This is a genomic window from Mesorhizobium sp. B2-4-7, assembly GCF_006442685.1.
In the GTDB taxonomy this organism is placed as follows: domain Bacteria; phylum Pseudomonadota; class Alphaproteobacteria; order Rhizobiales; family Rhizobiaceae; genus Mesorhizobium.
Genome location: NZ_VFVH01000001.1, coordinates 277968 through 1191923, shown reverse-complemented (window position 1 = coordinate 1191923; position 913956 = coordinate 277968). Strand labels below are relative to the sequence as shown.

Here is a 913956-nt window from a genome sequence, read left to right as displayed (position 1 = left end):
GTCGAAAGCGAGAGTTTCAAAGTGGTCCTCGGTGTGGCGCCGACAGCCTTGCCCTATCGCCCGCCGCGGACCACGCCACGACCGATCATGCGCGGCCCGCAGACGGCGACGGTGGTCGGTCCATCCGGCGAGGAGATATTCACCGACAAATATGCGCGGGTGAAGGTCCAGTTTCATTGGGACCGCGTCGGCAAGAAGGACCAGAACAGTTCCTGTTTCGTACGGGTGTCGCAGAGTTGGGCCGGCAGTGGCTGGGGGTTCATCCAGATACCGCGCATCGGCCAGGAGGTCATCGTCGACTTCATCGAAGGCGACCCGGACCTGCCGATCATCACCGGCCGGGTCTACAATGCCTCGCAGATGCCGCCCTACGGCCTGCCTGGCAACGCCACACAATCGGGCTGGAAGTCGGATTCTTCCAAAGGCGGTGGCGGCTACAACGAACTGATGTTCGAGGATAAGGCCGGCTCCGAACTGGTCAATTTCCAGGCACAGAAGGATCACAACCTTCTGATCAAGCATGACCGCACAAAGCTGGTCCAGCACGATCAGTCCGACCGCATTGACCACGACGCCAAACACTCCGTCGGCCACAACCTCGACGAGGACGTCGGCAACAACAAGACGGTCAAGATCGGCGTCGACCAGACCACCAACATCGGCTCGAACGACACCGAGACAGTGGGCGCCAACCGCTCGCTGACAGTCATGGCCAACGAAACCATCCATGTCGTGTCGAACTCGACGGAAAACATCGACGCCAATCATTCTCAGACAGTGGGGATTGTACAGACGATTACGGTGAAGGCGGCGCGTTTCGACACCGTCGGCGCCGCGGAGACCCGTAGCGTCGGCGGTTTTCAGATCAACAGCATCGGCGCGACCCGTTCTGTCAGCGTGGTGCTGGGGCAGAGCCACGACATCGGGGCTTCCGACAGTTGGACCATCAAATCCGACCAGACGGTGAAAATTAATGGAAATCAGACATTCAATGTAGACGGCGATCATGCTTCGACGATCGGCAAGGGACGGACCGCCAAGATCACCGCGGACGATGGCACCCAAATCGATGGGGCTCACGCGCTCAAAGTCGGCAAGAGCAGCGGCATCGACATTACCGAAGACAGTTCGATCAAGGTCGGCAAAAAGCTTGTGATTGATGCCGGCGACGAGATCACGCTGAAATGCGGCGATGCGACGATCAACATGAAGAAGGATGGCTCGATTTCTATTAAGGGCAAGGAAATCCGCATCCAGGGCAGCGGCGATGTCCAGGTCAAAGCTGACGGCGACGTCAAGATCAAGGGTAGCAATGTCTTCAACAACTGAACTAACTGGATGCAACGAATCGGTTGAAGGTATCGACGGGGTTGTCATCGGGCTGTTGATCGGCTTTGAGGAGGGTGCACCGCTAGTGGTGTTCGTAGGCAATCCCGGCGAGACGGCACTCAAGGCGCGCAGCCTGGCGAGACTTGACTCCTCGGCTGTGGGCGCGGAGGTAGCGCTGCTTTTCGAAGGTGGCGATCCGGGCCGCCCGCTCGTTATCGGACGCATTGTGGACCCAGCTCACACGCGCGAACAAGTGCAGGTGATCCGCGACGGTGAAACCGTAACGCTGACCGCCAAGGAACGCATCGAGCTGCGCTGCGGCCTGGCTTCCATCATTCTGGAGAAGAACGGCCGCATTTCGATCCGCGGCAGCCAGTTGAGCAGCCAGGCAAGCGGCGTCAATCGCGTGCGGGGCGCGGCTGTTCACCTCAACTGAGAAGTCCATGCAGCGGATTGCGACAATCCCGGCGATTATCGAGCAGCATGTCGAGGACGCCGCGTTCCTGTGGCACCGTCGTTCGCGCGAGATCGACGGCCCTATCATGGGCGCCTTCGACATCGGCCGCATCGACCAGCGGCTCGACGCTAATCTCGATGGGCTCTTCGCGGCAGGCCAGACGGCTTGGGACCTGGCGTCGGCGCGCTTCGCCGACTACCAGGAGCCGCCCGAACTGTTTCTGCTTGGGGCCCTAGCGTTTGAATGGCAATCCGCGTCAGCGATCAAGTTCGCGTTGGAGAGCGCGGGCCGGCTCGGGAAGTCCGGACTGTCAGCGCTGTCTGGCTCTGTTGCCCGCAGTTCGCCGGGTAAGTTGAAGCCCTTCGTGGCGCGCTGGCTAGATTCGACGGTCGCAATGGAGCGTGCGTTGGGAGTCGGCGCGCTCCACCACCATGGGGGCAATCCAGGGCCCAGGCTGACGGGATTGCTCTCTGATGGCGACGCTGAGGTACGCCGCAGAGCGCTCAAGCTCGCAGGAGCGCTGCGGCGTAGAGATGTGATCGCCAAGGTTTGGGTATGCCTGGAGGCACCCAGCGCGGAGGAGCGGCTGGAGGCGGCAGTGGCGGCCTGTCTGCTGGGGGAGGCGCCGCGGGTCCATCCCATGCTCGACAAGATGGTGGCTCGTAACCCGGAGCTTGCGGGAGCCGTATTCGAAATTCGGTTGCTCACCACGCCGTCGACTGCGGCGCGGACGTGGTGGGAGCATTTCGTATCCACCGCCGCAACGCGCGAGGCGGCTGTCGCGGCGAGCGGACTGGCGGGTGACATGGCGATTATGCCTTGGTTGATCGAGAGGATGCGGTCGCCGGAACTCGCTTATGCGGCGGGGCTCGCGCTGCGCGACCTGATTGAGATTGACTTTAATGACACCGACGTGTTCGTCACGGACCCAGCCAAACTCGGGCCGAAGTTCGAGATTATAGAGGCGACGCCGCTACCTTGCGCTTCGCGGGTACAGACTTGGTGGGACAATGGGAGGGGGCCAGCGAAGTTCGGCAAATTCCAATCGATGCGACGGCTGAGACTGGACGCTATGAGGGGCGCGCTCGCCAACGCGGAGATCGCCCTGACCAACTGGAGGCGTTCACGCTCAATTCCGGCGTGGATGTGAAGACTCCGTCCACGACGCAAAGACACGCGGTTAAGCTCTGATGACCTCACTCACAAGCGCAGCGGCGCGCATCCCGGCTTCCGATCTGGCTTCGCACATAGCGACGCGGCCCGGCGCATAGCCTTTGGTGAAGCTGTCGGCGGCAATAAGCAGTGTGAGTGCGCCGGCACCGGCACCGATGTCGCCCACCGTCATCGCGGGAAGAGCCATTGGAAGGATCTCGCGGCGCGTCCGGTAAAAGCGGGAGCGGCCGATTAGTCCCTCCCAGGCACTATAACGCTCGCCGTTGTCGTTGCTAACAATGAACTTGATGCCAGACTCAGTGGCGCCTTCACCCTCAATCGCCGCACGGCAGGCAGCGACCAATGCTCTGCCCTGACTGTAGTTTTCCGCTAGCACGGAGTTTTCCTCCAATGCAACGCCGACGCCGTGAATGGTGCATTGCGTCTGCACGTCGGGGCTTGGCGCGCGGCGCAGGCAAACGACGACGGCGCCTTCGCCTGGCACAAGGCCTTGCGCGTTGTCCTCCGCTTTCAGGCGGTTGGCCGCCTTCAGGCGAGCGAGGTCCTTGTCGTTCACCAGGCTGTCGACGCCACCCAGCAGCACTTGTTCGACTCCTGGCGTGACGAGCAGGTTAGCCGCCCGATCCAGCAGCCCTATGCACGCTGCCGCGCCTCCGTCGACAATGCGCGAGGTGGCATGGAAGGTTTCGCCCAGCGCGTCCTGCAGGCCGGTCAGGAACTCCGTGGCCGGGGTCTCCGCGAAGGCGGGGTGCTCGCGAAAAGCCTCGGGCGCTACCAAGAGCAGCGCACTTGCGCTGGCGGCAAGGCCGCCTGTCTCCAGCGCCTCAGCGACCGCTCGTGTGGCCATGCTGGTGAGCCAGACTTTCTCCGTGTGGCGCAGCGAATAGTGCGATGGAATGCGGGAGACGGTCTGTTCCGCGCCGAAGGGATCCGTGAGGGTACGCTGCTCGAAGGCGGAGAGGCTGGCCCGGATTGCCGCCAGTGTCTGGCGTGCATTGAGGCCGGCTGGCGTCACGGCACCGCCACCCACGACGTAGATCGGCGCCCTTAGGCTAGCCATGTCGCCCTCTCTGCAATGACGCCGCTGCCGCCGCGCGGGTTCAGATAGACCTTGCGTTTGCGCCGCGCGAGGAGGAAGGCCGGCGTCACATGGCCGAAAACGATCTCCCTGAGCGCTGGCGTGTTGCGCCTGGTCACTAGGAACAAACGCGATTTCAGCGTGAGGCGGCGCAAATCCGGCTCAATGACGACGGTGTCAATGTGGAACGGATGATCCTCCGCGCGGTCATCGTAAAGAAGGCGGATCGGAGCCACGACACGCGGTATGCGAAAGTTCCAGCGGCCCTCCGGCGTCATGCCGATGACGCTGACTCCCTCGCCTTCGTTCAGCCGCTGCAACTGCTGGTCGGCGGGCGCACAGAGATTGTGACGCGGATCAAAATCCCTTGGCGGAAGAGGCCACTGATTGTCGATCCACGCCTGATCGTAAGTACCTGCAAACTGTAGCCTCGGATGCCAGCCACGGCCGACCACCCCAAACCCAGCCGGGCTTGGCCGATCGGATGGGCTAAGGAACCGCTCACTCGCATAGGTGACGTTGGGTGCATGCGTCTTCACGGCCTTGTCCGCGGAGCGGGCATGATGGTAGCCGACGCCAAGCGGGTTGCGGGTGTCGGTCTTGCCGTTGTCATCGGTCCCCCCATACGCGCGTTCGTAGATTATCGGCATCTTGGCGAAGGGATGTGGTTGACTATAGCCGCCCGCGTCATACAGGCGATCGCCAGTCACGTTGAGCACCTTGCGGATATTGGCGAACCTCAACCCGACCTGCATTTCATGGACGCGCCCATCGCGCGGCGCATGTGCCTGGCCATTCAAGATCACGTCGACCCCCGGCTTCGTCCACGCGATTTCCCCCTCATAGCGGGTTGACGAATAGGCAGGATCCCCGAACGGCACGTCGCCAAAGCTTACCGGCAATTGCTCCGATGCCGGCTGAAACTGCGTCGCGTTTTTTAGCATATCAAAGCTGGCCGAGAAAACGGCGAGGAACACCTCATTGCCATCGGCATTCGTTTGCACAAACGTACCGGCAACGAACGGCGTGCGATTCTCGATCCAGACAGCGAATGTCATGGATCAGCACCAGGCCCCGTTCTCGTCCAGGCCGATCGGCCAATAAGGCATGCAGGCGATCAGCTTTGCTGGATTCGTCTCGCCAGCATCGATCAACCATTGCAGCAAAAAGGTCTCTGCCGCGACCCCTTCGGCTTCTCCGGCCTTGACATTCACCGTCACGCATTTCAGCCAGTAGCGACGCACGACCCAGACGACGTGTGGGTTGGAGGCCGCTCCAGCGACGCGAGCGTTGAAAGCTTCTTCCAGTGCCTTTTCGCGGCTACCGTGACGCTCTTCCTCCGAGACGATGATGCCTGCCCACCATGACGTGGCGATGTCGTAGGCGTCCTTAAGATCCGACAAATACTCGCCGAACAAGGTCTGATGCATGGTGCTTGCTTCGTCCAGCCCGCGGGCCACACGAATATCCCCAACTGGCGCGACATAACGCGGTTGCGTCAGCAAACGGCGCGTGCCGAGATCGTTGTCGTAAAGCGTAATCAGCGGAGCCATCAGACCACCTCGTCTTTCTCGTTGAGCGCGATCGGCAGAAAGCAGATGCCTTCCGTGACGTCGGTGAGATCAGGCGCGAATGACGGGAGATCGAAAAGAAGGACATCGGCGGGACGCACGAACCCAATTTCCTCACCCATGCTATCGATGCCCCATTTCTCAGCCGGCTCCTCTTCCGGCATTGATTGTTCGCGATTCATGTCGTCAATCTGGAGATAATATTTGCGGAAGATCCCCAGCACCCGCGGGTGCCCGGCCAGGCCGGTTGGCCAACGCTTCCAGACCACTTCGCCTTCATCGGCTTCCATCTTGTCCCACCATGCCTGCAGCGCGGGCAGCACCCGGCGAAGTTCTTCGATGTAGCGGTTACGAATATCGACAATGTCGGTCATTGTGGCGTCCCTTACAGAGCTGCTGCACTGCCGTTGAAGTTCTTCGCGTATTTACGGGCTTTCGAGCCTTGGCTGTTCGAACACTTATTGCAGTGAGGCATGACCGAATCAGCGGTGTCGAAGTGCTCCTGAAATTTTTCCAGTCCCATGTGACAACCACCCATGTGCCAAGCCAAGACCTGCGGCGGCTGATGGTCATGGGTCATGTACGGCTTGTCTTTCAACGGCTTGCCCGGCCCTGTCGGCTCTACCTTTCCGGGCTCTGAGGCTTTCCAAGTAGTGTTGCTCGTTCCACTGTCCTGCTTACACTGCCAACATTCCTGTCCGTTCACCTTGTCGCGCTGGGCAGCCGTTCGCTTTTCGGTCCGCTCAAACTTCGGATTTGGTGGGCATGGACCCAAAATGAAATTGTCCAATAGAAACGCGAGGAATTTGTTGAACGCAGCGACGTTGACGCAATTGGGCGGCGGGTCGCTCGCGGTGTTCTGGTCCATCATATCGCCATGACGGTCGACGCCCTTGCCTTCCGCCTTTACCGTGAAGGACCACAACTTGAAGACGCCCTTTCCCTTTATCTTGTGGGTCACGACCCCTGCGCCGAGGCCTTGCGTGGCGGGTTCGTCGCCGGTACTGGTCGAGATCTCCGATGCATTCTCGATAGCCGTCGGCTCGCCATCGATCTTGACACTCTTGGTGCCCTTAGTCAGATCCGACGACGACAGCATATTGACGTATGGTACCGGAACCGGGCCTGCGGGTGGGGATGGCGGCGAGAGACAGACATCGCCTGGTGCGATACCTTGGCCGTTGCTGCCCTTGTGAAAGAAGCCCATTTTCTCTGCGTAGACGCTGAGTGCCATGATCAGAATCCCCTCGGCATGGCACGCGCGGCGCGCATGGCCGGTAGGGCGTTGTTCGCGAGATCATGGATGTCGGCGAAGGCGAATTCTTGCACCTCCCAATCATCAGTCCAAAATGCAATGCGTTTGACCGTGGAGAACGAGGTGGGTGGATCGAGAGCCTGCAACGTTATGGCGACACGTTCCTGCTCCCAATAGTGCTCAACAGTCAACTTAGCGATCCGAGCCACACCCTCAAACCAAGGATCGGATGCATCGGGCGTCGCACCCAACCCCGTCACCACGAACGGATAGCGGCGGCCGATACGGTCCTGGCTCATGCGCCAGGCGCCAGCACAGGGTTGGTCGCCAAAGATCGCGTCCTGAACGACGAAGCGCCAGACTCGGTTGTCGAGGTCCTCACCTTCATCCGGCCGCGCGCGCAATTCCATCGACATCCAGCGGTCCCAGCGGTCGATAAAAGTCCGCGGCAGGTTCCAAGCGACGAAATCCCCCGTCGCCGGGATCTTGCCGTAGAAGCCGGGCGCGTTCATATCTGCGCGGGACATGTGAACTTCTTGAACATTTCGAGGTTGTAGGGGTTTTCGACGCTGGCGGCCTTGAGCTCGAAATCGGCGTACATGCCTTTCGTGCCCAGGCGCAGACTGTAGACATCCGAAAGCGAGGTTCCGGTGAATCGGCCGCTGCGCAACATCCTCAGCCATGCCCAGCTGCCGGTCTCGTTGAGCATGATTTCGGGCGATCCGTCGATCGGCTGGAAGGCGAGCGAAATGACCCCGGTGCCGTCCTTGCCGGGCCAGGTCATCGGTTGCGGCCGCGTTGCGTTGTTGTAGTAGACGAGGCTCTGGCCATCGAGATTGAGCGTGACGCGCGTGAGGTTGGGAGACAGATCCTTCGGTTCGAGCGTGAAGCTCATCACCGGTCCGGCACCCCCGGGGAAAAGATCGTCGCGGATGTGCCTGGCCTGCTCGAACGCCGCCAGCGCCGAAGGGTCGAGGCCGAAATCGGCGCGCCACTTCCAAGGCTCGCCGGTCGTGTCGACATAATTGATCAGGTGGTCGTTGATGAAACCGTCGATCAGCCCGGCCGGCCCGAACAGGCGGGCGAAATCGTGCACGTTGACGTCGACCGCACTGGCTTCGCTGAAGGGATAGCGATTGTTCAGCGCCGCTTGGCAGAAAGGCAGTATGTCGGCCCGCCAGATGGCGTTGAGTTCCGAAGTGACCGCCTTTTGAGTCAAATTGCTGGTGTCGCCGGCTATCCCGCCCAACCAGCTGTTGATGGGATCGGGCAGGATCTGGGCCTGCCTTGCCACCGCGCCCGTCAGTTCGGCAAGGCCCCCCTGTTTCTTGATGGCGTCCTGTGGATTGGGGTTCGCGGTGACCGTTTGCAGGACGTTCGAAAGCGCGGTCAGTGCGACAACGGCAGCATCCAGCGCCGGTGGCTGGCCGTCGACCTCTGCGATGGTGCTCTTCAGCGGTTTGAAATGTTCGGCCACCAGATTGCCGGTCAGGTCCACCTCACTGGCGGATCCGGCGCGGGGAAGTAGTTTCGCACCCGATGTCGCCAGTTTGCCCAGCTTGCCCAGCTTGCCGAGCAGTTTCGAAGCGCCCTTGGCTGCCGCCTTGTCGTCGGCAGGCGCTTCGTCGGAACGGGTCAGTTCTGTCTCCTGAACGACCGCCGTAAGCAGCCGCTTCAGCGCTGAATCCGCACTTGAGAGGTCTTTCAGGTTTTCGCCGGCGACATTGAGATCGGTCAATGGTGCAAGCCTCATGTCGCGCAGGAAGCTATCCCATTGCGCGATGTAGTCGTCGTAGTAGAGCTTCAGAATATCCTCGGACAGCGCCGAGACGGATGTCTCGGCATTTTCCGAGCAACCGCCGGCGAAAACCGCACGATCGAGCGCCGCCTGGGCGGCGACATCGTCGATGCGGTCGAGAATGACGTCGTGAAAGCCGGAATAGGTGAAAGCGCCCGAAATGCCGACGCGTAATGTCTTGCCCGAACGCCGTGCAAACACCTTGCCGCCGTTTGGGCCGGCGAAATTGGCCGGTATCCACTCCTTCAGCCCGGCCACTGCCGGATCGGCCAACAACTGCTTGTAGCCACGCGCCGGCAACGAAATCGTGCAGACCGTTTTCAGAGCTTCGGCAACCAGGGCCTGGTCCGGCGCGACATAGCTTTCGTCGACCGTCATCCGGCGGATCGCGGCAAGCTGATGCTCTTCGGCGTCGGCTGTCGGAAATGGCGCCGCGGCCGCGAATTCGGGCAGACTGTTCACCCACCAGTTCTGGGCGTAGTCTGGATCCATCTGCGACAGGCCCGTCATCATGCGGTAGGTCTTGAGCGCACCGAGCATGAAGTCGGGATCGCGGATCTGGCGCCACATCGTCGCCTCGAGCAGGGCCACCATCCGGGGCTCGAGCACGTTGCGGAGGGCGTGGTCATAAGTGTCGGCCTGTGCCCTGACCAGTTCCGCCGAGGCCGATGGGCCAAGCAGATCGTGGGCAGCGCCCGGCGGTGCTGTCCGGGCATTTGCGACCGCGTCCATCGCCTCGAGCGCGCCGTCCATGGCAGGCCGCTCCACCGATGCCGGGGTTGCGGCAGCGGAGGTCAGCGGCGTTTGCAGCGCTTCGAACTGGCCTGCCTGCGCCGAGATCGCATGGCGGTTGTCAAAATAGGACCAGGTGAACAGGCCGCCTGCCAGCAACGCCGCCGCAGCGCATGCGGCAGCGGCGCCGCGCCAGATCCAGGCTCGGCGGCGTTGCGCCAGTGGGTCAAATGTACCGAGGCCTGCTTCCTTGAAGATGACTTCAGTGAGGAGGTTCTTCAGGAAGAAGCTGCGTTTCTCGACCCGAGATGCGGGCAGGGCGCGCCGCGGCGGAAGACCGAAGGAGGAAGACAGCGCGGCGGTCAGCCGGTCGATAGGCGCCCCTTCCTGCGTCGCCGATGTCAGGTAGAGGCCGCGCAGCCAGGCAGCCTCCTCATACCGGCTTTCGCCGAACATGGCTTCGACCAGCACCTGAATCGGTTCGGACAAGCTTGTCAGTTGGGCGGGAAACCTGAAGATTTCGGCACGGGCGGCGAGTTTGTCCTCGTCCTCCAGGCGCGTCACCAAGCGCCGCTCGAGTTCGGTCGCCAGCGTCGCGATTTCTCGTTCGATGGTCTTGCCATCGACGCGCGCATCCAGCGCGAAGGTCGTCCCCCACACCTGTTCGCGCGAGGCGGTGGACAGACCGCCGAAGAAGGGCTCGAAGCCCTTGATCAGGTCGGCCTTGGTCAGCATCAGATAGACCGGCAGGCGGATTTCAAGGCGGTCGTTGAGCTCGGCCAACCGGCGGCGGATCTTGCGCCCGTGCGCCTTGATGGCCTCGTCGCCCTCCGAAAGGACGTCGATCGAAAGCGCGACGATCACGCCGTTCAGCGCACGGCGGCCGCGATGTTTCTTCAAGAGGTCGAGGAAACCGAGCCATTCGGCCGCGTCGACATCCGGCTGGCTCTCCTGCTGGACATAGCGGCCGGCAGTGTCGATCAGAACCGCGTTTTCGGAAAAGAACCAGTCGCAGTTGCGCGTGCCACCGACCCCCTGCAAGTCGTCGGTGAGATCGATCGGAAAATTCAGTCCGGACTGCCGCAAGGCGGTGGTCTTGCCGGTCGCCGGCGGCCCGACGATGACGTACCATGGCATCTCGCGCAGGAACTTGCGCCCGCCCAGCTTGCGGCGCCTCAGTTCGGTCATCACCTCGGCAAACTTGGCGCCCACGGCGGCGACGTTCTCCTCGCCTGGGCTGAGCGGCTTTTCCACCGCTGGCGCGGCAATCTCGGCCACGAACATCCGGTTGGCGCGGATCGCCCGACGCTGGGCAACGATCAGCCAGACCAGCCAGAAGATGACCAGCAGCGCGATGATGACGATGCGCACATTTTCGGAGGCGAAGGGCTCGTAGGGACCGACCCTGACGATCGGACCGAAGATCCAGATAACCAGGGATAGCAGCGTCAGGCCGATCAGCGTCCACAGCCAGCGCGATGTCAGGACCGCCCAGAGGAAGCGCAGGATGAACATCTCACAGCCTCTTTTCGACGAGCACCTCGACGCGGCGATTCAAGGCTCGCCCCTCGCGCGTGCTGTCGCTGGCCACAGGATCGGTGGCTGCCCGGCCCTCCGAATGGACGCGATCCTGCGGCACTCCGTTTTGAACCAGCATGTCGGCAATCGTCCGGGCGCGAGCCTCGGATAGGCGTTGGTTGGTCGACAGCGGGTTGGTCTTTTGCAAAGGAACGCTGTCAGTATGGCCGACCACCGTGATGTTTCCGATCAGCTCCTGATTGGCGAGGATCACCTTGGCGATCGAACCGATCAAGGGTTCGAAACCATCGGTCAGTTGTGGCCGCGATGACTGGAATAGTTCGGGGTTGGAGGCCTGGATGATCAGCTTGGCCAGTGAAACACTCTCGGTGCCGCTGAGAGCAGATTTGAGCTCGGCCGGCGCCCCCGCCTGGAATTCCGGCAACAGCGCAAAATCCACTTTTTGCGGTGGCGGGGCGTCGACTTTGGGCGACGCGCGGGTGATGTCGCCGCGGGCAGGCGGTGGCAGGGCACGAACAAGTGCGGAAAGCTCGACCGCCTGGCTGCTCAGTCCCATTGACAGCCCGATATGGATCGCCGCGGCTGCAACCGCAGCACCGAGCGCCATGACCCAGATCGGCACGATGAAGCGCTGCGGCTGGTCGGAGGCGATGACACCTTTCCAGTTTGGCGCTAAAGGCGCGCCTTCGGCGTCGGCATTGCGCAGGAAGCGGGCCGCCGCCACGCGAACCGCATTGAGCGAGCGGTCGCCTGAGCGGCCGGGCACGCGATATTTGCCACGGAAGCCGAGCGCCAGGCAATGGTACTGCAGTTCAAGCAATTCTCGGTCCCGGTTAGGATGTCGTTCCAGTTCGTCGAGTCGCGTGAAGAATTGCGTGCCGGCATCGACATCGCCGCGCAGCATGACGACGAGCGGCTGCCGCGGCCAGGCGCTGGCCCCGCCCCAAGGCGTGTTCAGGGCCAGATCGTCGAGCAACGCAGCCACCACCCAGGCTGCCTGGTCGGCTCGCTCCATCGAGGACCCCGTCGACATAGCCGTGTCGCGTGCCCGAACCAGTTCTTCGAGCAAACGGGTGCGCAAGACTTCCGGATTGTCTGGCGGCATTGCGCTTTCGAGCTCGGGGGCGAACTCGAGCAAGGGCGCAAAGGCGTTGACAAGCGCGTTCGGGTGGGTGCGAGAGCGTTTTACCAGTGCGCCCGGCGAAAGTGGCGCCATGGGCCTTGGCATCGGCGCGCCGCTCAATCGTATGCGAGTGCGTTCGCGATCCTCCGACAGTCCGAAAGGATCATCGCGGCTCATGATCTCACCTGTTCACCGAATAGCAGTCCACCTGCGGCTCGCTTGGCAACACGCCCGAAACACCGATGACGAAGCCTGGTGCGTCGAGCAGCGAGGCCCAGTGTTCGCTTTTCTGATCCAATTCGAGGCACAGTCGATCGCCGTCGTAAGGGATTTCGCGTGGCTGGGAATGAAGCGGTTTTAGCGGAATGCCGGGCAAGCGCGATTTCCACAGGCCCTCGAACTCGTCGGCCGAGCCGACGGTCGCCTGATTGACGAAGATCTTGCGCAGGGCATCCTCCGACAGCTCCGAGCCGACCCGGATGACGATGCGGCTGGCCACCAGCAGCTTTGGGTTGTCGATGCGAATTTTCCAGACATTGGTCGAGTGCCGCATGACAGGCAGCGCACGCGATTTCGGCTCGATGTAACGAAGGCTGAGAATGAGCGAGCGCAGCGCGTCCGCCAGCGCCGAATAGGCAGGGCCGGGCGCCATGTGATCGTAAGCGGGCAACTCGCCCAGCCGCCGCGCGCTCGATCCGTAAGTTGCCATCGAACCGGCGAGCCCGGCAAGTTCCAGGTAAAGCTCGGCCGGATGGAAGACATCCTGCGCCAGCATGTGAGCCAGACGCGGACGCGCCGCATTGGCGAGATTGAGCATCAACAGATCTTCGACGCTGCGCCCAGGCCCGCCCATGACCATCTTGCCATGCGCCTCGGCGATCTGGTCGAGGCCGGTGACAACTTCCAGAAGCAATTGCCGATACCAGGCCACCGCGCCGGTAACCAGTGCCGGTGGCAGGAAGGTCTCGTCCAGAGAGACGCCGCCATCGGCTCGAACTCCGTTGAGGTCGGCTATCGGCAAGGCGGTGTAGCCACCAACCGACTTGCCAGGTGCAAGCAGCAGCGCCTGCGGACGGGCGATTTCTATTTCTTCAGGATCCGAACCGCCCTGGACAGCGTCGCGCACCGAAACGATCCGCCCGTGATATCGCGCTCCAGAGGCGGCGGCGTGTGCCGGATCGAAGCCGACACCACCGGGAGGCTCCAGCGGCAAGGCGACCAGCACCGGCCCTGCGCCCGTCTCGGGGGTGACCGGCAGCGGTCGCGGCGCGTCCATCCAATCCGGAATGGAAAAAGGTGTCCCATCCGGGAAGATGCCCCGGGCCGACAGGATCGCGACCTGGCCGGATTCCAGCAATGCCTGGTCCAGCGTCAGCTGTCGAAAGCCGAACGTATGCAGTTGTCCGGCCTGCAACGCGCCGCGCACCGTCGCCTCGAAGAAACGATCCTGCTGCTGGAAATGCTGGGTTCGCAGGAAAAGTCCTTCGGACCATAGCACCCTGTTTGCATCGCTCATGCCGCTACTCTCTGCATTGAGCTCCCTTGCCTTGGCTGCTAGGCGGAGATGCCGCCGCTGCCCAACGTGACATTGATGGTGAACTTTGATCCCGGCGACACCGACTTGGTTGTCCGCCAGTTCCTGCCGCCAGGTTCGCGGATCAGTGCAACGAAGCCCAGAGCCGTCGCGTCCGGCTCGACAGTGATGGTCTTGGATGCGGATTTTCCGGGCCCGACGGCGATCTGGTCGGAACCGATAAGATCTCCTGCGAGTGCGCTGCCGGCATCCCCCTGCAGCGCAAAATAGTCGGCGGAATTGAATTTGCCGGTGCTTTTTAACCGCATCACGAGAACCGTCACCGGCCGGTCGCCGCCACCTGGCCCCGGATTCATGCCGGCCCCGCCGGTCACGTTGACGGTGATCACCGACGGCTTTGGCGGACCGCTCTGGCACGCTGCAACCAGCCCGGTCGCGCCCAGGGCAATCATCAATTCACGTCGGTCGATCATGGCTTACTCCTCCTCATATGCATCTCGAAAATCAGTGCCGATTTCGCCAAGGAAGCTTTTTTCCGCGCTTTCGGCGATTTCGCGATGGCGTTTTTGATAGAGCTCCCACAGCTTGGCGCCGCGCCCGCCCGAAAGCAGGGTGCCGATCGCCGAATTCGATTTCAGCTCGTCCTCGATCGCTGCGGGATCGAAACGATCGATCATCCGTCGCAAAGCGGCCTGTATGCCTCGCCAAGCGCGCACGTGATGTTGCGCGAGATCGCGAACTGCATCGGCGATGGCCGCCTCCCCGGCGAGAAATCCGGGGCTGCGCTCGGCGATCAGCGTCACGATGGCGTCGTCGACCGACGGCAGAAATTTGAGCGGATTGACTTCGGAGGCACCGACCATTGTCTGGGCGACGCGAGCATTTCCTTTCTCCTCGGCCCGCTTGCGCAGAAGCTGCATCAGCCCTTCCATCATCAGCCGGTATTCGCGGCCGAACTTCTCCATTTCCACGATGCTGTCGCGCCCGGGGAAATCGGCTTCCTCGACGCCCATGCCGCGCAAGAAGGCGGCGCGGAGCGCCATCTCGGCGGGCTGCGCGCTTGCCGGCGGGCGGGCAGGTTTGGAAGCAGCACCCATGCGCGCTGGAGGCAGGACATCGGCCGGTTGCGCGGGAATATCCCAGGGATTGGCGGATGGTGGCCGTTGGGCAATGCGCTCGCGCTGGCCGGTCGAGGCCGAGTTATTTGTCGAACTGGGCGAGGAGACCGGTCCGAAACCAAAATCATCGTTGAAGTCGGACAGCTTTCCCGCTGCGGATTCAGCTCCGTGGCTGGGAGGGGGGGGCCGGTCGAGGCTGAATGGATCCGCCCGGCTGCCCACCCCGCCCTGCTCGACATAAACGGCGGCGTTTTTCGACACCGGCGTTGAAACCGGATCGAGGCTGAACGGGTCGTCGAAAGCAGGCGAGTTGCGCTGGCCGGAGGACGCGCGCTCGAACGCCCCTGGGATCGGCTGCTCGAATGGGTTCGGCAGATCAGCAGGTCGAGGCCGTTGCGGCGCTTCTTCGACCTTGGCGGAAAAGAAGTCATCGCGGCCGATGCTTACCGGCGCCCGCGATGCCGCTGGCAGACGTTCTGGTACCGGCTGGATGACTGCGGGCGCTTGAGCGGCCGCGATCTGCAGGTCGACACAGACGACGTAATCGCCCAGCCTGAGCCGCATGCCGCTTTGAAGGCGTGCGGACTTGCCTGGACCAAGCGGGCTATCGGAATCGTTTATGAACAAACCGCTGCTCGATGTGTCGGTGACGAAATATCCATCTCGCCCGCCAGAGATTTTGCAGTGAGCGCGTGAAACGAACATGTCGGGATCATCGATCTGCCAGCCTGCATCGGCGCTGCGGCCGATCACCAGCTCACCTTCGTCCAGGCGAGTTTGCCGCACCGCCTGGGTGCGTGGCCCTTGCTCTAGCGTTAGCAGCAGACTCATGCCGCGCCCCCCGCCATTTCCGGCCGCCATCCGACGATTGTGCGCAGCCGCATATCATCAGCATCTCCCCTTTCAGCGGGTCGCGCAAGCCAGGCGGTTCGGCCGAGCTGCACCGCTCCAATACGGGGCGGCGGCACTGCTTCACGCGCAAGCACGATACGCAGATCGACATCGAGAGATTCTCCGACCATGTCGCGAACCGCGTGCTGGAACAGTTTGAGCCGCTGGCTGCCCGGCAGGAATGTCTTGAAATCATCATACTTCAAAGGGCCGACCCGCAGTTCGATCCTGCTTTGGCGGGTGAAAACGCGTGGGCCGATCGTCGCCCCCCGACCGAGCACAGCAAAGGATTTTGCGAGGCGGGTCTGGAGGCCTGCTGGTATGATTGTCCAGGCAGCGACGAATTCCTTGATCTTTACCGGCACCTTGAAGGCTTCCGCCAGGAACAGTGTCAGTCGTTCCGGGCCCTCGACCTGGCTGGCGAGCGAAGCCGCCTGGCGAAGCTTCACCATGTCGAGATCGATGTTTCGGGTGCCGGGAAGTCCGATACCGGCCATGGCCGCAAGCATGGCGCGAACCCGGCCACCGACCGCGCGTTCAACCTGAACGGCCGGATTCGCATCCGCCCACGCCCGATAGTAAAGGGCGATCATGCGGTGCTGCAGAATGTTGACGAAATCGACGAAAGTAGTGTCGCTGGTCAGCTGTGCGTTGGCCCCGGCGAACCACCGCTGCGACAGCCGGTCGAGCACCCAGCGCGTCAGATGCAGCGGCATTGGACCCTCGGGGCCCAAGAGACCCAGATTTGCAATCGTGACCCGGGCCGGCTTGCCGTTGTCGGCTTCGCGGAAATGGACCAGGTCCCTGGCCGAGAAGGCGAGGCGCACATGCTGGCCAAGCCTTGCCGGCTCACGGTCGGGACGGCCGGAATGGCCGAACACGGCATTTTGCTGTTCGAGACGGCGCAGCAATTCGAAAAAGTCGAACCCTTCGGACAGACCTTCAGCGGGGTTTGGGCTGGGCTTGTCTAGATCAGGGAGCGATTGCCGGGCGTCATCGGCCATGGCACATCCTCCTGCTTCTGCAGCAGCCGCGTGCGGGTCCGCACGAAACCGTTTATTCCGGCATATCGGGCGAACAGCCGCGCCAGCAAAGCCGAAAGCAGCAAAGTGCTTTGGCCAGCCAGGATGGATTCATCGACATGCAACGTCACCTCGGTGCCGCGTCCGAAGCACATCGGCCCCTCGATCTGAAGCCGCTCCACGACGGGCCGCGAGTCGATGCGGGCGATCGAATGTACATTGCGAGCCAGGCTGGGATCGCCTCGGTCGGCATAGATATCGAGAAGCGCATGCAACGGGTCGACGCCGCGGCCCTCCTTGGCAAGGCTGAGGAAGTTGAGCATGAGCTGTGCCACCAGCCGCCAGGCGAGATCGTCGGCGCGCGATTCACCCTCGGCCCCTGTGGGCAGTGCTGCGGGGATCGCCGGCTGCGGTGGACGCAGGGCTCCAAGGAGCCTGACGATTTCGACCGGGTCGCCGGCCTCAAGCGTCAATGTGGGATTGTCATCGAGGATCGGCAGGTCACGATTGGTGCACAGTGCTACGACGTCGAGACGCTTCAGAGGTCGGTACGCCGGGCTTGCGAGCGGTCGCGATACGGCCAGGAAAACGTCGTCGCCGGTGTATGACGTGCGCGTTAGACCGTCGCGCCGTTCGTCTTCGGTCGCGCGCCGAGGGCGCCGCTCGGTTGAGTAGACCCACCCACTGCCGCTGTTCTGCCCCAGGCTGAACAGTTCCGGAATTTCGGCGTCGTTGCCTTCGGTGTCGGCGTCCTCAACACGAATGATCCGATAGATTTCAAAGTCGCGCGCCCTCGTGCGGTCTGCATGCAAAACCTGGCGTGTCTTACGCGCATCGATCTCGACGACGTTGCACTCACGTTCGAAAAGATTGATGATCGGCGTTGCGAAAAGTTCGAAGTCGGCCGATGTCAGATCGGCCAACTCTGGCACCGGACGCCTGAATTGGAAGACGATCTCAAGCCCTCCGTCGCATCGACGCACGACAGGCTGTAGCCCCGAAACCCGCACATAGTGGAAGCGCTCGGGCATTATGAAGTATTCTCGCAGGAGGCGATATCCTTCGAATGTCGGGCGGGTACGCGGCATCAAGGCTTCGTCGTCGCTGATGCCAACCATTTCGGGCGCTGGCAAGGGCGACAACGGGTTGCTCTTGCCCTCAGCGCGTGCGCCAACGCTTGAGCAAGTGCCGAAGATCGCGTCGAATAGCAGCGGCGCCTTGGTTCGCCCGGCAAAATAAATATCGAGCCGGTCGAGCGTCAATTCGTGGAGCTTGCCTTTTCCGGTCGGGGCCAGCGTGATGCGGAGCGCCGCCTCGCCGCGCACACCGCCGACCGTGGCCATCCCGGCCGCCGCCAACGCGCTGCGGTCCTGAAAATAGCTGACCGAAGTGATTGCTATCGGCCACAGGGTCGTCTCTTGCGCGGTCGAGAAAGTGCAGCGCGTCGAAAGGCCGGGCCGCAGGCTGGAAACCAGCCGGGTGTTGCGCCTGACGACGTGGCCGTCGAGCATGGTCTGGACCTGCTGGCCTGGTTTGAGCACCACCATCGCCGTTGCCGGCGCCGGGGTGACCAGATCGGGATAAAGAACGTCGAGCACACTGCGCGAAAATCGCGAACGCTCGGCGTCGACCTTTAGCCGGGTGCGCGCCGCGAGGAAAGCCACGCCATCCAGCAGCCGCTCAACATAGGGGTCCGGACAGGGGACCGTGTCGAGGGAAAGGTTGCGCGCGACCGCTGGATGCATATCGGCAAATTCGGCCGCAAGGCCGCGGATGTGGGTCAACTCCTCCTCGTAATATTCGACGAAGACCCGATCCATCTCAGGCGTCCCTGATTTCGGTCCGCGCCGCGCCGTTATCGAGATTGATCGTAGTGCGCAGGCGCATGCGTTCCGGTGTCGGGGTTATGATCAGCACACCGTCAATCTCGATCTTGAGGCCGGCGGTCTTGTCGCCAAGCGTCACTGTGACCTTTGTTGCGCTTTCCTTGAGGCGGGGCTCGAAGGTGGCGAGCACCGCACGGATCTCACGCGCCAGCACATCGCGATCAAAGTCGCGCGAAGACCTGCCCGAGAAGGAGGGGACGCCGTAATTGACCACGCTCCGGCGCACCTCCGGGAAATCTGCGAGCGACGGTGGGTTGTCCGATACCTGTTCATTTTCCAGATCGGACAGGAGCGGCGTGGCCTCGAAGCGCTCGGTGTTGAAGAGCGCCTCGACGTCACGCCGCACTGCTTCTCTGAGCACGCGGGCTGACACCACAACGCCGCGACTTTCGATCTCGACCCGATGCTGGGTCTGAAAGGCCAATCGATGCAGACGCCGTTTTTGCTCGGCTGTGAGTTCGGCATCAGCGTCGATGGCCCGCGCGCTGGCGCCAACGAGGGCGTCGACACGGTCGGCGCCAAGCTCGTCGAGCAAGACATGGCGCAGCCCGTCTATCTCCGAGGTCAGACCAGGCAGGTCATTGACGAGGCGATCCCAAAGCGACGGCTGGACGGCCTCGCTTTTTGCCCGCAAGCTGCCGGTACTGTGCTGCTTGCCAGCGTCGGGTCGCCGACCCTCACTTGCCGACATAGACATCCATTTCGGCTTCATCATTGCCGTCATAGACGAACTTGATCTTCTTGTAGGCGAAGCTGACCTCTTCCTGGATCAGGTCTTCCTCATCCTCGGCCTGCGACATGTCGTATTCCATGATCGAGGCGTCGGTGAGGGTGACGACCAGATAATCCTTAGTCTCGCCATCGATCGTCCGACGTGCCGAGAACACCACTTCATCGAGGGCCTTGTTCTCGAACAAGGCTTTCTTGAGATAAGGCGAAGATTTGTCGTAGTGTTTGATGAACTTGATCATGCCCATGGACACGCGCCCCCGACGTGAGAGCGAATTCGGGTCATAGGGTGCGACCATCTTGTAGTCGACGCCATGGATTTCGATCTCATCATCGTGGCCGTCGCGGGTGCTGGGGCCCTTGATATCGGGAACCTTCAGAAAACCATCAATCTTTACTGGCATTGTCTCTCTCCACCATTGTCAAAAAAAAGATTGTTGTTGCTGCAATCAAGTCTTAACGGACGGCAGTTCCGACACCAGTCGAAGCGAGGCATTGATGCCCTCCAGCTGGTAATGCGGGCGCAGATAGAAGCGGGCGTTGTAGTAGCCCGGCCGCCCCTCCACGCTGTCCACTTGGACCTCGGCGGCGGCGAGCGGGCGCTTGGCGCGCGCCTTGTCGTCGGCAAAGGCCGGGTTGGCCAGCACGTAGCGGTTGATCCACTCGGTCAACCAGATCTGCATGTCGGAGCGTTCCTTAAACGACCCGACCTTGTCTCGCGCTATGGCTTTGAGATAGTGCGCAAAGCGCGAAACCGGGAACAAGTAGGGCAAGTTGGCGCTCAGCCGCTCATTAGACTGCGCATCGGGGTCCACCAGTCGGCCGGCGCGCGTTTCGTCGTCCTGTAACGAATGGGCACCGATGAAAGCCGCAAGATCCGTGTTCTTCCGGTGCAGGATCGGCATCAGGCCAAGCTTGGCGAGTTCCGCCTCACGCCGGTCATCAATGGCGACTTCCGTGGGGCATTTCATCGCTATCGACCCATCATCGGTCGGGAAGCTGTGCACCGGCAAATTAAGCACCGTTCCGCCGTTCTCGACGCCGCGGATCTGGGTACCCCAGCCAAACAGCTTGTGGCTGCGGTTGATGTTGACGCCCATCGGGAAGGCGGCGTTCATCCAGACATACTTGTTGTGATCGCCCTGCACCTCTTCCTCGAAGGTGAAGCCCTTCACCGGAACGGTGTCCGTGCCATATGGCAGCCGGGCCAGGACGCGGGGCATGGTCAGCCCAATGTAGCGAGCATCCTCGCTTTCGCGCAGCGACTGCCAGGAGGCATAGGCCGGGTTGGAAACGATCTGCTGCAGATCCTGAGGGTTCGGCAATTCCTGCCAGCTATCCATACGAAACAGTCGAGGCGAGGCGGCCGCGATAAAAGGCGTATGCGCAGAAGCGCAGATGCCGGAGATGTTGCGTAGCAGACCGACGTCGCGCGGGTGGTTGGAAAATTCGTAGGCGCCGATCACGCAGCCGATCGGCTCGCCGCCAAGCATCGAATATTCGTCTGTGTAGACTTTCTTGAAGATCGGACTCTGATCCCACATCTGGCCTTCGTAGTCTTCGAGCGTGTCGGCCAGCTGCTCCTTGGAGATGTTCATCACCCGGATTTTAAGCTTCTGGTCGGTCTCGGTGTTGTTGACGAGGTACCACAGGCCGCGCCATGTGCCTTCCATTTCGCGCACTTCCGGCGCGTGCAGGATCTCGTTGACCTGAGCCGTCAGCATCTTGTCGATACCGGCGATCAGCGACTTGATCGACTTGATGGCATTGGACGAGATGGTTGTGGTGTCGGAACGGGACTGCGCTGCGAGCGCGAGATTGCGCACGAGTTGCTGCAGCTTCTCGCTGTCGTCTTTCTTGACCTTGAAATCCTTTTCGAGGAGTCCACTGAATTCTCCAAGGTCTATGGCTTCGGCCTCGGCGGCGAGGGTGGCGGTCTTCTGCTGTTCGGCCATGGTTTATTCTCCCGCCTTGTCGTCGTCAGTCAGCGCCTGGCTGGCGATCTTGCCAAGAAGTGGCTCGTTGTTCAGCAACTGCGCGATACGCTTTTCGGCGTCTACGCGGCCATCCATGAAGCCCAGCAATTCCTCGAGCTGACGACGCATCTTGAGGATCTCGGCCAGTTGCGGAACCTGCTCGGCGATCTTGTCGGGGGCGAAATCGCCCATTTTGGTGAAGGTGAGATCGAGCGCCAGTTCCTCGTCGCGCTCTTGGCCTTCGGCCTGCGGCAGCGTGTTCTTCACCCGCGCTTTGACGCGGGGTCCGAGCGCCTCCATGAACTTGGGGAAGCGGTTCGCGTCGGTCTCGACGAAGGAGCGGTCCAGAACCGACTTTGACGCTTCCTTGGTTTGCGAAGCACCGGAAAGGTCGGCCATCACGCCCATGACAAACGGCAGTTCGATCGTCGTCGGGCTGCCGTAGGTTTCCACGTCATAGGCGATCTGCACCCGTGGCGCGCGATTTCGTTCGATGACCTTGGCTTTGCTTTCGGCTGGCATGTGTCTTACCTTTCATCTTTCTGTGCCGTCTTCTTGACATCGGGAACGCCGGCAAGAAGCCGAAATTCCTTCAGTCCCGACGGGGCGAGATCTTCCATCAGTTCAACGAAATCCATATGCACCATTCGGCGCACGCGCCGCGCCAGGTGCGGGATCGGGCTGGACGGTTCGGTGCTGTCATAGAAGGCGACGACGAGATCGAGGCATTTGACGACATCGTCGCGCGAGGAGATCCGGTCGGGCAGGCCGCTGTCGCCGGATTCTGCGTAGCTTGCCACGCTTGCCATCGTATCGGCTCCATCGCCGTTGCGAACACGTGCTGCCGGTTCTGCTGGCGTCGCGACCGGCTTTGCGAGGCCGTTCGCGGCAGTGGCACCGGTCGCGTTTCGTTCGAGGGTCGTCAGCAGACGCTGCAGAAACCGCTTTAACTCGGGAAGCGTGGCGCCAGCGCCTTCGAGGCGGGAGTTAAAGGCGGCTTCGACGCTCTCGAGAGCGGCGATCGCGGCGCGGGCGTCGGCTATGAGCAACGTCATTTCTGGCCCGGCCTGATCAATCAGCGCCGCGCATGCGCTGCGCACCCGGTTCACCAGTTGGCTGTGCTCGCTTGCCAGCTTCGCCTTCTCGGCCGCATTCAGTCCCGAAGCAGCCTCCTGCAGCATGACCCGCTCGTCAAGCGAACCCTTCTCCAGATCCGCGCCCAGGATCGGCCCAATGGCGCGCGGCGCAAAGAATGTCATTTTCCGCAAATCTTTGAGTAGACCGTCCTGGCCGTTCTGAAGGTCGGTAAGCGCATTGATGCGGCGCAAGGCTGCTTCGCGCGGCGTGGCACCGGACCGCAGGGCCGGATGCATGGTCGTCCAATGCTGATCGACAGTTTGCGCGATGAGGGTCAGGCCGGCAGCCAGGCCGGCCAACCGATGCTCGTTGGCCAGTCCACGCGTAACAATGACGAGAAGGCGCAGGTCACGGCCGTGAGACCGCAGCTCTTCAGCCCTGGTAAGCACGGTAGGCCAGTCTATCGGAACGTCGACTTCAGTGTTTTTGCTGCCTTGGAACTCGACTTTCTTCTGCTGTTCCGTCAGTCGCTCCAGCTCATGAAAGGCCGGGTCGTTGCGCAAATCCTCCCCTGACGGATTTTCACCGTCGAGCGGAGTAAGCCAAAGTGCGACATCAATCACACAGACCCCCAGCGACCGGCCCTCAACGGCACCTGACCCAAGGTTACCACACTGATGTGCCGTACGCCAATTAAAGCCGCTGCTTAAAAGCTAACGAAAGCTGACCACCGCGTGTTCGCTATGGGATGGCTTGGCGAGACTGCCGAACCCAATCGGCAAAATACACCACACGGATGCGCGAATTCTTCTGCCGCCAGTGGTTCGGGCTTCCAAAGGCTGACGGCCCCGCGAACGGCCTTGGCGACGCCGTCCATCGGGCGCTTTGTCAAGCGACGGCTTATGTGGCAGGTTGTCGACTGGCAGATTGCAGGAGCAGGTTCGATGGAACAGCGCCGGTCGTCACAGAGCTTCAAGCGTAAGGAACTGGTCGGCAAGCTCAATCCTGTCGGCGTGCGCGCCTTCAAGGCAGCCGCGGACACCGCCAAGCTGCGCGGCAACCCTTACGTCGAACTCGTCCACTTCATCGAGCAACTGGTGCTTTCCGATCGCTCGGACGTGCAAATGATCATCGCCGATGCGGGAGTGGATGCCAGCCGGCTCACGGCCGATATGACCCGCGCCGTGGACAAGCTGCCATACGGCGCCACATCGATCGAGGAATTTTCCGACCACATCTTTCATGCCATCCAGGAGGCCTGGAACTTGGCGACGCTTGAGTTCAGCGTCGAGGAAGTCCGCAGCGCGCATATTCTGCTCGCTTGCCTGAAGACCCCGGTCCTAGAAGGCCTGCTGTCGAAGATCAGCGGCGCATTCGACGAGATCGACGCCGACTCGGTGATCGCGCGGTTCGCCGATGTCATGGAGGGCTCACTCGAAGCTGGCACCTCGACCACGGTCTCCGCAACGGAGATGCCACGGCGGGCTCCGGGTGGGGATTCGGCGCTGGCGAAATACGCCACCGACCTGACCCAGCGCGCGCGCGACGGCAAGATCGATCCCGTCGTCGGCCGCGACCCCGAGATCAGGCAGATCGTTGATGTGCTGATGCGGCGGCGGCAGAACAACCCGATCCTGACGGGCGAAGCCGGGGTAGGCAAGACCGCGGTCGTCGAGGGCTTCGCCTTGCGTATTGCCCAGGGCGATGTACCGCCGATGCTACAGGGCGTCAGCGTGCGCATGCTCGATGTCGGTTTGATGCAGGCCGGGGCAAGCGTAAAGGGCGAGTTCGAAAAACGGCTTAAGGCTGTAATCGACGAGGTGCAGTCGTCCGAAACACCGGTTATCCTTTTTATCGATGAAGCTCACACCTTGATCGGCGCAGGCGGCCCTGCTGGAACCGGCGACGCGGCCAATCTCCTGAAGCCGGCGCTGGCACGCGGTGAACTGCGTACCGTCGCGGCAACGACCTGGGCTGAATACAAGCAGCACATAGAAAAAGACCCGGCGCTGACCCGTCGGTTTCAGGTGGTAAAGATCGACGAGCCTTCCGAAGCTGTGGCCGTTCTCATGTTGCGCGGGGTGGCCGGAGTTCTCGAGCAGCACCACCGGGTGCAGATACTGGATGAGGCGATCGAGGCGGCAGTGGGCCTGTCACACCGCTATATCCCGGCGCGGCAACTACCCGACAAGGCGGTAAGCCTTCTCGACACCGCTTGCGCCCGGGTCGCAATCTCGCAGCATGCCACGCCGGCCGAGCTCGAGGATATCATACGGCGGCGCCAGGCGCTGGAGGTCGAGCACGGCATCATCGATCGTGAGGCGGCGATCGGGATCGAGGTGACCGAACGGCAGGCACGGGTCGACACCGGACTTGCCGAAACAGGGGTCGCGCTGGCTGCCGCGCAACAACGTTGGGACCGCGAAAGAGTTTTAGTTGCCGAGATACTCGAATTGCGTGCCCGACTGCGCGGCGACGGTATGCCGCTCGATGCGATGGAAACGCCAGCGGATGCCAACGCCTCTGAGTCTGAGTTGCCTGAGATCCAAACGCCCAAGGACAAGGCATCCGATCCCAAAGTGAAAACGGCTGTTGCCGATGGACTTCCACCTGATCCGGTCGCCGATCTTACCCGGTTGCGCGAACGCATGGCTGAACTGGCCGAGGCGCAAGGCGAGGCGCCGCTGATCCTGCCCTCGGTTGATCGAAATGCCGTGGCCGCGGTGGTCCAGGACTGGACCGGCATCCCCACGGGGCGCATGCTGTCGAGCCAGACCGAAAAAGCCCTCCGGCTCGCGGCCACTCTGTGCGAGCGCGTGGTTGGCCAAGAGCATGCCATGGAGATGATCGCCAAGCGTGTGCAGACCAGCCGCGCCGGGCTCGGCGCGCCGGAAAAGCCGGTGGGGGTGTTCCTGCTTTGTGGCCCCTCCGGCGTCGGCAAGACCGAAACCGCGCTGGCCTTGGCGGAGACGCTTTATGGTGGCGAACAGAACCTGATCTCGATCAACATGTCGGAGTTTCAGGAGGCGCATACTGTCTCGACTTTAAAGGGAGCGCCCCCCGGCTATGTCGGCTACGGCAAGGGTGGCATCCTGACAGAGGCGGTTCGGCGCAAACCCTATTCGGTGATCCTGCTCGACGAGGTCGAGAAGGCGCATCCGGACGTCCACGAAATCTTCTTCCAGGTTTTCGACAAGGGCATGATGGACGACAGCGAAGGGCGGCGCATCGATTTCAAGAACACATTGATCCTGCTCACCTCGAACGTCGGCTCTGAAGTCATCATGGACCGGACGAGGAACGGCACGGTTCGGACCGGCCTCGAAGATCTGGATACGGCCTTGCGCCGGCCGTTGCTGAAGGTTTTTCCGGCGGCGTTTCTTGGACGGGTGGTAACCATTCCTTACTACCCGCTGTCGGATTCGATGATCGAGGCGATCACCCGTCATCAGTTCGCCAGGATCGCTCGCCGGCTGCGTGCAACCAGTGGCGCGGAACTGGTGATCGGCGACGGCGTCATCGATCTGGTCAGGGCACGCTGCACGGAAATCGAATCCGGCGGGCGGATGATCGATGCCATCTTAACCAACACGCTTCTGCCGGAATTAAGCCGCGGCGTGCTCAACCGGTCGCTTGACGGTGAAAAGATGACGAAGGTGACCGTCGGAGCCTCCGACGGGGGCTTTACTTATTTCTTCGAGTAATTTGGGCGGATGGTACCGGCGCATCAAACGGCTTTGCATCCGCGCGGTGGATTGAAGGATGTCTTCCACGGCATGGCGCAAAGAGCGCGGCGAGGCTTTTGTCCGCGCTTGCGTGCAAAAGGCAACCAAGCACGCAAAGGAGTTTCCTTTGGGCTGCTAGACCGCTCGCCGTCGCTTGCCGTCATAGTCCCCGGGTGTGCTCATTCTGGCCCCTGGATTATACTGAACGTGAATATGCGGAAACATAGGCCCTTGATCGTTCACCAGGACTAAATACTTGGCCTTGCCAAGTTCAGAGTTAAGCTCCTGCTGCAAAAAGTATCCTAAAAGGATTGACAACATACCGGTCCCGCGATCCGCCAGCTTTTTCGTCCTAATATCAACCGCATTGCCGGAATGATGCAGGGACCAGCGGGAATGATTATACCACTCTTTTCCAGCAGTAAGCTCAAGCTCAAGCCGCCTCGGCGCATGTTGTCTGAAAACGCGTCGAATTATCGGAATGGCCTCCTGCATTTGCGGGCTGAGGCCGCTTTCAATTGTTCTCTCCCTCATCGCAATCTCCATGAAAAGAAAGCGTCATTCCCTTACCACAACTATTACACCTACGCCTCATCCATGAATATCGCAGGGCCGAGATCAAGCTTTTTGTGAGTGCAAACGTGATGCCTCAGATCGTATGCAAGCCGGTGCACCATGCCATGTTGCCGTCGTCGCCCATTTTGGCGAGCGGTTCCCTGTCATGCATCGTGGCAGGATCGTCGAGTTCGGCCCACCACCGGATCATTACTGACCCCCACTCAAACGTCGCCGAAACCCGCGACGTAAGGTGCTGAAAACAAAAGTAAAACATTCCATAGATAATCAGCAACAATCGGCACGCAGATAGCTACTTTGTCGGCAGGTAGTCGTGCGAAACCATCGTCCCAATTCGCCAAGCGCCCGATGGGCTCACGGCAATTGGGGATTGCTGGTGGATTGCGGTAATTCGTTTGGTTGTACTGGAATTTGATACGAGTGTCATTCCAAGTACCTGGCGACCATCGGCCACGCCGCAAGTTGGCGGCTATCTGCAGCCAGCTTTAAAAGCCAATGACCATCCACGGATCGGTGTCGTATCCGAGGCGCGGCTTTTCCGGGGTTGCTCCATCCGGCATTTTGGCCGTGCCAGTCAAACCGCAGTCCAGATCTCTCACCGGCTTCTTGGTCGAATGCTTCGTAGAGCACAGGGCCGCAGCATCACCGACCACCACTTTCTTTTCCTTGGCAATGGTGCCACCAGTCGCAGCGATCATGATAGCCGCGCAAAATATAGCAACTCTCATCGTACTCCCCCACGGTTGCGCATCCTCAAGATGCCGGACATTACGTTATGTCATTTTTATATTAGCACAAGCGAATATTTAATCCTCACGCCCGCCTCCTGCCAATGGCCTCGAGGCGGGCTGCTCTTCCATTTCGCGATGGCCTTCACGCCAAGCTCGTCCGCTGGATCATCGCCACGAGCGATGCCGACAACGTGATGACCGTCGGCGGCGAGCCGCGCCGAGAGCGCGCGGCCGATGCCCTTGCTGGCGCCGGTGACGAGAAATGTTCGCTTTGTCATGATGTTTCTGCCTGTCGTGAAAGAAGGGCGGTCAGGCGCACCCAGATCCAGGATCTGCGCGGGCACAGGGCGACTCCGCCGGAACCTATGGAGGTCGTCTCGACCGGCAGGAGTGCGTGGCGCTGCGCCGGACTCCTGCTCGGCCTATCGTCGTGTCAGGCGGCCCTGCTTGCGGCGCCATTCTTCGAATAGGTGGGGAAGTCCGTGTACCCCACCTCGCCATTGCGGGTGTAATAGACGGACCGGTCCGCTACGGCCAATGGCCAGCCGCTCCGAAGACGCTCGACGAGATCCGGGTTCGCGATATACGGCCTGCCATAGGCAATCAGGTCCACCAGCCCGGTAGCGAGCGCGGCTTGGGCACGCTCGACGTCATTGAAGCCGCCGCACCATATGAACGCGCCGGGGAACGACGCTCGCGCCTTGGCGAGCATGTCATGGTCGAGATGGCGCGCCTCGAACGTGGCCGATTCCATGTTGCCGTCGGGCAGCAGTTCGTAGAGCAGATGGACATAGGCCACGCCGCGGCGCCCGAGCTGCTCGACGATGTACAGGAACGTCTCCTCGACGAGCGGATCAGCGGGCATTGAACCATATTTGCCGAACGGTGAGAGGCGAACCCCCACGCGTCCCGCGCCGAATTCCGCCACGACCGCGTCGACGACTTCCATCAGGAAGCGCGCACGATCTTCCATGCTGCCGCCGCCGTAGCGGTCGGTGCGGGTGTTGAGCACCGAGTTCATGAACTGCTCGATCAGATAGCCGTTGGCGGCATGGATCTCGATGCCGTCAAACCCGACCTCCCGCGCATTGGCGGCGGCTTTGGCGAAGGTTCCCACCATGGCCGTCACTTCCTCGGTGCTGAGCGGCCTCGGCGTCTCTGCCGCCATGAAGCGCAACCGGCCGTCCGGGCCATGGGCGAACACCTCTGAGCCGACGGCCTGTTCCGCGGTCACGCCCACTGGCGCCTGGCCGTTCGGCAGAAGCGAGGAATGCGCCAGTCGGCCGACATGCCACAGCTGCATGAAGATGGTGCCGCCCTGACGATGAACCTCTTCGGTCACCGGGCGCCAGGCCTGCTTCTGGGCTTCGGAGTGAATCCCGGGAATCCGCGCGTAGCCGTGGCTGGACTGATCCACGTCGTTGACTTCGGAGATGATCAGGCCGGCGCTAGCTCGCTGACCGTAATATTTGACGGTCAGTTCGTTCGGGAGGTCGCCATCTGTCGGAAGAGCACCCTCGGAGGTGCGGGTGCGCGTCATCGGCGGCATGACGATGCGGCTCGTGAGGTGGACGGGACCTAGATCGAAGGAATCGAATAGAGAGGGCATGGGGCGGCTCCTGTGGAGAATTAAAGCTCCAGAAGATATAAAGGGATACTCCTCAGCAGATTAGTGCCGGCCTGGTGGACTCACTATTGCGTTTGAAGCTACAATAGGCGGATGAACTCGCGTTTCGATGGCATCGCCGAATTCGTAGCCGTTATTCGGCTCGGTAGTTTCACCGCGGTTGCGGCGGAAATGGGCATGGCCAAGTCCGCGATCGGCCGGGCGGTGTCGCGTCTGGAGGCGCGCTTGGGCTCCAAGCTGCTCCACCGGACGACCCGCCGCCTGACCTTGACGCCTGCCGGAGAGGCCTGGCTGGAGCACTGCGTCGCGGCACTCGACGAACTTGAGCGTGGCGAGAGCGCCCTCGCGCTCGCGCGGGACACGCCTGGCGGCGAAGTCCGCATCGATCTCCCGACGGCGTTCGGTCGACTGCACGTCATGCCCGTACTGTTAGGGGTTGCGAAACGCTATCCGGCGCTGAACCTCAATGTCAGCTTCACCGACCGGCGGATCGACCTGATCGGCGAAAACATCGACCTCGCCGTGCGTATCGGCAATCTTGAGGATTCGACCGACCTCGTCGCGCGACAGATTGGGGTCCAGCAGACGGTGATAGTCGGAGCACCTGGCTATCTCGCACGGCGGGGCGTTCCGCGATCCTGGAGCGATCTTGCCGGACACGATTGCATCGTCGGACGACGGCAAGGCAACCGCATCGCCTGGCTGATGAAGCAACCCGACGGCTCGACAGCGCGGCAGGCCGTCCCCGTCAAGCATGAACTGCAGGATTTCGAGACGGTGCTAATGGCCGCTAAGGCAGGACACGGTCTGACGCAACTTCCGTCATGGATGGTGGAAGGCGATCTTCAAGACGGGGCCCTTCAGATTGTCCTGGAGGGCCTGTCAGGCGGCGAACTGCCGATCAGCGTCCTGTGGCCGCAGACAAAGGCGCTGCCGGCGAAGATTCGCGTTACCATAGACGGCCTCGTTCAGTGGTCGCTTGTTTCAACGAGTGTCGCTGCCTAGCAACGTCTTACTTGGAGCAGTCTCAAATCGGCTGTCCGCCGTCGATCCGCCTAATCGCCTCGAAGAGCCGATCACAGGATTTTGCCAGGTTCTTGCCCGGCGTGGTGGCGACCCCGAGCAAGAGGCCGGATTCGGCAGTGGCGGGCGACGCATACCACGCGGAGAGCGGTGCGGGGGACATCCCGAAGGCCGAAACCTCGCGCGCCACGGCAATGTCCGATATTTCCCTCGGCAGCTTCAGCAGCACGGCCAGGCCCGGCGTTGCAATCTGGTCAGCATTCACATTCGCCCAAAGCTGCTCGAGCAACGTCGCGCGCCTTGCGACATAGGCCCGCTTCGTGCGGCGGAGATGGCGAATATAGTGGCCCTCCCGCATGAATTCGGCGGTCGCGAGCTGCACTGCCGGCCCCGGGGCGGGCGCTAAGCACGCCGCGACTTCAGCGAAAGCGCATACGAGGCTGGCCGGCACGATCACGAAACCCAGCCGAAGGGTCGGGCTGATTGTCTTGCTGAAGGACCCGATGTGAATGACGCGCCCGTCGCGGTCGAGCGACGCGAGCGCCGGCGCGGCCCTGCCGGTCAGCTGAAGCTCGCTCAGATAATCGTCTTCGATCACCCAGGCCTGGGTCGAAGCTGCCCATTCGAGCAGGCGCAGGCGCCGCTCGAGCGACAAGGTCGAGCCGAGCGGCGCATGTTGACCCGGTGTGACCAGGGCAAGCTTCGCGGTCGGATGCTGGCACAGTGCGTCATCGAGATCGATGCCGTTGCAATCGACCGGGACCGGAGCGAGAGACAAACCGGCGAGTTCGAGCCCCTTTCGGGTCCATGGGAAACTGGGCTCCTCGATCCAGGCGGTCTCCCCCGCCAGCTTCAGAACGGATAGCGCCAGGCCGAGCCCCGCACCGAAACCTCCAGTGACAATGACCTGCGACGGCAGACAGATGATGCCCCGTGCTACGGCGAGGTAGCCAGCGATTTCCCGCCTCAACTCGAGTTCGCCGCGAGGATCGGGGTAGAGGGGGGCGGCAGCGGCTTCGGCGCGGATGGCGTGCGCGCGCATCCGCGCGAACAAGGTGGCGGGGAAGATATCGCTTGCGGGGATGCCCATCTGGAAGATGCCGGGACCCTGCGTCATCTCCTGATAAATCCGCATGAAGGAGCCTTCGTCCGGCACCGGCTCGGATATCGCGACGGCGCGGGGGCGCTTTGCGACGCGCGTTCCCTCGGCTGGCGTTGCCTCGATCAACTGGGCGGCCGCGAGCTTCTCATAGGCTGTCCGGACAGTGCCGCGCGCGACGCCCAGCTGTGCTGCCAGGTCCTGCCATGAGGGCAACCGTGCGCCTGGTTCCAGCGCGCCTTCCTCGATTGCGACGGCCACGCCCTTGCGAATTTGCTCCGCAAGGGAAGTCTTGGCGGCGCGATCCAAATCCAGGTCCAGCGGCTTGCTCATGAAGCCTCAGTACACGATTTTTTTGCGTTCTTGGTGCTTTTTCCTGGCCCGATTCGCCGGCATCTATACGGGCAAGGAGATGCCAATGCGAATTCGTGCCATTTTCACCGCCGCCTGCGCCGCGATTGCCATCGTCGGGCCGGCCTGGGCGCAGGACGACCAATCGGAGACGGTCACGCCGAAGTTCGAGCAGGTGATCCCGAACATCCCCGGCAAATCGATGGTCGTCGTCGAGGTCGATTATGCGCCGGGCGCCGCTTCCCAGCCGCACCGGCATGCCAGGTCCGCCTTTATCTTCGCCTATGTCGTCTCGGGCGAGATCGAGTCCAAGGTGAACGATGGCGAGACCCGCATCTACAAAGCGGGCGAGAGTTGGTCGGAGCTGCCCAACGCAACCCATTCGGTCAGCCGCAACGCCAGCAAGACCAGGCCAGCGAAGCTGCTTGCGGTCTTCGTCGTCGATTCCGACGACAAGGCCCTCACTACTCCCCTCAATTGAACGGATCGGAACGATGGCCAAGAGGCTCGACTACAACCAGATCGCCCCGAGCGGCGCCAAGGCGCTCGGCACCGTCTACGGCTATGTTCTCCAGAGCGGCTTGCCTGCCGAACTGGTCGAGCTCGTCTATCTGCGGGTCTCCCAGATCAACAACTGCGCCTATTGCCTTGACATGCACACGCGTGACCTCGTCAAGAAGGGCGTGAAGATCGAGAAGATCGCGCTGGTGCAAGCCTGGCAGGAAGGCGGCAGCCTGTTCAGCGAGAGAGAGCGCGCCGCGCTTCGCTGGGCCGAGAGCGTGACCAATGTTGCACAGACCGGGGTTCCGGACGCCGCCTATGAAGCCGTGCGTGCCGTCTTCGATGAAAAGCAGCTCGTCGACCTGACGATCGCGATCAGCCTGATGAACAGCTACAACCGAATGGCCATCAGCTTTCGGAATACGCCCCAGGCCGTTCTCGAGAATTGATGGAGCAGAATAATGAATGGTAACGTGATTTCCAGGATCAAGATCCCGGACAGCAAATTGGCGCGCGAGGCGACCGAGTTCGTTCGCGACAGGAATCGAGTTCCTTTTCAATCACTCTGTTCGCTTGCGCCTTCTGGTGATCGTAACCTGACAGATGGCGGCCCTAAGGAGAGGCGGCTCAACTCGCAAGCCGGCAGCCCCATTGTCGTCGGTCAGGAGTGTGCACGGCGATTCCGAAACCGGCCGTTCCGTATGCGGCCTGAGAAGCGGTACACTTACGTTTCAGCTTGGACTTTGCAGCTATTCCCGCTTGCATCGCGACCGAACTCGCGACCGAAGCGCTCGGAGAGGACGGCTGGAAGGCTTAAGGCTCAATGACTGCGTTTCAGCGCATGGGCGATCCGGCAGAGCTCGGGGCGGCGGCACCCTTCCTCGCCTCATCGGACAGCAGCTTCATGACAGCGAGGTAGCGGTCGACGGCGGCCTAGCCCAACTCTGACAGCCGTCTTCCAAGTTCATTGAGCAGGCCTTCTCAGGTGCAAACTGGTCAAGGGTTTCAATCATTTGACCGCTGCCATCCTTGACAGGATCCGGCCGTAAAGGGCGGCAGGAGAGTCATATTCCTGGCGAGCGATGATGAAGACGCCGCGGCGCAGATTGGTACGCTCGCGGAAAATCTCGGCTTTGCGCCGATAAAGCTAGGCGGGCTTTCCGAAGGCGACTGCTCGTGCAGGCGCGCAGGAACAGCTGGGGCCGGCTGGTCTTCAAGGACCTGGTCAAGTTTGACTGATGAACATGACGTCCCCACCGGCAGGGACACGATGCACGCATCGGATCGAGCACTATCCGATGCGTGCGGCCGAGGTGATGCTTGGAAGCAAACGATGAAGTGCTCCGCCTCTCGTCAGCAGTATGATGAAATACTTAGTTTTGACGGTCGAGCGCAGCAGAAGCCGATCCGGTCGACGGGTTCGCCAGGATGGCGCCCGTAATGATGCGAAAGAGATGATCGGCCCGCGGCGCGAATGAGGGTTGGTCGACCGCCCAGCCGAGCGCCGTCATCAGGGCGAACAGGTCATCCCCATTCATGTCGGGCCGCGCCGCGCCTTCGGCCTGTGCGCGGAGCAGCAGTCGCGCGCTCGCCGAGTGCACCGCTGCGCATGAAGCGTAAAGAGCGGAATTCGGATTCGTGTGGGCGGCGGCCATCATGGCGACGACGCCCCTATAGCTTTGGGCGAACGCCAACCACTCCTGGAACCAGGAGATGAGCGCTTCGTCAGGCGAATCCGAGGTTTCGAGTTCATCTGCCCTCTGAGTCAGTGCGTCCAGATTCGTACACAGCAGCGCCTCGAACAGGGCTTCTCGCGTCGGGAAATGACGAAGCAGCGTGGCTAACCCGACCTCGGCCCGACGGGCGATATCGCGCATGGACGCATTGATACCGTGCTCGGCGACGACGTCACGCGCGACCGCGAGGATATGGCTGTAATTTTTTTTTGCGTCGGCTCGCATGAGATGCCTTGATAAGCGGATCAGTGATCCGTATATGTGGATCGATGATCCAGTTACTAAGCGGATCGGTGAACCACTAAATAGAGTGCGTCTGCACAAATGGCAACAAAGGCGCTGCCCGCCCCGCAAGGAAAATGAACATGAGCACTATCAGCATCATCGGGTCAGGCGGTATGACCGCAGCGATCGGCGACCTTGTCGCCAAGGCCGGACACACCGTCGAGGTGATGAGCCGCGACAGTGCCAAGTCGCGGGCGCCGGCCGAGCAGGTCGGAGCCGGCGCGACGACCGGAACATTTTGGCGCCGCTCCGGTCGGGGACATTGTCATCCTGGCGGTTCCCTATTCGGCCGTTCTCGACGTGGTGAAGCAGTACGGCGAAAAGCTGGCAGGCAAGCTCATTGTCGACATCACCAACCCCATCAAATCCGACTTCACGGGTTTCTTGACTCCTGAAGACAGTTTCGGCGCGCAGGAGATCGCCAAGGTTGCTCCTGCCAATGCCACTATCGTCAAGGCGTTCAACACCCAGAACGCCCGGGTCTTGGCTGCCGGTCCAATCGGGGGCCATCCATTGGACGTGTTCATCGCCGGGGACGACTCTCAAGCGAAGGCGCGCGTCTCGGCGTTCATCGACAGCCTCGGACTACGTCCGATGGATACCGGGCGGCTGATTATGGCCCGAACGCTGGAGCACGCCTGCATGCTGTGGCTGGGCCTCATGACCCACTCCGTCAAACACACCAACTTCTCAATCCGCGTCAGCCTCCTCGGCTGAGCCCGCGGCACCACGTCTCGCATCACATTACCCAAGGAGCAGCAGCATGCGCGTTTTCGTTACTGGCGGGACCGGCCATATCGGTTCGTATGTCATCCCCGAGCTCATCGCGGCCGGACATGAGGTCATTGGCCTGGCCCGGTCGGACACGTCCGCGACTGCGGTATCGGCACTCGGCGCCAAGGTACGTCGCGGGGATATCACCGACCTCGATGGGCTCAAGGTCGCGGCGGCGGAGTCCGACGGCGTCATCCACGTCGCGCACCGGCAAGACCTGCTGCCCTCCGGCGGGATCGACGCCGTGGCAGCCGCGGAGCTCCAGATCATGCTCGCCTACGGCGAGGCGCTGGCGGGGACCGGAAAGCCGCTCGTCGTCTCAGGGAGCATCGGCTCGCCGGGGTGGGAAGGCCTGGGCCGGCCAGCCACCGAGGAAGATCCGGCTCTTCCCGGCGGCGAAGCATACAAGGGCACCCTGCGGGTTCGCAACGCCGTGGAACTCGCCGTGATCGGCATAGCGGGACGGGGCGTGCGGTCTTCGGTCGTCCGAATTCCTCCCATCGCGCACAGCACGACCGATGCCGGCTTCCTCCAGCTGCTGATCGGTCTCGCGAAGGAGAAGGGCGTAATCGGTTACCCCGGAGACGGCGCGAACCTCTGGCCGGCTGTGCATGCCCGCGACCTGGCCTCCCTGTTCCGCCTGGCGCTGGAGAAGGGGCCGGCTGGCAAATATTGGCACGGGATTGAGGGCGAGGGCATCCGGTTCCGCGAGATCGCTGAGGCCATTGGCAGCCGTATGGGCATGCCTGCTGTGCCCATCCCTGCGGACGTACTGATGTTGCCAGGCTTCTTCGGCTTTCTCGCGAACTTGGTCACGCTGGACCTTCCGGCGTCCAACGCCATCACCCGCCAGACGCTCGGCTGGGAGCCAGCTCAGCCGGGCCTGCTCGAGGACCTCGACAACGGCCACTACTTCCCGGCGGATCGTATCGCGATCCCGTGATCCGTCCACCCAACTCACAAGGAGACAACACATGAGCACTATCAGCATCATCGGCTCAGGAGCCATGGCCGCCGCGATCGCGGGCCGTGCCGCCAAGGCCGGACATACCGTCGAGGTTGTCAGCCGCGACCCCGCCAAGGCGCGGGTGCTCGTCGACCAACTTGGAGTCGGAGCGACCACCGGGACATACGGCGCCGCCCCCGCGGGCGACATCGTCATCCTCGCCGTGCCGTACAGCGGTGCCGCGGCGGCGGTAGCCGACTTTGGGAAAGCGCTCGATGGCAAGGTGATCGTCGACATCGCCAACCCGGTTGCCCCCGACCTCTCGGGCCTCGTCACGCCCCACGGCAGTTCCGGCGCGCAGGAGACCGCAAAGGGCCTCCCCGCCGGCGCGCATGTTGTGAAGGCATTCAACACGATCTTTGGTCACGTGCTTGCGAAGGGTGGACGGCTCGACGCGTTCATCGCAGCCGACGATGCGGAGGCGAAAGCGCGCGTCTCGACGTTCCTCGAAAGTCTCGGGCTGCGTCCGCTCGACGTGGGCGGCTTGCACATGGCCCAGACGGTGGAGGCGCTCGGTTTGATGATGATTGGCCTCGCCAAAAACGGCGCCGGCACCTGGAACTTCGCTATGAACGTCGATATCGGCTGAACCACCGACATCAGCCCTCCGCTGCACTACAGCCAAGGAATCGATCATGATCACTCCCTTCCAGATTCCCTATGATGCGGACCAGGCCGCTGACCTTCGTAGCCGCCTCGCACGGACGCGTTGGGCCGACGCGGTAACTGACGACTGGACCATGGGAACCGAGCGCGGCGTCCTCAACCAGTTCATCGATTTCTGGCGTGACGGCTATGACTGGGCGCAGCGACGAGACCGGCTTAACCAGCTTCCCCATTTCCGGACGACGGTCGACGGCCATGGCATACACTTTCTGCATTTTCGCAGCGGCCAAAGGGGATCGATCCCGCTACTGCTGATGAACGGCTGGCCGTCAAGCTTCGTGGAGTTTCAGCGTATAGCACCGCTGCTTACCCAGGGAACGCCGGCATTCGATGTCGTGATTCCCACCATGCCCGGCTTCGGCTACTCGGACAGGCCAACCCGGCCCTACGAGGCGGAGCCCAGCGACCTCTATCCGAAGTTGATGACGATGCTGGGCTATGGGCGGTTCCTCGTGGCCGGGACTGACATCGGCTCCGGCCTTGCCACCCGGATAGCGCTTCGGTATCCGGCGCGTTTGCTGGCTCTCCATGTCTCGGCGGTCGCGCCGAAGCCGATTCCAGAAGATGCATCGCCCCTGTCGAAGGCCGAGATCGACTATGACGAGCGCCTCCAACTGTGGAGCCGGGAGGAAGGGGGCTATCAGGCGATCCAGAGCTCGAGGCCACAAACTCTCGCCTTTGGGCTTGCCGACAGTCCTGTTGGCCTAGCCTCGTGGATTGTCGAGAAATTCCGGGCCTGGACGGACTGCGATGGCGACGTCTTCTCTGTCTGGCCCCTCGAAGCCTTGATTGACACCCTGATGATCTACTGGATGACCAACACGATCGGGTCGTCTGTCCGCTACTATTACGATGCCGCCCGGCTGCGGCCGCCGCTGCGGGCAGATGACTTCGTGCATGTCCCCACCGCCGTCGCGATGTGGCCACATGATCTGGCGCTCGCGCCGCGCGAGCGGGCCGAGCGGCTCTACAATGTGCAGAGTTACACCGTCTTTCCGCGTGGCGGGCATTTTCCGGCCTGGGAAACGCCGGAACTCTACGCCGACGATTTGCGAAAGATCGCGCTCGCCGCGATCTGAACGAACAAGCGTGTTCCGCTTCACCCACGAGCGGGCACGGCTCGTGGAGATTGCCCGCCAGCGGCGTGCCGAGCAGGCGCGGCTGGCCAAGCTCGAAGAACAGCGGGTGGAATATCTCGATCGCAAGCTCGCGCAGCCAGAGCAGCGTGATCGACTACGGACGTTTCTGATGACGCTTCCCGCTGACTCCATCTCCGAGGAAGCGTTCGGGCGAAGAAGGAAGGTTACCGCTAGAGCCATTCACGGTCCACGATCTTCGGCATACGGGATCAGTGTTTTGGTACATCTGCCCCAGACGATTTTTCCATCCTCGAAGCGAGCTAGCAAGTCACTATCGTCGCCAATTGCCGGCTTGATGCTGCCTTGGCAGCCCGCTTCCAAGTTCGCGTTTCCGGCTCCTTTGGAGCGTTCCGTGCACGAATTGCAGGCCCCTCCGGCCGTTCGCATCGCGATGGACGTGAGGGCATTGTTTCTGATCACCAGATTGGCGCTTCGCGCATTGTCTCGGGCACGACCGGTTCGAACCCTCCGATAGATCTCCGTGCCTGACATATCGCCGCGTCCGGCTGCCATGCAGCCGTATTTTCGGCGATTGCTTGCCTGTGGTCGATCACTCGGCATGGGGTTCATCGATATCTCTATTCCCACAATGAATTTGCGAGCGAAGGAAAGAGAACGAAAATAAACGAAACAAACGGACATGGGGAGGCGCATGGACGCGCAGACTAATCCAGAAAGCAGGCAGTGGATCCAGGCGGTCCGTGCCGACAGTCTTCCTGTCGACGATGCGACGCGCATCGAGCACCAGGGGGTATGTATCGCCATCTTTAATCTTGCCGGCAAGTTCTACGCCACTTCAGGCATTTGCACGCACGCCCACGCCTTCCTTTCGGAAGGCTATATCGACGGCCAGACGGTGGAGTGTCCTTTGCATCAGGGACTGTTCCACATCCCCACCGGCACACCGCTTTCACCGCCCGTTACCGAGCGGCTGAAGACCTACGAAACCAAGGTGTCGGACGGCTACGTCCACATCCTGGTGGAAGGAGGAGTGACTTGAACTTGTCGGGATATATCCCGGGCTGAAAGCAAATATGGAGGAGACCTAAAATGCTGAAATTATCACGTCGCCATCTGCTGAAGACAGCCGCGGCGCTTTCCGTTCTCGCTGCTGCACCGCTGACGACAGTTCCGGCCTTCGCCGAAGACTCCGTCCACGCCGTTCTCAATGGCCTGATCAAGAAATACTCCGACGAAGCCAAGGCGGGCATATCGAATGCCGACGTCAGTGCGCTGTTCGAAAAGGACGGTTCCGGGACTATCTCGACGTCTATCCGGTCGGGGACCTCGCCGGCGGATTCGTCTGGAAGCCGGGCATGGGCGCCAGCTTCGTCGGCCCTTACAGCAAGCTGCAGATCAAGGCGCCTTTCACGGATTATCTGCCGTTGCCTGAAGGTCCGGTGCTCGACGCCAGCAAGAAATATCGCATCGGCCTCCTCTTCCATGGCTTCAACCATCCCTGGCTGATCAGCCTCGCCGACACCGCCGCCTGGGAAGCCAAGCGCCATCCGAATATCGAACTGGAGGTCATCGACGCCGAGTTCGACGACAACAAGATGGGCCAGGTGATCGATACGTGGATCGCCAAGCAATATGATGGCATCGTGCTGTGGCCGAACCGTGAAGCGCCGATAGGCCCGCCCGTGGACCGTGCCATAGCCGGCCTTGGCGCCGGCATTGTTTCCAGGACCGAGTACCTTCCGGACGATCGTTTGACGGCGCTTTCGATCTCGGATCACAAGCCGTTCACGCAATCCTTTGCGGCGTGTCTGAAGGTTCGCCAAACGCTACGTCCGATAGAGGCTTTCATGCAGCTGGTCAGGGATCATTAGACTGACCGCGGTACTTCCGCCCTTTTAGGGCGTTGCCCAGCAACCAAGTGCCTTTTTGCGCCGCCGCATGGCATTGCTGCCGGCGCAATCGGTCAGTCCGCAGCCCAAAGCTCTACGACAAATTGCGGCCGCCGCATGGCGCAGGCTTGACGGCTCCCCGCTCTTCGAACGGCGCCTATACGCCGTTAGGCCCACCCCAGCCTTCGCGACCTTGTGGTCTTCAAATATTCGGTCGCGCGCTGCTCGAAGAAGTTAGCGCGCGACCAGGTCTCGGCGTCGATCACGCGGTCGTAGATCGACTACTGCTCCTTCTTGAACAAATCCTGGAAGATGAGGTGGCCCCAAGTGCGGCCGCGTGCGTGCACAAGCGCGCCACCCTCGTCGAGCTTTCCCAGCTTGACGGGTGCGAACCCGAGTTGTTTGGCCAAGGCCGCCACGGGGGCGGTCGCGTCCTCGTCGTCACCAGACAGAAAGACGACCCGGTGGCCGCCCTCGACGATCGGATCGGCAGCCAGGGTGGCCGCAGCCAAGTGATTGAACCCCTTGACGAGCTTGGCGCCGGTGAACGCCTTCGCGACGAAGGCCGAGGACGGGAGACCGTCCAGCTCGTCGGGGAGAACTCCAAAAGTGTTCATCGCGTCGATGACCGTCTTGCGTTCCCAGTCCGGCAGGGCCTTCGCGACCTCGCGATGCTCCCAGAACGGGACCGCCAAGATAATTGTGTCGGCCTCGAGCGCATCCCGCAGCGACTTGGCGATGACCGTGGGTCCAATCGCCCGAGCCTGCGGCGCCAATGCCTCGGGCGGCCGCCGGCTCGCGACGGCCACCTTGATGTTCTTACGGGCGAAGGCCTGGGCGAGGGCTTGGCCTATTTTACCGAATCCTACAATCGCGTAACTCATAGTACTTCTCCGATCCGTGTTGATGTCGATTCCCGGCCCTCAACGGCGCTGGTTAATTGAGGGAAGTGGCCGGCCGGGCGTGGCGCGTCAGAGTTGCGCAAGGCCCCCGTCGACGGCGACCTCGCTGGCGGTCATGAAGCTGCTGTCCGACGACGCGAGAAAGGCGGCGACGGCGCCGATCTCCGCCGGATCGGCCATTCGCTGGAGCGGCGTCATCGCGGCGAAGACCTTCTGGCCCTCCTCGCCCAGCGCTTCCTTCGCGAGTTCGGTGGCGGTCGCCCCGGGCGATAGCACGTTGACCCGGATGCCGGTGCCCTTCAGGTCCTCCGCCCAGGTCCGCGCGAGGTTGCGCACTGCCGCCTTGCTCGCGCTGTAGGCGCTCATTGCCGCGGCGCCCGTGGTGCCGGCGCTCGATCCGGTCAGGATTACCGAACCGCCCTTGCCCATCAGGGGCAGCGCCTTCTGGACAGTGAAGATCGTACCCTTCACATTGGTGTCGAAGGTTTCGTCAATGTGCTCGGCAGTGATCTCGCCGAGCGCAAGCTGGCTTCCCGCCCCGGCATTGGCGAAGACGATGTCGAGGGTTCCGCGCTCGGCCTTTACCGTCGCGTAGAGTCGGTCGAGGTCGGCCTCATCCGAGACCGAGCCCGTCACCGCGCGGGCATTGGGCCCGAGCTCGGCCAGAGCCGCGTCGAGCGTTTCCTGCCGGCGGCCGAAGATGAAGACGAAGGCGCCCTCCTCGATGAAGCGCTTTGCCGCGGCGCGGCCGATGCCGGTAGCGCCGCCCGTGATGACTGCAACCTTACCGTTTAGCTTTCCCATGACTTTTCCTTCCAGGCTCTGTCTTTGATCGTTCGGGAAGAACACCGAGAGCCTGGAAATAAGTCTGCAGGGGTCAGGCTTTGAGTGCGGAAGGGCGCACATCGGTGGTGCAAAATCGATCCGGTCGGACGACTGCCGCCAGCCGCGACGAATCGGTGTCCGTCGTTCGGAATTGGGCCGCGCTCGTCGACATAAGCTATGATAACCGCCCACACTGCTGTACGACTGCGTTGGATACGGGCTTTGGAAAGCGCACCGCGCGGTGCGGGATCGCGCCATGATCGACTGGGATGATGTTCGCTATTTTCTGGCCGTGTCGCGCGGAGGCTCGGTGCGAGCTGCCGGCGAGCGCCTCGGTGTGAACCACTCGACCGTGCTGCGACGCGTTGCACAGCTCGAGGAACGCCTCGGGACGCAGATGTTCGAAAAGCTGCCTTCGGGCTACCGCCTGACGGCTGCGGGCGAGGAGGTGCTCGAACTCGCGAACCAGATGGAAGCGTCGTCGCACCAGTTGGAGACACGCGTCTTCGGGCGCGACCAGAGCGTGCGCGGGCTTCTGCGGGTGACATTGGCTCCGACCCTCGCGACACACCTGCTCATGCCGGATTTCGCCGAGTTCGCGCGTCGGCATCCGGACATCGAGATGGACGTCTTGTCGTCCGGGGAGCTGGCAAATCTGACCAACCGAGAGGCCGACGTGGCGATCCGCGTCGTCTATGACCGCAAAACCCTGCCGCTCAATCTTCACGGCCTGAAGGGGCCGGAGTTGTTCGGCGGCGTCTATATGTCCCGCGATCGACTGGCGGCCTGGCATGCGAGCGCGCCTGATCCCATCCGGTGGATCGTCATAAGCATTCATGGAATTCCGGGCTGGGCCCGCGAGGGCGAGGTTCGCACCACGGGGGTTCCATTCAGGACCACGGACGCCGAGGCGCAGATCGTTGCTGTACGGCAAGGGCTCGGGATCACGACACTGCCGTGCTTCGTCGGAGATGCCGACCCCCTGCTGGTGAGGGTGCCGGGCACCGACCTGCACATGTACGGAACGCTCTGGCTTCTCACGCAGGGGGAGACACGCAAGACGAAGCGCGTGCGGCTCTTCACCGAGTTCGTGTCCCGCAGGCTCGCGGCGTACGCTCCGCTTCTCGCGGGACTGTCCATATCGCGCGACTGACGCTTGGCGGGTTGACGGCCTGCCTTGCCGACGGCTTTCTGGTCGCCGCTTTCCGGCTATCATTGGCGCCGCCTCAGGTGGAAAATGCTTCGATGGAAACTGTCCGATTTCCCAAGCTCACGACACCAAGGCTCGTGCTTCGGGCGCCGAGAAAACGGGATATCCCGGCATGGTTTGCGCGCGCGACGGATGTCGAATCCGCCTCTCTTGCCGGCGATCCTGTTCCCGACGACATAAGCGCGGGCGAGCGATGGTTCGCCCGTTCGCGTCAGCGGTTCGCTGACGGTACGGCGATCCAGTGGTCCATAGATCAAGTAGGAGTTTCGGAAGCGATCGGGACAATAACCCTGTCCTTCGGCGCAACCGACGCCAAGGCAGCCGCATTGGGATTTGTGCTCGCGCGTGCGCATTGGGGGCACGGACTGGGCAGCGAGGCGGCGCGCGAAGTTCTCCGCTACGCTTTCGAAACTCTGGCGCTTGAACGGGTGACGGGCGAAGCGGCGGCGCGCAATTTTGCCTCGGTGCGGATATTTGCGAAGCTTGGATTCAAACATGTCGAAAGCTTCATCGACGAGTCCGACGGCGAGCGTTGCGAGCGCTTTACGCTCGACCGAGACATCGGGCCGTCACTGTTGGCAAGCAACGCCATGCCGGACTGCTAGGGCTCTGAGCCATGGCAAATAGCGTGCTCCGGCGAGTCGATACTGACATGCGCTTGCGCGCCTCTCTCGACAAGACCAACGGCTGGACGCGATCGAGCGCAGCCAGGTTCAGTTGGTGCTGGTTGTGGCTGTGAACCCGCACTGCTTCTGTTCCATATCGATCTGCTTCGTGATGCGGACGGCGTTCTGTGCGTAGGCTTCCGTCACGGAGCCACTATTCACGGTCTTGTCCTTTAGCGGACTCACGCCTGCGCAGAGGTGGAAAACATGCGGCTCGGTGGACTTCGCGGCTCCGTTTTCGGGCGCGATCCAGTAGACGACGTCCTGACCTGCGGGGTGGCTCGCGTCTCGCGTCGCCGCCGCCACCGCGGCGGTGTCCGTGGCGATCGCCTGCGCCTGAGCGGCGACGTCGGGCGAACAGGCATTGGTGGGCTGCCCCGACTTGATCTGGGCTGCGCATGCGTTCATATCCTGGGTGTATTGTTCGACCGACGGGGGTTTGAAGCTGATCCCCATGACCGTCGCGAGCACGGCCAGCGCAGCGCCGACGCCGCCGGCAACCTTCTTGGTCCGCGGGTCCATGTTTTTGTCGGTGAGGATGAGGAAAACCAGCGGGAGAAAGGCAATCAGCGTGATGATTGCGCCGAGCTGGTTTTGGAAGAAGAACCTGGCCGTGTCGGATGCACGGGCCGGATCATGCCTGTTCGCCGCCTTCCACAGCAAGTTGCCGGCGATTGCGAAAATCGCGATGCCGACCAGAAGGCCGATGATCAGCGGCAGGTGTGCCTGATCGAATTTGTTCTGGCGAAGCAGAATAATCCCGTAGATTTCGCCGCCAATGGCGACGATCCACGAGAGTGCGGCGAAAAGACGAAGACGCGTGGCGGAGGACTTCTGGCCCTGCGTCGCTTGCCAATCCTTGGTAACGTCTGACTTGTTGTCGGTCATTGACCAGATCCCCTGATATCGACACTTAGGCGGGCGGCGTTAGCAGCGTCATTGAACGAGCATTACTTGCCTTAGCGATGCGGGCAAAATGTGAGCGCCACGGCAGGCTTAATCCTCATACATATTGCGCATGAGTGAATCCGTCCATACTCATTGAGGCAGACGCCTATGCAGCGATGGCTCCGTTAATCTCTGGCCCGAACTGACGACACCAGCCGAAAATCGAAATTGCCATTGCCATCTCCGTGGTTCCTTCCTCGGCGGCTTTCGCACACCCTGCGGCGCCCGAACATTCGCTTCTCGCACTGTGGGGTTATGATAGCCTGGGCGACCGAAAGATCGAATACGACGCGAATTCCACAATGACGATGACCACGACACCAACTGCGGTATTGCGTGGCATGGAGCTCAGCATCCCTCGCGAGAATGCACCCGGCAGACTATGTCCGAGCGATCACCAGGGAGGCGTGGCGTCGATGCTCGCCGCGCTCGCCCGATGAACCGTTGGCAACTTGCTCATGGACGGTATCTCGATCTTGGTGCGAGATCGTTACTGATGGGGATCTTGAACGTTACGCCGGACAGTTTTTCCGACGGTGGAGAATTCGATCGGCCGGAGCGGGCACTCGAACAGGCACGGCGTATGATCGGCGAGGGCGCGGCGATCATTGATGTCGGGGGCGAGTCCACCAGGCCCGGCGCCGGCAGCGTTTCGGCGCTTGAGGAACAATCGCGTATCCTCCCGATCATCGAGGCGCTGTCGTCGGACGGCGACTGCATCGTTTCGGTTGACACCTATCGGGCCGAGACGGCGCATCTCGCGGTCGCGGCGGGTGCACATATCGTCAACGACGTACACGGCCTGCAGCGCGAACCCGACATTGCGCACGTCGCAGCGGAAGCCGGCGCTGGCCTCGTCATCATGCACACCGGGCGCGACCGGGAAAAATTGGCCGATGTAATCGCCGACCAGTTCCTGTTTCTGAACAGATCGCTGGAGATCGCTCGCAACGCCGGCATTCCGGACGACTGCATCGTGCTGGACCCAGGCTTCGCTTTCGCCAAGAGCGGAGAGGAGAACCTTGAACTCATGGCTCGCTTCGGCGAACTGCGCGCTCTTGGTTTTCCATGGCTCGTCGGCACCTCGCGCAAGCGCCTTGCCCATCACCTGGTCGCCGAAAGCGACGAAGGGCGGGACGTTGGCACAGCGGCAACCAGCGTCATCCTGCGATTGAAGGGTGCTTCGATTTTTCGTGTGCACAATGTCGGGATCAATCGCGATGCCCTGGCTTTCGCCGACGCAGTGCGCGAGCGCGAGAATACGGCGGAATGAAAGAACCTGTCAGGCGGGCTCGGTCACGACGCCGATACGCCTGTAGGTGAATGGTTCGTCCTCCGAAGGAACTGTCGCGGTGCGCTTGGCTTCGTCGATCAGCATCGCCATGCGCGCGTGGATCGGCGATTTCGCGCAAGCCGGATCCGTTGCGGCGGCATCGCCGGCGATCGCCATCGCCTGGCAGCGGCAACCGCCCCAATCGATCTCGCGTCGTTCACAGCCGCGACAGGGTTCCTGCATCCAGTCCGTGCCGCGGAAGGCATTGAACGCCGGCGAATCGGCCCAGATCGAGGAGAGGGTGTGTGGTTTGAAACGCTCGAAGCTGAGCGCCGGGATCGTCTGCGCGGCATGGCACGGCAGCACGGTGCCGTCAGGCGCCACCATGAACGCGTCACGCGCCCAGCCACCCATGCACGGTTTGGGGTAGATGGCGAAATAGTCTGGTGTCACGAAATCGATGTTGATAATGCCGGCCAGCCGCTCGCGTGCTTCCGCGACGATTTCCGCCTGCCGGTCGACTGCTGCACGCTCGGGCATCAGCTGATCGCGATTGATCAAAGCCCAGCCAGCGTACTGGACGTTGGCGATCTCGAGCCTCTCCGCGTCCAGCGAAAGGGCAAGATCGATGAACTCCGGTACCTCCTCGATGTTATGGCGATGGATCGGCGCGTTGATGGTGAGAGGCAAGCCGGCAGCTCGCGCGCGGCGTGCCGTCTCCAGCTTCTTGTCGTGGCTGCCTTTGTGGTTGCCGATGCGTTCGGTGGTCTCAGGCCGTGCGCCCTGAAAGCTCAATTGCAGATGGTCGAGCCCGGCTTCGGCAAATGCTTCGATGCGGCCTTCGGCGATGCCGACGCCCGCGGTAATCAGATTTGTATAGACGCCGCGCGCTGAAAGTCCGGCGATCAATTGCTCGAGGTCGCGGCGCAGCGTCGGCTCACCGCCTGACAGATGCACCTGCAGAACACCGAGATCGGCGGCCTCCGAGAACAGGCTGAGCCAGGTCTGTGTGTCGAGTTCGCGATTGGCCTTCTGTAATTCGAGCGGGTTGGAGCAATAAGGACATTGCAGCGGGCAGCGATGTGTCAGTTCCGCCAGCATGCCGATAGGAGGGAGGAGGGGCGTGTTCATAGCTTCACCAGCAGCTTGTCCGACCACTCTTGCAGGAAGGCGATGACGTCGGCCGCCACGGCCTCCTCCTCGGCCTCATAATCCGTGGCAAGGCCGGCGATGATTTCGCCGACCGTGGACCGTCCGTCGCAGCGCCGCAATATGTCGAGGCTGATATCGTTCGGCCAGAATATTCTCTCCGGTGAAAGCACGGCGAACGCCTGCCGCACGGAATCGTACTGTATGCGCACGTGCTTCGGCAGGAAGGGTATCGATCGCAGCGACACCCAGGCTCTTTCGCGCAGCATCATGGGGCTGCCTCGGGGCGGAAGGCGCCGGGCGGTATGTTTCCCGGCTCGCCATAGGCGTGTTGAAGCGCATCAAGCATGGCCCAGAGTATATCGCATTTGAACACCAGCGCATCTATTGCCTGCTGCTGGCGTTCCGCCGTATCAGCATGGCTGAGCACGTAGGTGAGGGCGAAGTCGGCGTCGCGCGAGGCTTGTTCGGGCCGTTGCTTGAAATAGGCCAGCGTATCCTCGGTGATATAATCGTATTTGGCCAGCATCGCCGGTACGCGCTCGCCGATGATGAGCGGTGAGAACATCTCGGTCAGCGACGACGCGACCGCCTCCAACAGCGTCCGGTTGGTGCAAAAGGAGAGATAGGCCCCCACGGCGAACCGTGTCGCCGGCAGTGCCAGCCTTTCGCTTTTCACGGCCTCGGCGTTCAAGCCGAGCGAGGTTGCCAGATGCAGCCAGCGCGCGATACCGCCGCTCCAGCCGTCCTCGCCATCATGGTCTTCGATACGTTTGCGCCAGGCGGCGCGAAACGCCGGATCCTCGGCATGTGCGAGGATCATGGCATCCTTGCGCGGGATGACAGCCTGGTAGCAATAACGGTTCAGCGCCCAGGCCTTCATCTCGGCCTTTGACAGCGCGCCGCTGGTCATCCTGTGATGGAAGGGATGATGATTGTGGTAGCGCTCGGCGCCGACCTGCCTCAGCACGGCTTCGAGATCGCTCGTGGACAGGCCGCCTTTGGCCGCATCGCGGAAATCGTTCAAAATTCCATCTCCATGCCGTCGCCTGCGACTTCCCATCCTGCCGCCTTGACCGCCGCGTGTTCGGCCGAATTCTCGTCAAGGATCGGATTGGTGTTGTTGATATGGACGAAGACGCGGCGGCCCAGCCTCACATCGGCCAGGCTGGCGATCGAACCCGCGTCTCCCGAAATCGCCAGATGCCCCATGCGCGCGCCGGTTTTCTGACCGACGCCGGCGACGATCATCTCGTCGTCGGTGTAGACAGTGCCGTCGAACAGAAGACAGGCTGCATCGCAAAGACGCGCGCGCAGCGTCGCATCGATGCGCGCGCAGCCTGGGATGTAGAAGACAGAATCGCGGCTGCCGATACCCGCAATTCGGACTCCAATCGTGTCACCGGCGTCGGAGCTGAAATTGGCATCCGGATGGTCTTTGTCCTCCAGATAGAGTGCTATCTTTCCAGGCACCGGAAAGCTCTCGATCATCACGCCGGTCTCGCTGCCTTCGGCATCGCAGATGACCAATTCTTTCGCTGTCGGCAGGATGCGCCGCGGCACGACCGCCGGATCGAGAACGTTGAAAATCGAATTCGCCTCCAGCGTCGCCAGAACCTGCGCCGTTGCATAGATGGCGAAAGGCTGCCGCTCGCGCAGGCTGAGCAGTCCGGCGATATGATCGACATCGGCATTGGTCAGCACCACCGCGCGGATAGGCGTCGAACGCAGCGGCGCGTGGCGCGCAGGTTGCAACTCTGGCGTTGCCGCGATCTGCTGGCGAATGTCGGGTGAGGCATTGAAAAGAACCCAGCCGACGTCATCCGTCGAAGCGATGACACTTGATTGGGTTCGTGAATGCACGCCAGCCATCCCGGAGCGGGCCGCACGACTGAGACGATAATTACAATTCCATTGCGGAAAGCCGCCGCCTGCCGCCGATCCGATGATCCTCAAATGCATGAAAACGCCCGCCCCGCGGCTTCTCTGACCAGCAGGCAATTTGCAGCCCTGAAAAGTGCCGCGCGCGCCCTACACGCGTCAAAACCTTTCGCCAAAACCCTTGCGGGGATGCGTGCCCCTGTTGCCAGGGACACGCACCTCTGCGGCCTACCTCTTGGGAGTAATTTCGGCAGGCAGATACCGAGAAATTTCCATGCCCGCAGCAACCTGGCACATGGTCGGTTTTTTCCAGTTCTTCTTCATGACATTTCTCCTCTTATACCAGTCCGAAGGGACCGATCCCTGTTGTTAGCCAACCATTGCAGGGCACCGAAGCAATGGCTCGTCCATCACGTCTCAAAATGGACAAACGAAAAAGTAGGTTTTGAAAAATCGAAAAGCAAAACTACCGGGAATAATTGCATAACCTTCCTTCAATTGTTCGTTTCATATGGTCTTTTCACCTCCAGCGGAAGATTTGCACCTTCCCACCCATCAGCGCCGAGTGGATACCAGATTACCGAACTGTAGCCCCACTCGATCGCCCGTTTGGCGGCATTCCAGGACATCCAGCAATTCGTCATGCAATAGAACAGAATCGCTCGCGATTTGTCCGTGCCGGCCTTGGCTTCGAGGCCTTGGCGAAAATAGCTGGTGGTCTCTTGCGAAATAGCGCCGTATCCCACGTTGGCCAGCCATGTACTGCCTGGAATGTCCTTTCTAACCTTGTCTCTCCATATCGTTCCTACCGGCAAATTGGTCGGCTTGGGCGTGTTCGGCATCACGTCGAAGAAGACAGCTTTCTTCGCTCGCCACAGCGCTTCAGCTTCCGCCGTCGTCACCACCCTGGCGCCTCGCAACGTCGGCGGCACCGGCGCCCGATAGTCGTCCATCCGGTACCCGCCGGGTTCGGCGATCTCGCCAGCCCGCGTCGGTTCGGCCAAACCCATAAGGCTCGCAGCGACCAGCAAAAAAACAGTCTCCCTTCCCTTCATTGGGTGATCGGATTGTCATGTTCGTCGATCAGAGGCACGTTGTAACTCAGCAGTAGCCTGTTGATCTCCGCCTGGTTTTCCCTGATCACCCGGTTGAGCGTCCGCTTCCATTCCTGGTCGGACGGACGTACGCCCATGGTGATGCGGTAAGACATGCGCGAGCCGGTTTTTTCTTTTATCAGCGGAACAATCGCCACATCGGCTCCAAGTTGCTTGGCATAGTAGCCTGCCATTGGCCCCCACAGGACCGCCGCGTCGATCTTGTGGGCCAGCATGTCCTTGATCATGACCTCCCCCATGGAGGGGGTGACACGCGTATCCACCGCAAGCGGATAGATCTTGGCGGTCCGCAGAAGCTTGTTGGCGGCCATGTTGGCGGTTGGCGGCGTGCGCTCGACAACCCCGATCGTCTTGCCCGTGAGTTTGGGATCCTCGATCGTTTCGACGCCCTCGATATCGTTGCCTTTCGGGTAAACCAACACATAGGTGGAGCGATAATAGGCGTTGGTGTTCTGCACCAGTTCATCGCCTTGGGCATAGCCCATGATGATGTCGCATCGGTTCGCTCCCAGCGTGTTGCGAACGAAGCCGGTGACAAGTGGAAACCAGGTATAGGCGACGGACTTCCGTCCGGTTTTCGCGGCTACCAGTTCGGCGAGTTTGTTTTCGAAGCCTTCGCCGCTCTTGTCGGTGAAGGGCATATTCGAAGGATCGGCGCAGACGCGCAGAATGTCGGGATCGACCAGTTCTCCCGCCGCGCCGAGGCCGGCGCCTTGCGCCTGCGCGTTCGATGGCAACAAGGCCAGTGCGCCGAGAATCGGCAGAACGACGCGCAGCTTCAATGCACCGCAGCCGTTCATGTCATCCGCCCATGCAGGATGCTTCGGCATCCTTCGCCGCCTGCGGCTTGTCTTCGTGCTTGGGCGGCCTGCCGCGTGGCGCCGCACCATCGGCGCGCGCGCGCAGGTAGACATAGAGATCGTCCAGGTAGCAATAGACGTTCTTGTTGTCGCCAAAGGCAGGCATGACGTTTTCCTTGCCGCCGCCGACATTCTTGCGGCCCTCGGCGACGATCGAGAGGAACGTGGCGTAGTCCATGGTTTTCAAGCTGTTGACCAGGGCCGGCGCGTAGCTCGAACCTGTCGCATCCTGTCCGTGACAGACATGGCAATCGGAGTGATACCGGCGGTAGCCGCTGAACGTGTACCAGTCGACGGTTCCGTTCTCGATCTTGTAGGTCGGATTTCCATCCGCATCCAAATACTTGCCGCCTTCTTGCTTCACCGCCTTGGCTTTTTCCATGCTGTCCTCGGCCCACGCCACGCCTGAGCTTGCCAGAGGCAGCAGAGCCAGGACGAAAGCCGAAATTACAATGCGAACGGACATTCAAACGCTTCCTTCATTTGCCGTGGACACGGTTTTGCTGCCGTGGCCGGCATTGATCGGTGTGTCGGGGGTGCAACCGCATCGAGAGCCCGGCCATGGTTTCGGATGATCCGGGCTCTCGTTTTTCAAACCTCCGGTCCAACAAGACCTGAGGCGTGCTTAAGGTTCCCCGCCCGTCAGTCCGGGAGACCGAAGACGGTGAGCTGACCGCCCAGCGTCGTATAGTCGGCAAGTGCCGCGTAGCCGCCGACGGCACCCAGGCCAGCGGTACCAACGACCGCGGACTGATCGCCTTGCGCACGGCCCTGATCGACGGCGCCATGCCAGGCAGCAGCGTTGTCAGGCGAAAGCAGACCGCCTGCCAGACCGATACCTGCCCACCCACCGACGCCGGACAGAACGGCGATGTACTGCTTGCCGTCATGCTCGTACGTGGTGATGTTGCCGATGATGCCGGACGGGGTCTTGAACTTGTAAAGTTCCTTGCCGTCCTTATCGACCGCCTTGATGTAGCCTTCGAGCGTGCCGTAGAAGACGACGTCGCCATCTGTCGCCAACGCGCCCGACCACACGGAGAACTTCTCAGGCTTCGACCAGACGATCTCGCCCTTGGCCGCATCCCAGGCAATGAAGTTGCCCATGCTGCCGTCGCCGCCAGGTGCCGGGTACATCGACACTGTGGCGCCAACATAAGGCTGACCGGCGGTGTAGCTTACCTTGTACGGCTCATAGTCCATGCAGACATGGTTGGTCGGAACATAGAACAGGCCGGTTTTCGGCGAATAGGCAGCCGGCTGCTGATCCTTCGTTCCAAGCGCCGCCGGGCAAATACCCGTCGAGTTGGTGTCTTCGCCGTTCTGCTGGGTCGAATATTTCGCCACGACCTGCGGGCGACCATACTGTTCGCTCTTTGGGTCCATGACGACTTCCGTCGCCCAGTTCACCGCTGGATCGTATTTCTTGGCGACGAGAAGCTCGCCGGTGGCGCGATCCATGGTGTAGGCGAAACCATTACGATCGAAATGCACCAGCACGTCGTGTTTGGCGCCATTGACCTCCATGCCATCGACGAGGATCATCTCGTTGATGCCGTCATAGTCCCATTCGTCATGCGGGGTCATCTGGTAGAGCCATTTGGCAACACCGGTATCGGCATCGCGGGCCATGATCGTCATTGACCAGCGGTTGTCGCCAGGCCGTTGGACCGGGTTCCATGTCGAGGGATTGCCGGTGCCGTAGTAGACCAGGTTCAGCTTGGGATCATAGGAATACCATCCCCATGTCGTGCCGCCGCCTGTCTTCCATTGCTCGCCTTCCCAGGTGTTGGTGCCGGAATCCTTGCCTACCGGCTTGCCCAGCTGGGTGGTTTTCTCGGGATCGATCAGGGTGTCGGCGTCGGGACCTTCCGAATAGGCTTTCCAGGCAAGTTTGCCGTCTTTCAGATTGTAGGCGGCCAGCCAGCCGCGAACGCCGAATTCGGCGCCGGACACGCCGATGAGTACCTTATCCTTGACCACGACGGGGGCAGCCGTGCCGGATTCGCCTTTGCCGCCGTCGGTCATGTCGCCATTCTTGACCGACCAGACGACCTTGCCGGTCTTTGCATCGAGGGCGACGACCGTGGTGTCGGCCTGATTGAGAATGATCTTGCCGTCACCATAGGCAACACCGCGATTGACCGTATCGCAACACATGATCGGAATGACATTCGGATCCTGCTTGGGCTCGTATTTCCAGAGGATCTTCCCGTCATTCTTGAGGTCGAGCGCAAAGACATTGTTTGGGAAGGGCGTATGGACATACATCACATCGCCGATGATCAGCGGTCCACCCTCATGCCCGCGCAGCACGCCGGTGGAAAAGGTCCATTTGACCTGCAGGTTCTTCACATTATCCGCAGTAATCTGGTTGAGTTTGGAATAGCGGGTGTTGGCGTAGTCACCCGTCTGCATCGCCCAGTTCTTCGCATCCGAAGCGAGCTTTGCAAGATCCTCGTTGGCCGACGCCGTATAGGCCGCGCCGAGCGACAGAAACGCCGCAGTGGTTAGAATATACGTAGCTTTCGTAAGTACACGCATCCGAATTCCTCCCGGGGTTCACAGTGATGAATCGACTGTCAGGCCCACAAGGGCTCGCCCAAGCGATTCACGGGGGGGAAATATTTCCGGCAGCGTGTCACGACCTAAGCCAGATGTGCAGAGGGCACCGTTACTGCCCACCTCACTTTGGCCTACGAAAGACTGTCGCCGCTCCCTAATGACGGTGACGCCCTTGAAGCCGGAAACAGGGAAAGGCTATGTCATCCCAAAAGGCTAGGCAAGCAAAAAAGGCCCAGTGCATTGTTGCACCGCAATATTCTAAATGGTGCACTGCAATATACAGAAATGAACAGAACTACAAGATTAATATGAAGTGTTTTACGCTCCCGCGGTGACCGAGAACCGTACTAAAATAGTCTTACTGTCGGTCTTTTGATTTTAATATACACCGAGGTTATTTGCTAATGTTTATCGCTGCCCATCTTGGATGGCATGTAAAAAGTCTCGTCGTTCTCCGATATTGAGCGAGATACGAAGCGGTCGCGGGAGCCTGGGCGCGGAGCCGGTGATCAAGTCATCATCCATAGCTATCGCTCGTGGACAGCCCTTTCCTCCTTTGGTCGTATACGGAACCCATGGGTGCTTGACTGGCTTTACGGCGCGTTGCCAACTGGCACGCCGATCTCGTCCGGGCGCATCGAACCCGGACCAACCGGAGGTTTCTCATGATCAGATATGTTGGATTTTCGACCTTGCCGCTGCTCTTCACGGCGACACTGGCCATCGCAAACCCGGCGGGTGCTGCGGGAGACTATCCCACAGTAACGGTTGTCGACTACGTGCTCGGCTGCATGCGAACGAACGGCCAGACGCGTCAGGCGCTGGAAAGCTGTTCCTGCTCGATCGACGTCATCGCCTCGATCCTTCCCTACGACCACTATGAGACGGCCGAGACCTTCAAGAGCATGTCTTTGACAACGGGGGAAAACGCGGGGCTGTTTCGGGAAAGCGCACCGGCGAAGGCAGCCCGTACAGAGCTGAAGCGTGCGCAGTCGGAAGCCGACGTGCGTTGCTTCTAAAGATCAAGCGTGCCCATCGCCGTGGCAGCGCGGCATAGCGTATTTCGAGACTTCAGAGCCCCGTTTTCTCCAGCGGCCACTGATTGCGGAATACCTTGCCGTCCGTGTCGATCGCTTCGACCTGGATTTCACCATTGCCGTGCGCCGTGAAATCGAATCGGAAATTAGGGTCTTCCGAAATCGATATTCCACCTTCCATCGAGAGGATCGGCCGGCCGGCTTGCGAGATCGACAGCTTCTGAACAAAATGCGCGGGGATGAAATACTGGGTCAACGGATCCCGCTGCAGGCCCGAATTGTTCGGGTGGCGGATCATCAACTGCAACTCCTCTGCCTTGCTCATCGTCTCTTGGGGTGGGAACTGGCGCAGCTTCATCTGCCCCATCGCCGCCATGGCCTCGTCCTGGTTCTTGACCGCAGGGGCGGAGCAGCCGCCTGACGCCTTGACGAAGGTCTGAGCCATGTGGAGTTGGCCGCCTTGAGTCTCCGCTATGGCACGCAAATAGGAATAATCGTTGACGCGCACGCGTGTCGACAGATGTGTCACGCCGGCGTCCTTGCCGATCTGGAACGTTGCCGCCACCGGCGCAGGATTGGCGTCGATGATCAAGGTCACGGATTTGATGCCGTCCGGCGCCTTGGCTGGGTCGACATAGATGTCGACAGGCACGATGGCGGCATCTTGCGCCCGCTTTGGCGCTTCGATCCTGACGACGCCGGTGTCGACCAGAATAGCCCGGTCGCCGAACACGTCGCCTTTCAAGTCTTCCCAGATCTTCTCCGAAGAAGCCGTTGTTTGCTGTGCGTTGGCGGCTGAGGAGACGCCGAACAGCGTACCGATGGTCAAGATGATTGCGGCCAAGAACGATGCAAGCGACAAGGCGAACTGCCTGCTCGCGTAAGCGTGATTTTGCATTTCGATGCCTCCACCAATGCAACAGAGGTGGTGCCCAGGCTGGCGTTTAGAATATGCCTTTGACGACGCGTTGGCAAATCGCCCCACTTCATGATCTCTGGCGCATGTCGGTGTGGTCTATTCCCATTCGAGTTCAGCAAAAGCAGCTGTTGCGTTGCGCTCATTGTAGTCGTCGAACAGGTGCCATTTGCCCCGTTCGCTTCCGGCGGCGGTTTTGACGGCCTCTCGGAGCGGCGTCCCGTCGACGATCGCGTTGCGGATATCGCGCGCCAGAATCTCGAAATAGCGCCGTTCTCCTGCCAGCGCCTGCGGCCAGTCGGCCGGTACCGGACCATGACCCGGAACGACGCGCGCGGCGCCGATCGCGGCGAGCGCATCCATCTGGCGGAGCCAGCCAAGCAGCGATCCGTCGAGCGTCGGCAAGGAGCCCATGAACACGAGATCGCCGGCAAAGAGCGTGCTGGTCTCGGGGTCGAAGACGGTCAGGTCGTTGTCGGTGTGCGCAGCCTTCCATGCCCGCAGTTCGAGCATGCGCCCGCCGAGGTCGAGTTCCAGGCGATCGTCGACCAGCATCGCCGGCGAAACGATCTCGACTCCCTTCATAAGCGCCTCGCCGACCTGTTCGCGATAATTGTGCAGATAGAACGCGCCACGCGCCTCGAGGGCACGCGGCAGATTGCGATGGCCAACAATGGTCGCGCCGATCTCCCGGAATGCCGCATTGCCGAAAATGTGGTCGGGATGCATGTGGGTGTTGATCAGGAAGCGAACCGGTTTTGCGGTTATCTTTCCGATCGCGGCGAGCAAGGCGTGCGCCTCGATCAGGCTGCCGCCACTGTCGACGACGGCAACTGCATCGGTGCCGACGACGACCCCCAGATTGCAGATCGCACCGTCGTTGGTTGTAGTCATCAATTCATCCACGCCCTGAAAGGCGAAGACGCCGTCGGCGATTTGGCGGACCGAGAACCGCAGGCCGCCGGCCGCGGCCAAGGCGGCTCGTCCGAGGCAGCACGGCAGCAAGGCAGCACTGACGGCGGTGCAGGCAAACCCACTCACAACCCTGCGTCGTAGCCGATCAATCGACATGGGGTCCTCCGATATGCATTCGCCATCAGGGCGTTCAGGTGACGCCCGGGAACCTTTGCCGGAACGACCGCAGAAGGTCGCTCATCACCTGTGAATTGCGATGTTGCCGAGGCAACCGCACGTCGAACACGCCCAGCACATGTGCTGGTCGCGGCGCGAGCACGATGATGCGATCCGACAGCATCAGCGCCTCGCGCAGATCGTGCGTTATCATTAAGGCGGTCGTAGGCCGTGCCGACCACACCGACAGAAGCAGGTGACGAAGCCGCTCGGCGGTCTGGTGGTCGAGCGAGACAAACGGTTCGTCCAGGACAAGCATCGCCGGCTCGGTAGCGAAGGCCCTGGCAAGTGCTGCCCTGCGCGCAAGGCCGAGCGACAGTTCCGCAGGATAGAGCGAGCGCATGCCGGCGAGGCCGAGAGTTTCAAACAGACCGTCGAGGTTCTTCGTTCTCAAGCTTTTCGGCAAGGCCAGCCTGACATTCTGCTCCACCGTTCGCCACGGCAGCAAGATCGGCTCCTGGAACACGGCCGCGATGCGGTTGGAGCCTCCTTGCGGCAACTGGAAGGATCCGGAAAAATCCTTGTCCAACCCAAGCAGGATACGCAGCGTCGTGGTTTTGCCGCAGCCCGACGGTCCCAGCAAGCAGGCGAATTCGCCTTGCCGGACCTCGAAGGAAAGGTCCTGAAGCGCCGTGATCGAGACGCCTTGCGCGGACCTGAAAGTCTTTTCAGCGATATCGACCCTAAGCGGGACGACGGCGCCAACGGGTTGCATGTCGTTCAACGGGTTGCACCAGAAGAAGTTCGATGACGAGCATCACCGCCACGAAAGCCAGTGTGTAGGCAAGAATGGCGGCGACGTCGAAGAGCTGGAAATAGAGATGGATCTGGAAGCCGACGCCGTTCGACCGGCCGAGCAGTTCGACGACCAGGACGATCTTCCAGATGAGGGCGATGCCGGATCGTGACGCGGCGGCAAGATAGGGTTGCAATTGCGGCAGCAGGATGTGGCGGATGCGATCGAGAGGACCGAAGCGATAGACAGTGGCCATTTCGGCGTAGCTCGGATCAAGCGCCCTGGCGCCCTCACGCATCGTCACTACGACATTCGGGATTTTGTTCACCGCCACCGCGCCGATCGCCGCGGCCTCGTTAAGTCCGAACCAGATATAGCCGAGGACGATGACGACCAGCGCCGGGATGTTGAGGAACAGAATTACCCATGGGTTGAAAAAGCGGTCGGCGCGACGATAGCTGCCGAGCAGAACGCCGATGACCGATCCTATGATCATCGCGACGATATAGGCCGCGGCGACCCGGCCGAGGGTCGCGCCGAGATGATAGAAGAGGTCGCCGCTCGCAGCCTCCCTGAGGAGCACCTGCCAGACCTGTCCCGGCCCCGGGAGGGCACGGCTCCGCCAGACACTCGCCGCAAGGCTCCACAGCAGGCAAAGCCCGAGCAAGGAAACCGCCACGGTCAGCGCGGGCATCAGCGTTGTCGCCAAGCTGGATCGCCCGGACATGCTCGTCGAGGTACCTCGCGTGCCGTTGCTGGTTTCCGGTGCGGTCATTTCGCGCGGTCCTGCCAGAATGTGCCGGGCGCCATCTCGGGCGCGCTGCCGACCAGCTTCGCGCCACCGATCGCCGCCAGCACATGATAGAGCCTGCCGGCGTCGGCCGCTTCCTCGGCGACCGCCCGCCTGGGGATGCCCTGGCGGTAGCGGTCGCGGAGTTTTTCCAGTTCTTTGCCTTCCGCGCGAATGATCGGCGCCAGGCGCAGCCACTCCTCGTCGGATCTCGCCAGCAGGTCCTTGGCTTGCGCGGAGGCCCTGACGAAGCCCCTGGCGGCATCCGGGTTCTCGTTCGCCCATTGGTCATGGAAGACGTAACCGAGTGCCGACACAGGTCCCAAGGCGCCGAGCGCACGCGCCGCATCGTTCACGCCCATCAATCGACGAAAGCCGTTGGCCTCGAGACGGGCGCAAAAATGCCAGAAATTCAGCACCGCATCGAGTTCGCCCTGCATGGCCTTTTCCGAAATCAGCGGTGGCGCGCCAAAGATGATGTCGCTGGTTGCCAACAGGTCGACCCCGTAGTCGCGTCTGGTCAGAGCCTGTATCAGGAGCCAGTTCTTGTCGAGCGGGCCACCAGCGACGCCGATCTTCCTGTGCTTGAGGTCGGCGACCGTCCGGATCGGCGACCCCTCCTTCACCATGATCGCCCCCACGGCGGTCGAATAGGGGGCTAATGTGAGGTCGCCGCCTTCCGACCGTTGGCGCGAGACCCACAGCCAGTCGGAGACGATCATGTCGATCGCACCGGCCAGCAAGGCGACGTTGGTCGCGTCCTCCCCGGCGAAATCGATGATCTCCAGATCGATCCCGTTCGCCACATCGAATTTGTGTTGCCTCAACGTGTCGAGTTCCCAACTCACGGTTCCAAACTTCAGGACGCCGACGCGAATCCTGGCTGCTGCAAAGACAGGCCTGGCGGCAAGAGTAGCGACTGTGCCGAGAATCGCCAGACGCAGCGTGTTGCGCCGTGAAATCATCATGGCACCTTCTCCCTGGGCTCCAGGACGTCAATCAGATCGCTCGTTCCTTGCTCGGAAATGCGCATTTCCAGCGCATGACCTTGAGGGCCGGGTGTTCCTGAGACCATTTCGCGATCTCGCTAGGTGCAAGGAACATGCATTGGAGCAGAGAGCCGCGGCTCTCGAAATAGAGGTGTTCGTCTCGGCAATTGCCCGGATTGGTGCTGAGGCACACCGTTAATATGAGATCGACCATATCCATTTAGCACCTCTTGCGCTCCGGGACGCCTGTCTCGACTGGTCCGGCCCAATGAGGAGCCTGGACAAAATCGCCAGTTGCCGGATTCCCGAGGTGCCAGTGGAGAAACCGGATGTCTTGAAGCTACGCATTCGCCCGATAGCCGTCAACAAAGACGAATACCGGTACCCTGGGTACTCAAGCCTCTATACCTTTATACGATTGACTTTCACCGCACGCCAACTAGCTTTTCGATTCGCGCGGCGCCGCTTCACAAAGGGAAAGCGGATACTCCACTCCACCGCGTAAGGTGCATGCCAATGGATGAAAGATCGGCATGCGCAAAATCGTCCAGGGCACCCAGACGATCCATGAGGAAATGCCATGCGCGCAATCGCATTTTTCGCAGTCGTGTTTGCTGTGTCCTTCATCACAAGCCAATCCCAGGCACAGGATGCCGCGGCGGGTGAGAAGGTCTTCGCCAAATGCAAGGTCTGCCATGTCGCCGACCAGGACAAGAACAAGGTCGGCCCGTCGTTGAACGGCGTCATCGGCCGGACGGCTGGCACACACCCGGGGTTCAGTTACTCCCAAGCGATGGTCGCGGCAGGCAAGTCCGGCGTCAAATGGGACGAACCCACGCTGACGACTTACCTTCGCGATCCCAAGGCCATGGTCAAAGGAACGAAGATGGCGTTCGTCGGCCTCAAGCAGGACCAAGACATCGCCAACGTCATCGCCTATTTGAAGCAATTCTCGAAATAGCGGCGCCGCCGGCCGTTCGAACTTGCGTCCGGCCGGCGTTCGCCCCGATCAAGCACCGGCTTGCAGCCCCTGTATCGCCGCAGGCAGGTCGAAAAGGCTGTCGCAAACCTGGTCGGCGCCAAGCTCTTCAACCGGAAAATGGGTGTATCCGCCGCGCAGCAGAATGACGGGCATGCCGGCGGCGCGCGCGGCGCCTGCATCGGCGCCACTGTCTCCGACCAGCAGCGCGTCACAGGGGTCGACTCCAAGCTGGGCGAGCGCCAGCAGCAGAGCATCGGGCGCGGGTTTCAGGCATGTCACCGCGTCTCCGCCAATGATCGCACGGAAATATTCCGTCAGTCCGAAATGCAGCAGGATCTCGCGAGTCGCCAACTGCGGTTTGTTGGTCGCCACGCCCATGGCCATTCCCTTCGCGTAGAAGTGTGTGAGAACCTCCCTGACGCCAGGCATCAGTCTTGTCAGGCCGGTCAGATGTCGGCTGTAGATCGGCGCCATGACGCGGTTGGCCTCATCGAGCGCGTTGCCGACGAGCGGCGCTCCCGACGCCGCGAATGCCCGCTCTATCAATTTCCTGACGCCGCCACCGATCATGGCCTTGACCTGGTCCAGGCGCAACGGCGGCAGATCGCGGCTGGCCAGCAACTCGTTGACGGCGGCCGTTATATCAGGCGCCGAATCGACCAGCGTGCCGTCGAGGTCGAACAGGATCGCCTTCGGCGGTCGAAGCGACCTACCTGCGCCGACATTCATGCAGCATCCTTCCACTTGATCGAGCAGCCGATCGAGGCGATCTGGTCGAACGGACCATCCCCGGTTCGAGCAACCTGCTTCATCGCCTCGAACAGATCGCGTCGCAGCCCGAGCGGTCCGGATTCGCGTCGCGACGCGTCCAGCCGGCCGCGATATTGCAGTCTCAGTTCGCTGTTGAACCCGAAGAAATCGGGAGTGCACACCGCTGCGTAGTCGCGCGCTACGGTCTGCGCCTCGTCGTGCAGGTAAGGGAAGCTGAAGCCGTTCGTCATGGCGAAGCGCTTCATGTGGTCGAAGGAATCGTCCGGGTAGGTGTCGGCATCGTTGGAGTTGATCGCGACGAAGCCGATGCCTTCGGCCTTGAGGCCATTGGCGTCGCGTACGATGCGAGAGATCACGGCCTTCACATAAGGGCAGTGATTGCAGATGAAGGCCACGACCAGGCCATTCGGGCCGGCGTGACCGAAGATGGAATGCGACGTGCCGTCGACGCCGGGCAAAACGGCATCGATGGCGGGCCAGCCGAAATCGCATACAGGTGGGACCGCAGCCATGTTCGTCTCCCCGACAACGGTTTACGCGGCTTTCCGGATCGCGCCATCGGCCGCCTGTCTGATGGCGCCGATATTGGCACGATAGGCTGCCTCGGTGCCTCCCTTGAATACAGCCGAACCGGCGACCAGTACGTTGGCGCCAGCCGCGGTGACCAGCGGGGCGGTTTCGGCCGTGACTCCGCCGTCGATCTCGATGTCAATCGGGCGATGGCCAACCAAGCCCTTGATCCGTCTGACTTTCTCGACGATCGCTGAAATGAAAGCCTGGCCGCCGAAGCCTGGATTGACCGTCATCAGCAGCACCAGATCGAGCCGGTCGAGCACATACTCGATGACACTCTCCGGCGTCGACGGATTGAGCGACACTCCGGCCTTCTTCCCAAGATTCCTGATCGCCTGCAATGAGCGGTCGAGATGCGGTCCAGCCTCGGCATGCACCGTGATGATGTCGCAACCGGCATCGGCGAAGGCGGCCAGATACGAGTCGGCCGGTGCGATCATCAGATGGCAGTCGAAGACCTTGTCCGTTCGGCCACGGATCGCCTTGATGACCGGCGGACCGAAGGTGATGTTGGGCACGAAATGCCCGTCCATCACGTCGAGATGGATCCAGTCGGCGCCCGCCTGAACGACAGCTTCGACCTCGTCGCCGAGCCGCGAGAAATCCGCGGAAAGCACGGAGGGCGCGATGATTGTCCTGGTGACCATGGTCGTCGTCTCCAATTTCTGTCTTTCGTCTCGGGGCGCCCGCCAGCCGGCTTCGTCCTGTCAGCGCGCCTTCGTCTCCGGTTCGCCTTCGAGCTTCCCTTCCGCGAATACGCGGCTGCCGCGGATATCGGATTCCTCGATGGTGATAAGGTCTGCCTTGGTCAGGGCACGGCTTCGCGATGCGAAAAGCCGATTGGCCTGGCGAAGCCGCGCCCGGTCCAGCCCATTGCGCACCGAGCGCGCGTTGGAGAAATGCGGCAGCCTCATGCGGATCGGAAGATACTCTTCGAGGGCCTGGGCGGCCGCTTCGCTGAGGCGGTAATTCTGCTCCGCCAGCATGATCTCGGCGATCGATTTCAGCTCGCTGACGCCGTAGTCGGGAAAATCGAGGTGGTGGGCGATGCGCGAACGCATGCCGGGATTGCTGTCGAAGAAACGATCCATCTTGTCCTTGTAGCCGGCAAGGATCACGACCAGGTCGTCACGATTGTTTTCCATGCATTGCAGCAGGATCTCGATCGATTCCTGGCCGTAGTCGCGTTCGTTCTCGGGCTTGTAGAGATAATAGGCCTCGTCGATGAAAAGCACGCCGCCCATGGCGCGCTTGATCACGTCGCGCGTCTTGGGTGCGGTGTGGCCCACATACTGGCCGACGAGATCGTCGCGTGTCACCGCGACCATGTGCCCCTCCCGGATATAGCCGAGGCGATGCAGGATTTCGGCCATCCTCAGCGCCACGGTGGTCTTGCCCGTGCCGGGATTTCCCGTAAAGTTCATATGTAGCGTTGGTGCGCCCGAGGTCAGACCGAACTTGCGGCGAAGCCGGTCGACCAGGAGAAGAGCCGCGATCTCGCGGATGCGGTTCTTGATTGGCTTCAGGCCAATGAGTTCGCGATCGAGCTTGTCCATCACCTCGTCGATGTTGGACGCTTCGAACTCGGCCTGCAGATCAACCGATTCGTCCTGCGCGCCAGCGCCCTTTGCTATCGTGTCCAGCATGGCTCAGCTAGCTCCGCTCGCCCTCGGGCCTGTCGGTCGCATAAGGCACGATCGAATAACCCTGGCTGCGGCCGTCACGCTCCTGGCGCAGCAGCCGGAACCCGGGTTCGCTGGGCGGCCGGTTGACGATGAACGACATGCGCGGCGCTTCCCATCCCTTGGTCGAATCGAAGGCGGTTACCCGGACATACATGTTCGGACAGGCTTTCCGGCAAGCGTTGACTTCGAGCAGGATGCCCGCCGGGTCTCTCAAATCGAACATCGGGTTGCCGTACATTTCCCAATAGGTGTTTCGCGGATGCGGATCGTCCGTGTACTCGACGCTGACGGCCCAGTGGTTCTTCAGCGCATATTTGATCTGCGCCGAAATCTGCTCATCGGTCAGGTCGGGCAGGAACGAGAACTGTCCCTGCGTGACCTTGTTTCCCGGATTGGTCATCATGGCGACGGTTCCTTTCTTCTAGAAGCTGGGCGTTGCGGTTGGCACGAAATCGGCCGTGTCGGTCGATTCATAGTTGAAGGTGACATCCTTCCAGGTCTCCAGGGCAGCCTTCAGCGGCGTGCACCATTTGGCCGCCTGTTCGAGGATTTTGGTTCCTTCGCGCAAATAATCGCGTCCCTCGTTGCGGGCCAGGATCATCGCTTCCAATGCAACGCGATTGGCCGTCGCGCCCGCCTGGATGCCGTCGGGATGGCCGATCGTGCCGCCACCGAACTGCAGGATGACGTCCTCGCCGAGATAATGGATCAACTGGTGCATCTGGCCGGCATGGATACCGCCCGAGGCGACGGGCATCACCTTGTTGAGCGAGGCCCAGTCCTGATCGAAGAACAGCCCGGTCTCGAGATTCTGCGGCGTGCGCTCCTCGCGCAGCGTGTCATAAAACCCCTTGATCATGAGCGGGTCGCCTTCCAGCTTGCCGACCACAGTGCCGGCGTGGATATGGTCGACGCCGGCCATGCGCATCCATTTGCAGATGACGCGAAAATTCATGCCGTGGTTCTTCTGGCGCGAATAGGTCGAATTGCCGGCGCGGTGCAGGTGCAGGATCATGTCGTTGCGGCGTGCCCACTTGGCCATCGACTGGATCGCCGTGTAGCCGATGACGAGATCGATCATGATGATGCAGGAGCCAAGCTGTTTGGCGAATTCGGCGCGCTCGTACATCTCCTCCATGGTGCCGGCGGTGACGTTGAGATAATGGCCCTTGACCTCGCCAGTGGCAGCTGAAGCCTTGTTCACCGCCTCCATGCAGTAGAGGAAGCGGTCGCGCCAGTGCATGAAGGGCTGCGAGTTGATGTTCTCGTCGTCCTTGACGAAGTCGAGGCCGCCCTTCAGGGCCTCGTAAACGACGCGGCCATAGTTGCGGCCTGACAGGCCGAGCTTCGGCTTCGTCGTCGCGCCGAGCAGCGGACGGCCAAACTTGTCGAGCCGCTCACGCTCCACCACGATGCCGGTTGCGGGTCCCTGGAAGGTTTTGAGATACGCGACCGGGATACGCATGTCTTCCAGTCGCAGCGCCTTGACCGCCTTGAAGCCGAACACGTTGCCGATGATCGATGCGGTCAGGTTGGCGATCGAGCCCGGCTCGAACAGGTCGAGGTCGTAGGCGATGTAGGCGAAGTACTGTTGCTCGGTCTTGGTGCCGGGACCGGTGTTTGGAACCGGCTCGGATCTGAACGCCTTGGCGCGGTAGAGCTCGCAGGCTGTCAGCCTGTCGGTCCACACCACGGTCCAAGTCGCGGTTGAGGATTCACCGGCGATGGCGGCCGCTGCCTCCTCGTGGTCGACGCCGGGTTGCGGCGTGATCCGGAACATCGCGATCAGATCGGTCTCCTTGGGCCTGTAGTCCGGCTCCCAGTAGCCCATCTTCTTGTAAGGGATGACCCCTGACTTGTAGCGTTCCTTGCCTTCCTTGAGCGTACCCGCTGGCAGCATATCGATCTTGTTCATGACAGGTCTCCTGTTTGTTGCTCAGGCGGCTTTCGCGGTTGCGATATGGGGCGCGAGTTTTCCCGCGGCATAGCGTTTGGCCATCTCGTCCATGGCGATGACCTTGATCTTCGAGGCGTTGGACGCCGTGCCGAAACGCTCGAAGCGGTCTCGGCAAAGATCGTGCAAGGCGTCCATGGCGGGCTTCAGGAATTTTCGGGGATCGAACTCGCGCGGATTCTCCGTCGCGACGCGGCGGAACTGCCCGGCCATGGCCATGCGGCAATCGGTGTCGATGTTGACCTTGCGCACGCCGTAGCGGATGCCGCGCTCGATTTCCTCCACCGGGACGCCAAAGGTCTGGGGCATCTCGCCGCCATATTTGTTGATGATGTCCTGCAGTTCCTGTGGCACGGAGGAAGAGCCATGCATGACCAGATGCGTGTTGGGTAGCTTCTCGTGGATCGCCTCGATCACCTGCATGGCCAGTATGTCGCCGTCCGGCTTGCGGGTAAATTTGTAAGCGCCGTGCGAGGTGCCGCAGGCGATCGCCAGCGCGTCCACCTGGGTTGCGGCCACGAAGTCGACCGCCTGATCGGGATCGGTCAAGAGTTGGTCGCGGGAGAGCGCGCCCTCGGCGCCGTGGCCATCCTCGGCCTCGCCCTGGCCGGTTTCCAGCGATCCGAGCACGCCCAGTTCGCCTTCGACGGAAGCCCCGACCCAATGCGCCATGCGTGTGACTCGTTCGGTTACGGCGACGTTGTAGGCATAGCTTGCCGGCGTCTTGGCATCTGCCATCAGGGATCCGTCCATCATCACCGAGGTGAAGCCGTGGCGGATCGCGGAAAGGCAGGTGGCCTCGTCGTTGCCGTGGTCCTGATGGATGCACAGCGGAATGGTCGGATGCATTTCAGTCAATGCCTCCATCATTTTGGCCAGCATGACGTCGTTGGCGTAGGACCGGGCCCCACGTGAGGCCTGGATGATGACAGGCGCGTCGCAGGCTTTGGCCGCTTCCATGATTGCGAGGCCCTGTTCCATGTTGTTGATGTTGAATGCAGGGACGCCGTAGCCGTGCTCGGCGGCATGGTCGAGAAGCTGGCGAAGGGTGATGCGGGCCATTGTGGGTCCTCCTAGATGATGAGCTTCAGCGCCGCCGCGGCAACCGCTTCGGACGTTATGTTGAAATGCCGGTACAGATCGGGGGCAGGGGCGCTGGCGCCGAAACCGGCCATGCCGACGACAGCGCCCGTCTCGCCGACCCAGCGGTCCCAGCCCAGCCGGGCCGCCGCTTCGACCGCGACGCGCGGCGCGGAGCCGAGAACGGCCTTGCGGGCGGCGCTTTCCTGCTCCTCGAAAAGCTCCCAGCATGGCATCGAGACGACCGCGGCGGCGACGCCATGCTCGGTCTCCAGCCTTTCGGCGGCGGCAACCGCGATCTCGACCTCCGAGCCGGTTGCGATCAGGGTGACGGCACGGTGCCTGGCTGGCTCGCGCAGGATGTATGCGCCCTGGCTGGAGCGGTTCGCGTCGCTGTGCGCCTCACGCAGCATCGGCAGGTTCTGGCGCGACAGCACCAGCACGCTCGGCCGATCCCTGCTCTTCAGCGCGAGTTCCCAGCATTCCGCCGTTTCGATGATATCCGCTGGGCGGAAGACATTGAGGTTCGGCGTGGCACGCAGCATCGCCAGGTGCTCGACCGGCTGATGCGTCGGGCCATCCTCGCCGAGGCCGATGGAATCATGCGTCATCACGTAGATGACGCGCTGGCCCATGAGCGAGGAGAGCCGTATCGCACCACGCGCATAGTCCGCGAAGCAGAGGAACGTACCGCCATAGGGCACGAAGCCTCCATGCAATGCGATGCCGTTCATGGCGGCGGCCATGCCGTGTTCACGAATGCCGTAGTGAATATAGCGGCCGGCATAGTCGCTCGGCGCAATGCGGTTCATGCCCTTGGTGATCGTCAGATTCGAGTGCGTCAGATCGGCCGAGCCGCCGACGGTCAATTCCGTGGCGCCGTTGATGACCTCCAGCGCCATTTCGGAAGCTTTTCGCGTTGCCACCTTGGTTGCCTTCTCGACATGCCCTCGGCGAAAGGCATCGAGCGCTTCGAAGACCGCGTCGGGCAGTCTGGCGACGACCGCGTTCTCGAAGGCCTCTCGCTGCGGCGAGGCGGCAAGCCGCTGCTCCCAGGCGCCCCGCATCGCTTCGCCGCGGCCGGCAATTTCGCGCCAGGCGAAAAGCACGTCGTCAGGCACCTCGAACGGCGCGAAGGTCCAGCCAATGTTCTCGCGGGTCGCGGCGATCTCTGCTTCGCCCAGCGGCGCGCCATGCGTCTTCTCCGAACCGCCGAGATTGGGGGAACCCTTGCCGATTACAGTGCGGCAGGCAATCAGCGACGGTCGATCCGACTGCCGCGCCGCCTCGATAGCCGCGGCGACGGCTTCCATGTCGTGGCCGGAGATCGTTTGGACGTCCCAGCCGGCGGCTTTGAAGCGCGCCGGCTGGTCCATCGACGTGGACAGGGAGGTTGGCCCGTCAATGGAGATCGCATTGTCGTCCCAGAAGACGATCAGGCGGGAAAGCTTCAGGTGGCCGGCGAGGTCGATCGCCTCGTGGCTGATGCCTTCCTGCAGGCAGCCGTCACCTGCAATCACATAGGTATGATGGTTGACCAGATCGGCACCGTAGCGGGCAGCAAGCATGCGCTCCGCCAGCGCCATTCCGACCGCCGTGGAAATGCCTTGTCCGAGCGGGCCGGTGGTGGTCTCGACACCAAGCGCGTGGCCATATTCGGGATGTCCGGCCGTGCGGCTGCCCAGTTGCCGAAACCGCTGCAACTCCTCGATCTGCATGTCTTCATAGCCGAGCAGGTAGTGCAGCGCGTATTGCAGCATCGAGCCATGGCCGGCTGAAAGTACGAAACGGTCACGGTCGGGCCAGCCCGGCCTGGAAGGATCGATATTGATGAAGCGGTTGAACAGCACCGTTGCGACATCGGCCATGCCCATCGGCATGCCGGGGTGTCCCGAATTCGCTTTTTGGACGCTGTCCATCGCCAGCACGCGAATGGCGTTCGCCATGTCGAGCTCCGAGACGACGGCGGCGGCGGCGGCAGGCTTTAGTGCTGTTTGGCTGGTCATGGCGTCCTCCTCACGACACACGGCTCTTGCGTTCGATCAATTGCAGGATGAGCGGCGTCAGGATCAGCTGCATGGCAAGGTCGAGCTTGTTGCCTGGCACCACGATGGAATTTGGCCGCGACATGAACGAGTCGTGGATCATCGACAGCAGATAGGGAAAATCGATGCCGCGCGGATTGGCGAAGCGGATAACCAGCATCGATTCGTCAGGCGTCGGAATCCAGCGCGCGATGAAGGGGTTGGACGTATCGACGATCGGCACGCGCTGGAAATTGATGGCGGTCTGCGAGAATTGCGGGACAATGTAGCGGACATAGTCGGGCATCCGGCGCAGGATCACGTCCATCACCGCCTCGGTGGAATAGCCGCGTGTCGAACGGTCGCGATGGATCTTCTGGATCCATTCGAGATTGATGACCGGCACGACGCCGATCTTGAGATCCGCATGCTTCGCCAAATTGATCGTGTCGGTGACGACACAGCCGTGCAGCCCCTCGTAGAAGAGCAGGTCGCTGGGACCGAACTCGCGCCATTCGGTAAAGCTTCCCGGTGGCGTGCCGTACTGCTTTTCCTCTTCCTCGTCATGGATGTAGGTGCGGGTTCTTCCGGATCCCCGGCGGCCGTATTCCGCGAACACCTCTTCGAGAATCCCGAGTTCGTTGGCCGCGGCATGGAAGTGGGTGAAGTTCGGATTGCCGGCCTTCTCCTCTTCGGCCACCTTTGCCTTCATCGCGGCGCGGTCGTAGCGGTGGAATGCGTCGCCTTCGATGAACGCGGCCTCGATGTTCTCGCGCCGGAAGATCAGCTCGAAGATACGCTTGACCGAAGTGGTGCCGGCGCCCGACGAGCCGGTGATGGTGATGATGGGGTGCTTGGCTGACATGGTGCTGCTCAGGCTCTGAAGAGGCCACGGCGGCTGAACAGCGGCGCTCGTTCGCCGATGTTGCTCGGCTCGGTGTGGTAGCGGGTGACGCGCGCGACCTCCCGCGCCGACCCGAAGACCATCGGCACGCGCTGGTGCAGGCTGTCGGGTTCGATGTCCAGGATGCGGTTGATCGTATCGGTGGCCGCACCGGCAGCCTGTTCTATGAGATAGGCAATCGGGTTGGCCTCGTAGACCAGGCGCAGCCGTCCCTGACCGTAGCCCTTGCGCCGGTCGCCGGGGTAGAGAAACACGCCGCCGCGCATCAATATGCGGTAGCAGTCGGCGACCAGGGAGGCGATCCAGCGCATGTTGAAATCCTTCTCTCGCGGTCCTTCGGTGCCCTCCAGGCAGTCGTCGACATAGAGCCGCACGGCCTCGTCCCAGTGCCGGTAGTTGGCGGCGTTGATGGCGAACTCCTGGGTGCGTTGCGGAATGATCCGGCTCTCGTATGCCTGGACGAAGGTGCCGAGCCTGGCCGACAGGACGAAGATATGCGTACCGCTGCCGAGCGACAGGACGAGCGCCAACTGCGGCCCATAGATGAAGAAACCGGCGCCCAGCTGATTCACGCCCGCCTGCAAAAAAGAGGCGGCCGGATCGGCATCCGGCGCGCCAGTTGCGGGCAGGAGCGAGAAGATCGTTCCGATCGACACGTTGGTGTCGATGTTGGAAGAGCCGTCGAGCGGGTCGATGGCAATGGCGAGTGGTGCTTGCCTGTCGAGTAGGACCGGCTGCTCCAGCTCCTCGGAAGCGTAGAGCGCGACCGGAGCGTGGCGCATGGCGTCGAGGAAGATGTCGTCGGAGAAGACGTCGAGATCCTTCTGGACATCGCCGTCGGCGTTGGCGCCACGGGTCCCGGCAAAGGCGGCGCCGAGCACACCTTGATTGATGGTATTGCGGATCTTGCTGGCGGCCTGTGTCAGCTGACGGACAGTCGTTACGACCGCGGAGCGAAGTTCGTCCGGCTGGCCGAGATAGGAGTTCAGAAAAGCGTCGAGCGTTGCCGCTGGCATCGTAACCTCCCGATCCAGCCGCGTCTCCTCGGATCGGCTGGATCGGGGGAATGAAAACAAACGACACTTGATAAGTAAAATTCAATAACTTTACGTTGGTACTAAAAATAATTTAGCATGAGACATGAGAAACCTCACGCTCAAGCATTTCAAGACCATCCAGGCCATCATCAGGCACGGAAAAATTGTGAGTGCGGCCAAGGCGTTAGGTCTGTCTCCTTCAGCACTGACAATTCAGTTGCGGCAAATGGAGGAAGAATTCCAACTGGCTCTGTTCGACCGGACGTCGGACGGCATGCGTCCCACTGCCGCAGGTTTGGCCGTCGTTGAGGCAGCGCAAGCTATCGAGGAGCATCTCGGTCTGCTCGAAGACAAGATCGACGCCATCAAGGGCGTTCGTACGGGTAGCTTGAGGCTCGGCGTCGTTTCCACCGCCAAGTATTTCGCGCCGCGGTTGATGGCTGCGTTCATGAAGGAACATCCCGACATCGACATGCGGCTTGCCATCGGCAATCGTGCCCAGACAATCGACAACCTCAAGAATCACGACATCGACATCGCGCTGATGGGGCGCCCGGCGAAAGAGGTCCCGGTGCGTGCTTCGGTCTTCGGCGATCACCCGCTGGTCATCATCGCGCCGCCCGAACACCCGCTGGCGGCGGCGCGCGATATCTCCAAAGAGCGCATTGCCGAGGAGCATTTCCTTATTCGCGAGCCCGGCTCCGGAACCCGCATCTCGCTGGAAATATTCCTGAGCGACGTGCCTGGCCGCATCGACGAACTCGGTGTCGAGATGGGCTCGAACGAAACGATCAAGCAGGCGGTGATGGCTGGTCTGGGCATCGCCTTCATTTCTGCCCACACCATCGCCGCGGAAACGGAAGCTGGCCGGCTCGTCATCCTCGACGTTGTCGGCATGCCGATCCGCCGACAATGGTTCTCGGTGATACGAACCGATCACGCAATCTCGCCGGCCATGGCTACGTTCAACGATTTCCTGATGCGCAAGGGCGCGATGTATCTGCCCCTGTTCGGTAAGCTTTATCCCGATTCCTGAGCGGGATGACCGACGGATGGCGTTCGGAATCGACCGGAGCGAGACGCCGGACGTGTCGCCTGCCAAGAGACGTGAAATCCGTCGCAAGGTCGACTGAAGGTCTATTTCTTCCGACCGAGCGTTTCCGAGACGGTCCTGGACAATTGATAGAGCCGCTGCTCGATTATCGTCGGCACGTCGCAGACATAGGTCAGCGACTGGACACGTTCGTTGAAAATGCGCGTCGCGAAATTCAACTGGTCGGTTCGCCGTTCGACTTCGTCCGGATCGGCGTCGGCTTTGGCACGTAGGGCGTCGACGTCGGATGCTTCCTTGCGCAATTCAGCCGCCATTTCGAGCTGTTTGTGGGCATAGCGGGAAATGCCGGAAATCACGTGCGAACGCTCGGCGTCCATGTGATCGAACATTCCCTGCACCAGCATCGCCATCTTTGGTGCGACCTGCTCCGCCGGCAGAGAAGCCACGAAGTCCTTGATCTCCTTCTGGGCTTCGGCAATCGGCGTCCGTCGGGCCGCCACCGCCTCGACCAGCGCGGAGACGCCCGAATCCTTCGACCAATCCTTCGCCGCCGGGGGAAGCTCCGGCCCATTCCAGATCTGGCCGAGCGAGAGCTGCGGCACCTTGCGCTGCATGCAAGGCCAGTCGGGATCGGTGTTTGCCGCCCTGGCGTCCATCGGGACAAGCATGGCGATCAGAACCAGGGTGTGGACAAGTCTCATTCGCGCCATCAGCCGTTTCCTCCCGTGTCCTGTTTGCGGGTCATCAGGCCGCGCGAAGGATCGTATGCAATGATGGCGCCGCCCAGAAACAACAGCGTGCAACCGGCGACGACGCCCAGCGACAGCCAGTCGATCTGCCCATAGAAGGCGAAGCGGATCAGTTCGACGGCATAGGTGAACGGATTGGCGAGGCAGATCTTGTAGAGCAGGGGGCTTGCCTCCTGGATACGCCACAAAGGATACAGCGCCGGCGACGCGAAATAGCCTGGAAAGATGACGAAGTTCATGATGCCGGCGAAGTTTTCGAGTTGCTTGATCATGGACGACAAAAGCATGCCGAGCGCGCAAAGCATCATGCCCGACAGAAACAGTGCCGGCAGCACGTAGAGATAGCCGAGCGGCGGCGCCCTGACGCCCCACAACCAGGCGACGATCAGAAATGCGTAGACTTGCACGATCGATACGGCCACGCCGGCCAACATCTTCGACACCAGCAGGAACCAGCGCGGAAATGGGCTGACCAGCAGGATGCGCATGTTGCCCATCTCGCGGTCGTAGACCATCGACAGTGAAGACTGCATGCCGGAAAACAGCAGGATCATGCCGCACAGACCCGGAGTGATGTAGACCTCGTAGAGCACATAGGTCTTGTAAGGAGGGATGATCGACACGCCGAGCACCTGGCGGAAGCCGGCGGCGAAGATGAACAGCCAGACGAGCGGCCGCACCAGTGAGGAAATGAACCGTTCGCGTTGGTGCAGGAAGCGCAGGCACTCGCGCAGGACGATGCCTTTCAGGCAAATGAGATAGTGGCGGAGGCCGAATGGTTCAGACCCTACCGGTTTGATGCCGACAACTTTTCCGGGCATCGCAGGAGCGCTCATGACGATGTCTCCGCCATGCCTGCCGCGTCGATGCGGCTGAGCTTCGAAAAGGCATCGCGAATGGAATTTCCTCCATTTGCCTGGACGACATCCGACACCTTGCCCCTGGCGACCAGGTCACCCCGCCGCAGCACGACGACATGATCGGTATCGTCGACTTCATCGATCAGATGCGTGGCCCAGAGCACGCCGATACCATCGGTTTCGACGAGCTTGCGGATGGTGGCGAGGATGCCAGCACGCGACTCGATGTCGAGGCCGACGGTCGCTTCGTCAAGCAGGAGCAGGGAAGGTCGGTGAAGCAGCGCCCGGGCGATCTCGATGCGCCGCATCTGACCGCCGGAGAGGCTGCGTGCCTTGTCATGCTGGCGGCCCTGCATGTCGACTGTGTCAAGCAGCGCGGCGATGCGCTGCCGGGCTTCGCGTCCGCCAATGCCATGCAGCGAGGCATGGTAGGAAAGATTCTGATAGACGCTGAGATCGAGGTCGAGCGTGCGCGCCTGGAACACGATGCCGACCCGTCTGAGCGCTTCGCCCGAAGCGCTGCGGATGTCGTGGCCGAAGATGCGGATCGACCCGTGACGCGTGTCATAGAGGTGGCTGATCAGGGAGAACAGCGTTGTCTTGCCGGCCCCGTTGAGGCCGAGCAGGACGGTGAACGTCGCCGGCAAGATCGAGAACGAGACCTCGTTGAGTGCCCGCTTCGGTCCATAGGAGTGGCTGACGGCACTGACGTCGAGCGCCGCCGCCTCGTCTCCCGGTCCGCTTGTCCTCACATGCTGCATGCCCGGATCGCTCCTTCAGGACGCGTTGGCAGGACGCACTGCTATCTAGCGCGCCTGATTGCCTTTGGTCTCACTTGATCGTGATCTTGCCCTTCAGGCCCTTGTCGGCGAGGTCGGGAACCGACCAGGTATATTCGCCCGGGCGAACTGTGTGGAATTGCACCTGGATTGTTCCCGCGTCGTCGAATTCCAGCCAGGCCGGTCCGCCGTCCATATGCACCTCCAGATCGTCGATGACGATCTGGTCCATCCACACATTGCGGAACAGGTCGGTCACGAACTTGTATTCGAAACCGCCCTTGGAGGTGATCTTCCACCGATAGCCTTGACCGGCGATCAGTTCGAAATCCTTCTGATTGACGGCATAGGTGGAATCGGCCGAGCCGATAATCAATTCCGGCAGGTTCTTGCTGGCACGCGAGGGTTTTGGCGTTGCGTCATCCGCGCTTGCGCCGATCGGAGCAAGCACAAATCCGGCGAGCGCGGAGAAGATAAACCTATGGCGAAATTTCATGTCGCGATCCTCCCCATGATCAATGTCTGCTATTTGGGCGAAATGGCCACACCCCAAGGCTGCTGGCCCACGGTGAGCGATTGGACCGGCTCGTCGGTCGCCGTATCGATGAACGTGATGTCGTTGGAGTTGCCATTCGTGGTGATCAGCGTTTTCTGGTCGGGTGTGAAGGCCAGGTGCCAGACGCGTTGGCCGACGAGGATGTATTTCTCGACCTCGTAGGTGTCGGTATTGACCACGGCGACATGGTTCGCCGGGCCGAGCGCGACATAGGCTTTCTTGCCGTCGGCGCTGATGGCGATGCCTACCGGCTGGATGGTCTCAGCCCGCAATCCCTGAATCGCGAACTGGATCTTCTTCACCACTTCGCGTTTGGCGTTATCGATGACGCTGACGGTGCCGCCGACCTCGGCGCTGACCCAGACCTGCGAGCCGTCCGGCTTGAATTCGGCAAAGCGCGGGCGCGTGTCGACCAGTACGTTATCGGTTACATCGTGGGTGCCAGTGTCGATGAAATGCGCCATGCTGGTGGTTTCCGAGGTGTTGACCATGATCTTGCCATCAGGGCTGATACCCATGCCTTCCGGTTCCACGCCGACTGGAATCTCGGCCATGACCTGCTTGCTCTCGACGTCGATGGCGGTGACGAGGTTGTCGTCCTCATTGGCGACATAGAGCGTCTTGCCGTCAGGCGAGAGCACGAACAATTCGGGATCGGGGCCAGATGGCAGCGTGCCGACGATTTGCAGCGTCGCGGTGTCGATGATTTCGACCGTGTCGTCGTCACTGGCGCAAAGATAAACGAATTTGCCGTCATGCGAGATGGTGATGCCGCGTGGCCTCTGGCCGACCTCGACGGTCTTCACCACTTGCATGGTGGCCGTGTCGACGACCGTCATCGTGTTGTCCTTCTCGTTGGAAACGTAGGCCGTATAGGCCGATGCCGGGCTGGCCGTGAGGCCGGCCGCGAGAATGGCCAATGCACAAGCTCGTGTCTGCACGCAAATTCCTCCCCTTTGGCCCTACTTGAGAACGCATTTCGTTTCCGGCTGATCGATACCAAGCGTATCGAGTTCGGAGAATTGGTGGAGATAGCCCTCCTGCGGCGATGTCGACACGACCGACTTGGTGTCGCCAAGCAGGATCGGCTGGCGAAGCTGGAGGTTCCATTTGCGGAAGGTGAGCTTCTGTCCCTTGAAGGCGGCAACCGAGAAATCGCCCGACCGGATGTAGTCACTGATCTTTTTGGCATCGTCGCCTTTGGTGCGCGTGGTGGCTTCGCCGACGGCACGCACTGCTGTCCACGCCGACATGTCCTTGGAAAGCATCCGCCGGCCCGTCGTCTTCAGGAAGCGGCTCTGCATCTGGATGCCGCCCCATTGCTCGCTGGCGGGATGCCACGACGATGCAACAAGCCCGGCCGTGCCGGCGACCAGCCGCGGCGTCCAGGTGCGGTAGGGCACGTAGGTGCCAAACACCTGGCTTTCGTCGGCGACAAGCACAATGTCGTGCTCCGGCAGATCCTGCGTGAATACGGAAATCTGCTGCTGTATCTGCGTGGCGCCGGTGTCGGTACGCCTGGCCGTGCCGGTGTCCTTGAATTCCTTCTCGGCGACGATCTGGCCGCCGAAACGGGTTGCCGCGCGGCGCAACGCGTCGGCGTAGAGATGGTCCTGCTCATGCGAGCCGTAGAGCAGCACCCAATTCGGCCACTTCTTCACCATGAGATACTGCGCCAGCGCATCGGCAAGCATGCTGCGCGTCGGCGCGATATGAAAAACATTGATGCGGCAGTCCTCCTCGCGCAGGCTATCGTCGGTGGCACCGATGTTGAAGATCAGCACGCCCTTGTCGCGGGCTATATCGGCGATCGACAGCAATTGTTTGGCCGAGAGGTCTGCGACGACATAGTGGTCACCTTTGGCGATCAGGTCCTCGAATGCCTGGACCGCGTCGGCTTCGGGTTCGATCTCGGTCACGTCGAGGCTGAATTTCTGGTCGGTGAACTTTCCGGTCGTGTTGTTATCGCCGATTGCCACAGTAGCGCCGGCGACACCTTCGTCACGCGGCGGCAGGTCGAGCATGGAAAGCGTCAATTGCGGCGCGTAGGCCCGCAAATACCCTATCTTGATTTCAGTGACCTTTTTTTCCGGCTTCGCCACCGCTTCCTGGGCTATCGCGCCCGGAGCGTTGACGGTCAGGGAAAAAAAGCACAAAAAGGCGGCGAGAGTGCCCGGCACCGCGCTCGTCATCGATAGTAATTACCCATTCTTGCGCTGAGGTCCGACGGTTGTCGGAGCAGCGCCAAGTCCAGGTGCCCATGGTCAACTTAGCCGACCCGCAAAATTTATCAAACCCTATCGGACGACTTTTCGCGTCTGCCCTGGCTCGCTGTCTTTTTGACAAACATGCCATGGCGGCTGAAAAGATTGCCATCTTCGATTTCGAGGTCGTTCGCAGCTATGTCATCCGCGACGTGCGTGAGAATCGAGCGGACGAAATCTTGTCCTCCAAACTGGAGAAACTGTTCAAATGACCAGAATGCTGGCCAGCGTCACCGGCATCGAAGAGGCGGAGATCGTTCTTTCGAGCGGCGCCGACATCGTCGATCTGAAGGATCCGAAGGCGGGAGCGTTGGGCGCGGTACCCACGGAAACCATCCGCCGAACGATTTCGTTCATCGCTGGTCGGGCTCCGGTCAGCGCGGTCTGCGGCGACCTGCCGATGGAACCCGAAACGATCCGCGCCAAGGCTGAAGAGATCGCGGCGACCGGCGTCGATTATGTCAAGATCGGGTTTTTCCCATCGGCTCACATCCCTGCCTGCGCGGAGGCGCTCGAACCGCTGGCCGCGCGAACGAAGTTGATCGCTGTGCTCTTTGCCGATCTGGCGCCGGACTTCGAGCTCCTGCCGGTATTCGGCAGGCACCGCTTCCGCGGCGTGATGGTTGATACCGCGCAGAAGGGAAAGGGCCGGCTGCTCGACCATTTGCCACCGGAGCGGATTCCGGGATTCGTCGATCGAGCCAAGTCGCTCGGTCTGATGGTTGGCCTGAGCGGATCGCTCGAAGCCCCGGATATTCCACGTCTATTGCCTTTCGCTCCCGATTTCCTCGGCTTTCGCGGCGCGCTGTGTGGCCATGCCGACCGCGCGGGTTCAATCAGCGCCGAGGCGGTCTCGCAGATTCGCGAATTGGTCCCGGCAGAGCCTGGGACGGGCGGTAAATCGAGCATCGACTATCGCCTGTTGGCAGCGAGAGGCTATTCGCCGGGCACCGATCCGACACTGGGCACGGACAGGATTTTCGTGCGGGATTTTGTTCTGCCGGTCCAGATCGGTGCCTACAGCTTCGAGCATGGTCATACTCAAAAGGTGCGCTTTGATGTGATCGCCGACGTGCTGCAAGTCACCGACCATCCCGAGGACATGCGCCATGTGTTCTCCTATGACATCATCATGGATGGCATTCGCACCATCGTCGCGCGGGGGCACATTCAGCTCAGCGAGGCTTTGGCCGAGCAAGTGGCGGCGCACGTTCTGGAGAACCAGCGCGTCGTGCGCGTCACGGTAAGGGTGGAAAAACTCGAGCTCGGGCCTGGCGGTGTCGGCGTCGAGATCGAACGCAAGCGCCAATCGGCAGGACGCGGTGTCGCCTCCGGCTCTGCCGGCCGAAAAGACAGAGGCAGTGTTTCCCGGCCGCGCCAGCAAGGCTCCGACGTCCTCGGGCGGGCCGTCGTCAAGCTTGGCGGCAGCACTGCCCATGCGGCGGAAATGACGAGCTGGATCGCGGCGCTGGCGGGTTCCAGGTTACCGATCGTCATCGTGCCCGGCGGCGGCCTGTTTGCCGATCAGGTGCGCGAGACGCAGACCCGCATGGATTTTTCCGACACCGCCGCACATGCCATGGCGATCCTCGCCATGGAGCAGTTCGGCCAAATCATCCTCGATCGGGACGAAAGACTGACGCCGGCACGATCGCTGGAGGAGATTGTGCGAGCATTGGACGAAGGCAAGGTTCCGGTGTGGCTGCCGTCGTCACTTGCGTTGCCGGCACCGGACCTTCCGGCCTCTTGGGACATTACCTCCGATTCCCTGGCTGCCTGGCTTGGCGGGAAGCTTGGCGCGAACGCGCTGTTGCTTATCAAGCAGACCGATGCATTCTTCGACAACGATACCCCTGACAGCCTGAAGGCCAGGGGCATTGTCGACCCAGGCTTTGCCGCCATGCTGCCCGACGGCATCGATTTCCGTCTCGCCGGTCCGAAGGATGCCGCCGAGGCGGGCGCGCTACTCGCATCGGGCAAGCTGCCCGGCATCGGGATTGTGGCTTCGACCCGCTCGGCAAAGAAGGCAGGATAGCCGATGGTGAAGCTGCACGTGCCGCGCTGGGCGTGGGTTTTGACGGGGTCCGGGCATTTTTTCACGGAGAGCTTCGCACTTGTTCGCCAACTCGAACATTGCGATGTCTTCGTGTCGAAAGCCGCCAATGAAGTGCTGCGCATGTACAAGCTCAAACTCGATTTTCCGGAGACGACGCGCGTGCTGCACGACAAGACGGCGAGCGCCATTCCCGTCGGCGAATTTTACCACGGCGTCTACCACACGGTCGTGGTGGCGCCTGCCTCGTCCAACACGGTTGCCAAATGCGTCTGGGGTATATCCGATACGCTTGCCACCAACGTCTTTGCGCAAGCCGGAAAGTGCCGCGTGCCGATCATCGTCTTTGCCTGCGACACCGCACCCGAACTCGAAACCATGGCGCCGCATGGCCTGGTCAAAGTCTATCCGCGCAGGATTGACCTGGAAAACACCGAGCGGCTGAAGGGGTTCGAACGAACCCAGGTCGTCGAGTCGCTCGCGGACCTCAACGCGGCGGTTCAGCAACGCCGGGCCGAGCTGTCCGGCCATGGCTGAGCGGCTGGTCTTTCTCACGGGACATCTGGCCAGGGCACGGTTGGAAAAGCTGCTATCCGGTCTGGGCGAGACGGAGTTTTCGTGGGAGGTGGTCGACATAGGTGTCAAGGTCGCCGCACTGATGACCGAAGACATCATAAAGCGGCGTCTCATCGCGCCCAACGCCGTTGACCGCTTTATCCTGCCAGGGCGCTATCGCGGCGATATCGAGCAATTGTCGAACCATTTCGGCGTGCCCTTTGCGCGCGGTCCTGACGAGATCGCGGACCTGCCGGCCTTTCTCGGCCGTGTCGGCGAGCCGCCGGATCTTACGCGTCACGATATGCGCATCTTCGCCGAGATCGTCGATGCGCCAATGCTGTCGATCGAAGCGCTCACGCTGCGGGCGGGGACGCTAGCTGCGGCCGGCGCCGATGTCATCGATCTTGGCTGCCTGCCTGAAACGCCATTTCCGTTGCTGTCGGAGGCTGTGCGCGAGCTCAAGGCACAAGGATTTCAGGTCAGCGTCGATTCGGCCAGCGCGGACGAACTGTCGATCGGTGCACGCGCCGGTGCGGACTATCTTCTCAGCCTCGACGAGAACACGCTGCCGTTAGTGTTCGGCCATGGGGCTACGGCAGTGTTGATCCCGTCCGCCCCCGGCGATCTGGATTCGCTTGGCCGCGCTATCGATGCGGCGCAAAGGGCTGGCATTTCCTTTATCGCCGATCCCGTGTTGGATCCGATCCACTTCGGCTTCGCCCAATCGCTCGGCCGCTTCATCGAGGCGCGCCGCCGCTGGCCGAAGATCGAATTGCTGATGGGCACCGGCAATCTCACCGAACTTACCGACGCCGACAGTTCTGGCGTTACGGCCGTTCTAACGGGGCTCTGCTCGGAACTCGGGATTCGAAACGTGCTAGCCGTACATGTCAGCCCTCACACGGTGCGGACGATCGAGGAGCACGACATTGCCCGTCGCATCATGTTCGCCGCCCGCAATGACGGTGCACTGCCGCGTAGCTATCACCCAGGCTTGCTGCAGATCCACGATCGCAAGCCCTTCACGGCCTCGACCGATGATATCGCTGGATTGGCGGCCGAGGTGCGCGACGCCAACTACCGTATCGCGGCAGCGGAGGACGGCATTCATATTTTCAACGGCAAAGGGCACGCGGTTGCCACGGATGCGTTCGAATTCTTCGCCGGACTTGGCGTGGAGACCGATGGTGCGCATGCTTTCTATCTGGGCGCGGAACTGACGAAGGCCGAGATCGCGTGGCGCCTCGGCAAGCGCTATGTTCAGGACGAGCCGCTCGCATGGGGCGTTGCCGCACCGGCTCCCGAAACCGACCGTACCCGTCTTGCCGAACCGGGCGAAACGCTTCGCGCGAAGAAGGAGGGCTAGGTGCCTTACATTCGCGAGACAATCATCACCACTGTCGACAAGACAGGAAAGGTCCATATCGCGCCGATCGGCATAATCTCCGAAAAAGACGGCTGGGTCATCGCACCGTTTCGTCCCTCGGTTACGCTCGACAATCTGGCGGCGGTGCCGTTCGCCATCGCCAACTACACCGACGACGTGCGCGTCTTCGCTGGATGCCTGACCGGGCGCAAGGACTGGCCGACCGTTCCCGTTGAAAATTTTCTGGTTCCCCGGTTGGCGACTGCGCTGGCGCATTCGGTTCTCGAAGTCGAGAGCGTTGACGATGATGGCGTGCGCCCTCGCCATTTCTGCCGCGTGGTTCGAGAGGAAATGCATGCGCCTTTCACCGGCCTTAACCGTGCCAAGGCGGCTGTTCTGGAACTGGCCATCCTGGTCAGCCGGCTCGGCATGCTACCCCGCGACAAGATCGAGGCCGAGATCGCGTATCTTTCGATCTCTATCGAAAAGACAGCCGGCGCTGACGAAAGGGAAGCCTGGGGTTGGCTGATGCAGCGTGTCAATGATCACCTAGTCGTCAAAGGGTCCAGCAGCGAGGACGCGTGAGCGTGACGCGAGCGCCGCTACGCTGCTTGTGATCGATATCCAGCCAGCAGCGCCACCGCCGATGCTGGTGCAGCGCGGCTGGCCTCGCCGCGAACAGCGTTATGGGCGGGGACGATGTCGGCGAAATCGACAAAGCGACGTTCCATGCGCTCGGCCAGCCGCCTGATCTGCCAGCGGCCCGTTCCGGCGCCGACGATCGGAACATCTTGAGCAAGACCCCAGGCAACCAGGGATGCTGCGTCGTGGATTTTCCGCAATTGCTGCTCGCTGAACCAGCGTGCGACTTCACCCCATTCCGGCGGCGAAAGTTCAGCGGCGTCGCGCCCGACCATGCGCGCCAGTCGCGCGATTGAGCCGTGGACGGTCTTTTCCTTGCCGTCGGCGGAAGGGTGCATGTCGTCCTCCTCATCGAGCACGCCCAGGATCCGGTGCGCGTCGGCGATCGAGGCGAAATACTCGTTCATCAATGGCGTCAGCCTTCGATGGACCGGAGCAGACGAGGCTACACCGAACAGGAATGTCCTGGTGAAACCGGTATAGACCAATTCACCAGTCAGAAGCCGTCCGGCATCGGTGTAGCCCTCATTGACGACGGCGCCGTCCTTTATGGCGATAATGTCGGTGGTGGTGGAGCCCATATCGACAAACAGGGCATCGCCGGCCAGTTTTGCCACCAAAGAGGCTGTCGCGTGCCAGTTGGCGGAGGCGACATCAGTGCTCAGCCGCGCTGCCTGCTCGACCTCGACAAAGCCGGATGATCCGGCATAGATCAGCTTTTCGCCTGTGGGAAAACGATTGGAAATCTGACCCAGCAGCGTCGTCACGCCGATATCGCGGGACGCAAAGATGTCCGATAGTTCGCCCGTCATGGTGAACGCGTTGAGATCGGCTTCCGCATAGATCGGGGCTGTTTCGTCGAGGGCCGAGGTCAGGCTATGCAACCCTTGCCAAAGCGGCGTGGCGATCGTTACCGCGCCGACGATGCGGCCGCCTTGCGCGCGCGTCACCTTCAGATGCGCGCCGCCAATGTCGAAGCCCGCAATGATGCTCTTTCTTTTTTCCACACTTCAAGCTTTCATGACAGCAGTTGGTTGGCGAGAAAAGCGTTGCGCATCATTCCGGTTCTCGACTTGAAAGGCGGCGAGGTGGTTCGCGCCCAGCAAGGAAAACGCGATCGCTACCGGCCGATCATTACGCCGCTCAGCCGAAGTTCCGATGTCCTCGCCGTCGCCGAAGGGTTGCGCACGCTTCATCCCTTTTCGACCTTCTACATCGCCGATCTGGATGCCATTGGAGGCGGTACTCCAAACAGCGACGCACTTGCCCGGCTGAGGGCGATGACGCAGCCGCCTGAGCTCTGGGTCGATGCCGGCGTAGCAGACAGGAAAACGCTTCTGGCGGCGCTCGCTGAACATTCGGTTTACCCGGTGTTGGGCTCCGAATCGCAGCAGGACGATGTGCTGCTCCGGCATTTTCGCGATCATCCCGATCTCATCCTGTCCCTTGACTTCCTTGGCGATGATTTTTGCGGACCGCGTTCTCTTCTCGCTGAGCCCGAGCTTTGGCCGCAAAAGGTGATCGTCATGACGCTGGCCAAAGTCGGTGCGGCCGCCGGCCCGGACTTCAGGCGGCTGGAGGAGGTCAAGGCCAAGGCGGGAAGTCGCGCGGTCATCGCGGCCGGCGGCGTCCGCGATGACAACGATATCCACGCATTGTCAGCGATGGGCATCGCCGCAGCGCTGGTCGCAACCTCACTGCACAACGCCACGCTCACACCTAGTCACCTGGCGTCGCTCGGCGCCTGATCACAGTTGCTCCTCACCCCCGAAAGGCGGGCGCCCTTCGGGAGTGTCGCTTCAAAAGCCCAGAACCCTTTTCAGCCGGCGCAACAGACCATCCGTTTCGGAAGATGGCTTTTCCTGTGCGGGGCTGTCTCTTGTCTAGGCCGCGAACGGATGCTTGACGTTGTCGCGCTGAGCGGTGGCTTCGGCGGCGGTCGGGGTTCCTGCGATAGCGCGCTGGATGGCCTCCTTTGTCGCCTCGTAGTTGTATTTCTGGATCTTGGCGTCGTCGGCCGCGTCCCAATGGATGAATACGCCAACGCAAATGAACACGTCGTCCGCTTCGTTTGCCGGAATTGTCCCGTCCGCGACGCTGTCCTGCACTGCCTTTGCAACGGCGTGCTGCGCCGGGCCGAACATCTGTACAGCCTGCTTGGCGCCCTTGATCGTGACCTTGTTGAACATCACCGTATTGGGCTTGCATTGAAGATTGGGCGCGATCACCGCCAAAAGCGAGGTAAAACCGTCCTTGTTGTTGGTAAGCGCGTTGCAAAATGCCGTTTCGACTGCGCTCCCTCGCGGCCCGATGAGCAGGTCGACATGCGCGACTTCGTTGCCGTCCCCGACCAGCGATTCACCGACCATTACCTTCGAGATTTTTGCCATGCCAATTTCCTCCAAGACACAATTATGATGTCCACGGACGCTGCAACCGAGCAGGCGCTCGATGGACAGCTATCCTTGTTGGCAGCGCCCGGATTGCCCGGACCGGTTGGCTAGATAGCCGCGGAAGCACAGCTCCCGCTTTTGGAAGTCAAGCACCAACGCCGCGATTATGCAAGCGAGTGCCTAGAGTGTGGACTAAAAGAGTAGCCACGGTCAGATCGGCCGAGGTGCCGGGGTTTACTTTGTCCGCCTTCAGCCGGCGGTCGAACTCCATGAGCAGGCGAATGCGTGAGGGCTCGTCGCCGTTGGCATGGAGCGTCGCCTGAACGGAAAGAGCGTCCTGTCGCGCCTGATTTGCGACTTCAATTCCGTGATTGCGCACCACGTGACTGTCGGGGAAGCCTGCGAGAAACGCCATATAGGCGAACACGGTCGGCCACATGCCGCTTTCTCCGCGAGCTAGCGCCCCTACCAGCGCGGCCAGCCCTACCCCGAACACGTCGCCGAAACAGGTGTCATACTGGCGGGCGATCATATCGCGGTCGGCAGCCTCCCGCATTGCTTCCAAGAGATGAACCTTCGGCTCCTGCCGCACATCATTCGCGGCATCTCCCAGGCCGCCTGGCGCTGCCATGGCGATCGCCTCGAACACTGCCCTGGTATCGTCCATGCTCAACGCGCGCAGCAGCGAGTCGAGATTGTCCTGCAAGCTGCCACTCCTCATTTCGGCGGCGCCTATCAGAGGCCCCGCCAGGAGGACGATGCCGAGATTGGTGTTGGTTGCTACCGCCAGGCGTGTCGCACGCACCGCCTCCAGCATGCGCTGCCCGACCGAGAGGCGAGGATCGGTCAGCGGCTCGGACGAAACCTCGGCACTCATCATGAACTGGGCGGCGGACATGCCGTGTCCGTCGGCGAACAGGTGGACGTTGCCCGGCTTCAGAGCTTCGATCTCCATCCGGCAGGCATCCTTGTAGCTAGCCCGGAGGCGTTCACGCGATAACGCCATCCTGCCGCTCCGTTACGAATTCGCCGGCGCGGTGAAACGGAAGGGCCGCGGCGCGGCGGTCGCTTCGGTGCGGTCGGCCAGGAATTTCAGCAGGGCATCGGCGATCGCTTCGGCGATGTTCACAGCGACCACCGATTGCAGTCCTGACCAGGCGGGCATGCTGTTCACCTCGAGTACGAACAAGCTGCCATCGTCGGCTCGCACGATGTCCACGCCGGCGAAATCCGCGCCGACGGCGGCTGACGCGGCGACAGCCAGCGATGCCAGCTCAGCCTTGCCAGGTCCCGAAACCGGCTCCGGCACGCCACCCCGGTTGACGTTCGTGATCCAGTCGTCGCTGCTGCGGCTCATCATCGCGACTGTTTCGCCGGCGCAGACAAAAACGCGGAAATCCCGGAAGGGCGGGCCGGCGCGCGACACATAGTGCTGGAGATAGTAGACGCTGTTCACCTCGTCTGCGGCGGGAAGGTCGGAGAGCGTACGGATCAGCCTTATCCCGCGGCCTTGCGCCCCGAACAATGGTTTCAGCACCAGCGGTCCCTCCCGAAGCTCCTGCGCCGCGATCTCCTTGGCGGCGGCAAGTCCTTCGACGGCGAATGTCGGTGGCGTTGGCAGGCCAGCATTTTTCAAGAGGAAAGTCGTCATCGACTTGTCGACGCAGCGTTCGACCGCCTGCGCCGAATTCCACACGGGAACCGACAGCCGGCTCAGCGCGTGCAGTACCCCGAGGCGCCGGGTGATCGCTTCGAACGATCCTGCGGCGATCGAACGGACGAGCACGGCATCGGGCAGCGCACCGCCGAAACCGGGGATCGAAAGTCCGCCCGGGCTGCCGGTGTCGAACGCGATCGCCGCCAGCGGCACGGTTGCAACAATAGCGCCCCGTCGACCAAGCCTTGCCGCGAGGCCACTTGAGCCGGTGTCCGAATTGTCGCTGACGATCAGGATGCGAGGGATCATGTGGTGCCTCGGATGTGGCGGATGACGGACGGGTCTCTTTGTGCCGCCATGCTAACCGAGGCTCCGTTCGAGCATCTTTGGATCACGCCGGCCAGCGCGAAACGTATCGCCGGTTTCGATCGCCGTCACGATCACTTCGGCCGGGCTGAACAACAGTGGATCGATGGCATAGAAATCCCCCTTGAACCGCTTGAAGATCTCGGCAAAGGGTTGACCGTAGTCCCGTGAGGCGCGGCTCGGAAGTTTCTCCGCGAGGTTGCTGGCCTCTTTTGCCGACCCTTTTACGAAGAGCTGGACGCTGCCGCCATAGATGATGGCATCGTTCGTTCTGCCCATGGCGGTCAGGAAATCCGGGTGGGGGGCGGGGATTGGCGCCGCTCCGATGCCGTCGACAACGTTCTCCAGCGGAAATTTGAGATCGTTGGCCTTGTGCAGGGCAACCTCGAGCGCGCGCGCAACGATCTGCAGGCTGCCGGCAAGGCTTTGCGTCGGCGCGTAGAGGAAGGTGAGCTTGTCGGTTGCCAGTCCGGTTGCCTTGCTCACTTTCTCGACGATTGCTGGGGGAGGCGGTTTGGCAGTCTCCAGGATAAGCACGGCGGACGATGCGGTGTCTCGATAGGAAAGCGCGTCGAACAGGGGTTCGACGCGGGCGAGTGCCCGCGCCGGTCCCGATCCCATGGCGAAATAGTCCTGGGCAGACAGGTTCCAGCCCGCATATTGACTGCCTAGGCAGGCCAGTACGGGCTGCGACGAGCGCACCTCGACGGTGAACGGCCATTTCCGCTCCGTGCGGTCCATGAACACCGAAACGCTGCCGAGACCGCCCATCGCCGCCTCCGCCATGCGCAGCCCGGCCTCGACGCTGCCGGGCGCCTTGGCGCCGACATCGATAAGGAGCTCGCCCAAGATTCCCTTGGAAGCGGCGATCCGCAGCCGTTCGGCGTCGCTGATCATGCCGTCAGCGATGCGCTGTGCATTGTCGTTCAGGAATGCCGAACCGTCTTTCATGTCCGGTCTCCTTCCCATTGGAGTTGCAACCGGCGGGCTTGCCCCTTGATGAGCCGCCTGGTCAAATCGGCGTTCGGACCGCGCGCGAAGACGGTGCAGACGGGGTCGCCGGCAATCAGAGGGGTGCCGGGCGACTGATGGTCAGCGGTCCATTCGGGCCACGCAATCGACGGAAACCGCGCGATTGGCGTCGCGGCGTAGGTCACCATTGAAGCCATCGAATCGACGAAGCGTGGCAAACGGTAAGTTCCGCCGGTTGCAGCTCGCAGATGTGCTTCGATCAGCGGCGCGTCGGCCTCGTCAAAAATGTCCAGCGTGGCGCCTGGCCGCGGATTGATCTCGATGAGCTTGTAGCCATCCGATCCGCGAATGAGATCGGCGCTGCACAATCCAACCAGGCCGGCACGGCGCGTCAGGGCTGAAAGCCAGCCGCCGATGACCGCCGCCTGCCTGCGGTCGAAGCGTCTCAGCCGCACGGCCCCGCCATAGCGGTAGGGCGCCGTGGAGACGGGGGAAGTCCATTGTTGGCTGAAGCCGACGATGCGCGCGGCCTGGCCGTCGCCGACGAAGAGGGCCGAGACGCTGCGTCCGGCGACGAAACGCTGGAAATAGCGGCCGGTGGTCTGGCTTTCTCCGGCCGCCTGTCTGATATGCCCACCCCCGGCGCCGCCCACGGTCTTGGCCACCCAGCTGTCTGGCTCAGGCGGTCGATCCCACCGGAATTCCGGATGTGGGATGCCGAGTTCGGCACAATCCGCGGCCAGCAATTGCGGGTCCTTGATCCTGCTGATCGCCGCGCCGCGATTGCCGGCAAGCGGAAAATGGCGAGCGACGGCGTCGACAGTCTCCGTCATCCGCTCAAAACCCGAGCCCAGGACGACGGCGACCGGCTGGTCTTCGCCGACCAGGTCCCGAAGCGTCTCGATGATGCGCTCGCCGTCGATGCCGTCCTGTAGGTTACCCGGCAGCTTGGTCGTTCGTTCTGCCAGCGCAACCGTATCGGTATCGCAGAAGAAATCAGCGACCAACGGACGGTAGCCCGCACGCCGCGCAGCCATGGCCAATGCCCGGCCTGAAATCGCCGCGATCAGCAGAGATCTGGCGCTATTTGGCAATCTCGCGTGCAAGGGAAAACGCTTCCTGGAAATCGAGCGCGATCGTTTTTTCGGATTCGATCATTCTTTTGAAAAGGCCAGACTCGACCTTATATTTGACGTTGCCGATGGCAAGCGGGCCAATCCCGACGACCTTTGCCGCTTCTAGCGGGTCGCCATTGGCATTGACGGCCAATCCTTCGATGCCTGCGGGCGGGACCGCGTTGACGTCGGCGGCGATAAGCAAGCCGCTTCCTCTCAACTGGGCCTTTGAAACCACCTGGACGCCGGCTTTCGCACAAGCCAATATGACCTCACTTGCTTCGACCAGATCGGCTTTCCGGGCATCGCTCGATCCGTCAGCCGCATCGACACCGATCTTGAATCGGCTTTTGATCTCGGCAGCGATCTGTTTCACCCTTTCGATGCCGTCATGGCCGACAAGCGTGACGCGGGCGCCCTCCCTTGCCGCGATGACGGCGGTGCAGAAGCCAACCACGCCGGTGGCGCCGAAAACAGCCACCCTCGTGTCCTTCAGCCCGCGCTCGAATTTCTTCTCCAACGCTTTTTCGACCTTGGCCACCATCGCCGCGGCCGTGGTGAACGAGCCGGCCGGGTCGGCAAATACCGAAACCTGGAAAGGCGGCACCATCGCCTTCTTCGCGGCATCGAACATGTCGAGCGCCAACGAAGCATCCTTCCCGGCGATAAAGATGCCGGTATCGACACCCGCATCCGGCGGGCGCGAAAAGATCGCGTCCTGAACCAGGCCTGTCACCTCACCAAGGTCGACATCGACATAGGGGACCACGCTGTCGAAGCCAGCGTCGAGCGCCATGTTCACGTCGAACGGGCTCATGTGCTTCAACGGCGTCAGCATATGCAGGATATGTTTGCGGGCCATTTCTCGCCTTTCTGCTTGGAATCTGAAGCGTCAGCTGCCGACGAGACCGAGTCCGGTCGAACTGATCTTCGCGCCGGAGTTCCTGCCCTTGACGATCTTGATCTGGAGGCCGTCTTCAACGGCTGTCTTCTGAACCGCGCCGACGAATTTGAGCGCGGCGTCATGCGACGGCGCGAAGGCAAACCCTGTGGGTCCCCAGGAACTCTGGCCGATCCCGACGGCGCCCGCTTTATTGAGACGGTGAGCGACCATCTCGACCCGCTTTGAGGTGAACACACCGCCCTGCGCCGGAGCGAAATGGCTGCCAATCAGCATCTGTATCGCGGTGACGGCAGCGCCGAATGCCGCAAGATCGCGCTCGACCAAGGCCGGCATGATACCCATCAGTACCCTCCGGCAGATCTCGCCGCTGCCCGCCGTCGGGAAGGGTGGCAGTGAACGGAACGCCGCGACCTCTGCCTCGCCATGCAGTCCATGCCCGGCATGGTCGAGGATGAGGATGACGCGCCATTCTTCGGGAAACGGCAGCCGCGCCACGACCGGAGGCGGTCCGCCACGCTCGTCCTTGCCCGCGTCGACAATCACGCCGCCGTCTTCGAAACTTGCGATGCCGATTCCAGATCGGCCGCCTCGTTCGAGCAGGGTCGCGTCGCCGGCGACATCGAGAGGCAGGTTGTGGAGCGTTCGCAATGCAGAGGCGACGGCAAGGGCGATCTGCGTGCCGGACCCAAGGCCGGCGTGACTCGGGATCGACTGTTCGATCACCAAATGGTGCTGGCCGCGAATGCCGAGATGCCTGCAGAGCGTCGACAAGTGCTCACCGGCGCGAACGCTCTCGGAACCTTCGACTATGGTCTCGCCGGACCGCGACAGGGTGACAACGGTTTCGGGTTCACTCAACGGAAGCCCAACGCTGCCAAAGCGACGTCCGGCATCGCCATTGAGATCGAGGAAGCCAAGGTGAAGGCGAGCGGGCACTCGTACGGTAACAAAATTCGACATCTGCCCCCCGATGGGTGCATCATGGATGCATCATGGAAGTTTAGGTGCCCGACACGATGATAACTGTTTTCGTCGAGGGAGCAAGCCAAAGAGAGTGCATTCATGTTTCTGCTTGGCCTGTCGTGTTGACGGACCGAGCAATTCGGGGAGGTCGAGATGAGCGAAACGGTCAAGGAGAAGGTCTATTCGGATGCCGAGATTGCCGACCGGCTTGAGAAAGAGCTGCCGAAATGGCGCTACGAAAACGGCTGGATCCGGCGCAAATACAAGACCCACAGCTGGAAGTCGACGCTGATGGTCATCAACGCGGTTGGCCATCTCGCCGAGGCGGCGTGGCACCATCCCGATATCACCGCTTCCTATGCCTGGGTCGAGGTACGCCTGATGAATCACGCGGCGAAGGGTATCACCGAGAAGGACTTCGAGTTGGCGAGAAAGATCGAGGACGTTGTCCAGTGGCAGCCGGCCAAGGAAGGCGGAGCGCTGGAGGGAACTCCGGCGACCGATCAACGCTTCGCTTACATCAAATATGATTAAGCGCGGTCGGAGTTTGTTGATAGCGTATGAAAACATTCGTTAATCTGCTGGCAAGCGGGGTTCACGGCCAATCCAGTTTCGTCTAGGATCGGGCCGGCACCAGAAAGTAGTGTAGCGAATGGCGGTTGCTTGGATAGGCAACCGGGAAGCGCTGGTCGAGCGCGCGGCTGCGCATGCCGCGTCGCTGTTATCGTCAAGCCGGTGCCCGGTTTTCAGCTTTGATACGGACATACACGGCACGAGGGCGGCGATCGCGCTGGCCGAGCGGCTTGGCGCGGCATACGATCACACCGACGGCGCGGCACTTGCCCGAGAGACCCTGCTTTTTACCGACAGGGGCGCGATGACCGTCGCCCCTGGGGAGACGCGCCGGCGTGCCGATATCGTGGTGATCGTGGGCGAACTCGCACAAATCCATCATGATCTTGTTGCCGAACTCGCTGGCACGGTTCCCGATCTCTCGACCAGGCCCGATCTCTCGACCGGGATTGAGCGCGAGTTCTTCCTGGTGGGATCGAACGGGGTGTCCGCGCCGCCGTTGAAAAACGGGCGCAAGGCAACGCTCCTTTCCTGTGGCCAGGCTAGCCTCGGCGCCACGCTGGCGGCGCTGAGGGCGCAGTACAAGGGGCGGCAAACATCGCGACCGGTGTCGAACTTCAACGATTTCGCCAAGGCTCTGGCGGCTGCGCACTTTCCCGTGTTCCTGTTTTCAGGCCACGCCACCGATGGGTTGGCGTTGGAGATGCTGCAGGGGCTGATCGCCGATCTCAATCGCAAATCACGTGCATCTGGTCTTCATCTGCCCGCGAGCGAAAACGGGTGGGGAAGCGTGCTCGCCTCGACCTGGATGACAGGTTTTCCATTGCGCACGGGCTTTGCGCGGGGCTTCCCGGAATTCGATCCCTGGCGTTACGATGTGGCGCGCATGATCGCCGCCGGCGAAGCCGACCTGCACCTGCGGATCTCCGCCACGGTTGCCCAACTCCCGAGAAAAAGAGGACGCATGGCACTGATTGCGCTGGCTAAAACGGAAGAGCCGGTCACAGGCGCCGCGGTCACCATCGCCATTGGCGAAGCTGGAGTCGATCACGATGCGGTTGTCTATTCCAGCCGTACCGGCTCGCTGAAGTCGACTGATACCCGCGCTGCTTCGAAATTGCCCTCCGCCGCGACGATCATTCGCCTGGTCGCCAGTCGGGTTTTCGCCGAGGCATTGCCATGCTGACGAAAATTGCCAACGGCGACATCGTCGACCCCGTCAACAGCCGTCTCGGCAAGGGCGACCTGTGGATCAAGGACGGCAAGATCGTCGCGGCGCCGGCTGAGGGGGTGGCCGACCGGACCATCGAAGCCGCCGGCTGCATCGTGATGGCGGGCGCCATCGACATCCACTCCCACATTGGCGGCGGTAACGTGAATACCGCGCGGCTTCTCTTGCCCGAACAGCATGCCGCCCATCGGGCCCGACCGGCGACCACGCCGCTCTCCAATGCCGGCTGGTCGACCTTCCAGACCGGCTGTCTCTACGCCAAGATGGGCTTCACGACGGTCGTCGAACCGGCGATGTCGCCGGGATCTGCACTCCACACCCATCTCGAGCTGGCCGACATCCCGATCATCGACAAGGCGACGCTCGCCATTCTCGGCAACGACGACTTCCTGCTGTCAATGATCCGTGACGCCGCCACACCTCAAATGATCGAGGACTATGTCGCCTGGACGGTCGCCTCGACGCGAGCGCTCGGGGTCAAGGTGATCAACGCCGGTGCAGCGGCCGCCTTCAAGGAAAACGCACGCACGTTCGCGCTGGACGATGTGGTGCCTTCCTACGGCGTCAGCTCGCGCAACATCGTCAAGACGCTGCAGGCCGCCGTCGACAATCTTGGCCTGCCGCATCCTTTGCATGTCCATTGCAACAATCTGGGCATTCCCGGATCTGCGGACACGGCGGCCGCGACGATTGCGGCGGCGGATGGGCAGCCGCTGCACCTTGCCCACCTCCAGTTCTATGGCTATGGCACGGAAGGAAAGCGAAGATTTTCCTCCGCTGCCGCGCGGCTTGCCGAACTGGTCAACACGACGCCGGAAGTCACCATCGATATCGGTCAGGTGATGTTCGGTCAGACGGTCACGGTCTCCTCCGACGTCATGCGGCAGTTCTCGGCGCGGGGCAGCGCACATCCGAAAAAGACCGTCATTCATGACGGGGATGGCAATGGCGGCGGCATCGTGCCCTACAGCTATGGCAAGGACTTTTATGGCACGATGCAGTGGGCGATCGGGCTCGAGCTTTTTCTCCTGATCGACGATCCCTGGCGTGTGTTCTTCACCACCGATCACCCCAACGGTGCACCCTTTACCGCTTATCCGGCTCTGTTCGAGCTGCTGATGAGGCGGGAAGCACGCACCGAAATGGCCGCTGGACTTTCACGATCCGCCTTAGCGCACTCTACCCTGTCCGCAATCGATCGCGAATACACGTTCGAGGAAATAGCCATCATGACGCGCGCAGCGCCGGCCACGCTGCTTGGGTTGACGGATCGAGGCCATCTCGGCGCCGGCGCGATAGCCGATATTGCTGTCTATCGCAGGAACGAAAGTATCGCGAAAATGCTCGGACAGGCGGCATATGTTTTCAAGGATGGCGATCTCGTCGTGCAGGACGGGGAGATCATCCATTACCGCTGGGGCAAGGCCCTCAGGCTTAATCCACCTGTGGACAAGGCGATGGTGCGGCGTCTGGAGGACTATCACCAGCAGCGCTACGGCCTGTCCTTAGATTGGTTCAATTTCCCGGATTCCGCGATTGCGCGTGAACAGCCATTCGGCGAGGTGCCATGCCGAACGTGAGCGTAAATGGCGTAACGATCGACGATACTTTTGCCGAAGCCTTTGGGATGCGGGCAACCGCCATCATCATCACCGCGCCGAACCGGAAATGGGCACGGCAGGCGGCGATCACGATGACCGGCTTCGCCACCTCGGTAATCGGTTGCGGCTGCGAAGCGGCAATCGATGCCGACCTGCCGCCGTCAGCCACCCCGGATGGCCGGCCCGGCTGCCGCGTGATGATCTTCGCGATGGGAACCGATGAATTGCAGAAGCAACTGCTCAATCGCGTCGGGCAGTGTGTTTTGACTTCGCCGGGCTCCGCCTGCTTTGCCGGGCTGGAGGGCAGCGCTAAGCTCAAGCTCGGTTCGGCACTGCGTTATTTCGGCGACGGCTGGCAAATCTCCAAGAAGATCGGCGACAGGCATTTCTGGCGCATTCCCGTCATGGATGGTGAATTCCTCTGCGAGGCAACAACCGGACTGACGAAGGAAGCCGTCGGCGGCGGCAATTTCTTTGTCATGGCCGAAAGCAGCGCCAACGCATTGGTCGCGGCCGAGGCCGCGGTCGCCGCGATCGGAATGGTGCCCGGTGCCATCGTGCCGTTCCCGGGCGGCATCGCCCGTTCGGGTTCCAAGATAGGTGGCAAATACAAGGGCATGATCGCCTCGGCCAACGAAGCCTACGCGCCGACACTGCGCGGTGTGGTTGCGAGTGAGCTCGGCCCCGACATCAACGCCGTCCTGGAAATCGTCATTGATGGTGAGACCAATGATGCCGTTGCCGCGGCGATGAAGGCCGGCATCAAGGCCGTCATCCAGATCGGACCGAAGAAAGGCGCGGTTCGCATCGGCGCCGGCAATTACGGCGGCAAGCTCGGTAAGTTCATCTATTCGCTGAAGGATATGTTGCCATGAAGGCGCTGACCTTCACTCTTGTTGCCGAACCGCCTGAGCGCCTCGACCTGTCGCCGCTGACGCCGGAGCGGCTTGCTGGGAGCGAAAGACGGGATATCGAAAAAATCCGGATCGGCATGTCGAAGCACGGATCGAAGGTGGGCGACATTTTTCGCCTCGCCGGCAGCGATCCGCTAAGCATCGTGTTCGAAGGAGGAAGCGCGCGCCTCGACCGGGTGGCGCAAGGCATGGGAGGTGGATCGGTTCGCGTGATCGGCAATACTGGCGCGCAGGCCGGGCGCGCCATGCGCAGCGGCAAGCTGACGATCGAAGGCAATGCGGGGCCGCACGCCGGCTCTGGCATGCGCGGCGGCAGGCTGGAGATAATAGGCAATGCCGGCGATCACCTTGGTGCGCCGCTCGTCGGCGAACTGGCCGGCATGAATGGCGGCGTGCTGATCGTCAGGGGCAGGGCGGGCGCCTTCGCCGCGGACCGGATGCGGCGCGGTCTGATCTCGGTGCTGAAAGGCTCGGGCGACTATGCCGGCAGCCGCATGATCGCGGGCACGCTGGTGGTAGCCGGTGGCATCGGTGAAATGCCCGGCTACCTGATGCGTCGCGGTTCGATCCTTCTTGATCGCGCGCCAGGACATCTGTCGCCGAGCTTCGTCGAGTGTGGCGCGCCCGAGAGCGTTTTTGCCACCGTCATCGATCGCCATCTGATCGCCGAAGGCATTTTGAAACGGCCGCTGCTGGGGAGCGCACCACATAAATATGGCGGCGACAACGCGGTGCTTGGAATGGGCGAGGTTCTCTTTCCGCGCCGATGAGGTTTCCGGCAACGAGATCGATCAAGTCCTTGTGCCTGTCGAGCGGCCCTGCTCGCTGAGCTTTAGGAATGTGTCCAAACGTCGATTTGCCGCCAGTTATTGGCTTCGCCAAGGTTAAAGCGGCCTACTGGAGACCTGTAGGGCGCGTTTCGGCGGATGCGCGGGCGGATAATTGCGCTTCCGCTGAGCGAAACATGTCCTCGAATCCAAGCTCGGTTTCAAACACGGTGCTTCCCAGGCTGATCGCCAGAACGTCCTCGGTCCCCTTGGGCGCGAAATAGACCCGCGCGACGCTTGCCCGAATGCGCTCGCCAATTTCTGCGGCCTCCGCTTCGGTCGTACCTGGAAGAAAGACTCCGAACATCGATGTTCCTATGCGACCTACCATATCCTCCTTGCGGACCGAAGACTGAATGGCCGATGCGACGAGCCGCAAGGCCTCATCGCCCCAATCTGGGCCGAAGCGAAGATTTATGGAGCGAAGGTGTTCGGCATGAATCACCAGGAAGGCGCCCGAGCGCGGCCCTGGCGCTGACGGCCTGGCCGCGCGCCGCTCGACCATCGAGGTGAAAACCGGGCCGTTCAGGCAGCCTGTCACCCTGTCATAGGTTTCGGCCCTGTTGAACTCCCGCCGGTAGCCGCGGATCTGGGCCTGCTTCAAGCCGATCAATACGAAAAGCGGCAGACCGATGATCAGAGGCAGCAGCACCGCAGTGACCATGCTGCGCCCGAACGGCGTCAAGACCTCGCTGAACAACAGCAAGTAATTGAGGCCCACGGAGAGGGCAAGGCTGCCAACGGTCCCCAGGAAGGCGAGCCACGCGACACCCTTCCATACCGGCTCGGTGGCGGTCATTTCGGCTTGTGCCATTACCAATCTCCTGTCAGATCGGCGAGCATAGCGCCGGCATGCGCAATTTCAGTTGCGGCAAACCATACAATTTGATCGATGTGCGAATCGTGAATCGATTTCGCCTATCGCGGCGGGCCGAAAACTCCCACCTCCGCGTCCTCGGCGACTGCTTGCGCCTTGCCATAGATGCCGGTGGGCAGCGCGATCGCCCAGCCGTTGGACACAAGCCAGGCGCCGACATCCTGCTTGCCAAGGCTACACGGCGCGGCAATGGCAAAACGTTCGATCTCCGGCGGCATGAAGCACTTCAGCGCGCGCCCACGCAGCCAGGAGTTGAAGGCGGCGCGTGCGCGCTGGCCGCAGGACCAAGCGACATCGTGAAACGAGCAGGTGGCTTCCGGTTCTATGCTGGCCACACCACTGACGGCCACTTTGCGTCCCATGGATTCGAAAGTCGCCGATGACGTTGCCATTGGCCGGAAGAGCAGGGTTTCGCGCCAGTCATCTGGCATGGGCGCTTTAGGGGGCACGGCGAGGCCGAGGTCGCCGAGCGGCGGCCGGGCTTCGATCCGCTCGATCTCGGGCAGGTCAATCGACGGCAGCGCGACAATGCCCTCGGCAACCCTGCGCGCTTCTCGCCATCTTCCGTCGAGAACAGTCGTCTGCGACCGGGCTGGTTGCCCGGCATTCTCGACACGAGTCCCAAGGGCAGGCCTGTCGGTCGCAAGCAAGGCTCCGGCATGCATGATCAGGGCAATCCCGAACAGCAGCTCGAGGCCTCCGACCGTAATGACCAGGCGGGCCAGCACAGCGTTCGTTACCGGACGGTCAGAACCCCGAGGTCGATTTGGCAACCAGTTTGAGCGCACCCTTTTCTATCCGATAGAATGGCATCGATCTTTGGCTGGATCCATCGGCGCGAAAGCGGAACAGGCCGGTCGATCCGCGAAATCCACTCGGATTTTCGAGCACCTGTTTGCTGAAACCGTCAGGTCCGACCGCGCTGGCAATTCCTGCAGTCAGCGCAACCATATCATAAGCGTAGGCTACGTTGACGTCGGCGGGATAATTGTATGTCGTCCTGAAGCGATCGGCGATCGGCCCGGTTTCGCCCGGATCGAGCGTTGCGATATAGGCTCCCTCGAACGATGGTTCCATGGGATGCTCCAGCCAACGGCTGGTTCCGACGACGGAGGTCGCCTTGCCCGCAATGCCCTTTGATTTGAGGGCGGCAAGGATAGGCGAGGGGCTGGCATCGCCGCTGGCAATGATGACAGCGTCGGGAGTGTCCACGAGCGAGGCCATTTCGTCGACCGCCTTGGCGGCGCCCTCGCCGGCCGAATATGGAACGGTGACGGCGAGCGTCGCGCCATAGATGCTGAGACTGTTGGCGACCCGCTTCTCGACCGTGCTGGCGTTCGAGCCACCCGCGACAAACAGTACGAATTTTTTTCCGCCTTTCGCGGCGATGCCCGCGGCGCCCGCCGCCGCACTGTCCGCTTCGCTGAGGCGCACGGCATAAACACCGGCGCCGCCCGCGAAATTGTCGGCAAGCGCCAGCACGGGCGGCCGCTTCGATCCCGACAATGTGGCGATATGCTGGGCTGCCGGCAGTTCGGTCGGCCCGATGACGACTTTCGTGCCGGTCGTCAGGGCTTGCAGCGCCAATTTGCCGGCCTGTGCGTTGTCGCCCTTGGTGTCCTCCACGGTCAGCGTAAGCAATCCATTGCCGATATCGGTCATCGCGAGCTTGGCGCCATCGAGCATCTTGCGGCCATTTTGCCCCGCCGATCCCGGGGCGGATAACGGCAGCAGCATGGTAATTTTCGTCGAACCGGTACCCAGCGACTGGGTTGCCTCGACCCGGCCGGCGGCCGCGGCGCCGTCCTGCCCGGCAGGCGCGGCAATCGCCGCCGGATCGAGCGCTTCGGTAACGCCCCCCTTCGACTGGCAGCCCGACAATACCGCAGCGAGCGCGAAGGCGGTTGCCCAAATCTTCAGCCCACGGACCCGTCGGCCAGCTTCCATGATTGTCCCACCCTGTTCACCGCCGGTTTATTATTCCCGGTCTGGTCTCCGACGCATGTTACGGCGAACTGGTCGTGCCGTCCTGTTTTTCTTCAGCCGCCGAAGAGCCGAGCCCTCAGCGCCCCGATCCGTCGCGCTTGCCCTGAGAAGGTATCGCGGTCCGACGAAAACGCGGAAACGCCGAACGTCGCCATCGGCAACGGCGCGGTCGGCTGATAGCTCGCGAACGCCTTGAATGTCTGTCGCATGCCACACTGCGGTTGCGTCACAATGGATCGGCTGCGCCGAGCCGGACGACGTTGTGCCATGGGAGGCTGCTCCAGCCGGTCGGCGCAAGCCAGCGTGACGACTTGGCCAATGCCGGCCACGGCGATCGCCTTCAGGAGTTGATCCGTCCGCTGCCATGGTGGCCAACAGGCGCAGGTTGCCTATCCGGTCAGTGCATGTACTCGACCATGCGATCGTGGAAACACTCGCATTTGTTGAGCGTGTCCTCGTCCTTGTAGTTCGTCTTGAGATAGCCGTAAGCCATGCCGCAGGCGACCTTGGCTTCCGAGGCCCAGACGAAAACCGGCCGGGACGAATTGATCCACTCCGAGCTGTTGGCGACGGCGACCGACTCGTCCATCAGCTTCACCACCTGATCCCTGAGATCGACGATGTTGTCGTTCAGCACCAGGTTGGAGGTGCCGACGACACCGCAATAATCGCCCGTGGGTCCTTCGATGATGTCGGCGGCATTGAGGCCCGTCGACAAGATCGACAGCAGCCCGGCCCCGAAAGCCACCCGCAAGATTCTGTTCATGTTGCTTACCCCGTTCCTTTCGCCCCTTAGGCTACGTCCTGCTTGGTACCATGGCTGTCGTCATAGAGTATTTTGACCGCTTCGGCGGCACTGTGGAACGTATAGTTCTCCAGCACCGCCACCGTGTGATAGTTGTCGCCGCCGCCATTGGTGTCGACCTTGACCTCGGCGTTCGCCGCATTGGCGGAGGACTGCGCGATCTCCACGAAGCCGCCGGCTTCGAGATCGGTGACGCCGGCCAGGCCCTTCAGCAATGCCGTAAGATCGATCTGGTCGCCCTTGGCCCCGTCATGGAAGTCGGCGATCAGGTCGGTCACCTCGAGAGAGCCGATGGCGAAGGTCTTCGTGCCGTCGGAGGCGACGGTCGGCTGTGCGGGGGCACCGAGCGAGGTGTCGAGTTCGACCTCGACATAGTTGCCGGTGGTGCCGTCGGCCATCTGGAACGTGCCGTTGCCTGTCACGGTCTGCCCGTCGATTTCGCCCACGGCGGGGCTGGCCGCCGTGCTGATCGAGACGATACCGTTATCCGCGAGGTGCGACAATTCCCCGGCATCGCTGGCGCCGTTGGTATTGGCGTCCTTCCAGATCAGCAGGCTGTCGAAGGCGGCGTCATTGTGATCGATGACGCCGTCATGATTGCCATCGAGCGAGGCGAGTGCCGCCGCCCCGCTGGCGAACTTGCCGCCGCCGAAGCTCGGCGTGAACAGCTCGGTGCCGTCGTCGATCTTGCCGTCATGGTTGAGATCCACCGCCAGCATGCCGTCATGAGATGTGTTCCAGGCGACCTGATCCTTCGCCCCATCGCCATTGATGTCGAACTGGACGCCATGGCTGAGGTCGGAGAAGGCAAAGCCGTCGTGGTTGAGGTCGAGGATGATGGGGTCGGTGACGCTGTTGTAGGCGACGAAGTCAGAGGCCTGCAGGCCTGCCATCTGCGTAGCGGTAACACCATTCAACGTCGCTACAAGAACTCGGCTCCCAGTGTTGCTCCAGTCTGTGTCATGCCAAATCTGTCCGACGCCAAGGGTCGAATTGAAAACAGCCACATAGGTGTTTGTAGCAGCGGCAGTTGCGGCAGCGATTTGAGTTGATGTCTGGCCAGTCGAAGAGGTAATCAGCACCAGCTGATTGTCGTCGGTAGTGTTGATAGCACCGATGCTCGATCGGGCGGTAAAATTGCCATCACTGTTGGTAAGGGGTTGTCCGGTCGCTGTTCCTGAGATGCCGAAGTTGACAGCACCGGGTCCTGTGCCTTCGAGGAAGCCAATCTTGTCGATTCCAGCTTGGAAGTCGGTAATGGTATCCATTCCCGTATTCGTCGCCAGTCGGAACTGATCCGCCCCGCCATTGCCCGTGAGGATGTCGTTGCTGCCGCCGGCGTTGATGGTGTCTGCACCTGCACCGCCGACGATAGTATCAACGCCCGAAGAGCCGATGATCTTGAAGCTCTCTGTCTGGTTGGACAGATCGAGGATCGCCGCAGTTGTCAACGTCACATTTTCCACGTTGACGATCTGCGCGTCAGACGCACTGGTGAAGTTTGCACTGACCCGCAGGGTGTCTGTTCCGCCTTCGCCGTCGATCACATAGTCGCTCTGATCGGCCACGATCATGTCGTTGCCGCCACCAGCCAATATTATGTCGACACCGCCAGCTCCGTCGAAAATATCGCCATTGCCGTCGCCGACAAGGATTTCGTTCGCAGCTGTCCCCGCTATGTCGCCGCCGCCGTTGCGGTTAAAGACTTGCACGCTTGCGGTGTCTGTTCCAGTGCCGTTCGTCGCCGTGTAATCAAAAGTTCCACCATCGGCATTGTTTCCGTCATCGATGCTTATCGTGTTCGACGAATTGTTCACCGTAAGGCCGATGACGTTTGAGACTGCCGAGATGTCGGTTGCCCCTGTATCATTGTGCAGGAAAGCCCATTCAGGCACAGTGAACTGAACGCCGTCGAAATTGGTTCGGACGAAATCGTTGCCAGTTGTAATCTCCACAACGTCAGTGACGTTTACCGTGATCTGCTGCGTGTCCGTGCCGCCGTGGCCATCCGAAACCTGAACGTTGACGACGTAGGAATTGTTGCTGTCGTTGTCTGTCGGCGCCTCGAAGTTTGGTGCCGAGAGGAAGGTGAGCACGCCGGTCGATGCATTGATCGAGAACTTGGCGAAATCCGTGCCTGCGGTGCCGAGGAGCGAATAGGTCAGCGCGTCGCCATTGGCGTCGGTCGCGTTGATGTCAGTCACCGCAGTCGTGTTTTCCGGCACGCTGAGGGTGTAATCGTTGCCACCATTGGGCGCGGTGATGACGGGTGCGGCGTTCGGGATATCCAGAACCGTTATCTGCAGATCCGCTCCGGCCGTGTCGCCGTCGCCATCCACCAGGACATAGTGGAATGTCTCGATCTTGTCCGCATTGACGTTCACCGGTGCGGTGTAGTCGTAGTCGCCCGCATGATGGATACCCTCGTCGGCGAAATAGAATGTCAGCTTGCCACCGGCGCTCGTGGTCACCTCGATCGACTTGCCATCGTTTGCAAGCAGATGCGCGCCGGGTAATGCGCCGGAAAGGCTGATGGCGTTCGTTCCATTGAACGTATAGGTCGTACCGTCGATCGCAATCGACTGGATGTGGCCGCCGTCGGCGCCAAACGCGTCGACGCCAAGGCCATGATCGGCAAGAATGCTGCCCGAGGCGGACGATGGCAGCGCACCCGCCAGCGTCGATGAGAGCTCGGTCGGATCCGTCACCGCTTCGGCAATATCGCCTGGGCGCGAGGCGATCTGCGCCAGGAAATTTGTATTGGCGATATCGCTGAAGCCAAGCGCGAAGACCTGGTTCACATGGCTGCTGGCCAGGAAATTACTCCAGCTGCTCTGCTCGTTCGCATCCAGGCTCGCTCCCGATTGCGGGTCGCCGTCGCTCAGGAAGTAGATGTTGGTGGCGTCTGCCGTGGGATGCGGCAAATTCGCGTAGCGATCGGCACTATTGCTTCTGCCGTCGATCAGGTTGGCGGCGGAGTCATATTGCGTGCCAGCCGAGAGACTATTCGAATTGAACCCGTTTACGGTGTTGATGGCACTCTGGATGTAGTTGCTTTCACCGATCGTGTACTGGCCGACGAGCTCGGCTCCTACTCCGAATGAATAGATCGTGATCTGGTTGAAGATCACTGTCGAACTGCTCAGGAAATTCTGGACCGCCGCCTGCATGAGTGCAAGCCGGGTAGTGAAACCGCCCGCGCCATCCGGATCGCTGTTCATGCTGAGCGAAAGATCGAGCACGAGGATCGCATTGAGCGTCGGCTTGCTGCCTTCGTCTACTTGCACGGTGTCCGGCCTCGCCACCGGCATATCGTCGTCGATCTTGATGCCGACCGTGCCGTTGGCGTGGTCGCCATTGGAGTCGGTGATGGTGTACCCAAGCGAAAGATTGATGTCGTTCTCGCCGCCGCCTTGCGGGTGATCGACCTCCTGCAGCAGCGTGAAGTTATAGGTCGCCGCTGTCTGGTTGACCTCAATCTTGAAGGCGGCGTGGTTGGCTGCGGCCGTCGCGCCGGACGTGTCGGTCGTGCCGTACAAGGTGTGTGAGGCCGTGTCGTAGTAATAGTGGAGCGCGACGCCGTCATGCTTCACTGTGAAAGCGCCGTCCATGACGGTGTCGCCATTGGCAACGTCGAAGCTGAGCGAGCCATGCCCGTCCGGCCCATAGCTGCCAAGCGACATGTTCGCAGGGTTCGAAGTCGTATCGTCGCCCGGGCTGTTGGTGTTGTGGACGCCCGCTGCAAGATCGTCCTCGTCGACCACGATGCTCGACGAGGTGGCGGTCGGCTGACCGGTGCTGTCGAGCCCGACGGTCAGCGTCGCGGTCGAGCTGTCGCCGTCGCCGTCCTTCAGCGTGTAGGTGAACACGTCGCTGCCGGCCAGGCCGGAGACACGGGTATAGACGTAGCTGCCGTCCTCCTGCAGAGCCAGCGTGCCGAACTGGCCGCTGACGACGAAGCCGCCGCCAGCCACATCGGTGTCCGATCCGCCAGCGCCCGTAACGCCGCTGATCTTGGCGCCGTCGGCACCCAGGGTGTCGATACCGGTGCCGTGCAGACCTTCGTTGGTGCCGGCGCCGTCTGTCACATTGCCGAGGATCGAGCTGCCTATGATGCCAGTGCCGAAGGAATCGGTGTCATTGTGGGCCGTTGGGCCATCATCGCGTATCGCGATGTCCAGCGAAGAGGTGGTGCTGCTGCCGTCGGTGTCTGTAACGACAACACCGTAGTTCGCAAACACCTGATCCTCGAGGCCACGGTCACCGGGCGTCGCATCCGCCGTTGTATTCGGATGAGTGACATTGTCGAGCAAGGTGAACTTGTAGGTCACCGTGCCGCCGGTCGCGTCTCCGACAAAGCTTGTCACCTGGAGCAATCCGTAGGCCGGGCCGCCCAAGATGGTCACCGGCGCTCCGGGCGAGGCGGCCTGTAACTCCGCCAAGGTCAGCGCTGTGGTCCCGATCGTCAGCGTGACCAGGCCGTCGGGCGATGTGAAACCGAAGGCGCCGGTGTTGCTTTCCGACGGATCGACATTGGTAGCCGGATTGTTGTCGTTTTCGCCAGATCCCGCAGGTTCGCCGCTACGGATATCCAGGCCCTTTTCATCGACGAACGTATCCCCGCCCGAAGCTTGCAGCGTCAGACCGGTAAGCGTCGTCAAGTAGTTGACGTCGACAGTGGTCGAGCCCGCCGTGACCAGATGCTCGTATTCGCTGCCCCCCGACTGCACCGACGCGATCGAATTGGAAATATTCGCCTGGTCGGTGATCTGGGCGTCCGTGTAGGTGTGGGTCACGGATCCTGTTGTAGCGCCGGTGGCGACTGTCACTGTCTCGCCATTGGCCAGCGTGAAGGTCAGTGGTGCGGTCGGTGCGACCGAACCAGGAGTGCCGGTCAGCGTCACCGTATAAAGGATCGAGCCGCCATTTTCCGAGACCGAGATTGTTGAGGACGTGAGCGTCGCCGTCACCGTGTTTGTGGTGTCGGTGACCTGCGCCGTCGCCGTTGCGGCGCCGACCAGGAGATGCTCGAAATTGCCACCGCTGGTGTTGATGATGGTCGCGGTCCGGCTCGACGCGTCGAGATAGACGTCCTCATCATTGCCTGAGGCAATCGTCAGCGTGCCGGTGGTCTGGCCGTTCGCGATCGTGATGTCGCCCTGGTTGGTTGTGATCGTGGTCACGCCCTGGGAGGCGTTCGACAGTGTTGCCGTGAAGACGTAGTTGGCCACCGCTCCTTCCGACACCGTCGAGGCGCTAAGGTTGACCGTCGTGTCGTTGGTGGTGTCGTTTATCGCAAAGCCGAAGTTGGCGGTCGACGTATCGCCGTCGCCATCCTTTACGGTGAAGGTGCCGGTTGCGGTGCCTCCAGTAAGATAGACGTCGTCGCCTTGCGCGGTGAATGTGTAGCTGCCATTCGCCATGACCGCCATCGTGCCGTGCTCGAAGACGATTGGCTGCGAGTAGCCATCGGCGCCGAACACCAGGGTCTTGCCGTTGATCTGCGTCACCGTCGCACCATCGGCGCCGGCGACGAAGTCCAGCACGCCGGTGACCGTTGTGCCCTCGGCGACGTTTTGCGAGGCACTCACACTTGCCGTCGGCGTGTCGTCATCGACATCGATCGACAGCGTGCCGGTGGCCGTGTCGTGGTCGCCGTCGGTGACGGTGTAGTTGACGCCGAACTGCAGATTGTTCTCGTCGTCGCCGGCAGGGTGCTCGATCGCATGAAGCTGCGTGACCGTGTAGGCGCCGGATGTGGTGTCGGCCAGATGCACCTTCAGCACGTCGACGACGACGCTGTTCTGCACCTGGCTGATGATCAGGTCGGTTCCTGAGTTCGAGGTCACCGAGAACCCGCCCGCAACCGGCAGCGTCGCGCCGGTGAGCAGCGTCGTACCGGCGCCGTCGGCGCCATAGCTGTGACCGAGCGTACCGGATGTGTGGGCTGTGTCGGGAGTGACATCGCCGGTGCCATCGGGATTGCCGCCCAGCCCGTCGTCATCGAGCTGGACCTGTGCATTCATCGCTGCGGCCGGCACGTCGTCCGCGACATTGACCGTAAAGCTCTGGGTGACGGAGTCGCCGTCGCCGTCGACGGCCTTGATGGTGAAGCCGAGCGGCAGCGAGGCGTCGCTGCCGCCGGTGTGGTCGTGGTCAAGCGGCTGCCAGAGGGTGAAGACAAAGGTCGGGGTGCCCACGCCGTTCAGGGTCACCATGAAGACGGGATTGGATACGGTGTCGCCTTGCTTGAAGGCGACGAGTTCCTCATCGACGCCATTGGCGGCAAGACGGACTGTGTACTCCAGCGAAACGCCGCCCGAGGTCAGCTCTTCGGGCGCCATGAGAGTGTTGCCGGGACCGCGCGCGAATTCGAGATGGCTCGATCCCTTGTCGTCCGCATTCCAGTCGATGTTGAGATCGCCGGATGTCGGCTGTACCAGGGGCAGCAGGCTCTCCGACACATTGCCCGTACCCGCGGGGCTGGTGACGACCGGAATGTCGTCGGTGACATGCACGGTGAAGGTGGACGACGTGCTGTCGCCATCCGAATCCGTCGCGGTGAAGTCGAAGGACAGGGCCTTGTCGTTGTGGTCGGCTCCAGCCGGATGGTCGATATTGTCTTGCAGGTTGAACGAATAGTTGCCGTTAGTCTGATCGTTGATCGACACGGTGAAGATGGTGCGGATGACCGAGTTGTGCGTGGCGGTCGCCGTCAGCACGGTGTCGTTGCTGGACAGAGTGTAGGTGATGGCATCGCCATTGGACGTCAGGCCAGCCTGGACGCCGGCCAACGCCGGATTGAAGGTAACCGAGCGGTCGTGAATGCCGCTGTTGGGATTGGCGTCGTCGGCTCCCCACGAGATTCCCAGCGAGCCGGTCGCGGAGGCCGCGTTGAATGCGTTTGTGGAACCCGCTGCGGTGCTTTCCGCCACGGTGGCCTCCGCCGCAGCGATCACTGGCCTGTCATTTTCGACCACAATGTTCAACGTGCCGGCCAGGTTGACGCTGTCGCCGTCGAAGTCGGTCGCCTTGAAGAGCGAGCCGATGTCGATCGCCATCGTCCCGCTGTCGCCGGAATTGAGGCTATGGTCGAGGTGATCGAGCAGCGTCAGCGTAAAGGTGCCGTTGTTGTTGTCCGCAATCGTGAATACGGTGCGACCGTCCGCCGCGACACCATCGACGGCATCGACACCCACAACGAAATGAACCGCCGATCCCCCCGACGACACGCCCGCCTGAGTTCCATTCTTTTCGACGTTGAAGGAGAAAGTCGCGTCGTCATCAGCGCCGATCGAAAGCAGTGGGACGAAGGCCGATGCCCCAAACGTAACCGAGGTTGGCTGGCTGCCGCCTTCCGAATTTCCGCTCGACAGGCCGGTCAGCGTGTCTTCGTAGACGGTCGGAAGATTGGCGCTGCCGTTCAGCGCTACCGGAATGTCGTCCTCGATGCCAATGGTGAAGACGCCGCCGCTGGTGGTGGTGGTCGACGTATAGAGGAAATTTTCGGCGCGGATCTTGTCGCCGCTGTCGAGATCGAAGCGGATCACCAGATGGTCGAACGTGCCCGCCGGGTCGATCGTGACGACTGAGCCGTTGGCCGGCACAGTCATCGTTCCTATCTGGAAACCGGAGCTCCCGGAAACCGGCACGCCGGCGCCATTGTAGGCTTCCCAGGAAATTGTGCCCGAACCGTTGCCGTTGATGGTGAAGCTCACCGCGTCGGTGCCGGGCCGCGAGAAGATGAAGCCCTCATTGTCATGGATATGATTGTCGCCGATGCCGACGCCCTGACCCGAAACGTTGAAGGAATCGCTCCCGGCGCCATTGTTGAAATCGTGAGCCAAGGCTCCATTGAACGTTAGTCCGTCGAACGTAACGCCGCCCACGGTATAGGTGCCGTAATGGCCGGAATGCAGGCTCATGCCTGTTGTGGCTGTCGTGGTCGTCGTCTCGCCGGTGATCGCGATCGTGTCGCCGTCGGCGTCGGTGAACTGGAGCGCATGTGTGAAGTCGAGCACCAGCTTCTGGTTGTCATCGTTGGCGGGGGAGTTCGGCAGGTGGTCGATCTGGTCCAGCAAGGTGAAGGTGTAGGTGCCGTTCGGCTGGACATCGAGGGTGAAGACTTTGCGGTCGCCCGCATCGAGGCCGGGTGTTCCGCTCTCGACATAGCCGGTCAGCACCGTGCCGTCGACGTGGTAGACGATCGCCTCGCCCTTCGATGTCGCCGCCGGCAAGCCAGCGGGGTTCTGGATCAGCGAGAAGGAACCGGGTTCGTCCGCCCCGGCGGAGACCAGCGAGCTCAGCGAACCGGTCGCGACCGTGCCGAGGCCATCTCCGTCGGGATTGCCGACGGAATGACCATTCGAGTTCGCCAGCAAAAGCGCGTCCTCGCCGACATTGCCGGAGACGGTGGCGCTGGTCTGCACCGGAATGTCGTCGAGGACCTGGATCAGGAAGGTCCCGGCGCCAAGGGAGATGGAGTCGCCGTCACCGTCGGTCGCGACGATATACGAGGAAAGATCGATCGGGCTCGTCAGCTGGTTTTCGCCATTGTCTCCGGCCTGGCCGTCCAGCGTGGGATGATCGATCTGATCCTTGAGCGTGAAGACGTAGGAGCCGTCGGCACTCACGGTCAGCCGGAAGACCTCGCGGTCGCCGTCCGAGAATCCGGCGCCGTTTCCTGCCTCGGCATAACCATGCAAGGTGCTCCCATCGGATACGATGAGCACATGCGCGCCCTGCGACGTAAGGCCGGAATCCGCCGGCACGGCCGTCGAGGCAAGATGAAACGCCTGGGCGCCCGGGCCGTCGGCGCCGAAGTCGACGAGCGCGGTCAGCGCGCCGGCAGCGCCCGTGACGGTCGCGGAAAGGCCGATCGCTCCCGTCTCACCCGGCCTGCCGGCATCTGGGTTGTGTCCGGCAAGCCCGTCTTCGTCGACATTCGCCGTGATCGAGGCGGTTCCGACGGCCTTCGGCCCGTCATCCTCGAAGACGATGGTCTGGGAGATGTCGGCGCTTTGTGTGATGTGGTCGCCGTCGCCATCGGTCGCGGTGACGGTGACCGAGACCGAGCCGGCGCCGAGCGCGATGCCCTCGTCGTTGCTGCTGGTGTCGGGATGCTGGAGCGAGACGTATTGCGCAACCGCGACCTGGCCGGTGGCGGCATCGACATGCAGGGCGAAGGCGACCTTGTCGGTGGCGGTAACGCCGTTGTTGTTGGCGTCATAGACGCCGATGATGTGGCCGTTGCCGTCGTTGAACAGCGAGATTGCGTGGCCATCGGTGGTCTTCAGGCCGGAATCCACGCCCGTATTGCTGGCAAGGGTGAGCGCATAGACGAGCGAATTGCTCGCTGCCGCGCCGTCGGCGCCGAACAGCGCCGTGGCGTTCACGACGCCGCCGCTGCCTTGCGCATATTGGTGCAGCGGCATGTCGGGATCGGTCCCGGCATTGACGCCGATAAACAGGTCCTTGACGGCCTGATTAGTGGTGTCGTCGGAATCGGCATCGACACCTGCGGTCTCGTCGATAACGATGATGTCGCCCACCTTGATGTTGGCAAGGAAGGTGCCGGTATTGTCGCCCTTTTCGCCGATTTCACGGAACGTCAGTGAGTTGTCGCCGGCCGTCGCCGTGACGTCGATGGCGATGGTCTGCATGACGCCCGACGTGGGATCATAGGTTCCGACCGAGACGCCGTTCCACAGCACTTCGAGCTTGGCGCTGTGTGGGAGGCTGGTGTCGTTGGCGGCGCCGATCTCGAAGGAGATGCGGTATTCGCCGGCGCTGAGCAGCATGGTCTGCGAGATCTGGATGTTGCCGGGGCTGGCCTCGAGGTCGACCATAACGCTGTTGGTCGGGCTGTCTGCACCGCGATAGCCGTCACCGACCTTCTGCAATTCGATGCTGCTGGCGCCCTCGTAAGGCGAGGCCGTGACGGTCCAGGCGCCGGCGGGACCGGTCGTGGTGCCGCTGCCCGCACCCCAGGCGTCGCCATTGGGGACGAAGCCGTCCAGGAACAGGCCGTTCAAGGCACCGTTCGGCTGCGAGATGGTCAGGCTCGGACCATCGTCGTCGAAGCTGATCTGGCCCGAGACATCGGCGCTGGCGCTGGCGGTGTCGCCGTCGCCATCGGTGACGGTCACGCTCACCGCGACCGAATGCGAGCCCAGCACCACCGTGTCGTCCGGATTGGAGGCGTTCGAATGATGAAGCGACAGATATTGCTCGACGGTCACCTTGCCGGTGGCCGGATCGATCGACAGCGCGAACGCCGCATCGCCATTGAACGTTCCGCCCTGCACGACGCCGACCACGACGCCATTGGCCAGCGTCTGCAAGGTGATCAGCGAGCCGTCGGTGACGGCAAGGCCCGAGACCGCATTGGTCACGCTCAGCGCATAGACGGTGCTGCCCGAAACGGCCGGACCGTCGGCGCCGAACAGCGCCGTGATGTTGACGAAGGCACTGTCGCTGGTGCCGTGCGCGATCGCGCCGGTGCCGCCGACATCGGGATCCTCGCCCTTGGTGACCGTACCAGTGTCGATCCCAGCCGGGGTGCTCGCGGTCGCCGTCTCGTCAAGCGCTACCGTAACGCCGGTGGCGGCGACAGCCGTCACCTTCGGCCCGTCATCGTCGAAACTGATCTGGCCCGAGACGTCGGCGCTGGCGCTGGCGGAGTCGCCATCGCTATCCGTGATCGTGACCTTCACGGCCAGCGAGCCGGCGGTGAGTGCAACCGTGTCGTCGGGATTACCGGTGTCGGAATGGTGGAGCGACAGATATTGCTCGACGGTCACCTTGCCGGTGGCCGGATCGATCGACAGCGCGAACGCGGCCTCGCCCTTGAACGCGCCGCCCTGCACGACTCCGACAACCACTCCGTTCGCAAGCGTCTGCAAGGTGATCGTTGAGCCGTCGGTGACGGTCAGGCCGGAAACGGCGTTCGTGACGCTCAGCTGATAGACGGTGGCGGTGCTTGCCGCCGGGCCGTCGCCGCCGAACAGCGCCGTCACATTGACCAGGGCGCCGTTGCTGGTGCCGGAGGTGATCGCCCCGGTACCGCCGATATCGGGATCATCGCCCTTGACGATGGTTCCTGTGTTGATCGCAGCCGCCATGCTCAAGGCCTGCGTTTCGTCGAGTGAGACCACGGCGCCGGCGTCGGCGACGACTGTCACCAAAGGTCCATCGTCGTGGAACTGGATCGCGCCGCCGATCTGGGCACCGCCGAATGCGCTGTCGCCATCGAAGTCGGTGACGGTCACCGAGGCTGTGATCTTGCCCGAGAGGGTCAGCACGTCGTCATGGGCAGCAGCGCTCGATCCATCGACAGTGTGCTCCAGCGGAGCGTATTGGGTGACCGTAAGCGTGCCATTGCCGTTGATGACGATGGTAAAGGCGGTGTGGGTGCCGCCGTTCTGATAAATGCCGGTGACCGTCGTCGCATTGGTCTGCTGCAGCGTGATCGCAAAATCGCCAATGGCCGTCTTCAGGCCCGAATCGAGCGATGCGACATTGCCGGTCAGGCCCAGCGTATAGGCGATGCCGCCGCCGGCGGCGGCCCCGTCGGCACCGAAATTGGATGCAACGGAAATAATCGGGTTGGCGCTCGTCACATCGATCGGAAAGCCGGCCGGCGAACCGGCATTGGTTTCATCGAGCACCGCGGAACTGGCTGCCGTGTTGCCCACCGTCAGGGCAGGGCTGTCGTCCTCGACGATCACGGTCATGTTGGCCGTTGCCGAGCCGCCGAACGGATCCTGCACGGTAACCGGGACGACGATGGAGAGGTCATCCTCGAAACCGGCCAGCGGGTGGTCGAGGGGACCGAGCAGGGCGATCTGGAAGGTTCCCGTGCTCGCATCCGTGATGGTGACGCTGATCACGACGTCCGATCCGACCCTGCCGACGAGATGCGTCGAATCGACCAGTTCCCACACGACGTCGGTGCCGTGCGAGGTAAGCGTCGTGGCAGGCACTCCGAGGCCGTAGGTCAGCGGATCGCCATTGGGATCCGTAGCGCCGAAGCTGCCGTTGATCACCGAAAGATTCGATTCGTCGAAGGGTGAGCCGGGATCGCCGTCCGGGTTTGCGCCGGAAAGCCCTTCTTCCGACACGCGGACGGTGAGATCGCCAAATTCCGGGTTCGCATTGGGAAGGAACAGTTCCCGCCTCTCGGCCTGCCCGAACTGCAGATCGGTCGGCGGCAAGAGCGCCGAAAGATCAAATCCATCGCCGATGCCGCCAGGAGGAATTTCAAAATTTCCACCGGCGCTCGAGGTCGAACCTCCAGGGCCAGCCGACATCGAACCATCGGCGCCGAAGGCGACATCCACATGGCTCGCCTCGAGCGCGGCGATCAAGGCGACGCGCGGTACCTCGACATCGCCAAGGACGAAGGTCGGCACGTTGAGCGCGCCGTCCTTGATCACGATGACCGAGCCGTCGGCCTGTTCGAGCACGAGATTGTGGCCGTCGACCTTGATGTTGTCGATCGAGACGTTCGCCGGAAGCTTCACGACGTTGCCGGCGTCGGCGACGTATTCGTGCGGCGCGGCTGCCGCCTGGGCCTTCGCCTCCGCGGGTGCTTCCGCCGGCGCGCCACTGCCCACATCGACCGGCACTGGTTCGGCCGCTGCCGGCGCGGCCTGTTGCGTCGAAGCCGCCTGTGCGACCTGGAACTCTGCCGGCGAGGTCTGGTCGTGACGTTCACTGGCCATGGAATGCTCGCCCCACGAACCCGAAACGGCGTCCAATTCGTTATTGATGGTCATTGCTTGTACCCCTCCGGCATTTCCCCGAAAGAGACAGCGGCAACCATTACTTTGCAACCGTCCGTCAATCTACTTTATATACCATTATATGCCTACAATGGCATTTTTTACGCGTGGTAAACTGGGAGCATATATTCTGTTATATAAGTCGATATGTGCCGGTGCGGATGAGGCCTCGCCCCCTGTTGTATGGTAAATAGAAGTATAAATTCAAATAAAATTTTACGAAAAATAGCGGAAACAAGTTTCGTCGCCATTATCTACCTTCATTGCCAATAATTTGAGACAAGATCGGTACCGTCCACAGTCAAAAGGTGGGCGTTATGAAAAAAGAAAAAACCGCGCCGGGAACAGCCGGCCTCAAGCTACTCTTGCTGACGATCAGCCTCGCAGGCCTGCCGCAGCCATCGCTCGCGAGCGTCCATTTAGAGGGCACCGCTTCGGTCGGCGGGCTTGTTGAAGACGTGCGGATGCCGCCCAGCCTGGGCGGCGTTTCCCTGGAAAGATTCCAGCCTTGGCGACCGGCGGTAGGATACCAGCCCGACCTGGTTTCCATGAGTTACACGATCGACGATGCCCAAGCGGGCGTTGCGCCGGCGCCTGCGAATGTCGGAATTGATCCCATCAAGACGGCAACGATTATCCCCGGCGTGTTCGGCTCGGTCGCGTTGTCCATGCATAACTTTCCCGTCGCCGCGCGGTGGGCACCGGTCTACCAGGCAATTGTCGGCTGCTCGGCGGGCAGTGCCTGCGAGCAGAAGAGTGCGGCTTTTGCCAGGCTGATCTCGTCGGCACAGGGCAAAGGGTTCAGCGAGAAACTGTCATTCGTCAACAGCGGCATCAATCACCTGATCGCCTACAGGAAGGACAGCGTCATCTATGGCAAGCTCGATTACTGGGCAAAGCCCACCGAGGTGCTCGATAAGCGCGCCGGCGACTGCGAGGATTTCGTCATACTGAAGATGACGGCGCTGCTGAGGGCCGGCATCCCCGCGCAAAGCATGGCGTTGGTTGTTCTCCAGGATCGTAGGCGGGGATTCTTCCATGCGGTCCTGTCGGTAAGCACGGCAAGTGGCGTGTTCATTCTCGACAGCCTCAACAACACCGTGCTGCGCGACAGCGATCTCCCCGATTATGTGCCGCTTTATTCCTTCAGCACGGACCGAGCCTGGATCCATGGTTCGAGATCGGGCAGCGCGCAGGTCGCGGAGATCAAGGGCGGTTTTGCAGGCGTCGCGCCCGGCGAGGGATTGCAGCCCGACACGGCTTCTGGAGCGCTTGCCCGTCGGTGAGCAACCGCGGTTCGCCGGCTTTTATGGAAAACGCCGAACCGCTCTATCTCTTTGTTTTGCGCAATTCCCAAGGGAAAGCGCTACACGCTTTTCCCGGGAAGCGTTTCGCACTTTTCCTGGAACTGCTGCTAGCCGCTGACGAATGCCATCAGCAGGTCCTGCCCGACCAGCGGTGCTCGCACGGCATTCAATTGGCCGCGATATCGGCGTTCGCCGGCGCCGATGACGAACCCGCTGGCGACCGGAATCTCGCCATTGGCATCCAGCCGCGCGAAGATGTCCGCCACGTTGAGATCGAGCGCCAGCCTGAGATCCTGACGCCCGTCATCGCTCGGCGCCGTCGGCAATTGGCGCTTTACCAATTGTTGGAACGGAGCGTTGAAGGTCAGGATCTTTTTCGACGATGAAAGGGCGAAGGCGGGCGAGGGGCAGGCGACCAGTATCGCGGTGATCGTCCTGATCGACGCAAGCCTCTTCAACGTCAGGTTTTCTTCCGTCAAGTCACGAATGCAGGCAACCCTGATCGCCGACGTCAGATTGCCGGCCGGAGGCTGGCTCTCGGCGATCTCATCGACAAGCATGCCGATCGTGCATTTGCGGCTTTCCGCCATCTGCCTGAGCGACGTCCAGAACGTCCGCTCCAGGCGGATGCCGCGGCGGATGCCGCGGCGCGCGACAACCCGGAACTCCATGCCGAGGTCTTCCGTGGCCATCGGCACGAGCAACCGCTCGAGAACAGCGGGAGGCGTGGCGCTATCGTTCACTCATCGCCTCCTCTCGTGCCTTGTTGATGGGTTTCAGCAGGTAGGTCAGGATCGTCTTGCGGCCGGTCTTGATGTCGACGGAGCAGATCATGCCCGGGATGATGGAATAGGTCTTGCCATCCCGAGTCAGCGTCGACCTGTCGGTCGCGACGCGCACCTGATAATAGGGCTCGCCTGTCTTCTGGTCGACGAGACTGTCGGCGGTGATGTTCGAGACCTTGCCTTCGATGCCGCCGAAGATCGAGAAATCATAGGCGGTGACCTTGATCAGCGCCTCCTGGTCCGGCCGGATGAAGGCAACGTCGCGGGGCGAAACCCGCGCTTCGACCAGCAAGGTCTCCGAAGTCGGAACGATGCCGGCGACCACCGCGCCGGGCTGCACGAAGGCGCCAACCGTATTGATGTCAAGCGTGTTGACGATACCGTCGACTGGAGAACGGATGTCGGTGCGGGCCACCTTGTCGGTCGCGCCGCGAATGGTTTCATCGACCACCGAGAGGTCAGCCAGCGCCTGCGTGAGGTCGCTCAGCGCCTCTTGTTGCAGCTGCAGGCCGAGCTCGTCGACCTGAAGCTGGGCCTCGGTGATAGCCGATTTGGCTTTCTTGGTGGTTTCTCCAGCAAGCGTCAGCTGCCCATTGAGCTCGGTCTGCTCGCGTTCGACCCGGAGTTGCTCGGTTCGCGCCATCAGGCCTTTCTTGACCATGGCTTCGACCAGCTTTGCCTCCTGGTCGCTGACGACCAGATTCTTCGTGAGGCGATCGGAATTGGCGGTCGCCTCGTCCAATTCCTTCTCGCGCTGATCGAGGCGCGACTTGAGAACCGACAGCTTGACTTCGAAGTTGTCGCGGCGGGCGACGAGCAGCTTCTGCTCGTTGTCGCAGATTTCCGGGGCGACCTTCTGGATTTCGGCTGGACATGGAAATTCGCCTTGCAGATCGCCGCTCTGCTCGAACTTCAGCCGTGCAATGCGGGTCTGTAATGCCCGTGCCTTGGCCTGTTGCTCGCCAAGGCTGGAGGTGTTGAACGTATTGTCGAGGCGGATGATGAGGTCGTTCTTCTTCACGACCTGCCCGATCTTGACGGCAATTTCCTGGACGACGCCCGGCTCGCTGGCCTGGATGATCTGCGTTTTGGAAGCAGGTATGACCTTGCCGTCGCCGCGTGCGATTTCATCCACCTCGGCAAAGGACGCCCAAGCAACGGAAGACACGAAGAGTGCACCTATGATAAATATGGACGCCGACGCAAAGAGCGGCGGCCGGTCTTCTCTTGCAAGCATTTCCCACGGCCCCAACGCATTGAATACTTTGATAGTTTTCGTTCTTCAGGTGCTTTTTTTCTGCAGCGCCTGTATCACTTGGTCCTTTGGTCCATCGGCAACGATCCTGCCTTGCTCGATGACGATAAGCCGGTCGGCAAGTTCGAGCATGCTGAAGCGGTGCGTCGAGACGATCAGCGTGGTGTTTCGATCGAAAGCCACTTTGAGCTGCTTGATCAGTTGACGCTCGGAAGCCAGATCCATCGAGCCGGACGGCTCGTCCAGGAAGACGACTTTCGGTTTCGTCAGCAACAGCCGGGCGATCGCCATCGTCTGTCTCTGGCCGCCCGAGAGATTGGTGCCGCGCTCGCCGACATTCATGTCATAGCCACGCGGGTGGCGGGAGACGAAATCGTCGACGCCGGCGGCCTTGGCCGCTTCGACGATCTGCTCATCGGTCGCCTCCGGACAGGCCATCAAAAGATTTTCCTTGATGGTGCCTGAAAACAGATCGTTCGCCTGCGCGACGATGCCGACGGCGGCGCGAACCTCGGAGGGGTGGTATTGACGGATGTCGATGCCGTCCAGCAGCAGTTCGCCGGAACTCGGCAAGAAAAGCCTGCCGATCAGCCGCCCCATCGTCGTCTTTCCCGATCCTATGCGGCCGATGATGCCGATCCGCTCCCCCGGCTTCACGGAGAAATTCAGGCCGGTCAGGACTTCGTTCTCGGAGCCGGGATAGGTAAAGCCGACGTTCCGGAACACCATGGCGCCGTTGCGGATGGGCCGGTTGACGAAGCCCACAGTGTCCGGACGATCCTCCGGCTGAGCCATGATCGAATTCACCATCCGCAAAGAGAGCATGGCCTGGCGCAATCTGGACAAGGTGATGGCGATCTGCCCGAGCGGGGCCACAGCCCGGCTGGCCAGCATGACGGTGCCGATGATGGCTCCGGTGGAGACATGTCCTTCGGAGAAGGCGTAGGCGCCGGCCACCACCAGCGCGACGGTGACCAGCTGCTGGATGGCCTGCGTTATATTGCCGGCGGCGGCCGAAAGCTGCTTGATCTTCTCGGAGGTGTTGGAGGCGTTTTTGGAATGCTCTCCCCATTTTCGCAACAGGTAGGCTTCGGCGCGCAGCGACTTGATCGTCTCCAGCGTGGAAATGGATTCGACCAGCAGCGCCTGGCGCTGCGAGGCCTCGTTCATGGAGGCCGCCACACGCTTGCCGATGCGCCGCTGCGTGACCAGTCCGACGATCACCGACGCGACGAAGGCCAGCGCGGGTATCATGACCAGCCAGCCGCCTATCGCATAGATGACGAGGAGAAAAACAAACACGAAAGCCGTGTCGATGAACACGCTGATGGTGTTGGACGTGAAGAATTCGCGCACGAATTCATATTGGGTCACGCGATTTGCGTATTCGCCCGTCGAGCCCGGCCGTGCCGCCAGAGACGAGTTCAGCACCTTCTCGAACAGCATGTATGAAATGCGCAGATCCGCCTTGCGCCCGGCATAGTCGATGAGCGATGCCCGGGAGGTCTTTAGCAGCAGATCGAACAGGATGACCGCGCCGATGCCGATGGCCAGCACCCAGAGCGTCGATATCGCTTTGTTCGGCAGGATCCTGTCGTACACGTTCATGGTGAAGATCGGCGAGGCGATGGCGAGCAGATTGATGAACACCGCCGACAGGACAACCTTCGAATAGGTGCGCCAGAACGGCCCCATCGTTCCCGTCAGCCAATGTCGCCGCTCGATTTTCGGCGCCGAGCCGACGCTCATGGCCTCCGTCGCGTTGGCGTAGGTGATCGAGAAGGACGCACCGCCGCTGATATAGCTGTTGGCCAGTTCCGACCGGCTGATCGTGGTGCGCCCGTCCTCCTGGGGAGCGGTGAAATATTCGCCGGCTTCACCATCGGCCAGCAGCGCGACCGGCAGCTGGCTGACGCGAAAGACGATCGCGGGGAGGTCGATGCGCCCCCGAACAAAGTCGCGATGGCTGAACTCGGTTATTTCAAGGCCGACGCGCTCGGCAAGATGCCGGATCGCGTCGATGTCGATGCGCGTTTCCGCCAGCGGCACGCCGGCAAAGAGCACGGTTTCGGCGCTGGGGCGGCCGAGATATGCGGCGACGGCCGAAAAGCAGGCCTTGAAAGCCTCTTTCGGTGACAGAATGTTGGGTTGCTGGTTCACGATCCGCCCGCGGGGACTCTCGATCGATCCTTAGGCCCGCCTATTTTTTCCTGACCGGTGCCAGAATATCGAACGGCACGTCGTTTTTCTGTTCCGAGGGCGTGCGCGCATAGGTTTCGGTGTCGGCCGTTTCCGGCGCGGCGAACTCGGTTCGCGCGTATGCCGTAGCCTGTTTTGGCGGGTGGACGTCCATCGTTTTCAGCAACTGCCCGGTCGCCGCCAGAAGCCGATATTGCGCGAAAAGGGATGCGTAGGACGCGGTCTCGGCCAGTGTCGCGGTGTTGAATCGCGTGTTCTGCGCATCGAGCACGTCGAGCAACGAGCGCTGACCGACCTTAAACTGTTCGCGATAGGACGCGACCAGCTTTTCGTTGGAGACTGCTTGTAGCTTCAGGGTCTTGGCCAGATCGGCCTGCCGGAAGCGACGATCCCATGACGTGCGAACGGCTTCCTCGATCTCTCGGAGAACCTGGTGCATCGCGAGCCGCTGCTCGCTGGTGCGGCGGATCTGCTCCTGCTCATTGGCCTTGTCGATGCCGCCCCGATAGAGATTCCAGCGCAACACCAGACGTGCCTGCAGATCGGATGCGTCTCCATTGTCGCCGTCAATGTCGTAGCCCGCCCGGGCAGAGCCTTCGGCAATGATCGAAGGGCCGTATTTCGCCCGCGCCGCGTCCACCAGCGAGGCCGCCGCGGCAATATCGCTGTTGGCCATGTGGACGCGCGGGTTGCTCTCGCGCGCAAGGCCCAGCGCATCGTCCAGCGACCTTGGCAGCGTGCCGGACACGTCGGCCGGCCTCGCTGCATTGGTCAGCGGCTTGCCGACGGTCTTGAAAAACCGTATCCGCGCGGCCTCCAGTTCCTCCGACGCTTCCTGCATGCGGGCCTTGGCCGCGAACAGCCGCTCCTCGGCCTGTTGCCGGTCGGCTTCGTTCAACCCGCCGCCGGCAATGCCTTCCTGGATGTCGTGGAGGATTGCTTGATGGAAGCCCAGGTTTTTCTTTGCCTCGGCAACAATCGAAGCCTGGAGCATGTATTCGAGGTAGTCCTGGACAACAGAGAGACCGATGAATTCCGACCGTTCCAGCACCCGAAACGACGCGCCATCGACGCGGGAGGCCTGGCGGTTCAATTCTGCGCGCCTTGCGCCGCTGTCATAGAGCGTCTGCGAAACGGTCAGGTCTGTTTCTGCCGGGTAAAGCGCGTCGTCCTCTATCGAGAGTGCGCGCCGTGATGAATTGTCGAGACGACGAGCGCCAGCCGACGCCTGCAGGTCGACGCTGGGCAAATAGAGGCCCTTTGCCTGACGCAATTCGAACTCGATCGCTTCGCGATTTTCTATGGCCTGGCCGATCTCCGGATTGGATTCGACCGCTACCGCCACCGCCTCCTTGAGCGTGAGGGCGTTCGCCCCCCCGCAAGTCAGCATCGTAGCCGCCATCAAAAGACCAAGGCGCTTGCCTATGGCCGACATGCCAGTTCTGTTCATTTAGCCCACCCGTTTCCCCAACGCCTTCCTCAAGGCGCTTAAGCGGGCCAACCCCAGGCCCACCATTGCCGAATTACCCGATATATTCAGAAAATACGTGAGCGAATATTAATTTAGGCGACTCTAAATGGGTTTTCCCAGTCATGAGCAGCGACATGTAGCAAAAATAACACATAACAACGGGGCCGATGGGGGTGGGAGAATGCCGATCGGCTGCAACGAAAAATGCCTTGGTTGGAGCGGTGAGGGCACTTTTTGAAAAATCGCGCAGTGGTTCCCAACAGTTGGACACGCTTGCCCGGGCCGAGACGGTGGCGCTGTTGCCGAACGGGGATGCCGGACGCGGACTATAAAACGGATGTAGCCTCCGATAAGTGCCGATAACGCGTCAATGGAATGCTGCCCATCCAGTCACAAGAATAAGGGCAAGCGTAACCAGCGCTCCCGAAACGTACAGAACCGTCCTGACACTGCCTCCCTTTGCGGCGTTTCCGCCACGTAGGTAGATTCCCAGATGAATCAGGCGTATCGCCAGGTGCAGCCCCACAAGCGTCGCCAAAGTGGTCGGTCCAACACCAACCATCATCGCCAGCACCGCGGGCACGACAAAGGGCGCCAGCGCCTCAACCGAGTTCATGTGGACGCGGTCGATCCTGTAGAGCCTGTTGTGGTCGTCCGCCGGGACTACCGGTCCTGAAAGTACCCCTGCAAATCCCTTGGACGAACCGGAATAGACCGCCAACACCACCGACAGCAAACAAAGCGTAAGCACGCCGAGGATGCTTAACCAATAGACTTCCATGTTGTCTCTGCTCCTGGAATCTCAGTGGGCGATACGGTGCTTGCGAGTCATACCCCCATGAACTGCAACGCGGTTGTCAGGCTGCCCGATGGTTGAACAGGCCGTGGAACCGTTGCAGGTAGAGCGGCCAGCCCTGATCGCTATCAACTGCACCCCTCACGCCCTCCCAGCCTTGCCCATGGCGCTCGAAATGCCGGTGCTCGATCTCAACCCGGGTTCTGTTCTCGGTCTCGGCCGTGAATCGGACCTCCCATTCGCTCGTCTTGTTCGGGTCGGTCTCGATCTGCCACCGAGGGCTGATGTCCCAGCTCAGAACCAGCCGGCTGGGCGGATCGTAGGCCAACACACGAGCCCAGCGGCACTCGCTGCCATCCACACCTCGGTCGTAAACGTGCCCTCCGACCCGGGGTTCGAAGATCGTTTCTGCGATCGGAACGGCAAGAAGATTGTGCTCTCGAGGTTTGAATCTCCCGAAATCCTCGGTGAAAACCTTGAAGGCATGCACAATGGATGCCTCGACGACGACGAAATGCCTTACGGGCGCGAGTGCAGGGTCCTTACTCATGCTTGGTCCTTTTTTGGATACTCGACGGCTAATTTGTAGCCCGCCAGGGTCTTGCTCCAGAACTGGTCGATTTCCGCGCGCAGGCCTGCCAGCCCATCCTGATCGATACGGTATATGCGTTCTTTGCCCGAGCGCGTGTCGGCCACAAGCCCGGCAGCCTTGAGTATCTTCAAGTGCTGAGAGACGGCCGGCCGGGTTACAGGCAGGGCACGAGCAAGTCCGCTGACCGAACAGGGCTGTTCGACCAGCAGTTCGAAGATCGTGCGCCTTGTCGGATCTCCGAGCGCTGTCCAGTAGTTCGCGTTAGTAGTCACTAACGCGAACTTAAATCGATGGCCGCGACCTGTCAATATCGGGAGGTCAACGATGCGTCGTCCAAGCCCCCGTCCGGCTCCGCGGGATTAAAGGAAACCATTCAGCGACCTGCGCCGTCTCGTGGCGTGAATCATGCGGCCGTCGCAGGGAGTGCCAGTTGCGCTTTGACGGTATCGGCATACCGAATTGCATTTTTTGAATTGGTCTTTGCCGACCTGCCTTGGCATTTATCGAGCAGTCAGTTGATGCTGGGATCGAGGATGGCCAAAGTGGCGCAAGTCTATTGCAATCGGCGTTACATGCCCGAAGACGAGGCGCGCATCGGTCTCTTCGATCGGGGATTCCTCTTTGCAGACGCGGTCTACGAGGTGACCGCCGTGATCGGCGGCAGGCTGATAGACAATGATTTCCATCTCAATCGTCTCCAGCGGTCGCTTGCCGAGATATGTATTCCCATGCCCGTGACGCTGCCTGAGATGGAAGCCATTCAATTGGAACTGATCTCGCTCAACGGATTGGATGAAGGAACGGTCTATCTCCAGATTTCGCGCGGCGAAGCCAAGCGCAATTTCCTGTTTCCCGATGATCTTGAGCCGACCATGGTCGCCTTCACAAGCGCCCGCAAACTCGTAGGAACCAAGGCTCAGGCCGAAGGCGTCGCCGTCGACCTGGCGCCTGATCCGCGCTGGGCGCGGCGCGACATAAAGACCGTCATGCTGCTGGGGCAGGTTCTGGCAAAGCATGCTGCAAGCGAGAAAGGCTTCGATGATGTCTGGTTTGTCGAGGGTGGACAGGTGACCGAGGGCGCATCGGCGACGGCTTTCATCGTTACGCACGACGGCCGTGTCATTACTCGCGCCAATTCTCAAGCCATCCTGCCCGGCTGTACGCGGCGAGCAGTGGCGCGTCTATGTGAAGACCAGGGCATTTTGTTTGAAGAGCGTGCGTTCTCGCCAGAGGAGGCGTTTTCGGCGGCGGAAGCGTTCCTGACCTCCGCCTCGAGCCTGGTCACCCCCGTCATCCGTATTGCCGGCCACAGGATCGGAAACGGCCAACCTGGTCCATTGACACGCCGCCTGCAGGAAATTTACGTCCAGACAGCTTTTGCAGAGATGAACGGGCATGCGGCCGGAAGAGCGGCCCTTGCTTGATGAGTGGGATGTGAAAATGGGCGCGGCACGGCGTTTAGGCCTTGGCATGGGGCGGCTGCCGCCCGGCCCGAACAATGCGATCACGGACGTGCCGGGTGTCCTGGTCGGCCACAAGACGATCATCGCCGACGGGCTGGCGACAGGCGTCACCGCCGTCTTGCCCCATGGCGGCGACCTGTTCAGATCCAAGGTCAGGGCGGCGGTCGATATCATCAACGGTTTCGGCAAGTCCGTCGGGCTCATGCAATTGTCCGAACTGTGCACGATCGAAACGCCGATCCTTCTGACCAACACGTTCTCGGTCGCACCATGTGCGGAGGCGCTGATCAAGGGTGCCATTGCCGCCAACCCGGAGATCGGGCGCAAGACCAGCACGGTCAATCCCGTCGTTTGCGAATGCAACGACGGCGGCATCAATGATATTCAGGCAATGGCGGTCACCCGGCATGACGCCGAAGCGGCGCTGGATGCCGCGAGCGCCGGTCCGGTCGAACAGGGCAGCATCGGCGCCGGCACCGGAATGACGTCGTTTGGCTTCAAGGCGGGTATCGGCAGCGCGTCCAGGTCTGTCGAGATCGGGTCTCGCGCCTTCACGCTTGGCGCTCTGGTGTTGTCCAATTTCGGCAGGGCAGGGGATCTTGTCCTCCCGGATGGCCGCAGAGCCGATCCCAAAGGGCTCGGCGAGCCTGAAAGCGGGTCGATCATCATCATTCTCGGCACGGATATTCCTCTTGACGACCGGCAATTGAACCGTGCCGCCAGCCGGGCCGGCGCCGGCATTGCCCGCCTCGGTTCGTATTGGGGACACGGCAGTGGCGATATCGCCATCGCCTTCACGACCGCCGATCCTCTGCCGCACGTCTCGCCTTCACCGTTCATTTCGATTTCGCGTGTCGATGACAGATACATCGACCTCGTTTTCGAAGCGGTTGTGGAAACCACGGTCGAGGCCGTTCTGAACGCCCTGTGCGCCGCGCAAGGCGTGGTTGGACGAAATAGACGCAGGATTCCGGCGTTGACCGACTGGCTGAAGGAGCCCCTTTGAGCATGAAGATTTTCATTTCGGCCGATATCGAAGGCACCGCGGGCATTCAATCCTGGGACGAGGCGGAAAGAACGCATGCCGACCACAGGGAATTCCGCGAAGTGATGACCGGGGAGGTCCTGGCCGCCTGCGAAGGAGCGCGAGCCGCTGGCGCCACCGAAATCATGATCAAGGATGCGCATGACAGCGGGCGCAACCTTATTCTCGAACGCATGCCGCCTTTCGCGCGCATCGTGAGGGGCTGGTCGGGACATCCGGACGCAATGATGTTCGGGATCGATGAAAGCTTCGATGCCGCGCTCTATACCGGCTACCATTCCAAGGCCGGCGTCGAGGACAACCCGCTTGCACACACATCGACATTGCGAATATCGCGGCTGATCCTGAATGGCGAAACAGCGTCCGAATTCACATTGAATGCGTTGTGCGCCGCGCGCTATGGCGTGCGCTCGGTATTTCTTTCCGGCGACGAAGGCATTTGCGCCGACGCCAGAGCCCTCGTCCCGGGGATAGCCACTGTCGAAACCCTCAAAGGCATCGGCGCGGCCACCATCTCCCTGGCGCCTGCGGCGGCGCGCGGCGCAATATGCGAGGGCGTTGAAAGGGCGTTGCGCGACAGGGCGCGGCAAGCTTTGCCGTCAATGCCGGAAAGGGTCGAGATCATCATCGAATTCAGCAATCCCGTCGATGCCTATCGCGCTTCCTGGTATCCCGGAGTGCGCCGGCACGGGCCACGTGCCGTCGCCTTTGCATCGAACGACTATTTCGAGGTGCTGCGCGCCTTCCGCTTCATGAAGAGCTGAAGGTCGCCGTGCCCGCGGCTGGCGCGGCGGGCTTCAACGTTTGCGCCAGCGCCTTGGATGATTGCCAAAGAGCCTCTACCATGGTGCTTCGCGTCTTCTCCGAGCTGCGATACAATCGTATCTCGAGATCGAGCGTCCATGTGCTGTCATTCGAACAGATGACAAGGGCTCCATTGGAGATGTCGTTCTCGACGAGGCTTTCTGGCAGCCAGCAGATGCCCGCGCCGGTCAGCGCAAGTTCCTTGAGTCCGGCGCTTATTGTGCTTTCATGCACTGTCTGACGCCGGAACGGCGAGTGCTTCGAGAAGAGTTTTCCGAGGGCGACGCCAAAGAAAGAGCTGTAACCATAGCCCAGATAGGGCAAAGCTCGCTTTGCCGTTTCCGGACTGTCCAGAATGCCCGCCGCGGGCACGGTCGACTTGTCGAAGCGCAGTTCCGGCGCCGCGACCGGGATGAGCCGATCCGATCCGATAGCCAGATGAGAAAACTTGTCGCGATCCAGGTGAAACGGCACTTCACGGTGCGCATAGGTCAGGAAGAAGTCGGTTTCGCCATCGGTCAGTGCAGCCAGGTTCGCCTCGATGCCACCCCTGTCAGCCATGAAGGATGTGCCGAAGGTGCGAGTGTTCCGCTGCACCTCCCGCAGCCAAACCGGAAAGAACGTGATGGTCAATGTGTGAAGGGCCGCAAAGCGTACAAGCCCCTGTTCCGCAGGCGGGCGCAGAGACTCGCGCACCGAATAGAACATCCTGATGGCGTCTTGCGCCATGGGAAGAAAATTGCGTCCGGCCGATGTCAGTTCGGCCGGCATGGTGGCACGACTGATGAGCGGTGCTCCGAGCCACGTCTCAAGCTGCTTGATGCGCCGACTGAAGGCCGACTGGGTGACATTGCGGATTTCGGCTGCCCGCGAAAAGCTCGATGTTTCTGCAAGTGTCACGAAATCTTCGAGCCATTTGATTTCCACGCGGCCTCTCCTCCACTGCGTTCGAGCATTGATCGAACCGCAATGGGGAACATATTTCATTATAATTGCTATGTTATGCAAATTTTGCATGCTTGATTGCGAAAACCGAATTGGCCTTGTGATCGCCGACGCCCCAACGTCTGCAAAACGAAAAAGCTGACAACTGGAGCCGGTGGCAGGGGAACGTGACGTCGAGCGCGGGAGAAGAATCTGACCGCACACGAAACGGAATGCCACTCAAAGTCAAATCTATGTCGGCGACGTCCGTGAACGCCGGGGAGAAGAAAAGGCAGCATGAATTCGCAGAACCAAGCCGATCTCGTTTTGCATGGCGGCAAGATTTGGACCGGTTACGGAAATCCGATCGCGGAGGCGATTGCGGTCTTGGGCAACCAGGTCGTGGCCAGTGGCTCCAACGCCGATATCAAGCCCCTGATCGGAAAGGGCACGAGGGTCGTGGATCTGGCCGGGCGCTTCGCAATGCCCGGTTTGAACGATGCGCACCTGCATCTGATCTCGACGGGGCTCCTGCGTGGCAAGGTCGATGCGACGCCCGATGCCGCGCCGACCCGCGGCGCGCTGATGGCTGCGCTGCAGGCACGGGCCGCCGAAACGCCCAAAGGCGCATGGGTGACCGCGCGCGGTTTTGACCAGACCCGATATCCGGACGCACTGATGCCGACCGTGAAGGAGCTGGACGCCGCCCTGCCGGATCATCCCGTTTCGGTCACGCGCGCCTGCGGCCATGTCACTGTCGTGAATTCGCTGGCGCTGGCGCTGGCGGGAATCGATATGGACACGCCCGATCCGGATGGTGGCGTCATTGGGCGCGAGGCCGGGCAACTGACCGGAATGCTGGCTGAGAACGCCCAGAACCTCGTCTACGACGTCCAGCCGACACCCTCTTTCGCCGAGATACTCGATGCTATCGAAGCGGGGGGCCGTGACCTCCTACGGTTCGGCATAACGTCCTGCATGGACGCGGCCACTGGCCAGATCGACGGTATGACCGAGATCGAGGCTTATCATGAGGCCGAGCGCAGCGGCCGGCTCCCGGTACGGGTCTGGGCAACACTTCTGGGCGACCCCGGTTCGTCCATCGTCGAGCCTTGCCATGCCGCGGGTCTCGTTACCGGGGTCGGCAGCGACATGTTCCGCATAGGCGGCGTGAAGATATTCACGGACGGCTCGGCCGGCGGACGCACGGCCTGGATGCGCCAGCCATATATTGGCCAGCCTGACAATTTCGGTGTCCGGATGCTGCCAGACGCTCAATTGTTCGAACTGGTCGACCGCTACACCGCAATGGGCTACACCATGGTCTGCCATGGCATTGGCGATGCCGCCATCGACCAGCTCGTGCGGGCTTATGAACGTGTGCGCGCCGCCAGGCCGGATCACAAGCACCGGCACCGGATCGAGCATTGCGGTTATGTCGATGGTGCCATCAATCAGCGGATGTTGAAGGCAGGCATCCTGCCTGCGCCGCAGCAGGCCTTCATCTATGATTTCGGCGACGCCTACGTCTCTGTTCTCGGGCCGGAGCGCGGGTTGCGCTCCTATCCGATCGGAACCTGGGATCGCCTCGGCATGAAGCCGTCCACCGGCAGCGACTCGCCGGTCTGTTCGCCCAATCCCTTCCCGGACCTCTACGCCATGCTGACGCGCAAGACGCACAAGGGCACGGTAATGGACGCTTCCGAGATACTGACGCCCGAGCAGGCGTTGCGCGCCTATACCGAACATGGTGCCTACTCCCAGGGCGCGGAAATGGTGAAGGGCCGGCTGGAGCCTGGAATGCTCGCGGACATCGCCGTGTTCTCCAACGACCTCCTGACGGCCACACCGGAGACAATCCTGCGTGAAACGCGCTGTGAGATGACAATTCTGGATGGGCGCATCGTCCATGAAGGAAGTTGAGGCGGAATGCCGGCTGGGCCCGTCTCTGACAGGAAATCACCAACGAACCACAGGGAGGAATTGAGGGATGTTGAACAGACTTGGCTTGATCGCGGCGCTTGCGCTTGGAACGGCGACCGCCGCGCTGGCGCAGGACGCCACACCGAAGGATGGGGGGAAATTGGTGTTCACCGCGCCCTATGGCAACTCCATCACATCGCTGGACATCACGGCGACACCGCATACGCAAGACGAGATCGTGGCCAAAGCGATCAACCGCTCCCTCTACAAATGGAACCCGGAAAGCGGCAAGCCTGAGCTCGACCTCGCCGAAACGGTAGAGAAGTCGGCGGATGGCAAGACCTATACCTACAAGCTCCGGGAAGCGACCTTTCACAATGGCGACAAGCTCGACGCCGATGACGTGATCTGGTCCTACAATCGTCTGGCCGATCCCAAGAAGGCCCTGCCGGGCGCCGAGCAGATGTTGCAGATCGCCGGCGTCGCCGAATTTCAGGCAGGCAAGGCCGATCATATTTCCGGGTTGAAGAAGATCGACGACAGGACCATCGAAATCACCTTCATCAACCTGGCCGATCCGGGCTGGAACCTGATGTCCAACTATGCGCCGATCTACTCCAAGGACTATCCGGAGGATCAGCTCGCCTCCAAGCCGAACGGCCTTGGCCCGTTCAAGCTCGCCAATTACGTCGCGGGCTCGAAGGTCGAACTGGAGAAGTTCGACGGCTATTATGAGAAGGGCAAGCCGCATCTCGACAAGCTCGACATCATGCTGATGGGCGAAGCTTCGGCTCGCGACGTCGCCTTCCGCAACGCGGAGATCGATACCAACGTTCTCGGCCCTGTGCAGTATGAGGCCTACAGCCAGGATCCGGCGCTGAAGGATCACATCCTTGAGGTGGCCGAAGTCTACACCCGCAATATCGGCTTCAATCCGAAGGTCGAGGCATTCAAGGACAAGCGCGTCCGGCAGGCGATCAATTATGCGATCAACAAGGACCTGATTGTCGAGAAGCTCTTGAAGAACAAGGCTTATCCCGCGGTCTCCTGGCTGCCGATTTCATCGCCGGCCTTCGACAAGGACGCCAAGCCCTATGCCTATGATCCGGAAAAGGCCAAGGAACTGCTGAAGGAGGCAGGGTTCGAGACCGGTCTGAAGTTCTCGGTCACCGCGACCTCGAACGAAAGCTGGGGCCTGCCGATCGTCGAGGCGATCATCCCGATGCTGGCCAAGGTGGGCGTCACCGTGACGACCGACCCGGTGGAAAGCTCGGTCCTGTCCGACAAGATCCTGTCCGACAATTTTGATGCCTTTATCTGGTCGAACTCGTCGGGCCCGGATCCGCTGAAATATCTGAACTGCTTCTATTCGAAGACATCGCAAACCGCCTGCAACTACGTCAAGTTCAACAATGCCGACTTCGACAAGCTGATCGAGCAGGCAGGCAACGAAACCGATCCGGCCAAACAGAACGATCTTCTGAGGCAAGCCAACAACCTGCTGCAGGACGAGGCTCCGGTCTGGTTCTTCAATTACAACAAGGCCGTCATGGCCTACCAGCCATGGGTCCACGGGCTGAAGCCGAACGGCGCGGAACTGGCTATCCAGGATTACGAGGACATCTGGATCGACGACAGCGCACCCGCATCACGCAAGTAGCGCGATGGCATGGCTGGCGGGCGGGACCGGTTTGTACGGCCCCGCCCACCGCATGGCGCCCACTCCTCGCCCGCCGCATGGCGCCCAGTTGTTGAAAGGCAGGATTCGCGGATGTCGCGCTTCATCTTTCGTCGCACGCTGCAGATGATCCCGACCCTGCTGGCGGTCGTGCTGATCATTTTCGTGATATTCAGCGTCGTCCCCGGCAGCTTCATATCGAGCCTGATGTCGGAGGGGCGCAACGCCACGAATGCCGATGTGATGGCGCATCTGAACGAGCAGTTCGGGCTGGACAAGCCTCTGCCGGTCCGCCTGTGGGACTATCTGTGGGGGCTGGCGCATTTCGACCTTGGAATTTCCTACCGCACCCGCGAACCGGTGTGGAACGTGATCGAGCCGCGGCTCTGGCCTTCGATCAAACTGGCGCTGGCGGCGATGGGCTTTGCCGCGGCAGTCGGTATTCCTCTGGGATTTCTGGCCGCGCTGAAGCCCGGCAGCGTGTTGGACACCGGCACGATGATGCTGGCGGTTTCCGGCCTGTCGGTTCCCGAATTCTGGCTAGGTTTGCTGCTAATGTACGTCTTTGCGCTGCAGCTCGGTCTGCTGCCGAGCTTCGGCTACCAGCCCGGCGGCATCCGCTACATCATATTGCCTGCCATCGCGCTCGGCGTATCGCCGATGGCGCTCCTGGCGCGAACCACCCGCGCTGGCGTTCTGGACGTGATGAACGCGGATTTCGTGCGAACGGCGCGAGCCAAAGGGTTGACCGAACCGCGTCTGGTGCGCAGTCACGTCACCCGCAACGTGCTGGTGTTGATCTTGACCACGCTTGGCCTTCAGATCGGTTCGCTCATGGGGCAGGCGATCGTGATCGAGAAACTGTTTTCCTGGCCAGGGATCGGGTCGCTTCTGGTCGACAGCGTGTCGGCACGCGACATTCCCGTGGTTCAGGGTACGGTCATCGTGATCGTGTTGTGGTTCCTTGTCATCAACATGCTGGTCGATATCGCCTATGCCATGATCGACCCGCGCATCAAGGTGGCCTGATCCATGCGGTTGCGTTTCAATTTCGCCCTTGGCCTGGCGCTGGCGTTGCTCGTGGTCGCCGCAGCCGTCAGCGCCGGCTGGATTGCCCCGTACAACCCGATATTCGACGCCGACCTGATGAATTCTGAAATGCCGCCGAGCTGGGACCATCTTTTGGGCACGGACGGGCAGGGTCGCGACGTCTTTTCCCGTATCCTCTACGGCGCCAGGGTGTCGCTGACCGTCGGCCTCGTTTCGCAGTTGATCAACTCGTGCATCGGTATGGCGCTTGGGGTTTCGGCCGGTTATTTCGGAGGCTGGTGGGACGACCTGGTGAACGGGCTGACCAACGTCATGCTGGCGATCCCATCCCTGGTCTTCGCGCTCGCCATCATGGCGGTGTTGGGACCCGGCTTGCCAAGCCTCCTGATCGCATTGGGCCTGACCAACTGGTCCTGGACCTGCCGCATCGCCCGCAGCTCCACCTTGTCGCTCAAGAATCAGGGCTTCGTGCAGGCCGCCAGGGCGGCCGGCTTCAGCGACGCCAATATCATGCGCACGCAGATACTGCCGAATATCGTCGGTCCGGTGCTGGTCATCGCGACGCTTGGCATCGGCGGCGCGGTTCTGGCGGAAGCTGCACTGTCTTTCCTCGGCGTCGGCATCCGGCCGCCGCAGCCGAGCTGGGGCAACATGCTGACCGATGCGCGCGAACTGATCCGCACCGCCCCCTGGGCCTCGCTGTTCCCCGGCCTCGCAATCTTCGCCACGGTCCTTGGCTTCAATCTGCTCGGTGACGGGCTGCGCGACATGCTGGATCCGCATATGAGGATCAGGCAGGCATGAGCGGCGTTCTTCCCGATCCTGTTCTGTCCATCCGCGACTTGCGCATCGGCGTCGGCAAGCGGAACGAAATCCTTCACGGCGTGTCTTTCGATATCCTGCCTGGGGAAACTTACGGACTTGTCGGCGAATCTGGTTCGGGCAAAAGCATCACCGGCCTTTCGGTGATGGGGTTGCTTAAGCGCCCGCTGGAGGTGACCGGCGGCTCGATCTTCTTCCGGAGCCAGGACGTGTTGAAGCTTGGCAGCCGCGCCAGGCGCCGTCTGCGCGGCGACCGTATGGCGATGGTGTTTCAAGAGCCCATGACGGCGCTCAATCCACTGATGGCGATTGGCCGTCAGATCGCGGAAATGTTCGTCGTTCACAGGGGCTTCGGGTGGTCGGATGCGGGCAGGAAAGCCGTCGAGGCGCTGGAAAGCGTTCGTGTGCCGGCGCCCGAGGAACGCGCCCTGTCCTACCCCCATCAACTGTCGGGAGGGATGCGCCAGCGCGTCATGGTCGCCATTGCACTAGCCTGCCGTCCCGACCTGCTGATTGCGGACGAGCCGACCACCGCACTTGATGTGACGGTCCAGGCAGGCGTCCTGGAATTGCTTGCCGAGCTTTGCACGGCTGAAGGAACGGCCGTGCTGCTGGTCAGTCACGATTTGGGCGTGATCGCCAATATGTGCCGGCGCGTCGGGGTCATGGACCGGGGGCGGCTCGTCGAGGAGCAGGACACCAAGGCTCTGTTCGAAAATCCGCTGCATCCCTATACCCGAGGCCTGCTCGCGGCACGCCCTCGCCTGGGGTCGCGAACGCTGGTTGGACGCGCACGCCTGACCGAACTGGACCAGGTCGTGGGCAGCGAGGAGCGTGGACGCGACGCACCGACGCTGACCACGCCGCGCGGCCTTGGTCTGGAGGCGACCGCATGAACCAGCCTCTTCTGGAAATCCGCGACCTCAACGTCCATTTCCCGCTGCCGCGTCGCTCACTGTTGGGGCCAAAGCGGACGCTTCGTGCCGTTCAGAGCGTGAACCTGACCCTGAACGAAGGAGAGTGCCTGTCCATCGTCGGTGAATCCGGCTGCGGAAAATCCACCACCGCGCTGACCGTGATGGGCCTGCAGGAGCCGACTTCGGGAAAGATACTGTTCCAGGGCAAGCCGTTGGCAGGCCCTGGCGCTCCCGCCCGCAAGGAGCGCGCGCGCATCGCTCAGATGGTGTTTCAGGACCCGTATGCGTCGCTGAATCCGCGCCAGACCATCGGTCGCATGCTGTTCTCGCAGCTTTCCCTGCATGGAATCGCCAGGGGAAGCGAGGCCAGCCACCGCGTCGCCGAGATGCTGACCCGCGTCGGCCTGACGCCCGATCACGCCGACCGTTATCCGCATGAATTCTCCGGCGGGCAGCGCCAGCGGATCGGCATCGCGCGGGCGTTGATGCTCGATCCGAAGATCCTGGTGCTGGACGAGCCGGTGTCGGCGTTGGACGTGTCCATCCAGGCGCAGATCATCAACCTGCTGATGGACCTGCAGGAAACGCTGGGCTTGAGCTACATCATGATCTCCCACGATCTGAGCGTGGTCGAGCATGTCAGCGACCGGGTTGCCGTGATGTATTTCGGCCGCGTGGTGGAAGAGGGTGACTGGCATTCGATTTTCAGCCGCCCGACGCATCCCTACACGCGTCGCCTGATCGGTTCGGTTCCCGATCCCGACGCGATCCTGACCGGGGCACGCGCCCTGCCGGATGCTGCCTTCGTCCCAGGCGCCGCCCGCTTTTCGCCCGACATTTCGCGCCGTCCGGACCCCGACGAAGAACCCGAGCCAAGCGAGCTTGTCGAGATCGGCCGCGGTCATCGCGTGCGTCTCGCGCAATAGGAATTGCCCATGACCTTCAATGTCCTTACCTGCGAATTCATGCACGAGAGCAATACGTTCTCGCGCTTCCGTACCGACTTGCCGCAGTTTCAGGTGGACACGCTTCTCCTTGGCGACGACGCGATCCGCGCCCGGCGCAACGCCAACACCGAACTTGCCGGATTCATGGATGTGGCGGAACCGGCGGGCTGGAACGTGATCCACGCGATTTCGGCACATGCCGTGCCCGGGGGGCGGGTGACGAAAGCCGCCTATGACCACATCGCCGGTATTATCCTGGAGGCAGCGCGTTCGAACAAGGGCCGCCTCGACGGAGTGCTGCTTGGACTTCATGGCTCGATGGTGCCTGAGTTTTGCCCGGACGGGGAAGGGTATCTGCTAGGCCTTCTGCGGGCCGAACTTGGAACGGATATTCCTGTTGCGGTAACGCTCGATCTTCATGCGATGGTGTCCGAAGATATGGTTCGGGACGCGCAGATCCTTGTCTCCTACAAGACCTATCCGCATGTGGACATGCGCGAAATCGGCGCGCATGCCGCCCGTATCCTGGATCGCGCAATGAGGGGTGAAATCGCGCCCCGGACCGTTAGGGCGCATGTGCCGATGCTGGACGAAGCGAATTCAGGCCGCACCGACATTCCCGAGACGCTGGCCCTTTATGACCGCGCCCGCGAGGCCGAGGCCGAGGGCTTGCTCGCGGTTTCCGTCAATGCAGCCTTCACGGGCGCCGACGTGTCCTGCGTCGGCCCCACCGTGCTCGCAACCTATGACAGCCGTGATCCCGGCGCCAAGCCAGCCGCCATGCATGTGACAGAGGAACTTGCGGACAGGATCTGGGAGGGCCGGACCAAGAAGCGCAATGTTTTCATCGAGGTCGACGAGGCTGCTGCCGAGGCGCATGCCTGGCGCGGCGACAAGCCACTTGTTATCGCCGATTACGCCGACAATCCCGGCGCCGGCTCCTACGGCGACTCGACCGCGCTGCTGAAGGGCCTGCTCGATGCGGGAGTAAAGGGTGCGGTACTCGCGCCGATGATCGATCCTCAAGCGGCAAATGAATTGCACGGTCACCGGCAAGGCGAAACCGTGACGGTGACGATTGGCGGCAAGGGCGACGCCAACTTCGGCGGCGGCCCGCTGACGGTGACGGGTGTGCTGACTAGGCTTTCGGACGGCGCCTATGTCGGCGACGGACCGATTCAGGGCGGGCTCACCCATAGTTTCGGCCCCACCGCCGTAATCGACGTCGACGGGATCGAAGTCCTGGTCGTTTCAGAAGCGCAGCAGATGGTCGACCTTCAGCAATTGCGGGCTTTCGGGATAGAACCGACGGCTCGCCGCGTGTTGGTCCTGAAGTCGATGCAGCATTTCCGGGCGGCATTCGAGCCGATAGCGGGCAAGATCATCGTCTGCGATGCGGGCGCGCTGGCAACGCCGCGGGCAGAGCGGCGCCCCTATATCCACGCGCCGCGCCCGCTCTGGCCGCTCGACAAGGATTTCGAGCGCTTCGTTCGTCCCTTGGTCGACACACTCTAAATTACCAAAGCGGGCCAGTGCAGACGGCCCCTTCCTGGATGCGAATGCCGACAGCGAGCGCACTCTTCGCAGGCCCTGCATGTCGACCGGATTTGACCTCGCCATCCTCCTCCTCAGCGCGCCCTCGATACCGTCCAGTACGATGCCGCGCACACGCGTGGCGACGCGGTGCTATCGATCACCGACCGTCAAGACATCGCCACGTTTGCGATACGCTTCAGCTCATCTATTCGCTCCGACCTGCGGGCCTGCCCGGGCCGTTCTTCGAGGCTCGGAAAACGGCGGCGTCCGCGCTGCATCGTGACGCGCGTCGTCCCGGTGCCAGAAGTCGAGAACGGCTGCGGTGATAGCCTCTGGCGCGTCCTCCTGCACAAGATGCTTCGCATCCGGTACGACAACGAGTGGAGCGTTTGGGATGCGCCGTGCGAGTTCTTCACCATCTTTCAGCGGGATGAATTCATCCTCGGCGCCCCAAAGAATGGTCACGGGGCAGCGGATTTCGTCGTAACGACCCTCGATCTCCTCGCTGTATTTGTCGTCCATCTGCGCCACCTGGCGCCAGAACGCCCCCTTACCCTCCTCGGTAAGCCAGGGCTGGAGATAAAGCCGCATCTCTTCTTCGCGCAATCCGTACTTCACAGCGGCACCGATATACGCGCGCAAGACAGCTTCATGGATGTAAGCCGGTAGACCGGCAAAAACGTCTTGGTGCGTCTTGGCCGCCTGCACCAGCGCGGATCCCTGGGGGCTGATTGCGACAGGATCGATCAGCATGAGGCTGCTGTAGTCGATGCCGTCCATGAGATGGGCGCGCAGCGCGGCAGACCCGCCAAAGTCATGCGCGACGACGTCCGGGCGCTCTATACCCCAGTGCTTTACCAGCGCCGCGAAAAGTCCATTCTGAAGACCATGCAGGACGTCGGCGTCCGGCTTGTCGGACTGCCCGAAACCCAGCAAATCATAAAAGAAAACCCGACGGTGCCGCGCGAGCCACGGTGCAATTCGCCGCCACACCAGCGAGGAAAATGGCGAGCCGTGCAGGAGGATCGCAGCCTGTCCCTCGCCGAGCGTGCCCCAGGCGATCGCATGACCGCGGTAGATGAAGCGTTCAGGCAGAGTCCAGTTCGCAATCATCTCGTCCTCCGTATCCAGAGACTTGTCGAGGAATCCGACAGGAAGCGGGTCGGACCGAAACTCTCAGCCATGGTGCGATGGTGCGAATTCCGGTCCTGGACAATCTCTCGGCGACAGAAACCCAGGTGGTAGCGTCGTCAGGCCAGCCGTGCAGCAGCAAAGCCGCTGTGTCATGCTTCGCGCCTTCCTCCAGAAAGGCGATGTCGAGCATTTGTGGCCGCGGTTGACGGCATGATGAAGCGCGCGTGGGTCTGCATCCCTGCCCAACGAGGACGGCGCGATCGGGTTCCTTGGCATGCGACCATCAGGCCGCTCTTGTCGACCTCCGTCCGAGGCAGCCCGTTCACGGAAAGCCTTCCCCTATCCGAGCCGGACTTGCTTCATGATCCTGTTCCTCAGATGACCCCGCCATTCGCTCGGACGATCTGGCCGTTGATCCAGCCGCTGTCCGGTCCAACCAGCAGGGAGACGACGCGCGCGATGTCGTCGACCTCGCCCAGACGGCCGAGCGGGTTCATATGTTTGATGCGATCGAGCGTCGCCTGATCCTTGCCTTCGAGAAAAAGCTCGGTGGCCACCGGCCCCGGCGCAACCGCGTTGACCGTGATGGCGCGGGATCCCAACTCCTTCGCCAGGATGTGGGTGAGCGCTTCGACGGCGGCCTTGGTGGCCGCATAAACGCCATAGGTCGGCTGGTAGAGTCCGACGACGCTGGTCGAGAAGTTCACGATACGGCCGCCGTCGCGCAGGCGCCTCGCCGCCTCGCGAAGGCCGTTGAACGTGCCCTTGAGATTGATCGCGATGGTCTGATCGAAGGTCGCATCATCAAATTGAGCGACCGGCGCGAGCTTCATGATGCCGGCATTGTTCACCAGCACGTCGACGCCGCCATGGGCCGCTTCGGCGGAATCGAACATCCGTCTCACGGCTTGGGGGTCGCTGACATCGGCCTGGAAGGAGGTGGCCCGACCGCCGGCCTTTTCGATCTCGTCCACCAGCTTGGCGGCCGCTTTGGCGCTGCCTGCATAGTTGACGACGACCGTGAGGCCGTCGCTCGCCAGCCGGCGGGCGATGGCCGCTCCAATGCCACGAGACGCTCCCGTGACGATCGCAACTTTGTTCGTTGAGGTGGTCATTGTCGTTGTTCCTTTGCCGTGTTGTTGCCGATATCAATCCTTCGCTCGATATTCCTGCGGGATCACGAAGACCTCGTCGGCGCGGGCGTAACCGCCGTCCTTGACCTCCTCGATCAGGACCATGGTATGCGGCCGAGCGGCCTCGGAGAAATATTCCACGAGCATCGCCGTGGCCCGATGGACGATCTCTTCTTTCTGGGCCCGGTTCAGCGCCGCCTCGGGGACCTTGAAATTGACGAAGGGCATGATCTTCACTCCTGTCGATCTGATGACTTGAATGGTGTGAAGGTAGCCGTTTTTAAAACCGGCACTAGAAGGCCGATTTCAACATCACCATTTCAAAAACCATAACAATCAACTACGAGATGGTCATGGATCGCATCGAAGTCATGCGGCTCTTCGTCAGGATCGTCGAGCGTGGGAGCTTTGCTCAGGCCGCGCGGGACCTGCAGGTTCCGCGGCCCACCGCCACCCATGCGATCCAGCGCCTGGAAGCGGATCTCGGCGTTCGGCTCCTCGAACGGACAACCCGAAATGTGAGGCCGACGCTCGATGGCGCACTCTACCATGAACGCTGCATCCGGCTCCTTGCGGACCTGGATGAGGTGGAGAGCGTCTTCAGGAATGCTGAACCCAAGGGTCCGCTTCGTGTGGATATGCAGGGGACCATCGCGCGGTTTTTCGTCATGCCCGCCTTGCCCGAGTTCATCACGCGCTATCCCGGCATCTCGCTCAGCCTCAGCGAAGGCGACCGGATGGTCGACCTCATCACTGAAGGCGTCGATTGCGTCGTGCGAGCCGGCGAGCTGTCCGACTCGTCTCTGATCGGTCGCCGAATAACCGCATTCGAGCAACTCACCCTGGCGAGCCCAGCCTATCTTGAACGTCACGGCGTCCCTTCGACACCGGATGATCTCGGCGGCCATCACATGGTTGCCTATACCGCCTCCGCGACAGGGCAGCCGTACCCGCTGGAATTCGAGATGGACGGCGCGGCAAGGGAGGTTCCACTACCCTACGATATCGTCGTCCGGGGCGCCGAAATCTACACGGCCTCCGGCGTCGCCGGGCTCGGGTTGATACAGGTCCCGCGTTATCGCGTAGAGCATCAGATCGCCACCGGGCAATTGGTTCCGATACTGGAAGCCTTCCCACCACCGCCGATACCCGTATCCGTGCTCTATCCCCAGAGCCGCCATCTGTCTTCGCGGATCAGGGTGTTCATTGATTGGCTGGCGGAGGTTTTTCGGGCCCCTCGCGGCGTTGCCGGGAGTTCCTCTCAGAAGGGCTCGGTCGAGATATCAAGCTGAGGCAGTTCATCGTTGCACGGAAAGGCGGAACAGGTCCGCCACGCTTCGGCACACCGTCTCATGGCCTGCCCCTTGACACGAATGTGAGATGCCTCTGGTGCCTTCTCAGGCGAAGGCGTCTGGCGAGCAGAAGCGCCAGACCAAGCACAAATACGATGCCGCCCCCCACCAGCCCCTGGGCCGCCAGAACCAGCACCGTCTGCTCTGTCGTCGAGCCTGCCCGCATCTGGCGCACATCGGCTGCCGTGACGCTGACTTGCGGGTTTCCGAAGCGCGCTGTCACATAGTTTGCAAGGGCCGCCACCTGGCCGTCGTCCAGCCAGCCGTCAAAGGCCGCCATCGATTTGCGGCCCGCGACGCCGCCTGCCTTGACGCCTTCAAGGATGGTCATGACGACATTCTCAGGCGAGGTTACGCCGAGAGTGCTGTTGTTGGTCAGTGATGGATAGGTGCCATCCGCCGATCCGCCTCCATTCAGGCCATGACATCCCGAGCAGAGCGACCGGTAGAGATCGTCGCCCACCGCGACCCCGCTGCCCTCCACGCTGGTCTTCGTCCCGGCATCGCGGGCGGCTGCGGGCGGATTGGTCCACGCGAAGCGCGGCCGCTTCTCGTCTCCCGATTGGGCGGGCACGGTCCTGAGATAGGCGACGATGGCATGAATGTCGTCGTCCGAAAGATATTGCAGACTGTTCATGACCGTTTCCGCCATCGGACCGCCCGCATATGCCTTTCCAGGCATGGCGCCGGTCTTGAGAAACCGAAACAGCTCCTCATCGCTCCAGCCGCCTATGCCCGCGATCTTGTCGCTGCTGATGTTGAACGCCTGCCAGATACCGGCGCTGCCGCCGGCAAGCTTGCGATCTTCATCCATGCCGAACGTCGTATTCCTTGGAGTGTGGCAGGCGCCGCAGTGGCCAAGCACCTCCACCAGGTAGGCGCCCCTGTTCCATGCGCCGGTTCGGCTTGGATTTGGTCCGAAGCCGCCGGCGTGGAGGTTGGCAAGTTTCCACAACCAGAGCGTCCAGCGCTGGTTAAATGGAAAGGGCAGTATGTTTGGCGGCGGCGGCTGAGAAATCGGCGCGGTCGTGAGCAGGTAGGCTCGGATCGCGAGCACATCCTCGCGGTTCATCCCGACGAAGCTGTCATATGGCATGGCGGGATAGAGATCGGCCCCGTCGCGTCTGACGCCTTTCTGCACGGCTCGCACGAATTCGTCGGCGGAATAGCGCCCGATGCCTGTGTCGAGGTCCGGTGTGATGTTGGTGGAATAGACATCGCCGAACGGCGTCGGCACCCGATAGCCTCCGGCGAAAGGCCGGCTCGGATTGGACGTGTGGCAGCCGACGCAATCGGCGGCTCGGGCAAGATATTCGCCTTTCTGGATCTCGTTCGCCCGCAGCGGCGTGCCAGGCGCCAGCGACGCCATGACGGCCGCGACTACACGTAGGAGAACGGCGAGGAACGGAACGCTCGCAGCAGGCCACCGCAAACGCTGCCCATGGCGGATGACCGCTCGTCGGCTCCGCTGCACAGTCACAGTTCGCATCCGCTGAAGATCAATCCGGCCGCCATTTGCGCCAGCATGACGAGCGTGAACAGGGCCCCGATGCCTACCGAAGTCCTGGCCAGAAACGCGCGCGTGCGCGCCTTCAGGGGCGGGCTCGTGCCGTGCCCTGGATCATGAACGGCGCGCCATGACGACAGGACGCCCAGCGCCGCGACGGCGGCGCCTGTCAGCGAGAACAGAACAGTGGGCCGAAACCCGGCGTCGCATTGCCAATATGCGATTGAATAGTCGAGCTGCAGCGATATCGCCCACGCCGTTGGTCCGGTGGCCATGCCTGCCCAGGAAACGCCCGTGCGGATCGCCTGCATGTTACATCCTCGGAACCCAGTAAATTACGAGATAGAGCACGACCCATGAGACGACCACGAAGTCCCAGTAGAAGGCATTGTCCGACACGTCGCTGAAGTGGCGTCCGGTGTTGCCTTTCTTGGTGAACATGAGAACCGCGAGCACGATCGTGTCCCCGACATCGGTGAGGAGGTGTGTCGTGTGCAGGCCGAGCAGGAGCCAGACGATCGACCCGTAGGCGTTCTGGTCCCAGGAGATCCGGAGCGCGGGAAATTCCCAGATGCGCACGATCAGGGGAAGAATTCCGGCGATCGACATGACGACGATGCCGATGCGCACCTTCACAAGGTCCTGCCGCCGCGCCCAAAGATCGATCAGACGGTTGGGGACGGCGCTGGCAAGCAGAATGATCAATATTGCCGTGCCCGGCAGGAGATCGGGTGCCGGCGCTCCGATCGGCCAATGCCGCGCCTGCACAGCCAGGTAGAAATAGGTACCGATCGCCAGGGCAAAACCGGTTGCTTCAAGGGCGATGAAGGCCACCGTTCCCCACCAGATCGGGCTTGCCGATCCAAAATCATAGGTGGGCAGGTGGCTGACGTCGACGGTTGGCCGGTGTCTCATTCTTCGTCCTCCGGCTCGCCTTTCGGCCAGAACCAGCAGATAAAGCCGATCGAGACCGGTATCGCGCCCCAGACCACCGCCCATGGCGTGTATATTGAGCCCAGAAACGCGCCACCCACGGCGATGGCCGAGAGCAGCGGCCAGATCGAATTGTCGGCCGATGGCACGCGCAGTTGCGGCACCGCATCGGCGACCGTGCCGGCAAGCACTTCGCGCGCATCGACGCGCAGGCCCTCGACCACCGGGAGTATGTCGGGTTCGGCCCAGAGCGGCTCGCGATGGGTCACCACTGGCAGGCGCGAAAAATCGTAGGAAGCCGGCGGTGACGTCGTTGCCCATTCCAGTGTGCTCGCCCCCCAGGGATTGTCTCCCGCGAGGCGACCGTTGCGAAGGCTGAGCAGCATGTTCAGGACGAGAAGCGCGAAGCCGGCGAACACCACCAGCGACGAGATGCTGATGAACAGGTTCGTGCCGCCCCAGCCGCTCGCCGGCGGATAGGTGTAGACGCGCCGCGGCATGCCTTGCAAGCCAAGGATGTGCATCGGGAAGAAGGTGAGATTGAAGCCGATGAAGACAAGCCAGAAATTCCAGCGGCCGAGCCTCTCGGACAGCATGCGGCCGGTGATCTTGGGAAACCAGTAGTAGACGGCGCCGAGCAGGGGGAAGACGGCGCCTCCGACCAGCACATAGTGGAAATGCGCGACGACGAAATAGGTATCGTGCACCTGCAGGTCGAGCGGCACCGAGGCGACCATGACCCCGGTCAGCCCGCCGATCACGAAGGTGAAGATGAAGCCGAGCACGAAAAGCAGCGGCGTGGCAAAAATCGGCCGGCCGCCCCAGATCGTCGCGATCCAGCAGAAGATCTGGATGCCGCTCGGAATGGCGATCATCATCGAGGAGGCGGTGAAGAAGCTTTCGCCGAGCTGCGGCAGGCCCGTGGCGAACATATGGTGCACCCATAGTCCAAAGGATAGGAAGCCGATCGCAACCAGCGACAGCACGATCCCGAGATAGCCAAAGACCGGACGGCGCACGAAGCTCGGCAGGATAGCCGAGACGAAGCCGGTCGCGGGAATGAAGATGATATAGACCTCCGGGTGGCCGAAGAACCAGAACAGGTGCTGCCAGAGCAGTGCGTCGCCCCCCGCCGCCGGGTCGAAGAACCTGGTGCCGACCAGCCGGTCGAGGATCAGCATGGTGCTCGACACCATCACCGCGGGCATGGCGAACAATATGATGAAAGCCATGACGAGGACTGACCAGACATAGAGCGGGATGCGATCGAGCGACATGCCAGGGGCGCGCTGCTTGAACACAGTCGCGATGATCTCGACGGCGACCGCGAGTGCGGACACTTCGGTGTAGGTCACCATCTGCGCCCAGAAATCGGGGCGCTTGCCGATCCCATATTCAGGTCCGGCGAGCGGCACGTAGGAAAACCAGCCGGCATCCGCGCCGGTGTCGAAAGCGAAGGCGATCCAGATCATCAACCCACCGGAGAGATAGACCCAGTAGCTGAAGGCGTTGAGCCGCGGGAAGGCGACGTTTCGGGTGCCGATCATCAGCGGCACCAGGTAGATGGCGAACGCTTCCATGACCGGTACGGCGAACAGGAACATCATCGTCGTGCCATGCATGGTGAAGAGCTGGTTGTAGAGATCGGGGCCGATATGGCGTGCCTCCGGCGTGGCAAGCTGGAACCGCATGGCAAGTGCCGACAGGCCTGCAAGGGCGAGGAACAGGAAGGCCGTCACCATATAGCGCCGGGCGATCAGCTTGTGGTCGACCGTGACCAGCCAACCATAGAGGCCGTTCGGCGTCCGCCAGGCATGCGCCAGATAGTCGTGCAGTCTTGCCTCGTCGAGCCCGGTGTCGCGGATGCCTTTCAGGGCCGCTTCCTGTTTTCGCCTAGCCGTCTTCCCGGCAACGCCACTCATTCAAGACTTCCAAGATAGGCGACGACCGCACGAAGATCGTCGGCGCTGAGAGCAATGCGCGGCATCTTCGCGCCGGGTTTTATGGATTGCGGATCGGCGATCCACGCGGCGAGCGCGCCGGGTGTCATGGCCAGCGTGTCGGCGGCCAATGCACGCCGGTTTGCGAGATGGGTAAGGTCGGGCCCGACCGCTCCCTTGGCCGGCGTCCCCCTTATCGTGTGGCAGAGCGCGCAACCGGTGGAAAGAAAAGCCCGCTGGCCGCGGCGTTCCTCCTCGCTGGCAGGCGCGATGGCGGCGGCGTCTTGTCTGGACCGCCATGCCTCGAACGCTTCGCGGCTTTCCGCGATGACGGTGACGGCCATGTGAGCATGCTGGTAGCCGCAGAACTCGGCGCACTGGCCGCGATAGATACCAGGCCTGTCGGCAATGAGGGTGATCTCGCTCGGCCGGCCCGGAATGAGGTCCCTTTTACCGGCGAGACTTGGCACCCAGAAGCTGTGAATGACATCGGTCGAATCGAGTTCCACCTTTACCCGTTCGCCGACGGGAAGATGGATCTCGTTCGCCGTGACAATCATGCGCGACCGATCATCGTTGTGATAGCGTATTTCCCACCACCATTGATGCCCTGTGATGCGGATGGTGAGCGTCTCCTTTCCGCCCAGCGAGGCAATGGATTTGCCGGCGAAGAAGCTCGTTATCGTCAGCGCGGCGAGAACCAGCACGGTCGCCGCGACGGCGCTTCCGACCGCGCGGCTATACCTGTGCTCCTGATGGCTGTCGATGACCAGCGGCGGGGGGCCTGCTTGTGCCCAGCGCTGATGGAAGAGCGCCATTGCCAGGGCCAGCATGACGAGCAGCCAGGTGATGGTCGCCACCGCGCCAAAAGACCAGATGAGATCGAGAATCGCACGGGCATTCGCACCATGTGCGTGGAGTGCGGATTGCCAGCCGCTGCACCCGCTCAGGACCGGTGCCGAGACCACTGTAGACGCGAGGCCGAGCCATTTCAGGACGCCTGGAAGACGGCTGCCGGACGTGCTTCGAGCTGGACGTGCAAAGGCGGACGCAATGGGCCATTGCCGCCGTTGCCGCAGGCGGATGGACGGGCCCGTGCATCTTGCCATGTGAAATCCCCATGGATGCCAAGGCGATAACGCGAATCGCTGTAAAAGGATGCTTGGCAACGATGGCCGGCTTTTCTCCGCCATGCGATTGGCGCCGGGCCGATGCTTGCGCGCCGGGAGCGCAACCAAATGGCGGATATGTCCGTTTCTCCAGGCAAAGGCGCGGGACGCGCATCGGACGGTTCCACGCCGCGAAAGCTTAAGGAACTAGCCATGAGCAACACAGACAAAACGGCCGGCGGAAATCGAAGCGTCGCAGGCAAGGACGATCGCAGCCAGGACGCGACGCGCAACGACCGCCGAGGCAGGGAAGAGACGCGGCAGGAACAGGCTGCGGACAGCCATCCGGAAGAGGATCCGGCGGAGGGCTCTCGCCAAACGGTCGAGCACGAGTTGGACAGGCTTGATCGGTCGGGGCGCAGCGCCTCGCAATCCGCGCGCGAGGGCCAGGTGGAACGCGCGCGTGAGGAACTGCGGAAGCAGGTCAGCGAAGAGACGCAATTACCGGGACGAGGTTCCGCCTGACAGCGGCTGTGGATCGCCCCGCGGTTGGCTTTTTGTTTCGATTCTTCGGTGTCAGACGGCACGCAGGTCGTGTCGGGCCTGCCGCTTTCCGCTTTCCCGGATCCAGAGGGTCGCCATGAGCAGCGCCGCCCCGCCATAGATCAGGCCGGCTAGGGGAAGGTGCGGGTGAAGAGCCTCACCGCACTCTTTTCGACCGTCGGCCCCAGGCATATCCATGTCGATCTTCAAGGCGATGCGGCTCCAGCCGCATCAACGGCCAAGGCGGGCGCTGCGTTTCATTGGCGGTTGGCTTCCACAGGAACAAAAAGCTTGACCGGAGGTTCGAACCTCAATCTCGGCATCGGCACTTGGTCGGAACAATCGACATGATTTTTTCCCGTGTGGCCTCGTTGGACACGCATCTCCCATGAGTGGAGCAGCTGACGATGCCGGCCGAAGCGAGGGAGAGCGAAAAGACGGCGGCATCACACGCGCTCTCGGGCTCGGACTGATCACTGGGGCGGCTGACGACGATTGCTCGGCCATTGGCACCTATGCGAGTGCCGGAGCCCGGTTCGGGCCCGGCCTTTTGTGGACGGCTCCTGTCACTCTCCCGATGATGTACATCGTCGTCTATCTCTCGTCCAAACTTGGCCAGGTGTCGGGCCGTGGTCTTTTCAAGGTCATTTCCGATTTCTATCCGCGTTGGCTGCTGTGGTCCGTGCTGGTGGGCGTGCTGATCGGCAACACGATCGAGGCAGCCGCCGACCTTGGCGCGATGTCGGCGGCTGTCGTGCTGTTCGTTCCGCTGCCTTCAAACTCGGTCGTCATCGGTGTCGCGATGATTATTCTTGCCTTGCAGATGTTCGGATCCTACAAGCTAATCCGCAACATATTCCGGTGGTTGGCACTGGCCCTGCTCGCCTATGTGGTCTCCGCTGTGCTCGCCAAGCCGGATGTGGTCTCGGTGCTGCGCGGCACCCTGCTGCCGAAAATCGAGTTCAGCCGCGAATATCTGTCCATCATCGTCGCCATCATCGGCACGACGCTGTCCGCCTATCTCTACACCTGGCAGTCCAACCAGGAGGTGGAGGAGGAGATCGCCAAGGGCAGAACGAGCCTCGAAGAGCGCAAGGGAGCCACCGAGGGTGAACTCCGCCGGTCCCGGCGCGATATCCTGATCGGCATGATCTTTTCCAACCTGATCATGTATTTCATCATCCTTTCGACCGGATCGACGCTGTACGAGGCGGGGCATACCCAGATCGAAACGGCAGCGCAGGCGGCCGAAGCGCTGCGGCCGCTTGCGGGCGACGCGGCCGGAATTCTCTTTGCGGCCGGGGTGATCGGCGTCGGCTTCCTGGCGGTGCCGGTCATGACTGCCGGCGCCGCTTTCGATTTCGCGCAGGCCATGGGGTGGAAGAATGGCTTGAACGCCAAGCCCCGGCATGCGCCCAAATTCTACATCGCGACGGGAGTGATCACCCTGGTGGCGGTGGGTCTCAATTTCTTTGGCTTCAACCCGATGAAAGCCTTGGTCTGGTCCGGCATCGTGCAGGGTTTTTCGACGCCACCTCTGCTGCTTCTCATGCTCATCATGACCAACAATCGCAAGATCATGGGCGACAAGGTCAACAGCAGGGCCACCAACATTCTGGGTGGCGTGACGACCATAGCGGTCTTTGCGGCGTCCGCGGGACTGGTGGCGACCTGGTTCATGTAGTTCGCCGGCGCGGAAAGGACGTTCAGGCGCAGTGGAACATCCACGGTCAACTCTCGTTGAAATGCGTGTGAGAGAAAGGGCTGTCCATGTCAAAGCTCCAAGCCGCCACTCAAGAGCATCTAGAGCAACTGAGACTCGAGGCTTCGGCTCGTTTCGCCCCGATGATGCTGCATGAGGCATTGTTGCGTCTTTCCCGGGCCTGCGGGGGTGATAGCCTTGCCCGGTTCGAGAAAGCCATGGTCGATCAGATCGAGGCGACCAAGGACGATCGAGCCGATTTCGAGGCAATCAAGGAATTCGCGATCGAACAGCTTTATGCCTGGATCAGGAACGCGAACGAATCGCCGGATAAGAAGCAACCGCTGGAAAAGATAGAGGACCGCAGAACCCCCGGCCGCTCGGAAGAGCCGCAAACGCTGGAGGATCAGCTGCAGGCCGGTCTGGAAGATTCCTTTCCCGCAAGCGACCCGCCAGCGGTGGTGTCCACCTCCATTCCAGGCGGAGCCAAGAAGCTGGTCGGAACCGACGAAGTGCTGAGAAAACAGCGGGAGGCCAAGGAGCAAGACCGCCCCTAGGTAGCCCGCACCGACTGGAATCCCGCTGGCCGAACCGCCGCTCACGGACGGGAATCCGTGCCGGTCGATAGCGTCACAGCTTGACGGCCGCTTCCCGGGCCCACAGCCGCAGCTTGCGGCAAGCCTGCACGAATGTGTTGGCGGAGGCTGCGGAGTCCAGCCGCATCAATCCCTCATCGGCATCGGCTGCGACGCCTGCCTTGGCCAGGAGAGGCGCGGCTCCCGGTGTGAAGCCGATGAATTTGCAATGCGCAAAGGCATCCGACACGAAGTCCTTCGCGGCTGCCTCCTTGACCAGCAACTCGGCGCCCGGCTCGGACAGGAGCAGGACCACGGCGTCGAACAGGACCGACGGACCGCCGTCGATCATGTGTCTGGCTTCGATGTGGGTGCCGTCTGCGGCCTCGACGCCGCCCACCTTGGGCGCTATCACCTCCATGACCGCGCCTTCCGTTTCGATGGCCGAGCGAAGTTGTTCGAAAAGGGCCGTGTCGGCCCCGTCGCTCAGCAACACGCCGACCTTGCGGCCTTTGAAACTATCGGGACCGTTCTCGATGATACTGAGAGCCGGAGACGGCGGCAGGTCGTCGCGCGGCGGGATGGCGGTCTCGGCGGGGTCGGGCATGTTCCGAATGCCAAGCTTGTCGGCGACTTGAGTCGCCAGCGTTTCGTCTATGTTCAGCAGATGCGCCACCATGCGTTCGCGGATCGCCGGTGCCTGCACCTTGCTCAATTCGAATGTCAGCGCCATGGCGATATGGCGTTGCTCCGGCGCTGTCTGGCTGTTGAAGAATTGCCGCGCCTGGCTGTAGTGGTCGGCGAAGCTCTCCGCCCGCAGACGCACCTTCTGCCCCTCTTCGGCGTCGGCGAAAGAGCGGAAGCCGCGTTGCGGATCCTCGCGGGGACCCGAGCCCCACGAATTCGGCTCATAGTTGGCGCGGCCGACCGGGTTGTGCATGGCCATGTGCCCGTCCTGCTGAAAATGTGCGAAGGGGCATTTCGGAGCGTTGATCGGAATATGGGTGAAGTTCGGGCTGCCCAGCCGCTTCAACTGGGTGTCGAGATAGGAGAAGTTGCGGCCCTGCAGAAGCGGGTCGTTGGAGAAGTCGATCCCGGGCGGCACGTTCTGGGTCATGAATGCAACCTGCTCGGTCTCGGCGAAGAAATTCTCCGGCATGCGGTCGAGCACCAGCCGCCCGACCGGGATTGGCTCGATGATCTCTTCAGGGATGATCTTCGTGGCGTCCAAGATGTCGAAGTCGAAGCTGTCGGCAAAATCCTGGTCGAACAATTGCACCGTCAGCTCCCATTCCGGGAAGTTTCCTGACTGGATCGCTTCCCACAGGTCGCGGCGGTGGAAGTCGGGATCGGCGCATTGATCTTGACCGCTTCGTTCCAGATCACCGACTGCATGCCGAGTTTCGGCTTCCAGATGAATTTGACGAATGTGGATTCGTCGTTGGCATTGACGAGGCGGAACGTGTGGACGCCAAAGCCTTGCATGAAACGGAAGGAGCGCGGTATCGCTCGATCCGACATGATCCACATGACCATGTGCATCGATTCCGGCATCAGGCTGATGAAATCCCAGAAATTGTCATGTGCGGTCTGGGCCTGCGGGAAAGCCCGGTCTGGCTCCTGCTTGGCAGCATGGATGAGGTCCGGAAATTTGATGGCGTCCTGGATGAAGAACACGGGAATATTGTTGCCGACGAGGTCCCAATTGCCTTCTTTGGTATAGAGCTTGACGGCAAAGCCGCGCACGTCTCGGGCGAGGTCGAACGAGCCCTTGTTGCCGGCAACCGTCGAGAACCGCACGAAGGCAGGCGTCTTTTCGCCGGCGCGCTGGAAAATGTCGGCACGCGTGTATTTGGCCAGCGATTCATAAGTCTCGAAATAGCCATGAGCGCCGTAACCACGGGCATGCACCACCCTTTCCGGGATGCGTTCGTGATCGAAGTGGAAGATCTTGTCGCGAAAGTGGGAGTCCTCGATCAGAGACGGTCCGCGCTCGCCAATCCGTAATGTGTTCTGGTCGTCGGAGACAGGCGTTCCCAGGGCAGTCGTGAGAACAGGCGTGTCGGCTTCCGCGATCTGGTGCAATTCGCCGCGATTTCCGCGCGCGGCATTCTGATCGTGCATACGCGCCGATTTGGGAGCTGAACGGTGTGCGGATTTGGCCATGATTTTTTCCTCGATTGACGCCCGTGGGCTGACTTGGCTCAAGGCGCCGAACTGCCGGTGCATGGCTTTGTTCCCGCACAACGGCGCGTCGCGCCTATCCTAAGCCAGCGCGAACACGCTGGTGGACGGCGCGCAAGGGGGGCGCGGCCGCAGCAGGATCGTTCGGCCGCATCAGAATTTTCTGGAGAGTTGTCTTCAACGTCCGGAACGATACAAACGTCCATGCATTTAGCTGGGGTCTGCATTCATACTTCTTTCTGGGAGCTGGACCATTGTCAGGCGAAGGCTATCTTTTGGCCGACCAGGAAACCCATGAAGTTTCCATCGTTGACCTGATACCCGCGCTACGGGCTTTCGCGCGCACCTTCTGCCGTATCCCCGACGATGCCGACGATCTGGTGCAGGAGACGTTGACGAAGGGCCTTGCCAACATCGACAAGTTCGAACCCGGCACGCGCATGAAGTCGTGGCTCTTCACCATCATGCGCAACACCTACTACACCCGGGTCAAGGTCGCGGCCAGGGAAGCGCCTGGCCTGCTCGACTGCGCGTCCTCGAGGCCGATTTCGGAAGCCACACAGGAATGGACCGTTCAGAGCAAGGAAGTTCACGGCGCCATCCAGAGGCTCCCTGAACACCAGCGCGAGGTGTTGATGCTGATCGGCGTCTTAGGTGTCAGCTATGAGGAGACGGCCGAGATATGTGGCTGTGCGGTGGGAACGGTCAAAAGCCGGCTCAACCGTGCCCGCGCCGCCGTTCTTGAGTTCCTGGGGGAGAGTTCGCTGCAGACGCTGATGGAAAGACGAAATCATCTGTCGGACGGGCAGATCGATATTGATGCCGACAGCCGAAGATAGTCAGTTCTTTATGTCGCGCCGGCGTTTCGCAAGGAGCGCGTTTTGCAGTTCGATCGCCAGTCTGGTCAAGCGATCAGGAACCTTTTCCTGCTCGATCGCGATCAGCAGAGAGGCAATCTCCTGATCCATCGCCATTCCTGCGCGCGGGTCCATTCTATCATCGCTCGAACGAGACATCGTATTCCCTGGCTGGATGGATGGCAGTCCGTCATCCTATTGTGATGACAAGCAACCGCCATTACAAGGAGATGCCCGGTGCCGAAACCGTTGCCGGCAGCCCTTGCACAGGTTTTTCTTCCACTCTCGATTGCCGAGGTCACAGATCCACTGCGGCGCTTTCAGTCCTTCGGCAATCGATTTGCGGCATGATCCTGATATTGATCGGACTTGATCTGATTGCCGTCCAGGCCGCGTTCCTCGCTGTGCTGCTTCTTGTCCCTGTTGGATAAAACGGCATTCTCTTCGATCTTGTCCTTGGCCAGTTCGGTCATTGCTCCGGCGCCGGCCCCTTTGCCGTGGCTGCCACGGCCGATATGTTTCTTGCTGCCGGATGCCATGCTGTCCTCCTTCGAATTGGCGCCGCTCTTCAGCGTCGCTGTGTTCGACGCCCGAACTGGCATTGGCTGGTAATGTTCCGTCACGCCGGCAAGCAGGAAGGCGTCGCCGTCCCACAGCCGAAACGGCTTTTCGCCATCGATGACGACCTGCAATCCGTGACGTTGCGCCAGGCGACATATATCGGAGCGGTCCAAAAACAGTGATTCGCGATATGAGTAGTTCAGCAAGGCCAGCCTGCCCGGCCTTTTGAGGACGCGCGCAATTTCGCCGAAATGCCGCTCCGCCACGCCGGCTAGCACCAGATAGGGGAAACTGTCGACCGCCAGAACGCAGTCGAAACTCGCGTCGCCGAACTCCGCCAGATCCAGGCCTGAGGTCCGCCGCAACTCTACATTGCCAAGCGCTGCGCATTGCTCACGGGCGATCGATATCATCCTCGACGATATGTCGATACCGACGACCCGCCCACAGGACGCCGACAGCGCGCGTTCGAAACGCCCGATGCCGCAACCGATGTCCAGAATGCTGCGTCCAGCGCCGGTGAAGTCTTGCGCTGTCAGCCATGCAACGATTTCGTCGGTCGTGGCTGCCAGCCTTTCCTCATCGCCAAGGGAAGCCAACTGGACACTCGCCACCCGGGAAATCGCTGCCGCGGCATCAAAGCCCGAGGCCAGCCGCGTCACGACATCTGCATCCGTCTCGTCGTCGCGTTCGTGACGAACGGCAGAACCCGTTTTCTGCAACGTGGCAAAAACCTCCGATCCGCGGCGAAGCAGCCCGGCTATCTGCTGGAGCCTTTCCCTGTCTCGAGTATCGACCGGATCGATCTCCGCCACGATCTCCGCCAATTCGACTGCCCCGATGCCTGGGTGGAGATGCAGCGCCAGCCTGGCGATGACGGCCTCGGCACTGACAGCGTCCGCCATACAGTCCTCGACCGCCAGCCTGACCGCTATCCGGCGGCGCACGGATGTTGGTTCCATCGAAACCATGGTCTCATTTCCGCGTCCAAGTCCTTCGCATCGTCCACCTGTCGCCAGCGCCCCAGCCATATTTGTACGGCTCCTGGCCGCGCAGGAAGTCGAACTCGCGCGCACCTTCGCGGATCGATTCGGCGATTGCGTGGCCGACCAGGATCGCGCCTGGACTTTCCTCGGCATAGGCAGGATCGAAACCGCCAAGATAGGCATAGGCACGGCCGCGATGGTGAAATCCGTAGTAGACGCCGATTGGCTTGCCGTCGATGGCGAGCACCCAGCGTCGGGTCAGATCTCGAGCGTCGAGCAGGGGAAGCGAGCACCTGTGGAATTGCTCGACGGCGAGGTCGGCCAGCACGCCGCCTCCGTTTCCGGCCCAGCGCGCGCCGTGCAGGCCTATCAGGTGGTCGAGGAACAGTTGAGGATCGCCTCGTACCGGCGACAACTCGACCCGGCCGCGTCTGGATGCGGCGCGGCGCGCCCGGCGCAACTGGCGTCTGCGCCGGGCAGGGACGCAGCCCGCCAGCGTTTCATCGCCGTCGGTGGCAAGCACGGGACAAACGGCGTGGCCGACCAGTCCATCGGCCTTCAATTCGGGATGTTCGATCGCCAGACCGGCACTGCCTTGCGGCAGATCCGGCAGGATCCACTGCGACCACTCGATCGAGAGTATCTTCTCTGCAAGGGCAGTGGCGACCTGGGCCTCGCTGCCGGGCACACACAGCACGTCCAGATAGTCGCTGAGGGAAATGCCGATCGGAAGCAGTTTCGAGCCTTCCGTGCCATGTTCGAGATAGAGCGGCGCCAGGCCCACCAGATCGTTGCCGCGCCAGATGGCGACCGTCGCCAGCTCCCCCGGAGCGAATGTGCGCCACCACGGCAGCAGCCAGGCGGGACATTGAAAGGGCGTCGCCGACGAACTCTGCTCCCACAGGTTCCACCAGTGCGGCGCCAGTGCATGCAATTGCTCTGGATCGCCGATGATCTCGCTGCGCAGCATCTGCTCTTTCACCGCACCGCGGCGAGACGCCTGCGGTCGGCGCCGAGCCGGGCCAGCGCCAGATAGGCGCTCATGTAGGACGAGACCATGCGCTCGAGCGAAAACCGCCGGCGCGCCTCGCTTCGGCACGTCTCGGCATCAAGGCTGGGTGCCGCGACAATTGCTTGCGCCATCTCGTCGACATTGTTGACGATAAAGCCGGTCTTGCCGTGCTCGACCACTTCGGGAAGCGCACCATTTGGAAAGGCGATCACCGGTGTGCCGCAGGCGAGTGCTTCCATCGCGACCAGCGAACTGGTCTCGGCGGCGAGGCTCGGAACGACCAGGCAGCGTGCTGCATTGAGCAAGCGCCGCTTGGCGATGAAGCCGAGCGGACCGAGGAAGCGGCGCCGACGATCGAGGCGAGGTTCGACCTCATCGCGAAAGTACTGGGTATGCGTCTCGTAAGGATAGACCCGCCCGCCGATGACCAGCGGCACATCAGCCTGCCTGGCGGCATCCAATGCCAGGTGTATGCCCTTTTCCGGGCAGATGCGGCTGAGCACGACGGCGAAGTCGCCCCTGGGCCGCGGCTGGTTCAGCGCGTCGATATCGACACCATTCGGGATCGGGGCAACCAAGCTTGCGTCCGGCGGTGCGGTTCTTTGCTGGGCTGACGAGACGGCGTGAAGCCAGAGATCGTCGCGCCCTAGGCGCAGCGCCCCGGCCGGGTACCAGTCGAGCGGCAGGTGAAGCGTCACCAGGGTCGGACCGTCGGCAGGCAGGTAGGCGTCGAAGTCGATGCCATGCAGGTGAACCACGTCGATCGGCCATTGGGCGCGGGCAGCGGCGATCGCGGCGCGATGGGACTCCTGTGCCCGGTTTTTTGCTGACTGGTCGAGCACGCCGGCTTCGGCGGGCGTTTCCACCAGAATGCCGCTTGCACTGGAACCCTGGCAGCCGATGACGATGGATCGGTGACCGGCACGGGTCAGGGCCTGATCGAGCATTGACAGCACCTGCTCGGCGCCGCCAACGGCGTTCGGTCCCACCGGCGCGAGAGGATAGGCAACATTGAGCACTGTGAGCGTCATGGCTGGTCGAGCCGGAGCGCCTCGTGAGCACGGGCGCTTGCATGCAGCCAGGTGCCGGGCTCGAAACCCAGCGGCAGCGATTCATAGTAGAGCCTGCCATCGTTGGGCAGCTTCAGGAAATCATAGGTCGGCGCCAGCCGGAAACGCTCGGTGCGGGTCGAGAACGGCGCCAGCGTCCGCTGCTGCGTCAGGTGGCTGGCCAGCATGCGCTGCTTTTGCTGAAAGGCCGCTTCGGTCAGGCAGACCTCTATGCAATCACTGCCGGTGCCGCTGGCGAAATCCTGAAATACCGGGCCGTCCGGGCCAGCCGAATAAAAGGCCATTTCGATGATGGTGGGCACGGGCCGGCGGTCACGGCGCAGAAGATGGCAGGCCGCGTGAACGGCGAAAGCGGTCGCGTCGTGGTCGGGATGGCCTCCCTCGAAAGGATGTGTGCAGACGAAGCGGATGTCGGGTTCGCAAACAAGGCAGGCGAGTTCCTGCGCGAGCGCCACGAGATTCGCCGCAGCCTCCTTGTCGGGATAGCCAAGAGCGGTCAGGCCCGATGGCGATATGCCGGCCGCGGCCAAGGCTTCCGTCAGTTCCGCACGGCGGGCATCGGCATAGTCCTGCCATGTCTCGAAACCATGCGCTTGCGCGTCGGCAAGATCGCGTGGTGCTCCGTCCGTGACATGGACGAGGCGGCATGACCGCAGTCCGGCAAGATGCCCGCCGATGCCGATCGTCTCGTCGTCCGGATGCGCGACGACGACCATGATCGCGGAGCCATGTGCTGCGTCACTGCCCGTCAACAGGGCCGCGAATTCGCCCAGGGTTGCCGACGGTTGATGCATGGGAGCCTCACGCTGCCGAGGCTCGCCGCTTCGACGTGGAAGCCACGCCGGGCGCGTAGCGGCGAATCATGGTTGCACAGAATTCGGCGAATTCCTCCGGCACCAGCGGCGGACTGGTGTGGTGAGGCATCATCCCGCGATGCTCTGGCGTGAAGCAGAAGGTGACGGTCACGTCGAAATCGGCGAGCGCTTCCATCTGTCGGTCGAACCAGTTCAATGCATTCGGCCTGAAACTGTCGGCCCAGGAAAGTCCGGTCCGCATATTGGTGACCCCGAGCCGCTTCATCCAGGCGACGGCGTCGTCCAGCCGCGGGTCCTCGAAATGAAACCACTGCACCAGCCCCATCTCGGGCGTATGGCGCAGGAATTCCTCCAGTGCCGGTTTTGGCGTGCCGTCCTGGCGCAGCAGCCCCATATGGAAGTGACGATAGTAGGAGGAGCCTTCCGCTTCGCGATGGCGCGTTGTTGCTTCCCATTCGCGCGGGAGATCATAAAGGCTGTACCACTGGATGCGCGGAGCGTTGCCGAGCAGCAATTCAGCGGTGCGCCTGAGGCCCCAGACCTGGATCTCGTCGGCGCCGAAGGTCGATACGCCAACTTCGCTGACCCAGATCGGGAGATCGGTGACGGCCGCGATCTCACCGATCTTCTGTGGCCATTCCTGGATCTGCCACAGGTTCCAGTCGAGCGGAAAGCCATGTACCGCGACGGCATCGACGTGGTCCAGCAATCTGAGTTCCTTCATGCGCGTGACGAAGCCGGGGTCGATCGGAGAGATGCCGCCGAGCACTTTGGTCAGGGCCGGGTTCTCGGACGCTATCGCATCCGCCGACAACATTGCCATGGCGGCGAAGCGGCTCCAATCGGGGTCGAGCTCGGGATCCCAATGCGATTTGTTGTTGGGCTCGTTCCAGATCATCGCGGCTTCAATCATGGATCTGTCCTTTCGACGGGTAGACGGCGCCGCCGCCGGCCGGATCGCCGGCGGAACGGCAAAAATAAACCTCCTGCTCGGGGTGCAAAAAAATCTCGAAGCCGGCGCTGCGCAACATCGCTTCGGTGCAGGCGCGGTTGGGAATCCACCAATTGGTCGGATCGTCGGCATATCGATGTTCGATGAAATGCAGTTTCGGAAATTCCGGCCGCTCGAACAGGTCGTGCGTCCAGAAATGATAATTCTGCTCAAGCGCAGGCAGATCGGCGCTGCCGCGTTGCATGGACTGGAAGATCATCAGGTCGCCGGCGACATGCCCGCGGATCAGGTCGAGCGCGAGCAGGGGATGGCGCAGGTGGTAAAGAACCCCCATGAACAGCACGATGTCGAATGTCTCGCGCAGGGCGCCGACGTCATAAACCGAAAGCTTCTGGAACTCGATGTCGCAGTCCGCGATCTCGGCGGCAAAGCGCGCCTGTGCCAGATAGGCCTCGTCGAAATCGATGCCGAGGACGCGACCGGCGCCGCGCCGTTTCATTTCGATGGAATAAAAACCGGCATTGCAGCCGATATCGAGCACGGACTTGCCGGACAGGTCGGCTGGAATGGCATAGGCGAACTTGCGCCATTTGACCAGCGGGTAGTTACCGAGAAAATGGTCCGGAGCAGTTTCGACGCCGGCTAGTTCCATGTTGTGGAACCATGGGCCGAGGGCATCGATACGGCGTTGGATTTCAGCATGGGAATGCAGCATGGCTAAGCTCCTTCGCCCGGAACGGCATGCGAATGTGCAGTAGGCGCGATCATCGTGGGCCGGTGCTGTTTGGACGCAGCATCGTCGTCGAGCAGCCGAAGGGCCGCGCGATAACCGTTGAAAGTGCCGACATCGACGTAGGCGGCCCCTGCCTTCACCCCATACGCCTGACCGCCCGCCGTCAGGTAGGCGTTGATCAACGTGCCGATATATTCGTCATAGCAATCCCGCTCGCGCCAGAGTGCCGCGAGCTGGTGCAGGACATGGCCCGGCATCTTGAACGCGCCCCATATCCAGTTCGTCGCCGCGTCCTGCCGCTTGACCTGGATTTCCCGCACCCGGCCCTCCTCGTCGAGAACCACGGCATCGAAAAATTCCGGCCGATCCACCGGGAAGAGCAGGAATGACAGCCGGTCGTCCGGCAGACGGCAGAAGCCGTCTTCGGGAAACCAGATCGTATCGGGAAGCCCGATCAACACCGTCTCGTCCGGTGCGACGAGGGGTGCTGCCCGGAAGATGGCGTCGCAAAGGCCAACGGGGTTGGGTTGTACCACGAACAGAGCGGTCGCCGCTCCGTAGCCCGCGGCATAGTATTCGAGAATGTCGGATTTACCCGATCCGATGATGAAACAGACCTTGTCGACGCCGGCGCGCACCATCCGCCGCACCAGGTACTCGCTTACGGCACATGGGCGCTCTGTCTGTCCATCGATCCGGCTCCCGACCGGCAGCAGCTCTTTCGAGAAGCCGAGCGGTTGAATGCGGCTGCCGCGTCCGGCAGCGGGCACGATGCCCAACATCAGACTGCTTCCTTCATCGGTTCGCCGGCCGACCTCTGCAAGGCTTCGTTCAGGATGCGATCCAGTTCCGCCGCGCGCCGCGTGGATGTGTGTTCGTCCAGAACCCGTTCACGCGCACGGCTTCGAATTGCATCGAGCTCGTGCGATGGCAGTTTGAGCGCCGCGATCACGTCGTCTGTGTCGTACGCCAGCAGGATCTCGCTACCGGGTTCGAAGAAACTGCTGAGGCCCGGCCAGGTGTCGGTGACGATCGGTACGCCGCATGCCGCTGCTTCGAACAGCCGGCCCGAAGGGCACCACCCCTTTTGCGCCATCGCCTCGCGCGTCACATTCAGCGTCAGGCGGGACGACGAAAAGAAGGCTGGATGATCTGCCGGCGGAAGATGCCTGACGAAGAAGATGTTGTCGCTCCACGGGAATTCCTGTGGATATTGTGCACCGCCGATGATGAAGCGGTGGTCAGGCAGGAGTGCGGCCGGACGGACCAGCAGTTTCTCGACGCCGGCCTGGCGATCTGCCGCATAGGTCCCGAGATAGGACAGATCGCCCGCAAATTCCGGCCTAGGTACTGCCGGCCGGTGTTGGTCGGGATCGACATGGCCATAGAGCGGCACCACGTGGCGTGCACCGAGGACCGACTTGAGTGCATCGATTGCCGAGCCGCCCGTGTAACTCAGGACGAGATCGAAATCGGCAAGGCCCTCGGGCCCGAAATAGGGTGGGCGTTCACCTTGATCGAGGCGCGCCAGAGTGACCGGAGTGTCCAAGTCGTAAAAGACGCGCAGCCCGCGGCATGCCTGCTGCGCCAGGCGCGAAGCGTCCACGGCGTCGGGGCAGTAGGAGGTAATGATGACGACGTCCGATTGCTTGATCGTCTGCTCCGCGACCCTCCGGATGTCCTCCCAGTCCGGGTAGAGCACGATGTTGCCGCCGTCCAGCTGGTCGAGGTCCCGCGCACCTGCATAGTAGGGGGTGTTGCGCTCGAAAAAGGTGATGGACCAGCCGTACCGGGCCAGCGCCCGGATCAGCCCGCGCCACAGGGTGGCGTGGCCGTTTCCCCATGAGGACGTGACGGTGAGACCGAAAATGACCATCTGCATCCGGCAAGTCCTCGTCAGGCAAGTTCGTTCAGGCGGATGAGCTTTGCTCCCCAGTCTCCAGACACGATCGTCGTGACGGAAGCGGGGTCGATATCGAAGCGAAAGCTGTCGCCGACGGGCAGACCAAGCACATGGCAGATGGCTGCCTTGATCACGTCGGCATGGCTGATCAGCGCGACGCATTGATTCTGATGCCGCTCGCGAGCCTGATCCATCAGCGAGACGATACGCTGTTGGACATCCAGCATGGTTTCGCCGCTTGGGGTGCTTGCTTCCTGCCGCCGGCTGTTCCACGCCTGCCAGCCGGCATCGCCGTTCAGCTCCTCGAACGTCTTTCCCGACCAGATGCCGAAGTCGATCTCGTCGAGTTCGGCGCAGATCGCGATTTCGCCGACATTACAGGCAGTCGCGATCGGCTTGGCGGTTTCCTGCGTGCGCTCGCGTGGGCTGCACCAGATAGCGGCAATCGGCTCGCGGGCCATGCGGCGGCCAAGATGCGCCGCCTGAGCCCTGCCGGATTCGCCAAGGCGAACTCCGCCCATCCGTCCGGCCAGATAGGAGCCGACATTGTCGTGTGCCGCGTGCCGGATCAGGAAGAAGGTCGTCGTCATTCCGCGGCATCGAGCATAGGCTCGTCCCTGCCTGTGATGAATGCGAGCGTGCGCTGCCGAGCTTCGGCATCGGTGAACTGCTCAGGCGGAGACTTCATGAAATAGCTGCACGGACCGGTCAGCGCGCCGGCGATGCCGCGGTCAAGCGCCAGCTTGGCGCAGCGCACGGCGTCGATGACCACGCCGGCCGAATTGGGCGAATCCCAGACTTCCAGCTTGAGTTCGGCGTTGAGCGGCACTCCACCGAAGGTCGTGCCTTCAACCCGGATGTAGGCCCATTTGCGATCGGTGAGCCATGGCACATGGTCACTGGGGCCGACATGAATGTTGCCCGGCTCCAGGGGAACATCGAACTGGCTGGTCACGGACTGCGTCTTCGAGATCTTCTTCGATTCCAGCCGCTCGCGTTCCAGCATGTTGAGGAAATCGGTGTTGCCGCCGAAGTTCAACTGATAAGTGCGGTCGATGCGGACGCCGCGCTCGCGGAAGAGATTGGCCAGCAACCGATGCACGATTGTCGCGCCGACCTGGCTCTTGATATCGTCGCCGACCAGCGGCAGCCCGCGTTCCTCGAAACGCAGGCGCCATTCGGGCCGTGACGCGATGAAAACCGGTATGCAGTTGACGAAGGCGCAGCCGGCCTCGAGGGCGCATTCGGCATAAAAGCGCGTCGCTTCCTCCGACCCCACCGGCAGGTACGAGACCAGCACATCGGCACCGCTGTTCCGCAGGATTTCGCTGACATTGGCAACCGGCTCCGGCGCTTCCTCGATTTCCGTGCGCAGATATTTGCCGATGCCGTCCAACGTGGGGCCACGCTCCACGCGAACCCCGGTTGCAACCGCATCGGCAAAACGGAACGTGTTGTTCGGGGCGCTGTAGATCGCATCGGCCACGTCGCACCCGACCTTGCCCTTGGCGACATCGAACGCACAGACGACCTCGATGTCGTCGACGTGGTAGCCGCCGAGATCGGTATGCATCAGCCCGGGGATCGGCTCATTGCCTTTTGCGTCTCGGTAATAGGAAAGGCCTTGCACCAGGGAGGATGCGCAATTGCCTACACCGACGATACCGACACGAACTTTCTTCGATCCCACGAAACTGCCGTCCTGTGCTGTCCAAGGTAAGTTCCTGGGCCCGAACCGTCAGCTTGCCGGAATGTTCCTTGGCATGTGGAAAAATTGCGCGCGGCAGGATGGATCAAAGCCGCGCATGCCGCGTTGGCGCACGGCGAGCTTGGAATCGGTGGATGATCGTCTACGGCGACCACAAACGAACGGAAGACGCGCGACAGCTTCGCGAGGCTGCAAGCGAAATGGCTGAAAGCCTCGATTGCAGGCCCTGCGGCATTCAACGCCACGCTGCGCTGGTAGGGTTGTTCGTCAAGGTCTCGGAACTGGTCCAGGCACAGGCCGATGTCGAGTTCGAGGCCCGCGGCGGGGACACCCCTTCGCCGAGGCAGCGGCAAGGTGCCAAGCTGCTGGTCGGCCTTGCGGCGGAAGTGGCGAGGTCCTGGCGAAGCGGCTTCACAGTGACCGGCGCCGTCGATCCCATGCTGAGGCATATGCTGGCCGCGCTCGACTGCCGGGGCAAGGTTCTTACCGGCACGGCCGAGGGATACGCGCATTATGCGCTCTATCCTGAAAGCTATCTCGGCGCGGCGCGGGCATCAGGCCTCGACGCGAATACATGCGTCATCGGCATCCGCAGCATTGGCCTCGGGCTTGCCGCCCTGGTCGCCGCGGCGATCGACGCGCCGGTACCCATCAGCGTGCGCCCGATCGGCCATCCTTTCCGCAGGTATGTCAACGCCGACCCGGAATTGATCAGCGCCTGGAGGGACAAGCCCTCGGCTTGCTTCGCTGTCGTCGACGAGGGCCCCGGCCTGTCGGGCAGTTCGATGCATGCCGTCGTCGCATGGCTGCGGCGGCTGGGCATCGATAGGGATCGCATTCACCTGTTCCCCAGCCATTCCGGCGGCCCAGGTGCCGAAGCCTCTAAGGAGGTTCGTGAGACATGGTCGGGTTGCCGCAAACATGTGGCGCGGGCCTTCGAACGCACCTTCCCGGGCGGCGCGCAAATGCCGACGCTACGCGATTGGGTGGCGGAGGCTGCCGGCAGCCCGCAATTGGCCCTGACCGAAATATCCGCTGGAGAGTGGCGAAACCTCCACTACGCCGAGGAGAGGCTCTGGCCGCCGAGTCAACGCGGCATCGAGCGGCGAAAATTCCTGGCGTCCGCGGGACGCGATCGGTGGCTCGTCAAATTTGCCGGCCTCGGTCAAACCGGGCAGCGCAAGATGCAAACCGCGGAGATGCTGCACGAAGCCGGCTTCGGACCGCAGATCGTCGGGCTTTGTCACGGTTTTCTGGTTGAACGGTGGATCGAGGGAAAGACAATGGATCAGACAAACCTGTCCAGAGACAGGCTTGTCGCGGAGCTCGCACACTATCTCGCTTGGCGTGCGGCCAATCTCAGAACTCCGGAACTGGGTGCTGGATTGCCGGAACTCGCTGAGATGGCCGTCCACAATGGCGCCGAAGCCCTGGGTGAGCGGCGCGCGGCGGAGCTGCGGAACTGGTTCTCGAAGCGTGCCCCTGCGCAAGCGTTGCCACGGGTCGAGATCGACGGAAGGCTTCACCCGTGGGAGTTTCTCGTTTGTGCCGACGGGACGTTGATCAAGACGGATGCCGTCGATCACTGCCGGGGACATGATTTGATCGGCTGCCAGCCCATAGAGTGGGATATTGCCGGCGCTCGCGTCGAATATGGATTTTCCGACAGCGAGCTAGCGACGTTGGTCCACCGCATGGAAGCCGGGGAGCGGCTCAATATCGATACCGGCCTCATTGACTGTCTCGAACCTTGCTACCTGGCGTTTCAACTGGGACTCTGGGACGTTGCTGCCCGATCCGAGCATGGCCCGGAGAAGCCAAGGCTGGTAGCTGCGGCAACGCGGTACAAGAAAGGGCTGCTACGCTTCCTGGAGAGGTCCGGGCCGTGACGATCAGTCCAGTCTCCGCAGCATGTCCGCTTCGCGTTCGAGAATGGTGGCCACTTCCTCGCGCTGCAGATGCGTCATCATTAGGCTGACGCAGCACTCGAGATAGGTGATGGAGGCCCGTCGCAGAAAGGCAGCCGTCTCTCTTTCCGCAATCTGCTCGATATCCTTTGCGGATCGTTTGGGTTGCACAGGTCCGTTCTCCATAGCGGGATCTCATCGTCAAACCCCGAGCTTGCCAGGATGTTCCGCGCAATCCGCAAAAGTGCGGCAGGAGGCATGACCGTGCTTGAGCGGTCATGCCGGAACACGTGGCTGCGGCGGCCTGGCCTCAGGCCGGAAGGTTCTGCAACCTGCCCGATCTTGCGTTTGTCGCAATAGCTGTCATCCGGCCGTCGATCCCGCTGGTTTCGAGATTGGAGAAGTATCCGATCGTCTGCATCAGCCCTTGCCTGAGCGGCACTTTCGGCGTCCAGCCGAGCAGCGCCTTCGCACGCGAGATGTCGGGCTGCCTCCGGCGGGGATCGTCTTGCGGCAAGGGCAGGAATTTCAGATCCGACTTGGTTCCGGTCATGTCCCTCACCATGGATGCCAGTCGCATGATGGTGAATTCTCCGGGATTGCCCAGGTTGACGGGTTTTCCGGGATTGGGATCGAGATCCATCAGGCGCATCATACCTTCGATCAGATCGGAGACGTAGCAGAAGGACCTTGTCTGCAACCCATCACCGAATATCGTCATCGAGCGCTTCTCAAGCGCCTGCATGATCAGGTTCGAGACGATGCGGCCGTCGGCGGGGTCCATCCTGGGACCGTAGGTATTGAAGATGCGAGCCACGCGAATATCGGCTTTTGCCGCTCTCAGATAATCGAAGCAAAGCGTTTCGGCGGTGCGCTTGCCTTCGTCGTAGCAGGCGCGCGGGCCGGTGAAGTTCACATGGCCAACATAGTCTTCCCGCTGCGGATGTTGTTCCGGGTCGCCATAAACTTCACTTGTCGACGCCTGCAGGAATCGCGCATTGTTGCGGGCGGCGAGTTCGAGCAGGTTGAGCGTTCCGATGACGCAGGTGCGTGTCGTGTGTATCGGATCGGCCTGGTAGCGCGGCGGCGAAGCAGCGCATGCCAGGTTGAAAACGCGATCGACCGGCTCGCCGAGGTTCAGCGGCCGGCAGATATCCTGCTCGATCAGCCGGAAGCGCGGCTGGTCCATGATCGAGACGATGTTGTCCATGCGGCCGGTAAGGAAATTGTCGACGCAGATCACACGCCAGCCGTTGCGGAACAACGTTTCGCAAAGATGCGAGCCGAGGAAACCCGCGCCACCGGCGACAAGCACTGTCTTCGCCCTTCGCGCTTTTCTTGTTTGCCGCATCGCTGTTTTCTCCTGTCTTTCAGTCATGCTGCGGTTCCGATATCGAGATCGATCATCGCCGCTCTCGGTCGTGTCAGCAGCGACACGAATTCGCGGGCCCTGGCCGCACCGGTATGTGCTGCCAGGACGAGTTCGCGCGCCCGGCCGGCCATGGCGAGCCGGGCGCGCTCGGATTCCCTGAGCAGGATATCGACGATGTCATCCGCCTTGTCGGCCGTGCGGATCGCCGAAGCAGGAAAGAAGCTGTCGAGACCCGGCCAGCGATCGCTGATAATCGGCGTGCCGCAAGCGGCAGCCTCGAAAAGCCGTACGCTGGGCGACCATCCGGCGGCGATCATCGATCTGCGCGTGACGTTCAGCGTGTAGCGCTGGCGGCTATAGAATGCGGCATGGTCGGCCGGCGGCAAATGTTCGATTCGTTCGACATTCTCAGGCCAGACGATGTCGGACGGATATTGCGAGCCGGCGACGACGAAACGGCGCTCCGGCATGCGCCGTGCGGGCTCGAGCAACAGCGCGTTGAGCGTTGCCTGCCGGTCGGTGCTGTAGGTGCCGAGATAACCGAGGTCCCAGCCGACTGGGTCGGCGGTTCGGTGATGCCGTTGCGGATCGACCGAACAGTAGAGCGGTTCGGCACGGCGCGCACCGAAATCCTGCGCCAGTCGGCCAAGCGTCGGCCCGCCGGTGAAGGAGAAATAGACATCGAAATACGGAATCTGGCGCCGACTAAGATAGTCGCATTCATCCGTCGAAAGCTTTGCCAGGGTCACCGGCGTGTCGATGTCATAAAAGCAGAGCGCCCCTTTGCAGAGCGCCGCGGCAATGTCGATGACCGCGCGCCCCTCCGGAACGAAGGACCCGACGACCACGACATCGGCCTGTTGCAGGCATCGTGCCCAGTCCTGTTGCAACTCCTGCGTCGTTTCGTAGTAGCGCAGAGTGCAGAAATCGGGATCGCGCAAGTCGCGGTGATTGGCATACCACGGCACGTTGCGCTCCAGGAAGGTCACGCGGTGACCGAGTTCATGCAGGCCTTTCAGCAGGCCTCGAAATGTCGTGGCGTGGCCGTTTCCCCAGGACGAGGAGAGGGACAGGCCGAGAAAGACGATGTTGAGCCGCTTGGTCATTACGCCGCCTCCACGGTCCCGCGCTCGAAGTGCCGCCTCAAGACCGTATCGGTCACGGCCGCTCTCATGGCGTAGGTATGTTCACCGCGGACGCGGCGCAGCGCGGACGCGCCGATCGCCTTTGCCCGATTGGGGGTCAAGGTGCGCATGATTTCGGCGACATCGCCGCCGTCGCGTGCGACCAGGATCTCCTCGCCGGGTTTCAGGAACAGTTCGACGCCCAGCCACGCATCCGTGATGAGGCAGGCACCAGCGCCCGCCGCCTCGAAAACGCGGGTGGCGGGCGAAAAGCCGTTTGCGGCCATGCTGTCGCGGCTGATGTTCAACACCGCCTTGGGCGTGACATTGAAGGCGTTGTGGTCGCGGGTGCCGACGTGGCCGAGCCAACTGACATTGCCGGGAAGCGGCTTGTCGCCCCAGCCCGATCCGCCAAGCAGGAAACGCTGCTCCTGCAAACGGCTGGCCGGATCGAGAAAAAACGCCTCGACGCGCGCCTCACGGTCCGGCAGCCGGTTTCCGAGGAAGGCGAGGTCGCAAGCAAAACGCGCCTGACTGGCGACTGGATGATGCGTTTCAGGATCGAGCGCATTGTAGATCGGCACGCATTCCTTCGCTCCCATGGCGCGATAGGCCCAGACCACGGGGTCGCCGCCGCCATAGGTCAACACAAGATCGATTTGCCGCAGCGCGGCATGCAGCGGATGGTCCGGTTCATCGCGCAATTGGCCGAGCGTCGCCGGAGCGTCCACGTCCCAGAACACCACGAGCGCGTCACGACGCGCGTGATCGAGCACGGCGCGCAGCAGCGCCTCATCCTCAAAACCGACGCCGCTCGCCTTGACGACGATATCCGCCTCGGCGGCGTGCGCCGCCACCTGCATCAGCGCGTGCCGGGTCGCCTCGTACACGACGACGGCGCACCACTCCGGCGCCTCGATGTCGCGGTTGTTCCGGCGGTCATAGACGTCAGGTTCATAGAAGGTGATTTCGTAGCCGAGTTGGGAAAGCGCCTTGAGCAACCCACGGTAATAGGTAGCGGCGCCGTTCCAGTAGGACGACAACAGGCTCGATCCATAAAAAGCGATCTTCATTCAGCAGCTTCCTTTGCGGCGGTCGGATTGGTGATGTGTTGAGGTCCGCATTCGGCGAGCACGCCGAACAACTCGTCCACGCGGTGCCGGCATGTGTGCCGCAGGCGGATGGTCTCGAGACCAGACGCCGCCAGGGAGGCAGCGAAATCCGCGTCGCCGAGTACGGCCCGGAGGTGTCGCCGCATCTGGGAGCCATTGTCCGCAAACAGGAAATCGACGCCTGGTCTGAACAGTTGCTCGGTGTCGGACCACGGGGCGGAAATCAGCGGAATGCCGCAGGCGAGCGCCTCGAACACGCGGATGGTCGGAATGCCGGGCAGGCCTTCCCGATAGGGGCGGCGCGGAACATGCACCGTGACACGATGCGCTGCGAACGCTTTCGGCACGTCGGCATTGGCGATCCAGCCTTCATGGCGCAGGCCGGCGGCTGCGAGATCGGCGAGCGCCTGCCTGGGGTAGCGCACGCCATGAACGGTGGCATCGAGGCCGAGTTCGTGCACCGGCTCGATCAGAAATTCCGTGAGCTCCGCGGTACGCTCGTCGTCGCCCCAGTTTCCAATCCAGATCAGATCGGAGGTCGGGCGGATCTCAGGATGCGGTCTGAACAGGCGGTCGTCAGCCGCCTCGTGCCAGGTGAAGACGCGTTTGCCCCACCCGGCGCGCAGGTAGCTCTCGCGCAGGGCTTCGCCAAAGGCGAGGACGCCGTCGTAATGCTCCAGCCGGAGCGCCGAGATCGCCTCGGTCGCCGACACGGCGCGGTGGTGGGTGTCGTGAAACAGGAGGATGAAGTTGCCGCCGTTGGCCCTGGCGCGACCAAGGCGCGCGACGAGGTCCGGCTCGGTCCATTCATGGACGACCACCACGTCCGCATCGGCGATCCAGGCCTCGTGGTCAAAGCCGGCATCGTAGGTCACCGGCATCAGCTCGGGGAAATCATTCCTGAAGCGCTCGATGGCGAAGGAGCCCTTCTCGGCCAGCAGATTCGAGCGGCTCCAGCCGTCCGCCGGCTCCAGCGCGATCGCCTGATGCTGGCGTGCGACCAGCTCCCGCATGACGCCGCGCAGGAAATGTGCGTTGCCGTGGTTCCAGTCGGAAACGACCGAATGGGTATAGAACAGAAAGCGCATGATCAGCGCTCCGCCATCGCTAAGGCCGCTTTGTCGTAGACGTCGCGCATGGCCGCTGCCTGCCTCGCCAACGAAAACCTGCGGCTCCGGCGCAGGGCTGCCCGTCCGAGCTCCCGCCTGTGCTGCGCATCCGCGGAGAGACGGTTGATGCAGGTGGCGAGATCATGCGGATCGCGCGCGTCGTAGAATAGCGCGGCCCCGTCCCATAACTCGCGGTAGGTGGCGATGTCGGATAGAACCAGCGGCGTCGCCGACATGGCCGCTTCCAGCGTCGCCAGGCCGAACGGCTCGTAGAGCGATGGCGACACGAAGATTCCGGCGCGTGCCATCAGGGAGCGCATCTCGTCATGCGGTAGCGCTCCGAGAGCGACGGCATGGCTGAAGCCGGCGTGCTGGCCGTCCGGACCTAGCGTGGAACCGGCTGCAAAGACGGGCCATTGCGTTATCGACGCGGCCTGGTCGATCACCGTGGCGTTCTTGGCTTCGTCCCACCAGCGGGCGGCGGCGAAGACGAGCGGTTGACGTTTTTCGGCTTTCGCAACCGGGCGGGCGCCGTTGGCGACGACATTGAGACGCGCGATTTGTCCATAGCAGGTTTCGAGCATGCCGGCGTGGCTGTGGCTCGGCGCGATGACGGCGTCGGCCGTGTCGAAGCCGCGCCTGTTGCGCTGCTTCTGCCAATCCCATGCGCTGTCCACCGCCTGTCCCTTGACGGCATGGAACCATGTGACCACGCAGGAATGCGAGACCACCACGATAGGGCAGGGCGCATCGAGCCCCACTGCCTGCGTCGGGGCATTGAGATGAACAAGGTCGATGGCGTGGTCACGAATGGGCGCATGCAACTCCCCCGGCAACGCATCGAGGTCGCTGGCATTGCGGGTCATCCAATCCGGCGGCGTGTTCAGCCAGGTCAGTGTCGCCAAGGACTGTGCTTCTTCGGCCTGTTGCGTGGATGGTTCCGGACCGAGACCGGCGAGCAAAACGCTGTCCCCGCCGTCCACGAATTCCCGCGCCAGATCAAGCGCGTACCGCCACACGCCGCCCACGGCATCGACCGTCATCAGGATGCGCCGCGAACGCGGGGTCAGTGTCCGCAACATGTCGCCTCCAGTTCCGCCAGCGGACGCGGGCGCTTCTCCTGGATGTCGCTGAATTTTTGGAACGAGGCGAGATAGTGTTCATGCGCGCGCTCCCACGCGATGTCATCGGGCTCGCCCCAAAGCTCGCGATAGCTGGGCGAACTCGGGTAGGGATAGAGCGGTACCGGCTCATTGGCCCATACGCCGTTGTCGATTAGGTGGTTTCGCCAGTAGTCGACCAGGGCAGGGTCATCTTCGACCGCGCCGATCAGATTGGCCTGGACGAACGGAACATGGCGTCTTGCATCGACGAGCAGCGCGGCGAGTTCCTCCGTGCCCAGGCGGCAGCGCTTGGCCAGCATGGCCCGGCCCTCCACTGTCAGGCTTTCGAGGCCCGCTTCGATTGACACGCAACCGGCCGCGCCAAGCAATTCCAGCAGTTCGGGCTTCCACAGGTCGATGCGGGTCTGTACGCCGAATTTCACGTCACGGTCGACCAGTGCCTCTAGCAAGGCTTTCTGCGGCAGGAAAATCTCGTCGATGAAGTAGATATAGCCGACACCTTGGGCGATCAGCCGGTCTATTTCCGTCACGACCGCCTCGTGATTTCGGCGGCGATAGGCATCGCGGAAATCCATCTTGGCGCAGAAGCTGCAATTGTAAGGGCAGCCGCGCGACGCCTCGACTTCCGCGCCGAACCCCACCTGGTGGTCGTCGAACCTGTGATGGTGGTGCGCGTGCGCGGCGATCCAGTCCGATGGCCATTCGAGCGGCGGATGGTCGATGAACGAACTGGCGTGAACGCCGCCGTTCGAGATCAGCCTTGCTTCGCTAAAGTAGGCGGTTGACGACACCGCACTCCAATCATCGCGCCGTGCAAGGTCGGCCACGACCTCCTCGCATTCGCCGCGCACGATGATGTCGACGCCGAGCTTGCGCAGCGTTGGCGCCGGTGTCGCCGAGCCATGCGGCCCGACCGCGACGGTGCGCCCGCCCCGCCCGGCAAGGCGGTTGAGAAAATCGGCCGGCACGCGCAATTCCGGCGGCGCGCAGCGCCAGAACAGATAGGTCGGCGCTGTGGTGACGACCGTCATTGCCGGCGCGAACTCGGCCACCCGTTCGGAAAGGCTGGAATTGTCAAGCTTCTGAAGCTGTCCGTCCAGCATCAGCACCTCATGGCCAGCCCGTTCGAGCAAGGCTTTCGAGTAGCCGAGTTCCAGGGGTAGATGCGGTTGGCGGCAGCCGAAATAGATGCTGTCGTCGTAGGTCCAGAATGGGTTGACCAACGCGATTTTCATGCGACGTACCTCTCGGCTTCGGCGTGGGGTTCGAGCCGGTGACGCTGCAACCATTCGGCGAGGTCGCGGATGCCTTCTCGCCACGAAACATGCGCCGTCCAGCCAAGCGTGGTTTGCATCTTTCTCGTATCGGCGACGAAGAAGGGCTGGTCGCCCGTCCGCTCTGCCTCATAGCGGATCGACAGTGCTCGATCCGTCAGGCTGCCGATCTCGCTCAACAGCATGCGCAGGCTGAGCGCATTTTTCGGTCCGCCGCCGAGATTGAACGCCTGGCCCGTGATCGTCTCGATCCGGTCGAGCACGGCCCTGTAGGCTGCAACTGCATCGGAGATGTGCAGGATGTCGCGCACCTGCCTGCCGTCGCCGTAAATGGTTATCGGCCGCCCCGAAAGCGCGCAAAGGAGGAAGTGCGCAACCCAGCCCTGGTCCTCCGTTCCGAACTGGCGCGGGCCGTAGATGCAGCTCATCCGCAGGACCGCCGTCGGCAAGCCATAGGACTTGGCGTAGTCGAGCACGTACTGGTCGGCCGCGCCTTTGGAGCAGCCATAGGGTGTGCAAAAGTCCAGGCTGCGGCCCTCGCCGATGCCCTCGGTGCGGATCGCAGGGTCGCAGGGCACATAGCGCTCGCCCTCCGGGCGAACCGCAATGTCGGGGAGGCTGCCGTACACCTTGTTGGTGCTGGCGAAGATCACCGGGATTCGTTCGCCGCTCTGTCGCGCCGCCTCCAGGACGTTGAAAGTTCCTCTAAGGTTAATGTCGAAATCCTCGCCCGGCCGAACCAGGCTGGTGGTAACGGCGGTCTGCGCGGCCAGGTGGAATATGGCTTTCGACCCCGTGAGGGCCGAAGCCAAGGCGTTGGCGTCGCGCACATCGACGGTTTCCACGGTGAGGCGGCTTCCATGCTTGTGCGACAACCATTCAAGGTTCTGTTCGACACCAGCGCGACTGAGATTGTCGATCACCAGCACCGGCTCGCCGTCCGACAACAGGCTGTCGGCAAGATTGGACCCGATGAAGCCGCTGCCGCCGACGATGGCGACAGGTGCTTCGCGACGGTTGCGCCTACCCGGCTTCATGACACCAGCCCGCGTTCTTCGAGTTCGCGTTTCATGTCGGCGCCGCGATCGATGGCAATCGTGTTGCGCACCCAGGAAACGAAGTCGCCGAGGGAATTCTCCAACTGCCGCCCTGGTTCGAAACCCAGCAGTTCGCGCGCCTTGGAAATGTCGGCGAAGCAGTTGCGAATGTCACCGGAACGCGCTTTGCCGAGCAGCTCGGGCGAGCGGTCCGGCGTTCCCATGGCCTCGGCCAGCAGCCGCGCGACATCGCGGATCGCATAAGCCCGGCCGCTTCCGATGTTGATGACGTGGCCTTTTGCCTGGCGTTGCTCCAGTGCCAGGCGAAAGGCGCGGGCGACGTCACGTACATGAACGAAATCGCGCTTCTGCTGGCCATCTTCGAAGATCATCGGCCGCTTGCCGTTGGCCAGACGCGAGGCGAAGTTGGCCAGCACGCCGGTATAGGGGTTTGAAAGCGCCTGTCCGGCGCCGAAAACGTTGAACAGGCGCAGCGCCACCGCATCGACGCCATAGGCTTCGCCGAAGATCAGCACGGCGCGTTCCTGGGCATATTTCGTCAATGCATAGATGGAGGCGAGATCGATCGGCTTTTCTTCGTCTGTCGGCAACGGCGAGAGAGGTTCACCGTCCGCCGACAAGGGATCCCACTGTCCGCCTTTGAGGTCGTTGGCCTTGCGCCGGGCGTTGCCGACGCGCCGGCCGTCGGGCGTGGCATACAGACCTTCGCCGTAGACGCTCATCGAAGACGCGACGACGATCCGCTCGACCGGGTGCTTGATCAACACCTCGAGCAGTGTTGCAGTGCCGAGATCGTTGGCGCCGACATAGCGGGCGATCTCGTACATGGATTGGCCGACGCCGACTTCCGCAGCCAGGTGAACCACCCCGTCGACGCCCTTCAGCGCCTTGGTGACGGCTTCGCGATCGCGCACGTCGCCCTTGATCAGTTCGGCTCCAGCGGGAAGGTTGACCGCTTCGCCGGCATGCACCTGATCCAGCAATGCATCTAGGATGCAAACCGAATAACCGTGATCGGCGAATTCTTGTGCGACGTGGCGACCAATGAAACCACAGCCCCCTGTGACCAGTATACGTTTCACGACAACTCCTCGGACTGGTGACCTCGGCGCCCCCAACTTCTCGGCAAAAGCTTTGTTCCCTGCGCATCAACAAAGTTCTCCTGGCGGTTTCATTCGACAGCAGGCGCATCGCACCACGCGACGGGTGCTGGAACATTGCCTGCCGTGTGCTGTTAGGACGCTCAACAGTTGCCGCGGTGCGTGCGCGGCGAGAGAGCTGGCTGAAAGGAGATTTCAATGTCGCAATCGCAGACGACCACCAATCACGAGGAGATTCGCAAATGGGCCGAGGAGCGGAACGGCCGGCCGGCAGTGGTGCGAACCAAGGGCGAGGGCGGCATCCTGCGGATCGATTTCGGCGAGCCCGAGGAGGCATTCGAACCAGTCGAATGGGATGAGTTCTTTCGGATATTCGATGAGAACCGTCTGGCTTTTCTTTACCAGGCCAACACCGGCGGCGGGCAAACCAGCCGTTTCAACAAGTTCGTCGAGCGTGACCAAAAGGGCTGACCGAGGGCCGGCTGGCGATCAATCGGAAACCTGGTTCGGCTCAGTTCAGAAGCCTTGCGCCGCCGGACTTTGCCAAATCGCGCATGATGGCGTTAAGCCAGTCTTCGGTGGACTGGCCGATCCGCCTTTGGTCGATGTCACGGATCGCTCGCTCGAGCGTCCTTTCGACAAGCCGGTCGGAGGCTTCCACATCCCCCAGCAACAGACGTGCCGCAAGCCTGAGCTTGGGCAGGAGCGAAAACACGTCATCCGGCGAACTTGGCACAAAGCCGCTCGCCTCAGCCGGGCCTTGCGGCGGGAAAAGGGCGTTGAATACAGCCCCGCTGCCCGAGGATTTTCGCAGGTTGCTGGCATGCCGGAGATGTTCGGGAATGGCGATATCGCTGTCACCGCTGAAAAACACGAACGGGACGCCGCGGCGCATCAGTTCGTCCGCGATCGGAAAGACACGTCGCCCGTTGAGGTTGACGTCGAGGATGGCAGCCTCGGCCGATTCAGTGTGCAATGATGCTTGTTCGACCGTCGCTGCCGGTCCCAGGATGATCGCACCCATATTGCTGAAATAGCGGGCGAGATCTCCGGCTACCATCCATTCGTCTTCGACGATCAGAAGATGCACCCCTTGCAGATCGCGCACCCGGTCATCCTTTCTCGAGCAGTATCTGGTGGAAACAGTGTCCCTCGCCGAGCCTGCTGGCGTTTCGGCACGAGCCCGGCAATTCCACGCCGCTGACTCCATGTGCGTCGGGAGCTTTGTTTCAGATGGACGTTTGGTCATTGAACACGTGAACTCCAAATTCAACGCCATCCGTCGCGACTTGTTCCGTATCTCCGCCGCGCCTATGCTTACCTGCTGTCCAGCCTGCTTCATAAGTGATTTCGCACACAGGTGCCGAAAGGGGAACTTCCAGTGACAGCCCAGGCGAAAAGATTTCCCATCGTGGGCGTCGGCGCGTCCGCCGGCGGGATTCCGGCGATGGAAGGGCTGTTCAAGGGGATGACCGATCAGCCCGGCATGGCGTTCGTCGTCATTACTCATCTCAGCCCTAAGCGAGAGAGCCTGTTGCACGAGGTCGTCGGCCGCTACACCGAAATGGCGGTCGAAATCGCGGCGGACGGCATGGTCGTTCAACCGAACCACGTCTATGTCATGCCGCAGAACGTGACCATGACCATCGACAAGGGAATGCTGCGCCTGCGCCGGCCCAATGGGTTCAGCCAGGAGCGCAAACCCATAGACATCTTCTTCAGCGCACTGGCCGAAGACCAGGGCGAACATGCCGTCGGCGTCATCCTGTCGGGCGGAGATTCCGATGGAACCTTGGGCGCCAAGGCGATCAAGGAGCATGGCGGGCTCACCGTTGCGCAGATCTCCGACGGCTACGGCCCGCGCAACCCCGATATGCCGCAGAGCGCCATCACCAGCGGACTTATCGATATAGCCGCGCCCGCCGAGGAGATCGGCACGAAACTGGAAGCCTTCACGCGCGGCTTCGACGCGTTGAATGGGTTGGCGGAGGAGGATAGCGTCCGCACGGCGGGTATGGAAAAGGTCCTGTCTCAGATCTACGGCATCCTGCGCAGCCACTCAGGCCATGATTTCTCGGGCTACAAGACCAAGACGTTCCTGCGACGCATCAAGCGGCGCATGCAGATCGCGCAGATGCAATCCATTGGCGCATACGTGGAATGGCTGCAGAAGGACCCTCGCGAGGTGATGAACCTTTTTCGCGACCTGCTGATCAACGTCACCAACTTCTTTCGCGATCCCGAGGCCTTCGAGCTGCTCGAGCGAAAGATCGTACCGCAACTCTTCGAAGGCAAGACCGCCAACGACATCATCAGGGTGTGGATTCCCGGCTGCGCCACAGGCGAAGAGGTGTTCTCCATCGGCATCCTGCTACGCGAACATGTGGAAAAGCTCCCGGTCGTTCCGCGAATCCAGATATTCGCGACCGATATCGACGAACCGGCGCTGGCGGTGGCGCGGGCAGGGCGCTATCCCGAAGCCTTGCTGCAGGGACTTTCCCCCGAACGCCGCCAACGGTTTTTCAATGGCGACGGCGACACCTATGTCATCAGCAACGAGATACGGGAGCTGTGCATCTTCTCGCCGCACAGCGTCGTTCGCGACCCGCCTTTCTCACGCATGGACCTGGTCTCGTGCCGCAACCTGCTGATCTATTTCGGCCCAGCCATTCAGAGCCGGGTCATTCCTATTTTTCATTACGCCCTGAAGCCTGGCGGTTACCTTTTCCTCGGCACCTCGGAGAGCGTCGGACAGAACGACGATCTGTTCGCCACCGTCGACAAGAAACATCGCATCTTCCAGGCGCGGGAGCATGCCTCGCCGCATGTCAGGCTGCCGGCCCTCATCGGCGATGGCCGTTCAGGCGCATTCCCGTCCGAGAGCACTGGCTTGAGGAAGGGAGCCGCCGGTTATCCCCTACGCCAGGCGGTCGAGGCGCAGGTGCTGGAGCGCTTCGCCCCCCCGCATGTGCTGGTCAACGCCGAGGGCGATGTCGTCTACTACTCAGCTCGCACCGGCAAATATCTCGAAGCGCCGCAAGGCATTCCCAGCCGGCAACTGTTGACAATGGCGCGCCGTGGGCTGCGACTCGACCTGCGCGCCGCGCTGCGGGAAGCGACGTCGACGCGCCGGACCGTCATACGGGAAAATCTCACGGTCGAGGAGGATGATGAGCGGATCCAGCCGATCAAGCTCACCATTGAGCCGCTGGCGGAACGCGACAATGGCGAGCCGCTCTATCTCGTCCTGTTCGAACCGTCGGGACCTACGCAGATCCGCACAGACCAAGGCGGCAGCCATGACACCGACAGCACCGCCGATCTGGAGCGAGAACTGCGCGATGCGAGGGAGCGCCTGCAATCGACGATCGAGGAATATGAGACCGCACTGGAAGAGGTGAAATCGTCCAACGAGGAACTCGTCTCTGTCAACGAGGAGGCCCAGTCGACCAATGAGGAACTTGAGGCCTCGAAGGAGGAAATGCAGTCGCTCAATGAGGAACTGAACACTATCAATGCCGAGTTGACGAACAAGATCGAGGAACTCGATCACGCCAACAGCGATCTGCGCAACCTGTTCGAAAGCACGGAGATCGCGACCATTTTCCTCGATCGCAATCTAGTGGTGCGGACCTTCACGCCCGCGGCTTCGTCGTTCTTCAGTCTGCGACCCTCCGACGTCGGCCGGCCGCTGACGGACCTGTCGAGCCAGTTGGAGTATCCCGAGTTGAAGCAGCATATCGCCGAGGTGTTCGAGACAGGCGAGACCCTGAACCACCACCTTGCGCGCGACAGCGCCGGGCGGTTTCACATGGTCCATATCAATCCCTATCGGGACAAGAGCAACCGCGTTCAGGGTGTGGTCGTGACACTGGTCGACGTCACCACTCTGGCTCAGGCGGAAGAACATCAGCAGGTTCTCATCTCTGAGCTCAACCACCGGGTCAAGAACATGTTGGCGGTGATCGTCAGCATTGCGAGCCGCACGCGGGAGAAATCCGTGTCGAAGGATGAATTCGCGGAAGCCTTGATCGGACGCTTGCATGCGATGTCGCGGGCCTATGGATTATTGAGCCGGAAAAGCTGGAAGGAAGCTTCGGTCAGCGAACTGCTTCACCAGGAGCTCGAGCCGTTTGGCATTGAACGGTTCGAACTGAACGGCCAGGAGATAGAACTTGGACCGCAACAGGGCCTTTCCCTTAGCATGGCCGTCCACGAACTGGCCACCAACGCGGCCAAATATGGCGCTCTTTCCAAACCTCGTGGCAAGGTGGTGGTGATGTGGTCGATCGCTGACGACATGTTTACGCTTACCTGGCGCGAGAAGGACGGTCCCCCTGTCAATGAACCCGTCGGCAGCGGCTTTGGCCTCACGCTGCTGCAGGGAGAGATCGGCTACAGGCTTGGCGGCCATGTCGAAACCGTTTTTCGCAAGGAAGGCCTCAACGTTCAGATCGCATTTCCCGTTAACCGGAAGGAGGGGTCGTGAACGGCGGACCGCGCGTCCTGGTTGTCGAGGATGAATGGCTAATCGCGGAAGACACCGCGTTAGTCCTGCGTAGCGCCGGTTACCAGGTGGTCGGTCCCGCGCCTTCGGTAGCCGCGGCGCTTCGTCTCGTCGGCTCGGACAAGATCGACATGGCGTTGCTGGACATTCAGTTGAACGGTGAAACGAGCCTGCCCCTCGCGGAGACATTGCAGGCGCAGGGTGTTCCCTTCGCCCTCATGACGGGATTTGGCGCGCGCGACCTACCGGCATCCTTTCGCGACTGCAAATTCGTGCCCAAGCCGGCGACTGAAGCAGCTATCCTGGCTGCGTTGGCCGACCTGGGGTCGCTGCGCGACGTTTCGCGTTGACGGGCACTCGAAGGGCGCCATAGGATCAGTCCAAGGGCTTGTCCGTCGGTCGCGGAGTCGTGCTGGGCTGACGGGGACGACCGGCATTTCGATTGGCTGTGGGATTGTCCAGGGGAGGGGCTGAAGGGTGAGATCCTCCGGCAGTCTTCGGCGTCGGCGATTTCGCCCCTGCGTCCGTATCACCGGCGTCTCGCCTCGGGTGTGGCAAACCATCGGTGTTCGGAGACCGAATAACGGGTTTCGAGCGAGAATTCTCGTTGGCCATGGCGGCACCCTTCTTCCGAACCGAACTCAGCGGGTCAATCGCCGACACAACAGAAAGTTCCGAACTGCCAATGCCGATCGGGCGGGCGTCCAACGGATGCCGGGAATGAGACAGCTCTTGCCTCTGGAACCGCGACATCTCAGCCATGCGGCCGCATAACCACCTTGATGCAACCATCCTGCTTGTCTCGGAAGGTCTTGTAGAGGTCCGGCCCGGCTTCGAGCTCGGCTCTGTGGGTGATGACGAAAGACGGGTCGATCTCGCCATTCTGGACCTTGGCCAGAAGTGGTTCGAGATAGCGCTGGGTATGGGTTTGGCCCATTCGGAAGGTCAGCCCCTTGTTCATCGCGGCGCCGAACGGGATGTGATCGACCAGGCCGATATAGACGCCGGGAACCGAGATGGTGCCGCCCTTGCGGCAGCAATAGATCGCCTCTCGCAGCACATGCGGCCGATCGGTGCCGAGATAGACGGCGGCCTTCACCTTGTCGAGCATGGCGTCGGCGCTGGCGCCGGGGTCGGATTCAGTGCCGACGCAGTCGATGCAGCGATCCGGGCCGCGGCCGTCGGTCATCGCCATCAGTGCGTCGTAGATATTGGAATTGCTGAAGTCGAGCGTCTCTGCTTTGCCGTGTTCACGCGCCATGGCCAGCCGCTCCGGCACCTTGTCGATGGCGATGACGCGGCCGGCGCCGAGCATCCACGCGCTCTGGATGGCGAATTGGCCAACCGGGCCGCAACCCCATATCGCGACCGTATCGCCCGGCTCGATGCCGGCGTTCTCTGCCGCCATGTAGCCGGTCGGGAAGATGTCGGAGAGAAACAGCACCTGTTCATCTTCCATTCCCTCCGGCACCTTGATCGGACCGACATCGGCGAACGGAACCCGCAGATATTCCGCTTGTCCGCCCCAATAGCCGCCGACAAGATGCGAATATCCGAAAAGGCCGGCCGGCGATTGACCCATCGCTTCGGCGGCCTGTTTTGCGTTGGGATTCGAGCGGTCGCAAAGCGAAAACAGCCCGTTCTGGCAAAACCAGCACTCGCCGCAGGAAATGTTGAACGGCACCACCACCCGGTCACCCTTCTTGAATTTCGAATGGCCCTGACCAACCTCCACCACTTCGCCCATCGTCTCGTGGCCAAGCACGTCGCCCGATTTCATCGTCGGCATGTAACCGTTCATCAGGTGGAGGTCGGAGCCGCATATGGCGCAGCAGGTAACCTTGATGATCACGTCGCGGTCATCCTCGATGACGGGATCGGCCACTTGGTCGCAGCGTATGTCGCCTTTGCCGTGCCATGTAAGGGCTTTCACGATGTTGCTCCTGAGTTTCGAGGGTGCGTTTCATTGGTGAGACGCGCGTTTCTCGTGCGTGGCGCCGGAGATGCCGCCGGTCAGTCCTGGGACGCCGAGCCCGGCGCAGCCATCTCGCGGTGCTGTTCGGCCAGCGTACCCGCTGGCGTGACATGCGCAGCGGCGACCTGCAGCTTGTTCTTCCAGCCGCTGACCACTTGTTCTTCGCCAGTCATCATCGCTTCGTAGCCGGCCTTGGCAACGTCGGCCGGATTGTCCTTCTCGTCGGTGCCGACCTTGGTGTCCATCATCTCGGCGCGTTCGAAGAAGCGTGTCTGCGTGGCGCCGGGCATCAACACGGTCACCGTGACGCCGGTGTCCTGCAATTCGTGACGCAAGGCGATCGCGAAGGAATCGATGAATGCCTTGGTGCCGTTGTAGACGGCTTGGAAAGTCCCGGGCATGAAACCGGCGATCGACCCGGTGAAAAGAATGCGCCCGCGCCCGCGGCGAGCCATCTTGGCGCCGAGTTCATGCGCGAGATACACCGTTCCGGTGATATTGGTGTCGATGATGCGCCGGATCTTCCCCCAGTCCTGGTCGACGAAGCCATTGCCGAGCCCGCGTCCAGCGTTGAGAAACAGCAGGTCGATGTCACGCTCGCCAATTCGGGAGATCAGCCGATCCACGCCTTCGACGGTCGCGAGATCGGCCTCGACGGCTTCGACTGCGATATTATGTGAGCCGAGTGCCTCGGCGGCCTGCTGGATTGCCGGTTCATCAGCCGCAACGACGAGATTGTAGCCATCCTTCGCGCAGAGTTTCGCAAGTTCCTTGCCTATGCCGCTCGAGGCGCCGGTGACCACTGCGAGTTTTGCATCCGTCATGATTTCCTCCGTCGTGCCGGCCGAACCAGCAGAGGAGATGATTGTTCCGTGGATCGGTATCGTCCGGTCGGCGCCTGTCGGGAGTCTGACTTCTGCTCTTGGCCGGGCGATGGATTTTCGGAATTCGGGCGGGAACAACCGGATGGTCCCGCAGTTCGGCGCGTGCAGGAGGAACATGATGCAACATGCTGATAAGATCGCGCTCCGGCGTGTGAAAATGCTGGTCGAGCAATATGTGCTGACCAGGAGCAGGCGATATGATTTCGTGTCGACGGAGTTGGCTTGCAGGGCCATTCGTGAGGTGATGCGCAGCCCGATCGAAGATGCCGAACTGGATCGCATGTTGGCCAGAAGCGCGGCCAGGCAGGGGCTTTCGGTGCGATTCGACCGGATGGAAGCTTGGCAGGCTGCTTCGCCATCTCCCACCGAAGGAGTATCGATATGAGAGCCGTGTTGCTGATGCTGGCACTGGTCTGTCTGGCCGGGTGCAACAATCCCGATCCCGACAAATCCAAAGCGGATACGAACAGTCAGCCGGTCGACAAAAACCCCACAACCGACACGAACCCCACCCCACAAACCACCACCGGCGGAGATCAGCAAGGCACCCAACCGGCCCAGCCGGCATCCCCTAAGCCGGCTGGCGGCTAGCTACGGCCTGGCCCACCAGACTGGGACCGCCATAGAGCAGTTCATCGTCTGCGGAAACGGCTAACCACTCTGTGTTGTTGTTTTTGCGCAATTCCTAAGGGAAAGCGCACCGCGCTTTTCCCTGGAAAGCCGTACACACTTTTCCTGGATTGCTTTAGTGGCGCGCCGAGCTTCTCGTTTTGGGTTCCCTGGCAACAATTCTGACGGGAACCGACTTTACGGCGGGGACGTGAGCCTTCTTGGCCCGGTGCCACAGAGGAACCAGGGGATTGAGTTCCGGATAATAACCGGCGCAGTTGCCTTCGGGCACGGAGTAGGGGGTGATGCGCAAACCTCGAACCCGCCGCTCCACGCCATCGTCGGCATGGGTTTCCAGATCGATTTCCTGCCCGGCGCTCAATCCGAACCGCTGAATGTCGGCCTCGTTCATCAACAGGACCATGCGTGTGCCGTGTATGCCGCGCAGTCTGTCATTGTACCCATAGACGGTGGTATTGAACTGGTCATTGGAGCGCACCGTTATGAGCGTCAGCACATTGTGACCCGAAACATCGATGTCCGGGTCTGTTTCAAGCGTCGTCGGCAGCTTGAAATTGGCTTTCTTGTTCGGCGTCTCCCAGACCCGTTTCGAGGCCTTGATATCGCGGTGAAAGCCTCCCGGCGTCAGGAACCGCTTGTTGAACTCACGAAAATGCTGCGGGTAACAACGCTCGATCTCATCGCGGATAAGGGAATAATCGGCGACCCATTTATCCCACGGGATCGAACTCACCCCCGATACGGTGGCCTTGGCCAGTTCCGCCACGATCTTCGGTTCGGAAAGCAGATGCGGTGAAGCCGGCGGACGCGAACCGAAGGAGCCGTGGATACAGGCGGTGGAGTCCTCCATCGAAACGGTCTGGTCGCCGCTCGCCTGATGGTCCCTTTCCAGCCGCGACAGGCAGGGCAGCAGATAGGTCACCGCCCCCGGCAGGAGATGACTGCGGTTGAGCTTGGTGGCGACTTCGACATGCAGCCCAAGCCGACGCCATGCTTTCTCGATCAGGCCGGTTTCGGGCACGGCGCGAACGAAATTGCCGCCGAGTCCGATGAAGCCTTTCACCGAGCCGGCGATGACGCCCTCGCAGGCCTCGACCGTGTCGAGACCCTTCTCGCGTGGCGGCTCGAAATCATAGAACCGGGCGAACTTGTCGAGCGGAACGAGCTCGGGTTTTTCGGATATGCCGACAGTGCGCTGGCCCTGTACATTGGAATGGCCGCGCAGCGGTGAAATGCCGGCGCCGGGCTTTCCCATGTTGCCGCGCATGAGCAGCAGATTGCATAGCATCTGGACGTTCTCGGTACCGTGCCGGTGCTGTGTCAAACCCATGCCGTAATTGCCGATCACCGCGTTGGAGCGGCTGTAGACCTCGGCAACATGTTCGAGATCCGCCTGCGCAATTCCCGAGCGCCTGACGATGTCCTCCCACCTGGCGGCCCGCAGGTAAGCCTCGAATTCGGCAAAACCATCCGTGTGCTCGGCAATGAAATCGCCGTCGAGGACACGCGGATCCCCGTGTTCCCGTGCCGCGTCGTCGAGCGCCAGCACCGCCTTGGCGATGCCGGTCATGGCGGCGATATCGCCGCCGCTGCGGACCTGGAAGAAGTCGCTGGACATCTTCGTGCCGGGGCCCGGCGACAGCATCTCAAGCGGATCTTGCGGATTCTTGAAGCGCTTCAGCCCCCTTTCCGGCAAGGGATTGAAGGTGAACACCGGCACCCCGCGTTGACGAGCCTCTTGCAGCGGATGCAGCAGCCGCGGCGCCGTCACCCCGGTGTTGTGGCCAAAAAAGAACATCATGTCGCACTGGGAGAAGTCCTCGAGCTGCACGGTTCCAACCGGCGAGCCGATCGATTCGGGCAGCCCGACCGATGTCGATTCGTGGCACATGTTGGAAGAATCGGGCAGGTTCGATGAGCCATAGATACGCGCAAAGAGCTGATACATGAACGAAGCCTCCAGCGAGGCCCGGCCGGATGTGTAGAAGACGACCGATTTCGGATCGAGCCGCCGGAGCTCCATGCCGATCTCGAGGAATGCGTCATCCCAGGAAACCGGTTCATAGCGGTCAGTGACGGCATTGTAGCGCAGGGGATCCGTAAGCCTGCCTTGTTTTTCGAGGTCACGATCCGGCCAGTCGAGCAGTTCGGTGACCGTATGTCGCGCGAAGAAATCGGGGCCGCAACGCAGCTTCGTCTGATCCCACATGGTCGCCTTCGCGCCATTTTCGCAGAACTCGAAGGGCCGCGGATCGGCCGGCTTGGCCCATGAACAGGAAACGCACATGTAGCCATCGGCTTTGTTCTGCTTGAGCAGCGTGCTCCATATGCCCGACATCAGCAGGCCTTCGCCGTATGCCTTGCGGACCAATGACCTCAGGGATCCCCATCCGCCTGTGGGATGGTTGTATTTTTTTGTTTCAATACGGTCGGTTACGGCAGGTTTCATCGAGATCGTCCTTGAAGAACCGATACCGAACCTCGCCCGTCACCGATTGTTCCCGCGGCTCCGTGCAGTATTGGCGTCGAATCTTGCGTGTCGAAGCCGACGCGGCCGAGGAGCGATCGCGGCCGGTCGTGGAACTATTTTCGTGATCGGCTGTTCGGCTTGGGAAGGGAGCCTGGCAATGGTGCGACGCAATGCAGTGCTTTCGCTCGTGATAGCCGCCATCATCATCATCGGCTTCCTCATAGGCTTTCTCTATGCCGACATGGGCTGGCATACCTCGCCACTGAAGCGGGCGCCTGAACAGAACCGGGGCGGTAACGCGCCGACGGATACTTCGCCAGCCGCGGGCGTCCGGAAAAGTCCCCAGGAAAACACCGAAATGCCGGGGCAGCAGTAGCGACCTCGAACGGGATTCCGCGCGAAAGGATGTCATGCTGTCAGATCCTACCGTGCTGATCTTGATGTATTTCCTGCTGCCGGTCTGGTTGGCCGCCGGATTTGCCGACTGGCTCTGCCATCGCGCGTCTCACATCGAATCGACGACAGGCGCCAAGGAGTCGTTGATCCACCTTCTGATGTTCGCCGAGGTCGGAATACCTTTGCTGGCCGCCATGTTTCTTGACGTGAATGCTCTCATCATTCTCATCATGATCGTCACCTTCTTCGTCCACGAGGCGACAGCGATGTGGGACGTCAGCTACGCCACCACCGCCCGCACCGTCACGCCGATCGAGCAGCACGTTCACAGCTTCCTGGAGATGATCCCGCTGATGGGGCTGGTCAGCGTCATTTCCCTCCACTGGGGACAGTTCCTCGCCTTGTTCGGGGCGGGGACGGAAACCGCGCGCTTCGAACTTGTCTGGAAATCGCAGCAGCTGCCGGTGACCTACATTGCCTGCGTGATGGCCGTGATCCTGATTTTCGAACTGCTTCCCTATCTGGAAGAGCTCGTCAGGGGATTGCGGGCCAATGCCGGGAAACTGATCCCGTCGAAGGCCAGGCGAGGGGATCCGGGCCAGACGACATTGCGTTGACGTGATCGCGCAGCGACACTCCTCCGGCCACTGGCATCGGATATCCAGCCGGTCTGCAATGCCTAGGATCGTTATGCGGAACATTTCTGTCGGGCGAGCCATTGAGACAGCGGGCACGGCAGCGATGGGGAGTGCGACGATGGGATTTCTATCCGACCTCGACAAGAAATTGACGGACAATGTCTACGAACATGGCAGCCAGCTCACCGATTCCGCCGCGGATCTCCCGCAGACGGTCGGCGAAATTGTCGAACGGCTGATGCCTTTCGTCCAACCTGAGGCGCGCGAGACGGTCAAGGCTCAGATTCTGGGCCTGATCCACGAGTACAAAGCCGAGCGCACCCGGAGCGCCGCCGAGCAGGATCATCCAGGCTGAACTACCCGTTCTGGTCTATCGCGTGAGGCGCCGGCTGGCTGCCGCCCCCGCTGCCCGATGTATCGCGCCCGAACCATATCCAAGCCGCGACAAGCACAATCACCACGATGGCTATCCAGGCAATCAGACGGGGCATCGAGGGGTCCTTCCCTGCCAGTCGATCGTTCGGGCGGCGCGGCGATCAGGATGGAAGTCGAACCGCCCGCCTCCTCGTTAATCCGATTGCCGATCCTTTGTTCCGCTCGAGCTGGTCCCCGTCGCTGCCGCTTGGCACCTGCCGCGGCCGACAGGCTTGCACTCCGTGCTGGGCTCGATCGTGGCCGTCGGTTGACGGGGAGGGCGGGCGCGCTAGATCAAAACTTACGCCGAACATGGTTTTCGTTGGTGGGGGAGGTCATTCGTGTGGCGGGTCCAACGCCGGATCTAATTCTTAGCGGTCGTCGCCTTGGCCGCAACAGCGCATGCCTGCTGTTGCTCATGGCCATGTCGACCGCGTGCTCGTCCTCGGACCAGATCGAACAGCAATCCCGAACTGCCGCCTCGACGGCGCAGACCGTATCAATGACGCTTGATGCCTGGGCGGCGGGAGCTGCCCCTTCCAAATATGCTTCGGGCACGCTGCACTCGGCCGGCACGACGCTGGCCGACATCGACGCGAAGATCCGATCGGCCACTACGGCTGAACCTGCCGAGCAGGCTGCTTTGGCGGCGGCGGTCAAGGACCTGTCGATCGCGGTGGACCGCGCCCGTGCGGGACTGCAAGCGGACCGCCGCCCGCAAGTGCAGGAGGCTCAAGAAGATATTCGGACGGCCACGCGCTCCCTGGCCGCCGCTCACTTCAGATATTTCGCGCCGAAGCCATGAAGAAGCTCCTGGAAATATCGCTGGGCATCGTCACCAGTGTTGGCGGTTTCCTGGAAGTCGGATCGATGGCGACGGCAGCCCAGGCAGGTGCGACCTTCGGGTTCCAGCTGATCTGGGCGGTGGTTCTCGGCACCATCTGCATCATTTTTCTGGTCGAGATGGCCGGCCGGTTTGCCGCCGTGAGCCATCACACCATCTCCGACGGGATCCGGGAACGATTTGGCTTCAACGTTTCGCTATGGCCATTGCTTGCCGCCCTGCTGGTCAATTTCATGGTGCTGTCCGCCGAGATCGGTGGTGTTGCCATCGCGCTCGAACTTGCCACCGGCATTGGCTTTCAATGGTGGGCTTTACCCGTGGCTTTGATGGCATGGCTGTTGCTGTGGAAAGGCACGTTCGGGCTGATCGAGAAAGGCGTGTCGATACTCGGCCTCGTGACGCTGTGCTTCGTGGTCGCAGCGATGATGCTGAAGCCCGATTGGACAGCTGTCGCGTCCGGCGCGGTGCCTACACTGCCGACCCATGATGCGGCGAGTTACTGGTTCATGGCGGTCAGCATCCTTGGCGCTTCGATATCGCCTTACCTGTTCATGTTCTATTCCTCGGGGGCGATCGAGGACCAGTGGGACAGAAGCTATCTCGGAACCAATCGGGCCATCGCCGGACTGGGCATGGCCTTTGGCGGCACCATTTCGATCGGCGTCTTGATGGTGGCCGCGCTCGTGCTTGCAACGCACGGCATCGATCAGGTCGACGACTATCATCAATTACCGTTGATGCTGATCCCGATATTCGGCTTCTGGGGGTTCGTCCTGTTCGTTGCCTCGCTCGCCATCGCTTGCTTCGGCGCCGCACTCGAGGTTGGGCTGCAACAGGCTTATCTGGTGGCGCAAGGGTTTGGATGGAACTGGGGCGAAAACCTCAAGCCACGCGACGATCCTGGCTTCAGTGCCGTCTACACGGTATCATTGTTTCTGGCCGCCATCCCCATCATGCTTGGGCTCGATCCGCTGAAGCTCACCATTTTTTCCATGGCGCTGACCGCCGCCAGCCTGCCGCTGACGGTAATTCCTTTCCTTTTCCTGCTGAACGACAAGCGCTATGTCGGCGAGCACCGCAACGGCATTGTCTCGAATGCCGCGGTGATCTTCATCATCGGGCTTGGTTTCGTGCTCGCCGTGGTGACCATTCCCCTGCAGATATTCGGAGGCACTTGATGGATTTGCTGCGCGACATCCTCGACAAGCAGATCGTCGACCGCGAACAGGTCAAGATCGGCAAGATCGACGGGCTGGTGGCGGAGTTGCGGCCGGGCAAGCCGCCGAGGATCATCGCGGTCGAGCTCGGCTCCGTCACCTTGGCGCGTCGCCTGGGCGTACGGCCAGGGCGTTGGATGACGCAACTCGCGGCAGCGTGGGGCGGCAAACGCCATCGCAAGCCGCACCGGATCGCCTGGAAGAAGGTCCAGGACATAGGCGTCGACATCCAGTTCGATATCGATGTGCGCGAAACCTCGATCTTCGCCTGGCAGGACTGGCTGCGCGACCATGTCATCGGACGCATTCCGGGAGCTTGATGATGTCCACCGTCAACCTCGAGCATCTGGCCGGACGACGCGTTCTCTCGCGGCAAGGCGAAAGCATCGGCTATATCGAGGAGATACGAGCCGAACCGGCCGGCGACGACTTCGTCGTTACCGAATTCCATGTCGGTATCTACGCCGCTTTCGAGCGTCTCTCGGCCTCGACCATCGGCACGGCGGTGCTGGATTTCTTCCGGCTGCGCCGTCGCGACGGCCTGTACCGTATTCCCTGGGACAAGCTCGACATCTCCGATCCTGCACGGCCGCGGCTGCTGTGTTCGACAACGGAACTTTCCGGCATGAAGGGCGCCCCCGAATTTCATCCACGAGGGAGGCAGGATCGATGACGACCCAGGCGGACGGCCGCGCGAAAGTGCTCGAACTCAGCCAAGGGTTGTCTGATGCTGTCTGCACTCAGGATGATGCGCCTTACCGCAGCAGGCTGGCTGCCAGGAACACCGCGGCCGCTATCAGCACGACGGCCGCAATCATCATTAGCGGCCAGTTGCTGCGGGGCTGCAGTTGGGGCTCGTTCTCCACCGGCCGCATCGCGTTGGCGAAGCTGGCATCGTTTTCGAATTTTGGCCGGAGAGAACGCTGCGGACCTGCTTCAGTGACCGGGTTCTGCGTGTCCGCCGCCTCGGCGTCGGTCTCGAACGGGGCAACTGCAGGATCGAATCCGGGCGTTTTGTCCCGTGTGGCTCCAGCCTGAACTTCTCCCCTGGCTGCGGCAGGTGTGGAATTTGAAATCTTGGCCATGAACTCTCCTCGGAACCCAATTCGGCAAGTTCGCTCGGTCGACAGATTGACGCTCATGGGTCGCATTTAAAATCAAATCTCGCAGCCGCCGATTTGTTCCGCGCCGCGGTCCCGATGTTGAAGGTCTCCTGGCCGGTCGTGGGGCCTGTCCGAAGGCGCTTGCAGCGCATCGCACGGCGCCGGAACAAAGCCCATCCTGGCTTGTTAGGGCGCATCGTAAGTTCGCGCATCGACAAGGACAAAGCCAATGAAAACGCGACACCTTCTTGCCTCGCTCGCCGCTGCTTCCATGCTTATCGCAATGCCTGCTTTGGCTGCTGCCGACAGCGCCCAGGATTTCGTCGACAAGGCCGCCGTCGGCGGCAAGTTCGAGATCGATTCGAGCAAGATTGCCCAGGACAAGGCCCAGGATCAAAGCATCAAGAATTTCGCGCAGACGATGATCCGGGACCACGGCGCGGCCAACGCCAAGCTGGAAACAATTGCCGGCGAACAGAAGTTGAAGATGCCGACGGCGCTCGATGCGCAGCACCAGGCGGATCTGGATAAGCTCCAGAACGCACAGCCGCCAATCGATCCGGCCTATGTGGACATGCAGCGCAAGGCGCACGCCGATGCCGTCAATCTGTTTGAAAGCTACGCCCGCGACGGCGACAACGCGGCCCTCAAGACGTTCGCCCAGCAGACGGTCGATACGTTGAAGATGCATCGGCAGATGATCGAAAAGATCGCCGCCGGCCAGGACTCCATCACGGGAGCGACAACGCCCGCTGTGAAAACCACGAACACGCCCAATGCCGCAGCCCTGGTGCCCGGCGCAAACAGTTTCACCGAGACCCAGGCAAAGAGCCGCATCGAGGATGCCGGCTATTCCAATGTGTCGAAGCTTGCCAAGGACGATCAAGGCATCTGGCGCGGCCAGGCGACCAAGTCAGGCCAAAGTGTCGCCGTCGGGCTCGACTATCAGGGCAACGTCGTCGCCGACAGCAAGTGAGCACGATCAGGAGATATCAAAATGAAAACCGTAACTGCACTGTTCGACAACTATGATGACGCAGCCGACGCGGTCGGCGAACTGGAAGCGTCCGGAGTGCCACATTCCAATATCAGCATCATCGCCAACAACTCGGATGGCTGGTACGAGAGAGATCGTTCCGAAGCCGCTGAAGATGCCGCGAGCGGTGCAGGGATAGGGGCCGTGGTCGGTGGCGCCGGCGGTTTGCTGACAGGGTTGGGCGTCATGGCCGTTCCGGGCGTCGGACCTGTGGTTGCGGCCGGATGGCTTGCCGCTACCGCCACCGGGGCGGTTGCCGGCGCGGTGGCTGGTGGCGCGGCGGGCGGTATCATTGGCGCTCTGATGGATTCGGGTGTTTCCGAAAACGATGCAAATGTCTATGCAGAGGGCGTACGTCGTGGCGGTACGCTGGTGACGGCCAAGGTGGACGATGGGCTTGTTCCGGAAGCCGAGGACATTCTGGGTCAGTCCAGCTCGGTTGACGTGATGGAACGCCGCAGGGCTTACGAGGCGGATGGCTGGACCGGCTTTGACGTCAACGCGGGCGACTATGTCCCTGAGCGCGACGGCGGCAGGGCAATAAACCGGCCCTGAAGAACAAGCCTGCCAGGGCGGCGGGGCACTTTGCAGCCAGGCCGGCGTGGGTGCCTCGCCCGAAATTGATCTTCGGGACATGTGCGAGGGATGTTTGGACCGCTGATTAAGTTTGCTGTGGGCCACGGTAGCTACAATCAATCCTTGTCCTGATGATAGAGCCGATCGGTGGCTCGATCGCTTTCTCTGCGTTCTGCGGGACCGCGGCGACGTCGGGTGACAATGACGTAGGCCAGCAATACGAGCAGCAACAATGGCCCGCCGGCGACGACGATCAACCACATGACGCTTTCAAACATTGGGACGTCTCCTTTCCCTCACAACCGGCAAGGAGAAGAACCGTTCCGCGCGTGGACGACGGCGCCCGGATCAATCTGCCTTCAATTACCGGCCACGTTCGTAGGTTCCGACGAGTTCTGCCTGCTCCAGCAAATGTTTTTGCGCCTCGTGCCAGATACGCTCCACGCCCGTGCTTGCGGGGATAGCAAGGTTCGGCGTGTCGAGCGCCGCCAGCCGGAAGTGGTAGTGATGGACACCGTGGCCCGCAGGCGGTTCAGGGCCGTCGTAATAGGCATTGCCGAAATCGTTCCGCGCTTGCCTGAGGGCCTGTGGACCCGGTCTGCCGCTTTCCGCTTCGGGCAACTCCTGCACCTCCGGCGAAATGTTGAACACCCCCCAATGGCCGAACATTCCGCTCGGCGCGTCGGGATCCTGGACGACAAGGACGAGGCTCTTTGTGCCGTCCGGTACCCCGGCCCACTTCAGAGGCGGAGATACGTTCTTGCCGTCACGAGTATAGGCTTCGGGGATCTCTCCGCCGTCGGCAAAGGCGGGGCTGCTGAGCGTCAGGGGCATGGTTCGCACTCCTTTGGGGGAACATTCGATCGCATCACCGCCGCCTCGCAAAGCGTGCCGGAATTGTTTTGCGGCCATCGAATTGCTTGCGAGCACGTTCCGGCGCGGCTAAGCGCGCTGCGGCTCGAAAGGATTCTAAGATCCCGTCATAAGCGGCTTGAGGACGAATATGGCCAAGAGGCCAATAAAAAACACGGCGGCGATCACGACACCCCAGGTGATGAGCTTTCCGGTACCGCGTTGCTCTTCCTCGCGAGACAGGTCTTCCGGCATTGCGCGGATCCTCCTGTAAGGTTCGGTGATTTTAACAACCTGTTTTGTCGAGGTCCCGGCAGCCAAATCCAGAGCAGGACCCGCAGTTCAACTCGAACGCACCCCGCTCTGGACAGGAAGGCTGCCGGGCGCTTAGCGCCGGGCTGCCCCGCGGCTAAGCGGCTTTCTCAAGAGCCCGCTCATTGACCCCGCCTTCGCCTAAGCCTGTAAGCGCTTCATCGGTTGCCACTTCCTCTTTGAGCGTCTCGTTGAGGAGCTTGACCGCGTCGCTCTTGCCAAGCTGTTCAGCCCACGCGATCAACGTGCCGTAGCGTGCGATTTCATAGTGCTCGACCGCCTGTGCCGCTCCGACCAGTCCTGCATCCAATGCTGGGTCGCCCTTATAGTCGTCGAGAATCTCCGAACCCTCTTCGAGAATGCCGTCGATTGCCGGACAGGTCTTGCCGCGGGCTGGCTTGTCCATCAGGTCGAACACCTGTTCGAGGCGGTCGACCTGGCCTTCGGTTTCCACGCGATGTTTCTCGAACGCCGCCGCGACCTCCTCGGACTCGGCACCCTTGGCCATCTTGGGCAGCGCCTTTAGTATTTTCTTTTCGGCGTAATAAATATCCTTCAGCCCGTCGAGGAACAGGGCTTCCAGCCCTTTCGTCGCCGCCTTCTTCGCAGTCGCCATGTCTTCGTCTCCCTAAGGTTGTCATGAAAGCTCCACCACCGGTGTAGCTTTCCATAACCTTGAACACGGGCCGTTGTTCCCGCCGGATCGAGACAAAGACAAGGACGGCCGTATCTCACACGATCGCACTGTCCAGCCGACATAGTGCGCATCGCTTGACGCTGGCTGCGGTCCAGCTACCTCTCACCAGCCGGCTGGAGAGAGTGCGTAGCGGGTTTTCGACCTTCTAGGTTCGGCCCGCACGCGTGCTGGCGGCCTTCTGCGCTGCTTTCTTTCTTCCGGCAGCACCCTTGGTGCGGACCGCCTTGCGTGCGGCGGCGGACCGGCCTGCAGTGCCCTTCGTCTCCGAGGCTTTCTTGGCTGCGGCCGAGCGCTCCTCGGCCGTCCGGCGCGACGCCGCCTGCTTGGTCTGTCTTGAAAGCGCCTCATGGGATGCCGTGTTCTTCGGCTCGTGCTCGAGAACCTCGGAAACGGCCTTCGAGACCTTGGGGCTGCGTTTTGGCTTGCGTTCGCCCCGGCCAACTTCATAGGCGTATTCGGCGCTCTTGCGGGTGCTCTCCTTGACGCTTCGTTTCTTGGGCGGAGGCAGGTCGACGCCTGCGCGGCGCGCCTCCGAAAGACCGATGGCGATCGCCTGCTTGGTCGAGCGCGCGCCGTGCTTGCCGCGACGGACCTTCTCGATCTCGTCATGCACGAATTCGCCGGCCTGCGTGGTGGGCGATTTACCTTCGCGCTTGTCTTTTTTCGCTTTCTCGATGGTTTTCTTATCCGGCATCGCTTTCTCCTCGTTGGATACAGCGGGACAGATGGCGGTGCGACGTCGCGACCTCCAGAAAACCTAACGCATCGATGGCGCGAATGATCCGGAGGAAAAGAGACTTTCTCCGGCGACAATCTACAGATCGGCCGGACGCCACGAGAGCGCCGACAGCGTCGCGAGACAGAGCGCGGCAAATACAATCGCGGTATTTACCGCATGGGAATATTCCCATTGCTGCCTGAGCGCTTCCCAGTTTGCGGGAATTGTCGTCCAGTTCTGCGTCGCCTGGTTGGCAGGGAGCGTCCAGACAACGAAGATCGCGAGCATGATCGCGAAACACAGCGCCGCAAGCAGGGCGAGCCAAAAGGGCCAAGCCTGTGAGCGCACGGAGATCGCCAACAATGCGTTCACGATCAGCGCGGCAGGCCAGAGCAATCCAAGGATCGCCCATCCGTAATAGATGCCTTGGACGGTGAAATATTCCGGCTGCGGCAGAGATATCTTGTTGGGGAGAGCTGCGAGATGGGCCCCTGCCGGGATGAGCGCGAGGGCCGAAATGACAATGGCGAGAAATTGCAGAACCCTGACTGTCATGGAAGCTTCTCCGCGGAATGATTTTTAACGCGCCGACGACCCAATCGATCTGGCTCTCTGATGAGGCGATGGCGTTGGCGCCGGCGTCACGCGGGCAGTTGGCGCAGGAACCATTGGATCGCGAGGTCCGCCACTTCTTCCATCGCGCCGGGCTCCTCGAACAGGTGCGTCGCAGCCGGAACGATGGCCAGCTCCTTTTCACACCGCAGCGCCGCGAACGCCGAACGGTTGAGCGCAATCACCTGCGTGTCTGCGCCGCCGACCACGAGCAGCGTTGGTGCCCGGACGCGGGGCAGGGCAGGTGCCGCAAGATCCGGACGCCCGCCGCGCGAGACGACGGCGGCCGCTCGATCCGGGCGCTCTGCCGCAGCCATCAGCGCCGCGGCAGCCCCTGTGCTCGCGCCGAAATAACCGACGCGCAGCGCCGACGTTTCCTCGAACATGTGCAGCCAGTCGGTAACCTGAACCAGTCGATCGGCGAGCAAGCGGATGTCGAACCGCAACTCGGCGGTAATCTGGTCGATACGCTCCTCTTCGGTCGTCAACAGGTCGATGAGCAACGTGGCGAGTTCCGCCTCGTTCAACCGTCCGGCCACATAGCGGTTGCGCGGGCTGTGCCGGCTGCTGCCGCTGCCGTGAGCGAAGAGGACGAGCCCACGGGCTTCCTGCGGCAGCGACAGGTTGCCCGCGAGCAATGCGCCGCCGGCGGGAACCTGCACGGCCTTCTCGTTTGTCTTCAGGACTGAGACCATGGCGATCTCCATCTCAACTGGATCGGTCCCTAAACCCCGAACGGATAGGTCTCCGCGGGCTCGCCGGCGTCCCATTGCGAGCTGCGCTCCAGCGGCTCAACCGCCCGCGTCTCGTCGAAATGCAGCAGCATGTCGAATTGCGCGGCAAGGTCGGCATGGAAGTAGTGGCTGGCCCGTTCGGTCTCAGGGCGGTAGATGACGCCGATCGCGCGCTCCAGGAGCCGTCGCGGCAGGGCTTCGCCGTCGCCGCGCAGATCCAGCTGGAAGCGATCAGCCGGGACTGCATGCAGCAGCGCCTCATAGCTGCGCGCTAGGGCAGGCCGGACAACCTTGCGCTCCGCGGGGCCGTCCCAGTTCGATGCCGCCGTCACCGTTCCTTGATACGTCGTGAAGCCGACGAGGAAGGCGTCGCGCTGATGCTTTTCGCGGATAAGCTGTCCGAGGTTGATCTCGCCATGCAGGCTCCTGTCTGTCGCCCTGGCGTCGCCGAGATGGGAGTTATGCGCCCAAACCACGATCTTCGGCGATCGCCGGAGCCGGCCGAGATGAGCGGTGAGAGCGTCGAACGTCTCGGCCATGTGCCGATCACGCAGGTTCCAGGTCGATTCGGGCGCCAGGAACATGGCGCGATAATAGGCCTCCGCATTCTTCACCAGGCGGGCGTTTTGCTGCGCCGCGAAGAGTTCGTCCGCGATGGCGCCTTCGCGTGGCTCGCCCTTCGCCGGGCGCCGCTTCAGCATCTCGACCAGCTGTGCGACCACAGCCTCCTGGCAAGATTTGTCGACCTCATTGCCGGCTATGAAGCCATAAGCCTGCGGGTCAGGGCCGAAATGATCGAAACAGGCATAGCGGCGACGCGCGATCTCCGCCGCGGCCGGGTCGGCCTTTTCGAGATAGCGCAGCACCGCCTCCATCGCGCCATGCAGGGCATAGAGGTCGAGCCCATAGAACCCGACTTTCGGATTGCCCTTGCCGGGCGCTTCATTGTGCCGGCGCAGCCATTCGACAAAATCGACGACGACCCTGTTCCGCCACATCCAGGTGGGGAAGCGTCGGAAATCGGCGAGCGCCTCTTCGGCGTCGATATCCCCGCCTGTTCCCTGAACATAGCGGTTGACCCGGTATGTGTCGGGCCAGTCGGCTTCGACAGCGACGGCGGCAAAACCCTGCTCCTCGATCAGCCGCCGCGTGATCCGCGCGCGCTCCTCATAGAATTCGTGTGTGCCGTGCGAAGCTTCACCGAGCAACACAAAGCGCGCCTCGCCGATCGCCGCCAAGAGCTCGTCGTAGTCTCGCGCGTCTCCGGAGAGCCGAACGACGTGCTTGTGCAATCGGTTTGCCGTATTCTGCGGCGCATCGCGGCCGGACGGTGCGGTTGGTCGCCCCGCCTTGGCGAGAAGGGCGCGGACCTCGTCGTCGCTGGTTTGGGAGAAGTCTTCATACCAGCGCCCGACGCCGATGAGCGGCTGCGGCGTCGTCGCACAGACGACCTCGTCTGCCTCGCTCTCCATCGCCTCGCACGTGTCGGGACTGCCGACCGGAACGGCCGCAACTATACGGGCAGGCCGCTTTTCGCGCAGCGCCCTGACCGCCGCGCGCATGGTCGACCCAGTGGCGAGCCCATCGTCCACGAGAATGACGATTCGATCCTCCACAAGGAGCGGTACCCGCTCGCCGCGATAGAGGTGCTCGCGGCGTAAAAGCTCCCTCTCCTCGCTGGCAGTGACCGCATCGATGACGTGGGCCGGCACAGCGAGGCCTTCCACGATCTCGTCGTTCAGGACGCGTACGCCGGAGGTCGCGATTGCGCCCATGGCCAACTCTTCGTAACCGGGAACGCCGAGCTTGCGTACGACGAAAACGTCGAGCGGTGCCTTCAATGCCTGTGCGACTTCGTAGGCGACAGGCACGCCGCCGCGCGGCAGCGCCAGCACGGTGACATCATCGCGCGCTGCGAAGTGGCCGAGCTTATCAGCGAGAACGCGTCCTGCCTCGCGACGATCCGAAAAGACAATAGTCATGATCTCAAGCCCAATATTTGCGTCGCGCCCACCCTTTGGGGTCCCGCTGCAAGGCTTTGATTGGCCGAGGCCACACGGGGCGGCAAGGCGTGGCGCAGGCACATCATTGGCGTGTTCGTCGCCAAGAGTTCGAGCGGCGGGCATTCCCAAGCCATCCCCCACTGCGCCGATGCTCGGAAACGGCCTAATCCCCCAAGGGTTCCGTGTCGCTCCGGTGCGGCTAGTCCGGATCGCTCCAAAAGCGTTGCCTTTGTTTCCGGAGGGAACAAAGCGGCCTGCCGGAGATTGGGGCACGCAGGAGGAGTTTCCAATGGACAAGGAAGAACTCATAAAGCGACGAGCCTACGAGATCTGGGAGCGCGAAGGCCGCCCGCCGGGCCGAGAGCAGGAGCATTGGGACCAGGCCGTGCAGGAAATAGAGGCGGAAGGATCGGAAGCCGAGCGCGGTCCGGTGGTGCCCGATCCGACCATCGGCAGCGGGTCGGAGCCTCGAAGCTCCTGAAGCGACGTCACTTGCCGCCAAGGAGGAAAAATGCGTCGACCGACTGTTCATTCCGTCGACGCATTCGAGATGGCGTCTCGGTCAACGTCCGAGCAGCGCCCTGAGCCTGGCGAAGATATTGAAACCTTCGCCCATGGCGGCGCGCACGCGAACGGCGACCCACCCGGCTTTCATGGTCGCACCGACGTGGCAATCGCAGACGATGTTGTGCAACTGCCAGTTGGACAGTTCGAAAAAGCGCTTTGCCTCGCCATAGGTGTCGCCTTCCAGACCCTGCGCCCGCAGTATCGGATCTTCGAACGCGACGCTGATGGGGGATTGCACGCAGTAGGCGTTTTCGCGCATGTCGGGGCTCATATATTCGGTGCCCGGAAGCGCTCCGAGGCGCCGTTCAGGATGACGCTCAAGAAGACTTGCCCAGCGCTCCAGGCGTTGGTTCCGCGTCATTGTCGGGCACACCGTATCAACTTCCGCGATTGCGTGTAGTTGTTCGAGTGTATGGGACTTCATGGTCAGCTCCTGTTGATCCAGGTTCCTCCCGCTTCAAGGTGAGTCGCGAGATCACGACAGCGCGCTCGCCGTCGCCGCGCTCCGAACTCTTTGTTGTCGCTGAAGTTCCATCATTTTGAGAATTTGAAGGCTGGTGCGGCGGCAACTCGGCAAACCCCAGGGCCGTTGCGCCACCTCGGTCGGTGCTGGGTCAGCCCCTTCCAACTCCACGCTCCTGGCCCCGGCCGCCTTTCGGCGCAGGAGTGTCGGTGTTCAATGCTGGAGATCGTCGGGCGGGTCCTCCAGGCTCCTGCTGGGGTGAATTTCGTTCGAGAGGGGGATATCCATCGTGCAGATCACCTCGGCATCGGTGAAGCGCAGCGAGCCAGCTCCGCCGATCTCATAGGGCACCACCTTTTCGATCAGCTCGGATCCGAAGCCGCGTCGCGCAGGTATTGCTGCCGGACCATGCAGGTCCTCGATCCAGCGGATCTTCAGCTCCTGTCTGGCGGGCGTGCCACCCACTTTCCAGCTTACGCTGATTGATTTGTCGGCTGCCGACAGCGCGCCATATTTCATCGAGTTGGTGGCGAGTTCGTGGAACGCCAGGCCCAAGGTCTCCGCCGTCTTTCCGGACAAGGAAATATCCGGGCCATCTATGGTGAACTGATCTTCCGTCCGGCCGCCTTGGGACGCAAGCTCGTCAAGGACAAGCATGTCAAGCTGCACGGTGGCCGAGGCCGATCGCATCAGCACATTGTGCGTGCGTGCAAGCGCATTGATGCGGCCCTCGAGGTGAAAGGCATAGTCCTCGACATTGTTGCTGTTTTCAACCGACCGGCGAGCGATCGAACGGACAATGCTCAACGTGTTGCGAACGCGGTGCTGTAATTCGGCGGCAAATGCCTTCGTCGCCTGGAGGCGGTCGCGTGTGACCTGGAGTTCGGCTTCGAGCCGGGCGATATGATCGTCACGTTCGTCCATCTGTTCATCGACATGGCTGAGCCGCATCGACGCGGAAGCATCGCGTTCTTCGGCGGACACACCTTGCGGACGGGAGAATGTACCCGTGACGTCTTTCTTGGGAGGTCTTTTTCCAGCCACCTGTCAGTCTTTCAACCGTTCATCGATCATGCGCGGTGCCAAGCGCATCGTCTCGTCGGCCTTTGGCTCGCGTTCACGCGCCCAGGATTGGCTTTCGTGCCGCCGCGCGGGGTTTTCAGCCGGCGAAAATGATACCGTCGAGCCGGCAGGAGCATTAATGCCGCCGCTGTCGGCGGAAATATGGAGGGCGATCGCAGCGGCCCAGCGGATCGATCGTACCTGCCGATCCGCCGATCAAATCGCGCTTGGCCATCGCTCGCTACCGCCTCCGGTCACGCCGAACCGGCAGAAGCAGGCCAGGTTCCCTATGATGTTTCATTTTTGCGCTCCACTCGATGAGGCCGTGCCTGATCATGCAAAAGGCTCCCTGACGTCCAACAGATGAAGGTAATCAGGATTGAAAAAGGCCGCCGCCTCCAGTTTCGCCAGGTTCTTGATCGTTACAGTGCCGTTGTTGAACGAAATGAGGCCGTCGCGCCTGAGATCCTGAAGCGTACGGTTGATGTGCACGTTCGAAAGACCGAGCGTATCGCCCAGGGTCGCCTGGGTTACCGGTAGGGGATAGCTCTTGCCGGCCGTTTCACCAATTGCGTGAAGCCTGTGGAACAGCTCGCAAAAAAGGTGAGCCATCCGCTCATAAGCAGTCCGCTGGCCGATGTTGACGACCCATTCGCGGGTGATCGCCTCGCCGAGCAGCGTGGTCCACCAGAGCGCACGCGTAAGATTGGGATAGCTGTTGGTGAAGCCGAGGATGGCGCTCTGCGGGATCGCCGCAACCTTGGAGCGGCTGAGAGCACCGATCGAGTGGTCCATGCGCCGCAGCAGGAACACGTGAAGATCGCAAAGGTCGCCCGGCACCAAATAGGCAAGGATCTGTCGCCGACCGTCTTCGAGAATCTTGTAGCGGCAGGCAAATCCTTCGAGCAGCAGGTTGACCCCGCCTGTCCTGTCGCCCCTTTGGATGACGTCATCGCCGGCGGCGAATTCGGCGACCTTTGTTGTCGCGCTCTCGATGGCGTCGCATTCTTCCACGGACAGGACCGTGAAATTGGACAGCTTGCGGATAAGCGGGTGCCGCGCGGTCTTCGCTCTCAGGCCAACCGCCGGCTCGCTTCTCTCGTTCATCGCGTATCGAGTGCCGTCGCGGCAACGAACTCGACAATGCTGCCGAATTCCAGAGGCTTTTCAAATCGCCTGATCCCGCCGAGCTCTGCTGGTATGGCCGTCTGATCATAGCCGGTGGCGAAGGCGATCGGAACGCCTTTCGCCAACGACTCGCGGGCAATCTCGAATGTCTGCTCGCCGCGCAAGTTGATATCGAGAATCGCAAAATCGCATTGACCGCTGTTCAGCAATTCGATTGCGGGCTCGACCGTGGCGACCGGGCCGAGCACTATCGCCCCTTGTGTGACGAGAGCCTTACGCAGGTCATCGGCGAGAAAATATTCGTCTTCCACGATCAAAACGCGAATCCCGCCCAGAAAGGCTGATTTCGCCGCTTCCCCGTCCATGGTGCAAGAGCTCTCCCTTTGCAGCGGCCATCACTTGGGACACTACACCGCAACCCGCTGCACTCCCAGTTATATTTCCACCGATGCAGCGGAGGTGAACTCCAAAGCCACCGCCAGCCCCTATTTTCCTGAATCGACATCTTTTTCGTCTGCCGTTTTAACAATTGTGATGGCAGGTTTCGGTGTCCGTCAACACAGTGAGAAAAACGGGGAAATAAGGAGGAGGAACCGATGCCTGTGATCGATATGACCTCGAAGGAACTGATCCGGGCCATCGATCACTACATCAATTCCCGCAGAAATCTCGAATGGCCAATTTCCACGGCGCAGGCGGTGTCAGCCATCCGTTACGAACTGCCAGAATGCACTCTCTCCGACAAAGAACTGGCGGACATTGTTGCCAGCTCAGCAATTCAAAAGCATCGCAACATCGCATTTGACCTGCAGTCGTAGCCATGCTCATGCATGTCGCCCAAAACGCCTCGGTTTGGAACAAAGACATGCATGAAAACAGAAACCTGACACAGGTCGCCCGCCTCGACGCATGCCGGGGCGGGCGCTTTGGAACATGCGGTCATTGAAGGACCTGGACGATTTTCCGGGTTTCCGGGTCGACCAGAACTGTTCGATTGTCGACCACGACGTAGCGGTATTTCACATCGGGAACTTCATGAAGTTCGACCGTATCAGGCACGGTGGATCCGACATTGAGTTCCACGCCGGGCAGTTGGACCGAGGCCAGCGGCTGCTTCTTCACATACTCCTTGATAACGGTTTCTTGCTCCGGCTGGATGACCACATCTTGCGCCGCGGCCGCTCCGGCCCCCGCAAGAAACAGGATGCCCACTGCCGTTCCCAGTAGATATTTTTCCACTTCTGTCTCCATCAGATGTTGGGCAGGGCGCCAAGCCGACGACGCCACCGGCGTTTCGGCAGGTGCGCCCCATGCGCCGAACTTCGCAAAATGCCGGCAGTTCCATCCGCTCCGGAATATATTAGCCTTCGGTGGAACAATCACGGCGTGGCAAAGTTTTGCCGCGAAGGGACTGCCATCCTAGGAGATTTCCCATGAGAACCACTCTGATCACCAGCATGTTAGCGCTTACCCTCGGATGTGGGGCGGCAATCGCGCAGACCCAGCAGCAGTCGGGCGAAGCGGCCCAATCGGGTGGGGCAGACACTTGCGCAGCCGGCTCGGCCAATTGCCAGAAGGGCGGCAGCACCGAGCAGCAGACGCAAGGCAAGGCCGGCATGAAGACCGACGAGCAGGCGCAAGGCAAAGCCGGAGCGAAGACCGATGAGCAGGCGCAGGGCAAGGCGGGCGTAAAGACCGACGAGCAGGCGCAAGGTAAGGCCGGCATGAAGACCGATGAGCAGGCGCAAGGCAAGGCCGGCATGAAGACCGACGAGCAGGCGCAAGGCAAGGCCGGCATGAAGACCGACGAGCAGGCGCAAGGCAAGGCGGGCGTGAAGACCGATCAGCAGGCGCAAGGCAAGCCCCGCATGAAGACCGACGAGCAGGCGCAGGGCAAGGCCGGTACGACTACCGGTCAGCAAGCGCAGGGCAAGGCCGGTACGACTACCGATCAGCAAGCGCAGGGCAAGGCCGGTACGACTACCGACCAGAGTTCAACCGCTTCAATCAACAATATATCCGTCGAGCAGAAGACCGAAATCACCAACGTCATCCGCGAGACGAAGGTGGAACCGGTCTCGAATCTCGACGTGGACATTTCGGTCGGCGTGAAAGTGCCGAAGCAGAAGGTGCGGCTGCATCGACTTCCGCACCGGATCGTCGAAATCGTTCCTGCCTATGAGAGCTATGAATATTTCCTCCTGGCCGATGGCAGGATTGTTATTGTCGATCCGAACTCATATGAGATTGTCGCTATCCTGAGTTAGGAACCGAGCCGACTAACAAAAGCCCGCTCTCCATCGGAAGCGGGCTTTTGCGGCGCCTTCGGGCTCGAAAAATGTCAGTCGTGCGTCCCCTATTCACTCCGCTGCCATGTCGGGTGCCCGGCTTCGTACCGGGCCTAGCGCGTCGGCGTTCTGCACCAGTGCGCGCATGTAGCCCAATGCGAAGGCCTTGCCGGCGTGCCATGGCGCGTCGCAGGCCATCTCAGGCGTGTGATCGGGTATCATGACGCCTTGATAATTCTCGTCGCGCAGAATGCGCACGATCTCGGCCATGTCGATGTCGCCGTCGTCGACGAAGGTTTCGTGATATTTCGGCACTTTGCCCCGCACATTGCGGAAATGGATATAGCCGATGCGGCCACGCCGCGCGAAACGGCGCACATGACTGTAGATCTCCCCGGTCTGCGGCATCTCCTGCAGCGAGCCGAGGCAGAGCTCCAGCCCGTTGGCGGGCGAGTCGACGATATCCATCAGCCGGTCATATTTCTGCGGCCGGTTGACGAGGCGCGCCGTGCCGCGCAGCGCCTCGGCGGGTGGATCGTCCGGATGCGCAGCCATCACGACGCCGGCCTCTTCGGCCACCGGTACGATTTCGCGCAGGAAGACACCAAGCCGTTCCCACAGTTCTTCTTGCGAGACCCTGACAGGCGCGGCGCCGGCTCGGCCCGGCCGGTAGCGCATATTCCAGACCACTCCGTCGGGCAGCGGCAGGTCGGGATCGATATTGGACAAATCGAGCCCCACGGACATGGCGTCGCCGCGCGCGAATGGCCCGCGCTGCCAGCCCCACACGCCCGCGATCGAGAAGTTGTAGCCTATGCAGGGAATGCCGGCCCGGCCGGCGTCACGCACCAGGCGCTTGAGGCCGTCGAGCTGCCTCGACCGATCGGGGCCGCCGAGCAGCACGTCGGACCAGAAGCGCGGCGACAGGTTTTCGATGCCGGCGATCTCCAGGCCGTTGTCGCGTACGGTTTTCACCAGTCCGGTGAAATCCTCGTAGCTCCACAATCCATCCGTTGAACAATCGCCCCAGCCATCCGTTTCGGTGCCGGCCGACAGCGAGGGATCGCGGCCGCGAAAATAGTTGGTCAGATGCGCAACGACATGCGTTGCGCCGGCCTGCCGGGCAAAGCGGAAATTCTCCGGCGTCAGCGAATCGCGATAGAGGCCAAGTCCGATCTTCATCCGCGTTACCCTACTTGACGCCGATGCCGGCGGTGAGGCCGCCATCGATCTTGTAGTCAGCGCCGGTGCAGAAGCCGGCTTTCGATGAACACAGGAAAGCGATGAGCTCCGCCACTTCCTCCGGCTCGCCGATGCGGCCGAGCGGATGGGCGGCGCCGAAGCGTCTGTAGGCTTCTTCGACATCGGCGTCGCTTCCATTGTCGCCACGCGCTGCCTTCTCGAGGATTGGCGTGCGGATCGAGCCCGGGCTGACCGAATTGACCCGGATGCCGGCCGCGGCATAGTCGAGCGCCAGCGAACGCGTCAGCGTGTGGATGGCGCCCTTGGTCGTGGCATAGGCGGCGACGTTCTGCTGGCAGGCGAACCCCTGCACCGAGGCGACATTGACGATGGCACCGCCGCCTCGGCGGATCATTTCGGGAATGCCGAAATGCGCGGTCAGGTAGATCGACCCGACATTGACCGTCATCGCCCGGTTCCAGGTTTCCCAGTCGGTGGTGGTCGCCGTGCCGTAGGGGTGGACCGCCGCCGAATTGACGATGATGTCGATGCCGCCGAACCTCGCGACGCCCGCTGCGACCGCGTCGCGCACCTGGTCGGAAACGGAGACATCCACCGTTTGCACCAGCGCATTCGCTCCGGCCTTGGCGAGGCTCTCCTGCATGGCGGCATTGGCCGCCCGGTCGATGCCGCAGGCGATGATCGCAGCGCCGCCTTGCGCCAGGCGACTCGCAGTGGCGAGCGCGATGCCGGTCGTGCCGGTGATCAGCGCCACCTTGTTCTCAAAATCAGACATGATGCAAATCCTTGGAAGATGCCGGACCCGGATGCACCGGGTTTGCCGCCGACATACGGGCGTTTTCGAGGTCGTCGGGAACGAAGCGCAAGCCAAAATCGAGATGCCGGCTCATCAGGTAGCAGTAGGCAATGCGGTCGCGCGCGCGCAGCGCCGCGATGATCTCGCCATGCGCGTGGCGTGTTTCGCTCAGCACCGGCCGGATGGATTTGCCGACGGTCATGATGTGCAGGATGACCGGCGACAGGAACTGATAAGTCTGCACCAGCATGCGGTTGCCGGCGAGCTTCATCAGCGCCAGATGGAAATCGAAATCGCGTTGCGCGGCTTCCTGGACATCCTTGCTGGTCTCGATCAGGCCATTGACCTCGTCCAGGGCTTCAAGTTCGGCGGCGCTGGCATTGAGGATGATGTGGTCGCCGACGCTCACTTCGATGATGCGGCGAAATCCTTGTATGTCGTGAAAGGACGTTTTCGATATGTCCATTTGCGCGGCGAAAAAATTCTGGATCGCGACATTCTGGCGATCGGCGAGCACCGCGCCGACGCGCGGCTTGGGATCGATCAGCCCATAGGTTCGGATGGTGCGCAGCGCCTCGCGTATCGTGTTGCGGCTGGCGCCGAACAGTTCGCCAAGCTCCCGTTCGGTGGGCAGCACATCGCCGATGGACATGGCGCGATTGCGGATGAGGTCGAGGATCTGCCGCACGGTCTGGTCGACGGCGGAACTGCTGATCCCGGCTTCGTCTGCCGCCTCCATCGAATCGTGGCTCGCCTGTTCCACCGCAGAACTCCTTGCTATTTGTTGGACCACCCTAGGGCTCGATCCACAGGAAATCAACTGTATGGCGAAGGAAAGGTTCTGTTGACAGGCTTGTGGTCCGACAATATGGTCGCCGCCAACCCTGAGGAGGCTTCATGGAACAGTGCTGGCGCTGGTATGGTCCCGATGATCCGGTGACGCTTGAACATGTCAGGCAGGCCGGCGCCACCGGCGTTGTCTCCGCGTTGCACCAGATCTATGACGGCCGCGCCTGGCCTGAGGCCGATGTGCTCGAGCGCAAGCGGATCATCGAGGCGGCTGGCCTGAAATGGTCGGTCGTCGAGAGTATTCCGGTGCACAATTCCTTCAAGATCGGCGCGCCCGAGCGCGAGCGCTATGCCGGCTACTACCGCGACAGCATCCGGGCGCTCGCCAAGGCCGGCATCGAGACTATCTGCTACAATTTCATGCCGGTGGTGGACTGGACCCGCACCGACCTAATGTATCGCCTGCCGACAACCGGCTATGCGCTGCGCTTCGATGCGATCGATTTCGCGGCCTACGATCTTTTCGTGCTGCAGCGCAAGAACGGTGCGGCAAGCTATACGCCGGCGCGTATCGCCGAGGCCGAGAAGCGGCTGAAGATGCTGACGCCAGAGCAGATCGACCGGATCGAGCGCAACCTCATTGCCGGCCTGCCGGCGACCGAACGCAGCTATAACAGGGACAGTTTTCGCGAAGCCCTGGCTGAGTACGATTCGATCGGGCCGAAGGAGTTGCGCGACAACCTCGCCTGGTTCCTGCGCGAGATCATTCCGGCGGCCGAAGAGGAGGGGGTGCGCATGTGCATCCATCCCGACGACCCGCCATTCTCGCTCTACGGCCTGCCGCGCGTGGTTTCGACGGCACAGGACGCGCGTTTCATCCTCAACGCCGTCGACAGTCCCGCCAATGGACTGACCTTCTGCACCGGCTCCTATGGCACGCGCGCCGACAACGACATCGTCGCCATGGTCAAGGAATTCGCCGACCGCATCCATTTCGTCCACCTGCGCAACATCACCATCGAAGAGGACGGCTCGTTCTATGAAGCCGAGCATCTCGAAGGCGGCACCGACATGGCGCACGTCATCCTGGCTCTGATGCAGGAAGAAAAGCGTCGTCGCGAGCAAGGCCGGGCCGACTGGCAAATCCCGATGCGGCCGGACCATGGGCATCTGCTTGCCGACGACATCGGCAAGAAAAAGATCAACCCCGGCTATTCGCTTATCGGACGGCTCAAGGGGTTGGCTGAACTGCGCGGCATCATGCGCGCCGTGGAGCGTTTCGATCTGGCTTGAACCCTGCATCGGCCAGTCGGGAGGATGTGTGTGCTTTTTGCGCAAATGAAAACAAGTTGCGCATATGAAAAATGGTGCTAGTGTCGATGGCGAGCCGGCTATTGCCGGTGCCGGGAGGATTTGAGTGGCATGACGAAGCTGCGCGGACTGGCGTGGGATCATAGACGATGCTGGGGTCCGCTGGACGCCAGCATCGAGTCCTATTGCGCCGCGCATCCCGGCCTGGAGATCCAATGGGACCGCCGCAGCCTCTATGAATTCGGTGAGGGCGCCCTCGGTCCGGTGCTCGGCACTTACGATCTGGTCGTGTTCGACCATCCCTTCATCGGCGATATCGCCCAGGATGAACTGATGGTCCCGTTCGACGCTTATCTGTCGGCCGAACAGATCCATTTCTTCGAACGTGACTCAGTCGGGGCGTCCTGGCGCTCCTACCAGAAGAACAGCCGTCAGTGGGCGCTGCCGATCGATGCCGCCTGCCAGGTCGCCTCCTATCGGCCGGATTTGCTGGAGCGCTACGGGCCGGTGCCCAGCACGCACCAGGACGTGCTGGAGCTTGGCCGGCGCGCGCGCAGCGACGGCAAGTGGCTCGGCCTGCCCTTCGTGCCGACCGACGCCATGTGTCTGCTTCTGACGCTTGGCCGTCCCCAGGAAGATGGCGAGCAATTCATCGCGAAGGAAATGGTCGAGCAGGCGATTGCGCAATTGCGCGAGCTTGTCGCGCTTTCGCACCCGGACTCGTCGAAATGGAATCCGATCCGCTGCTACGACCACATGATCGCGCATGACGACGTTGTCTACGTGCCGTTCGCCTTCGGCTATGTGAATTACGCCTCGAAACCCGACAGGCCCCATCTGCGCTTCGCCGACGTGCCCACCCCGCAAGCCGCCGGCGCCTTGCTCGGCGGTGCCGGCATCGGCGTCAGCGCCCAATCGAAGCACAAGCAGGCCGCGATCGACTACGCACTGTTCCTGTGCTCGCCCGAATACCAGCGCGGCGACTATGTGAAATCTGGCGGACAACCGGGTTCGCTGGCTGCCTGGAAGGATGCCGGGGTCAATGGTCTTTCCGGCGATTTCTTCGGCTCGACGCTGCGGACGATCGCCTCGTCCTATCTGCGTCCGACCCATCCGGGCTTCATCGCCTTCTTCCGCGAATGCGCGCCGCATGCCGCCGCAGCCATAGCCGGTGACATGTCGGCGACCGAACTCGCAGGCCACGTCAACAGCCTCTACCGCGAAACCAGGCAAGTCCAGCCGGAACGGAGCGTCGCCTGATGGCCGCCAGCGTTGCCGAGACGCTCGACGAGGGCGAAAGCGGCCGCAACGGCTATCGCGTGCCGGCGGTGGAGAAGGCGCTCGACGTTCTGGAATTCATGGCCTCCAGCGCCGAAACGCTGACCCAGACCGAGATCGCGACCGGCCTCGGCCGCTCCATTCACGAGATCTACCGTATCCTGCTTCTGCTGGAGAAACGGGGCTATATCTTTCGCACGCAATCGGACCGTTTCCGGCTGTCGCTGAAGCTGTTCGAACTGGCGCACATGCATCCGCCGGTAAACCGGCTGGTGGAATGCGCTCTGCCGGTGATGCGCGAATTGACCGCCAATGCCGACCAGAGCTGCCATCTCGTGGTGCGCGAGGGCCAGAACGCACTGGTGGTTTTGCAGATCGATTCGCCGCTGCCGATGCGCTACTCGGTAGCACTCGGGTCGCATTTCCCGATCCTCGAAACAAGTTCGGGTGCCGTGCTGCTCGCCCATTCGAACCGGGCCGAGCGCGACCGCATCGTCGAGCGCATCGTGGCCGCCGGTGAGGGCCAGGGCACGCGGGCCGAAATCGAGGCGCGGCTGAACGAGGTCGCCAGGCTCGGCTACGAGATGCGCGCTTCCTTGGCCGTTGCGGCCTGCACCAACATCTCCATGCCTGTGCACGATCACACCGGTGCCGTCATCGCCGCGCTAACCGTGCCGCTGCTGCCGCAGAAGGCGGCGCGGTTCGACAGCGAAATCGTCTTCGAACGCACCCGCGCCGCCGCCGAGAAGATATCGGCGGCACTCGGCTGGGGCGAAGCCACCAACTCCTTACGTGCCGACCCGGAACGGCGGGACTATCCGTTCAGCGACTAACAAAAGCGATAAATCTGGGAGAAGAAAATGCTCTGGTCCAAGTCAATCCTGTTTGCGTCCGCCGCCGTGCTGGCGCTCGGCGCCGCCGCCGCGCATGCCGAGAACATGCCCAAGCGCATCGGCTACGTCACCAACTACGCCACCCATGAGTGGTATCAGAACGTCATCAAGGGCATGAAGGCTCACGGTAAGGAACTCGGCATCGAGGTCGAGGTGCAGGATGCCAATCTCGACATAGCCAAGCAGGTCGCCGCGGCCGAAGACTTCATCGCCAAGGGCGTCGACGTGCTGATCATCACCCCGGTGAACGAAGAAGGCGTGGTGCCGCTGCTGCGCCAGGCCAAGGCCGCCAACGTGCCGGTCGTGCTGGAAGGCAATCCGGTCAAGGGCATGACCACCATGGTCGCCATCTGCGACTACGACACCGGCTATTTCTCCGGCGTCGAGGCCGGCAAATACGCGAAGGAAAAGCTCGGCGGCGTTGCCAAGGTGATGAATGTCGGCCTGCCGCTGCTTTCCGCCACCGTGCTGCGCTCGCACGGCTTCATGGACGGGCTGAAGACCATCATCCCCGATGCGGTCATGGTCCACGATCTCGACGGCGGCGGCAATCCGGACCGCGCTCTCGAAGTGTCCTCCGCGGCACTGGCCAAGAACGCCGATATCAACATCATCTACGGCATCAATGATTCGTCCTCGTTGGGTGGCCTGCAGGCCTGGAAAGCGGCGGGCAAGTCGCAGGATGGCCTGTTGACGGTCGGCACGGGCGGCGAAGGGCTTGCCTTCATCAACGCGATGCAGAACGAGCCTTCCTACCGCATCGAAGCCGCGATGTTCCCCGAGAAGGAAGGCTTTACCGCCATCGATGCCGCGGTGAAGCTTTTCAACAATGAGGAAGTGCCGGAGCACATCGTCAGCCCGACCGCGCCGATGAACGGCGACGATTGGAAGAAGTTCTATGACTATGACGGCACCACCCGCACCATCAAATGGGATGCCGTCAACGCGCTGCAGCCGCCGGCAAAGTGCATGAAGACCTCCGCCGACCTGAAGAAATAAGGCCGGCCGATATCGCCCTTCCCGTGTTGCGGGAAGGGCAGGCGGCCAGGACCTTTCGGTGGCCAAGACAAATGCCTGGTTCGACACGACAGGTTCCAGAGGGACCAGGCAAACGGCCGGGAATGGACTGAAATGAGCGAGCTTACACAGGCCTCCGCGTCGAAGCGTTTCATCGGCGGCAACCTTCTGGGCAGCAGCCAGCTCGTGCTGGGCGCAATCCTGGCCGTGCTGTGCATCGCCATCTCGATCGCGGCGCCGCAATTCTATTCGGAGGCCAACATCATCGCCATCCTGCGCCAATGCGCTCTGGTGCTGATCGTCGCCTCGGGCATGACCATGCTCATCATCACCGCCGAGGTCGACTTGTCGGTCGGCGCGTCGCTCGCCTTCGTCGGCTGCATCGGCATGGCGGTGCTCAATTCCACCCATAGTCTTACGCTCGGCATGCTGGCGGCGCTCGCCTTTGCCGGCGGGGTCGGCCTGTTCAACGGGCTGGTCGTCACCAGGCTCAGGGTGAATTCGCTGATCGCCACCATCGGCACGATGATGATGCTGCAGGGCGGCGTCTATCTCTTCACGCGCGAGGCGGTGCAGAACCACAACCAATTGGCAAACTTCACCGATCTCGGCGCCGGTTATGTCGGCCCCGTGCCGGTTCCCGTCATCCTGGCGGCGCTGATCTTCGTGGTTGCCTATGTGACGCTGCGCTTCACCACGCTCGGCCGCTACCTCTACGCGGTCGGCGCCAATGAAAAGGCGGTGCGCCTGTCAGGCATTCGCTCGGAACGGCTCAAGCTGTTGGCCTTCGTCGTCACCGGCCTGTGCGTCGGTGTTGCCGGCATGATCCTGTCGTCGCTGATGAATGCCGGCCAGCCGACCGCCGGCCGTGGCTTCGAGCTGACGGTGATTGCCGCCGTCATCCTCGGCGGCACCAGCCTGCTTGGTGGCCGCGGTTCGCTGTTCGGTACCTTGCTTGGCGTTCTGGTGCTGAAGGTGATCGACAACGGCATCATCATCCTCGGCTGGAACCAGGATTTGCAGATGGTGGTGCCGGGCATCGTCATCATCCTGGCAACCTATCTCGACATCATCCGGAACAGAGCCAATGTCCGTTGATTTCCTGCATCCTGGCGAAGGCGCGGCCATCGATACCGATGTGCCGGCGCTGGAATTGCGCGGCATCGGCAAGCGCTTTCCCGGCGTCGTGGCGCTCGACAATGTCGACTTCACCCTGGAGCCCGGCAAGATCCATGCGCTGATGGGCGAGAACGGCGCCGGCAAGTCGACGCTGATCAAGATCATGGCCGGCGTCTACGGCAAGGACGCCGGCTCCATTCGCATGCGCGGACGCGAGGTCGACATCAAGTCGCCGCGCGACAGCTTGAAGCAAGGCATCAAGGTCGTGTTCCAGGAGATCGCGCTGATCTCCGAATTCACCGTTGCCGAGAATATCTTCCTGGAAGGCTATCCGACCGGCAGGACGGGCTCCATCGACTGGAAGAAGATCCGCGCCGATTCAGCCGCGCTCTTCGACCGCATCGGCTTCAACGTCGATCCGGCGGCGCGCACCGGCTCGCTGCCGGTCAGTCAGCAGCAGATGGTCGAGATCGCCCGCGCGCTCGCTCATGAAGCCCGAGTGGTGGTGATGGACGAGCCGACATCCTCGCTGACGCCGAACGAGGTTTCGCTGCTGTTCACCGTCATCCGCCGGCTTGCCGGCCTTGGCATCGCGGTGGTCTATGTCAGCCACAAGCTCGACGAAGTGTTCGAGATCGCCGACACGGTGACGGTGCTGCGCGACGGGCGCCACATCTCGACCAAGCCGATCGGCGAGCACACCAACGACACGCTGATCCAGGACATGATCGGCCGGCGCATCGAAAATCTGTTTCCCCGCAAGCGTGGCGCACCGGCTAGCAAGGTAGCCCTGTCAGTGGACAAGCTCAGCACGGCGAAGAAGCTCAACGGCGTGTCCTTCGAGGCGCGCGCCGGCGAGGTGCTCGGCTTCTTCGGGCTGATGGGCGCCGGTCGCACCGAACTCGCCAAGGCGATCGTCGGTTACGATCCGATCACTTCGGGCACGATCACCGTCGACGGCCAGCGCCTCTCGCCGCACGATACGCGCACCGGCGTCAGGTTAGGTATCGGTCTGCTCACCGAGGATCGCAAGAGCGAAGGGCTGATGGGCGAGCTGCCTGTCTACCAGAATGCCAGCCTCGCCTCGCTCGGCGCCTTCGCCCGCATGGGCTTCGTCGATAGGGCCAGGGAACACAAAGCGGTGCAGGATTACGTCGACCGCTTCCGCATCAAGACGCCCAGCCTGTTCCAAGAGGTGAAAAACCTCTCAGGCGGTAACCAGCAGAAGGTGCTGATCTCGCGCTGGCTGATGCGTGGCCTCAAGGTCATCGTCGTCGACGAGCCGACCCGCGGCATCGATGTCGGCGCCAAGTCGGAGATATTCGCCTTGATCGACCGGCTCGCCGGCGAAGGCCTGGCGGTCATCATGATGACGTCGGAAATGCCGGAGCTACTCGGTCTTGCCGACAGGGTCGCGGTGATGTGCGAAGGCCGCCTGACCGCGATCATGCCGCGCGACGAAGCCACGCAGGAGAAGATCCTCAATGCGGCGATCGGATAAGACATGAGCGTTGTGAATACAGTCTCCGCGAAAGCCCGGCCGTCCATGCTGGCGCGGCTCTTTGCCCGGCAGGAACTGGCGCTGCTGGTCTGCCTCGTGCTGGTGCTGGCTTTCTTCTCCGTTACCGTCGAGAATTTCTTCTCCGTGCGCAACATGACCAATGTGCTCGGCCAGGCCTCGCTCGCGCTCACCGCCGGCATTGGCTGCGCCATCGTCTTCATTTCCGGCGAGGTCGATATTTCGATCGGATCGCTGCTGGCGACCATTGCACTGCCGCTGATCATCATCATGAACGACACCAATTCGCTGCTGCTCGGCGTCGGCGGCGCGCTGTTGTTCGGGCTGATCATCGGTGTCGTCAACGGCTATCTCACCGCCTATGCCGGCATCAACTCGCTGATCGTGACGCTGGGCACGATGTTCATCATGCGCGGCGGCGTCTATCTCTACACTGGTCAGCGCGCGATCCCTGACGATGCCAGCCTCGACAGCTTCATCGCGCTGTCGGATGGCCGCCTGTTCAACGTCATCCCCTATTCGGCCGTCATCGCCATCGTCCTGCTCGCCGCCTTCGCCTACATGATGCAGCACCGGCCGTTCGGACGGCAAATCTATGCCGTCGGCGGCAATCAGGAAGTGGCCCGTCTTGCAGGCTACGACGTGCGGCGGGTCAAGTTCATCTGCTTCATCATCAGCGCGCTGCTGGCGACGGTCGCCGGCATCATCCTGGCCGCGCGGGTCGGCTCGGCACAGCATACGGCGGGGCTCAATTTCGAATTCCAGGTGGTTGCCGCCACCGTGCTCGGCGGGGTCAGCCTTGCGGGGGGCATCGGCAGCCTGACCGGCATGGCGCTGGGCGTGCTGATCCTGCAATTCCTGTCCAACGGCCTGCGCGGGCTTGGCCTGCCGACCGAGTGGCAGTTGGTCATCACCGGCATGATCATCATTGCCGCGGTCGCCCTTGATGAAGCGAAACGCCGGCGTGCGAATGGAGGCTGAAGATGGCTCGTCTTGAAGCAAAAATCGCCGTCATCACTGGTGCGGCCGACGGGATCGGCCACGCGATCACGCAAGCGATGGCGCGCGAAGGGGCGCATGTCTTCCTGGGCGACATCGCCGACAGCGCTGGTGAGGATTTCGCGGCCGCACTTCGCGCCGCCGGCCACCGCGCCGACTATCTGCATTGCGACGTTTCGCAGGAGGCCGACATTTCAGGCCTCATCGACAGTGCCGTCAAAAAGACGGGACGCCTCGACATCCTCGTCAACAACGCGGCCATTGCCATTGGCGGCATGCCGGTGCACGAGATGACCGACGAGCAGTGGCACCGGCTGATAGCAGTCAACCTGACCAGCGTGTTTCGCGGCTGTAAATACGCGCTGCCGCACATGATCGCGCAGAAATCGGGCTCGATCATCAACATGGCCTCCGCGCAAGGCCACATCGGGCTTGATGGCTGGACCGCCTATGCCGGTGCCAAGGGCGCGGTCATGGCGATGACACGCCAGATGGCGGTTGAATTCGGGCCGCTGAACATCCGCGTCAATTCGATCTCGCCGGGCACCATCAACACGCCGATGAACGACAAACTCATCAAGGAGATCGGCGGCAATCTTGCCAAGGCCTGGGTCAAGATGCATCCGCTCGGCCGTATCGGCGAGCCTTCGGAAGTGGCCGAGGCCGCCGTCTATCTTGCCTCCGATGCCGCCGGCTTCACCACCGGCACCGACCTGCGCGTCGATGGCGGGCTGACGGCGGCGCCGCGCTACGTTCCCGAACTGCTTTGAAAATTTTGAAACGAGACATGACATGAACAAGGCCCTCGAAGGCGTCCGCATCCTCGATTTCAGCCATCTGCTGCAGGGGCCGTTCGCTACCCAGCTGCTCGGCGACATGGGCGCCGATGTCATCAAGATCGAGCGCGCCGGCGCCGGCGACATGTTCCGTGGCATGACCTTCTTCGCCAAATGGGTCGGCGGCTCGGAGAGCCCGAACTTCCTCGCCTGGAACCGCAACAAGCGTTCGATCGCGCTCAACCTGAAGAGCCGCAAGGTGCATGCCATCATCATGGAAATGGCGAAAAGCGCCGACGTGGTGGTGCAGAACTTCCGCCCAGGCGTGCTGGCCAAGCTCGGCTATGGTTATGAGGATTTCAAGACCGTCAATCCGCGCATCATCTATTGCTCGGGCTCGGGCTATGGCGAGGAAGGGCCTTATGTCGAGCGCCCCGGCCAGGACATGCTGATCCAGGGGCTCGCAGGGCTGATCGCCAACACCGGCCGCGGCGATCAAGCCCCGGTTCCCGCCGGCGCCGGCCTCGCCGACCAGATCGGCGCCATGAACATGGTCTACGGCATCCTGTCGGCGCTCTATTATCGCGAGAAGACCGGCAAGGGCCAGAAGATCGAGGTCAACCTGCTGGCCGGCCTTTTGGCGCACCTCAACCAGGAATATGTAGCGGTGCTCAACCTTGGTGAGGACTTCGTGCGGCCGAATTCCGGGATCGGCCATCCCGGCATGCAGGCGCCGTTTGGCATCTACGAGACCAGCGACGGCGGCTACGTGTCGATCGCCATGAGCCCGTTCAAGACGCTCTACGAGGTGCTGGAGGCGCCGCAGCTTGCCGTCTACGACGATCTCAAGACTTTGTTCGACAAGCGCGATGAAGTCTTCGAGAAGGTGAATGCCGAGACCAGGAAATTCGCCACGCAGGATTTGTTGGCGCGGCTGCTGGCAGCCGACATCTGGTGCGCCGAGGTGAAGGATATCCGCCGCGCCGCTGAGGACCCGCAGGTCAAGCACATGGGCATGATCACCAGCTACGACCATCCGCGCGGCGGCAAGGTGCAGGTGGTCGCCCCGGCGGTCAAGATGAGCGAGACGCCCGCGACCATAGAACGGCCGGCGCCGCTGGTCGGCCAGCACGGCCGCGAGATCCTGGCCGAGTTCGGCCTCTCCGAGGACGAGATCGCCGCATTGGAGGCGTCCGGTGACATGACCGTGGACGCCGCCTGACGATGCGCGCCTACCAGACACTCACGGTCGAAACCGCGGGCCGCGTCGCGATCGTCACCTTCCGCCGCGCCGATCAGCTCAACGCCATGAACCGGCTGATGCAAGGCGAGATCACTGAAACCTTCGAGTCGCTATCCGGCGATGCAAGCATCGGGGCGATCGTGGTGACAGGGGAAGGGCGCGGCTTCATGGCCGGCGCCGACATCAAGGAATACGCCGCCCAGACCGGACCGGAATTCGACATTTTCCAAGCTGCCGGCATGCGCATGTACGCGGCCATCGAGAACAACCGCAAACCGGTGATCGCGGCGGTCAACGGCTTCGCGCTGGGCGGCGGCATGGAGCTGGTGCTGTGCTGCGACCTCGTCATCGCCAACCAATTCGCCAAGCTCGGCCTGCCGGAAATCAAGCTCGGGCTGATCCCCGGCGGCGGCGGCACGCAACGCAGCGTGGCCAAGCTCGGCCGCAACCGCGCCAATTTCCTGCTGATGACCGGCGCCATCGTCCCGGCCTCGGAATTCGTCGCTGCCGGTCTGGTCAACGAGATCGTCGAGGTCGACCGGCTGATGCCGCGCGCGCTGGAACTGGCCGAAATGATCGCCGCCGAGCCTGCTGCCGCAATCGAGGGACTGAAGGCGCTGACGGCGCATGCCGTGTCCGGTGATCTGGACGATGGGCTCACCATGGAGCGCGACATATTGGGTGAGCTCTATCGCAGCGAGATCAGCCAGCAGCGCGTCAAGGAGTTCGCCGAGCGGAGCACGACAAAGGCAAAGAAGGGCGGGCCGTGAACGCGGGCGACGATTATCGCGGATTGGGCTGGGCGCATGGCGCGCTGACTGTCCAGCGGCTTGGCGCGATGCTGGCGCCGGTTACGTTCATTCTGGAGGACGGTCGGCAGGTTTCGCCGATGCACATTGCGCCGTGGTCGAACGAGCCGCAGGCGCAAGCGCTGCCAGGCATCCTGCGCAAGTTGCGCGGCGAATGGCCCTGCGTGCCCTTCGGCTATTCGGTGCCGGCCGATGGATGGCCCGAGGACTGGGCTCGGGTGATGGGCTCGCCGGAGGAGGGCGAGGAAGCCCATGGCCATAGCTCCAACCATGACTGGCAATGGCGCGACAACGACGGCGGATCATTGTCGCTGGAGCTTGCCTATCCTCAGGGGAGCCCGGTCGAGCGCGTTGAACGGACGGTGACGCCCGATCCGTCGGCGCCGGCCGTCGACATTGAACTCAAGATCGTTGTCCGCCGTGCCTGCCGCTTGCCAATCGGCCTGCACCCGGTTTTCCGGTTGCCGTTCGAGACGGGCGCGGCCACGCTGGAACTCGGTCGCTTCGATCGAGGCCTTACCTATCCGCATGATGTCGAACCCGGCGCTGAGCTGTTTGCCCGGAACACCTCGTTCAGCGACTTGGCCAGCGTGCCCGCGCGGGCCGGCGGGGTGGCCGACGCCTCTCGCCTGCCATTGGCGGTGGACACGGAGGAATTGCTGCAGATCGAGGGCGTCGACGGCGCGGTCGCGCTGGCCAACCACGCGGACGGCTACAGGACAAAGCTCACTTGGCAGAAAGAGCATTTCCCAAGCCTTCTGCTCTGGTACTCCAATCGCGGGCGCAAGGCGCACCCCTGGAACGGGCGTCATGTCGCCATCGGCATCGAGCCGATCTGCTCACCCTTCGGCCTCGGACCGGCGACCGCGCTGGCCGACAATCCCATCGCCCAATCCGGCATTGCGACGGCGTTGGAATTCTCACCCGAAAGGCCGTTCGTGACCCGCTATCGCATCGAGGCTTCCCCACTGTGACGAACTGTGCCGCAACGTCCCTGGTAAAGCCGAACAGGCCGCGCTTCACCGATGTCGAGGGACTGGCCGCGATGGTTGGCCATGGTGACTCGCTTGGCGTGGGCGGCCACCATTTCGCACGCCTGCCGATCGCATTGCTGCGCGCGATCGCGCTGTCCGGCATCAGGGACTTGCACTACGTCTGCTGGGCCGGCGGGTTGCCTCTCGAAATGCTGCTCGAAGCGGATGCTGTGGCGCGTATCGACCTCTGCTTTTCCAGCCTCGACATTTTTGGCTTGCCGCCCCGGTTTCGGGCCGCTGCCGAGAGCGGCGCCATACCGGTTCGCGACTGGACGGCACTGGCCATGATCCAGGCGCTGCGGGCGGCGCAGCAGAACCTGCCGTCCATGCCGTTCCAACTCCCGGATGGATCCGACATGCTGGCGCGTGTGCCGGGCGCGAGCGCAAGGCCCGATCCGATTTCCGGAACCGCTGTCGGATTCATCCCCCCGCTGCGGCTTGACGCCTTCATCGTCCATGCGCAGCGCGCCGATGAGAGCGGCAATGTGCAGATCCTGGGGCCGCGCGCATTGGATTTCGCCATGGTGGGTGCCACGCGCAAGGTCCTGGTCACCGTCGAGGAAATCGTGCCCGTCGGAGCGCTGCGGCAGGACGGTCGCCAGAGCACCCTCACCCGCAATCAGGTCTCGGCGATAGCGCTGGCGCCGGGCGGCGCCTATCCGGCTTCGTGCCTCCCCTTCTATGTCACCGACTATCAGGCGTTGTCCGAAGCATTCGCTCTAAGGGAAGCGCCTTTGGCGCACAGTCTGCGCCTGCCGCGCGAGGGCGTGCCGAAGCCGCTGCAAAAGGCTGCGGAGGTTCATGCTGAAACAGTCCTCGCCATGCCCGCGGTCGTGCACGGCGAGGAGAAAGTGTCCGTCGACGAGATCATTGCCGCCCGCATTGCGGCCGAACTCGACAATGAGAGCTTTGCCAGCGCCGGCGCCGTGTCGCCGCTCGCCAATGTCGCCTACCGGTTGGCCAAGGCGACGCACGCGCCCGACATGATCATCGCGACAATGAGTTGCGGCGACCTCGACATCGCGCCCAGCCCGATGGTGCTTTCGCTGATCGAAAGTCTGGATTGCGAGACGGCGGTGGTGCATGCCGGCGGCGACGACACCTACTCGACCTACTACCAGGCCGGTGCAGTGACGCACGAGATCGTCGGCGCGGCGCAAGTCGATCGGCACGGCCGTGTAAACACCATCGCCCTTCGCAAACCGAGCGGCGGCCTGATCCGGTTGCCGGGGCAAGGCGGCATGGCCGATGTCGCCAACATGCACCGCGATTACCTGCTCTACATCCCCCGCCACTCGATCCAGTCGCTGGTGAATGAGGTCGAAATCGTCAGCTCGGCTCGCGGGCTGCTGACGGCGGCCGAACGCGAGCCGATGGGCTATCGCACCGGCAGGGCGCTGGTCTTCACCGATCTCTGCGTCTTCCGGCTCGACGAGACTTCGAGGGAATTGATCGTCATCGAAACCATGCCGGGCGTCACGCAGCAGCAGATCCGTGACGCCACCGGATTTGCGGTGTCGTTCGACGCCTGTTGCCGCGAGGTCTCGCTGCCTTCCGACAGCACGCTCGCCATCTTGCGAAACCGGATCGACCCGCTCGGTCTGCGCCGTCTGGAGTTCGTCAGCGCCAAGGAGCGCGGCGCGCTGATCGCCGAGATTCTTGAAGCCGACCGCGCGATGGTCGAACGCTGCATCGCCGCGCAGACGGCGCTTGTCGAAAGCTGAGATCCCATGGCCAAGCCGTTGCTCGACATGTCAGCCGCGCGCGTTTTCTTCGACGGCATCTTCACCAGCCCGCGCGTCGCGCATCCGGAGGGCGTGGCCGTTCACCGCGATGGCTCGATCTGGTGTGGCACCGAAACCGGCGACCTGCTGCGGCTGGCCGCCGATGGCGGCTCGGTCGGGCGCATGGGCGGCACCGACGGTTTTCTGCTCGGCATCGCTTTCGACAGCGCGGGAAACTGCTTTGCCTGCGACCTCAGGCATGCCGCGATTTTCCGCTGGGATGCCGCGACAGCGCGCATGGAGCGCTTCGCGTCGGCCGGCATTCGCGTGCCGAACTACCCCATCGTCGACGAGGCGAGGGGTTGGCTCTTCGTTTCGGACAGCGTTGGCCAGGACAATCGCTCGGGCATCTTCCGCTACGATCTCAAGACGGGCGAGGGCGGCCTGTGGTGCCGGGAGGCGATGTCGTTCGCCAACGGCATGGCGATGGCGCCGGACGGCAACGGCCTCTATGTCGTGGAAAGCGACGCACCCTGCATCAGCTATGTGCCGATCCTTGCTGACGGATCGGCGGGGGCTCGTGAGATCGTCGTCGAAGGCGTGCACAATGTTCCGGACGGAGTGGCCTTTGCGCCTGACGGCTCATTGTTCATCTCATGTTATGAGCCCAGCCGTATTTATCGCTGGCAAAAGGACAAAGGTCTCGAAGTGCTGATCGAGGATCCCGCCGCAACCACGCTGGCGCACCCCACCAACATCGCCTTCAAGGGCGACAAGCTCTATACCGCCAATCTGGGTCGCTGGCATATTACCGAGATCGACTTGAGCCTTCTCCAGCAAGGGAAGTAGCATTTCGCAGAAGGTCAACTCGTCGGGCGAAAGGGTTTTGCCAGCGAGGCCGGGAAGTGCAGGGCCAGCATCTGGCGGTTTCGTGAGATCAGCACCAGAACGATGATGGTGGCGAGATAAGGCAGGGCCGAGAGCAGTTCGGATGGCACGTCCAGCCCCAGCGCCTGACCTTGCAACTGAAGGATCGTCATCCCGCCGAACAGCCACGCGCCAAGCAGGATGCGCAGCGGCCGCCAGGTGGCGAAGACCACCAGCGCAAGCGCGATCCAACCCTTGCCGGCGGTCATGTTCTCGACCCAGAGCGGCGTGTAGGCGACCGACAAATAGGCGCCTGCCAGGCCTGCCATCAGCCCGCCGAACAGCACGGCCATGTAGCGGATCCTGATCACGGGATAGCCGATCGCATGCGACGTCTGCGGCGACTCGCCGATCGTGCGCAGCACCAGGCCAGCTTTCGTGCGGTAGAGAAACCAACTGATGGCGACGAACATCAGCAGGGCCAGATAGACCATCGGATCGAAGCGGAACAGTAGCGGACCGATCAGCGGCAGATCGGACAGAACGGGGATGTCGAGGCGGCGCAGTGCCTCGATCGGCTCGCTGCCGAAGCCGCGCCCGAGGAAGGCGGAGACGCCCGAACCGAAGATCGCCAGCGCCAGGCCGGCTGCATATTGGTTGGTCAGGAACGTCAGCGCCAGAACGCCGAACAGCAGCGAGGCGGCCGCACCCGCCAACGCGCCGGCCAGGATCGCCACAGGCATCGGATAGCCCGCGGTGACGGCCCAGAATGCCAATGCGGCGCCCATCAGCATCATGCCTTCGATTCCGAGATTGAGGACACCCGACTTCTCCACCACGAGCTCGCCGAGCGCGGCGAATATCAGCGGTGTGGCGGCAATGACGGTGCCGGTGAAGATGGCGATGAACAGATCCATCAGGCTGTCTCCCGCACGATCCGAAATCCGCTCATCGTGCCGTCTCCAGCGCATGCGTGTCCCGGACGGGTCGCACCAGTCGAACGCGATAGAAGATGAAGAAGTCGGCGGCGAGCAGGAAGAACAGCAGGATGCCCTGGAAGATCCGCGTCAGGGCCGAAGGCAGGCCGAGCGTCATCTGCACACCTTCGCCGCCGAGGAAAAGCAGCGACATCAACAGCCCGCCAAGCACGATGCCGAAGGCGTTCAGCCGTCCGACGAAGGCAACGATGATGGCCGCGAAGCCGTAGCCTGGCGAAATCTGAGGCGAGAGCTGCCCGAGCGGCCCGGCGGCTTCCGCCATGCCGGCGATGCCGGCCGCGGCACCTCCCGCCAGCAGTCCGATCCAGACCGCAGCCGATTCGCGAAAGCCGGCATAGCGGGCGGCAAGCGGTGCAGCCCCGCTCACCGACATCTTGTAGCCGAGGAAGCTGCGGTCGGTGAACAGCCACATCAGGAGCACGGCGACGACCGTGATGAAGATCGACGGGTTGAGGCGATAGGCGGGGTCAAAGGATTCGAACAGGGCCGCCGTCGGCAGAAGTGCCGTCTGCGGATAGTTGAAGCCGGCCGGATCGCGCCACGGTCCGTGCACGAGATAGGACAGGAACAGCGTCGCGATATAGGTCATCATCAGCGTGACCAGGATCTCGTTGGTGTTCATGCGGGCGCGCAGAAAGGCGGGGATTGCCGCCCAGGCCATGCCGGCGCCCATGCCGGCGATGAACATCAGCGGCAACAGCAGCACGCTTTCGGGGTTCGGCCAGAAAAGCCCCACGCCGCTGGCCGCGATTGCCCCCATGGTGAACTGGCCCTCGGCGCCGATATTCCAGACATTGGCGCGGAAGCCGACCGCCAGCCCGCAAGCAATGAGGATCAGCGGCGAGGCCTTGAGCAGCCATTCGGACAGGCCGTTCATGGAAGAGAGCGGCTCGATGAAGAAGGCATGGAGGGTCGCCAGCGGATCATGTCCGAGGGAGGCGAAGAAAATCGATCCGACGACGACGGTCAACAGGGTCGCCAGTGCCGGCGCGGCAACGCGCATCAGCGAGGAGGGCTCCGGCCTTTGTTCAATCCTGAAGCGCATTGTTGCCACCCCCATTTGCCAATGCGCCGTCGCTCATGCCGCGGCCCGTCATCAGAAGTCCGATCTCCTCGCGATCGGTCGTCTTGCGCGCCAGCGGTGGGGAAACCTTCCCTTGGCAAATGACCAGCAGCCGGTCGCAGATCTCGAACAACTCGTCGAGTTCCTCGGAGACGACGAGCACCGCCGCGCCGGCGCGGCTGAGATCGACGATGGTCTGCCGGATGAAGGCGCTCGCGCCGACGTCAACCCCCCAGGTCGGCTGAGACACCAGGAGGAGCTTCGGCTGGAGCGCGATCTCACGCCCGACGATGAATTTCTGCAGATTGCCGCCGGACAGGCTTTGCGCGGTCGCCTGCGGCCCGTTGGCCTTGACCTTGAACCTATCGATTATGCCGGCGGCGAACGCCTTGGCCCGGCGCCGGTCGACCAGCCCGTTGCGCACCGTGCCGAAGCGGTGCGCGGTCAGCACCGCATTCTCCCACAGCGTGTGCGAGGGCACGGCGCCGCGCCCGAGCCGCTCTTCGGGAACGAAGGCGACGCCGAGCTTGCGGCGCTCGTGCGGGCGAAGGCGGGCTGCGCCGGTTCCGCAAATCCGGATGGCGTCGCTGCGCTCATGCGTGCGCTCGCCGCTGAGCAAGGCGATCAGCTCGGCCTGGCCATTGCCGGAAACCCCGGCCAGGCCGACAATCTCGCCGCCATGCACCTTGAAAGAAATGTCCTTCAGGTCGACGCCGAAATGATCCCGGGACTTCACCGTAAGTCTGTTGACCTCGAGCACCGGTCTGTCGCTTGGCGTCGGCGGGCCGACATGCATTTCAGGCAGCTTCGAACCCACCATCATGCGGGCAAGCTCCAGCGACGTCGTCTCCTTCGGACGCGCGGTACCGGTGACCTTGCCGTTGCGCAGCACGGTGGCGGTGTCGCAGAGCTCCTGGACCTCGTCGAGCTTGTGGCTGATATAGACGATGCCGCAGCCCTCGGCGGCAAGTTGGCGGAGCGTCTCGAACAGCTTCACCACCGCCTGCGGCGTCAGTACCGAGGTCGGCTCGTCGAGGATCAGCAGTTTCGGCGCCTGCAGCAGGCAGCGCACGATCTCGACGCGCTGGCGCTCGCCGACCGACAGGTCGTGCACCTGGCGATGCGGGTCGATGGGCATGCCGTAGCGGCGCGACAGATCGCGGATCTTGTCGGCGAGCGAAGGCAGGTCGTATGCGCTGCTGGCCGAGAGCGCTATGTTCTCGACCACCGAAACGGATTCGAACAGCGCGAAATGCTGATAGACCATTTCGATGCCGAGTGCGCGCGACATCGCCGGGGTGTGCGTGGCGATCGGATTGCCGTCGCAAAAGATCTCGCCGGAATCGGCTTGCGTCGCCCCGTAGATGATTTTCATCAGGGTGGATTTGCCGGCGCCGTTTTCGCCCAGCACGGCATGGATCTCGCCGGGTTGAATCGACAGCGACACATCGTCATTGGCGACGACGCCGGGATAGCGCTTGCAGATGTTGCGCAGTTCTAGTCGCGGATGCATGGCGGGTCCTGCCGTGGCGTGAAGCGAGGTTGGACGGGAACCAGGCAAGGAGACGCCGAAGGTATGGACTTGGGCGTCTCCCGGCACTTTTACGGTGATCAGCTCAGCCTGCCGATCATCCCCTTCACGAACCAGTTCATGCCGCGAATGTCGTCATCGGCCAGAACCGAACCGGCGGCAACCTTGACGTTGCCGTCCTGATCCTTCAGTTCCCCGGCGTAGGGATGAAGCTTGCCGCTGCCGATGTCGGCCTCGAGCTGCTTGAGCTTGGCGCGCGCATCGGCGGGGATACCCTCATTGTAGGGGGCCATGTTCACCACCCCGGCCGCCAATCCGTCCCAGCGGACTTCCGGCTTCCAGGTACCGGCGGCCACGGCCTTGGCTGCGCCGACATAGTCGCTGGTCCAATCGAGAACGAAAGAGGTCAGCTGCTTGCCCGAGGCGAATTTCGACATGTCGCTGGCATAGCCGATCGACCAGGCGCCACCTTCGCCGGCGACCTGTACGCCGGTCGCGGTGTCCGTCATCGAGCAGACCACGTCGCAGCCTTGAGAGATCAGCGTCTTGGCCGCCTCCTTCTCCTTGCCCGGGTCGAACCAGGAATTCAGGAAGATGGTGTTGCAGGTCGCGTTTGGATTGACGCTCTGCGCGCCAAGCAGCAGCGCATTTGCCGGACCGACGATGTCGGGGATCGGAAAGCCGCCGATGAAACCGATCTTGCCCGATTTGGACATGTAGCCGCCCGCCGCGCCGGCGACGAAGGTGCCTTCGTAATATTTCGCTTCGAAGGTTCCCAGATTGGCTAGGTGGACGATGCCTGAGCAGTGTTCGAACGCCACCTTGGGAAAGCGCGGCGCCACCTTCTGCATCGGCGTTCCATGCGAAAAGCTTGTGCCGAAGATCAGCCTGTTGCCGGCGCTGGCCAGTTCGCGGAAGACACGCTCGGCGTCCTGCGGCATGAAGATGTTGTCGATGACGGTGAGCTCGACCTTGTCGCCGAATTCGGCCTTGATGGCCTCGACGCCGAGGCTGTGCTGCTTGGTCCAGCCGATCTCGGCGACCGGCGAGACGTAGACGGCACCGATCTTCAGCACCTCCTGCGCCTGTGCGATGGTGCTCAGCGCTCCCGCGCCAAGAGCCGCGCCGGCCGCGCCGCTGTGTTTCAGGAATTCACGTCTCGTCAGTTTCTTCATGATGGTAGCCCTCTGTTGGTCTTTTTTGTTGATGCCCGGCTTGTCGGTGCCCGGTCTGTTCTGGGGATATGGAGGTGGAGATGCGTTGCCGCGTCGCCGCCGCCGGATGCATTCGACAATCTTCGCAGCGGTACAGTCGCGCCGTCGGCCTTGCCGTCGAGATAGGGCGCCAGCGCTTCGGCAGGCGTCATCTCTGGAAACACTGCGCGATCCATGATGTAGCCGCGCACCACCGCGCGGTGGTGGGTGTCGATCAGGTCCATGGCCGGTTTCAGCCGGCCCTTCTCCAGCAGGTCGACGACCCGCGAGTGGTCGTCCAGCAGATTGCAATAGTCGAAATCGGCTGAAATGAGGGAGCGCAGCAGCGTCGTGCGGCGCACCAGCTGCGCGTGGATTTCCTGCATGACCTTGTTGCGGCTGAGGCGTACGAACACGGTATGGAACTCTTGGCCCAGCACGTCGGCCAGCGCATCGTTGCCGGCGGCAACAGCTTGGCGCTGGCGCTCGACATGCTGGCGCAGTTCGGCCCAGCCGGCCGGCCCAAGGCGATCGCTGAGCTGTGCTGCGACGCCCTGTTCGACGAGCGTCAACGCGTCGTAGATCTCCATCGCCTCCTGCATGCTCGGCTTGGCGACGAAGGCACCGCGGTTGCGTTCGATCTGGGCCAGCCCGTCATCGGCGAGCCGGATCAGGGCCTGGCGCACCACGATGCGGCTCACGTTGAATATTTCGGAGAGTTCGCGTTCGCCGAGCTTGCAGCCGGGCACGAGGCGATGGTCGATGATGGCGCGGGTCAGCGTATCCGCGATGGTCTGGGAACGGCTGCTCAAGGCATGGTTCTCCGCCATTTCGACGACATGATCAGCGGGCTTTCGTGATGGCGACATGCCTCGTCAGGACATGACATATCCCAGGTTCAGCTTTCTCATATCGGAATTCAATCATCATAATCTGTCAACACAAAAAAGGATTTTGCACGACAAAAAAATGTTGATTGGTATCCAATCTTGTGGTTTCGTCTTCCCGAAACGTCGGGCTAGGTTCATGGTGAAGGGCTAGCCGAGTTGGGAGGGAAGCCGATGGCAACCCGTTGCGTTGACCGCGAGCTTTTGAACGATTGGCACATCGTCGCGGATCAGGAATCGCTAAGCCAGGATACGCGGTTTGCCACATGCCTGCTTGGGGTCGCTCTCTCCGTTCACAAGTGTTCAAACAAGATCGAAGTCGTTCGCAGCGATACGGGCGCCACGCTGAAAAGCGCCGAGCGTTATGGCTTCATCTGGACGTGTCTGGAAAAGCCCTGGCGCGACATCATCTATATCCCCGAGGCCAATGAGGCAGACCGGCATCTTGTCAGCGGCGGTTCGATCGCGGTCAAGGTGTCGGGCCTCCGCGCGGTCGAGAATTTTCTCGATATGGGGCATTTTCCCTTCATTCATACCGGCTGGCTCGGCGAGGAGCCGCATACCGAGGTCGCGCCCTACAAGGTTGAGATCACAGCGCAGGACGAAGTGCTGGCGACCGAGTGCAAATTCTATCAGCCGGTGGCTTCGCCGACCGCCAAGGAAGGCTTTGTCGTCGACTACATCTACAAGGTGATCCGGCCCTACACGGTGGCTCTCTACAAGAGCAACCCGATCCAGAAGGACCGGCTCGACGTCATTACCCTGTTCGTGCAGCCGGTGGACGAGGAAAACTGCATCGCGCATCCTTACCTCTGCTATCTTAAGGAAGGCATGGAGGCGGCAACGGTGCGCAGCTTCATGCAATTGATCTTCGCCCAGGACAAACCGATCCTGGAGAACCAGGTACCTAAGCGCCTGCCGCTCGATCCGCGTGCCGAGACCCCGATCCGTGCCGATGCCGTGTCGGTTTCCTACCGGCGCTGGTTGCGTGATCGGGCCGTCACCTATGGCGCGATACCGGCACAAGCCTGATGACGTTCGAGGGCATCCAGAGGATAAAACGATGACAAAATGCTCGGATCCCGTGATCCTCAATCTCTGGCATCCCGTAGGGGCGATCGCCGAGACCGTTCCCGGCGGTGTCCAGGACACCGTTCTGCTCGAGGAGCGCCTCAGTTTTGCGGTCGATATGGATGGTGAGCCCGTCGTCTGGCGCTCACGTCCCGATGTAGAAGGGGTGGATCGTGTTCCAGGCGCCGACAGGCTGCCGGCAAGAAGCGCCTACGGCTATGTCTGGACTTCGCTCGGCTCGCCACCGGCCGAGCTGTTCCCGATCCCGGAATATGAAGAGCCGGACCGCCGCAAGCTCAACGCGGCCACGTTTGGCGTCAACGTCTCGGCACCGCGCGCCATCGAGAACTTTCTCGACATGGGCCACTTTCCCTATGTGCATACCGACATACTCGGCGTCGAGCCGCATACCGAAGTCAAGGAATACGACGTCGAGATATCCGTCGACCGCGACGAGATCCTGGCCACGCGCTGCCGCTTCTTCCAGCCGATGGCTTCGACCGCTTCCGGTGGCGGCGCCGACGTGGACTATGTCTATCGCGTGCCGCACCCCTATTGCTCCGTGCTCTATAAATCGAGCCCGGTCGACGAGGCACGGCGCGACGTCATCGCCATCTTCCTGCAGCCGGTCGACCAGGAGCATGTGCGCGCCCACATGCTGCTTTGCGTGCTCGACGAAGACAATGAAGACAAGGTGATCAAGCGCTTCCAGCAGACGATCTTCGGCCAGGACAAGCCGATCCTGGAAAACCAAGTGCCCAAACGCCTGCCGCTCGATCCGCGCGCCGAAACGCCCATCCGGGCCGACAAGTCGGCCATCGCCTACCGGCGCTGGCTCAGCCAGAAGGGCGTGACCTACGGTGTCATTCCGGTTGCGGCCTGACGAGATTCTTGGAGACGATTGATGTTGGAAGAAGCCAGAAGCCAGTGGCATCCGATCGCCGCTTCCCATGATTTGCCGTACCGCCACGTTTTCCATGGTCAATTGCTCGGCCGGGAATTCGCCGTCTGGCGGGCCGATGACGGCTACATCAACATCTGGGAAAACCGCTGCCTGCATCGCGGCGTCAGGCTGTCGATAGGCATCAATGACGGGCGCGAGCTGAAGTGCCAATATCACGGCTGGCGTTATTCGAACCGCACCGCCGGCTGCACCTACATTCCCGCGCATCCTGCCGACGCGCCGGCCCGCACCATCACCAACCGCACCTTCCCCGGGGTCGAGCGCTACGGCTTGGTCTGGTCCTCCGAGGAGCCTCGCGGCGAGGTGCCGGATGTTGCCGCGCTGACCGAAGGCAAGCTGCTCGCCTTGCGCGGCATCGCGGTCAACGCGCCGGCCGACAAGGTCGTCGAAGGGCTGAAGGCCTATCGCTTTCAGCCCAACGCAGCGATCGAAGGCGAGGGCGCGGAAACCATCATCGAGGCCGCGCGGGATTTTGCCGTGGCGCTGCACTCGCACGATGGTGGTGCCGAGACGCGCGGCGTGTTCTTCGTGCAGCCGGTTGATTCAAACCGTTCGGTGATCCGTGGCGTGCTCGATCAGGAGGTCGAAGCAGCCGCCCGCATCGCCATCCTGCGCCACCACAATGAGCGGCTTTCCAAGCTGCGCGACGAGGTCGAGCGCGACGTCGCGAACGCACCGGCGCCCGCGCCGATCGAGCCGATCTACGAAAGGGTGTCGGCCGAACTCGCCGAAATGCCCGAGGTGACCGCGCATGGCCGCAAGGCGGCGCTGCGCGTCAGCGTGGCCAGGAAATGGCAGGCGGCCGACGGCGTTGCCGGTTTCGAGCTCCGCCCGATCAAGGGCATCCTGCCGACGTTCCAACCTGGGGCCCATATCGACGTCCATATGCCCAATGGCGAGATCAGGCAGTATTCGATCACCAACGGCCCTGGTGAAACCGACAGCTTCATCATCGGCGTCAAGCTGGAGCGGGATTCGAAGGGCGGCTCCAAATGCATGCATGAGACAGTCCGCGAGGGCGACGTGCTGGCGATCTCCGAGCCGCGCAACAATTTCCCGCTGCGCCGTGACGCGATCAAGACGCTGTTCGTCGCCGGCGGCATCGGCATCACGCCGCTGCTCGCAATGGCGCAGGCGCTGAAGAACCAGGAGCTGGCGCACGAGCTGCACTATTTTGCGCAAGGGGAGGAACACCTCGCTTTCGCCGATCGGCTGAAGCATCTCGGCGATGCGCTGAAGCCGCATCTCGGGCTGTCGCCGGACGCGACCGGCGCCGAGCTTCGGGGGATTCTCGCCGGTTACCGGAACGGCATGCATCTCTACATCTGCGGTCCCGGACCGATGCTGGAAGCCGCGCGCAAGATCGCCGCCGAGCAGGGCTGGCCGGATACCGCCATCCATTTCGAATATTTCAAGAACACCAACAAGATCGACGACAGTTCGAGCTTCGAAGTAGCGCTGGCGCGCTCCTGCGTCACGCTGCAGGTGCCGGCCGGCAAGACGATCATGCAGGTGATGCGCGAAAATGGCATCGATGTTCCGTCGTCGTGCGAGCAGGGCGCATGCGGCACCTGCGTCGCCACCGTGATCGAGGGCGAGCCGGACCATCAGGACGTCTACCTCAACGATGCCGAACGCAAAGCCGGAACCAGGATCATGACCTGCGTCTCGCGCGCCAAATCGGCACGCCTCGTGCTCGACATTTAGGAACTCCCGATGATCACGCTTTACGATTACGAACTGTCGGGCAATTGCTACAAGCTGCGGCTGCTGATGAGTTTTCTCGGCATCGACTACAAGACAGTGCCGGTCGACTTCTACCCCGGCCGCGAACACAAGTCGGAATGGTTCCTGAAGCTCAATCCGCTTGGCCAGCTGCCGGTCATCGAGGATGAAGGGCTGATCTTGCGCGACGCCCAGGCGATCCTGGTCTACCTGGCGTCGAAATACGATCCGTCGAGCACATGGTATCCCCGGAACAGACCGGCCCTGCTCGGCGAGATCAGCCAGTGGCTGGCCTTCGCCGACGGCATCACTTCGACGGCGTCGGCCGCCCGCCTGCACGACGCGCTGTTCTACGATTTCGACATCGATGCCGCACGCGCCGGCGCGCACCGGCTGTTCCGTATCCTCGACGAGCATCTGTGGTTCGGCGAGCAGCAGGGCCGCGGCTGGATCTGCTCGGCCGATCATCCGACCATCGCCGATATTGCCTGCTTTCCCTACATCATGCTGTCGGAGGAGGGCGGCATTACGCGCCAGGACTATCCCGCCATCCGGCGTTGGTGCGATCGTGTCAAACGCATCAAAGGCTTTACCGTGATGTCGGGCGTGTTCCCGGCGGGGCCGGCCAAGGCCGCATGATTTCTATCGCAACGCCGGGCGATCGATCGTCCCGGCAAGCAAGTTTGGGAGAAGGAAATGAAAACCCGCGCCGCTGTTGCCGTTGCTGCCGGAAAGCCGCTTGAGATCATGGAGGTCGACCTCGACGGCCCGCGCGAGGGCGAGGTGCTGGTCGAGATCAAGGCGACCGGCATCTGCCACACCGACGAGTTCACGCTGTCGGGCGCCGATCCCGAGGGCCTGTTCCCGGCCATCCTCGGCCATGAGGGCGCCGGCGTGGTGGTCGATGTCGGCAAGGGCGTCACCTCGGTCAAAAAGGGCGACCATGTGATCCCGCTCTATACGCCCGAATGCCGGCAGTGCCCGTCGTGTTTGTCGCGCAAGACCAATCTGTGCACCGCCATCCGCGCCACGCAGGGCCAGGGCCTGATGCCTGACGGCACCTCGCGCTTCTCGATCGGGGGCGAAAAATTGTTTCACTATATGGGCTGCTCGACCTTCTCCAATTTCACCGTGCTGCCGGAGATCGCCGTTGCCAAAGTCAATCCCGACGCGCCCTTCGACAAGATCTGCTACATCGGCTGCGGGGTGACCACCGGCGTGGGCGCGGTCATCAACACCGCCAAGGTCGAGCAAGGCGCGACCGCGGTGGTCTTCGGCCTCGGCGGCATCGGGCTGAACGTCATCCAGGGCCTAAAACTTGCCGGCGCCGACATGATCATCGGCGTCGATCTCAACAACGACAGACGAGCCTGGGGCGAGCGCTTCGGCATGACGCATTTCGTCAATCCGAAGGAGATCGACGGCGACATCGTTCCCCATCTCGTCAACATGACCAAGCGCGGCGCCGACCAGATCGGCGGCGCCGACTACACGTTCGACTGCACCGGCAACACCAAGGTGATGCGCCAGGCGCTGGAGGCTTCGCATCGCGGCTGGGGCAAGTCGGTGGTCATCGGTGTGGCGGGCGCCGGCCAGGAGATCTCGACGCGGCCGTTCCAGCTGGTCACCGGGCGGACCTGGATGGGCACCGCCTTCGGCGGCGCGCGCGGCCGCACCGACGTGCCCAGGATCGTCGACTGGTACATGGACGGCAAGATCGAGATCGACCCGATGATCACCCACACGCTGAAGCTCGAGGACATCAACAAGGGATTCGACCTCATGCATGAGGGCAAGTCGATCAGGAGTGTCGTGGTTTACTGAGGGCGGCCCACACGCCGCGGGCCCGAGGACATCCCCGCTTGGACCGACAGGAGCCCTGTCGGCTTGAGAAGGCGGGCCACAGAAATGCCCGGACTTTTCGCTACCTCCAGCCTCCCGGCCAGGTCGGCGTGTTCCCAAAGTCCGGCGTCGACCGGCGGCGTGACCAAGGTGCACCTCGGTTACGCCGCCGGTGCTGTTTGCAGGGCTGAAGGTTGCGGGTGCGGCGGCCGGCAGCTATGTCGGACGGAAAGGTCATGACGAAAAGGCAGAGTTGATGAAAGTCGTTTCCACGTCCAAGTCGCATGGCGGCGTCCAGGGTGTTTATTCGCACGCTTCAGAGGTCTGCGCCTGCGACATGACCTTTGCCGTCTTCGTGCCGCCGCAGGTCAACGATGGGCCGGTGCCGGTGCTGTGGTATCTTTCGGGTCTCACCTGCACCCATGCCAATGTCATGGACAAGGGCGAGTACCGGCGCCTGGCGGCCGAGCTTGGCCTCATCGTGGTCTGCCCCGACACCAGCCCGCGCGGTGCCGATGTGCCGGACGAGAAGGATAATTGGCAGTTCGGCTGCGGCGCCGGTTTCTATGTCGATGCGACGCAGCAGCCTTACGCCAGGAACTACCGTATGTATTCCTACGTCCTCGACGAGCTGCCGGGATTAATCGCCGCGAACTTCCCTGCCGACACGGCGCGCCAGGGCATATCGGGTCATTCGATGGGCGGACACGGCGCGTTGACGATCGCGCTGAAGAACCCCGACCGCTTCAGGAGTTGCTCGGCCTTCGCGCCGATCGTTCAGCCGACGACCGCTGGCTGGTCGCGGCCTGCGCTCGAGAAATATCTCGGCGCCGACGACAGGGACTGGCGCGCCTATGACGCCACGCTGCTTATCGAGGACGGCCGCCGTTTTGGCGAGTTCCTGGTTGATCAGGGCACGGCCGATGGGTTCCTTGACGAAGGCCTCCGTCCGTGGCTGCTGGATGAAGCCTGCAAGAAGGCCGGCATCGACCTCACCTTGCGCATGCAGGAAGGCTACGATCATTCCTACAACTTCATCTCGACCTTCATGGACGATCACCTGAAGTGGCACGCCGCGCGGCTAGGCTGAAGAACCGCCGGGCATTATCAGCGGTAGGACCTGTGCATCGGCGAAGGCGACATAGCCATGGCGCAGGCGGCGCACGGGTCCGCGCCCGATATCGCCGGCAAGGGTATCGTCAATCCCTACGATGATCGAATCCACCCGCATGCTGCTGCAATGGCTTGGCCACAACCGCGGCGCCATCGTCGCTGCCATCGAGAAGGAAACTGAAAATGTCCTCGCATAGGATCGCTGTCATCGGTGGTGACGGTATCGGGCCGGAGGTCGTCGAGGCCGGCGTGAAGGTTCTGGAAGCCCTGACCGCTGTCGAGCCGGGTTTGGCCTTCGACTTCAAGCGCTTCGACTGGGGCTCCGATTATTACCGCCGCAACGGCCGCATGATGCCGCCGGACGGTCTCGGGCAACTGGAGGGTTTCGATGCGATCTATTTCGGCTCGGTCGGCGATCCGGACCTTCCCGACGACATCACCCTCTGGGGCCTGCGCCTGGCCATCTGCCAGGGATTCGACCAATACGCCAACGTGCGGCCGACGCGCCTCTTGCCCGGGCTGACCGGCCCGTTGCGGCCCGATCTCGGCAAGCAGATTGACTGGGTGATCGTGCGCGAAAACAGCGAAGGCGAATATGCCGGCGTCGGTGGTCGCGCCCATCGCGGACTGCCTATCGAGGTCGGCATGGATGTCGCCGTCTTTACCCGCGCCGGGATAGAACGCATCGCACGTTTCGCCTGCGAGCTTGCGCTGTCGCGCCCCCGCAAGCTTCTGACGGTTGTCACCAAGTCGAATGCGCAGCGTCATGGCATGGTGCTGTGGGACGAAGTCGTGCGCGGCCTGCTTCGCGACTACCCCGGTCTCACCGTCGACTGGATGCTGGTGGACGCCATGACCCAGCGCATGGTCAACAAGCCCGGCAGCATCGACACGGTTTTGGCGACCAATTTGCATGCCGACATCCTCTCCGACCTGGCCGCCGCGCTGGGCGGATCGCTCGGCATAGGCTCGACGTCGAACATCGATCCCTCGCGCAGCCGGCCGTCCATGTTCGAACCCATCCATGGTTCGGCCTTCGACATCACCGGCAAGGGCGTCGCCAATCCGCTCGGATCGTTCTGGACGGCGAGCCTGATGCTTGAGCATCTCGGCGAGCAGGCCGCCGCGCGGCGCCTCATGGTTGCGATCGAGCTTGTCACGGACCGGGCGGAATATCTCAGCCCCGATCTCGGCGGCACCGCGAGCACCGCCGAGGTTACCGCCGCGGTGATCGCGGCCCTTCTCGCCAATTAGCGCGGCACGAGCAGGCAAGCACGTCACCGAGGGCGGTGGCCTCAGGGAGTTCGCGCGCCTTCGGCGTCCGTCCCCCGATATTTCACATGCTCTATGAACGCGCGCAGCTTGGGCAAGACCTGGCGTCTGTCGGGATAATACAGAAAAACGCCCGGCGTCGTGACGGCGAAGGGCGTGAGCAACGCTTGCAACCGGCCATCGGCAATCGGGGCTTCGGTGAGAGGGCCTGGCACCTGTGCAAGTCCGACACCTTGGATCGCCGCGCCAAGCAGTGTCGGGTAATCATGCGCGACCAGCGGCCCGGAGACGATTGCCTCGACGGTCTTGTTGCCGTCGATGAAGGGCCAGGGCGCGATCGATCCGTTGGAGCGGCGCATGCGCAGGCAGGCATGGCCGCGCAGATCGTCGAGGCGCTCCGGCCGTTTCTGCCGGCGCAGATAGCCAGGGCTGCCGACGACCACGAGCGGGAACGGCGGCGTCAGCCGAACCGCGACCATGTCGGCGGCGATGAACTGGCCGAGCCGGATGCCGGCGTCGAACCCCTCGGCCGCCAGGTCGACCAGCTCACCGCTTGCGGCGATCTCCACCTCTACTTCGTGATAGGCCTGGCAAAAGGATGCCACCAGCGGCTCCAGCAGGATCGGCACCACGGCGCGCGGCACAGAGAGGCGCAACAGCCCGGTCGGCCGCTGCCCAAGTTCACGTGCGACTTCGCTTGCGGCGACCAGTTCCTCGAAAGCGGGCTTTGCGCGCGAAAGGAACCGTTCGCCGGCTTCGGTCAGGCCGACGCTGCGCGTCGTGCGCATGAAGAGCGCCGCACCGACGCGCACCTCGAGCGCGCGCACCGCCTGGCTGATCGCCGATGGCGTGACGCCGAGCTCCGCGGCCGCTTTTCGGAAGCTGCGGTGTTGCGCGACGCCGAGGAACGCCTCCACGCCGTCGAGCGCACCTTTCCGGATTGTGAAGTTCTGCTTCATGCCCCGTCAACATTATCGCGAATAGTCGACCGCTGGAAGCGGGCGTAAATTGCGCCTTACATCTCTTGGGAGGCCATATGTCGCCTGCAACCATTTTCCTGTTACATCTCGCTCTAGGCTACGTGCCTTGGCTGCTCTGCGTCGGCGTGTATGTCTTGCCCCGGCTCAGATCCGTCAACCTGGTCGAGGCGCAACGTGCCATCGCCACGCTGCACAGCTTCCGCTTCTTCGGGCTTGTCTTCATCGTTCCAGGCGTCGTCGGGCGCGATTTGCCGGCTGATTTCGCCACCTTCGCCGCCTATGGCGACTTCGCAACCGGAGTGTTGGCCATGCTGGCGCTTTTGACGACGAGGATACGTCCGCTGTTCCGGTTGTCCGTCGTCGCGTTCAATCTCGTGGGGACGATCGATATCGCCGTCGACTACTATCACGGCAGCCAAGCCGGTCTTCCTGAGCTGGCGGGGCAGTTGGGCGCTGCATACGCGATCCCCGTAATCTATGTCCCACTGCTGATGATCACGCACGTCGTCGCGTTCTACCTGATGGTGCGCCCCCAGATCCAGGCAGCTCGAGTCTTCGCAGGCGACGCGGCCGCATCTCCGTGAGGCAGCAAGTGCCGGTGTACCGGCGCGCCGCGGCGCAGACGCTTCGCGGCGCGCCGGTATTCGACTAATAGGTCGTGCGCCCGCCCGACAGGTCGAAGGTCGAGGCGGTGGTGAAGCTGTTTTCCTTTGAGACGAGCCAGGCGACCATGGCGGCGGCCTCGTCGACCTCCAGCAGACGGCCGCGTGGAATGCGCGAGCGCATGTATTCGATGTGCTCGGGCGTGAGCTGTTCGAGGATTCGAGTCTGCGCGGTGGCCGGCGAGATGCAGTTGACCGCAATGTCATACTGCGCGAGCTCCTTGCCGAGCGACTTGGTCATGCCGATGACCGCCGCCTTCGAAGCGGAATAGGCGGCGGCGTTGGGATTGCCTTCCTTGCCAGCGACGGAAGCGATGTTGACGATCCGCCCGTAATTGCGCGCCTTCATCCCGGGCACCACGGCGCGGTTGACGTAGAAGGTGCCGTTGACGTTGATGTCGATGATCTTCTTCCACGTCTCTATGTCGTAGCTGTCGAGCGGGGCGGCGGGACCGGCAATGCCGGCAGAATTGACCAGGATGGAGATTTTGCCGGCGCTCTCCTCGGTTTTTGCCCGCGCGGCGTCCACCGTCTCCCAATCCGCAATGTCGACGACCAGGGTCGTGGCGGCCTTGCCAAGGTCGCGCTTGGCCGCTTCGAGGCGCGCCTCGTCGACGTCCCATAAGGTGACCGTCGCGCCGGAGGCGACGAAACGTTTAGCCATCGCGAAGCCGAGGCCTTGCGCGCCTCCGGTGACCACGGCGTGTTGGCCGTCAAGATCGATCCTGTTCATGCCGAGCGTTCTTTCTGGTTGAGTGAATTGAGGTTGCCCGTTGCGGGCGGGCGATGTCGCTACATGGTAGCGCCGAGGTTCCAGGGCACGAACTCATTGTCGCCGTAGCCCAGCGATTCCGATTTGGTACGCGCGCCCGATGCCACGCGCAGGATCTCTGCGAAGATCTCCTGGCCTTTGTCGTCCAGCGTGACGCCGTCGAGGATGTCCCCGCAATTGATGTCCATGTCCTCGCGCATCTGCTCGAAAATGAAGGAATTGGAGGCAAGCTTGATCGAGGGCGTCGGCTTGCAGCCGAAGGCCGAACCGCGCCCGGTGGTGAAGCACAATATGTTCGCGCCGCCGGCGACCTGGCCGGTTGCCGAAACCGGATCGTAGCCGGGCGTGTCCATGAAGACGAGGCCGCGTTCGTTGATCGGTTCGGCATATTCCAGCACCGCGCGCAGATTGGTCGTCCCGCCCTTGGCGGACGCGCCGAGCGACTTCTCCAGGATCGTCGTCAACCCGCCGAGCTTGTTGCCGGGAGACGGGTTGTTGTTCATCTCCATGTCGTGCTTGGCTGTGTAGTCCTCCCACCAGCGGATACGCTCGATCAGCTTCTCGCCGACCGCGCGGTTTTCCGCACGCATGGTGAGCAGATGTTCGGCGCCGTAGATCTCCGGCGTCTCGGACAGCACCGCCGTGCCGCCTTGCGCGACAAGCAGGTCCACGGCGGCGCCAAGCGCCGGATTGGCGCTGATGCCGGAATAGCCGTCCGACCCGCCGCATTGCAGCGCGAGCACCAGTTCGGAGGCCGGTTGTGGCGTCCTTTGCGCGGCGTTGACCATGGGCAGCATATCGACGATCGCCTTGACCCCTGCCTCGACCGTCTTGCGTGTGCCGCCAGTCTCCTGGATCGTCATCGTGCGGAAGGTCGTGCTCTCCTCGATATTGTAGGACTGCATCCAGCGCGGAATCTGGAACGCCTCGCAGCCGAGCCCAACCATCAGCACGCCGCCGACATTGGGGTTCGTGGCAAAACCCCACTGCGTGCGCTTCAAGAGGTCGTAAGCGGGGCCTTTGGTGTCAATGCCGCAGCCAGTGCCATGGACGAGCGAGATCACGCCGTCGACATTGGGATAGTCGCGCAGGATGCCGCAGCGGTTGACCTCTTCTACGATGAAGCGGGCGACGCTGGCCGAACAATTTACCGAGGTCAGGACAGCGATGAAGTTGCGCGTCCCGACCTTGCCGCTCGGCCTGCGGTAACCCATGAAGCTCGCGCGCTCGGCTTCAGGGACGACAGGCGTTTGCCTGGCGTTGGTGCCGAACAGATAGTCGCGTTCGAAATTGCGCAGATATACATTGTGCTCGTGAACCCAATCGCCGGCGGCGATCGGTCCGCGGGCGAATCCGATGGTCTGCCCATATTTCACGACCGGCTCGTCCGAAGCGATGTCGCGGATCGCCATCTTGTGGCCGCGCGGTATGCGCGCCTTCGCGGGCATGTCGCCTGCCTTGTCGCCGGTCATCAACGGATCGATCGCCAGAAGGATGTTGTCGGCATGCGAAAGCTGGATGAACCGCGCCATTACAAACTCTGAAAAAGCCCCCGTCGGCACAATGCCGCCGAATGGATCGGAATACTAATATAATAGATTGTCAACGGTCAAGCTGCGAACACGGCTCACCAAGCATCGGCAAGCCGGTCGGATGCCAGGTTCGGGACCTCAAACCTGCGCCGCCCGTCTCAGCGCTCAGTCGAGGTCGTCAGTCGAGAAGCTCGGCGGCGACTTCGAGCGTGTTGCGAAATGACGTCTCGAGGTGATGCTCCATTGCCTGTGCGGCGCCCTCGGCGTCGTGACGCTTCAGCGCGTCCAGAATGGCCTCGTGCTGCTCGATCGTCTGCTCGCCATAGCCGGGCTTCGGAATGGCGAGATAGCGGCCGCGATCCATCTGCGCCTTTGAGATGTCGACGGCGCGCCAAATCATCGGCAAGCCGCATATTTCAGCAATGGTGCGGTGAAAGACGTCGTCGAGCTGAATCGCTGTGGCGTACCTGCCGCGCGCAATGGCGAGCTTATGCGCGGCCATGTTGTCTTCCAGCAATTCACAGGCAGCCGGCGTCAGCTTGGCGGCGGCGCGCCTGGCGCTCTCCATCTCCAATGCACGCCGGATGACATAGGCTTCCTCGAGGTCGGCCCGGCTGATGGGAGCAACGTAGGTGCCGGTCTGCGCCAGGATCTTGACGAGCCCTTCGTCGCTGATGCGTTTGACCGCTTCGCGCACGGGCGTGCGCGAGACGCCCAGCGCTTCGGCAATTGCGATCTCATTGATGACCTCACCCGGTTTCAGCCGTCCGACGACGATCATGTTGCGGATCTTGTTGTAGATCTGGTCGCGCAGCGGGAGGGCTCGATTGAGGGTCGAAGGATCTAGATCCATGGAAAATCCCATCGTTCGTCCACCTGAAATGGCAAAATTATTCGAATGTCAAACGGAATGCACCTGCTTGCGACGCGGGGTTCGTTGCGATCCGACGCCAGTGACGGGAGCGGTCAGATCCAGCTTGCCAGAACTATTATATTAGTGCAATAGTGCCGCCCGTTGCGTGATTTTCAGCCTATGGTGAAGTGCCTGGTGCGGATGCGCTGAAAGGGGCCTTCGGGCCGGCTCGAGGTGGGCCGAACCGTGCCTGGAAATGCATTATACTAACATAACGCTGCCAGCCGCGTGCTACCAGGGAGGACCAAGCCTAGATGAGTGCCGCCGCCGATTGTGCCCTGGACATGAGAGGCATCTCCAAGACTTTTCCCGGCGTGAAGGCCCTGTCGAACGTCAATTTCGCCGTCCGGTTCGGCACCGTCCATGCGGTCGTTGGCGAGAATGGCGCCGGCAAGTCGACGCTGATGAAGGTGCTCAACGGATCCTACGCTCCGACCGCCGGCACGATCCTCGTCGGCGGCGCCGAAGTGCGCATGCGGCGTCCCGCCGACGCCCAGGCGCTCGGCATCCGCATGGTGCACCAGGAGATCAATCTTGTTCCCGACCTGACCGTCGCGGAGAACGTCTATCTCGGCCGCATGCCCGGCAAATGGAGCTGGCTGCACAAGGGCGAAATGGTCAGGAAGGCCGCCGCCGTCCTCGACGAGCTGGGCGCGGCCATCAACCCGCGCGCGCGGCTCGGCGACCTGTCGATCAGCCAGCAGCAACTGGTCGAGATCGCCAAGGCCTATGCGGCGCAGCCCAGGATCATCGTGCTGGACGAGCCGACATCGAGCCTGAGCGAGCACGAAACCGCGGCGCTGTTCCGGATCCTTCGCAAGATGCGCGATGACGGCATCGCCATCGTCTACATCAGCCATAGGCTGAGGGAGGTTCTCGAGATCGCCGACGAGGTGACCGTGCTGCGCGACGGCTCAATGATCGAGACCCGTCCGATCGACGGCATAACCGCGGCCGAGATGATCAGGCTGATGGTTGGCCGCGAGGTCGCCAACGTGTTCCCGAAAAGCCCGGCCGCGATCGGCAAGTCCGTGCTGCGTGTCGAACGCATCGGCGACGGGGCGCATTTCAGTGATGTCAGCTTCGATGTGCGCGCTGGGGAGATACTGGGCTTGACCGGACTGGTCGGGGCGGGTCGCACCGAGGTAGCACGCGCCATCTTCGGCCTGTCGCGGCTGGTGGAGGGAACGGTCAGCGTCTACGGGCGCAAGGTCGCCATCAACTCTCCTTCCGAGGCGGTGCGAGCCGGGATCGCCTACGTCCCCGAGGACCGCAAGGGCGACGGCATCATTCCGGGCATGTCGGTCCGCGAGAACATCAGCCTGTCGATATTGCGGCGTCTGACCAGCTTCGGCCGTATCAGGCGCAGCGCCGACCGTTCGCTGGCGACGACCTATGTGAAGCAGTTTTCCATTTCGCCGCCCGACGGGGAGCGGCGCATCAACCTGTTGTCGGGAGGCAACCAGCAGAAGGCGGTCATCGCCAAATGGCTCGCGGCCAAGCCCTCCGTGCTCATTCTCGACGAGCCGACGCGCGGCGTCGACGTCGGCGCCAAGGCCGAGATCCACAGCATCATCGGCCGGCTTGTCGCCGACGGCATGGCGGTGGTGATGATCTCGTCGGAACTGCCCGAAATCCTCGGCGTCTGCGATCGCGTCGTTGTGATGCGCGACGGCCGCGCATCGGAGGCGCTCGCCCGCGCCGAACTGAGCGAGGAGCGCATCATGGCGCTGGCGACGGGGGAGGCTGCATGACTGATGCGGCCATGGAGACCAGCGGGGCGAACCGCAATGACCGCTTCACGCGCGGCAGCAGGCTTGCCGATGTCCTGTCCAAGGCGGGGCTTGGCTTCGCTATCCTTGCAGTGGTGCTCTACGGCTCATTCGTCAGCCCCGCCTTCTTCACCACAGGCAATCTGCTCAACGTCCTGACCTCGATGTCCATTGTCGGCATCGTCGTCGTCGGCATGACTTTCGTGCTTGTGGCAGGCGGCTTGGCGGACCTGTCGGTGCCGGCCACCATCGCCTGCGGGGCCATCCTCTCGCTCGGGCTGCAGCCAATGATCGGGCCGGTTCCTGCCTTCGTCCTGGCGGTGGCGCTTGCGGGCCTTATCGGCCTGCTCAACGGCGTGCTGGTCGGCTATGTCGGTATCAATCCCATCATCGCCACGCTCGGCATCGGCACCATCGGGCTGGGCATCGTGCAGGCGGCCGTCGGCGGCGTCATCGTCTATGGCAACAATCCCGCTTCGGCCGAATTCGCCAAGGGCCGGCTCTTCGGCGTCCCGGTCGTGGTGCTGATTTTCCTGCTGATCGCCCTCATAGGCCATATCGTCCTCTCGCGCTCCTTCTGGGGCAGGTGGACGCTCGCCACGGGCGGCAATTACAGCGCCGCCGAGGCGAGCGCGGTGCCGGTGGAGGCGGTGAAGGCCGGTGCGTTCGTGATCACGGCGTTGGCTTCGGGCGTCAGCGGCGGCCTGCTGGGCCTGACCTTGCAAAGCGCGCGGCCGCTGATCGGCGCCGGCTACGAGTTCAGCGCCATCACCGCGGTCGTGGTCGGCGGCGTGTCGATCATCGGCGGTTTCGGCTCGGTGCCGAGGGCGATCGCGGGCCTGATCTTCGTGCAGCTTCTGACCAACGTCATGGTGCTCGACGGCGTGCGCACGCCGATCCAGGGTTTTGTCCTCGGCATCCTGATCGTCGGCGCCGTCGGCATGGACGCGGCATTGCGCAAGAGGGGGGTGGCGTGATGAGGTTCCTGGCGCTTGCCTCGCGGCACAGGGTGATGATCATCCTCGGCCTGACGCTGATCATTTCCGCCCTGGCGGTTCCGGGTTATTTCTCCGCATCGACCCTCGGACTCGGCCTCGACCGGGCGGCGACGATCGGCCTGATCGCCATTGGACTTACGGTGCTTCTGGTCGCCGGCCAGATCGACCTCTCCGGCGGCGCGGTGTTCGCGCTGGCGGGAATCATGTCGGTCATCCTGCAGCGCGAGATCGGCATCCTGCCTGCCGCACTTGTCGGTATCCTGGTCGGCATGCTGGCAGGCGCCATCAACGGCGCGCTGGTCGTCGGGCTGAAGGTGAACTCGCTGGTGCTGACGCTGGCGACGATGCTGATCTTCCGCTCGCTCGCGCATTGGATCACCAACAGCCAGCCGGTGACCGGCACCGACATCATGCTTTCACTGGCGTTCGCCAAGATCCATCTCGAAATCTTCACCATCCGCAGTGCGCTGTTCATCGTTCTGATCGTGCTGCTGCATGTCTGGCTGACGCGTACAATACCGGGCCGAAATGTCTTTGCGGTGGGGTCCAATCCGTCGGCAGCCAAGGAGAGCGGCATCGCCTCCGATCGCATCGTTTTTCTGGGCTTCGTCTTCGCCGGCACGCTCGCCGGTCTCGCAGGCGTTCTCCAGAGTCTCGTCACCAGCACCGGTTCGCCCGTCTTCGGCTCGGAACTGACAGTCGCCGTCATTGCCGCGGTCGTGGTCGGCGGAACCCGCCTCGAAGGCGGCAAGGGATCCGCGCTCGGCACGCTTGGCGGCGTGCTGACGATCGGCTCGCTGACCATCGCGATGGAGTTCCAATCCGTTCCCGCATACGTCCAGCAGGTCGTGTCGGGGCTTATCCTGATCCTGCTCGTCGTGCTCGATCGGGCCGTGACTACCAAGGGGAGGGCGCCGGGCACAGGCCCCGCGCTCATTCGCGACAATCCAATCACTCAAGGAGGAAATACATGATCGGGAGGAAACCTATGATTGGCAAGAAAAGCATGCTCCACATTACCGCCATGGCGGTAATACTGGCCTCGACAGGCTGGGCCAGTGCAAAGACGGTCTGCTACGTCACGGCCGCGGATTCGCATGCCTATGCGACGCCGGCCAACAAGGCGCTCCAGGCGCGCGCCGGCGAACTCGGCATCGAGATCCTGAGCCTCAGCCAGGATTTCGACGTCCAGAAGGGCACCGAGCAGCTCAACACCTGCGTCGCGCGCAAGGTTGACGGCATCATCCTGTGGCCGCTCGACCCGCAGGCCTACATACCGGGCCTGGCCCGCGCACAACAGGCGAACATTCCCGCGATCCTTATCAACTCGCCGATGAGCGACGATGCCAAGCCGTTCATCAAGTCGTTCACCGGGCCCGACGTTTACGAGGAAGGCAAGCTTGCGGCCGACTCGCTCAGCAAGGCGCTTGGCGGCAAGGGTTCCGTCGTCATCATCGCCGGCCAGGCCGGCAACGGCACGACGATCGGCCGCGTCGGCGGCTTCACCGATCGTCTCAAGGAAACCAGCGCCGACATCAAGGTGCTCGATACGGTCAATGCCGATTTCGACCAGCAGAAGGCGCTGGTGGTCAGCCGCGACCTGATCACCCGTTTCGGCGACCAGATCAGCGGCGTCTACGCCAATGACGACACCATGGCGCGCGGCTTCATCGACGCCTGGAAGGAGGCCAATCCGGCCAAGGCGGCACCGCCGATCGTCGGCATCAACGGCCAGAAGGATGCGTTCGAATCGATCCGCACCAACGAAATGTACTCCACCATCGTGCAGTCGCCGGTTGAGGACGGCCGCCTGGCGATCAACACCGTGGCGGAGATCATGGACGGCAAGGAGGTCAAGGACCGTTTGCCGATCCCGCTGACGGTCGTCACCAAGGACAATGTCAACGCGGTCGAGCCGGCGTTCTGATCCCTTGGGGCCGGCTCGGCAGAACCGGGCCGGCTCCTTCGTCTTCTGGCGCGGACGGACGATCCGGCTGCGCTGCTCACTATAGGAAGGCCTGCCAGCCAAGGCTGCCCGGCACAGTTGGAACTTCCGTTTGCGCCCCGGATTATCCATCCGGGAGAACGCAATGCCTTCTACGGCCATCCGCAGCACACAGTACGATCCCACCACCAGGGCGCTTTCGGTCTGGTTCGTACCGAGCGGAAACCGCTACGACTACGAAGACGTGGAGCCCGAGACCTACGCTGCCTTCAAAGCCGCCTCTTCCAAGGGGCGCTTCTTCAATGAATTCATACGGGATCGCTACAGGTTTCGTCTGGTCGAACGCGCCCCTGAACGCTGACGAACGCCAGCAACAAGGCGCGGGATCGCGGGACTGTTCGTCGGTCACGAATTCGTGCTGACAGGCATACGCCGAACAAGATCAGCAACTTAATTGCCGGATATTCGTTTCATGATGTCCTCGAGGCCATGAAATGTCTCAAGTTTACGATCTTGCATCCGGTCTGGTGCGGCGGATCTACGAAAAGCGCATCGACGCGCCGGCGATCCTCGATACCGCCAGCGAATTTCCAAACGCCACCAAGTTCACGGCCGCCTGGCAGGCCATCCGCGACGAAGCGCTTGCCGTGGGCAAGGCGCCCCGCTTCCACGACATCATGCCTGAACAGGCCGACATCTCGGCCAATGACGGTCGCGACTGGCGTATGTTCGTGCTCAAGGCCTACGATGTCGCGGTTCCGCAAAACCTCGCGCGAATGCCGGTCCTCGACCGGCTGCTTGCAGAATGCCCTGAGGTGAAGTCGGCGGCGATCTCTTTCCTGGCTCCGGGCAAGCACATTCCCAGCCACCGCGGCCCTTTCAGGGGCATAATGAGGTTCCATCTCGGCTTGGTGATCCCTCGACAGGCAGATGGTCGTCCGGCGACGGTCATGATGATCAATCATCAGGAGAGGCGGATCGCCGACGGCGAGTGTCTGTTGTGGGACGACACCTTCCCTCACGAAGTGACAAACAACGCCGACAAGCCTCGCGTGGCCCTGCTTTTGGATATCTGGCGTCCCCGAATGCCGCCCGACATGGAAATCCTGTCACGCCTGATCGTCCACGGCGTGCAGGCAGGCATGCGCCGCAGAGGCGTGTCCTTTTCTGCGTGAGAGGAAGGCCCGAGCGCCTTGGCGCGTCAGTCGCGTGGGCCCGCCACCATCCGTGCGATCCGTGTCATGTCCGTGCTCATTTCGCGGTCATCGTCAAGCGGGCTGACAAGGGAGCGCACGGCGGCGAAGGTTCGCTGCGGCCCGTCGCCCATGCTGTCGACTACACCGCGCAATTCCACCCCGTAGCCGTAAAGATAAGTTCCATCGCAACGAGATAACGCAGCCGCTCGACGATTTCGGCTGTCTTGGCCATTCCCGTTCCGAAGGTTTCGCCGCGGCGATCTCGCGTCCATGCCGGGCGCATCGCCGCCGGCGTGCAACTCTTCTCGTACACATGGATACCTATATCCGAGAATGAAGCTTTCCCCTAAGCTGACGATACGTGAAATGGGAGCATGGATTGCGCGGATTTGGCGAAGGCTTGATCGAGAGGCCGCAAACGGTTGCCGAGCAGGTCGCCAATGTCTTGCGCGAGGCCATTGCCAGCGGGACCCTGAAGGCCGGCACGACGTTGCGCCAGGATGATCTGGCCGAGCAGTTTGGCTTCAGCCGGATGCCGATCCGGGACGCGCTTCGTCAGCTCGAGGCCGAAGGCATCGTGTCCATCCACCCGACAAAGGGTGCGCACGTCGCCAGAATGGACGGCGACGAGATCCGAGAGATCTATGCCGTGCGCGAACTGCTCGAGTGCGAGGCACTGCGGCTCTCCATTCCCGGCCTGCCCGGCGGCAAGCTGGACGAGGCCGAACAGGTGCTCGATCAGATCGATGCCGAGCGCAATGTCGGCAGGTGGGGCGTGCTGAACCGGGCCTTTCATCTGGCGCTTTATGACGCCTGCGGCAATCGCCGTTTGCTCGGCCTGATCGAGGCGCACCATAATGCGGCCGACCGCTACGTCCGTATCCTGTTGTCGAACCTCGACTACCGCGCCCGCTCGCAGACGGAGCATCGCGACCTCTTGGCCGCTTGCCGGCGACGCGACGCCGGCAAGGCCGTTAGCGTTTTGACGCAGCATCTGCGCCAAGGCAGCGAGACACTGGTCAACGCCATAGAAGGCGACGGTCTGTCGCGAAAATCTTAGAATCTTTGTCCAATTCCGATGGGCGCGCGTGACGGGCTGTACGCCTTCGTCTAGCCGCTGCCGCCAGGGACGCTGCTTTTCAGCTTGCCTGATTTGATCAAATGGAAGAATTGGTTCTGGATTTCTCCCTGAAAATGCGTTTTGAAGAGCACTCCAAAGAAAAAGTGTGATCAAATTGGAAAGGCTGGGCTATTGACGGTGCAAAAGGAAGAGATCGACATCCAGAATGCGCTGGCTCTTGCCGAGCGCTTCACGATGGCTGGCCGGCGCGCCTTGGTGACCGGCGGCAGCGTCAGCATCGGCCGTGAGATCGTGCGGGTTTTTGCCGAGGCGGGCGCCGATGTGGCCGTCCATTTCGCTCGCGACGCCGACGTGGCATTCGGGCAGCCGGATGCGGCCGCCGAAGCTGTCCGTGAAATTCGCGGGAAGGGCAGGCGCGGCGTCGCCATCGATGCTGATTTCGCTCGGGCCGGAGAGGCGGCTCGCTGTGTCCAGGCGGCGATCGAGGCGTTGGGTGGTGTCGACGTGCTTGTCGTCTGCGCCTCGATCCAGTACCGCACGCCTTTCCTCGATCTACCCGCCGAGCAGATCGAGCACCAGATCCAGATCAACTTCAAGGCGACGATCGAATTGCTGCAGGCCGCCTTGCCCGGCATGAAGGACAATGGCTGGGGCCGTGTGCTGACGATCGGCAGCATCAACCAGACGCGGCCCGAATCCGATCTCGCCGTCTATGCCGCGCTGAAGAGCGCGCAGCACAATCTGTCATTCAACCTTGCCAAGGATTATGCGCCACACGGGGTGACGATCAACAACCTGTCGCCCGGGCTTGTCGTTACCGAGCGCAATCGCTGGCGCCGCGAGGACGCGGCCAAATGGGCGGAGATCCAGAAGGGGTCCGCGCCGATGCAGCGGGCCGGCGAGGCGCGCGAGATGGCGGGAGCGGCGTTGCTGCTTTGCTCCGACGCCGGCAGCTTCATCACCGGGGCGGACCTGCAGGCGACGGGTGGCCGCCATCTCGGCTGGCAATAGCCGAGATTAACCGGCAAAAGCCGGCTCCGGCAGTCCCGCCACGCCGACGTCGAGTGCAAGCAGGCAACCCGCCAGGGGCTCGTTGGCCAGTTGATCCTCCGTCAGCTTCTGCGTTGCGGTCGTCACGTACAGTGTCTTCAGGCCTGGACCGCCGAAGGCGCAGGAGGTCGGCTGAGTGACTGGCAGAGGGACCAGCCTGTCGAGCCGGCCATCGGGCGCGAACCGCGCCAGCGAGCCGCCTTGGTAGCGCGCATTCCAGAGGAAGCCGTCCGCATCGACGGTGGCGCCGTCGGGCTTTCCAGGCGCCGCGTGCCGGTCGGCGAACAGAGACCACGGCCCCACAAATCCGCTCGCCGGGTCGAAATCCGCCCGCTCTATGTCGCCTTGCCGCGTATCCGTGAAGTAGACGGTACGGCCATCCGGGGCAAAGGCGATCGCATTGGGCACGGCGATCCCGTCGCGGATCCGGCTCGAACTTCCGGCGGCGTCGATCCGGTAAAGCGCCCCGGACGCATGCAGCCCATAGTCCCACATGCTGCCGCAGATTATGCCGCCGCCGGGATCGCACTTCATGTCGTTCAGCCGATGCTCGGGCGGCCCATCCTCCACGCGCGCCAGCAGGCTCAGTGCGCCGCTGGCGGGATCAAATGCGTGGAGACCTTGCCGCAAGGCCACGACGACACCGCCCGATGCTCGTGGAACCACCGAGCCGATGACCTCAGGCATCGGCCACGATGTCACCGCTCCTGTCTCGGGCCGCAGCCTGTGCAGGCAAGGACGCCGCAGATCGACCCAGAACAGCTCTCCGCCCCGCGCCAGCCATGTCGGCGATTCGCCCAGCGTGTCGCCCGTCGACGCCGCGACCTCGAACCCGGCCGTCATTGCCGGCCGATATCGGGTTTGGGATCGACGGCGATGCGCGCCAGGAGGTCGTGTTTGGCCTTTTCGATATGCGCGCCCATCAAGGTCGCCGCCGAGCCGGCATCCTGGCGCTCTATGGCCCGGATGATATGGCGATGATCGTCGATGACGCCATGGAAGCGCCCCTCGTCATAGCCGTAGCGTTGCCAGATCGCCGCCACCAGCAGCCAGTTGCGATCCACCATCGACAGCGCGCCCGGATTGCCCGCCGCCTCGTTGATGACGCCGTGAAAGATGTTGTTGGCATGTGGGACGGCAAGGAAGTCGTCGCTGGCCACTCTTTGCTCAAGCATGTCCTGCGCGGCCTTCAGATCGCGCAGGTGCTCGGCGGTGCGCCTTTCGCTGGCGCGCCGCGCCAGCATCGTTTCGACGGCGCTGCGGATATCGAACAGGTCGATCACAAACGACATGTGGACCGTCCTGACACTGGCGCCGCGATTGGGTTCCAGCACGACCAGTCCCGTGCCGCTCAAGGCGCGCAAGGCCTCGCGGACCGGCATGTGGCTTACGCCATAACGGCCGGCGAGATCGTCGATCCTCAGCCTTGCCCCGAATGGAATGGCTCCGGAAACGATGTCGTCACGAAGAAGCTTCTGAACGTCGGGAATACGCGCCATGCATCCAAGCCTACCCTGATTTGAGCAAATATTGCTCGCACGGCGATCGAAAGAAGTCAATTTTGCCCTTGCCAAGGCGACATTTGATCAAATATTGAGATTTGAAGAGATTGCCACGCTCGCGACGGTTTGGAAACGCCAATGCCACTGCCTGCCTCCGGTGCCGACAAAATCGACGGCCTGCCGCCATTCAGTGGCTACAGGCGGGTCGATGGCCGCGCCGGAATCCGCAATTATGTGCTGATCCTGTGCATCAATGGTTTGGCGCTGCGTGTCAGCGAGCGAATTGCGGCGGGTCTCGAAGGCGCGCTTCTGGCCGCGACGAGCGCGGGCAGGGGGCACATCGAGCCGGACCTCGGCCTGCACCTTGATCAACTTGTCGGTCTCGGCCGCAATCCGAACGCCGCCGCCGTTCTGGTGGTCGGAGTGGATTCGGCGACGACCGAGATGGTCGCGGCCCGCATTTCGGCTTGCGGCAAGCCGGTCGCCAGCGTTTCCTTCGCCGAGCAGCATGAGGACATGCTGTCGGTCATGGGCGAGGGCATCAGGCGCGGCGCGGCGTTGCTGCGCGAGGCTTCGCGGATCCGGCGCGAGAACTTGCCCGGCGCGCAGCTGGTGGTCGGCATCGAATGCGGCCATTCCGACGCGACGTCGGGTCTGGTCAGCAATCCGGTCGTGGGGGCCGCGGTCGATCTTCTGGTTTCGCATGGCGGCACCGTCATTGTCGGTGAGACCGTCGAGTGGCTGGGGGCAGAACATATACTCGCGGCGCGCGCTCGCGATGCAACGGTGGCACGACAGATCCTGCAGGCCGTGGAGCGCAAGGAAGGCTTCGCCGCCGCTTCCGGCCACAGCCTGACCGGCAACAATCCGGGCGAGGAGAATATACGCGGCGGGTTGAGCACGATCGAGGAGAAGTCGCTCGGCGCCCTGGCCAAGACGGGAACTTGCCGCATCGACGGCGTGCTCGGCATGGCCGAACCGGTCACCGCCGGCGGCCTTTACCTCATGGACGGCCCGTCCTTCTCGCCGGAATCGATGACAGGCTTCGCCGCGGCCGGTGCCCAGATCATGCTGTTCACAACCGGACCAGGCAACAGCACCGCGAGCGCGCTCGCGCCGACGATCAAGATCACGGCGCGGCGCGAGACGGCTCGCCGGCTGCCTGAGCAGATCGATTTCGACGCCAGCCCGGTTTCGGAGGGGACCGAAACCGTCGCCGAAGCGGCGAACCGGCTGCTGGCGACCATCCTCGATGTCGCTGGCGGCACCCTCACCTTCGGCGAGATTTTGGGGGAAGGGCTCGAAGTTCCGACCCGCGTGCGGGGCTCGTTGTGACGGCTATCCCCTCGAACGATGCCGGCCAAAGGACAATGCGCTTTGCGCGCCTGACCAGCCTGTTCGTGTATTTGCGCACGATGGGCCTGTTCGTCCTTGCCTGGTATGTCGGCTCGTTGTTCGTGCCTTCGAAGCTGCTCTTGCCGTCGCCGGTCGCGGTTGCGCTTGCGCTACGCGATACGGCCCTCAACGGCGAACTGCTCGGCAATGCAGGGATCAGTCTGGCCCGTCTGCTGGTAAGCGTCGCGGCTGCCGCGGCGGTGGCGGTGCCGCTCGGGCTGCTGATGGGCCGCAGCCGGCTCTGGAACGATCTGCTCGAACTGCCGGTGGAGATCCTGCGGCCGATAGCCGGCATCGCATGGATACCGCTTGCGCTCTACATGTTCGGCATCGGCCATCGGCTGCCGCTGTTCATCATGTTCTATACCGCCTTCTTCCCGCTGCTGATCGGCACCGCCGCGGGCGCCGCCGCCGTCGACAGGCGGCTCGTCGCGGCGGCCAGCACGATGGGCCTGTCTGGGCGGGCGATCATGCGGCGCGTCATCGTTCCGGCGGCGCTGCCGGCGATCCTGGTCTCGGCACGGCTTGCGGTGGCGGCCTCGTGGACCGCCGTCGTCGCTGCCGAACTGGTAGGAGCGCCGAACGGCCTCGGCTACGCCATCGAATACTACCGCAGCATGCTGTCGACGCCGACGGTGATGGCTTTCATCGTCGCCATCGGCCTGCTCGGCTTCCTGACGGACAAGGGGTTGCGCTGGCTCTCTGATGTCTTGACTCCGTGGGCGCGGACGGAGGTGGCGCGATGAACAGGTTTGTGCTTCGCCTCATCGTTCCCGTGCTGCTGCTGGTCGTCTGGGAAGCTCTCGCGTCCGGCTCCGCCCAGGCGCCACGCCCCAGCACGGTGGCCGAAACGGCCATTTCTATGCTGCGCGACGGCGATCTGGCGGCCGGTCTCGCCACCAGCCTGGGACGGGTCTTCGCCGGCTTCGCGGCGGCCGCCCTGCTGGCGATCCCGCTTGGCATCGTTATGGGCAGCATGCCGGCCGTCGAGCGCAATCTCGATCCGCTGGTCGAGACCTTCCGGCCGATAGCGGCACTTGCCATCCTGCCCCTGGTTATCCTCTGGCTGGGCTCGGGTTCCGGGGCAGCGGTCGCCATCGTTGCCTATGCCGCCTTCTTCCCGATCCTGATCAACACCATCTCGGGCGTGAAGCGCATCGAGCCCAGTCTGATGCGCGCCGCGCTGACCATGGGGCTGGCGCCGCTGACGCGGATGCGGGTGGTGCTGCTGCCTGCCGCCTTGCCATCCATTCTGGTCGGCATGCGCATCGGCCTCGGCATCGCCTGGACGGCGATCATTGCCGCCGAGCTCGCGGTCGGCGCCAAGTCCGGCAGCAGCGGCGGCATCGGCCAGATGATGTTCGTCTTCTACGCCTACTCGATCAATCTCAACGGCATGGTGGTCTGCATGATCGCGGTCGGCATCGTGGCCTTCGCGCTCGACCGCATCCTGCGTGCCGCACTCGCCTTCGCCGTGCCGTGGAGCCAGCCGTGAGCGATGCCAAGATCCGCCTCGACGGCGTCAGCAAATCCTTCGGGGAATCTGCCTCCGTGGTGGCGGTCGACAGCCTGTCGCTGGACATCAAGGCCGGCGAGTTCATGGCTATCGTCGGCCCGTCCGGATGCGGCAAGACGACCGTTCTCAACATGCTCGCCGGCCTCGACAGGCCGACGTCGGGTACGATGAGCCTGAACGGCAGGCCGATCGAAGGACCGGGGGCCGAACGCGGCGTGATGTTCCAGGACTATGCCCTGTTTCCCTGGCGCACCGTGCGCGGCAATGTCGAGTTCGGATTGATCTATGGGCCAGCCGGGCGAGGGCTTTCGCCCGCGCAGCGCGCCGACCGCGTCAACCGCACCGTCGAAATGGTCGGCCTGACCGGCTCCGAGGACAAGTACCCGCACCAGCTATCGGGCGGCATGCGCCAGCGCGTGGCACTGGCGCGCCTGATGGCGAACGAGCCGGAAATCCTGCTGATGGACGAGCCGCTAGCGGCGCTGGACGCGCAGACCCGCGTCATCCTGCAAGACGAATTGCTGCGCATCTGGGGGCAGGACCGCCCCGCTGCCGAGCGGCGGACGGTCGTCTTCATCACGCACGCCATAGACGAGGCGGTGTTCCTGGCCGACCGGGTCGCGGTGCTAAGCAGCCATCCGGGCCGCCTGAAGCAGGTCATCGACATCGACCTGCCCAGGCCGCGCGGCGACGAGACGCGGCGCTCCGGCGATTTCGCCAGGCTCAGCCAATCGATCTGGGAACTGATCCGCGAAGAGGCTTACCGCGCAACGATGAACTGAAACGACAACAGGGAGAGGATTGTCATGAGGAAACTTATGGAAACCGCATTCAACCGACGCGCAGTCCTGAGTGGTGCCGCGGCTGCCGCGCTGGCCATGCCATCGATCGTGCGGGCGCAGGACCGCAAGCCGGCCAAGGTCTCAATCGGCCGCCAGCCCTACGCGGCTGGCAACTCGCCGCTGACGCAACGCATGATCAACGAAAAGCTGCTCGAGAAGGCGGCCGCCGAACTCGGCTACGACCTGACAGTCGACTGGCGCGACTATCCTTCCGCGCTGCCGATGGTGGAGGCTTTCGTCTCCGGCGATCTCGACATCGGCATGTGGGGCAACACGCCGATCGTGCGGCTGCTTTCGCAGGCGCAGCCGATCAACATCCTCACCGTCGGCGAGGGCCACATGCGCATGGTGCTGGCGACCCGCAAGGGCTCCGCTATCAAGAACATCGGCGACCTCAAGGGCAAGACCGTCGGCGCGCTTGTCGGCGGCGACCCCTACAACGCGCTCTCGCAAATGCTGCTGCAGGAACTGGGCGACGCCGACCCGCGCGCCTTCGGCATCAACATCGTCAACACGCCGACCCAGGCCGTTGCCGCGTCCCTCCCGGAGGGCATGGACGCGTCGGTGGTGATCTACCCGGCCTTCCTCAAGGCGAATGCCGAAACCGGCCTCACCGGGATCATGAATTCGTTCGGCTATACCGAGGCCGGCTACAGCGGACCCGCGGGCGAGGGCGAAGGCCACATGCTGCCCGGCGTCAAGAAGTCGAAATTCTACCCCGACGGCTACTATTTGCACCGTTCCTTCTGGATCTGCAGCGACCGCATCGTCGGCGACGATGCCGCGCTCGGCCAGGCCTTCCTGACGGCCGCGCAACGTGCGCTTGCCGATCTCCAGAAGATCGACGCGCGGGAGATCTCGCAGTCGGTTGTCAAATATTGGGGGCTCGATCCTGCGCTGGGCGCCAAGGTCATCGGCGACGAGGTGCTTTTCCAGCGCGGCTGGATCTGGCCGACCGAAGGCGATGCGGCGGCGATCAGCCAGATCTCCCAGTTCATGGTTGCCGGCAAGATGATTCCTGAGGCGCTGAGCTGGGACCAGGTCAAGGCCGCCTTCGGCAAGGCGGCGCCGCTGCTTCAGAAAGCCTATGAGGGCACGGGCAAGGTGCCGGACGAAAGCGGCTTCACCGACAAGAATGCCAAGGATCTGCGTGGCCTGCCGGCATGGCAGCTCGACCAGTGGAAAGTGCCGTCCTGAGGAGTTCGGGCGGCACGCGCATTCAGAGTCATTCAGGGAAGGAAGTTGATCCATGACGTCAGTCGGTTTTGTCGGGCTTGGAACCATGGGCGCACCCATGGCCCGCAACGTGCTCAAGGCGGGACACGCGCTGACGGTCTTCGACCTCAATCCCGTGGCGGTGAAAAAACTCGTCGACGCCGGCGCCCGGGCGGCGGCGTCGCCGCGCGAGGTTGCGCAGCAATCGGAAATCGTCATCACCATGCTGCCGGATGCGCCTGATGTGGAGGCGGCCGTGCTCGGTGCCGACGGCATCGGCCATGGCCTCAGGGCCGGCAGCCTCTATATCGACATGAGCACGATCGACCCGCAGACCACCCAGCGTATCGGCGCATGGCTGGCGCAACGCGGCGTCGACATGATCGACAGCCCTGTTGGCAAGACGGTGGAGCACGCCATCGCCGGAACCTCGACGCTGATGATCGGCGGCGATGCCGCCGTGCTGGAGCGCGCGCGCCCGATACTGTCGAGCATGGGGGCCGACCTCATCCATTGCGGCGGGCTCGGCATGGGGCAGGCAATGAAGCTCACCAACAACCTGCTGGCCAGCGTGCTTATAACGGCCAGCTCCGAGGCGCTGGTCGCCGGCGCCAAGGCGGGCCTGACGCTCGACACCATGATCAGCGTGCTGAAGACGACGATGGCCTGGAACCAGCAATTGGCGGTGGCGATGCACAACCGCGCGCTCAAGGGCGACTTCGAGCCCGGCTTCATGGTCAAGCTCGCCCACAAGGATTGCCGGCTTGCCTTGGCGATGAATGATGCGCTCGGCGTCGAGACGCCGGTCGGGGGCGCCACGCTTGCCGTGCTCAGGGAGGCGATGGACGCCGGCATGGCCGGCAAGGATGTCGGCGCCGTGCTGAAGCTGCGCGAAGACGCGACCGGCGTCCAGGTCCGGCTTGCCGGCGCATGACCAAGCCTGGAGCCATAGTGCTGCACGCTGACGACGACGTGGCTGTCCTCGTGGAACCGGTCGAGGCAGGCGCCGAAGTGACGACGCGAGGCGCCCGCGAGGGGGTTGTCCTCAAGGCCGGCGCCGCGTTGCAAGCCGGTCATAAGCTGGCGTTGCACGACCTGGCCGCCGGCTCCACCATACGCAAATACGGCGAGGCGATCGGCCGCCTGACGGCTGCCGTGGCGGCCGGCGACCACGTCCACGTGCACAATCTGCAAAGCCTGCGCGGACGCTGACGCCGGGTCAGCACCCGAACAGGGCCAGACCTTATCGATCGACTATGGCCACGCCGTCCTCGCGGTTGCCTCCCGGCCGGTTCACTGCCACATATTGCAACATCATTCGTTCGATATGAGGTTCTTCATGTCCCCCGACAGCCGTCTGCCGGCACGTGCCCTTGCTCCTCGCCGCCATGACGAGATCCTGAGGCGCCTGAGCGTCCAGGGCTCCGTCAGCGTCGCCGAACTGGCCGGTTTCTTCGACGTCTCGCGCGAGACCATCCGCCGCGACCTGAAGCTGCTTTCTGACCAGGGACGGCTCGGCATCGTGCACGGCGGCGCCGCTCGCTTCGAGCCGAGCGAGCCGGCAATGGGCCTGCGCAGCCGGGAGAATGCGCCTGGCAAGGCGGCCATCGGCAGGGCGGCGGCCGGCCTCGTTAGCAGCGGTATGGTGGTCTTCCTCGATTCCGGCACCACCACCTTGGCCGTCGCGCAGGCCATGAATGATCTGCGCGATCTCACCATATGCACGGCCAGCCTGAAGATTGCACTGCATCTGTGCCATGTGCCCGGCATGCGTGTGCACATACTGGGCGGTGAAGTCGACCCGGGCGAGGAGGCCGCTTCCGGCATCGATGCGCTGGATGCAATGGCGCGCTTTCGCGTCGACATCGCCTTTCTCGGCGGCGGCGCGCTATCGCCGGATGGCGAAGTGACCGATTTCACCAGGGCCGGCGCCGAGCAGCGCGGCCGCATGATCGCGCTCGCCGGCAAGACCTATTTCGTCCTCGACAGCAGCAAGTTCGGCAAGCTGACGCCGCTGAGGATTCCGAACTTCGACCGCACCGCCGGCGTTATCGTCGACGCCCGGCCGCAACCTGCGCTTGCCGACGCGCTTTTACAAAAAGGGCCGGAACTGATCATCGCATCTTGATGTGATATTTTGTGGCTTTTTGACTTGATATTTGACTTTCCTGTGTTAGCTTGCCGACCATCCCTCAAGATGGCGGAACCCTCATGGCACATGAATTTCCAACGCAGGCACGCGTCGTGATCGTCGGCGGCGGCATCATCGGCTGCTCCGTCGCCTATCACCTGACGAAGCTCGGCTGGGCCGACGTTGTCCTTCTCGAGCAGGGTCAGCTCAGCGGCGGCACCACCTGGCATGCGGCGGGTCTGGTCGGGCAATTGCGCAGCCATTCCAACATGACCAGCCTGATCAGGTACTCCACTCAGCTCTATGGCGAACTGGAGGCCGAGACCGGTCTCGCGACCGGCTGGAAGAATTGCGGCTCGCTGTCGGTGGCGCGCACCGCCGACCGCATGACGGTGCTGAAGCGTACGGCTGCGTCGGCGCGCGCCCAAGGCGTTGAGATCGACGTCATCTCGCCGAGCGAAGCCGGCGATCTGTGGCCGGTCATGGCGACGGACGATCTGGTCGGCGCGGTCTGGCTGCCTGGCGACGGCAAGGCCAATCCGACCGATCTCACGCAATCGCTCGCCAAGGGCGCGCGCAATCGCGGCGCGAGGATATTCGAGCGCGTCAAGGTCACCGGCATCACGGTGAGAAACGGCGTCGCCTGCGGTGTCGAGACCGACCGTGGCGACATCGCCGCCGAGATCGTCGTCAACTGCGCCGGCCAGTGGGCGCGTAAGGTCGGGCTGATGTGCGGTGTTTCGGTGCCGCTGCATTCGGCCGAGCACATGTACATCGTCACGGGCCGGATCGAGGGTGTGCATCCGGACCTGCCCGTCATGCGCGATCCGGACGGCTTCATCTATTTCAAGGAAGAGGTCGGCGGGCTGGTCATGGGCGGCTTCGAACCGCATGCCAAGCCGTGGGGCATGAACGGCATCCCCGAGAATTTCGAGTTCGCGCTGCTGCCGGACGATTGGGATCAGTTCGAGATTCTGATGGAAAACGCGCTGGTGCGCGTGCCGCAACTGGCGCAAGCCGAGGTCAAGAAGTTCTACAACGGTCCCGAAAGCTTTACGCCCGACAACAATTTTCTCCTCGGCGAGGCGCCGGAGCTGAAGAATTTCTATGTTGGCGCCGGCTTTAACTCGATGGGCATCGCCAGCGCCGGCGGTGCCGGCAAGGCGCTGGCCGAGTGGATCGTCAACGGCGCGCCGACCATGGATTTGTGGCCTGTCGATATCAGGCGCTTCGCCGCCTTCAACAACAATCCGCGCTGGCTGCATGATCGCGTCAAGGAGACGCTCGGTTTGCATTACGCCATGCCGTGGCCGAACCGCGAGCTGGACACCGCCCGACCCTTCCGCCGCTCGCCGCTCTACGACCGGCTGGCCGCCAGGGGCGCCTGCTTCGGTTCCAAGATGGGCTGGGAGCGCGCCAACTGGTTCGCGGCCCCGGGAGAGAGGGCCGGGAACGATTATGCCTTCGGCCGCCAGAACTGGCATGAGGCAGTCAAGCGCGAAATGAAGGCGACGCGCGAGGCTGTTGCCGTATTCGACCAGACCTCTTTCGCCAAGCTTCTCGTGCAGGGCCGCGACGCCTGTGCCCTGCTCAACCGCATCTGCGCCGGCAATGTCGATGTACCGGTCGGTACATCCGTTTACACGGGCGTGCTCAACGCGCGCGGCGGGTACGAAAGCGATCTCACCGTAATGCGACTTGGTGCGCAAAAATTCCTCATCGTCACCGGTTCGGCGCAAGCGGTCCACGACGCCGACTGGATCGCCAGGAACATCCCACCGGACGCACATGCCATCGTGACCGACGTCACCTCGTCCTACGCGGTGCTGGCGCTGATGGGGCCGCGCTCGCGCGATCTCTTGGGCAAATTGTCGTCGGCCGATCTTTCCAACGCCGGCTTCCCCTTCGCCACCATCCGCGAGATCGATATCGGCTACGCTACCGCCTACGCCAACCGCATGACCTATGTCGGCGAGCTCGGCTGGGAGCTGATCGTGCCGACGGAATTCGCCGTCGGCGTCTACGAGGCGCTGCACGAGGCTGGCGGCGAATTCGGCCTCCTGGACGCCGGCTACTACGCGCTTGATGGCTTGCGCATCGAAAAGGGTTTTCGCGCCTGGGGCCGTGAGTTGACGCCTGACATTAGCCCCTGGCAGGCGGGGCTTGGCTTCGCCGTCGCCATGGACAAACCGGGTGGCTTCATCGGCCGTGACGCGCTGGTCGAGGCCAAGCCGTCGACGGCGCCAGCAAAACGCATCGTACTGTTCACGCTCGACCATGCCGAGCCGATGCTGTGGGGCGGCGAGCTGATCCTGCGCGACGGCAAGCCCGTCGGCGAGGTCCGCTCGGCCGCCTACGGTCACACGCTTGGCCGCTCGGTGGCGCTCGGGCTGATCGAGAACGAGACGGGCGTCGACGCTGCGTTTCTGGCTAGCGGCCGTTTCGAGATCGATCTTGCCGGCGTTCGCCACGCGGCCACGGCACATTTGCGCACCCCTTACGATCCGAAGTCGGAACGGGTGAAAGCGGATGTGGAGGAGATCAGGGCCGCCGCCTAATCCGCCGACATCGAACGCGCCATGTCGAGGAAGGCGCGCACCAGCTTGCCGCCGCTGCGTTCGCGCAGGCAGATCAGCGCTTCGTCCATCAACGTCTCAGGCGCGTCGAGCGCGATCGCTACCAGCCGCGAATCCTGGCCGAATTCGGCCGCCGAAACAAAGCCGATGCCGGCACCCGAGGCGACGATCTCGCGGACGGCTTCACGGCCTTCGGCCTCGATCACCGGCCTGAGTTCGACCTTCGATGCCGCGGCCAGATCCTCGAGCTTCTGGCGCGTCTTGGAGCCGCGCTCCCGCATGACCAGCGATTCCTGCGCGAGTTGCTTGAGACTCAATGATTTCTTGCCCGACAGCGGATGATCGACCGACGCAAAAGCGATGATCGGCGTCGAATTGAGTTTCAGCACCTCGAAGTCGCGTCCGGTCGGCACCTCGCCCAGCACGCCGATGTCGGCATCATAGCTGTAGAGGCTGCTGATTACCGTCTCGGTGTTGCCGGCGCGCAGCGAAACCTGGACGCCGGGATAGCGCGCGCGAAAACTGCCGAGGATGTGAAGCAGATGATGCGCGGCGTCGGCGACGATGCGCAGCGTGCCGGAGCGCAGGGCGCGCGATTCCGTCAGAAGCTCGAGCGCCTGCTGCTCGGTATCGAACATGCGGTGGGTTATTTCGAGCAGCTTCTGGCCCGAATGGGTCAGCGTGACCTGCTTCTTGTTCCGGTTGAACAGCAGCACGTCATATTCTTCCTCGAGCTTGCGCACCTGGTCCGAAATTGCCGGCTGCGTCAGGAACAGCGCTTCCGCGGCACGTGAAAACCCGCCTGATATCGCCACCTGGTGAAAGGCTCGCAATTGAACGTAGCGCATGTTCTCACCTTTCTAGATCCGAGTTCCGGCCGCCAACCTATCATAAGCCTCGCAGGCAAAAAGGCATGAAGGAACGATTCTTCTTATATCTGGGGAGGATCGCCCACGGTCACGCACGTGTCATGGATACCACGCAGGCTGCGCTCGGCTGGAGGCGCGATTATCCCGCCGGGCAATAATTCGACTGCAAGCCAGATCATCGGGTGAGCTTATACATCAATACAAAATAACGATTTTACAAATACGTCGTTCCAGCCAAGAATGGCCCCACATAAAAAGCAGCGGAGGACACTATGCTCGCCGAGACGAAATTTGCCGCGGAGCCGTTGGCCGGTCCGGCGCTGGGCGAGCCATACCTGCTGACGCCCGGGCCGCTCACCACCTCCTATCCGGTCAAGCAGGCGATGCTGCGCGACTGGGGATCCTGGGACGGCGATTTCCGCGCCATGACGTCAGACATGCGCCGCCGCCTGCTGGCGCTGACCGGCGATGCGAAAGGCGAATTCGACTGTGTGCCGATGCAAGGCAGCGGCTCCTTTTGCGTCGAGGCGATGCTGGGTTCGTTCGTGCCGAAGGACGGCAAGGTTCTGGTCCTGGCCAATGGCGCCTACGGCCTGCGCGCGGCCCAGACCATGCAGTATCTCGGCCGCGCCTATACGCTGATCGACAAGGGCGACTACCTGCCGCCGCGCGGCGACGAGGTGGCCGCCGCCCTCGAGGCCGATCCTGCCATCACGCATGTGATCGCCATCCATTGCGAGACCAGTTCCGGCATCCTCAACCCCGTCGCCGAGATTGCCGAAGCCGTCCATGCCAAGGGCCGCAAGCTGCTGGTCGATTCCATGAGCGCCTTCGGCGCCATCGCGCTCGACGTGAACGAGATCCGCTACGAGGCGATGGTCTCGTCCGCCAACAAGTGCATCGAGGGCGTGCCGGGCTTCGGCTTCATCATCGCCCGCAAGAGCGAATTGGAAGCCGCCAAGGGCCGCAGCCATTCGCTGTCGCTCGACGTCCATGCGCAGTGGGCGCATATGAACAAGACCGGGCAGTGGCGCTACACTCCGCCGACCCATGTCGTCGCCGCCTTCCTTGAAGCGCTTCGCCAGCACGAGGCCGAGGGCGGCGTTGCCGGCCGCGGCGCCCGCTACACCAGGAACCGCGACGTGATGGTGGCCGGCATGCGCGAGCTCGGCTTCGAGACTTTGCTCAGGGATCGCTGGCTGTCGCCGATCATCGTCACCTTCTTCAACCCGGCCCACGCCAACTTCGCCTTCGACCGCTTCTACGAGCTGATGAAGGACAAGGGCTTCATCATCTATCCGGGCAAGCTGACCGTCGTCGATAGCTTCCGTATCGGCTGCATCGGCCAGATGGACGAACATGTCATGCGCCGCGTCGTAGAGGCGGCGGCGCAGTCGCTGAAGGAGATGGACGTCGACACCGCCGCTCCTCCCGCCGCGGCAATCGCCGAGCGCGCCAAACTCGCCGCCTGAAGCGGCAGAATTTTTGAGGATTTCGATGAACCAGATGTCTCCCATCAACGTCGCGGTCAACGGCCGCACCTACGCCTGGCCACGTGTGCCGGCCATCGCCATCTGCCTCGACGGCTGCGAGCCGGCCTATCTCGACGAAGCCATCAAGGCCGGGCTGATGCCGGCGCTGGTCAGGATCAAGCAGAAAGGCACGGTGCGTTTTGCGCATTCTGTCATTCCGAGCTTCACCAACCCCAACAATCTGTCGATAGCCACAGGCCGCCCGCCCTCGGTGCACGGCATTTGCGGCAACTACCTCTACGAGCGCGAAACCGGCAAGGAAGTGATGATGAACGACCCGCGCTTCCTGCGCGCGCCCACCATCTTCCAGGCCTTCTACGATGCCGGCGCCAAGGTCGCGGTGGTCACCGCCAAGGACAAATTGCGTGCGCTGCTCGGCAAGGGCCTCGCCTTCGACGACGGCCGCGCGCTGTGCTTCTCGGCCGAAAAATCCGACACCACCACCAAGGCCGAGCACGGCATCAACAATGCCTCGAAGCATTTTGGACTGCCGGTACCGGAAGTCTATTCGGCCGAACTGTCGGAATTCGTCTTCGCCGCCGGCGTCCAGCTGCTGAAGGAATTCCGCCCCGACATCATGTATCTGACCACCACCGACTATGTGCAGCACAAATACGCGCCCGGCGTGCCCCAGGCCAACGCCTTCTACGAGATGTTCGACAAGTACCTGGCCGAGCTTGATGCGCTGGGCGCGGCAATCGTGGTGACCGCCGACCATGGCATGAAGCCCAAGCACAAGCAGGATGGTTCGCCTGACGTCGTCTATGTCCAGGACCTGCTCGACGAATGGCTGGGCAAGGATGCCGCGCGCGTCATTCTGCCGATCACAGATCCCTATGTCGTGCATCACGGCGCGCTCGGCTCGTTCGCCACCGCCTACCTTCCTGACGGCGCCGATCAGGCCGACATCATGGCGCGGCTGGCGAAGATCGACGGCATCATGCTGGTTGTCGACAGCCCGACCGCCTGCGAGCGTTTCGAACTGCCGGCCGACCGCATCGGCGACATCGTGCTGATCTCGACGCAGAACAAGACGATCGGCACCTCGGAACACCGCCACGACCTGGCAGCCCTCAACGAGCCGCTGCGCTCGCATGGCGGGCTGACCGAGCAGGAGGTGCCGTTCATCGTCAACCGCGTGCTGGCCGATTTGCCTGATGAGCCCGTGCTGAGGAACTTCGACGCGTTCTACTACGCGACGATGGCGGCCGCGCTCGCGTGACGGATGGGTCGGGTGCCGGTGTCGCCTCCAAGATGGCGCTGGTCGACCCCACTCCGCCTCGCTCCGCTCGGCACCTCTCCCCGATCGACGGGGGAGAGGAAAGGCGCCAAGCCTGGGGCGCTGACCTCACCTGATTTCCTCTCCCCCGTCGATCGGGGGAGAGGTGGCCCGAAGGGCCGGAGTGGGGGTCGACCCTCGCCGCGACGTACCCAAGAATCTGCTGGAGCAGAGCACATGACCCAACTCGACCCTGCCATCAAAGTTCGCCACGAGCCGATGCGCATCGCCGGCAAGAAGGTTGATGCCGACGACGTTGTCGAGGTGCGCTATCCCTGGAACGACACCGTTATCGGCACCGTGCCTGCCGGCCGCGCCGAGCATGCCCGCCAGGCCTTCGAGATCGCCGCCGGCTACAGGTCGAAGCTGACGCGCTACGAGCGCCAGCAGATCCTGTTCCGCACGGCGGAAAAACTCGCGTCGCGCCGGGAAGAAATCTCTGATCTCATCACGCTCGAGCTCGGCATCTCCAAGACGGATTCGCTCTATGAGGTCGGCCGCGCCTATGACGTGTTCACATTGTCGGCGCAGATGTGCATCCAGGATGACGGCCAGATCTTCTCCTGCGATCTCACCCCGCACGGCAAAGCGCGCAAGATCTTCACCACGCGCGAGCCGCTGAAGGCGATCTCGGCGATCACCCCGTTCAACCATCCGCTCAACATGGTCTCGCACAAGGTGGCGCCGGCGATCGCCACCAACAATTGCGTGGTGGTCAAACCGACCGAACTGACGCCGATGACGGCGCTGCTTTTGGCCGACATCCTCTACGAAGCCGGCCTGCCGCCGGAAATGCTGTCGGTGGTGACCGGCTGGCCGGCCGACATCGGCAACGAGATGATCACCAACGACAACATCGACCTGATCACCTTCACCGGCGGCGTGCCGGTCGGCAAGATGATCGCCCGCACAGCCGGCTACAAGCGCCAGGTGCTGGAGCTCGGCGGCAACGATCCGCTGATCATCCTCAACGATCTCTCGGACGACGATCTGGCCAGGGCCGCCGATCTCGCCGTCGCTGGCGCCACGAAGAACTCCGGCCAGCGCTGCACGGCGGTCAAGCGCATCCTCGTCCAGGAAAGCATCGCCGACCGCTTCGTGCCGCTGGTGCTGGAGCGGGCCCGAAAGATCCGCTTCGGCGACCCGATGGACCGCACGACCGATCTCGGCACCGTCGTGCACGAGAAGGCGGCGGCACTCTTCGAAGCTCGTGTCCACATGGCCGCCGGGCAGGGCGCCGAAATCCTCTACAATCCGGGCCGGCAAGGCGCGCTGCTGCCGCCGATCGTCGTCGATCGCGTGCCGCACACATCCGAACTGGTGATGGAAGAGACGTTTGGGCCGATCATCCCGATCGTGCGCGCACCGGACGATGACGAGGCGCTGATCAGGCTGTCCAACTCGACCGCCTTCGGCTTGTCCTCGGGCGTCTGCACCAACTCGTTCCCCCGCATACAGAAATACATTGCCGGCCTTCAGGTCGGCACCGTCAACATCTGGGAAGTGCCGGGCTACCGCATCGAGATGTCGCCCTTCGGCGGGATCAAGGACAGTGGCAATGGCTACAAGGAAGGCGTCATCGAGGCGATGAAGAGCTACACCAATGTGAAGACGTTTTCGCTGCCCTGGTCCTGACCGGACCACTCGGCTGACAGAACAACAGAGGGAGCGTTCCACGCTCCCTCATTCGCGTTTCGGAGAGGGTTATGGTCGCGATCAAAGAGCTTGTCCATACCGAGGGTGATTCCAACACCACGGCGGCCCGCAGCCGCTGGGATTCCGGCCAGGATGATCCGCGCATCCGCGGGCTGCTTGACCGCGACGCTTCGGCCTTCATGCACCAGAGCCTGTCCAGCCCCTGTCTTTCGACGATTGCCAAGGCCGAAGGCATCTGGATCGAGGACACCGCCGGCCGCCGTTTCATGGATTTCCACGGCAACAGCGTGCACCATCTCGGCTATGGCCATCCGAAGCTGGTCGCCGCGATCAAGAAACAGCTCGACGATCTCTGTTTTGCGCCGCGCCGCTTCACCTGCGAACCCGCTGTCGAACTGGCCGAGAAATTGGCCGAGCTGGCGCCCGGCGATCTCGGCAAGGTGCTGTTCACGACAGGCGGTTCCGACGCCATCGAGGTGGCGCTGAAGATCGCGCGCGCCGCGACCGGTCGCTTCAAGACGGTTTCGTTCTGGGATGCCTTTCATGGCGCCGGCTTCGGTGCCGCAAGCGTCGGCGGCGAAGCGACCTTCCGTTCCCATATCGCCGGCCCGATGATGACCGGCACCGAACATGTCGCGCCTTGGGACGGCTACCGCTGTCCTTACGGCCACGGCACCCTGGAAGCCTCCGGGCTCGCCTGCGCCAACATGATCGCTTATGTGCTCGGTCGCGAACAGGATGTGGCCGCGGTCGTCGCCGAGCCGATGCGGGCCACGCCCAACCCGCCCCCGCCCGGTTTCTGGAATCGGGTGCGCGAGGCCTGCGACCGGCACGGCACGCTGCTGATCTTCGACGAGATACCGACCGGCCTTGGCAAGACCGGAAAATTCTTCGCCCATGAGCATGACGGCGTGACGCCGGACATCGTCGTTCTCGGCAAGTCGCTCGGCGGCGGCATCCTGCCGATCGCCGCTGTCATCGCCCGCCGCGATCTCGACGTCACCGGCGGTTTTGCCATCGGTCACTACACCCACGAGAAGAACCCGGTGACGACGCGCGCGGCGCTGACGACGATCGATATCATCCTGGAGGAAGGACTGGTCGAGCGTGCGGCCGAGCTTGGCCGGCATATGCTGGGACGCATGCAGGATCTGATGGGGCGCTCGCCCCATGTCGGCGATGTCAGGGGCAGGGGGCTGATGGTCGGCGTCGAACTTGTCGAGGACCGTACCTCGCGCCAGCCCGCGCGCGATCTTGCCGAACGCGTCTTCTATGCCTGCCTCGAACGGGGGCTGAGCTTCAAGGTCAGCCACGGCAACGTGCTGACGCTGTCACCGCCGCTGGTGATTTCGAAAGCCGATCTCGACCGTGCGCTCGACATCGTCGAACGCGCTGTGCTGACAGCCTGACCGTGAAGGCCGTCCGCACCGACCGCGAGCTCGAATGTCCAGGCATCGATGCCGGCTTGCGGGCAAGGGGTGTCGAGCTGGTGACGCTGCCGGACGGCATTTCCGAGGCGGAGCTCAAAGCCGCGGTCGCCGACGCCGATCTGCTCTTGATGTGCTACACGCCAGTCACTGCGGAGGTGATCGACGCGGCGCCTAGGTTGAAGGGCATCATCAAATATGGCGTCGGTATCGACGCCATCGATATCCCCGCTGCCATGAGGCGCGGTATCCCCGTCGTCAACGTGCCCGAATATGCCGAGGAAACCGTCGCCGAAGGTGCTTTCGCCATGATGGTCGCGCTGGCCAAGCGGCTGCCCGCCATCACCGCGGCGGTATCGCGCGATGGCTGGATCTGGCCCGAGCCGCGCTGGCTGGGACGCGACATTTCAGGCGCCACGCTTGGGATCGTTGGTTGTGGCAAAATCGGCCGCAGCATGGCGCGCATGGCCGGCCACGGATTTCATGCGCGGCTTCTTGGCTTCGATCCTGGTGTCGACGCCGAAACGATGCGCGCCGCCGGCATCGAAAAAGCCGACGACCTCCAGGCAATGCTTCGCGCCTGCGACTTCGTCTCAATCCATTGCGTGCTGAACGACAGCACGCGCGGCCTGATCGGCAAGGCTGAACTCGCCTGTCTCAAACCTTCCGCCATCATCGTCAACGTCTCGCGCGGCGCGCTCATCGACGAGGCGGCCCTTGTCGAGGCGATCGTTTCCGGGCGCATCGGCGGCGCCGGGCTCGACGTCTATTCGGTCGAGCCGCTGGCCAAATCGGGCCATCCGATGGGCGCGCTTTTCGGCCGCGAGGACGTCATACTGTTCCCGCACCTCACCTTCTTTACGCATGAGGCGATGCGCCGGCTCGAGGACGACACGCTCGCGCGCTGCTTTGAGATTCTCGACGGCCGGCCGGTGACCGTGCGCTCGTCCGACCCGCGGTTGCGGGCGCAGACTTCTGGCGTTTCATTCGTCTGATCATCACCTGCTCGAACGCTTCGACGGCCTGCCCTGAGCAGGCCGAAATATGTCACGACATGACTGCGACGGTTCCATGACAACTATCAGATGAAGTTTGCCTGTCATAAAATAAATAGATTTTACTTATCGATCTCCAATCCCCAGAGTTGCCCTTAACGACGACGCTGCCGGCACCCATCGAAGCAGAAGCAGCCGGCGCGGTCGCCACAGTGCATCGCAGAATGTGCCATCAATCAAAAAGGGGAACTGGACATGAAATCACGCAACGCAACCATGGTCGCGGCTTTCGCCGCGTTGCTGGCGTCGGCTGCCCTCATCGGACCGGCGATGGCAGATGGCGTCGTCACCATCTACTCCGCCGATGGCCTGCATGACGGCAACGGCAGCTGGTTCGAAACCGAGTTCGCCGCCTTCACCAAGGCCACCGGCATAAAAGTGCAGTATATCGAGGCTGGTTCGGGCGGTGTCGTTGAGCGTGTCGCCAAGGAGAAGTCGAACCCGCAAGCGGACGTGCTGGTGACATTGCCGCCCTTCGTGCAGCGCGCCGCCGCCGGCGGCCTGCTGCAGGATTACAAGCCCGAAGGGGCGGACCAGATCGACGGCGGCACCGACAAATACCGGCCGCTGGTCAACAACTACATGAATTTCATCTACAACAGCGCCGTGCTTTCGGAAGCGCCGAAGAGCTACGACGATCTGCTGGATCCGAAATTCAAGGGCAAGATCCAATACTCGACGCCCGGCCAGGCCGGCGACGGCACCGCTGTCATGCTGCAGATCATCCATGCTTTCGGCGGCGAGGATGCAGGTTTCGAGTTCATGAAGAAATTGCAGGACAACAATGTCGGCCCCTCCGCTTCGACCGGCAAGCTGACGGCGCTGGTCAACAAGGGCGAGCTGCATGTCGCCAACGGCGATTTGCAGATGAACATGTCGCAAATGGCCGACAATCCCAACATCAAGGTGTTCTGGCCGGCGGGGCCTGACGGCGTGCGCTCCACCTTTGCGCTGCCCTATGAGATCGGCCTGGTAACCGGCGCGCCCAATGCCGACAACGGCAAGAAGCTGATCGACTTCCTGCTCTCAAAGGAAGCTCAGTCGAAGGTCAGTTCCGTGGCTCTTGGCCTGCCGGCCCGCAAGGATGTGACGCCGAACGACGCCAATTTCGCGAAGGCGCAAGAGGCGATGAAGGGCCTGACCATCTGGTCGCCGAACTGGGATGACGCTCTGGCCAAGCTGCCCGACTACGTCAAGCGGTGGAACGAAGCGACCGGAAGTTGATCCCTGCCAATCCGGAGGACCATGCCATGTCGGCCGCCGCTTTTACTGGGACCAGTGTCATGGACATCGACGCCGCGAAGGTTCGCGGCGCCGGCTCCAATGTCCATTTCGACAAGGTCGTTGTCGCCTATGGCGCGCATGTCGTTCTGCATCCGCTGACCCTGGATATTGCTCCCGGCGAGATCCTGGCGATGATCGGCCCGTCCGGCTCCGGCAAGACCACCGCCTTGCGGGCGGTGGCCGGCTTCGTGCGGCCGAGAAGCGGACGAATCCGCATTGGCGCGACGGATGTGACCGATCTGCCGCCTTATGAGCGTGGGCTCGGCATGGTGGTCCAGAACTACGCGCTGTTTCCGCATATGCGGGTCGAGGACAACGTCGCCTTCGGCCTCAGGGCTCAGGGCGCCGACAAGGCGCTGATCGCCGAGCGGGTCAAGGATGCGCTCGGCACCGTCGGCATGGCTGCCTATGCAGCACGTTATCCGCGCGAGCTTTCCGGCGGCCAGCAGCAGCGTGTCGCGATTGCGCGCGCTCTTGCCGTGCGGCCCCGCGTGCTGCTGCTTGACGAGCCGCTTTCGGCGCTGGACGCACAGATCCGCCGCAATATGGTCGAGGAGATCGCCAGGCTGCACCGCAGCCTGCCGGGCCTGACGATCCTCTATGTCACTCACGACCAGACAGAGGCGCTCACCCTCGCCGACAAGATCGCCATCATGCGCGACGGCTCGGTCTGTTCGCATGGACCGACGACCGAGCTCTATCGCCGCCCGCCCAACCGCTTCACCGCCGAGTTCCTCGGCCGCGCCAATCTCCTGCCGGTCACCATTGCCGAGGCTGCCGGCTCCAAGGGTTTTGCCGCGGCAAGGCATGGCGACGCGGTGCTGATGGGCACCGGCCGTGACGAGAAGGCCGGCGACAAGAGCCTGCTTTGTATCAGGCCCCAGCACCTCAGCCTGACGGCCGATGGCGACCATACCAATCGCATTGTCGGCACGCTCCTGGAGGTGCACTGGCAAGGCGAACTCACCCATCTCGTGCTCGATGTCGACGGCACGACGGTGCGCGTCTCGGCGACGAGACTGCCGATGGCCCTGCCGGAACCCGGCGCCAAGGTGCCGCTGTTCTTCGCGCCCACCGACACCTCGCTCGTTCCGGAAGACGCCGGTGTCTGAGGCTGTCGCTATCGCCTCGCCAGCGGTCAGGAGAGAGCCTGGCAGATTCTGGATCGTGCCGCCGGCCGCACTCCTGGCCCTGCTGTTCTTCTATCCGCTGGCGCTCATCGCCCGGCAGGCCTTCCTGGACGACAGCGGCGTTGCCAATGTCGCCGAAGTGATCCGCGTCCTGCATTCGCGCTTCTTCCTCAACGCGCTGATCAACACGGTGACGATTTCGGTTATCGCGACTGCCGGGTGCCTGATCGTCGGTCTCGTGCTGGCACTGATCCTGGCCTTCGTTCCGTTCCCCGGCAGCGGCTTCATCGCCAGGCTGATCGACACCTTCATCGCATTGCCGACCTTCCTGGTGACGCTCGCCTTCACCTTCCTCTACGGCTCCGCAGGCATGCTCAACGCAGGGCTGATGGAGACCTTTTCACTGCCGTCGCCGCCCGTCGATTTTCTCTATTCGAGCTGGGGCGTGGTGCTGGCCGAGGTCACTGTCTACACGCCGTTCATCCTACGGCCGCTGCTTGCCGCCTTCTCGCTGGTGGACCGCAGCCAGATCGAAGCGGCAAGCGTGCTCGGCGCGCGGTCGTTCCGCATCGTGCGCCAAATCATCCTGCCGGCCGCCATCCCGGCGCTCATTGCCGGCGGGAGCCTCTGCCTGCTGCTCACCGTCAACGAGTTCGGCATCGTGCTGTTCATCGGCGCCAAAGGGGTCATCACGCTGCCGCTGCTGATCTATGGCAAGGCGATCCAGGAATCGGCCTATCAGGTCGCCTGCATCATCGCCCTGATCAACACCGCGCTGTCGCTCGGCCTGTTCGGGCTTTATCGTTTCGCAGCCGGCCGGCTGGGGGTCTAGCCATGCTGGTCTGGTCCCGCTCCGGTCGCCTCGTTCTGTGGCTTCTCTTCGCGCTGATCTTCGGTGTGCTGTTCCTGGCGCCGCTTGCGGTCATCCTCTTGTCCAGCCTTGCCGGCCAGTGGAACGGGGTGCTGCCGAGCAGCCTGACGACGGAACACTACAGCGACGTCCTGCATGGCGCGGCCGGCGATGCGGTCAAGGCGAGCCTTCTCACCGGTTTTGCAGCCAGCGCGCTGGCGCTGGTCAGCGGCACCTGGGCGGCGCTGTCGCTGCGGGTCCAGGGGCATGCGCTGCGGCGCCTGCTCGGCCTGTTGTTCTTCGTCCCCAGCGCCGTGCCTTCGGTCTCCGTCGGCCTTGGCCTGCTGGTCGCCTTCAGCCATCCGCCGCTGCTGCTCAACGGTACGATCGCGATCGTCATGATCGCGCATTTCGTGCTGATCTCAGCCTTCACCTTCGGCAATGTGTCGGCCGGACTGGCGCGGCTCTCGCCCGATTTCGAGCAGGTGGCATCGAGCCTCGGCGCGCGGCCGGCCTACCGCCTCTGGCACGTCACCTTGCCTCTGCTCGCACCCTATCTGGTCGCGGCGTTCGGGCTCAGCTTCGCACTGTCGATGGGTGAACTCGGCGCCACCGTGATGGTCTATCCGCCGGGTTGGGTGACGCTGCCGGTGTCGATCTTCAGCCTCACCGACCGAGGCGACATCTTTGCGGGAGCAGCGCTCACCATGATCCTGGTGGTGGCGACCCTGGCGCTGCTGCTCGGTCTGGAGCGCATCACCGCGCGCGCCACCGGATCGTAGCGCTGCCTCAGCCGGGTTTGCGTTCGACGATGTAGATGTGATCCGCGGCCAACACCACTTCGTCGCGCTGGTTGATCACCTCGCAGCGTTCGATGACCCGGCCCGCGGCCGGCCGCTTCGGATCGTCCTCCTTGGCCGCGATGGTGGTGCGCGTGCGGATCGTGTCGCCGATGAACACCGGCTTGATAAAACGCAGCCGATCATAGCCATAGGAGAAGGCAACGGGATTGACGACGCTTGCCGTCAGTCCGATGCCGACCGAGAACACCAGCGTGCCGTGCGCGATGCGCTGGCCGAACGGCGTCGTCTTCATGAACTCGGCGTCCATGTGGTGCGGGAAGAAATCGCCGGTGTGGCCGGAATGGACGACGAAATCGGTCTCGGTAATGGTGCGGCCGCTGGTCAGCCGCGAGGAGCCGATCTCGTAGTCTTCGAAATAAATGATCTGTTCCATGTCCTGCCTTACGGCTTTTCGGCCAGCGGCGTCGCCGGCGCCGCGCTCGATTTATAGGCGGCTTCCACCAGCGCCATCGTGTTCCAGGCGTCCTCGACCGAGCTGACCAGCTCGTCGTCTTCTCCGCAAGCAAAACGCTGGACATTGGCCATACGCCCGACAAAGGCATCGGGGAACCATTCGCCTGCGAGTGGCACGGCAATCCAATCCGTCCCGCCTTTCGGGTATATTTCCAGGACGTCCGGTTCGCCGCGGGGATAGTCGAGATTGAGGCCGAGTTTGAGATAGGCCGCGCCCTCGGTGCCGCAAATGCGGAATTCGCAGGCCTGGTGCCGGCGCCCGAACTTGTGGTCATGGTTGATCGACAGCGCGCAGCGCACGGTGTCGCCATAGTCGAGGATGGCGCTGGTGCGCGTCTGAGCCACCGTATGGTTGGGGTGGCCGAGCGTCTTGGCGTGCACCCCTCTTGGGTCGCCCAGCAATTGCCTGACGAGGTCGAGATAGTGGATCGAATGCATGGCGATCTCGACACGCGGCGCCTTGAGCAGGAATTCCCACAGTTCCCAAGGTGTGGCCAGCGCCAGCCAGGCGTCGAAGTCGACGACCTCGCCGAGCCATCCCTTGGCGATGGCATCCTTGAGCGCCAGCATCATCGGCGCGAAACGCAATTGGAAATTCACCGCAGCCTTGAGCTTCCTGGCGCGGCAGATCTCGAGGATTTCGGTTGCCTCGCCGAGATAGTTGCCCATCGGCTTCTGGATCAGTGCGACCGCCCCCTCGGGAAGCGCCTTCAGGATCTCGGCATGCCGACCGGGCGGTGTCGCGAGATCAAAGATCGCATCGTTGATTCCGGCGGCTTCTTCCACGGAGCGGAATGCGGTGACACCCCATTTCTCGGCCAACGTCCGCGCCTTGGCCTGGTCCGGATCATAGAGGCCGGCAACCGGAAACTCGGCCTTCCGGTAGGCGGGAAAATGGGCATCGCCGACAATCGAACCTGCGCCGAAGGTGACGATCGGCCGGGGCTTTGTAGGCTTAGGCCAGGACTGGATGAGTGAGGCAGGGTCGAAACCGCCTTCAGTCATGATGGAAGACCTCGTCCATCGAAGCCCACCATTCGCCCTCCTTGCGGGTCGCCAGCGGCTCCTGGCAAGGCATGCAGAGGGCCCACCATTCCTGTGTTTTCGGGTCTGCCGCCATCTTGGCCATGTCGGCGGCATAGTCGGTGCCGTGGTATTCGAAGTAGGCAAACAGCAGGTTCTCCGGCCGCTTCAGGTAGATCGAATAGTTCTCGATGTTGCAAGCCGAGATCATGGTCAGCACGTCGGGCCAGACGGCGGCATGGAGGCGCACATACTCCTCGACCTTTTCCGGCTTCAGTCCCAGAACCATTCCCATCCGCTGCATGTTCGTTCCCCTATTTCGTGATCGCCGTGGTGAATTCGGCGATGCTCATGGCCTTGACCGCGTCCCAGTCCCAATCGATGCCGATGCCGGGCTCGTCGGGTGCCAGCGCGTGCCCATCCTCGATGCGCATGCGCTTGCCGGTCAACTGGTCAAGCTGCGGAATGTACTCGACATACCGGCCGTTCTGAACAGCGCAGGTGAGGCTGACATGCAATTCCATCAGGAAATGCGGGCAGACCGGGATGTCGAAGGCCTCCGCCGCATGCGCCACCTTTAGCCAGGGCGTGATGCCGCCAATGCGGCCGACATCGACTTGCACGATCGAACAGGCGCCTTTCTGCATGTATTCGCGGAAATGCCTGATGGAATAGAGCGACTCGCCGATGGCAATCGGCGTCTGCGTCGAATTCGACAGTCGCACATGCCCATCGATGTCGTCGGCCGGCAGCGGCTCCTCGATCCAGGCGAGGTCGAGTTCACGCAGCCTCGCTGCGCGGCGGATCGCTTCGTCGACGGAGAATCCCTGATTGGCGTCGGTCATGATCTCGTAGCCGTCGCCCACCGCCTTGCGCACCGCCGCCAGCCGCGCCAGATCTTCCGATCCGTGCGGTTTGCCGATCTTCACCTTCGAGCCGCGAAATCCCTTGGCCTTCGCGGCCAGCGCGTCATCGACCAGCGCCTGCGTCTCGATGTGCAGCCAGCCGCCCTCCGTCGTGTAGAGCGGGCAGCGGTCCTTGGCGCCGCCCGACAGCTTCCACAGAGGCAGCCCCTGCTTCTTCGCCCGCAGGTCCCAAAGCGCGGTGTCGATCGCCGCGATCGCGATGGCCGTGATGGCGCCGATCGTGGTGGCGTGCGTGGCGAATTCGAGATCGTGCCAGATCGCCTCGATCATGTCGGGGTCGCGGCCGATCAGGCGCGGCGCCAGATGGTCGGACAAGAGCCGCATCACAGACGAGCCGCCGGTGCCGATCGTGTAGCTGTAGCCAGTGCCGACGGCGCCGTCGGAATCGGTGATCGTGACGAGAGGCGTTTCCTGGCTGACGAAACTCTGGATCGCGTCCGTGCGCTTGACCTTCGGCACAAGGTCCACCATCCGCAGTTCTATCTTTTCGATCGTGGCCATGTCGTCAGCTCCGCAATGACTTTCCCGTGTCGGCGGCAAACAGGTGCGCCTGCGACAGGTCGAGGCTCATGGCCATCCGCTCGCCCGATCTCAAAGCTCTTGGGTTCAGCATGCGCGAAACCCAGTCTGCGCCATTGAATTCGACGAACACCAGCGTCTCGTTGCCGAGTGGTTCGGTGACCGTGATCGGCAATTCGATCTGGTGGACGTCTGCGGCACCACCGGAACTGATACCATGGCCGGTCGGGTAGATGTCGTCGGGCCGCAACCCGAACACCACCTTGTTACCCCTGGCGACATTGGCTTTGAATTGGCTAGGCAATGGCAGCTTTTCGCCGCTGGCGAAAACCAGCTGGCCGTCATCGATCGTCGCCTCGTGCAGGTTCATCGGCGGCGAGCCGATGAAGCCCGCGACGAACCGCGTCGCCGGCCGTCGGAACACCTCGTCTGGGGTGCCGACCTGTTCGATATGGCCGTCGCGCATGATGACGATGCGGTCGGCAAGCGTCATCGCCTCGACCTGGTCATGGGTGACATAGATCACAGTCGACCGCACCTTGGCGTGCAGCTTCTTGATTTCGGTCCGCATCTGCGTGCGCAGTTTGGCGTCGAGATTTGAAAGCGGCTCGTCGAACAGGAACACGTCGGGATCGCGTACGATGGCGCGGCCCATGGCGACGCGCTGGCGCTGGCCGCCGGAAAGTTGCGACGGGCGACGGTCGAGCAGCGTGTCGAGGCCGAGGATGGCCGAGGCTTCGGCGACGCGGCGCTCCATATCCTCCTTGGCGGCCCCGGCAATCTTCAGGGAGAAGCCGAGGTTCTCGCGCACCGTCATGTGGGGATAAAGCGCGTAGGACTGGAACACCATCGAGATGTTGCGCGAACGCGGCGGCAAATCGTTGACGACGCGGCCGCCGATCTCGATCGAGCCGGCGCTGATCTCTTCCAGCCCTGCGATCATCCTGAGCGTCGTCGACTTGCCGCAGCCGGAGGGGCCGACCAGCGCGATGAATTCGCGGTCCGCGATGTCGAGGTCGATGCCGTGCACGATCCCGACATTGCCGTAGCGCTTGGTCAGCTTTTGGAGGGAAACCGTTGCCATGGGATCAGCCTTTCACCGCGCCGGAGGTCAAGCCGCCGACAAGGTGTTTCTGGACGATGTAGGTGAGGGTGAGCGCCGGGATGATCATCACCACGGCGAGCGCGCACATGCCGCGCCAGTCGATGGTGAATTCGGCCGTGTAGTCGAGCAGGCCGACCGGCAGCGTCTTGGCGCTGACCGAGCGGGTAAGCTGCGAGGCCAGCGCGAACTCGTTCCAGCAGGTCAGGAAAGCAAAGATCGCGGCGGAGGCGATGCCCGGCCCGGCAAGCGGGAACTCGACCTGCCAGAAGGCCTGCCAGCGGGTGCAGCCGTCGATCTGGGCGGCTTCCGCGAGGTCCTTCGGCACCTGGCGGAAGAAGCCGTCGATCAGCCAGATGGTGAACGGCACGTTGAGCGCGACATAGGCCAGGATCAGTCCGAAATGCGTGTCGATGATGCCGAGCCTGACATAAAGGAAGAACAGCGGCAGCGACAGCGCGATGCCCGGCACCGTGCGCGTCAGCATCAGCCCGAGAAAGACGCCCGACTTGCCGCGAAAACGGTAGCGCGCGAAGGCATAGCCGCCGGCCATGCCGATGGCCACTGCGATCACCGTCGAGGTCACCGAGATGATCAGCGAGTTGCGGAAATATTCGATGACCGGGATGCCGCCCTTGCCGATGCCTGAGAACATCGCGACATAGGCGTCGAACGAGATCTGCTGCGGGATCCACACCGGCGGCTTGGCCATGATCTCCACCGTCGGCCGCAGCGACGAAAGCACGATCCACAGGCCGGGCAAGCAGATGGTCAGCATCGCCAGGAACAGGCCGATGCGATAGGCGATGCCCAGCAGCCGGCGCTTGAGGCGGGCGGAAGAATTCTCGTCCATCACCACTCCGCACCGATCTGCGTGCGCGCCGCGGCGAGCTTGTTGAAGAAGTAGACGGTGAAGGCGATCGACAACAGGATCGAGAAATAGGCCATGGCGTTGGCCATGCCCATGCGCCCGTCGCTGTAGGCGGTGCGCGCCACCAGCGTCCACAAAAGCTCGGTGCGGCCCGCCGGCCCGCCATCGGTCATGATCTTGACGATGTCGTAGGCGCGCGCCACGTCGAGTGAACGGATGGTCATGGCGATGTAGGCGAAAGGCATGACGAACGGCCAGGTCACATAGCGGAACGTCTGCCACGGCGTGCAGCCGTCGACCCGCGCCGCCTCGATCGGCTCCTTGGGCATGGCGAGCAGGCCGGCAAGGATCAGGATGGCGAAGATCGCCGTCGACGACCAGATCTCGGCGATCGAGATGGCGATGAAGGCGAGATGGCCTTCGATCAGCCACGGAATGGCATCCCTGGTGATGCCGAGCGATTGCAGGGCGTTGTTCACCAGGCCGATATTGTCGTTGAACATGAACTTGAACTGGAAGCCGACGAGGATCGGCGAGAACATCATCGGAAACATCATCAGCGTGCGAAGGACGCGCTGGCCGCGCGTCGCCTTTTCGACCAGCATGGCGAGGCCGAGGCCCAGCAGCATTTCGAGATTGAGCGCGATGGTCAGCAACAGAACCGTGCGGCCGAACGCCCACCAGAAATCGGCGTTCGCCAGGATCGAGAGATAATTGCGGAAGCCGACAAGGACGAAGAACGTTTCGGGCTTGGTCAGGCGGAAAGGCGTGAAGCTGGAATAGAGCGACAAAAGCAACGGCACCACGACGACCGCCGCCAGCACGATGATCGCCGGAAGCAGCAGCAGGAATGGCGCGGATGGCTTGAAGCCCTTCATTGGGACCCTGTGAGTTGCATTCGATTGCCGCCTGTCGAGTCGGGCGGGGCAGGCATCGTCATCGTGGAACACCCGAGGCAGTGCGCGCCTTAAGACGCGAGCGCCTCCCCCATGACTGATGGGGGAGGCGGCCTTGGGAGCGGTTCTACAGCTTGCCGGCGTCTTCGAGGATTTGCGTCGCCTTGGCGGCGGCTTCGTCCAGCGCCTGCTTGGACGTCTTGTCGCCGAGGATCGCCGCCTGCAATTCGGGATAGACGGCGTTCGAGATCTCGATCCATTCAGGCGTCTGCGGCACGGCGAAGGCGTGCTTGGCTTCTTCCTGGAAGGCGGAGAGGACCTCCTTCTTGTAAGGATCGTTTTCGGCCTGCTTCAGGTCCCAGTCCCAGACCGCGGTGCGGGTCGGCAGCGGGCCCGCGGCGGCCTCCAGCTTCTGGCTGTCCTCATTGGTGAGCCACCACACCAGCGATGCCGCGGCCTCCTTGTTCGGGCAGGTCTCGGTCACCGAGAAGCCATGGAAACCGGACCAGCCGGTGCGCTTGCCGGACGAGCCTTTCGGCGCGACCTTGACGCCGACATTGCCGGCGACCTTCGACGACTTCGGATCGTTGAAGAAGCCGGCCCAGCCCGGCCAGTCCAAGTTGATGGCGACGGTGCCGGAGGCAAAACCCTGGCCGAGATCGTCCCAGAGATAATTGGTGGTTCCGGCCGGCACGGCCTTGGCCTTATAGAGGTTGACGAACCAGTCGAGCGCACGCACGCCGGCTTCGGAGTTGAAGACCGGCTTGCCGTCCTTGTCGAGATACTCGCCGCCCTCGGCCACCGCCATCTCGTAGAAGCGGCCGTTGATCGCCTCTTCCTTGCCGGCGAACTGCGTGCCGTAGAAATTGGGCGGGTTGGCGAAGAACTCGGCCTGGTCGGTGACCTCTTTCCAGGTGTCCGGCGGCACCAGATCATAGCCGTATTTCGCCTTGAACTTGGCCTTGTTGTCGGCGTTCTCGTAGAGGCTCTTCTGGTAATAGAGGGCGGAGACGTCGAACTGCGCGCGCGGCAGCATCTCCAGCTTGCCATCGATGGTCGCCGCCTTGATCGTCGATGGCACGAAGGCATCGATCTCTTCCTTGGGCAGCAATTTGCTGAGGTCGGTATAAAGGCCGGTATACTGCGGCGCGAAGGAGGAATGATTCCAGCCGACGCACCAGTTGGTGCTGCCCGAGGCGATGTCGGACTTCAACTCCTTGTCGATGTCGAAGCCGTTCTTCTTGGTCAGGATGTTGACCTTGGCGCCGGTCGCCTTCTCCCATTCGGGGATGCGCTCGTAGAGCTTTTCGTATTGCTGGCCGCCGATCAGCTTCACGTCGACGGTAACGCCTTCGAACTTGCCGGGCAGGTCGCCGGCAAGGGCTGCGCCTGCGCCTGACGCAAGCAACAATGCGCCGGCGCACACGCCGGAAAGCAGTCTGTTCATTGGTATCCTCCCTGGGTGCGCCTTGGCGGCGACCGCAACTCGTCTGATGACAAGAAGTGCTACATTCATATACAAACAAAACATTCATGGATACGTCAAGGCGAAATTTGTTTCCGCCGGCAGCATTCCTGCGTATATGAAGAATCGATTTCACTGGAGGGAAAGCCCATGGATGATAGCGAAGACGAGCGGTATCGCGCGCCTGCGCTCGACAAGGGGCTCGACATCCTGGAACTGCTGGCCGGCGTCGACGGCGGCCTGACGCAGGCGGAAATCGCCAAGAAGCTCGACCGCAGCCCCAACGAGTTCTACCGCATGCTGGACCGGCTGGTGCGGCGCGGCTATGTCACGCGGCTCGACGGTGACCGCTATTCACTGACGCTCAAGCTGTTCGGCCTGGCGCAACTGCACGCGCCGGTGCGGCGGCTGGTTTCCTATGCGACGCCGTTGATGCGGGAGCTGGCGGAGACGTCGCAGCAGGCCAACCAACTCGTTGTTTTTGATCGCGGTTCCGCCGTGGTCATCGGCCAGCAGGAGGCGCCGAACTACTGGGGCATCTCGATCCGGGTCGGCGCCCACATCAGCCTGTTCGACACCGGTTCGGGACATGTGCTGCTCGCTTTCCGTTCGCAGGAGGAGCGCCAGATGATGATCTCCGAACATGTCCGCAGCACCGACAATACGGCGCAGCCGCCCGAGTTCTTTGCCCGTCTCGACCAGATCAGGGAACGGGGATATGAGATGATGGCCTCGATGCAGACTGCCGGCGTCTACAATCTGTCGGCACCGGTGCGCGGCTCCGACGGCAAGGCGATCGCGGCGCTTTCGATTCCTTACATCACCGTCGTCAACGCACCGTCCGCGCCGGACATGACCCGCACCATCGAACTGCTGCTGGCCACATGTGAAAAGCTGTCGCGTCTGGCCGGGTCGGCCGTCGGTTCATCGGTGTAATTCTTATTTGAATGAAGAATTCCTCCGTGAGATGATGTGAAAGATACGGGAGGAGCCCTGCCATGATCATCGACACCCACCTGCACCTCATCGACCGCTCGGCCTTGCGCTACCCGTGGCTTGCCGGCGTGCCCGCTCTCAACCGCGACTTCTCCTATGAGGAGTACGGCGTGGAAGCTCAACGTGTCGGCGTCGAGCGTGTGCTGCATATGGAGGTCGATGTCGACCCTGCCGATATCGAGGCCGAGACCGAACGTGTCGAAGGCCTGTCGAGACAGGCCGGCAGCATGCTGGCCGGGGCGATCGCCGCCTGCCGTCCGGAAGAGGCCAATTTTGCGGCCTATCTCGAGCGCCAGCGAGCAAAGCCGTTCGTCAAGGGTTTTCGCCGCGTCCTCCACGTCATGCCCGATGAACTCTCGGAAGGCGCGCTATTCCGGGACAGCATCCGGCGGCTCGGCGGCACCGGGCTCACCTTCGATCTCGTCGTGCTACCGCATCAGATTCCCAAGGCGATCGCGCTCGCCGATCTGGCGCCCGACGTCCAGTTCGTGCTCGACCATTGCGGCGTCCCCGACATCAAGGGCAATGGCGAGCATCCGTGGCGCGAACTCATGAGCGAAATCGCGCGGCGTCCCAACGTCGTGGCCAAGATTTCCGGCGTCGTCGCCTATGCGGATCCCGGCAGTTGGACGGTCGAGACGCTGCGGCCCTATGTCGAACACACGATCGGTTCGTTCGGATGGGATCGTGTTGTCTGGGGCAGCGATTGGCCGGTCTGCACGCTGGGTGGCGGTCTCTCGACCTGGGTGGCGGCGACCCATGCGCTGCTTGCCGGTTGCAGTGTTGCGGAACGCGACAGGCTGCTCTCGGTGAACGCCCGCAAGCTCTGGCGGCTTTAACCGGCTCTGCTTGGGGCTCTTCAGATCGTCGCCGAAACGTGCCGTTCGCGGCCGTAGAGCGACACCAACAGCACGATGATGAAGCCGAGTGCTGCCTGCACCGCCGAGGGCTGGAAGCCCAGCCCGATGAGCAGCGTGTTGATCTCGGTCAGCACCAGCACGCCGGCAATGGTCCCGAGATAGCTGCCGCGCCCGCCGACCAGCGCCGCGCCGCCGACGACCACGGCCGCGATGGTCTGGAACAGGTAGGGCTGCCCGACATCGCCATAGGCCGAGCCGGTGAAGCCGAGCAGCAGAACGCCCGCCACCGCGGCGAAGAAGGCGCTTGCCGCATAGGTGATCACCCACATGCGGACGGGACCGATCAGCGCCAGAGGCGCGGCACCCGGATTGCTGCCGAGTGCGTAGAGCCGGCGCCCATAGGGCGTCCGCTCCAGCACCAGGACGACGAGCGCCGCCAGCACGACAAGACAGGGCACCAGCCATGGAACCGGCAGTGGCCCGGCCGATCCGCCGATCGACACGAAGCTCGAAACCGCTTGCGGCGCGGAGCCTGAAGGGAAGCCCGCGGTCCATAAAAGCACCAGCCCTTGCACGACCATGCCGATGCCGAGCGTGACGATAAGCGGCTGGATGTCGAGGCTGCGCGCGATGAGCCCGTTCAGGCCACCGATAAGGATCGCCAGCACGCCGACGAGGCCGCAGACCAGGACAAAATTCCAGCCATCGCCGTAGAGTTGCGCGGCCACGACATTGGCAAAGCCGATGACGAACGGGATCGACAGGTCGATGCCGCCCATGATGACGACCAGCGTCTGCCCGATCGAGGCGACGGCGAGCAGCGAGGCAAGCACCAGCATGGCGCGCACCGCAAACGGGCTGGAGTAGCCCGGAATGAGGATGATGCCGGCAAGATGCAGAAGGGCGGCAACACAGAAGGCGCCGACGACACGGGCATTGGTTGTCGCGAATAGATTTCGGCCAGCCATGTCAGCGCCTCCCGATGGCAAAGCGTTCCTGCAGCGCGGTCAGCATCACCGCCAGCACCAGTATGGCGCCGTAGGCGATCTGCAGCACGAAGGTCGAGACGTTGAACGTCGTCAGCACGCTTTGCAGCAGGAAGATGTCGACAGCGCCGATCGCGGCACCCGCGACGCCACCACGGCCGCCGGCAAGACTGACACCGCCGAGCGCCACGGCGGCGATGGCGATCAGCGTGTAGGTCGGGCCGATGTTGGGATCGGCCGACCCGATCAGCGCAGTCAGCATCAGTCCGGCGCAGCCGCCCAGGATGCCGGTCATGACATAGGCGATGAAGCGCACGAGCGTGACGTCGACGCCGGCCGTATAGGCGGCGCGATCGTCGCTGCCGACCGCCATCAGCTGGTCGTAATAAGGGCTGCGCCGCACCAGCCACCAAAAAAGGAACATCAAGGCCAGCGGCAGAAGCGAGAGTGGGCCCGCCAGGGCTTTCAGCCAGGCCGGCGCCGGGCCGATCGGCGCCGGCAGGATGGTCAGCGTCACCCCCGTCAGGATCAGATAGGTGCCGAGCGTGGCCACGATCGGCTGGATGCGCACGATGGTCGCCAGGAAACCGTTCGCCGCCCCGACCAGCGCACCGATGAGCAGCGCCGCCGGAACAAGCGCCAGCGGCGAGGATATTCCGGCGCGCAGGAAAAGCACCTGGATCACGATGGCGTTGACGAAGCCCATCAGCGGCCCGACCGAAATATCGATGCCGCCGCGCCCGGCGAGGATCACCGGCGTCGAGGCGATGGCCGCACCGATCAGCGGCGCCGCCAGACCAACCAGCGCACCCCAGGAGCCCGGCTGGAACCGTGCCGGGCTCAGCATCAGATTGATCGCCAGCAGGGCGATCAGCAGTACGACGGCGAAGCCGACGCTTCGGCCGAGGGACAGGATGCGTGCGAAGGGTCTCATGCCGCGCGTCCGAACATGGCTGCGATCACGTTCCCGGTGGTCATCGCCTGGCCGGCGATTTCCGCCACGACTTCATTTTCGCGGAACACCAGCACGCGATGGCAGAGAAGAAGGATCTCCTCGATCTCGCTGGACAGGATGACGAGCCCCATGCCGTCGGAAGCCAGCCCGCGAAAGACGTCGTAGAGAACATGCCGGGTCGCTACGTCGACGCCGCGCGTCGGGTCGTTGAGAAGCAACATTGCGGGGTCCAGCGCCAGGGCCCGCGCCAACAGCACCTTCTGCTGGTTGCCGCCGGACAGGGTGGTGATCGGCGCGTCGGGCCGAGGCGCCGATATCGACAGCCTTTCGCGATAGGCCTCGTAGCGCGCCTTGCGCGCCGCCGGGCTGATCAGGCCGAGGCGGGTATCGCGAGACAGCGTCGAGACGGCGAAATTGTCGAGCACCGATTGCGTCGGGAAAATGCCTTTGGCACGCCCGCGCGGAAGATAGGCGATGCCGCTCGATACGGCCTTGCGGAAGCCGGTGATGGCGCGGGATGCGCCGGGCAGATCGAGGGTTATCGAACCGCCAAGCGGCGCGACTAGGCCGGCGAGCATCTCGAGGAAAAGCTCCTGGCCGTGGCCATCCAGGCCGGCGAGCCCAACGATCTCGCCGGCGGCGACCGCCTGCATGATCGGGCTGGCGTCCGGTGCGATGACGAGGTCGCGGATAGTGAGGGCGGCGCGATCAGCCATGCGCCAGCTCCGCGGCGGTGCGTGGCGCCATCGCCTTGAGAAGCTCCGCCGGCGTCGAAGCGCCGCGCTCCTCGGTGCGCACCACGCTGCCGCCGCGCAGGATCGAGATGCGATCCGAAAGCGACGTCACCTCATCCATGCGGTGGGTGATGAACAGGATCAGGCAGCCTTCGCCGGCAAGCGTGCGCATCAGCGAAAAAACGGACTCGCGGTCGGCGAAGTCGAGTGCTGCGGTCACTTCGTCGAGGATCAGGATCTTTGGATCGCGCACGACCGCACGAGCAAGAACGACGAGTTGCTGTGCTGCGAGCGGCAACTGCCCGGCGGGCATGTCGAGCGGAACGTTGGTGACGGCGAAACGTTTGAGGGCGGCGGCTGCCCTGTCGCGCCGCTCGTTGCGGGGAACCGCGCGCCGGACCAGGCCGTCGAGGCCAAGCAGGATATTGTCGGTCACGCTGCGGTCCGGCGCGATCAGCACTTCCTGGAAGACCGTGGCGAAGCCTTGCGCCTGGAAGGCCGAGGGGGTTCCGCCCGAAAACGGCCTGCCTTGCAGCAGGACCGTGCCGCTGTCGGGCTGAACGATGCCGGACAGCAGCTTGACCATGGTGCTCTTGCCCGAACCATTCTCGCCCAGGATGGTGTGGATGGTTCCTGCCCGGAACGCGATCGAGGCGTCCGCAAGCGCGACCGTCTCGCCATAGCGTTTGGATATGTTTCTGATTTCAAGCATGTCGCGTTTCGAAGCTGGCAAGCCGGCCCTCCGAAAGGAGCCGGCTTGTCGAGGTCTTATCTGGCCCAGGCGTCACTTCGCGCAGGCGTCTGGCACCTTCGAATAGTCCCATCCCTTGGTCGGCGCCGGGTTGGAGAAATAGGCGTCGAGCCATTCTTCCGGCATCGGATCCTTGGGCGGCACCGGGAAGATCGATACGGCATCCGTCGTCATGCAGTCCTTGTACCAGGCGCCGAGATCGGCATTGTGGACCGGCGGAATCGGAATGAGCAGCGTGTTCAGCTTCGGCTTCTGGCCGTCGAGCATGCGTTCGCCGACGCGAAACAGCGTTTCGGCGGTCCAGTGCGGCAGCACGGCATGGCCCTCGAAGCGGTACTTGTCGGGATTGGCCTTCCAGTAGCCCAGGGCATCGCCGGTGATCGAACCGGTGATCAGCGGCGCCGGCCGGCTGGCTTCGGCGAACGCCTCCGCGACGACGCGGCTTTCGCTGCCTGTCGTCCACACCGCATCGATCGGCGCCGGGTTGGTGGCGATCGCCTGCAGCACCACCGTCTTGGTGACATTGGCCGTCCAATTGCCGTTGACCGTGCGCGAGATCTTCAGCTTGGGGTTTTCCGCCAGCGCCTTGTCGGCGCCCTGGCGCTCCTGAACCACGATCGGGTGGCCGGCGATGCCCTCGACCAGCAGGATGCTGGCGCCATCAGGCTTGGCCTTGCCGATCGCCGTCATCATGTCGTAGCCCCAGCGCGCATAGTTGGAATCGACATTGATCGCGTTCGGGCTGGTCACCGAACCGGCGGCGGTGATGAACGGGATGCCTGCCTTGGCGGCCGCATCGATGGCGTCATCGAGCGCTGTTGCCGAGCCCGGGATCGAGGTGATGATCGAGCACTTCTTGTCGATGAAGGCGCGGATCTGGTTGATCTGCTGGCTGGCGTCGTTGTTGGAATCCGACACTTCGAAGCTGGAGACGGTGCCGTCGGCGATCAGCCCGTCGACCAGGCGCTTCAGCTCCTTGGTGACGGTGACCCGCCAGGGGTTGCCCTGGTAGGATTCCGAATGGCACCATTTCCATGGCTTGGACGGCGGGTTGAAATTGTCCCAGGCCGATGGCAGCACCGTCTGCGGCGCGCCGTCATATTGCGCCTTGAGTTCATCGGGCAGCCCGCTGATGACGCCTTGTACGTCTTCGGCAAAAGCTGTCGTTGCGAGTGAGGCGAAGGCGGTTGCGGCCACAAGGCCGCGGATCAGGCTTTTCATTTGTCTCCTCCGTTCAATTTTTTCAGGCTCCTCCACCGGCAGTGCCGGTCGCCTGCGCCGGGGCGCTCTGCCGAAACAGGCGATTGAGATCGGCAATGACCTGGCTGGAACGATGCCCTGAGGTCATGCCGGAATTGACGCGGTCGGACGCGGCCTGCTGGAACGCCATGTAACCATCATGGCGAGGCCGCACCCATGCGCCCTCCAGGGTCGCGCGCGTATCGCGATAGAAATTGCCGGTCGCCGCATTGACGGCCTGATCCTCCCAGGCCGCGGCATGGCCGGGCTGTCCGCCGGCCGCGGCATAGGGGCCACGCTGGACCTCGCCGCTGGCGAGCCAGTAGGCGAAATCGGTTGCCGCCTCTTTCGCCTTCGAGAAGGCCGACACCGCTATGCCTGTGCCGCCAAGCGCCGTGCCAATCGGGCCGCTGGATCCGACAACAGGGATGTCGCCAAATGCCAGGCGATGTGGGCGAAACCCGGCCATCGCGTAGGAAACATAGCCGTAGATCAGCGGTGCGCAGACGATCGGGGATCCGGCCTGCGCCATCCGCTCCGAAACGGCGATCGGATCCATCTCGAAGCAGGCCGGGTCGACCAGCGCGGCAATCTCGCGCATTGTCTCGAAGACTTCGCTGCCGGCGTCGTCGTCGATGAGATCGTTGGACGGGTCGGTCGCGCAAGCATGCCCGAGATTGCCTGCGAGCGTGAAGAACACCATCATCGAATGCGGTGGCCGCAACGGCAGCAGCACGCGTGCCTGCCGGGCGAGATCGAGCACTTCGCTCCATCGCGATGGCGGTGCGCCAAGCGCATCGGGCCGCCATGCCTGGACCTGCGTCGCGGCATCGATGGGAAACGCCCACTGCCGTCCCTGCCATGTGTAACTCGGATAGGACTGGCCGACGCTGCCGGAGGAAAGTGCCGCGCGCTCCGCCTCGCGGCCGGCGACATCGAGCGGCTCCAGGCAGCGTTCGGCGGTGATCTGGCCGACATGCGGATGGTCGATGACGATCAGATCATAGGCGCGCGCCAGTTCCTCGACCGGGAAGGACTCGAAGTCCTGCAGCGAACGCTTGTCCCATTCGACGGCAATGCCGGTTTTCTGCTTCCACAGCGACGAGCAGGCGACCATCGGATCATAGCCGCGCGGATGGTTCCAGGTCATGCCCCTGAGCGTGGGCTTTAGGAAGCGCGTGGTCACAGGCCGAACTCCTCGCGGATCGCGGCGCTATGCTCGCCGATGCGCGGTGCTGCCCGGTCGACCTTGGCCCTGATGCCGTCGACCCTGAGCGGCGAACTGGTGGTAAGGATCGAGACATCGTCCTCGCGCGTCACCGTCTGCAGCATGTCGAGCGACTGGAAGCCCCCGCTTGCCAGCATTTCCGGCCAGGTCAGCACCTTGGCGCACCAGATGTCGGCGGGTTCGAGAACATCAAGCCACTCGTCGACCGTCCTGGTCGCGATCCGCTGCGCGACGATCGCCTTGATGTCGTCGCGCGCGGTGAACCAGGATGCCGGCTTGTCGCGGTAGGGCGCCAGTTCCTCCAGCGACAGCAGGTCGGCGAGTTTCGGGATTGGCGTCATGGCGATGGCGAGATAGCCGTCCTTGGCGGGATAGACGCCGTAAGGTGCCGACAGATAGGCATGCGCGCTGCGGAAGCTGGAGCGGCGCGGCAAACGGCGGCCGTCATTGAGATGCGTGGTCAGTACCTCGAACTGGAAGTCGACCAGCGCTTCCAGCAGGCTGGTTTCGATATGGCTGCCCTGGCCGGTGATGCCGCGCCGCACAAGGGCGGCCAGTATGCCTTGCGCGCACGCCGCGCCCGCCAGCATGTCGCCGATGGCAAGCCCAAACGGCACCGGCCCCTGGTCCTCGTCGCCGTTCAGCCACATCACCCCGGAGCGCGCCTGCGCCAGGAGGTCCTGGCCGGGCCGCTTGACCCATGGGCCATCCTCGCCATAGCCGCTGATCGAGGCATAGACCAGGCGCGGGTTGATCTTGCGGACGGCCTCGTAGTCGAGGCCGAGCCGTTCGATGACACCTGGCCTGAAATTCTGGATCAGCACGTCGGCCTTGGCCAGCAGGCCGCGCAACGCTTTGAGATCCGCCTCGTCCTTCAGGTCGATGGCGAGGCTTTCCTTGGCCCGGTTGATGGCATGGAAGATGGTGGAATCACCGCCGATCTCGGTGTCGCTGAGATAGAGCCGGCGCGACAGGTCGCCGCCGTCCGGACGCTCGATCTTGATGACGCGGGCGCCGAGATCCAGCAGCCTGAGCGAGCAGTAGGGCCCGGACAGGAACTGGCTCATGTCGACGACGACGAGACCGGCAAGCGGCAATTCGGCTGCTGCCGGCATTTCTACTTCTCCGTCTTGCCGAGGAAATCGGCAGGGTTGCGGTACTTCACCGTCTGCAGATGCTCGCAATAGAGTACGAGTTCGCCTTCGCCCTTGAACACCTCGTAGCTGGCGCGGATCAGCCCCATGTCCTTGTAGCGCGGCGTCTTGTCGAGGTTGGAGCGGATCGAATAGATCGTGTCGCCGATGAAGACGGGCTTTATGAAGCGGAGCTTGTCGTAGCCATAGGAAAACGCATTGACGCAATTGGTGGCGACGAGCCCCAGGCCAGCCGAGAAGACGAAGGCGCCGGCCACCAGCCGCTTGCCGAAAATGCCCTCCGTCTCGGCAAACATCTGGTCCTGCACGTAAGGATGGATGTCGAGCACCAGCGTGTTGAACAGGTGGCTGTCCCCTTCGGCCAGGGTGCGGCGCAACGAGCGGATCTTCTGGCCGACCGGCCAGTCCTCGTAGAACCAGTTCTCGGCGTTCCAAACCGGCAAGGCGGCATGTTCCGCGGGCATGTTGGCCGGATGCGTCGAGGCGACGCCGACGGTCGGTGCGAAGTCGTTCATCGCTGGCTCCGCTGGCACTGCGCGAGGCACGGCACAAGTTTCGGAACACGCGTCAAGGCGCCAGATTGCACGACGTCTCCTCCCGTCAATCTTCTTTTGTAAATACTATTTTCACATATGGGGTTGCGTTGCAAGCGAGGACGGGCGAAATTTTGGCTGTTCCCGCTGCGCTCGAGCCCGGCGGAACAGGGAGGAAAACATGCGCGATGCCTGTCTGGTCTTTGTCGGCAGCCTGAACCGGGAGGCGCCCTATTTTCAGGGCGCACGCGGCGTCGGCCTCGGCGTCTACAGCTTCGACGAGGAGACGCTGGAAACACGCAAACTGGCCGAGACCAGTGACATCGACAATCCGACCTTCCTTTCGGTGACGCCGGACGGTTCGCGCCTCTACGCCAATTCGGAAGTGTTCGCCTGGCGCGAAGGAACAGTTTCGGCCTACGGCTTCGACCGCGCCTCGGGCACGCTCACTTACCTGAACAAGCAGCCGTCACTCGGCAGCATCACCGCGCATAACACCATCACCCGCGATGGCACGAAGCTGCTGGTCGCCAATTACGGCATGGGCGAGGGCGGTCCGGATCGCGCAGTCGCGGTCTATGGCTTCGACGGCGATGGCGCCTTGTCGGCTCCTCTGGCCAGCGTTTCGCACAAGGGCACTGGCCCGAACGCAATCCGGCAAGAGCGCTCGCATGCCCATAGCGTCACCGAAACCATCGCCGGCGGAACGGCCATCGTCGCCGATCTCGGCATCGACCGGCTGGTGTCCTACCGGATCGAGCACGATGGCAATCTGACCAAACTGGCCGAATCCGCTTTGCCGCCGGGCGCCGGTCCACGCCATCTCGCCTTGCATCCGAACGGCCGTTTTGCCTTCGTCATGAACGAGCTGGATTCGACCATCGTGTCGATGGCGCTGGACAAGGCAAGCGGCAAGCTCTCGACCATCGACGCCAGGGCGGCCGTGCCGGCCGAGGCGCGCCAGGCCAATCACTGCGCCGATATCCAGATCTCGCCCGACGGCCGCTTCCTCTACGGCTGCAACCGAGGCCATGACAGTGTGGTCATCATGGCCGTCGACCAGCAAAGTGGCGCGCTGAGCCTTGTCGGCCATGTCCCTTGCGGCGGCGCCACGCCGCGCAACCTGGCGCTGACGCCGTCGGGCGACCACCTGTTCTCGGCCAACCAGAATGCCGACCGCATATCGATCTTCGCGCGCGACGCCGAGAGCGGCCGGCTGACCGACACCGGCCGTGCCATCGAGATCGGCACGCCGATGTGCGTCAAGATCGTGCGGTGAACCGTGCGCGACATCGGCATCGAAGCTTCGGACTGAAACGGGCCGGAGCTCAGGCCGGGCGATCCGGGTTGACGGGTGGCTTCGCCGGAGCTGTTGACGGAGCATTGAACGAAAAAACCCGCCTGCGCGGCGGGTTCCTGGCGCAACTCAGCACCATAGATAAATATCTACCATAGCTGCCTTCACCCAGTCAAGAAAAAATTCCTATTTTGAGAGCTGCCGGCCATGGAGGCTGCTGACACAGCCGGACCGGCCGTCGTCAGGCCGCCTTTGTCAACGCGAGTTCGCACGCTGGAGCTCAGGCCTGTTGGATTGCCGAGAGCTTCCAGCTCGAGCCATTCTGACGCGTGAAGGTCCACAGCTCCGTCGTCTCCGTCGGATGATCCTTGTCGCCCTCGACGACCTTGCCGCTGGCCCGTTCGCGCATCACGTCGCGCGATTCATAACGCAGGGCCGCCGTGGCATAGTCGCGGTCATCCTCGCGCCAGCTTTCCGCGATGTCGGCCTGCAGGAGGGTGACGTCGGATACCTCGTTCCTGAGGCCCTTCTTCGCATTGTCGGCCAGCTCTTCAGAGAGATAGGACACCATTTCGGGAGTCGTCGTCTTGCGCAACGCGGCATGATCCTCACGCCCGAACGCTTCCTGGACATCGCTCAACAGCTGCTGGAATGCGTCGAGGTCGGTCTGGGCGAGCCGGATTTCATCGGAACCGGTGGCCGCCGCGGAGCCTCCGCCTGAACCGCCGCCAAAGCCGGGAATGGCGAAAGAACGCGCATTGTTGGCATCGCTCTGTCCGGCTGCGCGGTTTTCAAATCGCGAGGCATTGCCGGCGCCGGCGAGCGCAGGGGCGGGGCCACGCGCGGATTGCGACCGGAAGAACCTGATTGCCAGCATGATGGCGCCACCGATCAGCACGGCCTGCAGCAGGAAACCGAACATGCCCGCCAGCCCGCCGAAGCCCTGGCCCAGGAGCAGCCCGATCAGGCCGCCGATCAGCAGGCCGCGCATCATCGTTCCACCGAAGCCGCTCATGAAGCCGGGCCTCTGCGGGCCGGCCTGCGGCTGCCGGGCCGCGGTGTTCACGCCGGTATTGGGCGTCATCGAACGCTCGACCGGAGCGGTCGGCGCCGGGGCCGTCCTGGTTGGCGGCGCTGATTGGAACGTGCGCATGCCGCGGCTGCCGAAACTGCCGCCGCGACGGGCCTCGGCATGGTCTACCGCGACCATGGAGAATGCCAGGAACAGTCCGGCAAACAGGGCGGCAAATCGGCTTGTGCGGGAAATCATCTGGACGGACCTTTTATCGATGTGGTTTCGGAAATTCTCGACAGACGTCGGGCCGGCTACCGGCGTGCGGTCAATCGAACAGCTCTTCGAAGAACGATTTCTTCCGTTTCGGATAGCGGTGGCCCTGCGAGCGCGCATAGTCGTCATCGCGGTCCCGGCCATGCTGGGGCTGGGAGAACGCTGCCGGCTGTGGCGCGGGCGAGGCCTCCTTGGCCGATCTCTCGATGATCTTGTCGAGTTCGCCGCGGTCAAGCCAGACGCCACGGCACTGCGGGCAATAATCGATCTCGATACCCTGGCGTTCGCTCATCACGAGCGCGACGCGGCAGGAGGGGCAAACCAATCCAAGAAGGGAAGACGATGTCATATGGGGCTCCAAACCAAAAGAGATGAGCCCGCTTGACCGAAAGGATGGAAACGGGCCCGTTAAAGCGGTCCGACATCACGGTCGCGAGATGCGACAGTCAGAGGGGCCCGGCCCGCATGCGAGAATTAGGAACGCAGAGCGGCGCCTTCAAGAGCGACATTGTCCGCGAGGATCGAATTTGTTCCTCATCGCTGACGTCATTGCGCTTCGAGCGCTGGGTACCGCGCCTGCGCCTACGACCCCGACGTCCCTGCTTAGACCGTCACCACGATCTTGCCGAACTGCTCGTTCGATTCGAGATAGCGATGCGCCTCGACGATCTGCTCGAACGGGAAGGTCCTGTCGATGATCGGCTTCAGCGCGCCGGCCTCCAGCCCTTCGAGGATGAACGCCTTGGCGGCTTCCAGCTTCGCTGCGTCGCCGGTGATCTCGTGGACGAGATAGCCGCGCAGCGTCAATGTCTTGCCAAGCACGGCGGGCAAGGGAAACGGCGTCGGCTCGGGGCTCAACCCGCCATATTCAATGAGAATGCCGCCCCGGGACATCGCCGCCGCGAGCGGCTCGAAAATCGGGCCGCCGATCGCGTCCAACACGATGCGCACGCCTCGCGGCCCGGCGATCCGGCGTAGCCGCGCCTCCAGATCCTCCTCGGCCAGGACCACGACTTCAGCCGCGCCGGCGTCGAGCAGGGCCTGCTTCTTCGTCGAGGTCCGTGTCACCGCGATCGCCGTCGCGCCGACGCTGTTGGCGATCTGGATCGCGGCAAGCCCGACGCTGCTCGAGGCTGCCGTGATGACGACGAAGTCCTCGTTGCGTAGCCTGGCGATGTCTATCAGCGCGCCATAGGCGGTGAGGTACGGCATCCACATCGCGGCCGCGGTCCGCCAGTCGAGTGATATCGGATTTTTGACGACGAGCCCGGCAGGATAGGTAACAAGCTCTCCGTAAGCCGGCCAGCGGATCATCGATTGCGGCGGGATGACGCCGACGGCATCACCCGGAGCCAGACCCGTCACGGCTTCGCCGACCGCTTCGATGAGGCCTGCGGCCTCCAGGCCAAGCCCGGAGGGCAGGGTGGGCGTCTCGATATAGGTGCCCGCGCGCAGTAGCGCCTCGGCGCGATTGAGGCCGAGCGCCTTGACGCGGATCTGAACCTCGCCCGGGCCGGGTAGGGGAAGATCCACATTTTCGATCCGCAGGACCTCGGGGCCACCATGCCGATGAAAGCGAACGACGCGCGCCATTGGGTCTACTCCAAATTGTTTGAACCGAAAGGAGCTATGTCGCCAAGGCGAAGTTGGATAAATAGCAATGGGAGCAGAACAGTAGAAACCAGGAGTTTCGAATATGGATCGCCTTGAGAGCATGGCCGTGTTCGTCAGGGCGGTCGACCTCGGCTCGTTCGCGGCGGCCGCGGCCGCACTCGATCTGTCCGGACCGATGGTCGGCAAACACGTCCGGTTTCTGGAGGAGCGTCTCGGCATGCGCCTGCTCAACCGCACCACGCGCCGGCAGAACCTCACCGAGTTCGGACGCGCCTACTACGACCGCTGTCGGCTGGTGCTGGCCGAGGCCGAAGCTGCCGATCAACTTGCCGCCGGCCAAATCTCGGAGCCGCGGGGCAAGCTGCGCGTCACCATGCCGGCGCATTTCGGCCGCCACTGCGTAACACCCGTGCTGCTGAAACTGGTGCGGCAATATCCGATGCTGGAACTCGATCTGTCGCTCACCGACCGCTTCGCCGATCTTGCCGAGGACGGCTACGATCTTGCCATCCGAACCGGTGATCTGGAGGACAGGGCAGGCGTGATCGCGCGCCGCGTCGCGAGCCAGGACATGATTGTCTGTGCGGCGCCGTCCTATCTGAAAATTCAGGGCGAGCCACGGCGGATCGAAGATCTCGCCAATCATCATGCCATCGTATATCGCCGGCTCGGCCAAGCCGTTCAGCCTTGGCTGTTCCCGCGCGAAGGACAACCAGCACAGGAGATCATGCCCGGCGGCCGGCTGCGGCTCGACGATCTCGATGCCATCGCCGATGCTTCGGCCGAGGGCATGGGGCTCGCCTGGTTGCCATGGTGGCTGGTTCGCGAGCGCATTCAGGCAGGCGCGCTGGTCGAGCTCTTGCCGGACCAGCCGCGATATCTCTATGACTGCCACGCCCTTTGGCCGCAGACGCCCCATTTGCCGCTGAAAGTTCGGCTGGCCGTCGATGCGCTGGCGGCCGCCTTGCCGAAACGGATGGCGTGATCGCCAGCCTCACGGCCACTCTCGTTTGGGATCGCGCGGACATTCCGTGGAGAGGCGCCTCGGCTCTTTGAGGCATCGCTTTCCAGTGCCATATGAGGCAAAGCTGGCGGCATGCAGGCACATTGCAGGAGAGACGGTTGATGACCAAAGGTTCGGATCTGTTCGTGGCGGCCCTCGAGAACGAAGGGGTCGACCGGATATTCGGCATTCCGGGCGAGGAGAATCTCGACATCGTCGAATCCATCCGCCGCTCCTCGATCCAGCTCATCCTGACCCGTCACGAGCAGGCGGCCGCCTTCATGGCCGCCACGTATGGCCGGCTTACCGGCAAGCCAGGTGTGTGCATCACCACGCTCGGCCCAGGCGCGCTCAATCTGACGACCGGCTCGGCCTATGCGCTGCTCGGCGCCATGCCGATGATCATGATCACCGGCCAGAAGGGAATCCTGTCGTCCAGGCAGGCGCGGTTCCAGATCGTCGACATCGTCGCGGCGATGAAACCGCTGACCAAGCTGTCGCGCCAGATCGTCTCGCCCAAGATGATCCCCTCGCTGGTGCGCGAAGCCTTCCGCGTCGCGCAGGAAGAGCGGCCGGGTCCCGTGCATCTGGAACTGCCAGAAGACATTGCGGCGGCTGAGTGTGAGGATGTCCCGCTGGTGCCGACGCATCCGGTCGAACTGCCGCTGGCCGGTGCGGGCGCGCTCGACCGCGCCGCCCGCATGATCATCGAGGCCAAACGTCCGCTGCTGATGTTCGGCGCCGCGGCGTCGCGGCCGCGCGTCACGCCCGATGTCGCCCAGTTCGTGCTGCGCACCCAAATTCCCTATTTCACCACGCAGATGGGCAAGGGCACCGTGCCCGGCGGCACCGAACTCTACATGGGAACGGCGGCCCTTTCGGAACGCGACTACGTGCACGAGGCCATCGAACAGGCCGACCTGATCATCACCATCGGTCACGACACAGTCGAGAAGCCGCCCTTCATCATGGGCGTCAACGGGCCGAAGGTCATTCATGTCGGCTATCAAACCGCCGATGTCGAGCAGGTCTATTTCCCGCAGACCGAGATCGTCGGCGACCTCGGCCCTTCGCTGGCGCTGCTGGCGGATCGCATCGAGGGCAAGATCCCCAACGCGCAGGCTCTGTTGCCGTTGCGCGAAGGCATTCTGAGCCGCATCGCCGCGCGCGCCACGGAAGACCGCTTCACGCCGCAACGCATCGTGCATGACGTGCGCGCCGTGATGCCGGCCGACGGAATCCTTGCCCTCGACAACGGCATGTACAAGATCTGGTTCGCGCGCAACTACCGCACGCGCATGGCGAATACGCTGCTGCTCGACAATGCGCTGGCCACCATGGGCGCGGGGCTGCCGTCGGCGATGATGGCGGCACTGCTCTATCCGCAGCGCCGCGTCATGGCCATCTGCGGCGATGGCGGCTTCATGATGAACAGCCAGGAACTGGAGACCGCCGTCCGGCTCAAGCTCAATCTTGTCGTCCTGCTGCTCGAGGACCACGCCTATGGCATGATCCGCTGGAAGCAGGCGGTCGACGAGTTTCCGGATTTCGGCATGACCTTCGGCAATCCCGACTTCGTCAAATACGCCGAGGCCTATGGCGCCAAGGGAACCAGGGTCGGCGCGATCGCCGAATTCCGGCCGGCGCTGGAACAGGCTTTTGCCGGCGGCGGCGTGCATCTCGTCGTCGTGCCCATCGACTATTCCGAAAACATCAGGGTGCTCGTCGACGAATTGCGTGAGCGGCTGCCAGCGGTGCAGGCGACCTGACGGCGGCCGGCGCCAAGGCCGTCGATGCCGAGATGCCTGGCTGGTTGTGAAGGCGTTTTCATCTGGCGTCGGGGGACCAGTCCGTCTCGATCAAGGGAATCTGCGGCGCCGCATCACGCGGCAACGTTCCCTTGGTCCTGGGGTCGTCGGCGATTTCGAAGCCGGTCGCAAAGGGCTCAAATCCGCAGGCCCTGTAGAAACCGATGACACTGTGATGGTCGAAGCTGCTGGTATGAAGCCAAATGCGGCTGGGCCGGAGACGCCATGCCTGGTCGAGCGCGCCGGCCATCAGCCGCTTGCCGAAGCCACGGCCGGTCAGGGAAGGGAACAGGCCGAAATAGGTGATCTCGATCTCGTTGTCCTCGGCCATCGAGAACTCGACCATGCCGACATGGGCGCCGCTTTCATCATGGCCGTAATAGAGATGCTGGCGCGGATCGGCGAAATGCGCGGCGATCTCGGCATCCGACATTTCGGCGGCGCGATCCCAGAGCCAGGGAGCGCCGATCTCCAGGAAGATTGCACGGTAGGAAGCACTGTCGGGTTTCGTGATCCTTGTCATGGTCAACGGCCGCGCGAGACCCGGCACCGGCGCGCGCGCTTCCATCCATGTCACCGCATTGACGATCTTGCCGGCCGGGACCCGCCGATAGCCGACCGTTAGATTGGTGATTTCATCAGGCAATCTGCCTTCGGTGACCAACATCTGTCCTCGACCTTCCCCACCGGCGCGCAAGAAGCTGATGCCAACTCTGCGCTCGCTTGCCAAGAGGCTCCCGAGGTGGGTCAAGATTTTTGGCCCACCTGTCCCTTGCGTTTCACAGAGATGGCATATGAGATATGATACACCATCGAACGGAAAGCGGAATATCATGCCTGAGCGAATTGCCGACGAGGCCATTTTGAACGCGGTCGACGAAGGCTTCGCGCGGCAGGTGGAATTCCTCGCGAACCTCGTGCGCTTCCCCTCGCAACGCGGCGAAGAACACGCGGCCCAATCCTTCATGGCAGCCGCGTATGAAGCAGATGGCTATACGGTGGACATGTGGCGTGTCGATGTCGATGCGATTCGCGACCTGCCGGGCTTTTCGCCCGTGGCCGTCTCCTATGACGACGCCTTCAACGTCGTCGCCACCCACATGCCGCGAAACGCGACCGGCCGCTCGCTGATCCTCAACGGCCACATCGACGTCGTGCCGACGGGCCCGCTCGATCGCTGGCTGCGCGATCCCTATGATCCGGTCATCGAGGACGGCTGGATGCATGGTCGCGGCGCCGGCGACATGAAGGCTGGGCTCTCGGCCTGCCTCTACGCGCTGGCCGCACTGCGTTGCCTCGGCTATCAGCCGGCTGCGAAGGTCTTCCTGCAATCGGTGGTCGAGGAAGAGTGCACCGGCAATGGCGCGCTCGCTTGCCTGCAGCGCGGTTACCGCGCCGACGCAGCCTTCATCCCCGAACCGCTGGAGCCGAAGCTGATGCGGGCGCAGGTCGGCCCGATCTGGTTTAGGGTCGAGGTCGACGGCGATCCCCAGCATGCGTCGGGCGCTTTCTCGGCCGGCGCCAACGCCATCGAAAAGGCTTTCCTCATCATCCAGGCGTTGAAGCAGCTCGAAATCGTCTGGAACGCGCGCAAGGTCGACGACAGGCATTTCTGCGATCACCCGCATCCGATCCGTTTCAATCTGGGCAAGATCGAAGGCGGCGAATGGACATCGAGCGTCCCCGCGCGCTGCGTGTTCGAGATGCGTGTCGCCACCTATCCCGGCCAGAAGCTGGAGGATGCCAGAGCCGAGCTCGAGGCCTGCATCGCCGACGCGGCCCGCGCCGATCCGTTCATGGCCAACCGCCCGCCCAGGATCACCTACAATGGCTTCATGGCCGAGGGCTATGTGCTGGAGGGCGCCGACGAGATGGAAACCGTGCTGCGTCGTAGCCATACCGCCGTCTGGGGCGAGCCGCTGCAGGAACACGCCACCTCTGCCACCACCGATGCGCGCTTCTTCGGCCTCTACGCCGACACGCCGGCCATCGTCTACGGTCCGATCTGCCGCATGCCGCATGGCTATGACGAAGCGGTGGACCTTGATTCCGTACGCAAGGTCACCCAGACAATCGCACTGTTCATCGCCGACTGGTGTGGGCTGGAGCCTGTCGACCCCGAGGCAAGGCCATGACCGGCGCCGTGACCGATGCATTCGGCGAGACGCTGGCCGAGGACGCGCCCGATGTCTCGATCGCCGATGCGCTTGCCATCCTGCGCCAGCACTACGGCCTTGCCGGCACCGCTCAGCCCTTGCCCGGGGAGCGCGACCACAATTTTCACATCCGCACCGATGGCGAGGGCGAGTTTGTCCTGAAAATCTCGCATCCGGCGGAAGAGGCCGGCTTCACCGATTTCCAGAACAAGGCGCTGGACCACATCCTTGCGGTCGATCCCGCCTTGCCGGTTCCCTCGGTGCGCAAAAGCCTCGATGGAGATGCGCAGTTCGCCGTCAGCATCGGCGGTTCGCAGCCGCGCATCATCCGGCTGGTCACCTATCTGCCCGGCCAGTTGCTTTCGCGCTCGCCTGTATCGCCTGCGCAAGATCGTAATCTCGGCATCTTCCTCGCTTGGCTCGGCAGGGCACTGCGCGGCTTTTTCCACCCGGCCGCCGGCAGCGACCTTTTGTGGGATATCCGCAAGGTCGCCAAGACGCGGCCCATGCTGGCGCATATTGCCGATGCCGGGCGCCGCGCCATGGTCGAGCGCGTCATCGATGCCTTCGAGGAGCACGCCGCGCCCATCATCCCCAGCCTGCGCGCCCAGATCGTCCACAACGACATGAATTCCTACAATGTGGTGATGGACGCATCGCGGCCCGAGATCGTCAGCGGCATCCTCGATTTCGGCGACATGATCCATTCGCCGCTGATCTGCGATCTCGCCGTCGGCGCCGTCTACCGCTGGCCGGCCGACGGCCACCCGCTGGCGCCCGCCGCACGCTTCGTTGCTGGCTACCAGTCGGTGCAGCCGCTCGAGGCTGAAGAGATCGGCATCCTGTTCGACCTGATCCGTGCCCGCTTGGCGCTCATCGCCAACATTGCCACCTGGCAGGCGGAGCGCTTCCCGGCCAAGCGCGACTATGTGCTGCGCCTCATCACCGAGGTCTGGGCCTCGCTCGAGCGGCTGGACGGACTGTCACACAGCGATGCCCGCCGTTATTTCCTCGATCATTCCAATCCGGAGTAGACGCTCGTGTCCCAATCCTCGCCCGCAAATGCCTCCGCCGATGCCGGTGCATCAGCATCCGCGCTGCTCGAGCGCCGTGCCAGGCTGCTCGGCCCGACCTATCGCGCCTTCTACCGCAACCCGATCCATCTCGTGCGTGGCAGCGGCGTTTGGCTCTACGATGCCCACGGACGCAAGTTTCTCGATGCGTACAACAACGTCGCCTCGGTCGGCCATTGCCATCCACGTGTCGTCGAGGCGCTGTCGGGGCAGGCGGCCACGCTCAACACCCACACGCGTTATCTCAGCGAAATCATCCTCGACTACGCGGAAAGACTTCTCGGCACGCTTCCGCCCCATCTCGGCCATGCCATGTTCACCTGCACCGGCAGCGAGGCCAACGATCTCGCCATCCGCATCGCTCAGCATTCCAGCGGCAATACCGGCGTGATCATCACCGATTTCGCCTATCATGGCGCCACCATCGCCACGGCGCAGCTGTCGCCGGCAGCGGTCGGGGCAAAAGGCGTGCCCGCGCAGCACAGGACCGTGGCAGCGCCGGATACGTTTCGCAACCGGGGCCGGGCCGCGCGCGATTTCGCCAGGAATGTTGCCGCCGCCATCGAGGACATGCGCGCACAGAACGTGCGCCCGGCGGCGCTGCTGCTCGACTCGGCATTTTCCAGCGACGGAATTTTCTTCCCCGATGCATCGGTGATGCGCGAGGCGGCCGATCACGTCAGGAAGGCGGGCGGCATCGTCATTGCCGACGAAGTCCAGTCCGGCTTCGGCAGGCTTGGCCAGGGCATGTGGGGTTTCGCCAATTACGGCCTCGAGCCCGACATCGTCACCATGGGCAAGCCGATCGGCGACGGGCATCCGATGGCCGCGGTCATCGTGCGGCCGCAGCTCGTCGCCTCTTTCGGTTCCAACACCGGCTACTTCAACACATTCGGCGGCAACCCTGTCGCCGCCGCCGTCGGCATCGCGGTGCTCGACGTGATCGAAGGCGAGGGACTGGTCGAGAACGCGCGCACGGTTGGGGCCTACACGGGCGAGCTGCTGCGCGCCTTGCAGGGTCGCCACGCCATGGTCGCCGATGTCAGGCATAACGGTCTTTATTTCGGCGTCGAGTTGACTGCGGAGGGGGACGAGGCGCTGGCCTCCACCAGGACGTCGGCGGTCGTCGAAGCCATGCGCGAGGACGGCGTGCTGATCTCGTCGTGCGGTCCGCGCGGCAACGTGCTGAAGATCAGGCCGCCGCTGCCGTTCGCCAGGGACAATGCCGAGCAACTTGCCGAAACGCTCGATCGCACCCTGTCGCGCTGGTGAGGGGATAGGAAAGGGGGCGGCGATCGACATGCTGAAGCTCGAACATCAGACCCTGAACGACCGCGCCTATGGCGCGCTCAAGCAGGAGCTGATTTCGGGCGGCTTCAGCCCGGGCCAGACATTGGTCATCCGCAAGCTTGCCGAGACGTTCGGCATTTCGACGACGCCGATCCGCGAGGCGCTGCAACGGCTCGTCGCCGAGCGGCTTCTGGAATTGCAGAACAACCGCTCGATCATCGTGCCCTTGCTGTCTGCGCCGGCCTTCGAGGAACTGACCCGCATCCGCGTCGCGGTGGAGGGGCTGGCGGGCGAGATGGCCGCCTCGCGCATCACCGAAGACGGGCTGGTCGACATACAGGCCACGCTGGCGGGCATGCAGCGCGCGATCGAGGCGGGCGACGCCGGGGCCTATCTCGCGCTCAACGAGGCCTTCCACTTCGCCATCTACCGGCATGCCGGCGCGCCGATCCTCCTCAACATGATCCGTGATCTCTGGGGGCGGGTTGGGCCCTATCTCAAGCTCCTGATGCAGGCTGAGCGCTACAAACCCCAGTCGAACGAGGCGCATCGCAAGATCGTCGCGGCATTGGCGCAGCGCAACGGCGCCGACGTCAGGACCTCCATAGAACAGGACATCGCCACGGCGGCAGCGGTGCTGGCGGGGAACCTTCGCGCGGCCGAATGACGACGCGATCCCGTCGCGCCCCGGCGATCGGCCTATCCGGTCTTGTCCAGCCGGTCGCGAAGCATGCTCCACGGCAGCAGCGCGTTCGGCGCGAAGCGCAGCAGGCTGTGGAACGGCATCGGCGACGGTGGCCCGAAGGGCAGCGGCAGATCGCGGGCGTCGGTTCCACCAGCCCAATCCGCAAGCACCTTGCCCAGGGCCGTGGTCATGGCGATGCCGCGGCCGTTGCAGGCGCGACCCGCGATCAGCCCCGGTCCGAGATCGATGAGGTGGGGCAGGAAATCGGGTTCGACCGCAGCCATGCCCGACCAGCCATAGGCGAGCGGCGGCAGGTCCGGGAGCTCGAGATGCCGGGCCAGCCGCCGCCGGATCGTCTGCGGCAGGCGTCGGTCCGCACCGGGGCCGAAGACATGCATGCCGCCGCTGATCAGCCTGTTTTCGGCATCGAAGCGGTAGGTGAAGAGATTGCGTCTCGTGTCGCCGACGCCTTGCCCGCCGGGCAACAGGCGGCTGCGCACCTCGCGCGGCAGCGGCGCCGTCGCGATCTGGAAGATTTTCAGCGGGAAATAGGTTTTCCGAAGCCCCGGATTGAGCTGTCCGCCATAGGCGTTGGTGGCGATCAGCACCTTTCCTGTGCGCACCGAACCCATTTGCGTCTTCAGCGACCAGCCGTCCGCGATACGGTCGATCGCGGCGACGCGCGTGTGCTCGAACAGGCGCGCGCCGGCTTTTTCCGCCACGTCGGCCAGGCCGCGCGCATAGGCGACCGGATTGAGCACGCCTCCTGAACGATCCATCCAACCGCCGGCATAACCGCGGGCGCCGGTCAGCGCCTCGATTTCTTGCCGGTCCAACACGACGGCCGGTCGGCCGCGCTCCGCCCATTGCCCCGCGCGTGATTTGACCTTTTCGAGCGCGACAGGGGAATGTGCCGGCTGGATCCAACCGTTCTGCACCGCGTCGCACTTGATGTCGTGCCGCCTGATCAGGCCGAAGACCAGGTCGGCGCTGCCAGCGGCGAAGTCGATCAGCCTCTCGCCGCGCGCGGGGCCTAGATGGGCCTTTATCGCATCCGGATCCATTTTGGCGAAGTTCGGTACGATGAAGCCGGCATTCCTGCCGGTAGCGCCCCAGGCGATGGTTTCGGCCTCGAGAACGGCGACCGAAAGACCTCTGGCCGCGGCATGCAAGGCCGTCGAAAGGCCGGTGAAGCCGCCGCCGACGATGGCAAGGTCGACATCGAGCTCGCCTTCCAGCGCCGGGCGGAGGCGGGTCTCACGGCTGACCGCGTGCCAAAGCGAAAGCGCTTCCTGCCGGGCCATTGCGGTCACGAGCCGCTCTCGCTGGCGGCCACCTTCGCCCGCTTGCCGAGCCGTGCCCGCCGCGGCCGTTCCCCGAACAGTCCGTTGGGGCGGACCAGGAGGATGATGCACAGCATGACGCCGATTGCCACGATCTGCAGGGATGCGGCGCGGGCCTGTTGCTCCGGCGGGAACAGCGCGCTGGTGAGCGTGCCCGACCCGGCCCATATCCCCCAGACCAGGATGCTGCCGATGACGGCACCGGCATTGCTGCCCGAGCCGCCGACGATCAGCATCACCCAGACCTGGAAGGTCAGGATCGGCAGGTAATTGTCCGGCGCAATGAAGCCGGTGAAATGCGCCTGCAAGGCGCCCGCAAGCGCCATGATGGCGCCGCCGACCGCGAAGGCCTGGACACGGTAGAAGCGCGCGCTCTTGCCGAGCGAGATCGCCGCCCGCTCGTCCTCCCGCAGCGCCTTCAGCACCCGGCCCCACGGGCTGCGAGACAGGTGCTCCAGCGCCAGATAGGCGACCAGCGTGACCGCCGAGACGACGGCAAGGTTCGACAGGTTGAACAGCAGCGGCGTCTCGGCGAGGCTGCCGAAAGGGCGCGGGATGAAGCCGATGCCGAACGGACCGCCGGTCAGTTTCTGCGCATTAAGCGCGACCAGTTGCACGACCACGGCGACGCCGAAGGTGGTGATGGCAAGGTAGTCGGATCTGAGCCGCAACGTGGCGATGCCCGTCAGGGCCGCGGCGATGCCGCCGACGACCATGGCGCCGACCCAGCCGGCCAGGATCGGTAGCCCAAAACCGCCCAGACGCGCGGCATCGTCCGGCGTCGTCAGCAGCGCCGATGTATAGGCGCCGATGGCGACGAAGCCGGCGAGCCCGACATTGAAGAGCCCAGTCAGCCCCCATTGCAGATTGAGCCCCAGCGTGACCAACGAAAAGATCAGCGCCGTGGTCAGGAAGAAAGCGCCATAGCCGAGCAGGTCCATCAGCGTTCCCTCACACCAAAAAGGCCGATCGGCCGCACGAACAGCACCGCCATCAAGATGATGAAGGAGACCGCCGCGCGCCATTCGGCGCCGATCAGTTGCACGGCGCCCGCTTCGGCGAGCCCGATGATCAACCCGCCGAGCACGGCGCCCGGGATGCTGCCGATACCGCCGAGAATGGCGGCGGCGAACATCGGCAGCAGCATGTCGAAGCCCATGAACGGGCGGATCTGCACCAGGATGCCGATCATCACGCCGGCGACGCAGGCAAGCGCTGCGCCGAGGACCCAGGTGACACGCACCACCTTGGCGACATCGATGCCGACGACGCGGGCAAGTGCCGCATTCTGGCTCAGGGCCTGCATGGACCGGCCGGTCTGCGTGCGCGTCATCAACAGGTGTACGCCCAACACCAGAATCGCCGTCAGCAGCAAAAGCGCGATCTGGTCCGGCGTGATGCGGATGCCGAAGCCGACCGGCATGGCGATCTGGATGGCGCGGCTGAAATAGGTCGGGCGTGAGGTGAAGGTGAACTCGAGCAGGCTTCGCAGCGCCATCGAGGCGCCGAAACTTGCCATCACCACGATGATGGCCTGGCCCTGGGAGCGCAGCCGCGCGAACAGCACCTTGTCGAGCAGCAGCGCCAGCAGGGCGGTGAATGCCATGCCAATGACCAATGCGACGATGAGCGGCCAGCCGAAGGAAAGCGGGGCGATCGGCGCCACCTTGCCGACCGTGGCGCCGATGGCGCCGACGACGGCCAGCGTCGCATAGGTGCCCCAGGCCATGAAGTCGCCATGGGCGAAGTTCGAGAAGCGCAGGATCGAATAGGTCAGCGTCACGCCGATGGCGCCGAGGCCGATCATCGAGCCCGTCAGCAATCCGTCGACGATGAATTGCAGGTTCATGCCGCACTTCCCTTGCCTGAAGGCGCGGCCTTGCCGGCGCTGTCCGGGCGCTGGCCAAGATAGAGCTCGGCGATCACCGGATCGCTCCACAGTTCAGAGGCGATGCCCTCGTGCCGGTCCTTGCCTTCGACCAGCACATAGGCGCGGTCGCCGATGGCGAGCGCCGCCTTGGCGTTCTGTTCGACGAGAAGGATGGTGACGCCGGACTTGCGGATACCGGCCAGCATCTCGAACACCATCGAGACGAATTTCGGCGACAGGCCGGCCGACGGCTCGTCCAGCACCAGCACCTTGGGGTGGACGATCAGCGCCCGCGCCACGGCCAGCATCTGGCGTTGCCCGCCCGACAGATTGCCGGCGGCGATGCGGCGCTGGCGCGCCAGGTCGGGGAAGGTCGCGTACATCTCGTCGATGCGGGCGGGAACCCCGCGGCGCTCGATGATGCCGCAGGCAACCCTGAGATTGTCGTCGACCGACATCAGTGGAAACACGTTCTCCGTCTGTGGCACGAAGGCGAGCCCTAGCCGCACCATGGTGTGGGCCGGTGCGGTGGTGATATCCTTGCCGTCGAGGAGAACGGTGCCGCCGGTGACCGGGACGAGACCGGCAATTGCCTTGATCAGGCTCGACTTGCCGGCGCCGTTGGGGCCGAGAACGACGACGATTTCGCCCTTCCTCACCGTGATCGAGGCACCGCGCACGATCGGCACGCCGGGTTCGTAGCCGGCTTCGAGGTTGCGGACGTCAAGCACGGTGCCGGTCACGCCGCGCCCCCGAGATAAGCCTCTATCACGCGCGGATCGCGCGCCACCTCGTCGGCCGTGCCTTCGCACAGAAGCTCGCCGCCCGCCATCACCAGGACGCGATGGCAAAGCCGCGTCACCATGTCGATGTTGTGCTCGATCAGAAGAAAGGTGATGCCGCTTCTGTTGATGTCGCGGATGCGGTCGATGATGACTTCGAGCAGCGTGGCGTTGACGCCGGCCGCGGGCTCGTCGAGCAGGATGATCGCCGGGTCGGCCATCATCACACGGGCAAGTTCGAGCAGTTTGCGCTGGCCGCCCGAAAGCACCCGCGCCGGTTCGTGCGCCAGCCGGGTGAGCGAGACGAGTTCAAGCAGTTCGGCAGCCTTCTCGGCGGCTGCCTTCTCTTCGGCGGCGACCCGCCACGGGATCAGGAAATTGGCGAGCAGCCGCTCCCCTGCCTGACGTTGCGCGGCGAGCATGACGTTTTCGATCAGCGTGAGATTGGGCAAGGGCCGTGGAATCTGAAAGGTGCGCCCAAGACCGCGGCCAATGCGCAGGTGCGCTGCTTCGCCGGAGACGAGCGCCCCGTTGAGACGTATCTCGCCGCTTGTAGGCAGGATGCTGCCGGCGAGCAGGTCGAACATCGTCGTCTTGCCGGCGCCGTTGGGACCGATCAGGCCGAGGATCTCGCCCGGGCGGACCTCGAACGAAACATCGTTGACGGCGACAAGGCCGCCGAAACGCCGCACGACGTTCTTTGCTGCCAGAACCGGCGCCTGGGTCTCCGTCCCATGCCGTTTCGCCGTGTCGTTCATCAAGCCCTCTGGCCGAAGCGATCTTTGCCGCTTTCTGATTTTTGATTTGTGATCACACTTGCTTTGATCACGCTAATCAGCTTTAATTTTCTCCGCAAGCCGAAAACAGGCCAGGCCGTCGAAAAGGCCAAGATCGGGAACGCCATGCAAAGGGCTGCTGTCGAGCGCACCAACGAGGTCATCGCCGCGCAACTCGCGCCGGTCGGCCGCGAGACGGTGCAGGACCGCGTCTATTCCGAATTGCGCCGGGCGCTGATTGGCGGTCTCTTCGAGCCGAGCCAGGTTCTGACCATACGCGGCCTTGCCGATGCGCTGGTCACGTCTACCATGCCGGTGCGCGAGGCGCTTGGGCGGCTGATCACGGAAAAGGCGCTGGAAGCGCTTCCAAACCGCTCGGTGCGGGTGCCGCCGATCACGCTGGAACGCATCGACGACCTCCTGCGCGCCCGTGCCCTGATCGAAGGCGAGGCAATCGCGCTTGCCGCCGCGCGCATGGATCCGCGTCAGATCGCCACCATCGAAACCATTCTCGGTGAATGGGACGAGATGCGGGCGCTGAAGCACAAGAAGGATGTCGACCGCGAGGTGACGCTCAATCAGAGCTTTCATTTCGAAATCTATCGCGCCTGCGGTTCCGCCGTGCTGATCCCGATGATCGAGAGCCTCTGGCTGCAGTCGGGACCATGCATCCGAGTTGCAATCTATGCCTTTTCCGAGGCCGGCGAGGTCGACACCGCCCATTATCATCGCAGCATCGTCGCCGCGCTTGCGGCGCAGGATGCCCAGGCCGCACGCGAGGCGCTGGTGGCCGACATCAGCCGCCCTTTCGCTTTCCTGCGCGACAAGCTGAAGTTGACGGCAAAGGCGGAGTGAAATGCCCGATATGACCAGACGCACCATCAGGATTACCGAGCCGCGTTCCGAGCTGTCGGTGACGGCGCTGTTGCTGCCGGAAAAAGCGCCGGAGAACGCAATGTTCCTGTGGTCTTACCTGGCCGAGCCGCGCGTCGTCGCGGGCATTCATGCCATGTGGACCGGCCCGGAAATTTCCTGTCCGATCCCCGCGGCGCATCTGGACGGCAAGGCCTTCGCCCAGGCCTTGCCGGCGGAGAACGCGACGCTGACGCCGCAGCCCGGCGACATCGTGCTTTCCTATGTGCCGCCGCGCATGTGGGGCGGCAACCCGCATGCGATCTTCGACATCGGCCTGTTCTACGGGCAAGGCGCGCGCCTGCTGTTTCCGATCGGCTGGCTGGCGGGAAGCGTGGTTGCGCAGGTGCTGCCCGAGCAACGCGATCAGTTTGCTTCTGCCTGCGGCATCATTCGGCGCAACGGCGCCTGCGATGTCACCTTCACGCGGCTGGAGAGCTGAAATGGCTGAACGCGACGACAGCTTCGAACTTTTCGATCTCCGCGTCGAGGCTGTCGTGCCCGAAGGCAAGGCGGTTTATTGCGGCGCCAAGCCCGGCGACTATTTCGAGCTGAAGGGCGAGATGCTGTCGATGCCGGCGGGCCAGGGATTTTCGATCTATTCCATAGCGGCCGTGCTGCCGCTGCTGGCGGCGAAGCAGCGCCCCACCCATGCCAATGACTGGATGACCTCGGATGCCGAGATCGCCTGTCCCGATCCCAATTGCGCCAGCAGGCTCAGGATCGTCAGGACCGGCAAACGGCGGTTCAGTCACGCCGAGACCACGGCGGTGCCGCTGCCGAAGGAGAGTGAGCAGAGATGACCGCCAAGACTTTCGAACTCAACCCCGGCTACACCATCTCGCGCGTCATTCGCGGTGGCTGGCAGTTGGCCGGCGGCCACGGCGCGGTCGACCGTCAGCAGGCGGTATCTGACCTGATCGCCACGTTCGACGCCGGCATCTGGACCTATGACTGCGCCGATATCTACACCGGCGTCGAGGAGCTGATCGGAGCGGCGCGGCTGCGTCTGGCCAACGAACGTGGTCTCGATGCCGCCGCCAGGATGAGGGTGCACACCAAGCTGGTGCCGGACCTCGAGCGGCTCGCCGGCATCAGCCGCGACTACATCAGAGGCATCGTCGACCAGTCTCTGCGCCGGCTGAAGACCGAACGGCTCGACCTCGTGCAGTTCCACTGGTGGGACTATTCAGTGCCTCGCTATGTCGACGCGATGGGTTGGCTCGACGAGCTCCGGCTGGAAGGCAAGGTGCGCAATGTCGGCACCACCAATTTCGATACGCAGCGCCTTGGCGAGATCCTGTCGGCCGGCGTGCCAGTCGTCAGCCAGCAACTGCAATACTCGGTCCTCGACCAGCGTCCGGCGGCGAGCCTCGCCGCGCTCGCCGCGCGCAACGGCGTCAGCTTTCTCTGCTACGGTTCGGTGGCCGGCGGCTTTCTCGGCGACAGATGGCTCGGCGTCGCCGAGCCGGACATGCCGCTCGAAAACCGCTCGCTGGTCAAATACAAGCTGATCATAGACGATTTCGGCGGCTGGGAGCTCTTCCAGGCCCTGCTCAGTGTGCTGAAGCGCATCGGCGACCGCCACAGCGTCGACATCGCCACTGTCGCCAGCGCCTGGGTGCTCGAGCAGCCGCAAGTGGCGGCCGTCATCGTCGGCGCCCGCAACCAGGCGCATGCGCTGGCCAATGCGAAGATCATGGATGTCGCGCTCGGGGCCGAGGACCGGGCGGAGATCGGCGCCGTGATCGCCCAGAGCCGTGGTCCCCTCGGCGACGTCTACACGCTGGAGCGTGACCGTCACGGCCGCCACGGCTCGATCATGCACTACAACCTCAACGCGGCCCGGCCATGAGCGCCACCACCGAAAGGCTGTTTTCGCGGGCCAGCACCGAAATCGTCGAGTTGCATCGCTTCTTCGTCGACTGGTTCGTCGCATCGCGCGCCGGCAAGGCCGATTTCAGCCGCTTCGAACGCGTCATGGGCGAAGGCCTGGCCATGGTCACGCCTGACGGCACGGTCCTCGATCGCGATGTGGTGGTCGACCATGTCCGCGCAAGCCGCGCTTCCTGCGACGAAGCCTTCGCCATCTCGATCGAGGACATCCGGCCGGGCTGGCAAACCGGCGACGCGATCGTCGTGCTCTATGTCGAGGCGCAGTTGCGAGGCGGCAAGCATAGCCGCCGTCAGTCGAGTGCGCTCTTCACCACCAATCCATCGGCGCCCAACGGCGTCGAATGGCGACATCTGCATGAAACCTGGCTGCAGATGCCGGAAAGCTGAACAGGCTCCAGACGTGAAATTTGGTTCGTGTAACTCAATTCGTGTAGCTCAAGGGGAACAACAATGAGAAAGACGATACTCCAACTCACCACCGCGCTCGCTCTCGTGACGATCGCCGGCGCGGCCCATGCCGCCGACTGCAAGATCACGGTCGGCCTGGTCATGGAATTGACCGGACCGGCCGGTGAATACGGCCAGGCCGGCGCAAAATCGGTCGAGATGGCCTTCCGCGACATCAACGACGCCGGCGGCGTTCGCGGCTGCGATCTGGTGACCGACACGCGTGATAGTCAGAGCCAGGGCAATATCGCCGTCGATGCGGCGACCCAGTTGGTTCAGGTCAAGAAGGTGCCGGTGATCATCGGCGGCATCATCTCCTCGGTGTCGATCCCGATCCTGACCTCGGTCACCGCCCCGGCCAAGATCGTGCAGGTCTCGCCGGCTTCGTCCTCGCCGACGCTGACCGCACTCGGGCGCGATGGCAAGACCAACGGCATCTTCTTCCGCACCATCACCTCCGATGCGCTGCAAGGCGTGGCCGCCGCGAAATACGCCATCGACAAGGGCTTCAAGAAGCTGTCGATCATCCATGTCAACAATGATTTCGGCGTCAACATGGTGGCCGAATTCTCGCGCGCCTACAAAGCGCTCGGGGGCACCGTCGTCTCCGACACGCCCTACAACGAGAAGCAGTCGAGCTATGCCTCGGAAGTGACGGCGGCCATGGCCGGCGAGCCCGACGGGCTTTATCTCGTCAGCACGCCGGTCGACGGCGCCACCGTCGCCCGCACCTGGATTTCGCAAGGGGGCGTGCAGAAATTCCTGCTCAATGACGGCATGAACAGCCCGGACTTCATCGAGTCCGTCGGCGCCGACTATCTCAAGGAGGCCTATGGCACCTCGTCCGGCACCAGCCCGACCGCCTCCACCGACTACTTCACCAAGAACTACAAGGCGTTTTCGGGCATCGAACCGTCCAATCCCGCGGCCGACCGTTCCTATGATGCCGGCGCCATTGTCGGCCTGGCAATCGCCATCGCCGGCTCAGAGGATCCGGCCAAGATCAAGGACGCCATGTACAAGGCGGTCGATCCGGCTGGCGCGCCGATCTTTGCCGGCAAGGACGAGTTCGCCAAGGCGCTCGGATTGATCAAGGAAGGCAAGCCGATCCGCTACGAAGGTGTCATCGGCCCGGTCGCCTTCGACAAATATGGCGACATCACCGGTCCGTTCCGCCTGTGGAAGATCGTCGACGGCAAGGTAACGACCGACGGTGAAATGACCACGGACGACGTCAACGCCCTGCAGGCGAAGCTCCAATAGGCCGCCACATCAGGCAGTCCGGCACCGATCGCTCGATGCCGGACTGCTCGCAACCTGCCTTGGCCTTGCGCTCTGAAATTCATGTCGTCCACAACAAGGGCTGCGGGCTTCATTCTCCCGACCCGCGTGACAGCCAGCGCCTGCGTCTTTCGCGCTGTTCGGCGAGCTCGGCCTCGTCCCAGTAGCCGATCAGCACGCCGGGCTCGATCAACGGATCGAAGTGCCGCAGCTTGTCGTCGTTTCCCGTCAGCCATTCCTCGGCGGCGGTGATGCGGTTGTTGGGCAGCGCCAGCCAGCGGAACAGCGCCTGCCGTAGTCGTTCGATGTCGGCCGCCGCCGATGCTTCGGTGCCGAGATCGCGCAGTTCGTCCGGATCGCCGTTCAGATCGAAGAACATCGGCGCCAGGCCCTCGCCATGGACCAGTTTGAAGCGGCCGTCGGTGATCATGTAGAGCTTGCAGTCGGCGACCGGCATACCGAGCTTCAGCCGCGCGGCATCGCCGCCATAGTCGTACTCGCTCACCGCGTGGCGCCGCCAGTTCACGTCCTGGCCGGCCAGCAGCGGCGCCAGCGACCGGCCCTCGAGAACGTGCGGCTTCGCCTTGCCGCCGAAGAAGTCGAGGAAGGTGGGCGCGAGGTCGATCATCTCCACCAGCGCCTCCGACGTAGTGCCGCGCGTCGCGTCGGCCTGCCGGCGCGGATCGTAGACGATCATCGGCACCTTGGCCGCGACATCGTGGAACAGGTATTTTTCGCCCAGCCAATGGTCGCCGAGATAATCGCCGTGGTCGGAGGTGAACACGATCATCGTGTTGTCGAACAGGGCGCGCTGCTCCATGAACTCGAACAATCCGCCCAACTGATCGTCGATCTGCCTGATCAGGCCCATATAGCAGGGAACGACCCTTTCGCGGACCTCGTCGCGGGAGAAGTTCCTGGAATAGCGCTCCTGCTGGAAGGCTTCGAAGATCGGGTGAGGCGAGACGCGTTCTGCTTCGCTGCGCACGACCGGCTTTATGTCGGCCTTGCCGTACATGTCGTGATAGGGCGCCGGCACGATGTAGGGCCAGTGCGGCTTGATGTAGGAGAGATGCGCGCACCAGGCTTCGCCCTTTGCCTCGGCCTCCTCGATGAAGCGCATGGCGCGGCGCGTCATGTAGGGCGTTTCCGAATGCTCCTCGGGAATGCGCGCCGGCTTGTCGGCATGGACGAGCAGCCAGCCGTTGAAATTCTCGCCGTTCTCGCCTTCACCGGAATTGGCCCAGTGCTCCCACGGATTGGCGGCATCGAAGCCGTGCTCGCGCAGATATTGGTCGTAGGCCGGGTCGGGATCGTAGGCGGACGACGGATGCAACCCGTCGTCGCGCTCGAACGGTTCGAAGCCGCATTCGGCGACGCGCACGCCTATGATGGACGTCTTGTCGATGCCGAGGCGCTCCATGCCTTCCTCGTCGGCCCTCATATGCGTCTTGCCGATCAGCGCGCAGCGCACGCCGATCTCGCGCAGATGCTCGCCGAGCGTAGGCTCGCCGACCCTGAGCGGCACGCCGTTAAGCGTCGATCCGTGCGAGCGGACATAGCGGCCTGTATAGGCACTCATGCGCGAGGGCCCGCACACGGTCGATTGCACATAGGCGTTGGTGAAGCGCACGCCGCGGCTGGCCAGCCGGTCGATATTCGGCGTGTGCAGGGTCTGGTGTCCGGCGCAGCTCAAATAGTCGAAGCGCAGCTGGTCGCACATGATGAAAAGGACGTTGCGGCGGTCTGTCATTGGTCGTCCGTCATTGTGGTTCGCGCAAGACCGGTGTGCCAGAACGGCCGATGTCCTACAACGATGCCTCAAAATATCATTTTACCCAACCAGATGCCTCATGCACTGTGGGAGCCGGGAGGGTCGAAATCGTGCCGTTCGTCACCATTGGCGGCCTTGCGCTGCACCACCGCTATGTCGAGGCGACCGGCACCGCGCGGCCGGTGATCTTCATCAATTCGCTGGGTACCGATTTGCGCATCTGGGACGATGTCATCTCGCAATTAAGCGGTGACATGCCTCTGCTGGTCTACGACAAGCGCGGCCACGGACTTTCCGATATCGGCAGCGGCATCCGGTCGATCGATGATCATGTCGACGATCTCCTGGGCCTCATCGATCATTTCGATCTCGGCAGGGTCGTGCTGTTCGGCCTGTCGGTCGGTGGCTTGATCGCGCAGCGGCTCTATACCCGTCATCCCAGCTGCGTTGAGGCTCTGATCCTGTCCGACACGGCGCACAAGATCGGCACGGACGAGAGCTGGAATAAGCGTATCGCCACCGTCGAGCGCGACGGGATCGAGGCGATAGCCGACGGTGTGATGGAAGCATGGTTCACGCCCGGCTTCCATGCCGCGCGTGCGGCCGACCTTGCCGGTTGCCGCAATATGCTGACCAGGCAGGTGCTGCCGGGTTACATCGGGACATGCATGGCGGTCCGCGACGCCGACCTCACCGAGGCCGCGCGGCGTATCGCGGTGCCGACACTTTGCATGGTCGGCGACCAGGACGGCTCGACACCGCCCGATCTCGTCCGCTCGCTGGCAGCGCTGATCCCCGGCGCCCGCTTTGAAATCATTCCTAATGCCGGCCATATTCCCTGCATCGAACAGCCGGAGGCGGTGGTCGCGCTGATCCGCGATTTTGTCGCGTCGCCTCCTCCGGGGCAGAAACCTTTGAGCGCGGCTACCCCTTGATCGCCGAGCCGACGATGGAATCGACGAAAAAGCGCTGCAGCAGGACGAAGAGGATGAGCGGCGGCAGCACGGCAAGCGTCGCGCCGGCCATCACCAACCCGGTGTTGACGGCGCCTCTGTTGTAACTCAACAGCCGGCTGAGGCTGATGACGATCGGATAGGCGTCGGCGTTGCCTTGCAGCACGGTCAGCGGCCACAGATAGCTGTTCCAGTGATAGACGAAGGCAAACAGCGCCAATGCCGCGATCGCCGGCGCCACGCTGGGCGCCACGATCTTGAACAGGATCAGCAGTTCGGAGGCGCCGTCCATGCGCGCAGCGTCGATCAGATCGTCAGGCACGCTTGCAATGAACTGGCGCATCAGGAAGATACCGAAGGCATTGGCGAGGTTGGGCACGATGATGCCGGCGAGGCTGGCATTGAGGCCGATCGAGCCGACGAGGCGATAGAGCGGGATCAGCGTCACGATCGGCGGCAGGAACATGGTCGCGATCAGCACCGAGAACAAAAGCGAGCGGCCGGGGAAGTGGTATTTGGCGAAGGCGTAGCCGGCCATCATGCTGGTGATGAGGATACCGGCTGTGGTGATCGAGGCGATGACCAGGGAATTCCACATAGAACGGCCGACATTGACCACGCCCGAAACTTTCCCGTAGGCGTCGAGGCTCGGCGTGTGCGGGATCCACACCGGCGGCACCTGCATGCTCTCGGCCGGAGTCTTGAGACTGGACAGAACCATCCAAACCAGCGGAAAGGCCGACGCCACGGCCACGAGCAGCATGAGCGTGGCCAGCAGCGCCTTGCGGCCGGCGGGGCGTCTGCGCGGCAACCGGCTCGACGATCCCGCGCTCATTCCTGATCCTTCCGGTTGGCAAAGGCGAACAGAGCGCAGACCACGACGATCAGCGACAGCATCAGCATGACGGCCATGGCCGAACCCAGTCCGCCCTGCGCGCGCTCGATGCCGACGCGGCGTATGTGATAGGTCAAGACATTGGTCGAGCCGACCGGCCCGCCCTGCGTGATCAGCGCCACCGGCTCGAACACCTGCACGGCGTTGATGATGGCGATCACCGCGCTGAACAGGAGTGTGCGCCGCAGCAACGGCAAGGTGATGAAGCGGAACTGCTCGAACCGGTTGGCGCCGTCGAGTTTTGCCGCCTCGTAGAGGCTGCCGGAAATCTGGGTCAGCCCCGCAATCGCCAGCACCGTGAAATAGCCGACCTGCTGCCACACGTTGAGCAGGACGATCGAGATCAGCGCCGAGCGCGGGGACGACAAAAAGGGCTGCGGGCCGACGCCGATCAGGCCGAGCATCTGATTCAGCGGCCCTTCACCAGGCGAATAGAGTTTCGACCACACCAGCGCCACCGCGATCATCGGTACCATATAGGTGGAAAACAGCACGGTCCGCAGCGCCGTGCCGCCGCCAACATCGTGCTGGTGGACCATCAGCCCGAAGGCGACCGAGAGCGGCAGGATGAGGATGACGGAAAGCGCGGTGTAGATGGAGGTGTTGATCAACGCGCCCTTGAAGTCGCGTCCGACCGATGAGGCGCCGAAAATCTCGCGAAAATTGTCGAAGCCGATGAAGGCCGCATTGGAAAAAGGCGTCTGCGTCGACCAGTCCTGGAAGGATAGCCAGACGGTGAGCAGCATCGGCAACAGGATGAAGATGCCGATCAACGTCACGGCGGGCGCCAGCATGATGCCCGCCGAGGCACGGTACCTGTTGATCATGGTTCGGTCTACTTGGCGGCGCGCTCCAGGATCGAGGCGGCGTCCGCTTGCGCCGTCGCCTGCGCATCCTTGGCCGAGACCTGGCCATACTGCAACGCCTCCAGCGTCTGCTGTAGGGATTCCGAGAACTCCTGTCCGCCCGGCACGACCGGGAAGGGCTTGGCGTCGGCCAGCACGCTGACATAGCCCGACAGGAATTCCGAGCCGAGCTTGTCCTTGTGGGCCTCGATATCGGAGCTGCGCGAGGGCAGGATGCCCATCGACATCAATATGTCGGACATCGCCGAGGCGCCGTTCTTGCCGGATTTCGGATTGTTGAGCCAGGCCAGGAATTCCCATGCGGCCTTCTGCTCGGCCTCGCCGGCATTGCCGTTGACCACCGTCATCCAGGAATAGGAGATCGAATGCGGCTTGTCGCCGCTCGGGCCGACGGGGATTGGTGCGGTGGCGATATCCGCGAATCTGTCGCCCATGCCTGCCTTCAGCGCGCTTTCCCACCAATTGGCCATGATGATCATGCCGGTGTTGCCGGAGACGAAATTGTCGAGGAAGGGGCCGGTGGTGTTGGCGTCTGCCGTCGCCATGGCCGGCACGCTGGCGCCCGATTTGATGAGCTCCTCATAGAGCTGGAAGGTCTGCGCGGCCTGCGGAGTGTCCAGCGCCGGCTTGCCGTCCTTGACCAGGTCGCCGCCATTGGAGACCAGCAGCGAGGCGAAGGGGTGGACGACGCCCGCCGCCCAGGAATTGATCATGCCGAAACCCTGCTGGCCGGCATCCTTGTTGGTCAGCTTCTTCGCCGCCTCCTTGAACTCGTCCCAGGTTTTCGGCGCGGCGGCAATGCCGGCCTGCTTGAACAGTGCCTTGTTGTAGTTCAGCGCGTAGACGTCGATCTCGTTGGGAATGCCGTAGAGCTTGCCGCCGACCGACGCGGCGCTCACCACGCCAGCGGGCCATGCTCCCTTGACCTCTTCGGCGACGGGGTCGGGGGCGGGCGCGACGAGCTTGTCGCGGGCGAGCTCAGGCAACCAGAGATCGTAGATGCCGCCGATCGTGGGACCGTCCGCGCCGCCGCCCTGGGAGCGCAGCGTGGTCAGGAGATCGCCGAAGGGAACGGCGCGCACGGTGACGCTGACATCTGGATTTGTCTTCGCATAGTCCTTGGCCGCCGCTTCCAGCAATGCGACCGTCTCCGGCGACCAATGGGTGAGATAGGAGATGTTGACCGACTGCGCCCAGCCGCTGGCGGGCAGGATGGCCAGGCTCGCGGCCAGAGCCAGTTTCGAAGTCCAGGCAAGAGACATTCTCATCCTCCCTCAGGCTAGCGATCACGATGACGTTATGACAACATGAAGCATTGGCGCAAGGGCCCGATTGCGAAAAAGCTGCGCATGGCGCTGTCCCTGATTTCTCTGCTGTCCGTTCACATACGAAATTTACGGTGGAAATACAGTTAGCTGTGAAGGAATCATGGTTGATTGGCTTAGCCCAGCCGTTCCCGGAGGGAGTGTCAGACCTCTTGCGGATGCTGCTATGTCGTTATAATGACTTTCCTGAGGAATGACTCTCCGCGGCGTCGATAGGGCCGTGGGACGCCAAGGACAGATAAAAATGGGAGACTGGCAATGAGCATGCTTTCAATTCACCGACGCGCAGCCCTTGGCCTGATCGGCGGCCTTGCCGCCTGCGCTGGCCTGTTCACCAGCCTGCCGGCGCGGGCCGACAGCACGGTGACGCTGTGGAGCTGGCGCACCGAGGACGAAGCCGCGATGCGCCGCATCTTCGATGCCTTCGAGGCCAAGAACCCAGGCATCAAGGTCAACATCCAGTTCACGCCGGATGCCGACTACCAGAACCGCCTGAGCACGGCGTTGCGTGGCGGGCGCGGGCCCGACATCGCCCAGCTCAAGGCCTATGGCGAATTGCAGCCTTTCGTCGAGGCGGGCTATCTCGACGCGCTCGACGAGAGCGTGCCGGAACTGAAGAGCATGCCGGACGCAGCCCTTGGCGGCGCGCGTGGGCGCTCCGACGGCAAGCTCTACGGCGTGCCCTATTCGGTGCCGATGATGGGCGTCTTCTACAACAAGGATATCTTTGCCGCGCAGGGCATCGAGGTCCCCAAGACCTACAAGGATTTCGTCGCCGCCTGCGACAAGCTGAAGGCGGCCGGCATCACGCCGATCGCCACCGGCGGCGCCAACGGCTCGGCGTGGGAGCTGGAGATCGGCGTCGGCGTCATCGGCCCGACCGTCTACGGCCCCGGCTTTTACGACGAGATGATGACCGGCAAGGCGACCTTCGAGGATCCGCGCTATGTCGCGGCGCTGAAGCGCTTCGCCGAGCTGAAGCCTTATTTCCCCGACGGCTTCGCCGGGATCGACTACACCACCGCCACCCAGCAGTTCATTGGTGGCAAGGCCGCGATGTTTCTTGGCGGTTCGTTCGAGAATGGCAGCTTCAAATCGCAGAACCCGAAGCTGAAATTCTCGATCTTCCCGTTCCCCGCCGACGATGCGGGGGCAAAGCTCTACACCTCGGCCTTCTCGGACGGCTCCTACGGCCTCGTCTCCGAAAGCGCGAACAAGGAAGCCGCGATCAAGGTGCTGGACTTCATGGCCTCGGCCGAATTCGCGCAAATGTTCGCCGACGAACTCGGCTGGCCGCCGGCCCGCACCGATGTCACGGTGAAGGACCCGGTATTGGCCGAGATGATGGAGATGTCGAAGAACTCGACGCCCTACCTGACGCTGGTCGGCTTCCGCTGGCAGTCGCCGACCGCCTCTTCCGTCCTGCAAGCGGAGATCATCGACATGGTCGAAGGCAACATCGCACCGGAGAAGCTGGCGGCCGACATGCAGGCCGCCGTCGCCACCTGGTTCAAGCCGAAGCAGTAAGGAGCCGGCCGGCTGCAATGCCGCCGGCCTCTCACCGGGCAAAAACCGCGCATGACCAACCTTCGCCGCAAAAGCAGCCTGAAGCGCACGCAGCAGCGCATGGCCGTGCTTTTCATCCTGCCGGCGCTGGCCGTCTACGCCCTGTTCGTCCTCTATCCCTTGGCGATGTCGCTGTGGGGCAGCTTCTTCATCTGGAAGGGGCTGCGCATCACCGAGTTCGCCGGCCTGTCGAATTTTTCGCGCCTGTTCGTTTTCCCCAGTAGCGCCAGGCTCTACGGCGCGCTCTGGCACAACACCGCCTGGTTCTTCGGCATCATGGTCTTCCAGAACGGCATCGGACTGCTGTTCGCCTGGCTGCTGTTCCTGCGTGATCGGGGTGCTGCCTTCTTCCAGTCGGTTTTTTTCTTCCCCGCGGTGCTGAGCCCGGTCATCGTCGGTGCGCTGTGGCGCCTGCTGTTGGCGCCGGGCGGCGTGGTCGAATGGGCGCTGAACGGGCTTGGCCTGCATCAGGGCAGCCTAACCGTGCTTGGCAACAGCCACACCGCGCTGGCCATGCTGGTCGCCGTCGACGCCTGGAACTGGATGGGCCTGCCGGTGCTGATCTACACGGCGGGCCTGCGGCAGATTTCGGGCCAGATCTTCGAGGCGGCGAAACTCGACGGCGCCGGCAATGCGCGCATGCTGTTCTCCGTCGCGCTGCCCTTGCTGATGCCGGCGCTGGGCACGCTGACGACTTTGTCCTTCATCAACACCTTCAACCAGTTCGACATCGTCTATGTGATGCAAGGCGTGCAGGGCAATCCGAGCTATTCGACCGACACGCTGGTGACCTATTTCTACAGGCTGGCCTTCGGCGCGGAGGGCGCCGTCGGCATCACCGACATCGGCCTAGCGCTGGCGTTGGGCACCATGCTGTTCCTCATCCTCAGCGTCGGCACGCTGTTGATGCTGCGTTTCTTCGACCGCCGCACGGTGCAGCTATGAGCGCGCTGACCATGGCAGGCAATCCCGTGATCTCGCGCCGGCTTTCGCGGCTGCCCGGCTGGACGGTGCTTGCCCTGTGGACGGCGGCCGTGCTGCTGCCGCTCTACATCCTCGTCGTCTCCTGCTTCAAGTCGACGGCCGAAATCTACGACAACCGGCTCGGCCTGCCGGCAAGCTGGGCCTTCGACAATTTCGTCAACGCCTGGACGCGCGCCGACCTCGGCCACAATTTCATCAACAGCCTGATCGTCACCGCCGGGACGGTCATCCTCACCATCGTCGTCTCGGCCATGGCCGCCTATCCGCTCAGCCGCTATCGGCTGGGCTGGAACGCCATCATGCTCGGCCTGTTCCTGTCCGGCATCATGCTGCCGATAAGGCTCGCCTCGGTCGAGCTGTTCACGCTGATGCGCAATCTCGGCCTGCTGGATTCCCTGACCGGACTGATCCTCGTCTATTCGGCGATCCGCATTCCCTTCGCCGTCTTCATCTTCGCCAATTTCATGCGCGTCCTGCCCTCCGAACTCGACGAGGCGGCACGCATGGACGGCGCCGGCGAGGTCCGCATCCTGTTCCAGATCATCCTGCCGATGGTGAAGCCGGCGGTGTCGATCGTCGCCATCTTCACGGCGATCGCCGTGTGGAACGACTTCTTCTTCCCGCTGATCTTCATCTTCGACGACCGCTACAAGACCGTGCCGCTGGCCATCAGCGTCTTCGTCGGCCAGTACCGCACCGATTGGGGCCTGGTGTTCGCCTCGCTGGCGATCTCCATGGCGCCGATCCTGATCATGTATTGTCTGCTCGCCCGCCAGATTCGAGAGGGCGTAGGCGCCGGGGGAGGCATGAAATGATCGAGGACAGGATCTATGCCGCCAAATCCATCCTGGTCGTCGGCGCGCATGCCTTCGATGCCGAGGTGATCGCCGGACCGCTGGCGGCGGCCGCCGTAATGAGGGGCGCCACGGTGACGTTCCTGCACCTGAGCATGGGCGAGCAGGGCCATCCGTGCCTGATCCCCGAGCACTATTGCGCTCAGAAGGAAGAGGAAGCGGGCAGGGCCGCCGCTCGCCTCGGCGTCGCCATGCGCAATCTTGGCCTGCATGACGCCTTCCTGCCTTCCGATGACGAGACGGCGCTGAAACTGTGCGATGTCATTCGCGAGCTGAAGCCGGAAGTGGTCATAACCCATTGGCACGGCAGCTGGCACAAGGACCATCGCGCCGCAGCCAAGCTGACGCAGACCGGCATCTTCTTCGCCGCCCTTCCGACTGTTGCGCGCGACCATGCCGCCTTTACGCCGGGCTTGCTGCTGTTCGGCGAGAACTGGGAGGACGATGACGGTTTCCGCCCCGAGCACCTGGTCGACGTCAGCGACGGCTTCGAGGCGTGGAGCGAGGCGGTGCATGAATACGAGCTGGCGCGGGGCCTGAGCAGCTTCCCCTATGTCGATTACTACAGCGCGCTCTACCGTCTGCGCGGCTGCCTGCGCGGCACGCGCCATGCGCAGGCCTTCGCGGCGGCCTCGCATTCCTGGAACGCCGGCAGCGGTCTGTTCGCGCCACCGGCTGCCGGAGGGCGCCGATGACGCGGGTTCTGGCCATCGATCTCGGCGGCACAAATCTGCGTGCCGCCGTCCAGTCCGGCAATGTCAGCGCGCTGGAGAGGCCGAGCCGCGAACCGGCGCCGGCAAGCCTTGATGCCTTCGTCGCCCGTATCGCGGCGCTTTGCGCCGAGGCTGGCGCGGTCAAGGCGTTGGGCCTGGCGGTGCCAGGTCTCGTCGAGGGGTCGGTCTGCCGCTGGATCCCGAATCTCCCTTGGCTCGACGGTGTCGACATCGCGGCGCTGTTCCCGCAATTGCGCGTCGCCGTTGGCAATGACGCGCAGATCGCCCTGCTGGCGGAAGCCGTTGAAGGCAGCGCGAAGGGCATGTCGGATGCGATCCTGCTGGCAATCGGCACGGGCATAGGCTCGGCGGTGCTCGCCAACCACCGCATCGTCGCCGGCACGCATGGCGGCGCCTGCTCGTTCGGCTGGGCCTGCGCCGACATCAAGGACCATGGCGAGGAGCGCAGCGGCTGGCTGGAGCGCGTTGCATCGGGCCGCGCGCTTGACGCGCTTGCCGGCCAGGTCGGCCTTGCCAGCGGCCGCCAGCTGATCGCGGCTGCCCAGGCGGGCGAACTCGCGGCACAGACCTTGCTCGAGCTGCCGGCGCGCCGGCTGGGCACCGCGCTTGCCGGCGCCGTCGCGCTGCTCGACCCCCAGGTGGTCCTGGTTTCCGGCGGCCTTGCCGATGCGCTTGACGTCATCGGACCGCCGCTGCTTGCCGCGCTGCGGCGCCAATTGCCGCCGCATCTGCGCGGCATTTCTCTCAAGGCTGGCGCGTTCGGCCCCGGCGCCGGCCTGGTCGGTGCGGCAGTGGCCGGACAGGCCGGAAGCGGGTGGAGACAGATCCGATGAGTGAAGCCAGTTTTCAGCAGCCGGATCGCAGAAGGCCCGAGCCGCTCTGGTATCAGGTCGAGGAGGCCATCCGCGCCATCGTCAAAAGCGGCGAATGGGCGACGGGCGACCAGATCCCGGCCGAAGACCGGCTGGGCGCGCTGTTCGGGGTCAGCCGCATCACGCTGCGCCACGCTTTGCGCAATCTGGAGGAAAGCGGATTGCTGCGCCGCGAACACGGACGCGGCACCTTCGTGCGCTCCACCACGCTCGTCGCCGGCACCCGCGAACTGACGAGCTTCACTCAGGAGATGGGCAATATCGGCGTCGTTGCCGGCTCGCGCCTGCTCGATTGCAGCCTCACCACCGCCAATGCGGCAGCGGCCGGCGCGCTGGAGATTGAGGAGGGTGACCCGGTGGTGCGCATCCGGCGGCTGCGGCTCGGCAACAACGAGCCGATCGGCATCCAGACGGCGCAGCTCTCAGCCGCACGTGTGCCGGGCTTCCTCGACGCCGGCCTGCTGCAGGGATCGCTGTACGAGGCGCTGGAGCGCCACTACGGCATCGTGCCGGTGGCGGCGCGCGAGAATTATCGCGTCGGCGCGGTTGGCGCGGCGGATGCCGAGCTGCTCGATCTGCCGGTCGGCAGTCCGGCTTTCGTGGTCGAGCGTATCGCCACCGACGAGCGCGGTCCGTTCGAGTTCACTGTCTCCATCATGCGCGGCGACCGCTACGAGATACGCTCGACGCTGCGCGCCGGGCGCGTCCCGTCAAATCCGCGAAGCTGATCCATCATCACCCAAGCAGACACTTAACAGGAGTACCCACGTGTCCGACCTCTACATTCACCGTCTCGCCGCCCTCATCGACCAGGCAGCGAAAACCAATGAAGCGGCCTTTGGCCAGGCAGCCAGCCGCTTTGCCGACTCGCTTGAAGGCGGCGGTCTGATCCATCTCTACGGTTCAGGCCATTCGGTGCTGCCGGTGCAGGAAGTGTTTCCGCGTTACGGCAGCTATGTCGGTTTCAACCCGCTGACGGACCCGCGCGTGATGTGGCACAATGTGCTCGGCGCCGGCGGCGTGCGTGAGCTGCTGTGGCTGGAGCGCACCGAGAAATACGCCGAAAAATTCCTGGATCATCAGCCGCTCAACAAGGGTGACTCCATCATCATCTTCGGCCACAGCGGCCGCAACTCTTCCGGCATCGATACGGCGCTCTATGCCAGGAAGCGCGGCATCTTCGTCGTTGCGGTCACCAGCAAGAACAATCTCGACAAGCCCGCGACGCACTCCTCCGGCAAGCGACTGGCCGACGCGGCCGATCTCGTCATCGACACCTGCTCGCCGATAGAGGATGCGATCGTGCCGGTCGAGGGCTGGAGCCGTCCGGTCTCCGGCTCTTCGACGGTGCTCGCCATGATCCTGGCGCATGAGCTGATCGCGCGTACCGCCGAGCAGCTCGCCAAGCGCGGCATCGAACTGCCGGTCTTCGCCTCGCCGACGATCGCGGGCGTGACCCTGCACGACACCGATGTCATCTACGGCGTCTACCGCGAACGCATGCTGGAAGCACAGAAAAAGCACCTGCCGGCCTTCCAGGCGACGATGCGGGGCGAATGATGTTCGGGGCGGGAGGCGTCGCGGACGCCTCCCGCCATGGATGCGCCCAATACGAACTTATCATCGTCGATGCAAGACCGGGCCTATCCCATTGGCTTCCTTCCGAAGCTTCAGTGTCGCTTTGAAAGCGTCAATAAATAATTTGACGCGCGTAATGATTCCGCGATCTATTGGGAACCGTTAAAACTTGACTGGACAAGTTCGGTCGAGCATTGCTGCTTCCAGGCAACGGCCGCGTGACTCGTGTCGGCCGGGGCGGCGGGCGAGGGCAAGGGACCCTGAATATCGATGGCGGAAAAGACGCACCGCACGATGGATGACTTCGCCCGGGCGTGCGGCGTGTCACGGCCGACCCTGTCGAAATATTTCGATGATCCGGCGAGCGTCAAGCCGGCGACGCGCACCCGCATCGAGGCCGCGCTTCGCTCCTCGGATTATCAGCCGAACCTCTTCGCCCGTAATCTCAACCGCAAGCGCACCCGCAATGTCGGCATCGTCGTGCCGGCGATTACCGATCCGTTCTATGCCGAGATGGTCAGCCGCATTGAGCTGCGCTGCCGCGACGAAGGTTTTTGGCCGATCGTCATCTCCTCGCACGGTTCGCCCAGGCTTGAGTCGGAATCGGTCAAGACGCTCACCTCGCTGAAGGTGGCCGGCGCCATCGTGGCCCCGCTGGGATCGGTTTCCGAGCCGGGCGTCTTCGAACGGATGGGCAAAGACATCCCGATCGTCTATTTCGACACCTATATCGAGGGTGACACGCCCTTCGTCGGCAACGACAACCACCAGAGCACGTCGATCATGGTCGATTATCTCTGCCGGTCCGGCGAGCCGCCGGTGTATGTCGACATCCCGCACGTCAACCACAATTCGGGCGAGCGACTGCAAAGCTACATCGAGACGATGCGGGCCGCCGGCCTTGAGCCTGTCGTCATCAACGCGGCGCGTGACTACACCTGGGACTTCGAGCGGATCGGCCATGAATGGATGGAAAGGACGCTCGACAAGGGAGGCCTGCCTGGCCGCACCATTCTGTGCGCCAATGACCGTCTCGCCTTCGGCATCATGTCGGCCGCTTTCACGCGCGGGCTGAAGATCGGCCTCAAGCCCGATTGCGATTTCCGTGTCGCCGCCCATGACGACCACCCGTTGAGCCGCTACACCTGTCCGCCGCTCACCACCATGGCGCAGGACTTCGCCGCAATGGCCGGCCGCAGCGTCGAGATCTTGCTGGCTTTGCTCGACGAGGCCCGCCCGCCCGCGCATGACCTCGTGCGAAACGTCAAGCTCGGCGCGACCCTGGTGATGCGTCAGTCGGCCTGAGCGCGCGTCTGCAATTGGAGCCAGGCCGCGGCCTCGCTCATCGCTTGCCGCGCGGCGAGAATGTAGCGGCCCATCGAGACGAAGCCGTGGATCTGGCCCGGCCAGTGCCGCAGGACCAGCGGCACCCCTTCAGCAAGCAGGCGTTCGCCATAGGCGGTCCCTTCGTCGGCCAGGATATCGTGACCGGCGGTCACGACAAACGCCGGCGCCGCGCCTGCAAGGCTCGGTGCCAGCAGCGGCGAAACGCGCCAGTCCTTGATGTCGTCCGGGGTGCGCACATAGTGGTCGCGGAACCAGGCCATGGTGGCGGCGGTCAGTCCAAACCCGTTGCCGAAACGGCGGTAGCTGTCCGCCGTCTGGCGGGCATCGGTGTTGGGATAGATCAGGATCTGGGCGGCAAGCGGCGGTGCTTGCCCGTCGCGGGCGAGCAGTGCCAGCACGGCGGCAAGGTTTCCACCGGCGCTGTCGCCGGCAACGGCGATACGGGCCGGATCGATGCCGAGCTCCCCGGCGTCTTGCGCCATGAAGCGAAGCGCCGCCGCGCAGTCCTCGAGTCCGGCGGGGAACTTGTGCTCTGGTGCCAGTCGATAATCGGGGCAGACGACGACGGCATTGGCCAGATTGGCCAGCCAGCGGCAGATCTCGTCATGCGAATCGAGATTGCCGATGACCCAGCCGCCGCCATGCAGATAGAGCACGGCGCGCGCGCCGGTTCGCGGTGCGCCGATGCCGCGATGGATGCGGATCGGGACCGGGCCGTTCGGTCCGTCGAGCTGCCGCTGCGACGTCGCCGCGACCGGCTCATGTTCGCCCTGCTGCGCCGGGAACGAAGCATTGTAGGCGGCCCGCGCCGCCGCCACGCTGCCGTTCTCGAACGGCTCACCACCGGCCGCGCGGCCGATTTCCAAGGCACGCAGAGCATCAGGATCGAGCGTCATCGCAATCTCCGTCATGATTGCATCTAGGCGAGCAGGCCGCGCGCCTCGTCCTCCGAGAGTAGGGCCGGCTGGACGACATCGCCAGCGATGTCGACCGGGCTTTTCATTTCGCCGGAGCGCAGGATCGCCTCCATGATCTCCAGCACATGCAGCGCCAGATTGCCGGACGCGCGGGGCGTGGCACCTGTCGCGAGCGAACGCACAAGGTCGGCGACGCCGAGCATGCGATAGTTGGCGCGGTCGGGCGCGGCATAGGGCCAGTTGCGGGCGCCGTAGAGTTCGCCCTCGCTGGGGAAATCCTTCCACTCGGCGCCGCGCTCGGACAAGGACACGGTGCCGCCGAACGTGTCGGGGTCGGGCAGGCGTAGCGAGCCCTCCGTGCCGTGCAGTTCGATCGGATGGTTGGAGTGCTTGAAGACGTCCCATGAGGCGCCGAAGGTGACTGTCGCGCCTGACCGGAATTCGAGCAGCGACAGCACGTTGGTCGGCGTGCCGACCTTGAAGGTCGTGTTCTTGAACGGTCCCTCGGCTGATATCAGCCGCTCCTGCTGGCCCCGCGTCGCCATTGCCATGACGCGTTGGACGGGACCGAGCAAATTGACCAGCATGGTCAGATAGTAGGGGCCCATGTCGAACACCGGGCCGCCGCCCGGCTGGTAGTAGAATTGTGGGTTGGGGTGCCAGTGCTCCATGCCGCGGCCCATCATGAAGGCTGTGCCGGTCACGGCGCGGCCGATGGCGCCTTCATCCATCAGGCGGCGCGCCCGCCGGCCGGCGGCGCCGAGGAAAGTATCGGGGGCCGAGCCGAGCAGCAGCCCTCGCTTGGCCGCCTCCGACACCAGGCGGCGCCCGTCGCTGGCCGAGGTCGCCAGCGGCTTTTCGGTGAACACATGCTTGCCCGCCGAAAGCGCCGAAAGCGAAACGTCGAAATGCGCAGCCGGGATGGTCAGGTTGAGGACGAGATCGATCTCGGGATCGGCCAGCATCGCATCGACGCCGAGCGCACGGATGCCATATTCCTTGGCGCGCAAGGTAGCCATGTCGGCCGAGATGTCGGCGCAGGCGCGCAGCTCGATGCCGCCGAAAAGCGCGGCATTGCGCAGGTAGGTCATCGAGATGTTGCCGCATCCGACGACGCCGATCCCAAGCTTCGTCTTCGATTGTCCGTGCATTTTCTTGTCGTTCCTCCGATGCGGCCACGCTCTGCCCGATCAGTTGCCCGCCAATGGATCATCCCTCGCAGCCGCTATACAACATATTGAATATTGACGCGCGTAAAATTTTTATAGACCATGCGAAACCCAGGGGCGCCAAGGAAACCCAGGGCGGCGTCAAGGAATGAACGACATGACGAAGACGAAGCTCAAGGTCGGCTGCCAGACCTTCACCTGGGAGATGCTCGGCAAGGCCTGGACCGGCGGCCCCGACGATCTCCTGAAGGCGATCGCCGACGGCGGCTATGCCGGCATCGAGATCACCGACACCATGATCGGCCGCTATGCAGGCAAACCGACGGAGTTCGCCGCGGCGCTTGGAGCATCCGGCCTGACGCTGGTCTCCTTCGCCTTCGGTTCGAAAAGCGGCTTCACGCTGAAGGACGAGATCGGCGCCGATCTCGAAACCGCGAGGCGCTGGATCGATTTCGCTGCCGCGTTCCCAGGTGCGCTTGTCTCGATGGGCTCGGCGACCGTCGTCTCCAACGGCTCGCGCGACGACAAATTCGCTATCGCCGCGGAGGTCTACAACAGGGCCGGCGAGCTCGGGCGCAAGGCCGGCGTCCAGGTCGCAGTGCATCCGAGTTCGCACCACAACACGCTGCTGTTCGACCGCGCCGACTACGACGCGATCTTTGCCTTGCTCGAACCCGACCTGGTCGGCTGGGTGCCCGATACCGGCCACATATTGCGCGGCCACAAGGACATGGCCGATACGCTTACCACCTACCGCGACCGCATCCGCTACATCCATCTGAAGGACGTCGACGCCAAGGGCGATTGGGCGATGCTGGGTAAAGGCGTCTGCGACACGCCTGAAGTGATCGAGATCGTCGGTGCTGCGCCGCGCTTCAACGGCTGGCTGGTGCTTGAAGAAGAATCCGACACGGCCGCGGCCGATCCTGCCGGCGCGGTCAAGACCAACCGCCAGACGATGCGCGGCTACGGGGCCTGAGACGATGATCAGGAAACAGGACAGACGCCTCAGGGTCGGCGTGCTCGGCTGCGGCCCCATCGCGCAGTTCGCGCATCTGGAATCCTGTGCAAAGGCCGGCAATGCCGACCTCTACGCCATCTGCGACGCCGCGCCCGACCTGCTCGCCCGCATGGGCGCCACCTACGAGCCGCGGAAGATGTATGCCGACTATGACGAGATGCTCGCCGATCCGGAGCTGGAAGCGGTCATCGTCGCCACCTCGGACGCCTATCACGTGCCGATGTCGGTCAAGGCGCTCGACGCCGGCAAGCATGTGCTGTGCGAAAAGCCGATCGGAACTTCGGTCGAGGAAGGCGAGGCGCTGGCGGCGGCGGTGAAACGCTCCGGCAGGATCCTGCAGGTCGGCCACATGAAACGCTTCGATCCGGCGCTGGAGGCGGCGCGCGACTTCGTCCGCGACGAAATGGGCGAGGTGCTGGCGCTGAAGGCCTGGTATTGCGATTCCACCCACCGCTACACCAATACGGATGCGGTGCAGCCGCTGCCTGTCACCAGCAAGCTGGCGAAGAAACCGTCCGGCAATCCGAAGGCGGATCTCCGGCAGTATTTCATGCTGGCGCACGGCTCGCATCTGGTCGATACGGCCCGCTTCCTCTGCGGCGAGATCACGGCCGTACGCGCCCGTCTCAACGAACGCTTCGGCGCCTATTGCTGGTTTGTCGAGACCGAGTTCGCCAGCGGTGCGCTCGGCCATCTCGATCTCACCGTCGCCGTACGCATGGACTGGCACGAGGGTTTCCAGCTCTATGGCGAGAACGGCTCCGTCATCGCCAAGACGTTCAATCCCTGGTACTTCCGCGCCAGCGAGGTCAACATCTTCCATGAGAAGGACGCGACCTCGCGAAAACCGCTCGGCGCCGACGGCCATTTCTTCCGCCGCCAGCTGGAAGGTCTCGCCGACACGGTGCTGAACGGCGCGCCGATGCGCGGTGCCAATGTCGAGGACGGCATTGCCTCGATCCGCGCCATGGTCGCCATTGCCCGCTCCGTCGAGACCGGCGAACGGATCGAGCTCGCTTCGGTCTCGGGTGCGGTCTGATGCGTCTCGGCGTCTTCGCCAAGACCTTTGCGGGCACCGAGCCGGCTGTTGTGCTGGAAGCAGTGCGGCAGGCGGGCTATGAGACGACGCAATTCAATCTCGCTTGCGCCGGCCTGCCGTCGATGCCCGATGCGGTGCCTGACGCAGCCATTCCGGCCATTCGCGCCGCCGCCCGATCAACAAGCGTATCGCTCGCCGCCCTGTCAGGCACCTACAACATGGCGCATCCAGACAAGGCGGTGCGCGACGATGGTCTTTGCCGCCTTGCCGTCGTCATCGATACAGCCGCCGCCCTCGACATTCCGCTGGTCACGCTCTGCACCGGCTCGCGCAATGCAGCCGACCAATGGGCCTATCATCCCGACAACGCCACACCGGCCGCCTGGTCCGACATGGCCACTGAGATGGAAAAGGCGCTGGCGCTGGCCGAAGGGGCAGGCGTCGATCTCGGCATCGAGCCCGAACAGGCCAACATCGTCACCTCGGCGAAGGATGCCACCCGCTTGATCGCCGACATGGGCTCGAAGCATCTGAAGGTCGTGCTCGATCCGGCGAACCTGTTCGAGCATGCGACGCCGGGCGAGGCGCGCGCCATCGTCGCGGCGGCGATCGACGAGGCCGCTGCCCATATAGCCATGGCGCATGCCAAGGACAGGCATGGCGACGGCCGCTTCGCCACAACAGGGGAGGGCATTGTCGATTTTCCGGATTTCGTCGCGCGGCTGAACGCTGTGAAATTCGATGGCCCGCTTGTCACGCACGGATTGTCGGCCGACGAAGCTCCCGCCGTCGCCGCGTTTCTGCGCGGGCTGCTCCGATGAGCGTCGCACCGACAATGATGCTTCGCGACGATGCTGCGCTTCGTATCTTCGACACGGAGCAAGGTAGGCTTTCCGTCGTCTTCCAGCACGGTCTCGGCGGTGACGCCGCCCAGGTGGCGCAGAATTTTCCCGACGGCCCGTCGCGACGCCGGCTCACCGTCGAATGCCGGGCCCAAGGCGGCTCCGGTGCCGGCCACAAGCGCCCCCTTTCGATCGCCATGTTCGCCGACGACGTGCTGGCCGCCGCCGATGCGGCCGGCATCGAACGCTTCGTCGCCGGCGGCATCTCGATGGGTGCGGCGATCGCGCTGCGCCTGGCCGTCCGGCATCCCGAGCGCGTCACCGGCCTGGTGCTGGTCCGTCCGGCCTGGGCCTTCGACGCTGCACCTGAAAACATGCGTCCCTATGCGGAAGTGGCCGAGCTCATCCGAAACCGCCCGCCGAACGAGGCGCGCGCCATCTTTGCCGCTTCGGCCACGGCGGCCCGGTTCCGCGCCGAGGCACCCGACAATCTAGCGTCCTTGCTCGGTTTCTTCGAACGCGACAATGCAGCGGACTTCGCCGAAATGATGCGGGCAATCGCCGGCGATGGGCCCGGCGTTTCGCGGGCCGCAGCCTCTGCGCTCTCAATCCCCACACTCGTCGTCGGAAGCGGCGTCGATCTCGTCCATCCCTTGGCGATTGCGCGCGAACTGGCGAAGACAATCCTCAACGCGATCTTCACCGAGGTGACACCAAAGGCCACCGACAAGGATCGCCACTTCGCCGAAATCCGTGCCGCGATCGGCGGCTTTCTCGATAAAAATTTCAACAACCAGGACCAGTCATGATCTCGAAACTCCTTTCAGGCCCGGCCGCCATCGCCGCATTGCCGCGCGATCGTCTGATCGCCGAATTCTCGCTGTGGTCGGCCGATCTCGCCAATTTCGAGAGCGACCTCAGGCGCATCGAACCCTATGTCGATCTTCACCACATCGATGTCGCTGACGGCCACTTCGCGCCGTCCTTCCTGTTCTTTCCCGATCTGGTCGCTCGCATCGCCAAGCTGACGGCCAAGCCCATCCATGTCCATCTGATGGTCGACGGGACAATCGTCGGGGAACAGACGCGCCAATTCATCGAGGCCGGCGCCGACATGATCAGCGTCCATGCCGAGAATGGCGAAGCAGGATTGCGCGCTGTGCGGCTGGCGCGCGAACTTGGCGCCGAAGCCGGCGTCGTGCTGCGGCTGGAAACGCCGGTCGAAGCGGTGAGGCCCTTCGTGTCCGAAGTCGCGTTCGTCACGCTTCTGGGAACCGCGATCGGCGTCAAGGGGCAAGGCCTTTCGGAGAAAGCCTGCGACAGGTTGGTTGAGGCCCGCGCCATCCTGCGCAAGACCGGACGCGAGGCGGACGTGGTTCTTGCCGCCGACGGCGGCATCCGCCATGAGACCGTGCCGCTGCTGCGTGCCGCGGGTGCCGAGACCGTGGTTCTTGGTTCGCTCGCCTTCGGTGACAAGGATCTGGCCGGCCGCATTGGCTGGCTGCACGGGCTGAAAGTCGCGGCATGAGCAACGAGGCCGCTCTCGCGATCGATCTGGGCGGCACCGAGCTTCGTGCCGCCCTGGTCGACCGTGATGGCAAGATACTGGCGTTCGCGGCGGTGCCGACGCAGGCGCAGGCCGGTCCCGAAGTGGTGATCGGCCAGATCGAGGCTCTCGCCGCGACCATCCATGCCGAGGCGCCGGCGCTCGCCATCCTCGGTGTCGGCGTCGGCGCGCCGGGACCGCTCGATCCGCTGGCCGGCATCGCGGTCGGGCCGCCGACGCTTGCCGGCTGGCTGGACGTGCCGCTGGCCGACATCCTCGAGCGGCGGCTCGGCCTGCCGGTGCGGCTGGAGAACGACGCCAATGCGGCAGCGCTCGGCGAGTGGCGCTTCGGCGCCGGCCACCGCGCCCGTTCGCTCGTCTTCGTCACCGTCTCGACCGGCATCGGCGGCGGCGTCGTCGTCGACGGGCGCATCCTGCATGGCCGCCGGGGTCTTGCCGCCGAGATCGGCCACATGACCATAACCAACGAAGGCGAGCGCTGCATATGCGGCGTCGTCGGCTGTTTCGAGGCCATCGCCTCGGGCACCGCGCTCGGCCGCCGCGCCAATGCCGCGACGTCGGCCTTCGACGGCTCGACGCTGCGCCGCCTCTCGGCTAATGCCGAGGTGACGGGCCGCCATGTCGTCGATGCAGCGCGGCTGCAGGACGATCTCGCCCTGGCCCTGCTCGAGGAGGAAGCGCGCTGGCTGGGCGTCGGCTTCACCAACCTCCTGCATCTCTATTCGCCCGACGTGCTGGTCGTCGGCGGCGGCATCGCCAATGGCCTCGATCTGATGGCTCCGGCAATAGAGGCGACAATCCGCCAGCGCGCCATGCGCGCCTATCGCGACGTGCCGGTGGTTCAGGCCCAGCTCGGCCGCCACGCCGGGCTGATCGGCGCGGCAAGCCTTGTCCTGTTCGCCGATGGCACGGCCCGCCTGCCTGTCGACGGGCCGAGCAGATATCCCGGACACGAGGACGGACACTGATGGTCGAGGTCAAGCTGCGCGGCGTGCGCAAGTCCTGCCGCCTCACGCGGTGAACATACGAAAAATGGCCGGAGGCAGCGATGCCTCCGGCCGTTTGCTATCGCTGTGCGGCCGTTGTGATTACTCGGCTGGAACGATGTCCGCCGGCAGGCTGTCGTCGGCCGTTCCCGCCAGCGCCCTGGCCAGCTTGGCCTCGTCGAGCTCGCCTTCCCAGCGCGCCACCACCAGCGTCGCCACCGCATTGCCGACGAAGTTGGTCAGCGCCCGGCATTCCGACATGAAGCGATCGACGCCGAGGATAAGCGCCATGCCGGCGACAGGCACGGCCGGCACCACCGAAAGCGTGGCGGCAAGGGTGATGAAGCCGGCGCCGGTGATGCCGGCCGCCCCCTTGGAGGAAAGCATCGCCACCAGGAGCAGCAGGATCTGGTCGCCGAAGGAGAGGTGGATGTTCGTCGCCTGCGCGATGAACAGCGCGGCCAGCGTCATGTAGATGTTGGTGCCGTCGAGGTTGAAGGAATAGCCGGTCGGGATGACCAGCCCGACCACCGAGCGCTTCGCGCCGGCCTTCTCCATTTTCTCCATCAGCGAGGGCAGTGCCGCTTCCGAAGACGAGGTGCCCAGCACCAGAAGCAGCTCCTCCTTGATGTAGCGGATCAGCGACAGGATGGAGAAGCCGTTGTAGCGGCAGACGGCGCCCAGCACGATGAACACGAACAGAAAAGCGGTCATGTAGAAGGTGCCGACCAGCATGGCGAGGTTGATGACCGAGCCGATGCCGTATTTGCCGATGGTGAAGGCCATGGCACCGAAGGCGCCGATCGGGGCTGCCTTCATCAGCACGCTGACCAGCTTGAACATCGGCGCCATCAGCGCCTGCAGGAAATTGAGCACCGGCGCGCCCTTGTCGCCGACCAGGGCCAGCGCGATGCCGAACAGCACCGAAAAGAACAGCACCTGCAATATGTCGCCGTCGGCGAAGGCGCCGACGATGGTCGTCGGGATGATGTTCATCAGGAAGCCGGTGACCGACTGGTCGTGCGCCTTGGCGGCGTAGCTGTTGACGGTCGCGGCGTCGAGCGTCGCCGGGTCGATGTTGAAGCCGGCCCCGGGCTGCACGACATTGGCCACGATCAGGCCGATGATGAGCGCCAGTGTCGAGAAGGTGAGGAAGTAGAGCATCGCCTTGCCGGCGACGCGGCCTACCTTCTGCAGGTCGCTCATGCCGGCGATGCCGGTGGCGACCGTCAGGAAGATAACCGGGGCGATGATCATCTTGACCAGCTTGATGAAGGCGTCGCCAAGCGGCTTCATGCTCTCGCCGAGCGACGGATAGAAATGGCCGAGCAGGATACCGACGGTGATCGCCACCAGCACCTGCACGTAGAGTTGGGCGTAAAGCGGCTTGCGCTGCGCGGCGGGCGCGCGTGATTGGTCTGCCATGTGCATCTGCTATCTCCCTGGCCGGAGGGAACGGCACGCGCCGCCCCGCAAGACTTCTCCCATCGCGGCGCTCCGGTCGCTCGCCGCTGTCGAGAGTTTTGCAAGCGCCGTGCCAGATCGAGAAAAGGCCGGAACCCTGGATTTCCGGCGGTTTTGTCCCCGTTTCAATGGAGGCCTGTGCGGATTTCCGCACTCACCCTTGTTTGCCTGGGCGGAGTTTCGCATTACAGTGGCTGCTGAACAGCGAACGGTGGAGAGGGCAGACGCCGCAGGCAGACATCGATAGCGCATCCCCGGAATTCGCCGGCCGCGACCTGCTGCGTGAAGCGATGGCCAGGCTGCGTGACGGCCGCTGGCTCATTCTCCTGATCGGCCTGGCAATGCTGGCGGGAGCGGTCGCGATTGCCGGACGCCTTGCCGCCAACCAGGCTGCCGGCGATCTGCGCGACGGAGCACTGGCAGCCTTGCCGCTGGCGGCGGGCACCTTGACCGGCGAAATCGAAAAGCAGCGTCTCGTTCCCTTGGTGCTGGCACGCGACGATGCCGTGCGCGACGCGTTGCGCCGGGCCGGCAAAACGCAAGAGACGGCGCTCGACGACAAGCTCCGGGCCATTGCCGCCGATGCCTCGGCATCCGCCATCTATGTCATCGACACGGCAGGCATCGCGATATCGGCCAGCAACGCCGGCGAGCCGGGCAGCTTCGTCGGCATCGACTACAATTTCCGCCACTATTTCAGCGACGCCATGACCAAGGGCGCCGCCAGCCAGTATGGCCTCGGCACGATCAGCGGCAGGCCGGGACTTTATCTCGCCAGCCGCGTCGATGACGGCAAGACGCCGCTCGGCGTTGCCGTACTGAAGGTCGAACTCGACGGCGTCGAAGCCAATTGGCGCTCCAGCGGCTTTGTCGTCTTCGTCACCGACGAGCGCGGTGTCGTGCTGGCGACCAGCCGGCCCGAGTGGCGGTTCCACGCGCTTGCGCCGCTCTCGGCCGCGGATGCCGCGACAGCTCACGCGCAGCTTCAACTTGCCGAAACCGGCTTCGAACCGCTGCCGATACGACGCGGTGCCGGTGACGGCCTGGCGACAATCGACAATGCCGGAAAATCGCGCCAGTTCGTCGAAGTGGCGCAGGACCTGCCCGGCGCCGTTCCCGGTTGGCGTCTGTGGCTGCTCACGCCTGCCGATGCCGCTTTGACGTCGGCCGCCAACACGGCACGCCTGACCACGCTGCTGGCGCTGCTGTTCACGGGTTTACTTGCCTACGTGCTTCTCAGGCGCCGCCGTGCGCGCCGCGTGAGGCAGGAAGCGCTGGCGCGCATGAATGCTGAACTGGAGAGCAGGGTAAGCACGCGAACGGCGGAACTGACCCGCTCCAACACCGCCCTTGCCGGCGAGATCGCCGAGCGCGAAAACGCCGAGGCCAAGGTCCGCCGACTGCGCGACGACCTCGCCCAGGCCAACCGGCTTTCCATCCTCGGCCAGATCGCCGCCGGCGTCGCGCATGAGATCAACCAGCCGGTGGCGGCGATACGCACCTACGCCGAGAATGCCGGCCGCTTCCTGCATGGCGACAAAGTCGAATCCGTCTCGGGCAACCTGACATCGATCGTGTCGATGACCGAGCGCATCGGCGCCATCACCAGCACGCTGCGCAGTTTCGCGCGGCGGCCAGGCGTCGCCGCCTCGCCGCTGCCGGTGCGCGAAGCGATCGACGGCGCGCTGTCGCTCCTGTCCGGCCGCATCCGCGATTCCGGCGTGACCGTCGTCAAGCCGCGCGGCACCGCCTCGCCGGCGGTCATGGCCAGCCGCATCCGGCTGGAGCAGATCCTGGTCAATCTCTTGCAGAATGCGCTGGATGCCCTGAAGGACCGGCCCGATCCGCGCATCGAGATCGAGCTTGCCGAGCGCGACGACAGGGTGCTGGTTTCGGTGCGCGACAATGGACCTGGCCTCGGGCCGGAAGCGGCCGGCAATTTGTTCATGCCGTTCCAGACCACCAAGGAGAAGGGGCTTGGCCTCGGGCTGGTGATCTCGCAGGAGATCGCTCAGGAACTGGGTGGCACGCTGCGCCTCGACCCCGACAGCAAAAAAGGCGCGTCCTTCACCATCGACCTGAGGCGAATTGAATGACTGAGGGATCAGGGCTGGTCGCGCTCGTCGAAGACGACGCGGATATGCTTCACGCCACCACGCAATTGCTCGAGCTTGCCGGCTTCGGCGTGATCGCGTTCAAGGCCGCGGAGGCAGCGCTTGCCGCCGTCGACCGGGATTTCCAGGGCGTGGTTGTCAGCGATATCCGCATGCCCGGCATGAACGGCTTGCAGCTGTTCGATCGTATCAGGGCGATCGACATCGACATACCGGTGATCCTGGTCACCGGGCATGGCGATGTCGATCTCGCGGTGGCGGCGCTCAAGGACGGCGTCTACGATTTCATCCCGAAACCCTATGCGGGCGAACGCCTTGTCGAGGCGCTGAATCGGGCCGGCGAAAAGCGGCGGCTGGTGATGGAGAACCGGAGGCTGCACGAGGCCGCCGCGCAGGCCGCCGACGGCCTGCCGCTGATCGGCGAGGCGCCCGCCATCCGCCGCCTGCGCGAGACCTTGCGTCAGATCGCCGACATGGATGTCGACGTGCTGGTGGAAGGCGAGACCGGCACCGGCAAGGAGGTGGTGGCGGATCTCCTGCACCGATGGGGCCGGCGCCGCGCAAAGCCTTTCGTGGCGCTGAATTGCGGCGCTCTGCCGGAGACCGTCATCGAGAGCGAGCTGTTCGGCCACGAGCCGGGCGCGTTCACCGGGGCGCAGCGGCGGCGAATCGGTCGCATCGAGCATTCGAGCGGCGGCACGCTGTTCCTCGACGAAATCGAATCCATGCCGCCGCCGCTACAGGTCAAGCTGCTGCGGGTGCTGGAAACGCGCAGCCTCACCCCGCTCGGCTCCAACGAAACGCGCCGCCTCGATCTGCGGGTCGTCGCGGCAACGAAGGTCGATCTAGGCCGGCCGGACCAGCGCGGCGATTTCCGCGAGGATCTCTATTTCCGCCTCAACGTCGTGACGCTACGCATCCCGCCGCTGCGCGAGCGGCGCGGCGACATCCCGCTGCTGTTCGGGCATTTCCTGGGTAACGCCTCGCAGCGTTTCGGCCGTCCTGTCGCGGCCGTGAATGCCGCGGTGAGCGACCATCTCCAGTCGCATGACTGGCCCGGCAATGTGCGCGAGCTCGCGCATTTTGCCGACCGGGTCGCGCTTGGCCTCGGGCCCGACGAGGAGGCCAGGGCAACGTCCGCGCGCTTGCCGGAGCCCTCGGCGGCGCTGCCCGAACGGGTCGGCCGCTACGAGGCGCAACTCATCCGCGAGGCTTTGCGCGATCATGCCGGCGACGTGCGCGGGGCCATCGACGCACTCGGCGTGCCGCGCAAGACTTTCTACGACAAGCTCAAGCGCTACGGCATTTCCGCCTCCGAATTCCGCGATGGTGGCGACCCGGACCGGCAAGCTGTTCGGGAACGGACATAGGCGTTGCGCAGGCGCTCCGGCCTTCGTAACTCTGTTCGTCTCCCGTTGCGCATTTCGGATGAGCCATGATCACGACACTTGAAACGACGGCAACCCCCTTGCCCGAGGAGCTCGCCTTTCTCGGCGAGCGGTTGATGGCGTTCAACGACGGCGATGTCGCCGCTTCCGAAAGGAAGGCCCTTGCGGTATTCGTGCGTGATGAAGCCGGCGCGATTGTCGCGGGCATTTCGGGCTACACCGCCTGGGGCTGGCTCTACGTGCAATGGCTGTGGGTCGACGAAAGGCTGCGCGGCCGGCACATGGCCGGCACGATGCTGGACGCGGCTGAGAAGGAGGCGATGGCGCGCGGCTGCCAGAACGCCTGGATCGACACCTTCAACCCCAACGCCGCCAGGGTCTATCGGCGCCAGGGCTATCAGCCCTTCGGAACACTCGCCGATTTCCCCGTCGGCCGCAGCCGCGTCTTCCTGCAGAAAAAACTGTCGGCGGGCTGATCAACCGGCCAGCCGTCCGCCGCGCATCGGCTGCGGCGCGCCCGTCGTGCTGGGGAAACTGATCGGCAGGCCGCGCAGCACGCGCACCGCCAAAAAGGCAAAACACTCCGCCTCCACCGCGTCGCCGCTCCAGCCGAGGCTTTCGGCTTGCACCACCTCGACACCGGCGCGGCTGGCGATCATTGCCATCATCGTCGGGTTGTGGCGGCCGCCGCCGCTGACCACCAGTCTTTTCGGGCGGCTCGGCAGAAGATCGAGTGCCTTGCCGACCGCGGCGGCGGTGAAGGCGGTCAAAAGCGCGGCGCCGTCCTCGGCGCTCAGGCCATCCGCCATGGTGGCGCCGAAGTCGAAACGGTCCAGCGATTTCGGATAGGGTTTGGTCAAATAGGGGTGTTGCAGCAGCTTGGCGAGCCGGGCTTCGTCGACCGTTCCCGCCCGGCCAAGCGCGCCGTCGCGGTCCATTTCGCCGAGCCCCTTCGACCTGATGAAATCGTTGAGCGGCGCGTTGGCGGGGCCGGTGTCGAAGGCAACGACATTGTCGCCGCCGTCCCACCAGGTGATGTTGGCGACGCCGCCGAGGTTCAGCACGGCCACCTCGCCGCTGGCGCCGGCGCTGCGCATCAGCGCGGTGTGATAGGCGGCCGCCAACGGTGCGCCCTGTCCTCCGGCGCGCATGTCGGCAGAGCGGAAATCGTAGGCAACCTTGGTGCCGAGGATCGCATGCATCAATTCGCCGTCGCCGAGCTGCCGGGTCTGGCCGAGCCGGCCGATTTGCGGCGCGCGATGCAGTACGGTCTGGCCGTGGAAGCCGACGACGCCGATGTCAGCCATCGTCATCCCATAACCTTCTACGAGCTCCTTGACCGCCGCCGATTGCGCGCGCGTCAGCGCCTCCTCGGCCTCGCGGAAGATCGCCGGCTCCGGTCCGGCAAAATTCCAGCCCCGCGCCTGCTTAAGCGTCTCCTCCAGCAGCGAGCGGATCGACGGGGGGTAGGGCATCAGCCGGTAGGTGCCGAAATCGTCGATGCGCTCGCCATCTGTCTTGATCAGGGCGACATCGATGTTGCCGTCCAGCACGGTGCCGGTCATCAGGCCGACGGCCCAGATGGATTCCATTATCGAACTCCATTGATGAGATCGCCGACCGCTTGGCGAAGCGCGACGATTCCGCTGTCGAAGTGACGTGTCGGATGGATCCGGTTGGTAAGCAAGGTCCAGGCCTTTCCCTTGTCGAAGTCGATCCACAGCCCCGTACCGGTAAAGCCGGTGTGGCCTATCGTTTGCGGGCTGCACAAGGCGCCGCCGGACCAGCCGTCATAAGGACGCTCCCAACCATGGGTGCGGGTGGCGGACAAGGGCGTGCGCATCGGCGCGATCGACCGTTCGGATGCGCCGGTCAGCAGCCCTTGGGCGAAATTGAGCACCGAGGCCGCCGTGCCGAACAGGCCGGCATGGCCGGCGCCTTGCAGCGCCGCGCAATTGTCGTCGTGAACCTCGCCGGACAGAACCCGATGGCGCCAGGTGCAGTCTTCTGTTGCAGCGGCGAGATCTGGCTCGGCGGACCAAGCAAAGCCCGGACCGGGCTCCATGTCGCGGATGGTTTTGCCCGACAGCCGCTCGAGCGCAAAGCCGAGCAGGATGAAATTGATGTCGGAATAGACCGGATCGCGGGCCCGCCATTCCCGTTGCAGGATGAAGGCGCGCAGCAAGTCGGGGTCGCGCCCGTAAGTGTAGATCGGTTCGACGGCCGGGAAGGGCGTCTGGTGCCCGAGGCACTGGCGAAACGTCACCTTCCGCTCCCAGGCACTCGCGTCATATTGGCGAAGGTCCGGCAGCACCGAGACGAGTGGTGCGTCGAGATCGATGGCACCGTCCTGAGCCAGCGCCAGAATGCGCGGCGTGGTGAAGATCACCTTGGTCAGGGATGCCAGGTCGAACCAGCTCTCCTCACGCATCGGTCGCTGCTTAGGCACGAGTTGGGCTGAGCCGATCGCCCTGGTGATGCGGTCGCCATTCCTGTCAACGATGCCGAGCACGCCACCGGGGATGCGCTTGGCGGCAACTGCCGCTGCGAGTGGTTGGAACGCGCGGTCGAAGATCTGGGCGAGGTTGGTCAATGCGGGCCTCCTGAAAGGCCGAGTTCCGTCACACCCCCCTCTGCCCTGCCGGGCATCTCCCCCGCAAGGGGAGAGATTGGCAGAGTTGATGTCCCGCCAGCCTTCCACCATTGGAGATTGGCGAAGGCCGAGGCGACATCCGATCTCCCCCCTTGCGGGGGAGATGCCCGGCAGGGCAGAGGGGGGTGCTGTCCCGCCAACCTGAGATATCCGAGGGCCATCACGCCTCCACCCTCGCCACATGATCCCCGCCAAACCGCTCCCATCTCGCCGGCGCCGGCTCAAACCCTTGCGGGCGCACCAGGGAAGGCACCTGGCGTGTGTCGATCTCGAAACGCTCATGCCGCCGGTCGATGGCCGGAACCGCTGATATGAGCTTCTTCGTGTAGGAATGTTTCGGCGCCGACAGCACCGAGGCCGCGTCTCCGATCTCGACGATCTGGCCGGCATAGATGACGGCGATGCGATGAGCGATCCGCTCGACGACAGCCATATCGTGTGAGATGAACAGATAGGCCAGCCCGAACTCGCGCTGCAGGTCGACCAGCAGCTCCAGCACCTTGGCCTGAACCGAAACATCGAGGGCGGAAACCGCTTCATCCAGAACGACGACCGACGGGTTGAGCATCAGCGCGCGGGCAATGCACAGCCTTTGCCGCTGGCCTCCGGAGAATTCGTGCGGATAGCGCTGCAAACTGTTCTGCGGCAGGCCGACGCGCTCCAGCAGGCTCGCCATCCTGGCTCGCGTTTCGGCATCCGCCCGGCCGCCATTGGCGATCACCGGCTCCGCCAGGATGCTCTCGATGCTCAGCCGCGGGTTGAGCGAAGCGTAGGGATTCTGGAAAACCATCTGCACGGGCTTGGCGCTGTGCTTTGCCGTGGCCGTTGGGGCGCCGACCGAGAAGCTGCCGCGCGTCGAGCGCACCAGCCCAAGGACTGCTTTCGCGGTGGTCGATTTGCCCGAACCGCTCTCGCCGACAATGGCCAGTGTCTCTCCCGGCATCAGGTCGAAGTCGATGCCATCCACGGCGTGCACCGCGCCGCTGGCATGGCTGAAGAAACTGCTCCTGAGCGGAAATCGCACCACCAGGCCGTTGACTTTCAGGGCCGGGTCCGTCCTTGCGTTCTTGTCGCGCTGCCCGTCCATGCGTGTCGCGCGGCCGTGGGCGAAATGCGGCACGGCGTGCAACAGATGCTGCGTATAGGGGTGCTGCGGCCTGTCGAGGATCTGGTTCAATTCGCCCTGTTCGACGGCCTGCCCGTTCTGCATCACCATCACCTTGTCGGCGATGCCGGCGACAAGGCCGATGTCGTGGGTGATGAAGATCATCGACATGCCGCTTTCCTGCTTGAGCTCCGCAAGCAGCGCCATGATCTGCGCCTGTACCGTCACATCGAGCGCCGTGGTCGGTTCGTCGGCGATCAGCAGACGCGGATTGCAGGCGAGCGCAATGGCGATCATCACCCTTTGCAGCATGCCGCCCGACAGCTGGTTGGGCGTGTATTTCAGCCGCCTTGCCGCATCGGGGATGCGCACCCGGTCGAGCGCGTCCTTGGCCGCCGCCGTAGCCTGCCGGCCGGTCAGGTCGCGATGCAGCCGGAACGATTCCTCGATCTGCGTGCCGATCGTCAGCACAGGATTGAGCGAGGTCATCGGCTCCTGGAAGATCATGCCGATCTCTGCGCCGCGAATCCCGGTCAGTTGCCGCTCGGTCGCGGTCGTCAGGTCGAAGAGACTGCCGTCGGCCCGTTTCAGCGTCATGGCGCCGCCGGTGATGCGGCCGCCGCCGAAATCGATGAGACGGTTGATCGACAGTGCGGCGACGGACTTGCCCGAGCCGCTTTCGCCGACAATGGCCAGCGTTTCGCCGTCGGCGAGAGCGAAGCTGACGCCGCGCACCACCTCATTGGCTTTCGGGTGGCGGCCGAAGCCGACGCGCAGGGCGCGGACCGACAGAAGCGGGATCATGCGAGCGCTCTCCGCATTCTGGGATCGAGGATGTCGCGCAAGGCATCGCCCAAGAGGTTGAAGCCCAGAATACTGATCATGATCGCCAGGCCGGGGAAGATCATCAGCCATGGGGCGGTTTCCATCAGATTGCGGCTGTCGCTCAGCATCAGGCCGAGCGAGGCGGCCGGCGGCTGCGTGCCGAGACCGAGGAAGCTGAGGCCAGCCTCGGTCAGCAGTGCCCAGGCGAGCGCCAGCGTCACCTGGACGGTCAGCGGCGCGACCAGATTGAGCAGCAGGTGCCGCGTGACGATGTAGCTGGAGCTGCTGCCGAAGGTGCGCGCGGCGTCGACGAATTCGCGCGCCTTGAGCGACAAAGCAGGGCCGCGCACCACGCGTGTGAAGATCGGCGTATAGACGATGCCGATGGCGACCACGCTGGTCCATGTGCCCGGTCCGGCAACGGTGACGATCAGCAGCGCCAGAAGAATGGCAGGAAAAGCCAGCAGCACATCCATGATCCGCATCAGCACGCCGTCCCAGCGACGCCCGAGCCAAGCGGCGGCGAGCCCAAGCACGGTGCCGGCAAGCGCGGCGAAGGCGACCGAAAGAAAGGCCACTGTGAAGGACTGGCCGACGCCCGCCATCAGCCGGCTCGCCACGTCGCGGCCGAACAGGTCGGTGCCCATCGAGTAGGCGGCACTGGGCGCATGCAGCCGGTCGACCCGGTATTGCGTGATCGGATTGTGCGGGGTCAGTCCCAACAGGCCGAGGATGGCGACCAGGAGATAGACGCCGACGATCACGCCGCCGATACGGCCGCTGCTGTGCCCGAAGATGGCGCGCAGCATGCGCATCACTGCTCGCCCAGCCGGATGCGCGGATCGAGCGCGACATAGGCGAGGTCGACCAGGAGATTGACGATCATGAAGTTGAAGGCGATGAACAGCACGCTGCCCTGCACCAGCGCGTAGTCGCGCTGGAGGATGGCGTCAAGCACCATGCGGCCGAGGCCGGGCAGGGCATAGATTTGCTCGACGATGACCGCGCCGCCCAGGAGATAGCCGAACTCGATGCCGCTCAGCGTCACCACGGGGATCAGCGCGTTGGGGAGCGCATGTCGCCAGATGACGCTGCGCGCCGAGGCGCCCTTGCTGCGGGCGGTGCGCACATAGTCGTCGCTCAACACGTCGAGCATGGCCGAGCGCGAGATGCGGGTGACCGAGGCGGCGAAGGCGAAGCCGAGCGTGATGGCAGGCAGGATCAGCTGGCTGAGATTACGCAAGGGATCCTGCCAGAGCGGCGTGAATTCGCCCATGGCCGGCAGCACGCCGAAGCCGGCCGACAGCGCGTAGATGATCAAAAGGCCGAGCACGAAGCTCGGCGTCGACTGGCCGATCATAGCGACGACGCGCACACCGAGGTCGGACAGTTTCTCACTATGCGTGGCGGCGTAGATGCCCGCCGGCATGCCGGCTGCGAGTGCGATGATCATCGACAGCACGGCCAGTTCCAGCGTCAGCGGGAAGCGCTCGAGGATGACGTCCAATACCGGCCTACCATAGGTGACGGAGATGCCGAAATTGCCGTGCAGGATGCCGCCGATCCAGCGCCAGTACTGGACGAACCAGGGCTGGTCGATGCCGAAATAGGCGGCGAGCGCATCGCGCTGTGCCGGCGTCAGCAGGCCGGCTTCGGTGCCCAGCATCGCGGTGATCGAATCGCCCGGCACCATCCGGATCGCCACGAAGACCAGGATCGACACGCCAAGCAGGACGAGAGGAAACGCCGCAAGTCGTCGCATCAGATAGTTCACGCGAAGAAGACCTCTCGTCTAGAGCATGATGCCGAAAAGTGTGAAACGGTTTTCGGACGACATCATGCTCTATCCCTTTGATCTGGAGGCGGATTCAGATTTCAGGTCGATTCAACCTGAAATCATCCGTCTCCAGGGCCGCCCACGGCTACTGCTGGATGGTAACCTTGCTGAGGCTGAACAGCGTGCCCGTCGGCGTCGGCACGAACCCGGCGACGTTCTTCTGCTGGGCGGTATAGCTGTAGGACGTGTAGAGCCAGATCCAGGGCGAGACTTCGGCGAGGTGCTTCTCGAACTCGGTGAAGATCGCCTTGCGCTTGGCCGGATCGGTCTCGGCGCGGCCTTTCTGCATCAGGCTGTCCAGCGTATCGTCGATGTAGTTGGCCACCTTCTGCAGATTGCCTGATTTGGTCCAGTAGCGGTTATACATGGTGTAGGGGTCGGCGCGGCCGCCATTGAGCGCGATCGCCATGTCGAAATCGCCCTTCAGCCAGGCGTCGACATAGACGTTGAGCTCCATCATCTTGATGTCGAGCTTGACGCCGATCTCGGCGAGCTGCGATTGGATGACCTGGGCTTCTGCCGCCGCCGTCGGCGGCTCGCCGGTGGCGCCGATCACGGTCGCCGAAAAGCCGTCGGCAAAGCCTGCCTCCGCCATCAACTTCTTGGCCTTCTCGACATCACGCTTGTAGCAGAAGAGCTGGCTTGGATCGGTCGCAAGTGCTGGGATGGTCAGCGGTCCGGTGACCTTGCCTTCACCGAGCGCGGCGGTGTCCAGAACCTCCTGCCGGTCGATGGCGCAGGAGATCGCCTGGCGCACCTTGAGTTCGGTCATCGGCTTGCGTGACGGATTGAGCTGCAGCACGTTATAGGCCAGCACCGGCGCGCGGTTCAGTTGCAGGCTAGCCTCCTTCGGCACCAGCGTGGCGACGAGCGGATCGTTGAGCAGCGCGAAATCGACCTGCTTGGTGCGCATGGCGGCGAGGATCGCCGCTTCATCGGGCAGCACGCTGATTTCGATACCGTCGACGCCGGTCGCGCCGCCGGCCCATTCCTTGTTGGCGCTCAAGACTTCCTTGGCGTTGGGGTCCCATCTATCGAGCTTGAACGGGCCGGAGCCGACCGTTTTGGTGCCGATCGAGCCGGCCTTGATCTCGGCCGCCGGCACGATGGCCGCGTTGATGTCGCTCATCGCCGTCAGGATCGGCGCGTCGGGCTGCGATAAATGGAACACGACGGTTCCAACGTCCGGCGTGTCGATGCTGGCGATCGACAGGAAGTTGGCGCGGGCGGCGGCGCCTGTCTTCTCGTCCAGGATGCGCTCGAAAGACGCCTTGACGTCGGCCGAGGTCACGGCAGCGCCGTCCTGGAATTTCGCCTTGGGATCGAGCTTGAAGGTCAGCTCCTTGCCGTCCTTGGAGAATTCCCAGGACGTGGCGATGGCCGGGATGATCTGCAGGCTGGCATCGACCCGCACCAGCGGCTCATAGATCAGCTCCAGGAGCCGCAGCGAGGAAAAGGCCGTCTGCTTGTGCGGATCAAGTCCCGTTGCGTCCTGCGACCAGGCCATGTGCAGCGTCGCCGCCTGCGTCGAGACCGTGGCGATGCCGAGCATGGCTGCGAGCGTGACGCCCGACAGCAGCTTTCTTGTGAGGTGAACCATTCTCGTCTCCCATCTTTGCTTGAACCCGATGCCCTTGCAGTTTCTGCGGACCGCTTCCAAGACACACGCGCTTTGGAGCATCGGCCCAGTCTATGCGGCTTCGCGCCGTCTTGTGTAAAGCAGCTTCACGCCGTCTGGTCTCAAGCGCCTTCATGCGTCTCGTCGCTGATTGCCTTTCGCAGGAAACCCCTTGCCTTGGCGAGGGCTGCGCGCGCCTCCTCGACCTCAAGCCCGGTGATGGTCAGCAGGATCGCCAGCTTCACGTCGTTGCCGGTCCGGCCGAGCGCCTGGCGCGCCTGCGCCGCCGTGCAGCCTGTGGTCTGCATCACGATTCTGGTTGCCCTGGCGACCAGTTTCCTGTTGGACGGATTGAGGTCCACCATCAGGTTCTGGTAGCTCTTGCCGATGCGGATCATCGAGGCCGTGCTCAGCATGTTGAGCACCAGCTTCTGCGCCGTTCCGGATTTCAGCCGCGTCGAGCCGGTCAGCACCTCGGGACCGACGACCGGCGAGATGGCGATGTCGGCAATGCCTGCTATGGTCGATGCCGGATTGCAGGACAGGGCGACCGTCGTTGCCCCCACCTGCTTGGCATAATTCAACCCGCCGATCACATAGGGCGTGCGCCCGCTGACCGCGATGCCGACCACCACGTCGTCCGGGGTGAGCTTGATGTCCTGCAAGGCCCTGGCGCCCATCTTGGGATCATCCTCGGCCCCTTCGGTCGAGCGCACCAGCGCGTCGGGCCCGCCGGCGATCAGGCCAACGACCATGCCTTCCGGCACGCCGAAAGTGGGCGGACATTCCGAGGCGTCGAGCACGCCCAGCCGGCCGCTGGTGCCGGCGCCCATATAGATAAGCCGAGCGCCTTTCTGGAAGGCGAGGACGATGCGCTCGACCGCGGCCGCGATGTCCGGCAGCACCTTTTCGACCGCTGCCGGAACCACCCGGTCCTCGTCGTTGATCTTGCGCAGCACATCGATCGTCGGCAGCAGGTCGATGTCCATGGTCCGCGGATTCCGGCCTTCGGAAACCAGCCGGTCCAGCTCGGACATCAAACCTTGCTCGCTCATCCCAGTGCTTTCAAATCAGTGCTTTCAAAAATCAGGCCGCTCAGCCTGTTCGGAAGTGGTTCCTCTTTGGCTCCGGCACACGCGTATTTCGTTATGCTACCCCGTTTCGTTAACGTATTAGAATTCAATATTCGGTCCGTCAACGGAAAGATGGAATAAATTATTCCTTCCGCGCTAATGCTTGCCGAGTGACCTGCGGGCAAGAATGATCGCCCCGGAAACCGCGTCGCCATCGGCGGCTTTCAGGCGCCGGCGAACGTCGGGTGCGAGCCATGGTTCGAGCGGACTGGCGAGCCCGCCCAGCAGGGCCACGCGCGGCGCGCCTTTTTCGACCAGAACCCGCACCAGCGTGTCGATCTGTTCGGCGGCCTTTTGCACGATGCGCCGCCCTGCCGGATCGCCTTGGTCGGCGTGGCGCATCACCATCGGCGCCAGGGCCGCATAGTCGGTGGCGCTGGCGCGGTCCATCCAGGCCACGGCTTGCATCGGGTCGTTCTCGAAACGCTGCATGACTTCCGCCAGCAGTGCCGTGCGCTCATGCCGGCCGTCATGGGCGCGCAACGCCAGCTGCACGGCCTTCAAGCCGAAATCGGCGCCGCTGCCTTCGTCGGAGATCGGAAAGCCATAGCCTCCGGCGCGCAGGTCGCGCCCTTCGACGAAGCCGAGCCCGATCGAACCGGTGCCGGCGATGACGATGGCGCCGTCCTGGCCCGAATGCGCGCCAAGGCAGGCGGCGACGCCGTCGCTGACGAAATCGATGCTGGCAAAGGGATGCGCGATCGCCCGCAGCGCCTCCAGCGCGCCCTTGCGGCCGATCCCGGCAAGACCGATGCCGGCGTGGATCCGGGTGGTCTCGGCCGCGCCGAACCCTGCCTCCTCGATCGCCGCGCCAAAGGCCTTGGCAACCGACGCCCAGGCCGCGTCGATGCCGAGCCGCGTCGACGCCGGACCCGAGAGGCCTTGTCCCAGCACGATCCCTTCGGCGTCCTCGATACGGGCGCGGCAGCCGGTCCCGCCGCCGTCGACGCCGAGAAAATAATCGGGGCGGCCGTTGTTCATGCGCTCAGCCGCTCGATGTCGGCGCCGCACAGACGCAGCTTGCGGTCCAGTTGCTCATAGCCACGGTCGAGATGATAGACCCGGTTGATGGTCGTCTCGCCCTCGGCGACCAAGGCCGCCAGCACCAGCGACACCGAGGCGCGCAAATCGGTGGCCATGACTTGCGCGCCATGCAGTTTCTCGCCGCCGCGCACCAGCGCGGTGGTGCCTTGCAGCTTGATGTTGGCGCCGAGCCGCATCAGTTCGGGAACATGCATGAAGCGGTTCTCGAAAATGGTTTCGCGCAGCAGCGACGCGCCCTGCGCGCAGCACATCAGCGCCATGAACTGCGCCTGGAGATCGGTCGGAAAGCCCGGATAGGGTTCCGTCGTGACGTCGGCGGCCTTGAGCGGCCGCTCGCGCGACACGATGAGCCCGCGGTCGCCCGGCCAGACGCCGACGCCGGTCGCCTCCAGCAGTTGCACCACCGAGGCCATGTGCTCGAGCCGGGCATGCGTCAGTTCCAGTTGCCCGCCGGTGATCGCCGCGGCGATGGCATAGGTGCCGGCCTCTATCCGGTCCGGAATGATGTCGTGCCTGGCCGCGCGCCAGTCCGTGTCGCCGGCGATCAGGATGCGATGTGTGCCGGCACCTTCGACACGCGCGCCCATCGCGTTGAGGCAAGCCGCGAGGTCGGCCACTTCGGGCTCGCGCGCCGCGTTGAGGATTTCGGTTTCGCCCTTGGCCGTGGTCGCCGCCATCATGGCGGTTTCCGTCGCCCCGACCGACGGCGAGCTCAGGACGATGCGCGTGCCGGTGAGCCCGTTCGGCGCCGAGGCGACGATCAGCCCGTTCTCGATGGCGATGCGGGCGCCCAGCGCCGCGAGTGCGGCGACATGCATGTCGACCGGCCGCGCGCCGATAGCGCAGCCGCCAGGCAGCGAAACCCGCGCATGGCCGAAACGGGCGAGCAGCGGCGCCAGCACCAGCACCGTCGCGCGCATCTTTCTGACGGTGTCGTAGGACGTCTCCCTGGAAACGGCGGCACGGGTGTCGATCGTCGCGGCATGGGCCGATCGCGTCACCTCGGCGCCGTGCAGCCGCACCACGCCGAGCATGTTCTCGACGTCGGTCACATCGGGCAGGTTGGTCAGTTCGAGCGGGTAGGGGCTTAGCAGCGCCGCCGCGATCTGCGGCAGAGCGGCGTTCTTGGCGCCCGATATGGTGACCGCGCCTTGCAGTCTTTGCCCGCCGACGATGCGCAGTCTGTCCATGGCTGAAACCTTGTGCGCCGGGCCGCGTCCGGGCGCGGCGCTCTCGAAAGCTGTTCCCGAGCTCAATCCGGCCCGCTTAAGAATTAATTCCGCGTTCTTGGCTGTCAATCGAAATTGGAATAAATTATTCCTTGGCCGTGCGGCTGGACGCCAAAGCGCAAGGGGGATCATGTCCGTTCTGAACAGGATCAATGCCAAGCTCGACGGCATGGCGCCCGGCGATCGTGAGATCGGCCAGTACATCGTCGAAAATCCCGAGGAGATGCTGCGGCTGTCGACGGCTGCTCTTGCGGCTGAGATCGGGCGCAGCCAGTCGAGCGTCGTCAAATTCAGCCAGAAGCTCGGCTATGCCAGCTACCAGGAGCTCAAGCTCGCCGTCAGCGAAGCCAAGGCGCGGGAATGGCAGGTGCCGGCCGGTATGATCCACGGTTCGATCGAAGTCGGCGACGGCTATCAGGTCATCTTGAAGAAGCTGATCGGCAGCAAGCTTCTGTCGATGGAGCGGACCGTCGCCGCCAACAGCGAGCGGATCATCTCCAGGGCGCTGGAATTGCTGGATGGTGCGCGCCGCATACATCTGGCCGGCGTCGGCGCCTCCTCGCTGGTGGCGCGTGATTTCTCCTACAAGCTGATGAAGCTTGGCCGCAATGTGCTGCATGACAGCGACAGCCATATCCAGATGGCCAATGCCTCGACGCTCGGGCCTGACGATGTGCTGTTCGCGCTCTCCCATTCGGGCGCCAGCATCGAAACTCTGCGCATCGCCGAGCTTGCCCGCAAGCGCGGCACCATGGTGATCGCGGTCACCGGCCTGCACGACAATCCGCTGAGCCGCGTTGCCGATATCTGCCTCTACACCATCGCCGACGAGGAGCGTGCGCGCTCATCGTCCATCACCGCGCGCGATGCGCAGCTGACTCTGACCGACCTTCTGTTCATCCTCCTGGTGCAGAAGCAGCCGGACGCCAATGACTACGTCCACAACAGCGAGGCGGCGGTCTCGGTGCTGAAGGCCGAATGGTCTTCCTGACATGCCCGGACCGCGTCAGCCCTGACGAGGCACGCCCTTGGCAAGCAGGTAGACGAGATACGGCCCGCCGAGCAGTGAGGCGAACAGGCCGACAGGCAGTTCGTACGGGAAGGCCGCCATGCGCGACAGCCAGTCCGACATGGTCATCAGCAAGGCGCCCAGAAGCATCGCCCCGGCAAGATGAATGCGTGCGCGCCAAAAGCCGAGGAGCCGGGCAAGGTGTGGCGCGATCAGGCCGACGAAGCTCAACGGGCCGACGATCAAAGCGGCCAGCGCGGTCAGGAGCGCGCTGACGACGACCAGCATCAGCCGCCCGCCGGCTACGGGCACGCCAAGTCCGCGCGCGCTGTCGGCCCCGAGCGGCAGGATGTCCAGCCAGCGCGCGGCAAGAAAAAGCGGCAGCGTCAGTGGCAACAGGCAGGCCAGTGCAACGGCTGCGTCCAGGGCGGTCGCCTGGCCGGTCGAACCGCTCAGCCAGCGCAACAGCACATAGGACTGTGTATTGCCCATCGCGATCGTCGCGGTGATCAGCGCGCTGCACAGTGCGCTCATGGCAATGCCGGCAAGCAGCAATCGGTCGGCGCCGAACTTTGCCTTGGCGGCGATGGCCAGCATGGCGGCCAGTGCCGCCAGTGAGCCCGCGGCCGAGCCGGCGAGCTGCCAGCCGAGCCCGGTCGTTGCGCTGACCGTCAGCACGGCGGTCAGACCGGCGCCCGCGCCGGTGCCGACGCCAAGCACTTCGGGGCTCGCCAGAGGGTTGCCGGTAACGCGCTGGATGACCACGCCCGCCGCCGCGAGCATCGCGCCGGCGGCCGCGGCCACGCCGACACGCGGCGCGCGCCAGGAGACGAGATCGGCCAGCAGGTCGCAGCCGGCGATCGACCACCCTGCCGGTCCACGCCCGACGACGAGAGCCAAGGCGGCGGCGGCAAATGTGAGCGCAAGCAGGACGAAGATGATGAGCCATGGCCGGCGAGCCTTGCGCGGTGCCGCGCCATTGGAACCGAGATGCGGCCATTCGAACATGCGCAGCCTCGGCAACAGCCACAGCAGCAGTGGGCCGCCCAGAAGCGCGGTTCCCGCGCCGGTCGGAATGCGCTCGCCGCCGGCTCCGGCGGCGAGCTGGACCAGCCCGTCCGTCAGCCACAGCAGTACTGCGCCGATCAGCGGCGCGGCGACCAGCTTCTGCCGCAGGGTGCGCGCGCCCGAAAGCGTGGCGAGCGCCGGCGCGGCAAGGCCGACGAAACCGATGACGCCGATCTGCGCCGCGACAGTCGTTGCCATCCACACCGCAAGCGCGATGATGAGAAAGCGGCTGGTGTGGCGGGCAACGCCAAGGCCGCGCGCCGAGGCGTCGTCGAGGCCAAGGATGGTCAGCGGCCGCAGCAGCATCAGCGCCGCGGCGGCGCCGGCCGCCAGCCTGATCGTCAGGGCGATAGCCGGTCGCCAATCCTGCTGCACCAGCGACCCGCCGCCCCAGATGAACAGCGAGAACAGGTAGTCGCCATTGGCGAGGATCAGCGCGGCGCTGACGGAACTCGCGGTCAGCGCCACCATCATTCCGGCGAGCACGACCGACACCGGCTCCAGCCCGCGCCGCCAGGTCAACGCCAGCACCAGCAGCACAGCGGCGGTGCCGCCGGCAAAGGCCACCAGCCCTTGCGATCGCTCCATCAGCAACGGCGCGTAAAGCGAGGCGAGCGTCATCGCCAGTTGCGCGCCGCCCGAAATGCCGAGCGTCGATGGTTCCGCCAGCGGATTGCGCAGCACATGCTGCAACAGCAGGCCGGACAGGCCGAGCACGGCGCCCGCCAGCACCGCTACGACGGCGCGCGGCAGCGAGCTGTAGAACAGGATGACATGGCGGAGATCGCCCGGCACCGATGCCGGCTGCTGCATGCCGACGCGCCATGCGAACAAGAGTGCGGCCAGCCCCGCGAGCAGGCCCCATAGGATTATGGGCGACAGCGCGCCGCCGATGGTGCGGTGAGGTATCTCGCTTCGGGCCACAGCGCGCTCCGTCACGAAGCATGACCCGCAAGCGCCGCCGTCGCCAGCCGCGCGAAGCGGCGCGCCGACGGCAGGCAGCCGAAATGGTTGATCGCTTCGAGCACCGCGACGCGGCCTTTGCTCACGGCCGGCAGCGCGTTCCACAACGCATTGGTGGGAAGCGAGCGCCCGACATCCGCCGGCAAGGGCGAGACGATCAGGATGGAGGCCTCGGGCACCCGCGCCAGCGCCTCCAGGCCAACGGGTGCTGCCGCGCTGTAACTTGTCTCGTCGGACCAGGCATTGACCAGGCCGAGCCGCGTGAGCACGTCACCGAACATGGAGTCCCGGCCGAAGGCGCGGAAGTGCCTGGAGTCGCCGAGGCTAATGACAAAGACCGGCCGTGCGGACCTGGTTGGCATGGCGGCGCGACGCCGCGCTATGTCGTCGGCGGTTTCGTCGACGTAACGCTTCGCTTCGGCCGGTCGTCCGAGCTTTTCGCCCAGGGCCAGCGTCGCTGCCTCGGCGAGTGCGTAGGGCGGCACTCCGGCCTCGTAGACGGTTTGCGCGAACACCGGCGCGATGCGTTCCAGAATCGGGCGTTGGTACTCGTAGAAATTGGAGATGACGATCAGGTCCGGCGCGACGATGCGCAACAGCTCGTAGTTGGGCGTGCCGCGCAGTCCGAGATCGGTCACGGATTGGGGAATTGCAGGCTCGACCGCAATCCTGCGGAACTGGATCAGTTCGGCCGCCGCCGCCGGCTCGATGCCGAGCGCCAGAAGCGTTTCCAGCATGCCCCAATCGATCGCGGCAACATTTGTCGTCGTAGTCCTGCCGGCAACCGGCGGCAGCAAGGCCGCGGCCGTTAGCGCAAGCACCTGCCGTCTGTTGGGGGGATGGATCATCGCCGGCGGGTTCGGTCCATGATTACCAACTCGTGTGCGCCTTCAGCTTGAAGGAGCGGCCTTCGCCGTAGGAGCAGGTGAGCGTTGTCTGGCAGCTCGACACATACGTCTTGTCGAAAAGGTTGGTGATGTTGAGGTCGACGCCCCAGTTCTCCTTCTCGTAGCCGAGCTTCAGGTCGGCCAGCGTCACCGCCGGAACCTTCGCCGTATTCTCATTGTCTGCCCATGAGGAGCCGATATAGCGCAAACCGCCGCCAATCGAGATGCCGTCATACCAGTCGCCACGGAAGGTGTAATCGACCGATGCGGAAGTCATCACTTCCGGCACGATGAAAGGCGTCTTGCCGATGAGCGCCGGGTTGGCGTCCTTGGTGATGTCGATGTCGTAAGCTGTGAATGCACCTGTAAGCCGGAAATCCTCGGTCACGTTCACCTTGCCTTCGAGCTCGACGCCGCGTGAACGCACCTCGCCGGTCTGCATCTGGGTGAAGGGAGTGACATTCGACGGCACGTTCTGGCGGGTCAGGTCGAACAGCGACAGGGTGAACAGGCCATCGACGAAAGTCGGCACGTACTTCACGCCGACTTCGTACTGCGTGCCCTCTTCCGGCTTGAACAGATTGCCCATCGCATCGGTGCCGATGATCGGATTGAAGAAGGTGGCGATGCTGGCATAGGGGGTTACGCCGTTGGCAAACTCATAGGCCAGGCCGGCGCGGCCGGAGAAATCGCCAACCGTGCTGCTCTGCGTGCTGGAGCCCGCCGAGTAATAGGTCGGGCGGTTGTCGGCTTCGAGCCAGCCACGGTCGTAGCGGCCGTTCAGCGTCACCAGCCAGCCGTCGCCGAAGCGCATTTGATCCTGTGCATAGAAGCCAAGCTGTTTCTGCGTCAGGTCCTGATTGAGATAGCTGACGCGAGGTGTCAGCGGCGAACCGTACACCGGATCGAAAGCGTCGATTGGATTGTCATAATTGGGATCGTAGAGGCCGGACGACTGTACCTGGTCGATGTTGTAATATTTGAAATCGACGCCAGCGAGGATCGTATGTTCGATCGCTCCGGTCGCCACCTTGCCTTCGATCTGGTTGTCGGCGAGGAACGTCTTGGCCGTGGTGTCATGATCGAAATTGATCCGCGCCAGCTCGGTCGGCCCTCCGATCGTTGACCAGCCGTTCGGATAGACGCTGACCTCGTTGATGTCGGCGGCGGTGAAACGGGCGCTGGAGCGAACGGTCCAGTCATTGTCGAACGTGTGCTCGAACTCGTAGCCGAGGGAGCCCTGTTCGCGCTTGTAGAGATCGATGCTCGGCTCCGTGAAGTTCGCATCGGGATCGATGCGGCCATAGTTCACGCCGCCGACAATGTGATCGACCACGGTGCCATCGTAGGGCAGGAAGCTGCCGCCATTATGGTTCTCGTCGATGTGGCTGTAATTGGCCAGTATGGTCAGCGTGGTCGCTTCGTCTGGCTTCCAGCTAATGCTCGGCGAGATGAAGCCGCGCCAGCCGTTCTGCAGGTCGCTGTAGGTATCGCCGCCGGCGACCTTGCCCGTCATCCGGTAGCTGACCGTGCCGTTGCTGGCGACATCGCCGATGTCGAAGCCGAGATAGACATTGCCGGCATCGTTGATGCCGGTTTCGACATAGCGCGTGCGTTCGAAATCCGGGCGCTTGCTGACATAGTTGACCAGGCCGCCCGGATTGCTGCCGCCATAAAGCACCGAGGCCGGCCCCTTCAGCACTTCGATGCGCTCAAGGCCGAAGCTGTCGACATAGAAACCGCCGAAACCATAACTGAACAGCTGGAGGCCATCCATGTAGGTGCCGGTGGCCGTTGCATCGAAGCCGCGAATGTACATCCAGTTGGTGTCGCTGTCGGGACCGAAGGGTTGGGCAAAGACGCCGGCGGTGTAGCGCAGCGCCTCGTCAGCTTTCTGTGCACCCTGATCGTCGATCTCCTGCCGTCCGACCACCGAGACGGATTGCGGGACCTCCTTGATGTCGGTCGCCGTCTTGGAACCGGTTCTGGTCGTCTTGGCGACGACGCCGTCGACCGGCCCGGTCGCGCTGTCTCCGGCCTCGCCCTCGACAACGACCGGTTCAAGCTGGGTGCTGGATTGCGCCGTCTGCGCGAACGCCGGCACTGGCGGGATCATCGCGGCAGCGGCGACGCCGGCCGCCAGAAGCGCCTTGATCCGGTAAATTCTGCTCATCAGGAAAGTCCCCGCCTGTCGTCGTTGAGATACTTGATGGTTTACCTCAACTTATCAACGGGTCATTGGACTGATTTGGGCGGCTTGTCCATTCTTGTCCAAACCACTGATATCGCGGTGCCGTGTTGCGGAAATGTCACCGGCGGCCGGCGCTCTTCATCCACGCACCCGGGGTCAATCCGACCACGGACTTGAACACGCGGGTAAGGTGCGCCTGGTCGAAGAAGCCGGTGGCCTGGGCGATGTCGCCAAGCGAGGCAGCCTCATGCGCCATCATCGCCTTTGCCCTGTCGATCCGCGCCTGCATCTGCCAGCGATGCGGCGGCACGCCCGTTGCTGCCTTGAAGGCATGGCTCATCGCGGTTTCGGACAGGCCGGTCAGCGCGGCAAGATCAGCAAGGCGGATCCTGTCCAGGCAGTGGGCGTCGATGTAATCCGTGACGAGGCGCAGTTTGCGGCGGGGCAGGGGCGACCGGCGCCTGGCGGCACTTGGCCGGTCTATCTGGAAAAGGCATGCGAACAAGGCGTTGAGCAGACCTTCGCCATAAAGATCATGCAGGTTCCACTCGCTGCCGCATTCAGCGGCGATAAGCCCGGCAAGCGTAGCGATCCGATCATCGCGAAACTGGAGGCGCGATATCTGCAAGGCATCGCGATCGAGGCTGCGGCCGAAGCGGCGGGTCAGTGTCGCCGCGTCGAAATGAAGGTCGAGATGCCTGATCCGTTTGAGTCCTTCGACGCGGCCGCGGATCGGCACCCCGGCCGGTATATAGGCCATGGAAAACGCCTGGTTGTGGCGGCGCGGTTCGCCCTGGGCGCCTTCGACGACGAAGGCACCGTCGCCGTCGATATCGAGAGCGACGAACAGCCGGGGGTCGGGAGAGACGTAATAACCCTCGGCATTGTCACCGCATGAGACATCCCAGAGGTCGGCGACCACGCCGTCCCAGACGTGCCATTTCAGGTCGCCAATTACGGCAAATCCCTGAATCCGGCTCTCCATGCGCGCGACGAAGGTCAATTCTGCTTATCCCGGGCATAACATGATAGAAACTATCATGTTATGCCCGGTCAGCGACAGCACCGCAAGCCCTTGCGTTCGAAGGTCGTGCTGAACCGACGCCGCTGCTGTCGGTCAGCGCAGCCTCAGACGCTTTCGAGATAGGTCTCGATCTCGAAGTCGCTGACGTTGAGCGCGAACGTATTCAGTTCCTGGCGTTTGCAGGCGATGAAAGAGTGGCGCAGGATCGCCGGGAAGATCTCCGCCACATGCGTCCCGCTTTCAAAGGCCGCGATCGCGGATGCCCAGTCCGGCGGCAACTTGGCCGGGGCAAGGCCTTGCCCATCATTCCCGGTTGGGTCGCCCGGTGACATCTGCCTTTCGATGCCGACCAGTGCCGCGCCCAGTATGGCGGCAAGCACAAGATAGGGATTGGCGTCCGCTCCCGACACGCGATGCTCGATCCGGCGCGCACCGGTCGGGCCGCCGGGAATGCGGATCGCGACCATGCGGTTCTCGTAACCCCAGGCGACGGCGGTCGGCGCGTAGGATCTCGGCCGGAGCCTGCGGTAGGAGTTGAAATGCGGCGCGAACACCAGCGTGCTCTCGGCCATCGCCGCCAGCAGTCCGCCGACAGCGTGGCGCATAATGCCGGAGCCCTGGTCGGTGCCGTCGTCGAAGACGTTGCGCCCGTTGGCGTCGACAAGGCTGAAATGGACGTGGAAGCCGTTGCCGGCTCGGTCGCCATAAGGCTTGGCCATGAAGCAGGCGGCAAAGCCGTGCTTGCGGGCAATGCCCTTCACCGTGCGCTTGAACAGGACGGCGTCGTCGGCCGCCCGCAGCGCGTCCGCGACATGGTTCAAATTGATCTCGAACTGGCCGACGCCGTTCTCGGCAATGGCGGTATCGACGGGAATGCCTTGTGCTCGGCAGGCTTCGTAGATGTCGTGGATGAAGGCCTCGAAGTCGTCGATCTCGTCGATTGACAGTGCCGCGTCGGAATCCAGACGCCGCCCGGTGACCGGCGAGACAGGCCCGACCGGTCGCTGCGATTGCGGGTCGACAAGATAGAATTCGAGCTCGGTGGCGGCCACAGGCGTCAGGCCCAAAGCCTTGTAGCGGTCGAGGATACGGGCCAGTGCCCGCCGGGGATCCCCGAGATACGGTGCGCCGCCTTCGTCGGCGAGCCAGAGCGGGATGAGGGCGGTCGGATGCGCCGTCCAGTTCACCGGAAGGATGCCGCGGCCGGTCCATTGGCACAATCCGTCTGCGTCGCCGGTCGAGAACACCAGCGCGTTGCCTTCGATATCCTCGCCCCAGATGTCCAGCCCGATCAGCGAATAGGGCATGCGCAGCTTGCCCTCCAGTGCCTTGCGCGCCTGCTCGACGGGGATGCGCTTTCCCCGCATGATGCCGTTGAGGTCGCACACCGCGGCCCTCAGGCTCTGGATGTCGTTTCGGCTCTCAAGCCAGCTCAGAACGTCCGCAATTGCATCGCCCAATTTCCAACCTCTGGTTTCGAAGGTGCCCGAGCCCTGATCGGCCGCGCTGTCCCTGGTAAAAATGGCTTGTGAGTTTTCGGGATCCATATCTGGCCGCAGCCGGATGTTTCCCTATTTATTCAAGTCATTAGCTGGGATGTCGGGAGGCATTTCAAAACCAGTTGCGCGATCTGCGACCGAAACATAGAGGCAAGAGCGTGGAAAGCCAAGGCTCGGCATCGGGCTTGGCGCGCGCAGGGTGAAGCCGGGATGCCGGCATCACTCTCGGGCATGCGCGGCCGTCGTGGGGATATGAAACGTCCCTATCACAAATCTTGACCTTCCCCGCACTTGCACCTCTGGCCGCTCTCTGGCTTTTTGGGACACCCATCCGAGCGGACTGATTCGTCACGCCGCTCTGCGTCGATTGCCGTTTTGCGGTGTGATCGATCTGGCGGGGCGTGAAGCGCGAGCGACTGGCGAAGGAGAAGACGCATGGCCGAGTTCAAGAAGCCCGAGATCTCCGAGATGAGACCCAAGATCACCGTTGTCGGCGTCGGCGGCGGCGGCGGCAACGCCATCAACAACATGATCGCCGAGCAGCTTCAGGGCACCGAATTCATTGCCGCCAACACAGATGCACAGGCGCTCACCATGTCCAAGGCGACGCGGCTGATCCAACTCGGCGCGCATGTAACCGAAGGGCTGGGCGCCGGATCGCTTCCCGAGATCGGCCGCGCCGCGGCCGAGGAATCGCTGGACGAGATCATGGACCATCTGGCCGGCACCCACATGTGCTTCGTCACCGCCGGAATGGGCGGCGGCACCGGAACCGGTGCCGCGCCGGTCATAGCCCAAGCGGCGCGCAAGGCAGGCATCCTGACGGTCGGCGTCGTCACCAAGCCGTTCACTTTCGAGGGCAGGCGCCGCATGCAGATGGCCGAAGAAGGCATCGAGCGGCTGCGCGAAAGCGCCGACACCGTGATCGTCATCCCCAACCAGAACCTGTTCCGGATCGCCGACGCCAAGACCACCTTCGCCGATGCCTTCGTCATCGCCGACCGGGTGCTCTATGCCGGCGTCAGCTGCATCACCGATCTCATCGTCAAGGAAGGCCTGATCAACCTCGACTTCGCCGACGTCAAATCGGTGATGCGCGGCATGGGCCGCGCCATGATGGGAACCGGCGAGGCGTCAGGCGATAGCCGGGCGATGAAGGCGGCGGAAGCCGCCATCGCCAACCCGCTGCTGGACGAAATGTCGATGAAGGGCGCCAAGGGCGTGCTGGTCTCGATTTCCGGCGGCCGCGACATGACCCTGTTCGAGGTGGACGAGGCCGCCACGAGAATCCGTGAAGAGGTCTATGAAGACGCCGACATCATCGTCGGCGCCATCTTCGACAAGAGCATGGAAGGCCGGTTCAGGGTTTCGGTGGTGGCCACCGGCCTCGACCGCGGGCTCGGCGTGGAAGATGCCGATGCCGGCATGGCGCACGACCATTCCATGCCATTCGCGGCGCGGACGTTGCAATAGGCGCTGCTCGCCGGCGGCCTTGGCCGCTGCCGGGCACCTCGACGTCGCCGGCGCACCACCAAGTTCAGCCTGGACCTGATCACCCGAAAGCGGCTTGCCGAATGGTGCGATCCGCTCACCGGCGAATGCTGGGCGCCGCCGCTTCGCCTGGACGGCGACGATGGTGATCGAGTTCCTGTGCGAAACGTAAGTCGACACCGCTTTCTTTCGCTGCCGCTGTGACCCTGACCGGTGCCACGCCCGGTGTTCGCTCGTCCATTCTCGTTGAAAATCAGCGTTTGCAGGCGCTTGGCGCTTGACTCCGATGCGTCCATGTGAAAAATTTTGCAGAAACTGAAAAAAATATCAGAGGGCGGAACGTGGTTGGATTTGGAAACGGCCTCTTGCGCGATGATGAAACCGGCATGGCGGCACGCGCCGCCTGGCTTCATTACGCCGGCGGCCTGACCCAATCCGAGGTTGCCAAGCGCCTCGGGCTGACCAGCCTCAAGGCCCACCGCCTGATCACCAAGGCCAATCAGGAAGGGCTGGTGAAGGTCTATATCGACGGCGAAGTCTCGGAATGCGTCGAGCTCGAGGACGAGCTGTCGCGCCGCTACGGCCTCGATTATTGCGAGGTGGTTCCCGATTTCGATTCCGAGGAATTGCCGCTCAAGGCGCTCGGCATCGCCGGCGCGCAATTCCTCAAGCGTGAGATCGAACGCGGCGAGCAGGCGCTGATCGGCGTCGGCCATGGCCGCACGCTCGCCGCCTGCGTGGAATACCTGCCGCGCAGCTCGACAGACAAGATCCGCTTCGTTTCGCTGCTCGGCGGCTTGACGCGGAAGTTCTCGGCCAACCCGCATGACGTCATTCACCGCCTCGCCGAGCGCACCGGCGCCGAAGCCTATGTTATGCCGGTGCCGATGTTCGCCAACACGGTGGACGACCGCGCGGTATTGCTGGGACAGAAGGGCATCAGCGAGGTTTTCGATCTCGCAAGATCCGCCGACCTTTTGTTTGCCGGCATCGGCACGGCCGAACGCGAAGCCTCGCTCGTCGCCACCGGCATGATCGAGAAGGGCGAGATGGAGGAGATCCGCCGCAATGGCGGCGTCGGCGAATTGCTCGGCCATTTCTTCGACGATGCCGGCAAAGCGGTGGCGACAACCCTTTCCAATCGGGCGCTGGCGCTGGCGCGCGAGGACATCGCCAGCCGCCGGATCGTCGCGGTCGCCGGCGGCAAGGTCAAGGTTCGAGCCGTCAAAGCGGTGCTGGAGGGCCGCTATCTCAAGGGCCTGATAACTGATGAGCGGACAGCGCGATCGCTCGTGGAGGAGACGCCAGTCGGGTAGCCGGCGTCGGTTCAGTTAAAACTACCCTGTGGAGGAGAAGACCAAATGCATGAGAAAGAGAAAGACCTCATTGACGCTTTCCTGCGCGGACAAGTCGACCGTCGTGGGCTGATCAAGGGCCTGGGTGCGATGGGCCTTGCCGCCGGCACGGCCGGTACGCTGCTCAATCTTGGGCAGACCCGGGCGCTGGCCGCCGACTTCGACTGGAAGGCGCACCAGGGCAAGACCATCAAGCTCCTGCTCAACAAGCATCCCTATGCGGATGCGATGATCGCCAACCTCGAAAACTTCAAGCAGTTGACCGGCATGAATGTCGTCTACGACGTGTTCCCGGAAGACGTCTATTTCGACAAGGTCACGGCCGCGTTGTCGGCGAGCTCGCCCGAATACGATGCCTTCATGACCGGCGCCTATATGACCTGGACCTACGGCCCAGCCGGCTGGATCACCGACCTCAATGAATGGATCAAGGATCCGGCCAAGACCAACCCCAACTATGCCTGGGATGACTTCCTGCCCGGCGTCAAGAACTCCTGCGCCTGGAACGGCAAGCCGGGCGGGGCCCTGGGGTCCGAAGACGCCAAGCAATGGTGCATTCCGTGGGGCTTCGAACAAAACAACATCACCTACAACAAGGGGATGTTCGACAAGGCGGGCGTCAAGGTTCCCGGCAATATGGACGAGATGGTGGCCGCGGCCGCCAAGCTCACCAAAGATGTCGGCGGCGGCGTCTACGGCATTGGCGTGCGCGGGTCGCGCTCCTGGGCGACGATCCATCCGGGTTTCCTTTCGGCCTACGCCAATTTCGACCAGAAGGATCTGAACGTGTCGGCCGACGGCAAATTGTCGGCCGCCATGAACACCGCCCAGTCCAAGGCTTTCCACAAGCAATGGGTGCAGATGATCCAGGAAAGCGGTCCGAAGGACTGGTCGACCTACACCTGGTACCAGGTCGGCGCCGATCTCGGCGCCGGCGCCTCGGCGATGATCTTCGACGCCGACATCCTCGGCTACTTCATGAATGGCGGCGACAACAAGATGGCCGGCAAGCTTGCCTTTGCCGCCTTCAAGGCCAACCCGGAGGCCAAGGCGCCAACGCCGAACATCTGGATCTGGTCGCTGTCGATGTCCAACTTCTCCAAGGACAAGGACGCCACGTGGTACTTCATGCAGTGGGCCTCCGGACCCGAGCATGCTCTGTTCGGCGCCACCAAGATGGATTTCGTCAATCCGGTCCGCCAGTCGGTCTGGAAGGATGAGACGTTCCGCGAGAAGCTGAACAAGAGCTATCCCGGTTATGTCGAGATGTTCGACGCCTCGGCGCCGGGCGCCTCGATCAAGTTCACGGCGCAGCCGCTGTTCTTCGATCTCACCACCGAATGGGCGGCGACGCTGCAAAAGATGGTGGCCAAGGAAGTGCCGGTGGACGAGGGTCTCGATAAGCTGGCCGAAAGCATCAACGGCCAGCTCAAGGAAGCCGGCCTCGGCTAGATGTAATGGAGGACCGGCCAGCCTTGGCAGGCCGGTCCTCACCTGACCTTTTCAAGATTGCGACGCGGGGCCGTAAGGTGGCCGCCAATTCGCCCGACCGGCCGCCTTGCTCCCTTGGGCGGCCGGCAGGGCGGAGCGACAGGGACAACGGAGCAGCACGATGACTGCGGTGGTATCGCAAAGGCCCAAGCCCTCGGGCTTCAGGATCAGCAAGAGAGTGCTGCCCTACGTGCTCAGCCTGCCGGCTCTGCTGGTCTGCATCGGCATCCTGATTCCGTTCCTGACCTCGGTCGTCTATTCCTTCCAGCGCTATCGGCTGAGCCAGCCCTGGGCGCGGCAGTTCAACTGGGGCGACAACTACATCTCCTTCTTCACCGATCCGAAGTTCTGGAACACGCTCAAGATCTCGCTGCTCTATGCCGGCACCACGGTGGTGCTGGAACTGCTTCTTGGCCTGGCCATCGCGCTGCTTTTGCAGAAGCGATCGACCCTGAACAACTTCATCTCGATCATGCTGCTGATGCCGCTGATGACGGCGCCGGCACTGGCCGCGCTGATGTGGAAGCTGATGACCAATCCCGGCTTCGGCGTGCTGAGCTATCTTGCCAGCCTCATCGGCTTACAGGATTTCCGCTGGGCCTCGTCGCCGTCGACGGCTTTGTTCACCGTCGTTCTCGTCGATATCTGGGTCTACACGCCCTTCATCATGATCCTGCTGCTTGCCGGCCTGCGCAGCCTGCCGACGCAGCCCTTCGAGGCCGCGGCCCTCGATGGCGTGCCGAGGAGCTTCGTCTTCTTCCGCATCACGCTGCCGATGCTGACGCCGTATATCCTGACGGCGACTTTGTTCCGCCTGCTCGATTCCATCCAGCAGTTCGACATCATCTACGCCATGACGCAAGGAGGACCGGGCGACACGCTGACCGTCTTCCAGGTCGAGGCCTATCTCAACTTCTTCCAGTCGACCAATGTCGGCCGCTCGGCGGCGCTGATGATCATCCTGTGGGCGATCACCTATTTCCTCTCCAACATCTTCATCAAGAACTGGCTCAGGCTGCGCGAGCGCGCCCGTGGCCAGGCATAGGAGGAGGCAGCCATGGAACACACCTCCTTGCTTGAACGCACCCTGCGCGGCGCGGCACTCACGCTGGTCGTGATCTTCTTCATGTTCCCGATCGTCTGGATCCTGATGATGTCGTTCCAGACCAACGAGACCATCCTGCGCATTCCGCCGCAGCTGGTCTTCGAGCCGACGCTCGCCAACTACACCGCGCTGATCACCGGCAAGCTGACGACCGCCGCCGGCACGCTCGACATCGCCTTCATGCGCAACCTGTGGAATTCGGTGTTCCTGTCGGTGACCTCGGTCGCGGTCTCGCTGCTGCTCGGCGTCCCGGCGGCCTACGCCTTCGCGCGGCACAAGTTCCGCGGCTCGGAGGACATCGCCTTCACGCTGCTGTCGTTCAGGTTCGCGCCGGCCCTGCTGGTGCTGTTGCCGCTTACGCTCTATTTCCAGAAGCTCGGGCTGGCCAACACCTATATCGGGCTGATCTGGGTCTATCAGCTGATCTGCCTGCCGCTGATCCTGTGGATCGTGCGCGGCTATTTCGAGGATATTCCGGCCGACATCGAATATGCCTATCGCATCGGCGGCCATTCCTGGTTTGCCACCTTCCGCAAGATCGCGCTGCCGCTCGCCGGCCCCGGCATCGCCGCTGCCGGCCTGCTTGCCTTCATCTTCGCCTGGAACAATTTCGTCTTCGCGCTGGTGCTGGCCTCGGCCGACAAGCAGCCGGTGACGGTCGGCGCGCTCGCCTTCATCACCTCCTCGGGCATCCAGTACGGCCAGATCTCGGCGGCCATCGTCCTGTCGATCACGCCGACGCTGGCGCTCGCCCTCTATGCACAGCGCTATCTGGTCGAAGGCCTGTCGCTCGGCGCGGTGAAGGGGTAGTTCCATGGCCAGCCTCGAACTCAGAAACCTCGTCAAGCGCTACAAGAGCCAGACCGTGCTCGACAATCTTTCGCTGACCGTCGCCGACGGTGAGACGCTGGTCCTGTTCGGACCCTCCGGCGCCGGCAAGACGGTGCTGCTGCGCCTCGTCGCCGGCGTCATCGACCCCGACGAAGGCAAGATCCTCATCGGCGGCGAGGACATGACCGACGTCGACGCCGAATTCCGTGGCGTCGGCATGGCGTTCCAGAATTTCGCGCTGTTTCCGCATATGAGCGCATTCGACAACATCGCGACGCCGCTGGAGGCCAAGCGGTCGTCGCAGGGCGCGATCAAGGCCGGCGTCGAGAGCGTCGCCAAGCTGTTGAAGATCGCCCATGTGCTCTCCCACAAGCCGCGTGCGCTCTCCAATGGCCAGAAGCAGCGCACCGCGCTTGCCCGTGCGCTGGTCGGCTCGCCACCGCTGCTGCTGCTCGACGATCCCTTGCGCAATGTCGATGCCAAGCTGCGTTTCGAGATGCGTCTCGAACTGCCGCGCCTGCTAGCCGACCGCGGCGCCACCGTCGTCTACGTCACCCAGGATTATAAGGAAGCCATGGCGCTCGGCGACCGCATCGCGGTGATGTCGCAAGGCGTCATCAGCCAGCTCGGCACGCCCGAACAGATCTATCGCGAGCCGGCCAACATCGAGATCGCGCGGCTGTTCGGCGACCCGACCATCAACCTGCTCGACGTCAAGCCGGCGCTTGGCGCCAAGGGAATCCATGTCGCCCTGTCGAATGTGCAGGTCCATCTCGGCGGGGCTCCCGAGACCGCGGTCGGCCGCGACTGCATCATCGGGCTCAGGCCGGAAGCACTGCATTTCGTCGGCGAAAATGAACCCGGCGCCATTCCGGTGACGGTCGAGGCCGAAACCCCGCTCAACGAAAAGATCGTCACGCTGGTGCGCACGTTGCGCGGCCGCGAGATCCTGGTTTCGCGGCCGGCCGGAACACCGGGCCGCAGCGAAGGCAAGGCCCACATTGCCGTCGACGGCAAGAGCGCCCTGTTGTTCGATCGCGCCGGCGGCGAGCGCATCGGCTCGAAGAATGTCGTCAGTTTGCGCAACGGAGAAGCCGCATGAGCGCGAGCGCACTCACCATTTCCGGGGTCGACAAATTCTATGGCCCGATCGACCGGGGCGTCCACGCCGTCAAGAAGCTGACGATGGAGATCGGCAAGGGCGAGATCGTGGCGCTGCTCGGTTCGTCCGGCTGCGGCAAGACCTCGACGCTGCGCATGATCGCCGGCTTCGAGGAGGTGTCGCGCGGCGCGATCTCGGTCGCCGGCCGCCAGGTGCACACGCTGCCGCCGGTCAGGCGTAACGTGGCGATGGCCTTCGAGGGCTATTCGCTCTACCCGCCGCTGACGGTGCGCGAGAACATGGCCTTCGCGCTCAAGGCGGCCCGGCTGCCCAGAAGCGAGGTCGAGGCCAGGGTCGCCAGCATCGCCAAGCTGCTCGAGATCGAGGATATATTGGAGCGTTACCCAAGCTCTATCTCCGGCGGCCAGCAGCAGCGCGCCAGCCTCGGCCGGGCGCTGATCCGCGACGCCGATTTGCATCTGCTGGACGAGCCGATGGGGCAGCTCGAACCGCAGCTGCGTGCCGTGCTGCGCGGCCGCATCAAGCATTTCATCAAGGAGCGCGGCTTGACAGCGATCCTGGTCACGCACGACCAGACCGAGGCCAATGCGCTTGCCGACCGCATCGCGGTGATGGAAGGCGGCGTGCTGCAGCAGTTCGATACGCCGGACAGGATCAAGGAGCGTCCGGCGAACCTGTTCACCGGCACCTTCGTCGGCGAGCCGCCGATGAACGTCTTCGAGGCCTATGTCGGCGCCACCGCCGGGCGCATCAATCTCAGGCTTCCCGACGGGCTGTCGCTGGACTACGACAAGGACGCCTTCAGCGCTCCGGTCCGCGACCAGCTGCTCAGCCGCGAGCGGGTGGTCATCGGCATCAGGCCTTACGCGGTGCGGCGCTCGAAGGAGGGTGTTCCCGCCAGGGTCTCGGCCAACCAGTGGCTTGGCGACCAGACCCATATCGCGGCCGATTTCGCCGGCGGCTCGCTGGTCCTGGTCGAGCACGACCGCACCCGGCTGGACCTTGGCGCGCCGATCAATGTCAGCATCGACCCGAAGAACCTGCATGTCTTCGACCAGGCGAGCGGCGAGGCCATTTCGCACGGCATGGAGCTCGCCTGATGCGTGATCTCTTGATCGGTATCGACGCCGGTACTTCCGTCATCAAGTCCATCGCCTTCGACACGAAAGGCCGGCAGATCGCCGCCGCGGCAACGCCGAACCATTACGAGACGCGGCCGGGCGGCGGCGCCGAACAGGATCTTGCGCGCACATGGGCGGATGCGGCGGCGACCTTGCGCCAGCTCGCCGAGAAAGTGCCCGATCTCGCCGGCCGGACCATCGCCATCGCGGTGACCGGGCAGGGCGACGGCACCTGGCTGATCGACGGCAAGGGCGAGCCGGTGGCGAAGGGCTGGCTCTGGCTCGACGCGCGCGCCGCCGGCGTCGTCGAGGAGATCCGCGCGCGGCCCGAGGACCGGCTGCGCTTCGAAAAGACCGGCAGCGGGCTCGCCGCCTGCCAGCAGGGCTCGCAGTTCGTGTTCATGAAGCGCAACATGCCTGAAATGCTCGACAAGGCGGCGACGGCGTTTCACTGCAAGGACTGGCTCTATTTCAAGCTGACCGGCGAGCGCGCCACCGACCCCTCCGAGGGAACCTTCACCTTTGGCGATTTCCGCACCCGCGACTATAGCGAGGATGTGCTCGACGTGCTCGGCGTCGCCGACCTCAGGCATTTGCTACCGCCGGTCACAGACGGCACCAGGCACAGCGCCGGTCTGTCGCAGGCGGCGGCCGCCGCCACCGGCATACTTGCCGGCACGCCGGTCGTGCTCGGCTATGTCGACGTCGTCTGCACCGCGCTTGGCGCCGGCCTGCTCGACCGCGAGCGCAAGCCCGGCTGCACCATCATCGGTTCCACTGGCATGCATATGCGGCTGGCCGAGACGCCGGACGACGTGCAACTGAACGAGGCGGCAACCGGCTACACCATGGCCATGCCGGCGCCCGGCGTGTTCGCGCAGATGCAGTCCAACATGGCGGCGACCCTCAACATCGACTGGGTGCTTGGGCTCGCTTCCGGCATCCTCGCTTCGCAAGGCATCACCCGCAGCAATGGCGAGATGATCGCGCTCGTCGACACCTGGATCGCCGCCTCGCAGCCCGCCTCGCTGCTCTACCAGCCCTATGTGTCCGAGGCCGGCGAGCGGGGGCCGTTCGTCGATGCCAATGCCAGGGCCGGCTTCGTCGGCATATCCTCGCGCCACGGCTATGCCGACCTGGTGCGCGCCGTCTTCGAGGGATTGGCCTTCGCCGCGCGCGATTGCTACGCCGCCATGGGGCCATTGCCGCGCGAGATCCGGCTGACCGGAGGCGCCGCCCGAAGCCCGGCGCTGCGCAAGATCCTCGGAGCCGCCGTCGGCGCAGACATCCGCACCAGCCAGCGCGAGGAGGCCGGGGCGGCCGGCGCGGCGATGATAGCCGCGGTCTGCGTCGGCCTGTACAAGTCGATGGACGAATGCGTCGCGGAATGGGTGACGCCGCTGCTTGGCGAGGCGGAGCCGAGTGATCGGGACCTCGCCGCGATCTACGACAGGATGACCCCGTCCTACATGTTGGCGCACCAGGCGCTGCGGCCGGTCTGGCGCGCGATGGCTTCGGTGCAGGCAAATTGAGAAGTCGAGTATGCCCAGGAAAATAGCGATCATTGGTGACAACTTCATGCTTCCGGAGGTGTTTCGCGCCAAAATCGAGAAGGTCGCGAGCGGTGACCTCGATGTCAGGACATTGCAGACCGCCTGGCCCGACGAGCCGATGGAATTCGGCGATCCGGCGCTCGGCCTCGACAAGGTCAAGGAGTATTTCGGCCGTCCCGACGAGGTCGTCGAGTTCATTGGCGATGCCGAGATCCTCGTCACCCAGCTTGCACCATTGTCGGAGGGCATGATGCGCCGCCTGCCGGCCCTGAAGCTGGTCGCGGTGTCGCGCGGCGGCCCGATCAACATCGACATGGAAGCGGCGCGCGCGCATGGCATCACCGTCGTCAACGTGCCCGGCCGCAACGCGACCGCCGTGGCCGAATTCACCATCGGCGCCATATTGGCCGAAACGCGGCTGATCCGGGTCGGCCACGAAGCGCTGCGCAGGGGCGAATGGCGCGGCGATCTCTACCGCGCCGACCGCACCGGCCGCGAGCTTAGCGAGATGACGGTCGGCGTCGTCGGTTACGGCAATATCGGAACAAAGGTAGTCAGGCTGCTGCGCGCTTTCGGCTGCCACGTTCTGGTCAGCGACCCCTATGTGCAGTTGAGCGCAGAGGACCGCAACGCCGGCGTCGAACTGGTCGCGCTTGACGATCTCCTATCCCGCTCCGACGTGGTCACGCTGCATTCGCGGGTGACGCCGGAGACGCGCGGCCTGATCGGCAAGGACACCATCGCGCGGATGAAACCCGGGGTGATCTTCGTCAACACGGCGCGCGGGCCGCTGGTCGACTATGACGCACTCTATGAGGCGCTTGTTTCAGGCCAGATCGCCAGCGCCATGCTGGAGACGTTCGCGGTCGAGCCTGTGCCGTCGGACTGGCCCTTGCTGCAGCTTCCCAACGTGACGCTGACGCCGCATATCGCCGGCGCCTCGGTGCGCACCGTGACCTATGCGGCCGAGCAGGCCGCCGAGGAAGTGCGCCGCTATATCGCCGGGCTGCCTCCGGTCAATCCGTGCTGAGGCGGCAGCCATGGTGTGTAAATCCGGCAGCGAGATCGTGACGAGATGAGTGGCGGACCCGAAATCGTCGACCTTTTCGTCATCGGCGGCGGCGTCAACGGCGCCGGCATAGCCCGCGATGCAGCAGGCCGCGGCCTCTCCGTCATCCTGTGCGAAAAGGACGATCTGGCGGAAGGCACCAGTTCGCGATCGGGCAAGCTCGTCCATGGCGGCCTGCGCTACCTCGAATACTACGAGTTCCGCCTGGTGCGCGAGGCGCTGATCGAGCGCGAGGTACTCCTGGAATCGGCACCGCACATCATCTGGCCGATGCGCTTCGTGCTGCCGCACAGTCCTGACGACCGGCCGGCCTGGCTGGTGCGGCTCGGCCTGTTCCTCTACGACCATCTCGGCGGCCGCAAGCGGCTGCCGGCCACCCGCACGCTCGACCTGCGCACCGCGCCCGAGGGCGCGCCGATCAAGGACGAGTTCAAGCGCGGTTTCGAATATTCCGATTGCTGGGTCGACGACGCCCGTCTCGTGCTGATCAATGCGCTGGATGCGCGCGAGCGCGGAGCGAAGATCTTCACCCGAACCGCCTGCACCGCCGCCCGCCGGGAAGGCGGCCTCTGGTCGGTGGAGATGCGCGACGGCAAGACCGGCGTGAAAACCACCGTGCGAGCGCGGGCGCTGGTCAATGCCGCTGGCCCTTGGGTCAACGACATCATCAACCGCGTTGCTGGCCAGAACTCGACGCGCAATGTCCGGCTGGTCAAGGGCAGCCATATCGTCGTGCCCAAATTCTGGGAGGGCCGCCAAGCTTACCTCATCCAGAACAGCGACAAGCGGGTGATCTTCATCAATCCTTATCAGGGCGATCTCGCCTTGATCGGCACCACCGACATTCCCTATGACGGCCGACCCGAGGACGTGGCGGCGGATGAGAGCGAGATCGAATACCTGATCAGGGTGGTCAACCGTTATTTCAAGCGTGGCCTCGCGCGCGGCGATGTCGTCTATTCGTTCTCCGGCGTCAGGCCGCTCTATGACGACAATGCCGACAACCCGAGTGCCGTGACCCGCGACTATATTTTCGAACTCGACGCGCCGGATGCTGAGGCGCCGCTGCTGTCCGTCTTCGGCGGCAAGATCACCACCTTCCGCAAGCTCGCCGAGCATGCGCTGGACAGGATCGCTCCGTTCTTCCCCCGGATGGGCAAGCCTTGGACGGCGAAGGCGCATCTGCCTGGCGGCGACATCGCCAATGCCGATTTCGAACAGTTTCTAGGAGATCTCGGGCGGGAGTATCCATGGATGCCTGCATCGCTGCTCAAGCATTACGGTCGGCTCTACGGCACCAGGACACGTCTTCTGGTCGGCGCGGCCCGTTCGCTCGCGGAACTCGGGCGATGTTTCGGCAAGGATTTCTTCGAGCGCGAGGCCAGTTACCTGTTCGAGCAGGAATGGGCTGAGACACCGGCCGACATTCTCGAACGGCGCACCAAGCACGGCCTGCATCTTTCCGCCGAGGAGAGATCGGCTTTCGAACACTGGTGCGCGAGCCGGCTGGCGAGGGCAGGGTGATGGCAATCATTGCCAATGTAGCGCGACAGGGCTGAGAGGATCGCGATCTTGGCATTCACGCTCTCCCTCAACACCAATCCGCTGGTCAATCGCTTTGCCGAGCCTGACGACCTGGTTGATACCATTGCCTACGACATCGGCATCAGGGACATTCAGCTCACGCATGAATTCGTCAATCCGGGCTGGCCGGCGGCGACGATCGTGAAATTCGTCCGCCTGTTTCGTGGCGCACTCTCCCGCACGGGCGTGCGCGTGACCTCGGGCATGACCGGTCCTTACGGCCGGCTCAACCATTTCGGCCATCCAGACGCGGACGTGCGCCGCTACTATGTCTGCTGGTTCAAGACCTTTGCCGACATCTCGGCCGAGCTTGGCGCCGGCGGCATGGGTACCCAATTCGCGATCTTCACCCATCGCGATTATGATGATCCCGCGCGCCGCGCGCGCCTGTTCGACATTGCACTGGAATGCTGGCGCGAGGTCGCCGAACACGCCCGCGCGGCCGGGCTTAACTACCTGTTCTGGGAGCCGATGTCGGTCGGCCGCGAGTTCGGCCACACGATCGAGAATTGCAGGCTGCTGCAGAATGCGATCGACGCGGCCGGCATGGCCATTCCGCTGGAGATGATGGTCGACATCGACCATGGCGACGTCACCTCCAGCAACCCGGCCGATATCGATCCCTATGCCTGGGCCGAGGCTTTCCCCAGGAAGTCGCCGATCATCCACATCAAGCAATCGTCGATGAACAAGGGTGGTCATTGGCCGTTCACAGCGGCTCACAACAGGGACGGCCGCATCACGCCTGAAAAGCTGCTGGAGACGGTGCGGCGCGGCGGCGGCACCGACAACGAGATCTGCCTCGAACTGTCGTTCCGCGAGCGCGAACCGGTCGACCACCAGGTGGTCGCCATGATCCGCGAATCGGTCGACTACTGGGCGCCCTTTATCGACACGGGCAGGCCTGATCTGCTGCCGAAAACCGGGTAGAGGTCGGGGCGGCAGCCGATGCCACTCGCGCCTGTTGGCGGTCCAACCGGTTGGCCCGCCAGCGAAGCAATCAGATATCCCAGATACATTACATAATGCGAGTATTGCGGCAGCCTGCGTCGCTGATTGCTATAAAAGTACAATGCGAAAGATACTTTTGTTTAACTTCGCCATGCATACTGCGAATTGGTCCGATTTGTTTGTCCGGCTTCCCTCGCGAACTAGAGAATCCGCATGTCGGTTACACGTCGTACGCTGCTCACGGCCGGAAGCGTCGGCTTGCTGGTCGCGCAAGCTCGGGCGGCCAATACTCCAGGACAGCAGGCGGAGATCGCTCCCGTCGTCGGCGACAATGCGCTGCGCATTGCAATGCCGGCCTTTGCCTCCGATCCTTTCTTCCCGGCCGATGGATCGGGGAACAGCGGCATAGACATGGAACTGGCCCGCGGCATAGCAGCGGAGCTCGGCGTCGAGCCGGTGTTCGACCGATCCGCCGCAACGTTCGACGGCATGGTGAAACAGCTGACTTCCGGCCAGGCGGACATAGCCATCGGCAAGCTCAGCCGAACCCTTCGCCGTGGCCGCTCAATCCTCTATTCCCGGCCCTATGCCATGCTGCACCAAGGCCTCATCGCCAATCGCCTCAACCTGGCGCGCATCGCGCAAGGCAAACCACCCGAGCAGATCATCCGCGATTTCTCGGGCGATCTCGGCGTGATCGAGGGCTCTTCATTCGCAACCTATGCCGCGACGACCTTCCCGCATGCACAAGTTCATCGTTTTACAGGCTGGGACATGGTTGTCGATGCGATCCGCGATGGGACGATCGACATGGCGTATCGCGACGATTTCGAGATCAAGAAGCTGATGGTCGACGATCCGTCGATGACGGTCGCCGCGCGCTCGATCACGCTGACCGACAAGGTAGACACGATCGCAATCGGTGTGCGACCGGACAATCCGCATCTCGCGGCGTTTATCGACCTTTACCTCGATCTCGCGCGCGGTCAGCAGGTTCTCAACACTGACGAGATCATCGCGCGCTACCGGTTGGGGAGCAAAGCCTGACGATGGCCGTCACGGAAGCAGCCGGACCCTTGGCTTTCGATTGGCGCCTGGCGGCGAGGCACATATTGCGCTCGCCCGCGACGACGATTGCGATGATCGGGGCGGGAATCCTTTGCGGCCTCTATTATCCAGCATTTGCCCATGCGATCAGCCCGGTGGCGCAGCTCTACCTGAATTTCCTCAAGATGGTCGTCCTGCCCTACCTGGTCTCGTCGGTCATCTTCTCGATCATGTCGATGGTTCAGGATCCCAACTCGGTCCGTTACCTTGGCCGGGTGGGTATGGCGGTGCTGGTCGTGTCGTTCCTGAGCGTATTGGTGAGTGGCACCTACTCGCTTGTCCTTCAGCCGGGCCAGATCGAGAATTCTCAATCGCGCATCGAGCTTGGCGAGTTCATCAATTCGCAGGGCAGTGTATCCACCGATCTCGCATTCCCCTACCAACCACCACCCAATGAGGGATCCGACACCGGGCATTCGATACTGCTCGATCTTGTACCGAACAACGTCTTCAGCGCGCTGGCCTCCGGTCAAACCATCCAGGTCCTGCTGTTCTGCCTGCTTTTCGGGCTCGCGATGGGCAAGATTCCCCAGCCTTCGTCCATGAGCCTGTCTCAGGCGCTGAACGCGGTTTACCGGGCCTGCACGGTCCTTACCAACTGGTTCATCTGGGGATTGCCGTTTGCAACCTTCATCCTGATCGCGGATCAGACCGCGTCGACCGGAACCAAGCCGCTCACGCTGATGGGCGGTTATCTGCTGGTGATGGGTCTTTCCTGCCTCACATTCATCGCCGGCGCATTTGGCGTTATCGCCATCCGCTCTCGGCGAAGCTACTGGGCCACGATCAAGACCTGTCAGCCCCTTCTTATGGTAGCCATCACCACGCGCTCTACCGTCGCCTCGCTTCCGTGGGTCATCAACCTGCTGAGCGAGCGTCTGCGGTTCAGCCTCGTGGTCGTCGAACTGCTCGTGCCGCTGCAGGCGGCATTGCTGCGGACAGGCCCGGCGCTGCTTTACACGTCTGGTGTTCTTTTCATCGCTCAGCTCTACGGCCGTCCGCTGGCAATCCCCGACCTCCTGCTCGTCGGCATCACCTCGGCGCTTCTCGCGCTCACGACCGGCGGCATGGGCAGCCTGCTCATCCTGTCCCAGATGTCGATCGTCTGTGGCTACCTGAAGATTCCCTTCGAGGCGGCGTTCGCCCTGTTCGTCGCGGTCGACGCGGCCGTCGACACGTTCATGACGCTGTCTAGCGTCTGCACCGTTGCGGCGAGCACCGCAATGATCGCGCCCAGCCACAGGGAGACAACGCAGTCTGTCGAAGCGGCGTCGGAACAGCTCGAAGCCGAGCCCGCTCGATGATCGACCATGGCATCAGCCTCCAGCTCGGCGTCATTGGCGGCCTCGGGCCGTTGGCATCGGCTGACTTCTACTTCAAGCTGACCCGAATGACCCAGGCGTTCCGGGACAATGAGCATGTGCCCGCCGTCATCCTCAGCGTGCCACAGCTGCCTGACAGGACCGAGGCGATCCTTGCCGGCCATGACGGTCCGCTGGCGTCTTTGAAAGCCGCGGTCTCGACGCTCAATGCGCTCGGCGTTGCCTGTATCGCAATGCCCTGCAACACCGCCCATCATTGGTATGAGCAGCTGGCGGCGAGCTCGCAGGCGCGGATCATCCATATCGCCGACGCGGTCGTAGCTGAAACCCATCGTAGCCTGGGGCCGAGGCAAGGTTACGATCCTCGCCACGCAGGGCACACTGGTCTCCGGCTTCTATCGGGACAGGATGTCGGCGGCGGGATTTGAGCTCTGCTTTCCCGCTGTCACGGAATTCCAGGGTCGCGTCGATAGAGCGATCGGCCTCGTCAAGGCCGGTTCGATCGCGGAGGCGGCGAGCGAAACCGAGCGCGCGCTTGAAATCGCGCGATCGGCCGGCACCGACACGGCCATTCTCGGCTGCACCGAACTATCGGTGGTGGCCGCCAGCCTCAAGCCTACGAACGGATTGGTCGTCATCGACAGCAATGCAGCCCTGGCGCGAGCCTGTTTGACACGGTTGGGCTTCGCCGCGCAGGACGTTCCGCGACCTCGGCCGGTGTTCTCATCCCGCAAAGAGCTGGAGCGGTTCGGCGGTTCTATCCAACACTGAACCGCTCCGGGAATTGGTCGTTTAGCCGAATTTCGGATCGAGGCTGCCCGCTTTGTAACGCTTGGCCATTTCCGAGACCGGCAGCGGCTTGATCTTCGGCGCGTTGCCGGCGGTGCCGAACTGCTCGAAACGCTCCTTGCACAGCTTCCTCATCGCCGCCATCGCCGGCGTCAGATATTTGCGCGGGTCGAATTCCGAGGGATTTTCCGTCAGCACCTTGCGGATCGCGCCGGTCAGCGCCATGCGGTTGTCGGTGTCGATGTTGATCTTGCGCACGCCATGCTTGATTCCGCGCTGGATCTCTTCCACCGGCACGCCCCAGGTCGGCTTCATCTGCCCGCCATATTTGTTGATGATCTCCTGCAGATCCTCCGGCACCGAGGACGAACCATGCATGACCAAGTGCATGTTCGGCAGGCGGCGGTGGATTTCCTCGATGACGTTCATCGCCAGCACCGCACCATCCGGCTTGCGCGAGAATTTATAGGCGCCGTGGCTGGTGCCCATGGCAACCGCCAGCGCGTCGACATGGGTGTCGCGCACGAACTGCTCGGCCTGCACCGGATCGGTGAGCAATTGGTCGTGGCTGATCGCGCCTTCGATGCCGTGGCCGTCCTCCTGTTCGCCGCCGCCGCTCTCCAGCGAGCCCAGCACGCCGATCTCGCCTTCGACCGAAACGCCGCCCCAATGCGCCATGTCGACGACGCGCTTGGTGATGCCCGAATTATAGGCGTAGTCGGCCGGCGACTTGCCGTCCTCCTTGAGTGATCCATCCATCATCACCGAGGTGAAACCATGCTGGATCGCGGTGACGCAGGTAGCCTCGTTGTTGCCGTGGTCGAGGTGCATGCAGACCGGGATGTCGGGATGGATCTCGACCAGCGCATCGATCAGCTTGGCCAGCACCACGTCATTGGCATAGGCACGCGCACCGCGGCTTGCCTGCAGGATGACCGGCGACTTGGTCTCCTCCGCAGCCTCCATGATGGCGAGGCCCTGTTCCATGTTGTTCATGTTGAAGGCCGGCACGCCATAGCCGTATTCGGCGGCGTGATCGAGCAATTGTCTCAGTGTGATGCGAGCCAACGAATAGTCTCCCGTATCTGGTTTCTAACCTTTGCTTGCTGGCTGTCCGCGCATCGTCCAGCCCACCGATGCTTCTGGCCGGATTTCCGCGCAACCGCAACCGTCAGACACCGTCCCGGCAGCAATTCTTGTTACAGGGCCGTGATGAAAGCCACGGGAATATCCCAGGAAAATATCTCATTATAACAAAAATCATGATAGTTTCAGGAAGAAATATGTTATCTTGTCGAGGAGCCAGCGCCGGTTGGCGGATAACGGCAGCAATGAAGAGCGATAGCAGACGTCAAGGCATCATGGACTTTCTGATGGACGTCGGCGCGGCGAGCGTCGACGATCTTGCCTCACGCTTTGGCGTCTCCAGGATGACGGTGCATCGTGATCTCGACGACCTTGAGGAGAGCGGTTTCCTGCGCAAGGTGCGTGGCGGCGCTTCGATCCAGCCGAGCGGTCTCTTCGAAAGCGATTTTCGCTACCGGCAAAAGCAGGCGACAGGGGAAAAGCAGCGCCTTGCGGCGGCCGCCGTGGCGATGATCGAACCCGGCCAGACTGTCATCATCGACGACGGCTCGACGGCTGGCGGCATCGCACGGCATCTCGCCGATTTCAGGCCGCTGACGGTGATCTCCAACAATCTGGCCGTCATCCAGGACCTGGCCGGCGCCGGGGGCATCGACCTGATTGCGCTCGGCGGCCAGTATAGCAAGAAGTTCCACGGCTTCTTCGGACTGCTTGCCGAGGCTTCGCTGAGATCGCTGCGCGCGGACGTCGCCTTCCTGTCGTCATCGGCTATCCACGGCGCCTCCGCTTTCCACCAGGACCAGGAGGTGGTGCAGATCAAGCGGCTGATGATGGAAGCAGCGACCCGCAAATACCTTCTGGTCGATCACGGCAAGTTCGGCCGCACGGCGCTGCATTTCCTGACCGACCTCGAGGCGTTCGATGCCGTCTTCACCGGTCGCGCGCCTGAGCCCGGAATGCGCGCCGCACTGGATGCCGCCGGCGTTTCGCTGACGGTGGTCGCCAACAAGGATTGAGGATCAAGGAGCGCAGGCGTGGTTTATTGGGTCGGTACAAGCTGGAAGATGAACAAGACGCTCGCCGAGGCGCTGGATTTCGCCGGGGCATTGGCCGGCTTCGTGCCAGGCTTCGACGAGCGCATCCAGCCTTTCGTCATCCCGCCGTTCACGGCGGTGCGCGAGGTCAAGCAGGCGCTGTCGTCGACGCGGGTCAACGTCGGTGCCCAGAACATGCACTGGGCCGATGCCGGGGCCTGGACCGGCGAGATCTCGCCGCTGATGCTGAGCGACTGCGGTCTCGACATGGTCGAACTCGGCCACAGCGAACGGCGCGAGCATTTCGGCGAGACCGATCGTACCGTCGGCCTGAAGACGGCGGCCGCCGTCAAGCACGGACTGATACCACTGATCTGCGTCGGCGAGACGCTGGCGGAGCGCGAAAACGGCAAGGTCGATGCGGTGTTGACCAGCCAGGTCGAGGGTGCATTGCAGTTCCTCGAAGGCGAGGCGAAGGCGGCAAAAATCCTGTTTGCCTATGAGCCGGTCTGGGCGATCGGCGACAAGGGTATTCCGGCCAGCTCCGTCTATGCCGAAAAACAGCAGGCGCTGATCAAGAAAGTGGCCGGCGGCCTGCTGCCGTCCATCCCACCGGTGCTCTATGGCGGCAGCGTCAATCCCGGCAATGCGGCCGAGCTGATCAGCCAGCCCAGCATCGATGGCCTCTTTATCGGCCGCTCGGCCTGGCAGGCGGAGGGCTACATCGACATCCTCAGGCGCGCCTCGGCGACGATCTGAACAAACGAAATCTCATTCAAGAAAGGACACGACCATGAAAATAGCCATTGGAGCCGACAGCGCCGGCAAGCCGTTGCTTGATGTCATCGCCGCGCATCTCGCGACAAAATCCGGCCTCACCGTCAGCGACCTCAGCCAGGCCGGCTTTTATGCCGACCTGTCACAAAAGCTCGCCCAGACGATCATCGACGGCGAGAACGACCGCGGCATCCTGTTCTGCGGCACCGGCATCGGCGTCTCGATCTCGGCCAACAAGGTGCCTGGCATCCGGGCGGCACTCACCCACGACACCTATTCCGCCGAGCGCGCCGCCAAATCCAACAACGCGCAGATCATCACCATGGGCGCCCGCGTCATCGGCCCGGAACTCGCCAAGGCGATCGTCGATACCTGGTTGGCCTCGGAGTTCGACGAGAAGGGACCGTCGGCCGGCAATGTCCAGGCGATCAACAAGCTCGATGAAGCGAAGCAGGCCTAAGCCAGGTTGTCGCGCAAAGCCTCGATGACGGTCACGGCCGAGGCGGCGCCGGGGTCGATATGGCCGAGCGAGCGTTCGCCGAGCCGCGAGGAGCGGCCCTTGGCGGCGATCATGTCCTTGGTCGCCTCGGCCCCCAGGCGCGCCGCGTCCACTGCCGCGTCGAGGCTTTCGGCAAGACCTTTTCCCGCCGCATTGCTGGCGCCGGCCGCTTCCGCCGCCGGCAACCAGGCGTCGATCATCGTCTTCTCGCCGATCTCGGCCTTGCCGCGATCGCGGATGCCTTGCGCCATCGCCTGGAACAGCGCGACGACATCCGCATCCGCTAACGTGGTCTTGCCCTTGACGGCAGCGGCGGCGCGCATGAAGGCGGTGGCATAGAGCGGGCCAGACGACGCACCGACCGCGTTGAGGAACGATTTAGCCGCCATGTTGAGAAGCGCGGTCGGCTCGGTCGCCGTCAGGTCGAGTGGCGCCAGCGCGTCGCGCACTGCGTTGAAGCCGAGCGCCATGGCGATGCCGTGATCGGCGTCGCCGATGACGCCGTCGAGCTGGCAGAGCCGGTCCTTGTCGGCTTCGATCGCCACCGCGATCGCATCGAACATTCTCTTCAGGTCAGCGCTATCGATGCTCACGGGTCACTCCTCAGCCGGCGCGGAACATGGCGCAGTCGCACGGATGGTCGAGCATGGTCTGCAACTCGCCATCGAGATGGAACAGCGTCACCGAGGCGCCGGCCATTTCGAGCGACGTGCAGTAATTGCCGACCCAGGTCGCATGGATGGAAACGCCGATGTCGTCGAGACGCTGCTTGACGCGACGGTTCATGATGTAGAGCTCCATCAACGGTGTCGAGCCCAGCGAATTGACCAGCACCGCGACCTTGTCGCCACGCGAAGGCGCCATCTCGGCGAGGATCTTGTCCAGCATCTCGTCGGTGATCTCGTCGGCGGTCCCGAGCTTGCCGCGCGCGATGCCCGGCTCGCCATGGATGCCCATGCCGATCTCCATCTCGTCGGCCCCGATCTCGAAATTCGGCCGCCGGGTCTGCGGCAGCGAGCAGGGCGACAGCGCCACGCCCATCGTGAAGGTGTGATCGTTGGCCTTGCGCGCGATGCGCTCGCATTCGTCGAAGGAGAGCATGCGGTCACAGGCCGCGCCGGCCGCCTTGAAGACGAAGAAATTGCCGGCGACGCCGCGACGCTTCTGCCGCTGGTCGCGCGGTGCCGAGGCGACATCGTCGGTGGTCAGCACCGTGCGCACCTCGATATCGTCCATGGCGGCCATTTCGGCCGCCATGTCGAAATTCATCACGTCCCCGGCATAGTTGCCGTACGTGAACAGGACGCCGGCGCCGCCGTTCGCCGCCTTGGCGCATTCAAGGATGGGATCGGGTGGCGGCGAGGCAAAGACATTGCCGATCGCCGCCGCGTCCGCCAGGCCCTTGCCGACAAAACCGAGAAAGGTCGGCTCATGGCCCGAGCCGCCGCCGACGACGAGCCCGACCTTGCCGGGACGCGGTCCGTTGCGGGCAATGATCGAGCGCGGGTTGCCGTCCACGCTCCTGAGATGGCTGGGATGCGCGGCCAGAATCCCCTCTAGCATCTCGTCGACGGCACGGTTGCCGTCATTGATGATCTTCTTGGTCTGCACCGGCATCCTCCCGAACTCGGCATTTTCCCGAGATACTACAGGCTGTTACCGGGATTTCTACCCCGCTCTCGGCTGTTTCAGGCGGCGATGTGCTTTCGCGCCGCCAGGATCTGGAGGCATGCGCCGGCCGCTTCCTTGCCCTTCACCTGGAAGTGCTCGAGGAAGAAGCGGTGGTGCTCGGCGCTGTCGTGGTAATTGTGCGGCGTCAGTACCGCCGAAAGCACCGGCACGCCGGTCGCCAACTGCACGTTCATCATGCCGTCGATGACGGCGCGGGCGACGAACTCATGCCGGTAGATGCCGCCATTGACGATGAAGGCAGCGCCGAGGATCGCGGCGTAGCGAGCCGTCTCGGCCAATGTCTTGGCGTGCAGCGGAATCTCGTAGGCGCCGGGCACGTCGAAGATTTCGACGGCAAAGCGGCCGTCGCCCAGTGCAGCAAGCTCCGCCTCGAAGGCAGCGACGCACTGGTCGACAATATCCGCGTGCCAGCGTGCCCTGACAACGGCAACGCGGGTCGTTTCATAGTCTTTGTGGGAATGCTGATTCATGGGTCCATCCTTCCGTTTCGAACCAGAATCAGGACGCACGATACGAAAACCGGCCGCCGGGGCGGTCCGTCTTCCGTTTCGTTCTCTTCCATCCGGACTGTAACCGTCGGCTCCGGAATCACACCGGATCTGCTGACCCTTCCGGTTTTGCCGGAAAGCGCTCGCGGGCTTGGGTCCCGCGCATGACCCCGAAAACCGGACCGGTTTTCGGAAAGAAATCATGCGCAATCAGGAGTCCTTACCGCCGGTGGGGACTTTCACCCCGCCCTGAGAACATTAACGGCTTTGTATGGAAGGGCAGGGGCGCCGCTGTCAACCAGGCGAAGACTGGTGGCCCATCACGTCCTGTGTGGCTGGCGCGTGCGCCAGGCAGCGGCCGAAGCCGCGACCAGCATCAGCAACGCCGCCACCATTGCCGACGCGGCAAAACCGAAATCCGAATATAGCGGCCCGAAACCGGTGGTGCCGACAAAGACCGCCAGATATGTCACCGCGCTGTTCAGGCCCATGATCGTGCCGCGCCGTGACGGATCGAGCGCCGACAGACGCATCACCAGCACGTTCAGACCGAAGTGATTGGCGAGACCCCAAGCCGCCACCATGGCGAGCATCATGCCATAGCTGTTGCTTGTCGCGGCGATCGCGACATAGACGATGGCGACGAGCAGGTAAGCGAAGGGCATGACGCGGCGAGCCCCCAGGCGATCGATGATGCCGTCGAAGAGCGCCGCCGTGCCGAACCCGGCGCCATAGGCGAGTGCGGCCAGGCCGTTGGCGCTGACCGGCTGACCCAGCCCGCTGTGCAGATGGTCGCCAAGATAGCCATAGACACCATAGAAGGCGGTCATGAAAGCGCCGCAGGCGATCAGAAGCGGCACGATGCCGGGAATGCCGAGCGCCTCGAGCGGCGCCGGAGCCGGGCCGGCCTTTCTGACATCCGGGAGTGACGATGCGGTAAGGCTGCCAAGCGCCAGCGCCGCCAGCAGCGCCACGGCGGCAAAGACGGCCCGCCAGTGCACGAGATCGGCAAGCACCGCCGACAGCGAAACGCCGGCCACCATGCTGAGCGTCCATCCGGTCAGCACAACGCCGATCGTCCCGCTTTCCCGTCCAGGTGGGGCAATCGCCGCGGAACTGGCATAGATTGCCGGCATGGCGACGCCGGCGGCGATGCCGGCGAGAAGCTGCGCGGCGACCAGCGCCGTCACCGTCGGCGCCGCCGCGCTTGCGACAAGCGCCGACGCCAGCAGCAGCAAGGCCGCCTGAAGCATCCGGCGCGCGCCGACTCGGTCGATGTAGCGCGCCAGGAACAGGGCGCTCGCCGAGGTGCCGAGGCCGAAGGCGGCGGCCGCCATCATGACGACAGGCACGCTGGTCGCGAACGACACGGCCATGGCGGGAGCAATCGGACCCAGCACCAGGGAGTTCGAGCCGATGACGGCGATGCATCCGGTCAAGAGATAGGCCAGCGCCGGAATGGGCGGCCGGGCATTCGCACCCAGTTGCTGCTTGATCGCTGTTCGACATATCTTCATAATGGCCGTATTTTATTCGGCGACAATCGGGAATTTCACTATGGACGAAGAAACAAATGGCATTCCGCAGAACAGGCCAGCACCCCGCGATCTCGACGCGATCGACAGAAAGATATTAGGCGTTCTCGTCGACGACGCCACGGTCAGCTATGCCGAGCTTGGCGATCGTGTCGGCCTCTCGCCGCCCGCCGCGCATGAGCGCGTCAAGCGCCTGCGGCGCAGCGGCGCCATTCGCGGCACGGCTGCCATCATCGACCCCAAGGCGGTCAAGAAGCCGCTGCTGGCATTCGTGCATATCGACACCAAGGGCTGGGGCAAGACGCCGGAGCTGATGGCGGTTTCGCAATATCCGGAGGTCGAGGAGATCCACACGGTTGCCGGCGACACCTGCATGCTGCTGAAGGTCCGCACGGAGGACACGCGGGCGCTCGAAGGCCTGCTGTCGCGCCTCTACGAGACACCCGGCGTCACCTCGACGCGCAGCTACGTGGTGCTGTCGACCTACCTCGAGCGGCCGGTGCAGCCCGGCGTCACGACGCAGTGGCCGGCGCCCAAGCACATGGCCGAGCCTCTGTACTAAGGCCTGATGCCATAAGCGCGAAGCGGTTTTCGGACGACATCATGCTCTATCTCTTTGATTTGGAGCTGGACTCGCCGCCTCCGCCGAAAACGCCGCAAAACAAGGAATGATATGCTAATCTCCCGAGCCTCTAGGCAGAGGGCGGTGGTGGCAATGCTGGAAACGGACAAGGTATTCGCTGGCTCCATACCGGAAAACTACGACCGCTATATGGTGCCGTTGATTTTCGAGCCCTTCGCTGCGGATATTGCAGGACGAGCAGCGTCCCTGTCGCCCGCCGCCGTTTTGGAGACGGCCGCCGGCACCGGGGTCGTTACCCGTGCATTGGCGCCGAAACTGTCTCCCGGCGCAAGCTATACGGTAACCGACCTCAACCAGCCGATGCTCGACTATGCCGCTTCGCGACAACCTCCCGACGGTCGCATCACATGGCGTCAAGCGGACGCCTTGGCGCTGCCGTTTGAAGATGCGACCTTCGACCTCGTCTGCTGTCAGTTCGGTGCGATGTTCTTTCCCGACCGGCCATCGGCCTACCGCGAAGCCAGGCGTGTCCTGAGGCCGGGCGGACATTTCCTGTTCAGCGTATGGGATCGCATCGAGGAGAACGTCTTTGCCGATGATGTGACGAATGCTCTCGCAAGGATCTTCCCCGACGATCCGCCGCGCTTTCTGGCACGCACACCCCATGGCTACCACGACAAGGCAGTGATCCGTCACGAGCTGGAGGATGCTGGGTTCTCCGGTGTAATGATCGAGACGAGAGCCGAACAAAGCCGTGCATCCTCGCCGCGCCTTCCCGCCGTCGCTTATTGCCAGGGAACTGTGCTTCGCACCGAAATCGAGGCCCGGCAGGCTGGGAAGCTGCAAGCCGCGACCGACTACGCCGCATCCGCGATTGCAGACAGACATGGCAGCGGCGCGGTGGCCGCCAAAATTCAGGCCCACGTCATCATGGCAACGGCTTAGAGCAATTCCAGGAAAAGTGTGTACGGTTTTCCGTCCGGAATTGCGCAAAAACAAACGTCTAGCTTCCCAGCCGGATCGTCTCGAAATAGGCGTCGGTGCCGACCTGGCCGCCCTTGAGCGCGATTTCGAGTCCATCGATCGCACCGCCGCCATGGGCGACACAGAGCGGTGATCCCGGCGATTGCGGCAACGGCATGCGCACGGTCAGCGCGTCGATGGCCAATTGTCCGAGCGCGTGACTGGAAGTGTCGCCACCGGCGATCACCGCGCGCTTGAGTTTCTGTTCCACGATTAACCGGCGCAGGATTGTTCCCAGCGCTCGCCCGAGCGTGTTTCGCGCACCTTCGATCCGGTCGATCTCGGCGCCACGGTCGGCCTGTGGGCCAAGCGCGGTGTAGAGGATGACGCTGCGGCCCGCAGCCAGGCTTGCCAATCCGCTCGCGACGGCGCGCTCGATTGCCTCCTTGGCGCCCTCAGTGACCAGTTGCATGGCATCCATCTCGACGCCGTCGAAACCGTGGGCAAGGGCGTGGCGGATCTGCTTTTCGGTGGTCGGCGACACGCTGCCCGAGACCACCGCGAGGCGGTCTACCGGTCCCGGCGGCGCGAACGACGCCTGCCCGGAGGCAATGCCTTTGCCGGCCCATTCGGCAAGCAAGGCATATTCGACGCCCGAGGATCCGACGACGAAGCCATGGCCTTGGTCATGGATGCGCCAGATCTGTTCGCCGACGCGTCTCTGTGTCTGGCGGCTTTCGACATCAAACAGGATGACCGCCCTGTTTTGCACGGCCTGGTCGACCGTTTGCGCGAGATCGTCGGTCTGCAATGCAGCCAGGTCGACAAGGCCGGAGCTGAGACTGGTCTGGCGCGAGAGATGCACGAGCAGGTCTGCTTCGTTCATCGGCGTCACCGGATGCCTGCTCATCACCGGATGCCTGTCGATGCGGAAATACTCGCCGCGGAACGCCGCGAAAAGATTGCCGAAGGCCGTGTAGCGCTTGAGCTGCGGCGCGCCGACGACCATCGGCACGCTACTCTGGCCGAAGATGCGCCGGCCGATCTCGATGGCGCGGCCGATATTGCCGACCGTCGGGCTGGAATCGAAGGTCGAACAGATCTTGTAATGGCAGATCGCCGCTTCGAGGCTCTTCAGCCATTCGAAGGCGGGCGCCAGATTCTGCTCCATCCATTGCGGCGTTTCGCTTCGGCTGGTGCCGGCCAGTCCGACGGCGCGGCAATGGAAAAATCGCGCCAGCAGGCGCTCATCGGGCCGACGCATGAACAGCACCGTCGGCACGCCGCCGAGCTCGAGCGCCTCCATGACATCCGTCGAGCCGGTGAGGTCGTCGCCATAATAGCTCAGGAGCAGGTTCTGCATGGCTTCGCTCAGGCCGCCTTGCCGTCGCTGAATTTCTCGATCGAGCGTGCCAGCTCGGCATGGTCGCGCGCGAATTCGTCGAGGGCAATGCCCTCGACCGCGGCCTGCCACGCTTGCAGCACCGCGCGCACCCCGGCGCCGGGCCCGTCCGGATGGCTGACGATGCCGCCGCCGCAGAGATAGAGGAGATCGACCGTGCGGCCGGTGCGCTCATAGGTCTCGGGCGCCTGGCCGCCCCATTGGCCGGAGCAGGCCACGGGCAGCGCGCAATCGTATGATGAAAACAGCGGCGTGGTCACCGCTTCGAAAGAGCGGATGAAAGAATCGTCCGGCTCCCAGTATTTCGAGCCGATACCGTTGATCTGGAACTGGTCGACGCCGAGCAGCCGCCAGAATTGCTGCCATACCTTGAAATCCATGCCGAGGCCGGGATGGCGGGTGAGAATGTCCCAGCCATTGCGGTGCGCATGCAGCGCCAGCCCGGAGCGCTTCCTGAGGAAAGCCATGCCGCCGAATCCGATGGAGTTGATGTTGACGAGCGCGCAATTGCCGCCGGCTTCCAGCACCAGATCGTGGTTGCGCATCATCTCGTCGGGATCGGCATGCGAGATTCCGAAGGCGTACATTACTTTCTTGCCGGTCTTTTGCTCGTGGTCACGGATCAGCGGCATGATCGCCTTCACCCGCTCAGCGAGCGGCGAATAGGCCGGGCTCATCAGCTTCTCGTCGTCCTTGATGAAATCGACGCCGGCTTCGATCAGTTCGCCCACCATCGCAGCTGTCTCGTGCGGCCTGAGGCCAAGCGCCGGCTTGACGATGGTGCCGATGATGGGACGGCCCTCGACCCCGGTCAGCCTGCGGCTGCCGGCAACGCCGAATTGCGGGCCGGGATGGGCGCCCCGGTATTGTTCCGGCAGCTTCATGTCGATGACCCGGATACCGGACAGGCCCCTGATCGAATAGGTGCCGCTGATGGCGATCGTCATCAGCGCCGACAGGTCGGTGCCGATGGCGTCGAACGGGAAGCCGATATCGACATCGGCGCGCCGGAAGGGGCCATTCCCGGATCCGGGAAGCGACGGCTGCTCGGCATCGGGCAGGGGCCTGATCGCCAGCACACGAGCCGCCACACGCGCCTTTAATTCCTCGGTCTCGCCGGGCAGTGGGACGAAGGTGCCGGTCGACTGGTCGCTCGCGATCTTGGCCGCCAGCGCTTCGATGCTGCCAGAGGTTTCGATGCGATAGGTAAGCGTGATCATGGTCTGTCGGCCGCTCGAAAAGGGTTCGAAAAAAGTTTTGTCGCGCAGGAAATCTGGTATAATGAGTACCTAAGTATTGCAAGCAATATCCCGACTTCGGCAAGAGGGCCGGCTTCGGCAATTCCGGGAAATGAGCGGCGTTTTTCGTTCGGAATGCCTGGAACAAACAGCTGGCGCGGCTTGGCGATTGCATGAAATCGCGGGACCGCTCCAGGCGCAGGCATTCCGGTAATCCTGCCTGGAATGCTAAACAGGAACCGGGCCAGGGAGTGATTCGTCACGATGAACCGTTCGGAGCCGATCGTCCGGCGCAAACTTTCCGACGAAGTCTTTGCAAGGCTGAAGCGGCTGATCACCAGCGGCGAGCTGCAGCCGGGCGACGACATGCCGTCCGAACGCGAGTTGATGGAGCGCTTCGAGGTCGGCCGGCCGGCGATCCGCGAGGCCATGCAGGCGCTGAGCAATATGGGACTGGTCGCCATCTCGCATGGCGAGCGCGCCAAGGTGCTGCAACTAACCGCCAAATCGATCATCAAGCAGGTCGACGGCGCGGCCAAGATCATCCTGTCTTCATCCAGGGACACGCTGGAGCACCTGAAGACGGCGCGCATCTTCTTCGAGCGCGGCATGGTCAGGGAAGCCGCGGAAAAGGCGACCGCCGAGGATGTGCAGCGGCTCAGGGCAACGGTGGCCGAGCAGCGCGCCGCGCGCGGTGATTCCGAAGCCTTCATCTCCGCCGACATGAAGTTCCACACCCAGATATCGGCGATATCGGGCAATCCGATCTATGTCGCCGTCAGCGAAGCCACACTCGGCTGGCTGAAGGAATACCACACCGAGATGCTGATCTGGACCGGCAAGGAACAATACACGCTTACTGAGCATGAGGAGATCATCGACCGCATTGAGCACCGTGATGCCGACGGCGCCGAAAAGGCGATGATCAAGCATCTCGAACGCTCGCGTGCGCTCTATGTGATGAATTCCGATAAGTAGCTCTAGCCAACCCGGACAATGGCGTAGGGCGACATCGTAAGATGGCCCTGACCCAGTGCCGAAACATCAACCGGGACGTCGTTCGCCGTCAGGTTCGCCAGCCAGACGACAATGTCGCCCGAGGCGGCGCGACCGGCCAGCGCCGCAACACGCGTCTCGTCGCTTGTTTTCGCGGCAACATGCGCGAGCCCAGCCAGTTCGCAAAGCCCTTGGACGGCCCGGAAAATCGGCCGCGGGGATCCCTCGGCGACAGGTTCGCCGGATGCGGCCAGCACGCCGAACGGGCCGGTGATGCTGGACAGTGTCAGCATCTCCAGCCCGGCCGGCGCGACGCGCGCGGCATAGCCAATGGTCCAGGCGGCGGCAAACTGCGCGGCATGGCGGGGATCACGGTTCGCCATGGCAATGCGTTGGCCGGCAAAATTGTCCTTGGTCGCGCCGCCATAGGGGTTCTGTCGCATGGCAATGGTCGACGGGCCGATCCGGTAAGGCTTGTCGCCGAAGATCGCCCGGGTCGACCGGGTGATGAAGGGCAGCGCCTCCAGCGATTGCATGACGCTGAGATCGTCGGCGGCGTGAACGATCGGACAGGTGCAGTGCGTGACGAAATCGAGTTGGTCGGCGGGCACGCGCTTACGGTTGAGCTCGGTGAAATAGCTGAACATGCCGCCGCCGAGGCGGATCCCGGGAAAGGCGCGCCGCGCCGCGGCATAGATTTCTTCCAGCGGCGGGCATGCCGGCCAGGCGCTGCCCGGCGGCGTCGACTGGCGGTCGACCGAAGGCGAGACGGCAACCGCATCGAGCCGCAGGCCGACCCGGCGCACCATATCGGCGACATCGGAGAATTCGGCATCGAGGTCGCCCGTGCAGGCCACCACGCATTCGAGCGTGGTCGAGGCGGGATGCGCCGCGGCGAGCCGGGCATGGGCGCGCAGCGCGTCCAGGCCGTGGCCGCGCGTCGGATCGAAGTGGAACAGGAGTTGCTGCGGACCGAGCCTTGCGAGCATCGGCAGTTCGGCCAGCGTTGCCTCTACGTCCTCGGGATAGACGATCACGCCGACATCGGGCAGCCTCGGCCCGGTCTCGCCGAGTTCGATGCGGACCGGTTCGGCACTCGCGGTCGCGGCGGGCATCCCGGCGCCGCCGGTGAGGCGCAGGCTCACCGTCTGGCGCAGCGGTTCGCCGGCCGGCAGCACATAGGGCCACGGCAAGGCCAGCGGCCGCACATAGGTCTTGTAGGAGGCGTCCGACCAGTTGCGCTGGTCCTCCATTTCGAAAGTATCGCCTTCCATCCTGCATTCGGCGCTGACGCCGGGACGCACTGCATGGGTGATGGCACGCAGGTCCTTGAAGGGCTGCCATGGGTCGATCAGATCAGGCAGTTCCGTGTCCACCACCCTGCCATCGGTGTGCTCCACCGTCACCGGGCTGCCGGCGAGGCCGGCGATCGGATGCAGGATGCAGAAGCCGCAGCGGTTGGTCTCGAAATCGCTCTCCGGCAGTGCGGCCACATCGAAGACCAGCCTGCCGTCGGCGGAGCCTTCGATCGTCGCGTGGAAGCGCAGGCTGCTGCCGCCCGGGCCGGTGCAATTCGCCTCATAGCTTACCGAGAAACGGTCGACCTTCTGGTCGATGGTCAGGTCCGTCAGCTCCGGCTCATAAGTGCCCCAGTCGCGGTCGCGTACGATATAGGCGATGGCGCGCAGCACTTCGGTGCCGGCATGCCGCCGGATTGTGCGCAGATTGCCATTGACCAGCTCGGCACTCAGCGCGCCCGCCTGCAGCAGGATCGGTGCCGCTTCGGCCGCCCGTGTGCCGTAAAGATCGAACACGTCGGCCGTCATTGCAGCAAGGCTTCGATCTGCACCGGTTCGCGGCTCGCAGCACCCGCATAGGCGGCCTCGACCAGGGCGAATGTCTTCAGATTGTCGGCGCCCGAGGTCGCCGGCTCCTTGCCGCCGACAAGGCAGTCGACCCAGTGCCGCTGGATGGCCAGCACGCTTTCCTGGATGTTGTGCCATGGCCGCGAGGCCCAGGGCAGGAGCGGCGGCGAGACATCGCTCACTCTGGTTCCGCTCTTGCCGGTGACGGTCAGCCGGTAGCCCTGCGCCAGCCGGATCGTGCCGTCGACGCCGTCGAGCTCGATAAGTGTTTCCGGGAACGGCTCGGTGGCAAGCTTGGTCGCATAGCTGCAATCGACAACCGACGTGGCGCCGCCGGCATGATCCATGAGCATCGTCGCCACATCCTCGCCGGCGATCGCGGGGTTGATGCGTGTGGTCCGCGCGGTCAGGCTCGTGACGTCGCCGAGCAGGAAGCGGGCGATGTCGAGGATGTGGATGCCGAGGTCCTCGATGATGAAGCGTTTTCCGGTCGCCAGATAGGGCTGGCCGGAAAACACGTCATAGCCGGAGCGGAAGGAGATGCGGCCGAAGAACGGCGTGCCGATCTCGCCCTTGTCGAGCAGGGCGCGCACCGCCTGGATCGGCGACTGCCAGCGGAAGTTCTCATGCACCATAAGCGGCACGCCGGCCTTGGCACAGGCCGCGACCATCGCCTTGGCATCGCCAAGCGTCGGCGCGACCGGCTTCTGGCAGATGACGGGAACACCATGCGCGGCCGCCATCTCGACCAGCGGTCGATGGCTGCCGACAGTGGTGGCGATGTCGACGAAGTCGAGCGTCTCGGCGGTGAAAAGTTCCGCCGCATCGGTGTAGCGCCGCGCCACGCCGAACTGGTCGCCGACGATCCGCAACCGCTCCGGATCGCGGTCGCAGATGGCGACGATCGAGGCGCCCTCTATGTCGCGCCAGGCATGCATCTGGTTGACGGCGAAGAAGCCGCAACCGATCAGCGCTCCACGCAACCCCGCCATGCTCAGCCCGCCTTTGCCATCTGCATCAGGGTAACGCGCTGCTGCAGCCGGCGCTGCGCCTGGTCGACGACGACGGCGACGATGATGACGAGGCCCTTGATCACCATCTGCCAGAACGAGCTCACGCCCATCATCACCAGCCCGTCCGAAAGGATGCCGATGACGAAGGCGCCGACGATGGTGCCGCCGATCGTGCCGCGGCCGCCCGACATCGAAGTGCCGCCAAGCACCGCCGCGGCGATGGCGTTGAGCTCAAAGCTCTCGCCCGTCGCCGGATGCGAGGCCATCAGCTCCGACGAGATGATCAGCCCGACGATTGCCGCGCAGAAGCCGGAGAACATGTAGACGAACATCTTGACCATGTTGACGCGCACGCCCGAGATGCGCGCGGCGCGCTCATTGCCGCCGACGGCGAAGATGTGGCGGCCAAGCGGCGTGTAGCGGGCGAGATAGGCCGCCCCCAGCGCCACCACGATCAGGATCCAGATCGAGACCGGCAGGCCGAGCAGCCGGCCGGCACCCAGGAAGCCGAAGCCGGTGGTGCCGAGTTCCGGCTTGCCGACGAGATTGGGGAAAGTGCGGCCGTCGGAGGAAAGCAGCGCGAAGCCGCGCGCCACATAGAGCACGCCGAGCGTGGCGATGAAGGGCGCGACGTTGAGCCTGGTGATCAGCAGCCCGTTGACGGCGCCGATCAGCATGCCGACCGCGAGCGTGATCAAGGCGATCTCGACGACATTGAAATAGATGGTGTAGCCGATCTGCAGGTCGATGCCGTTGAGCACGAGGTAGCCGGCCACCATGCCGCACAGGCCGACGATCGAGCCAACCGAAAGGTCGATGCCGCCGGTGATGATGACGAAGGTCATGCCCATGGCGAGAAAGGCATTGAGCGCCACGTGCTTGGCCATCAGGATCAGATTGGCGGCCGACAGGAAGTTCGGCGCCGCGATCGAGAAGAACACCAGCACGGCGATCAGCGCAATGAAGGTTCTGAGCTTCATCAGCGTCAGCAGCGCCGAGCCGCTGGAGGCGGAGGAAGCGGCAGCCTTGGCCGGAATGTCAGTCATCAGCGTTGCTCCCCATGTGCGGCCGGTCCGTGGCCCAGCGCCGACGCGGCGACGATCGCCGCCTCCGTCGCTTCGGCGCGGTCGAATATGCCGGTCAATCTGCCATTGCTCATCACCGCGATGCGGTCGGACAGCGCCATCACCTCGTCGAGGTCCGAGGTGGCGAACAGGATGCCCAGCCCGTCGCGCGAAAGCTTGCGCATGGTGCGGAAGACATCGGCCTTGGCGCCGACATCGATGCCGCGGCTGGGCTCGTCCATCAGAAGCACTTTCGGTCCGGTGAGCAGCGCCTTGCCGATCACCACCTTCTGCTGGTTGCCGCCCGACAGCGACGAGACCTCCTGCGCCGGGTCGGCGACCTTGATTGCGAGTTCCCGCACCATCTGCATCACGGCCTGCCGCTCGGCACCGCCGCGGATGTGAAACAGGCGCACGAAGCGCGACAGGCTCGCCATCGTCAGGTTGCTGGCGACCGACAGGATCGACACCAGGCCCTCGCGCTGGCGGTCCTCTGGGATCAAGGCCAGCCCTCGCTGGATGCGGCGCGTCGTGTCGCGCTCCTTCACCTGCTTTCCGGCGATGAAGATCCTGCCGCTAGCATGGCCGTGACGGCCCATGATGCAGTCGAACAGCTCGCTGCGCCCCGCACCCATCAGCCCGTATATGCCGAGAATCTCGCCGGCGCGCAGCGACAGCGAGACGTGGTCGACCGCCAGCCCGCCGGTGACGCGTGGCAGGCAGATCTCCTCGGCGCGGAAGATTTCCGCGCCCGGCACATGGCCGTCGGCCTTGGCGAAGTCCTTGGCGTCCGAGCCGATCATCTGCCGCACGATCCACTGCGTATCGACGTCTTTCATCTCCTCCTGGCCGGTGATGCGGCCGTCGCGCAGCACGGTGATGTAGTCGCCGATGCGGATCAGTTCCTCCAGCCGGTGGGAGATGTAGACGATGGCGACGCCGCGCGCCTTGAGGTCGGCGATCACCTTGAACAGGATCTCGACTTCGGCGGCGCTCAGCGCCGAGGTCGGCTCGTCCATGATGAGGATCTTGGCGTCGAGCGAAACCGCCTTGGCGATCTCGACCAGCTGCTGCTGGCCGATGCGCAGATCCTCGACCAGCATGTCGGGCCGGATGCCGGCTTCCAGCCGCTCCAGGAATTCACCGGCCCGGCGCTCCTGTTCCTTGCGGTCGATCTTGCGGAAGCGGTTGGTGATCTCGCGCGTGGCGAAGATGTTCTCGGCGACCGAAAGGTTGCCGAACAGGTTCAGCTCCTGGAACACCATGCCGATGCCGCGGTCGACCGCATCTCCCGACGACGAGAAAGAGACCTCTTCGCCTTCGAGCAGGATGCGCCCTACGGTCGGCTGCTCGACGCCGGCGATGATCTTCATCAGCGTCGACTTGCCGGCGCCGTTTTCCCCGACCAGCACGTTGACCGCGCCCTTGCGCACTTCGAAATTCGCCTGCTTGACCGCGACCGTGCCGGCATAGACTTTCGAGACATCCTCCAGCTTGAGGATGACGTCATGGCCATTGGCCTGGCTCATGGCTTCGGCCCGATCTCGGCCTCCGCCGGCGTCACCAGCGGCAGGTCCTGGCCGCCTTCGATCGTATAGGCGCCGAGCACCTTGGCGGTGCGGCCTTCCAGCGCCTCGCGCGGCAGCTTGGAGAGCACCGTCTTGTCCGCATGGGCGTTGAAAGCTTTGCCGAACTGGGCGAAGTCGATCTGGTTGGTGAAGTCGTTGAACTGGACGAAGTCGAGGCTGTCGCGCAGTGCCGTGCCGCGCATCGCGGGCCCGATCTGAACGCGCGCGTCCGCCTTGCCGTCACCGTCGGCGTCGACGTCGATGGTGGCCGCGCGCGACTGCGTATTGGCGGCGACGATCTTGCCTTCGACGCGGACCGCGAAAGTCCATGGCGAATTCGCCTGCTTCTTCGGATTGCCGTATTTGGCGCCGGCCGCGGCCGGATCGGTCTTCGCCAGCGCATGGACCTCGGCGAACGGTCCCGCCTTCTGCTGCAGGTAGGGGATGACTTTCGCCGCCCAGATGTCCTCGACCATCTTGTCGGGGTTGGAGGCGGAAGCATTGCCGTCGCCTTGCGCCGACGGCGTCGGCAGGATCTTGCAGGCGCTGAGCGCGATGCCGGCGGTCAGGGCAAGGATCGGCCAACTCGGCTTTTTCTGCATGGCGGTCGAGGCATCCTGGTGAAAAGGAGCGAGGGACGAACCTCGGTTCGCCCCTCGCTGTTCGCGTTGCGCCGGCTCAGTTTTTCAGCGCGAAGGTTTCCAGCTTAGCGGCATTGTCGCCATTGATGAGCACGCAGTCCATCAGCTGCTTTTCCTTCTCGGGCGACTTCTTGTTCTTGATGAAGTCGCTGGCCTGCTCGACCGCCATCTGCGCCTGGGCATAGGCAGGCTGCAGCACCGTCGCCTTGATGCCGCCCGAGGTGATGGAATCGCGCACGTCGTTCGATCCGTCGAAGCCGACGACGATGACGTCCTTGCGGCCGGCCGCGGCAAGCGCCGCATAGGCGCCCATCCCCATCGTGTCGTTGCCGGAGATGACGCCCTTGATGTCAGGATTGGCCTGCAGGATCGATTCCATCTTGGAATAGGCCTCGGTCTGGCTCCAATTGGCCGACTGCTGCGCGACCATCTTCAGGTCCGGATAGTCGTCGATGACGTCGTGATAGCCCTTGGAACGGATGCCGGCATTGGTGTCGGATTCCTTGCCGACCAGCTCCACGAAATTACCCTTCTCGCCCATCAGCTTGACGAATTCCTGCGCGCCGAGCTGAGCGCCCTGGTAGTTGTTGGAGACGATCTGAGCCACCGCGACGCCGGTGGCGTTGATCTCGCGGTCGATAAGGAAGGAGGGGACGCCGGCGTCCTTGGCCTTCTGCACGGCGGCGACGGTGGCGTCGGCACCGGCATTGTCGAGGATGATCGCCTTCGCGCCTCGGCCGATCGCGGTGTCGATCAGTTCGGACTGCTTGTTGGCGTCGTCGTCATGGACCAGCACCAGCGCCTCGTAGCCCAATTCCTTGGCCTTGGCTTCGGCGCCGACGGCTTCCGCCTTGAAGAAGGGATTGTCATGCGATGGGGTGATGATGGCGATGAGATCCGCCGCGTAGGCGGGCATCGCCGTGCCGAGTGCCAGCACGCCTGCGAAGGCGGCAAGCGTCATTCTGCGTGTCAGTTTCATGAAGTCCTCCCGTTGAAACCCATGCCTCGATCGTTTCGAGGCCTCTATCTACGATTGAATTCGTCAGGCAGGGCCGGCAGCGCGCCGCCCGGATTTCAGAGCCGATCGCCGGCTGTCATCCGAACTGCTCCTCGCTCCGCTCCCGCCGTCCTCCACTCGCATCAACTTCAAACTTCCAACGAAGCATGACCGATCCGAGTCCAGGAACAGCTAAAGCTAACTGGTATAATGAGTCAACCACTAATTCAGGTGATCTGTATCTAAGCGGCGGCCCGCTCAGGTAATCCGCTGGATGCTGGCTGCGATCTCTTCCGGTTCGAAGACCCGCTTCCAGTCGTCGCGCATCAGCACCGGCTTGCCGAATTCGATGGCCTTGTTGCAGGCGTCGGAGAAGACGCCCTTGGTTTCACCGAAGATCACGGCGCCGAGCACATTCATGTGGCCGAGCAGGAAATCGAGGGCCGCCTGCTGGTCGACGCCCCGCGCCACGACCTCGTCGACAGCTTCCTTCATCACCACCAGCAGCGAGGCGCACACGGTCTCAGAAAGGCCGGGCTCGAGCAGCGCCATCTGCTCAACGGAAACGCGGTGCGAGCGCATCACCGGCGCCCAGATGATCTTGGCGATGGCCTCGCCCTTGGCGTAGTCCGCTTCCGGTCCCTGCATCAGTGCGCTGACCATGTGCTGCTTGGCCTTGACGCCGCCGAAATAATCCTTCTTGGCCGCCATGTCGGTTTCGTCGTTGAAGATCGGCGGATGGCAGGGGTGGGTGACGAAGTAGGTCAGGTCGGGACGATCAGGCAAATGGCCCGCAAACGGCGCCGCGGCATCGAGAACGATCACCATCGTGCCCGGCGCAAGCTTGCTTTCGATGCGTGCCGCAACCTTGCCGATATGGGTGTCCGGAACCGCCAGGATCACCACCTCGGCGCCTTCCAGCGCCTCGTCGGCACTGACCGTATCGAAGCCCAGCCCGGTCTTCAGCCGCTCGCGCCCGGCTTCGCTGACCTCGACATGGCGGATCGTATAGGGCGAGCCGCGGAAATTGGTCGAAAGGCGGTAGCCCATTTTGCCGCCGGCACCGAACAGCGCGATCGTCGTCATCTAGCCTTGCTCCTAAATATTGAACGATGGTCTCGCCAATCGTCACCTTATATACTGGTATGATCACTCTACCATCTTGGCAAGAGAAATCATTGTCACTGCGGCCTGATTGCCACAGCGCCCGCCTTAGGTTTCGCCGTGGCGTCGCCGGCTGCGCTCTCGAGGGCGGCGGGGTCGATGGCGGCGCGCCGCGACAGCACCTGCCGGCCGGCCAGCGCCAGAACGAAAATGACCACGATGCCCTGGACGATGTCCTGCGCGCCGGGCGGCAGGCCGATGATCTGCATGGTGGTGACGATGAGGATCAAAAGGATGCTGGCGAACAATGTGCCGAGCGCCGTCGCGGAGCCGCCGAAGATCAGCGTTCCGCCCAGTACCACCGCGGCGATGGATTGCAGGAGATAGGGCTGGCCCATTTCAAGGAAAGCGCCGCCGATATAGGCGCCCAGCAGCAGCCCGTTGAGCGAAGCCAGCACCGAGGAGATGATGAAGGCCGAGGCGATGACCCGGTTGTTGCGGATCGCTGCCAGCCGCGCCGCCGCGCGGTTCTGGCCGACTGCCGAGAGCAGTTGCCCGTAAACGGTATAGCGTAGCACGAACGACGTTGCGGCGACGCCCAGGATGGCGATGACTGCCATGATCGGCACGCCCGCGACGCGGCCCGTGGCCAGCGTCTTCAACAGCGGACTGACGGCGAAGCCCGATATCGCGCGGTTCGACAGCAGCGTTGCAGTTGCCAGCACATAGCCCGTCGCCAGCGTGGCGATGATGGCCGGTATGTTCAGCCCGACGACGAGCAGCGCGTTGAGAGCGCCGACCGCAAGGCCGAGCAGGATCGCGGCGCCGACGCCGACGGCGAGGTTGGCGTCCTGGCCCTTGATGGTCAGCAGCGCCACGAAGGCGCTGAGCGTGATCACCGAGGCCACGGAAAGGTCGATATTGCCGCGCCCGGTGGTGACGACGAACATCTGGCCGATGCCGACGACCGTTAGGAACGAGGCCGACAGAACGATGCCCGACAGGCTGGAGAGGCTGAAGCGGTTGGTGACGATGGACAGCACCAGCCAGAGCAGCAGCACCCCGATCGCCGACCAGATCCAGCGGTTTTTCTGCGCCCAAGGGCTGAAGGCGGCAAACGCGTTCATTGTTCGCTCCTGCGGTCCGCGGTCAGGCTGCGCAAGGTCAGCAGCGCGATGAGGATCAGTCCCTGCGTCGCTGCGTTGAAGTCGCTGCTCACGCTCAGCGTGCCGAGCAGGGCGCCGATCAACGCCAGCGTGACCGCGCCGGCGACGGCGCCGACCGGCGAGATGACGCCGCCCAGCAGCGAACAGCCGCCCATCACCACGGCGGCGACGCTGAGCAGGGTGAACGAATTGCCGGAATTGATGTCGCTCGCCGTGTTGATCGCCGTCAGCGACAGGCCGGCGGCGGCGGCGAACAGCCCGGCGACGAGATAGCGCACCAGCGCGTAGCGCGTCGGCGACCAGCCGGAACGGATCATCGCGGTCGGATTGTTGCCGAAACCGCGCAGCACCACGCCGAGGGGCAGCCGGTCGATCACGAACATCACGACTGCCACCGCGGCGATGAGGATGATCGAGGTTGGCACAAAGCCGAGTGACCAGTTGAACATTGTCGACAGCCATTCGGGGCTGGTGCCGCCGGGCGTCGGCTGCAGCGCATAGCCTATCCCGACCCAGATGAAGGAGGCGCCCAGCGTGACGACGATGGCCGGGATCTTGCGCGCCTGGATCAGGCCGCCGAGCCCGGCATAGGCGGCGATCGCTGCCGCCAGCGCCAGGGCGCCGAGCCACGGCTGGTCGTAGAGCAGCGTGGCGCTGAGCACGCTGACGAGCCCCGCGAACGCGCCGACGCCGAGGTCGATCTCGCTGCCGCCGACGATGAACATCTGCGCCGCGGTCACCAGCACCAGCGACAGCGCCGGCATCAGCAAGAGGTCGAGCCCGAAAATGGAGGCGACCGCCGGATTGGCCGACATCATCACGGCCAGTACGGCGGCGAGGCCGATGAAGGGGGCAGCGTTCACCAGCCTGCGGGCAAGCCCGGCGCCGACAGCGCCGCTGCGTCTCGCACTGGCAGCTTTATCCGTCTGCTGGGCAAAGGACGCGCCAACGACGGCTGATTCCGTGATCGCTTCGCCGGCCAGTTCCTTGACGATGCAGCCGCCGGAAAATACCAGCACGCGGTCGCAGGCCAGGAGTTCGGCATCTTCGGTCGTGTGCCAGATGAGCGTGCGCCCGCCTCGCGCAATGTCGTTGCAGAGGCGGTAGAAGTCCTGCTTGGTGGCGATGTCGACGCCGCGCGTCGGGTCGTCGAGCAGGACGATCGGCGTGTCGGCGACGAGCGCCCGGGCGACCAACGCCTTCTGCTGGTTGCCGCCGCTGAGCTCCAATATGTTGGATCCGAAGCGGGTCTCGTCGAGCCGCAGCCGGCCGGCGGCGTCCGCCGCTGCCGCGCGGTTGGCGCGGTCCGAGACCAGGCCCAGCGCCGGGCGGCGCGCCAGGGCGCCGATGCTGATGTTTCCCAGCACGCTCCACAAGGGGAACACGCCTTCCTTCTGGCGGTCGCCCGCGATGAAACCGGCTTCACCGTTTCTGACGACGGCCGCATCCGTTCCGGAATCGGGCTTGAAGATTGCGTGCAGCAACTCTTTCTGGCCGCTGCCCTCGAGGCCTGCCAATCCGATGATTTCACCGCGGCCGATCTCGATGTCGTGGCCGAGTTCGGCCGTCAGGAACCCGGACAGTCGCACCAGCGCTTCGCGGCTGCCGGTGGTGGCGGTACCGTGCTGGTGGATCGAGTTGGCGTCGCCTCCCATGAGCTGCACCAGCCTGCCGATCGACGTTTCGGCCACATCGCCGCGCCAGGCGGTGCGCCCATTGCGCAGCACAACCACCTGAGTGGCGATGTCGATGATTTCCTGAAGCTTGTGGCTGATGAAGATGAAGGCGAGGCCGGATTTGGCCCGCTCGCGGATGAAGGCCCGCAACTGTCTCGAGCGATCGAGATCGAGTGAGGAGGTCGGTTCGTCAAGAACGATCAGCTTGACACCGGGTGTCGCGGCGGCGCGCGCAATTTCGACCATTTGCCGTTCGGCGATGGAGAGGTGGCCGACTTCGGCATTCACATCGATGCCGTTTGCGGGGAAGACGGCGTCCAGCGCCGAGCGGGCGCGCGCCCTGTAGAGTGCCCGCCAGCCCGGCCGGTTGGCGGCATCCGCCGGAATTTCCAGGAAGAAGTTTTCGGCCACCGAGAGGTTGGCGCACAGCGACAATTCCTGGTGCACCATGCGGATGCCGCGGCGCTGTGCCTCCGCCGTGTCGTAGCCGGCGAAGCCGATATTCTGGCCGGCAAACGAAATCGAGCCCAGGGTCGGCCACATCGCCCCGCATAAGATGCGCATCAGCGTCGATTTGCCGGCGCCGTTGCCGCCGACCAGACCGATGATCTCGCCGGCGGAGACGGCGAGGTCGATCTCTGCATTCGCCAGCGTCGGTCCGAAGCTCTTGGTGATCCCGGAAAGCGAAACAACGCTCTGCCGGGCCGGATCGGCGAGCACCGCGGCGGCTGCGCCTTCCGGGGCGGCTACTGCGAGATGGGACATTCGTCCTCCGTTTCTTCACGGGCAGGGACCGGGCGCGGCCGTTCCGCGGCGCCCGGTCCCTGGCATTGCCAACCTTACTTGCTCAGCAGGTTCTGCTTGACCCAGTCGAGCGAATAGCTGGGGCTGATGATCTGGCCGCCCGGCAGCTTTGCATATTCCTTGAGGTTGCCGGCATCGACGGTAGCCACCGGCATGATCATCATCTTGGGTGCCTTGGCGCCCTTGAGCAGCGACAGGCCGAGCCAGAACGCGGCGCCGCCAATCCCGGGCGTGGTGTTCATCGAGACCGTCTGGTAGCCGTTCTTGGCGTTCTCCTCGGCCCACCATTTGACGAAGTCGGTGCCGCCGCCGCCTTCGATGATCGGCATCTTGCCGGCATAGTCGCCGCCATACTGGACGAACGCCTGGGCGATGCCGACATCGTCGCTGCCGCCTTGTGCGAGCACGGCGTCGACATGCGGCAGGGAGGGCAGCACGTTGGCGATGGCCGCCTGTGCGACCGACGCGGTCGCCTGGCCATAGACCGTGGCGACAACCTTGATATCGGGATATTTGGCCAGCACCGACTGTTGCGCGTTGAACATGTCGTTGTCGGGCGCCGAACCCTTGACGCCGCGCACCTGGATGACGTTGCCCTTGCCGCCGATCATCTTGAAGACGGCCTCGGCCTGGGCTGCCTTGTAGCCCTTGAAGTCGAAGTTGAGCTGGTAGTTGCAGGGCGCCGAGGCGACCGAATCGAACGAAACGACGATGATGCCGGCCTTGCAGGCTTTTTCGATGATCCCGTTGACCGCGGTTTCCGACGCGGCATCGACGGCGAGCACGTCGACCTTCTTGAGGATCAGCTCGGCGATCTGGCTGTTCTGCTGCGCCACCGAGCCGTCGCCGTTCATGACGATGTAGTCGGCAATCTGGCCGGCCGCCTTGGCTTCCTTGGCCGAGGCTTCGAAAGCCTCCACCATCTGGTGCCGCCAGGTGTTGCCGTAATAGGCGTTGGCGAGCGCGATCACCGGCGCATCCGGTGACGCCATTGCCGGCACAGCCGAGACGCTGACCAGCGCGGCGCCGGCAAGCGCCGCCACGGTTGAAAACTTCATGATATTTTCCTCCCAAAAAACACCGGCCGATACGTCGGCCTTCTGCCATTCCGTTACGACGTCCTCCGAAAGACGCCATACCAGCTACATGTTATACCAGCATACCAAATAGGCAAGCGGGCACCGGAACCTCGATTGCCGAAACCTCCTTCGATTTAAGGACGAGACGAAGCTCGGCCGTCAGCTTCGTTCTTCCTTGGCCAAACGGAGCCGGCCTGCTCCAGCAACTGGTGACCAGTCCAAAGTCGGCCGTAGACGGACGTTAGGTCATCATATATGTAATGTCAATCGATGGCGCGACCCTTGTCTGCCGACGCGACTCGGGATCGATTGTTCCGCGAACACCCCAGGGAGGGACAGATGGAGCCGGTCCAGAAAAAGAAATTGTATGTGGAGGTGCTTGACCGGCTGATGGCGGCAATCTCGACGTCCGAATTCCCGCCCGGCTCTCAATTGCCGTCGGAAAAGGAACTAATGACGATGATCGGCGTCGGCCGGCCCTCGATCAGGGAAGCGATGCTGTCGCTGCAGCAGATGGGACTTATCAGGATCTCGCACGGAGAACGTGCCCGCGTCATCAATCCGACGCCTGATGTCATCGTCGATCAGGTCTCAGCGGCGATGGTCATGATGCTGGCGACGAACTCTCGCGGGCTTGAAGAACTCAAGGAAGTCAGGCTCTTGCTGGAAACCGGCCTGGTTCGGATAGCCACGCGGCGCGCTACGGCCAAGAGTTTGGAACGCCTCGCGGAGACCTTGCGTCATTTGCGCGAGGCAAAGGGCGACCAAGCCCGGTTTGTAGCTGCCGACATGGAGTTCCACGCCGTCATTGCGGAGATGAGCGGCAATTCGATGATAGCGGCGGTGGCGAAGGGAATGCTCGAATGGCTGTCCCGTTTCAAGCGGGATCTGGTGGCGATGAAAGGCGCCGAGCGGCTGACGGTCGAGGAGCATGAGCGGATCTACAAGGCAATCGCCGGCGGCGATCCGGAAGGCGCGAGCGCGGCAATGGCCGACCACATTGGCCGCGCCAACGAGCTCTATTCGAAACTGGCCGGCGGCGGAGCCAGCTGAGCGGCCGTCGAAATTTTTTGCCCGAGAAAACTCATATGATGACATGATTTCTTTTTGGTGCTAACGGTCACTCCGTGAACGTCATTCCAGTCGGGAAGCCTGCATTGTCCGGTCGCCTCCGCGCCACCTATCTGATCGAAACCCGCTACCCGCTGGAGGTTGCCGCGGCTGCGATGGCGGGCGAACAATCAAGCGGGACTTTCCGCGCCATACCCGGAGAAACGCCGGAGCTGCTGCGCAAGTTCGGAGCCCGCGTCGAATTCATCAGCGATGTTGCCGAGGTCGACAGCGAGGCGTTGCCGTTCTCGCGCTCGCCAAAAAATGCCACCGTCAGGCCGCGCCGGGCCAAGGTGGGCCTTTCCTGGAACATCGAGAATACGGGAACAGTGCTGCCTTCGGTCTGGTCGACGGTTCTCGGCAATCTGTTCGAGTTGCATCATTTTTCGGCCATGCGTCTCCTCGACGTTACCTTTCCCGATGCCTTCGCGGATGCCTACCCAGGGCCGGCCTTCGCCGTCGAGGGAACGCGTCGCCTGACGGGCGTCGACGGGCGTCCGCTGATCGGTACCATCGTCAAGCCGAGCGTTGGTCTTACCCCGCAGGAGACGGCGGCCCTGGCCGACACGCTGATTGCCGCGGGTCTTGATTTCATCAAGGACGACGAATTGATGGGGGACCCTCCGCATTCGCCGTTCGAACACCGGTTCGAAGCGGTCATGGCGGTGATAGACAGGCACGCCGACAGGACCGGGCGCAAGGTCATGTATGCGGCCAACATTTCCGGTGACATCGACGCCATGCGTCGCCAGCTGGATCTGATCGAGCGCCGTGGCGGGACCTGCGCCATGCTGGTCCTGAATTCCGTCGGCCTGTCCGCCGTCATCGAGATGCGCCGCCACTCCGCCGTTGCGCTGCACGGCCATCGGGCCGGATGGGGCCTCTTCAGCCGCTCTCCCGATCTCGGCATGAGCTATCTCGCCTATCAGAAATTCTGGCGTCTGGCGGGCATCGACCACATGCACGTCAACGGGCTGTCCAACAAGTTCTGCGAGCCGGACGAATCGGTGATGGCGTCGGCCCATGGCTGTCTCACCCCGATGTTCGAGCGGGCTGGCCGTCCCGATACGGTCATGCCGGTGTTTTCGTCTGGACAGACCGCTGTGCAGGCGGCCGAGACCTATACGAGGCTCGGCTCGGACGATTTCATCTATTGCTGCGGCGGCGGGATCATGGCGCATCCAGGCGGGCCGGCCGCCGGCGTTCGAAGCCTGCATGATGCTTTCGAAGCCGCGGCGGCAGGGGTTCCCGCACGCGACTACGCCGCCACGCATCCGGAGCTCGAAGCCGCGCTGCAAGCGTTCGGCTGAATCTGCGCCATCGGCGCGCCATCATGGCAAATGGGAGAGAAGCAAATGACGACATCCGTGGCGGTGCTTGGAGCCGGAGGGAAGATGGGCTTCCGCGTGACGCGCAAGCTTATCGAAACGGGCTACGATGTCCGCGCCGTGGAGATCGGCGAGGCCGGCCGCAAGCGGCTGGGAGAGGCCGATATCGGCGCCGTCGCCATGGACGAGGGCATTCCCGGCGCCAAGGTCGTGGTAATGGCCCTGCCGGACAATATCATCGGCCAGGTGGCGCGGCAGATCTCGCCGATGCTTGCCGCGGGCACCATGATCCTCATTCTGGATGCGGCAGCGCCCTATGCCGGCGACTTGCCCGCGGATCGGCCGGATCTCACCTATTTCGTCGGCCATCCCTGCCATCCGCCGCTGTTCGGCGAAGAGACGGAATGGGCCGCGCGTCGCGATTACCATGGCGGCATCGCCAGGCAATCGATCGTCTGTGCCCTGATGCAAGGTCCGGAAGAGCACTATGCGCTTGGCGAGGAAGTGTGCAGGGCCATGTGGTCGCCGATCATCGACAGCCATCGCGTCACGGTCGAACAACTGGCGATCCTGGAGCCGGGCCTGTCCGAAATGGTGGCCATGCCCTTCGTCGACACCATGGTCGAGGCCGTCGAGGAGTGTGAGCGCAAATATGGCATTCCCAGACAGGCCGCGCTGGACTTCCTGATAGGCCATCTGAACGTCGAGATTGCCATGTGGTTCGGCTTCTCTCCGAAAGTGCCGTCCGATGCGGCGCTGAGGCTGATGCGATTCGCCAAAGGCGTCGTGGTCCGGGACGACTGGCGCGAAGCGCTCACACCGGCCAAGGTGAAGGAAGCTTCGGAATTGATCGTCTACGGCAAGGGAGCCTGAGCCCTGCCTTCGCCGGCCCGGATCATATCGGTATCGACCGCGCTCTTCGATGGCTATCCCATGGAATTGGCCATCGAGGAGATTGCGGCGGCCGGTGCCCTCCATGTCGAGCCGGCCTTCATTCGCGGCTATGTCGATTTCGATGAAGGCATGTTTGCGGCTGCGCACGCCGCGAAGCTGCGCCAGGCAGCGGAACATGCCGGGCTCGGGATCAATGCCGTGTCGGCTCATCTCGACCTGTCGGGGGCCGATGCCCCCGACGCCTTGTCCCGGCGCATCGGCTTTGCCGCCGGTCTTGGTGCGTCCTTCCTGATTACCAATGCCGGCCCGGCGAGAAACAGCGCGGCGATCCGCAAAACGATTGACGCCCTCCTGCCGAGGCTGGAGGAAGTCGGCATCGTCCTGGCGCTTGAAAACCCCGGACATGGCCAAGGCGATCTGCTCGGCAGCGCCCGGTTGGGGGCAGGCTTCATCCGTGACATCGGATCGCGGCACGTGCGCCTGAACCACGACGCCGGAAATGTCTTTACCTACAGCAACGAGACGGTGCAGCCGGCGCAAGATATCGCTGATGCCATCGATGCCGTTGGGCATGCTCATCTGAAGGATGTCGTCAGCACCGGGGAGGGATGGACATTTTGCGCTATCGGCGACGGCTCGATCGGCTACGAACCGTACTGGGCAACGCTTCCCGCGACGCTGCCGGTCAGCATCGAACTGCCATTGCGGCTGCGGCGCCCGCAGCGCCGTGATCCCCAACGGCGGAGCGCGCCGGTGGATATCGCCACCATTCGGAGCGCGCTGCGGCGTTCACTGGATTTCGTCAATTCGCTGGAGATCGCAAAGAGCAGCACCTTCTGAACAGCGAAAGGTGGTTCCTTGCCTTTGCGAGAGCCGGCTATCCACGCTCCGGGAACATCGCCTTCAGCCCTTCACGCGAGGCCTTGGCGACGCCGCGTTCGGTGATCAGGCCGGTGACCAGCCGCGCCGGCGTCACGTCGAAGGCGGGGTTTGCCGCGGGCGTCGCTTCCGGCGAGACGCGCACCTGGGCGATCTCGCCGCTCGCGGTCTTGCCCCACACCAGCGAAACCTCGTCGCCCGAGCGTTCCTCGATCGGGATTTCGGCAAGCCCGTCGCCCACCGTCCAGTCGATGGTCGGCGAAGGCAGCGCGACATAGAACGGCACGTCGTTGTCTGCGGCGGCGAGTGCCTTCAAATAGGTGCCGATCTTGTTGCAGACGTCGCCGTCGGCCGTCGTGCGGTCGGTGCCGACGATGACCATGTCGATTGCGCCGCGCTGCATCAGATGGCCGCCGGCATTGTCGACGATCAGCGTATGCGGCACGCCGTGGCCGGCCATCTCCCAGGCCGTCAACTGGGCGCCCTGGTTGCGCGGCCGCGTCTCGTCGACATAGACATGGACCGGAATGCCGGCCTCCGTTGCCAGGTAGATCGGCGCGGTGGCCGTGCCGTAGTCGACGGTAGCCAGCCAGCCGGCGTTGCAATGGGTCAGGATGTTGACGGTTTCGCCCGGCTTTTTGCGCGCCGCGATGTCCTTGATGATGGCGAGACCGTTCTCGCCTATGGCGCGATTGAGCCCGACATCCTCGTTGGCGATCTCGCTGGCGCGACGATAGGCGGCTGCGGCGCGTTGTTCCGTCGGCAGCGGCCGCAGGAATCGCCGCATCTCATCCAGCGCCCAGCGCAGATTGATCGCTGTGGGACGCGTCTCGTGGAGCGTCTCCCAGACGGCATCGAGCGCGGCATCCGCCGGATCGTCCGCCATCTGCATGGCAACGCCATAGGCAGCGGTGACACCGATCAGCGGCGCGCCGCGCACCCACATGTCGCGGATGGCGGTGGCGATGCCATTAACGGTGTCGACCTTCACGATACGGAAGTCATGCGGCAGCCAGCGCTGGTCAATGATCTCCACCGAGCGCCCATCGTCGCTCAGCCAGATGGTGCGATAGTGGCGCTCGCCGACGTTCAAATGCGGTTCTCCTGTTCGATCAGCGCGGCCAGGTTGTTGACCTCGTCGATGCTGTGAATATGACGCCTGTTGACGGCGATGTGGCGGCCGAACTTCAGCGCCCTCGCTTCACATGTGGCGCGCAGGTCTTCGTCGGCAATGGTTTCGAAATCGGCATTGTGGGCGAGGCCGAGGATGCGCCGGTGCACCTCGATGCCGGCAAAGCCGAGGAGGTCGTCCCAGATCTGGTGCAGCACATGGTCGAGCGCCTGCTCGGCGCCGAGCCTGTCGCCCTGATCCTCGAACAGGCTCTTTTGATAAAGCATGCCGTTGCGCTCCGTGCGCCATAGATGCGAGAATTCGGTGCGGAACACCGACCACGTCTGCGCCGTGACATCGAGCAGATAAGCGCGCATGGCGTCGCGCTTGCCGCTCTGCTCATGACCCCGCTGCGAGAAGAAGGCCATCCAGAAATTGGCGAGCAACATGCCGACGTCGAAGGCCATCGGCCCGTAGAAGGCGAATTCAGGGTCGATCATCCTGGTCTCTCTATCCGTGACCATGATCGAGCCGGAATGCAGGTCGCCATGCAGCAATGTCTCTGCATTGGCGGCGAAAAGATGCTTCAGGCGCTGCGCTTCCACCTTGAGGTCGCGGTCGGCGCGCAACTCGGCGACCAGGGCGTCGAGTTGCGGCGAAGTGTGCCGGTTCATCTTGGCGTCGAAATAGGGGTCGGAGAACACCAGGTTCTCGGTGATGTCGCACAGCTCGACATTGTCGGCGAACAGCGCCAGATCCGCCTTGCGTTCCTTGGTCACCATCGAGAAGTCGGAGCCGCGGAACAGGGTGCGGGCCATGAACAGCCCGATATCCCTGGCGATGTTCGGCAATTGCCGGCCCTCGATCAGCGCCCGCCGCAAAATGATGTGCGGCGACAGATACTCCATGATGATCAGCGCCTGGGTCTCGTCGAAATGGTAGATGGCCGGCACCGAGCCCGGCGCGCGCGCCTCCTGCCGCGTCAGCGCGTGATATTCGAAGAAGGAACGCTTCAGCGGCAGCGGCCAGCTGTCGCCGACCAGCCGGACATACGGCAGGGCCTGCTTGACGACAGCCGCGCCCTTGCCGCCCTCGACGATGAAGACGAGATTAAGATTGCCGTCGCCGACCTCGCGCACCTTCCAGCGGCTGGTGTCCTCGCCGATGCGCTGGGTGAGCGCCTCGTTGCTGCCGAGCCGCGTGGCGAGCGTCTCCACCGACAGTGCTTCGAACGGCGTCTTCCCGGTCATCCTCACCTCTCCTGCTCGTCCCCTATAGTAGCGGAGCCACGGCGGCGGGGCCAAGCTAGGTAGCGCTCTGGCAATTGTCAATCGTGTTGACAATTGCCGATGTAGCCCATAGCGTCACCGTCAGGGAGGAACGCATGGTCGGCAATGCCGTGTTCCGCGTAGAGGGACTGAGGAAATCCTTTGGCCGCAACGAGGTGCTTGGCGGCGTCTCGCTCGAACTCCATGCCGGTGAAGTGACCGTCCTGATGGGCGCCAACGGCGCCGGCAAATCCACCCTCGTCAAGATCATCAGCGGCGTCTACGAGCGCGACGGCGGCACCATGACCCTGGCCGGCCAGGACTTTGCGCCGGGAAGACCGGCGGAAGCGATCCGCGCTGGCGTCGTCACCGTTCACCAGAACATCAATGACGGTGTCGTCGCCGACCTTGACGTGGCGACCAATCTGACATTGGACAGGCTGAGCGGCAGTGGCGCCCCGGTGCTCTTCAACCCGGTCCGTGTGCGTCGCGAGGCCAAGGCGGTTGCCGACCGCATGGACCTGGCGATCGACTTGAAGGCGCGCGTCAGCGATCTCTCGCTGGCCGATCGCCAGATGGTGGCGATTGCCCGCGCGCTGGCACATCAGCCGAAAGTGCTGATCCTCGACGAACCCACCTCATCGCTATCGAGCGCCGAAGCCGATCGGCTTTTTGCGCTGGTCGACAGGCTGCGCGCGCAAGGCGTGGCGATCCTCTATATCTCGCACCGCATGTCCGACATAAGGCGGCTTGCCGACCGCATCGTCTCGATGCGCGACGGCGCCGTGTCCGGCGTCTTCGACAAGAAGCCGCTCGACTACGAAGGTGCGGTCAATGCCATGCTCGGCCGCAAGATCCACCTCGACCAGATCGTCGCCAGGCACTCGGCCAAGGCGGTGCTGACCGTCGAAGGCCTGCGCATCGCCCAGGGCGCCAGGCCGATCTCGCTGACCCTTGGCGACGGCGAGGTCGTTGCCGTCACCGGGCTGGTCGGCGTCGGCAAGACAGCGCTTGCCGAGACGCTATTCGGCGTGCGCAGGCCGATCGCCGGCACCATGACGATGAACGGCAAACCCTACGCGCCGCGCTCGGCCGGCGATGCGATCGCCGCCGGCGTCTTCCTCATCGCCAAGGATCGCGCCACCAGCGGCATCGTCGGCGGCTTCAACATCGAGCGCAATGTCAGCCTGCCGTTCCTGAGGCGGATGTCGAACCTGGGCGTGCTCAAGCGCCGCCTCGAACGCGCCACGGCGCGCCGGCAGATCCAGGAACTGGGCATCGTCTGCCGCTCCGAGAAGGACGAGATGTCGGCATTGTCCGGCGGCAACCAGCAGAAGGTGATGGTCGCCCGCTGGATGGCGCAGGATGCAAGCCTGTTCATTCTCGACGAGCCGTTTCAAGGCGTCGACATCTCGGCCAGGCGCGACATCGCAGCCAAGCTGAGGGCAAGCGCCAATGGCCGCGCGACGCTTTTGTTCGTCACCGAACTCGACGAGGCGCTGGAGACGGCCGACCGTATCCTGGTGATGTCGGAGCAGACCATTGTCGGCGAACACCGCAACGCGGACATCGATCTCGATCGCCTGCTGGCCGAGGTGGCCGGCGGGCCGCTGCACAGCGCGGCGTGACGGGCTGGAATTGAAGAACTGGCGATGACAATTGGAATGGAGAGCATGGGTTCGAGTTGGGTAAAAACGGCAGCGGCGCGCGGGGGCGCTGAATGACGCGGCGCAACCACGCCATCCGCTACGGTTTCATCGTCCTGTTGTTCGGGCTCGTCGCTTATTTCGCGATCGCCGCCGACGGTTTCGTTTCGCCGCAAAGCGCGGTCTTCATTTTTCAGTCGGTCGCCATCACCGGCGTGCTGGCGCTTGGCGTCACCGCCACGCTGGTCGTTGGCGGCTTCGACCTGTCGATCGGCTCGGTCGCCACGTCAGCCATGATGGCTGCGGCCTATGTGATGGTGGTGCTGGAGCAGAACGCTGTCGTCGCGGTCATCGTCTGCCTGCTGATCGGCGTTATTGTTGGGCTCATCAATGGTTGGCTGATCGTCTATATGCGCGTGCCGGACCTGCTGGCGACGCTCGGCATGATGTTCCTGCTGGTCGGCCTGCAGCGCATCCCGACCGAAGGCCGCTCGATCGCCACCGGCATGACCATGCCCGATGGCTCGGTCGCCAACGGCAAGTTCGGCGAGGCGTTCCTGGCGCTCGGCCGCCACCGCTTCGACTTCTTCATTCCCAATCTCGTTCCGGTCTCGGTCGTCGTCCTCGCGGTGCTCGCGGTGCTGATCTGGTTCTTCCTCGAATACACCCGCTTCGGCCGCATGATGTATGCCGTCGGCTCCAATGAGCGCGCCGCCGAACTCGCCGGCGCGCCTGTCAAGGCATACAAAATCTGGGCCTATATCATTTCAGGAGTTTTTGCCTCGATCGGCGGTATTTTGCTCGCCGCCCGGCTTGGACGCGGCGACATCGCCTCGGGTAATAACCTTCTGCTCGACGCCGTCGCCGCGGCGCTCATCGGCTACGCGGTGCTCGGCGCCGCCAAGCCGAACGCGTTCGGCACGGCCGTCGGCGCCGTGTTCGTCGGTGTCCTGCTGCAGGGCCTGACGATGATGAACGCGCCGTACTACACGCAGGATTTCATCAAGGGCGCCGTTCTGGTCGTCGCCCTTGTCTTCACCTTCGCTCTTTCCGGCAGGGGCAGGACATAGATTTCGACCGGGTTGCATTTCAACAAGTGGAGGAAACGACGTGAACATCACAAGAAGACTTTTGGGCAAGGCAGCACTCGGGCTCGCCGGCGCGGCGTTGCTGGTGCAAGGGACGGCCCTGGCTGCCGATCGCCCGGCGCCGTTCGACAAGCCAGGCGTCAAGATCGCCTTGGTGCGCTATCTCTCGACCGGGGATTTCTTCCAGGCCTATCTGTCCGGCGTCGAGGCGCAGGCCAAGGCCCTTGGCGTCGACCTGCGCGTGCTCGACAGCCGCCAGGACGCCGCCCTCCAGGCCGACATGGTCGACCAGGCCATCGCGCTCGGCGTGCAGGGTATCATCATCCAGCACGGCCTGACGGAATCGATGAAGGACGCCGCCCAGCGCGCGGTCGACGCCGGCATCAAGGTGGTCGCTTTCGACGTCAACGTCGAAAACCCCAAGATCCCGCAGATCGAGCAGTCAGACCGCGACCTTGCGCGCCTCGCGCTCGAGCAGGCGGTCAAGGATAATGGCGAGAGCTGGAAGGCCGGCTATGTCTATGTCGCGGGCATCGCCCCGCTCGACCGCCGCAATGAGACATGGGTCGACGTGAAGAAGAAATACTCGGGCATCAAGGAAGTCGCCATGTTCGGCACGCTGGACAACCCGATCGCCAACTCGGTCGCCAACCAGGCGCGCTCGGTGCTGACCGCCCATCCGGACATCAAGGTGATGTTTGCTCCCTATGACGAGTTCGCCAAGGGCGTGAAGATCGCCGTCGACGAGGCGGGCCTGAACAAGGACATCAAGATCTATTCGGCCGACATCTCGACCTCCGACATTGCGGCGATGCGCGAGCCCGACAGCGCCTGGGCGGCAACCGCGGCCACGAACCCGGCCGTCGTCGGCCAGGTCTCGGTGCGTGCGCTGGCGCAGCTGCTGGCCGGCGAAGACCCAGGCCACAACGTCGTCGTGCCGCCGACGCTGATCACCCAGAAGGACCTTCTCGACAAGGACATCAAGAATATGGAGGACCTGTCGGCCAAGCTGCCGCAGTTCGCCCACGCCGATGTCGCCATGCCCGCCTGGATGCCGAACCCGAACGCGAAGTAGGCCAATCGATATTGCAATTCGCTCACACTTGGAACAGCCGCTTGCAGCAACTGCAGGCGGCTTTTTTGCTGTCTTCATTCGTTGAACAGATCGGAGTAGGAGCCGGTGCGGGCAAGCCGCAGCTCATCGTCGGCAATGCGGTAGATCAAGAGCCAATCCGGTTCTACATGCGCATCCCGATAGTCTTTCCAGTCGCCTTTTAGAGGGGTGATCCTTATAACGCGCCGGCAGTCCGGCGATGAGCAGGCCCAACAACTCGCGCAATTTAGCGAGGTCTTTGCCACGCTTCTCCATGCGCTTAACGTCCCTGCGGAATTGCCCGGAGTGAACGGGCGTCGGCATGTCAGATGCCCAAATCCTTGAACAATTCGTCGGCTGACGCGAAACGCTTGCCTTTGCCTTTTTCCAATTCGGCCATGGTCTTTTGGGTGGTTGCGTTCGGCACCTTCACCGGAAAGGGAAATTCCTTGTCGGCGGCGACGCGGACCAGCAGCAGGCGAATGGCGTCGGAGACCGACAGTCCCATTGCCGCCAGGGCTTCGGTAGCCTGGTCCTTTGTCGCGGCATCAATTCGAGCGCGGACAACCGTATCCGTAGCCATGTTGCGACTCCTTACTGTTGAGCCACAATGTAGCTACAAACGGGTGTTCTTGCAAGCCTGCCGTCTGCGCTGTGCGTGACCGTGCTACCGCAGCGCCGCCGCGATATTGCCGCCGTCGACCGTCGTTACGTCGGCGGTTGTGCGGTCGGCCAGCGCGTGGTGCAGGAAAGCCTGCGCCACGTCCTGCGCCGTCACCTCCTGGCCGAGCAGATTGCCGGACATGTACTCTTTTTCCGACACGCCGCGTGCGCCCGATCGGCTGGCGATCATGGCGTCGGTCAACAGCCCGGAGCGGATGCGGTCGGCATTGACGGCGTTGGAACGGATGCCATGCGCGCCGTAATCCAGTGCATATTGCCTGGACAGGAACAGCGTCGCCGCCTTCGGCACGCCGTAGGCGCCGAATTTCGGACCCGGATTGACCGCCTGCTTGGAGGTGTTGAACAGCAGTGCGCCGCCGGTACCCTGTTCGAGCATGATGCGCACCGCGTTCTGCGCCACCGACTGGTGGGCGAAGAAATTGAGCTCGAAGCTCTTGCGCAGCAGCGCGTCGTCAAGTTCGCCGATCCGGCCTTCCCAAGCGGCACCGGCATTGGACACCACTATGTCGACGCCGCCATACACGGCGACCGCCTTGTCGAAGGCTGCACGCACTTGGTCCGGATCGGTGATATCGGCGGCGACGCCGATCGAATTGTTGCCCGCTTTCTTGGCCGCATCAGCGGCTTTTTCGCCATCGAGATCGACGACCACCGCATGGGCGCCATTGTCGGCGAAAAGCTTGGCTGTCGCGGCGCCGATCGCACCGGCTCCGCCAGTGATCAGCACGACCTGGCCGGTCAGCGGCTTCGGCTTGTTGGAGGCGAGTTTGGCCTGTTCCAGCGACCAGTATTCGAGCGGGAACAGGTCGGCCTTGGAAAGCGGATGAAAACGGCCGACCGCCTCGGCGCCACGCACGGCCTCGATCCACATTTCGCCGACATCGGAAGCGATCCTGGCATCCTTCAGCGTGCGGCCATGGCCGAACATGCCGAGCCCCGGCACCAGCGTCAGCCGCGGCATCGGGTCGAGCATGGTGCGTTTGACGTCGTCGAGCGCGTCATTGGTCTCGAAATAGGCGCGGTATTCCTTGGCGAAGGCGTCGACATGGCTCTTGATGACGGCCTTGTAGTCGCCGGCCTTGTCCGCATCTGGCGCCGGCACCGCCATCGGCCCGGTCTTGATGCGGATCGACAGGTCCGGCGTCGACACGCCGCGCGCGGCGTAGTCGGCGATCTCGGCCGAATTGATGAAATCGACGATCGCATCCGAGGTGCGGAAATCGCTGATCATGCGGTCGAAGCGGCCTTCGCCGCGTGCCACCGCCACGGCGCCGCGCAACATAGGAGCGATGGAAGCCGGCGTCGCGAGCTTCGCCGGAAGCGCGGCCTTTGCCGCCCTCGGCTTGGCGTGGCTGGCAACATACTCCTCGGCGACATTCACATAATGGATCATCCGGTCGTAGGCCTGCTTGGCGTCGTCGCCGAAGGTGAAGATGCCGTGCTTGTCGAGGATCAGTCCTTCCACATCAGGGTCGGCGTCGAAAACATCGGCCGCCGCCTTGGCGAGGTCGAAGCCCGGCATGATGTAGGGCACGTAACCCATCTTGGCCCCGAACACCGTCTTCACCAGCGGCTTGCTGTCCTCCTGGTCGACGATCGCCAGGATGGCGGTCGAGTGCGTGTGGTCGACGAATTTGTGCGGCAGGAAGGCATGCAGCAAAGTCTCGACCGAAGGATTGGGCGAGGACGGATCGATGAGGTTCGCCCGCTGCAGCGCGACCATGTCCTCGTCGGAGAGCTTGTTCAGCGCGCGCGCCTTGATGAGCGCGCCCATCTTCACCGCCGGCAAGCCCTGCGGCTCGATGACGGCCATGTCCCAGCCGCTGCCCTTGACGCACAGCACGTCCCATTCGTCGCCGACGAGGTCGGTCGCCTTGGTCTTGCAGGAAGTGTTGCCGCCGCCATGCAGCACCAGTCGCGGTTCGCCGCCCAGCAGGCGCGTCGTGTAGACGCGCAGCGCGAGATCGCGTCCGACGCCTTTCTTTGCATAGTCGGCAACCATCTTCTCCGCGTCGCCGTCATTCCACAGGTTCTTCATTAGCTTCGTCCAGTTGCTGTCATAGTGGTGAAACAGGAATGCCACGACGCCTTGATGACGGGCGCGGCAGGAATGGTCTCTAGGATACCTTTTTGCCTGGCGCTCCGGCATGATCCAGAAGCCGCTGCGCCGTATCGGCGCCGACCACCAGATGCGTGCAAAGGCCGCCGGCGATCGCAGCGAGCAGGGGTTCGAACTTGCTGTTCTCCTGCACCACCATCAGCCGCTTCTGAATGGCGCGCAGCGAGGAAAGCTCCGCCGAGATCACCCGCCGGTTGTAGCCGCAGTCGAGCACCTTGCCCTCGGCATCGATGATCTGCCCGGCAATGACGCCGGCCGCGCCCGCCTTGCGCAGGTCGGCCATTTCGTCTGATGTCAGCGCGCCGCATTTGACCAGATGGCTGTCGGCATCGACGGCGCCGACCGAATACAGCGCCAGATCGCATTCGTGGATGCTCGACAGCTGTTCGCGGATTACAGGCTCGGCCCGCAGGCCGCGCGCCAGCTCTTCGGTGGTCAGCACGAGCGGCGCGTAGAAATTGATGCCCTTGGCGTTGAGCCGCCGGGCGATCTCCATCGTGCATTGGTCGGGACGATAGGAATAGGGCGCGCCGAGATTGCCGCAGAGCTGCACCACGGTGACATCCTGGAGATCGGCGTAGGACATGATGTCGGCGATCATGTAGACGGTGCGTCCCCAGGCGACGCCGATGCGGTCGCCTTTTTTCACCAGTTCGAGAAAGACGCTCGCCGCCAGCACCGCGATGTCGGTGGCGGGATCGGCGATATGGCCGTTTTCCGGCGCGATCCAGACCGCGTCGAGACCGAGTGCATCCTCGAGCTTGCGCGCCATGACGTCGTCGGTGAAAAGCTGGGTCGAGGTCGAGATGTTGACGATGCCGGTCTCTCGCGCCTTGCGCAGATACATGGCAACCGAGGCGCGGGAAATGTTAAGCTGGCTCGCCACCTGGTCCTGGCGCAGGCCATGCGCATAATAGAGCCAGGCGGCCTTGTGGATAAGTTGTTCTGCCGGTCGGATTGCCATGCCTTCTCCTCGGCTGACATTAGTCACGGCTCTCGACAAAAGTCAAACCGCGCGGAGGTACGCGATGCCTTTACGCGCGCCAAATCTAGACCATCATTGCGCCAGACGCGCTTTGTCGTGGCATCGTTGCTGGTGACGCGGCCCCAGCCTGTGGTTAGAACATGTCGGCAAAGAGACATACGGGGAGGACAGGATGGGCAACCCTTACGAACAGGATCTCGACAGGAACGCTGCCAACCACCAGCCGCTGACGCCGCTCACTTATCTGGAGCGGGCAGCCAAGACCTATCCCGATCATGTCGCCATCATCCATGGCCGGCAGCGCGTGACGTATCGCGATTTCTGGCGGCGTTCGCTGCAGCTCGCCTCGGCGCTCTCCAGGCGCGGCATAGGCAAGGGCGACACGGTGACGGTGATGCTGTCGAACACGCCGCCGATGCTGGAGGCGCATTTCGGCGTGCCAATGACCAAGGCGGTGCTGCATTCGCTCAACACTCGCCTCGACGCCGCCGTGATCGCTTTCCAGCTCGACCATGCCGGGACCAGGGTGCTCATCGTCGATCGCGAATTCTCCGGAGTGGTTCGGCAAGCGCTCGACCTGGCCAAGGTGAAGCCCCTGGTCATCGACTATGACGATCCCGACTACGCCGCGGACGCTCCCTATCCGAAGGGCGGTCGCATCGGCACGCTTGACTACGAGGCCTTCGTCGCCGAGGGCGAGGAGAGTTTCGCCTGGTCGATGCCAGACGACGAGTGGGACGCCATTTCGCTCAACTACACCTCGGGCACGACAGGCAACCCGAAAGGCGTCGTCTACCATCATCGGGGTGCTGCCCTGATGGCCTACGCCAACACCGTCCATGCCGGCATGGCCAAGCACGCGGTCTATCTGTGGACACTGCCGATGTTCCACTGCAATGGCTGGTGCTTTCCGTGGACCTTGGCCGTCCAGGCCGGCACCCATATCTGTCTGCGCTGGGTTCGGCCGAAGCAGATCTACGACGCCATCGCCGACCATGGCGTCACCCATCTGTGCGGCGCGCCGATCGTCATGTCGGTGCTGATCAACGCCAGGGATGAGGACAAGCGCCAGTTCCCGCAAGCCGTCACCTTCAACACGGCCGCCGCGCCGCCGCCGGAAGCGGTGCTCACCGGCATGGCCGATGCCGGCTTCGCTGTCACGCATCTCTATGGTCTGACCGAGACCTACGGCCCGGCGGTGGTGAACGAATGGCACAATGAGTGGGATCATCTGGAGAAGGGGCAGAGGGCCACGAGGAAGGCCAGGCAAGGCGTCCGCTACGCCGCGCTCGAAGGCCTCACGGTGATGGATCCCGAAACGATGACGCAGACGCCCGCCGACGGCCAGACCATCGGCGAGGTCATGTTTCGCGGCAACATCGTCATGAAAGGCTATCTCAGGAACCGCAAGGCCACCGACGAGGCGTTCGCCGGCGGCTGGTTCCACTCCGGCGATCTCGGCGTCATGCATGCGGATGGATATATCCAGCTCAAGGACCGCTCCAAGGACATCATCATTTCGGGCGGCGAGAACATTTCCTCGATCGAGGTCGAGGACGCGCTCTACAAGCACCCGTCCGTTGCGTCTTGCGGCGTGGTGGCGCGGGCGGACGAGAAATGGGGCGAGGTGCCGGTCGCCTATGTCGAGCTGAAGCCCGGCAAGACAGCGACCGAGGCCGAGATCATCGAGCATTGCCGTGCGCTGCTTGCCCGCTTCAAGCTGCCGAAAGCGGTGGTGTTCGCCGAGATTCCCAAGACCTCGACGGGGAAGATCCAGAAATTCCGGCTAAGGGAGATGGCGAAGAGTGGCAGCGCCAACTCGTAGCAGTTTGCACCAGCATCCGCGAGTTGGTCATCCCAGAGCGTTGCAGGAGCGAAGCTCCGTCGCGGAGCCCTAGGCTCCATGCCGCGACCCGGCAGCCGTGGTCCGACGGCCGACAATGGCTTTCCAAGATTGTGGATGCTGGTCGGCCTAACCCTTTGAGCCGATTTATTTTTTTCGACAGAGGTCGCAGCATGGATTCTGAGAGTCTGCGCGTCGCTCCGCTCCTTGCTACGCCCTTGATGATGACGGGATGAGCGCCATTCGCAATCGGCAACGTCGGTCATTGCACACCTGCGACTGTCACCATCTGTCACCATTTTGTACGCGTACGCCGAATCCGCGTTGACATCGCGTTCCTTTCGATTTACGAGTGACGAAAATTAAAATTCATCACTAGTAAATCGAAAGAGGCTATGTCCGAAACCGCCAACCTCGTCGCCGATGCCGCTCGCCAGGAGAATGTAACGCGCATTCTCGATTGCGCCGAGCGCCTGTTCCGGCACTATGGCTACGGCAAGACCAATGTCGCCGACATTGCCCGCGAACTCGGCATGTCGCCAGCCAACATCTATCGCTTCTTTGCGTCCAAGGTCGAAATCCACCAGGCGGTCTGCGGCCGGATGCTCGGGGCCAGCTACAGGATGGCCTACGAGATCATGCATTTGCCGATCAGCGCCGAGGAACGGCTGCGGCGCTACGTGCACGCGCAGTACAAGATGACCATGGAGGTCATGCTCGACGACCAGAAGGTCCATGAGATGGTCATCGTCGCCCTCGAGCGCGATTGGGGCGTCATCGACAAGCATGTCGACAGTATCCACGATCTTTTTGCCGAGGTGATCCGCGAGGGCATCGCGGCCGGCGAATTCAGGGAGCAGGATCCGGTGATTGCGTCGCGCTGCTTCGGCGCCGCTACTGTCATTTTGTGCCACCCGCAGATGGTGGCCCAGTGTCTTGCCAAGACCAACCGGGCGATGCCCGACGACCTCATCGACTATGCGATCAAGGCCTTGAAGAAATAGCCGCCGCCCGCCGGGCGCCGGCAACGACAATCAATCTCCAGTTTGGGAGTGCTAAGGTGTCTTCGTCCAATTCCATTATCCGCTGGCTGCCGGTTGCCGGCCTGATCGTCGCGGCACTCGGCCTGGCCGGTTGTTCCCAGGAGAAGGCGGAGGTCAGGGATATCATCCGCCCCGTCAAGGTCGTCGAGATCGGCGCGGCGCAGACCACCCGCCAGCTCGATTACTCCGGCTCGGTGCGTGCTCGCACCGAGATGAATCTCGGCTTCCTCGTTGCCGGCAAGGTCACCGAGAGGCTCGTCGACATCGGCCAGCATGTCACCTCGGGCGACGTCCTCGCCCGCATCGATCCCTCCGATTACGAGCTTTCGGTCAAAAGCGCCGCGGCGAGCCTTGACGCCGCCGAGCGCCAGGTCGAGACGGTGGATCTCGCCAGGAAGCGCGCCGAGCAGCTTTATGCCAAGAATTTCGCGCCGAAATCGCAGCTCGAGCAGGCGACGCTGGCCTACAACCAGGCGGTCGCGGCGCGCGATGCCGCCCGCTCGACCCTCGCCCAGGCTCAGAACCAGGTCCACTATACCGACCTCAAGGCGAGCGAGAACGGCATCGTCACCGCGGTCAGTGCCGATGTCGGCCAGGTGGTCGGTGCCGGCACGCCCGTGATGACGGTTGCCGTCGATGGCGAGAAGGAAGTGCTGATCGCGGTACCGGAAATGGATATTGCCGGCTTCAGGCCGGGCAAGGAGGTCAAGGCAAGCTTCTGGGCGGACGATGCGCTGACGCTTGCCGGCAAGGTCCGCGAAGTGGCCGGCAGCGCCGACCCGCAGTCGCGTACCTTCGCCGTTCGCGTCTCGCTTCCCAACGATCCGCGCGTGCTGCTCGGCATGACCGCCAACGTGCAGGCGTCGATCGACAGCAAGACCCAGCTGGTCTCGATCCCGCTCAGCGCCCTGGCTGAAAAGGACGGCCAGAAGATCGTCTGGACCGTGGACCGCGGCAGCGACACCGTGCATTCGCGTCCGGTCAAGATCGCGAACTTCACCGCCGATGGCGTCGCGGTTGCCGACGGCCTCAAGCAGGGCGACGTCGTGGTTGCCGCTGGCACCCAGTTCATGACCGACAATCTGAAGGTCAAGCTGTCCGGCGATAGTCTCCAGCAGTCCGCCTCGGCGGCGGACGACGCTGCCACCAGCAGCCTGCGCTGACAGCCAGGCACTACGAAAGCCCCCCTGTCTTGGCGGCGCGAGCCGCAAGACCGGGCAGGCCATGGTTTCCGGGCGGCAGGCGCCCGATCGTCGAGACGCCGGCAAGATGGCTCCCCCGCATCATTGTCGCGTCACACGCGATGCGAGTCTCTCCGCTTTAGGGAGCTTCGCCGCCCGGAAGCCAGACGAAGAACGCATGAACGGCATGATGAACCTGCCCTGCAGATCAATTGGACTGGACTGGCGCCATGACCACCGACAGCAACACTGAAAAGCGGCCTTTCAACCTCTCGCGTTGGGCGATCGGGCATCCGAGCATCGCACGTTTCCTGTTCGGCCTGATCATCCTTGCCGGTGCGCTCGGCCTGATGCGCATGGGCCAGAAGGAAGATCCCGATTTCACCTTCCGCGTCATGGTCGTGCAGGCGATCTGGCCGGGTTCTTCGATCCAGGAGATGGAAGACCAGGTCGTCAACAAGATCGAACGCAAGCTGCAGGAAACGCCGCATCTCGACTTCGTGCGCTCCTACACGCGCGCCGGCAGCGCCATCATCACGGTTCAGATCAAGGGCGACACCAATGCTGCCCAGGTCAACGACGCCTTCTATCAGGTGCGCAAGAAGGTCGGCGACATAGCAGGCGATCTGCCGCAGGGCCTGCTCGGCCCCTATTTCAACGATGAATTCGGCGACACCTTCATCACCTTGCATTCCATCAGCGGCGATGGCTTCAGCTATCCCGAATTGAAGAAGTTCGCCATCCAGGCCCGCGACATGCTGCTGACGACGCCCGGCGTCGAGAAGGCGGTCATCATCGGCGACCAGCCCGAGAAGATCTATATCGACGTCTCGTCCAAGGCGCTGGCCGAGCGCGGCCTGACGCTGACCGACCTGCAGAACGCGATCAAGGGACAGAACAATGTCGACCCGGCAGGCTCTGTCGACACCGGCCTGCGCTCGGTCCGCATTTCGGTTGAGGGCGATGTCACCAGGGCGGCCGACATTCGCGAGCTGCGCTTGCGCGCCGGCAACCAGGTAACGCGCCTTGGCGATATCGCGACCGTGAGCTCGGGGCTGGAGGATCCCTTCGAGCGCAAGTATCGGTTCAATGGCCACGAGAGTGTCCAGCTCGGTGTCGTCATGGCCAAGGGCTTCAACGTCACCGATGTCGGCAAGGACGTCGAGGCGACCTATAGGCGCTTCGAGGAGGCGCTGCCGTATGGCGTCTCCGTCGACCAGATATCGGACCAGCCCGAGGTCGTCAGGGACGCTGTCAGCGAGTTCATGCATGCGCTCGGCGAAGCGCTGCTGATCGTGCTCGTCGTCTCGTTCCTGTCGATCGGCTGGCGCTCCGGACTTGTCATTGCCATCGCCATTCCGCTGGTCCTGGCCGCCACCTTCGCCATCATGTACGAGATCGGCATCGACCTGCAGCGCATTTCTCTCGGCGCCTTGATCATCGCGCTCGGCCTGCTTGTCGACGACGCCATGATCGTCGTCGAGATGATGGAACGCAAGCTGGAGGAGGGGCTGGTCAAGATCGAGGCGGCGGGTTTCGCCTATTCCTCGACCGCTTTCCCGATGCTGACCGGCACGCTGATCACCACCGCCGGCTTCATTCCGGTCGGCTTCGCCGCCTCCACTGCCGGCGAATATGTCCGCACGCTGTTCTACGTCGTCGGCATCGCGCTCGTCGTGTCCTGGTTCGTGGCGGTCTATTTCACGCCATGGCTGGGATATATGATCCTCAAGCAGCGCAAGCATGCCGGTTCCCATCACGACGTCTTCGACACCAGCTTCTATCGCCGGCTTCGCTCGACCGTTACCTGGGCCGTGCGCCATCGCATCATCGTGCTGACGATGACGCTGGTGACCTTCGCCACCAGCCTGTGGGCCTTCCAGTTCATTCCGCAGAACTTCTTCCCGCAATCGTCTCGCCCGGAAATCCTCGTCGATCTCTGGCTGCCGGAAGGCACCAGCATCAAGGAAGTCGAGACGCAGGCCAAGGCGCTGGAAGCCAAGATGATGGACGACAAGGACAAGCGCTTCATCGCCACCTATATCGGTGAAGGCGCGCCGCGCTTCTTCCTGCCGCTGGACCAGCAGCTCAGGAATCCGAACTTCGCCCAGCTTCTTGTGATGGCCAATGACGAGCCGGCGCGCGAGCGGCTGATCGTCAAGCTGCGTACCATCCTGGCGCAGGACTTCCCCTCCATCCGCGGCAAGGTCGACCGCTTGTTCCTCGGGCCGCCGACAGGCTGGCCGGTGCAGATGCGCGTCATGGGCCCGGACCGCCAGGAAGTGCGACGCATTGCCGACCAGGTGAAGGCGAAATTCCAGGCCAACCCGCTGCTCGGCGCCGTCCATGACGACTGGCTGGAACCTGTGCCGGCGATGAAGCTGGTCATCGACCAGGACCGCGCCCGTGCGTTGGGCGTCACCTCGCAGCGCATCCGCCAGATGCTGCAGGCGTCCATGTCCGGCGCGCCGCTGGGCGACTTCCGCGACGGCGAAGAAACGGTGTCCATCGTCGCGCGCGAGCCGGATGCCAGCCGCGCGCTGCTGTCCTCGGTCGATTCCATCTACATCCCGACCGATTTCGGTGGCTTCGTGCCGCTGTCGCAGGTGGCCAAGGTTGTGCCGGTGCTGGAGCAAGGCGTCGAGTGGAGGCGCGACCGCTTGCCGACCATCAGCGTGCGGGCGACCTTGCCCGACGGCGTGCAGTCAAACGACGTCGTCACCAAGATGTACAACGACATGAAGGGCCTGCGCGATGGTCTGGCGCCCGGCTACAAGATCGAGATCCAGGGCGGTGCCGAGGATTCGGCGGAAAGCCAGGCTTCCATTGCCGCCAAGGCGCCGATCATGCTGGCCGTCATCGTCATATTGCTGATGGTCCAGCTGCAGCATTTCGGCAAGGCTATGCTTGTTCTGGCCACCGGTCCACTCGGCATCATCGGTGCGGCCGCGGCCCTTTTGATCAGCGGCGCGCCGTTCGGCTTCGTCGCCATCCTCGGCGTCATCGCGCTGCTCGGCATCATCATGCGAAACTCCATCATCCTCGTCGACCAGATCGACCAGGACATCGCGAAAGGCATGGAACGCTCCGAAGCGATCATCGGCTCGGCTGTGCGCCGTTTCCGGCCGATCGTGTTGACGGCAATGACCGCGGTGCTGGCGCTGATCCCGATCTCGCGCGGCGTGTTCTGGGGGCCGCTCGCCTACGCCATGATGGGCGGCATTCTGGTTGCAACCGTGCTCACCATCCTGGTGCTGCCCGCTGGCTACGCTCTGTTCTTCGGCCGTGAGCGAAAGAAGGTGCCGACCGACGAACAGACGCCCGAACCGGAAACCGTCGAAGGCGTCGAGAGGCCGCAACTCGCTTTGGCGGCTGAATGAACCAAATCGGCCGGTCTCATTTGAGACCGGCCGATTTCTGTTCTTGCGGAGCCGAAGGCCGCTTGCCCGTCAGGCAATCAGATGACGAAAAACCAGTTGGCGATCAGCATTACCGCCACTCCGGCGACCAGCGTCAGATAGGGCAGCATGCCCGCCTTTTTCACCGAGAGGTCCGCTCCCGCCATGCCGAGGTCGGCCAGCATGTGGTCGGGGAACTTGCCGCCGTCCTGGATGTAATGGCGGAAGCAGAACACCGGGATGATCAGCGCCGCGGTGATCAGCCCGGCCCACAGCGCCATCGGGTTCCACACCTTAGCGCCGGCGCCCATGAAGATCGCGTTGACATAGGCGAAGATCGCCCCGATCCCCAAGAGCCACGTCGGGGCCTTCCATGGCCGCGCGATATGGCCGTTGTCGATGCGATGGATCCAGCCGGCATTGAGGTTGAGGAAGTTGAAGATGATGTAGCCGCAATTGGATACGGCGAGAATGAAGAAGAAGCTCGTCGCATCGGCCGAGGCGATCGCCAGCACGATCAGGTTGAAGCACAGGTCGGTCCACATCGCCCGCGTCGGCGCGCCATGCTCGTTGACGTGACTGAGGTAGCGCGGCAGCCAGCCGTCGACGGAGCCCTGGTAGAGCGTGCGCGAGGAGCCGGCCATCGCCGTCATGATGCACAGCACAAGCGCCAGGATCATCAGCATCACCAGCAGGCTGTGGATAAGCCCGCCGCCGCCGACCATGCCGGCGAGAGCATCCGCCACGCCCGAACCGTCGACGATCGGCGTCGCCAGCATGCCGTTGAGGCCGAGCACGCCCTGGAAGGTGAACGGCACCAGGATGAACAGCAGCATGCAGAGCAGGCCGGAATAGAAGATGGCCTTGAAGGTATCGGTGCCCGGGTTCTTGAACTCGGAGGTGTAGCAGACGGCGGTCTCGAAGCCGTAGGTCGACCAGGCGGCGATGAACATGCCGCCGAGCACCAGCGTCCAGCCGGCGATGTTCCAGGCGCCGGGCTCTGGCGCATAGGCGGCGGCCAAGGGAACCAGCGGCGAGAAATTGGCCCAGTTGATCTGGCCGGTGAAGATCGGCACGACGCCGACGATCAGCATCGGGACGATGACAAGCAGGCCGATATATTTCTGCACATTGGCGGTGCCCAGGATACCGCGATGCTGGATCGAGAAGATCATCAGCATCAGCACGGCGCCGATGAAGAAGGTGGCGTTGAAGGTGAAGGACACCGGACCCAGCGTGTGACTGAACGCCGACCACGTGCGGATCGCCGGGGTCGCCGCCGCGGTCACCGCGGTAATGGCGTCGCCGGCGCTCGTTCCGGCATGTGCCGCGATATAGGCGGCGACCTCGGGCGACGTGTCGGTAAAGATCGGCACCGGCGCCAGCGCATTGAGGATATAGGCGGCGGCGATCGAGCAGCCGAGCGAGAGCACCGGCGACCAGGCAAACCAGTTGCACCATACCGACAAGGGCGCGATGAACTTGGAGTAGCGCAGCCAGGCGGTGGCGCCGTAGATCGAGGCGCCGCCCGATTTGTTCGGGAACAGGCCGGCGATCTCGGCATAGGTGAAGGATTGCAGGAAGCCCATGACCATGGACACCGTCCAGATCAGGAAAGCGAGCGTCCCGGTCGTGCCGGCAATGCCGCCGATCGAGAACAGGACGAGGGCTGGAACGCCGCTCGCCACCCAGAAGGCGCCGCGCCAGTCGATATGCCTGAGCAGCTTGCTTTCGGCAGGCTGGTCCAGGACCGTGCTTATGGTGCTCATGTCGGTGAATTCCCCTTTTTGATGTTCCCCGCCGGCGACGCCTCGGCTGTGCGAAGCTTGCTCCCGGCCAATATCGCCGCGACTTCAGTGTTTCCACTCAGTCGTATTTTTTTCTTAGGAGTGAAGATTGATCCGGCGCGCTTTCACGTCAAGCGTTTTGTCGCGCCGTGCACATCACGCTTGCGGGCGGGCGCACAAATGTGCCCCGCGGCGCCGCCGACGGGCAATCCCGTATGCCCGGAAGGCCGCGGTCAGGAACGCGGCCTGGTCTTCTGCGGATCGTAATGGGCGAAGGCCACGACTCGCGCCGGCAGCCGCTTGGCGTGGCCGTCGAGCTTGCCGATTTCAACTCGCGCGCCGATGGCGGCGTGGGTGACATCGAGCCGCGCCAGCGCGATGGTCTTGTTCAGCACCGGCGAGCGCATGCCCGACGTGACGACCCCGATCTGGGCGCGGCCGACATGCACGCAATCGCCATGGCCGACCGCGACGTTGGCATCGATGTCGAGCCCGACCAGTTTGTTCTGCGGGTTCTCCTTGCGCCGGATCAGCGCCTCGCGGCCGATGAAGTCGTCGGTCTTGGACTTCAGCGGCACGGTGAAGCCGATGCCGGCCTCGAACGGGTCGGTCTGGTCGGAGAACTCGTAACCGGCGAAGATCAGCCCGGCCTCGATGCGCACCATGTCCAGCGCCTGCAGGCCCATCGGCTTCAATCCATGCGGCTGGCCGGCGGCCCAGATCGCGTCGAAGACCTTTTCGGCGTCGCGCGGATGACACCAGATCTCGTAGCCGAGTTCACCGGTATAGCCGGTGCGCGAGACGACGACCGGAACGCCATTGCCCCCGCCGATGCGCGCGACGGCGAAGCGGAACCATTCCAGTTCCTCGATCGACGGCTGCAGCGGCGAGGTCCAGATCACCTTCCTCAGGATATCGCGGCTCTTCGGCCCCTGCACGGCGATATTGTGCATCTGGTCGGTGGACGAGCGTACCAGCACGTTGAGACCGAGCTTTGTCGCCGTCTCGCGCAGCCATTCGCCGGACAGATCGTCGCCGCCGACCCAGCGGAAATTGTCCTTGCCGAGCCTGAGCAGCGTGCCGTCGTCGATCATGCCGCCATGCTCGTAGCACATGGCGGAATAGACGACCTGGCCGACGCCGAGCTTCTTGACGTCGCGGGTCAGCGTGTACTGCAGCAGCGCTTCGGAATCCGGGCCGGTGACCTCGAATTTGCGCAGCGGCGACAGGTCCATGATCACGGCGTCCTGCCGGCAGGCCCAGTATTCGGCGATCGCGCCTTCCCTGGCGAAGGAGTTGGCCAGCCAATAGCCCCTGTACTCGACGAAGTCGCGGGTGTGCTTGGCAAAGCTCGAATGAAAGGAGGTCTCGCGGGTCATTTTCGGTTCCGAATCGGGCGTCATGCGTCTGGCGATCGCACGCGAGAATTTGTGCTGGCCGGAATAGGTGCGCACATGGATGTCGGTCAGGTCCCAGCCGTTGGCCGGCGTCGTGTCGTCGGGGCAGGCGGAGGACACGCAGACGATGTCGGTCAGGGCCCGCAGCAGCACATAGTCGCCGGGCCGCGACCATGGCTCGTCGGAGACCATGACGCCATGCGCGTCGATCGCCGTGTTGAAGAAGAAGTTGATAGCCATCCAGCCGGCGCGTGGTGTGACGCCCTTGTCCGACAGCGCGCGGTTGAAGTTCTCCGAGCAGTTGGCATGGCCGGGATAGCCGATGTCATCGTAATATTTGGCGGCGCATGCGAGCGCGAAGGCGTCGTGCCGGCCGCATGTGTCCTGCACCACTTCGACCAGCGGCTCCATGTCCTGGTCGTAATATTTCGAGTGCAGCCCCGGCGTCGGATAGCTCGCGCCCATCAGCGTGCGTGTCGTCGTCACATCGAGCGGATGGTCGAGCCCCTTGTCCAGCTTGCGCGCCGAAAAGCACTGGAAGTCGGTGCATTGGCGCCCGTCGACGTCGATGATCTGCAGATAGTCGCCGGCTTTGACGAAATAGGAGTCCGCCGTCGCCGAATGGACGCGCAGGTCGAGCACCGGATCGGCGAGCGGGTCGGCCAATTGCGACTTCGCCGCCGGACGGATGGTGGCACGCCGCACGATCACGGTAAGCGGCGTCGCCGTATCATGGCCGTCGACCAGCATCGGCCCGCCGGGCGCGGCGATCACCACCGAGCCGACGCGCGCAACGCTGAAAGCCTGTTCGGTGCCGGCCGGCGTGGCGCCGCCGAATACGCGCACCGCCTTGGCTTGGTCGAGCTGCACCTGCCGGCGCGCGAGCCCGCGCCGCAGGGACGCGAGACTGTCATCGCCCTCGGCAAGCAGCGCCTTGATGCCGGCGGCATTGCTGTTGGATTTTTCCCCGAGGATGGAGGGATCGGTCGCACCCGTGCCGTCCCACGCCAGCAGTTCGCAAGCCTGGCCGCCCTCGACATTGCGCACCGTGATCGTGTCGCCGGCCTCGGCCTCGATCAGCACCGCACCATTGCCTTGGACCGTATAGCGCTCCATGCCCGGCGGCAGCGCGATCTGGCCGGGCCGCAGGATCAGGCTCGGCCGGGGTGGTCCGGATGCGACGGCAGGGTAGGGCGACTGGCTCATCTCAGCCTTGCGGTTCGAGAAACAAGTTTGCCTGTGTGTGAAATTATTTTAGCAGCAAGAATAGCAGTGCGGGTGGGTTTGGCAAGGCGGTGGTGGGGCAGGTTCTTCCTTCTCCCCTTGTGGGGTCTGAAGGACGGGGCGAGATCCGTGGCTCGCCCCAGGGCGGTGGATCAGTGCGCAGCGCCGAGACGGTCGAGGGGGTGGGTGACGGAGTGCCGTCATTGCCAAGCTGGAGCACCACTCATCCGACCTCGCTCCGCGAGGCCACCTTCTCCTACAACAAGGGGAGAAGGGAAGGGCGTGCGCAAGGCTACGTCACTTCCTCGGAATGGCTGATATCCACACCATATTCCGCCGCCGCATCGAGCATCGTGTGCCACAGGCTCTCGGCAAAGGTCGCGAAGACCAGAACGTTGAACACCGCCTGTCCGTCCGCCCGATCATTCCCACGCCAGAGCGTGACGCTGGTGTGATCCATCGAGGTTGCGGCGGCAGAGCCGACCGCGAACACACCGGCATGCAGATCGAGCGATGAAAGCTTGGCCAACATCGCCCGCGCCTTGTCACCGGAGATGCTGATCAGCGCCCGCGCATGCGACTGGTCGGACAGCGAAGCCGATCCGGCAAGCAGAGGAGCAAGCGCCTTCATCCCGTGCTTGCCACTCTTCGACAGCACGAAAAACTGATCCGGCCCGGACCAGATCAGCGTGGCATCCGCAATCCGCGCCGCCTTGGGCGCATCCGGACCGGCAATGCCGAAACACGCCGTCGCAGCCCTGGCCAGGTCACCCGCCTTGCCGCGGCGTGCCATCACTTGCACGAGGTCGAAATTGCGGATCTCGGTCAGCGAAACGCCGGCATCGCCCTGCGCGCCATGCGGACCGACGACCAGCGTGCGGTCGAGAGGGCTGCGCGCATCCCAGGTAAATTCAGCCACGCTGGCGCCCTCCATCCGGATCGTAGAAGACGGGATTGCACAGTTCGACATCATACTCCTCTGCGCGCAGCGGATCGTGCGCGCGCACGGTCTCGCCGATACGCTCGCGACCACATTCCACGAGAGCAAGCCCGATCCATTGATCCGATGTCGGCGAGAAGCAGACTGAGGTGACATAGCCCTGGTCGTTATCAGGTCCGGGCGTCTGGCCCTTCGGAACGATGTGCGCGCCGGAGCGCAGCCGCCGCGCCTTGTCGGTCGGCTTGATGCCGACGACGACCTGCCGGTCCGGCGCGACCAGCGCCTCGCGCCCGGCCATGATGCGGCCCACAAAATCCTTCTTGGTCGACATCATCTTGCCCAGGCCGAGGTCGGCGGCCGTGGTCGTGCCGTTCAGTTCCGGTCCGGCGACATGGCCCTTTTCGATGCGCATGACGCCAAGAGCCTCGGTGCCGTATGGCGTCACGCCGAACGGCTTGCCGGCCAGCATCAGATTGCGCACGAGCGCCTCGCCATAGCGCGCCGGCACCGAAATTTCGAACGCCATTTCGCCGGAGAAAGAGATGCGGAACAGCCGTGCCTTGATGCCGCCGCGCAGCGCGACTTCGCGTGCACCCATGAACGGGAAGCCCTCGTTCGACAGATCCTCTGTCGGGTCGACGATCTCCTTCAGCAGATCACGCGTCTTCGGCCCGGCGATCGAGAATTGCGCCCACTGGTCGGAGACCGAGGTCAGTTGCACGTCCAATTCGGGAAACAGCACCTGCCGGCAGAATTCGAGATGCTGCATCACCAGCCCGGCCTTGGCGGTGGTGGTGGTGAGGAAATAATGATCCTCGGCCAGCCGCGAGGTCGTGCCGTCGTCGTAGACGAACCCGTCTTCGCGCAGCATCAGCCCGTAGCGCGCCTTGCCGACGGCGAGGCTGGAGAAGGTGTTGATGTAGACGCGGTCGAGGAAGGCGCCGGCATCGGGGCCGTGCACGTCGATCTTGCCGAGCGTCGAGACATCGCAGAAGCCGACGCCGGAACGCACCGTCTTGACCTCGCGTGTGACGGATTCCAGCCAGTCCTTCTCGTCCGTGCGCGGATACCATTGCGCGCGCTTCCACAGGCCGGTGTCGACGAAGACGGCACCCTGTTCGGCGGCCCAGTGATGCGAGGGCGTCAGCCTTGTGGCGTGGAAAGTCTCGTCGCGGTGATGGCCGGCAAAGGCGCCGATCGCGACCGGCACATAGGGCGGGCGGTAGATCGTCGTGCCGGTTTCGGGAATGGACTTGCCCGACACCGCAGCCATGATGGCGAGGCCGGCGACGTTGGAGGTCTTGCCCTGGTCGGTCGCCATGCCGAGCGTCGTGTAGCGCTTCAGATGCTCGACCGATTCAAAGCCCTCACGCTGTGCGAGTTCGATGTCGGAAGCTGTGACATCGTGCTGCTGGTCGACGAACGCCTTGCCCTTGCCGGCGACATACCAGAGCGGCGTCAACGAGAACGCCTCGTCATCGGCAGTCGGCGCTGTGCCGGCCTTGCCGCAGCGCCCGGCGTCGAGCGCGGCCGCCGCGCCTGCTGCAAACCCTCCCGCCAGGCAGGCGCCGAGACCGAACGAGCCATTGGCTGCACCGGCGGCGACCATGCCGGGAGGCGCTCCGTCGGGCACGAAGGCGGCGATGTCGTCGCGCCATTTCGGCCGGCCGCGATGATAGGAGGTGAGCCCGACCGCCGGGTTCCAGCCGCCGGAGACGGCAAGCCCGTCCGCTGCCACTTCGGCTCGCGCGCCGCCGGTGAGAGAGACGGAGATTTTCCTCACACCGTCCTTGCCGCCGTCCGCACGGCTGACGGCGCCATGCAGCACCGGGAAGCCGCTCTTCGAGGCGAGCGAACGATGGGCGGGCGAGACGTCAGGCCGTGCGTCGATGACCGCCGCAATCTGCAAGCCTGCGCCGAGTACTGTCTCGACCGTGCGCCAGCCATCCTCATTGTTGGTGAACAGCGCGATGCGTTTTGCCGGCGCGGCGGCATAGCGCGCGACATAGGTCCGCATGGCCGAAGCCATCATGACGCCGGGCGTATCGTTGCCGGCAAAGACGACCGGCCGCTCGAGGGCGCCGGCCGCGACGACGCAACGCCTGGCCACGATGCGCCACATGCGCTGGCGCACCTGGTGCTCGGGCGGCGAGGGCAGATGGTCGTTGACCCGCTCGATCGCGCCATAGGTGCCGCCATCGTAGACGCCGAACAGCGTCGTGCGGGTCATGATGCGGACATCGGGCATTGCCTCGAGTTCCGCCAGGGTTCGCGACAGCCACTCGGCTGCCGGCAGCCCGTCGATCGTGCCGCCGTCCGAGAGCAGGCGGCCGCCGGGAATAAAATCCTCTTCGCACAGGATGACGCGGGCGCCGGAGCGGCCGGCGGCAAGGGCTGCCGCAAGGCCGGTCGGGCCGGAGCCGGCGACCAGCACGTCGCAATGCGCCCAGGCCTTGTCATAGTGGTCGGGATCGGCAACGCCGGCGGCGCGGCCGAGGCCTGCGGCGCGGCGGATCGCCGGCTCGTAGATCGCCTCCCAGAATTTGGCCGGCCACATGAAGGTCTTGTAGTAGAAGCCGGCGACGAAGATCGGCGCGAAGAGCTGGTTGACCGACATCACGTCGAAATGTAGCGACGGCCAGCGGTTCTGGCTGGCGGCCTCGAGCCCTTCATAGAGCTCGGCGGTCGTGGCCTTGGTGTTCGGCTCGCGGCGTGCGCCGGTGCGCAGTTCGACCAGCGCGTTGGGCTCTTCCGAGCCAGCGGTCAGAATGCCGCGCGGACGGTGGTATTTGAACGAGCGGCCGACCAGCTTGACGCCGTTGGCGATCAGCGCCGACGCCAGCGTGTCGCCCTCGAAGCCGAAGAACGTCTTGCCATCGAAGCGGAAGCTCAGCGGTGACGAACGATCGACGAGGCCGCCAGTGGAGAGACGATTGGACTGGGAGGAAATCACGATGCAGCCCCATGCACTGGCGTCGCGCTGCCGCTCGTCGCCCTGCCGCTTCTTACCCTCCCCCTGGTGGGGAGGGTCGCTGCGAAGCAGCGGGGTGGAGGGGCGGCGCAGACCCCCACCCGGACCTGCGGTCCTACCTCCCCACAAGGGGGAGGTAGAGGCCTGGCGGAGTTCGCGGCGCTGAGCTGGACAGAAAAATTCATTTCGCAACCTGCCTCGCCCCGGCGCCCGCCGCTGGCTCCACGGCCGAAATTTCGTGCGTCAGCGTGTTGCGGGTGACCTTCAGCCACGCCCGGCAGCCGCCGCCGTGGTACCAATTCTCGTCCATCACGCCGGCGACATTGTCGCGCAGGTAAACGTAGTCGAAGACATCGTCCTCCGAAGCGCCAGCCTCCGGCCGCACCGGCTTGGCGTCGCCGAGATAGGTGAACTCGCCGAGTTCGCGTTCGCCGCAGAAGGAACAGGTGATGCGCATGACGGGGCCTTCAGTGCAGGTTCGGTTGGGCGCCCTGGCCCTTTTCGTCTATCATCGCACCAGACCGGAACCGGTCGAGGCGAAAGCGGGCGGCCTCCTTGTGGGACTGGTCGCGGGCCAGCAGGTGGGCAAAGACGAGGCCTGAGCCCGGCGTCGCCTTGAAGCCGCCATAGCACCAGCCGGCATTGAGGTAGAGCCCGTCGACCGGCGTCTTGTCGATGATCGGCGAGCCGTCCATCGACATGTCCATGATGCCGCCCCACTGGCGCAGCAGGCGCACGCGGCCGATCATCGGCATCAGCGCCATGCCGCCTTCGCAGACGTCTTCCATCACAGGCAAATTGCCGCGCTGGGCGTAGGAATTGTAGCCGTCTATGTCGCCGCCGAAGACCAGGCCGCCCTTGTCCGACTGGCTGACGTAGAAATGGCCGGCGCCGAACGTCATCACATTGGGGATGAGCGGCTTGATCGCCTCGGAGACGAAAGCCTGCAGCACATGGCTTTCGATCGGCAGGCGCAGGCCCGCCATCGCGGCGACGCGCGAGGAGGAGCCCGCGACGGCCATGCCGACTTTCCCGGCGCCGATCTTGCCGCGCGAGGTCTCGACGCCGGTCACCTTGCCGTTGGCGTCGCGCACGAAGCCCGTCACTTCGCAATTCTGGATGATGTCGACGCCGAGCGCGCTCGCCGCATGGGCGTAGCCCCAGACCACGGCGTCGTGCCGCGCCGTGCCGCCGCGCCGCTGCAAGAGCCCGCCTTGCACGGGAAAGCGCGCATTGTCGAAATTCAGGAACGGCATCATCTTCTTGACCGCGGCAAGGTCGAGCAATTCGGCATCGATGCCGTTGATGCGCATCGTGTTGCCGCGCCGCGCATAGGCATCGCGCTGCGCATCGGAATGGTAGAGATTGATGACGCCGCGCTGGCTGACCATCGTGTTGTAGTTGAGGTCCTGCTCCATCCGTTCCCACAGCTTCATGGACAATTCGTAGAAGCCGGTGTTGCCGGGCAGGCCGTAATTGGAGCGGATGATGGTGGTGTTGCGGCCGGCATTGCCGGAGCCGATCCAGCCCTTTTCCAGCACGGCCACATTCCTGATGCCGTACTCGCTGGCGAGGAACCAGGCGGTGGCCAGACCATGCCCGCCGCCGCCGATGATCACCACGTCGTAGCGGTCCTTCGGGCTGGCGTCGCGCCAGGTGCGCTGCCAGTTCTTGTGGCCGGAGAAGGCGGCGCGGGCGAGCGAGAAGATCGAATATTTCATACGTTCATTCCGAGGTCGCTCGCACGCTGCGCCGGTCAGATATCCAGCGTGTGGTCGCGCTCCCATTGCGTGAAGTGCGAAGCATAGGAATTCCATTCCTGGTGCTTCAGCTTTAGATAAGCCGACGAGAATTCCTCACCCAGCGCCGTCTTGAGCGATTTGTCATTGTCGAATTCGCGCAACGCGTCGAGCAGGTTGAGCGGCAATTTCGGCGCGCCCTCCACCGTGTGACCATGCTGGTACATGTCGATGTCGTAGCGCCTGCCGGGATCGGCCTTGGAGCGGATGCCGTCGAGGCCGGCGGCGATGATGACGGCTTGCAGCAGATAAGGGTTGGCCGCGCCATCAGGCAGCCGCAGCTCGAAGCGGCCGGGGCCGGGCACGCGCACCATGTGGGTGCGGTTGTTGCCGGTCCAGGTCACCGTGTTCGGCGCCCAGGTGGCGCCCGAAATGGTGCGAGGCGCGTTGATGCGCTTGTAGGAATTGACGGTCGGGTTGGTGATGGCGGCGAGAGCCGAGGCATGTTTCATGATGCCGCCGAGGAAGTGCTTACCCTTGGCCGACAGGCCGAGCTCCATCGAATTGTCGGCAAAGACATTGGTCTTGCCTGATTTGTCCCACACCGAGATGTGCGCATGGCAGCCATTGCCGGTCAGTCCCTGGAAGGGCTTGGGCATAAAAGTGGCGCGCAGGCCGTGCTTTTCCGCGATCGACTTGACCATGAACTTGAAGAAAGAATGCTTATCGGCGGTCGCCAGCGCATCGTCGAAGGCCCAGTTCATCTCGAACTGGCCGTTGGCATCCTCGTGGTCGTTCTGGTAGGCGCCCCAGCCGAGCGCCAGCATGTGGTCGCAGATCTCGGCGATGACGTCGTAGCGGCGCATCAACGCTTGCTGGTCGTAGCATGGTTTCGCCGCCGTATCATATTCGTCGGAGATCGTTTTGCCGTCGGGCGAGATCAGGAAGAATTCCGCCTCGACGCCGGTCTTGACATGCATGCCGTCGTTAGCGGCTTCCGCGATCAGTCGCTTAAGCGTGTTGCGCGGTGCCTGGTCGACCTCCTTGTCGTCCATGATGCAGTTGGCGGCGACCCAGGCGACGTCAGGCTTCCAGGGCAGCTGGATAACCGAATTCGGATCCGGCACCGCCAGCATGTCGGGATGTGCCGGCGTGAGGTCAAGCGAGGTAGCGAAACCGGCGAAGCCGGCGCCATCCTTCTGCATATCTGATATCGCCTGCGCCGGCACCAGCTTGGCGCGTTGCCCGCTGAACAGGTCGGTGTAGGAGATCATGAAATATTTGACGTTTTTCGCCCTTGCGAACTCTGCAAGATCAACTGTCACGGAAGTTCCCCATTTTTTGTCGATTGTTGGCCCTAGAGCATATGGCCTTCGGCCCTTTGTTGATCAGAAGCCGTTCTTCCCCGGTATCCAGTTGGTGCCGGCCAGCGGCACGCCGGCCATCGCGGCGGCCTCGATCGTGAGCGCGACGAGATCCTCGGGTTCGAGATTGTGCAGGCTGTTCTTGCCGCAAGCGCGGGCGATGGTCTGCGCCTCCAGCGTCATCACCTTGAGATAGTTCGCCAGCCGGCGGCCGGCGGCCACCGGATCGACCCGCTTCATCAGTTCGGGATCCTGCGTGGTGATGCCGGCCGGGTCGCGGCCCTCGTGCCAATCGTCATAGGCGCCTGATGTGGTGCCGAGCTCGTTGTACTCCGCCTCCCAGCGGGGATCGTTGTCGCCGAGCGCGACAAGGGCAGCCGTGCCGATGGAGACCGCGTCGACGCCGAGCGCCAGCGCCTTGGCGACATCGGCGCCGTTGCGGATGCCGCCCGAGACGATCAGCTGCACCTTGCGATGCATGCCGAGATCCTGCAGCGCCTGCACCGCCGGCCTGATGCAAGCGAGCGTCGGCTGGCCGACATTCTCGATGAACACTTCCTGCGTCGCCGCCGTGCCGCCCTGCATGCCGTCGACGACGACGACGTCGGCGCCGGCCTTCACCGCAAGCGCTGTGTCGTAATAGGGGCGGGCGCCGCCGACCTTGACGTAAATCGGCTTTTCCCAGTCGGTGATTTCGCGCAGTTCGAGAATCTTGATCTCGAGATCGTCCGGCCCGGTCCAGTCGGGATGGCGCGAGGCCGAGCGCTGGTCGATGCCCTTGGGCAGCGTGCGCATCTCGGCGACGCGATCGGAGATCTTCTGGCCGAGCAGCATGCCGCCGCCGCCGGGCTTGGCGCCCTGGCCGACGACGACCTCGATGGCATCGGCGCGGCGCAGGTCGCGCAGATTCATGCCATAGCGCGACGGCAGATATTGATAGACGAGCTGCTTGGAATGGCCGCGCTCTTCCTCGGTCATGCCGCCGTCGCCGGTCGTGGTCGAGGTGCCCGACAGCGTCGCCCCGCGCCCGAGCGCTTCCTTGGCCGGGCCCGACAGCGAACCGAAGCTCATGCCGGCGATGGTGATCGGGATTTTCAGCTCGATCGGCTTCTTGGCATGGCGCGAGCCCAACACGACTGATGTGTCGCAGCGCTCGCGATAGCCTTCGAGCGGGTAGCGCGAGATCGAAGCGCCAAGGAACAGAAGGTCATCGAAATGCGGCAGCTTGCGCTTGGCGCCGGCGCCCCGGATGTCATAGATGCCGGTGGCCGCGGCGCGGCGGATCTCGGAAAGTGTGTAGTCGTCGAAAGTCGCGGATTTGCGCGGCGTCGTCGGCGGGTTGCGATAGGTCATGCTGCCTCAATACGCGTCGGCGTTGTCGATATTGAAATTGTATAGCGTGCGCGCCGAGCCGTAGCGCTTGAATTCAGACGGCTTGACACCGGTGACGCCGGCACGATCGAGCAGGCCCTGCAGCAGTTCCAGGTGTTCGGGCCGCATTTCCTTGGCGATGCAGTCGGCGCCCAGGCTGTCGACCTTGCCGCGCACGAACAGCCGTGCCTCGTAGATGGAATCGCCGAGCGCGTCGCCGGCATCGCCCAGCACCACCAGATTGCCGGACTGCGCCATGAAGGCCGACATATGGCCGATATTGCCGTGCACGACGATGTCGATGCCTTTCATCGAAATGCCGCACCGCGAGGACGCATTGCCCTCGATGACGAGCAGCCCGCCCTTGCCGGTGGCGCCTGCATACTGGCTGGCGTCGCCTTTGACTGTTATCGACCCCGACATCATGTTTTCGCCGACGCCGGGTCCCGCCGAACCATGCACGGTGATGGCACTGCCGGAATTCATGCCGCCACAGTAATAGCCGACGCTGCCGCGCACATCGATGCTGACCGGCTGGTCGACGCCGACGGCGACCGAATGGCTGCCCTTCGGGTTCAACACTTCCCAGGCGGTCTCGTTCGAGCCTGGCGTCAGATTGTGCAGTGCCTGGTTGAGCTCGCGCAGCGACATCTGGTCCAGGTCGAACACCCGGGAGGCATGGTCGCTCGCCGCCGCGGTTGAAAGTTTTGTTGCCGGCATGAACTCAATGCTCCCAGAAATAGACGGTTGCGGGTTCCGGTTCCCAGACTCTCGCATTGTCTATGCCGGGCAGTTTGGTCAGCGCGCGATATTCCGAGCCGAAGGCGACATACTGGTCCGTTTCGGCCATCACGGCGGGCTTGCAGGCGATCGGGTCGCGCACCACGCCGAAGCCGTTCTTGGTGCCGACGACGAAGGTGAAGAAACCGTCTAGATCTGAGAGGGTGCCCTCCAGCGCCTCGCCGAGGTTCTTGCCATGCGCCATCTGGGAGGAGAGATAGGCGGCCGCCACTTCGGTGTCGTTCTCGGTCTCGAATTTCATGCCTTCGCGGACCAGTTCGCGGCGAACGTTGTTGTGGTTGGACAGCGAGCCATTGTGCACCAGGCACTGGTCGGCGCCGGTCGAGAACGGATGCGCGCCCATCGTCGTCACCGCCGATTCCGTCGCCATGCGGGTGTGCCCGATGCCGTGCGTTCCGGTCATCCCACGGATGTCGAAGCGGTCGACCACAGCCTCGGGCAAGCCGACTTCCTTGTATATTTCCACGGCTTCGCCGGCACCCATGATGCGGATGTCGGGCCTGAGCGACTGGATGGTCTCACGCGCGGCATCGACCTTTTCGGGCGTGGTCCTGATGACGGCATGCGTCGATTTTACCATGACGCTCACCGGCACGCCGAGCGCCTTGGTGAGTTCGGCGTCCAGTCCACGGAAATCACGCTCCGGCCTCGGCGACTGGATGGTGATCTTGGCCTCGTTGCCGGACGGCGCGCCATAGATCGCGATGCCGGCGCTGTCGGGGCCGCGATCGCTGAGCGATACCAGCATCTGCGACAACATCGCACCGAGCTGCGGCTCCAGCGCTTTGTCCTTCAGGAAAAGTCCAACGATTCCGCACATGCCAGCCTCCAGACCCTTTGTCGCTAAAAATGATGTATCGAATGAGTTCGGGGAATTCAATTGGTATGAAAAAAATATTCCTCTCGTTACGCGTTGAGTTTTGTCCCATCCGGCGGCCCATCGCCTTGTCGGCGCATGGAATGGGCCCATTTGGCGGTCCGGATACGAGCCATCTTGTAGGCGTCGAGGATCGACAGCGCATAGATCAGGAAGCCGCCGGCGTGGCGGCCGACAAAGCTGGCGTCGGGCGGGGCGATCTTCGCCGTCACCCAGGCCAGGATGACCATGAAGAAAAGAAACTGCAGGCCGCGCGTGGGAACGCCCAGCATGACGTGGCCGCTGCCCGGCAGCAGGGTTGCCGCGCCCAGGACGATATATGGGCTGGTAGGTCCGGGCGAGGGGGTTGCGCCGGTCATGCCGCTTTCCGTTCGTTCCTGTTGATCGCGTCGCGCAGTCCCGAAAGGGATACGAGCAGCCGCGAGATCAGCGCCGGGTCGATTTGCGCGTCACCGAAAGCGGCTTGCCGGAAGACACCGTAGCGGGCCCGCTCGGCCTCGGCCAGCAGCCAGACGATACGCACACCCTTTGGCGTGATCAGTAGCTCCTTGGCGCGTCCTTCTGAAAAGGGCTCCAGATGGTCGGCGATGATGTTTTGCGGGAAGCGCACGCCTCTGCGGTCCGTTCGAAGCACCGCCTCGGCGGGAAAGCCGGGCGCCTTCGGCAGCGTGTGGTCGAGATGGTCGAAATTGGAGAACGTCGTCGGCGAGCCCGGCCGCATCATCATGTCGAACGTGCCGGGCACGACTGTTTTCTCCGTTATCGATACGCTGAGCCAGCGCGCCGGCAGCTTTCTCGTCGCCAGCGTGTCGACGATGGTGCGCAGCTGCACGCGCTGGCCATTCCACGAGCCTTCCCAGGTGATGACGCCGGCAGTACCGTCCGAGACATCTTCGGCGTCGGCAATGACGGCGCGGATGCTGGCCTGGTCGGCGGCGCGTGCCACGGCAGCCCTGTTGCGGCTGCGGCGTGCCAGCCAGGCAAAATGCAGGACGAGAGCCAGGACAGCCGCCCCGGCAAGCAGTGCTGACGTCACCTCGGACATTTCGTCATGCCAGGCCCGCCCAATTCGGACGGGCCTACTCCCATCAATAGCCCTGCGGTTTCGGCCACGGCATGGTGAACTGGTCGCCGCGCCGTACGAATTTGTAGCGGTAGAAATGGAACCACAGCGAGATCAGGAAATAGAACGCGACCATGGCGATGAGCTGCGAGCCGAAGCCGAGGAAGATGGCGAAGAAGGTCACCACGCACAGGCAGAACAAGACGATCGCCGGCAGCGGGTGGAAGGGATGCGTGTAGCCGCGGCGGATGGAGCCCAGCGGCCACTTCTTCCGGAACATCATGATGTTGATGCTCATGAACGTATATTGCAGCACGCCGGACAGGATCGAGAAAGTAATCGCCTGGTTGAGGTCGGCGATGAAGGCGAAGGCGAGCGCGATCGGCAGCAGGAACAGGATCGAGCGGTAGGGTGTGCGGTATCTCGGGTGCACCGCCGAGAACCAGCTCGGCAGGTAGCGATCGCGGCCGAGCGAGAACCAGGCGCGCGCCGCGTCGTTGATGCAGCCATTGGCGGACGCCAGTGCGGCAAGCAGCGTGGCGATGAACAGCAGGTTTTCCAGCAGCGGGTTGCCGGTCAGCTTGCCGGCGTCCCACAGCGGATAATAAGTGATGCCGAGATATTCCCAGGGCATCAGCGAGGCGCAGACATACCAGGTCATGGCGGCGGCGATCAGAAGCGTGATCATGCCGGCCATCGTGCCATAAGGCAGCGAGCGCGCGGGCGAGCGCACTTCCTCGGCCGCCTGCGTGGTGCCCTCGATGCCGAGATAGTACCAGATGCCGAACTGGAAAGCGGCGATGACGCCGATCCAGCCATAGGGCAGCGCGTTCTCTGGGGTGACCAACTCGTTGAGCTTGAGCACCGCGCCTTGCGTCCACGGGCTGACCGAGAAGAACAGGATGACGATGGAGATGTAGGCAATCGCGGTGATGACGAAGTTGACGTTGAGCGTCATCAGCACGCCGCGATAGTTGAGCCATGCCAGGACGACGATGGTGGCGGCGATGAAGGAGTTGTGGGTGAGGCCCTCGACGCCCGCCTTGGCGACGATCGTGTCGCCGAGCAGGATGGCGTCCGACACTTCGAGCATGGTGTAGGCAAAGACCAGGAACAGCGCGACGTTGAAGGCCATCAGCGGCCCGACGATGTGCTTGGCCTGCGCATATTGGCCGCCCGCGGCGGCGACCGTCGACGTCACTTCGGAATCGATCATGGCGACCGAGGTATAGAGCAGCCCGACGACCCAGCAGACGATCAGCGCGGCAAGCGCGCCGCCCTTGTCGGCGGAGAAATTCCAGCCGGTGAACTCGCCGACCAGGACGATGCCCACACCCAACGCCCAGACATGGGCCGGGCCAAGCACCCGAAGCAGCGAGACCCTGTCGCCATTTGTTGCCGAACCCGCAGTTTCAACCACGACCGTCATCGATCAATCCCCACTCAGATCCGGTGTTTTTCGGAAGCGGCTTCAAGTTCGCCTTCGCGCGAGGACGTCAGCACATCCTCGGAGTAGGTCGTATCGACCTTGAACCAATCGTAGAGCATCCACAGCGCAAGCACGATCGAGATGCCCCAGCATGCGTAAGAGAGCGCTATCCACATGGTCTTGTCCCCGGATTATTTCTCGTCGAACTTCTCGTTGATGACGTCGCGATATTCGCGGTCCGATGCCCGGAACAGGAACACGAAATAACCGATTAGCACGGCTGCCATGACAACAAGCGTCGGCCAGTCGATGATGTAGTGGAAACGGTTCTGGATTATGTCGTGCGCGGTCTCTGGCGTATAGCCGAGCCTTTCCCAGATCGACGCCATGGTCGGGTTCTGGCCGAGCGCCTCCCAGGTCTTGGCGTCGAGCGCGTCGATGGACTTGGCTGCTCCCGCCAATCCCAGTTTCAGCGGCAGCCACAGCGCCACGAAGATGGCGACCACGACGACGGCGATATCGAAGACCTGCCCGGCCTTGCTCTGTTGCGGCGGCGTGTAGCGGGACATGCTTCTCTCCCCCCTCAGGATTTGCGGTTGCGGTCGTAGTTCTTGATGTCGAGCCCGTAGATGAACTCCTTGTCCTCCTTGTAGTGGTTGACCATGGCCAGGATCGCCGCCGTGTTGAAGATCAGCACCGCGGCGGCGGCAATCGCGACGACGGCCTTGATGCCGTCATGCGGGATATGCGGCCATGTCATGAAGAGGACGAAGAGGATCGTCGCCCACAGGCAGATGATCAGGAGCGCGGATCCGCGCAAGTCGGAACGGTACAGCGCCTCGATGCGCTGCTGCAGGTCTGACATCGGTTTTCCCCTTTTTCGACGTCCGGTTCCGAATCCACCGTCCGCCGTTCTCTTTCAAGAGAGTGAAATTTTTTTCATAAATTCAGACCGAATTCGGAAATTGTCAAGACGAATTTACGCAGAGTTAACCGTCTTGTTCGGATGACGAATTTTGCCTGACAATGAAATTATTTGCTTTCAGGGGATTGCAGGCCCCACGCGTTTGCGATCAATATTCGCTCAAAGCTCCAGCCCGCGCGCACAGGAGCAGGGAACATAATCAAAATATCGAACGGAGGATCGGATGACGGCATCCTGGAGATTTTCAACCCTGGCGGATCGCCATCGCGCGCTGGGTTCGAAACTCGAAGACTGGAGCGGCATGGGCACCGCCTGGACCTACGACAAGGATGCCGACGAGGAATACATCGCTATCCGCACCAAGGCCGGGCTGATGGATGTCTCGGGCCTGAAGAAGGTCCACATCACAGGCCCGCACGCCTCGCACCTCATCGATCTCGCCACCACGCGCGACGTCGAAAAAATCTATCCCGGCAAATCGGCCTATGCCTGCATGCTCAACGAGGCGGGAAAATTCACCGACGACTGCATCCTCTACCGCACCGGGCCGAATAGCTGGATGGTGGTGCATGGCTCGGGAACCGGACATGAGGAGTTGCAGCGGGCGGCGATGGGCAGGGACGTGTCGCTGCGCTTCGACGACAATCTGCACGACCTCTCGCTGCAGGGGCCGGCGGCGGTCGACTATCTTGCCAGGCACGTGCCGGGCATTCGCGACCTCAACTATTTCCATCACATGCAGACGCAGCTCTTCGGTTTTCCGGTGATGATCTCGCGCACCGGCTATACCGGCGAGCGCGGCTATGAAATCTTCTGCCGCGGCCAGGATGCCGGCACGATCTGGGACAGGATCCTCGACGAGGGCAAGAGCGCCGGCATCATCCCGTGCCGCTTCACTACGCTCGACATGCTGCGCGTCGAGAGCTATCTCCTGTTCTATCCCTACGACAATTCGCAGAAATATCCGTTCGAGAATGAAGGCCCCGGCGACACGCTGTGGGAACTCGGCCTCGACTTCACCGTCAGCCCGGGAAAGACCGGCTTTCGCGGCGCCGAGGAGCACTACCGTCTCAAGGGCAAGGAGCGCTTCAAGATCTATGGCGTGTTGCTCGACGGCAAGGAGCCGGCCGACGAGGGCGCCCCGGTCTATCGCGATGGGAAGAAAGTCGGCGTCGTCACCTGCGCCATGTATTCGCCGCTGGTCGAGAAATCGATGGGCATCGCCCGCCTCGACGTCGACTGCGCCGTCAAGGACACAAGGCTCGAGATCCGCAACAGGAGCGGATCGATCAAGGCGACGGCGCAGCCATTGCCGTTCGATGACCCAAGGAAGACCAAGCGCACGGCGAAAGGCTGAGGCATAGTCGAAGGCGAGGGTTCGAGGCACGAAGCAGAGAATGGCAGCCAAGTCGATCATCAGCCGGCCCGTCTACGGAACCTTGTCGCCGCAGCCCGGCAAGCATCATCTTTTCATCGCCGATGCCGAGGGTGCGCTCGCGATAGCGGACATGGCCAAGACGGCTCCGGACAGGTTCTTCGACGGTGCCGAGATCGTCTTCATCCCCGGGCCGGACGACAGGCATGTCGCCGCTCTCGAAGCGCTGAAACCGGCGCGCTTCCACCAGGCGCCGTCCTTCGCCAGCCTGCTGCCGCGGCTGAAACAGACGCTTGATAACGCGCATATGGGCCTGCGCCTCTATCTCGCCGGTACCGAAGGGCTGATCGGCCAGGCCATGCAGGTGGCGCTCGAAGCCGGCATCGACCACACCGCGATCCAGACCGAACATCGCGGCTCGCTGGCGCGCCGCGTGCAGTGCGTGCATTGCAAGGGCATCACCGAGAATGTAACGACGCAACCCGCCACCTGCTCGCATTGCGGCCTGCTACTTCTGGTGCGCGACCACTATTCGCGGCGGCTGGCGGCGTTCCAGGGCGTCTGCATCAATGCCGAGGATCGCAGCGAAATTCCTCCGATCGAGGAGGTCTTCCGATGAGCACCGGCACCACCAAACTCGACGTCGTCGTCAGCGATGTTGTTCCCGTCAACGAACTGGTCACCCGCTTTCATTTCCGCCGCCGCGACGGCGAGCTGTTGCCGACCTTTTCAGGCGGCGCCCATGTCGTGGTCGAGATGCGCGACGGCGATCGCACAAGGCTCAATCCCTATTCGCTGATGGGCTCGCCGCTCGACACGCGCGAATACACGATCTCGATACGTCGCGACGATGTCGGCCGGGGCGGCTCGCTTTTCATGCACCGGAGCGTCAGGCCCGGCCTGGAGATGGTGATCTCCTATCCCGTCAATCTGTTCTCGCTCGATCTCAGGGCGAAGAAACATTTGATGCTGGCCGGCGGCATCGGCATCACGCCCTTCATGGCCCAGACCGCGCAGTTGGCAGGCGAGGGCGGCAATTTCGAACTGCACTACACCTGCCGCACGGCTTCGCTCGGCACCTATGCCGATGTGCTGCAACAGCGCTACGGCCGCCGGGTCCGGCTCTATCACGACGACCGCGGGGAACGCATAGATCTCGACCGGCTGCTGTCGTCGCAGCCGCTCGGCACGCATCTCTATGTCTGCGGTCCGGCCGGCATGATCGGCTGGGTGCGCGAGCGCGCCGCCGCGCTTGGCTGGCCACCGGAGACCGTGCATTTCGAGCATTTCGCGGCACCGCAGCCGGGATTGCCCTTCGACGTGACGCTGGCAATCAGCGGCAAGATCATCCGCGTCGGCGAGCAGCAGAGCCTGCTCGAGGCGATCGAGGCGGCCGGCGTCGATCCGCCCTATCTTTGCCGCGGCGGCGTCTGCGGCCAGTGCGAGACCAACGTCATCGCGTCCGACGGCAAGTTCATCCACAACGACCATTGGCTGAGCGAGGAAGATCATCGCTCCGGCTGCAAGATCATGCCGTGCGTGTCGCGCTTCGAAGGCAAATCGCTGGTCTTGGAAAGATAGGAGGCGAGCTTGGGCATCACCTTTCGCAAGGAAACGTTTCGCGACGACTTCACCTTCAGGAACAGCCCTGAGCACATCAGGCGGTTCCCGTTTCCGTTCCATGAAGACAGCTACATGTATGCGGTCAACATCGAGCCGCATGTCGTCGGTCCGAAGGGCAGCGTGCTGGAAAACCTGATAGATGTCGATGAGCACTATGTCGCCGAGATGCAGGACCGCGCTCTGGTCCTGGCCGAGGATCCGTTGCGCTGCCAGTCGCTGCCGCACATGACGCTGGCCGGCTGGGATCTGCTCGAACTTCTGATGGAGCAGCAGGCGCTGGGCTATCCCGAGCATTTCACGCTGACCCGAGACGGCGATCGCTGGCGCTGGATCAACCGGCCGCTCGGCATCGACGACACCTTCACCTTCGGCGACACCTCGACTTTGCCTTACGGGCCGATGGAGTACATCACCCGCCAGAGCCAGGGCGATTTCTGCATCCTCGACCAGCGCGACGGCAATCTTTGGATGGATGCCGGAATGGTCACCACCCAAGCCGACTGGTCGCTCGACTTCGACATCGGCATGAACTTCTTCGAGTGGCACGCGCCGGTGCCGCTGGCACATGAAAAGGGGATTTTCGTCAGGGCGCTGAAGTTCCTCATCAACATCCAGCAGGGCAAGCCGGCGCGTCGCCTGAACTGGACCATGACCGTCAATCCGCGCCTCGACACCAGCCCCGAGAATTATCACAAATGGGGCCCGGACCGGGCGACGGTGACGCCCGACAATGTCGGCGACAAGGTGCATCTGCGCGTCGAGTTGCAGAGCTTCTGGCGCCTGCCGCGCTCCAACGCCATCGTCTTCCCGATCCGCTGCTACCTGATCAAGATGGACGAACTGGTGACGCAGCCCAAATGGGCGCGCCGCCTGCACCGCGTCATCCGCGACCTGCCCGAGGAGCTTGCCACCTACAAGGGGCTGACGCGCTACCGCCCGACACTGGTCGAGTGGCTGTCGAAATTGGATGATGGCAGTGCGACGAGCCCGGGATTCGGGCCGGATTGATTGCTGTATTGACGCTGCCCTCCAAGCAGCCAATCTCCCCCCAAGAGGGGGAGATGCCCGGCAGGGCAGAGGGGCGCGCCGTGGAGCGCAGGCCTTGCCCAATGTCCAACCTCTAACGCTCCGCGAAACTCACCCGCCGCCCAGCCCGGCCACAATCACGACATGCTGGCAGACACTGTCGATGTCGCGGATAACATCGTCGTTCCAGAAGCGCAGGACGGTCCAGCCCAGGGCTTCGAACTTGGCGGTTCTTGCAGCGTCCAATTCCAACGCTTCGGCTTGGCCATGCTGGGAACCATCAAGCTCGACGATCAGCTTTTTGTCCGGGCATGCAAAATCGACGATATGGCCGGCGATAGGCATCTGGCGCCGAAACCCCGGTCCCATCAACCTATGTGCCCTGATCTCATTCCAGAGCTTGAGTTCGGCGTCGGTCATCACCTTGCGCATCCTGCGCGCATTGCGGCGGTTGTTGGCGGATACGAGATTATGCGTCATCGCGGTTCGCCCCCCTCTGTCCTGCCGGACATCTCCCCCTCAAGGGGGGAGATCGGATGCCACTTCGGCTTTTCGCCAATCGCCAATGCTGTAAAAAAGGAAATCGAGTCCCCTTACCCAGCGCTCTGCGGATAGCAAATAATCGACAGATAGCGCATGGGCAGTTTCGTCAGATGCTCCGGCCCGTGCGGGGCGTCGGCGTCGAAGAACAGGCTGTCGCCGGGCTTCATCGGATAGAGATTGCTGCCGTGTCGGTAAACGACCTCGCCCTCGAGCATATAGAGGAATTCCATGCCCTCGTGCTGGAAGGTCGGGAACACGTCCGAATCCTCGGTCAGCGTGATCAGATAGGGCTCGACGACGACGCCGCTGGTGTTCGAGCCGATGTGACCAAGCAGATTGTACTGGTGGCCGGCCCGCGTGCCGCGGCGCTCGACGTCCAACCCTTCGCCCGCCTTGACGAAAACGGCGCTGCGCTCCTCTTCGAAGCGGCGGAAGAAGGCGGTGACGGGAACACCCAGCGCCCGCGACAGCGCCTGCAAAGTGGTCAGCGACGGCGAGGTGATGCCGTTCTCGATCTTCGACAGCATGCCCAGCGAAATGTCGGTGGCGACCGCCAGATCGGCGACGGTGATGCCGAGCTTCTTGCGGAACGCGCGCACCTCGCGGCCGATCGCCACTTCCAGCACCTTTTCACGCGTGTCGCGGATGGCGTGCGGGTTCTGGGTCAGCGGCGCGCGGATGGTCTTCCCGTCCACCGAGACCTTTGGCAGCGGCTTTGCCTTTGCGCCGCCGGCTCCAGCACCGGACTTTGGATTTGAAGCGTTTTTCGCCATGTCGCCCCCCGGACTTCGCGGATTTATTTCACTCAAGGTGAACATGTTCGGTGGCGATACATGAGCGCAGCCGCGTCGGCAAGCCGTCTTATGTCGCATGCGCCAATCCCGCGATTTTCGGCCAATGCGGGTTCTTCGCCAGGAATCCGCCTTGCGCAAACGCCGCTCCCGCAGATGACTGTTGACAGTGCCGAAGGGCCAATTACTGTCACTGCCAGTGAAATTTGTTTCGCTGGGGAAATCAAAAAATGGAGGCCCGGAAATGAACACTCGCGTTGCCGTCATCGGGGCCGGACCGTCCGGCCTGGCACAGCTCAGGGCTTTCAAGTCGGCGGCCGACAAAGGGGCAGATATTCCCGAGATCGTCTGCTTCGAAAAGCAGTCCGACTGGGGCGGCCTGTGGAACTACACATGGCGCACCGGCCTCGATGAACATGGCGATCCGGTGCACGGCTCGATGTATCGCTATCTCTGGTCGAACGGGCCGAAGGAATGCCTGGAATTCGCCGACTACACGTTCGAGGAACATTTCGGCCGGCCGATCGGCTCCTATCCCCCGCGCGCCGTGCTGTGGGACTACATCAAGGGCCGCGTCGAAAAGTCAGGCGTGCGCAAATGGGTGCGCTTCAACAGTCCTGTGCGCATGGTGACCTTCTCGGACGAGACGAAGAAATTCACCGTCACCGCGCATGACCGCACCAACGACGTCACCTATTCGGAAGAGTTCGACAATGTCGTCGTCGCGTCCGGGCATTTCTCGGTGCCAAACGTTCCCTATTTCGAGGGGTTCTCGACCTTCAACGGCCGCATCTTGCACAGCCACGATTTCCGCGACGCGATGGAATTCAAGGGCAAGGACATCCTGATCATCGGCCGCTCCTATTCGGCCGAGGACATCGGCTCGCAGTGCTACAAATACGGGGCGAAGTCGATCACCTCGAGCTACCGCTCCAAGCCGATGGGCTTCAAATGGCCTGAGAACTGGAAAGAGGTGCCGCTGCTCCAGAAGGTCGTCGGCAAGACCGCGCATTTCAAGGATGGTTCAACCAAGGATATCGACGCAATCATCCTGTGCACCGGCTATCTCCATTCCTTCCCTTTCCTCACCGACGACCTGAAGCTCAAGACCGCCAACCGCATGTGGCCGCTGGATCTCTATGAAGGCGTCGTTTGGGAGAAGAACCCGAAGCTTTTCTACATCGGCATGCAGGACCAGTTCTACACTTTCAACATGTTCGACGCGCAGGCTTGGTTCGCGCGCGACGTGATCATGGGCCGCATCAAGCTGCCGTCCGCGCAGGCAATGGCCGAGCACGGCGCCAGATGGCGGGCGCGCGAGGAGACGCTGGAAGACGCCGAGCAGATGATCTGGTTCCAGGGCGACTACACCAAGGAACTGATGGACCAGACCGACTATCCCGGCTTCGACGTCGAGGCGGTCAACCAGACCTTCATGGAATGGGAGCACCACAAGGTGGAAGACATCATGAGCTTCCGCGACCATTCCTACCGCTCGTTGATGACCGGCACCATGGCGCCGCTGCACCATACGCCGTGGCTGCAGGCGCTGGACGATTCGATGGAGAGCTATCTGGAAGTGAAGGGCGTCGCGGCGGAGTAGCGGCTTTCAGGCCGGCAACACGACCCAGTCGTGGCGGCTTTCGCCATAGACGGCTTGCGTCGGCGCGGGGAAAGACGGATCGGCGAAACAGCCGACCGCGACAGCGACCGCCTCCGGTTTGCGCGACGGATACCAGAACACCGTCGAGCCGCAGTTTCCACAAAAGTGGAACGTGACGGGAAAGCCGCTGTCGGAATTGCGCCGGAATGTCTGGGATGAGCCGTCGATGTCGATCGCGTCGGCATCGAAAAAAGCCGCTATCCCGAACGGACTGCCGGTGCGCCGCTGGCAGTCCAGGCAGTGGCAAAGCGATATTTTGGCCGGCTGTTGCGGACAGCGGATCTGCAATTGGCCACAGGTGCAGCGGGCAATCCTGCTGGTCATGTCTTCCTCCCTTGATAAGTTCGCCGGTTGAGCTTTAACCCAGCCTCGCCCGTGCCTTGGCCGTCCAGGCATTGAACAGCCGGTCGGCGACGATGCCGATGAAGGCGATGGCGAGCCCTGCGACGATGCCGCGGCCCGAATCGGCCTTGGACAGCGCGATGAACACCTCCTGGCCGAGATCACGGGTGCCGACCATGGCGCAGATGATGATCATCGCCAACGCCATCAGGATCGTCTGGTTGACGCCCAGCATGATCTCGGGCAGCGCGAGTGGCAATTGCACGCGAAAGAAAGTCTGGCGCGGCGTGCAGCCCGAAACCTTGGCCGCCTCGATCAGTGCCGGCGGCACCTGCCTGATGCCGTGATTGGTGTAGCGGATCGCCGGCACCACGGCGAAGGCGATCGTTGCGATCATCGCGGTGACGTCGCCGACGCGGAAAAGCATCACCACCGGAATGATGAAGCAGAAGGAGGGCAGCACCTGCAGCGTGTCGATGACGGGCGTGGTCACCTTCTCGAAGCGGTCGCTGCGCGCGGCCATCAGGCCGATCGGAATGCCGATCAGGCAAGCGATGAAAGCCGAGATGCCGCAGAGATAGACGGTCGCCATCGTCTTTTCCCACAGCCCGGTGACGGCGCAGAAGGCGGTCAGCACTGCCACCAGAGCGGCCAGGCGCAGGCCGGAAAGCTGATAGCCGGCAAGGCCGAGCAGAAATACCGCGCCCAGCCACGGAAAGCCCTCGCAGAAGGCGCGCACCGGGTTCAGCACGTTAAGGATCAGCGCCACGCGGAACGCCTCGATGATATCGAAGAAGTTGATCGTCACCCAATTCACCGCCGCTTTCCACAATGGCGCGGTGGTGAAGGTGATCGCCTTCGGCACCGCCGCGAAGGCAGGCACGAAGAGGCCAAGCAGTGTGGTGACGATCAGGATGGCGACGGCCAGCGTCAGATTGCGCCGCCAGAAGGCGGGCTGGACTTGCCGGTGGACGTGACCTTTTGCATGGTTGGCGGCGATGGCCTGGCTCAGCCGGTCGAGCGCGATGGCTAGCGCCACGATGGCCAGCCCCGCTTCCATGGCTTCGCCGACCTTCAGCGCACGCAGCGCCAGCAATACGTCATAGCCTAGCCCGCCGGCGCCGATCATCGAGGCGATGATCACCATGTTCAGCGCCAGCATGATCACCTGGTTGACGCCGACCATCAGCGTCGGCCGCGCCGACGGCAAAAGCACGCGCCACAGTTTCTGCCGCGCCGTGCAGCCGGCCATCTCGCTGAAATCGTCGATCTCGGACGGCACCCGCGACAGGCCGAGCATCGTTGCCCGCACCATTGGCGGGGTGGCGAAGATGGCGGTGGCGATCATCGCCGAAACCGGACTGTTGCCGAACAGAAGCAGCATCGGGATGAGGTACGCGAAGGTCGGGATGGTCTGCATCAGATCGAGGGCAGGGGAGACCACCAGCCGCTCCGCCCAGGGTTTCCGCCAGGCCCAGATGCCGACGAACAATCCCGTGGCGATGCAGAATGGCACGGCGATGGAAATCAGCGCCAGCGTCAGCATGGCGCTGGTCCATTGGCCGAACAGCGCGATGTAGAGAAAACAGCCGCCGACCAACATGCCGAGCTTGCGCCCGCCAGCCGCATGCCCGGCGACAAAGGCCGCCGCGCAGATGCCGATCCAGGACAGGCGCGGCAGCACATAGGCGTCGGCGCCGTGACCGATCTTGAAATTCTTTGCCAGAAGGTCGAGCGCGAAATCGAGCGGCACGCCGAGCACGGCAGTGATCGACCGCGTCAGCCATGACAGGTTTATCTTTATCCAGCGCATCAGGGCGCTGACCCAATCGGCGACCGGCACGATCCCCTCGGCCGGATAGTTGACAGCCCAGGGGAGACTGTCCTGGAGCAGGAACACGACCAGCACCACCGCAAGCGCTGCGGCCCAGACCAGCAGCCGGGTCTGCGCCGGTCGCGGCCTCGTCCCACTGGCGCTTGCCGTTACTGTCATGCACCGGCTCCTGACCTCTCGATGCCGGCGAGCAGGTCGATCACCGCTTGCGGCGTCACCTCGCCGATCGGCTTGCCGCTGCCGTTGATCACCGCGAACGGTCTGCCGCCCGCCACGATGCTGGCCGAGAAGCTGGCAATCTTGGCCTCCGGCGCCACCGTGCCGCCATGCTCGGCGCCGTCGCAGGCGCGCATCAGGCTCTTCGCCGAGATCACCTTGGCGCGGTCGACGTCGCGGGTGAATTCGGCGACATAGTCTGTCGCGGGATTAACCACCAGTTCCTCCGGCGTGCCGATCTGGATGACTTCGCCATCCTTCATGATGGCGATGCGGTCGGCCAGCCTTATCGCCTCGTCGAAATCATGGGTGATGAAGACGATGGTCTTGTGCAGCATGGTTTGCAATCGCATCAACTCGTCCTGCATCTCGCGGCGGATCAACGGGTCGAGCGCCGAGAACGGCTCGTCGAGGAACCAGATCTCCGGCTTGGTCGCCAGGCTGCGGGCGATGCCGACACGCTGCTGCTGGCCGCCTGACAGCTCGCGCGGATAGAAATGCTCTCGGCCGCGCAGGCCGACAAGCTCGATCACGTCGCGGGCGCGTGCTTCGCGCGTCGCACGGTCCTGCCCCTGGATGCTGAGCGGAAAGGCGATGTTGTCCAGCACGTTGAGATGCGGCAGCAGCGCGAAATTCTGGAACACCATGCCCATGCGGTGGCGCCTGAGTTCGATGAGCGCTGCATCCGAGATCTTGAGCAGGTCCTTGCCCTCGAACTCGACCTTGCCGTGCGTCGGCTCGACCAGCCTCGACATGCAGCGCACCAGGGTCGACTTGCCCGACCCCGAGAGCCCCATGATGGTGAAGACCTCACCCTGGCGGATTTCGAGGTCGACGCCGCGTACCGCCCCGACCAGTCCGGCAGCGGCGACATCGGCCATGCTGGCCTTGCCGTCGCGCTCGCGAATGAAGCTGGCCGCGTTCGAACCGAACAGTTTCCAGACATTGCGGCAGGCCAGCTTTATCGGGCGGGCATCCTTTGGCGCGCCCGCGGCGTTCGATCCCTGTTCGGTCTTGTCAGGCATTCAAGCGTCCTTCTGGAATAGCGTCGATTGAGGCCCGGCCGATCGGCGGCCGGATCTCATTCTCCAGTCGGAGCAATCACTGTGCCCAAGCTTTCCAGTCGGCTTCGTGGACGGCGATCCAGGCGGCGGCGACGTCCTCCGGCGTCTTGCCGCCGAGGTCGATCTCACCGCTCATCTTGTTGAGCTCGTCGGTGTCGACCGTGTAGGCCTTGGCCACCTTGTAGGCGACGGGCCATTTGTCCTTCATGCCGTTCCAGGCATATTTCCAGATCTCGCCATGCGGCTTGCCGCAATCATATTTGGCGTCGGGATTCGTGCCCCATTTCGGGTCGCTGTAGCATTCGGGCGTGTATTCGGGGAATTGAACCCATTCGCCCTTGTATTTGGCCGGCGCCCAATGCGGCGAATAGATCCACAGCATGATCGGCGCCTTGCGCTGGTAAGCGGAATCGAGCTCCGCGAACATCGCCGCGTCGGTGCCGGCGTGGATGACGGTGAATGGCAATTTGAGTGCCTCGACGCGCTCGTCGTCAAAACCCTCCCAGGTCACCGGACCGCCGAGATAACGACCCTTGGGCGCCGTCTCGGCCGTCGAAAAGGCCTCGGCGCATTTCGGATCCTTCAGCGCTTCCCAATTGGGCAGGCCCGGGCATTTCTCCTTCATATATTCGGGGAACCACCACTCTTCCTTGGCCTTGGGGCCGAGCTTGCCGAGGCGCTCGGTCTGGCCGGTGGCGTCGGAAGCCTTCATCGCCTCGCCGGCGGTCGTGTCCCAGAATTCCAGGCCGATATCGAGGTCGCCATTGGTGAGACCGGTGGTCAGGCTGGAGAGGTAATCGGCGGTCGGATATTCGACGGTGTAGCCGAGCTTTTCGAGAATACCGCCGAGAATCTTGGCGTTGAGATTGACGCTGGTCCAGTCGAACAGCGCGATCTTGATGGGATCGTTGGATTCAGGGGCTGCGGCGTGGACGGAAAGCGTTGGCAGGCTCAGTGCCGCGAGCGCGGCGGCGCCCATGGACAGTTTAGAAACTCCGCTCCGAAATGACATGCTTGTTCTCCTTCAAGCTGTGACGGTTATCGTTCGTTCCCTTCTTGCGTCTTTCTGCCCTTGCTGGGTTTTTTCTTGATTGTGTTGGAAAGACCTGCCGTTGCGCAAGGCCGTTTCCGCCATCGCGCGGCCAAAACCGGCGCAGGTGGATTGTGCTGAGTGTTTGATTTGCGGAAATGGTGCTGAAAGGTCGGCGTCATAGCTGCCGACGGATCGCTGCGACAACGATCACCTGCGGGTCGATTGCCAGCCTTATGACGCCCTGCAAAATGCGAGCCATCAGGGTCCCCTGACCTCGGCTATCGGCCCGGCAAGCCCCATCGCCAGAACCGTTTCATGAGATGAAATTATATATACCAACACTTATCGCGCGCAATGACTAAGGCTTGCTGGATGCATAATTCGGACCGCAGGCGAGGTCGCACCCAACCCACCTGCCGAGCCACCTTACCAGCAGACGTAGCCGCCATCGACGATCAGGTCGAGGCCGGTGACGAAGCTCGACGCGCGGCTGGCCAGGAACACGGTCGGCCCGACCATTTCCTCGGGCGTCGCCATGCGCCCCATCGGCGTGTCGCGCTTGAAGATCTTGATCTCCTCCGCCACCTCGGGCCTCTTGTTCATCGGCGTCAGCGTGTAGCCCGGGCTGACCACGTTGACGCGCAGGCCGCGGTCGGCCCACTCCATGGCGAGGCTCTTCGACATGTGGATGACGGCGGCCTTCGAGGAATTGTAATGCGCCTGCGTCAGCCCGCGATTGACGATGGTGCCCGACATCGAGGCGATGTTGACGATCGAGCCCTTGCGCCGCGCCAGCATCTTGCGCGCTTCGGCCTGGCAGGAAAGGAACACGCCGGCGACATTGACCTCGTGCACCTTCCGCCACGTCTCCAGGGCCATTGTCTCGGCCGGCTCCGATCCGGCGATGCCGGCATTGTTGACGGCAATCGTCAGGGCGCCGAGTTCGCTCTCGACGCGGTCGGTCGCCGCCGCGAGATCGCTCTCGGACGTCACCGTGCCCGTCAGCACCAGCGCCTTGCGCCCAAGCGCGGTGATACGCTGTGCGGTCTCCTCCAGCCCGCCCTTCGATGCATGGCCGAAACAGGCGACGTCGGCGCCGGCCTGCGCCAATCCGATCGCGATTGCCTGGCCGATGCCGCTGCCGGCACCGGTAACCAGCGCGACATCGCCGTCCAGCTTGAAAAAATCCATCGATAACCCTCCCTGCTTCAGGGAGGGTATGCGCTGTCCCGCGTTCCGATCAAGCCTTCAGCGCGGGCATTGCGACACGGCTAGAAATAGCCGTCGGAGGCGGCCGTGGCTTCTTTCGGGATCTCGACGCCGTCGACCAGGATCTTGTCGACCAGTTCGTGATGGAAGCAGACCAGGCCCTTGATGCGCTCCGCCTCATGCACCGGCTCGGGATAGTACCAGACGAGGTTCTCGTGGCGCTTCTTGCCCGTCGTCACGTGATAGTAGTTGGAGATGCCCTTGTAGGGGCAGCGCGAGATGTAGCGGCTGGGCGCGAACATATCGAGCCGCGTGTCGGAGATCGGCAGATAATGGCGTACCGGATGGCCGGTCTCGAACAGGAACACGCCGCGCCGTGAATCGGCGACCTGCTCGCCGTCCAGGATGACCTGCACCCGCCGTGAGGACGGCAGGCAGTCGACCCGCCGGAACGGGTCGCGGGCGTGGACGAAGATCTCCTCGTCCTCCTCATACCAATGCGTCATCTTGGGCCAGTAGAAGGACATGTAGTCCGCGATCGGTGGGCAGCCCTTGACCGGGTCGAGATAGCGCCAGGCGGCATCCTCGACCAGCGTGATGCCGGTGTTGAGCGAGTAGTGCGTGGCCAGGCCCTTGAACGGATCTTCCGTCGTCGTCCTGCTCGGCAGCAGGAATTCCTCGCGCACGTCGCTCATCGGGAAATAGTAGACCGGCAGGTGATCGGATTCGTAGAACACCAGCGCCCTGGTCGTGTCGGCGACGATCATCGATCCCACTTGCACGCGCAGCCGCTTCTGCATCGGCATGGTGAAGGCGACGTAGCCGGGCTCGAACTCATACTGCACGATCGTGTCGAGCAAGGGAAAATGCGGCCCGCGGCCGCGCAAATGAGGCTTGCGAATGGTAGTCTCCCGTTTCTTTTCTTTTGTCATAGAGTGCTGGCGCAAAGCGAGATGGACCTGGATTGAGTCGTCTCGGAGTGGGTTTCCGGGCGGCGGGCTTCTCCTGAGTCGAGCGGCTCGAACGATGGCCCCCCATCGCCCTTCGCAGCCCCGCTGGCGGATAGCCTCGCCGCCCGAAAGCAGAAATTGTCCATCCAGCCTCTATCCCAGCGACACCCGGTCGAGCAGCAGGCCGGCGGCGATCGGCGGCAGCCCGCTGACATTCTTGCGCACCGGCACCAGGAGGTCGGGGAAATAGCTGAAGATGACAGGCGTCTCGTCGAGCAGCAGCTTCTGGATGTCTGACGCCGCCGCCCGCTGCGCGCCGATGTCGAGCGCCTTGAGATAGGAATTGACCATGCCGTCATAGGCGGCGCTCTTGAAATGCGCCGCATTCCACGGGCCGTCGCTGACCAGCGGGCTTTTCAGGAAGACGTTCGGCACGCTGCGATGGGCGTAGTCGGTGATGCCGAGCGGGCTGTCCAGCCAGTCCGATTGACCGAACACCGCCTTGCCGTAATATTTGTCCTGGTCCTCGATGTTGAGCGAGACGCGCGCGCCGATCTCCTTGGCGAAGTTCTGGAACAGCTGCGCGTAGCCGGGAATGTCGGAGTAGCGCAGCGTCGTCAGCGTGATGTCGAAGCCGCTGCTGAGGCCCACGGCTTCCATAAGCTGCTTGGCCTTGGCGATGTCCTGGGCGCGCTGCGGCACCGTTCTGTCGGTCGCGGGGAAGGCCGCCGCAAACGGGCTGTCATTGCCGGTCGCCGCCATCCCGCGGCACAGCCCATCCACCAGCTTGGAACGGTCGATGCACAGCGCCAGCGCCTGGCGCACGCGCTTGTCGGTGAAAGGCGCCATGTCGCAGCGCATGTGGAGCTGGCGGTGCGCGGTCGAGGCGACGCGCAGCACGGTGATGTCGGGGCTGTTCAGCACCACTTGGCTGACATCGAGCGGAACGGCGTCGAGAATGTCCACTTCGCCGGCCTGCAGCGCCAGGATGCGCGGCTGGACATCGCCGTAGAATTTGAACTCGAGCCGGTCGGGCAACGCCTTCTCGCCCCAATAATCGGGGTTGCGGATGAAGGTAGCGCCGACTTTCGGCGTGTAGCTCTCCAGCCGGAACGGGCCGGTGCCTTCAAAGGTCTTTTCGTAGTCGCCCTTGTAGCTCGCCGGCAGGATGACGGCATTGTAGTTGTCGATCGACACCGAATAGGGAAAGCTGCCGTTCGGCACGTCGAGATGGAAGGCGACGGTGTGGTCGTCGACCTTGCGGGTGCCGCCCTTCGACAGCAGGCCCTTGAACACCGAAAGCGCGTTCGAGGCCCCGTCCGGGTCGGCCAGCCGGTCGAAGGTCGCGACGACGTCGTCGGCCTTGAAGTCCTCGCCATTGTGGAATTTCACGCCCTTGCGCAGCTTGAACGTCCAGACGCTGCCGTCCTCGTTCGGCGACCAGCTTTCCGCCAGCACCGGCTTCAGCGTGAGGTCCGGCTGTGTGACGCAGAGGAATTCGGCGGTCTGGAAAACCAGCTGGTAGCTGCCGCTGTCGTAGTAGGTGACGGGATCGATGGCCCCGCCTGGCGTCGCCACGCCGGCGCGCACCGTGCCGCCCGCTTTGCCTTCGGCGCGGGCTTCTTGCGTGCCGAGACCGGCGGCGGCGACAAGGCTGCCCAAGAACGGCAGCGAAAGGCCGAGAACGCTGCCATGGCGCAGGAAATCGCGCCGGTCGAGCCGGCCGGCCAGCAATTCGTCGACAGCGGAATTTTCGATTGCAGTGAGATTCCGGCGGGCGATGTCGATCCTCTCGAAATGCTTCGGCATGGCTGCAATCCTCGCTTGTCTTGGGGCAGGCCATCTAGTTCATCGTTGACCGCCAGCGGAAAGCGATATTTTTTGATAGGGGGCATCGGAATTTTCGATGCGGAGAGCCAAGACATGGACACGAAAACCTGCGCAGTTTCCTGGAGATTGCCGAGCATGGCAGCTTCACCGTCGCGGCCAATCGGCTGAACCTTGCCCAGTCCACCGTCAGTGCGCGGATAAGAGTGCTGGAGGAGCAGTTGGGGCGACGGCTTTTCGTCCGCGAACGCGATGGCATCACGCTGACGCCGGCCGGCCGCCAGTTCCTGCCGCATGCATCCGCAATCACCCGTACCTGGGAGCAATCAAGGCAGGACATCGCCGTTCCCGATGGCTACGAGACACTGCTGCGGCTGACCGCGCCCGCCTATCTGTGGGAGCGCATCACTTCGCCATGGGTCGAATGGATGCGCTCCGAGCGGCCGAACGTGGCGTTGCGGCTCGAGGGCAGTTTTCCCGATCTGGCGATCGACCAACTGGCCGAAGGCCTGCTCGACATCTGCATCCTCTATCTGCCGCGGCCGCATCCCGGAATCGTTTACGAAACGCTGGCCGTCGATCAGGTCGTGCTTGTCCAGCATGCCGCGCAGACGAAGCCGTGGACCGAGAACTACATACTGATGGACTGGGGGCTCGAATTCCGCATCGAGCATGATCGGGCGTTTGCCGGCATGGTCAAGCCGGCCATTTCGGCCGGCCTGGTCTTCATCGGGTTGCAGCACGTGCTGTCGCAGCAAGCCGCCGCCTATCTGCCGCTCAGCGCCGTCAGCGGCCATATCGAGCGCGGCGAAATGAAACGCGTCGCGAACACGCCCGTGTTCCAGCGGCCGATCTATCTTGCCTATCCCAGCAATCCGGCGTCGTCGGATGTGCTCGACGTGGCCTTGGCGGGATTGCGGGCGCTGACGAGGGATTGGGCCGGCGAGCAGGGCTTTGCCGAAGGCGACCGGTCCTTCAGCATGGCCGGCCAGCCGTGAAGGGCAGGGGCCGTATGTTCGGCTACGCCGGCTCGGTATCGACCGCTGCCGGCCTCTGCAGCCTGGCGAGTTCCGCGTAGGGAATATGGCAGCGGATCGAGTGCCCGGGGCGCGCCTCGGCCAGCGGCGGTTCCTGCTGTTCGCAGATCGGGCCGATCTTGCGTGGGCAGCGCGTGTGGAAGACACAGCCCGGCGGCGGATTGGCGGCGCTGGGGATTTCGCCGTCGAGACGGATGCGCGCCGTCTCGGTCTGGTCGAGCCTGGGCACGGCCGACAGCAGCGCTTCGGTGTAGGGATGATGCGGGCCGGAGAAGACGTCTTCCGACGGGCCGAGTTCCATGATGCGGCCGAGATAGAGCACGGCGATCTTGTCTGAGAGGTAGCGCACCACGCCAAGGTCATGCGAGATGAAGATGTAGCTGACGTCTTCCTTCGCTTGCAGATCGGCGAGCAGGTTGAGAATCGCGGCTTGCACCGACACGTCGAGCGCGGAGGTCGGCTCGTCGCACACGACGATGCGTGGATCGCCGGCGAAGGCGCGCGCTATGGCAACGCGTTGTTTCAGCCCGCCCGACAGCTGGCGCGGCTTCACGGCCAGATGCCGGTCGGTCAGCCGCACCGAGCGGACGAGGTCGTCGAGGCGCGCCTCGAGCGCCTTGCCGCTCAAGCCGGCCAGCCGCTTCAGCGCGCGGCCGATCAGATGCCTTATCGAATGCGAGCGGTTGAGTGCGGAGTCCGGGTTCTGGAAGACGATCTGCATCGCCTTGACCTGGTCGTCGCTGCGGTCCCCCAGCCGCGGCGCCAGCGCCTTGCCCTCGAGCTCGATGCTGCCTCCGTCGTCGGGCGGCACGAGGCCGAGCAGCAGCCTGGCGAAAGTGGTCTTGCCGCTGCCGGACTCGCCGACCAGCCCGAGCGTTTCGCCCGGCCTGAGATCGAGCGACACGTCCTTCACCGCGCGCAGCGAATGGCCATGGCTGGCAAAGGTCTTGTTCAGCCCGGCGACCCGCAATACCGGCGCGGCTGCGGCTTTCGGCGCGGCGGGCGCGTCGCCGGGCGTCGCGCGCGGCAGGGATTGCGCCTTCTCGTGATAGTGGCAGCGCGACAGCCGGCCGCCCAGTTCGTAGAGCGGCGGCAACTCGTTGCGGCAGCGGTCAGTAGCGAGAGCGCAGCGGTCGGTGAAGGGGCAGCCCTTGATGTCGGCCCCGATGCCGGGCAAAAAGCCCGGGATGGTGTCGAGGCGGCCCTGGTCCTTGCGCTGGCCGCCGCGCGGCAGGCAGCGCAGCAGCGCTACCGTATAGGGATGGCGCGGATCGTTGAAGACGGCCTCCGTCGGCCCTTCCTCGACCAGCATGCCGGCATAGAGCACGCCGACGCGATCGCACATGTTGGAGACGACGGCGAGATTGTGGCTGATGAACAGGATCGAGGCCGACAATTCTTGCCGCAGCTGCGCGATCAGGTCGAGCACCTCGGCTTCGACGGTCGCGTCGAGGCCGGTCGTCGGCTCATCCAGGATCAGCATCGAAGGATCGTTGGCCAGCGCCATGGCGATCGCCACGCGCTGCTGCATGCCGCCGGAAAGCTGGTGCGGATAGCGTTGCATGACGCTGGCCGGATCGGAGATCCGCACCCGGTTGAGCATGGCGATTGCGCGATCCTCGGCTGCCTGCCCCGTTTTGCCCCCAAGCTCGAAGATCTCGGCCAGCTGGCGACCGATGCGGATCGACGGGTTGAGCGCCTTGCCGGGGTCCTGATAGACCATGGAGACGCTTTCGGCGCGCATTTGCCTGAGCGCCTCGGCATCGAGCTTCATGACGTCCTGGCCGTCGAGCGAGATCGCGCCGCCTGATATCGAACCGTTTCGCGGCAGGTAGCGCACGACGGAAAGGGCGACTGTGGATTTGCCGCAGCCGGATTCGCCGACCAGCCCATAGGCCTCGCCTTGGCCGATGGTGAGACTGAGATTGCGCAGCACCGCCCGGTTTCGGCCGGAAACACGATAAGCGACCGACAGGTCGTTGAGGTCGAGTGCATTCTGGGCCTGCGCCTTCCGGGTCTTGGAGGGTTCAGTCATTGAAGGCTCCATGCACGCCGTCGGCCGCCAAATTGACGCCGATCACCAGCGAGGCGATGGCGAGCGCGTCGAACAGCACGGTCCACCAGAAGCCGCCGCCGATCATGCCGTAATTGCTGGAAATCGAGAGCCCCCAGTCCGGCGACGGCGGCTGGATGCCGAAGCCCATGAAGGAAAGCGTGGCAACCGCGAAAATGGCATAACCAAGCCGCACGGTGGTTTCAACCAGGATCGGCGGAATGACGTTGGGCAGGATCTCGACGAACATCGTATGCAGCGCACTCTCATGCCTGAGCTGGGCCGCGGCGACATAGTCGAGCTCGCGCTCAGCCAGCACAGCCGAGCGCACGGTGCGCGCGATGATCGGCGCGAAGCTCAGGCCGATGACCACGATGACGGTGGTCTTGGACGTGCCGAGCGCCACGATGGCGAGCAGCGCCACGATCACCACCGGGATTGCCATGAAGGCTTCCAGGATGCGGCTGACGACATCGTCGACGATGCCGCGGAAGTAACCGGTGAGCAGCCCGAGCGCCGTGCCGGCCACCGTCGCCAGCAATGTCGCCAGCGGCGCCACGGTCAGGATGTCGCGCGAGCCGACGATGACGCGCGAGAAGACGTCGCGGCCGATCTGGTCGGTGCCGAACCAGTGTTCGGCCGAAGGCGGCGCCAGCGCGTTGATGATGTCGTCGGCGAGCGGATCGTAGGGCGCGAAATGTTCGCCGAACAGCGCACAGGCGACCCAGAACAGCACAATGGTGATGCCGACGAGGAAGGTGCCGGAGCGAAGCAGCGAGGACAAAACCTCCGCCAGGGGGCTGCGCTGGCGGGTGTCGTCCTGTCTGGCGGGACTGGTCTGGACGGCGCTCATTGTTCTGACCCCAGCCGGATGCGTGGATTGAGCACGGAATAGAGGAAGTCGGCCACAAGGGTGGCCACGGCATAGACGATTCCGATGGTCAGGATGCCCGATTCCAGCATCGGGAAATCCTTGCCGCGCGCAGCGGTGAAGATCAGCGAGCCGATACCCTGGTAGCGGAACAGCGTCTCGATCACCACCAGCCCGCCGATGAGATAGCCGGTCTGGGTGGCAATGACGGTGATGGTCGGCAGCAGCGCATTGCGCAGCACATGGCGCCAGATCACCGTGCGCCAGGGCAGGCCCTTGAGCACCGCGGTTCGCGTATAGTCGGAATCGAGCGCCTCGATCATGCCCGAGCGCGCCATGCGCGCGATATAGCCGAACAGCACCAGGAACAGCGGCAGCGCCGGCAGGATCAGGTAGTAAAGCTGCGTGAAGAAACCGGCATCATGCGGCCATGCCGCCGAGATCGGCAGCCAGCGCAGCCAGACACCGAAGATCAGGATCAGGATGATGCCAGTGACGAACTCCGGCAGCACCGTCACCGACAGGCCGCCAAGGCTGATGATGCGGTCGAGCGGCCGGTTGAGGTTGAGGGCCGCGACGACGCCGCCAAGGATGCCGATCGGCACCACCAGCACGAAGGCGACCGCCGCCAGCTTCATCGAATTCCCCAGCGCATCGATGACGAAGGGGGCGACTGGCGAGCGGAAGATGTAGGACGTGCCCATGTCGCCCTGGACGAAGTTTGAAATCCAGCTCCAGTACTGGGCAAGCAGTGGCCGGTCGACGCCGAGCGAATGGTTGAGCGCATCGACGGCGCGCTGGTCGGCGAACGGCCCCAATATGGCGCGCCCGACATTGCCTGGAAGCACCTGTCCGCCCAGAAAGACCATGATGCTGAGCAGGAACAGCGTGACGAGCGAAAGCGAGACGCGCCGGACAAGGAAGGAGAGAATGGCTAACACTCCCTGAGTAGCCAGCTCCCGTCAGGAAGCTGGCTGTTATAGGATTGGCTTTCCCTTCCGCTCAGGCCTTCGACGCCTTTTCCAGGAACAGCTGCGACATCGCGGTCGGCTGCACGCCGGCCACGCCCTTCGCCGTCGCCGTCAGATAGTCGTAGAAATAGCCGAAGATGACCGGCGTCTCCTCGAGCAGAAGTTTCTGGATCTTGCCTGCCGTCGCCTTCTGCGCTTCGAGATCGAGGGCCGCGATATAGCTGGTCGCCAGCGCGTCGTAGTCCTTGTTCTTGAAGTGCGCCGCGTTCCACGTGCCTTCGCTCTTCAGCGGGGCGGCAAGATAGACGTTCGGCACGCCGCGGTGGCCGTAGTCGGTGATGCCCATTTCCGAGTCCAGCCAGTTCGATTTGCCGAACACGGCGTCGCCGTAATAGGCGCTCTGGTCGAGGATGTTGAGCTCGAGCTCGATGCCGATTTCCTTGACCCAGTTCTGGATGAGCTGGGCGTATTCGGGGATTTCGAGATAGCGCTCGGTGGTCAGCGTCATCTTGAAGCCCTTGCCCGCGCCCGCCGCCTCCATGAGCTGCTTGGCCTGCGCGATGTCCTGCTTGCGCCGCGGCACGCTCGCATCGGTCGAGGGATAAACCGGGGCGAACGGGCTGTCGTTGCCAGCCACGGCGCGCCCCTTCATCAGGCCCGCGACCAGCTTGTCGCGGTCCAGGCTGAGCGCGATGGCGCGGCGCACGCGCGCATCCTTCATCGGCCCGTCGTCGCAGCGCAGGTGCAGTTGCTGGTGCGCCGACGATTTCAGGCTGATGATGTCGATGTTGGGATCGTTGAGCAGCGCCACGCCAGACAGCACAGGCATCTGGTTGATGATGTCGACCTGCCCGCCCTGCAGCGCCAGGATCATTGGCTGCATGTCGGCAAAGAAGGTGAATTCGGTGCGTTCCGGCAGCGCCTTCTCGCCCCAGTAGCCTTCGTTGCGGACGAAGGACGCGCCGACCTTTGGCGTGTATTTGTCGATCTTGAAGGGCCCGGTGCCGTCGAAGCTCTTTTCGTAGTCGCCCTTGTAACTCGCCGGCACGATGACGGCGTTGTAATTGTCGGACGACACCATGTAGGGAAAGTTGCCGTTCGGGGCGTCGAGGTGGAATTCCACCGTGTAGTCGTCGACCTTCTTGCTGGCGCCCTTCGACAGGATGCCGGTGAACACCGACAGTGCGTTGGACGAGTTGGCCGGGTCGGCGATCCGGTCGATGCTGGCCACCACGTCGTCGGCCTTCATCTCGCCGCCGCTATGGAACTTCACGCCCTTGCGCAGCTTGAAAGTCCACACCGAGCCGTTGTCGTTCGGCTTCCAGCTTTCAGCCAGCGCCGGCTTGAGCACGAGATCGGGGCCGTCGACGCAGAGGAACTCCGCGACTTGCTGCATGATCAGCAGGCCGCCGGCATCGGCGATGGTGACAGGATCGATCGTCGCCGCCGGCACGCTGCTTGCGACGCGGATTGTGGCGCCTGGCGCGCCTTGCGCCCGGACGAGCGACGGCATGGCGCCGAGGCCCGCGGCAGTGGTGATGCCGCCCAGCAGCGGCAGCGACAGGCCGAGCAGGCTGCCATGGCGGATGAAGTCGCGGCGGCTGACACGGCCGTCGACGAGACCGTCGATGAGGTGATTTTCGAGCGGCGAGCGGTTGCGCCGGATGAGGTCGAGAATGCGATAATTCTTGCTCATGGGTTTGACCCTTTCCCCTGTTTCTTATGGTTGACGAAAATTCGCGACTACACCGTTTCCGGTCGCCAGAGGCCTGTAGACCGGGACTGTAGCACGCGGTTTTGTCCGGTCCATCCAGTCCTTGGCGTGGACGTGCCGGTTTCTGGGCTGCACTGCTTCCTCTGGTCCGTGGCCACCCTTTCCGATCGGGATCGCGGTGGCTGGCTTCTTCTGTTTTGGCCGGCCGCCCTCATCTAGTTCAGCGGCAAACGACGGTAAGTTCCGGGCTTTGCCCGATCATGATATTTGTTGCAGGGCCCGTTCTCGACGAAATCGCGATGGCAGGCAGCGAGCCGTTCTCGCGACAATGTGATGCCGAGACCGGGCTCCTCCGGCACAGGCACGACATTGTTCCTCGGGCAAAACGGTCCTTCCTCGGTGATGTCGGTCGGTTGCATGCGAAACAGCGACTGGTTCGGTTCCCGTATCCAGCCGAGTGCCGCGCACAGATGCAGGTAAGCGGCGCTGCCGATGCCGCTGTCGCCGCTGTAGCACCAGAAATCGATGCCGGCGTGCTCGCAGGCGCCGACGAAGCGCAGCATGCGGCCGATGCCGCCATGCGCCGTCGGATTGCCGACGAAGGCGTCGGGCACCTTGAGGTCCATGGCGCGGGCGATGTCGATGTTGTGGGTCGAGAACGGGATCGAGCAATGGCGCCTGAGTTCGCGCATCTCCTCGATCGTCGCCACTGGATCCTCCCAATTGCGCACGCTAAGCTCTTCCAGCGGCCGTGCCAGTCGCCGGGCGGTGCTGAGCGAATAGGCCTGGTTGGAATCGATGCGGATCATCGCATCGTCGCCGAGCTTCCTGCGGATCAATTCGATCATCTTCAGCGAGATTTTTGGATCCTGCGTCGAGAACTTCCCTTCGAAGAAGGTCGTTCCGTGGGTCTCATGAAGCTCGACGCAGTAGTCGGCGACTTCCTCCGGCGTCGTCTCGCCTTTCACCCTTGGCCCGTCGCCGCGCAGCGAAAAGTAATCGGTGAACGGGATCTCCTTGCGCACGGCGCCGCCGAGCAGTTGGTAGAGCGGCTGGTTCCACACCTTGCCGCGCAGGTCCCAGAGCGCCATCTCGATCGCGCCGAAGGCCATGATGCGGGTGCGGTCGTTGATCGACTGCACGCCGGTCCAGTAGGGGAGGCAGACATGCTCGGCGCCCGCGATGTCGAAGGCGTCGCGGCCCACGAGCCGCGGTGCCAGGATGTCGTTGATGATCGCGGCTGCTGCCGGCGTCGGTGCTTCGCCGAGGCCGATCAGGCCATCTTCGGTCTCCACTTCGACAATGGTCGGCGAGAAGCCGTCGAGTTCACCGAACACCCAGGCATAAGGCGCCTCGAGCCTGAGGTTGATCGGCGTCGCCTTGATGCCGCGGATTTTCACCGGCCGACCTCGAAGAAGGGCTTGCCGAGAAAATCCGGGACGACGTCGATGCCGAGGCCCGGACCATCCGGAACGCCCATGCGGCTGCCGGTGACCGGCGGCTTGTTCGACGCCGTGCGCACCGTCACCCATTCGTGGAACGCGATGGCGTGCAGGCGGCGCTCCTGCGGCGTCGACAGCGACAGATGCGCCATGGCTGCCGTGTCGATCTCGGCGCCGCCGGTATCCTCGACGGTGATCATGAAGCCGAGGTCGACGGCGACATCGCGGATCAGCCGGGTCCTGCCGACGCCGCCGAGCCGCGAGATCTTCAGCGTCAGCCCGTCGGCCGCGCCTCGGCGATGGATTTCCAGCATGTCCTCGAGCGAGGTGACGGATTCGTCGAGCACCATCGGCTTGTCGAGCATGCGGCGCACCGACATGTTTTCCTCGATCGTCGTGCAGGGTTGCTCGAATGTGTAATCGATCGAGCGCGTCGCATCGGCGAACTGGCGCGCCTGGTAGGGCGTCCAGCCGGCATTGGCGTCGCAGAAGATGACAGTGTCTTTCGGCACTGAGGCGGCGACCGCCGTGACGCGTTCGATGTCGTCGCGGACGTTGCCGCCGACCTTGACCTGCAGCCGGTGGAAGCCGTCCTGGACGATGCGCTGCGCAAGGGCGGCCATGGCATCGACGCTGCCATGGGTGACGACCTTGTAAAGCTCGGCCGTATCGCTCTCCTTGCCGCCCAGCATCGTCACCAGCGGCACGTCGGCGGCGCGCGCGGCGAGATCCCAGCAGGCCATGTCGAGCGCCGACTTGATGTAGGGATGCCCTTTGAACACGATGTCCATCAGCCGGCCGATGCCGGCGAGGCCGCGCGGGTCGTGGCCGATGAGGTGCGTGGCGATCTCCATAACGCCGGCACGGGCGCCCGCCGGGAAGGCGGCCGAATAGAAATTGCCGAGCGGCGCCATCTCGCCCCAACCGGTGATGCCATCGTTCGAGGTGATGGCGACGATCACCGCGTCGAAGGCGTCGGCGACGCGCCCCTTGGACATGCGGTAGGGGCCGTCCACGAAGGGCTGCACGACATGGTAGGCTTTGATGGTTGCGATCTGCACGTTGATGTCCGTTGTCCGCTGGGGAAGTATCAGGCGCCCTTCGACGGGCGACGTTCGAGCGCGCGCGCGTAGGCTAGAAGCTCTTCGAAGTCGTGGTCTATATGCTCGCGGGCGTGGCGCTGGGCAGCGCGCATGTCGTCGCCCTTGAGCAGCCGCACGTAAGTCTCGTGAACGTTCTCGGCAGGCACCGCTTCGTTGCGTGCCTGCTGGTGCAGGGCAAAATACATCTGCAACCGGCTGGTCAGCCGTTGCCATGTTTCCAAAAGAACGGAATTGTCGGCCCATTCGTGAATCAGGCCATGCAGTTGCAGCGCGGTTTCGATCTGCCTTGTGGTGTCGCGGTCGCGCGTCGCCTGCTTCACCGCCTCATGGCGCCGGTCGAGCTCATCGAAAAAGCGCTGGTCGCGCAGCTCCCATGTCCGCTCGATGGCGAATTCGTCGAGCACCTTGTTGAGCGAGTAGACATCGTCGATGTCCTTGGCGGTGACATTGATGACGAAGGTGCCGGCATAGGGGATGCTGGTCAGGATACCTTCCTGCACCAGCTCGCGCATCGCTTCGCGCAAAGGCGCGCGGCTGACGCGCATCTGTTCGGAAATCCTGAGCTCGTTGAGCTTTTGGCCCGGCTCCAACTGGCCGGTTAGGATTGCCCGTCGCAGCAGCGCCACGATCTCCGCGCGTCGGGTCGTATCCGCGATTGGACTGAAATCCGCCTTTGCCATCCCGGCCACTCCCGACGAAACAAAGGCAAGACAAGCAGATTGTCGACAATCTAACAAGGACTTTTGCGGCTTTTTTCACATCGCCGGTACTGGCCGGGCGGAGCTGCTCGCAAAAGCGGCGCCCGCGACCTGTGGGAAGGCCGGGGCGCCGCGCTGAAACCGGGCCTGCGGGGGAGTCAGGTGGCCGGTTTCTGTGGCAGTGGCGAAATCGGCATTCCAGGGCCGATCTTCTGCAGATTGCCTGTTATCACCTGGTCGCCTTCCGTGACTCCGCTCAGGATGGCGACCAGGTCGCCGCTGGTCGGCCCGGTCGAAACCAGCCGCTGGTCGACCGTGTTGCCCTTGCCGACGACGTAGAGATATTTGCCGAGTTGGCTCGAACCCAGTGCGACCTGCGGCACCATAAGCGCATCGGGCTGCTGTTTGACGTGCAGCCGGACGCGGACATATTGGCCAGGCAGCAGCGCGAACTTGGCGTTGCCGATGGTGGCGCGCGCGGTGATGGTGCCGGTCGAATGGTCGATCGTGTTGTCGATGAAGGTGAGTTCACCCTTCTGATGGGCTTCGGTCTCGCCCGGGAGCAGCACCTCGACCTCGATCGGGCCGGCGGCACGAGCTTCCTCGATCTGCGCCAGATCGCTCTCGCTCGGATTGAAGGTTACATAGATCGGGTCGAGCTGCACCAGCGTGTTGAGCACCGTGCCGGCGACGCTGACCAGCGTGCCGATCGAGGCCTGGTTACGGCCGATGCGGCCTGCGAAGGGAGCGCGAATCTCCGAATAGCTCAAATTGAGCTCGGCCGAGCGGACCGCCGCCTGGTTGAGCGCCAGCGACGCCTGCGCCTCGCGCAAGGTGCTGGTGCGCTGGTCGAAGCTGTCCTTGGCCAGATAGCCGCTCTTGGCGAGCTCGGTGCCGCGGCCGAGATTGGAGCGGGCATAGTCGAGCGTCGCTGTATCACGCTGCACCTGCGCCTTCGCCTGGTCGAGCGCCGCCTGGAAGTCCTGCGGCGCGATCCTGTAGAGGAGGTCGCCCTTCTTGACGTCGGCGCCGTCTTCGGCGGCCTGCTCTTCCAGGTAGCCCGGCACTCTGGCCTGCAGCGTGACGCTGCGGATCGGTTCGGTGCGGGCGGCATAGTCGAGATAGATCGGGATCGTTTTCTTCACCACGCTGGTCACCGGCACCGGCATGACGAATGCCGCGGGAGCGGGCGTTGCCGCTCCGGCCGTGCCGGCATTGAGGCTGAGGCTGCCCATATCGAGCAGGTGAACGCTCGCCACCGAGATTGCGCCCAGCGCGACAGCGGCGCCCAAAGCGATTTTCCATTTACGCATGTTCAGTCTCCAATCTTATTCGGCCGCTTGCGCCATGGGCGGCAAGGCGGGTTCGGCAGTTGGTTCGGAATGCAGGGAAGCGGGCTCGTCGCCGCCGCGCCGTTCGCGCAGCTGTTCGATGACCGCATAGAAGACCGGCACGAACACCAGCGACAGGATGGTCGCCGCCACCATGCCGCCGAAGACGGTGGTGCCGATCGATTGACGGCTGGCAGCACCGGCGCCGGTCGCGAACATCAGCGGCAGCACGCCCAGGATGAAGGCGAAGGCCGTCATCAGGATCGGCCGCAGCCTCAGCCGTGCCGCTTCCATCGCCGCTTCGACGATGCTGAGGCCTTCTTCGCGCCGTCGCCGGGCGAACTCGACGATCAGGATGGCGTTCTTCGCCGCCAGGCCGATCAGCATGACGAAGCCGATCTGCGAGTAGACGTCGATCTGCATGCCGCGCACCCACAGCACCACGAACGCGCCGAACAAGGCGAGCGGCACTGCCAGCAGCACCATGAACGGCATCGCCCAGCTCTCATATTGAGCCGCCAGGATCAGGAAGACGAAGACGATGGCGAGGCCGAAGACGACCGACGCGATCGATCCCGCCTTGAGCTCCTGGAAGGTGATGCCGGTCCATTCGAAGCCGAAATCCCTTGGCAGAGCCGTGGCGGCGGCCCGTTCCATGGCGGCGACCGCCTGGCCGGACGAATAGCCGGGCGCGGCGCCGCCATTGATCGAGGCCGAGGCGTTGTTGTTGTAGTGCGGCACCGTTTCCGGGCCGACGAACGGTACCAGCTTGCCCAGCGTGCTGAGTGGCACCATGCCGCCGGAGGCATTGCGCACATAGAGCCGCGAAATGTCGGCCGCACCCGCGCGTGCATCCTTGTCGGCCTGGATGGTCACCCGGAAGGTGCGGCCGAACAGGTTGAAGTCGTTGACGTAGAGCGAGCCGAGATAGATCTGCAGCGTGTTGAAGACGTCAGGCAGGTTGAGCCCGAGCAGCTTCGCCTTGGCGCGGTCGAGGTCGTAGTTGAACTGCGGCGTCGAGGTCGAGAATGGCGAGAAAAGCTGCTGGGGGTTGATTTCCGGCTGCTTGCGCGCCTCGGCGATCACGGCTTGCGTCGCGTCGTTGAGCGCGGTGCTGCCGCGGCCGGTAAGGTCCTCGACGACGAATTCGAAGCCGCCCGTGGTGCCGATACCCGGGATCGAGGGCGGATCGAAGGAGAGCGCGAACGCCTCCGGGATCTGCATCAGCTTGCCGCGCACGTCGGCGACGAGCTTGGAGGCGCTCTGGTCGGGACCGCGCTCCTCCCACGGCTTGAGGATGGCGAATTCGACCGCGGAATTCGACTGCGCCGCGCTGGTCAGGAAGTTCAGGCCGCTGATCGAGCCGACGATGTCGACGCCGGGCGTCGCCTGCAGGATGTCGCGCGCCTTCTGCGCCACAGCGTCGGTCCGTTCCAGCGAAGCGCCGTCGGGCAATTGGATGACGACGAAGAAATAGCCCTGGTCCTCGACCGGAAGGAAGGTCGAGGGAAGCTTTGCCCAGACGAAATAGGTGGCGACCAGCCCGGCTGCGAACAGGCCGAGCATGATCCAGCGCAAACGGATGAGGATGCGCACGCCATTGGCATAGGCATGCGACAGCCTGTCAAAGCCCGTATTGAACCAGCGGAACAGCACGAACTGCGTGCCTTGGCGATGGCGCAGGAAGGCGGCGCTCAGCGCCGGGCTCAGCGTCAGCGAATTGAAGGCGGAAATGCCGACCGAGATCGCCACCGTCAGCGCGAACTGGTTGTAGAGCCGTCCCGAAACGCCGGGGATGAAGGCGACCGGCACGAAGACGGCCATCAGCACGGCTGTGGTGGCGATGATCGGACCGGTGACCTCGGCCATGGCGGCCTTGGTAGCCGCCAACGGTTTCAGCCCGGCCTCGAGCTGTCGTTCGACATTCTCGACCACCACGATGGCGTCGTCGACGACAAGGCCGATCGCCAGCACCATGCCGAGCAGGGAGAGCATGTTGAGCGAGAAGCCCATCATCTCCATGACGACGAGCGTCGCTACCAGCGACACCGGGATGGCGATCGTCGGAATGATTGTGGTGCGCCAGCTTTGCAGGAAGATGAAAACCACGGCGACGACGAGGACCAGAGCCTCGCCGAGCGTGATCAGCACGTCATGCATGGAGGCCGAGACGAAGCGCGTCGTGTCGTAGTGCATGGCATAGCTGACGCCCTTGGGGAAGCGGGCGGACAGCTCCTGCATCTTGTCCTTGACGCGCTGCTGCAGATCGAGCGCGTTGGAGCCGGGCATCTGGTAGACGGCGAGCACCACGGTCGGGTCCTTGCCGAAAAAGGCCGACGACGAATATTGCAGGGCGCCGAGTTCGATGCGGGCGACGTCGCGCAGCCGCACCAGCGAACCGGTGGTGGTGTTGGCGCGCACGACGATGTCGCCGAACTCCTTGGGATCGCTCAACCGGCCGACGGCATTGACCTGCATCTCGAAAGCGGTGCCGGCAGGCGCCGGAGACTGGCCGATCTTGCCGGCGGCCACCTGGACGTTCTGCTCGGCAATGGCGTTCTGGACGTCGACAGCGGTGATGCCGAGATTGGCGAGCTTGTCCGGATCGAGCCAGACGCGCATCGAATAGCGCCGCTCGCCGAATATCTGCACGTCACCGACACCGGGCAGCCGCTTCAGCGGGTCGACCACTTGCAGATAGGCAAGGTTCGACAGCGCCACCGGATCGACGGAGCCGTCGGGCGAGGTGAGATTGACGATGAGGACAAAGTTCGGATTCTGCTTCTTGATCGTCACGCCGCCCTGATTGACGATCGCCGGCAGCGACGAGGCAGCCTGCGAGACGCGGTTCTGGACGTCGACGGCGGCGGTGCTCAGGGAATAGCCGACATCGAAGGTGATGGTGATCGTCGAGGAACCGTCATTGGAGCTGGTCGACGACATGTAGGTCATGCCTTGCACGCCGTTGATCTGCTGCTCCAGCGGCGTCGTCACAGTGTCGGCGACCACCTGCGCGCTGGCTCCCGGATAGTGGGCGCTGACCACGACCTGCGGCGGTGTGATGTCGGGAAACTGCGAGACGGGCAGCAGGAAATAACAAATCGTCCCGGCGAGCACCATGATGATGGCGATCGCCGAGGCGAAGATCGGGCGGTGAATGAAGAAGTTTACCACGACACGCACGCCTCTCCGGCTGCTCTTGCCCTGCCGAACGCAGTGGCAACCCTGGACAGCCTCTGGCCGCGTCCGAACTCTTCCGACGAACGGAGCAACGGCACCTCGCCGCGCTGCGAACCGGCAAGCGTGCGCAGCATTGTTTCGAAAGCGCGCGGATCGACCCCGTCGGCTTTCATGACCAGCCGGATCATCGGATCCCGGACGGCTTCATCTATGGTAAGATCGCGGCGCTGTGGCATTGGCCGGCTCCTTGTCTGTCGATTCGCAGCCCATGCTCGCGAACCGTTTTTCATCTCTTCACCGGCCGGAGCCGCATGAAATGCAATTTTTCGCCCGCCCCGATCTGGCCGGACCAGATCACGGTCTTGTTATTGACGGCGGACGCCATAGGTGTTACCAGTAAGTAACATTCTGGAAGTTACAGACCGGTAACACCCTAGTCAAGAGGTGGCCGAGGGATTTTTGGAAACGAAAGGAGATCAATGATGACAGACGGCGTCGTGGAGCGTCCTCGTCCCCGGGATCGGATCCTGGAGACGGCGCGCGACATGTTCCACAAGCACGGCATCAAGGGCGTCGGCGTCGACGCCATCACCGAGGCTGCCGGCACGAACAAGATGACGCTCTACCGTCATTTCGAATCCAAGGACGATCTGATCATCGAATGCCTGCGCGCCACCGCATCAAAGGCCGGCGCGATGTGGGACGCATTCGAAGCCGAGCACCCGGGCGACAAGCTCGCGCAACTGCATGCCTGGGTTCGCAAGGCGGCCGAGATGCTTACGGCCGATTGCCGGGGCTGCGACATGGCCAACGCCGCGGTTGAGCTGACTGAACCCGACCATCCGGCCAGGCGCGTGATCAAGGAACTCAAGGAAGCCCAGCGCGAGCGCTTGGTGGCGCTCTGCCGGGGCGCCGGCATCGGCCAGGCCGAACTTCTGGCCGATACGCTTTCGCTGCTGTGCGAAGGCGCGCGCGTGAGCGTGCAGACCGTTGGCACCGAAGGTCCCAGCGCGCAATTGGTGCGCATGGCGGAAGGGTTGATCCAGTCCTTCAGGGGCGGAGCCGCCGCGGGCTGATCCATCGGCAAGGCTCATTGGCGCCGGACAGCGCGTGCGCTTCCGGTTTGCCGTGGCTTTGATGTTGCGTGGATTCCCTGCCGTTCCCGGAAATGTCCGGCATGCAATAAAAAAGCCCGCTGCCGGGAGGAGGTGGCAGCGGGCTCGATTTCGAATGTGGTGCGGGAGGAGGTGCACCCCACTCAGCGCCGGCATCGCATCTGGGAGGAGTAGATGGCCGACAACCAAAAGCTATGAGTTGCCCAATGATTCGGCAATCGTGAATCGTGCATAGCAGCTGTGCAGATTCGCCGTATCGCTCGCGACGTGACCGGAAGGCCTCGCGGCCCGCGTCACTGCACCGGGACGTTTTCCCGGAAGATCAGCCGCGGCTCGATGAATTTCCGCGTCAGGTAGGGCGCCGATGATGCGATCGAGCCAAGCAGGCGGATGACCGATTGCTCGGCGATCAGCCTGGCATTCTGGTCGATGACGACGTCGGCGAGATCGTCGACGAGATAGCCGCGCGTTTCCCTCGTCAGGTCGTGACAGATGAATACCGGCTTGCGGTTGGGCCTGGCCTCCCGGATGGCCTTGGCAACGCCGGAGCGTCCGGCTCCAATGCAATAGATGCCGAGCAGTTCCGGCTCGTTGCGCAGCGCCTTCATGGTTTCGGCATAGCTGGCACCGGTCTCGTCGTTGATCTCGACGGCGCTGCTGACGCTCAGGTTGGGGAACTCCTCGCCGAGCACGGAGCGGAAACCCATCTCACGTTCCTCATGGCCGCGATAGGAGCGCGAGCCGACCACCATCGCCAACTGGCCCTCGCGGTCGGCGAGGAAGCGCCCCATCAGGAGTGCGGCGGTCCGTCCCGCCACCCGGTTGTCTATGCCGACATAGGCCGAGCGTGGTGCGGCCGGAATATCGGACACCAGCGTCACCAGGCGAATGCCGGCCTCGACGATGTCGCGCAGGATGTTGCGCGTCCTGGGATGATCGACGGCGATGACGCCGACGCCGTTGGCTTTCAGCGACAGGTTTTCGACGGCGGTCTGCAAAGCGTTCGGCGAGATTCCGGCGAGGTTGTGGATCCGGCACGAGGCAACGAGCGGCAGGCGCGAGGTATAATCCTCGATATGCATGGCCAGATCCTGCATGAAGGCGTTGCTGCCGATCGGCAGGAAGAATTCCAGATTGGCCGGCCGCGAGGGGAGCGTTACCTGATCGGCGACCGGCAGATAGCCGAGCTGCTTGGCGGCCTCCATGACGCGCTGCCGGTTGGCCGCGCTGACCCCCTTCCGGTTGTTGAGCACCCTGTCGACCGTCGCCGTCGACAGTTCGCAGTTCCTGGCGATGTCAGAGACGGTGGCTTTCATGCCGCAACCCTATTGCCGATGCGATGGCACGCCAGACGGCCGATTTGAGCGGCGCCGATCGCGCCCATCGCCCGGACGCCCATTCTGCTGTTTCGCAGGGATGTTGCCCTCGTCCTCAATGCGATCCCTTGCCATCGGCGATGGCGTCGCGGATCTCCTTGTCCGACATGCCGGTGATGACGCGTTCAACCTCCGCCACGCTGGTCGTCTTGGGGTCGATGTCCCCGGCCACCACCTTGCCGCGCCGCATGACGACGATGCGGTCCACCACCTGGAAGACATGGTGGATGTTGTGCGCGATGAAGATGCAGGAATGGCCGGAATCGCGCGCGCTGCGCACGAAGCTCAGCACGCCCTGGGTTTCGGCGACGCCAAGATTGTTGGTCGGTTCGTCGAGGATGATGAGATCGCTGTCGAAATGCATGGCGCGCGCGATCGCCACCGCCTGGCGCTCGCCGCCGGAGAGCGAGCCGATCGGCGTGGTCGGCGGAATGTTCTTGGAAATGCCGACCTGCTTGAGCAGGTCGCGGGCGACCGTGTTCATCGCCTCCTGGTCCATGCGGTTGAGGAAGCGCGGCGGCTTGATCGGCTCGCGCCCGAGGAACAAATTGCGGGCGATCGACAGTTGGGTGACCAGCGCCGAATCCTGGTAGATGGTCTCTATGCCGTTGGCGATGGCGTCGCTGGTGTTGCGCAGGTTCACCTTCTTGCCGCGGATGAAGATGTCGCCGCTGGTCAGCGGCACCGCGCCCGACAGCACTTTGATCAGCGTCGACTTGCCGGCGCCATTGTCGCCGAGCAGGCCGACGATCTCGCGCTCGTTGACATGGAAATTGGCGTCCACCAGCGCCTGCACGCGCCCGTAGGACTTGCGGATGTTCTGCATGCGGATCAGTGGCTCGGCCATGGTTCACGTCCCTGCCTGATGCCGGCGTTCCAGCCATGAATGAAGCGCCATCATGCCAAGGATGATCGCGCCGATGAAGATGTTGTAGGCAAGGCCGGGCACGCCGATCAGCACGATGCCGTTGCGCATGACGCGCAGGATCAGGATGCCGAGCACGGTGCCGATGATGGTGCCGCGCCCGCCCGTCAGCGCCGTGCCGCCGATCACCACCATGGCGATGACCTCGAGTTCGTAGCCGGTGCCGCTGTTGGGGTTGGCCGCCGAGGTGCGCAGCGAGGAGATGACGCCTGCAAGCGAGGCCATGACCGAGGACAGCACGAACAGGCCGATCTTGACGCGGCTGACATTGACGCCGCGCGCCCTCGCAGCGTTCGGGTTGCCGCCGGCGGCCTGGATCCAGTTGCCGGTGCGGCTTTGCGTCAGCACATAGCCCAGCGCGATGGCCGCGGCGATGAACCAGAACAGCGACATGTAGATGCGGAACGGGCCGATGAAGAAATCGCCGACCAGCGCCTCCGCCAGCCAACTGCCCTCGGCGCTCCAGGTGCGCTGCGGAAAGCCGTCGGTGACGAACAGCGCGGTGCCGCGCACCACCAGGAGCATGCCGAGCGTGACCAGAAAGGACGGGATCTTGAGCTGCGTGACGAACCAGCCATTGACCAGGCCGATGAAGGCGGCGACCAGCAGCGCGAGGACGAAGCCCATCTCCAGCGAGGTGAGGCCGCTGTTGAACAGCGTCCACATCAGCACCGGCGAGAAGCCGAACAGCGAGCCGACGGAAAGGTCGAATTCGCCCGACGTCATCAGCAACGTCATCGCCAGCGCGATCAGCCCGAGCTCGACCGTGAAGGCCAACGTGTTGGAGATGTTCTGGGGTGACAGGAAGTCGTGGTTGAAACCCCAGAAGACGGCGATCTCGACGACGAGCAGCACGAAGGGGCCGAATTCCGGCCGCGCGATCAGGCCTTGGACAAGCGAACGATTTTCCACGTGTAACCCGCGACTGGTTGGAATGGGCCGGACCATCGGGCCGCATCAAACGGCTCGATACCAGGCGAAAGGGCGGGACGCCGCACGCCCGGTGGACGCGCGGCGCTGGAGATCAGGGGCTATTTGCCGGACAGGATCTTGTCGTAGATCTCGGCGGTGTCTTTCTCATAGAGCGCGCCGGTGATGACGTTGAAGCCCGGGGGAATGCCGCTTGCGGCCATGTTGGCGAGCGACAGCGCGACATAGCTGGTCGCCTGCGGGTCCTGCCACTGGCCGGCATTGACGTAGCCGTTCAGCACTTCCTGGGTGGTGTCGAGCGAGTTGCCCCAGCCGACGACGGGGATTTCGCCGGGCTTGACGCCGACCTGGTCGAACACGCGTTTGATCGAGCCGGTGACGAGGTCGCCAAGGCCGATGATCGCCTTCACCTTGGCCTTGTTAGCGGTGAGATAGTCGACCATGCGGTTGATCACCTCGGCCTGGTCGAGCGTCGCCTCGGTCACCTCATAGGTGATGCCGAGCGGCTCGAACACGCTCTTGATGCCTTCCTCTTCCTGCACGCCATAGGTGGCGCCGGGAATCTCGACAGGCATCCAGACGAAGTCGCCCTTCTTCACCAGGCCCTTGTCGACCAGATACTGCGCCCAGTGCTTGCCGAAGGTGACATTGTCGCCGCCGACATAGGCGTTGAAATTGGCCTTGGGATCGGGCGTGTTGAAATTGATGATCGGAATGTTGGCCGCGCGGGCTTCCTTGACGATCTCGACAAGGCTGCCCGGATCGGGGCTGGTGGTGGTGATGCCGTCGGCCTTGGCCGAGATCGCGGCCCGCACCGCCTCCTGCTGCGAGGCGACGTCGCCATTGTGGAACGAGGTGTTGACGGTATTGCCGGTGTCCTTGGCCCATTGCTTGGCGCCGGCAAGGAAGTAGGTCCAGACCGGATCGGCCGGGCCGCCATGTGAAATCCAGTAGAACGTCTTGGCCTGCGCCGCCGCCGGAATGACCGTCAGCGCGACCAGCAGGCCGTATAGAACCACTCTTAGCCGTGTCAGCATTTGATTTCCTCCCGTTTGAAACTGATCAGTTCGAAACCGCCCTCTTGATCGGGCAAGACCGCGTCCTCCCCGCCAACGCCGTGTTGGATGATCAGAGCATCCTCTTTTTCGACAAATGGCAAGCCTCCGCCTGTCAGTCGTAGTCGGCGCCTGACGGGGCGCCATCAGCGGTCCCATCAGATTGCATCAGTTCGGATGATTTTCGCGGCAGGCGATACCGGCCTCGAGGGTCGCCGGAGCGATGATTGACCGCCCTCGGGTGAACCCAGAGCTAGAGGAGGCCGGCCCTGGCAAGATCGCGCATCAGATGGCTGGCGCCGTAGGTCCAGTGCGGGCAGTCCGGCGACAGTCGCACCCGGTTGACCAGCGCGCCGAATTTCTCCGACGAGATGGTGACGATGTCGCCGACCTTATGGGTGAAACCCTTGCCCTTCTCGCCGCGGTCCTTCGAAGGCACGAACATGGTGCCGAGATAGAGCGCCAGGCCGTCCGGGTACTGGTGATGCGGGCCCATGGCAGCCGCTACGAGCTCTTCGGGAGAGCGGCTGATCTCGGCCATCGAGCTCGCGCCCTCCAGCGAGAACCCGTCCTCACCTTCCACTTTCAGCCGGACCACGGCCCGCTTTACGTCGTCGATGGAGAACGTGCCGTCGAACAGGCGGATGAAGGGGCCGAGCGAGGCGGAGGCGTTGTTGTCCTTGGCCTTGCCGAGCAGCAGCGCGGAGCGCCCTTCGACATCGCGCAGATTTACGTCGTTGCCGATGGTGGCGCCGACGATCCTGCCGCTTGAGGCGGCGATCATGGCGATCTCCGGCTCCGGATTGTTCCAGGTCGAGACGGGATGCAGGCCGACATCGGCGCCGAAGCCGACCGAGGCCATCGGCTGGCATTTGGTGAAGATCTCGGCGTCGGGGCCGATGCCCACTTCCAGATATTGCGACCAGGCGCCGCGTGCGATGAGCTTGGCCTTGATCTCCATCGCTTCCGGCGAACCGGGCTTGAGCTTGGACAGATCGTGGCCGATCAGCCCGGCAATGTCGGCGCGGATGGCGTCGGCCTTTTCCGCCGAACCGCGCGCCTGTTCCTCGATGACGCGTTCCAAAAGGCTGACGACGAAGGTGACGCCCGAGGCCTTGATCGCCTGCAGGTCGACGGGGGAGATGAGATAGGGCCTTGCCGGATCACGCGTGGCTTCGAAACTGTTGGCCGCGATGCCGTCGAGCGAGCCGATCGGCTTGCCCTTGGCCGAGCGCACATAACCGGCCGGATCGGCCATCTCGCAGATATCGCGCACGGTTGGCGCCGTACTCGACGTGATGTCGAACACGGTGCCGTCGCGCACCGTGACCACCATGGGATGCGAGGCATCGCTGCTCCTGGCGCGCCCGACAAAAAGGCCTTCGGCGGGCAGTTGCATCGGGTTCGTCATGTGTGCGGTCCTCTGATCATCAAAAATGCGGCTTGCTGGTTCGGCGCGGCACTTTCACCGGATTCCTGTCAAAGGTCTATCCCGTTTGTGGTGAGCCAGGCGCCATGTCTGCCGGCGTCGTCGGCGATTGGCGTACCGCAAGGAAGCACTCCTTCAGGGTTGGATGCATGCGGCGGAACGGGAGCCCCAACGCCTGCGTCATTTTTCGGCTTGCATATGTTCTCGTTTTGTTCTAAAATGCCCAACCTGAGTCAATTGGCGGACGAGATCAGTGAGTGGGCAACCCGCATTCGGAACCGCGAAGAACGGCCAGGCCTTTTTCCGATGGGAACAGGCCGGGAAGCATTTCCACCGGCTGTTCTTTGCCATCCTCGTCGGCAGCGCGATTGCTGGTCGTCTCGCGCGAAAGGCCATTGCCTTGAACCGTGAGTTCGGATTGCAAGGCTGGCTGGTTCCGGAAAATCACATCCACATCTCGCTTGTCGGCCTCGGCGACCATGAGGAGTATCCGCAAGAGCTGGCAGAGGCCGCCTGTCATATCGGATCGATGATCGTTGCGAAGCCCTTCGAGGTATCGTTCGATCGCCTGTCGGCTTTTGGCGGTGGTGCACTGGTCCTGCGCGGCAGCGATGGCAATCCGCCGCTGCAGAAATTCTGGCGTGATCTGACGGCGGTGATCTCGGACAGCCCGCTAAACCCCTTTCTCACCAGGTCCATCGAACCGCATGTTACATTGCTTCGTGATGAAGTGGGCGTTCCCAGCATTCGCGAGCGGTCGATCGATCCGATCGGCTGGACTGTCCGGGATTTTGTGCTGATCCACAGTCTCATTGGGAAGGGCGCCTACAAGCAGCCCGGACGCTGGCGGCTGACCGGTCAGGACGATGCACTGCCCGCCATGTGAGAGCCTGGAATCGTCCTCGCATAGTCCGCGCGGTCCATCATCCTGACATGGCATGTCAGCTACCAGACGGCACGACGATGGCAGGCCGCCAACCTTTCCCTATTTGCAATGCGTCTGAACAGGAGGAACACATGACCAACACGGAAATTGCCAAGGATTTCACGGAGCTTCTCAAGCGCGGTGACTACGAAAGTGCTGCCGAGAAATACAACGCCGACGACATCGTCAGCTATGAGGCCATGGAGGGGCCGATGGCCGTCTGCCGCGGCAAGGACGCCGTCAAGCAGAAAGGCCAGTGGTGGCAGGAAAACAACGAAGTCCATGGCGGCTCGGTCGAGGGCCCTTATGTCAACGGCGACCAGTTCGCCGTGCGCTTTACATTTGACATAACGCCCAAGGCCACGGGCCAGCGTGTCACCATGGACGAGGTTGGCCTGTACACGGTCAAGAACGGCAAGATTGCCGAAGAGCGCTTCTATTATTGAGACGGGTTTCCGGCTGTCGGCACATTTCGCCGCATCCTAAGCGGCCAGGATCATGTCCTGGCCGCTATCCGACCTGATGCACATCGTCGTCACGGATCGGCGACCGCGCGCCCGCCATTGAAGAAACTTACTCTTCGATGGTTCTGCCGGGCCGCTGGCAAAGCGCGCCGGGGCTGCTTAATCTGCGGCCAGATTCGAAGTCCGGAAGGCACCTGTTTTGACGATCACCATGTACGGCATCACCACCTGCGACACGATCAGGAAGGCCCGCGTCTGGCTGGAGGGCCACGACGTGCCGTACCGGTTCCACGACTATCGGGCCGAAGGCATCGAGGCGGGCAGGCTGGATGGCTGGGTCCGCAAGGTCGGCTGGGAAAAGCTGCTCAATAAGGGCAGCACCACGTTCCGCGAGTTGCCGGACAAGGATAAGCAGGGCCTGGATGAAAAGAAGGCCAAGGCACTGATGCTGGCCAAGCCGACGATGATCAAACGGCCTGTGCTCGAGGTTGGCGACCGCATCCTGGTCGGGTTCAAGCCGGATGTTTATGAGGCGGCGGTGGTCGGGAAGTAGGGCGCGGTACACTCTCAGTTCGTCATCCTAGGGCGGAGCAAGGAGCGAAGCGACGCGGCGCAGACCCTAGGATCCATGCCGTGACTTTTGGGCGTCGCAGCCGTGCAGATTCTGCTCCGTTGCATTTCCGGACGGACGTCACGGCATGGATCCTCGGGTCAAGCCCGAGGATGACGAAGGGACAGGTCACTGTCCTCTCAGATACCCCGCCAGTGCCACGGCATTGTTGTGCGCCGCGTCATGGGCGCCGTAGAGCAGCGTCACCTTGCCGTCGCGGAGCAGGGCGCGCAGTTGCGCCACGGCCTCGCCATTGCCTTCCAGTTCGGCACGATAGCGCTTCTGGAACTCGGCCCATCGTTCGGGCTCGTGCCCGAACCACTTGCGCAAGTCGGTGCTCGGCGCGATGTCCTTGAGCCATAGCGCCAGCGCGGCATGCTCCTTGCTGACGCCACGTGGCCAGACACGATCGACCAGGACCCGCTGCCCGTCATCGGGCGAGGGTGGTTCGTACACCCGCTTGACCGCGATCTCGAAGGCCATCAGCTCTCCTTCGTGCGCTCCCGTCAGGCCCACTCGCCCTTGCGCATGACCGGCACGCGGCTGCCATCCTTGCCGACGCCGTCTATATCGATCTTGTCCGAGCCGATCATCCAGTCGATGTGGATGAAGCTCTTGTTGCCGCCGCGCTCCGCGATCTCGGCCTGGCTGAGCGAGGCGCCGTCGACGAAGCACTTCGAATAGCACTGGCCGAGCGCGATGTGGCAGGCGGCGTTTTCGTCGAACAGCGTGTTGAAGAACAACAGGCCGCTCGCCGAGATCGGCGAGGAATGCGGCACCAGCGCCACTTCGCCAAGCCGGCGTGCGCCCTCGTCGGTGTCCAGCACTTTCTTCAGCACGTCCTCGCCCTTCGAAGCCTTCGCCTCGACGATCCTGCCGCCCTCGAAACGCACCGAGATCTCGTCGATCAGCGTGCCCTGGTAGGAGAGCGGCTTGGTCGATGAAACATGGCCTTCCACCCGCCGTGCATGCGGCGTGGTGAAGACCTCCTCGGTCGGGATGTTGGGATTGCAGGTGACGCCGTTCTTGGCGGTGGAGGCGCCGCCCATCCATTCATGGCCGTCGGCCAGCCCGACCGTCAGGTCGGTGCCCGGCCCGGTGAAATGAAGCGCATGGAAAGCATGGCCGTTGAGCCATTCGGTGCGGCTGCGAAGGGCGGCATTGTGCGCCTTCCAGTTGCCGATCGGATCTTCCACGTCCACCCGCGAGGCGGCAAAGATGGCGTCGGCGAGCTTGGCCACCGCAACGTCGTCGGCATCATCGGGGAAGACCTGCTTGGCCCAGGCGAGATCGGGATAGGCGACGATGTTCCAGTTGATGTCGAAGCCGGTGATCTTTTCCAGCGCCGGCTGGTAGGCCATCGAATTGGCCTTGTTGGCGCGCGCCACGTTCGCCGGGTCCTGCGCCGACAGGAGCGAGGGATCTTCGCCGCGCACGGCAAGTCGCGCCGCATTGTTGGAGAAGGCTTTGGCCATGCCTTCATAGAGCCAGCCGGCGGCGCGGTCGAAGCCGGCGTCGGCGCCATAGCGAAAGCGCGCCAGCGTGATCTCGTCATCGTTGAAGATCGGCGTCACCAGCCCCGCGCCGGCCTTGTAGGCATGCTCGACGATGCGCCGGGTCAGCGGCAGCGCGGCGATGGAGGAGGTCAGCACCAGGTCCTGCCCGGGCTGCAATTGCAGCCCCACCTTGATGGCGACTTCCGCCAGCCTGTCGAGCTTCACCGGGTCGATCGTTGCGGAAACGCCGCGCGAATGTGTGGTCATGATCCTGCCTGCCGTAGTTTGATGTCGGACTCTACATAGACCGGCGCCACGGTGCTTTCCACCGTGATCGCATCGCTCGTGCCCGCCTTCGCTGAGCCGAACCGCGCCATCGTCGCCTCGATCTCTTCCCTGATCCAGAGCTTGAAATCCCGGACCTTGCGGCTTTCGGCCTTGGCGGCGGAGGTCACCAGCCAATAGCCAAGCCCGCTCTGGGCGCGGATCCCGAACGGCGCGACGAGCCGCCCGTCGGCCAGCGCGTCGGCGGCGAGCAACTGCCAGCCCAGCATCACGCCATGGCCGGCAATCGCCGATTCCAGGCAAAGCATCGGATCGGTGAAGCGCGCGCCCTTCAGGAAGGTGACGGGTTCGACACCGGCGGCGTCGAACCAGCTTTCCCAGTTGATCATCGCCCGTTCGTCGGTGATCGCGCAGGTCTGGGCAAGGTCTTCGATCGATTTCAGTTTCTTCGCTATCGAGGGCGCGCAGACCGGGAACACCTCTTGTGCCAAAAGCAACTCCGCCTTGCCGCCCGGCCATGTGCCGTCGCCAAGCCGGATGGCGATATCGATATCGGAATGGTCGAGGTCGGCCAGCCGCACCGAGGCGTCGATGCGCAACAGCACGTTGGGATGCCGGGTGAAGTGATGCGACAGCCGCGGCAGCAGCCATTTCGAGGCGAATGCCGGCGCCACGGAAACCACCAGCGTGCATTGTCGCGCCTCGTCGGCCAGCGCCACGGCCTGGGTGAGCTCGCGGAAACCCGCGCCGAGGCGCATCGCGAACATGGCGCCGAATTCGGTCAGGACCAGCCCCTTGGTCGTTCGCTCGAACACGGCCTGGCCGAGCTGCTGCTCCACGCGCTTTATCTGCTGGCTAACGGCGCTGGCCGAAACGTTGAGTTCGCCGGCGGCCGCGGCGAGCGAGCCGAGACGGGCGACGGTCTCCACGGCGCGAAGGCCGTTGAGGTGGACGCGGTTGAGCATGGCCATTGAGTTTTTCTAAACCAGCGGGGCTGAAATCTCAATTGAAAGTGATGCCGAAAACGCAGACTTTATTCACGGGACAGGCCTGCGGAGGCTGACATGTTGAGGCTGTTATCGTCGCTCAAGATAGTATTCCCTGTGCACGAGCCGCCATACGGTGGCGAAGCGGTCGCCTGGCTGGCCGATCCGCTTGCGCATCCCGTGCTCGACGCCATGTCGGAGCGTGAGCTCGGCGACATACCGTTCCGGCTGACGGCGCGACGCACCGCCCACGAGACGGCGCAAGCGGGCTGCCGCTGATTGGTGCTGACGGTCCGGCGCCTGGCCCAACGCAAGCACGTTGTGTCGCCGGTCTTCGCACTTATTGTGCACCGCGATGACATCCGCCACCTCAACAGCGCTGCGGTTCGCTTTCGCCGGCATGATCGCCATGGCTGTCGCCATGGGCATTGGTCGTTTCGTCTATACGCCGATCCTGCCCGGCATGATGGAAGAACTCCATCTGTCGGCGGCCGATGCGGGCTGGATCGCGTCGGCCAATTATCTCGGCTACCTCGCCGGCGCCTTTGCCGCGGCGGGCGGCTGGGCGCATGGGCGCGAGCGCCTGCTGATGCTGGCCGGCCTCGGCGCCAGCGCCTTGCTTGCCGCGCTGATGGGGCTGTCGGATACGATCGCCGCGTTTCTCGTCATCCGCTTTCTTGCAGGCCTGGCCAGCGCCTTTGTCATGGTGTTCCTGGCCAGCATTGTTTTCAGCCATCTTGCCGCGGCCGGCCGCAGCGATCTGCAGGCGTGGCATTTCGGCGGCGTCGGCCTCGGCATCGCCCTGTCCTCGGTGCTGATGGCGGCCCTGGTCAGCGAACATGCCGGCTGGGCGGCGGGCTGGCTGTGGTCGGCGGCGATCTCGGCTTGTGGCTTCGTCGTCGTGGCGCTGTTGGTGGACAGCGGTCCGCTGGCCAGCGGCGATACCGGCCGCGAGCCGGCGCTGCCAAAAGACCGCTCGCTGACCAAGGTGATCGTCGCTTACGGCTTGTTCGGCTTCGGCTACGTGGTAACGGCTACCTTCCTTGTCGCCATTGTCCGGCAAGGCGGCGGCGGACGCGTGTTCGAGGCGGTGGTCTGGATGGTCACCGGTCTTGCCGGCTTTCCCTCGGTCTGGCTCTGGCAGAAGATATCGGCGCGGATCGGCCTATACGCGACCTATGCGCTGGGATGTTTCGTCGAGGTCGTCGGCATTGTCGCAAGCGTCGCGGTGGGCGGGCGCACCGGGCCGCTGCTCGGCGGCCTGCTCGTTGGCGGCACGTTCATCGCCATCACCGCGCTTGGCCTGCAGACCGCGCGGCAACTGGCGCCACAGGCCCCCCGGCGGACCTTCGCCTTGATGACGGCTTCGTTCGGTCTTGGCCAGATCATCGGCCCGATTGCCGCCGGGCTCCTGGCGCAGGCGTCGGGCGATTTCTTCCTTGCCTCGATCGCCGCCGCGGCCGTTCTGGTCGCCTCCGGCGTCATCATATGGTCGGCCGCGCCAAAATCGCCATGATTGTGGGTTTGCTCGGTGCCGGGCATCGGGCATGGGCATTTTCTTTCCCCCTAATGTGTGACTTTATGCCTGCTGAACCCAGCTGATTTGCGCAAAAATCGAGGAATTCGCCACAGTGTTCGTATCCTTCTTCCCGCAGCCGAAGCTGTTTTTCTCTTCGGCCGCCGTCTGGAGCCTTGCGGCGATCCTGTTCTGGTTTTTCGGGGGTGAGCAACTGGGCGCCGTCTTCGGCCTGCCGCCGGCAGCAGCCGGTGCACCGCCCATTATCGGCATCGCCGTCCTCGTCTCGAAGCCGTTTCTCTGGTTCTACATCTACTTCGCGTTCTGCGTGGTCGCTTTCTATGCGTTCTGGAGCTGGTATTCGCCGCATCCGTGGCAACGCTGGTCGATCCTGATGACGGCGGTCATCCTGTTCTTCATCTATTTCAATGTGCAGGTCAGCGTCGCCGTCAACGCCTGGTACGGGCCCTTCTTCGACTATGTGCAGGGGCTGATGTCGGGCACCGGAAAATCGACCAACGCCGAATTCTACATTGGGCTGGCCGATTTCTCGTGGCTTGCGCTGGTCGGCATGAACGTGCAGGTGGTCAACGCCTTCATCGTCAGCCATTGGATCTTCCGCTGGCGCACGGCGATGAACAACTATTTCGTCGAGAACTGGGGCAGGCTGCGCCACATCGAGGGCGCCTCGCAACGTATCCAGGAGGACACGATGCGGTTTTCCCAGATCATGGAAGATCTGGGTTCCAGCTTCGTCCAGTCGATCATGACGCTGATCGCCTTCCTGCCGGTCATGATCCAGTTGCAGGCCCATATAACCGAGTTGCCGATCATCGGCGCGATCCCCCAGCCATTGGTGGTCGCGGCACTGGCCTGGTGTCTGTTCGGAACGATTTCGGTCATGATTGCCGGCATGAAGCTTCCAGGGCTGCAGTTCCGCAACCAGCGCGTGGAGGCGGCCTACCGCAAGGAGCTCGTTTACGGCGAGGATCATGCCGACCGGGCCCAGCCCGCCACCACCGCCGCGCTGTTCGCCAATGTTCGCCACAATTATTTCCGGCTGTATTTCCACTACATCTATTTCAATGTCGTCCGGTACACCTACCTGCAGGCCGACAATATTTTCTCGCTGCTGATCCTCGGGCCGTCGCTGGTCGCCCACAAGATAACGTTCGGCGCGCTGAACCAGATTTCGAATGCATTCGGCAAGGTGACAGGTTCCTTGCAGTTCCTGCTCACCTCCTGGTCGACCATCGTCGAACTGCAATCGGTGCATAAGCGCCTGCGCGCCTTCGAGGCGACGCTGCAGGGCGAGCCGCTGCCGGAAATCGACCAGCGCTATCTGGCGCGGCAAGGCGCCGAGGATCCCGCTTAAGTCAGGAAAGACCTGGGTGCGAAACGGGTCGGCGGCTCAGCCGCCGACGGAAGCCTGCTTCTGGCCAGAACCCTGCCGCGAGATGTAATCGCGAAAACTGATGCATTCGACGTCTGATTTGACGCAGACCTCGCCGGCAAAACGCTCCAGCGCGTTCCAGTAGGCGCCGTCATTCATCAGCGCGAAATGGAAGCCGAGTTGCAGCGGAACGCGCTTGCCCCGGTATTGATCCTCGAAGGCGGCGCGGAAAGCCTGGTAGGTGCGGTCCGCGAACTCGCCTGCCTTGCTCGGCCGCTCGAAGCCGCCGGAATGCCTGACATAGAGATTGTAGTCCATGGCGATCACCGGCCGCGATTTCGGTCCTTCCGGGATCTGCGGCAGTGAAAAGCGCGCGAGGCCGGCGGTGGTCGGCGGCTGGACCGGGCCGCGCGAGACGCCGCTGGCGTCGAACCGGTAACCGGCGGCGGGCAGCGCCTCGTAGAGCGCCTTGCTCGTCGACAGATAGGGCGCGCGGAAGCCAACCACCGCATGCCGCGCGAAATCGCGCCAGCCGGTCGGCTCGGGCTCGATGCCGTTGATCGCATAGGCGTTTTCGAGGATGTGCTCGAACGAGGCGAACTCCTTCAGCCAGTCGGCCTTGCTCCAGTCCTTGCCGTCGAAATGGCCGCAGCCATGACTGGCGATGTCATGGCCTTCCGATGCCGCAAGCCCGATCTGCTCCAGCCGCTGGCTCACTTCCTGCGTCGAGGCGGCGAAGCCGATGTTGGATTTGCCCGATGTCTTGCCCGGCGCGGTGTATTGGCTGCGCGTTTCGGGTGACAGCAGGAAGACACAGGAGAGGAAATAGGTGAAATGCGCTCCGGTGCGCTTCGCCAGCGCCCGGCTGCGCTTCCATTGCGAGATGTCGCGGGCGCTGTCGAAGGAGATGATGACGACCTGCTTCGGCCTTGCCGGCAAAGGCGCCCGCGAGCCGGGTGGATCGGCGAAAGCCGCACCGGCCGTGGCAAGCGAAGCGAGACAGAACGCGGCAACGCGAGACGAAAAGGATATTGGCAACAGCTACTGACCCCGGGGCGGTTTTGGCCCCGCTATAGCGCAAATGTGGCGTGGGTGCGGTGGCCTTTTCGTCCGTTTGCCCCGCGAATAGGTGATTTTCCGGTCGAACCCCTTCCATGCCGACAAAATTTCGCTAAAACGCGGGCTCGCGAACGCTCCGGCCCGGGGCAGGAATGGTTTTATTGATGTCCGACGACAGTTTTATCCGTGAAGTCAACGACGAGATCCGTCGCGAACAGGCGCAGAAGCTGTGGGACCGTTTCGGCCCGGCCCTGCTTGTGGTCGCGGTGCTGGTCGTGCTCGGCACCGCCGCCTTCGTCGGCTACCGCTACTGGGACGAGACCCGCGCCAACCGTTCGGGCGATGCCTTCTCGCAAGCGTTGAAGCTGGCCAATGACGGCAAGAACGACGAGGCGCTGGCCGCGCTCGATCAATTGGAGAAGGATGGCTACGGCGCCTATCCGCTGCTCGCCCGCATGCGCGCTGCCACCGTCAAGGCCGACAAGGGCGACGTCGATGCCGCCGTCAAGGATTTCGACGAGGTGGCGGCCGACGCCGCCATTCCCCAGGGCATTCGCGACATGGCGCGGTTGAGGGCGGCGCTGCTGCTGGTCGATCACGGCTCCTTCGCCGATGTGTCGAGCCGCGTCGAGGCCCTGACCTCGGACACCAACACGCTGCGCCACACCGCGCGCGAGGCGCTCGGGCTGGCCGCCTGGAAGGAAGGCAAGACCCAGGATGCGCTGAAGCTGTTCGACCAGATCGCCGCCGATGACGGTGCCCCGCGCAACACCCGTGAACGGGCGACCCTGATGTCCGAGCTGATCCGCGGCTCGGGCAGCGCGTCGTGACATATGAGCTTCAAAGTCGCCATCATCGGCCGGCCTAACGTCGGCAAATCGACTCTTTTCAATCGGCTGGTGGGAAGGAAGCTGGCGCTTGTCGATGACACGCCGGGCGTCACCCGCGACCGCCGCGTCCATGCGGCAAAGCTTTACGACCTGCATTTCGACGTCATCGACACTGCGGGTTTCGAGGACGCCGCCGCCTCGACGCTGCCCGGCCGCATGCGTGCGCAGACCGAGATCGCTATCCGTGAGGCCGACCTGATCTTCTTCACCGTCGACGCCAAATCCGGCCTGTTGCCGGACGACCGGACCTTTGCCGAGATCGTGCGCAAATCCGGCAAGCCGGTCGTGCTGGTCGCCAACAAGGCCGAGGCGAAGGGCGCGCAGGGCGGCATGCTGGAGGCCTGGGAGCTCGGGCTTGGCGAGCCGGTTCCGGTCTCGGCCGAACACGGCCAAGGCATGCCCGACCTGCGCGACGCGGTGATCGCCGCACTTGGCGAGGCGAGAGCCTTTGGCGAAGATGAGGACGACGACGAGGAGATCGCCTCCAGCGAGGTGCTGATCGGCGAGGATATCGCCGATCCCGACGCCGACGAGGTGCCGGCCTATGACGACACCAAGCCGATGCGCATTGCCGTCGTCGGCCGCCCCAATGCCGGCAAGTCGACGCTGATCAACGCACTGATCGGCGAGGAGCGGCTTTTGACCGGACCGGAAGCCGGCATCACCCGCGATTCCATCTCGGTCGATTGGGACTGGCGCGGCCGCCGCATAAAATTGTTCGACACCGCCGGCATGCGCCGCAAGGCCAGGATCCATGAAAAGCTCGAGGTCATGTCGGTGCAGGATGGCCTGCGCGCCATCCGCTTCGCCGAGATCGTCATCATCGTGCTCGACGCCACCATCCCTTTCGAGAAGCAGGATCTCCAGATTGCCGACCTGATCATCCGCGAGGGCCGCGCGCCGGTGATCGCCTTCAACAAATGGGACCTGATCGACAATCCGCAGGAACTGTTGGCAGAACTGCGCGAGAAAACCGAACGGCTTTTGCCGCAGGCGCGCGGCATGCAGGCGGTGACGGTTTCGGCCGAGACCGGACGGGGCCTCGACAAGCTCATGGAAGCCGTCATCCGCACGCACAAGGTCTGGAACAGCCGCGTCTCGACCGGCAGGCTCAATCGCTGGCTGGAAGGCATTCTTGCGCATCATCCGCCGCCCGCGGTTGCCGGTCGCCGGCTGAAGGTCAAATATGTCACGCAGGCCAAGACGCGCCCGCCGGGCTTCGTCGTCTCGTGCTCGCGCCCGGATGCGATGCCGCAATCCTATGTCCGCTATCTCACCAACAGCCTGCGCGAAGCCTTCGACATGCCGGGCGTGCCGATCCGCATGGCGTTGAGGACTTCGGACAATCCCTTTGCCGGCAGGGCCAAGAAGCGCTGACGTCCGGGGGAAGGGTGCCAACCCTTCGACGCGGTGTAGACCCTGGAATGACGAAGAGGGGTTGCGACCAGGGCCTAGGCGACCTTCAGCAGGTTCTCATCCGTCCGCGCGCCCTCCGGTAGCGCCTGCCGCGCCGCTTCCAGCAGGATATCGGCGAGGCGGGCGGCCACCGGTTCGGGTTCGGCGTCCCTGCGGTGCAGGAACAGCGCCATCCTGGGCAGCGCCGGCAGACCGGCAATCTCCGGCGTCATCGCGCTGACGCTGGCCGGCAGGCCGATGTCGGTGCGGATCGTCAGCCCGAGCCCGGCTGCAACAGCCGCCCAGATGCCACCAAGGCTCGGGCTGGAGAAGGCCATGCGCCAGGGCAGGCCGGCGCGGTCGAGCGTTTCGGTTGCGACCGTGCGCAACAGGCAAGGTGCTTCCAGCGCCACCAGCGGCAGCGGCTCGCCATGGCGCAGGCTGGTCTCGATGCGCTTTGCCGGGCCGATCCAGCGCATCTGCACGTCGGCGACATGCTGGCTGTATGGCAGCGTCGCGCCGCTGTGCCAGGCAAGTGCGATGTCCAGGCTGCCCGAGATGATCCGCTCCGCGAGCTCATGGCTGCGCGCGATGCGGGCCTCGATCTTGACTTTGGGATGGGCACGGGCGAAGCGGCCGAGCACGTCAGGTAGCACCGCCTCGCCAAAATCTTCCTGCAGGCCGAGCCGCACCCAGCCTTCCAGCTCGACATCATGGATGGCGGCGGCCGCCTCGTCATTGAGCTCGACCAGCCGCCGCGCATAGCCGAGCATGGTCTCGCCGGCTTCCGTCAGTGCCAGCCCGCGTCCCGACTTGCGGAAGATAGGCGTCGCCGCCTGCTCCTCCAGTTTCTTCAACTGCGCGCTGACCGCCGAGGTCGAGCGGCCAAGCCGGTCGGCCGCCTTGGCGAAGCTGCCAAGCTCCATTCCGGTGACGAAGCTTCTGAGGACGTCGAGGTCGAATGTCACGCGTCGCATGATAATCCCGTTTTTTAGGATTGTGTGTCAAAAACTTCCTGATTTTATGGACAAAGCTATGGCGATAGACATGCGCCGTCAAGGCCGGTCACCGGGCCGCAAACGGGAATGAAACCATGTCCGCCATCGTCACCCGCACCGATTGTCAGTCGACGCCACGGGCCGAAGGCTCCGGCTCCAGGACCTTCGCGCCCAACCACCGCTGGAAGGTGCTGGGCATCGGCGTCGCCGCCAATGCCGGTTTTTCCGCTACTTTCTCCGGCATACCGGCAACCGCGGTGCTGATGCGGCAGGGCTATCATCTCGGCAATGCTCAGCTCGGCCTGGCGCTTGGCCTTCTCGGTCTGGGCGTTGCGCTCAGCGAACTGCCCTGGGGCCTGCTCACCGATCGCTGGGGCGATCGCCGTGTGCTTTTGACCGGGCTCGGCGCCACGGCGGCGTGGCTGTTCCTGATGGCGTTGCTCATCGTTCCATCCTCGTCCGGCGAGCCGGGCGTTCATGTCCTGGCCGCTGCCTTGCTCGTCACCGGCCTGCTCGGCGGCAGCGTCAACGGTTCGAGCGGCCGCGCCATCATGGGCTGGTTCCGCGAAGGCGAGCGCGGATTCGCCATGAGCATCCGGCAGACGGCGGTGCCGCTTGGCGGCGGGCTGGGCGCTCTTGTCCTGCCCTCGCTTGCCGCCAGGCATGGCTTCGCGGCGGTCTATGGCCTGCTCGCCGCCTTCTCCGTGATTTCCGCCTTCTTCGCCTGGCGGTGGCTGCACGAACCGCCGACGCAGGGTTCGGCCGCGCCGACCGTTCTGGCCGGGCCCCGGCCGCTGCGCAATGTCGAGGTCTGGCGCATCGCAGCGGCCATCGGCCTGCTGTGCTTTCCGCAAGTGGCCGTACTCACCTTCGCATCGGTCTTCCTGCACGACTTCGCCGGCATGGGGACCCTGGCCACCAGCGCAAGCCTCGCCGCCGTGCAGACCGGCGCCATGGCGATGCGCGTCTGGAGCGGCCGCTTCACCGACCGCCACGGCAACCGCCGGCCGTTCCTGCGCCTGTGCAGTGCGCTCAGCGCGCTTGCCTTCACGCTGCTCTGGCTGCTGGTCCTGGCCGGCCCGACCATATCAGGCGGCCAACCCGTCGCGATGGCCACGCTTCCCGTGATGCTGATTGTCGCAGGCATCCTGGTCTCCGCCTGGCATGGCGTCGCCTACACCGAGCTTGCCACGCTTGCCGGCGCTGGCCATGTCGGCACCGCGCTCAGCCTGGCCAACAGCTTCGTTTTCATAGGTTTCTTCCTGGTTCCGGTGGCCATTCCGGGGCTCTTGCATCTCTGGTCCTGGCCCGGCGTTTGGTTGTCGGCGGCGGCGTGCGCGTTGATCGCGTGGCCCATCTTCCTGCGGCCGGCCTCCATGTCCGTCCCGCCGCAAAACCGCCCCACTTCGCAACCACGAGCCTGAGCCGACCGGGAAAACCCGATCGAAGCTGTTAACGTCCCATCAAGGTTAATGCATCATTTTGCTCTCCAGTGGGGTCAGTAGCGTTCCTGGAGAGAGTTCCGTGCATCGACGTGTCTTGACGCGGCTTGTTGCCGTCGCCGGTGAGAAGAAACGCAGCCTCGTGGCACCTTTCATCCTCGGCCTCGGCATCTGGATCGGATTTCCGACGGTTTCCGCCTACCAGGATATGACGAGCCTCGTTTCCGGCCTCGAGGCGCCGACCCGCTGGAATTCCTATGTCGAGAAATCCGTCGCCGGATCGGTCCATGCCGCCGAGATGCCGTTTGTCGACGACGCTGTGACGGGTTCGCTCTCCGGATCGGGGGTGCGCCTGCCCGGCGTAGGCGCCGTCTCCTTTCGCGGCAAGGGCGGCAAGGTCAGCACCACGCCTGATGAGGACCGCATCGTGCGCGCCGACAAGAAGGGCCGCATCGTCCAGATCTCTCCCGTCGCCCCGCCGAAGAACTTCAACGCCGGCTCGATCTTCGAGCGCACCTCATCCCTGCTGCGGCCCAGCATGGACAGCGGCCTGAAGATGGCTTTCGCCAAACCCGAGATCAAAGGCAAGGAAATCCAGATCGCCGCGGCATTCCATGCGCGTGAGGACAAGAAGCCGGATCCCGGCGTGTCGCCCATGCTCGCCGCCCTGGTCAACAACGATCATCCGGATGTGCTGGCGACGGCCTATGCGCAGGCCGCGCCCGATTATGCCAAGGCGTCGCCCTTCGAGGCCCTGCTCCAGGACGAGGAGCCCAACAACGGCCGTTTCATCCCGCCGATGGCCAAGGGCGACCATTCGTGGATCCAGAATCCACTTCCGGCGAGCGTCTTCTCCAAGCCCGAGCAGAAATGCCTGGCCAACGGCATCTATTTCGAGGCGCGGGGCGAATCCGTGCGCGGCCAGGCCGCCGTCGCCCAGGTCATCCTCAACCGTGTCCGCAATCCGGCCTATCCCAATTCGATCTGCGGCGTCGTCTACCAGAACGACAGCTGGTTCAACCGTTGCCAGTTCTCCTTCGCCTGCGACGGCAGGAAGAAGCGCATCGACAACCCGGTCGCCTACAAGACTGCGCAGGACGTCGGCATGGCGGTGACCGCCGGCAAGGTCTTCATTCCCGAAGTCGGATCGTCGACCCATTACTATGCCAATTACGTCCATCCCAACTGGGCGCGTACGATGCAGAAGATGACCAAGATCGGCCTGCATATCTTCTACCGCACCTATGGCGGCGGCTGGAGCTGAACGCCCGATAGGCGTCCATATTTTTGCGCGGCTGCGCGGTCTCTCGAAGAGCCGTCGCGCGGAGGATTCGCTCAAGGCGTCCGCGCCGCCATGGCGGGCACGATGTCGCACCTCTCTATTATATTGATTTCATTGTATAAAATACATGGTAACGAACTTCCGCCCGTGGCTTGACGGGCGCAAACCCTCTAACTATGTTGCCGGCGACTTTAGAAGCGGACGGACGGTGACGGTCTGCCCGGGCAGGGGGGTTGCGATGGCCGATGAAACTGGGCCAGGCGGAACCGGAGAAACCGGCCGCGGCAAGCAGCACGAAGCCGCCATCCGCGACGACGAACTTGAGCGCCGCCGGCGTGAACTTGAAGCATCGCTTGCGACAAGGCGGCCGGACCGGCTCGAGGGGAAAGACGCGAAACCAGTGACCGGGTACGGTCAGGCACTCAAGCTGTCCAGCGAGTTCATCGCCGGGGTGGTGGTCGGTGCCGCCATCGGCTGGATCATCGACCGTCTGGCGGGGACATCGCCATGGGGTCTGATCGTGTTTCTGCTGCTTGGTTTTGGCGCGGGCGTGCTCAATGTCATGCGTTCGGCAGGCGTTGTGGCGGAATTCGGACAGGGCGACAAATCGCGCTCTGGCCGCGACGACAGCAAGTGACCGCCCTTCAGGCGGCATTTGGAAATAGCCGCCTTTCGACGGGCGGCATGGTAACAAGGCCGCATGCGGCACTGACGGGGTTTGAACGTGGCAGCTGACAAGGTCGATCCGATCCACCAGTTCCATATCAACAAGCTGATACCGATCGATATCGGCGGCTACGACTTGTCCTTTACCAATTCGGCGCTGTTCATGGTCGCGACCGTGGTCGTCGCCGCGGCGTTCCTGTTTCTGACGACGTCGAGCCGCAGCCTCGTTCCCGGCCGGCTGCAATCGATCTCCGAAATGGCCTATGAGTTCGTCGGCAACATGTTGCGCGACGCCGCCGGCACGCAGGGCATGAAGTTCTTTCCCTTCGTGTTTTCCCTGTTCATGTTCGTGCTGGTCGCCAACCTGCTTGGCCTGTTCCCGTATTTCTTCACCGTCACCAGCCACATCATCGTCACCTTCGGCCTCGCCGTCTTGGTTATCGGCACCGTGATTGTCTACGGTTTCGGCAAGCACGGCCTTGGTTTCCTCAAGCTGTTCGTGCCGCAAGGCGTGCCGGTGTTCCTGCTGCCGCTGGTGGTGCTGATCGAAGTGATCTCCTTCGTCTCGCGCCCTGTCAGCCTCTCGGTTCGTCTGTTCGCCAACATGCTCGCCGGGCACATCACGCTGAAGGTCTTCTCCGGCTTCGTCGTCAGCCTCTCGGCGCTGGGCGCGGTCGGCGTCGCTGGCTCGGTGCTGCCGCTGGCGATGGCCGTGGCGTTGACCGCGCTCGAACTGCTGGTCGCCTTCCTTCAGGCCTATGTCTTCGCGGTGCTGACCTGCATGTATCTCAACGACGCCCTGCACCCGGGGCACTGATAAAAAATTTCCGGCGCAAGAGTTTTCAACATTGCCGCCGGAATGGAATCGCAACGGAATTTCAGATCCAAAGGAGTTGAACAAATGGACGTAGAAGCAGCAAAGTACATCGGCGCCGGCATCGCTTGCCTCGGCATGGGCGGCGCGGGCATTGGCCTCGGCAACATCTTCGGCAGCTATCTCTCGGGCGCGCTGCGCAACCCGTCGGCCGCCGATGGCCAGTTCGGCCGTCTGATCTTCGGCTTCGCCGTGACCGAAGCTCTGGGCATCTTCTCGCTTCTCATCGCGCTGCTGGCCCTGTTCGGCTGAGCCCCTGTTTGGCTGAGCCGCTATTTGGCTAAGCTATGGGAAGATTGGACAGGCCGGCCGCGAGAGCGGCGGGTCTGATATCAGGGGATAGTCCATGTTCGTGACATCTGCCTTTGCGCAAGAGTCCGCGCCTGCCACCGAGGCTGGCCACGCTGCGACGGAAGGCGACACGCATTCCGGCACCAGCGTGCCTGCCGAAGCTCATGGCATGTTTCCGCCATTCGATCCGGCGACGTTTCCGTCGCAGCTTCTTTGGCTGGCGATCACGTTCGGGCTCTTCTACCTCTTCCTGAAAAGGGTGGTGGTGCCGCGCGTCGGCGGCATCATCGATGTCCGCAACGACCGTATCAGCCAGGATCTCGATCAGGCCGCGAAGTTGAAGGGCGAGGCCGACGCCGCCGTTGCTGCTTACGAGCAGGAGCTGGCGGAAGCCAAGAAAAACGCCAACGCCATCGGCCAGCAGGCCAATGACGCGGCCAAGGCGGAAGCCGAGACCGCGCGCAAGAAGATCGAGGCCGCGCTCGACGAGAAGCTCGGCGAGGCCGAGGCGCGCATTTCTTCCATCAAGGCCAACGCCATGAAGGAAGTCGGCAGCATCGCCGAGGACACTGCCTCGGCGATCGTCGAGGCGCTGGTCGGCGGCAAGGCCAGCAAGGCCGAGATTGCGGCCGCGGTCAAGTCCGTGGCCGGGTGAGGAGCGCATCATGGACGCCACATCTCTTGCAACGCTCTGGGCCACGATCGCCCTGGTCATCTTTTTGGGTATCGCCATCTACATCAAGGTGCCCCGCCTGATCGCCAAGGCGCTCGATGCCCGCGCCGCCAGGATCAGCAGCGAGCTTGACGAGGCGCGCAGGCTGCGCGAGGAGGCCCAGCAGTTGCTTGGCCAATACCAGCGCAAGCGCAAGGAAGCCGAGCAGGAGGCCGCGGACATCGTCGCCGCGGCCAAGCGCGAAGCCGAACTGCTCGCCGCCGAGGCGCACAAGAAGACCGAGGACTACGTCGCGCGGCGCACCGCTCTTGCCGAACAGAAGATCGGCCAGGCCGAGCGCGAGGCGATCGGCGAAGTGCGCGCCAGCGCCGTCGACATCGCCGTCGAAGCCGCTCGCACGCTGCTCGCCGGCAAGATCGACGCCAAGGCGGGAGCCGACCTGTTCAAGACCTCGCTCGCCGATGTGAAGGCGAAGCTGAACTGAGTTGAAAACAACAGAAATGAAAAAAGCCGCCTGGGAAACCCGGCGGCTTTTTTGTTGTGGCGCGGAGGTCAACGCTGCCGATCTCCCCTCTCGTGGGGGAGATGCCCGGCAGGGCAGAGGGGGGCGCGAAGGAACGCCAGCGCTCGATTCAAAATCAGCTGAATTGGGTGCCGATAGTGCAGGGAACCTGGGCAAGACTAACTGATAGGCTGGAGGGACAGCGCCCCCCTCTGTCCTGCCGGACGTCTCCCCCACGAGGGGGGAGATTGGCTGTCACCGCCGCTTTCGCCAATCCTACCAACGCAAGATAGATCGAGCCGCCCTAATCCAGCCCGGCGAAGCTCTCTTCTTCCACCACCTCGGCACCTTCAAGCCTGAATGGCGCGAACGACACGCGGTGCAGCCGCGCCACCGGCCCGTGCGTCTCGATCGCGGTGCGATGGCGGACCGTGGCATAGCCCATATGCACTTCGAAGCCATAGTGCTGGTGATGGCTGCCGCAGCCGCACATCATGCGGTCGCGCATCACCTTGGCGACGATCGAGGCGGCGGCGATGGATTGCGAGCGCTGGTCGCCCTTGATCAGCGCGCGCCCCGTGCAAGGCAGGCCCGGCGGCACGTCGCGCCCATCGGCAAGCGCGAGCTTCGGCTGCACCGGCAGGCCGGCGACCGCACGGCGCATCGCCTCCAGGCTCGCCTTGAGGATGTTGCTGCCGTCAATGCCCTCGGCGCTGACCGAGGCCATCGACACGCCGAGCGCGGAGCCGATGATGCGCACGAACAGCGCCTCGCGCTGCAAATGGCTGAGCCGTTTGGAATCGTCGAGGCCGTCGGGGATGTTGGCAGGGTCGAGCACGACCGCAGCCGCCACCACCGGTCCGGCCAGCGGGCCGCGTCCGGCCTCGTCCATCCCCGCGACCGGCCACAGGCCTTCGGCCATCGCCTTCGTCTCGAAGGAGAAATCGGGTTTCTCGACGATTTCGAAGAGAGGCGGAGAATCAGAACGCGCGCGAGCCATGTTGCGGCGAGGTTCGCATCGGCTCTGATTCTCCGCAAGTCCCTCCGGGTCGGGTGGGGCGCCGGACCGGGAGGGCACCGTCTGCAGGCCGGGGCAGGCCGGACGGGATTTTTTCGCCACGGCGGCAAACAGCCGCGGTCGTTCAAAGCAGCATCAACTGCTCCTGGTCCTTGCCGGCGGCGACGAACTGGTCGGTCCGCAGCGTGCGCCGCTCGGCATTGAGACCGAGCCGCTTGGCGGTGATTTCGAAGCGCCGGCCGATCTGCCAGGCGTAAGGACCCGCGCCCTTCATGCGCTTGCCCCATTCCGAATCGTAATCCTTGCCCTCGCGCATCGAGCGGATCAGCGACATCACATGGCGATAGCGGTCGGGATAGTGGCGCAGCAGCCAGTCCTTGAAGATCGGGCTGACCTCGAGCGGCAGGCGCAGCACGACATAGCCCGCCTCGCGTGCGCCGGCATGGTGCGCCGAATCGAGGATGCGTTCCATCTCCTGATCGGTCAGCCCGGGGATGATCGGCGCCACCATGACCGAAGCAGGGATGCCGGCATCCGCAAGCTGCCTGATCGCCTCCAGCCGCTTGGCCGGCGTCGAGGCGCGTGGCTCCATGGTGCGCGCCAGCATGCGGTCGAGCGTGGTCACCGACAACGCCACCTTGGCGAGGCCCCGTTCAGCCATGCGTGACAAGATGTCGATATCGCGCGTCACCAGGGCGGATTTGGTGACGATGCCGACCGGGTGGCCGCGCGCCTCCAGCACTTCGAGGATCTCGCGCATGATCCGATACTGCTTCTCGATCGGCTGGTAGGGATCGGTATTGGTGCCGATGGCGATGGTTCGCGGCTGGTAACCGTCCTTCGACAGTTCCTTGTCGAGCAGGCGCGCCGCGTCGGGCTTGGCGAACAGTTTGGATTCGAAATCCAGCCCCGGCGACAGGCCCATGAAACTGTGCGTCGGCCGCGCAAAGCAATAGACGCAGCCATGCTCGCAGCCGCGATAGGGATTGATCGAGCGGTCGAAGGAGATGTCGGGCGATTCATTGCGGGTGATTATGGTACGCGGCTTCTCGACCTGCACCTCGGTCTTGAAGGGAGGCAGTTCCTCCAGCGAGTTCCAGCCATCGTCGAAGACATGCCGGCTGACCGGCTCGAACCGGCCGGACGGGTTGATGCCTGCCGACCGGCCGCGGTTGCGGTCCGGACGCACGCGCATGCCGCTCTGCTCGATCATCGCGTTGGCCATTTCGGCTCGTCCTGCTCCGAAGGCGGCAATGTCGGCGCGCATGATCGGTTCCATCTTCGCCCGCTCCCAAGGACTGTCCATGTTGTTTCGAATCGCTCTGTTCATGAATTTAATCCTATTTGCCGAACGAGAACAAAGCAAGAACTTTCTATGGTGCGCCGCAAAAACTGGCGCTGCGTTCCGCTTTCCGCTATTCGGCAAATGATGCTCACCGTTCTCATAGAGACCCACAATGACGAGGAGGGCCTCGCTCGCACCTTGGCGACGCTGATCGGCGGCGCCGTGGAGGGCGTGGTTCGCGAGGTCATCGTCTGCGACGCCGGTTCCACCGACCAGACCCATCGCGTCGCCGAGCATGCCGGGTGCCAGTATGCGACCGACGGCGTCGCGGCGGCCATCCGGCACGCGAAGGGCGATTGGCTGTTGCTGCTGGAACCGGGCGCGCGGCTGGTCGACGGATGGATCGACGAGGTCGTTGCGCATACAGCGAGGCAAACCATGGCGGCGCGGTTTTCACGCACACGCGCCGGCCGCGCGCCATTCCTGGCCCGTATCTTCTCGGGAAACCGTGCCTTGGCCGACGGGCTGCTGATCAGCAAGCGCCAGGCCACATCCTTGTCGAAAAGAGCCGGCAGCGCCGAGGCTCTCGCTCGCGGCCTGGCGACCAAGCGGCTGGATGCCGAAATCTGGGCCGCTCCGGCAAAACAAGAGCACCGCCCGTCCAAATGATTTTGCAGCTGCTCTGTCTACGTGCGTTGCACATGTGACGCGCAGCTAGCTTCCGATCACGCGGGTGCCGGCGCGCAGGCCGCGGCTGATGATGGAAGTGGTTTCGGTGTCTCGCGGTCCTCGCGCCGGTGCTTCCACGGCGAGCCGGTCATTCGCTAAAACGCATCTCCACAGGCATCCAGCGAAGACGACGTCTGGCTTGACGCTGTGTCTTGCTTTCCGCGTCGTAGTCGACCGGGATCGGTTCCTGACTGAACGACCTTTGATCGTCCAGGGCGTTGATGATGACGATTGCCCTGGCATCGTCCTCTCCGGCGATTGCGGCGGTATAGACACCGCATTCACCGCAGATCAGGTAGTCGGCCGTCCCTAATCCAAAACGGTATTTCTTCAATCGCTGGATGTCCTTGACTGAGATGACCAATCTGCCGTCCGGATCGGCGACGGCGCGCGAGCCATGCTTGGTACAGAACGAGCACTGGCAGGCGCGAACCTCGATTTTCGATGGATCGAGCTCGGTTGAAAATCGAAGGCGTATGTTGCCGCAATGGCACCCGCCATTATGCACTGTCATCGCGTCCGCCCGTCTTCAACGGCGATGGCCGCCGCCGCGAGACGATACGTCCTGCCGCATCCGGTTTGGAATGGTCTTTCGAAGGCGAAGGCGGTGTTCTGCCTGGCAAACGCGGCGTGAAACCAGCGCCTTGCCTCGGCTTTCACGGAGCCGACATGCCGCGCCGCAGGTGCTCGTCCAGGCGCGGCATGATCTCGACGAAGTTGCAGGGCATGTGCCGGTAGTCGAGCTGCGCCTTCAAGATGCCGTCCCAGGCATCCTTGCAGGCGCCGGGCGAGCCCGGCAGCACGAAGACGAAGGTGGCGTTGACGACGCCGCCGGTCGCCCGGCTCTGGATCGTGGAGGTGCCGATCTTGTCGTAGGAAATGCGGTGGAACACCTCGGAAAAACCATCCATGCGCTTTTCGAAGATCGGCTCCAGCGCGTCCGGCGTCACGTCGCGCCCGGTGAAGCCGGTGCCGCCGGTGGTGATGACCACATCGATCCCATCATCCTTCGACCAGCCGAGCACCTTGTTGCGGATCTTGTCTCCATCGTCGGTGACGATATCGCGGGCGGCAAGGATGTGGCCGGCTTCCGCGATGCGGTCGGCCAGCGTCTGGCCGGACCTGTCGTCGGCAAGGCTGCGCGTGTCGGAAACGGTCAGCACCGCGATGCGGACCGGAATGAAGGAACGGCTCTCGTCAGTCCTGGCCATGGGCATCTGCCTCCGCCGTCATGCTGCGGGTCGCGGCGACGAACCAGTCGGGTTGCCGGGCACGGATGTCGGCGGCCGCGCGCTTGGCGACGTTGCCGGTCTCGAACAGGCCGAAGCACGTGGCGCCGGAACCCGACATGCGGGCAAAACCGGCCCCGGCCTTGTTCAGCACCGAAAGTGCCTTGCCGATAGCGGGCTCGATGGCGCGGGCCGCCGGCTCGAGATCGTTGCGCGTTATCTCCAGCCAGTTGCGCAGGCCGTGGAAGTCGACCACGCGCGGCAGCGGCGGCAGCGGATCATTGTCGCGCCGCGACAGCGCGTTGAATACGTCGGCCGTCGAGACCGCCTTGCCGGGATTGACCAGCACCAGTCCGAGCGCCGAGAAATCAGGCACGATCGACAGCACCTCGCCGATGCCGCGTGCAATCAGCGGCCTGGCCGCCAGGCACATGGGAATGTCGGCGCCGAGCGAAAGCCCGATCCGCGCCAGCGCGGCATCGTCGATGTCGAGTTGCCAGCCCGCCGCAAGCCCGCGCAGAACGGCTGCCGCATCGCTCGACCCGCCGCCGACGCCGGAAGCTACCGGCAGGTTCTTTTCAAGCTTGATGGCGACCGGCGGCGTGCCGCGAGGACCGGCTGCCTGCCGCAGCGCGTCACGCGCCCTGAGCACCAGATTGCTGCCGTCGACGGGAACATCCGGAGCGTAGCGGCCGGACACGCTGAAATCGTCTCGCTCGGCAAGCGCGATCTCGATCCTGTCGCCAAAGCGCGTGAACACCGCCAGGCTTTCGATCAGATGATACCCGTCATCGCGCCTGCCGGTGACATGCAGAGCGAGGTTTATCTTGGCGGGCGCCGGCCACATCCGGACGCGCTGGCCGGATTCCAGGCTCTCGATTGCGAGTGAAATGAGGATCAGTCCTTGGCCAGCCGGTACTCGCCGGTCTTCGGATCCTTCACCAGCGTTCCCATCGCGCCGTTTGCCGTCTGCTTTTCGGTGCGCCGCACCTTGGCGGTTACGCGCTCGGCCTCGCGGATGAAGGTGCGGTAGCCAAAATAAGCGGCGATCCCGACGACGGCGAAGAAAATGATCTGCGGCATATCAAAACTCCTCCCACGCTGGGCCGGCGAAGGGCGGCCGGTCGGGTCGGTTGGCGCATGTCGTCCAAAGGCGGTTTCTGGAGAAAAACGACATGCATGGAACTTCGAGGTTCATGCTAGACGGTTTTGCCAGGTTTTCAAAGCCCGAAGCGCGCCCACAGAGCGCGCTCTTGCGCCGCATCGATCACGCCGCCGGTGGCAGCGGCGGCAATATCGGGCGCCGAAAATCCCTTGCTCGAGCCGAACAGCCCGAAGCGGCCGAACAAACCGCGCGGCGCCGAGATCAGCTTGAGTTGGGTTTTCGCCCCGAACCGCGTCTTGAGCACGGATCGCATGTCGCCGAGCGCATCGACAAGCCCAAGCTCCAGGCCGCGCTTTCCGGTCCAGAACAGGCCGGTGAACAGGTCGGGATCGTCCTTGAGCTTGGTGCCGCGCCGCTCCTTGACCAGATCGATGAAGGTTTCATGCACTTCGAGCTGCAGCGCCTTCAGCCGTTCGATGTCTTCCTTCTTCTCGGGCTTGAATGGATCAAGCACCGACTTGTTCTGGCCAGCGGTGTGGACGCGGCGCTCGACGCCGATCTTCTTCATCAGCTCCGGGAAGCCGAACGAAGCCGAGACCACGCCGATCGAGCCGACGATGGATGATGGATCGGCGAAAATCTCGTCGCCGGCGACCGCGATCATGTAGCCGCCCGAGGCAGCGACGTCCTCGACGAAGACCAGCACCTTTCTGTTCTTCTCGATCGCCAGGTCGCGGATACGCTTGAAGATCAGCCGCGACTGCACCGGCGAGCCGCCGGGCGAATTGATGGAGATGGCGATGGCAGGCGCGTCGAAGGAAAACGCCTTTTCGATCAGCCCGGCGGTGGAGGCAAGCGACAGGCTGGGACGGAACGGGCCGCCGCCCGCCAGGATGGTGCCGTGCAACCGGATAACCGGAATGGTGACGACCGTGGAACGCCAGGATTTCGGCAGCAGGCGGTTGAAAAGGCGTTTCACTGAGGTCGATCTCCGCTCGATGGGTTGCCAGCATGTAGGAATTTCAAGGCCAACGGCAATGCCGCGGCCATCGCGGCCCGGTTGTGTTCAATCTCCGAACAAGGAGGCGAGGCCGTTGTTGATCATCTCCGTCCGTTCCGACGGGCCGTCACCCGTCTGCGCGTGAAGCATCAAAGGCGGCCGGATAGCGAGTTTGCCGCGCGCCCCGAGCGTTGCCCTGACGATGATGCGGATCGCCGCGGCATCGGGGCGGGGATGCACGGCCAGCATCTCGGCGTCGCCGAAACGGCCCGCGATCGCATCGAGAAGCGAACCGAGTTGCTCGGGCCGCGCGATGATGGCAAGCCCGCCGCGCGGCCTGACCACCGCTGCGGCACTGCGGATCCAGCCCTCTAACAGCCCGTCCTCCATGACATGCGCTTCCTTTCTCAAGCGCTCGGGCGTGGCGCGGTCCTGCGCGGCGTTGAAGGGCGGATTCATGATGACGAAATCGAAATCATTGTCGCCGAGGCCGGCCGCCGTCCTGGCGCGGCCCGAAAGCGCGACATTGGCGACGAGCACCGAAGCGCGGTCGACGAGGTGAGCGTTGCCGGGATGCGCGAGCGTGGCCGCGGCGAAAGCCGCCATTTCCGGCGCGCGTTCGACCAGCACGGCCCGGGCCGTCGGGCAGCGCGCCAGAACGGCAAGTGCCGCGGCACCGGCGCCGGCGCCGAAATCGGCGAGACGCCCGCCGAAGGAGGACGGCACGGCAGCCGCCAGCATCATGGCGTCCATGCCGGCGCGATGGCCGCCATGCTTGGGCTGCACCAGCCAGAACCGGCCGCGATGGAAGGCATCGACCGTGTGGGCTGGCGTGTCCGGGGCGAGGGCGGCTGGCGCAGCGGACATTATTTTTGGCGGATCTCGTTGGCGATGCCGGCATCCGTCAGGATGCGCCGCGCCGCGTCAGCCTTGTCGGCGTCGACCATGACGCGCCGCGGCAGGATGCCGAGCGAGCCGTCGAGCACGCTCATATTCTGGTCGGCCACGAAGCAGCCGATGCCGGCATCGCGCATCAGCGATTCGACGAAGGAGATGATGACCGCGTCGTTGGTGCGAATGAGCTCTATCATCGGACGAAACTCTCAGTTTGCCGCGTTCATGTAAACGCATGCGAGGCCCGAAACCAGAGAAGCCGCGCCAATTCGCCACTTGCCGTGGCCGCGTTCGCCGCCCTAGAGTCCGTAACGGAACTAAGGGTGCCGTCGCACGCGTTACATCAGACGGGAGAGTTTGTCGTGGGTGTCGTTCTCAACATCGAAAACGGAAAGCGGGAACCCGCCTCCATCAAGGATCTGATCGACCTGACGGCGGCCGACATGGGGCGCGTCAACGAATTGATCCTGTCGAAGGCCGGATCCGATGTCGAGATGATCCCGGAGGTCGCCAACCACTTGATCTCGTCGGGCGGCAAGCGGCTCAGGCCAATGCTGACGCTCGCCGCCGCACAGATGTTCGGCTATGCCGGCGAGGGCCACGTCAAGCTCGCCACATCGGTCGAGTTCATGCACACGGCGACGCTGCTCCACGACGACGTCGTCGACGAGAGCGGCATGCGACGCGGCAAGAAGACGGCCCGCATGATCTGGGGCAACCAGGCGAGCGTGCTGGTCGGCGACTTCCTGCTTGGCCAGGCATTCCGCATGATGGTCGATGTCGGTTCGCTGGAGGCGCTCGACATCCTGTCGAGCGCGGCCTCGATCATCGCCGAGGGCGAGGTCATGCAGCTTGCCGCCGCCAAGAACCTGGAGACCACCGAGGACGAGCATTTCGCCGTCATCAAGGCCAAGACCGCGGCCCTTTTCTCGGCTGCCGCCGAGGTCGGCCCCGTCATCGCCCAGGCGACGCGCAACGACCGCGCCGCCTTGCGCTCCTACGGCATGAATCTCGGGCTCGCCTTCCAGCTGATCGACGATGCGCTGGACTATGGCGGCACCAGCAAGGATCTGGGCAAGAATGTCGGCGACGATTTTCGCGAGGGCAAGGTGACGCTGCCGGTCATTCTCGCCTACCGGCGCGGCAGCAAGGCCGAGCGCACCTTCTGGAAGCGGGCCATCGAGGACAATGTCACCGATGACGCCGGCCTCGGAAAGGCGATCGGGCTGATGACCCACCACGGCGCGATCGCCGACACGATCGGGCGCGCCCGTCATTTCGGCGAGATCGCCCGCGACGCGCTGGCGCCGCTGGAGGCGACGCCGCAGAAATCGGCGCTGATCGACGTCATCGACTTCTGCATCAGCCGGGTGAACTGAGCCGCTGCCTTTCACGCAGCTCTCCTCTGGCTCGTGCTGGGGAGAAATCCGTGAATCCTTCTCCGCCGCCTCGACAAGCTGCCCGGCTGCAAATTATCTATAAAACATGGCAAAGGGCACGGACGACACCATCGCGGTGCGCATCGGCAAGGTTCTGGCGGATCGCATCATCTCGGGCGCGATCGAGCCGGGCGCCCGGTTGCGGCAGGACCATGTCGCCGAGGAGTTTAACACCAGCCATGTGCCCGTGCGCGAGGCCTTTCGCCGCCTCGAGGCGCAAGGCCTCGCCGTCAGCGAACCGCGCCGCGGCGTGCGCGTGGCGGCTTTCGACCTCGGCGAGGTCAAGGAGGTCGCCGAAATGCGGGCGGCGCTCGAAGTGCTGGCGCTGCGCCACGCGGCGCCGCATCTGACCTCCGCTATTCTCGATCGGGCCGAGGAGGCCAGCAAGGCCGGCGACAAATCCCTGGACGTCAGGTCGTGGGAAGAAGCCAACCGCGCCTTTCACCGGTTGATCCTGACGCCATGCGGCATGTCGCGTCTTCTCGCCACCATCGATGACCTGCACGCCGCAAGCGCCCGTTTCCTGTTCGCCGCATGGCGTTCGGAATGGGAGACCCGTACCGACCAGGACCACCGGGCGATATTGGCCGCCTTGCGGCAGGGCAACACCGAATCGGCCGCGGCGACATTGGGGCGGCACGTGCAATGGATTGGCCGCAAGCCGGTCAGGACAGCCTCCGGCACCACGCGAGAGGCCTTCGCGATCGTGGGCTAACCGCCTTGCGCAAGGCATGCCTTGCCATCGTCCGAAAATTGTGGCTTCGATAATAGATCGAAGGCAAAAATTATCTATAATTTTGGATCGACCAAGGGAGCCCCTATGACCGACATCGCGTTCTCGTCCGCAAAACCGTCCTTCAGCCCGCTCCGGCTTCAGGAGCGATCGCTCGGCTGGCAGGCGGGCGCCGTCGTGCTCGGCACCCTGTTCCTGGCGCTGTCCTCCTACATCCAGGTGCCGATGGTGCCGGTTCCGGTGACGATGCAGACCTTTGCCGTGACGCTGGTCGGCGCGCTCTACGGCTGGCGGCTGGGCGCGATCACCATCGCCGCCTGGCTGGCCGAGGGTGCGGTCTGGCCGGCGGGGCTGCCGGCGTACAACATTTCATTGGCCCGACGGGCGGCTATCTCTTCGCCTTCCCGGTTGTCGGCGCACTGGTCGGCTGGCTGGCGGAGCGCGGCTGGAACGGCGGCAGGGTCGTGCTTGCCTTTGCCGCCATGCTGCTCGGCAACCTGCTGTGCCTAGCCCTTGGCACGGCGTGGCTCGCCGTCATCATCGGCGCCGAGAAGGCTGTTGCCTTCGGCTTCCTGCCGTTTGTCCTCGGTGGCCTGCTCAAGTCGGCGCTTGGCGCCGCCACGCTGATGGCGCTCCCGCGCGGCAAGGCGAAATAGCGCCAGCCGTGACGATAAGGCTGCGCGCTCATCACCTCCTTTGCCTGCTCACCTATGTGGGCAAGGGATACAGCCCCGCATTCACGGCCAACTACGACGGTATCGCGCAGCGCCTTGGCCGGGGCGAGGACATACTGGTCGTGTCCGGCCCGGACGACATCTGCGCACCGTTGCTGGATGAACAGGAGTCACATTGCCTGCGGGACAGCGCCGCCGAGCGGGACCGGCTTGCCGCCCACGATGCCGGCGCCTTGCTCGGGCGACCAATCCGGGCCGGTGCGCGCCTCGATCCCGGTGCGGACATGCTGGCGCGGATGCGGCAGGCCTTCTCGGCCGGCCTCACGCGCGAGGCCTGCCGAGGCTGTGAATGGAGCGGCCTGTGCAGCGCGGTGGCGTCAGGCGGATATCAGGGCGCGCGCCTGCGGCCCTCCGGTCTTCCGGGCACTCCTGACGCCGATGCGCCGGTTTCGGGCTGAAAGCCGTTCTTTGCCGGCATGGTTTGTTAATCGGGTGACCCGATTGTGAATTCGAGGCGGATTGAAGCGTGACCCCAAAAAGGCCATGCTTTTCTCCGAAAGATCGAATCTACGTCGATCCCGCTGACGCGGAGATGGCGCCTGGCTGAAAGGGATACGATGCAGCAGGGACGTGCGCGCTGGCTGACAAGGCTGGCACTTGTGACGGGCATGGCGATTTCGGCGCTGCCGGCCTATGCCAAGCAGACCACCGAACCGGTGAAGATCACATCTTTCTCGGGAGCCTATCTGGCTGCCCGGATCGCCGAGGGTGACAACGACCTGGATAGTGCCATTGCCTACTACAAGCAGGCCCTGGCCTTCGATCCAAGCGATACGGGCCTGCAGCAGAGTCTGATGCTGTCGCTGATCGCGCAAGGCCGCTTCGACGAATCCCTTGTCTATGCCGACAAGCTCAAGGAAGTTCCCGACGTCGAACGGTTCTCGCGCCTGGCGCTGGCGGTCGATTCCTTCCACAAGAAGGATTTTTCCAAGGCGCAGTATTGGTTGAAGCTGTCGCTGGAATCCGATCTCGACCGGCTGATCTCCGGCGTCATGTCCGGCTGGGCCCAAGAGGGCGCCGGCGACCCCAGCGAGGCGATGGCATCCATCGACAAGCTGCAGGGGCCGGACTGGTTCGGCCTGTTCAAATCCTTCCACCGCGCACTGATCGCCGACGCGTCCAACATGCCTGAGAAGGCCGACGCGATCTACGCCGCGACCATGCAGGACACCGCCGCCGGCAGCGCGGCTCCCGAAACATGGATGCGCAATGCGCAGGCCTATGCCTCGTTCCTGGCCCGCAAGGGCGACACGGCCAAGGCGGTATCGGTGCTCGACCAGGCCGAGGCGTTTTCGCCGGGCAAGCTGGAAATTGTCGCCTTGCGCGACAGGATCAGCAAGGGCGACAAGATCCCGCCCTTCATAGCCGGCCCATCCGACGGCGCCTCCGAGATATTGCTCGATCTGGCAACCGCGCTCAATCGCGGCGGCGGTGAGCCTTTCGTCAGGCTCTATCTGCAATATGCGCTGGCGCTGAAACCCGACAGCGATGCCGCCCTGGTGCAGCTTGCCGCCGTTTCCGAACAGCTGAAGGACGGCGAGGGGGCCATCGCGCTCTACCGACGGATACCGGATACCTCGCCGCTGAAGGAGCTTTCGGACTTACAGCTTGGCCTCAACCTGGCCGATCTCGATCGCCATGACGAGGCGATCACGCATCTGAAGGCCTTCGTCGATAAGCATCCCAACGACATGCGCGCCTATCTGGCGCTTGGTGGGGTCTATTCGTCGAAGGAGGATTTCCGTTCCGCCGCCAATCTCTACGACAAGGCCGTCGAGGCGCTGAAGACGCCGACCGCCGCCAACTGGAATATCTTCTACCAGCGGGGCATCGCCTATGAGCGGCTGAAGGAATGGCCGAAGGCCGAGCCGAATTTCCGCAAGGCGCTGGAATTGCAGCCCGACCAGCCGCAGGTGCTGAACTATCTCGGCTATTCCTGGGTCGACATGAATATGAACCTGAAGGAAGGCCTGGCGATGATACAGAAGGCCGTCGATCTCAGGCCGAGCGACGGTTACATCGTCGACTCGCTGGGCTGGGCCTATTTCCGCCTCGGCAGGTACGATGACGCGGTGCGCGAAATGGAACGCGCGGTGTCGCTGAAGCCGGAAGATCCGGTGCTGAACGACCATCTCGGCGACGCCTATTGGCGCGTCGGCCGCAAGCTGGAAGCCACCTTCCAGTGGAACCAGGCGCGCGACCTGAAGCCGGATCCCGACGTGCTTGCCGCCTTGCAGCAGAAGCTGATGAAGGGACTGCCGCCGATCGAGTCCAACACGGCGCAGGAAACCCCCAAGGTCAAGCCGGCACCGGCTGCGCCGAAGGGCTAAGATGAAATGATGTTGCTCGCGAACGGGGCCCTTGTCGGGCTCCGTTTTCGTTGGCAGCCGTGTCAGAACAGCTTGCGGTAGACGACGAAGCCCGAGCGTTCGCCGATCCTGTCGTAGAGCTTCATGGCGGTGTGATTGGTCTCGTGCGTCAGCCAGTAGACCCGGCCCGAACCGGCCGCCTGCGCCCGCTCGTAGACGCCCTCGATGAGAGCCCGGCCGATGCCCTTGCCGCGCAAGGTCTCGTCGGTGAAAAGATCCTGCAGATAGCAGTTCGGCGCGACCGCCGTGGTGCTGCGGTGGAAGAGGTAGTGCACGAGGCCGACGAGCCGTCCTTCACTTTCGGCAACCAGCGCATGCACCGGCTCATAGGCGTCGAAGAAGCGCGACCATGTCATGGCGGTGATCTCGCTTGCCAGCGCCGTCTCGCCCGAGCGCCCGTAAAACGCGTTGTAGCCGTCCCACAGCGGCAGCCATTGCGCGAAATCCTGGCGCGTGACCGGGCGGACGGTGATGGAGTTGGGCATGGCTGACCTGTTGTCTGGCGAGACGGAGTTGTGAGCGTTCACCAGAAGGCACGTGCTCATCGCCGGCAATGGGCCAGCCGCTCGCAAAGCTTTCGACATGCCTCGCGACGCCCGCGCCTTGCTTGACGCTTCGCCGCCGTGTCTCTAGGACGGGGCCGCAAGTCAGCCCTTGCAGCCGAGGCCACCGTGACGATTGAAATCCCCGCCCATATGCATCCCAGCCGCTCCTTTCAGGGGCTGATCCTGACTCTGCACAATTACTGGGCGGACTATGGCTGCGTGATCCTCCAGCCCTACGACATGGAGGTCGGTGCCGGCACCTTCCATCCGGCCACGACGCTGCGGGCGCTTGGACCGAGGCGCTGGAACGCCGCCTACGTCCAGCCTTCGCGCCGCCCCAAGGACGGCCGCTACGGAGAGAATCCGAACCGGCTGCAGCACTACTACCAGTATCAGGTGATCCTGAAGCCCAATCCGCCCAATCTGCAGGAGCTCTATCTCGGCTCTTTGGCGGCGATCGGCATCGACCCGCTGCTGCATGACATCCGCTTTGTCGAAGACGATTGGGAAAGCCCGACGCTGGGCGCCTGGGGCCTTGGCTGGGAATGCTGGTGCGACGGCATGGAGGTGTCGCAGTTCACCTACTTCCAGCAGGTCTGCGGCATCGAATGCGCGCCGGTTGCGGGCGAGCTCACTTATGGTCTGGAACGGCTGGCCATGTATGTGCAGGGCGTCGACAATGTCTACGACCTCAATTTCAACGGCCGCGACGGCGCCGACAAGGTCACCTACGGCGATGTCTTCCTGCAGGCCGAGCAGGAATATTCGCGTCACAATTTCGAATACGCCGACACGACGATGCTGCTGCGCCACTTCGACGATGCCGAGGCCGAATGCAAGGCACTGCTCGATGCCGGTGCGCCCGCATCGAACGACAATCTGCCTGTGCACCGCATGGTGTTTCCCGCCTACGACCAGTGCATCAAGGCCAGTCACGTCTTCAACCTGCTCGACGCGCGCGGCGTGATCTCCGTCACCGAGCGGCAGAGCTACATCCTGCGCGTGCGCAATCTGGCGAAAGCCTGTGGCGAGGCGTTCTTGAAGACGCAGGCCGGCGGATTGGCGGCCTGATCTCAGGCACCCTCCCTCATCAAATCGAGGGAAGCGTTGATCGGCGATAGAATCTGGCCGCTCGGGCCGGCTATTATGCGCAATGCTTGGCGCACGCCCGGCATCGAGAAGGCGCCATGGGCCTGAGCGGTGAAGCAGGCGCTGAGCGCCAGGATTTGCAAAAGTCTGGATACCGTTTTCATGGTCGTTCAGCCAATAGCTCTCTGCCTGAGCGTGGGTCGCTTCAGCGCTGCGTTCGGTTCATGGAAATCTTTGATCCAAGGACGGGTGGGATCATCCCGTCCCGACAGGACGCCCAAAATTTCTGGAAAGGGTGACAGCGGCCAGCCGAGTTGCTATGGCCTCTTTACCTCCCCCTGGATGGGGGAGGTCGCCGCGAAGCGGCGGGTGGGGGTGACAGCGCGACTTCTCATGCCGAAACTCGATCGGTTCAAACTGCGGTCGGTGCAACGGCTTCGTGCGGCGATGACCGACGAAGAACGCATCTTGTGGCGGCACCTATGGCGCATCCCGGTGGAAAGGCACTCATTTCGCAAGCAGGCGTCGGTCGGTATTTACTTCCCTGATTTCATCTCGCACCGCCTGAAGCTGATCGTCGAGGTGGACGGCGCTCACCACAGTTTCGATCGTCAGCAACGACACGACGAAATTCGGACAAAATGGTTCGAAAGTCAGGGCTATCGTGTCATCCGTTTCTGGAACCACGAAATCAAAAACGAACTGGATTCCGTGCTCGATACGATCTATGCGGCGGTGGAAGAACGAAAATCAGACCTTCGCCCGTCAGACGCCGAAGGCGCTTGAGATTGAGACGCCGCCACCCCACCCCGGCGCTGACGCGCCGACCCTCCCCATCGAGGGGAGGGTGAGGAGCTATCCATGCCTGACCTGCTTCTAGAACTTCGCTCCGAGGAAATCCCGGCCCAGCCGCGCGCCCGCAGCGCCGGAGGCGCGAGGACGCGCGAACAGGAAAATGGCATGCGGGCGGAGACACTCTGATGCCGGACCTTTTGCTCGAACTTCGCTCCGAGGAAATCCCGGCCCAGCCGCGCGCCCGCAACGCCGGAGGCACGAGGACGCGCGAACAGGAAAATGGCATGCGGGCGGAGACACTCTGATGCCGGATCTTTTGCTCGAACTTCGCTCCGAGGAAATCCCGGCCCGCATGCAGCGCAAGGCGGCGGGCGATCTGAGGAAGATGCTGACCGACGGCCTGGTCGAGGCAGGGCTGACCTACGAGGCGGCGCGCGAGTACTGGACACCGCGGCGACTGGCGCTCGACATCAGGGGCCTGACCGCGCGCTCGAAGGATATCCGCGAGGAGATCAAGGGGCCGTCGACGACGGCGCCGGAACAGGCGGTCCAGGGCTTCCTGCGCAAGGCCGGGCTTTCCTCGGTCGCCGAGGCACACGTCCATTCCGACCCGAAGAAAGGCGATTTCTACGTCGCCCATGTCTCGAAGCCGGGCAGGGCGGCGGAAGAGATCATCGCCGGACTGGTGCCTGACATCATCCGCAATTTCCCGTGGCCGAAATCGATGCGTTGGGGGCCGGCCTCGGCCAAGCCCGGCTCGCTGCGCTGGGTACGGCCGCTGCAATCGATCCTGTGCACCTTCGGTCCGGAAACCGAGGAGCCGGTCGTGGTCGATTTCGAGATCGACGGCATCCGTTCGGGCAATGTCACTTACGGCCACCGCTTTCACGCGCCCGGCGAAATCACCGTGCGCCGCTTCGACGATTATGTAAGCAAGCTGGAAGCGGCCAAGGTCGTGCTCGACGCCGACCGGCGCAAGGAGATCATCCTTGCCGATGCCCGCAACCTCGCTTTCGCCAACGGGCTGGATCTGGTCGAGGACGAGGGGCTTTTGGAAGAGGTGTCCGGGCTGGTGGAATGGCCCGTGGTGCTGATGGGCGCGTTCGAAGACGCTTTCCTGGCCATTCCGGCCGAGGTGATCCGCCTGACCATCCGCGCCAACCAGAAGTGCTTTGTGACGCGGCCGCAGGGGCAAGGCGATACGCTTTCCAACCGCTTCATCCTCACCGCCAATATCGAGGCTAGTGACGGCGGCAAGGAGATCGCCCACGGCAACGGCAAGGTGGTGCGCGCGCGCCTCTCCGACGCGCTCTATTTCTGGACGACCGACCAGGGCGATCTGCCTGATCTCGCTGAGATCGAGGGGTCGGCGAAAAAGTTCGGGCTTGACCTGAAGAAGCCTCTCGACCAGCGCATCGCGCGCCTCGACCACCTCAATGTGACCTTCCATGCCAAGCTTGGCACGCAGGGCGCGCGCGTGGAGCGGATCAGGCGATTGGCGGAGGAACTGGCGCCGCTCGTCGGCGCCGATCCCGCGCTCGCCGCTCGCGCCGCGGTTCTCGCCAAGGCCGATCTGACCACCGAAGTCGTCGGCGAGTTCCCGGAATTGCAGGGCGCCATGGGCCGCAAATACGCGTTGCTCCAGGGCGAGCATTCGTCCGTGGCCGCAGCCATCGAAGAGCACTACAAACCGCAGGGGCCGTCCGATTACGTGCCGAGCGATCCGGTGTCGATCGCCGTCGCGCTCGCCGACAAGCTGGATACGCTTGTCGGCTTCTGGGCCATCGATGAAAAGCCGACCGGTTCAAAGGATCCCTATGCACTGCGTCGGGCGGCGCTTGGCGTCATTAGGGTATTGATCGAGAACAGAATTCAGTTGAGCATTGTCGGCATCGCAGAGTCTCACATTCCTTCGGTCCATCAGTCGATAAAGAGCGCCCAAAGTGGAGTGATGGGACGAGGAATGCGAGAGTTCAAAGGTGGGCGGGTTGGCGCTGAAGTGCTCGACCTTCTCGCCTTCTTCCACGACCGCCTGAAAGTCTACCTCCGCGATCAGGGCGCCCGCCACGACCTCATCGACGCGGTCATCACGCCGCAGTCCGACGACCTCTTGCAGATCGTGCGCCGTGTCGAGGCGCTGGGCTCCTTCCTCGACACCGAGGACGGCAAGAACCTGCTTGCCGGCACCAAGCGTGCGGCCAATATTTTGGCTGCCGAGGAAAAGAAGAAAACCGCGATCGCCGAAACCGTCGAGCCGGCGCTGTTCCGCGACGATGCCGAGAAGTCGTTGTTCGCGGCGGTGAATCAGGCCGAGAGGCAAGCCGGCGAAGCGATTCAAAACGAAGACTTTTCCGCCGCCATGCTGGCGCTTAGCGTTTTGCGCGAACCGGTTGATTCATTCTTTGAACGCGTTCTCGTGAATGATGAGGATCAGGCCGTGCGCGCCAATCGATTGGCGCTGCTCGCCCGCATCCGCGCGGCCACCGACCAGGTCGCGGATTTCTCCAAGATCGCGGGCTAAAGAGACTTCAGGCGGCGACACTCGTCCACGGCGCAAAAGCGGCCGTCCGGCAATGGTGCCGGGCGCCGGATCGACGTCAAGACAGCCGCTACTTGAGCTTGCCGACCCCAGGGACGGGCTGCTGCGCTGCCGCCGCCGGCGCGGCTGCCGGTGATGTCGCCGGGATCTTCTGCCCATTCGCCGCCGGTGCCGCCGAAGCGGTGGCGGTTGCAGGGGCAGTGGCCGGCGCCTTGGCCTGCGTGGGCGTCGAGAAGGCGCTGCCGACGATACCGCCGCGAATGATCGTCGGGTTTTGCAGGAAGCCGTGCCGCGCCTCAGGCGCGTTCGGGATCGCCGCCACCTTTTCATAGGTGACGTCAGGGTCGCCGAGCTCGGTGACCGACCGCGTATCGCCTGCCTGGGCAGCGTCGGCTGCCTTCAGCGCGACAATGGACGGCGTTGCGGACGGCGCTCCAGGAAAGACCAGTGACGAGGCCTGGGCCCCGCCGGCCATCGCCGCCAGAGTTACACCCAGCGTTCCCCAAATACGCACAGACACGATGAAAGCTCCCCATTACCCGGAAGCCGCACGATAGCGGGTCGGAATTGATGCCGGCTTTCGCGGAACCGTAGCATTTTAGGGATTGTTAAATCGCCAAGGGCCGGGCTTGCCCCTTGAACGCCATCGTACTACGCAGCCGGCATTCGTGAGGTGACCAGAGTGGCTGAAATTCTTGCCGTCGGCGAGGCGATGGAACGGGCATTGGCGCTGCTTGAAAGCGGCGAGGTGGTCGCCATCCCGACCGAGACCGTCTATGGGCTCGCCGGCGACGCCACCAACGGCATTGGCGTGGCGCGTATCTTCGAGGCCAAGGGTCGGCCGCGCTTCAACCCTCTGATCGCCCATGTCACCGATATGGCGATGGCCGAGCGCATTGCTTTGTTCGATCCGCTGTCGAGGAAATTGGCGCTTGCGTTCTGGCCGGGTCCTTTGACGCTGGTGCTGCCGCATCGGCCCGGCAACGGCATTCATCCGCTGGTCAGCGCCGGGCTCGACACGATCGCCTTGCGCATGCCGAGGGGCTTTGGCGGCGACCTGATTGCAAGGCTCGGCCGGCCGCTTGCGGCTCCCAGCGCCAATTCCTCCGGCAGGATCAGCGCGACGACGGCGCAAGCCGTGGCGGCTGATCTCGGCGCACGCATAAAGCTGGTCGTCGATGGCGGGGCGACGCCGGTCGGGCTGGAATCGACCATCGTCAAGGCCGAAGAGGGAAAATTGCGTCTGCTGAGGCCCGGCGGCATTGCCGCCGAGGAAATCGAGGCGGTCGTCGGCATGGAGCTGTTGCGCGGCGCCGACGCCGGTGTCGAGGCGCCGGGCATGCTTGCCTCGCACTATGCGCCTGACGCCGCGGTGCGGCTCAACGCCGGGACGGTCGGCGAAGACGAGGCGCTGCTGGCCTTCGGCAAACGTCGCGCCGAAGGCTGGCAAAAGGCGGCCGCCTGGCTCAATCTGTCCGAGGCTGGCGACCTGCGCGAAGCGGCGAGCAATCTTTTCGCCTACATGCAGCAACTCGATCGCAGCGGCGCTCGGACCATCGCCGTCGAACCGGTTCCCTTCGACGGGCTCGGCGAAGCGATCAACGATCGGCTTTCACGTGCCGCCGCGCCGCGTGACAATAGCTTGCCGCCAACATAGTTTCGCGCACATGACCGACATCGCCGAGATTCCCGACACCGCTCTCATCGACCGCTTCGCGGCGATCGTTGGCGAGAAATACGCATTGCGCGACCAGCGCGATATAGCACCCTACATCACCGAACGGCGCGGGCTGTGGCATGGCGCGACATCGCTTGTGCTGCGGCCAGGCAGCGTCGAGGAGGTCAGCCGGATCATGCGGCTGGCGACCGAGACGGGGACGCCAATCGTGCCGCAGAGCGGCAATACCGGGCTGGTCGGCGCCCAGGTGCCGGACAGGTCCGGCCGTGAGATCGTGCTGTCCCTGTCGCGGCTGAACCGCATCCGCGAGATCGATGCCTTGTCCAACACCGTGACGGCGGAGGCCGGCGTCATCTTGCAGACGTTGCAGGAAGCGGCCGATGCCGCCGACCGGCTGTTTCCGCTGTCGCTGGCCGCGCAGGGCTCCTGCCAGATCGGCGGTAATCTTTCCTCCAATGCCGGCGGCACCGGCGTGCTGGCCTATGGCAATGCGCGCGAGCTTTGCCTGGGCATCGAGGTGGTGCTGCCGACGGGCGAGGTGTTCGACGATCTGCGCAAGCTGAAGAAGGACAATACCGGCTACGACCTCAAGAACCTGTTCGTCGGCGCCGAAGGCACACTCGGCATCATCACGGCCGCGGTGCTGAAGCTGTTCCCGAAGCCGAAAGGTCGCGAGGTTGCGTTCGTCGGCCTGCCGTCGGCCGAGGCGGCGCTGTCGCTGTTCAGCCTGGCGACGGACCGCGCCGGCGCCGCGCTCACCGCCTTCGAACTGATCGGCAGCCGGCCCTACGATTTCACGCTGGCGCATGCCCAGGGCGTGGTGCGGCCGCTGGCGCAGGATTGGCCGTGGTATGTGCTGATGCAGATCTCGTCCGGCCGTTCACCGGAAGATGCCAGGGCTTTGATCGAGGACGTGCTCGGGGCCGGGCTGGAACAGGAAGTCGTCGGCGATGCGGTGATCGCGGCCAGCCTTGCGCAAGGCGATGCCTTCTGGAATTTTCGCGAGGTGCTGCCCGACGCGCAGAAGCCCGAGGGCGCCTCGATCAAGCATGACATTTCGGTCCCGGTGGCATCGATCCCACGTTTCATCGAAGAGGCCGCCGGCGCGGTGGCTTCGGTCAGCCCCGGAGCACGCGTGGTCTGCTTCGGCCATATGGGCGACGGCAATCTCCACTATAACATCTCGCGGCCCATCGACGGCGACGACCAGGCGTTCCTCGATCTCTACCACCCCATGAACAAGGCCGTGCACGACGTCGTGCGCTCCTTCCACGGCTCGATCTCGGCCGAGCACGGCATCGGCCAGTTGAAGCGGGACGAACTGATCGCCACCGCCCCGCCGATGGCGATCGACCTGATGCGCAGGGTCAAGCAGGCCTTCGACCCCGCCGGCATCATGAATCCTGGTAAGGTTATCTGATCCTTTCGGATTCAAGCGCTCGGTCGCATTCCGATAACCATCCCTGTGATCAGCAAAATTTAACCGACTTTCTTAAGCGCGGCGGTAAGGAGGCCGCGCTACTGTTTCCCCATAACGAGGCCGGGAAAACTGGCCCGGAGAGAACCGGACACCGGCTCTCAGGAGAAACAGGAAGGCATTCAATGAACACTGGACTGAAGCCAGTCTGGGCGGGACGCAACATGCGCCTCGACCCATTCCGCCTGCCGCAGGTGGTAAGCTACGCCACGCGCGACGACTATGGCGACGTGACCTTCACCATCGACCACCGTGGCGCCGTGATCCGCCGCCTGCTCGAGATGAGCGGCGTACCGGCGATCATAGCTCTGCCCGCCAATGCGTTCCGGGGTGTTGCCGCCCGCGCGATGGAGGACCCGGAAGGTAACGTCACGGTGACTTTGGAACTCCTGCACAATGATCCGATGCTTTCGGTGCCGCTGCTGGTGGCAGACGATCTCGACGATGTCGCCGCCGACTGGCGCGCCTGGGCCGACGCCTATCGCCTGCCGATGCTGTTGATCGAATCGGACGGCATCGCCCGCACGCTGGAGGAATCGCTCGGCGCCGCCATCAAGACGCTGCCGCCGCAGGACCGCCGCAAGGGCCGCGTTTCGACCATGCGCCGCCCGCGCTTCCTCGCCCGCCGCAGGGCGGGTGACCTCGGTCTCAGGCTGGTGATCGGCGGCGAGGAGATCATTGCGCGCGAATAGGCTGAAATTCTGTCTGGAAGGCTGGCGCCGGCTGGCGCCACCTTCTCTCCGTAAACGGGGAGAAGGAAAAGAAAACTACACCAGTGGCTTCAGCGCCACCCACAGCGCGCCGCCGATGAGGCCGAGGAAGATCAGCCAGCCGACCTGGCTGTTCGACCTGAACAGCCGCAGGCATTGATCCGGATTGTCGATATCCAGCACCAGGATCTGCCGCGCCATGTGGGCGCCGGCGGCGATAAGTCCGGCCAGAGCCACGACAGGGGCCTGCGCTGACGCGAAGGCGATGGCGAAGCAGACAAGCGCGCCGCCGTAAAGCCCGGCCAGCCACGACTTGGTATTGTCGCCGAACAGGCGCGCGGTCGAGCGTACGCCGACGATGGCGTCGTCTTCCTTGTCCTGGTGCGCATAGATCGTGTCGTAGCCGATCACCCACAGGATCGAGCCGAGATAGAGCATGACGGCCGGCCCGTCGAGGTCGCCGAACTCAACCGCCCATCCCATCAGCGCGCCCCAGGAAAAGGCAAGGCCGAGAACCAGTTGCGGCCAGTTGGTGATCCGCTTCATGAATGGATAGATGGCGACAATGGCCAGCGAGCAGACGCCGAGCAGGACGGCGAAGCTGTTGAACTGCAAGAGCACGGCAAGTCCGACCAGTGCCTGCAGGATGACAAACAGCCACGCCCCACGCCGCGTGACCTTGCCCGACGGAAGCGGCCGCGAGCGCGTGCGCTCGACCTGATTGTCGATGTCTTCGTCAGCCAAGTCGTTGTAGGTGCAGCCGGCGCCGCGCATGGCGATGGCGCCGGCCAGGAACAGCACGAGATACAAGGGCGCCGGCAGCAGTGAAAGCAGCGGATCGCCCGGGCGCGGGTAGGCGCTGGCCGCGAGAGCCGCGGACCACCAGCACGGCCACAAAAGCAACTGCCAGCCGATCGGCCGGTCCCATCGGGCAAGCTGTGCGTAGGGCCATATCGGCCGCGGCAGCACGCGGTAGACCCAATGGCCGTTCGGCGCGTCGGCGACGCGGCCCTGGGCTGCTTTCGACTGAACCGTTTCCATGACGATGGAGTGGCAGCAGCCGCGCAAACCGTCAAGCGGCGAGCAGGGCAGTGGCATTCGTCAGCGCTTCAGGAGGCGAAGATGTCGCGGGTGGAGAACCAGCCCTTTGCCACGTCGATGAAGGCCAGCACGGCATTGGGCAGGCGCTGATGCGTGTCATGGGTGAGGATGATGCGCTGCATGGGCAGCGGATCGGAAAGCGGTTTGCAGACGAGAGGCAAGCCGTCATAGCTGCGGTCGCCATGCGGCCTCGTGTAGCTGACGGCGACGCCGAAGCCGTTGGCCACCATGCTGCGCTGGAGTTCGAACGAGCTTGTCTGCCTGTCGGCGACCGGCGACAGGCCACGGCTGCGGAACAGGTCCAGCATGTGCTGCCAGCTATGCGGCTGGTCCGTCGTGATCAGCGGATAGGCGGCCAGATCGGCCAGGCTGACATCGGGACGATCCGCCAGCGCGTGTCCAGCCGGCAAAAGCGCGTGCGGCCTGAGCTCATGCAGCAGGATGCGGGCGAAATGCGAAGGCAGCCCAAGATCATAGGTGAGCCCGAGGTCGACGGCGGCATCGCCGAGGCGCCGCCCGAGCGTCTCGAAGGTCTCGTCGCGCACGATCACTGCAACCTCAGGATGGCGTTCCGAGAAGGCGCGGATCAGGGCCGGCGCGAAATAAGGCGCCAGATCTTCGAAGCATCCGAGCACCAGTTCGCCCCCGAGCGCCGACTTGCGCGAGCCGAGACCGATGAGCTCGTCCGTCTCGGCAAGGACCTGTTTCGCCTTGGCCACCACGGCGCGGCCGAAGGATGTCAGCGAAACGCCGCTTCCGCGCTGGCGCACGAAGAGTTTCTGGCCGAAATCCTGTTCGACCGCGTCGATCGCCACCGAAATGGACGGCTGTGAGACGTTCAGCGCCCTGGCCGCGCCGGTAACGCTGCCGTGGCGAGCGACGGCAACCAGATAGCGCAGCTGCGTTAGGGTCAGACTCATAGAGTGGCACTATGTGACAGATGAGAAGTTATTATTTTACTGAATGAAAGAGGCTTGCGATAGTGGCATCGATCCCTGAAAGGAGAATGCCATGGCTTCCCAGACCGCACCTCGCGCGATCGACACAGGCTTGATCGATGCGAAGTCGATTGAGGATTACCAGCGCGACGGCGCCGTCTGCATCCGCGGCGCTTTCAAGGACTGGGTAGATACGATTGCCGCCGGCATCGAGCGGAACATGCAAAACCGCAGCGCCACCGCGTCGGATATCGCCAATGGGCGAGGCAGCTTCTTCGACGACTACTGCAACTGGGAACGCATTCCCGAATTCGTCAAGCTGGTCCGCGAATCGCCGGCGGCCGAACTGGCGGCCGCGGTGATGCGGTCGCGCACGGCGCAGTTCTTCCACGATCATGTCCTTGTCAAGGAACCGGGCACCCAGAAGCCGACGCCCTGGCATCAGGATATCCCTTACTACTTCGTCGACGGCCGGCAGACGGTGAGCTTCTGGATCCCTATCGACCCTGTAAAGGAGGCAACGCTGCGGCTGATTGCCGGCTCGCACAAATGGGACAAGATGATCCTGCCGGTGCGTTGGCTCGACGACAGCAATTTCTATGCCGACGAGGGCGACTACCTGCCGGTGCCGGATCCAGACACGGACCCCTCGCTGGAGGTGCTTGAATGGGAAATGGAGCCGGGCGATGCTATCCTGTTCGATTTCAGGACAGCGCATGGCGCACGCGGCAACCTCACTGCGGCGCGGCGGCGGGCGCTATCGCTGCGCTGGGTCGGCGACGATGCCCATTATGTCGAACGGCCGGGGCGCACCTCGCCGCCCTATCATGGCCATGGCATGCAGCCGGGGCAGAAGCTGCGCGAGGACTGGTTCCCGATCGTCTTCCAGAGCTGAGGCGCTTGCCCGAAATCGGCGGCGGAGGACGCCGCCGATTTTCTGGCAGGGGTAACGTTCCCGTGCGCAATTTCGACCAAATCGCCCGGATGCCTTGACCCGTCGTCCAGAGAGCAATAGCGGGTTCTTTGGAAGATTACAGGCATCAAGAGGTGGCCATGAACGTTCTTCTTCTCGGCTCCGGCGGCCGCGAACATGCGCTCGCCTGGAAGATCGCCGCGTCGCCGTTGCTGACCAAGCTCTATGCTGCGCCCGGCAATCCTGGCATCGGCCGCGAGGCGGAGCTGGTCAAGCTCGACATCGCCGATCATTCCGCTGTCGCCGCCTTCTGCAAGGACAAGCAGATCGACCTCGTCGTGGTTGGGCCGGAAGGGCCGCTGGTCGCCGGCATATCAGACGATCTGCGTGGCTGGGGCATCCGCGTCTTTGGCCCGTCGCGTGCGGCGGCGCGGCTCGAAGGATCGAAGGGCTTCACCAAGGATCTCTGCGCCAGATATGACATCCCCACCGCCACCTATGGCCGTTTCTCAGACCTGGCATCGGCCAAGGCCTATGTCGAGAAGATGGGCACGCCGATTGTCATCAAGGCCGATGGCCTTGCCGCGGGCAAGGGCGTCACGGTCGCAATGACGATGGATGAGGCGCTGGCCGCGCTCGACGCCTGTTTCGACGGCTCTTTCGGCACGGCCGGCGCGGAAGTGGTGATCGAGGAGTTTCTGACCGGCGAGGAGGCCAGCTTCTTCTGCCTGTGCGACGGCACTACAGCACTGCCCTTCGGCACCGCGCAGGATCACAAACGCGTCGGCGACGGTGATGTCGGCCCCAACACCGGCGGCATGGGCGCCTATTCGCCGGCCCCGGTAATGACGCCGCAGATGGTAGAGCGCACCATGCGCGAGATCATCGAACCGACCATGCGTGGCATGGCTTTAACGGGTGCATCCTTCGCCGGCATTCTCTTCGCCGGGCTGATGATAACGGACGAAGGGCCGAAGCTGATCGAATACAACACCCGCTTCGGCGACCCCGAATGCCAGGTGCTGATGATGCGGCTGAAGGACGACCTGCTGGTGCTGCTCAATGCCGCCGTCGATGGCCAGCTCGCGCACATATCGGCGCGCTGGAGCGACGAGGCGGCACTGACCGTCGTCATGGCCGCGAGGGGCTATCCCGGGACGCCCGAAAAAGGCTCGGTCATTCGCGGGCTCGATGAGGCTGCCAGCCAGGGCGCCCAGATTTTCCATGCCGGCACCGCCATCAATGGCGGTGCGCTGGTCGCCAATGGCGGTCGCGTCTTGAACGTCACCGCGGTCGGCGCGACTGTCGGCGAGGCGCAGGAGAAGGCCTATGCCGCGCTCGACCGTATCGACTGGCCGCAGGGCTTCTGCCGCCGCGACATTGGCTGGCAGGCCGTGGCGCGCGAAGCGGCAGGAGCAAGCTGACCGCAAGCATCCGGTCGCGCGCTTTCAGCGTTTGCCCCGGTCGAGTTCGGTAGAAGCGGTGCTCACCGGGTCCGCCGCCGCAGCGAAGGCGGCTTCGAGTTGCGCTGGAGTGCGCTGCCCGGTGCGCTTCCAGGCGACATATTGGACGATGCCGAAGATCGGCCGCCGCGGCACCGTCTTCACGACAGGCATGCGGAACCCGTCGCGGAATTTCGACCAGCGCGAACCAAGCACCGCGACCATTTCCCCGAAACTCGGCGGCGTCGCCACATCGGCGTAGATGAGGGTGGTCTTGCCGGCCAAAGCGGCTTCGCGCGAGAGCGGCACCGGTACGCTGGCGAGATAATCCGCCGGCACGTCGATCAGCCCGCCGAACGGCCATTGCTGGCGCAGCGTGGCGGCATTTGTCGGCGCGACGTTGACGTCGATGTCGTCCGGCGTCCCGGCTACCCTGTAGGGGCAACGGAAGCGGCCGCAATTGGCCTGGGCCGAAAACTGCCAGAGCGCATAGCCTTGCCAGTTGCCGATGGGAAAATGCACGTCGATGTCAGGCTTGTAGCGCGCGTACCAGAGCGGCAGCCGCGACAGCAGCCGGTATTTGTAGCTGTTGTCGGCGATATACTGGGCGGTCTTGCCATTGGTGTAGAGTACCGGGAAGCGGCCGATGCGCCGATGCACCTGGCGCACGAACGCCTCGGCGTCGTCGAGCGACATCCATTGCGCGGGATCGATGCCTTCGATGTCGAGGGCCATGAGGTCGTCCGGCGCGGGATCAGCGAAATCAAGGAAATTATTGGCCTGCTCGACTGGATTGCCGGGGCGGGCGAGGTGATAGGCGCCCCATTTCAGGCCGAGCGCCTTGGCGACCACCTTGCGCGTCTGGAACAGTTCGCGCGTCACCGCATGGCGTTTCCACAGTGCCTTGCAGAGTTTGACCTCGGTATCGTCTCCGGAGCAGGAATAGGGCGGCGACATGCCGTCGGAGGCTTTGTTGATGAAGCCGACGACGCGCTTGTCCGTGGCAAGCTGCGCCCAGTCGATGGAATTGTATTCGTAGGCATCGACGACAAGCGCCCGGTCGGCACTTTTCCACGGCTCGGAGAAATCCGAGGCCCTTGCCGCCGGTGTCAGCGCCATCATCGCCGCGAGAGCGATCGCTGGGCGGCGAAGAAGATGCGCCGTTCTCTTCAAACAGGAATCCCCGTTGATCAAAGGCAAATCCTGGACCGCTATGGTTAAGGATTCGCTTTCAAGGCAATGCGGTCCGTCAGCCGAACAGCTTCAATGCCGTCGCTACCGATAGGAACAGCGACAACCGCCGGTCTTGAAATGGCCTGAAACCATATTTGCAATAGAAGGCGGCGGCCTTGTCGTCCTTTGCGTCGACGATCAGTGCGAAGGAAGCAGGAGCAGCTTGGGCGCAGCGCCGAAGTGCATCCACGATCAGTATCGATCCTACTCTTTGTCCCTGATATCGGGTATCGACTGCCAACCTTCCGATCAATATGGCGGGCAGGACCGGGTAACGCGGTAGGCGTCTTGTCAGGTCTTCCGGCAGAGAAGTGATGGGCACACTTGACGCTGCAAGAGTGTAGTATCCGGCAATGAGATCGACATCACGGTCCGCGGCGACAAAGCAGTTTCTAACTCGGCGTTTGACGTCCTGGCTTGCCAGCTCGTGTAGATATTGGTCGAGTGCCAGCACGCCACAGCTGAATGCCTTACGATCATACGATCCGCCCAGCGGCTCGATGATCAAGCCTAGACTCACCGGGATTCGACGACAACTCGCTTGTAGGCGTCGGCGGCTTTGCGCAGCGCTTCATTAGGTTCGGGCGGATTGAGAATGGCCTCTACCAGAGCGAGCTGATCCTCGATGGACAGGCGGATGATAGCGATCTCCTCAATGGTGCGTTGTGCAGCTTCCTGCGCTGCGGAGACCACGAAGTCGCTGACGCTGCGGCCCTGGATTTCGGCGGCACGTTTCACCACACTCAGCATATCCGGGGATATCCGAGCTTCGAGACGGGAGGTACGGGTCAGTTGGTTTGTCATTTCGATCACCTCTAGCACGGTATGTACGGGAATACATATCAAGTGCGACGGTCAGCGCGGCCGAATGGCTGAATTTCAAACGGATCCGGCCCGGGCTGTTGCGGCAACGTGCCTTCGGCCGCGCGTTTGCGATGATGGGCGAGCGAGCATTTCGGCGAGCACAATATACCGCGATCCGACCAATAGGCGGCGCCGTTTTCCAATTCACCGTGATAGTATGAGAACCCCGCCGCCCGGTAGGGCAGGCCGCACTCGATACAACGGTAGGCGTCAGGTCTGGCAAGCATGAGTTGGTTTCCAGTCGGCTGGTTCTGGTCTGTTGCCGGTCGATTTTGACCGGGCGTCCATCGCATTTAATACGAGCCGGCGCGATTGCAAAATCAGCGTGACAAAATTTGACGTTTACGTAAAAAGAAGATGGGCGATCGCCCAAAGGCGAATACGGTGTGTGGCAAGCAGGTCCCACTCAGATCCTAGGATCAGCCTGGCCGATGCATCAGGAGGAGCGAGCGGCATGTATCTGGCACCGGTCGAGGACATCGCGTTCACCCTCAAGCATGTGGCCGGCCTGAAGCCTGCCCTCGATGACGGCACGTTCGGCGATCTCGGCGAGGATCTCGTCGACGCCGTTCTTAGCGAGGCCGGCCGCTTCGCCACCGAAGAGGTCGCTCCGCTCTACAAGATCGGCGACGAGCACGGCGCGGTGCTGAAGGACGCGGCAGTGACCATGCCGCCGGGCTGGAAGGAACTTTATCGCCGCTGGATCGACGGCGGCTGGAACGCGCTCTCCGGCCCGGAAGGATATGGCGGGCAGGCGCTTCCGACCATGCTCGGCGTCGCCGCGCTCGAAATGTGGAATTCCGCCGCCATGGCCTTCGGCATTGGCCCGACGCTGACCATGGGTGCGGTCGAGGCGCTCGACAAGCACGCTTCGGAAGAGCTCAAGGCCAAGTATCTCGCAAAGCTCGTCTCCGGCGAGTGGATGGGCACGATGAATCTGACTGAGCCGCAGGCCGGCTCGGACCTCGCTGCCTTGCGCACGCGCGCCGAACCGGCCCGCGACGGCACCTACCGCATCTTCGGCCAGAAGATATTCATCACCTATGGCGAGCATGATCTCACCGACAATATCGTCCATCTGGTACTGGCGCGGCTGCCTGACGCGCCTGCGGGCACGCGCGGCATCTCGCTCTTCCTGGTGCCGAAATTCCTGGTCGGCGCGGACGGCTCGCCTGGCGCACGCAACGACGTCTTCTGTTCGGGCCTCGAGCACAAGCTCGGCATCCATGCCTCGCCGACCTGCACCATGATCTATGGCGACGGTTTTCAGGGCGCCAAGCCCGGCGCCATCGGATGGCTGATCGGCGAGGAGAACAAGGGGCTGGCCTGCATGTTCACCATGATGAACAATGCCCGCCTCGCCGTCGGGATGCAGGGCGTGGCGGTCGCGGAAGCCGCGACCCAGAAGGCGATCGCCTATGCCAATGAGCGCCGCCAGGGCAAGGCGGCGGATTACGCCGGCGCCGGCATGGCGCCGATCGTCCATCACCCCGACGTGCAGCGCAATCTCCTGACCATGAAGGCGCTGACGCAGATCGCGCGGGCGATCAGCTATTCCTGTGCCCATGCCATCGACCTGGCGCGCGTATCGTCTGGTGACCAGGCGGCGCATTGGCGCGACCGGGCCAACCTGTTGACGCCGCTTGCCAAGGCTTTTTCGACCGATATCGGCGTCGAGGTCGCCTCGCTTGGCGTCCAGGTCCATGGCGGCATGGGTTTCATCGAGGAGACGGGGGCTGCGGCACTCTATCGCGACGCCCGCATCGCGCCGATCTACGAGGGCACCAACGGCATCCAGGCGATCGATCTGGTGACCCGAAAACTGCCGCTCGGCGGCGGCGAGCATGTGCACGGCTTCATCGCCGAGCTTGCCGCTGTCGCCAGCGCCGTGCGGACATCGAATCTCGAAGGGTTTGGCCATACGGCCGATGCTCTCGACCGCGGGCTCGACGATCTGACGCAAGCGACATGTTTCCTGCAAAGACTGTCGGCCGATGGCCGGACTGGCGAGGCGCTTGCCGGCGCGACACCCTATCTCCGGCTGGTCTCGCTTGCAGCCGGCGGCGCCTACTTGGCGCGGGGCGCCCTTGCCGATCACGGCCGCGTCGCCCTTTGCCGCTTTTTCGCCGAAAACCTGCTCGGCGAGACAAGTGCCTTGAAGGAGCGCGTTGTCGACGGCGCCGCAAGCCTCGCCGCTGCCGGCAGGACATTGATTTCCGCCTGACGTTCACAAGGAAAGAACCGTGACAGACCATATCCTCGTCGAGCGCCAGGGCGCCATGCAGATCATCCGCATAAACCGCCCGGACAAGAAGAACGCGCTGACGCGCGCCATGTACGCCAAGATGTCGCAAACCTTGGCCGAAGGGGATGCGGATCCGGCAATTCGCGTCCATGTCTTTCTCGGCGTGCCCGGTGCCTTCTCCTCCGGCAACGACCTCGCCGATTTCATGGTCGTCGCCACTGGCGGCGAAGGCGGCACGGAAGTCTGGGATTTCCTGATGGCGCTGGCCAGGGTCGAAAAACCCATCGTCTCCGGTGTCGACGGCATCGCGGTCGGCATCGGCACCACGCTCAATTTGCACTGCGACCTGACCTTCGCCACGCCGCGCACCGTGTTCAGGACACCCTTCGTCGACCTCGGCCTTGTGCCCGAAGCGGGATCGAGCCTGCTGGCGCCGCGCATCCTGGGCCAGCAGGGCGCGTTCGCGCTGCTCGGCCTTGGCGAAGGCTTCTCGGCCGAACGCGCCAAGGCCGCTGGTCTGATCTACGAAGTTGTCGAGGAAGGAGCGCTGGAGGCGTCGGTTCTGGCGGCCGCCGGCCAGATCGCCGCCAAGCCGCCGCAGGCGCTCAGGATCGCGCGCGACCTGATGCGCGGCTCTCGCGAGGACCTCGTCGCCCGCATCAACGTGGAAAGCGAGCATTTTCGCGAGCGGCTGAAATCGGACGAAGCCCGCGCTGCACTGACGGCATTCATGACCAGAAAAAAATAGTTCGGCCCCCGCCTCCCTTAGATGGGGAGGTCGGCCCGCAGGGTCGGGTGGGGTGGAGCGCCGACCTATCCCGCGTGCCTCGGTCGCCACTGGCCAGCCCGGGCTAGGCGCAGTGAGGATGTCGGCGCTAGTTTACAAACTCAGGGATAAAGCCGCGTCTTCTCCCAACCGCCCCCGGCATTGCGCGAAAACACCACGCGGTCATGCAGCCGAAACGGTCTGTCGTGCCAGAACTCGATCGTCTTCGGCACGATGCGGAAACCCGACCAGTGTTTTGGGCGCGGAATCTCGCCGATGGCGTAGCGGGCCGTGTATTCGGCCACCGCCTTTTCCAGCGCGAACCGGCTTTCCAGCGGCCGCGACTGTTTCGAGGCCCAGGCGCCGATGCGGCTGCCGCGCGGCCGTGTCGCGTAATAGGCGTCGGCTTCGGCATCGCTGACGATCTCCACCGGCCCGCGCACGCGCACCTGGCGGCGCAGCGATTTCCAGTGGAAGCACATCGCCGCCTTCATGCTGCTTAGGATCTCCCGGCCCTTGGCGCTTTCGAAATTCGTGTAGAACACAAAGCCGCTCTCATCGAACCCCTTGAGCAGCACCATCCGCACATCCGGCATGCCCTCGGCATCGACGGTTGCCAACGCCACGCCGTTGGGGTCGTTCATTTCGCTTTTGGTGGCGTCGTCCAGCCATGCGGCAAAAAGGCGAAACGGCTCGGCGGCCTCGGTAAAGTCACCGCTTGTTAACTCAGTCTCACTCATAGTTTTTCTCAAATTTTCATCAAACAGGGGAGGTTGCCGATTGTCGCGTATCGCGCAAGCTTTTGACAGCAGGCAAGGCAGCCTATTTGCTTCAGCCAGCGCCAAAGCCGCGATCGTGATGATTGCCTTGCCGCTTGCCGCATGTGGCGCGGGCGGCTTCAGCCTGCAAAAAGCCGAGGTCGATCGCTCGATCCTGACCGGCAGCATTTCGGCTCCAGCCGCGTCGGCCGATTCGGACCGCGATTCCGACCAGACGACGATCGGCAACGCGGTGTCCTCCGCCGACATCGAGCAGCTCGGCGGTCAAGACGTGCCGTGGGCCAATGCCGGTACGGGTTCGCGCGGCTCCATCACCGAACTGGCGGAATTGAAGGACGGGGGTCAGACCTGCCGCCGCTTCAAGGCTTCGCGCGAAAGCTTTGACGGCGTTGCCATGTTCGCGGGCGAACTTTGCCTGGCCAGCGCCGGCGGCTGGCGCATGCAGGACTTCAGGGCGCTTTGATCTTCCACCTCTGAAATAACGTGCAGCACTGGAATTTCTTCCTATGCGAGCGCATATAAGAGGCGACTATGGACTCACTCTTTCTCCAGGGCAGGAAGCATGCGCGACCCCTATGAGGTGCTGGGCGTTGCAAAGAACGCATCGGCCAAGGACATAAAATCGGCGTACCGCAAACTCGCCAAGAAGCATCATCCGGACCAGAATCCGAATGATCCCAAGGCGAAGGACCGTTTTGCCGCGGCCAATCAGGCCTATGAGATCGTCGGCGACGAGAAGACCCGTGCCGCTTTCGATCGCGGCGAGATCGACGCCGACGGCAAGCCGCGTTTCCAGGGCTTCGAGGGCGCCCCCGGTGGCGGTGACCCCTTCGGCGGTTTTCGCCGCCAGCAGCAGGGAGCTGGCGGTTCGCGATTCGAGTTCCGCTCCGGACGCCCTGGCGGCGATCCGTTCGATGGCAACAGCGATATCTTCAGCCAGATTTTTGGCGACGTCTTCTCCGGCTCGCGCGGCCCCGGCCAAAGCGGGGCAGGAATGGGTGACCGCCGCCAGCCGGCAACCGCCGCCGACCTCAATGTCACGCTCGACGTTACCATCGAGGAAGCGGCGAACGCTGAAAAGGTCACGGCGATGTTCCCTGACGGCCGCAAGGTGGCGGTCAAGCTGCCGGCCTATGTCGAGGACGGGCAGACCATCCGGCTGAAGGGGCAGGGCGAGCAAGGGCCGGGCCAGCCCGGCGACGCGTTGGTCAAGATCCGCTTCCGCCGGCATCCGCGCTACCGCCTGGAGGGCCGCGACCTGCATGCCGATTTGCCGGTGGGGCTGGCCGATGCCGTGCTTGGCGCCAAGGTGGCCGTAGAAACGCCGACCGGCAAGCTCGCGGTCAACGTTCCCGCCTGGTCGAGCTCGGACAAGGTCCTGCGCCTGAAGGGCAGGGGCCTGCCGGAAAAGGCCGGCGGCCACGGTGATCTCTACGCCCATGTGCGCATCATGCTGCCAGAAGGCGGCGACAGCGCGCTCGAAGGGCTGTTGCGCAGCCAAAAAGGCTGATTGGCGGCTCTTGTCCCCGAACTGTCCCGTTTGAGCGCTTGAAGGGGCTCTGTGCCTGTGCGATAGGGCTCTCCACAAGTAAGAAATCTTGCGGAGAGCACGCATATGGCGGGTGGACAGGGCCTGATGGCCGGCAAACGCGGCCTGATCCTCGGCGTCGCCAACAACAGGTCGATCGCCTACGGCATCGCCAAGGCATGCGTCGACCACGGCGCCGAGATCGCGCTGACCTATCAGGGTGAAGCGTTCAAGAAGCGGGTCGAGCCACTGGCTGCGGAACTCGGCGCCTTTGTCGCCGGCCATTGCGATGTAACTGATCCGGCGAGCCTCGACGAGGTTTTCGCAAATGTCGCCAATCATTGGGGCAAGCTCGACTTCCTCGTCCATGCCATCGCTTTTTCCGACAAGGACGAACTGACCGGCCGCTATGTCGAGACGACGCGCGATAATTTCCTGCGCACGATGGACATTTCGGTCTATTCCTTCACCACCATCGCCAAGCGCGCCGAGGCGCTGATGACCGATGGCGGTTCGCTTTTGACGCTGACCTATTACGGCGCCGAAAAGGTGATGCCGCATTACAACGTCATGGGCGTCGCCAAGGCCGCACTCGAGGCCAGCGTGCGTTACCTCGCCGTCGATCTCGGCGCCAAGAAGATCCGCGTCAACGCGATCTCGGCGGGCCCGATCAAGACGCTGGCCGCTTCCGGAATCGGTGACTTCCGCTACATCCTGAAGTGGAACGAGTACAATTCGCCGCTGAAGCAGACGGTCACGCAGGAAGAGGTCGGCGATTCCGGCGTCTATTTCCTGTCCGACCTGTCGCGCGGCGTCACCGGCGAAGTGCATCATGTCGATTCCGGCTATCACGTCGTCGGCATGAAGGCGGTCGACGCACCTGACATTTCGACAGTCAAGGATTAACTCCTCCGCCTATCCTCCGCCCAGGCCCTGGCCCGACCTCCGGAAGACCTGATGTACCCGCTGGTTTATATCGTGCGCCACGGCCAGACCGCGTGGAATGCCGAATTCCGGCTTCAGGGGCAGGCCGATACCGACATCAATGCGCTCGGCCGCGAGCAGGCGAGCGCAAATGGGCATCGGCTGGCTGACCTGATCTCCAATCCCGCAGAGTTCGATTTCGTCGCCAGCCCGATGCGGCGCACGCGCGAGACCATGGAGCGCATTCGCGCCGCCATGAAACTCGACCCCGCTGCCTATGGGACCGATCCCCGCCTTGTTGAAGTGAATTTCGGCGACTGGCAGGGTTTCACCTTTGCCGAGCTGGAGACGCAATTTCCGGGTGCGAGCAGGACGCGTGCGCTGGACAAATGGAACTTTCAGCCGCCGGGCAAAGATGCCGAGAGCTACCAGATGCTGCTCGAACGGGTAAAGCCGTGGTTCGACGCGCTCGAGCGCCAGACAGTCTGCGTGACGCATGGCGGCGTCATGCGCACCTTGTTTCGCTTCGTGCTTGACATGGCCGAGGACGATGCGGCGAAGCTGGCGATACCGCAGGACCGCGTGCTCAAGCTGGAAGGCGACACCTTGGGATGGCTTTAGGCACCCGGCACGATCCAGGAAGGCTCATGCAGGCCGCCGGCGCAGGTGCATAAAACGGCTGTAACGGCTCAACAAACGCCGAACAGCCGATTTGCATTGGAAGCCTAGTCGGAGTCGCTGTCAGGCAACTGCATATCGGTGACCACGTTTTCGCCATTGGTCACGTCATAGGCGATGACGATGTCCATGCCGGGCTTCAGCGCGTCGAGATCGGTTTCCGCGTTCAGCTTGTAGGATTTGCCGTCGTCCAGCGTCAGGGTCAGCGCGTCCTTGTCGATCTTCTTGATCAGGCCTTCGGTCTGCCCGGCGAAAGCGGCGGTGCAAAGCAGGAATGTGGCGGCAACAGCGCCAATCAGGGTACGCATCATCGTCCTCTTTGGTATTGCGCCGGCATGGGTAGCGGCGGATCCTCAACGGCGAATGGAGCAGAGCAGAAACCAATCGAATGTGTCAAAACTAAATCCGAAGATCACGGTTTGACCCCTGTGGAAAACGCCAATAGAAGGCAGGCTTCAGTCGGCTCCGATGCCGGGCAAGGCACTTTGCGATGTCTCACAACACGTTCGGCCATCTTTTCCGCGTCACCACCTGGGGCGAAAGCCATGGGGCCGCATTGGGCTGCGTGGTCGACGGCTGCCCACCCGGCATCCGCTTCACGCGTGACGAAATCCAGGCCGAACTCGACAAGCGCCGGCCCGGCCAGTCGCGCTTCGTCACGCAGCGCCGTGAGCCTGACGAAGTGAAGGTGCTGTCGGGCTTCATCCTTGACGATGACGGCGAGACGATGATCACGACAGGTACGCCGATCTCCATGCTGATCGAGAATGTCGACCAGCGCTCGAAGGACTATGGAGAGATCGCCCGCCAGTACAGGCCGGGCCATGCGGACTACACCTATGACGTCAAATACGGCGTGCGCGACTATCGCGGCGGCGGCCGATCCTCGGCGCGCGAGACCGCGGCTCGGGTCGCCGCCGGAGCCCTCGCCCGCAAGGTCGTGCCGGGCATGGTGGTGCGCGGTGCACTGGTATCGATGGGTGAGAAGTCGATCGACCGCGCCAACTGGAACTGGAATTTCATTGGCGACGCGGACAATCCGTTCTTCACGCCGGATCCGGCGTCCGTTCCCGTTTTCACGAGCTATCTCGACGGCATCCGCAAGGCGGGTTCCTCCGTCGGCGCCGTGATCGAGATCGTCGCCGACGGCGTTCCGGCCGGCCTCGGCGCGCCGATCTACGCAAAGCTCGACCAGGATATCGCATCAGGCCTGATGTCGATCAACGCCGTCAAGGGCGTCGAGATCGGCAACGGCTTCGAGGCCGCCCGCATCACCGGCGAACAGAATGCCGACGAGATGCGCATCGGCAATGACGGCCAGCCGGTGTTCCTGTCCAACAATGCCGGCGGCATCCTTGGCGGCATCTCGACCGGCCAGGCGATCATCGCCCGCTTCGCCGTCAAGCCGACGTCTTCAATCCTGACGCCCCGGAAGTCGATCGACAAGGACGGCAACGACGTCGAAGTGATGACCAAGGGTCGCCATGATCCGTGTGTGGGCATTCGCGCCGTACCGATCGGCGAGGCGATGGTTGCCTGCGCAATCGCCGACCATTATCTGCGGCACCGAGGACAGACAGGCAAGGAAGGCAGTAGGGCAGTAGGGCAGTAGGGCAGTATGTTAAGCTGCCCGCGAGACGAGCAATTTTTCCTTTCCCCTACCGCCTTACCGCCCTATTCCCCTACTCCCTTGCGAGCGAAGCGAGCATTCCATGTCTTACGACCAGAAGAAGATCGTCGAAGCAATCCGGGCCTTCGAGCGCGGCGAGATCGTCGTCGTCATGGATGATGACGGGCGCGAGAACGAGGGCGACCTGATCGTCGCCGCCGTCCATTGCACGCCGGAAAAGATGGCCTTCATCGTGCGCAACACTTCGGGCATCGTCTGCACGCCGATGCCGCGCGAGGAGGCCAAGCGCCTCAACCTTGCGCCGATGGTCGCCGACAATGATTCGGCGCACACCACCGCCTTCACGGTTAGCGTCGATTTCAAGCACGGCACCACGACTGGCATTTCAGCTGACGACCGCACGCTGACCGTGCGCAATCTCGCCAACGGCAATGTCGGCGCCTCCGATTTCGTCCGCCCCGGCCACATCTTCCCGCTCATCGCGCGCGAAGGCGGCGTGCTTATGCGTTCGGGCCATACCGAGGCGGCCGTCGATCTGTGCAAGCTCGCCGGCCTGCCGCCGATCGGCGTGATCTCGGAACTGGTCAATGATGACGGCACCGTCAAGCGCGGCCCGCAGGTCGCGGCTTTTGCCGAGGAGCACGGCCTCAAGCAGGTCTCGGTCGCCGACCTCATCGCCTATCGGCAACGCAAGGAAACACTGGTCGAACGCGTGGCATGCTCCGAGATCGACACGCTCGGCGGCAAGGCGCAAGTCTTCACCTACACGCTGCCCTGGGATTCCATGCATCATGTCGCCGTCGTCTTCGGCGACATCCGCGATGGGGAAGAGGTGCCTGTGCGTCTGCACTCCGAGGACGTGGTGACCGACGTCTTCGGCACCAGCCACCGGCTGGACGCCATCATGAAGGCGATGGGCGAGCGCAAGCGCGGCGTCATCGTCTATCTGCGCGAGGGCTCGGTCGGTGTCGCCCACCAGGAGCGCAACCGGCCGGCGAGCGGCGACGGGGAGGACCACGAAGAGGCGCGCCGCCGCGAGAATGAATGGCGCGAGATCGGGCTCGGTGCTCAGATCCTGAAGGATCTCGGCATTTCCTCGATCAATTTGATCGCCTCGCGCGAGCGCCACTATGTCGGCCTCGAAGGTTTTGGCATCCACATCGCCAAGACCGAGATTCTCTAGGTTCGACGGCGGCAATAGCGTCCGATCCGCTGAACCGGACGCGTCATGGTTCATTCCGCGGCAGCGACGGCCGCTTCACACCCATCCAACTCGCATTTGTGAGTGGCAAGACTGCGCTGGCCGAGCAGCACCGTGACCAGCGCGATGCCGCCCGCGACCACCGAGACCCAGAACCCGTTCTGGGCGCCGAACGCATCCACCACCGCGCCGGCGGCGAAAGAGCCCAGCGCCATGCCGATGCCGATTCCCGTTGTCACCCAGGTAATGCCCTCGGTCAGCATCGCTTCCGGCACATGCCGTTCGATCAGGCCGAATGCCGTGATGAAAGTCGGCGAGATCGCCACGCCGCTGATGAAGACGGTCAGCGCCAAAATCGGCACGCTGTCGGCGGTGAGCGGCAAAATCGTGCTGACTGCGATGATGGCGACCGCGACGGTCAGCTGGCGCTGTAGCGGCGTCTTGAGGTTGAGCGCGCCGACCACGATGCCCAACACGAACGATCCCAGCGCATAGACGCCGATCACCAGGCTTGCGGCACCGGCTTGGCCGAACTCGTTGGTGATCGCCACGGTGCTCACTTCCGTCGTCGCGAAGGTCGCGCCGATGAAGATTAGGGCGAAGGTGATGATCTGTACCGGCCGCAGGCGGATTGCCGAGCCAGTCGAACCATGGTCCACCGGCCGCACTTTCGGCTCGGTCGATCGCTGCAGGATGAATGCTATCGAGCCCAAAGCGAGAAACAACGTGCTCGCCAGCATGCCTGCTTCCGGAAACAGCGCCGCACTGAGGCCCACCGACAGCGACGCGCCGGCGATATAGACCAGTTCGTCGGCCGCCGATTCGAAGGCGAAGGCGGTGTTCATCTCCGGCCGGCCGCGAAAAAGCTCGGTCCAGCGCGCGCGCACCATTGCCGGCATGCTGGGCATGGCCGCTGCCAGCAGCGCCGACACGAACATTGTCCATACCGGCCAATCCTGATTGGCCGACGCAATCAGCAGCAGGAATGCCAGCACGGAGATGATGGTGGTGGGCACGACGATCCATGTCTGGCCGAGGCGGTCGACCAGCCTGGAGATCTGCGGCGCCAGGAAAGCGTTGGCCAGCGCGAATGTCGCCGAGACGGCACCCGCCAGCCAGTATTCGCCACGCGTCTGCGACAGCATCGCCACGATGCCGATCGGCGCCATGGCGACCGGCAGGCGCGCCATGAAGCCTGCAGCGGCAAAGCCCTTGGCGCCAGGGGCTCGAAAGATCTCGGAATAGGGGTTCTGCATGGTCCGTTCCTCGACAAAAGGCGATTCGGAAATTACATACGATGCGTATGAATACTAAATAGATCATACGTCGCGTATGTCAATTGGCATACGTGACGTATGTGGATAAGGCCAGAAGAGATGCACAAGCCCCGCAGGGAAATGATCGCCGAAACGCGCGCCAAATTGATTGCCGCGGCCCGGCATGCGTTCGGAACGATCGGTTATGCCGAGGCATCGATGGATGATTTCACCGCATCGGCCGGGCTGACGCGCGGTGCGCTCTATCATCATTTCGGGGACAAGAAGGGGCTTTTGCAGGCGGTTATCGCCGAGATAGACGCCGAGATGGCGGCACGGGTGAATGAGGTTGCAGCGAAAGCACCGACCCGCTGGCAAAGCTTCGTCGACGAATGCACGAGCTACATCGAAATGGCGCTGGAGCCGGAAATCCAGCGCATCATGTTTCGGGACGGTCCGGCCGTGCTGGGGGATCCCGCGCAATGGCCGAACGCCAATGCCTGCGTCGCGTCGATGACCGATCACCTGACGACGCTGCAGGGCGACGGGGTGGTTGTCCCGGGCGTAGACCCCGAGACCGCGGCACGGCTGATCAACGGGGCGAGCAGCCAGGCGGCGCAGCGGATCGCCAATTCGAACGACCCGGAAGCGACGTCGAAGACCGTGGTGGCGGCATTCAAGCAACTGCTCGAAGGATTGTTGAGGAAGGATGCCGGAGCCGCCTGACGACGGCAGGCCGCCGGCAGCGCGCTGCGCATGCCGTATCGGCAATCAAATCAAGGGTTTGTCAGACTTTTCGCATGTTGCCGCCTTGAGGCGTGCGATCGTTGATTTGAGCGGAACTTCGCCCTGTCCGCAAAACGTCTCGCTCATGATCAGCTCGGGCAGCGGCAGCCGCCGCCCCCAGCCATGTGTTTCGAGGTCCGGTTTCGGCGCGAACTCCGAGACACGGCCGACACAGAGATAGGCCACCGGCGTCACATGCCCGGGAATCGACAGAAGGTCTTTCAACGCCTGCGCCTCGATAATGCTGACCCAGCCGACGCCGACGCCTTCGGCGCGCGCCGCCAGCCAGAAATTCTGCACCGCGCAGACCGTGCTGTAGAGATCCATCTCGGGATTGTGCCAGCGTCCCAGCGGCGAACCCTGTGAGCGTCGGCGGTCGCAGGTGATACAGATATTGAGCGCGCTTTCGCAGATGCCTTCCAGCTTGAGCTTGCGGTAGAGCGCCCGCCGCTCTTCCTCGATCGCCGGCAATTCCTGCTCGCGCGCCGCGAGGAACAGGTCGCGCACCTGTTCCCGTCGTTCGGTGCCACGAATGACGATGAAATTCCATGGCTGCATGAAGCCGACCGATGGCGCGTGATGGGCGGCAAGCAGCAGCCGCGCCAAGACCTCGTCGTCGACGGCCTCTGATGTAAAATGGCTGCGAACATCGCGCCGCGTGAACATGGCGCGGTAGACCGCATCGCGCGCCATCTGGTCGAATCCGTCACCCACGGGGATGGTCATATTGTCCGGCATCGCTTGTCCCCTTGCGATTGCAATCAACTGCCGTCCGCCTGACCATGCGGATGACGATGCCTGCCAGGCCGGTCTTCTGGCTCGGGATCAACCCGCATCCGGCGCCTTCCCGTCATCGACAGTGGCATTTACCGGCGCGGTCCCCCTTACAGCGTTGGGCACGCCACGGTATCAAACCGTGTTCCCGATTCTCCCGCTCGCGGCGGGCACCAGGCAGTGGCCGGGACTTTACGACGAAGCCCCTGCGCCGCCAATCCCCGCGGCGACGCGAACGGACGCAAGCGCGATTTTCCCCAACCATCAGGCCGCAACGCATGGCCATCGCCGCGCCAGGGCACTAGATAGGGAGCATGGCCACTCGTCTCTACACCCATCCGATCTTCCTCGAGCACATCACGCCACCCGGCCATCCGGAGCGGCCGGACCGCTTGCGCGCAATCGAGCGCGTGCTCGACGACGAGGCTTTTGCCGCGCTCGATCGCCTCGAGGCGCCACAAGGCGACGAGGCCACCATTCTCTACGCGCATCCCGAGGATTTCGTCGAGCGGGTACGCGCCGCCATTCCCGATACGGGCATCGCCCGCATAGATGCCGACACAACGGCCAGCCCGAAGAGCTGGCAAGCGGCGATCACCGCGATCGGCGCCGCCAACGCCGCCGTCGACGACGTCTTTGCCGGCAGGGCAGACAACGTTTTCGTCGCCGCCCGGCCGCCCGGCCATCATGCGGAGAAAGCGACGGCGATGGGCTTCTGCCTGTTCAACACGGCGGCCATCGCCGCACGTTATGCACAGCGCAAACACGATATCGAACGCGTCGCCATCGTCGACTGGGACGTGCATCACGGCAACGGCACGCAGGATGTTTTCTGGGACGATCCGTCCGTGCTTTATTGCTCGACGCACCAGATGCCGCTCTACCCCGGCACCGGAGCAAAGAACGAAACCGGCGCCGGCAACATCGTCAACGCGCCGCTTGCGCCGCAGACCGGCAGCGAGGCGTTCCGCGATGCCTTCCTGTCGCGCGTGCTGCCCTCGCTCGACAATTTTGCACCCGACCTGATCATCATTTCGGCCGGCTTCGACGCGCATCATCGCGATCCGCTGGCCGAGATCAACCTGACCGAGGATGATTTCGACTGGGCGACCGGCCAACTCATGCAGCGCGCGGCGCGCCACAGCGCCAACCGGCTCGTCAGCCTGCTCGAGGGCGGCTACGATCTGCAAGGATTGGCATTTTCGGTCGCCGCCCATGTCGGGCGACTGATGAAAGGATGAATGATGGCTGGTGAAATCAACGAAGACGTCAAGGCGATGAGCTTCGAACAGGCTCTCGACGCGCTGGAGAAGATCGTCGATGATCTGGAGCGTGGCGATGTGCCGCTCGACCAGTCGATCAAGATCTACGAGCGCGGCGAGGCGCTGAAGGTGCATTGCGACCGGCTGCTCAAGGCGGCCGAGGACAAGGTGGAGAAGATCAGGCTGTCCCGCGACGGCAAGCCGGTCGGGACGGAGCCGCTGGACGCGGATTGAGGCACGCAGCCGTCTCTCTGGTTTTTGACACGATCATGATTGAGGATAGAACGCGTCCCGATTGAAACGGCTCCAGGACAAGAGGAGATACGGAAGCGATGTGCAGAAACATCAAGACCCTGTTCAATTTTGATCCGCCGGCGACCAACGACGAGGTGCGCGATGCAGCCCTTCAATTCGTTCGCAAGCTGAGCGGAACGACGCGGCCTTCGAAGCAGAACCAGCACGCATTCGACCATGCCGTCGAGGCCATCGCGGCGTCGGCGCGCGAGCTTCTCGATTCGCTTGAAACCAACCAGCATCCGCGCAATCGCGAGGAGGTTGCGGCCAAGCTGCGGGCGAAGGCGGCGATCCGCTTTGCCTGATCTGGCCAGAGCAGCCATCGGCCGCTGACAAGGAGAGTTCATGAGCTTCTTTCCCGGGAAGGATCCTGAAGCCGGCGATGCCTTTGCCGGCGACCAGATCGAATTGATGGTCATTCCGAACGCCAAGGACATTGGCGGTTTTCAGGTTCGCCGCGCCTTGCCGACCGCCAAAAGGCGGCTGGTCGGTCCCTTCATCTTCTTCGACCGCATGGGCCCGGCCATCCTGCGTGCCGGTCAGGCGCTCGACGTCCGGCCGCATCCTCATATCGGCCTGTCGACGGTCACCTACCTGTTCGACGGCAGGATCAGGCATCGCGATTCGCTCGGCACCGAGATGGTGATCGAGCCGGGTGACGTGAACCTGATGACCGCCGGCCGCGGCATCGTCCATTCGGAGCGCACGCCGGAAGAACTGCGCGGCGCGCCGATGTCGATCTCGGGGCTGCAGACATGGTTGGCGCTGCCGGACGGCAAGGAGGAAGTGGCGCCGGTTTTCGAAAACACCGCTGTCGCGCGGCTTCCCGACATCGACGCGGAAGGCGTCAGCGGCCGCATCGTTATAGGCGATTTCCAGGGGCTGCGTTCCCCGGTGCGAGCCGATTCCGAGACGCTCTACGCCGACCTCAGGCTGGCGCCCGGCGCCAGCGTGAAAATCCCTGCCGACGCGGAAGAACGCGCCATCTATACGCTGGAAGGCGAGGTCTCGATTTCCGGCGACGTGTTTCCGGCGGAACGGCTGCTGGTGTTCCGGCCCGGCGACGAGATCGTCGTATCCTCACAGGCTGGTGCCCATTTCATGCTGTTCGGCGGTGCTTCGCTGGGCTCGAAGCGCTACATCTGGTGGAATTTTGTCTCGTCCTCCAAGGAGCGCATCGAACAGGCCAAGCAAGAATGGAAGACCGGCCGCTTCGACATCGTTCCCGGCGATGAGGAAGAGTTCATTCCACTGCCGGAAGGCTGAGGAAATCGACGACGGGGCGTGCCTTTCGCGTCATTTGGCAGGCATTTACTTTCGCCTGCCGGCGGCCTATCCCGCGCATGAACAGAAGCTTGGGCCTACCCGTGAACGCAACGCCGCATACGCCGCTTCTCGACAAGGTCCGTATCCCGGCCGAGCTGCGCACGCTTTCCGAAAGCGAATTGCCGCAACTGGCATCAGAGCTTCGCCTCGAACTGATCGACGCGGTGTCGCGCACCGGCGGTCATCTCGGCGCCGGGCTTGGCGTGGTCGAACTGACCGTGGCGCTGCATTATGTCTTCAACACCCCCGATGACCGGCTGATCTGGGATGTCGGCCACCAGGCCTATCCGCACAAGATCCTGACCGGGCGCCGCGATCGCATCCGTACCCTGCGCCAGGAGGGCGGCCTCTCCGGCTTCACCCGCCGCACCGAGAGCGAATACGATCCGTTCGGCGCCGCCCACTCCTCGACGTCGATATCGGCCGGCCTTGGCATGGCGGCGGCGCGCGATCTTGCCGGCGGTCGCAACAATGTCATCGCCGTCATCGGCGACGGCGCCATGTCGGCCGGTATGGCCTACGAGGCGATGAACAACGCCGGCGCGCTCGATGCCCGCCTGATCGTCATCCTCAACGACAACGACATGTCGATCGCCCCACCGACCGGCGCCATGAGCGCCTATCTGGCGCGCCTGGCCTCTGGCAAGGCCTATGTCGGCCTGCGCGACTTCGGCAAGAAACTGACCTCGTATCTTGGCAAGCGTGCCGACCGTGCCATCACCAGGGCGGTCGAGCATGCGCGCGGCTACGTCACCGGCGGCACGCTGTTCGAGGAGCTCGGCTTCTACCATATCGGTCCGATCGACGGCCACAATCTGGACCATCTGATCCCGGTGCTGAAAAATGTCCGTGACAATGGCAAGGGCCCCGTGCTGATCCATGTCGTCACCCAGAAGGGCAAGGGCTACGCGCCGGCCGAGGCCGCGGCCGACAAATATCACGGCGTCAACAAGTTCGACGTCATCACCGGCGCTCAGGCCAAGGCCCCGGCCAACGCGCCGGCCTATACCAAGGTGTTCGCCGAAAGCCTGATCCGGGAGGCCCAGGAGGACGAGCGCATCGTCGCCGTCACCGCCGCCATGCCGGGCGGCACCGGGCTTGACCTGTTCGGCGAAGTGTTTCCGGCCAGGACCTTCGACGTCGGCATCGCCGAACAGCATGCGGTGACGTTCGCGGCCGGCCTCGCGACCGAAGGCTACAAGCCGTTCGCGGCGATCTATTCGACCTTCTTGCAACGTGCCTACGATCAGGTCGTGCACGACGTGGCGATCCAGAAATTGCCGGTGCGCTTCCCCATCGATCGCGCCGGCTTCGTCGGAGCCGACGGCGCCACCCATTGCGGCGCCTTCGACACCACCTTCCTGGCCTCCCTGCCGGGCTTCGTCGTCATGGCGGCGGCCGACGAGGCGGAACTGCGCCACATGGTGCGCACCGCGGCAACCTACGATGACGGCCCGATCGCCTTCCGCTATCCGCGCGGCAATGGCGTCGGCGTCGACATGCCCGATCGCGGCTCGGTGCTCGAAATCGGCAAGGGCCGCATCATCAGGGAAGGCGGCAAGGTGGCACTCCTCTCCTTCGGCACGCGCTTGCAGGATTGCCTGATCGCGGCCGAGGAGCTGGGCGCGGCCGGGCTTTCGACCACCGTCGCCGATGCGCGCTTCGCGAAGCCGCTCGACGAGGACCTGATCCGACGGCTGGCCCGCTCGCACGAGGTTCTGGTCACGGTGGAGGAGGGCGCCGTCGGCGGCTTCGCCAGTCACGTTTTGCAGTTCCTCGCCCATGAGGGCCTGCTGGAAAGCGGCCTGAAAGTGCGCCCGCTTGTGCTACCGGACGTGTTTGCGGACCACGCCAAGCCGGAAAAGATGTATGCCGATGCCGGTCTCGATGCCGCCGGCATCGTCCATACGGTTTTCACCGCCCTCGGGCAGGCGGTCCGCGCCCAGCGCGCCTGACTCGACACATCAAGCGCTTGAATCGGTTTGCCGGCTCGATGTCGTAACGCATTGTTGACATTGCGGTTTGGCGTTTTGCTTACCGTGTCTCTTGCCCGTTTTTCAACGGCACGCTGCTAGGTTCTGGCCAGGCAGGGAGACAACAACAGTGAAGACGCTTCTGTGCGGCATGGCGATCCTGACCGCCATCGCAGCGCCGGCCATCGCCGGAACGCGCTACGACCGCAATCTCGAGAAGGCGGCCGCGGATATAGTCGCCAGTAAGATGGGGCATATCAGGGGCGGCTTCTCCTACAAGCAGCTGCCGCAGCTTGTTGTCCCGCCGGACGCCGCATCGGCATCCGCCGCGCCAGTCGAGCGCCCGCGCAGGGAAGTTGCCCGCGATCGGGATGGCGGCCTGTCTCCCGCCGTCGAACGGCAGGCTCCCCGCACCATCTTCTGAGCTCGCCCAAATCAAACCACCCAAATCAAAACCACATGTCGCGCACGCAGCGGCCATCGCGCGGCAGATCGTCGTAGGTCTCGAGACCGTCGAAATGGTCGATCGGCAGGTCGGCCACGGCTTCCGGCGGCGCAAGCCTTACATTGACGGCGATCCGCGTGCAGCCGGACTCGGCTGGGCGCAAACCGCGCCAGGCAAGCACGCACGCACATGTCGGGCAGAACAGGATCTCGAGCGTGGGTTCGGCCTTGCCGGCACGTTTATAGCTTTTTATCGGCCCCACGACGCGGATACGTTCATCGACAAAGTCGTAGGCCCAGAGCGTGCCGTAACGTCGGCACAGCGTGCAGTTGCAAGCGGTGATCGGCCCGGGATCGCCCTTCAAGGTCCAGTGGGCCGCACCGCAATGGCAGGTTCCCGTAAGCATCCGTCCTCCTTCGCCTTCGGCAGCAAAACGGCGTTTCTTCCTTATCATCGTGGCCGACCTGATGCGATATGCGACTGGCCGCGAGCGGCTCTCTGCGGTCGCTGCCCTGCGGCGATGTTGCTTCTCCTGCTCCAATCTCCTTGCCTTCGCCGCCGGCTTTCGCCAAGGAAGACCGATGAATTTTCCCCGGCCAGCCAGCACGCGCCAGCGGCTCGACGATCTGCTCGTAGCGCGTGGGCTGTTTTCCAGCCGCTCGCGTGCACGTGACGCGATCGAACGTGGTACGGTAACGGTTGATGGCGTCATTGGCCGCAAGCCGGGTCAGGCCGTGCAACCGGAATGCGTCATCGCCGTTGATGACCCGGCCCAAGGCTATGTCTCACGCGCGGCGCTGAAGCTGATCGCCGGGCTCGACCATTTCGGCCTCGATCCGGCCGGCTGTGAGGCGCTCGACATCGGCGCCTCGACCGGCGGATTCACCCAGGTCCTGCTCGAACGCGGCGCGACCCATGTCACGGCGATCGATGTCGGTCACGGACAGATGCATGCTGATATCGGCAAGGACGCGCGCGTGACGGTCATCGAGGGGCTGAACGCCCGCGATCTCTCAACCGCCGATCTTGGCGGCCGCAGTCCGGACTTCATAGTCTCCGACGTCAGTTTCATTTCACTGAAACTGGCCCTGCCGCCTGCGCTTGCCATCGCCAAGCCCGGTGCCGCAGCGATGTTTCTGGTCAAGCCGCAGTTCGAGGCGGGTCGCGAGGCGATCGGCAAGGGCGGCCTGCTGAAAGACCCCTATCATGCCGCCCGTGTCGCTGGCTTGTTGCAGGATTGGCTGGATGCCGTGCCCGGCTGGCGCTCGCTCGGCTTGCATCTGTCGCCGATCGAGGGCGGTGACGGCAATCGCGAATTCCTGCTTGGTGGGGTCAAGGACCGATGAGCGCACGCTTCACCATCAAAAAGCTTGGCGCCCAGGGAGATGGCATCGCCGACACCGAAAGCGGCGATCTGTTCATTCCTTTCACGCTGCCAGGCGAGGTCGTCACCGCGGCGCGTGAAAGGGATCGCGCCACGCTGATGGCGCTGATCGAGGCCTCGCCCCTGCGCATCGAACCCGCCTGCCGCCATTTCGGCGAGTGCGGCGGCTGCGCCCTCCAGCATTTGGAGGCGCAAGCCTATCAGCAGTGGAAGCGCGAGAAGGTCGTGCATGCGCTGAGAGGCATCGATTGCGAAATAGGCGGTCTGGTCGCCTGCGCGCCGCACACGCGCCGCCGCGTCGTGCTCGCCGCCAGGCGCACCGAAACAGGCATGCTGCTCGGCTTCAATCGCCATCTGTCGCCGGAAATCATTTCCATCTCCGAATGCCCGATCTCGCTGCCTGGGATCGTCAACGCGCTCGACAGCTTGAGGGCACTCGCCGAATTGATCTGCGCCACCCCGAAATCGTTTCGCATGGCAGTCACAGTGACGGGTTCCGGCCTCGACGTGGCGGTGCATGAATCGGGCAAGCTCGGCGAAAACCAGCGCCGCATCGCCGCCAATTTTGTCATTGCGCAGGGCTTTGCCAGACTGTCCATCGATGACGAGATCATCATCGAGCCGAAGAAGCCTGTCGTCATGTTCGGCAGCGTTGCCGTCGCGGTGCCGCCGGGCGCCTTCCTGCAGGCGACGGAGGCAGCCGAACGGACCATGGCCGATATCGTCGGCGGACATCTGAAACGTGCCAAAAAAATTGCCGATCTCTTCGCCGGCTGCGGCAGCTTCGCCCTGCGGTTGGCCGCGAGATCGGAAGTGCATGCGGTGGAGGGCGATGCGGCCGCACTTTCGGCGCTCGATCGGGGTTCACGCTTCGCCACCGGCCTGAAACGCGTGACCGGCGAGCGCCGAGACCTGTTCCGCCGTCCGCTGACGTTCAAGGAGTTAAACGCCTTTGATGGCGTTGTCTTCGATCCGCCCCGCGCGGGCGCGGAGGATCAGTCGAAGCAGATCGCCCGCTCGGATGTTCCATTCGTTGCCGCGGTCTCCTGCAACCCGGTGACGCTCGCGCGGGATTTGCGCATCCTCATCGACGGCGGCTACGCGGTGAAAAGCGTGACGCCGATCGATCAGTTTCTGTGGTCGCCCCATGTCGAGGCTGTTGCCTTGCTGGAGAAGCCGCGGAAAAGACGTTAGGCGCTTAGCCCTGCTCAGCGAGACTGGTCGCGTCATGCAGTCTGCCCCGAAATCCCAGCCAGATTTATCGCTAAAGTTGTGGATCATCGCCACTGCAGTTGAATCTGCCCTCGAAAAAGGCATAATCCAAGTTGGGATAAGGGGGAGAAGATGATTTCACCAGGTTTTGTTGCCGAGATTTTTGGTTCGGCTGTCATCATGGCGCTCACCGGTGCGGTGCTCGCTTGGATCTTGAGAAAATTCACGCGTGTGGGGCTGGTGCCATCCTATGCGCTTGGCGTCGCGGTCATGACGTTTGTCGGCGCTGCGCTCTATGTCTCGGGCCATGATGGGACCGTCGACTACCTGAGTGCATGGACCCAGTACGCGATCGGCGGCGTTATCGGCTTCCTGATCCTGTATGCCACGTCGCGCCGGTCTGTGAGCAAGACCTAGCAGACTGGCCACGAGGCGGCTTCAAACCCTTGTGCCGCCGACCGTCATCTGGTCCATTCTGAGGTGCGGCTGGCCGACGCCGACCGGCACGCCCTGTCCAGCCTTGCCGCACATGCCGATGCCGTTGTCGAGCTTCATGTCATTGCCGATCATCGAAACGCGGTGCATGGCGTCGGGCCCGTTACCGATCAGCATTGCGCCCTTGATCGGTTGCGTCACCTTGCCGTTCTCGATCATGTAGGCTTCGGTGCAGCCGAACACGAACTTTCCGGAGGTGATGTCGACCTGGCCGCCGCCGAAGGAGACGGCATAGATGCCGTTCCTGACCGAGGCGATGATCTCGTCCGGCTCCATGTCGCCCGATGTCATGTAGGTGTTGGTCATGCGCGGCATCGGCTGGTGCGCGTAGCCCTCGCGCCTTCCGTTGCCGGTGGCCCGCATGCCCATCAGCCGGGCGTTCTGGCGGTCCTGCATGTAACCGACCAGCTTGCCGTCCTCGATCAGCACGTTGCGCGCCGAAGGCGTGCCTTCATCGTCGACGGTGAGCGACCCGCGTCGTTCCGCGATCGTGCCGTCATCGACGACGGTGACGCCCTTTGCCGCCACCTGCTGGCCCATCAGGCCGGCGAAAGCGGATGTCTTCTTGCGGTTGAAGTCGCCTTCCAGCCCGTGGCCGACGGCCTCGTGCAGCATGACGCCGGGCCAGCCGCTGGAGAGCACGATGTCGAAAGTGCCGGCCGGCGCCGGTACGGCTTCGAGATTGACCAGCGCCTGACGCAGCGCCTCCTTGGCGGCGTGCTTCCAGCTGTCCTCGACGAGGAAGTCGCCGAACGCCTTGCGTCCGCCCATGCCGTAGGAGCCGCTTTCCTGGCGGTCGCCGTCGCCGACCACCACCGACACGTTCACCCTGACCAGCGGCCGGATGTCGCGCACCACCTGGCCGTCGGCGCGCACGATCTCGACATGCTGCCAGGACGAGGTCAGCGATGCCGAGACCTGGCGCACGCGCGGATCCTCGGCGCGCAGCCATGCGTCGACTTCCTGCAACAGCTTCGCCTTGGCCTCGAAGGAAGGGGAGGGGATCGGGTTCTCATCGCCATAGAGATGGCGGTTGGTGCGGGCGGGCGCGGCGGCAAGCGTTCCGGAATAACCGCCCTTGACGGTCGAGACGGCGTCAGCCGCGCGTCGCAGCGAAGCCTCGGACAGGTCGCTGGAGTGGGCATAGCCGCTGGCTTCGCCGGCAACCGCGCGTAGGCCGAAACCCTGGTCGGTGTTGAAATTGGCCGTCTTCAGCCGACCGTTGTCGAACATCAGCGCTTCGCTCTCGCTGTATTCGACGAACAACTCGCCATCGTCGGCGCCGTTGATGGTCTCTGCGACGATCTCCTTGACGCGATCGTCGGAAATATCGAATTGGCCGATAAGGCTGTTCATGGCGTATGTCCGTGGATGAATGGTTATATCCGGGATGTAGGCGCGAAGCCGCGCCCAGACAATCGCCAATCGTCATTCAAATGCAGGGCGGCGGCGTCCCGGATCTATCCCAGGTCCGGAAAACCTATCGTTGATCGGCAGCTCCCGGGTCGAGGCGCGGGAGTCTACGGCAGGGCCGCAAATCCGTCAGCAAAACCCTTGAGGTCCACCGGGATGCCGATGCCTTCTTCTGGCGTCTGGAAGACGATGAACGTGGCCGACGTGCCGGTCTTCAGCGTATCGAGCAGCGGCTTCTCGAGAATGACCTCAGCGTAGCAGCCGTCCTGGAAGCAGCGCACGAAATAAGCGCGGCCGATATCCTTGCCGTCGACATTGAGGCCGAGCCCGTTGGGCAAGAGCACGCCGAGCGGCGCCAGCACGCGCAGGATCTCCGCCTTGTTGTCGGCGGTGCGCAGCACCACGACCGACAGCCCCATCTCTGGGCGGTCCTCGGCGACGACGTTCTGCATCATCACGCATTGTTCGGACGTGGCGCCGGCCGGCGTGTCGCAGATGATCGACCACGCGCCATGGGTCGAGCGCACCGTGCCGCTCGGCTGGGCCGCGTTGGCCTGGCCGGCGGCCGACAAGCCGGCGACGGACAAGGCGGCGAGAAAGATGACCTTCGCCAAGGGGCTCGAAAGCCCAAATCCCGACAGCCAAGAGTTCATGACGGCTCCATTGCGAATCACGGCACTTTAAGCCGCGCCAAAGCCAAGTAAAGGACGAGACAGCGGCCGAGCCGCCACGAAAATGCCAATGCGGCGCTTTTCCTAGCCAATTTCGCCCGAATTACGACGCCAGGCGCGCCGGCCGGCAGGAAGCAGCCGATCCGTTGAACATAGCCGATTCGCCATGGCGGCCGCCGCCTTCAAAGATGCATTCCGGCTTGCGCGCAAAAATGCCGCACGGTTTCCTCCGCTCCTTTCTTGCGGAGGGAAAAAGAGTATGGTTTGAACCAGCTTGAGACAGTCGGGATTCCCGTCCCGGCATTGTTCGTTATTCTCGTGGACACAGCCGCGAGGAACTGGGAGACGAAGAGGGCGATGAGAAATTTCCTGGCAAACGCCAAGCTTCCAGCAAGTGCCAAGTTTCTAAGCGCTTGTGCCGTTACCACGTTTTTCGCCGGCACGGCCGCCCATGCCGATCAGCCCGTCGAGTGGGAGACGACCTTCCAGGCGCCGGCAACCGACATGATGCGCCAGATCGAGTGGTTCGGAAACTACACGATGTGGTTCATCATCCCGATCACCGCCCTGGTATTGGTCCTTCTGATCTACTGCATCGTGAAATTCCGCGCGAGCGCCAACCCGGTTCCGTCCAAGACCAGCCACAACACGCTGATCGAGGTGATCTGGACTGTCGGCCCCGTCGTCGTCCTGCTCTGCCTCGCCATCCCCTCGTTCCAGCTCTTGACCGCGCAGTACACGCCGCCGGAAGAAGCCAAGCTCACCGTCAAGGCGACGGGCAACCAGTGGAACTGGGATTACGAATACCAGACCGACAACACGCTCTCGTTCAACTCGGCGATCCTCCAGGATGGCGACCGTGCCGCCGCCGGCAAGGAAGATCGCAAGGTCTATCCGCGCCTGCTTGCCGTCGACAACGAGATGGTGGTGCCCGTCCACACGATGACCCGGGTGCTCGTCACCGCGACCGACGTGATCCATTCCTTCGCCATGCCGTCCTTCGGCATCAAGATCGATGCCATTCCCGGCCGCACCAACGAGACCTGGTTCAAGGCGGAGAAGGAAGGCCTCTACTACGGCCAGTGCTCGCAGCTCTGCGGCAAGGACCATGCCTTCATGCCGATCGCCATCCGCGTCGTCTCCGACGCGCAGTTCAAGACCTGGCTGGCTGCGGCCAAGACCGATCTGCCCGGCGCCAACAAGACGCTGATGGCCGAGGTCGATGGCCAGAACAAGGTAGCGGCCGCCGGCAACTGATGCCGCGGGTTAGCAAGATTTAGGGAACGGAGCGGAACATGGCAGACGCTGCAGCTCACGACGGGCACGACCACAAGCCTTATCATGGTTGGGTGCGCTGGGTTTATTCGACCAACCACAAGGACATCGGTACGCTCTACCTGATCTTCGCGATCATGGCCGGCATCATCGGCGGCGCGCTGTCGGTCGCCATCCGCATGGAGTTGCAGGAGCCTGGCATCCAGATCTTCAGCGGCCTGGCGCAGATGGTCTACGGCATGAACGGTGACGCCGCGATCGATGGCGGCAAGAGCATGTACAACGCCTTCGCCACGGCGCACGCGCTGATCATGATCTTCTTCATGGTCATGCCGGCCCTGATCGGCGGTTTTGCCAACTGGATGGTGCCGATCATGATCGGCGCCCCGGATATGGCGTTCCCGCGCATGAACAACATCTCGTTCTGGCTGCTGCCGCCGGCTTTCATCCTGCTGCTTATCTCGATGTTCGTGCCGAGCGCGCCTGGCGCCTACGGCGTCGGCGGCGGCTGGACGCTCTATCCGCCGCTTTCGACCTCCGGTCAGCCCGGTCCGGCCATGGATCTGGCGATCCTGTCGATCCACATCGCCGGCGCGTCCTCGATCCTGGGTGCCATCAACTTCATCACCACCATCTTCAACATGCGCGCGCCAGGCATGACGCTGCACAAGATGCCGCTGTTTGCCTGGTCGGTGCTGGTCACCGCATTCCTGCTGCTGTTGTCGCTTCCGGTCCTTGCCGGCGGCATCACCATGCTGCTTACCGACCGCAATTTCGGCACGACCTTTTTCGCTCCCGATGGCGGCGGCGATCCGCTGCTGTTCCAGCACCTGTTCTGGTTCTTCGGCCATCCGGAAGTGTATATCCTGATCCTGCCGGGCTTCGGCATCATCAGCCATATCGTCTCCACCTTCTCGCGCAAGCCGGTGTTCGGCTACCTCGGCATGGCCTACGCCATGGTCGCGATCGGCGCGGTCGGCTTCATCGTCTGGGCGCACCATATGTACACGACCGGCCTGTCGCTCGACACGCAGCGCTACTTCGTCTTCGCCACCATGGTCATCGCGGTGCCGACGGGCGTGAAGATCTTCTCCTGGATCGCGACGATGTGGGGCGGATCGATATCGTTCAAGCCGCCGATGCTGTGGGCGCTGGGCTTCATCTTCCTGTTCACGATCGGTGGTGTTACCGGGGTTCAGCTGGCCAATGCCGGTCTCGACCGGTCGCTGCACGACACCTATTTCGTGATCGCGCACTTCCATTACGTGCTGTCGCTGGGGGCGGTGTTCGCCATCTTCGCCGGCTGGTACTACTGGTTCCCGAAGATGACCGGCTACATGTATTCGCCCGTCATCGCCAACACCCATTTCTGGGTCATGTTCGTCGGCGTCAACCTTGTCTTCTTCCCGCAGCACTTCCTCGGCCTTGCTGGCATGCCGCGCCGCACCATCGACTATCCGGACGCGTTTGCGGGCTGGAACATGGTGTCGTCCTACGGTTCGTACATTTCGGCCGTCGGCGTGGTGATCTTCCTCTATGGCGTGTTCGAAGCCTTCCAGAAGAAGCGGATCGCTGGCGCCAATCCATGGGGCGAGGGCGCAACGACGCTGGAATGGCAGCTGCCTTCACCGCCGCCGTTCCACCAGTGGGAGCAGCTGCCGAAGATCAAATAAGGCGGCAGCCCGGAATCGAAACCGCCGGTTCGCCGGCGGTTTCGGCCAAACGGAATATGGATTTGAGTACGCATGGCCCTTGTCGACGAAACCAGCATTGACGAAGCGGGCTTCCGCATGTCGGAAGCGACGGCGGGTGATTTCTTCGCCCTCCTGAAGCCACGCGTCATGTCGCTGGTGGTGTTCACCGCCTTTGTCGGACTGGTCGCGGCGCCGGTGACCATCAACCCGCTGCTGGCGGTGATCGCGATCCTGGCTATTGCCATCGGGGCTGGTGCCTCCGGCGCTCTCAACATGTGGTACGATGCCGATATCGACGCGGTGATGACACGCACTGCGACCCGCCCGGTGCCGGCCGGCCGCATCCAACCCCACGAGGCGTTGAGCTTTGGGTTGGTGCTTTCGGTTTTGTCGGTGATGACGCTCGGCGTGCTGGTCAACTGGCTGTCGGCGGCGCTGCTGGCCTTCACCATCTTCTTCTATGCCGTCGTCTACACGATGTGGCTGAAGCGCTGGACGCCGCAGAACATCGTCATTGGCGGTGCTGCCGGCGCCATCCCGCCCGTGATCGGCTGGGCCGCGGTGACCGGCACGGTCAGCCTGGAGAGCGTCGTCCTGTTCCTCATCATCTTCCTGTGGACGCCGCCGCATTTCTGGGCGCTGGCGCTGTTCAAGTCGCAGGATTATGAACGCGCCGGCATCCCGATGATGCCCAATGTCGCCGGCCCGGCGTCGACCCGCCGTCAGATCTTCGCCTATGCTCTGGTGCTGGCCCCGGTCGGTGTGCTGCCGTGGCTGCTTGGCTACACCACGCCGTTCTATGGCGTGGCTGCCCTGCTGCTCGGGCTCGGCTTTGTCTGGTATGCGTGGAAAGTGCTTGGCATGTCCGACGACGATCGCGCGATGAAGCCAGCCAAGGCGTTGTTCGGCTATTCGCTGCTCTATCTCTTCGCCATCTTCGCCGTCTATCTCGCCGACAGCGTCGTCGAACGTGCACTTGCGGTGGGTGGAGCATGAGCATGATCGAAGACAAGCTCGAAACGGTCACCTTGACCGAACGCCAGCGGAAGGCCCGGCGCAACCGCTCGGTCGCCATCGGCGTAGCCTTGGCCGTGCTGGTCGTTATCTTCTATATCGCGACGATCGTGAAGTTCGGTCATAACCTCTCTGGCACGATGTGAGGCGGGAGATGGGTGTCGACACGAGTGCCAAACCGGCCGGGCACAACAGCAACCGCCTTGTTGCGGCCATCTGCCTTGCCTTCTTCACCGGCATGATCGGCATGGCCTATGCCGCGGTGCCGCTGTACAAGATGTTCTGCCAGGCGACAGGCTATGGCGGCACGACGCAACGCGTCGAGAAGCAGTATGCCGGCCGCGTGCTCGATCGCGAGATCACCGTCCGCTTTGACGCCAATATCGCCGGCGTGCCGTGGGATTTCCAGCCGGTCCAGCGCTCGATGACCATGAAGATCGGCGAGACGGTGCAGGCGCACTATCAGGCGACCAACAAGTTCGATCGCCCCATCACCGGCCGCGCCACCTTCAATGTCCAGCCTGAACTGGCGGGTCCCTATTTCAACAAGGTCGAATGCTTCTGCTTCACCGACACCACGCTGAAGCCCGGCGAAACGCTTGACATGCCGGTCCTATTCTACGTGGACCCCGATATCGTCAACGTGCCGGAACTGAAGGACGTGAAGACGATCACCCTGTCCTACACGATGTTTCCGGTCGAGAAGAACAAGCCGGTCGCATCGTCAGAGCCGGTCCAGGGCAACAGCAAGACAATTTCAAATACCGAAGGAAATCTCGGGGGTTGATATGGCAGACGCGCACGCAAAACATCACGACTATCATCTCGTCGACCCGAGCCCGTGGCCTTTCCTGGGATCGATAGGGGCGCTCGTCACCGCCTTTGGCGGCGTTTGCCTCATGGAATACCTGAAGGGCGGCTCGTTCCCGATCTTCGGCTTCAACATCGCCAATCCGTGGCTGTTCTTCATCGGCCTCGCGATCGTCCTCTACACCATGTTCGCCTGGTGGTCGGACACGATCAAGGAAGCGCATGAGGGCCATCACACGCGGGTCGTGTCGTTGCATCTGCGCTATGGCATGATCATGTTCATCGCCTCCGAGGTGATGTTCTTCGTCGCTTGGTTCTGGGCCTATTTCGATGCCAGCCTGTTTCCGAGCGAAGCCCACCAATATGCCCGCACCGCGTTCACCGGCGGTGTCTGGCCGCCGAAGGGCATGGAGGTTCTCGATCCTTTCCACCTGCCGCTCTATAACACCGTGATCCTGCTGTTGTCGGGCACCACGGTCACCTGGGCGCACCACTCCCTTATCCACGGCGATCGCAAGGGGCTGATCAACGGGCTGGTGCTGACCGTCGGCCTCGGCATGCTGTTCACCATGGTGCAGGCCTACGAGTACATGCATGCTCCGTTCGCCTTCAAGGATTCCATCTACGGCGCCACCTTCTTCATGGCGACCGGCTTCCACGGCTTCCATGTCATCATCGGCACCATCTTCTTGGCCGTCTGCCTGATCCGGGCCATGAAGGGCGATTTCACGCCCAAGCAGCATTTCGGTTTCGAGGCTGCCGCATGGTACTGGCATTTCGTCGACGTGGTCTGGTTGTTCCTGTTCGCCTCGATCTATGTCTGGGGATCGGTCGGCGCGGTAATCGAAGCCCACTGATACCGGTCTGATGACTTTGAAGGGGCGGCTGCGGCAACGTGGCCGCCCTTCTTCTTTTCGGTCCGATGCGATCCGGGCGGTTGCGAGGGCGCACAGTGTCGATGCCGGCGGTATGATCATGATCCACGGCCAGCCGAACGGATTCGGCGGCTGCTTCAATTGGTCGGCTGGACCGACGGCGGCATTGCCGTTACGGACTCCGGCATGGACGAAGTCTGGGCGGTGGTGATCGATGGAACACCCATCAGGATTGAGCGGTAAGCAATGAGCGACGACAAGGCGATCTGGCCTCCGATCGACCCTATTTCCGCGGGCTTGCATGGACGCTGCCCGCGCTGCGGCGAGGGGCGGCTGTTTTCCGGCTTTCTCACCGTAGGCAAACGCTGCACCAATTGCGGTCTTGATTATTCCTATGCCGATGCCGGCGACGGGCCCGCGGTTTTCGTCATCCTGATCATCGGCTTCATCATCGTCGGCCTGGCGCTCTGGGTCGAAGTGACGCTGAGCCCGCCGCTCTGGCTGCATCTGCTGGTCTGGATCCCGCTGGCGCTGGTGCTGTGCCTGACGGCGCTCCGGCTGATCAAGGGGGTGCTGCTTACGCTGCAGTACCGCAACAAGGCGGCCGAGGGCCGGCTGGATCGCGGCGAATGACCGACATGTCCGCCAAGGGCGGTCGTTCGCGGCCAGGATCGGTATTGCTGCTTGGCATTGGCCTCGTCCTGCTCCTGATCCTGCTGGCGCTCGGCACCTGGCAGGTCCAGCGCCTGCACTGGAAGGAAGGTCTTATCCAGACCATCGACCAGCGCACCCACTCGCCGCCGCTCCCGCTGGCCGAGGTGGAGAAACAATTCGCCTCGACTGGGGACGTCGACTACGCGCCGGTGACGGTGACCGGCACGTTCCTGCATTCCGGCGAGCGGCATTTCTACGCAACATGGGAAGGCGAAGCCGGCTTCAACGTCTACACGCCGCTGGCCCTCGACGATGGCCGCTTCGTCCTGATCAATCGCGGTTTCGTGCCATACGATCTGAAGGATGCCGCCAAGCGCGCCAAGGGACAGGTCGCGGGCAAGGTCACGGTCACCGGCCTCGCTCGCAATCCGCTGCCGGCAAAGCCGTCGATGATGCTTCCCGACAACGACGTGGCGAAGAACATCTTTTACTGGAAGGACCGTGACGTGATGGCGGCGAGCGCTGGCTTGCCGGCGAGCGCCAAGCTGGTGCCAATCTTCATCGACGCCGACAAGACGCCGAATCCGGGCGGTTTGCCCATCGGCGGTGTCACCATCATCGACCTGCCGAACAGCCATCTGCAATATGCCGTGACCTGGTATGGGCTTGCCGCGGCACTTGCCGCCGTTCTCATCCTGCGGCTTCGCAGGCCAGCGAAAGAGGAATGAGCGCGACCGACCCGCTTGAAGGGCCATCGCCCTTGACAGGACGGGGGTAGGCACCTCATTTCGGCTCTGATCAAACGGCCCGGATTCATGCTTCAGACCACGACAAAGCCTTCTCTGACGATCCGCCTCTGCCAGCCGCGCGGTTTTTGCGCCGGCGTCGACCGTGCTATCCAGATCGTCGTGCTGGCGCTGAAGAAATATGGCGCGCCGGTCTATGTCCGCCATGAGATCGTGCACAACCGCTATGTCGTCGAGGGTCTGCAAAGCCTTGGCGCCGTCTTTATCGAGGAACTTTCCGAGATCCCGGCCGAACATCGGCAGTCGCCGGTCGTCTTTTCCGCGCATGGCGTGCCGAAGTCGGTACCGGCGGATGCCCAGGCGCGCAATTTGTTCTATCTCGACGCCACCTGTCCGCTGGTCTCCAAGGTCCACAAGCAAGCGATGCGCCACCAGCGGCTCGGCCGCCACGTGCTCCTGATCGGCCATGCCGGACATCCCGAGGTGATCGGCACGATGGGACAATTGCCGGAGGGTGCGGTAACGCTGATCGAGACCGAAGCCGATGCCGCGAGGCTTGCGCCGGCGGACCCGAAGGCGCTCGGCTTCGTCACCCAGACCACGCTATCGGTCGAGGACACGGCCGGCATCATCCGCGCGCTGCAGGACCGCTTTCCCGACCTGAAGGCGCCGGCGGCGGAATCGATCTGCTATGCCACCACGAACCGTCAGGAAGCGGTCAAGGATACAGCCGCGGGCGCCGATCTCTACCTGATCGTCGGCGCGCCCAATTCCTCCAATTCGCGGCGTCTTGTCGAAGTGGCTGAGCGTGCGGGGGCTGCGATGTCGCTTCTCGTGCAGCGCGCCGCCGAGATTCCGTGGGATGACATCGGCGACATCTCGACGCTCGGTCTGTCGGCGGGGGCATCCGCCCCGGAGATCATCGTCGACGAGATCATCGATGCGTTCCGCCAGCGCTTCGATGTCACGATCGACCTGGCCATCACGGCCACCGAAACGGAGGATTTTCCCGTCATGCGGGTACTGCGCGATGTCGAACTGACGGCGGCCGACATGGCTTTCGTCAACGGGGCGCCGTAAGGCACATGGCGGTCTACACCGACGTTGCGGAAGGCGAACTCGGCGCATTCCTGAAGCACTACCCAGTCGGCGATCTCCTGTCCTACAAGGGCATCGCGGAGGGCACCGAGAACTCGAATTTTTTGCTGCACACCTCCAGCGGCTCCTACATCCTGACGCTCTATGAAAGACGGGTCGAAAAGGCGGATCTGCCGTTTTTCCTCGGGTTGATGGGTCATCTCGCCAAAAAGGGCGTGTCCTGCCCGCTGCCGGTAACCGCGCACGACGGCAGCGTCATCGGCACGCTGGCGGGCCGGCCGGCCGTCATCATCACTTTCCTCGAGGGTCTCTCGCTCCGGCGACCGACATCCATCCATTGCGCCGAGGTCGGCAAGGCGCTGGCCTCCCTGCACCTGGCCGGTGCCGACTTTCCGATGATCCGCCCCAATGCGCTCGCAATCGACGGCTGGCGCAAGCTCTGGTCGGCAGCTCGCGACCGTGCCGATGAGGTCGAGCCGGGCCTTGCGGCCGAAGTCGACGCCGACTTCGCCGACTTCGAGCGGAATTGGCCGAAGGGTCTCCCGGAAGGCATCATCCACGCCGATCTTTTCCCGGACAATGTGTTCTTTCTCGGCGAGAAGCTCTCCGGCTTGATTGATTTTTATTTCGCTTGCAACGACCTCTACGCCTATGACGTCGCCACATGCCTGAACGCCTGGTGTTTCGAGAAGGATTTTTCCTTCAATCTCACCAAGGGCAAGGCGCTGCTTGCCGGCTACCAAGGTGTGCGGCCTCTGAGCAATCAGGAAAAGGCGGCACTTCCGATGCTGGCACGGGGCTCGGCGCTGCGTTTCATGCTGACCCGGCTGTATGACTGGCTGACCGTTCCCGATGGCGGGCTGGTAATGAAACGCGATCCGACCGAATACATCAGAAGAATGCGGTTTCATCGGACGATCAAATCTGCTTCGGAATATGGGCTGGCATGAGCAAACACGTTGAGATCTTCACCGATGGCGCCTGTTCGGGCAATCCCGGCCCGGGCGGCTGGGGCGCGATCCTGCGCTTCAACGGCGCCACCAAGGAACTATCGGGTGGCGAGGCCGAGACGACCAACAACCGCATGGAATTGCTTGCCGCCATCTCGGCGCTGAATGCGCTCAAGGAGCCTTGCACCGTCGATCTTCACACCGACAGCAAATATGTCATGGACGGCATTTCAAAGTGGATCCATGGCTGGAAGAAGAACGGCTGGAAGACCGCCGACAAGAAGCCCGTCAAGAACGGCGAACTCTGGCAGGCGCTGGATGAAGCCAATCGGCGTCACAAGGTCACCTGGATCTGGGTCAAGGGCCATGCCGGCCATACCGAGAACGAACGCGCCGACGAACTCGCTCGTGAGGGCATGGCGCCGTTCAAGAAGGGCCCGGTCAGGCTTGTTTCTACCCCACCCAAGCCGGTCTCGCAGTCCAAGCAGCCGGCGGTGGCAAAGGCGCGGCGTTCGACCCAAAGCTATTGAATTCCGGGGCGGCACCATCCCCAGGCTGGGATCTCTGTCATGCCGGGCCTGCACTATGTGACGCATCCCCAGGTTCAGGTGGACGCCAAGATTCCGGTGCCGGAATGGGACGACGCGCGCCGAATTGTCCACGGGTGGCGGCCGATCGGCAGGCCGGCACAGCCGCAGATCCTCAGCGGATCAGCAGCGCCGTACCGTAGAGTCCGAAAGCGAACACTGTGTGTGACACCAGATTCAGCGCCCGTACCTTCATCGGGTTGGGCCGCTTCGACGCTGCCCAGCCCGCGCCCATGCCGGGCGCCAGCAGGAACCAGCCGGCGCCGACCGTGACCATGCCGAGGATGAAAGCCGGCAGGAAAGTCGGCGCGACAAGCCAGCCCGCTCCGGCCACCACGACAAGGATGATGCCGTAGACGATGCCGACAAAATAGTGAAAGGCCCAGCCCAAAGCCGATTCGTGTACATAGGGCGTCGCATCGCCAATATCGTCGTGAAAGACTTTTTCCCGTAAATGCCAGACCCAGCGGCCAACGGGGGCCCAGTTCGGCCGTGCTTGACCGAACATCTTGTAGAGAAGAAAGGCCCAGATATCCATCAGCAGCGTGGCGCCGACGCCGATCGCCACGCTACGCCAGACGATGTCGAACGTCATGGTCAGAGCAGTTCGAGGATCTTGGCGGCGCCGGATTCATCGACGCCGGGCTTGGTCTCGACATTGAGGGCGGTGACCTTGCCGTCATCGACGATCATTGAAAACCGCCTCGACCGAAGACCCATGCCTCCGCCGGAGAAGTCGGCGTCGAGGCCGATCGCCTTGGCGAAGTCGCCATTGCCGTCGGCGAGGAACAGGATCTTGCCTTCACCGCCGGTGAAGCGTGCCCAGGCGCCCATGACATGGACGTCGTTGACCGAAACCACGGCGACCGTATCGACACCGCGCGCCAGGATGGCGTCGCGGTTCTCCAGGTAGCCCGGCAAATGATTGTTGCTGCAGGTCGGCGTGAAGGCGCCAGGCACAGCAAACAGCACGACCTTCTTTCCCGCAAAAATCTCGGCCGTCGTGATCGGCTTGGGACCGTCGGCAGTCATCGTCTTGAACGTCGTATCGGGCAGTCTGTCGCCAGCGGAAATGGTCATGAGTTCCTCGCTTGGGAGAATGGGGAAGGACGTAGCCTTGGGTAGCGAACTATGCGGTTTCCCGCAACCATCGCGGAGGGGCTGGATCAAGGGAAAGGCAAGAGCCCTTCGACCGCGCCTGCCGAACTCGTCAGCGTATAGTGAAGTCCGCCATCCGTGGGTGTCGTCGATGGCCGGTCGAGGATCGGCACAGTGAAGACCAGCTTGCCGTCCTTCTGGCTACGGGCCGGCGAACCGAACATGTAGTCGCGGTCTCCTGCGACGAAGAAGTCCGCCGCTTCCGGATCGCCGGGAAAGCTCGCCTCCACAACCAGCGTTTCATGGTCGCCCGGCAGCACGTTGATGCCGAAGTCGGATCTTGCCGGCGCGGGCAAGGCGGCGAAGCTCGCCTTGACCAGCTCCGCGTCCTCGGCATTGTCCGGGTCGGAGCCGGGGTCGACGGTCAGCCGCGTCTGCACAGGGATGCATATCGTCTCGCAAATGCCAAGGAAAATGTCGGCGTCGATGACGGACGGATCCTTCGCGGCCGACAGCGTGAACGTCACCGGCAGCGAGACCGGATAGTCGTAGCCCGCCCATTTGCCGTAGCCGTCGTCATGACGCTTCGGCGCCGGGAAGGAAAGGCTGGCATCGGAAATGTTGGTGCTGGCCGAGATATCGAGTTGCGGCGGCACGCCCGCGTCGCCCGGGTCGCGCCAATAAGTCTTCCAGCCAGGCTTGAGCGCTATGTCGAGAACGCCCCGGATGCGGCCGGCATCGTCGGGCTTGCCGCTCGTCACCAGCCGTACCTTGCCGCCTTCGCTGTTGTACCAGGCGGACGAAGAGGCGGCGGCTGGGAGTGTGATTGCCGATCCGATAACGGCGCCGAGCAACAGGATTTTCAAGCTTTGCATGGTGATGATTTGATCGTCCGTTCATGGCCGTGCAATGATTTCATGGTCTTGCCGGTATCATATTTGCGTGACCTTTGCCGCAGGTAATGATCGGCCGGCGGCACGGGCTTGGTCGAAAACCGGCGCGGTACATCTTTTCGGCGCCCGGGAAACGCGTTACCCTCTGATCATGGACTTGTTGCGCCACAAGAAGACGGCCGCCGGCAGCGGCTTTCTCGACGATCAGTTCCTCATTGCCATGCCCGGCATGAAGGACGACCGTTTCACGCGCTCGGTCATCTACATCTGCGCCCACAGCGATGAGGGCGCGATGGGCCTGATCATCAACCAGACGCAGCAGATGCTGTTTCCGGACCTTTTGGTGCAACTTGGCATCATGAACGAGCACGAGGCGATCCGGTTGCCCGCCCGTACCCGTGATTTCGTCGTTCGCAATGGTGGGCCCGTCGACCGCAGCCGCGGCTTCGTGCTGCATACGGGCGATTACCGGGTGGAGTCTTCGCTGACCGTTTCCGACGATGTCTGCCTGACCGCGACCGTCGACATATTGCGCGCCATATCGTCGGGCCGGGGACCCCGTCACGCGCTGATGGCGCTGGGCTATTCGGGTTGGGGCGCCGGCCAGTTGGAAACCGAGATAGCCGAAAACGGCTGGCTGACCTGTCCGGCCACTCCGGAGCTTCTGTTCGATACCGACATCGAGCGCAAATACGACCGGATTCTCGCCTCGATCGGCATCGACCTCGCGCATTTGAGTGTAGCGGCCGGCCACGCCTGAGCTCCAGCGGCGTGAAAGCCAACTACGCCTGCGTCAGCGGATACTGTTCCTTCAGCGTCTTCAGCACCTGATCCCCGGGCATCGGGGCGCCGAACATGAAGCTCTGCACATATTCGCAGCCCATCTGGCGCAGCTCCAGCGCGTCGCGCTCGTCCGAAATGCCTTCGGCGACCACCGACAGGCCGAGCTCATGCGCCATGCTGACCATGGATTTGAGCAGCACGGCGCGTTTGGGCGTGCTGTCGTCCACGAAACTCTTGTCGATCTTGATCGTGTCGAAGGGAAAGCGCGTCAGATAGGCGAGCGAAGAATAGCCGGTACCGAAATCGTCCAGCGACAGGCCGATGCCGAGCTGCTTCAGCTTGGTCAGCACATGGGCAGTCTGCTCGGGATTGTCCATAACCAGCGATTCCGTGAGCTCGAGCCGGAAGCAGCGCGGCTTCAGATTGGCCCGCGCAATCACGGAGCGGACGTCGCTGACCAGGTCGCGGCGGATGAGCTGGCGGCTGGAAAGGTTGACCGAAACCGACAGCGGCGCGTCGCCGATCTGCTTTTGCCATGCCGCCAGATCCTCGGCGGCCTGCTGCATGGCGAACAACCCAAGCTGTACGATCAGCCCGCAGCTTTCGGCGACCGGAATGAAATCCGCCGGCGGGATCATGCCGCGGCGCGGATGGTCCCAGCGCAGCAATGCCTCGAAGCCGGCGACGCTGCCATCTTCCAGCCGAACGATCGGCTGGTAGGCAAGCGTGAATTCGCGCCGTTCGATGGCACGGCGCAGGTCGGATTCGAACTGCAGCCGATCGGTGCCGACGGTGCGGAAGGCCGGGCGGAACGGTTCGATCCTGTCGCCGCCGAAGCGCTTGGCCTGATGCATGGCAAGCTCGGCGTCCTTGACCATGTCCTCGGCCGAGGTCTGCGCCGAGGTCCAGGTGATCAGCCCGATCGAGGCGGTCAGCACGATCTCGCGCTTGGCAAAGGTGATCGGGGCGTTGATGGCATGCTTGATGGCGTCCGCCACCGCCGCGATGCGGGCCGGGTCCTGCTCGGAAAGCAGCATCAAGGCGAACTGGTCGCCGGCGAAGCGTGACAGCGAGTCCTTCGGCTTCAAGAGCCGGTGCAGGCGTCGCGCGATGGTGAGCAGGATGGTGTCGCCGGCCGAGATGCCGAGCCCGTCATTGACCTGCTTGAAGCGGTCGATGTCGATGACGAAGACGGTCGGGCGCACCTTCTCTTCGGTCCGTGCGATCGAGATGATCGCCTCGAGCCGGTTCATGAACAATTCGCGATTGGGCAGGCCGGTGAGGTTGTCGTGCACCGCGTCGTGCAGCAGCCTCTCCTCGGATTTTTTCTGCTCGGTGACGTCAACCATGGTGCCGACACAGCGGATGACCTCACCGTCCGATCCGATAACCGGGCGCGCGCGCAGCGCAAACCAGTGATAGTGGCCGTCGGCGCCGCGCAACCGGAAGTTCTGCGCCACCTTGCCGCGACGGTGCTCGAGCACCACGTCGAGCGTGGTGCGGAACGTGTCGCGGTCATCGACATGCAGCACCGGCAGCCAGTTGCGGGCTGCACCCCCCAGGCTGTTGGGGGCGAGGCCGAGCTGGATGCTGACGTCGGGCTTGGTGACGACGCGGTCGCGCAGCACGTCCCAGTCCCACACCGTGTCGCCCGAGCCGGCCACCGCCAGCGCCTGCCGCTCGAGGTCGGAGAACAGACCCTGGTGCAGCGCGCCGCCGGCAAAGGCATGCTGCATGACGGTGAAGCCGATCAGCAGGATGATGAGGATCAGACCGCCGCCAAGCGCCGGCTGGGCGATGTCGTTGTCGAGCATGCCGGTTATCGCCATCCACGATCCGCATAGCCACAACAGCACCATCACCCAACTGGGCACCAGCATGATGGCACGGTCATAGCCGCGTATGCCGAGGAAGATGATCAGGCCGAGCCCGGTCAGCGCGGTGGCGGCGAAGGACAGCCTGGCGATGCCCGCGGCGACCGCCGGGTCGACGATGGCGACGCCGGCGATCAAGAGCAGCCCGAGGATCCAGACCAGCGCCCCATAGCTGAAATGGCCGTGCCATCGGTTGAGGTTGAGATAGGCGAACAGGAACACCACGAAGGTCGCCGCCAGGGCCACCTCCGTTCCCGCCCGCCACATCTGCTCGTTGCCGGGCGATATCTCGATGATCTTGTTGAGGAAGCCGAAATCGACGCAGATATAGGCAAGCACGGCCCAGGCGAGTGCCGCGGTCGCGGGGAACATGGAGGTTCCCTTGACCACGAACAGGATGGTCAGGAACAGCGCGAGAAGCCCGGCGATGCCGATGACGATGCCGCGGAACAGCGTGTAGGAATTGACTGAGTCCTTGTAGGATTCCGGGTCCCAGAGATAGACCTGCGGCAGCTTGGGCGAGGCGAGTTCGGCGATGAAGGTGATCACCGTTCCCGGGTTCAGCGTCACCCGGAAGACGTCGGCGTCCGGGCTGCTCTGGCGGTCGAGCGCAAAGCCTTCGCTGGGCGTGATCGCGGCGATACGGGTCGAGCCGAGATCCGGCCAGAAGATGCCGGAATTGACCAGTCGGAAATGCGGCGCCACGATCAGCCGGTCGAGCTGCTGGTCGGTGGTGTTGGCAAGCGCGAACACGGCCCAGTCGCCGGTGGAACGGGCGTCATTGGCCTCGACCTCGATGCGTCGCACGATGCCGTCGGGTCCGGGCGCGGTCGAAACCTGGAAGTTTTCGCCCTGGTTGCGGTAGATTTCCACGGCGCCGGACAGATCGAGCGCGACATCGTCGCGAGCGATCTTGATCGGTTCGACGGCAAAGGCCGAGGACGCCGCCCACAGCGTCAGGATCGTCGCGAGGACAAAGGCGAACAGCGGCCCGTTGCGCAGGAATTTCGTCAAAAATCAGTCCTTCGTTCCAGCGCCTGGCGGATCGTCCGCGATCCGGGCGTAGAGGTAGTGGTCCTGCCAGATGCCATTGATCCTGAGGTAGGATCGCAGAAGTCCTTCGCGCCGGAATCCGGCTTTTTCAAGCACACGGATCGACCTGATATTGTCGGGAATACAGGCCGCTTCGATCCGGTGCAACCTCAGCGTATCGAAGGCGAAGCGGGTCACGACCTTGACGGCGTCGGTCATCAGGCCACGACCGCCGAAGCGCTCGCCGATCCAGTAGCCGACATGCCCGCTCTGCGAGACCCCGTGGCGTATGTTGCCGAGCGTAATTCCGCCAGCCAACCTGCCGCTCGACTTCTCGAATATGAAGAAGGCGATCGCGGTTCCCTGCGCATAGTCCTCGCGGTAGCGGCTGATGCGCAGTCGCCATGCCGCCCGGTCAAGCTCGTCCGGCGCCCAGCGCGGCTCCCATGGTTCGAGGAATGCCCGGCTCTCGCCGCGCACAGTCGACCACTCCCGGTAGTCATTGGTGAACGGCACGCGCAGCGACACGCGGTCGCCCTTCAGTGCCGGCAGGTCGCGGCGAAAGAAAGGGAGCGCGAACACGGCGCTTGTGCGGGCTTAGACGGCGAGCTTGCGGGCCGTGGTGGGCGTGCCCGGAAGCGAATCGAGGATCGCTTCGTATGGCGCCAGCGTACCCACGGGCCCTACAGCGGTAAGCGTCGGTTTGGTCGAGAACAGCCGTGACGACAGGTCGGTCAAACGATCGACCGTCAGCGCCGAGAGCCGCTCCATCAGTTCCTCCTTGGCGATCGGCCGGCCGAACAAGAGCAGCTGTCGCGCGATCTGCGAGGCGCGGCTGGCCGGACTTTCCGCCGACATGATCAGACCTGCGCGGTATTGTGCGCGCGCCCGGTCCAGCTCTTCCTGCAGGATGTTCTCGCCGGCCTTCTGCAATTCCTCGATGATGACGGGCACCAGTTCGGCGATGTCGCTCTGCCCGGTCGCGGCATGGACGCCGAATATGCCGGTATCGGAAAAGCCCCAGTGGAAGGCATAGACCGAATAGCACAGGCCACGCTTTTCGCGGACTTCCTGGAACAGCCTGGACGACATGCCGCCGCCGAGGATCATCGACAGCACCTGCGAGGCGTAGAAATCGCGCACATGGTAGGCGCGGCCTTCGAAGCCCAGCACGATCTGCGCGTCCATCAGGTCGCGGTCCTCGCGGAAATCGCCGCCAACATATTGCGCATATTGCGGGATGGTGTTGTCGGCCTTGGTGCGGAAGCCGCCGAGCTGCTTTTCCACTTCGCGCACGAAATTGTCGTGCTTGATGTCGCCGGCAGCCACGATCACCATGCGCTCGGCGCCGTATTGGCGCTCGATGAAATCGTGCAATTGCTTCGATGTAAAGGATTTGACGGTTTCCGGCGTGCCCAGAATCGAGCGGCCGATGGTCTGGTGGCGAAAGGCGGTCTCGGTGAACCGGTCGAACACGATGTCATCGGGCGTGTCGTGCGCGGCGCCGATTTCCTGCAGGATCACGTGCTGCTCGCGTTCGAGCTCCTGCGGATCGAATTCCGATTCCTGCAGGATGTCGGCAAGAATGTCGACGGCCAGCGGCACGTCGTCGGAGAGCACCCTGGCATAGTAGGATGTGGTCTCGACGCTGGTGGCGGCGTTGATCTCGCCGCCGACGTCCTCGATTTCCGAGGCGATCTCGAAGGCTGTTCGCCGCTTTGTGCCCTTGAACGCCATGTGCTCGAGCAGATGGGCCATGCCATGCTCTTCGTCACGTTCATTGCGGGCACCCGACTTGACCCAGGCACCCAGGGCAACCGATTCGATGCTTGGAAGGGTTTCGGTGGCGACTGTCAGGCCGTTCGACAGACGGCTTACCTCAACACCCATATGGTTCGTACTCCTTAACGCGCCGCTCGCGCACGGCGGCTGACGTAATCTTCCACCATTTTCAGGTCGGATGGAAGTACCGTGTATTTTTCCTCCGATGTCATCAACCCACCTAGCCATGCGGGCAGCGCGGGTGACACGCCGCTGGCGGCCTCGACGGCGGCCGGGAATTTTGCTGGGTGCGCAGTGCCCAGCACCACCATCGGCACGGCATTCGAAGCCTTGCCGGCCGCGACATGCACGGCTGCCGCGGTATGCGGATCAAGCAGGTAGTTGCTGGCCGCGAGCGTCGAGCGGATCGTCGCGGCGACCTCGTCCATATCTGCGCGGCCGGCATCGAATTCGGCTCGCATCCCTGCGATTTCCGTGGCTTCTATGGTGAAGGCGCCGGATTGTTTGAGCCCGGCCATGTAGCGCCGCACAGTCGCCGGGTCGCGGCCCGACGCCTCGAACAGCAGGCGCTCGAAATTCGACGACACCTGAATGTCCATGGAAGGCGAGGTGGTCGCGAACACGCCCTTGGTGCGGTATTCGCCGGTCGCGAAAGTGCGTGCCAGTATGTCGTTGTCGTTGGTGGCGATGACCAGCCGATCGATCGGCAGGCCCATTTTTTTGGCGGCGTAACCGGCAAAGATATCGCCGAAATTCCCTGTGGGCACGGTGAAGGAGACGGGGCGATCGGGCGCGCCGAGCGACAGGGCCGAGGAGAAATAATAGACGATCTGGGCCATGATGCGGGCCCAGTTGATTGAATTCACCCCCGACAGCGAGACACGGTCGCGAAAGCCGTGATCGTTGAACATGTCCTTGAGCATGCCCTGGCAATCGTCGAAATTGCCTTCGATCGCCAGGGCATGCACGTTCTCAGCCTTCGATGTCGTCATCTGCCGTTGCTGCACCGGCGACACGCGGCCATGCGGGAAGAGAATGAAGATGTCGGTGCGGCTGCGCCCGGCGAAGGCGTCTATCGCTGCTCCGCCGGTGTCGCCCGATGTGGCTCCGACGATGGTGGCATGCTGGTTGCGTTCGGCGAGCACATGGTCCATCAGCCGGGCGAGCAACTGCATCGCGACGTCCTTGAAGGCGAGCGTAGGTCCATGGAAGAGTTCGAGGATAAAAGCGTTGGGGCCGGTCTGGACCAGCGGGCAGACAGCCTCGTGGCGGAAGGTGGCATAGGCCTCCCGCACCAGACGCTCGAACACGGGAGCCGGGATTTCGTCGCCAAGAAACGGCGACAGCACGCGGATGGCCAGCTCGGAATAGGCCAGGCCGCGCATGGCGCGGATCTCGGCCATCGAGAATTGCGGCCACTGGCGCGGCACATAGAGCCCGCCGTCGCGTGCCAGGCCTGTCAGGACGGCATCGCAAAACCCAAGCGCGGGCGCCTCGCCGCGGGTACTCACATATTGCATCGTCACAATTCCGTTACTGCCTTGGGTTTTCGACCCACGCAAGGTGGTTAATTTCTACGCTGGCTCAGTCGCATTTTTGCCGCGCGGTTGATATACGTCACCAGCTTTGCGAGAGGGAAGTGCAGTTTCATGGCGTTTCATACATTCAGCGGTCGCTTTTTCGCGGGTCTTGCGCTCACCGGCTTTATGCTTGCCGCCGCCGGCTGCCAATCAGGCGACAACGGTATGCTGAACCTGGGTTTTGGCAAGAAGGACCCGACCGCGCCACCGCCGCCGCAGGACCCCAAGATTCTGGCCAGCCAGTTGAATGCCTATTGCCCGAGGGTGATGCTTCGCGACGGCACGGCATTCTTCAACACCTACGCCAACGAAGCCCGGAAGCCCAGGCCCAAGCTCAAGAAGACCGGCGACGCCGCGCAGGATGCCGCGGCCCAGGCTGCGGCCGATGCTGCCGCTGCTACTCCGCCGGACGATTCGGCGAGGGTCATTTATCAGGCCTCGATCAGCGACGTGACCCGCGATTGCAGCCGCGCCGACGGACAGCTGACGATGAAGATCGCCGTCGCGGGCAAAATCGTGCCAGGGCCGAAATTCACGCCCGGCACCATCACCATGCCGATCCGCACCGCGGTGATGCATGGCACCGAGGTGCTTTATTCGCAGATCCACCAATATCAGGTCCAGGTTACCGACCCCTCGGTCGCCACGCAGTTCGTCTTCACCGATTCCAACATCGTCGTGCCGGCGCCGACGGCGCAGGACTATCAGGCCTATGCCGGCTATGATGAAAACGCGCCGAAGGCCGCGACCGACAAATCGAAGAAAAACAGGAAGAAAGCCGCCGCGACCAACTAAATCCGCAGGGGTGCTCGTCGGGGCCTAGCGGACGCTCACACGTCCGCCGACCATTCTGATAGGGCGGCCAGCGTGCCGCTCAGATCCGCCCAGCGGCGGATCACCGTCTCGGCGCCCGCCTCCGTCAGCGCATCGGCATGGCCGGGATAGCTATGGGCGGCGCCCGTGAACCCGATGACACGCATTCCTGCCGACCTTGCGCCGGTCACGCCGTGCACGGAATCCTCGATGACGAAAGTGTTTGCCGGATGGGCGCCGAGCTTTTCGGCGGCGAACAGGAACACGTCCGGAGCCGGTTTGGTTTTTCCGGTCGGCGTCTCCATCGCGGAGAAGATGCGCCCGGCAAAGAATGGCAGCAGATGCACCTTCTCCAGCATGAATTCTATCCGCTCCGAGCGTGAGTTGGAGCAGATGCAACGTTGCGCCGTCACCGAGGCGACCGCTTCGCGCACGCCCTCGATGGCACGAACGTCGCTGCGCAGTTTCCGGTCGACCAGCTCTTCGGCGCGATCGATCAGCGAAACCTGGAACGGGATGTTGGACTTCTCCTCAACCCGCATCAGAATGTCCTTGAACGTCAGCCCCGCATAAGTCTCGGCAATCTCCTCGGCCGAGATTTCGTATCCGGACAAGGTCAGGAGCTCGGCCTCGACGCGCGCGGCGATGATTTCGGAATCGACGAGCACGCCGTCGCAATCGAAGATGACAAGGTCTGGCTGGGGCATGGTGATCCGGGCAATGAGAACGGGCAGGCTTCAGGCGGCGCGGCATACACCAACGGGCACGTCGGCGCAAACCGGCGGCGTCCGATCGCTGCCCTTCACCGAATATTTACGCTGATCGGTAACCATAACCGGGAGTAAACAGTAACGCGTGCCTTGGGTGTAAAAATGTCAGCCGTGCGTCTTGTCGACGAGCTTTCCCATGCTCCCCAGCAATCCGAATGGCTGGACACGATCCTGAAGGGCGACTGCGTCGCGGCGCTCGACCGGCTGCCCGAAAAATGCGTCGACGTCATCTTCGCCGATCCACCCTACAATCTGCAGCTCGACGGCGACCTGCACCGGCCCGACCAATCCAAGGTCGATGCGGTGGACGACGACTGGGACCGGTTCGAGAGCTTCGAGGCCTACGATGCCTTCACGCGCGCCTGGCTGCTGGCCGCGCGCCGGGTGTTGAAGCCCAACGGCACCATCTGGGTCATCGGCTCCTATCACAACATCTTCCGGGTCGGCGCCAAGATGCAGGATCTCGGCTTCTGGATCCTCAACGACGTCGTCTGGCGCAAGACCAATCCGATGCCGAATTTTCGCGGTCGCCGCTTCCAGAACGCGCATGAGACGATGATCTGGGCCTCCCGCGACCAGAAGGGCAAGGGCTATACCTTCAACTACGAAGCGTTGAAGGCGTCGAACGACGACATACAGATGCGTTCCGACTGGCTGTTCCCGATCTGCACCGGTGGCGAGCGGCTGAAGAACGACAATGGCGATAAACTGCACCCGACGCAGAAGCCGGAGGCGCTGCTCGCCCGCATCATGATGGCCTCGACCAAGCCGGGCGACGTCGTGCTCGATCCCTTCTTCGGCTCCGGCACGACAGGCGCGGTGGCCAAGCGCCTTGGCAGGCATTTTGTCGGCATGGAGCGCGAGCAGGCCTATATCGACGCCGCCAATGAACGCATCGACGCGGTGCGGCCGCTCGACGGCGCGGACCTGACCGTGCTCCCTGGCAAGCGCGCCGAGCCTCGCGTCGCCTTCGTCAGCCTGATCGACACCGGGCTGGTGACGCCCGGTGCTACGCTCTACGACGCCAAGAAGCGCTGGGCGGCCAAGGTTCGCGCCGATGGCACGGTGGCGATCGGCGACAGTGCCGGATCGATCCACAAAATCGGCGCCGAAGTTCAGGGCCTGGATGCCTGCAACGGCTGGACCTTCTGGCACTATGAACGCAGCGGCGGCCTGACCCCGATCGACGAACTGCGTCGCATCGCGCGTCTCGGCATGGAAAGGGCAGGGGGCTGACCCTGCCGATTGCCGCGGCTTTGGCGTTGGTTCAAAGTCTCAACGAAGTACTGGAAGCGATTCAAATCACGCCTTGATTCCGAGCCGCTCAAGGTCTGCTTGAAGTGTCTTGGCATCGGTGAACAGCACTGCTTGCCAGCCGGCCGCTTTGGCGCCGTCGACATTCTTCTGGCTGTCGTCGATGAACAGCGTCGCGGACGGTTCGAGCTCGAACGCGGCGACGTGATGGTCGTAGATGTCGCGATCCGGCTTGATCTTGCCGATCTCACCCGAAATGGTGACACCGCGCGGACGATTGAGAAAATCGAAGCGTTTGCGCGCTTCGGCCAGCGTATCGGCGGCGAAGTTGGTCAGCATGGTGACATCGTGGCCGCTGTCGATCAGGCCGACCATGATGGCGACGCTGTCGTCATAGGCATGCGGCACCATGTCGTGCCAGTGGCGGCGAAAATTGCGGATGTTATCCGCGTGATCCGGGTGGTCCGCGATCAGCAGCGTTTCCGCCTCTTCCCATGTCCGGCCGCGGTCCTGCTCGATGTTCCAGTCATGCGTGCAGACATTGTCGAAGAACCACTTTCTCTCCTCGGCATCGGGAATAAGCCGGCTGAACGGGATGTTCGGGTCGTAGTGGATCAGCACTTTGCCGATGTCGAACACGATGTGGCGGATTTCAGTCATGGGGCCTCTCTGCACTGTTCGGTGACGGCTTTTTCGTCGCGCCGGGTATCGCAGCCTCGATTGCCTTTTTCATGACAGTGGGCAGCGCTTCACCCGAAATGTCCGATGGCAGCGACCAGAAATGCCCGGCGGGCGTCTCGCCGGTGCTTCGGGCGAGGAAGATTTCGAGCTCGAGCGCAAAATGGGTGAAGACATGCGCGATCCGGCCGGCTTGTCGCCAGTCGCCGGGAAAGGGTGCGGCCGCCGCTGTGGTCGCGCCGTCCAGCCGCGCCGTCCAGCCGGTCGTCGGCACCTCGGTCATGCCGCCGAGCAGCCCTTTGTCGGCGCGTTTGCGCAGAAGAATGGCACCGTCGCTTCGCACGGCGACGAAGGCTGCGCCGCGCCGCAGCGGTTTGTCGGCCTTGGGCAGGCGCACGGGATATTGTTCAGGATCGCCTGAAACGACCGCGCTGCAGCCCTCGCGCAGCGGGCAAAGCATGCAGCGCGGTCGGCGCGGGGTACAGATCGTGGCGCCGAGGTCCATCATCGCCTGGGCGAAATCGCCGGGCCTCGTCGTGGGAACCATGCGCTCGACACGGGCGCGAATGTCGGCCTTGGCTTCGCTGAGCGGCGTGGCAATGGAGAACAGGCGGGTCACGACACGTTCGACATTGCCATCGACGACGGCAGCCGGCCGGTCGAAAGCGATCGCCGCGATCGCCGCCGAAGTATAGGCGCCGATGCCCGGCAATTCCTTCAAGCCGGCTTCCGTATCCGGAAACCGGCCGTCGCGCCCGGCCACCAGATCGGCGCAGGCCTTGAGGTTGCGGGCACGGGAATAGTAGCCGAGCCCTGCCCAGGCTTTCATCACGTCCTCGACGGGCGCCGCCGCCAGCGCCGCGACATCAGGCCATTTCTCGACAAAGGCGCGAAAATAGGCCTTCACGGCTTCAACCGTGGTCTGCTGCAGCATGACCTCCGACAGCCAGATCCGGTAAGGATCGGGCCGCACGCCACGGGCATTGTCGCGCGGGGTCACGCGCCACGGCAACTCGCGATGATGCACGTCGTACCATGCGAGCAGGCGGGATGCGGTATCGCCAGCTTTGCTGCTGTCCCCGGACGCAGCTCTGCTGCTGTCACTAGACGCAGCTTTGCTGCTGTCACTAGACGCAGCTTTGCTGCTGCTGTCCTCTGATATGGCCTTGCGGGTCTGCTCGTGCGGTGCCATTGATCTCGTATCGGCCTCGGCCGGGAAGAGTGGAGGTGGTGGCTGGAGAACGCACATGGCAGGGAAAAGGCCCTTCGGCAATCCCGTTCCGGTGAGCGATCTCGCCACCGCGATCCTCGACCCGGTGCTGCGCAAGCGGGCGGGCATTTCGGTCAGCCTGGTCCAGTCGTGGGAAGAGATTGCCGGTTCGCGCCTGGCCGGCCATTCGCGCCCTGAAAAGATCCAGTGGCCTCGGCGGCTGCACGAAGACGACCCGTTCGAGCCGGCCGTGCTGGTGATCGCCTGCGAGGGCATGGCGGCGCTCCATCTGCAGCATGAGGCCGGCGAGATCATCAATCGCGTCAATGCATTTCTCGGCTTCACGGCCATCGGCCGCATCAGGATAGTGCAGAAGCCGGTTCTAAGTGAAAAGGCGCGGCCGAAACCACCCGTCAGGCCTCTCAATGAGGCGGAAAAATCAAGACTGTCGCACATCGTCGGCAAGATAGAAGACGATGGCCTGCGTGCCTCTCTGGAGCGGCTCGGCGCCACTATTCTGGGACAAAGAAAGTCATAGCACCGTCGCCAATCTCGCGATTTCGTGATTATAAGCTTCAAGTTTCACGATTGGATTGGGGACGGCGATGCCTTAATTCGCGCCAACTCTCGCCTTTTCGTGCCTTTGCGTTGCAAAATCCAACCCCTGTCAGGTGATTCGTATGAACCGTCCTCCGTTCGGCAAAAGCTTGTCCCGCAGAAACCTGCTGTCTTCGCTGGCCGCCATTCCGGTGGTGGCCGTGCTTGCGGCATGCAGCGACTCTGGTGAGGAAGCCAAGGCGGCCGATGTGAAGCCTGCCGCTCCCGCCGCACCCGCGACATCGGCCACGCCGGCCGCCGTCAAGGCGCCGGAGGCTCAAGGCACCGTCGACATGGCCGAACTGCTTAAGCCCGGCGCATTGCCCGACAAGCAACTCGGCAAGGACGACGCCAAGGTCACGATCGTCGAATACGCCTCGATGACCTGCCCGCATTGCGCGCATTTTGCCGAAACCACCTTTCCGGAATTGAAGAAGAAATACATCGATACCGGCAAGGCGCGCTATATTCTGCGCGAATTCCCGTTCGATCCGAGCGCCGAGGCCGGTTTCATGCTGGCGCGCTGCGCCAAGGACAACTACTTCCCGATGGTGGATGTCCTGTTCAAGCAGCAGGCGAACTGGGTGGGCGTGTCCAACACCAAGGATGCGCTGCTGCAAATCTCCAAGCTCGCCGGTTTTACACAGGAGTCCTTCGAAGCCTGCTTGACGGACCAGAAACTTCTGGACGATGTGAGGGCGGTCCAGAAACGCGGCGCCGACGAATTCAAGGTCGACTCGACGCCGACCTTCTTCATCAACGGAAAGACCTACAAAGGGGCGATGTCGATTGAGGAAATGTCGGCCATCATCGACCCTCAGCTCTGACGTCTTGGCGATGCCGAAGCGGCAGCGCTTCGGCATGCGTGGCCTTTGGCCGTGCTGCGCGCCGCCGCAAACCCGCGGCGCGTTTTCGCAAAAGTCGCTTTCAGGGCGGCGTGAATGAAGTTTTCGCGCCTTCGCCTCCTCGGTTTCAAATCCTTCGTCGAACCAGGCGAGTTCGTGATCGAACGCGGCCTGACGGGCATTGTCGGGCCGAATGGCTGCGGCAAGTCTAACCTTGTCGAGGCGCTGCGCTGGGTGATGGGCGAAAGCTCCTACAAGAACATGCGCGCGTCCGGCATGGACGACGTGATCTTTTCCGGCTCGGGCACGCGCCCGGCACGCAATACCGCCGAGGTCACGTTGTTCCTCGACAACAGCGATCGCTCGGCGCCGGCAGCCTTCAACGACGCCGACGAATTGCAGGTCTCGCGCCGCATCGAGCGTGAGGCGGGCTCGCTCTACCGTATCAACGGCAAGGAAGCGCGCGCCAAGGACGTGCAGCTTCTGTTCGCCGACCAGTCGACCGGCGCGCGTTCGCCCTCGATGGTTGGCCAGGGTCGCATCGGCGAGCTGATCCAGGCCAAGCCCCAGGCGCGCCGCGCCCTGCTGGAAGAAGCGGCCGGCATTTCCGGCCTGCATACGCGCCGCCACGAGGCCGAACTCAGGCTCAAGGCCGCCGAGCAGAACCTCGAGCGCCTGGATGACGTCGTTGGCGAGCTGGAAAGCCAGATCGAAAGCCTGAAGCGCCAGGCACGCCAGGCCTCCCGCTTCAAGAACCTGTCGGCCGACATCCGCAAGGCCGAGGCGACGCTGCTCCATCTGCGCTGGACGCTGGCCAAGGCCCAGGAAGGCGAGGCACGTTCGGCGCTGGCCGTCGCCACCGCCCTGGTTGGCGACCGCGCCGCCGCCCAGATGGCGGCCGCCAGGGAGCAAGGTATCGGCGCGCATCGGCTGCCCGATTTGCGTGACGCCGAAGCTGCGGCGGCCGCGGCCTTCCAGCGCCTGTCGATCGCCAGATCGCAGATCGAGGAAGAAGCCGGCCGCATCCGCGCCCGTCAGGCGGAACTCGAGCGCCGGCTCCAGCAGCTCGACGGTGACATCGCCCGCGAGGAGCGCATGGTGCGCGACAATGCGGATATCCTCGAACGCCTGCGCGCCGAGGAAGCAGCGCTCAACTCCGAAAATGCCGGCGCGGCCGAGCGTGAAGCAACCACCCGCGCCGCCTTCGAACAGGCAGCCGCGACGCTCTCGCAGAGCGAAGCCAGGCTTGCAGCACTTACCGCCGAGCGGGCCGAGGCCGCCGCTTCGCGCAATCAGGTCGAGCGGACGCTGCGCGAGACCGCCGAGCGTCGGGACCGTTTCGCCCGCCAACTCGCCGATGTCGACCGCGAATTGTCGGAAATACTCTCCAAAGTCGCGGGCCTGCCCGACCCGGCCGAGAAGCGACTTCTGGTCGAGGACGCGCTGGCGCGGCTCGAAGAGAGCGAGGCCGGCGCGATTGCCGCCGAACAGGCGGTCGCCGAGGCGCGCGCCGCCGAAAATGCCGCCCGCCCGCCATTACAGGACGCCAGGGCCGAACTGGCGCGCATCGAAACCGAAGCCCGCACGCTGGCCAAGATCCTGAACGCAGCCAGCGGCGATCTCTTCCCGTCCGTGCTGGAACAGATCAGCGTCGAGCGCGGCTATGAGACGGCCTTGGGCGCCGCCCTCGGCGAGGACCTTGACGTGCCGCTCGACCGCAGCGCCCCGGTGCATTGGGGCGAGAGCGCGATCCAGGCCGATGACGCCGCGCTTCCCGAAGGCATCAAGAGCCTGGCCAGCGTGGTACGTGCCCCGGCGCAGCTTGCCCGCCGGCTGGCGCAGATCGGCATTGTCGAAGCCGCCGACGGCCGCCGCCTGCAAGGGCTGCTCGCGCCCGGCCAGAGGCTGGTCAGCCCTGAGGGCGCGCTGTGGCGGTGGGACGGGCTGACCGCCAGCGCCGACGCGCCGACCGCGGCCGCGCAACGCCTGGCGCAAAAGAACCGGCTGGCCGAGCTCGATGCCGAAGCGGTGCAGGCGACGCTTGTGCTGCGCGAGGCCGAGGCGGTGCTCGCACAGGCCGAACAGTCGCTTCGCGAGGCCAGCGAGGCCGAGCGCGCCGCGCGTCAGGCCGGACGCGACGCCCAGCACGGGCTGGACGCCGCCCGCAACGCGCTGGCCGAAGCCGAAAAGGCCGGCGGCGAGTTGGCGAGCCGGCGCGCCGCCCTGGACGAGGCCCGCGCCCGTATTGTCGACAGTCATGAAGAAACTTCGGCCGCCTTTGCTGAGGCGGAAATGCTGCTGCAGGACGCGCCCGATCTCGGCGACCTGCAGATACAGCTCGAGCAATCCTCGGCCAATGTCGCCCGCGACCGCGCCACGCTCGCCGATGCGCGTGCCGTCCATGAAGGGTTGCGGCGGGAGGCCGAGGCGCGGTCGCGCCGGCTCGATGCGATCGGCGCCGAGCGCAGCAACTGGCTGGAGCGCGCCGAGAACGCTTCGACGCAGATCGCCTCGCTGGGCGAACGCAAGGCAGAGGCCGAGGCCGAACGCGAGAGATTGGCCGACGCACCCGACGAGATCGATGCCAAGCGGCGCGCCTTGCTGTCACAGCTCACCGAGGCCGAGACCTTGCGCAAGGCGGCGGCCGACCGTCTGCAGGAAGCGGAGAACAGGCAGGCCGAACTGGACAAGGCGGCCACCAGCGCCATCCAGTCGCTGGCCGAGGCGCGCGAGACCCGTGTCCGCGCCGAGGAGCGCTTGACCGCGGCCGACGAGCGCCGGCTGGAGGTCGAGGCGCGCATCCAGGAGACGCTGAACACGCCGCCACATCTGGTCATCCGCCATACCGGGCTGGAGGCCGACGATCCGATGCCCGAAATGGCCGAGATCGAGCGCCAGCTCGACAGGCTGAAGATCGAGCGCGAGCGGCTCGGCGCCGTCAATTTGCGCGCCGAGGAGGAGCAGAAGGAGCTTTCGGACCGGCTGGAGACCATCGTCTCGGAGCGCGAGGACATCATCGAGGCGATCCGCAAGCTCAGGCAAGCGATCCAGAGCCTCAACCGCGAAGGCCGCGAGCGGCTTCTCGCCGCTTTCGACGTGGTCAACGGTCATTTCCAGCGGCTATTCTCGCATCTCTTCGGCGGCGGCACGGCGGAATTGCAGCTGATCGAATCCGAGGATCCGCTCGAGGCAGGACTTGAAATCCTTGCCCGTCCGCCCGGCAAGAAGCCGCAGACCATGACGCTGCTGTCCGGTGGCGAGCAGGCGCTGACGGCGATGTCGCTGATCTTCGCCGTGTTCCTCACCAACCCGGCGCCGATCTGCGTGCTCGACGAAGTCGATGCGCCGCTCGACGATCACAATGTCGAACGCTTCTGCAATCTGATGGACGAGATGGCCAAGACCACCGAGACGCGCTTCGTCATCATCACCCATAATCCCATCACCATGGCGCGCATGGACCGGCTGTTCGGGGTGACCATGGCCGAGCAGGGCGTCAGCCAGCTCGTTTCGGTCGATCTGCAGGCAGCCGAAGCCATGCGCGAGGCAAGCTGACTTCACCTTCAACGTGCCGTGCTGAAGCCTGATTTTGAGCGTTGTCTTTCGCGGTAAGGCAGTCGGTTCGGCTTCTTCTCACCTTGCGCGTTGCACGATCCAGGTCGCCCAGATCGCGGCCAGCAGACCGCATGCAATGCCAATGCAATCGGCAACCCAGTCGAGCACGTCGAAATCGCGGCCTATCGCCGTGGTGCCCTGGAGAACTTCTATGGCAGCGCCGACAAAGGCGAGGAAGACGATCAGCGCCGGCTTGTGCCGCGGCCAGCCGAGGCTGCCCAGGAAAGCCAGCACGGCGAATGCGCTGGCGTGATTGAGCTTGTCATAATGGAAGCCGATATCGATTCCGAATTGCTTGAGGCGATGTGCCGGCAGCAGCGCGAGAACGAGGACGGCCAGGAGCGTGACGACAAAGGCAATCCGCTCGGCGACGGAATAGATTCTCATTCTGCTCCAACAACATGTCTCCGGTATAAACCGTAACCTATGTGTCCGGAACGGACCTTGCGCGCTTGGCTGGGGCGCCAGGATTCGAACCTGGGAATGTCGGTACCAAAAACCGATGCCTTACCACTTGGCGACGCCCCAGCAGCTGACATGCGTCGACTGCGCGCGGCCTTATAGGCTGTGCCGGTGGAAAGCTCAATGCCTGGAGATTGCGACTTTCCTGCTGATCCACCACTCTATTGGCGACGGTCGCCTCATGCGCCGGTCGCGCCGCCTATTCTCCCCACACCGCCATCTCGTTTCCAGCCGGGTCGGCAAAGTGGAACCGCCTGCCGCCCGGAAACGAAAAGATCGGTTTGATGATCGTGCCGCCGGCATTCTCGACGGCTGCCAGCGTCTCTTCCAGATCCTGGGAGTAGAGCACCGGCAACGGCTTGGCGGTGGCGTCGCCGCTGTCGGCCTGGAAACCGCCGTCCAGTCCCTCGCTAAAGGCCGAATAAGTCGGTCCATAGTCGGTGAACGACCAGGCGAAGGCGGCGCTGTAGAAGGCTTTCACACTGTCCAGCGTCGCGCCGGTTGCCGGCAGTTCCAGATAGTCGAGTTTTCCGGTGAGCTTCATGATGCACCTCTTCGTTCCCTGTATGTTCTAGTCTTGGACCGTTGCACTGGCAAGTCCTTTTGCCGCAGCTTTTGCTTAATCGATTGTAGCGGCCAAACGGCTTTGCCGACGCCTTGCCTTTCGCATTGCAGCATCATATCCGTCCAAAGTCGGGATATGGCGGGGCTTTCTGTTTCGTCAATCTTTCCAATCTCCTGCAACCGGAGAGCAAAGCATGACCAAGTGGGTTTTCACCTTTGGCGATGGTGCGGCCGAAGGCCGGGCTGGCGACAAGAATCTGTTGGGCGGCAAGGGTGCCAATCTGGCCGAGATGTGTAGCCTTGGCCTGCCGGTGCCGCCGGGCTTCACCATCACGTCGGAGGTCTGCAACGCCTACTATGCCAACGGCCGCGCCTATCCGGCAGGGCTTGAAGCGGACGTCGCCGTGGCGCTGGACCATATCGGCCGGCTCACCGGCCGCCGTTTCGGCGATCCGTCGAAACTGCTGCTTGTGTCGGTGCGCTCCGGCGCCCGCGCCTCGATGCCTGGCATGATGGACACCGTGCTCAATCTCGGCCTCAACGACGAAACCGTCGAGGCGCTGGCCGCCGATTCCGGCGATGCGCGCTTTGCCTATGACAGCTACCGGCGCTTCATCCAGATGTATTCCGATGTCGTCATGGGGCTCGACCACGAGGTGTTCGAGGAGATCCTCGAGGATCAGAAGGCCAGCCTCGGCCATGAACTCGACACGGAACTGACAGCTATCGAGTGGCAAGGCGTCATCGCGCTCTACAAGGCCAAGGTCGAAGAGGAGCTCGGCAGGCCGTTCCCGCAGGATCCGCACGAACAGCTCTGGGGGGCGATCGGTGCCGTGTTCTCGAGTTGGATGAACAACCGCGCCATCACTTACAGGCGCCTGCACGATATTCCCGAAAGCTGGGGCACGGCGGTCAATGTCCAGGCCATGGTGTTCGGCAACATGGGTGAAACTTCGGCCACCGGGGTCGCCTTCACTCGCAATCCGTCGACCGGCGAAAAGCAGCTCTATGGCGAGTTCCTGGTGAATGCGCAGGGTGAGGACGTCGTCGCCGGCATCCGCACGCCGCAGAACATCACCGAGGCGGCCCGCATCGCCGCCGGCTCCGACAAGCCGTCATTGCAGAAACTGATGCCGGACGCCTTCCAGTCCTTCGTCACCATCTCGGACAGGCTGGAAAAGCACTACCGCGACATGCAGGACCTCGAATTCACCATCGAGCGCGGCAAATTGTGGATGTTGCAGACGAGGTCCGGCAAGCGCACCGCCAAGGCGGCGCTCAGGATCGCCGTCGAGATGGCCAGGGACGGCTTGATCTCGAAAGAGGAAGCGGTCGCCCGCATCGATCCCGCCTCGCTCGACCAGCTCCTGCACCCCACCATCGATCCGAAGGCCGCACGCGACGTCATCGGTGTCGGCCTGCCGGCGTCTCCAGGCGCCGCTACCGGCGAGATCGTCTTTTCCTCCGCGGACGCCGAGGATCTCAAGGCGCAAGGGCGCAAGGCTATTCTGGTGCGTGTGGAGACCAGCCCCGAGGACATCCACGGCATGCATGCGGCGGAAGGCATCCTGACCACGCGCGGCGGCATGACCAGCCATGCTGCCGTCGTGGCGCGCGGCATGGGCAAGCCGTGCGTTTCGGGCGCCGGTTCGCTGCGCGTCGACTATAAGGCAGCTACGCTGATGTCGATGGGGCAGACCTTCCGCAAGGGCGACATCATCACCATCGACGGCGGCAACGGGCAGGTGCTCAAGGGCGCCGTAGCGATGCTCCAGCCCGAGCTTTCCGGCGATTTCGCCGCCATCATGGAATGGGCGGATGCGGTGCGGCGCATGAAAGTGCGCACCAACGCCGAAACCCCGCTCGATGCGCGCATGGCGCGCTCCTTCGGTGCCGAAGGCATCGGCTTGTGCCGCACCGAACACATGTTCTTCGATGGCGCCCGCATTATCGCCATGCGCGAGATGATCCTGGCCGACACCGAAAAGGACCGGCGCGCCGCGCTTGCCAAGCTGCTGCCGATGCAGCGAGCGGATTTCCTGGAGCTGTTCGAGATCATGGCCGGTCTGCCGGTGACCATCCGCCTGCTCGATCCGCCGTTGCACGAATTCCTGCCCAAGACCGAGGCCGAGATAGCCGAAGTCGCGGCGGCGATGAATGTTGCGCCGGACAAGCTCAGGCAGCGCACCGAGGCGCTGCACGAATTCAACCCGATGCTCGGCCATCGCGGCTGCCGGCTTGCTGTGTCCTATCCCGAGATCGCCGAGATGCAGGCGCGCGCCATTTTCGAAGCCGCCGTCGAGGCTGGCCGCAAGGCCGGCGCGCTGGTGGTACCCGAGATCATGGTGCCGCTGGTCGGGCTTGTGAAGGAACTCGACTACGTCAAGGCGCGCATCGATGCGGTGGCCAAGAGCGTCATGGACGAGAGCGGCGTCAAGATCGACTACCTGACTGGAACCATGATCGAGCTCCCCCGCGCGGCGATCCGCGCCCATGTCATCGCTGAATCGGCCGAGTTCTTCTCTTTCGGCACCAACGACCTGACCCAGACGACATTCGGCATCTCGCGCGACGACGCGGCCTCGTTCCTGGAGACCTATCGCCAGAAAGGCATCATCGAACAGGATCCGTTCGTATCGCTGGACATCCATGGCGTCGGCGAACTGGTGCGCATGGCCGCCGAGAAGGGCAGGGCGACACGGCCAGGGATCAAGCTCGGCATTTGTGGTGAGCATGGCGGCGATCCGGCCTCGATCCGCTTCTGCGAGGAGGTCGGACTGGACTATGTGTCCTGTTCGCCCTATCGCGTGCCGATCGCCAGGTTGGCGGCCGCGCAGGCGGCCGTTCAGGTGGCAAAGGCGGGCCGCGGCTGAGCGCCTGCCGCCGATCGGAACGAGGAACTGCCGCAAGACGGTGAGATTGTCGCGTCTGGTGCTTTTCTGCTATCCAGCTCCCGATTTTCGCCTTCATGCGGGTCTTGGGATGCCTGCGTTAAACGCCCGATTGGAATTGGATTTGATGCGCCTGCTGCAAAAAAATCTCTGCATTGTCGTCATGTCTTTGGCCGTGGTGTCCAGCGGCCATGCCGCATCCCTGATCGAACCGATCCTGCACATCAAGCGCGATACAGGCGGAGCCGGGCGCGTTGCCTTGACCCTCGATGCCTGCGGCGGACGGACCGACAACCGCATCCTCTCGGCGCTGGTGGAAAACAGGATACCTGCGACCATCTTCGTCACCGGCATCTGGCTGAAGCGGAACGCCGCCGCCGTCGAGATCATGCGGGCGCATCCCGACCTGTTCGAACTGGAAAACCACGGCGGCCATCACATCCCGGCCGTCGACACGCCGCAGAAGATCTATGGCATACGCAGCGCCGGCAGTCCGGAAGCGGTTCTGGCCGAGGTCGAGTCGGGCGCCGTCGCCTTGGCCGGGACTGGCGAGCCGGCGCCGAAATGGTTTCGTGGCGCGACCGCGGAGTATAGTCCGTCGGCGATCGCCATGATCCGCAAGCTGGGCTTCAAGATCGCCGGCTTCTCGATCAATGGCGACGGCGGTTCGCTGCTCGGCGCCAGGGAAACCACAAGGCGCATAGAAGCGGCCAAGGATGGCGACGTCATCATCGCCCATATCAACCAGCCGACCCATGCCGCCGGGGAGGGCGTCGTGCAGGGCCTGCTGGCGCTCAAGCAGAAGGGTCTGACCTTCGTGCGGCTCGACGATGCCGAAGGCTTCGGCAATAACGGCACCACCGACTGACCGGCAGGACGGCAGGTCCGGCCTCCTCGTTCGTCCGTTCAGCCTGGCTTGGCTTCGATGCTGACCTTGCTTGCGTAGAACGCGCCGTGGTTGCGGATTTCAGCCATTTCGTCGAAAGGCTGCTCATAGGCCCACATCGCATCCTTGCCTGCCTCGCCGGCAGGCAGCACGCTCCAGTAGCTTGCGTCGCCCTTGTAGGGACAATGGGTGGAGGATTGCGTGCCGCTCAGCTTGTTGAAATCGATGTCTGCGAACGGGATGTAAAAGGCGGCCGGATAGGGCGCTTCCGTCAGCACCTTGGCGTTCGTCGAGGAGGCGATAACAGTGTCGCCTGCACGCACGGTGACGGTGCCCTTATACGGTTCGACGGTGATGACCTTATCGGGATTGCGCTGGAAGCCGGGTGCCGGGTTGGCGATCTTGTCCATGCTGTTTCTCCTCGTCTCAACTTTAAGTGTGTCGACGAGGTGGTTTGCGCAAGGGCGACTGTCGCCGGCAATCCGCAATCGGTCTCCAGCCGTAGGCGCTACCGACGGCATTTTTAGCGAAGACCTTGTCCGGCGAGGCTCAGGCGGCGGTTCTGAACGCGTCCATCAACCCGGCATAGGCGGCCGCGATACCGGCCACGGGATTGCTGCTCCTGGATGCGGTCTCGACTTTCAAGTGGCCGCCGCCGGTCGGCAGAGTGAGCAGCAGGAATTGACGATTGCCGCCATCGCCCACGGACGCCGCGGCGACGTGCTCGCCTTCCCCTTCGCTCTGAACGCACATCTTGAACAGCAGCGTGCCGCCGACCGCTTCGAGCGCACCGCCGACAACTTCAACAAATTCATCTTCGGAAACAGTCTTTGTGTCCGGCACCAGATCGCCCAGGCTTTCGGCAAGCGTACTTTCCAGTGCCTTATCGTCGAGCTGCGTGTCCATGCGAACCTCTTTCAGTCGCCAATCGCACCCCTTTGCCCATTAACGAAACTTAATGCCGACGATGGCCGGATTGTGGCGGATTCTCCTCTCGGTCGAGTAATTTAGACTTCTCTGATATAATGGATTTCAAGGCCGCCGGTCCTATGACATGAGCGCCAGGCATTCGGACCTCCAAGAAAAGACACGACTCGATCGCTTGCCTGCGCGACCGGCATTCGGATTTCGTTCGCCACCGGCGGTGGCTGGACAATCCACCGGTTCGCTTCACAATGGCAACAAAAGCGAGGAGCGTAAGGGAGGAACGAATGCTGGGGCTGATGCAGGAATGGCCGCTTCTTTGCCATAAGCTTATCGACAACGCAGAGCGGCAGCATGGCGCGCGAGAGATCGTATCGCGCTCGATCGAAGGTCCGATCGTGCGCACAACCTACGCCAGCATCCATCGTCGCGCCCTGAAGGTCTCCCAGCGCCTGGAGCGTGACGGCTATCGGCTGGGCGACCGCATTGCGACGCTGGCCTGGAACACGGCGCGCCACATCGAGGCCTGGTATGGCATCATGGGCATCGGCGCGATCTATCACACGCTCAACCCGCGGCTGTTTCCCGAGCAGATCGTCTGGATCATGAACCATGCCGAAGACAAGGCGGTCTTTGTCGACCTGACTTTCCTCCCTTTGCTCGAGAAGATCGCCGGCGCGGTCAAGTCCCTGAAACAGGTGATCGTGCTGGCCGACAGGGCGCATCTGCCGCAGACCATGCTGCCCAACGTCGTCGCCTACGAGGAATGGCTCGACGAGGCCGATGGCGATTTCGCCTGGAAGAGCTTCGACGAAGGCACCGCCGCCGGCATGTGCTATACGTCTGGAACCACTGGCGATCCAAAGGGCGTCGTCTACAGTCACCGCTCGAATGTCCTGCACGCCATGATCGCCGCCATGCCCGACGCGATGGGCCTGTCTTCGCGCGACACGATCCTGCCGGTGGTTCCGATGTTCCACGCCAATGCCTGGGGCCTTGGCCAGAGCGCACCGATGATCGGCGCCAAGCTTGTCATGCCGGGCTGCAAGATGGACGGCGCCTCCATCTATGAATTGCTCGACACCGAGAAAGTAACCTTCAGTGCCGCCGTGCCGACCGTGTGGATGATGCTGCTGCAATATCTGGAGGAGACCGGCAGGAAGCTGCCCTACCTCAACAAGGTTGTCATCGGCGGCTCGTCATGCCCACGCATCATCACCAAGAAATTCCAGGACAATTACGATGTCCAGGTCGTCCACGCCTGGGGCATGACCGAAATGTCGCCGCTCGGCACACTGTGCACGCTGAAGCCGGACTATGCAGGACTTAAGGGTGACGCCCGGCTCGATGTCCAGGGCAAGCAGGGTTACCCGCCCTTCGGCGTCGAGATGAAGGTGACGGACGACGACGGCAACGCGCTGCCTTGGGACGGCAAGACATTCGGGCGGCTGAAGGTGCGCGGCCCCGCGGTGGCCAGCGCCTACTACGGCGGCGCCGGCTCGGAGCAGTTCGACGAGGACGGCTGGTTCGATACCGGGGATGTCGCCCACATCGACGCTGGCGGCTATATGCAGATCACCGATCGCGCCAAGGACGTCATCAAGTCCGGCGGCGAATGGATTTCGACCATCGACCTGGAGAATCTGGCCGTCGGCCATCCCGATGTCGCCGAGGCAGCCGCCATTGGCGTCCCTCATTCGAAATGGGGCGAGCGGCCTTTGCTGGTGGTTGTCCGCAAGCCGGGCAAGGAACCGACCAAAACCGATATCCTTGGTTTTCTCGACGGTAAGGTGGCCAAATGGTGGATGCCCGACGACGTCGCTTTCGTCGGCGAAATTCCGCACACCGCCACCGGCAAGATCCAGAAGATCACCTTGCGCCAGCAATTCAGGGACTACCGCTTGCCGACGGATTGACGCGATATTGCGTGTCTCGGCCTGATGCGGTCGTAAAAGGACAGTGCAGCGCCGTGCACCTTTCCGGCAGGGCACGATAGCATTTCCAACTGGCGCACGATCCTCCTCGAAAATCGATTCCGATTTTGGTGGCCATGCGCTAAGTCTTCTTCGGCTTGGGATGACGCAGAGAAACATGGTCAGCATTTCCGAACGGCAAACGTCGAAGGCTGCCGGATGGTCGCGGCGCACCGCTGCTTTTTCGGCGGTGCTTTTGCTGACCGTGTTCGTCGGCCATTATTTCAACCTCGTTGAAACGCCGGTGTTCCTGTGGGTGTTGGCTATCGTCGCGCTGTTGGGGGCGCTGGCGCTGCTGTTCGCCGGATTTGCCTTCTCGAGGGTGTGGAATTTTGGCGACTATGGCGGCCGCGACATCACGGTCGGCGTCTTGCTGGCAGTGCTGGTGCTGACCCCCTATGGCATCGCCGCCTATTGGGCGACAATCTTTCCGCCGCTCAGGGATATTTCGACCGATTTCGACGAACCGCCGGCACTCGACGTCACCGGTCGCACGAAGGACATGAACGTGCTCTCGCCGCCGACGCCCGGCGAGCAGCGGTTGCAGACCGACAGCTATCCGCTTGTCACCGCGCGCAGCTACGACCTGCCGTTCGAGACCGTCGTCACTGCCGTTGAAACCGTGCTCGACCGCCGCAATTGGGATCTTACCGGACCCTATCCCGAACTCGCCGGGCAAAGCGACGTGACGATTACCGCTGTCGCCAGGAGCTTCGTGTTGGGCCTCCCCGCAGATGTGGCAATTCGCATCACGGACGACGGGGATACGGTTCTCGTCGACATGCGGTCGGCTTCCCGCTACGGCCGCTACGACCTCGGCGACAACGCTGCGCGCATCACCGACTTTCTGGCGGAGTTGGACCAGGAAGTCGCCGGCCAGGTCGGCGCGGCTCCGGCCGAATAGATGCTCGGGCCTAAGGGGCTGGCCTAAAAATGCCGTCTATGGCCGGCGCGGCGTCTGTCGCGACCAGGCCGCGCGCCACCAGATCCTCCAGATGGGCAAGCACCGACAACCCGGCGGCGCCATGCAGCCGCGGGTCGGTATCCCTGTAGATCGCCTTGACCATGTCTGCGATCGTGCGGTCGCCCGCGCGGATCCGCTCCAATATGGCCCGTTCGCGCATTTTGCGATGGGTCTTCAATCCGCGCATGAAGCCTCGCGGTGCCGTCACCGGCCCGCCGTGGCCGGGCAGCAGCAGGCGGTCGCCGCGTTCGATCAGCCGGTCCAGCGAGGCCATGTAGTCCGCCATCGCCCCGTCCGGCGGCGCGACGATGGAGGTCGCCCACGCCATGACGTGGTCGGCCGAAAACAGGATGCCGGTGCCCTCCAGCGCGAATGCCGCGTGGTTGGCGGTATGGCCGGGGGTCAGGACCGTGCGGATTGCCCAGCCGTCGCCGGCGACCAGCGCGCCGTCCGGCAGCGCGAGATCGGGAACGAAAGCGGTATCGGCGCTGGCATCGAGCGCGTTGATCTCGCCAATATGCAATGGCCTTGCCGGCCGGTGCGGCCCTTCCGCCATCACCTGGGCTCCGGTCTCCTGCTTCAGCCGTGCCGCCAGCGGGGAATGGTCGCGATGCGTGTGGCTGACGAAGATGTGGCTGACCGGCCTGCCGGCGATGACGTCGAGCAAGGTGCGAAGGTGAGCTTCGTCATCCGGCCCCGGATCGATCACTGCCAGCGTATCGCGTCCGACGATGTAGCTGTTGGTGCCGTGAAAGGTGAAGGGACTTGGATTTCGGGCCGTGACGCGCTGCACGTCGGGCGCGACGCTGACGCCCCCGCCGTAGCAGGGATCGAAGCTGGTATCGAATTCGAGGGCCATGACGGTGTCGATGCCTGTTGCGGGAATGGCAAAACCGATTGCCGCATAGCACGCAAGCCAATATAGGAAAACGCAAGACCGCGATCATCGGATGGCGGCACTCGGATGGGGAAGACCATGGCAACTGCAACGACGATGCGCCCGCTTGTTTCTCTGGCTCTGCCGCAAGATGGCGCGGCGCGGCTGGCAACGCAGTTTTTCCTGGCGATAGCCGGGACATTGCTCCTGACCCTGTCGGCCAAGACCAAGGTGGTTCTGGGGCCAGTCGATATTTCGATGCAGACGCTCGCCGTCCTGCTGATCGGGGCCGCTTTCGGCCTGCGGCTCGGCGTCGCCACCCTGCTGCTCTATATGGCCGAGGGCGCGATGGGCTTCCCGGTCTTCCAGAGCACGCCGGAAAAGGGAATCGGCATTGCCTACATGCTCGGCTCGACCGGCGGCTATCTCGCCGGCTTCGTGGTCATGGCGGCGATCGCCGGCTGGGCCGCCGATCGCGGCTGGGATCGCCATCCGATCAAGCTTTTCAACGCGATGCTGGTTGCCGAGTTCGTCATGATGGCCATGGGCTTTGCCTGGCTGGCGATGCTCATCGGTCCGGAAAAATCCTGGCAGTTCGGCGTCGTGCCGTTCATCGTCGGTGATCTGATCAAGGTTGCTCTGGCCGCAAGCCTGGTGCCCGCCGTCTGGTCGCTGCTGAAGCGCAACTGAGAGGCAACTCGGCCTGAGCGGAGGTCAGAGGTCTATTCTGGGGACGGGCGGTTCTGATGAAGGTCCTGGTCACCGGCGCTGCCGGCTTCATAGGTTACCACGTCGCCAGGCGGCTGCTCGAACGCGGCGACGAGGTCGTCGGTATAGACAGCATCAACGACTACTATGATCCGCAGATCAAGCAGGCGCGGCTGCGGCTTTTGGCCGAAGCCAGCCGCAACACCAATGCGGGCTACCATTTCATCCACGGTAATCTCGCAGAGCGAAACGTGGTGGACGGCTGCTTTGCCGATCACGCCTTCGACAGGGTGATCCATCTCGCCGCCCAGGCCGGCGTCCGCTACAGCCTTGAAAACCCGCACGCCTATGTCGAGAGCAACATTATCGCCTACGCCAACATGCTGGAGGCCTGCCGCAACAGCCGTGTCGGCCACCTGACCTATGCCAGCACGTCGAGCGTCTACGGCGCCAATACCGACATGCCGTTTTCCGAGCATCGCCCGGCCGACCATCCGCTGCAGTTCTACGCCGCAACCAAGCGCGCCAACGAGTTGATGGCGCACAGCTACAGCCACCTGTTCGGGCTGCCGACGACCGGCTTGCGTTTCTTCACCGTGTACGGCCCTTGGGGTCGTCCCGACATGGCGCTGTTCCTGTTCACCAGGAACATCCTGGCCGGCGAGCCGATCAAGCTGTTCAACAACGGCAATCACACACGCGACTTCACCTATGTCGAAGATATCGCCGAAGGCGTGATCCGCGCCAGCGACAGCCCCGCCGCGGCTAACCCCGCCTGGGATTCCGATAATCCGGATCCTGCGACGAGCAGCGCGCCTTGGCGCATTTTCAACATCGGCAACAACAACCCGGTGAAGCTGACCGCCTATGTCGAGGCGCTTGAAAACGCGCTTGGCCGCAAGGCCATCGTGGAACTCTTGCCGCTGCAGGCCGGCGACGTGCCTAACACTTTTGCCGATACTACGGCGCTGCAAGCGGCGGTCGGCTATCGCCCCGGCACGTCCGTGACGGAGGGCGTCGGCCGGTTCGTTGAATGGTACCTGGCGTATTTTGGGCGGGGATAGGGCATCACGCCTTTGCGCGCCCCCTGGGTGCAATTTTTGACTAGGCGGCGGAGCGCTCTCGCGGCAAATTGTGGAGATGTGTAATCTCTACAACATCACCACGTCGCAAGAGGCCATTCGCCAATGGACTCGGACTTTACGAGACATCTTGGGCAACCTTGAGCCGTCTATTGACATCTATCCCAACCGGCCGGGCCCTGTCGTCCGCAATGCGGCGGACGGCGAGCGCGAGCTTGCTAATCTTTTATGGGGCATGCCGACACCCGTTGAGCGAATGAAGGGCAAGGCCGACTACGGCACCACCAATATACGCAATCCACAGTACGGCCATTGGCAGCAGTACGTTGGCGTCGAGAACCGTTGTGTGGTCCCCGTGACGAGCTTTGCGGAGCCTAGCCCGACATCCGGCGACAAGGACCCCGAGACGGGAATCCAGCGAAACTATTGGTTCGCGCTCAATGAGGACCGCCCTCTGTTCTTCTTTGCCGGGCTCTGGACGCGTTGGCATGGGGTGCGCAAGGTCAAGGATGGGCCCGCCGATTTTGAGCTTTACGGTTTCATGACGACTGCGCCCAACGCCATCATCAAACCAATACACGCAAAGGCCATGCCGGTCATTTTGACCACACAAGAGGAAACAGAGACTTGGCTTACCGCGCCTTGGTCGCAAGCCAAACGGCTACAGCGCACCGCGCCGGACGATGCATTGGTGATTGTGGAAAAGCCAGCTACGCAGGTCAAGTTCCCTCAGCAGGCACCGCCAGCTCAGGGCTCGTTATTCTAGGTCGGACTTAGTTATCTTTCCAGATCACGCGCCGTACCATGCGGACCTCAATTAGCCGCCTAACACGTATCTTCATGCCCTCCGACGCGCTAGGCAGCAAGATATCGACGTCAAGATCGCGACGTTTGCACCGCTCGCAACGCATATGCCGGTCAATTTCCCAAAATGGGATGTCTCCGACGAGCTTGGCGAGATCTCCCGGCAGATAATGGCGGGTGATGTTGCAATTAATGCAACGGATACGGATTAGTTGTCCCACCTCATGCGCTCGGCACAGGGTCTGCACAAGGCGGCGTGGTCGTCTGCTCTGTTCTGGCATGCAAAAAAATAAGAAGATATTCCTCACGGAGTCAATTCGGGCTTGACAATTTTGTTCCCTTTTTGTTCACTAGGACGCAACACCCTTTGGAGCAGTCCCATGGACCATATGGTATCGCTGGATAGTCGCCAAGAAGCCGCCCTCCAGGCAATCGCCGACAAATTCATTGCCCAACACAAAGGCGACCCGGTAAAGGCGCTTAAAGAAATGATCGTTCTAAATGGTCATCTGCAGGATCGGCTTGACACGCTCACGACACCACACCGCGCAAGACGCTAGGGGACGTGCGACGGCACAACGTCTGAACATTGCCGAGCCACTTTTACGTCGCCTGGATCACCGCGGAACGAGAACAATGTCAACGGGCCTAATTGCAGCCGAAAGCACCACAAGAACCGCTGAAGGCGTTCCCATCGGAGTCGGTGCCAGAATAGAAGGTCGAGTTGCCAATCCGCTGTTGCTGCATATGCCAGGCGCCCCCGTCAGCGGCCGTTCCATTTGTGATAGTGGTGTTGCCGAACGTGTTGCTGTTTTGAGACCAAGTCGACCCCGTGTTTGCGTTGTAGCCGGTCATGTTGGTGGTATTGCCGTAGTGCTGAATGTTATAAGAATTGCCGTTTTCATCGGTGCATGTCTTGAAAGCATGGCTTCCGAAACAAGCGGCCTGCAATGAAGTAGGCGCAATGGCCAACACCATTGCCATGAGCAATCTTTTCATTCCACCCTCCCAATTGTACGATGACATTGCCACATCGAAGAATGGATGTCGAAAAGTTTCGACAGCGGAGCATGTTGCGCCTGACTCCCTGATTTCAGTAAATCTTGGCGCGATTAGCCGGAGTAGATTGCCACGTCCCGGCGCATCTCAGCAGCTTCTCTGACGCTGATCCAGCGCTTGTTATCTGCGATTAACCGATGGATGAACCGGTGACAGCAGGCGCACAGCAGAGACATGTCCGAAAGGCGGGTTTTCTGCTCTCCCTCGGCCGCGGCGAGGGGGACAGTGTGATGCCCCTCAAAGAAGCTGTCTGTCGATCTGGGAGAACCTATACCAAAGCTGAAACTACACACTTCGCACTTAAGTCCCGATGATTTCCGTGCCTCAATTAACTTCTTGCGTAACCGCTTGTCTCGCTGTCGATGCCGTGCGGTCAATACCTTGCCCTCTGGAAACTCTAAGTCGTCATCGCCATCGACTTCCGCTGTCGGTTCCTCCCAAAGAGCTACCCGAATAGCCGTTGCCAGTTTGGCCAGTTCGTTCTTTCGGCCGTTCGGGAACTCGGCCACGATTGCGGTGTCAGTCTTTGAAAAGCTCAGCCCTCGATTTGGATCAATTGCAGAGAGCAAATTTTGCATCTTCAATGCGACGCCATCCACATTGCGAAAATTCTCTTTCCGCCCCGCTGCGGGATAGATATGCGCTCTACGCAGAAGGGTAGACAATTCCAATGTGTCAACATGCTGCCGGTCGAGCGGCTTGCCGTGACGATAGAGCAAATCCAAGGCTAGTAGGGACTCGTCGCGCGTCCATTTCGGATTCCCAGAACCTTTCGTTACCGGCATGACAATCGGACTCTCTAGTTGGTTGGCTTACAATTATGATGGTGCACCTGAAGACTCAAAGCATAAGATCGTCACTATTCTGTTTGCGACGCTTTCATCCAAACGCTCTCGCCACTTTTAATTGAGCTGGAGCCTGTGTGTTTGGCGGCGAAGCGAGCCCGTATGTTAGGAATATCGTAACCTTTCCCCAATGCTAATTTAATATCTATAGGAGACTGTAATTCGCGTAGGTAGGGGCGCGGCGATGAACAAATTATTCTTTGGGGACAATCTTCACGTTCTTCGCGAGAGAATTAAGCCGGAATCTGTTGATCTCGTCTATCTCGACCCGCCGTTCAATTCGAATGCGAACTATAATGTGCTTTTTCGGGAGGATAGTGGTGCTCCGACCGAAGCGCAAGCTGAAGCGTTCAGGGATACTTGGGAGTGGGGCGAGCAAGCAGCTGAAGCATACGAAGACGTTATGCGTGCGTCTGGTGATGTGGCTCTGGCTCTAAGAGGAATGCGAGCCTGGATAGGCCAAAATGCAATGATGGCCTACTTGGCTATGATGGCAGTGCGGCTCCTAGAGTTACGCGATGTCCTGAAGCCCACTGGATCACTCTATTTGCATTGTGATCCTAACGCCAGCCACTACTTGAAAATCATCCTAGATGCGTTGTTTGGTCCTTCGAGTTTCCGGACCGAGATAAGTTGGAGGCGCCAGTCGGCACACAACGATGCCAAACAAGGGCGCAAACAATACGGAAACGTACGAGACACAATACTATTCTATACAAAATCTGACAAGTGGAAATGGAATACCCAGTATACTCCCTATGATCCGGAGTACGTCCGTGATTTCTATAAGTACAGAGAGCCAGGAACAGGCCGAGCATATCGGTTGAGCGATCTTACTGGGCCTGGCGGGGCCGCCAAAGGCAATCCATTCTATGAAGTGCTGGGGATTAAGAGGCACTGGAGGTTCAGCCGAGAGAAGATGGACCTACTAATTTCTCAAGGGCGGGTCGTTCAGACCAAACCTGGCACCGTCCCAGCACAGAAGCGCTATCTTGACGAAATGCCCGGAGTAGCCCTTCAGAACGATTGGTCAGATATAAGGGCGGCCTCTGGCAAGGAGGCGTTGGGATACCCAACACAAAAACCCTTGAGCCTCCTCGAGCGCATCATTCAGGCATCCTCAGATCCTGGCGACGTTGTGCTTGATCCCTTCTGTGGTTGCGGAACCACGGTAGAAGCGGCGGAACGGATCGGGCGCCAGTGGATCGGCATTGATGTAACGCACTATGCAATAACTCTCATCGAAGCTCGATTGAAGGCAAATCATCCCAAAGTATCATTCTCAGTGCATGGTCGGCCGGTTGATCTCGCGAGCGCACGTGACCTCGCTCGGCGGGACAAGCATCAGTTCCAATGGTGGGCGGCGTGGCGTGTCGGTGCGCAAACCTATCGGGAAGAAAAGCGAGGGGCGGATCGCGGTATTGATGGAAACATACTTTACAAAAATGGCCCGTACGGTGACGGTCGCATCATCGTATCAGTTAAAGGCGGCGAGCACGTTGGCGCGCAAATGGTGCGCGATCTACGCGGCGTGATTGAGCGAGAAGAAGCAGAGATGGGCATTCTCGTCTCTCTTGCTGAAGCAACTCAACCAATGATCCGCGAAGCGGCAGACGCTGGTTTTGTGATGCGCTCTGCTCATGGTCGACTGCCTAGAATCCAGATCGCGACAATCGCTGACATGCTTTCTGGACGTATGCCAAAACTCCCACCGCTGCCCATCCCTGAAAGGAAACTGACGGCTTCCGTTCGGCGGAAGGACAAGGATCAGCTAGAGTTGCTGCTACCATTCGATGGCGAAAAGGTCATCCCGACCAAAGGGGTATTTGTCGATCCGCGGTTTGTGACATTGACTGGGTAGTTGTGAGTCTTCCAAAACAATGAGCGTCGAGGAGAGCGGCAGAGCGCTGCTCCGCCTTGTAGTTGCTTTCTCCTTACGATTGGCTAACCCTCGAAGTCGTTCATGACCTCGAATTGGCACTTGAGGGCGGCATACCGGTCGTTTTGTTAATGATTGTGTATGCCATATTGCTTTTCGCCTCGTCGGTCCGGATTCGCCGGGAGCCGTTACAGAAGGCTGCATTTCTGTCGGTGTCGTTTTTGCTCGTTCACTCTCTTGTCGACTATCCCTTGCGAACCGCAGCACTCGCGATGACGTTTGCCTATTTGAATGCGATCGTCTTTCACAAGGGTTTTGCCGAGCGGCTGAACCAAAGGCGCGAGATGGGCGAGATAGGCCATCACGATGAAGACGATCTGCTTGTCCCGGCCAGGACCTCGGGCCCGGCAAGGCAAGGGCGGTTGGCGGGGGCCGGGGACACTCGCTCGGCCCCTTCGTCGGGCACCAGATTGACAAGCCACGGCATGAAACCTAAGCACGGGCGGCTTGTGTCAGGGGAGGGGACTTAGGCATGTCAAGGAGAGTTTCTTGAAAGGAATTATCCTTGCTGGGGGCAGTGGAACGCGCCTTTATCCGCTAACGTTGGCGGTCTCCAAGCAAATCCTCCCGGTATACGACAAACCGATGATCTATTACCCGCTGAGCGTTTTGATGCTTGCGGGGATTCGAGAGATTCTGGTCATATCCACGCCGCGGGACCTGCCGGTTTTCCGCGAGCTGTTGGGCGATGGATCGGAATTCGGGCTTGAGTTGTCCTACGCCGAGCAGCCGCAGCCCAACGGGCTTGCGGAAGCGTTCATTATCGGCCGCGATTTCATCGGCGCGGACAGCGTTTCGATGATACTGGGCGACAACATCTATTTTGGCGACGGATTGTCCAAGCTTTGCCGCACCGCGGCATCGCGCGAAAGCGGCGCTTCGGTGTTCGCCTACCATGTCGAGGATCCGGAGCGCTATGGCGTGGTGTCCTTCGACAAGACCACTGGAACCGCGCTCACGATTGAGGAAAAACCACAGAAGCCGAAATCCAACTGGGCCGTCACCGGCCTTTATTTCTACGACAACCAGGTTGTCGATATCGCCTCAAGGATTCGGCCCTCGGCTCGAGGCGAGCTCGAAATCACGGCGGTCAACAATGCCTACCTCGAGCGTGGCCAGTTGCAGGTGCATAGGTTGGGGCGCGGTTATGCCTGGCTCGATACCGGCACTCATGACAGCCTGGACGATGCTTCTTCGTTCGTGCGTACAATCGAACGTCGCCAAGGCATCAAGGTCGCCTGTCCGGAGGAAATCGCCTTCGAACAGGGCTGGCTGCGGGCTGACGAAGTGTTGCAGCGCGCAACCCGATTGGGAAAAAATGAATATGCCGCCTATCTGCGCCGCCGGGTGGTCGAGTTGTCGGAGGACTAGATGCTGGAGGTGAGACCCCTTGGCATCGAAGGTCTGCTCGAAATCATTCCGAAGCGGCACGGCGATGCCCGTGGCTACTTCACCGAAACCTGGAACGCCGCACGCTTCGCCGAGGCCGGCCTCGAACTCGCCTTCGTCCAGGACAATCACTCCTATTCCGCCGCGGCCGGTGTCGTCAGGGGGCTGCACTATCAGTTGCCGCCACGCGCCCAGGACAAGCTGCTGCGCGTTGTCAGAGGCAGTGTCCTTGATGTCGCGGTCGATATCCGCCGCTCCTTGCCGACATTCGGAAAATGGGTTGCCCTCGAGGTCTCGGCCGAGAAGGGCAACCAGATCCTGGTGCCCAAGGGCTTCGCCCACGGCTTCATGACGCTCGTGCCCGATACCGAGGTGCTGTACAAGGTGACCGACACCTATTCGCCCGAACACGACCGCTCGATCCGTTTCGATGATCCGGCCATCGGCATCGAATGGCCGCCGCCGGCCGGCGGGTTTCAGCTTTCTGACAAGGACCTCAAGGCGCCGCTGCTCGCCGCCGCCGAGGTGTTTGCCTGATGAACATTGCCAGATGCGCGGGGATAGCGGCATGAATTTTCTGGTGACGGGCGGGGCCGGCTTCATCGGTTCGGCGGTGTGCCGGCATCTGTGCGCCAACCCGGCCTACCGGGTGACCAATCTCGACAAGCTGACCTATGCCGGCAATCTGGCCTCGCTGCGGCCGATCGAAAATGCACGAAATTACAGCTTCGCCCAGGCCGACATCTGCGACGAGCGGGCGGTGCTCGACATATTGCGCCGCGGCGATATCGACATCGTCATGAACCTCGCCGCCGAGAGCCATGTCGACCGCTCGATCGATGGGCCGGGCGCCTTCATCGAGACCAACATCGTCGGCACCTACCGGATCCTCAATGCAGCGCTGGAATACTGGCGCGGCCTTTCCGACGACAGGAAGGGCCGTTTCCGCTTCCATCACGTCTCGACCGACGAGGTGTTCGGTGACCTGCCCTTCGATGGCGGCATGTTCGTGGAAGAGACGCCTTACGCGCCGTCCTCGCCCTATTCCGCCTCCAAGGCGGCCTCCGACCATCTGGTGCGCGCCTGGCACGAGACCTATGGCCTGCCGGTGGTGCTGTCCAATTGTTCGAACAATTACGGGCCCTACCATTTTCCCGAAAAGCTGATCCCGCTGGTCATCCTCAACGCGCTCGACGAGAAGCCGCTGCCGGTCTACGGCGCCGGCGCCAATGTGCGTGACTGGCTGTTCGTCGAGGACCATGCGCGCGCGCTGGAACTGATCGCCACCAAGGGGCAGCCGGGCGAGAGCTACAATGTCGGCGGCAATTCGGAACGCACCAATCTGGGTGTCGTCGAGACGATCTGCGATCTGCTCGACGCCAGGCGCCCCCGGGCCGCCGGCAAAAGCTATCGCGACCTGATCTCTTTCGTCACCGACCGTCCCGGCCATGATCGCCGCTACGCCATCGACGCGTCCAAGATCGGCCGCGAGCTCGGCTGGACGCCGAGGGAGAATTTCGACAGCGGCCTGGCAAGGACGGTCGACTGGTACCTGGACAACAAATGGTGGTGGGGACCGATCCGCGAACAGCGCTATGCCGGCGAAAGACTGGGCGAAGCGCGCAAGGAGGCGGTGTGAGGCTCGTTGTCACCGGACGCGAGGGCCAGGTTGCGGCAAGCCTTCTGGAGGCTGGGCGCGAAGACGTCAAGGTCATCGCCATCGGCCGGCCGCAACTCGACCTCGCGCGGCGCGGGACTGTGATCGAGGCCATCACCGCCGCTAAGCCCGATATCGTCGTGTCGGCCGCCGCCTACACGGCGGTGGACCAGGCCGAGGACGAACCCGAGCTCGCCTTTGCGGTGAACGCCGCCGGCGCCGGCGAGGTGGCGCAGGCGGCGGCTCGGCTCGGCGTGCCCGTCATCCATCTGTCGACCGACTATGTCTTCGACGGCACCAAGGACGGTCCCTATCTGGAAACCGACGCGACCGCGCCGATTGGCGTCTACGGCGCCTCCAAGCTTGCCGGCGAACAGGCGGTGGCATCAGCCAATTTGCGCCACCTGATCTTGCGCACGGCGTGGGTCTACAGCCCGTTCGGCAAGAATTTCGCCAAAACCATGCTGAGGCTGGCCAGCGACCGCGACGAGATACCGGTTGTGGCCGACCAATGGGGAAATCCCACTTCCGCGCTTGATATCGCTGACGCGATCCTGCATGCGGCAGCACGGCTGCACCGCAACGAGGATTTCGCCGCGTGGGGCATCTATCATCTGGCCGGCACGGGCGAGACCAACTGGAGCGGCTTCGCCCGCCATATCCTGGACATAAGCGGTGGGCTCGGTGGCCCCTCCGCGCGGGTGCGCGATATTGCTGCGACGGACTATCCGACCAAGGCGCGCCGCCCCGTCAATTCCCGGCTGTCGAGCGCGAAGTTTGCCTCCGTGTTTGGATGGAGTGCGCCGGTACTGCAGAAATCGGCGCGAGAGGTGGTCCGTCGTCTCCTGAGCAGGTGACCTGACGGGGATTTGACTGCATCAACAACCAACAAATCGCGGGGATTCACCGGCTGCCACAGTGCGAAACCGTATTCAGCGTCGGCGGTTATCGAGTTGGTGATAGAGATCGGCGTATGTTTTTCCCATCCTGTCAGCTGTAAAGAGGCGAACGTAGCGATCGCGAGCAGCTCGCCCCCAGTTCGCTGCCTCGACCGGCGAATCGACGACCTGGTTGATGGCTTCGGCAAGGCGTGCTGGATCGGAAGGCGGTACGACCAACCCGGTCTCGCCGGCTTTGTTCACATAACTTGTTCCCGTTCCGATCTCGCAGGAGATCATCGGTTTACCGCACATCGCAGCCTCGACGAGAGAAAGCCCGTAGGCTTCCGACCTCTGGTTTGACGGAAAAACGAACCCCAGGCAGTTGTGGAGGAGCGCCATCTTGTGCCGCTCGGCCACCTCGCCGAGGAATATCACATTGTTGCGACGCAACGTCTTGGCCTGAAGCTTCAGGCGCTCTTCGATAGGCCCTGATCCGGCAATAACGATCTTGCACCTGACTTTGTCGGCCGCCTGAATCAGCACGTCCAGCCCCTTGTAGTAGCGCAAGACGCCGACGAAGAGCACGAAAGGCTCCGTCACCGCCGCTTGGCACCATCTGTTGTCGGCTTCGGTCGGCGTGGGATAATCGGTTTCATTGATGCCGATTGGGATGATCGCCGATTTGCCCTCCAAGGCTCTGAGAACGGGGCTCGATTTCAAATAGTCCGGAGATGTCGCGACGATAGCGTCCACATCCCTGAGGAAGCGCAGCATCAGCGGCCGATAAAGAGGCAGCAAAAGCCGCTGTTTGACGATGTCGGAATGGTAGGTGACGACGGTCGGTTTGCCATGACGGGATTGAAAATGCACCATGTCCATGAATGGCCATGGGAAATGGTAGTGTATGAGGTCGGCTTTCCCGGCGAGCGCCCCGAACTTCCGAAAGACCTCGAGCGAAAACCCGGTCGACGCCAGTTCGAAATCCAGCCTGGCTTTTCGGGCCATGTGCCCGTCGAGATGCTGCGTGTTCTCGTTCGGAGCACGGCTCAACGAGAGCACTTCGGTTTCAATGCCGCGGCTGGCGGTGCTTTGAGCGATGGCATGTATCGTCCGCTCCACCCCGCCAAAGGTATCGGGCCAGTACGTCTTGAAGAAATGCAGCACTTTCAAATGTTGGTCTTCCGTCTTCGCTCGATGGCCAGTTCAAAAATCTGAAGCATACCTTCCACGTCAGCGCCTTCTTGCGGTTATGGCCAATTCGAACACTGCGGCCAGGTCCAAGGCGCTTTTTCTCCAGTCGAATCGGAGCGCGTTCAGGGGCGCTTTCTCAGCCAGTCGCGAGCGCAATGCATTGTCGAGCGCCATCCGGCCCATCGCGGCGGAGATATCCTGGACGTTGGTCGGGTCAACAAGAAGGGCAGCTTCGCCAGCCACCTCGGGCATGGAAGACATGTTTGAAGTTACGACAGGCACCCCAACCGCATTTGCTTCGATAATTGGAAATCCAAAACCTTCGTATAATGACGGCATGACAAGAAACTTCGCTCGGCGATAGAGGACAGCGAGATCGCTGTCCGTGACATATCCCGTAAGTCGCACATCCGATTCGATTTCGAGGCGCACCATGCGCTCGCGCAGGTCGCCGAGACGCCACCCCTGACCCCCCGCTATGACGAGCAGCAGATTTTTCCTGACAGACTCCGGAAGCAGCGCATATGCTTCCAGGAGATTTGGCAAGTTCTTGCGTGGTTCAAGTGTGCCGACAAAAAGGGCGTAATCGCGGTCGATGCCTTTGTCCGCAAGCACGCTGTTGGTCCCGCCATCCTCCAGGCGCGTTAGTCCAGGGTACACCACGTGCAGTTTCTTGGAGACCTGTGGATACAGCATTCGAATGGCATCGGCCGTAGAGCGCGAGACTGCGACGATCTCATCCGATGAAAATATTGCAGGTCGCATGAGGAAGCGATCGCCGAGCCAGCCCTGCAAACGCATTGTCGATGCCGCATGGTGCCATACGAGATCGTGAATGGTCACAACGCGGGGAATATCCGGATCCAAGCTAAAGGGCAATCTGTGGGCAGGGCCCCAAAAGATGTCGATTTTGTCGCGGGCTGCCTGTTTGGGTAACAGGGTTTGACCCCAAACCATGCGCCTGAAATTACCTGCATGACCAGATATCCGAAACGTTCCGCCCGATAGACGAGACAGATCCGACACCGGTCGCTCCGGGAGATACAGAAAGATTTCGTGACCGGCTTCCGCCAACCCACGGCACATCTCCAGCACATAGCGGCCGATGCCTGTGAGATTGTGGACAAGGTTGCGGGCATCAATGCCGATTTTCATGAATCGGGCCGTTTTTCTGTTCGAGCCTGAAAGGAAAGCGGCTGGCGCTGTCTAGCCGTGGGCTCGACGGGCCGGCGTGCCTGTATACACGCCGGGCACTTCAATGTCTCGGACGACCGTTGCGCCAGCGCCGATGATGACATTGTCGCATATGCTGAGCCGATCAATCACGGTCGCACCTGCGCCAACCAGAACCTGTGTGCCTATTCGGCAACGGCCTGCAACGGTCGCATTGACGGATATGTGCGAAAAATCGCCGATCACGCATTCGTGGTCAACGACTGCGCCGCTATTGATGATGACGCCCCGGCCAACCTCTGTAAGCGGTCCGATATGGGCCTGATGAGCGACCAGTGAGCCTTGCCCGATCTCACATTGCCTCCCGACAGAGGCAGTCGGTGCGACGAGCATCGCAAGAGGAACAAGCGCGCTCCCGCATTGCGCGCGTCGCCGCGCATTGTCACCCGAGCCCGGAAACATGAGCCAACCGGCGCCGGCGGCATTGCTGGGAAGAACAGCGACAGCAGGAAAGCCCGCAAATTCCTCACCGGCCTTCGCCTGGTCATCGATGAAAATCAAATCATCGAACCCTGACGACAGCGCTATATCCCCTACGCTACGCGCATGGCCGCCAAAGCCCAGAATGAAAAGGCCTTTGCTCATAGTGACGGCGTCATGCCTTTCTGCTCTGCTATGACATCAAGGATGCGGATATGTTCCTTAACAACGTCCTTCCACGTACGTTTCGCGAGAACATCAAAAAATTGGCGCTGCTGAGCGTAGAGGGCATCCCGGTTTTGAAGTGCCCATTCGATCTTGTCGGCCATTGCCTTCCAATCATATGGGTCGAACAAGGTGGATTCCCGCAGCGCCGGATCGACAACAATCTCCCTGGTCACTTCAATGTCGCCCATGACAACGGGAGTTCCTACTGACAACGCCTCTGTAATCGTGAATGGCATTCCACCTTCGGAAAGCGATGGATTTACCGCAAGGTCAGCGCACTTGTAGAGGGCGGCAAGCTCAGCTTCAGTCAATCCGGACAGGCACAGAACATCATTGTTTAGATTGTTCTCCGCTATGAACCTTCTTACAGATGGGTAATCGCCGAAACCGGTGAGAATAAGTTTGTGTTTTACATATCTCTTCCGGAGCAGATATTCATAGGCCCGCAACAATGTAATCACATTCTTGGACGGTCGAAACTGACTTGCATAAAACAGAAATTTGAATTCGAAAGATTTCAGCGGAGGCATATAAGATGGGCCGGTTGCCTTTCCCAAAGCGCCCAAAGCAATCGCGCGGTTTAAGCTCAATGAAGCGGCGGCATTATCTGAAAACCCTGCAATTTCCGTGTATCGGGAAAGCGTGCTTGGCGCGTGTCGCACCACCCAAATTTTTGAGGGGTCTACATCGATCATTTTAACTAGGGTTCCCCACTTGATATGATCGCTGTAGGTGACCAAATTGGCCCCACCCTCTATCGCTGTCAGAATTTCATTGCGGGCTCTGGCAATCGGCTCCCCAAAGTTGGCAAATGGGATGGGAAACTCGTACAGGACCATGTCAGGAACGCACATTAGGCGGGGCGCTTTGATGTCATTGAAGCTGGGCCAAAAAGCCGTTGGTGAGTACCACGCGATATCTGAATGCTTCCGGTTGATGAGTGCTACCATCTTTCTCATTTCGGCGGTGTGCATGCCGGAAAAAAGCAAACTCCTGATCGATTTTTGAGGCAATCGAGATTTCGCCAATTCAATCGCCCTATTAAGCCGGTCGATACTTCTTTTGTGGCGAAAAAAGAACCGGCCGCCTGCTCTTCGAAAGAGGAGCCGTGCCAGAGATATGGATTTAAAGGCGTAAAAGACTGCAAGAAAAGAGATGGCTAAAATCGACAAGACGGCCAAATAAGCGCTGAACATTAAAAAACTTATGGGATTGCTGGTACTTGAAAATCCAAACAAAGCCCAGCGTAGGTGTACCAAGATGATTGGGCTCAAGGTCTTAAACCATCGTCTTGAGCGAGACAAACGCGGGCGCTTAGATCTCCTCGACCGAAGATAGAGTCTCAACAGTAATGGAGACTGAGTCGGCCCAATAAACGAATATGATTTTTCAGCGACCCCAGCGTCATTGAACAACTGCGTGAGTTGTGATCTCAGCCAGCTTGGTGATGCGATAACCATTTTCTTATCAGGATCATCCGTTGCGGCCTTGACAAATGACGCTAAATATCTCCCGAGCCCCTCCGATTTCAGGTTTACAGTTGGAGGGTAAGCAAGGAAAATACCGTACCGCCTTATAGCCATTCCGAAACTGCCTTCCAATAGCCGAATGCAAGTTCGTCGATGGACTGCAACGCGAGTGTCGTTGATGTCGGCAGTCGCGCTGCCATTGCTTCCGTATTCTCTTCCATTAGTTTTAATTTCTTTGCCATGTCGAAGGCATCATTGGGATCCATAAACGTGAGGCCGAGCGAGAATTGCGTATCCATCTCGCGCATTGCTGGATAATCACTCGAGAGGGATGGAACCCCCACGCTTGCAGCCTCAACAACGCTGAATGTCCCGTTATCGACTAACCCAGGGTGCCAAAGAAATTGGCTTCGAGACAGAAGCTTCTGGTAGTTACTGTCAGGCATGTCGCCAAGCGAGGAAATGTTCTTTCTAAGTTTTGGTGATCTACGAAGAATATCTTGAGCATCCTTCAAATGACTGACTGCGCCACTTAGAAGCTTCTCAGTTCTGACCCCTGTAATATTGCATTTAAGCCTCCCGTCTAGCTCCTCGTAATAGATGGCAAGCGCCTCCAGCGCCATTCTATGGTTCTTGTGAGGATTGGCGTTGGTGGTCCATATGAACGACTGGTCCCTCTCGTCAAGTTCGACTCTTTTCGTTTTAGAAAAATTGGGCGAAAGCATAGGAAGTTTTATGACCTTGTGCGCGGGGACTCCAGCAAAATTGATCGCATCCTGCCGCGTGAATTCCGTGGTTACCACAACTTTATTTGCTCGATGGGCGGCATTTAGGAACGCTATCTCAAGTTCCCGAGTCGCGAAGGTAGAATAACGTTGAATATAGTCATAAATGACGTGAACAACGGGAATAAGCGGTAAAATTGGATGGAGTATTCGGTCCGATATGACCACGATCAGATCAGAATCCAGGAACAACTTGATCTCGTCGTCAAACGCAATGTATGTTCCAGAAGTGGCGGACCAATCCTGGAAGCCACGCAATTTCATCGCTCGCTCGGCTGTATATCGATCGATGTGAGAAATATCGAATGGCCTGACTTGAACCTTATCCGGGAGGTCCTTGAAGTCGTCCTTGGTGTAGATATCAGATCTTACATGGCCAAAAATGACCTCGGCCTCGTCCTCGGCATGTTGACTTCCGAGGCATAAAGCTGTTGCCAGAAGCTTTGCAGCGCGAAGGCTACCTCCACGGTACTCTACCGGAACAATTACGGCTATTCTCTTTTTTCGGGGATTGGAAGCTGGTGGAAGGTTTCGGCGCTGCGTCAGTTTTTCTCGAATGACAGAAAAGGATTCTCGCCAGTACGGCTCGCAGCGTTCTGCTGTCATCGCAGCCAGCATTTTCTTTTGCGATGTCCTTATATTTTCGGCGAACTTGGTATCGCCTCTCAGGATACGCTCAATTTTGGCGCGAGCTTCTGACGCGGTCTGTGCTCGGCCCGGCTGCCCTATCCCACCTAGCTCATCGAGAAGGCCACCAGCCATGAATACTAGGGGCATTCCGGTTCGGATCGCCTCAAATGGATGATAATGGACATGGCGCGGTTCTTGCGAATGGTAGAACATTACACGCAGGGTTTTCATATTCTCTGCATGCTGTTCGTTGGTGACAAAGCCCAGAACGCTCGGATCGTCGACGGTTATCGGCTGCGCCCCACCGATCACATAAGGCAGGCCTTCAAAGTCTTTCTTGAATTTCTCATAAATGGCTTTGTAGTAGGGGTTAAAGCCAATTTCTGGACAAACGAAAAGGATCCGTGGGTCGCTCCCGGTCCACGTATCATTGACAACAGCGTTGTTTAAACCAAGCGGAAGATAAATGGCCTTACTGGCTAAGAAATTGGATTCGTTCTTTTCTATTCCTCGGTATGCATGGCCCAGAAAAAAGGGTCCCTCCGGCCGCTGTAGCGCCAGGAAAGCTTCCTCTGATGAGGCCAGCAACTGCGAATAGCTCAGGCTTTTGTCAAGCCCATATGCGCGCCATATCAATGCGCCGGAAAAGTTTCGTGCGGCATTTGCCACAGCGTCTAGATCGTGCGCGATAAAGAACAAGACATCGAAATGTCGATTTGCAATCGCCCAATATTCCTTTGCAACCGGTTTGTACCAGTTAACACCATTGAGCTTTTCAAGATCATCGGAAGGTATCGAAAGATTCGCATCTTCAGAATAGTCAATGCTGGCCGAGCGAAAATTATGGTCCTGCGGAAATAGCTTCGGAAGAAAGATTTCTTGGAACCCTATACGCTTTAACATGGGCACTTCGAAGGCTCGTGCGGAAGTGTGATTTAGAATCCACATGACTCGAGGCGTGCTATCCAATCTCATGCTACCGGACCCCGAAGATGAACGCCGATCAAGGCAGATTGAATGGGCATCGACATCACTGCGCCAATCCATTCACTTTTTTGTATGCCTTGATCGCGGGCCCTATTGCGCCGTCAAACGCGACGACTCCATGATGAAAAACAACACCTCGCTCACAAATTGAGCTCAGCGTGCCAAAGTCATGTGAAGCGAGCAACAGAATCTCCGCCTGCTCGACAAGATCCAGGATGCGTTTGCGCGCTTTTCCCATAAAATTCGCATCACCGGCACCGATCACCTCGTCGAGGAGGAGAATGTCACCGCCGACCGCTGTCGAAATCGCGAAGGCGAGGCGCACCTGCATGCCAGCGGAATAGGTTTTGATCGGATAGTCGATGAACTCCCCAATATCGGCAAAGGCGACAACTTCGTCTTCTATCGAGCGCATGAATTTGGGCGAGAGACCGAGGAGAAGTCCGCGATACAGGATGTTCTCTCGGCCGGTGGCATCAGGCTCGAAACCCAAACTCAGGTCAAACAAAGACCGGACGGTTCCCTCGACCACGCGCTTTCCGGAAGATATCGGGTATAATCCTGCCACCATCTTGAGGAACGTGCTTTTGCCGGCCCCATTGTGTCCTAGAAGGCCAACACGTTCGCCGGGACCAATGTTCAGGCTAACATCCTTCAATGCGTGGATGTCGACGATCTTCTTGCCTCCTCCGTTCAACGTCGCCAGCGACGCCAGCATGGATTTCAACGACCGTTCGCTGAAGCCCACGGATGCATAATGGAGGTTTACCGATTCGAGGTGAATCCGATTTGTCATAGGTAGAAGATCACCCTCTTTTCGGCGGACCTGCCCACGAGTGCTGCGATCATGGCGAGCACCGCTATAGTTCCGACGCACCATAGATAGTTGGCAGCGACGGGCCATTCACCATGCAGGAGTGGAGCGCGTACGATCTGGAGGAGGTGATAGATCGGATTGTAGTCCAGCAGGACATGCAAATTGCCTTTGCGGAACACCGACGTCTCGAAATAGATTGGTGAGACAAACCATACGGCTTGCAATATCAGGCCAAGCGCATGCGGCAGATCGCGAAAACGGGCAGAAAAATATGCCATTATCGTCGCCCACGGCCAGACAATCAGACCGATGATCGGGAAAATCGTGAGGGCGGCAAGCCAAGACCAGCCGAAATTCTGCGGCATCACGACAAGCACCCAACCGATGAGGCTGATGCTGGCCAGGGCAAGCACTATAAGCCCGGAAATAACGTTTCGAAGCGTATATATCGCTAACGGGTGACGTGTCTGCTTGATGTACGCGTCGGCTTGGACGAAAGCCAATGCGCCTCCACTTACATTGAAGACGATGTACTCCCAGATGATGACCCCGGAGAGAATGTAGGGCGCATATTCCGAGATCGCGGCGTCGAAGATACGACTGAACACGATGGAGATAAGGATCGTTAGGCCCAGAGGCTGGATAATCGACCACAGGACACCGAAGAAGGACCTTCTCCAGCGACCGCGCAGATCGGACATCGCGAGATGCATCCAAAAATATCGCGCGGCCCAAATGCCCCTAAGATACTCGTTCACAGGCCATTTCCTTAACGCAAAGTCACCGCGGTCGATCCTCGAAATAACCGATGATCGAAGAACATATGCGGTTCAGCTGTTCCTCGGTCAGTCCGGGGTAGCTCGGCAGATTGATGCCACGCTTGCTTACGCTATCGCCATTCGGAAAGGCCCGGTCAGAATAACAGTGCGGCATGTGGCTGGCTAAGGGGAAAAACGGGCGTGTCTCGATTTCGTCGTCGGCAAGACGCGCACGCAACCGATCTCGATCCTCAACTTGGTCAACGACGATCGAACACATCCAGTGCGAATGATTAACGTCGCCCACGGGATCATGGGTCCTCAAGGGAAGTCCGGACAGTCGGGTCCGGTATATCTCTGCGACCTGCTGTTTGCGTTTGATGATCTCTTCAGCCATCTCGAGCTGGGCAAGCCCGATCGCCGCCTGGATATTGGTCATCCGATAATTGTAGGCAAGCATGTCGTGCCAGTATTCGCGGGTCGGCGAAACACCTTGGCTTTTCAGGCGCCGACACTTATCCATCACCTCAGCCGATCGCGCCAGAACCATTCCGCCTTCGCCAGTTGTGATTGTCTTGTTCCCGAAGAAACTGAAGGTGGCAACATCACCAAACGTGCCGACATGCCGGCCTTTCCACCGGGTCCCGAAGCCCTCCGCGCAGTCCTCGATGAGCAAAAGATCGTGATCGCGGCAAAGGCCCGAGATCGCATCCATATCACACGGATGGCCATACAAATGCACCGCCATGACCGCGCGGGTTCTCGGGGTTATAGCGTCACGTATTGCCTGCGGATCCACCTGCAGCGTGTCTTCCAACGAATCGACGTAGACCGGCGTCGCGCCGGTCTGCAAAATGGTGTTGACCGACGCTATGTATGTGAAGCTTGGAACGATGACCTCGTCGCCGGCACCGATGCCCAATGCATCCAACACAAGGTGGATGGCTACGGTACCGTTTGCCACGCTTGTCGCCTCTTTCGCGCCTACATACTCCGCAAAAGCCTTTTCAAATCGGGATATGAAGGCTCCACGTGAGGAAATCCAACCCGTAGTCAAGCACTCGTTGACATACGCCGATACGTTTCCGCTGAGGTATGGCTCATATACTGGAATTCGTGCCATGGTTATTCTGCGCGAGTGAAGCGTTGATAGCCATGCGTTGTAAGCAGCTTTTCCTGCTCGGCACCCTTAAAGTCCTCGCGAATCATTTCTTGGACCAGCTCGGTGAATTTAATTCTAGGTTCCCAGCCAAGGTTCTTTCGAGCTTTACTGGCGTCGCCAAGAAGCGTTTCGACTTCTGTCGGCCGAAAGTAAGCCGCATCGACAGCCACTATACATTGACCGCTTTTGTTATCGTACCCTTTCTCGTCGACGCCTTTTCCCTCCCATCTTACGTCAATATCCAGTTCCGCAGCCGCCAGGGTCACAAATTCGCGCACGGAATGCTGCTCGCCAGTTGCGATAACGTAATCCTCAGGCGCCTCCTGTTGCAACATAAGCCATTGCATCTCAACATAGTCTTTGGCATGCCCCCAGTCGCGCAGTGAATCTAGATTACCCAGGTAAAGCTTCTCTTGCATGCCTAGCTTGATCCGTGCCAGCGCTCGCGTAATCTTACGCGTCACAAACGTCTCACCTCGCATTGGGGACTCGTGATTGAACAGAATGCCGTTACACGCATAGATGCCGTATGCTTCGCGATAATTGATCGTAATCCAGTATGCATACAATTTGGCCACGGCATAAGGAGACCGTGGGTAGAATGGCGTGGTTTCCTTTTGCGGCGTCTCTTGCACGAGCCCGTACAGCTCAGACGTAGACGCCTGATAGAAACGGACCTTCTTCTCCAAGCCGAGAATTCGGATGGCTTCCAAAATTCTCAACGCCCCTAGAGCGTCGGAGTTGGCGGTGTATTCAGGTTCCTCAAATGAAACGGCTACGTGACTCTGTGCCGCCAGATTGTAAATCTCATCCGGCTGAACGAGCTGAATGATCCGCATCAGACTTGATGAGTCAGTCAGATCGCCATGATGCAACGTCAGATCTACACCCTTTTCATGTGGATCATGATACAAATGATCGATGCGATCCGTATTAAAAAGGGATGTGCGGCGCCTTACGCCGTGAACGGAATAACCCTTTTCCAGCAGGAATGCCGCCAGATAGGCGCCGTCCTGCCCGGTGATGCCGGTTATCAGTGCTTTTTTTTTCATCAATGTTCTCGATGTATCCGATTTGTGTCCGCCCAGCCCCTAAGGCTTTGCCGCCCCCAGCACCGTGAGCCAATGGATTGTCAGGCGCGGCCGTATACGTCGTCAAAACGCACGATATCGTCCTCGCCGAGATAATCGCCGCTTTGCACTTCAATGATCACCAGGTCAATCCGGCCAGGGTTTTCCAGCCTGTGTTTATGACCGCAGGGGATGTAGGTTGACTCGTTGGTCGCCAGGAACAGCTCCTGGTCGCCATTGACTATTTTCGCGGAGCCGCTGACCACGACCCAGTGCTCGGAACGATGGTAGTGCATCTGCAGGCTCAAACGTCTGCCGGGTTTCACCTCGATGCGTTTGATTTTGAAGCGCTCGCCTTCCTCCAGAACCGTATAGGTGCCCCACGGCCTATGTACGGTGCTGTGGACCAAATGTGCCTCATGCCCGGAAGCCTTGAGGCCCTCGAACAACTTCTTGACGTCCTGAACGCGATCGCGGGAGGCGACAAGCAATGCGTCGGGAGAATCGACGATCACCAGATCGCTGACCCCGACCGTGCCGATGACGCGTTTGTCGGAACTTATATAGCTGCCGGTGGTGTCCACCATATGAACATCGCCGCGTAGCCTGTTGCCGCTTTCGTCAGGAGTGATCAAATCGGCCATTGCGTTCCAAGATCCGATGTCGTTCCAATCCATGTCGCAAGGAACCACGGCAAGATTGTTTGCCTTCTCCATAACCGCATGATCGAGAGAGATACGCGGAGCGGAGCCAAAATGCTCGGGCGCGAGTTCGATTTTGGCAAAGCCTTCGCCTTGACTGAATCGGCCGTTCTCATAACTGTCGGAAACCGCCTGGATCACTTCGGGGCAATGCAAAGCCATCTCGTCGAGCATGCGTTGCGCGCTGAAGCAGAATATCCCCGCGTTCCAGAAGAAGCGTTTGGATTCGACATAGGCTTTGGCTGTGTCGAGATCCGGTTTTTCAACGAAACGGACGACTTTCTCACCATCGGCTTCGATATAGCCGAACGCCGTGTCCGGCCTGGTCGGGCTGATGCCCAGTGTGGCAATCCGCCCCAGTTTTGCGTATTCGATGGCGCGGCCCATGACGTCTAGAAATGCGGGCAGGTTGCCAATCATGTGATCGGCTGGGAAGACGCATAGAATCGCATCAGGGCCCTGCGTTGCCTTGGCATGGACAGTGGCTGCCGCCACGGCAGCGGCCGTATCCCGGCCTTCCGGCTCGAGCAGAAACGTACGTGGCAACACAACCGAATCCAGTTCGTCGAAGTCGTCCTTCGTGAGGAAAAGGTGGTCCCCGGACGTTACAGCCACGAGTTCCACCACTCCCTCAATCGACGCGGCGCGCAGCACTGTGTGCTGAATAAGCGAATGCCCGTCCGCCACTTTAAGAAAAGGCTTGGGGTGCGATTGCCTTGAGGCAGGCCATAGTCGCGATCCGGCTCCACCGCTGATTATGACGGGAACCACTTTCATGAAATGACCTCTGCTTCGTTTGTGGATGCGATCGCCAGCGCCCTGTCGAGCGTCAGCGCCACAATCGCTCTCGCTCTGCCTGGGTCTGCTGCCTCCGAATAACAGCGAAGTTCAGGCGCGTTGCCGGACGGCCGCAGATGGATGATCTCGCCAGTCAGCATTTGTGTCCTTAGGCCGTCGGTCTCGTCAACTTCAGCAACAGTCCCGAACGGGGCCAGAAACCGCTGCAGTGCAGGCCGATCCGCGAGCCGACGCATCAAGCTGCGCGAACTCTCCACTGGAAAATTCTCAAGGCGTTCGCTTGCACAGGCCGGAAGATTCCACAACGCGCGCAGACCTGACAGCGATTTTCTTGTCGATGCGACCATCCCGAGGACAGCCAGGATGGGGAGCAGTGAATCCCGTGTCGGCAATGCCGTCAATGTCTTGCCGTGTAGCGAACAGTCCGACCCCAAGAGAACGCCACCATTGGCTTCAAAGCCCACAACGATTTTCCCGGGGTGGTGTGAGGCTTCCATGGCTTCGACGACGAAAGGAGATCCGACCTTCGTTCTCAGAACCGTAAAACCGAAGGCTTTCGAAATACCTGAATTGGAAGTCACGGGCGTCACCACGATGTCAGCCCGCAGGAACAGAGCCGTGGCGAGGCCGATCAGGTCGCCGCGAAACAGGTCACCATTCTCGTCGGCAATCAGTGGCCGATCAGCATCGGCATCGGTCGACACGATGGCGTCGAGGTGGAATTCTCGCGCCCAACCCTTGAACTTTGCAATTGTGGTTTCGTCAACGGCTTCGGTATCGACGGGTACGAAGGTCTCCGATTTCCCGACAGGTGTCACATCTGCGCCAAAGGATCGGAGAACCTCCACCAGAAGATCCGCCGCGACCGAACTGTGCTGATAGACGCCGAGCCTCAGGCCCGAAAGGGACCCTGGCTCCAAGATGTCATCAGCGCGCGCGCGATAGGCGGCGATCGCATTGTCGTGATGCCCCGGCAAAGCCGTACCTATTGGCGGCGGGGGGCAATAGGCGTCTAGCCGTTCGGCAGCATAGTGTGCCATAGCGGCTTCATCGGCCTTGGTGATCTCGCCCCGCGGGCTATAGAACTTGATGCCATTGCGGTCCGCAGGGATGTGCGAACCCGTAACCATGAGCGCCGCTGCGTCATGCTGCCCGGCATACAACGCCAAGGCTGGCGTTGGAATGGCACCGCAATCGATCGGTTGAAACCCACTTGCCGCCAAGGCAGCCATGCAGTTGGCGGCGATCGTCGGACTGCTATCGCGCAAGTCGCGACCAACGAACACCTTGGCCTTCGATCGGACCCCATCGGCAACGAGACGCCAAGCGAAAGCCTCCGTATAAAGGCCGCTGGGTTTCCCGACTAATTCTGAAGCCAACCCTCGCAGGCCACTTGATCCAAACTTCATCACTTCGCTTTGGCTGGTAAAGGGAAGACCGTCATATTGCAGCAGACTTGGCTGTCAACCGCAAAATCGCTTCGGGCGGTTCACCTTTCCTTCCAGCTATCCACACTGCATTCCCAGCCGCGTCGACAGGGTGAGAGCCGTCTGGCGTCAAGGACCGAGCGATGGCCTCACGATCGCGCTGCCGGCATTCTCGAACCGCTTGATATCTGCGGAACCATAGGCCATAGGTCGAGAGCAGACCGCACCAGGGCAAAGAGTAGTCAAGGATTGACCTCTACGGCCGACCCCCCTCTCTATCCTGAGTTGCTGTCGGACTCTAGGGCTCTTTGCAGTTGATGTGCAAGATCTTGATCAAACGGACTTTCTCTTCACCCGCCAACCTATGAAAAAATCTCTGGCGATGATTTCAAGTCCACGCTATGCGATACACGCGGCGGGGGCCGAAGATTTGGTACTAAAAAGAAGCCGCCGGTGACGGATGGTATTCGCTCTAGAGCCACTTTAGTATTGAAGTCTTCGCGCCTGGAGTTCAGTACCGTCCGATGAAATCCTATGTAGAAGCTGTACCCGGACTCCGGCCCACAATGCGTCGCGCCATCATCATGATTCAAGACATCGCCATGGTTTTGGTGGCGGTGGCGCTTAGCCTGACTTTATCGCAGTCGAGGCTGTCGTTCGAAGCGTTCTCTCCAGCGGGTTTCGCTTGCTGGGCGAGCATCATTATTCTTAGTCATCTGTTATTCAGATATTGCGGCCTCTACAATACTGTGTGGCGCTTCGCCTCGACGCCGGATTTCTTCAACATCCTGAAGGGCTGCGCAATACTGACCATCGTCCTTTACTGTGTTTCGCTTTTTGTTCGTTCCTTTCAGCCGGTGGCGGGCCTCAATGAGCGCCAGTTCATCGTCTTCTTCCTGGTTTCTTTCACGATCATCTCGGCGCCCCGGATTTTCTACCGGTTCTTTCGCGACGGCGCGAGCTGGCGCATTCTGAGTCGCGGCAAGGCTTCGACCAAGAGAGCGGTGTTTGTCGGCAAGCTGAGCGAGGCCGACGTAATCATCCGTTTCACGCGCACGACGCAGCCTGTAGAGTATTCAATTGCAGGGATTATGGCGATTGAGCACGGTGTTCCGCAGGGCACTCGGATCCAGGGCGTTCCCGTCGTGGCCACCCGCCCCCGCCTGATCGAGGTGCTGGAAGAATACGCCAAGGGTACGACAAGCCTGGACCTGCTGATTTTCGGCAGCGGCGCCGAACATGAGATCGAGGAGTATTCGGAGCTCGTCCGTGTTGCCCGGCAAGGCGACATAGCGGTGGTGCAGTTCTCGGGGCTTTCGCAGCTCGGCCAGGAGGGAAAGCTCGTTCTCGACGAGGTCGAGATGGAAACGATCCTGCGCCGCCCCACGGTTCCGTCCGACATCGAACGCATCGGGGCCTTCGTCGGCGGCAAGCGCGTCCTGGTCACCGGCGGCGCCGGTTCCATCGGCCGCACCCTGGTCAAGAGGTCACTGGAACTGGGCGCGGAGGCGGTGCTGGTTGCCGACAATTCCGAGTTCGGCATTTTCCAGTTGAGCCAATACGTCGAAGAGAAGGACCATGACCGCCTCAAGGTCCGCATTGTCGATGTCGCCGACCGGCGCCAGATGACGCGTGTCGTCACCGAGTTCAAGCCGGACATCGTTTTCCACGCCGCGGCACTGAAGCATGTGCCTTTGCTCGAGGAAAACTGGGATTCGGCCATCCAGACCAATGTCTTCGGAACGCTTGTCTGTGCCGAGGTTGCCGCCAAATGCGGCGTCAAGCAATTCGTGCTTGTTTCGAGCGACAAGGCCGTGGACCCGACATCCGTGCTGGGCCTGACGAAGCGGGCGGCCGAACAGATCGTCAGCGCCTTGCATGAAACGCCCGCCGGCGAGCCCGGCGCCCGGCGCCCCGCCACCAAGTTCATAGCCGTTCGGTTCGGCAATGTCTTTGGCAGCAATGGCTCGGTCGCAACCATATTCCAGGCGCAGATCGAGGCCGGAGGTCCGGTCACCATAACCGACCGGCGCATGACGCGCTATTTCATGACCGTGGCCGAAGCCGTCGACCTCGTCATCATGTCGGCGGCCGATGCCGCCTCGCGGAAAGCCGGCGACGACTACGCCGTCTACATGCTCGACATGGGCAAACCGGTGCCGATCCTCGAAGTTGCCGAGACGATGATCCGCATGTCCGGAAAAAGCCCATACACGGACATCCCCATTCGCTTCACCGGAATCCGGCCCGGTGAAAAACTCCATGAAACGTTGCATGGTGAGGATGAGGAGCTGGTCGAACTCGGCATTTCCAAGATTTTTGGCCTGAGCACCGATGTCGCGGAATGGTCCGATGTCCAGGCGGCGCTTGCGGCCCTGCAGCAATCCGTGAAGAGCCAGGACAAGGCATCCTCGCTCGCGGTGCTTGCGGGTCTTGACCATACCAAGAAGGTAAGAGGGGACGTGCCTGAGGCCGTGATCCCGAAAGCGGCCGGGCAGGCGAACTGATGCTTCAAAAGACCCTGGCCTTCTTCGGCGCTTGAGCAATCTGCGCAAGAGCGGCATTTATCGGCGGACCTTCGGGACCCTGGGGCGCTGGCTGGCATTCCTCTGCTGGCGCATCCGAGCAGGCGAGGGGTCGAGCTTGGTCGAGCGATAGCCTCATGCTACGTCGAGCGGATTCGTATTTCGTCTTTGGTTTTGGCAACGAGCACTATCGGCGGTTCATGAAGACAGCCAAGCAAATCTTCGATCTTGCCGGCGCGGCGCTGCTGCTCCTGGTCACTTCACCCGTCCTGGCGCTCGCTGTCCTGGCTGTTCGTATATCGTCGCCCGGTCCGGCCATCTTTTCTCAAACGCGGGTTGGCCGCGATGGCGTGCTCTTTCGCTGTCACAAATTGCGCACGATGTATGTCGGCACGCCATCCTTGCCTTCGCACGAGGCGCCGGCGAATGCCGTGACGCCGGCCGGAAAGACCCTGCGGAAGTTCAAGCTCGATGAGCTGCCGCAGTTCTGGAATGTTCTGAAGGGCGAGATGAGCTTGGTCGGACCGCGTCCCTGTCTGCCGACGCAAACCGAGCTGATCGAGTGCCGCCGACGGCTGGGCGTTTCATCGGCGCTTCCCGGCATCACCGGCCTGGCTCAGGTCAAGGGCATCGATATGTCGGACCCGGCCCTATTGGCCGAAACCGATGCCGACTATCTCAAGGTCGCCTCGATCGGCCTTGATCTTCGCATCCTGCTCGCGACGATTTATCCAGGTTGAGCTTGCCTGCTGCGCGCCGCGATTTCGCTTAGACGATCAAGCGTCGCTGTTTCCGGCAGCCAGCCCTGCGAGACGAGCAGGGAAGGGTCGCATATCTGTGTCGCCGTCATGCTTTCCCAAAACGCCCGCTTGCCTAGCGCGACCGCGGCCATCCGCATCAGGCTGGCCGGTACGGCAGCCAGGCGCACCGGCCGCCCAAGTCCCTTACGGAAGGCGCTTACGACGGCTGCCACCGACACCGGAGGCACATCGCTGGCTATATAGGCAGGGCTAAGCGGCCCCGGATGAGCCAACAAATGCCGCACGGCTTGCGCCGCTGCGTCGGCCGACACCAGCGAGCGGGTTCCTGTCAGAATACCTGTCGGCAGCGGCAGGCCCGTATCGGCCAGGCGCATCAGCATTGCCAGATTGCCCTTCATGCCGCTTGCGTAGGCCGCCGGCAGGCGCAGCACGGCGGCGTCGGCGCGGCCGTGCGATGCATAGGCGTCCAGGACCCTGATCTCGCCCTCGCGTTTCGAGCGCCCGTAGGCGCATTGCGGATCGGGGACCGTATGCTCGTCGATCGTTGCGCTGACGCGGGCGCCGATCACGGCCCGGACCGATGACAGTTGGATGAAGCGTCCGCTTGCCTGCATGGCGGCCGCATGCGCCAGCCGCGCGCTCAGTTCCGCGTTGGCGGCTCGGTAGTCGGCTTCGGTGGCACCGCCGTGATCATTGTTCAGGCCGGCGCAATGAACGACGTCCGTGACATCGCGGGTGACGGCAAGGAAGGCCTTGGCCGGCGCATCGAAACGCGGCAAGGCGACGATGTCGCTGCCCGAAGCGAGGCTTTCGGGATAGCGCGAGGCGAGGCGAACCTCCACGCCTGCCTCGCGAAGCCTTTGCACGACGAGACGTCCGATGAAGCCCGATGCGCCTGTGACCAAGACCTTCATTGCCTTGCCCGGAGCCGCTATTGCGTGACTGGCGGAAGCGGCATCTCTTCCGGCAACGGGGCCTGACGTCCCGACGCAAGATAGGTCCCGGATACCAGGAAGACCATGAACACCGAATCCAGGATGTCTTGGCCGATCAGGATGCCTGTCATCCCAGCCGTCAGGTAGATGATCACCATGACGACGACCATGGTGGCGCCAAAGCGCTCGATCGGGTCGGCGCTGTTGCGCAGGACCAGGGCGGCGTTTCTGCCGGCGACGACAAAGATCGCCGCCAAAGTCACGGCGCCCAGGATGCCCGCCTGTACCAATGCCGTCAGGAAGCCATTGTGGAAATGATTGAAACCTGCCGTTTTCGCGAACAGGTCTTGGAAGCCCTGCCTGATCAAGAGCTGGTTGGCGCCCACTCCGTGTCCGAACAAGGGCATGTCGCGGAATGCCTTCAGGCCGATGTCCCAGAGGGCAACACGTATTCCAAGCGAGGTGTCGGAATTGCCGTGCGCCCCAAGCGCGTCCCAATCAGAGCGCAGAAAATCAAATCTGTCGGATATTGTATGGAAGCCGATAGCGGCGACCGCGACGCCGATCGCCGCCAGCAGAAGCAGCAGACGGACGGCATTCTTCCCTTTCAGCCAATGCTGGTTGATCAACAGCACGGCAATGCCGGAAATCAGCAGCGCCAGCCAGATGATGCGCGTGCCGGAATAGATGATGGCGATCGTTCCGCCGAGCGCTGCGCAGATCAGCGCACTCTTGTGCCTTTCGATGCCCGACAGGGCACCGGCCACGCAGGCCATCACTGCAAGGCAGACGACCGTGGCGAACACTATCGCATTTCCCGCTCCGCCCTCCGCCCTCATCCCGATCCAATATTGCTGGATGATCGCCAACAGCAGCGCGACGAAACAGGCGGCCATGCTGCTGAGGATTATGATCCGGACAAGGGTTGTTTTCTGCGTAATGCTCCAGGTTGAATAGGAGAGGGGGAAAAACAGGAAGGTGACGAGCGGGATCAGATGCGGCGCATCCCTGACAATTGCGTTATTGGCGAGCGAAGCCAGGAGATTTGCCGCGCAATAGGCATAGATCGCGATCGTGAGCGCCATCATCGCCCGGTCGATGTTGAAGCGCCTCTTTTTCGAGGCGATCAAAAGAACCGACCACAGGCCGCCGCCGTTGAACACGAAGCTCACCACAGACCCCAGGACCGGTGGAAAAAAGAAGCAAGCGATGGAAAAATAGATATTGATCCGCGCGGGCGAGAACTGCCGTCTTATCGATGAAAGCTGGCTCAAGGGCGGCTCACCATTCTCGGACGCTTCACACGGCGGATTGTCTGACGGCGGCAAACATAGCCCTGCCGAAATTGCCCGTGTCGCATCGTGCATCTGCCCGCTTTCAGGGGCCGGTATAGCGGCTTGGGTCTTTTTCTGAAAGTGCATCAAGGCCGATTGCCACCGAAAATCGGTAGTCGCTGGCAGACGATCGGATTTGGGCGCGGCGAAGACTGCGTGCTTTTCATCAAGCAATTTTTTCCCCCGCATTTTCTCAGCCGCCGGCGTGACAAGCAGGAATTTCCGCATTTTGACGCATGGATGGAAAATTCATTCCCGAACCACTCCTTGCCAGGCGCGTCTTGCATTGTTCTGGGCAGCGGCGATCTGCTAGAACGCCCGCAAGAATAACATTGTCCAGAAGCAAGCTTGAACCGGGCGGGAAGCCCGATGATTTGATGCCAGGTCTTCTGTCGGAAGGCACGAGAGAACGCTAGACAGGCCATGACAACAGCGCTTACGCACCTGCAGCGGCTTGAGGCCGAGTCAATCCACATATTCCGTGAAGTCGCGGCCGCCTTCGCCAAGCCGGTCATGCTCTATTCCGTAGGCAAGGATTCGTCCGTGCTGATGCACCTGGCGATGAAGGCGTTCTATCCCGCCAAGCCGCCCTTTCCGTTCCTTCATGTCGACACAACCTGGAAATTTCGCGAGATGATCGCCTTTCGCGATCAGATGGCGCAAAAACTCGGTTTCGATCTCCTGGTTCACGTCAACCAGGATGGCGTGCGCGACAACATCAATCCCTTCGATCATGGCTCGAACACGCACACCCATGTGATGAAGACCGTGGCGCTGCGCCAGGCGCTCGACAAATACGGTTTCGATGCCGCCTTTGGCGGCGCCCGCCGCGACGAGGAAAAATCGCGCGCCAAGGAGCGCATCTTTTCCTTCCGCAACGCCCAGCACGTCTGGGATCCGAAGAATCAGCGCCCCGAAATGTGGAAGATCTTCAACACCCGCATCGCCACGGGTGAATCGATCCGCGTCTTTCCGCTGTCCAACTGGACCGAGCTCGACATCTGGCAGTACATCCTGCAGGAGAACATCCCGATCGTGCCGCTCTATTTCGCCAAGCAGCGGCCGGTCGTGGAACGCGATGGCATGCTCATCCTCAAGGACGACGATCGCATGAAATTGCGCCCCGGTGAGGCGATCGAGAATCGGCTGGTGCGCTTCCGCACGCTCGGCTGCTACCCGCTGACCGGCGCCATCGAATCGGAAGCAGACACGCTGGAAGCTATCGTCGGCGAGATGCTGACCGCGCGCACCTCCGAACGGCAGGGCCGCCTGATCGACCGGGACGAAGCCGGCTCGATGGAAAAGAAGAAGCGCGAGGGGTATTTCTGACCATGCGCCACATCATGGCAAAGAGCCTCGCACCTACCGACGGCGTCCGCGATTATCTGGCGGCGCAGGAGAAGAAGTCGCTGCTGCGCTTCCTCACCTGCGGCTCCGTCGACGATGGCAAGTCGACGCTGATCGGCCGTCTGCTCTCCGACACCAAGCAGATTTTCGAGGACCAGCTTGCCGCGCTCGAACGCGATTCGCGCAAGCACGGCACGACCGGCGACGACATCGATTTCGCACTGCTGGTCGACGGTCTCGAAGCCGAGCGCGAGCAAGGCATCACCATCGACGTCGCCTATCGCTTCTTCGCCACGCCAAAGCGCAAATTCATTGTCGCCGACACGCCCGGCCACGAGCAGTACACGCGTAACATGGCGACCGGCGCGTCCACCGCCGACCTGGCAATCGTGCTGATCGATGCGCGGCAAGGCGTGCTGCGCCAGACCAGGCGCCACTCGATCATCGCCTCGCTGCTCGGCATCCGCCATATCGTGCTGGCCGTCAACAAGATCGATCTCGTCGATTTCGATCGGGCGGTCTTCGACCGGATCACGCAGGACTATCAGCAGTTTTCGCGCGATCTCGGCTTTGAGACCATCGTGCCGATCCCGATGTCGGCGCGCTACGGCGACAACGTCACCGGCCGCTCCGACAGGATGGAATGGTATTCCGGCCCGACGCTGATCGAACATCTCGAAACCGTTTCGGTCGACGAGGCCGCGGCCGAGCTGCCGTTCCGTTTTCCGGTGCAGTACGTCAACCGCCCCAATCTCGATTTTCGCGGCTTCGCCGGAACGATCGCCTCGGGCGCGATCTCGCAAGGCGACGAGGTCGTCGTCGCCAAATCGGGCAAATCCTCCCGCGTCAGGCGCATCGTCGCGCAGGGTGGCGACCTCGCCCAGGCGGTTGCCGGCCAGGCCATCACGCTTGTCCTCGATGACGAGGTCGAGATTTCCCGGGGCAACATGCTGGTGGCGCCTGCGGCACGCCCGCAGGTCGCCGACCAGTTCGCCGCCAACATCGTCTGGTTCGATGAACATGCGCTGCTGCCGGGCCGCTCCTATATCCTGCGCACCGAGACCGACCAGACCAGCGCTACCGTCACCGATTTGAAATATCGGGTCAATGTCAATGACTTTGCCCGTGAAGCTGCCAAGTCGCTCGAGATGAACGAAGTGGGCATCTGCAACATCTCGACGCGCACGCCGATCGCTTTCGACACCTTCGCCGAGAACCGTACAACCGGCGCGTTCATCCTGATCGACCGCATCAGCAACGCCACGGTCGGCGCCGGCATGATCCTGCATTCGCTGCGCCGTGCCGAGAACATCCATTGGCAATCGCTCGATGTCGGCAAGCGGGTACGTGCCGACATCAAGAACCAGCGGCCCGCCGTGTTCTGGTTCACCGGGCTGTCGGGCTCGGGCAAATCGACCATCGCCAACCTGTTCGAGAAGAAGCTGTTTGCCTCCGGGCGCCATACCTACATTCTCGACGGCGACAATGTCCGCCACGGCCTCAACCGGGATCTCGGCTTTACCGACGCCGACCGCGTCGAAAACATCCGCCGCGTCGCCGAAGTGGCCCGCCTCATGGCCGATGCAGGGCTGATCGTCATCGTTTCCTTCATTTCGCCTTTCAGCGCCGAGCGGCGCATGGCCCGCGAATTGATGGCCGAAGGCGAGTTCGTCGAAGTGTTCGTCGACACGCCGTTCGAGGAATGCGCCAGGCGTGACCCGAAAGGCCTCTACGCCCGCGCGCTCAATGGCGAGATCAAGAATTTCACCGGTGTCGACTCGCCTTACGAAGCGCCGGAAAAACCGGAAATCCATCTGAAGACGCTCGGCAAATCGGCCGAGGAGATGGTAGATGCCCTGGAACACTGGCTGAACGAGCGTGACATTGCCGAAGACCAATACGACAATGGCGGCGGCATCTGACGACAGGTCGATGCTCGAAATTTTCGAGGGGCTCGCTTTGGCGGCCGGCCGCGAGGTCATGCGTGTGTTCCACGCCGGCTGCGCGGTCGACCAGAAATCAGATTCCTCGCCGGTGACCGAGGCGGACCGCGAGAGCGAGAAGATCATTCTGGCCGGATTGCGTACGGCCTTTCCCGACATTCCCTGCGTGGCCGAGGAGGAAGCATCCGCCGGCATCGTGCCGCCGGACCTGGACGGGGCTTTCTTCCTGATCGATCCGCTGGACGGCACCAAGGAATTCGTCAATCGCCGCACCGATTTCACCGTCAACATCGCGCTTGTCCGCCACGGCGTGCCGGAAGTCGGCGTCGTTTTCGCGCCCTGCACGGGCCGGTTCTTTTCCGGGCTGCCGGGCAAGGCGGAATTCCTCGAAATAGATGGCGACTTCCGCATCGTCTCTCGCCGGCCGATTTCGGTGAGGGCGGCTGCGACGCCGCTGGCGGTGGTTGCGAGCCGCTCCCACAACACGCCCGAAACCGAAGCCTATATTCGTGACCTAGGCATCGCCGAGATCGTCTCTGTCGGCTCGTCGCTGAAATTCTGTCTGGTCGCCAATGGCGAGGCGGACATTTATCCGCGCTTCGGTCGTACCATGGAGTGGGATACCGCAGCCGGCGATGCCGTGCTGCGCGCCGCGGGCGGCATCACGCGCACGTTGGATGGACAGCCCTTGATGTATGGCAAGCGAGACCAGGGCGGCGATGCGGATTTTGCCAATCCGCATTTCATCGCCAGCGGCAGGGCAGGGGCAAGCTCCGCCTGAAGCCGGCTGGTTACTCGGCCGCGGCCTGCGCCGAGTTCGATCCGATATAGTTGCGGATCGTCTCGATGATCCGGTCCTGATCGGCTTCGCTGAGATAGGGATGCATCGGCAGGCACAGGATGCGCTTGGGCAATTGCTCGGATACGGCAAGGCCGGTCGGCGTTCTCGGATAGTCGCGATAGGCGGTCTGCTCGTGCAGCGGCTTCACATAGTAGATGACCGACGGAATGCCTTTTTCGCCGAGATGCGCCTTCAGCCCGTCGCGCTTGGGCGTCTCGATGGCGTATTGCGCCCAGGCCGAGCGGCTGCCGTCCAGGTTGCGGGCTGCCGTGACGACATCAGCAAGCCCTTCGGCATAACGGTTCGCCACCATTTGCCGGGCAACCATCTCGTCCTCGAGAATGGCGAGCTTTTCGATCAGGATCGCGGCCTGCAGCGTGTCGAGCCGTGAATTGATGCCGACCCGGATGTTGTCATATTGCGTCTCGCCCTTGCCGTGGAAGGCGAAGGAGCGCAGCTTGTCGGCCAAGGCGTCGTCGTTGGTGAACATCGCTCCGCCGTCGCCGTAGCAGCCGAGCGGCTTCGCCGGATAGAAACTGGTCGAGCCGACCGTGCCTAACGACCCGCACATCTTGCCGTCCGCCGAACCGCCCATCGATTGGGCGGCATCCTCGATCACCATCAGGCCTTCTCGGTGGGCGATCGCCATGATGGCATCGTAGTCGGCGGCAAGGCCGAAGAGGTCGACCGGAATGATCGCCCTGGGCTTCAGCCGGCCTTCTTTCTTGATCATCGTGATCGCCGCCTCGAGGCTGGCGATGTCGATGTTGTAGGTCTTGGGATCGACGTCGACGAAAACCGGCTCGGCCTTGGCCAGCGCCACCACTTCCGCCGTGGCGGCAAAGGTGAAGCTCGGAACGAACACGGCATCGCCCGGGCCGATCCCGGCGGCGAACAGCGGCAAAAGCAGTGCGTCGGTGCCGTTGGCGCAGGCCACGACGTGCTTGACGCCGACATAGGCGGCGAGCTTTTTCTCGAATTCGGCTACCTGGGGACCGAGGATATAGCGGCCGTCCTCGACGACATGGTCGATCGCGGCCTTCAGCCGGTCGCGGATTCGTTCGCGCTGTGCGCCAAGATCGATGAACTGCATGTCGTCCTCAAACGATTTTAACCGGGCGGTCTGGCCTCGACCCGCTGGTATCAGAATTGCGCCTGCCGAGAAAGCCGGGCGCGCGGAGCGACAAATTGCCCGGTCGTGGCAGTCTGTTACCGCATTTTTCGGTGTCGGTCAGCCGGACGCCGGAAATCCGGGATTCGTGCGGCGCAATTACGGCCTTATAACCCCAGAGTCGACCCTGCTAAACATAAAGTGATCGGCCGGCTCAATCCATGTTGGGCCTTACCACGGCCCGAACTTGGGTCAGCCAAGGCCTGAGAACGGCCAGTCCGCAGTGCGGCAACTATCCGAAGATAGGAATTTTTTCTTGACGGGGTGAAGGCAACTATGCTACATATCTACCTATGGTGCTGAGTTGCGCCAAGGACCCGCCGCACAGGCGGGTTTTCTTTACTGCCTCATCAACAGCGCGCCGGCGAAGGTTCCAAGGAACCTGTTAATTTGGATTCGTTTCCTCTGGCGCGCCACTCAGGCGATCTCATGGCGCCAGGGCGGATTGGCGCCGGCCCGCGATACCGTCACCGCCGCCGCTTTGGCGCCGAGTGTCAGGGCCGCACGGATGGCGTCCTCGGAAAGGCCTGAAATCGCCGCTTTCGTTAGCCGGCCCTGCTCATGCAGCGAGGCGAGGATGCCGGCATTGAACGTATCACCGGCGCCGACCGTATCGACCACCTCGACTTTTCGCGGCGTTACGCTGACCGTGTGGTCCCTGGTGTAGCCGACGGCGCCTTCGCTGCCATGGGTGACGACGATCAGCTTGGGTCCGCGGTCGAGCCAGTTGCGCACGACGTCCTCGTGCGAGCCGGCTTCGTCGAACCAGTGAAGATCTTCATCCGAGAGTTTCACGATATCGGCCATCGCCATCATCTCGCGGATACGCTTCAGATGCTTTGCCTTGTCCGGGATGAAGTTCGGCCGGATGTTGGGGTCGAGCATCATGACGCGACGACCATGCTCGCGCTTCATCAATTCCTCGTAGGCGGCCCCCGCCGGGTCCGAAATAAGGCTGATGGCGCCGAACAGCATGGCCTCGATCTCCGGACCAAGTTGCGGCAGATCCTCGCCGGTCAGCATGCGCCCGGCGGTGTTCTCGTCGTAGAAAGTGTAGGTTGCCTGGCCATCGTTCAGCCGCACGAAGGCGAGCGTCGTCGGCCGGGGCGAAGTGTGCGCATAGGTGGAACTGACCTTGCTCGCCCCGAGCGCTTCGCGGAGCTGGCCGCCGAACAGGTCCGACGACAGGCCCGAGAAGAAGCTGGCAGGAGCGCCCAGCCGGCCGAGCGCAATGGCGGTGTTGAACACCGCGCCGCCGACATAGGGTGCGAAGGCCCGTTCTCCCTCCGTCGTCGTGCGCGGCAGCATATCGATCAGGGCCTCGCCGCAGCAAAGGATCATTGTCTTGTCGTCTCCGGCGGATGGATCACGCCCTTGCGGATGATGATGTTGGCGTAGAGCCTGGGTTCGCTGGTCGCGACGATGGCGTGCGCGGCCCTGACGCGTGCATAGAAGTCGGCACCGGCCAGCGCAACCACCTTGCGCCCGGGCGCGCGTTTTGCACACAGCACTTCGATTTCATGATGCACGGGATCGGCGAGCGAGGGGTCGCCCTTGGCCGAGGCGCGAAACAGCGCCTCCGGCACGACGTCATCGACGGGCAGCACGCTCAATATGGCGTCCAGCACCGGAATGAGATGGTGGCCGTCGGCCCGCACCAGCCGCTTTGCCTGCTCTTCGGCCGGGTAGTTTCCATCGACCAGGGCGATTTCGTCGCCATGCCCCATCGCACGCAGGATCGCCAGAAGCTCCGGACCGAGCAGCGCCGGAATTCCGATCAGCATTCAGATGCTCCTGGAAATCGTGGTCGAACCGATCAGGAAGCGCTCGGATAGTGGCAGGCTGGCGCCCCCGAGAGCGCGCGCGTGAATACCGACGGTGCCTTCGCGGACGTTTGGCAGTTTCAATCCCTCGGCATCGACCGTGTCGATGGTTGCGATGACGGCGTCGACCAGCCTGCGGCGCACCTGCGTCGGCATCCAGCCGTCGATCACCGCCGCCTCGAAGTCGATGACGGACGATGCCGCGACGATGGCATAGGCGAGCGCCCGCGAGGCGTTTGTAATCCAGTCGTCGAGCTCGGCGCCGATCTCGCCCCAGTCCTCGGGCGACGTCCACAGATGCGAAGCCTCGACGCCACGTGCATTGAGCGCTTTTTCGAGCATGGCGATCGAAGCCACGTCGATCAATTGGGTCGGCTTTCCCTCCGGTCCGGGCACCGGCATGGAGCCCAGCGCGCCGGCGTTGCCGGTCGGGCCGCCAAAGAGCCGTCCGTTGAGGACGATGCCGCCGCCGGCAAAGGCGCCGATATAGAAATAGACGAAATCACGCGGGGCGCCTGCCTGGCCGAAGACCAGCTCCGCGCCGCAGGCCGAAGTGGCGTCGTTCTGCAGATAGACCGGAAAATCGCATTGCGCCTGGATCTCCGCGCGGATATCGCGATGGCGCCATTCGTCCATGACGTCACGCGGCGCGCCGGCGGTATCGGCCCAGTTCCAGAGCTCGAACGGCATGGCGATGCCGAGCCCCGCTATGCGCTTGTCCTGCGCGGGCGAAAGTTCGCCACGCATCTTCTTCATGCCTGATGTGACGAATTCCACCGTCTCGCGCGGGGCAGGGTAGCGGTAGGAATGCTGCAGCATCGAACGTACATTGCCGAGGAAATCGATCAGCACGAGTTCGGCGCTGCGGCGGCCGATCTTCAGGCCGATGAAGAACGCGCCCTCGGGATTGAGCGCCATGGGGATGGAGGGCTGTCCGATCTTGCCGCGCAGCGGCGCCTGCCGCAGCAGCAGGCTTTCCTCCTCGAGCTCGCGCATGATGACGGAGACGGTTTGCGCCGACAGTCCGGTCATGCGGGCGATGTCGGACTTCGCCAGGCTGCCATGCTGGCGCACCAGCGACAGCACCAGCCGCTCATTGTGGTCCCGCATGCCGCTCTGGTTGGTGCCGCGGTGAATAAGGCTCTCATTCGCCTCGGGCGAACCATGCCTGGCAATGGCCGTCTCCACCCTGTTCCTCCCGTTATTACCCCTCGATGCTTTTGGGGCAGAATGTGCGAACGGCGCAAGGCTGTCAATAATAAATAAGAGTGATTTAATTATTGACAGAGAGATTGGTCTGGTGTCATTTGAGGCAGGCATCCGTACCGGGAGAGGTTGCTTGGATGCCGGAGGGGTGCCGGTTGGCCGGCATCTGAAATGTTCCACTGGGAGGAAATCGTGACCAATACAAAACTGTTGAAATCCACCGTTTTTGCGGCGGCTGCTCTGGGCCTGATGGCATTCGCCTCGTCCGCATCCGCGGCCGGTGTCGGCGCCTGCTTGATCACCAAGACCGACACCAATCCCTTCTTCGTCAAGATGAAGGAGGGTGCGACCGCCAAGGCCAAGGAGCTTGGTGTCGACCTCAAGACTTATGCCGGCAAGATCGACGGCGACAGCGAAAGCCAGGTCGCGGCGATCGAGAGCTGCATTGCCGACGGCGCCAAGGGCATCCTCATCACCGCGTCCGACACCAAGGGCATCGTGCCGACGGTGAAGAAGGCGCGTGATGCCGGCCTGCTGGTGATCGCGCTCGACACGCCGCTCGATCCGATCGACGCCGCCGACGCGACCTTTGCTACCGACAATTTGGAGGCCGGCAAACTGATCGGCGCCTGGGCCGCCGCGACGCTCGGCGACAAGGCCAAGGACGCCAAGATCGGCTTCCTCGACCTGACCCCCTCGCAGCCGACCGTGGACGTGCTGCGCGACCAGGGCTTCATGATGGGCTACGGCATCGACGTGAAGGATCCCAACAAGATCGGCGACGAGGATGACGCGCGCATCGTCGGCCATGACGTCACCAACGGCAATGAGGAGGGCGGCCGCAAGGCGATGGAGAACCTTCTGCAGAAGGACAACACCATCAACGTCATCCACACCATCAACGAGCCGGCCGCGGTCGGCGCCTATCAGGCGCTCAAGGCCGTCGGCCTGGAAAGCCAGGTGCTGATCGTCTCCGTCGATGGCGGCTGCCCCGGCGTGAAGTCGGTGGCCGAAGGCGTCATCGGCGCGACATCGCAGCAATATCCGCTGCAGATGGCGGCGCTCGGCATCGAGGCCATCGCCAATTTTGCCAAGGACGGCACCAAGCCGAAGCCGACCGAAGGCAAGAACTTCTTCGACACCGGCGTCAATCTGGTGACCGACAAGCCGGCCAATGGCGTGAAGTCCATCGACACCAAGGAAGGCCTCGCCAAGTGCTGGGGCTGATGCCGGTCTGACTGGCAACTAAAAACGGAGCGGCCGGACTTGATCCCCGGCCGCTTCGGGTGGACGATGGTCGCGTGACCGCGAACAATCCCGGCAGGAGACCGGAAAAGCGTGGACGGGTGTCGCCGCGTGGCGGATACCCTACGGGGAGGAAACATGTCTCAAGCTCAGGAATTCGAGAAGGTTCTCTCAGGCAGCGACACGAGCGTTGCCGCGTTTGACGAGCATAAATCGGCGGTCAGACGCATCCAGCATTTTCTGCATTCGACGCCAGCCGCGGTGCCGCTGATCGTTCTGGTCCTGGCGATCATCGTGTTCGGCCTCACCATTGGCGGGCGTTTCTTCTCGTCCTACACGCTGACGCTGATCCTGCAGCAGATCGCCATCGTCGGCATTCTGGGTGCCGCCCAGACCCTGGTCATCCTCACCGCCGGCATCGACCTTTCGATTGGCGTCATCATGGTGATTTCGGCCGTGATCATGGGCAATTGCGCCGTCAGCTACGGCCTGCCGAGCGTCCTTGCCGTAGCGATCGGACTTGCCGCGGGTGCTGCCTGCGGGCTGCTCAACGGGGTGCTTGTCGCCTACATGAAACTGCCGCCATTCATCGTGACACTCGGCACCTGGAACATCGTCATGGCGACGAACTTTATTTATTCGGCCAATGAGACGATCCGCGACACCGACGTCGACGTTCAGGCGCCGCTGCTGCATCTGTTCGCGCTCAGCTTCAAGGTCGGCACCGCTGTGCTGACGGCCGGCGTGATTGCGATGGTCGCGCTCGTGCTGCTCCTTTGGTACGTGCTCAATCACACGGCATGGGGCCGCCATGTCTACGCCGTCGGCGACGACCAGGAGGCGGCGAAACTGTCGGGTATCCAGACCAAGAAGGTGCTCATGACGGTCTATACCCTGGCCGGGCTGATCGCCGCTTTCGCCGCCTGGGTCTCCATCGGTCGCAATGGGTCGATCTCGCCGTCGGCCGCCGTGACTGACTACAATCTGCAGGCGATTACCGCCACGGTGATCGGCGGTATTTCTCTTTTCGGCGGCCGCGGCTCGATCCTCGGCACGCTGTTCGGCGCGATGATCGTCGGTGTCGTCTCCATGGGCCTCAACATGCTGGGCGCCGATCCGCAATGGAAGGTGCTGCTCACCGGCGTGCTGATCATCGGCGCCGTGGCGGTCGATCAATGGATCAGAAAGGTTTCGGCATGACCCAGGACCCTATCCTCACCGCTCGCGGACTGGTCAAGCGCTACGGCCGCGTCACCGCCTTGGACAATGCCGATTTCGACCTCTACCCCGGCGAAATCCTCGCTGTTATCGGCGACAACGGCGCCGGCAAGTCGTCGCTCATCAAGGCGATTTCAGGCGCTGTCGTGCCCGATGAAGGCGAAATCCGGCTTGAGGGCAAACCGGTCGCCTTCAAATCGCCCATGGAGGCCCGCGAAGCCGGCATCGAGACCGTCTACCAGAACCTGGCGCTGTCGCCGGCGCTGTCGATCGCCGACAACATGTTTCTCGGCCGCGAGATCCGCAAGCCCGGCTTTGTCGGCCAATGGCTTCGCATGCTCGACCGTCCGGCGATGGAAAAGCGCGCCCGCGACAAGCTGACTGAACTCGGCCTGATGACCATCCAGAACATCAGCCAGGCGGTGGAGACGCTATCCGGCGGCCAGCGCCAGGGCGTGGCAGTGGCGCGCGCCGCCGCTTTCGGCTCCAAGATGGTTATCATGGACGAGCCGACGGCAGCACTTGGCGTCAAGGAAAGCCGCCGCGTGCTGGAACTCATCCTCGACGTGAAGAAGCGGGGCCTGCCGATCGTGCTGATCTCGCACAACATGCCGCATGTCTTCGAAGTGGCAGACCGCATCCACATCCATCGGCTGGGTCGTCGGCTGTGCGTCATCGATCCCAAACAAAATACAATGTCCGATGCCGTCGCATTCATGACCGGGGCAAAGACGCCGCCGGAGGCGGCGCTGGCGGCCTGAACTGCCAAATTGCCGCTGGGTAAGTCGCCTCCGGCTTACTTAAATCGATTGAACGTTGCTGCAATGCGGTAGCATGGGCTGGGATGAATGATGAAAGCCGGTATGATCGTGGCAAACGCACGAGAGGCAGCATGACGCGCACGATGACATCCGCCCCCCTCCCGCCACTGCTTGAAAATCCCGACCCCAAGACGCTCGCAAGGGAAGTCTTGATGGCCCTCAAATACAGGGTCGGCAAGGACACCACCGTCGCCACCCAGTACGATTGGCTGACCGCCTCGATCAAGGTCGTGCGCGACCGCATCGTCGATCGCTGGATGCAGGCGACGAAAGAGGCCTACGCCCAGCAGGAAAAGCGCGTCTATTACCTCTCGCTGGAGTTCCTCATCGGCCGCCTGATGCGTGACGCCTTCTCCAATCTCGGCCTGATGGAGAACATGCGCGAGGCGTTGTCGTCGCTAGGTGTGGAACTCGACCTCATCGCCACGCTTGAGCCGGATGCAGCACTTGGCAATGGCGGCCTCGGCCGGCTCGCCGCCTGCTTCATGGAAAGCATGGCCACCGTCGATATTCCCGCGCATGGCTACGGTATCCGCTACGCCAACGGCATGTTCCGCCAGGAGATCCATGACGGCTGGCAGGTGGAATTGCCCGAGACCTGGCTCGATCACGGCAATCCCTGGGAGTTCGAACGCCGCGAACGGTCGTTAGAGGTCGGGTTCGGCGGCTCGGTGGAATCGGTCACCACCAGGGATGGCCGGCTGGAACGCCATGTCTGGAAGCCGACCGAGCATGTGCTGGCCGTCGCCTACGACACACCCGTCGTCGGCTGGCGGGGGAACCGCGTCAACACCTTGCGGCTTTGGTCGGGCATGCCGGTCGATCCGATCCTGCTCGACAAGTTCAATGCTGGCGACCACATCGGCGCACTCGCCGAAAGCAACAAGGCCGACGCGTTGTCGCGCGTGCTCTATCCCGCCGATTCCCACATGGCAGGGCAGGAACTCAGGCTGCGGCAGGAATATTTTTTCTCCACCGCCTCTTTGCAGGACATCGTGCAGCGGCATCTCAGTCAATATGGCGACCTGAAGTCGCTGCCCGACAAGGCGGCAATCCACCTCAATGACACCCATCCGGCGATCGCCGTGCCGGAGCTGATGCGCCTCCTGATGGACGTCCACGGCATGGATTTCGACCAGGCCTGGGACACCACCAAACGCACCTTCGGCTATACCAACCACACGCTGCTGCCGGAGGCGTTGGAAAGCTGGCCGGTGCCGCTGTTCGAGCGGCTTTTGCCGCGCCATATGCAGATCGTCTACGCCATCAATGCGCAGGTGCTGCTCGAGGCGCGCGCCACCAATCAGTTCTCCGGCGAGCAGATCAGCCGCATCTCGCTGATCCAGGAGAATGGCGACCGTCGCGTGCGCATGGGCAATCTCGCCTTCGTCGGCTCGCATTCGATCAACGGCGTCTCGGCGCTGCATACCGAGCTGATGAAGGAAACGGTGTTCGCCGACCTGCACACGCTTTATCCCGACCGCATCAACAACAAGACCAACGGCATCACGCCGCGGCGCTGGCTGATCCAGTGCAACCCAGGTCTGGCCGCACTCGCCCGCGAGGCGATCGGCGACCGCTTCCTGGATGACATCGAGGCCATCAAGGGGCTCGATGCCTTTGCCGACGATACCGCTTTCCGCGAAAAATTCGCCGGCGTGAAGCGGCAGAACAAGGTGAAGTTGGCCAATCTCGTCGCCGACCGGCTCGGTATCAGGCTTGATCCCTCGGCGCTGTTCGACATCCAGGTCAAGCGCATCCACGAATACAAGCGCCAACTCCTGAACATCCTCGAGGCGGTCGCGCTCTACGACCAGATCCGCTCGCACCCGGAGCGCGACTGGATGCCGCGCGTGAAATTCTTCGGCGGCAAGGCGGCGCCCAGCTACCACAATGCCAAGCTGATCATCAAACTGGCCAACGACGTTGCCAGGGTCATCAACCGCGATCCGGCCGTTCGCGGCTTGCTCAAGGTGGTGTTCGTGCCGAACTACAATGTCAGCCTCGCCGAGATCATGATGCCGGCCGCCGACCTCTCTGAGCAGATATCGACCGCCGGCATGGAGGCTTCGGGCACCGGCAACATGAAGTTCGCGCTGAACGGCGCGCTGACCATTGGCACGCTCGACGGCGCCAATGTCGAAATCAAGGAGTGCGTCGGCGACGACAACATCTTCATCTTCGGCCTGACCACGGCGGAGGTCGCCGAGCGCCGCAACAATGGCTACGATCCGCGTGGCGTCATCGAGGCATCGCCCGAACTGTCGCAGGCGCTCGCGGCCGTTTCATCGGGCGTCTTTTCGCCCGATGATCCCAACCGCTACCGCGATCTCATCAATGGTCTATACGACAGCGACTGGTTCATGGTCGCGGCGGATTTCGACGCCTATGCCACTTGCCAGCGAGACGTCGACGCCGTCTGGCGCAACAGTCCGGACTGGTACGCCAGGGCAATCCGCAACGTCGCGCGCGTCGGCTGGTTCTCTTCCGATCGCACGATCCGCCAATACGCGAAAGACATCTGGAACGTACCTGCCTGATGTGATTGCATGAGGCCACGAACGATGTAGTCCGGGGTGTGAGTTCAAACGCCGAATTTATACCTTAAAACAAACATTTGGTGCCCGGGGAGGGACACTGCCCGATGAGGAAACCGCGCGCGACCGCTGCGACAAGCGGGCCGGACGGATCGGCCCCGGCCAGCGATGTCGCGGCGATTGTCGCCGGCACGCACGGCAATCCGTTTGCGGTCCTCGGCGTCCATGAGGTGGGCAAGAACCTGTTTGCCCGCTGTTTCGTTCCGCATGCGGAGTTCGTCACCGCCTATACGCTGACCGGCATGATTGCTGGTGAACTGTCCAGGCGTGACGATGGCGGCTTTTTCGAAGGCAAGCTGTCGATCAAGAAGCGCCAGCCATTGCGCTATCACGCCAGGAATGCCGGGGGCGACTGGTGGTTGACGGATCCCTATTCTTTTGGCCCGGTGCTCGGTCCGATGGACGATTACTACATTGCCGAGGGCTCGCATCTGAGGCTGTTCGACAAGCTCGGCGCGCATGTCATCGAGCACGAAGGCGCCACCGGAGTGCATTTCGCCGTTTGGGCCCCCAATGCAAGGCGCGTCTCGGTGGTCGGCGATTTCAACGACTGGGACGGCCGCCGCCATTCGATGCGCGACCGCCGCGACACCGGCATCTGGGAGGTATTCATCCCCGATATCGGCGCCGGCAGGCCCTACAAGTACGAGATCATCGGCCCCGATGGCGTGAGATTGCCGCTGAAGGCCGATCCGTTTGCCTTCAAGTCCGAACTGCGCCCGGCGACCGCGTCGGTGACCGCTGCGTCGCCCGCCCATCAATGGGGCGACGAGGCGCATCGCAGTTTCTGGCGCAATGCCGATCCCCGGCGCGAGGCCATCTCCATCTACGAGGTCCATGCCGGCTCCTGGCAGCTTCGCGACGATGGAACGTTTCTGTCATGGGATGAACTGGCCGACCGGCTGATCCCCTATGTCGTCGAGACCGGCTTCACCCACATCGAGTTCATGCCGATCTCCGAACATCCCTATGATCCCTCCTGGGGCTACCAGACGACAGGCCTCTATGCGCCATCGGCGCGCTTTGGCGACCCGGCCGGCTTTGCCCGCTTTGTCGACGGCGCCCACCGTGCCGGCGTCGGCGTCATCCTCGACTGGGTGCCGGCGCATTTTCCGGTCGACGAGCACGGCCTTGTCCATTTCGACGGCACCGCGCTCTACGAGCATGCCGATCCGCGCCAGGGTTTTCATCCCGACTGGAACACGGCGATCTATAATTTCGGTCGCCGCGAAGTGGTGTCTTTCCTGGTCAACAACGCACTGTTCTGGGCCGAAAAATATCATGTCGACGGCCTGCGCGTCGACGCGGTCGCCTCGATGCTCTACCTCGATTATTCGCGCAAGGCAGGCGAATGGATTCCTAACGAGAAGGGCGGCCGCGAGAACCTCGAGGCGGTCAGCTTCCTGCAGAAGATGAACAAGGAGCTCTACGGCCACCATCCGGGCGTCATGACCATCGCCGAGGAATCGACCTCGTGGCCGAAGGTCTCGGCGCCGGTCCATGAAGGCGGGCTGGGCTTCGGCTTCAAGTGGAACATGGGCTTCATGCACGACACGCTGGAGTATTTTTCCAGGGAGCCGATCTTCCGCAAACACCACCACAACGACCTTACCTTCGGCCTGGTCTATGCCTTCTCGGAGAATTTCGTGCTGCCGCTCTCGCATGACGAGGTCGTGCACGGCAAAGGCACGCTGCTTGGCAAGATGGCCGGCGACGACTGGCAGAAATTCGCGACATTGCGCGCCTACTACGCTTTCATGTGGGGCTACCCCGGCAAGAAGCTGCTGTTCATGGGCCAGGAGTTCGCGCAGCGCCGCGAATGGAGCGAGGCGCGCGCGCTCGACTGGAATCTTCTCGATTTCCGCTCGCATCGCGGTGTCTGGCAGGTGGTGCGCGACCTCAACTATCTCTACCGCTCGCGACCGGCCCTGCACGGCCGCGACTGCGAGCCGGAGGGCTTTTCCTGGCTGATCGTCGACGACAGCCAGAATTCCGTCTTCGCCTGGCTGCGCAGCGCGCCGGGAGGCAATCCGGTCGCGATCATCTCCAATTTCACGCCGGTGCCGCGCGACAACTACCGCGTGCCGCTGCCGAAAGCCGGCACATGGCGCGAGATCATCAACACGGACGCTTCCGAATATGGCGGATCCGGCAAGGGCAATGGCGGCGCCGTCGAAGCGCGGGCGGAGGAAGGGGGCATCTCCGCAACGATGCTCTTGCCGCCGCTGTCGACGATCATGCTTGAACTGGTCGCGGAACAAGCCATGTCGAGACCGGGTAACTTGGGAGGGTAGAAAATGGCAAACTCGAAACGAACCCAGCCGCTGGCCCGCGACGCCATGGCCTATGTGCTGGCCGGCGGGCGCGGCAGCCGCCTCAAGGAACTGACCGACCGGCGCGCCAAGCCGGCAGTCTATTTCGGCGGCAAGACGCGCATCATCGATTTCGCGCTCTCCAACGCCCTCAACTCCGGCATCCGCCGCCTTGGGGTTGCAACCCAATACAAGGCGCATTCGCTGATCCGCCATTTGCAGCGAGGCTGGAACTTCCTGCGGCCCGAACGAAACGAAAGCTTCGATATCCTGCCGGCCAGCCAGCGCGTGTCGGAAACCCAGTGGTATGAAGGCACGGCCGACGCGGTTTACCAGAACATCGACATCATCGAGGCCTATGGCCCCGAATACATGGTCATCCTCGCCGGCGATCACATCTACAAGATGGACTACGAGCTGATGCTGCGCCAGCATGTCGACGCCGGCGCCGATGTCACCGTCGGCTGCCTCGAAGTGCCGCGCATGGAGGCCACGGGCTTCGGCGTCATGCATGTCGATGCCAAGGACAACATCATCGCCTTCGTCGAAAAGCCGGCCGACCCTCCCGGCATTCCAGACAAACCGGAGTTTGCCCTGGCCTCGATGGGCATCTACGTGTTCAAGACCAAGTTCCTGATGGAGCAGCTGCGCCGCGATGCGGCCGAGCCCGGTTCGAGCCGCGACTTCGGCAAGGACATCATCCCCTATATCGTCGAGCACGGTAAGGCGATCGCCCACCGCTTCGCCAAGTCCTGCGTGCGCTCGACCGCGGAAAATGAGGCCTACTGGCGCGATGTCGGCACCGTCGATGCCTATTGGGAAGCCAATATCGACCTGACCGACGTGACGCCCGAACTCGACCTCTACGATCGCGACTGGCCGATCTGGACCTATGCCGAGTTGAAGCCGCCGGCGAAGTTCGTGCATGACGAGGATGGACGGCGCGGTTCGGCCGTGTCCTCGCTTGTGTCGGGCGACTGCATCGTCTCGGGCGCGACGCTCAGGAAAAGCCTGATCTTCACCGGCGCGCGCATCAATTCCTACTCGACGCTGGAAGAGGTCGTCATGCTGCCCGACGTTCATGTCGGCCGGAACGCAACGTTGAAGCGCGTCGTCATCGACCACGGTGTAAGGATACCGGAAGGGCTGGTGGTCGGTGAGGATCCCGTGCTCGACGCCAAGCGCTTCCGCGTTTCGGAAAAGGGCATCTGCCTGATCACGCAGGACATGATCAACAAGTTGTCAACCTGATCAGTTTGATCAACAAGTTGTCAATCCGATCGGGTTGATCAACAAGCTGTCACTTTAGGGTGGTTTGTGCATGCCCTTGCCCCAGAACCGCTGCACGGTTTGGGCTACATGCACCAGGAGCGGTTCGGTAAGCGCATGCAGGTTCTGTCGGTCACGCCCGAGATCTTTCCGCTGATCAAGACCGGCGGGCTTGCCGATGTGACCGGCGCGCTGCCCGTCGCGCTGGCCGCCAAAGGCGTGACCATGCGCACGCTTATTCCCGGTTTTCCCATGGTGATGGACGCCTTCAAGAAAAAAAAGTCTGTCTACAAGTATCCGCTGCTGCAGGGCGGCAAGGCTTCGGTCCATTCTGTCCAGCTTGCCGGGCTCGATCTTTTCGTGCTCGATGCGCCGCATCTGTTCGATCGTCCCGGCGGTCCTTATGGCAATGCCGCGGGTGCCGATTGGCCGGACAATTGGCGCCGTTTCGCAGCGCTCAGCCAGGCCGGCGCCGACATCGCCGGCGGTGCCATCTCCGGTTACATGCCCGATATCGTGCATGCCCATGACTGGCAGTCGGCGATGACGCTGGCCTATATGCGCTATGGCAAAGCGGTCGGCACGCCGTCGATGATGACTGTCCACAACCTCGCCTTCCAGGGGCAGTTCGGCGCCGGCATCTTCGGCGAACTCGGACTGCCGACGGCGGCGATGGCGCTTGACGGCGTGGAATATTATGGCGGCGTCGGCTTCCTCAAGGCCGGCCTGCAGGCTGCCTGGGCAATCACCACCGTCAGCCCGACCTATGCGCAAGAAATCCGCTCGCCGGAATTCGGCATGGGTCTCGACGGCCTGATCAACATGCGCTCCAGCGATCTCTATGGCATCGTCAACGGCATCGACACCGCCATCTGGAACCCGGAGACCGACAAGCATCTGGTGTCGAACTATACAGCCGCCTCGCTCAAGGCGCGCGCGCCCAACAGGGCCGCTGTCGAGGGCCGTTTCGGCCTCGATCGCGACGGTAGCCCGATCGTCTGCGTCGTCAGCCGCCTGACCTGGCAGAAGGGCATGGACATACTGGCGACGGCGGTCGACGGCATCGTTGCAACGGGCGCGCGGTTGGCTATTCTGGGTTCGGGCGATGCCGGCCTCGAAGGCGCGCTGCTCGCCGCCGCCGCACGCCACCGCGGCCGTATAGGCGTCGTCGTGGGGTATGACGAAGGCCTGTCTCACGTCATGCAGGGCGGCTGCGACGCCATCGTTATCCCGTCGCGCTTCGAGCCTTGTGGACTGACGCAGCTTTATGGCCTGCGCTATGGCTGCGTGCCGGTGGTCGCCCGCACCGGGGGGCTCGCCGACACCATCATCGACGCCAACGAGGCGGCGATTGCCGCCGGCGTGGCGACCGGGTTCCAGTTCGCGCCCAGCGACGGCGGCGCGCTGCTTCATGCCATCCGCCGCCTGGCCGAGGCCCATGCCAGCCCCGCGATCTTCGAGGCCATCCAGCGCCAGGGCATGAAGACCGACCTGTCCTGGGACCGAAGCGCTGACAAATACGTTGAACTCTATCGCCTGCTGCTTTCGAAAAGGGTTGCTTGAAGCATGATACGCACCGTTCCCACCAAACCCTATTCCGACCAGAAGCCCGGCACTTCGGGGCTGCGCAAGAAGGTGCCTGTGTTCCAGCAGGAGCACTATGCCGAGAACTTCATCCAGTCGATCTTCGACGCGCTGGACGGGTTCAAGGGCAAGACTCTGGTGATCGGCGGCGACGGCCGCTTCTACAATCGCGAGGTCATCCAGAAGGCCATCGCCATGGCCGCCGCCAACGGATTCGGCAAGGTGATGGTCGGGCAGGGCGGCATCTTGTCGACGCCGGCCGCTTCGCATGTCATCCGCAAGTACAAGACGTTCGGCGGCATCATCCTGTCAGCCAGCCACAATCCGGGCGGCCCGCACGAGGATTTCGGCATCAAGTACAATGCCGGCAATGGCGGCCCGGCGCCGGAAAAGCTGACCGATGCGATCTTCGCCAGGACCAAGGCGATCTCCAGCTTCAAGACCGTCGACATCGATCCGATCGACATCGACGCGATCGGTACCGTCAAGGCCGCCGGCATGACGGTCGAGATCATCGATCCGGTCGTCGACTATGCCGAGCTGATGGAAAGCCTGTTCGATTTCGACGCGCTGCGCAAACTGTTCAAGTCGGGCTTTCGCATGCGCTTCGACGCCATGCACGCGGTGACCGGCCCCTACGCCAAGGAGATCCTCGAACACCGGCTTGGCGCGCCCGACGGCACCTGCCGCAACTTCAAGCCGCTGCCGGATTTCGGCGGCCACCATCCGGATCCGAACCTGGTCCATGCCAAACATCTCTATGACGAGATGATGGGACCGGACGCCCCGGATTTCGGTGCCGCTTCCGACGGTGACGGCGACCGCAATTTGATCATCGGCAAGGGCATTTTCGTCACCCCGTCGGATTCTGTCGCCATGCTCGCCGCCAACGCCCGCCTGGCGCCGGGCTACAAGGAAGGCCTGAAGGGCATTGCGCGCTCGATGCCGACCAGTGGGGCCGCCGACCGCGTCGCCGAAAAACTCGGCATTGGCATGTATGAGACGCCGACCGGCTGGAAATTCTTCGGCAATTTGCTCGACGCCGGCATGGCGACGATCTGCGGCGAGGAAAGTGCGGGCACCGGCTCCAACCATGTGCGCGAGAAGGACGGCCTGTGGGCCGTGCTTTTGTGGCTCAACATCCTCGCCGCGCGCGGCGAGAGCTGTAAGCAGATCGTCACCGAGCACTGGGCGACCTACGGCCGAAACTATTATTCGCGCCATGATTACGAGGAAGTCGAGAGCGGGCGCGCCAATGCGCTGGTCGATGAACTGCGCGCAAAGCTTGGCTCGCTGCCGGGCACCAGCGTGCGCGGCCTGAAGATCGCCAATGCCGACGACTTCACCTATCACGATCCGGTCGACGGTTCGGTGAGCGAGCATCAAGGCATCAGGGTGCTGTTCGAAGGCGGCTCGCGCGTCGTCTTCCGGCTTTCCGGCACGGGCACCTCGGGCGCCACCTTGCGCGTCTACATCGAGCGCTACGAGCCGGACAAGGCCAGGCACGATCTCGATACGCAGAAGGCGCTCGCCGATCTGATCGCAGCAGCGGATGACATCGCGGGAATCAGGAGCCATACCGGCCGTGACAAGCCGAGCGTGATTACTTGAGCGTGGCGGTGGCTTCACCCTCCCACTTGTGGGGAGGGTCGATCCGCGTAGCGGGTCGGGGTGGGGGTGCTCGTAGAGGGCTTTGCCGGCGTCACCCCCCACCCCGCTCACTTCGTTCGCGACCCTTCCCACAAGGGGGAGGGTGGAGGACGCGCCGATGACCTCACTAGGCGCCACCATCACCCAGGACGGCATCCGCTTTGCCGCCTGGTCGTCGTCGGCCCGTCGCCTTTGGGTCTCGATCTTCGACGAACAGGGAAACCGCGAACTCGACCGGCTGGAGCTGAAACCGGAAGGAGAGGGGGTGCATGCACTCTTCGTCTCCGGCCTTGCCGAGGGCACCCGCTACGGTTTCCGCGCCGATGGCGACTACGCGCCCGAACGCGGATTTTGGTTCGATCCGGACAAGCTGCTGACCGATCCCTACGCCGCCGAAATCGACCGGCCCTATGCCTGTCACTGGCGCCTCGCCGCGCGCCGCAACGAGGGTTCCGATACCGCGCCGCTGATGCCGAAGGCCGTGGTGAAAGCCTTGTCCACGGCTGTGCCTGTGCTGCCGCCGCTGTTCCGTCCCGGCGGCCTGATCTACGAAGTGCCGGTGCGCGCCTTCACCAAGCTGCATCCGGATGTGCCGGAAAAACAGCGCGGCACGACCGCCGCGCTTGCTCATCCGGCTATCGTCGAGCACCTGCGAAGGCTCGGCGTCTCCGCCGTCGAGCTGATGCCGGTGACCGCATCGATCGACGAGCGGCATCTGCCGCCGCTCGGGTTGAGCAACGCCTGGGGTTATAACCCTGTCACCTTCATGGCACTAGACCCGCGCCTGGCCCCTGGCGGCCTAGCCGAATTGCGCGTTACCGTTGCCGCGCTGCGTGCGGCCGGCATCGGCACCATTCTCGACCTCGTCTTCAACCACACGGGCGAAAGTGACAGGCTCGGTCCGACATTGTCGCTGCGCGGCCTAGACAATCAGGCTTATTACCGGCATCAGCCGGATGGCAGGCTGGTCAATGACACCGGTACCGGCAACACGATTGCCTGCGATCACCCGGCGGTGCAGGAAATGGTGCTCGACACGCTTCGCCATTTTGTCCGCCATGCCGGCGTCGACGGTTTTCGTTTCGACCTGGCACCGGTGCTGGGGCGCGTCAACGGCACATTCGAAGCGCAAGCGCCGTTGCTGGAGGCGATGCGCGAGGATGCGCTGTTGGCCGGCCGTGTGTTGATCGCCGAGCCCTGGGACATCGGTCTCGATGGCTATCAGCTCGGCAACTTCCCCTCCCGCTTCCTGGAATGGAACGATCGTTATCGCGACGATGCCAGGCGCTTCTGGCGCGGCGATGCCGGCATGGTTGGTACGCTGGCGACACGACTTGCCGGTTCGTCCGATATTTTCGGCAGGGGCGGCCAGCCCGCCAGCCGCACGGTGAATTTCATCGCGGCCCATGACGGCATGACGCTGGCCGACATCGTTGCTTATGAGGAGAAGCATAACGAGGCCAATGGTGAGCAAAATCGCGATGGCCACAACGAGAACCTGTCCTGGAACAACGGCGTCGAGGGCGCGACGGACGACGCGGCAATCGCGAAGGCGCGCTTCAGCGACCAGTGTGCGCTGCTCGCCACGCTGTTCGCCTCGCGCGGCACGATCATGCTGACGGCCGGCGACGAATTCAGCCGCAGCCAGCAAGGCAATAACAACGCTTATGCGCAGGACAACAACATCACCTGGCTCGACTGGAAGGGGCGTGACCAGGCGCTGGAAGGCTACGCGCGTGCACTGGCCGCCTTGCGCCGCGCGGTGCCGGCGCTCTCTAATACAGATTTCCTCACCGGCCAGCCGCTGGCCGGGTCGGACACTGCCGACGTCGCCTGGCTCACCGAGACGGGGGCGCTGCTCGGCGAGGCGGAGTGGAACGATCCCGCCCGGCATCGCCTCGTCATGCTGCTCGGCGGCGTGGATGGCCGGCTTGCCGTCATGGTCAATGGCGATCGCCGCCAATGCATCTTCACATTGCCCGCGCGAGACGGATTCCGATGGCATCCCGCCATCGAAGCGCAAGCAGTTGATCTTTCTCGCGCGCTGCCGGGCCGCAGCGTGAATTTCATGATCGAGCGCAGGACGGAAGGGCCCAGACAGGGAAAGGGTCGTGATGACTGACGACAATGCCGAGCGAGCGGCCGACTGGTGGCGCGGTTGCGTCATTTACCAGGTCTACCCGCGTTCCTTCCAGGACACGACCGGCGACGGCAGCGGCGATCTCGCCGGCATCACATCAAGGCTCGCCCACATTGCCTCGCTCGGCGCCGATGCCGTCTGGCTGTCGCCTTTCTTCAAGTCGCCGATGGCCGATATGGGCTACGACGTGTCGGATTATTGCGACGTCGATCCGATGTTCGGCACGTTGGAGGATTTCGATACACTGGTTGCCGAAGCGCACCGGCTTGGCCTGAAAATCATCATCGACCAGGTGCTGTCGCACTCCTCCGACAGGCACGAATGGTTCGTCGAAAGCCGCGCCAGCCGCGACAATCCAAAGGCCGATTGGTACGTGTGGGCCGACGCCAGACCGGATGGTGGTGTGCCCAACAACTGGCTGTCGGTCTTCGGCGGCCCCTCGTGGGAATGGGATGCGACCCGCCGGCAGTACTATCTGCACAATTTCCTCGCTTCGCAGCCGGATCTCAACTTTCACAACCCGGAGGTCCAGGACGCGCTTCTGGATACAGTGCGGTTCTGGTTGGAGCGCGGCGTCGACGGCTTCCGGCTGGACACCGTCAACTACTACGTCCACGACCGCTGGCTGCGCAGCAACCCGCCCTTGGCGTCGAGCGTTGCAGGCACCAACACCGAGACCAACACCTACCTCTACCAGGAGCACCTGTTCGACAAGACGCAGCCGGAAAATCTAGCGTTCCTGCGGCGCTTTCGGGCGCTGCTCGACGAGTACGGGGATCGCGCCGCCGTCGGCGAAATCGGTGATGAGGGGCGCTCCCTACAGACGCTGGCCGCCTACACCTCCGGCGGCGACAAGCTGCAGATGTGCTACACCTTCGATCTGCTTGGCCCGCAATTTTCGGCGGCGCATGTGCGCGGCTGTGTCGAGGCTTTCGAAAACGCTGTCGTAGATGGCTGGGTCTGCTGGGCGTTTTCCAACCATGACGTCATGCGTCATGTCAGCCGCTGGACGCGGCCGGGCGGCGATCCTGACGTGGTGGCCAAATTCTCGATCATGCTGCTCTCTTGCCTGCGTGGCTCGATCTGCCTCTACCAGGGCGAGGAACTCGGTTTGCCGGAGGCGGAACTTGCCTATGAGGACCTGCGCGATCCGGTAGGCATCCGCTTCTGGCCCGGTGTGAAGGGAAGGGATGGCTGCCGCACGCCCATGGTCTGGGAGTCCGGCGCCGATAATGCGGGCTTCTCCACCGGTAAACCCTGGCTGCCGGTGCCGGAAAGCCATCGCGCTCGCGCGGTCGATGTACAGAGCGGCGATGAGCAATCGGTACTTTCCGCCTACCGTTCGGCACTCGCTTTGCGCAAGCGGCATCCGGCGCTGGTCGGCGGTTCGATCCGCTTTCTCGACGCCGAAGGCGACGTGCTGGCCTTTGTCCGCGAGCATGGCGATGAGAGGCTGCTTTGTGCCTTCAATTTCGCCGGGGAACCGGCCAATTGGCCGCTGCCGCAAGACTTAGGAGCGGTTGCGAAACTTGGCGGCGATGCCTCGCTCGCCGGAGAAGCCGTGCTTTTGCTGCCGACACTCGGATGCTTTCTTGGACACCTTGCCTAGATCAGCGCGTGCCGGCCATCTTACTGGACAAGCACGGCACGTCCGCACGTTGCGCCGGTGACCCGGACGTCGGCTTCACCGAGACGCACGCCAAGAGCTCCGAGCAGATTGGTAAGCAACGTGTCGACCGGAGCTGTTACGCTGTTCAGAAGTGCCACCACTGGCGGGCTTACGGTTGCGATCAGCGTGTTCAGATTCAGCAGCGGCAGACCGAGTAAATTCGCCGTCAGCGACAAATCGCTGACCAGCGACGTAGTCAACGACTGGGTAAAATTTTGGGTGTAAGCGGTCCTTATCGTCTTGGCATCGATATCGGCCTTGTTGAAAGTCAACGTCGTTAGCGTGTTGTTGGCCATGTCGAACGCCGCTGAGCCCACCACCGACAGCACCGGGATGATCAGAAGTTTCACGCTCGCGATTTCCGTGTTGGAAAACGTCTCCTTGTTGGTGAAATCGGCAAAGCCGGCGCTGCTGCTGTCGCCGAGATGCCCTTCGACGATACCGGGACGGGTGGCGATGGTCACCTTGATGCTGCTGGGGCCTGTCGGACAACTTATGTCGGTGAGCTTGGCCTCGGCATAGGCGACTTCGACATGCAGAGGCAGACTGAACGACACCAGGGTGATACCGCCTCCGACATTGCTGTTGCCGGCTCCGATCTTCACCACCAGCTTGATACGGGTCTGGGCCGTCCGCACAATGGTGCCGACTTCGCCAACCTTCAGCCATGGCGAGGATTGCGGCGGTTCGCCGAAGGCGATGGCGAGCGTGCTCGACAGCACCCCCGGTATGCCGGTGCTGAGACCGAGGTCGATCTGCTTCGAACCGTTTGCCAGTTCGGCGGCGGCCATCAGCATTCCCATCGCGCTGGCGTCAACGCCAAGGCCGGCTGGCCTCTGCCCGAGGCCAAGTCTGCCGAGGGGGCCGAGGTCGATGAGATGGCTGAGCGGAATCTTGACCGTGTTAGTCGATTTGCTTGCCATGGTTTGCAAGGCGACCTTGGCCGTGTTGCCGAGCCCGGGAACATTGGCCATGGCGGTGGCGATCTGGCCGACTGCAGCCTTTGAGGCCAGAACGTCCGAATAGGTCACGCCCGTCAGGTTCAATTGCACCGCCAGGGCATCGACGAAGGAAAGCACGCTGACATCGGCGGAGATCAATCCGTTGTAGTCCATGACGCTGAGCGAGATGTTGCCGCCTAGAAGGCCGCCGAGAAGCGCGTTGAGGATGGGGCTGTTGCTGGTATTGACGCTGAGCAACCTCGATCCGACCGAGAAAGTGGCCTGTGGCGTCATGCTGGCGGTGGCTTCGGTGCCAATGATGGGCGTTTGGATCAGCGAGCTTGCGAAATAGCGGTTGGGGATCTTGCGCAGGGTCACATGAACCGCGTTGTAAGGGGTTACGCCTGCTTGGAAGCGTTGATCCACATTGACCGAGGATGCCCCTGCATATCGGCCCCGCGTGACCGTCACGACGGTTTTGCCCACCGCCGCGGGAATGGTTTGACCCGAGCCCTGAACGACGACACCTGGCATCCCGTTGTCGGTGAGCGTGGTCAAGACCGCGGTCTGGACGTTGTTGATGTTCGAAGCCGCGGTGATCGCTGCCAGGTCGACCATCGCCTGTGCTTCTCGGCGCTCGGTGTAAATGGAGGCCTCGTCGATCGCCACCGCCGCCAGCGCCAGCGCGACCGGCGCGCTCAACGCCGTCATCACCGTGAAATTCGCTCGCCGGTCACCAAGCATCAGGCGTGCAAGCCTGCCGACCTTCAAGTGCGCGCAGAGCAGCATTCAGATGCCCCCGACCCTGATCGTTGATTGGCGTTTGATCGTTGTACCCGGCATGGCTATGCCCGGAAAGAGATTCCAGATCGGCAGGTTTCGGGCATCGTACTGGATCGACACCACGAACTGATTGCCGTCCGCCGTGCTGTCATTGGCCTGATAAGTCAGCTTGCTGGCGTCGACGAAGGGATATCCACCGGCATTATTGGCGAGAAACGAGGCCACGAGCGTCTGCCGCTCGGTCTGGTTCAGCCCCGAGATGGCCGTCCGGGCGGCGTCCGCCGCGATCTGCTGTATTGAATTGGCCGCGCCGAAATAGACACCGTATGCAACCATTCCGAGCAGGAGAAGGATGAATATCGGTGAAAGCAGAGCGAACTCAACCGCCGAAGTTGCCGAAGTGTCTGTCTGGAATCGGCGCCCCTGGACCCGGCGAATGACGTTCTGAACCATGCCGCCGAGCATGCCAAAGTTCGCATGCAAAAAGCGAAAACTCTAGGCGCAACCTGGAAGTGTGTATGATTGAAAAGCTACGCTAATTTAGCCGCGGCTTCTTTGATTCCTGGCTATTGACTTAGGGTCAATCAGTACTCGGTTGAAAAGAGCTTGCCGCCTGTCTAGTCTCCTGCCACCAGCCGACGGAGGGAACCGGCGGCGCGCTCAAAGGGGCCAGACATCGGTCCCGGGGCGTCAACACGCAAAGGCGCGCCGTTGGCAGCGCCGACAGGGAGAAACTTCATGCTGAAAAACATGCTGAAGGCGACGGCATTCGCCACAACCATGGCGCTGGCCGCCGGAACATTCTACACGCCGGCCTTTGCCGAGGTCGTCTACAACAGAGGCACTGCTGCCGAATCCGAGTCGGTTGATCCGCATAAGACCTCGACGGTCTATGAAGCCAACGTCTTGCGCGACCTGTTCCAAGGGCTGGTGATGCAGGACGAGAAGGCCAACGTCATCCCCGGCGCCGCCGAGAGCTGGACGGTGTCGGATGACGGCACCGTTTACACCTTCAAGCTCAGGAAGGACGGCCAGTGGTCCGACGGCAGCCCGGTGACGGCCGAAGACTTCGTCTTCGCTTTCCGCCGCCTCGAAGACCCGGCCACGGCCGCCGAATATGCCTCGATGCTCTATCCCGTCAAGAACGCCGAGGAAGTCAACACCAAGAAGGGCAAGTTCGAGGACATGGGCGTCAAGGCGATCGACGCGACCACCCTTGAAGTGACGCTGAAGGCACCGACGCCATATTTCCTCGAAATGCTGACCCACCAGGCGACCTATCCGGTCAACAAGACGTCCATGGACAAGCTCGGCGCCGACTGGATCAAGCCGGGCAATCTCGTTTCCAACGGCCCCTATACGCTGGCCGAGTGGGTTCCCAACGATCATATGAAACTGGTCAAGAATCCGAAATTCTGGGATGCCGGAAGCGTCAAGATCGACGTCGTCAACTACATCCCGACAGAGGATCGCTCCTCGGCGATGAAGCGCTTCGAGGCCGGCGAACTCGACAGCTACGACGATCTACCGACCGAGCAGCTCGCCGACCTCAAGGCCAAGTTCGGTGATCAGATCAAGGTGGGGCCGTATCTCGGCACCTATTACTACGCGATCAAGACCGACAAGAAGCCCTGGGACAATGTCGAGCTGCGCAATGCCATCTCGATGGCCATCGACCGCGATTTCATTGCCGAGAAGGTCTGGCAGAACTCAATGCTGCCAGGCTATTCGATGGTCCCTCCGGGCATCGAGGGCTACACGCCGGCGATGGCCAAATATGCCGACATGTCGCAGATCGACCGCGAGGACGCAGCCAAGAAGATACTCGAGAAACTCGGTTACACGCCGGAGCATCCGCTGAAGATGGAGATCCGATACAACACCTCGGAGAACCACAAGAATACTGCGGTCGCCATCCAGGAACAGCTGAAGCCGCTCGGCGTCGACGTCACGCTGCTCAACACCGACACCAAGACCCACTACTCCTTCCTCGAGCAGAGGGGCGACTATGACGTTGCGCGCGCCGCCTGGATTGCCGACTACAAGGATCCCGAAACCTTCCTGGGCATCTCGCGCAAGGCCAGCGGCAACAACTATTCGGTCTATGACAGCCCGCAATATGAGGCGGCCATGGACAAGGCGGCCGCCGCCGGCGGCAAGCCGGAAGAGCGCATGAAGGAACTCGCCGCCGCCGAGCGTATCCTCGTCGACGACGTCGGCCAGATCCCGCTTCTCTACTATAGCTACCACGATATCGTTTCCCCGAAGCTCCATGGCTTCGTCGACAACGTCATGGACGTGCATCCGTCCCGCTTCATCTCCAAGGATTGAAAACCTTGATCGACCCGCCGCCCGTTCAGGACGGCGGTTCGAGCTGTCGTCGCATGGGGCCCGAAAGTCGAAATCGATTTTCGCAGGCCATGGTGCGAAGATGAGAGGTGCCAGAGCGCTGCGGGCGTCCGGTTGGATGCCCATCACCCTGGCCGAAGCAGGGCACCGCCGATGCTACGCTACATTTTCAGGCGGCTTCTGACCGCCATTCCAACGCTATTCGTCATCGTGACCTTGGCGTTCTTCCTGATGCGCGTCGCACCGGGCGGCCCGTTCAATCAGGAGCGGGGCCTGAGCCCCGAGATCAGGGCCAATCTTGAAGCCCAGTTCGGGCTCGCCGACCCGCTCTGGCTGCAATATGTCCACTATCTCGGCAATCTCCTGCGCGGCAATTTCGGCCCGAGCTACAATATGCCGGACTTTACCGTCACCGAGCTTTTCGCGAAGGGCTTGCCTATTTCCATTCAGCTCGGCGCCTCCGCGCTGATCTTGGCGCTGCTGCTCGGCAGCGTGCTCGGTACCATTGCGGCGCTCAACCAGAACAAACTTGGCGACTACACGGTGATTGCGCTGGCAACCGCGGGCAGCACCATCCCGACCTTCGTCATCGCGCCGATTATCCAGCTCGTGTTCGGATTGACCTGGAAGCTATTGCCGATCGGCGGCTGGGGCGATGGCGCGCTTATCAACAAGATCGGTCCCGTGCTGACGCTTGCCCTGCCGCAGATCGCCATCGTCGCCCGCCTGATGCGCGGCTCGATGATCGAATCGCTGCGCTCGCATCACATCCGCACGGCGCGCGCGCTCGGCCTGTCCGACTGGTCGGTGGTGGTCAAGCACGCGCTGCGCGGCGCCGTCCTGCCGATCGTCTCCTTCACCGGTCCGGCTGCCGCCGCCCTGCTCACCGGCTCGATCATCGTCGAGACGATCTTCTCCATTCCCGGCGTCGGGCGCTACTTCGTCGATGCCGCGCTCAACCGCGACTACACGCTGGTGATGGGGACGGTGGTGGTCATCGCCATCTTCACCATCGTCTTCAACCTGATCGTCGACGTCATGTATGCCGTCGTCGATCCGAGGGTGCGCTATGACTGATATCGCGATCGCCGCACCGGTCGTCGGCCGTTCGCTGTGGGGCGATGCCTGGGCGCGTCTCAAGGCCAACCGCGCCGCCATGTTCAGCCTCTACTACCTGATCCTGATCGCTGTGATCAGCGTGTTCGGGCCCTGGTTCGTGCCGCACCAATACACCACCATCTATGGTGATTATGTGCGTACGCCGCCGAGCCTGTCGGCCTATCCGAAGCCGGACATGATCGAGACCGCGCTTAATGAGGCGATCAAGCGCATGCGTGTCGACATCAAGGACTGGCGCCAGGACGGCAATCGCGTCTTCGTCACCGTCACCTCCAGCAAGGCGATCGACGACCGCAACATCCGCTATCTCGACCGGTCCGACGCCTTCGACGACACCAGGATCGAAAGCAAGTCGCCTGACGGCCTCGAAGCGACGATGAGCGCCTCGGTCAAGCAGCAATATTTTCTTTTCGGCACCGACAACACCGGCCGCGATCTGTTGTCGCGGACGCTGATGGCCGGGCGCGTTTCGCTGGCCATCGGTCTGCTCGCCGGCGTCGTGGCCGTGGCCATCGGCGTGCTCTATGGCGCCACTGCCGGTTTTGCCGGAGGCAGGGTCGACGAGGTGATGATGCGCATCGTCGACGTGCTTTATTCGCTGCCCTTCATCTTCTTCGTCATCATGCTGGTGGTGTTCTTCGGCCGCAACTTCGTGCTGATGTTCCTGGCGGTCGGCGCCGTGCTGTGGCTCGACATGGCCCGCATCGTGCGCGGCCAGGCGCTGTCCATCCGCCGCCAGGAATATGTCCAGGCGGCCGAGGCCATGGGCGTCGGCCAGCGCGGCATCCTTTTGCGCCACGTCATTCCCAACCTGCTCGGGCCGGTGGTGATCTACATGACGCTGCTGGTGCCGCAGGTCATTATCCTGGAGAGCTTTCTGTCATTCCTCGGGCTCGGCATCCAGGAGCCGATGACCAGCTGGGGCGTGCTGATCTCGGTCGGCGCCAAGAATATCGGCACTGCAAACTGGCTGCTTCTGTTCCCTGCCTTCTTCCTGGTCTCCACCTTGTTCGCCCTGAACTTCGTCGGCGACGGCCTGCGCGATGCGCTCGACCCCAAGGACCGCTAAGATGGACGCAGCAGAGACCATTCTCAGCGTAAAGGATCTTCGCGTGCGCTTCCGCACCCTCGACGGCGCGGTCGAGGCGGTGAAAGGCATCAACATCCACGTCAAGGCGGGCGAAACCGTCGCCGTGGTCGGCGAATCCGGCTCCGGCAAGAGCCAAACGATGATGGCGGCGATGAGCCTGCTGGCCTCCAATGGAGAAGCCACCGGCAGTGTCGATTATCGCGGCCGCAATCTTCTGACGCTAAGCAAATCCGAGTTGAACAAGGTCCGCGGCCGCAAGATCAGCATGATCTTCCAGGAGCCGATGACCTCGCTCGATCCGCTCTATTCGATCGGCAACCAGCTGATCGAACCGATTCGCCGGCATCGGGGCTTGAATGCGGCGCAAGCGCGCGAGGAGGCGCTCAACCTGCTCAGGCTGGTGCATATTCCCGATCCCGAACGGCGCATGAAATCCTATCCGCACGAAATGTCGGGTGGCCAGCGCCAGCGCGTCATGATCGCCATGGCTTTGGCAAACGATCCCGATATCCTGATTGCCGACGAACCAACGACGGCGCTCGACGTCACCATCCAGGCGCAGATCCTCATGCTACTTGCCGAGCTGCAGCGCAAGCTCGGCATGGCGATCGTCTTCATCACCCACGATCTCGGCATCGTGCGGCGCTTTGCCGACCGGGTCTATGTCATGCGCTCCGGCGAGGTGGTGGAGGAGGGGGACGCGCAAGCCATCTTCGCCAGTCCTCAGCATGCCTACACCAAGATGCTGCTGGCGGCCGAGCCGACCGGGACCAAGGCGCCGCCGCCGGCCAATGCGCCCGTCCTGCTCGAAGGCAGAAACGTCGAGGTCACCTTCCGCATCGGCGGCGGCTTTCTGGCCGGCGAACCGCTGATGCTGCGCGCCGTCGACCATATCTCGATCAGGCTGAGGCGCAATCAGACGATCGGCATCGTCGGCGAATCAGGCTCTGGAAAATCGACGCTTGGCCGCGCTTTGCTGCGGCTGTTGCCGAGCGATGGCGTGATCCGCTTCGGCGACCGCGATATCTCGACCGCCGACCGCCAGACGATGCGGCCGCTGCGGCGCCAATTGCAGCTGGTCTTCCAGGATCCGTTCGGTTCGCTGTCGCCGCGCATGACCATCGGCCAGGTCATTACCGAAGGGTTGCTGGTGCATGAACCGAACCTCTCGGGCAAGCAGCGCGACCAGCGCGCCGTCGAGGCGCTGCGTGAAGTCGGCCTCGATCCCAATTCGCGCAATCGCTATCCGCACGAATTCTCAGGCGGCCAGCGCCAGCGCATCGCAATCGCCCGGGCCATGATTCTCAAGCCCAAGCTGGTGGTGCTGGACGAGCCGACCTCCGCCCTCGACCGCTCGGTGCAGAAGCAGATCGTGGAGTTGCTGCGCAAGCTGCAGGCCGACCATGAGCTGTCTTACCTCTTCATCAGCCACGATCTGGCCGTGGTGCGCGCCATGGCCGACTACATCATCGTCATGAAGCAGGGCAAGATCGTCGAGGAAGGGCCGACGGAAGACATTTTCAGCAATCCGCAGGCCGGCTACACGCAGACGCTGATGAGCGCCGCAATCGATGTCACGCGGTTTCGCTTGAGTGCGTGAGGCGAGCCGGGGCGGCGGCGCCTCAGCTCAACTCGCCAGCCCTGGGCATTTGCGCGCCCTGGCGGCGGCCATGGCCGCTTGCTGCTGCTTCAGCCGATCGATCCTGGTCGTTTCGCGATTGGCGACGGCGGCCTTGACGCTTGAGCCGCCCAGCAGCCATCTCGGAACACTGGTGCTGGCGACCTTGCCCCGCGTGATGGCTGTCTGCGAGATGCCTTTGGCGGCTTCGCCTATGGCGCTGTTCAGTTCGGCGCATGTCATCTTGTCGTAATTCGCCGGATCGATCGATCCGCTGGTCGACGCGCAGCCTCCGACAAGGGCGAGGAGGAGCACGGGGATGAACGGCCTGCTGGGGGTCGAATGCAATTTCATGTCCACGACCTTACTCCAGCGTAAGCGACCATGGCCACCCTCCGATATGTCCGCATGCGTGCGTACGCCGAAACGAACCGGGGTCATTCACATTCACGACGGACACGAGTTCGACCTCGGCGGAACCCTTGAAAGAGAGCCTGCGAGCCCCATCTGCGTTGACAAATATTCCTGGTTGGTTGATGGCTGAGGCGATATCCTATATCAGCGGACAGAACGAGCTTGTCATTGCGCGGCTATTGCCTACATCGATCGTTTGTCGAAAATTTTGGATTCTTTTTGGCTGAAATGGAATAGTCATTCCATGAAAAGTTGGATCAAGAATTCAAAAGAGCCGGCAAAGGCGCTGCCGAAGGCTGGCAACGTACAATCAATACTCATAAATCAGACGAAGTTTATCGGGGATGTTGTTCTAACTTCGGTTCTGGTCAGGCATCTGCGGGCAGAGTTTCCGAACGCGACGATCACCATGCTATGCCAGGCGGCGCTGGCGAAATTCGTTCTGGAGCAAGGCATCGCCGACAGCGTGGTTTCGCTCGATCGCGGCAAAATGCGCGGCTCCCCTTTCGAGCGCATGTCCGGAATGACCAGGCTCCTGCACGATCTGAGGAAGTCGGATTATGATCTTATCATCGATCTGTCCGACTCCAAGACATCACGGCTTGTGATGCGCTTCGTCAAGGCGCCTTTTCGCGTAGGCTATGTTCCATCGGAGCAGCCCCTGAAATTCTGGGAGCGCCAAAGCGCCAACATCTTTGCCGCCACATACGGCCATGGCGGCGAGCATTATCTGCATCGGTACCTGTCGCCGCTGTTTGCCCTTGGCATTCCTGTGACCGATCCTATTCCGTCCCTCAAGCCAACCGAATCCGGTTCGCGTCAGGCAAAGCAGCTGCTTGCCCGACACGAATTGGAAACGAAGTCGTTTGTCGCCGTCCATGCCGGCGCCAGTTTCCCAGGCCGTTGCTGGCAGCCTGACCGTTTCGCATCGGTCCTGGGAGAGATTTACCGTCGAAAGGGTCTCCGGGCGGTCATCGTTGGCGGCCCGGACGAGGCAGGTATCGCAGGCAAGGTGTTGGATGCGGCAACATCGCCGATCGTGAATCTCGTTGGCCAGGCACCCCTGACCACCCTTTTGCCCCTGCTGGGCGAGGCCCTGATCTTCCTGGGCAACGAAAGCGGACCCATGCACCTGGCCGCGGCCATGAAAACGCCCGTCGTTGGCCTGTTCGGTCTGACCCAACCTGACATCTGGGGGCCTCTTGGCGTTCCTAACCGTACGCTGCAGCCTCCGATGCCATGCAAGTGCATAGCGCCGGGCCTCTGCAAGGTGGGCAATGCAGGGGGCGTTTATTGCGTTCAACGGCTTGACGCCGCCGACGTCACCAAAGCGGCAATCGAACTCATAGAACGCGTCAGCTAAACCAATTCCAGGAAAACTGCGCAGCGGTTTTTCCGTCCGGAATTGCGTAAAGCGATGAATTGGAGCCGGAATTGCGTAAAGCGATGAATTGGAGCAGGCGACGATCAAACATCGAGCCGCTGCAGCGGGAACAACAAACACGCGTATCGCTTTGTTTTTCTGGTCGGAGTGGCAGGATTTGAACCTGCGACCCCCTCGTCCCGAACGGGCGGGATGGCCAGCAAAGGCGTGGATTTCCGCGCTTTTTCAGGCGCCGCTGTGGCGCTTGTTCACGTTTGTTTCCGGGGTTTCTGTGGGGAAACTGTGGGGAGCGGCGGCTTTGTTCCCGCTTGGTTTCGCGGCGATCGGCACCACGTTGTGCGGCAGCCGGCGCGACCGCGCCTTGGACGTGATCGCCTCGGCGGCGTCGGCCTGGAAATCGGGATGGTGATGACCATAGGTCTGGATCAGCATCTCGACGGTCATGCCAAGGAATCCTGCGGCCGCCCACGGGTCGGCGCCCCGCTGCATCAGCCATGTCGCCGCGGTGTGGCGGAAGACGTGCGGGGTAATGTCGGTCTTGAATGCACGCCGAGTGCTGCCATCGTCGGCGGGCACGTCTTCATACCAGCCGAGGCCGGCCGCTTCGACCACCGATCGGAAGGCCTTCTTGATCGACTGGACGGGCTTGCCGTTCCACTCGACGACGTAATCTTGCGCGATCATGCGGCCGATGTTGGCGCTCTTGCCGCGTCCCTTGGTCTTGATATCGAGGGGAGTGACTGTCCATCGCCTGATATGCGCAAGCAGTCTGTCCGGCAATCTGACCGGAGGCTGTCGCTTTTTGGTCTCACGCTGGCCGCGCGCGCGGCGATAGAAGATGCCGCGATCGAGGTCGATGTGGCCCGCACCTTCCATCGGCCTGACCGCTGCGCCGCAGATCGCGCCCGAGCGCGTTCCGGTGTAGAGCGCGACCAGGATAAAGCGAGCGACATGACGCGCTACCTGCCGGTCGCTGGGCTTGCCCTTCCATGTCTGGCGCATACGCCATGCGGCGTGTAGCAATGCCGCGGCTTCGTCACGCGTCAGCCAGCGTTGGCGAGGATTGGACTTGTCCGGCAGCACGATCGCGGGCGCGGACGTGACATACCCTTCGCGATGATAGTGATTGACAGCCGAGCGCAGATCTTCCAGCTGGCGGCGGGCAGCGGCGCCATTCCCATGAGCCTTGGCGTAGTCGCGGCATAGCTTGCCGTTGACGTCACCGAATGTCCGTTCGCCAAACCATTTCAGGACTGTCACAAGGCGGTCGGCAGTTTCACCCGGGTCGGCATGCGCCGGCGCGACATCCGTCAGGTAGACGTTGACCGCATCGGCTATCGGGACGGAATCTGGATCACGGCCGCGCTCTCGCGTCGGCTGGTATTTTGCGGTGATGTAGGCGGCAAGCGCTTTTTCAGCGCGTTCGCGGTCGCCAGTGCCGCCGCAACCGCTGGTGAATTTCTGTCCGTCGCGGATGAACCATCCTGCCCGGTTGCGCAAGGATCCGTCGGCCTTGCGGCTTTCGTCGCGCCAGACGAGACGCGCGCCTTTCGAAGTCCGCGACATTTTTCCCTCATCAGTTCGATGTCGGCGAGGGTCACATACTCCTTGCCGGCGATCATTTCGGTCACCAGGCGGCCGGCGTCGCGCTCCTTGCGCAGCCCCGGCGCGCCCATGGTGCCATCAGGAAAGGCGATCCTGGCGGCGATGTCCAGTCGCAGCGGCGTGGTAGCTGTGTATTGTTCCGGCACATTCACGGCCGCACCTTCCGGATGGCATTGCCGCTGGTGACCATCGCCTGGCCGTCGGCGAATTCGACCCGGATGGAGTTGAAGCGGGCGGGAGCCGGACTGCCGAAGCCAAGCAGAGCGAAGAAAGCCGGCGCAGGCTTGCTGCGCGCGGTGACAGCGCAGGGCTGACCTTTGCGCCCATGGCGATCCCAGCGATAGAGGTAGGGCAGGGCCGCGATCACCACAGATCCTCCGAATAGAGGCTCGGAGGCCATTGGGGCTTGATGATCTGGCCAGCCGCCCTGGCTATATCGACGGCTTCAATCCGTCCGACGAAGCGACCCGTGCTGGTCAGAAAGCCCTGATCGTCGGGCTGAACCAAGACGCCGCTCGCGATGTGTAGCGGTTTGAGGATATCGCCGTGGCGTGCGGGCGCCGGCAGCGAGACGGTCAGGCCGTATTGCCGTACCGCTGCCGCGACGATGTGTTCACGCAGCGACATCAAGCCGGCCTCCAGTTCCAGAAGCCCTGCAAGCCCTTGGCTGGCTGGATCGGCTGCAGCGGCTCGATGTCGGTCAGCGGCCATGCCCAGTTGGCGTGCTCGTCGCGGTCGCTATCGTTCAACCGGGTGGCGCCGAACTCGGCCACGATGTCGAAGGCGCGCTTCGGTTCGCCGAGCACGGCCGTGCCGAGGATGGAGGCCATCGGCAGGGCGGCGGGGTTGGAATGCCAGCGCTCGAGCATGGCCAGCGCCTCCGGCTTCAGCGCTGTCGACCATGCGTCAGAAGACCGGAGGCGGATGATCAGATCCTTCAGCTCGGCCTTTCTGACCGGCCGGGCGCCGGCGTGGATGGCGATTCGGGTGCCACGCAGCGCCCTTGGCGCGGGCCAGACGCGAAACTCATAGGGCTTGACGCCTGCCATGATTAGCGTCGCCCAGGGCTGCCAAATGGTCAGCGCTTTCATGGTGCCATCTCGCTATAGCCGATGGGGAAGGTCTCCATCCGGTAGCCGTGCTCACGGGCATTTTCCCAGAATTGCTCGCAGAAATACCCGCTAGTCTTGCTCGTGAGGCCTTCGAACAGGAATGCCCGCAGGAAGGCACGCTTGAGACCTTCCTTGACGCGAATAGTCTGCGCCTCTTCGAGGCTGAAGCCGCCGTAGCCCTGCCGCTCGAAATCCGCATGTGTAGCGACGACGTGTCCATCTGGTGCCGTCACCACGCCGCAAACGCCTTGGTTCTTGCTCATTCCGGCACCTGTGGAAATTCGTTGTGCTCGACGCCGTCGAGCCGCCGGCCGGCGCGGTTTTTGCCGAGCGGCAGGATCGTTCGTCCATCGCTTTGGTGGTCGAACCGGTTGCCGGTCAGATCGGCGAGGAAAGCCGCGTCGGCAAAATTGAGTGGGCGCGCCGGTTGCCAGCGCTCGCCGGCCTTGGCGATGAACGCTGAACCGGCTTCGATCCTATCCAGCAGCTGGTCGGCGTCTAGCCACTCGCCCCATTGCTTGAAGAAGAACGGCACGTCGGCCGCCGCGCATTGATCGCGGATCGACCTTGCCCAGGCCGGATGCATCGGCCGGGCGTCCCGGCCGCTCTCGCCGCCGACTATGATCCAGTCGAGCGGATGCAGGGTTTCCAAGCCGGGAGAGAAGCGGCCGCGCGCTAGGAAACCAGCCCCGATGTCGAGACGATTCGGCGATAGCGCCCATGCAATATCAAGCGACCCGAGCAGCGGCTCGGCCGACACGAAGCGAATCTTCGCGGGCGTGGCGATCAGGTCTGGCACGCGCTCGTCGGCGCGCTTCTGATCCTCGGCCGAGACGCCGCACCACACGTTGTGAAGCGGCCAGGAATAGACCTCCGCCGGTTTGCCGCTGAACGTAGACCAGTTGGCGTAGATGTCCTCGAGGAGATCACGTCGCGACAGGAACTCGCGCATGCGATCGGCGCGCTTGGTCAGCACCTGGTAGGTGTGATGGTCGGCGGCGGCCATGACGGTGAAGACGTCGAGGATCCATTCGTCCGGCACGTTCTCGGCGAACAGGTCGCCGTGGGCGCAGACGAAGATGCGCCGCGGCTTCTTCCAGTCGAGCGGCTGGTAAAGCCACTGGCGGTTGAGCCGCACCTCGCCGGTCCAGACCGGGCCGACCTTAGTGTCGCGGGTCAGGCCTTTGCGGCTGTCGATGTGCTTCAGCCGCGTGCCGGCAAGCTTCATGGCGTAGCAATTGGTGCAGCCGGGCGAGACGACGGAACAGCCGGTGATCGGGTTCCAGGTGGCGTCGGTCCACTCGATCGAGGAATGCTCAGCCATCGATCGGCTCCAGCGACTTGCCATCGGCCGAGACGCGGAATTTCACGCCGTCGCACCAATAGCCCATGTCGACGGTTATGCGCGATCCTTCGGCGTCGGGTGGGTCCATGTAGGCGAAGGCCTGGGCGAACCCGTCCATGGTGTCGGCCATGGTCTCGTAGTCTTCCTCCCAGGCGAACCAGTTCGCGGCCGCGATGCGGGCCGATGGAGGAAGCTCGGTGGGCTCGGCGGGGGTTTCGGGTTCCGGACGAAACATGTCGATCGTCCTGTCGTCGCGGGGATCGGCAAGCGACCAGGTGCCGTCGAGCATCAGCAGGATCTCAACCGAGCCGCGCCTTTCGTGCCAGACGAATTCGGCGATCTCGCCGGGCAGCATCGTCGCCAGAATGCCGGCTTCCGGATCATCCTCGTCGCGGATGATGGTGATGCCGGAGAGGTCCGGCTTCAGCCAGTCCTGCGGCTGGGCGCGGCCGGGCGGCATCTGTTCATCGAACAGGGCGGAAGGCCACCAGCGGCGGGTCGAGCGGAAGGAGGAGAGATCAAGCATTTGCCGCCTCCATCGGTGAAACGGGAGCCGACGGGAAGGTGGGGTGCGGCGTCCAATGGGTATGATATCCCGGCCAGTCGTCGCAAAGGGGCGCGCCTATGTAGGATGGTTCGCCCAACCAGTCGCCGTCGCGCCACGTCCACCAAACGGCATAGCCCTCATCCTCGTGCCATTCGGCAATAGGCTTCGCGGCGTTTGCAAGCTCCGGCAACGGCCCATGCTTCGGTTTCGCCGCTTGCTTGGCGCGGATCTTGTCGATCTTGCCCCAGCAGCGGGTCAGCTCCGTCTCGGCAGCGACCGCGCCGTTGATGCCGTGTGCGTTGCAGAGTGCGGCGAACGTCACGGCGACGCCGCCGGCCTCCTGGTTGGGCTCACCGACCGGGCGGCCGAAGACATAGTCGACGAGCTGGTGGGCCTCGCTGGCGGTGCAGCCGAGCGACTGGACCAGCTCGAGCGCTTCCTCGAGGAATCTGTGGTTGCGCTCGACCCCGTCTGCGGCGATCTCTTCGCCGAAGCAGGCGACGATGAACGACCGGACACGATCCTGAAAACCGCCCTTCAGCGCGGCGCGAGCATCCCGCGCGTCCTGCTGGTAGCGGTTGTTGGCTTCGAGCAGTTCGCGCTCGCGCTTGGGAGAGAGGCCGATGTCCTTCAGCGCAAAATCGCGAATGGCCTGCTTGTCATGGTCATAGGCGGACAGGAGCCATTGCGATTCCGGGTGCCACTCGGTCGAGCCGTAGTAGACCTTCTCGGGGGTGATCGCCCGGACCGAGGTCTCGCCGCGCCAATTCGTGTATGGCACTTTGAGGTGAAGGTTCTTTCTTGTGTAAAGTTCTTCAGACATCACGTCACCCTCATCGGCATCAAAACAAACAGCGGCTTCGATGACGGGTCGCCGTCCTCGGGGCGGATCAGGGTCGGCGAGCCGGCAGTGTCCAGGCTGAAGGTCAGCCGCTTGCCTTCCGTGGCGCCGAACAGGTCGAGGCAGTAGCGGCCGTTGAAGCCGATCTCGACCGCTTCGCCTTCGGCGACATCGATCGCAATCTCGTCATCGGCGCTGCCCGCCTCGGGATTGTTCGTGGTGAGCGTCAACGTCTCGCCGGCGAAGGTGAACTTGACGGCGCTGCCCTTGCCGCTCGCAACGGTCATGACGCGATCGACCGCATGAACCAGCGCGTCCTTGGCGACGGTGAAATGATTGGCATTCCCCGCCGGGATGACACGCCGGTAATCCGGGAAGGTGCCGTCGATCAGCTTCGAGACCAGCGACACGCTGCCGCTCGTCAGCCGAATGCGGGTGTCCGACACCTCGACTTTGACCGGTCTCTTGTCCTCGAGGATCTTGCCGATCAGGTCGACCGTGTGGCGCGGGATGATGATATCAGGCATGCCGGCCGCGCCCTCCGGCGCCTGCGCCGTGAACTTGGCCAGGCGGTGGCCGTCCGTCGCGACGGCGTGCAGATGCTCGTCGACATGCCAGTGGATGCCGTTGAGATAATAGCGCGTCTCCTCGCTGGAGATGGCGAACGACACCGTGGCGAGCATGGCGCGCAGCGCGCCGGCATCGAGCTCGAATGTGTTGGCATAGCCGGCCTCGCTCATGGCCGGGAAATCGGCCGCCGGCAGAACCTGTATCTTGAAGCGGGCGCGCCCGGCGCTGACCGTGGCGAAATCCTTTTCCGCCGCTATCGCGATCTCGGCGCCGTCGGCCATCTTGCGCACGGCGTCGTGGAGCAATGTCGCCGGCAGGGTGAAGCTGTCATCCCGGCCGGCCTGGCAGGGGAGGCTGGTGCGCAGCTCGCAATCGAGATCGGTGCCGGTCAGGGTCAGCGTGCCGGCCGAGGCGTCCACGGCCATCAGGATGTTCTGCAGCACGGGAATGGTGCTGCGCCGTTCGACGGCCTTGATGACGAGCGCGAGCGCGGGAAGCAATGCCTCCCGCGCCAGGATGATGGTGTTGGTTGGAGTAGCCATTCGGCACGTTTCCTTGCTTCTGTGTAAGCCCGCGACGGCGGGCCGGCGACCGTTCGCCGCGCCCGCGCAGGGCCAGCCGCCGGCAGGCGGCGGTGCGGCCCGTGAGCGAAAACTAACCGCCCGACATCTCCGGCGTGCCTTCGAAGGTCGGCAGGTTGGTCTTGTCGCGGGCTTCGGCCAGCGTGTCGCGGACGTGCTCGTTGATCGCCTGGTCGGGGCGGTAGATCTGATACGACCACATGATCATCGCGCCGACCGGCCGGTAGCGCAGGCGCACCGGGATGCGCACCTTGTCGCCCATGAAGAAGGGCGCGATGTTGAGCATGAACATGCCGGGCACCTTCAGCGGCTTGCCGTCGGCGTCGTTGTGCACCTCTTCCCAGGCGATCTGGCCTTCGCCGGTCTGCAGCGTCGTGGCTGTCTTGACCTTGGTGTCGATGTTGACCTTGAGGCCGCGCGACAGTTCGACCACCTGCGACGGCATTGCGATCTTGGTCTGGAATTGTTGCTCGTAGGCTGTCCGCTCCTGATCGGTCGGCGAGGAAAGCTCGGCCACGCGGTCCTCGAGGAAGTAGGCGAACTCGGCCTGCTTCATCGCCTCGCCGTCCATCTCGATCCACTTCTTCCATTCCTCCGACAGCGGAAAGGCGTAGTGGACGCGGTGCTTGCCGAAGGCGGCCTCGCCCGCCGGCGCGTTCTGGTGATAGTCGATGACCGCCGTCAGCGAGGGGTTGCGCCAGTCGGCGTCGGCGAAGATGACGCTGTCGTCGGTCTTGTGGCGGTTGGTCAGGTCGCAGAACGAAGCGAAGGTCTGCGCCACCGCCTGACCCACCTTGCGGGCGGGGAACTGGCGGTAGGGCTCGAACAGCCGGCTGATATCTTCGATCCCCGGATTGGTGCCGCGCTTGAGCAGCACCGGCACGGATTCCGGCAAGCCGGGCAAATTTGTGCCATTGACCAGCGGGGCGATCTCGACGCCCTCCGCCTTGACGCCAAGCGCGGCCATGATGTCGAGGTCGGCGCGCAGGGCGTCGCCAAAAGCGTCGGTTTTCTTGTCTGTCATGGAAAAGGTCCTCTCGAGGTTCGGGTGAAGGTCGGACTGCTACTGGCGTTCGGCGGCCGATCGCGGGCCGCTGAACATGTCGGTTTGCTGGGGATGCTCCGTCGACAGCGAGCCGTCGTCGGTGATCCAGTAGAAGGAAGATCCGCGCGGCGCCTTCGGCACCTTGGTGTCGATGCCGGCTTGTACGTTCACCGAGCCGGCCTCGACCTCGAAGTCGAGCGTCAGGGTGACCTTGCCCTTGACCTTGGCCTTGCGGCCCATGGTGTCGGACAGGTCCTTGAGCTTGGTCAGCGTCTCGGTGATGTCGCCGGACAAGGCCTGGGCGAGTTCGCCGCCCTCCAGCATGCCGATGATGGTTTGTGCGTCTCTGATCTTTTTCATGTCCTCGCGGCCGTTCCGCGCCCGCCTTGAGCTTGTCCGATCCGGAAGCGCCCGGGCGCTGGCCTCCGGACGGGGCGGCGAACGATCGCCGGCCCGCAGTCGCGGGCTAGAAGGGATAGTTTGGCGCACGTGCGCTCGGCGCTGGGTTGGCGGCCATGGCTCTCTCCTAAAACGGGATTTCGTCATCCAGTTCGCGTGAACTGGATTGCTGCTGGTCGGCGGGGCCGTGCTCTGGGCGAGACGAGCCGCTGCGCTGGGTGCCGTAGTCGCCGGGGTCGCGGGCCGGATGGTCGGCCTGACCCAGCTTGTCGAGCATCTGGATTTCGCCGCGGAATTTTTGCAGCACCACTTCGGTGCTGTAGCGGGCCTGGCCTGATTGATCTTCCCATTTGCGGGTCGAGAGCTGGCCCTCGACATAGACCTTCATGCCCTTCTTGAGATACTGCTCGGCCAGCTTGGCGAGGTTCTCATTGAAGACGACGATCGTATGCCACTCGGTCTTTTCCTTGCGCTCGCCGCTGTTTTTGTCGCGCCAGCTTTCGGACGTGGCGATGCGGAAATTGACCACCATGTCGCCGCTGTTGAGGCGGCGGATTTCCGGGTCGGCGCCGAGATGGCCGATAAGGATGACCTTGTTGACGCTGCCGGCCATTAGTTCTGTCCTTCGCTTGTCCGCCCCAGTTCGCCGCTCGCTGCGGACGGCCGGGCTTCGTCGGTGTGGTCAGGGGTGAGGCTGGCGATCTGCGCCTCGATGTCGGCAATCAGATCATTGCGCAGGCTGGCGCTGAACGCCGCCGCCAGGATGATCTCGCTGGAGCTGTAGAGCCGCTCGCCGATCAGGACGCGCAGCGGTTCGCCGCTGCGCAGGCGCTCGGCGGTATCGTGGTACTGCCGGATGACGGCTTCGCTCACGACGGCCTCGCGACGATGCCGAGATAGCGCTTCAGGCGATCGAGGAAGGCGATCTCGGCCTTCATCGCGCCCCAGGGCTCGATCGCACCCGTCAGGCGCGGCGGCGGGAGGTCGAGCTTGGGCAGGCACCGCCTGTCGGCCGTCGGCCCGAACAGCGCCAGCGCCTCGGCGACCAGCATGCGTTCGTCCATTTCGCGGACCTGCCGCACGTAGAGCGGCATGCGCTGGATGTCGGGCAGTTGCGCCGCCTCGTAGATGGCCAGGTCGAGACACCGCTTGACCTCCCCGACCGCACGATGGACGAGCTTGTCGATGAAATCGGGTCGGTCGAGATTGGCCGACGCCGCGAGCTTCGCCACCCAGTACTGGATGATGTCGACGGCCGGGCGGGTGATGTCGCCGAACGGATATTCGTGGCCGTCGTGGATCAGGAAATAGCCGGCGAGCACGCTGTCGCCGGTCTCGCGGAACAGCGCGTCGGCGCCCATCACCGAGTGCTGCGCCACCACATAGGCCTGGCAGCGATAGATGCCGTTGAAGCGGGCGATCTTCGACAGCGCATTGGCCATGTCGGCGAAATTGATGTCGGCGGCCGTCGGGTTCATCAGGTCGAAGGCCGACCCATCCGGGCGGAAGGCCGGCAGGATGGCTGCCGGCGTCGGTTCGTGGCGCTTGGGGATGCGGATGGCCTGGTTCACTGGGCCACCCGCGGCAAGGTTTCTTCCACGGCCGCCAGCACCGCCTTGCGGATCGTCGGAAAGATCGGCAGGCGGTCGAGATAGGCCGACAGCACGACGATGCAGCGTTCGCGCTGGCCGGGCCAGGGGTCGACCAGCAGCGCACCGCGGGCCGCGCAATACTTGCCCCAGGCCACGGTCAGCGCCTGCGTCTGCGTGGTGTCGCGCGGCAGCGGCAGGCGATTGGGCACGGCTTGCCGCGCCTTCTCGACAATGTCGGCCATCAGGTCGGGGCGGATCGAGACCTGCCTTGTGCTGCTTTCGGTGGCGAGCCTGGAAGCCTCGTCCTTGAACTCGAGGATCTCAGCCCAGGTGAAGCCGGCGCCGACCAGGTCCTTGGGGCGGACCCCGCCTCCGGCCGCGAACAGGTCGCGCAGGGTCTCGGCCATCTCCAGGCAGCGCGGGTGCGTCTCGCCTTCCGGCAGGTCCGGACGAACCGCACGCGTCTGTGCGGACGGGCGATGATGGTCAAGCATGGGCGGCCTCCACTTGGCTTCCGGGGGTGGCTTTGTCGATCTCGGTGAGAAGTTGCTTCTGCCGGTCGAGCGCAGCAAAGACGCGCTGTTCGTTCGCCGGCGTGTCGGCTGCGTCATAGGCATCGGAGGCGTCGACCATTTCCTGCATGGCCTCGACCAGCTCGCCGACGTCGGGAAATTCGACATCGTCGGCGGCTTCGTACGGCGTGTGTCGGGCTGCTGCGGAGAGGACTTCAGCCGTAATGCTTTGGAGCGCTTCCTTTTCGCCGATGATCTGGTCGATGTTGTCGATGGTCGACCGAAGCTGGTTGTCGGACAGATCCTCCCGCCAGCCCTTCTGGATGCACCAAGTATCGTAGCCGAGCGCTTCTAGCGTCTCGATCAAGTCGCGGCGCTCGGCCGACATGCCTGCGGGGAACTCGCCGACATTCATCAGACAGCCCTCAGCATGATGGCGGCGCAGAACAGGATTGACGCCACCGCCAAGAACGAAGCGAGATTCTTGGCGAGGCTACAGTGCTCGTGATAGCCTCGCGCCCGGCTCAGGCGCTCACCTTCGATGACGCCGAGATTGCGGGGGGCTTGGACATGCGAAGACTGATGTTCGCGGCGGCGGTCATAGCGACTTGCGCCGGGCAGGCGCGTGCAAGTGACGTGGCCGAGGCGATCATCGATCCGATCGCCGAGGCGATGGCGCTCGATGGTCTGTGCGACGCCCTCAAACCCTCCGAAGCCGGTCTGGTCGCCTATTTGGCCAAGAACGGGTTCGTCGAAGGGAACGCCGGTCCGGAATTCAAAAAGGGCACGCCTCTTCGTGACTTCCTCGACATGCGGGCCGCCGAGTACGGGCTCCAGTTCCGGGGTCTGTCTGAGGAAGGGCGTTGCGCCAAAGGACGATACTTCTTTGGACCGGCTGGCACAAAGGTGCCTGGCTTGCTGATTAGCAATTGAAGGGGGCACGAGACGCTCCATCGATGTGCGATGGGCGTAGGAGGTACATTATGTTCCTTCTGGCGTCAAGTCAAAAAGGAATGATTTGTTCCCTCTAGGAAGTAAGGGGGCGAATCATGCCCTGTGACATCCCGTCGGCAAGGAGCGGTTTGCGGACTAATTCGGCTGGCCTATTTGGATCGGATGCCCTTGGCCAGGATGGCGACGGCGCCGGCAATGTGCTCAAGCAGAGTGTCGCGATCGGCTTCCTCCAGCTTGTCGAACAGGGGGCGAAGATTTTGGGCAAGCTGCAAGGTGGGGTCAGGTTCGAAAACCAACTTGAGTTGGGCGAGGATTTCAGCGTTCATGCTGCGTCCGCTCTGACGTCTGGCCTTCGTAAGCTCGACCTTCAGTTCGGGCGTCAACCTCAGATTAAATCTCGGACGTTCGGCTTGCGGCATGCCCGACTTATGGCCGAATCCGTTGCGCTTCGAAATGGTGTCAGAATCGTCGATTCTATCGGCAAAAATGTGCCACATATCCCCGCTATTCACAGGCCATATCTAAACGTTGATCGATGCTGTTAATCGCATACCAAGGGTTGTATGCGTACCAAAATGGGACATTGGGAGGTCAGGAAAGAGATTGACCGCCGACGAGGAAAATGTTCCTATTATGTTCTCAAAGGCAACAAACAACGAGGCAACAGGGGTTAGGTATCGGGAGTGGCAACGGCAGAGGATGCCTGCGCGGCGACGGCCGTAAGCAGGCGGGCAGTGGTATCGGGATTGTTTGCGGCGGCCGCGATCGGGCCACCGCCTGGAGAACAGAAACAGGATCCGTTTGAGCTAATCAAACAGAGCGCGGCGGATCTGGCCTCTTCAATGCGGGCAGTGCATGGCGGCACCTGGTCGGTGCACGTCGATCACGCCGCAGGGCTGGTGGCGGTTTCCAGGGATTTTTCGTAACGATCGAGCTGGAACTCGGCAAAGCTGATGATCTGTTCCTGAATAGGCTCCGGCGCTTCAGCGGCCCGGGCGAATATCTCTCGCAGCCGATCTGCATTGCTGAGTGGCTCGCTGTCATCGGGCGAGCCGATGTTGAAATTCAGCCACGTCAGCGAGACGTTGAAAAGTCGGGCATAGCGGCGCGCGTCGGCGACGCCGAAGCCATTGCGGCCGCGCTCGTGCGCCTTGTAGGTGCCCTCGTTGATGCCGAGCGCCGCGGCCACGCCGCGTGGTCCTTTGTAGCCAGCGCGCTGACGTGCCCATTTCAGACGTTCGGCACGCTCCTCAATCTCGCGACGTTCCTGATAATTCGTATTCATGGAACGTAACGTACCCCAATTAGGGGGAACAATGTGTTACCCCTCCTATTGACAATTGGGGGAATGATATGTACCCCGAAAGGATGAACCACGCCGACATCATCAACAGATGGCCTAGCTTGGGTGATTTCGCCGACGATCTTGGCGTGAGCTATGACGCCGCCAAGGCGATGCGCCGGCGTAATTCCATTCCTGGCGAATATTGGGAAGACGTGGTTGCCAAGGCAGCGGGTCGCAGCCTCGACAATGTGTCCTACGAAGTCCTTGCCGCCGCCGCAGCGCTTGCGCGCAGGGTGAAGCGGCCTGCCGGCCTTGATGCCTCCCAAGCCGGGGCCGGCCATCATTCCTGCGCGGTGGCCGAATGACCGCCGTCCGCTGTTCCCTCTCGTTGACCTTGCTCCAGCCGCCGGCCGAGCCTTCGCGCAAATTGCCGGCGCAGACGATGCTTCTGCTGAAGCTGTTGTCGGCATATGCCGGCCGGCACCCGGTCGACCTCTTGTCCCGGCTGCTGCGCAACGAGGCAAAGCGCGTGCTGCGCTGGTCCCCGATGGAGGCCGGCGATGCGTGACGGTCTTTTCCGGCAGGGTAGGGAAGCGGCATCCCGCCTGGTTCATACCCAGGAGATCGCAGGTTCGAGTCCTGCCCCTGCAACCAATACCCCCCGAGAGCGAAGAGGACCCGAGAGAGCTGGCCATTGGCAGCTCTCTCGGGGGCCGCCCTGACAGGGTGATGTGATTGCGGGTTTCCATGCCCGCGAGTTGAACACCAACCGACCGACCGCCGCACGGAAACAGATTTCCCAACTGTTTCCTTGACGGCTTCGCCTTGCCCCTGCGGAGCTGATGATGAAACTGCCGCGACCGACATCCGAAGCCGACCGCCTCGATCTGAAGGCGGCGACGCGGCAGGCGCTTGATATGGCGCGGCCGGCGAAGTTCGCGCTGATCACCCGCGTCGACACGCCGGCCCTGTCCAACTACGGCAGCCCGTCCGAGCCGGACAAGTTCATGCCCATCGACATCGTTGTCGACCTGTGCCGCGACATCGGCGCGCCGGTGCTGATCGAGGAGATGGCGCGCCAGCTCGGCTTCAAGCTGGTGCCTCTGGAGCCATGCGAGGGGGGCGATCCCGGCATCGCCGACATCGCCGCGGTCAGCAAGGAAGCCGCCGATGTCGTCGGCGCGCTGGCCGCGGGCCTTTCGGGTGACGGCAAGCTCGATGGCGCGCAGCGCCGGGTGGTTCGCACCGAGATCAGCGAGAACGTCACCGTGTTGCGCCGCCTCGAGCGGAAGATGGGCGGTGCGGCATGAGCGGCTGGACGCTGGCCGAAACCGAACTGCTGCGCAGGCTTGCGGGCGAAGGGCTTTCGGCCGGGAAGATATCCGCGCAGATGCCGGGCCGCAGCCGCAACTCCATCATCTCGAAGCTCGATCGCGGCAAGGGCCGGTTCGGCAAGCTGGCCGGCCAGCCAACGAATGATTTGCGAAGCCCTCGACGCGACGCGCCGCCGAAGCTGCGGCGGGCGCCAAGGCCGCCGGTGAAGCCGAAGATCATCCACGCCAGCCCGGCGCGCCAGATCCTGGCCGAGGCGCCGCCGGTCGTCCCGGTCGCGAACCTGCCGGCGGCGCTGCCGATCACGTTCCTCGAGGCGATGAACCGCAAGCGCTGCCTGCACTATGTCGGCGACCCGTTCGCGGCCGACGGCCCCGACATGGCGGTGTGCGGCGCCGAGCGCTCGTTGCTTTCAGGTCTGAAACCGTATTGCCGAAAACACCTGGCGAGTTCGTTCCGGGCGGTGCCGGCATGAGCGCGATCGGCTTCGAGACCATCTATGGCGTCGAGGGCGAGCACGAGACGCCGTTCCTGACGCGGCTGCGCATCGGCCGGCTGCACCTGCACATCTTCCACCGCGGCGATGCCGACCCTGATCCGCACGATCATCCCTGGGATTTCTGGACCTTTCCGCTGACGCCTTATGTCGAAGAGGTGGCGACACATGGGCTGGAGCCTGTCGGCGAATACGATCCATGGGCGTCGCGCGCCATTGTCGTGACCATGGCCCGGAAGATCGTGCCGGCGTTCCGCTGGTCCTATCGCCCTGCCGAATACACGCATCGCGTTCTCGGCCGCTATGACGAAGCGGCCACGATGGAAGCGGCCATGGGGGCTTTCGTCTTCGGCGCCAGGCGCGCGGCGCCGCTGTTCAAGGCGGGCAAGATCGTCACCATCGTTTGGCAGGGTCGGTCGACCCGCAAATGGGGTTTCCTCCGCAACCGTGACGGCAACTGGTGCTGGACACCCTGGCGCGAATACGTCTTCGGCGGCGGCAAGCACGCGCCCTGCGAACCGGAGGGCGATGCGTGATGTCTGCCTCATCCCAATACATCGCGAAGGGCGCGGACATCTCCGGTTGCGGCACGTATCGTTATCGCCTGTGGCGCGAATGGCGGCTGCATCCCGCACCGGCTCAGTGGGACATGTGGACCAACGAGCGCGGCAAGCCGGTGGTCGACGGTGCCGGCGAACAGCTTGGAGAGCCGAAGGCCTGCGTCTTCGTCATGCTCAATCCGTCGACAGCGGATGGTGACGAGGACGATCCAACGATCAGGCGGTGCGTCGGCTTCGCCCGGGCATGGGGCTACGACCGACTCGACGTGTTGAACCTATTCGCCTATCGGGCGACCGATCCGCAGGCACTGCTGGCACTCAATCACAATGATGATCCCGTCGGCGAGCATAACCGGCGAGCTTTCAATGAGGTGCTGTTAACGGGTTACCCGGTTGGCACCATCATATGCGCTTGGGGCGTGCATGGCGCGTATCTCGGCCAGGACGAAACAGCACTGGGCTGGGTGGGTAGCCGGCAGCGGTTCTCGCTTGGTCTGACCAAGGACGGTCATCCCAAGCACCCGCTCTACCTCCCGAAGGATGCGCTGCCGGCGAGGTTCCGGCCATGACGGCGCATCCCGACTATGCCGAATTCCTCAAGGCCAAGGTGCGGCTGGCTCCGTCGCTCGGCTTCGCGGTCGATCCGGCGACAGTCAATCCAGACCTGAAGCCGATGACGCAGGCGATCGTGCCATGGGCCTGCCGCGGCGGCCGGCGCGCGCTGTTCATGCGCTTCGGGCTGCACAAGACGTCGACGCAGCTCGAGATCCTGCGGCAGTCGATGATGCATGCCGGCGGTCACGCCCTGCAGGTGACGCCGCTCGGTGTCCGCCACGAGTTCTTCCTCGAGCAGGCCAAGCGCCACCCGGACATCGAGCTGAAGTTCATCAACCGCCCCGAGCAGATGGAAGAGCCGAACAGGACAGGCGCCGGCACCAAGCTCATCCACCTGACCAACTACGAGACGATCCGGGACGGCAAGCTCGACCCCTGCCGGTTCACCGCCGCTTCGCTCGACGAGGCTGCCTGCCTGCGCGGCTTCGGCGGCACCAAGACCTTCCGCGAATTCATGGCGACCTTCGCCGGCGACGATCGCAAGAACGGCCTCAAGCATGCTGGCGTGCGCTATCGCTTCGTCGCCACCGCCATCCCCGATCCGAACGACTATATCGAGCTGCTCGCCTACGCGGCCTTCCTCGGCGTGATGGATGTCGGCGAGGCCAAGACCCGGTTCTTCAAGCGTGACAGCACCAAGGCCGACAAGCTGACCTTGCATCCGCACAAGGAGGACGAGTTCTGGCTGTGGGTCGCGAGCTGGGCCTTGTTCGTGCAGATGCCGTCCGACCTCGGCTTTTGCGACGAGGGCTACGACCTGCCGGAGATCGATGTGCGCTGGCACGAGATCGCGTCCGACCATGGTGCCGCCGGCACCGAGAAGAACGGCCAGGCGCGCATGTTCGCCGATGCCGCGCATGGCGTCGTCGACGCTGCCAGAGAGAAGAAGCGCTCGCTCGACGCCCGCGTCGACAAGATGATGGAAATCCGCGCCGAGGATCCCGCCGCGCATCGCATCATCTGGCACGACCTCGAGGCGGAGCGCCAGGCGATCGAGGCGGCGATCCCGACCGTCAAGTCGGTGTGGGGCACGCTCGATCCCGAGCCCAAGGAAAAGCGCATCATCGGTTTCGCCCGCGGTGAATTCCAGGAGCTGGCGACCAAGCCGGTGATCAGCGGTTCCGGCTGCAATTTCCAGGAACATTGCTGGTGGAACATCTATCTCGGCATCGGCTTCAAGTTCCACGACTTCTTCCAGTCGCTGTTCCGCACCCAGCGCTATGGCCAGCAGCACCGGGTCCGCGCCGACCTGATCTACACGGAGGCCGAGCGCGGCACCCGGCGCGAGCTTGAGCGCAAATGGCGCGAGTTCGAAGCGCAGGCAGCCAAGATGTCGGCCATCATCCGCAAGCACGGACTGGCCGAACAGGCGCTTGACGGCGCGATGAAGCGCTCCATGGGGGTAGAGCGGCGCGAGGTTCGCGGGGAAAACTTCCTGGTCGTGCACAACGATACGGTGGAAGAGACCATGTCGATGGCGTCCGACAGCGTCGACCTGATCGTCACCTCGATCCCGTTCTCGACGCAGTACGAATACACGCCGTCCTTCAACGATTTCGGCCACACCGACGACGACACGCACTTCTGGGCGCAGATGGATTTCCTGACGCCCGAGCTGCTGCGTGTGCTGAAGCCCGGGCGGCGCGCGGTCATCCACGTCAAGGACAGGATCGTACCGGGCGGCATCAACGGCCTTGGTTTTCAGACGGTCAGCCCGTTCTCCGACGATTGCTGCGCGCATTTCCGCCGGCACGGCTTCGCCTTCCTGTCGCGGGTGACGATCGGCACCGACGTGGTGCGCGAGAACAACCAGACCTACCGGCTGGGCTGGACCGAGCAATGCAAGGACGGCACGCGCATGGGCCACGGCATGCCGGAATACCTGCTCGAATTCCGAAAAGTCCAGACCGACCGCTCGCGCGGCTATGCCGACGAGCCGGTCGTGAAGGCGAAACCGGACTTCGTCTCCATCATCGACCATCGCCCGGTCGAGCCCGGCGACGACGACTATGACGGCAAGCGCGTGCGCGCCATCCCCGGCACCGGCTACTCCAGGGGCCGCTGGCAACTCGACGCGCACGGCCTGTGGCGTTCCAGCGGCAACCGGCCGCTGCTGCCCGACGAGCTGGCCAGCCTGCTGTCATTATCCGGCAAGGCCATCTACCGGGGCTGGAAGGCGTTCTGCCGCGACAACGTCTACGACCACGCGCTGCATGTCGAATTCTGCGAGCAGCTCGACGCGGCCGGGCGCCTGCCGCCGACCTTCATGATCGCGCCGCCGCATATGGACCATCCCGGCATCCGCACCGACGTGGCGCGCATGCGCACGCTCAACATGCTGCAAAAGCAGAAGGGCCGGGAGATGCATCTGTGCCCGCTGCAGTTCGACATCGTCGACCGCGCGATCGAGGATTATTCGATGCCGGGCGAGACGGTGTTCGACCCGTTCGGCGGCATCATGACCGTGCCCTATTGCGCGCTGCGCATGGGCCGCAAGGCGATCGGCGTCGAGCTCAATCCCGACTATTTCGCCGATGGCGTCACCTATGCCCAGATCGCCGCAGCCGGCGACATCGGGCCGGCCATGTTCGACCTGATCGAGGCCGAGGCCGAGGAAACGGCAGCAGCGGCTGAAACGGACGACCTGTCCTCCGAAGCACAGCTTGCGAAAGAGGAGGTGGCGGAATGAGCCAAGCGCCGGTCGTTGTCGATATCTGGGGCGGAGAAGGCAGTTGCGATCACCTGGCTCGCTTCATCAGGTCGACTGACGAAGCCTTGCACATCGCGCGTCACGAGTTGGCCAAGGGGTATCTGATCAACCTGCGGGCTGATGCCGAATGGGGGCCTGATCACGACTTCGACTTGAGGCCGGTGCCGCAATGAGTGTTTCACGGGAAGAGCACTGAAACAGCGGGGGCAGCCGATGCTTGAACCTCGCCCCAATCGACAGGGCTACGTCTACTGGGTCCAGCTGGTGAACGGGTTCGGCCCGCAATCCAAGGCCTTCGCCGTCGTCTTCGAATGTCCTTTCGCGTCCACCGCCGATCTCGACCGTGAGCTGCGCCAGCACGGCGTCGTCAACGGCTCGCGGCTGGACACGGTCGATGACGGCAAGGGCGGCCGCCTGATCCGCAAACGCGCCGATTTCATGTTCGGCGTCGCCGGGCTGATCACCGTCCAGTCCTATCACAAACCATGCTGGGAGCCGGCAGAATGACCCCCTTGATCAAGGCGCCACGCCAAGGACCCGGCTTCGGCACGCCCGCCAGCGTCGACCCGGTGAAGCTCTTCAAGCTGCCGCTGCCGATGCAGGCGGAAGGTGTGCGGCTGCTCTTCGAGATGGGCCAGACGATGGACCAGGTGCGGGCGCGCATCGGCCTGTCGCGCAAAGCGGTCGAGCAGCTGTTGCAGGTCGACCTGCCCCCGTTTCGGCGCGGCGGCGATGTTAATGTCGTGGCGGAGGGCGTGTGATGCTGCACAGTCAGGCCGAGTTCACTCTCACCACGCAGCCCACAGCGAAGGAGAAATGGCGTTGCCTGCCTGTGCCCGGCTTCATGCCGGCTAAAAGGGTGCCACCTCCGGTCATTCCGCCCGCCAAGGGTGAAAGGAAGATCATGGCTGCCGACGGCTTCGCTGGCGGTGGCGGGGCGTCAAACGGCATTGAGAAGGCATTTCAGCACCTGGAAATGTTTAACCTGCTGCCCATGGGCCATCCGATCGGGCCGACCTTCGCCATCAACCATGATGAAGCCGCCATCATCATGCACAAGGCCAATCATCCGAACACGATTCACCTGCCACATAACGTGTGGCAAGTTTCGATGCGGGAACTGCTTGGCGACAATTTGTTCGCCTTCCTGTGGCTGTCGCCGGATTGCCGCGACCATTCGACAGCGAAGGGCGGCCCGATCACCTCGCGGGCGGTGCGCGATCTCGCATGGGTGTTGATAAAGTGGCTCAAGGAATTGCCGGATTGGCAAGCGTTCCTGGAGGCGGCGGAATGATGACTGTTCTTCAGGCGGCCGCTGCCGTCACGCTTTGGCGATCCGGCCGGTTCGACACGCTGCAGATTGCGCAAGCGCTGGGGGGGGGCATGCCGCAGTCTGAGTTCTTCCCGCCCTCCGAGGCTGACGTCTGCCGGCTGCTCCACGCTTCGCGCGGCCGCGAGCATGGCCCCGATCTGCACCTGGTGCGTGCGGAACTGAGTTTACCCAAGTGAAAGTGAAACCTTAACCCGAAGGAGAAAGTTTGACATGACGACCGCAGCCCACAAGTTCATAACAATAGACCGCGCCGACCTTTCCGCCCCGATCTTCGCCGTCACCGGCGCGGATGCCATCGCGGTCAAGGCCGGCACCATCCTGACGATCGATGGCGTCAAGACGACATTCGAACAGGATGGCCCAATCGAGATCGCCAGCCTAGTGCCCGGACAGGATTACGCCGTGCGCCTCGGCGCCGAAGGAACGCCGGTCGCGGCGCCGGCCGGGCCTGATTGCGGGTCGGACACCGCGACCTTCGGCGGCTTCCATTACGCGCCAAGCGGCAATGCGGACGCGCGTGCCGGCGGCGATGCCGCGCCCGCGATCAACCCGCTCTCGTGCTGGGATGTCGGTTTTCGGCCCGCCTGCCCCGATCCGCGTGGCATGGCCTTGGTAGACGGCAAGGTCTGGGTCGACATCTACCTGCTTGGCACCAATCATCTCGACGATGGCACCAGCCATTGCGGCGCGCTGATCGCCGACGGCCGCGATCTGCCGCAACAGGTCGATGGCAAGGGCCGCACGAAGAAGCTCGATTATGCCACGGCCGTCGCGATCTACGCCCATCACGGCAAACAGCTGCTCGGAGCGGAAGAGTTCTTCGCCGCCGCCTATGGTGTCACCGAGCGGCAGTCGCGCGACGCCGAGCCGACCGAGACCGGCGATGTCTCCGGCGACGGCAAAAAATTCGTCAGCCGGGCGGGGATCCTCGATGCGACCGGAACGATGTGGCAGTGGGGAACGGACGGCGATCCGGACAATCCCCGCCCAGCCCTTTTCGGCGGGTCGTGGTTCAGCGGCAGGAGCGCCGGCTCCCACTGCGCGGACCTGGTCTACGACTGGCCGGGGCACTCGGTCGGGGACTTCTCCGCGCGGGGCCGCAGTGACCACCTGAGCCCTGCATAAGCCCGCGCGAAAGCGCGGGCCTTCACCGGAAGGCTGCCGTGACGATCATCCGCGACGAGCGTGCCGGGCCACAAGGCCTAGCGATCATCGACAAATACGAGGAAGTCGTGACCTATCTCTATCCGATCCTGCAACGGTTCCCACGCGCCCACGGCAAGGCCCGTGACGCGATCATGGATGCGTTGTTCGATCAGGTCGGCCTCTTCTACCAGGCGGCGAAATCGCGGCAGCCTTCCAGACTTTACGCGGCGGACGCCAATCTGGCGACGCTGCGTTTCTGGTTGCGCTTTGCGTCCAATCCAAAGCTCAAGCTCATCAGCCCAGGCCAACACCGGACGGCGCTGCGCCTTCTGGCAGAGGTGGGTGGGATGCTTGGCGCCTGGATCAGGGGCACGAAGGGCAACGGATGAACGGGGTAATGATGCAGGCCCTTTTCGGCGGATCGTGGATCAACGGCAGGAACGCCGGCTCCCGCTACGCGAACCTGGACTACGACTGGCCGGAGAACTCGAACGAGAACATCTCCGCGCGGGGCCGCAGTGACGACCCATATCCTGCTCGGCGGCGGTCACGGCCGCGCCGGCCCTCTGCTTATGGTGCGCCTTCCCAGGCGTATCAGGGTGGTCAGCCCGGTCATCCGGCTTCGGCGAACACATTGCACGGTCCGGTACAGCGGGGAGTAGCGGGCAACGCCTGTCGAAACCCGCGACCGGCATTCTCAGCGAGGCAAAGACGTATGGGCAGGAAATACCGGAATCTCATCGATCGGATCACGGCAGACGCAACCATGATGGAAGCGCTGCGGCTGACCAGCCGCGGCAAACACCTGACGCCGGCGCGGTTGGAGTTCAAGGAATTCTCCATCCTCAATCTCGAACGGCTGGCAGCCGACATGCGCGATGGCGTCTATGCCCCGGGCGAGCCACACCAGTTCAACATCTTCGACCCGAAACCGCGTACGATCACGGCGCTGCCGTTCCGCGACCGCATTGCCCAGCATGCGCTCTGCCAGGTCATCGCGCCGATTTTCGATGCCACGCTCTTGCCGCGCACATTCGCCTGCCGCGTCGGCGGAGGCACCCATGCAACCGCCATCCTTGTGCAGGGCGATATTAGGCGCCTGAGCCGCGACGGGGCGCCGCTGTTCGTCCTGAAAACCGATTTTTCGCGCTATTTCGCCTCCATCGACCGCGCCGTGCTGTGGCGGCTGATCGAGGCGAAGATCAGCTGCCGCGCGACGCTCGGCCTGATCGAGGCGATGGTGCCGCGCAACGGAATCGGGCTGCCGATCGGCAGCCTGGTCTCGCAGATATTCGCCAACATCTACGGCGGCATCGTCGACAGGCATCTACAGCAGGAGATCGGTGAGCGGCACTGGTATCGCTACATGGACGATATGGTGGTGCTCGGCCGATCGTCGGATCATCTGCGCGCCGTCAAGGCGTCGATCGAGGCCTTGTCGCGCGAAAGGCTCGGCCTGCGCTTCTCGAAATGGAGCATCCAGCCGGCGGCGAGGGGTGTCAACTTCGTCGGCTACCGCATCTGGTCGACGCACAAGCTGTTGCGCCGCGACAGTGTTACCCGCGCCAAACGCAAGATCAGGGCCTATCGCGCCGCTGGCGACCATGAGCGGCTGAACAAATTCCTCGCCGCCTGGACCGGCCATGCCAGCTGGGCCGATAGCCGCAATCTGATGCGCAGCCTTGGGTTGGCGACATGAGCGACGACGTCATCAAACTCTTCGTCGAAGACGCCCGTGCCGTGTCGATCGAGGACACCGCGAAGATCCTCAATCTGAAATTCAGCGCCAGGGGACACGAGCATCCACAGCCATGCCCGAACTGCGGCGGCACCGACACCTTTGCATTCAACACCAAAAAGGAAAAATGGAACTGCCGCGCCGGCGGCATCGGCGGCAATGACGGGATCGGCATGGCCGCGCATTGCGCCGATCTCGACGTCAGGCGCCGCGACGGCCTGCTCGAGGCCTGTTCGATCGTGCTCGACCGGGACATTCCGGACGAGGGCGAGCGCGAGAGCGACCAGGATCGCGCAGCCCGCCTGCAACGGTTGGAAGAGCGCCGCCAGCAGAACGAGGCGGACGCGGCCGCGCGTGCCGATAGCCAGGCCGATTTCCGCGAGAAAGAGCGCGCCAAGGCGCGCGGCATCATCAAGGCATCGAGCGTGCTGGTCGATGCCGCCCCGCCGCAGGGCCGGTACTACCTTCGGTATCGCTGCAACGGCTTTCCCGATGCGTCCTGGCTGCGTGTCGGCGCCAACGTCCCCTATTGGCACGGCCAGGACGAGCGCGGCGCGCCCCTGGAGTTGTTCTCTGGCCCGGCGATGGTCGCACCGTTCATCGGTCCCGGCCTGGTCGAGATCGGCTGCCACATCACCTGGATCGACCTGAACGAACCGCCAAAATTCCGCCCGAAGCTCTTCGGCCTGACCAAGGACGGCATCGCGGCCGGGCTGGTCGAGTGGGCCTTTGGCGACGCACCGCCCCCGGATGTCGATGTCGCCGACGGGCTTTATGAACCGCTGCCGGCCAAGAAGATGCGCGGCTCCAAGAAAGGCGGGCTGATACCGATCGGCGGCCATCCGGAGGCTCGACGATGGGTCGGCGGCGAGGGGATCGAGAACGGCGTGGCCTTCGGCCTCTGGGAGGGTTGGCGCCAGGACACGTTCTATTTCGCAGCCGGCGATCTCGGCAATCTCAGCGGTCCGGCCGAGCCGTCCTCGCGCTTCGCGCATCCGATGCTGAAGAAGCCGGACGCCAAGGGCATAGCCCGCGCCGTGATGATCGCCGGCCCGAAGCCGAAACGCGACCAGCAGGCCGACGACGCAATGTGGATCGGCGACCAGGTCGACGAGCTGGTGCTGCTTGCTGACGGCGATTCCGAGCCGGTGATGACGGCCGCCGCGATGGCCAGGGCGAGAGCGCGGCATCAGCGTCCTGAAGGCCAGCCGCGCCGCCTCATACCGATCGTCTGGCCGCGCGCCGGATATGATTTTTCACGCATGGCTGTCGAGGCGGGGGAATAGTGGGCAAGAAAAAAACTGGCATGCCTGAAGAGGTGGCCACCATTCTGGAGGAAGCGACGCGGCAGGCGGAGGCGGCGGGTTTACCCCGCACCCCCCTCGATCTCGATGCGGGTGTCGCGGAACTGGATGATGGCGAGCCCGGCACTGGCCCGCGGCGCGGCAGCAAGGTCGATCTCGAAGTGGTCAAGGCCTGTGCCGGTCTCGACCATTCCGACACCGACAATGCCGAGCGGCTGCTGGCCCATTTCGGCGAGGATCTTCTGGTGCGGGCCCAGTCGAAGGCGCGCAAGGCCGCCTATGCGGTCTGGACCGGCACGCACTGGGATATCGACACCGGCGAGCCTCGGGCTTTGGCTGTGGCGCAGAATGTCGGCGGCCGCATTGCGCTCGAGATCGAATACCTCGATTTCACCCCCGCCGAAAAGCAGGCGATCGAGCGCGGGCTCGAGGCGATGAAGAAGCCGGAGGCTGAGCGTTCGCCTGGCGAAAAGAAGATCGCCGCGTTGGCCGAAAAGGCCAATGCCAATCTCGCCGCGCGTCTCAGCCGGCGCATGAACCATGCCGTGTCGTCGAAGAACAAGGGTCGCCTGGAGGCGATGCTGGCTTGCGCCGCGCCGCACATCCAGCGCGGGCCTGACGAATTCAACGCCGACCCGCTGAAGGTCGCGCTCGCCAACCATACGCTGTGCTTCAGGCGCGTGCTGAAGCGTGTCCGCAACCCGGCTTTCGACGATCCCCCGGATTTCGAAGAACAGGACAGCCGCGAGGACGTGCCGGAGTTCATCCAGGTCGCCGACGCCGAGCTGAAGGTGGTGACCGGCCATCGCCGGCAGGACATGATCACGCAGCGCGTGCCGGTCGATTACGACCCGAAGGCCCAATGCCCGAAATGGGACGAGTTCCTGCGCGACAAGCTGCCGATCGACGACGTCAGGCGCATGGTGCAGGTGGCGTCAGGCCTCGGCCTGGTCGGGCTAACGGTGCAGAAGCTGTTCTTCCACTACGGCAAGGGCGCCAACGGCAAGTCGGTCTACATGGAGACGCTCTGCCGGCTGCTGGGCGAGGTGGCGGTCACACTGCCGTCCGAATCGTTCATCGGCGAGGGCAAGGCCGGCGGTGCGGCCAATCCCGATATGGCCCGGCTCTATGGCCGCCGCTTCCTGCGCGTCAAGGAACTGCCCGAGGGCGAGGATCTGCGCGAGAACCTGGTCAAGGACCTGACCGGCGGCGAGCACTTCACGGTGCGCGACCTGTTCGAGGGCTATTTCGATTTCAAGCCGGTGTTCATTGGCCACATGTCCGGTAACGGCTATCCCAAGATCTCGGGCACCGACAACGGCATCTGGCGACGAATGGCCGTGGTGCACTGGTCGAAGATCATCGCCGAGGCCGACCAGCGCGAATTCGAGGAGGTGGTGGCCGAGTTCGTGCCCGAATATCCGGGCATCCTCAACTGGCTGATCGAGGGCGTGAAGATCTTCCTACGCGAGGGGCTGGTGATCCCCGACGCGGTGCGCCTGAAGACGCAGGAATACCGGGATGAGATGGACCGGACATCGGCCTTCTGCGCCCGCTGCGTCGTGCCCGACAGCACGGCCGAGCTGACCGCCAAGGAGTTCTACCAGGCCTATGTCGACTTCACCGTCGACGAGGGCGGCAAGCCGATCTCGCTGACCATGTTCGGTCTGATCATGAAGAAGAAATACGACAAGATCGACGGCCGCATCGTCATCTATCGCGGTGTCCGCCTCGTCGACGTGCCCGCCTCGAAACAGGGCAGTCTCGGCTCCAGCTCCAACGATTTCGAGGGTCATTTGCGATGATCCCCGCACCCCTGCCGACAACGCGTAAACCCGCCTGCAAACTGGTGTGTGCATTGATTTCATTCGGTTTTCCGCCGCGACAGTTGCGACAGTTCGCGACACCATGCGACACTTGCAACGGCGGAAATAAGGCAATGAAATCAATTGCTTGCGATAGTTTGCACCAGTTTTCCGGGGTCTATAGGTGTGAAGAGGGGTCCGGGGGGAACGGCAATCTTGTGTCTATGCATCCTCGAAACTGTCGCTACTCCCGCACATCCTCCGCAACGAATTGAAAACGTTCGATAAGTGGCTCTCTGCAACTATCGCTAAACTCTCGCAAAACTCTCGAAAACTATCGCAAGGGAATTGAGATCGATGAAAACCGTGACCATTGAAGAGCTGCTGACCTGGGCCTTTGTCCATGAATTGCCGAAGGGCGGTGGCGTGGATGGTCTGGACAACGCCAATTCGGCTTGGCGCATGCTGGAGGCCTCGTCATGGGGCAAGATCACCAGCTTTGCCGAATTGGGCGCGCTGATCGACACGGGCGGCGGCGGCAACAACTACTTCATCGAACAGGGCGAGCCGCATGACGATGCGGTTGCGGTCGGGCGCGCCGTGGCAGGGCTGGCGCGGTGCGATGTCGCCATCCCGGCGAACTGGCATGCCTTGGCCGACTGGCCGGACACGGAAGGCATGGCCGATGCCGCGGTAAAGCGCGCGGTCGATCGCTACATGGTCAGGACGCCGCGCCGTCGCGCCGCCGGCATCGTCAGCCTCGTCGTCGGCACAGCCATCCTCGGCCGCGAGCCGGATTATGGTGCGGAGCCGAGCAAGGTCAGGATGGTCGAGCGGGCTGGCGCGCCCGCTTGGTTTGTCATGAAGCGCGTCACCGACGAGAATGGGCAGACCTACGATATCGAGGTCAATGGCTTCAACCTTCGGTCTCGCCGGCCAATGCCTGGAGCATATCGCAAGTACGAGTTCTCGACCGATCCGACGGGCGACATCCTTGGGCGCCTCGATTATCAGATATGGGTCGCGGCGCTTCGCAGGCTCGAAGCGGAAATCGCAACGCAACTGGTTGCCCATCGGTTGGTTGCCGGCGACAGGTCGATGACGCCATGGCTGGACCGGGACAGGCCTGGCGTGGCCATCGTCGAAAAGGGCGGCTGAGCGGCCCGCGAAAAAAACAGCCGCTGCTTGTTGACGTGCGACCGAAACTTGACATACACCTGAACACGGTAAATCAGATCACAGCCCGCCCGGCCAGCCGAGGCGGGTTTTTCATTGGTCCCGCGACATGGCTGGCTTGAGCTTCACCAATGCCCGCGCCGGTGGCGTCGGATATTCGGCTGGCGGACCTGCCGTCTCGATGGTGTTCGACTTCGACCGCCTCTTCCTGCGGGCCGATGACATCGAGCGCAAGCAGTTGCCCTTCGCCACCGCGCGGGCGCTGACCTGGACGGCGCAGGCGGCGCAGAAGGATATGCGGGCGGCCATGGGCAAGGTCTTCGACCGCCCGATCGCCTACACCTTGCGCGGCGTCACGATCGAGCCGGCCCGCAAGGATCGGCTGAGCGCCACCGTGCTGCTGAGCGGTTATTCGCCTGGCAAGCTGCCGGTCGGCGCCTACCTCTATCCGCAGGTGTTCGGCGGCAAGCGCGGTCAGAAGTCGTTCGAGCGGGCCTTGAGCAGGGCAGGGCTGCTGCCGTCCGGATGGGTGACCGTGCCGGCTGCCGGCGCCAAGATCAATGCGGCGGGCAACATCACCGCTGGCCAGATCGTGCAGATGCTGTCTGACCTGAAGCTCCAGTTCGACGCAACGGCCAACCGCAGCAAGCGCTCTGTCGTTCGCAACAAGAGCTACAAGCGTCAGCGCTTCTTCGTCCCCGCACCTGGCTCGCACCTCAAGCCCGGTGTCTGGATCAGGGATGGCAAGGGCTCGATCCGTCCGATGATCCTGTTCGTGCAGGAGCAGACCTACGCTCCTCGCCTCGACTATTACGCCATCGTTCGCGAGAGTGCTGAACGCAACTTCCCCGAACTGTGGACGAAGTCCTTCGGTCAGGCGATGGCGTCGGCCAAGCGGTAGACCACAACAGTCGACCGACGACCCCGCAAGGGGGCCGTAACCCCACAAGACCGGCTTTTGGGTCCTTCCCGCAGGCTCCCGACCGCGGGTATTTGGGACCGCGTGGGGTCGGTAGTCAGCGTCGATTTTTGAAGCCTAAAATTGGCGCTAAAGTCAGGCCTAAAGAGCGGTAAAGTCGGCGGATATTGCAGATGTCGACCGAGACCAAGACCGAGTTTGCCGCGCGCTGCAATGTCAGCCCGGGCCGCGTGTCGCAATGGATCGCGGCGGGCAAGATCAAGCCGACATCGCTGTCGGGCGAGGGGCGCTCCGCCAAGATCGTCATCGCCGATGCGCTGGCGGACCTGAAGCGGAATCTCGACATTTCGCAGTCGATCGGCCTCAACGGGCTCGGCACGAAGCTCAACAGCGGACCGCCGCCGTCCTTGTCGGGCGTGCCGTCGCCCGAAACGCCGCCCGGCCAGCCCGAACCTGCCCGGCCCGACGACACCGCCGAGCAGATCGCGAAGGAACGCCTGGCGCTCGCCAAGATCCAGACGCGAAGGGCGGAGCGCGAAGAGGCTCTTGCCGATGGCCGCTACATGGTTCGCGAGGACGCCGAGGCGCAGATCGCCCGCACGGCCTCAATGGTGCTGACCACGGTCGAGAGCGGCTTCAACGGCATGGCCGATGCGCTCGCGGCGGAGTTCGGCATCCCGCGGCGCGACGTGTTGCACACGCTGAACAAGTCGTTCCGCGCCGTCCGCGAGGCCGCCACGCGTGCTTTCGCCGAGAAGGCGGCAGCGATCGCGAAGGCCGAGGCGGACGTACACGAAGATGAAGAGGAGGACGATCAGGACTAGTCCGGTGGCGAGGTCAGCAGCATGAGCTTTCACGATCGGCACCTCGCCAATGCCGAGGCCTCGCTGTACCAGGTGCTTGGCAGCATCTTCGCGCCGCCGCCGCCCGTCGATTATCTGCGCTGGGCAAAGCGCAACATCGTCTTCTCCGAACGCATCACCGCGCGGCCGGGTCCCTACAGCGAGGAGACGTTCCCGTTCTTCTCGGAGATCCTGACGGCGCTCGGCCCGGACGATCCCTGCCAGATCGTCACCTTGCAGAAATCGGCGCAGGTCGGCGGCACGGTCGCGGCGAACATCTTCACGCTCGGCACCATGGACATGGACCCGTGCGACCTGCTGTACGTCCACCCGACGGACAGCAACGCGATCAAATGGTCGAACCAGAAGCTGGTTCCGCTTCTGAAGGAAACGACCTGCCTCGCGCCGCTGTTTCCGATGACCAGCCGCGAAGGCTCCAACTCGAAGCTCTACAAGGAGCGGAAGGATGGACGCGGCGCGATCTCGGCCGCCGGCGCCAACTCGCCGTCGAACCTGTCGATGGTGTCGCCGAAGCGGCAGGTCCAGGACGATCTGGCGAAGTGGGAGAACAACCAGGCCGGCGACCCGGAAGCGCAGGCCGATTCCCGATCGAAGGCGTTCCTTGCCCGCAAGGTGCTCAAGATCTCGACGCCGCTGGTTTCTCCCGGCTGCCGGATCACAGCGAACTACGAGGCCGGCAGCCAGGAGCGGTACCACGTTCCTTGCCCGCACTGTGGTCACCTGCAATCGCTCGAATGGGAAGCGATGCGGGACCATATCGATCCGGCCCATCCGGAGAAGGCCGCGTTCCTGTGCGTCGCCGAAGGGTGCGGCGGCTTGATCGAGGAGCATCACCGGGCGGAAATCTGCCGGCCGGTGCATCTCGGCGGCAAGGCCCGGTGGATCGCGAAATATCCGGAGCGCAAGCGCCATCACCGGTCGTTCTTCCTGTGGGTGCCGTACTCGCCGCTGGAGAGCTGGGAGGCGCTGGCCCGCGCCTACCTCAATGTCCGCGCCGGTGGATCGGACGAGCAGAAGCGTGACCAGGAGGCCGAGCAGGTCTTCTGGAACGACTGGCTGGGTCTCGCCTACGAAGCGACCGGCGAGACGCTGCCCTGGGAGGATCTGCGCGACCGCGCGGAAGAGATCGGCCACCGCAAGGGTGTTATCCCGAAAGGCGCCCTGACGCTGACGATCGGCGTCGACGTGCAGGGCGACCGTGTCGAATGGCACCTGGTCGGCTGGGGCGCTCGCCGGCAGCGCTGGACCATCGACTATGGCGTGTTCGACGCCCAGACGGTGCCGCTGGGAGGCAAGCCGCATTCGGGTCACATCTCCGAACCGGAAATCCGCACCGCGCTCGACAATCTGCTCAAGCGCGAATGGCCGGATTTTCTCGGCAACCGCCGCGCGGCCGATCTTCTGGCCATCGACGGCAACGCCTGGACGGCGGACGTCTGGGAATGGGCCAAGCGACACCCGCTGTCGCGCGTGATCATGACCCGCGGCGTGCCGAACGAGACCGCCTCGCTGCTGGCGATGGTCAAGAAGGAGCGGGATTCGAAGGGCCGCGTCGTCAAGTACTCGCGCAAGTTCTTCAACCTCGCTGTGTCTATCCTGAAGATGGGCCTCTATCGCGGCCTGAAGAAGCAGGACCCGGACGAGGTCGGCTACGTCCATCTGCCGAAGGGGATGCCGGATGACTTCTTCCGGCAGCTCGTTTCGGAACGACGCCTCCAGGAGAAGAGCCGTTCCGGCATCGTGTCCTGGCGCTGGCTGCTGCCGGACGGGCTGCGCAACGAAGTGCTCGACACGATGAATATCGCAGAGGGCGCGGCGATCCGGCTCGGTGTCCGGCAGCGCACCGACGACGAGTGGGAGACGCTCGCCGCGGCGATCGAGGTGCCGCCGAAAGAGGCGCAGCTCGACCTCGAGGAATTTACGCCGCTGCCGCTCTTCGAGCCGGCGGCCATTCCGGCGCCAGCGAAGCCGACCGGCCTCTCCGTGGCCGATCTGATGAAACAGTTGAACAGGTAAGCGCGATGGCTTTGACCGACGACGAAAGGGCGGTGCTGACGGCACGCCTGGCGTCCGCCGAGGCGGCGCTGCACAGCCTGATGGTCGGCAAGGCGACGGTGTCGCTGTCCTATGACGGCGAGAGCGCGACGTTCAGCCAGACGGACGAGGCGAAGCTGCGCCGCTACATCGCCGACCTGAAATCGCAGCTCGGCCTCGGCTGCAATCCGTATCGACGGGGCATCCACGCATGAGCGCCATTCTCGATCGCTTCGGCGCGCCGATGAAAACGCAGGCCATCATCCAGCGCGGCGAGCCCTTTGGCCGCTCCGCCTACGAGGCCGCGAGCTATTCGCATCAGGACATGGCGGGATGGCTGCCGCGCTCGGTCTCCGGGCAATCGGCGCTGACCACCGAGCGCGATCTGATCAGCGACCGCGTGCAGGATATCGCCCGCAACGATGGTTGGGCGTCAGCGTCGATGTCGCGCTCGCTCGATCTCGTCGTCGGCTCCGGCTGGCGCCTGTCCGTCGACCTGCCGGCGAAGCTGCTCAACCTCGAGCCCGACGAAGCCGACGAGATCGCCGACCAGATCGAGGAGGCGTGGACCTCCTACGCCGAGGATCCCGGCTTCTGGTGCAATGCGTCCCGCCAGGGGCCGATGGCCGCCGTTCTCGGTCTTGCCTACCGCCAGCGTGTCGGCGACGGCGAGGCTTTGGCCGAAATCTGCTGGGATGAAACGCGCGGCGGATCGTTCGCCACCTTCGTCAAGATGGTCGATCCCGATCGCCTGTCGAACCCGAATGCGACCTTCGACACGTCGGACCGGCGTGCCGGCGTGCAGCTGGACGAGCACGGCGCCGCGATCGGCTATCATATCCGCACGCACCATCCCGACGATGATGCGGTGTGGGGCGCCGGTTTGCCGGAATGGACCTTCGTCGAGCGCGAAACGGAGTGGGGCCGGCCGGTGATGGTGCACGCCTTCGAGGCCGACCGCGCCGGGCAGTTCCGCGGCGTGCCGCCAATGGCGCCGATCCTGCGCAAGCTGAAGCAGATGGTCAAATATGACGAGGCCGAGCTTCAGGCCGCCATGGTCAACGCGGTGCTCGCCGCCTTCATCACCTCGCCCGGCAATCACGACGATCTTGCCGAGGCGATGACGGCAAAGGACATCGGCGCGCTCAATCTCGACCGGCTCAAATCCTACCAGGAAGCGCCGCCGCGCATGCCGGGCGGCACCGCGCATTTCCTCTATCCCGGCGACCAGGTGACGCTGACCCAGCCCGGGCACCCGAATTCCGGTTTCGAGGCCTTCTTCCGGGCCGGCCTGCGCAACGTCGCCTCGACGGTCGGGTTGACCTACGAGCAGCTGACCATGGACTGGAGCCAGGTGAACTATTCCAGCGCCCGCGCCGCGCTGCTGGAGATCTGGCGCGGCCTGACGGCCCGCAAGGACATGTTCGCGGCCCAGTTCATGGGCCAGATCTATCGCGCCTGGCTCGAGGAGTATTTTGACCGCCGCCTGATCAAGCTGCCCGCCAAGGCGCCGTCATTCGAGGCGATGTCGGCGGCATGGGCCCGCGCCGACTGGATCGGCCCGGCTCGCGGTTGGGTCGATCCGCAAAAGGAAGCCGAAGCCGCCGGCATGCGCTTGTCGCTCGGCATTTCCGATCTCGATCGCGAATGCGCCGAGCAGGGCCTCGACTGGAAGCAGGTGACGCGCAAGCGCGGGCGCATCCGCCGCATGATGATCGCCGAAGGCCTTGATCCCGATGCAGGCCGCGTCGAGGCGAGAATTCAGACCGAATCGACTGTCGACACGGAATCGAACGACCAGCGCGACAAGCGCGAACGCGAGGAGGCGGCATGATGCGCACCTATCCCCTCCAGGCGTCGCGCATGTTCAACACGCCGCTGCTCGTCCATCCCGGCAAGGCGGAGATCATCTGCCGCGCCGTCGGCCGTCGCGTTCTCGGTGCACAGTTCGAAATCCGCGCGCCGCAGGCCGGCGTGCTCGGCGAGCCGATCCGCGACGACACCAATTATGATTGGTTCACCGGCGAGGAGAACAGTTCCCTTCAGAGCGTGCGCCGCGTCGGCAATGTCGCGGTGCTGGAAATCGAGGGCACGCTCGTCGCCAAGGGCAAATGGACCGGCGCCTATTCCGGCATGACCTCCTATGAGGGCATCAACGCGCAGGTCTCGGATCTGCGTGCCGATGCCGGCGTCAGTGCCGTCGTGCTGGAGGTCGACAGCTTCGGCGGTGAAGTGGCCGGCGTCTTCGATTGCGCCGACCAGATCGCAGCGCTCGCGGCCGAGAAGCCGGTGATTGCCATCCTGACCGATCATGCCTGCTCGGCCGGCTTTCTGCTGGCGTCCGCCGCGCGCTCCATCATCGTGCCGCGCACAGGCATGGTCGGATCGATCGGCGTCATCTCCATGCATGTCGACATGTCGCGCGCGCTCGACGAGGCAGGCCTCACGGTCACCATCCTGGCGGCCGGCAAGAACAAGGCGGACGGCTCGCCCTATGCGCCGCTGCCCGATGCCACGGCGGAAAAGTTCCGCACCGAGATGGAAGCGCTTCGCGACCTCTTCGCGGAAGCGGTCGGTCGCTATCGCGGCGACCGGCTGCCGAAGGCCAAGGCCCTCGCCACCGAGGCCGAAACCTACGTTGGACAGGCGGCGGTCGACGCCGGCCTGGCCGATGCGGTGGCAAACCCGACGGAGGCCTTCCGGGCCTTTGTAACCGAGATGGCCGGCTGAAGCCCGCCAAACTGGAGAACAGCACAATGAGCAGCCTGATGAATGCAATCCGTCGCGCGACGGGCGGCAAGCCGCGCCTCGAGGACGACAAGCCCGCCGAGACCGACGAAGACAAGGCGGAGGCCGTCGACACCACGGACGGCGACGACGAAGACGAGACGGATGACGACGAGCCCGACGCCGAGGATGAGAAGGACGAGCCCGACGCGGAAGACGACAAGGACGACAAGGACATGTCGGCCGCCGATCGCGCCACCTTCGCCAAGGGCCGCAAGGCCGAACGCAAGCGCATCGGCGCGATCCTCGGCTCGAAGGCTGCGCAAGCCAACCCGACGCTCGCCGCGCATCTGGCCTTCGCCACCAACGACCGCGCCGCGAAGGCGATTGCGGCGCTGAAGGCCGCCGGCCCGGCGGCGTCGGCCACCAATCTCGCCTCCCGCATGGGCAGCCGCGCCTCGCAGCTCGGCCGCGGCGGCGAGAAGCCGCGCAGCAAGGATGCCGGCGCAGCCTGGGACGGTCCGCTGGCAGCCGCCGGCGTCAAGGTCAAGGGCAAGTAGCCACCTCTGAGAAAACCTGCCGTCGCGACCAGTCGCGGCGGCCATGACATTCCCCGCTCGACGACGCCGGCTCGCCGACATGCCTTCGGGAAAAAGCGCCCGGCGTCAGAAAAGGAAAGGAAAGTGACATGACGACCTTCGTGGAAGGCCCGCGCACCGCCGAATTCCTGATCTCCGAAGCGGAACATTTCCGCTCTCGCGATGTCGGGACCATCGACGCGACGGGTGGAGCACTCGAGGCGGGCACCGTGCTCGGCAAGGTAGCGCTCGGCGCCGCAACCGCCGCCGCCAAGGGCGGCAATACCGGCAATGCGACCATCTCGGCCGTGACCCGTGGCCCCGGCGCGAAAGTCGGCGTCTATTCGGTCGACTTCACCGCCGCGACCAAGTTCGACGTGACCGATCCCGACGGGTTCCGGATCAAGTCCGGCACGACCGGCGTCGCCTATGCCGACGATCTCGGCTTCACCATCACCGCAGGCGCCACGCCGATGGTGGCCGGCGACGGCTTCAACATCACCGTCGCGGCCGGCTCCAACAAGTTCAAGCGCCACGACCCGGCCGCCGTCGACGGCAGCCAGGTCGAGGCGGCGATCCTGTTCGAAGCGATCGGCGCCGTCGAGGATGAACGCACCGTGATCTCCCGCGCGGCGGCGGTGAAGTCGTCGAAGCTGATCTACGCCGCCGGCGCCGACGACGCGCAGAAAGCCAAGACCAAGGCCGCCCTCGACGCGCGCGGCATCGTCGTCCGCTGATCCCGCGCCCGGCGCTCCGGTAGCGCCTGGCGCCCCGCCATCCACATCCGGCGCGAGCCGGTTCCCAACACAACAACGCGGCATGTCGCCGCCGATGGAGAAACCGCCATGCTGTCCATGGACGCATTCAACGACAAGGCCTTCTCGATGGTCAGCCTCACGGCGGCTATCAACAAGGTTGACTATGTGCCAAACCTGCTCGGCTCCCTGAATATCTTCGAACCAGTGCCGGTCTACACCCGCACCATCGCGGTCGAGAAGAAAGGCCAGACCCTGGCCCTGATCCCGACCTCGCCGCTGGGTGCCGCGCCGCGCGAGACCGATCGCGACGGCCGCGACATCAGGGACTTCCGTACCACCCGCCTGGCCGATTCCTTCACCATGTACGCCTACGAGATCGAAGGCATCCGCGCTTTTGGCACCGAAAGCGAATTCGAATCTCTCCAGGTCGAGTATGCGGGGCGGATGGGCAAGGTGCGCAGCAACATGGAGCTGACGCACGAGTATCATCGCCTTGGCGCCTTGCAGGGCAAGCTGCTTGACGCCGACGGTACCACCGTCATCTACAACTACTTCACCGAGTTCGGCATCGCCGAGCCCGATGCCGTCAATTTTCACCTCAATGTCGATACGACCAATGTCTGGGCCATCTGCCAGCAGGTGAAACGCGCCGTCATCCGCGCCGCCAAGGGCGCCTTCACCATGGCGTCGCGGGTCCATGCCATCGCCGGCGACGACTTCTACGACGCTTTCGTCTCGCATCCGAACGTCGAGAAGTTCTATCTGCAGTGGCAGGCTGCGCAGGCTTTGCGCGAAACCGAGGCTTTCGAGAGCTTCGAGTTCGGCGGCATCGTCTGGCACAACTACCGCGGCACGGATGACAACGCGACCGTCGCCGTTCCGACCGGCCAGGTGAAGTTCTTCCCGGTCAATGCGCCCGGCGTGTTCATCAAGGCGATGGCGCCGGCCGAGTTCGGCCCCTTCGTCAACACGCGCGGCCAGGACACCTATGTGATCAACGTCGTCGACAAGGATCGCCAGGCCTGGACCAAGGGCGAGCTCTACTCCTACCCGCTCTATCTGTGCGCTCGCCCCGACGTCTTGCAGAAGGGCGTCAACCAGTAACAGCGAACCAGTCTCGCAGCCGGGCAACAACGCCCGGCTGCCGACGATTGCAAGGAAGGATTACCGGCAATGACCGCAAAAGCGTCAATCGCGATGACTGTTTCCGGCGGGCAGCAAGGCGCGGATACATTCGGCGGCGGACCGTTCTGGAACGGCGCGATTTCGTTCGCTGCCGCGCTGGGCTCCGGCGTCGCCGCCAAGCAGATCGACATTCTTTACATGGCGGAACGGTCAGTCGCCGCTTCGGCAAACGATGACATCGACCTGGCCGGTGTTTTGACCGATGCGCTCGGAGCTGCCGTCGCTGCCGCCGAGCTGGTCGGGATCATCGTGGTCAACGAACCCAAGGACCGGGCGGCGGCGAGGAATCTCTCCAGCCTGACGCTCGGCGGCGCGACAAATCCGGTTCCGGGCTTTTCGGCGGCAATCGTTCCCATCGAACCGGGCGGCATGTTCGCCGCGTTCTCTCCCGGCGCTGCCGGCCTTGCGACGGTGACAGCCGCGACCGGCGACAAGATCCGCGTCGCCAACGGCGCCGGTGGAACGGCAAAATACCAGATCGCCATTCTGGCGCGATCAGCATAGCCGCGCCCTGATCCCGCAAGCTCCCAGTTCAGCCTTACAAAGGAGGCACCATCATGGACACCGCAGTCGAAACCATCCGCGTAAAGGCCGTCAATTCCAGCAACCGCGGCAAGGTGCTGCGCACCCATGGCGGCACCGTCGAGGTGCCGTCGAACGGCTCGATCGAGGCGGACATCCTGCCGCTGACCGAGGAGCAGATCGCGACCTATCGCGATGTGCACAAGGTCGTCATCACGCCGGTGCGCGCCGTCACGCCGCGCAAGCCCAAGGGCGGCAAGCAGCCCGACCTGCTGACTGACCGGGCGGCTCTGGAAAACGCCGTGGCGGAGGCCAGGGAGGCGCTTGAGGCGGCGCAACAGCGCGGCGACGCCGCCGCTATCGCCGAGGCGCAACAGGCCATGGACGAGGCCGAACGCGCTGAGGCCGAACGCGCGCTTGCTGCCGCCTGATGGCGATCCGTCCTTCTCTGTTCGCCGGCATGGGCGAGGCCTTCGTCTCGGCCTTCGGCGGCGACCATGAAGCGCTGGTCACCATCGCCGCCGGCGACGTCAGGCGCGTGCCGTGCATCTTCCGCGAATTCCGCTCCGGCGGCTTTGCCGAGGAGCAGGGCGCGTCGGTCGAGGGTGTGACGCACACGCTGGCGATCGACGCCGAAGCGGATCCGGGCGTCGAGCAGGAGATGCCGATCCTGGTCGTTCCGGTCGGTCTCTCGGCCGGGGAGGCCTTCATCGCCGCCGGCGTGCATCGCGATGGCCGCGCCATGACGCGCGTCCTGCTCGCCGCCGCTTGAACAAGGGACCGATCCGATGCATGTCCGCGAACAGATCGCGTTGCGCTTCGACACGCTGCTGGCTTCTATCCCTGATTTTGCCGACACGTCGGGCCCGCGCACCCGCGACATTCCGGAAGAACGGCTGCCGGCCGCGACCGTCTTTTCGGCGCGCGCGACCTCAACCGTCGACCAGCAGATCTCCGGCACCGATGTCGCCTACCGCCACCAGGTGGAATTCGTCATCGTCATCCATCTCGCCGCGGGCGCGCTGCGCACCGCCTTCAACGCCCTGTGCGTGCCGGTCGAGACGGCAATCCTTGCCGATCCCCGGCAGGCCGGTCTTGCCCGCAACACGACGCTCGCCGGCACGGAGTTCGCCATCGACCCGCAGACCGCGAAGCCGCTCGGCTTCGGCTTCCTCCGCTTCCTGGCGACCTATGTCGCCAGCTCCGCCAACCCTGAAACCCCGCTCTGAAGGAGACGGCAAATGGAACTCGGCAGAACACTCACCATCGCCCGCCACACCACCAACATGCCAACCGCCGCCACCGATCCGGCCGAATATGATTTCGTCTGCGGCGGTCGCAGCCGCTCGTTCGACATGAGCGCCAACCGGTTCGACCGCACCATCCCTGATCTGCTCAACCCCGGCGCGCCGCTGGTCAAGGCCGAAGGCTCCGGCATCCAGAACCGCACCTTCCAGATCTCCGGCCTCCAGATCAACAACACCGCCGGCAAGGGCATGCTGGAAGACGCCCGCCAGGCGCGCGACTGGTACTACCTGATCTCGGTGCCGGGCTGGGGCGACTTCTCCGGCAAGTATAATGTCTCGATCACGCTGGCCGGCGAGCTCGAGGGCGACATGACCTACGATGCCAACTTCTCGCTGGCCGATGGGTCGACCGAAGCGTTTACGGCTGAAGCGTGATGACCAAGCTGCCCAACCCATTGCGCGGCGAGGCATCGCTGAAGATCGGCATTGTCGATGTCGTCGTCGGCATCGAGTTCGATCGGCTCGCCGCCTTCAGCGGCATGACCGGTATCGACGAGATGTCGGCGGCTCTGCAATCGCTCATTTCGTTCAGCCCGCGCCATGCAAAGGCGGCGCTCGACTGTTTCGTTATCGATGGCGACGCTGCGGCGGCCAAGGACAGTCTCACCGCCGGCGATTCCATTGCCTGGCGCAAAGCCTTCACCGAAGCCATCGCCGCGCATCTGGTGAAGGCCGATGCGCGCGGGAAGGAACAAGACCAGGGAAAAGTGCAAAGCCCCTGACCGTCAGGGGCTTTGTCGAGATGTGGCAGCAGGTCGCGACCGGGCCGCTCGGCTGGACGCCGTCGACGTTCTGGTCCTCGACTTTGGCTGAACTCGTCGTGGCTCTCGAAGGCAAGTTTCCCGCCAGCAAGCCGAAACCAGTGAGCAGGGCCGATAACGCCGGCCTCGAAGCGCAATTCCGCGCCAAGCAGGAAAAGAGACGGAAGAACCATGCCGCGTCCTGACGTAGAAGCGTTCATTTCGGCGAATGCCAGTGGCTTTGAAAAGGCCATGGCGGAAATTCGCCGACTGACCCAACAGACGGCGCGCGGTGCATCCTCTGATTTCAACGCGCTCAGCTCGAAGATCGCTGCCATGTCGCGCGGGGTCGTCGCCTCGCTGGCGACGATCGGCGTCGGACTTTCGCTGGATGGCGTCAGGAACATGCTCAAGGAAGTGGCCAGCATCGGCGACGTTGCCGACAAGGTCGGGGTGACGACAGACGCGCTGCAGGAGCTGCGCTATGCCGCCGAGCAGACTGGCGCGTCGGCCGATACGCTCGACCAGGCCATGGCCGGCTTTTCCAAGCGCCTTGCCGAGGTCGCCTCGGGAACGGAAAATGATCTTTCGCGCGTGCTGAAGGCCAACAATGTGCAGCTGCGCGACCAGGAAGGACGCCTTCGCAGCAATACCGCAGTTCTCGGGGACTACGCCAATCTGGTGAAGAATGCGCGCGACGAACAGGACAAGCTGCGGCTGACAACTCTCGCCTTCGGTGATCGTGGTGGCGACCTGGTGAATATGCTTCGCGGCGGCTCTGATGCCTTGGAAAGCATGTCGCGGCAGGCCGAGAACCTGGGGCAGGTCCTCTCAAGCGAGGCAATCGCCAAGGCTGATGAGCTTGACAAGAAGTTTGACGCGGTTGCCAACACCGTCGAGACCAAGTTCAAAGAAGCGCTGGTAGGAACTGCTGACTGGATTGACGAAAATGTCACGGCGGCGGGTAGGTTGCTCGCGAAATGGGAGCAATTCAGCAAGATCCCGGCGCCAGCCTGGATTGGCGGTATTTTCATGACGCCTGGGGCATCAGCCAATCCGGCTGCCAGAGCAGGCGATCTCGTGGGCAGTCTAGCGGGGAACTCTGACCCGAACGCTGCGGCCAAAGGTGGCCGGCTCTACCAATCGCTATCCGACGATGCGTTTAATTCGAGGTTCTCGGGCAACCAAAAGGCCGCTGAAACTGTCATTCCGCCAGCGCCGAAATCTGGCGGTTCGAAGTCAAACCGCCCGACTGCCGATGATCGTGTCCAGCAAGAAATTCAGGCGGTGAAAGACCGTACCGCCGCACTGTTGCAGGAGCAGCAGGCGCTCGGCCTTTCCTTCAAGGAGCAGCAGCAGCGCAAGATCGCGCTCGACCTCGAGCAGCAGGCGCTGAAGGATGTTCGCGAGGAAGCTCGCCGCAAGGGCGACCAGGACTGGCAGAATGCCCAGCTGTCGGCGAAGCAGGTCGCCGACATCAATGCCGTTTCGGAAGCCTATGCCGAGCAGGCCGACCATCTGCGCACGGCAAGCCAGACGCAGCAGCTTCAGCGCGACCTGTTGCAGGGCGCCTTCGGCGATCTCCGTTCGGCGCTCCAGGATGGCAAGCTGGACTGGCAGGATCTTGGCGACATCGCCATGAATGCCTTGGACAAGATCGTCGACAAGATCGAGAACGATCTGATCGATGCCATCATGCAGGCCAACAGCGCGGCCGGGGGCGGCGGTGGTGGATTGCTCGGCACCATCCTCGGCGGTGTCGGCAAACTGTTCGGGGGCGGTACCGGAGGCGGCGGCATCCCCTGGTCCGAGGACACATTCAGGGCCGGCGGCGGCCCGGTCACGGCCGGGCAGCCCTACATCGTCGGCGAGAAGCGTCCCGAGCTGTTCGTGCCGGACCGAAGCGGCGTCATCATTCCGAAAGTGCCTGACATGGACCGCTTCGCCGGAGCGCCAGCCGGCGCGTCGCAGAGCTTCGGCTTCACATTCGCGCCGCAGCTCAGCATGGACAAAAAGGAAGACGTGCCCGCGGTTCTCGACCAGCTGCGCAAGTTCCTCGACAAGGAATTCATGCCGCGCACCGTGAAGGCCATTCAGCAGGCAAAACCGCTGGGGCTTCTGAAATGACGGCCATCGACCTTCCTACCGTCCATTTCCAGGTCTCCTATCCGCAACTGACGGAAAGTGTATCTGTTTCCCGGTCCGGCTCGCGCGCGATGGCGTTCGTCGAGTATGCGGATGCCTATTGGACGATCCAGATGCGGACGCTGCCGCTGGAAGCTTCGGATCGGCTGCTTGTCGAGGCCTTCAAGGATGCCTGTCGCGCAGGTTTGCAGACGGTGCTCTACAAGCCCAAGCACATGTCGCTGCCGCGGGCCTATTGGGGCAACGCCGGTGCCGCAGCGCTGGCCAACAACGGCAGCCTGGTCTCGATCACCGGCAACCAGCTTGTCGTCAACAGCGTTGACGACGGCCTGACGCTCGGGCCGGGCGACCTGATCTCGGCGACGGTTGGCGACTATAATTCCTTGTTTCGAATTCAGACCGGCGGGGTGGCGGCAGGGGGCACGATCACCCTCACGGTCGAGCCTACCGTGCCTTCCTACATTACCGCGGCGGCTGTGATCCGCTTCAAGGATCCTGTCGCCAATATGCGTGTCATGCCAGGCTCGTTTTCGATTACGGACGAGCTGAAACCCGTCGCCACATTCACCCTGGTGGAGATTCCTAAATGAGTTTCCCGACGCGCTTGCAGGAGGTGCTTTCCGAAGGCCGGGCGGTCATCCGCTCCGGCATCAAGGTCGCATGCACGACAGGCACCTACGGCTTCTGGAACGGCAAGGGCGACATCACGGTAGACGGGCAGATCTACTGGCCGAACTCGCTGATCACTGTGTCCGAGCCGGTCTATGGCCTTGGCACGGCAGCCTCCACCTTCACCGTGGAATTGCCGGCCAAGCGCGATTCCGGCCTGACCCCCGACAAGCTGCTGTTGGTCGAGAGCGAGGGCTACAAGGACGCGCCGCTGACGGTGTTCGACTTCTACTTCGATCCCGACGACAGGTCGTTCCTGCATGCCGAGCCTGGCGCGTACGGCTTCATCGACACGATCGACCATGCCCGCGACGGCGGAGAGAAGAAGCTGGTCGTTAACGTCCGCTCCGGCGCCATCGCCAATTTCCGCGATGGCTATCGCACGGCCAGCCATGAAGACCAGCAGCTCGTTTCACCCGGCGACATGTTCTTTCAGTACGCCTCGAAGGTGAAGCACGAGACCTTCGACATCAAATTCGACTGAAGCTTAACTCCAGGAATTTCAATGCTTACCCTAACCCGGTTGCCAGACTGGGACCGCCGCCTTGCGCGCCTGGTCCCGGAGATCGCCACCACGCCCGGCGTGTGGGGGCAGTCCGACTGCCTGCTGACCGCCGCTGCCGGCGTCGAGGCTGTCACCGGCGTCGACATCATGGAGCCTTGGCGCGGCCGCTACAAAAGCGAGGCCGGCGCCGCACGGCTGATGCGCAGGGAAGGCTGCCGAACCGTCGAGGACGTGTTCCGCGATTATTTCGGCCTGCCCGAGATCGGCCGGCTGATGGCGCAGCGCGGCGATGTCGGCGTGGTGGAGCAGGCCGGCGTGCTGTGCGCCGGCTTCATGTGCGACCTGGGGTTTTTGGTCCGCACCGAAGCCGGCCGGCTGATCCTGCCGCAAACCGCCGTCAAGACCGCGTTCAAGGTCGGCTAGCCTCGTGGGGTTCCTTGTCCCGCTCTTCACGACCGTCGCCAGCGCGCTCGGCCTTGGCGGTGTCGCGTCATGGCTTGGCGGCTCGACCATCCTCGCCGGATTGGCGCGCTTCGGGCTCGGTCTCGCGGCCAGGTACGCGCTGGGCTCCGCCTTCGGCGGCCAGGAGCAGCAGGCACAGGCCGCGCAGCTCGACACGACCTACGGCGAGGACCTGGCGCGCACGGTCGCAATGGGCACAGTCGGCATCGCCGGCCAGTTGGTCTACCGCAATGCCTACAGTTCTGGAAACCGGCGTGTCCAGGATGTCCGTGTCCTGTCGCATTTCCGCATCACCGGCATCAAGCGCGTTCGTTACGAGGGCGAATGGAAGACGCTCGGCGGCCCCGAGGACGCGGAAAGGGGCTTCCGCATTCAGGACATCGATGCCGAGATCTATGTCAAGCTCTACAAGGGCACGATGGATCAGGCGGCCGATCCGAACCTGATTGAAGAAGCCAATCCACCCGGCCGCTGGACGTCGGATCACCGCGGCGCCGGCGTTGCCTATGCCGTCGTCACCTCCATCCTGGATCGTGAAAAGCTGCAACAGCCCTGGGAGGCGTTTTTCGAGATCGAGGGCGCGCCGCTCTACGACTGGCGCAAGGACAGCTCCGTCGGCGGCTCAGGCTCGCATCGCTGGAATGACCAGGACACCTGGGAATTCACCGAAAACAATTTCCTGATGGCCTATGCGCTGGAGCGCGGCATCTTCAACGGCGCCGAGATGATGGTCGGCAAGGGCGCTCCGGCGTCTCGCCTGCCGCTCGACATGTGGACCCTCGCTGCGAACATCAGCGACGAGACGGTCGGCACCGGCAAGCGGTATACGGCTGGCGTGATCGCTGCCGCCGGCGCTGGCGTCACGCACGACCAGAACCTTCAGCCATTGCTTGAGGCTGGCGCTGCCACCTGGGTCGAGGATGCCTCGGGCGAGTTCCCGATCGCCGGCGCCGCACAGTCGGTCGTGATGACCTTCACCGACGACGACATCATGGTCGACGAGAGCTTCCGCTTTTCGCGGAAGCGCACCAAGTCGGGACTGATCAACACCATGGCCGGCACCTATCTTGAGCCGGACAATTTCTACCAGTCGACGCCTATGGCGATCCGCATCAATCCGTCTGCGTTGGCCGAGGATGGCGAGCGTCTGGCCGTTTCCGTGCCTTACGGCGCCGTCAACCGTTCCGAGGTTGCCGACCGTCTGGCCGATATCGCCTTCAAGGCCAGCCGCTACCAGGCCAATGGCGAAATCTGCATCCATCCGAAATTCCTGGCCGACGCCAAGGTCGGCCGCTGGGCGCGGTGGACATCAGCCGAATACGGCACGTTCACCTTTCAGCTCCTGGAGAAGCGCCTTGGCCCGCTCGGCGAGAAGGCGGCCCGCAACATCTATCTATCGTTGCAGGAAGTCGACGCCGATATATTCGATCCGAGCGAATATGTTACCGTGCCGACGGTGCCGGTGGTCCCCGGCGCGCCGGACTATGCGGTATCGGCCACCAATTTCGTGGCCGTCGGCATTCAGATCAAGGTCGAGGGGTCGGCCGACCGCAAGACCGGCATCCGCTTCCAGTGGGATGCGTTCGACGATGTCACAGTGTCGGCCGTCGACGTCGAATACCGGCCTGAAGCGGCTGGCGTCGGGGTGTCCATTGCGGACCCAGCCGTCATCACCTGGCCGAGCCACAGCCTGTCGGCCAATGATCTGTTTTATCTCGCCACGACCGGTGCGCTGCCCACCGGCCTGACGCCCGACAGTCCGCTCTATGTCAAGACGGTGCTGACTTCCGGCACTTTCACCGCGTCGCTGACGCCGGGCGGCGCCGCGATCGTCACCACGGGTTCGCAGTCCGGCATCCACAGCGGCTATGTCGACAGCATCGTCAAGCGCGCCGAGGTGCCGGTGCAGGTGCTGACGGTCTCGGAAGGCGTGCTGCCCAACAAGACCTATGAGTACCGGCGTCGCATCATCACCAACCCGCCGCGCGCCACGTTCTTTACCACGTGGTCGCAGGTCTCGACGCCGGCGGAGGTGATCGACGTCTCGGTCGGACTGGCGCAGCTCCAGGCCGACACGATCGCCTTCCTGACCAGCATGTCGGCGAGCCTGCAAGCGGATCGCGACAAGCTTGCCCAATTGGCGGCGGCCACGTTGGAAGCAGCGGGGCGGGCCGTTCATGACAATGCGGTAGCGCGTCGGTTCCGCGACGCCAGTGCGGCGGCTTTCCTCGAGCTTGACGCCAGCGTCGACGAGATCAACGGAGAACTGTTGGCGCAGGCGACGGCGATCCTTGGCGTCCAAGCATCGGTCGGGGACGTGTCTGCCGGCGGCCTGTTCCGGATCAGGGCGGAGGCCGGCAGCGGCGATGTCGTGTCGCGCATGACCTTCGAAGTCAGGGCATCTGTCGGCGCCGTATGGATCTCTTCCGGAATCTATATCGAGGCGGGGTTCACTGGTGGAAACCCGGCGCTGCCGTTCTCCAGAATCGTGCTCAACACGAATGAGTTCATTGTCACCGATGGCACCACCACCGGAACACCTCTGACGTTCCAGGGCGGTGTCCTGAAATCGCTGATCGCCAATCTCGGGACGGTGACGGCTGGCCTGCTCCAAAGCCCCGACGGATCGGTCAAGCTCGACCTGAACAACGCCTTCTTCTCTATCTCGGTGCCGTGATGCCGAACCTTGTTCAAGGCCGCCGCGGCAGTATCCCCTTCGTCAAGATCATGAAGAGCAATCTCGATGATCCATTGACGGTGCCGAACACCGACACCGGGAAGTTCTGCTTCAACTCGGAGATCCAGAATGTCGGCTACGTCAAGGATATCTTTGCGGTCGAGATCGACGACGCAACATATCCTTCGTCCGGCGGCACGGCATTATCGCCAAATCACTATTACGACCCGCCAGGGTCGGACAAGAACACGTGCCAGATCCGAATTGACAGCTATAGAGGCGGCGCAGGTGGCCCCGTGCAGCAATGGTACTTCTTCTACGAGTATTTCAACGCGCGATACGGATTCACATTTTTCCCGCTGGTTGAGTACCGGCCAACGATCAACTTCAGCACCAATCAATTTCAAGGGCCTTATGTCGACATCTCGGGCAACGACGGCAGCAACGGTCAGATATTTTCGTACATAGGTTCGAAGAGCAGAACCGTTCTTGCTCGCGACTCCGGGCAGTCTGGCCCTTCGGGGCGAAATAGACCGGCAATCTCCGCTTATGTTTCGGACCCTGTCGGCAATCCCGCGGTCAAGCGCTGTCTCATGACCGTCTTCGATCTGCCCATACATTCGGAGTCGATCCCGAACAACGCCACGACGCCAGTGTCTGGTCAGGATGTCGTCAAGATCGCGCCTGGCATTGCCAGGGTAGCTCTTCCAGGCAGGACGGTAGCCGACACAAACCCACTCCACTATGTCCTGCACGAAGATCGGATCCCGGCCAAGATCATGGCTGCCGGGACGGTGACGGTGGCGGCCAATGCCACCGTAAACATCACCACACGCCTGCCGATGACCGCGCTGACGTATATGGATTTTATCTGCAAGAAGACGAGCGAACCGGCCTTCTGGCATCCGCCGTTCATCGGCAGCTTCACGGCCAATGCCAACAGTTTCACCTACACGATGTCGGGCACCACCTTGTCCATCACGAGCACGTGCAATTTCTCGATCGACATCATCTATGTGGTCTACGCGGACTCCGGCGAAGTGCCAACGACAGGCGGAAGCAAGATCCTTCTCAAGAGTAATGATGGCCATGGCGACTATATCCAGGTGAAGCGGCCTGGATCATCGGACGTGGCGTCGAATCTTAACGACATCATGATCGATACTCGACTTGTCTATCTGCCCATCCTCGCGGAAGGCTTCCTCAACTGGACAAGCGACTTTCCAACGGTGCTGTCCGGGTCCGACCTGTTCAAGGGCGTCCGCAAGGCGAATGTCACCGTCACAAACCCTGACGGGCTGCTGCTCTTTCCGAAGGTGGGAGCGGTCTACAACCTTCCCGCGGTTGCAACGGTATTCGACGAGCCATCCGCGGTCTGGGGCGAGCACAGCGTCTTCGTAAACAACCCGAGCTGGGCGGGGCAAGCCTCCGGTTATTCGACATGGGCCAACATGCTCTCAACCACCAGCGTCGACCTCTTCGCCGCAAACAACAATCCGTGGACCATCCAACCTGGCGCTGCCTTCTACAACTCGCAGCTTAAGGGCATCCGCTACTACATTTTCGGCATCCCCCAGAGCCTTTAGGAACCATCCATGACATCGATATACGATACCGGCACGGTCACCGTGACGAATGGCAGCGCTGCGGTTGTCGGCACGGATACAGGTTGGGCCGTTTCGCTCGTCAAGGGCGGGACGCTCTATGTCGAAGCGCCTGGCAATCCGATGCCGATCGACGTCGTGACCGACGACACCCATCTGACCGGCGCCGTGAAGTGGACCGGCGCCGATGGCACATACAACTATGCCATCGTGCGCGAGAGTTCCGATGCCGCCAGTGTCGTCGACCTCTACGACAAGCTCTCACGCGTCCTGGTGACGCTCTCGCTGGCAGGCATCCACCCGAACGCATCCGGCACGATCGCTGAGCGTAATGCAATCACCCTCTCGACCAGCGATGAAGGCTTCCTGTTCCTGCATGCCGAGATCGGCGTGGCCTTTGCCTTCTATCGATGGACCGGCACGGCGTGGGAAGGGCCGTTTGAACTCAAAGGCGATCAGGGACCGCGGGGCGCTCCTGGGCTGGGCGTGGGCGGATACGGCCTGCCACCGGGAGGGGTTACTGGGCAGTTCCTGCGCAAATCAAGTGACGCCGATGGCGAAACAGATTGGGAAACCGTAGATACGGACGCATTTATCGCGGGTCCGGATGCTGCTGCGGATAACGCCCTGGCAAGGTTCGACGGCACCACCGGCAAGCAGACGCAGGCATCTACCTCGCACCTCTCCGATACCGGCGTTCTTCGGCTCGGCTCAACCAGTGCCCCTGGTGCTGAAGTTTTTGGCGTCCACGCCGGCCCCGGAGCGCCGGCCACCACAGGCATCACGTTCCTTGCTGCCCAAGCGGTAACAGCGGACAGAACTGGTGGGTATCATCCGTTCTCTGACGACTCCACGTACAACGTTCCGACTGCTGGGGGGACTGCTGCTGCCTCGTTTGACGCCACGGTAGCAGTGGGTGGCACACAGGATTATAACCACTTCGCCGGGTTGCAATGGCGGACGACTTACGGCTCGACGGGCACGCTAGCCAACATGTATGGCCACGTCGATCTGCCAGCCATCACGGCAGGCACGATCACTAACCGGTTCGGCTCCAGCATCTGGGATATAACCAAACTCGGCGGCACGGTAGTCAACAACTATGGGCACTACGTCAAGCAGCTTTCGAATGGCACCAACAACTGGGCTTTCTACTCCGAAGGCACGACGAAATCGTTCATTGGCGGCATTACCTTCGATGGCGTTGGCGGACTCACTGGCCTGACATCACAGAACACCGGCCCGCTGGCAGGCTTCCGCAATGTGCTGATCAACGGTGCGATGATGGTATCCCAGCGAGGCACGTCGTACACGTCGACAGGCTCGCTGAACAATAGCGGCAACTACACGCTCGATCGCTGGAAGCTGCTTTCGGACGGGAATAATATTGCCAATGTCAGCCAGTCGACGTCTGTCATTCCCACCAATGGTCTGAATTCGCTGCTAGTGCTGACAGCCACCGCCGCCAAGAAATTTGGCTTCCTGCAAATCATTGAGCAGAAAAATCTCATTGGGCTATTGGGGAAAACGGTGACGCTTTCCTTCGAAGCTTCGCAGGGAGCAAACCTCGCCGGCTATAAGGCGGCTGTCCTGGCTTGGACAGGAACGGCGGACGCGCCGACGAATCCGATCTCAGCATGGAACGCGGACGGTACGATCCCGACGTTTGCAGCAAATTGGACCTTGGAAAATAACGTCGCGCCAGTCGCGGTCGCTGCCAATGCTGCGGCTTTCACAAGGTTCTCTGTGGCGGCCACACTCGACACTGCCAGCACCAAGAATTTGGCTGTCTTCATCTGGTGTGACGATCCAGCGGCGGCAACCACAGGTGACCCATGGGCCGTGACCGATGTGCAGTTGGAGATCGGCGCGGTTGGCACACCTTTCGAGCGCAGGCCATGGGAGACCGAACTCAACCTGTGCAAGGCCTTTTTTCAGAAGAGCTTCCCCTATGCTACTGCGCCCGCAGAGGGTGTGCTCGCTCATTGGAAGCCGGGCTTTGGCTGGTCAACCACCGCCATTGGTGTCGGGTTCATGCCTTTCAGCACGACGATGCGTGTTGCTCCGACTTTGACGTTTTACAAGCCCGGGGGCGGCGTCACTGGCACCAATGGCAGGTGGCAGTGGTACGATGGCGTTTCGTCTTACCAGGACAGCAGTGCCACGGCCGTTGCCACGACAGTCTCACAAGAGGGTTTCGACGTGAACCTGACTGTCGTCGGCGCCGCAGCAAAGTCCGCATACATCGTCCAAGGCCACTGGACGGCAAGCGCCGAACTCTAGATCGAAATTTCCGCAATGTGGAGATTGTATTCGTCGTTCGTCAGGTCGCGATAGCTCCAGACGCCGTTGATCTTGCGGCCCCAAACATAGGTCTCAGTGGATTCGGTACCGTCAACAAGCGTGACACGCCCCCAAGGGCGTTCAACTACGTGCCATTCATGCCGATCCAGCAATTTATCCAAAAGCTTCATGGGCATTTGATACCCGAAAACCCCGCCCTCAGCAATTGCTCTAATCTCCAGCACGAAACCAGTTCGTCCGACCGCTGACGAACTCCGTCACCCGTATCCAATCCCCTGTTTCCGGCTCCCGGCCAAGTCCGGATTTGACCGGCCCAAGCGTTTCCGCCGCCGCATCCATGCTGCCGGCCTGAACGTCGGTGCGTGCCACGGCTTTGCCGCCGCGCATCGTCTCGACCGTGTACCTGACCTTGATATCCCCCATCGGCCCCTCCCGGCGCCGACCATAGCCAAAATTCGAAACCGAACAACTGCCCGCGAGGGTGGAAAGGACTTGCCATGTTCGATGCATCGACCATCGCCGCGATCGGCGATCTCGCCGCACATCTGAAATGCTCACCTTTCGCGCTACAGGCCGTCGCCGAAGTCGAGAGCGCCGGCCAGGTCTTTGCCCTGGTGAAGACTCATGGCCCGCTTCATCGACAAGTTTGGGCTGGACGACGAGCTGCAACGGCTCGACTTCACCGGGTTTGCTCGCGGCTACAACGGCAGCGGTTTCCGCAAGATGGGCTACCGCCTGAAAATGGCGGCGGCCTACAAGCGGCTCAGCGGGGCGGCGCCGGTCTCCGCTACCACCGGTATGTTGCGCATGGGCTCGGCAGGCGCCAGGGTAAGGGACCTGCAGACTCTGCTGCTGCGCGCCGGCTACGCGGTCAAGGTCGACGGCGACTACGGTCCCTCGACGCGTGATGCGGTGAAGGATTTCCAACGCGCACAGAAGATCACCGCGGACGGCGTTGCCGGCCCCGAGACATTCCGGCGCCTCGAGGCGTGGAAACAGAGCCCGGCCGAGCAGCCTGGACAGCAGCTTGTCAGCCAGGTGCCGGAGGTCAAGGACGCGACCAAGGCCGGCGGCCTGATGGTCCTTGTCGTGGCGGCGCGCGACCAGATCGCCGAAACTGCTGGCTACCTCACCGGCATCGAAGCAGACACGGCGCAGACGGTCGCCAACATACTGCTGGCAGGATCCGGGGCGATCGGCCTTGGCCTTGCTGCCTATGCAATATTCGGCTGGCTGAAGAGCCGCAAGACCGACGAGGGCGACATCGAGACGGTGGGCGATGCCGCTGCTCCCGATCCGGTGCTTGCGTGATGCGGACGCTGCACCTCGGCGCCGCCGTCGTGGCCATGCATGAGAATGGCCTGACGGTGACGCACCTGATGGACGGCAAGGAAATACCGGCCGTCCCGCAGGCTACCGAAGACTATCGCGCCCGTGCCCGCGAGCTCGGCTATGGCGACGACACGGCGGCCATGAGCCGCGATCATGAAATCGGCCATTCCGTGCTGGCATGCCTCCTCGGCCTGCCGGAAAGCCCGACCTTGCGCGGTGTCGCCGACGAAAGATTCTGGCGGCACTGGCGAGCGGAGGAGGCCGCCGTGCTCGCATTCCAGGCTTATGCCCGGATCGCCGGCGTCGACATGGTTGAGATTGCCGATCGTCTTGAGGGAGCGGCTCGCGCGAGCTTCGTGGGGGAGCGCGCATGACCTGGCTCATCACCCTCGTTGCGCGCCTGCTCGGCGTCTCGCCGGCCGTCGCCAACATCATCGCCATCGTAGCCGCTCTGGCGGCCGTCTCCGGGACGCTCTGGGGCGGCTACGAACTCATCAAGCATTGGGGCGCGCAGGAAGTGCGCGACCAGATCCGACAGGAGAACCAGGATGCGATCAACAAAGGCATTGAGGCCAGCCGGTCTTTTGACGACTGCATTGCTGCTGGCGGGGTGTGGGACTTCCGGCGTCAGCGGTGTTCCCGCGCTACGCTCGGCCGTCGGTAACAGCCTGGCGGGCGCGCAGGGCAAGACGGTCGAGGACCAGAACAAGATCGACCGCACCATGGCGCCCGGCTGCGCCGTGAAGTTCTACACGCCGGCCGAGTGCGACCGACATAGCAGGGCCAGTGCCGCGCGGCGGGCCGAGCTGAAAGCATGATCATCCTGCGAATAGCCGGCGGCATCCGCCAGCACTTCGGCATGCGCGTCACGGAATGGATCATGACCGCGGCGCTGTTCGGCTGGTCGGCGGTGCTCGCCGCCGATCCCTCGACCTTCTCTTCGGCGAGGTCGTTCACGGTGATCGCGAGCTACGGCAGCGAGGCGACATGGGCGAATATATGTCTGTTCGCCGCCCTGTTGCGCCTCGGCGCCCTGACGGTCAATGGCACCTTCCGGCAATTCCGTTTCTCGCCGCATCTGCGGGCCGGCGCCTCGATCGCATCCTGCGTGTTCTGGGGGCAGATCGCCCTTGGTGTTCTCATGGCCTGGCTGACCGTCGACGGCGGCGGCACAGGCGTGATCGCCTATTCCACCTTCATGGCGATCGAAATGTGGAACCTCTTTCGAGCATGGGCTGATGTCGGTGCTGGCCATCGGAGGCATTGATGATCTTCGGCATACCGGCGGAACAGCTCGTGCCCTTCGCCAACTTCATCGGCCTCGGCATGCTTGGCGTGCTCGCCGCCTTCGGCCTGGGCTATGGACGCAAGAACGCGACACCGGCCGAGCGCCAGGTCGAAGTCGCCGGCGCGCTGGTCGACAACTCCGCCGTCAAGGAGCTGGCGGAGGCGATCGAGTCCTACACGAAAGAACTGATCGAAGGGCGCGCAGACGATGAAAAGCAGCGCGCGGCCCTGTACCGGCTGATCGAGGTCGGCAACCGCTTCGTCGACGAGGTCGGTGACCTGCGCCGCGACGTCGGCGATCTCGCCAAGGAGATCGCGCGGGCGAAGTGATCCGCGCCCGGCGGTTCCGGGTAACCCCAACTCATGGAGATGAAGAGATGGGCATTCGTGCAAAAATGAAGCTTGAAAACGTGTTCGCACAAGCGTGGGGTGGCGCCAAGGCCATCTTCAGATGCGAGTATGACCAGAAGGTCGCGGAGGACGTGTCCTTCCAGAAGGCGACACCGTCCGGCCATGCGGAATTCCAGATCGACAACCCGAAAGCGGCAGAGCAGATCGTGATCGGCCAGAGCTACTATGTCGATTTCACGCCGGTTCCCAAGGCAGAGCCGGCCGCCTAACCAGGTTCATTCGTCCAATTAGGCCCGCCTCGGTTCGCCGGGGCGGGCTTTTCGCGTTTCTGGCTACGCCTTGATGTTCGGCGCCAGCGGCTTCACAGTCGTCTGCAATTGCAATCTCTCGACCGTGGCGACAATTGCGGCGGCGATCGCCTCGGCCTCGCCCATCAATGTCGGGCTATAGAGCCCGTTGACCATCTCTTCGCTGGGCAGCACGCCGGGCGGACAGTGCTCCTCGATCGTGCGCCTGATCAATTGCAACGCGGCTCGTTCCTCAGGATCGTTCTTCATGAGGCAACGAACACGTCGCTGCGGTAAAAGTTCCGGAACCATTTTAGCTAAAGCTGATTGAATCGCCGTTCGCGAGTCCTGTGCATGCGTTTGAAGTTCATCGAGCCGCTGATGCCTACCCTGGTTGAGAAGCCTCCCGAGGGCGATGACTGGATTCACGAGGTGAAGTTCGACGGCTACCGCTCCCAGATCATCAAGGATGAAACCGGCGTTCGCATCTTCACCCGCCGGGGGCTGGACTGGACGGCCAAATACCGCGACCTCGCCAGGACCGCCGCCGGGCTCGATGTGGAAAGCGCCATCATCGATGGAGAGATCATCGTGCTGAACGATGACGGGCTTTCAGATTTCGGCGCGCTGCGCAAGGCAATCACCAGCCGCCAGCAGGACCTCTATTTCGTCGCCTTCGATTTGCTACACCTCAACGGCCATGATCTGCGCGACATGCCGCTGGAGGACCGGCGCGAGATCCTTGCCGAGTTGATCCCCGAAGGACAGCACATCCAGTTCAGCCAGGCGCTGCCCGGCGATGCCAAGGCGATCTTCCACCTGGTCGACAAAGCCGGCCTGGAGGGCATGGTTTCGAAGCGGCGTGACAGCAAATACCGCAGCGGCACGTCGACCGCATGGCTGAAGATCAAGGCCTATGCCGTCAGCGAGTTCGACCTGCTCGGCGTTGAGCGTGAGGCCGGCAAGCCCGCCTTTGCGCTGATGGCCGATCGGAAGACCGGTCGGTATGTCGGTTCTGCCTTCATCAATTCCAGCCGGGCGATCCGCGAGCGGCTGTGGAAACGGGTCCAGGAGCATGCCGGGCCGGCGCCCAAGGGGATGAAGCGGCCGGCGACGCAATGGGTCAAGTCCGGGATTATCGGGCGTGTGAAGCACCTGCGCGGCGAGGAGGATCTGCGGCACGCTTCGTTGCAGGATTTTCGCGAGGAATCATAAAAGGCGCGCGCCATCGGCCTTGACGAAACAGGAAATTGTTCCTTTTCTGTTCTCATGCCAGAGACCTATGCGCCAAAGCGGAAAGACTACCCGCTATCGAACCTCAACGATGGCCTGCGCCTGGTGCGCGTGCGCTGCGGTTACTGCAAGCGCCAGCACTGCTACTATCCGGACGATCTGATCCGCATCTTCGGTGATGTCGACGTCGACTCTCTGAGCTGGCGCATGAGGTGCGAGAACGATCCAGCCCACGGCCATCCGCATGTCGAAGCCTTCGCCCCAACTGGCAGGGAAGCCGTGGGCCTGGTGATCCGCCGCTTGAAGGCGCTCAAGATCCAGACCGTTCCAGTGTGGAAGGAGGAGCGGCGGTGATGCCGCGACGCTAATGCATCTCAGCTTCGTCGTCTTCGACCGGCCACTGTCGAGCCTCACCGGCGATAAAAACAATGCCAATCTGTGGGGAAATCTGTGGGGTGTCGGGAGCAGTAAACGCGTAAGTACCTGTTTTTTCTGGTCGGAGTGGCAGGATTTGAACCTGCGACCCCCTCGTCCCGAACGAGGTGCGCTACCAGGCTGCGCTACACTCCGTGACCAGACGCGGGCTTATAGCCGCCGCATCTGGTTCCTGCAAGCGTCAATGGCAGCACTTCTGTCGCATTTCGCCAGCTTTCTTCGCGAGCCTGTTTCAGCGCCTCGAATAAACGCCGCTTAAAGGCTTCCGTGGTAGGGCACTCCTCGGCAAACGTTTGCGCGATTTGTGTTTCCAGCCGCCCGGAGATTTCCAGTCTTGACCCTCAGGATCGTTGGCGAAGCACGGCCCAACAGTTTCGGATTGCCGGAGCTTGTCGTGGTGGTGGAGAGCCCGGTATCGTGGCAGCGGCGCCGGCAGACGTTCGACGCGGTGCTGCGCCGTAGTCCGGAAGTCGGCGCCTACAACCAGATCTTTTGACAAGGGCATCATGAGCCAGCGCATCGTCAGTTTCGTCATGAGCGGCGGCGTCGGCTCGCGGCTCTGGCCGCTGTCGCGCGAGGACAATCCCAAGCAGTTCCACGACCTTTCGGGCGACGGCTCGATGCTGGCAAAGACCTTGCGCCGGCTGGCGTCACGGCCCAGCGGCGATACGCCCATCTTCATGATCGCTTCCGAACGCCATGCCGAGCGCGTCCATGCCGATCTCGCCGGCATAAACCTTGCCGGCGGTGGGCCGCTGTTCGAACCTACCGGCCGCAACACCGCCGCGGCGGTGGCGCTGGCAAGCCTGCGCACGCTCGCCGAATTCGGTGACGAACTGGTGCTGGTGGTGCCGTCCGATCACGAGATTTCGACCGCGCGGCAATTCTGGCAGAGCGTCGAGGCGGGCACCGCCGCTGCCAGCGCCGGGCGGCTGGTGGTGTTCGGCCTCAAGCCGACACAGCCGGAGACCGGCTATGGCTACATCGAAGTCGCCGCCGAAAGAGCAGGCGTGTTCGATGTCTCGCGCTTCGTCGAAAAGCCGGACCTTGCCACCGCCCAGGCCTATCTCGAAGCCGGCAATTTCCACTGGAACACCGGCATCTTCCTGTTTCGCGCCGGCGCCATGCGTGATGCTTTCGCAGCTTTCGAGCCGAAGATCTGGCAGGCGACCGAAGCTGCCTACAAGGCTGCGACATCGGACCTTTCCGGCTTCTACATGCCGCTGGACCTCTACGGCGCCATTCCTTCGGTCTCGATCGACTATGCCATCATGGAGCGGGCAAAGGACATCGCCATGGTGCCGGCCAGCTTTCGCTGGAACGATCTCGGCTCCTGGCAGTCGCTGCTCGATGTCGGGCCTGCCGATAGCCAAGGCAATGTCATCGCCGGCGACGTCGTCGCCATCGATTGCGAGAATTCCTACATTCGCAGCGATGGCCGGCTGCTGTCGGCCATCGGCATGAGAGATGTCGCCATCGTCTCGACATCGGACGCTACCTTCGTCGCCCCGGTCAGCCATAGCCAGCACGTCAAGAAGATCGTCGAGCAGCTCGAAAAATCCGGCCGGTTGGAAACCCGCTTCACGCCTGCCCACGACCGGGTCATCGAAAGCGGCGCTTGGCGTCGCCGCGTCCATCACTGGCTGTTTCAGGAGACGCTTCCGCTGTGGTCGACATCAGGCGTCGACGAACGCTATGGCGGATTCCACGAGGCTCTTGGCTTCGACGCCACGCCGCTGATGAAGCCCAAGCGCATGCGCACGCAGGCCCGCCAGGTCTACGCCTTTGCGGTCGCCAAGCAACGCGGCTGGGACGGCCCGGCCGACCGGCTCATCGCCCACGGCATCGACTTCATGGCCGGAAGCGGCCGAACGGCAAGGGGCGGCTGGGTGCGTACCCTCGACATCGACGGTTCGGTCGCCGACCCGGTCGAGGACGCCTACGATCATTCCTGCGTGCTTCTGGCGCTGGCGCATGCCCACATGTCGGGCCATCCGGATGCGCTGCGGCTCGGCGAAGAGACCTTCGCCTTCCTCGATGCCCATCTCGAGGATAGCCGCATGACCGGCTTTCTCGAAACCTCGGACGGGCAGGGCGAGCGGCGCTCCAATCCGCATATGCATTTTTTGGAAGCCTTCCTCGCCTGGCACGAGGCGACAGGCGAGCGCGCTTATCTGCGCCGCGCGGCACGCATCATCGACCTGTTCCGCAACCACTTCTTCGATCCCGAAAGCTGGACGCTGGGTGAATATTTCGACGCCGGCTGGAGGCCCGTGGCGGGCGAGAAGGGTACCTGGACCGAGCCCGGCCATCATTTCGAATGGGCCGCGCTGCTTGTCGATTTCGCCGCTCTTAGCGGCCAGGCCGAACTGAGTGGCTTCGCCAGGAAACTCTATGCCTCGGCCATCGCCAATGGCCTCAACCGCGCCACAGGCCTTGCGTATGGCGCCGTCTCCCGGCAGGGTCTGCCGCTGGACCTGGTCTCGCGTAGTTGGCCACAGGCCGAAGCGGTCAAGGCGGCGATTGCGTTGGACGGTTCTGGCGGACCCGATCTCAAGCCGGAGATCGAGGAACGCGTAGGCCGGCTGTTCCGCTGGCACATCGACCCGGCGCCGCTGGGTCTGTGGATCGACCGCGTCGACGAGCGCGGCCGCTCGCGGGCATCAGATGTGCCGGCCAGCATTTTTTATCATCTCGTGTGCGCGCTCACGCAGTATCTGGATGGGACTGCCGAGAAGGGCGGCTGAGAAAGAGGCGCTGTCCCGACGACATTTTGCTCAATAAGGGCTGACCACATCCCCGGTCTCGACATAAACCGCCTTCATCTGCGAATAGAGCGCCAGCGCGGCCAGTGAATTTTCTCGCCCAATGCCGGATTGCTTGACACCGCCGAAGGGGATTTCGACCGGGGTCAGGTTGTAGGTGTTGATCCAGCACGTGCCGGCCCGCAGCTCGGCGATGACGCGGTGGGCGCGCGACAGGTCGCGCGTGAACACGCCGGCCGCGAGACCGAACTCAGTGTCGTTGGCGCGCTCGACCACCTCGTCCTCGCCGTCGAATTTCAGCACGCTCATGACAGGCCCAAAGATTTCTTCGCGCGCGATGCGCATGCTGTCGCTCACCCCGGTGAACACCGTCGGCTCGACGAAGAAGCCGCCTTCAAAACCTTGCAGCGAAGGCACGTTGCCGCCGCAGGCGAGCGTGGCGCCTTCTTGCTTGCCCGCCGCGATGTAGGAGACGACCTTCTCCTGCTGTGCCTTGCTGACCAGCGGGCCCATCTGGGTTTCGGCATCGAGTGGGTCGCCGATGCGGATCTTCTTGGTTCGCTCGACGAGCCGGTCGACGAAGCGGTCATGGATGCCCTTCTGGACGAAGACGCGCGTGCCGTTGGAGCAGATCTGCCCCGTCGAATAGAAATTGCCGAGCATGGCGCCGCCGACGGCATTCTCGAGATCGGCGTCGTCGAAGACGATCAGCGGCGACTTGCCGCCGAGTTCCATCGTCGCGTGCTTCATCTTCGAGCCGGCGAGCGACAGCACCTTGCGGCCGGTCGGCACCGAGCCGGTCACCGACACCTTGGCCACGACATCGTGGCTGACTAGGCTGGCGCCGACATCGCCATAGCCTTGCACGACGTTGAACAGCCCGTCGGGCAGGCCTGCCTCGCTGTAGATCTCGGCCAGGGCCAATGCCGACAATGGCGTGTTTTCCGATGGTTTGAACACCATGGCGTTGCCCATGGCGAGCGCGGGCGCGGATTTCCAGCCGGCGATCTGGATTGGATAGTTCCAGGCGCCTATGCCGACGCAAACGCCGAGCGCCTCGCGCCGCGTGTAGGCGAAGGCCCCGCCCAAATCGACAGCCTCGCCATTGTAAGCTGCAACCGCGCCGCCGAAATATTCCAGGCAATCCGCGGCCGATGGCGCATCCGCCACCAGCGTTTCCTGAATCGCCTTACCGGTGTCGAGCGTCTCGAGGCGGGCAAGATCGGCGTTGCGGGCGCGCAAGATGTCGGCGGCGCGGCGCAGGATGCGGCCGCGCTCCACCGGCTTCAGCCGCGCCCAAGCCGGTTGCGCGGCACGCGCAGCCTCGATGGCGAGTTCCAGCACGTTCGGCGTCGCCGAGCGCAGCAGGGCGATGGTCTCGCCGGTTGCCGGATAGATGACCGGCAGTGGCGCGCCTTGCTCGTCGTCTATGTAGCGTCCGTTGACATAGTGCGATGCCGTTGGCTGGGCGCGCATGGGCTTCTCCAAATCGTCTTAGCGGCATGCCGATCGTGCGGTTGCACGATCATGCTCTATCTGTCGGACGCCTGCCAGCGGGGATTGATCCATGGTTCCTGGTTGGAAGGCGCCAGCGGCGTGCGGCCGAGAATGTGGTCGGAAGCCTTCTCGCCAGTCATGATCGACGGCGCGTTGAGGTTGCCGTTGGTGACGCGCGGGAAGATAGAGGAATCGGCTACCCGCAGGCCCTCGACGCCGATCACGCGGCATTCCGGATCGACGACGCTCGTGACCTCGTCGGCGCGGCCCATCCGGCAGGTGCCGCAGGGATGATAGGCGCTTTCGGCGTGATCCCTGATGAAGATGTCGAGGTCGTCGTCCGATTGCACGTGGCTGCCGGGCGAAATTTCCTGGCCGCGGAAGCCGTCGAAGGCCTTCTGGCCGAAAATCTCGCGCGTCAGCCTGATGCAGTGGCGGAACTCGCTCCAGTCGTCGGGATGCGACATGTAGTTGAAGTGGATCACCGGTTTCGAATTGGGATCCGGCGAGCGCAGCGTCACCGAGCCGCGCGACTTCGAGCGCATTGGCCCGACATGCGCCTGAAAACCATGCGACTTCGCCGCCGCCTTGCCGTCATAGCGCACCGCCGCCGGGATGAAGTGGTACTGGATATCAGGATAGTCGACCCCGGCGCGCGAGCGCACGAAGGCCGCCGCCTCGAAATGATTGGTGGCGCCAAGGCCGGTCTTGAAGAACAGCCACTGCGCCCCGATCATCGCCTTGGAAAACGGGTTGAGCACCGAATTCAGCGTGATCGGCTTTGTCGATTCCTGCTGGATATAAAGTTCCAGATGGTCCTGCAGGTTGCGGCCGACGCCGGGTCTATCGGCCACCACCGCGATGCCGTTTTCCCTGAGATGTTCCGCAGGCCCGATGCCCGACAGCATCAGGATTTTCGGCGAGTTGATCGACGATGCCGCGACGATCACCTCACGTCGCGCCTTAACGACTTGAATCTGTTTGCGAGCTTCGATTTCGACCCCGATGGCGCGTTGATTCTCGATGATCACCCGTCGCGCAAAGCCCTTGACCAGGCTTACGTTTTTGCGCCTGAGCGCCGGCCTCAGATAGGCTGATGCCGCCGACCAGCGGCGGCCGCCGAAAATGGTCTGCTCCATCGGGCCGAACCCCTCTTGCCTGGAGCCGTTATAGTCGTCGGTCAGTTCGAAGCCGGCCTGGCGGCCCGCTTCGACGAAGGCGCCATAGAGCGGATTTTTCCGCGTGCCGCGCCGCACGTGCAGCGGCCCACCACGGCCCCGCCAGCCGTCCTCGCCGCCCTCCGCATCTTCCATGCGCTTGAAATAGGGAAGCACGTCGGCGAAACCCCAGCCGGCGGCTCCCTGTTCGGCCCAGTGGTCGAAGTCGCGGGCGTGGCCGCGCACATAGACCATGCCGTTGATCGAGGACGAGCCTCCGATCACCTTGCCGCGCGGCGTCGCCAGCACGCGGCCGCCGAGATGCGGCTCGGGCTCGCTGGCAAAACCCCAGTCGTAGAGGCTCATATTGAGCGGGATCGACAGCGCCGATGGCATCTGGATCAGCGGCCCGATATCGGAGCCGCCGAATTCGATAACGATGACCGAGTGCTTGCCATCCTCCGACAGGCGATAGGCCATGGCCGAGCCGGCGGAGCCGGAGCCGATGATGACGAAATCCGCTTCAAGCATTGTTCATATGCGCCCATCGTTCATATGCGTGATGAAATCGGCGAGCGAGACATTGCCGCCGGTAGCCACCACAAGGACGGTCTTGCCGGCCACATCCACCTTGCCGCCGAGCAGTGCCGCCAGCGAGGCAGCTCCGGACGGCTCAAGCACCAGCTTCATCCGCTCGAAGGCGATTTTCATTGCCCGCCGCACCAAGGCGTCGTCGACAGTGATGCCGCGAACGCCGGCGGTTCTGACCGCCGCGAACGGCGCGTCGCCGGGCCGCCGCGACATCAGCCCGTCACAGATCGAATTCGGGGCGAGCGGCATGGTCTCGATGCTGCCATGCGCCAGCGAGGCGCCCATGCCGTTGAAACCTTCGGGCTCGACGCCGATGATTTCTGTGGCCGGCGACAGGTAGTGGAAAGCGAGCGAAACGCCGCCGATCAGGCCGCCGCCGCCGACCGAGCAGAACAGCACGTCCGCCTTCGCGCCCTTGGCAGAAAGCTGCTCCAGCGCCTCCAGCCCGGCACCTGCCTGGCCGGCGACGATTTCCGGATCGTCGAAGGGATGCAGCAATGTCAGCCCTTCGGTCTCGGCGATCTCGCGCGCCTTGGCGGCGGCGACTTCCTCACGCGCGCGCTCGCCGTGATCGGTAAGCACCACGCGCGCGCCGTAGCCCGCTGTGGCGTCGCGCTTGGCGGCCGGCGCGTCGATCGGCATGACGATGGTAACGGGGATGCCGAGCGCCTGGCCCGCAGCCGCCAGTCCTTGCGCAAAATTGCCGGAAGAATAAGCGACGACGCCCTTCTTGGCTTCGTCGGGCGACAGCCGCTTCAGCCGCCAATAGGCGCCCCGAACCTTGAACGATCCCGCCCATTGCAGCGATTCCGCCTTGACGAAGACGCGAGCGGCGCCGGTTTCCCTGGCGAGCGCCGCCGATTCCAGCAGCGGCGTGATCTGCGTCGCCTTGGCGGTGACCGCATAGGCTTGCTTCAGGTGGTCGAGTGAGGGGACAAGCGTAGTCATCATTCGCCTCGCGGATACCGCTTGCTCTCTTCGAGATTGTCGAGGTTCATGTGGTTGCGCATGTAGCGCTCGGACGCTTTCTGCAGCGGCTGGAAATCCCAAGGGTAGTAGGCGCCGTTGCGCAGCGCCCGATAGACGACCCAGCGGCGCGCCTGGCTTTCGCGCACCGCAGCGTCGAAGGCGGCCATGTTCCAGCGCGCCCGCACCTTGTCCATGAACGCCGCGACCAGCGGTTCGTTGGCCGGATCTGCCGCGAGGTTTTCCCGCTCCAGCGGATCGGATTGGAGATCGAACAGTTGCGGCGCATCGAGCTCGCAATGGACGAACTTGTATCGGCCCTCGCGGATAGCCACCAGAGGCGCGTATGAACCCTCAGCCGCATATTCCATCAGCACAGGCGCGCTGCGCCGCTCACCGTCGATCAGAGGCAGCAGCGATTGGCCATCGGTCCATGGCGCGACGGCATCGATGTCGATGCCGGCGAGGTCGCAAAGCGTCGGCGTCACGTCGAGATTGGAAACCGGCGCTTCGATCAGCCCGGCCGCAACGCCCCTGCCGGCAATCATCAGCGGCACCCGCGCCGAGCCCTCGAAGAAGCTCATCTTGAACCATAGGCCGCGCTCGCCGAGCATGTCGCCATGGTCGGAGCAGAACAGGATGGTGGTGTCGTCAAGCATGCGCGTTCGCTTGAGGACGTCCAGGAGCTCGCCGAGCTTGTCGTCGACATAGGAAATATTGGCGAAATAGCCACGCCGCGAACGGCGCACCTGCTCAGGGGTGATCTGGAACGACGGATAATCGCTGGCGACATACAGCCGCTGCGAATGCGTATCCTGTTCGTCATACGCAATGAAATTGGTTTCCGGGTCGAGCGCCTGGCAATTTTCGTAGAGATCCCAGTACTGCTTGCGCGCGACATAGGGGTCGTGCGGATGTGACAGCGAAACGGCCAGGCACCAGGGCCGGCGCTCCTCATCATCCTGCTCCCGCGAAAGCTGGTAGAGCTTCTGCGTGGCGAGGAACACGACCTCGTCGTCATATTCCATCTGGTTGGTGGTTTCGGCGATACCGGCCCCGGTCACCGAACCCAGATTGTGATACCACCAGTCGATGCGCTCGCCGGGCTTACGATAATCCGGCGTCCAACCGAAATCGGCGGGGTAGATGTCCGTGGTCAGCCGTTCCTCGAAGCCGTGCAACTGGTCCGGCCCGACGAAGTGCATCTTGCCCGACAGGCAAGTATGGTAGCCGGCGGCGCGCAGATGATGAGCGAAGGTCGGGATCGACGAGGCGAACTCGGCGGCGTTGTCATAGACTCCGGTGCGCGACGGCAACTGGCCGCTCATGAACGAGGCACGGCCCGGCGCACAGAGCGGCGAGCCGGTGTAATTGTTGCGGAAGCGCGCCGAGCGGGCGGCCAACGCCTTCAGATGCGGCGCGTGCAGGAAGTCAGCCGGCCCGTCCGGAAAGAAAGTTCCGTTGAGCTGATCGACCATGACGATCAGGAAGTTAGGGTGCTTGCGTGTCACTGCGTCTGCCGTCCGCTGAGTTTCGTTTCGAGATAGTCCTCGACCAATGCGATCGCGGTCGCGGCATCGGGCACGCCGTCCTTGAGCGCGCGCCTGATATAGAGCCCGTCGATCATCGCCGCCGTCGCTTCGGCGACGCGGTCGGCCTCGGCTCGGGACAGGATGCCGGCCAGCCCGCTCATCAGGTTCGAATGCAGCCGCCGCGCATAAATTCTGAGCAGCCGGCGCAGCGCAGCCGATTTCTGCGCCTCGACATAGAAGGCGAGCCAGGCGGCGATCGTTTCGGCACGGAACTGGATCTCGGAGAAGTTGACGGCCACGACCGCCGAGACGCGTTCGCGTGGGGAACCGGTGGATTGAAGCGCGCGCCGCATGTCCGTGGTCAGTTCGGCCAGGATATGCCGCATCGTCGCGAACAGCAGCTCATCCTTGACGCCGAAATAGTGATGGGCCAGCGCCGACGACACGCCGGCGCGCCCGGCGATCTCCGACATCGTCACGTCAAGCGAGCCGCGCTCGCCGATCGCCGAGATCGTCGCGTCGATGAGCGCTTTGCGGCGCAGTGGCTCCATTCCGACTTTCGGCATGCTGTTCCCATTGTTTCGGTGAAGATTATTTTTTATTGACGGGTCAATCAACAAAAATTCAGCCCAAACAACAACCGATTGTCGGCTCTGGCTCATCCCGCGGACTGGAAAACGGTTCATTATTGAACAATATTGAGTGCTCAGGCCGCGATATGACGTGTTAGGATCCGCGGCAAATGGAGGTTGCCATGACCGCATGCATCGTTGGCTGGGCGCATTCGCGCTTCGGCAAGCTTGAAGGCGAAACATTGGAGAGCCTGATCGTCAAAGTGGCAACCGAGGCGCTCGACCATGCCGGCATTGGCCCGGACGACGTCGACGAGATTGTGCTCGGACATTTCAACGCCGGCTTTTCCGCACAGGATTTCACCGCCAGCCTTGTCCTCCAGGCCGACGACCGGCTGCGCTTCAAGCCGGCGACGCGCGTCGAGAACGCCTGCGCCACCGGTTCGGCCGCTGTCCGGCAAGGCGTCCGCGCCATAGATGCCAATGCCGCCCGCATCGTGCTGGTGGTCGGCGCCGAGCAGATGACGACGACGCCCGGCCCCGAGATCGGCAGGAACCTGCTGAAAGCCTCCTATTTGCCCGAGGATGGCGACACACCGGCCGGCTTTGCCGGCGTCTTCGGCAAGATCGCACAAGCCTATTTCCAGCGCTACGGCGACCAGTCGGATGCGCTTGCCATGATCGCCTCCAAGAATCACAAGAACGGCGTCGACAATCCCTATGCGCAGATGCGCAAGGATTTCGGCTACGAATTCTGCCGCCAGGAGAGCGAGAAGAACCCCTTCGTCGCTGGCCCACTGAAGCGCACCGACTGCTCGCTTGTCTCCGACGGTGCCGCTGCTATCGTCCTCACCGACACAGCGACGGCACTGAAGATGCGCCGCGCCGTCACCTTCCGCGCCAATGAGCACGTGCAGGATTTCCTGCCGATGTCGAAGCGCGACATCCTGACCTTCGAAGGCTGCGAGCAGGCCTGGAGCCGGGCGCTCAGGAATGCCGGCGTGACGCTTGATGATCTCTCCTTCGTCGAGACGCATGACTGCTTCACCATCGCCGAATTGATCGAATATGAAGCCATGGGCCTGGCGAAGCCTGGGGAGGGCGCGAGGCTGGCGCTGGACGGCACGACCGCAAAGGACGGGCGGCTGCCGGTCAACCCGTCCGGCGGCCTGAAGGCGAAGGGTCATCCGATCGGCGCCACCGGCGTGTCGATGCATGTGCTGAGCGCCATGCAGCTCGTCGGTGAGGCCGGCGGCATCCAGGTGCCCAACGCCAAGCTTGGCGGCATCTTCAACATGGGCGGCGCGGCGGTCGCCAACTACGTTTCCATTCTCGATCGGATTCGGTAAAAGCGACCCGCATCCGCGGGGGCAACATGACAAATCCGGTTCTGATCGAAGTTCTGCGTGGCGCCATCGTCGAGAGCGCGCACCGAGGCGCGGTCGCGGTTTTCGACGCCGATGGCAGGCCGGTTCTCGAGATCGGCGACACATCGAGGCCGGTGTTTCCGCGCTCCGCGGTCAAGGCGATCCAGGCGCTGCCGCTGGTCGAAAGCGGTGCTGCCGATGCCTACGGCTTCGGTAACCGCGAACTGGCGCTGGCCTGCGCCTCTCATTCGGGCGAACCGGCCCACGTCGAACTGGCGCGGTCGATGCTCGCCAGGGCCGGGCTGGACGGGTCGGCGCTTGAATGCGGCGCGCATTGGCCGTCGAGCCACGACGCGACGATCGCACTCGCCCGCGCAGGCGGTTCCCCGAACGCCTTGCACAACAATTGCTCCGGCAAGCATTCCGGCTTTCTTTGCACCTGCGTCCATTCAGGCATCGAGCCTCAAGGCTATGTCAGGGCGGATCACGCCTTGCAGGAAATGGTGCGCGACGCCATGCAGGCGGTGACAGGAGCTCGCCACGGCGCCGACGAACGCGCAACCGATGGCTGTTCGATCCCGACCTACGCGGTGCCGCTCAGGAGTTTTGCGCTTGGCTTTGCCCGCATGGTGACCGGCAGGGGCTTCGCGCCCGGGCGCGCCAGGGCGGCAAAGCGATTGTTGTCGGCTTGCATGGCCGAGCCGTTCTTCGTCGCCGGCACAGGCCGCGCCGATCTCGCGCTGATGCAGGCGGCGCCTGGCCGAATATTTGCGAAGGGCGGCGCCGAAGGGGTCCATTGCGCGGCGCTTCCCGAGCTTGGCCTCGGCATCGCACTCAAATGCGATGATGGTGCCGGCCGGGCCGCCGAATCCATGGTGGCCGTAATCATCGCCCGACTGCTGCGCGCGGACGAGGTTTTGGCGGCGAAGCTGCTCGAAATGGCGAATGCACCCATCGAAAGCCGGATAGGCGCCACGGTCGGTGCGCTCAGGCCGACGGCGGCACTGGCCTGAGACAGACGTTTCTCAACTGACGTGATTGCGCTCGACGGTCAGATGCGGAAAGCCGGTATCGGCTGACGCGGCGAGATCGCCCGTGGCCGGATCGGCCCAGCGCTGCCCGACAATGGCGCCATTGCGTGCGCCGTCGATGACATTGTCGGAGATGATGGCGGTTCCGGCACCGTCGACCACGCTGACGACGATGCCGGTGCCCGCTTTGCGGATGATGTTGCCGGTGGCCACGACGTTGCGCAGATACGGTCCCCAGCCGATCGACATGCCGTAGAGCGGCACGTTCTCGATGACGTTGTTGGACACGGTGGTGTCGGCCTCGACGCCGATGCCGACGCCGAATCCCGGCGGGTCGGCGGGGTAGGGGCCTGATGTCGACAGGTTGCGCACGATGTTGCCCGAGCAAACACCCATGCGTCCGCCTTCGTTGAAATTGACGATCGAGATGCCGTTGGCGGCACCATCGACGATGTTGTTGCTGATAACGGCGCCCTCGAACGAGAATTCGGAATAGACCGCCGTTTCGCCGGAACGCATGCAAGTGTTGCTCGATACTTGCAGATTGCTGGCGCTGTTGGCGCGGATGGCGGAGAATGCGCAGTCCGAAACGATGTTGCCGGAGACGATCACGTTGGCGGCGCGGAAGGCATTGATGCCATTGCCGTTCTGGCCAGTGCCGCCGCCGCGCGCCGCGATGCGTTCGACCCGGTTGCCGGTGACGATAGTGCCGTCCTCCGCCGCCTGCCAGCGGTGCACGAGGATGCCGCCATTGGCGCAGTCGGAGACGGTGTTGCCTGTGATCGCCAGCCCTGCGGCCTCGACCGAATAGATGCCGGCGTCCGCCGCTCCGGATATTTCCGTGCGCTCGACCCGGCCCGCCGCGTGCTCGAGCGCCAGCCCGTTCTTGCCGCTGCCGGTTATCTGGCAATTATCGACGATGAGATGCGCCACGCGGCGCAGATCGAGCAGTCCTTGCGCGTAGTCGCCCATCGAGCGGTTTGAGCCGTCGAGGACCAGGCCGCTGAGCTCGATGTGATCGGCTTGTTCGGCCATGAACAGGTGGCCGTCGCCACCATAGACGATGCGCGTTGCGCCAGGCACGCCGGTAAGGCGCACCCGGCCGGGCAGCGTCAGGTTGGACACGACATAGGTGCCGGGCTGCAGGAAAACCGGCATGTCGCGATCGCTGGCCTCGCGCAGCAGCTTGGCGAAAGCCTTGCTCTGATCGTCAAAGGTGCCGGGTTGCACGCCAAGCTCGGTGGCGTTGATCGATCCGTGCATCGAGGCTTTCTCGACGCTGGGCAAGCTCGCGGCGGCTGCCTTGCCCAGCGAAAGCCCGAACACGGCAAAACCGGCTGTCCGGACAAGCAGCTTGCGTCTGTTCAACATCGGCACAGGTCCTGGCTTTTGCCCGTCTAGTGGCAGGATTCGTGCCAGTCAGGCACCTGCGTCCCCGGCGAGGGCAATGACTTGTGAAGTCGTGAGGGCGGGCATAAGTTCAAGGAATGAGCAGAGCCTTTACCCGCGAGGAAGACAGCGAAAACGCCATCGCAGGCGTCGGCGAACGGCCGATCAGTCAACACCGCAACCTGGTGACGGAGCGTGGCCTGGCAATGATCGACGAGAATCTGGCCGATCTGCGCGACATATTGGCCAAAGCCGAGCGGCGGGGAGACCGCGAGCGCATCGCACTGGTATCTCGCGACCTGCGCTATTGGACCGCGCGGCGCGAAAGTGCCGAGCTTTCGGTGCCCGAGCCCGGGAGCGACGTCATCCGCTTCGGCATGGGCGCCACGCTCGAAGCCGACGACGGCAAAAAGGTGCACTGGAAGATCGTCGGCGAGGACGAGGCTGACCCATCGAAAGGCAGCATTTCCCATGTATCGCCAATGGCGATTGCTTTGTTTGGCAAGAAGGTCGGCGATGTCGCCACCGTCAATGGCAAGGAATGGGAAATCGTCAAGCTGAGCGCGGGCGGCTGAACCCCAACATCAGTCCTCGGTCTTCACGATGTGGTCGCGAAAAAATGCGGCGGCACCCGCTTCATCGATCTCGCCGGCGGCGACAGCCATCACGAATTCATAAAGCGTGCCGTTGTCCGCCGTCAGGACGTGACCGTTGACGATCAGGAAGGCGCCGGCGGCGACAATAGCCGTGCGTTTGTTGCCGTCGACAAAGGCATGATTTCTGGCAATGCCGAAGACATAGGCTGCTGCAAGATCTGCAATCGACGGAGTGCCGTAATTAGCCTTGTTCTCGGCCCGGGCCAGTGCCGATTCAAGTGCATTTTCATCCCGCAAACCTTGTGCGCCGCCATGCCGGCGCAATTGTTCGGCATGCATCGCCTCCGCCGCGCGGCGCGACAGGAACTCCCAGTTCATTCGGCGAGCTTCTGGAGCGCGACCTTGTACTTGTCCATGACCTTGCGAGCAGCTTCCATCTGCCGCTCGAAACTATCGTCGACCGGTTTGAGGACGATGTCCTTGTCCGTTTCGAGAACCTGAAGCTGATCACCGGCTTTGAGATTCAGGCGGTCGAGTAGCTCCTTGGGCAGGATCACACCTTCGGAATTGCCGATCTTGCGAATGGTGGTGTTCATGCTGGATCAGCCCTGTTGCAACGCCGATTATAACTCGATCGCTGTGTTGTTGCAACAGAAATTATAACTTACGAATGGGAGGAAGGCTCGGACACACTCGTTGCCGATAACTCAGGACGCCAGCAGCCGGTCGATCAGCCGCTCCGCTGCTTGCGGGATCACGGTACCGGGCGGGAAGATTTCCGCCGCACCCGCTTGCAGCACGGCATCATAGTCCTGCGGAGGGATCACGCCGCCGGCAACGATCAGCATGTCGCTGTGGCCGAGCCTCTTCAGCGCATCCCTGAGTTCGGGGATGAGCGTGAGGTGTCCTGCTGCCAACGATGAGGCACCGACGACATGAACGTCGTGCTCCACCGCCAGCTTCGCGATCTCCTCCGGCGTCTGGAACATGGCGCCGACGGTGACGTCGAAGCCGAGGTCGGCAAAGGCTGTGGCGATCACCTTCTGGCCGCGGTCATGTCCGTCCTGTCCCATTTTGGCGACCAGGATGCGCGGCTTGCCGCCGGTCTTCTTTTCGAACGCGCCGATCTTCTCCTGCAGCCGGTCGACGGCCGGATTGTCGCCGAGCGCCTGGCGGTAGACGCCGGAAATCGTCTGCACCGACGCGATGTGGCGGCCAAAGACCTTTTCCAGCGCCAGCGAAATCTCCCCGACCGTCGCATTGGCGCGCGCGGCGTGGATGGCGAATTCGAGCAGGTTCTCGCCGCTCTCGGCCGCGCGGGAGAGCGCTGCGAGCGCATTCTCGAGCACCGCGACGTCGCGCGTGCCCTTCAGCCGCTGCAGCTTCGATAGCTGCCGGGCTCTTACCTCGGCATTGTCGATCTTCAAGACGTCGACTTCGATATCCGCACCGGGCCGGTGCGCGTTGACGCCGACCAGCACCTGCTCGCCTGAATCGATGCGCGCCTGGGTGCGGGCGGCCGCCTCTTCGATACGCAGCTTGGGAATGCCCTTCTCGGTGGCCGCGGCCATGCCGCCGAGCGCCTCGACCTCCTCGATATGGGCAAGCGCACGCGCTGCCAGATCATGCGTCAGCCTCTCGAGATAAGCCGAACCGCCCCACGGATCGATGATGCGCGTGGTGCCGGATTCCTTTTGCAGGATCAGCTGCGTGTTGCGGGCGATACGGGCCGAATGATCCGTCGGCAGCGCCATGGCCTCGTCGAAGGAATTGGTGTGCAGCGATTGTGTATGGCCCTGTGTGGCGGCCATCGCCTCGATCATCGTGCGGATGATGTTGTTGTAGGGATCCTGCGCCGTCAGCGACCAGCCAGAAGTCTGGCAGTGGGTGCGCAAGGACAGCGAACGCTCGTCCTTCGGCGAAAAATTCTTCATCATCAGGCTTGACCACAGCAGCCGCGCCGCCCTGAGCTTGGCGACTTCCATGAAGAAGTTCATGCCAACAGCCCAGAAGAAGGACAGGCGCGGGGCGAAGCGGTCGATGTCGAGCCCGGCCGCGACGCCGGCGCGGGCATATTCGATTCCGTCGGCAATCGTATAGGCGAGCTCCAGGTCCGCCGTCGCGCCGGCCTCCTGCATATGGTAGCCGGAGATCGAGATCGAGTTGAATTTCGGCATGTGCCTGGATGTGTAGGAGAAGATGTCCGACACGATCCGCATCGAGGGCTTCGGCGGATAGATATAGGTGTTGCGGACCATGAACTCCTTCAGAATGTCGTTCTGAATGGTCCCTGCGAGATCCTTCTGCGCAACCCCTTGTTCCTCGGCCGCCACGATGTAGAGCGCCATGATCGGCAGCACCGCGCCGTTCATGGTCATCGACACCGTCATCTCGCCGAGCGGAATGCCGTCGAAGAGCTGGCGCATGTCGAGGATGGAATCGATGGCCACGCCCGCCATTCCGACATCGCCGGCCACCCGCGGATGATCGCTGTCATAGCCGCGGTGCGTGGCGAGATCGAAGGCGACCGACAGACCTTTCTGGCCGGCGGCAAGATTGCGCCTGTAGAAGGCGTTTGACTCTTCCGCCGTCGAGAAACCGGCATATTGCCGGATCGTCCACGGCTGCTGGACATACATGGTCGGATAGGGTCCGCGCACGAAGGGCGGCATGCCCGGATAGGTGTCGAGATGCGGCAGCCCCTTGAGATCGCCCTGATTGTACAGATGTTTGACGGCAAGGCCTTCCGGCGTCATCCGCTGGCCCTTGATCTCGACCGGCGCCCGCCGAGGCGGCGCCCAGCCGACCTGGCTGAAATCCGGAATCAAGAAGCGGCTCCGATCGCTTGATCGATGCGGACCGGAAACAGCGGCTCGCACATGACGATGCCTTCCGTGAAGGCAGATCGCCGCTCCGCGGCCAGCGTCTCGACCGCGCGCTCGGTTTTCTGCGGATAGAGCGTGGCGCCGACGATGGCGCGCTCGCGGGATCGGAAGGCGGCAGCACGCTGGGCGGCGGCGGTGCGAACACGTTCCTGTATGCGTCCGTCCTGAAGGCTGGACAGCACGCCGCCCTCGGCCTCGATCGCCTGCAACTCGGACCAGGCCGCTTCGCAGAGGCCAGCGGTGAGCGCTTCGACGCCACCGGAGCCGCAGGCGGGATCGGCGACCTGATCGATGTGGCTTTCATTGGCCATGATCAACTGCGCGTTACGGGCCACGCGGCGTGCGAAAGGCGCCGGCAGGCCATGCGCGACGGTGTGCGGCAGGATAGCGATCGAATCGGCTCCGCCCGCCGCCGCGGCGAAGCAGGCGATCGTCGTGCGCAGGATGTTGGTCTCCGGGTCCAATGCCGTCATCATCCGAAACGACGTCTCGGCGTGAATATTGGCCGTCGAAGTCGGGATCGAGCAGGCCTCCTGGACGCGAGCCCACAGCCTGCGCAAGGCCCTGACCTTGGCGATCGACAGGAACTGATCCTGGTCGGCGCTCAGCGCAAAACCGATATGGGGCGCTGCGTAGACGAGCGGTTGCCGCGCTTTCTCGAACATCCTGAGATAGGAGACGGCCGAAGCGAGCATGATGCCAAGCTCCTGCGCCTCCGTGGCGCCGGCATTGTGGAACACCCGCCCATCCGCCTCGAGCAGCACGCCGGGCACGCCCATTGAAAAGAAATGTGCCAGCGATTGCGGCATGGATTCCTGCAGCGCCTCGATCGACATGCGCAACCGGCCGGTTCCGGCCAGGATCGCCGCCGGATCGATGCCGAAGGAGAGGTTGAGCTTTGCCGGATCGGAGCGGCGCTTGCCAAGGAACGCCACCAGCCAGTCGGCCATGGGGCGGCTCCATGGGTGGGCGTCGATCCGGATCTGGACGCGGTTTAACGGGATGCCGTCCAGAACCGTCTCCAGCGCCTCCGCCGTTCTCGGCAGGCCGTAGCCGAAGGCGTTCGGGGCACCTTCGAAGACGAGCGACAATCCCGTCGCGCCCTGCGCGACGTCCTCCAGCGCCTGGGCTTTGGCGCGACCAATGTCGGGATCGTCGATGCGCTGGCTGACGATCCACGGCGATCCGGGGTTGGCGCGCACGATCGGCTCGGCCGCCGCCGCGCGCTCATAAAGCGGTTCCACGCGGATGCCGTCATCGGTGTGCGAGACCAGTTTTTCCTCGAAAGATGCGCCGGCGAGCGCCTTTTCAGCCAGGGCCAGCCATCGCTGCCGGTCGGCATTCGGAACTTCGTTATCCCTGGTCAAGGCTCCGGCGCTCATCCACTGTCCTCGTCACTATGCGGCCGCATCAGCCTGGAGCACTTCAGTCTACGGGTCCCGGTGCGATACCGCAATGCAATGCGCTTCCAAGACTCGAATTCGATCCCTCGAGCGTACACCAGCCTTCGAGCACGAAGCATGAACGATTGCCAAACATGGGCAAAATCCGCAAGCTCCAAAAAAGGCCATTTTCGCTGATCGCCATTGTCGCTGTGCAAGGGCCCCACTATACCTTCGGGCAAGGGGCTGGTTTTATACACAGCAGTTTGCGGAGACCGGACATATGGCTGACGACACCATTTTCATAGGCGCCAGCCGCAAGCCCGACGACAGCTATCAGCGTCCCGAAAACCTGCTTTTGCACTATGGCAACCGTCACGGCCTGGTGACCGGTGCCACCGGCACCGGCAAGACGGTCACCTTGCAAATATTGGCCGAGGGATTCTCCAATGCCGGCGTGCCGGTGTTCTGCGCCGACATCAAGGGCGATCTCTCCGGTATAGCCATGATCGGCACGGCGCAGGATTTCCTGGTCAAGCGCGCCGAGCAGGTCAAGCTCGACCCCTATGACTTTCAGGAATTCCCCGTCATCTTCTGGGATCTGTTCGGCGAACAGGGCCACCCCATCCGCGCCACCATCTCCGAGATGGGCCCGCTGCTCTTGTCGCGGTTGATGAATCTGTCCGAAGCCCAGGAAGGCATCATGAACATCGCCTTCCGCATCGCCGATGAGGAAGGCCTGCTGCTGCTCGACCTCAAGGACCTGCAGGCGCTGCTCGCCAATATCGCCGGGCGCGCCGAAGAGATCAGCGCCCGCTACGGCAATGTGACGAAACCCTCGGTCGGGGCCATCCAGCGCACGCTGCTGGTGCTGGAACAGCAGGGGGCGGCGAACTTCTTCGGCGAGCCGGCATTGCGCATCGCCGACATCATGCGCACCACCCGCGACGGCCGCGGCGCCATCAGCGTGCTGGCCGCCGACAAGCTGATGATGAATCCGCGACTCTACGCGACGTTCCTGCTTTGGCTGATGTCGGAACTGTTCGAGGAGCTGCCCGAAGTGGGCGACCCCGACCAGCCGAAGCTGGTCTTCTTCTTCGACGAGGCACATCTGCTTTTCGACGACGCGCCGAAGGTGCTGATCGACCGCGTCGAGCAGGTGGTGCGCCTGATCCGCTCGAAGGGCGTCGGTGTCTATTTCGTCACGCAGAACCCTTTGGATATTCCTGAGAAGGTCCTGGCCCAGCTCGGCAACCGCGTCCAGCATGCGCTGCGCGCCTACACGCCGCGCGAGCAGCAGGCGGTAAGGACCGCGGCTGAGACGTTCCGGCCGAATCCGGATTTCGATTGCGCGACCGTGATCACGCAACTGGGCACCGGCGAAGCGCTGGTTTCAGTGCTGGAAGCCAAGGGCATCCCGTCCATGGTCCAGCGCACGCTGATCCGTCCGCCATCGTCACGACTTGGGCCCATAACCCCAGCCGAGCGGCGGAAGCTGATCCAGGAAAGCCCGGTGATCGGTCAGTACGATGAGGGTGTCGATCGCGAATCGGCTTTCGAGATGCTGCAGAAAAAGGCCAAGGACGCGGCGGATGCCGAGGCACAGCAGGCCGACGCAGGCCGTTCACGCTGGACCATTCCGGGCTTCGGCAATGATGCTCCGCCGCCGCAGTCCGGCGGCAGACGCTCGCCTCAACCGCGCCCATCCAACCGCCAGACGGTGACGGAAGCCGCGATCAAGTCGGTGGTGCGCTCTGTCGGCTCGTCGGTCGGCCGCGCCATCGTGCGCGGGATACTCGGAAGTCTGTCGAGGGGCAGATAGGGAGCGCGATCGCGCAACGGTCACGCAGGGACAGGTTGATGTGGAGGGTGAAGGCGGCGAGTCGCCGCATTCACCCTCGCTCGATCAGAAAATCGCGTCGGTCACCGCTTTCACCGGGCCAAGCAGCACCGATCCGTCCGGCACGCCGGCATCGATCGGGATGGCTTTGTGATTCGCGGTCGCCACCAGGGGCTGGCTGGCGTCGCTGGTCACGATGACCGGGGTCTTCGAAGGCACGCGATCATATAGGTCTATAATGTCCTGGTTCATCAGGCGCACGCAGCCCGACGACACCGACTTGCCGATCGAACGCCATTCCGGCGAGCCGTGCAGCCGGTAGAGCGTGTCGACGTTGCCCTGGAAGAGATAGAGCGCACGTGCACCGAGCGGGTTTTTCAGCCCGCCCGGCATACCGCCATTGTCAGCGCTGTATTGCCTCAGTTCCGGCTGCCGGGCGATCATCTCGTCCGGCGGCGTCCATTTCGGCCACTTCTGTTTCCACTGGACGACGGCATCGCCCGACCATTCGAAGCCGGCGCGGCCGAGGCCGACGCCGTAGCGGATCGCCTGGCCGCCCGGACGAACCAGATAGAGGAAGTGGCCGGTCGTATCGACGACGATGGTTCCCGGCTTCTGGCCGGTCGGGTCGGGCACGATCTGGCGCAGGAATTGCGGATCGATCCTGTCGACGGGAATGGCCGGCACTTCGAAACCGCCATCGCTGACGGCGGCGTACATCGTCACGTAGTCGGCGAGCGGCGGCTCGACATAGGCCGGTGGCGGTGGCTCGACTGGCCCGGACCCGGTGGTGGCGCATGCGGAAACCGCGATCGAGGCGGCGCCCAGGGCTGCGGCATTGAGAAAGCCGCGACGGCTCAGGCGATAGGATTCGATTTCGGCTGGGAACATGGTTGCCTTCTTTAAGTCTGAAATCGCAACAAAGCATGAATATGCCGACCGTTGCGAGGGTGCCTGATCAACACTTGGGCGCGATAGGCGGTTCCGAATCTGGCCTCAAGGTGGACAAACAAAGGCGAAGCTGTGACCGCGTCGCCACTGTGGCGCTACGGTCACAGGAGCGAAAACCAGGATTACTTTTGGGCCGCATGCGTTAGCCACCTGTGACAAGGGCATCGAGCGACGGCAGGATCAGGGCCGGTGGAAAATCCCGATACTCCTCCGGCTGGTTGGAGCGGTTGATCCACACGGTGCGGAAGCCGAACTTGGTCGCGCCGGCAATGTCCCAGCGGTTGGACGACTGGAAGGAGACCGCACCCGGATAGAGGCGCCAGCCTGTCGTGACCATGTCGTAGACCGACGGATCGGTCTTGAAGCGCCGTACCGCATCGACGGAATAGATATCGTCCAGCACCTGATCGAGCGCCGCGGATTTAACGGCTGCCTCCAGCATTTCCGGTGAACCGTTGGACAGGATTGCCAGCTTGGCGCCGGACGCCTTCAGCGCCTTCAGCACGGCGGGCACTTCCGCATAGCAGTCCAGCCGCCAATAGGCATCCAGCAATACCGCCTTGAGGCCGGGATCGGCAGAGGGCACCTTGTGCAACGCGAAATCAAGTGCCTGCTCGGTGAGTTGCCAAAAATCGGCATAGGCGCCCATCAACGTACGCACCCAGGAATATTCGAGTTGCTTGGCGCGCCAGATCTCGGACAGCAACTGGCCGTCCGGTCCGATGGCGTCGGCGTGGCGGCGCACGGCGGCATGAACATCGAACAGTGTGCCGTAGGCGTCGAAAACATAAGCGGCGTATTGCATGGCAACAGTTTTGAGGCGAGGCGGGGCAAGGTGCAAGTCTTGATTGCAGCGCGCCGTCCGTGGCCTCAACAAAACTCCCCGATGCTGGTTGACGACGCCGGCCAAAGCGTCATCCAATGCTGCAACACGAGATTGATCGGAACGGGACAAAGCAATGACACTGGCGGCTGCCGCACTTTCCGCGACATGGACTTTCGTCGACGGCGACTGGTACGAGGGCAATGTCGCCGTTTTGGGCCCGCGCAGCCACGCAATGTGGCTCGGCACCAGCGTGTTCGACGGCGCCCGCTGGTTCGAGGGCGTCGCTCCCGATCTTGAGCTTCATGCCGCGCGCGTGAATGCCTCGGCGATCGCGCTCGGTCTCAAGCCTTCGATGGCGGCCGAGAAGATCGTCGGACTGACCTGGGACGGATTGAAGAAATTCGATGGCAAGACGGCTGTCTATATCAGGCCGATGTATTGGGCCGAGCACGGCGGCTATATGGGCGTGCCGGCCGATCCCGCCTCGACCCGTTTCTGCCTGTGCCTCTACGAATCGCCGATGATCTCGCCGACCGGCTTTTCCGTGACGGTTTCGCCGTTCCGGCGCCCGACTATCGAAACCATGCCGACCAACGCCAAGGCCGGCTGCCTCTATCCCAACAATGGCCGTGCCATCCTCGAAGCCAAGATGCGCGGCTTCGACAACGCCCTGGTGCTCGACATGCTGGGCAACGTCGCCGAGACCGGAACCTCGAACATCTTCCTGGTCAAGGACGGCCACGTCCTGACGCCGGCGCCGAACGGCACCTTCCTGTCCGGCATCACCCGCTCGCGCACGATGACGTTGCTTGGCGAGTACGGGTTCAAGACCACCGAAAAGGCGCTGTCGGTGCGTGAATTCCTCGAGGCGGATGAGATTTTTTCGACCGGCAACCATTCCAAGGTCATTCCGATCACGCGCATCGAGGACCGCAGCCTGCAGCCCGGGCCGGTGGCCAAGAAGGCGCGGGAGCTCTATTGGGATTGGGCGCATTCGACGTCGGCGGGCTGATCCGTCCAGGCTTTTCGTCGCAATGCGCCCGGTTTCCGGAAACTGTGTGACAGTTCTCCGGAACCCGCTTAGAAAGAGCACCCGGCGCTTCACTTTTCGGAGTTGTCCGAACCCAATCCAGACCTATCTTAGTCCGGTATCGACACCGGATTTTCCTTGAGGGAGTACCTTCCATGGCTTTTGAATTGCCCGCTCTGCCTTACGACTATGAGGCCTTGCAGCCCTACATGTCGAAAGAGACGCTGGAATATCACCACGACAAGCACCACAAGGCCTATGTCGACAACGGCAACAAGCTTGCAGCCGAAGCCGGCCTTGGCGATCTGTCGGTAGAAGAGGTGGTCAAGCAGTCGTTCGGCAAGAATGCCGGCCTCTTCAACAATGCCGCCCAGCACTACAATCACATCCATTTCTGGAAGTGGATGAAAAAGGGCGGCGGCGGCAACAAGCTGCCGGGCGCGTTGCAGGAGGCTTTCGACAGCGATCTGGGCGGCTACGACAAATTCAAGGCCGACTTCATCGCCGCCGGCACGACCCAGTTCGGTTCCGGCTGGGCCTGGGTTTCGGTCAAGGATGGCAAGCTGGCGATCTCGAAGACGCCGAACGGCGAGAATCCCCTCGTCCATGGCGCGGCGCCGATTCTCGGCGTCGATGTCTGGGAGCACTCCTATTACATCGACTATCGCAACGCCCGGCCGAAATATCTCGAGGCCTTCGTCGACAGCCTGATCAACTGGGATCATGTTCTCGAACTCTACGAAAAAGCGAAAGCTTGATTGAGATTCAGAAAGCCCCGGCACTCCCGGGGCTTTTCTTTTTCTGTGCCGAGATCCCACAGCAAAGGTCTGCAAAATCGTCGGGGGAAGGGAATATTCCTCCCGCCACGTCCGTTAACGTCCTGTCCCGAAATGCCCTCATCATGGAGCTAATTGAATGAGAAAGCTTGTCGTCGCCATCTCTATGCTCGCGTTCGCCGGTTCGGCGGCCTTTGCCGACCCGATCCTCGACCGCCAGGCCCTGATGAAGGAACGCGGGAAGATCGTCGGCGGCCTGTCGAAAGTGGTCAAGGGTGAGGAGCCCTTTGATGCCGCCGCCGTACTGACTGCGCTGCAGGCGCTCCAGGCGAACGCGGAAAAATTCGACGCCGACGTCCTGTTCCCGGCGGGCAGCGACACGGGCGACACCACGGCGGCGCCGAAGATCTGGCAAGACATGGCCGGTTTCAAGGCGACAGAAGACAAGTATCTTGCCGACGTCAAGGCCGCGGTCGCCGCCGCCCCAGCCGACGTGGATTCCCTGAAGACGCAAATCGGCGTCATCGGCTCCGACTGCGGCACCTGCCACAAGGGCTACAGGGTCAAGAAAGGCTAATCGCCGGCCATGGCATGGCTGAGGAAGTTTGTCGGCGCCGCACTCGTGCTCGGCGGCGTCGGCGCGGTTGCCGCGTGGACGCTTTCGGCGCCGGTGAAGCTCGATGCGGAAACCCTGGCCAAGCTCGCGCCTGGTGACGCGGCCAGGGGCAAGCGCATTTTTTATGCCGGCGGCTGCACCTCCTGCCATGCAAAACCCGGTTCGAAAGGCGATGAGCGGCTCGAACTGGTCGGCGGCCTTGAACTCAAGACTCCGTTTGGCACGTTTGTGCCGCCCAACATTTCGCAAGACCCCAAGGACGGCATCGGCGCGTGGTCGGCCGAGGATCTCGCCAATGCCATGCTGAAGGGTGTCTCGCCGTCGGGCGAGCATTTCTATCCGGCATTTCCCTATACGTCCTACGCGCGCATGAAGCCCGCCGACATTGCCGATCTCTATGCCTTCCTGAAGACGCTGCCGGCGGTTGCCGGCCGAGCGCCGGCCAATTCGTTGAGTTTTCCGTTCAACATCCGTCGCGGCATCGGCTTGTGGAAACGGCTCTATCTCAGCGAGCAGCCTGTTGTGTCCCTGCCCGAAGGCGCGCCTGGTCCTGTGATTGCCGGTCGCTACCTGGTCGAGGGACCGGGTCATTGCGGCGAATGTCACACACCGCGTGACCTTGCGGGGGGGACAAAGAAGAGCGAGTGGCTGGCTGGAGCCACAGCCGCCGAAGGCAGCGGCATCGTCCCCAATATCACCTCCGGGGAGGGCGGCATCGGCGACTGGTCGCAGGCCGATATCGCCAACTATCTCGAAACCGGCTTCACGCCCGATTTCGATTCCGTTGGCGGGGCCATGGTCGACGTGCAGAGGAACATGGCCGAACTGGCGCCCGAGGACCGCGCGGCGATCGCGGCCTATCTCAAGGCGGTTCCGCCGCATCCGAACGGCTATCCGGCGCGCAAAAAACCGGCGAGCTGACTACGGGTGGCGATCGCCCAGGAAGTCGAAGCCCGCCGCGAAGAAATGATTGTAGTTGCAGGTCAGTTCCTCGCCGGCCGCGATGTCGCGCAACGCAAAGCTTTCCTCCGGCGAGGATACGTCGCAATTCGGCTCGTCGGCGTGGTTCATGTAGCGTGCATCGTCGGCCTCGAAGACGATGTAGTTCGGATCTCGCCTGTCCGGATAGGCATAGCGATCGAGATAGCTCTTCACCGGTCCTGTCTGGCTCTCATAGGTCTCGACCTCGATGAGCCGGTCGAATCTCGGATCCAGCTTCCAGATCATCGTGCCGCGGGAAATGGGATTCTTGGCAAAGACACCAATGCCCTGGATGGGGGATTTGTCGAGATAGACGTCGACGAGCAGCATGGCAGGCCCTTGTGCGATTGTGGGCTGTCATGGCCCGGGACAAAACGCGCCTTGGGTAGCGCGCGGGCATCGCAATTGCGAGCGAAAACCAGCAACACGGAATTCAAAAACCAATGATTGCCCGGCTCGCCGAGAAGGCCGCGCCGGTCACCGTTTCGCGTCAGCGCTGCTGAAGCGCCAGCCGCACGCCCAGGCCGCAATAGATGCCGCCGACAATCTTGCCCTGCCATTTTAACACCGTGGGATTTCGACGCAGGAAAGTGCCAAGCCCGCCTGCGCTCACCGCGAAAACCACTGTGCTGAAGAGGCCCAGCAGAACAAAGATGATCCCCAATACCGCCAGCTGGAGCATGACCGATCCGTTTTCGGGCCGGACGAACTGTGGCAGGAACGCGAGGAAGAAAAGCGCCGTCTTGGGGTTGAGCATCTCAGTCAGTATGGCTTGCCGAAACGCCTTGCCCGCTGAGATTGGGAACCTGCCGGCGGCGAGATCGGCCGGCGTCTTTTCCATGATCGCGCGAATGCCGAGATAAACGAGATATGCCGCACCGAGATACTTCACGGCGCTGAACAACACCGCCGATGCGGCGACGATCGCCGAGATGCCGACCATGGCCGTGAAGGTGTGAAACACGTCGCCGGCCGCGATCCCTGCGCCGGTTGCGATGCCGGCTTTGGTTCCCGAACTCGTTGCCCGCGCGACCGTCAGCAGCGTGGCGGGGCCGGGAATAAACACAAAACCGAGCACCACGGCGACATAGGTGGTCAATGTGGCCAGGTCGATCATTGCTCGCATCCTCCTCGGCGTTCGTCGCCGATCAAGTCACGCCAGGGGCCGAAGGGCAATGACCGCTTCAGCCCTGCGGCCCTGTTGCCTTGCCTGTCACTCTCAAGGCGAATGAATATGTGTAGGCGATCTCCTCCAGCCGGGAAAACCGGCCGGACGCGCCGGCATGGCCCGATTCCATGTTGATCTTGAACAGGACCGGATTGTCGCCCGTCTTGCGCTCGCGCAGCCGCGCCACCCATTTGGCCGGTTCCCAATAGGTGACGCGCGGGTCAGTGAGACCGGCTAGCGCCAGGATCGGTGGATAGCCGAGCGCGGCGACATTGTCATAGGGCGAGTAGGCGGCGATCGTCCGGTAATCGTCCGCCGACGCGATCGGATTGCCCCATTCAGGCCACTCCGGCGGGGTCAGCGGCAGGCTGGCGTCGAGCATGGTGGTGAGCACGTCGACGAAAGGCACCTCGGCAACGATGCCGCCGAAACAGTCCGGCGCCATGTTGGCGACCGCGCCCATCAGCATGCCGCCGGCGGATCCACCTTGCGCGACGATGCGGTCATGCACAGTGTAGCGTTCGGCGACCAGATGGCGTGCACAGGCGATGAAATCGGTGAAAGTGTTCATCTTGTGCGCCCGCTTGCCGTCATCGTACCAGCCATAGCCCTTGTCCTTGCCGCCGCGGACGTGGGCGATTGCAAAGACAAAGCCGCGGTCGACCAGCGAGAACCAGTTGGTGTTGAAGGCCGCCGGCACCGTGATGCCATAGGAACCGTAGCCGTAAAGCAGGCAAGGCGCGGAGCCGTCCAGCGGGGTATCGCGGCGGTACAAGAGCGAGACCGGCACCAATTCGCCATCAGCCGCGGGCGCCATCAGCCGACGCGTGACATAGCGCTCCGGGTCGTGGCCGGACGGCACCTCCTGGGTCTTGAGCAACACGCGCTCGCGGGTGCGCATGTTGTAGTCGAAGACCTGCGCCGGCGTCGTCATCGATGAATAGGTGAAGCGCATGATCTCGGTGTCGTATTCCAGGGATCCCGACAGGCCGAGCGAAAACGCCTCCTCGTCGAAGGAGATCAGGTGTTCCTCGCCGGTTGCACGGTCGCGCACGACGATGCGCGGCAGGCCCTCCTTGCGCTCCAGCCTGACCATATGGTTCTTGAAGCCGATCACCGACAGGATCAGCCGGCCGGCCTCGTGCGGAACCAGTTCCTGCCAGTTGGCGCGGATCGGATCGCTCGCCGGCGCCGTCATGATCTTGAAGTCCTTGGCCCCATCGGCGTTGGTCAGGATGAAGAAAATGTCGCCGCCTTCCTCCATCTCGTATTGAAGACCGGTCTCGCGCGCCGCCACCAGCTTCGGCTCGCCAAACGGCTCGCCCGCGCTCAGCAGCCGGTATTCCGATGTCTCGTGGTCGTTGATGGCAACCATGATCCATTCATTGGAGCGCGTGCCGCCGACATTCATGAAGAAGCCGGGATCATTTTCCTCATAGATCAGCCGGTCGCTTGCCGGATCCTGCCCAAGCGCATGGAACAGCACCTTGGAGGGACGGTGGTTGGGGTCGAGCCGGGTGTAGAAAAACCCGTCATTGGCGGCGTTCCACACCCCCGAACCGCCGGTGTCTGGAACCGTGTCCGCGAGTTCCTTGCCGTCGGAGAGGTCGCGCACCCGAAGCGTATAGAATTCGGAGCCCTTGTCGTCGAACGCCCATAAAAGCTTGCCATGGTCGGCCGAATGATCGACGCCGCCAAGCCGGAAATAGGCCTTGCCTTCGGCCTCGGCATCGCCGTCGAGCAGGATATGCTGCGCGCCGCCGTCCCGCGGCATGCGGAAATAGCGCGGCTGCTCGCCGCCGAGTTTGAAGGAGGAGCCATACGCGTAGGGTCCGTCCTTCATCGGCACGGAAGAATCGTCCTCCTTGATGCGACCCTTCATCTCCTTGAACAGCCGCTTCCGCAAATCGGCCGTGTCGGCCATCAGTTTCGACTGGTAGGCGTTCTCGGCTTCGAGATGGGCGCGGATGCCCGCATCGAGCAATGCGGGGTCCCTGAACATCTCCTGCCAATTGTCGGCCCGCAGCCAGGAATAGTCGTCCGTTCGCGTGATACCGTGATGCGTGTCGAAAACCGGCCGCTTCTCGGGCGTTGGCGGGGTGACATCCGGGAATGCAGAAGTTTTGGTCATTGCGTCTCGCTTTGGAAATGTCCTGAATGGCCAATGAACACGCCGATCAGCGCGGGTTCAAGAGCCGGGTCTTATTGCTGCGCCGGGCTCCAGAAAGCGGGCCGGGAGGAGAAATAATGTATATCTATGCTCGCACCGTCGCGGCTCTCGCCGTCGTTTCCGCAACTATGGCCATCGCCGGCCAATCTCATGCGACCGTATTCGCCGCTTGGCAAGTGGCCAACGTGCCGTTCGGCGACACGCTCAACGTGCGCAAATATCCCTCGGGCACGTCCCAGAAACAGGCCGCATATCCGAACGGCACCGTTTTGCAGATGACCGGACGATGCACTGGCGGGACGAACCTGCTCGACATCGCCAATCAGCCGGCATGGAAGCAGCAGCAGGCGGTTCGCTATCGCTGGTGCGAAGTCTGGCATGATCCGGCGAAGAACGGCGGTTTTGTCACCGGGTGGGCCTATGGCAAATACATCGCCCCGTATTGAGTGATCCGAGCTGGTCGGCTGCACGACGCGTGAGGGCCGGCAATGGCCGAGGTGGGGCAACCTATGGTTTTGTGAAAGGGGGTGAGCAACCAAGATTGCCGGCGCGATCGCCAAGCAAAGCGAAGCACTCGGAGATGCTTTGTGAGTTAGCGCGAATGTAACGGTTAGCTAACGCTGCGTCACCGGTCGCTGGTTTCGCCTGGGAAATATCGAAAAATTACATCGTGCACGAAAGATTGAAGCTGATCCGAAAATATTTGATCAACATCGTTCAATATAGTGCAAGGATCGAATTGACTTACTTGCTAGGTAGGTTCATTGATGCCCCCGCGACACGAATCGCAGAAGCTCTGTCTGCACAAAATTCGTGCAATGCCTTGCCTGTAAAAAAGGGCGCACTAAACTAACTCTCGTTGGGGCCTGAAGACCATGGATATTGTCGAAACACCTTCCAGAAACAGCGACGCGCTGATCGAGCTGACCGCCGACGTGGTGGCCGCCTATGTCAGCAACAATCCCGTGCCGGTCGGCGAACTGCCGAACCTCATCTCCGATGTCCATGCTGCTCTCGGGCGTGTGGGCGGAACCGCCGAACAGCCGCCCGCCGACAAGCAGAAGCCGGCAGTGAACCCGAAGCGCTCGGTTCATGACGACTACATCGTTTGCCTTGAAGACGGCAAAAAGTTCAAGTCGCTCAAGCGTCACCTGATGACTCATTATGATCTGACGCCGGATCAGTATCGCGAAAAGTGGAACCTCGACCCGAGCTACCCGATGGTTGCCCCGAACTACGCGGCCGCCCGCTCCCAGCTCGCCAAGAAGATGGGGCTCGGCCGCAAGCGCAAGGCCCGCTAAGCATTTGCTGCCAGGTGAGTACACTTGGTATCGCAGAATGCGGCTCAAACGATAGATAGAGCCGGACGGAAGGTTCAACGATCGACATCGGCGCCTTCGGGCGCCGTTTTACTTTGCCGGCCGGGCCGGACAGCGCTGGTACCAGTGCGCGGTATGATGCGATCGGCTGATCGCGGAGGCGATATCAGGCCGTCTGCTCGAGTGCGGCCTCTGCGTCGCGCCTGATGCGCTTGACCATCGAACGAAGGCCGTTGGCGCGCTGCGGCGACAGGTGCTCGTCCAGGCCGAGCGCCTTCAGCGTCGCTTCCGCATCGATTTTCTGGATCTCGCTGGCGGTCTTGCCGGAGAACAGCGCCAGCATGATCGCCACCAGCCCGCGTACGATATGGGCGTCCGAATCGCCCCTGAAGGTGATGACCGGATCGCCGCCCGGTCCCCGTTCGGTGGTCAGCCAGACCTGGCTGACGCAGCCCGGCACCTTGTTGGCGGCGGTGCGTTCCTCATCCGGGAATGGCGGCAGCGCCTCGCCGAGTTCGATGACATAACGATAGCGGTCCTCCCATTCGTCAAGGAATGAGAAGTCGTCGCGGATCGTCTGGATCGTGGTCGTCATGACAGGGATATAGTCATCCACCGTCGCCGCGTCACGGAAAAACAAAAACACCGCGGGCGTCGAGAGGCAGACTGCCCGCGGTGCGCCGTCGAAACGGCTTAATTCTTTACCGGCAGGTTGACTGTCTCGGGCAAGACGACTTCTTCGGGAACGCTGCCGGTCATTGTGGAGATGTCGGGGCCTGCGGACTTGTCGTCCAGCATGGCGGCCGCGATCTTGGCTGTCTCCTTGGCCCTTGCGGTGATGGTGTGCATTGCCGACTTGCCGGTCTCACAGACATCGGGCTTGCGTTCGCAAATACCGGCGATGTCGCCGACCGCGTCGCGGGCTGCGAACAGGGCCTGGATCGGTCCTACGCTTTCCTGGCCCGGCTCGCCGGGACCGACGCCCAGCGGCAGTGCCAGCAGCACCAGCGAAAACCAGAAAGCCATTCTCATCAGGAAGAACATGCTCGCCTCTTGTCGTGACCGGATCATGCAGCCATGAGCATGACCTCTTTTGTGGGCGGGATATTGGCACACAGGCGCAAAGGACGGCTTGCGGGTTAGCCGAGAATTTTCTTCAAATTTGAGGCAAATTCGAAACGAAGCGTTTTGCTGTCGATTTGTCTCAGATTGGAACCATTTTTCTTATCATCCATCAGCCATATATTCCTTTGTTTCTGTTGCGTTTTCCACAAAATCAGGCGGTCGGTGCGCTGCGGCTGGCCACGCTGCGGGCGGCCCCTGCGGATAACCCTCCGTTTACTATGGTGGCATTTGCCCGCCTTTTCGGGCGCTCCCATCCCGATATTCGCCGTGGGCCGGGCCTTGGGTCGGCCCTGCCTTATCCATTCTTTAAAGGCTGGGTGCGAGTTTCAGAGTCAATCAAAACGATCTGCAAAAGCAGAGCTGTTCACGACGAGTGCGGGTGCGTTGAGTTGATGCCGATCAAGGCCAGATACGTTGAATTGCCTGGGGCAATGGCCGCCGGTTGTGAACGTATGGTCCATCCCTCCATTCTTGGGCTGGACGACCGCGAGCGTCAGCGTCGCTTTATCGGCGCCATGCTGGCCGCTCCGTTCTTTGCCGCCGGTGCCGCCGTCACGCTCGTCACGTCAGGCATGGGCGCAGCCGTCACCGTGGCCGCCATCTTCGCGGCCTTTGGTCTTTGCTGGTTCATCGCCTTGCTGGTGGCCGCGACCGGCAGGATGGATCTGGCCGGCCGGGCCGCGCTGGCGATCGCGGGACTTGCGCTCGCCGGTCTTGTTGCCGCTGCCGGCGGGCTGAGCTCTCCGGTCGCGATGCTTTTCGTGGCGCTGCCGTTCGAAGCCTGGTGGATCGGCGCCTCGCGCCGCGCGGCGCTGTGGGGAGCCGTCTGCGCCGTCGTCGCCATTCTGTTGCAGCCTGTGACGGCAACCGTCCTCCCGCATGCCGCGGTGCCGATCGCCGCGTGGCACTGGCTGCTGCCATTGGCCTGGGCGCTGACGCTGGTGCCGCGTATATCGGCGGTTCGCAACACGGCGGCTGCGGCCGACGTAGGGGACACCGGCGATCGTCTGGAAGACATGATCGACGCGGTGGTCCTGCGCGTCGCCCGCCATGGCGAGGTTATCGATGCCTCGGCAAAGGCGCGTACGCTGTTGAAACTGCCCCCGCAACTGCTTTGCGGAACCGGGCTTTTCGATCGCGTGCATCTCTCGGATCGCGTCTCCTATCTCAGTGCCTTGGCCGACATGCGAGACGGGGCGCTGTCGCGGAGGCTGGAGTTGCGCGTCAGGCTGCCGCAGGACGGCAATGGACAGAATGGCAATGGCCCGGCAGACAACTATCGGCCGTTTTCGCTCGAACTGATGCGCGCTCAGGAGCAGGGCGACGTTTTCACGCTTGTGCTGCGCGAGAACGACGAGGTCGCCCGGTTGCGCGAAGACCTCGGCGCCGCCAATGACGCGGCCGCCGCCGCCGAAGTGGCGAAAGGGCGCTTCCTGGCGGTGGTGAGCCACGAACTGCGCACGCCGCTCAATGCCATCATCGGATTCTCCGACATGCTGCTGCACGAGATGTTCGGCGCCTTCAAGGATCCACGGCAGAAGGAATATGTCGGTCTGGTGCGCGATTCCGGCCAGCATCTGCTTGCCGTCGTAACCTCCATTCTCGACGTATCGCGGATCGAATCGGGCGTCTATGCGACCGAACCGGAGCCATTCCGCTTCATGGAAGCCGTCGACATGTGTCAGCAGATGATGCGGCTCCAGGCGCAGGCCAAGAACATCGATCTCAAGGCGCAGATCGCGCCGGACGCCGGCGAAATCAACGCCGACCGGCGCGCCGTGCAGCAGATCCTCATCAATCTCGTCTCGAATGCGATCAAGTTCACGCCCGATGGCGGCGATGTCGTCGTCGGCGCCAAGCGGATCGGTTCGCGCCTGCATTTCTGGGTGCGGGACACCGGCATCGGCATCGCCGAGGAAGATTTCGCCAATCTCGGCAAGCCGTTCATGCAGATCCAGAACGACTATACCCGTCGTTTCGAGGGGACCGGCCTTGGCCTGTCGCTGGTCAAGGGACTGGTGGCGCTGCACGAAGGCACCATGTCGATCGAAAGCATGCCGGGCGAGGGTACCACGGTCACCATCAGCCTGCCGGTGAAGGGGCCGAAAGGGCGGCCGGCGGACAAGGCCGGGGTGCTGACGATGCCGCTGGCCAGGGCGAAAGGGGACGGAAATGGCGCGCTCCGCAAAACAGCCTAAGGCGGCCAAGCGCCGCAGCAACGCCTTCCAGGACGGAGCCGTCGCCATCGGCGGCATGATTTCGCGCAATCCCGTCCTGGTGGGAGGGTCGACGGCATTCCTGGTGACGCTGTTCTACGTTTCGGCGAATGCGCTGTGGTACCAGCCTTTTCCGCATGCCGGCGCCTTCTTCGCGACCCGCAGCATGCAGGGCGTTCCGCACGCGGCCGCTGATGAGCCGGAGACCACCTTCAACATCGTGCGGCCAGGTACCGCGCCGGCGCCGGTCAAGGGCGATCCGGTGGTGGAGCAGGTGCAGGGCATATTGAAGGATCTCGATTTCTACGCCGGCACGGTCGACGGCATTTCCGGACCCAACACGCGCAAGGCGATCCAGGCCTATCAGCAGAAGGTTGGGCTCAACACGTCCGGCGAGATCGACGCGCTGCTGCTCGATCAGCTGGGCGCGACCCCGAAAACCGCCGCCGTGCCGAAACCGCAACCGCGTCCCGAAGTGTCGCAGGCGGTTCCAGTGTCGCTGCAGACCGATACGGCTTCCCAAGCGCCGGATCCTCGCATTGTCAAGATACAGGCCGGGCTCAAGGCCTTCGGCAATGACGACATGCAGCTCGACGGCGTCGTCGGCGCCCGTACCAAGGCGGCCATCAAGGAATTCCAGTCGCTGTTCGGCCTGCCGCAGACCGGCGAGCCCGACGAACTGGTCTATGTCAAGATGCGCGAGATCGGCCTGACCAACTGACGGCGCAAACAACGGCTCGCCCAGCGGTGTAAATACCGATAGATAGCCCGCATGCTGTCCGGACTTTTCTCATGCGCGTGACCACGGATCTCTGGGTATCGGCCCTGTTGCGTCGGGTTTTCGGCGCGGGCGGGTTTGCCGCCGTGGTCAAGCGCGGCGCGACCGAAGCCGGCGCCGTGTTCGTTCTAACGCGGAGCCGGCTTGGTGAAATCGCTCTCTATGGGCCGGCGCCACAGACGAGCTACGATTCGGCCAAGCCCGACGACCGTTTCTTTAGCCTTCTCGCCACCGCCGCCGATGCTTCGGTGCTGGACGCCAGACTGGAACGCGAGAAGAAATTCGATCCCGACATCTGGGTGGTTGAGATCGAGGCCGGCGCTGTTCCTGTCGAGGAGCTTATTTCCGTGAAGATGTCCTGAGGCCAGGGAAGGCCGCTGCATCGTCACTGTTCGACGCCTCGCGGCTGGCGCTGTTGGTGGGGGCGGCGTCGCGAACCACATCGGACAGGGTCACGGCCTTCCATTCCCGCACCTTGTCCAGCGCCGCGTCGCGGTGCAGGAGCCGGTAGCGATCGAGGAAGGTGCGGATCGCCTGCGGATGCGGAAACTCGCGGGAGTAGACGGCAACCGTGATCAGGAATGCCCGGTCCTCGCTGAGGTCGAGCGAGCGCAGCGCCGTCAGCAGCGGCATGTAATTCTGGTTCGCCGTCAGCAACCTGGCCGTCGAGAAATCGATATCGAGCGCATCGGCGAGCGCGGTCTGGAAGAAGGCGGCGTTTCCGGTCAGCGCCGTCTCGCGCAATTTGGCATAGGTATCGGCTCCGGTGAACGGATCGACCTGCGCCGCCTGCGCCTCCTCGCCGGCCCGCATCATGGAGCGCAGCCTGTGCCGCGCATTTTCGGCACCAACGCCCGGCGTCTGCTGCCTTGTCGCGCTGTCGGCGGCCGGCGCCTTCAAGGGAGCGGTTTGTGCCGGGGAGGCTTCCGCTTCCGGATCGCGTACCCGCACCAGCGTCGGCCTTTCCAGCGCCCTGATCAGATCGGCGATGGTCGGATTAAGGTTCTTGCGGCGCGCGATCGCGCGCGCATGCGGCAGCCCGTGCCGGCCGATCAGCGCAATGAGGTCGATGTCACTGACTGCGCGCGAGCGGATGAGCAAGGGGGCGGCGATGTCTACCGGCTCCTCGCACAGGCGCCGCACCAGCCCGGCCGGAGCATATTCGCATTCAGAGAGGGCCGCCGCCACGTAGCGGCGCGATTCGACGGACACGTTGTCGAACAGCGGCAGCGTCAGATCTTCGAGCTGGCCGATCTCCCGGCGGGACGGCCGCGTAAGCGAGCAGAACGCAGACACCGCTGCGCGGAACAGCCTTTCGGCCTTTCCCGATTCCGTCCCTACCGCGATTTGCCTGAAGTCCGAAGATGACACGAGGGATACGCCCGATACTCTATACACGCCTGACCATGCTCGACCGGAACCATGTCGGTTTCGCGATTGCCAAGAACAAAGATCAATTTAGCTGGGATCCGTTAGCGCTCCGTTAACCCTCTGCCGGCCTTAATGATATTTGGAGGCGTTGCGTTGTGCTCCGGGGCAACCGAGAGGAATACGCGAACCATGGGCATGGTACTGTCTTTCGTGCCGAGAACGGCACCAACCAATCGAGCAAAGCAAACCACCGAAATACCGGCGGCGGTGATCATCTTTCCCGGTATCCGCTATGAGCGGTCCACCGCAGGGGAAGCGCGGCCTGCCGGCCCTGACAAGCCGGGAACGCCACGCACGCCAGTGCCGCACCACTGAACGTTCTTGAGGCCGAGGCGGGAATCATCCCTGCGGCACCGCCCTTGATTGTTCTGATGCGGATTGTCCGGGCCGCGGTCTAAAAGTCCTGCAGCTCGCACGAACTCTGCTCCAGAAAGCGCGACACGATCGACTTCCAGCTGTCGTCCGGCACGAAGCTGCGGATGACGAATATGCCCTCGTCGATCGGCGCTTCGACGAAGATCGCTCCCTGAAGCTCTTCGGGAAGGTCCCTGCGCATGTCGATCATCTGCGCCGGCGTCAGCACCACGGCATCCAGCTTGCCCCCGGTCGCCGTGTGGTCGTTGAATGAATAGATGTTGTGGCCGTTGCGGTCATAGACAGACACCGACCAGAAGGGCACATTGCCCGGCGCCCTGATCCTCACCATTCCCTCATCGAGGTCGAACCGGCAAGCCGTCGCATAAAACAGCGGGTCGACCGATTTCACCACCGGCGCGCCGCCCGCCTCGGCATCGAGCCGGGTCATCCGGTAGAGATCCGACGCCATCGACAGCCGTGACCAGGCATCGCGTTCCGAGAATTCAGGCACCAGAAGCAGCACGACGATATGCACGATGCCGGCGCCGACGAGGCCGAGCAGGACGGCATGTAGAAGTCTGCGCGTCGCGGCATAGACACTACGCATCGCAGCTGACCTTGGTGATCTTGGGCAGCGACACATCCGACAGGCCGGTGCTGCTGGCGATCGGCGTGTCGTAGAATGTCAAAACGAAATACATCCTGCCGGAACCGTCGGTCAGCAGCCAATTGCCGGGCATCGGGTGATGGCCGACGGAAATGAGCACCGAATTGTCGGATTGGCGCAGCACGCCATAGGATTGAAGCGCGGCAACCCGCGATTTGCCGGTCTCGACCACGCTGAGCGATTGGTCGGCGGCATAGAGGGTCCAGAATCGGGCGGTCGGAAATCCGCCTTCGATCGTGTAGGTACATTCGCGCCTGAGTTCTCCGCCAGCTGCGTCGTCCTCGGCGACAAAGGACAGCCCTTCGGCGCGGCCGAGCGCGAGCACGCCCTCGCGCGCCACGCGGGCCTTGGAATAGGGGTCGGCTGCGGGTGTGCCGATATCGGGAAAGGCGGTCCACTGGCCGATCCTGATCGCCCCGACGCCGTCCTGCATTTTCAGCGCATACCAGACGCTGGCGCCGCCGCCGCCGATGGCTATGGCAAGCGAAAGCAGCGTCAGGAAGGCGTTCTTGAGCATGAAAGGCCGGGCGCATGAAGAATTGCCGCTCGGGGATATCGCGGCGCGGGGTCGTGTGGCAAGCCGCAGGACGCGGATTCGCAAGGTGTGGCTTTTCCATCTTCCCGAAGGCAGAAGGGAAGAGGCGCCGCGATCACAGCGCCGACAGCGTTTCGGGCGGAGCCGATGCACCGAGCCTGCGCGCCGTTTCGAACAGGTGGGTCATGTCCCTGAGCGTCTGTGTCGTCCGGCTGGACAGCACCGGCGGCCGTTCGGCGGCGGCATCGGCCGCTGCCTGTTCCTCGCTCTTCTTCTGCGCTTCCGCGGCCTTGGCCGCGATCTCCTCGTCGACGAAGGGCTTGTCGATGCCGGGGATAGGCTTGAGGTCGATGTTCTGATGCGCATAGACCATGAGCCGCTGCCACACCATCGCCGGCAGCGAGCCGCCTGTCATGTTCTTGGTCGGGGTGAAATCGTCATTGCCCAGCCAGACGGCCGCCGTGTAGTTGCCGGTGAAGCCGACGAACCAGGCATCGCGGTAGGATTGCGTCGTGCCGGTCTTGCCGGCGACGACGATGTTGGGGATCTGCGCGCGCCTGGCGGTACCCATCGCCGGTACCGCGACAAGCATGGTGTTCATCGATTTCAGCGCCTGCTCGGACAGCACGCGGTGCGGCGGCGGCGCATCCTTGGCGAAATCGTAGACCACCTCGCCGGTGCGGGTGACGAGCTGCGTGATGCCATGCCTGGAGCCGACGAAGCCGTTCTGCGCGAACACGCTGTAGCCCGTCGCCTGGTCCATCACGGTCATGCCCGAGGTGCCGAGCACCATGGTCTTGTGCGCTTCGAGCGGCGATTCCACGCCGAATGATTCCGCCATCGCCTTGATCGGCCCGATGCCGAGATAGTCCTTGGCAAGCCGCACGGGCACCGTGTTGATCGACTTGGCCATGGCCACGATCAGCGGGACCTTGCCCGCCGACTCGCCACCGTAATTGTGCGGCGACCAGTTGCCCCAGCTGATCGGCCCGCCTGATACGATCGAATTCGGCGTAAAGCCGTGCTCCATCGCCGTTGCATAGACGTAGGGCTTAAAGGAGGAGCCGGTCTGGCGCAGTGCCTTGGTGGCGCGGTTGAACTGGCTGGCGCCATAGTCGCGGCCGCCGACGATCGCGCGCACCGCGCCGTTGGTCTCGATGACCACCACGGCGCCTTCGGTGACGTTGTACTCCTTGCCGAACTGGCGCAGGTGGAACTCCACCGACTCTTCTGCCGCCTTCTGGATGTTGGCGTCGAAGGTGGTGTGCGCCACCAGCGAGTGCTGCCCGGGCTTGGCGATCTTCTTGACCTCGTCGAAGGCCCAGTCGAGGAAATAATCGGGGCTCTTCTGTTCGCCGCGGTCGACGACATCGGCCGGATGCAGCCTTGCCTGCAGCACCTGGCCCTCGGTCATGAAGCCGGAATCGACGAGATTGGACAGCACCACATTGGCGCGCGCGCGCGCCGCCGGCAGGTTGATGTGCGGCGCGTATTTGGTCGGCGCCTTGAACAGGCCTGCAAGCATCGCCGCCTCGGCGAGATTGAGGTCCTTGACGCTCTTGCCGAAATAGAAGTCCGCCGCCGCCTCGATGCCGAACGTGCCGCCGCCCATATAGGCGCGGTCGAGATAGAGCTGCAAGATTTCCTTCTTCGACAGATTGGCTTCGAGCCACAGCGACAGGAAGGCTTCCTTGATCTTGCGCTCGAAGGTGCGCTCATTGGTCAGGAACAGGTTCTTGGCCAGCTGCTGCGTGATGCTGGAGCCGCCCTGGACGACCGAGTTTGCCCGCACATTTTCGAAGATTGCGCGCGACAGGCCGAGAACGTCGATGCCGTAATGGTCGAAGAAGCGCCGGTCCTCGGTGGCAAGCACCGCCTTGATGACGTGGTCCGGCATTTCGTCGACCGGCACGGAATCGCGCTGGATGATGCCGCGCTGGCCGATCTCGTCGCCATAACGGTCGAGGAAGGTAACGGCGAAGTCGCCCTGGGCGCGCCAGTCGCCGGCCGTGTCCTGGAAGGCGGGAATAGCCAGCGCCAGCATGACGACGATGCCGCCGGCGCCAAGCGTGAAACCTTCGCTCAAAAGCTCGACGATGCCACGGCGCCAGCCGTTGACGCGGAAACGCCGGGAGAAAATCGTCGCGCCCTCCCAGAACTGGCGCGCCTTGAACCCGATCTCGTAGAGAGAAGAATCGATCCATGCGTCGAGCGCCAGCAGCCGGGCGGCGATCGCACCTCTTCTCTTGCGTGGTTCAGGACTGACCATTCAAAAACCCGGACGGCTATGGCGCGGCCTGAAAACCAAGCGGGCAGTTTCAGGGCGACGCCGCCCTGACTATTCATCCATTTGCGGACGCCCACAAGGGTGGCGAGGACACACCTGCAGGGTTTGTTGATGGGGGCGGTACAAACCGCCATTCACCCGCCTGACGCTGATCAGGCGGGCGAAGATGGGGTTGCCGTTCCGGGCTCAGGCCGCCTCGCGCTTCAACGCCTGCGCCATGCAGTGGATGCCGCCGCCGGTCTTGGAGATCTCGCTCATGTCGACGGCCGCCACTTCGAAGCCGCGCGCCTTGAGTTGACCGATCAGCGACTGGCTGGATGTCGGCGCGATCACCCTGTCCTTGCCCAGCGACATGAAGTTGCAGCCGAGCGCCATCGTGTCCTGGAACGGCACGTCGATGATCTCGTGCCCTTTGCCCCTCAGCCAGTCGACGATCCCCGGCTCGGTGCAGGCGAGGCAGACGGCGGTGAGCTTTTCCGCGATCGGCACCACCATCAGGTCGATATGGACATAGTACTCGTCGATGAAGGCGATTCGTGTTTCCCAACCCTCTTTTTCGAACCAGGCCTGCACCTGCCGGGCGCCTTCTTCCTGCGTGCGGGCGCCGCCGCAGCCGATCAGCACCACGCCATCCTCGATGACGTTGAAATCGCCGCCCTCGAAGGTGCCTGCGGTGACCATGTCGTAGATCGGGATGCCGAGTTTTTCATAGGTGCGGATGGCGGCGTAATTCTCGCCGCGCCGCCACCAATTGGCCATGGCGGTGATGATGGCGCCGTACGGCGTCATTACGCTGGAATCGCGGGAGTAGACCTGCATCGGCAGCTCCGGCGTCGGCTCGTGCCAGTGGATGTTGACGCCGAAATGCTCATAGGCCGCGACCAGATCCTTGTGTTGTGCCTGCGCGATCTGGATGTTGCAGGGCGCCTCGCGCAGGTGCTTGCGCGACAGGGAGCTGGTCGAGAGATGGCGCAGGAAATTGGGCGAGCCGAGCAGCACGTCGGTCAAGACGTCGGTCTCGTTGGCGAAACCCCATGATGTCAGCGGCTTGGTGCCGCCGGCCGGGTTGCGGCGCTGCAGCGAAAACGGCTCGGCGATGATGCGGTCATGAACGGTCATGCGGTTCTCCTCGTATGGGCGTTTGCGGTCATTGCTTGCTTGGTATCCACCAGTCGCGGCCGCGCGGCGTGGTGACATATTCCGGCCAGCGGAAGTTGATGGGCGGATCGTAGTCGCAGAGCGGGGCGATCCAGGTCGAACCGCCAATGCCGCCGCCGGTTCGGGTGACGAACTCGTCCATCGCCATGTCGCGCGCGGCCTTGTCTTCCAGCAGGCGAAGGGCGGATAGCGCGACGGTCTTCGCCGCGCAGATGACCATCGGGTCGATGGTCGCCGGGATGCCACCCAGCGCGTTCATCGCCCAAGCTGGAAAAACATGACCGTTTGCCGAACGCAGGGCAGGGCGGGCGACATAGAAACGCGCCGTCGGCGCGTGCCAGCTCATATCGGTGTAGTCGTCCGAGGTCGAGTTCACCTGCGACGGCGGCAGGTCGCGGCGCAGGATCGCCTCTGCCTCCTGTGGTGCAATCAGCCGCTCCAGCTCGTCGATGAAGGGGTTTTCGCTCGCCACCCCACCGGCATTGACCTGGATCTCGCGGGCGATCTTCTTCGCCGCCTCGTCCCAGCGGGGCGGGCCGACGCTCGCCAACGCCTCATAGGCGATCCCGGCCATGGCATGATTGGCCAGCCCCGGCCGCGACTTCGAAACCCAGTGCCGTTCGTAGCGGCAGCCGCTGATCGCGGCGGCGGCCGAGGCGTTTCGGTCGAGCACGGCGGTGACCTGCTCGGCCATGGCGATGGTCGGAACACGGATCATGTACTGGATCTCGGCAAGGCCTGCCGGCAGATTGTCGGCGGTGGCCTGGCCCGCCGTCAGGATCGCCTCGCTGATCGACCAGCCGCCCTGGTGCGGCAGCATGGAATCGCGCAGCGCCTTGGAGGCTATGTACATCGTCATCAGCGCGTCGTTGGCGCCGGGCGCGCGAACCGCCGAATGTGCCTGCGGGATCGGGGCGCCGTCGCCGGCGGCGCGTGCCCAATTCTCGGGCTCATCGCAGATGAAGCGATAGATCATCGCGTAGGCAGCGCCGCAATGGGTGTCCCAGCGCGCAGTGTTGCAGAGCGGCAGCATGTAGAAGGGATGGAAGGAGATCATGCCGGCAAGGCCGTCATAATAGCCTTTGGCTGCATGGATCGGTTTCGAGCCGCGCACCTTCTCCGCCGGCTCGCCGGTGAAGCGCAGCGTGCCTGCAATGCCGTGGCGCTGCATGGCGGCCTTTGTGGCGAGCAGACCGCCCAGGCTGGCCATGCCCAGGCCCGAGTGCGGATCGGTATGGCCGCCGGCTTCGGAGCCGAGCCCTGGGCGGGGCCGCTTCACCGTGGCAGCGTTCTGGCAGTTGCCGGGCACGGCGTCATATTCGGCATACATGCCGATGGTCGGACCGTCTCCATTGGTCCAGTGGGCGCAGAAGGCCGTCGGCATGCCCGCGGAGCCTTCCTCGACCGCAAACCCCTCGCGCTTCAGCCGATCGACATACCAATCTGCCGACTGGTACTCGCGCCAGGCGGTCTCGCCGAAGTCGAAGATGGTGCGCGTCCAGGCCGACAGCAGCGGCTGGATGCCGTCGAGGCAGGCAAGAGCGGTTTCTTGCGCCGATGTCGTCACCGGTTTTTCCATGCGCCAAAGAAAGCAGTGAAGCGGCTTGCCAAAAAGTGATATGTTTTCCCGGTTCGTGCAAATTCGGTTCACCTCTTGAGAATTCCATCGACGCAGGCGCTGCGCGCCCTCGACAGTTTCGCCCGTCATGGCAGCGTCTGGCGCGCCGCCGACGAATTGCACCTCACCCGCAGTGCGGTCAGCCATCAATTGCGCTTGCTCGAACGCGACCTCGGCTTCGATCTGCTGGAGCGCATCGGCAAGGGCGTGGCGCTGACGCCGCGCGGCCAGCGCTATGCCGCGGACGTGCGCAAGGCGCTGACCGTGCTCGGCGACGCGGTGGCGCAAAACGCCGGCACCGGGGTCGGCGGCTCCTTCGCAGTCTCATGCACACCAGGCTTCGCCTCGCTGTTCTTGTGCACCCATATCGGCGAGTTCCGGCAGATGTATCCGGACGTGGCGCTGAGCATACTGACGCCCCGGCGGCTCGACGACGTCAGCAATCCGGACGCCGACGCCTTCATTGCCTTTGGCGTCGGCAACTGGCCGAACCGCGTGGTGGAACTGCTGTGCGATATCTCGTTCACGCCGCTCTGCAGCCCGACGCTACTCAACAAAGTGGGCGGCTTTTCCAAGCCCGCCGACGTCCTGCGCGCCAACCTGCTGCATCTTGGCGATACGGAGGACTGGGCGCGCTGGCTCGCGCTGGCCAAGGTCGAGAACCCCGACACCGAGGGCGGCATCTTCTTTTCCGACATGAACCTCGTTTTCTCGGCGGCGATTGCCGGCCAGGGCATCGCCATGGGGGACGAGCTGACCAGCCGCCGGGCGCTGAGTGAGGGCCGGCTGGTCAAGCCGTTCGAGACCTCGATCCCGTCGCCGCGTTCCTATTTCCTGGTTTCCGAGCACGCCAAGGCGGGTCACCCTGTGCTGGAGGCGTTTGGGGGATGGTTGAGGTCGAAGCTATCGGAGAACAGGTTGCGGACATATTGAGATCAACTGATCTCCCCCAGGAGAGGTGAATTTCGCGGCTCCAGCGTCGCCGGCATTCGCCATAGATGAATCAAATTTGCCGATCAGGCGAAAACTATTCGGTTGCGGTGAGCCTTCGCGCTGCCTACGATTTCCCCCAGCCACCAAAGAAGAGGCAGGATGCAGCAACCCGGCCGGGCCGCAGAGATCAAGGCGAACGGGATCGGCAAGAGCTTCGGCTCGTTCCGTGCGCTGGACAATCTGACGCTCAATATCGGCCGCGGCGAGTTTTTGACGCTGCTCGGCCCCTCCGGCTCCGGCAAGACCACCTTCCTGATGATCCTGGCCGGCTTCCTGCAGCCCAGCGAGGGCCGCCTGTTCAGCGACGGCGTCGACATTACCGACCGGCCGGCCGAGCAGCGCGCCGCCGGCATGGTGTTCCAGGGCTATGCGCTCTTCCCGCATATGAGCGTCGAGCAAAACATCGCCTTTCCCCTCAAGGTGCGCAAGAAATCTGCCGCCGAGATCAAGCGTAGCGTCGGCGAGATGATAGAGCGCGTCGGTCTGCTCGGCCACGAGAAGAAGCTGCCGGCGCAGCTTTCCGGCGGCCAGCAACAACGCGTGGCGCTGGCCCGCGCGCTGGTGTTCGAGCCGGGCGTGCTTTTGCTCGACGAGCCGTTCTCGGCGCTCGACAAGAGCCTGCGCGGCCAGATGCAGGCCGAGATGAAGCGCCTGCACCAGGAGACCGGCACCACCTTCGTCTTCGTCACCCACGACCAGAGCGAGGCGCTGGCGCTGTCCTCGCGTGTCGCCATCTTCAACCATGGCAAATTGTTGCAGGTCGGAGCGCCTGACGAGGTCTATGACCGGCCCGCCAACCGCTTCGTCGCCGAGTTCCTGGGCGAGATCAATATGCTGCCGCTGAAGGGCGTGCGCGTCGCCGACCATGGCGCGACCGCGCTCTGCGAAGACCGGGCAATCAAGCTGCGCGGCAACGCCGAAGCAGTGGGTGGCAATGCCATCCTGGCGATCCGGCCAGAACATATGTCGATAGCGCGCGAGGCGGCGGCAGGCGAGAACGGCATTGCTGCCACCGCGATCGGATCGACCTATCTGGGCGCGGCGACCAAACTCGACCTTACGACACGCCAAGGTGCGAAAGTGACCGTTTCGGTGCCGAACGAGGTCGCGGCCGCGGCACTCAGCAAAGGCAATTCCGTCTGGCTGACCTGGCCGGCGGAAAAGGGTTTCCTCCTTCCGGACGGAGGGCAATGAGCACCGGCGCGGCCTGAATTCGCCGCACCGGATTCCGGATTCGATCAACGAAAACAAGGGGAACTAACATGAACGATACCAAGAAACAGGCCATCGAAACGCTCTCCGAAAGGACAAGGCGCGGTGAGATCTCGCGCCGGCAATTCACGCAACTTGCAGGCCTCGTGCTTGCCGGCACGCCGCTGCTGCTGCGCTCGACCAAGTCCTTTGCCGCCGCGAAGGAACTGGTGCTGGTCAACTGGGGCGGCGACGCCATCACGGCTTACGACGCCGCCTATGGCCAGGCTTTCACCAAGGACACCGGCATCACCGTCAAGATGGATGGCTCCGGCCCGACCGAAGGGGCCATCGCGGCACAATTTAAAAGCGGTGCGCCGACCTGGGATCTTGTCGACGTCGACCCGTTCTCGGCCATCACGCTTGGCGCGCAAGGCATGCTCGAGCCGATCGACTACACAATAGTCGACAAGAAGAAGATGCGGCCGGGTTTCGGCTGGGATTACGCCGCCTCGACCTATTTCTTCTCCTATGTGATCGCCTACGATTCGCAGAAATACGGCAGCAATGCCCCGACCGGCATGGCCGATTTCTTCGACGTGAAGAAATTCCCCGGCAAGCGCTCCCTCTACAAATGGGGCGTGTCGAGCTGGGAGGCGGCTCTTCTCGCCGACGGCATCGCGCCGGCGTCGCTCTATCCGCTCGACCTCAAGCGCGCGCATGACAAGATCGCCGCGTTCAAGGAGAACGTCGTCGCCTATTGGGGCGGCGGCGCGGAAAGCCAGAGCGTGTTGCTCAACGGCGAAGCCTCGATGGCGATCGTCTGGTCGACGCGAGCCTCGCTGATCGAGCAGGATTCGGGCGGTCAGATCAAGTTCATCTGGGACCAGGGCCTGATTTCGCCCGGCGCACTGGCCGTGTTGAAGAACAACCCCGGCGGCAAGGACGCGGCGATGAAGTTCATCGCCAGCGCGCAGGACCCTGCAAAGCAGCTTGTCATGTTCGACAAGCTCGGTCAGGGCCCGGCCAACCCGGCTGCCGACGCTCTGGTTCCCGCCGACAAGAAGCGCATCAACCCGGTCGATCCCGAGAACATGAAGAAGCAGATCCCGCTCGACATGGACTGGTACGCCAAGAATTACGGGGCGGCGCTGGACGAATATACCAAGATCATCTCCGCCTGACCGGCGCTGGGCTGACATGAGAGGCGTTCTCTCGGATAGGATGGGCGCGGCGCTGCTGATGGCGCCGCTGCTCCTGTTCCTTGGCCTCGCCTATGCCTGGCCGTTCCTCGGCGTGGTGAAGTGGAGCTTCACGCTGCCGACGCCGGGGCTTGGCCAGTACGGCGCGCTGATAACCGACCCGCTGGTACAGTCGGTGTTCGTCCGCACGCTGCGCATCGCGGCGATCGTCACCGTTGTATCGGTTGCCGCTGCCTACGCCATCACCGTGGTCTGGGTGCGCGGCAGCCCGGCGCAGCGGGTGCTGGCCGAATTCTGCATCCTGGTGCCGTTCTGGATATCGGTGCTGACGCGCGCCTTCGGCTGGGTGGCGCTTCTCTCCAACCGCGGCCTGATCAACACCTGGCTGCAGTCGATCGGCTTCATTGGCGAACCGCTGACGCTGGTGCGCAACGAATTCGGCGTCATCGTCGGCATGACGCACTTCCTCATTCCTTTCGCCGTCTTTCCGCTGGCGTCTTCCATGCGCAGCCTCGACGAGCGTGTGCTGCTCGCCGCGCGCGGGCTGGGTTCCAGCCGCATGCGCACCTTCTGGACGGTGTTCGTGCCGATGACGCGCTCCGGCATCATCGGCTCCGCGCTGATCGTCTTCGTCTTCTCGCTCGGCTTCTTCGTCACGCCGGCGATCCTTGGCGGTGGCCGCAGCGTCATGATCGCCGAACTGATCTATCTGCGCATCTTCCAGAGCCCGGACTGGGGGCTGGGTGCTGCCATCAGCGTGGTGCTGGTGTTGTTCGTCGGCATCCTGATGGCGCTGCTCTTCCGCAACGTCAGACCGAAGCAATTGGTGTAGCCTATGCCGACCTATCGCCCCGGTCCCGTCTCGCTGGCCCTCGCCGTCCTGGTGGCGCTGTTCCTGCTCCTGCCGCTGCTGGCCGTGATCCCGGTCTCGCTGACGCCCAGCCGCATGCTGGCGATGCCGACGGGCGAGTTGTCGCTGCGCCACTACCGCTCGCTGGTCGAGGATCCGCGCTGGCTCCAGTCCATCCTGCTCTCGATCAGGATCGGCATCGTCAGCAGTGTCATCTCGACGGTGCTGGCACTGTGCTTCAGCCTTGGCGTGTGGATGTTCAAGCCGCGCTTCACCGCGGCTCTGGTCGGCTTCGTGCTGTTGCCGATGGTGGTGCCGCCGGTGGTCTCGGCGGTGACGCTCTATTTCCTGCTCACCTCGATCTCCGGCGTCAGTTCCTTTTTCGGCTACGACACCTGGCTGGGTGTGGCCATGGCGCATTCGGTGATGACGGTGCCCTTCGCCACGGTGCTGATCCTGGTCTCCCTCAGCCAGCTTGACCGCCGTATCGACCTCGCAGCGCGTGGCCTTGGCGCCAGCGTCTGGGAGCGCGCCACGCGCATCATCATGCCCAACATCAAATTCGGCATCGTCACCGCGGCACTGCTGTCCTTCGTGCTCTCCTGGGAGGAAATCGGCGTCACGCTGTTCATCACCTCGGTCAACGCCATCACGCTGCCCAGGTTGATGTGGATGGGTCTGCGCGACAATATCGACCCGGCGATCGCGGCACTTTCAGTGATCCTGATCGTCATCACCGTGCTGGTGCTTGCAGTGCGCAGCGTTGTGGTGCGGCTGCGTGGAGGACAATGACCGGGGGCCTGTCTGCCTCAGGGGATTGTCACAGGGGTAAAACTGCTAGCAGAAGCGCACCGAGACCCGGCCGAACCTGCCCAAATCGCCGATGACTTCGTCGCCCGCCTCGACGCTGATCGGCGTCACGCAAGTGCCGGTGATCACGATCTGCCCCGGCTGGAGCGCTATGCCCAGGCCCGACAATTCGTTGACGATCCAGGTCAGCGCAATACGAGGATCGCCCAACACGGCTGCTCCTGATCCGTTATGCTGCGATTTTCCGGGGACAAAAGCGGCCACCGGGTGCTTCGCGAGATCTACGTCGCGCCAATCGTCTTCCACCGCCTCGCCGATGACGAACAGATTGGCACAAGCATTGTCGGCGATGAGCTGCGGCGCGCTGACAGCGCAGAAATCGTCATAGCGGGAGTCCGGTATTTCGATCGCCGGATGCAAACTCGCCACGGCGTCCATTACATCACCGATTTCATAAGGCGCCGGGCGAGGCGGCAACTGACGGCCGAACCGGAACGCGAATTCGATCTCGGCGACACGCATCTTGCTTGTCGCCAGGGAAACGGAGCCTCCAACCTCGACCGCCTTCTCGGCGAGGAGGCGCCCGGCCATCGGGCGGTCGACGTTGATATGCCGCTGGCCGGCCAGGCTGGTTGCCGCGATCTTCCAGCCGAAGAGCGGAGCCACTGAGCGATCCATGACGTGCGACTGGATGGCGTAGCCTTCGGCCCGCGTCTTCGGCCGCAATTCCTCGGGTATGGCGTCGAGGCGGGTGCCCTTGTCCCAATGGCCTACCAGGAGGCGCGACGCGGCCCTGGCCTTTTCTGGATCGAGCATGATCAGCTCCTGAAATTAGGAAATGCGGCGCTGCCGGGCGTTGCTGATGCTTGCGGTTCGCAAAGGGTACCCGCTATTCGCTGACGAGATTGTCGGGAAGTCGTATTTTCGAGATCATCGAGATTCATCATCGTGACAACGAATCGGCAATCGTGTTCGTTCGGTAAATGGCTATATATGGCAAAGCGTCTGGAGTGCGGAAGAGCTTCTGGCGAGCAGGGTCGATAGCGCACCGGGTGAGGGAGAAACGATGACGGCGCCCGGCGATTTGCAACAGGCACTGTTTCTGAGGCTAAAAAGCGATCCGTCCCTGTCGGCTCTGCTGGGCGGCGCCGGACTGCGCGAACAACCAACCGACAACGTCGCCTTTCCCTATGTGACATGCGGCCAGACCTGCGCCTTTGACTGGGACACCGGGGCCGAGAACCGCGACGATCAACTTATTACGCTGCATGTCTGGTCGAAGGCCCATGGCGAAGCCGAAACGCGGGCCATCATGGATGCCATCGAGGCGCGCCTTGCCGACGCGGTGCTGGAGGTCGGCGCTCGCGGCCAGACACGCCTGTCGCTCGAATTCAGCGAGGCGCGGTATGACGAGGAACTGCTTGTCCATCACGGCCTGCTGCGTTTTCGGGCGCTGACCCAGGAAAACGCCTGACGCGCGCTTTCAATATGAACGAAACGGAGTCTAGACTGGAACTTCATGGGTTTCATCGGGTTGGGCGGTGAAATCTCAATTTGTTTGTCTCGCATTGCAGGGGTGGCGAGCATGGTTTCAGCGGCGATCACCGTTCATTTCACGTTCAGCGCCGATGCGTTACAACGCTGGCCATGAGAACGCTTCGCTCCCATTTCCGAACCGCGACCCTGGCGCTCTGCGCGGGGCTGCTTGCGGTGCCGGCAAGCGTTGCGCCGGCAGCCGCGCAGGATGAATCGATTGTCGTGGCGGCGGCCGACTGCTACGCGATCGGCCAGCAGGTGGCCGAGCAGAATGGCGGGACGCTTGCCAAGGCCTCGCAGTCGACGCGAGGCGGGCAGCCGGTCTGCGTCATCGTCGTGCTCGTTCCGGGCAAGAACGGGCAGCGTCCGCGCCGCTCCGAGATCGTCGTCCCGCAGAACTGACCCCCCGTCGTTTCCCAGGCCGGCGGAATCGGCCTATAGCTGAAGCAATCGGTCAACAGGCAGTGGTCTTCGCATGCGCGTACTGGTCGTCGAGGATGACAAGGATCTCAACCGGCAGATATCGGATGCGCTGGTCGACGCCGGCTATGTCGTCGACCGGGCATATGACGGCGAGGAGGGCCATTTTCTCGGTGACACCGAGCCCTACGACGCGGTCGTGCTCGACATCGGCCTGCCGCAGATGGACGGCATCAGCGTGGTCGAGCGCTGGCGGCGCGGCGGCCGCAAGATGCCGGTGCTGATCCTGACCGCCCGCGACCGCTGGAGCGACAAGGTCTCCGGCATCGACGCCGGCGCGGACGACTATGTCACCAAGCCGTTCCACATCGAGGAGGTCCTGGCGCGGGTCAGGGCGCTGATCCGCCGCGCCGCCGGCCACGCCTCATCCGAACTGACCTGCGGGCCGCTACGCCTCGACACCAAGGCCTCGAAGGCCGATGTCGCCGGCGTGCCGTTGAAGCTGACATCGCATGAGTTCCGCCTGCTTGCCTACCTGATGCATCACATGGGCGAGGTCGTCTCGCGGACCGAACTGGTAGAGCATCTCTACGACCAGGATTTCGACCGCGATTCCAACACGATCGAGGTGTTTGTCGGACGGCTCCGCAAGAAAATGGGCATCGACATGATCGAAACCGTGCGCGGCATGGGTTATCGCATGCGTGAGCCGGAGGCGTAAGGCGGAACCGCTCCCTACCAACCCAACCGTGAGCAAGCGGCTCTCGCTGCGCTTGTGGCCGCGCTCGCTGACGTTCCGCGTCATCGCCTTTTCCACGGTCTGGGCGATCCTGACCCTCATCGTCATTTTCACCCTCATTACCACGCTGTACCGCCAGGCCAGCGAGCGCGGTTTCGACAGCCTGCTTTCTGCGCATCTGTTCAACCTGATCGGCTCCATCGGCATTTCCGATACCGGCGCGCTCACCGGCGCTCCGGATCTCGGCGACCTCCGCTTCTCGGAACCGAATTCGGGCTGGTACTGGTCCGTCGAACCCGCTTCGGAAGGCGTGCACGGCAATCTCCACTCATCGTCGATGACCAGGACGATCCCGTCGCCCGATGTGGCGGACGTTCCCTTCAACGCCAATTTCCAGCGCAGCTACGCGGCGCAAGGCATCGATGGCGAGGAGTTGGTCGTGTTCGAGAGCGAATTCGTTCTCGATGCCAAGAACCGCGCCGCCCGCTTTCGCGTCATGGGCAACAAGACCGAACTGGAACAGGAGATCGCCACCTTCCAGCGCCGCCTCCTGACCTACCTTTCCCTGTTCGGCGTCGGCATGATCGCCATCAACGCCATCGCCATCCTGCTCGGCCTGCAACCGCTGCGAAGGGTCAGGGACGCGCTCGCCATGGTGCGCGAAGGCACCGCGCAAAGACTTGACGGCCAGTTTCCAGCCGAGATTGAACCGCTTGCCAACGAAACCAATGCCTTGATCGAGAACAACCGGCGTATCGTCGAGCGCTCGCGGACTCAGGTCGGCAATCTCGCCCATTCCCTGAAGACGCCGCTGGCGGTGCTGCTCAACGAGGGGCGGGCGCTTGGTGGCGCCAAGGGGCAACTGATCGCCGAACAGGCCGCTTCCATGCAGAAGCAGGTCGATCACTATCTCCAGCGCGCCCGCGTCGCGGCGCAGCGCGACAGCGTCGTCTACCGCACGCCGATAGCGCCGTTGGTGCAGCGCATGGTCAGGGTCTTGCAGAAGCTCAATCCGCGGACCAACCTGTCGTTGTCGCTGCCGCCGATCGAGATCGTCTTTGCCGGCGAGCGCGAGGACCTCGAGGAGTTGCTCGGCAATCTGCTCGAAAACGCGATGAAATGGGCGAAGAGCGCGGTTTCGGTTTCCGTCGTTCCCGTGGGCGACAAGGACGACAACATGTTCGAGATCGCCATCGAAGACGACGGACCGGGCATACCCGAGGAAAAAGCGCGCGAAGCGTTGAAACGCGGACGACGCCTGGACGAGACCAAGCCGGGCACGGGTCTCGGCTTGGCCATTGTCGCCGACCTCGTCAACGAGTATGGAGGCATACTGCTGCTCGAACGGTCCGGCATGGGCGGATTGAAGGCGGTAGTGCGATTGCGGAGCCTTCAGTGATGCCTTTCCCCGGCCGATCGACATTGACGGACTGGGCATGTTATGGCGGCGCACCGATTGGCTCCGTAGCCGGCCCAACGGCCAAATTTCCGACAAATATCAACATTATAGGCTCGCCGACTTCTCCGATGACGCGGCCCCCGGCTCATCCATGACAGGCTCCAGCTCAAGAAAACCGGTTGTTGGCATGAAGATTCGCGTCGCGCTTGTTTCCGCATTGATGGCCGTTTCCGGCTGCACCACCTTGGGCGGCAAGGCTCCCACCATCGCTGCGACGCCGGCCTCCACGCCACCCAGCAGCGGCAAAGTCGCCACGACGATCATTTCGGCGATGGGCGGCGGCCTCATCGGCGGGTCGGTCGGCAGCGGCCTTAGCGAAGCCGAGAAGCGCAGCGCGCTGGAGGCTGAATACAAGGCGCTCGAATACACCACGAGCGGCCAGAAGGTGACGTGGAAGGGCACCCAGGCGTCCCGCTATGGCGAAGTGGTTCCGGCTCAGCCCTACCGCGTCGGCTCACAGGACTGCCGCCAGTACACGCAGACCGTCTTTACCGGCGGGGCAGGGGTCACGGCGCGTGGAACGGCTTGCCGCAACGCCGATGGCAGTTGGACGCCGCTCACCTGACAGGCTAGCCGGTCCATTTCGGACCCGGCCGGTTGATGTCGATGAAGGATATGCGGCGCGCCCGCCGTCAAAGCGTCGCAGTATGCTTGTGTTGGCAGGGCAAGGCTCTGCCGTTATTGGAAGAACCATGCTGTTCTGGGTCATAGCCGCAATCCTAACGCTGGGCGCCAGCCTGGCGGTGCTGCTGCCGCTGGCCGGTGGCGCCAGAAGCGCGTCTTCGAGCGGCGAGCACGATCTGGAAGTTTATCGCGACCAACTGTCCGAACTCGACCGCGACGCCGCCCGTGGCCTGATCAAGCCTGCCGAAGCCGATGAGGCGCGCGCCGAGATCGCCCGGCGCATCCTTCGTCTCGACAATGCGGACCAGACCGGCAGCGCATCCGTCGGACGTACATCCGTCGCGACGCGGCTTGTCGCCACCGCGGCCGTGCTGGCGGTGCCGCTGGTCAGTTGGGGCCTCTACATCAACATAGGCTCGCCCGATCTGCCCTCGCAGCCGCTCAGCGAGCGGCTGGCCAAGAATCCGGCCGACAGCTCGGTCGACGAACTTGTGGCTCGCGCCGAAGCCCATCTTGCCGCCAATCCGTCCGACGGCAGGGGATGGGACGTGCTGGCGCCGGTCTATCTGCGCATGCAGCGCTTTTCCGACGCGGTCGCCGCCTATCGCAACGCCATTCGCCTCGACGGCGACAGCGCCGTTCGCCGGGCCGGTCTCGGCGAGGCGATCGCCAGCGCCGCCGGCGGCATCGTTTCGGCGGATGCCCAGGAGGCTTTCGAAGCGGCCCTGAAGCTTGACCCGGCCAATGCCAAAGCCGGCTTCTACCTTGCCATGGCCTTGGCCCAGGAGGGTCGCAGCAAGGAGGCGGCCGCGGCCTGGCAGGCGATGCTGGGCACGCTGCCGAAGGATTCGCCATGGCGCGGCGCGATCGAGCAGGCGCTGGCCAAGTCCGATAGTTCCGGCGCCGGCAATGCAGGCGTCGCTTCGAGCGAGCCGGCAAACGGACCGACCGCGGGCGATATCGATGCCGCTTCATCGATGTCGCCGCAGGACAGGGAAGCCATGATCAACACCATGGTCGCCGGGCTCGACGAGAAGCTGCGGCAGAATCCGCGCGACCCGGAAGGATGGATGCGGCTCGTTCGTTCCTACATCGTGCTGGGCAAGGCCGATCAGGCGCGCGAGGCGCTGAGCCGAGCTATTGCCGTCTTTGGAGCCGACAGTGACGAAGCCAGGAAATTCACCGCTTTTGCCGCTTCGCTCGGCCTGACGGCGACGCAATAGGGCTGGACCGGACAATGACGCGCAAACAGAAACGATTGTCGGTGATCGCGGGCGGCCTGGCCTTCCTCGGCGCCGCCACCGGCCTGACATTCTACGCGCTCGGCCAGAAGGCGTCCTATTTCTACATGCCCGCCGATCTGGCCACGGCGACGGTGCAGCCGGGCCAGCGCATCAGGCTGGGCGGCCTGGTGGAAAAAGGCACGATCCAGCGCGGGCAGGGGGCGACAGTGGCGTTTTCGGTGACCGACACCCATAAATCGGTCAAGGTCACCTATACAGGCATCCTGCCTGACCTATTTCGCGAGGAGCAGGGGGTCATCACCGAGGGCACGTTCGGCCCGGATGGCGTTTTTGTGGCCGACAGCGTTCTGGCCAAGCACGACGAGCGCTACATGCCCAAGGAAGTGGCCGATGGGCTGAAGGCCAAGGGCGTTTGGCAGGAGAGCAAGAGTGAATAGGCAGGCTCGATATAGCCGGGTTGGCGATCATGGTTGAGACCGGACATTTCGCGCTGGTCCTGGCCTTCGCGCTGGCGCTGGTGCAGACGGTGGTGCCGCTGTTTGGCGCCCGCACCAACAATCAGCGCCTGATGGCGGTCGGCGCTCCCGTCGCGATCACCGGCTTTGCCCTGACGGCGCTGTCCTTCGCCGCACTGGTCAGCGCCTATGCGAGCTCCGATTTCTCGGTCGCCAGCGTCTGGGAAAATTCCCATTCGCTGCAGCCGATGATCTATAAGATCACTGGAACCTGGGGCAATCACGAAGGCTCGATGCTGCTCTGGGTGTTGATCCTGACCTTCTTCGGTGCGCTGGTCGCCGCCTTCGGCTCCAACCTGCCGGCGACGCTACGCGCCAACGTGCTTGCCGTGCAGGGTGCGATCGGCGCGACATTCTTCCTGTTTATCCTGGCAACGTCCAATCCCTTCGCCAGGCTTTCGCCGGCGCCCATCGAAGGGCGCGATCTCAATCCCATTTTGCAGGATCTCGGCCTCGCAGTGCACCCGCCACTGCTCTATCTCGGCTATGTCGGCTTCTCGATCTGTTTCTCGTTCTCGGTAGCCGCGCTCATCGACGGACGCATCGATGCGTCCTGGGCGCGATGGGTACGGCCGTGGACCCTGGTGGCCTGGATGTTCCTGACCGGCGGCATCGCCATGGGCTCGTACTGGGCTTATTACGAGCTCGGCTGGGGCGGCTTCTGGTTCTGGGATCCGGTCGAGAACGCCTCCTTCATGCCGTGGCTGGCGGGCACCGCGCTGCTCCATTCGGCCATCGTCATGGAAAAGCGTTCGGCACTGAAGATCTGGACGCTGCTGCTCGCCATCCTGACCTTTTCACTGTCGTTGCTCGGCACCTTCCTGGTGCGTTCGGGCGTCCTGACCTCGGTGCATGCCTTCGCCACCGATCCGACGCGCGGCATCTTCATCCTGTGCATACTGACGTTGTTCATCGGTGGATCATTGACGCTGTTTGCACTGCGTGCCTCGAGGCTGACGGCCGGCGGCCTCTTTCATCCGGTTTCGCGCGAAGGCGCGCTGGTGCTGAATAATTTGTTCCTGACCACGGCCACCGCCACCGTACTCGTCGGTACGCTCTATCCGTTGGCCGTCGAGGCCCTTTCGGCCGACAAGATTTCGGTCGGCGCGCCGTTCTTCGACCTCACCTTCGGACCGCTCATGGTGCCGTTGCTGGCCATGGTTCCGTTCGGGCCGCTGCTGGCCTGGAAGCGCGGCGACGTCTTCGCCGTCGCGCAGCGCCTGATGGCAGCTTTCGCGGCGGCGCTTCTGGCAACGCTGGTCACCGCCCTGTTCATCAACGGCGCTTCGGTATTCGCAGCCCTTGGCGTGGGTCTTGCCGTCTGGCTGATCCTCGGCGCTCTCACCGACCTCGCTGTCAAGGCGGGGTTCGGCAATGTGGCTGCGAGGGTCATGGTCAGGCGCCTGCTCGGCCTGCCGCGCTCGGTCTTCGGCACAGCGCTTGCCCACCTCGGTCTTGGCCTGACCACGCTTGGCATCGTCGGCACGCTTTGCTTCGGCACCGAGAAGATCCTGTCGATGCATGCCGGGCAAACCGTCGAATTGTCCGGCCACACTCTGCGTTTCGTCGGGCTCCATCCGGCGCAGGGACCGAATTACAGCGAGGATCGCGGTCGCTTCCAACTGATCGGCGTCGGCGGCAGTCCGGTTGGCGAAATCAGCTCGGCCAAGCGCTTCTATCCGGTACGCCAGACGACGACGACGGAATCAGGCATCAGGACGATGGGCCTTTCGCAGCTTTACATTTCGCTCGGCGACGAGGGCAATGACGGATCGGTCGTGGTGCGCCTGTGGTGGAAACCGCTGGTGACGCTGATCTGGGGCGGCGGCCTGGTCATGATGGTTGGTGCGGCCATGTCGCTGATGGACAGGCGCCTGCGCGTCGGCGCACCCTCGCGCCGCCGCAAGCAGGCCGGCGCCATGAGCCCCGCGGGCCTGCCATGAAGGCGAAGTTGTCCATCGCGTCGCTCGTGATAGTGCTGGCGCTGTCCTTTGCCGGCACGGCGCTGGCGGTGAAGCCCGACGAGATGCTTGCCGATCCGACGCTGGAAGCGAGAGCGCGAGCGCTGTCGGAAGGGCTGCGCTGCATGGTCTGCCAGAACCAGTCGATCGACGAATCCGATGCCGACCTTGCCCGTGACCTGCGCGTTCTGGTGCGCCAGCGCCTGGTCGCTGGCGATACCGACAAGCAGGTGATGGACTATGTGGTTTCGCGCTACGGCGAGTTCGTGCTGCTGAAGCCGCGCTTCGACCTGCGCAACGCTCTGCTTTGGGGCACGCCGGTGATCCTGCTTTTGGCCGGCGGCCTGTTCGTCGTGCTCAGCGCGAGATCGCGCCGGACACTGGCGACAAAATCCCTCTCCGCCGACGAGCGGGCGGCACTGGAGGCGATCCTGCGCCGCGATTGAGCGCAGGCGGCGATCGTTCGCCAACATTACCAAAGTTTCATGCGTCGGAAATGGCGTCGTAATGTACGCCGCTCTAATTCTCTTCCTCAGGATGCCGACAAGGCGCGTCCCTTCGAAAAAGAGGATACGAGACCCCATGAATATTGCCCCCAATTCATATTCCCGCACCCGCAAGCGTCTCCTGGCTGCCGTCGCTTCCGTCGCCGTTGCCGGCGCGATCGGCGTTGGCGCGTTGACCAGCGGAACCAGCCCCGTTCTGGCCGATGCCGTGCGCGTCGAGGCGCCGCAGGTCCCCAGCTTCGCCGATGTCGTCGAGCGCGTTTCGCCCGCCGTTGTCAGCGTCAAGGTCAAGGCCAAGGTCCAGCCCACCGCCGATGACGGCTCCGACGACCAGGACGGTTTCGACAATTTGCCCAACAATCCGCAGCTGCGCCGCTTTTTCAAGGAATTCCGCGGCTTTGGCGATCAGGGCGGCCAGAACGACGATGGCCACCGCCGGTTCGGGCATCGTGACCGCGGTAATGGCGAGCCGCGCCCGGTGGCTCAAGGGTCGGGCTTCTTCATTTCCGAGGATGGCTATCTCGTCACCAATAACCATGTCGTCGAAGAGGGCACCGCCTTCACCGTGGTAACCAATGACGGCAAGGAACTCGACGCCAAGCTGGTCGGTACCGACCCACGCACCGACCTCGCGGTGCTCAAGGTCGAGGGTGGCGGCAAGTTTACCTATGTCGACTTCGCCGATGACTCCAAGGTTCGGGTCGGCGATTGGGTCGTGGCCGTCGGCAACCCGTTCGGTCTCGGCGGCACCGTCACCGCCGGCATCGTCTCGGCGCGCGGCCGTGACATCGGCGCCGGTCCCTATGACGATTTCATCCAGATCGACGCGTCCGTCAACCGCGGCAATTCTGGCGGCCCGACCTTCAATCTCAGCGGTCAGGTGGTCGGCATCAACACCGCCATCTTCTCGCCTTCCGGCGGCAGCGTCGGCATCGCCTTCGACATTCCTGCCTCGACCGCCAAGCAGGTCGTCGAGGATCTGATGAAGAGCGGTGCCGTGCAGCGCGGCTGGCTCGGCGTCGAGATCCAGCCGGTCACATCAGACATCGCTGAATCGCTCGGCCTGAAGTCCAACAACGGCGCATTGGTATCCAGCGCTCAGGACGACGGCCCCGGCAAGAAGAGCGGCATCACCGCCGGTGACGTGATCACCCAGGTCGACGGCAAGGATGTTGCTTCGCCGAAGGAACTCGCCCGCCTGATTGGCGCCTATTCGCCGGGCAAGTCGGTTGACGTCACGGTCTGGCGCGACGGCAAGAGCCAGAGCGTCAAGGTCGAGCTCGGCAAGCTGCCTTCAAGCGACAAGCAGGCCTCGGCCGACGATAAGCCTGCGGCTCCGGCCAAGGCCGATACGCTCGCCGATCTCGGTCTGACCGTCACCAAATCCGAGAACGGCAAGGGTTTGGTGGTGACCGATGTCGATCCCGACAGCGATGCCGCCGACCGTGGCATCCAGCCGGGCGACATCATCACCGCGGTCAATTCGATGGAAGTCAACGGCACCGACGACGTCACCAAGGCCATGGACGAAGCGGTGAAATCCGGGCGCAAGGCCGTCCTGATGCAGATTACCCGCGACGACAACAACCGCTTCGTGGCGCTGCCCGTCGCCAAGGGCTGACAACCACTTTTCCAGTGCGGTGGTTTCAAACACCCCCGAGCCGCCGCACGGGAAGTATGGAGCCGAGCACGTTAGTCAGTCATCGTGCTCCCCTCCGGCGGCAGCGGGCTTCCCATCGCCCGCTGCCGCACTCACCCGCAGACCATGCGCTCAGGCTGAGCGAACAAGCGGAGCGCTTTGGTGGCAACGGCATGCCGGCAGCATGCTGGGACAGTAACACCAGAGAACCAAGACTTTATCGCGCGCGGCCTGGATCATCTTGATCGCGATGCGCTTTGGCGAAGGCTAAAATGCAGATGCCGGCTACTCAATCTTCCAGCGAAATCGCGTATAACGGTCCTATGAAGATTCTCGTCATAGAAGACGATCGCGAGGCTGCGGATTATCTGCAGAAAGCCTTTACCGAGGCCGGGCACACCGCGCATGTCGCGGGTGACGGCGAGACCGGCTTCGCGCTCGCCGATGCCGGCGACTACGACGTGATGGTCATCGACCGGATGATGCCGCGCCGCGACGGCCTGTCGGTCATCGCCGGCCTGCGCTCCAGGGGCAACGCCACGCCGGTGCTGATCCTGTCGGCGCTGGGCGAGGTCGACGATCGGGTCACCGGCCTACGCGCCGGCGGCGACGATTATCTGACCAAGCCCTATGCCTTTTCCGAGCTGCTCGCCCGCGTCGAGGTGCTGAACCGCCGGGCCAGCGCCAAGGAAGCCGAAACCGTCTACCGCGTCGGCGATCTCGAACTTGACCGGCTTTCGCATTCGGTCAGGCGCGCCGGACGCGAGATCACGCTGCAGCCACGCGAGTTCCGCCTGCTTGAATATCTGATGCGCCATGCCGGTCAGGTGGTGACGCGCACCATGCTGCTCGAAAATGTCTGGGATTATCATTTCGATCCGCAGACCAACGTCATCGACGTCCATGTCTCGCGACTGCGCGGCAAGATCGAAAAAGGCTTCGACAAGCCCATCCTGCATACGATTCGCGGCGCCGGTTACATGCTTAGGGCCGGTTAGGCGGCGGCATGGCCCTTTCCGTGCCTGCCATCATGAAGACGACGGCTGCGCGGCTCTCGGCGCTCTATCTCTTGCTCTTCGCGCTCTGCGCCGTACTGCTTGTCCTCTACATGACCTCGCTTTCGGCGCGCATGCTGACCGCGCAGACGCAGGAGACCATCAACGACGAAGTGCTCGGCCTTGCCCGCGCCTACCAGCGCGGCGGCCTGCCTGTCCTGGTGCGCGTGGTGGAGCAGCGCTCGCGCCAGCCCGGCGCCAATCTCTATTTGATCGCCGACGCCAACGGCCAGATCCTGACCGGCAATGTCCAGAGCCTGGAGCCGGGGGTCATCGAAACCGAAGGCTGGACGACCGAGCCGTTCTCCTACCGTCGTTTCGGCGAAGGCGGACTCGACCGGCAGCGCAGCACACCTTCCGATCAGGCCACGCCGCAGGCCGGCGATACGGCAGTCCGATCCGAAGGCGAGAAGGGCCACAATGCGATCGCCCTGGTGCTGCGCCTGCCGAACCAGATGATCATGCTGGTCGGCCGCGATCTCGGCGAACCTGAGCGGTTCCGCGCCGTCATCCGCCGCTCCCTGATGCTGGCGCTCGGCATGATGGGGCTGGGCGGGCTGTTGATCTGGTTCTTCGTCGGCCGCGCCGCGCTGAAGCGCATCGATGGCGTTTCGGAAGCCAGCCGCCGCATCATGGGCGGCGATCTTTCGGGCCGGCTGCCGGTGACCGGCGCCGGTGACGAATTCGACCGGCTTTCCGAGAACCTCAACGCCATGCTGGCCAGGATCGCCATGCTTAACGAGGGACTGAAGCAGGTTTCCGACAACATCGCGCATGATCTGAAGACGCCGCTGACCCGGCTGCGCAACCGCGCCGAGGCGACGCTTTCGGGCAAGCACAAGACATCGGACTACCGCCAGGCGCTGGAAAGCACCATCGCCGAGTCCGACCAGCTCATAAAGACCTTCAACGCCATCCTGATGATCTCCCGGCTGGAGGCGGGTTATTCCTCCGAAAACACCAGTCGCGTCGATCTGGCCGCAGCCGTGCGCGATGTGGTCGAACTCTACGAGCCGGTGGCGGAAGAGGCTGGCGTTTCGCTCGAAGCCGCGGTCAATGGCGCATTCCTTGTCGACGGCAACCGCGAGCTGATCGGTCAGGCGCTGTCCAACATCGTCGACAATGCGATCAAGTACTCGACCGATTCCACCTCCAAGCCGGCTGTCCGCGTGACGCTCGAACGCACGCATGGCGAAATCAGGCTTGTCGTCGCCGACAATGGCCAGGGCATTCCGGACGATGCCGATCGCGCCCGGGCGACCGAACGGTTCGTGCGGCTCGAGAAGAGCCGTTCCCAGCCAGGTTCCGGGCTTGGCCTCAGCCTCGCAAAGGCGGTCATGACATTCCACTATGGCCGGCTTGATCTGTTGCCTGGTAATCCCGGATTATCCGTGGTCATGAGTTTTCCCGCGCGGGAGGATCATTGATGACGGCGGCTGCAAAGCGGACGGCGAAGGACTGGCTGTTGAAGCCCGCGGCAAGGCTTGCTCCTCTGGACGACAGCCGGGCCCGGCAGGAGCTGGCCGAGATCGCCACCTTGGCACGCGAAGAAGGATTGACACGGCTGGCGAAATTCCTGGCTGGAACGGGTGAGGCGCAGGACTTCCTGGCCGCTGTCTTCGACCTGTCGCCGTTCCTGCGTGACATGGCGCGTCGCCGGCCGCAGATATTGGATGGGCTTTTCGACCAGCCGGTCGAGGCCCGGCTGAAGGCGATCATCGTGGCGATCGACCGGGCATCGTTCTCCGAGACGATCTCCGAATCCAGATTGATGATGGAACTGCGGCAATGGAAGGCCGATGCGCATTTCCTGATCGCGCTGGCCGATCTGGCCGCCGAGGCCGAGACCTCGCTTACGGTGCGGCGGTTGAGCGACCTTGCCGATGCGTGCACGCGCGCCGCCGTCGATTTTCTGCTGCGCGACGCGCATGGCCAGGGCAAGCTGAAGTTGCCGGATCCCGCCAATCCCTCGAACCGGTCGGGCTGGATCCTGCTCGGCATGGGCAAGCTTGGCGCGCATGAGCTCAATTTTTCCTCCGATATCGACCTCGTGGTCTTCTTCGACCCGGAAGCGTCGGCCGTCGTCGATCCGCTCGATGCGACGGAGCTGTTTTCGCGGCTGACGCGCCGTCTGGTGCGCATCCTGCAGGACCGCACCGAACATGGTTATGTCTTCCGCACCGACCTCAGGCTGCGTCCCGATCCCGGTTCGACCCCGCTGGCGATCCCGGTCGAGGCGGCGCTGCGCTACTACGAGGCGCGCGGCCAGAACTGGGAGCGCGCTGCCATGATCAAGGCGCGTCCTGTGGCCGGCGATCTGGACGCCGGCACCGCTTTCCTCAAGGAGCTCCAGCCTTACATCTGGCGCAAATACATGGACTATGCCGCGATCGCCGACGTCCATTCGATCAAACGCCAGATCCACGCCCACAAGGGGCATGGCGAAATCGCGGTCAAGGGCCACAACGTCAAGCTCGGGCGCGGCGGCATCCGCGAGATCGAGTTCTTCGTCCAGACGCAGCAGCTCATCGCCGGCGGCCGCTTCCCGGAACTGCGTGGCCGCGAGACCGTGCCGATGCTCGGCCAGCTGGCCGCGCGCGGCTGGATCACCGCCGAGGCACGCGACGCACTGGCCCGGCAATATTGGTTCCTGCGCAGGGTCGAGCATGCCATCCAGATGGTGGCCGACGAGCAGACGCACACCCTGCCGGAGGATGATGAAGGGCTCGATCGAATCGCGCGCATGCTGGGCTTTGCCGATGCGGCTGCTTTTTCCCTGGGCTTCCGCGCCTCGCTGCAGCAGGTCGAACGTCACTACGCGGCGCTGTTCGAAACCGCACCGGAGCTTTCGGCAGGCATCGGCAATCTGGTCTTCACCGGCGACGTCGACGACCCCGATACACTGCAGACGTTGCACGGTCTCGGCTTCCAGCGAACGAGCGACATCTGCCGCGTGATCCGTGGCTGGCATTTCGGTCGCTACCGCGTCACCCAGTCGGCTGAGGCGCGCGAGCGACTGACGGAACTGACGCCGGCGCTGCTCAAGGCTTTCGGCCAGACGCGTCGGGCCGATGAGGCGTTGATCCGTTTCGACGAGTTCCTCGCCGGCCTGCCTGCAGGCATCCAGCTCTTCTCGCTGCTCCAGTCCAATCCGGCGTTGCTGAAGCTTATGGCGACGATCATGGGCGCCGCGCCACGACTGGCCGCGATCATCACGCGCCGGCCACATGTGTTCGATGGCCTGCTCGATCCCGCTCTTCTCACCGAATTGCCGGATCGTGGCTATCTATCGGCACGGCTTACCGCTTTCCTCGAAGGCGACCGCGCCTATGAGGACGTTCTCGATCGTTTGCGCATCTTTGCCTCCGAGCAGAAATTCCTGATCGGCGTGCGGCTGCTCGCCGGCTCGATCGATCCGGCCCGCGCAGGCCGCGCCTTTTCTGACCTGGCCGACCTCACCATTGAGGCCGCGTTGCGCGCGGTTATGGCCGAATTCGAGGCGCGCCATGGCACAATCGCCGGCGGCGTGGTTTCGCTGCTCGGCATGGGTAAGCTCGGCAGCCGTGAATTGACGGCGGGGTCGGATGTCGACCTCATCCTGCTCTACGATCACGATGCGGACGCCGAGGAATCCGACGGTGAAAAACCGCTGGCGCCCTCGCATTACTACACCAGGATGACGCAGCGCCTCATCTCGGCCGTTTCCGCGCCGACCGCGGAAGGCGTGCTCTATGAACTCGACCTGCGGCTGCGGCCGTCCGGCAACAAGGGGCCGGTGGCCACCCACGTCGACGCCTTCAAGAAATACCAGCGCCAGGAGGCCTGGACCTGGGAGCACATGGCGCTGTCGCGGGCGCGCGCCATTGCCGGAGATGCCAGGCTCTGTGCCGAGGTCGAAGCCGACGTTGCGGCGGTGCTCGGGCAATTGCGCGACGCAGCAAAGGTGAAAGCGGAAGCGTCCGACATGCGCGCCATGATCGAAAAGGAAAAGCCGCCGCGCGACCTCTGGGACATCAAACTCATTGCCGGCGGCCTGATCGATCTCGAATTCATCGCCCAGGTGGCCGTCGTCACGGGCAATGTCGAGTCCGGCCGCAGGGTCACGGCAACCGCGGAGGTATTGTCGCGCCTTGCGCCACAATTCGCAGCCGCCGATGTCAGGGAGGAGCTTGGCGAGGCCTACCGCCTCTATCTGGCGCTGACCCAGATGATCAGGCTTTGCCTCACCGGCCAGTTCGAGCGGGACGATGTGCCGCCGGGGCTTTCGGATCTGCTTCTGGCGGTCACCGACTTGCCGGATTTCGGTGTGCTGGAAGCACATCTCAAGGAGACGTCGCGGAAGGTCAGGAAGGATTTCAACCTTCTGCTTCGTGCCGGGCGGCCGTGATCAACGGCCGTGCGGATCGCATCGGGGGTGACGATGCAACAGGAGAAGACCATGAGAAAGACAACCAAGCTCGCGTTCGCCTTCATCGCGTTGGCAGGAGCCGTCGGCACTGCGGCCTATGCCGAGAACATCGACAGCGCAAACATGCGTGAGCGCACGATGATGCGCCTCAACAAGGCGATGAAGGACAATGACGGCACCATCAGCTTCGACCAGTTCTCAAGCGTCATGGATTCGCGGTTGAAGAAGCTGGTCGCCGACAATGGTGGCAAGCTCACGGTGGAGCAGCTCGCCGCAGCGCTGGAAAAGGACCGCTTCGAGCACATGGCCAGGCGCATCATCGCGCGTTACGACAACAAGGGCGACGGTACGCTGACGACGGACGACATCGCCAGTCGCGACAAGAAGCTCTTTGCCCTGCTCGACAAGAACAACGACGGAAAGATCAAGAAGGGCGAACTGCCAAAGGGCGGCCGCTTTGGCTTACACCGTCAGTGGGATGACGAAGGCGACGACGGCAGCATGCAATAACGCCTTCCGGCACGGGCTTCGGCGACATCGCCGGAGCCCGTTGCTTAAGCCGCGACCTTGACCACGGGCGTCGCCTTCTTCACCGGAATGCGCACCGACACGATCGTGCCGACACCTTCGGTTGAGCGGATTTTCAGGGCACCGCCTTGCAGTTCGGCCAGAGAGCGCGAGATGGCGAGGCCGAGGCCGGACCCGGCATGGCTCTTGGAGAACTGGTTCTGCACCTGTTCGAAGGGCCGTCCGAGCTTGCCGAGCGCCTCCTTCGGGATGCCGCAGCCATTATCCTCGATCGTCAGCACCAGCGCCCCTGAGGTATTGCGGGCCCTGACCGATATGTGGCCGCCTTGGCCGGTGAATTTCACTGCGTTGGACAAAAGGTTGATGACGATCTGCTTGATCGCTCGGCGGTCGGCAAACAGCGTCAGCGCGTCGGCGATGCGGGTCTCCACGGTGATCGCCTTCTGTGCGGCCTGCAGCGAGACGACCCTGACCGTCTCGCTGATCAGCGGGCCGAGATCGATCTCTTCGCGGTCGAGCGAGAATTGGCCGGCCTCGATTTTCGACATGTCGAGAATGTCGTTGATGACGCCCAGGAGATATTTGCCACTGCTGTTGATGTCGGTGGCGTATTCCTCGTAGCGCTCCGATCCCAGCGGGCCGAACAGCCCCTGTTCCATCAGCTCGGAGAAGCCGATGATGGCGTTCAAGGGCGTGCGCAGTTCATGCGACATGTTGGCCAGGAATTCGGACTTGGCCCGGTTCGCCGCTTCGGCGCGCTCGGTTTCCTTCATGTATTTGCGGTTGAGCTCGACCAGTTCGCGCGCGCGCTCCTCTTCGGCCCGGCGGGCGAGGCTGAGATCGTGTATGGTCGCCATCAGCCGGCGCTCGCTGTCGACCAGCTTTTCTTGATGCAGCTTGATCTGGGTGATGTCGGATCCGACCGAGACAATGCCGCCGTCGCGGGTTCTGAGTTCGTTGACCTGCAACCAGCGGCCGTCGGCCAGCTGCCGTTCGAACGTCGCGCCGCCCTGCGGTCCATTGCTGTTGGCAAGCCGCCGATCGGAAGCGAAAGCGAGCATGCGCTCTTCCAACGTGGCGCGCACGGCGCCTGGCATCACGTCACGGTCCGAAAGGCCATTGTCCTTCTGGTATTTGGAATTGCACATGATCAGCCGCTCGGCGGCATCCCACAGCACGAAGGACTCGTTGATGTTCTCGATCGCCGTCCTCAGGCGCAAATCGGCTGCCTCGGAACGAAGCGCCAGGTGACGCTGCTCGGTGACGTCGACGGCGATGCCGATCAACTGGATTTCGGGTGCTTCCGGATCCATGACCTGCGCCCTTGCGCGCATCCATACCCACTGCCCGTCGGCATGCCGCATCCGGAACACCTGATCGATATGATCGATCTCGCGCGCGACGATCTTGTTGGCGAGCTGGAACAAGTCGCCATCATTGGGATGGATGATCTCGTCGACCTCGCCGAAGGACAGCATCGTGTCGCATGGCTCGTAGCCCAGCATGTCGTACATCGAGCGCGACCAATACATCTTGCCGCGCACCATGTCCCAGTCCCACAAGCCGCAGCGGCCGCGTACCAGCGCCATGTCGATGCGTTGATGCGCTTCGAGATAGATGCGGTCGGCCGCCTGCGCGCGCGCCGCCTGGCCGAAATAGGCATAGAGGATGATGATCAGCACGCCGGCCGTCAGTACGAACAGCGTCACATTCAGCGAGACTGTCTTGCGCCAGGCGTCGAAAACCGCGTCCTGCGGCACCAGCGCCGCTGCCGCGCCTTTGCGACCGTTCGTCAGGCTGACCGCTGCATACCAGTCCTGCCCGCCAATATCGACCTCCATCACTCCGGCGCGGTCGCCGAACATGAACAGAGGCTGGCCGCCCTGGGCGAGGCTATCCAGCGAACGGCCTTGCCAGGACATCGAGCGCGGCGTCACCGCGGTGATCTTGAAGGCGCTGTCGGTGATGACAAGAACGTGGCCGCGGCTCATCGCGCCCTGGCGGCTGGTCGTTTCCAACAGGTCCTGGATGGCGCCCGGCGCGGTGTCGGACGTGGTGGCCAGCGAACTCGCCAGTTGACCGGACGCCAGCATCAGGATCGCCTTGGCGTTGCGCTCGATATCGTCGCGTTCGTTCATCAGCGACAGGACGCGCAGCGCCGCGATCGCGATCAGGAAGATGACGATGAGAGCCGGTATCGATCGGCGCAGCAATGGCTCCGCCGCCAGAAGCCGCTTGTAGGCCGGTTCGGCGATGAGCCGCGTATTCCCGGCAAGGCCGTCGCCTCGCGGCGTCTCGCGACGCGCAAAAGCTATCCCTCCGGGCGCGCCCCATGCGTCCGCCTTCGCCATAAATGGCACTCCCCGATTTGCCTATGCTTGATGATCCGGCAAACGCCGCACTTCCGAATCGCCATTAAAGAATCAAAGGTGATTCGCCTTGTCCAGTGGTCCGGCGAAAAAAGATTAAAAATCGACTAAAATAGCGGCTTTTCCGCCAACCGAGCAAAGGCATGCGATGGCGATTACCGTGGAAAGGGAATAATATTAGAAATCACGCATATTCCGTGCGGGATTGCACATTGGGAGGAAAGCATGAATCGCAGATCTGCAATTGCTCTCGGCGTGTCAGCGGCAGCGGTAACGCCTTTGTTCGCCCTGGCGGCGTCGGCAAAAACGAGGACATACGGCCCGAAGGAGGGCAAGGAGATTGCGCCCGGCATCAGAGTGGTGGAGGTAGGCACGGGAAACTCAGACATTCCTGCCTACAAAAGCATCTCAATCGTCGATGTCGTGTTTCAGCCCGGCACACATGCGCCGGCGATGGTGATGGACAACGACATGGTATGCACCATCACTGCGGGCGAATTCACGATCAAGAAGGCCGACAAGGAGTTCAAGCTCAAGGAAGGCGACATATACACTTGCGCCAAGGGCAAGACCGACGAGGCGACGAATACGAGCGCCGAGGTCGGCGTGCATCGCATCGCCATGTTGATACCCGGGTAGGGAGGCGGGAATCCGTTCGAGCAGCAGAAGCACAGCCTGACGGGCCGGTGGCGTTGCCTTGGCATTGCCGCCGACCACCATGGTGGCCGCTTGGGTCTGGCTCACGCCAGCGTACGCTCGACAATATCGCTTAAATCCGCCGACAGGTTTTCGGCATTGGCAATCGAAAGCAGCGCTTCCCTGGCCTTGGCCTGCCTGCCAGGTTCGAGCGAACGCCACGACCGGAGCGCCGTTGCCAATCTTGCCGCCACCTGCGGATTGCGTTTTTCGACCTCGAGCACGGTCTGCGTGAAGAATCGGTAGCCTTCGCCGTCGGCGCGGTGGAATCCGGTCTGGTTGGCACTGGAGAATGTGCCGATCAACGAGCGCACCCGGTTCGGATTGGCCATCGAGAAGGCCGGATGCGTGGTCAGGGCGCGAACCGTCTCCACCGCCTGCGGACCGGGTACGCTGGCCTGAATCTGGAACCATTTGTCCATCACAAGCGGGTCGGACGCATATGTCGCTTCGAAAGCCGCCAGTGCCTTGTTTGCCTCCGGCGAACCATGGTGGCGGTGCGCGAGCACGGTCAGTGCCGCCGCGCGGTCAGTCATATTGGTGGCCGACCGGAAGTGCTCCGCCGCAAGCCCGGCGCCATCTGACAGCAGCGAGAGATAATCGAGCATGACGTTGCGCAGCGCCCGCCGTCCGGCGGAAGCTGCGTCCGGGCTGAACGGGCCGGCGTCGGCAAGCCGCTCGTAGAGGCCGGCGAACGCGTCGCGGTTAGCCCTGGCGATTGCCAGCGCCAGCGCCTCGCGCGCAGCGAAGATGGCGTTGGGTTCGATGTTCTTGCCGATGTCGCGCGCTATGTCGGTCTCGCCCGGAAGCGAAAGCGCCAGCGCCCGGTAGGCCGGCTCCAGCGTCTCGTCGCTCGCGATCCTGCCGGCAAGCTCGGTCAGCCGCGCGGTGAAGCCAGGCTCGGCGCCGTCGAGAATCTGGCGGAAGGCCAAGATCAATGCATCCGTAAGCAGCGTGTTGAAGGTCTGCCAGCGCGAGAAGCTGTCGCTGTCGTGGCCGGCAAGGAAGAACTGGTCGTCGGTCTTCTGCTCGACGGCAAGCGTTATCGGCGCCGAGAAGCCGCGGTTCAGCGAAATCGCCGGACGCTCGGCGACGCCTGAGAAGCGCACCACATGCCGGCGCTTGCGGATGTGGATGATGCCGTCCTCGACGCTGGCGCCGTCGACCGCGTCATAGGCGACCGGCTCGCCGCCGGCGCCAATCAGACCGAAGGCGAGCGGTATGTGCATCAGTCGTTTGCGGCTTTCCGACGGGGTCGGCGGCACCGATTGCTCGATTTCCAGAGTGAATTCCCGCTCCGCCCGGTTATAGGTCGAGCTCACCGCCAGGTTAGGGGTGCCGGCCTGATGGTACCAGAGCGCGAATTGCGACAAGTCGCGGCCGGACACCTCCTCGAACACTGTCAGGAAATCCTCGATCGTGGCCGCCGTGCCGTCGTGCCGCTCGAAATAGAGGTCCATGCCGGCGCGAAAGCTATCAAGCCCGAGGATGGTACGGATCATGCGCACCACCTCCGAGCCTTTTTCGTAGACGGTCGCCGTGTAGAAATTATTGATCTCGCGATAGCGGCGCGGCCTGACCGGATGCGCCAGCGGCCCCTGGTCCTCGGGGAATTGATGCGCGCGCAGCGTGCGTACCTCGGCGATGCGCTTGACCGCACGCGAACGTTGGTCGGCGGAGAATTCGTGGTCGCGATAAACGGTCAGCCCTTCCTTCAGGCAAAGCTGGAACCAGTCGCGGCAAGTGATTCTGTTGCCTGTCCAATTGTGGAAATACTCATGCGCGATGATCGCCTCGATATTGGCGAAATCGGCGTCCGTCGCGGTCTCCCGGTCGGCCAGCACATATTTGTCGTTGAAGACGTTGAGGCCCTTGTTCTCCATCGCCCCCATGTTGAAGTCGGACACGGCGACGATGTTGAAGACATCGAGGTCGTATTCGCGGCCGAATGCCTCCTCGTCCCATTGCATCGATCGCTTCAAGGCATCCATGGCGTAGCCGGCGAGCTTCTCCTTGCCGGGCTCGACATAGATGCCGAGCTCGACCGTGCGGCCGGACATGGTGACGAAACTGTCGGCGACCCGGCCGAGATTGCCGGCGACCAGCGCGAACAGATACGATGGCTTGGGGAAGGGATCGTGCCAAATGGCATAGTGCCAGCCATCGCCGAGATCGCCCTTGTCGACCCGGTTTCCGTTGGACAGAAGCAGCGGCGCCTCGTCGCGGCGGGCTTCGATCCGCACGGTGTAGACGGAAAGGATGTCGGGGCGGTCGAGGAAATAGGTGATGCGGCGGAAGCCCTCTGCTTCGCATTGCGTGCAATAGACGTTGCTTGAGCGGTAGAGGCCCATCAGCGCTTCATTGCCCGACGGCGCCAGCTCGGTCTCGATCGACAGCCGAAAGCGACGCGCCGCCGGGGGCTTGAGGATGGTCAGTCGGTCGGGCGCCACGGCAAAATCCGTCGGCTTGGCTTTCCTGCCGTCGATCTCAACGCGCCTGAGCGTCAGCCCGTCGCCCTCCAGCACAAGCGGCGCAGAGGCCGCGACGCCATCGCGGCGCTCGACGGTCAAAATTGCCGTGACGATCGTCGCCCCTGGCGAAAGACGGAATTCAAGGCTCGTTTCCGGAATGAGATAGTCGCTGGGGCGATAGTCTTCGAGTTTGAAGACCTGGCCAGTGTCGGTGCGCATTCCGTGATTCCTGTCTTTCCGGGCCTGTCCTGCCCGTCCAAAAATTTGAAGTCCGCGCTCTTTACACGAACCGGCGCCTCGACAAAACTGCGACAAGGTCTATTCAGACCCTCCTTTCCAGCATCGCGAGGCAGTCATGGCCGCCGTCTACGACGTCAGGCATATCGAGAAACCGGCAACGCCGGCGCGTACCTGGGCAACCATGCGGGAAGCGGCGGGAGCGTGACAGCAGGCCCCGGCAACAGTGACAATACCGTAGGGCACAACACGCTCACTGGCATTATGCTGAAGATCGTCTCGGTGGCGGTCTTCGTCGGCATGTCGACCTGCATTAAGGCGGCGGGCACTGTGCCGGCGGGACAGATCGTCTTCTTCCGCTCCTTCTTCGCTATCTTTCCGATCATTGCCTTTCTGGCTTTCAAGGGAAATCTCGGCACGGCTTTCAGTACAAGCCGTCCGTTCAACCACATCGCGCGCGGCGTCGTCGGCGTCTGCGCCATGGGGCTCGGCTTCTTCGCGCTGACGCGGTTGCCGCTGCCGGAAGCAATCACGCTGAATTACGCCCAGCCACTGTTGGTGGTGGTGTTCAGCTCGATTTTCCTCGGCGAAGCCATTCGTGTCTATCGCTGGAGCGCGGTCGCCGTCGGCCTCGTCGGCGTGCTGATCATCTCCTGGCCGGAGCTGACGCTCCTGAGTTCCGGCGAGGCGCTCGATGACCAGGAGGTGCTCGGCGTCATCGCCGCATTGATAGCGGCGGCGATTTCGGCCGTCGCCATGCTGCTCGTGCGCAATCTCGTGCAAAGCGAGCGCACCGCCACGATCGTGCTTTGGTTTTCGGTCACCGCGAGCGTCATGGCGCTGCTGTCGCTGCCGTTTGGGTGGCAGGCGCTGACGCCGGGGCAGGCGGTCCTTCTTGTCGCCGCCGGCTTCTGCGGCGGCCTTGGCCAGATCCTGATGACCTCGGCTTACCGCCATGCCGAGGCATCGGTGGTGGCGCCGTTCGAATACACCTCGATGATCCTCGGCGTCTTGGTCGGCTATCTCGTCTTCGGCGATGTCGCCACGCTGAACACGCTGACCGGCGGTCTGATCGTCGTTGCCGCCGGCATCTTCATCATCTGGCGCGAACGTCAACTCGGCCTGGAACGCACCCGCACGCGCAAGGCCGCCCCGCCGCAGGGGTGATCAGCACCGTTAGGCCCGCTCTTTCGCCAATCTTACCAGCGCCGTCCGCGTCTGCTCGTCGGCCGGAAAGAAGGACTCGATCGCCAGCTCCGACAGCGTCACGTCCAGCGGCGTGCCGAACACGGTGATGGTGCTGATGAACGACAGCACCTGATCCCCATGGGCAAGCCGCAGCGGATGCACGATGCCGCTCGGCTCGACCCGCGCCGGCCGCCCACTCTTCAGGCCGGAGGGATAACCGCGCAACTCACGCTCCAGTTCGATCAGCACCGGATCGCCTGACGCGTCGTTCTGGTGCTCCAGGCGTTCCAGCAGGTGCGCCCGCCACTCCGCGAGATTGACGATGCGCGGCGCGACACCTCCAGGGTGCAGGCTGAGCCGCAGCACGTTGACTGGCGGCTTGAGCAGCGAGGGCTCGGAAACGTCGGCCAGGAACGGCCCAATGGCAGTGTTTGCCGAAACGAGGTTCCAGTGCCGGTCCACCGCAAGCGCCGGGAACGGCTCGTGCCCTCGAAGCACCGTCTCGACCGCCGCCATGGCCGGTGCCAGCGAAATGTCGGTCAGCGGCCTTTCGCTGAAGCTCGGCGCAAAGCCCGCCGCCAGCAAGAGCTGGTTGCGCTGGCGAAGCGGGATCGAAAGCTGCTCGGCCAGGTGTAGCACCATGTCGCGCGACGGCGCGGCCCGCCCGCTCTCGACGAAGCTCAGATGCCGCTGCGAGATATCGGCTTCCGTGGCGAGGTCGAGCTGGCTCATCCGGCGTCGCGTGCGCCATTCACGGATGAGGCTGCCGGCGGAGGTTTGAGGAGATATCATGAGGGCATGGTTAGGGCGACGGCAGGCGCATTTCAATTACCCGCGAGGTCATGGGGCGGTGAGCGCTCTTAGCTTCGCCTTCACCTCGAGAAAATCCCGCCAGGCCAGCTTCTTGTGCGCGGGCGTCCTCAATAGATAGGCCGGGTGCAGCGTCGGCATCGCCGGAATAACGATGCCGGACGCTGTCGTGTGGGCGCGCCAGTTGCCGCGCAGCCGCAAGATGCCTTCGCTCGTATTCAGAAGGGTCTTGGCCGAGGGCCCGCCGAGATTGACCAGCACCTTCGGCTTGACCAGTTCGATCTGCCTTTCGATGAACGGCCGGCAGATCTCGGTTTCGTGCGGCGTCGGCGTGCGGTTGCCCGGCGGCCGCCAGGGGATGACATTGGCGATATAGACGGATGTCCGGTCGAGCCCGATCGCGGCCAACATGCGGTCGAGCAGCCGGCCGGAGCGGCCGACGAAGGGCAGGCCTTCTATATCCTCGTCACGGCCGGGCGCCTCGCCGACCAGCATCACCGATGCATCCGGGTTGCCGTCGGCAAAGACCAGGTTCTTGGCGGTGAACTTCAGGTTGCAGCCGTCAAAAGTCGACATGTGCTGGCGAAGCTCGTCCAGCGTCGAGGCAGCCGAGGCCAATTCGCGCGCCAGCGCCGCCTGCGCCTCGTCGGGTACCGCCGAAATGGGCGGGCGCGCCGGCGGAGCGTTAGGCACGGCGCTCGCATCGAGACGCGGTTGGGCGGGCCGCTCCGGTGCTCTGCTATCGCTCGGCGCGGCAGCCGGCATCCGCTCCGCCGGCTTGGGCGCGGCTTCCGCGAAGCGGTTCACCGGCGCGTCCTCCAACGCCTCGTCGACGCCCGCGCTGGCATAGAAGGCGAGCAGCTCGGCGATATCAGGTCGGCTGTTTGGGGAAGCGGCAGTCATGGCGCCACCATCGTTCGACTGGTCGCATATTGCAAGTTGGTGATTGGGGACATTGGCACAACCGGGCAATGACGGCCTGTCTGTGGCAGCGTCATACGCTCACCGCAACCTAACCCGTCGGTATGCGCGGGTCCTGCACCAGATAAAAGGTCCAGCGCGGCGTATAGTCGGTGATCAGGAATTCGAACCTGGCGGTCTTTAGCGGGTCGACCTTGCCGTTCTTGAACAGCAGACGGTCATACGGTTCAAAATCGCGGTCGAAATCGGCAAAATTGCTCGACCAGATATTGTCAGGCGTCTTGTTGCGCTGGTCGAACGAAAGCCCGTCGCCGAAGACGCTCGGCTGATTCAGGACCTCCTGAAGCTCGAACTGGAATTCGATCCAGGCCTGGCCGCTGTTGTTGAGCACGTCCAAGCGCAAATACATGATGCCGTTGGCGAACTCGCCCGCCTTGCCGAACGCCTGGATCGGCTTGGTTGCACGGATGGTCAACGTCACCGGCGTCGCTGAATTCAGCTCTTCGGTGATGACGAGCGGATCGTCCTTGGTGCCGGTGCCGGAAGCGCCGGTGATTTCGAACCCGCCAAGCTCGTCGGAGAAGGAGTAGGCACCGGTGGCCCAGACCTTCACCTCGTCTGCAAAGGCATGGACCGGCGCCAGCAGGGGGAGGGCCGAAAGGAACGCCCGGCAGGCCCTGCCGGGCGTCGATGGGAAGCGCGTTGATGAGAAGCCGGCTGGCCCAGGAATGCGCATGGTGCGAAGTATGGCCGATAAGCAAGCCGTCGAACAATTAAAAACGTACGCGTTGCGGGCAGGCCGGCGCAAAACGGGTGTCCTTCGGCACGATGCGCGACTTTTTGGCCAAATCCGCGTTGTCACAGACGCGCCGGTTTCCTGTCGCGACTTGATGCGCTATGCAGCGCATGAGCCAGCAAGATACGCGCAATAGCGACAAGCCAGTGCGGAGGGGTTGATGAGCGATATCGAACGCGAAAGCATGGAATTCGACGTGGTGATCGTCGGTGCGGGCCCGGCCGGCCTCGCCGCCGCCATCCGCCTGAAGCAAGTCAATCCCGAGCTTTCCGTGGTCGTGCTGGAAAAGGGCGGTGAGGTTGGCGCCCACATCTTGTCAGGAGCCGTCGTCGATCCAATCGGCATCGACCGGTTGCTGCCGGGCTGGCGCGACGAACAAGACCATCCATTCAAAACGCCGGTCACGGCGGACCATTTCCTGGTGCTTGGCCCCGCCGGCTCTTTCCGCCTGCCCAACATGATGATGCCGCCTCTGATGAACAATCACGGCAACTACATCGTCTCGCTTGGCAATGTCTGCCGCTGGCTGGCCGCCAAGGCCGAGGCGCTCGGCGTGGAAATCTATCCGGGGTTCGCCGCGGCCGGCCTGCTCTATAACGAGGAAGGCGCCGTCACCGGTGTTGTCACCGGCGACATGGGCGTCGAAAAGGATGGCACACACGGCCCGGGTTTCGCGCCGGGCATGGCGCTGATGGGCAAATATGTGCTGATCGGAGAGGGCGCGCGCGGCTCGCTCGCCAAGCAGTTGATCGCCAGGTTCAGGCTTTCCGAGGGCCGCGAGCCGGGCAAATACGGCATCGGCCTCAAGGAACTGTGGCAGGTCAAGCCGGAGAAGCACAGGCCGGGTCTCGTCCAGCACTCCTTCGGCTGGCCGCTCGATCTCAAGACCGGCGGCGGCTCTTTCCTCTATCATCTGGACGACAATCAGGTGGCGGTGGGCTTCGTCGTCCACCTCAATTACAAGAACCCCTGGCTGTCGCCGTTCGAGGAGTTCCAGCGCTTCAAGACCCACCCGGCGATCAGCGGTACTTTCGAGGGCGCCAGGCGGTTGGGCTATGGCGCGCGCGCGATTACCGAAGGCGGTTGGCAGTCGGTGCCGAAACTGTGCTTCCCGGGTGGCGCGTTGATGGGCTGCGCCGCCGGGCTCGTAAACGTCCCGCGCATCAAGGGCTCGCACAATGCCGTGTTGTCGGGAATGCTGGCGGCCGAGCATGTCGCCGAGGCAATCGCCGCCGGCCGCGCCAATGACGAGCTCTCCGCTTACGAAGCCGCGTGGCGGGCGACAGACATCGGCAAGGATCTGAAGAAGGTGCGCAACGTCAAGCCGCTGTGGTCGCGCTTCGGCACCATCGCCGGCGTCGCCATCGGCGGCCTGGACATGTGGCTGAACACTTTGTTCGGCTTCTCGCCCTTCGGCACGCTGAAGCATGGCAAGGCCGACTACGCCACGCTAGAGCCCGCCGCGAAGCACAAGAAAATAAACTATCCCAAGGCCGATGGCGTGCTGACCTTCGACCGCTTGTCCTCGGTGTTCCTGTCCAACACCAACCACGAGGAAAACGAGCCGGTGCATCTGCTGGTGGCGGACATGGAGCTGCAGAAGCGTTCCGAGCATGACGTCTTTGCCGGACCTTCGACGCGCTACTGCCCTGCAGGCGTCTACGAATGGGTCGACAAGGACGGCAATGCCGCTGCCGATCCGGCGGCCAAGGACGTGCGCTTCGTCATCAACGCGCAGAACTGCGTCCACTGCAAGACCTGCGACATCAAGGATCCGAACCAGAATATCGACTGGGTGCCGCCGCAAGGTGGCGAAGGCCCGGTCTATCAGAACATGTGAGCCGTGCCGGGCCAAGCCGTCACGAAGAACATGCGAGCAGCGGCGGACTTGTCTGTCGCCGTCGACCGCCTGCCTCGATCAAGCCCGTTGAAGCCTTCCGCCGAGTGTGGTCTGCTCGGCTCCGACAAAGGAGGCGGACATGCGCCTGACCAGCCCCACGATGCTCGCCATGGCCTTCATGCTGCTTTGCGCATCAGCCGCGTCGGCGGGCACAAAGCTCACCGTTCACATCCGCACCTACGATGTCGCTGGAAATACCGGAGCCGCCCTTGTCGAGGCGATGGACCGGCTGGGACCCAAGCACGGCTATATGACGCGCGCCATCGCCGAAACCGGTTACGCCGTGCATTGGGATCTCGATATTGTCCGGGAGGATGGAGCCTGCCATCTGCGGCAGGCCAACGGGACGCTCAACCTGACCTACACTTTCCCGCGGCTCTCGTCGGCAAGCCCTGTCCTGCGCGAACGTTGGGACCGTTTCATGATCGGCGTTCGCAAGCACGAGCAGACGCATGGCGGTATCGCGAGGCGTATGATGCGGGCCACCGAGGCCGCGCTTGCCGGCCTGCGGCGCCCGGACAACTGGTTCTGCACCGGCACGCATCTCGAGGCGCGGCGCCGGATCAAGGCCATCTATGTCGAATACGAAGCCAGGCAGAACGCTTTCGATGCGCGCGAGCATCGCGGCGGCGGGCCTGTCGAGCACCTTGTCGAAGCGTTGACCAAACCCTGAGAATGCCGAAGCATCAACCGCGCGGATTGTTTTCAAGGTCGCTCGCCGCGAGCGCGCTCTCATGCTCGTCATGGGGCAGCCTGTCGTCGGGGCGAAGCGAGAACTCCACGAGTACGGGAAGATGGTCGGAGCCGGTATCTTCCAGTCGCGTTGACGACAGAATGGTCACGCCGCCCTTGCTGAACGCCTGGTCGATCGGGAGGCCTGCATAGCGGCGCAGGAAGTCGGGCAGCTTCCGGTGAATCCAGGTCGACCCAGCCGACGGCATGACCGTCAGTCCGCCGAGAGCGGCGACGCGCCGCACCGCGGCGCTCCATGGCACCGCGTTGCAATCGCCGGCCATGATGGCGGTTTGGCCGAGCGATGAAAGCTGCTCCGAGAGTTCACCGATCTGCCAATACTGCTCCCGGGGCCACGGCCAGCTGAGGTGGATGGCGGCGACGTCGGCGCTCCTGCCGCCGAAATCGATGGTCGCAACGGCCATTGCGCCCCGGCGCTCGCAATGTGGCGCGGTTCCGGCGACAAAGGGTCGCCGCGAGAGCAGCGCGACGCCGAATACGCCGTTGGGATAAGGACAGAGGATCCGGTATGGATAGGCGCTGGCGATGTAGCCAAGCTCCGTCGCCCACATCGCCGACACCTCGTCCAGGGTGATGACGTCGGGATTGGTCCGGCCGATCAGTGACAGCACTTTCTTCGGCGTTGGGTTGTCGTAGCGCAAATTCATCTGCAGCAGGCTGTAGACTACCTGGTCGGTCTGGTCGGTGGATTTGGCGACCGCCTGAACCGGCCACGGCCGAGGCAAGGCGGCCGAAGCGGTCGCAAGAGCGGCCACGGCAAAAACCAGAGCCGCGGCCGCTTGCAGGCGAAACGATGTCGCCAGCAGCGGCAGCGCGCAAACCGCCATCAGCACGGCGAGGTGGATGCGGAAATGCGAAAAGGAATCGAGCGCCGGGTGCAAGGCGCCGAAGAAGCCGGCCACCAGCGCGACCGAGAGCGTCATCATCACGATGAATACCAGTGAGGCCGCCATGTCTCGACTGCGTTTCATCGGATCAGATCTGCATGAGTTGCCAGCGATGGTCCTCGCCCGGTTATCGGCAAAAATGCGGCTCAATCAAGATAGCGAATTGCGGGCAAGATGGCGAATCGCCGGCAAGACGGCGAATAGCTCTGGCGGCGCGCAGATCGGCTACTGGAAGGCCGTTTCCGAAAAACTTCTGAGCTTGCGCGAATGCAGCCGCTCCATCGGCATTTCCGAAAGCTTTTCCATCGCCCGGATGCCGATGGTCAGGTGCTGCGCCACCTGCCGCTTGTAGAACTCGGTCGCCATGCCGGGCAGCTTCAACTCGCCATGCAGCGGCTTGTCGGAGACACACAAGAGCGTGCCGTAAGGCACGCGGAAGCGGAAGCCATTGGCCGCGATCGTTGCCGATTCCATGTCAAGCGCGATCGCCCTCGACTGCGAAAGCCGCTGCACCGGTCCGCGCTGGTCGCGCAGTTCCCAGTTGCGGTTGTCGATGGTGGCGACAGTGCCGGTGCGCATGATGCGCTTGAGATCGTACCCAGACAGGCCGGTGACTTCTGCAACCGCTTCCTGCAATGCCACCTGGATTTCGGCCAATGGCGGGATCGGCACCCAGACCGGCAGGTCGTCGTCCAGCACGTGATCCTCGCGCACGTAGGCATGCGCCAGCACATAATCGCCCAGCGCCTGCGTATTGCGCAGACCCGCGCAGTGGCCGAGCATCACCCAGGCATGAGGCCTCAGCACAGCGATATGATCGGTGATCGTCTTGGCGTTGGAGGGTCCGACACCGATATTGACCATGGTAATGCCGCCATGGTTCGGCTTCTTCAAGTGGTAGGCCGGCATCTGCGGCAGGCGCTGCGGCGCCATCCCTTCGCTCGGGGCGCTCTGCCCGGCTTTGGTGACCACGTTGCCCGGTTCGATGAATTCGGCATATCCGCCGCCGCCACTCTCCATCAGGTCACGGGCGCGCGCCACGAACTCGTCGATATAGAACTGATAGTTGGTGAACAGCACGAAATTCTGGAAATGCTGCGGCGTGGTCGCGGTATAGTGCGACAGGCGGTGGAGCGAATAGTCGATCCGCTGCGCGGTGAAGGGCGCCAGCGGCCTTGGTTCTCCGAACGCCACTTCGAACGTGCCGTTGGCGATCTGGTCATCTGTACCGTCGAGATCTGGCACGTCGAACAGGTCTCGGATCGGCCGCTGGATACGCTCGGCCGCCGTTCCGTCGACATGGGTGCCTTCGAGAAAGGCGAAATGCAGCGGGATCGGCGTTGTCGATTCCGAGACCGTGACCGCGACCCCGTGGTTGCGCATGATCAGACGCAATTGCTCGACCAGATAGCTTTCGAACAGGCTCGGCTGGGTGATGGTGGTGGAAAAATGCCCCGGCGTCGGCATGTGGCCATAGGCTTGGCGTGAATCGATCTGGGTGAACGAGTTGGTCGTGACGCCGATCTCCGGGTAGAAGGCGCGGTAGCGCTTGCTGCTGTCCCCGCCGGCGGCAAGCGCCGCGAAGGAGTCGCGCAGGAACTTGGTATTGCGGTCATAAAGGGCTTGCAGCGCCGCGACCGCCTTTTCGGCGGTGTCGAAGCTTTGCCGGCCAAAAGGCTCGGGCATGACGACAGATTCGATGGCTTGGGGGTAGATTCGCTTTTCCATGGCTCAATATAGAGATTTGGATAGGCGGTTGGGAGGGGTGTCCCGATCGAAGGCGCAATTTATCCGCGCTGCAGGCTGACCAGCAGCACGAAACCGACGCCGGATTTCTTCAGTGCTGGCGCGTCGATCGTGGACCCGGCATCGGTACGCATCATCGGCACGGCCAGGACCGGTGCGGCAAGAAACGCCAGGATGAGCGCCGCCCGCGGCAGAAGCCGAACGGTTTTGAAGAGATTGGCGGCGATGCGGTTCATGGTCTTTGCTTTTCTTTCGAGGTCTTGTGGTTGGTCAGGTCTTTGGTTTCTGTCTCAGGGGCGAAGGGTGGTCGGGCAGGCGAGGCGGCAGGTTCTGGAACTGGCCTCGTCCCAGGAACGGGCCGAACGGCCCGCTTCGGCGACGAGGATGGCGAAGAACATTCCAAACAGGCTCACCAGCAGGCAGACGATGGTGAAGCGGCGGGCGAGCATTGGTCGTGTCTCCTTCAATACGCAGGAGAATGCCCGGGCACGACTGAACCGGCTCTGATGCCGACGTTCATCTGCCGTTCAAATCGGTTGATGGATTTTGAGGCGGCGCTGGCCATAAGGAGCATGGCTGCCGGCACAGCATGCCAGGATCATGAAACGAAAACGGGGCCTGCCGGCCCCGTTTTCATGTCGCAAGGATGGGGTCGATCAGAGCTTGTGCCAGGTCTGGCTCTTGCAGATCAGCCCGCCGAGCACGCAACCGCTCATTTTCAGCGAGGTGCCCGACAGTGTCGCCTTGCCGGAGTAGGTCTTGTCGTTTGCCGGGTCGGTTATGCTGCCGGTGTATTTGTTGTCGCCGGACGCCTTGAGCGAACCGATGGTCTTGCCGGCATATTTGCCAGACTTCAGCGTGATGGAAAATGAACCCGAGCCCCCGATGGCCGCGGTATCGCCGGCCTGCGTCTTCCAGTTTCCCTCGATCGGATCGGCCCAGGCCACACCGGTCAGGATCAAAGTGGCCGCCAGGGCCAGGCTTGCTTTTCGAAACATCTTTCCTCCCTTGGATACCCGGCAGGAGGCTCCGCCTCGCCGGTCTGCCGCTTACGCAAACGTAAGCTAATCCAGCTCCCTGCAAAACAAAAGCGGTGCCGCAGCGGAAGCTTTGGCAATTCAGAAGCGCCGACGGAAGCAATATCGGCAGGGAAATGAATGCATGCATGCGCGGCGTTTGTTTCGCGTGGTTAGCGGAGTGTTGATTCCGCTGGCGAAAATTTTCGTCAAATTTGGCGCTATCCGGCTGAATCGCTGGCTTTGTATCCTTAACGAATTTCCACGTTTACCTATTGTTTTAGCTTTGTTTTCCTCAAATTAAGCACGCCATTTAACGACGGATTCAAGCCTGCGCGGCATTCTCGAAAGCATCGAAAGAGCGGCCCGGACAGACAAACGGAGGCAGCTCTCGGGAGCCAGACAGGGCCGGAAGAGAGGATTGAAAAATGGCACGTTTTGAAATGCTTGAAGCAGGCTTCGGCGCCATGGGGGCAACTGCCCAGGCCGACATTCTTTTCGAACTGGGGATGATGTATGCGACGGGCCGCGATTGCGAGACCGATGTCGTCGCCGCCCACAAATGGTTCAACATCGCCGCGATCAAGGGTTCGGCCCGCGCTGCGGAATTGCGTTCGGAACTGTCGGCTGCGATGTCGAAGGTCGAGATCGCCAAGGCGCTGCGCGAAGCCCGCGAATGGATGACGATGCACTGAATTTAGAGATAAGGCAGGGCGGCCTTCTGGTCCGCCAGGCAAGGACAAGGCCGCGGTAAGACGGCCACGTGACAAAACCAAGAACGCGGCACGCCCGACAGGGCCAGCGGCGCGGCGGCCATGATCCGGTTTCGGAAAGATCAGGGCCAGCAGGAAGACAGGGAAGGCGAGTTGGGTTCGAGTGCGGGGGCGCTTGAGAAACAGCTCGACAGGCAAAGCCGCGACCGGCCGGAACAAGGCCGGCGCGGCTTTTGCCTTTTTGCTCCAGAGATGCTCCGCAGGCCTAATCGAGCGCCGCCAATGCGCCTAGACAGGCCACACGAAGGATGAAATTGTCCGGCCTCTCTGGAAGAAGCGTGGCCGGGGCGGCCGCGCGTGAGTGGAGGAGTCATACCGCAATGAAAAAATTAAGTATTTTGAACGCGGCCATTTTCGGCCTGATGATGAGCGCGCCGGTCGCCTATGCCGACGACATCACCTTTTCGGTGGTCGGTCCGATGACCGGACAGCTCGCCACCATTGGCGATCAGTTCAAGCAGGGCGCGCAGGCTGCCGCCGACGCGATCAATGCTGCCGGCGGTGTCGACGGTCGCCAGATCAAGCTCGATATCGAGGATGACCAGTGCGACCCGAAGCAGGCGGTTTCGGTCGCCAACCGTATCGTCGCCAATGGCGTCAAGTTCATCGACGGCCACGCTTGCTCGGGTTCGAGCATTCCGGCTTCCGCCGTCTATGCCGAAGCCGGTGCCCTGATGATGAGCCCGGCCTCCTCGAACCCGGTGCTGACCGACGCCGCAGCGAAGGCCGGCTGGCCGACGATCATGCGCCTCTATACGCGTGACGATGCGCAGGGTGCCTTCATCGGCCCCTGGATCGCGAAGAAGTATGCCGGCAAGAACGTCGTCATCCTGCATGACAAGAGTGCCTACGGTCAGGGCGTTGCCGATGCGGTCAAGGCCACGATGAATGCCGGCGGCCTGAAGGAAGTGGACTATGAAGGCATCAATGCCGGCGAAAAGGACTATTCGGCGCTCGTCACCAAGCTCAAGGAGCTCAAGGCCGACGTTGTCTATTTCGGCGGTTACCACCCGGAGGCTGGCCTGATCCTGCGCCAGTCGGCGGAACAGGGCATCAAGTTCCAGCTGATCATGCCGGATTCGATAGCCTCGCCGGAATTCTGGCAGGTTGCCGGCCCGGCCGGCGAAGGGACCATGTTCGTCTTCCCGTCGGATCCTCAGGCAAAGCCGGAAGCCAAGGCAGCCGTCGAGAAGATCAAAGCCGGCGGTTTCGTGCCGGAAGGCTTCACGCTATTCTCCTACGCCACGATCCAGGCCTTTGCGGAAGGCATCAAGCGTGCCGGCAGCGATGATCCGGCCAAGGTCGCCGAGGCGCTGAAGAACGGGCAGCCAATCAGCACGGTTGTCGGCAATGTCACCTTCGACGAGAAGGGCGACCTCAAGAACGCCAGCTACGACATCAACCAGTGGCACGACGGCAAGTATGCGCCGATCCAGCCGTAATCGCTGCCTATATCGATGAAATGGCCGGGCTCGTCCCGGCCATTTCATTTCTGCCTGTGTGTCTTGCCATGGACATATAACGGCGGTCGACATTCTACGGCGCCTCTCTCTGTCCGGCAGGACAGGGACGCTTGGCGTCCGGCAGCGAGGCTGTCAGCCTTGCATATCCTCGAACCGCACCAGCACAGTGCCGTCGGTAACCTGCGCGCCCTCGGTGGCGATCTCGGCGATCACGCCATCATGGGGCGCGGCGATGGTGTGCTCCATCTTCATCGCCTCGAGAATAAGCAGCGGTTGCCCCTTCATCACCGTATCGCCCTTTGTCGCCCGCACAAGCTTGACCAGTCCCGGCATCGGCGCGCGCAAACTGCCTGACGCCGCCGCCGCATCATCGCCTCTGGCCAACGGGTCCGGCACCGCGAACGTATAGCCGGCCGCGCCTTCGAATATCGTGATGTGGCCTGGCCAGCGGGCGAGGCGAGGAACGGCGCGAAGGTCATGCGAATTGGCGCTGTCATAGGGTGCATGGAGCGTCACCTGGGAACGCCGGTCTGGTCGTACCGAAACCCTTGCCAGAATATCGTCCTCGCCAAACTTCAGCCGGATCTGTCGTGCCATGCCATGGAAATGCGTGTAGCCGGCAAGTGACGACCATGGATCATCCGATGCCGGCAGCGCGCCCGCCCCGGAGGCCGCTATGGCCGCGGCCGCGACCGTTTCGCCGCTCGGCGGCGCAATCTCGGTCAGCGCCTGCTGGTGGCGGCCTATCAGGCCGGTATCGACGTCGCCCGCCGAAAAGTCCGGATCGGTCACCAGCGCGGCGAGGAAGGCGGTATTGACGATCGAACCGGCGACTTCGGTTCGCGCAAGCGCCGCGCCGAGTGCCTCCAGCGCAGCCGGCCTGTCCCCGCCATGCACCACCAGCTTGGCGATCATCGGATCATAATAGGGAGAAATGGCGTCGCCGGCCCGCACCCCGGTTTCGACACGCATGGCGGCCCCTTGGGGAACCGTGTCGGGAAATTTCAGATGATGCAGCGTGCCGGTCGCAGGCAGAAACTCCCTTGCGGCATCCTCGGCATAGAGGCGCGCCTCGAAGGCGTGGCCGGCTAGCTTTATCTCGCCTTGCGTTTTCGGCAGCTTCTCGCCTGATGCCACGCGCAACTGCCACTCGACCAGATCGGTGCCGGTGACCATCTCGGTGACCGGGTGCTCGACCTGCAGCCTCGTGTTCATCTCCATGAACCAGAAGCGGTCAGGCTTCAGGCCTTGCGAGGCATCGACGATGAATTCGATGGTACCGGCGCCGGAGTAGCTGATCGCCTTGGCGGCCTTCACCGCCGCCTCGGTCATCGCCTTGCGCAACGCCTCCGTCATGCCGGGGGCGGGGGCTTCCTCGATAACCTTCTGGTGGCGTCGCTGCACCGAGCAGTCGCGTTCGAACAGATGGACGGCATTGCCGAAATTGTCGCCGAAAACCTGCACCTCGATGTGGCGCGGTTTGTCGATATATTTTTCCACCAGTACACGGTCGTCGCCAAAAGCGGATTTCGCCTCGCGTCGTGCGCTCGACAGCGCTTCGGAAAACTCGTCGGGGTGCTCGACCCGGCGCATGCCCTTGCCACCGCCGCCGGCCCGCGCCTTGATCAGCACGGGGTAGCCGATTTCGCGTGCCTTGGAGGCCAGGACCACGATCTCCTGTGCCTCGCCATGGTAGCCCGGCACGACGGGCACGCCGGCCTTTTCCATCAGCCGTTTGGCGGCATCCTTCAGCCCCATGGCGCGGATAGAGGCCGCCGACGGGCCGATGAAGGTGAGCCCCGCGGCCGCCACCTGGTCGACGAAATCAGGATTTTCCGACAGGAAGCCATAGCCGGGATGAACGGCTTGCGAGCCTGTCGCCAAGGCGGCCGCGACGATCTTGTCGCCGCGCAGATAGCTGTCGCTGACAGGCGAAGCACCGATATGTACCGCCTCGTCGGCCATCTCGACATGCAGGGATTTCGCATCGGCATCGGAATAGACGGCAACCGTGCGCACCCCCATCCTGCGCGCCGTGCGGATCACCCGGCATGCGATCTCGCCTCGGTTGGCGATCAGGATCTTTGTGAACATGAAACCTCCGTAGACTGCGTTCGCCTCGAGGAAGCAACGGCCTCACGGTATAGTTCGGCCATTTGTTCGTCGAAGCAGCAGAAGATGACGGTCTGCGGCGTCGTATTTCGGCTCAAGAAGCTATTTACGGCGCCGACTGCAATTGCTGCCGCCTCATCCCTCGGATAGCGGTAGATGCCCGTCGAGATCGCCGGAAAGGCGACCGAGCGGCATTCCTTCTCGGCGGCGATTTCGAGCGAACGCCGATAGCAGGAGGCGAGCAACTCCGCCTCGCCCTTGCCGCCGCCCTGCCAGATCGGACCGACCGTATGGATGACGTAGCGGGCCGGCAGCCGATAGCCCCTGGTCAGCTTCGCATCCCCGGTCTTGCAGCCGTTGAGCGTGCGGCATTCGGCGAGGAGGTCCGGCCCCGCCGCCCGGTGAATGGCGCCGTCGACCCCGCCGCCGCCGAGCAGCGAGGAATTGGCCGCGTTGACGATGACGTCGACATCCAGCTTGGTGATGTCGCCGAAGTGAATGCGGATCCTGCCTTGCACCTCGCCCATCTCACATCCTGAACACGCCGAAGCGCGTTTCCTCGCTCTCCGCGTTGAGCGCCGCCGAGAGGCTGAGCGCCAGGACCTCGCGCGTCCTGGCCGGATCGATGATGCCGTCGTCCCATAGCCTTGCGGAGGAATAAAGCGGGTGGCCTTCATGCTCGTATTTCATCAGGATCGGCTTCCTGAACTTCGCTTCTTCCTCGGCGCTCCATTCGCCGCCCTTGCGCTCGATGCCCTCGCGCTTGACCATGGCCAGCACCGTCGCCGCCTGCTCGCCGCCCATCACCGAAATGCGGGCGTTCGGCCACATCCACAGGAAGCGGGGCGAGTAGGCGCGCCCGCACATGCCGTAATTGCCGGCGCCGAACGAGCCGCCGATGATCACGGTGACCTTGGGCACGCGGGCGGTGGCGACTGCCATCACCAGCTTGGCGCCGTCCTTGGCGATGCCGCCTACCTCATATTTGCGCCCCACCATGAAGCCGGTGATGTTCTGCAGGAACACCAGTGGAATCTTGCGTTGGCAGCACAGCTCGATGAAATGCGCGCCCTTCAGCGCGCTTTCGGAAAACAGCACGCCATTGTTGGCGATGATGCCGACCGGCATGCCGTGAAGATGGGCAAAGCCGGTGACGAGCGTGGTGCCGTAATACTGCTTGAACTCGTCGAACTCCGAACCGTCGACGAGGCGCGCGATCACCTCGCGCACGTCATAGGGCTGGCGCAGATCCGTCGGCACGATGCCGTAGATCTCATCTGCCGGATGAAGCGGCGGAATCGGTTTCTGGACGGCAAGGCTTACGGTCTTGTTCCGATTGAGGTTTTTTATGATGCGCCGGCAGATGGCCAGCGCATGCTCGTCGTCGAGCGCGTAGTGGTCGGCGACGCCGGAGAGCCGTGTATGGACGTCGGCGCCGCCGAGATCCTCGGCGCTGACGTCCTCGCCGGTGGCGGCCTTCACCAGCGGGGGACCGCCGAGGAAGATGGTCGCCTGGTTGCGCACCATGATCGTCTCGTCCGACATTGCCGGCACATAGGCGCCGCCCGCCGTGCACGAACCCATGACGCAGGCGATCTGCGGGATGCCTGAGGCGGACATGTTGGCCTGGTTGTAGAATATGCGCCCGAAATGCTCGCGGTCGGGAAACACCTCGTCCTGGTTGGGCAGGTTGGCGCCGCCGCTGTCGACCAGGTAGACGCAAGGCAGATTGTTCTGCAGCGCGATCTCCTGCGCGCGCAGATGCTTCTTCACCGTCAGCGGGTAATAGGTGCCGCCCTTCACCGTGGCGTCATTGACGACGACCATCACTTCCGTGCCTTCGACGCGCCCGATACCGGCGATGATGCCGGCGGAGGGAATGTCCTCGCCATACATCGACCATGCGGCGAACTGGCCGATCTCGAGAAAGGGCGACCCGGTGTCGAGCAATTGCGCCAGCCGCTCGCGCGGCAGCAGCTTGCCGCGCGCGACGTGTCGCTCGCGCGCCTCTTCCGAGCCACCGCGCTCGACGCTCGCGGCCTTTTCGGCGATATCGCCGACCAGCGCCCGCATGCGTTCGGCATTGGTGTGGAAGGTATCGGAGGAAGGGGAGATCTGGGTCCGGAGGACGGCCATGCTATACCCCCTCCGCCATGATCTCGCGGCCGATCAGCCATCGCCGGATTTCGCTGGTGCCGGCACCGATTTCGTAGAGCTTGGCGTCGCGTAGCAGCCGGCCGGTCGGATAGTCGTTGATGTAGCCGTTGCCACCCAGAAGCTGGAGTGCGTCAAGCGTCATCTGCGTTGCTTTTTCGGCGGCAAACAGAATGCAGCCTGCGGCGTCCTTGCGGGTGGTCTGGCCGCGGTCGCAGGCGGCGGCGACCGCGTAGACATAGGCGCGCGCGGCGTTCATCGTCGTGTACATGTCGGCGAGCTTGCCTTGCACCAACTGGAATTCCCCGATCGCCTGGCCGAACTGCTTGCGCTCATGCACATAGGGCACCGCGACGTCGAGACACGCGGCCATCAGGCCGATCGGGCCACCGGCCAGCACCGTGCGCTCATAGTCGAGACCAGACATCAGCACCTCGACGCCACACCCTTCCTCGTGCAGCACGTTGTCGAACGGCACCTCCACATTATCGAAAACCAGTTCGCCGGTGTTGGAGCCGCGCATGCCGAGCTTGTCGAGCTTTTGCGCGACCGAAAATCCGGCAAAGGCCTTTTCGACGATGAAGGCGGTGATACCGCGGGCATGGCGCTCCGGATCGGTCTTGGCATAGACCACCAGCGTCTCGGCGTCCGGGCCGTTGGTGATCCACATCTTGGTGCCGTTGAGCACGTACCGGTCGTTGCGCTTTTCGGCGCGCAGCCTGAGCGAGACGACGTCGGAGCCGGCGCCGGGCTCCGACATGGCCAGCGCGCCGACGCGCTCGCCCGAGCAAAGCGGCGGCAGGAATTTCTCCTTCTGCGCCGGCGTTGCCCAGCGGTTGATCTGGTTGACGCAGAGATTGGAGTGGGCGCCGTAGGACAGGCCGACCGAGGCCGAGGCCCTTGATATCTCCTCAACGGCGATCACGTGCGCGAGATAGCCCATGCCACTGCCGCCGAACTCCGGATCGGCGGTGATGCCGAGGAGGCCGAGATTGCCGAGTTCCGCCCACAGATGCGCCGGGAATTCGTTCGAGCGGTCGATTTCCGCCGCGATCGGCGCGATCCTGTCCTGGGCGAAGCGCCGCACCAGCTCGCGCAATGCCTCGACATCCTCGTCATGCCCGAAGCTGAGCGTGTTCGTGTACATCCGGTTCCTCCTGCCGCATGACCCCCGAAAATCGACTTGGATTTTCGGAAAAGATCATGCGCGAAACTAAAATCCCACGGCGTCGTTTGCGCGTCCAAACGGATGTGCGGCGCTGTAGGTGTCGATCGTCGCGCCGACGAGCCGCATCGTCATCGAAAGATATGTCGCTGTGACTTCTGCGATCGACAGCCGCTCGCCCGGCCGGAACCAGACGATGACACCGGTCATCATCTGGATCAGCGCCATGGCGGTGAGGCCGGTGTCTTCGACGACGAACACGCCTGCCTCGGCGCCGTCACGCAGAATGGCGCGCAGTTCCTTCTCATAGGCCGTGCGCATCCGCAGTATCTGGGTCAGTCTTTCGGGCGACAGGCTGCGCAGCTCCATGTTCGAAACATGCGTCGCATGGCGACGGGCGATGTGGAAGGCGATGTGGTTCTCGACATAGGCCGAAAGCCGGCTTGCCGGATCGGCATCGGCGGGCCGTGCGGCGTTCCAGGCTGCGATCAGCTCTTCCATATGCTCGCGCATCAGCGTGAACAGCAAATCCTCCTTGGTCGGGAAATAGCGATAAAGCGCGGCTGCCTGCACGCCTACTTCGGATGCCAGCTGGCGCATCGACATCGCCTCATAGCCGAGCCGCGCGATCAGGTTGACCGCCGCCTCGCGGGCTGCCGCCTCGGTCTTCCCGCCATCGGATCCTGTCGTGCGCGCCAAAAGAGCCTCCCTTGTTGCGAATTAATAAAACGAACGTTCAATTAATTCAAGAGGTATGCCGAAGCCGCATCAGGCATCGATCCGGAAGCCGGTAACAGGATTGCTGGATACCGCATCCTCGACGTCAACCCCGGAAACGGACGTTCCCGGCGGTCCTTTCCAAAGCCGGCCGATCATGGTCGAGACGGCTTCGCCTGTGCCGGCAATCTCAGCGGTCACCGAGCCATCCGCTTCATTGCGCACCCAGCCCGCAAGCCCAAGGCTGGCGGCCTGGCTTCGGACCCAGATCCTGTAGCCGACGCCTTGCACCTTGCCGTGGGCCCGCACACGCACTGCCTTGCGATCGTCAGCCATTGCGTCTCTCCCGAGGCTCGTCTGCTGGAATCTGGCGCAGGCGACGGGGAATGCAACAGGCCGGTCGAACGAGGATGGAGGGGGCCCGAGTCGAACTCGAATTTAATTGACTCAGTCCACTAAATTTCTAACACTGTGGCTATCATCATCCAAGGGCTGAACGCAGATGCTGGACCAACGCAGTGCTTTGGTGGCCGATATCAGGCACTTCAACCGTTTCTACACCCGCACTGTCGGCCTTCTCGACGAGACCTTGACGCAGAGCCCGTTCACGCTCACCGAGGCGCGCGTCCTGTTCGAGCTTGGTCATCGGGATCGCCCGGCGGCGGCGGAAATCGCCGGCGAGCGAGGCTTCCTTTCGGAGACATTCGACATCGATGTCGGCCCGGCCGCCTCCGACATCGCCAGGCAACTGCGTCTCGACGCGGCCTATCTGACGCGGATCCTGCGAAAATTCGCCGGCGAAGGCCTGACCGAGACCCGGACCGATCCGGTCGACCGGCGAAGGCGTATCCTGTCGCTGACGGCAAGGGGGCGGGACGCCCTTGCCGGTCTGCAGGCCGCGGCGGACCGCGACACTTCCCGGCTTATCGAGAACCTGCCCGACCACCGCTTGGCCGAACTCGGCGACGCCTTGCGCAAGGCAGCGGAGCTGCTGGGCGATCCGGCGGCTGAAGGCGAGGCGGCTGCCCCTGTGGTGACGTTGCGTCGGCATCGCGTCGGCGACATTGGCTGGGTGGTGCAGCGTCAGGCCCAGCTCTACGCCGAGGAATATGGCTGGAACATCGAGTTCGAAGCCTTGGTTGCCGAAATCGGGGCCGACTTCATCCGCAATTTCAAGCCAGGGCGCGATTTCTGCTGGATCGCCGAACGCGCCGGCCTCCCGCTTGGCGCAGTGTTTCTGGTTCACCAGGACGACGAGGTCGCGAAACTGCGGCTGCTGCATGTCGAGGCTGCGGCGCGCGGGTTGGGCATCGGCAAGCGCCTGGTTGCGGAATGCGTGAACCAGGCGCGCGCCTGCGGCTACATCAAGCTCGTTCTGTGGACGAATGACATTCTGGTCGCCGCCCGCGCGATTTATGAGCGCGCCGGGTTCAGACTGGTCTCACAGGAGCGCCATCACAGTTTCGGCAAGGAACTCACCGGCCAGAACTGGGAGCTCGATCTCTAACGGGCCGGCAAGTGTCGCCGCTATGGCAACGCTCGTTCAGTTTCCACGGGCGGCGGCCAGTGCGCCGGGCAGTTCCTCAGCAAAAATGTCGAGCTCGTGGTCCAGTCCGACGCTGACGCGGATGCAACGATCGAGCCCCGGCGCCATCGGCTTGCGGATGAAGACGTCGCGCGACAACAAGCCTTGCAGGATCTTCAGCGCGAAAGCACCGTCGCGGCCGCAATCGATGGTGACGAAATTGGTCGCCGACGGCAGCGGCGTCAGCCCGTTCTGTTCGGCTATCTGCGCGATGCGCCGGCGCCCTGCCGCCACCCGCGCCACCACTGAATCCAGATAATCCTGGTCGGCGAGCGCCTCGACGCCCGCCACCTGCGCCATGCGGCTGACGCCGTAGTGGTTGCGGATCTTCTCGAAATCGCTGATCACCTGGGCCTCGGCGACCGCATAGCCGCAGCGTATGCCGGCAAGCCCGTAAGCTTTCGAAAAGGTGCGCATGCGGATGACGTTCGGCCGCGAGACGTCGATGGGCGGCAGTGCGGAGGCCGGCCCCAATTCTCCATAGGCTTCATCGAGCACGAGCATGGTGGTTTCCGGCAGCGCTTCGATGAAGCGCGTCAGCTCGGCCGCTTCCCACCAGCTCCCCATGGGGTTGTCCGGATTGGACAGATAGACCAGCGGCGCTTTCTCTCTGGCGGCCGCAGCCAGCAGCCCTTCCAAATCCTCGTGGTCGTTCGCATAGGGCACGGTGACAAGCCGTCCGCCGACACCGGCAATGTGGAAGTTGAAGGTGGGATAGGCGCCGAGCGAGGTGACCACCGCATCGCCAGGCGCCACATACATGCGCGCCACCAGACCAAGCAGGCCATCGATGCCTTCGCCGACCACGACGTTCTCGACCTTCAGATTATGATGCGCGGCCGCGGCCACCTTCAGGTCGTGATTGTCCGGATCGCAATACATCCACATGTCGCGCGCGATCTCGGCCATCCGGGCGATGACGCGCGGCGAGGGTCCGAAGCTGCTCTCATTGGCGCCGATGCGGGCGCGGAATGCACGCCCGCGCTCGCGCTCCTGCGCTTCGGGGCCGACAAACGGCACGGTCGACGGAAGCGCTGCAACGAGCGGCATAAGGGGAGGGCGCAGACGCATGGCAAAAGCTCGCGTGAGGGAAGGGGCTTCTTGCTAGCGCGGTCAGTAGGCGGGTGCAAGTTGCGCGCAATGAGCAATCGTTGCCGCCCGCCTGATCCAAACACCTGATGCATCCCAGAGCAATCATCGTCCGCTGCGGAATCGCGCAGTCGAAACCCCCAATGAAAAACCCGGCGGTTGCCCGCCGGGTTTCTATATTCGAAGCGATAGCTGTTAGAACGAGCGCTGGAAGCGGAGCATGCCGCCGACGCTGTTCTTCTTGTCGGCAGGCGTAAACGATGGGTTGACGAAGCCAGCATCGTCAAACCGACCGGCATGGAGGTAGTCGACTTCGGCCGTGACGGTGAAGCCGGGAACGACGTCATAAGCAACGTTCGCCGCAACGCCGACGTTCTTCCAGTCGTCAGCAGACACCTGAAGGTTGAACGAGGTCTTCTCGTTGAACTTGTAGGTGCCGCCGCCCCAGACTGCCCAGTTGCCGCCCCACGCCTTGTAGAAGCCGCGACCATGGGCTTCGACAAAATTGCCGGCATCGTCGTTGAGGTTGTCATCAGTGCCGTAGCCGCCCATGATGAACAGCGACAGTGCGTCGCTGACATTGACGTCCAAGCGAACCTTGCCGGCAACTTCCTCGTAATTGCTGTCATAAGCGACGACGCCGGTGATGGCGCCCCAACCCTGCGTATACTTCACGCCGCCGACGACGTGCGGAACATAGCTGTCGATCGTGTCGGTACCGGTGCCTTCTTCGAGCGAAACCACGGCCGAGAAGCCGTTGCCGGCGTCGAAGTAGTACTGGACGACGTTGGTGTCGAAATCGCCGTAAGGAACCAGCGTATCCTGGATGACGTTGCCGGCGTAGCCGACGAACGTATCGAAGGCCGATTCGTCCTTACCGACGCGCAGGCCACCGAGCTGGATCCAGGCGAAGTTCAGCGAGACGTCCCGGTTGTGGGCGGCGTTGATCGGCTCGTCGAAGGCATTGTCGTCGCCGAAGTTGAAGCGGGTCTCGGTGTAGGTCTTCAACGTGCCGAGCTCGGTTTCCTGGCCGGTCCAGGTCTTAAGCGTGAAGCGCGTGTTCTTGTAGTAGGTGTTGTGGTCGTCACCGTCCTGGTGATCGGCAGCCTTCGCACCGTCGAACGAGCCGGTGTCGCCCACGCCGATGTCGTAACGGACATAGCCGCCGATGCGCAGGCAGGTCTCGGTGCCGGGGATGTAGAAGTAGCCAGCGCCGTAGACGTCGCAAATCTTGACGTATTCAGCGGGCTCCGGCTCGGCGACGACGACGGCGTCGGCGGCGCGCGCACCGGAAACTGCGATCAGGGCCGCAGCGGAGCCGAGAAGAAGGCTCTTGATGTTCATTTTCTGACCTCCAGTCAGAATCGAACGAAACAACCGTTTTGGTGGTGCGTGTTTTTGCAGCAAACAATTGGTATTGCTGCGTTTTTCCGGGAATCCCTGGATTTTTCACAAAGGAAGGGGCATTCACCACAGACGTTTGCTGGCGAAGGCGTGCCCGGAACCGGATTTGAGATAACGCTCAAATGAAGTCGCCTTGGCTTGATTCGAGAACGCCACATAGGTGACGATCTGCCATGGCAGGAACTTGGATGTATGACTGGATTTTCCGTCATTGTGCTCGGCAAGCCGTCGCTTCAGGTCGGACGTGATGCCGACATAACGCTCACCGTCGGCAGTCTTACTTTCCAGCAGGTATGCATACCACACGACCGGCCCTCCTTCGCCGAGGCTTCGGAGGGCATCCTGCTTCGCGCTGAGGTCTGGTCTGGGCTTGTCCTGCGAAGCTCGAAGAGCGAAGCAGGATGGCGGAGAGGATGGGATTCGAACCCACGAGAAGCTTTTGACCTCTACTCCCTTAGCAGGGGAGCGCCTTCGACCACTCGGCCACCTCTCCGTTGCGCCGCTGGATAAAGAAAAGCGCCGGCACAATCAACAAGCCCCAGCCAATATCTCGGAAAAAGAAGCCATTATACGGAAAAATAAGAACGCACCGGCCTGCGGCCTTCCGCGATGCGGCGGTTCTGCGGCGATTCCCTGGCTGGTGGCTCAAGGCCTCGCCATGATTCCGTCAGCCGATCGCCGGATTCGCCCGTAAACAAGGGGCTGGGGCGGGCCGAAGGTTAATGAGAGCTTTCTGAGTGAGGCCAAATCGTGTCATTTGTGCAACAACGATGGGGGATAGCAGCCGCACAGCCCTTTCGCCGGTACGATCGTGGTTGAACCCCGTCTGCTCATGGGTAATGTCGATTTCGAAGGAGCGGCGCGGTGCGCATCTTTTTCGGTAGTGGGGATGGGGCAGGGAACGCTGTCCTTCAGCAAAGAATACCCAGACCCGTTTTTTAACTTTTGACTGGAGGTCAGAAAATGAACATCAAGAGCCTTCTTCTCGGCTCCGCTGCGGCCCTGATCGCAGTTTCCGGTGCGCGCGCCGCCGACGCCGTCGTCGTCGCCGAGCCGGAGCCCGCTGAATACGTCAAGATTTGCGACGTCTACGGCGCTGGCTACTTCTACATCCCCGGCACCGAGACCTGCCTGCGCATCGGCGGCTACATCCGTTATGACATCGGCGGCGGCGACGTCGGCACGTTCAACGGTTCGAAGACTGCGGACCACCAGGACGGCTCGGTAAATGATGCCTGGCACAAAAATGCCCGCTTCACGCTGAAGACCTGGACCGGCCAGGAAACCGAACTCGGCACCTTGAAGACCTACACCGAGACCCGCTTCAACTTCGGCAACGACAACGCAATCGAGCCGTTCAACACCGCCCATAACAAGGACGTCTCGCTGAACTTCGCCTGGATCCAGCTCGGTGGTCTCCGCGTTGGTAAGGACGAATCGGCCTTCGATACGTTCGTCGGCTACGCCGGCAACGTCATCCAGGATACGCTGGTTCCTTACGGCGATTTCGACACCAACGTCGTCCAGTACTACTTCGACGCTGGCAACGGCTTCTCGGCCGTGGTCTCGCTCGAAGAAGGCGCGGGCGTTGTCGGCACGATCGACAGCTACGTTCCGCATGTCGTCGGCGGTGTGAAGTGGACGCAGGGCTGGGGCGCCATCAGCGGTGTCGTCGCTTATGACAGCAACTACGAAGAAGTTGCCGGCAAGGTTCGCTTGGACGTGAACGTCAACGACGCACTGTCGCTGTGGGTCATGGGCGGTTACGGCACCGATGACAACCTCAACGACGACGCCGGCAATTTTGTCGACGCCCATGGTCGCGGTTTCTACAAGCAGTGGGGCGGCAACTGGGCTGTCTGGGGCGGCGGTACCTACAAGTTCAACGAGAAGACCTCGTTCAACGCGCAGGTGTCGTATGACGATTGGAAGAACCTGGGCATCGCGGCGAACATCGCCTACGACGTCGTCCCGGGCTTCACGGTCACGGCCGAAGTCGACTACCTCAATGCAGGCAGGTTCGACGACGCCGACTTCTCCAACTGGACCGGCGCCGACAAGAAGAGCAGCATCGGCGGTATCCTCCGCTTCCAGCGCTCGTTCTAAGGGCTGGTTCCATACAGGTGAAATCCAGCCCGGGCGCATCAACGCCCGGGCTGTTTTTGTTTCGTGACTGGATCAAGGCAAACAGAAGGAACAGGGGGTAACGGTAGCTGAATAGAGTCCGTGGGATGGTTTCGTGGGATCCGCTGATGGCGGATGAAATCACAACTGCGTGATTCAAATCTCTTGAAAGGACGCTCCCAAGCGGATAGGGCTGAATCTATCCCACTCGGGGGTGTGGCAAATGATGACGACCGAAGCGATTCAAGAGGGCGAGCCCTCCGATCATTTTTCGATGTTTTCTTCTCAGAACTCAAAGTTTAACTATACCTACAATAGGATACGAGAAGTAAAATCGCATAGGGTTGGAGATCTTTTTTCAGCATATCGAGATATATTGTGGGATGATGGGCGACATAAATACAATGTCAGCTCGTTCATCGGCGAGATAGACGAGATTCTGCTCGGGGAGCGTTTCAGCGCCTTTGACCAGAGTACCCTGGACAACCTTATCGGCACCTTGCGCCAGCGCGGCAACAGCAACGCAACCATCAATCGGAAGATGGCTGCCCTCAGCAAACTGCTGCGCAAGGCCTACAAGATGGGAGATATCCACAGCCTGCCCGAGTTCCGCCGCCAGAAGGAGCGGTCGGGACGGATTCGTTTCCTTGAAAGGGACGAGGAGGCCAGGCTGTTTGCTGCCATCAGGAGCCGCAGCGAGGATGCCTACCGGCTTTCCGTCTTCCTGGTCGACACTGGCTGCCGCCTTGGCGAGGCGCTCGGGCTGATCTGGAACGACATCCAGGAGCATCGCGTCTCCTTCTGGATCACCAAGTCCGGCCGAAGCCGCACCATTCCGATGACCGAGCGTGTCAAGGAAGTGATCAAGCTGCCTCCCGGCGAAGGCCGTCGGCCGAAAGGCCCGTTCACCACATTCAGCCAGGCTCAATACCGTGCCATCTGGAACGATGCGAAGGCCGAAGTCGGTCTGGCCGCCGACGACCAGGTGGTGCCGCACATTCTGCGCCATACCTGCGCCTCGCGTCTTGTTCAGGGCGGTATCGACATCAGGCGCGTGCAGATGTGGCTCGGCCACCAGACCCTGTCGATGACGATGCGCTATGCGCATCTGGCCACCAATGACCTCGACGGCTGCGTCACCGTGCTGGAAGTACCCCGGTCTGGCGGCGCCGACAGCGTGAAGGCAGCGCCCGAACCGTCCCCGCGCGCCGCGGCGCGCGGTGCGGCAGACGAGCCGGGTGCCGTAAAGACCACGGCTAAGGCGATGAAGAAGGCCGCAAAGTCCCGATAAGTTCACCCTTTGAAGAGGCTGTGGACAATCAATCCCGTGGATCCCCCGATCTGCGGGTTATTCGAGGCATGCCATCCCGGCTTCGGCGCCTACCTTGGTCGCCTGCGGTCCGTTTGCCTCGCCGGCAACGGTTTTTAAAGGCGGGTCGGCAGCCGCTCGGCTCTGTCGAGGAAAGCGGCGATGTCGCCCGGCAAGGTTCCGGTTTCGAGAAAAGGGGCGTGACCCTGGCCTTCGACGGTGATCGTCTGCATTGCCGGATGGCGCTCCCGCATCTGCCGCTGTGTGTCCACCGACAGCAAACTCGAATTGGCGCCGCGTATGGCGAGCATGGGAAGGGCCGACAGCGCGTCGAATTGCGGCCACAGCGCCGGCAGCGGCTGCGTCAGGTCGAGATTTGCAACAGTGTCGACCAGCTTCGGGTCGAAATCCGGCAGCAGGCCCTGATCCGTTTCGCGGTAGAGCGCCAGCACCATGCGCTCCCAGTCCGCATCGGCGAGCGCTGAAAAATCCCGGCCATGAACGCGGCGTTGGGCTGCCACTGCTTCGGCGAAGGTCTTCGGCTTCGGTTTGCGTTCGAGATACGACTGGATATAGGCAAGGCCGGCCGGCTCGATCACCGGTCCGATATCGTTCAGCACGATCGCTTTCAATATGGCCGGCCGCAGCGCACCCAGGACGTGAATGACCAGGCCGCCGCGCGAGGTGCCGACGAAGGCGGCTTCCTCGATTCCCAATGCCGCCAGTCCGGCAAGAATGTCGCCGGCTTCGACGCCGACATTGTAGCGGCTGACATCGGGATCATAATCGGACTGCCCGCGGCCGCGATAGTCAAAGGCGACGACCTTGCGCGGGCTTCCCGCTTTGCCGGCCAAATAGAGCGCGAGTTCGTGGAAGTCGCGTGCATTGCGGGTGAGCCCGGGCAGACAGACGACTGGCCAATGTCGCGAATTTGCGTCGCCATAGATCCGGGCATGGAGCTTCAGCCCATCGGGTCCCGCGTAGAAGAAATCGGAGAAACCTTCGCTCGCCATTGGAATGCTGCCCTTGCTCTCGCCGGATGGTCCGTCTGCTACAGGCGAGGGAAGGGATGGTCAAATGGGGCAGTTACTTCTCCTCTTGCGGGCCGAAGGTGGCTAGGCCCTTCACTCAGCCAAGGCGGGCGGATCCGCGCGAGGCCAACTCCTCTCGTAGGGAGGAATGAAAGCCGTCAACTCCGCCCGTTCACAAGATCTCCCACAATGTCATACTTGCCGGAAATGCGCATCTTGTAGACCTCATAGTTCTCCATCACGCGCTGTACGTAACTTCTTGTTTCCGTGTAAGGAATCCGTTCGATCCAGTCGACGACAGCGTCGATGTCCTTGCCGCGCGGATCGCCGTATTTCGCCACCCATTGGGCAGCGCGGCTGGGGCCGGCATTGTAGCCGGCGAAGGTCAGCACATAGGAGCCGTTGAAGCGGTCGAGCTGCTGGCCGAGGAAGGCCGAGCCCAGCGTTGCATTGTAGCCGGCATCGGTGGTCAGGCGTGCCTGAGAGAATTGCAGCCCGGCCGTCTTCGCCAGTTGCTTGGCGGTTGCCGGCATCAGCTGCAGCAGCCCGCGCGCGCCGGCGCTCGATATGGCGCCGATGTTGAATTCGCTTTCCTGGCGGGCGATGGCATAGGCCAGCGCCTTGCCCGAACCTGAAATATCGGCGCTATCGGGGATGACCCCCAAAGGATGCGACAGCGCGCCGACATCGATGCCACGCGCGCCGGCGATCTTGCCGATCTTGAGCGACATGAAGTGGTTGCCCTGCTTTTCCGCCAGCACGGCCAGGAGCGCCAGTTCGCCCGGGCTGGTCAACTGTCCTGCAAGGTCACGATAGAGCGTTTCGGCATAACGGTCGTAGCCCGCCTCCTGCAGCCGCTTGATGGCAGCGACGGCTTCGCGACCGGCAAAACTCTGGCGGTCGGCGGCACTCGGTGTGGGATAGACGATGTTCAGCGCCGGGCGACCAATGCGCTCGGCGGCGAGCTGGCCGTAGAATGTCGTGCCATAGGCCGCCGCGCGCGCAAAATAGTCCTTTGCGTTACCTGGACCACCAACTTCGGCGGCGCGGCCGAGCCAGTAATAGGCGCGCGACAATGTCATCGGCCCCTGCGCAAGGTCGGCGATGCGCGCGAAATGTGTTGCGGCAAGCCTGGGATCGTTCAGACCGCGCAGCGCGTACCAGCCGGCATGGAATTCGGCTTCGGCGGCGTTCGCTGTGCTTTCGGCCGCATGCATGGCGACGATCCTGTAGGCGGCTTTCATGTCACCCTTGTCGACCAGCTCGCGCGACAGTACCCGGCGCTCCACCCACCAGGCATCCGGGTCGACCAGCGCTTCGCGATCCGTCGGCGCCTTCATCACGATGGCGGCGGCGTCGGCAATATTGTCTTGCTTGCGAAGATATTCGGCTTGCGCGAAGAAATAGCCGGCAGAACGCTGTGAAGCCGGCACCGCCTTGAGCAGCTTGGGGGTGTTCTTGTCGCCCTTGTCGGCCGCCGCCCAGGCGGTGGCCAGTTGCTCCGCTTGCGCCGGGCCGGCGACGCGCTGCGCCGCGCCGACCCGGTCGGCGTAGAACATGCGCTCCATGCGGAATCGGTGATCGGCGGCCGGGATCAGCCCGCCGAACTCCTTGATCAGCGCTGTCTCGTCCTTGGCCTCCAGGATCGCGGTGCGCCAGAACGGCACCAGCACCGAACGCGCCGCCTCTGCCTTGCCCAGGGCCACATAGGCGCGGGCAAGAAGCATCACGCCTTCGAATGTCTGCGGCTGGCTGCCGTCGAACGCCTGCACAACGATGTCGGGGGCGGGGTTCTCGCGATAGAGTGCGCGTTCGCTGTTCTTGCGCAGCGCGGTTGTCCCCGGCCAGTTGGGCAACATCTTCGCTGCGGCCGCAATGTCGCCGCTCGGCATCTTGTCGCCGCCATACAGCGCGATTGCCCAGGCAAGGATGTGCTGGTCGAGCGAACCGGCGGAAAGGGCATCACGCGCGGCGCGGGCACCGGGAATGTCGCCCGCCGCCAGTGCGTCCAGACCGCTCTTCAACTGCACGATGCTGGCAGAGGGGGCCGTATCGCGTGGACCCGCATCTTGCGAGCTTTGCATGCCGGGCATCGGAATGGCCGATGTCAACTGCACGTCGACGCTGCCGCCGATCGCCATCTCGGGCATCAGCGCGACGACCGCGCCCAGGAGCGCGAAAAGATGAGGCCGCCTAGTCGGCATCGTTCAGCCTTTACACATCACCAGCAGGCGCGGAAGCTTCGCGACCTGGACCAGACCGTAAACTTAGGTCATGAAGGGCCAGTTAACAAAAGGTTATCGAGGCCGTTCGAATTGCGTTTGCTGGCAGCATGGCAATGCTTGCCGCGCAACCATGTCGAGACTATGGTGCGCCGCCTCGCTTTCGGTTAGAAGGCGCGACATTAAGACCAGAGACGAAAACACCCATGCCTATCGCCCAAAAGTGGCTACCGGTTTTGGGATAACGATATGCGTGAACAAGAAGTCCCAAGGAGTTGGACGAACATGCTGAGAGGCTCGCTGACCGCGCTCGTGACACCGTTCGAAAAGAGCGGGCGTTTCGACGAGAAAGCCTTTCGCGCCTTTGTCGACTGGCAACTTGCGGAGGGCACGACAGCCCTTGTTCCCGTTGGCACCACCGGCGAGTCGCCGACGCTGTCGCATGACGAGCATCGTCAGGTGGTCAAGGTCTGCATCGAGGCGGCCAGGGGCCGCGCCCCGGTCGTCGCCGGCGCTGGCTCCAACAACACCGCGGAAGCGATCGGCCTGGTCCAATATGCCGAACAGGCAGGCGCCGATGCTGCACTTGTCGTCACTCCCTACTACAACAAGCCGACGCAGCGCGGCCTCTATGAGCACTTCGCCGCCGTCGCCAGGGCAACCAAGCTGCCGATCATCATCTACAACATCCCGCCGCGCTCGGTCATCGACATGATGCCGGAGACGATGGGCCGGCTGGCGCACGACTTCAAGAATATCGTCGGCGTCAAGGACGCGACCGGCAAGGTCGAACGGGTTTCCGAGCAGCGTATGACCTGCGGCAAGGATTTCATCCAGCTTTCCGGCGAAGATGCATCCGCGCTCGGCTTCAACGCGCATGGCGGTGTCGGCTGTATCTCGGTGACGGCCAACGTCGCGCCGCGGCTTTGTGCTGAATTCCAGGAGGCGACGCTGTCCGGCGACAGCGCCAAGGCGCTGGAATTGCAGGATCGCTTGCTGCCGCTGCACAAGGCGATCTTTATCGAACCCGGCGTATCCGGCGCCAAATATGCGCTTTCGAAGCTCGGCAAGGTCGAGAACGTGCTGCGTTCGCCGCTGGTCACGGTCGAACAGTCGACGGCCGAAAAGATCGACGCGGCGATGAAGCACGCCGGCTTGATAAATTAGGGATGAGGCGCCACCTCTCCGCATTATGAATCAAGTCAGAAAAGCCGATCCCAACAACAAGACCGTTGCGGAAAACCGCAAGGCGCGGTTTTCCTATGAGGTGCTCGACACGATCGAGGCCGGCCTGGTGCTGACCGGCACCGAGGTCAAGTCGCTGCGCCAGGGCCAGGCCAACATCCAGGACAGCTATGCCTCGGTCGAGGGCGGCGAGATTTGGCTGATCAACTCCTATCTACCGGAATATCTGCAGGCCAACCGCTTCAACCACGAGCCGCGCCGGCGCCGCAAACTGCTGCTCAACAAGCGCGAGATGGCCAGGCTGTCGCAGAGCGTCGACCGCGAAGGCATGACCCTGGTGCCGCTGAAGATCTATTTCAACGACCAGGGCCGGGCCAAGCTGCTGCTCGCCGTAGGTCGCGGCAAGAAGCTGCATGACAAGCGCGAGACGGAAAAGCAGCGCGACTGGTCGCGTGAGAAGGGCAGGCTCTTGAAAGAGCGCGGGTGACCGCCACCAGGCGGTAGCCAAGCGGATAAGTGTTTGGCTTTCAGGGTTCTAGCCAAGGAGGCAGAATACCGGAGGGGACAGTCTTGAAGAACCGGATCATCCTCTGGGGATCGGTCAGCCTGGTTTTTGCAATGCTCATGGTCGCTGGCGGCTTCTTCTATTTCCATGCGTTTTCTCCGGATCGCGGCAAATATCCTGTCAGGGGCATCGACGTTTCGCATCATCAGGGCCGGATCGACTGGCGACGCGTTGCCGCCGCCGATGTCGCCTTTGCGGTCATCAAGGCGACCGAGGGCGGCGATCATGTCGACGATGCCTTTGCCATCAATCTGCGCGAGGCTCGTGCTGCCGGGCTCGCTGTCGGCGCCTATCACTTTTTCACCTTCTGCCGGCCGGGCGCCGACCAGGCAAAGAATTTCATCGCCGTGGTGCCGCACGACCAGCCTTTGCTGCCCCCGGTCGTCGACATCGAGTTCGGCGGCAATTGCCCGCAGCGCCCTTCGCCCGAACAACTCGATGCCGAACTCCAGGCCTTCCTCGGTCCCGTTGAAGCCGCCTTTGGCAAGAAGGCCATCATCTATCTGACCGACGATGCAGCAACGGCCTATGCAGGACAGATCGCCGCCCGTCCGCTCTGGCTTCGCTCACTGCTGCTCGAGCCGGGTCGCGACGATTGGGTCTACTGGCAGTACCACAACAGGGGCCGCGTCGAGGGCATCGTCGGTGACGTCGACCTGAACGTCCTGCAAGGCGGTCAGGAGACGCTGGCCGCGTTGTTCGCGCCGGCGTTGTAAGGCAATTCCAGACCCTACGAATCCAGGAACGCCGCAATTTCCCTGAAAACGCTGACGAACATCGCTTCGGTCAGCACGCCGGTGTTGGTGTTGTAGCGCGAGCAGTGATAGCTGGAAAACAGCGTAATGCCATCGGCCTCCTGCCGCCCGCCATGCTTGAAGGGATAGGCGGCGACGCGCTGGCCCAGTGCCCGCACGGTCGACTGGTGCGCGATCGAACCAAGTGTCAGCACGGCCCGCAAATTGGGAAACCGTGCGATCGTCGGCACAAGGAAAGTCCGGCAGGTGGCGATCTCGGCGCCCACAGGCTTGTTCTCGGGAGGCACGCAGCGGACGGCGTTGGTGATTGCCGTTCCAACGAGCTCCAACCCATCGTCAGGCCGTGCCTTGAACTCGCCGCGCGCCAAGCCGTGCGCGATCAACGTGCCGTAGAGCAGGTCGCCGGCATAGTCGCCCGTGAAAGGCCGGCCCGTGCGGTTCGCTCCGCGCAGGCCGGGCGCAAGCCCGACGATCAGCAGCCGGACCGAATCGTCGCCTTCGGGCGGCAGGAAGGTCGGAACCGGCGCGTTGAACCACGATGGCTCGCGTTGCCGCCACTCGGCAATGAAACCGTGCAGCCGCGGACAGAGCGGGCAATCGCGATCGGGTTCCGGGGAGGCGGCCAGATGTGCGGCCAACGCAGCCGCCCTCAGTACTCGTCCTCTTCCGTCTCGGCCGGTTCGGGTCGGCGCACCGGCCTTTCGGAGGGATCGCGGCCCACCTCGTTCTTCAACGTCATCAGGTCGATGAAATGGTCGGCCTGGCGACGCAGATCGTCAGAGATCATCGGCGGCTGCGAGGCCATGGTCGAGACGATCGACACCTTGCGCCCGCGCCGCTGCAGCGCCTCGACCAGCGTGCGGAAATCGCCGTCCCCGGAGAAGATGACATAGTGGTCGACGACATCGGCCAGTTCCAGCGCATCGACGGTCAATTCGATGTCCATGTTGCCCTTGATCTTGCGGCGGCCGGTCGAGTCGGTGAATTCCTTGGCCGGCTTGGTGACGACCTTGAAGCCGTTATAGTCGAGCCAGTCGATCAGCGGCCGGATCGAGGAATATTCCTGATCCTCGACCAGGGCGGTGTAATAGTAGGCGCGCAGCAGGTAACCGCGTTTCTGGAAGCTCGACAGGAGCTTGCGATAATCGATGTCGAAACCGAGCGCGCGCGACGTGGCGTAGAGATTGGCGCCGTCGATGAACAGGGCGATCTTTTCACGGGGGTCGAACATGGAAAAATTCCTTTTCGAAATAAGCGGCCATCAAAACGAAATGCGACTATCAGTAGGGTTCGCAATAAACCGGCTGACCTTACGCTTTTCGAAATAACGCCAGTTTTGTGGCAATCCAAGGGTTCGTTGCCGCACTGCAAGCAATTGTGATCGCCGGCTTGGTACCGGGCGCACCGGAGCTCGACCGAAACCGGTTTCGGGGGAAATCCGACAAAGCAATGACAGATCGTCCGTTCTCCGGCCCCGGCATTCCATAATGCTTGTATTTCCGCGGCGTTCGGGTTATTGACCGCGCCTGTTTTCCATTAAATCCAGGCATGAAAGGGGCAATCCATGGCCCGCGTAACCGTTGAAGATTGCATCGACAAGGTCGACAACCGCTTCGAACTGGTGCTTCTGGCCGGCCACCGTGCTCGTCAGATCAGCCAGGGCGCGCAGATCACCGTCCCGCGCGACAATGACAAGAACCCGGTCATCGCACTGCGCGAGATCGCCGATGAGACGTTGTCGCCGGACGACCTCAAGGAAGACCTGATCCATTCGCTGCAGAAGCATGTCGAGGTCGACGAGCCCGAAGCCGATGGCGAGGCGATCGCCGATCAGACCGGCGCCGCCGTCACGGCCGCCGATACCGATGATGCCGAGGACAACATCGCCTTCGATCGCATGACCGAGGAAGACCTGCTGGCCGGCATCGAAGGCCTGGTGCCGCCGGAAAAGAGCGACGACTACTAAGACTGCTTTGCGGAGGCGCCTGGAACAATCTTCCGGCACTTCCGTCCCGGCAGTTTCGTGGCTATCTATGACATGCGCCGTGCAGCAGTGCGGCGCATGATTCATTTCATCGCCGAGAGATTCCGCCCATGATGCGTCAGTATGAGCTTGTCGAGCGCGTCCAGCGCTACAAGCCTGACGTCAACGAGGCGTTGCTCAACAAGGCCTATGTCTATGCCATGCAGAAGCATGGCCACCAGAAGCGCGCTTCCGGCGACCCCTATTTCTCGCATCCGCTCGAAGTCGCCGCCATCCTCACCGAAATGCACATGGACGAGGCGACGATCGCCGTCGCCCTGCTGCATGACACGATCGAGGACACCACGGCGACCAGGGCCGAGATCGACGAACTGTTCGGGCCCGAGATGGGCAAGCTGGTCGAGGGTCTGACCAAGTTGAAGAAGCTCGACCTCGTCTCCAAGAAGGCCGAGCAGGCCGAGAATTTGCGCAAGCTTCTGCTGGCGATCTCCGAAGATGTGCGCGTGCTTCTGGTCAAGCTCGCCGACCGCTTGCACAACATGCGCACCCTCGACCATGTGCCGGAAGCCAAGCGCCTGCGCATCGCCGAGGAGACGATGGATATCTATGCGCCGCTGGCCGGGCGCATGGGCATGCAGGGCATGCGCGAGGAACTGGAGGAGATCGCCTTCCGCTACATCAATCCGGAAGCCTATCGCGCCGTCACCGCCAGGCTCGCCGAGATTTTCGAGCGCAACAAGGGTGTGCTGTCGGAGATCGAGAAAGCGCTGTCGGCTCTGTTCGAGAAACACGCGATCAATGCAGGCGTCAAAAGCCGGCAGAAGAAGCCGTGGTCGGTGTTCCGCAAGATGGAGGCCAAGGCGCTCTCTTTCGAGCAATTGTCCGACATTTTCGGCTTTCGCGTTGTCGTCGACAATGTCGAGGACTGCTATCGCGCGCTTGGCGCCATCCACACCGCCTGGTCGATGGTGCCCGGCCGTTTCAAGGACTACATCTCGACGCCGAAGCAGAACGATTACCGTTCGATCCACACCACCATCGTCGGGCCGTCGCGCCAGCGCGTCGAGCTTCAGATCCGCACCCGCGAGATGAACAAGATCGCTGAATATGGCGTCGCCGCCCATTCCATCTACAAGGATACCGGCGGCAAGGCGAACGGCACGGCCCATTCGATCTCGAAGGAAACCAATGCCTATGCCTGGCTGAGGCGCACGATCGAACAGCTCGCCGAGGGCGACAATCCCGAGGATTTCCTCGAGAACACCAAGCTGGAACTGTTCCAGGACCAGGTGTTCTGCTTCACCCCCAAGGGCATGCTGATCGCGCTGCCGAAAGGTGCCACGCCGATCGACTTCGCCTATGCGGTTCACACCGATGTCGGCGACACCTGCGTCGGCGCCAAGGTCAACGGCCGCATCATGCCGCTGATGACGGAGCTGAAGAATGGCGACGAGGTGGAGATCATCCGCTCCAAGGCGCAGGTGCCGCCGGCCGCATGGGAATCCGTCGTCGTCACTGGCAAGGCGCGCGCCGCCATTCGCCGCGCCACCAAGAACGCCATCCGCAAGCAGTATTCGGGTCTCGGCGCGCGCATTCTCGAACGGGCTTTCGAGCGGGCCGGCAAGAATTTCACCAAGGAAAGCCTGAAGCCCGTCCTGCACCGGCTGGCGCGCAAGGACATCGAGGATGTGCTGGCATCCGTCGGCCGCGGCGAATTGGCGTCCACCGACGTCATGAAAGCCGTCTTCCCCGATTACAAGGACGAGCGCGTCACGCCGGCGGCGCCCAAGCAGCGCGAGGAAGGCTGGTCGAAGATTCGCAACGCCGCCGGCATGCTGTTCCAGATCCCGGGCCGTGCCGCGCGCAAGGACAAGGACCAGCCGCGCGACGGGGCGGTGCCGATCCGTGGCGTGCGCGGCGACCTGCCGGTGCGTTTCGCGCCGGAAGGGGCGGTGCCTGGCGACCGCATCGTCGGAATCGTACAGCCGGGCACCGGCATCACCATCTATCCGATCCAGTCGCCGGCGCTGCAGGCTTTCGACGACCAGCCCGAGCGCTGGATTGACGTGCGCTGGGACATCGACGAGCGCACCAAGGAACGCTTTCCCGCTCGTGTTTCCGTCACCGCCATCAATGCACCGGGATCGCTCGCCGACATCGCTCAGGTCGTTGCCTCGAACGATGCCAATATCCATACGCTGTCAATGGTGCGCACCGCGCCCGATTTCACCGAAATGCTGATCGATCTCGAAGTCTGGGATCTGAAGCATCTCAACCGGCTGCTGTCGCAGCTCAAGGACAATTCGAGCGTCAGCGATGCACGGCGTGTCAATGGCTAACTCGGCTGATCTACACGGGGATAGACGGATGAATACGGACGAAGTGCTGGATATTTTTCGCCAGGCTGGTGCTGTCCTGGAGGGGCATTTCATCCTGACGTCGGGTCTGCGCAGCCCGGTCTTCCTGCAGAAGGCGCGCGTGTTCATGCATGCCGATAAGACCGAGCGGCTGTGCAAGGCGCTGGCCGAAAAGATCCGCGCCGCCGTGCCGGGTAAAATCGACTATGTCGTCGGCCCGGCCATCGGCGGGCTGATCCCGGCCTACGAGACTTCGCGCCATCTTGGCGTGCCGGCGATCTGGGTCGAGCGGGAAGGGGGCGCGTTCCGGCTGCGCCGCTTCGAGATCGCGCTCGGCGCGCGTGTCGTCATTGTCGAGGACATCGTCACCACTGGATTGTCTATCCGCGAGACCATCGACTGCCTGCGCGAACTTGGCGCCGAGGTCACGGCGGCGGCCTGCATCATCGACCGCTCCGCCGGCAAGACCGATGTCGGCGTGCCGCTGATCGCCCTCGCCGAGTACGAGGTGCCGGCCTATCCGGCCGATCGGCTGCCGCCGGAACTCGCCGCCATACCGGCGATCAAGCCGGGCAGCCGCAATATCTGAGAGGGGCGGGATGATCATCAGTATCGATCATTTCGTGCTGACAGTGGCGTCGCTCGAGGCGACCTGCGCCTTTTACCAGCGCGTTCTGGGCTTTAAGCGCATCGATACGCCGGGCCTCCCGACAGCCCTGGCTTTCGGCAACCAAAAGATCAATGTCCACGAGGTCGGCCGCACCTTCGAGCCGAAGGCGAAGTCGCCGACGCCCGGAGCCGGTGATTTCTGCCTGATCACCGATCGGCCGCTCGGCGAACTCCTCGCCAGTCTCGAAGCCGATCGTGTGGCGGTGGAACTTGGACCAGTAGAGCGGATCGGCGCACGCGGCCGCATGATGTCTGTCTATTTCCGCGATCCCGACGACAATCTGATCGAGGTCAGTGAATATCTGGAATAGCCGTCGTTAAATCCGCGCGAGATCGAGCAGCATTGCGCAGCGCCGGCTCACCGGCATGCCGTGCGCGGCTTCCTGTCTCAGCCACCCGGCGAGCCGCGCATCGATCTGCGCATCCTCCAGGACGCGGAATCCGAACTTTCGGTAGAACGGCACGTTCCAAGCAACATCGCGAACTGTCGTCAGCGTGATCATTGCAAGGCCGCGCCGCCTGGACTCCTCGATGACGGTCTCCAGCAGGGCTCGGCCGATGCCCGAGCCTTGCCACTCAAAACGAACGTCGAATTCCAGGATATGCAATGCATCGTCCTCAACGCTGGCGCTCAAGAAGGCGATGGCGCGGTCGCGCTTGTCCGTGGCGACCCAGCATGTGCCCTCCGTGGTCAGCGCGGGGTGCCGCTCGACGCTCATATTGCCGTCTTCGGCGATCCAGGCGAGGTCCGGTATGGAACGAAACGCCAGCCCGGCGGATTGCTCGATATCGGGCAACTCTTTCGCCTCGTCGTCGCGCGCTGGTCGAATGGTGGCCATGCCGGCCGTCCTTCTTTTCCTCAGTTTCGCCTCAATGGCGATCTTGTTACCCCCTGCGGCAGACCATCGCGGCAGCGTTTCGTTGTTCCGAAGGCAGCCTGTCGCTATATCAAAGTCGTTGTTGCCTTTCTGCGCCCCGGAAGCGCAAGATAAGTTGCTGTGACCTGGCTTGGGGTGGCAGGACGGCGGGTATTGGTAGATCAGGAATTGGAATAGAGTGCTTTTTCGACGCCGCGAGCCTGATGGCCTCTTGGAGCGGGTGCGTACCTATCTATGGCCGCGCCGGTCGTTTTCGCGCTCGCTGCAGTACTTCTCCAAGCGCATCCTGCGGCTGAAGGCCACGCCGCATGCGGTGGCGGCCGGCGTCGCCGCTGGCGTCTTTGCTTCGTTCTTTCCGGTGGGTTTCCATTTCGCCATTGCCGCGGTGCTGTGCTGGCTCATAGCCGGCAATCTGGTGGCGGCCGCACTTGGCGCCGTATTCTTCGGCAATCCACTGACGTTCCCGCTGCTGTGGGGCGCCTCCTGGGAGACCGGCAAGCTGATCCTGCACAGCCGCCTGCCGGCGCACGGCCCGCCAGCACATCTGGGCGAGATGCTGCACAACCTTTCCTTCGCGCAATTGTGGGCCCCGGTGCTGAAGCCGATGCTGATCGGTGCGATACCGCTTGGACTGGCCTTTGGGGTTCTGTTCTACGCCATCACGCGCTGGGGCATGAACGCCTTTCGCGAGCAGCGGCGCAAACGGCTGGCAGAGCGCGCGGCCCGCCATGAGCAATCGTCTCACCCAAACGCAAGCATCGGTTCCACCGCGCGATGATCATCGGCATCGGCAGCGATCTGATCGATATCAGACGCATTGAAAAGTCCTTGGAGCGCCATGGCCAGCGCTTTATCCAGAGAATCTACACCGAGGTCGAGCAAGCCCGCTCCGAAAACCGTCGGGCGCGGGCGGCCTCCTACGCCAAGCGCTTCGCAGCCAAGGAGGCCTGCGCCAAGGCACTGGGCACCGGCCTGGCGCAGGGCGTGTTCTGGCGCGACATGGGTGTCGTCAATCTTCCGAGCGGCGCGCCCACCATGGCACTGACCGGTGGCGCCGAGGCGCGGCTGAACGCGATTCTGCCAAAGGGCCATCGGGCGATGATCCATCTCACCATCACGGATGATTTTCCGCTTGCTCAAGCCTTTGTGATCATCGAAGCGTTGCCCGTCGAACAAGCGCCACATTGATTGCATCTGACCACCGGCATGACGTTGCCCAGCGCGCGCCGAGACTCTATACCATCCAACGCACAATCGAGGACGACATGAGCGTGGCTGAAAAACCCCAGAAGAAATCCGGCGGGCTTGGCGAAACCGTCAGCGTCATCGTCCAGGCGCTCTTGCTTGCCTTGGTCATTCGCACGCTCTTGTTCCAACCCTTTTCGATCCCGTCGGGTTCGATGCGGCCGACGCTGCTCGAGGGCGACTATCTCTTCGTCACCAAATGGTCTTACGGCTATTCCCGTTATTCGCTGCCCTTCGGCCCGGACATCTTCTCGGGCCGCATCTGGGGCTCCGAGCCGAAGCGCGGCGACGTGGTGGTGTTCAAGTTCCCGCCGGACCCGTCCGTTGACTACATCAAACGTGTGGTGGGCCTGCCCGGCGACAAGATTCAGGTGAAGGACGGGCAGCTGTTCATCAACGGCGTCGGAGTCCCGCGCGTGAAGACCGGTCAGATCGACAATCCCGACATCACCGAAAAGGACTATCCGATCGACGTCTATCGCGAGACGCTGCCCAACGGCGTCAGCTACGACACGCTGGATCTGTCGCCGAACTCGATCGGCGACAACACGCGCGAGTTCGATGTTCCGCCCGGTCACTATTTCATGATGGGCGACAACAGGGACAACTCCGCCGACAGCCGATTCTCCGTCGGCTACGTTCCGGCCGAAAACCTGGTTGGCCGGGCCAACCTTGTTTTCTTCTCGATCGCCGGCAAGGCGAGCCCGCTCGAAATTTGGAAATGGCCGTCGCTTATGCGTGCTTCGCGCCTCTTCCACTTCGTTAATTAGGGTCATGGCGGCGACAAGACGGCTGACCGCCGACGCGCTCGCCGAAGCGCTGGTGGAACGCACGGGCCATGCCTTTGCCGACCGCCGGCGCCTGCAGCGTGCCTTGACCCATGCCAGCGCCCGCGGCGCCAATGCCGGCACCGACTATGAGCGCTTTGAGTTCCTAGGCGACCGGGTTCTCGGCCTGGTGGTGGCCGATATGCTGCTGGCCGCGTTTCCCGATGCGGCGGAAGGCGAATTGTCGCTGCGTTTCAACGCGCTGGTCAATGCCGAGGCGCTGTCGGAGATCGCCGAACATATTGGTCTGCCGGAGCTGATCCGCGCCGGATCCGACGTTCAAGGGCTCGAGGGACGCAAGCGCGTCAATCTGCGCGCCGACGCACTGGAATCGCTGATCGCCGTGCTCTACCTCGACGGAGGGCTGGAAGCGGCGCGCGCTTTCATCCACAAATATTGGCAGCCGCGCTCGCAGGCGTCGGGCGCCGGCCGACGCGACGCCAAGACCGAGTTGCAGGAATGGGCGCATCAGGCGGCAAGCGCCGTGCCCGTCTACCGCATCGATAGCCGCGAGGGGCCGGATCACGATCCGCTGTTCACCGTCAGTGTCATGGTTGGTGGGTTCCAGCCGGCTGTCGGCAGCGGCCGCTCCAAACGCGAGGCCGAGCAGGCCGCCGCCGCCGCCCTTCTGATTCGTGAAGGTGTCTGGATCGATCAGGGAGACGCGGCATGACAGCCACGGAAGACACGGTTCCGGCCGCGCCTGCGGCCGTTACGCATTCCGGCTTCGTAGCGCTGATCGGTGCGCCCAATGCCGGCAAGTCGACGCTGGTCAACCAGCTTGTCGGCGCCAAGGTGTCAATCGTCACCCACAAGGTGCAGACGACGCGTGCCATCGTCAGAGGCATCGCCACGCACGACAACGCGCAGATCGTCTTCGTCGATACGCCGGGCATCTTCAAGCCAAAGCGGCGTCTCGACACGGCAATGGTGACGACAGCCTGGGGCGGCGCCAAGGATGCCGATATCGTGCTGCTCCTGATCGATGCCGAGCGTGGCATTAGAGGTGATGCCGACGCCATTCTCGAACGCCTGAAGGATGTGCGCCAGCCGATGGCGCTGATCCTCAACAAGGTCGACCGCGTCAAGCCGGAGGCGTTGTTGGCTCTGGCGGCAGCAGCGAACGAAAGAGTGCCGTTCAAGCGCACCTTCATGGTTTCGGCGCTGACCGGCTCCGGCTGCAAGGACCTTCTCGATTACCTTGCCGAGGCGCTCCCGGTGGGGCCCTGGTATTATCCGGAAGACCAGATCTCCGATCTGCCGATGCGCCAGCTCGCCGCCGAGATCACTCGCGAGAAGCTCTATCTCAGGCTGCATCAGGAACTGCCCTATTCCTCGCACATCGAAACCGAGAAATGGGAAGAGAAGAAGGACGGCTCGGTGCGCATCGAGCAGGTCATCTATGTCGAACGCGACAGCCAGAAGAAGATCGTGCTCGGCCACAAGGGCGAGACCATCCGTGCCATCGGCCAGGCGGCGCGTATGGAAATCGCCGGCATCCTCGAGCAAAAGGTGCATCTGTTCCTGTTCGTCAAGGTGCGCGAGAACTGGGGCGACGATCCCGAACGCTACCGTGAGATGGGGCTCGAGTTTCCGCACTAGGATGGATGGATAGCAAGTCGAATATCGACGCAGCTTTGGTCAGCCGGTTGATCGCGGCGCAGTTTCCTCGCTGGAGGGATCTTGCGGTTCGGCCGATTGAACCTGGCGGATGGGACAACAGAAGCTTTCGTCTCGGCGACGAGATGACCGTTCGGTTGCCCAGTGCCGCCGCCTATTCCCTGCAAGTGGAGAAGGAACATCGCTGGCTGCCGAGCCTGGCGCCGCTGTTGCCGCTGCCCATCCCTATACCGCTGGCGATGGGAGCCCCGGCCGAAGGCTATCCGTGGCATTGGTCCGTCTACAGGTGGATCGAAGGTGAGACTGCAAAGCGCGAGCGTATCGCCAACCTGTCGGAATTCGCGGCGGACCTGGCCGGCTTTCTGATTGCGCTGAAGCGGATCGACCCGGCTGGCGGACCGGGGCCGGGCCAACACAATTTCTTTCGCGGCGGGCCGCTGAACGTCTATGACGGGGAGACGAGACAAGCGATCGCGGCGCTCGACACCCGTATCGACGCCGGCGCGGCAAGCGCCGTCTGGGAAACGGCTCTTGCCGCCCCTTGGCAAGGCCCACCCGTCTGGTTCCACGGCGATGTCAGTTGGGGCAATCTTCTGGTTGAACACGGCAGGCTAAGCGCGGTGATCGACTTCGGCACCTCCGGCATCGGCGATCCCTCATGCGATCTGGCGATTGCCTGGACGTTGTTCGAGGGGCAAAGCCGTGAAGTGTTCCGCGCTGGCCTCGGCGTCGACGACGCGACCTGGGCGCGCGGCCGCGGCTGGGCACTATGGAAGGCGCTGATCACCGCCGCCGGCGAGATAGACGTCAACTCGGCCGAGATCGAACAATCCTGGCGCGTCATCGACGCGGTGCTGGCCGACCACAAGCGCCGGTAATAACGACCCAAACCGTTGGCTGGCGGCTATCGACCAGGGACGCCGAGGCTCCGCTTGGGTCGACTTCTCAGTTGGCCAGCGCGGATTCTTGCAGATGAGCCCGTTGACGTCGGGTTGATCTTCCCATCATGGCCCATGGTCCGTCGCGGCGTGCCCGTGACCCGCTGAAAAGACTCCTCGAGGGGATCGGCTTCGGGTTCACGTGGCTGGGGAATGGCTAGGTAGAAACGACCACGGAAGTGGGTTTATTTACGCGAAGTTTCTCAAACAATCGGTACCCGTGGAATATCATCATAAAATTGGAGCATACAGGGAATTATTACGGAAATATGACAATGTTCCACTTGTGCGGTTCCGTAATTTGAAGTGAATTTCCTAGTGTTATTTCTGCAACACGGATTTAATCTATGTCATCAATCCCGAATGTTTGTGGAATTGTCATTGAAGGCGGAAGATTGATGGGTATGTTCGCCGCGAAAAGGGGACGCGGTGCGGGCCTTTTTCGTTGTGGTGAGGCGGGAAAATATATCCGCCAACCAAAATCCGAAGCCATTTTTAACTTTGACTGGAGAGGTCAGAAAATGAACATCAAGAGCCTTCTTCTCGGCTCAGCCGCGGCACTGATCGCGGTCTCCGGCGCTCGCGCCGCCGACGCTGTCGTCGTCGCCGAGCCGGAACCCGCTGAATACGTCAGGATCTGCGACGTCTAACGGCGCCGGCTACTTCTATATCCCCGGCACCGAGACCTGCCTGCGCATCGGCGGCTATCTCCGCTATGACATAGGCGTCGGCGACAGCGGCACGCTGGATGGCGTCAACAACGTTGCCGATCACATGGACGGCGATAGCCACGACACCTACTACAAGAACATGCGCTTCGCGCTGAAGACCTGGACCGGCCAGGAAACCGAGCTCGGTACGTTGAAGACCTACACCGAGACTCGCTTTCAATTTGGCAACAGCAGCGGCGACTATGAGACTGGCGGCACTGGCTGGCAGGCCGGCAACAAGGCGACGACCCTCAACTTCGCCTGGATTCAGCTCGGCGGTCTGCGCGTCGGTAAGGATGAAACGGCATACGATTCGTTTATCGGCTATGCCGGCAACGTCATCCAGGACACGATCATCCCGTACGGTATCAAGGATACCAACGTCGTGCAGTACTATTTCGACGCTGGCAGCGGCTTCTCGGCCGTGGTCTCGCTCGAAGAAGGTACCGGCGTCAACACGATCGACAGCTATGTTCCGCATGTCGTCGGCGGCTTGAAGTACAAGGGCGACTGGGGTGCGGTCACCGGCGTCGTCGCCTATGACAGCAATTACGAGGAAGTGGCCGGCAAGGTTCGCTTGGACGTCAATGTCGGCAAGGAACTGACGCTGTTCGTCATGGGCGGCTACGGCACCAACGACAACATCAACGACTTCGGCACGGGCCGCACCCAATACAAGCCGTGGGGTGGAAACTGGGCGATCTGGGGTGGCGGCACCTACAAGTTCAACGACAAGACCTCGTTCAACGCCCAGATCTCCTATGACGACTGGAAGAACCTCGGCGTCGCTGCCAACGTCGCATACACGATTGTGCCCGGTTACACGATCACGGCTGAAGTCGATTACCTCAATGCAGGAAAATTCGACGACGCCGACTTCAACAACTGGACCAAGGCCGACAAGAAGAGCAGCGTCGGCGGCATCCTCCGCTTCCAGCGCTCGTTCTAACGGATCGACTGACCCCACCAGACCCGCCCGCAGCTATGCTGCGGGCGGCTTTTTATGCACCCTTGCGAGAGCCAGCCCAGGCACCAAGCCCGTACCTTGATTTCGCCACCCGATCGGTGAAATGCTCCAGGCATGGAATGGCGCGACGAGGGAATCATTCTCGGCACCCGCAAGCATGGCGAAACCAGCGCCATCCTCGAGGTGATGACGCGTGCGCATGGCCGCCATCTCGGCCTCGTGCGTGGCGGGCGCTCGCGCAAGCAGCAGCCTGTTCTCCAGCCCGGCAACCGTGTCGACCTGCTTTGGCGGGCGCGCCTGGATGAGCACCTCGGCACGTTCCAGGCCGAAGCGATCGAGATGAATGCGGCCAGGTTGATGGAGAGTGCGGTCGCCGTGTATGGCCTGCAGACCATGGCCGCGCATCTGCGCCTGTTGCCCGAGCGCGACGCCCATGGCGGCCTCTACGAGGCGCTGTCGGTGATGATCGTGCATCTCGATGACGTCGATGCGGCCGGCGAACTGGTGGCCCGTTTCGAGCTCCTGATCCTCGACGAACTGGGTTTCGGTCTCGATCTCAGCCAGTGCGCCGCGACCGGCACGCGGCAGGATCTTGCCTATGTCTCGCCGAAATCGGGCCGAGCGGTGTCGCGGGAAGCCGGCGCGCCCTGGCGCGACAAGATGCTGGCGCTGCCGGCCTTCCTGCGTGGCTCCGGCCTGCGCGCCGATCCGGCGGCGATCCAGGATGCCTTCCGGCTCACCGGCTTCTTCTTCACCCGTCACGTCTACGAGCCGCGCGGCATCGAGCAGCCGGACGCGCGCGCCGGCTTCCTTGCCGCGCTGCGCAAGCACCACACGACAAAAGGCCTGTCCGGAGAAACCGCCGCGAGAGAAATCATCACATGAGCGAAGTGGAACTTTATCCAGGCCGGGTCTCGCCGCTCGGCCTCGGCACCATTCCGCATGCCGACATGCTTGCCTACACCGGCCTGGAACTTTTGCAGCGCATCATCGATGGCAAATATCCGGCGCCGCCGATTTCCTTCCAGCTCAGCTTCGCGCTGACCGAAGTTTCGGAAGGCCATGCCGTGTTCCGAGGCGTGCCGAACGAGCGCCATCTGAACCCGTTGGGGGGCGTGCATGGCGGCTGGGCGGCGACACTGCTCGATTCGGCGCTTGCCTGCGCCGTGCAGACGCTGCTCGCAAAGGGCGAGGCCTATACGACGGCGGAATTCAAGGTGAACCTGACGCGGCCGATCACGCCCAGGACCGGAGAGGTGGTCTGTGAGGGCAAGGTCATTCACAAGGGCCGCACGCTGGCCGTTTCGGAAGCGACGCTGAAGGACGCCGGCGGCAAGCTGCTGGCTTTCGGCACCGAGACATGCTCGATCTTCCCGGCCTCCAATCTGGCGGCACGATAGGAATCGTCCTAAGGCGCACTGGGCGAGCGGTGATAACAGCGGATGTTATCCGGCATTTTGCCGTTCCACGAAATCGTCCAGGATCGCGCGCTGGCCTTTGAGTATCTTGAGACCGGCCTCCAACTCTGAAAACCAACCGGCCCGGTCCACTTCGGGAAATGCCTTCATGGATCCCGACCGTGGCGGCCACTCCATGGTGAACATGTTGCTTTTGACGGCATCGGTGTCGACGTCGGCCTCGACGCTCCACGCACTCACGATCTTGCCGCCAGGCTGCCGATAACTGCCGACAGGCTGGAAGTCGCCGTTGATGGCGACGCCGAGTTCTTCTTCCGCCTCACGTCGGGCGGCTTTCAACTCGTCCTCGCCTTCGTCGACGAGCCCTTTGGGGATCGACCATGCCCCCTCATCTTTTCTTGCCCAGAATGGTCCACCCGGATGGACGAGCAAGAACTGGAGGGCCCCGGCGTTTCGCCGGTAGATCAGCAGTCCTGCGCTTCGTTGCGGCATGCGTATTCTCATGACATCGCTTGGAGAACCCTTTGCGGCCAAGGTATCATAGGCCACCGGCTGCGGGTTTGGCAGGCAATGTTCCGGGAACCGGCCATTCGCAACCGATGCCGAGGGCCAATAGGCGCAAGCCGCTGGCTTTCGACGCCGAAACATGCTCGATCTTTCCAGCCGCCGATCCGACGCCGTTGGTCGTTTGCAGGCCACATTTGATTGTCAGTAGCAACTGGTCTGGTTTGGGGGAGCCGCCATGTTTGAAAGCCTGATCGGCCTTGTCGCCATCATCGCGCTGTTCGTCATCATTTCGCGCCAGCAGAGCCGCATCGGACTGATCGAGCGTGAGCTAGGCGCACTGCGGAGCCTCGTCCTTTCCGGCGCCGTGCCGCCTCTCGCCAAGCAGTCCGAACCGGCGGCGACCGAGGGCCAGCCGGCCGAAGCCGTTGTTGCTGCGGCCGTGGTCGTTTCGCCAACGGCCAGCGAGGCAGCCACCGGGCAGGCGCTGCCGGCTCTGGAAACCGACGCCGCGACGGACGAGGTCAAGCCGGGACCATGGACACCAGGCGAGGCGGCGCCCAAGGTAGCCGAGCCTGTCGCAGCGGTGAAAGCGCCCGGCAAACCCGATATCGAAACGGCGCTCGGCACCCGCTGGGCGGTCTGGGTCGGCGGTTTGGCACTGGCGCTGGGCGGCCTGTTTCTCATCCGCTACACGATCGAAGCCGGAATTTTCGGCCCCGGTGTGCGGCTGACCATGGCCGGGCTGCTCGGCCTTGTGCTGATTGCAGCCGGCGAATTCATTCGCCGCACCGGCTTCAGGGTGCCCGTGCAAGGCGCCGCAGGCGCCTACATCCCGGCGATCCTGACTGCGGCGGGCGCCTTCATCCTGTTCGGCGCCGTCTATGCCGCACATGGCATCTACGGATTTATCGGGCCGGCGCTCGCCTTCACGCTGCTCGGCGCCATCGGCATAGCGACGATTGCCGCCGCCCTTGTCCACGGCCAGGCGCTGGCTGGTATCGGCCTCGTCGGCGCCATGGTGACGCCGATGCTGATTGCCTCTCAGGCGCCCAATCCCTGGGCCCTGTTCGGCTATCTGGCGATCGTGCTTGCCGCCAGTGGCGTCATTGCCCGCATGCGCGATTGGAAGTTGCTGATGACGGCGGCCTTTGTCGGTACCGGCATCTGGACGATCCTCTACATGACCGATGCGCCGGGCGCGAATTTATCCGTGATCCTGTTCGTGAACACCGTCACGCTGGCCGTGCTCGCCTTCGTCTGGCTCGGCCGCCGCAGCGACGAAGGCGGATCAGCCACGGCTTTCGACTGGCCGTCCGTCGCGCCGGGCCTGTTTGTTGCCCTCTCGGCGCTGGGCCTTTCGGTCGATCCGGCCTTCGTCGCTGCCGGCGATGCCTTGCCGGGAGCCGTCGTGCTCGCCGCGATGGTGGCCGTCGCGCTCTACCGCCCCCCGGCGCTGCCACTGCTCTATGCGGCGGGACTGGTGACGGTGCTGATCTATCTCGGGATCATCCCGCCGACTTCGATCGCTTCCGATTTTTCAGGCGACGTCTTGGGCATCGACGCCGTGCCCCTGGCGACATCGAACGCACTGACCTTGCGCATCGGTGTTGCGCTTGGCCTTGTCTTCATCGGCGCCGGTTTCTGGGCCGCCCGCAAATTTGCCGCCGCGACCCACTTCCGCGCTGCGTCATGGGCGGCGTGGGGCGTCATCGTGCCGTTGGTCGTCCTGCAGGCACTCTGGTTCACGTTCGGCAATCTCGACCGCGATCTTGCCTACGCCGCCGTGGCGGCGCTGCTGGTCGTGGTTTTCGCTGCCGGCGGCGAGTGGATCGCGCGCGGCGAGCAACCGCCGTTGCAGGGCAGGGCGGCCGTATCCTTCGCGCTCGGCGGAGCCGCGCTCGCAGGCCTGCTGATGCTGCATATGGCCTTCAGTTCCGGCTGGACAACCATCCTGCTTGGTGCGGCCGCAATCGTGCCGGCGCTGGCCACACGCTGGCGTTCCTATCCGGTGCTCGGCTGGATTTCGGTCGGCGCGGTCGCGGCGGTGCTTGGACGTGTCATCTTCGATCCGACCGTCGTCGGTGCCGGGTTCCTGTCGACGACCCCGGTTTTCAACTGGCTGCTGCCGGGCTATGGCGTGCCGGCGCTCGCCTTCGCTTTCGCCGCCTGGCAACTGGCCCGCACGACCGACGGCCGGCCGCGCCTGGCCATGGAAGCTTCGGCGGCGCTGTTTGCACTGCTGACGCTTGCCATGCTGGTGCGCCACGCCATGCATGGCGGTGTCCTCAACAGCGATGCGCCCACACTTGCCGAACAGGCCATCTACACGCTGATCGCGATCGGCGCCGGCGCCATACTCGTGGCCATCGACAGGCGCTCGCCAAGTTCCGTGCTACGCTACGGGTCCATGGCGGCGGGCGTGATTTCGGTCGCCTTCATCGTCGTGCAGCATTTCCTGGTGCTGAACCCGCTTTTCACCGACGAGTCGACCGGGCAGATCCCGGTCTTCAACCTGTTGTTCCTCGCTTATCTGCTGCCGGCGGTCGCGGCCGGAGGGCTTGCGCTCTATGCCCGCAACAAGCGGCCGAAATGGTATGCCGCCATGCTGGCGCTGGTGGCGGCACTGCTTGCCTTCGCCTATGCCACGTTGTCGGTGCGGCGCCTGTTCAAGGGCGAGTTCATCGGCTTGTGGAGCGGCCTTGGCCAGTTGGAAACCTACACCTATTCGGCACTCTGGCTGATCATCGGCGTGGCGCTGCTGACCGCCGGCGTCTGGCTGAAATCACAGGTGCTGCGCATCGCCTCGGCCGCATTGATCGCGGTCGCCGTACTGAAGGTGTTCCTCTTCGACATGTCGGAGCTGGAGGGTGTGCTTCGCGCACTGTCCTTCATCGGCCTTGGCGCCGTGCTGATCGGCATCGGCCTGTTTTACCAGCGGCTTTTGACCAGGGCGGCGAAAGAGACTTGAGGGTTAGCATTGTTTGAATATTCAAAATGGAATATATGAATATTCCACGGGAGATATTCAAATGCCGCTCTATATCCGCGACGATGAGGTAGATGCTCTGGCGACGAAATTGCAGCGCGAGACGAATGCGCCGAGCAAAACGGAAGCCGTGCGAACCGCGCTTTTGCACGAACTTGAACGAAGCCGCGCCCGCAAACCGCTGCGGGAGAGGATTGCCGTTCTTCAAGCGCAAGCAGCGGCGTTGGGGCCGTCCGACACCACCTTCGACATCAAGGCATTCATGGACGAGATGTGGGAAGACTGATGTTTGTCGACGCATCGGTTGTCGTTGCAATTCTCGCCAAGGAATCGGGTTGGGAGGAATTGCTGAAGCGGATCGCCGACGTCGACGGTCAGCTGTACATTTCAGCGCTTGTTCGGCTCGAAGCTACGCTTGCCCTCGGGCGAGTGAATGCCGGTGCCAAAAAGCCGACTCCCGAAATGCTGTCTGCGGCGCGCGATCTGGTCGATGCGTTCATTGTTGAGATCGACGCTCGCAATGTAGCCATCAACGAGGATATCGGGGGGCGCGCCATTGATGCCAGCATCCGGTACGGCAAAGCGGTCGGTCATCCGGCTGACCTTAATTTTGGTGATTGCTTTTCCTACGCCTGCGCCAAGGCTCTTGGTGTTCCGTTGCTCTTTAAAGGCAATGACTTTCTCAAGACCGATTTGGCGTAGTTGGCCTCCTATTGATTGCGGGAATAAACCCGCCGCTTCCATCGTTACATCATTGCTTGGGTGACCGGGGCGGTGGACCGCTTCGCACTGGCTGCTTGCGTCGCGCCGCGAAGGCGCGTTCAATCTGATGAATAGGGCAATTCCGAAACCAGCGGTCATGGACGAAAAGAAGGCAGCAATCCTCGGCGAAATACCGCGCCTGCGCCGCTACGCACGCTCGTTGTTGCGCGACCGCGACGCCGCCGACGATCTCGTCCAGGACTGTCTCGAACGGGCCCTCATGCGGCTCGACAACTGGCAGACGGGAGAAAGCCCCAGGAGGTGGCTGTTTACGATCATGCATCATTTGTTCATTGACCAGATGCGCAAAGTGAACCGGCGCGGCGAAGCCGCGATGCTGTCGCTGGAAGCGGGCGAGGCGGTTGCACAGCCTGCCGAGCAGGTGGAAAGCATCGCCTCGCGCGAGATCGTCGACGCATTGCAGGCGATCAGCCCCGACCGCCGTGCCGCACTCGTCATGGTCGCGATCGAAGGCTTTTCCTATGCCGAGGCCGCCAACATCCTGGGAGTGCCGGCGGGAACGCTGATGTCGCGCATCGCGCGCGGGCGCGAGGAGTTGCGCGGACTGCTGGACGACACGGCACGCCGCCGTTCGATAAGGATCGTCTAGAAATGATCCGCCGCGATTTCTCCGAACGCGACATCCACATGGCACTCGACGGCGAGTTGCCGGCCGATGAGCGCGCCGCCTATGACGCATGGCTCGACGCCACTCCCGAGATGAAGGCGAAAAGCGCCCGTTTCATCGCCGACAGGACGGCATTGCGAGATGCCTTCGCTGGCGTGATCGACGAGCCGGTGCCGGTGCGGTTGCGCAAGGTGGTGCTTGGCGAGACGCCAGCCAGGACGCCAATGCCACGCTCGCGCTGGTGGCTTGCCGCCGCCGCTGCCGGTCTACTGGCCGCGGGCGGGCTTGGCGGCTACTTTGCCGGCAGCGACGGTATTGGCCGGGAAGATCAGGCCGAGGATCAGTTGGCCGAGCAGGCGATCGCCGCGCATGTCATCTATGCCGCCGAGAAGCGGCATGCGGTGGAAGTGCCGGCAAGCGACAAGGATCATCTGCTGACCTGGCTGTCCAACCGGGTCGGATTGAAGCTGGTTGCGCCGGACTTGACCGGCAGCGGGTTCCAACTGGTCGGTGGCAGGTTGCTGCCGGCTGGCGAGAGCAAGGCGGCAATGCTGCTCTATGAAGACGACAAGGGCGAGCGCATATCGCTCTTTGTAACGGCCGAATCGGTGGAGAACGCCAGGGGGACCTACGCTTCGGCGCAAGCCGGCCCGCAGGCCGTCTACTGGCTGGACAAGGGCTATGGCTGCGCTGTCGTCGGCTCAGTGCCGCGCGAGCAATTGGCCATCGTGGCCAAGAGCGCCTACAGCCAGCTTCTGGCCGGCCTGGCGAGTTGAACAGCATCGTTTTTTGGCGCCGCCGCCTACTCGAAAACGGTGACCTGGTTCAAAGCCTTTGTCCTCCCGGGCTGGCGCCAATCTGTCACAATTCGGCCCTAATCGAGGTGCGATAGCGCTGGATGGGCGCTGCCGTTTTGGGCTGGTGTCTGGACGTTTCGAATAGGGCCTTCATCACAACCCAATCGAGGTTTTCCAAGCCCGCATGCCTGCCGAGATTCGCACGGCCCGCGCGACTGACGTCGATGATCTCGCCGCCATCGAGAAAGCTGTTTTCTCCAGCGACCGCATTTCCCGTCGCTCCTTCCGACAGTTCATCGAGCGCGAGACCGCCGAGACGCTGGTCGCCGAAAGAGATGGCCGCGTCGCCGGTTATGCGATTGTGCTGTTTCGCAAGGGCAGCGGCGTGGCGCGCCTTTATTCGATCGCCACCAGTCCCTTTTTTGGCGCCCTCGGCATCGGCCGCCGGTTGCTAGTGGCGGCGGAGGAGGCGGCCTTCGAACACGATCGCATGATGCTGCGCCTAGAAGTGCGGGAGGATAATGCCCGCGCCATCAGCATCTACGAGCGGGCCGGCTACCGCAAGATCGGCCGCGAAGCCGATTACTACGAGGACGGCGCCACGGCGCTGCGCTACGAGAAGACCTTGCGCGGCGAACTTCCGGCCGCCACCAGCGTGCCGTTCTACCAGCAGACCTGCGAATTCACTTGCGGTCCCTGCTGCCTGATGATGGCCATGGGCAATTTCGATCACGACTTCGTACCGGACCCGGTCAGGGAAATTCGTCTTTGGCGCGAAGCGACGACCGTCTTCATGATGTCGGGCCCGGGTGGCTGCGAGCCGTTCGGCCTCGCGGTCGCCGGCTATGAGAGCGGCCTTGCGGCCGAGATTTACGTGTCGTTCTACGGCGCGTTGTTCCTCCAGTCGGTGCGCAGCGCGGACAAGCGCCGGGTGATGGAACTGGCCCAGGTCGACTTTCGCCGACGCGCGGAACTTTACGGCATCCCGGTGAATTACCGTTCATTCACCATCGACGACATTCGCGCCGCGATCGCGAAAGGAAAATTGGTGCTGGTGCTGATCAGCGGCTTCCTGATGTTCGGCAAGAAGGTGCCGCACTGGGTGTTGGCCATCGGCGACGACGGTGACCATATCCTGATCCACGATCCCTGGGTTGAGGACGAGAGGCAGGAGACCATCCTTGATGCCGCCAACATTCCCGTGCCTTACGGCATCTTTATGAACATGGCGCAGTTCGGCCGCGACGGACTGCGCGCCGCCATCACTCTGGGGAAGCGCTGATAACAATGACCTGGGTTATCTTAACTGGCCGGCAGAGCGATCTCGACCAGGTGGCGACACCGCACAAGATTATCACCAACCGCGACTATCTCGCGCATCCGGCGCTGTTTCGCGGCCAGCGTCCCAAGGTCATCAACCTGTCGAACAATTACGGCTACCAGAGCCGCGGCTATTATGCCTCGCTGCTGGCGGGTTCGCGCGGCCACAAGGTCATCCCGACCGTAGAAACCATGATCGATCTGTCGGAGCGCAAGCTTTACGAACATGCGCTGCCCGAACTGGAGCTGGCGCTCAACAAGTGCCGCAAGGATCTTGGCGGCGCTTTTCCGGCGAAGGTCTGCATCTTCTTCGGCATTGGCCCGTCCAAGGTGTGGGACCGATTCGCCAAGCTCCTGTTCGACTGGTTCCGCGCGCCGGCGCTCGAGGTCCACATCAAGGACAGCGCCGAGTGGGCCTCGATCCGCAAGATCGGCTTTCATCCCCTTGCGCGCATGACCGAGGAGGAGGAGAGCTTCTTCCTGCAATGCCTGGACACCTATACCAATCGCGAATGGCGCGACACCAAGGGCCGCACGCCGGCGCGCTACACTTTCGCCACGCTGGTCGATCCGCATGAGGAATTGCCGCCCTCGGAAATCTCCTCGCTGCGCTACTGGGCCAGGATCGCCGAAAAGATGGGCGTCGAAATCGAGCCGATCACCAAGAGGGACCTCGCCAAGCTCGCCAATTACGACGCGCTGTTCATCCGCGAGACCACCTCGATCTCCAACCATACCTATCGTTTCGCGCGCCGCGCCCAGCAGGAAGGCATGCCGGTCATCGACGACCCGCTGTCGATGATCCGCTGCACCAACAAGGTCTATCTCAACGAGCTGATGGCCTACAACAAGGTGCCGGTTCCGCCGACCGTGATGATAGCCGGCACTTCCGACCTTGAACTGGCGGCGCAGACGCTGGGTTTTCCGCTGGTGCTGAAAATCCCGGATTCCTCCTTCTCGCGCGGCGTCAAGAAATGCGCCAATTTCGAGGAATTGAAGACACTCGCCACCGAATGGCTGGAGGATTCCGATCTTCTGATCGCGCAGAAATTCATCCCGACCGAATATGACTGGCGTGTCGGCGTGCTCGGCGGCCAACCGCTGTTTGCCGTACATTACCTAATGGCCAAGAAGCACTGGCAGATCGTCAACCACAAGGCCAGCGGCAAGCCCGACCAGGGCGGCATCAAGACCTTCACGCTGAAGGAGACGCCGCCCCATGTCGTCGAGACGGCAGTCAAGGCGGCGCGCTGCATCGGCGACGGCCTCTACGGCGTCGACCTCAAGGAGACCAAGGACGGCGTCTTCGTCATCGAGGTCAACGACAATCCCAACCTCGATCATGGCTGGGAGGACTCCGGCGAGAAGGACGAGGTCTGGGTACGGCTGACGCAATGGTTCCTGGAACGTTTGGAGCGGCCGGGCCGATAATTATCCGATTGGGGCAGAGATGCTGTTTTTGGTGACCGAGGATTTTCGCGGCTGCGACCGCAAGGAGATCTACCGCCGCTTCCGCGATTACGGTCGCCTGAAGCCCGAGGAGCTTCTGGTGCACCATAGCTGGATCGCGGCGGACATGAGCCGCTGTTTCCTGCTGGTGGAGACCGACGACGTCACGCTGCTGCAGCGCTGGGTGATCGAGTGGGCGGATCTGGTGGAGTTCGAGATCGTGCCCGTGGCGGCGAACAAGGACATGGTCGAGGCATTGAGCGGGCACCTCTGACCATCGCCGCTTGCTGGCTCAGCGGAGCGCCGGCGAGTTCACCACGCGCTGGCATTCATCGACCAGCCAGTCACGGAACGCCGCCACGACGTCCCTTCTTGCGCTCCGCTGCGGAATTGTCAGGCAATAGGGCTGGCGCAGCGCAATCGCCTTGGCGACAGGCCGGACCAGCCGGCCGTCCTCCACGGCCTCGGCGCAATAGATCCCTTGCGCCAGCGCCACGCCCAGTCCCGAAATGGCGAGGTCGAGCGCCGCGCGCGAGGAGTTTGCCGACAGGCCGCGCTGAATGCCGCGCCCAGGCGCTATGCCGGCCGCCTCGAACCAACTGCACCATGAGGGAAAGGATGCGCCGGTCGGTCCCCAGTCGGTGTGGATCAGGGGCAGCCCGGCGAGCGGACCGCCATCCGCCTCCAGCACGCTGGCGAGCTTTGGCGCGCAGACGGGATAGACCGCGTCCTGGACAATGTCCTCGATCGGGTGCTCACGATAGTGCGGACCGTAGGAGAGCCTGAGGTCGATCAGGTCGCGGTCGAACGACACCGGGTCGTCATCGCCCCTGAGAGATATGTCGACGGCACCGTGGATGGCGATGAAGCCGGCAAGGCGCTCGGAAAGCCAGCCCATGGCCATGGACGGCGGGACCGAGACGACGAGCCGCGGGCGGAACGCATCGCCTGCAAGCTGGCGCGAGACGCTGCCGATTTCCTGGAAGGCCATGGTCAATCGAGGCAGCATCTCGACGCCAGCCTCGCTCAGGACGACACGCCGGTTGGCGCGGTGGAAGAGCTTGCGGCCGACTTGCTCCTCGACCATGCGGATGAGCTGGCTGACTGCGGCGGCCGAGACCGAAAGCTCTTCCGCCGCCGCGGCGAAGCTGCCGGTGCGCGCCGCCGCCTCGAAGGCCTGAAGACCTCGCAACGATGGCATTGCAACCATGGCGGTGACCAAAAAGATAAGTTCAGCTTATCTATATTGCAGAAATCCTCGTTGTTAGAAAGGTTTCTTGCTGGGGTATGCTGACCGAATGAATTCAATCAGCCGGGATGCCCCTATGGATCATCGTGACGTGATCGCCTCGCTGACGAATGAGGAGCGCAGCCGGCTAACCGGCAAGTCGGATGGGCCCGGCCTTGTTCAGCTCGCTTTCCACCTCGGCGCGATCCTGCTCCTCGGATCGTTGATCGCCGCCAAGGTGCCGTTCTGGCCGCTGCTGATGCTGCCGCAAGGCATACTGATCGTGTTCCTGTTCACGCTGCTGCATGAGACGGTGCATCGCACGGCTTTCGAAAGGCAATGGCTGAACGACGCAGTCGCGCGTGTCTGCAGCCTGGCGATCGCGCTGCCGGCCGACTGGTTCCGCTATTTCCATTTCGCCCATCACCGTTTCACACAGGATCCCGAACGCGATCCGGAGCTGGCTTTCCCGAAGCCGGAAACCTGGCGGCAGTACCTGGTCCACGTTGCCGGACTTCCAGTGTGGTTGGGGCATTTGAAGACGCTCTACGCCAATGCCGTGGGACGTTGCCAGGACAGCTACGTGCCCCCCAAGGGGCGTCCGAAGGTACGCGCCGAGGCGCGCGCGATGATTGCCTTCTACGCCGTCGTGCTGATGCTCGCGCTGTGGTTCAAGGCGACGGTGCTGCTCCATGTCTGGATCTTTCCCGCGCTGCTCGGCCAGCCGTTCCTGCGGCTCTATCTGCTGGCCGAGCATGGCCGCTGCCCCTTCGTCGCAAACATGCTGGAGAATACCAGGACGACGCTGACCAACTGGGCTGTGCGCAAGCTTGCCTGGAACATGCCCTTCCATGCCGAGCATCACGCCTATCCGGGCGTGCCCTTCCACCGGTTGCCGGAGTTTCATGCGCTGATCGAGCGGCATCTGAAGGTTGTCGAGCCGGGTTATATCGGCTTCCATGAAAAATACATCGAGACGCTGCGCTGATTTATGGCGTCAGCCGGTCTGGCTGCGCACCGCGCTCGATTTCAACAGGTGCTGAATCTCCGCCGCCTTTGACGGCACGCCGATCAGATAGCCTTGCGCCTCCACGCAGCCGTTTCGGCGCAGCATGTCGAGCTGTGCTTCGGTTTCTACGCCTTCGGCGGTGACGGTGATGCCCAGTTCGGCGCCCAGTCCGATGATGGTGCGCACGATCGCTGCGGTGTCGAGATTGCCGATATCGGAGATGAAGGAACGATCGATCTTGATCTTGTCGACGGGAAAGCGCCTGAGATAGCCGAGTGAGGAATAGCCGGTGCCAAAGTCGTCGAGCGCGATGCGGATGCCGAGTTCACGCAACTGTCGCAGCGTCTTCAGGACGGCTTTGCTCTCGTCCATCAGCACGGTTTCGGTGATCTCCAGTTCCAGTCGTCTGGCCGGCACGCCCGAAAAGGCCAGGGCGGAGATGACGCTGCGAGCAAAGCCGCCGCTTTTGAGCTGCACGGCGGAGACATTGACCGCAATGCGCAGGCCAGGTGGCCAGGCTGCCGCCGTCGCACAGGCCTTTCGCAGCGCCCATTCGCCAAGCGGCACGATCAGCCCGGTTTCCTCGGCGACCGGAATGAATTCGTCCGGCGCCACAGTGCCGCGCGACGGCGAATGCCAGCGCATCAGGGCCTCGGCGCCGACAATCTCGCCCGAAGCTATGGCCATGATCGGTTGGAAATCGAGATCGAATTCCCGGCTCGGCAGCGCCGTATCGAGATCGGCTTCGAGCGCCCGGCGCGCGCGCACCGTGGCATCCATGCCGGGCTCGAAGAAACGGTACAGGTTGCGCCCTTCGCTTTTTGCCCGGTAGAGCGCCATGTCGGCGTTTGTCAGCAATGTATCGGCGTCCCTGCCATCGCCGCGAGAAAGCGCGATGCCAACGCTGACGCCAACATGCATGTCCCGGCTCTTGTCATGAAATGGTTTGGCGATGGCCTCGACAATGCGTTTCGCCAGTTTTTCCGCGCTCGCCAGGCCCTCGACGTTGAATTGGACGATCACGAACTCGTCGCCGCCAAAACGGGCGACGATATCTGCGTCGTTGTCCACGCAGCGCAGCAGTCTTGCGGCCACGCCTTTCAGCAGCCGGTCGCCAGCCGGATGTCCCAGCGTATCGTTGACGACCTTGAAGCGGTCGAGGTCGAGCGAGAAGATTGCCAGCGGTCCCGCGGCCGCATCCTCCAGTGCCCGGTCGAGCCGGTCGCGAAACACCGAGCGATTGGGCAACCCGGTCAGCACGTCGTGATGCGCAAGATGGGTCATGCGCTCCTCGGCAAGCCTGCTCTCGGTCACGTCATCGAAAGTGGCGACCCAGCCGCCGCCGCTCATCGGCCGGCGGGCAACCATCAGCGTTCGTCCGTCGGCGAGCCGGCGGGGGGTCGACCGCGTCTGGCCGGCCAGCACGCGAGCCTCGGTCCTCGAAACCTCGTCCTCGACATCTATGGGCGCATAGACGCCAAGGCGCACCAGCCGTTCAAGGAGTTCGCGGTGAGTCGTGCCGAGCGGCAGATCCGCCTCGGTCACACCATAAAGCTCCAGGATGCGCTGATTGCGCACGATCAGCCTGCCGCCGGCGTCATACATCAGCAGGCCCTGCGACATGTTCGCGAGCGCCGCGTCGAAGCGGCGATGCTGTTCCTTGAGATCCTGTTCGGCGCGCCGTTGTTCGGTGATGTCTTCGTAGATCGAAACCCAGCCGCCCGATGCCAATGGCCGGTGCGAGATGCTGATAATGCGTCCATCAGAGAGCGCCTCCTCATAGGTCGAGGGTTTCGCTCCATCGATATAGGGCTTGCGGATGGCGTAAAGTTCTTCGGCGCTTTGCGAGGCGATGCCGACATCGACGCTGTGCCGCAGGATGTCGATGAAACGGATCCCCGGCTGCGCCACGTTGGCGTCGAGGCAGAAGATGTTGATATAGTTGCCGTTGCAGATGATCATGCGCTCGTCGGCGTCGAACATGCAAAGACCATGCGACATGTTCTCGACGGCAGCTGAAAAGCGTTCGTTCTGCGCACGCAGCTCGTCTTCCATGCGGCGCGAGCGGTCCATGCCTCCGGCCTCCCGTTTCGGGACGGCCGGACCATCCTTGATGTCACCGACGGGCATGGGCGCGCCTGCGGACGTGATCGAACACCGCAGTGTCAGCCGTTCCGGTTAATTTAGCGTTTTCTATCCTACCGCCGTAGCTACCTTGCGCCGCGACTTCTCGATCGCGGAAAAACGCTTCAGGAAGGCGTTCTGTGCCCAGGTTACCGAGCGCGGCGTGAAATCGAAGCGCTCGGCACTGAAGCCGCGTGGACGACCGAAGAACTCGGTCGCCTCCGCGGTCGAAAAGCCGGCGAGCAGCGTGGCCTCGAAATAGGCGGCGATCTGGTCCGCGCGCTTGATCTCCTTGCGCAGGCCGGCGCCTGGTTCCGGCGGTAGCGAGAAGCGCAGATGGATGGCGCGCTGCAAGCGCAGTTCACAGTCCTTATAACTGCCGCCCATCACCGATTTGAACGGCGAGATCATGTCGCCGATGACATATTCGGGCGCATCGTGCAGCAATGCCATAAGCCGGGCGTCCGCCGGCGCATCGGGCATCAGGTCGCAAAACAGCGCTTCCACCAGCAACGAATGCTGGGCGACCGAGAAGGCGTGCTCGCCGCGGGTTTGGCCGTTCCAGCGCGCGACGCGGGCGAGCCCGTGGGCGATGTCCGAAATCTCGATATCGAGGGGTGAGGGGTCGAGCAAGTCGAGCCGGCGGCCGGACAGCATGCGCTGCCAGGCGCGTGGCGGCGCACCGATGCGGTCGGCCGCCATCAGGCCTCCTCCGTGCCGGCGGCTTCCTGGGGAAAGCTGAATTTGGCGAAAGGTGGAATGGCAACCGTAACCGGCACGTCTCCGGCCAGGATCGGTTGGCCGGCGTCGAGCGCTGTCTTGACCCTGTCGATACGGGCGATGCCGAGGCCGATCGTGCCGGCATTCGAGCCGAGAGTGCCCACCGATCGCCCGTCGACGGTCAATTCGGCGCCGGCTTCAGGCAAGGCCCGTTCGGCCCTGACGATCAGCACCCGCCGCCTTGCCGTGCCACGATGCTGCATGCGCGAGACGACCTCCTGGCCGACATAGCAGCCTTTCCTGAAGCCGACGCCACCGGTCTCGTCGAGCAGCACGTCATGCGGGAAGGCGTCGCCGAGCTGGTAGTCGGTGCCGCTCTCGGCAATGCCATGCGCGATGCGCAAGGCCTGCCATGCGGCACCGTCGTCAGTCTCTTGAGCGCTGCCATAGGAGCGGGTGACGCTTTCATCGCGAAAGCGCCGGTCGGCCAGCACGGTTGAATCCTTTTGTGAGGGAGTTGACTCATTTCCCCAGGCAATGGAGACAAGCGTCTGTTCGGATTTGGCAATCTCGACCTTGGCGCGCAACTTGTACAGCATCAGCCGGCGTACGAAATCGTCAGCGATGTCGGCGCGGCATTCGAGGCGGAACGCGTTTTCGCCGGCCCGTGAGATCAGGAAGTCAAACAGGATCTTGCCTTGCGGTGTCAAAAGCGCGCCCGGTTTTGCCTCGCCGGCGCCGAGCGCGTCGAGGTCGGTGGTCAGGATGTTCTGCAGGAAGTGTTCGGCATCCGGACCGGAGACGGAGATCAGCGCGCGGTCTTTCAGCAGGGCAAAGGGCATGGGGCGGATAAAAGCCTGATCTTGCAAAACAGATGGCCATTACGTAAGCCGCTGACACTTCCCCTGCAAGAGATCGATCAGCATGGCCAACACCTACGACCTCATCCTGACAGGCGGCATGGTGGTCAACCATGACGGCGAGGGGCAACGCGATGTCGGCGTGAAGAATGGGCGCATCGCCGCCATCGGCGATCTGCGCCAGGCCTCGGCCGGCGAGACGATCGACTGCCGGGGCCTGCATATCCTTCCGGGCGTCGTCGACAGCCAGGTGCATTTCCGCGAGCCGGGACTGGAGCACAAGGAGGATCTGGAGACTGGATCTCGGGCGGCGGTGCTCGGTGGCGTCACCGCCGTGTTCGAAATGCCCAACACCAATCCATTGACCACCAGCGAAGAAACGCTTGCCGACAAGGTCCGACGCGGCACCGGCCGTATGCACTGCGACTTCGCCTTCTGGGTCGGCGGCACCCGCGACAACGCCAACGATGTCGCCGAGCTCGAGCGCCTGCCGGGCGCGGCCGGGATAAAGGTTTTCATGGGCTCGTCCACCGGCGACCTGCTGGTCGAGGACGATGAAGGCGTCGCCTCGATCCTCAGGAACACCCGCCGCCGCGCCGCTTTCCATTCGGAAGACGAGTTCCGGCTGCGCGAACGCCTTGGCGAGCGCATCGAGGGCGATCCTTCATCGCATCCGGTCTGGCGCGACGAGATCGCCGCCTTGCGCTGCACCGAGCGGCTGGTGCGCGTCGCGCGGGCCGCCCGTGCCCGCATCCACGTCCTGCACATCTCCACGGCCGAGGAGATATTGTTCCTCGAACAGCACAAGGATGTCGCCACCTGCGAGGCGACACCGCACCATTTGACACTGTCGGCGGACGACTACAAACGGCTCGGCACGCTGATCCAGATGAACCCGCCCGTCCGTGCCCCGCGCCATCGCGACGGCGTCTGGCACGGAATCGCGCAAGGCATTGTCGACGTACTCGGTTCCGACCATGCCCCGCACACATTGGCCGAAAAAGCAAAACCATATCCGGCATCGCCCTCGGGCATGACCGGCGTGCAGACGCTGGTGCCTATCATGCTCGACCATGTCAATGCCGGTCGGCTGACTTTGCAGCGCTTCGTCGATCTTTCAAGCCACGGCCCGCAGCGCATCTTCGGCATGGCCAGGAAAGGCCGTATCGCCGCCGGCTATGATGCCGATTTCACAATCGTCGACATGAAGCGGCGCGAGACCATCACCAATGCACAAGCCGGCTCGAAGGCCGGCTGGACGCCTTATGACGGCAAGGAAGTCACCGGCTGGCCGGTCGGCACTGTCATTCGAGGCCAGCGCATCATGTGGGAGGGCGAGATCGTGACGCCGGGCCAGGGCAGGGCAGTGGAGTTCTCCGAGGCGTTGCCCGCATAGCCATTTCACATCGTTGGATTTCTTAGGCACGATCCACTAAGTTGAGTGGGTTATGCGCACAGATATCACGCCAATGATTGTTCCCGCTGAGTTTCCGGAGCTCCAGGCACTCGTCTGGAGCCGCGATGCAACGCGCCCAATTCCTGCCGAGGAAGCTTTCGCCATCTACGAGCGCAACTGGCGGTTTGTCGATCAAGAGCGCCTTACAACATCTGAAAGGCTGCTTATCCAGAACCTGGCGGAAAAATTCGGCCAGGGCATTCTTTTGACCACTGGCTGAAGTTTCGTTTCCTTCCTGATTTCTCCGCAACTGGAATATTAACGGGCCCGATGCAGCCATTCGACGAGGCGATCCGCACGAATAGGCACTCGCGTGTCCGAGTTTCAGTCGCCGGCGACGAAAAACGTCCATTGCCCAGCGGGCGTGATGCCGACGCGGTAGAAGATGTAGGCGCCGAACTGCTTCATGTCGTCGAAGTCACTCGCGGTGACGATCTTGAACAGCTCGACCCGTTGCCTGGCGTCGAGCTTGTCCAGGGGTAGAGCGAAGAAATACGGCCAGACATAGAGCTCTTGTGGCGTGCCGGCATCGACATGGACATAGCCGGCATTGAGCACCTCCTCCAGTATGGCAAGAATCTCCTGGCCATCCTGGTCGCCGGAGAGCCCCTTGAGGAAGGTAATGGCGTCGCCATCTATGTCGGTCAGTGACAATTGGGTCATGCCGTCGCCCTTGCCGATCAAAGGCCTCAGTCTTTCGACGTCGCCGCTCTCGCAGGCTTCGATGATCAGGTCATGCATGCGCCGCACCGGTTCAGGCAGCTTGCCGAGGTCGTAGACGACCTCCGGCGTGGGCGCGTCGGGATCGACGCGCGGCCTGTTGGTGGCACCGTCGCCGTTCGGCGGGGTGACCGGCTCGGCCTTGTCCGGAGTGGTTGGCTGGCTGGTCGAAGATGGCGTTCCGACCGGATCGGGTATCGGCACGGTGCTTCCCGGCGACGACACGTCGTCGTCCACCATCGGTTGGACCGGCGACGGGAATTCTTCGCGCTTGATCTCGCTCAGCGCATAAGCGGGGCTGCTTGTCAGACACGCAACCAAGGGAATTGCGGCACTGCACGCGGCGAAACAGATGCAAAGGACCAAGCCGCGCGGCTTGCCTGACATCGAAAAATCCACTGCCCGTTTCTCCCTGCTTCCGGGCATGATGCCCGAGCGGCATTTGCCGTCAAAGAACCGGACGTCGGTTCAGTGCCGCAGCCGTTCGGGTTCGAAGGCGCCAGCAATGACCTTTTCACGCATGCGGTCGAGCAGGGCAAGGGCCGATGTCTCGCCGTTGGCGCGCAGCATTTCGCCGAACGCGGTTTCAAGCGCCGCTTCGGCGATGATCTCGGGTTCTATGCCTGCCGAAAGACCTTCGGCCCAGGCCTCGCTGTGGCTCTCCACCGCGGTCAGGCGCTTTTCTTCCCTGACCAGCGCGTCGATGTCGTTGACACCATGTTCCATAAGCGATGTCCACCCTTGCAAGCAGCGATCCGTCGATGGATCAGGCTTGATCTGTTCCGTTTACACGCAGCCGCAAATAAGTCTTTGTAAATACGACATTTTTTTGATCGTTCTTTACAGGAGGCCGGTTGCGCTTGCGAAGCTGCATTCAATCCTGGTCAAACTTAGCCGATTAGGCGTGCCTGCGGGGTGAAAACCTTCAGTTTGAGTTAATTCCACATCCGCGCGCTAACGTTTCATTAACGCTGTTGCATAAGCGCAACAAAAGGATTGCACCATGACAGTTCTCGACACAAGCTGGATATGCCCGCAGTCGTCGCCAATGGACCGGATATCTGTTGATGAAGGCCGGATGCGCTCTTGCGAGGGCACTTTGGGCGATATGCGCTAGTTGCCGTAGCGCGAGGCGATGTCGCGCGACAGGGTCTCGCCTTCCTTCATGTAGCGGCCGATGGCTTCGGTCGCCGACGCGGTGCATTGCGTGTAGGTGCCGCCGAATGAGCGGTAGCCGCGATTGAAGCTGGCGATGAAGCGGGCGCGCCGTTGCGGATCCGGGTTCTCCGATTCGAGCAGCTTCTGCATCTCGCCGCGCCACTGGTCGCCCTTTTCGCCGCACAGATTGCGCAGGAAATGCAGCGACCCCAGAACCTCCGCCAGCCGCATCAGCCCCGGTTCGAAGGGTGCCTCGGCGCTGAACGCCGGTCGTGCCGCCACAGGGCTGACGGCAAGGCATGTCGCGAGAAGGAGAGGAAGGCAACGCATAAGTCAATCTGGCCAAACAATTTGCCGCCTGCAAGGCGATTGTGCCGGGCGAATTCCGGATTTCAGGGTCGCTCAGGGGTTTGCGACGGCCGTCCGAGCAGTTCCTCGGCGACCGCGAGCACCGAACCGGCAAGCGGCAGATCAGCCATTTCGGCCAGCGTGTAGAAGGCGGCGGTCTCGGCGTCGTCGCTGGCCACGGCCTCGCCGCCGGCATGGGCCGCACCGAATACCGTCAGCAGGTAATCGACCGGATGCCCGTCGAGCGTGCCGTCGATGAGGATTTCGCGCAGCCGTCGGTAGTTTTCGGCCTGCAATTGCGTCTCCTCCAGCAATTCGCGCCGTGCCGCCTGTTCCAGCGTCTCACCGGCTTCGACCTTGCCGCCCGGGAATGCATAGAACCCTTGCGAGGGTTGTCGCGCCCGCTTGACCAGAAGCACGGCGTCGCCGCGCACAACGGCGACCGAGACCGCGGGAATGACTTTTCGCACTTCGTCCATGGATATCCGATCGCCCTGATTTACGGCAGCCTGTTGTGGACCGGCCGACGCCGGACAGCTTTAACGGTTGCAGTGCAGCTGTTCCATCGCCACTTTCGAAACCGGACATCAGGACCAATAGACATGTGCGGACGTTTTGCCTTGACCGCGACACCGGACCAGACAGCCGCTTTCCTCGGGCTGGCGGAGGTGGAGCAGTTTCCTACGCGCTACAATATAGCGCCGACGCAGCCGGTGCTGATGGCGATCTCAGGCCCGCCGCGGGCGCCGGGTTCCAACCTGCCGGACCGCCGGCCGATGCTGGTGCGCTGGGGCCTGATCCCCGCCTGGGTAAAGGATGTCGGCGAATTTCCGCTGCTGTTCAACGCACGCTCCGAAGGCGTGATCGAAAAGGCCTCGTTCAAAGCCGCCATGCGCCATCGCCGGGCGCTGGTGCCGGCATCAGGTTTTTACGAATGGCGCCAGGCGCGGCCCGGAGAGGCGGGCGGCAGGAAGGGGCAGCCTTACTGGATCAGGCCGCGGCATGGCGAGTTGGTCGCCTTTGCCGGGCTGGTTGAAACCTATGCGGAACCGGGCGGCTCGGAGTTGGACACCGGCGCCATTCTGACGGTCGAGGCCAATGCCGACATCGCGCATATCCATGACCGCATGCCCGTGGTGATCGCACCTGAAGACTTCACCCGCTGGCTCGATTGCCGCGGACTTGAGCCGCGCGACGTCGCCGACCTGTTGCGGCCGGCGCAACGCGACTTCTTCGAAGCGATTCCGGTCTCCGACCTCGTCAACAAGGTCGCCAACACCGGGCCGGAGATTCAGGAGAAGGGGGAGATCGGGCCCGAGCCCGAGAAGGTCAAGCGCCGGAAACCCGGCGCGGACGACAGTCAGATGACGCTGTTTTAGCAGGAACTCTGTTCGAGGTGCGGTTTGGCGCCTCGTTCCGACCCTTGGGCCGATCGCGCACTGCTTCAGGCAGCGCGGGGCGATACGATTTTCTGCACCGGCTTTTTCTTCTTCGCGGTGTGGAGCAGGGCGGCGACGATCGCGGCCGGGCCGATTGCGCGATAATGGTTTGCCAGCGCTGGTTGCTTGGCGCGGTTGGCTTCCTGCTTGCTTCGAGGCATGTGTCTCTTCCCAGATAACGTTTCCGTGTCTGCGTTTGGCGGCCGAATCCGACCAAATCGTGACGCAGGTTGATCTAGCCGGCGTATGTTTCATGACTGTGCCGACATGTTTAATAAAATGTTTCAGTGGCTGATTCCGTGTGATCGGGCGACGCATTTGCCAGTTCTGGCGTCGTTTTTCTCGGGATAAGCGACTTGACGGCAACACTGGCCAAGGCGATAAAGCCGCCTATGAAAACGTCTTTCGCCATTTGTGGCATTTGCATTATTGGCTAGCTTCGGGCTGGTCCGGACGTTTTCGCCTCATCTTCCCCTAGATTGGACAAACGCCCCGGCCAGCAGGCTGGAGTCCGTTTTGCGCCTCGGCGCGGAGCTGGCTTCATCCAGGCAAAAGTTCTGAACCGGAAAGGCATGGAATGTCTGACGCACCGAAGGGCCTGCGCCTCTACAACACGCTGACGCGCGCGAAGCAGGATTTCGTCCCGATCGACGCGCTGAACGTGCGCATGTATGTCTGCGGTCCGACCGTCTACGACTTCGCCCATATCGGCAATGCCAGGCCCGTAATCGTCTTCGACGTGCTGTTCCGGCTGCTGCGCCATCTCTATGGCGAGACGCACGTCACCTATGTGCGCAACATCACGGATGTCGACGACAAGATCAATGCACGCGCACTGCGCGATTTCGGCAGCGAGATATCAGCCGGCAGACTGTCGCTTAACGAGGCGATAAGGCGGGTGACGGAGAAGACCGCGGGCCAATTCCACAAGGACGTCGCGACGCTCGGCTGCCTGGAGCCAACAGTCGAGCCGCGCGCCACCGAGTTCGTCGAGCCCCGTGCCGACGGCAAGGCAGACATGATCACCTTGATTCAAAGCCTGATCAAACGCGGCCATGCCTATGTTGCCGCAGGCGAAGTGCTGTTCGACACCGCTTCGATGCCCGACTACGGCCAGTTGTCGAAGCGAAATCTCGACGAGCAGCAGGCCGGTGCTCGCGTTGCAGTCGACGCGCACAAGAAGAATCCTGGCGACTTCGTGCTGTGGAAGTTGTCGTCCCCGGAGGAGCCGGGCTGGCAGAGCCCATGGGGCAGGGGCCGGCCGGGCTGGCACATCGAATGCTCGGCCATGTCCGCCGCCTATCTGGGCGAGGTCTTCGATATTCATGGCGGCGGTCTCGACCTGATCTTCCCGCACCACGAGAACGAGATCGCCCAGTCACGCTGCGCGCACGGCACCGATGTGATGGCCAACATCTGGATGCACAACGGCTTCCTGCAGGTCGAAGGGCAGAAGATGTCGAAGAGCCTCGGCAATTTTTACTCGATCAACGAGCTGCTGGAGACCGAAACGTTCGGCGGCCGCAAATGGCCCGGCGAGGTGCTCAGGCTGGCTATGCTGATGACCCATTATCGCGAACCGATCGACTTTTCCGTGCGCAAGCTCGAGGAAGCGGAGAACACGCTGCGCAAGTGGAAACGCGCGGCCGATCTGGCGCCGGCGGTCGGGCAATTGCCGGACGAGGTCGTGCAGGCGTTGTCGGATGATCTCGCCACCTACGCCGCCTTCCAGGTTTTGACCCAGTTGGCCGGCGAGGCGGTCGACTTCAGCGGCGATGGCGAAAACGCCGCAGCGGCCTCGCTGAAGGGTGCGCTTGCCTTCCTGGGTTTCGATGTCGGGGCGGCCAAGGTCGACGAAGCCGCGCTCGCCAAGGCGATCGCCAGGCGCCTGGAATTGATCGCCGCCAAGAACTGGGCCGAAGCCGACCGCATCCGCGACGAGTTGTTGGCGCAAGGCGTACAACTGAAGGACGGCAAGGACCCGGTCACCGGCGAACGTGTGACGACGTGGGAGGTGAAGCGGTGAGGGCGACTGTTCTTGTGGCGGGAATGGAGAGGTTGGCGCGAAGCACCCCCCTCTGTCCTGCCGGACATCTCCCCCTCAAGGGGGGAGATTGGATATCACCGAGGCTTTCGCCAATCGCTGACGTTGGAGGTTGGGCACCGTCAGCGAAACTGCCGATCTCCCCCCTTGAGGGGGAGATGTCCGGCAGGACAGAGGGGGGCGCCTCGCCGTGATCCATTATCGTGTGTCTCCTGTCAATCGAGGCAATGCGCGCAAGATGCGCAAGGCTATGACCGACGCCGAACTGAAGCTTTGGAATGAGATACGCGCACACCGACTCATGGGGCTGGCGTTTCGACGTCAAATGCCAATAGCGGGCTACATCGTCGATTTTGCTTGCCCTAACAGGAAGCTGATCGTTGAGCTGGATGGTTCTCAGCACGCCTCTCATGAGGTCTCGGCGTCTGACACCGCGCGAACAGCCAAGCTCACAGCGCTCGGCTGGACCGCCCTGCGCTTCTGGAATGATGACGTGATCCGGGATATCGACAATGTCTGTCAGCACATCGTGATTGCGGCCGGCCTGGCTGGCGCGGAAATGCCGGAACCAGCAACGGAGGAGTTCGTTCCATGATCGACCATCTCGGCATCGACGTTGCTGACTTTGACGCTTCGAAGGCTTTCTATGACAAGGCGATGGCGCCGCTTGGGGCCTCGCTGCTCCATATGGTGCCGTTGGAATACACCGGCGGCGCCAAGGTCGGTGGCTACGGCCGCGATCGGCCGGTGTTCTGGCTCCAGGAAGGCAAGGAGGGCCAAAAGGCCCGCCAGCACGTTGCCTTCACCGCGCGCAGCCGCGCCGAGGTTGATGCTTTCCATGCTGCCGCTCTCGCCGCCGGCGGCAAGGACAATGGCGGGCCGGGCCTGCGCCCGCACTATCATGCGGACTACTATGGCGCCTTCGTCTTCGATCCCGACGGCAACAATGTCGAGGCCGTCTGCCATCATGCGGAGTGACCTGCCATGAGCCTCGACAACCGGCCGATCTACACCGGCGGCTGCCAGTGCGGCGCCGTGCGCTTTCGCGTCGAGGGCGCACTCGGCGATGCCTCGGTTTGCCATTGCCGCATGTGCCAGAAGGCGAGCGGCAATTTCTACCTTCCGCTGGTCTCGGTGCGCGGCGCCAAGGTGGACTGGACGCGCGGCGAGCCCAAGCGCTTCCGCTCGTCGAACGCTGCCTGGCGTGGGTTCTGCGCCGAATGCGGAACGCCGCTGACTTTCGAGGCGCCGGACGGCATGGCGCTGGCGATTGCCGCCTTCGACGCTCCGGCTGATATCGCGCCGACCATCCAATGGGGCACCGAGGCAAAGCTGCCTTACGTCGATTCCATTCCAGAATTGCCGGGCGAGGATACGATGGCGGACATGGGTTCGGCCCCCTATCTGGCAGAGCTTGTCTCCTACCAGCATCCCGACCACGACACCGAGCAATGGCCGCCGGAGAAAACATCATGAGCGAGACCATTCGAACCGGCGGCTGCCAGTGCGGCGCCGTGCGCTTCCGCATCAAGGGCAAGCTTGGACGCCCGTCCATCTGCCACTGTCGCATGTGCCAGAAACAGTTCGGTTCCCTTTTCGGCGCCCTGGTGACGGCGCCGAAGGACGGCGTCGAATGGACCCGTGAGGAGCCGAGCTATTTCCAGTCCTCGGTCAACATCGATCGCGGTTTCTGCGCCCGCTGCGGCACGCCGCTGACCTACCGCCAGCCCGGCGGCCTGGAGATCGCCATCGGCGCCTTCGACGATCGCTCCGACCTGGCGCCGCAGATCCAGGTCAATTACGCCGGGCGGCTGCCTTGGGTGGAGACGATCTTCGAACAGCCCGTCCACCAGGATCCAGACTATTACGCAAGGCAGGAGGAGATCATCTCCTTCCAGCATCCCGACCATGAAACGACGGACTGGCCGTCCAAAGGTTTGCAACTATGAGCTCTGAACTGCGCACGCTTTATCCCGAGATCGAAGCTTTCGAGAGCGGTATGCTCGACGTCGGCGACGGCCACCAGGTCTATTGGGAACGCTCCGGCACCAAAGGCGCCAAGCCGGCGGTATTCCTGCATGGCGGGCCGGGCGGCACCATCTCGCCAAAGCATCGGCGGCTGTTCGATCCCGATCTCTACGACGTCATCCTGTTCGACCAGCGCGGTTGCGGCAAGTCGACGCCGAATGCCTCGCTGGAGGCCAACACCACGTGGCACCTGGTCGCCGATATCGAGCGCTTGCGCGAAATGGCCGGCTTCGACAAATGGCTGGTCTTCGGCGGTTCCTGGGGTTCGACGCTGGCGCTCGCCTACGCCGAGACGCACCCGCAACGCGTCAGTGAGCTCGTCGTGCGGGGCATCTACACGCTGACCCGCCCCGAACTCGAATGGTACTATCAGTTCGGCGTCTCCGAGATGTTTCCCGACAAGTGGGAGCGCTTCCTGGCGCCGATCCCCGAGGCCGAGCGCGGCGACATGATGGCCGCCTATCGCAAGCGGCTGGTAGGGTCCGACAGAAACGCGCAGATCGAGGCGGCCCGCGCCTGGAGCCTGTGGGAAGGCGAGACGATCACGCTTTTGCCCGAGCCGGAGACCAGCGGACCGTTTGGTGAGGACGACTACGCCGTCGCCTTCGCCCGCATAGAGAACCACTACTTCGTCCATGCCGGTTGGCTGGAGGAGGGACAGTTGCTGCGCGATGCCTGGAAGTTGAAGGACATTCCCGGCACCATCGTCCACGGCCGCTACGACATGCCGTGCCCGGCACGCTACGCCTGGGCGCTGCACAAGGCCTGGCCGAAGGCGGATTTTCACCTGATCGAGGGTGCCGGCCATGCCTATTCCGAGCCGGGTATCTTGGACCGGCTGATCCGGGCTACGGATGGGTTTGTGGGGAAAAACTGATGTCGGCGCTCACCCCCCTCTGGCCTGCCGGCCATCTCCCCCTCAAGGGGGGAGATTGGCCATCACCCGGGGTTTCGCAAATTTTCAGCGCCGCAGGTGATGGCGGGACATTCGAACTGCCGATCTCCCCCCTTGAGGGGGAGATGTCCGGTAGGACAGAGGGGGGCGTTCAAGCGCCCACAGGACGATGAAAAAGCAACGCCTCTACCTCTTCGACACAACACTTCGCGATGGCCAGCAGACGCCCGGTATCGACTTCTCGGTCGAGGACAAGATCGCCATCGCCAAGCTGCTCGACGAATTCGGCCTCGACTATGTCGAGGGCGGTTACCCCGGCGCCAACCCGACCGACACGGCCTTCTTTAGGGAGAAGCGCACCGCGCAGGCAAAGTTCGTCGCCTTCGGCATGACCAAGCGGGCGGGGGTGTCGGCTTCCAACGATCCTGGGCTTGCCGCACTCGTCCAGTCGCGGTCGGACGCCATCTGCTTTGTCGCCAAGAGCTGGGACTATCATGTCCGTGTGGCGCTCGGCTGCACCAATGAGGAGAATCTGGAGTCCATCAAGGCCTCGGTGGAAGCCGCCATTGCCGCGGGGAAGGAGGCGATGGTCGATTGCGAGCATTTCTTCGACGGGTTCAAGGCCAATTCGGATTATGCGCTGGCGTGCGCCAAGACCGCTTATGATGCCGGCGCGCGCTGGGTGGTGCTGTGCGACACCAATGGCGGCACGCAGCCCTCGGAACTACGCGCAACAGTCGAAAGGGTCGTCGCCGCGGGCATTCCCGGCGACCATCTCGGCATCCATGCCCATGATGACACCGGCCAGGCGGTGGCGAATTCGCTGGCCGCGGTCGAAGCGGGCGTGCGCCAGATCCAGGGCACGCTGAACGGCATTGGCGAACGCTGCGGCAACGCCAATCTGATCTCCATCGTGCCGACGCTGGCGTTGAAGCCGGCCTTCGCCGACCGTTTCGAGACGGGGATTTCCGCCGAGGCGCTTACCGGCATTTCGCGCTTGTCGCGCGCCTTCGACGAACTCTTGAACCGCGCTCCGGAGGCGCAGGCGCCCTATGTCGGCGCTTCCGCCTTCGCCACCAAGGCCGGCATCCACGCTTCGGCGCTCGCCAAGGAACCTGCGACCTACGAGCATGTGCCGCCGGAAGCGGTTGGCAACCGCCGCCGCGTCATGGTTTCCGACCAGGGCGGCAAGGCCAATTTCCTGGCCGAGCTGAAGCGGCGCGGCATCGATGTGCCGAAGGACGATCACCGGCTCGACGCATTGATATCGGTGGTCAAGGAGCGTGAGGCCTCCGGCTATGCCTATGAGGGCGCCGACGCCTCCTTCGAGCTCCTGGCACGCAAGATGCTGCACGGCTTGCCCGAGTTCTTCCACGTCACCTCGTTCCGTTGCATGATCGAACGCCGCTTCGATGCCAATGGCCAGTTGAAGACGGTGTCGGAAGCGGTGGTCAAGGTGCTGGTCGAGGGCGAGGAGAAGATGTCGGTGGCCGAGGGGCACGGCCCCGTCAATGCGCTCGACATCGCACTGCGCAAGGATCTCGGCAAATACCAGGGCGAAATCGCCGATCTGGAACTCGCCGACTTCAAGGTGCGTATCCTCAATGGCGGCACCGAGGCGATCACTCGCGTTCTGATCGAATCGCATGATGCGACAGGTGCCCGCTGGTGGACGGTCGGCGTTTCCGAAAACATCATCGACGCCTCGTTCCAGGCGCTGATGGATTCCATCATCTACAAGCTGATGAAGAACCGGGACATGGCGGGTCTGGTGGCGGCGGAGTAAGTTTGAACCATCAGCGAAAGTCCATTGATCCATCAGAACTTTGCGATGGTCTTGCCAAGGTTACTGGGCCATAGCGTTGGGCCATGGCCGCTGAAGCAATTACCCAGGACGCAGTTTCAAAAGCCCGCCGCGGCTTCCTGCTGGCGCTGGGTGCCTATTTCTTGTGGGGTTTGCTGCCTTTCTACATGAAAGCGGTTGCGCACCTGCCGCTTGCCGAGGTGATTGCCCACCGCATCGTCTGGTCGGTGCCGATCGCCGCCGCGGTTCTGGTCTGGGCCGGCCGCACGGCGGATTTCAAGGCGGCAATCCGTTCGCCCCGCACGATCGCCATGGCGGCGCTGACGGCGGCGCTGATCTCGGTCAATTGGGGCGTCTACGTCTGGGCGATCGCCGTCGACCGCACCGTCGAGACCGCCCTTGGCTATTACATCAATCCCCTGGTCAGCGTCGTGGTCGGCGCCCTGCTGCTCAGTGAGCGGCTCGATCGGCTGCAGATCGCGGCCGTGGTGCTTGCGGCGATCGCGGTCGCCGTGCTGACGATCGAGGCTGGCAAGTTGCCATGGGTATCGCTGGCGCTGGCCTTTTCCTTCGCCGCCTACGGTTTTTTCCGCAAGACGCTGCCGATCGGCCCCAGCCAGGGTTTTCTGCTCGAAGTGCTTCTGTTGTCGGTGCCCGCCTTGGGTTACATCGCCTGGCTGATCGCCACCGGACAGGACCATTTCGTTTCCGGCAACGGCGTCGATGCGGCGTTGCTGGCCGGTTGCGGGCCGGTGACTGCGGTGCCGCTGCTGCTGTTCGCATTCGGCGCCAGGCTTTTGCGTCTCTCCACCATAGGCATCATGCAATATATTGCGCCGACCATTGTGTTCCTGATCGCCGTGCTGATCTTCAAAGAGCCGTTCGACACCACCCAGGCTGTCGCCTTTGCCCTGATCTGGGCGGCGCTGGCCATGTATTCCTGGTCGATGCTGGCGACGGCGCGCCGGGCTACATCTGCCCGAGCCGCCTGACGAAGAGATAGGTCGCTCCGGCGATCAGGATCGAAACCGCGGTCACCACCCAGAAGCCTATCGGCGTGTTGACCAGCGGCAAGCCGCCGACATTCATGCCGAACAGGCCCGAGATGATCGTCATTGGCAACAGCACCGCGGTCATCACCGACAGCACGTAGAGCAGCCGGTTCGACTGCGTCGTCAGCTTGGCCATCAGCTCGTCCTGCAACAGCCTGGCGCGTGCCTGCAACTGCTCGCCATCATAGTGCAGCGTCTGCGCGCGGTGCGAAAGCCGTGCTGCCATGTCGTTGATCGAATCGGGCAGGTCGTTGCGGTGCGAATGGTCGAGATGGCGAAACAGATTGGTCAGGGTCGCCATCTGCCGGTGGATCACCACCAGGTGCCGGCGCGCATCGACGAGCGCCTGCCGCTCATTGTCCCATGCGTCGCAGACGATGCGGTCCTCGATGCCGTCGAGACTGTCGCCAAGTGCAGCGAGTTCCACCGCCATGCCGTCGAACGACTGGCCCACGACCGCCTCGATCAGCTCGGCCGGCGAGCGAAACTTGCGCGAGCCGTTCTCGATCGCCTTGCGGATATTGTCGACCGACTGCAAGGGCTGCTTGCGGGCGCCGACCAGCATGGTGTCGTTGAGGGCGAAACGGAAATGGCCGAGCCCGCCGGCTTCCGCCGAATAGTCGTGACGCAGGTCCGGCAGGTCGCCGTAGAGCCAGTCATCCTCGAGGTCGATGTGGCAGCCATGGCTGGCGGACAGGAAGGCCTCGCGCACTGGCGCCGGCAGGGCCTGTTCGGCGGCGATCTCGTGGCGTGCGCGCATGTCGGAAAGCTGGTAGCTGCGCCACGTCCAATGCGCGCCGGCGGCATCCTTGGTGCGCAGGCCGTCGGCGGTGAAATGATAGATGAAGAACAGCCCATGCTCGTCTGGCAGGTAGGGCGACAGGTCGGCGCCTTCCGGGGCGAGAGCAGTATCCATGGTGTAGTGCCGGATGCATATTTCGAGCATCGCACCGCTTGGCGGCGCGTGATTGCAACATCTAGCATGGGCGGCGGGGTTTCGTGTGACGGTTCCTTGACAGCCGATCACACTCTCTTGAGCGGCCGCGGCAGTGCGGCGGCGCCTTTCGCCGCCACCGCATTGCGACTGCCACACTTAGCGCTTCGGACCGAAACCGGGATAAGGGTTCAGCGGCACGATTGCGGCAATGTCCATCATGCCGGCCTTGACCAGCGGCAAGCTGCCGAGATGACTGCGCACGTCGGCATCGCTGGCCGCCTCGAACATCATGCCGCTCCCGGGAATGTCGCCACGGTTCCAGACCTGGCGAACCGCGCCCTGGGCATAGAGCGTGCGCCGCTGCTCGGCCTCGCCGGGCAGCAGCGGCGCGAAATCGGCATCGGTAAACTTTTCGGTGTTGCGGGTGAGAAGGGCAAAGAACTGCATGTCGGTCTCCTGTTTGTCAGCGGTTGATGACAGCAGGTATCGCGCTGGGTGGTCAGACTGTCAAAGACCGATTAGGCTAAAGTTGAGACCTTTGGGGACTGGATGCCGCGAAGCAAAAAATGTTCGACTTGCGCCAGATCAGATATTTCGTCGCAGTCGCGGAAACCGGCAATGTCGGTCGCGCCGCCGAACTGCTGCATATTTCGCAGTCGCCGCTGAGCCGGCAGATCATGCAGCTTGAACAGCAGCTTGGCGTGATCCTGTTCGAACGGGTAAAACAGCGCGTCCATCTCAATGCCGAGGGCCGCGCCTTTCTCGCCGAGGCCCGCGCGCTGCTGTCGAACGCGCGCCGGCTGGAGGAACTTGGTCGAAACCTTGCCAGCGGGTCTGTCGGGCGTCTTGCCATCGGTTATGTCGAAGGCGCCGTGCATTCCGGGCTTGTCGCCGCGATGCTGCGCCAATTCCGCCGCGACCGGCCGGATTTTCATCTCCAGTTGAGAAGCCTGCGCTCGGCGGCGCAGATCGAGGAACTGCGGCAGCGGTCGTTGGATCTGGGCCTGGTCTATTCGCCGCCCGCCGCGGACGATCCCGATATCGCCAGCACGCCGCTGCGCCACGAGCCGCTGGTGCTGGCGATGCCCGAAGACGATCCGCTCGCCGAAGTGGCCGATATCCAGCCGCACTATCTCGACGGCCGCGTCTGGATCACCGTCGTGCGCCAGCCCGACGACACCAATCGCGGCCAGTTCCTGGCCGCCTGCGCCAAGGCGGGTTTCCTGCCCGATATCGCCTATGAGACGGCGGACCCGTTGACCTCGCTCGGCCTTGTCAGCGCCGGCCTCGGTCTTGCCACCGTCCAGTCGAGCCTGCGCATCGCCGCGCCTCCCGGGATCCTGTTTCGGGACCTGCCATGGTTCGAGCGCAAGGTCTCGATCCATTTTGCCTGGCGGCGCCAAGATCGGCGGGCGGTAATCGCTGATCTGCGGCAGGCTGGAGTAGGGCAGTAGGGCAGTAGGGCAGTAGGGCAGTAGGGCAGTAGGGCAGTAGGGCAGTAGGGCAGTAGGTTCTGTCTTCCGCTACTGCCTTACTCCGCTACTCCCTTACTCCCTTACTCCCCTACATCTTATCTATCACCGACTGCACGCCCTCCGTCGGCGCATCGACCGAGGAGCCTGCCACCATGATGGCGGCGACGATTGCCTCGGGGTCATTGACGACCAGCGGCTTGACCCGCTGTGCGGTGTGAATGAAGCCTTCGGTTGCCATATGGTCGATAAGCGCCAGCATGGGATCCCAGAATCCGCCGACATTGCCGAAGACGATCGGCTTGCGGTGATGGCCAAGTTGCGCCCAGGTCATGACCTCGACGATCTCCTCGACTGTGCCGATGCCGCCCGGCAGCGCCACAAAGGCGTCGGATTTCTCGAACATCTTATGTTTGCGCTCGTGCATGTTTTCGGTGATCACGAGCTCGTCGAGCCGGTCTAGCGCGGTTTCGGTTGCTTCCCTGTTGATCAGGAAGCGGGGAATGATGCCGGTGACCTTGCCGCCGGCCTTGAGCGCGCCTTCAGCGACGGCGCCCATGATACCTTTGGTGCCGCCGCCATAGATCAGCCTGAGGCCGGAGCGCGCAAGCGATCGCCCGAGCAGGTGACCAGCCTTGGCATAGGTTTCATCACGGCCCGGAGACGAGCCGCAATACACGCAGACGGATCGAATCGTATTCATGCCGATGATTGGTGATTGGGTCTGAAAGCGCGGTCAAGCCCTAAGGGCCGAGAAGTCCGGGCTTTTTCTTGTCGGTGATGGTAAAACAGGCTAGACCGGCGTTAGGTGGCTAAGGGGCAGGGAAGTAGATGGCGATCAATCCGTTGAAGGCGTTTCTGTTCGCGGCGGGTGGGACCGTTGCGGTCGCGGGAACCGCCTATGTGTCGGGCGCGCTCGACCCATATTTCAATCGCACGCCGCCGGCGGACGTCGCGGCGCAGGCTCCGCCTGTGGCGCCGAAGCCGGCCAATCCGGGCACGGAAGCGCGGCTGCCGCAGGCTGCGGCACCGTCCGCTCCCACCTCTGAGGCAACCGCGCCTGCCGTCGCGGGTCCGATCGCCCCGACCTTCGACGTGGTGCGCGTTGAAGGCGATGGTTCGATCGTCGTCGCCGGCAATGCCGCGCCCAATTCAAAGGTCGAGATCCTCAACGGTTCGACCGTGATCGGCTCGACGGTCGCCGGTCCGGATGGCGCCTTCGTCATCGTGCTCGATGATCCGCTGAAGCCTGGTGACTATACGATTGCCTTGCGCTCCACCGCCGGCGATGTCGCGACCGCTTCCGCCCAGACGGCCGTCGTCTCCATTCCCGCCAATGCGAGCGGCCAGGTGCTGGCCATGGTCGAGGAACCGGGCAAGCCGGCCGAACTGCTGACCGTGCCCCAGCCGCAGACAACACCGGAAGCGCCTGCAGCCGCGGCTCCGGCGCCAGGCGCGTCCGCCGCCATCGAAGCAACGCCTGCTCCTGCGGCGCCGACAACGCCGCCCGCGCCATCCGTGGCCGAACCCAAGATCGTTGTCGAAGCGGTCGAGATTGACGGCAGCAAGATCTTTGTCGCCGGCCTCGCCGACCCGGGCCGCAAGGTGCGCGCCTATGCCAACGACATCCTGCTTGGCGAAGCGCAGACATCGCCGAATGGCCATTTCCTGGTTGAGGCGAGGCGCGACGTACCGGTCGGCAGTTACACCATCCGTGTCGATGGCCTCGATGCCGACGGGGTGAAGGTGGTGGCCCGCGCCGCCGTACCGTTCGAGCGCGAACCGGGCGAGGCGGTCGCCGCCGTGGCGCCTGCTGGATCCAAGGCGGCCGATGCAAAGTCTGCCGAACCGTCGGCTGCCGCTGAAGCGCCCGCCAACCCGGCGGAACCGGCTCCGGCCGATGCAGTGGCCACGCCGCCTTCCGATGTGGCCGAGACTGTTTCACCTAAGCTCGAACATGCCAACGGCGCCGTGATCATCCGCCGTCACGACACGCTGTGGCGGATTTCGCGGCGCGTTTACGGTTATGGCATGCGCTACTCGACAATCTATCTCGCCAACCAGGACCAGATCCGCAATCCCGACCGCATCTGGCCGGGACAGGTGTTCAAGGTCCCGCCACGGTCTAAGGAAGGCGAGGCCGCCGACCTCAAGGCGATGGGTGACCAGATGACGACGCATTCGGCGAAGACGGAGTAGGCAAGCGTCAGCGGGGCGGCTGCAAGCCGTTCCGAAGCCGATCCTTCGCAGCCCTCCGCCTGCAATCTCCCCATCCGGCCAGCTTGCCTCGTCACTGTTCATCGTCTATCGCCGATGAACGATGACCGAATCCCTGCCTGAACCGGACCGCGCGACGAGCGCGCCAACCTCTTGCACCACCGACAGCCACTCCATCGCGGCCCGCTTCGCCGCGCTCTCGCACCCTGCGCGCATCGAGATCCTGAAACGCCTGTCCGCCAGCGGTTTCTGCTGCTGTCGGGACGTTGTCGACCATCTCGATCTCGCCCAGTCGACCGTCTCGCAGCATCTGAAGATCCTGGTCGAGGCGGGGCTGGTGCGCTTCGCGCCTGACCGCCAGCGCTCGCGCTACGAGGTGGACCAAGCCGCGCTTGCCGGCGTGTCGGCTTCGTTGAGCGCGCTCGTCGTTTCCTGCTCGACCAGCCGCTGACCCTCTCACCCAAAAGGCAAGAAAAGTGGCCGAAAAAACCGTCTCCGCCGATTCCCCGACCTTCAAGACGCTGCTTAACCTCTGGCCCTATATGTGGCCGGCGGATCGTGCCGATCTGCGGGCGCGCGTCACCTGGGCGACAATTCTGCTGGTGGTTGCCAAGCTGACATTGGTCGCGGGACCCTATTTCTTCAAATGGGCGACCGACGCCTTGGCCGGTGACGGCAGATCGACGCCGCCGCTGCCCGCCTTCCTGCTCGCCCCAGTCATGTTGGTTGTCGCCTACAATGTCGTGCGGCTCGTGCAACTCGGCTTCAACCAGTTGCGCGACGCGCTGTTTGCCCGCGTCGGCCAGTACGCGGTGCGCCAGCTTGCCTTCCGCACCTTCGTCCACATGCACCAGTTGTCCCTGCGCTTCCATCTCGAACGGCGCACCGGCGGCTTGTCGCGCATTATCGAGCGCGGCACCAAGGGCATCGAGACGATCGTGCGCTTCATCATGCTCAACACGGCGCCGACCATCCTCGAATTCGCGCTGACCACGGGCATCTTCGCCTACACCTATGGCTGGAAATACGTAGCCGTGGTGGCGGTCACCGTCTGGCTCTATGTCTGGTTCACGGTTCGCGCCAGCGACTGGCGCATTTCGATCCGCCGCGACATGAACGACAGCGACACCGACGCCAACACCAAGGCGATCGACTCTCTGCTCAATTTCGAGACGGTCAAATATTTCAACAACGAGGCCATGGAGGCCGAGCGCTTCGACCGCTCCATGGCGCGCTACGAGATGTCGGCGACGAGAATCTGGACGTCGCTCGGCTGGCTGAATTTCGGCCAGGGCGTCATCTATGGGCTGGGCACGGTCATCGTGATGTGCATGTCCGCGCTCGAAGTGCAACGTGGCACGCAGACCGTCGGTGATTTCGTCTTCATCAACGCCATGCTGATGCAGCTCTCGGTGCCGCTCAATTTCATCGGCTTCATCTACCGCGAGATTCGCCAGGGCCTCACCGATATCGAGCAGATGTTCGACCTGCTCGACGTGCCGCAGGAGATCGTCGACAAATCTGATGCCAGGCCGCTCGCGATCGAGGCCGGCAAGGTCGAATTCCGTGACGTGCATTTCTCCTACGACCCGAACCGCAAGATCCTGAAAGGCATCAGCTTCGAGGTGCCGGCCGGCAAGACCGTCGCCATCGTCGGTCCTTCGGGCGCGGGCAAGTCGACCATCTCGCGGCTGCTGTTCCGCTTCTACGACATCCAGTCGGGCCAGGTGCTGATCGACGGCCAGGATGTCAGGGAGGTGACGCAGGAGAGCCTGCGCGCGGCGATCGGCATGGTGCCTCAGGACACCGTGCTGTTCAACGACACCATCGCCTACAACATCCGCTACGGCCGCATCGGCGCCAGCGAGGAGGAGGTGCGCAAGGCGGCCGAACTCGCCCAGATCGGCCCCTTCATCGAGCGGCTGCCCGAGGGTTACCGCTCGATGGTCGGCGAGCGCGGGCTGAAGCTTTCCGGCGGCGAGAAGCAGCGCGTGGCGATTGCCCGCACCATCCTCAAGGCGCCGCCAATCCTGATGCTCGATGAGGCGACTTCGGCGCTGGACAGCCATACCGAACAGGAAATCCAGGCCGCGCTCGACCTGGTCAGCCGGGGCCGCACCACCATCGTCATCGCCCACCGGCTGTCGACGGTGATCACGGCCGACGAAATCATCGTGCTCAAGGACGGCCAGATCGCCGAACGCGGTACACATGCCGATCTGATGCGCAAGCACGGGCTTTACGCCTCGATGTGGGACCGCCAGCGCGAGGCGACCGAAGCCGAGGAGCGTCTGCGCATCGCCCGCGAAAGCGACGAACTGGGTGTGGTGGTGCGCAGGCGCACGTCGGAGCTGTCGTAGCGGCGTTGGCTATCTCCGTCGCTTTCGCCAATCAGCGTGTGACCGAAATGTAAGACGGCCATCCCGCGCCAGGCGAGGAAACAGCGACGCCCAGCACCTGACCAGTGCGGGCGTCGCTTGTCATGTGGTCGAAGCCGCGCCACTCGGCTGCGGTGATGAACAGCGTCCTGCCGTCGACACCGCCCAGCATGCAGGCGAAGCAGCCGCGATCGGCGGTCACGGTCTGCATCACTTCACCGCCTTCGCGTACCTGCGCACAGCGCTTGTTGGGAACATCCGCGTACCAGACCGCCCCTTCGGCATCGAGGCAGATGCCATCGGGATAGCCGTCGACATCGGCCCACACCCGCCGATTAGCCAGAGTGCCGTCGGCGGCTATGTCGAAGGCGGTCAGCCGGTTGGAGTGGGACTCGGCAATGATCAGCGTCCTGTTGTCCGGGGTCACAGCCATGCCATTGGCAAACGCGATATTCCCAGCCACTTGCATGGCCGTCCCGTCCGGCGTGATCAGCACGATCGTGCCCGGGCCGAAATGCTGGCCGGGTGCCGGCGCCGGGCCGCCGCCATTGACATAGATATTGCCGCGCCCATCGACGACGATCTCGTTCCAGGGGCTTTTCGAAAGGTCGCGCAGATCGGCATGGGTGACGAGCCTGCCATCCACCTCCTGCCTTAGCAGCAGGCCTTCGCGGCCTGAAATCACGAGCAACCTGCCATCCGGCAGCCAGTCGATGGAGTAGGGCAGGACCGCTGGCACGGTGAGCATCACCCTGCTCTTGCCCTCGTCGCTCACGGCGACGATCTCTCCGGTACCCCAGTTGCAGAGCCACAGGCGTCCCTCATGCCAACGCGGCGATTCCCCGAAAGCGAGGCCCTTGGCGATAATCTTGGCGTTCTCGGCAACGGATGACATTGCTGGCTCCTTGGCTGCGTGACCCACGTCACCGTTCCGAAGGCGTCGCGGGGCACTGTCCTGCCAAGGACGGGCGAGCGTATGGCTTGCCGACATGGCGGCCGACAATTCTAAAAGGCTACTGCGCGCCCCTCCTTCCCCATTGTCGCGTTGCGGGCAGAGGGTGTTTCGGTTATTGAGGCCGAACCTGAAACAGGGACTGCCCCATCCCATGAGCCTTGTCGATACGGTCAAGAACGCGTTCGTACCGATCCATCGCGAGGGCTATCCGTTCATCGCCGCCTTTGGCGCGGGCACGCTTTTCCTCGGCTATTTCTCCTCGATCCTGTTCTGGATCGGGCTCATCCTCACCGCCTGGTGCGCCTATTTCTTCCGCGATCCCGAGCGGGTGACGCCGGTCGACGACCGTCTGGTGGTGAGCCCCGCCGACGGCGTCATCTCGGCGGTCGGCCCGGCCGTGCCGCCGCGCGAGCTTGGCCTCGGCAATACCGAAATGACCCGGATATCGGTGTTCATGAACGTCTTTTCCTGCCACGTGAACCGCGCCCCGGTGCGCGGCAAGATTTCCCGCATCGAGCATCGGCCCGGAAAATTCCTCAATGCCGAACTCGACAAGGCAAGCACCGAGAACGAGCGCAACGGGCTGGTCATCGACAGCCCCAACGGCACCGTCGCGGCGGTGCAGATCGCCGGCCTCGTGGCGCGGCGCATCGTCTGCTGGGCCGAGACCGGCGGCTCGATCGCCATCGGCGAGCGTTTCGGCCTGATCCGCTTCGGTTCGCGCGTCGATGTCTTCCTGCCGGAGGCGGCGACACCACGCGTGGCCGTCGGCCAGACGGCCGTCGCCGGCGAAACGGTGCTGGCGGAATTCGGCGGTATCGCCGCCACGCCTCTCGTGCGGATCTCCTGACCGGTGGGCGCGCCGTTCAAGAAATTCGAGGCGCATGCCAGCGGCGGCCCGCGCATCCGCGAAATCCCGATGCGCATGGTGCTGCCCAATCTGGTTACGGTGCTCGCCATCTGTGCCGGCTTGTCCGGCATCCGCTTCGCTTTCGAGAACCGCTTCGAGCCCGCGGTGGTCATGGTGCTGCTCGCCGCGTTCCTCGACGGCATAGACGGCCGGTTGGCGCGAATGCTGAAGGCAACGTCGAAATTCGGCGCGCAGATGGATTCGCTGGCCGACATCGTCAATTTCGGCGTCGCGCCCGCGCTGGTGCTTTACGCTTTCCTGCTCGACCGCGCGGGATCGCCGGGTTGGATTGCCGCCCTTTTGTTCACCATCGCCTGCGGCATGCGGCTCGCCCGCTTCAATGTTCTTGACGAGGAAAAGGCCGAGCGGCCGGCATGGCAGACCGAATATTTCGTTGGGGTACCGGCGCCGGCGGGCGCCGTGCTGGTGATGCTGCCGCTTTATCTGTATTTCCTGCGGCTTGGAATGGAGCCCGGCCGCCCGGCCGCCTTCATCGCCACCGGCTTCACCATACTGGTCGCCTTCCTGCTGGTCAGCCGTTTGCCGGTCTATTCGGGAAAGAGCGTCAAGGTGCCGGGTGACAAGGTATTGCCGGTCATCCTGGGGGTCGTGCTCTACATCCTGCTCTTGATGACCTATCCCTGGTACACGCTGACGGCCTCCGTCGCCGGTTATCTCCTCTTCCTGCCGTTCAGCGTGCGTGCCTATTCGAAGCGCGCCAGGCTGGAAGGCGAGCAGGTGCCGCCTTCGGATATAGGATAACGCTGTTATCCCTCTTTGAAGGCGACAGAGGGTGCATTGAACGCCAACGCTTTGCGCCCGGGCCTGCGATTTAGGCGAGACGACCCTTCAGGCCGTTTCGCCTACGCCGCCGCACTCAGCCCCAGACGATCGATGGCCAGTCTGCGGGCCGACACGTAGTCGGTCTTGCCCGAGCCCAGCGCCGGGATCTCTTCCACCTTGACGATGTCGTTGGGCACCATCAGTTCGGCCGCCCCGGCCTTCTTGCCGAATTGGCGCAGTTCCTCGGCACTCGCATCGTCGGCGGTGGTCACCAGCACGATGCGCTCGCCGCGCCGTTTGTCGGGCACCGCCACGGCGGCATGGCGCTCTTCCGGCCACAGCGACTCCACCAGCATCTCGACCGCACCCAGCGACACCATCTCGCCGGCGATCTTGGCGAAACGCTTGGCCCGGCCGCGAATGGTGATGAAGCCCTCGCGGTCGACCGAGACGATGTCGCCGGTGTCGTGCCAGCCCTCGAGCCGCTGCAATTCGCCCGGTCGGTCGGCGGTCATGTAGCCCATCATCATATTCGGGCCGTCGAGCCACAGACGGCCGGCGCCATCGATGCCGTCGACGGGTTCGAGCTTCATGCGGATGGCCGGCAGCAGCCGCCCGACGGTGCCGTCGCGGCTATGGATGGCGGTGTTGACGGCAACCACGGGCGCGGCCTCGGTCAGCCCAAAGCCTTCGATGATCTCGGCCTGGAAACGCTCGCGATAGGTGCGGCGGGTTTCCGGCTTCACCGCTTCGGCGCCGGCGACGACGAAGCGCAGGCTGGAAAAATCGCCGTCCTTGGCGGTGCGCGCGTAATTGGCGAGGAAAGTGTCGGTGCCGAACATGACCGTCGGCTTCACCTTACGGGCGATCTCGGGGATGATCTTGTAGTGGAGAGGCGAGGGGTAGAGGAACAACTTTACGCCTGTGACCAGCGGCAGGATGGTGCCGCCCGTCAGCCCGAAGGAGTGGAACACAGGCAATACGTTGAGCAGGATATCGGCCGGCGAGATGGTGATACGGGCTTCCGCCTGCATGGCGTTGGCGTAAAGGTTCTTGTGCGACAGCACCACCGCCTTCGGCGTGCCTTCCGAACCGGAGGTGAACAGGATGACCGCGGGTTTGGCTGCGTCCTGGCGCTGCAGCGGCCAGCGCCACAGCAAGGCGGCGGTAAGCTTTTCCAGCGCCGTCACGCTTGCGCGTGTATCCTCCAGCCAGAGAAATTTCGCGCCGCCCTTTTCGACCGCCGTCACGATATCGCCGAGGTCGGCCTTCTCGATGAAGGCGCGGGAGGAGACGACCGTGCGGATCACCGCCGTGCGGATGGCGGCGGTGACGCTGGCCGGACCCGCGGTGTAGTTGATCATCGCGGCCACCCGACCGGCCGAGAGCAGCCCGACCAGGGACAGCACCACGCCATTGGCGTTGGGCAGGAGCAGGCCGACCGCTTCGCCGGGCGCCGTCACCGCCTCGAAACGCCTGCCCAGCACGCGCGCGCCGATGAACAGTTTTCGATAGCTGAGCGCGCCCGAGACGACGTCCTCGATGATCGGATGGGATGCGCCGACCCTGGTTGCGGCATCACGCATGGCCAGGAACAGGCCGCGATCGAGATCGGCGGCTGCGAAGCGCGCCTCGGCGAAGCGGTCGAACAGCGCGTTGGTGTTCGAGGCCTGGTCGGGAATGCGCGCCACCAGCTCGGCGATGGTCATTGGTTCCAATGCGCTGATCGACAGGCGAGGGAACCAGCGCCTTGGCGCGATGCTGGCCGGCGTCAGCGAGACAGGAAGGTCGCGGGCGCCGCCGACGAAGATCGGCACGATGCGGGCGTCGGCCTGCATGGCGATGCGGGTGACAGCGCGAAACAGCCGGAACGACTTGACGTCGGGCTCGACCGCGTCCGGCAGGTAGACGGCAAGCCGGCCCTTGCCCTTCAGCACGCGCACCAGCCTGCGGCTGACGAAGACGTGTTCGGCGTTGAAGGCGATGGTGCGGCCAAGCTCGCGCCACGGCTCTAGCCATGGTGCCCTGGCCGAGGCTCCGTCGAGGATGTGCAGCGTGTCGTCAGGCAGCAGCGACAGCATCAGCGCCGGTTCGAAGTGCGACTGATGTGAGATGACATAGATGACTGGCGCCGCCGCATCGCGCGCGATTGCCATGCGGCTGTCGCTGATCCGGTACGCGAGCTTGAACGGCACGTAGAGCAGCGCCTGGGCAAAGCGCAGGCCGAGGCGGAACTTTTCCACTACCCCGATCAGCAGCCAGGCCACGACCAGACCCGCAAGCAGCGCCAGTGTCAGGATCATGCCGCGTCTCTCCCAACGTTCCTTGCACCTCGGCTCTGCGGCCGCTTCGGCAAGAACCTAGACGATGTGCGGGCAAGGTCAATGCGCAAGGGCCTCTTGCCGCCTCTCACGAAGGGAAGGGCAAAAGCGGCATCCTTTACGCCGCCTTCAGTCTCCCGCTGATGAAGCGGAATTCCTGCGTTTTGCCGCCATAACCGTAGGCGGCGGCCGGCACTTCGTGGACGAAGGCGTAGCTTTCTTCGTGCACGGACCCGAGCAGGCGCCCGAAGGCGGCGAAGATCGCCTTGAGATAGGCTTCCAGCTCGAGCTTGGTGTTGGTGCCGTCGACCACCTTGATGTCGAGCCAGAACGTATTGGTCCCATGCTCGGCCAGCGACGTGCCGCCGGCGAACCAGTGCTGCGGATCGAGATAGGAGACGGCAACCGCCGTTATGGTCGGATCCTTGCGAAGGTGCGTGGCGGTGAGTTCGGTCGCCTCCTTGGCGATCCTGGCGGACAGCGTGGCGTCGGGCTTCCCGGTGACGCTGACGTTGATGATGGGCATTGTCCTTCTCCTTGGTTCTGGCGGCCTCTGTCAGCCGATGATGCAACCCTGTCACCAACCAGGAAACATGAAAATCGAATTGTTTTCAGAGAATACTTCGATAATATCGAATTATGAAAACGCTCGATCCCGACCTCTTGAGGACATTCCTCGCCTTCGCCGACGGCGGCTCGCTGGCGCAGGCGGCCTCTATCGTCGGCCGTTCACCGTCGGCTGTGACGGCGCAGATGCAGCGGCTGGAAGAGGCTGTCGGCGAACCGCTCCTGGCGCCGCAGGGCAGGGGCCGCAGCCTGACGCCGACCGGTGAGGAGCTTGTCGGCCATGCCCGGCGTATCCTTGCAGCGCATCGTGAAGCCTGGCTCGGCCTGAAGGGCGCAAGGGCCGACGGACGCATCGCGATCGGTACGACGCAGGATTTCGCCGACAGCGGCTTGCCCGATTTGCTGCGTGCCTTCGCCGAAAGCCATCCGCGCGTCAGGATCGAGCTGCGCGTCGGCCGCTCCGCCGAGCTGGCGCAAGCCCTTCAGGGCGGTAGCCTGGATCTGGCGATCGTTATGCGGCAGGCGGCGACGCCGGACGAAATCGGCCTGCTGCGCGAGCCGATGATGTGGCTGTGTTCGCAAAAAGGGCTGGCTGCGCGACAGGACGAATTGCCGCTTGCGCTGCTCGATCCGCATTGCGGCTTCCGCGAAGCGGCGATCTCGGCGCTCGATTCGGCCGGCCGGCGCTATCGCGTTGCGGCCGGCAGCGCGAGCCTGGCCGGCCTGCGCACGGCGGTCAAGGCCGGCATTGCGCTGACGCTGCGCACCGCGCGCTTTGCCCATTCCGGCATCGTCGAAGCACCGCGCACGTTCGACCTGCCGCCCGTGCCCGTTGCCGAATTCGCCATCCGGCTGCGCGCCGATACCGAGAACCCGGCGCGGGATTTGGCCGCACTGCTCGGCGCCGGCCTGGCTGTGCCAGGACTTTTTGGCTGACAGCTGCCTGTCTTCAGGCGTGGGGCCAAAGAAAAAGCCGACCTTGCGGTCGGCTTGGAGTAGGACGGACCGAGGGGTTTGGGGGGACTCGGGGGGTGGTCCGTCGGCTCAACAATGCCTGAACCGGATGATGGTTCCGTGACTGCGCAAATTTTTTTGGGCTCGGCTTTCACAACGGCCCTGGCGCTTGTTGCTGCTTTGCCGACAGCCAGTCGCGGCCGGCATGGGCAAAGACCGCGCAAAGCACGATTGCGCCGCCGATCATGCTGGCCATGGGCGGTATCTCGGCCAGGAAAAGGAAGGCAAACAGGATCGCGAACGGCACTTCGGCAGAGCCGAGCAGGCCGGATTCAGCCGCCGGGATGAGCCTCGCGCCTTCCGTCCACAGGATCGAGGAGAGTGCGAAGCTCGAGCCGAAGGCGACGAGCAGCACGGCATCCCTTGCCGAGACGGCAAGCGGGTCGGTGACGAACCAGCCGAGTATGAACAACAGCAGGGCCGAGACCGCGCCTGCCCAGACCGCCGGCGTGTCGCGGAAGGCGCGCACCATGATCATGTAGAGCGCGCTGCCGATCGTCATCAGCAGCGCCAGCCCGTCTCCGAACAGATTGCCTGTGCCGAAGCTCGACCAGACCATGACCGCAACGCCGCAAAGCGAGACGGCGGCGGCTAACATCGTCTGAAGACGGAAGGGCTCGCGCACCAGCAGGAAGGCGAGCAGCGCGGCAATGAAAGGCGACGTCGCGTAGATGACCGTGACATTGGCGACGAAGGTGAATTTGAAGGCGCAGATGAAGGCAATGCTGGCCAGCGCGCCTTCCACCGCCAGCAGCCAGCCGCGCCAGCCGAGCCGCAGCGTCTCGCGGTTGCCGGAGCGGTGGCGGCGCCACAGCACATAGAGGCTGATCAGGATCGAGCCGACGAAACCGCGCCAGCAGGTGATGGTCAGCGGATCGGCATGGATCGATTTGGTCAGCACGCCGGTCAATCCGAACACCGCCGCCGACGACGACACCAGGATGATGCCAAGTGTCCGTTCTGCGGTGTCGGTGGCGGCTGCTACATCGGTCATGAAAGCCAATTTACGTGGTTCTGTCCTGACATCGTAGTGTCAGCAATCTGGACCGTCACAGCCGTTTGCGAAAATGCTCGCCGCCGACGATCAGCAGCCCTGCGGTGATGATGAGAGCAGCGCCGAAAAACACTTCGCGACGCGGCACGTCGCCCCAGATGGCGAAGCCGAGCGCGAAGGCCCACAACAGCGAAGTGTATTCCAGCGGCGCGATGATCGAGGCCGGCGTCCGTTTCATGCCTTCGAAGAGAAGATACTGCGCCAAGCCGCCGAGCGCGCCGACGCTGGCAAGCAGAAGCAGTTCGCTCCAGCCAGGCGTCTGCCACCAAAGCAGCGCGGGCACCGCCGAGAATATCAGGAAATAGAAATTGTTGAGCATGAGCTGGATCATCGAGCGCTCGGCAAGTGCTGTCTTGCGCAACAGCACGATGGCGATGCCCCACAGGAAAGCGGCGGCCAGCACCAGCAGCACCGGCACGGACAGCCCGAGATGGGCAGGGTCACAGGCGACAAAGACGCCGGCGAAGCCGATTGCCACCGCCAGCCAGCGCAGCATTGGCACTTTTTCGCCAAGCATCACCACCGAAAGCACGGTGACGATGATCGGGGCCGCGTAATAGACGGTGGTCAGTTCGGCGAGCTGCAGGCTGCGCGCGGCATTGTAATAACAAAGCCACGCCGCCAGGGTGAAGACGCTGCGCAACAGCATCGGCCACACGATCGGCGACCGCGCCGTCTCCGCATAGAGATGCCGTCCGCCGATCGCCGCGCAGGCGGTCAGTATGGTGATGCTGCGGAAGAACAGGATCTGCCAGACGCTCATGCCGGCTACCAGCAGCTTGATGGAAGCGTCCTGCGTCGAAAAAAGCAAATAGGCGGCGCCGGTCAGGAGGATACCGGCGAGAACCCTTTCGCGTGTTTCGAGAATGGCGACATCGGCCATGCGACAAGCGGCCTTGTGTGAAAACGGCTCCGGCCCCTGTCGGCTCCGCTCCCGCCAGCTATAGGGGCGAAACCTTGCATGGCGCTGCTCCAGCGCCGTGCTTGCGTTGGGGCAGGGCCGATCCCGGATGCGGCTTCTGGCGCGGCGCGACTGATTGGTTTAGCATCGTCTCACAAAGCCGGCGCGTAAGGTTCGGCGAGCCAAGGGAACGGCGCGGATCAGGAAGCCAGCGCTCGCATAAGAGACGCCATTCGCATCATGGCGGCGGGCTGACAGCCGGCACTTACGGATATCGAAACGCCGACATCAGGGGGAGAACGCAATGCAGAAACTGCAATCGCAAGGCGTCCATCACATCACGCTGGTCGGCGCCGGTCGCCAGACGTCGATCGATTTCTGGGAAGGCGTGCTGGGCATGCCATTCATTTTCGAGCAACCCAACCTCGACAAGGCAGCCGAAAGCCATCTCTATTTCGATCCGGGCGACGGGCGGCTGATCACCATCTTTACCGACGAGACCCGCACGCCGGCAAAGCGCCGCACGCCGACCGACACGGGCTGCGTCCACCACATCGCCTTTGCCGTATCGCGCGTCACCTTCCTGCAGGCGGTCGCCCGGCTTGACGAGCGCGCCATCAAGCACAGTGGCGTCAAGGACCGCGGTTTCATGGATTCGATCTATTTCGAGGATCCGCTTGGGCTGCTGATCGAACTTGCTTCCTACCGTTTCGAGCCGCCGGCCGGCTTTGGCCATGCCGACGTGCTGATGGAAGCGCACAAGCTCCGCGTCGCGCGTGGCGACTACAACATCGCCGAGGCGCATCTGGCCGACGCCATCCAGGCGCTGGTCGAGCGCTCGCGCGCGACATTGTCGGCCGACAGGGCGCCGCGCAATCCATATTGATTTTGAATAAACAAAGGGAGGAACAGATGGCAAAGACAGCGACGAAGGGTGCGAGGAGGCCGGCAGCCAAGGCGACACCAAAGGCTATGGCAAAACCAGCAGCAAAAGCTTCAACCAAGCCGGTGCCAAAAATATCGGCAAAGCCTTCGGCCAAGGCGGCGTCAAAAGCAGCAACCGCCGGCAAAACCGCGTCCAGGACCAAGGGGAAATCGGCGAAGAACCCCGCCCTGATGATCAGCATGCTGAAGCCCAGCGTCAACAACATGACGGTTCGGGTGTTTGCCCGCGCCGCCGGGCTGGACCATGCCGAGGCCGACGCCTGGGGCAGCACGCGTTCGCCCGAATTCATGGCGCGCAACCCGGCCCATCTGACTCCGATGATCGAGGACAAGGGCCTGCCGCGAGGGGTGCTTTGGGAAAGCTGCGCCATCATGCAGTATCTCGCCAACAAGCACGGGCTGGAGAAATTCTACCCCAAGGCGCCTGCCAAGCGGGCGATGATCGACAGCGCCATGTTCTACCTGATCGGCACGCTCTATCCCTATGTGGCGCGCGCCACCTATCCGGCGCTCGGTTTCCCGCAATACGCCGGAGAGGTCGGCCACAGCGACGCTCATCCCGACAGGAAGGCCGAGGCGCAGAAGGCGGCGATCGCCGCCATCTCCGAACCGCTGGAGGTGTTCCACTCCTTCTTCAGGGACGGCAAGCCCTTCATTGGAGGCAAGAACCCGTCTATCGCCGACATCCGCCTGGCGGCGACACTCGAATTTCTCGCCGTCATCGACTATGCCCTGCCCGAATGGGCCAGCGACTACATGGCCGCGATGGAGAAGAAGCTCGGCAAGGCCTATGCAGACCCGGCCAGCGACGTGCGCGGCTACATTGCCCATGTGAAGTCACAGCCACGGGTGTGAGATCGCTTCGGCGCCGCAGGCCGGTTGAAGGCAGCCGGCGGCCAAGATGAACTGCGATGTCCTTCGCGGCTCCTTTGCCTGGAGGACAGAGGAGCGAACTGTCCCGCCAGCGTATCGCGGACTGCCCGTCACTCCGGTGTTTCCAAGCGACGCTTACTGCGTCGCTTGGTAAAGCTCCGCCGCCGCTGCCTTGAGCGCCCGCCTTCCGTCCGGCCTGAAATACATCATGTGTCCTCCGTCCAGCACATCGACGCGGATGGGCTTTGCACCGGCGAGCGTCGGTACCTGGTTCACCAGATAGCGAGATGCCAGATAGGGCGTGACGAGGTCGGTGTAGCCGTTGACGATGACGACGCCGAGCGCGGGATTAAGCGAGCGCGCCCGCTGCAGATCGTTCATCACGCCGGCATAGCCCTGCCGCGATGTGCCGTAGTCCCAATTGCGGCTGATCTCGCCATTGAGCAGCCGGTAGCTGACATCGGTGTGGTAGTTCAATTCGTCGCGGGCATAGCCGACAAAAGCCGAGGTCAATGCTGGAACGCTGCGGTCGAGCACAGGATCGGGTCCGGCGGTGCGAGCGCTTTCAGGAGCGATGTCGGCCGTGCCGATCATGGCGTCATAGGGGCTGAGCACCTTGCTTTTCGAGCGGGCAAACTCCCTCGCGAAAAGGCTGGTCGGTATACGCGCGAAATTCCGCTGCACGAGGTCGAGGGGCAGGCCGGTGATCTCGGCCACCCGCTGGCTCGCCAGCCGCCCGCCTTGCTCCAGCCCGCTGGCCAGCGCCGTGAGGTAGTCGCCAAGCGCATAGCGCTCGACCGCGGCCAACTGCGCCCGCAGCGCCTCGCCGGTAACGCCGTCGGCACTGAGCCGCACCGACGCCAGCGAGGGGAGTTCGAGAGCCCAGTGCAGCGGCTCGAATTCGTCGGGTTGCACCAGCATGAATTCCAGCGCCGGCGAGATCAGCACGATGCCGCTCGGGCTAAGGCCGACATCTTCCTGCAAAGTCCTGGCGAGCAGCGCCGCGCGAAACCCGCCATAGCTTTCCCCGGCCAGGAAAAGCGGCGAGCCGCTGCGGCCGTTCTGGGCCAGATAGAGCCGGATGAAGGCGCCGATCGAGCTGGCGTCCTGGTTGACGCCCCAGAAGTCGTGGGTGTTCTGCCCGGGAGCCTCGCGGCTGTAGCCGGTGCCGACCGGATCGACAAAGACGAGGTCGGTCATGTCGAGCCAGCTGTCCGGATTGTCGATGATCTTTTGCGGCGGCGGCAGGAATTCGCCATCGGCTCCGGTCGTGATGATGCGCGGACCGAGCGCACCGAGATGCAGATAGGCGGAAGCCGCCCCGGGGCCGCCATTGAAGACGAAGGTAATGGGGCGTGGTGCCGTTTTTGCCGCGTCGGCCGGTGGCCGCAGCGTATAGGCGACATAAAAGATCTCCGCCGTGACGTCGGCCTTGCCTGAAAGCAGCGACAGCGTGCCGGTCTTGGCCTGATAGTCCAGCTTGCGTCCGGCAACCGTGATCGAATGGCTGGTGACCTGCGGCGGCGGCAGCAGCGACAGCACACCGCCGGTCGGCGCCGGCCTCTCCGGCGTTTCAGCCAGCACAGGCTGTGCGAAGGCAGCAAGCATCAGCAGGATGAGAGAGATCAGTTTCAACTTGAACGGCATGACGCCTCCGCGAGAACGCTTGTCGCATAGCTATAGCCGATGCGATCGAAGTCAAAGGAAAGGCTTGTCCGGCTGAAGACGGATCGCCCGCCATCAAGCAACGAATCCGGGTCAGCGGGTTCCGTGCAAGCCTTCTCGACGCGCTATTGAGAGAGCATTGAATGAAAAAAACCGCCTGTACGGCGGGTCCGTGGCGCAACTCAGCACCATAACCAGAAATGTACCATAGCTGCCTTCACCCTGTCAAGAAAAAATTCCTATCAGGAGAGACCGTTGGCACACCCGACTGCCCATCGCCAGCCTTGTTGACCCGAGTCGGTCACCAGAAAATGGGACGACGGCACTCGCACGGCTCAGACGGTCTTTGAGACCTCGTCCGTCAATGTCCATTTGGGATAGTGATTGCGCGCCTGTGTCCCAACGCGATGATTATGTTTGCTTTCCGGTGTGATCGGGTCAAATCTCGGTGGGTTGACGCATGCCAGCGCCAGAAACGATCGTCGAAAGGGGCAGCGAAATGGACGCCACCGCACTGAAGGCCATGCAGGCGCCGCTGAAAGAGACCTATCGCGATGATGCTTCGCGCGCGCTCATCACGCTCAGGGCCAGAGGCAGTCTCGATGACCAGTCGATCGCCTGCAAGGTCGAGACGGGCAGGGCTCTCGCGATTGCCGGTCTGCATCCCGCAACCGGCGGCTCGGGGCTCGAGCTTTGCTCGGGCGACATGCTGCTGGAGGCACTTGTGGCCTGCGCCGGCGTGACGCTCAAGGCGGTGGCGACGGCGCTCGAATTCAAGCTCGGCGCCGCCACGGTCGAGGCCGAAGGCGACCTTGATTTTCGCGGCACGCTTGGCGTTGCCAAGGATGCGCCGGTCGGTTTTCGCGCCATCAGGCTGAATTTCAGTCTCGACACCGATGAGCCGCAGGAGCGCATCGATTCCTTGCTGAAGCTGACCGAACGCTACTGCGTGGTGTTCCAGACCATCAACCAGAAGCCGGAACTGACGGTCAGCGCACGGCGCTGACGCCGCATCGCGCCTTACTGCGCTGCCGGTTCCTCCGCGTCGCCCTCATCGGTGAAGGGTGACGCGCTCGGCACGCATTGCAGCGACCAGCCGGTCGGGGCCGGCTGCTTCTGGTATTCGGTGATGGCGGCGGTGCATTGTTCGCGCTTGTCGAACGTGCTGGGCAACACGACCATGCCGCCTTGCGGGCCGGCGATTACCAGGTACCAGACCAACGCTACGCTCGAAGCCATGGGAATTTCCTTGCTCTGCCCAGCCGGGGCTTGTTGTGGGAATCTATGCGATCCTATCAACTCTGCGGAAATGACGAAAGCATGACCGCGACTCAGCTTTCCGCCGCCACATCACAGCCGCGTGATGTGGCGGGGCGGGCGAGGTCTGGTCAATTCGTTGCGAAACAATAGAACAGGCCGTCGCCGCCGGTGCCTTTCAGCGCCTCCTGGCCGCAGCCGCCGCGCGAAGCATGCGAAGAGTTCCAGGATTTGGCGGCAGCTGAATCGTCGAGCCCGGTGCGGTCGTGATGGCCCATCATGGCTGCCCCTTCCGTGCCGCTCATCGTCCAGTCACCGCAGGTCTGGTCGGCGATCCTGGTGCCGTCGGGTTTCGAGCCGGTCAGCATATCGTGGCGGTTCGGCGTGTCGCCGCGGCCGTTGACCATCTCGCCTTTCTCGGTGAGCGCCGTCTGCTTGGTGATGCCGTTGGCATCGCCGTGCAGCGAGGCGACGTCGTCGGCTATCTTGACGCCCTTGGCATTCACCCACGGTCCCTTGCCGATGCGGTCGCGCGCATCCTCGGTGCTGGTCGACAGATATGCGGCCCAGGTCTTGCCGGTGACGCCGGCTGCTTCCGCCAGCGAGGCGCAATGCGCGTCGGCGCCCTTCAGGCCGCCGAGGTCTGCCCCTTTGCCCGAGCCGACGCTGGTGACGAAGAAGCTCATCTTGGCATCTTGTGACAAGGCTGTGCCGGCGGCCAAGGCTGAGGCAATGGCGGTGGCGGCGATGAGAATAAGTCTGCGCATGTCGGTCCTCCGGGTTTGAGCTTCGAATGTACATTCGAGGAACGCCGCCCGGAGCCGAATTCTTCCGATAAAAAAGATGCGGCTATTCCGGCTGTCGGTAGGCGACGAAACGGTTGTGCTTGGCCTGGAAGATCAATCCTGTCTCTTTCAGATCGGGGCTTGCCAGCGGCACGATGCGTTTGGCGATCTCGGAGGGATGCGGCAGCGTTTCCGGGTCCTCGCCGGGCACGGCCTGCGCGCGCATCGCGGTGCGGGTGGCCCCCGGATCGGCGGCATTGACGCGCAAGGGCAGGCTCTGCGTCTCATGTGCCCAGGAGCGCATCATCGTCTCGACCGCCGCCTTGGAAGCCGCGTAGGGCGCCCAGAAGGCGCGCGCCGAGTGAGCAGCGTTGGACGACAGGATGATGGCCCGGCCGGCGTCGGAGAGCCGCAGCAGTGGGTCGACCGAGCGGATCAGCCGCCAGGTCGAGGTGACGTTGATGGTCATCACCTTCTCGAAGGTCTTCGCCTCGACATGGCCGATCGGCGAGATCACGCCGAGCACGCCCGCATTGGCGACGAGAATGTCGAGCTTGCCCCACCGCTCATGGATGGCGCCGCCCAGGCGGTCGATGCCGGCCATGTCGGCAAGGTCGAGCGGCACCAGCGTCGCTTCGCCCTTGCCGGTTTTGGCGCGCTCGGCCTTGATCTGGTCGTCGAGTTCTTCCAGCCCGCCCACGGTGCGCGCCGCGGCAATGACGTGGGCGCCGGCGGCAGCCAGTTCCCTGGCGATGAAGTAACCGATGCCGCGCGAGGCGCCGGTGACGACCGCAACGCGGCCGGAAAGGTCGAAGGTCATGCGATAGATTCCGGAAATATGGCTATGGCAACTGGCAGTGCGGCAATCCTATGCGCCGCTCGTCGCCAGCAGCGACAGCGTGCGCACATTGTCGTGGCCTTCGAAGTCGAGCAGGCGGGTCGGATACTGGCCGGTGAAGCAGGCGTCGCAGAATTGCGGCTGCTCGTTGTCGCGGTTGGCCTCGCCGACGGCGCGATAGAGTCCGTCGATCGACAGGAAGCCGAGCGAATCGACGCGGATGAATTCGGCCATCTCCTCGATCGACATACGTGATGCCAAAAGCTTCGATTTTTCCGGCGTATCGACGCCGTAGAAGCAGGAGGCGCTGGTCGGCGGCGAGGCGATGCGCATATGCACTTCCTTGGCGCCGGCGTCTCGCACCATCTGCACGATCTTCTGGCTGGTGGTGCCGCGCACGATGGAATCGTCGACCAGCACGACGCGCTTGCCCTCGATCATGCGGCGGTTGGCGTTGTGCTTCAGCTTGACGCCCATGTGGCGGATCGAATCGCCGGGCTGGATGAAGGTGCGGCCGACATAGTGGTTGCGGATGATGCCGAGCTCGAAGGGGATGCCCGCGGCTTGCGAAAAGCCGATTGCCGCCGGCGTGCCGGAATCCGGCACCGGCACGACGATGTCGGCCTCGACGGGATTTTCCTGCGCGAGTTCCGCGCCGATGCGCTTGCGCACCTCGTAGACGTTGCGGCCTTCGACCGAAGAGTCCGGGCGTGCGAAATAGACATATTCGAAGATGCAGAAGCGGGTTTTCTGCGGCTCGAACGGGAACAGGCTCTCGATGCCCTTGGAGGTAACGACGACCATCTCGCCTGGCTTCAGGTCGCGCACGAAACGCGCGCCGATGATGTCCAGCGCGCAGGTTTCGGAGGCCAGGATCCAGGCACCGTCGAGGTCACCCAGTACCAGCGGGCGGATGCCGAGCGGGTCACGGCAACCGATCATCTTCTTGGCCGTCATCGCCACCAGCGAAAAGGCGCCCTCGACCTGGCGCACCGCATCGATGAAGCGCGAGTTGAGATCGCGCTCCTTACTGGTGGCGACGAGGTGCAGAAGCGTCTCGGTGTCGGAGGTCGAGGAGAAGATCGCGCCCTGCTTCTGCAGCGCGCGCTGCACGGTCATGGCGTTGGTCAGATTGCCGTTATGGGCCACGGCAAAACCGCCATCGGCCAGTTCGGCGAAGAAGGGCTGGATGTTGCGCATGCCGGCCCCGCCGGTCGTGGCGTAGCGCGTGTGGCCGATGGCGCGATTGCCTTGCAGGCTGTCGATGACGCGCTGCTTGGTGAAGGTGTCGCCGATCAGGCCGACATGGCGTTCGACATGGAACTGGGTGCCGTCGTAGGAGACGATGCCGGCCGCTTCCTGGCCGCGATGCTGCAGCGCGTGCAGGCCGAGCGTGACGATGGCCGCCGCGTCCTGCCGGCCGAAAATGCCGAATACGCCGCATTCGTCGTGGAAGTGATCATCAGCTTCCGCGGAAAGCACGTCGTCTGCGTCTGCCATGGGGCTCAAGCTCCGCTAAAGTCGCCATATAAGGCGACAGCGCCGTGAAAGCAACGCGTCCGGCGATGGTTCACGATCATCGTCAGTCTTGGACGCCTGTTCCGCGGCGCCCGATCACTCATCAATTCGCCGGCGCAGCCGGGGCCGGATTGGCCGGCGCGTTGTCCGCTGGAGGCGTTCCGGCATCGCTGTCGTCAGGAGCCGGCGCATTGGTATCGTCCCCTCCCGCCGGAGCATCCGGGGAAGGTGCATCCGGTGCGGCGGGCGTTTCGGCGGCCGGCTGATTCGGATTGAGCTTCTTGAGGATGGCGTTTTCCGGATCCTCGGGCAGCAGGCTTTCAAGCTTGGCGCCGATCTGTTCCAGCAGCGGCCGCGACTTGGCCTCCGTGACCCAGGCCGGTGCCTTGGCGCCGGCCAGCCAATTGAAGAACAGCAGGGCCACGGCAACCACCAGAATGCCGCGGGCGGCGCCATAGAGGAAGCCGAGCGTGCGGTCGAGCGCGCCGATGCGGGAATCGATGATCCAGTCGGCGAGCTTCATGGTGATGACGCTGACGACGATCAAAGCGATGATGAAGACGACGCCGGCGGAGGCCGCCATGGCGATCTTTTCATTGTCGATGTAGGGTTTCAGGTAGGGCAGCACGGGCTTGTAGAAAAAGAACGCCGCCGCGGCTGCCGCCGCCCAGGACACGATGGACAGGACCTCGCGTGAAAAGCCGCGAACCATGGCGAGCATCGCCGAGACCAGGGTGAAGCCGACGAGAATTCCGTCAAGCAGCGTTATCGGCATCTTTGTCGCCCCACTCCCTGTCGCTCACCACCAGGTGAGCCCGTCATTCTTCGTCGTTGGCGCGGCTGCGCCGTGAGCCGGCTATGCGCGCCACGAGGTCGGCGAGCTCGGTGGGCTGGAAAGCGCCGGCCCCGATTCCTCCGGCAAGTTCCTCGCTGCCCAAGGGCAGAACCGCGCTTGCGAAACCCAGCTTTTCGGCCTCCTTGAGACGCTGCTGCGCATGCGCAACCGGCCTCACGGCGCCAGAAAGGCTGATTTCGCCGAAATAGACGCAATCGGCGGGAAGGGCAAGACCGGTGAGCGAGGAAACCAGTGCGGCCGCCACCGCCACGTCGGCCGCGGGCTCGGAAATGCGGTAGCCGCCGGCTACGTTCAGATAGACGTCCTGTTGGCCGAAGCGCACGCCGCAATGCGCCTCGAGCACCGCCAGGATCATCGACAGCCGGGCGCCGTCCCAGCCAACGACGGCGCGGCGCGGCGTGCCGAGCGAGGAGGGCGCGACCAGCGCCTGGATTTCGACCAGCACCGGCCTTGTGCCTTCCATGCCGGCGAAAACCGCCGCTCCCGGCGATTTCGCGTGGCGCTCGCCGAGGAACAGCTCGGACGGATTGGCAACCTCGCGCAGCCCCTTGTCCGACATTTCGAAGACGCCGATCTCGTCGGTCGGCCCGAAACGGTTCTTGACGGTGCGCAGTATACGGTAGTGATGGCCGCCTTCGCCCTCGAAATAGAGCACGGCGTCGACCATGTGCTCGACGACGCGCGGGCCGGCGATCTGGCCTTCCTTGGTGACATGGCCGACGAGCACGATCGCAGCACCCGTGGATTTCGCATAGCGGATCATCGCCTGGGCGGCCGCACGCACCTGGGTGACGGTGCCGGGCGCCGAATCGGCGAGGTCGGTCCACAGCGTCTGGATCGAATCGAGGATCACCAGGTCCGGCCGCTTGCCGTCGGCGATCGTGGCAAGGATATCCTCGACATTGGTCTCGGCCGCAAGCTCGACCGGTGTGGAAGCGACGCCGAGGCGCTGCGCGCGCAGCCTGATCTGGGCGACCGCCTCCTCACCCGAGACATAGACGATGCGGTGGCCCCTCGAGGCAAGGGCAGCAGCAGCCTGGGTGAGCAGCGTCGACTTGCCGATACCGGGATCGCCGCCGACCAGCAGCGCCGAGCCGCGCACGAAGCCGCCGCCCGTGGCGCGGTCGAGCTCACCGATGCCCGACACGATGCGCGGCGCGTCCTCGATATCGCCGGAAAGCGTGGTCAGCACCACCGCGCGGCCCTTGCGGGCGTTGCGCGTATTGGCCGGCCCGGAACCGATGCCGCCGGACGTACCTTCCTCGACCAGCGTGTTCCATTCGCCGCAGGCGTCGCATTTTCCGGCCCAGCGCTGATGCACCGATCCGCAGTTCTGGCAGATGAACTGGACGCGGGATTTAGCCATTAGCGAGGCCTGCTTCGGGATCGCCGATGCTGGATAGGTGGGCGGGACAGAGGGGGTTTGACGGAGCGTGACGGTGAGTCAAAAAAGCTACTCAAACCTTTCCGCGATATGATGTTCCTCCGCCAGATCCGAGAAGCGGGTAAATTCGCCGTGGAAGGCTAGCGTGACCGTGCCCGTCGGTCCGTGACGCTGCTTGGCCACGATCACCTCGGCCTTGCCGCGCATCTCGTTCATCTCGTTTTCCCACTTGATGTACTCGTCGGTGCCGAGCTTCGGCTCGCGGTTCTTGAGGTAGTATTCCTCGCGGTAGACGAAGATCACGACGTCGGCGTCCTGCTCGATCGAGCCGGATTCGCGCAAGTCCGAGAGCTGCGGGCGCTTGTCGTCGCGGCTTTCAACCTGTCGCGAGAGCTGCGACAGCGCGATGATCGGCACCGCGAGCTCCTTGGCCAGTGCCTTGAGGCCGGTGGTGATCTCGGTGATTTCCTGCACGCGGTTCTGCGAGGCCCTGGCGCTGGAGCCCTGCATCAGCTGGATATAGTCGATGACGATGAGGTCGAGGCCGCGCTGGCGCTTCAGGCGCCGGGCGCGGGCCGAGAGCTGGGCGATCGAGATGCCGCCGGTCTGGTCGATGAACAGCGGAATCTTCTGCATGGTCTGCGAACAGGCGACCAGCTTTTCGAAGTCCATTTCGGTAATCTCGCCGCGGCGGATCTTCGAGGAGGAGATTTCCGTCTGTTCGGAGATGATACGGGTCGCGAGCTGTTCCGACGACATTTCGAGCGAGAAGAAGCCGACGACACCGCCATTCGCCGCCTTGAACGACCCGTCGGCCTGCTGCGCCGGCACATAGGCCTCGGCGACGTTGAAAGCGATGTTGGTGGCGAGCGACGTCTTGCCCATGCCCGGACGGCCGGCAAGGACGATCAGATCGGACGATTGCAGGCCGCCCATGCGGCGGTCGAGGTCGCGCATGCCGGTGGCCAGCCCCGACAGGTGGCCGTCGCGCATGTAGGCGGCGTTGGCCATGTCGACCGCGGTCTTGACCGCGTCGGTGAAGCTCTCGAAGCCGCCGTCATAGCGTCCGGTTTCGGCCAGCTCGAACAGGCGCCGTTCGGCATCCTCGATCTGCTCGGACGGCGACATGTCGACCGGCGCGTCATAGGCGATGTTGACCATGTCCTCGCCGACGGTGATCAGGGCGCGACGCGTCGCAAGGTCATAGATGGCGCGACCGTAATCTGCGGCGTTGACGACCGTGACGGCTTCGACCGCCAGGCGCACGACATATTGTGCTACCGTCATGTCGCCGACCTTCTCGTCGGCCGGCAGGAAGGTCTTCAGCGTGATCGGCGTTGCCACCTTGCCCATGCGAATGAGCTCTGCCGCGATCTCGAAGATCTTGCGATGCAGGGGTTCGTAAAAGTGGCTGGCCTTCAGGAAGTCGGAGACGCGATAGAAGGCATCGTTGTTGACCAGGATCGCGCCGAGCAGCGCCTGTTCCGCCTCGATGTTGTTCGGCGCCTCGCGATAGAGCGGTTGCTCCGCCACGCCGAATTTCCGCGCTGCCTCTGCCATGATGTCCCCGATTTCGATCCCGGTCTCTCGATATCAGAATCGGAAAATTGAGTGCTGACTTATCTGCAACAGTTATCACCCAAGCAGATTTGATGCCCACTGTTCACAGAAACAAAAAACCGTCCACAGGACAGTATTCCCGTGCCCTGATTCCGATTGACTCGACAAGGTGCTGATTCTACGCGACGGTTTGGAACAAAGCAAGAACGATCGTCACCCGAATCCCTACGCTGTATCGAGCACATCGCCCCAGTCCGACCGCCGTGCCGCCTTGAACAGTTCACCGTCACGCTTGCTGAAAAGCGTCTCTCCGGCACTGCCGTCCGGCCGGCAAAGCTTGAGCGCCGCCTTGCCCGAGCCGGTTTTCGGTGGCGCGATCACCCGCGCCGCGCGGACTGGCGCCGGCTGCCTCGAAGCCGCGACATAGATGAACTTCTCGTCCTCCCATGGCACTTCGGCGTCCTTGGCCAGCCGGTGCAGGCGCGAGCGGGCGACGCGCCGCGAAAAGTGGCACCAGTCGGGCGGGATGAGCGGGCAGGGGGCTTCGTGCGGGCAAGGTGCCAGTACATGCGCGCCCGCTTCCATCAGTTGCCGACGAACCGCGAGAACACGCTGCCAGCCCGCCGGCGTGCCCGGCTCCACGATCAGCAGCGTGTCTGTCGTGAGCTGCCACAGCCGATCGACCATTTTGGGCAGTGATGCCGGTGTGATCTCGTCCAGCACATAGGCGCAGGTGACGAGGTCCGCCGGCTGCGAACCGTCAAGGTCGATGGTCACATCGCCGGTCTGCCAGGCGATCCGGGCAGCGATCGCATCGGCGGCAAGCGCCTCGCCGACCTTGCGCACCGCAGCACTGGCCTCCAGCAAAACGGCATGCTGAAGATCGGGCCACAGGTCCGCCGTGGCCCAAAGCACGGTGCCCGGGCCGGCGCCGACATCGAGCAGGGTTTTCGGCGCGAATTCCGGCTGGGCTTCGTTCACCGCGTCAAGGCTTGCGCGGACGGCGGCATAGGTCGCCGGCAGCCGCGTCGCCAGATAAGCCTTGACCGCCATATCCTGCGCCATATGCAGGCGGCCGTCGCGCATCTCGGCGCGGTAACGGTCCGACAGGGTTTTCGCCGCCTGCCTGAGCACCGGCAGCGGCACGTTTTCGAGGGCACGGTCGACGGCCTGTCGAAGCGGGGCGGGCAGTTCCACGGCTCATGCCCCTCGTGGTGCGAGCAGGATGACAGAGGCACCCAGTATGCAGAGCGCCGCCCCCGCAAGGTCCCACCGGTCGGGACGCACGCTTTCCACCAGCCAAAGCCAGGCCAGTGACGCCGCGATGTAGATGCCGCCATAGGCGGCATAGGCGCGGCCGGCCGCGCCGGTGTCCACCAGGGCCAGAAGCCAGGCGAACACAAGCAACGAAACGAACCCTGGCAGCAGCCACAGCGGCGATTTCTCCAGCCGCCACCACGCCCACACCGAAAAACAGCCAGCGATCTCGGCGAGCGCCGCGGCTGCATAGAGGAGGTAGGTCATGAAAAAGGCCTCGCGACGATCACGAGGCCTTTTTCAGGGCACGAGCCGGGAATGGCAAGCGCCAATGCGGCAAAGCGGTCTGTTCCTACTCCGCCACCTTGCGGCGCCTTGCGGGCTTGGCGGGCTCTTCGACCGGAGCCGCTTCGCGATGGCCCATGTCGCGCATTTCGAGCGCCTTTTCACATTTGACCATATAGTCGCGCGCCATCGGCAGGGTGTCGTTCTTCCTGGCAAGCTGGATCTGGAAGATGACCAGATCCTGCCAGCGGAAGGCGGCTTCCGAGGCTGCCAGATAGAATTCCCACATGCGGCAGAAGCGTTCGTCATAGATCGCCTTGGCCTTGTCGCGGTTGACGGCGAAGCGCTGGCCCCAATGCTTCAACGTGTCGGCATAATGGAGCCGCAGGATTTCGATGTCCGTGACGACGAGGCCTGACTTCTCGATCGCCGGCATGACTTCGGAAAGCGCGGGAATGTAGCCGCCCGGGAAGATGTATTTGCGGATGAAGGCGCTGGTCGCCCACGGCACGCCGGAGCGGCCGATCGTGTGCAGGAGCATGACGCCATCAGGCTTCAGCAACGTCGCACTCTTGTCGAAGAAGGTGCGGTAATGGTTGACCCCGACATGTTCGAACATCCCGACCGAAACGATGCGGTCGAAGCGTTCGTTGAGTTCGCGGTAATCCTTCAGCTCGAAATGAACGTGGTTTTCCAGGCCTTGGGCATGCGCCCGGTCGGTGGCGACACCGTGCTGCTCGGTCGACAGTGTCACGCCCTGTACGTCGACGTCGAAGGCCTTGGCGAGGTAGAGGCCTAGCCCGCCCCAGCCGGAGCCGATGTCGAGCACCGTCTGCCCGGCCTTCAGCCTGAGCTTGGCGGCGATGTGGCGCTTCTTGGCTGCCTGCGCCTCGTCCAGCGTCATGTCCGGCTGCTCGAAATAGGCGCAGGAATACTGCATGTCCTCATCGAGGAAGAGCCGGTAAAGGTCGCCCGACAGATCATAGTGGCGCTGCACGTTGCGGCGCGAACGCGACGCGGTGTTGATCTGCTGCAGGCGGCGGAAAGCGTGGCGCAGGCCTTCGATGGCTTTCGACCACGTCGCGTCGATGCCGCCGCTGCCCATGTTCTGGAAAGCGATGCGCATCAGGCCAAGAACGCCGCCCTCGAGGATGTCGAGTTCGCCATCCATGTAGGCTTCCGGCACGGCCAGCATCGGATCGAAGGTAATGGCGCGCTCGGCGTGCCTGGTCTTGATGTGCAGGTGCACCGGCTCGCCGCTGCCGTCACCGAACACGAATGTCGTGCCCTGTGGGCCGGTCACCTTGAGATTGCCTGTGCGCACCAGGCGGTCGAGAACGCGTTTCAACAGAATATTCATGACCCAAATGTCCCCTCTCGGTCAGACAGGCTGTCCTACTCTGCATCAATATATAGGGTTTCGAAAAGTTCCTTTTGGCACAAAAATGCCCAGGTGGTGAACCCGGGCATTGGTCCAGTCTGGCTTGAACTGCCAGTCTGATTGGAGCTGCCAGTCTGATTGAACTGATTGAGGCCGAAGCCGAATGCGGCGCGCCGGCAGGCGCGCCGCGCCGATGTCAGGCGTTCTCTTCGCCGCCCTCGAACTCGGCGTTCGGGTCGAAGAAGTTCTCCGGCCGGGCATTGTCGTTGATGTCCTCGCCATAGATGGCCTCGGCGGTGGTCAGCGTCTCGCCCTTGGCCTGCCGCTCGGCTTCGTCGGCCGTGCGGGCGATGTTGAGCGTGATGGTGACCTCGACTTCCGGATGCAGCGCGATCGCCACATTGGTCACGCCGATGGTCTTGATCGGCTGGTTGAGCTGGATCTGGTTGCGGTTGACCGAAAAGCCCTCTGCCGTCAGCAGGTCGGCGATATCGCGCGTCGACACCGAGCCGTAGAGCTGGCCGGTCTCGCCGGCCGAGCGAACGGCGATGAAGCTCTTGCCGTCGAGCTGTTCGGCGACCTGCGAGGCTTCGGACTTCCGCTCGAGGTTGCGGGCTTCGAGCTGCGCGCGCTGGCCTTCGAACTTCTTCTTGTTGGCTTCGTTGGCGCGCAGCGCCTTACCCTGCGGCAACAGGAAATTGCGGGCAAAGCCGTCCTTGACCTTGACGGTGTCGCCCATTTGGCCGAGGCGGGAAACGCGTTCGAGAAGAATGACTTCCATGGTTTTGTTCCTTTTGGTTAGGGCGCCAATCACGGGATCGGTGCGAAATTCTTTGGAACAGGTCAGGAAGCAAAAGGGCGTTGCCGCCGGTGTCGCTGTCCTGCCTGTCGCGGCAGTTAGAGGCTTTTGGCCTCAACTCGGGATTTGATGCGCAACCCAGCGGCGCCCGTCGCCGTGGAAGAGAAGCGGGCGGCGGAGCCGCCCGCGTCAAGGATTAGCGAACCACGTAGGGCAGCAGGCCGAGGAAGCGGGCGCGCTTGATCGCCTTGGCGAGCTCGCGCTGCTTCTTCTGGCTGACGGCGGTGATGCGCGACGGCACGATCTTGCCGCGCTCGGAAATGTAGCGCTGCAGGAGGCGCACGTCCTTGTAATCGATCTTGGGCGCGTTGGCGCCCGAGAACGGGCAGGTCTTGCGGCGGCGATGGAACGGGCGCCGGGTCGGGATCTGGTTAATGTCGACCATTATTCTGCACCCCCTTCAAAGCCTTCGCGCGGACGGCGCGGACCACGATCGCCACCAGCGTCGCCGCCGAAGCTGCGTGGCGGACGATCGCCGCGATCACGGTCGCCGAACGAGCGCGGACCACGGTCGCCGCGGTCGCGGTCGCCGAAGCCGCCGCGTTCCGAGCGCTCTTCGCGCTTCTGCATCATGGCGGAGGGACCTTCCTCATGCGCATCGACCTTGATGGTCAGAAAACGCAGCACGTCCTCGGACAGGCCCATCTGGCGCTCCATTTCGTTGAGCGCTGCCGGCGGGCAGTCAAGATCCATCAGCGTGTAGTATGCCTTCCGGTTCTTGTTGACCCGGTAGGTGAGGGACTTCAGTCCCCAGTTCTCGACCCGGCCGACGGACCCGCCATTGGCGGAGATGACGCCCTTGTACTGTTCGACAAGCGCATCGACCTGCTGCTGCGAGAGGTCCTGCCGGGCAAGAAACACATGTTCGTAAAGAGCCATTATGTCTTTTCGCCTTTCTTCGTTTCTCTCCCGGTTCCCGGCGGCAAAAGCCTCTGCAACTTCTCTGACCCGCCAGGAGCGGGGAAGAAAGGAGCATGACGAGACGGTCGAGAGCGGAGACACGGGAGGCGGAAGCGCTTCTGGCTTCACGCGAAGGTTTTCGAAAACCTCCGGCCCTCCGTTCAGCCCCCAGCTGGGACCGGCAGATTGGCGGCGTCTATATAGCAATCCACGTGGAAGGCAAGAGCAGGCGGCAATCCCGGATGTCGCAGGGCCGGAAAACCGGCATGTGCGGCGATAGGACTCCGTGGTTCCCGGAAACCAGGCCTTAACCACCATGACAGGTTGTATGGGGTTGCGGCCCCGGCATCAACCGCCGATTCATCATGTCTGGCGCAAAAAGCGGCATCCCGCTGTCAGCAACGGGCTAGGCATTTCCGGGGGTAAGGATGCTTCTCAAGAAATTCTGGCGCTCGAAAAGCGGCAACTTCGCGCTTTTGCTCGGGATCGGCTTGCCGGCCATCCTGTCGGCGGTGGCCTTCGCAGCCGATGTCTCCACCATCATGCGGGCCAAGAGCAACCTGCAGAATGCGCTCGACGCGGCAAATCTCGCCTCCTCGCATCTCGGCGATCTGGACATCACCCGCACCGACGCCTTCAACCGCTATTTCCAGGCCAACGTAGCCGGACATGGCGAACTCACAAATGCGCGGGCCACGTTGACGGTCGACAGGGGCGTCAACTTCGTCAAGACGAAGGCCGTCGCCTCGGCTGACGTCGATTTGAACTTCGCCTTCCTGCTCGGTGAGAGCAGGCACATCGTGGTCGATGCCTCGGCGGTCGAATCGAACAACCAGCTCGAAGTCGTGCTGGTTCTGGACAACACCGGCTCGATGGCCGGCGCCAAAATTGCTGCCCTCAAGACAGCGACGGACAATCTGCTCAAATATCTGGAAGCGGCGCAATCACCGACGCGCAAGGTCCGCGTGGCGCTGGTACCCTTCGTCACGGCTGTCAATGTCAACGGCGACGGGTTCGACCCGTCCTGGATCGACATGGACGGCAAGTCATCCACCAATGGAATCAATTTCCCCGTCATCAACGACAAGCGTCCCAATCATATGGCGCTGTTCAGGCAGTTGATGAAAGATCCGGCCTCTGCCGCCAAATTGACGGGGTGGAAGGACGGCAAGGGGGAGGATACGGGTTGGAAAGGCTGCGTCGAGGCGCGGCCTGGTGTCCTTAATATCGCCGATACGCCGCCTGATCCACGTTACCCTGACACTCTGTTCGTGCCTTATTTCGCGCCGGACAGTCCGGGAAAGGGGACGAGACCTTCCAGCGGCTATTCAAACGATGCCTATCACTACAACAATTCCTTTATCGACGACGCCCCTGATGAGGCCAAACTTGCTCGGAATGGCGGACTGAATATTCTCGGAATAGACCTGAGCGGCTTGCTTGGAAGTGCTGCCGGGCTTTTGCGGGGTGATCTTGAAACAGTCGCCAAATATGTGGCGCCGCAGAACACCGCCATTGCCACCGCGGTCACAAACGATCCAAACGCCTTGCAATTGACGGTGGGGCCAAACCGGTCCTGTCCCTCGCCAATCGTCCCCTTGACCGAAGACTTTACAAAACTTCGCAACGAGGCCGCCAAGATGCTTGCATGGGCGGGGTCCGGCACCAATGTTTCCGAGGGCCTGGCCTGGGGCCAGCGGGTGTTGTCGCCGGGTGCGCCATACGCCGAGGGTACGCCTTGGAAGACGCCTGGGGTGAGCAAGATCGTCATGTTGCTCACCGACGGCGAGAATGTCGTCTACGGCGCCAGCAACGAGACGACCAAGTCAGACTATACGTCCTATGGTTTTCTCGCGGGCTCAACCTATGGCGCTGCCGGTCGGCTTGGATCGGACAATCAGACCACCGCCGCGCGCAATGTCGACGGATGGACCAAAAGCGTCTGCACGCAGTTGAAGAAGCAGGGCGCCGAAATCTACACGATGGTGCTGCAATCCGATACCGCCGCCAACCGCACGCTTTACAGCGCCTGCGCCTCGGATCCCAGCGACTACTACGCCGTCAACGATCCAAACAAATTGCCGAACGTGTTCCAGCAGATCGCCAACAAATTCTCGAAATTGCAACTGACGAATTGAACGCTCGACCCCGCTGGGCGGCATCCTGGAAGGATGCCGCGAATTTCAGCTCATATGGGCGACGACCTTGTCCACCGTTTCGGGGAAGAAGTCGGGCGCCGCGTGGCGTTTGCCGAACATCATGTCGTATTGCAGCAGCCGGAAGTCGCGGATCGCCGGGTCGATCTGCTTTTGCCGCGCCCAATCGGGCGTGGCTTCTCCCGCCGGCGTCAGCAGCAGATTGCGGTCGACCACGCGGTAGCGTTCGCGCATCTCGCCCAGGAAGCCGGTATAGTAGGGGTGGGTGATGCCGGCCGTTTTCAGGATGTGATAGGGCAGGAAGGCGGGGCTGACGGCGCCCATGTCCTTGGCAGGGCCTGTGCGGTTCGACCAGATGACCAGTGGCGTCTGATGATGCTCCAGCGCCGCCTCGGCGGAAGCCTCCTTGCGCGGCGCGACATTGTCCTTCATGAACCCGGTCTCTACATAGACCGGCCCAAGCGGCGGCAGATGGTCGCCGAAGAAGGCGATGACGGTGGGGCGAGAGCGTTTCTTTGCCCATTCGATCAGGCGTTCGAGACCGCGGTCCGCGTCGGCCGAGCCCTCGGTGTAACTCAGCAGCGATTCACGCGCCCATTGGCTGATCGGCGCCTGCACGGTGTGGGTCGGGTTGTAGTAGCGGTTCGGCTCGTAAGGGCCGTGGTTCTGCAGGCTGACGGCAAAGAAGAACACCGGGGCATCGCTGGCATCGGCCTCGCTGATGATCTCGTCCGTCATCGCCGCGTCGGATGCCAGCGGCCCGCGCTTTTGCATCGGCGGCAACGTCTCTTCCGATCTGAAGTCGTCGAAGCCGAAATCGGCATAGACCGCGCCGCGGTTCCAGAACCAGTTGGTGCCCGGATGGATGGCGCGCGCCCTGTAGCCCTCCCTCTTCAGGAAGGTCGCCAGCGACGGCGTCGGCGTGCGCACATATTGCTGGTAGGGGATGCTGCCGGCCGGCAGGAAGGCGTTGGAGAAGCCGGTCAGTGCCTCGAACTCGATATTGGCGGTCATGCCGCCGAATTCGGGTGAGAACATGGAGCCCGAACGCAGCGCCCGCACGTTGGGGATCGGATCGGGCGTGATGGTGACCCCGGGCAGCTTGGTCGGATCCCAGAAGGATTCGCTCATGACGACGATGATGTCGGGCTTTTCCTGGGGCACCGAGGCGGTCACCTGCGGCCTGTCGATGGCCGCGATCGCCTTTTCCGAATAGCCTGGCGGCGCCGAGACATGCGCCATCGGCACGTTCAGCGCGAAGGCGAGCGCAAAGCCGTTGGAGGCGTAATTTTCCTTCTGGTCCCACATAATCGGGATGATCTGCAGCCGGTCCCGGGTCCAGGAGAAGGTGGCATAGTCCATGATCGAGACGAAGAAGGCGAGCAGCGGCACGGCCAGCGTCAGCCGGGCGAGACGGCCCTTGCGGCTGAGTATGGGCACTTTTCGACGCCAGACCCGCCAGCCATAGATGAGCAGCGACAGGCCGGCGACGATGCCGACAATCATGGCAAGGGCAGTCATCGGACGGTCACGCACCAGAAGCGGCAGCAGCGCCACGATCTGGCGGGAGTAGAGGAAATCGGTCGGGTAGAGGGGATCGCCGAGATAATGCGATTTCTGGTGACCGATGAAAGCCAGCGAGAGCGTCAGCGGCGCGACGATCATCAGGCTTTGATAGCTGCGGCCGAAAACGGCATCGAGGCCGACCAGAACCAGTGCGAACACCACGATCGTGGTCCAGCCCGGCTTGAGCGGCTGCAGGAAGAAGGAAACCGTGCCGGCGAAGTCGCCGCGCACGATCAATTCGATGGCGAACACCAGGACGGCCGCGATCAGCAGGCTGGTCAGCCCATAGCGTATGGTCGGCCACTTCCGTCCCGGCAGGTAGCCGGTGGAAGGATCGTCTTCCAGAAACTGTGGCGCGGCTTTGCCTGCGCCTTTCGAAATCCTAGCCACTTTAACTTCCCCACCCAGCGACAGACCCGTCACTCGATTGTCATGGAATTGTCACGCAAAGCTAGCGCCTGTGGCGGAAATAAGAAGAGCCAGCAAACGATTCGTGAGCGGTTTTCATCAGGAGTGATCGCCAAAAAGCCTTTTGGAACAGGCACTCGGCCGGCAAAGCTGCCAAGGGGCCGGGTCGAACCGGGCTTGACTTGGCAGGCCGCGTTGCGTCACAGGCAGGAAAATTCGTGTATCAGGCAAGCAGAACCGAGCTTTGGGAGCCCACACATGGCCGTTGCATTCACCTTTCCGGGACAAGGCAGCCAGGCTGTCGGCATGGGCAAGGACCTCGCCGATGCCTTCCCCGAGGCGCGTAGGGTTTTTAGCGAAGTCGACGACGCGCTCGGCGAAAACCTGTCGAAGCTGATCTGGGAAGGGCCGGAAGAGGCGCTGACGCTCACCGCCAACGCGCAGCCGGCGCTGATGGCCGTATCGCTGGCCGCGATCAGGGCCTTGGAAGCGCGCGGCTTCTCGCTGAAGGACAAGATTACCTACGTCGCTGGCCATTCGCTGGGCGAATATTCGGCGCTTGCCGCCGCCGGCTTCGTCTCGGTTGCCGATGCCGCCAGGCTGCTGCGCATCCGCGGCAATGCCATGCAAGCGGCGGTGCCCGCCGGCGAAGGCGCCATGGCGGCGATCATCGGACTGGAGCAGGCCGATGTCGAAGCCGCCTGCGCCGAGGCTGCCAAAGGATCGGTCTGCCAGATCGCCAACGACAATGGCGGTGGCCAGCTGGTGATTTCCGGCGCCAAGGCAGCGGTCGAACTGGCTGCCAAACTGTGCACGGAAAAAGGCGCCAAGCGAGCGCTGATGCTGCAGGTCTCCGCGCCCTTCCATTCGGCGCTGATGGCGCCCGCCGCCGAGATCATGCGCGAGGCGCTGGCCGGGGTAACCAAGAACGCGCCTGTCGTGCCGCTCGTCTCCAATGTCACGGTCACTCCGACCAGCGATCCCGAAATCATTGCGCGCCGTCTGTTCGAACAGGTGATCGGCCGCGTGCGCTGGCGCGAGACGGTGGAGTGGTTCGGCGCGAACGGCGTCACCACGCTCTATGAAGTCGGCGCGGGAAAAGTGCTTTCAGGGCTGGCCCGGCGCATCAACCGCGAAATCGCCACGGCATCGGTCGGTTCCGCAGCCGAGGTCGAAACCGCACTGGCGGCGCTCGGGTGAGGCGCCGCGTGTGAATTTGATGGCGCGGCTTGTATCGCTGAAGATATTCCGTTGGTGATGGCAATCGGATACCCGCGAGACGTATACAGATAAGGTTGCTCGCTGAGCTTCCGAAACCAAAGAGGAAAACACATGTTCGAACTGACCGGCCGCAAGGCACTTGTCACCGGCGCGTCGGGAGGCATCGGCGAGGCGATCGCCAGGGTGCTGCATGCGCAAGGCGCCATCGTCGGCCTGCACGGCACGCGCGTCGAGAGACTGGAGGCGCTGGCCGCCGACCTGGGCGACCGGGTGAAGCTGTTTCCGGCCGACCTGTCGAACCGCGACGAGGTCAAGGCGCTCGGCCAGAAAGCGGAGGCCGATCTCGAGGGCGTCGACATCCTGGTTAACAATGCCGGCATCACCAAGGACGGGCTGTTCGTGCGCATGTCGGACGCCGACTGGGACAGCGTGCTCGAAGTCAATCTGACGGCCGTGTTCAGGCTGACGCGTGAGCTGACCCATCCGATGATGCGCCGTCGCCACGGCCGCATCATCAACATTACCTCGGTGGTCGGCGTCACCGGCAATCCCGGCCAGACCAACTACTGCGCCTCCAAGGCCGGCATGATCGGCTTTTCCAAATCGCTGGCGCAGGAGATCGCCACCCGCAGCATAACCGTCAACTGTGTCGCCCCGGGCTTCATCGAATCGGCGATGACCGACAAGCTCAACGACAAGCAGAAGGAGGCGATCATGGCCGCTATCCCGACGCGCCGCATGGGCACCAGCGCCGAAGTGGCGTCCGCCGTCGCTTATCTTGCCTCCAACGAGGCCGGCTACGTCACCGGCCAAACCATCCATGTGAACGGCGGCATGGCGATGATCTGATCGGGTCGGCCAAAGCATGCATTTCGGGCCGAGCCCGGGCATTCGCGGTGGCTTTGGGACGGCGACAGGCAACGCCTGGGCGGGCTGTGAAAAGCGACCATTTCGGCTTGGACGCCCACGATTTTTCGTGTAATGCGGCCCGCAACCCGGCGGTTCGGGCAAAAACCGGTCTGCGGCCATTGCGTTTCCGGCGGGACCATCTTTCAGCTTGATTAGCGGCATTCCGCCCGCTAACGAAGACAGACAACCAAAAGACGAGGATGCCCCAAATGAGTGACACCGCAGAGCGCGTCAAGAAGATTGTCATCGAGCACCTGGGCGTCGATGCCGACAAGGTGACGGAGCAGGCGAGCTTCATCGATGATCTGGGCGCCGACAGTCTCGACACGGTCGAACTCGTCATGGCGTTTGAAGAAGAATTCGGCGTCGAGATCCCCGATGACGCGGCTGAAACCATCCTGACGGTGGGCGATGCCGTGAAGTACATCGACAAGGCTTCGGCCTGACGCTTTCCGCAGTCATCACCGGGGAGGACCTGCGATGAGGCGTGTCGTCGTCACGGGCCTTGGGTTGCTGTCGCCGTTCGGCATGGGCTTCGAGCACAGCTGGAAGGAACTTCTGACCGGCCGCAGCGCCGCCAAGCGCGTCACCGAGTTCGAGGTGGAGGATCTTGCCTGCAAGATCGCCCATGTCGTTCCGCGTGGTGACGGCAGCAACGCCACCTTCAATCCCGAGGCGGTGCTCGAGCCGAAGGAACTGCGCAAGATCGGCGACTTCATCCTGTACGGGATCGCAGCCGCCGACGAGGCGCTGAAGGATTCCGGCTGGCAGCCGAAGACCCATGCCGAGCAGTGCGCCACCGGCGTTCTGATCGGTTCGGGCATTGGCGGCATCGAAGGCATCGCCGAGAACGCGATGATCCTGAAGGAGCGCGGCCCGCGCCGCATCAGCCCCTTCTTCATCCCCGGCCAGATCATCAATCTCGTCTCCGGCCAGGTTTCGATCCGGCATGGGCTGAAAGGTCCCAACCATGCCGTCGTCACCGCTTGCTCGACCGGCGCGCATGCAATCGGCGATGCTGCCCGGCTGATCATCTGGGGCGATGCCGACGTCATGGTCGCCGGCGGCGCGGAAGCGCCGGTGACGCGACTGTCGATCGCTGGCTTCGCTGCCTGCCGTGCGCTGTCGACCGAGCGCAACGACGCGCCGCAAACGGCTTCGCGGCCCTATGACCGCGATCGCGACGGCTTCGTCATGGGCGAGGGCGCCGGCGTCGTCGTGCTTGAGGAACTCGAGCATGCCAAGGCGCGCGGCGCGAAGATCTATGCGGAAGTGACCGGCTACGGCCTGACCGGCGACGCCTATCACATCACCGCACCGGCTGAAGATGGCGACGGCGCATTCCGTTGCATGACGGCGGCGTTGAACCGGGCAAAGCTGACGCCCGCCGATGTCGATTACATCAACGCGCACGGCACTTCGACCATGGCCGACACGATCGAGCTCGGCGCTGTCGAGCGGCTGGTCGGCAATGCCGCATCGAAGATTTCGATGTCGTCGACCAAGTCGTCGATCGGCCATCTCCTCGGCGCGGCAGGGGCTGCCGAAGCGATCTTTTCGATCCTCGCCATCCGCGACAACATCGCGCCGGCGACCATCAACCTTGACAATCCGGAGCGTGAGACCGCGATCGACCTGGTGCCGAACAAGCCGCGTGCCCGCCAGATCGACGTGGCGTTGTCCAATTCCTTCGGCTTCGGCGGCACCAACGCTTCACTGGTCTTCCAGCGCTACAATGGCTGACCGTCCGCCTGCCGGACGGCGCTTCGGCGTGTCGTCAATTTTGCCATATTCGCCCCTACTCTGCCGCAGGGGATTCGTTGAGAGATCAAACGGTAGGGCGAAATGAACACAAATCCGGCCGGAAACGGAGAGTTCGGGCAAGGGCAGGCGACATCGGGACCGATCGTACCGAAGACAGCCGCCGAAGCCTTGCGGCCGGAGGCCGGCACGCCGCCGCCGAAGCGCTCGCGTGCTTCGCGCAGTCAGGTCGTCGTGTTCATGAACTTCGTCATCTCCTTGGTGATGCTGATGGTTCTGGCGGCGGGTATCGCGCTTTACTTCGGCAAGCAGGAATTCACCGAGCCCGGCCCATCGGCCAATGGCGACACCTTCCTGGTCAAGCCGAACACCGGCGTCCAGGATATCGCCGACCAGCTCGAGCGGCGCGGCCTGATCAGCGACGCCCGCATATTCCGTCTTGGCGTTAGGGCCTTCGGCAATGATTCGGCGCTGAAGGCCGGCGAATACGAGATCAAGCCCCGGGCGTCCATGCGCGACATCATGGAATTGCTGAAGAGCGGCAAGTCGGTCATGTACTCGCTGACCATTCCCGAAGGTCTGACAGTCGAGCAGGCGCTGGCGCGCATCGCAGGCGAGCCCGCCCTGAGCGGCGACATGCCGGCCACCGTGCCTCCAGAGGGCAGTCTCGCCACCGATACGCTGCGCTTCACGCGCGGCGCCACGCGCCAGCAGATGATCGACAAGCTGCTGGCCGACCAGAAGAAGCTGGTCGAGGAGGTCTGGCAGCGGCGCGCCGCCGACCTGCCGCTCGCCAGCATTGACGAGTTCGTCACGCTGGCCTCGATAGTCGAGAAGGAAACAGGCAAGGGCGATGAGCGCTCGCGCGTCGCCGCGGTCTTCCTGAACCGGCTGGCCAAGGGCATGCGCCTGCAATCCGATCCGACCATCATCTACGGCCTGTTCGGCGGCAAGGGCAAACCCGCCGACCGGCCGATCTATCAGTCGGACATCCAGAAGCCGACGCCCTACAACACCTATGTGATCAATGGCCTGCCGCCGACGCCGATCGCCAATCCCGGCCGCGCGGCGCTGGAGGCGGTAGCCAATCCATCAAAGACCGACGACCTCTATTTCGTTGCCGACGGCACTGGCGGACACGTCTTCGCCGCCACGCTTAACGAGCACAATGAAAACGTCGCGCGCTATCGAGCCCAGCAGAAGAAGCAGGTCGACGACGCGGCCAAGGCTGATGCCAAGGTGGAGGGGCAGACCGACGCGCCCATTGACGGCGACGCGGGGGCGGCCCAGTAGCGGCGCACGGTTTTTCCAGCTCGTCCACGCTAGTTGAAGGCAGGAGCGTTTGGATTTATCGGGGCGCCTCGTAAGCCGATTGGCAGGCGGGCATTCGGCTTTCTGAAGGTGCGCGAGGCCGGATCACGCAGTATCCGTAATACGCGCCAGGGGGTATGCAGGCACGATGAATTTGCAGAGCATGACCGGGTTTGCGCGTGCTGTCGCCGAGCATGACGGCACCTCGATTGCCTGGGAGGTCAAATCCGTCAACGGCAAGAGCGTCGAGGTGCGGCTGCGGCTGCCGCAGGGCTTCGAGCGGCTGGAGCCGGCCATCAGGCAGACGCTTCAGAAACGTTTCGCGCGCGGCAATTTTCAGGCGACGCTGACCATCACGCGCGCCGTCGGAATGCAGTCCCAGTCCGTTGTCAACGAGGCCTTCCTCAAGGACCTGGCCGGGCTCGCCAAGCGGATCGAGGAACAATTTGGTGTTGCTCCTGCGACCGCCGACGGATTGTTGTCGCTGCGCGGCGTGCTCGATATTCCCGAGACCACCGAAACCGAGGATGTGCGCACGGCGCTCGACAACGCCGTCATGGCGGCCCTCGATGTGGCGCTGGAGGGGCTGGAGCGGTCCCGCCAGGGTGAGGGCGCGGCACTTCGCACGCTTCTGCTGGGCCACATCGACGCCATCGAGGCGCTGACGCTGGGCGCTGAAGCGGATCCGTCGCGCGAACCGGCGGCCATCCGCGAGCGCCTCGCCGAACAGGTGCGGCTCTTGATGGATGCTTCGGCCAACCTCGATGTCGGCCGCTTGCACCAGGAAGCCGCCTTCCTCGCCACCAAGGCCGATATTCGCGAGGAGATCGACCGCTTGAAGACGCATGTGACGTCCGGTCGTGCAATGCTTTCCGGCGGCGGCGCCATCGGACGCAAGCTCGATTTTCTGGCACAGGAATTTAACCGCGAATCGAATACGCTGTGCTCAAAGTCGAACGCTGCCGCGGTCACCGCCATTGGACTGGAACTGAAGGCCGTGGTCGATCAGTTCCGTGAACAGGTCCAGAATCTGGAGTAGCCGATGGTCGCCAGGGATTTAGGGTCCCGCATTCGCCGCCGGGGCCTGATGCTCGTGCTGTCGTCGCCGTCGGGCGCGGGCAAGTCGACGATTGCGCGCAACCTTCTGGAAAGCGATTCCAGCCTCGAATTGTCGGTCTCCGTCACCACCAGGCCTCGCCGCGGCTCGGAGATCGAAGGCGTTCACTATCATTTCCGCACCATGCGCGAGTTCGAGCGGCTGCGCGATTCCGACGCCCTGCTCGAATGGGCGGAGGTGCATGGCAATTGCTACGCGACACCGCGCGAGCCGGCGGAACTTGCGCTGGCTCAAGGGCGCGACATGCTGTTCGACATCGATTGGCAAGGTGCCCAGCAGCTCAAGGAAAAGATGCGCGCCGACATTGTCTCGATCTTCATCCTGCCGCCGTCGATGAAGGAGTTGAAGGCAAGGCTGAAGCGCCGCGCCGAGGACCAGGAAGCGGTGATCGAGACGCGGCTGAAGAACGCGCGCAACGAGATCGAGCACTGGAAGGAGTATGATTTCGTCATCGTCAACGATGATCTCGATCGCGCCTTCGCCGAAGTGCGCGGCATCGTTGTCGCCGAGCGGCTGCGGCGCGATCGTCGGCCCGGCTTGTTCGATTTCGTCTCGGGACTTTTGGACGAGAAGACGAGCTAGCACTTTGCTTTGCCCACGAAGATGGGCCGGCGGACAAGCCGAAGGCCGGCAGCACCAAACGATGTGCCCGGGCAGGCCGCGCCTGTCCTGCAAGATGCGCTTTTCGGCGCCATAAATCAGACAATTGACGAAGAGGGCAACGCCCCTAGTTTCTCCCGCACGAACGCGTGCGCGGCGCCGGTAACGGCCGGGGCGGCAGCGTTTCAGCGTACCGCCATGAGGGAGAGCAGATCTTGAAACGCTTCTGGCTGGGCGTTCTTGCAATCGTCATTGTCTGCGGCGCCGGATTTTTCGCCTATGCCTGGAAGCCGGCAATCGATCCTGTCGAGCCGCCTCAACGATCGTCGTTCGACCCGGCGTTGATCGAGAAAGGCGCTGTGCTGGCCTCGGTCGGCAATTGCACCTCCTGCCACACCAGGCCCGGTGAAAAGTCCTATGCCGGCGGGCTCGCCGTGCCGACGCCGTTCGGCACCATCTATTCGACCAACATCACGCCAGATCCACAGACCGGCATAGGCCGCTGGTCGCAGGCAGCCTTCAACCGCGCCATGCGCGAAGGCGTCGACCGCGAGGGCAGGCATCTCTACCCGGCCTTCCCATTCGATCATTTCACGCGTGTCTCCGATGAGGACAACCGCGCGCTCTACGCCTATCTGATGACGCGCCAGCCGGTGAACAACCCGCCGCCTCCGAACGAGTTGCCTTTCCCGCTCGATATGCGCCTGGTGCTGGCCGGCTGGAAGCTGCTGTTCTTCGACAGGGGCGCCTATCAAAACGATGCGTCGCAAAGCACGCAGTGGAACCGCGGCGCCTATCTGGTCGATGGGCTCGGTCATTGCGGCGCCTGCCACACGCCGCGTAATCGGTTCGGCGCGGAAGAGAAGGGGTCGCACATGGCCGGCGGCGAGGCCGAAGGCTGGACGGCCTTTGCGCTCGAGGGCACTTCACCGGCGCCGATACCGTGGACGCATGACAGCCTGTTTGCCTATCTCAGGCAAGGCTGGCATGCCGACCACGGCGTCGCCAATGGCCCGATGGGCGAAGTGACGGGCAATCTCGGCCGGCTTCCCGATGCCGACATCGACGCCATGGCCACTTACGTCATGTCGCTCATGGGCGAACCATCCGCCGAACGGACGGCCGCCGCGCGGGCCATCCGCGGCCGCGCCGCGGCCGACCCGGCGTCGACCGCCGGCGTGGCGCCGACATCCGCCGATACGCCGGCGGCGCGTGGAGCCGTCATCTACCAGGCGGCATGCGCCACCTGCCACGACGGCAGCCGTCCGCCGCCTTTCGGCGGTATCAATTTCCATCTGTCGAGCGCGGTCAACGCGCCAGATCCGCAGAACGTCATCAACACGGTGCTGTTTGGCCTGCCGGCGGCGAGTGGGCGCCCGAGCGCCATCATGCCGGGATTCGCAGCGACGCTGAAGGACGACCAGGTGAATAACCTGCTGGCCTACCTGCGCGATGCCTTTGCCGGCAAGCCGGCCTGGCAGGATGCGGCCGCCAGGGTCGCCGACACCAGGAGCGGAAAATACCAAGTCAGCGTCCGGCCCTCGGACGGCATCGAGCGCGGCCCGGACAATGTAGGAGCGAAGGACAGATGATCAATCTCAACGTCAACGGCATCTCCCACCACGTCGACGTCGATCCCGCGACGCCGCTGCTTTACGTGCTGCGCAACGATTTGAAGCTGAACGGCGCCAAGTTCGGCTGCGGCCTTGGCCAATGCGGCGCCTGCACGGTGATGGTCGACGGCAAGCCCGTCTTCTCCTGCCTGACGCCAGCGATGCTGGTGGAGGGCCGCGAGGTCAAGACCGTCGAGGGCTTGGGCACGATCGAGAACCCGGGTCCGATGCAGAAAGCGTTCATCGAGGAGCAGGCGGCGCAATGCGGCTATTGCATCGCCGGCATGATGATGCGGGCGCAGGCGCTGCTCGAGGCCAAACCCGATGCCGGTGACGCCGATATCAGGCAGGCGCTGGAACCTAACCTCTGCCGCTGTGGCACGCATATGCGCATCCTGCGGGCAGTGAGCCGCGCGCGCGACCTGATGAAATCGAAATCGGCCGGCCTGGCGCCGGCCGCGGCCGCGGGGAGGGCATGATGAACGCGCCAACCTTTCCCGACCTGACACGACGCGGCTTTCTCGCCGGGACCGGCGCGCTGGTCGTGTCCTTCACCATTCCCGTGCAGGCTCAGGAGGCCGCGCCCACGGCGCAGACGCCCGCGACGCCGGCGCCGGCCAAGAAACTGCCGGGCAGCCTTGCCGATACGCCCTCGCTCGACGCCTGGATCAGGTTGGATGCCGACGGTTCGATCACCGTCTTCACTGGCAAGGCCGAACTCGGTCAAGGCACCAGGACGTCGCTACGCCAGATCGCCGCCGAAGAACTGGAGGTCGAGCCGGCTTCCATCAAGCTCATCACCGCCGACACCGCGCTGACGCCGAACGAGGGCTATACCGCCGGCAGCCAGACGATCCAGAACAGCGGCACCGCCATACGCTACGCCTCGGCGCAGGTGCGCCAGATCCTGGTCGCCAAGGCCAGCGAGAAGCTCGGCGTTCTGGCCGACCAGCTCAAGGCGGCAAGCGGCAGGATCACCGGGCCGGATGGGAAGTCCGTGGGCTATGGCGAACTGGTGGTGGCGGATTTGCTGCATGTGGACGCATCGGCCGACACAGCGCTGAAATCGCCGGACAGCTATCACGCGATCGGCAAGCCGTTTGCCCGCGTCGATATTCCGGCAAAGGTAACGGGCGGCGAGGCCTATGTTCAGGACATGCGGCTTCCCGGCATGGTGCATGCCCGCGTCGTTCGCCCACCAAGCTATTCGGCCAAGCTCGTCAGCGTCGACGAGGCCGCCATCAAGACGATGCCGGGCGTGCTGGCGGTGATCCGCGACGGCGACTTCCTGGCGGTGGTGGCCAGGCAGGAATTCCAGGCGGTCCAGGCCATGCGCGCCATGGCCGCCAAGGCGAAGTGGCAGGAGCAGCCGGCCTTGCCGGACCAGGACAATATCCCCGCCTTCCTCGAACGCTCGGTCGCCGAGGTCGGCACCGTGACCTCGGTCGGCGCGGACACGGCAGCCGGCGCAAAGACGCTGCAGGCGCAGTTCACCCGCGCCTACCAGATGCACGGGTCGATCGGCCCCTCGGCTGCCGTTGCCCTGTCGGACAAGGGTCTCATCACGGTGTGGACGCACACTCAAGGCGTTTATCCAGACCGCAAGGCGATCGCCGAGATGCTCGGCGTCGGACCGGAAAAGGTGCGCTGCATCCACACCGAGGGATCAGGCTGCTACGGCCACAATGGCGCCGACGACGCGGCGGCCGACGCCGCGCTGATCGCACAGGCGCTACCCGGCACGCCGGTGCGCGTGCAGTGGATGCGCGATCAGGAGCATTTGTGGGAGCCTTATGGCCCTGGCATGCTGACGCGCGCCAGCGCAACGCTGGACGCCAGCGGCAAGATCGTCAACTGGCACTATGACCTGTGGAGCAACAGTCACGGCACCCGGCCGGGAACCGCAGGTTCGCTGATCGCCGGCCGGCTGATGGCGAAAAATTTCCCGCCCGATCCGGCCAAGCTGCAGATCTCGCCGCTCGGCAATGGCGACCGCAATGCCATCCCGCTCTACGACGTGCCGAACCAGCGGGTGAACTGGCATTTCGTCGCCGACATGCCGGTGCGCGTCTCGTCGCTGCGCGGCCTCGGCGCCTACTGCAACGTCTTCTCGATCGAAAGCTTCATGGACGAGCTGGCCCTCGCGACCGGCGCCGACCCGGTGGAATACCGGTTGAGGCACATGACGGATCCGCGCGCCAGGAAGGTGATCGAGGTTGCGGCGCAAAAATTCGGCTGGAGCAATGATCCTATGCCGGAGGGCCGCGGTCGGGGGTTCGCTTTCGCCAAGTACAAGAATCACGCCGCCTATCTCGCAGTCGCGCTTGAAGCGGAGGTCGATCGCGACAGCGGCGCCATCGCCATCTCGCATGTGGTCTCGGCGGTCGACTGCGGCGAAGCGGTGGCGCCAGATTCGATCATCAACCAGACCGAAGGCGGTATCTTGCAGTCGCTGAGCTGGACGCTTTACGAGGCCGTCCATTTCGACGACACCCGCATCCTGAGCGCGGATTGGTCGGCCTATCCGATCCTGCGCTTCAGCGCCGTTCCGAACAGCGTGGAAGTGCATGTCGTCGACAATCCCGGCACGCCCTATCTCGGCGTCGCGGAAGCAGCGCAGGGCCCGACAGCCGGCGCGATCGCCAACGCCTTCCGCCATGCGGCGGGAAAACGCATCTATGACCTGCCCTACACGCGCGAGCGCGTTAAGGCGGTGTTGGGCGTGTAGTTCGAAGCGTGCGCCCGACAAGGATCGGATTGCGCCGCCCTCCACGGCCGGCGGTGCTACACCGCATTGGTCAGCCGCACGAACTCCTCGACATCGAGCGTCTCGGCGCGCCGGGTCGGGTCGATCCCGGCGCGTTCGAGCAGGGCTTCGCCGCCGAGGCTCTTAACGCTCTGCCGCAGCATCTTTCGGCGCTGGCCGAAGGCGGCTTCCGTGACGCGACCGAGTTTTTTCACGTCGGCGTATAGCGGTTTCGCGCGCGGCTCGAGATGCACGACGGAGGAGGTCACCTTGGGCGGCGGTGTGAACGCCTGGGGTGGCACGTCGAACGCTATCCTGGCCTGCGTGCGCCACCCCGCCAGCACGCCGAGCCTGCCATAGGCCTCGCTGCCAGGCGCGGCGACGATCCGCTCGGCCACCTCGCGCTGGAACATCAGGGTCATCGAGGCATAGAAGGGAGGCCAGTCCGCGACGGTCAGCCAGCGGACCAGCAGTTCCGTGCCGATATTGTAGGGCAGGTTGGCCACGATCCTGACCGGACCGCCATCACCGGCGGTCGCGGCAAGCGTCGGGAAGTCGATCTTCAGAGCGTCGCCGGAAACGACCTCCAGCCGGCCGGGATAATGGGCCGATATCTCGGCGAGGGCCGCCAGGCAGCGTTCGTCGCGCTCGATGGCGACGACCTTGCGCGCGCCGGTGAAAAGCAGGGCCCTTGTCAACCCGCCAGGGCCCGGGCCGACCTCGATCACCGTCGTCTCCGCCAGGCTGCCGGCGGCGCGCGCTATCTTGCCAGTCAGGTTGAGGTCGAACAGAAAATTCTGGCCCAGTGCCTTCTTTGCCTGCAAACCGTGGCGCTCGATGACCTCGCGCAGCGGCGGCAGCCCATCCATGCTCATGAGTTGAGCCTCATTGCGTGACAAATTTGGCGTCGGTGTCGGCCAGCTGCCGTGCAAGCCGCAGCGCCGCCATCAGGCTGTCGGGCCGGGCAATGCCCTTGCCGGCGATATCGAAGGCGGTGCCGTGGTCGGGCGAGGTGCGGATGAAGGGCAGGCCGAGCGTGACGTTGACCGCCTCGTCGAAGGCCAGCGCCTTGGCCGGTATCAGCGCCTGGTCGTGATACATGCACAGCGCCACGTCGTAGCCGGCCCGGGCCCGGGCATGGAACAAGGTATCCGCGGGCAACGGCCCGAACGCGTCGATGCCTTCGGCTCGCAGGATCTCGATCGCCGGTCTGATGATGCGCTGGTCCTCCTGGCCCATGGAGCCATCCTCGCCCGCATGCGGGTTGAGGCCGGCGATGGCGAGCCGTGGGTTGGCGATGCCAAAGCGGTCCCTGAGGTCGGCGGCGGTGACCCGCGTCGTGGCGAGGATCAGGTCGGTGGTCAGCGCCTTCGGCACTTCGGCCAGCGCGATGTGAATGGTGACGGGAACGGTGCGCAGGTCGGGGCCTGCCAGCATCATCACCGGCATCGCTTCCACGCCGCTGTGGCGCGCCGCCAGATACGCCAGATATTCGGTGTGGCCAGGAAAGCGGAAGCCGGCGTCGTAGAGCGGCTTCTTGGCGATCGGGCAGGTGACGACGGCCGCGGCGTCGCCGGCGAGGCTGGCGGCCACCGCCCGATCGATCGCTTCGATGATGCCCGCCGCATTGGCCGGGTCCGGCTGGCCGGGGCTGTCGATGAAGCGGGCAGCCAGCGCAACGACCGGCAGTGCGTGGCCAAAGACCTCGCTTGCCTGCGCTGGCGTCGTTTCCTCGATAGGCAGCGAAACGCCGAGGCGGCGCGCCCGCGAGGCGATCAGCGCGGGATCGGCGAGGAGATAGAAGGGCGGAAGGGCCGCGGCGGTACGCGCCAGAAACGCGGCAATCGCGATTTCCGGCCCGATGCCGGAAGGATCGCCGACGCTCAACGCCAGCGCGCGCATCGCCCTGTCCACCTCAGCGCTTGACGATGCGGGCTTTTGCCTTCAGCTCGTCGACATATTTCTTGCTGAGATCGTCGGCTGCCTTGTCGTTGGAGCCTTCGCTCTGGAACACCATCTGGGCGACCTTGTCGTCCGACACCTCGCGCGACGAACAGATGCCGATGAACTCGACACCGCGCTCCGTTTGGCGGGTAGGCGTGGCGCCGCCAACCTTGGTGGCCTTGATCTGCTCGGCCCAGTCCGGCGGCAGTTGCGGCGCCAGCACCCGGCCGAGATCGCGAACCGTGACGTCGATCAAGCCCTTGGCGAACTGCCGCGTCGTGTTGCAGCCATTGAAGCGGGCACGCATGGCGTCGGCTTCGCGCTTGCGCTTGCCCAGCGTCGCGCTGCGTTCGGCCGCCGGCACGACGAAGATGACCTGCTGGAGCATGTATTCAGTGGCGCTCGGCTTGGAGCCGCCCTTGTCGAGCATGCGCCTGACCGCGTCCTGCTCGGTCACGCTGCCGCCCTCGCCGGAACGGTACCGCGCGCTCAAGGCCTGATTCCAGGCCATCTGGGCGCGGATGAACTCCTTGAAATGGCCCTTGCTGACGCCGGACTTTTCCATGACGCCGTCGAGCTGGCTGAGCTGCATCTTGTTGCTCGAGGCAAAGCGCTGGTACGCGGCCTCGACCTGCGCGTCGCTGATGTGAATCCCAAGCCGTCTGGCTTCGGCCATGCGCAAGGTCTGATCGATCATTTCCTGGCCGGCGTCGCCCTTCTTGCGCTGCAGCTTGAGGAAGGCGGCGCGATGCGCGATGTCGCCGCTGGTGATCGGTATGTCGTTGACGACGTACTTGATCTCGCTGGCGAAAGCCGGCGGCGTGATGACGGTCATCGACACGGATGTCGCCACCACAAGAAGCGCCAACCCTGCTGAAAAGAGGTATTTCCTCATCGCAAACATCCCAATTCTATCCCGGTCCCGCCCAACTTCATCCTTCTTCGGGGTTTGTGAAGTCCCTGCCAGCCCTATGCGGCGAAACGATGTCGCGGGCTACTGGGTGGTATCGAAGGCGCTGCTCGACGATCCGAAATCGCCGAGGGTGCGGAACGACAGGTTGAAGCCGATGCTCTGCGTCACCTCCCTGGTGTTCAGGTCGCGCGACTGCGAGTACGTCATCAGATAGGTGAAGCAGGAATCATTGTAGGCGAAACCGACCCCGTCCTTGACCAGCAGGCTTTCCTCGAGGTCATAGGTTCCCGTCCCGAACACGCGCCAGTTCTCGGCAAGATGCGTGGACGCGCCGAGCGTGACCTCGTGGCGGTCGGTGGTGAAACCATAGAGCGGCTGAGCCTGGATGAAGGCGTATTTGGCGCTCAGCGACACCGGCAGGCCGGAATAGGCGGCCTTTACCTCGGCGCGGCGAACCTCGAAGCTCTGCTCGTCGAAACGGCCGCTGACCGAGGCGGCGAACCCGTTCGGGCTGCTGACGCCAAACAGGCCGACATAGTCCGACTTGGTGTTTTCGAGGCCCGAATAGGCGCCGACATTGACCAGGTCCGGCGCGTCGAAGGAGTTCTCGCCGCCGATCTGGTAGGACTGGCCGAAGATGGCGTTGGTGCCCCAGCCGTTGATGTAGGAACCGGAATAGCGCAGGCCCACATTGGCGCGCGAGCCGCCTTCGATGCGGTCATAGCCGGAGAACTTGTCGCGCTCGAACAAGGTGCTCGCGTCGAAAACCATGCTCTGCGCATCTTCGTTCGGGACGGCAAGGCCGCCGACATATTGTTCGTTCGGGCGCAGGAAGACCTGCGCCATCGGCTCGAACACATGACTGGAGCCGCTGGCCATCGAAAACAGCAGCGGCCAGCTCATCTCGAGTCCGGCGGTTGCCATATAGCGGGCGAAAGACGAGCGCATATCGTCCTGCTCGCCCAAATTCGTCGCCATCTGGTTGACGGCTGCGAGTGAAGCTGATGACGCGTTGACATAGTCCACGTCGCCCTGCAGCGCCAGCAAGGGTGTCAGCACCAACCCGTCATCGGTGACAAATGACCGCTTCCACTCGGCTTGGGCGGTGAGCCGGCCGGATTCGCCCTCGATGCCGCGCACACGTTGGGTGCCTGAAGGGGGGAAGTAGGGGGTGAAATAGGTCTCGTCGAGGTCATCGCGGCGGATGACGCGCGAATTGACGTTGAACGACAGCTGGCCGCCTGCGACCGATGTATCCGGAATGTAGGCATAGTCGAGCGAGGGCAGCACCCAGGGCTGCTGGCCGCTTCGCGCAGCGATGCTGCTGTCGAGCGTGTTTTCCTGGACCTCGAAATGCATGGCGCGCAGGTCGAAATAATTACGGCCGTCGAGCCCCGTCAGGTAAACCGACGACTGGTGAACGTACCCGTTGTATTTGTCGATGGCGTAGGTATTCGAGAAGTTCTTGTCGGTCTGCAGCAGCACGTCCCAGCCGAAATTCCAGCGCGAATTGATGGCGAACTGGCCTTGTGTGCCCATCATGCCGCGGAATTTGTTGGGATCGCCGGCCTTGCCCGAATCGATATTGCGGCCGGCGGCGTCGATGAAGGCGTCGGGGTCTCGTTGCTGAATCCCCGCGATCTTCAGGCTGTATTCGCCATTGTTGAAGCGCTGGCGCCACTCGGCCTCACCGAGAAAGCCCTGCTTGGTAAAGCCGGTGCCGGTGACGGTCAGGTCGTAGGTCGGCGAGAGCGCGAAATAATAGGGGACCTTCACTCCCACGCCCAGATCGCTTTTGAAGATGATGCCGGGGATCAGGAAGCCGCTCTTGCGCTTCACCGTCGGGTCGGCGATCTCGAACGCCGGCAGGTAGGCGAGCGGGAAGCCGAAGAATTCGAAATTCGCGTTCTCGAAGCGGACCGTCTTCTTCTCGCCGTTCCAGATGATCTTCCTGGCCTTCACACGCCAGGTCGGCGCCTTGTCGGGCTTGTCCTCGCACGGTTCGCAGGCAGTGTAGACGCCATTGTGGAAGGTGGTCAGCACGCCGCCCATGCGTTCGGCGCTTTCGGCGGCGAAATAGGCCTTGTCGATGGTTTCGACGCGGAGCGCGTTGACGAAACCGTCGGCGAAGTCGTCGGTGATGTCGATATGATCCGAATTGATCTTGGTGCCGTCGCTATTGATCACCTCGACATTGCCGCTTGCGACCATGCGCTTGGTGTTGCGGTTGTACTCGACCTTCTGCGCGACAAGTCGGTTGCCGCCATAGTCGATCTGCACGCCGCCGACGGCGGTCACGGTCTGATTGTCGTTGTTATAGACCAGCGTATCGGCCGCCAGCAGCATCTGCGAGCCGGACGGCACCTTGGTCGCCATGTCGCCGACATCCTGCGCGATCGCAGGCAGCGGAACCGCGCATGCAAACAGGCATGCCAAGGCGGTCGCCGCATAAAGGCGCGCCAAACCGGCCTGCCTGTTACTGGGCAAAAAGGCCTCCCTCACTAGCCGTCTTCCTTGTATAGCAGGAAAGTCACCCCGAAGAACATAGCTACCACGACCGGCACCCAGGCAGCTACGACAGTCGGCACGAACCCCGCCACGCCGAATGCCTTCACCAGCACCGAAACGACATAAAGCAGAAACCCGGCAACGACGCCACCCAGAATCATCGTTGCCGATTGCCCCATCCTCGCAAATCGCATTGAAACTGTTGCCGCAATCAGCGTCATGGCGACGAGCAGGAACGGCAACGCCACCAGCGAATCGAACTGCATGGCAAAGGCATTTGCCTTGAGACCGAAAGAACGGGCAACCTCGATTTTTCCCGGCAGATCGTAGAATGGAATGGTCTCCGGGCGCGCCAGCCGCTCCTGCACGAATTCGGGCTTCAGATTGGTCGGCACGCGATCGTTTGCCGCAGGCTGGATGGTGCCGTTCCTGAAGGTCTTGACGTCCTGCAATTCCCAGTAGCCGTCCCGCAGGTAGGCGCGCGCGGCATCCTTGCGCTCGACGATATCGCCTTGCGGGTCGAGGATGAAAAAGACAGCGTCAGCCATCTCCAGGCCCTGATTGAGGATGGCGCGCGCTCCGATGATGGTGTCTCCGGAGCTGGTTTTCTGCCGGATCCAGGGCGCGGCGTCGGCCGACACCGTATTCGACTTGCCCGAGCGCAACTGGGTTTCGATCTGTTCGGACCAGGAAAAGGCGTGCGCTGCGAGCGGGTTGATGAGACCGACCGACAGGACGCCGAACAACAGCGCTCCGATGCAGCACGGCAGAAGGAACTGCCAGGCCGAAACGCCGGCTGAGCGCGCTATGACCAGTTCATACCTGCGGTTGAGCGAGACCAGCGTCGCCATCGCCGAGAAGAGACCGACAAACGGCACGGTCTGCAGCATGATCATCGGCATCCTGAGTCCGGAAATGGCCAGCGCCGTTCCATAGGTGAAGCCGGGCAGGCCGGTCGTGCGGCCGGAAAGCTCGGTGAAATCGATCAGGAACACCAGCGCAAGCAGGCCGATGAAGAACCACACGGTGATCGTGACATAGCGGAAGAAGAAGTAGCGTCCCAGCGTCCAGCCCATCAGCTGACCCCCTGGCCCGAGGCGCTGCGCCTGGACAGGCGCAGCTTGACGGCATTCCAGGCTTCAGCCATCCGGCTGGCGAGATTCGTCAGCCAATCTGCCCAGACCACTGGCAGTTCCATCGTCCGGTTGGATGCGATGAACCAGATTGCCACCGCCGACGACACGATGGGCACGCCGTAGACCATATACGCATATTGCGGAACCTCATCGGCCTTGCTGGCGGCGAAAAAGCCCAGCCAGCGCACGAACAGCGATATCGCGATGGCCGTGATCAGCGGATTGACGCGCGCCTCGCGATGCGAGCGTGCGTCTCCGGCGACCGCGAGTGCGATCAGGGCGAAAACCATGGAATAGAGCCATTCCGAGAACCGCTGGTCGACCTCCGCCCGGTATTCGTTCGGGCGCTGCTGGTAGACCTTGTCATTGGCACTCGGGTTGAGCAGGTACTGGGTCGTCTGGTCTTTTGGCATCAGCGTCACCTCCGACGCTGCCGCCATGAAGGCCGACATGTCGAAGGCATAGGAGGTGAAGCGGATGACCGAGAGGTCGCCGGTCAGTGTCTTTCGATGGATGACGCCGTCATTCATCATCAGCACCTTTTCGCCGCCGCGTTCGATGATGCTGCCGGTCTTGGCATAGTAGACGAGGTTGACGCCTTCCTCGCGCGAATCCGCGACGAAGATGCCGCCCAGCCGGTTGTCGGGAAGCCGCTCGCCTATCTGCAGGAACAGCCCGTCATCGATCTTGCGGAATGTGCCCTCCTGGATGATCAGCGACAGAAGATCCGCGCGTGACTCCGCCACCAGCATCCGGTTCTTCTGGCGCGCATAGGGGTCGATGCCGTTGTCGACGGCGAAGGAAAAGACGCTGGCCGCGGCCGCGAGAATCATGATCGGCCGCACAATGGTCCAGCGCGAGGCGCCCGCTGCGTTGACGACGGCAAGCTCCGAATCCGAATTCATGACGCTGAGCGTCTGGGCAACCGCCACCACGAGCGCGAAGGGCACCACGATCGGAATGATCGAGGGAAGAATGAGGGCCGCAACCTCGAAGAAGGTCAGCGCCGACTGGCCGCTGTCGGTGACGAGGTCGATCTTGGCCAGCACCTGCGTCGTCCAGACAATGGCCAGCGTCCAGGCCAGCGCTGCAATAAAGACCACGAAAGCGCGGCGCATGATGTAGCGTTCAACGACCTTCATGAAGGCTTTTCTCAATTTTCTCGAACGGCATCATGCCACCGGATAAGGGTAGCCGTCCGGCGACGCCCGCACAACTGGCTGCGTCGGGCTCTGTCAGGCAGACGATCCGGTTCCCGTCCCACATCGCGCGCCACGTTGGGCCGGAGTGTCGGCGGGATTGGATAAGAAAGGGCGAACATCGATGGTTAACAACAGGTTGCGGCCAAAAAGCGGAGCCGTGCCGCGACGAATCGCCGTCGATTCATGTGCCATATGGGGAGCCCGTTTGGCAAAGTCTTGCCAAATGCCGGAAAACGACCAAATGTCGCGGATCGCTTCCAACCGCTTCGCGCGAGCCGCGCATTCCCCGAAAGCAGGACATGATGAACCAGAGACCCTCGATCGCCTTCGCAAAATTCGCCGCGCCGCAGACCGCCGCGAACAGAAGGGGGACGGTCTTCGTGCTGGCGGCGGATGATGGCGGCCTGAGCGAAACCGCCGCGGCGTATGATCCCGGCAAGACGCTGGAACGGGCCTTCCCTGTGGCCGAATTCACGGCCAAGTTCGCCAGCGTGGTGGAAGTGCTGACGCCACAGGCAAGCTCGCTCGACAGGCTGGTCGCGATCGGCGCCGGCAAGGTGTCGGGGCTCGACGAATACGCCTGGACGAAGCTTGGAGGCACCATCGCGGGGTCGCTACGCAAGGCGACGGACGTGGCGGTGGTGCTCGACGTGGTCGGCGCCTCGTCAAGCGGTGCGCAGGCGGCCAGCCTTGCCGCGGGTATTCTTCTGCGCAGCTATTCCTTCGACAAGTACAAGACCAGGAAAGACAAGGACGATGGCCAAGGCGACAAGGCCGAGCCGAAAAAGCCGGCCAAGATAACCATCCACACCGCCGATCCGGCGGGCGCGAAGAAGGCCTTCGCCGAGACCGAGGCGGTGATCGACGGCGTGCTTTTGGCGCGTGACCTCGTCAACGAGCCGGCGAACGTCCTGGGACCTGTCGAGTTTGCCGCCCGCGCCAAGGAACTGGAGGCCCTCGGCGTCAAGGTCGAGATCCTGGCCGAGAAGGAAATGAAGAAACTCGGCATGGGGTCGCTGCTCGGAGTCGCGCAGGGCTCGCCGCGCGGCGCCCGCATGGCCGTCATGCAGTGGAACGGCGGCAAGGCCAAGGACAGCCCCGTCGCGTTCATCGGCAAGGGCGTCACCTTCGACACCGGCGGCAATTCGATGAAACCGGCATCCGGCATGGAGGACATGAAGGGCGACATGGGCGGCGCCGCGGCGGTGACCGGACTGATGCATGCGCTCGCCGCCCGCAAGGCGAAGGCCAATGTCGTCGGCATCATCGGGCTGGTGGAAAACGCCGTCGACGGCCATGCGCAGCGTCCCGGCGACATCGTTACCTCGATGTCGGGCCAGACCATCGAGGTGCTCAACACCGATGCGGAGGGGCGCCTGGTGCTGGCCGACGCGCTCTGGTACTGCAATGACCGCTTCCAGCCGAAGTTCATGGTCAACCTGGCGACGTTGACCGGCGCGATCATGGTCGCGCTCGGCCAGCACTATGCCGGCCTGTTCTCCAACAATGACGAACTGGCGGAACGCCTGGCGACAGCCGGGCAGTCGACGCAGGAGCGGCTGTGGCGCATGCCGCTCGGTCCCGAATATGACAAGCTGATCGATTCCAAGAATGCAGACATGAAGAACATCGGCGGCCGCTATGGCGGCGCCATCATCGCCGCGCAGTTCTTGCAGCGCTTCGTCAAGGACACGCCCTGGGCGCATCTCGACATCGCAGGCACTGCCATGGGGGCGCTGTCGAACGAAATCAACCAGTCCTGGGGTTCCGGCTTTGGCGTGCGGCTGCTCGACCGGCTCGTGCGCGATCACTACGAGAGCTGATCGGGACCCATGGCCGACGTGCTGTTTTATCACCTGACCGAATCGACGCTGGAGGATGCGCTGCCCGGCCTACTTGAGCGCAGCGTCGATCGCGGCTGGCGCGCCGTGGTGCAGACAGGCACCGAGGAGCGGCGCGACGCGCTCGACCAGCATCTGTGGACGTTCCGTGACGATTCCTTCCTCGCGCACGCCACTGATCGCGAAGCCCATCCCGCTGAACAGCCGATCCTTTTGACCACCGGCGAAGGCAACCCGAACGCGGCGCAGATACGCTTCCTGGTGGACGGCGCTGCGCCGCCGGACCTTGGCGGCTACGAGCGCGCCGTGTTCCTGTTCGACGGCCACGATGCGGCCCAGGTCGAGGCCGCCCGCGGGCACTGGAAGACGATGAAAGACGCCGGCCACGCGGTGACGTATTGGCAGCAGACGCCCGACCGCCGCTGGGAGCGCAAAGCCTAAGGGACGTCACCGGTGGCTGATCGCTACCCTGCTGGTATGTGGGGTCGCGATCATCGAGCCGGAAGAAACCTGTCGCTCGTACATGAGCAGCCTTATTTCTTCCCCTGCGGATGGATCGTCTCGCCGCGTTTGAGCATCTCGACAAAAGTCTCGATCTTCTTCCTGCGCCCGGCTTCGGTCTTCATGTTGTGGATACGGAAGGCGAGCGCGAAGCGGTTCTGCGCGCTGAGTTTTTCGAGCATTTGCCGAGCCTCTGGCTCGGCATCGATCGCGGCCTGCAGGTCATCGGGAATTTTCATGTCCTTGCCGCTGGCATAGGCACGCGCCCAGCGGCCATCGGCCTTGGCGGCTTCGACCTCGGCGAGCCCATGCCGCGTCATCCGGCCGTCGTCGATCAGCCGGGCGACATTGTCGATGTTGATCTGGCTCCAGATGCTTTTCTTCGTCCTCGGCGTGTAACGCTGCAGGAAGCTCTTGTCGTCGAGCCCCTTGCGCACCGCGTCGATCCAGCCCCAGCACAGCACGACCTCGATCGCCTCCTTTGCCGAGATCGACTTCAGTCCCGAGCCGGTCTTGTGGATTTTGATCCAGACCTCGGTTTCCCTGTCATGATGTTCACCGAGCCAGGTATAAAAGCTCTCGGCGTCCTCGAATTCGTGCACCTTGTCGGGGTCGACCTTGACCGGCGCCATTTGCGGCCTCGTCCATGCTTTGCGATTGCACTTTCAATGCGGCATTTCCCGCTGGATGACAATCGAAGGCGAAGATGATGGCTGTCGGATGAGGGCAGTTCTGCGGTGGCCCGCAGGCGCGGACCACCGCGGGTGTCGTTTCACTGCCCGCCCATTTCCTTCTTGAACGTGTCGAAATCGACCTGCATGCCATTGAAGATGGTGCTCCAATGGCGGGTCAGCGCCGCCATCGCCACCGCCTCCTGGATTTCCTCATCGGTAGCGCCGGCGCGCTTGGCGTTTTGCGTGTCCGACCAGATGCAGTAGTTGCACGGGATCTGCGCCGCCACTGCCAGCGAGATCAATGACTTTACCTTTGGCGGCAGCGCCGTCTTGTCGCTGAGTTCGATGGCCTTGACCTCGGCCCAGGCGCCGGGCAGACCGGCTTTGGGAAGTTGCTTCACAAAGCTCGGCACGCCGCCCATGGTCGACTGGATGTCCTTTATGGTTGCATCGTAGTCGTCGGCATAGGCAGGGGCCGCGGCGAGGACGCAGGCCACGGCGGTTAGAGCCAACGCACGATGGAGGGAAGAATGCACGAATTTGGCAATGCGATGGTGTGACATGTTTTCCTCCTCTGGTCTTTGTTAGCCTTACTGTGTAAGGTGAAGTGAAAAATGAACCTTACGCTGTAAGTTGTCAAGCGCGGCCATGGACTCATCGATCAAAAAAAAGCGAGCACGCGGACGGCTGTCCCGCGAGATGATCGAGAATGCCGCTTTCGAGGTGATCGAGAAGGAGGGCCTTTCCGGTTTTTCGATGCGCAAGCTCGCCGCCGTGCTCGGCTGCGAGGCGATGAGCATTTATCATCACTTCCCCTCGCAAGCGCACCTCTATGAGGCGTTGGTCGATCGCCAGGTCAGCGGGATGGTTATCCCCGACGACAGCATGCCGTGGCGCGACAGGATTCGGATGGTCATGCATGAGTTTCGCCGTGTTGCGAGGGAGCACCCGGCCTTTGCGCCATTCCTTGTCGTCTACCGGATGAATTCGCCGCCTTGCCTTGCGATGCTGAACGGCGTCATCGGCCTGTTCGAGGCTGGCGGTTTCGGCCCGGAACTCAGCGCCAGGCTGTTTCGCACCGCCAGCTATTATCTCATGGGCGCGATCCTCGACGAGACCGCGGGCTACGCCAAGGGCCCGTCGGCGGTGACCACCGTCGACGACGAGCAACTGGCCAAGGATTTCCCCAGTGTCATGGCGGCCGGGACCTATTTCGGCACTGGCGGTTTCGACAAGACATTCGAACTCGGCCTCGACATGCTATTGGACGAAATGGAGCGCCTGCGCGACAGCGCCAATGGAGGCTAATTGTCCGGCAACGTCCGATTACAAGGTGATTCCCTGAATGCGCTTTCTGTTCCTGTTGATCCTGCTCGCCGGCATCGGCGTCGGCGCCATCTATCCATGGGCGATGACCAATTTCTCCGGTCACAAGATCGGCAGCTGGCGGGTCTATGAGGGTGGCCGCTTCAGGCAGGTCACAGTGCCGCTTGCCGCGCGCGATGCGCCGGTCAGGGTGCTGGTCGACTTGACCGCGAGGGCCGAGCGCATCGTTTCGCAGCAGCGCACGGTGCTGACGCTGACAGCCGCCTCCGGCGGCCGCACGGTGCTTGCCTCGACGCTTCAGTTCAATCATTCCGACAATCCGCGTCAGGCGAGCCCGCAACTGCCCGACAAGATCTTCCGCGATGAGGCTGGCGTGATCCGGACCGTCGGCCCCGGCCCCTATGTCTTCACCGTCGGTCCCGGCGACGCCGACGACATCCCGATACGCGCGGTCGATCTTGTCTTGCGCTCCGGTGTGGGCGAGACCGACAGCCGTGCGCGACCGGTTGGCTTCGCGCTGATGGCGATCGGCTTGATCGGCTTCCTGCTGTCCTTGCGTTCTGCCGGCGGCCGGCCGCAAAATCCGAATTCACAGCCACCGCCGCCACGTTGGGGCAGGGGTTCCACATGAACTATCGCCACGCCTATCACGCCGGAAATTTTGCCGACGTCCTCAAGCACGTCGTGCTGACGCGGCTGCTTGAATATCTGAAGCAGAAGGACAAGGCGTTCCGCGTCATCGACACTCATGCAGGCATCGGCCGCTACGATCTGTCCTCGCCCGAGGCGCAGAAGACCGGCGAATGGCAAGGCGGCATCGGCCGGCTGGTCGATGCCGCGCCCGAAGCCCAGGCCGCAATGCTGCTCGCGCCCTATCTCGACGCGGTGCGTGCGTGCAACGCAGACGGTCCATTGAAAAAATATCCGGGCTCGCCGCTGGTCGCGCGGCACCTTCTGCGTAAGCAGGACCGGCTATCGGCGATCGAGCTGCACCCGAAGGATGTCGCGAAGCTGAAGACGGAATTCGCCGGCGATTTCCAGGCAAGGGTGATCGAACTCGACGGCTGGCTGGCGCTCGGCGCACACCTGCCGCCGAAGGAAAAGCGCGGACTGGTGCTGATCGATCCGCCATTCGAGGAAGAGGGCGAGTTCGGCCGCCTCGTCGACGGGCTGGCGAAGGCGCACAAGCGCTGGCCGGGCGGCATCTATGCGCTGTGGTATCCGATCAAGGACCGCAAGGCGGTGATTGGCTTCCGCAAGGCGCTGAAGGAAACCGGCGTTCCGAAATTGCTCGACATCGAATTCGAAATCCGGCCCGCGTCGCAAGAGCCCAGCCTCGACGGCAGCGGCCTGGTCGTGGCCAACCCGCCTTTCACGCTGGAAGGTGAATTGCGCATTCTCCTGCCGGCCCTGCACAAATTGCTGGTCTTGGAAAAGCCGGCGCACTGGACGCTGAACTGGCTGGCAGGGGAGTAGCAGCGGGATGCAGGCTGCGAGCGGCGTCCTTACAGATGCGCCAAGACAAACAGTTAAAGCGGGTCTGCGGCCGGCCCGGCTCCGCTCCGCTGGAATTGGTGGCCGGCTTCTGCCTCGCCATCGGCGCCGCGGTGCCCTATGCCGCCGGCGCGCTCATCCTGTTCACGGTGGCGGCGAACCTGCTCGTCCTGCCCTTCTGGCGCCATCACGGGCCGGAAAGGCAGGCGCTGAGGTCCGCCTTCCTGGTCAACATCGCCGTTATCGGCGGGCTGCTGCTGGCGGCGCGCCCCGGCTGATGGCCGACGGCCACGCCCTGGAAACCATTGTCAATGCAATCGCTTGACCGCCGCCCGGCGAATCCCGCACAGTGCGCGCAATCGACCTTGAGAGGCTGCCATGACTCGCTTCGCCCGCTCCGCCCTTGCCGCCCTGATCTCGCTCTGCACGCCATTTGGCACATCGCTTGGCTTCACCCAGGCGGCGCAAGCCGCCGATCTTGCCGTCTATTCTGACGAGGACAGCGGCATTTGCGGCGAAGCCTGGGTGCTGAACAAGATCACCAGCCGCTTCTCCTATCAGGTGCGGCACGTCCCGCACCTGCCGGATGTCGCGATCACCGATTTCCACCGCATCCACCAGCACCGCTACTTGCCGGCCAGCGAGGAATGGCCGATCGGCCGGCGCTATTGCGGCGCCACGGTCGCCCTGTCAGATGGCCGCGGCCGCGCCATCTGGTACCTGATCGAGGAAGGCCAGGGCTTTGCCTCGATCGGCGACAATGTCGAATTCTGCGTCTCGGGCTTCGACCGCTGGATGGTCTACAACGGCCGCTGCCGCATCCTGCGGTAGCGGGCGGTTTCCAGTCTCGATTTCGTTAGAGCCTGCGGCTCAAGCCGCGGGCCTTTTCTGCGACTCGGGGTATCGGCCCTGACGAAAATATGTGCCGCGCGGCACGCGCCGACAATGTTTGCCAATCGCAGTGCTATTTCCTGCCTCGCGTCGCCTCGGCTTCACCGATGATCTTTCGAAGAAAGGCAACGTGACCGCGAAAAGCGCGGCGCCCGATCGTCGTTGCTTTGATCCGTGTCCGCGGCCGCCGCCCGACGAAAAGCTTTTCAACATCGACGTAGCCCGCTTTGGCCAGCGTATCGAGATGCGCGCCGAGATTTCCGTCGGTGGTTTCGATCATGGCTTTCAGTTGCGTGAACTCCAGCGCCTCGCGTCTTTCCAGCGTGTTCAGGGCGGCCATGATCCTGAGCCGTGTACCCTGATGGATGATGTCGTCGGCACTCATCAATGGCTCCAATGCTGCGGACCTTGAGCTGTCACCCTCTGGCATACAGAGTAATCTGTCAATTCAGTGATGAAGCCAGGCTTGACAAGGTGATCTCCAGATCGGCGCATCGCATTGCACTTGTAATCCGAAGGGACCGGTCGCCTGCAAAAGATGATCATTCTCTATAAGCCGCAGCTCATGATATTGGCGGCCGAAGATCAATGCGCGAAGCTGCTTGCTGATCTTTGCAGCTTCATGGCAGGCGCGCCCACGCAGCGCATCGAGAATGTCGATGCCAAATTGCTGGCGATATCGGAAGATAACGCCATATTTTTGCGATGATGAGTGTGATCATGTGTCGATCGCAACGAAAATTTAAGCTGAGAAAATCATATCATTGCTTCGCTGGCTAGCGAGGCGCGAGTCAGATAAGCATGACACGCCGGGCCATTAACGGTCGTCGGCATAACGCAAGGGGCATCGCATGGCTAAGCAGTCATCAAAAGCGCCGGCATCCAAGGCACCGGCAAAGAAAGCACCTGTAAAAGCGGCGGCGGCGAAAGCCGCGACCGCGGTCAAGAAAGCAGCACCCGCTGCCAAGCCGAAGGCGGCAGCGCCGAAGGCAAAGGCGGCACCGGCCAAGAAGCCGGCAGCCAAGGCCGCCGCGAAACCGGCGGCGAAGAAGGCAGCGCCCGCCAAGGCCAGCGCCGCATCCGCAAAGAAGGCTGCACCGGCCAAGAAGGCCGCTCCGGCAAAGAAAGCCGCTCCGGCCAGGAAGCCGGCTGCCAAGGCCGCGGCCAAGCCCGCTGCAAAGAAGGCAGCCCCTGCCAAGGCTCCGGCCAAGGCTGCCGCGGCGAAGTCTTCGGCACCGGTGAAGAAGGCGGCGCCAGCCGCCAAGAAAGCAGCGCCGGCGAAGGCCGCGAAGAAGTAGTCACGTTTCTTCGCGCCGGGGACCGTGTCGGCAGAAATGAGGGCAGGTGCCGTTGAGGCCTCGCCCTCTGCTCTGGCATTGGGGCGCAACGAGAGGGGCGGACGCCAGATATCTTTCGCAGCTCCCAGGACTTCGCCGCAGGGCGAAGTCCGGTGGGCTTTTGTTGCCCGCGCCATCACGCGGCGACGGGACGATCGTTGGTCTTGTCGGCCTGTCGGAGTTTGCCGCCGTCACCATGTGGCGCATCCTGATCAAGGCGTACAAGAGACCAAGGCATGCAGGAGTGGTCGCCGGCTGCTGGCGGCTGGTTTTTTCCGCTTCTGGCTGTTGCGCGGGGAAGGGCGCCCGGTCAACAGTGACGGGCTGCCAACAGGAACCCGATCATGCCGAAGCTGCTTTACGCCTCCACGTCCCCCTATAGTTCCAAGGTACGAATGGCGGCCCTTTATGCCGGCATCGCGGTCGACCTGGCGCCTGTCAAGACCGAAGACAAGCCGGCCGAACTGATCGGCGCCAATCCGCTGGGCAAGATCCCCGTGCTGGTGCTCGACGACGGCCGCTCGATCCACGACAGCCGAGCCATCACCCAGCAGCTCAACCGGATGTCGAAGAGCGCGCTGTTTCCGCGCAATCCCGACAAGCGGCTGGAAGCGGAAGTGCTGGAAGCGTTGGCGGACGGCATCTGCGACTGTGCGCTGTCGATGGTTTATGAGCGCCGCACGCGGCCCGAGGAGATGGTCTACCAGCCCTGGCTCGATCGCCAGTGGGCGAAGATCACCGCCGCGCTCGATCTACTCAACGCCAATCCGCCGAAACTGCCGAAGAAGATCACCGCCGGCCAGATGGCGCTGCGCGCCTGCCTTGGCTACCTGGCGCTGCGTTTCGCCGGGAAATGGGAAAAAGGCCGCAACCGGCTGGTCCGCTGGGCCGCGCGCTTCGATGAGAAATTCCCGGACCTGAAACCCTGCGTTCCCGCGTGAGCGGCCGACAATAAAAAAGCCGGGCGCGAGGCCCGGCTTCTTCGTGTCGTGGCTTGAACGACTTAGAACTTCATACCGACGCCGAAGGTGACGCGGTTGTCGGTGGCCTTGACCTTGCCAATGCCATCGAAGTCCTTGCTGCCGAAGTCGGTGTAGCGGTATTCGACGCGGCCGAACACATTGTCGGTCAGCTTGATGTCGGTACCAAGACCGGCGGTCCAGCCGATCATGGTGGCGCGGTCGCTGGCGCCGAGGACGCTGTCCTCCACCTTCAGGCTCCTGCCGGCGAGACCACCGGTGCCGTAGAGCAGGATTTCCGGGGTCACAGCGTAGCCGAGACGGGCACGCAGCGAGCCTTCGAAGCCGGCCTTGGAATCGATGCCATTATCGTCGCCCTTGACGCCGTTGTAGCCGAGTTCGGCTTCACCGCCGTAGACGAAGTTCTCCTGCTGCCACTGATAGCCGCCGAAGACGCTGCCGATGAAGCCCTTGGTATCGGTTTCAACGTCGAAATCCTTTTCCTTGGTACGGCCGCTGAAGCCATAGCCAAGATTAAGACCGGCATAGGGGCCGGCCCAGGACGCGACGGGCAGTTCGGCGACCGGGGCAGGCGCCGGCGGCTCTTCCTGGACCACATCGGCGGCATAGGCAGTTCCACCGAGGGCGAAGAGCCCGAGCGCTACGGCCAGCGGCCGTGCGAATTTGAGATTGGCTTGCATTGTTGTTTACTCCTTAAGCCACAGGACACAGGCTTGTTCTTACGATCGCCCATCAACCCGTCCGGGGGGTGAAACGGATCTGGCGTTCGTCGGTTCCAAATGTCGTGTCGAAATACGGCTGAAGCGAACCTGAACTTGGGTCATTCCCCGGCGCGAATGAGGCAGAAATTTGGCGTTGCATCTTCGCAACAGCGAAATGTCAGCAGATTGGCCGTGCTGCACCGCAGGTGGCTTGGTGCAAGGAGTCCAGCCCCCTATATTGTGTTGAGGCCGGCTCATTGCCGGCCGGCTCGAAATGCCGAACCGGCCGTTTCGCCACAATGTTGCCGCAGCTGCGAACGCCATTTAACGGGTGGCGGGCCATATTTTGCCGGCGCCCTCCTTCGCGCCGAAACCGAGGATTGACAACAGATGAGCAAAGCCACCGCGGCGCTGGTGACGGGCGGGGCAAAACGGATCGGTAGCGCGATTGTCGAGGATCTCGCCGCCCACGGTTTTGCCGTCGCCATTCACTGCAACCGCTCGCGCGACGACGCGGATGCGCTTGCCCAGCGGATCAACCGCGCCGGCGGCCACGCCGCCGTGGTCGCCGCCGATCTGACCGATATGGCCGAGGTCGGCGACCTGGTCGGCCGCGCCGAAGCCGCGCTCGGGCCGATCTCGCTGCTCGTCAACAACGCTTCGCTGTTCGAGGACGATTCGGTTCTTGATTTCGACTGGCAGGGCTGGGACCGCCACTTCGCCATTCATGTGAAGACCCCGGCGCTGTTGGCGCAGAACTTTGCCCGGGCCCTGCCGGACGGGCGGGAGGGGCTGATCGTCAACATGATCGACCAACGTGTCTGGCGGCCGACGCCGCGCTACTTCTCCTATGCGCTGTCGAAGTCCGCCTTGTGGACGGCAACCCAGATGATGGCGCAGGCGCTCGGCCCGCGCATCCGCGTCAATGCCATCGGTCCCGGCCCGACCTTGAAGAACGCGCACCAGGACGACAGTGACTTTGCCGCGCAACTCGCCGGTCTCATTTTGAAACGCGGCCCGCAATTGCCGGAATTCGGCGCCACAATCCGCTATCTCTGGGAAGCCCGCTCGGTTACCGGGCAGATGATCGCGCTTGATGGCGGCCAGCATCTTGCATGGCGCACACCTGATGTGACAGGCATGACGGAATGAGTCCCGCAGAGCAGAAACACAAGATGCGTGGCGGCGCCGACGATCTGCCTCCCGAAATCGACGTCGAGGACGAGGCGGCGGAGGAGATCGTCGAACCGGCCGGCCCGGACGTCGCCTTCACCGCCATCGACTGGACGCCGCATGCCGGCGATGCTGACGGTATGGTCGGCGCCGAAGTGATCCAGACGCTGGTCAAGCGGCTGCCCAATGCGCCGGGCGTCTACCGCATGATGAATGCCAATGGCGACGTGCTCTATGTCGGCAAGGCTCGCAGCCTGAAGAAGCGCGTCACCAATTACGCGCAAGGCCGCTTCCACACCAACCGCATCGGCCGCATGGTGCGCGAGACCGCGACGATGGAGTTCGTCGTCACTCGCACCGAGATCGAGGCGCTGCTGTTGGAGGCCAACCTCATCAAGCGGCTGCGGCCACGTTTCAACGTGCTGATGCGCGACGACAAGTCGTTTCCCTACATCCTCTTGACCGGCGACCATGTCTCGCCCGGCATCTACAAGCATCGCGGCGCGCGTTCGCGCAAAGGTGATTATTTCGGCCCCTTCGCTTCCGCGGGCGCGGTCGGCCGCACCATCAATTCCTTGCAGCGCGCCTTCCTCCTGAGGAGTTGCACCAACTCCTTCTACGAGAACCGCACGCGGCCTTGCCTGCTCTATCAGATCAAGCGCTGCGCCGGTCCGTGCACCGGCGAGATTTCGCATAGCGACTATGCCGAGCTGGTTGCCGAGGCGAAGGATTTTCTTTCCGGCCGCAGCCAGAAGGTGAAGACCGAGATTTCGGCCGCCATGCAGCAGGCCTCGCAAGACCTCGATTTCGAGCGCGCCGCCATCTATCGAGACCGGCTGGCGGCACTCTCGCACGTGCAGAGCCACCAGGGCATCAATCCGCAGACCGTCGACGAGGCCGATGTCTTCGCAATCCATCAGGAGGGCGGCCAGGTCTGCATCCAGGTGTTCTTCTTCCGCACCGGCCAGAACTGGGGCAACCGCGCCTATTTCCCGAAGGCCGATCCGGCGCTGGAAGGCGCAGAGGTGCTGGGCTCGTTCCTGGCGCAGTTCTATGACGACAAGCCGACGCCGCGGGCCATTCTGCTGTCGCACGCCGTGGAGGATCAGGAACTGTTGGCCGAGGCGCTCTCGACCCGCGCCGGCCGCAAAGTATCGATCTCGGTGCCGCAGCGTGGCGAGAAGAAGGACCTGACCGACAACGCGTTGCAAAATGCCCGCGAGGCGCTCGGCCGTCGGCTGGCCGAAACCTCGACGCAGGCCAGGTTGCTCGCCGGCTTCGCCGAGACCTTCGGGCTCGAAAAGCCGCCGGTGCGCATCGAGGTCTACGACAATTCGCACATCATGGGCACCAACGCCGTCGGCGCCATGGTCGTCGCCGGGCCGGAAGGTTTTGTGAAGAACCAGTACCGGAAATTCAATATCCGCTCGACCGAGATCACGCCCGGCGACGATTTCGGCATGATGCGCGAAGTGATGGAGCGGCGGTTTTCACGATTGCTCAAGGAGCATGGCGATGCGACGCCCAACGATGCCGCGGCAGGCGAGGCGGACAGCGATGAGGGCGACATGTCGGGGGGCTTCCCTGCCTGGCCCGACGTCATCCTGATCGATGGCGGCCAGGGCCAGATGAGCGCCGTGCGCAAGATCCTCGCCGATCTCGGCATCGAGGACCGGGTCGTGGCCATCGGCATCGCCAAGGGCCAGGACCGCGACGCGGGCCGCGAGCGCTTCTTCATCAAGGGCAGGGACTCGTTTTCGCTGCCGGTACGCGACCCGGTGCTCTATTTTGTCCAGCGCCTACGCGACGAGGTTCACCGTTTCGCCATCGGCTCGCACCGGGCGCGCCGCAAGAAGGAGATGGTCAAGAGCCCGCTCGACGAGATCGGCGGCATCGGCCCCAGCCGCAAACGGGCGCTGCTGATGCATTTCGGCACCGCCAAGGCGGTCGGTCGCGCGGCAATCGAGGACCTGGTAAAGGTCGACGGCATTTCCGAGCAGGTGGCCAGACTGGTTTACAACCATTTTCACGAGAACTGATGCATGTCGCCCGAAAGCGACCATCGGCTCCCGGGCGAAGCAAGGAGCGGCGCGGCGTAGCCCGCGAGATGACAAGATTGGCCTATTTTTGCTGGCCAATCGATTTTGGCCTGTTGACCCCCTACATCAGCTTCTGATTTGAGTACGCAGGCAGAAAGAGTTCCCCCGGATATGGCTCAGCGCGCGTTCAACCTCCCGAACATCCTCACCTACGCCCGCATTATCGCGGTGCCGCTGGTGGTGCTGTGCTTCTTCCTCGAGGGGCATCTGAAGTCGAGCGACTTCGCCCGCTGGTCGGCGCTGATCATTTTCCTGCTGGCGTCCATCACCGACTATTTCGACGGCTATTTCGCCCGCGCCTGGAAGCAGACCTCGAACATCGGCAAGATGCTCGACCCCATTGCCGACAAGCTGCTGGTCGCGACATGCCTGCTGCTGCTTGCCGCTGACACCGACCGCCATGCCGGCATTGCCGGCTGGTCGCTGTGGGCGGCGATCATCATCCTGTGCCGCGAAATCCTGGTTTCGGGCCTGCGCGAATATTTGGCGGCGCTCAAGGTCTCCGTGCCGGTGACGCAGCTTGCCAAATGGAAGACCACTATCCAGATGGTCGCCATCGCCTTCCTGCTCGCCGGTCCGGCCGGCGACAAGATTTTTCCGCTGACCACACAGACCGGCCTGGTGCTGTTGTGGATCGCTGCCCTGGTCACGCTTTATACCGGCTATGACTATTTCCGTGCCGGCCTCAAGCACATCATGGACGAATAGGATGACGAAGCTCATCTACTTCGCCTGGGTGCGGGAGCGAATCGGCAAGCCGGACGAAGACGTGGAATTGCCGCATGGCGTCGACACGGTTGCGGACCTGTTGCGCTGGCTGAAGTCGCGCGGCGAGGAATACGACCATGCGCTGCAACATCCCGACGTGATCCGCGTCGCTATCAACCAGGAACATGTCGAGCACGGCGAAAAGATATCTGGCGCGCGCGAGATCGCGCTGTTTCCGCCGATGACCGGGGGCTGAGATGGCCGGCGCGGTCGTACCTGTCGTGCGCGTCGAGGCGCAGGATTTTGACGTCGCCGCCGAAATCGCCAGACTGACGCAAGGCCGCGCCGACATCGGCGCTGTGGTCACCTTCTCGGGCCTGTGCCGTGACGAGCAGGGGACGCTCTCGGCCCTTGAGCTCGAGCATTATCCGGGCATGGCAGAGGCCGAAATCGCCCGCATCGCGGCCGAAGCGGTTCAGCGCTGGCCGCTGCAGGGCATCACCGCCATCCACCGTCATGGCAAGATCCGGCCAGGCGAGAACATCGTGCTGGTGGTGGCGGCCTCCGTGCATCGGCAAGCCGCGTTCGAGGCGGCGAATTTCCTCATGGATTATCTGAAGTCGCAGGCTCCCTTCTGGAAAAAGGAGCATCATGCCGACGGCTCCGAGGGCGGCTGGGTCGAGGCCAAGGAGAAAGACGAGCAGGCGGCAGGGCGCTGGAAAAGGCCACCGTCCGAATAATTTTGCATCAGCCACGCATTGACCGCAATCCTTTGGCCAATTCGTTGTTGGTCAGCCTGGGCTGTGGCCAGCCCGGGGAAGGGAGATGGTCGTGCTGGACAGGATAGCGGAGTTCTTCGTCTTCGGTTTCGTGCCTCTGGTCGTCGGTATACTGGCCGTGCCGGAACTCTCCGTGGCCGCCGAAAAAGCCCTGAAAGGCGAGGTGACCTACCGCGAGCGCATCGCTTTGCCGCCCAATGCCGTGCTCTCGGTCCAGCTTGCCGATGTCTCGTTGGCCGACGCGCCCGCCAAAATCGTCGGCGAACAGAAGCTGACGCCGGCAGGCCAGGTGCCGATCAGCTTTGCGGTCAAATTCGATCCGTCCCGGATCCAGCGGCGGATGACCTATGCGTTGCAGGCCCGCATCACCGTCGGCGACAGGCTCCTGTTCATCTCGGATGAGCGCCATCAAGTCGATCCGCTGACCGATGCGCCGCAAACAATCATGCTCAAGATGGTGACGCCAAGTCCCGAGCCCACTGCTTCCGTTCTCGATCAGCTTTGGCTTCTCGATTATGTCGACGGCGTAGCCATCACCGCATCGCAAGCGACATTCCGGGTGAGTGAAGCAGGCAAGGCCGACGGCAACGGTCCCTGCAACAGCTATTTTGCCACCGCCAACCTCGATGGCCAGAAGATCGCGATCAGCGACATCGGCTCGACCTACAAGGCCTGCGCGCCCGAGGTGATGGCGGAGGAAAAGGCGCTGTTCGAGGCTCTGGCAAAGGCGGCTTCGTATAAAGTCGATGCCGGCAAGTTGACCATCGCCGACGGGAACGGCCGCGAAATCCTGCGTTTCAGCGCCGCGAGCTGATGCCGTGAAAGGGCTGTCGGCGGAGGTCAGCCGCTCATTTTTTCGAACACGGCGCCATAGTGGTAGGGCGGCACGTCGACCAGCTCGATGAATTTGAGGCCGGCCGCCTCGACGGCCGTGATGGTCTGTTCCGGCGATATCCTCAATTCGGTCTTCGGTCCGCGGGGCTCGCCGAGCACCGTGGTTTGTTCACGCGGCTGCTGATGCCAGTTGACGACAACAAAGCGTCCGGCAGGGACGAGCGCTTCGCTAACGGCTCGCGCCAGCCGTGGCCGGTCCGGCACGCCGTGGAAGGCGTTTGCCATGAAGATGAAATCGACGGGGCGGGATATCAGGCTCGCGAGTTCATAGGCATCGCCCGCTACGAGATCGAAATTCCTCGTGCCGTTTTCATTGAGCCGGCGACGGGTGACGTCGAGCAGGTCGGTATCGATATCGATGCCGACGACATGGCGGGCGACCCTGGCGATGGGCAACGTAAACCAGCCGTCGCCACAGCAGAGGTCGGCCACCTCCATGCCCGGCTTCAGTCCCGTTGACGAAAGCACGGCACCGGGGTCGGGCCACAGCACCTCCCACCAGCCGCTCGATGGCATCTCGGTGCCCTGGAAGAAGCCGGGAATGGTGCTGGTCATGCTTCGCCGGCTCCCTGTGCCTGACCGACTTTAGCGCGGGCAAGGGTTCAACGGCAGTGCCGGATCGATCCGTTTCAATGAAAAAGGCCGGCAATCCGCCGGCCTTTTTCGGTCACAATGCCAGGGTCGGCTCAGCCGACGATCTCGGTGTCGGAGAACCAGTACTTGATCTCCTGCGCGGCGGTTTCCGGCGCGTCCGAACCGTGCACCGAATTCTCGCCGATCGACAGCGCATGCACCTTGCGGATGGTGCCTTCGGCGGCGTTGGCCGGGTTGGTGGCGCCCATCACCTCACGGTTCCTGGCAATGGCGTTCTCGCCTTCCAGCACCTGCACGATCGTCGGCGCCGACGACATGAATTCCACCAGCTCGCCGAAGAACGGACGATCCTTGTGGACGGCGTAAAAACCTTCCGCCTCACGGCGGCTCATCCAAACGCGGCGCGAAGCGATGACGCGCAGACCGGCATCTTCCAGCATCTTGGTGATAGCGCCGGTGAGATTGCGCCGCGTTGCGTCCGGCTTGATCATGGAAAAGGTGCGTTCGAGCGCCATTGGGTCGTCCTTGTCTGGTTGGATTGGGAGTGGCGGGCTCTATACAAGCCGGCCGGCCCATTGCCAAGAGGAAGTCGACAGAGGTGTCGACAGGGGAAGTCGACGCCATGCGCGTTTGCGTGCCGGGCCGATATCGGCGATGCCGCCAGCCCGAGATCGGACGGCTGCAATATTAGGCTTTGCTTGCTATAATCACATGTCGGCGCCGCGCTGAGGTCGGCCCGGATGGAGACCATGACCATGACAGACGATCGCCAGGAGCGCATTCGCAGCCGCGCACATCATATCTGGCAGGAAGAAGGGCAACCGGCCGGACAGCATGAGCGCCATTGGCAACAGGCGACGGCCGACATCGACCAGGAGGATGCAGGGTCATCCGCGGTGAAGAAGCCAGCAAGAAAGGCGGCCGTCGCCGGCAAGGCAAAAACCGCGCCCAAAGAGGCCAAGACCGCCGCCAAGCCCGGCAAGCCAAAAAAGGCGGCTAAATAAGACCTGGCCATAGCGGAGCCGATGGCTCGTCGCTGGCCCTGCCGCAAGGTCAGGCGCTAAGGTTTCACGCGGCCGCCGCAACCGTCCGACCCAGCCCGCCATGCAGGTCGAGGCAGCGGGCGAACCACTGCGCCACGACATCGTGGTCGTCGAGCAATGGGTAGGGCGAGGCGATGCGTGCCCATTGCAGCGCGCCGAACACGATATAGTCGGCAAACAGGGGCGAATCTCCGCCTATGAATGGCTGATAGGCGAGCATCGAGCGCAGCGGCTCCAGGGAAGCCCTGAAATTGCCAAGCCCGGCATCCCGCGCGGCCATCACCTCTTCCAGGCTCTTGCCCAGGCGCTGCTCCCGGCTCTGGCGGAAATAGGCGGCGTTCTCCGTATCCTGCATGGCATAAAGGTCCATGATCGCGGCGGTGGTCACATAGGGATGGATGGTCAGTTGCGACCAGCGCTCGATGAAGCGCGCCATGGCCTTGCCGCCTTCGCCGCCAAACAGCGACGGCCGGTCCGGATAGGTTTCGTCGAGATAAAGCGCGATGGCGAAGGAATCCGCGACGACCGTCTCGCCGTCGCGGATCACCGGCACGAGTTTCGATGCGCCGCCCTCGACGCGGGGCACTTCGAGAAAACGCGTCGGCACCGCGCTGATCTCCAGCCCCTTATGCGCCAGCGCCATCGTCGCCTTCCAGCAATGCGGGCTGAACGGGCGGGTGGCGTCGCGTCCGACGAGATCATAAAGCAGAATGGTCATTGGCGGCGGCTTCCTTGCGGTTTAGGTATCCCGCAACGCCTCGACACAGGCCGGCGGGAGAAAAGATGAAACGGCACTTCATGATGTTTGCGGCCTATAATCAATGGGCCAATGGCCGCATCTACGATGCCGCCGCCGATCTCGACGAAGAGGAATTCAATCGCGACGTCGGCGCTTTCTTCGGCTCGATGAAGGGCACGCTCAACCATCTCCTGGCCGCCGATCGCATCTGGATGAAGCGCTTTACCGGCGAGGGCGATGCGCCGACGGCGCTGGACGCCATACTGTACCAGGCGTTGCCGGGCCTGCGCATGGCGCGCGAGGCGGAGGACCGGCGGATCGTCGACTGGGTTGGCGGTTTGAGCGACAAGGCGCTGTCGGGCCGCTTTATATACATGACGGTATCGGACATGCGCACCGTCTCGCAACGGCTGGCTCCGGCGCTCGACCACGTCTTCAACCACCAGACCCACCACCGCGGCCAGGCCCATATGATCCTGACGGTTCTGGGCCGCCCTTCCGTGCAGCTCGATCTGGCGCATTTCCAGCGCACCGAGGAAGGGCGCGCATACGCCTGATTTCGGCCGCCGGCTGCGATAGAGCAGTTTTCACCGTTTCACGGAAACTGCGAACTGAGGGCCGAAAGACGTTGGAGCGCGTTATGACCGACGACGCGTGTTTTACAGATATTGGCCTTCCAACCGGGCCGCCTAAGTCTGCCGACCCGAAAAATTAGCTTTTCTAGTTTGCACGGAGCCGATTTCCCTAAAAAATATTTGACTGCAAGTCTTGATTCGTTTTGAGATTTGCTGGTCCGTTTGGGGGACGCGGTTAAATAAATGCATCGACGAAATTCTTCTCTGGGGTAGATGATTTTGTCGCAAATAGGGTGAAAGATTTGTCAAATATCGAGGATAAGACCGTTATCGAGCTGACCGCTGACATTGTCTCGGCCTATGTCGGCAACAACCCGCTGCCGGTTTCCGGCCTGCCTGACCTGATTGCCAGCGTCAGTGCCTCGGTGCGAAAGCTCGGAGGTGCCGTTGTCGCGGAAAGCCCAAGCCTGGTTCCTGCGGTGAACCCGAAGAAGTCGGTTTTTCCCGACTACATCGTCTGCCTGGAAGACGGCAAGAAGTTCAAGTCGCTCAAGCGGCACCTCAGGACGGACTATGGGCTGAGCCCGGATGAGTATCGCACCAAATGGGGCCTGCCGCCCGACTATCCGATGGTCGCTCCGAACTACTCAGCGACACGGTCAGCGCTGGCGAAGTCGACGGGACTTGGCCGCAAGCCGGCAGCGCCGGCCCCCGTGGCCAAGGCGACAAAGCGCGGCAAAGCCAGCGCCTGAGCGCGGCCGACCGCAGCCGGAAGCCTCTGAGCTGCGATGTTGACGGCGCCATTGCGCGCGCCGTTTTCATGCCTTGCGTGGCCAACCGGCCCGCAAGGTCTTGCGAAGCGCCGGTCTCCCGTGCAAAAGCGCGGCCATGCTTATCATCAACGACCTCTCGCTGCGCATGGCGGGGCGCTTGCTTCTCGACCATGCCTCGCTGACCTTGCCGGCCGGCACCAAGGCCGGACTTGTCGGCCGCAACGGTACCGGCAAGACCACGCTGTTCAAGGCTATAACAGGCGATTTCCCTTCCGAGACGGGCTCGATCAGCCTGCCGAAGAACACGCGGATCGGCCAGGTGGCGCAAGAAGCGCCCGGAACCGAGGAGCCGCTGATCGAGATCGTGCTCAAGGCCGACCTCGAGCGCACGGCGCTGCTCGAGGAGGAAAAGACGGCGACCGATCCGCACCGTATTGCCGACATCCATATGCGGCTGGCCGATATCGACGCGCATTCGGCCGAGTCGCGCGCCGCCACCATCCTGGCCGGTCTCGGCTTCGACGACGCCGCGCAGCGCCGTCCGGCCTCCTCGTTTTCCGGCGGCTGGCGCATGCGCGTGGCACTCGCTGCCGTGCTGTTTTCCGAACCCGATCTTCTGCTGCTCGACGAGCCGACCAATTATCTCGATCTCGAAGGCACGCTGTGGCTTGAGAACTATGTTTCCAAATATCCGCACACGGTGCTGCTGATCTCGCACGATCGCGACCTGCTTAACCGCGCCGTCAATTCGATCGTCCATCTCGACCAGAAGAAGCTGACCTTCTGGCGCGGCGGCTACGATCAGTTCGAACGCCAGTACACCGAGCAGAAAGAACAGCAGGAAAAGGGCCGTATCAAGCAGGAAGCCGCCCGCAAGCATATGGAATCCTTCGTCGAGCGTTTTCGCGCAAAGGCATCCAAGGCAAGACAGGCTCAGTCCCGCATCAAGGCGCTTGAAAAGATGAAGCCGATCACGGCCATCGTGAACGACACGGTGCGGCCATTTTCTTTCCCGGAGCCGGTGAAGACGGTGGCCTCGCCAATCGTCGCGCTGAACAATGTCAATGTCGGCTATACCCCCGGTGAGCCGATTCTGAAGAAAATGACCTTGCGCATCGATGCCGACGACCGAATCGCGCTGCTTGGCGCGAATGGCAACGGCAAATCGACCTTCGCCAAGCTTCTGTCCGGTCGCCTGAAGCAGGAGACCGGCACCATGACCGTGGCGCCCGGGCTGAAGGTGGCGATCTTTGCACAGCACCAGCTCGACGATCTCAGGCCTGAGGAAAACGCCTACGAGCATGTTCGCAGGCTGATGCCCGAAGCGCCGGAATCGAAAGTGCGCGGCCGTGTCGCCCAGTTTGGGCTCACCACCGAAAAGATGAACACGGCGGCGAAAGACCTGTCCGGCGGCGAGAAGGCGCGGCTGTTGATGGGGCTGTCGGCCTTCGAGGGGCCGAACCTGTTCATCCTTGACGAGCCGACCAATCATCTCGACATCGACAGCCGCGAATCCTTGATCCATGCGCTGAACGAGTTCCCCGGCGCCGTCATCCTAATCTCGCACGACCGCCATCTCCTGGAAGCGACGGCGGACCGGCTGTGGCTGGTCAAGGATGGCGCGGTCAATCCCTATGACGGCGACCTCGAAGATTACAAGACGCTGGTCACCGGCGTGTCCGGCGACCGGCGCGAGCGGCGCGAGGCGGAAAAAGCCTCGAAGGCCGACCGCCGCCGCGAGGCGGCCCAGCGCCGCGCCGCCTTTGAGCCGCTGGCCAAGGAAATTCGCGCCACCGAAGCGCTGATGGACCGCATCCGCAAGCGCATCGACGGCATCGAGGACGAACTGGCCAACCCAGCAATCTACGAAAAGGATCCCTCGACGGCGACAAGGCTGGCCAAGGAGCGATCGCAACTCGCCCAGACGCTCGCCGGCCACGAGGAAAAATGGCTGACCATGTCGGCCGAGTATGAGGAAGGCACGGCGGAGTAGTTACCCTCCCCCTTGTGGGGAGGGTCGATCCGCGAAGCGGAGCGGGGTGGGGGTCTGCGCCACAACCCACCCCGGCGCTACGCGCCGACCCTCTCCTTCAAGGGGACGGTCAGATCTGGCCCTACACGCCTTGTTCGAAAACGGCTAAACACGTGCCATGAACCAGCACGCCAGCCTTCGCATCGGCCATTCGGCCTGTCCGCATGATTGCCCGTCGACCTGCGCGCTCGAGGTCGAGTTGCTTGACGGCAACCGCATCGGCCGCGTCCATGGCGCCAAGTCCAACAGCTATACGGCTGGCGTTGTCTGCGCCAAGGTTGCTCGTTACGCAGACCGCGTCCACCATCCCGACCGCTTGCTGAAGCCGCTGGTGCGCAAAGGCGCCAAGGGCGAGGGCGCCTGGCAGGAAACAAGTTGGGAGGCGGCGCTGGATCTCGTCGCCGAAAAATTCATCGCGGCCGAGGAAAAATACGGCTCGGAGACGGTCTGGCCCTATTTCTATGCCGGCACGATGGGGCTGGTGCAGCGCGACGGTATCGAGCGGCTGCGGCATGCGAAGAAATATTCGGGCTTCTTTGGCTCGATCTGCACCAACCTGGCCTGGACCGGCTGGATGATGGGGGCGGGCGCGCTGCGCGGTCCCGACCCGCGCGAAATGGCCAAGTCCGATTGCGTGGTGATCTGGGGCACCAATGCCGTGGTGACCCAGGTCAACGTCATGACCCACGCCATCAAGGCACGCAAGGAGCGCGGTGCCAGGATCGTGGTCATCGACGTCTATGAGAACGCCACGATGAAGCAGGCCGATATGGGCCTTGTCCTGAAGCCTGGCACCGATGGCGCGCTGGCTTGCGCGGTCATGCATGTGCTGTTCAGGGAAGGCTTGGCCGACCGCGCCTATCTCGAGAAATACACCGATGACCCGAAAGGTCTGGAAGCGCATCTGCGCACACGCTCACCCGAATGGGCGGCCGCGATCACCGGATTGACTGTGGCCGAGATAGAGAGTTTTGCCCGTCTCGTCGGCACGACCAGGAAAACCTATTTCCGCCTCGGCTACGGCTTTGCCCGCCAGCGCAACGGCGCGGTCAACATGCATGCCGCCTCCTGCATCGCCGCCGTCACCGGCGCCTGGCAATATGAGGGCGGCGGCGCCTTCCATTCCAATTCCGGCATCTTCAAGCTCAACCAGGAGGTGCTGGAGGGCACGCGCATGCGCGATCCCTCGATCCGCTTTCTCGATCATTCGCGCATCGGCCCGGTGCTGACGGGGGCGCCGGATGCGCTCTATGGCGGGCCGCCGGTGACGGCGCTGCTCATCCAGAACACCAACCCGGCCAATGTCGCGCCCGAGCAGCGGCTGGTGAAGCAGGGTTTCTTGCGTGAGGATCTGTTCACCTGCGTGCACGAGCAGTTCATGACCGACACGGCCAAGCTCGCCGACGTCGTGCTGCCGGCAACGATGTTCGTCGAGCATGACGACATCTACAAGGGCGGCGGCAACCAGCACATCACGCTCGGCCCGAAACTGATCGAGCCGCCGGAAGGGCCGCGCACCAACCATTTCGTCATCGAGCAATTGGCTGAGCGCCTCGGAGTCGCCGACAGGCCGGGCTTCGGCCTCACCGAACAGCAGCATATCGACATCATCCTGGGCAAGCGCGGGTTGGGCAGCTTTGCCAGCCTGAAGGAGCAGAAATGGGTCGACCTGCAGCCGGATTTCGAAACCGCGCATTTCACCAAGGGCTTCGGCCATGCGGACGGCAAATTCCGCTTCCGCGCCGATTGGACCGGACAAGCCGCCCCCAACCGGCCGCCGAAAAGCATGGGCCTGTTCGGCCCGGTGGAGCAGTTGCCGCAATTTCCCGATCATGTCGACCTGATCGAGGTTGCCGACGAGGCGCATCCGTTCCGGCTGGCTACGTCGCCGGCGCGCAACTTCCTCAACTCGACCTTTTCCGAAACGCCGGTGTCGAAGGCCAAGGAGGGCCGGCCGGAATTGCTCTTGCATCCCGACGATGCCGCCGCACACGGTTTGGCAGAGGGCGATCGTGTCGAACTCGGCAATGCGCGCGGCGAGGTGGTGCTGCATGCGAGGCTGTTCGACGGCATCAAGCGCGGCGTGGTGATCGCCGAAGGCATCTGGCCGAACAGCGCGCATGAGCGCGGCGAGGGCATCAACGTGCTGACTGGCGCCGATGCGCCCGCACCCTATGGCGGCGCGGCATTCCACGACAACAAGGTGTGGCTGCGCAAGGCAAGCTGAGCGGCCTCAGCTCATACCGGCAGGGTTTCGGCCGTCCTTTTTCTGTTCTGCCGGAGACGAATGTCGTCGGTGATCGCCCGGGCTTCGATTCCGATTTCGCGCAGCAGGCCGGTGACCGAATTGTGGAAGCCGACGAGATAAAGACCGAGTTCCGAAGCGCGCGCATTGACGCCGCTGGCGCCAGGCTCGACGCCGGGCTGGAGGAATTTGGCATAGGCTGGGCGGTAGCCGGTGGCGAAGATGATCGCGTCGAAGTCGCTGTGACGACCATCGACGAAACGGGCGCCGCCCTCTGATATCTCGGCAATGTCGGGCGCGACCTTGATCGCGCCTTCGCGGATCTTGCCGATGGTGCCGACATCGATCACCGGGATGCGCGACGCCAGGGATATCTGCTCCAGCAATCCCTGCTTGGGCCGTTTGAGCCCATATTTCTCCAGCCTGCCCAACACCAGATCGAGGATGATAGGGAACACGGCGTCATTGACGCGTCGCGGCCCCAGGCGCGTCGCCATGCTGACGACCTGGATGGGCACCCCGAGCAGTTCGCGCGGCACGATATGGACGCCGCCGCGCACGGAGATCGTCGGATGCGCGCCGCCTTCCGCCAGGTCGAGCGCGATCTCGGCGCCGGTGTTGCCCATGCCGATGACCAGCACCGACTGGCCGGCAAACGGCGTGTTGTTGCGGTAATCCGCGCTGTGCAGACTTTTGCCCTTGAAACTGCCGGCGCCGGCGAATGCCGGCATCAGCGGCTCGGCATTGTATCCCGAGGCAATCACCACATGGGAAGCGCGCACGGTGCCTGATGTCGCTTCGACGCCCCAGCTTCTGCCCTGTCGGCCGATCGCCCGCACCGCTTCTCCAAAGCGGGGCCGCAGATCGAAGCGTTGCGCATAGGCATCGAGGTATTCGACGAACAGATCACGTGGCACATAGCGCGGATAATGCCTGGGGAAGGGCACGAAGGGCAGGGATGAATAGCGCTTGGTCGTGTGCAGGTGGACGCGCTGGTAGTGGCGCCGCCAGGCGGGAGCGGGCTGCTGCTCTTTTTCAAGCAAGATGAAGTCGACCCCGGCCTGCCGCAGGCACGCGGCAACGGCCAGGCCCGCCGGCCCGGCACCGATGATCGCAACCGGGGTGGTGTCGTGCAAGCGCGCCTCCCGCCGCCAATTCGCGATGCGGAGAATGGCGAAAGCATGCCAGACATGCAACCTGATAGCTCATCCCGGCAGCGGCACCGTCAGGCCGACCTTGACGCGGTCCATGGCCACGAAGGTGCGGAATTTGCGGACATTGTTGCTGTTGAAGAACAGGCGCCGCGTCAGCGCCTCATAGGCGCTCATGTCGGCCACCGTGATGGCCAGGATGAAGTCGGCCTCGCCTGTCACATAGTAGCACTGCTGGACTTCCGGCGCCGCCAGGAATTGCCGCTTGGCCGCGTCGATCAGTTCGGTGCGTTCGCTTTCGAGTTCGACCTCGACGAAGATGGTGATGGGCTGGCCGACCGCCGCCGGTTCGATGACCGCGACATTGGCCGCGATGACGCCGGTCTGTTGCATGCGCTTGATACGGCGCTGCACCGCCGGCGCCGACAGGTTCACGGCCTCGCCGATCAGTCGCTGCGGCGTCGTGTTGTCCTTCTGCAGCACGGCGAGAATGGCGAGGTCGAAACTGTCGAGCGAGGCTGGCAACGCGGGCAATGGCATGTCCTGAGGAAACAAACTTGCATTTCGGGGCCTTGAATACAGCACTTTTTGCGCCTGCCTTGCAATATAGTCTCGTTGTCAGCCAAGGAGGCCTTGATGTTTCTGCTCAACCGCAATGCCTTGCACGGCAGCCCACTCGATCCGGTCGACGCCGAAACGCTTGGGGTTGCGGGGGCCGACGCGGCCGAGCGTTTCCTGTCCCATCGCGACAATCATCAGGAGACGCCGCTGCATGCGCTGCCGGCGCTGGCCGCCGAACTGGGCATTGGCGCCATCCACCTCAAGGATGAGGGTTTTCGCCTCGGCCTCGGTAGCTTCAAGGCGCTTGGGGGCGCTTATGCCGTCGTTCATCTGGTGCTGGAGGAAGCCGGCCGCCGGCTTGGCAGGCCGCTCGGCATCGCCGATCTCGATCAGCCCGATGTCAGGGCGGTCGCCGCCACCATGACGATGGCTTGCGCGACCGACGGCAATCACGGCCGCTCGGTGGCACAGGGCGCGCGGCTTGTCGGCGCGAGGGCGGCGATCTTCGTCCATGCCGGCGTCAGCGACGAGCGCATCACGGCTATCGCCCGCTACGGCGCCGAGATGATCCGCGTCGACGGCAACTACGATGATTCGGTCAGGCAAGCCGCACGCGTCGCGACGGACAAGGGCTGGACCGTCGTGTCCGATACGTCGTGGCCGGGCTATGAGCGCATTCCAGGCCTCGTCATGCAAGGCTACACCGCGATCATGCGCGAGGCGCTGCGCCAGCTCGGCGAACCGCCCACCCACGTCTTCGTCCAGGCCGGGGTCGGCGGCATTGCCGCTGCCCTGGCTGGCCATCTCGCCATCGTGCTCGGTGATGCCAGGCCGGTCTTCACCGTGGTCGAGCCCGCACGTGCCGCTTGTATCTTGGGCGCCGCCAGGGCTGGCCATCCTGTCAAGATCGCGCATGGCGAAGCGACTGTCATGGCGATGCTCGAATGCTACGAGGCGTCGCCTGTCGCCTGGCGCGTGCTGGCGCGTGCCGCCGACACCTTCATGACCGTCGACGAGGAGGATGCGGTCGCTGTGATGCGGAGGCTTGCGCGGCCGGCCGGCGGCGATCCGGCCATCGTTGCCGGCGAAAGCGGCGGGGTCGGCCTGGCCGGACTGATCCGGGCGCTGGCCGACAACAAGGCCGAACTCGGCCTCGACCGGCTCTCGCGGGTGCTGGTCGTCAACACCGAAGGCGCAACCGATCCCAGGCGTTATGCCGAACTCGTCGGCGTGGCCGCCGCGGACGTGCTTGCGGGCAAGGTACTTTCTGGAGCAACGCCATGATCTCGGTCGACGCGCGGCGGCTGCTTGGCCGTATTCGGGACCTCGGCGCCATCGGCCGCGACGGCGAGGGCCGGCTGGTGCGGCTTGCCGCCTCGGACGCCGACCGGCAGGGCCGCGACCGCTTCGTCGGCTGGTTGCGCGAGGCGGGGCTCGAAGTCGCCATCGACCGCATGGGCAATATCTTCGGCATCTGGCGGACGCCTGGGAATGCCGGGCAGGCGCCGATCCTGATAGGCTCGCATATCGATACGGTCATAGATGCCGGCATTTATGACGGCTGCTACGGCGTGCTGGCCGGGCTGGAGGCAATCGAGACACTGAAGGCGTCAGGCTTTGTCCTGTCGCGCCCGTTGGCCGTCGCCGCCTTCACCAATGAGGAAGGCGTGCGCTATTCCCCCGACATGATGGGCTCGCTGGTTCATGCCGGCGGTGTTGCGATCGACGAGGCGCTGGCGGCCGTGGGGACGGACGGCAGCGTGCTCGGGCAGCAACTGGCGCGCATCGGCTATGCCGGCGACGAGCAGCCGGGCTTCCTCAAGCCGCATACCTATCTCGAACTGCATATCGAGCAGGGCCCGGTGCTGGAGCGCGAAGGCGTGCCGATCGGCGCGGTGGAAAACCTGCAAGGCATCTCCTGGCAGCGCATCACCATCGACGGGGTCGCCAACCATGCCGGCACCACGCCGATGTCGATGCGCAGCGACGCCGGCCATGCGGCCGCCCGTGTCGTCGCCTTCCTGCA

885 protein-coding genes, 4 tRNA genes, 10 pseudogenes and 2 riboswitches (2 of these 901 running past the window's edge) are annotated in these 913956 nt (G+C 63.1%); of the genes and pseudogenes, 460 read left to right on the top strand and 439 right to left on the bottom strand.

Annotation, left to right across the window (positions count from 1 at the left end; all coding sequences use genetic code 11):
- The 3 genes in view from tssI to FJ946_RS05905 are tightly spaced (at most 7 nt apart) and all read left to right on the top strand, a layout consistent with a single transcriptional unit that may run on beyond the window.
- Positions 1–1329, top strand: partial view of a type VI secretion system tip protein TssI/VgrG gene (gene tssI, locus FJ946_RS05915; RefSeq protein WP_140566554.1) — the 3' portion only. It extends 999 nt beyond the left edge of the window; 1329 of the gene's 2328 nt are visible here — the last part of the coding sequence; the start codon falls outside the window, past its left edge; its stop codon occupies positions 1327–1329.
- A complete protein-coding gene (locus tag FJ946_RS05910; protein WP_140524755.1) occupies positions 1313–1765 on the top strand; it encodes a DUF6484 domain-containing protein in 453 nt (150 codons plus the stop codon). The genes tssI and FJ946_RS05910 overlap by 17 nt, the downstream gene beginning before the upstream one ends.
- Before the next feature lie 7 nt (positions 1766–1772).
- The gene (locus FJ946_RS05905) at positions 1773–2936 is read left to right on the top strand and encodes a hypothetical protein (RefSeq protein ID WP_140524754.1); all 1164 of its coding nucleotides are present in this window, start codon (positions 1773–1775) and stop codon (positions 2934–2936) included.
- Between the two features lie 30 nt (positions 2937–2966).
- On the opposite strand, the gene FJ946_RS05900 is transcribed toward FJ946_RS05905, so the two are convergent.
- The 18 genes from FJ946_RS05900 to tssA are packed head-to-tail and all read right to left on the bottom strand — an operon-like array spanning position 2967 to position 22911.
- Positions 2967–3974, bottom strand: coding sequence for a hypothetical protein (locus FJ946_RS05900; protein WP_140524753.1), 1008 nt, complete (start codon positions 3972–3974; stop codon positions 2967–2969).
- 32 nt (positions 3975–4006) lie between these two features.
- Complete coding sequence (locus FJ946_RS05895) at positions 4007–5095, bottom strand: DUF2169 domain-containing protein (protein WP_140524752.1); 1089 nt, start codon at positions 5093–5095, stop codon at positions 4007–4009.
- 3 nt (positions 5096–5098) lie between these two features.
- Entirely contained in the window at positions 5099–5590 is a 492-nt protein-coding gene (locus tag FJ946_RS05890) for a hypothetical protein (RefSeq protein ID WP_140524751.1), read from the bottom strand.
- Complete coding sequence (locus FJ946_RS05885; protein WP_140524750.1) at positions 5590–5982, bottom strand: hypothetical protein; 393 nt, start codon at positions 5980–5982, stop codon at positions 5590–5592. Before FJ946_RS05885 ends, FJ946_RS05890 begins: the two co-directional genes overlap by 1 nt.
- A gap of 11 nt (positions 5983–5993) precedes the next feature.
- Positions 5994–6842, bottom strand: a complete 849-nt coding sequence (locus FJ946_RS05880; protein ID WP_140524749.1) for a DUF4150 domain-containing protein — start codon at positions 6840–6842, stop codon at positions 5994–5996.
- Positions 6843–6844: 2 nt separating this feature from the next.
- Positions 6845–7390, bottom strand: a complete 546-nt coding sequence (tagF, locus tag FJ946_RS05875; protein ID WP_140524748.1) for a type VI secretion system-associated protein TagF — start codon at positions 7388–7390, stop codon at positions 6845–6847.
- Positions 7372–10908, bottom strand: a complete 3537-nt coding sequence (gene tssM, locus FJ946_RS05870; RefSeq protein WP_140524747.1) for a type VI secretion system membrane subunit TssM — start codon at positions 10906–10908, stop codon at positions 7372–7374. Before tssM ends, tagF begins: the two co-directional genes overlap by 19 nt.
- A 1-nt stretch (position 10909) precedes the next feature.
- On the bottom strand, positions 10910–12232 hold the full coding sequence (icmH, locus tag FJ946_RS05865) for a type IVB secretion system protein IcmH/DotU (protein WP_140524746.1): 1323 nt from the start codon (positions 12230–12232) through the stop codon (positions 10910–10912).
- A 4-nt stretch (positions 12233–12236) separates the two neighbouring features.
- Entirely contained in the window at positions 12237–13571 is a 1335-nt protein-coding gene (gene tssK / locus FJ946_RS05860) for a type VI secretion system baseplate subunit TssK (protein ID WP_140560453.1), read from the bottom strand.
- 38 nt (positions 13572–13609) lie between these two features.
- Positions 13610–14062 carry a type VI secretion system lipoprotein TssJ gene (gene tssJ, locus FJ946_RS05855; protein WP_140498291.1) on the bottom strand — a complete coding sequence of 151 codons (453 nt, stop codon included), beginning with the start codon at positions 14060–14062 and terminating at the stop codon, positions 13610–13612.
- A gap of 3 nt (positions 14063–14065) precedes the next feature.
- Positions 14066–15538 (bottom strand): type VI secretion system-associated FHA domain protein TagH, encoded by a 1473-nt coding sequence (tagH, locus tag FJ946_RS05850; RefSeq protein WP_140515106.1) that lies wholly within the window; start codon positions 15536–15538, stop codon positions 14066–14068.
- Positions 15535–16602: a type VI secretion system baseplate subunit TssG gene (gene tssG / locus FJ946_RS05845; protein ID WP_140557374.1), complete on the bottom strand. Its 1068-nt coding sequence runs from the start codon at positions 16600–16602 to the stop codon at positions 15535–15537. The genes tagH and tssG overlap by 4 nt, the downstream gene beginning before the upstream one ends.
- A complete protein-coding gene (gene tssF / locus FJ946_RS05840) occupies positions 16566–18440 on the bottom strand; it encodes a type VI secretion system baseplate subunit TssF (RefSeq protein WP_140498289.1) in 1875 nt (624 codons plus the stop codon). The genes tssG and tssF overlap by 37 nt, the downstream gene beginning before the upstream one ends.
- 1 nt (position 18441) lies before the next feature.
- Positions 18442–19197, bottom strand: a complete 756-nt coding sequence (tssE, locus tag FJ946_RS05835; protein WP_140498535.1) for a type VI secretion system baseplate subunit TssE — start codon at positions 19195–19197, stop codon at positions 18442–18444.
- Entirely contained in the window at positions 19184–19639 is a 456-nt protein-coding gene (locus FJ946_RS05830; protein ID WP_115143971.1) for an Hcp family type VI secretion system effector, read from the bottom strand. The genes tssE and FJ946_RS05830 overlap by 14 nt, the downstream gene beginning before the upstream one ends.
- Positions 19640–19684: 45 nt before the next feature.
- Complete coding sequence (gene tssC, locus FJ946_RS05825) at positions 19685–21190, bottom strand: type VI secretion system contractile sheath large subunit (RefSeq protein ID WP_140498288.1); 1506 nt, start codon at positions 21188–21190, stop codon at positions 19685–19687.
- A gap of 3 nt (positions 21191–21193) precedes the next feature.
- A complete protein-coding gene (tssB, locus tag FJ946_RS05820; RefSeq protein WP_140498287.1) occupies positions 21194–21733 on the bottom strand; it encodes a type VI secretion system contractile sheath small subunit in 540 nt (179 codons plus the stop codon).
- A gap of 5 nt (positions 21734–21738) precedes the next feature.
- The gene (gene tssA / locus FJ946_RS05815; RefSeq protein ID WP_140557377.1) at positions 21739–22911 is read right to left on the bottom strand and encodes a type VI secretion system protein TssA; all 1173 of its coding nucleotides are present in this window, start codon (positions 22909–22911) and stop codon (positions 21739–21741) included.
- Between the two features lie 321 nt (positions 22912–23232).
- Here tssA and tssH point away from each other — a divergent pair, with 321 nt between their 5' ends.
- The gene (gene tssH / locus FJ946_RS05810; RefSeq protein ID WP_140566660.1) at positions 23233–25992 is read left to right on the top strand and encodes a type VI secretion system ATPase TssH; all 2760 of its coding nucleotides are present in this window, start codon (positions 23233–23235) and stop codon (positions 25990–25992) included.
- Positions 25993–26148: 156 nt separating this feature from the next.
- On the opposite strand, the gene FJ946_RS05805 is transcribed toward tssH, so the two are convergent.
- The 4 genes and pseudogenes from FJ946_RS05805 to FJ946_RS05790 form a co-directional block, all read right to left on the bottom strand.
- Complete coding sequence (locus FJ946_RS05805) at positions 26149–26547, bottom strand: hypothetical protein (RefSeq protein WP_140498284.1); 399 nt, start codon at positions 26545–26547, stop codon at positions 26149–26151.
- A 527-nt stretch (positions 26548–27074) separates the two neighbouring features.
- On the bottom strand, positions 27075–27287 hold the full coding sequence (locus FJ946_RS05800) for a hypothetical protein (RefSeq protein WP_181165313.1): 213 nt from the start codon (positions 27285–27287) through the stop codon (positions 27075–27077).
- Between the two features lie 194 nt (positions 27288–27481).
- A pseudogene (locus FJ946_RS05795) lies at positions 27482–27598 on the bottom strand (SDR family NAD(P)-dependent oxidoreductase); the annotation flags it as partial.
- Positions 27599–27753: 155 nt separating this feature from the next.
- Positions 27754–28929, bottom strand: a complete 1176-nt coding sequence (locus FJ946_RS05790; protein WP_140515112.1) for an alkene reductase — start codon at positions 28927–28929, stop codon at positions 27754–27756.
- Positions 28930–29040: 111 nt separating this feature from the next.
- Between FJ946_RS05790 and FJ946_RS05785 the strand changes: the two genes are divergently transcribed.
- A complete protein-coding gene (locus tag FJ946_RS05785; RefSeq protein ID WP_140515113.1) occupies positions 29041–29952 on the top strand; it encodes a LysR family transcriptional regulator in 912 nt (303 codons plus the stop codon).
- Between the two features lie 22 nt (positions 29953–29974).
- Here the strand turns inward: FJ946_RS05785 and FJ946_RS05780 are convergent, their stop codons facing one another.
- Positions 29975–31402 carry a PLP-dependent aminotransferase family protein gene (locus FJ946_RS05780; protein ID WP_140515114.1) on the bottom strand — a complete coding sequence of 476 codons (1428 nt, stop codon included), beginning with the start codon at positions 31400–31402 and terminating at the stop codon, positions 29975–29977.
- An 85-nt stretch (positions 31403–31487) separates the two neighbouring features.
- On the opposite strand from FJ946_RS05780, the gene FJ946_RS05775 reads away from it, so the two are divergent.
- The 4 genes and pseudogenes from FJ946_RS05775 to FJ946_RS31065 form a co-directional block, all read left to right on the top strand.
- Positions 31488–31901, top strand: a complete 414-nt coding sequence (locus FJ946_RS05775; protein ID WP_140515115.1) for a cupin domain-containing protein — start codon at positions 31488–31490, stop codon at positions 31899–31901.
- Between the two features lie 13 nt (positions 31902–31914).
- Positions 31915–32370 (top strand): carboxymuconolactone decarboxylase family protein, encoded by a 456-nt coding sequence (locus FJ946_RS05770; protein ID WP_140498278.1) that lies wholly within the window; start codon positions 31915–31917, stop codon positions 32368–32370.
- A 317-nt stretch (positions 32371–32687) separates the two neighbouring features.
- A pseudogene (locus FJ946_RS05765) lies at positions 32688–32869 on the top strand (SDR family oxidoreductase); the annotation flags it as partial.
- Positions 32870–32872: 3 nt separating this feature from the next.
- Positions 32873–33160, top strand: a pseudogene (locus FJ946_RS31065) (NADP oxidoreductase coenzyme); the annotation flags it as partial.
- Between the two features lie 134 nt (positions 33161–33294).
- On the opposite strand, the gene FJ946_RS05755 reads toward FJ946_RS31065, so the two are convergent.
- The gene (locus FJ946_RS05755; protein WP_140498277.1) at positions 33295–33882 is read right to left on the bottom strand and encodes a TetR/AcrR family transcriptional regulator; all 588 of its coding nucleotides are present in this window, start codon (positions 33880–33882) and stop codon (positions 33295–33297) included.
- 240 nt (positions 33883–34122) lie between these two features.
- On the opposite strand from FJ946_RS05755, the gene FJ946_RS05750 reads away from it, so the two are divergent.
- From FJ946_RS05750 to FJ946_RS05720, 7 genes are all read left to right on the top strand, one after another.
- Complete coding sequence (locus FJ946_RS05750; RefSeq protein ID WP_210239743.1) at positions 34123–34659, top strand: NAD(P)-binding domain-containing protein; 537 nt, start codon at positions 34123–34125, stop codon at positions 34657–34659.
- A 46-nt stretch (positions 34660–34705) separates the two neighbouring features.
- On the top strand, positions 34706–35659 hold the full coding sequence (locus FJ946_RS05745) for an SDR family oxidoreductase (protein ID WP_140515116.1): 954 nt from the start codon (positions 34706–34708) through the stop codon (positions 35657–35659).
- A 31-nt stretch (positions 35660–35690) separates the two neighbouring features.
- On the top strand, positions 35691–36311 hold the full coding sequence (locus tag FJ946_RS05740) for an NAD(P)-binding domain-containing protein (RefSeq protein ID WP_140515117.1): 621 nt from the start codon (positions 35691–35693) through the stop codon (positions 36309–36311).
- 46 nt (positions 36312–36357) lie between these two features.
- A complete protein-coding gene (locus FJ946_RS05735; protein WP_140515118.1) occupies positions 36358–37467 on the top strand; it encodes an epoxide hydrolase family protein in 1110 nt (369 codons plus the stop codon).
- A gap of 10 nt (positions 37468–37477) precedes the next feature.
- Positions 37478–38002 (top strand): hypothetical protein, encoded by a 525-nt coding sequence (locus tag FJ946_RS05730; protein ID WP_140515119.1) that lies wholly within the window; start codon positions 37478–37480, stop codon positions 38000–38002.
- Positions 38003–38179: 177 nt separating this feature from the next.
- Positions 38180–38527, top strand: a complete 348-nt coding sequence (locus FJ946_RS05725; protein WP_181167172.1) for a non-heme iron oxygenase ferredoxin subunit — start codon at positions 38180–38182, stop codon at positions 38525–38527.
- A gap of 316 nt (positions 38528–38843) precedes the next feature.
- Positions 38844–39359 (top strand): hypothetical protein, encoded by a 516-nt coding sequence (locus FJ946_RS05720; RefSeq protein WP_140515120.1) that lies wholly within the window; start codon positions 38844–38846, stop codon positions 39357–39359.
- 299 nt (positions 39360–39658) lie between these two features.
- Here FJ946_RS05720 and FJ946_RS05715 read toward each other — a convergent pair whose 3' ends face one another.
- Together FJ946_RS05715 and FJ946_RS05710 are read right to left on the bottom strand one after the other, a co-directional pair.
- Positions 39659–40261 (bottom strand): NADPH-dependent F420 reductase, encoded by a 603-nt coding sequence (locus FJ946_RS05715; protein WP_140515121.1) that lies wholly within the window; start codon positions 40259–40261, stop codon positions 39659–39661.
- A gap of 87 nt (positions 40262–40348) precedes the next feature.
- Positions 40349–41083 (bottom strand): SDR family oxidoreductase, encoded by a 735-nt coding sequence (locus FJ946_RS05710; protein WP_140515122.1) that lies wholly within the window; start codon positions 41081–41083, stop codon positions 40349–40351.
- Positions 41084–41360: 277 nt separating this feature from the next.
- Here FJ946_RS05710 and FJ946_RS05705 point away from each other — a divergent pair, with 277 nt between their 5' ends.
- Both FJ946_RS05705 and FJ946_RS05700 read left to right on the top strand, forming a co-directional pair.
- Positions 41361–42257 (top strand): LysR family transcriptional regulator, encoded by an 897-nt coding sequence (locus FJ946_RS05705; RefSeq protein ID WP_140566557.1) that lies wholly within the window; start codon positions 41361–41363, stop codon positions 42255–42257.
- 92 nt (positions 42258–42349) lie between these two features.
- Entirely contained in the window at positions 42350–42919 is a 570-nt protein-coding gene (locus tag FJ946_RS05700) for a GNAT family N-acetyltransferase (RefSeq protein ID WP_140560466.1), read from the top strand.
- 108 nt (positions 42920–43027) lie between these two features.
- Here FJ946_RS05700 and FJ946_RS05695 read toward each other — a convergent pair whose 3' ends face one another.
- On the bottom strand, positions 43028–43867 hold the full coding sequence (locus FJ946_RS05695) for a hypothetical protein (RefSeq protein ID WP_140566559.1): 840 nt from the start codon (positions 43865–43867) through the stop codon (positions 43028–43030).
- Positions 43868–44423: 556 nt separating this feature from the next.
- Between FJ946_RS05695 and folP the strand changes: the two genes are divergently transcribed.
- On the top strand, positions 44424–45200 hold the full coding sequence (folP, locus tag FJ946_RS05690) for a dihydropteroate synthase (protein WP_246673096.1): 777 nt from the start codon (positions 44424–44426) through the stop codon (positions 45198–45200).
- 9 nt (positions 45201–45209) lie between these two features.
- On the opposite strand, the gene pqqE is transcribed toward folP, so the two are convergent.
- The 8 genes from pqqE to FJ946_RS05645 form a co-directional block, all read right to left on the bottom strand.
- On the bottom strand, positions 45210–46331 hold the full coding sequence (gene pqqE, locus FJ946_RS05685) for a pyrroloquinoline quinone biosynthesis protein PqqE (protein ID WP_140566564.1): 1122 nt from the start codon (positions 46329–46331) through the stop codon (positions 45210–45212).
- Positions 46328–46621 carry a pyrroloquinoline quinone biosynthesis peptide chaperone PqqD gene (pqqD, locus tag FJ946_RS05680; RefSeq protein ID WP_140566567.1) on the bottom strand — a complete coding sequence of 98 codons (294 nt, stop codon included), beginning with the start codon at positions 46619–46621 and terminating at the stop codon, positions 46328–46330. Before pqqD ends, pqqE begins: the two co-directional genes overlap by 4 nt.
- A complete protein-coding gene (pqqC, locus tag FJ946_RS05675; RefSeq protein ID WP_140566570.1) occupies positions 46618–47376 on the bottom strand; it encodes a pyrroloquinoline-quinone synthase PqqC in 759 nt (252 codons plus the stop codon). Before pqqC ends, pqqD begins: the two co-directional genes overlap by 4 nt.
- A complete protein-coding gene (pqqB, locus tag FJ946_RS05670; protein ID WP_140566572.1) occupies positions 47373–48311 on the bottom strand; it encodes a pyrroloquinoline quinone biosynthesis protein PqqB in 939 nt (312 codons plus the stop codon). The genes pqqC and pqqB overlap by 4 nt, the downstream gene beginning before the upstream one ends.
- A 413-nt stretch (positions 48312–48724) precedes the next feature.
- Positions 48725–49240: a PQQ-dependent catabolism-associated CXXCW motif protein gene (locus tag FJ946_RS05660; protein ID WP_348642805.1), complete on the bottom strand. Its 516-nt coding sequence runs from the start codon at positions 49238–49240 to the stop codon at positions 48725–48727.
- A 41-nt stretch (positions 49241–49281) separates the two neighbouring features.
- Entirely contained in the window at positions 49282–50127 is an 846-nt protein-coding gene (locus FJ946_RS05655) for a substrate-binding domain-containing protein (RefSeq protein ID WP_318012549.1), read from the bottom strand.
- A 19-nt stretch (positions 50128–50146) separates the two neighbouring features.
- The gene (locus FJ946_RS05650; protein ID WP_140515133.1) at positions 50147–50671 is read right to left on the bottom strand and encodes a c-type cytochrome, methanol metabolism-related; all 525 of its coding nucleotides are present in this window, start codon (positions 50669–50671) and stop codon (positions 50147–50149) included.
- Between the two features lie 176 nt (positions 50672–50847).
- Complete coding sequence (locus FJ946_RS05645; RefSeq protein WP_140498243.1) at positions 50848–52749, bottom strand: methanol/ethanol family PQQ-dependent dehydrogenase; 1902 nt, start codon at positions 52747–52749, stop codon at positions 50848–50850.
- A gap of 686 nt (positions 52750–53435) precedes the next feature.
- Between FJ946_RS05645 and FJ946_RS05640 the strand changes: the two genes are divergently transcribed.
- On the top strand, positions 53436–53789 hold the full coding sequence (locus FJ946_RS05640; protein ID WP_140498241.1) for a hypothetical protein: 354 nt from the start codon (positions 53436–53438) through the stop codon (positions 53787–53789).
- Between the two features lie 52 nt (positions 53790–53841).
- On the opposite strand, the gene FJ946_RS05635 is transcribed toward FJ946_RS05640, so the two are convergent.
- The 6 genes from FJ946_RS05635 to FJ946_RS05610 all read right to left on the bottom strand — a co-directional run bounded on the left by FJ946_RS05635 (position 53842) and on the right by FJ946_RS05610 (position 58589).
- Positions 53842–54705 (bottom strand): quinoprotein dehydrogenase-associated SoxYZ-like carrier, encoded by an 864-nt coding sequence (locus FJ946_RS05635; protein WP_140566577.1) that lies wholly within the window; start codon positions 54703–54705, stop codon positions 53842–53844.
- 117 nt (positions 54706–54822) lie between these two features.
- The gene (locus tag FJ946_RS05630; protein ID WP_140566580.1) at positions 54823–55794 is read right to left on the bottom strand and encodes a quinoprotein relay system zinc metallohydrolase 2; all 972 of its coding nucleotides are present in this window, start codon (positions 55792–55794) and stop codon (positions 54823–54825) included.
- Positions 55795–55828: 34 nt separating this feature from the next.
- Positions 55829–56569: an ATP-binding cassette domain-containing protein gene (locus FJ946_RS05625; RefSeq protein WP_140498534.1), complete on the bottom strand. Its 741-nt coding sequence runs from the start codon at positions 56567–56569 to the stop codon at positions 55829–55831.
- Positions 56538–57284: an ABC transporter permease gene (locus tag FJ946_RS05620; protein ID WP_224519073.1), complete on the bottom strand. Its 747-nt coding sequence runs from the start codon at positions 57282–57284 to the stop codon at positions 56538–56540. The genes FJ946_RS05625 and FJ946_RS05620 overlap by 32 nt, the downstream gene beginning before the upstream one ends.
- A gap of 77 nt (positions 57285–57361) precedes the next feature.
- The gene (locus tag FJ946_RS05615; protein ID WP_140566585.1) at positions 57362–58348 is read right to left on the bottom strand and encodes an ABC transporter substrate-binding protein; all 987 of its coding nucleotides are present in this window, start codon (positions 58346–58348) and stop codon (positions 57362–57364) included.
- A 31-nt stretch (positions 58349–58379) separates the two neighbouring features.
- A complete protein-coding gene (locus tag FJ946_RS05610; protein WP_140498232.1) occupies positions 58380–58589 on the bottom strand; it encodes a hypothetical protein in 210 nt (69 codons plus the stop codon).
- A 360-nt stretch (positions 58590–58949) separates the two neighbouring features.
- On the opposite strand from FJ946_RS05610, the gene FJ946_RS05605 reads away from it, so the two are divergent.
- Entirely contained in the window at positions 58950–59330 is a 381-nt protein-coding gene (locus FJ946_RS05605) for a cytochrome c family protein (RefSeq protein ID WP_140498230.1), read from the top strand.
- Between the two features lie 48 nt (positions 59331–59378).
- On the opposite strand, the gene gph is transcribed toward FJ946_RS05605, so the two are convergent.
- From gph to FJ946_RS05555, 10 genes are read right to left on the bottom strand one after another with little or no spacing between them, the layout of a single operon-like run.
- Positions 59379–60080 carry a phosphoglycolate phosphatase gene (gph, locus tag FJ946_RS05600; protein WP_140566588.1) on the bottom strand — a complete coding sequence of 234 codons (702 nt, stop codon included), beginning with the start codon at positions 60078–60080 and terminating at the stop codon, positions 59379–59381.
- Positions 60077–60634, bottom strand: coding sequence for a thioredoxin family protein (locus FJ946_RS05595; RefSeq protein ID WP_140566590.1), 558 nt, complete (start codon positions 60632–60634; stop codon positions 60077–60079). Before FJ946_RS05595 ends, gph begins: the two co-directional genes overlap by 4 nt.
- Before the next feature lie 21 nt (positions 60635–60655).
- Positions 60656–61342 carry a ribulose-phosphate 3-epimerase gene (rpe, locus tag FJ946_RS05590; RefSeq protein WP_140566593.1) on the bottom strand — a complete coding sequence of 229 codons (687 nt, stop codon included), beginning with the start codon at positions 61340–61342 and terminating at the stop codon, positions 60656–60658.
- A 60-nt stretch (positions 61343–61402) separates the two neighbouring features.
- On the bottom strand, positions 61403–62341 hold the full coding sequence (gene cbbX, locus FJ946_RS05585; protein ID WP_140566596.1) for a CbbX protein: 939 nt from the start codon (positions 62339–62341) through the stop codon (positions 61403–61405).
- Between the two features lie 7 nt (positions 62342–62348).
- Entirely contained in the window at positions 62349–62783 is a 435-nt protein-coding gene (locus FJ946_RS05580; protein ID WP_140498220.1) for a ribulose bisphosphate carboxylase small subunit, read from the bottom strand.
- 18 nt (positions 62784–62801) lie between these two features.
- On the bottom strand, positions 62802–64295 hold the full coding sequence (locus tag FJ946_RS05575) for a ribulose-bisphosphate carboxylase large subunit (protein WP_140498217.1): 1494 nt from the start codon (positions 64293–64295) through the stop codon (positions 62802–62804).
- A gap of 21 nt (positions 64296–64316) precedes the next feature.
- Positions 64317–65396: a class II fructose-bisphosphate aldolase gene (gene fba, locus FJ946_RS05570; RefSeq protein WP_140566599.1), complete on the bottom strand. Its 1080-nt coding sequence runs from the start codon at positions 65394–65396 to the stop codon at positions 64317–64319.
- 11 nt (positions 65397–65407) lie between these two features.
- Positions 65408–67420 carry a transketolase gene (gene tkt, locus FJ946_RS05565; protein WP_140566602.1) on the bottom strand — a complete coding sequence of 671 codons (2013 nt, stop codon included), beginning with the start codon at positions 67418–67420 and terminating at the stop codon, positions 65408–65410.
- Between the two features lie 10 nt (positions 67421–67430).
- Positions 67431–68303 carry a phosphoribulokinase gene (locus FJ946_RS05560; protein WP_140498210.1) on the bottom strand — a complete coding sequence of 291 codons (873 nt, stop codon included), beginning with the start codon at positions 68301–68303 and terminating at the stop codon, positions 67431–67433.
- An 8-nt stretch (positions 68304–68311) separates the two neighbouring features.
- Complete coding sequence (locus FJ946_RS05555) at positions 68312–69358, bottom strand: class 1 fructose-bisphosphatase (RefSeq protein WP_140515144.1); 1047 nt, start codon at positions 69356–69358, stop codon at positions 68312–68314.
- A gap of 124 nt (positions 69359–69482) precedes the next feature.
- Here FJ946_RS05555 and FJ946_RS05550 point away from each other — a divergent pair, with 124 nt between their 5' ends.
- Entirely contained in the window at positions 69483–70415 is a 933-nt protein-coding gene (locus FJ946_RS05550) for a LysR family transcriptional regulator (protein WP_140498205.1), read from the top strand.
- A gap of 101 nt (positions 70416–70516) precedes the next feature.
- On the opposite strand, the gene FJ946_RS05545 is transcribed toward FJ946_RS05550, so the two are convergent.
- The 6 genes from FJ946_RS05545 to FJ946_RS05520 all read right to left on the bottom strand — a co-directional run bounded on the left by FJ946_RS05545 (position 70517) and on the right by FJ946_RS05520 (position 75569).
- The gene (locus tag FJ946_RS05545; protein ID WP_140498203.1) at positions 70517–71143 is read right to left on the bottom strand and encodes a hypothetical protein; all 627 of its coding nucleotides are present in this window, start codon (positions 71141–71143) and stop codon (positions 70517–70519) included.
- Positions 71143–72003 carry an ABC transporter permease gene (locus FJ946_RS05540; protein ID WP_181167723.1) on the bottom strand — a complete coding sequence of 287 codons (861 nt, stop codon included), beginning with the start codon at positions 72001–72003 and terminating at the stop codon, positions 71143–71145. Before FJ946_RS05540 ends, FJ946_RS05545 begins: the two co-directional genes overlap by 1 nt.
- Positions 72004–72014: 11 nt before the next feature.
- Positions 72015–72803 carry an ATP-binding cassette domain-containing protein gene (locus tag FJ946_RS05535; protein ID WP_140515148.1) on the bottom strand — a complete coding sequence of 263 codons (789 nt, stop codon included), beginning with the start codon at positions 72801–72803 and terminating at the stop codon, positions 72015–72017.
- 70 nt (positions 72804–72873) lie between these two features.
- Positions 72874–73317 (bottom strand): hypothetical protein, encoded by a 444-nt coding sequence (locus tag FJ946_RS05530; RefSeq protein WP_140515149.1) that lies wholly within the window; start codon positions 73315–73317, stop codon positions 72874–72876.
- Positions 73318–73346: 29 nt separating this feature from the next.
- Entirely contained in the window at positions 73347–74297 is a 951-nt protein-coding gene (locus FJ946_RS05525) for a YVTN family beta-propeller repeat protein (RefSeq protein WP_246673098.1), read from the bottom strand.
- Between the two features lie 42 nt (positions 74298–74339).
- Entirely contained in the window at positions 74340–75569 is a 1230-nt protein-coding gene (locus FJ946_RS05520) for an ABC transporter substrate-binding protein (protein WP_140515151.1), read from the bottom strand.
- Between the two features lie 38 nt (positions 75570–75607).
- Here FJ946_RS05520 and FJ946_RS05515 point away from each other — a divergent pair, with 38 nt between their 5' ends.
- The 5 genes from FJ946_RS05515 to FJ946_RS05495 are packed head-to-tail and all read left to right on the top strand — an operon-like array spanning position 75608 to position 80203.
- Complete coding sequence (locus tag FJ946_RS05515; protein WP_140515152.1) at positions 75608–75853, top strand: hypothetical protein; 246 nt, start codon at positions 75608–75610, stop codon at positions 75851–75853.
- Positions 75850–77676 carry a (5-formylfuran-3-yl)methyl phosphate synthase gene (locus FJ946_RS31060; RefSeq protein WP_140566608.1) on the top strand — a complete coding sequence of 609 codons (1827 nt, stop codon included), beginning with the start codon at positions 75850–75852 and terminating at the stop codon, positions 77674–77676. Before FJ946_RS05515 ends, FJ946_RS31060 begins: the two co-directional genes overlap by 4 nt.
- 3 nt (positions 77677–77679) lie before the next feature.
- Positions 77680–78231, top strand: coding sequence for a flavoprotein (locus FJ946_RS05505; RefSeq protein WP_140515154.1), 552 nt, complete (start codon positions 77680–77682; stop codon positions 78229–78231).
- Positions 78224–79618, top strand: a complete 1395-nt coding sequence (locus FJ946_RS05500) for a DUF6513 domain-containing protein (RefSeq protein WP_140566611.1) — start codon at positions 78224–78226, stop codon at positions 79616–79618. The genes FJ946_RS05505 and FJ946_RS05500 overlap by 8 nt, the downstream gene beginning before the upstream one ends.
- Positions 79619–80203 carry a DUF447 domain-containing protein gene (locus FJ946_RS05495; protein ID WP_140566614.1) on the top strand — a complete coding sequence of 195 codons (585 nt, stop codon included), beginning with the start codon at positions 79619–79621 and terminating at the stop codon, positions 80201–80203.
- Positions 80204–80220: 17 nt separating this feature from the next.
- On the opposite strand, the gene FJ946_RS05490 is transcribed toward FJ946_RS05495, so the two are convergent.
- A complete protein-coding gene (locus tag FJ946_RS05490; RefSeq protein ID WP_140566617.1) occupies positions 80221–81267 on the bottom strand; it encodes a hydantoinase/oxoprolinase family protein in 1047 nt (348 codons plus the stop codon).
- On the opposite strand from FJ946_RS05490, the gene FJ946_RS05485 reads away from it, so the two are divergent.
- Entirely contained in the window at positions 81217–82008 is a 792-nt protein-coding gene (locus FJ946_RS05485; RefSeq protein WP_140566620.1) for a HisA/HisF-related TIM barrel protein, read from the top strand. The genes FJ946_RS05490 and FJ946_RS05485 overlap by 51 nt on opposite strands.
- A 135-nt stretch (positions 82009–82143) precedes the next feature.
- Here FJ946_RS05485 and fae read toward each other — a convergent pair whose 3' ends face one another.
- From fae to FJ946_RS05450, 7 genes are all read right to left on the bottom strand, one after another.
- On the bottom strand, positions 82144–82650 hold the full coding sequence (gene fae, locus FJ946_RS05480) for a formaldehyde-activating enzyme (RefSeq protein WP_140498176.1): 507 nt from the start codon (positions 82648–82650) through the stop codon (positions 82144–82146).
- Between the two features lie 148 nt (positions 82651–82798).
- On the bottom strand, positions 82799–83659 hold the full coding sequence (locus FJ946_RS05475; RefSeq protein ID WP_140524697.1) for a triphosphoribosyl-dephospho-CoA synthase: 861 nt from the start codon (positions 83657–83659) through the stop codon (positions 82799–82801).
- A 12-nt stretch (positions 83660–83671) separates the two neighbouring features.
- Positions 83672–84619, bottom strand: coding sequence for a RimK family alpha-L-glutamate ligase (locus FJ946_RS05470; RefSeq protein WP_140515160.1), 948 nt, complete (start codon positions 84617–84619; stop codon positions 83672–83674).
- A 51-nt stretch (positions 84620–84670) separates the two neighbouring features.
- A complete protein-coding gene (gene mch / locus FJ946_RS05465; protein WP_140566622.1) occupies positions 84671–85627 on the bottom strand; it encodes a methenyltetrahydromethanopterin cyclohydrolase in 957 nt (318 codons plus the stop codon).
- Positions 85624–86685: an ATP-grasp domain-containing protein gene (locus tag FJ946_RS05460; protein ID WP_224519076.1), complete on the bottom strand. Its 1062-nt coding sequence runs from the start codon at positions 86683–86685 to the stop codon at positions 85624–85626. The genes mch and FJ946_RS05460 overlap by 4 nt, the downstream gene beginning before the upstream one ends.
- A gap of 46 nt (positions 86686–86731) precedes the next feature.
- Positions 86732–87625 (bottom strand): NAD(P)-dependent methylenetetrahydromethanopterin dehydrogenase, encoded by an 894-nt coding sequence (locus FJ946_RS05455; RefSeq protein ID WP_140566625.1) that lies wholly within the window; start codon positions 87623–87625, stop codon positions 86732–86734.
- Positions 87626–87655: 30 nt separating this feature from the next.
- Positions 87656–88627, bottom strand: coding sequence for a beta-ribofuranosylaminobenzene 5'-phosphate synthase family protein (locus FJ946_RS05450; protein WP_140524695.1), 972 nt, complete (start codon positions 88625–88627; stop codon positions 87656–87658).
- A gap of 156 nt (positions 88628–88783) precedes the next feature.
- On the opposite strand from FJ946_RS05450, the gene FJ946_RS05445 reads away from it, so the two are divergent.
- The 5 genes from FJ946_RS05445 (at position 88784) to FJ946_RS05425 (ending at position 93719) form a co-directional block, all read left to right on the top strand.
- On the top strand, positions 88784–89164 hold the full coding sequence (locus FJ946_RS05445; protein WP_140566628.1) for a 4a-hydroxytetrahydrobiopterin dehydratase: 381 nt from the start codon (positions 88784–88786) through the stop codon (positions 89162–89164).
- 118 nt (positions 89165–89282) lie between these two features.
- On the top strand, positions 89283–90389 hold the full coding sequence (locus FJ946_RS05440; protein WP_140566631.1) for a tungsten formylmethanofuran dehydrogenase: 1107 nt from the start codon (positions 89283–89285) through the stop codon (positions 90387–90389).
- Entirely contained in the window at positions 90383–92014 is a 1632-nt protein-coding gene (locus FJ946_RS05435) for a formylmethanofuran dehydrogenase subunit A (RefSeq protein WP_140566634.1), read from the top strand. The genes FJ946_RS05440 and FJ946_RS05435 overlap by 7 nt, the downstream gene beginning before the upstream one ends.
- Entirely contained in the window at positions 92002–92910 is a 909-nt protein-coding gene (gene fhcD, locus FJ946_RS05430; RefSeq protein ID WP_140515165.1) for a formylmethanofuran--tetrahydromethanopterin N-formyltransferase, read from the top strand. Before FJ946_RS05435 ends, fhcD begins: the two co-directional genes overlap by 13 nt.
- Positions 92907–93719 (top strand): formylmethanofuran dehydrogenase subunit C, encoded by an 813-nt coding sequence (locus FJ946_RS05425; RefSeq protein ID WP_140566637.1) that lies wholly within the window; start codon positions 92907–92909, stop codon positions 93717–93719. Before fhcD ends, FJ946_RS05425 begins: the two co-directional genes overlap by 4 nt.
- Positions 93720–93843: 124 nt before the next feature.
- On the opposite strand, the gene FJ946_RS05420 is transcribed toward FJ946_RS05425, so the two are convergent.
- From FJ946_RS05420 to FJ946_RS05395, 6 genes are all read right to left on the bottom strand, one after another.
- A complete protein-coding gene (locus FJ946_RS05420; RefSeq protein ID WP_140566639.1) occupies positions 93844–94590 on the bottom strand; it encodes a GGDEF domain-containing protein in 747 nt (248 codons plus the stop codon).
- Between the two features lie 104 nt (positions 94591–94694).
- Positions 94695–95381 carry a thermonuclease family protein gene (locus FJ946_RS05415; RefSeq protein WP_140566642.1) on the bottom strand — a complete coding sequence of 229 codons (687 nt, stop codon included), beginning with the start codon at positions 95379–95381 and terminating at the stop codon, positions 94695–94697.
- Positions 95382–95400: 19 nt separating this feature from the next.
- Positions 95401–96600 carry an ABC transporter substrate-binding protein gene (locus FJ946_RS05410; RefSeq protein ID WP_140566645.1) on the bottom strand — a complete coding sequence of 400 codons (1200 nt, stop codon included), beginning with the start codon at positions 96598–96600 and terminating at the stop codon, positions 95401–95403.
- A 92-nt stretch (positions 96601–96692) separates the two neighbouring features.
- Positions 96693–96968 (bottom strand): hypothetical protein, encoded by a 276-nt coding sequence (locus FJ946_RS05405; protein WP_140498147.1) that lies wholly within the window; start codon positions 96966–96968, stop codon positions 96693–96695.
- Positions 96969–97036: 68 nt separating this feature from the next.
- A complete protein-coding gene (locus tag FJ946_RS05400) occupies positions 97037–97405 on the bottom strand; it encodes a hypothetical protein (protein ID WP_140498145.1) in 369 nt (122 codons plus the stop codon).
- A gap of 26 nt (positions 97406–97431) precedes the next feature.
- Positions 97432–110223, bottom strand: a complete 12792-nt coding sequence (locus tag FJ946_RS05395; protein WP_140732202.1) for a DUF5801 repeats-in-toxin domain-containing protein — start codon at positions 110221–110223, stop codon at positions 97432–97434.
- Between the two features lie 323 nt (positions 110224–110546).
- Here FJ946_RS05395 and FJ946_RS05390 point away from each other — a divergent pair, with 323 nt between their 5' ends.
- Complete coding sequence (locus tag FJ946_RS05390) at positions 110547–111515, top strand: transglutaminase-like cysteine peptidase (RefSeq protein ID WP_140515173.1); 969 nt, start codon at positions 110547–110549, stop codon at positions 111513–111515.
- Between the two features lie 128 nt (positions 111516–111643).
- On the opposite strand, the gene FJ946_RS05385 is transcribed toward FJ946_RS05390, so the two are convergent.
- The 7 genes from FJ946_RS05385 to FJ946_RS05355 form a co-directional block, all read right to left on the bottom strand.
- Positions 111644–112279 (bottom strand): ribbon-helix-helix domain-containing protein, encoded by a 636-nt coding sequence (locus tag FJ946_RS05385; protein WP_140515174.1) that lies wholly within the window; start codon positions 112277–112279, stop codon positions 111644–111646.
- Positions 112269–113558, bottom strand: a complete 1290-nt coding sequence (locus FJ946_RS05380; RefSeq protein ID WP_140497322.1) for an HlyD family type I secretion periplasmic adaptor subunit — start codon at positions 113556–113558, stop codon at positions 112269–112271. The genes FJ946_RS05385 and FJ946_RS05380 overlap by 11 nt, the downstream gene beginning before the upstream one ends.
- Before the next feature lie 45 nt (positions 113559–113603).
- Positions 113604–115736 (bottom strand): type I secretion system permease/ATPase, encoded by a 2133-nt coding sequence (locus FJ946_RS05375; protein WP_140564444.1) that lies wholly within the window; start codon positions 115734–115736, stop codon positions 113604–113606.
- Between the two features lie 40 nt (positions 115737–115776).
- Positions 115777–117225 carry a TolC family protein gene (locus tag FJ946_RS05370; protein ID WP_140564443.1) on the bottom strand — a complete coding sequence of 483 codons (1449 nt, stop codon included), beginning with the start codon at positions 117223–117225 and terminating at the stop codon, positions 115777–115779.
- Positions 117226–117613: 388 nt separating this feature from the next.
- The gene (locus FJ946_RS05365; protein WP_140564442.1) at positions 117614–118027 is read right to left on the bottom strand and encodes an MAPEG family protein; all 414 of its coding nucleotides are present in this window, start codon (positions 118025–118027) and stop codon (positions 117614–117616) included.
- Positions 118028–118103: 76 nt separating this feature from the next.
- On the bottom strand, positions 118104–118592 hold the full coding sequence (locus FJ946_RS05360; RefSeq protein WP_140564441.1) for an SRPBCC family protein: 489 nt from the start codon (positions 118590–118592) through the stop codon (positions 118104–118106).
- Positions 118589–118906, bottom strand: coding sequence for a metalloregulator ArsR/SmtB family transcription factor (locus FJ946_RS05355; protein WP_181167660.1), 318 nt, complete (start codon positions 118904–118906; stop codon positions 118589–118591). The genes FJ946_RS05360 and FJ946_RS05355 overlap by 4 nt, the downstream gene beginning before the upstream one ends.
- 261 nt (positions 118907–119167) lie before the next feature.
- On the opposite strand from FJ946_RS05355, the gene FJ946_RS05350 reads away from it, so the two are divergent.
- The 3 genes from FJ946_RS05350 to FJ946_RS05340 are packed head-to-tail and all read left to right on the top strand — an operon-like array spanning position 119168 to position 121906.
- Complete coding sequence (locus FJ946_RS05350; protein ID WP_140564468.1) at positions 119168–120058, top strand: D-amino-acid transaminase; 891 nt, start codon at positions 119168–119170, stop codon at positions 120056–120058.
- A 16-nt stretch (positions 120059–120074) separates the two neighbouring features.
- The gene (locus tag FJ946_RS05345) at positions 120075–121103 is read left to right on the top strand and encodes a P1 family peptidase (protein ID WP_140564439.1); all 1029 of its coding nucleotides are present in this window, start codon (positions 120075–120077) and stop codon (positions 121101–121103) included.
- 2 nt (positions 121104–121105) lie between these two features.
- Complete coding sequence (locus FJ946_RS05340) at positions 121106–121906, top strand: M55 family metallopeptidase (protein WP_140564438.1); 801 nt, start codon at positions 121106–121108, stop codon at positions 121904–121906.
- On the opposite strand, the gene FJ946_RS05335 is transcribed toward FJ946_RS05340, so the two are convergent.
- Positions 121893–122873, bottom strand: coding sequence for a LysR family transcriptional regulator (locus FJ946_RS05335; RefSeq protein WP_140497338.1), 981 nt, complete (start codon positions 122871–122873; stop codon positions 121893–121895). The genes FJ946_RS05340 and FJ946_RS05335 overlap by 14 nt on opposite strands.
- A gap of 294 nt (positions 122874–123167) precedes the next feature.
- Between FJ946_RS05335 and FJ946_RS05330 the strand changes: the two genes are divergently transcribed.
- The 7 genes from FJ946_RS05330 (at position 123168) to FJ946_RS05300 (ending at position 131722) form a co-directional block, all read left to right on the top strand.
- Positions 123168–124793 (top strand): amidohydrolase, encoded by a 1626-nt coding sequence (locus FJ946_RS05330; RefSeq protein WP_140564437.1) that lies wholly within the window; start codon positions 123168–123170, stop codon positions 124791–124793.
- A 67-nt stretch (positions 124794–124860) separates the two neighbouring features.
- On the top strand, positions 124861–126453 hold the full coding sequence (locus tag FJ946_RS05325; RefSeq protein WP_140515182.1) for an ABC transporter substrate-binding protein: 1593 nt from the start codon (positions 124861–124863) through the stop codon (positions 126451–126453).
- 111 nt (positions 126454–126564) lie between these two features.
- Positions 126565–127500 carry an ABC transporter permease gene (locus tag FJ946_RS05320; RefSeq protein ID WP_140497345.1) on the top strand — a complete coding sequence of 312 codons (936 nt, stop codon included), beginning with the start codon at positions 126565–126567 and terminating at the stop codon, positions 127498–127500.
- A gap of 3 nt (positions 127501–127503) precedes the next feature.
- Complete coding sequence (locus FJ946_RS05315) at positions 127504–128325, top strand: ABC transporter permease (protein WP_140497347.1); 822 nt, start codon at positions 127504–127506, stop codon at positions 128323–128325.
- A complete protein-coding gene (locus FJ946_RS05310) occupies positions 128322–129239 on the top strand; it encodes an ABC transporter ATP-binding protein (protein WP_140564436.1) in 918 nt (305 codons plus the stop codon). Before FJ946_RS05315 ends, FJ946_RS05310 begins: the two co-directional genes overlap by 4 nt.
- Positions 129236–130186, top strand: coding sequence for an ATP-binding cassette domain-containing protein (locus FJ946_RS05305; RefSeq protein ID WP_140564435.1), 951 nt, complete (start codon positions 129236–129238; stop codon positions 130184–130186). The genes FJ946_RS05310 and FJ946_RS05305 overlap by 4 nt, the downstream gene beginning before the upstream one ends.
- A 9-nt stretch (positions 130187–130195) precedes the next feature.
- The gene (locus FJ946_RS05300; RefSeq protein ID WP_140564434.1) at positions 130196–131722 is read left to right on the top strand and encodes a M81 family metallopeptidase; all 1527 of its coding nucleotides are present in this window, start codon (positions 130196–130198) and stop codon (positions 131720–131722) included.
- A 222-nt stretch (positions 131723–131944) separates the two neighbouring features.
- Here FJ946_RS05300 and FJ946_RS05295 read toward each other — a convergent pair whose 3' ends face one another.
- The 3 genes from FJ946_RS05295 to FJ946_RS05285 all read right to left on the bottom strand — a co-directional run bounded on the left by FJ946_RS05295 (position 131945) and on the right by FJ946_RS05285 (position 134238).
- Positions 131945–132856 carry an alpha/beta hydrolase gene (locus FJ946_RS05295; protein WP_140564433.1) on the bottom strand — a complete coding sequence of 304 codons (912 nt, stop codon included), beginning with the start codon at positions 132854–132856 and terminating at the stop codon, positions 131945–131947.
- 395 nt (positions 132857–133251) lie between these two features.
- Positions 133252–133992 carry an SDR family oxidoreductase gene (locus tag FJ946_RS05290; RefSeq protein WP_140564432.1) on the bottom strand — a complete coding sequence of 247 codons (741 nt, stop codon included), beginning with the start codon at positions 133990–133992 and terminating at the stop codon, positions 133252–133254.
- A gap of 33 nt (positions 133993–134025) precedes the next feature.
- On the bottom strand, positions 134026–134238 hold the full coding sequence (locus FJ946_RS05285) for a 4-oxalocrotonate tautomerase family protein (protein ID WP_140497359.1): 213 nt from the start codon (positions 134236–134238) through the stop codon (positions 134026–134028).
- A 125-nt stretch (positions 134239–134363) separates the two neighbouring features.
- Between FJ946_RS05285 and FJ946_RS05280 the strand changes: the two genes are divergently transcribed.
- The gene (locus FJ946_RS05280; RefSeq protein WP_140564431.1) at positions 134364–135302 is read left to right on the top strand and encodes a LysR family transcriptional regulator; all 939 of its coding nucleotides are present in this window, start codon (positions 134364–134366) and stop codon (positions 135300–135302) included.
- Between the two features lie 58 nt (positions 135303–135360).
- On the opposite strand, the gene FJ946_RS05275 is transcribed toward FJ946_RS05280, so the two are convergent.
- From FJ946_RS05275 to coxB (FJ946_RS05255), 5 genes are all read right to left on the bottom strand, one after another.
- Entirely contained in the window at positions 135361–136731 is a 1371-nt protein-coding gene (locus FJ946_RS05275) for a cytochrome c (RefSeq protein ID WP_140555689.1), read from the bottom strand.
- Positions 136732–136838: 107 nt separating this feature from the next.
- A complete protein-coding gene (locus FJ946_RS05270) occupies positions 136839–137180 on the bottom strand; it encodes a hypothetical protein (protein ID WP_140497365.1) in 342 nt (113 codons plus the stop codon).
- Position 137181: 1 nt separating this feature from the next.
- The gene (locus FJ946_RS05265) at positions 137182–137784 is read right to left on the bottom strand and encodes a cytochrome c oxidase subunit 3 (protein ID WP_140497367.1); all 603 of its coding nucleotides are present in this window, start codon (positions 137782–137784) and stop codon (positions 137182–137184) included.
- Entirely contained in the window at positions 137781–139724 is a 1944-nt protein-coding gene (gene ctaD, locus FJ946_RS05260) for a cytochrome c oxidase subunit I (RefSeq protein WP_140564430.1), read from the bottom strand. The genes FJ946_RS05265 and ctaD (FJ946_RS05260) overlap by 4 nt, the downstream gene beginning before the upstream one ends.
- Positions 139721–140710 (bottom strand): cytochrome c oxidase subunit II, encoded by a 990-nt coding sequence (gene coxB, locus FJ946_RS05255; protein ID WP_246673052.1) that lies wholly within the window; start codon positions 140708–140710, stop codon positions 139721–139723. The genes ctaD (FJ946_RS05260) and coxB (FJ946_RS05255) overlap by 4 nt, the downstream gene beginning before the upstream one ends.
- Positions 140711–140980: 270 nt before the next feature.
- Between coxB (FJ946_RS05255) and FJ946_RS05250 the strand changes: the two genes are divergently transcribed.
- The 4 genes from FJ946_RS05250 (at position 140981) to FJ946_RS05235 (ending at position 143653) form a co-directional block, all read left to right on the top strand.
- Positions 140981–141376: a hypothetical protein gene (locus FJ946_RS05250; protein WP_140564429.1), complete on the top strand. Its 396-nt coding sequence runs from the start codon at positions 140981–140983 to the stop codon at positions 141374–141376.
- 165 nt (positions 141377–141541) lie between these two features.
- The gene (locus tag FJ946_RS30690) at positions 141542–141745 is read left to right on the top strand and encodes a hypothetical protein (protein WP_181167659.1); all 204 of its coding nucleotides are present in this window, start codon (positions 141542–141544) and stop codon (positions 141743–141745) included.
- Positions 141746–141782: 37 nt separating this feature from the next.
- Positions 141783–143078 carry an Nramp family divalent metal transporter gene (locus FJ946_RS05240; RefSeq protein ID WP_140564428.1) on the top strand — a complete coding sequence of 432 codons (1296 nt, stop codon included), beginning with the start codon at positions 141783–141785 and terminating at the stop codon, positions 143076–143078.
- 86 nt (positions 143079–143164) lie between these two features.
- Complete coding sequence (locus FJ946_RS05235) at positions 143165–143653, top strand: hypothetical protein (protein WP_140497376.1); 489 nt, start codon at positions 143165–143167, stop codon at positions 143651–143653.
- A gap of 73 nt (positions 143654–143726) precedes the next feature.
- Here FJ946_RS05235 and FJ946_RS31055 read toward each other — a convergent pair whose 3' ends face one another.
- Both FJ946_RS31055 and FJ946_RS05230 read right to left on the bottom strand, forming a co-directional pair.
- Positions 143727–144278 (bottom strand): hypothetical protein, encoded by a 552-nt coding sequence (locus FJ946_RS31055; protein ID WP_246673056.1) that lies wholly within the window; start codon positions 144276–144278, stop codon positions 143727–143729.
- A gap of 72 nt (positions 144279–144350) precedes the next feature.
- Positions 144351–145795: pseudogene (locus tag FJ946_RS05230) on the bottom strand (catalase); the annotation flags it as partial.
- Positions 145796–146130: 335 nt separating this feature from the next.
- Here FJ946_RS05230 and FJ946_RS05225 point away from each other — a divergent pair.
- On the top strand, positions 146131–146694 hold the full coding sequence (locus tag FJ946_RS05225; RefSeq protein WP_140498076.1) for a sigma-70 family RNA polymerase sigma factor: 564 nt from the start codon (positions 146131–146133) through the stop codon (positions 146692–146694).
- Here FJ946_RS05225 and FJ946_RS05220 read toward each other — a convergent pair whose 3' ends face one another.
- The 12 genes and pseudogenes from FJ946_RS05220 to FJ946_RS05170 all read right to left on the bottom strand — a co-directional run bounded on the left by FJ946_RS05220 (position 146695) and on the right by FJ946_RS05170 (position 156434).
- Positions 146695–146847: a hypothetical protein gene (locus FJ946_RS05220; protein ID WP_181165412.1), complete on the bottom strand. Its 153-nt coding sequence runs from the start codon at positions 146845–146847 to the stop codon at positions 146695–146697. It abuts the gene before it with no gap.
- A 185-nt stretch (positions 146848–147032) separates the two neighbouring features.
- Positions 147033–147251, bottom strand: a complete 219-nt coding sequence (locus tag FJ946_RS31050; protein ID WP_224519089.1) for a hypothetical protein — start codon at positions 147249–147251, stop codon at positions 147033–147035.
- Between the two features lie 213 nt (positions 147252–147464).
- Positions 147465–148178, bottom strand: a pseudogene (locus FJ946_RS31045) (class I SAM-dependent methyltransferase); the annotation flags it as partial.
- Between the two features lie 70 nt (positions 148179–148248).
- Complete coding sequence (locus tag FJ946_RS05210; RefSeq protein ID WP_140564426.1) at positions 148249–149229, bottom strand: GNAT family N-acetyltransferase; 981 nt, start codon at positions 149227–149229, stop codon at positions 148249–148251.
- Positions 149230–149237: 8 nt separating this feature from the next.
- Entirely contained in the window at positions 149238–150302 is a 1065-nt protein-coding gene (locus FJ946_RS05205) for a glycosyltransferase family 4 protein (protein ID WP_140564425.1), read from the bottom strand.
- Positions 150299–151135 carry a PIG-L family deacetylase gene (locus FJ946_RS05200; protein ID WP_140564424.1) on the bottom strand — a complete coding sequence of 279 codons (837 nt, stop codon included), beginning with the start codon at positions 151133–151135 and terminating at the stop codon, positions 150299–150301. The genes FJ946_RS05205 and FJ946_RS05200 overlap by 4 nt, the downstream gene beginning before the upstream one ends.
- A 7-nt stretch (positions 151136–151142) precedes the next feature.
- Positions 151143–152069: a beta-xylosidase gene (locus tag FJ946_RS05195; RefSeq protein WP_140497390.1), complete on the bottom strand. Its 927-nt coding sequence runs from the start codon at positions 152067–152069 to the stop codon at positions 151143–151145.
- A complete protein-coding gene (locus FJ946_RS05190) occupies positions 152062–152823 on the bottom strand; it encodes a TIGR04290 family methyltransferase (RefSeq protein WP_140497392.1) in 762 nt (253 codons plus the stop codon). The genes FJ946_RS05195 and FJ946_RS05190 overlap by 8 nt, the downstream gene beginning before the upstream one ends.
- 2 nt (positions 152824–152825) lie before the next feature.
- Positions 152826–153623, bottom strand: a complete 798-nt coding sequence (locus FJ946_RS05185; protein ID WP_140497394.1) for a sugar phosphate nucleotidyltransferase — start codon at positions 153621–153623, stop codon at positions 152826–152828.
- Entirely contained in the window at positions 153623–154723 is a 1101-nt protein-coding gene (locus FJ946_RS05180; RefSeq protein ID WP_140564423.1) for a glycosyltransferase, read from the bottom strand. The genes FJ946_RS05185 and FJ946_RS05180 overlap by 1 nt, the downstream gene beginning before the upstream one ends.
- 14 nt (positions 154724–154737) lie before the next feature.
- Positions 154738–155334, bottom strand: a complete 597-nt coding sequence (locus FJ946_RS05175) for a histidine phosphatase family protein (protein WP_140564422.1) — start codon at positions 155332–155334, stop codon at positions 154738–154740.
- Positions 155331–156434, bottom strand: coding sequence for an inositol-3-phosphate synthase (locus tag FJ946_RS05170; RefSeq protein ID WP_140564421.1), 1104 nt, complete (start codon positions 156432–156434; stop codon positions 155331–155333). Before FJ946_RS05170 ends, FJ946_RS05175 begins: the two co-directional genes overlap by 4 nt.
- 152 nt (positions 156435–156586) lie before the next feature.
- Between FJ946_RS05170 and FJ946_RS05165 the strand changes: the two genes are divergently transcribed.
- A complete protein-coding gene (locus tag FJ946_RS05165) occupies positions 156587–158341 on the top strand; it encodes a hypothetical protein (protein ID WP_140564420.1) in 1755 nt (584 codons plus the stop codon).
- Between the two features lie 3 nt (positions 158342–158344).
- Here the strand turns inward: FJ946_RS05165 and FJ946_RS05160 are convergent, their stop codons facing one another.
- From FJ946_RS05160 to FJ946_RS05120, 9 genes are all read right to left on the bottom strand, one after another.
- A complete protein-coding gene (locus FJ946_RS05160) occupies positions 158345–158530 on the bottom strand; it encodes a hypothetical protein (RefSeq protein WP_140497402.1) in 186 nt (61 codons plus the stop codon).
- A gap of 139 nt (positions 158531–158669) precedes the next feature.
- Positions 158670–159710: a UDP-glucuronic acid decarboxylase family protein gene (locus tag FJ946_RS05155; RefSeq protein WP_140497404.1), complete on the bottom strand. Its 1041-nt coding sequence runs from the start codon at positions 159708–159710 to the stop codon at positions 158670–158672.
- A gap of 23 nt (positions 159711–159733) precedes the next feature.
- A complete protein-coding gene (locus FJ946_RS05150; RefSeq protein WP_140564419.1) occupies positions 159734–160837 on the bottom strand; it encodes a glycosyltransferase in 1104 nt (367 codons plus the stop codon).
- On the bottom strand, positions 160837–161928 hold the full coding sequence (locus tag FJ946_RS05145) for a glycosyltransferase (protein WP_140564418.1): 1092 nt from the start codon (positions 161926–161928) through the stop codon (positions 160837–160839). Before FJ946_RS05145 ends, FJ946_RS05150 begins: the two co-directional genes overlap by 1 nt.
- Positions 161925–163055, bottom strand: coding sequence for a glycosyltransferase (locus tag FJ946_RS05140; RefSeq protein WP_140564417.1), 1131 nt, complete (start codon positions 163053–163055; stop codon positions 161925–161927). The genes FJ946_RS05145 and FJ946_RS05140 overlap by 4 nt, the downstream gene beginning before the upstream one ends.
- A gap of 2 nt (positions 163056–163057) precedes the next feature.
- Positions 163058–164158 (bottom strand): glycosyltransferase family 4 protein, encoded by a 1101-nt coding sequence (locus FJ946_RS05135; protein WP_140564416.1) that lies wholly within the window; start codon positions 164156–164158, stop codon positions 163058–163060.
- Complete coding sequence (locus tag FJ946_RS05130) at positions 164143–165435, bottom strand: TIGR04295 family B12-binding domain-containing radical SAM protein (protein WP_140564415.1); 1293 nt, start codon at positions 165433–165435, stop codon at positions 164143–164145. Before FJ946_RS05130 ends, FJ946_RS05135 begins: the two co-directional genes overlap by 16 nt.
- Positions 165432–166511 carry an NAD-dependent epimerase/dehydratase family protein gene (locus FJ946_RS05125; RefSeq protein ID WP_140564414.1) on the bottom strand — a complete coding sequence of 360 codons (1080 nt, stop codon included), beginning with the start codon at positions 166509–166511 and terminating at the stop codon, positions 165432–165434. The genes FJ946_RS05130 and FJ946_RS05125 overlap by 4 nt, the downstream gene beginning before the upstream one ends.
- Positions 166508–167614 (bottom strand): SDR family NAD(P)-dependent oxidoreductase, encoded by a 1107-nt coding sequence (locus FJ946_RS05120; protein WP_140497418.1) that lies wholly within the window; start codon positions 167612–167614, stop codon positions 166508–166510. Before FJ946_RS05120 ends, FJ946_RS05125 begins: the two co-directional genes overlap by 4 nt.
- A gap of 216 nt (positions 167615–167830) precedes the next feature.
- Here FJ946_RS05120 and FJ946_RS05115 point away from each other — a divergent pair, with 216 nt between their 5' ends.
- Entirely contained in the window at positions 167831–168103 is a 273-nt protein-coding gene (locus FJ946_RS05115) for a hypothetical protein (RefSeq protein ID WP_140497420.1), read from the top strand.
- Between the two features lie 40 nt (positions 168104–168143).
- On the opposite strand, the gene FJ946_RS05110 is transcribed toward FJ946_RS05115, so the two are convergent.
- Entirely contained in the window at positions 168144–168740 is a 597-nt protein-coding gene (locus FJ946_RS05110) for a response regulator (protein ID WP_140497422.1), read from the bottom strand.
- Between the two features lie 273 nt (positions 168741–169013).
- Between FJ946_RS05110 and FJ946_RS05105 the strand changes: the two genes are divergently transcribed.
- Entirely contained in the window at positions 169014–172121 is a 3108-nt protein-coding gene (locus tag FJ946_RS05105) for a CheR family methyltransferase (protein ID WP_140497424.1), read from the top strand.
- Positions 172118–172489 carry a response regulator gene (locus FJ946_RS05100; RefSeq protein ID WP_140497426.1) on the top strand — a complete coding sequence of 124 codons (372 nt, stop codon included), beginning with the start codon at positions 172118–172120 and terminating at the stop codon, positions 172487–172489. The genes FJ946_RS05105 and FJ946_RS05100 overlap by 4 nt, the downstream gene beginning before the upstream one ends.
- Positions 172490–172893: 404 nt before the next feature.
- Here the strand turns inward: FJ946_RS05100 and FJ946_RS05095 are convergent, their stop codons facing one another.
- The 3 genes from FJ946_RS05095 to FJ946_RS05075 form a co-directional block, all read right to left on the bottom strand.
- Positions 172894–174072 (bottom strand): zinc-dependent alcohol dehydrogenase, encoded by a 1179-nt coding sequence (locus FJ946_RS05095; protein WP_140497428.1) that lies wholly within the window; start codon positions 174070–174072, stop codon positions 172894–172896.
- A gap of 80 nt (positions 174073–174152) precedes the next feature.
- Positions 174153–174938, bottom strand: a complete 786-nt coding sequence (locus FJ946_RS05090; protein ID WP_140497430.1) for an SDR family NAD(P)-dependent oxidoreductase — start codon at positions 174936–174938, stop codon at positions 174153–174155.
- A gap of 805 nt (positions 174939–175743) precedes the next feature.
- On the bottom strand, positions 175744–178077 hold the full coding sequence (locus tag FJ946_RS05075; protein ID WP_140555673.1) for an FdhF/YdeP family oxidoreductase: 2334 nt from the start codon (positions 178075–178077) through the stop codon (positions 175744–175746).
- Positions 178078–178219: 142 nt separating this feature from the next.
- Here FJ946_RS05075 and FJ946_RS05070 point away from each other — a divergent pair, with 142 nt between their 5' ends.
- The 7 genes from FJ946_RS05070 (at position 178220) to FJ946_RS05040 (ending at position 182280) form a co-directional block, all read left to right on the top strand.
- Positions 178220–178474, top strand: coding sequence for a hypothetical protein (locus FJ946_RS05070; protein ID WP_224684629.1), 255 nt, complete (start codon positions 178220–178222; stop codon positions 178472–178474).
- Between the two features lie 34 nt (positions 178475–178508).
- Entirely contained in the window at positions 178509–179111 is a 603-nt protein-coding gene (locus FJ946_RS05065) for a diguanylate cyclase (RefSeq protein WP_140564413.1), read from the top strand.
- 139 nt (positions 179112–179250) lie between these two features.
- The gene (locus FJ946_RS05060; RefSeq protein ID WP_140555670.1) at positions 179251–179487 is read left to right on the top strand and encodes a hypothetical protein; all 237 of its coding nucleotides are present in this window, start codon (positions 179251–179253) and stop codon (positions 179485–179487) included.
- A 402-nt stretch (positions 179488–179889) separates the two neighbouring features.
- Entirely contained in the window at positions 179890–180351 is a 462-nt protein-coding gene (locus tag FJ946_RS05055) for a hypothetical protein (RefSeq protein ID WP_140555668.1), read from the top strand.
- Positions 180348–181568, top strand: coding sequence for an Nramp family divalent metal transporter (locus FJ946_RS05050; RefSeq protein WP_140525122.1), 1221 nt, complete (start codon positions 180348–180350; stop codon positions 181566–181568). The genes FJ946_RS05055 and FJ946_RS05050 overlap by 4 nt, the downstream gene beginning before the upstream one ends.
- A complete protein-coding gene (locus tag FJ946_RS05045; protein ID WP_140515218.1) occupies positions 181568–181927 on the top strand; it encodes a hypothetical protein in 360 nt (119 codons plus the stop codon). The genes FJ946_RS05050 and FJ946_RS05045 overlap by 1 nt, the downstream gene beginning before the upstream one ends.
- Positions 181928–181929: 2 nt before the next feature.
- The gene (locus tag FJ946_RS05040; protein WP_140497446.1) at positions 181930–182280 is read left to right on the top strand and encodes a hypothetical protein; all 351 of its coding nucleotides are present in this window, start codon (positions 181930–181932) and stop codon (positions 182278–182280) included.
- Positions 182281–182362: 82 nt separating this feature from the next.
- On the opposite strand, the gene FJ946_RS05035 is transcribed toward FJ946_RS05040, so the two are convergent.
- Positions 182363–182692, bottom strand: a complete 330-nt coding sequence (locus FJ946_RS05035; protein WP_140555667.1) for a hypothetical protein — start codon at positions 182690–182692, stop codon at positions 182363–182365.
- Between the two features lie 247 nt (positions 182693–182939).
- Here FJ946_RS05035 and FJ946_RS05030 point away from each other — a divergent pair, with 247 nt between their 5' ends.
- Both FJ946_RS05030 and FJ946_RS05025 read left to right on the top strand, forming a co-directional pair.
- Positions 182940–183686: a DUF4142 domain-containing protein gene (locus FJ946_RS05030; protein WP_140564412.1), complete on the top strand. Its 747-nt coding sequence runs from the start codon at positions 182940–182942 to the stop codon at positions 183684–183686.
- A gap of 21 nt (positions 183687–183707) precedes the next feature.
- Entirely contained in the window at positions 183708–184301 is a 594-nt protein-coding gene (locus FJ946_RS05025; protein ID WP_140564411.1) for a general stress protein, read from the top strand.
- A 137-nt stretch (positions 184302–184438) separates the two neighbouring features.
- Here FJ946_RS05025 and FJ946_RS05020 read toward each other — a convergent pair whose 3' ends face one another.
- From FJ946_RS05020 to FJ946_RS04990, 8 genes are all read right to left on the bottom strand, one after another.
- Positions 184439–184600 carry a hypothetical protein gene (locus FJ946_RS05020; RefSeq protein WP_140497454.1) on the bottom strand — a complete coding sequence of 54 codons (162 nt, stop codon included), beginning with the start codon at positions 184598–184600 and terminating at the stop codon, positions 184439–184441.
- An 85-nt stretch (positions 184601–184685) separates the two neighbouring features.
- The gene (locus tag FJ946_RS05015) at positions 184686–185156 is read right to left on the bottom strand and encodes a YbhB/YbcL family Raf kinase inhibitor-like protein (protein ID WP_140555662.1); all 471 of its coding nucleotides are present in this window, start codon (positions 185154–185156) and stop codon (positions 184686–184688) included.
- Positions 185157–185291: 135 nt separating this feature from the next.
- Positions 185292–185429, bottom strand: coding sequence for a hypothetical protein (locus FJ946_RS30685; RefSeq protein ID WP_181167175.1), 138 nt, complete (start codon positions 185427–185429; stop codon positions 185292–185294).
- A gap of 154 nt (positions 185430–185583) precedes the next feature.
- Positions 185584–186102, bottom strand: coding sequence for a ferritin-like domain-containing protein (locus tag FJ946_RS05010; protein WP_140497458.1), 519 nt, complete (start codon positions 186100–186102; stop codon positions 185584–185586).
- Between the two features lie 226 nt (positions 186103–186328).
- Entirely contained in the window at positions 186329–186877 is a 549-nt protein-coding gene (locus FJ946_RS05005) for a DUF6496 domain-containing protein (protein ID WP_140555720.1), read from the bottom strand.
- A 120-nt stretch (positions 186878–186997) separates the two neighbouring features.
- Complete coding sequence (locus FJ946_RS05000) at positions 186998–187456, bottom strand: DUF1772 domain-containing protein (RefSeq protein ID WP_140515222.1); 459 nt, start codon at positions 187454–187456, stop codon at positions 186998–187000.
- Between the two features lie 86 nt (positions 187457–187542).
- Positions 187543–188208, bottom strand: coding sequence for a dienelactone hydrolase family protein (locus FJ946_RS04995; RefSeq protein ID WP_140564410.1), 666 nt, complete (start codon positions 188206–188208; stop codon positions 187543–187545).
- Positions 188209–188237: 29 nt separating this feature from the next.
- The gene (locus FJ946_RS04990) at positions 188238–190229 is read right to left on the bottom strand and encodes an erythromycin esterase family protein (protein ID WP_246673049.1); all 1992 of its coding nucleotides are present in this window, start codon (positions 190227–190229) and stop codon (positions 188238–188240) included.
- Between the two features lie 310 nt (positions 190230–190539).
- Here FJ946_RS04990 and FJ946_RS04985 point away from each other — a divergent pair, with 310 nt between their 5' ends.
- Positions 190540–190731 carry a DUF2934 domain-containing protein gene (locus FJ946_RS04985; protein WP_140497466.1) on the top strand — a complete coding sequence of 64 codons (192 nt, stop codon included), beginning with the start codon at positions 190540–190542 and terminating at the stop codon, positions 190729–190731.
- Positions 190732–190812: 81 nt separating this feature from the next.
- Here the strand turns inward: FJ946_RS04985 and FJ946_RS04980 are convergent, their stop codons facing one another.
- Both FJ946_RS04980 and FJ946_RS04975 read right to left on the bottom strand, forming a co-directional pair.
- Complete coding sequence (locus tag FJ946_RS04980; protein ID WP_140515225.1) at positions 190813–191241, bottom strand: hypothetical protein; 429 nt, start codon at positions 191239–191241, stop codon at positions 190813–190815.
- Between the two features lie 252 nt (positions 191242–191493).
- The gene (locus FJ946_RS04975; RefSeq protein ID WP_181165406.1) at positions 191494–192204 is read right to left on the bottom strand and encodes a sensor histidine kinase; all 711 of its coding nucleotides are present in this window, start codon (positions 192202–192204) and stop codon (positions 191494–191496) included.
- Between FJ946_RS04975 and FJ946_RS30950 the strand changes: the two genes are divergently transcribed.
- On the top strand, positions 192184–192456 hold the full coding sequence (locus FJ946_RS30950) for a hypothetical protein (RefSeq protein ID WP_181175369.1): 273 nt from the start codon (positions 192184–192186) through the stop codon (positions 192454–192456). The two genes, FJ946_RS04975 and FJ946_RS30950, sit on opposite strands and share 21 nt — an antisense overlap.
- Before the next feature lie 219 nt (positions 192457–192675).
- Here FJ946_RS30950 and FJ946_RS04970 read toward each other — a convergent pair whose 3' ends face one another.
- Both FJ946_RS04970 and FJ946_RS04965 read right to left on the bottom strand, forming a co-directional pair.
- On the bottom strand, positions 192676–193449 hold the full coding sequence (locus tag FJ946_RS04970; RefSeq protein WP_140564409.1) for a Crp/Fnr family transcriptional regulator: 774 nt from the start codon (positions 193447–193449) through the stop codon (positions 192676–192678).
- Positions 193446–193835 carry a response regulator gene (locus FJ946_RS04965; protein ID WP_140564408.1) on the bottom strand — a complete coding sequence of 130 codons (390 nt, stop codon included), beginning with the start codon at positions 193833–193835 and terminating at the stop codon, positions 193446–193448. Before FJ946_RS04965 ends, FJ946_RS04970 begins: the two co-directional genes overlap by 4 nt.
- 231 nt (positions 193836–194066) lie before the next feature.
- Here FJ946_RS04965 and FJ946_RS04960 point away from each other — a divergent pair, with 231 nt between their 5' ends.
- The gene (locus FJ946_RS04960) at positions 194067–194288 is read left to right on the top strand and encodes a hypothetical protein (protein WP_140497477.1); all 222 of its coding nucleotides are present in this window, start codon (positions 194067–194069) and stop codon (positions 194286–194288) included.
- Positions 194289–194409: 121 nt separating this feature from the next.
- Here FJ946_RS04960 and FJ946_RS04955 read toward each other — a convergent pair whose 3' ends face one another.
- Complete coding sequence (locus tag FJ946_RS04955) at positions 194410–194709, bottom strand: DUF1236 domain-containing protein (RefSeq protein WP_224519082.1); 300 nt, start codon at positions 194707–194709, stop codon at positions 194410–194412.
- Positions 194710–194903: 194 nt separating this feature from the next.
- Between FJ946_RS04955 and FJ946_RS04950 the strand changes: the two genes are divergently transcribed.
- The gene (locus FJ946_RS04950) at positions 194904–195737 is read left to right on the top strand and encodes a DUF1236 domain-containing protein (protein ID WP_140732200.1); all 834 of its coding nucleotides are present in this window, start codon (positions 194904–194906) and stop codon (positions 195735–195737) included.
- A gap of 93 nt (positions 195738–195830) precedes the next feature.
- Here FJ946_RS04950 and FJ946_RS04945 read toward each other — a convergent pair whose 3' ends face one another.
- Genes FJ946_RS04945 through FJ946_RS04935 form a run of 3 tightly spaced genes read right to left on the bottom strand, consistent with a single transcriptional unit; the run spans position 195831 to position 198520 of the window.
- The gene (locus FJ946_RS04945) at positions 195831–196940 is read right to left on the bottom strand and encodes a mannonate dehydratase (protein WP_140564406.1); all 1110 of its coding nucleotides are present in this window, start codon (positions 196938–196940) and stop codon (positions 195831–195833) included.
- A gap of 10 nt (positions 196941–196950) precedes the next feature.
- Positions 196951–197736 (bottom strand): SDR family oxidoreductase, encoded by a 786-nt coding sequence (locus FJ946_RS04940; RefSeq protein WP_140564405.1) that lies wholly within the window; start codon positions 197734–197736, stop codon positions 196951–196953.
- Positions 197729–198520: a FadR/GntR family transcriptional regulator gene (locus FJ946_RS04935; RefSeq protein WP_224671760.1), complete on the bottom strand. Its 792-nt coding sequence runs from the start codon at positions 198518–198520 to the stop codon at positions 197729–197731. The genes FJ946_RS04940 and FJ946_RS04935 overlap by 8 nt, the downstream gene beginning before the upstream one ends.
- A 134-nt stretch (positions 198521–198654) precedes the next feature.
- On the opposite strand from FJ946_RS04935, the gene uxuA reads away from it, so the two are divergent.
- The 13 genes from uxuA to FJ946_RS04870 all read left to right on the top strand — a co-directional run bounded on the left by uxuA (position 198655) and on the right by FJ946_RS04870 (position 213117).
- Positions 198655–199839 carry a mannonate dehydratase gene (gene uxuA / locus FJ946_RS04930; protein ID WP_140525113.1) on the top strand — a complete coding sequence of 395 codons (1185 nt, stop codon included), beginning with the start codon at positions 198655–198657 and terminating at the stop codon, positions 199837–199839.
- Between the two features lie 129 nt (positions 199840–199968).
- Positions 199969–201117, top strand: a complete 1149-nt coding sequence (locus tag FJ946_RS04925; protein WP_140564404.1) for an extracellular solute-binding protein — start codon at positions 199969–199971, stop codon at positions 201115–201117.
- Complete coding sequence (locus FJ946_RS04920) at positions 201117–201968, top strand: IclR family transcriptional regulator (RefSeq protein ID WP_140564403.1); 852 nt, start codon at positions 201117–201119, stop codon at positions 201966–201968. The genes FJ946_RS04925 and FJ946_RS04920 overlap by 1 nt, the downstream gene beginning before the upstream one ends.
- Positions 201969–201995: 27 nt before the next feature.
- Positions 201996–203027 (top strand): sugar ABC transporter substrate-binding protein, encoded by a 1032-nt coding sequence (locus FJ946_RS04915; RefSeq protein WP_027027652.1) that lies wholly within the window; start codon positions 201996–201998, stop codon positions 203025–203027.
- Between the two features lie 132 nt (positions 203028–203159).
- Positions 203160–204143 (top strand): ABC transporter permease, encoded by a 984-nt coding sequence (locus FJ946_RS04910; RefSeq protein ID WP_140515234.1) that lies wholly within the window; start codon positions 203160–203162, stop codon positions 204141–204143.
- Positions 204133–205665: a sugar ABC transporter ATP-binding protein gene (locus tag FJ946_RS04905; protein ID WP_140564402.1), complete on the top strand. Its 1533-nt coding sequence runs from the start codon at positions 204133–204135 to the stop codon at positions 205663–205665. The genes FJ946_RS04910 and FJ946_RS04905 overlap by 11 nt, the downstream gene beginning before the upstream one ends.
- A 3-nt stretch (positions 205666–205668) precedes the next feature.
- Complete coding sequence (locus FJ946_RS04900; RefSeq protein WP_140515236.1) at positions 205669–206664, top strand: ABC transporter permease; 996 nt, start codon at positions 205669–205671, stop codon at positions 206662–206664.
- A 2-nt stretch (positions 206665–206666) separates the two neighbouring features.
- On the top strand, positions 206667–207452 hold the full coding sequence (locus FJ946_RS04895; RefSeq protein ID WP_140497497.1) for an SDR family oxidoreductase: 786 nt from the start codon (positions 206667–206669) through the stop codon (positions 207450–207452).
- A 22-nt stretch (positions 207453–207474) separates the two neighbouring features.
- The gene (locus tag FJ946_RS04890; RefSeq protein WP_140564401.1) at positions 207475–208680 is read left to right on the top strand and encodes a CaiB/BaiF CoA-transferase family protein; all 1206 of its coding nucleotides are present in this window, start codon (positions 207475–207477) and stop codon (positions 208678–208680) included.
- A gap of 2 nt (positions 208681–208682) precedes the next feature.
- Entirely contained in the window at positions 208683–209471 is a 789-nt protein-coding gene (locus tag FJ946_RS04885) for an enoyl-CoA hydratase/isomerase family protein (RefSeq protein ID WP_140564400.1), read from the top strand.
- A complete protein-coding gene (locus tag FJ946_RS04880; protein WP_140564399.1) occupies positions 209468–210484 on the top strand; it encodes a hypothetical protein in 1017 nt (338 codons plus the stop codon). Before FJ946_RS04885 ends, FJ946_RS04880 begins: the two co-directional genes overlap by 4 nt.
- On the top strand, positions 210481–212268 hold the full coding sequence (locus FJ946_RS04875) for a CoA-transferase (protein ID WP_140564398.1): 1788 nt from the start codon (positions 210481–210483) through the stop codon (positions 212266–212268). The genes FJ946_RS04880 and FJ946_RS04875 overlap by 4 nt, the downstream gene beginning before the upstream one ends.
- 6 nt (positions 212269–212274) lie before the next feature.
- A complete protein-coding gene (locus FJ946_RS04870; RefSeq protein ID WP_140497508.1) occupies positions 212275–213117 on the top strand; it encodes an SMP-30/gluconolactonase/LRE family protein in 843 nt (280 codons plus the stop codon).
- A gap of 14 nt (positions 213118–213131) precedes the next feature.
- On the opposite strand, the gene FJ946_RS04865 is transcribed toward FJ946_RS04870, so the two are convergent.
- From FJ946_RS04865 to FJ946_RS04845, 5 genes are all read right to left on the bottom strand, one after another.
- On the bottom strand, positions 213132–214052 hold the full coding sequence (locus FJ946_RS04865) for an ABC transporter permease (RefSeq protein WP_140515241.1): 921 nt from the start codon (positions 214050–214052) through the stop codon (positions 213132–213134).
- Positions 214053–214083: 31 nt separating this feature from the next.
- Positions 214084–215178, bottom strand: a complete 1095-nt coding sequence (locus tag FJ946_RS04860; protein ID WP_140561639.1) for an ABC transporter permease — start codon at positions 215176–215178, stop codon at positions 214084–214086.
- Complete coding sequence (locus FJ946_RS04855; RefSeq protein ID WP_140564397.1) at positions 215162–216709, bottom strand: ABC transporter ATP-binding protein; 1548 nt, start codon at positions 216707–216709, stop codon at positions 215162–215164. The genes FJ946_RS04860 and FJ946_RS04855 overlap by 17 nt, the downstream gene beginning before the upstream one ends.
- A 98-nt stretch (positions 216710–216807) precedes the next feature.
- The gene (locus FJ946_RS04850; protein ID WP_140564396.1) at positions 216808–217902 is read right to left on the bottom strand and encodes a BMP family ABC transporter substrate-binding protein; all 1095 of its coding nucleotides are present in this window, start codon (positions 217900–217902) and stop codon (positions 216808–216810) included.
- A complete protein-coding gene (locus FJ946_RS04845; RefSeq protein WP_140497518.1) occupies positions 217899–218732 on the bottom strand; it encodes a GntR family transcriptional regulator in 834 nt (277 codons plus the stop codon). Before FJ946_RS04845 ends, FJ946_RS04850 begins: the two co-directional genes overlap by 4 nt.
- 249 nt (positions 218733–218981) lie before the next feature.
- On the opposite strand from FJ946_RS04845, the gene FJ946_RS04840 reads away from it, so the two are divergent.
- The 7 genes from FJ946_RS04840 to FJ946_RS04805 all read left to right on the top strand — a co-directional run bounded on the left by FJ946_RS04840 (position 218982) and on the right by FJ946_RS04805 (position 226776).
- Positions 218982–219839 carry an aromatic ring-hydroxylating dioxygenase subunit alpha gene (locus FJ946_RS04840; protein ID WP_140564395.1) on the top strand — a complete coding sequence of 286 codons (858 nt, stop codon included), beginning with the start codon at positions 218982–218984 and terminating at the stop codon, positions 219837–219839.
- Positions 219840–219870: 31 nt separating this feature from the next.
- The gene (locus tag FJ946_RS04835; protein WP_140525103.1) at positions 219871–220761 is read left to right on the top strand and encodes an aromatic ring-hydroxylating dioxygenase subunit alpha; all 891 of its coding nucleotides are present in this window, start codon (positions 219871–219873) and stop codon (positions 220759–220761) included.
- A gap of 21 nt (positions 220762–220782) precedes the next feature.
- Positions 220783–222549 carry a Rieske 2Fe-2S domain-containing protein gene (locus tag FJ946_RS04830; RefSeq protein WP_140564394.1) on the top strand — a complete coding sequence of 589 codons (1767 nt, stop codon included), beginning with the start codon at positions 220783–220785 and terminating at the stop codon, positions 222547–222549.
- Between the two features lie 9 nt (positions 222550–222558).
- Positions 222559–223206, top strand: a complete 648-nt coding sequence (locus FJ946_RS04825; protein WP_140564393.1) for a glutathione S-transferase — start codon at positions 222559–222561, stop codon at positions 223204–223206.
- Positions 223207–223263: 57 nt separating this feature from the next.
- On the top strand, positions 223264–224391 hold the full coding sequence (locus FJ946_RS04820; RefSeq protein WP_140497529.1) for an S-(hydroxymethyl)glutathione dehydrogenase/class III alcohol dehydrogenase: 1128 nt from the start codon (positions 223264–223266) through the stop codon (positions 224389–224391).
- A 274-nt stretch (positions 224392–224665) separates the two neighbouring features.
- The gene (fghA, locus tag FJ946_RS04815; RefSeq protein WP_140562365.1) at positions 224666–225499 is read left to right on the top strand and encodes an S-formylglutathione hydrolase; all 834 of its coding nucleotides are present in this window, start codon (positions 224666–224668) and stop codon (positions 225497–225499) included.
- A gap of 206 nt (positions 225500–225705) precedes the next feature.
- Entirely contained in the window at positions 225706–226776 is a 1071-nt protein-coding gene (locus FJ946_RS04805) for a tartrate dehydrogenase (protein ID WP_140562364.1), read from the top strand.
- A 41-nt stretch (positions 226777–226817) separates the two neighbouring features.
- Here the strand turns inward: FJ946_RS04805 and FJ946_RS04800 are convergent, their stop codons facing one another.
- Positions 226818–227753, bottom strand: coding sequence for a LysR family transcriptional regulator (locus FJ946_RS04800; protein WP_140514460.1), 936 nt, complete (start codon positions 227751–227753; stop codon positions 226818–226820).
- 77 nt (positions 227754–227830) lie between these two features.
- On the opposite strand from FJ946_RS04800, the gene FJ946_RS04795 reads away from it, so the two are divergent.
- Complete coding sequence (locus FJ946_RS04795) at positions 227831–228358, top strand: hypothetical protein (RefSeq protein WP_140555631.1); 528 nt, start codon at positions 227831–227833, stop codon at positions 228356–228358.
- A 64-nt stretch (positions 228359–228422) separates the two neighbouring features.
- On the opposite strand, the gene FJ946_RS04790 is transcribed toward FJ946_RS04795, so the two are convergent.
- The 3 genes from FJ946_RS04790 to FJ946_RS04780 form a co-directional block, all read right to left on the bottom strand.
- Positions 228423–229169, bottom strand: coding sequence for an SDR family NAD(P)-dependent oxidoreductase (locus FJ946_RS04790; protein WP_140497539.1), 747 nt, complete (start codon positions 229167–229169; stop codon positions 228423–228425).
- Positions 229170–229228: 59 nt separating this feature from the next.
- A complete protein-coding gene (locus tag FJ946_RS04785; RefSeq protein ID WP_140564392.1) occupies positions 229229–230740 on the bottom strand; it encodes an altronate dehydratase family protein in 1512 nt (503 codons plus the stop codon).
- Between the two features lie 178 nt (positions 230741–230918).
- Entirely contained in the window at positions 230919–231593 is a 675-nt protein-coding gene (locus tag FJ946_RS04780; RefSeq protein WP_140497544.1) for a GntR family transcriptional regulator, read from the bottom strand.
- A 314-nt stretch (positions 231594–231907) separates the two neighbouring features.
- Here FJ946_RS04780 and FJ946_RS04775 point away from each other — a divergent pair, with 314 nt between their 5' ends.
- The 8 genes from FJ946_RS04775 (at position 231908) to FJ946_RS04735 (ending at position 239656) form a co-directional block, all read left to right on the top strand.
- Positions 231908–233407, top strand: coding sequence for a sugar ABC transporter ATP-binding protein (locus FJ946_RS04775; RefSeq protein ID WP_140555628.1), 1500 nt, complete (start codon positions 231908–231910; stop codon positions 233405–233407).
- Positions 233404–234402, top strand: a complete 999-nt coding sequence (locus tag FJ946_RS04770; RefSeq protein ID WP_224681912.1) for an ABC transporter permease — start codon at positions 233404–233406, stop codon at positions 234400–234402. Before FJ946_RS04775 ends, FJ946_RS04770 begins: the two co-directional genes overlap by 4 nt.
- Positions 234402–235397 carry an ABC transporter permease gene (locus FJ946_RS04765; RefSeq protein WP_140564464.1) on the top strand — a complete coding sequence of 332 codons (996 nt, stop codon included), beginning with the start codon at positions 234402–234404 and terminating at the stop codon, positions 235395–235397. The genes FJ946_RS04770 and FJ946_RS04765 overlap by 1 nt, the downstream gene beginning before the upstream one ends.
- Before the next feature lie 14 nt (positions 235398–235411).
- Complete coding sequence (locus FJ946_RS04760) at positions 235412–236350, top strand: sugar ABC transporter substrate-binding protein (protein ID WP_140564391.1); 939 nt, start codon at positions 235412–235414, stop codon at positions 236348–236350.
- 163 nt (positions 236351–236513) lie between these two features.
- A complete protein-coding gene (locus tag FJ946_RS04755; protein WP_140514471.1) occupies positions 236514–236729 on the top strand; it encodes a KTSC domain-containing protein in 216 nt (71 codons plus the stop codon).
- Positions 236730–236862: 133 nt separating this feature from the next.
- A complete protein-coding gene (locus FJ946_RS04750; protein WP_140514473.1) occupies positions 236863–237543 on the top strand; it encodes an aspartyl/asparaginyl beta-hydroxylase domain-containing protein in 681 nt (226 codons plus the stop codon).
- Positions 237544–237943: 400 nt separating this feature from the next.
- Positions 237944–238624: a GntR family transcriptional regulator gene (locus FJ946_RS04740; protein ID WP_224680229.1), complete on the top strand. Its 681-nt coding sequence runs from the start codon at positions 237944–237946 to the stop codon at positions 238622–238624.
- Between the two features lie 198 nt (positions 238625–238822).
- The gene (locus FJ946_RS04735) at positions 238823–239656 is read left to right on the top strand and encodes an SDR family oxidoreductase (protein WP_224519090.1); all 834 of its coding nucleotides are present in this window, start codon (positions 238823–238825) and stop codon (positions 239654–239656) included.
- 6 nt (positions 239657–239662) lie between these two features.
- Here FJ946_RS04735 and FJ946_RS04730 read toward each other — a convergent pair whose 3' ends face one another.
- Together FJ946_RS04730 and FJ946_RS04725 are read right to left on the bottom strand one after the other, a co-directional pair.
- On the bottom strand, positions 239663–240538 hold the full coding sequence (locus FJ946_RS04730) for an SMP-30/gluconolactonase/LRE family protein (protein ID WP_140514479.1): 876 nt from the start codon (positions 240536–240538) through the stop codon (positions 239663–239665).
- A complete protein-coding gene (locus FJ946_RS04725) occupies positions 240535–241194 on the bottom strand; it encodes a GntR family transcriptional regulator (RefSeq protein ID WP_140497561.1) in 660 nt (219 codons plus the stop codon). The genes FJ946_RS04730 and FJ946_RS04725 overlap by 4 nt, the downstream gene beginning before the upstream one ends.
- 141 nt (positions 241195–241335) lie before the next feature.
- Between FJ946_RS04725 and FJ946_RS04720 the strand changes: the two genes are divergently transcribed.
- The 9 genes from FJ946_RS04720 to FJ946_RS04680 all read left to right on the top strand — a co-directional run bounded on the left by FJ946_RS04720 (position 241336) and on the right by FJ946_RS04680 (position 250854).
- Positions 241336–242532 carry a UxaA family hydrolase gene (locus tag FJ946_RS04720; protein ID WP_140564390.1) on the top strand — a complete coding sequence of 399 codons (1197 nt, stop codon included), beginning with the start codon at positions 241336–241338 and terminating at the stop codon, positions 242530–242532.
- Positions 242533–242567: 35 nt separating this feature from the next.
- On the top strand, positions 242568–243338 hold the full coding sequence (locus tag FJ946_RS04715) for an ABC transporter permease (RefSeq protein WP_140564389.1): 771 nt from the start codon (positions 242568–242570) through the stop codon (positions 243336–243338).
- Positions 243335–244087 (top strand): ABC transporter permease, encoded by a 753-nt coding sequence (locus FJ946_RS04710; RefSeq protein ID WP_140564388.1) that lies wholly within the window; start codon positions 243335–243337, stop codon positions 244085–244087. Before FJ946_RS04715 ends, FJ946_RS04710 begins: the two co-directional genes overlap by 4 nt.
- Positions 244084–244890 (top strand): ABC transporter ATP-binding protein, encoded by an 807-nt coding sequence (locus FJ946_RS04705; RefSeq protein WP_140547458.1) that lies wholly within the window; start codon positions 244084–244086, stop codon positions 244888–244890. Before FJ946_RS04710 ends, FJ946_RS04705 begins: the two co-directional genes overlap by 4 nt.
- 24 nt (positions 244891–244914) lie before the next feature.
- On the top strand, positions 244915–246147 hold the full coding sequence (locus FJ946_RS04700; RefSeq protein WP_140564386.1) for a PhnD/SsuA/transferrin family substrate-binding protein: 1233 nt from the start codon (positions 244915–244917) through the stop codon (positions 246145–246147).
- Between the two features lie 52 nt (positions 246148–246199).
- Positions 246200–247099 carry an NAD(P)-dependent oxidoreductase gene (locus FJ946_RS04695; RefSeq protein ID WP_140514491.1) on the top strand — a complete coding sequence of 300 codons (900 nt, stop codon included), beginning with the start codon at positions 246200–246202 and terminating at the stop codon, positions 247097–247099.
- On the top strand, positions 247096–247377 hold the full coding sequence (locus FJ946_RS04690) for a UxaA family hydrolase (protein ID WP_140497576.1): 282 nt from the start codon (positions 247096–247098) through the stop codon (positions 247375–247377). Before FJ946_RS04695 ends, FJ946_RS04690 begins: the two co-directional genes overlap by 4 nt.
- Positions 247378–247504: 127 nt before the next feature.
- On the top strand, positions 247505–248293 hold the full coding sequence (locus FJ946_RS04685; protein WP_140564385.1) for a DeoR/GlpR family DNA-binding transcription regulator: 789 nt from the start codon (positions 247505–247507) through the stop codon (positions 248291–248293).
- Between the two features lie 83 nt (positions 248294–248376).
- Positions 248377–250854 carry an FAD-dependent oxidoreductase gene (locus FJ946_RS04680; protein ID WP_140564384.1) on the top strand — a complete coding sequence of 826 codons (2478 nt, stop codon included), beginning with the start codon at positions 248377–248379 and terminating at the stop codon, positions 250852–250854.
- Here the strand turns inward: FJ946_RS04680 and FJ946_RS04675 are convergent.
- Complete coding sequence (locus FJ946_RS04675) at positions 250851–251720, bottom strand: LysR substrate-binding domain-containing protein (protein WP_140497582.1); 870 nt, start codon at positions 251718–251720, stop codon at positions 250851–250853. The two genes, FJ946_RS04680 and FJ946_RS04675, sit on opposite strands and share 4 nt — an antisense overlap.
- Before the next feature lie 293 nt (positions 251721–252013).
- Between FJ946_RS04675 and FJ946_RS04670 the strand changes: the two genes are divergently transcribed.
- From FJ946_RS04670 to FJ946_RS04630, 9 genes are all read left to right on the top strand, one after another.
- Complete coding sequence (locus tag FJ946_RS04670) at positions 252014–253213, top strand: 2-aminoethylphosphonate--pyruvate transaminase (RefSeq protein WP_140497584.1); 1200 nt, start codon at positions 252014–252016, stop codon at positions 253211–253213.
- A 25-nt stretch (positions 253214–253238) separates the two neighbouring features.
- Positions 253239–254495 (top strand): phosphonoacetate hydrolase, encoded by a 1257-nt coding sequence (phnA, locus tag FJ946_RS04665; protein ID WP_140562341.1) that lies wholly within the window; start codon positions 253239–253241, stop codon positions 254493–254495.
- 234 nt (positions 254496–254729) lie between these two features.
- Positions 254730–256187 (top strand): phosphonoacetaldehyde dehydrogenase, encoded by a 1458-nt coding sequence (gene phnY / locus FJ946_RS04660; RefSeq protein WP_140564383.1) that lies wholly within the window; start codon positions 254730–254732, stop codon positions 256185–256187.
- A 71-nt stretch (positions 256188–256258) separates the two neighbouring features.
- Positions 256259–257617: an aspartate aminotransferase family protein gene (locus tag FJ946_RS04655; RefSeq protein WP_140564382.1), complete on the top strand. Its 1359-nt coding sequence runs from the start codon at positions 256259–256261 to the stop codon at positions 257615–257617.
- A 2-nt stretch (positions 257618–257619) separates the two neighbouring features.
- On the top strand, positions 257620–258630 hold the full coding sequence (locus tag FJ946_RS04650) for an NAD(P)-dependent oxidoreductase (protein ID WP_140564381.1): 1011 nt from the start codon (positions 257620–257622) through the stop codon (positions 258628–258630).
- 255 nt (positions 258631–258885) lie between these two features.
- Entirely contained in the window at positions 258886–259914 is a 1029-nt protein-coding gene (locus FJ946_RS04645; protein ID WP_140564380.1) for a 2-aminoethylphosphonate ABC transporter substrate-binding protein, read from the top strand.
- A 59-nt stretch (positions 259915–259973) separates the two neighbouring features.
- On the top strand, positions 259974–261086 hold the full coding sequence (locus FJ946_RS04640; protein WP_246670978.1) for an ATP-binding cassette domain-containing protein: 1113 nt from the start codon (positions 259974–259976) through the stop codon (positions 261084–261086).
- Complete coding sequence (locus FJ946_RS04635) at positions 261079–261936, top strand: 2-aminoethylphosphonate ABC transporter permease subunit (protein WP_140564379.1); 858 nt, start codon at positions 261079–261081, stop codon at positions 261934–261936. The genes FJ946_RS04640 and FJ946_RS04635 overlap by 8 nt, the downstream gene beginning before the upstream one ends.
- Positions 261937–261938: 2 nt before the next feature.
- The gene (locus tag FJ946_RS04630) at positions 261939–262736 is read left to right on the top strand and encodes an ABC transporter permease subunit (RefSeq protein WP_140497599.1); all 798 of its coding nucleotides are present in this window, start codon (positions 261939–261941) and stop codon (positions 262734–262736) included.
- A gap of 7 nt (positions 262737–262743) precedes the next feature.
- On the opposite strand, the gene FJ946_RS04625 is transcribed toward FJ946_RS04630, so the two are convergent.
- The 8 genes from FJ946_RS04625 to FJ946_RS04590 all read right to left on the bottom strand — a co-directional run bounded on the left by FJ946_RS04625 (position 262744) and on the right by FJ946_RS04590 (position 270054).
- On the bottom strand, positions 262744–263190 hold the full coding sequence (locus tag FJ946_RS04625) for a MaoC/PaaZ C-terminal domain-containing protein (RefSeq protein ID WP_140564378.1): 447 nt from the start codon (positions 263188–263190) through the stop codon (positions 262744–262746).
- An 8-nt stretch (positions 263191–263198) separates the two neighbouring features.
- The gene (locus FJ946_RS04620; protein WP_140564377.1) at positions 263199–264275 is read right to left on the bottom strand and encodes a Gfo/Idh/MocA family oxidoreductase; all 1077 of its coding nucleotides are present in this window, start codon (positions 264273–264275) and stop codon (positions 263199–263201) included.
- The gene (locus FJ946_RS04615) at positions 264268–264597 is read right to left on the bottom strand and encodes an L-rhamnose mutarotase (RefSeq protein WP_140497605.1); all 330 of its coding nucleotides are present in this window, start codon (positions 264595–264597) and stop codon (positions 264268–264270) included. The genes FJ946_RS04620 and FJ946_RS04615 overlap by 8 nt, the downstream gene beginning before the upstream one ends.
- A 10-nt stretch (positions 264598–264607) precedes the next feature.
- Positions 264608–265720, bottom strand: coding sequence for a mandelate racemase/muconate lactonizing enzyme family protein (locus FJ946_RS04610; RefSeq protein WP_140732198.1), 1113 nt, complete (start codon positions 265718–265720; stop codon positions 264608–264610).
- A gap of 4 nt (positions 265721–265724) precedes the next feature.
- Positions 265725–266822, bottom strand: a complete 1098-nt coding sequence (gene ugpC, locus FJ946_RS04605) for a sn-glycerol-3-phosphate ABC transporter ATP-binding protein UgpC (RefSeq protein ID WP_140562477.1) — start codon at positions 266820–266822, stop codon at positions 265725–265727.
- Between the two features lie 4 nt (positions 266823–266826).
- Positions 266827–267693: a carbohydrate ABC transporter permease gene (locus FJ946_RS04600; protein ID WP_140564375.1), complete on the bottom strand. Its 867-nt coding sequence runs from the start codon at positions 267691–267693 to the stop codon at positions 266827–266829.
- Complete coding sequence (locus tag FJ946_RS04595) at positions 267693–268589, bottom strand: sugar ABC transporter permease (RefSeq protein ID WP_140564374.1); 897 nt, start codon at positions 268587–268589, stop codon at positions 267693–267695. The genes FJ946_RS04600 and FJ946_RS04595 overlap by 1 nt, the downstream gene beginning before the upstream one ends.
- A gap of 145 nt (positions 268590–268734) precedes the next feature.
- Complete coding sequence (locus tag FJ946_RS04590) at positions 268735–270054, bottom strand: sugar ABC transporter substrate-binding protein (RefSeq protein ID WP_140564373.1); 1320 nt, start codon at positions 270052–270054, stop codon at positions 268735–268737.
- A 168-nt stretch (positions 270055–270222) separates the two neighbouring features.
- On the opposite strand from FJ946_RS04590, the gene FJ946_RS04585 reads away from it, so the two are divergent.
- On the top strand, positions 270223–271008 hold the full coding sequence (locus FJ946_RS04585; RefSeq protein WP_140514524.1) for an IclR family transcriptional regulator: 786 nt from the start codon (positions 270223–270225) through the stop codon (positions 271006–271008).
- A gap of 62 nt (positions 271009–271070) precedes the next feature.
- Positions 271071–271907, top strand: coding sequence for an amidohydrolase (locus FJ946_RS04580; RefSeq protein ID WP_140564372.1), 837 nt, complete (start codon positions 271071–271073; stop codon positions 271905–271907).
- A 20-nt stretch (positions 271908–271927) separates the two neighbouring features.
- Here the strand turns inward: FJ946_RS04580 and FJ946_RS04575 are convergent, their stop codons facing one another.
- The 8 genes from FJ946_RS04575 to FJ946_RS04540 form a co-directional block, all read right to left on the bottom strand.
- Positions 271928–272896 (bottom strand): ABC transporter permease, encoded by a 969-nt coding sequence (locus tag FJ946_RS04575; RefSeq protein WP_140514528.1) that lies wholly within the window; start codon positions 272894–272896, stop codon positions 271928–271930.
- A 1-nt stretch (position 272897) separates the two neighbouring features.
- Positions 272898–273848, bottom strand: coding sequence for an ABC transporter permease (locus tag FJ946_RS04570; RefSeq protein ID WP_140497623.1), 951 nt, complete (start codon positions 273846–273848; stop codon positions 272898–272900).
- Positions 273845–274585 (bottom strand): ATP-binding cassette domain-containing protein, encoded by a 741-nt coding sequence (locus FJ946_RS04565; RefSeq protein WP_140497625.1) that lies wholly within the window; start codon positions 274583–274585, stop codon positions 273845–273847. Before FJ946_RS04565 ends, FJ946_RS04570 begins: the two co-directional genes overlap by 4 nt.
- Positions 274578–275315 (bottom strand): ATP-binding cassette domain-containing protein, encoded by a 738-nt coding sequence (locus tag FJ946_RS04560; RefSeq protein WP_140497628.1) that lies wholly within the window; start codon positions 275313–275315, stop codon positions 274578–274580. The genes FJ946_RS04565 and FJ946_RS04560 overlap by 8 nt, the downstream gene beginning before the upstream one ends.
- Positions 275316–275387: 72 nt before the next feature.
- Positions 275388–276575, bottom strand: coding sequence for an ABC transporter substrate-binding protein (locus tag FJ946_RS04555; RefSeq protein WP_140564371.1), 1188 nt, complete (start codon positions 276573–276575; stop codon positions 275388–275390).
- 22 nt (positions 276576–276597) lie between these two features.
- The gene (locus FJ946_RS04550; RefSeq protein WP_140564462.1) at positions 276598–277743 is read right to left on the bottom strand and encodes an extracellular solute-binding protein; all 1146 of its coding nucleotides are present in this window, start codon (positions 277741–277743) and stop codon (positions 276598–276600) included.
- A gap of 32 nt (positions 277744–277775) precedes the next feature.
- A complete protein-coding gene (locus FJ946_RS04545) occupies positions 277776–278936 on the bottom strand; it encodes a CaiB/BaiF CoA-transferase family protein (protein ID WP_140497632.1) in 1161 nt (386 codons plus the stop codon).
- 2 nt (positions 278937–278938) lie between these two features.
- Complete coding sequence (locus tag FJ946_RS04540) at positions 278939–279490, bottom strand: MaoC family dehydratase (protein ID WP_140514532.1); 552 nt, start codon at positions 279488–279490, stop codon at positions 278939–278941.
- Between the two features lie 199 nt (positions 279491–279689).
- Here FJ946_RS04540 and FJ946_RS04535 point away from each other — a divergent pair, with 199 nt between their 5' ends.
- Positions 279690–280787 (top strand): lactonase family protein, encoded by a 1098-nt coding sequence (locus tag FJ946_RS04535; protein WP_140564370.1) that lies wholly within the window; start codon positions 279690–279692, stop codon positions 280785–280787.
- A 298-nt stretch (positions 280788–281085) separates the two neighbouring features.
- On the opposite strand, the gene FJ946_RS04530 is transcribed toward FJ946_RS04535, so the two are convergent.
- The 3 genes from FJ946_RS04530 to FJ946_RS04520 form a co-directional block, all read right to left on the bottom strand.
- Positions 281086–282075, bottom strand: coding sequence for a Tim44 domain-containing protein (locus FJ946_RS04530; protein ID WP_140562018.1), 990 nt, complete (start codon positions 282073–282075; stop codon positions 281086–281088).
- Positions 282076–282145: 70 nt separating this feature from the next.
- Complete coding sequence (locus FJ946_RS04525) at positions 282146–282442, bottom strand: zf-TFIIB domain-containing protein (protein WP_140497640.1); 297 nt, start codon at positions 282440–282442, stop codon at positions 282146–282148.
- Positions 282443–282696: 254 nt separating this feature from the next.
- Positions 282697–283686 carry a zinc-dependent alcohol dehydrogenase family protein gene (locus tag FJ946_RS04520; RefSeq protein WP_140564369.1) on the bottom strand — a complete coding sequence of 330 codons (990 nt, stop codon included), beginning with the start codon at positions 283684–283686 and terminating at the stop codon, positions 282697–282699.
- Between the two features lie 103 nt (positions 283687–283789).
- Here FJ946_RS04520 and FJ946_RS04515 point away from each other — a divergent pair, with 103 nt between their 5' ends.
- Positions 283790–284692 (top strand): LysR family transcriptional regulator, encoded by a 903-nt coding sequence (locus FJ946_RS04515; protein ID WP_140564368.1) that lies wholly within the window; start codon positions 283790–283792, stop codon positions 284690–284692.
- A 140-nt stretch (positions 284693–284832) separates the two neighbouring features.
- Positions 284833–286479 carry an acetolactate synthase large subunit gene (locus FJ946_RS04510; RefSeq protein ID WP_140564367.1) on the top strand — a complete coding sequence of 549 codons (1647 nt, stop codon included), beginning with the start codon at positions 284833–284835 and terminating at the stop codon, positions 286477–286479.
- Positions 286480–286537: 58 nt separating this feature from the next.
- Here FJ946_RS04510 and FJ946_RS04505 read toward each other — a convergent pair whose 3' ends face one another.
- Entirely contained in the window at positions 286538–287185 is a 648-nt protein-coding gene (locus FJ946_RS04505) for a GNAT family N-acetyltransferase (protein WP_181167657.1), read from the bottom strand.
- 166 nt (positions 287186–287351) lie between these two features.
- Between FJ946_RS04505 and FJ946_RS04500 the strand changes: the two genes are divergently transcribed.
- Genes FJ946_RS04500 through FJ946_RS04485 form a run of 4 tightly spaced genes read left to right on the top strand, consistent with a single transcriptional unit; the run spans position 287352 to position 291704 of the window.
- Positions 287352–288653, top strand: a complete 1302-nt coding sequence (locus FJ946_RS04500) for an ArgE/DapE family deacylase (RefSeq protein ID WP_181167656.1) — start codon at positions 287352–287354, stop codon at positions 288651–288653.
- Entirely contained in the window at positions 288650–289708 is a 1059-nt protein-coding gene (locus FJ946_RS04495; RefSeq protein WP_140564366.1) for a phosphotransferase, read from the top strand. The genes FJ946_RS04500 and FJ946_RS04495 overlap by 4 nt, the downstream gene beginning before the upstream one ends.
- A gap of 6 nt (positions 289709–289714) precedes the next feature.
- The gene (locus tag FJ946_RS04490; protein WP_140564365.1) at positions 289715–291019 is read left to right on the top strand and encodes an aspartate aminotransferase family protein; all 1305 of its coding nucleotides are present in this window, start codon (positions 289715–289717) and stop codon (positions 291017–291019) included.
- A gap of 28 nt (positions 291020–291047) precedes the next feature.
- The gene (locus FJ946_RS04485) at positions 291048–291704 is read left to right on the top strand and encodes a GntR family transcriptional regulator (RefSeq protein ID WP_140555566.1); all 657 of its coding nucleotides are present in this window, start codon (positions 291048–291050) and stop codon (positions 291702–291704) included.
- Between the two features lie 32 nt (positions 291705–291736).
- Here the strand turns inward: FJ946_RS04485 and FJ946_RS04480 are convergent, their stop codons facing one another.
- Genes FJ946_RS04480 through FJ946_RS04460 form a run of 5 tightly spaced genes read right to left on the bottom strand, consistent with a single transcriptional unit; the run spans position 291737 to position 296475 of the window.
- A complete protein-coding gene (locus tag FJ946_RS04480; RefSeq protein ID WP_140564364.1) occupies positions 291737–293035 on the bottom strand; it encodes an FAD-dependent oxidoreductase in 1299 nt (432 codons plus the stop codon).
- A complete protein-coding gene (locus tag FJ946_RS04475) occupies positions 293032–294009 on the bottom strand; it encodes a branched-chain amino acid ABC transporter permease (RefSeq protein WP_181167662.1) in 978 nt (325 codons plus the stop codon). The genes FJ946_RS04480 and FJ946_RS04475 overlap by 4 nt, the downstream gene beginning before the upstream one ends.
- Entirely contained in the window at positions 294006–294914 is a 909-nt protein-coding gene (locus FJ946_RS04470) for a branched-chain amino acid ABC transporter permease (protein WP_140564363.1), read from the bottom strand. Before FJ946_RS04470 ends, FJ946_RS04475 begins: the two co-directional genes overlap by 4 nt.
- Positions 294911–295678 (bottom strand): ABC transporter ATP-binding protein, encoded by a 768-nt coding sequence (locus FJ946_RS04465; protein WP_140564362.1) that lies wholly within the window; start codon positions 295676–295678, stop codon positions 294911–294913. The genes FJ946_RS04470 and FJ946_RS04465 overlap by 4 nt, the downstream gene beginning before the upstream one ends.
- Positions 295675–296475, bottom strand: coding sequence for an ABC transporter ATP-binding protein (locus FJ946_RS04460; RefSeq protein WP_140520932.1), 801 nt, complete (start codon positions 296473–296475; stop codon positions 295675–295677). Before FJ946_RS04460 ends, FJ946_RS04465 begins: the two co-directional genes overlap by 4 nt.
- Before the next feature lie 144 nt (positions 296476–296619).
- Here FJ946_RS04460 and FJ946_RS04455 point away from each other — a divergent pair, with 144 nt between their 5' ends.
- From FJ946_RS04455 to FJ946_RS04430, 6 genes are all read left to right on the top strand, one after another.
- Positions 296620–297348, top strand: a complete 729-nt coding sequence (locus FJ946_RS04455) for a GntR family transcriptional regulator (RefSeq protein ID WP_140497664.1) — start codon at positions 296620–296622, stop codon at positions 297346–297348.
- Between the two features lie 10 nt (positions 297349–297358).
- The gene (locus FJ946_RS04450; protein ID WP_140564361.1) at positions 297359–297847 is read left to right on the top strand and encodes a DUF3830 family protein; all 489 of its coding nucleotides are present in this window, start codon (positions 297359–297361) and stop codon (positions 297845–297847) included.
- 1 nt (position 297848) lies between these two features.
- Positions 297849–298208 (top strand): TIGR04076 family protein, encoded by a 360-nt coding sequence (locus tag FJ946_RS04445; RefSeq protein ID WP_140514555.1) that lies wholly within the window; start codon positions 297849–297851, stop codon positions 298206–298208.
- The gene (locus FJ946_RS04440) at positions 298205–299260 is read left to right on the top strand and encodes an aldo/keto reductase (RefSeq protein WP_140564360.1); all 1056 of its coding nucleotides are present in this window, start codon (positions 298205–298207) and stop codon (positions 299258–299260) included. Before FJ946_RS04445 ends, FJ946_RS04440 begins: the two co-directional genes overlap by 4 nt.
- Positions 299257–299688: a DUF4440 domain-containing protein gene (locus FJ946_RS04435; RefSeq protein ID WP_140564359.1), complete on the top strand. Its 432-nt coding sequence runs from the start codon at positions 299257–299259 to the stop codon at positions 299686–299688. Before FJ946_RS04440 ends, FJ946_RS04435 begins: the two co-directional genes overlap by 4 nt.
- A 63-nt stretch (positions 299689–299751) precedes the next feature.
- On the top strand, positions 299752–301011 hold the full coding sequence (locus FJ946_RS04430) for an ABC transporter substrate-binding protein (RefSeq protein WP_140564358.1): 1260 nt from the start codon (positions 299752–299754) through the stop codon (positions 301009–301011).
- A gap of 109 nt (positions 301012–301120) precedes the next feature.
- Here the strand turns inward: FJ946_RS04430 and FJ946_RS04425 are convergent, their stop codons facing one another.
- Positions 301121–302782, bottom strand: coding sequence for an alkaline phosphatase family protein (locus tag FJ946_RS04425; RefSeq protein WP_140564357.1), 1662 nt, complete (start codon positions 302780–302782; stop codon positions 301121–301123).
- Positions 302783–302913: 131 nt separating this feature from the next.
- On the opposite strand from FJ946_RS04425, the gene pcaD reads away from it, so the two are divergent.
- Complete coding sequence (gene pcaD / locus FJ946_RS04420) at positions 302914–303738, top strand: 3-oxoadipate enol-lactonase (RefSeq protein ID WP_140564356.1); 825 nt, start codon at positions 302914–302916, stop codon at positions 303736–303738.
- Here the strand turns inward: pcaD and FJ946_RS04415 are convergent.
- Genes FJ946_RS04415 through FJ946_RS04405 form a run of 3 tightly spaced genes read right to left on the bottom strand, consistent with a single transcriptional unit; the run spans position 303728 to position 306779 of the window.
- Positions 303728–304591 carry a carbohydrate ABC transporter permease gene (locus tag FJ946_RS04415; protein WP_140497680.1) on the bottom strand — a complete coding sequence of 288 codons (864 nt, stop codon included), beginning with the start codon at positions 304589–304591 and terminating at the stop codon, positions 303728–303730. The genes pcaD and FJ946_RS04415 overlap by 11 nt on opposite strands.
- On the bottom strand, positions 304588–305478 hold the full coding sequence (locus FJ946_RS04410) for a sugar ABC transporter permease (protein ID WP_140497682.1): 891 nt from the start codon (positions 305476–305478) through the stop codon (positions 304588–304590). The genes FJ946_RS04415 and FJ946_RS04410 overlap by 4 nt, the downstream gene beginning before the upstream one ends.
- Positions 305479–305486: 8 nt before the next feature.
- Positions 305487–306779, bottom strand: coding sequence for a sugar ABC transporter substrate-binding protein (locus FJ946_RS04405; protein ID WP_140564355.1), 1293 nt, complete (start codon positions 306777–306779; stop codon positions 305487–305489).
- 321 nt (positions 306780–307100) lie between these two features.
- Here FJ946_RS04405 and FJ946_RS04400 point away from each other — a divergent pair, with 321 nt between their 5' ends.
- The 8 genes from FJ946_RS04400 to FJ946_RS04365 all read left to right on the top strand — a co-directional run bounded on the left by FJ946_RS04400 (position 307101) and on the right by FJ946_RS04365 (position 314735).
- Entirely contained in the window at positions 307101–308369 is a 1269-nt protein-coding gene (locus FJ946_RS04400) for an extracellular solute-binding protein (protein WP_140514572.1), read from the top strand.
- A 51-nt stretch (positions 308370–308420) separates the two neighbouring features.
- Complete coding sequence (locus tag FJ946_RS04395) at positions 308421–309353, top strand: sugar ABC transporter permease (RefSeq protein ID WP_140564354.1); 933 nt, start codon at positions 308421–308423, stop codon at positions 309351–309353.
- Positions 309350–310207 carry a carbohydrate ABC transporter permease gene (locus FJ946_RS04390; RefSeq protein ID WP_140555548.1) on the top strand — a complete coding sequence of 286 codons (858 nt, stop codon included), beginning with the start codon at positions 309350–309352 and terminating at the stop codon, positions 310205–310207. The genes FJ946_RS04395 and FJ946_RS04390 overlap by 4 nt, the downstream gene beginning before the upstream one ends.
- Positions 310204–310941, top strand: coding sequence for a PIG-L family deacetylase (locus FJ946_RS04385; protein WP_140514580.1), 738 nt, complete (start codon positions 310204–310206; stop codon positions 310939–310941). Before FJ946_RS04390 ends, FJ946_RS04385 begins: the two co-directional genes overlap by 4 nt.
- Positions 310938–311813, top strand: coding sequence for an ROK family protein (locus FJ946_RS04380; RefSeq protein ID WP_140564353.1), 876 nt, complete (start codon positions 310938–310940; stop codon positions 311811–311813). Before FJ946_RS04385 ends, FJ946_RS04380 begins: the two co-directional genes overlap by 4 nt.
- On the top strand, positions 311810–312580 hold the full coding sequence (locus tag FJ946_RS04375) for a GntR family transcriptional regulator (RefSeq protein ID WP_140562046.1): 771 nt from the start codon (positions 311810–311812) through the stop codon (positions 312578–312580). Before FJ946_RS04380 ends, FJ946_RS04375 begins: the two co-directional genes overlap by 4 nt.
- A 40-nt stretch (positions 312581–312620) precedes the next feature.
- Entirely contained in the window at positions 312621–313412 is a 792-nt protein-coding gene (locus FJ946_RS04370; protein WP_140520921.1) for an SIS domain-containing protein, read from the top strand.
- Between the two features lie 288 nt (positions 313413–313700).
- Positions 313701–314735 carry a LacI family DNA-binding transcriptional regulator gene (locus FJ946_RS04365; protein ID WP_140564352.1) on the top strand — a complete coding sequence of 345 codons (1035 nt, stop codon included), beginning with the start codon at positions 313701–313703 and terminating at the stop codon, positions 314733–314735.
- Here the strand turns inward: FJ946_RS04365 and FJ946_RS04360 are convergent.
- Both FJ946_RS04360 and FJ946_RS04355 read right to left on the bottom strand, forming a co-directional pair.
- Positions 314723–315673 carry an alpha/beta hydrolase gene (locus FJ946_RS04360; protein WP_140564459.1) on the bottom strand — a complete coding sequence of 317 codons (951 nt, stop codon included), beginning with the start codon at positions 315671–315673 and terminating at the stop codon, positions 314723–314725. The genes FJ946_RS04365 and FJ946_RS04360 overlap by 13 nt on opposite strands.
- Positions 315674–315696: 23 nt before the next feature.
- Positions 315697–316845 carry a Gfo/Idh/MocA family oxidoreductase gene (locus FJ946_RS04355; RefSeq protein WP_140564351.1) on the bottom strand — a complete coding sequence of 383 codons (1149 nt, stop codon included), beginning with the start codon at positions 316843–316845 and terminating at the stop codon, positions 315697–315699.
- 175 nt (positions 316846–317020) lie between these two features.
- Between FJ946_RS04355 and FJ946_RS04350 the strand changes: the two genes are divergently transcribed.
- Genes FJ946_RS04350 through FJ946_RS04325 form a run of 6 tightly spaced genes read left to right on the top strand, consistent with a single transcriptional unit; the run spans position 317021 to position 322300 of the window.
- On the top strand, positions 317021–317842 hold the full coding sequence (locus FJ946_RS04350; protein WP_140520919.1) for a sugar phosphate isomerase/epimerase: 822 nt from the start codon (positions 317021–317023) through the stop codon (positions 317840–317842).
- Between the two features lie 4 nt (positions 317843–317846).
- Complete coding sequence (locus FJ946_RS04345; RefSeq protein WP_140564350.1) at positions 317847–318923, top strand: Gfo/Idh/MocA family oxidoreductase; 1077 nt, start codon at positions 317847–317849, stop codon at positions 318921–318923.
- Entirely contained in the window at positions 318923–319744 is an 822-nt protein-coding gene (locus tag FJ946_RS04340) for a sugar phosphate isomerase/epimerase (RefSeq protein ID WP_140564349.1), read from the top strand. The genes FJ946_RS04345 and FJ946_RS04340 overlap by 1 nt, the downstream gene beginning before the upstream one ends.
- On the top strand, positions 319741–320574 hold the full coding sequence (locus tag FJ946_RS04335; protein ID WP_140520916.1) for an alpha/beta hydrolase: 834 nt from the start codon (positions 319741–319743) through the stop codon (positions 320572–320574). Before FJ946_RS04340 ends, FJ946_RS04335 begins: the two co-directional genes overlap by 4 nt.
- On the top strand, positions 320571–321293 hold the full coding sequence (locus tag FJ946_RS04330) for a ribulose-phosphate 3-epimerase (protein WP_140520915.1): 723 nt from the start codon (positions 320571–320573) through the stop codon (positions 321291–321293). Before FJ946_RS04335 ends, FJ946_RS04330 begins: the two co-directional genes overlap by 4 nt.
- Positions 321290–322300: an ROK family protein gene (locus FJ946_RS04325; protein WP_140564348.1), complete on the top strand. Its 1011-nt coding sequence runs from the start codon at positions 321290–321292 to the stop codon at positions 322298–322300. The genes FJ946_RS04330 and FJ946_RS04325 overlap by 4 nt, the downstream gene beginning before the upstream one ends.
- 120 nt (positions 322301–322420) lie before the next feature.
- Here FJ946_RS04325 and FJ946_RS04320 read toward each other — a convergent pair whose 3' ends face one another.
- Positions 322421–323749, bottom strand: coding sequence for a dicarboxylate/amino acid:cation symporter (locus tag FJ946_RS04320; RefSeq protein WP_140497716.1), 1329 nt, complete (start codon positions 323747–323749; stop codon positions 322421–322423).
- Positions 323750–324072: 323 nt separating this feature from the next.
- On the opposite strand from FJ946_RS04320, the gene FJ946_RS04315 reads away from it, so the two are divergent.
- From FJ946_RS04315 to FJ946_RS04305, 3 genes are all read left to right on the top strand, one after another.
- Positions 324073–325878, top strand: coding sequence for a sensor histidine kinase (locus FJ946_RS04315; RefSeq protein WP_140564347.1), 1806 nt, complete (start codon positions 324073–324075; stop codon positions 325876–325878).
- Entirely contained in the window at positions 325875–327266 is a 1392-nt protein-coding gene (locus tag FJ946_RS04310; protein WP_140564346.1) for a sigma-54 dependent transcriptional regulator, read from the top strand. The genes FJ946_RS04315 and FJ946_RS04310 overlap by 4 nt, the downstream gene beginning before the upstream one ends.
- A gap of 65 nt (positions 327267–327331) precedes the next feature.
- Positions 327332–327760, top strand: coding sequence for a GNAT family N-acetyltransferase (locus tag FJ946_RS04305; RefSeq protein ID WP_140562060.1), 429 nt, complete (start codon positions 327332–327334; stop codon positions 327758–327760).
- On the opposite strand, the gene FJ946_RS04300 is transcribed toward FJ946_RS04305, so the two are convergent.
- From FJ946_RS04300 to murA, 9 genes are all read right to left on the bottom strand, one after another.
- On the bottom strand, positions 327761–328876 hold the full coding sequence (locus FJ946_RS04300) for an anhydro-N-acetylmuramic acid kinase (protein ID WP_140564345.1): 1116 nt from the start codon (positions 328874–328876) through the stop codon (positions 327761–327763).
- Positions 328876–329877 carry a serine hydrolase gene (locus FJ946_RS04295; protein WP_140564344.1) on the bottom strand — a complete coding sequence of 334 codons (1002 nt, stop codon included), beginning with the start codon at positions 329875–329877 and terminating at the stop codon, positions 328876–328878. The genes FJ946_RS04300 and FJ946_RS04295 overlap by 1 nt, the downstream gene beginning before the upstream one ends.
- A gap of 220 nt (positions 329878–330097) precedes the next feature.
- Positions 330098–331846 carry an ABC transporter ATP-binding protein gene (locus FJ946_RS04285; protein ID WP_140564342.1) on the bottom strand — a complete coding sequence of 583 codons (1749 nt, stop codon included), beginning with the start codon at positions 331844–331846 and terminating at the stop codon, positions 330098–330100.
- Entirely contained in the window at positions 331843–332682 is an 840-nt protein-coding gene (locus FJ946_RS04280) for an ABC transporter permease (protein WP_140564341.1), read from the bottom strand. Before FJ946_RS04280 ends, FJ946_RS04285 begins: the two co-directional genes overlap by 4 nt.
- The gene (locus tag FJ946_RS04275) at positions 332682–333641 is read right to left on the bottom strand and encodes an ABC transporter permease (protein ID WP_140497735.1); all 960 of its coding nucleotides are present in this window, start codon (positions 333639–333641) and stop codon (positions 332682–332684) included. Before FJ946_RS04275 ends, FJ946_RS04280 begins: the two co-directional genes overlap by 1 nt.
- Before the next feature lie 148 nt (positions 333642–333789).
- Positions 333790–335304, bottom strand: coding sequence for an ABC transporter substrate-binding protein (locus tag FJ946_RS04270; RefSeq protein ID WP_140497737.1), 1515 nt, complete (start codon positions 335302–335304; stop codon positions 333790–333792).
- Between the two features lie 140 nt (positions 335305–335444).
- Positions 335445–336377 (bottom strand): N-acetylmuramic acid 6-phosphate etherase, encoded by a 933-nt coding sequence (gene murQ, locus FJ946_RS04265; protein WP_140497739.1) that lies wholly within the window; start codon positions 336375–336377, stop codon positions 335445–335447.
- A gap of 174 nt (positions 336378–336551) precedes the next feature.
- Positions 336552–337436, bottom strand: coding sequence for an N-acetylglucosamine kinase (locus FJ946_RS04260; RefSeq protein WP_140497741.1), 885 nt, complete (start codon positions 337434–337436; stop codon positions 336552–336554).
- Positions 337433–338689 (bottom strand): UDP-N-acetylglucosamine 1-carboxyvinyltransferase, encoded by a 1257-nt coding sequence (murA, locus tag FJ946_RS04255; RefSeq protein ID WP_140497743.1) that lies wholly within the window; start codon positions 338687–338689, stop codon positions 337433–337435. Before murA ends, FJ946_RS04260 begins: the two co-directional genes overlap by 4 nt.
- Before the next feature lie 169 nt (positions 338690–338858).
- Between murA and FJ946_RS04250 the strand changes: the two genes are divergently transcribed.
- Positions 338859–339719 (top strand): MurR/RpiR family transcriptional regulator, encoded by an 861-nt coding sequence (locus FJ946_RS04250; RefSeq protein WP_140497745.1) that lies wholly within the window; start codon positions 338859–338861, stop codon positions 339717–339719.
- Between the two features lie 15 nt (positions 339720–339734).
- Here the strand turns inward: FJ946_RS04250 and fhuB are convergent, their stop codons facing one another.
- The 5 genes from fhuB to FJ946_RS04225 all read right to left on the bottom strand — a co-directional run bounded on the left by fhuB (position 339735) and on the right by FJ946_RS04225 (position 347330).
- Positions 339735–341729, bottom strand: a complete 1995-nt coding sequence (fhuB, locus tag FJ946_RS04245; protein WP_210240082.1) for a Fe(3+)-hydroxamate ABC transporter permease FhuB — start codon at positions 341727–341729, stop codon at positions 339735–339737.
- 11 nt (positions 341730–341740) lie between these two features.
- Positions 341741–342589, bottom strand: a complete 849-nt coding sequence (locus tag FJ946_RS04240; protein ID WP_246673048.1) for an ABC transporter substrate-binding protein — start codon at positions 342587–342589, stop codon at positions 341741–341743.
- Between the two features lie 49 nt (positions 342590–342638).
- Positions 342639–344828: a TonB-dependent siderophore receptor gene (locus tag FJ946_RS04235; protein ID WP_140564339.1), complete on the bottom strand. Its 2190-nt coding sequence runs from the start codon at positions 344826–344828 to the stop codon at positions 342639–342641.
- Between the two features lie 136 nt (positions 344829–344964).
- Positions 344965–345849: an AraC family transcriptional regulator gene (locus FJ946_RS04230; protein WP_181167655.1), complete on the bottom strand. Its 885-nt coding sequence runs from the start codon at positions 345847–345849 to the stop codon at positions 344965–344967.
- Between the two features lie 125 nt (positions 345850–345974).
- Entirely contained in the window at positions 345975–347330 is a 1356-nt protein-coding gene (locus tag FJ946_RS04225) for a glutamine synthetase family protein (RefSeq protein WP_140514618.1), read from the bottom strand.
- 474 nt (positions 347331–347804) lie between these two features.
- Between FJ946_RS04225 and ftsZ the strand changes: the two genes are divergently transcribed.
- The 15 genes from ftsZ (at position 347805) to FJ946_RS31035 (ending at position 364243) form a co-directional block, all read left to right on the top strand.
- Positions 347805–348842 carry a cell division protein FtsZ gene (gene ftsZ / locus FJ946_RS04220; RefSeq protein ID WP_140497755.1) on the top strand — a complete coding sequence of 346 codons (1038 nt, stop codon included), beginning with the start codon at positions 347805–347807 and terminating at the stop codon, positions 348840–348842.
- Positions 348843–349201: 359 nt separating this feature from the next.
- Positions 349202–350176, top strand: a complete 975-nt coding sequence (locus FJ946_RS04215; protein ID WP_181165158.1) for a sugar-binding transcriptional regulator — start codon at positions 349202–349204, stop codon at positions 350174–350176.
- 45 nt (positions 350177–350221) lie between these two features.
- Positions 350222–351667, top strand: coding sequence for an extracellular solute-binding protein (locus tag FJ946_RS04210; RefSeq protein WP_140497757.1), 1446 nt, complete (start codon positions 350222–350224; stop codon positions 351665–351667).
- 160 nt (positions 351668–351827) lie between these two features.
- Positions 351828–352751: a sugar ABC transporter permease gene (locus tag FJ946_RS04205; RefSeq protein WP_013896837.1), complete on the top strand. Its 924-nt coding sequence runs from the start codon at positions 351828–351830 to the stop codon at positions 352749–352751.
- A gap of 12 nt (positions 352752–352763) precedes the next feature.
- Positions 352764–353621 (top strand): carbohydrate ABC transporter permease, encoded by an 858-nt coding sequence (locus FJ946_RS04200; protein WP_140497759.1) that lies wholly within the window; start codon positions 352764–352766, stop codon positions 353619–353621.
- 4 nt (positions 353622–353625) lie between these two features.
- On the top strand, positions 353626–354744 hold the full coding sequence (locus FJ946_RS04195) for an ABC transporter ATP-binding protein (protein ID WP_140497761.1): 1119 nt from the start codon (positions 353626–353628) through the stop codon (positions 354742–354744).
- The gene (locus tag FJ946_RS04190) at positions 354741–355865 is read left to right on the top strand and encodes an ABC transporter ATP-binding protein (RefSeq protein WP_140497763.1); all 1125 of its coding nucleotides are present in this window, start codon (positions 354741–354743) and stop codon (positions 355863–355865) included. Before FJ946_RS04195 ends, FJ946_RS04190 begins: the two co-directional genes overlap by 4 nt.
- Positions 355865–357418, top strand: a complete 1554-nt coding sequence (locus FJ946_RS04185) for an FGGY-family carbohydrate kinase (protein ID WP_140520899.1) — start codon at positions 355865–355867, stop codon at positions 357416–357418. Before FJ946_RS04190 ends, FJ946_RS04185 begins: the two co-directional genes overlap by 1 nt.
- 10 nt (positions 357419–357428) lie before the next feature.
- Positions 357429–358469 (top strand): 2-hydroxyacid dehydrogenase, encoded by a 1041-nt coding sequence (locus tag FJ946_RS04180; protein WP_140497767.1) that lies wholly within the window; start codon positions 357429–357431, stop codon positions 358467–358469.
- Positions 358470–358514: 45 nt separating this feature from the next.
- On the top strand, positions 358515–360032 hold the full coding sequence (locus FJ946_RS04175; protein ID WP_140497769.1) for a glycerol-3-phosphate dehydrogenase: 1518 nt from the start codon (positions 358515–358517) through the stop codon (positions 360030–360032).
- Between the two features lie 48 nt (positions 360033–360080).
- Positions 360081–361022: a TIM barrel protein gene (locus FJ946_RS04170; protein WP_140497771.1), complete on the top strand. Its 942-nt coding sequence runs from the start codon at positions 360081–360083 to the stop codon at positions 361020–361022.
- Between the two features lie 234 nt (positions 361023–361256).
- A complete protein-coding gene (locus FJ946_RS04165) occupies positions 361257–362090 on the top strand; it encodes a transporter substrate-binding domain-containing protein (protein WP_181167654.1) in 834 nt (277 codons plus the stop codon).
- Between the two features lie 2 nt (positions 362091–362092).
- Positions 362093–363454, top strand: coding sequence for a cation:dicarboxylase symporter family transporter (locus FJ946_RS04160; protein WP_140564338.1), 1362 nt, complete (start codon positions 362093–362095; stop codon positions 363452–363454).
- Positions 363451–363900, top strand: a complete 450-nt coding sequence (locus tag FJ946_RS31040) for an aspartate/glutamate racemase family protein (RefSeq protein WP_246673047.1) — start codon at positions 363451–363453, stop codon at positions 363898–363900. The genes FJ946_RS04160 and FJ946_RS31040 overlap by 4 nt, the downstream gene beginning before the upstream one ends.
- Complete coding sequence (locus tag FJ946_RS31035; RefSeq protein ID WP_246673046.1) at positions 363881–364243, top strand: aspartate/glutamate racemase family protein; 363 nt, start codon at positions 363881–363883, stop codon at positions 364241–364243. Before FJ946_RS31040 ends, FJ946_RS31035 begins: the two co-directional genes overlap by 20 nt.
- Positions 364244–364264: 21 nt before the next feature.
- On the opposite strand, the gene fba (FJ946_RS04150) is transcribed toward FJ946_RS31035, so the two are convergent.
- Complete coding sequence (gene fba, locus FJ946_RS04150) at positions 364265–365329, bottom strand: class II fructose-bisphosphate aldolase (RefSeq protein WP_140559305.1); 1065 nt, start codon at positions 365327–365329, stop codon at positions 364265–364267.
- A gap of 263 nt (positions 365330–365592) precedes the next feature.
- Between fba (FJ946_RS04150) and FJ946_RS04140 the strand changes: the two genes are divergently transcribed.
- From FJ946_RS04140 to FJ946_RS04130, 3 genes are read left to right on the top strand one after another with little or no spacing between them, the layout of a single operon-like run.
- On the top strand, positions 365593–366363 hold the full coding sequence (locus FJ946_RS04140) for a DeoR/GlpR family DNA-binding transcription regulator (protein ID WP_140564337.1): 771 nt from the start codon (positions 365593–365595) through the stop codon (positions 366361–366363).
- 18 nt (positions 366364–366381) lie between these two features.
- Entirely contained in the window at positions 366382–367140 is a 759-nt protein-coding gene (locus FJ946_RS04135; protein WP_140564336.1) for a triose-phosphate isomerase, read from the top strand.
- A gap of 34 nt (positions 367141–367174) precedes the next feature.
- Entirely contained in the window at positions 367175–367618 is a 444-nt protein-coding gene (locus FJ946_RS04130; protein ID WP_140497783.1) for an RpiB/LacA/LacB family sugar-phosphate isomerase, read from the top strand.
- Here FJ946_RS04130 and dhaL read toward each other — a convergent pair.
- The 4 genes and pseudogenes from dhaL to FJ946_RS04110 all read right to left on the bottom strand — a co-directional run bounded on the left by dhaL (position 367615) and on the right by FJ946_RS04110 (position 371346).
- Complete coding sequence (dhaL, locus tag FJ946_RS04125) at positions 367615–368250, bottom strand: dihydroxyacetone kinase subunit DhaL (protein ID WP_181167653.1); 636 nt, start codon at positions 368248–368250, stop codon at positions 367615–367617. The two genes, FJ946_RS04130 and dhaL, sit on opposite strands and share 4 nt — an antisense overlap.
- Positions 368251–368260: 10 nt before the next feature.
- The gene (locus FJ946_RS04120) at positions 368261–369268 is read right to left on the bottom strand and encodes a dihydroxyacetone kinase subunit DhaK (protein WP_140564335.1); all 1008 of its coding nucleotides are present in this window, start codon (positions 369266–369268) and stop codon (positions 368261–368263) included.
- Positions 369269–369345: 77 nt separating this feature from the next.
- On the bottom strand, positions 369346–369819 hold the full coding sequence (locus FJ946_RS04115; protein ID WP_140564334.1) for a 6,7-dimethyl-8-ribityllumazine synthase: 474 nt from the start codon (positions 369817–369819) through the stop codon (positions 369346–369348).
- A 76-nt stretch (positions 369820–369895) separates the two neighbouring features.
- Positions 369896–370098, bottom strand: a riboswitch (FMN riboswitch).
- Positions 370099–370157: 59 nt separating this feature from the next.
- Positions 370158–371346, bottom strand: a pseudogene (locus FJ946_RS04110) (MFS transporter).
- 48 nt (positions 371347–371394) lie between these two features.
- On the opposite strand from FJ946_RS04110, the gene FJ946_RS04105 reads away from it, so the two are divergent.
- Positions 371395–371934 (top strand): Lrp/AsnC family transcriptional regulator, encoded by a 540-nt coding sequence (locus FJ946_RS04105; protein WP_140514639.1) that lies wholly within the window; start codon positions 371395–371397, stop codon positions 371932–371934.
- Between the two features lie 153 nt (positions 371935–372087).
- Complete coding sequence (locus FJ946_RS04100) at positions 372088–372900, top strand: class I SAM-dependent methyltransferase (protein WP_140564332.1); 813 nt, start codon at positions 372088–372090, stop codon at positions 372898–372900.
- Positions 372901–372958: 58 nt separating this feature from the next.
- Here FJ946_RS04100 and FJ946_RS04095 read toward each other — a convergent pair whose 3' ends face one another.
- Positions 372959–374281 (bottom strand): four-carbon acid sugar kinase family protein, encoded by a 1323-nt coding sequence (locus FJ946_RS04095; RefSeq protein ID WP_140555488.1) that lies wholly within the window; start codon positions 374279–374281, stop codon positions 372959–372961.
- 8 nt (positions 374282–374289) lie between these two features.
- Positions 374290–375540 carry a 3-oxo-isoapionate-4-phosphate decarboxylase OiaX gene (gene oiaX / locus FJ946_RS04090; protein WP_140564331.1) on the bottom strand — a complete coding sequence of 417 codons (1251 nt, stop codon included), beginning with the start codon at positions 375538–375540 and terminating at the stop codon, positions 374290–374292.
- 282 nt (positions 375541–375822) lie between these two features.
- Here oiaX and FJ946_RS04085 point away from each other — a divergent pair, with 282 nt between their 5' ends.
- A complete protein-coding gene (locus tag FJ946_RS04085; protein ID WP_140514647.1) occupies positions 375823–376536 on the top strand; it encodes a transcriptional regulator NanR in 714 nt (237 codons plus the stop codon).
- 2 nt (positions 376537–376538) lie between these two features.
- On the opposite strand, the gene FJ946_RS04080 is transcribed toward FJ946_RS04085, so the two are convergent.
- The 10 genes from FJ946_RS04080 to FJ946_RS04035 all read right to left on the bottom strand — a co-directional run bounded on the left by FJ946_RS04080 (position 376539) and on the right by FJ946_RS04035 (position 389510).
- Positions 376539–378380 carry a hypothetical protein gene (locus FJ946_RS04080; protein ID WP_140564330.1) on the bottom strand — a complete coding sequence of 614 codons (1842 nt, stop codon included), beginning with the start codon at positions 378378–378380 and terminating at the stop codon, positions 376539–376541.
- Complete coding sequence (locus FJ946_RS04075) at positions 378377–379411, bottom strand: Gfo/Idh/MocA family oxidoreductase (RefSeq protein WP_140564329.1); 1035 nt, start codon at positions 379409–379411, stop codon at positions 378377–378379. The genes FJ946_RS04080 and FJ946_RS04075 overlap by 4 nt, the downstream gene beginning before the upstream one ends.
- Before the next feature lie 2 nt (positions 379412–379413).
- Positions 379414–380478: an ABC transporter permease gene (locus FJ946_RS04070; RefSeq protein WP_140497803.1), complete on the bottom strand. Its 1065-nt coding sequence runs from the start codon at positions 380476–380478 to the stop codon at positions 379414–379416.
- Positions 380478–382025 carry a sugar ABC transporter ATP-binding protein gene (locus FJ946_RS04065; protein WP_140564328.1) on the bottom strand — a complete coding sequence of 516 codons (1548 nt, stop codon included), beginning with the start codon at positions 382023–382025 and terminating at the stop codon, positions 380478–380480. Before FJ946_RS04065 ends, FJ946_RS04070 begins: the two co-directional genes overlap by 1 nt.
- Positions 382022–382666: a DUF2291 family protein gene (locus FJ946_RS04060; RefSeq protein WP_140564327.1), complete on the bottom strand. Its 645-nt coding sequence runs from the start codon at positions 382664–382666 to the stop codon at positions 382022–382024. Before FJ946_RS04060 ends, FJ946_RS04065 begins: the two co-directional genes overlap by 4 nt.
- Positions 382667–382742: 76 nt before the next feature.
- Positions 382743–383684, bottom strand: a complete 942-nt coding sequence (locus tag FJ946_RS04055; RefSeq protein ID WP_140564326.1) for a D-ribose ABC transporter substrate-binding protein — start codon at positions 383682–383684, stop codon at positions 382743–382745.
- A gap of 276 nt (positions 383685–383960) precedes the next feature.
- Entirely contained in the window at positions 383961–384788 is an 828-nt protein-coding gene (locus tag FJ946_RS04050) for a phosphogluconate dehydrogenase C-terminal domain-containing protein (RefSeq protein WP_140555477.1), read from the bottom strand.
- A gap of 95 nt (positions 384789–384883) precedes the next feature.
- Complete coding sequence (locus tag FJ946_RS04045) at positions 384884–385933, bottom strand: ABC transporter permease (RefSeq protein ID WP_140564325.1); 1050 nt, start codon at positions 385931–385933, stop codon at positions 384884–384886.
- The gene (locus FJ946_RS04040) at positions 385930–388413 is read right to left on the bottom strand and encodes an ATP-binding cassette domain-containing protein (RefSeq protein WP_140564324.1); all 2484 of its coding nucleotides are present in this window, start codon (positions 388411–388413) and stop codon (positions 385930–385932) included. The genes FJ946_RS04045 and FJ946_RS04040 overlap by 4 nt, the downstream gene beginning before the upstream one ends.
- Positions 388414–388487: 74 nt before the next feature.
- A complete protein-coding gene (locus tag FJ946_RS04035; protein WP_140520883.1) occupies positions 388488–389510 on the bottom strand; it encodes an ABC transporter substrate-binding protein in 1023 nt (340 codons plus the stop codon).
- A 360-nt stretch (positions 389511–389870) separates the two neighbouring features.
- Here FJ946_RS04035 and nanR point away from each other — a divergent pair, with 360 nt between their 5' ends.
- From nanR to FJ946_RS04015, 4 genes are all read left to right on the top strand, one after another.
- On the top strand, positions 389871–390584 hold the full coding sequence (gene nanR / locus FJ946_RS04030; protein WP_140520882.1) for a transcriptional regulator NanR: 714 nt from the start codon (positions 389871–389873) through the stop codon (positions 390582–390584).
- Between the two features lie 104 nt (positions 390585–390688).
- A complete protein-coding gene (locus FJ946_RS04025) occupies positions 390689–391951 on the top strand; it encodes a ribulose-bisphosphate carboxylase large subunit family protein (protein WP_181167652.1) in 1263 nt (420 codons plus the stop codon).
- A gap of 45 nt (positions 391952–391996) precedes the next feature.
- Positions 391997–392842, top strand: coding sequence for a phosphogluconate dehydrogenase C-terminal domain-containing protein (locus FJ946_RS04020; protein WP_140564322.1), 846 nt, complete (start codon positions 391997–391999; stop codon positions 392840–392842).
- A 60-nt stretch (positions 392843–392902) separates the two neighbouring features.
- Positions 392903–393703 carry a sugar phosphate isomerase/epimerase gene (locus FJ946_RS04015; RefSeq protein WP_181167651.1) on the top strand — a complete coding sequence of 267 codons (801 nt, stop codon included), beginning with the start codon at positions 392903–392905 and terminating at the stop codon, positions 393701–393703.
- 37 nt (positions 393704–393740) lie between these two features.
- Here the strand turns inward: FJ946_RS04015 and mtnA are convergent, their stop codons facing one another.
- Both mtnA and mtnK read right to left on the bottom strand, forming a co-directional pair.
- On the bottom strand, positions 393741–394835 hold the full coding sequence (gene mtnA / locus FJ946_RS04010; RefSeq protein WP_140559320.1) for an S-methyl-5-thioribose-1-phosphate isomerase: 1095 nt from the start codon (positions 394833–394835) through the stop codon (positions 393741–393743).
- Positions 394832–396103, bottom strand: coding sequence for an S-methyl-5-thioribose kinase (gene mtnK, locus FJ946_RS04005; protein ID WP_140564320.1), 1272 nt, complete (start codon positions 396101–396103; stop codon positions 394832–394834). The genes mtnA and mtnK overlap by 4 nt, the downstream gene beginning before the upstream one ends.
- Before the next feature lie 134 nt (positions 396104–396237).
- Between mtnK and FJ946_RS04000 the strand changes: the two genes are divergently transcribed.
- From FJ946_RS04000 to FJ946_RS03990, 3 genes are all read left to right on the top strand, one after another.
- Positions 396238–397749, top strand: coding sequence for a sugar ABC transporter ATP-binding protein (locus tag FJ946_RS04000; RefSeq protein WP_140564319.1), 1512 nt, complete (start codon positions 396238–396240; stop codon positions 397747–397749).
- A gap of 92 nt (positions 397750–397841) precedes the next feature.
- Positions 397842–398837 carry an ABC transporter permease gene (locus FJ946_RS03995; protein ID WP_140555461.1) on the top strand — a complete coding sequence of 332 codons (996 nt, stop codon included), beginning with the start codon at positions 397842–397844 and terminating at the stop codon, positions 398835–398837.
- Between the two features lie 40 nt (positions 398838–398877).
- A complete protein-coding gene (locus FJ946_RS03990; RefSeq protein WP_140555459.1) occupies positions 398878–399930 on the top strand; it encodes a substrate-binding domain-containing protein in 1053 nt (350 codons plus the stop codon).
- Positions 399931–400004: 74 nt separating this feature from the next.
- On the opposite strand, the pseudogene FJ946_RS03985 reads toward FJ946_RS03990, so the two are convergent.
- From FJ946_RS03985 to FJ946_RS03970, 4 genes and pseudogenes are all read right to left on the bottom strand, one after another.
- A pseudogene (locus FJ946_RS03985) lies at positions 400005–400272 on the bottom strand (type II toxin-antitoxin system YafQ family toxin).
- A 1-nt stretch (position 400273) separates the two neighbouring features.
- On the bottom strand, positions 400274–400531 hold the full coding sequence (locus tag FJ946_RS03980) for a type II toxin-antitoxin system RelB/DinJ family antitoxin (protein WP_140564318.1): 258 nt from the start codon (positions 400529–400531) through the stop codon (positions 400274–400276).
- Positions 400532–400615: 84 nt separating this feature from the next.
- On the bottom strand, positions 400616–402670 hold the full coding sequence (locus FJ946_RS03975; RefSeq protein WP_140564317.1) for a bifunctional aldolase/short-chain dehydrogenase: 2055 nt from the start codon (positions 402668–402670) through the stop codon (positions 400616–400618).
- Between the two features lie 79 nt (positions 402671–402749).
- Positions 402750–403715, bottom strand: a complete 966-nt coding sequence (locus FJ946_RS03970) for a sugar-binding transcriptional regulator (protein ID WP_140564316.1) — start codon at positions 403713–403715, stop codon at positions 402750–402752.
- 193 nt (positions 403716–403908) lie between these two features.
- Here FJ946_RS03970 and FJ946_RS03965 point away from each other — a divergent pair, with 193 nt between their 5' ends.
- The 4 genes from FJ946_RS03965 to FJ946_RS03950 all read left to right on the top strand — a co-directional run bounded on the left by FJ946_RS03965 (position 403909) and on the right by FJ946_RS03950 (position 411183).
- A complete protein-coding gene (locus tag FJ946_RS03965; RefSeq protein ID WP_140564315.1) occupies positions 403909–405561 on the top strand; it encodes an acyl-CoA synthetase in 1653 nt (550 codons plus the stop codon).
- Between the two features lie 413 nt (positions 405562–405974).
- The gene (locus FJ946_RS03960) at positions 405975–406583 is read left to right on the top strand and encodes a TetR family transcriptional regulator (protein ID WP_140497843.1); all 609 of its coding nucleotides are present in this window, start codon (positions 405975–405977) and stop codon (positions 406581–406583) included.
- A gap of 56 nt (positions 406584–406639) precedes the next feature.
- Complete coding sequence (locus FJ946_RS03955; RefSeq protein WP_140564314.1) at positions 406640–407785, top strand: efflux RND transporter periplasmic adaptor subunit; 1146 nt, start codon at positions 406640–406642, stop codon at positions 407783–407785.
- A 248-nt stretch (positions 407786–408033) separates the two neighbouring features.
- On the top strand, positions 408034–411183 hold the full coding sequence (locus FJ946_RS03950) for an efflux RND transporter permease subunit (protein WP_140564313.1): 3150 nt from the start codon (positions 408034–408036) through the stop codon (positions 411181–411183).
- A 77-nt stretch (positions 411184–411260) separates the two neighbouring features.
- On the opposite strand, the gene FJ946_RS03945 is transcribed toward FJ946_RS03950, so the two are convergent.
- From FJ946_RS03945 to FJ946_RS03870, 16 genes are all read right to left on the bottom strand, one after another.
- Positions 411261–412970 carry an APC family permease gene (locus FJ946_RS03945; RefSeq protein ID WP_140564312.1) on the bottom strand — a complete coding sequence of 570 codons (1710 nt, stop codon included), beginning with the start codon at positions 412968–412970 and terminating at the stop codon, positions 411261–411263.
- A 251-nt stretch (positions 412971–413221) separates the two neighbouring features.
- Complete coding sequence (locus FJ946_RS03940) at positions 413222–415591, bottom strand: aminomethyltransferase family protein (protein WP_140564311.1); 2370 nt, start codon at positions 415589–415591, stop codon at positions 413222–413224.
- 310 nt (positions 415592–415901) lie between these two features.
- Positions 415902–416528 (bottom strand): sarcosine oxidase subunit gamma family protein, encoded by a 627-nt coding sequence (locus tag FJ946_RS03935; protein WP_140564310.1) that lies wholly within the window; start codon positions 416526–416528, stop codon positions 415902–415904.
- Positions 416521–419502, bottom strand: coding sequence for a sarcosine oxidase subunit alpha (locus tag FJ946_RS03930; protein WP_140564309.1), 2982 nt, complete (start codon positions 419500–419502; stop codon positions 416521–416523). Before FJ946_RS03930 ends, FJ946_RS03935 begins: the two co-directional genes overlap by 8 nt.
- A gap of 199 nt (positions 419503–419701) precedes the next feature.
- Entirely contained in the window at positions 419702–419977 is a 276-nt protein-coding gene (locus FJ946_RS03925; RefSeq protein WP_140564308.1) for a sarcosine oxidase subunit delta, read from the bottom strand.
- Between the two features lie 10 nt (positions 419978–419987).
- A complete protein-coding gene (locus tag FJ946_RS03920) occupies positions 419988–421241 on the bottom strand; it encodes a sarcosine oxidase subunit beta family protein (protein ID WP_140497859.1) in 1254 nt (417 codons plus the stop codon).
- 35 nt (positions 421242–421276) lie between these two features.
- Entirely contained in the window at positions 421277–422584 is a 1308-nt protein-coding gene (glnT, locus tag FJ946_RS03915) for a type III glutamate--ammonia ligase (protein WP_140514695.1), read from the bottom strand.
- A gap of 63 nt (positions 422585–422647) precedes the next feature.
- Complete coding sequence (locus tag FJ946_RS03910) at positions 422648–423976, bottom strand: FMN-binding glutamate synthase family protein (RefSeq protein ID WP_095771140.1); 1329 nt, start codon at positions 423974–423976, stop codon at positions 422648–422650.
- Between the two features lie 6 nt (positions 423977–423982).
- Complete coding sequence (locus FJ946_RS03905; protein ID WP_140551135.1) at positions 423983–424714, bottom strand: GXGXG domain-containing protein; 732 nt, start codon at positions 424712–424714, stop codon at positions 423983–423985.
- 4 nt (positions 424715–424718) lie between these two features.
- Positions 424719–425615 (bottom strand): glutamine amidotransferase family protein, encoded by an 897-nt coding sequence (locus FJ946_RS03900; protein ID WP_140564307.1) that lies wholly within the window; start codon positions 425613–425615, stop codon positions 424719–424721.
- A gap of 86 nt (positions 425616–425701) precedes the next feature.
- A complete protein-coding gene (locus tag FJ946_RS03895) occupies positions 425702–426031 on the bottom strand; it encodes a hypothetical protein (RefSeq protein WP_140564306.1) in 330 nt (109 codons plus the stop codon).
- Positions 426028–426717 (bottom strand): hypothetical protein, encoded by a 690-nt coding sequence (locus FJ946_RS03890; RefSeq protein ID WP_181167650.1) that lies wholly within the window; start codon positions 426715–426717, stop codon positions 426028–426030. The genes FJ946_RS03895 and FJ946_RS03890 overlap by 4 nt, the downstream gene beginning before the upstream one ends.
- 43 nt (positions 426718–426760) lie before the next feature.
- Positions 426761–428164 carry an amino acid permease gene (locus FJ946_RS03885; RefSeq protein WP_140497869.1) on the bottom strand — a complete coding sequence of 468 codons (1404 nt, stop codon included), beginning with the start codon at positions 428162–428164 and terminating at the stop codon, positions 426761–426763.
- Between the two features lie 14 nt (positions 428165–428178).
- The gene (locus FJ946_RS03880) at positions 428179–428340 is read right to left on the bottom strand and encodes a hypothetical protein (protein WP_140551131.1); all 162 of its coding nucleotides are present in this window, start codon (positions 428338–428340) and stop codon (positions 428179–428181) included.
- A gap of 15 nt (positions 428341–428355) precedes the next feature.
- Positions 428356–428733 carry a hypothetical protein gene (locus tag FJ946_RS03875; protein ID WP_140497873.1) on the bottom strand — a complete coding sequence of 126 codons (378 nt, stop codon included), beginning with the start codon at positions 428731–428733 and terminating at the stop codon, positions 428356–428358.
- 14 nt (positions 428734–428747) lie between these two features.
- Positions 428748–429029 carry a hypothetical protein gene (locus FJ946_RS03870; protein WP_140497875.1) on the bottom strand — a complete coding sequence of 94 codons (282 nt, stop codon included), beginning with the start codon at positions 429027–429029 and terminating at the stop codon, positions 428748–428750.
- A 283-nt stretch (positions 429030–429312) separates the two neighbouring features.
- Between FJ946_RS03870 and FJ946_RS03865 the strand changes: the two genes are divergently transcribed.
- The 4 genes from FJ946_RS03865 to FJ946_RS03850 are packed head-to-tail and all read left to right on the top strand — an operon-like array spanning position 429313 to position 433095.
- Complete coding sequence (locus FJ946_RS03865; protein ID WP_140564305.1) at positions 429313–430446, top strand: aminomethyltransferase family protein; 1134 nt, start codon at positions 429313–429315, stop codon at positions 430444–430446.
- 40 nt (positions 430447–430486) lie between these two features.
- Positions 430487–431083: a dimethylamine monooxygenase subunit DmmA family protein gene (locus tag FJ946_RS03860; protein WP_140559330.1), complete on the top strand. Its 597-nt coding sequence runs from the start codon at positions 430487–430489 to the stop codon at positions 431081–431083.
- A complete protein-coding gene (locus tag FJ946_RS03855; RefSeq protein WP_140564304.1) occupies positions 431080–432045 on the top strand; it encodes a PDR/VanB family oxidoreductase in 966 nt (321 codons plus the stop codon). The genes FJ946_RS03860 and FJ946_RS03855 overlap by 4 nt, the downstream gene beginning before the upstream one ends.
- Before the next feature lie 9 nt (positions 432046–432054).
- Positions 432055–433095 (top strand): DUF3445 domain-containing protein, encoded by a 1041-nt coding sequence (locus FJ946_RS03850; protein WP_140564303.1) that lies wholly within the window; start codon positions 432055–432057, stop codon positions 433093–433095.
- A 129-nt stretch (positions 433096–433224) separates the two neighbouring features.
- Here the strand turns inward: FJ946_RS03850 and FJ946_RS03845 are convergent, their stop codons facing one another.
- Positions 433225–433593 carry an endonuclease domain-containing protein gene (locus FJ946_RS03845; RefSeq protein WP_140564302.1) on the bottom strand — a complete coding sequence of 123 codons (369 nt, stop codon included), beginning with the start codon at positions 433591–433593 and terminating at the stop codon, positions 433225–433227.
- Between the two features lie 113 nt (positions 433594–433706).
- Positions 433707–434429, bottom strand: a complete 723-nt coding sequence (locus FJ946_RS03840) for an XRE family transcriptional regulator (RefSeq protein ID WP_140564301.1) — start codon at positions 434427–434429, stop codon at positions 433707–433709.
- A 262-nt stretch (positions 434430–434691) separates the two neighbouring features.
- On the opposite strand from FJ946_RS03840, the gene FJ946_RS03835 reads away from it, so the two are divergent.
- On the top strand, positions 434692–436050 hold the full coding sequence (locus tag FJ946_RS03835; RefSeq protein WP_140514713.1) for an NAD(P)/FAD-dependent oxidoreductase: 1359 nt from the start codon (positions 434692–434694) through the stop codon (positions 436048–436050).
- A gap of 6 nt (positions 436051–436056) precedes the next feature.
- On the opposite strand, the gene FJ946_RS03830 is transcribed toward FJ946_RS03835, so the two are convergent.
- The 7 genes from FJ946_RS03830 to FJ946_RS03800 form a co-directional block, all read right to left on the bottom strand.
- A complete protein-coding gene (locus FJ946_RS03830; RefSeq protein WP_140514715.1) occupies positions 436057–436434 on the bottom strand; it encodes a GFA family protein in 378 nt (125 codons plus the stop codon).
- A gap of 34 nt (positions 436435–436468) precedes the next feature.
- Positions 436469–438445 (bottom strand): ABC transporter permease subunit, encoded by a 1977-nt coding sequence (locus FJ946_RS03825; RefSeq protein WP_140564300.1) that lies wholly within the window; start codon positions 438443–438445, stop codon positions 436469–436471.
- On the bottom strand, positions 438442–439527 hold the full coding sequence (locus FJ946_RS03820) for a glycine betaine/L-proline ABC transporter ATP-binding protein (protein WP_140564299.1): 1086 nt from the start codon (positions 439525–439527) through the stop codon (positions 438442–438444). Before FJ946_RS03820 ends, FJ946_RS03825 begins: the two co-directional genes overlap by 4 nt.
- A gap of 76 nt (positions 439528–439603) precedes the next feature.
- A complete protein-coding gene (locus tag FJ946_RS03815) occupies positions 439604–440578 on the bottom strand; it encodes an ABC transporter substrate-binding protein (RefSeq protein ID WP_140564298.1) in 975 nt (324 codons plus the stop codon).
- Between the two features lie 447 nt (positions 440579–441025).
- Positions 441026–441790: an SDR family oxidoreductase gene (locus FJ946_RS03810; RefSeq protein WP_140564297.1), complete on the bottom strand. Its 765-nt coding sequence runs from the start codon at positions 441788–441790 to the stop codon at positions 441026–441028.
- Positions 441791–441870: 80 nt separating this feature from the next.
- The gene (locus tag FJ946_RS03805; RefSeq protein WP_140497901.1) at positions 441871–442740 is read right to left on the bottom strand and encodes a DUF427 domain-containing protein; all 870 of its coding nucleotides are present in this window, start codon (positions 442738–442740) and stop codon (positions 441871–441873) included.
- A gap of 171 nt (positions 442741–442911) precedes the next feature.
- Positions 442912–444567: an ABC transporter substrate-binding protein gene (locus FJ946_RS03800; protein ID WP_140564296.1), complete on the bottom strand. Its 1656-nt coding sequence runs from the start codon at positions 444565–444567 to the stop codon at positions 442912–442914.
- 65 nt (positions 444568–444632) lie between these two features.
- Between FJ946_RS03800 and FJ946_RS03795 the strand changes: the two genes are divergently transcribed.
- Positions 444633–445583 carry a LysR family transcriptional regulator gene (locus FJ946_RS03795; RefSeq protein ID WP_140564295.1) on the top strand — a complete coding sequence of 317 codons (951 nt, stop codon included), beginning with the start codon at positions 444633–444635 and terminating at the stop codon, positions 445581–445583.
- A gap of 22 nt (positions 445584–445605) precedes the next feature.
- On the opposite strand, the gene FJ946_RS03790 is transcribed toward FJ946_RS03795, so the two are convergent.
- The 10 genes from FJ946_RS03790 to FJ946_RS03745 form a co-directional block, all read right to left on the bottom strand.
- Positions 445606–447657, bottom strand: a complete 2052-nt coding sequence (locus FJ946_RS03790) for an ABC transporter ATP-binding protein (protein WP_140564294.1) — start codon at positions 447655–447657, stop codon at positions 445606–445608.
- Entirely contained in the window at positions 447650–448528 is an 879-nt protein-coding gene (locus tag FJ946_RS03785; RefSeq protein WP_140497909.1) for an ABC transporter permease, read from the bottom strand. The genes FJ946_RS03790 and FJ946_RS03785 overlap by 8 nt, the downstream gene beginning before the upstream one ends.
- Positions 448525–449478, bottom strand: coding sequence for an ABC transporter permease (locus FJ946_RS03780; protein ID WP_140564454.1), 954 nt, complete (start codon positions 449476–449478; stop codon positions 448525–448527). Before FJ946_RS03780 ends, FJ946_RS03785 begins: the two co-directional genes overlap by 4 nt.
- 70 nt (positions 449479–449548) lie before the next feature.
- A complete protein-coding gene (locus FJ946_RS03775; protein ID WP_140564293.1) occupies positions 449549–451213 on the bottom strand; it encodes an ABC transporter substrate-binding protein in 1665 nt (554 codons plus the stop codon).
- A 233-nt stretch (positions 451214–451446) separates the two neighbouring features.
- Positions 451447–452631: a mandelate racemase/muconate lactonizing enzyme family protein gene (locus FJ946_RS03770; protein WP_140559341.1), complete on the bottom strand. Its 1185-nt coding sequence runs from the start codon at positions 452629–452631 to the stop codon at positions 451447–451449.
- A complete protein-coding gene (locus tag FJ946_RS03765) occupies positions 452628–453734 on the bottom strand; it encodes a mandelate racemase/muconate lactonizing enzyme family protein (RefSeq protein ID WP_140732192.1) in 1107 nt (368 codons plus the stop codon). The genes FJ946_RS03770 and FJ946_RS03765 overlap by 4 nt, the downstream gene beginning before the upstream one ends.
- Before the next feature lie 29 nt (positions 453735–453763).
- Positions 453764–454456 (bottom strand): GntR family transcriptional regulator, encoded by a 693-nt coding sequence (locus FJ946_RS03760; protein WP_140558256.1) that lies wholly within the window; start codon positions 454454–454456, stop codon positions 453764–453766.
- A gap of 176 nt (positions 454457–454632) precedes the next feature.
- Positions 454633–455787 carry an efflux RND transporter periplasmic adaptor subunit gene (locus FJ946_RS03755; RefSeq protein ID WP_140559343.1) on the bottom strand — a complete coding sequence of 385 codons (1155 nt, stop codon included), beginning with the start codon at positions 455785–455787 and terminating at the stop codon, positions 454633–454635.
- A gap of 15 nt (positions 455788–455802) precedes the next feature.
- The gene (locus FJ946_RS03750; protein ID WP_140498120.1) at positions 455803–458979 is read right to left on the bottom strand and encodes a multidrug efflux RND transporter permease subunit; all 3177 of its coding nucleotides are present in this window, start codon (positions 458977–458979) and stop codon (positions 455803–455805) included.
- Positions 458973–459221, bottom strand: coding sequence for a hypothetical protein (locus FJ946_RS03745; RefSeq protein ID WP_140497921.1), 249 nt, complete (start codon positions 459219–459221; stop codon positions 458973–458975). Before FJ946_RS03745 ends, FJ946_RS03750 begins: the two co-directional genes overlap by 7 nt.
- A 246-nt stretch (positions 459222–459467) precedes the next feature.
- On the opposite strand from FJ946_RS03745, the gene FJ946_RS03740 reads away from it, so the two are divergent.
- Positions 459468–460061: a TetR/AcrR family transcriptional regulator gene (locus tag FJ946_RS03740; RefSeq protein WP_140497923.1), complete on the top strand. Its 594-nt coding sequence runs from the start codon at positions 459468–459470 to the stop codon at positions 460059–460061.
- Between the two features lie 332 nt (positions 460062–460393).
- Here the strand turns inward: FJ946_RS03740 and FJ946_RS03730 are convergent, their stop codons facing one another.
- The 5 genes from FJ946_RS03730 to FJ946_RS03710 all read right to left on the bottom strand — a co-directional run bounded on the left by FJ946_RS03730 (position 460394) and on the right by FJ946_RS03710 (position 465797).
- Positions 460394–461416, bottom strand: a complete 1023-nt coding sequence (locus tag FJ946_RS03730; RefSeq protein ID WP_140564291.1) for a LacI family DNA-binding transcriptional regulator — start codon at positions 461414–461416, stop codon at positions 460394–460396.
- A 115-nt stretch (positions 461417–461531) separates the two neighbouring features.
- Positions 461532–462323, bottom strand: coding sequence for an ATP-binding cassette domain-containing protein (locus FJ946_RS03725; protein ID WP_140497927.1), 792 nt, complete (start codon positions 462321–462323; stop codon positions 461532–461534).
- A 3-nt stretch (positions 462324–462326) separates the two neighbouring features.
- Positions 462327–463313, bottom strand: coding sequence for an ABC transporter permease (locus FJ946_RS03720; protein ID WP_140497929.1), 987 nt, complete (start codon positions 463311–463313; stop codon positions 462327–462329).
- Between the two features lie 119 nt (positions 463314–463432).
- The gene (locus tag FJ946_RS03715; RefSeq protein WP_140497931.1) at positions 463433–464368 is read right to left on the bottom strand and encodes a substrate-binding domain-containing protein; all 936 of its coding nucleotides are present in this window, start codon (positions 464366–464368) and stop codon (positions 463433–463435) included.
- 271 nt (positions 464369–464639) lie between these two features.
- Positions 464640–465797, bottom strand: coding sequence for a fumarylacetoacetate hydrolase family protein (locus FJ946_RS03710; protein ID WP_140564290.1), 1158 nt, complete (start codon positions 465795–465797; stop codon positions 464640–464642).
- Between the two features lie 271 nt (positions 465798–466068).
- On the opposite strand from FJ946_RS03710, the gene FJ946_RS03705 reads away from it, so the two are divergent.
- The 3 genes from FJ946_RS03705 to FJ946_RS03695 all read left to right on the top strand — a co-directional run bounded on the left by FJ946_RS03705 (position 466069) and on the right by FJ946_RS03695 (position 467757).
- The gene (locus FJ946_RS03705; protein ID WP_140520841.1) at positions 466069–466701 is read left to right on the top strand and encodes a 2'-5' RNA ligase family protein; all 633 of its coding nucleotides are present in this window, start codon (positions 466069–466071) and stop codon (positions 466699–466701) included.
- Between the two features lie 131 nt (positions 466702–466832).
- Positions 466833–467186: a nuclear transport factor 2 family protein gene (locus FJ946_RS03700; protein WP_140497937.1), complete on the top strand. Its 354-nt coding sequence runs from the start codon at positions 466833–466835 to the stop codon at positions 467184–467186.
- 217 nt (positions 467187–467403) lie between these two features.
- The gene (locus FJ946_RS03695) at positions 467404–467757 is read left to right on the top strand and encodes an ArsC family reductase (RefSeq protein WP_140520840.1); all 354 of its coding nucleotides are present in this window, start codon (positions 467404–467406) and stop codon (positions 467755–467757) included.
- A gap of 186 nt (positions 467758–467943) precedes the next feature.
- Here the strand turns inward: FJ946_RS03695 and FJ946_RS03690 are convergent, their stop codons facing one another.
- From FJ946_RS03690 to FJ946_RS03680, 3 genes are read right to left on the bottom strand one after another with little or no spacing between them, the layout of a single operon-like run.
- On the bottom strand, positions 467944–468297 hold the full coding sequence (locus tag FJ946_RS03690) for a DUF488 domain-containing protein (protein WP_140564289.1): 354 nt from the start codon (positions 468295–468297) through the stop codon (positions 467944–467946).
- A 23-nt stretch (positions 468298–468320) separates the two neighbouring features.
- The gene (locus FJ946_RS03685; protein ID WP_140564288.1) at positions 468321–469577 is read right to left on the bottom strand and encodes an aminopeptidase; all 1257 of its coding nucleotides are present in this window, start codon (positions 469575–469577) and stop codon (positions 468321–468323) included.
- Positions 469574–470566 carry a LysR substrate-binding domain-containing protein gene (locus FJ946_RS03680; RefSeq protein WP_140564287.1) on the bottom strand — a complete coding sequence of 331 codons (993 nt, stop codon included), beginning with the start codon at positions 470564–470566 and terminating at the stop codon, positions 469574–469576. Before FJ946_RS03680 ends, FJ946_RS03685 begins: the two co-directional genes overlap by 4 nt.
- A gap of 93 nt (positions 470567–470659) precedes the next feature.
- On the opposite strand from FJ946_RS03680, the gene FJ946_RS03675 reads away from it, so the two are divergent.
- The 3 genes from FJ946_RS03675 (at position 470660) to sbmA (ending at position 473472) form a co-directional block, all read left to right on the top strand.
- Entirely contained in the window at positions 470660–470860 is a 201-nt protein-coding gene (locus FJ946_RS03675; protein WP_140497946.1) for a hypothetical protein, read from the top strand.
- Between the two features lie 76 nt (positions 470861–470936).
- Positions 470937–472097, top strand: a complete 1161-nt coding sequence (locus FJ946_RS03670) for a YbfB/YjiJ family MFS transporter (RefSeq protein WP_140514745.1) — start codon at positions 470937–470939, stop codon at positions 472095–472097.
- Positions 472098–472212: 115 nt separating this feature from the next.
- Positions 472213–473472, top strand: a complete 1260-nt coding sequence (sbmA, locus tag FJ946_RS03665) for a peptide antibiotic transporter SbmA (protein ID WP_140497950.1) — start codon at positions 472213–472215, stop codon at positions 473470–473472.
- Between the two features lie 36 nt (positions 473473–473508).
- Here sbmA and FJ946_RS03660 read toward each other — a convergent pair whose 3' ends face one another.
- The gene (locus tag FJ946_RS03660; RefSeq protein ID WP_140514949.1) at positions 473509–474522 is read right to left on the bottom strand and encodes a polysaccharide deacetylase; all 1014 of its coding nucleotides are present in this window, start codon (positions 474520–474522) and stop codon (positions 473509–473511) included.
- A 191-nt stretch (positions 474523–474713) separates the two neighbouring features.
- Between FJ946_RS03660 and FJ946_RS03655 the strand changes: the two genes are divergently transcribed.
- Together FJ946_RS03655 and der are read left to right on the top strand one after the other, a co-directional pair.
- The gene (locus FJ946_RS03655; RefSeq protein WP_140514747.1) at positions 474714–475379 is read left to right on the top strand and encodes a tetratricopeptide repeat protein; all 666 of its coding nucleotides are present in this window, start codon (positions 474714–474716) and stop codon (positions 475377–475379) included.
- 3 nt (positions 475380–475382) lie between these two features.
- Positions 475383–476816: a ribosome biogenesis GTPase Der gene (gene der / locus FJ946_RS03650; RefSeq protein WP_140497954.1), complete on the top strand. Its 1434-nt coding sequence runs from the start codon at positions 475383–475385 to the stop codon at positions 476814–476816.
- Between the two features lie 74 nt (positions 476817–476890).
- Here the strand turns inward: der and FJ946_RS03645 are convergent, their stop codons facing one another.
- A complete protein-coding gene (locus FJ946_RS03645) occupies positions 476891–477811 on the bottom strand; it encodes a LysR substrate-binding domain-containing protein (protein WP_140564286.1) in 921 nt (306 codons plus the stop codon).
- Between the two features lie 116 nt (positions 477812–477927).
- Here FJ946_RS03645 and FJ946_RS03640 point away from each other — a divergent pair, with 116 nt between their 5' ends.
- The 7 genes from FJ946_RS03640 to FJ946_RS03610 all read left to right on the top strand — a co-directional run bounded on the left by FJ946_RS03640 (position 477928) and on the right by FJ946_RS03610 (position 483544).
- Positions 477928–479256 carry an MFS transporter gene (locus FJ946_RS03640; protein WP_140564285.1) on the top strand — a complete coding sequence of 443 codons (1329 nt, stop codon included), beginning with the start codon at positions 477928–477930 and terminating at the stop codon, positions 479254–479256.
- Positions 479257–479356: 100 nt separating this feature from the next.
- Positions 479357–480538: a cell wall hydrolase gene (locus FJ946_RS03635; RefSeq protein ID WP_140564284.1), complete on the top strand. Its 1182-nt coding sequence runs from the start codon at positions 479357–479359 to the stop codon at positions 480536–480538.
- 256 nt (positions 480539–480794) lie between these two features.
- Entirely contained in the window at positions 480795–481193 is a 399-nt protein-coding gene (locus tag FJ946_RS03630) for an AtpZ/AtpI family protein (protein ID WP_140498124.1), read from the top strand.
- An 87-nt stretch (positions 481194–481280) separates the two neighbouring features.
- Entirely contained in the window at positions 481281–482039 is a 759-nt protein-coding gene (locus FJ946_RS03625; RefSeq protein WP_140497962.1) for a F0F1 ATP synthase subunit A, read from the top strand.
- An 84-nt stretch (positions 482040–482123) separates the two neighbouring features.
- Complete coding sequence (locus FJ946_RS03620; RefSeq protein ID WP_140497964.1) at positions 482124–482348, top strand: F0F1 ATP synthase subunit C; 225 nt, start codon at positions 482124–482126, stop codon at positions 482346–482348.
- Positions 482349–482442: 94 nt separating this feature from the next.
- The gene (locus FJ946_RS03615) at positions 482443–483042 is read left to right on the top strand and encodes a F0F1 ATP synthase subunit B (protein ID WP_140497966.1); all 600 of its coding nucleotides are present in this window, start codon (positions 482443–482445) and stop codon (positions 483040–483042) included.
- Between the two features lie 10 nt (positions 483043–483052).
- Positions 483053–483544 carry a F0F1 ATP synthase subunit B gene (locus FJ946_RS03610; protein WP_140514758.1) on the top strand — a complete coding sequence of 164 codons (492 nt, stop codon included), beginning with the start codon at positions 483053–483055 and terminating at the stop codon, positions 483542–483544.
- A 322-nt stretch (positions 483545–483866) separates the two neighbouring features.
- On the opposite strand, the gene FJ946_RS03605 is transcribed toward FJ946_RS03610, so the two are convergent.
- Positions 483867–484562, bottom strand: a complete 696-nt coding sequence (locus tag FJ946_RS03605) for a ribonuclease HII (protein WP_140514759.1) — start codon at positions 484560–484562, stop codon at positions 483867–483869.
- A 142-nt stretch (positions 484563–484704) separates the two neighbouring features.
- Positions 484705–485859, bottom strand: coding sequence for a PA0069 family radical SAM protein (locus FJ946_RS03600; RefSeq protein WP_140514951.1), 1155 nt, complete (start codon positions 485857–485859; stop codon positions 484705–484707).
- A 150-nt stretch (positions 485860–486009) separates the two neighbouring features.
- On the opposite strand from FJ946_RS03600, the gene FJ946_RS03595 reads away from it, so the two are divergent.
- A complete protein-coding gene (locus FJ946_RS03595; RefSeq protein WP_140564453.1) occupies positions 486010–486534 on the top strand; it encodes a glycosyltransferase in 525 nt (174 codons plus the stop codon).
- Between the two features lie 148 nt (positions 486535–486682).
- On the opposite strand, the gene FJ946_RS03590 is transcribed toward FJ946_RS03595, so the two are convergent.
- The 7 genes from FJ946_RS03590 to FJ946_RS03560 all read right to left on the bottom strand — a co-directional run bounded on the left by FJ946_RS03590 (position 486683) and on the right by FJ946_RS03560 (position 491019).
- A complete protein-coding gene (locus tag FJ946_RS03590; RefSeq protein WP_140564283.1) occupies positions 486683–487108 on the bottom strand; it encodes a hypothetical protein in 426 nt (141 codons plus the stop codon).
- Positions 487109–487250: 142 nt separating this feature from the next.
- Complete coding sequence (moaB, locus tag FJ946_RS03585) at positions 487251–487805, bottom strand: molybdenum cofactor biosynthesis protein B (protein ID WP_140564282.1); 555 nt, start codon at positions 487803–487805, stop codon at positions 487251–487253.
- Positions 487792–488670: a 4-(cytidine 5'-diphospho)-2-C-methyl-D-erythritol kinase gene (locus FJ946_RS03580; RefSeq protein ID WP_140564281.1), complete on the bottom strand. Its 879-nt coding sequence runs from the start codon at positions 488668–488670 to the stop codon at positions 487792–487794. Before FJ946_RS03580 ends, moaB begins: the two co-directional genes overlap by 14 nt.
- A 50-nt stretch (positions 488671–488720) precedes the next feature.
- A complete protein-coding gene (locus FJ946_RS03575) occupies positions 488721–488906 on the bottom strand; it encodes a hypothetical protein (RefSeq protein ID WP_140497980.1) in 186 nt (61 codons plus the stop codon).
- A 137-nt stretch (positions 488907–489043) separates the two neighbouring features.
- A complete protein-coding gene (locus FJ946_RS03570) occupies positions 489044–489907 on the bottom strand; it encodes a S49 family peptidase (RefSeq protein WP_140497982.1) in 864 nt (287 codons plus the stop codon).
- Positions 489908–489994: 87 nt separating this feature from the next.
- A complete protein-coding gene (locus tag FJ946_RS03565; RefSeq protein ID WP_140564280.1) occupies positions 489995–490795 on the bottom strand; it encodes a methyltransferase in 801 nt (266 codons plus the stop codon).
- Complete coding sequence (locus FJ946_RS03560) at positions 490795–491019, bottom strand: DUF2007 domain-containing protein (RefSeq protein ID WP_135901951.1); 225 nt, start codon at positions 491017–491019, stop codon at positions 490795–490797. Before FJ946_RS03560 ends, FJ946_RS03565 begins: the two co-directional genes overlap by 1 nt.
- Before the next feature lie 165 nt (positions 491020–491184).
- Between FJ946_RS03560 and FJ946_RS03555 the strand changes: the two genes are divergently transcribed.
- From FJ946_RS03555 to FJ946_RS03535, 5 genes and pseudogenes are all read left to right on the top strand, one after another.
- Entirely contained in the window at positions 491185–492201 is a 1017-nt protein-coding gene (locus FJ946_RS03555) for a polyprenyl synthetase family protein (RefSeq protein ID WP_140497986.1), read from the top strand.
- Positions 492202–492307: 106 nt separating this feature from the next.
- Positions 492308–492976, top strand: coding sequence for a GntR family transcriptional regulator (locus FJ946_RS03550; RefSeq protein ID WP_140547324.1), 669 nt, complete (start codon positions 492308–492310; stop codon positions 492974–492976).
- 105 nt (positions 492977–493081) lie between these two features.
- Positions 493082–493650 (top strand): annotated as a pseudogene (locus tag FJ946_RS03545) (biotin transporter BioY).
- A gap of 8 nt (positions 493651–493658) precedes the next feature.
- Positions 493659–494126 (top strand): DUF1284 domain-containing protein, encoded by a 468-nt coding sequence (locus FJ946_RS03540; RefSeq protein WP_140564279.1) that lies wholly within the window; start codon positions 493659–493661, stop codon positions 494124–494126.
- A 159-nt stretch (positions 494127–494285) separates the two neighbouring features.
- Positions 494286–496058 carry a tetratricopeptide repeat protein gene (locus FJ946_RS03535; RefSeq protein WP_140564278.1) on the top strand — a complete coding sequence of 591 codons (1773 nt, stop codon included), beginning with the start codon at positions 494286–494288 and terminating at the stop codon, positions 496056–496058.
- Positions 496059–496120: 62 nt separating this feature from the next.
- Here the strand turns inward: FJ946_RS03535 and FJ946_RS03530 are convergent, their stop codons facing one another.
- Positions 496121–496582, bottom strand: a complete 462-nt coding sequence (locus FJ946_RS03530) for a GNAT family N-acetyltransferase (protein ID WP_140498002.1) — start codon at positions 496580–496582, stop codon at positions 496121–496123.
- A gap of 210 nt (positions 496583–496792) precedes the next feature.
- Between FJ946_RS03530 and FJ946_RS03525 the strand changes: the two genes are divergently transcribed.
- The 3 genes from FJ946_RS03525 (at position 496793) to glyS (ending at position 501047) form a co-directional block, all read left to right on the top strand.
- Positions 496793–497713 (top strand): glycine--tRNA ligase subunit alpha, encoded by a 921-nt coding sequence (locus FJ946_RS03525; RefSeq protein WP_181165179.1) that lies wholly within the window; start codon positions 496793–496795, stop codon positions 497711–497713.
- 129 nt (positions 497714–497842) lie between these two features.
- The gene (locus FJ946_RS31030; protein WP_224617678.1) at positions 497843–498517 is read left to right on the top strand and encodes a DUF559 domain-containing protein; all 675 of its coding nucleotides are present in this window, start codon (positions 497843–497845) and stop codon (positions 498515–498517) included.
- A 313-nt stretch (positions 498518–498830) separates the two neighbouring features.
- Positions 498831–501047: a glycine--tRNA ligase subunit beta gene (glyS, locus tag FJ946_RS03510; RefSeq protein ID WP_140564277.1), complete on the top strand. Its 2217-nt coding sequence runs from the start codon at positions 498831–498833 to the stop codon at positions 501045–501047.
- Positions 501048–501135: 88 nt separating this feature from the next.
- On the opposite strand, the gene FJ946_RS03505 is transcribed toward glyS, so the two are convergent.
- Positions 501136–501585, bottom strand: coding sequence for a hypothetical protein (locus FJ946_RS03505; RefSeq protein ID WP_140564276.1), 450 nt, complete (start codon positions 501583–501585; stop codon positions 501136–501138).
- Between the two features lie 162 nt (positions 501586–501747).
- Between FJ946_RS03505 and FJ946_RS03500 the strand changes: the two genes are divergently transcribed.
- The 3 genes from FJ946_RS03500 to FJ946_RS03490 all read left to right on the top strand — a co-directional run bounded on the left by FJ946_RS03500 (position 501748) and on the right by FJ946_RS03490 (position 504912).
- The gene (locus tag FJ946_RS03500; protein WP_140564275.1) at positions 501748–502722 is read left to right on the top strand and encodes an L-threonylcarbamoyladenylate synthase; all 975 of its coding nucleotides are present in this window, start codon (positions 501748–501750) and stop codon (positions 502720–502722) included.
- A 10-nt stretch (positions 502723–502732) separates the two neighbouring features.
- On the top strand, positions 502733–504163 hold the full coding sequence (locus FJ946_RS03495) for an FAD-binding oxidoreductase (RefSeq protein WP_140564274.1): 1431 nt from the start codon (positions 502733–502735) through the stop codon (positions 504161–504163).
- Positions 504164–504345: 182 nt separating this feature from the next.
- On the top strand, positions 504346–504912 hold the full coding sequence (locus tag FJ946_RS03490) for a DUF6101 family protein (protein WP_140498020.1): 567 nt from the start codon (positions 504346–504348) through the stop codon (positions 504910–504912).
- A gap of 75 nt (positions 504913–504987) precedes the next feature.
- On the opposite strand, the gene ubiA is transcribed toward FJ946_RS03490, so the two are convergent.
- Together ubiA and FJ946_RS03480 are read right to left on the bottom strand one after the other, a co-directional pair.
- Positions 504988–505971 carry a 4-hydroxybenzoate octaprenyltransferase gene (ubiA, locus tag FJ946_RS03485; RefSeq protein ID WP_181167661.1) on the bottom strand — a complete coding sequence of 328 codons (984 nt, stop codon included), beginning with the start codon at positions 505969–505971 and terminating at the stop codon, positions 504988–504990.
- Positions 505972–506039: 68 nt separating this feature from the next.
- Complete coding sequence (locus FJ946_RS03480; RefSeq protein WP_140564273.1) at positions 506040–506951, bottom strand: LysR family transcriptional regulator; 912 nt, start codon at positions 506949–506951, stop codon at positions 506040–506042.
- Between the two features lie 91 nt (positions 506952–507042).
- Between FJ946_RS03480 and FJ946_RS03475 the strand changes: the two genes are divergently transcribed.
- Complete coding sequence (locus FJ946_RS03475; RefSeq protein WP_140564272.1) at positions 507043–507864, top strand: phytanoyl-CoA dioxygenase family protein; 822 nt, start codon at positions 507043–507045, stop codon at positions 507862–507864.
- 158 nt (positions 507865–508022) lie between these two features.
- Positions 508023–509306 carry a phosphoribosylamine--glycine ligase gene (gene purD, locus FJ946_RS03470; protein WP_140564271.1) on the top strand — a complete coding sequence of 428 codons (1284 nt, stop codon included), beginning with the start codon at positions 508023–508025 and terminating at the stop codon, positions 509304–509306.
- A 24-nt stretch (positions 509307–509330) separates the two neighbouring features.
- Here purD and FJ946_RS03465 read toward each other — a convergent pair whose 3' ends face one another.
- From FJ946_RS03465 to FJ946_RS31025, 4 genes are all read right to left on the bottom strand, one after another.
- The gene (locus tag FJ946_RS03465; RefSeq protein ID WP_140564451.1) at positions 509331–510446 is read right to left on the bottom strand and encodes a glycoside hydrolase family 25 protein; all 1116 of its coding nucleotides are present in this window, start codon (positions 510444–510446) and stop codon (positions 509331–509333) included.
- A 127-nt stretch (positions 510447–510573) separates the two neighbouring features.
- Positions 510574–511065, bottom strand: coding sequence for a GNAT family N-acetyltransferase (locus FJ946_RS03460; RefSeq protein WP_226880376.1), 492 nt, complete (start codon positions 511063–511065; stop codon positions 510574–510576).
- Positions 511066–511073: 8 nt separating this feature from the next.
- Positions 511074–511361: a DUF1778 domain-containing protein gene (locus tag FJ946_RS03455; protein WP_140564270.1), complete on the bottom strand. Its 288-nt coding sequence runs from the start codon at positions 511359–511361 to the stop codon at positions 511074–511076.
- A 38-nt stretch (positions 511362–511399) separates the two neighbouring features.
- Positions 511400–511648, bottom strand: coding sequence for a hypothetical protein (locus FJ946_RS31025; RefSeq protein WP_140564269.1), 249 nt, complete (start codon positions 511646–511648; stop codon positions 511400–511402).
- Positions 511649–511875: 227 nt separating this feature from the next.
- Here FJ946_RS31025 and FJ946_RS03445 point away from each other — a divergent pair, with 227 nt between their 5' ends.
- Together FJ946_RS03445 and FJ946_RS03440 are read left to right on the top strand one after the other, a co-directional pair.
- Positions 511876–513645 (top strand): acyl-CoA dehydrogenase, encoded by a 1770-nt coding sequence (locus FJ946_RS03445; protein ID WP_140564268.1) that lies wholly within the window; start codon positions 511876–511878, stop codon positions 513643–513645.
- 19 nt (positions 513646–513664) lie between these two features.
- A complete protein-coding gene (locus FJ946_RS03440) occupies positions 513665–514414 on the top strand; it encodes a crotonase/enoyl-CoA hydratase family protein (protein WP_140498037.1) in 750 nt (249 codons plus the stop codon).
- A gap of 140 nt (positions 514415–514554) precedes the next feature.
- On the opposite strand, the gene pdxH is transcribed toward FJ946_RS03440, so the two are convergent.
- Entirely contained in the window at positions 514555–515172 is a 618-nt protein-coding gene (pdxH, locus tag FJ946_RS03435; protein WP_140564267.1) for a pyridoxamine 5'-phosphate oxidase, read from the bottom strand.
- Between the two features lie 40 nt (positions 515173–515212).
- Between pdxH and FJ946_RS03430 the strand changes: the two genes are divergently transcribed.
- The 4 genes from FJ946_RS03430 (at position 515213) to FJ946_RS03415 (ending at position 518284) form a co-directional block, all read left to right on the top strand.
- A complete protein-coding gene (locus FJ946_RS03430; RefSeq protein ID WP_140732190.1) occupies positions 515213–515674 on the top strand; it encodes an RT0821/Lpp0805 family surface protein in 462 nt (153 codons plus the stop codon).
- 99 nt (positions 515675–515773) lie between these two features.
- Positions 515774–516721 carry a DnaJ C-terminal domain-containing protein gene (locus FJ946_RS03425; protein WP_140564266.1) on the top strand — a complete coding sequence of 316 codons (948 nt, stop codon included), beginning with the start codon at positions 515774–515776 and terminating at the stop codon, positions 516719–516721.
- 105 nt (positions 516722–516826) lie between these two features.
- Positions 516827–517645 carry an enoyl-ACP reductase FabI gene (gene fabI, locus FJ946_RS03420; protein ID WP_140498045.1) on the top strand — a complete coding sequence of 273 codons (819 nt, stop codon included), beginning with the start codon at positions 516827–516829 and terminating at the stop codon, positions 517643–517645.
- Positions 517646–517696: 51 nt separating this feature from the next.
- Positions 517697–518284, top strand: coding sequence for a histidine phosphatase family protein (locus FJ946_RS03415; RefSeq protein ID WP_140520815.1), 588 nt, complete (start codon positions 517697–517699; stop codon positions 518282–518284).
- A 104-nt stretch (positions 518285–518388) separates the two neighbouring features.
- Here FJ946_RS03415 and FJ946_RS03410 read toward each other — a convergent pair whose 3' ends face one another.
- Positions 518389–518649, bottom strand: a complete 261-nt coding sequence (locus FJ946_RS03410) for a DUF1344 domain-containing protein (RefSeq protein WP_140498049.1) — start codon at positions 518647–518649, stop codon at positions 518389–518391.
- A 182-nt stretch (positions 518650–518831) separates the two neighbouring features.
- Here FJ946_RS03410 and aroC point away from each other — a divergent pair, with 182 nt between their 5' ends.
- Together aroC and ribB are read left to right on the top strand one after the other, a co-directional pair.
- Positions 518832–519953: a chorismate synthase gene (gene aroC / locus FJ946_RS03405; RefSeq protein WP_140520814.1), complete on the top strand. Its 1122-nt coding sequence runs from the start codon at positions 518832–518834 to the stop codon at positions 519951–519953.
- Between the two features lie 100 nt (positions 519954–520053).
- Entirely contained in the window at positions 520054–521154 is a 1101-nt protein-coding gene (gene ribB, locus FJ946_RS03400) for a 3,4-dihydroxy-2-butanone-4-phosphate synthase (protein WP_140498053.1), read from the top strand.
- Between the two features lie 50 nt (positions 521155–521204).
- Here the strand turns inward: ribB and FJ946_RS03395 are convergent, their stop codons facing one another.
- Positions 521205–522428 (bottom strand): MFS transporter, encoded by a 1224-nt coding sequence (locus tag FJ946_RS03395; RefSeq protein ID WP_140564265.1) that lies wholly within the window; start codon positions 522426–522428, stop codon positions 521205–521207.
- Positions 522429–522548: 120 nt separating this feature from the next.
- On the opposite strand from FJ946_RS03395, the gene FJ946_RS03390 reads away from it, so the two are divergent.
- Positions 522549–523154, top strand: coding sequence for a TetR/AcrR family transcriptional regulator (locus FJ946_RS03390; protein ID WP_140498058.1), 606 nt, complete (start codon positions 522549–522551; stop codon positions 523152–523154).
- Between the two features lie 45 nt (positions 523155–523199).
- On the opposite strand, the gene bluB is transcribed toward FJ946_RS03390, so the two are convergent.
- Complete coding sequence (gene bluB / locus FJ946_RS03385) at positions 523200–523952, bottom strand: 5,6-dimethylbenzimidazole synthase (protein ID WP_140564264.1); 753 nt, start codon at positions 523950–523952, stop codon at positions 523200–523202.
- 48 nt (positions 523953–524000) lie between these two features.
- Positions 524001–524181: riboswitch (cobalamin riboswitch) on the bottom strand.
- 121 nt (positions 524182–524302) lie between these two features.
- On the opposite strand from bluB, the gene FJ946_RS03380 reads away from it, so the two are divergent.
- The 6 genes from FJ946_RS03380 (at position 524303) to FJ946_RS03355 (ending at position 529267) form a co-directional block, all read left to right on the top strand.
- A complete protein-coding gene (locus tag FJ946_RS03380) occupies positions 524303–525229 on the top strand; it encodes a histone deacetylase family protein (protein ID WP_140558208.1) in 927 nt (308 codons plus the stop codon).
- Between the two features lie 3 nt (positions 525230–525232).
- On the top strand, positions 525233–525484 hold the full coding sequence (locus FJ946_RS03375) for an exodeoxyribonuclease VII small subunit (protein WP_140558206.1): 252 nt from the start codon (positions 525233–525235) through the stop codon (positions 525482–525484).
- Between the two features lie 98 nt (positions 525485–525582).
- Positions 525583–525849 (top strand): DUF2277 domain-containing protein, encoded by a 267-nt coding sequence (locus FJ946_RS03370; RefSeq protein WP_010914875.1) that lies wholly within the window; start codon positions 525583–525585, stop codon positions 525847–525849.
- 40 nt (positions 525850–525889) lie between these two features.
- Entirely contained in the window at positions 525890–526810 is a 921-nt protein-coding gene (locus tag FJ946_RS03365; RefSeq protein ID WP_140564263.1) for a pirin family protein, read from the top strand.
- Positions 526811–526887: 77 nt separating this feature from the next.
- Positions 526888–528825 (top strand): 1-deoxy-D-xylulose-5-phosphate synthase, encoded by a 1938-nt coding sequence (dxs, locus tag FJ946_RS03360; RefSeq protein ID WP_181167649.1) that lies wholly within the window; start codon positions 526888–526890, stop codon positions 528823–528825.
- Between the two features lie 148 nt (positions 528826–528973).
- Positions 528974–529267, top strand: coding sequence for a hypothetical protein (locus FJ946_RS03355; RefSeq protein ID WP_140547432.1), 294 nt, complete (start codon positions 528974–528976; stop codon positions 529265–529267).
- A 25-nt stretch (positions 529268–529292) separates the two neighbouring features.
- Here FJ946_RS03355 and FJ946_RS03350 read toward each other — a convergent pair whose 3' ends face one another.
- Positions 529293–529694 (bottom strand): GFA family protein, encoded by a 402-nt coding sequence (locus FJ946_RS03350; RefSeq protein ID WP_140564262.1) that lies wholly within the window; start codon positions 529692–529694, stop codon positions 529293–529295.
- 175 nt (positions 529695–529869) lie between these two features.
- On the opposite strand from FJ946_RS03350, the gene FJ946_RS03345 reads away from it, so the two are divergent.
- The 3 genes from FJ946_RS03345 to FJ946_RS03335 all read left to right on the top strand — a co-directional run bounded on the left by FJ946_RS03345 (position 529870) and on the right by FJ946_RS03335 (position 532301).
- On the top strand, positions 529870–530634 hold the full coding sequence (locus FJ946_RS03345) for a TlyA family RNA methyltransferase (protein ID WP_140514818.1): 765 nt from the start codon (positions 529870–529872) through the stop codon (positions 530632–530634).
- Positions 530631–531866 carry a class I SAM-dependent RNA methyltransferase gene (locus FJ946_RS03340; RefSeq protein ID WP_140564261.1) on the top strand — a complete coding sequence of 412 codons (1236 nt, stop codon included), beginning with the start codon at positions 530631–530633 and terminating at the stop codon, positions 531864–531866. Before FJ946_RS03345 ends, FJ946_RS03340 begins: the two co-directional genes overlap by 4 nt.
- 150 nt (positions 531867–532016) lie before the next feature.
- Complete coding sequence (locus tag FJ946_RS03335; protein WP_140564260.1) at positions 532017–532301, top strand: hypothetical protein; 285 nt, start codon at positions 532017–532019, stop codon at positions 532299–532301.
- 21 nt (positions 532302–532322) lie between these two features.
- On the opposite strand, the gene tldD is transcribed toward FJ946_RS03335, so the two are convergent.
- Together tldD and FJ946_RS03325 are read right to left on the bottom strand one after the other, a co-directional pair.
- The gene (tldD, locus tag FJ946_RS03330; RefSeq protein ID WP_140514821.1) at positions 532323–533735 is read right to left on the bottom strand and encodes a metalloprotease TldD; all 1413 of its coding nucleotides are present in this window, start codon (positions 533733–533735) and stop codon (positions 532323–532325) included.
- A gap of 164 nt (positions 533736–533899) precedes the next feature.
- Entirely contained in the window at positions 533900–534445 is a 546-nt protein-coding gene (locus tag FJ946_RS03325; RefSeq protein ID WP_140494976.1) for an invasion associated locus B family protein, read from the bottom strand.
- A gap of 258 nt (positions 534446–534703) precedes the next feature.
- Between FJ946_RS03325 and coxB (FJ946_RS03320) the strand changes: the two genes are divergently transcribed.
- The 12 genes and pseudogenes from coxB (FJ946_RS03320) (at position 534704) to rnhA (ending at position 544109) form a co-directional block, all read left to right on the top strand.
- Positions 534704–535720 carry a cytochrome c oxidase subunit II gene (coxB, locus tag FJ946_RS03320; protein WP_181167186.1) on the top strand — a complete coding sequence of 339 codons (1017 nt, stop codon included), beginning with the start codon at positions 534704–534706 and terminating at the stop codon, positions 535718–535720.
- 38 nt (positions 535721–535758) lie between these two features.
- Positions 535759–537411: a cytochrome c oxidase subunit I gene (ctaD, locus tag FJ946_RS03315; protein ID WP_140494972.1), complete on the top strand. Its 1653-nt coding sequence runs from the start codon at positions 535759–535761 to the stop codon at positions 537409–537411.
- 72 nt (positions 537412–537483) lie between these two features.
- A complete protein-coding gene (locus FJ946_RS03310) occupies positions 537484–538428 on the top strand; it encodes a heme o synthase (protein ID WP_140494970.1) in 945 nt (314 codons plus the stop codon).
- 2 nt (positions 538429–538430) lie between these two features.
- A complete protein-coding gene (locus tag FJ946_RS03305) occupies positions 538431–538592 on the top strand; it encodes a hypothetical protein (protein WP_140494968.1) in 162 nt (53 codons plus the stop codon).
- 8 nt (positions 538593–538600) lie between these two features.
- Positions 538601–539233 (top strand): cytochrome c oxidase assembly protein, encoded by a 633-nt coding sequence (locus FJ946_RS03300; protein WP_140564259.1) that lies wholly within the window; start codon positions 538601–538603, stop codon positions 539231–539233.
- Position 539234: 1 nt separating this feature from the next.
- Complete coding sequence (locus FJ946_RS03295; RefSeq protein ID WP_140494964.1) at positions 539235–540113, top strand: cytochrome c oxidase subunit 3; 879 nt, start codon at positions 539235–539237, stop codon at positions 540111–540113.
- Positions 540114–540189: 76 nt separating this feature from the next.
- Positions 540190–540374, top strand: a pseudogene (locus FJ946_RS31020) (L,D-transpeptidase family protein); the annotation flags it as partial.
- 3 nt (positions 540375–540377) lie between these two features.
- Positions 540378–540764: a DUF983 domain-containing protein gene (locus FJ946_RS03285; RefSeq protein ID WP_140494962.1), complete on the top strand. Its 387-nt coding sequence runs from the start codon at positions 540378–540380 to the stop codon at positions 540762–540764.
- Positions 540761–541513, top strand: a complete 753-nt coding sequence (locus FJ946_RS03280; RefSeq protein ID WP_181167648.1) for an SURF1 family protein — start codon at positions 540761–540763, stop codon at positions 541511–541513. Before FJ946_RS03285 ends, FJ946_RS03280 begins: the two co-directional genes overlap by 4 nt.
- An 87-nt stretch (positions 541514–541600) precedes the next feature.
- Positions 541601–542611: a 4-hydroxy-3-methylbut-2-enyl diphosphate reductase gene (gene ispH, locus FJ946_RS03275; protein WP_140494960.1), complete on the top strand. Its 1011-nt coding sequence runs from the start codon at positions 541601–541603 to the stop codon at positions 542609–542611.
- 5 nt (positions 542612–542616) lie between these two features.
- A complete protein-coding gene (locus FJ946_RS03270) occupies positions 542617–543579 on the top strand; it encodes a homoserine kinase (RefSeq protein ID WP_140564258.1) in 963 nt (320 codons plus the stop codon).
- Positions 543576–544109: a ribonuclease HI gene (gene rnhA, locus FJ946_RS03265; RefSeq protein WP_140494956.1), complete on the top strand. Its 534-nt coding sequence runs from the start codon at positions 543576–543578 to the stop codon at positions 544107–544109. The genes FJ946_RS03270 and rnhA overlap by 4 nt, the downstream gene beginning before the upstream one ends.
- 172 nt (positions 544110–544281) lie before the next feature.
- On the opposite strand, the gene FJ946_RS03260 is transcribed toward rnhA, so the two are convergent.
- From FJ946_RS03260 to FJ946_RS03250, 3 genes are all read right to left on the bottom strand, one after another.
- Positions 544282–544761, bottom strand: coding sequence for a DUF2938 domain-containing protein (locus FJ946_RS03260; RefSeq protein ID WP_140520804.1), 480 nt, complete (start codon positions 544759–544761; stop codon positions 544282–544284).
- Positions 544762–544763: 2 nt separating this feature from the next.
- On the bottom strand, positions 544764–545246 hold the full coding sequence (locus FJ946_RS03255; protein WP_140520803.1) for a peroxiredoxin: 483 nt from the start codon (positions 545244–545246) through the stop codon (positions 544764–544766).
- Between the two features lie 86 nt (positions 545247–545332).
- Positions 545333–546139, bottom strand: a complete 807-nt coding sequence (locus tag FJ946_RS03250) for a protein-disulfide reductase DsbD domain-containing protein (RefSeq protein ID WP_140514836.1) — start codon at positions 546137–546139, stop codon at positions 545333–545335.
- Positions 546140–546308: 169 nt separating this feature from the next.
- Here FJ946_RS03250 and FJ946_RS03245 point away from each other — a divergent pair, with 169 nt between their 5' ends.
- On the top strand, positions 546309–546917 hold the full coding sequence (locus tag FJ946_RS03245) for a YqgE/AlgH family protein (protein WP_140494949.1): 609 nt from the start codon (positions 546309–546311) through the stop codon (positions 546915–546917).
- Positions 546918–546939: 22 nt separating this feature from the next.
- Here FJ946_RS03245 and FJ946_RS03240 read toward each other — a convergent pair whose 3' ends face one another.
- The 4 genes from FJ946_RS03240 to thrC are packed head-to-tail and all read right to left on the bottom strand — an operon-like array spanning position 546940 to position 553148.
- Positions 546940–549828: an EAL domain-containing protein gene (locus tag FJ946_RS03240; protein ID WP_140564257.1), complete on the bottom strand. Its 2889-nt coding sequence runs from the start codon at positions 549826–549828 to the stop codon at positions 546940–546942.
- A gap of 3 nt (positions 549829–549831) precedes the next feature.
- The gene (locus FJ946_RS03235; protein WP_140564256.1) at positions 549832–550428 is read right to left on the bottom strand and encodes a GNAT family protein; all 597 of its coding nucleotides are present in this window, start codon (positions 550426–550428) and stop codon (positions 549832–549834) included.
- Between the two features lie 15 nt (positions 550429–550443).
- Complete coding sequence (locus tag FJ946_RS03230) at positions 550444–551736, bottom strand: pitrilysin family protein (RefSeq protein ID WP_140494943.1); 1293 nt, start codon at positions 551734–551736, stop codon at positions 550444–550446.
- 14 nt (positions 551737–551750) lie between these two features.
- Positions 551751–553148 carry a threonine synthase gene (gene thrC, locus FJ946_RS03225; RefSeq protein WP_140564255.1) on the bottom strand — a complete coding sequence of 466 codons (1398 nt, stop codon included), beginning with the start codon at positions 553146–553148 and terminating at the stop codon, positions 551751–551753.
- A 129-nt stretch (positions 553149–553277) separates the two neighbouring features.
- On the opposite strand from thrC, the gene FJ946_RS03220 reads away from it, so the two are divergent.
- Positions 553278–554003 carry a hypothetical protein gene (locus tag FJ946_RS03220; protein WP_140494939.1) on the top strand — a complete coding sequence of 242 codons (726 nt, stop codon included), beginning with the start codon at positions 553278–553280 and terminating at the stop codon, positions 554001–554003.
- 35 nt (positions 554004–554038) lie between these two features.
- Here the strand turns inward: FJ946_RS03220 and FJ946_RS03215 are convergent, their stop codons facing one another.
- Complete coding sequence (locus FJ946_RS03215) at positions 554039–554728, bottom strand: HAD family phosphatase (RefSeq protein WP_140558193.1); 690 nt, start codon at positions 554726–554728, stop codon at positions 554039–554041.
- A gap of 165 nt (positions 554729–554893) precedes the next feature.
- Between FJ946_RS03215 and FJ946_RS03210 the strand changes: the two genes are divergently transcribed.
- Positions 554894–556027, top strand: coding sequence for a site-specific DNA-methyltransferase (locus FJ946_RS03210; protein WP_140564254.1), 1134 nt, complete (start codon positions 554894–554896; stop codon positions 556025–556027).
- A 66-nt stretch (positions 556028–556093) separates the two neighbouring features.
- On the opposite strand, the gene FJ946_RS03205 is transcribed toward FJ946_RS03210, so the two are convergent.
- Complete coding sequence (locus FJ946_RS03205; RefSeq protein WP_140558189.1) at positions 556094–556705, bottom strand: HAD family phosphatase; 612 nt, start codon at positions 556703–556705, stop codon at positions 556094–556096.
- Complete coding sequence (mutY, locus tag FJ946_RS03200; RefSeq protein ID WP_224680328.1) at positions 556698–557972, bottom strand: A/G-specific adenine glycosylase; 1275 nt, start codon at positions 557970–557972, stop codon at positions 556698–556700. Before mutY ends, FJ946_RS03205 begins: the two co-directional genes overlap by 8 nt.
- Between mutY and FJ946_RS03195 the strand changes: the two genes are divergently transcribed.
- From FJ946_RS03195 to smc, 3 genes are all read left to right on the top strand, one after another.
- Positions 557971–558471: a DUF721 domain-containing protein gene (locus tag FJ946_RS03195; RefSeq protein WP_140555929.1), complete on the top strand. Its 501-nt coding sequence runs from the start codon at positions 557971–557973 to the stop codon at positions 558469–558471. The two genes, mutY and FJ946_RS03195, sit on opposite strands and share 2 nt — an antisense overlap.
- A 142-nt stretch (positions 558472–558613) precedes the next feature.
- Complete coding sequence (locus tag FJ946_RS03190) at positions 558614–559357, top strand: DsbA family protein (RefSeq protein WP_140494928.1); 744 nt, start codon at positions 558614–558616, stop codon at positions 559355–559357.
- 114 nt (positions 559358–559471) lie between these two features.
- The gene (gene smc, locus FJ946_RS03185) at positions 559472–562930 is read left to right on the top strand and encodes a chromosome segregation protein SMC (RefSeq protein WP_140555927.1); all 3459 of its coding nucleotides are present in this window, start codon (positions 559472–559474) and stop codon (positions 562928–562930) included.
- Positions 562931–563008: 78 nt separating this feature from the next.
- Here the strand turns inward: smc and FJ946_RS03180 are convergent, their stop codons facing one another.
- The 3 genes from FJ946_RS03180 to FJ946_RS03170 form a co-directional block, all read right to left on the bottom strand.
- Positions 563009–563377 carry a VanZ family protein gene (locus FJ946_RS03180; protein ID WP_140555925.1) on the bottom strand — a complete coding sequence of 123 codons (369 nt, stop codon included), beginning with the start codon at positions 563375–563377 and terminating at the stop codon, positions 563009–563011.
- A 66-nt stretch (positions 563378–563443) separates the two neighbouring features.
- Positions 563444–563518: transfer RNA gene (locus FJ946_RS03175), tRNA-Gln, on the bottom strand.
- A 133-nt stretch (positions 563519–563651) separates the two neighbouring features.
- Entirely contained in the window at positions 563652–563996 is a 345-nt protein-coding gene (locus FJ946_RS03170; RefSeq protein ID WP_140494922.1) for a VOC family protein, read from the bottom strand.
- A 214-nt stretch (positions 563997–564210) separates the two neighbouring features.
- On the opposite strand from FJ946_RS03170, the gene ppdK reads away from it, so the two are divergent.
- A complete protein-coding gene (ppdK, locus tag FJ946_RS03165) occupies positions 564211–566889 on the top strand; it encodes a pyruvate, phosphate dikinase (protein ID WP_140564252.1) in 2679 nt (892 codons plus the stop codon).
- A gap of 145 nt (positions 566890–567034) precedes the next feature.
- Positions 567035–567775: a polysaccharide deacetylase family protein gene (locus FJ946_RS03160; protein ID WP_140564251.1), complete on the top strand. Its 741-nt coding sequence runs from the start codon at positions 567035–567037 to the stop codon at positions 567773–567775.
- Positions 567776–567813: 38 nt separating this feature from the next.
- Here the strand turns inward: FJ946_RS03160 and FJ946_RS03155 are convergent, their stop codons facing one another.
- Entirely contained in the window at positions 567814–568203 is a 390-nt protein-coding gene (locus FJ946_RS03155; RefSeq protein WP_140520795.1) for a DUF427 domain-containing protein, read from the bottom strand.
- A 139-nt stretch (positions 568204–568342) separates the two neighbouring features.
- Entirely contained in the window at positions 568343–568699 is a 357-nt protein-coding gene (locus FJ946_RS03150) for a hypothetical protein (RefSeq protein WP_140551013.1), read from the bottom strand.
- Between the two features lie 305 nt (positions 568700–569004).
- Between FJ946_RS03150 and FJ946_RS03145 the strand changes: the two genes are divergently transcribed.
- Positions 569005–570633: a fatty-acid--CoA ligase gene (locus FJ946_RS03145; protein WP_140564250.1), complete on the top strand. Its 1629-nt coding sequence runs from the start codon at positions 569005–569007 to the stop codon at positions 570631–570633.
- A gap of 175 nt (positions 570634–570808) precedes the next feature.
- On the top strand, positions 570809–571594 hold the full coding sequence (locus FJ946_RS03140; RefSeq protein WP_140564249.1) for a DUF1499 domain-containing protein: 786 nt from the start codon (positions 570809–570811) through the stop codon (positions 571592–571594).
- Positions 571595–571604: 10 nt separating this feature from the next.
- Here FJ946_RS03140 and FJ946_RS03135 read toward each other — a convergent pair whose 3' ends face one another.
- Positions 571605–572513: an MBL fold metallo-hydrolase gene (locus tag FJ946_RS03135; protein ID WP_140564248.1), complete on the bottom strand. Its 909-nt coding sequence runs from the start codon at positions 572511–572513 to the stop codon at positions 571605–571607.
- A gap of 117 nt (positions 572514–572630) precedes the next feature.
- On the opposite strand from FJ946_RS03135, the gene FJ946_RS03130 reads away from it, so the two are divergent.
- The 4 genes from FJ946_RS03130 to FJ946_RS03110 all read left to right on the top strand — a co-directional run bounded on the left by FJ946_RS03130 (position 572631) and on the right by FJ946_RS03110 (position 575685).
- Complete coding sequence (locus FJ946_RS03130; protein ID WP_140494902.1) at positions 572631–573221, top strand: biotin transporter BioY; 591 nt, start codon at positions 572631–572633, stop codon at positions 573219–573221.
- A 56-nt stretch (positions 573222–573277) separates the two neighbouring features.
- On the top strand, positions 573278–574303 hold the full coding sequence (locus tag FJ946_RS03125) for an NAD-dependent epimerase (RefSeq protein ID WP_140564247.1): 1026 nt from the start codon (positions 573278–573280) through the stop codon (positions 574301–574303).
- A gap of 76 nt (positions 574304–574379) precedes the next feature.
- Entirely contained in the window at positions 574380–575087 is a 708-nt protein-coding gene (locus FJ946_RS03120; RefSeq protein WP_140564246.1) for an SOS response-associated peptidase, read from the top strand.
- Between the two features lie 418 nt (positions 575088–575505).
- The gene (locus FJ946_RS03110) at positions 575506–575685 is read left to right on the top strand and encodes a hypothetical protein (protein ID WP_140564245.1); all 180 of its coding nucleotides are present in this window, start codon (positions 575506–575508) and stop codon (positions 575683–575685) included.
- Positions 575686–575773: 88 nt separating this feature from the next.
- On the opposite strand, the gene FJ946_RS03105 is transcribed toward FJ946_RS03110, so the two are convergent.
- Together FJ946_RS03105 and FJ946_RS03100 are read right to left on the bottom strand one after the other, a co-directional pair.
- The gene (locus FJ946_RS03105) at positions 575774–576124 is read right to left on the bottom strand and encodes a hypothetical protein (protein WP_140564244.1); all 351 of its coding nucleotides are present in this window, start codon (positions 576122–576124) and stop codon (positions 575774–575776) included.
- 113 nt (positions 576125–576237) lie between these two features.
- Entirely contained in the window at positions 576238–576909 is a 672-nt protein-coding gene (locus tag FJ946_RS03100; RefSeq protein WP_181173417.1) for an HNH endonuclease, read from the bottom strand.
- Positions 576910–577213: 304 nt separating this feature from the next.
- Here FJ946_RS03100 and FJ946_RS03095 point away from each other — a divergent pair, with 304 nt between their 5' ends.
- The 6 genes from FJ946_RS03095 to rfbD all read left to right on the top strand — a co-directional run bounded on the left by FJ946_RS03095 (position 577214) and on the right by rfbD (position 582871).
- Positions 577214–578890 carry a DNA methyltransferase gene (locus FJ946_RS03095; protein WP_140564242.1) on the top strand — a complete coding sequence of 559 codons (1677 nt, stop codon included), beginning with the start codon at positions 577214–577216 and terminating at the stop codon, positions 578888–578890.
- Between the two features lie 113 nt (positions 578891–579003).
- Positions 579004–579438, top strand: a complete 435-nt coding sequence (locus tag FJ946_RS31015) for a hypothetical protein (protein ID WP_246673044.1) — start codon at positions 579004–579006, stop codon at positions 579436–579438.
- Positions 579439–579457: 19 nt separating this feature from the next.
- Entirely contained in the window at positions 579458–580339 is an 882-nt protein-coding gene (rfbA, locus tag FJ946_RS03085; protein WP_140514965.1) for a glucose-1-phosphate thymidylyltransferase RfbA, read from the top strand.
- Positions 580340–580894, top strand: coding sequence for a dTDP-4-dehydrorhamnose 3,5-epimerase (gene rfbC / locus FJ946_RS03080; protein WP_140564241.1), 555 nt, complete (start codon positions 580340–580342; stop codon positions 580892–580894).
- Positions 580895–580925: 31 nt separating this feature from the next.
- Positions 580926–581996, top strand: a complete 1071-nt coding sequence (gene rfbB, locus FJ946_RS03075) for a dTDP-glucose 4,6-dehydratase (protein WP_140564240.1) — start codon at positions 580926–580928, stop codon at positions 581994–581996.
- The gene (gene rfbD, locus FJ946_RS03070; protein ID WP_140564239.1) at positions 581993–582871 is read left to right on the top strand and encodes a dTDP-4-dehydrorhamnose reductase; all 879 of its coding nucleotides are present in this window, start codon (positions 581993–581995) and stop codon (positions 582869–582871) included. Before rfbB ends, rfbD begins: the two co-directional genes overlap by 4 nt.
- A 75-nt stretch (positions 582872–582946) precedes the next feature.
- Here the strand turns inward: rfbD and FJ946_RS03065 are convergent, their stop codons facing one another.
- From FJ946_RS03065 to FJ946_RS03015, 11 genes are all read right to left on the bottom strand, one after another.
- Positions 582947–584065 (bottom strand): glycosyltransferase, encoded by a 1119-nt coding sequence (locus tag FJ946_RS03065; RefSeq protein ID WP_140494864.1) that lies wholly within the window; start codon positions 584063–584065, stop codon positions 582947–582949.
- A gap of 60 nt (positions 584066–584125) precedes the next feature.
- On the bottom strand, positions 584126–585241 hold the full coding sequence (locus tag FJ946_RS03060; RefSeq protein WP_140564238.1) for a glycosyltransferase family 1 protein: 1116 nt from the start codon (positions 585239–585241) through the stop codon (positions 584126–584128).
- Positions 585242–585292: 51 nt separating this feature from the next.
- Positions 585293–585904, bottom strand: coding sequence for a NeuD/PglB/VioB family sugar acetyltransferase (locus FJ946_RS03055; RefSeq protein WP_140564237.1), 612 nt, complete (start codon positions 585902–585904; stop codon positions 585293–585295).
- The gene (locus FJ946_RS03050; protein ID WP_181167647.1) at positions 585901–587241 is read right to left on the bottom strand and encodes a glycosyltransferase; all 1341 of its coding nucleotides are present in this window, start codon (positions 587239–587241) and stop codon (positions 585901–585903) included. Before FJ946_RS03050 ends, FJ946_RS03055 begins: the two co-directional genes overlap by 4 nt.
- A 299-nt stretch (positions 587242–587540) precedes the next feature.
- Positions 587541–589754, bottom strand: coding sequence for a glycosyltransferase (locus FJ946_RS03045; protein ID WP_246673043.1), 2214 nt, complete (start codon positions 589752–589754; stop codon positions 587541–587543).
- Positions 589755–589881: 127 nt separating this feature from the next.
- Entirely contained in the window at positions 589882–590634 is a 753-nt protein-coding gene (locus tag FJ946_RS03040) for an ABC transporter ATP-binding protein (RefSeq protein WP_140564235.1), read from the bottom strand.
- Complete coding sequence (locus FJ946_RS03035) at positions 590631–591413, bottom strand: ABC transporter permease (RefSeq protein WP_181167646.1); 783 nt, start codon at positions 591411–591413, stop codon at positions 590631–590633. Before FJ946_RS03035 ends, FJ946_RS03040 begins: the two co-directional genes overlap by 4 nt.
- Positions 591414–591435: 22 nt before the next feature.
- Positions 591436–592536: a DegT/DnrJ/EryC1/StrS family aminotransferase gene (locus FJ946_RS03030; RefSeq protein WP_140564234.1), complete on the bottom strand. Its 1101-nt coding sequence runs from the start codon at positions 592534–592536 to the stop codon at positions 591436–591438.
- Positions 592537–592538: 2 nt separating this feature from the next.
- On the bottom strand, positions 592539–593627 hold the full coding sequence (gmd, locus tag FJ946_RS03025; protein ID WP_140494852.1) for a GDP-mannose 4,6-dehydratase: 1089 nt from the start codon (positions 593625–593627) through the stop codon (positions 592539–592541).
- Positions 593628–593707: 80 nt separating this feature from the next.
- Positions 593708–595123 carry a mannose-1-phosphate guanylyltransferase/mannose-6-phosphate isomerase gene (locus FJ946_RS03020; RefSeq protein ID WP_140555889.1) on the bottom strand — a complete coding sequence of 472 codons (1416 nt, stop codon included), beginning with the start codon at positions 595121–595123 and terminating at the stop codon, positions 593708–593710.
- Positions 595120–596553 (bottom strand): phosphomannomutase, encoded by a 1434-nt coding sequence (locus tag FJ946_RS03015; RefSeq protein ID WP_140564233.1) that lies wholly within the window; start codon positions 596551–596553, stop codon positions 595120–595122. Before FJ946_RS03015 ends, FJ946_RS03020 begins: the two co-directional genes overlap by 4 nt.
- Before the next feature lie 542 nt (positions 596554–597095).
- On the opposite strand from FJ946_RS03015, the gene FJ946_RS03010 reads away from it, so the two are divergent.
- Both FJ946_RS03010 and FJ946_RS03005 read left to right on the top strand, forming a co-directional pair.
- Entirely contained in the window at positions 597096–599078 is a 1983-nt protein-coding gene (locus FJ946_RS03010; RefSeq protein ID WP_181165146.1) for a nucleoside-diphosphate sugar epimerase/dehydratase, read from the top strand.
- Between the two features lie 218 nt (positions 599079–599296).
- A complete protein-coding gene (locus tag FJ946_RS03005; protein WP_140494844.1) occupies positions 599297–599836 on the top strand; it encodes a sugar transferase in 540 nt (179 codons plus the stop codon).
- Here FJ946_RS03005 and FJ946_RS03000 read toward each other — a convergent pair.
- Both FJ946_RS03000 and FJ946_RS02995 read right to left on the bottom strand, forming a co-directional pair.
- The gene (locus FJ946_RS03000) at positions 599824–600771 is read right to left on the bottom strand and encodes an NAD-dependent epimerase/dehydratase family protein (protein ID WP_140564232.1); all 948 of its coding nucleotides are present in this window, start codon (positions 600769–600771) and stop codon (positions 599824–599826) included. The two genes, FJ946_RS03005 and FJ946_RS03000, sit on opposite strands and share 13 nt — an antisense overlap.
- 17 nt (positions 600772–600788) lie before the next feature.
- On the bottom strand, positions 600789–602066 hold the full coding sequence (locus FJ946_RS02995) for an O-antigen ligase (protein ID WP_140495055.1): 1278 nt from the start codon (positions 602064–602066) through the stop codon (positions 600789–600791).
- A gap of 483 nt (positions 602067–602549) precedes the next feature.
- On the opposite strand from FJ946_RS02995, the gene cysD reads away from it, so the two are divergent.
- Genes cysD through cysQ form a run of 3 tightly spaced genes read left to right on the top strand, consistent with a single transcriptional unit; the run spans position 602550 to position 606197 of the window.
- Positions 602550–603455, top strand: a complete 906-nt coding sequence (gene cysD, locus FJ946_RS02990) for a sulfate adenylyltransferase subunit CysD (protein WP_140494839.1) — start codon at positions 602550–602552, stop codon at positions 603453–603455.
- Between the two features lie 2 nt (positions 603456–603457).
- Entirely contained in the window at positions 603458–605395 is a 1938-nt protein-coding gene (cysN, locus tag FJ946_RS02985) for a sulfate adenylyltransferase subunit CysN (RefSeq protein WP_181167645.1), read from the top strand.
- 10 nt (positions 605396–605405) lie between these two features.
- A complete protein-coding gene (gene cysQ, locus FJ946_RS02980) occupies positions 605406–606197 on the top strand; it encodes a 3'(2'),5'-bisphosphate nucleotidase CysQ (protein WP_181167644.1) in 792 nt (263 codons plus the stop codon).
- A 10-nt stretch (positions 606198–606207) separates the two neighbouring features.
- On the opposite strand, the gene FJ946_RS02975 is transcribed toward cysQ, so the two are convergent.
- The 4 genes from FJ946_RS02975 to FJ946_RS02960 all read right to left on the bottom strand — a co-directional run bounded on the left by FJ946_RS02975 (position 606208) and on the right by FJ946_RS02960 (position 610439).
- Positions 606208–607350 carry a DegT/DnrJ/EryC1/StrS aminotransferase family protein gene (locus tag FJ946_RS02975; RefSeq protein WP_140555882.1) on the bottom strand — a complete coding sequence of 381 codons (1143 nt, stop codon included), beginning with the start codon at positions 607348–607350 and terminating at the stop codon, positions 606208–606210.
- Between the two features lie 495 nt (positions 607351–607845).
- The gene (locus FJ946_RS02970) at positions 607846–608769 is read right to left on the bottom strand and encodes a carbohydrate kinase (protein WP_140494831.1); all 924 of its coding nucleotides are present in this window, start codon (positions 608767–608769) and stop codon (positions 607846–607848) included.
- On the bottom strand, positions 608766–609212 hold the full coding sequence (locus tag FJ946_RS02965; RefSeq protein ID WP_140514913.1) for an RbsD/FucU domain-containing protein: 447 nt from the start codon (positions 609210–609212) through the stop codon (positions 608766–608768). Before FJ946_RS02965 ends, FJ946_RS02970 begins: the two co-directional genes overlap by 4 nt.
- The gene (locus FJ946_RS02960; RefSeq protein ID WP_140564229.1) at positions 609213–610439 is read right to left on the bottom strand and encodes an ROK family protein; all 1227 of its coding nucleotides are present in this window, start codon (positions 610437–610439) and stop codon (positions 609213–609215) included.
- Between the two features lie 228 nt (positions 610440–610667).
- Here FJ946_RS02960 and FJ946_RS02955 point away from each other — a divergent pair, with 228 nt between their 5' ends.
- The 10 genes from FJ946_RS02955 to FJ946_RS02910 all read left to right on the top strand — a co-directional run bounded on the left by FJ946_RS02955 (position 610668) and on the right by FJ946_RS02910 (position 626902).
- Positions 610668–611684, top strand: a complete 1017-nt coding sequence (locus tag FJ946_RS02955; RefSeq protein ID WP_181165177.1) for a sugar ABC transporter substrate-binding protein — start codon at positions 610668–610670, stop codon at positions 611682–611684.
- 156 nt (positions 611685–611840) lie between these two features.
- Entirely contained in the window at positions 611841–612902 is a 1062-nt protein-coding gene (locus FJ946_RS02950; protein ID WP_140494823.1) for an ABC transporter permease, read from the top strand.
- Entirely contained in the window at positions 612899–613681 is a 783-nt protein-coding gene (locus FJ946_RS02945; RefSeq protein WP_140564445.1) for an ATP-binding cassette domain-containing protein, read from the top strand. The genes FJ946_RS02950 and FJ946_RS02945 overlap by 4 nt, the downstream gene beginning before the upstream one ends.
- Positions 613682–613812: 131 nt before the next feature.
- On the top strand, positions 613813–616281 hold the full coding sequence (locus tag FJ946_RS02940) for a glycogen/starch/alpha-glucan phosphorylase (RefSeq protein ID WP_140564228.1): 2469 nt from the start codon (positions 613813–613815) through the stop codon (positions 616279–616281).
- Positions 616282–616385: 104 nt separating this feature from the next.
- Positions 616386–618632 carry a 1,4-alpha-glucan branching protein GlgB gene (gene glgB / locus FJ946_RS02935; RefSeq protein WP_140564227.1) on the top strand — a complete coding sequence of 749 codons (2247 nt, stop codon included), beginning with the start codon at positions 616386–616388 and terminating at the stop codon, positions 618630–618632.
- A gap of 3 nt (positions 618633–618635) precedes the next feature.
- Positions 618636–619901, top strand: a complete 1266-nt coding sequence (gene glgC, locus FJ946_RS02930) for a glucose-1-phosphate adenylyltransferase (protein WP_140494816.1) — start codon at positions 618636–618638, stop codon at positions 619899–619901.
- Between the two features lie 135 nt (positions 619902–620036).
- Positions 620037–621482 carry a glycogen synthase GlgA gene (gene glgA / locus FJ946_RS02925; RefSeq protein ID WP_140494814.1) on the top strand — a complete coding sequence of 482 codons (1446 nt, stop codon included), beginning with the start codon at positions 620037–620039 and terminating at the stop codon, positions 621480–621482.
- Positions 621483–621485: 3 nt separating this feature from the next.
- The gene (locus FJ946_RS02920; protein WP_140494811.1) at positions 621486–623114 is read left to right on the top strand and encodes an alpha-D-glucose phosphate-specific phosphoglucomutase; all 1629 of its coding nucleotides are present in this window, start codon (positions 621486–621488) and stop codon (positions 623112–623114) included.
- Between the two features lie 157 nt (positions 623115–623271).
- Positions 623272–625275: a glycogen debranching protein GlgX gene (gene glgX, locus FJ946_RS02915; protein WP_140564226.1), complete on the top strand. Its 2004-nt coding sequence runs from the start codon at positions 623272–623274 to the stop codon at positions 625273–625275.
- Positions 625268–626902 (top strand): alpha-glucosidase family protein, encoded by a 1635-nt coding sequence (locus tag FJ946_RS02910; RefSeq protein ID WP_140494807.1) that lies wholly within the window; start codon positions 625268–625270, stop codon positions 626900–626902. Before glgX ends, FJ946_RS02910 begins: the two co-directional genes overlap by 8 nt.
- 20 nt (positions 626903–626922) lie before the next feature.
- On the opposite strand, the gene FJ946_RS02905 is transcribed toward FJ946_RS02910, so the two are convergent.
- Complete coding sequence (locus FJ946_RS02905; protein WP_140564225.1) at positions 626923–628692, bottom strand: TadG family pilus assembly protein; 1770 nt, start codon at positions 628690–628692, stop codon at positions 626923–626925.
- Positions 628693–629139, bottom strand: coding sequence for a TadE/TadG family type IV pilus assembly protein (locus FJ946_RS02900; RefSeq protein ID WP_140555953.1), 447 nt, complete (start codon positions 629137–629139; stop codon positions 628693–628695).
- Positions 629140–629424: 285 nt separating this feature from the next.
- Here FJ946_RS02900 and FJ946_RS02895 point away from each other — a divergent pair, with 285 nt between their 5' ends.
- From FJ946_RS02895 to FJ946_RS02880, 4 genes are all read left to right on the top strand, one after another.
- A complete protein-coding gene (locus FJ946_RS02895; protein WP_140564224.1) occupies positions 629425–631017 on the top strand; it encodes a peptide ABC transporter substrate-binding protein in 1593 nt (530 codons plus the stop codon).
- Positions 631018–631188: 171 nt separating this feature from the next.
- The gene (locus FJ946_RS02890; protein ID WP_140494801.1) at positions 631189–632112 is read left to right on the top strand and encodes an ABC transporter permease subunit; all 924 of its coding nucleotides are present in this window, start codon (positions 631189–631191) and stop codon (positions 632110–632112) included.
- The gene (locus FJ946_RS02885; protein ID WP_140520753.1) at positions 632105–633223 is read left to right on the top strand and encodes an ABC transporter permease subunit; all 1119 of its coding nucleotides are present in this window, start codon (positions 632105–632107) and stop codon (positions 633221–633223) included. Before FJ946_RS02890 ends, FJ946_RS02885 begins: the two co-directional genes overlap by 8 nt.
- Before the next feature lies 1 nt (position 633224).
- Complete coding sequence (locus FJ946_RS02880; protein ID WP_140520752.1) at positions 633225–634844, top strand: ABC transporter ATP-binding protein; 1620 nt, start codon at positions 633225–633227, stop codon at positions 634842–634844.
- A gap of 27 nt (positions 634845–634871) precedes the next feature.
- On the opposite strand, the gene FJ946_RS02875 is transcribed toward FJ946_RS02880, so the two are convergent.
- A complete protein-coding gene (locus tag FJ946_RS02875; RefSeq protein WP_140555952.1) occupies positions 634872–635216 on the bottom strand; it encodes a hypothetical protein in 345 nt (114 codons plus the stop codon).
- Between the two features lie 304 nt (positions 635217–635520).
- On the opposite strand from FJ946_RS02875, the gene FJ946_RS02870 reads away from it, so the two are divergent.
- The gene (locus FJ946_RS02870) at positions 635521–636639 is read left to right on the top strand and encodes a glycosyltransferase family 9 protein (RefSeq protein WP_140520751.1); all 1119 of its coding nucleotides are present in this window, start codon (positions 635521–635523) and stop codon (positions 636637–636639) included.
- A gap of 246 nt (positions 636640–636885) precedes the next feature.
- Here the strand turns inward: FJ946_RS02870 and FJ946_RS02865 are convergent, their stop codons facing one another.
- The 16 genes from FJ946_RS02865 to FJ946_RS02785 form a co-directional block, all read right to left on the bottom strand.
- A complete protein-coding gene (locus FJ946_RS02865; protein WP_140732188.1) occupies positions 636886–638226 on the bottom strand; it encodes a site-specific integrase in 1341 nt (446 codons plus the stop codon).
- A gap of 187 nt (positions 638227–638413) precedes the next feature.
- Positions 638414–638632, bottom strand: a complete 219-nt coding sequence (locus FJ946_RS02860) for a hypothetical protein (RefSeq protein ID WP_140732186.1) — start codon at positions 638630–638632, stop codon at positions 638414–638416.
- The gene (locus tag FJ946_RS02855; RefSeq protein ID WP_140732184.1) at positions 638629–638892 is read right to left on the bottom strand and encodes a hypothetical protein; all 264 of its coding nucleotides are present in this window, start codon (positions 638890–638892) and stop codon (positions 638629–638631) included. The genes FJ946_RS02860 and FJ946_RS02855 overlap by 4 nt, the downstream gene beginning before the upstream one ends.
- Positions 638892–639356: an ASCH domain-containing protein gene (locus FJ946_RS02850; protein ID WP_140732182.1), complete on the bottom strand. Its 465-nt coding sequence runs from the start codon at positions 639354–639356 to the stop codon at positions 638892–638894. Before FJ946_RS02850 ends, FJ946_RS02855 begins: the two co-directional genes overlap by 1 nt.
- A complete protein-coding gene (locus tag FJ946_RS02845; RefSeq protein WP_140732180.1) occupies positions 639353–639640 on the bottom strand; it encodes a hypothetical protein in 288 nt (95 codons plus the stop codon). Before FJ946_RS02845 ends, FJ946_RS02850 begins: the two co-directional genes overlap by 4 nt.
- Complete coding sequence (locus FJ946_RS02840) at positions 639637–640701, bottom strand: phage Gp37/Gp68 family protein (RefSeq protein WP_140732178.1); 1065 nt, start codon at positions 640699–640701, stop codon at positions 639637–639639. Before FJ946_RS02840 ends, FJ946_RS02845 begins: the two co-directional genes overlap by 4 nt.
- Complete coding sequence (locus FJ946_RS02835) at positions 640694–641248, bottom strand: hypothetical protein (protein WP_140732176.1); 555 nt, start codon at positions 641246–641248, stop codon at positions 640694–640696. The genes FJ946_RS02840 and FJ946_RS02835 overlap by 8 nt, the downstream gene beginning before the upstream one ends.
- Positions 641241–642092: a hypothetical protein gene (locus FJ946_RS30945; protein ID WP_210243624.1), complete on the bottom strand. Its 852-nt coding sequence runs from the start codon at positions 642090–642092 to the stop codon at positions 641241–641243. Before FJ946_RS30945 ends, FJ946_RS02835 begins: the two co-directional genes overlap by 8 nt.
- Positions 642092–643222 (bottom strand): DNA polymerase III subunit beta, encoded by a 1131-nt coding sequence (gene dnaN / locus FJ946_RS02820; protein WP_140732174.1) that lies wholly within the window; start codon positions 643220–643222, stop codon positions 642092–642094. The genes FJ946_RS30945 and dnaN overlap by 1 nt, the downstream gene beginning before the upstream one ends.
- Before the next feature lie 112 nt (positions 643223–643334).
- Positions 643335–644285, bottom strand: coding sequence for a DUF2303 family protein (locus FJ946_RS02815; protein ID WP_140732172.1), 951 nt, complete (start codon positions 644283–644285; stop codon positions 643335–643337).
- 39 nt (positions 644286–644324) lie between these two features.
- Positions 644325–644666, bottom strand: coding sequence for a hypothetical protein (locus tag FJ946_RS02810; protein WP_140732170.1), 342 nt, complete (start codon positions 644664–644666; stop codon positions 644325–644327).
- A 166-nt stretch (positions 644667–644832) separates the two neighbouring features.
- A complete protein-coding gene (ssb, locus tag FJ946_RS02805) occupies positions 644833–645318 on the bottom strand; it encodes a single-stranded DNA-binding protein (RefSeq protein WP_140732168.1) in 486 nt (161 codons plus the stop codon).
- Positions 645318–645578 carry a hypothetical protein gene (locus FJ946_RS02800; RefSeq protein ID WP_140732166.1) on the bottom strand — a complete coding sequence of 87 codons (261 nt, stop codon included), beginning with the start codon at positions 645576–645578 and terminating at the stop codon, positions 645318–645320. Before FJ946_RS02800 ends, ssb begins: the two co-directional genes overlap by 1 nt.
- Positions 645575–646276, bottom strand: a complete 702-nt coding sequence (locus FJ946_RS02795) for a hypothetical protein (protein WP_140732163.1) — start codon at positions 646274–646276, stop codon at positions 645575–645577. The genes FJ946_RS02800 and FJ946_RS02795 overlap by 4 nt, the downstream gene beginning before the upstream one ends.
- Positions 646273–646791: a hypothetical protein gene (locus FJ946_RS02790; RefSeq protein WP_140732161.1), complete on the bottom strand. Its 519-nt coding sequence runs from the start codon at positions 646789–646791 to the stop codon at positions 646273–646275. The genes FJ946_RS02795 and FJ946_RS02790 overlap by 4 nt, the downstream gene beginning before the upstream one ends.
- Positions 646784–647224, bottom strand: coding sequence for a hypothetical protein (locus tag FJ946_RS02785; protein ID WP_140732158.1), 441 nt, complete (start codon positions 647222–647224; stop codon positions 646784–646786). The genes FJ946_RS02790 and FJ946_RS02785 overlap by 8 nt, the downstream gene beginning before the upstream one ends.
- An 83-nt stretch (positions 647225–647307) precedes the next feature.
- On the opposite strand from FJ946_RS02785, the gene FJ946_RS02780 reads away from it, so the two are divergent.
- Positions 647308–647742 carry a hypothetical protein gene (locus FJ946_RS02780; protein WP_140732156.1) on the top strand — a complete coding sequence of 145 codons (435 nt, stop codon included), beginning with the start codon at positions 647308–647310 and terminating at the stop codon, positions 647740–647742.
- A gap of 170 nt (positions 647743–647912) precedes the next feature.
- On the opposite strand, the gene FJ946_RS02775 is transcribed toward FJ946_RS02780, so the two are convergent.
- Together FJ946_RS02775 and FJ946_RS02770 are read right to left on the bottom strand one after the other, a co-directional pair.
- The gene (locus FJ946_RS02775) at positions 647913–648260 is read right to left on the bottom strand and encodes an Arc family DNA-binding protein (protein ID WP_140732153.1); all 348 of its coding nucleotides are present in this window, start codon (positions 648258–648260) and stop codon (positions 647913–647915) included.
- Between the two features lie 386 nt (positions 648261–648646).
- Positions 648647–648952 carry a helix-turn-helix transcriptional regulator gene (locus FJ946_RS02770; protein WP_140732151.1) on the bottom strand — a complete coding sequence of 102 codons (306 nt, stop codon included), beginning with the start codon at positions 648950–648952 and terminating at the stop codon, positions 648647–648649.
- 164 nt (positions 648953–649116) lie between these two features.
- Between FJ946_RS02770 and FJ946_RS02765 the strand changes: the two genes are divergently transcribed.
- The 42 genes from FJ946_RS02765 to FJ946_RS02565 all read left to right on the top strand — a co-directional run bounded on the left by FJ946_RS02765 (position 649117) and on the right by FJ946_RS02565 (position 685241).
- Positions 649117–649413 (top strand): hypothetical protein, encoded by a 297-nt coding sequence (locus FJ946_RS02765; RefSeq protein WP_140732149.1) that lies wholly within the window; start codon positions 649117–649119, stop codon positions 649411–649413.
- Positions 649410–649616, top strand: coding sequence for a hypothetical protein (locus FJ946_RS02760; protein ID WP_140732147.1), 207 nt, complete (start codon positions 649410–649412; stop codon positions 649614–649616). Before FJ946_RS02765 ends, FJ946_RS02760 begins: the two co-directional genes overlap by 4 nt.
- Positions 649617–649627: 11 nt before the next feature.
- Positions 649628–649702: transfer RNA gene (locus tag FJ946_RS02755), tRNA-Met, on the top strand.
- Positions 649703–649893: 191 nt separating this feature from the next.
- A complete protein-coding gene (locus FJ946_RS02750; protein ID WP_140732144.1) occupies positions 649894–650358 on the top strand; it encodes a hypothetical protein in 465 nt (154 codons plus the stop codon).
- The gene (locus tag FJ946_RS02745; protein WP_140732141.1) at positions 650355–650855 is read left to right on the top strand and encodes a GcrA family cell cycle regulator; all 501 of its coding nucleotides are present in this window, start codon (positions 650355–650357) and stop codon (positions 650853–650855) included. The genes FJ946_RS02750 and FJ946_RS02745 overlap by 4 nt, the downstream gene beginning before the upstream one ends.
- Complete coding sequence (locus tag FJ946_RS02740) at positions 650852–651412, top strand: hypothetical protein (RefSeq protein WP_140732138.1); 561 nt, start codon at positions 650852–650854, stop codon at positions 651410–651412. Before FJ946_RS02745 ends, FJ946_RS02740 begins: the two co-directional genes overlap by 4 nt.
- Entirely contained in the window at positions 651412–652005 is a 594-nt protein-coding gene (locus tag FJ946_RS02735; RefSeq protein WP_140732207.1) for a DUF1643 domain-containing protein, read from the top strand. The genes FJ946_RS02740 and FJ946_RS02735 overlap by 1 nt, the downstream gene beginning before the upstream one ends.
- Positions 652002–654740: a DNA methyltransferase gene (locus tag FJ946_RS02730; protein WP_140732135.1), complete on the top strand. Its 2739-nt coding sequence runs from the start codon at positions 652002–652004 to the stop codon at positions 654738–654740. Before FJ946_RS02735 ends, FJ946_RS02730 begins: the two co-directional genes overlap by 4 nt.
- The gene (locus FJ946_RS02725; protein WP_140732132.1) at positions 654737–654934 is read left to right on the top strand and encodes a hypothetical protein; all 198 of its coding nucleotides are present in this window, start codon (positions 654737–654739) and stop codon (positions 654932–654934) included. The genes FJ946_RS02730 and FJ946_RS02725 overlap by 4 nt, the downstream gene beginning before the upstream one ends.
- A 40-nt stretch (positions 654935–654974) precedes the next feature.
- The gene (locus tag FJ946_RS02720) at positions 654975–655268 is read left to right on the top strand and encodes a hypothetical protein (protein WP_140732128.1); all 294 of its coding nucleotides are present in this window, start codon (positions 654975–654977) and stop codon (positions 655266–655268) included.
- Positions 655265–655522 carry a hypothetical protein gene (locus FJ946_RS02715; protein WP_140732124.1) on the top strand — a complete coding sequence of 86 codons (258 nt, stop codon included), beginning with the start codon at positions 655265–655267 and terminating at the stop codon, positions 655520–655522. Before FJ946_RS02720 ends, FJ946_RS02715 begins: the two co-directional genes overlap by 4 nt.
- Before the next feature lie 143 nt (positions 655523–655665).
- Positions 655666–656055 (top strand): DNA cytosine methyltransferase, encoded by a 390-nt coding sequence (locus FJ946_RS02710; RefSeq protein ID WP_140732120.1) that lies wholly within the window; start codon positions 655666–655668, stop codon positions 656053–656055.
- Positions 656052–656270, top strand: coding sequence for a hypothetical protein (locus FJ946_RS02705; RefSeq protein WP_140732116.1), 219 nt, complete (start codon positions 656052–656054; stop codon positions 656268–656270). The genes FJ946_RS02710 and FJ946_RS02705 overlap by 4 nt, the downstream gene beginning before the upstream one ends.
- 34 nt (positions 656271–656304) lie before the next feature.
- A complete protein-coding gene (locus FJ946_RS02700) occupies positions 656305–657219 on the top strand; it encodes a hypothetical protein (RefSeq protein WP_140732114.1) in 915 nt (304 codons plus the stop codon).
- 38 nt (positions 657220–657257) lie between these two features.
- Entirely contained in the window at positions 657258–657629 is a 372-nt protein-coding gene (avd, locus tag FJ946_RS02695) for a diversity-generating retroelement protein Avd (protein ID WP_140732111.1), read from the top strand.
- 377 nt (positions 657630–658006) lie between these two features.
- Positions 658007–658939 carry a reverse transcriptase/maturase family protein gene (locus tag FJ946_RS02690; protein WP_210243623.1) on the top strand — a complete coding sequence of 311 codons (933 nt, stop codon included), beginning with the start codon at positions 658007–658009 and terminating at the stop codon, positions 658937–658939.
- Complete coding sequence (locus tag FJ946_RS02685; protein ID WP_140732107.1) at positions 658936–660264, top strand: P4 alpha zinc-binding domain-containing protein; 1329 nt, start codon at positions 658936–658938, stop codon at positions 660262–660264. Before FJ946_RS02690 ends, FJ946_RS02685 begins: the two co-directional genes overlap by 4 nt.
- A 20-nt stretch (positions 660265–660284) precedes the next feature.
- Entirely contained in the window at positions 660285–662087 is a 1803-nt protein-coding gene (locus tag FJ946_RS02680; RefSeq protein ID WP_140732105.1) for a DNA primase family protein, read from the top strand.
- Between the two features lie 357 nt (positions 662088–662444).
- Positions 662445–663245: a hypothetical protein gene (locus tag FJ946_RS02675; RefSeq protein WP_140732103.1), complete on the top strand. Its 801-nt coding sequence runs from the start codon at positions 662445–662447 to the stop codon at positions 663243–663245.
- A gap of 127 nt (positions 663246–663372) precedes the next feature.
- Positions 663373–664164 carry a hypothetical protein gene (locus FJ946_RS02670; RefSeq protein ID WP_140732101.1) on the top strand — a complete coding sequence of 264 codons (792 nt, stop codon included), beginning with the start codon at positions 663373–663375 and terminating at the stop codon, positions 664162–664164.
- Between the two features lie 191 nt (positions 664165–664355).
- The gene (locus FJ946_RS02665) at positions 664356–665006 is read left to right on the top strand and encodes a hypothetical protein (protein ID WP_140732098.1); all 651 of its coding nucleotides are present in this window, start codon (positions 664356–664358) and stop codon (positions 665004–665006) included.
- A gap of 21 nt (positions 665007–665027) precedes the next feature.
- Positions 665028–667061 (top strand): terminase gpA endonuclease subunit, encoded by a 2034-nt coding sequence (locus tag FJ946_RS02660; protein ID WP_140732096.1) that lies wholly within the window; start codon positions 665028–665030, stop codon positions 667059–667061.
- Positions 667062–667066: 5 nt separating this feature from the next.
- Positions 667067–667294, top strand: a complete 228-nt coding sequence (gene gpW / locus FJ946_RS02655; protein ID WP_140732094.1) for a gpW family head-tail joining protein — start codon at positions 667067–667069, stop codon at positions 667292–667294.
- On the top strand, positions 667291–668913 hold the full coding sequence (locus tag FJ946_RS02650; RefSeq protein WP_140732092.1) for a phage portal protein: 1623 nt from the start codon (positions 667291–667293) through the stop codon (positions 668911–668913). The genes gpW and FJ946_RS02650 overlap by 4 nt, the downstream gene beginning before the upstream one ends.
- Complete coding sequence (locus FJ946_RS02645; RefSeq protein ID WP_246686321.1) at positions 668910–669809, top strand: S49 family peptidase; 900 nt, start codon at positions 668910–668912, stop codon at positions 669807–669809. Before FJ946_RS02650 ends, FJ946_RS02645 begins: the two co-directional genes overlap by 4 nt.
- A gap of 26 nt (positions 669810–669835) precedes the next feature.
- Positions 669836–670366, top strand: a complete 531-nt coding sequence (locus FJ946_RS02640; RefSeq protein ID WP_140732090.1) for a hypothetical protein — start codon at positions 669836–669838, stop codon at positions 670364–670366.
- A 128-nt stretch (positions 670367–670494) separates the two neighbouring features.
- A complete protein-coding gene (locus FJ946_RS02635) occupies positions 670495–671121 on the top strand; it encodes a head decoration protein (protein ID WP_140732088.1) in 627 nt (208 codons plus the stop codon).
- A gap of 108 nt (positions 671122–671229) precedes the next feature.
- Positions 671230–672246, top strand: coding sequence for a major capsid protein (locus FJ946_RS02630; RefSeq protein WP_140732085.1), 1017 nt, complete (start codon positions 671230–671232; stop codon positions 672244–672246).
- A 69-nt stretch (positions 672247–672315) separates the two neighbouring features.
- On the top strand, positions 672316–672831 hold the full coding sequence (locus FJ946_RS02625) for a hypothetical protein (protein WP_140732083.1): 516 nt from the start codon (positions 672316–672318) through the stop codon (positions 672829–672831).
- 53 nt (positions 672832–672884) lie between these two features.
- Entirely contained in the window at positions 672885–673280 is a 396-nt protein-coding gene (locus tag FJ946_RS02620) for a hypothetical protein (protein WP_140732081.1), read from the top strand.
- Positions 673280–673621: a hypothetical protein gene (locus FJ946_RS02615; protein WP_140732079.1), complete on the top strand. Its 342-nt coding sequence runs from the start codon at positions 673280–673282 to the stop codon at positions 673619–673621. The genes FJ946_RS02620 and FJ946_RS02615 overlap by 1 nt, the downstream gene beginning before the upstream one ends.
- A 16-nt stretch (positions 673622–673637) precedes the next feature.
- Positions 673638–674078, top strand: a complete 441-nt coding sequence (locus FJ946_RS02610) for a hypothetical protein (protein WP_140732076.1) — start codon at positions 673638–673640, stop codon at positions 674076–674078.
- Between the two features lie 12 nt (positions 674079–674090).
- Complete coding sequence (locus FJ946_RS02605) at positions 674091–674531, top strand: phage tail protein (protein WP_140732074.1); 441 nt, start codon at positions 674091–674093, stop codon at positions 674529–674531.
- A complete protein-coding gene (locus FJ946_RS30675; protein WP_181173415.1) occupies positions 674531–674878 on the top strand; it encodes a hypothetical protein in 348 nt (115 codons plus the stop codon). Before FJ946_RS02605 ends, FJ946_RS30675 begins: the two co-directional genes overlap by 1 nt.
- A gap of 20 nt (positions 674879–674898) precedes the next feature.
- Positions 674899–675102: a phage tail assembly chaperone gene (locus FJ946_RS30670; protein WP_181173414.1), complete on the top strand. Its 204-nt coding sequence runs from the start codon at positions 674899–674901 to the stop codon at positions 675100–675102.
- A 325-nt stretch (positions 675103–675427) separates the two neighbouring features.
- Positions 675428–677023, top strand: coding sequence for a hypothetical protein (locus tag FJ946_RS02595; RefSeq protein WP_140732070.1), 1596 nt, complete (start codon positions 675428–675430; stop codon positions 677021–677023).
- Positions 677020–677631: a hypothetical protein gene (locus FJ946_RS02590; protein WP_140732067.1), complete on the top strand. Its 612-nt coding sequence runs from the start codon at positions 677020–677022 to the stop codon at positions 677629–677631. Before FJ946_RS02595 ends, FJ946_RS02590 begins: the two co-directional genes overlap by 4 nt.
- Positions 677628–678194 (top strand): DUF2163 domain-containing protein, encoded by a 567-nt coding sequence (locus tag FJ946_RS02585; protein WP_140732064.1) that lies wholly within the window; start codon positions 677628–677630, stop codon positions 678192–678194. The genes FJ946_RS02590 and FJ946_RS02585 overlap by 4 nt, the downstream gene beginning before the upstream one ends.
- 21 nt (positions 678195–678215) lie before the next feature.
- The gene (locus tag FJ946_RS02580) at positions 678216–678638 is read left to right on the top strand and encodes a hypothetical protein (protein WP_140732061.1); all 423 of its coding nucleotides are present in this window, start codon (positions 678216–678218) and stop codon (positions 678636–678638) included.
- Between the two features lie 4 nt (positions 678639–678642).
- The gene (locus FJ946_RS02575) at positions 678643–681354 is read left to right on the top strand and encodes a hypothetical protein (protein ID WP_140732059.1); all 2712 of its coding nucleotides are present in this window, start codon (positions 678643–678645) and stop codon (positions 681352–681354) included.
- A complete protein-coding gene (locus FJ946_RS02570; protein ID WP_140732056.1) occupies positions 681354–682940 on the top strand; it encodes a hypothetical protein in 1587 nt (528 codons plus the stop codon). Before FJ946_RS02575 ends, FJ946_RS02570 begins: the two co-directional genes overlap by 1 nt.
- Positions 682941–682949: 9 nt before the next feature.
- Complete coding sequence (locus FJ946_RS02565; protein ID WP_140732053.1) at positions 682950–685241, top strand: hypothetical protein; 2292 nt, start codon at positions 682950–682952, stop codon at positions 685239–685241.
- Here FJ946_RS02565 and FJ946_RS02560 read toward each other — a convergent pair.
- Together FJ946_RS02560 and FJ946_RS02555 are read right to left on the bottom strand one after the other, a co-directional pair.
- On the bottom strand, positions 685238–685486 hold the full coding sequence (locus tag FJ946_RS02560; protein ID WP_140732050.1) for a hypothetical protein: 249 nt from the start codon (positions 685484–685486) through the stop codon (positions 685238–685240). The two genes, FJ946_RS02565 and FJ946_RS02560, sit on opposite strands and share 4 nt — an antisense overlap.
- Positions 685473–685685, bottom strand: a complete 213-nt coding sequence (locus tag FJ946_RS02555; protein WP_140732048.1) for a hypothetical protein — start codon at positions 685683–685685, stop codon at positions 685473–685475. Before FJ946_RS02555 ends, FJ946_RS02560 begins: the two co-directional genes overlap by 14 nt.
- A gap of 201 nt (positions 685686–685886) precedes the next feature.
- Here FJ946_RS02555 and FJ946_RS02550 point away from each other — a divergent pair, with 201 nt between their 5' ends.
- The 6 genes from FJ946_RS02550 (at position 685887) to FJ946_RS02520 (ending at position 688501) form a co-directional block, all read left to right on the top strand.
- On the top strand, positions 685887–686573 hold the full coding sequence (locus FJ946_RS02550) for a peptidoglycan-binding protein (RefSeq protein WP_140732046.1): 687 nt from the start codon (positions 685887–685889) through the stop codon (positions 686571–686573).
- Positions 686573–686968 (top strand): hypothetical protein, encoded by a 396-nt coding sequence (locus tag FJ946_RS02545; RefSeq protein WP_140732043.1) that lies wholly within the window; start codon positions 686573–686575, stop codon positions 686966–686968. Before FJ946_RS02550 ends, FJ946_RS02545 begins: the two co-directional genes overlap by 1 nt.
- Entirely contained in the window at positions 686965–687258 is a 294-nt protein-coding gene (locus FJ946_RS02540) for a hypothetical protein (RefSeq protein ID WP_140732040.1), read from the top strand. The genes FJ946_RS02545 and FJ946_RS02540 overlap by 4 nt, the downstream gene beginning before the upstream one ends.
- Before the next feature lie 150 nt (positions 687259–687408).
- Positions 687409–687861 (top strand): hypothetical protein, encoded by a 453-nt coding sequence (locus FJ946_RS02530; RefSeq protein WP_140732036.1) that lies wholly within the window; start codon positions 687409–687411, stop codon positions 687859–687861.
- Positions 687861–688211: a hypothetical protein gene (locus FJ946_RS02525; protein ID WP_140732033.1), complete on the top strand. Its 351-nt coding sequence runs from the start codon at positions 687861–687863 to the stop codon at positions 688209–688211. Before FJ946_RS02530 ends, FJ946_RS02525 begins: the two co-directional genes overlap by 1 nt.
- A gap of 47 nt (positions 688212–688258) precedes the next feature.
- A complete protein-coding gene (locus FJ946_RS02520) occupies positions 688259–688501 on the top strand; it encodes a hypothetical protein (protein ID WP_140732031.1) in 243 nt (80 codons plus the stop codon).
- Positions 688502–688564: 63 nt separating this feature from the next.
- Here the strand turns inward: FJ946_RS02520 and FJ946_RS02515 are convergent, their stop codons facing one another.
- Positions 688565–688789 (bottom strand): hypothetical protein, encoded by a 225-nt coding sequence (locus FJ946_RS02515; protein WP_140732029.1) that lies wholly within the window; start codon positions 688787–688789, stop codon positions 688565–688567.
- Positions 688790–688873: 84 nt separating this feature from the next.
- Here FJ946_RS02515 and FJ946_RS02510 point away from each other — a divergent pair, with 84 nt between their 5' ends.
- Both FJ946_RS02510 and FJ946_RS02505 read left to right on the top strand, forming a co-directional pair.
- The gene (locus FJ946_RS02510) at positions 688874–689734 is read left to right on the top strand and encodes an ATP-dependent DNA ligase (protein WP_140732027.1); all 861 of its coding nucleotides are present in this window, start codon (positions 688874–688876) and stop codon (positions 689732–689734) included.
- 54 nt (positions 689735–689788) lie between these two features.
- Positions 689789–690106, top strand: coding sequence for a hypothetical protein (locus FJ946_RS02505; RefSeq protein ID WP_140732025.1), 318 nt, complete (start codon positions 689789–689791; stop codon positions 690104–690106).
- Positions 690107–690245: 139 nt separating this feature from the next.
- On the opposite strand, the gene FJ946_RS02500 is transcribed toward FJ946_RS02505, so the two are convergent.
- Positions 690246–690322, bottom strand: a tRNA-Pro gene (locus FJ946_RS02500).
- Positions 690323–690521: 199 nt separating this feature from the next.
- Here FJ946_RS02500 and FJ946_RS30665 point away from each other — a divergent pair.
- Both FJ946_RS30665 and FJ946_RS02495 read left to right on the top strand, forming a co-directional pair.
- Positions 690522–690683 carry a hypothetical protein gene (locus FJ946_RS30665; protein WP_181167741.1) on the top strand — a complete coding sequence of 54 codons (162 nt, stop codon included), beginning with the start codon at positions 690522–690524 and terminating at the stop codon, positions 690681–690683.
- A gap of 10 nt (positions 690684–690693) precedes the next feature.
- Entirely contained in the window at positions 690694–692934 is a 2241-nt protein-coding gene (locus tag FJ946_RS02495) for an AGE family epimerase/isomerase (protein ID WP_140494790.1), read from the top strand.
- Between the two features lie 30 nt (positions 692935–692964).
- Here the strand turns inward: FJ946_RS02495 and betB are convergent, their stop codons facing one another.
- From betB to betI, 5 genes are read right to left on the bottom strand one after another with little or no spacing between them, the layout of a single operon-like run.
- Positions 692965–694428: a betaine-aldehyde dehydrogenase gene (gene betB, locus FJ946_RS02490; RefSeq protein ID WP_140494788.1), complete on the bottom strand. Its 1464-nt coding sequence runs from the start codon at positions 694426–694428 to the stop codon at positions 692965–692967.
- 56 nt (positions 694429–694484) lie between these two features.
- Positions 694485–696137, bottom strand: a complete 1653-nt coding sequence (gene betA / locus FJ946_RS02485; RefSeq protein WP_140567645.1) for a choline dehydrogenase — start codon at positions 696135–696137, stop codon at positions 694485–694487.
- A gap of 3 nt (positions 696138–696140) precedes the next feature.
- Positions 696141–697148, bottom strand: a complete 1008-nt coding sequence (locus FJ946_RS02480) for a threonine/serine dehydratase (RefSeq protein WP_140520747.1) — start codon at positions 697146–697148, stop codon at positions 696141–696143.
- The gene (betC, locus tag FJ946_RS02475; RefSeq protein WP_140555869.1) at positions 697145–698674 is read right to left on the bottom strand and encodes a choline-sulfatase; all 1530 of its coding nucleotides are present in this window, start codon (positions 698672–698674) and stop codon (positions 697145–697147) included. The genes FJ946_RS02480 and betC overlap by 4 nt, the downstream gene beginning before the upstream one ends.
- Entirely contained in the window at positions 698671–699261 is a 591-nt protein-coding gene (gene betI / locus FJ946_RS02470) for a transcriptional regulator BetI (protein WP_140494780.1), read from the bottom strand. The genes betC and betI overlap by 4 nt, the downstream gene beginning before the upstream one ends.
- 188 nt (positions 699262–699449) lie before the next feature.
- Here betI and FJ946_RS02465 point away from each other — a divergent pair, with 188 nt between their 5' ends.
- Both FJ946_RS02465 and FJ946_RS02460 read left to right on the top strand, forming a co-directional pair.
- A complete protein-coding gene (locus FJ946_RS02465) occupies positions 699450–700616 on the top strand; it encodes an acetyl-CoA acetyltransferase (RefSeq protein ID WP_140555868.1) in 1167 nt (388 codons plus the stop codon).
- A gap of 26 nt (positions 700617–700642) precedes the next feature.
- The gene (locus FJ946_RS02460) at positions 700643–701647 is read left to right on the top strand and encodes an asparaginase (RefSeq protein ID WP_140494776.1); all 1005 of its coding nucleotides are present in this window, start codon (positions 700643–700645) and stop codon (positions 701645–701647) included.
- A 12-nt stretch (positions 701648–701659) separates the two neighbouring features.
- On the opposite strand, the gene FJ946_RS02455 is transcribed toward FJ946_RS02460, so the two are convergent.
- Entirely contained in the window at positions 701660–703036 is a 1377-nt protein-coding gene (locus FJ946_RS02455; RefSeq protein ID WP_140567648.1) for a TIGR03808 family TAT-translocated repetitive protein, read from the bottom strand.
- Between the two features lie 116 nt (positions 703037–703152).
- On the opposite strand from FJ946_RS02455, the gene greA reads away from it, so the two are divergent.
- Entirely contained in the window at positions 703153–703629 is a 477-nt protein-coding gene (greA, locus tag FJ946_RS02450; RefSeq protein WP_140494772.1) for a transcription elongation factor GreA, read from the top strand.
- A gap of 9 nt (positions 703630–703638) precedes the next feature.
- On the opposite strand, the gene FJ946_RS02445 is transcribed toward greA, so the two are convergent.
- The 4 genes from FJ946_RS02445 to FJ946_RS02430 all read right to left on the bottom strand — a co-directional run bounded on the left by FJ946_RS02445 (position 703639) and on the right by FJ946_RS02430 (position 707917).
- On the bottom strand, positions 703639–704028 hold the full coding sequence (locus FJ946_RS02445; RefSeq protein ID WP_140567651.1) for a type II toxin-antitoxin system death-on-curing family toxin: 390 nt from the start codon (positions 704026–704028) through the stop codon (positions 703639–703641).
- A complete protein-coding gene (locus FJ946_RS02440) occupies positions 704025–704246 on the bottom strand; it encodes an AbrB/MazE/SpoVT family DNA-binding domain-containing protein (RefSeq protein WP_140494768.1) in 222 nt (73 codons plus the stop codon). Before FJ946_RS02440 ends, FJ946_RS02445 begins: the two co-directional genes overlap by 4 nt.
- A 111-nt stretch (positions 704247–704357) precedes the next feature.
- Positions 704358–706478: a methylmalonyl-CoA mutase gene (gene scpA / locus FJ946_RS02435; RefSeq protein ID WP_140567653.1), complete on the bottom strand. Its 2121-nt coding sequence runs from the start codon at positions 706476–706478 to the stop codon at positions 704358–704360.
- Positions 706475–707917 (bottom strand): methylmalonyl-CoA mutase subunit beta, encoded by a 1443-nt coding sequence (locus FJ946_RS02430; RefSeq protein ID WP_140567656.1) that lies wholly within the window; start codon positions 707915–707917, stop codon positions 706475–706477. The genes scpA and FJ946_RS02430 overlap by 4 nt, the downstream gene beginning before the upstream one ends.
- A gap of 283 nt (positions 707918–708200) precedes the next feature.
- On the opposite strand from FJ946_RS02430, the gene FJ946_RS02425 reads away from it, so the two are divergent.
- On the top strand, positions 708201–709739 hold the full coding sequence (locus tag FJ946_RS02425; protein WP_140567659.1) for a helicase HerA-like C-terminal domain-containing protein: 1539 nt from the start codon (positions 708201–708203) through the stop codon (positions 709737–709739).
- Between the two features lie 84 nt (positions 709740–709823).
- Here the strand turns inward: FJ946_RS02425 and FJ946_RS02420 are convergent, their stop codons facing one another.
- The gene (locus tag FJ946_RS02420) at positions 709824–710648 is read right to left on the bottom strand and encodes a L,D-transpeptidase (RefSeq protein ID WP_140567661.1); all 825 of its coding nucleotides are present in this window, start codon (positions 710646–710648) and stop codon (positions 709824–709826) included.
- A gap of 202 nt (positions 710649–710850) precedes the next feature.
- Positions 710851–711513 carry a haloacid dehalogenase type II gene (locus FJ946_RS02415; RefSeq protein ID WP_140517954.1) on the bottom strand — a complete coding sequence of 221 codons (663 nt, stop codon included), beginning with the start codon at positions 711511–711513 and terminating at the stop codon, positions 710851–710853.
- Between the two features lie 154 nt (positions 711514–711667).
- Here FJ946_RS02415 and FJ946_RS02410 point away from each other — a divergent pair, with 154 nt between their 5' ends.
- The 4 genes from FJ946_RS02410 (at position 711668) to FJ946_RS02395 (ending at position 714877) form a co-directional block, all read left to right on the top strand.
- Positions 711668–712546 (top strand): branched-chain amino acid aminotransferase, encoded by an 879-nt coding sequence (locus FJ946_RS02410; RefSeq protein ID WP_140567664.1) that lies wholly within the window; start codon positions 711668–711670, stop codon positions 712544–712546.
- Positions 712547–712719: 173 nt separating this feature from the next.
- Positions 712720–713322 carry a superoxide dismutase gene (locus tag FJ946_RS02405; protein WP_140567666.1) on the top strand — a complete coding sequence of 201 codons (603 nt, stop codon included), beginning with the start codon at positions 712720–712722 and terminating at the stop codon, positions 713320–713322.
- Between the two features lie 157 nt (positions 713323–713479).
- Complete coding sequence (locus FJ946_RS02400; RefSeq protein WP_140559431.1) at positions 713480–713917, top strand: cytochrome c; 438 nt, start codon at positions 713480–713482, stop codon at positions 713915–713917.
- 9 nt (positions 713918–713926) lie between these two features.
- Positions 713927–714877 carry a cytochrome c gene (locus FJ946_RS02395; RefSeq protein ID WP_140559432.1) on the top strand — a complete coding sequence of 317 codons (951 nt, stop codon included), beginning with the start codon at positions 713927–713929 and terminating at the stop codon, positions 714875–714877.
- Here FJ946_RS02395 and FJ946_RS02390 read toward each other — a convergent pair whose 3' ends face one another.
- The 3 genes from FJ946_RS02390 to FJ946_RS02380 all read right to left on the bottom strand — a co-directional run bounded on the left by FJ946_RS02390 (position 714878) and on the right by FJ946_RS02380 (position 718236).
- Positions 714878–715267: an SET domain-containing protein-lysine N-methyltransferase gene (locus tag FJ946_RS02390; RefSeq protein ID WP_140494748.1), complete on the bottom strand. Its 390-nt coding sequence runs from the start codon at positions 715265–715267 to the stop codon at positions 714878–714880.
- Positions 715268–715427: 160 nt separating this feature from the next.
- Entirely contained in the window at positions 715428–716054 is a 627-nt protein-coding gene (locus FJ946_RS02385) for a LysE family translocator (protein WP_140517957.1), read from the bottom strand.
- Between the two features lie 67 nt (positions 716055–716121).
- Entirely contained in the window at positions 716122–718236 is a 2115-nt protein-coding gene (locus FJ946_RS02380; protein WP_140567669.1) for a S9 family peptidase, read from the bottom strand.
- Between the two features lie 116 nt (positions 718237–718352).
- Here FJ946_RS02380 and FJ946_RS02375 point away from each other — a divergent pair, with 116 nt between their 5' ends.
- Together FJ946_RS02375 and FJ946_RS02370 are read left to right on the top strand one after the other, a co-directional pair.
- Entirely contained in the window at positions 718353–718721 is a 369-nt protein-coding gene (locus FJ946_RS02375; protein ID WP_140520957.1) for an SH3 domain-containing protein, read from the top strand.
- Between the two features lie 429 nt (positions 718722–719150).
- On the top strand, positions 719151–719576 hold the full coding sequence (locus tag FJ946_RS02370; RefSeq protein ID WP_095089970.1) for a MucR family transcriptional regulator: 426 nt from the start codon (positions 719151–719153) through the stop codon (positions 719574–719576).
- A gap of 184 nt (positions 719577–719760) precedes the next feature.
- Here the strand turns inward: FJ946_RS02370 and FJ946_RS02365 are convergent, their stop codons facing one another.
- The 3 genes from FJ946_RS02365 to FJ946_RS02355 form a co-directional block, all read right to left on the bottom strand.
- Positions 719761–720189 (bottom strand): SufE family protein, encoded by a 429-nt coding sequence (locus tag FJ946_RS02365; protein WP_140495047.1) that lies wholly within the window; start codon positions 720187–720189, stop codon positions 719761–719763.
- A 98-nt stretch (positions 720190–720287) separates the two neighbouring features.
- Positions 720288–720638 carry a DUF5330 domain-containing protein gene (locus tag FJ946_RS02360; protein ID WP_140517959.1) on the bottom strand — a complete coding sequence of 117 codons (351 nt, stop codon included), beginning with the start codon at positions 720636–720638 and terminating at the stop codon, positions 720288–720290.
- Positions 720639–720733: 95 nt separating this feature from the next.
- Positions 720734–720973 carry a hypothetical protein gene (locus tag FJ946_RS02355; protein ID WP_140520734.1) on the bottom strand — a complete coding sequence of 80 codons (240 nt, stop codon included), beginning with the start codon at positions 720971–720973 and terminating at the stop codon, positions 720734–720736.
- Between the two features lie 198 nt (positions 720974–721171).
- Here FJ946_RS02355 and FJ946_RS02350 point away from each other — a divergent pair, with 198 nt between their 5' ends.
- From FJ946_RS02350 to FJ946_RS02340, 3 genes are all read left to right on the top strand, one after another.
- Positions 721172–722917 (top strand): PAS domain-containing sensor histidine kinase, encoded by a 1746-nt coding sequence (locus tag FJ946_RS02350; RefSeq protein WP_140567672.1) that lies wholly within the window; start codon positions 721172–721174, stop codon positions 722915–722917.
- On the top strand, positions 722892–723656 hold the full coding sequence (locus tag FJ946_RS02345; protein ID WP_140494739.1) for a peptidoglycan-binding protein: 765 nt from the start codon (positions 722892–722894) through the stop codon (positions 723654–723656). Before FJ946_RS02350 ends, FJ946_RS02345 begins: the two co-directional genes overlap by 26 nt.
- Positions 723657–723727: 71 nt before the next feature.
- Positions 723728–724075, top strand: coding sequence for a DUF1491 family protein (locus FJ946_RS02340; protein ID WP_140494737.1), 348 nt, complete (start codon positions 723728–723730; stop codon positions 724073–724075).
- Here FJ946_RS02340 and FJ946_RS02335 read toward each other — a convergent pair.
- From FJ946_RS02335 to FJ946_RS02305, 6 genes are all read right to left on the bottom strand, one after another.
- Positions 724053–725084 (bottom strand): DUF2336 domain-containing protein, encoded by a 1032-nt coding sequence (locus FJ946_RS02335; RefSeq protein ID WP_140494734.1) that lies wholly within the window; start codon positions 725082–725084, stop codon positions 724053–724055. The two genes, FJ946_RS02340 and FJ946_RS02335, sit on opposite strands and share 23 nt — an antisense overlap.
- Positions 725085–725538: 454 nt before the next feature.
- Positions 725539–726108 carry a DUF1254 domain-containing protein gene (locus tag FJ946_RS02325; protein WP_140494730.1) on the bottom strand — a complete coding sequence of 190 codons (570 nt, stop codon included), beginning with the start codon at positions 726106–726108 and terminating at the stop codon, positions 725539–725541.
- The gene (locus FJ946_RS02320; protein WP_140517961.1) at positions 726101–726685 is read right to left on the bottom strand and encodes a DUF1214 domain-containing protein; all 585 of its coding nucleotides are present in this window, start codon (positions 726683–726685) and stop codon (positions 726101–726103) included. The genes FJ946_RS02325 and FJ946_RS02320 overlap by 8 nt, the downstream gene beginning before the upstream one ends.
- Positions 726686–726818: 133 nt before the next feature.
- The gene (locus tag FJ946_RS02315) at positions 726819–728972 is read right to left on the bottom strand and encodes a penicillin-binding protein 1A (protein ID WP_140494725.1); all 2154 of its coding nucleotides are present in this window, start codon (positions 728970–728972) and stop codon (positions 726819–726821) included.
- A gap of 204 nt (positions 728973–729176) precedes the next feature.
- The gene (locus FJ946_RS02310) at positions 729177–730109 is read right to left on the bottom strand and encodes a dimethylarginine dimethylaminohydrolase family protein (RefSeq protein WP_140494721.1); all 933 of its coding nucleotides are present in this window, start codon (positions 730107–730109) and stop codon (positions 729177–729179) included.
- A 28-nt stretch (positions 730110–730137) separates the two neighbouring features.
- Positions 730138–731727 (bottom strand): amidohydrolase, encoded by a 1590-nt coding sequence (locus tag FJ946_RS02305; RefSeq protein WP_181167740.1) that lies wholly within the window; start codon positions 731725–731727, stop codon positions 730138–730140.
- Between the two features lie 75 nt (positions 731728–731802).
- Here FJ946_RS02305 and FJ946_RS02300 point away from each other — a divergent pair, with 75 nt between their 5' ends.
- The 5 genes from FJ946_RS02300 (at position 731803) to FJ946_RS02280 (ending at position 736794) form a co-directional block, all read left to right on the top strand.
- On the top strand, positions 731803–732699 hold the full coding sequence (locus FJ946_RS02300; protein WP_140494716.1) for a LysR substrate-binding domain-containing protein: 897 nt from the start codon (positions 731803–731805) through the stop codon (positions 732697–732699).
- A 159-nt stretch (positions 732700–732858) separates the two neighbouring features.
- The gene (locus FJ946_RS02295; protein ID WP_140517966.1) at positions 732859–733953 is read left to right on the top strand and encodes an ABC transporter ATP-binding protein; all 1095 of its coding nucleotides are present in this window, start codon (positions 732859–732861) and stop codon (positions 733951–733953) included.
- A 68-nt stretch (positions 733954–734021) separates the two neighbouring features.
- Entirely contained in the window at positions 734022–735134 is a 1113-nt protein-coding gene (locus tag FJ946_RS02290; RefSeq protein WP_140494711.1) for an ABC transporter substrate-binding protein, read from the top strand.
- A 16-nt stretch (positions 735135–735150) separates the two neighbouring features.
- Positions 735151–735984, top strand: coding sequence for an ABC transporter permease (locus FJ946_RS02285; RefSeq protein WP_140567677.1), 834 nt, complete (start codon positions 735151–735153; stop codon positions 735982–735984).
- 3 nt (positions 735985–735987) lie between these two features.
- On the top strand, positions 735988–736794 hold the full coding sequence (locus FJ946_RS02280) for an ABC transporter permease (RefSeq protein WP_140494707.1): 807 nt from the start codon (positions 735988–735990) through the stop codon (positions 736792–736794).
- A 45-nt stretch (positions 736795–736839) separates the two neighbouring features.
- On the opposite strand, the gene FJ946_RS02275 is transcribed toward FJ946_RS02280, so the two are convergent.
- Positions 736840–737628, bottom strand: a complete 789-nt coding sequence (locus tag FJ946_RS02275) for a fumarylacetoacetate hydrolase family protein (protein ID WP_140567680.1) — start codon at positions 737626–737628, stop codon at positions 736840–736842.
- 250 nt (positions 737629–737878) lie between these two features.
- Between FJ946_RS02275 and FJ946_RS02270 the strand changes: the two genes are divergently transcribed.
- The 14 genes from FJ946_RS02270 (at position 737879) to FJ946_RS02205 (ending at position 753428) form a co-directional block, all read left to right on the top strand.
- Positions 737879–738286, top strand: a complete 408-nt coding sequence (locus FJ946_RS02270; protein WP_140494704.1) for a DUF3168 domain-containing protein — start codon at positions 737879–737881, stop codon at positions 738284–738286.
- A 173-nt stretch (positions 738287–738459) separates the two neighbouring features.
- On the top strand, positions 738460–738750 hold the full coding sequence (locus FJ946_RS02265) for a hypothetical protein (RefSeq protein WP_140494702.1): 291 nt from the start codon (positions 738460–738462) through the stop codon (positions 738748–738750).
- A gap of 73 nt (positions 738751–738823) precedes the next feature.
- Positions 738824–739489: a response regulator transcription factor gene (locus FJ946_RS02260; protein WP_140494700.1), complete on the top strand. Its 666-nt coding sequence runs from the start codon at positions 738824–738826 to the stop codon at positions 739487–739489.
- 28 nt (positions 739490–739517) lie between these two features.
- Complete coding sequence (locus tag FJ946_RS02255) at positions 739518–740906, top strand: ATP-binding protein (protein ID WP_281405113.1); 1389 nt, start codon at positions 739518–739520, stop codon at positions 740904–740906.
- A 187-nt stretch (positions 740907–741093) separates the two neighbouring features.
- Positions 741094–741531: a hypothetical protein gene (locus FJ946_RS02250; RefSeq protein WP_140520719.1), complete on the top strand. Its 438-nt coding sequence runs from the start codon at positions 741094–741096 to the stop codon at positions 741529–741531.
- A 127-nt stretch (positions 741532–741658) separates the two neighbouring features.
- A complete protein-coding gene (gene ccmI, locus FJ946_RS02245; protein ID WP_140567682.1) occupies positions 741659–742813 on the top strand; it encodes a c-type cytochrome biogenesis protein CcmI in 1155 nt (384 codons plus the stop codon).
- Between the two features lie 14 nt (positions 742814–742827).
- The gene (ccmE, locus tag FJ946_RS02240; protein ID WP_140494692.1) at positions 742828–743271 is read left to right on the top strand and encodes a cytochrome c maturation protein CcmE; all 444 of its coding nucleotides are present in this window, start codon (positions 742828–742830) and stop codon (positions 743269–743271) included.
- A 29-nt stretch (positions 743272–743300) separates the two neighbouring features.
- Entirely contained in the window at positions 743301–745292 is a 1992-nt protein-coding gene (locus FJ946_RS02235; protein WP_140494690.1) for a heme lyase CcmF/NrfE family subunit, read from the top strand.
- A complete protein-coding gene (locus FJ946_RS02230) occupies positions 745289–745756 on the top strand; it encodes a cytochrome c-type biogenesis protein (protein WP_140567685.1) in 468 nt (155 codons plus the stop codon). The genes FJ946_RS02235 and FJ946_RS02230 overlap by 4 nt, the downstream gene beginning before the upstream one ends.
- A gap of 136 nt (positions 745757–745892) precedes the next feature.
- Positions 745893–747437, top strand: coding sequence for a Do family serine endopeptidase (locus FJ946_RS02225; protein WP_140494686.1), 1545 nt, complete (start codon positions 745893–745895; stop codon positions 747435–747437).
- Positions 747438–747778: 341 nt separating this feature from the next.
- Positions 747779–748453, top strand: a complete 675-nt coding sequence (locus tag FJ946_RS02220) for a response regulator transcription factor (RefSeq protein WP_181165141.1) — start codon at positions 747779–747781, stop codon at positions 748451–748453.
- A gap of 8 nt (positions 748454–748461) precedes the next feature.
- The gene (locus tag FJ946_RS02215) at positions 748462–749937 is read left to right on the top strand and encodes a HAMP domain-containing sensor histidine kinase (protein WP_140567688.1); all 1476 of its coding nucleotides are present in this window, start codon (positions 748462–748464) and stop codon (positions 749935–749937) included.
- Positions 749937–752897, top strand: a complete 2961-nt coding sequence (locus FJ946_RS02210; protein ID WP_140567690.1) for a bifunctional [glutamine synthetase] adenylyltransferase/[glutamine synthetase]-adenylyl-L-tyrosine phosphorylase — start codon at positions 749937–749939, stop codon at positions 752895–752897. Before FJ946_RS02215 ends, FJ946_RS02210 begins: the two co-directional genes overlap by 1 nt.
- Before the next feature lie 51 nt (positions 752898–752948).
- Positions 752949–753428, top strand: coding sequence for a DUF4179 domain-containing protein (locus tag FJ946_RS02205; protein ID WP_140567693.1), 480 nt, complete (start codon positions 752949–752951; stop codon positions 753426–753428).
- Positions 753429–753472: 44 nt separating this feature from the next.
- Here the strand turns inward: FJ946_RS02205 and FJ946_RS02200 are convergent, their stop codons facing one another.
- Positions 753473–755797, bottom strand: a complete 2325-nt coding sequence (locus tag FJ946_RS02200) for a PAS domain-containing sensor histidine kinase (RefSeq protein WP_140567695.1) — start codon at positions 755795–755797, stop codon at positions 753473–753475.
- Between the two features lie 243 nt (positions 755798–756040).
- Between FJ946_RS02200 and FJ946_RS02195 the strand changes: the two genes are divergently transcribed.
- Positions 756041–756454 (top strand): hypothetical protein, encoded by a 414-nt coding sequence (locus tag FJ946_RS02195; protein ID WP_140567698.1) that lies wholly within the window; start codon positions 756041–756043, stop codon positions 756452–756454.
- A 101-nt stretch (positions 756455–756555) separates the two neighbouring features.
- On the opposite strand, the gene pepN is transcribed toward FJ946_RS02195, so the two are convergent.
- Entirely contained in the window at positions 756556–759201 is a 2646-nt protein-coding gene (gene pepN / locus FJ946_RS02190; RefSeq protein WP_140567700.1) for an aminopeptidase N, read from the bottom strand.
- Between the two features lie 222 nt (positions 759202–759423).
- Here pepN and FJ946_RS02185 point away from each other — a divergent pair, with 222 nt between their 5' ends.
- Positions 759424–760386, top strand: coding sequence for a DMT family transporter (locus tag FJ946_RS02185; RefSeq protein ID WP_140494669.1), 963 nt, complete (start codon positions 759424–759426; stop codon positions 760384–760386).
- Between the two features lie 9 nt (positions 760387–760395).
- Here FJ946_RS02185 and FJ946_RS02180 read toward each other — a convergent pair whose 3' ends face one another.
- The 3 genes from FJ946_RS02180 to FJ946_RS02170 form a co-directional block, all read right to left on the bottom strand.
- Positions 760396–761199: a helix-turn-helix transcriptional regulator gene (locus FJ946_RS02180; RefSeq protein WP_140567703.1), complete on the bottom strand. Its 804-nt coding sequence runs from the start codon at positions 761197–761199 to the stop codon at positions 760396–760398.
- A 48-nt stretch (positions 761200–761247) separates the two neighbouring features.
- On the bottom strand, positions 761248–762120 hold the full coding sequence (locus FJ946_RS02175) for a uracil-DNA glycosylase (protein ID WP_140567706.1): 873 nt from the start codon (positions 762118–762120) through the stop codon (positions 761248–761250).
- Positions 762121–762229: 109 nt separating this feature from the next.
- Positions 762230–762874 (bottom strand): hypothetical protein, encoded by a 645-nt coding sequence (locus FJ946_RS02170; RefSeq protein ID WP_140517982.1) that lies wholly within the window; start codon positions 762872–762874, stop codon positions 762230–762232.
- A gap of 220 nt (positions 762875–763094) precedes the next feature.
- Here FJ946_RS02170 and FJ946_RS02165 point away from each other — a divergent pair, with 220 nt between their 5' ends.
- Both FJ946_RS02165 and FJ946_RS02160 read left to right on the top strand, forming a co-directional pair.
- Positions 763095–764774 carry an electron transfer flavoprotein-ubiquinone oxidoreductase gene (locus FJ946_RS02165; protein WP_140517983.1) on the top strand — a complete coding sequence of 560 codons (1680 nt, stop codon included), beginning with the start codon at positions 763095–763097 and terminating at the stop codon, positions 764772–764774.
- Between the two features lie 139 nt (positions 764775–764913).
- Positions 764914–765507: a DUF922 domain-containing protein gene (locus tag FJ946_RS02160; protein WP_140567710.1), complete on the top strand. Its 594-nt coding sequence runs from the start codon at positions 764914–764916 to the stop codon at positions 765505–765507.
- 13 nt (positions 765508–765520) lie between these two features.
- Here FJ946_RS02160 and FJ946_RS02155 read toward each other — a convergent pair whose 3' ends face one another.
- The 5 genes from FJ946_RS02155 to FJ946_RS02140 all read right to left on the bottom strand — a co-directional run bounded on the left by FJ946_RS02155 (position 765521) and on the right by FJ946_RS02140 (position 769218).
- A complete protein-coding gene (locus FJ946_RS02155) occupies positions 765521–766558 on the bottom strand; it encodes an endonuclease/exonuclease/phosphatase family protein (protein ID WP_140567713.1) in 1038 nt (345 codons plus the stop codon).
- 141 nt (positions 766559–766699) lie between these two features.
- On the bottom strand, positions 766700–768160 hold the full coding sequence (locus FJ946_RS02150) for an AMP nucleosidase (protein WP_246671782.1): 1461 nt from the start codon (positions 768158–768160) through the stop codon (positions 766700–766702).
- A 101-nt stretch (positions 768161–768261) separates the two neighbouring features.
- Positions 768262–768456 carry a hypothetical protein gene (locus tag FJ946_RS02145; protein ID WP_140517987.1) on the bottom strand — a complete coding sequence of 65 codons (195 nt, stop codon included), beginning with the start codon at positions 768454–768456 and terminating at the stop codon, positions 768262–768264.
- A 54-nt stretch (positions 768457–768510) separates the two neighbouring features.
- A complete protein-coding gene (locus tag FJ946_RS30660; RefSeq protein WP_181165140.1) occupies positions 768511–768669 on the bottom strand; it encodes a hypothetical protein in 159 nt (52 codons plus the stop codon).
- Positions 768670–768876: 207 nt separating this feature from the next.
- Positions 768877–769218: a DUF2147 domain-containing protein gene (locus FJ946_RS02140; protein ID WP_140517988.1), complete on the bottom strand. Its 342-nt coding sequence runs from the start codon at positions 769216–769218 to the stop codon at positions 768877–768879.
- A 446-nt stretch (positions 769219–769664) separates the two neighbouring features.
- Here FJ946_RS02140 and FJ946_RS02135 point away from each other — a divergent pair, with 446 nt between their 5' ends.
- Positions 769665–769931, top strand: coding sequence for a sel1 repeat family protein (locus FJ946_RS02135; RefSeq protein WP_010915070.1), 267 nt, complete (start codon positions 769665–769667; stop codon positions 769929–769931).
- Positions 769932–770329: 398 nt separating this feature from the next.
- Positions 770330–771451, top strand: coding sequence for a branched-chain amino acid ABC transporter substrate-binding protein (locus FJ946_RS02130; RefSeq protein WP_140567715.1), 1122 nt, complete (start codon positions 770330–770332; stop codon positions 771449–771451).
- 153 nt (positions 771452–771604) lie between these two features.
- On the opposite strand, the gene FJ946_RS02125 is transcribed toward FJ946_RS02130, so the two are convergent.
- The 6 genes from FJ946_RS02125 to FJ946_RS02100 all read right to left on the bottom strand — a co-directional run bounded on the left by FJ946_RS02125 (position 771605) and on the right by FJ946_RS02100 (position 777956).
- Complete coding sequence (locus tag FJ946_RS02125; protein ID WP_140567718.1) at positions 771605–773566, bottom strand: acetyl/propionyl/methylcrotonyl-CoA carboxylase subunit alpha; 1962 nt, start codon at positions 773564–773566, stop codon at positions 771605–771607.
- On the bottom strand, positions 773548–774111 hold the full coding sequence (locus FJ946_RS02120) for an O-acetyl-ADP-ribose deacetylase (RefSeq protein ID WP_140520702.1): 564 nt from the start codon (positions 774109–774111) through the stop codon (positions 773548–773550). The genes FJ946_RS02125 and FJ946_RS02120 overlap by 19 nt, the downstream gene beginning before the upstream one ends.
- A gap of 1 nt (position 774112) precedes the next feature.
- The gene (locus FJ946_RS02115; protein WP_140567720.1) at positions 774113–775720 is read right to left on the bottom strand and encodes a carboxyl transferase domain-containing protein; all 1608 of its coding nucleotides are present in this window, start codon (positions 775718–775720) and stop codon (positions 774113–774115) included.
- A gap of 1 nt (position 775721) precedes the next feature.
- A complete protein-coding gene (locus FJ946_RS02110; protein ID WP_140555818.1) occupies positions 775722–776885 on the bottom strand; it encodes an isovaleryl-CoA dehydrogenase in 1164 nt (387 codons plus the stop codon).
- A gap of 66 nt (positions 776886–776951) precedes the next feature.
- Positions 776952–777602 carry a TetR/AcrR family transcriptional regulator gene (locus FJ946_RS02105; protein ID WP_140567723.1) on the bottom strand — a complete coding sequence of 217 codons (651 nt, stop codon included), beginning with the start codon at positions 777600–777602 and terminating at the stop codon, positions 776952–776954.
- A 69-nt stretch (positions 777603–777671) separates the two neighbouring features.
- Positions 777672–777956: an acylphosphatase gene (locus FJ946_RS02100; protein ID WP_140567726.1), complete on the bottom strand. Its 285-nt coding sequence runs from the start codon at positions 777954–777956 to the stop codon at positions 777672–777674.
- Between the two features lie 166 nt (positions 777957–778122).
- On the opposite strand from FJ946_RS02100, the gene FJ946_RS02095 reads away from it, so the two are divergent.
- Positions 778123–779127, top strand: a complete 1005-nt coding sequence (locus FJ946_RS02095; RefSeq protein WP_140567728.1) for a bifunctional helix-turn-helix transcriptional regulator/GNAT family N-acetyltransferase — start codon at positions 778123–778125, stop codon at positions 779125–779127.
- Positions 779128–779163: 36 nt separating this feature from the next.
- Here the strand turns inward: FJ946_RS02095 and FJ946_RS02090 are convergent, their stop codons facing one another.
- The 4 genes from FJ946_RS02090 to FJ946_RS02075 all read right to left on the bottom strand — a co-directional run bounded on the left by FJ946_RS02090 (position 779164) and on the right by FJ946_RS02075 (position 782191).
- On the bottom strand, positions 779164–780276 hold the full coding sequence (locus tag FJ946_RS02090; protein ID WP_140567731.1) for a pyridoxal phosphate-dependent aminotransferase: 1113 nt from the start codon (positions 780274–780276) through the stop codon (positions 779164–779166).
- A gap of 213 nt (positions 780277–780489) precedes the next feature.
- A complete protein-coding gene (locus FJ946_RS02085; protein WP_140732023.1) occupies positions 780490–781638 on the bottom strand; it encodes a porin in 1149 nt (382 codons plus the stop codon).
- A 123-nt stretch (positions 781639–781761) separates the two neighbouring features.
- Entirely contained in the window at positions 781762–782004 is a 243-nt protein-coding gene (locus FJ946_RS02080) for a GIY-YIG nuclease family protein (RefSeq protein WP_140732021.1), read from the bottom strand.
- Positions 782005–782100: 96 nt separating this feature from the next.
- A tRNA-Ser gene (locus FJ946_RS02075) sits at positions 782101–782191 on the bottom strand.
- 470 nt (positions 782192–782661) lie between these two features.
- Here FJ946_RS02075 and FJ946_RS02070 point away from each other — a divergent pair.
- Together FJ946_RS02070 and FJ946_RS02065 are read left to right on the top strand one after the other, a co-directional pair.
- On the top strand, positions 782662–783804 hold the full coding sequence (locus FJ946_RS02070; RefSeq protein ID WP_140732019.1) for a porin: 1143 nt from the start codon (positions 782662–782664) through the stop codon (positions 783802–783804).
- A gap of 241 nt (positions 783805–784045) precedes the next feature.
- On the top strand, positions 784046–785113 hold the full coding sequence (locus FJ946_RS02065) for a site-specific integrase (RefSeq protein ID WP_140564997.1): 1068 nt from the start codon (positions 784046–784048) through the stop codon (positions 785111–785113).
- 134 nt (positions 785114–785247) lie between these two features.
- On the opposite strand, the gene FJ946_RS02060 is transcribed toward FJ946_RS02065, so the two are convergent.
- Positions 785248–786144: an alpha/beta hydrolase gene (locus FJ946_RS02060; RefSeq protein ID WP_140564998.1), complete on the bottom strand. Its 897-nt coding sequence runs from the start codon at positions 786142–786144 to the stop codon at positions 785248–785250.
- Between the two features lie 176 nt (positions 786145–786320).
- A complete protein-coding gene (locus FJ946_RS02055; RefSeq protein ID WP_140565000.1) occupies positions 786321–788366 on the bottom strand; it encodes a lytic transglycosylase domain-containing protein in 2046 nt (681 codons plus the stop codon).
- Between the two features lie 303 nt (positions 788367–788669).
- On the opposite strand from FJ946_RS02055, the gene dapA reads away from it, so the two are divergent.
- The 3 genes from dapA (at position 788670) to FJ946_RS02040 (ending at position 790850) form a co-directional block, all read left to right on the top strand.
- Positions 788670–789551 carry a 4-hydroxy-tetrahydrodipicolinate synthase gene (gene dapA, locus FJ946_RS02050; protein WP_140517797.1) on the top strand — a complete coding sequence of 294 codons (882 nt, stop codon included), beginning with the start codon at positions 788670–788672 and terminating at the stop codon, positions 789549–789551.
- A 25-nt stretch (positions 789552–789576) separates the two neighbouring features.
- A complete protein-coding gene (smpB, locus tag FJ946_RS02045) occupies positions 789577–790056 on the top strand; it encodes an SsrA-binding protein SmpB (protein WP_140494616.1) in 480 nt (159 codons plus the stop codon).
- Positions 790057–790139: 83 nt separating this feature from the next.
- The gene (locus FJ946_RS02040) at positions 790140–790850 is read left to right on the top strand and encodes a GH25 family lysozyme (protein WP_140547368.1); all 711 of its coding nucleotides are present in this window, start codon (positions 790140–790142) and stop codon (positions 790848–790850) included.
- A 14-nt stretch (positions 790851–790864) separates the two neighbouring features.
- Here the strand turns inward: FJ946_RS02040 and FJ946_RS02035 are convergent, their stop codons facing one another.
- Positions 790865–791527, bottom strand: a complete 663-nt coding sequence (locus FJ946_RS02035) for a uracil-DNA glycosylase (protein WP_224519207.1) — start codon at positions 791525–791527, stop codon at positions 790865–790867.
- Positions 791528–791538: 11 nt separating this feature from the next.
- Entirely contained in the window at positions 791539–792120 is a 582-nt protein-coding gene (locus FJ946_RS02030) for an NYN domain-containing protein (RefSeq protein ID WP_140494612.1), read from the bottom strand.
- A gap of 333 nt (positions 792121–792453) precedes the next feature.
- On the opposite strand from FJ946_RS02030, the gene rpoZ reads away from it, so the two are divergent.
- The 4 genes from rpoZ (at position 792454) to FJ946_RS02010 (ending at position 796210) form a co-directional block, all read left to right on the top strand.
- Entirely contained in the window at positions 792454–792855 is a 402-nt protein-coding gene (gene rpoZ / locus FJ946_RS02025) for a DNA-directed RNA polymerase subunit omega (RefSeq protein WP_140494610.1), read from the top strand.
- A gap of 128 nt (positions 792856–792983) precedes the next feature.
- Positions 792984–795212, top strand: coding sequence for a bifunctional (p)ppGpp synthetase/guanosine-3',5'-bis(diphosphate) 3'-pyrophosphohydrolase (locus FJ946_RS02020; protein ID WP_140565002.1), 2229 nt, complete (start codon positions 792984–792986; stop codon positions 795210–795212).
- A 28-nt stretch (positions 795213–795240) separates the two neighbouring features.
- On the top strand, positions 795241–795819 hold the full coding sequence (gene pyrE / locus FJ946_RS02015) for an orotate phosphoribosyltransferase (protein WP_140565004.1): 579 nt from the start codon (positions 795241–795243) through the stop codon (positions 795817–795819).
- Positions 795820–795829: 10 nt separating this feature from the next.
- Positions 795830–796210, top strand: a complete 381-nt coding sequence (locus FJ946_RS02010) for a VOC family protein (RefSeq protein ID WP_140559458.1) — start codon at positions 795830–795832, stop codon at positions 796208–796210.
- Between the two features lie 6 nt (positions 796211–796216).
- Here FJ946_RS02010 and FJ946_RS02005 read toward each other — a convergent pair whose 3' ends face one another.
- Complete coding sequence (locus tag FJ946_RS02005; RefSeq protein ID WP_140565005.1) at positions 796217–796738, bottom strand: GNAT family N-acetyltransferase; 522 nt, start codon at positions 796736–796738, stop codon at positions 796217–796219.
- A gap of 217 nt (positions 796739–796955) precedes the next feature.
- Here FJ946_RS02005 and FJ946_RS02000 point away from each other — a divergent pair, with 217 nt between their 5' ends.
- The 9 genes and pseudogenes from FJ946_RS02000 to FJ946_RS01960 all read left to right on the top strand — a co-directional run bounded on the left by FJ946_RS02000 (position 796956) and on the right by FJ946_RS01960 (position 804484).
- Positions 796956–797555, top strand: a complete 600-nt coding sequence (locus FJ946_RS02000; RefSeq protein ID WP_140494599.1) for a DUF2062 domain-containing protein — start codon at positions 796956–796958, stop codon at positions 797553–797555.
- Positions 797552–797965, top strand: coding sequence for a holo-ACP synthase (acpS, locus tag FJ946_RS01995; RefSeq protein ID WP_140494597.1), 414 nt, complete (start codon positions 797552–797554; stop codon positions 797963–797965). Before FJ946_RS02000 ends, acpS begins: the two co-directional genes overlap by 4 nt.
- Positions 797966–798042: 77 nt before the next feature.
- Positions 798043–798792 (top strand): signal peptidase I, encoded by a 750-nt coding sequence (gene lepB / locus FJ946_RS01990; RefSeq protein WP_140517805.1) that lies wholly within the window; start codon positions 798043–798045, stop codon positions 798790–798792.
- A 4-nt stretch (positions 798793–798796) separates the two neighbouring features.
- Complete coding sequence (rnc, locus tag FJ946_RS01985; protein WP_140494593.1) at positions 798797–799522, top strand: ribonuclease III; 726 nt, start codon at positions 798797–798799, stop codon at positions 799520–799522.
- A complete protein-coding gene (gene era, locus FJ946_RS01980) occupies positions 799519–800451 on the top strand; it encodes a GTPase Era (protein ID WP_140494591.1) in 933 nt (310 codons plus the stop codon). The genes rnc and era overlap by 4 nt, the downstream gene beginning before the upstream one ends.
- A gap of 5 nt (positions 800452–800456) precedes the next feature.
- Positions 800457–801347 (top strand): aminoglycoside phosphotransferase family protein, encoded by an 891-nt coding sequence (locus FJ946_RS01975; RefSeq protein ID WP_140565007.1) that lies wholly within the window; start codon positions 800457–800459, stop codon positions 801345–801347.
- Positions 801348–801928: 581 nt separating this feature from the next.
- Positions 801929–803066 (top strand): annotated as a pseudogene (locus FJ946_RS01970) (porin).
- 132 nt (positions 803067–803198) lie between these two features.
- Positions 803199–803969, top strand: coding sequence for a DNA repair protein RecO (recO, locus tag FJ946_RS01965; RefSeq protein WP_140565009.1), 771 nt, complete (start codon positions 803199–803201; stop codon positions 803967–803969).
- Positions 803966–804484, top strand: coding sequence for a PaaI family thioesterase (locus FJ946_RS01960; RefSeq protein ID WP_140565010.1), 519 nt, complete (start codon positions 803966–803968; stop codon positions 804482–804484). The genes recO and FJ946_RS01960 overlap by 4 nt, the downstream gene beginning before the upstream one ends.
- Positions 804485–804529: 45 nt before the next feature.
- Here FJ946_RS01960 and FJ946_RS01955 read toward each other — a convergent pair whose 3' ends face one another.
- Complete coding sequence (locus FJ946_RS01955) at positions 804530–804994, bottom strand: NUDIX domain-containing protein (protein WP_140565012.1); 465 nt, start codon at positions 804992–804994, stop codon at positions 804530–804532.
- 250 nt (positions 804995–805244) lie between these two features.
- Between FJ946_RS01955 and FJ946_RS01950 the strand changes: the two genes are divergently transcribed.
- The 8 genes from FJ946_RS01950 to FJ946_RS01915 all read left to right on the top strand — a co-directional run bounded on the left by FJ946_RS01950 (position 805245) and on the right by FJ946_RS01915 (position 813225).
- The gene (locus FJ946_RS01950; RefSeq protein ID WP_140565014.1) at positions 805245–807977 is read left to right on the top strand and encodes a DUF2339 domain-containing protein; all 2733 of its coding nucleotides are present in this window, start codon (positions 805245–805247) and stop codon (positions 807975–807977) included.
- A gap of 61 nt (positions 807978–808038) precedes the next feature.
- A complete protein-coding gene (locus tag FJ946_RS01945) occupies positions 808039–808281 on the top strand; it encodes a type II toxin-antitoxin system VapB family antitoxin (RefSeq protein ID WP_140494579.1) in 243 nt (80 codons plus the stop codon).
- Entirely contained in the window at positions 808281–808697 is a 417-nt protein-coding gene (locus FJ946_RS01940) for a type II toxin-antitoxin system VapC family toxin (protein WP_140565016.1), read from the top strand. The genes FJ946_RS01945 and FJ946_RS01940 overlap by 1 nt, the downstream gene beginning before the upstream one ends.
- 157 nt (positions 808698–808854) lie before the next feature.
- The gene (locus tag FJ946_RS01935) at positions 808855–809367 is read left to right on the top strand and encodes an RNA polymerase sigma factor (protein WP_140494575.1); all 513 of its coding nucleotides are present in this window, start codon (positions 808855–808857) and stop codon (positions 809365–809367) included.
- Between the two features lie 2 nt (positions 809368–809369).
- Entirely contained in the window at positions 809370–810161 is a 792-nt protein-coding gene (locus FJ946_RS01930; RefSeq protein WP_140517812.1) for an anti-sigma factor, read from the top strand.
- Positions 810162–810366: 205 nt separating this feature from the next.
- Positions 810367–811464: a GNAT family N-acetyltransferase/peptidase C39 family protein gene (locus FJ946_RS01925; RefSeq protein WP_140565018.1), complete on the top strand. Its 1098-nt coding sequence runs from the start codon at positions 810367–810369 to the stop codon at positions 811462–811464.
- Positions 811465–811469: 5 nt separating this feature from the next.
- Positions 811470–812933 carry a RimK family protein gene (locus tag FJ946_RS01920; RefSeq protein WP_140494569.1) on the top strand — a complete coding sequence of 488 codons (1464 nt, stop codon included), beginning with the start codon at positions 811470–811472 and terminating at the stop codon, positions 812931–812933.
- Positions 812934–812952: 19 nt separating this feature from the next.
- A complete protein-coding gene (locus FJ946_RS01915; RefSeq protein ID WP_140517813.1) occupies positions 812953–813225 on the top strand; it encodes a DUF3303 family protein in 273 nt (90 codons plus the stop codon).
- Between the two features lie 18 nt (positions 813226–813243).
- Here the strand turns inward: FJ946_RS01915 and FJ946_RS01910 are convergent, their stop codons facing one another.
- Complete coding sequence (locus FJ946_RS01910; RefSeq protein WP_140565020.1) at positions 813244–814161, bottom strand: LysR substrate-binding domain-containing protein; 918 nt, start codon at positions 814159–814161, stop codon at positions 813244–813246.
- Positions 814162–814276: 115 nt separating this feature from the next.
- Here FJ946_RS01910 and FJ946_RS01905 point away from each other — a divergent pair, with 115 nt between their 5' ends.
- On the top strand, positions 814277–815167 hold the full coding sequence (locus tag FJ946_RS01905) for a fatty acid desaturase family protein (protein WP_140517815.1): 891 nt from the start codon (positions 814277–814279) through the stop codon (positions 815165–815167).
- Between the two features lie 9 nt (positions 815168–815176).
- Here the strand turns inward: FJ946_RS01905 and FJ946_RS01900 are convergent, their stop codons facing one another.
- The 3 genes from FJ946_RS01900 to FJ946_RS01890 all read right to left on the bottom strand — a co-directional run bounded on the left by FJ946_RS01900 (position 815177) and on the right by FJ946_RS01890 (position 818874).
- On the bottom strand, positions 815177–817318 hold the full coding sequence (locus tag FJ946_RS01900; protein ID WP_140565021.1) for an EAL domain-containing protein: 2142 nt from the start codon (positions 817316–817318) through the stop codon (positions 815177–815179).
- A gap of 63 nt (positions 817319–817381) precedes the next feature.
- A complete protein-coding gene (locus FJ946_RS01895; RefSeq protein ID WP_140517817.1) occupies positions 817382–818014 on the bottom strand; it encodes an HD family hydrolase in 633 nt (210 codons plus the stop codon).
- Entirely contained in the window at positions 818014–818874 is an 861-nt protein-coding gene (locus tag FJ946_RS01890) for a folate-binding protein YgfZ (protein WP_140565023.1), read from the bottom strand. The genes FJ946_RS01895 and FJ946_RS01890 overlap by 1 nt, the downstream gene beginning before the upstream one ends.
- Before the next feature lie 82 nt (positions 818875–818956).
- Between FJ946_RS01890 and FJ946_RS01885 the strand changes: the two genes are divergently transcribed.
- Together FJ946_RS01885 and FJ946_RS01880 are read left to right on the top strand one after the other, a co-directional pair.
- Positions 818957–820288: a dihydroorotase gene (locus FJ946_RS01885; RefSeq protein WP_140520677.1), complete on the top strand. Its 1332-nt coding sequence runs from the start codon at positions 818957–818959 to the stop codon at positions 820286–820288.
- Positions 820289–820340: 52 nt separating this feature from the next.
- A complete protein-coding gene (locus FJ946_RS01880; protein WP_140494553.1) occupies positions 820341–820568 on the top strand; it encodes a hypothetical protein in 228 nt (75 codons plus the stop codon).
- Positions 820569–820672: 104 nt separating this feature from the next.
- Here the strand turns inward: FJ946_RS01880 and FJ946_RS01875 are convergent, their stop codons facing one another.
- The 4 genes from FJ946_RS01875 to FJ946_RS01860 all read right to left on the bottom strand — a co-directional run bounded on the left by FJ946_RS01875 (position 820673) and on the right by FJ946_RS01860 (position 823053).
- The gene (locus FJ946_RS01875) at positions 820673–821467 is read right to left on the bottom strand and encodes a hypothetical protein (RefSeq protein WP_181165139.1); all 795 of its coding nucleotides are present in this window, start codon (positions 821465–821467) and stop codon (positions 820673–820675) included.
- 69 nt (positions 821468–821536) lie between these two features.
- A complete protein-coding gene (locus FJ946_RS01870; RefSeq protein WP_008874920.1) occupies positions 821537–821794 on the bottom strand; it encodes a hypothetical protein in 258 nt (85 codons plus the stop codon).
- Between the two features lie 387 nt (positions 821795–822181).
- Positions 822182–822556, bottom strand: coding sequence for a TIGR02301 family protein (locus FJ946_RS01865; RefSeq protein ID WP_140494550.1), 375 nt, complete (start codon positions 822554–822556; stop codon positions 822182–822184).
- A gap of 62 nt (positions 822557–822618) precedes the next feature.
- On the bottom strand, positions 822619–823053 hold the full coding sequence (locus FJ946_RS01860) for an NUDIX domain-containing protein (protein ID WP_140494548.1): 435 nt from the start codon (positions 823051–823053) through the stop codon (positions 822619–822621).
- A 123-nt stretch (positions 823054–823176) separates the two neighbouring features.
- Here FJ946_RS01860 and FJ946_RS01855 point away from each other — a divergent pair, with 123 nt between their 5' ends.
- Positions 823177–823953 carry an SOS response-associated peptidase gene (locus tag FJ946_RS01855; protein WP_140565025.1) on the top strand — a complete coding sequence of 259 codons (777 nt, stop codon included), beginning with the start codon at positions 823177–823179 and terminating at the stop codon, positions 823951–823953.
- A 65-nt stretch (positions 823954–824018) separates the two neighbouring features.
- Here the strand turns inward: FJ946_RS01855 and FJ946_RS01850 are convergent, their stop codons facing one another.
- Positions 824019–824174, bottom strand: a complete 156-nt coding sequence (locus FJ946_RS01850; RefSeq protein WP_140494544.1) for a hypothetical protein — start codon at positions 824172–824174, stop codon at positions 824019–824021.
- Positions 824175–824590: 416 nt separating this feature from the next.
- On the opposite strand from FJ946_RS01850, the gene cysS reads away from it, so the two are divergent.
- The 8 genes from cysS to rarD all read left to right on the top strand — a co-directional run bounded on the left by cysS (position 824591) and on the right by rarD (position 831776).
- Positions 824591–826039: a cysteine--tRNA ligase gene (gene cysS / locus FJ946_RS01845; RefSeq protein ID WP_140517821.1), complete on the top strand. Its 1449-nt coding sequence runs from the start codon at positions 824591–824593 to the stop codon at positions 826037–826039.
- Between the two features lie 256 nt (positions 826040–826295).
- Positions 826296–826652, top strand: coding sequence for an endonuclease domain-containing protein (locus FJ946_RS01835; protein WP_140517870.1), 357 nt, complete (start codon positions 826296–826298; stop codon positions 826650–826652).
- Complete coding sequence (locus FJ946_RS01830; protein ID WP_140517822.1) at positions 826649–827035, top strand: VOC family protein; 387 nt, start codon at positions 826649–826651, stop codon at positions 827033–827035. Before FJ946_RS01835 ends, FJ946_RS01830 begins: the two co-directional genes overlap by 4 nt.
- A gap of 6 nt (positions 827036–827041) precedes the next feature.
- Entirely contained in the window at positions 827042–827533 is a 492-nt protein-coding gene (locus tag FJ946_RS01825) for a GFA family protein (RefSeq protein ID WP_140494536.1), read from the top strand.
- Positions 827530–828006, top strand: coding sequence for a GFA family protein (locus FJ946_RS01820; protein ID WP_140565029.1), 477 nt, complete (start codon positions 827530–827532; stop codon positions 828004–828006). The genes FJ946_RS01825 and FJ946_RS01820 overlap by 4 nt, the downstream gene beginning before the upstream one ends.
- The gene (gene pip, locus FJ946_RS01815; RefSeq protein ID WP_140517824.1) at positions 828003–828962 is read left to right on the top strand and encodes a prolyl aminopeptidase; all 960 of its coding nucleotides are present in this window, start codon (positions 828003–828005) and stop codon (positions 828960–828962) included. Before FJ946_RS01820 ends, pip begins: the two co-directional genes overlap by 4 nt.
- A gap of 187 nt (positions 828963–829149) precedes the next feature.
- On the top strand, positions 829150–830766 hold the full coding sequence (gene cimA / locus FJ946_RS01810) for a citramalate synthase (protein WP_140494530.1): 1617 nt from the start codon (positions 829150–829152) through the stop codon (positions 830764–830766).
- Positions 830767–830849: 83 nt separating this feature from the next.
- Positions 830850–831776: an EamA family transporter RarD gene (rarD, locus tag FJ946_RS01805; protein WP_140565031.1), complete on the top strand. Its 927-nt coding sequence runs from the start codon at positions 830850–830852 to the stop codon at positions 831774–831776.
- Here the strand turns inward: rarD and FJ946_RS01800 are convergent.
- Both FJ946_RS01800 and FJ946_RS01795 read right to left on the bottom strand, forming a co-directional pair.
- A complete protein-coding gene (locus FJ946_RS01800) occupies positions 831754–832752 on the bottom strand; it encodes a transporter (RefSeq protein WP_140565033.1) in 999 nt (332 codons plus the stop codon). The two genes, rarD and FJ946_RS01800, sit on opposite strands and share 23 nt — an antisense overlap.
- Positions 832753–832929: 177 nt before the next feature.
- Positions 832930–833220 carry a muconolactone Delta-isomerase family protein gene (locus tag FJ946_RS01795; protein ID WP_140555775.1) on the bottom strand — a complete coding sequence of 97 codons (291 nt, stop codon included), beginning with the start codon at positions 833218–833220 and terminating at the stop codon, positions 832930–832932.
- Between the two features lie 119 nt (positions 833221–833339).
- Between FJ946_RS01795 and FJ946_RS01790 the strand changes: the two genes are divergently transcribed.
- Positions 833340–834227, top strand: coding sequence for a LysR substrate-binding domain-containing protein (locus tag FJ946_RS01790; protein WP_140565035.1), 888 nt, complete (start codon positions 833340–833342; stop codon positions 834225–834227).
- A gap of 109 nt (positions 834228–834336) precedes the next feature.
- Here FJ946_RS01790 and FJ946_RS01785 read toward each other — a convergent pair whose 3' ends face one another.
- Positions 834337–834948: a TIGR00730 family Rossman fold protein gene (locus FJ946_RS01785; protein WP_140494518.1), complete on the bottom strand. Its 612-nt coding sequence runs from the start codon at positions 834946–834948 to the stop codon at positions 834337–834339.
- 128 nt (positions 834949–835076) lie between these two features.
- Here FJ946_RS01785 and FJ946_RS01780 point away from each other — a divergent pair, with 128 nt between their 5' ends.
- The 3 genes from FJ946_RS01780 (at position 835077) to FJ946_RS01770 (ending at position 838822) form a co-directional block, all read left to right on the top strand.
- Positions 835077–836444 carry an Ig-like domain-containing protein gene (locus FJ946_RS01780; RefSeq protein ID WP_140565036.1) on the top strand — a complete coding sequence of 456 codons (1368 nt, stop codon included), beginning with the start codon at positions 835077–835079 and terminating at the stop codon, positions 836442–836444.
- Between the two features lie 121 nt (positions 836445–836565).
- Complete coding sequence (locus FJ946_RS01775; RefSeq protein WP_140494514.1) at positions 836566–836913, top strand: metalloregulator ArsR/SmtB family transcription factor; 348 nt, start codon at positions 836566–836568, stop codon at positions 836911–836913.
- 25 nt (positions 836914–836938) lie between these two features.
- Positions 836939–838822, top strand: a complete 1884-nt coding sequence (locus tag FJ946_RS01770; RefSeq protein WP_140494512.1) for an ABC transporter ATP-binding protein/permease — start codon at positions 836939–836941, stop codon at positions 838820–838822.
- Between the two features lie 31 nt (positions 838823–838853).
- Here the strand turns inward: FJ946_RS01770 and FJ946_RS01765 are convergent, their stop codons facing one another.
- Positions 838854–839735 carry an SMP-30/gluconolactonase/LRE family protein gene (locus tag FJ946_RS01765; RefSeq protein ID WP_140555771.1) on the bottom strand — a complete coding sequence of 294 codons (882 nt, stop codon included), beginning with the start codon at positions 839733–839735 and terminating at the stop codon, positions 838854–838856.
- 211 nt (positions 839736–839946) lie between these two features.
- Between FJ946_RS01765 and FJ946_RS01760 the strand changes: the two genes are divergently transcribed.
- The gene (locus tag FJ946_RS01760) at positions 839947–840645 is read left to right on the top strand and encodes a phosphatidylserine decarboxylase (protein ID WP_140494507.1); all 699 of its coding nucleotides are present in this window, start codon (positions 839947–839949) and stop codon (positions 840643–840645) included.
- Between the two features lie 3 nt (positions 840646–840648).
- Positions 840649–841467, top strand: coding sequence for a phosphatidylcholine/phosphatidylserine synthase (locus tag FJ946_RS01755; protein WP_140565038.1), 819 nt, complete (start codon positions 840649–840651; stop codon positions 841465–841467).
- Between the two features lie 101 nt (positions 841468–841568).
- On the opposite strand, the gene FJ946_RS01750 is transcribed toward FJ946_RS01755, so the two are convergent.
- Together FJ946_RS01750 and FJ946_RS01745 are read right to left on the bottom strand one after the other, a co-directional pair.
- Complete coding sequence (locus FJ946_RS01750) at positions 841569–843791, bottom strand: AMP-binding protein (RefSeq protein WP_140565040.1); 2223 nt, start codon at positions 843789–843791, stop codon at positions 841569–841571.
- Positions 843792–843927: 136 nt separating this feature from the next.
- Positions 843928–844335 carry a 4-oxalocrotonate tautomerase family protein gene (locus FJ946_RS01745; protein ID WP_140494501.1) on the bottom strand — a complete coding sequence of 136 codons (408 nt, stop codon included), beginning with the start codon at positions 844333–844335 and terminating at the stop codon, positions 843928–843930.
- A 113-nt stretch (positions 844336–844448) separates the two neighbouring features.
- Here FJ946_RS01745 and FJ946_RS01740 point away from each other — a divergent pair, with 113 nt between their 5' ends.
- On the top strand, positions 844449–845312 hold the full coding sequence (locus tag FJ946_RS01740; RefSeq protein ID WP_140494499.1) for a LysR substrate-binding domain-containing protein: 864 nt from the start codon (positions 844449–844451) through the stop codon (positions 845310–845312).
- Between the two features lie 169 nt (positions 845313–845481).
- Here FJ946_RS01740 and FJ946_RS01735 read toward each other — a convergent pair whose 3' ends face one another.
- Both FJ946_RS01735 and FJ946_RS01730 read right to left on the bottom strand, forming a co-directional pair.
- Positions 845482–846384, bottom strand: coding sequence for a DMT family transporter (locus FJ946_RS01735; RefSeq protein ID WP_140517836.1), 903 nt, complete (start codon positions 846382–846384; stop codon positions 845482–845484).
- 55 nt (positions 846385–846439) lie between these two features.
- Entirely contained in the window at positions 846440–847327 is an 888-nt protein-coding gene (locus tag FJ946_RS01730) for a DMT family transporter (protein WP_140565042.1), read from the bottom strand.
- A 322-nt stretch (positions 847328–847649) separates the two neighbouring features.
- Between FJ946_RS01730 and FJ946_RS01725 the strand changes: the two genes are divergently transcribed.
- Complete coding sequence (locus FJ946_RS01725) at positions 847650–848231, top strand: VOC family protein (protein WP_140562452.1); 582 nt, start codon at positions 847650–847652, stop codon at positions 848229–848231.
- Positions 848232–848257: 26 nt separating this feature from the next.
- Positions 848258–849145 (top strand): glutathione S-transferase family protein, encoded by an 888-nt coding sequence (locus FJ946_RS01720; RefSeq protein ID WP_140562450.1) that lies wholly within the window; start codon positions 848258–848260, stop codon positions 849143–849145.
- A 153-nt stretch (positions 849146–849298) separates the two neighbouring features.
- On the opposite strand, the gene FJ946_RS01715 is transcribed toward FJ946_RS01720, so the two are convergent.
- Positions 849299–850810 (bottom strand): peptidase S10, encoded by a 1512-nt coding sequence (locus tag FJ946_RS01715; RefSeq protein ID WP_140562448.1) that lies wholly within the window; start codon positions 850808–850810, stop codon positions 849299–849301.
- A 517-nt stretch (positions 850811–851327) separates the two neighbouring features.
- Here FJ946_RS01715 and FJ946_RS01710 point away from each other — a divergent pair.
- Positions 851328–851834 carry an OsmC family protein gene (locus FJ946_RS01710; RefSeq protein ID WP_140494488.1) on the top strand — a complete coding sequence of 169 codons (507 nt, stop codon included), beginning with the start codon at positions 851328–851330 and terminating at the stop codon, positions 851832–851834.
- A 14-nt stretch (positions 851835–851848) separates the two neighbouring features.
- On the opposite strand, the gene FJ946_RS01705 is transcribed toward FJ946_RS01710, so the two are convergent.
- From FJ946_RS01705 to rpsF, 13 genes are all read right to left on the bottom strand, one after another.
- The gene (locus FJ946_RS01705; protein ID WP_140494486.1) at positions 851849–852067 is read right to left on the bottom strand and encodes a hypothetical protein; all 219 of its coding nucleotides are present in this window, start codon (positions 852065–852067) and stop codon (positions 851849–851851) included.
- Between the two features lie 149 nt (positions 852068–852216).
- Positions 852217–852852, bottom strand: coding sequence for a hypothetical protein (locus FJ946_RS01700; RefSeq protein WP_140555762.1), 636 nt, complete (start codon positions 852850–852852; stop codon positions 852217–852219).
- A gap of 82 nt (positions 852853–852934) precedes the next feature.
- Positions 852935–853690 (bottom strand): SDR family NAD(P)-dependent oxidoreductase, encoded by a 756-nt coding sequence (locus FJ946_RS01695; RefSeq protein ID WP_140565044.1) that lies wholly within the window; start codon positions 853688–853690, stop codon positions 852935–852937.
- A 48-nt stretch (positions 853691–853738) separates the two neighbouring features.
- Positions 853739–855208, bottom strand: a complete 1470-nt coding sequence (gene purF, locus FJ946_RS01690; RefSeq protein ID WP_140520658.1) for an amidophosphoribosyltransferase — start codon at positions 855206–855208, stop codon at positions 853739–853741.
- A gap of 121 nt (positions 855209–855329) precedes the next feature.
- The gene (locus tag FJ946_RS01685) at positions 855330–856001 is read right to left on the bottom strand and encodes a CvpA family protein (RefSeq protein WP_140520657.1); all 672 of its coding nucleotides are present in this window, start codon (positions 855999–856001) and stop codon (positions 855330–855332) included.
- Between the two features lie 43 nt (positions 856002–856044).
- Entirely contained in the window at positions 856045–857448 is a 1404-nt protein-coding gene (gene radA / locus FJ946_RS01680; RefSeq protein WP_140494476.1) for a DNA repair protein RadA, read from the bottom strand.
- An 87-nt stretch (positions 857449–857535) separates the two neighbouring features.
- Positions 857536–859026 (bottom strand): replicative DNA helicase, encoded by a 1491-nt coding sequence (locus tag FJ946_RS01675; protein ID WP_140494474.1) that lies wholly within the window; start codon positions 859024–859026, stop codon positions 857536–857538.
- A 225-nt stretch (positions 859027–859251) separates the two neighbouring features.
- On the bottom strand, positions 859252–860223 hold the full coding sequence (locus FJ946_RS01670) for a small ribosomal subunit Rsm22 family protein (protein ID WP_140565046.1): 972 nt from the start codon (positions 860221–860223) through the stop codon (positions 859252–859254).
- 3 nt (positions 860224–860226) lie between these two features.
- Positions 860227–860550 (bottom strand): YnfA family protein, encoded by a 324-nt coding sequence (locus FJ946_RS01665; RefSeq protein ID WP_140517843.1) that lies wholly within the window; start codon positions 860548–860550, stop codon positions 860227–860229.
- 85 nt (positions 860551–860635) lie between these two features.
- The gene (locus tag FJ946_RS01660) at positions 860636–861928 is read right to left on the bottom strand and encodes a cyclopropane-fatty-acyl-phospholipid synthase family protein (protein WP_140565048.1); all 1293 of its coding nucleotides are present in this window, start codon (positions 861926–861928) and stop codon (positions 860636–860638) included.
- A gap of 217 nt (positions 861929–862145) precedes the next feature.
- Complete coding sequence (gene rplI / locus FJ946_RS01655; RefSeq protein WP_140494465.1) at positions 862146–862730, bottom strand: 50S ribosomal protein L9; 585 nt, start codon at positions 862728–862730, stop codon at positions 862146–862148.
- Between the two features lie 214 nt (positions 862731–862944).
- Positions 862945–863193 carry a 30S ribosomal protein S18 gene (gene rpsR / locus FJ946_RS01650; RefSeq protein ID WP_006203718.1) on the bottom strand — a complete coding sequence of 83 codons (249 nt, stop codon included), beginning with the start codon at positions 863191–863193 and terminating at the stop codon, positions 862945–862947.
- A complete protein-coding gene (gene rpsF / locus FJ946_RS01645) occupies positions 863193–863687 on the bottom strand; it encodes a 30S ribosomal protein S6 (RefSeq protein WP_140494463.1) in 495 nt (164 codons plus the stop codon). Before rpsF ends, rpsR begins: the two co-directional genes overlap by 1 nt.
- A gap of 449 nt (positions 863688–864136) precedes the next feature.
- On the opposite strand from rpsF, the gene FJ946_RS01640 reads away from it, so the two are divergent.
- On the top strand, positions 864137–865846 hold the full coding sequence (locus FJ946_RS01640; RefSeq protein WP_140517845.1) for a pilus assembly protein: 1710 nt from the start codon (positions 864137–864139) through the stop codon (positions 865844–865846).
- 45 nt (positions 865847–865891) lie between these two features.
- On the opposite strand, the gene FJ946_RS01635 is transcribed toward FJ946_RS01640, so the two are convergent.
- Complete coding sequence (locus tag FJ946_RS01635) at positions 865892–867820, bottom strand: LTA synthase family protein (protein ID WP_224646406.1); 1929 nt, start codon at positions 867818–867820, stop codon at positions 865892–865894.
- Positions 867821–868096: 276 nt separating this feature from the next.
- Between FJ946_RS01635 and fabD the strand changes: the two genes are divergently transcribed.
- From fabD to FJ946_RS01585, 10 genes are all read left to right on the top strand, one after another.
- Entirely contained in the window at positions 868097–869038 is a 942-nt protein-coding gene (fabD, locus tag FJ946_RS01630; protein WP_140565050.1) for an ACP S-malonyltransferase, read from the top strand.
- Positions 869039–869170: 132 nt separating this feature from the next.
- Positions 869171–869908 carry a 3-oxoacyl-[acyl-carrier-protein] reductase gene (gene fabG / locus FJ946_RS01625; protein ID WP_140494457.1) on the top strand — a complete coding sequence of 246 codons (738 nt, stop codon included), beginning with the start codon at positions 869171–869173 and terminating at the stop codon, positions 869906–869908.
- Between the two features lie 269 nt (positions 869909–870177).
- Positions 870178–870414 (top strand): acyl carrier protein, encoded by a 237-nt coding sequence (locus tag FJ946_RS01620; RefSeq protein ID WP_006203723.1) that lies wholly within the window; start codon positions 870178–870180, stop codon positions 870412–870414.
- A 34-nt stretch (positions 870415–870448) separates the two neighbouring features.
- Positions 870449–871711 carry a beta-ketoacyl-ACP synthase II gene (gene fabF / locus FJ946_RS01615; protein ID WP_140565051.1) on the top strand — a complete coding sequence of 421 codons (1263 nt, stop codon included), beginning with the start codon at positions 870449–870451 and terminating at the stop codon, positions 871709–871711.
- Positions 871712–871813: 102 nt separating this feature from the next.
- The gene (gene mltG / locus FJ946_RS01610; RefSeq protein ID WP_140494453.1) at positions 871814–873022 is read left to right on the top strand and encodes an endolytic transglycosylase MltG; all 1209 of its coding nucleotides are present in this window, start codon (positions 871814–871816) and stop codon (positions 873020–873022) included.
- Positions 873023–873188: 166 nt separating this feature from the next.
- Positions 873189–874079 carry a YicC/YloC family endoribonuclease gene (locus FJ946_RS01605; protein WP_140565053.1) on the top strand — a complete coding sequence of 297 codons (891 nt, stop codon included), beginning with the start codon at positions 873189–873191 and terminating at the stop codon, positions 874077–874079.
- Between the two features lie 3 nt (positions 874080–874082).
- The gene (gene gmk / locus FJ946_RS01600) at positions 874083–874739 is read left to right on the top strand and encodes a guanylate kinase (protein WP_140494448.1); all 657 of its coding nucleotides are present in this window, start codon (positions 874083–874085) and stop codon (positions 874737–874739) included.
- A 233-nt stretch (positions 874740–874972) separates the two neighbouring features.
- On the top strand, positions 874973–876349 hold the full coding sequence (locus tag FJ946_RS01595; protein ID WP_140565054.1) for a c-type cytochrome: 1377 nt from the start codon (positions 874973–874975) through the stop codon (positions 876347–876349).
- Entirely contained in the window at positions 876346–876849 is a 504-nt protein-coding gene (locus tag FJ946_RS01590) for a (2Fe-2S)-binding protein (protein ID WP_140520646.1), read from the top strand. The genes FJ946_RS01595 and FJ946_RS01590 overlap by 4 nt, the downstream gene beginning before the upstream one ends.
- Positions 876849–879098, top strand: a complete 2250-nt coding sequence (locus tag FJ946_RS01585) for a molybdopterin cofactor-binding domain-containing protein (RefSeq protein WP_140565056.1) — start codon at positions 876849–876851, stop codon at positions 879096–879098. The genes FJ946_RS01590 and FJ946_RS01585 overlap by 1 nt, the downstream gene beginning before the upstream one ends.
- Before the next feature lie 56 nt (positions 879099–879154).
- On the opposite strand, the gene rsmA is transcribed toward FJ946_RS01585, so the two are convergent.
- The 6 genes from rsmA to lptF all read right to left on the bottom strand — a co-directional run bounded on the left by rsmA (position 879155) and on the right by lptF (position 886759).
- A complete protein-coding gene (gene rsmA, locus FJ946_RS01580) occupies positions 879155–879991 on the bottom strand; it encodes a 16S rRNA (adenine(1518)-N(6)/adenine(1519)-N(6))-dimethyltransferase RsmA (protein ID WP_140565058.1) in 837 nt (278 codons plus the stop codon).
- Positions 879992–880001: 10 nt separating this feature from the next.
- On the bottom strand, positions 880002–881018 hold the full coding sequence (pdxA, locus tag FJ946_RS01575) for a 4-hydroxythreonine-4-phosphate dehydrogenase PdxA (protein WP_181167558.1): 1017 nt from the start codon (positions 881016–881018) through the stop codon (positions 880002–880004).
- Between the two features lie 13 nt (positions 881019–881031).
- On the bottom strand, positions 881032–881964 hold the full coding sequence (locus FJ946_RS01570) for a peptidylprolyl isomerase (RefSeq protein ID WP_181165136.1): 933 nt from the start codon (positions 881962–881964) through the stop codon (positions 881032–881034).
- A gap of 90 nt (positions 881965–882054) precedes the next feature.
- Positions 882055–884475 carry an LPS-assembly protein LptD gene (locus FJ946_RS01565; protein ID WP_181165135.1) on the bottom strand — a complete coding sequence of 807 codons (2421 nt, stop codon included), beginning with the start codon at positions 884473–884475 and terminating at the stop codon, positions 882055–882057.
- Positions 884475–885560 carry an LPS export ABC transporter permease LptG gene (lptG, locus tag FJ946_RS01560; RefSeq protein WP_181165175.1) on the bottom strand — a complete coding sequence of 362 codons (1086 nt, stop codon included), beginning with the start codon at positions 885558–885560 and terminating at the stop codon, positions 884475–884477. Before lptG ends, FJ946_RS01565 begins: the two co-directional genes overlap by 1 nt.
- A complete protein-coding gene (gene lptF, locus FJ946_RS01555) occupies positions 885557–886759 on the bottom strand; it encodes an LPS export ABC transporter permease LptF (RefSeq protein WP_140520640.1) in 1203 nt (400 codons plus the stop codon). Before lptF ends, lptG begins: the two co-directional genes overlap by 4 nt.
- Before the next feature lie 362 nt (positions 886760–887121).
- On the opposite strand from lptF, the gene FJ946_RS01550 reads away from it, so the two are divergent.
- Both FJ946_RS01550 and FJ946_RS01545 read left to right on the top strand, forming a co-directional pair.
- Positions 887122–888642 carry a leucyl aminopeptidase gene (locus FJ946_RS01550; protein ID WP_140520639.1) on the top strand — a complete coding sequence of 507 codons (1521 nt, stop codon included), beginning with the start codon at positions 887122–887124 and terminating at the stop codon, positions 888640–888642.
- Between the two features lie 9 nt (positions 888643–888651).
- Complete coding sequence (locus tag FJ946_RS01545; RefSeq protein ID WP_140494426.1) at positions 888652–889101, top strand: DNA polymerase III subunit chi; 450 nt, start codon at positions 888652–888654, stop codon at positions 889099–889101.
- Positions 889102–889193: 92 nt separating this feature from the next.
- Here FJ946_RS01545 and FJ946_RS01540 read toward each other — a convergent pair whose 3' ends face one another.
- Both FJ946_RS01540 and FJ946_RS01535 read right to left on the bottom strand, forming a co-directional pair.
- Complete coding sequence (locus FJ946_RS01540) at positions 889194–889793, bottom strand: YdeI/OmpD-associated family protein (RefSeq protein WP_140520638.1); 600 nt, start codon at positions 889791–889793, stop codon at positions 889194–889196.
- 140 nt (positions 889794–889933) lie between these two features.
- Positions 889934–890398, bottom strand: coding sequence for a carboxymuconolactone decarboxylase family protein (locus FJ946_RS01535; RefSeq protein WP_140565061.1), 465 nt, complete (start codon positions 890396–890398; stop codon positions 889934–889936).
- An 85-nt stretch (positions 890399–890483) separates the two neighbouring features.
- On the opposite strand from FJ946_RS01535, the gene FJ946_RS01530 reads away from it, so the two are divergent.
- The 5 genes from FJ946_RS01530 to FJ946_RS01510 all read left to right on the top strand — a co-directional run bounded on the left by FJ946_RS01530 (position 890484) and on the right by FJ946_RS01510 (position 893486).
- Positions 890484–891143, top strand: a complete 660-nt coding sequence (locus FJ946_RS01530) for a TetR/AcrR family transcriptional regulator (RefSeq protein WP_140565063.1) — start codon at positions 890484–890486, stop codon at positions 891141–891143.
- A gap of 37 nt (positions 891144–891180) precedes the next feature.
- The gene (locus FJ946_RS01525) at positions 891181–891792 is read left to right on the top strand and encodes a hypothetical protein (protein WP_140565065.1); all 612 of its coding nucleotides are present in this window, start codon (positions 891181–891183) and stop codon (positions 891790–891792) included.
- Complete coding sequence (locus FJ946_RS01520) at positions 891789–892637, top strand: 23S rRNA (adenine(2030)-N(6))-methyltransferase RlmJ (protein ID WP_140565067.1); 849 nt, start codon at positions 891789–891791, stop codon at positions 892635–892637. The genes FJ946_RS01525 and FJ946_RS01520 overlap by 4 nt, the downstream gene beginning before the upstream one ends.
- A 35-nt stretch (positions 892638–892672) precedes the next feature.
- Positions 892673–892933, top strand: a complete 261-nt coding sequence (locus FJ946_RS01515; protein WP_181165134.1) for a DoxX family protein — start codon at positions 892673–892675, stop codon at positions 892931–892933.
- Between the two features lie 100 nt (positions 892934–893033).
- Positions 893034–893486 (top strand): hypothetical protein, encoded by a 453-nt coding sequence (locus FJ946_RS01510; RefSeq protein ID WP_140732016.1) that lies wholly within the window; start codon positions 893034–893036, stop codon positions 893484–893486.
- Between the two features lie 133 nt (positions 893487–893619).
- Here the strand turns inward: FJ946_RS01510 and FJ946_RS01505 are convergent, their stop codons facing one another.
- On the bottom strand, positions 893620–893931 hold the full coding sequence (locus FJ946_RS01505; protein ID WP_140494412.1) for a transcriptional regulator: 312 nt from the start codon (positions 893929–893931) through the stop codon (positions 893620–893622).
- A 153-nt stretch (positions 893932–894084) separates the two neighbouring features.
- Between FJ946_RS01505 and FJ946_RS30655 the strand changes: the two genes are divergently transcribed.
- The 3 genes from FJ946_RS30655 to FJ946_RS01495 all read left to right on the top strand — a co-directional run bounded on the left by FJ946_RS30655 (position 894085) and on the right by FJ946_RS01495 (position 895824).
- Complete coding sequence (locus tag FJ946_RS30655; protein WP_181167559.1) at positions 894085–894255, top strand: hypothetical protein; 171 nt, start codon at positions 894085–894087, stop codon at positions 894253–894255.
- 142 nt (positions 894256–894397) lie between these two features.
- Entirely contained in the window at positions 894398–894844 is a 447-nt protein-coding gene (locus FJ946_RS01500) for a histone (protein WP_140520634.1), read from the top strand.
- 383 nt (positions 894845–895227) lie between these two features.
- Positions 895228–895824 (top strand): glutathione S-transferase family protein, encoded by a 597-nt coding sequence (locus FJ946_RS01495; RefSeq protein WP_140494408.1) that lies wholly within the window; start codon positions 895228–895230, stop codon positions 895822–895824.
- Between the two features lie 62 nt (positions 895825–895886).
- Here FJ946_RS01495 and FJ946_RS01490 read toward each other — a convergent pair whose 3' ends face one another.
- Positions 895887–896543: an outer membrane protein gene (locus FJ946_RS01490; protein ID WP_140494406.1), complete on the bottom strand. Its 657-nt coding sequence runs from the start codon at positions 896541–896543 to the stop codon at positions 895887–895889.
- 411 nt (positions 896544–896954) lie between these two features.
- On the opposite strand from FJ946_RS01490, the gene FJ946_RS01485 reads away from it, so the two are divergent.
- From FJ946_RS01485 to FJ946_RS01460, 6 genes are all read left to right on the top strand, one after another.
- Positions 896955–897716 (top strand): SDR family oxidoreductase, encoded by a 762-nt coding sequence (locus FJ946_RS01485; RefSeq protein ID WP_140517862.1) that lies wholly within the window; start codon positions 896955–896957, stop codon positions 897714–897716.
- On the top strand, positions 897713–899776 hold the full coding sequence (uvrC, locus tag FJ946_RS01480) for an excinuclease ABC subunit UvrC (RefSeq protein WP_140565069.1): 2064 nt from the start codon (positions 897713–897715) through the stop codon (positions 899774–899776). Before FJ946_RS01485 ends, uvrC begins: the two co-directional genes overlap by 4 nt.
- 171 nt (positions 899777–899947) lie before the next feature.
- Positions 899948–900544, top strand: coding sequence for a CDP-diacylglycerol--glycerol-3-phosphate 3-phosphatidyltransferase (pgsA, locus tag FJ946_RS01475; RefSeq protein ID WP_140494400.1), 597 nt, complete (start codon positions 899948–899950; stop codon positions 900542–900544).
- Between the two features lies 1 nt (position 900545).
- Positions 900546–900800, top strand: coding sequence for a molybdopterin converting factor subunit 1 (gene moaD / locus FJ946_RS01470; RefSeq protein WP_140565071.1), 255 nt, complete (start codon positions 900546–900548; stop codon positions 900798–900800).
- A 1-nt stretch (position 900801) separates the two neighbouring features.
- A complete protein-coding gene (locus FJ946_RS01465) occupies positions 900802–901284 on the top strand; it encodes a molybdenum cofactor biosynthesis protein MoaE (RefSeq protein ID WP_140517865.1) in 483 nt (160 codons plus the stop codon).
- 91 nt (positions 901285–901375) lie between these two features.
- Positions 901376–902137 carry a YbaY family lipoprotein gene (locus tag FJ946_RS01460; protein ID WP_140494392.1) on the top strand — a complete coding sequence of 254 codons (762 nt, stop codon included), beginning with the start codon at positions 901376–901378 and terminating at the stop codon, positions 902135–902137.
- A gap of 26 nt (positions 902138–902163) precedes the next feature.
- On the opposite strand, the gene FJ946_RS01455 is transcribed toward FJ946_RS01460, so the two are convergent.
- Together FJ946_RS01455 and ndk are read right to left on the bottom strand one after the other, a co-directional pair.
- Positions 902164–902772 (bottom strand): class I SAM-dependent methyltransferase, encoded by a 609-nt coding sequence (locus FJ946_RS01455; protein ID WP_140565073.1) that lies wholly within the window; start codon positions 902770–902772, stop codon positions 902164–902166.
- Between the two features lie 131 nt (positions 902773–902903).
- The gene (ndk, locus tag FJ946_RS01450) at positions 902904–903326 is read right to left on the bottom strand and encodes a nucleoside-diphosphate kinase (protein WP_010915217.1); all 423 of its coding nucleotides are present in this window, start codon (positions 903324–903326) and stop codon (positions 902904–902906) included.
- Between the two features lie 240 nt (positions 903327–903566).
- Between ndk and FJ946_RS01445 the strand changes: the two genes are divergently transcribed.
- Complete coding sequence (locus tag FJ946_RS01445) at positions 903567–903815, top strand: DUF2934 domain-containing protein (RefSeq protein WP_226880360.1); 249 nt, start codon at positions 903567–903569, stop codon at positions 903813–903815.
- Positions 903816–903879: 64 nt separating this feature from the next.
- Here FJ946_RS01445 and FJ946_RS01440 read toward each other — a convergent pair whose 3' ends face one another.
- Positions 903880–904572, bottom strand: a complete 693-nt coding sequence (locus tag FJ946_RS01440; RefSeq protein ID WP_140515470.1) for a glutathione S-transferase family protein — start codon at positions 904570–904572, stop codon at positions 903880–903882.
- 65 nt (positions 904573–904637) lie between these two features.
- Here FJ946_RS01440 and FJ946_RS01435 point away from each other — a divergent pair, with 65 nt between their 5' ends.
- From FJ946_RS01435 to FJ946_RS01420, 4 genes are all read left to right on the top strand, one after another.
- Positions 904638–905150, top strand: a complete 513-nt coding sequence (locus tag FJ946_RS01435; protein ID WP_140494383.1) for a DinB family protein — start codon at positions 904638–904640, stop codon at positions 905148–905150.
- 320 nt (positions 905151–905470) lie between these two features.
- Positions 905471–905920, top strand: a complete 450-nt coding sequence (locus tag FJ946_RS01430; protein WP_140494381.1) for a MucR family transcriptional regulator — start codon at positions 905471–905473, stop codon at positions 905918–905920.
- 136 nt (positions 905921–906056) lie between these two features.
- A complete protein-coding gene (locus tag FJ946_RS01425) occupies positions 906057–907934 on the top strand; it encodes an ABC-F family ATP-binding cassette domain-containing protein (RefSeq protein ID WP_140494379.1) in 1878 nt (625 codons plus the stop codon).
- 157 nt (positions 907935–908091) lie between these two features.
- A complete protein-coding gene (locus tag FJ946_RS01420; protein ID WP_140565075.1) occupies positions 908092–910200 on the top strand; it encodes a molybdopterin oxidoreductase family protein in 2109 nt (702 codons plus the stop codon).
- Positions 910201–910211: 11 nt separating this feature from the next.
- Here the strand turns inward: FJ946_RS01420 and FJ946_RS01415 are convergent, their stop codons facing one another.
- Both FJ946_RS01415 and FJ946_RS01410 read right to left on the bottom strand, forming a co-directional pair.
- A complete protein-coding gene (locus tag FJ946_RS01415) occupies positions 910212–911354 on the bottom strand; it encodes an NAD(P)/FAD-dependent oxidoreductase (RefSeq protein ID WP_140565077.1) in 1143 nt (380 codons plus the stop codon).
- Positions 911355–911423: 69 nt separating this feature from the next.
- Entirely contained in the window at positions 911424–911909 is a 486-nt protein-coding gene (locus FJ946_RS01410; protein ID WP_181165174.1) for an Lrp/AsnC family transcriptional regulator, read from the bottom strand.
- Positions 911910–912005: 96 nt separating this feature from the next.
- Between FJ946_RS01410 and FJ946_RS01405 the strand changes: the two genes are divergently transcribed.
- Both FJ946_RS01405 and FJ946_RS01400 read left to right on the top strand, forming a co-directional pair.
- Positions 912006–913214, top strand: a complete 1209-nt coding sequence (locus tag FJ946_RS01405) for a diaminopropionate ammonia-lyase (protein WP_140565079.1) — start codon at positions 912006–912008, stop codon at positions 913212–913214.
- Positions 913211–913956 carry the 5' portion of a Zn-dependent hydrolase gene (locus tag FJ946_RS01400; protein WP_140565081.1) on the top strand. The gene runs 481 nt beyond the window's last position, so 746 of the gene's 1227 nt are visible here — the first part of the coding sequence; the start codon lies at positions 913211–913213; its stop codon lies beyond the right edge, outside the window. Before FJ946_RS01405 ends, FJ946_RS01400 begins: the two co-directional genes overlap by 4 nt.

Coding starts and splice junctions, on each gene's coding strand:
- FJ946_RS05910 (WP_140524755.1), top strand. CDS start 1,313: ATGTCTTCAACAACTGAACTAACTGGATGCAACGAATCGGTTGAAGGT.
- FJ946_RS05905 (WP_140524754.1), top strand. CDS start 1,773: ATGCAGCGGATTGCGACAATCCCGGCGATTATCGAGCAGCATGTCGAG.
- FJ946_RS05895 (WP_140524752.1), bottom strand. CDS start 5,095: ATGACATTCGCTGTCTGGATCGAGAATCGCACGCCGTTCGTTGCCGGT.
- FJ946_RS05890 (WP_140524751.1), bottom strand. CDS start 5,590: ATGGCTCCGCTGATTACGCTTTACGACAACGATCTCGGCACGCGCCGT.
- FJ946_RS05885 (WP_140524750.1), bottom strand. CDS start 5,982: ATGACCGACATTGTCGATATTCGTAACCGCTACATCGAAGAACTTCGC.
- FJ946_RS05880 (WP_140524749.1), bottom strand. CDS start 6,842: ATGGCACTCAGCGTCTACGCAGAGAAAATGGGCTTCTTTCACAAGGGC.
- tagF (WP_140524748.1), bottom strand. CDS start 7,390: ATGTCCCGCGCAGATATGAACGCGCCCGGCTTCTACGGCAAGATCCCG.
- tssM (WP_140524747.1), bottom strand. CDS start 10,908: ATGTTCATCCTGCGCTTCCTCTGGGCGGTCCTGACATCGCGCTGGCTG.
- icmH (WP_140524746.1), bottom strand. CDS start 12,232: ATGAGCCGCGATGATCCTTTCGGACTGTCGGAGGATCGCGAACGCACT.
- tssK (WP_140560453.1), bottom strand. CDS start 13,571: ATGAGCGATGCAAACAGGGTGCTATGGTCCGAAGGACTTTTCCTGCGA.
- tssJ (WP_140498291.1), bottom strand. CDS start 14,062: ATGATCGACCGACGTGAATTGATGATTGCCCTGGGCGCGACCGGGCTG.
- tagH (WP_140515106.1), bottom strand. CDS start 15,538: ATGAGTCTGCTGCTAACGCTAGAGCAAGGGCCACGCACCCAGGCGGTG.
- tssG (WP_140557374.1), bottom strand. CDS start 16,602: ATGGCCGATGACGCCCGGCAATCGCTCCCTGATCTAGACAAGCCCAGC.
- tssF (WP_140498289.1), bottom strand. CDS start 18,440: ATGGATCGGGTCTTCGTCGAATATTACGAGGAGGAGTTGACCCACATC.
- tssE (WP_140498535.1), bottom strand. CDS start 19,197: ATGTCGGCAAGTGAGGGTCGGCGACCCGACGCTGGCAAGCAGCACAGT.
- FJ946_RS05830 (WP_115143971.1), bottom strand. CDS start 19,639: ATGCCAGTAAAGATTGATGGTTTTCTGAAGGTTCCCGATATCAAGGGC.
- tssC (WP_140498288.1), bottom strand. CDS start 21,190: ATGGCCGAACAGCAGAAGACCGCCACCCTCGCCGCCGAGGCCGAAGCC.
- tssB (WP_140498287.1), bottom strand. CDS start 21,733: ATGCCAGCCGAAAGCAAAGCCAAGGTCATCGAACGAAATCGCGCGCCA.
- tssH (WP_140566660.1), top strand. CDS start 23,233: ATGGAACAGCGCCGGTCGTCACAGAGCTTCAAGCGTAAGGAACTGGTC.
- FJ946_RS05805 (WP_140498284.1), bottom strand. CDS start 26,547: ATGAGGGAGAGAACAATTGAAAGCGGCCTCAGCCCGCAAATGCAGGAG.
- FJ946_RS05800 (WP_181165313.1), bottom strand. CDS start 27,287: ATGATCGCTGCGACTGGTGGCACCATTGCCAAGGAAAAGAAAGTGGTG.
- FJ946_RS05790 (WP_140515112.1), bottom strand. CDS start 28,929: ATGCCCTCTCTATTCGATTCCTTCGATCTAGGTCCCGTCCACCTCACG.
- FJ946_RS05785 (WP_140515113.1), top strand. CDS start 29,041: ATGAACTCGCGTTTCGATGGCATCGCCGAATTCGTAGCCGTTATTCGG.
- FJ946_RS05780 (WP_140515114.1), bottom strand. CDS start 31,402: ATGAGCAAGCCGCTGGACCTGGATTTGGATCGCGCCGCCAAGACTTCC.
- FJ946_RS05775 (WP_140515115.1), top strand. CDS start 31,488: ATGCGAATTCGTGCCATTTTCACCGCCGCCTGCGCCGCGATTGCCATC.
- FJ946_RS05770 (WP_140498278.1), top strand. CDS start 31,915: ATGGCCAAGAGGCTCGACTACAACCAGATCGCCCCGAGCGGCGCCAAG.
- FJ946_RS05755 (WP_140498277.1), bottom strand. CDS start 33,882: ATGCGAGCCGACGCAAAAAAAAATTACAGCCATATCCTCGCGGTCGCG.
- FJ946_RS05745 (WP_140515116.1), top strand. CDS start 34,706: ATGCGCGTTTTCGTTACTGGCGGGACCGGCCATATCGGTTCGTATGTC.
- FJ946_RS05740 (WP_140515117.1), top strand. CDS start 35,691: ATGAGCACTATCAGCATCATCGGCTCAGGAGCCATGGCCGCCGCGATC.
- FJ946_RS05735 (WP_140515118.1), top strand. CDS start 36,358: ATGATCACTCCCTTCCAGATTCCCTATGATGCGGACCAGGCCGCTGAC.
- FJ946_RS05725 (WP_181167172.1), top strand. CDS start 38,180: ATGGACGCGCAGACTAATCCAGAAAGCAGGCAGTGGATCCAGGCGGTC.
- FJ946_RS05720 (WP_140515120.1), top strand. CDS start 38,844: ATGGGCGCCAGCTTCGTCGGCCCTTACAGCAAGCTGCAGATCAAGGCG.
- FJ946_RS05715 (WP_140515121.1), bottom strand. CDS start 40,261: ATGAGTTACGCGATTGTAGGATTCGGTAAAATAGGCCAAGCCCTCGCC.
- FJ946_RS05710 (WP_140515122.1), bottom strand. CDS start 41,083: ATGGGAAAGCTAAACGGTAAGGTTGCAGTCATCACGGGCGGCGCTACC.
- FJ946_RS05705 (WP_140566557.1), top strand. CDS start 41,361: ATGATCGACTGGGATGATGTTCGCTATTTTCTGGCCGTGTCGCGCGGA.
- FJ946_RS05700 (WP_140560466.1), top strand. CDS start 42,350: ATGGAAACTGTCCGATTTCCCAAGCTCACGACACCAAGGCTCGTGCTT.
- FJ946_RS05695 (WP_140566559.1), bottom strand. CDS start 43,867: ATGACCGACAACAAGTCAGACGTTACCAAGGATTGGCAAGCGACGCAG.
- folP (WP_246673096.1), top strand. CDS start 44,424: ATGGGGATCTTGAACGTTACGCCGGACAGTTTTTCCGACGGTGGAGAA.
- pqqE (WP_140566564.1), bottom strand. CDS start 46,331: ATGAACACGCCCCTCCTCCCTCCTATCGGCATGCTGGCGGAACTGACA.
- pqqD (WP_140566567.1), bottom strand. CDS start 46,621: ATGATGCTGCGCGAAAGAGCCTGGGTGTCGCTGCGATCGATACCCTTC.
- pqqB (WP_140566572.1), bottom strand. CDS start 48,311: ATGCATTTGAGGATCATCGGATCGGCGGCAGGCGGCGGCTTTCCGCAA.
- FJ946_RS05660 (WP_348642805.1), bottom strand. CDS start 49,240: ATGGGTTTGGCCGAACCGACGCGGGCTGGCGAGATCGCCGAACCCGGC.
- FJ946_RS05650 (WP_140515133.1), bottom strand. CDS start 50,671: ATGTCCGTTCGCATTGTAATTTCGGCTTTCGTCCTGGCTCTGCTGCCT.
- FJ946_RS05645 (WP_140498243.1), bottom strand. CDS start 52,749: ATGCGTGTACTTACGAAAGCTACGTATATTCTAACCACTGCGGCGTTT.
- FJ946_RS05640 (WP_140498241.1), top strand. CDS start 53,436: ATGATCAGATATGTTGGATTTTCGACCTTGCCGCTGCTCTTCACGGCG.
- FJ946_RS05635 (WP_140566577.1), bottom strand. CDS start 54,705: ATGCAAAATCACGCTTACGCGAGCAGGCAGTTCGCCTTGTCGCTTGCA.
- FJ946_RS05630 (WP_140566580.1), bottom strand. CDS start 55,794: ATGTCGATTGATCGGCTACGACGCAGGGTTGTGAGTGGGTTTGCCTGC.
- FJ946_RS05625 (WP_140498534.1), bottom strand. CDS start 56,569: ATGCAACCCGTTGGCGCCGTCGTCCCGCTTAGGGTCGATATCGCTGAA.
- FJ946_RS05620 (WP_224519073.1), bottom strand. CDS start 57,284: ATGCCCGCGCTGACCGTGGCGGTTTCCTTGCTCGGGCTTTGCCTGCTG.
- FJ946_RS05615 (WP_140566585.1), bottom strand. CDS start 58,348: ATGATGATTTCACGGCGCAACACGCTGCGTCTGGCGATTCTCGGCACA.
- FJ946_RS05610 (WP_140498232.1), bottom strand. CDS start 58,589: ATGGATATGGTCGATCTCATATTAACGGTGTGCCTCAGCACCAATCCG.
- FJ946_RS05605 (WP_140498230.1), top strand. CDS start 58,950: ATGCGCGCAATCGCATTTTTCGCAGTCGTGTTTGCTGTGTCCTTCATC.
- gph (WP_140566588.1), bottom strand. CDS start 60,080: ATGAATGTCGGCGCAGGTAGGTCGCTTCGACCGCCGAAGGCGATCCTG.
- FJ946_RS05595 (WP_140566590.1), bottom strand. CDS start 60,634: ATGGCTGCGGTCCCACCTGTATGCGATTTCGGCTGGCCCGCCATCGAT.
- rpe (WP_140566593.1), bottom strand. CDS start 61,342: ATGGTCACCAGGACAATCATCGCGCCCTCCGTGCTTTCCGCGGATTTC.
- cbbX (WP_140566596.1), bottom strand. CDS start 62,341: ATGCTGGACACGATAGCAAAGGGCGCTGGCGCGCAGGACGAATCGGTT.
- FJ946_RS05580 (WP_140498220.1), bottom strand. CDS start 62,783: ATGATGACCAATCCGGGAAACAAGGTCACGCAGGGACAGTTCTCGTTC.
- FJ946_RS05575 (WP_140498217.1), bottom strand. CDS start 64,295: ATGAACAAGATCGATATGCTGCCAGCGGGTACGCTCAAGGAAGGCAAG.
- fba (WP_140566599.1), bottom strand. CDS start 65,396: ATGGCCCGCATCACCCTTCGCCAGCTTCTCGACCATGCCGCCGAGCAC.
- tkt (WP_140566602.1), bottom strand. CDS start 67,420: ATGACCAGCCAAACAGCACTAAAGCCTGCCGCCGCCGCCGCCGTCGTC.
- FJ946_RS05560 (WP_140498210.1), bottom strand. CDS start 68,303: ATGTCAGCCAAGCACCCCATCATCACCATCACCGGCTCGTCGGGCGCC.
- FJ946_RS05555 (WP_140515144.1), bottom strand. CDS start 69,358: ATGCCAGCGGCAACGCTCGACGCTTTTCTGAACTCCTATCTCGGCCAG.
- FJ946_RS05550 (WP_140498205.1), top strand. CDS start 69,483: ATGAGAAACCTCACGCTCAAGCATTTCAAGACCATCCAGGCCATCATC.
- FJ946_RS05545 (WP_140498203.1), bottom strand. CDS start 71,143: ATGGCGCGAATGAGACTTGTCCACACCCTGGTTCTGATCGCCATGCTT.
- FJ946_RS05540 (WP_181167723.1), bottom strand. CDS start 72,003: ATGCCCGGAAAAGTTGTCGGCATCAAACCGGTAGGGTCTGAACCATTC.
- FJ946_RS05535 (WP_140515148.1), bottom strand. CDS start 72,803: ATGCAGCATGTGAGGACAAGCGGACCGGGAGACGAGGCGGCGGCGCTC.
- FJ946_RS05530 (WP_140515149.1), bottom strand. CDS start 73,317: ATGAAATTTCGCCATAGGTTTATCTTCTCCGCGCTCGCCGGATTTGTG.
- FJ946_RS05520 (WP_140515151.1), bottom strand. CDS start 75,569: ATGACGAGCGCGGTGCCGGGCACTCTCGCCGCCTTTTTGTGCTTTTTT.
- FJ946_RS31060 (WP_140566608.1), top strand. CDS start 75,850: ATGACCAGAATGCTGGCCAGCGTCACCGGCATCGAAGAGGCGGAGATC.
- FJ946_RS05505 (WP_140515154.1), top strand. CDS start 77,680: ATGGTGAAGCTGCACGTGCCGCGCTGGGCGTGGGTTTTGACGGGGTCC.
- FJ946_RS05500 (WP_140566611.1), top strand. CDS start 78,224: ATGGCTGAGCGGCTGGTCTTTCTCACGGGACATCTGGCCAGGGCACGG.
- FJ946_RS05485 (WP_140566620.1), top strand. CDS start 81,217: ATGCGCGCCGCCAATGTCGAAGCCCGCAATGATGCTCTTTCTTTTTTC.
- fae (WP_140498176.1), bottom strand. CDS start 82,650: ATGGCAAAAATCTCGAAGGTAATGGTCGGTGAATCGCTGGTCGGGGAC.
- FJ946_RS05475 (WP_140524697.1), bottom strand. CDS start 83,659: ATGGCGTTATCGCGTGAACGCCTCCGGGCTAGCTACAAGGATGCCTGC.
- FJ946_RS05470 (WP_140515160.1), bottom strand. CDS start 84,619: ATGATCCCTCGCATCCTGATCGTCAGCGACAATTCGGACACCGGCTCA.
- mch (WP_140566622.1), bottom strand. CDS start 85,627: ATGAAAGACGGTTCGGCATTCCTGAACGACAATGCACAGCGCATCGCT.
- FJ946_RS05460 (WP_224519076.1), bottom strand. CDS start 86,685: ATGGCTGCGCGGCGTGCGGGCTACCGTCCGTTGGTCGCTGATTTCTTC.
- FJ946_RS05455 (WP_140566625.1), bottom strand. CDS start 87,625: ATGGCCCGCAAACATATCCTGCATATGCTGACGCCGTTGAAGCACATG.
- FJ946_RS05450 (WP_140524695.1), bottom strand. CDS start 88,627: ATGTCGAATTTTGTTACCGTACGAGTGCCCGCTCGCCTTCACCTTGGC.
- FJ946_RS05445 (WP_140566628.1), top strand. CDS start 88,784: ATGAGCGAAACGGTCAAGGAGAAGGTCTATTCGGATGCCGAGATTGCC.
- FJ946_RS05440 (WP_140566631.1), top strand. CDS start 89,283: ATGGCGGTTGCTTGGATAGGCAACCGGGAAGCGCTGGTCGAGCGCGCG.
- FJ946_RS05435 (WP_140566634.1), top strand. CDS start 90,383: ATGCTGACGAAAATTGCCAACGGCGACATCGTCGACCCCGTCAACAGC.
- fhcD (WP_140515165.1), top strand. CDS start 92,002: ATGCCGAACGTGAGCGTAAATGGCGTAACGATCGACGATACTTTTGCC.
- FJ946_RS05425 (WP_140566637.1), top strand. CDS start 92,907: ATGAAGGCGCTGACCTTCACTCTTGTTGCCGAACCGCCTGAGCGCCTC.
- FJ946_RS05420 (WP_140566639.1), bottom strand. CDS start 94,590: ATGGCACAAGCCGAAATGACCGCCACCGAGCCGGTATGGAAGGGTGTC.
- FJ946_RS05410 (WP_140566645.1), bottom strand. CDS start 96,600: ATGGAAGCTGGCCGACGGGTCCGTGGGCTGAAGATTTGGGCAACCGCC.
- FJ946_RS05400 (WP_140498145.1), bottom strand. CDS start 97,405: ATGAACAGAATCTTGCGGGTGGCTTTCGGGGCCGGGCTGCTGTCGATC.
- FJ946_RS05395 (WP_140732202.1), bottom strand. CDS start 110,223: ATGACCATCAATAACGAATTGGACGCCGTTTCGGGTTCGTGGGGCGAG.
- FJ946_RS05390 (WP_140515173.1), top strand. CDS start 110,547: ATGAAAAAAGAAAAAACCGCGCCGGGAACAGCCGGCCTCAAGCTACTC.
- FJ946_RS05380 (WP_140497322.1), bottom strand. CDS start 113,558: ATGCTTGCAAGAGAAGACCGGCCGCCGCTCTTTGCGTCGGCGTCCATA.
- FJ946_RS05370 (WP_140564443.1), bottom strand. CDS start 117,225: ATGAACAGAACTGGCATGTCGGCCATAGGCAAGCGCCTTGGTCTTTTG.
- FJ946_RS05365 (WP_140564442.1), bottom strand. CDS start 118,027: ATGGAAGTCTATTGGTTAAGCATCCTCGGCGTGCTTACGCTTTGTTTG.
- FJ946_RS05360 (WP_140564441.1), bottom strand. CDS start 118,592: ATGAGTAAGGACCCTGCACTCGCGCCCGTAAGGCATTTCGTCGTCGTC.
- FJ946_RS05350 (WP_140564468.1), top strand. CDS start 119,168: ATGGCCAAAGTGGCGCAAGTCTATTGCAATCGGCGTTACATGCCCGAA.
- FJ946_RS05345 (WP_140564439.1), top strand. CDS start 120,075: ATGGGCGCGGCACGGCGTTTAGGCCTTGGCATGGGGCGGCTGCCGCCC.
- FJ946_RS05340 (WP_140564438.1), top strand. CDS start 121,106: ATGAAGATTTTCATTTCGGCCGATATCGAAGGCACCGCGGGCATTCAA.
- FJ946_RS05330 (WP_140564437.1), top strand. CDS start 123,168: ATGAATTCGCAGAACCAAGCCGATCTCGTTTTGCATGGCGGCAAGATT.
- FJ946_RS05325 (WP_140515182.1), top strand. CDS start 124,861: ATGTTGAACAGACTTGGCTTGATCGCGGCGCTTGCGCTTGGAACGGCG.
- FJ946_RS05320 (WP_140497345.1), top strand. CDS start 126,565: ATGTCGCGCTTCATCTTTCGTCGCACGCTGCAGATGATCCCGACCCTG.
- FJ946_RS05315 (WP_140497347.1), top strand. CDS start 127,504: ATGCGGTTGCGTTTCAATTTCGCCCTTGGCCTGGCGCTGGCGTTGCTC.
- FJ946_RS05310 (WP_140564436.1), top strand. CDS start 128,322: ATGAGCGGCGTTCTTCCCGATCCTGTTCTGTCCATCCGCGACTTGCGC.
- FJ946_RS05305 (WP_140564435.1), top strand. CDS start 129,236: ATGAACCAGCCTCTTCTGGAAATCCGCGACCTCAACGTCCATTTCCCG.
- FJ946_RS05300 (WP_140564434.1), top strand. CDS start 130,196: ATGACCTTCAATGTCCTTACCTGCGAATTCATGCACGAGAGCAATACG.
- FJ946_RS05295 (WP_140564433.1), bottom strand. CDS start 132,856: ATGATTGCGAACTGGACTCTGCCTGAACGCTTCATCTACCGCGGTCAT.
- FJ946_RS05290 (WP_140564432.1), bottom strand. CDS start 133,992: ATGACCACCTCAACGAACAAAGTTGCGATCGTCACGGGAGCGTCTCGT.
- FJ946_RS05285 (WP_140497359.1), bottom strand. CDS start 134,238: ATGCCCTTCGTCAATTTCAAGGTCCCCGAGGCGGCGCTGAACCGGGCC.
- FJ946_RS05280 (WP_140564431.1), top strand. CDS start 134,364: ATGGATCGCATCGAAGTCATGCGGCTCTTCGTCAGGATCGTCGAGCGT.
- FJ946_RS05275 (WP_140555689.1), bottom strand. CDS start 136,731: ATGGCGTCGCTGGCGCCTGGCACGCCGCTGCGGGCGAACGAGATCCAG.
- FJ946_RS05270 (WP_140497365.1), bottom strand. CDS start 137,180: ATGCAGGCGATCCGCACGGGCGTTTCCTGGGCAGGCATGGCCACCGGA.
- FJ946_RS05265 (WP_140497367.1), bottom strand. CDS start 137,784: ATGAGACACCGGCCAACCGTCGACGTCAGCCACCTGCCCACCTATGAT.
- ctaD (WP_140564430.1), bottom strand. CDS start 139,724: ATGAGTGGCGTTGCCGGGAAGACGGCTAGGCGAAAACAGGAAGCGGCC.
- FJ946_RS05250 (WP_140564429.1), top strand. CDS start 140,981: ATGGCGGATATGTCCGTTTCTCCAGGCAAAGGCGCGGGACGCGCATCG.
- FJ946_RS05240 (WP_140564428.1), top strand. CDS start 141,783: ATGAGTGGAGCAGCTGACGATGCCGGCCGAAGCGAGGGAGAGCGAAAA.
- FJ946_RS05235 (WP_140497376.1), top strand. CDS start 143,165: ATGTCAAAGCTCCAAGCCGCCACTCAAGAGCATCTAGAGCAACTGAGA.
- FJ946_RS31055 (WP_246673056.1), bottom strand. CDS start 144,278: ATGCCCGACCCCGCCGAGACCGCCATCCCGCCGCGCGACGACCTGCCG.
- FJ946_RS05220 (WP_181165412.1), bottom strand. CDS start 146,847: ATGGACCCGCGCGCAGGAATGGCGATGGATCAGGAGATTGCCTCTCTG.
- FJ946_RS31050 (WP_224519089.1), bottom strand. CDS start 147,251: ATGGCATCCGGCAGCAAGAAACATATCGGCCGTGGCAGCCACGGCAAA.
- FJ946_RS05210 (WP_140564426.1), bottom strand. CDS start 149,229: ATGCTGCGCAGCGAGATCATCGGCGATCCAGAGCAATTGCATGCACTG.
- FJ946_RS05205 (WP_140564425.1), bottom strand. CDS start 150,302: ATGACGCTCACAGTGCTCAATGTTGCCTATCCTCTCGCGCCGGTGGGA.
- FJ946_RS05200 (WP_140564424.1), bottom strand. CDS start 151,135: ATGCATCAACCGTCGGCAACCCTGGGCGAATTCGCGGCCCTGTTGACG.
- FJ946_RS05195 (WP_140497390.1), bottom strand. CDS start 152,069: ATGATTGAAGCCGCGATGATCTGGAACGAGCCCAACAACAAATCGCAT.
- FJ946_RS05190 (WP_140497392.1), bottom strand. CDS start 152,823: ATGCTGCATTCCCATGCTGAAATCCAACGCCGTATCGATGCCCTCGGC.
- FJ946_RS05185 (WP_140497394.1), bottom strand. CDS start 153,623: ATGTTGGGCATCGTGCCCGCTGCCGGACGCGGCAGCCGCATTCAACCG.
- FJ946_RS05180 (WP_140564423.1), bottom strand. CDS start 154,723: ATGCAGATGGTCATTTTCGGTCTCACCGTCACGTCCTCATGGGGAAAC.
- FJ946_RS05175 (WP_140564422.1), bottom strand. CDS start 155,334: ATGACGACGACCTTCTTCCTGATCCGGCACGCGGCACACGACAATGTC.
- FJ946_RS05165 (WP_140564420.1), top strand. CDS start 156,587: ATGATCGTCTACGGCGACCACAAACGAACGGAAGACGCGCGACAGCTT.
- FJ946_RS05155 (WP_140497404.1), bottom strand. CDS start 159,710: ATGCGGCAAACAAGAAAAGCGCGAAGGGCGAAGACAGTGCTTGTCGCC.
- FJ946_RS05150 (WP_140564419.1), bottom strand. CDS start 160,837: ATGACCAAGCGGCTCAACATCGTCTTTCTCGGCCTGTCCCTCTCCTCG.
- FJ946_RS05145 (WP_140564418.1), bottom strand. CDS start 161,928: ATGAAGATCGCTTTTTATGGATCGAGCCTGTTGTCGTCCTACTGGAAC.
- FJ946_RS05140 (WP_140564417.1), bottom strand. CDS start 163,055: ATGCGCTTTCTGTTCTATACCCATTCGGTCGTTTCCGACTGGAACCAC.
- FJ946_RS05135 (WP_140564416.1), bottom strand. CDS start 164,158: ATGTTGCGGACACTGACCCCGCGTTCGCGGCGCATCCTGATGACGGTC.
- FJ946_RS05130 (WP_140564415.1), bottom strand. CDS start 165,435: ATGAAAATCGCGTTGGTCAACCCATTCTGGACCTACGACGACAGCATC.
- FJ946_RS05125 (WP_140564414.1), bottom strand. CDS start 166,511: ATGAAGCCGGGTAGGCGCAACCGTCGCGAAGCACCTGTCGCCATCGTC.
- FJ946_RS05115 (WP_140497420.1), top strand. CDS start 167,831: ATGTCGCAATCGCAGACGACCACCAATCACGAGGAGATTCGCAAATGG.
- FJ946_RS05090 (WP_140497430.1), bottom strand. CDS start 174,938: ATGACGGATGCAAAACTCGCAGTGGTCACCGGCGCCTCGAGCGGCATA.
- FJ946_RS05075 (WP_140555673.1), bottom strand. CDS start 178,077: ATGAAACCTGCCGTAACCGACCGTATTGAAACAAAAAAATACAACCAT.
- FJ946_RS05065 (WP_140564413.1), top strand. CDS start 178,509: ATGCTGTCAGATCCTACCGTGCTGATCTTGATGTATTTCCTGCTGCCG.
- FJ946_RS05060 (WP_140555670.1), top strand. CDS start 179,251: ATGGGATTTCTATCCGACCTCGACAAGAAATTGACGGACAATGTCTAC.
- FJ946_RS05050 (WP_140525122.1), top strand. CDS start 180,348: ATGAAGAAGCTCCTGGAAATATCGCTGGGCATCGTCACCAGTGTTGGC.
- FJ946_RS05045 (WP_140515218.1), top strand. CDS start 181,568: ATGGATTTGCTGCGCGACATCCTCGACAAGCAGATCGTCGACCGCGAA.
- FJ946_RS05040 (WP_140497446.1), top strand. CDS start 181,930: ATGTCCACCGTCAACCTCGAGCATCTGGCCGGACGACGCGTTCTCTCG.
- FJ946_RS05035 (WP_140555667.1), bottom strand. CDS start 182,692: ATGGCCAAGATTTCAAATTCCACACCTGCCGCAGCCAGGGGAGAAGTT.
- FJ946_RS05030 (WP_140564412.1), top strand. CDS start 182,940: ATGAAAACGCGACACCTTCTTGCCTCGCTCGCCGCTGCTTCCATGCTT.
- FJ946_RS05025 (WP_140564411.1), top strand. CDS start 183,708: ATGAAAACCGTAACTGCACTGTTCGACAACTATGATGACGCAGCCGAC.
- FJ946_RS05020 (WP_140497454.1), bottom strand. CDS start 184,600: ATGTTTGAAAGCGTCATGTGGTTGATCGTCGTCGCCGGCGGGCCATTG.
- FJ946_RS05015 (WP_140555662.1), bottom strand. CDS start 185,156: ATGCCCCTGACGCTCAGCAGCCCCGCCTTTGCCGACGGCGGAGAGATC.
- FJ946_RS30685 (WP_181167175.1), bottom strand. CDS start 185,429: ATGCCGGAAGACCTGTCTCGCGAGGAAGAGCAACGCGGTACCGGAAAG.
- FJ946_RS05010 (WP_140497458.1), bottom strand. CDS start 186,102: ATGGCGACTGCGAAGAAGGCGGCGACGAAAGGGCTGGAAGCCCTGTTC.
- FJ946_RS05005 (WP_140555720.1), bottom strand. CDS start 186,877: ATGCCGGATAAGAAAACCATCGAGAAAGCGAAAAAAGACAAGCGCGAA.
- FJ946_RS05000 (WP_140515222.1), bottom strand. CDS start 187,456: ATGACAGTCAGGGTTCTGCAATTTCTCGCCATTGTCATTTCGGCCCTC.
- FJ946_RS04995 (WP_140564410.1), bottom strand. CDS start 188,208: ATGGTCTCAGTCCTGAAGACAAACGAGAAGGCCGTGCAGGTTCCCGCC.
- FJ946_RS04990 (WP_246673049.1), bottom strand. CDS start 190,229: ATGACTATTGTCTTTTCGGATCGTCGCGAGGCAGGACGCGTTCTCGCT.
- FJ946_RS04985 (WP_140497466.1), top strand. CDS start 190,540: ATGGACAAGGAAGAACTCATAAAGCGACGAGCCTACGAGATCTGGGAG.
- FJ946_RS04980 (WP_140515225.1), bottom strand. CDS start 191,241: ATGAAGTCCCATACACTCGAACAACTACACGCAATCGCGGAAGTTGAT.
- FJ946_RS30950 (WP_181175369.1), top strand. CDS start 192,184: ATGATCGTCACGTTCGTCCATCTGTTCATCGACATGGCTGAGCCGCAT.
- FJ946_RS04975 (WP_181165406.1), bottom strand. CDS start 192,204: ATGGACGAACGTGACGATCATATCGCCCGGCTCGAAGCCGAACTCCAG.
- FJ946_RS04970 (WP_140564409.1), bottom strand. CDS start 193,449: ATGAACGAGAGAAGCGAGCCGGCGGTTGGCCTGAGAGCGAAGACCGCG.
- FJ946_RS04965 (WP_140564408.1), bottom strand. CDS start 193,835: ATGGACGGGGAAGCGGCGAAATCAGCCTTTCTGGGCGGGATTCGCGTT.
- FJ946_RS04960 (WP_140497477.1), top strand. CDS start 194,067: ATGCCTGTGATCGATATGACCTCGAAGGAACTGATCCGGGCCATCGAT.
- FJ946_RS04950 (WP_140732200.1), top strand. CDS start 194,904: ATGAGAACCACTCTGATCACCAGCATGTTAGCGCTTACCCTCGGATGT.
- FJ946_RS04945 (WP_140564406.1), bottom strand. CDS start 196,940: ATGAAGATCGGACTTGGCCTCTATCGCGATTCGCTGACGCCGGAGAAT.
- FJ946_RS04940 (WP_140564405.1), bottom strand. CDS start 197,736: ATGTCTGATTTTGAGAACAAGGTGGCGCTGATCACCGGCACGACCGGC.
- uxuA (WP_140525113.1), top strand. CDS start 198,655: ATGGAACAGTGCTGGCGCTGGTATGGTCCCGATGATCCGGTGACGCTT.
- FJ946_RS04925 (WP_140564404.1), top strand. CDS start 199,969: ATGACGAAGCTGCGCGGACTGGCGTGGGATCATAGACGATGCTGGGGT.
- FJ946_RS04920 (WP_140564403.1), top strand. CDS start 201,117: ATGGCCGCCAGCGTTGCCGAGACGCTCGACGAGGGCGAAAGCGGCCGC.
- FJ946_RS04915 (WP_027027652.1), top strand. CDS start 201,996: ATGCTCTGGTCCAAGTCAATCCTGTTTGCGTCCGCCGCCGTGCTGGCG.
- FJ946_RS04910 (WP_140515234.1), top strand. CDS start 203,160: ATGAGCGAGCTTACACAGGCCTCCGCGTCGAAGCGTTTCATCGGCGGC.
- FJ946_RS04905 (WP_140564402.1), top strand. CDS start 204,133: ATGTCCGTTGATTTCCTGCATCCTGGCGAAGGCGCGGCCATCGATACC.
- FJ946_RS04900 (WP_140515236.1), top strand. CDS start 205,669: ATGAGCGTTGTGAATACAGTCTCCGCGAAAGCCCGGCCGTCCATGCTG.
- FJ946_RS04895 (WP_140497497.1), top strand. CDS start 206,667: ATGGCTCGTCTTGAAGCAAAAATCGCCGTCATCACTGGTGCGGCCGAC.
- FJ946_RS04890 (WP_140564401.1), top strand. CDS start 207,475: ATGAACAAGGCCCTCGAAGGCGTCCGCATCCTCGATTTCAGCCATCTG.
- FJ946_RS04885 (WP_140564400.1), top strand. CDS start 208,683: ATGCGCGCCTACCAGACACTCACGGTCGAAACCGCGGGCCGCGTCGCG.
- FJ946_RS04870 (WP_140497508.1), top strand. CDS start 212,275: ATGGCCAAGCCGTTGCTCGACATGTCAGCCGCGCGCGTTTTCTTCGAC.
- FJ946_RS04865 (WP_140515241.1), bottom strand. CDS start 214,052: ATGGATCTGTTCATCGCCATCTTCACCGGCACCGTCATTGCCGCCACA.
- FJ946_RS04860 (WP_140561639.1), bottom strand. CDS start 215,178: ATGCGCTTCAGGATTGAACAAAGGCCGGAGCCCTCCTCGCTGATGCGC.
- FJ946_RS04855 (WP_140564397.1), bottom strand. CDS start 216,709: ATGCATCCGCGACTAGAACTGCGCAACATCTGCAAGCGCTATCCCGGC.
- FJ946_RS04850 (WP_140564396.1), bottom strand. CDS start 217,902: ATGAAGAAACTGACGAGACGTGAATTCCTGAAACACAGCGGCGCGGCC.
- FJ946_RS04840 (WP_140564395.1), top strand. CDS start 218,982: ATGGCAACCCGTTGCGTTGACCGCGAGCTTTTGAACGATTGGCACATC.
- FJ946_RS04835 (WP_140525103.1), top strand. CDS start 219,871: ATGACAAAATGCTCGGATCCCGTGATCCTCAATCTCTGGCATCCCGTA.
- FJ946_RS04830 (WP_140564394.1), top strand. CDS start 220,783: ATGTTGGAAGAAGCCAGAAGCCAGTGGCATCCGATCGCCGCTTCCCAT.
- FJ946_RS04825 (WP_140564393.1), top strand. CDS start 222,559: ATGATCACGCTTTACGATTACGAACTGTCGGGCAATTGCTACAAGCTG.
- FJ946_RS04820 (WP_140497529.1), top strand. CDS start 223,264: ATGAAAACCCGCGCCGCTGTTGCCGTTGCTGCCGGAAAGCCGCTTGAG.
- fghA (WP_140562365.1), top strand. CDS start 224,666: ATGAAAGTCGTTTCCACGTCCAAGTCGCATGGCGGCGTCCAGGGTGTT.
- FJ946_RS04805 (WP_140562364.1), top strand. CDS start 225,706: ATGTCCTCGCATAGGATCGCTGTCATCGGTGGTGACGGTATCGGGCCG.
- FJ946_RS04800 (WP_140514460.1), bottom strand. CDS start 227,753: ATGAAGCAGAACTTCACAATCCGGAAAGGTGCGCTCGACGGCGTGGAG.
- FJ946_RS04795 (WP_140555631.1), top strand. CDS start 227,831: ATGTCGCCTGCAACCATTTTCCTGTTACATCTCGCTCTAGGCTACGTG.
- FJ946_RS04790 (WP_140497539.1), bottom strand. CDS start 229,169: ATGAACAGGATCGATCTTGACGGCCAACACGCCGTGGTCACCGGAGGC.
- FJ946_RS04785 (WP_140564392.1), bottom strand. CDS start 230,740: ATGGCGCGGTTCATCCAGCTTTCGCATGCCGACAACATCCTTCTGGCG.
- FJ946_RS04780 (WP_140497544.1), bottom strand. CDS start 231,593: ATGGATCTAGATCCTTCGACCCTCAATCGAGCCCTCCCGCTGCGCGAC.
- FJ946_RS04775 (WP_140555628.1), top strand. CDS start 231,908: ATGAGTGCCGCCGCCGATTGTGCCCTGGACATGAGAGGCATCTCCAAG.
- FJ946_RS04770 (WP_224681912.1), top strand. CDS start 233,404: ATGACTGATGCGGCCATGGAGACCAGCGGGGCGAACCGCAATGACCGC.
- FJ946_RS04765 (WP_140564464.1), top strand. CDS start 234,402: ATGAGGTTCCTGGCGCTTGCCTCGCGGCACAGGGTGATGATCATCCTC.
- FJ946_RS04760 (WP_140564391.1), top strand. CDS start 235,412: ATGATTGGCAAGAAAAGCATGCTCCACATTACCGCCATGGCGGTAATA.
- FJ946_RS04755 (WP_140514471.1), top strand. CDS start 236,514: ATGCCTTCTACGGCCATCCGCAGCACACAGTACGATCCCACCACCAGG.
- FJ946_RS04750 (WP_140514473.1), top strand. CDS start 236,863: ATGTCTCAAGTTTACGATCTTGCATCCGGTCTGGTGCGGCGGATCTAC.
- FJ946_RS04730 (WP_140514479.1), bottom strand. CDS start 240,538: ATGACGGCCGGGTTCGAGGTCGCGGCGTCGACGGGCGACACGCTGGGC.
- FJ946_RS04725 (WP_140497561.1), bottom strand. CDS start 241,194: ATGGCGCGTATTCCCGACGTTCAGAAGCTTCTTCGTGACGACATCGTT.
- FJ946_RS04720 (WP_140564390.1), top strand. CDS start 241,336: ATGCCACTGCCTGCCTCCGGTGCCGACAAAATCGACGGCCTGCCGCCA.
- FJ946_RS04715 (WP_140564389.1), top strand. CDS start 242,568: ATGCGCTTTGCGCGCCTGACCAGCCTGTTCGTGTATTTGCGCACGATG.
- FJ946_RS04710 (WP_140564388.1), top strand. CDS start 243,335: ATGAACAGGTTTGTGCTTCGCCTCATCGTTCCCGTGCTGCTGCTGGTC.
- FJ946_RS04700 (WP_140564386.1), top strand. CDS start 244,915: ATGAGGAAACTTATGGAAACCGCATTCAACCGACGCGCAGTCCTGAGT.
- FJ946_RS04695 (WP_140514491.1), top strand. CDS start 246,200: ATGACGTCAGTCGGTTTTGTCGGGCTTGGAACCATGGGCGCACCCATG.
- FJ946_RS04690 (WP_140497576.1), top strand. CDS start 247,096: ATGACCAAGCCTGGAGCCATAGTGCTGCACGCTGACGACGACGTGGCT.
- FJ946_RS04685 (WP_140564385.1), top strand. CDS start 247,505: ATGTCCCCCGACAGCCGTCTGCCGGCACGTGCCCTTGCTCCTCGCCGC.
- FJ946_RS04680 (WP_140564384.1), top strand. CDS start 248,377: ATGGCACATGAATTTCCAACGCAGGCACGCGTCGTGATCGTCGGCGGC.
- FJ946_RS04675 (WP_140497582.1), bottom strand. CDS start 251,720: ATGCGCTACGTTCAATTGCGAGCCTTTCACCAGGTGGCGATATCAGGC.
- FJ946_RS04670 (WP_140497584.1), top strand. CDS start 252,014: ATGCTCGCCGAGACGAAATTTGCCGCGGAGCCGTTGGCCGGTCCGGCG.
- phnA (WP_140562341.1), top strand. CDS start 253,239: ATGAACCAGATGTCTCCCATCAACGTCGCGGTCAACGGCCGCACCTAC.
- phnY (WP_140564383.1), top strand. CDS start 254,730: ATGACCCAACTCGACCCTGCCATCAAAGTTCGCCACGAGCCGATGCGC.
- FJ946_RS04655 (WP_140564382.1), top strand. CDS start 256,259: ATGGTCGCGATCAAAGAGCTTGTCCATACCGAGGGTGATTCCAACACC.
- FJ946_RS04645 (WP_140564380.1), top strand. CDS start 258,886: ATGAAATCACGCAACGCAACCATGGTCGCGGCTTTCGCCGCGTTGCTG.
- FJ946_RS04640 (WP_246670978.1), top strand. CDS start 259,974: ATGGACATCGACGCCGCGAAGGTTCGCGGCGCCGGCTCCAATGTCCAT.
- FJ946_RS04630 (WP_140497599.1), top strand. CDS start 261,939: ATGCTGGTCTGGTCCCGCTCCGGTCGCCTCGTTCTGTGGCTTCTCTTC.
- FJ946_RS04625 (WP_140564378.1), bottom strand. CDS start 263,190: ATGGAACAGATCATTTATTTCGAAGACTACGAGATCGGCTCCTCGCGG.
- FJ946_RS04620 (WP_140564377.1), bottom strand. CDS start 264,275: ATGACTGAAGGCGGTTTCGACCCTGCCTCACTCATCCAGTCCTGGCCT.
- FJ946_RS04615 (WP_140497605.1), bottom strand. CDS start 264,597: ATGCAGCGGATGGGAATGGTTCTGGGACTGAAGCCGGAAAAGGTCGAG.
- FJ946_RS04610 (WP_140732198.1), bottom strand. CDS start 265,720: ATGGCCACGATCGAAAAGATAGAACTGCGGATGGTGGACCTTGTGCCG.
- ugpC (WP_140562477.1), bottom strand. CDS start 266,822: ATGGCAACGGTTTCCCTCCAAAAGCTGACCAAGCGCTACGGCAATGTC.
- FJ946_RS04600 (WP_140564375.1), bottom strand. CDS start 267,693: ATGGACGAGAATTCTTCCGCCCGCCTCAAGCGCCGGCTGCTGGGCATC.
- FJ946_RS04595 (WP_140564374.1), bottom strand. CDS start 268,589: ATGAAGGGCTTCAAGCCATCCGCGCCATTCCTGCTGCTGCTTCCGGCG.
- FJ946_RS04590 (WP_140564373.1), bottom strand. CDS start 270,054: ATGAACAGACTGCTTTCCGGCGTGTGCGCCGGCGCATTGTTGCTTGCG.
- FJ946_RS04585 (WP_140514524.1), top strand. CDS start 270,223: ATGGATGATAGCGAAGACGAGCGGTATCGCGCGCCTGCGCTCGACAAG.
- FJ946_RS04580 (WP_140564372.1), top strand. CDS start 271,071: ATGATCATCGACACCCACCTGCACCTCATCGACCGCTCGGCCTTGCGC.
- FJ946_RS04575 (WP_140514528.1), bottom strand. CDS start 272,896: ATGGCTGGCCGAAATCTATTCGCGACAACCAATGCCCGTGTCGTCGGC.
- FJ946_RS04570 (WP_140497623.1), bottom strand. CDS start 273,848: ATGAGACCCTTCGCACGCATCCTGTCCCTCGGCCGAAGCGTCGGCTTC.
- FJ946_RS04565 (WP_140497625.1), bottom strand. CDS start 274,585: ATGGCTGATCGCGCCGCCCTCACTATCCGCGACCTCGTCATCGCACCG.
- FJ946_RS04560 (WP_140497628.1), bottom strand. CDS start 275,315: ATGCTTGAAATCAGAAACATATCCAAACGCTATGGCGAGACGGTCGCG.
- FJ946_RS04555 (WP_140564371.1), bottom strand. CDS start 276,575: ATGAAAAGCCTGATCCGCGGCCTTGTGGCCGCAACCGCCTTCGCCTCA.
- FJ946_RS04550 (WP_140564462.1), bottom strand. CDS start 277,743: ATGACCTGGAACCATCCGCGCGGCTATGATCCGATGGTCGCCTGCTCG.
- FJ946_RS04545 (WP_140497632.1), bottom strand. CDS start 278,936: ATGCCGGCAGCAGCCGAATTGCCGCTTGCCGGTCTCGTCGTCGTCGAC.
- FJ946_RS04540 (WP_140514532.1), bottom strand. CDS start 279,490: ATGAACGACTTCGCACCGACCGTCGGCGTCGCCTCGACGCATCCGGCC.
- FJ946_RS04535 (WP_140564370.1), top strand. CDS start 279,690: ATGCGCGATGCCTGTCTGGTCTTTGTCGGCAGCCTGAACCGGGAGGCG.
- FJ946_RS04530 (WP_140562018.1), bottom strand. CDS start 282,075: ATGATTTCCCGCACAAGCCGATTTGCCGCCCTGTTTGCCGGACTGTTC.
- FJ946_RS04525 (WP_140497640.1), bottom strand. CDS start 282,442: ATGACATCGTCTTCCCTTCTTGGATTGGTTTGCCCCTCCTGCCGCGTC.
- FJ946_RS04520 (WP_140564369.1), bottom strand. CDS start 283,686: ATGGCGCGCGTCGTTCGCTTTCATCGGCATGGTGGCCCCGAGGTCCTG.
- FJ946_RS04515 (WP_140564368.1), top strand. CDS start 283,790: ATGGATCGCCTTGAGAGCATGGCCGTGTTCGTCAGGGCGGTCGACCTC.
- FJ946_RS04510 (WP_140564367.1), top strand. CDS start 284,833: ATGACCAAAGGTTCGGATCTGTTCGTGGCGGCCCTCGAGAACGAAGGG.
- FJ946_RS04505 (WP_181167657.1), bottom strand. CDS start 287,185: ATGTTGGTCACCGAAGGCAGATTGCCTGATGAAATCACCAATCTAACG.
- FJ946_RS04500 (WP_181167656.1), top strand. CDS start 287,352: ATGCCTGAGCGAATTGCCGACGAGGCCATTTTGAACGCGGTCGACGAA.
- FJ946_RS04495 (WP_140564366.1), top strand. CDS start 288,650: ATGACCGGCGCCGTGACCGATGCATTCGGCGAGACGCTGGCCGAGGAC.
- FJ946_RS04485 (WP_140555566.1), top strand. CDS start 291,048: ATGCTGAAGCTCGAACATCAGACCCTGAACGACCGCGCCTATGGCGCG.
- FJ946_RS04470 (WP_140564363.1), bottom strand. CDS start 294,914: ATGAACCTGCAATTCATCGTCGACGGATTGCTGACGGGCTCGATGATC.
- FJ946_RS04460 (WP_140520932.1), bottom strand. CDS start 296,475: ATGAACGACACGGCGAAACGGCATGGGACGGAGACCCAGGCGCCGGTT.
- FJ946_RS04455 (WP_140497664.1), top strand. CDS start 296,620: ATGCAAAGGGCTGCTGTCGAGCGCACCAACGAGGTCATCGCCGCGCAA.
- FJ946_RS04450 (WP_140564361.1), top strand. CDS start 297,359: ATGACCAGACGCACCATCAGGATTACCGAGCCGCGTTCCGAGCTGTCG.
- FJ946_RS04445 (WP_140514555.1), top strand. CDS start 297,849: ATGGCTGAACGCGACGACAGCTTCGAACTTTTCGATCTCCGCGTCGAG.
- FJ946_RS04440 (WP_140564360.1), top strand. CDS start 298,205: ATGACCGCCAAGACTTTCGAACTCAACCCCGGCTACACCATCTCGCGC.
- FJ946_RS04435 (WP_140564359.1), top strand. CDS start 299,257: ATGAGCGCCACCACCGAAAGGCTGTTTTCGCGGGCCAGCACCGAAATC.
- FJ946_RS04430 (WP_140564358.1), top strand. CDS start 299,752: ATGAGAAAGACGATACTCCAACTCACCACCGCGCTCGCTCTCGTGACG.
- FJ946_RS04425 (WP_140564357.1), bottom strand. CDS start 302,782: ATGACAGACCGCCGCAACGTCCTTTTCATCATGTGCGACCAGCTGCGC.
- FJ946_RS04415 (WP_140497680.1), bottom strand. CDS start 304,591: ATGAGCGCGGGATCGTCGAGCCGGTTGCCGCGCAGACGCCCCGCCGGC.
- FJ946_RS04410 (WP_140497682.1), bottom strand. CDS start 305,478: ATGATCAACAGGTACCGTGCCTCGGCGGGCATCATGCTGGCGCCCGCC.
- FJ946_RS04405 (WP_140564355.1), bottom strand. CDS start 306,779: ATGTCTCTTGCCTGGACTTCGAAACTGGCTCTGGCCGCGAGCCTGGCC.
- FJ946_RS04400 (WP_140514572.1), top strand. CDS start 307,101: ATGAGCATGCTTTCAATTCACCGACGCGCAGCCCTTGGCCTGATCGGC.
- FJ946_RS04395 (WP_140564354.1), top strand. CDS start 308,421: ATGACCAACCTTCGCCGCAAAAGCAGCCTGAAGCGCACGCAGCAGCGC.
- FJ946_RS04390 (WP_140555548.1), top strand. CDS start 309,350: ATGAGCGCGCTGACCATGGCAGGCAATCCCGTGATCTCGCGCCGGCTT.
- FJ946_RS04385 (WP_140514580.1), top strand. CDS start 310,204: ATGATCGAGGACAGGATCTATGCCGCCAAATCCATCCTGGTCGTCGGC.
- FJ946_RS04380 (WP_140564353.1), top strand. CDS start 310,938: ATGACGCGGGTTCTGGCCATCGATCTCGGCGGCACAAATCTGCGTGCC.
- FJ946_RS04375 (WP_140562046.1), top strand. CDS start 311,810: ATGAGTGAAGCCAGTTTTCAGCAGCCGGATCGCAGAAGGCCCGAGCCG.
- FJ946_RS04365 (WP_140564352.1), top strand. CDS start 313,701: ATGGCGGAAAAGACGCACCGCACGATGGATGACTTCGCCCGGGCGTGC.
- FJ946_RS04360 (WP_140564459.1), bottom strand. CDS start 315,673: ATGACGCTCGATCCTGATGCTCTGCGTGCCTTGGAAATCGGCCGCGCG.
- FJ946_RS04355 (WP_140564351.1), bottom strand. CDS start 316,845: ATGCACGGACAATCGAAGACGAAGCTTGGGATCGGCGTCGTCGGATGC.
- FJ946_RS04350 (WP_140520919.1), top strand. CDS start 317,021: ATGACGAAGACGAAGCTCAAGGTCGGCTGCCAGACCTTCACCTGGGAG.
- FJ946_RS04345 (WP_140564350.1), top strand. CDS start 317,847: ATGATCAGGAAACAGGACAGACGCCTCAGGGTCGGCGTGCTCGGCTGC.
- FJ946_RS04340 (WP_140564349.1), top strand. CDS start 318,923: ATGCGTCTCGGCGTCTTCGCCAAGACCTTTGCGGGCACCGAGCCGGCT.
- FJ946_RS04335 (WP_140520916.1), top strand. CDS start 319,741: ATGAGCGTCGCACCGACAATGATGCTTCGCGACGATGCTGCGCTTCGT.
- FJ946_RS04330 (WP_140520915.1), top strand. CDS start 320,571: ATGATCTCGAAACTCCTTTCAGGCCCGGCCGCCATCGCCGCATTGCCG.
- FJ946_RS04325 (WP_140564348.1), top strand. CDS start 321,290: ATGAGCAACGAGGCCGCTCTCGCGATCGATCTGGGCGGCACCGAGCTT.
- FJ946_RS04320 (WP_140497716.1), bottom strand. CDS start 323,749: ATGCACATGGCAGACCAATCACGCGCGCCCGCCGCGCAGCGCAAGCCG.
- FJ946_RS04315 (WP_140564347.1), top strand. CDS start 324,073: ATGGCCAGGCTGCGTGACGGCCGCTGGCTCATTCTCCTGATCGGCCTG.
- FJ946_RS04310 (WP_140564346.1), top strand. CDS start 325,875: ATGACTGAGGGATCAGGGCTGGTCGCGCTCGTCGAAGACGACGCGGAT.
- FJ946_RS04305 (WP_140562060.1), top strand. CDS start 327,332: ATGATCACGACACTTGAAACGACGGCAACCCCCTTGCCCGAGGAGCTC.
- FJ946_RS04300 (WP_140564345.1), bottom strand. CDS start 328,876: ATGGAATCCATCTGGGCCGTCGGCCTGATGACCGGCACCGTGCTGGAC.
- FJ946_RS04285 (WP_140564342.1), bottom strand. CDS start 331,846: ATGATCCCGCTTCTGTCGGTCCGCGCCCTGCGCGTCGGCTTCGGCCGC.
- FJ946_RS04280 (WP_140564341.1), bottom strand. CDS start 332,682: ATGCGCATGCTGCGCGCCATCTTCGGGCACAGCAGCGGCCGTATCGGC.
- FJ946_RS04270 (WP_140497737.1), bottom strand. CDS start 335,304: ATGGTTCACCTCACAAGAAAGCTGCTGTCGGGCGTCACGCTCGCAGCC.
- murQ (WP_140497739.1), bottom strand. CDS start 336,377: ATGAGCGAGCAAGGTTTGATGTCCGAGCTGGACCGGCTGGTTTCCGAA.
- FJ946_RS04260 (WP_140497741.1), bottom strand. CDS start 337,436: ATGAACAACGGCCGCCCCGATTATTTTCTCGGCGTCGACGGCGGCGGG.
- murA (WP_140497743.1), bottom strand. CDS start 338,689: ATGGACAGACTGCGCATCGTCGGCGGGCAAAGACTGCAAGGCGCGGTC.
- FJ946_RS04250 (WP_140497745.1), top strand. CDS start 338,859: ATGTCCGTTCTGAACAGGATCAATGCCAAGCTCGACGGCATGGCGCCC.
- FJ946_RS04235 (WP_140564339.1), bottom strand. CDS start 344,828: ATGAGCAGAATTTACCGGATCAAGGCGCTTCTGGCGGCCGGCGTCGCC.
- ftsZ (WP_140497755.1), top strand. CDS start 347,805: ATGGCCGAGTTCAAGAAGCCCGAGATCTCCGAGATGAGACCCAAGATC.
- FJ946_RS04210 (WP_140497757.1), top strand. CDS start 350,222: ATGCATGAGAAAGAGAAAGACCTCATTGACGCTTTCCTGCGCGGACAA.
- FJ946_RS04205 (WP_013896837.1), top strand. CDS start 351,828: ATGACTGCGGTGGTATCGCAAAGGCCCAAGCCCTCGGGCTTCAGGATC.
- FJ946_RS04200 (WP_140497759.1), top strand. CDS start 352,764: ATGGAACACACCTCCTTGCTTGAACGCACCCTGCGCGGCGCGGCACTC.
- FJ946_RS04195 (WP_140497761.1), top strand. CDS start 353,626: ATGGCCAGCCTCGAACTCAGAAACCTCGTCAAGCGCTACAAGAGCCAG.
- FJ946_RS04190 (WP_140497763.1), top strand. CDS start 354,741: ATGAGCGCGAGCGCACTCACCATTTCCGGGGTCGACAAATTCTATGGC.
- FJ946_RS04185 (WP_140520899.1), top strand. CDS start 355,865: ATGCGTGATCTCTTGATCGGTATCGACGCCGGTACTTCCGTCATCAAG.
- FJ946_RS04180 (WP_140497767.1), top strand. CDS start 357,429: ATGCCCAGGAAAATAGCGATCATTGGTGACAACTTCATGCTTCCGGAG.
- FJ946_RS04175 (WP_140497769.1), top strand. CDS start 358,515: ATGAGTGGCGGACCCGAAATCGTCGACCTTTTCGTCATCGGCGGCGGC.
- FJ946_RS04165 (WP_181167654.1), top strand. CDS start 361,257: ATGTCGGTTACACGTCGTACGCTGCTCACGGCCGGAAGCGTCGGCTTG.
- FJ946_RS04160 (WP_140564338.1), top strand. CDS start 362,093: ATGGCCGTCACGGAAGCAGCCGGACCCTTGGCTTTCGATTGGCGCCTG.
- FJ946_RS31040 (WP_246673047.1), top strand. CDS start 363,451: ATGATCGACCATGGCATCAGCCTCCAGCTCGGCGTCATTGGCGGCCTC.
- FJ946_RS31035 (WP_246673046.1), top strand. CDS start 363,881: ATGTCGGCGGCGGGATTTGAGCTCTGCTTTCCCGCTGTCACGGAATTC.
- FJ946_RS04140 (WP_140564337.1), top strand. CDS start 365,593: ATGAAGAGCGATAGCAGACGTCAAGGCATCATGGACTTTCTGATGGAC.
- FJ946_RS04130 (WP_140497783.1), top strand. CDS start 367,175: ATGAAAATAGCCATTGGAGCCGACAGCGCCGGCAAGCCGTTGCTTGAT.
- FJ946_RS04115 (WP_140564334.1), bottom strand. CDS start 369,819: ATGAATCAGCATTCCCACAAAGACTATGAAACGACCCGCGTTGCCGTT.
- FJ946_RS04105 (WP_140514639.1), top strand. CDS start 371,395: ATGGACGAAGAAACAAATGGCATTCCGCAGAACAGGCCAGCACCCCGC.
- FJ946_RS04100 (WP_140564332.1), top strand. CDS start 372,088: ATGCTGGAAACGGACAAGGTATTCGCTGGCTCCATACCGGAAAACTAC.
- FJ946_RS04095 (WP_140555488.1), bottom strand. CDS start 374,281: ATGCAGAACCTGCTCCTGAGCTATTATGGCGACGACCTCACCGGCTCG.
- oiaX (WP_140564331.1), bottom strand. CDS start 375,540: ATGATCACGCTTACCTATCGCATCGAAACCTCTGGCAGCATCGAAGCG.
- FJ946_RS04085 (WP_140514647.1), top strand. CDS start 375,823: ATGAACCGTTCGGAGCCGATCGTCCGGCGCAAACTTTCCGACGAAGTC.
- FJ946_RS04080 (WP_140564330.1), bottom strand. CDS start 378,380: ATGACGGCCGACGTGTTCGATCTTTACGGCACACGGGCGGCCGAAGCG.
- FJ946_RS04075 (WP_140564329.1), bottom strand. CDS start 379,411: ATGGCGGGGTTGCGTGGAGCGCTGATCGGTTGCGGCTTCTTCGCCGTC.
- FJ946_RS04070 (WP_140497803.1), bottom strand. CDS start 380,478: ATGACTGACATTCCGGCCAAGGCTGCCGCTTCCTCCGCCTCCAGCGGC.
- FJ946_RS04065 (WP_140564328.1), bottom strand. CDS start 382,025: ATGAGCCAGGCCAATGGCCATGACGTCATCCTCAAGCTGGAGGATGTC.
- FJ946_RS04060 (WP_140564327.1), bottom strand. CDS start 382,666: ATGCAGAAAAAGCCGAGTTGGCCGATCCTTGCCCTGACCGCCGGCATC.
- FJ946_RS04055 (WP_140564326.1), bottom strand. CDS start 383,684: ATGAAACTGACACGCAGAATGACGCTTGCCGCCTTCGCAGGCGTGCTG.
- FJ946_RS04050 (WP_140555477.1), bottom strand. CDS start 384,788: ATGACGACGATCGCGCTGTTCGGTGCCGGCGGCAAAATGGGCTACCGC.
- FJ946_RS04045 (WP_140564325.1), bottom strand. CDS start 385,933: ATGAACGCGTTTGCCGCCTTCAGCCCTTGGGCGCAGAAAAACCGCTGG.
- FJ946_RS04040 (WP_140564324.1), bottom strand. CDS start 388,413: ATGTCCCATCTCGCAGTAGCCGCCCCGGAAGGCGCAGCCGCCGCGGTG.
- FJ946_RS04035 (WP_140520883.1), bottom strand. CDS start 389,510: ATGAAGTTTTCAACCGTGGCGGCGCTTGCCGGCGCCGCGCTGGTCAGC.
- nanR (WP_140520882.1), top strand. CDS start 389,871: ATGGAGCCGGTCCAGAAAAAGAAATTGTATGTGGAGGTGCTTGACCGG.
- FJ946_RS04020 (WP_140564322.1), top strand. CDS start 391,997: ATGACGACATCCGTGGCGGTGCTTGGAGCCGGAGGGAAGATGGGCTTC.
- FJ946_RS04015 (WP_181167651.1), top strand. CDS start 392,903: ATGGAATTGGCCATCGAGGAGATTGCGGCGGCCGGTGCCCTCCATGTC.
- mtnK (WP_140564320.1), bottom strand. CDS start 396,103: ATGACCGGGAAGACGCCGTTCGAAGCACTGTCGGTGGAGACGCTCGCC.
- FJ946_RS04000 (WP_140564319.1), top strand. CDS start 396,238: ATGGTCGGCAATGCCGTGTTCCGCGTAGAGGGACTGAGGAAATCCTTT.
- FJ946_RS03995 (WP_140555461.1), top strand. CDS start 397,842: ATGACGCGGCGCAACCACGCCATCCGCTACGGTTTCATCGTCCTGTTG.
- FJ946_RS03980 (WP_140564318.1), bottom strand. CDS start 400,531: ATGGCTACGGATACGGTTGTCCGCGCTCGAATTGATGCCGCGACAAAG.
- FJ946_RS03975 (WP_140564317.1), bottom strand. CDS start 402,670: ATGAAGAACCTGTGGAATGACGGCGACGCGGAGAAGATGGTTGCCGAC.
- FJ946_RS03970 (WP_140564316.1), bottom strand. CDS start 403,715: ATGGCAATCCGACCGGCAGAACAACTTATCCACAAGGCCGCCTGGCTC.
- FJ946_RS03965 (WP_140564315.1), top strand. CDS start 403,909: ATGGGCAACCCTTACGAACAGGATCTCGACAGGAACGCTGCCAACCAC.
- FJ946_RS03960 (WP_140497843.1), top strand. CDS start 405,975: ATGTCCGAAACCGCCAACCTCGTCGCCGATGCCGCTCGCCAGGAGAAT.
- FJ946_RS03950 (WP_140564313.1), top strand. CDS start 408,034: ATGACCACCGACAGCAACACTGAAAAGCGGCCTTTCAACCTCTCGCGT.
- FJ946_RS03945 (WP_140564312.1), bottom strand. CDS start 412,970: ATGAGCACCATAAGCACGGTCCTGGACCAGCCTGCCGAAAGCAAGCTG.
- FJ946_RS03940 (WP_140564311.1), bottom strand. CDS start 415,591: ATGAGCCAGTCGCCCTACCCTGCCGTCGCATCCGGACCACCCCGGCCG.
- FJ946_RS03925 (WP_140564308.1), bottom strand. CDS start 419,977: ATGCGCATCACCTGTTCCTTCTGCGGCGAACGCGAACTCGGCGAGTTC.
- FJ946_RS03920 (WP_140497859.1), bottom strand. CDS start 421,241: ATGAAATATTCGATCTTCTCGCTCGCCCGCGCCGCCTTCTCCGGCCAC.
- FJ946_RS03910 (WP_095771140.1), bottom strand. CDS start 423,976: ATGACCTATCGCAACCCGCCGACGACGCCGCGCAAATCCGCGACTTTC.
- FJ946_RS03905 (WP_140551135.1), bottom strand. CDS start 424,714: ATGCCGGCAACAAAACTTTCAACCGCGGCGGCGAGCGACCATGCCTCC.
- FJ946_RS03900 (WP_140564307.1), bottom strand. CDS start 425,615: ATGTGCGGAATCGTTGGACTTTTCCTGAAGGACAAAGCGCTGGAGCCG.
- FJ946_RS03895 (WP_140564306.1), bottom strand. CDS start 426,031: ATGACCGGCGCAACCCCCTCGCCCGGACCTACCAGCCCATATATCGTC.
- FJ946_RS03890 (WP_181167650.1), bottom strand. CDS start 426,717: ATGTCCGAGGTGACGTCAGCACTGCTTGCCGGGGCGGCTGTCCTGGCT.
- FJ946_RS03885 (WP_140497869.1), bottom strand. CDS start 428,164: ATGACGGTCGTGGTTGAAACTGCGGGTTCGGCAACAAATGGCGACAGG.
- FJ946_RS03880 (WP_140551131.1), bottom strand. CDS start 428,340: ATGTGGATAGCGCTCTCTTACGCATGCTGGGGCATCTCGATCGTGCTT.
- FJ946_RS03875 (WP_140497873.1), bottom strand. CDS start 428,733: ATGTCCCGCTACACGCCGCCGCAACAGAGCAAGGCCGGGCAGGTCTTC.
- FJ946_RS03870 (WP_140497875.1), bottom strand. CDS start 429,029: ATGTCAGACCTGCAGCAGCGCATCGAGGCGCTGTACCGTTCCGACTTG.
- FJ946_RS03865 (WP_140564305.1), top strand. CDS start 429,313: ATGACGGCATCCTGGAGATTTTCAACCCTGGCGGATCGCCATCGCGCG.
- FJ946_RS03860 (WP_140559330.1), top strand. CDS start 430,487: ATGGCAGCCAAGTCGATCATCAGCCGGCCCGTCTACGGAACCTTGTCG.
- FJ946_RS03855 (WP_140564304.1), top strand. CDS start 431,080: ATGAGCACCGGCACCACCAAACTCGACGTCGTCGTCAGCGATGTTGTT.
- FJ946_RS03845 (WP_140564302.1), bottom strand. CDS start 433,593: ATGACGCATAATCTCGTATCCGCCAACAACCGCCGCAATGCGCGCAGG.
- FJ946_RS03840 (WP_140564301.1), bottom strand. CDS start 434,429: ATGGCGAAAAACGCTTCAAATCCAAAGTCCGGTGCTGGAGCCGGCGGC.
- FJ946_RS03835 (WP_140514713.1), top strand. CDS start 434,692: ATGAACACTCGCGTTGCCGTCATCGGGGCCGGACCGTCCGGCCTGGCA.
- FJ946_RS03830 (WP_140514715.1), bottom strand. CDS start 436,434: ATGACCAGCAGGATTGCCCGCTGCACCTGTGGCCAATTGCAGATCCGC.
- FJ946_RS03825 (WP_140564300.1), bottom strand. CDS start 438,445: ATGACAGTAACGGCAAGCGCCAGTGGGACGAGGCCGCGACCGGCGCAG.
- FJ946_RS03820 (WP_140564299.1), bottom strand. CDS start 439,527: ATGCCTGACAAGACCGAACAGGGATCGAACGCCGCGGGCGCGCCAAAG.
- FJ946_RS03815 (WP_140564298.1), bottom strand. CDS start 440,578: ATGTCATTTCGGAGCGGAGTTTCTAAACTGTCCATGGGCGCCGCCGCG.
- FJ946_RS03810 (WP_140564297.1), bottom strand. CDS start 441,790: ATGGATTTTTTCAAGCTGGACGGCGATGTCGCGCTGGTTACCGGTGCC.
- FJ946_RS03805 (WP_140497901.1), bottom strand. CDS start 442,740: ATGACAAAAGAAAAGAAACGGGAGACTACCATTCGCAAGCCTCATTTG.
- FJ946_RS03800 (WP_140564296.1), bottom strand. CDS start 444,567: ATGCCGAAGCATTTCGAGAGGATCGACATCGCCCGCCGGAATCTCACT.
- FJ946_RS03790 (WP_140564294.1), bottom strand. CDS start 447,657: ATGACTGAACCCTCCAAGACCCGGAAGGCGCAGGCCCAGAATGCACTC.
- FJ946_RS03785 (WP_140497909.1), bottom strand. CDS start 448,528: ATGAGCGCCGTCCAGACCAGTCCCGCCAGACAGGACGACACCCGCCAG.
- FJ946_RS03775 (WP_140564293.1), bottom strand. CDS start 451,213: ATGAGCAAGAATTATCGCATTCTCGACCTCATCCGGCGCAACCGCTCG.
- FJ946_RS03760 (WP_140558256.1), bottom strand. CDS start 454,456: ATGGCAAAGGCGGATTTCAGTCCAATCGCGGATACGACCCGACGCGCG.
- FJ946_RS03755 (WP_140559343.1), bottom strand. CDS start 455,787: ATGCGTAAATGGAAAATCGCTTTGGGCGCCGCTGTCGCGCTGGGCGCA.
- FJ946_RS03745 (WP_140497921.1), bottom strand. CDS start 459,221: ATGCCACAGCGCCGCGATCTTACCATAGATGAAGCCGTCCGGGATCCG.
- FJ946_RS03740 (WP_140497923.1), top strand. CDS start 459,468: ATGACAGACGGCGTCGTGGAGCGTCCTCGTCCCCGGGATCGGATCCTG.
- FJ946_RS03730 (WP_140564291.1), bottom strand. CDS start 461,416: ATGAAAGCCACCGTCTCTGACATCGCCAGGAACTGCGAACTGTCGACG.
- FJ946_RS03725 (WP_140497927.1), bottom strand. CDS start 462,323: ATGGCCGAGCCACTGATCCGCATGCAGAACATCCGCAAGTCCTACGGG.
- FJ946_RS03715 (WP_140497931.1), bottom strand. CDS start 464,368: ATGCTGACACGGCTAAGAGTGGTTCTATACGGCCTGCTGGTCGCGCTG.
- FJ946_RS03710 (WP_140564290.1), bottom strand. CDS start 465,797: ATGACGAACCCGATGCAACTGCCCGCCGAAGGCCTTTTTGTCGGGCGC.
- FJ946_RS03700 (WP_140497937.1), top strand. CDS start 466,833: ATGACCAACACGGAAATTGCCAAGGATTTCACGGAGCTTCTCAAGCGC.
- FJ946_RS03690 (WP_140564289.1), bottom strand. CDS start 468,297: ATGGCCTTCGAGATCGCGGTCAAGCGGGTGTACGAACCACCCTCGCCC.
- FJ946_RS03685 (WP_140564288.1), bottom strand. CDS start 469,577: ATGACCACACATTCGCGCGGCGTTTCCGCAACGATCGACCCGGTGAAG.
- FJ946_RS03680 (WP_140564287.1), bottom strand. CDS start 470,566: ATGGCCATGCTCAACCGCGTCCACCTCAACGGCCTTCGCGCCGTGGAG.
- FJ946_RS03675 (WP_140497946.1), top strand. CDS start 470,660: ATGTTGAGGCTGTTATCGTCGCTCAAGATAGTATTCCCTGTGCACGAG.
- FJ946_RS03670 (WP_140514745.1), top strand. CDS start 470,937: ATGACATCCGCCACCTCAACAGCGCTGCGGTTCGCTTTCGCCGGCATG.
- FJ946_RS03655 (WP_140514747.1), top strand. CDS start 474,714: ATGTCCGACGACAGTTTTATCCGTGAAGTCAACGACGAGATCCGTCGC.
- der (WP_140497954.1), top strand. CDS start 475,383: ATGAGCTTCAAAGTCGCCATCATCGGCCGGCCTAACGTCGGCAAATCG.
- FJ946_RS03645 (WP_140564286.1), bottom strand. CDS start 477,811: ATGCGACGCGTGACATTCGACCTCGACGTCCTCAGAAGCTTCGTCACC.
- FJ946_RS03640 (WP_140564285.1), top strand. CDS start 477,928: ATGTCCGCCATCGTCACCCGCACCGATTGTCAGTCGACGCCACGGGCC.
- FJ946_RS03630 (WP_140498124.1), top strand. CDS start 480,795: ATGGCCGATGAAACTGGGCCAGGCGGAACCGGAGAAACCGGCCGCGGC.
- FJ946_RS03620 (WP_140497964.1), top strand. CDS start 482,124: ATGGACGTAGAAGCAGCAAAGTACATCGGCGCCGGCATCGCTTGCCTC.
- FJ946_RS03615 (WP_140497966.1), top strand. CDS start 482,443: ATGTTCGTGACATCTGCCTTTGCGCAAGAGTCCGCGCCTGCCACCGAG.
- FJ946_RS03610 (WP_140514758.1), top strand. CDS start 483,053: ATGGACGCCACATCTCTTGCAACGCTCTGGGCCACGATCGCCCTGGTC.
- FJ946_RS03605 (WP_140514759.1), bottom strand. CDS start 484,562: ATGGCTCGCGCGCGTTCTGATTCTCCGCCTCTCTTCGAAATCGTCGAG.
- FJ946_RS03600 (WP_140514951.1), bottom strand. CDS start 485,859: ATGGAACCGATCATGCGCGCCGACATTGCCGCCTTCGGAGCAGGACGA.
- FJ946_RS03595 (WP_140564453.1), top strand. CDS start 486,010: ATGCTCACCGTTCTCATAGAGACCCACAATGACGAGGAGGGCCTCGCT.
- FJ946_RS03590 (WP_140564283.1), bottom strand. CDS start 487,108: ATGACAGTGCATAATGGCGGGTGCCATTGCGGCAACATACGCCTTCGA.
- moaB (WP_140564282.1), bottom strand. CDS start 487,805: ATGGCCAGGACTGACGAGAGCCGTTCCTTCATTCCGGTCCGCATCGCG.
- FJ946_RS03580 (WP_140564281.1), bottom strand. CDS start 488,670: ATGTGGCCGGCGCCCGCCAAGATAAACCTCGCTCTGCATGTCACCGGC.
- FJ946_RS03575 (WP_140497980.1), bottom strand. CDS start 488,906: ATGCCGCAGATCATTTTCTTCGCCGTCGTCGGGATCGCCGCTTATTTT.
- FJ946_RS03565 (WP_140564280.1), bottom strand. CDS start 490,795: ATGTCCGCTGCGCCAGCCGCCCTCGCCCCGGACACGCCAGCCCACACG.
- FJ946_RS03560 (WP_135901951.1), bottom strand. CDS start 491,019: ATGATAGAGCTCATTCGCACCAACGACGCGGTCATCATCTCCTTCGTC.
- FJ946_RS03550 (WP_140547324.1), top strand. CDS start 492,308: ATGGCAAAGGGCACGGACGACACCATCGCGGTGCGCATCGGCAAGGTT.
- FJ946_RS03535 (WP_140564278.1), top strand. CDS start 494,286: ATGCAGCAGGGACGTGCGCGCTGGCTGACAAGGCTGGCACTTGTGACG.
- FJ946_RS03530 (WP_140498002.1), bottom strand. CDS start 496,582: ATGCCCAACTCCATCACCGTCCGCCCGGTCACGCGCCAGGATTTCGCG.
- FJ946_RS03525 (WP_181165179.1), top strand. CDS start 496,793: ATGCATCCCAGCCGCTCCTTTCAGGGGCTGATCCTGACTCTGCACAAT.
- glyS (WP_140564277.1), top strand. CDS start 498,831: ATGCCGGATCTTTTGCTCGAACTTCGCTCCGAGGAAATCCCGGCCCGC.
- FJ946_RS03495 (WP_140564274.1), top strand. CDS start 502,733: ATGACCGACATCGCCGAGATTCCCGACACCGCTCTCATCGACCGCTTC.
- FJ946_RS03490 (WP_140498020.1), top strand. CDS start 504,346: ATGAACACTGGACTGAAGCCAGTCTGGGCGGGACGCAACATGCGCCTC.
- ubiA (WP_181167661.1), bottom strand. CDS start 505,971: ATGGAAACGGTTCAGTCGAAAGCAGCCCAGGGCCGCGTCGCCGACGCG.
- FJ946_RS03480 (WP_140564273.1), bottom strand. CDS start 506,951: ATGAGTCTGACCCTAACGCAGCTGCGCTATCTGGTTGCCGTCGCTCGC.
- FJ946_RS03475 (WP_140564272.1), top strand. CDS start 507,043: ATGGCTTCCCAGACCGCACCTCGCGCGATCGACACAGGCTTGATCGAT.
- purD (WP_140564271.1), top strand. CDS start 508,023: ATGAACGTTCTTCTTCTCGGCTCCGGCGGCCGCGAACATGCGCTCGCC.
- FJ946_RS03465 (WP_140564451.1), bottom strand. CDS start 510,446: ATGATGGCGCTGACACCGGCGGCAAGGGCCTCGGATTTCTCCGAGCCG.
- FJ946_RS03455 (WP_140564270.1), bottom strand. CDS start 511,361: ATGACAAACCAACTGACCCGTACCTCCCGTCTCGAAGCTCGGATATCC.
- FJ946_RS31025 (WP_140564269.1), bottom strand. CDS start 511,648: ATGCTTGCCAGACCTGACGCCTACCGTTGTATCGAGTGCGGCCTGCCC.
- FJ946_RS03445 (WP_140564268.1), top strand. CDS start 511,876: ATGTATCTGGCACCGGTCGAGGACATCGCGTTCACCCTCAAGCATGTG.
- pdxH (WP_140564267.1), bottom strand. CDS start 515,172: ATGAGTGAGACTGAGTTAACAAGCGGTGACTTTACCGAGGCCGCCGAG.
- FJ946_RS03425 (WP_140564266.1), top strand. CDS start 515,774: ATGCGCGACCCCTATGAGGTGCTGGGCGTTGCAAAGAACGCATCGGCC.
- fabI (WP_140498045.1), top strand. CDS start 516,827: ATGGCGGGTGGACAGGGCCTGATGGCCGGCAAACGCGGCCTGATCCTC.
- FJ946_RS03415 (WP_140520815.1), top strand. CDS start 517,697: ATGTACCCGCTGGTTTATATCGTGCGCCACGGCCAGACCGCGTGGAAT.
- FJ946_RS03410 (WP_140498049.1), bottom strand. CDS start 518,649: ATGCGTACCCTGATTGGCGCTGTTGCCGCCACATTCCTGCTTTGCACC.
- aroC (WP_140520814.1), top strand. CDS start 518,832: ATGTCTCACAACACGTTCGGCCATCTTTTCCGCGTCACCACCTGGGGC.
- ribB (WP_140498053.1), top strand. CDS start 520,054: ATGTCTTACGACCAGAAGAAGATCGTCGAAGCAATCCGGGCCTTCGAG.
- FJ946_RS03395 (WP_140564265.1), bottom strand. CDS start 522,428: ATGCAGAACCCCTATTCCGAGATCTTTCGAGCCCCTGGCGCCAAGGGC.
- FJ946_RS03390 (WP_140498058.1), top strand. CDS start 522,549: ATGCACAAGCCCCGCAGGGAAATGATCGCCGAAACGCGCGCCAAATTG.
- bluB (WP_140564264.1), bottom strand. CDS start 523,952: ATGCCGGACAATATGACCATCCCCGTGGGTGACGGATTCGACCAGATG.
- FJ946_RS03380 (WP_140558208.1), top strand. CDS start 524,303: ATGGCCACTCGTCTCTACACCCATCCGATCTTCCTCGAGCACATCACG.
- FJ946_RS03375 (WP_140558206.1), top strand. CDS start 525,233: ATGGCTGGTGAAATCAACGAAGACGTCAAGGCGATGAGCTTCGAACAG.
- FJ946_RS03370 (WP_010914875.1), top strand. CDS start 525,583: ATGTGCAGAAACATCAAGACCCTGTTCAATTTTGATCCGCCGGCGACC.
- FJ946_RS03365 (WP_140564263.1), top strand. CDS start 525,890: ATGAGCTTCTTTCCCGGGAAGGATCCTGAAGCCGGCGATGCCTTTGCC.
- dxs (WP_181167649.1), top strand. CDS start 526,888: ATGAACAGAAGCTTGGGCCTACCCGTGAACGCAACGCCGCATACGCCG.
- FJ946_RS03350 (WP_140564262.1), bottom strand. CDS start 529,694: ATGCTTACGGGAACCTGCCATTGCGGTGCGGCCCACTGGACCTTGAAG.
- FJ946_RS03345 (WP_140514818.1), top strand. CDS start 529,870: ATGAATTTTCCCCGGCCAGCCAGCACGCGCCAGCGGCTCGACGATCTG.
- FJ946_RS03340 (WP_140564261.1), top strand. CDS start 530,631: ATGAGCGCACGCTTCACCATCAAAAAGCTTGGCGCCCAGGGAGATGGC.
- FJ946_RS03335 (WP_140564260.1), top strand. CDS start 532,017: ATGATTTCACCAGGTTTTGTTGCCGAGATTTTTGGTTCGGCTGTCATC.
- tldD (WP_140514821.1), bottom strand. CDS start 533,735: ATGAACAGCCTTATCGGCCAATTCGATATTTCCGACGATCGCGTCAAG.
- FJ946_RS03325 (WP_140494976.1), bottom strand. CDS start 534,445: ATGAACTCTTGGCTGTCGGGATTTGGGCTTTCGAGCCCCTTGGCGAAG.
- ctaD (WP_140494972.1), top strand. CDS start 535,759: ATGGCAGACGCTGCAGCTCACGACGGGCACGACCACAAGCCTTATCAT.
- FJ946_RS03310 (WP_140494970.1), top strand. CDS start 537,484: ATGGCCCTTGTCGACGAAACCAGCATTGACGAAGCGGGCTTCCGCATG.
- FJ946_RS03305 (WP_140494968.1), top strand. CDS start 538,431: ATGATCGAAGACAAGCTCGAAACGGTCACCTTGACCGAACGCCAGCGG.
- FJ946_RS03300 (WP_140564259.1), top strand. CDS start 538,601: ATGGGTGTCGACACGAGTGCCAAACCGGCCGGGCACAACAGCAACCGC.
- FJ946_RS03295 (WP_140494964.1), top strand. CDS start 539,235: ATGGCAGACGCGCACGCAAAACATCACGACTATCATCTCGTCGACCCG.
- FJ946_RS03285 (WP_140494962.1), top strand. CDS start 540,378: ATGAGCGACGACAAGGCGATCTGGCCTCCGATCGACCCTATTTCCGCG.
- FJ946_RS03280 (WP_181167648.1), top strand. CDS start 540,761: ATGACCGACATGTCCGCCAAGGGCGGTCGTTCGCGGCCAGGATCGGTA.
- ispH (WP_140494960.1), top strand. CDS start 541,601: ATGCTTCAGACCACGACAAAGCCTTCTCTGACGATCCGCCTCTGCCAG.
- FJ946_RS03270 (WP_140564258.1), top strand. CDS start 542,617: ATGGCGGTCTACACCGACGTTGCGGAAGGCGAACTCGGCGCATTCCTG.
- rnhA (WP_140494956.1), top strand. CDS start 543,576: ATGAGCAAACACGTTGAGATCTTCACCGATGGCGCCTGTTCGGGCAAT.
- FJ946_RS03260 (WP_140520804.1), bottom strand. CDS start 544,761: ATGACGTTCGACATCGTCTGGCGTAGCGTGGCGATCGGCGTCGGCGCC.
- FJ946_RS03255 (WP_140520803.1), bottom strand. CDS start 545,246: ATGACCATTTCCGCTGGCGACAGACTGCCCGATACGACGTTCAAGACG.
- FJ946_RS03250 (WP_140514836.1), bottom strand. CDS start 546,139: ATGCAAAGCTTGAAAATCCTGTTGCTCGGCGCCGTTATCGGATCGGCA.
- FJ946_RS03245 (WP_140494949.1), top strand. CDS start 546,309: ATGGACTTGTTGCGCCACAAGAAGACGGCCGCCGGCAGCGGCTTTCTC.
- FJ946_RS03230 (WP_140494943.1), bottom strand. CDS start 551,736: ATGGGTGTTGAGGTAAGCCGTCTGTCGAACGGCCTGACAGTCGCCACC.
- thrC (WP_140564255.1), bottom strand. CDS start 553,148: ATGCAATATGTGAGTACCCGCGGCGAGGCGCCCGCGCTTGGGTTTTGC.
- FJ946_RS03220 (WP_140494939.1), top strand. CDS start 553,278: ATGGCGTTTCATACATTCAGCGGTCGCTTTTTCGCGGGTCTTGCGCTC.
- FJ946_RS03215 (WP_140558193.1), bottom strand. CDS start 554,728: ATGCCCCAGCCAGACCTTGTCATCTTCGATTGCGACGGCGTGCTCGTC.
- FJ946_RS03210 (WP_140564254.1), top strand. CDS start 554,894: ATGTCAGCCGTGCGTCTTGTCGACGAGCTTTCCCATGCTCCCCAGCAA.
- FJ946_RS03205 (WP_140558189.1), bottom strand. CDS start 556,705: ATGACTGAAATCCGCCACATCGTGTTCGACATCGGCAAAGTGCTGATC.
- FJ946_RS03195 (WP_140555929.1), top strand. CDS start 557,971: ATGGCAGGGAAAAGGCCCTTCGGCAATCCCGTTCCGGTGAGCGATCTC.
- mutY (WP_224680328.1), bottom strand. CDS start 557,972: ATGTGCGTTCTCCAGCCACCACCTCCACTCTTCCCGGCCGAGGCCGAT.
- FJ946_RS03190 (WP_140494928.1), top strand. CDS start 558,614: ATGAACCGTCCTCCGTTCGGCAAAAGCTTGTCCCGCAGAAACCTGCTG.
- smc (WP_140555927.1), top strand. CDS start 559,472: ATGAAGTTTTCGCGCCTTCGCCTCCTCGGTTTCAAATCCTTCGTCGAA.
- FJ946_RS03180 (WP_140555925.1), bottom strand. CDS start 563,377: ATGAGAATCTATTCCGTCGCCGAGCGGATTGCCTTTGTCGTCACGCTC.
- FJ946_RS03170 (WP_140494922.1), bottom strand. CDS start 563,996: ATGAAGCTCACCGGAAAACTCGACTATCTGGAACTGCCGGCAACCGGC.
- ppdK (WP_140564252.1), top strand. CDS start 564,211: ATGACCAAGTGGGTTTTCACCTTTGGCGATGGTGCGGCCGAAGGCCGG.
- FJ946_RS03160 (WP_140564251.1), top strand. CDS start 567,035: ATGCGCCTGCTGCAAAAAAATCTCTGCATTGTCGTCATGTCTTTGGCC.
- FJ946_RS03155 (WP_140520795.1), bottom strand. CDS start 568,203: ATGGACAAGATCGCCAACCCGGCACCCGGCTTCCAGCGCAATCCCGAT.
- FJ946_RS03150 (WP_140551013.1), bottom strand. CDS start 568,699: ATGGACACGCAGCTCGACGATAAGGCACTGGAAAGTACGCTTGCCGAA.
- FJ946_RS03145 (WP_140564250.1), top strand. CDS start 569,005: ATGCTGGGGCTGATGCAGGAATGGCCGCTTCTTTGCCATAAGCTTATC.
- FJ946_RS03140 (WP_140564249.1), top strand. CDS start 570,809: ATGGTCAGCATTTCCGAACGGCAAACGTCGAAGGCTGCCGGATGGTCG.
- FJ946_RS03135 (WP_140564248.1), bottom strand. CDS start 572,513: ATGGCCCTCGAATTCGATACCAGCTTCGATCCCTGCTACGGCGGGGGC.
- FJ946_RS03130 (WP_140494902.1), top strand. CDS start 572,631: ATGGCAACTGCAACGACGATGCGCCCGCTTGTTTCTCTGGCTCTGCCG.
- FJ946_RS03125 (WP_140564247.1), top strand. CDS start 573,278: ATGAAGGTCCTGGTCACCGGCGCTGCCGGCTTCATAGGTTACCACGTC.
- FJ946_RS03120 (WP_140564246.1), top strand. CDS start 574,380: ATGTGTAATCTCTACAACATCACCACGTCGCAAGAGGCCATTCGCCAA.
- FJ946_RS03110 (WP_140564245.1), top strand. CDS start 575,506: ATGGACCATATGGTATCGCTGGATAGTCGCCAAGAAGCCGCCCTCCAG.
- FJ946_RS03105 (WP_140564244.1), bottom strand. CDS start 576,124: ATGAAAAGATTGCTCATGGCAATGGTGTTGGCCATTGCGCCTACTTCA.
- FJ946_RS03095 (WP_140564242.1), top strand. CDS start 577,214: ATGAACAAATTATTCTTTGGGGACAATCTTCACGTTCTTCGCGAGAGA.
- rfbC (WP_140564241.1), top strand. CDS start 580,340: ATGCTGGAGGTGAGACCCCTTGGCATCGAAGGTCTGCTCGAAATCATT.
- rfbB (WP_140564240.1), top strand. CDS start 580,926: ATGAATTTTCTGGTGACGGGCGGGGCCGGCTTCATCGGTTCGGCGGTG.
- FJ946_RS03060 (WP_140564238.1), bottom strand. CDS start 585,241: ATGAAAATCGGCATTGATGCCCGCAACCTTGTCCACAATCTCACAGGC.
- FJ946_RS03055 (WP_140564237.1), bottom strand. CDS start 585,904: ATGAGCAAAGGCCTTTTCATTCTGGGCTTTGGCGGCCATGCGCGTAGC.
- FJ946_RS03045 (WP_246673043.1), bottom strand. CDS start 589,754: ATGTTAAAGCGTATAGGGTTCCAAGAAATCTTTCTTCCGAAGCTATTT.
- FJ946_RS03040 (WP_140564235.1), bottom strand. CDS start 590,634: ATGACAAATCGGATTCACCTCGAATCGGTAAACCTCCATTATGCATCC.
- FJ946_RS03030 (WP_140564234.1), bottom strand. CDS start 592,536: ATGGCACGAATTCCAGTATATGAGCCATACCTCAGCGGAAACGTATCG.
- gmd (WP_140494852.1), bottom strand. CDS start 593,627: ATGAAAAAAAAAGCACTGATAACCGGCATCACCGGGCAGGACGGCGCC.
- FJ946_RS03020 (WP_140555889.1), bottom strand. CDS start 595,123: ATGAAAGTGGTTCCCGTCATAATCAGCGGTGGAGCCGGATCGCGACTA.
- FJ946_RS03015 (WP_140564233.1), bottom strand. CDS start 596,553: ATGAAGTTTGGATCAAGTGGCCTGCGAGGGTTGGCTTCAGAATTAGTC.
- FJ946_RS03010 (WP_181165146.1), top strand. CDS start 597,096: ATGAAATCCTATGTAGAAGCTGTACCCGGACTCCGGCCCACAATGCGT.
- FJ946_RS03005 (WP_140494844.1), top strand. CDS start 599,297: ATGAAGACAGCCAAGCAAATCTTCGATCTTGCCGGCGCGGCGCTGCTG.
- FJ946_RS03000 (WP_140564232.1), bottom strand. CDS start 600,771: ATGAAGGTCTTGGTCACAGGCGCATCGGGCTTCATCGGACGTCTCGTC.
- cysD (WP_140494839.1), top strand. CDS start 602,550: ATGACAACAGCGCTTACGCACCTGCAGCGGCTTGAGGCCGAGTCAATC.
- cysN (WP_181167645.1), top strand. CDS start 603,458: ATGCGCCACATCATGGCAAAGAGCCTCGCACCTACCGACGGCGTCCGC.
- cysQ (WP_181167644.1), top strand. CDS start 605,406: ATGCTCGAAATTTTCGAGGGGCTCGCTTTGGCGGCCGGCCGCGAGGTC.
- FJ946_RS02975 (WP_140555882.1), bottom strand. CDS start 607,350: ATGCAGTTCATCGATCTTGGCGCACAGCGCGAACGAATCCGCGACCGG.
- FJ946_RS02970 (WP_140494831.1), bottom strand. CDS start 608,769: ATGATCCTTTGCTGCGGCGAGGCCCTGATCGATATGCTGCCGCGCACG.
- FJ946_RS02965 (WP_140514913.1), bottom strand. CDS start 609,212: ATGCTGATCGGAATTCCGGCGCTGCTCGGTCCGGAGCTTCTGGCGATC.
- FJ946_RS02950 (WP_140494823.1), top strand. CDS start 611,841: ATGTCTCAAGCTCAGGAATTCGAGAAGGTTCTCTCAGGCAGCGACACG.
- FJ946_RS02945 (WP_140564445.1), top strand. CDS start 612,899: ATGACCCAGGACCCTATCCTCACCGCTCGCGGACTGGTCAAGCGCTAC.
- FJ946_RS02940 (WP_140564228.1), top strand. CDS start 613,813: ATGACGCGCACGATGACATCCGCCCCCCTCCCGCCACTGCTTGAAAAT.
- glgB (WP_140564227.1), top strand. CDS start 616,386: ATGAGGAAACCGCGCGCGACCGCTGCGACAAGCGGGCCGGACGGATCG.
- glgC (WP_140494816.1), top strand. CDS start 618,636: ATGGCAAACTCGAAACGAACCCAGCCGCTGGCCCGCGACGCCATGGCC.
- glgA (WP_140494814.1), top strand. CDS start 620,037: ATGCAGGTTCTGTCGGTCACGCCCGAGATCTTTCCGCTGATCAAGACC.
- FJ946_RS02920 (WP_140494811.1), top strand. CDS start 621,486: ATGATACGCACCGTTCCCACCAAACCCTATTCCGACCAGAAGCCCGGC.
- glgX (WP_140564226.1), top strand. CDS start 623,272: ATGACCTCACTAGGCGCCACCATCACCCAGGACGGCATCCGCTTTGCC.
- FJ946_RS02910 (WP_140494807.1), top strand. CDS start 625,268: ATGACTGACGACAATGCCGAGCGAGCGGCCGACTGGTGGCGCGGTTGC.
- FJ946_RS02905 (WP_140564225.1), bottom strand. CDS start 628,692: ATGCTGCTCTGCGCGCACTTGAAGGTCGGCAGGCTTGCACGCCTGATG.
- FJ946_RS02900 (WP_140555953.1), bottom strand. CDS start 629,139: ATGGTTCAGAACGTCATTCGCCGGGTCCAGGGGCGCCGATTCCAGACA.
- FJ946_RS02895 (WP_140564224.1), top strand. CDS start 629,425: ATGCTGAAAAACATGCTGAAGGCGACGGCATTCGCCACAACCATGGCG.
- FJ946_RS02890 (WP_140494801.1), top strand. CDS start 631,189: ATGCTACGCTACATTTTCAGGCGGCTTCTGACCGCCATTCCAACGCTA.
- FJ946_RS02885 (WP_140520753.1), top strand. CDS start 632,105: ATGACTGATATCGCGATCGCCGCACCGGTCGTCGGCCGTTCGCTGTGG.
- FJ946_RS02880 (WP_140520752.1), top strand. CDS start 633,225: ATGGACGCAGCAGAGACCATTCTCAGCGTAAAGGATCTTCGCGTGCGC.
- FJ946_RS02875 (WP_140555952.1), bottom strand. CDS start 635,216: ATGAAATTGCATTCGACCCCCAGCAGGCCGTTCATCCCCGTGCTCCTC.
- FJ946_RS02870 (WP_140520751.1), top strand. CDS start 635,521: ATGAAAAGTTGGATCAAGAATTCAAAAGAGCCGGCAAAGGCGCTGCCG.
- FJ946_RS02865 (WP_140732188.1), bottom strand. CDS start 638,226: ATGTCGCGGACTTCGAAAGGCGCGCGTCTCGTCTGGCGCGACGAAAGC.
- FJ946_RS02855 (WP_140732184.1), bottom strand. CDS start 638,892: ATGTCGCTGCGTGAACACATCGTCGCGGCAGCGGTACGGCAATACGGC.
- FJ946_RS02850 (WP_140732182.1), bottom strand. CDS start 639,356: ATGAAAGCGCTGACCATTTGGCAGCCCTGGGCGACGCTAATCATGGCA.
- FJ946_RS02845 (WP_140732180.1), bottom strand. CDS start 639,640: ATGAGCAAGAACCAAGGCGTTTGCGGCGTGGTGACGGCACCAGATGGA.
- FJ946_RS02840 (WP_140732178.1), bottom strand. CDS start 640,701: ATGGCTGAGCATTCCTCGATCGAGTGGACCGACGCCACCTGGAACCCG.
- FJ946_RS02835 (WP_140732176.1), bottom strand. CDS start 641,248: ATGCTTGATCTCTCCTCCTTCCGCTCGACCCGCCGCTGGTGGCCTTCC.
- FJ946_RS30945 (WP_210243624.1), bottom strand. CDS start 642,092: ATGTCTGAAGAACTTTACACAAGAAAGAACCTTCACCTCAAAGTGCCA.
- dnaN (WP_140732174.1), bottom strand. CDS start 643,222: ATGGCTACTCCAACCAACACCATCATCCTGGCGCGGGAGGCATTGCTT.
- FJ946_RS02815 (WP_140732172.1), bottom strand. CDS start 644,285: ATGACAGACAAGAAAACCGACGCTTTTGGCGACGCCCTGCGCGCCGAC.
- FJ946_RS02810 (WP_140732170.1), bottom strand. CDS start 644,666: ATGAAAAAGATCAGAGACGCACAAACCATCATCGGCATGCTGGAGGGC.
- ssb (WP_140732168.1), bottom strand. CDS start 645,318: ATGGCCGGCAGCGTCAACAAGGTCATCCTTATCGGCCATCTCGGCGCC.
- FJ946_RS02790 (WP_140732161.1), bottom strand. CDS start 646,791: ATGCTTGACCATCATCGCCCGTCCGCACAGACGCGTGCGGTTCGTCCG.
- FJ946_RS02785 (WP_140732158.1), bottom strand. CDS start 647,224: ATGAATGTCGGCGAGTTCCCCGCAGGCATGTCGGCCGAGCGCCGCGAC.
- FJ946_RS02775 (WP_140732153.1), bottom strand. CDS start 648,260: ATGTGGCACATTTTTGCCGATAGAATCGACGATTCTGACACCATTTCG.
- FJ946_RS02765 (WP_140732149.1), top strand. CDS start 649,117: ATGTACCCCGAAAGGATGAACCACGCCGACATCATCAACAGATGGCCT.
- FJ946_RS02760 (WP_140732147.1), top strand. CDS start 649,410: ATGACCGCCGTCCGCTGTTCCCTCTCGTTGACCTTGCTCCAGCCGCCG.
- FJ946_RS02750 (WP_140732144.1), top strand. CDS start 649,894: ATGAAACTGCCGCGACCGACATCCGAAGCCGACCGCCTCGATCTGAAG.
- FJ946_RS02745 (WP_140732141.1), top strand. CDS start 650,355: ATGAGCGGCTGGACGCTGGCCGAAACCGAACTGCTGCGCAGGCTTGCG.
- FJ946_RS02740 (WP_140732138.1), top strand. CDS start 650,852: ATGAGCGCGATCGGCTTCGAGACCATCTATGGCGTCGAGGGCGAGCAC.
- FJ946_RS02735 (WP_140732207.1), top strand. CDS start 651,412: ATGTCTGCCTCATCCCAATACATCGCGAAGGGCGCGGACATCTCCGGT.
- FJ946_RS02730 (WP_140732135.1), top strand. CDS start 652,002: ATGACGGCGCATCCCGACTATGCCGAATTCCTCAAGGCCAAGGTGCGG.
- FJ946_RS02725 (WP_140732132.1), top strand. CDS start 654,737: ATGAGCCAAGCGCCGGTCGTTGTCGATATCTGGGGCGGAGAAGGCAGT.
- FJ946_RS02720 (WP_140732128.1), top strand. CDS start 654,975: ATGCTTGAACCTCGCCCCAATCGACAGGGCTACGTCTACTGGGTCCAG.
- FJ946_RS02715 (WP_140732124.1), top strand. CDS start 655,265: ATGACCCCCTTGATCAAGGCGCCACGCCAAGGACCCGGCTTCGGCACG.
- FJ946_RS02710 (WP_140732120.1), top strand. CDS start 655,666: ATGGCTGCCGACGGCTTCGCTGGCGGTGGCGGGGCGTCAAACGGCATT.
- FJ946_RS02705 (WP_140732116.1), top strand. CDS start 656,052: ATGATGACTGTTCTTCAGGCGGCCGCTGCCGTCACGCTTTGGCGATCC.
- FJ946_RS02700 (WP_140732114.1), top strand. CDS start 656,305: ATGACGACCGCAGCCCACAAGTTCATAACAATAGACCGCGCCGACCTT.
- FJ946_RS02690 (WP_210243623.1), top strand. CDS start 658,007: ATGATGGAAGCGCTGCGGCTGACCAGCCGCGGCAAACACCTGACGCCG.
- FJ946_RS02685 (WP_140732107.1), top strand. CDS start 658,936: ATGAGCGACGACGTCATCAAACTCTTCGTCGAAGACGCCCGTGCCGTG.
- FJ946_RS02680 (WP_140732105.1), top strand. CDS start 660,285: ATGCCTGAAGAGGTGGCCACCATTCTGGAGGAAGCGACGCGGCAGGCG.
- FJ946_RS02675 (WP_140732103.1), top strand. CDS start 662,445: ATGAAAACCGTGACCATTGAAGAGCTGCTGACCTGGGCCTTTGTCCAT.
- FJ946_RS02670 (WP_140732101.1), top strand. CDS start 663,373: ATGGCTGGCTTGAGCTTCACCAATGCCCGCGCCGGTGGCGTCGGATAT.
- FJ946_RS02665 (WP_140732098.1), top strand. CDS start 664,356: ATGTCGACCGAGACCAAGACCGAGTTTGCCGCGCGCTGCAATGTCAGC.
- FJ946_RS02660 (WP_140732096.1), top strand. CDS start 665,028: ATGAGCTTTCACGATCGGCACCTCGCCAATGCCGAGGCCTCGCTGTAC.
- gpW (WP_140732094.1), top strand. CDS start 667,067: ATGGCTTTGACCGACGACGAAAGGGCGGTGCTGACGGCACGCCTGGCG.
- FJ946_RS02650 (WP_140732092.1), top strand. CDS start 667,291: ATGAGCGCCATTCTCGATCGCTTCGGCGCGCCGATGAAAACGCAGGCC.
- FJ946_RS02645 (WP_246686321.1), top strand. CDS start 668,910: ATGATGCGCACCTATCCCCTCCAGGCGTCGCGCATGTTCAACACGCCG.
- FJ946_RS02640 (WP_140732090.1), top strand. CDS start 669,836: ATGAGCAGCCTGATGAATGCAATCCGTCGCGCGACGGGCGGCAAGCCG.
- FJ946_RS02635 (WP_140732088.1), top strand. CDS start 670,495: ATGACGACCTTCGTGGAAGGCCCGCGCACCGCCGAATTCCTGATCTCC.
- FJ946_RS02630 (WP_140732085.1), top strand. CDS start 671,230: ATGCTGTCCATGGACGCATTCAACGACAAGGCCTTCTCGATGGTCAGC.
- FJ946_RS02625 (WP_140732083.1), top strand. CDS start 672,316: ATGACCGCAAAAGCGTCAATCGCGATGACTGTTTCCGGCGGGCAGCAA.
- FJ946_RS02620 (WP_140732081.1), top strand. CDS start 672,885: ATGGACACCGCAGTCGAAACCATCCGCGTAAAGGCCGTCAATTCCAGC.
- FJ946_RS02615 (WP_140732079.1), top strand. CDS start 673,280: ATGGCGATCCGTCCTTCTCTGTTCGCCGGCATGGGCGAGGCCTTCGTC.
- FJ946_RS02610 (WP_140732076.1), top strand. CDS start 673,638: ATGCATGTCCGCGAACAGATCGCGTTGCGCTTCGACACGCTGCTGGCT.
- FJ946_RS02605 (WP_140732074.1), top strand. CDS start 674,091: ATGGAACTCGGCAGAACACTCACCATCGCCCGCCACACCACCAACATG.
- FJ946_RS30675 (WP_181173415.1), top strand. CDS start 674,531: ATGACCAAGCTGCCCAACCCATTGCGCGGCGAGGCATCGCTGAAGATC.
- FJ946_RS30670 (WP_181173414.1), top strand. CDS start 674,899: ATGTGGCAGCAGGTCGCGACCGGGCCGCTCGGCTGGACGCCGTCGACG.
- FJ946_RS02595 (WP_140732070.1), top strand. CDS start 675,428: ATGGCCGGCTTTTCCAAGCGCCTTGCCGAGGTCGCCTCGGGAACGGAA.
- FJ946_RS02590 (WP_140732067.1), top strand. CDS start 677,020: ATGACGGCCATCGACCTTCCTACCGTCCATTTCCAGGTCTCCTATCCG.
- FJ946_RS02585 (WP_140732064.1), top strand. CDS start 677,628: ATGAGTTTCCCGACGCGCTTGCAGGAGGTGCTTTCCGAAGGCCGGGCG.
- FJ946_RS02580 (WP_140732061.1), top strand. CDS start 678,216: ATGCTTACCCTAACCCGGTTGCCAGACTGGGACCGCCGCCTTGCGCGC.
- FJ946_RS02570 (WP_140732056.1), top strand. CDS start 681,354: ATGCCGAACCTTGTTCAAGGCCGCCGCGGCAGTATCCCCTTCGTCAAG.
- FJ946_RS02565 (WP_140732053.1), top strand. CDS start 682,950: ATGACATCGATATACGATACCGGCACGGTCACCGTGACGAATGGCAGC.
- FJ946_RS02555 (WP_140732048.1), bottom strand. CDS start 685,685: ATGGGGGATATCAAGGTCAGGTACACGGTCGAGACGATGCGCGGCGGC.
- FJ946_RS02550 (WP_140732046.1), top strand. CDS start 685,887: ATGGCCCGCTTCATCGACAAGTTTGGGCTGGACGACGAGCTGCAACGG.
- FJ946_RS02545 (WP_140732043.1), top strand. CDS start 686,573: ATGCGGACGCTGCACCTCGGCGCCGCCGTCGTGGCCATGCATGAGAAT.
- FJ946_RS02540 (WP_140732040.1), top strand. CDS start 686,965: ATGACCTGGCTCATCACCCTCGTTGCGCGCCTGCTCGGCGTCTCGCCG.
- FJ946_RS02530 (WP_140732036.1), top strand. CDS start 687,409: ATGATCATCCTGCGAATAGCCGGCGGCATCCGCCAGCACTTCGGCATG.
- FJ946_RS02525 (WP_140732033.1), top strand. CDS start 687,861: ATGATCTTCGGCATACCGGCGGAACAGCTCGTGCCCTTCGCCAACTTC.
- FJ946_RS02520 (WP_140732031.1), top strand. CDS start 688,259: ATGGGCATTCGTGCAAAAATGAAGCTTGAAAACGTGTTCGCACAAGCG.
- FJ946_RS02515 (WP_140732029.1), bottom strand. CDS start 688,789: ATGAAGAACGATCCTGAGGAACGAGCCGCGTTGCAATTGATCAGGCGC.
- FJ946_RS02510 (WP_140732027.1), top strand. CDS start 688,874: ATGCGTTTGAAGTTCATCGAGCCGCTGATGCCTACCCTGGTTGAGAAG.
- FJ946_RS02505 (WP_140732025.1), top strand. CDS start 689,789: ATGCCAGAGACCTATGCGCCAAAGCGGAAAGACTACCCGCTATCGAAC.
- FJ946_RS02495 (WP_140494790.1), top strand. CDS start 690,694: ATGAGCCAGCGCATCGTCAGTTTCGTCATGAGCGGCGGCGTCGGCTCG.
- betB (WP_140494788.1), bottom strand. CDS start 694,428: ATGCGCGCCCAGCCAACGGCATCGCACTATGTCAACGGACGCTACATA.
- betA (WP_140567645.1), bottom strand. CDS start 696,137: ATGCTTGAAGCGGATTTCGTCATCATCGGCTCCGGCTCCGCCGGCTCG.
- FJ946_RS02480 (WP_140520747.1), bottom strand. CDS start 697,148: ATGATGACTACGCTTGTCCCCTCACTCGACCACCTGAAGCAAGCCTAT.
- betI (WP_140494780.1), bottom strand. CDS start 699,261: ATGCCGAAAGTCGGAATGGAGCCACTGCGCCGCAAAGCGCTCATCGAC.
- FJ946_RS02465 (WP_140555868.1), top strand. CDS start 699,450: ATGACCGCATGCATCGTTGGCTGGGCGCATTCGCGCTTCGGCAAGCTT.
- FJ946_RS02460 (WP_140494776.1), top strand. CDS start 700,643: ATGACAAATCCGGTTCTGATCGAAGTTCTGCGTGGCGCCATCGTCGAG.
- FJ946_RS02455 (WP_140567648.1), bottom strand. CDS start 703,036: ATGTTGAACAGACGCAAGCTGCTTGTCCGGACAGCCGGTTTTGCCGTG.
- greA (WP_140494772.1), top strand. CDS start 703,153: ATGAGCAGAGCCTTTACCCGCGAGGAAGACAGCGAAAACGCCATCGCA.
- FJ946_RS02445 (WP_140567651.1), bottom strand. CDS start 704,028: ATGAACTGGGAGTTCCTGTCGCGCCGCGCGGCGGAGGCGATGCATGCC.
- FJ946_RS02440 (WP_140494768.1), bottom strand. CDS start 704,246: ATGAACACCACCATTCGCAAGATCGGCAATTCCGAAGGTGTGATCCTG.
- FJ946_RS02430 (WP_140567656.1), bottom strand. CDS start 707,917: ATGAGCGCCGGAGCCTTGACCAGGGATAACGAAGTTCCGAATGCCGAC.
- FJ946_RS02425 (WP_140567659.1), top strand. CDS start 708,201: ATGGCTGACGACACCATTTTCATAGGCGCCAGCCGCAAGCCCGACGAC.
- FJ946_RS02420 (WP_140567661.1), bottom strand. CDS start 710,648: ATGTTCCCAGCCGAAATCGAATCCTATCGCCTGAGCCGTCGCGGCTTT.
- FJ946_RS02415 (WP_140517954.1), bottom strand. CDS start 711,513: ATGCAATACGCCGCTTATGTTTTCGACGCCTACGGCACACTGTTCGAT.
- FJ946_RS02410 (WP_140567664.1), top strand. CDS start 711,668: ATGACACTGGCGGCTGCCGCACTTTCCGCGACATGGACTTTCGTCGAC.
- FJ946_RS02405 (WP_140567666.1), top strand. CDS start 712,720: ATGGCTTTTGAATTGCCCGCTCTGCCTTACGACTATGAGGCCTTGCAG.
- FJ946_RS02400 (WP_140559431.1), top strand. CDS start 713,480: ATGAGAAAGCTTGTCGTCGCCATCTCTATGCTCGCGTTCGCCGGTTCG.
- FJ946_RS02395 (WP_140559432.1), top strand. CDS start 713,927: ATGGCATGGCTGAGGAAGTTTGTCGGCGCCGCACTCGTGCTCGGCGGC.
- FJ946_RS02390 (WP_140494748.1), bottom strand. CDS start 715,267: ATGCTGCTCGTCGACGTCTATCTCGACAAATCCCCCATCCAGGGCATT.
- FJ946_RS02385 (WP_140517957.1), bottom strand. CDS start 716,054: ATGATCGACCTGGCCACATTGACCACCTATGTCGCCGTGGTGCTCGGT.
- FJ946_RS02380 (WP_140567669.1), bottom strand. CDS start 718,236: ATGACCAAAACTTCTGCATTCCCGGATGTCACCCCGCCAACGCCCGAG.
- FJ946_RS02375 (WP_140520957.1), top strand. CDS start 718,353: ATGTATATCTATGCTCGCACCGTCGCGGCTCTCGCCGTCGTTTCCGCA.
- FJ946_RS02370 (WP_095089970.1), top strand. CDS start 719,151: ATGGATATTGTCGAAACACCTTCCAGAAACAGCGACGCGCTGATCGAG.
- FJ946_RS02365 (WP_140495047.1), bottom strand. CDS start 720,189: ATGACGACCACGATCCAGACGATCCGCGACGACTTCTCATTCCTTGAC.
- FJ946_RS02360 (WP_140517959.1), bottom strand. CDS start 720,638: ATGTTCTTCCTGATGAGAATGGCTTTCTGGTTTTCGCTGGTGCTGCTG.
- FJ946_RS02355 (WP_140520734.1), bottom strand. CDS start 720,973: ATGGGAGCGCCCGAAAAGGCGGGCAAATGCCACCATAGTAAACGGAGG.
- FJ946_RS02350 (WP_140567672.1), top strand. CDS start 721,172: ATGGTCCATCCCTCCATTCTTGGGCTGGACGACCGCGAGCGTCAGCGT.
- FJ946_RS02345 (WP_140494739.1), top strand. CDS start 722,892: ATGGCGCGCTCCGCAAAACAGCCTAAGGCGGCCAAGCGCCGCAGCAAC.
- FJ946_RS02340 (WP_140494737.1), top strand. CDS start 723,728: ATGCGCGTGACCACGGATCTCTGGGTATCGGCCCTGTTGCGTCGGGTT.
- FJ946_RS02325 (WP_140494730.1), bottom strand. CDS start 726,108: ATGCGTAGTGTCTATGCCGCGACGCGCAGACTTCTACATGCCGTCCTG.
- FJ946_RS02320 (WP_140517961.1), bottom strand. CDS start 726,685: ATGCTCAAGAACGCCTTCCTGACGCTGCTTTCGCTTGCCATAGCCATC.
- FJ946_RS02315 (WP_140494725.1), bottom strand. CDS start 728,972: ATGGTCAGTCCTGAACCACGCAAGAGAAGAGGTGCGATCGCCGCCCGG.
- FJ946_RS02310 (WP_140494721.1), bottom strand. CDS start 730,109: ATGACCGTTCATGACCGCATCATCGCCGAGCCGTTTTCGCTGCAGCGC.
- FJ946_RS02305 (WP_181167740.1), bottom strand. CDS start 731,727: ATGGAAAAACCGGTGACGACATCGGCGCAAGAAACCGCTCTTGCCTGC.
- FJ946_RS02295 (WP_140517966.1), top strand. CDS start 732,859: ATGCAGCAACCCGGCCGGGCCGCAGAGATCAAGGCGAACGGGATCGGC.
- FJ946_RS02290 (WP_140494711.1), top strand. CDS start 734,022: ATGAACGATACCAAGAAACAGGCCATCGAAACGCTCTCCGAAAGGACA.
- FJ946_RS02285 (WP_140567677.1), top strand. CDS start 735,151: ATGAGAGGCGTTCTCTCGGATAGGATGGGCGCGGCGCTGCTGATGGCG.
- FJ946_RS02280 (WP_140494707.1), top strand. CDS start 735,988: ATGCCGACCTATCGCCCCGGTCCCGTCTCGCTGGCCCTCGCCGTCCTG.
- FJ946_RS02275 (WP_140567680.1), bottom strand. CDS start 737,628: ATGCTCGATCCAGAAAAGGCCAGGGCCGCGTCGCGCCTCCTGGTAGGC.
- FJ946_RS02270 (WP_140494704.1), top strand. CDS start 737,879: ATGACGGCGCCCGGCGATTTGCAACAGGCACTGTTTCTGAGGCTAAAA.
- FJ946_RS02265 (WP_140494702.1), top strand. CDS start 738,460: ATGAGAACGCTTCGCTCCCATTTCCGAACCGCGACCCTGGCGCTCTGC.
- FJ946_RS02260 (WP_140494700.1), top strand. CDS start 738,824: ATGCGCGTACTGGTCGTCGAGGATGACAAGGATCTCAACCGGCAGATA.
- FJ946_RS02250 (WP_140520719.1), top strand. CDS start 741,094: ATGAAGATTCGCGTCGCGCTTGTTTCCGCATTGATGGCCGTTTCCGGC.
- ccmI (WP_140567682.1), top strand. CDS start 741,659: ATGCTGTTCTGGGTCATAGCCGCAATCCTAACGCTGGGCGCCAGCCTG.
- ccmE (WP_140494692.1), top strand. CDS start 742,828: ATGACGCGCAAACAGAAACGATTGTCGGTGATCGCGGGCGGCCTGGCC.
- FJ946_RS02235 (WP_140494690.1), top strand. CDS start 743,301: ATGGTTGAGACCGGACATTTCGCGCTGGTCCTGGCCTTCGCGCTGGCG.
- FJ946_RS02230 (WP_140567685.1), top strand. CDS start 745,289: ATGAAGGCGAAGTTGTCCATCGCGTCGCTCGTGATAGTGCTGGCGCTG.
- FJ946_RS02225 (WP_140494686.1), top strand. CDS start 745,893: ATGAATATTGCCCCCAATTCATATTCCCGCACCCGCAAGCGTCTCCTG.
- FJ946_RS02220 (WP_181165141.1), top strand. CDS start 747,779: ATGAAGATTCTCGTCATAGAAGACGATCGCGAGGCTGCGGATTATCTG.
- FJ946_RS02215 (WP_140567688.1), top strand. CDS start 748,462: ATGGCCCTTTCCGTGCCTGCCATCATGAAGACGACGGCTGCGCGGCTC.
- FJ946_RS02210 (WP_140567690.1), top strand. CDS start 749,937: ATGACGGCGGCTGCAAAGCGGACGGCGAAGGACTGGCTGTTGAAGCCC.
- FJ946_RS02205 (WP_140567693.1), top strand. CDS start 752,949: ATGAGAAAGACAACCAAGCTCGCGTTCGCCTTCATCGCGTTGGCAGGA.
- FJ946_RS02200 (WP_140567695.1), bottom strand. CDS start 755,797: ATGGCGAAGGCGGACGCATGGGGCGCGCCCGGAGGGATAGCTTTTGCG.
- FJ946_RS02195 (WP_140567698.1), top strand. CDS start 756,041: ATGAATCGCAGATCTGCAATTGCTCTCGGCGTGTCAGCGGCAGCGGTA.
- pepN (WP_140567700.1), bottom strand. CDS start 759,201: ATGCGCACCGACACTGGCCAGGTCTTCAAACTCGAAGACTATCGCCCC.
- FJ946_RS02180 (WP_140567703.1), bottom strand. CDS start 761,199: ATGATATCTCCTCAAACCTCCGCCGGCAGCCTCATCCGTGAATGGCGC.
- FJ946_RS02175 (WP_140567706.1), bottom strand. CDS start 762,120: ATGACTGCCGCTTCCCCAAACAGCCGACCTGATATCGCCGAGCTGCTC.
- FJ946_RS02170 (WP_140517982.1), bottom strand. CDS start 762,874: ATGCGCATTCCTGGGCCAGCCGGCTTCTCATCAACGCGCTTCCCATCG.
- FJ946_RS02165 (WP_140517983.1), top strand. CDS start 763,095: ATGAGCGATATCGAACGCGAAAGCATGGAATTCGACGTGGTGATCGTC.
- FJ946_RS02160 (WP_140567710.1), top strand. CDS start 764,914: ATGCGCCTGACCAGCCCCACGATGCTCGCCATGGCCTTCATGCTGCTT.
- FJ946_RS02155 (WP_140567713.1), bottom strand. CDS start 766,558: ATGAAACGCAGTCGAGACATGGCGGCCTCACTGGTATTCATCGTGATG.
- FJ946_RS02150 (WP_246671782.1), bottom strand. CDS start 768,160: ATGCCCGAGCCTTTTGGCCGGCAAAGCTTCGACACCGCCGAAAAGGCG.
- FJ946_RS02145 (WP_140517987.1), bottom strand. CDS start 768,456: ATGAACCGCATCGCCGCCAATCTCTTCAAAACCGTTCGGCTTCTGCCG.
- FJ946_RS30660 (WP_181165140.1), bottom strand. CDS start 768,669: ATGCTCGCCCGCCGCTTCACCATCGTCTGCCTGCTGGTGAGCCTGTTT.
- FJ946_RS02140 (WP_140517988.1), bottom strand. CDS start 769,218: ATGTTTCGAAAAGCAAGCCTGGCCCTGGCGGCCACTTTGATCCTGACC.
- FJ946_RS02135 (WP_010915070.1), top strand. CDS start 769,665: ATGGCACGTTTTGAAATGCTTGAAGCAGGCTTCGGCGCCATGGGGGCA.
- FJ946_RS02130 (WP_140567715.1), top strand. CDS start 770,330: ATGAAAAAATTAAGTATTTTGAACGCGGCCATTTTCGGCCTGATGATG.
- FJ946_RS02125 (WP_140567718.1), bottom strand. CDS start 773,566: ATGTTCACAAAGATCCTGATCGCCAACCGAGGCGAGATCGCATGCCGG.
- FJ946_RS02120 (WP_140520702.1), bottom strand. CDS start 774,111: ATGGGCGAGGTGCAAGGCAGGATCCGCATTCACTTCGGCGACATCACC.
- FJ946_RS02115 (WP_140567720.1), bottom strand. CDS start 775,720: ATGGCCGTCCTCCGGACCCAGATCTCCCCTTCCTCCGATACCTTCCAC.
- FJ946_RS02110 (WP_140555818.1), bottom strand. CDS start 776,885: ATGTACACGAACACGCTCAGCTTCGGGCATGACGAGGATGTCGAGGCA.
- FJ946_RS02100 (WP_140567726.1), bottom strand. CDS start 777,956: ATGGCTGACGATCGCAAGGCAGTGCGTGTGCGGGCCCACGGCAAGGTG.
- FJ946_RS02095 (WP_140567728.1), top strand. CDS start 778,123: ATGCTGGACCAACGCAGTGCTTTGGTGGCCGATATCAGGCACTTCAAC.
- FJ946_RS02090 (WP_140567731.1), bottom strand. CDS start 780,276: ATGCGTCTGCGCCCTCCCCTTATGCCGCTCGTTGCAGCGCTTCCGTCG.
- FJ946_RS02085 (WP_140732023.1), bottom strand. CDS start 781,638: ATGAACATCAAGAGCCTTCTTCTCGGCTCCGCTGCGGCCCTGATCGCA.
- FJ946_RS02070 (WP_140732019.1), top strand. CDS start 782,662: ATGAACATCAAGAGCCTTCTTCTCGGCTCCGCTGCGGCCCTGATCGCA.
- FJ946_RS02065 (WP_140564997.1), top strand. CDS start 784,046: ATGATGACGACCGAAGCGATTCAAGAGGGCGAGCCCTCCGATCATTTT.
- FJ946_RS02060 (WP_140564998.1), bottom strand. CDS start 786,144: ATGGCGAGCGAAGGTTTCTCCGATTTCTTCTACGCGGGACCCGATGGG.
- FJ946_RS02055 (WP_140565000.1), bottom strand. CDS start 788,366: ATGCCGACTAGGCGGCCTCATCTTTTCGCGCTCCTGGGCGCGGTCGTC.
- dapA (WP_140517797.1), top strand. CDS start 788,670: ATGCTGAGAGGCTCGCTGACCGCGCTCGTGACACCGTTCGAAAAGAGC.
- smpB (WP_140494616.1), top strand. CDS start 789,577: ATGAATCAAGTCAGAAAAGCCGATCCCAACAACAAGACCGTTGCGGAA.
- FJ946_RS02030 (WP_140494612.1), bottom strand. CDS start 792,120: ATGTTCGACCCCCGTGAAAAGATCGCCCTGTTCATCGACGGCGCCAAT.
- rpoZ (WP_140494610.1), top strand. CDS start 792,454: ATGGCCCGCGTAACCGTTGAAGATTGCATCGACAAGGTCGACAACCGC.
- FJ946_RS02020 (WP_140565002.1), top strand. CDS start 792,984: ATGATGCGTCAGTATGAGCTTGTCGAGCGCGTCCAGCGCTACAAGCCT.
- pyrE (WP_140565004.1), top strand. CDS start 795,241: ATGAATACGGACGAAGTGCTGGATATTTTTCGCCAGGCTGGTGCTGTC.
- FJ946_RS02010 (WP_140559458.1), top strand. CDS start 795,830: ATGATCATCAGTATCGATCATTTCGTGCTGACAGTGGCGTCGCTCGAG.
- FJ946_RS02005 (WP_140565005.1), bottom strand. CDS start 796,738: ATGGCCACCATTCGACCAGCGCGCGACGACGAGGCGAAAGAGTTGCCC.
- acpS (WP_140494597.1), top strand. CDS start 797,552: ATGATCATCGGCATCGGCAGCGATCTGATCGATATCAGACGCATTGAA.
- lepB (WP_140517805.1), top strand. CDS start 798,043: ATGAGCGTGGCTGAAAAACCCCAGAAGAAATCCGGCGGGCTTGGCGAA.
- rnc (WP_140494593.1), top strand. CDS start 798,797: ATGGCGGCGACAAGACGGCTGACCGCCGACGCGCTCGCCGAAGCGCTG.
- era (WP_140494591.1), top strand. CDS start 799,519: ATGACAGCCACGGAAGACACGGTTCCGGCCGCGCCTGCGGCCGTTACG.
- FJ946_RS01975 (WP_140565007.1), top strand. CDS start 800,457: ATGGATAGCAAGTCGAATATCGACGCAGCTTTGGTCAGCCGGTTGATC.
- recO (WP_140565009.1), top strand. CDS start 803,199: ATGGAATGGCGCGACGAGGGAATCATTCTCGGCACCCGCAAGCATGGC.
- FJ946_RS01960 (WP_140565010.1), top strand. CDS start 803,966: ATGAGCGAAGTGGAACTTTATCCAGGCCGGGTCTCGCCGCTCGGCCTC.
- FJ946_RS01955 (WP_140565012.1), bottom strand. CDS start 804,994: ATGCCGCAACGAAGCGCAGGACTGCTGATCTACCGGCGAAACGCCGGG.
- FJ946_RS01950 (WP_140565014.1), top strand. CDS start 805,245: ATGTTTGAAAGCCTGATCGGCCTTGTCGCCATCATCGCGCTGTTCGTC.
- FJ946_RS01945 (WP_140494579.1), top strand. CDS start 808,039: ATGCCGCTCTATATCCGCGACGATGAGGTAGATGCTCTGGCGACGAAA.
- FJ946_RS01940 (WP_140565016.1), top strand. CDS start 808,281: ATGTTTGTCGACGCATCGGTTGTCGTTGCAATTCTCGCCAAGGAATCG.
- FJ946_RS01935 (WP_140494575.1), top strand. CDS start 808,855: ATGGACGAAAAGAAGGCAGCAATCCTCGGCGAAATACCGCGCCTGCGC.
- FJ946_RS01930 (WP_140517812.1), top strand. CDS start 809,370: ATGATCCGCCGCGATTTCTCCGAACGCGACATCCACATGGCACTCGAC.
- FJ946_RS01925 (WP_140565018.1), top strand. CDS start 810,367: ATGCCTGCCGAGATTCGCACGGCCCGCGCGACTGACGTCGATGATCTC.
- FJ946_RS01920 (WP_140494569.1), top strand. CDS start 811,470: ATGACCTGGGTTATCTTAACTGGCCGGCAGAGCGATCTCGACCAGGTG.
- FJ946_RS01915 (WP_140517813.1), top strand. CDS start 812,953: ATGCTGTTTTTGGTGACCGAGGATTTTCGCGGCTGCGACCGCAAGGAG.
- FJ946_RS01910 (WP_140565020.1), bottom strand. CDS start 814,161: ATGGTTGCAATGCCATCGTTGCGAGGTCTTCAGGCCTTCGAGGCGGCG.
- FJ946_RS01905 (WP_140517815.1), top strand. CDS start 814,277: ATGGATCATCGTGACGTGATCGCCTCGCTGACGAATGAGGAGCGCAGC.
- FJ946_RS01900 (WP_140565021.1), bottom strand. CDS start 817,318: ATGCCCGTCGGTGACATCAAGGATGGTCCGGCCGTCCCGAAACGGGAG.
- FJ946_RS01895 (WP_140517817.1), bottom strand. CDS start 818,014: ATGGCGGCCGACCGCATCGGTGCGCCGCCACGCGCCTGGCAGCGCATG.
- FJ946_RS01890 (WP_140565023.1), bottom strand. CDS start 818,874: ATGCCCTTTGCCCTGCTGAAAGACCGCGCGCTGATCTCCGTCTCCGGT.
- FJ946_RS01885 (WP_140520677.1), top strand. CDS start 818,957: ATGGCCAACACCTACGACCTCATCCTGACAGGCGGCATGGTGGTCAAC.
- FJ946_RS01880 (WP_140494553.1), top strand. CDS start 820,341: ATGCGCACAGATATCACGCCAATGATTGTTCCCGCTGAGTTTCCGGAG.
- FJ946_RS01870 (WP_008874920.1), bottom strand. CDS start 821,794: ATGGAACATGGTGTCAACGACATCGACGCGCTGGTCAGGGAAGAAAAG.
- FJ946_RS01865 (WP_140494550.1), bottom strand. CDS start 822,556: ATGCGTTGCCTTCCTCTCCTTCTCGCGACATGCCTTGCCGTCAGCCCT.
- FJ946_RS01860 (WP_140494548.1), bottom strand. CDS start 823,053: ATGGACGAAGTGCGAAAAGTCATTCCCGCGGTCTCGGTCGCCGTTGTG.
- FJ946_RS01855 (WP_140565025.1), top strand. CDS start 823,177: ATGTGCGGACGTTTTGCCTTGACCGCGACACCGGACCAGACAGCCGCT.
- FJ946_RS01850 (WP_140494544.1), bottom strand. CDS start 824,174: ATGCCTCGAAGCAAGCAGGAAGCCAACCGCGCCAAGCAACCAGCGCTG.
- cysS (WP_140517821.1), top strand. CDS start 824,591: ATGTCTGACGCACCGAAGGGCCTGCGCCTCTACAACACGCTGACGCGC.
- FJ946_RS01835 (WP_140517870.1), top strand. CDS start 826,296: ATGCGCAAGGCTATGACCGACGCCGAACTGAAGCTTTGGAATGAGATA.
- FJ946_RS01830 (WP_140517822.1), top strand. CDS start 826,649: ATGATCGACCATCTCGGCATCGACGTTGCTGACTTTGACGCTTCGAAG.
- FJ946_RS01825 (WP_140494536.1), top strand. CDS start 827,042: ATGAGCCTCGACAACCGGCCGATCTACACCGGCGGCTGCCAGTGCGGC.
- FJ946_RS01820 (WP_140565029.1), top strand. CDS start 827,530: ATGAGCGAGACCATTCGAACCGGCGGCTGCCAGTGCGGCGCCGTGCGC.
- pip (WP_140517824.1), top strand. CDS start 828,003: ATGAGCTCTGAACTGCGCACGCTTTATCCCGAGATCGAAGCTTTCGAG.
- cimA (WP_140494530.1), top strand. CDS start 829,150: ATGAAAAAGCAACGCCTCTACCTCTTCGACACAACACTTCGCGATGGC.
- rarD (WP_140565031.1), top strand. CDS start 830,850: ATGGCCGCTGAAGCAATTACCCAGGACGCAGTTTCAAAAGCCCGCCGC.
- FJ946_RS01800 (WP_140565033.1), bottom strand. CDS start 832,752: ATGGATACTGCTCTCGCCCCGGAAGGCGCCGACCTGTCGCCCTACCTG.
- FJ946_RS01795 (WP_140555775.1), bottom strand. CDS start 833,220: ATGCAGTTCTTTGCCCTTCTCACCCGCAACACCGAAAAGTTTACCGAT.
- FJ946_RS01790 (WP_140565035.1), top strand. CDS start 833,340: ATGTTCGACTTGCGCCAGATCAGATATTTCGTCGCAGTCGCGGAAACC.
- FJ946_RS01785 (WP_140494518.1), bottom strand. CDS start 834,948: ATGAATACGATTCGATCCGTCTGCGTGTATTGCGGCTCGTCTCCGGGC.
- FJ946_RS01780 (WP_140565036.1), top strand. CDS start 835,077: ATGGCGATCAATCCGTTGAAGGCGTTTCTGTTCGCGGCGGGTGGGACC.
- FJ946_RS01775 (WP_140494514.1), top strand. CDS start 836,566: ATGACCGAATCCCTGCCTGAACCGGACCGCGCGACGAGCGCGCCAACC.
- FJ946_RS01765 (WP_140555771.1), bottom strand. CDS start 839,735: ATGTCATCCGTTGCCGAGAACGCCAAGATTATCGCCAAGGGCCTCGCT.
- FJ946_RS01760 (WP_140494507.1), top strand. CDS start 839,947: ATGAGCCTTGTCGATACGGTCAAGAACGCGTTCGTACCGATCCATCGC.
- FJ946_RS01750 (WP_140565040.1), bottom strand. CDS start 843,791: ATGATCCTGACACTGGCGCTGCTTGCGGGTCTGGTCGTGGCCTGGCTG.
- FJ946_RS01745 (WP_140494501.1), bottom strand. CDS start 844,335: ATGCCCATCATCAACGTCAGCGTCACCGGGAAGCCCGACGCCACGCTG.
- FJ946_RS01740 (WP_140494499.1), top strand. CDS start 844,449: ATGAAAACGCTCGATCCCGACCTCTTGAGGACATTCCTCGCCTTCGCC.
- FJ946_RS01735 (WP_140517836.1), bottom strand. CDS start 846,384: ATGACCGATGTAGCAGCCGCCACCGACACCGCAGAACGGACACTTGGC.
- FJ946_RS01730 (WP_140565042.1), bottom strand. CDS start 847,327: ATGGCCGATGTCGCCATTCTCGAAACACGCGAAAGGGTTCTCGCCGGT.
- FJ946_RS01725 (WP_140562452.1), top strand. CDS start 847,650: ATGCAGAAACTGCAATCGCAAGGCGTCCATCACATCACGCTGGTCGGC.
- FJ946_RS01720 (WP_140562450.1), top strand. CDS start 848,258: ATGGCAAAGACAGCGACGAAGGGTGCGAGGAGGCCGGCAGCCAAGGCG.
- FJ946_RS01715 (WP_140562448.1), bottom strand. CDS start 850,810: ATGCCGTTCAAGTTGAAACTGATCTCTCTCATCCTGCTGATGCTTGCT.
- FJ946_RS01710 (WP_140494488.1), top strand. CDS start 851,328: ATGGACGCCACCGCACTGAAGGCCATGCAGGCGCCGCTGAAAGAGACC.
- FJ946_RS01705 (WP_140494486.1), bottom strand. CDS start 852,067: ATGGCTTCGAGCGTAGCGTTGGTCTGGTACCTGGTAATCGCCGGCCCG.
- FJ946_RS01700 (WP_140555762.1), bottom strand. CDS start 852,852: ATGCGCAGACTTATTCTCATCGCCGCCACCGCCATTGCCTCAGCCTTG.
- FJ946_RS01695 (WP_140565044.1), bottom strand. CDS start 853,690: ATGACCTTCGACCTTTCCGGCCGCGTTGCGGTCGTCACCGGCGCCTCG.
- purF (WP_140520658.1), bottom strand. CDS start 855,208: ATGGCAGACGCAGACGACGTGCTTTCCGCGGAAGCTGATGATCACTTC.
- FJ946_RS01685 (WP_140520657.1), bottom strand. CDS start 856,001: ATGCCGATAACGCTGCTTGACGGAATTCTCGTCGGCTTCACCCTGGTC.
- radA (WP_140494476.1), bottom strand. CDS start 857,448: ATGGCTAAATCCCGCGTCCAGTTCATCTGCCAGAACTGCGGATCGGTG.
- FJ946_RS01675 (WP_140494474.1), bottom strand. CDS start 859,026: ATGGCAGAGGCAGCGCGGAAATTCGGCGTGGCGGAGCAACCGCTCTAT.
- FJ946_RS01665 (WP_140517843.1), bottom strand. CDS start 860,550: ATGACCTACCTCCTCTATGCAGCCGCGGCGCTCGCCGAGATCGCTGGC.
- FJ946_RS01660 (WP_140565048.1), bottom strand. CDS start 861,928: ATGAATATTCTGTTGAAACGCGTTCTCGACCGCCTGGTGCGCACAGGC.
- rplI (WP_140494465.1), bottom strand. CDS start 862,730: ATGGAAGTCATTCTTCTCGAACGCGTTTCCCGCCTCGGCCAAATGGGC.
- rpsR (WP_006203718.1), bottom strand. CDS start 863,193: ATGGTCGACATTAACCAGATCCCGACCCGGCGCCCGTTCCATCGCCGC.
- rpsF (WP_140494463.1), bottom strand. CDS start 863,687: ATGGCTCTTTACGAACATGTGTTTCTTGCCCGGCAGGACCTCTCGCAG.
- FJ946_RS01640 (WP_140517845.1), top strand. CDS start 864,137: ATGCTTCTCAAGAAATTCTGGCGCTCGAAAAGCGGCAACTTCGCGCTT.
- fabD (WP_140565050.1), top strand. CDS start 868,097: ATGGCCGTTGCATTCACCTTTCCGGGACAAGGCAGCCAGGCTGTCGGC.
- fabG (WP_140494457.1), top strand. CDS start 869,171: ATGTTCGAACTGACCGGCCGCAAGGCACTTGTCACCGGCGCGTCGGGA.
- FJ946_RS01620 (WP_006203723.1), top strand. CDS start 870,178: ATGAGTGACACCGCAGAGCGCGTCAAGAAGATTGTCATCGAGCACCTG.
- fabF (WP_140565051.1), top strand. CDS start 870,449: ATGAGGCGTGTCGTCGTCACGGGCCTTGGGTTGCTGTCGCCGTTCGGC.
- mltG (WP_140494453.1), top strand. CDS start 871,814: ATGAACACAAATCCGGCCGGAAACGGAGAGTTCGGGCAAGGGCAGGCG.
- FJ946_RS01605 (WP_140565053.1), top strand. CDS start 873,189: ATGAATTTGCAGAGCATGACCGGGTTTGCGCGTGCTGTCGCCGAGCAT.
- gmk (WP_140494448.1), top strand. CDS start 874,083: ATGGTCGCCAGGGATTTAGGGTCCCGCATTCGCCGCCGGGGCCTGATG.
- FJ946_RS01590 (WP_140520646.1), top strand. CDS start 876,346: ATGATCAATCTCAACGTCAACGGCATCTCCCACCACGTCGACGTCGAT.
- FJ946_RS01585 (WP_140565056.1), top strand. CDS start 876,849: ATGAACGCGCCAACCTTTCCCGACCTGACACGACGCGGCTTTCTCGCC.
- rsmA (WP_140565058.1), bottom strand. CDS start 879,991: ATGAGCATGGATGGGCTGCCGCCGCTGCGCGAGGTCATCGAGCGCCAC.
- pdxA (WP_181167558.1), bottom strand. CDS start 881,018: ATGCGCGCGCTGGCGTTGAGCGTCGGCGATCCTTCCGGCATCGGGCCG.
- FJ946_RS01570 (WP_181165136.1), bottom strand. CDS start 881,964: ATGTTTGCGATGAGGAAATACCTCTTTTCAGCAGGGTTGGCGCTTCTT.
- lptF (WP_140520640.1), bottom strand. CDS start 886,759: ATGAAGGTCGTTGAACGCTACATCATGCGCCGCGCTTTCGTGGTCTTT.
- FJ946_RS01550 (WP_140520639.1), top strand. CDS start 887,122: ATGAACCAGAGACCCTCGATCGCCTTCGCAAAATTCGCCGCGCCGCAG.
- FJ946_RS01545 (WP_140494426.1), top strand. CDS start 888,652: ATGGCCGACGTGCTGTTTTATCACCTGACCGAATCGACGCTGGAGGAT.
- FJ946_RS01540 (WP_140520638.1), bottom strand. CDS start 889,793: ATGGCGCCGGTCAAGGTCGACCCCGACAAGGTGCACGAATTCGAGGAC.
- FJ946_RS01535 (WP_140565061.1), bottom strand. CDS start 890,398: ATGTCACACCATCGCATTGCCAAATTCGTGCATTCTTCCCTCCATCGT.
- FJ946_RS01530 (WP_140565063.1), top strand. CDS start 890,484: ATGGACTCATCGATCAAAAAAAAGCGAGCACGCGGACGGCTGTCCCGC.
- FJ946_RS01525 (WP_140565065.1), top strand. CDS start 891,181: ATGCGCTTTCTGTTCCTGTTGATCCTGCTCGCCGGCATCGGCGTCGGC.
- FJ946_RS01520 (WP_140565067.1), top strand. CDS start 891,789: ATGAACTATCGCCACGCCTATCACGCCGGAAATTTTGCCGACGTCCTC.
- FJ946_RS01515 (WP_181165134.1), top strand. CDS start 892,673: ATGCGCCAAGACAAACAGTTAAAGCGGGTCTGCGGCCGGCCCGGCTCC.
- FJ946_RS01510 (WP_140732016.1), top strand. CDS start 893,034: ATGACTCGCTTCGCCCGCTCCGCCCTTGCCGCCCTGATCTCGCTCTGC.
- FJ946_RS01505 (WP_140494412.1), bottom strand. CDS start 893,931: ATGAGTGCCGACGACATCATCCATCAGGGTACACGGCTCAGGATCATG.
- FJ946_RS30655 (WP_181167559.1), top strand. CDS start 894,085: ATGATCATTCTCTATAAGCCGCAGCTCATGATATTGGCGGCCGAAGAT.
- FJ946_RS01500 (WP_140520634.1), top strand. CDS start 894,398: ATGGCTAAGCAGTCATCAAAAGCGCCGGCATCCAAGGCACCGGCAAAG.
- FJ946_RS01495 (WP_140494408.1), top strand. CDS start 895,228: ATGCCGAAGCTGCTTTACGCCTCCACGTCCCCCTATAGTTCCAAGGTA.
- FJ946_RS01490 (WP_140494406.1), bottom strand. CDS start 896,543: ATGCAAGCCAATCTCAAATTCGCACGGCCGCTGGCCGTAGCGCTCGGG.
- FJ946_RS01485 (WP_140517862.1), top strand. CDS start 896,955: ATGAGCAAAGCCACCGCGGCGCTGGTGACGGGCGGGGCAAAACGGATC.
- uvrC (WP_140565069.1), top strand. CDS start 897,713: ATGAGTCCCGCAGAGCAGAAACACAAGATGCGTGGCGGCGCCGACGAT.
- pgsA (WP_140494400.1), top strand. CDS start 899,948: ATGGCTCAGCGCGCGTTCAACCTCCCGAACATCCTCACCTACGCCCGC.
- moaD (WP_140565071.1), top strand. CDS start 900,546: ATGACGAAGCTCATCTACTTCGCCTGGGTGCGGGAGCGAATCGGCAAG.
- FJ946_RS01465 (WP_140517865.1), top strand. CDS start 900,802: ATGGCCGGCGCGGTCGTACCTGTCGTGCGCGTCGAGGCGCAGGATTTT.
- FJ946_RS01455 (WP_140565073.1), bottom strand. CDS start 902,772: ATGACCAGCACCATTCCCGGCTTCTTCCAGGGCACCGAGATGCCATCG.
- ndk (WP_010915217.1), bottom strand. CDS start 903,326: ATGGCGCTCGAACGCACCTTTTCCATGATCAAGCCGGACGCAACGCGG.
- FJ946_RS01445 (WP_226880360.1), top strand. CDS start 903,567: ATGACAGACGATCGCCAGGAGCGCATTCGCAGCCGCGCACATCATATC.
- FJ946_RS01440 (WP_140515470.1), bottom strand. CDS start 904,572: ATGACCATTCTGCTTTATGATCTCGTCGGACGCGACGCCACCCGCCCG.
- FJ946_RS01435 (WP_140494383.1), top strand. CDS start 904,638: ATGAAACGGCACTTCATGATGTTTGCGGCCTATAATCAATGGGCCAAT.
- FJ946_RS01425 (WP_140494379.1), top strand. CDS start 906,057: ATGCTTATCATCAACGACCTCTCGCTGCGCATGGCGGGGCGCTTGCTT.
- FJ946_RS01420 (WP_140565075.1), top strand. CDS start 908,092: ATGAACCAGCACGCCAGCCTTCGCATCGGCCATTCGGCCTGTCCGCAT.
- FJ946_RS01410 (WP_181165174.1), bottom strand. CDS start 911,909: ATGCCATTGCCCGCGTTGCCAGCCTCGCTCGACAGTTTCGACCTCGCC.
- FJ946_RS01405 (WP_140565079.1), top strand. CDS start 912,006: ATGTTTCTGCTCAACCGCAATGCCTTGCACGGCAGCCCACTCGATCCG.